At 48.0% G+C, this 922746-nt stretch carries 808 protein-coding genes, 26 tRNA genes, 5 rRNA genes, 7 pseudogenes, 4 riboswitches and 4 other annotated features (2 of these 854 only partly in view); of the genes and pseudogenes, 672 read left to right on the forward strand and 174 right to left on the reverse strand.

Annotation, left to right across the window (positions count from 1 at the left end):
* From ABIC22_RS13510 to ABIC22_RS13545, 8 genes are all read left to right on the forward strand, one after another.
* On the forward strand, positions 1-1018 hold the 3' portion of the coding sequence (locus ABIC22_RS13510) for a response regulator transcription factor (protein ID WP_354481396.1). It extends 575 nt beyond the left edge of the window; 1018 of the gene's 1593 nt are visible here — the last part of the coding sequence; its start codon lies off the left edge, out of view; it ends in the stop codon at positions 1016-1018.
* Between the two features lie 142 nt (positions 1019-1160).
* Entirely contained in the window at positions 1161-2813 is a 1653-nt protein-coding gene (locus ABIC22_RS13515; RefSeq protein ID WP_154896666.1) for an extracellular solute-binding protein, read from the forward strand.
* Between the two features lie 529 nt (positions 2814-3342).
* Positions 3343-5040: a DUF6138 family protein gene (locus tag ABIC22_RS13520; RefSeq protein WP_354481399.1), complete on the forward strand. Its 1698-nt coding sequence runs from the start codon at positions 3343-3345 to the stop codon at positions 5038-5040.
* Positions 5041-5088: 48 nt separating this feature from the next.
* A complete protein-coding gene (locus tag ABIC22_RS13525; protein ID WP_354481401.1) occupies positions 5089-6132 on the forward strand; it encodes a hypothetical protein in 1044 nt (347 codons plus the stop codon).
* 252 nt (positions 6133-6384) lie between these two features.
* Positions 6385-7212 (forward strand): hypothetical protein, encoded by an 828-nt coding sequence (locus ABIC22_RS13530; RefSeq protein WP_354481404.1) that lies wholly within the window; start codon positions 6385-6387, stop codon positions 7210-7212.
* 38 nt (positions 7213-7250) lie between these two features.
* Positions 7251-8213 carry a hypothetical protein gene (locus ABIC22_RS13535; RefSeq protein ID WP_246058541.1) on the forward strand — a complete coding sequence of 321 codons (963 nt, stop codon included), beginning with the start codon at positions 7251-7253 and terminating at the stop codon, positions 8211-8213.
* On the forward strand, positions 8214-8951 hold the full coding sequence (locus ABIC22_RS13540) for a hypothetical protein (protein WP_354481407.1): 738 nt from the start codon (positions 8214-8216) through the stop codon (positions 8949-8951).
* Between the two features lie 17 nt (positions 8952-8968).
* Positions 8969-9235 (forward strand): DUF4176 domain-containing protein, encoded by a 267-nt coding sequence (locus ABIC22_RS13545; protein ID WP_354481410.1) that lies wholly within the window; start codon positions 8969-8971, stop codon positions 9233-9235.
* A gap of 88 nt (positions 9236-9323) precedes the next feature.
* Here the strand turns inward: ABIC22_RS13545 and ABIC22_RS13550 are convergent, their stop codons facing one another.
* Both ABIC22_RS13550 and ABIC22_RS13555 read right to left on the reverse strand, forming a co-directional pair.
* Entirely contained in the window at positions 9324-9599 is a 276-nt protein-coding gene (locus ABIC22_RS13550; RefSeq protein WP_095292300.1) for a WXG100 family type VII secretion target, read from the reverse strand.
* A 195-nt stretch (positions 9600-9794) separates the two neighbouring features.
* Positions 9795-10901, reverse strand: coding sequence for a stalk domain-containing protein (locus ABIC22_RS13555; protein ID WP_354481413.1), 1107 nt, complete (start codon positions 10899-10901; stop codon positions 9795-9797).
* 352 nt (positions 10902-11253) lie between these two features.
* On the opposite strand from ABIC22_RS13555, the gene ABIC22_RS13560 reads away from it, so the two are divergent.
* A complete protein-coding gene (locus tag ABIC22_RS13560) occupies positions 11254-12129 on the forward strand; it encodes a phosphotransferase (protein ID WP_354481416.1) in 876 nt (291 codons plus the stop codon).
* Positions 12130-12143: 14 nt separating this feature from the next.
* Here ABIC22_RS13560 and ABIC22_RS13565 read toward each other — a convergent pair whose 3' ends face one another.
* Complete coding sequence (locus tag ABIC22_RS13565) at positions 12144-12350, reverse strand: hypothetical protein (protein ID WP_095292370.1); 207 nt, start codon at positions 12348-12350, stop codon at positions 12144-12146.
* Between the two features lie 337 nt (positions 12351-12687).
* Here ABIC22_RS13565 and ABIC22_RS13570 point away from each other — a divergent pair, with 337 nt between their 5' ends.
* The 5 genes from ABIC22_RS13570 (at position 12688) to ABIC22_RS13590 (ending at position 17640) form a co-directional block, all read left to right on the forward strand.
* Positions 12688-14322: a copper amine oxidase N-terminal domain-containing protein gene (locus ABIC22_RS13570; RefSeq protein WP_483312588.1), complete on the forward strand. Its 1635-nt coding sequence runs from the start codon at positions 12688-12690 to the stop codon at positions 14320-14322.
* Positions 14323-14517: 195 nt separating this feature from the next.
* On the forward strand, positions 14518-14970 hold the full coding sequence (locus ABIC22_RS13575) for a disulfide oxidoreductase (RefSeq protein WP_127539758.1): 453 nt from the start codon (positions 14518-14520) through the stop codon (positions 14968-14970).
* Between the two features lie 17 nt (positions 14971-14987).
* The gene (locus ABIC22_RS13580) at positions 14988-15449 is read left to right on the forward strand and encodes a FixH family protein (protein WP_127539760.1); all 462 of its coding nucleotides are present in this window, start codon (positions 14988-14990) and stop codon (positions 15447-15449) included.
* 299 nt (positions 15450-15748) lie between these two features.
* On the forward strand, positions 15749-17194 hold the full coding sequence (locus ABIC22_RS13585; RefSeq protein ID WP_354481423.1) for an alpha/beta hydrolase family protein: 1446 nt from the start codon (positions 15749-15751) through the stop codon (positions 17192-17194).
* Positions 17195-17241: 47 nt separating this feature from the next.
* Positions 17242-17640, forward strand: coding sequence for a MerR family transcriptional regulator (locus ABIC22_RS13590; RefSeq protein WP_127539765.1), 399 nt, complete (start codon positions 17242-17244; stop codon positions 17638-17640).
* Positions 17641-17689: 49 nt separating this feature from the next.
* Here the strand turns inward: ABIC22_RS13590 and ABIC22_RS13595 are convergent, their stop codons facing one another.
* The 4 genes and pseudogenes from ABIC22_RS13595 to ABIC22_RS13610 all read right to left on the reverse strand — a co-directional run bounded on the left by ABIC22_RS13595 (position 17690) and on the right by ABIC22_RS13610 (position 21025).
* The gene (locus tag ABIC22_RS13595) at positions 17690-18367 is read right to left on the reverse strand and encodes a succinylglutamate desuccinylase/aspartoacylase family protein (protein ID WP_354481426.1); all 678 of its coding nucleotides are present in this window, start codon (positions 18365-18367) and stop codon (positions 17690-17692) included.
* A gap of 94 nt (positions 18368-18461) precedes the next feature.
* Positions 18462-19430 carry an ABC transporter ATP-binding protein gene (locus ABIC22_RS13600; RefSeq protein WP_354485959.1) on the reverse strand — a complete coding sequence of 323 codons (969 nt, stop codon included), beginning with the start codon at positions 19428-19430 and terminating at the stop codon, positions 18462-18464.
* 20 nt (positions 19431-19450) lie between these two features.
* Positions 19451-20252 (reverse strand): annotated as a pseudogene (locus tag ABIC22_RS13605) (ABC transporter permease).
* On the reverse strand, positions 20249-21025 hold the full coding sequence (locus ABIC22_RS13610) for an ABC transporter permease (RefSeq protein ID WP_127539771.1): 777 nt from the start codon (positions 21023-21025) through the stop codon (positions 20249-20251). The pseudogene ABIC22_RS13605 and the gene ABIC22_RS13610 overlap by 4 nt, the downstream one beginning before the upstream one ends.
* Positions 21026-21330: 305 nt before the next feature.
* Here ABIC22_RS13610 and ABIC22_RS13615 point away from each other — a divergent pair, with 305 nt between their 5' ends.
* The 10 genes from ABIC22_RS13615 to ABIC22_RS13660 all read left to right on the forward strand — a co-directional run bounded on the left by ABIC22_RS13615 (position 21331) and on the right by ABIC22_RS13660 (position 30387).
* Positions 21331-22173, forward strand: a complete 843-nt coding sequence (locus ABIC22_RS13615; protein WP_354481428.1) for a DegV family protein — start codon at positions 21331-21333, stop codon at positions 22171-22173.
* Between the two features lie 172 nt (positions 22174-22345).
* Positions 22346-23059, forward strand: a complete 714-nt coding sequence (locus ABIC22_RS13620) for a response regulator transcription factor (RefSeq protein WP_483312589.1) — start codon at positions 22346-22348, stop codon at positions 23057-23059.
* Positions 23059-23988, forward strand: a complete 930-nt coding sequence (locus ABIC22_RS13625) for a sensor histidine kinase (protein WP_354485961.1) — start codon at positions 23059-23061, stop codon at positions 23986-23988. Before ABIC22_RS13620 ends, ABIC22_RS13625 begins: the two co-directional genes overlap by 1 nt.
* Before the next feature lie 125 nt (positions 23989-24113).
* Positions 24114-25037 carry an ABC transporter ATP-binding protein gene (locus ABIC22_RS13630; RefSeq protein ID WP_354481434.1) on the forward strand — a complete coding sequence of 308 codons (924 nt, stop codon included), beginning with the start codon at positions 24114-24116 and terminating at the stop codon, positions 25035-25037.
* Positions 25030-25728 carry an ABC transporter permease gene (locus tag ABIC22_RS13635; RefSeq protein ID WP_354481437.1) on the forward strand — a complete coding sequence of 233 codons (699 nt, stop codon included), beginning with the start codon at positions 25030-25032 and terminating at the stop codon, positions 25726-25728. The genes ABIC22_RS13630 and ABIC22_RS13635 overlap by 8 nt, the downstream gene beginning before the upstream one ends.
* 105 nt (positions 25729-25833) lie before the next feature.
* Positions 25834-26646 carry a bifunctional hydroxymethylpyrimidine kinase/phosphomethylpyrimidine kinase gene (gene thiD / locus ABIC22_RS13640; RefSeq protein WP_095292321.1) on the forward strand — a complete coding sequence of 271 codons (813 nt, stop codon included), beginning with the start codon at positions 25834-25836 and terminating at the stop codon, positions 26644-26646.
* A gap of 239 nt (positions 26647-26885) precedes the next feature.
* The gene (locus ABIC22_RS13645; protein ID WP_095361726.1) at positions 26886-27566 is read left to right on the forward strand and encodes a response regulator transcription factor; all 681 of its coding nucleotides are present in this window, start codon (positions 26886-26888) and stop codon (positions 27564-27566) included.
* Positions 27563-29320, forward strand: a complete 1758-nt coding sequence (locus ABIC22_RS13650; protein WP_127539781.1) for a sensor histidine kinase — start codon at positions 27563-27565, stop codon at positions 29318-29320. Before ABIC22_RS13645 ends, ABIC22_RS13650 begins: the two co-directional genes overlap by 4 nt.
* Before the next feature lie 21 nt (positions 29321-29341).
* Entirely contained in the window at positions 29342-29887 is a 546-nt protein-coding gene (gene pssA / locus ABIC22_RS13655) for a CDP-diacylglycerol--serine O-phosphatidyltransferase (RefSeq protein ID WP_095361727.1), read from the forward strand.
* Positions 29888-29901: 14 nt separating this feature from the next.
* Positions 29902-30387 (forward strand): DedA family protein, encoded by a 486-nt coding sequence (locus ABIC22_RS13660; RefSeq protein ID WP_354481442.1) that lies wholly within the window; start codon positions 29902-29904, stop codon positions 30385-30387.
* Between the two features lie 288 nt (positions 30388-30675).
* Here ABIC22_RS13660 and ABIC22_RS13665 read toward each other — a convergent pair whose 3' ends face one another.
* On the reverse strand, positions 30676-31866 hold the full coding sequence (locus ABIC22_RS13665) for a cation:proton antiporter (protein WP_354481444.1): 1191 nt from the start codon (positions 31864-31866) through the stop codon (positions 30676-30678).
* 373 nt (positions 31867-32239) lie between these two features.
* Between ABIC22_RS13665 and ABIC22_RS13670 the strand changes: the two genes are divergently transcribed.
* From ABIC22_RS13670 to ABIC22_RS13690, 5 genes are all read left to right on the forward strand, one after another.
* Positions 32240-32824 carry a DUF420 domain-containing protein gene (locus tag ABIC22_RS13670; RefSeq protein ID WP_127539787.1) on the forward strand — a complete coding sequence of 195 codons (585 nt, stop codon included), beginning with the start codon at positions 32240-32242 and terminating at the stop codon, positions 32822-32824.
* A 69-nt stretch (positions 32825-32893) separates the two neighbouring features.
* Positions 32894-33637: a 2,3-diphosphoglycerate-dependent phosphoglycerate mutase gene (gene gpmA, locus ABIC22_RS13675; RefSeq protein ID WP_154896686.1), complete on the forward strand. Its 744-nt coding sequence runs from the start codon at positions 32894-32896 to the stop codon at positions 33635-33637.
* Positions 33638-33843: 206 nt separating this feature from the next.
* A complete protein-coding gene (locus tag ABIC22_RS13680) occupies positions 33844-34011 on the forward strand; it encodes a hypothetical protein (protein ID WP_153980001.1) in 168 nt (55 codons plus the stop codon).
* A 149-nt stretch (positions 34012-34160) separates the two neighbouring features.
* Positions 34161-35069, forward strand: a complete 909-nt coding sequence (locus ABIC22_RS13685; protein WP_127539791.1) for an aldo/keto reductase — start codon at positions 34161-34163, stop codon at positions 35067-35069.
* Between the two features lie 85 nt (positions 35070-35154).
* Entirely contained in the window at positions 35155-35481 is a 327-nt protein-coding gene (locus ABIC22_RS13690) for a thioredoxin family protein (protein ID WP_354481449.1), read from the forward strand.
* A 71-nt stretch (positions 35482-35552) separates the two neighbouring features.
* Here the strand turns inward: ABIC22_RS13690 and ABIC22_RS13695 are convergent, their stop codons facing one another.
* Positions 35553-36341, reverse strand: a complete 789-nt coding sequence (locus tag ABIC22_RS13695; protein WP_246058548.1) for an undecaprenyl-diphosphate phosphatase — start codon at positions 36339-36341, stop codon at positions 35553-35555.
* Between the two features lie 241 nt (positions 36342-36582).
* Between ABIC22_RS13695 and ABIC22_RS13700 the strand changes: the two genes are divergently transcribed.
* From ABIC22_RS13700 to ABIC22_RS13825, 26 genes and pseudogenes are all read left to right on the forward strand, one after another.
* Positions 36583-37215, forward strand: coding sequence for a TetR/AcrR family transcriptional regulator (locus ABIC22_RS13700; protein WP_127539797.1), 633 nt, complete (start codon positions 36583-36585; stop codon positions 37213-37215).
* A 95-nt stretch (positions 37216-37310) separates the two neighbouring features.
* Positions 37311-38174: a substrate-binding periplasmic protein gene (locus ABIC22_RS13705; RefSeq protein WP_483312545.1), complete on the forward strand. Its 864-nt coding sequence runs from the start codon at positions 37311-37313 to the stop codon at positions 38172-38174.
* A 30-nt stretch (positions 38175-38204) separates the two neighbouring features.
* A complete protein-coding gene (locus ABIC22_RS13710; protein WP_154896689.1) occupies positions 38205-38849 on the forward strand; it encodes an amino acid ABC transporter permease in 645 nt (214 codons plus the stop codon).
* Positions 38850-38865: 16 nt separating this feature from the next.
* The gene (locus tag ABIC22_RS13715) at positions 38866-39612 is read left to right on the forward strand and encodes an amino acid ABC transporter ATP-binding protein (RefSeq protein WP_354481453.1); all 747 of its coding nucleotides are present in this window, start codon (positions 38866-38868) and stop codon (positions 39610-39612) included.
* Between the two features lie 64 nt (positions 39613-39676).
* Positions 39677-40100 (forward strand): annotated as a pseudogene (locus ABIC22_RS13720) (OsmC family protein).
* A gap of 305 nt (positions 40101-40405) precedes the next feature.
* The gene (locus ABIC22_RS13725) at positions 40406-42196 is read left to right on the forward strand and encodes a sensor histidine kinase (protein ID WP_354481455.1); all 1791 of its coding nucleotides are present in this window, start codon (positions 40406-40408) and stop codon (positions 42194-42196) included.
* Complete coding sequence (locus tag ABIC22_RS13730) at positions 42189-43778, forward strand: response regulator (protein WP_354481458.1); 1590 nt, start codon at positions 42189-42191, stop codon at positions 43776-43778. The genes ABIC22_RS13725 and ABIC22_RS13730 overlap by 8 nt, the downstream gene beginning before the upstream one ends.
* A 189-nt stretch (positions 43779-43967) precedes the next feature.
* The gene (locus ABIC22_RS13735) at positions 43968-46850 is read left to right on the forward strand and encodes a glycoside hydrolase family 2 protein (protein ID WP_354481461.1); all 2883 of its coding nucleotides are present in this window, start codon (positions 43968-43970) and stop codon (positions 46848-46850) included.
* 279 nt (positions 46851-47129) lie between these two features.
* Positions 47130-48113, forward strand: a complete 984-nt coding sequence (locus tag ABIC22_RS13740) for an ABC transporter permease (protein WP_095292353.1) — start codon at positions 47130-47132, stop codon at positions 48111-48113.
* A gap of 15 nt (positions 48114-48128) precedes the next feature.
* A complete protein-coding gene (locus ABIC22_RS13745; protein ID WP_336783943.1) occupies positions 48129-49031 on the forward strand; it encodes a carbohydrate ABC transporter permease in 903 nt (300 codons plus the stop codon).
* A gap of 185 nt (positions 49032-49216) precedes the next feature.
* Complete coding sequence (locus ABIC22_RS13750) at positions 49217-50905, forward strand: ABC transporter substrate-binding protein (protein ID WP_154896694.1); 1689 nt, start codon at positions 49217-49219, stop codon at positions 50903-50905.
* Between the two features lie 381 nt (positions 50906-51286).
* Positions 51287-52981: an ABC transporter substrate-binding protein gene (locus tag ABIC22_RS13755; protein ID WP_110821703.1), complete on the forward strand. Its 1695-nt coding sequence runs from the start codon at positions 51287-51289 to the stop codon at positions 52979-52981.
* 335 nt (positions 52982-53316) lie between these two features.
* Entirely contained in the window at positions 53317-55017 is a 1701-nt protein-coding gene (locus ABIC22_RS13760) for an ABC transporter substrate-binding protein (RefSeq protein WP_371859984.1), read from the forward strand.
* A gap of 273 nt (positions 55018-55290) precedes the next feature.
* Positions 55291-57669, forward strand: coding sequence for a glycoside hydrolase family 95 protein (locus tag ABIC22_RS13765; protein WP_354481466.1), 2379 nt, complete (start codon positions 55291-55293; stop codon positions 57667-57669).
* 19 nt (positions 57670-57688) lie between these two features.
* Entirely contained in the window at positions 57689-59035 is a 1347-nt protein-coding gene (locus tag ABIC22_RS13770) for a GH1 family beta-glucosidase (RefSeq protein ID WP_127539814.1), read from the forward strand.
* 324 nt (positions 59036-59359) lie between these two features.
* The gene (locus ABIC22_RS13775) at positions 59360-59623 is read left to right on the forward strand and encodes a hypothetical protein (protein WP_095292381.1); all 264 of its coding nucleotides are present in this window, start codon (positions 59360-59362) and stop codon (positions 59621-59623) included.
* Positions 59624-59941: 318 nt separating this feature from the next.
* Entirely contained in the window at positions 59942-60901 is a 960-nt protein-coding gene (gene cyoA, locus ABIC22_RS13780) for a ubiquinol oxidase subunit II (RefSeq protein WP_127539817.1), read from the forward strand.
* A 21-nt stretch (positions 60902-60922) separates the two neighbouring features.
* Entirely contained in the window at positions 60923-62893 is a 1971-nt protein-coding gene (locus ABIC22_RS13785; protein WP_095361754.1) for a cbb3-type cytochrome c oxidase subunit I, read from the forward strand.
* Positions 62893-63507 (forward strand): cytochrome o ubiquinol oxidase subunit III, encoded by a 615-nt coding sequence (gene cyoC, locus ABIC22_RS13790; RefSeq protein ID WP_095292385.1) that lies wholly within the window; start codon positions 62893-62895, stop codon positions 63505-63507. The genes ABIC22_RS13785 and cyoC overlap by 1 nt, the downstream gene beginning before the upstream one ends.
* On the forward strand, positions 63508-63837 hold the full coding sequence (gene cyoD, locus ABIC22_RS13795; protein WP_095292387.1) for a cytochrome o ubiquinol oxidase subunit IV: 330 nt from the start codon (positions 63508-63510) through the stop codon (positions 63835-63837).
* 222 nt (positions 63838-64059) lie between these two features.
* A complete protein-coding gene (gene kduI, locus ABIC22_RS13800; protein WP_095361811.1) occupies positions 64060-64899 on the forward strand; it encodes a 5-dehydro-4-deoxy-D-glucuronate isomerase in 840 nt (279 codons plus the stop codon).
* Between the two features lie 35 nt (positions 64900-64934).
* A complete protein-coding gene (locus ABIC22_RS13805) occupies positions 64935-65693 on the forward strand; it encodes a DeoR/GlpR family DNA-binding transcription regulator (RefSeq protein WP_354481472.1) in 759 nt (252 codons plus the stop codon).
* A 100-nt stretch (positions 65694-65793) separates the two neighbouring features.
* Positions 65794-66546: a 2-dehydro-3-deoxy-D-gluconate 5-dehydrogenase KduD gene (gene kduD, locus ABIC22_RS13810; RefSeq protein ID WP_354481474.1), complete on the forward strand. Its 753-nt coding sequence runs from the start codon at positions 65794-65796 to the stop codon at positions 66544-66546.
* Positions 66547-66582: 36 nt separating this feature from the next.
* Positions 66583-67428, forward strand: a complete 846-nt coding sequence (locus tag ABIC22_RS13815) for a sugar phosphate isomerase/epimerase family protein (protein ID WP_354481477.1) — start codon at positions 66583-66585, stop codon at positions 67426-67428.
* A gap of 235 nt (positions 67429-67663) precedes the next feature.
* On the forward strand, positions 67664-68971 hold the full coding sequence (locus tag ABIC22_RS13820; protein ID WP_251643477.1) for a homocysteine synthase: 1308 nt from the start codon (positions 67664-67666) through the stop codon (positions 68969-68971).
* A gap of 300 nt (positions 68972-69271) precedes the next feature.
* Positions 69272-71221, forward strand: coding sequence for a heavy metal translocating P-type ATPase (locus ABIC22_RS13825; RefSeq protein WP_354481480.1), 1950 nt, complete (start codon positions 69272-69274; stop codon positions 71219-71221).
* 185 nt (positions 71222-71406) lie between these two features.
* Here ABIC22_RS13825 and ABIC22_RS13830 read toward each other — a convergent pair whose 3' ends face one another.
* Positions 71407-72138, reverse strand: coding sequence for a ZIP family metal transporter (locus ABIC22_RS13830; protein WP_127539829.1), 732 nt, complete (start codon positions 72136-72138; stop codon positions 71407-71409).
* Between the two features lie 256 nt (positions 72139-72394).
* Between ABIC22_RS13830 and trxB the strand changes: the two genes are divergently transcribed.
* The 3 genes from trxB (at position 72395) to ABIC22_RS13845 (ending at position 75828) form a co-directional block, all read left to right on the forward strand.
* Complete coding sequence (trxB, locus tag ABIC22_RS13835; RefSeq protein WP_354481484.1) at positions 72395-73336, forward strand: thioredoxin-disulfide reductase; 942 nt, start codon at positions 72395-72397, stop codon at positions 73334-73336.
* 66 nt (positions 73337-73402) lie between these two features.
* A complete protein-coding gene (locus ABIC22_RS13840; protein ID WP_095292396.1) occupies positions 73403-73633 on the forward strand; it encodes a glutaredoxin family protein in 231 nt (76 codons plus the stop codon).
* A 215-nt stretch (positions 73634-73848) separates the two neighbouring features.
* Positions 73849-75828, forward strand: coding sequence for an AraC family transcriptional regulator (locus tag ABIC22_RS13845; RefSeq protein WP_354481488.1), 1980 nt, complete (start codon positions 73849-73851; stop codon positions 75826-75828).
* 123 nt (positions 75829-75951) lie between these two features.
* Here the strand turns inward: ABIC22_RS13845 and ABIC22_RS13850 are convergent, their stop codons facing one another.
* A complete protein-coding gene (locus ABIC22_RS13850) occupies positions 75952-76149 on the reverse strand; it encodes a hypothetical protein (RefSeq protein WP_053779005.1) in 198 nt (65 codons plus the stop codon).
* Between the two features lie 145 nt (positions 76150-76294).
* The gene (locus ABIC22_RS13855; RefSeq protein ID WP_354481490.1) at positions 76295-77461 is read right to left on the reverse strand and encodes an ROK family transcriptional regulator; all 1167 of its coding nucleotides are present in this window, start codon (positions 77459-77461) and stop codon (positions 76295-76297) included.
* Between the two features lie 199 nt (positions 77462-77660).
* On the opposite strand from ABIC22_RS13855, the gene xylA reads away from it, so the two are divergent.
* The 9 genes and pseudogenes from xylA to ABIC22_RS13900 all read left to right on the forward strand — a co-directional run bounded on the left by xylA (position 77661) and on the right by ABIC22_RS13900 (position 89832).
* Positions 77661-78977 (forward strand): xylose isomerase, encoded by a 1317-nt coding sequence (gene xylA, locus ABIC22_RS13860; protein WP_095292400.1) that lies wholly within the window; start codon positions 77661-77663, stop codon positions 78975-78977.
* A gap of 501 nt (positions 78978-79478) precedes the next feature.
* Entirely contained in the window at positions 79479-80972 is a 1494-nt protein-coding gene (xylB, locus tag ABIC22_RS13865) for a xylulokinase (RefSeq protein WP_354481494.1), read from the forward strand.
* Between the two features lie 370 nt (positions 80973-81342).
* On the forward strand, positions 81343-82059 hold the full coding sequence (locus ABIC22_RS13870) for a glycosyltransferase family 2 protein (protein ID WP_354481497.1): 717 nt from the start codon (positions 81343-81345) through the stop codon (positions 82057-82059).
* 47 nt (positions 82060-82106) lie between these two features.
* Positions 82107-82586, forward strand: a pseudogene (locus tag ABIC22_RS13875) (glycosyltransferase); the annotation flags it as partial.
* Positions 82587-82952: 366 nt separating this feature from the next.
* Positions 82953-84023, forward strand: a complete 1071-nt coding sequence (locus ABIC22_RS13880; protein ID WP_354485966.1) for a glycosyltransferase — start codon at positions 82953-82955, stop codon at positions 84021-84023.
* A gap of 195 nt (positions 84024-84218) precedes the next feature.
* Positions 84219-84851: a bifunctional 4-hydroxy-2-oxoglutarate aldolase/2-dehydro-3-deoxy-phosphogluconate aldolase gene (locus ABIC22_RS13885; protein WP_354481500.1), complete on the forward strand. Its 633-nt coding sequence runs from the start codon at positions 84219-84221 to the stop codon at positions 84849-84851.
* Positions 84852-84971: 120 nt separating this feature from the next.
* The gene (locus ABIC22_RS13890) at positions 84972-85904 is read left to right on the forward strand and encodes an alpha/beta hydrolase (RefSeq protein ID WP_354481503.1); all 933 of its coding nucleotides are present in this window, start codon (positions 84972-84974) and stop codon (positions 85902-85904) included.
* A gap of 222 nt (positions 85905-86126) precedes the next feature.
* Positions 86127-88508 (forward strand): YcdB/YcdC domain-containing protein, encoded by a 2382-nt coding sequence (locus tag ABIC22_RS13895; protein ID WP_354481506.1) that lies wholly within the window; start codon positions 86127-86129, stop codon positions 88506-88508.
* A gap of 196 nt (positions 88509-88704) precedes the next feature.
* Positions 88705-89832 (forward strand): transglutaminase domain-containing protein, encoded by a 1128-nt coding sequence (locus ABIC22_RS13900; protein WP_154896705.1) that lies wholly within the window; start codon positions 88705-88707, stop codon positions 89830-89832.
* A 98-nt stretch (positions 89833-89930) separates the two neighbouring features.
* Here the strand turns inward: ABIC22_RS13900 and ABIC22_RS13905 are convergent, their stop codons facing one another.
* Positions 89931-91409: an amino acid permease gene (locus ABIC22_RS13905; RefSeq protein ID WP_095292413.1), complete on the reverse strand. Its 1479-nt coding sequence runs from the start codon at positions 91407-91409 to the stop codon at positions 89931-89933.
* Between the two features lie 117 nt (positions 91410-91526).
* A riboswitch (Lysine riboswitch) is annotated at positions 91527-91748 on the reverse strand.
* A 145-nt stretch (positions 91749-91893) separates the two neighbouring features.
* Positions 91894-93036, reverse strand: coding sequence for a virulence factor (locus ABIC22_RS13910; protein ID WP_127539846.1), 1143 nt, complete (start codon positions 93034-93036; stop codon positions 91894-91896).
* Between the two features lie 225 nt (positions 93037-93261).
* On the opposite strand from ABIC22_RS13910, the gene ABIC22_RS13915 reads away from it, so the two are divergent.
* A complete protein-coding gene (locus ABIC22_RS13915; RefSeq protein ID WP_354481511.1) occupies positions 93262-93726 on the forward strand; it encodes a hypothetical protein in 465 nt (154 codons plus the stop codon).
* Between the two features lie 15 nt (positions 93727-93741).
* On the opposite strand, the gene ABIC22_RS13920 is transcribed toward ABIC22_RS13915, so the two are convergent.
* Complete coding sequence (locus ABIC22_RS13920; protein ID WP_127539850.1) at positions 93742-94440, reverse strand: response regulator transcription factor; 699 nt, start codon at positions 94438-94440, stop codon at positions 93742-93744.
* Positions 94441-94781: 341 nt separating this feature from the next.
* Between ABIC22_RS13920 and ABIC22_RS13925 the strand changes: the two genes are divergently transcribed.
* From ABIC22_RS13925 to ABIC22_RS13950, 6 genes are all read left to right on the forward strand, one after another.
* The gene (locus tag ABIC22_RS13925) at positions 94782-97628 is read left to right on the forward strand and encodes an ATP-binding protein (RefSeq protein ID WP_354481514.1); all 2847 of its coding nucleotides are present in this window, start codon (positions 94782-94784) and stop codon (positions 97626-97628) included.
* Positions 97629-97985: 357 nt separating this feature from the next.
* Positions 97986-99332 carry a cytochrome ubiquinol oxidase subunit I gene (locus ABIC22_RS13930; RefSeq protein WP_127539853.1) on the forward strand — a complete coding sequence of 449 codons (1347 nt, stop codon included), beginning with the start codon at positions 97986-97988 and terminating at the stop codon, positions 99330-99332.
* Positions 99329-100363, forward strand: a complete 1035-nt coding sequence (locus ABIC22_RS13935) for a cytochrome d ubiquinol oxidase subunit II (RefSeq protein ID WP_127539855.1) — start codon at positions 99329-99331, stop codon at positions 100361-100363. Before ABIC22_RS13930 ends, ABIC22_RS13935 begins: the two co-directional genes overlap by 4 nt.
* 5 nt (positions 100364-100368) lie before the next feature.
* Positions 100369-100521: a cytochrome bd oxidase small subunit CydS family protein gene (gene cydS, locus ABIC22_RS13940; RefSeq protein WP_164764332.1), complete on the forward strand. Its 153-nt coding sequence runs from the start codon at positions 100369-100371 to the stop codon at positions 100519-100521.
* A gap of 67 nt (positions 100522-100588) precedes the next feature.
* On the forward strand, positions 100589-101629 hold the full coding sequence (locus tag ABIC22_RS13945) for an MBL fold metallo-hydrolase (RefSeq protein WP_354481519.1): 1041 nt from the start codon (positions 100589-100591) through the stop codon (positions 101627-101629).
* Between the two features lie 205 nt (positions 101630-101834).
* Entirely contained in the window at positions 101835-103460 is a 1626-nt protein-coding gene (locus tag ABIC22_RS13950; RefSeq protein ID WP_127539860.1) for an ABC-F family ATP-binding cassette domain-containing protein, read from the forward strand.
* Positions 103461-103571: 111 nt separating this feature from the next.
* On the opposite strand, the gene ABIC22_RS13955 is transcribed toward ABIC22_RS13950, so the two are convergent.
* On the reverse strand, positions 103572-103760 hold the full coding sequence (locus ABIC22_RS13955; RefSeq protein ID WP_095292429.1) for a hypothetical protein: 189 nt from the start codon (positions 103758-103760) through the stop codon (positions 103572-103574).
* A 291-nt stretch (positions 103761-104051) separates the two neighbouring features.
* Between ABIC22_RS13955 and ABIC22_RS13960 the strand changes: the two genes are divergently transcribed.
* The gene (locus ABIC22_RS13960) at positions 104052-104939 is read left to right on the forward strand and encodes a cation diffusion facilitator family transporter (RefSeq protein WP_127539862.1); all 888 of its coding nucleotides are present in this window, start codon (positions 104052-104054) and stop codon (positions 104937-104939) included.
* A gap of 90 nt (positions 104940-105029) precedes the next feature.
* Here ABIC22_RS13960 and ABIC22_RS13965 read toward each other — a convergent pair whose 3' ends face one another.
* Together ABIC22_RS13965 and ABIC22_RS13970 are read right to left on the reverse strand one after the other, a co-directional pair.
* Positions 105030-105494, reverse strand: coding sequence for a hypothetical protein (locus ABIC22_RS13965; RefSeq protein WP_095361778.1), 465 nt, complete (start codon positions 105492-105494; stop codon positions 105030-105032).
* A 409-nt stretch (positions 105495-105903) separates the two neighbouring features.
* Positions 105904-106068: a DUF1328 domain-containing protein gene (locus ABIC22_RS13970; protein WP_082704249.1), complete on the reverse strand. Its 165-nt coding sequence runs from the start codon at positions 106066-106068 to the stop codon at positions 105904-105906.
* Between the two features lie 217 nt (positions 106069-106285).
* Between ABIC22_RS13970 and ABIC22_RS13975 the strand changes: the two genes are divergently transcribed.
* The 12 genes from ABIC22_RS13975 (at position 106286) to ABIC22_RS14025 (ending at position 118528) form a co-directional block, all read left to right on the forward strand.
* A complete protein-coding gene (locus ABIC22_RS13975) occupies positions 106286-106798 on the forward strand; it encodes a DUF948 domain-containing protein (RefSeq protein ID WP_110821722.1) in 513 nt (170 codons plus the stop codon).
* Positions 106799-106869: 71 nt separating this feature from the next.
* Positions 106870-107403: a hypothetical protein gene (locus ABIC22_RS13980; RefSeq protein WP_127539866.1), complete on the forward strand. Its 534-nt coding sequence runs from the start codon at positions 106870-106872 to the stop codon at positions 107401-107403.
* 102 nt (positions 107404-107505) lie between these two features.
* Complete coding sequence (locus ABIC22_RS13985; RefSeq protein WP_095292442.1) at positions 107506-107850, forward strand: YflT domain-containing protein; 345 nt, start codon at positions 107506-107508, stop codon at positions 107848-107850.
* 334 nt (positions 107851-108184) lie between these two features.
* Entirely contained in the window at positions 108185-109336 is a 1152-nt protein-coding gene (locus ABIC22_RS13990) for a PP2C family protein-serine/threonine phosphatase (RefSeq protein WP_354481525.1), read from the forward strand.
* Positions 109337-109351: 15 nt separating this feature from the next.
* The gene (locus ABIC22_RS30145; RefSeq protein WP_483312546.1) at positions 109352-109858 is read left to right on the forward strand and encodes an MCP four helix bundle domain-containing protein; all 507 of its coding nucleotides are present in this window, start codon (positions 109352-109354) and stop codon (positions 109856-109858) included.
* 385 nt (positions 109859-110243) lie between these two features.
* The gene (locus tag ABIC22_RS13995) at positions 110244-113072 is read left to right on the forward strand and encodes a response regulator (protein ID WP_483312590.1); all 2829 of its coding nucleotides are present in this window, start codon (positions 110244-110246) and stop codon (positions 113070-113072) included.
* A 71-nt stretch (positions 113073-113143) separates the two neighbouring features.
* Positions 113144-114016 carry a CheR family methyltransferase gene (locus ABIC22_RS14000; RefSeq protein WP_127539871.1) on the forward strand — a complete coding sequence of 291 codons (873 nt, stop codon included), beginning with the start codon at positions 113144-113146 and terminating at the stop codon, positions 114014-114016.
* 16 nt (positions 114017-114032) lie between these two features.
* Entirely contained in the window at positions 114033-115706 is a 1674-nt protein-coding gene (locus ABIC22_RS14005; RefSeq protein ID WP_354481529.1) for a response regulator, read from the forward strand.
* A gap of 86 nt (positions 115707-115792) precedes the next feature.
* Complete coding sequence (locus tag ABIC22_RS14010; protein ID WP_095361785.1) at positions 115793-116131, forward strand: STAS domain-containing protein; 339 nt, start codon at positions 115793-115795, stop codon at positions 116129-116131.
* An 18-nt stretch (positions 116132-116149) separates the two neighbouring features.
* Positions 116150-116602 (forward strand): anti-sigma B factor RsbW, encoded by a 453-nt coding sequence (gene rsbW, locus ABIC22_RS14015; protein ID WP_095361786.1) that lies wholly within the window; start codon positions 116150-116152, stop codon positions 116600-116602.
* Entirely contained in the window at positions 116599-117372 is a 774-nt protein-coding gene (locus ABIC22_RS14020) for a sigma-70 family RNA polymerase sigma factor (protein WP_095292462.1), read from the forward strand. The genes rsbW and ABIC22_RS14020 overlap by 4 nt, the downstream gene beginning before the upstream one ends.
* Positions 117373-117478: 106 nt before the next feature.
* Entirely contained in the window at positions 117479-118528 is a 1050-nt protein-coding gene (locus tag ABIC22_RS14025; protein WP_127539876.1) for a magnesium transporter CorA family protein, read from the forward strand.
* Positions 118529-118539: 11 nt separating this feature from the next.
* Here the strand turns inward: ABIC22_RS14025 and ABIC22_RS14030 are convergent, their stop codons facing one another.
* The 4 genes from ABIC22_RS14030 to ABIC22_RS14045 all read right to left on the reverse strand — a co-directional run bounded on the left by ABIC22_RS14030 (position 118540) and on the right by ABIC22_RS14045 (position 120536).
* Positions 118540-118905 carry a DUF5665 domain-containing protein gene (locus ABIC22_RS14030; protein WP_095361788.1) on the reverse strand — a complete coding sequence of 122 codons (366 nt, stop codon included), beginning with the start codon at positions 118903-118905 and terminating at the stop codon, positions 118540-118542.
* Positions 118906-118983: 78 nt separating this feature from the next.
* The gene (locus tag ABIC22_RS14035) at positions 118984-119391 is read right to left on the reverse strand and encodes a YtxH domain-containing protein (protein ID WP_095361789.1); all 408 of its coding nucleotides are present in this window, start codon (positions 119389-119391) and stop codon (positions 118984-118986) included.
* A 63-nt stretch (positions 119392-119454) separates the two neighbouring features.
* On the reverse strand, positions 119455-119712 hold the full coding sequence (locus tag ABIC22_RS14040) for a GlsB/YeaQ/YmgE family stress response membrane protein (RefSeq protein WP_127539878.1): 258 nt from the start codon (positions 119710-119712) through the stop codon (positions 119455-119457).
* A 128-nt stretch (positions 119713-119840) separates the two neighbouring features.
* Positions 119841-120536 (reverse strand): phosphatase PAP2 family protein, encoded by a 696-nt coding sequence (locus ABIC22_RS14045; protein WP_354481535.1) that lies wholly within the window; start codon positions 120534-120536, stop codon positions 119841-119843.
* Positions 120537-120715: 179 nt separating this feature from the next.
* Here ABIC22_RS14045 and ABIC22_RS14050 point away from each other — a divergent pair, with 179 nt between their 5' ends.
* The gene (locus ABIC22_RS14050) at positions 120716-121735 is read left to right on the forward strand and encodes an asparaginase (RefSeq protein ID WP_354481538.1); all 1020 of its coding nucleotides are present in this window, start codon (positions 120716-120718) and stop codon (positions 121733-121735) included.
* A gap of 142 nt (positions 121736-121877) precedes the next feature.
* A complete protein-coding gene (locus tag ABIC22_RS14055) occupies positions 121878-122603 on the forward strand; it encodes a pirin family protein (RefSeq protein WP_354481541.1) in 726 nt (241 codons plus the stop codon).
* A gap of 125 nt (positions 122604-122728) precedes the next feature.
* Here the strand turns inward: ABIC22_RS14055 and ABIC22_RS14060 are convergent, their stop codons facing one another.
* A complete protein-coding gene (locus tag ABIC22_RS14060) occupies positions 122729-122953 on the reverse strand; it encodes a DUF1128 domain-containing protein (RefSeq protein ID WP_095292560.1) in 225 nt (74 codons plus the stop codon).
* Between the two features lie 158 nt (positions 122954-123111).
* Here ABIC22_RS14060 and yyaC point away from each other — a divergent pair, with 158 nt between their 5' ends.
* The 5 genes from yyaC (at position 123112) to ABIC22_RS14085 (ending at position 129509) form a co-directional block, all read left to right on the forward strand.
* Positions 123112-123654, forward strand: coding sequence for a spore protease YyaC (gene yyaC, locus ABIC22_RS14065; protein ID WP_354481545.1), 543 nt, complete (start codon positions 123112-123114; stop codon positions 123652-123654).
* 109 nt (positions 123655-123763) lie between these two features.
* Positions 123764-124558 carry an alpha/beta fold hydrolase gene (locus ABIC22_RS14070; RefSeq protein ID WP_127539886.1) on the forward strand — a complete coding sequence of 265 codons (795 nt, stop codon included), beginning with the start codon at positions 123764-123766 and terminating at the stop codon, positions 124556-124558.
* Between the two features lie 209 nt (positions 124559-124767).
* Positions 124768-125457, forward strand: a complete 690-nt coding sequence (locus tag ABIC22_RS14075) for a DUF6483 family protein (protein ID WP_354481548.1) — start codon at positions 124768-124770, stop codon at positions 125455-125457.
* Positions 125458-125568: 111 nt separating this feature from the next.
* Positions 125569-126843 carry a class I SAM-dependent methyltransferase gene (locus ABIC22_RS14080; RefSeq protein ID WP_246058547.1) on the forward strand — a complete coding sequence of 425 codons (1275 nt, stop codon included), beginning with the start codon at positions 125569-125571 and terminating at the stop codon, positions 126841-126843.
* 1256 nt (positions 126844-128099) lie between these two features.
* The gene (locus ABIC22_RS14085) at positions 128100-129509 is read left to right on the forward strand and encodes an O-antigen ligase family protein (protein WP_354481551.1); all 1410 of its coding nucleotides are present in this window, start codon (positions 128100-128102) and stop codon (positions 129507-129509) included.
* A 110-nt stretch (positions 129510-129619) separates the two neighbouring features.
* Here the strand turns inward: ABIC22_RS14085 and ABIC22_RS14090 are convergent, their stop codons facing one another.
* Positions 129620-129967 carry a dehydrogenase gene (locus ABIC22_RS14090; RefSeq protein WP_354481554.1) on the reverse strand — a complete coding sequence of 116 codons (348 nt, stop codon included), beginning with the start codon at positions 129965-129967 and terminating at the stop codon, positions 129620-129622.
* A 161-nt stretch (positions 129968-130128) separates the two neighbouring features.
* On the opposite strand from ABIC22_RS14090, the gene uptA reads away from it, so the two are divergent.
* From uptA to ABIC22_RS14175, 17 genes are all read left to right on the forward strand, one after another.
* Positions 130129-130743 carry an undecaprenyl phosphate transporter UptA gene (uptA, locus tag ABIC22_RS14095; RefSeq protein ID WP_127539892.1) on the forward strand — a complete coding sequence of 205 codons (615 nt, stop codon included), beginning with the start codon at positions 130129-130131 and terminating at the stop codon, positions 130741-130743.
* 2 nt (positions 130744-130745) lie between these two features.
* On the forward strand, positions 130746-131315 hold the full coding sequence (locus ABIC22_RS14100) for a thioredoxin family protein (RefSeq protein WP_095292497.1): 570 nt from the start codon (positions 130746-130748) through the stop codon (positions 131313-131315).
* A 6-nt stretch (positions 131316-131321) separates the two neighbouring features.
* The gene (locus tag ABIC22_RS14105) at positions 131322-131954 is read left to right on the forward strand and encodes an MBL fold metallo-hydrolase (RefSeq protein ID WP_127539894.1); all 633 of its coding nucleotides are present in this window, start codon (positions 131322-131324) and stop codon (positions 131952-131954) included.
* Positions 131955-132287: 333 nt separating this feature from the next.
* Positions 132288-132542: a hypothetical protein gene (locus ABIC22_RS14110; RefSeq protein WP_354481559.1), complete on the forward strand. Its 255-nt coding sequence runs from the start codon at positions 132288-132290 to the stop codon at positions 132540-132542.
* 97 nt (positions 132543-132639) lie between these two features.
* Positions 132640-133179 (forward strand): RNA polymerase sigma factor SigY, encoded by a 540-nt coding sequence (gene sigY, locus ABIC22_RS14115; RefSeq protein ID WP_354481562.1) that lies wholly within the window; start codon positions 132640-132642, stop codon positions 133177-133179.
* A gap of 2 nt (positions 133180-133181) precedes the next feature.
* Positions 133182-133520, forward strand: coding sequence for a DUF5345 family protein (locus ABIC22_RS14120; RefSeq protein WP_354481565.1), 339 nt, complete (start codon positions 133182-133184; stop codon positions 133518-133520).
* Entirely contained in the window at positions 133513-133728 is a 216-nt protein-coding gene (locus ABIC22_RS14125) for a hypothetical protein (protein WP_227779943.1), read from the forward strand. The genes ABIC22_RS14120 and ABIC22_RS14125 overlap by 8 nt, the downstream gene beginning before the upstream one ends.
* 147 nt (positions 133729-133875) lie before the next feature.
* A complete protein-coding gene (locus tag ABIC22_RS14130; RefSeq protein ID WP_095292512.1) occupies positions 133876-134259 on the forward strand; it encodes an ATPase in 384 nt (127 codons plus the stop codon).
* A 220-nt stretch (positions 134260-134479) separates the two neighbouring features.
* Positions 134480-134767 (forward strand): Asp-tRNA(Asn)/Glu-tRNA(Gln) amidotransferase subunit GatC, encoded by a 288-nt coding sequence (gatC, locus tag ABIC22_RS14135; RefSeq protein ID WP_095292515.1) that lies wholly within the window; start codon positions 134480-134482, stop codon positions 134765-134767.
* Between the two features lie 28 nt (positions 134768-134795).
* Positions 134796-136253: an Asp-tRNA(Asn)/Glu-tRNA(Gln) amidotransferase subunit GatA gene (gatA, locus tag ABIC22_RS14140; RefSeq protein WP_095292518.1), complete on the forward strand. Its 1458-nt coding sequence runs from the start codon at positions 134796-134798 to the stop codon at positions 136251-136253.
* Between the two features lie 26 nt (positions 136254-136279).
* Positions 136280-137719, forward strand: coding sequence for an Asp-tRNA(Asn)/Glu-tRNA(Gln) amidotransferase subunit GatB (gene gatB / locus ABIC22_RS14145; RefSeq protein ID WP_095292521.1), 1440 nt, complete (start codon positions 136280-136282; stop codon positions 137717-137719).
* 141 nt (positions 137720-137860) lie between these two features.
* The gene (locus tag ABIC22_RS14150; protein WP_354481571.1) at positions 137861-138325 is read left to right on the forward strand and encodes a GNAT family N-acetyltransferase; all 465 of its coding nucleotides are present in this window, start codon (positions 137861-137863) and stop codon (positions 138323-138325) included.
* A gap of 33 nt (positions 138326-138358) precedes the next feature.
* The gene (locus ABIC22_RS14155) at positions 138359-139069 is read left to right on the forward strand and encodes an MgtC/SapB family protein (RefSeq protein WP_127539905.1); all 711 of its coding nucleotides are present in this window, start codon (positions 138359-138361) and stop codon (positions 139067-139069) included.
* Between the two features lie 146 nt (positions 139070-139215).
* Positions 139216-139809 carry a hypothetical protein gene (locus tag ABIC22_RS14160; protein ID WP_354481573.1) on the forward strand — a complete coding sequence of 198 codons (594 nt, stop codon included), beginning with the start codon at positions 139216-139218 and terminating at the stop codon, positions 139807-139809.
* Between the two features lie 26 nt (positions 139810-139835).
* Positions 139836-141239 (forward strand): DUF4097 family beta strand repeat-containing protein, encoded by a 1404-nt coding sequence (locus tag ABIC22_RS14165; RefSeq protein ID WP_154896732.1) that lies wholly within the window; start codon positions 139836-139838, stop codon positions 141237-141239.
* A 171-nt stretch (positions 141240-141410) separates the two neighbouring features.
* Entirely contained in the window at positions 141411-141833 is a 423-nt protein-coding gene (perR, locus tag ABIC22_RS14170; protein ID WP_024631328.1) for a peroxide-responsive transcriptional repressor PerR, read from the forward strand.
* Between the two features lie 120 nt (positions 141834-141953).
* The gene (locus ABIC22_RS14175) at positions 141954-143702 is read left to right on the forward strand and encodes a glycosyl hydrolase family 18 protein (RefSeq protein WP_354481577.1); all 1749 of its coding nucleotides are present in this window, start codon (positions 141954-141956) and stop codon (positions 143700-143702) included.
* A 148-nt stretch (positions 143703-143850) separates the two neighbouring features.
* Here the strand turns inward: ABIC22_RS14175 and ABIC22_RS14180 are convergent, their stop codons facing one another.
* Positions 143851-144249, reverse strand: coding sequence for a DUF2614 family zinc ribbon-containing protein (locus ABIC22_RS14180; RefSeq protein ID WP_095292538.1), 399 nt, complete (start codon positions 144247-144249; stop codon positions 143851-143853).
* A 131-nt stretch (positions 144250-144380) separates the two neighbouring features.
* Between ABIC22_RS14180 and ABIC22_RS14185 the strand changes: the two genes are divergently transcribed.
* From ABIC22_RS14185 to ABIC22_RS14275, 19 genes are all read left to right on the forward strand, one after another.
* Complete coding sequence (locus tag ABIC22_RS14185; protein WP_246058551.1) at positions 144381-145253, forward strand: nucleotidyltransferase-like protein; 873 nt, start codon at positions 144381-144383, stop codon at positions 145251-145253.
* Positions 145254-145704: 451 nt separating this feature from the next.
* A 16S ribosomal RNA gene (locus ABIC22_RS14190) occupies positions 145705-147256 on the forward strand.
* A gap of 333 nt (positions 147257-147589) precedes the next feature.
* Positions 147590-150518 (forward strand): 23S ribosomal RNA (locus ABIC22_RS14195).
* The 16S and 23S rRNA genes sit together here with 15 tRNA genes alongside, the layout of an rRNA operon.
* Positions 150519-150584: 66 nt before the next feature.
* Positions 150585-150660: transfer RNA gene (locus ABIC22_RS14200), tRNA-Asn, on the forward strand.
* Between the two features lie 3 nt (positions 150661-150663).
* Positions 150664-150755, forward strand: a tRNA-Ser gene (locus ABIC22_RS14205).
* Between the two features lie 6 nt (positions 150756-150761).
* Positions 150762-150833, forward strand: a tRNA-Glu gene (locus ABIC22_RS14210).
* Positions 150834-151018: 185 nt separating this feature from the next.
* Positions 151019-151094: transfer RNA gene (locus ABIC22_RS14215), tRNA-Val, on the forward strand.
* 17 nt (positions 151095-151111) lie between these two features.
* Positions 151112-151185: transfer RNA gene (locus ABIC22_RS14220), tRNA-Met, on the forward strand.
* A 30-nt stretch (positions 151186-151215) separates the two neighbouring features.
* A tRNA-Asp gene (locus ABIC22_RS14225) sits at positions 151216-151293 on the forward strand.
* A 93-nt stretch (positions 151294-151386) separates the two neighbouring features.
* Positions 151387-151462 (forward strand) — tRNA-Phe (locus ABIC22_RS14230).
* Positions 151463-151482: 20 nt separating this feature from the next.
* Positions 151483-151558, forward strand: a tRNA-Thr gene (locus ABIC22_RS14235).
* A 4-nt stretch (positions 151559-151562) separates the two neighbouring features.
* Positions 151563-151648: transfer RNA gene (locus tag ABIC22_RS14240), tRNA-Tyr, on the forward strand.
* Positions 151649-151654: 6 nt separating this feature from the next.
* Positions 151655-151728: transfer RNA gene (locus ABIC22_RS14245), tRNA-Trp, on the forward strand.
* 30 nt (positions 151729-151758) lie between these two features.
* Positions 151759-151831 (forward strand) — tRNA-His (locus ABIC22_RS14250).
* 13 nt (positions 151832-151844) lie between these two features.
* Positions 151845-151919: transfer RNA gene (locus ABIC22_RS14255), tRNA-Gln, on the forward strand.
* 4 nt (positions 151920-151923) lie between these two features.
* Positions 151924-151998: transfer RNA gene (locus tag ABIC22_RS14260), tRNA-Gly, on the forward strand.
* Between the two features lie 7 nt (positions 151999-152005).
* Positions 152006-152079: transfer RNA gene (locus ABIC22_RS14265), tRNA-Cys, on the forward strand.
* A 34-nt stretch (positions 152080-152113) separates the two neighbouring features.
* Positions 152114-152192: transfer RNA gene (locus tag ABIC22_RS14270), tRNA-Leu, on the forward strand.
* 255 nt (positions 152193-152447) lie between these two features.
* Positions 152448-153395: a class I SAM-dependent methyltransferase gene (locus ABIC22_RS14275; protein WP_354481581.1), complete on the forward strand. Its 948-nt coding sequence runs from the start codon at positions 152448-152450 to the stop codon at positions 153393-153395.
* Positions 153396-153471: 76 nt separating this feature from the next.
* Here the strand turns inward: ABIC22_RS14275 and ABIC22_RS14280 are convergent, their stop codons facing one another.
* Positions 153472-155841 (reverse strand): helix-turn-helix domain-containing protein, encoded by a 2370-nt coding sequence (locus tag ABIC22_RS14280; RefSeq protein ID WP_354481584.1) that lies wholly within the window; start codon positions 155839-155841, stop codon positions 153472-153474.
* A gap of 491 nt (positions 155842-156332) precedes the next feature.
* On the opposite strand from ABIC22_RS14280, the gene ABIC22_RS14285 reads away from it, so the two are divergent.
* The 12 genes from ABIC22_RS14285 (at position 156333) to ABIC22_RS14340 (ending at position 166786) form a co-directional block, all read left to right on the forward strand.
* A complete protein-coding gene (locus ABIC22_RS14285; RefSeq protein WP_095292221.1) occupies positions 156333-156641 on the forward strand; it encodes a LiaF transmembrane domain-containing protein in 309 nt (102 codons plus the stop codon).
* Positions 156642-156675: 34 nt separating this feature from the next.
* Positions 156676-157347, forward strand: coding sequence for a PspA/IM30 family protein (locus ABIC22_RS14290; protein WP_110756943.1), 672 nt, complete (start codon positions 156676-156678; stop codon positions 157345-157347).
* Positions 157348-157351: 4 nt separating this feature from the next.
* The gene (locus ABIC22_RS14295; RefSeq protein WP_095292218.1) at positions 157352-157582 is read left to right on the forward strand and encodes a PspC domain-containing protein; all 231 of its coding nucleotides are present in this window, start codon (positions 157352-157354) and stop codon (positions 157580-157582) included.
* Between the two features lie 17 nt (positions 157583-157599).
* Complete coding sequence (locus ABIC22_RS14300; protein ID WP_354481589.1) at positions 157600-158091, forward strand: PspC domain-containing protein; 492 nt, start codon at positions 157600-157602, stop codon at positions 158089-158091.
* A 1-nt stretch (position 158092) separates the two neighbouring features.
* Positions 158093-158800: a PspA/IM30 family protein gene (locus tag ABIC22_RS14305; RefSeq protein WP_127538879.1), complete on the forward strand. Its 708-nt coding sequence runs from the start codon at positions 158093-158095 to the stop codon at positions 158798-158800.
* A gap of 149 nt (positions 158801-158949) precedes the next feature.
* A complete protein-coding gene (gene liaF / locus ABIC22_RS14310) occupies positions 158950-159597 on the forward strand; it encodes a cell wall-active antibiotics response protein LiaF (RefSeq protein WP_154896437.1) in 648 nt (215 codons plus the stop codon).
* Between the two features lie 34 nt (positions 159598-159631).
* Positions 159632-160747 (forward strand): sensor histidine kinase, encoded by a 1116-nt coding sequence (locus ABIC22_RS14315; protein ID WP_127538881.1) that lies wholly within the window; start codon positions 159632-159634, stop codon positions 160745-160747.
* Positions 160689-161357 carry a response regulator transcription factor gene (locus tag ABIC22_RS14320; protein ID WP_095292211.1) on the forward strand — a complete coding sequence of 223 codons (669 nt, stop codon included), beginning with the start codon at positions 160689-160691 and terminating at the stop codon, positions 161355-161357. Before ABIC22_RS14315 ends, ABIC22_RS14320 begins: the two co-directional genes overlap by 59 nt.
* A 221-nt stretch (positions 161358-161578) precedes the next feature.
* Positions 161579-162316: a YwmB family TATA-box binding protein gene (locus ABIC22_RS14325; protein WP_354481594.1), complete on the forward strand. Its 738-nt coding sequence runs from the start codon at positions 161579-161581 to the stop codon at positions 162314-162316.
* A 247-nt stretch (positions 162317-162563) separates the two neighbouring features.
* A complete protein-coding gene (gene zwf, locus ABIC22_RS14330; RefSeq protein ID WP_354481597.1) occupies positions 162564-164114 on the forward strand; it encodes a glucose-6-phosphate dehydrogenase in 1551 nt (516 codons plus the stop codon).
* Positions 164115-164462: 348 nt separating this feature from the next.
* Complete coding sequence (locus ABIC22_RS14335) at positions 164463-164861, forward strand: DoxX family protein (RefSeq protein ID WP_024634146.1); 399 nt, start codon at positions 164463-164465, stop codon at positions 164859-164861.
* 344 nt (positions 164862-165205) lie between these two features.
* Positions 165206-166786: a peptide chain release factor 3 gene (locus ABIC22_RS14340; protein ID WP_354481600.1), complete on the forward strand. Its 1581-nt coding sequence runs from the start codon at positions 165206-165208 to the stop codon at positions 166784-166786.
* Positions 166787-166983: 197 nt separating this feature from the next.
* Here ABIC22_RS14340 and sspI read toward each other — a convergent pair whose 3' ends face one another.
* Entirely contained in the window at positions 166984-167217 is a 234-nt protein-coding gene (gene sspI / locus ABIC22_RS14345) for a small acid-soluble spore protein SspI (RefSeq protein WP_095292206.1), read from the reverse strand.
* Between the two features lie 163 nt (positions 167218-167380).
* On the opposite strand from sspI, the pseudogene ABIC22_RS14350 reads away from it, so the two are divergent.
* Together ABIC22_RS14350 and ABIC22_RS14355 are read left to right on the forward strand one after the other, a co-directional pair.
* Positions 167381-168046 (forward strand): annotated as a pseudogene (locus ABIC22_RS14350) (potassium channel family protein); the annotation flags it as partial.
* A gap of 52 nt (positions 168047-168098) precedes the next feature.
* Entirely contained in the window at positions 168099-168887 is a 789-nt protein-coding gene (locus ABIC22_RS14355) for a TrmH family RNA methyltransferase (RefSeq protein WP_354481605.1), read from the forward strand.
* A 342-nt stretch (positions 168888-169229) separates the two neighbouring features.
* Here the strand turns inward: ABIC22_RS14355 and ABIC22_RS14360 are convergent, their stop codons facing one another.
* Entirely contained in the window at positions 169230-170099 is an 870-nt protein-coding gene (locus ABIC22_RS14360; protein WP_354485968.1) for a helix-turn-helix domain-containing protein, read from the reverse strand.
* 118 nt (positions 170100-170217) lie between these two features.
* Between ABIC22_RS14360 and ABIC22_RS14365 the strand changes: the two genes are divergently transcribed.
* A complete protein-coding gene (locus tag ABIC22_RS14365; protein WP_354481608.1) occupies positions 170218-171378 on the forward strand; it encodes a Gfo/Idh/MocA family protein in 1161 nt (386 codons plus the stop codon).
* A gap of 352 nt (positions 171379-171730) precedes the next feature.
* On the opposite strand, the gene ABIC22_RS14370 is transcribed toward ABIC22_RS14365, so the two are convergent.
* Positions 171731-172051 (reverse strand): winged helix-turn-helix transcriptional regulator, encoded by a 321-nt coding sequence (locus ABIC22_RS14370; RefSeq protein ID WP_095292196.1) that lies wholly within the window; start codon positions 172049-172051, stop codon positions 171731-171733.
* Positions 172052-172467: 416 nt separating this feature from the next.
* Between ABIC22_RS14370 and zwf (ABIC22_RS14375) the strand changes: the two genes are divergently transcribed.
* The 4 genes from zwf (ABIC22_RS14375) to yunB all read left to right on the forward strand — a co-directional run bounded on the left by zwf (ABIC22_RS14375) (position 172468) and on the right by yunB (position 177049).
* A complete protein-coding gene (gene zwf, locus ABIC22_RS14375; protein ID WP_154896432.1) occupies positions 172468-173922 on the forward strand; it encodes a glucose-6-phosphate dehydrogenase in 1455 nt (484 codons plus the stop codon).
* A gap of 367 nt (positions 173923-174289) precedes the next feature.
* A complete protein-coding gene (gene gnd, locus ABIC22_RS14380; RefSeq protein ID WP_127538889.1) occupies positions 174290-175183 on the forward strand; it encodes a phosphogluconate dehydrogenase (NAD(+)-dependent, decarboxylating) in 894 nt (297 codons plus the stop codon).
* 86 nt (positions 175184-175269) lie between these two features.
* A complete protein-coding gene (gene fsa / locus ABIC22_RS14385; RefSeq protein WP_095361223.1) occupies positions 175270-175914 on the forward strand; it encodes a fructose-6-phosphate aldolase in 645 nt (214 codons plus the stop codon).
* 259 nt (positions 175915-176173) lie between these two features.
* Entirely contained in the window at positions 176174-177049 is an 876-nt protein-coding gene (yunB, locus tag ABIC22_RS14390) for a sporulation protein YunB (protein ID WP_174818713.1), read from the forward strand.
* A gap of 77 nt (positions 177050-177126) precedes the next feature.
* Here the strand turns inward: yunB and ABIC22_RS14395 are convergent, their stop codons facing one another.
* Positions 177127-178185, reverse strand: a complete 1059-nt coding sequence (locus tag ABIC22_RS14395) for a M23 family metallopeptidase (RefSeq protein WP_483312591.1) — start codon at positions 178183-178185, stop codon at positions 177127-177129.
* Between the two features lie 222 nt (positions 178186-178407).
* Between ABIC22_RS14395 and lipA the strand changes: the two genes are divergently transcribed.
* Positions 178408-179307, forward strand: coding sequence for a lipoyl synthase (gene lipA / locus ABIC22_RS14400; RefSeq protein ID WP_354481617.1), 900 nt, complete (start codon positions 178408-178410; stop codon positions 179305-179307).
* Between the two features lie 14 nt (positions 179308-179321).
* Positions 179322-179717 carry a YutD family protein gene (locus ABIC22_RS14405; RefSeq protein WP_354481620.1) on the forward strand — a complete coding sequence of 132 codons (396 nt, stop codon included), beginning with the start codon at positions 179322-179324 and terminating at the stop codon, positions 179715-179717.
* Positions 179718-179798: 81 nt separating this feature from the next.
* On the opposite strand, the gene ABIC22_RS14410 is transcribed toward ABIC22_RS14405, so the two are convergent.
* The gene (locus ABIC22_RS14410; RefSeq protein WP_354481623.1) at positions 179799-180602 is read right to left on the reverse strand and encodes an NAD kinase; all 804 of its coding nucleotides are present in this window, start codon (positions 180600-180602) and stop codon (positions 179799-179801) included.
* A 107-nt stretch (positions 180603-180709) separates the two neighbouring features.
* Positions 180710-181966 (reverse strand): sporulation integral membrane protein YlbJ, encoded by a 1257-nt coding sequence (gene ylbJ / locus ABIC22_RS14415; RefSeq protein ID WP_354481626.1) that lies wholly within the window; start codon positions 181964-181966, stop codon positions 180710-180712.
* A gap of 563 nt (positions 181967-182529) precedes the next feature.
* Between ylbJ and ABIC22_RS14420 the strand changes: the two genes are divergently transcribed.
* Together ABIC22_RS14420 and ABIC22_RS14425 are read left to right on the forward strand one after the other, a co-directional pair.
* The gene (locus ABIC22_RS14420; protein ID WP_095361226.1) at positions 182530-182907 is read left to right on the forward strand and encodes a globin domain-containing protein; all 378 of its coding nucleotides are present in this window, start codon (positions 182530-182532) and stop codon (positions 182905-182907) included.
* Positions 182908-182945: 38 nt separating this feature from the next.
* Complete coding sequence (locus ABIC22_RS14425) at positions 182946-183677, forward strand: DUF2225 domain-containing protein (RefSeq protein ID WP_127538891.1); 732 nt, start codon at positions 182946-182948, stop codon at positions 183675-183677.
* 11 nt (positions 183678-183688) lie between these two features.
* Here the strand turns inward: ABIC22_RS14425 and ABIC22_RS14430 are convergent, their stop codons facing one another.
* Both ABIC22_RS14430 and ABIC22_RS14435 read right to left on the reverse strand, forming a co-directional pair.
* On the reverse strand, positions 183689-183922 hold the full coding sequence (locus ABIC22_RS14430) for a hypothetical protein (RefSeq protein WP_095292183.1): 234 nt from the start codon (positions 183920-183922) through the stop codon (positions 183689-183691).
* Entirely contained in the window at positions 183919-184089 is a 171-nt protein-coding gene (locus ABIC22_RS14435) for a YycC family protein (protein ID WP_095361228.1), read from the reverse strand. Before ABIC22_RS14435 ends, ABIC22_RS14430 begins: the two co-directional genes overlap by 4 nt.
* Positions 184090-184218: 129 nt before the next feature.
* Here ABIC22_RS14435 and ABIC22_RS14440 point away from each other — a divergent pair, with 129 nt between their 5' ends.
* Positions 184219-186018, forward strand: coding sequence for a M3 family oligoendopeptidase (locus tag ABIC22_RS14440; RefSeq protein ID WP_354481632.1), 1800 nt, complete (start codon positions 184219-184221; stop codon positions 186016-186018).
* 318 nt (positions 186019-186336) lie between these two features.
* Complete coding sequence (locus ABIC22_RS14445; protein WP_095361230.1) at positions 186337-186750, forward strand: O-methyltransferase; 414 nt, start codon at positions 186337-186339, stop codon at positions 186748-186750.
* Positions 186751-186829: 79 nt separating this feature from the next.
* Here the strand turns inward: ABIC22_RS14445 and ABIC22_RS14450 are convergent, their stop codons facing one another.
* Together ABIC22_RS14450 and ABIC22_RS14455 are read right to left on the reverse strand one after the other, a co-directional pair.
* Positions 186830-187063, reverse strand: coding sequence for an alpha/beta-type small acid-soluble spore protein (locus ABIC22_RS14450; RefSeq protein ID WP_127538893.1), 234 nt, complete (start codon positions 187061-187063; stop codon positions 186830-186832).
* A gap of 197 nt (positions 187064-187260) precedes the next feature.
* A complete protein-coding gene (locus tag ABIC22_RS14455; RefSeq protein ID WP_127538894.1) occupies positions 187261-188238 on the reverse strand; it encodes an aldose 1-epimerase in 978 nt (325 codons plus the stop codon).
* A gap of 240 nt (positions 188239-188478) precedes the next feature.
* Positions 188479-188725: a binding site (T-box leader), on the forward strand.
* 72 nt (positions 188726-188797) lie between these two features.
* On the opposite strand from ABIC22_RS14455, the gene trpS reads away from it, so the two are divergent.
* Positions 188798-189790 (forward strand): tryptophan--tRNA ligase, encoded by a 993-nt coding sequence (trpS, locus tag ABIC22_RS14460; protein WP_354481637.1) that lies wholly within the window; start codon positions 188798-188800, stop codon positions 189788-189790.
* 34 nt (positions 189791-189824) lie between these two features.
* Here trpS and ABIC22_RS14465 read toward each other — a convergent pair whose 3' ends face one another.
* Complete coding sequence (locus ABIC22_RS14465) at positions 189825-190043, reverse strand: GntT/GntP/DsdX family permease (protein WP_354481640.1); 219 nt, start codon at positions 190041-190043, stop codon at positions 189825-189827.
* Positions 189991-190188, reverse strand: a complete 198-nt coding sequence (locus ABIC22_RS14470; protein WP_095292171.1) for a hypothetical protein — start codon at positions 190186-190188, stop codon at positions 189991-189993. Before ABIC22_RS14470 ends, ABIC22_RS14465 begins: the two co-directional genes overlap by 53 nt.
* 118 nt (positions 190189-190306) lie before the next feature.
* Here ABIC22_RS14470 and ABIC22_RS14475 point away from each other — a divergent pair, with 118 nt between their 5' ends.
* Positions 190307-190525, forward strand: a complete 219-nt coding sequence (locus ABIC22_RS14475) for an alpha/beta-type small acid-soluble spore protein (RefSeq protein WP_095292170.1) — start codon at positions 190307-190309, stop codon at positions 190523-190525.
* A gap of 107 nt (positions 190526-190632) precedes the next feature.
* Here the strand turns inward: ABIC22_RS14475 and ABIC22_RS14480 are convergent, their stop codons facing one another.
* The gene (locus ABIC22_RS14480) at positions 190633-191613 is read right to left on the reverse strand and encodes a metal-dependent hydrolase (RefSeq protein WP_354481643.1); all 981 of its coding nucleotides are present in this window, start codon (positions 191611-191613) and stop codon (positions 190633-190635) included.
* Between the two features lie 257 nt (positions 191614-191870).
* Here ABIC22_RS14480 and cyoE point away from each other — a divergent pair, with 257 nt between their 5' ends.
* Together cyoE and ABIC22_RS14490 are read left to right on the forward strand one after the other, a co-directional pair.
* Positions 191871-192800 carry a heme o synthase gene (gene cyoE, locus ABIC22_RS14485; protein WP_354481646.1) on the forward strand — a complete coding sequence of 310 codons (930 nt, stop codon included), beginning with the start codon at positions 191871-191873 and terminating at the stop codon, positions 192798-192800.
* Between the two features lie 238 nt (positions 192801-193038).
* Positions 193039-193650, forward strand: coding sequence for an SCO family protein (locus tag ABIC22_RS14490; protein ID WP_095361390.1), 612 nt, complete (start codon positions 193039-193041; stop codon positions 193648-193650).
* 100 nt (positions 193651-193750) lie between these two features.
* On the opposite strand, the gene ABIC22_RS14495 is transcribed toward ABIC22_RS14490, so the two are convergent.
* Complete coding sequence (locus tag ABIC22_RS14495; RefSeq protein WP_095292165.1) at positions 193751-194098, reverse strand: toprim domain-containing protein; 348 nt, start codon at positions 194096-194098, stop codon at positions 193751-193753.
* A 152-nt stretch (positions 194099-194250) separates the two neighbouring features.
* Entirely contained in the window at positions 194251-195444 is a 1194-nt protein-coding gene (locus ABIC22_RS14500) for an MFS transporter (RefSeq protein WP_354481650.1), read from the reverse strand.
* Between the two features lie 216 nt (positions 195445-195660).
* On the opposite strand from ABIC22_RS14500, the gene ABIC22_RS14505 reads away from it, so the two are divergent.
* From ABIC22_RS14505 to ABIC22_RS14560, 12 genes are all read left to right on the forward strand, one after another.
* Positions 195661-196116 (forward strand): ATPase, encoded by a 456-nt coding sequence (locus ABIC22_RS14505; protein ID WP_095292162.1) that lies wholly within the window; start codon positions 195661-195663, stop codon positions 196114-196116.
* Between the two features lie 18 nt (positions 196117-196134).
* A complete protein-coding gene (locus tag ABIC22_RS14510; RefSeq protein WP_354481653.1) occupies positions 196135-197283 on the forward strand; it encodes a transglutaminase domain-containing protein in 1149 nt (382 codons plus the stop codon).
* Between the two features lie 106 nt (positions 197284-197389).
* On the forward strand, positions 197390-199414 hold the full coding sequence (locus ABIC22_RS14515; RefSeq protein WP_354481656.1) for a peptidoglycan D,D-transpeptidase FtsI family protein: 2025 nt from the start codon (positions 197390-197392) through the stop codon (positions 199412-199414).
* Positions 199415-200293: 879 nt separating this feature from the next.
* Entirely contained in the window at positions 200294-200695 is a 402-nt protein-coding gene (locus ABIC22_RS14520) for a hypothetical protein (protein ID WP_354481659.1), read from the forward strand.
* 301 nt (positions 200696-200996) lie between these two features.
* The gene (locus ABIC22_RS14525) at positions 200997-202973 is read left to right on the forward strand and encodes a peptidoglycan D,D-transpeptidase FtsI family protein (RefSeq protein WP_354481662.1); all 1977 of its coding nucleotides are present in this window, start codon (positions 200997-200999) and stop codon (positions 202971-202973) included.
* Positions 202974-203280: 307 nt separating this feature from the next.
* Complete coding sequence (locus ABIC22_RS14530; protein WP_354481665.1) at positions 203281-204195, forward strand: metal ABC transporter solute-binding protein, Zn/Mn family; 915 nt, start codon at positions 203281-203283, stop codon at positions 204193-204195.
* Between the two features lie 93 nt (positions 204196-204288).
* Complete coding sequence (locus tag ABIC22_RS14535; protein WP_354485971.1) at positions 204289-205047, forward strand: metal ABC transporter ATP-binding protein; 759 nt, start codon at positions 204289-204291, stop codon at positions 205045-205047.
* Positions 205048-205049: 2 nt separating this feature from the next.
* On the forward strand, positions 205050-206009 hold the full coding sequence (locus ABIC22_RS14540; protein ID WP_154896420.1) for an iron chelate uptake ABC transporter family permease subunit: 960 nt from the start codon (positions 205050-205052) through the stop codon (positions 206007-206009).
* Positions 206009-206881 (forward strand): metal ABC transporter permease, encoded by an 873-nt coding sequence (locus ABIC22_RS14545; RefSeq protein ID WP_153979903.1) that lies wholly within the window; start codon positions 206009-206011, stop codon positions 206879-206881. Before ABIC22_RS14540 ends, ABIC22_RS14545 begins: the two co-directional genes overlap by 1 nt.
* Before the next feature lie 306 nt (positions 206882-207187).
* Positions 207188-207937: a Cof-type HAD-IIB family hydrolase gene (locus ABIC22_RS14550; protein WP_095361248.1), complete on the forward strand. Its 750-nt coding sequence runs from the start codon at positions 207188-207190 to the stop codon at positions 207935-207937.
* 54 nt (positions 207938-207991) lie between these two features.
* Positions 207992-208432 (forward strand): DUF456 domain-containing protein, encoded by a 441-nt coding sequence (locus ABIC22_RS14555; RefSeq protein ID WP_095292156.1) that lies wholly within the window; start codon positions 207992-207994, stop codon positions 208430-208432.
* 60 nt (positions 208433-208492) lie between these two features.
* Entirely contained in the window at positions 208493-210121 is a 1629-nt protein-coding gene (locus tag ABIC22_RS14560) for a putative polysaccharide biosynthesis protein (RefSeq protein WP_127538907.1), read from the forward strand.
* Between the two features lie 129 nt (positions 210122-210250).
* Here the strand turns inward: ABIC22_RS14560 and ABIC22_RS14565 are convergent, their stop codons facing one another.
* Positions 210251-211522, reverse strand: a complete 1272-nt coding sequence (locus tag ABIC22_RS14565) for a DUF2515 family protein (protein WP_354481670.1) — start codon at positions 211520-211522, stop codon at positions 210251-210253.
* 118 nt (positions 211523-211640) lie between these two features.
* On the opposite strand from ABIC22_RS14565, the gene ABIC22_RS14570 reads away from it, so the two are divergent.
* The 6 genes from ABIC22_RS14570 (at position 211641) to ABIC22_RS14595 (ending at position 217159) form a co-directional block, all read left to right on the forward strand.
* A complete protein-coding gene (locus tag ABIC22_RS14570) occupies positions 211641-211985 on the forward strand; it encodes a thioredoxin family protein (RefSeq protein WP_354481673.1) in 345 nt (114 codons plus the stop codon).
* A gap of 290 nt (positions 211986-212275) precedes the next feature.
* Complete coding sequence (locus ABIC22_RS14575; RefSeq protein WP_127538910.1) at positions 212276-213214, forward strand: COX15/CtaA family protein; 939 nt, start codon at positions 212276-212278, stop codon at positions 213212-213214.
* Between the two features lie 209 nt (positions 213215-213423).
* Positions 213424-214152, forward strand: a complete 729-nt coding sequence (locus tag ABIC22_RS14580; RefSeq protein ID WP_127538911.1) for a Cthe_2314 family HEPN domain-containing protein — start codon at positions 213424-213426, stop codon at positions 214150-214152.
* A 123-nt stretch (positions 214153-214275) separates the two neighbouring features.
* A riboswitch (SAM riboswitch) is annotated at positions 214276-214416 on the forward strand.
* A 125-nt stretch (positions 214417-214541) separates the two neighbouring features.
* A complete protein-coding gene (locus ABIC22_RS14585) occupies positions 214542-215576 on the forward strand; it encodes a methionine ABC transporter ATP-binding protein (protein ID WP_354481677.1) in 1035 nt (344 codons plus the stop codon).
* Position 215577: 1 nt separating this feature from the next.
* The gene (locus ABIC22_RS14590; RefSeq protein WP_170948264.1) at positions 215578-216237 is read left to right on the forward strand and encodes a methionine ABC transporter permease; all 660 of its coding nucleotides are present in this window, start codon (positions 215578-215580) and stop codon (positions 216235-216237) included.
* An 85-nt stretch (positions 216238-216322) separates the two neighbouring features.
* Complete coding sequence (locus tag ABIC22_RS14595) at positions 216323-217159, forward strand: MetQ/NlpA family ABC transporter substrate-binding protein (RefSeq protein WP_127538913.1); 837 nt, start codon at positions 216323-216325, stop codon at positions 217157-217159.
* Between the two features lie 121 nt (positions 217160-217280).
* Here ABIC22_RS14595 and ABIC22_RS14600 read toward each other — a convergent pair whose 3' ends face one another.
* The gene (locus ABIC22_RS14600) at positions 217281-218282 is read right to left on the reverse strand and encodes a DUF2167 domain-containing protein (RefSeq protein WP_354481682.1); all 1002 of its coding nucleotides are present in this window, start codon (positions 218280-218282) and stop codon (positions 217281-217283) included.
* A gap of 207 nt (positions 218283-218489) precedes the next feature.
* On the opposite strand from ABIC22_RS14600, the gene ABIC22_RS14605 reads away from it, so the two are divergent.
* Positions 218490-219272, forward strand: a complete 783-nt coding sequence (locus ABIC22_RS14605; protein WP_354481685.1) for an SDR family oxidoreductase — start codon at positions 218490-218492, stop codon at positions 219270-219272.
* A 75-nt stretch (positions 219273-219347) separates the two neighbouring features.
* Here the strand turns inward: ABIC22_RS14605 and ABIC22_RS14610 are convergent, their stop codons facing one another.
* Positions 219348-219593 (reverse strand): NifU family protein, encoded by a 246-nt coding sequence (locus tag ABIC22_RS14610; protein ID WP_062324083.1) that lies wholly within the window; start codon positions 219591-219593, stop codon positions 219348-219350.
* A gap of 80 nt (positions 219594-219673) precedes the next feature.
* Between ABIC22_RS14610 and ABIC22_RS14615 the strand changes: the two genes are divergently transcribed.
* Positions 219674-219928 carry a YuzB family protein gene (locus ABIC22_RS14615; RefSeq protein ID WP_095361258.1) on the forward strand — a complete coding sequence of 85 codons (255 nt, stop codon included), beginning with the start codon at positions 219674-219676 and terminating at the stop codon, positions 219926-219928.
* On the opposite strand, the gene ABIC22_RS14620 is transcribed toward ABIC22_RS14615, so the two are convergent.
* Both ABIC22_RS14620 and mqnE read right to left on the reverse strand, forming a co-directional pair.
* Complete coding sequence (locus ABIC22_RS14620) at positions 219925-220986, reverse strand: NAD(P)/FAD-dependent oxidoreductase (RefSeq protein ID WP_127538917.1); 1062 nt, start codon at positions 220984-220986, stop codon at positions 219925-219927. The genes ABIC22_RS14615 and ABIC22_RS14620 overlap by 4 nt on opposite strands.
* A 220-nt stretch (positions 220987-221206) precedes the next feature.
* Complete coding sequence (mqnE, locus tag ABIC22_RS14625; RefSeq protein WP_127538918.1) at positions 221207-222313, reverse strand: aminofutalosine synthase MqnE; 1107 nt, start codon at positions 222311-222313, stop codon at positions 221207-221209.
* Positions 222314-222787: 474 nt separating this feature from the next.
* Between mqnE and ABIC22_RS14630 the strand changes: the two genes are divergently transcribed.
* The 3 genes from ABIC22_RS14630 (at position 222788) to ABIC22_RS14640 (ending at position 225391) form a co-directional block, all read left to right on the forward strand.
* Complete coding sequence (locus ABIC22_RS14630) at positions 222788-223144, forward strand: HesB/IscA family protein (RefSeq protein ID WP_127538919.1); 357 nt, start codon at positions 222788-222790, stop codon at positions 223142-223144.
* A gap of 229 nt (positions 223145-223373) precedes the next feature.
* Positions 223374-224486 (forward strand): acyltransferase family protein, encoded by a 1113-nt coding sequence (locus ABIC22_RS14635; protein WP_354481691.1) that lies wholly within the window; start codon positions 223374-223376, stop codon positions 224484-224486.
* A gap of 263 nt (positions 224487-224749) precedes the next feature.
* A complete protein-coding gene (locus ABIC22_RS14640; protein WP_153980842.1) occupies positions 224750-225391 on the forward strand; it encodes an NAD(P)-dependent oxidoreductase in 642 nt (213 codons plus the stop codon).
* Between the two features lie 135 nt (positions 225392-225526).
* On the opposite strand, the gene ABIC22_RS14645 is transcribed toward ABIC22_RS14640, so the two are convergent.
* The 4 genes from ABIC22_RS14645 to ABIC22_RS14660 all read right to left on the reverse strand — a co-directional run bounded on the left by ABIC22_RS14645 (position 225527) and on the right by ABIC22_RS14660 (position 229189).
* A complete protein-coding gene (locus tag ABIC22_RS14645; RefSeq protein ID WP_354481695.1) occupies positions 225527-226012 on the reverse strand; it encodes a hypothetical protein in 486 nt (161 codons plus the stop codon).
* Positions 226013-226159: 147 nt separating this feature from the next.
* Positions 226160-227140, reverse strand: coding sequence for a glycoside hydrolase family 53 protein (locus ABIC22_RS14650; protein WP_337034629.1), 981 nt, complete (start codon positions 227138-227140; stop codon positions 226160-226162).
* 293 nt (positions 227141-227433) lie between these two features.
* The gene (locus ABIC22_RS14655) at positions 227434-228471 is read right to left on the reverse strand and encodes an acyltransferase family protein (protein WP_354481698.1); all 1038 of its coding nucleotides are present in this window, start codon (positions 228469-228471) and stop codon (positions 227434-227436) included.
* A gap of 490 nt (positions 228472-228961) precedes the next feature.
* On the reverse strand, positions 228962-229189 hold the full coding sequence (locus tag ABIC22_RS14660) for a hypothetical protein (protein WP_095292093.1): 228 nt from the start codon (positions 229187-229189) through the stop codon (positions 228962-228964).
* Between the two features lie 249 nt (positions 229190-229438).
* On the opposite strand from ABIC22_RS14660, the gene ppk1 reads away from it, so the two are divergent.
* A complete protein-coding gene (gene ppk1, locus ABIC22_RS14665) occupies positions 229439-231520 on the forward strand; it encodes a polyphosphate kinase 1 (protein WP_354481701.1) in 2082 nt (693 codons plus the stop codon).
* Here ppk1 and ABIC22_RS14670 read toward each other — a convergent pair.
* Positions 231480-233006, reverse strand: a complete 1527-nt coding sequence (locus ABIC22_RS14670; RefSeq protein WP_354481704.1) for a Ppx/GppA phosphatase family protein — start codon at positions 233004-233006, stop codon at positions 231480-231482. The genes ppk1 and ABIC22_RS14670 overlap by 41 nt on opposite strands.
* A 25-nt stretch (positions 233007-233031) precedes the next feature.
* The gene (locus ABIC22_RS14675) at positions 233032-233286 is read right to left on the reverse strand and encodes a hypothetical protein (protein WP_127538927.1); all 255 of its coding nucleotides are present in this window, start codon (positions 233284-233286) and stop codon (positions 233032-233034) included.
* A gap of 236 nt (positions 233287-233522) precedes the next feature.
* Between ABIC22_RS14675 and ABIC22_RS14680 the strand changes: the two genes are divergently transcribed.
* Together ABIC22_RS14680 and sda are read left to right on the forward strand one after the other, a co-directional pair.
* Entirely contained in the window at positions 233523-234182 is a 660-nt protein-coding gene (locus ABIC22_RS14680) for a YheC/YheD family protein (RefSeq protein WP_354481707.1), read from the forward strand.
* A 353-nt stretch (positions 234183-234535) separates the two neighbouring features.
* Positions 234536-234679 (forward strand): sporulation histidine kinase inhibitor Sda, encoded by a 144-nt coding sequence (sda, locus tag ABIC22_RS14685; RefSeq protein ID WP_017692430.1) that lies wholly within the window; start codon positions 234536-234538, stop codon positions 234677-234679.
* Positions 234680-234700: 21 nt separating this feature from the next.
* Here the strand turns inward: sda and ABIC22_RS14690 are convergent, their stop codons facing one another.
* Together ABIC22_RS14690 and ABIC22_RS14695 are read right to left on the reverse strand one after the other, a co-directional pair.
* Positions 234701-234952, reverse strand: a complete 252-nt coding sequence (locus tag ABIC22_RS14690) for a hypothetical protein (protein WP_154896405.1) — start codon at positions 234950-234952, stop codon at positions 234701-234703.
* A 74-nt stretch (positions 234953-235026) separates the two neighbouring features.
* On the reverse strand, positions 235027-236001 hold the full coding sequence (locus ABIC22_RS14695; protein ID WP_217990005.1) for an NAD(P)/FAD-dependent oxidoreductase: 975 nt from the start codon (positions 235999-236001) through the stop codon (positions 235027-235029).
* A 557-nt stretch (positions 236002-236558) separates the two neighbouring features.
* Here ABIC22_RS14695 and ABIC22_RS14700 point away from each other — a divergent pair.
* Together ABIC22_RS14700 and ABIC22_RS14705 are read left to right on the forward strand one after the other, a co-directional pair.
* Positions 236559-237752 (forward strand): NAD(P)/FAD-dependent oxidoreductase, encoded by a 1194-nt coding sequence (locus tag ABIC22_RS14700; RefSeq protein WP_354481710.1) that lies wholly within the window; start codon positions 236559-236561, stop codon positions 237750-237752.
* Entirely contained in the window at positions 237749-238006 is a 258-nt protein-coding gene (locus ABIC22_RS14705; RefSeq protein WP_095361278.1) for a hypothetical protein, read from the forward strand. Before ABIC22_RS14700 ends, ABIC22_RS14705 begins: the two co-directional genes overlap by 4 nt.
* Before the next feature lie 95 nt (positions 238007-238101).
* On the opposite strand, the gene hemQ is transcribed toward ABIC22_RS14705, so the two are convergent.
* Complete coding sequence (gene hemQ / locus ABIC22_RS14710) at positions 238102-238848, reverse strand: hydrogen peroxide-dependent heme synthase (protein WP_354481713.1); 747 nt, start codon at positions 238846-238848, stop codon at positions 238102-238104.
* Positions 238849-239101: 253 nt separating this feature from the next.
* Here hemQ and ABIC22_RS14715 point away from each other — a divergent pair, with 253 nt between their 5' ends.
* The 3 genes from ABIC22_RS14715 to ABIC22_RS14725 all read left to right on the forward strand — a co-directional run bounded on the left by ABIC22_RS14715 (position 239102) and on the right by ABIC22_RS14725 (position 242178).
* Positions 239102-239395 carry a YuiB family protein gene (locus tag ABIC22_RS14715; protein WP_095292079.1) on the forward strand — a complete coding sequence of 98 codons (294 nt, stop codon included), beginning with the start codon at positions 239102-239104 and terminating at the stop codon, positions 239393-239395.
* Positions 239396-239755: 360 nt separating this feature from the next.
* Positions 239756-241291, forward strand: coding sequence for a replication initiation and membrane attachment family protein (locus tag ABIC22_RS14720; protein WP_095361280.1), 1536 nt, complete (start codon positions 239756-239758; stop codon positions 241289-241291).
* A 212-nt stretch (positions 241292-241503) separates the two neighbouring features.
* Positions 241504-242178: a hypothetical protein gene (locus ABIC22_RS14725; RefSeq protein ID WP_127538932.1), complete on the forward strand. Its 675-nt coding sequence runs from the start codon at positions 241504-241506 to the stop codon at positions 242176-242178.
* 122 nt (positions 242179-242300) lie between these two features.
* Here ABIC22_RS14725 and ABIC22_RS14730 read toward each other — a convergent pair whose 3' ends face one another.
* Entirely contained in the window at positions 242301-245057 is a 2757-nt protein-coding gene (locus tag ABIC22_RS14730; protein ID WP_354481716.1) for an endo-beta-N-acetylglucosaminidase, read from the reverse strand.
* 212 nt (positions 245058-245269) lie between these two features.
* Between ABIC22_RS14730 and ABIC22_RS14735 the strand changes: the two genes are divergently transcribed.
* The 11 genes from ABIC22_RS14735 (at position 245270) to dnaI (ending at position 266505) form a co-directional block, all read left to right on the forward strand.
* Complete coding sequence (locus tag ABIC22_RS14735; RefSeq protein ID WP_483312547.1) at positions 245270-247099, forward strand: sensor histidine kinase; 1830 nt, start codon at positions 245270-245272, stop codon at positions 247097-247099.
* Position 247100: 1 nt separating this feature from the next.
* Positions 247101-248615: a response regulator gene (locus ABIC22_RS14740; protein WP_336783009.1), complete on the forward strand. Its 1515-nt coding sequence runs from the start codon at positions 247101-247103 to the stop codon at positions 248613-248615.
* Positions 248616-248898: 283 nt separating this feature from the next.
* Positions 248899-250371, forward strand: coding sequence for an ABC transporter substrate-binding protein (locus ABIC22_RS14745; protein WP_127538935.1), 1473 nt, complete (start codon positions 248899-248901; stop codon positions 250369-250371).
* Between the two features lie 78 nt (positions 250372-250449).
* On the forward strand, positions 250450-251379 hold the full coding sequence (locus ABIC22_RS14750; RefSeq protein WP_095292071.1) for an ABC transporter permease: 930 nt from the start codon (positions 250450-250452) through the stop codon (positions 251377-251379).
* A gap of 84 nt (positions 251380-251463) precedes the next feature.
* Positions 251464-252318: a carbohydrate ABC transporter permease gene (locus ABIC22_RS14755; RefSeq protein ID WP_217506623.1), complete on the forward strand. Its 855-nt coding sequence runs from the start codon at positions 251464-251466 to the stop codon at positions 252316-252318.
* A gap of 33 nt (positions 252319-252351) precedes the next feature.
* On the forward strand, positions 252352-254661 hold the full coding sequence (locus ABIC22_RS14760; RefSeq protein WP_354481718.1) for a glycoside hydrolase family 3 N-terminal domain-containing protein: 2310 nt from the start codon (positions 252352-252354) through the stop codon (positions 254659-254661).
* Positions 254662-254664: 3 nt separating this feature from the next.
* Positions 254665-257805: an alpha-mannosidase gene (locus ABIC22_RS14765; RefSeq protein ID WP_354481721.1), complete on the forward strand. Its 3141-nt coding sequence runs from the start codon at positions 254665-254667 to the stop codon at positions 257803-257805.
* A gap of 249 nt (positions 257806-258054) precedes the next feature.
* Positions 258055-259374, forward strand: coding sequence for a glycoside hydrolase family 125 protein (locus ABIC22_RS14770; protein WP_354481724.1), 1320 nt, complete (start codon positions 258055-258057; stop codon positions 259372-259374).
* Positions 259371-262538 (forward strand): beta-galactosidase, encoded by a 3168-nt coding sequence (locus ABIC22_RS14775; RefSeq protein WP_354481727.1) that lies wholly within the window; start codon positions 259371-259373, stop codon positions 262536-262538. The genes ABIC22_RS14770 and ABIC22_RS14775 overlap by 4 nt, the downstream gene beginning before the upstream one ends.
* Before the next feature lie 3 nt (positions 262539-262541).
* Positions 262542-265325: an alpha-mannosidase gene (locus ABIC22_RS14780; RefSeq protein WP_354481729.1), complete on the forward strand. Its 2784-nt coding sequence runs from the start codon at positions 262542-262544 to the stop codon at positions 265323-265325.
* A 229-nt stretch (positions 265326-265554) separates the two neighbouring features.
* On the forward strand, positions 265555-266505 hold the full coding sequence (gene dnaI, locus ABIC22_RS14785) for a primosomal protein DnaI (protein WP_354481732.1): 951 nt from the start codon (positions 265555-265557) through the stop codon (positions 266503-266505).
* A 97-nt stretch (positions 266506-266602) separates the two neighbouring features.
* On the opposite strand, the gene ABIC22_RS14790 is transcribed toward dnaI, so the two are convergent.
* Positions 266603-266758 (reverse strand): YqzM family protein, encoded by a 156-nt coding sequence (locus ABIC22_RS14790; RefSeq protein WP_095292061.1) that lies wholly within the window; start codon positions 266756-266758, stop codon positions 266603-266605.
* Positions 266759-267022: 264 nt separating this feature from the next.
* On the opposite strand from ABIC22_RS14790, the gene trxA reads away from it, so the two are divergent.
* Positions 267023-267340 (forward strand): thioredoxin, encoded by a 318-nt coding sequence (gene trxA, locus ABIC22_RS14795; protein WP_095292059.1) that lies wholly within the window; start codon positions 267023-267025, stop codon positions 267338-267340.
* Positions 267341-267624: 284 nt separating this feature from the next.
* Complete coding sequence (gene uvrC / locus ABIC22_RS14800) at positions 267625-269712, forward strand: excinuclease ABC subunit UvrC (protein WP_354481735.1); 2088 nt, start codon at positions 267625-267627, stop codon at positions 269710-269712.
* Here uvrC and ABIC22_RS14805 read toward each other — a convergent pair.
* On the reverse strand, positions 269681-271378 hold the full coding sequence (locus ABIC22_RS14805; RefSeq protein WP_354481738.1) for a CPBP family intramembrane glutamic endopeptidase: 1698 nt from the start codon (positions 271376-271378) through the stop codon (positions 269681-269683). The genes uvrC and ABIC22_RS14805 overlap by 32 nt on opposite strands.
* Before the next feature lie 461 nt (positions 271379-271839).
* Here ABIC22_RS14805 and ABIC22_RS14810 point away from each other — a divergent pair, with 461 nt between their 5' ends.
* The gene (locus ABIC22_RS14810) at positions 271840-273180 is read left to right on the forward strand and encodes a TrkH family potassium uptake protein (protein WP_354481741.1); all 1341 of its coding nucleotides are present in this window, start codon (positions 271840-271842) and stop codon (positions 273178-273180) included.
* Positions 273181-273196: 16 nt separating this feature from the next.
* Positions 273197-273868 carry a potassium channel family protein gene (locus ABIC22_RS14815; protein ID WP_127538945.1) on the forward strand — a complete coding sequence of 224 codons (672 nt, stop codon included), beginning with the start codon at positions 273197-273199 and terminating at the stop codon, positions 273866-273868.
* A gap of 54 nt (positions 273869-273922) precedes the next feature.
* Here the strand turns inward: ABIC22_RS14815 and ABIC22_RS14820 are convergent, their stop codons facing one another.
* Entirely contained in the window at positions 273923-274846 is a 924-nt protein-coding gene (locus ABIC22_RS14820) for a LysR family transcriptional regulator (RefSeq protein ID WP_095361296.1), read from the reverse strand.
* Positions 274847-275140: 294 nt separating this feature from the next.
* Here ABIC22_RS14820 and ABIC22_RS14825 point away from each other — a divergent pair, with 294 nt between their 5' ends.
* The 6 genes from ABIC22_RS14825 to ABIC22_RS14850 all read left to right on the forward strand — a co-directional run bounded on the left by ABIC22_RS14825 (position 275141) and on the right by ABIC22_RS14850 (position 281419).
* A complete protein-coding gene (locus ABIC22_RS14825) occupies positions 275141-275809 on the forward strand; it encodes a succinate dehydrogenase cytochrome b558 subunit (RefSeq protein ID WP_127538947.1) in 669 nt (222 codons plus the stop codon).
* Between the two features lie 41 nt (positions 275810-275850).
* Positions 275851-277593: a succinate dehydrogenase flavoprotein subunit gene (gene sdhA, locus ABIC22_RS14830; protein ID WP_127538948.1), complete on the forward strand. Its 1743-nt coding sequence runs from the start codon at positions 275851-275853 to the stop codon at positions 277591-277593.
* Between the two features lie 364 nt (positions 277594-277957).
* Positions 277958-278722, forward strand: coding sequence for a succinate dehydrogenase iron-sulfur subunit (sdhB, locus tag ABIC22_RS14835; RefSeq protein ID WP_127538949.1), 765 nt, complete (start codon positions 277958-277960; stop codon positions 278720-278722).
* A gap of 177 nt (positions 278723-278899) precedes the next feature.
* Positions 278900-279877 carry a metallophosphoesterase gene (locus tag ABIC22_RS14840; protein ID WP_354481744.1) on the forward strand — a complete coding sequence of 326 codons (978 nt, stop codon included), beginning with the start codon at positions 278900-278902 and terminating at the stop codon, positions 279875-279877.
* A gap of 43 nt (positions 279878-279920) precedes the next feature.
* Entirely contained in the window at positions 279921-280670 is a 750-nt protein-coding gene (locus ABIC22_RS14845) for a metallophosphoesterase family protein (RefSeq protein ID WP_354481747.1), read from the forward strand.
* A gap of 137 nt (positions 280671-280807) precedes the next feature.
* Positions 280808-281419: a GNAT family N-acetyltransferase gene (locus ABIC22_RS14850; protein WP_354481749.1), complete on the forward strand. Its 612-nt coding sequence runs from the start codon at positions 280808-280810 to the stop codon at positions 281417-281419.
* A 273-nt stretch (positions 281420-281692) separates the two neighbouring features.
* Here the strand turns inward: ABIC22_RS14850 and ABIC22_RS14855 are convergent, their stop codons facing one another.
* Together ABIC22_RS14855 and ABIC22_RS14860 are read right to left on the reverse strand one after the other, a co-directional pair.
* Positions 281693-282502, reverse strand: coding sequence for a histidinol-phosphatase (locus ABIC22_RS14855; protein ID WP_354481752.1), 810 nt, complete (start codon positions 282500-282502; stop codon positions 281693-281695).
* Between the two features lie 31 nt (positions 282503-282533).
* On the reverse strand, positions 282534-283436 hold the full coding sequence (locus ABIC22_RS14860) for a LysR family transcriptional regulator (RefSeq protein ID WP_127538953.1): 903 nt from the start codon (positions 283434-283436) through the stop codon (positions 282534-282536).
* A 459-nt stretch (positions 283437-283895) separates the two neighbouring features.
* On the opposite strand from ABIC22_RS14860, the gene ABIC22_RS14865 reads away from it, so the two are divergent.
* From ABIC22_RS14865 to ABIC22_RS14885, 5 genes are all read left to right on the forward strand, one after another.
* Positions 283896-284354: a chemotaxis protein CheX gene (locus ABIC22_RS14865; RefSeq protein WP_095292039.1), complete on the forward strand. Its 459-nt coding sequence runs from the start codon at positions 283896-283898 to the stop codon at positions 284352-284354.
* Between the two features lie 54 nt (positions 284355-284408).
* Complete coding sequence (locus tag ABIC22_RS14870) at positions 284409-285182, forward strand: SDR family NAD(P)-dependent oxidoreductase (RefSeq protein WP_095361304.1); 774 nt, start codon at positions 284409-284411, stop codon at positions 285180-285182.
* A 212-nt stretch (positions 285183-285394) separates the two neighbouring features.
* A complete protein-coding gene (locus tag ABIC22_RS14875; protein ID WP_354481756.1) occupies positions 285395-286768 on the forward strand; it encodes a DEAD/DEAH box helicase in 1374 nt (457 codons plus the stop codon).
* A gap of 27 nt (positions 286769-286795) precedes the next feature.
* Complete coding sequence (locus ABIC22_RS14880) at positions 286796-287548, forward strand: ABC transporter ATP-binding protein (RefSeq protein ID WP_095292035.1); 753 nt, start codon at positions 286796-286798, stop codon at positions 287546-287548.
* A gap of 2 nt (positions 287549-287550) precedes the next feature.
* The gene (locus ABIC22_RS14885) at positions 287551-288768 is read left to right on the forward strand and encodes an ABC transporter permease (protein ID WP_354481759.1); all 1218 of its coding nucleotides are present in this window, start codon (positions 287551-287553) and stop codon (positions 288766-288768) included.
* A gap of 180 nt (positions 288769-288948) precedes the next feature.
* Here the strand turns inward: ABIC22_RS14885 and ABIC22_RS14890 are convergent, their stop codons facing one another.
* From ABIC22_RS14890 to ABIC22_RS14900, 3 genes are all read right to left on the reverse strand, one after another.
* Positions 288949-289086 carry a hypothetical protein gene (locus ABIC22_RS14890; protein ID WP_164764282.1) on the reverse strand — a complete coding sequence of 46 codons (138 nt, stop codon included), beginning with the start codon at positions 289084-289086 and terminating at the stop codon, positions 288949-288951.
* A 287-nt stretch (positions 289087-289373) separates the two neighbouring features.
* Positions 289374-290672: an aminotransferase class I/II-fold pyridoxal phosphate-dependent enzyme gene (locus ABIC22_RS14895; protein ID WP_127538956.1), complete on the reverse strand. Its 1299-nt coding sequence runs from the start codon at positions 290670-290672 to the stop codon at positions 289374-289376.
* Positions 290673-290849: 177 nt separating this feature from the next.
* Complete coding sequence (locus tag ABIC22_RS14900) at positions 290850-291467, reverse strand: pyridoxamine 5'-phosphate oxidase family protein (RefSeq protein ID WP_127538957.1); 618 nt, start codon at positions 291465-291467, stop codon at positions 290850-290852.
* A 213-nt stretch (positions 291468-291680) separates the two neighbouring features.
* Here ABIC22_RS14900 and pdxR point away from each other — a divergent pair, with 213 nt between their 5' ends.
* Positions 291681-293132 carry a MocR-like pyridoxine biosynthesis transcription factor PdxR gene (gene pdxR / locus ABIC22_RS14905; RefSeq protein WP_354481763.1) on the forward strand — a complete coding sequence of 484 codons (1452 nt, stop codon included), beginning with the start codon at positions 291681-291683 and terminating at the stop codon, positions 293130-293132.
* A 226-nt stretch (positions 293133-293358) separates the two neighbouring features.
* On the forward strand, positions 293359-294144 hold the full coding sequence (locus tag ABIC22_RS14910) for a helix-turn-helix domain-containing protein (protein WP_354481766.1): 786 nt from the start codon (positions 293359-293361) through the stop codon (positions 294142-294144).
* A gap of 373 nt (positions 294145-294517) precedes the next feature.
* Here the strand turns inward: ABIC22_RS14910 and asd are convergent, their stop codons facing one another.
* Together asd and ABIC22_RS14920 are read right to left on the reverse strand one after the other, a co-directional pair.
* The gene (gene asd, locus ABIC22_RS14915; RefSeq protein ID WP_127538959.1) at positions 294518-295309 is read right to left on the reverse strand and encodes an archaetidylserine decarboxylase; all 792 of its coding nucleotides are present in this window, start codon (positions 295307-295309) and stop codon (positions 294518-294520) included.
* A gap of 85 nt (positions 295310-295394) precedes the next feature.
* Complete coding sequence (locus tag ABIC22_RS14920; RefSeq protein WP_354481769.1) at positions 295395-296525, reverse strand: YheC/YheD family endospore coat-associated protein; 1131 nt, start codon at positions 296523-296525, stop codon at positions 295395-295397.
* Between the two features lie 444 nt (positions 296526-296969).
* Between ABIC22_RS14920 and ABIC22_RS14925 the strand changes: the two genes are divergently transcribed.
* From ABIC22_RS14925 to ABIC22_RS15095, 35 genes are all read left to right on the forward strand, one after another.
* Positions 296970-302225, forward strand: coding sequence for a WIAG-tail domain (locus ABIC22_RS14925; protein ID WP_354481771.1), 5256 nt, complete (start codon positions 296970-296972; stop codon positions 302223-302225).
* Positions 302226-302597: 372 nt separating this feature from the next.
* Positions 302598-303398 carry a glycosyltransferase family 2 protein gene (locus ABIC22_RS14930; protein ID WP_354485975.1) on the forward strand — a complete coding sequence of 267 codons (801 nt, stop codon included), beginning with the start codon at positions 302598-302600 and terminating at the stop codon, positions 303396-303398.
* Between the two features lie 4 nt (positions 303399-303402).
* On the forward strand, positions 303403-304491 hold the full coding sequence (locus tag ABIC22_RS14935) for a glycosyltransferase family A protein (protein ID WP_354481774.1): 1089 nt from the start codon (positions 303403-303405) through the stop codon (positions 304489-304491).
* Positions 304488-305261: a glycosyltransferase family 2 protein gene (locus ABIC22_RS14940; RefSeq protein WP_354481777.1), complete on the forward strand. Its 774-nt coding sequence runs from the start codon at positions 304488-304490 to the stop codon at positions 305259-305261. Before ABIC22_RS14935 ends, ABIC22_RS14940 begins: the two co-directional genes overlap by 4 nt.
* Positions 305258-305989, forward strand: a complete 732-nt coding sequence (locus ABIC22_RS14945; RefSeq protein WP_095292014.1) for a sugar phosphate nucleotidyltransferase — start codon at positions 305258-305260, stop codon at positions 305987-305989. The genes ABIC22_RS14940 and ABIC22_RS14945 overlap by 4 nt, the downstream gene beginning before the upstream one ends.
* A gap of 222 nt (positions 305990-306211) precedes the next feature.
* On the forward strand, positions 306212-307438 hold the full coding sequence (locus ABIC22_RS14950; RefSeq protein ID WP_354485977.1) for a GT-D fold domain-containing protein: 1227 nt from the start codon (positions 306212-306214) through the stop codon (positions 307436-307438).
* A 64-nt stretch (positions 307439-307502) separates the two neighbouring features.
* A complete protein-coding gene (locus ABIC22_RS14955) occupies positions 307503-309053 on the forward strand; it encodes a glycosyltransferase family 2 protein (protein WP_354481779.1) in 1551 nt (516 codons plus the stop codon).
* Positions 309054-309263: 210 nt separating this feature from the next.
* Complete coding sequence (locus tag ABIC22_RS14960; RefSeq protein ID WP_354481782.1) at positions 309264-310220, forward strand: aminoglycoside phosphotransferase family protein; 957 nt, start codon at positions 309264-309266, stop codon at positions 310218-310220.
* Positions 310221-310406: 186 nt separating this feature from the next.
* Positions 310407-310685 carry a glutaredoxin family protein gene (locus tag ABIC22_RS14965; protein WP_127538966.1) on the forward strand — a complete coding sequence of 93 codons (279 nt, stop codon included), beginning with the start codon at positions 310407-310409 and terminating at the stop codon, positions 310683-310685.
* Between the two features lie 298 nt (positions 310686-310983).
* On the forward strand, positions 310984-312321 hold the full coding sequence (locus tag ABIC22_RS14970; protein ID WP_354481784.1) for an LLM class flavin-dependent oxidoreductase: 1338 nt from the start codon (positions 310984-310986) through the stop codon (positions 312319-312321).
* Between the two features lie 136 nt (positions 312322-312457).
* Positions 312458-314098 (forward strand): ABC transporter substrate-binding protein, encoded by a 1641-nt coding sequence (locus tag ABIC22_RS14975; RefSeq protein ID WP_354481787.1) that lies wholly within the window; start codon positions 312458-312460, stop codon positions 314096-314098.
* Between the two features lie 42 nt (positions 314099-314140).
* Complete coding sequence (locus tag ABIC22_RS14980) at positions 314141-315073, forward strand: ABC transporter permease (protein WP_127538969.1); 933 nt, start codon at positions 314141-314143, stop codon at positions 315071-315073.
* A gap of 47 nt (positions 315074-315120) precedes the next feature.
* Complete coding sequence (locus ABIC22_RS14985) at positions 315121-316038, forward strand: ABC transporter permease (RefSeq protein WP_127538970.1); 918 nt, start codon at positions 315121-315123, stop codon at positions 316036-316038.
* 26 nt (positions 316039-316064) lie between these two features.
* Positions 316065-316613, forward strand: coding sequence for an NADPH-dependent FMN reductase (gene ssuE / locus ABIC22_RS14990; RefSeq protein ID WP_354485979.1), 549 nt, complete (start codon positions 316065-316067; stop codon positions 316611-316613).
* 69 nt (positions 316614-316682) lie between these two features.
* Complete coding sequence (locus ABIC22_RS14995; RefSeq protein ID WP_095292004.1) at positions 316683-317555, forward strand: LysR family transcriptional regulator; 873 nt, start codon at positions 316683-316685, stop codon at positions 317553-317555.
* Positions 317556-317612: 57 nt separating this feature from the next.
* Positions 317613-318674 (forward strand): LLM class flavin-dependent oxidoreductase, encoded by a 1062-nt coding sequence (locus ABIC22_RS15000; protein ID WP_354481791.1) that lies wholly within the window; start codon positions 317613-317615, stop codon positions 318672-318674.
* Positions 318675-318734: 60 nt separating this feature from the next.
* Positions 318735-319958, forward strand: coding sequence for an amidohydrolase (locus ABIC22_RS15005; RefSeq protein WP_354481794.1), 1224 nt, complete (start codon positions 318735-318737; stop codon positions 319956-319958).
* A 278-nt stretch (positions 319959-320236) separates the two neighbouring features.
* Entirely contained in the window at positions 320237-321136 is a 900-nt protein-coding gene (locus tag ABIC22_RS15010) for a histidine racemase CntK family protein (RefSeq protein WP_246058486.1), read from the forward strand.
* Positions 321099-321905 (forward strand): nicotianamine synthase family protein, encoded by an 807-nt coding sequence (locus ABIC22_RS15015; protein WP_127538975.1) that lies wholly within the window; start codon positions 321099-321101, stop codon positions 321903-321905. Before ABIC22_RS15010 ends, ABIC22_RS15015 begins: the two co-directional genes overlap by 38 nt.
* Entirely contained in the window at positions 321902-323230 is a 1329-nt protein-coding gene (locus ABIC22_RS15020) for an opine metallophore biosynthesis dehydrogenase (RefSeq protein ID WP_483312548.1), read from the forward strand. Before ABIC22_RS15015 ends, ABIC22_RS15020 begins: the two co-directional genes overlap by 4 nt.
* A 17-nt stretch (positions 323231-323247) precedes the next feature.
* The gene (gene cntA, locus ABIC22_RS15025) at positions 323248-324846 is read left to right on the forward strand and encodes a staphylopine-dependent metal ABC transporter substrate-binding lipoprotein (RefSeq protein WP_354485983.1); all 1599 of its coding nucleotides are present in this window, start codon (positions 323248-323250) and stop codon (positions 324844-324846) included.
* A gap of 35 nt (positions 324847-324881) precedes the next feature.
* The gene (gene opp1B / locus ABIC22_RS15030) at positions 324882-325817 is read left to right on the forward strand and encodes a nickel/cobalt ABC transporter permease (RefSeq protein ID WP_354481798.1); all 936 of its coding nucleotides are present in this window, start codon (positions 324882-324884) and stop codon (positions 325815-325817) included.
* Entirely contained in the window at positions 325814-326710 is an 897-nt protein-coding gene (cntC, locus tag ABIC22_RS15035; protein ID WP_354481801.1) for a staphylopine uptake ABC transporter permease subunit CntC, read from the forward strand. The genes opp1B and cntC overlap by 4 nt, the downstream gene beginning before the upstream one ends.
* Entirely contained in the window at positions 326691-327515 is an 825-nt protein-coding gene (cntD, locus tag ABIC22_RS15040) for a staphylopine uptake ABC transporter ATP-binding protein CntD (protein WP_354481803.1), read from the forward strand. Before cntC ends, cntD begins: the two co-directional genes overlap by 20 nt.
* Positions 327502-328254, forward strand: a complete 753-nt coding sequence (locus ABIC22_RS15045) for an ABC transporter ATP-binding protein (protein ID WP_354481806.1) — start codon at positions 327502-327504, stop codon at positions 328252-328254. Before cntD ends, ABIC22_RS15045 begins: the two co-directional genes overlap by 14 nt.
* Positions 328255-328267: 13 nt before the next feature.
* Positions 328268-329464, forward strand: a complete 1197-nt coding sequence (gene cntE / locus ABIC22_RS15050) for a staphylopine family metallophore export MFS transporter CntE (protein ID WP_354481809.1) — start codon at positions 328268-328270, stop codon at positions 329462-329464.
* A 179-nt stretch (positions 329465-329643) separates the two neighbouring features.
* On the forward strand, positions 329644-330870 hold the full coding sequence (cntE, locus tag ABIC22_RS15055; RefSeq protein WP_354481812.1) for a staphylopine family metallophore export MFS transporter CntE: 1227 nt from the start codon (positions 329644-329646) through the stop codon (positions 330868-330870).
* A 283-nt stretch (positions 330871-331153) separates the two neighbouring features.
* On the forward strand, positions 331154-332350 hold the full coding sequence (locus tag ABIC22_RS15060; RefSeq protein WP_354481815.1) for a GTP-binding protein: 1197 nt from the start codon (positions 331154-331156) through the stop codon (positions 332348-332350).
* A gap of 72 nt (positions 332351-332422) precedes the next feature.
* Positions 332423-332692: a 30S ribosomal protein S14 gene (rpsN, locus tag ABIC22_RS15065; RefSeq protein ID WP_063566651.1), complete on the forward strand. Its 270-nt coding sequence runs from the start codon at positions 332423-332425 to the stop codon at positions 332690-332692.
* A gap of 43 nt (positions 332693-332735) precedes the next feature.
* Complete coding sequence (locus ABIC22_RS15070; protein ID WP_354481817.1) at positions 332736-333068, forward strand: DUF3024 domain-containing protein; 333 nt, start codon at positions 332736-332738, stop codon at positions 333066-333068.
* A gap of 340 nt (positions 333069-333408) precedes the next feature.
* Positions 333409-334212 (forward strand): undecaprenyl-diphosphate phosphatase, encoded by an 804-nt coding sequence (locus ABIC22_RS15075; protein WP_354481820.1) that lies wholly within the window; start codon positions 333409-333411, stop codon positions 334210-334212.
* A 208-nt stretch (positions 334213-334420) separates the two neighbouring features.
* A complete protein-coding gene (locus tag ABIC22_RS15080) occupies positions 334421-334837 on the forward strand; it encodes a stalk domain-containing protein (protein ID WP_354481823.1) in 417 nt (138 codons plus the stop codon).
* A 16-nt stretch (positions 334838-334853) separates the two neighbouring features.
* Positions 334854-335309, forward strand: coding sequence for a hypothetical protein (locus ABIC22_RS15085; RefSeq protein WP_354481826.1), 456 nt, complete (start codon positions 334854-334856; stop codon positions 335307-335309).
* Positions 335310-335563: 254 nt separating this feature from the next.
* Positions 335564-335857 (forward strand): hypothetical protein, encoded by a 294-nt coding sequence (locus ABIC22_RS15090; RefSeq protein ID WP_354481829.1) that lies wholly within the window; start codon positions 335564-335566, stop codon positions 335855-335857.
* Between the two features lie 182 nt (positions 335858-336039).
* Positions 336040-336954 (forward strand): phosphotransferase, encoded by a 915-nt coding sequence (locus ABIC22_RS15095; RefSeq protein WP_354481831.1) that lies wholly within the window; start codon positions 336040-336042, stop codon positions 336952-336954.
* 280 nt (positions 336955-337234) lie between these two features.
* On the opposite strand, the gene ABIC22_RS15100 is transcribed toward ABIC22_RS15095, so the two are convergent.
* Complete coding sequence (locus ABIC22_RS15100) at positions 337235-338296, reverse strand: substrate-binding domain-containing protein (RefSeq protein ID WP_354481834.1); 1062 nt, start codon at positions 338294-338296, stop codon at positions 337235-337237.
* A 259-nt stretch (positions 338297-338555) separates the two neighbouring features.
* Between ABIC22_RS15100 and modA the strand changes: the two genes are divergently transcribed.
* The 20 genes from modA to ABIC22_RS15200 all read left to right on the forward strand — a co-directional run bounded on the left by modA (position 338556) and on the right by ABIC22_RS15200 (position 355010).
* Positions 338556-339395, forward strand: coding sequence for a molybdate ABC transporter substrate-binding protein (gene modA, locus ABIC22_RS15105; protein ID WP_354485985.1), 840 nt, complete (start codon positions 338556-338558; stop codon positions 339393-339395).
* Positions 339392-340075 carry a molybdate ABC transporter permease subunit gene (gene modB / locus ABIC22_RS15110; protein ID WP_127538991.1) on the forward strand — a complete coding sequence of 228 codons (684 nt, stop codon included), beginning with the start codon at positions 339392-339394 and terminating at the stop codon, positions 340073-340075. Before modA ends, modB begins: the two co-directional genes overlap by 4 nt.
* 247 nt (positions 340076-340322) lie before the next feature.
* Complete coding sequence (locus tag ABIC22_RS15115) at positions 340323-340655, forward strand: hypothetical protein (RefSeq protein ID WP_095291961.1); 333 nt, start codon at positions 340323-340325, stop codon at positions 340653-340655.
* A gap of 277 nt (positions 340656-340932) precedes the next feature.
* A complete protein-coding gene (locus ABIC22_RS15120; RefSeq protein WP_127538992.1) occupies positions 340933-341772 on the forward strand; it encodes a transporter substrate-binding domain-containing protein in 840 nt (279 codons plus the stop codon).
* A gap of 24 nt (positions 341773-341796) precedes the next feature.
* The gene (locus ABIC22_RS15125) at positions 341797-342540 is read left to right on the forward strand and encodes an amino acid ABC transporter permease (protein ID WP_095361342.1); all 744 of its coding nucleotides are present in this window, start codon (positions 341797-341799) and stop codon (positions 342538-342540) included.
* Positions 342541-342544: 4 nt separating this feature from the next.
* On the forward strand, positions 342545-343255 hold the full coding sequence (locus ABIC22_RS15130) for an amino acid ABC transporter permease (protein ID WP_154896342.1): 711 nt from the start codon (positions 342545-342547) through the stop codon (positions 343253-343255).
* Complete coding sequence (locus ABIC22_RS15135) at positions 343252-344004, forward strand: amino acid ABC transporter ATP-binding protein (protein ID WP_095361344.1); 753 nt, start codon at positions 343252-343254, stop codon at positions 344002-344004. Before ABIC22_RS15130 ends, ABIC22_RS15135 begins: the two co-directional genes overlap by 4 nt.
* A 121-nt stretch (positions 344005-344125) precedes the next feature.
* Positions 344126-344413, forward strand: a complete 288-nt coding sequence (locus ABIC22_RS15140) for a nucleoside-diphosphate sugar epimerase (protein ID WP_095291953.1) — start codon at positions 344126-344128, stop codon at positions 344411-344413.
* A 23-nt stretch (positions 344414-344436) separates the two neighbouring features.
* Positions 344437-344775, forward strand: coding sequence for an alpha-helical endospore appendage domain-containing protein (locus ABIC22_RS15145; RefSeq protein ID WP_095291951.1), 339 nt, complete (start codon positions 344437-344439; stop codon positions 344773-344775).
* Positions 344772-345071 carry a hypothetical protein gene (locus tag ABIC22_RS15150; RefSeq protein WP_095291950.1) on the forward strand — a complete coding sequence of 100 codons (300 nt, stop codon included), beginning with the start codon at positions 344772-344774 and terminating at the stop codon, positions 345069-345071. Before ABIC22_RS15145 ends, ABIC22_RS15150 begins: the two co-directional genes overlap by 4 nt.
* A gap of 1 nt (position 345072) precedes the next feature.
* Positions 345073-345414 (forward strand): FliH/SctL family protein, encoded by a 342-nt coding sequence (locus ABIC22_RS15155; RefSeq protein WP_095291948.1) that lies wholly within the window; start codon positions 345073-345075, stop codon positions 345412-345414.
* A gap of 257 nt (positions 345415-345671) precedes the next feature.
* The gene (locus tag ABIC22_RS15160) at positions 345672-346766 is read left to right on the forward strand and encodes a CgeB family protein (protein WP_354481842.1); all 1095 of its coding nucleotides are present in this window, start codon (positions 345672-345674) and stop codon (positions 346764-346766) included.
* A 53-nt stretch (positions 346767-346819) separates the two neighbouring features.
* Entirely contained in the window at positions 346820-347959 is a 1140-nt protein-coding gene (locus ABIC22_RS15165) for a CgeB family protein (RefSeq protein WP_354481844.1), read from the forward strand.
* A gap of 33 nt (positions 347960-347992) precedes the next feature.
* On the forward strand, positions 347993-349573 hold the full coding sequence (locus ABIC22_RS15170) for a glycosyltransferase (RefSeq protein ID WP_246058490.1): 1581 nt from the start codon (positions 347993-347995) through the stop codon (positions 349571-349573).
* Between the two features lie 13 nt (positions 349574-349586).
* Positions 349587-350678, forward strand: coding sequence for a non-hydrolyzing UDP-N-acetylglucosamine 2-epimerase (gene wecB / locus ABIC22_RS15175; RefSeq protein ID WP_095291945.1), 1092 nt, complete (start codon positions 349587-349589; stop codon positions 350676-350678).
* A complete protein-coding gene (locus tag ABIC22_RS15180; protein ID WP_095361348.1) occupies positions 350671-351657 on the forward strand; it encodes a polysaccharide biosynthesis protein in 987 nt (328 codons plus the stop codon). Before wecB ends, ABIC22_RS15180 begins: the two co-directional genes overlap by 8 nt.
* Positions 351654-352481, forward strand: a complete 828-nt coding sequence (locus tag ABIC22_RS15185; RefSeq protein WP_127538995.1) for a dTDP-4-dehydrorhamnose reductase family protein — start codon at positions 351654-351656, stop codon at positions 352479-352481. The genes ABIC22_RS15180 and ABIC22_RS15185 overlap by 4 nt, the downstream gene beginning before the upstream one ends.
* A complete protein-coding gene (locus ABIC22_RS15190; RefSeq protein WP_354481848.1) occupies positions 352463-353401 on the forward strand; it encodes an NAD-dependent epimerase/dehydratase family protein in 939 nt (312 codons plus the stop codon). Before ABIC22_RS15185 ends, ABIC22_RS15190 begins: the two co-directional genes overlap by 19 nt.
* A complete protein-coding gene (locus ABIC22_RS15195; RefSeq protein WP_127538997.1) occupies positions 353398-354114 on the forward strand; it encodes a glycosyltransferase in 717 nt (238 codons plus the stop codon). The genes ABIC22_RS15190 and ABIC22_RS15195 overlap by 4 nt, the downstream gene beginning before the upstream one ends.
* Positions 354115-354293: 179 nt before the next feature.
* Positions 354294-355010 (forward strand): glycosyltransferase, encoded by a 717-nt coding sequence (locus tag ABIC22_RS15200; protein WP_354481852.1) that lies wholly within the window; start codon positions 354294-354296, stop codon positions 355008-355010.
* A 177-nt stretch (positions 355011-355187) separates the two neighbouring features.
* Here ABIC22_RS15200 and ABIC22_RS15205 read toward each other — a convergent pair whose 3' ends face one another.
* Both ABIC22_RS15205 and ABIC22_RS15210 read right to left on the reverse strand, forming a co-directional pair.
* On the reverse strand, positions 355188-355358 hold the full coding sequence (locus ABIC22_RS15205; RefSeq protein ID WP_164764285.1) for a hypothetical protein: 171 nt from the start codon (positions 355356-355358) through the stop codon (positions 355188-355190).
* The gene (locus tag ABIC22_RS15210) at positions 355355-356593 is read right to left on the reverse strand and encodes a glycosyltransferase family 4 protein (protein WP_354481856.1); all 1239 of its coding nucleotides are present in this window, start codon (positions 356591-356593) and stop codon (positions 355355-355357) included. The genes ABIC22_RS15205 and ABIC22_RS15210 overlap by 4 nt, the downstream gene beginning before the upstream one ends.
* Before the next feature lie 180 nt (positions 356594-356773).
* Here ABIC22_RS15210 and ABIC22_RS15215 point away from each other — a divergent pair, with 180 nt between their 5' ends.
* Positions 356774-357133 carry a hypothetical protein gene (locus ABIC22_RS15215; protein WP_354481859.1) on the forward strand — a complete coding sequence of 120 codons (360 nt, stop codon included), beginning with the start codon at positions 356774-356776 and terminating at the stop codon, positions 357131-357133.
* A gap of 252 nt (positions 357134-357385) precedes the next feature.
* Positions 357386-358870: a DHA2 family efflux MFS transporter permease subunit gene (locus ABIC22_RS15220; RefSeq protein ID WP_354481862.1), complete on the forward strand. Its 1485-nt coding sequence runs from the start codon at positions 357386-357388 to the stop codon at positions 358868-358870.
* Between the two features lie 85 nt (positions 358871-358955).
* Here the strand turns inward: ABIC22_RS15220 and ABIC22_RS15225 are convergent, their stop codons facing one another.
* Complete coding sequence (locus tag ABIC22_RS15225; protein ID WP_354481865.1) at positions 358956-360029, reverse strand: glycosyltransferase family 4 protein; 1074 nt, start codon at positions 360027-360029, stop codon at positions 358956-358958.
* A 370-nt stretch (positions 360030-360399) separates the two neighbouring features.
* Here ABIC22_RS15225 and ABIC22_RS15230 point away from each other — a divergent pair, with 370 nt between their 5' ends.
* The 7 genes from ABIC22_RS15230 (at position 360400) to ABIC22_RS15260 (ending at position 366994) form a co-directional block, all read left to right on the forward strand.
* Positions 360400-361437 (forward strand): ABC transporter ATP-binding protein, encoded by a 1038-nt coding sequence (locus ABIC22_RS15230; RefSeq protein ID WP_354481867.1) that lies wholly within the window; start codon positions 360400-360402, stop codon positions 361435-361437.
* Complete coding sequence (locus ABIC22_RS15235) at positions 361434-362150, forward strand: ABC transporter permease subunit (protein WP_354481870.1); 717 nt, start codon at positions 361434-361436, stop codon at positions 362148-362150. Before ABIC22_RS15230 ends, ABIC22_RS15235 begins: the two co-directional genes overlap by 4 nt.
* 4 nt (positions 362151-362154) lie before the next feature.
* Positions 362155-363549, forward strand: a complete 1395-nt coding sequence (locus tag ABIC22_RS15240) for a GldG family protein (protein ID WP_354481873.1) — start codon at positions 362155-362157, stop codon at positions 363547-363549.
* Positions 363546-364559, forward strand: coding sequence for a DUF4340 domain-containing protein (locus ABIC22_RS15245; RefSeq protein ID WP_354481876.1), 1014 nt, complete (start codon positions 363546-363548; stop codon positions 364557-364559). Before ABIC22_RS15240 ends, ABIC22_RS15245 begins: the two co-directional genes overlap by 4 nt.
* A gap of 196 nt (positions 364560-364755) precedes the next feature.
* Positions 364756-365769 (forward strand): YhcN/YlaJ family sporulation lipoprotein, encoded by a 1014-nt coding sequence (locus tag ABIC22_RS15250; protein ID WP_354481879.1) that lies wholly within the window; start codon positions 364756-364758, stop codon positions 365767-365769.
* A 247-nt stretch (positions 365770-366016) separates the two neighbouring features.
* Positions 366017-366241: a helix-turn-helix domain-containing protein gene (locus tag ABIC22_RS15255; protein ID WP_017692532.1), complete on the forward strand. Its 225-nt coding sequence runs from the start codon at positions 366017-366019 to the stop codon at positions 366239-366241.
* A gap of 213 nt (positions 366242-366454) precedes the next feature.
* On the forward strand, positions 366455-366994 hold the full coding sequence (locus ABIC22_RS15260; protein WP_354481882.1) for a DUF4303 domain-containing protein: 540 nt from the start codon (positions 366455-366457) through the stop codon (positions 366992-366994).
* Between the two features lie 149 nt (positions 366995-367143).
* Here the strand turns inward: ABIC22_RS15260 and ABIC22_RS15265 are convergent, their stop codons facing one another.
* Complete coding sequence (locus ABIC22_RS15265; protein ID WP_354481885.1) at positions 367144-367491, reverse strand: hypothetical protein; 348 nt, start codon at positions 367489-367491, stop codon at positions 367144-367146.
* A 213-nt stretch (positions 367492-367704) separates the two neighbouring features.
* Between ABIC22_RS15265 and ABIC22_RS15270 the strand changes: the two genes are divergently transcribed.
* From ABIC22_RS15270 to ABIC22_RS15285, 4 genes are all read left to right on the forward strand, one after another.
* On the forward strand, positions 367705-368568 hold the full coding sequence (locus ABIC22_RS15270) for a MurR/RpiR family transcriptional regulator (protein WP_127539010.1): 864 nt from the start codon (positions 367705-367707) through the stop codon (positions 368566-368568).
* A gap of 1 nt (position 368569) precedes the next feature.
* Complete coding sequence (gene nagB / locus ABIC22_RS15275; protein WP_127539011.1) at positions 368570-369298, forward strand: glucosamine-6-phosphate deaminase; 729 nt, start codon at positions 368570-368572, stop codon at positions 369296-369298.
* Positions 369295-370509: an N-acetylglucosamine-6-phosphate deacetylase gene (gene nagA / locus ABIC22_RS15280; RefSeq protein ID WP_354481889.1), complete on the forward strand. Its 1215-nt coding sequence runs from the start codon at positions 369295-369297 to the stop codon at positions 370507-370509. The genes nagB and nagA overlap by 4 nt, the downstream gene beginning before the upstream one ends.
* Before the next feature lie 145 nt (positions 370510-370654).
* Positions 370655-371026 (forward strand): hypothetical protein, encoded by a 372-nt coding sequence (locus ABIC22_RS15285; RefSeq protein ID WP_127539013.1) that lies wholly within the window; start codon positions 370655-370657, stop codon positions 371024-371026.
* 606 nt (positions 371027-371632) lie between these two features.
* Here the strand turns inward: ABIC22_RS15285 and ABIC22_RS15290 are convergent.
* Positions 371633-372990, reverse strand: a pseudogene (locus ABIC22_RS15290) (dipeptidase).
* Between the two features lie 212 nt (positions 372991-373202).
* Here ABIC22_RS15290 and ABIC22_RS15295 point away from each other — a divergent pair.
* The 8 genes from ABIC22_RS15295 (at position 373203) to ABIC22_RS15330 (ending at position 387598) form a co-directional block, all read left to right on the forward strand.
* Positions 373203-375611 carry a helix-turn-helix domain-containing protein gene (locus tag ABIC22_RS15295; protein ID WP_354481892.1) on the forward strand — a complete coding sequence of 803 codons (2409 nt, stop codon included), beginning with the start codon at positions 373203-373205 and terminating at the stop codon, positions 375609-375611.
* A 332-nt stretch (positions 375612-375943) separates the two neighbouring features.
* Positions 375944-376873, forward strand: a complete 930-nt coding sequence (locus ABIC22_RS15300) for an ABC transporter permease (protein ID WP_354485987.1) — start codon at positions 375944-375946, stop codon at positions 376871-376873.
* A gap of 37 nt (positions 376874-376910) precedes the next feature.
* Positions 376911-377798, forward strand: a complete 888-nt coding sequence (locus ABIC22_RS15305) for a carbohydrate ABC transporter permease (protein WP_095293262.1) — start codon at positions 376911-376913, stop codon at positions 377796-377798.
* An 18-nt stretch (positions 377799-377816) separates the two neighbouring features.
* On the forward strand, positions 377817-379328 hold the full coding sequence (locus ABIC22_RS15310; RefSeq protein WP_354481895.1) for an extracellular solute-binding protein: 1512 nt from the start codon (positions 377817-377819) through the stop codon (positions 379326-379328).
* Between the two features lie 205 nt (positions 379329-379533).
* Positions 379534-382872 carry a glycosyl hydrolase gene (locus tag ABIC22_RS15315; RefSeq protein WP_354481898.1) on the forward strand — a complete coding sequence of 1113 codons (3339 nt, stop codon included), beginning with the start codon at positions 379534-379536 and terminating at the stop codon, positions 382870-382872.
* Positions 382873-382897: 25 nt separating this feature from the next.
* Entirely contained in the window at positions 382898-384511 is a 1614-nt protein-coding gene (locus ABIC22_RS15320) for a glycoside hydrolase family 43 protein (protein WP_354481900.1), read from the forward strand.
* A gap of 28 nt (positions 384512-384539) precedes the next feature.
* Positions 384540-385361, forward strand: coding sequence for a polysaccharide deacetylase family protein (locus ABIC22_RS15325; protein ID WP_354481903.1), 822 nt, complete (start codon positions 384540-384542; stop codon positions 385359-385361).
* Positions 385362-385372: 11 nt separating this feature from the next.
* A complete protein-coding gene (locus tag ABIC22_RS15330; RefSeq protein WP_354481906.1) occupies positions 385373-387598 on the forward strand; it encodes a glycoside hydrolase family 88/105 protein in 2226 nt (741 codons plus the stop codon).
* Between the two features lie 147 nt (positions 387599-387745).
* Here the strand turns inward: ABIC22_RS15330 and ABIC22_RS15335 are convergent, their stop codons facing one another.
* Together ABIC22_RS15335 and ABIC22_RS15340 are read right to left on the reverse strand one after the other, a co-directional pair.
* A complete protein-coding gene (locus tag ABIC22_RS15335; protein WP_354481909.1) occupies positions 387746-388231 on the reverse strand; it encodes a hypothetical protein in 486 nt (161 codons plus the stop codon).
* Positions 388232-388360: 129 nt separating this feature from the next.
* Complete coding sequence (locus ABIC22_RS15340) at positions 388361-389236, reverse strand: DUF72 domain-containing protein (protein ID WP_354481912.1); 876 nt, start codon at positions 389234-389236, stop codon at positions 388361-388363.
* Positions 389237-389478: 242 nt separating this feature from the next.
* Between ABIC22_RS15340 and ABIC22_RS15345 the strand changes: the two genes are divergently transcribed.
* From ABIC22_RS15345 to ABIC22_RS15365, 5 genes are all read left to right on the forward strand, one after another.
* Positions 389479-390222 (forward strand): class I SAM-dependent methyltransferase, encoded by a 744-nt coding sequence (locus ABIC22_RS15345; protein ID WP_354481915.1) that lies wholly within the window; start codon positions 389479-389481, stop codon positions 390220-390222.
* A 22-nt stretch (positions 390223-390244) separates the two neighbouring features.
* The gene (locus ABIC22_RS15350) at positions 390245-391231 is read left to right on the forward strand and encodes an MBL fold metallo-hydrolase (RefSeq protein WP_354481918.1); all 987 of its coding nucleotides are present in this window, start codon (positions 390245-390247) and stop codon (positions 391229-391231) included.
* Between the two features lie 220 nt (positions 391232-391451).
* Positions 391452-391787 carry a hypothetical protein gene (locus ABIC22_RS15355; RefSeq protein WP_354481921.1) on the forward strand — a complete coding sequence of 112 codons (336 nt, stop codon included), beginning with the start codon at positions 391452-391454 and terminating at the stop codon, positions 391785-391787.
* On the forward strand, positions 391784-392824 hold the full coding sequence (locus ABIC22_RS15360; protein WP_354481924.1) for an FAD:protein FMN transferase: 1041 nt from the start codon (positions 391784-391786) through the stop codon (positions 392822-392824). The genes ABIC22_RS15355 and ABIC22_RS15360 overlap by 4 nt, the downstream gene beginning before the upstream one ends.
* 77 nt (positions 392825-392901) lie before the next feature.
* On the forward strand, positions 392902-393555 hold the full coding sequence (locus ABIC22_RS15365; RefSeq protein ID WP_354481927.1) for a ferric reductase-like transmembrane domain-containing protein: 654 nt from the start codon (positions 392902-392904) through the stop codon (positions 393553-393555).
* Between the two features lie 108 nt (positions 393556-393663).
* Here ABIC22_RS15365 and ABIC22_RS15370 read toward each other — a convergent pair whose 3' ends face one another.
* Entirely contained in the window at positions 393664-394230 is a 567-nt protein-coding gene (locus tag ABIC22_RS15370) for a phosphatidylglycerophosphatase A family protein (RefSeq protein WP_127539029.1), read from the reverse strand.
* Positions 394231-394425: 195 nt separating this feature from the next.
* Here ABIC22_RS15370 and ABIC22_RS15375 point away from each other — a divergent pair, with 195 nt between their 5' ends.
* The 8 genes from ABIC22_RS15375 (at position 394426) to ABIC22_RS15410 (ending at position 402627) form a co-directional block, all read left to right on the forward strand.
* Positions 394426-395481, forward strand: a complete 1056-nt coding sequence (locus ABIC22_RS15375) for a GerMN domain-containing protein (protein ID WP_127539030.1) — start codon at positions 394426-394428, stop codon at positions 395479-395481.
* A gap of 141 nt (positions 395482-395622) precedes the next feature.
* A complete protein-coding gene (gene rph, locus ABIC22_RS15380; RefSeq protein WP_095293274.1) occupies positions 395623-396381 on the forward strand; it encodes a ribonuclease PH in 759 nt (252 codons plus the stop codon).
* 1 nt (position 396382) lies between these two features.
* Positions 396383-397006 carry an XTP/dITP diphosphatase gene (locus ABIC22_RS15385; RefSeq protein WP_095293275.1) on the forward strand — a complete coding sequence of 208 codons (624 nt, stop codon included), beginning with the start codon at positions 396383-396385 and terminating at the stop codon, positions 397004-397006.
* A gap of 396 nt (positions 397007-397402) precedes the next feature.
* Positions 397403-398245: an STM4015 family protein gene (locus tag ABIC22_RS15390; RefSeq protein WP_127539031.1), complete on the forward strand. Its 843-nt coding sequence runs from the start codon at positions 397403-397405 to the stop codon at positions 398243-398245.
* An 84-nt stretch (positions 398246-398329) separates the two neighbouring features.
* Positions 398330-399532, forward strand: a complete 1203-nt coding sequence (locus tag ABIC22_RS15395; RefSeq protein WP_354481933.1) for an STM4014 family protein — start codon at positions 398330-398332, stop codon at positions 399530-399532.
* Positions 399525-400310: an STM4013/SEN3800 family hydrolase gene (locus tag ABIC22_RS15400; protein ID WP_095361383.1), complete on the forward strand. Its 786-nt coding sequence runs from the start codon at positions 399525-399527 to the stop codon at positions 400308-400310. Before ABIC22_RS15395 ends, ABIC22_RS15400 begins: the two co-directional genes overlap by 8 nt.
* 56 nt (positions 400311-400366) lie before the next feature.
* Positions 400367-401761, forward strand: coding sequence for an STM4012 family radical SAM protein (locus tag ABIC22_RS15405; RefSeq protein WP_354481936.1), 1395 nt, complete (start codon positions 400367-400369; stop codon positions 401759-401761).
* Entirely contained in the window at positions 401758-402627 is an 870-nt protein-coding gene (locus ABIC22_RS15410) for an STM4011 family radical SAM protein (RefSeq protein ID WP_354481939.1), read from the forward strand. The genes ABIC22_RS15405 and ABIC22_RS15410 overlap by 4 nt, the downstream gene beginning before the upstream one ends.
* Positions 402628-402771: 144 nt before the next feature.
* Here the strand turns inward: ABIC22_RS15410 and asnB are convergent, their stop codons facing one another.
* Complete coding sequence (asnB, locus tag ABIC22_RS15415; RefSeq protein WP_127539034.1) at positions 402772-404616, reverse strand: asparagine synthase (glutamine-hydrolyzing); 1845 nt, start codon at positions 404614-404616, stop codon at positions 402772-402774.
* A gap of 192 nt (positions 404617-404808) precedes the next feature.
* Between asnB and ABIC22_RS15420 the strand changes: the two genes are divergently transcribed.
* From ABIC22_RS15420 to ABIC22_RS15430, 3 genes are all read left to right on the forward strand, one after another.
* Positions 404809-405108: a hypothetical protein gene (locus ABIC22_RS15420; RefSeq protein WP_110756359.1), complete on the forward strand. Its 300-nt coding sequence runs from the start codon at positions 404809-404811 to the stop codon at positions 405106-405108.
* A 20-nt stretch (positions 405109-405128) separates the two neighbouring features.
* Entirely contained in the window at positions 405129-405485 is a 357-nt protein-coding gene (locus tag ABIC22_RS15425) for a hypothetical protein (protein WP_095361407.1), read from the forward strand.
* Between the two features lie 70 nt (positions 405486-405555).
* Positions 405556-405684 (forward strand): hypothetical protein, encoded by a 129-nt coding sequence (locus ABIC22_RS15430; protein ID WP_255248063.1) that lies wholly within the window; start codon positions 405556-405558, stop codon positions 405682-405684.
* Positions 405685-405761: 77 nt separating this feature from the next.
* Here the strand turns inward: ABIC22_RS15430 and ABIC22_RS15435 are convergent, their stop codons facing one another.
* Positions 405762-406055: a magnetosome magnetite crystal formation protein family gene (locus ABIC22_RS15435; protein WP_095293284.1), complete on the reverse strand. Its 294-nt coding sequence runs from the start codon at positions 406053-406055 to the stop codon at positions 405762-405764.
* Positions 406056-406342: 287 nt separating this feature from the next.
* Between ABIC22_RS15435 and ABIC22_RS15440 the strand changes: the two genes are divergently transcribed.
* The 3 genes from ABIC22_RS15440 (at position 406343) to ABIC22_RS15450 (ending at position 412431) form a co-directional block, all read left to right on the forward strand.
* Positions 406343-406416: transfer RNA gene (locus ABIC22_RS15440), tRNA-Arg, on the forward strand.
* Between the two features lie 372 nt (positions 406417-406788).
* Positions 406789-407562 (forward strand): class I SAM-dependent methyltransferase, encoded by a 774-nt coding sequence (locus ABIC22_RS15445; RefSeq protein ID WP_354481945.1) that lies wholly within the window; start codon positions 406789-406791, stop codon positions 407560-407562.
* A 381-nt stretch (positions 407563-407943) separates the two neighbouring features.
* On the forward strand, positions 407944-412431 hold the full coding sequence (locus tag ABIC22_RS15450) for a S8 family serine peptidase (protein ID WP_354481948.1): 4488 nt from the start codon (positions 407944-407946) through the stop codon (positions 412429-412431).
* Positions 412432-412519: 88 nt separating this feature from the next.
* Here ABIC22_RS15450 and ABIC22_RS15455 read toward each other — a convergent pair whose 3' ends face one another.
* Both ABIC22_RS15455 and ABIC22_RS15460 read right to left on the reverse strand, forming a co-directional pair.
* Positions 412520-413755, reverse strand: coding sequence for a CynX/NimT family MFS transporter (locus ABIC22_RS15455; RefSeq protein ID WP_354481951.1), 1236 nt, complete (start codon positions 413753-413755; stop codon positions 412520-412522).
* A 424-nt stretch (positions 413756-414179) separates the two neighbouring features.
* Positions 414180-414253: transfer RNA gene (locus ABIC22_RS15460), tRNA-Arg, on the reverse strand.
* A 326-nt stretch (positions 414254-414579) separates the two neighbouring features.
* Between ABIC22_RS15460 and ABIC22_RS15465 the strand changes: the two genes are divergently transcribed.
* From ABIC22_RS15465 to yajC, 66 genes are all read left to right on the forward strand, one after another.
* Positions 414580-415422: a hypothetical protein gene (locus ABIC22_RS15465; protein WP_127541051.1), complete on the forward strand. Its 843-nt coding sequence runs from the start codon at positions 414580-414582 to the stop codon at positions 415420-415422.
* A gap of 135 nt (positions 415423-415557) precedes the next feature.
* Positions 415558-416898 (forward strand): trigger factor, encoded by a 1341-nt coding sequence (gene tig, locus ABIC22_RS15470; RefSeq protein ID WP_127541053.1) that lies wholly within the window; start codon positions 415558-415560, stop codon positions 416896-416898.
* A 376-nt stretch (positions 416899-417274) separates the two neighbouring features.
* Positions 417275-417865, forward strand: coding sequence for an ATP-dependent Clp endopeptidase proteolytic subunit ClpP (gene clpP / locus ABIC22_RS15475; protein WP_091001992.1), 591 nt, complete (start codon positions 417275-417277; stop codon positions 417863-417865).
* 12 nt (positions 417866-417877) lie between these two features.
* Positions 417878-419131 carry an ATP-dependent protease ATP-binding subunit ClpX gene (clpX, locus tag ABIC22_RS15480; protein ID WP_095293292.1) on the forward strand — a complete coding sequence of 418 codons (1254 nt, stop codon included), beginning with the start codon at positions 417878-417880 and terminating at the stop codon, positions 419129-419131.
* 122 nt (positions 419132-419253) lie between these two features.
* The gene (gene ispG / locus ABIC22_RS15485; protein WP_095293293.1) at positions 419254-420351 is read left to right on the forward strand and encodes a flavodoxin-dependent (E)-4-hydroxy-3-methylbut-2-enyl-diphosphate synthase; all 1098 of its coding nucleotides are present in this window, start codon (positions 419254-419256) and stop codon (positions 420349-420351) included.
* Between the two features lie 168 nt (positions 420352-420519).
* On the forward strand, positions 420520-422277 hold the full coding sequence (lonB, locus tag ABIC22_RS15490) for an ATP-dependent protease LonB (RefSeq protein WP_354481956.1): 1758 nt from the start codon (positions 420520-420522) through the stop codon (positions 422275-422277).
* An 87-nt stretch (positions 422278-422364) separates the two neighbouring features.
* Complete coding sequence (gene lon / locus ABIC22_RS15495; protein ID WP_127541057.1) at positions 422365-424704, forward strand: endopeptidase La; 2340 nt, start codon at positions 422365-422367, stop codon at positions 424702-424704.
* 161 nt (positions 424705-424865) lie between these two features.
* Positions 424866-425525, forward strand: a complete 660-nt coding sequence (gene yihA / locus ABIC22_RS15500; protein ID WP_354485989.1) for a ribosome biogenesis GTP-binding protein YihA/YsxC — start codon at positions 424866-424868, stop codon at positions 425523-425525.
* A gap of 268 nt (positions 425526-425793) precedes the next feature.
* Positions 425794-426381 (forward strand): non-ribosomal peptide synthetase module, encoded by a 588-nt coding sequence (locus ABIC22_RS15505; protein WP_127541059.1) that lies wholly within the window; start codon positions 425794-425796, stop codon positions 426379-426381.
* 336 nt (positions 426382-426717) lie between these two features.
* Positions 426718-427116, forward strand: coding sequence for an adenosylmethionine decarboxylase (gene speD / locus ABIC22_RS15510; protein WP_095293297.1), 399 nt, complete (start codon positions 426718-426720; stop codon positions 427114-427116).
* A 322-nt stretch (positions 427117-427438) separates the two neighbouring features.
* Positions 427439-428827, forward strand: coding sequence for a glutamyl-tRNA reductase (gene hemA / locus ABIC22_RS15515; protein ID WP_127541061.1), 1389 nt, complete (start codon positions 427439-427441; stop codon positions 428825-428827).
* A gap of 15 nt (positions 428828-428842) precedes the next feature.
* Positions 428843-429670 (forward strand): cytochrome c biogenesis protein CcsA, encoded by an 828-nt coding sequence (ccsA, locus tag ABIC22_RS15520; protein ID WP_371860025.1) that lies wholly within the window; start codon positions 428843-428845, stop codon positions 429668-429670.
* Between the two features lie 5 nt (positions 429671-429675).
* The gene (locus tag ABIC22_RS15525) at positions 429676-430326 is read left to right on the forward strand and encodes a precorrin-2 dehydrogenase/sirohydrochlorin ferrochelatase family protein (protein WP_354481960.1); all 651 of its coding nucleotides are present in this window, start codon (positions 429676-429678) and stop codon (positions 430324-430326) included.
* A gap of 2 nt (positions 430327-430328) precedes the next feature.
* A complete protein-coding gene (gene hemC, locus ABIC22_RS15530) occupies positions 430329-431285 on the forward strand; it encodes a hydroxymethylbilane synthase (RefSeq protein ID WP_095293300.1) in 957 nt (318 codons plus the stop codon).
* Positions 431286-431289: 4 nt separating this feature from the next.
* Positions 431290-432852, forward strand: a complete 1563-nt coding sequence (gene cobA, locus ABIC22_RS15535) for a uroporphyrinogen-III C-methyltransferase (RefSeq protein WP_354481964.1) — start codon at positions 431290-431292, stop codon at positions 432850-432852.
* Between the two features lie 136 nt (positions 432853-432988).
* The gene (gene hemB / locus ABIC22_RS15540) at positions 432989-433990 is read left to right on the forward strand and encodes a porphobilinogen synthase (protein ID WP_154896288.1); all 1002 of its coding nucleotides are present in this window, start codon (positions 432989-432991) and stop codon (positions 433988-433990) included.
* Positions 433991-434139: 149 nt separating this feature from the next.
* A complete protein-coding gene (gene hemL, locus ABIC22_RS15545; RefSeq protein ID WP_354481967.1) occupies positions 434140-435444 on the forward strand; it encodes a glutamate-1-semialdehyde 2,1-aminomutase in 1305 nt (434 codons plus the stop codon).
* Positions 435441-436346 carry an RluA family pseudouridine synthase gene (locus tag ABIC22_RS15550; RefSeq protein ID WP_354481970.1) on the forward strand — a complete coding sequence of 302 codons (906 nt, stop codon included), beginning with the start codon at positions 435441-435443 and terminating at the stop codon, positions 436344-436346. Before hemL ends, ABIC22_RS15550 begins: the two co-directional genes overlap by 4 nt.
* 138 nt (positions 436347-436484) lie before the next feature.
* On the forward strand, positions 436485-438023 hold the full coding sequence (locus tag ABIC22_RS15555) for a LysM peptidoglycan-binding domain-containing protein (RefSeq protein ID WP_354481972.1): 1539 nt from the start codon (positions 436485-436487) through the stop codon (positions 438021-438023).
* 160 nt (positions 438024-438183) lie between these two features.
* Positions 438184-438472, forward strand: a binding site (T-box leader).
* Between the two features lie 58 nt (positions 438473-438530).
* Positions 438531-441197, forward strand: a complete 2667-nt coding sequence (locus tag ABIC22_RS15560; RefSeq protein WP_127541077.1) for a valine--tRNA ligase — start codon at positions 438531-438533, stop codon at positions 441195-441197.
* Between the two features lie 77 nt (positions 441198-441274).
* Complete coding sequence (locus ABIC22_RS15565; RefSeq protein ID WP_354481975.1) at positions 441275-442651, forward strand: bifunctional folylpolyglutamate synthase/dihydrofolate synthase; 1377 nt, start codon at positions 441275-441277, stop codon at positions 442649-442651.
* Positions 442652-442707: 56 nt separating this feature from the next.
* Positions 442708-444027, forward strand: coding sequence for a UDP-N-acetylmuramate--L-alanine ligase (murC, locus tag ABIC22_RS15570; protein ID WP_246058581.1), 1320 nt, complete (start codon positions 442708-442710; stop codon positions 444025-444027).
* A gap of 118 nt (positions 444028-444145) precedes the next feature.
* Positions 444146-445333: an SPOR domain-containing protein gene (locus tag ABIC22_RS15575; RefSeq protein ID WP_354481978.1), complete on the forward strand. Its 1188-nt coding sequence runs from the start codon at positions 444146-444148 to the stop codon at positions 445331-445333.
* Positions 445334-445477: 144 nt separating this feature from the next.
* Positions 445478-445720 (forward strand): DUF4321 domain-containing protein, encoded by a 243-nt coding sequence (locus tag ABIC22_RS15580; protein ID WP_095293309.1) that lies wholly within the window; start codon positions 445478-445480, stop codon positions 445718-445720.
* Positions 445721-445811: 91 nt separating this feature from the next.
* Positions 445812-446423: a Maf family protein gene (locus tag ABIC22_RS15585; protein ID WP_483312549.1), complete on the forward strand. Its 612-nt coding sequence runs from the start codon at positions 445812-445814 to the stop codon at positions 446421-446423.
* A gap of 35 nt (positions 446424-446458) precedes the next feature.
* Positions 446459-447148: a RadC family protein gene (gene radC, locus ABIC22_RS15590; RefSeq protein WP_095361429.1), complete on the forward strand. Its 690-nt coding sequence runs from the start codon at positions 446459-446461 to the stop codon at positions 447146-447148.
* A 185-nt stretch (positions 447149-447333) separates the two neighbouring features.
* A complete protein-coding gene (locus ABIC22_RS15595; RefSeq protein ID WP_095293312.1) occupies positions 447334-448368 on the forward strand; it encodes a rod shape-determining protein in 1035 nt (344 codons plus the stop codon).
* Between the two features lie 185 nt (positions 448369-448553).
* Entirely contained in the window at positions 448554-449429 is an 876-nt protein-coding gene (gene mreC, locus ABIC22_RS15600; protein WP_127541087.1) for a rod shape-determining protein MreC, read from the forward strand.
* On the forward strand, positions 449429-449962 hold the full coding sequence (gene mreD / locus ABIC22_RS15605; protein ID WP_095361431.1) for a rod shape-determining protein MreD: 534 nt from the start codon (positions 449429-449431) through the stop codon (positions 449960-449962). The genes mreC and mreD overlap by 1 nt, the downstream gene beginning before the upstream one ends.
* 74 nt (positions 449963-450036) lie before the next feature.
* The gene (gene minC / locus ABIC22_RS15610; protein ID WP_095293315.1) at positions 450037-450699 is read left to right on the forward strand and encodes a septum site-determining protein MinC; all 663 of its coding nucleotides are present in this window, start codon (positions 450037-450039) and stop codon (positions 450697-450699) included.
* Positions 450700-450702: 3 nt separating this feature from the next.
* Positions 450703-451497, forward strand: a complete 795-nt coding sequence (gene minD / locus ABIC22_RS15615; protein WP_024633965.1) for a septum site-determining protein MinD — start codon at positions 450703-450705, stop codon at positions 451495-451497.
* A 236-nt stretch (positions 451498-451733) separates the two neighbouring features.
* Positions 451734-452612, forward strand: a complete 879-nt coding sequence (locus ABIC22_RS15620; RefSeq protein WP_354481985.1) for a peptidoglycan DD-metalloendopeptidase family protein — start codon at positions 451734-451736, stop codon at positions 452610-452612.
* Positions 452605-453465, forward strand: a complete 861-nt coding sequence (locus ABIC22_RS15625) for a M50 family metallopeptidase (protein ID WP_127541091.1) — start codon at positions 452605-452607, stop codon at positions 453463-453465. Before ABIC22_RS15620 ends, ABIC22_RS15625 begins: the two co-directional genes overlap by 8 nt.
* A gap of 106 nt (positions 453466-453571) precedes the next feature.
* Entirely contained in the window at positions 453572-454822 is a 1251-nt protein-coding gene (locus ABIC22_RS15630; protein ID WP_127541093.1) for an Rne/Rng family ribonuclease, read from the forward strand.
* A 56-nt stretch (positions 454823-454878) separates the two neighbouring features.
* Positions 454879-454963: a sequence feature (ribosomal protein L21 leader region), on the forward strand.
* A 14-nt stretch (positions 454964-454977) separates the two neighbouring features.
* The gene (rplU, locus tag ABIC22_RS15635; protein ID WP_095293319.1) at positions 454978-455289 is read left to right on the forward strand and encodes a 50S ribosomal protein L21; all 312 of its coding nucleotides are present in this window, start codon (positions 454978-454980) and stop codon (positions 455287-455289) included.
* 13 nt (positions 455290-455302) lie between these two features.
* The gene (locus tag ABIC22_RS15640; RefSeq protein WP_095293320.1) at positions 455303-455632 is read left to right on the forward strand and encodes a ribosomal-processing cysteine protease Prp; all 330 of its coding nucleotides are present in this window, start codon (positions 455303-455305) and stop codon (positions 455630-455632) included.
* A 23-nt stretch (positions 455633-455655) separates the two neighbouring features.
* Positions 455656-455967: a 50S ribosomal protein L27 gene (gene rpmA / locus ABIC22_RS15645; RefSeq protein WP_095293321.1), complete on the forward strand. Its 312-nt coding sequence runs from the start codon at positions 455656-455658 to the stop codon at positions 455965-455967.
* Positions 455968-456127: 160 nt separating this feature from the next.
* Positions 456128-456865, forward strand: coding sequence for a Spo0B domain-containing protein (locus ABIC22_RS15650; protein WP_354481990.1), 738 nt, complete (start codon positions 456128-456130; stop codon positions 456863-456865).
* A gap of 15 nt (positions 456866-456880) precedes the next feature.
* Positions 456881-458191 (forward strand): GTPase ObgE, encoded by a 1311-nt coding sequence (gene obgE / locus ABIC22_RS15655; RefSeq protein WP_354481993.1) that lies wholly within the window; start codon positions 456881-456883, stop codon positions 458189-458191.
* A gap of 244 nt (positions 458192-458435) precedes the next feature.
* On the forward strand, positions 458436-458873 hold the full coding sequence (locus tag ABIC22_RS15660) for an ACT domain-containing protein (RefSeq protein ID WP_024633956.1): 438 nt from the start codon (positions 458436-458438) through the stop codon (positions 458871-458873).
* A 106-nt stretch (positions 458874-458979) separates the two neighbouring features.
* Positions 458980-460266: a homoserine dehydrogenase gene (locus tag ABIC22_RS15665; protein ID WP_095293333.1), complete on the forward strand. Its 1287-nt coding sequence runs from the start codon at positions 458980-458982 to the stop codon at positions 460264-460266.
* A 119-nt stretch (positions 460267-460385) separates the two neighbouring features.
* Positions 460386-461456: a threonine synthase gene (gene thrC / locus ABIC22_RS15670; RefSeq protein ID WP_354481997.1), complete on the forward strand. Its 1071-nt coding sequence runs from the start codon at positions 460386-460388 to the stop codon at positions 461454-461456.
* Complete coding sequence (gene thrB, locus ABIC22_RS15675) at positions 461453-462421, forward strand: homoserine kinase (RefSeq protein WP_354482000.1); 969 nt, start codon at positions 461453-461455, stop codon at positions 462419-462421. The genes thrC and thrB overlap by 4 nt, the downstream gene beginning before the upstream one ends.
* On the forward strand, positions 462418-463299 hold the full coding sequence (gene pheA, locus ABIC22_RS15680; RefSeq protein ID WP_127541103.1) for a prephenate dehydratase: 882 nt from the start codon (positions 462418-462420) through the stop codon (positions 463297-463299). Before thrB ends, pheA begins: the two co-directional genes overlap by 4 nt.
* Before the next feature lie 142 nt (positions 463300-463441).
* Positions 463442-464326, forward strand: a complete 885-nt coding sequence (gene ilvE, locus ABIC22_RS15685) for a branched-chain-amino-acid transaminase (RefSeq protein ID WP_095293327.1) — start codon at positions 463442-463444, stop codon at positions 464324-464326.
* A gap of 193 nt (positions 464327-464519) precedes the next feature.
* Positions 464520-466136: a LysM peptidoglycan-binding domain-containing protein gene (locus tag ABIC22_RS15690; protein WP_354482004.1), complete on the forward strand. Its 1617-nt coding sequence runs from the start codon at positions 464520-464522 to the stop codon at positions 466134-466136.
* Positions 466137-466604: 468 nt separating this feature from the next.
* Positions 466605-468156 (forward strand): 16S ribosomal RNA (locus tag ABIC22_RS15695).
* Between the two features lie 270 nt (positions 468157-468426).
* A 23S ribosomal RNA gene (locus ABIC22_RS15700) occupies positions 468427-471354 on the forward strand.
* A gap of 73 nt (positions 471355-471427) precedes the next feature.
* Positions 471428-471544 (forward strand): 5S ribosomal RNA (rrf, locus tag ABIC22_RS15705).
* Positions 471545-471626: 82 nt separating this feature from the next.
* Positions 471627-471702 (forward strand) — tRNA-Asn (locus tag ABIC22_RS15710).
* A gap of 4 nt (positions 471703-471706) precedes the next feature.
* Positions 471707-471778 (forward strand) — tRNA-Glu (locus ABIC22_RS15715).
* A gap of 5 nt (positions 471779-471783) precedes the next feature.
* Positions 471784-471859, forward strand: a tRNA-Val gene (locus tag ABIC22_RS15720).
* 17 nt (positions 471860-471876) lie between these two features.
* Positions 471877-471950 (forward strand) — tRNA-Met (locus ABIC22_RS15725).
* A 27-nt stretch (positions 471951-471977) separates the two neighbouring features.
* A tRNA-Asp gene (locus ABIC22_RS15730) sits at positions 471978-472055 on the forward strand.
* Positions 472056-472189: 134 nt separating this feature from the next.
* Positions 472190-472264 (forward strand) — tRNA-Gly (locus ABIC22_RS15735).
* Positions 472265-472272: 8 nt separating this feature from the next.
* Positions 472273-472349 (forward strand) — tRNA-Arg (locus ABIC22_RS15740).
* A 15-nt stretch (positions 472350-472364) separates the two neighbouring features.
* Positions 472365-472443 (forward strand) — tRNA-Leu (locus ABIC22_RS15745).
* A gap of 8 nt (positions 472444-472451) precedes the next feature.
* Positions 472452-472525, forward strand: a tRNA-Pro gene (locus ABIC22_RS15750).
* Between the two features lie 155 nt (positions 472526-472680).
* Positions 472681-473373, forward strand: coding sequence for a BofC C-terminal domain-containing protein (locus ABIC22_RS15755; RefSeq protein ID WP_354482007.1), 693 nt, complete (start codon positions 472681-472683; stop codon positions 473371-473373).
* A gap of 240 nt (positions 473374-473613) precedes the next feature.
* The gene (ruvC, locus tag ABIC22_RS15760; protein WP_127538612.1) at positions 473614-474117 is read left to right on the forward strand and encodes a crossover junction endodeoxyribonuclease RuvC; all 504 of its coding nucleotides are present in this window, start codon (positions 473614-473616) and stop codon (positions 474115-474117) included.
* Positions 474114-474728: a Holliday junction branch migration protein RuvA gene (ruvA, locus tag ABIC22_RS15765; RefSeq protein ID WP_183522189.1), complete on the forward strand. Its 615-nt coding sequence runs from the start codon at positions 474114-474116 to the stop codon at positions 474726-474728. The genes ruvC and ruvA overlap by 4 nt, the downstream gene beginning before the upstream one ends.
* Positions 474729-474782: 54 nt before the next feature.
* Positions 474783-475793, forward strand: coding sequence for a Holliday junction branch migration DNA helicase RuvB (gene ruvB, locus ABIC22_RS15770; protein ID WP_354482012.1), 1011 nt, complete (start codon positions 474783-474785; stop codon positions 475791-475793).
* Positions 475794-475868: 75 nt separating this feature from the next.
* Positions 475869-477971, forward strand: coding sequence for a SpoIID/LytB domain-containing protein (locus ABIC22_RS15775; protein ID WP_483312550.1), 2103 nt, complete (start codon positions 475869-475871; stop codon positions 477969-477971).
* 7 nt (positions 477972-477978) lie between these two features.
* Positions 477979-479007: a tRNA preQ1(34) S-adenosylmethionine ribosyltransferase-isomerase QueA gene (queA, locus tag ABIC22_RS15780; protein ID WP_354482018.1), complete on the forward strand. Its 1029-nt coding sequence runs from the start codon at positions 477979-477981 to the stop codon at positions 479005-479007.
* Positions 479008-479060: 53 nt separating this feature from the next.
* Positions 479061-480197, forward strand: a complete 1137-nt coding sequence (gene tgt, locus ABIC22_RS15785) for a tRNA guanosine(34) transglycosylase Tgt (protein WP_095289474.1) — start codon at positions 479061-479063, stop codon at positions 480195-480197.
* A 66-nt stretch (positions 480198-480263) separates the two neighbouring features.
* Complete coding sequence (gene yajC, locus ABIC22_RS15790) at positions 480264-480578, forward strand: preprotein translocase subunit YajC (RefSeq protein WP_153979752.1); 315 nt, start codon at positions 480264-480266, stop codon at positions 480576-480578.
* A 90-nt stretch (positions 480579-480668) separates the two neighbouring features.
* Here yajC and ABIC22_RS15795 read toward each other — a convergent pair whose 3' ends face one another.
* Complete coding sequence (locus ABIC22_RS15795) at positions 480669-481061, reverse strand: TIGR04086 family membrane protein (RefSeq protein WP_095359806.1); 393 nt, start codon at positions 481059-481061, stop codon at positions 480669-480671.
* A 183-nt stretch (positions 481062-481244) separates the two neighbouring features.
* On the opposite strand from ABIC22_RS15795, the gene ABIC22_RS15800 reads away from it, so the two are divergent.
* Entirely contained in the window at positions 481245-481985 is a 741-nt protein-coding gene (locus ABIC22_RS15800) for a YetF domain-containing protein (RefSeq protein WP_127538617.1), read from the forward strand.
* 11 nt (positions 481986-481996) lie between these two features.
* Here the strand turns inward: ABIC22_RS15800 and spoVB are convergent, their stop codons facing one another.
* Positions 481997-483607 (reverse strand): stage V sporulation protein B, encoded by a 1611-nt coding sequence (gene spoVB / locus ABIC22_RS15805; RefSeq protein ID WP_354482023.1) that lies wholly within the window; start codon positions 483605-483607, stop codon positions 481997-481999.
* Positions 483608-483834: 227 nt separating this feature from the next.
* Here spoVB and ABIC22_RS15810 point away from each other — a divergent pair, with 227 nt between their 5' ends.
* The 6 genes from ABIC22_RS15810 to ABIC22_RS15835 all read left to right on the forward strand — a co-directional run bounded on the left by ABIC22_RS15810 (position 483835) and on the right by ABIC22_RS15835 (position 490351).
* Complete coding sequence (locus ABIC22_RS15810; protein ID WP_095289489.1) at positions 483835-484074, forward strand: post-transcriptional regulator; 240 nt, start codon at positions 483835-483837, stop codon at positions 484072-484074.
* A 91-nt stretch (positions 484075-484165) separates the two neighbouring features.
* Positions 484166-485416 (forward strand): protein translocase subunit SecD, encoded by a 1251-nt coding sequence (secD, locus tag ABIC22_RS15815; protein WP_354482026.1) that lies wholly within the window; start codon positions 484166-484168, stop codon positions 485414-485416.
* Positions 485406-486314 carry a protein translocase subunit SecF gene (gene secF, locus ABIC22_RS15820; protein WP_354482029.1) on the forward strand — a complete coding sequence of 303 codons (909 nt, stop codon included), beginning with the start codon at positions 485406-485408 and terminating at the stop codon, positions 486312-486314. Before secD ends, secF begins: the two co-directional genes overlap by 11 nt.
* A gap of 73 nt (positions 486315-486387) precedes the next feature.
* A complete protein-coding gene (locus ABIC22_RS15825) occupies positions 486388-487353 on the forward strand; it encodes a cation diffusion facilitator family transporter (RefSeq protein WP_095289481.1) in 966 nt (321 codons plus the stop codon).
* Positions 487354-487393: 40 nt separating this feature from the next.
* On the forward strand, positions 487394-489802 hold the full coding sequence (gene recJ / locus ABIC22_RS15830; protein WP_354482033.1) for a single-stranded-DNA-specific exonuclease RecJ: 2409 nt from the start codon (positions 487394-487396) through the stop codon (positions 489800-489802).
* Positions 489803-489838: 36 nt separating this feature from the next.
* Entirely contained in the window at positions 489839-490351 is a 513-nt protein-coding gene (locus ABIC22_RS15835) for an adenine phosphoribosyltransferase (RefSeq protein WP_095289483.1), read from the forward strand.
* A 185-nt stretch (positions 490352-490536) separates the two neighbouring features.
* Here the strand turns inward: ABIC22_RS15835 and uraA are convergent, their stop codons facing one another.
* Positions 490537-491853 (reverse strand): uracil permease, encoded by a 1317-nt coding sequence (gene uraA / locus ABIC22_RS15840; protein ID WP_354482037.1) that lies wholly within the window; start codon positions 491851-491853, stop codon positions 490537-490539.
* 373 nt (positions 491854-492226) lie between these two features.
* Here uraA and ABIC22_RS15845 point away from each other — a divergent pair, with 373 nt between their 5' ends.
* The 11 genes from ABIC22_RS15845 (at position 492227) to ABIC22_RS15895 (ending at position 506941) form a co-directional block, all read left to right on the forward strand.
* Entirely contained in the window at positions 492227-494404 is a 2178-nt protein-coding gene (locus tag ABIC22_RS15845; RefSeq protein WP_127538623.1) for a RelA/SpoT family protein, read from the forward strand.
* Between the two features lie 12 nt (positions 494405-494416).
* On the forward strand, positions 494417-494878 hold the full coding sequence (dtd, locus tag ABIC22_RS15850) for a D-aminoacyl-tRNA deacylase (RefSeq protein WP_095289486.1): 462 nt from the start codon (positions 494417-494419) through the stop codon (positions 494876-494878).
* A gap of 74 nt (positions 494879-494952) precedes the next feature.
* Positions 494953-495120 (forward strand): hypothetical protein, encoded by a 168-nt coding sequence (locus ABIC22_RS15855; RefSeq protein ID WP_153979744.1) that lies wholly within the window; start codon positions 494953-494955, stop codon positions 495118-495120.
* A 312-nt stretch (positions 495121-495432) separates the two neighbouring features.
* Positions 495433-495939, forward strand: coding sequence for a type 1 glutamine amidotransferase domain-containing protein (locus ABIC22_RS15860; protein WP_153979743.1), 507 nt, complete (start codon positions 495433-495435; stop codon positions 495937-495939).
* A gap of 88 nt (positions 495940-496027) precedes the next feature.
* Entirely contained in the window at positions 496028-496474 is a 447-nt protein-coding gene (locus ABIC22_RS15865; RefSeq protein WP_127538625.1) for a hypothetical protein, read from the forward strand.
* A 724-nt stretch (positions 496475-497198) separates the two neighbouring features.
* A complete protein-coding gene (gene hisS, locus ABIC22_RS15870; RefSeq protein WP_354482042.1) occupies positions 497199-498452 on the forward strand; it encodes a histidine--tRNA ligase in 1254 nt (417 codons plus the stop codon).
* Positions 498453-498669: 217 nt separating this feature from the next.
* A complete protein-coding gene (aspS, locus tag ABIC22_RS15875) occupies positions 498670-500448 on the forward strand; it encodes an aspartate--tRNA ligase (RefSeq protein WP_095289507.1) in 1779 nt (592 codons plus the stop codon).
* 18 nt (positions 500449-500466) lie between these two features.
* A complete protein-coding gene (locus tag ABIC22_RS15880) occupies positions 500467-501225 on the forward strand; it encodes a tRNA threonylcarbamoyladenosine dehydratase (RefSeq protein WP_095289508.1) in 759 nt (252 codons plus the stop codon).
* Between the two features lie 167 nt (positions 501226-501392).
* Positions 501393-502691: an NCS2 family permease gene (locus tag ABIC22_RS15885; protein WP_354482046.1), complete on the forward strand. Its 1299-nt coding sequence runs from the start codon at positions 501393-501395 to the stop codon at positions 502689-502691.
* 91 nt (positions 502692-502782) lie between these two features.
* Positions 502783-504579 carry an ABC transporter ATP-binding protein gene (locus tag ABIC22_RS15890; protein WP_354482049.1) on the forward strand — a complete coding sequence of 599 codons (1797 nt, stop codon included), beginning with the start codon at positions 502783-502785 and terminating at the stop codon, positions 504577-504579.
* A 175-nt stretch (positions 504580-504754) separates the two neighbouring features.
* Positions 504755-506941 carry a HelD family protein gene (locus tag ABIC22_RS15895; RefSeq protein ID WP_354482052.1) on the forward strand — a complete coding sequence of 729 codons (2187 nt, stop codon included), beginning with the start codon at positions 504755-504757 and terminating at the stop codon, positions 506939-506941.
* A 98-nt stretch (positions 506942-507039) separates the two neighbouring features.
* On the opposite strand, the gene ABIC22_RS15900 is transcribed toward ABIC22_RS15895, so the two are convergent.
* A complete protein-coding gene (locus ABIC22_RS15900) occupies positions 507040-507978 on the reverse strand; it encodes a DMT family transporter (RefSeq protein ID WP_354482055.1) in 939 nt (312 codons plus the stop codon).
* Positions 507975-508718 (reverse strand): SDR family NAD(P)-dependent oxidoreductase, encoded by a 744-nt coding sequence (locus tag ABIC22_RS15905; protein WP_354482057.1) that lies wholly within the window; start codon positions 508716-508718, stop codon positions 507975-507977. Before ABIC22_RS15905 ends, ABIC22_RS15900 begins: the two co-directional genes overlap by 4 nt.
* Positions 508719-508856: 138 nt before the next feature.
* Between ABIC22_RS15905 and ABIC22_RS15910 the strand changes: the two genes are divergently transcribed.
* Genes ABIC22_RS15910 through crcB (ABIC22_RS15925) form a run of 4 tightly spaced genes read left to right on the forward strand, consistent with a single transcriptional unit; the run spans position 508857 to position 511877 of the window.
* On the forward strand, positions 508857-509735 hold the full coding sequence (locus ABIC22_RS15910) for a LysR family transcriptional regulator (RefSeq protein ID WP_354482059.1): 879 nt from the start codon (positions 508857-508859) through the stop codon (positions 509733-509735).
* A gap of 51 nt (positions 509736-509786) precedes the next feature.
* Complete coding sequence (locus ABIC22_RS15915; RefSeq protein WP_154896068.1) at positions 509787-511094, forward strand: replication-associated recombination protein A; 1308 nt, start codon at positions 509787-509789, stop codon at positions 511092-511094.
* Between the two features lie 28 nt (positions 511095-511122).
* The gene (gene crcB, locus ABIC22_RS15920) at positions 511123-511521 is read left to right on the forward strand and encodes a fluoride efflux transporter CrcB (protein ID WP_354482062.1); all 399 of its coding nucleotides are present in this window, start codon (positions 511123-511125) and stop codon (positions 511519-511521) included.
* Complete coding sequence (gene crcB, locus ABIC22_RS15925) at positions 511518-511877, forward strand: fluoride efflux transporter CrcB (protein ID WP_127538635.1); 360 nt, start codon at positions 511518-511520, stop codon at positions 511875-511877. The genes crcB (ABIC22_RS15920) and crcB (ABIC22_RS15925) overlap by 4 nt, the downstream gene beginning before the upstream one ends.
* A 132-nt stretch (positions 511878-512009) precedes the next feature.
* On the opposite strand, the gene mnmA is transcribed toward crcB (ABIC22_RS15925), so the two are convergent.
* Positions 512010-513134 carry a tRNA 2-thiouridine(34) synthase MnmA gene (gene mnmA, locus ABIC22_RS15930; RefSeq protein WP_141236692.1) on the reverse strand — a complete coding sequence of 375 codons (1125 nt, stop codon included), beginning with the start codon at positions 513132-513134 and terminating at the stop codon, positions 512010-512012.
* Between the two features lie 316 nt (positions 513135-513450).
* Here mnmA and cymR point away from each other — a divergent pair, with 316 nt between their 5' ends.
* From cymR to ABIC22_RS16005, 15 genes are all read left to right on the forward strand, one after another.
* Positions 513451-513870 carry a cysteine metabolism transcriptional regulator CymR gene (gene cymR / locus ABIC22_RS15935; RefSeq protein ID WP_127538637.1) on the forward strand — a complete coding sequence of 140 codons (420 nt, stop codon included), beginning with the start codon at positions 513451-513453 and terminating at the stop codon, positions 513868-513870.
* Positions 513871-513994: 124 nt separating this feature from the next.
* The gene (locus tag ABIC22_RS15940; RefSeq protein WP_095359786.1) at positions 513995-515146 is read left to right on the forward strand and encodes a cysteine desulfurase family protein; all 1152 of its coding nucleotides are present in this window, start codon (positions 513995-513997) and stop codon (positions 515144-515146) included.
* Positions 515147-515311: 165 nt separating this feature from the next.
* The gene (locus ABIC22_RS15945; protein WP_095289518.1) at positions 515312-515833 is read left to right on the forward strand and encodes a PRC-barrel domain-containing protein; all 522 of its coding nucleotides are present in this window, start codon (positions 515312-515314) and stop codon (positions 515831-515833) included.
* A gap of 10 nt (positions 515834-515843) precedes the next feature.
* Complete coding sequence (locus tag ABIC22_RS15950; RefSeq protein WP_095289519.1) at positions 515844-516053, forward strand: hypothetical protein; 210 nt, start codon at positions 515844-515846, stop codon at positions 516051-516053.
* A 275-nt stretch (positions 516054-516328) separates the two neighbouring features.
* Positions 516329-517396 (forward strand): AI-2E family transporter, encoded by a 1068-nt coding sequence (locus tag ABIC22_RS15955; protein ID WP_095289520.1) that lies wholly within the window; start codon positions 516329-516331, stop codon positions 517394-517396.
* 431 nt (positions 517397-517827) lie between these two features.
* A complete protein-coding gene (gene alaS, locus ABIC22_RS15960) occupies positions 517828-520449 on the forward strand; it encodes an alanine--tRNA ligase (RefSeq protein ID WP_127538640.1) in 2622 nt (873 codons plus the stop codon).
* A gap of 129 nt (positions 520450-520578) precedes the next feature.
* On the forward strand, positions 520579-520839 hold the full coding sequence (locus ABIC22_RS15965; protein ID WP_024633073.1) for an IreB family regulatory phosphoprotein: 261 nt from the start codon (positions 520579-520581) through the stop codon (positions 520837-520839).
* A gap of 125 nt (positions 520840-520964) precedes the next feature.
* Positions 520965-521381: a Holliday junction resolvase RuvX gene (gene ruvX, locus ABIC22_RS15970; protein ID WP_095289522.1), complete on the forward strand. Its 417-nt coding sequence runs from the start codon at positions 520965-520967 to the stop codon at positions 521379-521381.
* A 12-nt stretch (positions 521382-521393) separates the two neighbouring features.
* Positions 521394-521693: a DUF1292 domain-containing protein gene (locus ABIC22_RS15975; protein ID WP_127538641.1), complete on the forward strand. Its 300-nt coding sequence runs from the start codon at positions 521394-521396 to the stop codon at positions 521691-521693.
* On the forward strand, positions 521694-522008 hold the full coding sequence (locus ABIC22_RS15980) for a DUF1292 domain-containing protein (protein WP_127538642.1): 315 nt from the start codon (positions 521694-521696) through the stop codon (positions 522006-522008). It begins immediately after the preceding gene.
* 75 nt (positions 522009-522083) lie between these two features.
* The gene (gene mltG, locus ABIC22_RS15985) at positions 522084-523124 is read left to right on the forward strand and encodes an endolytic transglycosylase MltG (protein WP_246058407.1); all 1041 of its coding nucleotides are present in this window, start codon (positions 522084-522086) and stop codon (positions 523122-523124) included.
* Between the two features lie 15 nt (positions 523125-523139).
* On the forward strand, positions 523140-524069 hold the full coding sequence (locus ABIC22_RS15990) for a peptidase U32 family protein (RefSeq protein WP_354482071.1): 930 nt from the start codon (positions 523140-523142) through the stop codon (positions 524067-524069).
* A gap of 17 nt (positions 524070-524086) precedes the next feature.
* Entirely contained in the window at positions 524087-525415 is a 1329-nt protein-coding gene (locus ABIC22_RS15995) for a peptidase U32 family protein (protein WP_354482074.1), read from the forward strand.
* Between the two features lie 229 nt (positions 525416-525644).
* Positions 525645-527885, forward strand: a complete 2241-nt coding sequence (locus tag ABIC22_RS16000; protein WP_354482077.1) for a methyl-accepting chemotaxis protein — start codon at positions 525645-525647, stop codon at positions 527883-527885.
* A 131-nt stretch (positions 527886-528016) separates the two neighbouring features.
* Positions 528017-529825, forward strand: a complete 1809-nt coding sequence (locus ABIC22_RS16005) for a peptidoglycan D,D-transpeptidase FtsI family protein (RefSeq protein ID WP_354482080.1) — start codon at positions 528017-528019, stop codon at positions 529823-529825.
* Here the strand turns inward: ABIC22_RS16005 and ABIC22_RS16010 are convergent.
* Positions 529804-531000 carry an AI-2E family transporter gene (locus tag ABIC22_RS16010; protein ID WP_354482083.1) on the reverse strand — a complete coding sequence of 399 codons (1197 nt, stop codon included), beginning with the start codon at positions 530998-531000 and terminating at the stop codon, positions 529804-529806. The two genes, ABIC22_RS16005 and ABIC22_RS16010, sit on opposite strands and share 22 nt — an antisense overlap.
* Before the next feature lie 171 nt (positions 531001-531171).
* Here ABIC22_RS16010 and ABIC22_RS16015 point away from each other — a divergent pair, with 171 nt between their 5' ends.
* Positions 531172-532596: a polysaccharide deacetylase family protein gene (locus ABIC22_RS16015; protein ID WP_127538647.1), complete on the forward strand. Its 1425-nt coding sequence runs from the start codon at positions 531172-531174 to the stop codon at positions 532594-532596.
* Positions 532597-532741: 145 nt separating this feature from the next.
* On the opposite strand, the gene ilvD is transcribed toward ABIC22_RS16015, so the two are convergent.
* The 3 genes and pseudogenes from ilvD to ABIC22_RS16030 form a co-directional block, all read right to left on the reverse strand.
* Positions 532742-534427, reverse strand: a complete 1686-nt coding sequence (gene ilvD / locus ABIC22_RS16020; protein WP_095289529.1) for a dihydroxy-acid dehydratase — start codon at positions 534425-534427, stop codon at positions 532742-532744.
* Between the two features lie 320 nt (positions 534428-534747).
* Positions 534748-534990, reverse strand: a pseudogene (locus ABIC22_RS16025) (KGG domain-containing protein); the annotation flags it as partial.
* A 121-nt stretch (positions 534991-535111) separates the two neighbouring features.
* Positions 535112-536152 (reverse strand): acyltransferase family protein, encoded by a 1041-nt coding sequence (locus ABIC22_RS16030; protein WP_354482088.1) that lies wholly within the window; start codon positions 536150-536152, stop codon positions 535112-535114.
* Positions 536153-536374: 222 nt separating this feature from the next.
* Between ABIC22_RS16030 and ABIC22_RS16035 the strand changes: the two genes are divergently transcribed.
* The 6 genes from ABIC22_RS16035 to mgrA all read left to right on the forward strand — a co-directional run bounded on the left by ABIC22_RS16035 (position 536375) and on the right by mgrA (position 541613).
* Positions 536375-537340: a sugar kinase gene (locus ABIC22_RS16035; RefSeq protein ID WP_127538650.1), complete on the forward strand. Its 966-nt coding sequence runs from the start codon at positions 536375-536377 to the stop codon at positions 537338-537340.
* An 87-nt stretch (positions 537341-537427) separates the two neighbouring features.
* Positions 537428-538093 carry a bifunctional 2-keto-4-hydroxyglutarate aldolase/2-keto-3-deoxy-6-phosphogluconate aldolase gene (locus tag ABIC22_RS16040; RefSeq protein ID WP_095359776.1) on the forward strand — a complete coding sequence of 222 codons (666 nt, stop codon included), beginning with the start codon at positions 537428-537430 and terminating at the stop codon, positions 538091-538093.
* 90 nt (positions 538094-538183) lie between these two features.
* Complete coding sequence (locus ABIC22_RS16045; RefSeq protein WP_354482092.1) at positions 538184-538948, forward strand: alpha/beta fold hydrolase; 765 nt, start codon at positions 538184-538186, stop codon at positions 538946-538948.
* Between the two features lie 28 nt (positions 538949-538976).
* Complete coding sequence (locus ABIC22_RS16050) at positions 538977-539753, forward strand: HAD family hydrolase (RefSeq protein ID WP_354482095.1); 777 nt, start codon at positions 538977-538979, stop codon at positions 539751-539753.
* 30 nt (positions 539754-539783) lie between these two features.
* A complete protein-coding gene (locus ABIC22_RS16055; RefSeq protein ID WP_354482098.1) occupies positions 539784-540524 on the forward strand; it encodes an NAD-dependent protein deacylase in 741 nt (246 codons plus the stop codon).
* Positions 540525-540605: 81 nt separating this feature from the next.
* Positions 540606-541613, forward strand: a complete 1008-nt coding sequence (gene mgrA / locus ABIC22_RS16060) for an L-glyceraldehyde 3-phosphate reductase (RefSeq protein ID WP_095289537.1) — start codon at positions 540606-540608, stop codon at positions 541611-541613.
* Positions 541614-541768: 155 nt separating this feature from the next.
* Here mgrA and ABIC22_RS16065 read toward each other — a convergent pair whose 3' ends face one another.
* On the reverse strand, positions 541769-542731 hold the full coding sequence (locus tag ABIC22_RS16065; RefSeq protein WP_354482101.1) for an AraC family transcriptional regulator: 963 nt from the start codon (positions 542729-542731) through the stop codon (positions 541769-541771).
* A gap of 153 nt (positions 542732-542884) precedes the next feature.
* Between ABIC22_RS16065 and ABIC22_RS16070 the strand changes: the two genes are divergently transcribed.
* The 11 genes from ABIC22_RS16070 to ptsP all read left to right on the forward strand — a co-directional run bounded on the left by ABIC22_RS16070 (position 542885) and on the right by ptsP (position 556572).
* The gene (locus tag ABIC22_RS16070; RefSeq protein ID WP_354482103.1) at positions 542885-544066 is read left to right on the forward strand and encodes a galactokinase; all 1182 of its coding nucleotides are present in this window, start codon (positions 542885-542887) and stop codon (positions 544064-544066) included.
* 1 nt (position 544067) lies between these two features.
* Complete coding sequence (gene galE, locus ABIC22_RS16075) at positions 544068-545057, forward strand: UDP-glucose 4-epimerase GalE (RefSeq protein ID WP_354482106.1); 990 nt, start codon at positions 544068-544070, stop codon at positions 545055-545057.
* Between the two features lie 15 nt (positions 545058-545072).
* On the forward strand, positions 545073-546671 hold the full coding sequence (locus ABIC22_RS16080; protein ID WP_354482109.1) for a UDP-glucose--hexose-1-phosphate uridylyltransferase: 1599 nt from the start codon (positions 545073-545075) through the stop codon (positions 546669-546671).
* A gap of 280 nt (positions 546672-546951) precedes the next feature.
* The gene (locus ABIC22_RS16085) at positions 546952-547539 is read left to right on the forward strand and encodes an MSMEG_1061 family FMN-dependent PPOX-type flavoprotein (protein ID WP_354482112.1); all 588 of its coding nucleotides are present in this window, start codon (positions 546952-546954) and stop codon (positions 547537-547539) included.
* Between the two features lie 90 nt (positions 547540-547629).
* Positions 547630-548793 (forward strand): iron-containing alcohol dehydrogenase, encoded by a 1164-nt coding sequence (locus ABIC22_RS16090; protein WP_354482114.1) that lies wholly within the window; start codon positions 547630-547632, stop codon positions 548791-548793.
* A gap of 214 nt (positions 548794-549007) precedes the next feature.
* The gene (locus ABIC22_RS16095; RefSeq protein ID WP_354482117.1) at positions 549008-549544 is read left to right on the forward strand and encodes an NfeD family membrane protein; all 537 of its coding nucleotides are present in this window, start codon (positions 549008-549010) and stop codon (positions 549542-549544) included.
* A gap of 55 nt (positions 549545-549599) precedes the next feature.
* Positions 549600-551147: a flotillin lipid rafts scaffold protein FloT gene (locus ABIC22_RS16100; protein WP_354482120.1), complete on the forward strand. Its 1548-nt coding sequence runs from the start codon at positions 549600-549602 to the stop codon at positions 551145-551147.
* A gap of 166 nt (positions 551148-551313) precedes the next feature.
* The gene (glcT, locus tag ABIC22_RS16105) at positions 551314-552168 is read left to right on the forward strand and encodes a glucose PTS transporter transcription antiterminator GlcT (protein ID WP_127538661.1); all 855 of its coding nucleotides are present in this window, start codon (positions 551314-551316) and stop codon (positions 552166-552168) included.
* Between the two features lie 290 nt (positions 552169-552458).
* Entirely contained in the window at positions 552459-554513 is a 2055-nt protein-coding gene (gene ptsG / locus ABIC22_RS16110) for a glucose-specific PTS transporter subunit IIBC (protein ID WP_354482122.1), read from the forward strand.
* A gap of 78 nt (positions 554514-554591) precedes the next feature.
* On the forward strand, positions 554592-554867 hold the full coding sequence (locus ABIC22_RS16115) for an HPr family phosphocarrier protein (RefSeq protein WP_036617010.1): 276 nt from the start codon (positions 554592-554594) through the stop codon (positions 554865-554867).
* A complete protein-coding gene (gene ptsP / locus ABIC22_RS16120; RefSeq protein ID WP_095289546.1) occupies positions 554860-556572 on the forward strand; it encodes a phosphoenolpyruvate--protein phosphotransferase in 1713 nt (570 codons plus the stop codon). Before ABIC22_RS16115 ends, ptsP begins: the two co-directional genes overlap by 8 nt.
* 247 nt (positions 556573-556819) lie before the next feature.
* Here ptsP and gcvPB read toward each other — a convergent pair whose 3' ends face one another.
* From gcvPB to gcvT, 3 genes are all read right to left on the reverse strand, one after another.
* Positions 556820-558295, reverse strand: coding sequence for an aminomethyl-transferring glycine dehydrogenase subunit GcvPB (gene gcvPB, locus ABIC22_RS16125; protein ID WP_127538855.1), 1476 nt, complete (start codon positions 558293-558295; stop codon positions 556820-556822).
* Positions 558296-558369: 74 nt separating this feature from the next.
* Positions 558370-559725 carry an aminomethyl-transferring glycine dehydrogenase subunit GcvPA gene (gene gcvPA / locus ABIC22_RS16130; protein WP_354482126.1) on the reverse strand — a complete coding sequence of 452 codons (1356 nt, stop codon included), beginning with the start codon at positions 559723-559725 and terminating at the stop codon, positions 558370-558372.
* On the reverse strand, positions 559722-560858 hold the full coding sequence (gcvT, locus tag ABIC22_RS16135; RefSeq protein ID WP_354482129.1) for a glycine cleavage system aminomethyltransferase GcvT: 1137 nt from the start codon (positions 560856-560858) through the stop codon (positions 559722-559724). The genes gcvPA and gcvT overlap by 4 nt, the downstream gene beginning before the upstream one ends.
* A 182-nt stretch (positions 560859-561040) precedes the next feature.
* Positions 561041-561142: riboswitch (glycine riboswitch) on the reverse strand.
* Positions 561143-561145: 3 nt separating this feature from the next.
* Positions 561146-561269: riboswitch (glycine riboswitch) on the reverse strand.
* 341 nt (positions 561270-561610) lie between these two features.
* On the opposite strand from gcvT, the gene gcvH reads away from it, so the two are divergent.
* The 5 genes from gcvH (at position 561611) to ABIC22_RS16160 (ending at position 567617) form a co-directional block, all read left to right on the forward strand.
* The gene (gene gcvH / locus ABIC22_RS16140) at positions 561611-562003 is read left to right on the forward strand and encodes a glycine cleavage system protein GcvH (RefSeq protein WP_095289549.1); all 393 of its coding nucleotides are present in this window, start codon (positions 561611-561613) and stop codon (positions 562001-562003) included.
* 429 nt (positions 562004-562432) lie between these two features.
* Positions 562433-563893 (forward strand): PTS mannitol transporter subunit IIBC, encoded by a 1461-nt coding sequence (locus tag ABIC22_RS16145; protein WP_336780301.1) that lies wholly within the window; start codon positions 562433-562435, stop codon positions 563891-563893.
* A 39-nt stretch (positions 563894-563932) separates the two neighbouring features.
* Entirely contained in the window at positions 563933-566035 is a 2103-nt protein-coding gene (locus tag ABIC22_RS16150; RefSeq protein ID WP_354482133.1) for a BglG family transcription antiterminator, read from the forward strand.
* Between the two features lie 5 nt (positions 566036-566040).
* Entirely contained in the window at positions 566041-566475 is a 435-nt protein-coding gene (locus ABIC22_RS16155; RefSeq protein WP_095359756.1) for a PTS mannitol transporter subunit IIA, read from the forward strand.
* Positions 566472-567617 (forward strand): mannitol-1-phosphate 5-dehydrogenase, encoded by a 1146-nt coding sequence (locus ABIC22_RS16160; RefSeq protein WP_354482136.1) that lies wholly within the window; start codon positions 566472-566474, stop codon positions 567615-567617. The genes ABIC22_RS16155 and ABIC22_RS16160 overlap by 4 nt, the downstream gene beginning before the upstream one ends.
* A gap of 77 nt (positions 567618-567694) precedes the next feature.
* Here ABIC22_RS16160 and ABIC22_RS16165 read toward each other — a convergent pair whose 3' ends face one another.
* The gene (locus ABIC22_RS16165) at positions 567695-567964 is read right to left on the reverse strand and encodes a cysteine-rich CWC family protein (protein WP_354482139.1); all 270 of its coding nucleotides are present in this window, start codon (positions 567962-567964) and stop codon (positions 567695-567697) included.
* Positions 567965-568017: 53 nt separating this feature from the next.
* Positions 568018-570027: an endonuclease MutS2 gene (locus tag ABIC22_RS16170; protein ID WP_354482142.1), complete on the reverse strand. Its 2010-nt coding sequence runs from the start codon at positions 570025-570027 to the stop codon at positions 568018-568020.
* A 558-nt stretch (positions 570028-570585) separates the two neighbouring features.
* On the opposite strand from ABIC22_RS16170, the gene ABIC22_RS16175 reads away from it, so the two are divergent.
* The 12 genes from ABIC22_RS16175 (at position 570586) to ABIC22_RS16230 (ending at position 588076) form a co-directional block, all read left to right on the forward strand.
* The gene (locus ABIC22_RS16175) at positions 570586-572922 is read left to right on the forward strand and encodes a helix-turn-helix domain-containing protein (protein WP_336780305.1); all 2337 of its coding nucleotides are present in this window, start codon (positions 570586-570588) and stop codon (positions 572920-572922) included.
* A 285-nt stretch (positions 572923-573207) separates the two neighbouring features.
* A complete protein-coding gene (locus ABIC22_RS16180; RefSeq protein WP_095289557.1) occupies positions 573208-574161 on the forward strand; it encodes an ABC transporter permease in 954 nt (317 codons plus the stop codon).
* A 44-nt stretch (positions 574162-574205) separates the two neighbouring features.
* Positions 574206-575078 carry a carbohydrate ABC transporter permease gene (locus tag ABIC22_RS16185; RefSeq protein ID WP_095289558.1) on the forward strand — a complete coding sequence of 291 codons (873 nt, stop codon included), beginning with the start codon at positions 574206-574208 and terminating at the stop codon, positions 575076-575078.
* An 81-nt stretch (positions 575079-575159) separates the two neighbouring features.
* Positions 575160-576659 (forward strand): extracellular solute-binding protein, encoded by a 1500-nt coding sequence (locus ABIC22_RS16190; protein WP_354482145.1) that lies wholly within the window; start codon positions 575160-575162, stop codon positions 576657-576659.
* 23 nt (positions 576660-576682) lie between these two features.
* Positions 576683-577786, forward strand: coding sequence for a glycoside hydrolase family 88/105 protein (locus tag ABIC22_RS16195; protein WP_354482149.1), 1104 nt, complete (start codon positions 576683-576685; stop codon positions 577784-577786).
* Between the two features lie 96 nt (positions 577787-577882).
* Positions 577883-579394 (forward strand): extracellular solute-binding protein, encoded by a 1512-nt coding sequence (locus ABIC22_RS16200; protein ID WP_154896099.1) that lies wholly within the window; start codon positions 577883-577885, stop codon positions 579392-579394.
* 171 nt (positions 579395-579565) lie between these two features.
* Positions 579566-581635, forward strand: coding sequence for a type I pullulanase (gene pulA / locus ABIC22_RS16205; RefSeq protein ID WP_354482152.1), 2070 nt, complete (start codon positions 579566-579568; stop codon positions 581633-581635).
* Positions 581636-581927: 292 nt separating this feature from the next.
* On the forward strand, positions 581928-584804 hold the full coding sequence (pulA, locus tag ABIC22_RS16210; RefSeq protein WP_354482154.1) for a type I pullulanase: 2877 nt from the start codon (positions 581928-581930) through the stop codon (positions 584802-584804).
* A gap of 285 nt (positions 584805-585089) precedes the next feature.
* Positions 585090-585725, forward strand: a complete 636-nt coding sequence (locus ABIC22_RS16215; protein ID WP_095289564.1) for a 50S ribosomal protein L25 — start codon at positions 585090-585092, stop codon at positions 585723-585725.
* Between the two features lie 175 nt (positions 585726-585900).
* A complete protein-coding gene (locus tag ABIC22_RS16220; protein ID WP_127538678.1) occupies positions 585901-586419 on the forward strand; it encodes a hypothetical protein in 519 nt (172 codons plus the stop codon).
* Between the two features lie 271 nt (positions 586420-586690).
* The gene (locus ABIC22_RS16225; RefSeq protein ID WP_127538679.1) at positions 586691-587656 is read left to right on the forward strand and encodes a helix-turn-helix transcriptional regulator; all 966 of its coding nucleotides are present in this window, start codon (positions 586691-586693) and stop codon (positions 587654-587656) included.
* A gap of 57 nt (positions 587657-587713) precedes the next feature.
* Complete coding sequence (locus ABIC22_RS16230; RefSeq protein ID WP_127538680.1) at positions 587714-588076, forward strand: DNA-binding protein; 363 nt, start codon at positions 587714-587716, stop codon at positions 588074-588076.
* A gap of 54 nt (positions 588077-588130) precedes the next feature.
* Here the strand turns inward: ABIC22_RS16230 and ABIC22_RS16235 are convergent, their stop codons facing one another.
* Positions 588131-589225 (reverse strand): glycosyltransferase family 4 protein, encoded by a 1095-nt coding sequence (locus ABIC22_RS16235; RefSeq protein WP_354482160.1) that lies wholly within the window; start codon positions 589223-589225, stop codon positions 588131-588133.
* Positions 589226-589386: 161 nt separating this feature from the next.
* Here ABIC22_RS16235 and ABIC22_RS16240 point away from each other — a divergent pair, with 161 nt between their 5' ends.
* The 6 genes from ABIC22_RS16240 to msrA all read left to right on the forward strand — a co-directional run bounded on the left by ABIC22_RS16240 (position 589387) and on the right by msrA (position 595395).
* The gene (locus tag ABIC22_RS16240) at positions 589387-589701 is read left to right on the forward strand and encodes a DUF3817 domain-containing protein (RefSeq protein WP_164764269.1); all 315 of its coding nucleotides are present in this window, start codon (positions 589387-589389) and stop codon (positions 589699-589701) included.
* A gap of 294 nt (positions 589702-589995) precedes the next feature.
* Positions 589996-590814 carry a TerC family protein gene (locus ABIC22_RS16245; protein ID WP_127538683.1) on the forward strand — a complete coding sequence of 273 codons (819 nt, stop codon included), beginning with the start codon at positions 589996-589998 and terminating at the stop codon, positions 590812-590814.
* Positions 590815-591365: 551 nt separating this feature from the next.
* Positions 591366-592829, forward strand: coding sequence for an RtcB family protein (locus ABIC22_RS16250; RefSeq protein ID WP_354482165.1), 1464 nt, complete (start codon positions 591366-591368; stop codon positions 592827-592829).
* Positions 592829-594133 (forward strand): AAA family ATPase, encoded by a 1305-nt coding sequence (locus tag ABIC22_RS16255; protein WP_354482168.1) that lies wholly within the window; start codon positions 592829-592831, stop codon positions 594131-594133. The genes ABIC22_RS16250 and ABIC22_RS16255 overlap by 1 nt, the downstream gene beginning before the upstream one ends.
* Positions 594134-594417: 284 nt before the next feature.
* The gene (locus tag ABIC22_RS16260) at positions 594418-594675 is read left to right on the forward strand and encodes a GlsB/YeaQ/YmgE family stress response membrane protein (protein WP_127538685.1); all 258 of its coding nucleotides are present in this window, start codon (positions 594418-594420) and stop codon (positions 594673-594675) included.
* 204 nt (positions 594676-594879) lie between these two features.
* Complete coding sequence (gene msrA, locus ABIC22_RS16265; protein ID WP_127538686.1) at positions 594880-595395, forward strand: peptide-methionine (S)-S-oxide reductase MsrA; 516 nt, start codon at positions 594880-594882, stop codon at positions 595393-595395.
* Between the two features lie 80 nt (positions 595396-595475).
* Here msrA and ABIC22_RS16270 read toward each other — a convergent pair whose 3' ends face one another.
* On the reverse strand, positions 595476-596747 hold the full coding sequence (locus tag ABIC22_RS16270; protein ID WP_354482172.1) for a hypothetical protein: 1272 nt from the start codon (positions 596745-596747) through the stop codon (positions 595476-595478).
* 258 nt (positions 596748-597005) lie between these two features.
* Between ABIC22_RS16270 and ABIC22_RS16275 the strand changes: the two genes are divergently transcribed.
* From ABIC22_RS16275 to ABIC22_RS16285, 3 genes are all read left to right on the forward strand, one after another.
* Positions 597006-597602 carry a restriction endonuclease gene (locus ABIC22_RS16275; RefSeq protein WP_354482175.1) on the forward strand — a complete coding sequence of 199 codons (597 nt, stop codon included), beginning with the start codon at positions 597006-597008 and terminating at the stop codon, positions 597600-597602.
* 135 nt (positions 597603-597737) lie between these two features.
* Positions 597738-597968, forward strand: coding sequence for a hypothetical protein (locus ABIC22_RS16280; protein ID WP_127538689.1), 231 nt, complete (start codon positions 597738-597740; stop codon positions 597966-597968).
* Positions 597969-598094: 126 nt separating this feature from the next.
* Positions 598095-599342 (forward strand): winged helix-turn-helix domain-containing protein, encoded by a 1248-nt coding sequence (locus ABIC22_RS16285; RefSeq protein WP_354482178.1) that lies wholly within the window; start codon positions 598095-598097, stop codon positions 599340-599342.
* A gap of 158 nt (positions 599343-599500) precedes the next feature.
* Here ABIC22_RS16285 and fabV read toward each other — a convergent pair whose 3' ends face one another.
* Positions 599501-600691 carry an enoyl-ACP reductase FabV gene (gene fabV / locus ABIC22_RS16290; protein WP_354482181.1) on the reverse strand — a complete coding sequence of 397 codons (1191 nt, stop codon included), beginning with the start codon at positions 600689-600691 and terminating at the stop codon, positions 599501-599503.
* A gap of 200 nt (positions 600692-600891) precedes the next feature.
* Here fabV and ABIC22_RS16295 point away from each other — a divergent pair, with 200 nt between their 5' ends.
* From ABIC22_RS16295 to ABIC22_RS16305, 3 genes are all read left to right on the forward strand, one after another.
* Positions 600892-602172, forward strand: coding sequence for an XRE family transcriptional regulator (locus ABIC22_RS16295; RefSeq protein WP_354485995.1), 1281 nt, complete (start codon positions 600892-600894; stop codon positions 602170-602172).
* 277 nt (positions 602173-602449) lie between these two features.
* Entirely contained in the window at positions 602450-602866 is a 417-nt protein-coding gene (locus ABIC22_RS16300) for a hypothetical protein (protein WP_154896112.1), read from the forward strand.
* 92 nt (positions 602867-602958) lie between these two features.
* Entirely contained in the window at positions 602959-603753 is a 795-nt protein-coding gene (locus ABIC22_RS16305) for a hypothetical protein (protein ID WP_154896113.1), read from the forward strand.
* Here ABIC22_RS16305 and ABIC22_RS16310 read toward each other — a convergent pair.
* The 3 genes from ABIC22_RS16310 to ABIC22_RS16320 all read right to left on the reverse strand — a co-directional run bounded on the left by ABIC22_RS16310 (position 603745) and on the right by ABIC22_RS16320 (position 606342).
* Positions 603745-604458, reverse strand: coding sequence for an SMI1/KNR4 family protein (locus ABIC22_RS16310; protein WP_354482186.1), 714 nt, complete (start codon positions 604456-604458; stop codon positions 603745-603747). The two genes, ABIC22_RS16305 and ABIC22_RS16310, sit on opposite strands and share 9 nt — an antisense overlap.
* Positions 604459-604508: 50 nt before the next feature.
* Complete coding sequence (locus ABIC22_RS16315; RefSeq protein ID WP_354482189.1) at positions 604509-605324, reverse strand: class I SAM-dependent methyltransferase; 816 nt, start codon at positions 605322-605324, stop codon at positions 604509-604511.
* 73 nt (positions 605325-605397) lie between these two features.
* Positions 605398-606342, reverse strand: a complete 945-nt coding sequence (locus ABIC22_RS16320; protein ID WP_354482192.1) for a helix-turn-helix transcriptional regulator — start codon at positions 606340-606342, stop codon at positions 605398-605400.
* Positions 606343-606432: 90 nt separating this feature from the next.
* Between ABIC22_RS16320 and ABIC22_RS16325 the strand changes: the two genes are divergently transcribed.
* The 4 genes from ABIC22_RS16325 (at position 606433) to ABIC22_RS16340 (ending at position 611819) form a co-directional block, all read left to right on the forward strand.
* Positions 606433-607866, forward strand: a complete 1434-nt coding sequence (locus tag ABIC22_RS16325; protein WP_336780327.1) for a glycoside hydrolase family 1 protein — start codon at positions 606433-606435, stop codon at positions 607864-607866.
* Positions 607867-608057: 191 nt separating this feature from the next.
* Positions 608058-609200 (forward strand): GerAB/ArcD/ProY family transporter, encoded by a 1143-nt coding sequence (locus ABIC22_RS16330; RefSeq protein ID WP_354482195.1) that lies wholly within the window; start codon positions 608058-608060, stop codon positions 609198-609200.
* Positions 609197-610696, forward strand: a complete 1500-nt coding sequence (locus ABIC22_RS16335) for a spore germination protein (protein ID WP_354482198.1) — start codon at positions 609197-609199, stop codon at positions 610694-610696. The genes ABIC22_RS16330 and ABIC22_RS16335 overlap by 4 nt, the downstream gene beginning before the upstream one ends.
* Before the next feature lie 4 nt (positions 610697-610700).
* Positions 610701-611819, forward strand: coding sequence for a Ger(x)C family spore germination protein (locus tag ABIC22_RS16340; protein WP_354482201.1), 1119 nt, complete (start codon positions 610701-610703; stop codon positions 611817-611819).
* Positions 611820-611889: 70 nt separating this feature from the next.
* On the opposite strand, the gene ABIC22_RS16345 is transcribed toward ABIC22_RS16340, so the two are convergent.
* The 3 genes from ABIC22_RS16345 to ABIC22_RS16355 form a co-directional block, all read right to left on the reverse strand.
* Entirely contained in the window at positions 611890-612558 is a 669-nt protein-coding gene (locus ABIC22_RS16345; protein ID WP_483312551.1) for a phosphatase PAP2 family protein, read from the reverse strand.
* A 114-nt stretch (positions 612559-612672) separates the two neighbouring features.
* Entirely contained in the window at positions 612673-613449 is a 777-nt protein-coding gene (locus ABIC22_RS16350) for an AraC family ligand binding domain-containing protein (RefSeq protein ID WP_354482203.1), read from the reverse strand.
* An 18-nt stretch (positions 613450-613467) separates the two neighbouring features.
* The gene (locus tag ABIC22_RS16355) at positions 613468-614049 is read right to left on the reverse strand and encodes a LysE family translocator (protein WP_154896120.1); all 582 of its coding nucleotides are present in this window, start codon (positions 614047-614049) and stop codon (positions 613468-613470) included.
* A 206-nt stretch (positions 614050-614255) separates the two neighbouring features.
* Between ABIC22_RS16355 and ABIC22_RS16360 the strand changes: the two genes are divergently transcribed.
* The 6 genes from ABIC22_RS16360 (at position 614256) to mmsB (ending at position 622630) form a co-directional block, all read left to right on the forward strand.
* Positions 614256-615263: a substrate-binding domain-containing protein gene (locus ABIC22_RS16360; RefSeq protein ID WP_354482206.1), complete on the forward strand. Its 1008-nt coding sequence runs from the start codon at positions 614256-614258 to the stop codon at positions 615261-615263.
* 88 nt (positions 615264-615351) lie between these two features.
* Positions 615352-617208 carry a cache domain-containing sensor histidine kinase gene (locus tag ABIC22_RS16365; protein WP_483312592.1) on the forward strand — a complete coding sequence of 619 codons (1857 nt, stop codon included), beginning with the start codon at positions 615352-615354 and terminating at the stop codon, positions 617206-617208.
* A complete protein-coding gene (locus tag ABIC22_RS16370; RefSeq protein WP_354482209.1) occupies positions 617205-618524 on the forward strand; it encodes a response regulator in 1320 nt (439 codons plus the stop codon). The genes ABIC22_RS16365 and ABIC22_RS16370 overlap by 4 nt, the downstream gene beginning before the upstream one ends.
* 301 nt (positions 618525-618825) lie before the next feature.
* Positions 618826-619911: a multiple monosaccharide ABC transporter substrate-binding protein gene (gene chvE, locus ABIC22_RS16375; RefSeq protein ID WP_354482212.1), complete on the forward strand. Its 1086-nt coding sequence runs from the start codon at positions 618826-618828 to the stop codon at positions 619909-619911.
* A 21-nt stretch (positions 619912-619932) separates the two neighbouring features.
* Positions 619933-621483, forward strand: a complete 1551-nt coding sequence (gene mmsA, locus ABIC22_RS16380) for a multiple monosaccharide ABC transporter ATP-binding protein (protein ID WP_095359719.1) — start codon at positions 619933-619935, stop codon at positions 621481-621483.
* Positions 621467-622630 (forward strand): multiple monosaccharide ABC transporter permease, encoded by a 1164-nt coding sequence (mmsB, locus tag ABIC22_RS16385; protein WP_239299446.1) that lies wholly within the window; start codon positions 621467-621469, stop codon positions 622628-622630. The genes mmsA and mmsB overlap by 17 nt, the downstream gene beginning before the upstream one ends.
* A 152-nt stretch (positions 622631-622782) precedes the next feature.
* Here the strand turns inward: mmsB and mgtE are convergent, their stop codons facing one another.
* Entirely contained in the window at positions 622783-624159 is a 1377-nt protein-coding gene (mgtE, locus tag ABIC22_RS16390) for a magnesium transporter (RefSeq protein WP_354482216.1), read from the reverse strand.
* Between the two features lie 191 nt (positions 624160-624350).
* Here mgtE and ABIC22_RS16395 point away from each other — a divergent pair, with 191 nt between their 5' ends.
* Positions 624351-625055 (forward strand): DNA alkylation repair protein, encoded by a 705-nt coding sequence (locus ABIC22_RS16395; protein ID WP_354482219.1) that lies wholly within the window; start codon positions 624351-624353, stop codon positions 625053-625055.
* A gap of 65 nt (positions 625056-625120) precedes the next feature.
* A complete protein-coding gene (locus tag ABIC22_RS16400) occupies positions 625121-625675 on the forward strand; it encodes a methylated-DNA--[protein]-cysteine S-methyltransferase (protein WP_354482222.1) in 555 nt (184 codons plus the stop codon).
* 38 nt (positions 625676-625713) lie between these two features.
* Here ABIC22_RS16400 and ABIC22_RS16405 read toward each other — a convergent pair whose 3' ends face one another.
* A complete protein-coding gene (locus tag ABIC22_RS16405; RefSeq protein WP_127538707.1) occupies positions 625714-625905 on the reverse strand; it encodes a hypothetical protein in 192 nt (63 codons plus the stop codon).
* 152 nt (positions 625906-626057) lie between these two features.
* On the opposite strand from ABIC22_RS16405, the gene ABIC22_RS16410 reads away from it, so the two are divergent.
* The 23 genes from ABIC22_RS16410 (at position 626058) to ABIC22_RS16520 (ending at position 639627) form a co-directional block, all read left to right on the forward strand.
* The gene (locus tag ABIC22_RS16410) at positions 626058-627281 is read left to right on the forward strand and encodes an amidohydrolase family protein (protein WP_354482226.1); all 1224 of its coding nucleotides are present in this window, start codon (positions 626058-626060) and stop codon (positions 627279-627281) included.
* Between the two features lie 232 nt (positions 627282-627513).
* The gene (locus ABIC22_RS16415) at positions 627514-627969 is read left to right on the forward strand and encodes a GNAT family N-acetyltransferase (RefSeq protein WP_354482228.1); all 456 of its coding nucleotides are present in this window, start codon (positions 627514-627516) and stop codon (positions 627967-627969) included.
* A 31-nt stretch (positions 627970-628000) separates the two neighbouring features.
* Positions 628001-628429 (forward strand): GNAT family N-acetyltransferase, encoded by a 429-nt coding sequence (locus tag ABIC22_RS16420; protein ID WP_354482230.1) that lies wholly within the window; start codon positions 628001-628003, stop codon positions 628427-628429.
* A gap of 56 nt (positions 628430-628485) precedes the next feature.
* On the forward strand, positions 628486-628929 hold the full coding sequence (locus tag ABIC22_RS16425) for a GNAT family N-acetyltransferase (RefSeq protein WP_354482232.1): 444 nt from the start codon (positions 628486-628488) through the stop codon (positions 628927-628929).
* Positions 628930-629072: 143 nt separating this feature from the next.
* On the forward strand, positions 629073-629522 hold the full coding sequence (locus ABIC22_RS16430) for a hypothetical protein (RefSeq protein ID WP_354482235.1): 450 nt from the start codon (positions 629073-629075) through the stop codon (positions 629520-629522).
* Positions 629523-629552: 30 nt separating this feature from the next.
* Complete coding sequence (locus ABIC22_RS16435) at positions 629553-630038, forward strand: DinB family protein (protein ID WP_354482238.1); 486 nt, start codon at positions 629553-629555, stop codon at positions 630036-630038.
* 21 nt (positions 630039-630059) lie between these two features.
* Entirely contained in the window at positions 630060-630542 is a 483-nt protein-coding gene (locus ABIC22_RS16440; protein ID WP_354482240.1) for a GNAT family N-acetyltransferase, read from the forward strand.
* Between the two features lie 49 nt (positions 630543-630591).
* Entirely contained in the window at positions 630592-630837 is a 246-nt protein-coding gene (locus ABIC22_RS16445; protein WP_354482242.1) for a P-loop NTPase family protein, read from the forward strand.
* A gap of 274 nt (positions 630838-631111) precedes the next feature.
* Positions 631112-632047 carry a GNAT family N-acetyltransferase gene (locus ABIC22_RS16450; protein ID WP_354482244.1) on the forward strand — a complete coding sequence of 312 codons (936 nt, stop codon included), beginning with the start codon at positions 631112-631114 and terminating at the stop codon, positions 632045-632047.
* Between the two features lie 36 nt (positions 632048-632083).
* Positions 632084-632323, forward strand: coding sequence for a DUF3977 family protein (locus tag ABIC22_RS16455; RefSeq protein ID WP_154896132.1), 240 nt, complete (start codon positions 632084-632086; stop codon positions 632321-632323).
* Positions 632324-632397: 74 nt separating this feature from the next.
* Positions 632398-632940, forward strand: coding sequence for an HAD-IIIA family hydrolase (locus tag ABIC22_RS16460; RefSeq protein WP_354482248.1), 543 nt, complete (start codon positions 632398-632400; stop codon positions 632938-632940).
* A gap of 27 nt (positions 632941-632967) precedes the next feature.
* Positions 632968-633450 (forward strand): hypothetical protein, encoded by a 483-nt coding sequence (locus tag ABIC22_RS16465; RefSeq protein ID WP_127538718.1) that lies wholly within the window; start codon positions 632968-632970, stop codon positions 633448-633450.
* A 57-nt stretch (positions 633451-633507) separates the two neighbouring features.
* Positions 633508-633675: a hypothetical protein gene (locus ABIC22_RS16470; RefSeq protein ID WP_186812102.1), complete on the forward strand. Its 168-nt coding sequence runs from the start codon at positions 633508-633510 to the stop codon at positions 633673-633675.
* 6 nt (positions 633676-633681) lie between these two features.
* The gene (locus tag ABIC22_RS16475; protein WP_354486001.1) at positions 633682-634104 is read left to right on the forward strand and encodes a DUF1801 domain-containing protein; all 423 of its coding nucleotides are present in this window, start codon (positions 633682-633684) and stop codon (positions 634102-634104) included.
* Between the two features lie 53 nt (positions 634105-634157).
* Entirely contained in the window at positions 634158-634682 is a 525-nt protein-coding gene (locus tag ABIC22_RS16480) for a DinB family protein (protein WP_354482250.1), read from the forward strand.
* Between the two features lie 105 nt (positions 634683-634787).
* A complete protein-coding gene (locus ABIC22_RS16485) occupies positions 634788-635333 on the forward strand; it encodes a GrpB family protein (protein ID WP_354482252.1) in 546 nt (181 codons plus the stop codon).
* Positions 635334-635375: 42 nt separating this feature from the next.
* Entirely contained in the window at positions 635376-635798 is a 423-nt protein-coding gene (locus tag ABIC22_RS16490; RefSeq protein ID WP_354482254.1) for a hypothetical protein, read from the forward strand.
* A 47-nt stretch (positions 635799-635845) separates the two neighbouring features.
* A complete protein-coding gene (locus ABIC22_RS16495; protein ID WP_354482257.1) occupies positions 635846-636316 on the forward strand; it encodes a GNAT family N-acetyltransferase in 471 nt (156 codons plus the stop codon).
* 860 nt (positions 636317-637176) lie between these two features.
* Complete coding sequence (locus ABIC22_RS16500; RefSeq protein ID WP_354482259.1) at positions 637177-637338, forward strand: hypothetical protein; 162 nt, start codon at positions 637177-637179, stop codon at positions 637336-637338.
* A 28-nt stretch (positions 637339-637366) separates the two neighbouring features.
* Entirely contained in the window at positions 637367-637714 is a 348-nt protein-coding gene (locus tag ABIC22_RS16505; protein ID WP_354482262.1) for a GNAT family N-acetyltransferase, read from the forward strand.
* Positions 637715-637742: 28 nt separating this feature from the next.
* Entirely contained in the window at positions 637743-638222 is a 480-nt protein-coding gene (locus ABIC22_RS16510) for a DinB family protein (protein ID WP_354482264.1), read from the forward strand.
* 91 nt (positions 638223-638313) lie between these two features.
* On the forward strand, positions 638314-639186 hold the full coding sequence (locus ABIC22_RS16515) for an aminoglycoside phosphotransferase family protein (protein WP_354482267.1): 873 nt from the start codon (positions 638314-638316) through the stop codon (positions 639184-639186).
* A 93-nt stretch (positions 639187-639279) separates the two neighbouring features.
* The gene (locus tag ABIC22_RS16520; RefSeq protein WP_154896144.1) at positions 639280-639627 is read left to right on the forward strand and encodes a hypothetical protein; all 348 of its coding nucleotides are present in this window, start codon (positions 639280-639282) and stop codon (positions 639625-639627) included.
* A 141-nt stretch (positions 639628-639768) separates the two neighbouring features.
* On the opposite strand, the gene sdaAA is transcribed toward ABIC22_RS16520, so the two are convergent.
* The 4 genes from sdaAA to ABIC22_RS16540 all read right to left on the reverse strand — a co-directional run bounded on the left by sdaAA (position 639769) and on the right by ABIC22_RS16540 (position 644147).
* Positions 639769-640644: an L-serine ammonia-lyase, iron-sulfur-dependent, subunit alpha gene (sdaAA, locus tag ABIC22_RS16525; protein WP_095359693.1), complete on the reverse strand. Its 876-nt coding sequence runs from the start codon at positions 640642-640644 to the stop codon at positions 639769-639771.
* A 50-nt stretch (positions 640645-640694) separates the two neighbouring features.
* A complete protein-coding gene (sdaAB, locus tag ABIC22_RS16530; RefSeq protein WP_127538725.1) occupies positions 640695-641363 on the reverse strand; it encodes an L-serine ammonia-lyase, iron-sulfur-dependent subunit beta in 669 nt (222 codons plus the stop codon).
* 4 nt (positions 641364-641367) lie between these two features.
* On the reverse strand, positions 641368-642798 hold the full coding sequence (locus ABIC22_RS16535; RefSeq protein ID WP_483312593.1) for a M20 family metallopeptidase: 1431 nt from the start codon (positions 642796-642798) through the stop codon (positions 641368-641370).
* A 110-nt stretch (positions 642799-642908) separates the two neighbouring features.
* The gene (locus tag ABIC22_RS16540) at positions 642909-644147 is read right to left on the reverse strand and encodes an MFS transporter (protein WP_354482274.1); all 1239 of its coding nucleotides are present in this window, start codon (positions 644145-644147) and stop codon (positions 642909-642911) included.
* A gap of 147 nt (positions 644148-644294) precedes the next feature.
* Here ABIC22_RS16540 and ABIC22_RS16545 point away from each other — a divergent pair, with 147 nt between their 5' ends.
* From ABIC22_RS16545 to ABIC22_RS16580, 8 genes are all read left to right on the forward strand, one after another.
* Positions 644295-646364: a helix-turn-helix domain-containing protein gene (locus tag ABIC22_RS16545; protein WP_354482276.1), complete on the forward strand. Its 2070-nt coding sequence runs from the start codon at positions 644295-644297 to the stop codon at positions 646362-646364.
* Positions 646365-646455: 91 nt separating this feature from the next.
* The gene (locus ABIC22_RS16550) at positions 646456-646626 is read left to right on the forward strand and encodes a hypothetical protein (protein WP_164764272.1); all 171 of its coding nucleotides are present in this window, start codon (positions 646456-646458) and stop codon (positions 646624-646626) included.
* A 60-nt stretch (positions 646627-646686) separates the two neighbouring features.
* Positions 646687-647076 carry an immunity protein TriTu family protein gene (locus tag ABIC22_RS16555; RefSeq protein ID WP_127538727.1) on the forward strand — a complete coding sequence of 130 codons (390 nt, stop codon included), beginning with the start codon at positions 646687-646689 and terminating at the stop codon, positions 647074-647076.
* Between the two features lie 126 nt (positions 647077-647202).
* A complete protein-coding gene (locus ABIC22_RS16560; protein WP_354482280.1) occupies positions 647203-648021 on the forward strand; it encodes a purine-nucleoside phosphorylase in 819 nt (272 codons plus the stop codon).
* Positions 648022-648216: 195 nt separating this feature from the next.
* Positions 648217-648546 carry a GRAM domain-containing protein gene (locus tag ABIC22_RS16565; RefSeq protein ID WP_127538729.1) on the forward strand — a complete coding sequence of 110 codons (330 nt, stop codon included), beginning with the start codon at positions 648217-648219 and terminating at the stop codon, positions 648544-648546.
* 69 nt (positions 648547-648615) lie between these two features.
* Positions 648616-649062 (forward strand): GNAT family N-acetyltransferase, encoded by a 447-nt coding sequence (locus ABIC22_RS16570; protein ID WP_354482284.1) that lies wholly within the window; start codon positions 648616-648618, stop codon positions 649060-649062.
* 132 nt (positions 649063-649194) lie between these two features.
* Entirely contained in the window at positions 649195-650427 is a 1233-nt protein-coding gene (locus tag ABIC22_RS16575) for an MFS transporter (RefSeq protein ID WP_354482287.1), read from the forward strand.
* A 2-nt stretch (positions 650428-650429) separates the two neighbouring features.
* Positions 650430-651752: an LLM class flavin-dependent oxidoreductase gene (locus tag ABIC22_RS16580; RefSeq protein ID WP_354482290.1), complete on the forward strand. Its 1323-nt coding sequence runs from the start codon at positions 650430-650432 to the stop codon at positions 651750-651752.
* A gap of 127 nt (positions 651753-651879) precedes the next feature.
* Here ABIC22_RS16580 and ABIC22_RS16585 read toward each other — a convergent pair whose 3' ends face one another.
* On the reverse strand, positions 651880-652584 hold the full coding sequence (locus ABIC22_RS16585; protein ID WP_354482293.1) for a DUF6199 family natural product biosynthesis protein: 705 nt from the start codon (positions 652582-652584) through the stop codon (positions 651880-651882).
* Positions 652585-652780: 196 nt separating this feature from the next.
* Between ABIC22_RS16585 and ABIC22_RS16590 the strand changes: the two genes are divergently transcribed.
* Positions 652781-653608 (forward strand): sugar phosphate isomerase/epimerase family protein, encoded by an 828-nt coding sequence (locus ABIC22_RS16590; protein ID WP_354482296.1) that lies wholly within the window; start codon positions 652781-652783, stop codon positions 653606-653608.
* Between the two features lie 166 nt (positions 653609-653774).
* Complete coding sequence (locus ABIC22_RS16595; protein ID WP_354482299.1) at positions 653775-654305, forward strand: hypothetical protein; 531 nt, start codon at positions 653775-653777, stop codon at positions 654303-654305.
* An 88-nt stretch (positions 654306-654393) separates the two neighbouring features.
* Here ABIC22_RS16595 and ABIC22_RS16600 read toward each other — a convergent pair whose 3' ends face one another.
* The gene (locus ABIC22_RS16600; protein ID WP_354482302.1) at positions 654394-655272 is read right to left on the reverse strand and encodes an SDR family NAD(P)-dependent oxidoreductase; all 879 of its coding nucleotides are present in this window, start codon (positions 655270-655272) and stop codon (positions 654394-654396) included.
* A 135-nt stretch (positions 655273-655407) separates the two neighbouring features.
* On the opposite strand from ABIC22_RS16600, the gene ABIC22_RS16605 reads away from it, so the two are divergent.
* Positions 655408-655866 carry a MarR family winged helix-turn-helix transcriptional regulator gene (locus ABIC22_RS16605; protein WP_127538737.1) on the forward strand — a complete coding sequence of 153 codons (459 nt, stop codon included), beginning with the start codon at positions 655408-655410 and terminating at the stop codon, positions 655864-655866.
* Positions 655867-656632: 766 nt separating this feature from the next.
* Entirely contained in the window at positions 656633-660160 is a 3528-nt protein-coding gene (locus ABIC22_RS16610; protein WP_354482306.1) for an S-layer homology domain-containing protein, read from the forward strand.
* A gap of 310 nt (positions 660161-660470) precedes the next feature.
* Here the strand turns inward: ABIC22_RS16610 and ABIC22_RS16615 are convergent, their stop codons facing one another.
* The 4 genes from ABIC22_RS16615 to ABIC22_RS16630 all read right to left on the reverse strand — a co-directional run bounded on the left by ABIC22_RS16615 (position 660471) and on the right by ABIC22_RS16630 (position 663709).
* Complete coding sequence (locus tag ABIC22_RS16615) at positions 660471-661130, reverse strand: DUF554 family protein (protein WP_354482309.1); 660 nt, start codon at positions 661128-661130, stop codon at positions 660471-660473.
* 16 nt (positions 661131-661146) lie between these two features.
* Positions 661147-662472, reverse strand: a complete 1326-nt coding sequence (locus ABIC22_RS16620) for a metal-dependent hydrolase family protein (RefSeq protein WP_354482312.1) — start codon at positions 662470-662472, stop codon at positions 661147-661149.
* A 160-nt stretch (positions 662473-662632) separates the two neighbouring features.
* Positions 662633-663247, reverse strand: coding sequence for a TetR/AcrR family transcriptional regulator (locus ABIC22_RS16625; protein ID WP_354482314.1), 615 nt, complete (start codon positions 663245-663247; stop codon positions 662633-662635).
* 120 nt (positions 663248-663367) lie between these two features.
* Positions 663368-663709: a hypothetical protein gene (locus tag ABIC22_RS16630; RefSeq protein ID WP_354482317.1), complete on the reverse strand. Its 342-nt coding sequence runs from the start codon at positions 663707-663709 to the stop codon at positions 663368-663370.
* A 182-nt stretch (positions 663710-663891) separates the two neighbouring features.
* On the opposite strand from ABIC22_RS16630, the gene ABIC22_RS16635 reads away from it, so the two are divergent.
* From ABIC22_RS16635 to ABIC22_RS16650, 4 genes are all read left to right on the forward strand, one after another.
* Positions 663892-664926 (forward strand): ROK family protein, encoded by a 1035-nt coding sequence (locus ABIC22_RS16635; RefSeq protein ID WP_354482320.1) that lies wholly within the window; start codon positions 663892-663894, stop codon positions 664924-664926.
* 86 nt (positions 664927-665012) lie between these two features.
* On the forward strand, positions 665013-666221 hold the full coding sequence (locus tag ABIC22_RS16640) for an MFS transporter (protein WP_354486003.1): 1209 nt from the start codon (positions 665013-665015) through the stop codon (positions 666219-666221).
* 248 nt (positions 666222-666469) lie between these two features.
* Positions 666470-669640 (forward strand): GNAT family N-acetyltransferase, encoded by a 3171-nt coding sequence (locus ABIC22_RS16645; protein ID WP_354482322.1) that lies wholly within the window; start codon positions 666470-666472, stop codon positions 669638-669640.
* On the forward strand, positions 669627-670505 hold the full coding sequence (locus ABIC22_RS16650) for an amidohydrolase family protein (RefSeq protein ID WP_127538750.1): 879 nt from the start codon (positions 669627-669629) through the stop codon (positions 670503-670505). Before ABIC22_RS16645 ends, ABIC22_RS16650 begins: the two co-directional genes overlap by 14 nt.
* A 214-nt stretch (positions 670506-670719) precedes the next feature.
* Here ABIC22_RS16650 and ABIC22_RS16655 read toward each other — a convergent pair whose 3' ends face one another.
* Together ABIC22_RS16655 and ABIC22_RS16660 are read right to left on the reverse strand one after the other, a co-directional pair.
* Positions 670720-671160, reverse strand: a complete 441-nt coding sequence (locus ABIC22_RS16655; RefSeq protein ID WP_354482326.1) for a hypothetical protein — start codon at positions 671158-671160, stop codon at positions 670720-670722.
* A gap of 22 nt (positions 671161-671182) precedes the next feature.
* A complete protein-coding gene (locus ABIC22_RS16660; RefSeq protein ID WP_154896170.1) occupies positions 671183-671599 on the reverse strand; it encodes a hypothetical protein in 417 nt (138 codons plus the stop codon).
* A gap of 149 nt (positions 671600-671748) precedes the next feature.
* Here ABIC22_RS16660 and ABIC22_RS16665 point away from each other — a divergent pair, with 149 nt between their 5' ends.
* Positions 671749-671994 carry a hypothetical protein gene (locus tag ABIC22_RS16665; RefSeq protein WP_354482328.1) on the forward strand — a complete coding sequence of 82 codons (246 nt, stop codon included), beginning with the start codon at positions 671749-671751 and terminating at the stop codon, positions 671992-671994.
* A 171-nt stretch (positions 671995-672165) separates the two neighbouring features.
* Here the strand turns inward: ABIC22_RS16665 and solA are convergent, their stop codons facing one another.
* A complete protein-coding gene (gene solA / locus ABIC22_RS16670) occupies positions 672166-673323 on the reverse strand; it encodes an N-methyl-L-tryptophan oxidase (protein WP_354486004.1) in 1158 nt (385 codons plus the stop codon).
* Positions 673324-673558: 235 nt separating this feature from the next.
* On the opposite strand from solA, the gene argH reads away from it, so the two are divergent.
* The 5 genes from argH to ABIC22_RS16695 are packed head-to-tail and all read left to right on the forward strand — an operon-like array spanning position 673559 to position 679283.
* Positions 673559-675067, forward strand: a complete 1509-nt coding sequence (gene argH / locus ABIC22_RS16675) for an argininosuccinate lyase (RefSeq protein ID WP_354482331.1) — start codon at positions 673559-673561, stop codon at positions 675065-675067.
* Positions 675068-675084: 17 nt separating this feature from the next.
* Positions 675085-676044 carry an amidohydrolase family protein gene (locus ABIC22_RS16680; RefSeq protein WP_354482334.1) on the forward strand — a complete coding sequence of 320 codons (960 nt, stop codon included), beginning with the start codon at positions 675085-675087 and terminating at the stop codon, positions 676042-676044.
* A complete protein-coding gene (locus ABIC22_RS16685; RefSeq protein ID WP_354482337.1) occupies positions 676037-677425 on the forward strand; it encodes a sugar ABC transporter substrate-binding protein in 1389 nt (462 codons plus the stop codon). The genes ABIC22_RS16680 and ABIC22_RS16685 overlap by 8 nt, the downstream gene beginning before the upstream one ends.
* A gap of 28 nt (positions 677426-677453) precedes the next feature.
* Positions 677454-678398 carry a carbohydrate ABC transporter permease gene (locus ABIC22_RS16690; RefSeq protein WP_354482339.1) on the forward strand — a complete coding sequence of 315 codons (945 nt, stop codon included), beginning with the start codon at positions 677454-677456 and terminating at the stop codon, positions 678396-678398.
* A 24-nt stretch (positions 678399-678422) separates the two neighbouring features.
* Positions 678423-679283 (forward strand): carbohydrate ABC transporter permease, encoded by an 861-nt coding sequence (locus tag ABIC22_RS16695; RefSeq protein WP_354482342.1) that lies wholly within the window; start codon positions 678423-678425, stop codon positions 679281-679283.
* A gap of 106 nt (positions 679284-679389) precedes the next feature.
* On the opposite strand, the gene ABIC22_RS16700 is transcribed toward ABIC22_RS16695, so the two are convergent.
* Positions 679390-679752: an iron-sulfur cluster biosynthesis family protein gene (locus tag ABIC22_RS16700; protein WP_127538759.1), complete on the reverse strand. Its 363-nt coding sequence runs from the start codon at positions 679750-679752 to the stop codon at positions 679390-679392.
* 226 nt (positions 679753-679978) lie between these two features.
* On the opposite strand from ABIC22_RS16700, the gene ABIC22_RS16705 reads away from it, so the two are divergent.
* From ABIC22_RS16705 to ABIC22_RS16790, 18 genes are all read left to right on the forward strand, one after another.
* Positions 679979-680866: a metallophosphoesterase family protein gene (locus ABIC22_RS16705; RefSeq protein WP_354482345.1), complete on the forward strand. Its 888-nt coding sequence runs from the start codon at positions 679979-679981 to the stop codon at positions 680864-680866.
* Positions 680867-680950: 84 nt separating this feature from the next.
* Positions 680951-681979, forward strand: coding sequence for a LacI family DNA-binding transcriptional regulator (locus ABIC22_RS16710; protein ID WP_354482348.1), 1029 nt, complete (start codon positions 680951-680953; stop codon positions 681977-681979).
* A 181-nt stretch (positions 681980-682160) separates the two neighbouring features.
* Positions 682161-683432: an ABC transporter substrate-binding protein gene (locus ABIC22_RS16715; RefSeq protein ID WP_354482351.1), complete on the forward strand. Its 1272-nt coding sequence runs from the start codon at positions 682161-682163 to the stop codon at positions 683430-683432.
* An 83-nt stretch (positions 683433-683515) separates the two neighbouring features.
* Positions 683516-684403: a carbohydrate ABC transporter permease gene (locus ABIC22_RS16720; protein ID WP_354482354.1), complete on the forward strand. Its 888-nt coding sequence runs from the start codon at positions 683516-683518 to the stop codon at positions 684401-684403.
* On the forward strand, positions 684396-685241 hold the full coding sequence (locus ABIC22_RS16725) for a carbohydrate ABC transporter permease (RefSeq protein ID WP_095289651.1): 846 nt from the start codon (positions 684396-684398) through the stop codon (positions 685239-685241). Before ABIC22_RS16720 ends, ABIC22_RS16725 begins: the two co-directional genes overlap by 8 nt.
* Before the next feature lie 82 nt (positions 685242-685323).
* Positions 685324-686823 (forward strand): glycoside hydrolase family 30 protein, encoded by a 1500-nt coding sequence (locus ABIC22_RS16730; protein ID WP_354482358.1) that lies wholly within the window; start codon positions 685324-685326, stop codon positions 686821-686823.
* 85 nt (positions 686824-686908) lie between these two features.
* Complete coding sequence (locus ABIC22_RS16735) at positions 686909-689896, forward strand: beta-galactosidase (protein WP_354482361.1); 2988 nt, start codon at positions 686909-686911, stop codon at positions 689894-689896.
* Positions 689897-690085: 189 nt separating this feature from the next.
* Positions 690086-690643 (forward strand): GNAT family N-acetyltransferase, encoded by a 558-nt coding sequence (locus ABIC22_RS16740; protein ID WP_354482364.1) that lies wholly within the window; start codon positions 690086-690088, stop codon positions 690641-690643.
* A 224-nt stretch (positions 690644-690867) separates the two neighbouring features.
* Entirely contained in the window at positions 690868-691692 is an 825-nt protein-coding gene (locus tag ABIC22_RS16745; protein WP_483312594.1) for an alpha/beta hydrolase, read from the forward strand.
* A gap of 186 nt (positions 691693-691878) precedes the next feature.
* Positions 691879-693456 (forward strand): AraC family transcriptional regulator, encoded by a 1578-nt coding sequence (locus ABIC22_RS16750; RefSeq protein WP_354482370.1) that lies wholly within the window; start codon positions 691879-691881, stop codon positions 693454-693456.
* 117 nt (positions 693457-693573) lie between these two features.
* Positions 693574-694575 (forward strand): ABC transporter substrate-binding protein, encoded by a 1002-nt coding sequence (locus ABIC22_RS16755; RefSeq protein ID WP_354482373.1) that lies wholly within the window; start codon positions 693574-693576, stop codon positions 694573-694575.
* A gap of 23 nt (positions 694576-694598) precedes the next feature.
* A complete protein-coding gene (locus ABIC22_RS16760) occupies positions 694599-695606 on the forward strand; it encodes a FecCD family ABC transporter permease (RefSeq protein ID WP_354482376.1) in 1008 nt (335 codons plus the stop codon).
* Entirely contained in the window at positions 695599-696621 is a 1023-nt protein-coding gene (locus tag ABIC22_RS16765; RefSeq protein WP_354482379.1) for a FecCD family ABC transporter permease, read from the forward strand. Before ABIC22_RS16760 ends, ABIC22_RS16765 begins: the two co-directional genes overlap by 8 nt.
* Positions 696622-696657: 36 nt before the next feature.
* Positions 696658-697389, forward strand: a complete 732-nt coding sequence (locus ABIC22_RS16770; protein ID WP_354482382.1) for an alpha/beta hydrolase — start codon at positions 696658-696660, stop codon at positions 697387-697389.
* A gap of 102 nt (positions 697390-697491) precedes the next feature.
* On the forward strand, positions 697492-698247 hold the full coding sequence (locus ABIC22_RS16775) for an exodeoxyribonuclease III (RefSeq protein ID WP_110821873.1): 756 nt from the start codon (positions 697492-697494) through the stop codon (positions 698245-698247).
* 296 nt (positions 698248-698543) lie between these two features.
* Complete coding sequence (locus ABIC22_RS16780; RefSeq protein ID WP_354482386.1) at positions 698544-699527, forward strand: alpha/beta fold hydrolase; 984 nt, start codon at positions 698544-698546, stop codon at positions 699525-699527.
* A gap of 44 nt (positions 699528-699571) precedes the next feature.
* Complete coding sequence (locus ABIC22_RS16785; protein WP_095359653.1) at positions 699572-699751, forward strand: hypothetical protein; 180 nt, start codon at positions 699572-699574, stop codon at positions 699749-699751.
* A gap of 168 nt (positions 699752-699919) precedes the next feature.
* Entirely contained in the window at positions 699920-700897 is a 978-nt protein-coding gene (locus tag ABIC22_RS16790) for a diaminopimelate dehydrogenase (protein WP_354482389.1), read from the forward strand.
* Between the two features lie 107 nt (positions 700898-701004).
* On the opposite strand, the gene ABIC22_RS16795 is transcribed toward ABIC22_RS16790, so the two are convergent.
* Positions 701005-701829: a pentapeptide repeat-containing protein gene (locus ABIC22_RS16795; RefSeq protein WP_354486006.1), complete on the reverse strand. Its 825-nt coding sequence runs from the start codon at positions 701827-701829 to the stop codon at positions 701005-701007.
* A 350-nt stretch (positions 701830-702179) separates the two neighbouring features.
* Between ABIC22_RS16795 and ABIC22_RS16800 the strand changes: the two genes are divergently transcribed.
* The gene (locus ABIC22_RS16800; RefSeq protein WP_153979595.1) at positions 702180-702719 is read left to right on the forward strand and encodes an NADPH-dependent FMN reductase; all 540 of its coding nucleotides are present in this window, start codon (positions 702180-702182) and stop codon (positions 702717-702719) included.
* Positions 702720-702938: 219 nt separating this feature from the next.
* On the opposite strand, the gene gdhA is transcribed toward ABIC22_RS16800, so the two are convergent.
* On the reverse strand, positions 702939-704315 hold the full coding sequence (gdhA, locus tag ABIC22_RS16805) for an NADP-specific glutamate dehydrogenase (RefSeq protein WP_354482393.1): 1377 nt from the start codon (positions 704313-704315) through the stop codon (positions 702939-702941).
* Between the two features lie 388 nt (positions 704316-704703).
* Between gdhA and ABIC22_RS16810 the strand changes: the two genes are divergently transcribed.
* From ABIC22_RS16810 to ABIC22_RS16820, 3 genes are read left to right on the forward strand one after another with little or no spacing between them, the layout of a single operon-like run.
* A complete protein-coding gene (locus ABIC22_RS16810) occupies positions 704704-705177 on the forward strand; it encodes a GreA/GreB family elongation factor (RefSeq protein WP_127538777.1) in 474 nt (157 codons plus the stop codon).
* Positions 705167-705673: a cation:proton antiporter regulatory subunit gene (locus tag ABIC22_RS16815; protein WP_354482397.1), complete on the forward strand. Its 507-nt coding sequence runs from the start codon at positions 705167-705169 to the stop codon at positions 705671-705673. The genes ABIC22_RS16810 and ABIC22_RS16815 overlap by 11 nt, the downstream gene beginning before the upstream one ends.
* Positions 705674-705676: 3 nt before the next feature.
* Positions 705677-706882, forward strand: coding sequence for a cation:proton antiporter (locus ABIC22_RS16820; RefSeq protein WP_095359650.1), 1206 nt, complete (start codon positions 705677-705679; stop codon positions 706880-706882).
* Positions 706883-707007: 125 nt separating this feature from the next.
* Here ABIC22_RS16820 and ABIC22_RS16825 read toward each other — a convergent pair whose 3' ends face one another.
* Positions 707008-707886: a PhzF family phenazine biosynthesis protein gene (locus tag ABIC22_RS16825; protein ID WP_354482400.1), complete on the reverse strand. Its 879-nt coding sequence runs from the start codon at positions 707884-707886 to the stop codon at positions 707008-707010.
* A 189-nt stretch (positions 707887-708075) separates the two neighbouring features.
* Between ABIC22_RS16825 and ABIC22_RS16830 the strand changes: the two genes are divergently transcribed.
* Both ABIC22_RS16830 and ABIC22_RS16835 read left to right on the forward strand, forming a co-directional pair.
* Positions 708076-709002, forward strand: coding sequence for an NADP-dependent oxidoreductase (locus tag ABIC22_RS16830; RefSeq protein ID WP_354482403.1), 927 nt, complete (start codon positions 708076-708078; stop codon positions 709000-709002).
* A 181-nt stretch (positions 709003-709183) separates the two neighbouring features.
* Positions 709184-709921, forward strand: coding sequence for a cyclase family protein (locus ABIC22_RS16835; protein WP_354482406.1), 738 nt, complete (start codon positions 709184-709186; stop codon positions 709919-709921).
* A gap of 127 nt (positions 709922-710048) precedes the next feature.
* On the opposite strand, the gene ABIC22_RS16840 is transcribed toward ABIC22_RS16835, so the two are convergent.
* Positions 710049-710249, reverse strand: coding sequence for a hypothetical protein (locus ABIC22_RS16840; RefSeq protein WP_095290136.1), 201 nt, complete (start codon positions 710247-710249; stop codon positions 710049-710051).
* Positions 710250-710434: 185 nt separating this feature from the next.
* Between ABIC22_RS16840 and ABIC22_RS16845 the strand changes: the two genes are divergently transcribed.
* Positions 710435-710917 carry a hypothetical protein gene (locus tag ABIC22_RS16845; RefSeq protein WP_354482409.1) on the forward strand — a complete coding sequence of 161 codons (483 nt, stop codon included), beginning with the start codon at positions 710435-710437 and terminating at the stop codon, positions 710915-710917.
* Positions 710918-711008: 91 nt separating this feature from the next.
* Here ABIC22_RS16845 and ABIC22_RS16850 read toward each other — a convergent pair whose 3' ends face one another.
* From ABIC22_RS16850 to ABIC22_RS16860, 3 genes are all read right to left on the reverse strand, one after another.
* Positions 711009-712835 carry an ABC transporter substrate-binding protein gene (locus ABIC22_RS16850; RefSeq protein ID WP_354482412.1) on the reverse strand — a complete coding sequence of 609 codons (1827 nt, stop codon included), beginning with the start codon at positions 712833-712835 and terminating at the stop codon, positions 711009-711011.
* 63 nt (positions 712836-712898) lie between these two features.
* Positions 712899-714413, reverse strand: a complete 1515-nt coding sequence (locus ABIC22_RS16855; RefSeq protein WP_354482415.1) for an ABC transporter permease — start codon at positions 714411-714413, stop codon at positions 712899-712901.
* A gap of 12 nt (positions 714414-714425) precedes the next feature.
* On the reverse strand, positions 714426-715844 hold the full coding sequence (locus ABIC22_RS16860; RefSeq protein WP_354486008.1) for an ABC transporter permease: 1419 nt from the start codon (positions 715842-715844) through the stop codon (positions 714426-714428).
* Positions 715845-716014: 170 nt separating this feature from the next.
* On the opposite strand from ABIC22_RS16860, the gene ABIC22_RS16865 reads away from it, so the two are divergent.
* On the forward strand, positions 716015-717760 hold the full coding sequence (locus ABIC22_RS16865; RefSeq protein ID WP_354482418.1) for an ABC transporter ATP-binding protein: 1746 nt from the start codon (positions 716015-716017) through the stop codon (positions 717758-717760).
* Positions 717761-717872: 112 nt separating this feature from the next.
* Here ABIC22_RS16865 and ABIC22_RS16870 read toward each other — a convergent pair whose 3' ends face one another.
* The 3 genes from ABIC22_RS16870 to ABIC22_RS16880 form a co-directional block, all read right to left on the reverse strand.
* Positions 717873-718652 carry a hypothetical protein gene (locus tag ABIC22_RS16870; protein WP_354482421.1) on the reverse strand — a complete coding sequence of 260 codons (780 nt, stop codon included), beginning with the start codon at positions 718650-718652 and terminating at the stop codon, positions 717873-717875.
* Positions 718653-718762: 110 nt separating this feature from the next.
* Positions 718763-719524 (reverse strand): LuxR C-terminal-related transcriptional regulator, encoded by a 762-nt coding sequence (locus tag ABIC22_RS16875; RefSeq protein WP_354482424.1) that lies wholly within the window; start codon positions 719522-719524, stop codon positions 718763-718765.
* 18 nt (positions 719525-719542) lie between these two features.
* Complete coding sequence (locus ABIC22_RS16880) at positions 719543-720607, reverse strand: suppressor of fused domain protein (protein WP_354482427.1); 1065 nt, start codon at positions 720605-720607, stop codon at positions 719543-719545.
* A 147-nt stretch (positions 720608-720754) separates the two neighbouring features.
* On the opposite strand from ABIC22_RS16880, the gene ABIC22_RS16885 reads away from it, so the two are divergent.
* From ABIC22_RS16885 to ABIC22_RS16905, 5 genes are all read left to right on the forward strand, one after another.
* A complete protein-coding gene (locus ABIC22_RS16885; RefSeq protein WP_354482430.1) occupies positions 720755-721048 on the forward strand; it encodes a hypothetical protein in 294 nt (97 codons plus the stop codon).
* Positions 721049-721396: 348 nt separating this feature from the next.
* A complete protein-coding gene (locus tag ABIC22_RS16890; protein ID WP_354482433.1) occupies positions 721397-722854 on the forward strand; it encodes a glycoside hydrolase family 1 protein in 1458 nt (485 codons plus the stop codon).
* A 70-nt stretch (positions 722855-722924) separates the two neighbouring features.
* Positions 722925-724349, forward strand: a complete 1425-nt coding sequence (locus ABIC22_RS16895) for a glycoside hydrolase family 1 protein (RefSeq protein WP_127538790.1) — start codon at positions 722925-722927, stop codon at positions 724347-724349.
* Between the two features lie 232 nt (positions 724350-724581).
* On the forward strand, positions 724582-725433 hold the full coding sequence (gene licT / locus ABIC22_RS16900; protein ID WP_127538791.1) for a BglG family transcription antiterminator LicT: 852 nt from the start codon (positions 724582-724584) through the stop codon (positions 725431-725433).
* Positions 725434-725562: 129 nt separating this feature from the next.
* Positions 725563-727479: a beta-glucoside-specific PTS transporter subunit IIABC gene (locus ABIC22_RS16905; protein WP_127538792.1), complete on the forward strand. Its 1917-nt coding sequence runs from the start codon at positions 725563-725565 to the stop codon at positions 727477-727479.
* A gap of 156 nt (positions 727480-727635) precedes the next feature.
* On the opposite strand, the gene ABIC22_RS16910 is transcribed toward ABIC22_RS16905, so the two are convergent.
* Positions 727636-728517, reverse strand: a complete 882-nt coding sequence (locus ABIC22_RS16910) for a LysR family transcriptional regulator (RefSeq protein ID WP_354482437.1) — start codon at positions 728515-728517, stop codon at positions 727636-727638.
* A gap of 170 nt (positions 728518-728687) precedes the next feature.
* Here ABIC22_RS16910 and ABIC22_RS16915 point away from each other — a divergent pair, with 170 nt between their 5' ends.
* Both ABIC22_RS16915 and ABIC22_RS16920 read left to right on the forward strand, forming a co-directional pair.
* A complete protein-coding gene (locus ABIC22_RS16915; RefSeq protein ID WP_318284089.1) occupies positions 728688-729281 on the forward strand; it encodes an ankyrin repeat domain-containing protein in 594 nt (197 codons plus the stop codon).
* Positions 729282-729331: 50 nt separating this feature from the next.
* A complete protein-coding gene (locus ABIC22_RS16920; RefSeq protein ID WP_354482440.1) occupies positions 729332-730687 on the forward strand; it encodes a uracil/xanthine transporter in 1356 nt (451 codons plus the stop codon).
* Here ABIC22_RS16920 and ABIC22_RS16925 read toward each other — a convergent pair.
* On the reverse strand, positions 730674-731051 hold the full coding sequence (locus tag ABIC22_RS16925) for a PilZ domain-containing protein (RefSeq protein WP_354482443.1): 378 nt from the start codon (positions 731049-731051) through the stop codon (positions 730674-730676). The genes ABIC22_RS16920 and ABIC22_RS16925 overlap by 14 nt on opposite strands.
* Positions 731052-731160: 109 nt before the next feature.
* Positions 731161-731625 (reverse strand): hypothetical protein, encoded by a 465-nt coding sequence (locus ABIC22_RS16930; RefSeq protein WP_354482446.1) that lies wholly within the window; start codon positions 731623-731625, stop codon positions 731161-731163.
* Between the two features lie 150 nt (positions 731626-731775).
* Here ABIC22_RS16930 and ABIC22_RS16935 point away from each other — a divergent pair, with 150 nt between their 5' ends.
* The 9 genes from ABIC22_RS16935 to ABIC22_RS16975 all read left to right on the forward strand — a co-directional run bounded on the left by ABIC22_RS16935 (position 731776) and on the right by ABIC22_RS16975 (position 740550).
* Positions 731776-733359, forward strand: coding sequence for a HEAT repeat domain-containing protein (locus tag ABIC22_RS16935; RefSeq protein WP_354482449.1), 1584 nt, complete (start codon positions 731776-731778; stop codon positions 733357-733359).
* A gap of 28 nt (positions 733360-733387) precedes the next feature.
* Entirely contained in the window at positions 733388-733852 is a 465-nt protein-coding gene (locus ABIC22_RS16940; protein ID WP_354482452.1) for a DUF6386 family protein, read from the forward strand.
* A 71-nt stretch (positions 733853-733923) separates the two neighbouring features.
* Complete coding sequence (locus ABIC22_RS16945) at positions 733924-734607, forward strand: hypothetical protein (protein WP_354482455.1); 684 nt, start codon at positions 733924-733926, stop codon at positions 734605-734607.
* A 20-nt stretch (positions 734608-734627) separates the two neighbouring features.
* Entirely contained in the window at positions 734628-735248 is a 621-nt protein-coding gene (locus ABIC22_RS16950; RefSeq protein WP_354482458.1) for an SMI1/KNR4 family protein, read from the forward strand.
* Positions 735249-735258: 10 nt separating this feature from the next.
* Complete coding sequence (locus tag ABIC22_RS16955; protein ID WP_354482461.1) at positions 735259-735792, forward strand: DUF5412 family protein; 534 nt, start codon at positions 735259-735261, stop codon at positions 735790-735792.
* 370 nt (positions 735793-736162) lie between these two features.
* Entirely contained in the window at positions 736163-736711 is a 549-nt protein-coding gene (locus ABIC22_RS16960) for an RNA polymerase sigma factor (RefSeq protein ID WP_354482464.1), read from the forward strand.
* The gene (locus ABIC22_RS16965) at positions 736701-737840 is read left to right on the forward strand and encodes a DUF4179 domain-containing protein (protein WP_354482467.1); all 1140 of its coding nucleotides are present in this window, start codon (positions 736701-736703) and stop codon (positions 737838-737840) included. The genes ABIC22_RS16960 and ABIC22_RS16965 overlap by 11 nt, the downstream gene beginning before the upstream one ends.
* Positions 737841-738155: 315 nt before the next feature.
* Positions 738156-739688: a methyl-accepting chemotaxis protein gene (locus ABIC22_RS16970; protein WP_354482470.1), complete on the forward strand. Its 1533-nt coding sequence runs from the start codon at positions 738156-738158 to the stop codon at positions 739686-739688.
* A gap of 154 nt (positions 739689-739842) precedes the next feature.
* A complete protein-coding gene (locus tag ABIC22_RS16975) occupies positions 739843-740550 on the forward strand; it encodes a DUF4274 domain-containing protein (RefSeq protein WP_354482473.1) in 708 nt (235 codons plus the stop codon).
* A 91-nt stretch (positions 740551-740641) separates the two neighbouring features.
* Here ABIC22_RS16975 and ABIC22_RS16980 read toward each other — a convergent pair whose 3' ends face one another.
* The 3 genes from ABIC22_RS16980 to ABIC22_RS16990 form a co-directional block, all read right to left on the reverse strand.
* Positions 740642-741481, reverse strand: a complete 840-nt coding sequence (locus ABIC22_RS16980; protein WP_354482476.1) for a DUF4850 domain-containing protein — start codon at positions 741479-741481, stop codon at positions 740642-740644.
* Positions 741482-741600: 119 nt separating this feature from the next.
* Entirely contained in the window at positions 741601-741966 is a 366-nt protein-coding gene (locus ABIC22_RS16985; RefSeq protein WP_154896214.1) for a VOC family protein, read from the reverse strand.
* A 211-nt stretch (positions 741967-742177) separates the two neighbouring features.
* Entirely contained in the window at positions 742178-743830 is a 1653-nt protein-coding gene (locus ABIC22_RS16990) for an alkaline phosphatase (RefSeq protein WP_354482479.1), read from the reverse strand.
* A 237-nt stretch (positions 743831-744067) separates the two neighbouring features.
* Here ABIC22_RS16990 and ABIC22_RS16995 point away from each other — a divergent pair, with 237 nt between their 5' ends.
* From ABIC22_RS16995 to ABIC22_RS17005, 3 genes are all read left to right on the forward strand, one after another.
* Positions 744068-745372, forward strand: coding sequence for a hypothetical protein (locus ABIC22_RS16995; RefSeq protein ID WP_354482482.1), 1305 nt, complete (start codon positions 744068-744070; stop codon positions 745370-745372).
* Between the two features lie 225 nt (positions 745373-745597).
* Positions 745598-747112: an AbgT family transporter gene (locus ABIC22_RS17000; protein ID WP_354482485.1), complete on the forward strand. Its 1515-nt coding sequence runs from the start codon at positions 745598-745600 to the stop codon at positions 747110-747112.
* A gap of 47 nt (positions 747113-747159) precedes the next feature.
* Positions 747160-748416, forward strand: a complete 1257-nt coding sequence (locus ABIC22_RS17005) for an amidohydrolase (protein ID WP_354482488.1) — start codon at positions 747160-747162, stop codon at positions 748414-748416.
* 132 nt (positions 748417-748548) lie between these two features.
* Here the strand turns inward: ABIC22_RS17005 and ABIC22_RS17010 are convergent, their stop codons facing one another.
* From ABIC22_RS17010 to ABIC22_RS17020, 3 genes are all read right to left on the reverse strand, one after another.
* Positions 748549-750132: a choice-of-anchor I domain-containing protein gene (locus ABIC22_RS17010; protein ID WP_354482491.1), complete on the reverse strand. Its 1584-nt coding sequence runs from the start codon at positions 750130-750132 to the stop codon at positions 748549-748551.
* Between the two features lie 210 nt (positions 750133-750342).
* Positions 750343-750861 carry an SDR family NAD(P)-dependent oxidoreductase gene (locus ABIC22_RS17015; RefSeq protein ID WP_354482493.1) on the reverse strand — a complete coding sequence of 173 codons (519 nt, stop codon included), beginning with the start codon at positions 750859-750861 and terminating at the stop codon, positions 750343-750345.
* Positions 750749-751129 (reverse strand): SDR family NAD(P)-dependent oxidoreductase, encoded by a 381-nt coding sequence (locus tag ABIC22_RS17020; RefSeq protein WP_354482496.1) that lies wholly within the window; start codon positions 751127-751129, stop codon positions 750749-750751. The genes ABIC22_RS17015 and ABIC22_RS17020 overlap by 113 nt, the downstream gene beginning before the upstream one ends.
* A gap of 149 nt (positions 751130-751278) precedes the next feature.
* On the opposite strand from ABIC22_RS17020, the gene ABIC22_RS17025 reads away from it, so the two are divergent.
* Both ABIC22_RS17025 and ABIC22_RS17030 read left to right on the forward strand, forming a co-directional pair.
* A complete protein-coding gene (locus tag ABIC22_RS17025) occupies positions 751279-752172 on the forward strand; it encodes a LysR family transcriptional regulator (protein WP_354482499.1) in 894 nt (297 codons plus the stop codon).
* 212 nt (positions 752173-752384) lie between these two features.
* Positions 752385-752828 carry an Hsp20/alpha crystallin family protein gene (locus tag ABIC22_RS17030; RefSeq protein WP_354482502.1) on the forward strand — a complete coding sequence of 148 codons (444 nt, stop codon included), beginning with the start codon at positions 752385-752387 and terminating at the stop codon, positions 752826-752828.
* 129 nt (positions 752829-752957) lie between these two features.
* Here the strand turns inward: ABIC22_RS17030 and ABIC22_RS17035 are convergent, their stop codons facing one another.
* Positions 752958-753512, reverse strand: coding sequence for a DUF1697 domain-containing protein (locus ABIC22_RS17035; RefSeq protein ID WP_354482505.1), 555 nt, complete (start codon positions 753510-753512; stop codon positions 752958-752960).
* Positions 753513-753620: 108 nt separating this feature from the next.
* The gene (locus ABIC22_RS17040) at positions 753621-754271 is read right to left on the reverse strand and encodes a hypothetical protein (RefSeq protein ID WP_354482507.1); all 651 of its coding nucleotides are present in this window, start codon (positions 754269-754271) and stop codon (positions 753621-753623) included.
* A 475-nt stretch (positions 754272-754746) separates the two neighbouring features.
* Here ABIC22_RS17040 and ABIC22_RS17045 point away from each other — a divergent pair, with 475 nt between their 5' ends.
* Positions 754747-756387: a DUF1593 domain-containing protein gene (locus ABIC22_RS17045; RefSeq protein WP_354482509.1), complete on the forward strand. Its 1641-nt coding sequence runs from the start codon at positions 754747-754749 to the stop codon at positions 756385-756387.
* Between the two features lie 103 nt (positions 756388-756490).
* On the opposite strand, the gene ABIC22_RS17050 is transcribed toward ABIC22_RS17045, so the two are convergent.
* Positions 756491-756757, reverse strand: a complete 267-nt coding sequence (locus ABIC22_RS17050; protein WP_354482512.1) for a hypothetical protein — start codon at positions 756755-756757, stop codon at positions 756491-756493.
* A 301-nt stretch (positions 756758-757058) separates the two neighbouring features.
* Between ABIC22_RS17050 and ABIC22_RS17055 the strand changes: the two genes are divergently transcribed.
* Positions 757059-757865: an alpha/beta fold hydrolase gene (locus ABIC22_RS17055; protein ID WP_127538819.1), complete on the forward strand. Its 807-nt coding sequence runs from the start codon at positions 757059-757061 to the stop codon at positions 757863-757865.
* Positions 757866-757889: 24 nt separating this feature from the next.
* Positions 757890-758873 carry a sensor domain-containing diguanylate cyclase gene (locus ABIC22_RS17060; protein WP_354482515.1) on the forward strand — a complete coding sequence of 328 codons (984 nt, stop codon included), beginning with the start codon at positions 757890-757892 and terminating at the stop codon, positions 758871-758873.
* Positions 758874-758983: 110 nt separating this feature from the next.
* Here ABIC22_RS17060 and ABIC22_RS17065 read toward each other — a convergent pair whose 3' ends face one another.
* Positions 758984-760471, reverse strand: coding sequence for a right-handed parallel beta-helix repeat-containing protein (locus tag ABIC22_RS17065; protein ID WP_354482518.1), 1488 nt, complete (start codon positions 760469-760471; stop codon positions 758984-758986).
* A gap of 396 nt (positions 760472-760867) precedes the next feature.
* Between ABIC22_RS17065 and ABIC22_RS17070 the strand changes: the two genes are divergently transcribed.
* Positions 760868-761524, forward strand: a complete 657-nt coding sequence (locus tag ABIC22_RS17070; RefSeq protein WP_354482521.1) for a DUF2625 family protein — start codon at positions 760868-760870, stop codon at positions 761522-761524.
* 136 nt (positions 761525-761660) lie between these two features.
* On the opposite strand, the gene ABIC22_RS17075 is transcribed toward ABIC22_RS17070, so the two are convergent.
* Together ABIC22_RS17075 and ABIC22_RS17080 are read right to left on the reverse strand one after the other, a co-directional pair.
* Positions 761661-763007: an MFS transporter gene (locus ABIC22_RS17075; protein WP_354482524.1), complete on the reverse strand. Its 1347-nt coding sequence runs from the start codon at positions 763005-763007 to the stop codon at positions 761661-761663.
* Positions 763008-763250: 243 nt separating this feature from the next.
* Positions 763251-765902 (reverse strand): cation-translocating P-type ATPase, encoded by a 2652-nt coding sequence (locus ABIC22_RS17080; protein ID WP_354482527.1) that lies wholly within the window; start codon positions 765900-765902, stop codon positions 763251-763253.
* A gap of 445 nt (positions 765903-766347) precedes the next feature.
* Here ABIC22_RS17080 and hcp point away from each other — a divergent pair, with 445 nt between their 5' ends.
* The 4 genes from hcp (at position 766348) to ABIC22_RS17100 (ending at position 770719) form a co-directional block, all read left to right on the forward strand.
* Entirely contained in the window at positions 766348-767640 is a 1293-nt protein-coding gene (gene hcp / locus ABIC22_RS17085; RefSeq protein ID WP_354482530.1) for a hydroxylamine reductase, read from the forward strand.
* A 225-nt stretch (positions 767641-767865) separates the two neighbouring features.
* On the forward strand, positions 767866-769257 hold the full coding sequence (locus ABIC22_RS17090) for a PTS transporter subunit EIIC (RefSeq protein WP_354482533.1): 1392 nt from the start codon (positions 767866-767868) through the stop codon (positions 769255-769257).
* Positions 769258-769521: 264 nt separating this feature from the next.
* Positions 769522-770310 carry a collagen-like protein gene (locus tag ABIC22_RS17095; protein WP_354482536.1) on the forward strand — a complete coding sequence of 263 codons (789 nt, stop codon included), beginning with the start codon at positions 769522-769524 and terminating at the stop codon, positions 770308-770310.
* A 271-nt stretch (positions 770311-770581) separates the two neighbouring features.
* Positions 770582-770719: a hypothetical protein gene (locus ABIC22_RS17100; RefSeq protein ID WP_186812111.1), complete on the forward strand. Its 138-nt coding sequence runs from the start codon at positions 770582-770584 to the stop codon at positions 770717-770719.
* Positions 770720-770780: 61 nt separating this feature from the next.
* Here the strand turns inward: ABIC22_RS17100 and ABIC22_RS17105 are convergent, their stop codons facing one another.
* Positions 770781-771527 (reverse strand): undecaprenyl pyrophosphate synthase, encoded by a 747-nt coding sequence (locus tag ABIC22_RS17105; protein ID WP_354482539.1) that lies wholly within the window; start codon positions 771525-771527, stop codon positions 770781-770783.
* Positions 771528-771682: 155 nt separating this feature from the next.
* Here ABIC22_RS17105 and ABIC22_RS17110 point away from each other — a divergent pair, with 155 nt between their 5' ends.
* On the forward strand, positions 771683-772324 hold the full coding sequence (locus ABIC22_RS17110) for a hypothetical protein (RefSeq protein ID WP_354482542.1): 642 nt from the start codon (positions 771683-771685) through the stop codon (positions 772322-772324).
* 207 nt (positions 772325-772531) lie between these two features.
* Positions 772532-773302 (forward strand): SDR family NAD(P)-dependent oxidoreductase, encoded by a 771-nt coding sequence (locus ABIC22_RS17115; protein WP_354482545.1) that lies wholly within the window; start codon positions 772532-772534, stop codon positions 773300-773302.
* Between the two features lie 68 nt (positions 773303-773370).
* On the opposite strand, the gene ABIC22_RS17120 is transcribed toward ABIC22_RS17115, so the two are convergent.
* A complete protein-coding gene (locus ABIC22_RS17120) occupies positions 773371-774015 on the reverse strand; it encodes a TetR/AcrR family transcriptional regulator (RefSeq protein WP_354482548.1) in 645 nt (214 codons plus the stop codon).
* Positions 774016-774179: 164 nt separating this feature from the next.
* Here ABIC22_RS17120 and ABIC22_RS17125 point away from each other — a divergent pair, with 164 nt between their 5' ends.
* The 3 genes from ABIC22_RS17125 (at position 774180) to ABIC22_RS17135 (ending at position 778075) form a co-directional block, all read left to right on the forward strand.
* Complete coding sequence (locus tag ABIC22_RS17125; RefSeq protein ID WP_354482551.1) at positions 774180-774722, forward strand: CueP family metal-binding protein; 543 nt, start codon at positions 774180-774182, stop codon at positions 774720-774722.
* Positions 774723-775010: 288 nt separating this feature from the next.
* Positions 775011-776027 carry an ABC transporter substrate-binding protein gene (locus ABIC22_RS17130; protein WP_095359600.1) on the forward strand — a complete coding sequence of 339 codons (1017 nt, stop codon included), beginning with the start codon at positions 775011-775013 and terminating at the stop codon, positions 776025-776027.
* The gene (locus ABIC22_RS17135) at positions 776024-778075 is read left to right on the forward strand and encodes an iron ABC transporter permease (protein ID WP_354482554.1); all 2052 of its coding nucleotides are present in this window, start codon (positions 776024-776026) and stop codon (positions 778073-778075) included. Before ABIC22_RS17130 ends, ABIC22_RS17135 begins: the two co-directional genes overlap by 4 nt.
* A 101-nt stretch (positions 778076-778176) precedes the next feature.
* Here ABIC22_RS17135 and ABIC22_RS17140 read toward each other — a convergent pair whose 3' ends face one another.
* Together ABIC22_RS17140 and ABIC22_RS17145 are read right to left on the reverse strand one after the other, a co-directional pair.
* Positions 778177-780249, reverse strand: coding sequence for a methyl-accepting chemotaxis protein (locus tag ABIC22_RS17140; protein WP_354482557.1), 2073 nt, complete (start codon positions 780247-780249; stop codon positions 778177-778179).
* A gap of 169 nt (positions 780250-780418) precedes the next feature.
* Entirely contained in the window at positions 780419-781591 is a 1173-nt protein-coding gene (locus ABIC22_RS17145; protein WP_354482560.1) for an aminotransferase class I/II-fold pyridoxal phosphate-dependent enzyme, read from the reverse strand.
* 166 nt (positions 781592-781757) lie between these two features.
* On the opposite strand from ABIC22_RS17145, the gene ABIC22_RS17150 reads away from it, so the two are divergent.
* Positions 781758-782783, forward strand: coding sequence for a leucine-rich repeat domain-containing protein (locus ABIC22_RS17150; RefSeq protein WP_354482563.1), 1026 nt, complete (start codon positions 781758-781760; stop codon positions 782781-782783).
* Between the two features lie 76 nt (positions 782784-782859).
* Here the strand turns inward: ABIC22_RS17150 and ABIC22_RS17155 are convergent, their stop codons facing one another.
* Positions 782860-785145, reverse strand: a complete 2286-nt coding sequence (locus tag ABIC22_RS17155; protein WP_354482566.1) for a helix-turn-helix transcriptional regulator — start codon at positions 785143-785145, stop codon at positions 782860-782862.
* 348 nt (positions 785146-785493) lie between these two features.
* Between ABIC22_RS17155 and ABIC22_RS17160 the strand changes: the two genes are divergently transcribed.
* From ABIC22_RS17160 to nagZ, 8 genes are all read left to right on the forward strand, one after another.
* Entirely contained in the window at positions 785494-786159 is a 666-nt protein-coding gene (locus ABIC22_RS17160; protein ID WP_354482569.1) for a hypothetical protein, read from the forward strand.
* 625 nt (positions 786160-786784) lie between these two features.
* Positions 786785-787681, forward strand: a complete 897-nt coding sequence (locus ABIC22_RS17165; RefSeq protein ID WP_354486011.1) for an ABC transporter permease — start codon at positions 786785-786787, stop codon at positions 787679-787681.
* Between the two features lie 15 nt (positions 787682-787696).
* Positions 787697-788566: a carbohydrate ABC transporter permease gene (locus tag ABIC22_RS17170; RefSeq protein WP_354482572.1), complete on the forward strand. Its 870-nt coding sequence runs from the start codon at positions 787697-787699 to the stop codon at positions 788564-788566.
* A gap of 45 nt (positions 788567-788611) precedes the next feature.
* Complete coding sequence (locus tag ABIC22_RS17175) at positions 788612-790168, forward strand: extracellular solute-binding protein (protein ID WP_354482575.1); 1557 nt, start codon at positions 788612-788614, stop codon at positions 790166-790168.
* Between the two features lie 62 nt (positions 790169-790230).
* Positions 790231-792540 (forward strand): Ig-like domain-containing protein, encoded by a 2310-nt coding sequence (locus ABIC22_RS17180; protein ID WP_354482577.1) that lies wholly within the window; start codon positions 790231-790233, stop codon positions 792538-792540.
* Positions 792541-792545: 5 nt separating this feature from the next.
* Positions 792546-793328 carry a glucosamine-6-phosphate deaminase gene (locus ABIC22_RS17185; protein WP_354482580.1) on the forward strand — a complete coding sequence of 261 codons (783 nt, stop codon included), beginning with the start codon at positions 792546-792548 and terminating at the stop codon, positions 793326-793328.
* Complete coding sequence (locus ABIC22_RS17190) at positions 793325-794488, forward strand: N-acetylglucosamine-6-phosphate deacetylase (protein ID WP_354482582.1); 1164 nt, start codon at positions 793325-793327, stop codon at positions 794486-794488. Before ABIC22_RS17185 ends, ABIC22_RS17190 begins: the two co-directional genes overlap by 4 nt.
* A gap of 10 nt (positions 794489-794498) precedes the next feature.
* Positions 794499-797945: a beta-N-acetylhexosaminidase gene (gene nagZ, locus ABIC22_RS17195; protein WP_354482585.1), complete on the forward strand. Its 3447-nt coding sequence runs from the start codon at positions 794499-794501 to the stop codon at positions 797943-797945.
* Positions 797946-798093: 148 nt separating this feature from the next.
* Here the strand turns inward: nagZ and ABIC22_RS17200 are convergent, their stop codons facing one another.
* Both ABIC22_RS17200 and ABIC22_RS17205 read right to left on the reverse strand, forming a co-directional pair.
* Positions 798094-798813 (reverse strand): SDR family NAD(P)-dependent oxidoreductase, encoded by a 720-nt coding sequence (locus ABIC22_RS17200; RefSeq protein WP_354482588.1) that lies wholly within the window; start codon positions 798811-798813, stop codon positions 798094-798096.
* On the reverse strand, positions 798810-799220 hold the full coding sequence (locus tag ABIC22_RS17205) for a winged helix-turn-helix transcriptional regulator (protein WP_127538845.1): 411 nt from the start codon (positions 799218-799220) through the stop codon (positions 798810-798812). Before ABIC22_RS17205 ends, ABIC22_RS17200 begins: the two co-directional genes overlap by 4 nt.
* Before the next feature lie 199 nt (positions 799221-799419).
* Here ABIC22_RS17205 and ABIC22_RS17210 point away from each other — a divergent pair, with 199 nt between their 5' ends.
* Positions 799420-799974, forward strand: a complete 555-nt coding sequence (locus ABIC22_RS17210; protein ID WP_354482591.1) for an NAD(P)H-dependent oxidoreductase — start codon at positions 799420-799422, stop codon at positions 799972-799974.
* Positions 799975-800270: 296 nt separating this feature from the next.
* Here ABIC22_RS17210 and ABIC22_RS17215 read toward each other — a convergent pair whose 3' ends face one another.
* Complete coding sequence (locus ABIC22_RS17215) at positions 800271-800624, reverse strand: DoxX family protein (protein WP_354482594.1); 354 nt, start codon at positions 800622-800624, stop codon at positions 800271-800273.
* A gap of 140 nt (positions 800625-800764) precedes the next feature.
* Here ABIC22_RS17215 and ABIC22_RS17220 point away from each other — a divergent pair, with 140 nt between their 5' ends.
* Positions 800765-801145, forward strand: a complete 381-nt coding sequence (locus ABIC22_RS17220) for a winged helix-turn-helix transcriptional regulator (protein WP_354482597.1) — start codon at positions 800765-800767, stop codon at positions 801143-801145.
* Between the two features lie 295 nt (positions 801146-801440).
* On the opposite strand, the gene ABIC22_RS17225 is transcribed toward ABIC22_RS17220, so the two are convergent.
* Complete coding sequence (locus tag ABIC22_RS17225) at positions 801441-802019, reverse strand: TetR/AcrR family transcriptional regulator (protein WP_354482600.1); 579 nt, start codon at positions 802017-802019, stop codon at positions 801441-801443.
* Between the two features lie 139 nt (positions 802020-802158).
* Between ABIC22_RS17225 and ABIC22_RS17230 the strand changes: the two genes are divergently transcribed.
* Complete coding sequence (locus ABIC22_RS17230) at positions 802159-803079, forward strand: CPBP family intramembrane glutamic endopeptidase (RefSeq protein WP_354482603.1); 921 nt, start codon at positions 802159-802161, stop codon at positions 803077-803079.
* Positions 803080-803305: 226 nt separating this feature from the next.
* Here the strand turns inward: ABIC22_RS17230 and ABIC22_RS17235 are convergent.
* A pseudogene (locus tag ABIC22_RS17235) lies at positions 803306-803419 on the reverse strand (sulfurtransferase); the annotation flags it as partial.
* A 322-nt stretch (positions 803420-803741) separates the two neighbouring features.
* Between ABIC22_RS17235 and ABIC22_RS17240 the strand changes: the two are divergent.
* A complete protein-coding gene (locus tag ABIC22_RS17240) occupies positions 803742-805298 on the forward strand; it encodes an acetamidase/formamidase family protein (protein ID WP_354482606.1) in 1557 nt (518 codons plus the stop codon).
* Between the two features lie 203 nt (positions 805299-805501).
* Here the strand turns inward: ABIC22_RS17240 and ABIC22_RS17245 are convergent, their stop codons facing one another.
* Together ABIC22_RS17245 and ABIC22_RS17250 are read right to left on the reverse strand one after the other, a co-directional pair.
* Positions 805502-806356, reverse strand: a complete 855-nt coding sequence (locus tag ABIC22_RS17245) for a sulfurtransferase (protein ID WP_354482609.1) — start codon at positions 806354-806356, stop codon at positions 805502-805504.
* Positions 806357-806457: 101 nt separating this feature from the next.
* Positions 806458-807402: a DMT family transporter gene (locus tag ABIC22_RS17250; RefSeq protein ID WP_354482612.1), complete on the reverse strand. Its 945-nt coding sequence runs from the start codon at positions 807400-807402 to the stop codon at positions 806458-806460.
* Positions 807403-807624: 222 nt separating this feature from the next.
* Here ABIC22_RS17250 and ABIC22_RS17255 point away from each other — a divergent pair, with 222 nt between their 5' ends.
* The 3 genes from ABIC22_RS17255 (at position 807625) to ABIC22_RS17265 (ending at position 810257) form a co-directional block, all read left to right on the forward strand.
* Positions 807625-808527 carry a polysaccharide deacetylase family protein gene (locus tag ABIC22_RS17255; protein WP_354482615.1) on the forward strand — a complete coding sequence of 301 codons (903 nt, stop codon included), beginning with the start codon at positions 807625-807627 and terminating at the stop codon, positions 808525-808527.
* A gap of 39 nt (positions 808528-808566) precedes the next feature.
* A complete protein-coding gene (locus ABIC22_RS17260) occupies positions 808567-809220 on the forward strand; it encodes a YkyA family protein (RefSeq protein ID WP_164764223.1) in 654 nt (217 codons plus the stop codon).
* A gap of 131 nt (positions 809221-809351) precedes the next feature.
* Positions 809352-810257, forward strand: a complete 906-nt coding sequence (locus tag ABIC22_RS17265; RefSeq protein WP_354482618.1) for a hypothetical protein — start codon at positions 809352-809354, stop codon at positions 810255-810257.
* A 101-nt stretch (positions 810258-810358) separates the two neighbouring features.
* On the opposite strand, the gene ABIC22_RS17270 is transcribed toward ABIC22_RS17265, so the two are convergent.
* Both ABIC22_RS17270 and ABIC22_RS17275 read right to left on the reverse strand, forming a co-directional pair.
* A complete protein-coding gene (locus ABIC22_RS17270; protein ID WP_354482621.1) occupies positions 810359-811531 on the reverse strand; it encodes a mannitol-1-phosphate 5-dehydrogenase in 1173 nt (390 codons plus the stop codon).
* Between the two features lie 46 nt (positions 811532-811577).
* Positions 811578-812246, reverse strand: a complete 669-nt coding sequence (locus ABIC22_RS17275; RefSeq protein ID WP_354482624.1) for an HAD family hydrolase — start codon at positions 812244-812246, stop codon at positions 811578-811580.
* Positions 812247-812770: 524 nt separating this feature from the next.
* Between ABIC22_RS17275 and ABIC22_RS17280 the strand changes: the two genes are divergently transcribed.
* From ABIC22_RS17280 to ABIC22_RS17320, 9 genes are all read left to right on the forward strand, one after another.
* Positions 812771-813700: an ADP-ribosylglycohydrolase family protein gene (locus ABIC22_RS17280; protein ID WP_354482627.1), complete on the forward strand. Its 930-nt coding sequence runs from the start codon at positions 812771-812773 to the stop codon at positions 813698-813700.
* Between the two features lie 61 nt (positions 813701-813761).
* Positions 813762-814997 carry an MFS transporter gene (locus ABIC22_RS17285; RefSeq protein WP_354482630.1) on the forward strand — a complete coding sequence of 412 codons (1236 nt, stop codon included), beginning with the start codon at positions 813762-813764 and terminating at the stop codon, positions 814995-814997.
* Positions 814998-815434: 437 nt separating this feature from the next.
* Positions 815435-816355 (forward strand): RCC1 domain-containing protein, encoded by a 921-nt coding sequence (locus ABIC22_RS17290; RefSeq protein WP_354482636.1) that lies wholly within the window; start codon positions 815435-815437, stop codon positions 816353-816355.
* A gap of 320 nt (positions 816356-816675) precedes the next feature.
* A complete protein-coding gene (locus ABIC22_RS17295; RefSeq protein ID WP_354482639.1) occupies positions 816676-819975 on the forward strand; it encodes an RHS repeat domain-containing protein in 3300 nt (1099 codons plus the stop codon).
* 31 nt (positions 819976-820006) lie between these two features.
* On the forward strand, positions 820007-824833 hold the full coding sequence (locus ABIC22_RS17300; protein WP_354482641.1) for an RHS repeat-associated core domain-containing protein: 4827 nt from the start codon (positions 820007-820009) through the stop codon (positions 824831-824833).
* A gap of 2 nt (positions 824834-824835) precedes the next feature.
* Positions 824836-825084, forward strand: a complete 249-nt coding sequence (locus ABIC22_RS17305) for a CPCC family cysteine-rich protein (protein WP_354482644.1) — start codon at positions 824836-824838, stop codon at positions 825082-825084.
* 232 nt (positions 825085-825316) lie between these two features.
* Complete coding sequence (locus tag ABIC22_RS17310) at positions 825317-825964, forward strand: hypothetical protein (protein ID WP_354482647.1); 648 nt, start codon at positions 825317-825319, stop codon at positions 825962-825964.
* Between the two features lie 23 nt (positions 825965-825987).
* Complete coding sequence (locus ABIC22_RS17315) at positions 825988-827121, forward strand: RHS repeat-associated core domain-containing protein (RefSeq protein ID WP_354482650.1); 1134 nt, start codon at positions 825988-825990, stop codon at positions 827119-827121.
* Positions 827122-827140: 19 nt separating this feature from the next.
* Positions 827141-827482 (forward strand): hypothetical protein, encoded by a 342-nt coding sequence (locus ABIC22_RS17320; protein ID WP_354482652.1) that lies wholly within the window; start codon positions 827141-827143, stop codon positions 827480-827482.
* A gap of 135 nt (positions 827483-827617) precedes the next feature.
* On the opposite strand, the gene ABIC22_RS17325 is transcribed toward ABIC22_RS17320, so the two are convergent.
* Positions 827618-829996 (reverse strand): Ig-like domain repeat protein, encoded by a 2379-nt coding sequence (locus ABIC22_RS17325; RefSeq protein WP_354482655.1) that lies wholly within the window; start codon positions 829994-829996, stop codon positions 827618-827620.
* 274 nt (positions 829997-830270) lie between these two features.
* Between ABIC22_RS17325 and ABIC22_RS17330 the strand changes: the two genes are divergently transcribed.
* The 4 genes from ABIC22_RS17330 to ABIC22_RS17345 all read left to right on the forward strand — a co-directional run bounded on the left by ABIC22_RS17330 (position 830271) and on the right by ABIC22_RS17345 (position 833742).
* A complete protein-coding gene (locus tag ABIC22_RS17330) occupies positions 830271-830450 on the forward strand; it encodes a hypothetical protein (RefSeq protein WP_354482658.1) in 180 nt (59 codons plus the stop codon).
* A gap of 202 nt (positions 830451-830652) precedes the next feature.
* Positions 830653-831351 carry an RNA polymerase sporulation sigma factor SigK gene (gene sigK, locus ABIC22_RS17335; protein WP_095289757.1) on the forward strand — a complete coding sequence of 233 codons (699 nt, stop codon included), beginning with the start codon at positions 830653-830655 and terminating at the stop codon, positions 831349-831351.
* 164 nt (positions 831352-831515) lie between these two features.
* Positions 831516-832877, forward strand: coding sequence for an amino acid permease (locus ABIC22_RS17340; RefSeq protein WP_354482661.1), 1362 nt, complete (start codon positions 831516-831518; stop codon positions 832875-832877).
* Between the two features lie 271 nt (positions 832878-833148).
* Positions 833149-833742, forward strand: coding sequence for a GNAT family N-acetyltransferase (locus ABIC22_RS17345; protein ID WP_354482663.1), 594 nt, complete (start codon positions 833149-833151; stop codon positions 833740-833742).
* 32 nt (positions 833743-833774) lie between these two features.
* Here the strand turns inward: ABIC22_RS17345 and ABIC22_RS17350 are convergent, their stop codons facing one another.
* Complete coding sequence (locus ABIC22_RS17350) at positions 833775-834617, reverse strand: alpha/beta hydrolase (RefSeq protein WP_354482665.1); 843 nt, start codon at positions 834615-834617, stop codon at positions 833775-833777.
* Positions 834618-834670: 53 nt separating this feature from the next.
* Complete coding sequence (locus ABIC22_RS17355; protein WP_127537676.1) at positions 834671-835093, reverse strand: MarR family winged helix-turn-helix transcriptional regulator; 423 nt, start codon at positions 835091-835093, stop codon at positions 834671-834673.
* A 155-nt stretch (positions 835094-835248) separates the two neighbouring features.
* Between ABIC22_RS17355 and ABIC22_RS17360 the strand changes: the two genes are divergently transcribed.
* From ABIC22_RS17360 to ABIC22_RS17385, 6 genes are all read left to right on the forward strand, one after another.
* A complete protein-coding gene (locus ABIC22_RS17360) occupies positions 835249-836358 on the forward strand; it encodes a FecCD family ABC transporter permease (RefSeq protein WP_154896944.1) in 1110 nt (369 codons plus the stop codon).
* Positions 836359-836361: 3 nt separating this feature from the next.
* Positions 836362-837129, forward strand: a complete 768-nt coding sequence (locus ABIC22_RS17365; protein WP_095359561.1) for an ABC transporter ATP-binding protein — start codon at positions 836362-836364, stop codon at positions 837127-837129.
* 273 nt (positions 837130-837402) lie between these two features.
* Positions 837403-837768: a hypothetical protein gene (locus tag ABIC22_RS17370; protein WP_154896943.1), complete on the forward strand. Its 366-nt coding sequence runs from the start codon at positions 837403-837405 to the stop codon at positions 837766-837768.
* A gap of 103 nt (positions 837769-837871) precedes the next feature.
* On the forward strand, positions 837872-838534 hold the full coding sequence (gene rnhA / locus ABIC22_RS17375) for a ribonuclease H (protein ID WP_095289769.1): 663 nt from the start codon (positions 837872-837874) through the stop codon (positions 838532-838534).
* A gap of 201 nt (positions 838535-838735) precedes the next feature.
* On the forward strand, positions 838736-839605 hold the full coding sequence (locus tag ABIC22_RS17380) for an alpha/beta fold hydrolase (protein WP_127537680.1): 870 nt from the start codon (positions 838736-838738) through the stop codon (positions 839603-839605).
* A 299-nt stretch (positions 839606-839904) separates the two neighbouring features.
* Complete coding sequence (locus ABIC22_RS17385; protein WP_354482672.1) at positions 839905-840894, forward strand: serine/threonine protein kinase; 990 nt, start codon at positions 839905-839907, stop codon at positions 840892-840894.
* Between the two features lie 148 nt (positions 840895-841042).
* Here ABIC22_RS17385 and ABIC22_RS17390 read toward each other — a convergent pair whose 3' ends face one another.
* Entirely contained in the window at positions 841043-843109 is a 2067-nt protein-coding gene (locus tag ABIC22_RS17390) for a vWA domain-containing protein (protein WP_354482675.1), read from the reverse strand.
* Positions 843110-843688: 579 nt separating this feature from the next.
* Here ABIC22_RS17390 and ABIC22_RS17395 point away from each other — a divergent pair.
* The 24 genes from ABIC22_RS17395 (at position 843689) to ABIC22_RS17510 (ending at position 875096) form a co-directional block, all read left to right on the forward strand.
* Complete coding sequence (locus tag ABIC22_RS17395) at positions 843689-845857, forward strand: transcriptional regulator (RefSeq protein ID WP_127537682.1); 2169 nt, start codon at positions 843689-843691, stop codon at positions 845855-845857.
* A gap of 185 nt (positions 845858-846042) precedes the next feature.
* On the forward strand, positions 846043-846468 hold the full coding sequence (locus tag ABIC22_RS17400; RefSeq protein WP_127537683.1) for a membrane-associated protease 1: 426 nt from the start codon (positions 846043-846045) through the stop codon (positions 846466-846468).
* A 126-nt stretch (positions 846469-846594) separates the two neighbouring features.
* A complete protein-coding gene (locus ABIC22_RS17405) occupies positions 846595-847056 on the forward strand; it encodes a J domain-containing protein (RefSeq protein ID WP_127537684.1) in 462 nt (153 codons plus the stop codon).
* Between the two features lie 42 nt (positions 847057-847098).
* Entirely contained in the window at positions 847099-847650 is a 552-nt protein-coding gene (locus tag ABIC22_RS17410; RefSeq protein WP_127537685.1) for an FHA domain-containing protein, read from the forward strand.
* Positions 847651-847693: 43 nt separating this feature from the next.
* Positions 847694-848227: an FHA domain-containing protein gene (locus ABIC22_RS17415; protein WP_127537686.1), complete on the forward strand. Its 534-nt coding sequence runs from the start codon at positions 847694-847696 to the stop codon at positions 848225-848227.
* Complete coding sequence (locus ABIC22_RS17420; protein WP_246058197.1) at positions 848212-849096, forward strand: PP2C family protein-serine/threonine phosphatase; 885 nt, start codon at positions 848212-848214, stop codon at positions 849094-849096. The genes ABIC22_RS17415 and ABIC22_RS17420 overlap by 16 nt, the downstream gene beginning before the upstream one ends.
* Positions 849062-850975: a PP2C family protein-serine/threonine phosphatase gene (locus ABIC22_RS17425; protein ID WP_354482681.1), complete on the forward strand. Its 1914-nt coding sequence runs from the start codon at positions 849062-849064 to the stop codon at positions 850973-850975. Before ABIC22_RS17420 ends, ABIC22_RS17425 begins: the two co-directional genes overlap by 35 nt.
* Positions 850975-852267: a normocyte-binding protein gene (locus tag ABIC22_RS17430; RefSeq protein ID WP_354486012.1), complete on the forward strand. Its 1293-nt coding sequence runs from the start codon at positions 850975-850977 to the stop codon at positions 852265-852267. Before ABIC22_RS17425 ends, ABIC22_RS17430 begins: the two co-directional genes overlap by 1 nt.
* 7 nt (positions 852268-852274) lie before the next feature.
* Positions 852275-852964 carry an iron-dependent peroxidase gene (locus ABIC22_RS17435; protein ID WP_127537687.1) on the forward strand — a complete coding sequence of 230 codons (690 nt, stop codon included), beginning with the start codon at positions 852275-852277 and terminating at the stop codon, positions 852962-852964.
* Positions 852965-852996: 32 nt separating this feature from the next.
* Entirely contained in the window at positions 852997-855648 is a 2652-nt protein-coding gene (locus tag ABIC22_RS17440; protein ID WP_354482684.1) for a molecular chaperone, read from the forward strand.
* A 31-nt stretch (positions 855649-855679) separates the two neighbouring features.
* Positions 855680-856453, forward strand: a complete 774-nt coding sequence (locus tag ABIC22_RS17445) for a DNA and RNA helicase (RefSeq protein WP_127537689.1) — start codon at positions 855680-855682, stop codon at positions 856451-856453.
* A gap of 36 nt (positions 856454-856489) precedes the next feature.
* On the forward strand, positions 856490-857125 hold the full coding sequence (locus ABIC22_RS17450; protein ID WP_354482687.1) for a hypothetical protein: 636 nt from the start codon (positions 856490-856492) through the stop codon (positions 857123-857125).
* Between the two features lie 22 nt (positions 857126-857147).
* Positions 857148-858563, forward strand: a complete 1416-nt coding sequence (locus ABIC22_RS17455) for a phage baseplate assembly protein V (RefSeq protein WP_154896938.1) — start codon at positions 857148-857150, stop codon at positions 858561-858563.
* Positions 858564-858599: 36 nt separating this feature from the next.
* Positions 858600-859706 carry a pentapeptide repeat-containing protein gene (locus tag ABIC22_RS17460; protein ID WP_127537692.1) on the forward strand — a complete coding sequence of 369 codons (1107 nt, stop codon included), beginning with the start codon at positions 858600-858602 and terminating at the stop codon, positions 859704-859706.
* On the forward strand, positions 859706-860221 hold the full coding sequence (locus ABIC22_RS17465; RefSeq protein ID WP_354482691.1) for a hypothetical protein: 516 nt from the start codon (positions 859706-859708) through the stop codon (positions 860219-860221). Before ABIC22_RS17460 ends, ABIC22_RS17465 begins: the two co-directional genes overlap by 1 nt.
* A 15-nt stretch (positions 860222-860236) precedes the next feature.
* Positions 860237-860671, forward strand: a complete 435-nt coding sequence (locus ABIC22_RS17470) for a DUF4280 domain-containing protein (RefSeq protein ID WP_127537694.1) — start codon at positions 860237-860239, stop codon at positions 860669-860671.
* Positions 860672-860673: 2 nt separating this feature from the next.
* On the forward strand, positions 860674-864060 hold the full coding sequence (locus ABIC22_RS17475; RefSeq protein ID WP_354482693.1) for a DNA/RNA non-specific endonuclease: 3387 nt from the start codon (positions 860674-860676) through the stop codon (positions 864058-864060).
* A gap of 11 nt (positions 864061-864071) precedes the next feature.
* Positions 864072-864560: an immunity protein YezG family protein gene (locus tag ABIC22_RS17480; RefSeq protein WP_354486014.1), complete on the forward strand. Its 489-nt coding sequence runs from the start codon at positions 864072-864074 to the stop codon at positions 864558-864560.
* A gap of 881 nt (positions 864561-865441) precedes the next feature.
* Complete coding sequence (locus tag ABIC22_RS17485; RefSeq protein WP_354482696.1) at positions 865442-865837, forward strand: hypothetical protein; 396 nt, start codon at positions 865442-865444, stop codon at positions 865835-865837.
* Positions 865838-865881: 44 nt separating this feature from the next.
* Entirely contained in the window at positions 865882-866478 is a 597-nt protein-coding gene (locus ABIC22_RS17490) for a hypothetical protein (protein WP_354482699.1), read from the forward strand.
* 381 nt (positions 866479-866859) lie between these two features.
* Positions 866860-872535 carry a S8 family serine peptidase gene (locus ABIC22_RS17495; protein ID WP_127537698.1) on the forward strand — a complete coding sequence of 1892 codons (5676 nt, stop codon included), beginning with the start codon at positions 866860-866862 and terminating at the stop codon, positions 872533-872535.
* A gap of 180 nt (positions 872536-872715) precedes the next feature.
* On the forward strand, positions 872716-873957 hold the full coding sequence (locus tag ABIC22_RS17500) for a transcriptional regulator (RefSeq protein ID WP_127537699.1): 1242 nt from the start codon (positions 872716-872718) through the stop codon (positions 873955-873957).
* Between the two features lie 129 nt (positions 873958-874086).
* Positions 874087-874527 carry an Imm48 family immunity protein gene (gene imm48 / locus ABIC22_RS17505; RefSeq protein WP_127537700.1) on the forward strand — a complete coding sequence of 147 codons (441 nt, stop codon included), beginning with the start codon at positions 874087-874089 and terminating at the stop codon, positions 874525-874527.
* Positions 874528-874559: 32 nt separating this feature from the next.
* Positions 874560-875096, forward strand: coding sequence for an RNA 2'-phosphotransferase (locus ABIC22_RS17510; protein ID WP_354482704.1), 537 nt, complete (start codon positions 874560-874562; stop codon positions 875094-875096).
* 191 nt (positions 875097-875287) lie between these two features.
* On the opposite strand, the gene ABIC22_RS17515 is transcribed toward ABIC22_RS17510, so the two are convergent.
* The gene (locus ABIC22_RS17515; RefSeq protein ID WP_354482707.1) at positions 875288-876145 is read right to left on the reverse strand and encodes an SDR family oxidoreductase; all 858 of its coding nucleotides are present in this window, start codon (positions 876143-876145) and stop codon (positions 875288-875290) included.
* Positions 876146-876259: 114 nt separating this feature from the next.
* Complete coding sequence (locus ABIC22_RS17520; RefSeq protein WP_354482709.1) at positions 876260-876685, reverse strand: Rrf2 family transcriptional regulator; 426 nt, start codon at positions 876683-876685, stop codon at positions 876260-876262.
* Positions 876686-877098: 413 nt separating this feature from the next.
* Here ABIC22_RS17520 and ABIC22_RS17525 point away from each other — a divergent pair, with 413 nt between their 5' ends.
* The 4 genes from ABIC22_RS17525 to ABIC22_RS17540 are packed head-to-tail and all read left to right on the forward strand — an operon-like array spanning position 877099 to position 882259.
* Positions 877099-879432: an ABC transporter permease gene (locus tag ABIC22_RS17525; RefSeq protein WP_354482712.1), complete on the forward strand. Its 2334-nt coding sequence runs from the start codon at positions 877099-877101 to the stop codon at positions 879430-879432.
* Between the two features lie 13 nt (positions 879433-879445).
* On the forward strand, positions 879446-880213 hold the full coding sequence (locus ABIC22_RS17530) for an ABC transporter ATP-binding protein (protein WP_354482715.1): 768 nt from the start codon (positions 879446-879448) through the stop codon (positions 880211-880213).
* 60 nt (positions 880214-880273) lie between these two features.
* On the forward strand, positions 880274-880909 hold the full coding sequence (locus ABIC22_RS17535; RefSeq protein WP_154895070.1) for a TetR/AcrR family transcriptional regulator: 636 nt from the start codon (positions 880274-880276) through the stop codon (positions 880907-880909).
* A 21-nt stretch (positions 880910-880930) separates the two neighbouring features.
* Entirely contained in the window at positions 880931-882259 is a 1329-nt protein-coding gene (locus ABIC22_RS17540) for an MFS transporter (protein WP_354482719.1), read from the forward strand.
* Between the two features lie 140 nt (positions 882260-882399).
* Here ABIC22_RS17540 and ABIC22_RS17545 read toward each other — a convergent pair whose 3' ends face one another.
* From ABIC22_RS17545 to nirB, 4 genes are all read right to left on the reverse strand, one after another.
* The gene (locus ABIC22_RS17545; protein ID WP_154895073.1) at positions 882400-883029 is read right to left on the reverse strand and encodes a YfbR-like 5'-deoxynucleotidase; all 630 of its coding nucleotides are present in this window, start codon (positions 883027-883029) and stop codon (positions 882400-882402) included.
* A gap of 261 nt (positions 883030-883290) precedes the next feature.
* The gene (locus ABIC22_RS17550) at positions 883291-884073 is read right to left on the reverse strand and encodes a formate/nitrite transporter family protein (protein WP_193723920.1); all 783 of its coding nucleotides are present in this window, start codon (positions 884071-884073) and stop codon (positions 883291-883293) included.
* Positions 884074-884125: 52 nt separating this feature from the next.
* Positions 884126-884452, reverse strand: coding sequence for a nitrite reductase small subunit NirD (gene nirD / locus ABIC22_RS17555; protein ID WP_127537711.1), 327 nt, complete (start codon positions 884450-884452; stop codon positions 884126-884128).
* Positions 884453-884542: 90 nt separating this feature from the next.
* Complete coding sequence (nirB, locus tag ABIC22_RS17560; protein WP_354482724.1) at positions 884543-886972, reverse strand: nitrite reductase large subunit NirB; 2430 nt, start codon at positions 886970-886972, stop codon at positions 884543-884545.
* Positions 886973-887284: 312 nt separating this feature from the next.
* Here nirB and ABIC22_RS17565 point away from each other — a divergent pair, with 312 nt between their 5' ends.
* Entirely contained in the window at positions 887285-887992 is a 708-nt protein-coding gene (locus tag ABIC22_RS17565) for a metal-dependent hydrolase (RefSeq protein ID WP_095359546.1), read from the forward strand.
* A 329-nt stretch (positions 887993-888321) separates the two neighbouring features.
* Here ABIC22_RS17565 and ABIC22_RS17570 read toward each other — a convergent pair whose 3' ends face one another.
* Together ABIC22_RS17570 and ABIC22_RS17575 are read right to left on the reverse strand one after the other, a co-directional pair.
* Positions 888322-888639: a hypothetical protein gene (locus tag ABIC22_RS17570; protein ID WP_239299751.1), complete on the reverse strand. Its 318-nt coding sequence runs from the start codon at positions 888637-888639 to the stop codon at positions 888322-888324.
* 186 nt (positions 888640-888825) lie between these two features.
* Positions 888826-889899, reverse strand: coding sequence for a M42 family metallopeptidase (locus tag ABIC22_RS17575; RefSeq protein WP_127537716.1), 1074 nt, complete (start codon positions 889897-889899; stop codon positions 888826-888828).
* Between the two features lie 623 nt (positions 889900-890522).
* On the opposite strand from ABIC22_RS17575, the gene spoVAC reads away from it, so the two are divergent.
* The 17 genes from spoVAC to leuS all read left to right on the forward strand — a co-directional run bounded on the left by spoVAC (position 890523) and on the right by leuS (position 907371).
* Positions 890523-891029, forward strand: a complete 507-nt coding sequence (gene spoVAC / locus ABIC22_RS17580) for a stage V sporulation protein AC (RefSeq protein ID WP_127537717.1) — start codon at positions 890523-890525, stop codon at positions 891027-891029.
* Entirely contained in the window at positions 891026-892042 is a 1017-nt protein-coding gene (spoVAD, locus tag ABIC22_RS17585) for a stage V sporulation protein AD (protein WP_183521892.1), read from the forward strand. Before spoVAC ends, spoVAD begins: the two co-directional genes overlap by 4 nt.
* 3 nt (positions 892043-892045) lie before the next feature.
* Positions 892046-892396, forward strand: a complete 351-nt coding sequence (gene spoVAE / locus ABIC22_RS17590; protein ID WP_239299757.1) for a stage V sporulation protein AE — start codon at positions 892046-892048, stop codon at positions 892394-892396.
* 208 nt (positions 892397-892604) lie between these two features.
* Complete coding sequence (locus ABIC22_RS17595; RefSeq protein WP_354482729.1) at positions 892605-893561, forward strand: AAA family ATPase; 957 nt, start codon at positions 892605-892607, stop codon at positions 893559-893561.
* Positions 893562-893564: 3 nt separating this feature from the next.
* Entirely contained in the window at positions 893565-894812 is a 1248-nt protein-coding gene (locus tag ABIC22_RS17600; RefSeq protein ID WP_354482732.1) for a DUF58 domain-containing protein, read from the forward strand.
* The gene (locus ABIC22_RS17605; protein WP_354482734.1) at positions 894809-897022 is read left to right on the forward strand and encodes a transglutaminase TgpA family protein; all 2214 of its coding nucleotides are present in this window, start codon (positions 894809-894811) and stop codon (positions 897020-897022) included. Before ABIC22_RS17600 ends, ABIC22_RS17605 begins: the two co-directional genes overlap by 4 nt.
* 109 nt (positions 897023-897131) lie before the next feature.
* A complete protein-coding gene (locus ABIC22_RS17610; RefSeq protein ID WP_354482736.1) occupies positions 897132-897659 on the forward strand; it encodes a YqeG family HAD IIIA-type phosphatase in 528 nt (175 codons plus the stop codon).
* The gene (yqeH, locus tag ABIC22_RS17615) at positions 897656-898783 is read left to right on the forward strand and encodes a ribosome biogenesis GTPase YqeH (protein ID WP_095289803.1); all 1128 of its coding nucleotides are present in this window, start codon (positions 897656-897658) and stop codon (positions 898781-898783) included. Before ABIC22_RS17610 ends, yqeH begins: the two co-directional genes overlap by 4 nt.
* Positions 898784-898824: 41 nt before the next feature.
* Positions 898825-899694, forward strand: a complete 870-nt coding sequence (gene aroE, locus ABIC22_RS17620) for a shikimate dehydrogenase (protein WP_354482739.1) — start codon at positions 898825-898827, stop codon at positions 899692-899694.
* An 84-nt stretch (positions 899695-899778) separates the two neighbouring features.
* A complete protein-coding gene (gene yhbY / locus ABIC22_RS17625) occupies positions 899779-900069 on the forward strand; it encodes a ribosome assembly RNA-binding protein YhbY (RefSeq protein ID WP_095289806.1) in 291 nt (96 codons plus the stop codon).
* Positions 900070-900082: 13 nt separating this feature from the next.
* Complete coding sequence (locus ABIC22_RS17630) at positions 900083-900673, forward strand: nicotinate-nucleotide adenylyltransferase (protein WP_354482742.1); 591 nt, start codon at positions 900083-900085, stop codon at positions 900671-900673.
* The gene (yqeK, locus tag ABIC22_RS17635; RefSeq protein WP_127537722.1) at positions 900657-901223 is read left to right on the forward strand and encodes a bis(5'-nucleosyl)-tetraphosphatase (symmetrical) YqeK; all 567 of its coding nucleotides are present in this window, start codon (positions 900657-900659) and stop codon (positions 901221-901223) included. Before ABIC22_RS17630 ends, yqeK begins: the two co-directional genes overlap by 17 nt.
* Positions 901224-901240: 17 nt before the next feature.
* On the forward strand, positions 901241-901588 hold the full coding sequence (rsfS, locus tag ABIC22_RS17640) for a ribosome silencing factor (protein ID WP_095289811.1): 348 nt from the start codon (positions 901241-901243) through the stop codon (positions 901586-901588).
* Positions 901585-902490 (forward strand): CvfB family protein, encoded by a 906-nt coding sequence (locus ABIC22_RS17645; RefSeq protein WP_336780523.1) that lies wholly within the window; start codon positions 901585-901587, stop codon positions 902488-902490. Before rsfS ends, ABIC22_RS17645 begins: the two co-directional genes overlap by 4 nt.
* 112 nt (positions 902491-902602) lie before the next feature.
* Positions 902603-903373: a class I SAM-dependent DNA methyltransferase gene (locus tag ABIC22_RS17650; protein WP_336780524.1), complete on the forward strand. Its 771-nt coding sequence runs from the start codon at positions 902603-902605 to the stop codon at positions 903371-903373.
* A 164-nt stretch (positions 903374-903537) separates the two neighbouring features.
* The gene (locus ABIC22_RS17655; protein ID WP_354482748.1) at positions 903538-904494 is read left to right on the forward strand and encodes a phosphotransferase family protein; all 957 of its coding nucleotides are present in this window, start codon (positions 903538-903540) and stop codon (positions 904492-904494) included.
* A gap of 95 nt (positions 904495-904589) precedes the next feature.
* Positions 904590-904855: a binding site (T-box leader), on the forward strand.
* A 71-nt stretch (positions 904856-904926) separates the two neighbouring features.
* A complete protein-coding gene (gene leuS / locus ABIC22_RS17660) occupies positions 904927-907371 on the forward strand; it encodes a leucine--tRNA ligase (RefSeq protein WP_127537727.1) in 2445 nt (814 codons plus the stop codon).
* On the opposite strand, the gene comER is transcribed toward leuS, so the two are convergent.
* Positions 907352-908197 (reverse strand): late competence protein ComER, encoded by an 846-nt coding sequence (gene comER / locus ABIC22_RS17665; protein ID WP_095359528.1) that lies wholly within the window; start codon positions 908195-908197, stop codon positions 907352-907354. The genes leuS and comER overlap by 20 nt on opposite strands.
* 187 nt (positions 908198-908384) lie before the next feature.
* Between comER and ABIC22_RS17670 the strand changes: the two genes are divergently transcribed.
* The 4 genes from ABIC22_RS17670 to ABIC22_RS17685 all read left to right on the forward strand — a co-directional run bounded on the left by ABIC22_RS17670 (position 908385) and on the right by ABIC22_RS17685 (position 914721).
* Entirely contained in the window at positions 908385-908969 is a 585-nt protein-coding gene (locus tag ABIC22_RS17670; RefSeq protein WP_354482753.1) for a ComEA family DNA-binding protein, read from the forward strand.
* A 110-nt stretch (positions 908970-909079) separates the two neighbouring features.
* The gene (locus ABIC22_RS17675) at positions 909080-909601 is read left to right on the forward strand and encodes a deoxycytidylate deaminase (protein WP_095289821.1); all 522 of its coding nucleotides are present in this window, start codon (positions 909080-909082) and stop codon (positions 909599-909601) included.
* 163 nt (positions 909602-909764) lie between these two features.
* Positions 909765-912581, forward strand: a complete 2817-nt coding sequence (locus tag ABIC22_RS17680; protein WP_354482756.1) for a ComEC/Rec2 family competence protein — start codon at positions 909765-909767, stop codon at positions 912579-912581.
* A gap of 109 nt (positions 912582-912690) precedes the next feature.
* Positions 912691-914721 carry a copper amine oxidase N-terminal domain-containing protein gene (locus ABIC22_RS17685; RefSeq protein WP_354482759.1) on the forward strand — a complete coding sequence of 677 codons (2031 nt, stop codon included), beginning with the start codon at positions 912691-912693 and terminating at the stop codon, positions 914719-914721.
* Positions 914722-914794: 73 nt separating this feature from the next.
* Here ABIC22_RS17685 and ABIC22_RS17690 read toward each other — a convergent pair whose 3' ends face one another.
* Positions 914795-915097, reverse strand: coding sequence for a hypothetical protein (locus tag ABIC22_RS17690; protein ID WP_127537731.1), 303 nt, complete (start codon positions 915095-915097; stop codon positions 914795-914797).
* A 438-nt stretch (positions 915098-915535) separates the two neighbouring features.
* Here ABIC22_RS17690 and ABIC22_RS17695 point away from each other — a divergent pair, with 438 nt between their 5' ends.
* The 3 genes from ABIC22_RS17695 to holA all read left to right on the forward strand — a co-directional run bounded on the left by ABIC22_RS17695 (position 915536) and on the right by holA (position 918628).
* Positions 915536-916084 carry an RNA polymerase sigma factor gene (locus tag ABIC22_RS17695; RefSeq protein WP_095289827.1) on the forward strand — a complete coding sequence of 183 codons (549 nt, stop codon included), beginning with the start codon at positions 915536-915538 and terminating at the stop codon, positions 916082-916084.
* Positions 916081-917352, forward strand: a complete 1272-nt coding sequence (locus ABIC22_RS17700; protein ID WP_354482763.1) for a zf-HC2 domain-containing protein — start codon at positions 916081-916083, stop codon at positions 917350-917352. The genes ABIC22_RS17695 and ABIC22_RS17700 overlap by 4 nt, the downstream gene beginning before the upstream one ends.
* 259 nt (positions 917353-917611) lie before the next feature.
* The gene (holA, locus tag ABIC22_RS17705) at positions 917612-918628 is read left to right on the forward strand and encodes a DNA polymerase III subunit delta (protein ID WP_354482766.1); all 1017 of its coding nucleotides are present in this window, start codon (positions 917612-917614) and stop codon (positions 918626-918628) included.
* A gap of 173 nt (positions 918629-918801) precedes the next feature.
* Here holA and rpsT read toward each other — a convergent pair whose 3' ends face one another.
* Entirely contained in the window at positions 918802-919074 is a 273-nt protein-coding gene (rpsT, locus tag ABIC22_RS17710) for a 30S ribosomal protein S20 (RefSeq protein ID WP_024628504.1), read from the reverse strand.
* A gap of 174 nt (positions 919075-919248) precedes the next feature.
* Here rpsT and gpr point away from each other — a divergent pair, with 174 nt between their 5' ends.
* The 4 genes from gpr to lepA form a co-directional block, all read left to right on the forward strand.
* The gene (gene gpr / locus ABIC22_RS17715) at positions 919249-920250 is read left to right on the forward strand and encodes a GPR endopeptidase (protein WP_095289832.1); all 1002 of its coding nucleotides are present in this window, start codon (positions 919249-919251) and stop codon (positions 920248-920250) included.
* 142 nt (positions 920251-920392) lie between these two features.
* Entirely contained in the window at positions 920393-921682 is a 1290-nt protein-coding gene (locus ABIC22_RS17720) for a stage II sporulation protein P (RefSeq protein WP_154895099.1), read from the forward strand.
* A 37-nt stretch (positions 921683-921719) separates the two neighbouring features.
* A complete protein-coding gene (locus tag ABIC22_RS17725; protein WP_154895100.1) occupies positions 921720-922073 on the forward strand; it encodes a DUF3679 domain-containing protein in 354 nt (117 codons plus the stop codon).
* A gap of 147 nt (positions 922074-922220) precedes the next feature.
* Positions 922221-922746, forward strand: partial view of a translation elongation factor 4 gene (lepA, locus tag ABIC22_RS17730; protein WP_354482771.1) — the 5' end (the start) only. 1289 nt of this gene lie beyond the right edge of the window; 526 of the gene's 1815 nt are visible here — the first part of the coding sequence; the start codon lies at positions 922221-922223; its stop codon lies beyond the right edge, outside the window.

Raw genomic sequence — 922746 nt, forward strand, 5'->3', positions numbered from 1 at the left:
CCCACAGCCAACGCACAAGGCATTTCGATTAATGAAATACGCCATATCCAATGTGGTGGAGGAAATCTTCAGCAGCAGCTACCATCTCTGCCATACCGATGATGCGTATGATGATCTGGTGTTCATGGCCAGTCCGAAACAGGCACAGTCTGAACCGGAACTGCTGATGGGACGGCTGGGCGATCGATTGATACACAGTGTGAAGCAGTATTTGAATGCAACAATCTCGCTATCGGTCAGCAAAACAGGCCGTTTCCCGCATCAGGTACCGCAGCTGTATCACCAGGCTGTAAGTGCCTTGCGGAAGCAGAGTGAAGCAGGGAAAGGATTGCATCTGAATGCCGCAACCAGCTCGCACGGAGCCTCCTTGAAATCACTTACTGCGCTCTATGAACCACCTGGTCTGACAACGCTGCTGGAAGCCGGGAGAATGGAGGATGCACACCGCAAGATCGATCAGATCTTTGCCGAGCTATCAGGCAGTGTATTTCCGGAGCATGTCTACGTTGCCTTTCATTATCTGGCGGCCGCTTTCTCTTATATGGCTCACCGGGAAGGCAAACAGTTATCCGATGTGCTTGGAGAACAATATCAGCAGCTGCTGAAGGATGGCTATGGTGTATCGCTGCGGAGCCTGGAGGCATGGACCCGGAACGTCATGCAGCAATGGACAGAGCGTACCCAAGACTCGGGTCAAGAGAGCGGGTCCACCTTGATTCGGCAGGTACAGCACTGGATTGACCATCATCTGGGAGAAGATCTGTCCCTGCAGGTCATTGCGGGTGAGGTGCATCTGCATCCGGTGTATTTGTCCAAAATGTACAAACAGTCCACTGGCGAAGGCATCAGTGATTACATTATTCGCTCCAGAATGGAACGTGCCGTGCACCTGCTGAAACATACCGGGATGAAGATCTATGAAGTCGGCCAGGAAGTGGGCTATAACAATACCCCTTACTTCATTCAAGTGTTTCGCAAGCATTATGGCCTGACACCACAGGATTTTCGGAACGGTTAACAAATCAATATGAACATTGAAATTGTGATATATGTTTGCCTCCCCGGCTGCACTATCCTTTTCATGTAAGGTGCATGAAGCATGGATGGATGATGCGAGATGCACAAAGGGTATCCAAAGTTACCTGAGGAGGGGTTAGTTCATGTATAAAAAGATGATGACGGCAGTGCTTGCATTAACCATGGTTGCTGTAACAGCATGCAGTTCGGGGGCCAAAGAGGAACCTGCGAAGGAAGCGGCTGCGCCGCTTGCGATGCAGAACGGGAAGTACGAACCAGCGGTGCAGATGAGCTACTTGAGGGCTTGGAACGATGACACGAAGTTTAAGAACGGGGAAACGGCACAGAGCAATGTGCATACCAAATGGGCCAAGGAGCGTCTCGGCATAGAGCTGACCACACCATGGGCTGTGTCCGTGACTAATGACGCCTTTTATACGAAGCTCCGCCTGTCTCTGTCTGCCAACGAGGAGCTGCCGGATATCGTCTCCATCCGTGGGGACTACAACCTGGTGCGTGAGTTGATTGAGTCCGGCAAGTTCGCTGATGCGGGTGCACTGTTTGATAAATATGCATCTGACACGTGGAAACAGGCATCCGAATCGGCACCGGAGGAATGGTATCCTTACATGTATGAAGGTCAACGTTACGGCATTCCGATCTTCGATTATGCCTACAACGGCGATCCGGTGATGTTTATCCGGGAAGACTGGCTGAAGAAGCTGGGACTGGAAGAACCGAAAACGATCGATGAGCTGGTTGCGGTCATGGATGCATTTACGAATCAGGACCCGGATGGTAATGGCAAGAAGGATACGTATGGTTTGACTGTCGGCATGAAGAATGCGCTGAATACATGGATGACGGAATCCGGCTGGATCTTCGGCATGTATAACACGATGCCAGGACAATGGAACGAGGCTGAAGACGGAACACTGCAATACGGCTCGGTGCAGCCCGGAGTGAAGGAAGGTCTTGCTACAATGAAAGACTGGCTCTCCAAAGGTTATCTGCCCAAGGAAGCTGGCGTATATGATGAGATCAAGGCAGCTGAACTGTTTACGGCAGGCAAGGCCGGGATCATCGTGGGTCCGCACTGGATGCCTAACTGGCCAATTGATGACGTGAAGAAAAATGTGGACGGTGCCACCTATAAAGCCATCGCTCTGCCAACCGGCCCGACGGGTGAGAGTCATCATCATGGTTCCGGGGCCAGCAACGGGGTTGTGTTGATCAACAAGGATATGGCTAACCCGGAAGTGTTCTTCACCTATCAGAATTATCTGTTCGATAACTTTGCCAATCCGGAGGTGGGCAGCGAGTTCGAGCATGGGTTTGCCCAAGGATATGATTATGACATCGTGGACGGCAAAGTCGTGGGCGAAGCTGAAGTGAAAGATGGCGTATCGCCGCTGAAATACACGATTACCTATGACGGTGCACGGATTCCAAACCTGATGATGGATACGCTCGCAGAACTCGCGACAGGCAAGGAACCTGAGACGCCTTTTGAGAAAAATACGAGCATTGCCAACAAACCGGAAGTATTTGCTGCAGCTCAAGTTGTCGTTGCACATAAGGATGATGCGATCAAGAACAAGTTCACGGGTGCGCCAACCGATACAATGAAGATGAAGAAGGATGCGCTCGACAAGCTGGAGAAGGATACGTTCAGCAAAATCATCTATGGGCAGGTTGGCATTGAGGAATTCGATGCGTTTGTAACGAAGTGGAAGTCGATGGGTGGCGACGATATTACCGCTGAAGTAAATGAATGGTTTAAGACCGTGAATTAATACGGTAAACGGTTTATGGTATGAATTGAAATGTAAAATTGACATGAGAACGGAGAGGACAGAAAAGACCTGGAGAAGCGAAGCGGTTGCCTTTATCACCGGATTTCTTCCTATATTCATCGGATCAAAGGAATCTGGGGATAACAGCAATCGGAAGGTTTTCTGTACTCGCAGTGGCTGGTATGTACAATCTATTTCTACTATAAGGTCGGAATCATACTAAAGTATTAAAAGAAGAGTGAGGGTTTCGTGAATACACCGGATTTAGGCGGAAAGTCGCCTGACTCCGGTGTTTTTTTGGTATGAGGACAGCATGCACAGATAGGTGCAGAGGAAGAGATCATCTATTTTCTTAGCCAACAACCGTGCATAAGTCTTATTGTTCATGGTGTGCTTGAGAGAGTAAAATAATAGGTGTTATGCGAACGTCAATACGTATTTTTCCTTGCAAGAGTGATGGAGCGATCCTGATGAAATAGAATATGAGCTGTTATTCGATAGAGTTTAATTACGAAAGGCAGGAAATTAGATGAGTACACTATATGATCAGGCCATGGAAGAGATGATAGGCGCCATTCATGAATGGTTTGATGAACAGGAGAAGCGAAGCGACTTGGACAAGGTAGTGAAGCGAACCACGCTGCAGATGGGGATCCTGGGTGATGTTTTACTGGATTACAGACCTGGACGCACAACGGTTGACAGCCTGGATCTCGGGTTGGATGATGGCTTGAAATCCAGGAACGCAGGTTCATTTACGGAAGAGCAGGTGCGAAGCGAAATTCAGCCTCAGCTTGCAGAAGTGATCCAGAGAAGATTGGATGAGCTGGGAGATACACCACTGATCGACTATCGTTTCACCTTTCGCGGGAAATTTCCAACGACCGAAGGGAAGCTGCAATTGACGCTATTTGAATATATCAACGAAGAGAAGAAAGAGCAGCTGCTGGAACGCATTCATACCTATGTGAAACAAAAGCTGGAGAACGGTACATATCCAACGAAACCGCTGGAGTCCTTTTTTTTGACGCGTCATTTGCTTGATCGAGAGCTGTTTCCGAGTCCCAATATTGCATGGATTATAGCTCAATATGACCGCATTCAGGAATTGAATAAAGGGCGTCAGGATGCCCTGGCGGAGCATCGCGGCAATATCATTCGTGCATTGAAGGATTGGGCAGAGAATCAATTTTTGCCACAGTATTATGATATTCAGTTATCGGAGTATAGGTCGAACGAATATGCACTCAAGCCAGGTGCCGTTCTGGAACAGAATGATTCTCATGGAGAAGTTGAGAACCATGGGCAGCAAGAGGCCCAGCCTATCGATCTGCTGCTGTACGCAGCGGTCATGATTCTGCGTTTTGAGCCCAGCTACAGTAAACCGACAGGCCTTACCTTCCTGGAACTGGCGAAACAGCTGGGGAGCGACCGTGCAGTTCGAATGATGACGGAAGGCAGCGGGGCTTATGCGAAGGAAGATATTCATGTGAAAAGTGAACTGGTGGAATGCACAGCCAATGATGTGTTCTCTACCATTACAATCGTTATCCGCAAGGAGGAAGCATCTGCCTACGAACAGGCGCTGGCATTCATTATTCGCTTATTGAAGCAAGGCTTCCCTAAGAGCTATAAGATCAAGCTCAAATCCAAGGCAAAACAATATTTGCTGGTGAAGGGGCTCGCCAAGTCGGATACTCATCGGTTCTTCGCGAGTGCACTGGCGTATTCGAACTTGCATCCACTTCTTGAAGAGTACGCTCGGGAAGCCATTGAAGAATTTGAATGGTACGGTGACACGGAGGGGGAGAAGAACTGTATGCCAGGCAGCTATGCCACGTTTGGACTGGGGCTTGCAGACGAGACGTATTTCCCTTTGGTTGAATTTTATATGGGAGAAGTGGACGACGAACACCAATTGGTGCAGGATAAATTCACTGCTGCCTTTGCCGAAAAGCATGGTATAACCGCTAGCTCTGCACCTGCATTGGTTGCCTGCTTACGACGTTCGACGGATAGCTTGAAGCTGAAGATCCAGCCCGAACTGGAGAATGACGAGAAGCTTGCACTTATGGTGAAGCAGATCAACGGACTGGAAACCTATGAAGTGGAGCGTGTGATATATCCAATCTGGGGCAAAGTGGAGAAGCTTGCAGGTCTGGCCCGTAAGGCAGAAGGGAAACGGAAAGAGCTGCTGCTCGACCTCCTGCAGGCTGCAGGTAAATAGGGGCTTAGCCATCAAGGAATGGAAGAGCATCCGGAAAGGTGGAGAGCCATGGAAGCATTGACTCGTGGTATGTGGACTGGGTTATCTGTTCAAGAAAAAGAAAAGCTGCTGCACGGGATGATTGCCTTATGTCCGGCGGGGATGGAATATATCGGTGTAAGAACGTTTGAACGGTTCGGTCAGCGAACTGAAACGGGGTTATTTTTGCACGCAGGGCGAGAGTTTGTGTTTGTACCTGGAGACCGTGTGACCTTTGGGTGGAATCAGTGGCAGGATGGCATGAATGAAGAGACTTCGGCAGATCTATCTGAGACGGTAAGTGAGTATGGCGTAGAGGATGTGGATTCTTTTCTGACGAGCCAGATGTCACCTGTGAGAGAAGCAGCTATCGCTCCAATGCTGGTGGAATGCCAGATACAATCACTTGGTTGGATTGAAGTTACCGAAGAAGAAGCACTCGCAGTACATGGATCTGAGTTTGCGGCAGAGCTGGAGAAATTCAAGCATTCTGATCTTAAGGGATTGGAGCAGTATCAGGCGTTTCGCCTGGAGCGTCAGGGTGAGAAAGTCCGGATACAACTATACAATGAGGAGCTTACGCTTGAAGCCTTGCTGGAGGAACAAGCTAACGCGGGTTTTAGTTTGCTCACCGAAGATGAATGGGAGTATTTGTACGGGGGTGGCTGTCGTACGTTATTTCCCTGGGGCGACAGTTTCGATTATACGATGAAGTTGAAGCATTTTGGACGCTTGGAAGGGCTGACTGAGATCGTAGGTGAATCGATCGAGACGGACCTGTCGCTCGTTGAAGAGGATGAAATACCGTATGATTTGGAGCTGCCGAATTTTTTTGGCCTCCAGTTTGCCGGAGATCCGTACAAAGTTGAATTGACGATGAATCCGTCTGGAGAAGTGCTGCCCAAAGGCGGCGATGGCGGCGGGATGATCTGTGGCGGCATGGGTCCTTTGGTTGGTTATCTCCCTGCCGCTGCTGTATATTATCGTGACAGCAATGCCAATGAACTGGAGTGGGAGGATTGGATGGATTCCATGTATTATAGAAGAGTTATTCGTTTAACCGATCTGACCTGAAGACGATAAGAAGCAGCTGGGAATATTCGGTCCTTGCTGCTTTTTATTTTTTGCTTCTCATTTAAATTTCAAGATTCAGAAGTGATTTTAACCCTGTGCCGTTACACGGCTTAGTGGGTAAATATAATCAGGTTGAACGTCCCAAGAACAGGAGTGGGGGCGCATTGAGCCTGAATGCCTATCCTTTTACAATAAAAAGATAGGCTCTTCCATTGGAGTTTGATGCATAAATCATGGAAAAGAGGAATGACTGTGCCTACATATACTTCGTTTACCTGTTCTGGCCGGGAGGCGCTGTTTCTGTTTCAGATCATGAATATCCCGGAAGCTGAAGTGCTCTTCGCCCATCTGAACGATGCTGCATTACAGGGTGAGCGCGCCAGACGTACATTTGAAAAAATAAAAACCGATCTGATCAAGGATGGCGTTATTGAATCTGAAGATAACGACATTACCATACATCCGCAAGTCCATCAGCTGCTCCAGAGCTGCAAGCTCGGCAGCGCAGTGATGAAACTTCATCTGAAGACATCAAGCTCAGAACAGCGTGAATCATCTCTGACCTATGGCTTCATTTCCGGAACAACCATCGTTGAATGGCTCTGGAATCCTGAACGGGATCAGGTGACCCTGACTTCATTCGAAAGCTTGCAGGACATGCTTCGTATTATGGGCAATCGGATTGAATTGCCTGACTCTGCCGAGGAATCCATCCATACCCCTATTCAGAAGCACACACTGCAGCAGTTGCTGACACTGGATAACGAATCCGGGATTGAAAGGGTAACCTACGCCTTGCGCCAGGACCTGCATATATATTCGGCGGCAATTCACGAATTGACCCAAGCGTTTGTTAACGTTGAGAAACAAGGGCAGTTTGAGGTATCCACCCGCGGGATGCAGAACAAGCCTCAGACGATTTATTTTATCGGTAGTTGTGCAGGCAATTGGCTGTTCATCGAAGACAAGGAAAATGAAAGAAAAGAACTATTTACAGCATTCAAGATAACAGAAGAAGAGCTGATCCAGAGTCTTTTTCTGCTAACGACGCGTTCGTTATCCATTTTGCCTGCAGTTTAATCCCATAGAACGTAGGTAAGCTAAAGGGGGAGATCCAGTTGACCAAGATTATTATGAAATCCGAGTACCTGAACTCGCTGGCACAGCAGATTGAACAGGTCACAGCACAGCTGCAGCAGGTAGATGGTGTTCTCCAGCGCTCCATCCAGGGAGCGGCTTGGCAGTCGGGGAATCGGCAGACCATAATCGGTCTGTACCAGTCGCACCAGCAGCGTTTTCAGACTGCTGGACAGAGCATGCAGCAGCTGGCTGCATATGTGAAAACGACTCGTGAGCGAATGGAACAGGAAGATCAATCCGGGGGTACATTTGGGCTAACGGGCATTAATTTACTCGCACCATTCGATGGTCCTGGCAGCACGGTGGGTACACTGACGGCGGCAGCGGCTGTTGCCAAACTGGGGTATCGGGTTAGAAATGGCTATATGGTGAAGCAGCAGCTTGATCGGAATACCCCGCGAATTCTGGTTCGTGAAAGCTATGATTCCGTCAAAAATAATCCAGTAGTCAATGGCAGACCCCGAGACTATAAAATTCATTATGTTCGTGACATTGAAGCCAAAATAGCCAACGGAACAGCTACGCCTCAGATTAAGGAAATCGCCTCAATGATCAAACCGGGTTATGCGGTCAGGTCAGCATTAACGGATAAACTGGGCTGGGCCAGTGTCGGCATTGATGTGTTTACAGACACACAGGAGAACATCAGCCAGAACGCATCCACTGACAAAATTGCCGGGGATATCATCGGAAACGTTGTTGTTGGTGGGGCAACGACAGTAGGTGCAACCCTGCTGACCGCTGCGATTCTGCCTGCTGCAGCACCCGTCCTGGCCGTTGGTGCGGTTGGTTTGGGCGTATCCGTAGGTCTGACGTATCTCGCAGAAGGGGTAACCATGAACATGGATCTGGATGGCGACGGACAGGATGATTCCGTGAAAGACGTGGTGAAACACGGAGCGAAGAAGGCCTGGTCTACCGTATCAGGATGGTTCAAATAGATGGCACGTCAGAAACGTTCCACATCATCGACGAACCATTTTGCTGTTAAAAGCGTAGAAGGAACCTCATACCACCCGGACGCGTTTGAGAATTATCTTGCGGTATATGCAGCGGATGGGATTCGTTTCAGTGCAGGTACGCTGGTGCTCTTTTTTCTGAATGTATTCCTGCTGATCCCGGTTTTTAGTATTCCGTTCCAGTCCTTATATGCTTATATTCTGCTGCCTCCTCTGGCAGTCATGAATGTGTGGGCAGTAGCCCTGATTGTGGCACCGCGCAGACTGCAGCTGAATTATGTTTTGTTCCGCGGCGTATTTGGAATCGTCTGTTCCCTGGGATTCATGATCATCGTGCAAAAGTTTGCTTATGGCATGCTTGGGCTGACAACCCCTTGGTATGCGATCGGGTCGTTTGCAGTGTACGGTTTCGCCTTATATCAGTATGCCAGGTTCCACTTGCGTAAACTGCAGCAGTCTCCACATCGCCCAAAAGCGGGTGCAGGCTCACGTATGCCTGTCGCGACGCTGACCATGCTGACTGGAGCCGGTTATCTGGTGGCCAATCTATCATTGGCCTTTGTCACGCAGCAGACAGTTGCGGTGGTCCTGATGTGTGTCTATATTATGCTGGCTTTTGTTGTATTTCACTTTATCATGGATGTGCATCGGTATTACTGGCTGCGCCGGGTACTGCATGCCCCGAAAGAAACCACCGCCCATAAAGCGCAGAATAGTTGAAGGAGGTTACATACCATATGGAAAAAGATACATTGACTTTACTGCCCAACGGCTCCGTAATCCGGCTGAAGGAAGGCACCAAAAAGCTCGTCATTTATGGACGCAAGCAGATGTTAATGACAGAACCGCCTCGTCAGTTCGATTACATTGGATGTTTGTACCCGGAAGGATATATTAATCCGGATTATACGTATGTATTCAATCATGAAGATATCGAAGAGATCATTTTTAGAGGGTATGTGGATGAGGAAGAAGAAGCATTTGCTGGGAATTTGAATGTATAAATGATGGGTTTGATTTAAAAAAAATAAATATGAACTTTGCAGAAATGTGCAAAGTTAAAATACAACCTTAACGAATAACGGATCAGTCCTAGCGTGACTGATCCGTTTCACGGAAGCGGGTTGCTGTCTGCTGCAGGCTGGTGCTGGTCTCCTGCAAACCAAGCAGATAATTGCTGATTGATGTCATACTGTCGTTGATCCGCTGCATGAATTCACGCTGCCGTTCACCTTCCCACTGGCCTTCGGCTTGATCCACCATCGTTCTCAGCTGTGCCAAAATATCATTACCATTCTGGGAAGCCTTGCTGAATTCACCTGCCAGCTGCTGCAGCTCCTCGGGCGAAAGATCTATTCGCTGGTTCATGTTTTTCCCCCCTTGTCTGTTCGGGCCTCTGTTAATTGTGCGTATATCATTCATTATAACCTCATCTTGAGCGAATTGAAGCTGGACGAAAGCCATATTTTCATAACAGTCATATGTTTGGAATAGGACAAAACACACATCCAATCTGCCCCATTAGAAGGGGACAGCATGATGTGTGTTTTGGTATGATTCGTTTTATTTCAGTTTTTGCACAGACACAGCCATTTGTTCCAGCTGCATGTGTGTCAGTGCGTTATTTGGTGAGCTAAGCGTAACATAGCGATCATCCAGTTGGAATGTCAGCATATCCGTTTTGTCCGGTGTATACCACTTGGCATTTACACCGTTAGACAGTTTGACTTCCTTGCCATCATAGCTGAACGAGTAGTCTTTTGGGGATACTGTCACATTCATATTTTTGAATACAAAGTTTACGCCATCACCACCGGCACCCACACTTTTGAATGCATCTCCGGCAATCATATGCTGAGGCGCGTAAGCCGTCTCAAAGCCATCGAATGCCGCAAATGCTTTACGAATGGTAGCTGCTTGTTCCTTGGTGTAATTTACATTGGCAAACCCGGTAATGCCTTGATCGTTGTTATTTACCTTTTGAACAGAAACGGCTACCTGAGCCAGCTGTGCCTGAGTCAACTTATGGTCAGGGGAGCTGAGCGTAACATAGCGATCATCCAATGGGAATGTCAGCATGCCCGTTTGATCCGGAGTGTACCATTTGGCATTAACGCCATTGGACAATTTCACATCTTTGCTGTCATAGCCATCGGAGTAATCACGTGGAGATACGCTTACTTTCATATGAGTGAAGATAAAGCTTGCACCATCGCCCCCGGCGCCAACGCTTTTAAATGTATCACCTTGGATACTTTGCTGAGGTGCATAAGCTGTTTCAAAACCATCGAACTGTGCAAATGCTTTTTGAATCGCTTCTTTTTGCGCCGCACTATAGGTTACATTGGACAGGGCAGAAGGATTGCTCGTTGCTTCGCCGATGGTAACCTGACCTTTTTTGCCGTCGTATGATACAGGAACATGCAGCGCATCCGCAATGGCACGTACAGGCAGGTAGGTTGAATTGTTGTAAGTAATCGGTGCAAGTTTATTCCCATTGCCATCCGTTGGTGTATAAGCTGCTCCATCTACATTGAAGCTGATGCCGTGATTAAGATAAGCGGAGATTTTCTCCAGTTGAGTACCGGCGAAAACACCAGCAGCTCCTGTTAATGTCATGCCAAGAACCATCATCGCTGCAGCAGATTTCTTCAGGTTTTTTTTCATCATGTATAACTCTCCTTTAGGTTCAGTGTATAAGTTGATCTGATAGAATTTACACTTTACCACTTCGATTGCAGTACCATCTTCCGATCCCTCTTATCCCCAGATTTGTTGACTTATTTTAAAAGGGTAAATCCGGTGATAAAGGTGACTGCTTCGCTTCTTCAGATTGGTTCTGCACTCTACGTTACCGTGTAAAATGTCAGGATCAACTTATGATTGTCATTTGTAGGGCTCGCCGTCCCTTATGGCTTTATATTAAACCCGGAAGTTATCCATAATAATTCTGAATTATCTCCAACTTGTAAACATTGCAACTGTATTTATGTGAATAGAGATAGGAAAGGAGAGAGGAGTTATGACTGACATCGATTTTGTGATGGAACTTTATGATATTGGCCAAGTGCTAACCAGCACTGCCTTGCAACAAGGTAACAGTTCTAAGGCGATACTGATTCATGCAGCATCTGGAAAATATGTTCTGCGTAAACTCAAAAATGAACATCAGGCTCAGGCTGAACATAAGCTTTATCAAGTGCTGGCATCTGTAAACATTTCTCCAAAGATGCTCAAAGCCAGAGATGGTCTATCCTATATCATCTACAATCATGAGATTTATAATTTGCAAAACTACATAGACAATACAACTCCGTATCATCAAGTGAGCATTGATTTTGTGCAGTTGGGTAACGTGATTTCCCTTTTTCATCAACTGATCTCTCACCTGGATATTCCAGAGCAGAAGGATCGCTATCAGCTACACCAATTATGGAGTGCTGTGTCTAATGAAGTGAAGAATTCATCATTTGAAGGAATCCGGTCTTTAGCAGAACATACCGAGCAGTGCATGGAATATATACCGGAGAATAACACCATGATTCATGGTGATCTTGGTGTATGGAACATGTTATTTACGAAGGAGTGCATCCACGTTATTGATATGGGTGAAGTGAGGCGGGGGAATCATCATTTTGATCTGGCAGCCGCGCTGACTTCCACCATACCTTCATCGGTAAATGAAAGAGAACTAGATATGATCGTGGCAGATTTCGAGTGCGGATACAGGAACGGGAATGCAGTTTTGAACAGGAAGAGTCTGTATCAACAGATCCATATATGGATGCTGCGGGGGTGTTTGGCGGTGATCAGGGAAAGGGGAATGGATTCCCCAACCATCTTATATGTAGAACGAACGATTGAGATGTTGAACAGATTTAAAGTCATACTTCATTGAACTCGGTAGGTCGTTTAGTTTACAAGGTAAAGGATCAGTCCGCCCATGCCAAGCACGATTGCACCAACGTATACATAGGTTAACCGGCTCAAATTCTGTTTGGTTCGGCGGTCGTATTCGGGGTTGCTGGTCTGATTGGCTTTGGAATTTCCGATGATCAGGGTTGCAATGCCGCCAAACAAGGCAATACCAATAATTAAAATATAAGGCAGCCAACTCATGAGTGAACCTCCTTCAAAAGGCGTATAATTCATCTCCTTTATTGTACCCCAGGATAACCTGGGATGTAAGGTTTTATTTGTGAGATTAAGGAAAATAAAGCAGATGACTTACAGTGGATATAACTCAATTTCAACAATAGATCACAATAAATTTAAATCATTTTGAGCATGAAAAAACCAATAGTGATGCGGATTCGCGGCACTTCCAAACGGAGGCCGTGAATTTTTTTGCCTATGGGGTGATCCAGATTGGGGATCCCTGCGTTACACCCTTTGAAAACGACGACGAGGAAACAAAGCATACAAAATGATATTGAGGAGTGAATACGTAATGAAAATGAAAATGAAGAAGTTTATCGCACCCATGCTAAGCTTGACGCTCTTGATGCCGGGAATCGCAGGGGCTGCTTCCGCGCCACAGACGCCAATGACTACGATGAAGGCATCGGTGAACACACCTGCTGCTGACCTTAGAGCAAACTTGGATCACCTATTGTCAGAACATTTTGCACTGGCGGTAACAGCTATGGCTAAAGCATATGACGGAGCAAAAGATGCAGACGCAGCTTACAAAGCACTCGACCAAAATGCCCTGGATATGCAGCCGGCCATCGCCTCCCTGTACGGTGATGCAGGTGCGAAGGAATTCGAACGCATCTTCCGTGCCCACAACAAGTACACCGACGATCTGGTGAAAGCAACCAAAATGGGCAACCAGGCTGGCATCAAACAAGCACAGGATAACATCAATGGATTTGTCGATGAGTTCTCCACATTCCTGAACAACGCAACGGAAGGCAAATTGCCAAAAGCGGCAGCCAAAGAAGCACTGAAGGTACATGAAGATCTCGTGCAAAAGGTATTCGATGAATATGTAGCCGGAGATTACAGCGATGCATACAAGGCTTACCGCGAAGGTTTCAAGGAGATGTTCGACGTAAGTAAGGCGCTCTCCACGGCAATCACGACACAAATGCCTGAAAAATTTGAGAACACCAAAGCCGATACAAAAGCAGCTGATCTAAGATCTGCTCTGAATCACCTGGCCTCCGAGCACTTTGCGCTGTCTGCCCTGCAAATGCAAGAGGAATACGATGGACGGGCAGCAGCCTCGAATGCTCTCGTTACAGCTGAAGCCGGGAACACAGCTGATTTCAAAGCAGCCATTGCTTCGATCTACGGTAATGACGGAGCCAACGCTTTCGAGAAAATTTGGGTAACCAATCATGTTAATGCACAGAGTGACTATGTAAAGGCCGTTAAAAACAATGACGCAGCAGCTCGTGCAGCGGTAGAGAAGCGTATTGATGGTTTCATCACAGAATTCGCTGCATTCCTGGATTCGGCAACAGCAGGCAATCTGCCTAAGGCAGCCGGACAAGAAGCACTGACTACACACGAAGAGCAAGTACAGAAAGTTCTCGACCAATATGCAGCCGGAAATTATGATGCTTCGTATACCACGAATCGTGAAGGTTTCAAAGTGATGTTTGGTGTAGGTCAAGCCCTGGGTAATGCGATCGTGACTCAGAACAATGACAAGTTTCAGGAGCCGATGACACCTGCCCCAACACCAACGCCAGCTCCGGATATGACCACTGTTTGGATGAAGCTGAACAGCAAAATGCTGAAAATTAACGATAAAACGACCAACATGGATACTACACCGGTGCTCTGGAAAAACACGACGTACATTCCACTTCGCTTCCTGAGTGAAGGAATTGGTGCAACGGTGAAATGGGACAAAAAAGCCCAGGAAGTTACGGTTATGGCTGGTGAGGATACCCTCGTATTCTGGGTGAACAACAAAGTCATGGAAGTGAACGGTATGAAGAAGAACGTAGGCTCCACAGTGTTTGTTAACAAAGACGGACGTACCCAAGTACCACTGCGTTTCATTGCTGAGCTGTTGAACTGGGACGTAAAATGGGCTCAAAAGGACGGTTCCATCACATTGACCAAATCCATGTAATCGTAGGAAATCGACTAACGAATAACCAGAAAGAAGCAGGAGGGCTGCCCGCAAGGCAGCTCTTTTGTGTTTCACCAATTTATTCAAATATTTGGTATAATGATCATCATGTAACACCCTACATAACGGCTTGAATAGCCCTTGCGTCATGAATGAGGTATTATGATATTTCAAAATGCAGAGGAGGCCAGATGAATGAGTGCATCATCAAAACCCGAGCGTTCGGCGAGACACGTGGATACCCGGCTGTTTATTGCTTGGGCCGTATCCGTCATCGCGACGGGAGGAAGTTTATATTTCAGCGAGATTAAGGGATATATCCCTTGTGATCTATGCTGGTTCCAGCGAATTTTTATGTATCCACTGACCATAGTGCTTGGGATCGCCTATTTCAAGGATGATGTAGGGATCACCAAATATGTGCTTCCGCTTAGTTTCATTGGCGGTGGAATCTCGTTATACCACGTTACGATTCAACGAATCTATTCGGCTACTGGCAATTCCGTCGCTTGTGGGCAAATTCCTTGCTATACCGACTATTTGAACTGGTTTGGTTTCATCACGATTCCATTGCTTGCCCTGATTGCGTTTATCATCATTATTGTAATGTTGTGGGGAATTGGCAAAACACCAAAATCTTCTTCATAAGAAAGGACAGATGATGGATGAGTGGACAAGTCCGTTGGTTCATGCCGTTAATGATCATTCTGCTCCTTACGACTGTGGGCTGCTCCAACGATGAGCAATCCCAGAGTACGGATACGCTGGAGATGATTAAGGTGCAGCTCATGGTACCGGATAAGGTGTCCATCCAGGATGATGTTGCCCTGCAGATTAAACTAACGCAGGGAGGTCAGCCCGTGGATGATGCAGACCATGTGCAATTTCAGGTATGGAATGAAAAGAATGAGCCAGCAGCACCTGCTGTAGATCAAGGAATGATGAATCCGGAGGATCTTGAAGCTCAGGGAGCGATTACTGCCCAATCCGCAGGGGATGGAATTTACGAGGCCAACTATGCGTTCGAGGAAACGGGCGTATATGTCGTACAGGTCCATGTAACCGCTGGGGCCATGCATGCGATGCCAAGAACCAAGGTGACTGTAGAGAGCGCTTCGGGAAATTAAAAAAAGAATGCTTAGTTGAACGTTAAAACCCGTCAGACGGAGGTACGAGCCAATCAGGGCCGCTGTACCACGTATGACGGGTTTTCTAATGGATGACTGTTATTAGCTACTTCATGACTACTGATATGTTCTGCTTAAATATTCTAAATACCGCTTGCGTTTAAGACCTTCAGGACGTTCCCGAGCTGGAAGAGATCATATGAGCCCCTTTATGATATAATTCGAAAGTTTAACCTTGACCTTGAAGTGTGCTTCAAGGTTTATCCTTGTTGTATTACAGAGATGTTGGAGGTTGAACGATGAGAATATTGGAATGGATTTTAGTACTTGTAACCGTTGTGGTCGCCATATTGATGCTGGTTCGTCCGAGGCGGGGGATGAGGATGGTTATGATATCTGCTTTGGTTTTGTTTACTGCGCTGCACGGTGTAATAGAGCAATTTCGAGTGCAAATGCTGCCTACATATCTTCTGGTCCTGGTTCTTTTGGTTATGATCGTTGTTCGACAAAAGAATCACAGATCATGGATCAAAGCCACGGTGGCTTCTATCATGGTATTGGTACTTAGTGCAAGTTCAGTGGCACTAACCTGGTTACTTCCGGCTTTTACAATGCCTGAGCCGACGGGTCCTTATGCCATAGGAACATTTCAACAGCATCTCGTGGATGAATCCCGCAAAGAGACGAAATCGCCTGAGCCAGGAGACAAGCGAGAACTTATGATCAATGTCTGGTATCCAGTGGATCACGAAGCTGCCAAGGGACTTCCGCTGGAGCATTATCCCGCAGAGCTGGGTGAAGCCATCAGCCTCGTGTTCGGCATTCCACCACAGGTGTTTAGCTATCTGGACACGATTCCCACACATGTGGTCACTGGTGCAAAGGTATCGGCTGCAGAGAGCAATTATCCTGTGCTGCTGTTCTCGCCAGGGGTTCGTTCTGCCCGTTTCCAAAGTATGACCGCTATTGAAGAACTGGTTAGCCATGGATACATTGTTGTGGGGATAGACCATCCGTACACATCAGCACTAGTTACGTTTCCGGACGGGCATGTCGTGGCTTATGAAGCAGGTCCTGAATTCGGGACGTCAGAGGAACTGTACCAGTATAATGTCAAAGACGTAGGCATTCGTGCTGCAGACGCAAGCTTTGTACTGGATACACTTACATTATGGAATAGTCATGATCCGAACGGGCTGCTCGAAGGCAAGCTGAATCTGGATCGTGTAGGCATTTTTGGACACTCTTACGGCGGGGCAACCACAGTGGAAACTCTGGCTCAGGATGATCGTTTTAGCGCAGGGCTTAGTCTGGAAGGCGGCTTCTGGGGTGAAGTGTCCAAGGTATCTCTGAAACAGCCGTTTATGTATATCATGTCAGGTGAGACAGCCAAAAGTTTAGAACCGGACGCTACCGAAAAAGATAACGTGTTTTATCCTGAATTTGAACCGGATTTGAATCATGTCATGACACAGAGCTTGAACGATACGTATTACCTGACAGTAGATGGCTTTTTCCACCAGAGCTTCACGGATATTTCGTTGATCTCGCCCGAAATGTTTGCCAGAGGGATGACGCCCGAGCATAATGTGGATATCACGAGATCATACACGCTGGCATTCTTCGACCGCTATCTTAAAGGAGAGCAGCAGGTGTTGTTGAAAGGACCATCAGACCGTTTCCCGGAGGCAGCATACGATACCAAGTATACAAACATAGACAATGACCAGGGTATACAAACATAGACAATGACCAGGGAAAACAACGTTAAGAAAAAGGTGGGACAGGCTTTATGGATACCATGACGAGAGGTGAATTGGCAAAACGGACAGGAATAAGCATGGCAGCCATCCGTTACTATGAGAACATGGGCATACTGCCTGCTCCTCGCCGGGCATCTAACGGATATCGAATTTATACAGAGGATTATTTGGTTAAAATCAAATTCATTCAAGACACACAAGCGCTTGGATATTCGCTGAAAGAGATTAAGGAAAACTTGCAGCTGCTTAGCCAGGAGGATATGGAAAGTGAGCAGCTGAAGATGCTTGTACGTACACGAATCACAGATATCGAGAGTCACATCGAGAATCTGCAGCGTATGCAGACGTTCCTTGAAGCCCTGCTCATGACACCGGAAAAGGATATCCATAACTATATTCAATCCTTCCGTAACAATAAGGAAGAATAAGTGAGTGACCTCCCTTCCACATCACGATGGAATTGGGAGGTTGCTCATTTCATATGAAGCCTGCTTCCCGTAAAAAGTGGTGTACAATTCTCGTCTGGTACTTGATCCGTACGGATCGCTTCAGGCTCCAGCAGGTTTCAACGGTGACGGAACGGGCCTGCAGCAGTCTGGCGGCAGCTGTCCGGGCAGATCCGGGAAGCTCATGCTGCTTCAAATTGAAATGCCGATCACGAATGGCGATGGAACGATTCATGTGCTCAATAATTCTTCTGCATGCCGGAACGGCACGGCTTCTGGGATTGGTGATCAGGGTTTGCCCCAATACACGGGAGCTAAGCTGGGACAATCCGTTGGCTTCGTGCAGGTCAATCCACCAGTCTGGCCCATATTCACGAGCCAGACGAAAGACGGCAGAAGCAAGTGGATGCTTGGATTTAGCAGATAAGCGGCGGGGAAATGTTCTGTTCAGATCAGGATTGCCCCTGATTTTTTTGTCATAAGCCTTCTGGTTCACTCTTGGAATAATAATGAGAAGACCGCGCTGAATGGATAGTCGTCCTGCTGCGCAATCGTCGGCGAGTTTTTGCGCAGCAGCCATGCTTGCGGTTTCATTTCCATGAATGCCGGAAGTGACAATCATCACGGGGCCAGACGCTGCACCACGCACCATGTAGTAGGGAGTAGAATATGTGCTGAACGCTGCTAGTACATGTTTAGTGACAAGCATGAACCTCACCTCCGTTACTACAGTACGTCATGTCCTTCTTGCATGTAACGGCATCCGAACAGGCCCTCATCCAGATCTGTCCAAATTGGGCCAATCAGTATACCTGGTGGATAATATCTTCGAAATCCGGTTCCTGCATCTCCACATCGATAATTTCGCCCCATTGCTCCAGCAGCTTCAAAATATCCATAGTACTCCATTCTTTCCGGTTCACTTGTACCGTAACGACCAGTCCGTCCACACCTGTAATCTGTAAGGCAGGAGGTATGGCGTCTGGGATATGAAACTCCCCTCTGTATGTTACCCGGATAATTGTGGGCAGACCAATCGTGTCCCGCAGAGAGGAGATCGTACCGTCATATGTGAGCCGGCCGTGATTGATAACCATCACCCGGCTGCATAACTGCTCGATATCATCCATATCATGGGTCGTCAGCAAAATCGTTTTGCCAAACTCTTCATTTAAAGTCCTCAGAAACTGACGTATATTCCGTTTGGCGTTCACATCCAGCCCAATGGTGGGTTCATCGAGAAAAAGCAGCTCCGGATCATGCAGCATGGAAGCTGCCAGATCTGCACGCATCCGTTGTCCAAGTGAGAGTTTACGGACTGGCGTGGCCCAGAAGGATTCAAGGTCCAGCAGTTCAGCGAACTGGGACAACCGTTTCCTTTTGAGTTCAGCAGGTACACCGTACATTTCAGCCAGAATATCATACGAATCCTTCACGGGCAGATCCCACCAGAGCTGGCTGCGTTGGCCAAACACTACCCCCAGTCTCCTTACCGTTTGCAGCCTTTCCTGATGCGGGTTCATGCCGGCTAACCGTACCTCTCCGGAAGTCGGGTGAAGGATGCCGGTCAACATTTTAATGGTGGTCGACTTGCCGGCACCATTCGGCCCGATGTATCCGACGAACTCCCCTTGTGGAATGTCAAAACTGATGTCACGTACGGCCTCTTTGGACACGTATTCGCGTGAAAATAGCGTCCGAAGTCCGGAGAACCGGCCTTCCCGAACGACAGGCGTTTTGAATTCCTTCTGCAGTTGTCTCGCTGTAATCATGTTCATGGCAAGAAACCTCCTTAGCTTCCCGTGCTTTGATATTTGGTGATACCGTATTTCCAGAAGCGCAGACTGGCAGCCAGACACAAAGCAGCTACAGCCGCAATCGCTGCAAGCACCCAAGCTCCGCCTTGATCCCGCAGTAGATACAGGGAGGGGATGTAGTTGACGAATCCAACCGGAATGACCGTCAGCAGAATGCCGGACATCCACTTGGGATATAACGTTAGCGGATATTGGGCAGCCGTACGGGCTGCATCTTCGGTGATTGTCTGCAGCTCCTCAATGCGTGTGGTCCAGAATCCCAGCGTCGCTGTAGCCAGTCCAATGGAGAAGAGGATGATGGCTCCAGTCACAATAATCAGCAGAGAGAGGGGAATGACCGTCCAGCCGATCTGCCCCACTGTGCATCATGCCTGCCAGAGACCAGCATAGAATGAATCCTCCCTGAAGCACTTCGCCGACCATGATGCGGAAATTTTGCGGCAGCAGTGCAAGTAATACGGGCATGGGCCTCGTTAACAGTTGATCCAGTTCGCCGCCGACTAAATACTTCTCCAGATGATGAACCTCATTGCCGAAGGTACGGTAAAGTGTTTTGGATAACGTCATGATCGCGAACAGATAACCGATCTCATGGAGAGACCAGCCCTTAATTGCACCAAACTGATGCAGCACCAGCGCAACCATGAGAAATTCAGAGATCTGAATCAGTGCGGCCAGAACGGATGCCAATATAAAATTGAACTTGTACTGCATCCGGCTGCGGATGCTCGTTCGAATCAGTATTTTATATAGATGGTACCAGGAAGTTCGCTTCATCCGCCCTGCACCTCCACTTTGCGGCGCATCACACGGGTGATGACCAGACAGATCAGGGTCATGAGCACACACCAAAGCAAGGTTCCCCAGAGCAAGGAGCCATCTTCAAAACCGAGATAGATTCGGGTAGGAACATAGAGCAGAAAGGGATAGGGTGATAACCAGGCCAGACGTTCGAGCCAGTCAGGAAGCCATTCGAGCGGAATGAAGAAACCAGCCAGCAGATTCATCAGGGCATGATTGCCCCAGTGGAGCCAGGATGATTCGGTCGTCCAGATGGCAGTAACCCCAATGATGTAATTCATGCAGATGGATAAGTAGGATGCGCCGGCAAGACCAAGCGCTGCAAATAACAGGGTTGAGACCTTCGTAGGCCATTGCAGGGAAAAAACGATAGAGAATAGCAGGTAGATTGGAATGCTCTTGTACACGAACTGGTAGGCAATCTGTCCCCATTCGCGTGCCATAAGGTGAGTAAACAGATGCACCGGCCTCATCAGATCCAGCGCGATCTGCCCTGTCCTGACCGTAAGGGGAATTCCGAGTCCATTGGTGAGAAAACCCGAGATCCAGAGAGAGGATTGCGTAAACGCAATGTAACTGACCATCCCCTGTGTCCCGTATTCCCCGAGTGCGTGATCGGCCCCGATGCCGATCCAGAGACAGGCATACATGTAACCGAACATGGCGCTTGCCAGGTTATGTACCATGTGTGCCCCGCGATATTGCAGATTCCGGGCGTAAGCTTTGGAAGCCAGAGTGAGATAAAGCATTTGACACCTCCGATAAGTGGATTGAACGGCGGTCCCGTTCACTTCAGTCAAGGCGAAAAAGAGAGAAGGACAACAGCATACCAATTTATTCCTTCACAGGCAAGACATTTTTTTGGGATATCCCGGAAGAAACAGGGCTGTTCAATAATGCGCCACAAGACATCGGTTTGCCAGGTCCTTTATAATTAAGGAGTAATGACGTAAACGTTTACAATCTGTGTTATTTAAATTTAAAATAATCCGCCGGGCATGTGCCTGACGATGGAGGATACAGCTTCAACAATCCGGCAAGAGAGAAGGTTGGAATGAAAAAAATTGCATGGGTTACCGACAGTACCAGCACACTCGATCCGCTGTTTGCAGAGCAAAATCACGTATACATTGTACCGCTGCGCGTTGTATTTGGAGAGGAATGCTATAGGGAGACCGAGGACATCTCATCCGAACAGTTCTATGAGAAGCTTGCAGAGGCTGCAAGGGCAAGCAGCTCTCAGCCGCCTATAGGTGAGTTTATCGAACTATATGAATCGCTAAAAGGTCAGTATGATGAGATTATTACCATTCACTGCTCAACTGCACTTAGCGGAACGCTGCATACTTCAATGCAGGCGGCAGAGATTGCTGGAGTATCGATAACGGCAATTGATTCCAGAGCGGGAGCCTACCCGCTGCGGGAGATGATTTTGCAAGGCGTGGAAATGCAGAAACAGGGATGTTCCGTATCTGAAATCAAGCTTCACATTGAACAGATGATGGATAATATGTCCTTTTACCTCATTCCGGCCAGTCTTCAGCATCTTCACCGCAGTGGGCGCGTGTCAGGCACACAGCTAGTACTCAGCCAATTGTTGAAAATTCACCTGCTCTTGCGATTTGAAGAGGGCAAAGTCGTCGTTAACGAGAAGATTCGTACCTTCAAACGAGCCAAACAGCGCATGTTAGAGGTGCTGAAGGTAGACATGGAGAAAGTAAAACATGTGTGTATCATGCATGCCGATAATCAGGAAGAAGCCATCACGATCAAGCAGCAAATTGCCGATCTGCTGCCCCGATTGAAGACGGAAATCATGCCTTTTATCCCTGTAGTAGGTATTCATGCAGGCGCAGGTACGATTGGTCTGTGTTGGATACGCAGCGAGACGACATAGATGGATTAATGATCGATATGGCAGGGGAGCCGCCTTGAATACAGGTGGCTTCCCTGCCTTTTTTGTTTTTTTTGAGATGAGATTAAAAAGAGTGTTATTCCACGCATTGCCAATTCAGGTGAACTGTGAGGTAATAAAAGAAAACAAAGAAGTTGGGGGAAATCACGTGTCGATTCACCGTTTGCTGCTTGTGGAAGACGATCGTTCAATTAGCGAGATGGTTGGACCATATCTGGAGAAAGAGGGATACAGCGTCACGTACGCATATGACGGATTAGAGGCAGAGCACAAGTTTCAACAAGCGGAGCCTGCGTTTGATCTGGTCATTCTGGATCTCATGCTGCCGGAGCGAAGTGGCATGGACGTACTGCAGACCATCAGAGCTGCCAGTCTTGTCCCCGTATTAATATTATCTGCGAAGGATGGGGAAGTGGACAAGGCACTGGGGCTTGGTTTCGGTGCTGATGACTATCTGAGCAAGCCGTTCTCCCTCATCGAATTAACTGCGCGAATCAAGGCGGCAATTCGCCGCGCCAACTATACGGTCCCGGCGGTTACTTCGACACCAGCCAAGGATCAACGGATTGAAATTGGTGGGCTTGTGGTGGATATGGAAACCTATGAAGTGGAGCGGGAAGGCGTCCCTGTAAGACTGACATCCAAGGAATTTGGCATTCTTAAGCTGTTTGTTACGCATCCTGGCAGAGTGTTTACGAAGGCACAGATTTACGGCTCTGTCTGGAACGATCCGTATTATGGAGACGAAAATATCATTAACGTACATATGCGGAGGCTGCGCGAAAAGATCGAGACAGATCCATCGAATCCGCATTATATCAAAACGTTGTGGGGGATCGGTTATAAGCTGGAGGTGGAGCCCAAGTGATCATCCTATTGGCCATCTTAACCGTTGCTCTCCTCATGGTTGTCATTTTACTCGCTGTGAAGCTGAATAAGCGCAGCCGGCAATTGGCATATATTCATCAGAAGCTCGGAGGCATTCTGGAAGAGGGGACATATGAGCGTTTGCTGGTCTTTAGCAGCGATGCACAGATTCGACTTCTGCTGGGGGATATCAACGAATTGCTGGATTACGCACACCGAACCGGTGCCCGTTATGCCAATCAGGAGAAGGAGATCCGCAATATGCTCTCCAACATCTCCCACGACTTGAAGACCCCTCTCACGGTAGTGATGGGTTATAGTGAAACGCTGCTCCATAGTTCTTCATTAACCGATCAGGAACGGGAAGGGATGATCAGCAAGATTCAGGATAAAGCGCAGGAGGTGCTGCGTCTGATCCATTCCTTCTTTGATCTGGCGAAACTGGAGTCAGGGGATACCGAGCTTGCATTGACTCGAATAAATCTTAGTGAATTATGCAGGGTGAAGATGCTTTCCTTTTATGAAATGTTAACGAATCAGGGTCTGCAGGTGGAGCTGTCCATTCCTGAGAGTGATCTCTTCGTGACCGGCCATGAGGATGCACTCGACCGGGTACTGGATAATCTGATTACTAATGCAATGCGATATGGGGCGGATGGTAAGGTATTGGGTCTGCTGCTTGAACCAACGAATCATGGAGAGGTCATGCTGCAGATTTGGGACAAGGGTAAAGGCATTCCGGAAAAAGAACAAGACCGTGTTTTTGAACGCATGTGCACCCTGGAGGATTCCCGTAACCGTCTCTACCATGGAAGCGGGCTTGGTCTCACCATCACGAAGCGACTTGTCGAACGGATGGGAGGACGCATTGAGCTGCGCAGTGTACCCTATGAGCGGACTTCATTTAAAATCTCTCTTAAATCTCGTTAGTTGCCTTTTTGTGTGGATGGAGGAACTTAAGTTTTTTGTAAGATTTGATTAATAAAAAAGCAGACTTTTCTCTTTACAATACAGATATAAGAACCCGTCAGGGATCGTAAAGGAGAACATAAGAGATGACATATATTGCACGCACCATCGGTGTGACCAAAACGTATGCAGGCACGGAGGTCGTATCCAACGTCAATATGAATATTAAGCAAGGTGAAATATACGGATTTTTAGGGCCGAACGGAGCAGGGAAAACGACAATCATGAAAATGTTGACCAATCTGGTTAAGCCAACCGTAGGGGAGATTGAGATGTTTGGGGAGAAACTTACCCCTGACTCGTATGAAGTGCTTAAGCGAATAGGCAGCATCATTGAATATCCTTTTTTCTACGATAAACTGTCCGCCAGGGATAACTTGGAGCTTCACTGCGAATATATGGGGTTTCATAACAAGAAGGTTATCGGCGATATGATGGAAAGTGTAGGTCTGAAGGATACCGGCAAGAAACCGGTGCGGGACTTCTCTCTGGGGATGAAGCAACGGCTGGGTATTGCGCGTGCACTGATTACAACACCGGAGCTCCTCATTCTGGATGAACCCATCAACGGGCTCGATCCGGTTGGCATTAAAGAAATGCGTGATCTGTTCAAACGCCTCAGTACGGAATACAGAATTACTCTCTTGATCTCCAGTCATATCCTGGGCGAGATTGAGCAAATTGCCGATACGGTAGGGGTGATTCGTGGCGGTCGTCTGGTTGAGGAAGTGTCCATGGAGAGTATTCGAGGGACTCAGAGCGAGTATATCGAGCTGCAGGTGATGGATGGACGCAAGGCGACTTATGTTATTGAGCATCAGCTTGAGTTGAAAAATTATAAATTGGTTGATGATCGTACAGTTCGCATTTATGACCCTGGTGTATCTCCATCCCAATTAACAGGCAGTCTGGTTCAGCATGGTGTTGAGATTGAGTCGATTATCAAGCGGTCCCATTCGCTGGAGGAACACTTTCTAAACCTGGTGAAGGGGGATGAGGACGTTGCTTAAACTTATTTTTCTGGAAATGCGAAAACACCGGTTTGCTCGTAATTTCGGATACGCAGCTATCGCCAATGTGGGGATTCTGTTGTTTCTGATCATGATTGGTGTGGTGGACTGGGGAGCAGAAGATTATGCTTTTACCACGTATCCTCTCTCCTTTATGCTGATTGATACATTTGCCCGGGCAACCTTTATTATTTTTGGAGGGGCATTGATATCGAAGCTGATTATTAGCGAATATAGCAACAAAACGATGAATGTGATGTTTACCTATCCAATTAAACGTCACAAAATTATTGCAGCCAAGCTGATTATTGTATTTGCGTTTACCTTTTTCATGATTATGTTTACCAACTTGCTAATGGGAGCGATCCTGCTGACAACAGATCACTTTTATCCCTTTATTACTGATGAGCTGACGGGTAAACAAGCACTTCAATTGCTGGTCAAATATACGATTAGTTCGCTGTCTGCTGCTGCAATGGCATTGATCCCCTTGTTGTTCGGCATGCGAAAGCACTCGGTCACGGCAACCATGGTGTCATCCATTTTCCTGGTTCTCGTAGTGTGTTCCGGCGTAAATGGACCGAGCGTTTCCATCAATTCCATTATCGTGATTCCTTTAACCCTAGGCGCCATCGGACTTTGGATTGCTTCACTTTCCATGGTTCGGCTGGAGACAAAAGACGTGAATTGAAATGCTCGAAAAACCATGCTTCGTATGGCTTCAGATGCCATTGACATCCGCTCGTACAAGGGATAGGATAATGTCAACTGAAACATGAAGGAGAATGCGACTACCATGACGATTCCAAAAACATTGACAATAGCCGGCTCAGATACAAGCGGCGGCGCAGGAATTCAAGCTGATTTGAAAACATTCCAGGAGCTTGGTGTGTACGGTATGACCGTTCTGACGACGGTTGTGGCGATGGAGCCTGAAACATGGGACCACCAGGTTTTCCCCGTGGCTCTGGATGTAGTGGAAGCACAGCTCCGTACCGTTCTGGACGGAATTGGTTTTGATGCGATGAAGACGGGAATGCTGGGTTCCGTAGATATTATTGAACTGGTAGCGAAGCATGTTCGCCGCAGCGGTCTGCCACAGATCGTAATCGATCCGGTAATGGTCTGCAAAGGTACAGATGAGGTGCTGCAGCCTGAGAATACGGAAGCAATGATTGAATTTTTGCTGCCGGGTGCTGACCTGGTTACTCCAAACCTGTTTGAAGCTTCCCAACTGGCCAAGAGCGGACCGATCCGTTCCAAGGAACAGATGGAAGCAGCAGCAGCTGTAATTCACAACCATGGGGCGAAGCATGTCCTGATCAAGGACAGAGGCGTCATCACCCCAGGCAAAGCGATGGATCTTCTCTATGATGGCAAAAACTACGAATGGTATGAAGCCGATGTTGTTGGTTCCGGTTATACGCATGGGGCGGGTTGTACAACCTCTGCAGCGATTACCGCTGGTTTGGCGCGCGGTTTGTCCGTAAAAGAGGCTGTACGTGAAGGCAAAGCCTTCATTACTCAAGCGATTGCTGGCGGATTCCCGCTCAATCGTTTTGTTGGCCCGACGTTGCACGCGGCACACCGCTTGGAGCAACAACGCTAATAGCGGATGCGGTAAGCAATACCGGGAAAGAGAACTTGGATTCAGCTGAAGGGTGGTTGTCAATGGGCGAAGGTGGCTCGTTGGCAACCGCCTTTTTGTGTGGGTTGCTCCGAATTCGGTAACTTATATGGGGTATTAATCGTATATAACATGGAGTTCATTCCAGAACATGGATGGACACACGAACGACACATGGAATCAGTATGTTATACAGAAGAAAAATAAAAGGAGAGTCGGCCATGGTGAGAACAGTGCTTCTCGTGGAAGACGAAAGCCGTATTCGTGAAATTGTGGCCGATTATTTTATAAAGGAACAATGGAATGTAATCGAGGCGGAGCATGGAATTGAAGCACTCCAACTGCTGGATCTGCATGAAGTGGATCTGGTCATTCTGGATGTGCTGATGCCTGAAATGGATGGATGGACGCTCTGTGAGCATATTCGGTCTCAATCCACCGTACCTATTATAATGCTGACCGCAAGGTCTGAAGATGATGATAAGATCCACGGATTTAACCTTGGTGTCGATGACTATGTAACGAAGCCGTTCAGCCCTCGTGTGCTGGTTGCGCGTGCAGAGACATTAATGAAGCGAGTCGAAGGTGCAATCAGCAGGGAACAGGGTGTGATCCGGTTTGGTCACGCATTGCTTGATCCTTGGGCGAGACGACTGGAGATGAATGGGCTGGAGGTAGAGCTTGCTCCCAAAGAGTATGAGTTGCTGCTCTACCTGGCACGCAATCAGGGAATCGTTCTATCCCGGGATGCGATCCTTAATCGGGTCTGGGGATATGATTTTGATGGTGATTCCCGCGTTGTGGATACGCACATCAAGAAGCTGCGCAGCAAACTAGGGGATGAAGCTAAGTGTATCCGGACAGTTATTGGCACGGGATATCGATTCGAGGCTGAGGCATGAGACGTAATGGCGTAACGATGAAGCTATTTCTGGTTATGGCTGGTTTTCTGCTCCTCTTATATGGAACATCAGTGACCGCACAGTTGGTCTGGTTCCCGGACTTTTACCAGCATCAGAAGATCAGCAGCATGAAGAAAAAACTGGCGAAATTTGAACAGCAGTATTCCAGAGGACATTGGGATAGTATACAACTGGCTAAGGAAACCGGGAAGTTCATGCGTCAAAATCAGTCGCATCTGGTGATTTTGACAAGTACGGGCAAACTGGTCAACGATCCGTTTCACATTACCCTGCTCCGCGAGGATGGTAGTCAGGTGAAGGTCTCCCTATCCTTGTTCATCAATAGTGAGAACGCGGGCTGGATTGCCACTCATCTGAAATATGGCCAGGAATTGACCGTCACAGGTCCGGCCAGCGGGTTGAACGAACCGATGGTCTATCCGTTAAAAATCCAGGACAACAATTCTGCCGCGCGAGGGACGGAGGACTTTCAGGAGCTCTCTGAACCGGTTCAGGAATGGTCTGGCGTATTGACCGAAGTGGTGCTTCCGAATTTGGGAACATGGAGTCAGCGACAGGGATTGCTTGTGCAGGCACTGAACAGCCGCTTTCCGCTCTCGACGGAGGATCAACTCAGTTTGGCGAATGGCAAGATGCTTAATGAAGAATGGACGGATAGCTGGAGTGGTGTTCGGAATGTGATTACCATTGCTCCGGTTCACAAAAACGGGCCACAGCAGCAGCTTATTTTTTCCCTGACTTCTCTGCAGGAGATGAGGGAAGCGAACGAAGCAACTCGTTTGTTCTATGCATATTTTGGTATGGGTGCATTTGTGCTGATTCTGTTTCTTTCCCTGTTATTGTCCAGAATTGTCACAAAACCCTTACTGGCCTTGAACCATGTGGCAAAAAAAATGTCGACGCTTGATTTCTCCGTGAAATCACCAATCAAACGCAATGATGAAATTGGCAGTTTGTCCGATAGCCTGAACGCTCTGTCCACCACATTGGGGCAGACGCTGGAGGAACTCAGACAGGCGAATCGTCAAATGCGGACTGATATGGAGATGAAGCAGCGGATTGAACAGCGGCAGCGTGAATTTTTTGCCGATGCATCGCATGAACTCAAAACGCCTATCAGTATCATCAAGGGATATTCCGAAGGGCTGAAGGATGGAGTCAGCGAGAACAAGCGGGAGCGTTACATTGAGATCATTGCGGATGAAGCGGTCAAAATGGAGACGATGGTTGAAGAAATGCTGGATCTCGTTAGGTTGGAATCTCAGGCGATCAAGCTGAATATTGGTGCAGTTGTCCTTGGAGACATGATCGAGGAAATTGCCGGGCGTCTCGGCCCGCAGCTGAAGGAAAAAGGGCTCGAAATCGTGCTTGTCTCCACTACAGAGCAGACCGTAGAAGGAGATCGAAGCAAGCTGGAGCAAGTGATCTATAACATGATGATGAATGCTATACGTCATGCGCTGCCGCAGACCGATATAATGATAGAGATCAGCAGGCTGGAAGGGCAGGTAAGAATCTCCATCGAGAATAAAGGCGAGGGGATCTCGGAAGCTGAACGCCAGTATATCTGGGAGAGATTTTATCGGGTAGAACGATCACGTAATCGCAAAATGGGAGGAACAGGCCTGGGCCTGGCCATCGCGAAGCAGATTCTTGATCTGCACGGATGCAGTTATGGAGTGGAGAACACGCCGGACGGAGTCCGCTTTTATATTATTTTTCCTAATGCTTAGTACGAAAGGGAGTCAAGTCTTATGAAATCTTTACCGTCCATTTTAACATTGGGCAATTTAACTTCTGGCATGCTCGCCGTCATCATGGCCATTCATGGCGAGTTTGCACTGGCTGTGACAATGATTTGGGTTGCCATGTTCTTTGATCTGTTTGACGGCTTTGCCGCCCGTAAATTGCATTGTGAAGGGGAGTTCGGCAAGGCCCTGGATTCCCTGGCTGATGTCGTTTCCTTCGGAACAGCCCCGGTGCTGATTCTGTATCTGAACTCCATGAACGAAGTAAGTGTGCTTGGCATGGCATTAACGGCATTGTTCCCGGTATGCGGCGCCTTGCGCCTCGCTCGTTACAACTGTCAGAAGACAGCAAGTGTAGGTTTCGTTGGAATGCCAATTACGTTTGCAGGCGGACTGATGTCCTTTTTCGCGCTCTGGAGTCCTTATTTCACCCACGGTGTAGCCTATCTTGTTATCGTTGTATTATCCGGTCTAATGGTCAGCCAAATTCGATTCCCATCTCTGAAACAGGTGTTGGCGCCTCATGAGAAGGACATCGTGGAACCGAAATAAGGAGCGAGTCAGTCATGGAAATTGCTAAAGAATTCATTAGTCAATACGGGTATTTTGCAATCTACGGATTGCTCGCTCTGGGCGTTTTCGGTATGCCCATTCCGGATGAGGTGATGATGACCTTTGTCGGTTATCTCGCCTCCATCTCGGTCCTGAACTATTCCGTTTCGATTGTTGTCAGCTTTGGCGGTGCTTTTACAGGCGGGCTGCTCAGCTACGCAATTGGCAAGAAGGCGGGCAGACCCCTCGTCGTGAAGTATGGCAAGTGGATAGGGGTTAACCCCAAACGGCTGGGGAGGGTGGAGGGCTGGTTCCTGAAGTACGGGTACTGGTCCATTATCCTCGGCTACTTTATTCCTGGCATTCGCCATCTGATGTGCTGCTTCTCCGGCATCAGCCGCATGGCCATCGGAAAATATGTAGTGATCTCCGGGATCGGGGCATTCATATGGTGCGTTGTGTTTATATCGATCGGTTTCTACGTTGGTGTGTTAACTTAAATGGGACAACCTGTGCAGGTTTCGGGTTGAGGATGAAGACCTCTTGTATATGGAGCGGTCTTTTTTTGTTTTTCTAGAAGTTAGAAAGAAATGCAAAAAGCCGCTCTGAACATTTTCAACCTTTTTGAATCAAAGGTGAAAATGTGTCAAAGCGGCGTGTGCTTCACGGCCTAATTTTCTTAATTAAGGACAAGTATAACGTTAGAAACCGGACTTTTTCAATATTCAATATTGTAAAAGATAGTCATTCCAAAGTTCTACTGTGCTCCGATTCATTCGTTAAAGGGACTACCCATTTAAATGAGCGTCCTCAATCCCTTGTTCAACACGAGTCTCACCCTTTTTGCGAGCAAAAGTTAATTTGAGCAAAGGTGGGGTAACAAGTGTAGTTATGATAACCATGATGACCACGCTGGTGAAATACTCGGGGTCGAGCAAGCCAGAAGTGAGTCCGGTTGAAGCAATAATCAGTGCGACCTCGCCTCTGGATATCATCCCTGCACCGATGGCCATGGATGATGAGCGATCAAAGCCTGTAAGCCGTGCCCCGACTCCCCCACCAATCCATTTGGTTATAATCGCAATCAGACTAATGACTACGATGAGCAGGATCTGTGAACCAACCCCGTCAAAGGTAACATTTAGTCCGATGCTCACGAAGAACACAGGCACGAAAATACTGTATGCGATGGGCTCAAGTTTCGTCTCGACTTCATGTTTGAAGTTGGTCTGAGAAATCGCAATCCCTGCGGCGAAGGCCCCGATGATTCCTGCCACGCCCATCCATTCGGCGAAATAGGAAAAGCCAAAGCAGATGATCAGTCCGGCAGTAATGACGGTTTCTGTTACCCGTAAAGGTGCCATCCATTTCATAATCCGTGGAACAAGCCACCAGCCGGCAAAGGCGATGATAACGAAGAAGAGTGCCTTCTTACCGATAAGCAGGCCAATCGAGACATCGCCTGCGCCAGCTCCAAGCAAGCTCATCATTACTGCCAGCAGAACAACGACCAGCACGTCGTCCACAACAGCTGCGCCCAAGATGGTGGTACCCTCACGTGAACTGAGTTGGTTCATATCTTTTAACGTTTGTACGGAGATACTGACAGATGTTGCACAGAACAGAAGTCCGAAGAACAACGCATGTGCCTGAGTCATGCCAAAGGCAATAGCCGATCCATATCCGCCGATAAAAGGCAAGATCACGCCCCCAACCGCTACGGCGAAGGCCGACTTCCAATTTTTCTTCAATTGCTCCAAATCTGTTTCCAAGCCTGCAATAAACATCAGTAACAGTACACCAATTTCAGACATGTGATGAATGAAATCCGTAGGCTGAACCCAACCTAACAGCGCAGGTCCGAGAATTACGCCTACGATCAGTTTACCCAGTACAGAAGGCTGCCCTAATCTAACGGATAGATCTCCGGCTATTTTGGTGAAGATCAGAATGATGGCAAGAACCAAAACAAATTCCATAGTGAGCTCCTCTCTTATTCGCGTTTATAAGTTTTACCTGTCCAGAGGCGTTTCATTCCAAGCCCAGCATACAAAAAGGCATGCAGATAAGGCTTGGAAAACTGCCTCTGCATGCCTGAAAAAGACAAAGAGGGGCCCTTGGTGACAGGCTCCTCCGGTTTGAACGCGTATGTGATTAATTGCATTAATTATACCATAAACTCTGTTTTGGGTAAACCGGTGACTGCCGATATTCGGATGAAAACAAACTGTTAAGGGCATTTTATGTGGGTATGGTACGCTTTTTGTTCAGAGTGTTGTCACTTAACAGGGGGCAGGCCGCGAGATATAATGACATAGAACATAGAAGTTAGCATATGAGGAGGATTTTGCTTTGGGCAAACATAACAAAGGGGATTCGAATATTCAATCCAATCCGGCCACCCCGACAAGTAATAAAAATTTTGCAGGTATCATTATTACCATTTCCATTCTTGCCAATGTCATTATTTTATTGTTGTTCTTCGCACCTTCGATCGGATACAAGGGGGATGTGGCCTTTGATATCACGGTGCTGCCGCGGTTCAACGCCGTATTTAACAGTTTCACTTTCATTTTCCTGCTTGCCGCGCTGATTGCTATCATCAAAAAGAACGTGAAGCTCCATAAACGATTTATTCTTGCTGCGTTCACAACAACATTGCTGTTTCTTGTCACGTATTTGTCGTTCCACTATCTCTCTCCGGAAACGTCCAAATACGGCGGGGAAGGCATTGTTCGCTCCATCTATTTCTTTATTCTGATTACTCACAGTGTTCTTGCAGCCATTATTGTGCCGCTGGCTTTGTTCACTCTCGTCTGGGGCTGGACAAACCAATTGAAGAAACACCGCAAAATTGCACGCTGGACGATGCCGATCTGGCTGTATGTTAGTTCCACAGGGGTAGTCGTTTACCTGATGATGGCTCCATACTATTAATGTAGTTCATTTTCTGAGGCATATCTCGCTGCACATGCGGGTAATGATTTCGAGGAAGGAGGTACGGCAATGTACAGAGTGGTATTAATTCGTCATGGACAGAGTATGTGGAATGTAGAGAACCGATTTACAGGCTGGACTGATGTAGACCTGACCAAGGACGGATATGGTGAAGCCCGCAAAGCTGGCAAAATCTTAAAGGAACAGGGTTTTGATTTTGACTATGCTTATGCTTCGGTACTTAAACGTTCCATTCGAACGCTGGACATTGCGCTTGATGAGATGGACCGGATGTGGATTCCGATCACGAAGACATGGAAGCTTAATGAACGTCATTACGGTGCTCTGCAGGGTTTGAATAAACAGCAGACTGCAGTCAAATACGGAGAAGACCAGGTTATGGAGTGGAGACGTTCTGTTAACGTATCTCCGCCGCCGCTGGATGAGACGGATGATCGTTATGTGCAGGATGTGGACAAGTACAAGCGTCTGGGTTGTACCATCCCCCGTACCGAGAACTTGATGGATACGTCCAAGCGGGTGCTGGAGTACTGGAACAGCGAGATCAAACCCATGGTGTCAGCCGGAAAAAGGGTACTGATCTCTGCGCACGGGAATACTCTTCGTTCACTGGTGATGCATTTGGATGAGATGTCGGAAGCTGATGTCATGGCTCTCAACATTCCTACCGGCATCCCCCTTGTTTACGAGCTGGATGAGAATTTGCATCCCATCGGACACTTCTACCTGACTGCAGATGGTTCGACGTACAAACATGAAGAGATGACCCATGTAGCACCGCCGTCGGATTGATCTCAAGTCAAAGAGCTAATCAAGGTGACTCCTATTGTTTAGGGGTCATTTTTTTTTATGATGTCAATTTGGCTGCTGACTCAGGAGCTTTTCTGTATCGTCTCCAGGAGATATGACTGGCGTGACATAGCCGTTTCGTTTTCCTCACATAGGGTAAATTTCAAGCAAGACACGATGTACATCAATCCCTTAAGGAGGAGAAACACATGTCTAAAAAAAGCGGAATTATAATGACGGCTATTGGTGCAGGCGTAACCTATCTGATGAGGAACAAGCAGGCCAGAGATAAACTGTTCTCAACGGTTTCCGGCATGATGAAAGGCTCCAATTCTTCAAATGGAAGCAAAAAAGTACAGCGAGTAGACATCAATTAGACTCACCGATGTGAATACACTAGCGAGGCCCGGAGCCCTTCAGGTTCCGGGCTTTTCTTTGTTTAATCCCATCGCACCTTCGGATGCGATTTTTGCTAGGAAGAATGATACAATGGATACTTGCAGAACGTATGAAAGGGGATGTACGCATGAAGAAAAATCGACTTGGCTCATCTGAACTGTACGTCGGTGAAATTGGACTGGGCTGCATGTCACTCGGAACCGAAGTGGAGCCCGCTGTAAATCTGATTCATGAGGCACTGGACCGCGGCGTCAATCTGCTCGATACAGCTGACCTGTATGATGCAGGACGTAATGAGGAAATTGTGGGAAAAGCAATTCAGGGACGCCGTGAGCAGGTAATCTTGGCAACGAAGGTGGGCAACCGCCGATTGCCAGGGAAAGAGGGCTGGTCATGGGATCCGTCCAAGGCGTATATCAAGCAAGCTGTCCATGACAGCCTCAGACGACTCCAAACAGATTACATTGACCTGTATCAGCTGCATGGCGGTACATTGGATGATCCGATTGAAGAAACGATTGAAGCCTTCGAGGAGCTGAAGCAGGAAGGGCTGATTCGGTATTATGGCATATCGTCCATACGCCCTAATGTCATTCGGGAGTATGTAAGAAGATCATCCATTGCCAGTGTTATGAATCAATATAGCGTCGTGGATCGCCGTGCAGAAGAGGAAGTACTGCCTTTGCTTGAACAAAAAGGGATTAGCGTCATTGCCCGCGGACCTGTTGCCAGCGGAGTACTCGCGGATTCCGGTGCTTCCAAGGTAGAGAAGGGTTATCTGGATTATACGCCGGATCAGCTGCTTGCCATTCGTGAAGGCTTGAGCCGCCTCGTTACTGACGAACGGAGCATGGCGCAAACTGCCATTCGATACGCCTTGTCCCATCCGGCGGTAGCTGCCGTCGTCCCGGGAGCAAGCTCCCGAACACAGCTGCTCCACAATATTGAGGCTTCGGCATCTGCACCCCTTACGGATGCGGAAATTCAAGAAATAAGGGAGCATTATCCGGCCAATCAGTACAAGCAGCACCGTTGAATATCCAGTCAGCCTATTGCAATTGTAACTATTAGAGGTACAATAGAGGTCAACCATTAAGAATTGTACAAGGGAGAGAAGACATATGGAAAGAATTCAAAGTGAACAACAATACCGTGATACCATTAATTCAGACGGGCTGACCGTCATCAAATTCGATACAAACTGGTGCCCGGACTGCAAAAACCTCGACCGTTTTATTGGTGCAGTCATCGATCAGCACTCGGACAAAACCTTCTATGCAATGGATGCGGAGGAATTCCAACCGCTCGCTGAAGAAAATGCGGTACGCGGCATTCCAAGTTTGCTCGTGTTCAAGAACGGCAAGAAGATTGCCCACCTGCACAGTAAATGGGCAAAAACGCCTACACAAATCTCCGAATACCTGGAGACGCTGGAATCCAAAGTTTAAGGATATGAAAAAGGCGACACCGGTTCCGGTAGGAACGCGTGTCGCCTTTTTAAAATTATTTTTTACTGTAACTACATCATCAAAATGAAAAAGAATACGGCTGCCAGCACAAAGCGATAGATCGCAAAGACAGTCAGGCTGAGCTTTTTCAAAATGGACAAGAATGTCTTAATAGCAAGCATGGCTACGATAAATGCAGCGATGAATCCAATCGCAAAGATAGGGAAGTCGCTACCGTTCAGGTGATCGATGCTTTTGTAGAGGTCGTATCCTGTGGCTCCAATCATGATAGGAACGGACACCAGGAAGGTAAATTCAGCAGCAGCAACGCGGCTTACCCCTGCGAACAATCCACCAGAGATCGTTGAACCGGAACGCGAGAAACCTGGCCACAATGCCAAAATCTGAAAAAGTCCCACGACAAATGCCTGTGTATACGTAATATCGTCCACATCATGTGTTGTGATACGCTGACTGCGGTGGCTCCAGCGCTCAGCTACAATCATCAAGATCCCACCGATGACCAAACTGTACAATACGGTCTCTGGCCCAAATAGATGTGCCTTGATCCAGTCGCGGAAAACAAGTCCAATGACTACAGCCGGTACCATCGCGAGAAAGATATGTACAAGGTTCAGACGTTGGGAGTAGCTCCTTTTGCCTCCGGTGAAGCGGAACATATCAATGAATTTGTTCCAGTAGAGTACAACGACAGCAAGTACAGCACCGAGCTGAACAACCACTTCAAACGTTTTGACTGACTCGTTGTCCTCCGATAATCCCAGCAAGTGGGCGGTCAGAATCATGTGTCCGGTTGAGGACACGGGCAAAAACTCAGTCAAACCTTCGATGATGCCCATAATAATGGATGATAAAATGTCCAATGCTCTTCCTCCTTGAAATGCAGATGCAGAAGGTGGTCTGCTCTGCTTGACTGACAATGCTTGTTCAGCAGAACAAGGCTATCATCTATTATGATCAGAAACGTGTCCAACTTCAACTTATGCATTGAATTGATTGTTTAAAACCATATTGACAAAAACCTAGTTATCCCATAGGATATAGTTAACTGACTGACTGATCAATCGGGAGGGTATTGAAATGTCCAAAGTAAATGATAAGGAACCCGGAGAAGAACGCCGGGATCAGATTATACGTATTGCGATGCAGCGATTTGCGACTCATGGGTATCACCAGACCAAGATATCGGATATTGTTCGTGAAGCTGGTGTAGCTCAAGGGACGTTTTATTGGCATTTCAAGAGTAAGGAAGCCATCGCTGAAGAGATTGTGTTAACAGGCAGAGAGAAACTGCTTGAAGCTATCGGTCAGGGTTATCGCAAGGATGCAGGATCGGTTGAGGATATGGTTAAAGCGTCAGAGCGATTGTTTATCAGCTTGTTCTCTTTTGCCGCAGATAACCGTTACTTTATGGAGCTGCTGCTGAAAGGTATCGTGACCGAAGAATCGGTACGTCGTCTGGTTGAGGAGACACGCGGTGCTGTGGAGTCAGCATTCCGCCATAACATGGAACGTGCCATTGAACTTGGCATGCTTCCACCTTCGATGGATGTGCCTGTACGGGCTGCTCTACTGGTGAGCATGATCGAAGGCATGATCTCCCGCTGGCTGTTTGGCTCTGCGGAGCTGCATGAGGGCATATCGGCTAAGACAGCTGAATCGCTCGCTGCGGAAGCATCCAGCTTTGAATTTTACGGTTTGCTGGGCACGTGATGATGTGCCTGTACCGAGGGCGTTTTTACATGATTGAGACAGAAGCAGGGAATAATGGATACAACTATTAACCACATGAATGAGAGGAAGTTAACATGATGAATAACGGAACACCAAGTAACGGCAAAAAGATGCGCAAAGGTTGGATGCTGACGGCAATTCTGCTTATGGTCGTACTGGTTGTCAGTGCATGCGGAAGCAAAACAACCGACAATGGCAGCAGTAATGGAGCACAATCAAGTAATGAACTGGAACAGATCAAGTCAGCGGGCACCATGAAAGTAGGTATGATGGGTACATACCGTCCATACAACTTCCTGAATGATAACAAGGAGATGGATGGTTTTGATGCTGATATCGCACGTGAGGTTGCTAAGCGCCTCGGGGTTGAAGTTGAATTTGTCTCCCAGGAATTCTCTGGCCTGACACCAAGCCTGCAATCGAAAAAGATTGATGCCATTATCAGCCAGATGACGATCACCGACGAACGGAAACAGGCGCTCGATTTCAGTGAAGGCTATATCACAAACCAAGTCAAAATCATTGTGAAAGACGATAATAACGATATTACCAAACTCGAAGATTTCAAAGGGAAAACGATTGGTGTAGGTCTGGGTACAAATGATGAAACTTATTTGCGTAATGAAGTGCTGCCGAAAGTGGGAGACTTCACCATTAAGACGTATGACGATGTCATCACATCGCTTAAAGATCTGGATGCAGGACGCATTGATGCAACAATCAACAACCTCTACGCGCTTAAACCCATTATTGATTCCAACGGATTCAAGATTAAGGCTGTAGGTGAACCGATCAAGAGTGACCAAGCCGGTATTGCTGTTCGGAAAAATAATCCGGAACTTGTTGCTGCGCTGAACGAAGCTCTTCAAGGCATGAAGGATGATGGCACGTACAATACCATTTTCAAAAAATGGTTTGGTGAAGAGCCTGCGCAATAATGACCGGCAAGGCGAAGGGAAGTTTGATCCATGGAACTGGTATTTGAGAATATCCCCTTCTTTTTGAAGGGGGCTTATTACACGCTTTATGTGACCATAATTTCAATGTTTTTTGCATTTTTGATCGGTGTGCTTGTAGCTGTTGTCCGACTGAAAGGCCCACTATGGCTTCGGATGATCGCACGATTCTACGTATCCATCATGCGGGGAACCCCGCTGTTGGTGCAATTATTTGTTATCTATTATGGATTGGTCGATTATGGTGTAACCCTGGGATCGCTCACAGCAGCATGTTTGGGACTTAGTTTGAATGCAGGTGCGTTCCTGTCTGAGACATTCCGAGGCGCCATACAAGCTGTGCCCAAGGGGCAGACAGAAGCGGCTTATGCAACGGGAATGACCCCCTTTCAGACGATGAAACGGATCATATTCCCGCAGGCAGTTCGCATTGCCATTCCACCGATGGGGAATACCTTTATTGGTATGCTGAAGGAAACATCACTTGTGGCAACCATCGGTGTAACAGAGCTTCTGCGCTCAGCACAGCTGCTGGTATCGCAATATGCTTTGAATATGCCGTTTTATCTTGCGATTGGTGTTATGTACTGGATTATGAGTATCGGCTTCTCGGCCATTCTGGAACAAGTGGAGCGCCGGTTGGCCCGGGCTTACTGATGGAGGGAGAGAACCGATGATTACAACTACTGGACTGAAGAAACATTTTGGAAAACATGAAGTACTTACGAATATTGATCTGCACGTGAATGAAAAAGATATCGTAGTCCTGCTAGGACCAAGTGGTTCCGGTAAAAGCACGCTGCTTCGCTGTCTAAATGGACTAGAAGAACTGTCCGGCGGAAAGATCGAAGTGAACGGCATTATCGTGGACAGCAATGATCCGCTGCGAGTTCAGCGCTCACGGGTGCTTGAGATCCGCCGTCAGACTGGCATGGTGTTTCAGCAATTCAACCTTTATCCGCACAAAACGGTACTGGGAAATGTGATGGAAGGCCTCGTGACAGTGAAGAAAATCAAGCGTGACGAAGCGGCCGAACGCGGCCGCATTCTGCTGGATCGTGTAGGACTGTCGGACAAGCAGGATGCTTATCCATCCCGCCTGTCAGGTGGACAACAGCAGCGGGTTGCGATTGCTCGTGCGCTTGCCATGGAACCGAAAGTGATGCTGTTCGATGAGCCGACTTCAGCCCTTGACCCCGAACTTGTAGGCGAGGTTCTGTCGGTCATGAAGGAGCTGGCACAGGAAGGCATGACGATGCTGGTGGTCACACATGAATTGAAGTTTGCCCGGAATGTGGCCAATAAGATCGTATTTATGGCAGACGGTTCGATCGTGGAAGAAGCCAGTCCACAGGCATTTTTTGAACATCCGGAACAGGAACGAACACGAAGATTTTTACAGCAAATTACTGAATTCTGAGAATGCCGTACCTGGAACGGATATCTGCAGAACGTAAACTATTCTAAGAAAGAAGGATAACATCATGAATGTAACAACCGTATGGAAAGGCAAACGCGCGTTTACTTCCGAAGGACCCTCTGGCTATGCTATAGGCATGGATGCCACGGCTGCTTATGGTGGTGACAGCAAGGGTGCTACACCGATGGAACTGTTGCTTGCAGGTCTTGGAGGATGCATTGGGAATCGATATTACGATGATTTTGGATGCCTTCCTGGACAAAATCACCGGAATTGAGATTGAAGCTCAGGGTACACGCAGTGAAGGAATGCCCAAAGGTTTTACATCCATTGATCTGATCTTCAAAGTCGACGGAGTTATCCCGGATTATCGTATCTGGAAAGCCATCCAGATGGCTGAAGAAAAATACTGCGCTGTATCGGCTTCATTAAGCGCGGATATTCATCCTAAACTGATTCTGAATGGGGTAGAGACACCCCGTCCTTAATTGATCAATAGCTTCAGCAAAAGGGTCTTGCGTTTATATCGCCATCTGTTTGCGATGCAGCATATCTGCAAGCCCGGCCGCCATACCCATGGCGGCCTTTTTATTGTTTTTGTATGGCGAATACATCATTTGGTCACTGCAATTGAGCAGGAATGTATGCTAATCTAAGGAATAATTGCCGAGATCACAAACCTGGAAATTTAAGAGCTTATACAGCTTGTATGGTATGATAAGTGGAAATGCAGGAACCAATGGATCTTGCCATTTATATGTAAGCGCTTATATGGACAATGGAAGGTGCAGATATGTTAAGAAGGTTTATACGTGTATCGAACAATCTCAAATTGAAGCATAAACTGCTGATTTCCTATGTACTTGTCGTGATGATTCCGGTTCTGATCATTGGTCTTGCCGTGACCGGATATTTCCGGCAGCAGGCACTGGATAATGCGATCGGGCAGACAATCAACAACGTGGACAAGATCAAGAGCCAGACAGCCACATTGCTGCGTGTGCCGACGGATATTTCCGATATTCTGATGTTCAACAACGAACTGAAGGAGATTGTGAACAAACGCTATACCAGCGTGATGGAATTGACCTCTGCTTATTTGGCCTATAAGGATTTTCAGGAATACAAGCGACAATACCGTGAGGTGGCAGGCATTCGTTTTTATTCCGATAACCCCACCCTGATCAATAATCTGGAGTTCATCCCGTTGAACGAGCAGACGAAGGAAAGCTACTGGTATCAAAAAGCGCTGTTATCGACGAACACGGGATGGTTCTACATTCCGGACAAGGAAGATAATCCGGTTCACAAACTCAGCCTGGTGCGCAAAGTGCCTTTTCCTGAATATCGCACCGAGGGAGTACTGCTGATTGAAATCAATCAGGATGAGCTCAACGAGTTGCTTCGACAAGAACCCTTTGAAACGCTGATTGCGGATGAGCAGGGTTATGTTGTGGCTGCCAAAAATACAGATCTGGTCGGCAAAACGCTGGACGAGCTGGATTTTGGCGTCGATTTACAGAATCAGGCCAAGGGAACACTGGAAGCTGATTTTCAGGGAGAGCCGTCCAATATCGTTATCGATGAACTGCGTCCTGTGTCGAGTATGAACAGCTTGAAGGTGATCTCCGTCTTCGAGACCAAAGATATCGTCAAGGATGCCAATACGATCAGTCTGATCGGTATGCTCTTTATCTCCCTTGTCTTAATCATTGCACTCTTACTTGTATATATTATTTCATTCCTTACTTCGAACAGGCTGCTTCGTCTTAGCAAGCATCTAAACAAGCTGGCCCTTGGGGATCTGAATGTGACGTCGAGAATCGACGGGGACGATGAAATTGGGCAATTATCGAGACAATTCAATTACATGGTCAAAAGCATAAACGAACTAATGACTCAGGTCGTTGAAACGACCGAGCAGAACAACCAATTGGAAATCGCACAGAAAGAGATTAAACTGAAAATGATGGCGAGTCAGATTAATCCTCACTTTTTGTTTAACGCCCTGGAGTCCATTCGCATGAAAGCTCATATCAAAGGGGAGGCCGAGATTGCAAATATCGTCAGACTGCTCGGCAAACTGATGCGCAAGAGCCTTGAAATCGGGAGTGGCAAAACGACCTTCCAGGCTGAGCTCGAGATGGTAAGCTCCTACCTGGAGATACAGAAATTCCGCTACGGGGATCGGCTTGCCTTTCAGATTCATATCGATCCCGGAGCAGAGAAAATATACATTCCGCCTTTGATTGTTCAACCTCTGGTGGAGAACGCCATTGTGCATGGATTGGAGAATAAAGAGGGAACGGTCCATGTCAATGTAGATATTCGTCTGGTCAATGATGTGGTACAGGTTCGCGTCAATGATGATGGGGCCGGTATTACACCGGAGCGTCTTGCAGAGGTGATGCAATTTATCCGTGGACCGGAGGAGCAAGAGAAGAGCCGGATTGGGCTGCGCAACGTGCATCAACGACTAACGCTGACATACGGTGAACCGTACGGATTACAGATTACGAGTGTGTACGGAGAAGGAACAGAGATTGCTTTTGACTTACCTTCAGGAGGGGAACAGCATGTATAAAGTATTTTTGGTGGATGATGAACCGAGCATACGCGAGGGACTGACAACGATCATAGATTGGGCCGAGTATGGATTTGAGGTGATTGCTACCGCAGCCAGTGGACGGGAGGCGATTACTCGATTTGATGAGCTTAAGCCGGATCTGACCATTATCGATATCCGTATGCCGGGCATGACTGGACTGGACGTAATCGAAGAGGTGCGGAAACAGCATCCTGGATCACATTTTCTCATTCTGAGTGGGTATGCCGATTTTGATTATGCCAAGAAAGCAATCAGCTTCGGCGTGGATGGGTACTTGCTCAAGCCTGTGGATGAAGAGGAGATCATTGGTGAGCTTCAGCGTATTGCTGCAGTGCTTACACGTGAGCAGGAGGCACTGGCACGTCATGCAGGTGAAGATACGGCATATCGGGAGCATCAGATCGAGGCGCTTCTATTTGACAATCTGGAAGGCGTTGGTCCCATCGAAGAGGATGCCCTTGGATTGAAGTGGCCCCAATATCAGGTTGTCCTGTTAGAGATGCATACCGCACCTGATGTGCAGCGTGGAGGTGTAGTTAAACGCAAACTGGCAGAGGCCTTTGATCAAAAGGATCGGGGAATCGTCTTCTCTTATCATTCGGGTCTTGCCTTGCTGTGCAAGGATCCAATCACATCGGCTTCATCTGCCGAGCATCTATATGATGAGCTGAAGCGGCTGCTCGGAGAATGGAACATTACGATGTACGGAGCAGCAGGCGAACCGGCCAATACCACTTCCGAGATTGTCAGATCCTATAAACAGGCTAACGGACTGCTGGCAGAACGTTTTCTATTCACCGAACAACGGATTATGTTGTGGAATGAAGAGCTTGCTGCTGAAGGAACGGCTGCTTCCACGATCGGCGAAGATGAAAGCGCTGAGCCTGAAGAATCGGAACTGGCAGACAAGCTGTATTATGCGCTCGACATACGCAGCATGGAATCTGTAATTCGGGTGCTGGGTGAGATCGAGGAGCGAATTGTTCCTTACCACCGGACAGAGCAGGCCATCAAAACAGCGTTCTCTCAGGTATTCTCCATGGCTATCAACAAACTGGCTGCCTCGAACCAGCATATGCAGTCAATCATGCAGGAACATTCTGTCCTGATCAACGAAGTATATCATCAATTAACGGTATCTGATCTGAAGGCGATGGCAGAAGGCCATCTAAGCCGTCTTATTCAACGTATGGGCGGTGGCAGTAAAGATACGGCACTAAAACAAATGATCGATTTTATTCGGCGTAATCCTGGAGAGAATCTCAAGCTGGAGGTTCTTGCCGAGGTGTTCAACTATAACAGCAGTTATCTGGGCAAGCTGTTCAAGAACCACACGGGAGAGTATTTCAACGCATTCCTGGACAAGGTTCGTATGGAAAAAGCGAAAGAACTGCTTGATGAAGGGTTAAAGGTACATCAGGTTGCCGCAAGAGTCGGGTATGCCAATGTGGATTATTTTCACGGTAAATTCAAGAAGTATGTGGGAGAGTCTCCTTCGGCGTACAAACATGCCAGATCCCAATCTAAAGATCAGCCTGAAGAGCCTGAAGGCGTATAGTCGCAGGTAAAATAGCTTTGCTTTTTATATATTAATTTTTCTTTCGTAAAATATAAAACGTTTTCGACCATATTCCTGTCTTCATTTGCATCATGATTTAGTCCATCGTCTTCCTTATATAAGCAATGGAGTCTTCCATATGTACGTCTTAAACTGGATGTATCTAATTCCAGACAAGGAGACCATCAGATGAAACCATCGGATATACAAGCTGTTCGCCATACGTTTGACCTGAAGGGGACCTGGAAGTTCTGTCTCGAAACAGACCCTGCCAATGGCGGGAGACCGCCAATTTCTGATGAATCCATATGGGGAACGATTCAGGTTCCAGGTTCCTGGGAAGAGCAGGGGTATGGAAATGAGCCGGATTATCTCAGGATGGATACATGGACCAAAATACGTGAATACGAGGGTGCTGCCTGGTACTCGACGATAGTCGATCTTCCAGTGTCAGAGCCAGACTGCGAATATGTATTGAGACTTGAGGGAGTCAGATGGACAACAGATCTCTGGGTAAATGGACATCATGCCGGGCAGCGTGACAGTCTGCTTGTGGCGCAGGAATGGGACATTACATCCCTACTCCATTCGGGAGAGCAAAACCAGCTGAAATTGCGTGTGGATAATACGATGAAGCTGCCTTTGGCCGGAAGTCATATTCATTCCATCCACACGGCTACAGCGTGGGGCGGAATTACAGGCGGGGCCTATCTGGATCGGCTACCGTCTTCCCGGATCAAGCAATTGTATGTCGAGCCTGGCGCCAAGAACGGGATCGTAACGATCCGGTATGATGTAAGCGCTAGCGAGTCTACCAAATCCAGCACATGTCAACTTCATGTGGATATTAGGCACCCTGATGGAAGCTGGCTTTCGAGGCAGAGCCGCACCATCGCTTCGATGTCTCTTCCGAATGAGGACCAACAATTTGAAGGAAGCTATGGCACGGAGCAGTGGGATCTGGACCTGGGCCAGGAGAAGGACATTGCTCTGTGGTCGGATAGATCTCCGAGGTTATATCAGGTCGTTGTCTCCTTGCAGGATGAGGGACGAGAGCTGGATCGGGTGGAACGGACATTTGGCATGCGTTCCTTCAGAACGAATGGAAAGAAGCTTGAGTTAAACAGTGTGTCTGTATTTTTGCGCGGATACGTGGATTGTTGCATTTTTCCGTTAACGGGTTATCCGGTCTGGGACAAGCAGCATTATGTACAGCAGTTCCGTACGGCAAAGTCTTACGGATTCAATCATGTACGTCTGCATGGCTGGAGTGCACCCCGGCCGTTCTGGGAGGCTGCAGATGAAGAAGGCATGCTTGTCCAGGCGGAACTTCCGCATTGGTCACGGTGGTTTGAGAATCGTGACGTGAAGGCACCGGCAGAGATCATGCTATTTTTAACCCGGGAATTAAAAGGATTATTACATTCCTTGCACACACATCCTTCCTTTGTCATGTTTTCGTTGGGTAATGAACTGATTGGTCCTAACGGACATCCTGAATTGAATGATTTGGTAGAACTCGCTCGTTCGCTTGACCCCACACGGTTATGTACGGATAATACGGGCTTTGGTCAGCTGCCGGCTCAAGGCCGAAATGCAGACTTTTATATTCAGTCATTGAACTGGCATCCTCCACTGGAATCCGAGCTGTCTGCTGTACCGGATACCACGCTGGATTACCATGATGTCACCCGGCTTACGAATAATCCGGTCGTTGGGCATGAACATGCACAGTTCACCATGTATGTACGCCCTCAGGAGCGGGAAAAGTACACAGGCGTCCTGCGCCCAAGCTGGTTGGAGTCCATTGAAGAGTCCATTGCACGCAGAGGCCTGGCGGATGATGTGGAAGATTTTCAGCAAGCAAGTGGCATACATCTGCTGCGGTCGTTAAAGGAAGCAATGGAGCGAGTTCGCCGCACACCAGATGCAGCGGGCATACAACTGCTTGATATCCGTGACTTTCCTGGACAGGGGCATGCGACCACGGGAGTTCTGGACGTGTTCTGGGAGAGCAAGGGGATAGTGGAACCAGCAGTATTCAAGCAGTTTAACGAAAGCATTGTGCTCTTGCTGGGTAGTAGACAGCGGACCTACTATGCTGGGGAACTTGTCCATATTGAAGCCAGCATATCTCATTATGGAGAGAAGCCGATTGCCGATGCCTCCATCCATTGGAAGCTAATCCGTAATAATATCATTGAGGATGAGGGTGAGTGGGCACATGGAGATATTAGCTGCGGCTCTGTTGTTTCGCTTGGGCGTTTAACCATACAGGCACCTAAGCATGGGGCTGCTGCCTTTGTCATTGAAGCTGAGATCAGATCAGGCCATTCGGAAATTGTTGCGGCCAATGTCTGGTACGGTTGGTCGTTTCCTCACTATCATCCTCACAACCGATCTCATCGGATCTGGAATTGCGTGGGTGAGCTGCAACCATATTTACCGGATTCCTATCATCGCCAGGCGGACCCTCTGGACGGGAAAGACTTGATTAGCCAAGGTCAAATGGACTTGGTGATCATCTCTTCACTTACGCCTAATGTACTTGATTATCTGATGAATGGTGGCAATGTCTGGCTTCAGGTTAAACCGAATGAACTATATGATGCTGTAGAGACCAAGTATCTGCCTGTATTCTGGAATTATCTCATGTTTGCAACACAGTCTGGAGCAACAATGGGAATGAATTTGCAGGAAAAGGTACCTTTGCTGGGCCGTTTCCCGCATGATCAGGCTTCGGATTGGCATTGGTACCACCTGGTGAATGGTACTCCTGCGATATGCCTTGATTCGTTACATGGAGTACGTCCATCTCTTGAAGTAATTGATCATTTTCACAGAGCGAAACGATTGGCATATGCTTTTGAGGCCAGAGTGGGGCGGGGGAAACTGCTAGTATCGTCTTTGCCTTTTACCAATGTTTCCATGATGAAGCGTCCTGAAGCTGCCTTCCTGTTTCAGGAGATGGTCGCGTACTTGTTGGGAGATCAATTCGATCCTGTTGCCACGATATCGGCGGCTGAATTGCTGGGCATCGTCAAGCTGCAGACCATTCAGTTCACATTATGATTACGAGGACCTGAACCAGGTCCTTTTTCTAATCTCTAAAAGTGAAGGTAAACGATTTCTATAAAACGTTTTCGAAAATTAGCATTTTAGATTATCTCTACCTTTTTATGGCGTAAATTGTAGATGAAAGGCTTTAAAATACCTGATTTTGAGCAGATAATGTCGAATTCTGTGGGGGGATATCTAATTTTTATATGATTTTCTCTAAAATCCAGATGGTGTTTTGAAAACGCTCTATCAGTTATGATGGATCTATAAAACAGAGGAGGGGGAACGGAGATGGAAACGCTAACAAAAAAATCCGCTTCCGCGAAAAGAAGCAGTAACCCCAAGCCGCCAACGAACAAACGGCGGAACGGAATTTGGGATAGCATCAAGCAGCAGAAGTATCTCTATCTCATGTCACTGCCATTCGTAGTTTGGGTTTTTGTATTTAACTATCTGCCGCTATGGGGATGGACGATGGCTTTCCAAAATTTCAAACCAGCCAGATCGTTCAGCGACCAAGAATGGGTTGGTTTTAAACACTTTGTAGAGCTGTTTAGCGATGAGCGGTTCTATCTGGTACTTCGAAATACACTTGCAATGAGCTTGATGGGGCTGATTGTCGGTTTTGTCGTGCCGATTTTCTTTGCAATTCTCTTGAATGAGCTCAAAGGCATGTTCTTCAAACGTGCAGTGCAAACGGTATCATATCTGCCTCACTTTGTATCTTGGGTCGTGGTTGCAGGGATTATTACCAAGATGCTCTCCACCGATGGCGGGATTATCAATGACATTTTGGTAGGTCTGAATATTATCGATCAGCCAATCCAGTTCATGGCGAAGGGGAACCTGTTCTGGTACATTGTAACCGCTTCAGATATGTGGAAAGAAACGGGCTGGAATGCCATCATCTATCTGGCGGCCATTACCGGTATTGATCAGGAACTTTACGAAGCTTCCCGAGTGGACGGTGCGAACCGCTGGAGACAGATGTGGCACATCACACTGCCAGGTATTCGGACTACAATCTCCGTACTGTTCATCATGTCTATCGGACACTTGATCAGTATCGGTTTTGAGAAGCAGTTCTTGCTTGGAAACAGTTTGGTGACCGACTACTCAGAAGTACTTGATCTATACGCGCTCAATTATGGTTTGAACATGGGACGATTCTCATACGGTACAGCGATAGGTATATTCAACTCCGTTGTCAGTATCATCCTTCTGTTTACAGCGAACGGGTTGTTTAAGAAATTCACCAAAGAAAGCATCATGTAGGGAGGGGGGAACACTATGGCGAACAAATCATTCAATGCTACACGGGGCGATAAACTGTTCGATATATTCAATATCATTGCTATGGCGCTGGTACTGATCGTGACGCTGTATCCATTCCTGAACGTGCTTGCGATCTCATTGAATAACTCAACAGATACGGTACGTGGTGGAATTTACTTGTGGCCGCGGGAATTTACACTGGAAAACTACAAAACGATCTTCCAGTATGACGGGCTGCTGCAAGGTCTACAGGTTTCCATTCTGCGTACGATTGTAGGTACACTGCTCGGTCTGATCAGTTCCTCGATGATTGCCTTTACACTGGCTCGTCCGGACTTCAAATTGAGAAAATTCGTATCCACTGCACTTGCACTTACGATGTATTTCTCCGGGGGTCTGATTCCGGTCTACATCCTGATGCGTGACCTGAACCTGATCGGTACGTTCTGGGTGTATGTATTGCCAGGCATGATCAGTGCGTTCAACGTATTCGTTATTCGTTCCTTTATTGACGGACTGCCGTATGCGCTTCAAGAATCGGCGAAACTGGACGGTGCAAATGACTTTAAGATTTATTACAAAATCATCCTGCCACTCTGTAAACCGGTTCTTGCAACGATTGCATTGTTCCTGGCAGTAGGCCAATGGAACGCATGGTTTGATACGTATCTGTACAACGGTTCCAAGGCACATCTCACAACACTCCAGTATGAGTTGATGAAAGTACTGCAAAGTACACAACAAGGTTCTGGTGCTGGACGGAATGCCAATGACATGGCACAGCAGATGACGCAGATTTCACCAGAGTCCATCAAGATGGCCATTACGATCGTTGTTACCGTTCCAATCCTGGTTGTATATCCATTCCTGCAAAAGTACTTTGTAGGCGGTATGACACTGGGTGCAGTAAAAGCATAATAATCAACAATATAGAGCTGCCAAAAAGAGCAGCCGTAAACTAAAAAAAGCATCAGGTGCCCGAGGCGTAACCAATTGGTTTGCGCCTCACCGTATAGGGCTGCGGAGCGGCATTCATGAAGCTATAGACAGGGACAAAAAAGTCCCGGATAAGACAGACATATGAAACAGGGAGGATTACCATTATGGCAAGTTTTAAAATGAAAGGGGCACTGGCTCCTGTACTTGCGATGTCTTTGCTCGCAGGTTGTGGCGGTGGAGGAACTGGCGGCGATACGTCGTTTAAAGACACAAGTGGTGAAACGACTCCGCTCACATTCAGCTTTTTTAGCGTCGATCCCAGTCCAAACTGGAATGGCATGAAGGATGAGGTTGGCCAGGTTATTACGGAGAAAACAGGAGTAACACTTAACGGTGAATTTGCCGTCAGCGGTGGTCAGGACAAAATATCCTTAATGGCAGCGAGCGGCGATTATCCCGATATCGTGTCACCCAAAGGAGAGCTTAGCAAGCTGGTGGATGCAGGAGCAATGTTGGATCTGACCGATCTGATTGACCAGTATGCTCCCAATCTGAAGAAGCTGTATGGTAATTACATGGACCGGTTGAAATACAGTAATGAGGATCAGGCCATTTATGTGCTGCCAACGTATTACGCGGTAGACCAAAAGTACTTTGATGCAGGCGGCGGGTTCGGTATTCAGCACCGTGTATTGAAAGAGCTTGGCTACCCTGAGGTGCGCACACTCGAGGATTTCGAAAATGTGCTGAAGGCATATAAAGAGAAACATCCGACGATTGATGGACAACCAACGATCCCTCTAACACTTGACGCGGATGACTGGAGAATCATGATCACGGTAACGAATCCGGCTTTCCTCGCAACAGGTGCACCGGATGACGGTGAATATTACATCAATCCAGAAACGTACGAAGCAATGCTTCACTACAAGCGTCCGGAAGAAAAAGAGTACTTCCGTTGGTTGAACAAAATGTACAACGAAGGATTGCTTGATCAGGACAGCTTCGTACAAAAAACGGATCAGTATAAATCCAAAATCGCAAGTGGACGTGTGCTTGGTGTAATTGACCAGGATTGGGGCTACTCTGATGCTGAAAACGCATTGAAAGCAGCAGGCAAACCTGAAGCAACATATTCACACTTCCCGGTAACCCTGTCTGAGGACATCAAGGATCATTCCTATCAGGACACGGGATTCGTATCCGGCTGGGGTGTAGGTATTACAACTACGAATCCGGATCCGGTTCGTACGATTAAATTCTTCGATTACCTGGCTTCTGAAGAAGGTCAAGTGCTGATGAACTGGGGAATTGAAGGCCAGCACTACGAAGTGAAGGATGGCAAGCGTGTCATTCCTGCCGATGTTCTGGACCAAAAGACAAACAATGCTGCCGTATTCCAAAAAGAGACGGGGATTGGTCTCTACACGAATATGTCGGGTCACTATGGAGATGGGGTTAAAGATTCGACGGATAACTATTACACCACGAATTTCCCTGAACAGATCGTAGCAGCGTATTCAGAGCCAGAGAAAGAAACACTGCAAGCATATGGTGTTACAACCTGGAAGGACTTGTACCCAAGTGAAGATGAGTTCCCGGTTAAGCCATGGGGAGCGGCATACAATTTGCCAACGCCAGGTGACTCCAATTACAATGTCATCTTCCAGAAAACACAGGATATTATCCGTAAACGAATTCCGGAGGCTATTCTCAGTTCCCCGGATCAGTTTGACGCCATCTATGATGGAATGATTGCTGAAGTGAACAAAGCCGGAGCAGAGGAAATGGAACAACAATACACCGAGCTTGTCCAAAATCGCGTTAAATTGTGGAATGGTGAAGCTCAATAATTGTTCTATAGTGTATCATTCATTTTTTGAAGAGAGGAACCCAGAAACCTGGGTTCCTCTTTTTGTACTAAAACGTTTTCCGAAAAACGTTTTCAAATTTACAAATTCACTATTGACAAGGACTTTCGGAGCGATTATTATTCAAGTATGAAAGCACTTACATCACTGGTATGACAGACCTTAACGGCTTTCCCTTCAAGTCTGAAATAAAGGAATATATCAGGTTTATTAATTTAAAAAGGTAATTATCAACTCAATTAGTAAGCGCTTTTAAAGTAATAAAAGCTAAAGATTAACATTAAGATTATTCACTTTCCGGTATGAGCAGGCCAGCCTGTTATACAATAGATAGCTTCATTTTATCCATAAGGGGGATTACACATGAAGGGCAAAACACCAAAAACATTCGCTATGCTTCTACTTGCTAGTGCACTTGCCATTACGGCAGGCTGTGGAGGAGGTACTACTGCTTCAGAAACACCAGAGGATACAGGGGATACAACCAGTCCAATCACGTTTACATTCTTTGGTGCAGATGCAAGTCCAAACTGGAACAATATGAAGGATGCAGTCGGCCAAGAGATTACCAAACGAACAGGTGTTACGATTGAGGCAGAGTACGATGTGAATAATGGCGGGGATCAGAAAATACCTTTGATGGCTGCCAGCGGTGATTACCCTGATATTATCTTTCCTAAAGGGAACTTATCGAAGCTTGTTGACGCAGGTGCTATGCTTGACCTTACCGATTTGATCGAAGAACATGCACCAAACCTGAAAAAAATCTATGGGGATCAGATGAATCGTTTGAAATACAGTCTCGAAGATCAGGCCATTTATGCGATTCCGACGAACATGGGTGTAGATAACGTTTCATTTGATGCTGGTGGCGGATTTGAGATTCAACAAAAGGTTTTGAAAGAGCTTGGATATCCAGAAGTAAAAACGCTTGAGGATTACGAAAACGTATTAAGAACCTACTATGAGAAACATCCAACGATTGACGGTCAACCAACCATTCCACTCACATTGAACGCGGATGACTGGAAGATCATGATTACCGTAACGAACCCGGCATTCCAGGCAACAGGTGCTCCGGATGACGGTGAATATTATATCAACCCGGAAACGTATGAAGCGATGCTGCACTACAAACGTCCGGAAGAAAAAGAATATTTCCGTTGGTTGAACAAAATGTATAATGAAGGACTGCTCGACAAAGATACATTTGTTCAAAAAGATGACCAATACAAATCCAAAATTGCCAGCGGCCGCGTACTCGGTCTGATTGACCAGGATTGGAACTATGGTGAAGCCGAAAATGCCCTCAAAGCAGCGGGCAAAGATGACAGCACGTATGCTCACTTCTCTGTATCCCTGAACGAGGATATCGTGGATCACACATTCCAGCCAACTGGATTCGACGGGTACGGAATCGGGATTTCAACAACGGCCAAAGATCCGGTACGAATCATCAAATTCATGGATTGGCTTGCTTCAGATGAAGGTCAAGTGCTGAGAAACTGGGGAATTGAAGGTCAACACTATAATGTTGAAAACGGAAAACGTGTCATTCCTGACGAAGTTCAGGATCGCAAAGTCAACGATAACTCGGCATTTACCAAAGAAACAGGTATTGGTCTGTACAACATCTTCAGCGCAAGATATGGCGACGGGGTAAAAGATTCTACGGACAATTACTACACAACCAATTTCCCTGAACAGATCCAAGCGGGTTACACTCCAGCTGAGAAGGAAACGCTGAAAGCATATGGTATTACAACATGGAAGGATTTCTTCCCTTCTGAAGATGAGCTGAAGTTGAAAGACTGGGGCGCTGCATACAACATGCCGGTTCCATCGGATACAGACTACAACGTAACATTCCAGAAAACACAGGATATCATCCGCAAACGGATTCCTGAAGCTATTCTGGCGAAGCCTGAAAACTTCGATCAAGTTTACGACGGCCTCCTGGCTGAACTCGACAAAGCAGGGGCAGTAGAGATGGAGAAACAGTACACCGTATGGGTGAAGGAACGTGTAGCCCTGTGGACGGGTAAAGATGTGAAATAACTGAAAATTTCAGAAAACGAACTATAATTTAAAGCTTTTGTTCTGCAGAAAGAGGCCTTGTAAAAAGGCCTTTTTTTGTTGTTGACGGGACGGGTAGGATAGCATATAATCATTGATGTAAGCACTTTCAGTAAGCGTTTTAAAGAAGGTTTCGAAAACGTTTTATCATTGTTAGAAGCATTAAAGTGATGTGTCCATACAATATATTTTAGGCTTACAAAAAGTATGGATTGGTCTTATGGTAAGCGCATACAGAAATGCGCTCCAAAAGTGGTATTCGCAGGCTTAGCCTGTTATACAGATAAAACCTTCATAATAATAGGGGGAACTAGACAATGAGAGGCAAAATGAAAGGCAATACACCTAAGACTTTTGCAATGTTGATGCTCGCAAGTGCGCTGTTGGTTACTGCTGGTTGCGGAAATTCGGGAAGCAAAAGCGCTTCTGAAGATTCAAACGGTACCGATCCGGTTACATTTACGTTTTTTGGTGCTGATGCAAGTCCAACTTGGAACAAGATGCAAGATGCAGTTGGTAAGGAAATTACCAAGCAAACTGGCGTTACAATTGAAGCAGAATACGATGTAAACAATGGTGGCGATCAAAAAATTGGTCTCATGGCTGCCAGCGGTGATTATCCTGATATCATTTTCCCAAAAGGTAACTTGTCTAAGCTTGTAGATGCCGGTGCGATGATTGACCTCACGGATCTGATTGAGGAGCATGCACCAAACCTGAAGAAGATTTATGGCGATCAGATGAATCGTTTGAAATACAGCACGGAAGACCCAGCCATCTACACGATCCCAACCAATATGGGTGTAGATAATATGACGTTTGACGCAACAGGCGGTTTTGAAATTCAACAAAAGGTGTTGAAGGAGCTCGGCTACCCTGAAGTGAAAACACTTGAGGATTACGAGAATGTGCTCAAAGCCTACTATGAGAAACATCCAACCATTGATGGACAGCCAACGATTCCGTTGACATTGAATGCGGATGACTGGAAGATCATGATTACGGTAACCAACCCGGCATTCCAAGCAACAGGTGCTCCGGATGACGGTGAATATTACATCAACCCGGAAACGTATGAAGCGATGCTGCACTACAAACGTCCGGAAGAAAAAGAATATTTCCGTTGGTTGAACAAAATGTATAATGAAGGACTGCTCGACAAAGATACATTTGTTCAAAAAGACGACCAATACAAATCCAAAATTGCCAGCGGCCGTGTACTCGGCTTGATTGACCAGGAATGGAACTATCAAGAAGCTGAAAATGCACTGAAAGGTGCAGGCAAGGATGACAGCACGTACGCCCACTTCTCTGTATCCCTGAACGAGGATATCGTGGACCACACATTCCAGCCAACTGGATTCGACGGCTACGGAATTGGAATCACCACTGCAGCGGAAGACCCAGTGCGTATCATTAAATTCATGGACTGGCTCGCTTCGGACGAAGGTCAAGTGCTGAGAAACTGGGGAATTGAAGGTCAACACTATAATGTAGAGAATGGTAAACGTGTTATCCCTGACGAAGTTCAGGATCGTAAAACCAATGACAACTCTGCATTCAGTAAAGAAACCGGTATTGGTCTGTACAATATTTTCAGCGCAAGATATGGTGATGGTGTGAAGGATTCTACAGATAACTATTACACAACCAACTTCCCTGAACAGATTGTAGCTGGTTATACAGCGGCTGAGAAAGAAACGCTCAAAGCCTATGGCATTACAACCTGGAAAGAGTTCTATCCGTCTGAAGAGGATCTTCCTCTCAAAGAATGGGGAGCGGCATATAACATGCCTGTACCTTCAGGTACAGACTATGACGTAACGTTCAGAAAAACTCAGGATATCGTACGTAAACGGATTCCAGAAGCAGTTCTGACGACGCCTGCGAATTTCGATAAAGTGTATGATGACATGCTCGCTGAGCTGGATAAAGCAGGAGCAGTGGAAATGGAGAAACAATATACGGTTTGGGTTAAAGACCGTGTATCTCTCTGGACTGGCAAAGATGTAAAATAATCAAGCGTGGGTGGAGATTCATCCATAGTATAGAAGAGGCCCTGAACAAGGGTCTCTTCTTGTTTGTCTTGTGATGTTTTACGTTGACGAAGAATGTTAAATCCAATATACTTTTCTTACTGAAAGCACTTTCACCTTAATATTGCTAAAGCACTAAATTGAGGTGCACGGAGATCCAGTGAATACATAACAATTGCACCTGTTTTGTTGTATTCGAAAACGTTTTAGTGATTCCGTTAAAATAATAGATGATCAATGAAGAGGAGTTATTATATGTCCCTATTCAATGAGGAAGCAAAGTTCAATCGTCTATGGTACCGCCAGCCCGCTACTCGATGGGAAGAGGCGCTGCCTATTGGGAACGGTCGTCTCGGCGGTATGGTGTATGGTGGTGCAGCGGAAGAGCGTATTCAGTTAAACGAAGACACCCTGTGGTCAGGTTATCCACGCGACACCATTCAGTACAGCAGCCAGAGGTACTTGAAGCGCACCCGTGAACTAATCATGGCGGGACAATATAGTGAAGCTGAAGAACTGCTCAATCGTGAAATGTTGGGCCGTGATGTGGAAGCTTACCAGCCGATGGGGCACTTCATCCTGCGGCAGGAAGGACTTCTTGGGCTGAATTATGAAGAGTTTGAACGTGAACTTGATCTGGAATCTGGTATAGCGAAAACAAGCTATGTCTACGAAGGTGTTCGTTATGTTCGTGAAGTGTACACCAGTACACCGGATGATCTGATGATATGTACGCTCACGGCTGACAGGGACGGGGCAGTTAACATCACTGCTTATTTGGATAGCCCGCATCCGTATACAACCCAGCTTTCCGAAGATGGGGTGACCATGTTCAGCCGTTGTCCGAGTCATGTGGAGTCGAACTACTTCCGGGACCATCCCGAATCGGTCATCTATGAAGAAGACCGGGGGACCTCGTATGCAGTTCGTTTAGCGGTGACGGTGACCGGAAATGAGGCGAAGATATCGACGGTGGATGGCAAGCTTCATATTCAGGGAGCCAAACAGGTTGTATTTTACTTGGCTGTAGCTACTGCTTTTGAGAGCTATGAGATTGTTCCCGTAAAGGATGGACCATTGCTTGAGCAAGAGTGCAGAGATGTCATCGCCAAAGCCATGACATTAGGGCATGAAAGCCTGCGTATCCGACATGAGGCTGATCACGTTTCTTTATTTTCTCGAGTCCGTCTTGATCTCGGATCTACTTCTAAAGCAGAGCTGCCTACCGATGAGCGGCTTCAATCCTACCAGAGTGGAGCTCAAGATCCCGGGCTCGAAGCTCTTTATTTTCAATATGGCAGATATCTATTAATGGCCAGCTCGCGCCCAGGTACACAGCCAGCCAATCTGCAGGGCATATGGAATCATCAGGTTGAGCCACCGTGGCACAGTGATTATACGATCAATATCAATACGGAAATGAATTATTGGCCAGCTGAGGTGTGTAATCTGAGCGAATGCCATGAACCACTATTCGATTTGTTGGAGGACCTCAGTCAGACCGGGCGCAGAACAGCTCGCATATTGTATGGTGCTCGCGGGTGGACAGCCCATCACAACGTGGATATTTGGAGAACGACAACACCTACGGGCGGTGATGCCAGTTGGGCATTTTGGCCGATGGGTGGTGTCTGGCTGACTTCGCATCTGTGGGAACATTACCTCTTTACCGGAGATCAGCGCTTCCTCCAAGAGCGTGCATATCCGGTCATGAAGGAGGCAGCACTTTTCTGTCTGGATTGGCTGATTGAAGGACCGGATGGCTATCTGGTTACTGCTCCTTCAACCTCACCGGAGAACAAGTTCCTGACAGGTGACGGAGAAGCCCGGAGCATTTCGATGGCGTCCACGATGGATATGACGCTGATTCGTGAATTGTTCACCAGATGTATTAAGGCAGCGGGGACTCTTGAGGTCGATCAGGCACTGGTTGCGGAATGGGAAGACAGCCTGAGCAGATTATATCCGTTCCGGATTGGCAGTGAAGGTCAATTGCAGGAATGGTTCAAGGATTTCGCCGAATCGGAGCCAGGACATCGCCATGTTTCCCATCTGTATGGCCTGTATCCGGGGGAACAGATCAATCGAATGGATACACCGGACCTGGTGGAAGCTTCACGTGTAACGCTTGAACGGCGCATATCGCAAGGGGGTGGGCATACCGGTTGGAGCTGTGCATGGTTAATCAATCTGTATGCTCGTCTGCTTGACGGTAGCCAGGCGCATCAGTTTGTACGTACACTGCTTGCCCGGTCAACTCACCCTAATCTATTCGATGATCATCCTCCATTCCAGATTGATGGCAACTTCGGGGGCACGGCCGGCATTGCAGAGATGCTGCTGCAGAGCCATCTGAATGAACTACATTTGCTGCCGGCTCTGCCAGATGAATGGACACAAGGCAGCGTAACTGGTTTGCGTGCACGGGGAGGCTACACCCTATCCATGGAGTGGAAGGACAGCCAATTGGTATCTGTCGTAATCAAGGCTGAGCGGGATGGTTCGGTAACCATTCGAAGTGCACACGCGCTGCAGGGTGAAAATGGGGAGCGGCATCAGGCTGAGCTGACACCACAAGGGGATTATGTAATTACTTTATCCATGACCGCAGGACAGACTGTCCGCGTATCATGAGGAGACGGGGGAGAAACCAATGACCATTTTTCAATTTCCGCAGGATTTTCGCTGGGGTACAGCAACAGCTTCCTATCAAATAGAAGGAGCAGCACAGGAAGGTGGACGCGGTGTATCCATTTGGGATACATTTGCCCGGACACCAGGCAAAGTTTTCAATGGGGATAATGGAGATGTAGCTTGCGATAGCTACCACCGTTATGAGGAAGATATTGAGCTGATGAAGAAGCTGGGTATCAACACATACCGATTCTCTATTGCCTGGCCACGCATTATCCCGGACGGGGATGGCGAGATCAATCGTGAAGGCCTGGACTTTTACCACCGATTCGTGGACAAGCTGCTTGAGGCAGGTATTGAACCTTTTTGCACGCTCTATCACTGGGATCTGCCTCAAGTGTTGGAGGATGACGGAGGTTGGGGAAACCGGAGAACCGTTGATGCCTTTGTTAAATATGCAGAGGTCATCTTCAAGGAATTCACGGGTAAAATCAAGTTCTGGCTGACGTTTAACGAACCATGGTGTATTGCGTTCCTGTCCAACCTGCTGGGAATCCATGCACCGGGGAACAAAGACCTTCAGACCTCCCTTAATGTGGCTCATGGACTGCTTGTTGCTCATGGCAAAGCGGTACAGTCCTTCCGGCGCCTTGGCACAACGGGACAGATCGGTATTGCACCTAACGTATGCTGGGCTGAGCCATACAGCAAGTCACCGGAAGATCAGGCAGCATGTGACCGATCTATCGCACTCAACACAGACTGGTTCCTGGACCCGATCTACAAAGGCTCCTACCCGCAATTCATGGTGGATTGGTTTGCCCAAGCGGGTGCCACAGTGCCAATCCAGGAAGGTGATATGGAGATCATCTCGCAACCGATTGACCTGCTGGGAATCAACTATTACACGATGGGCATTAATCGTTTCAATCCGGAGGCAGGGGTACTGCAGTCTGAAGAAGTGGATATGGGCCTGACGAAGACCGATATTGGCTGGCCGATTGAATCTCGCGGGCTGTATGAGTTCATGCATTACCTGCAGAAGTATGGCAACGTCGATGTCTACATCACCGAGAATGGTGCTTGTATCAATGATGATCTGGAGAATGGGAAAATTAATGATGATCGCCGGATTTCGTATTACGAACAGCATTTAGCCCAAATTCACCGGATCATCAACGATGGCATTAACCTGAAGGGATACATGGCATGGTCTCTGATGGATAACTTTGAATGGGCAGAAGGGTACCGGATGCGTTTCGGTCTTGTTCATGTGGACTATCGTTCACTGGTAAGAACGCCGAAGGAAAGCTTTTATTGGTACCAGAATGTCATTAAAAACAACTGGCTGGAGACACGTAATTAGTTGGAGCTATCCATGCACAATATAGATTCGAAACAAGACGGTGGGTTCGGTTTATCCGAACCGCCGTTTTTTTGTGAGGATTTTCAGGGAAAGGAGACATGTTCATAAAGCGTTCAAAAGGTTAAATCCTATTGCTGTTATGAAGAGGTCGTTTTTGGGTTATACATAACAAGAGGATAAATTAAGTGTTTGTCAACAGTTTAAATCAAAATAAAGTGTCCAAATTTCGAAATAAATTTGAACATTTGTTGACTAAAAATCATACTGATGTGGTATATTGGTAAAAGGAAAGCACTTACAAAAAGGGAAAAGGAAGTGTTTACTATGGCATCGAAGACAGCAATGGTAAGCCAATTGGAGCGTAAAGATAAGAATATGCGGCGCGCAGTGTTGACGATGACAGTTTTGGCCTGGATCGCCCTTATTACTGGAGTGGTCATGTGTTTGATTAACCTGAATGAATTTAATGACCGTAATCTTGGCTTGATGGTCGGCATCGGTTTTCTGGTAGGTAGTGTATTTATTTATGTAATCGCCAAATCAATTGGTCTTGTTCATACACGCCGGGAAGATGAAGGAGCGGATTAATTATAATCTGGCGATCCTTCGTTCATAATAAGACTGGATAAGTACCCGGAATCCAGTCAATAAAGCCCTTTGCGGATTCGTTGAGACTGTTCAACGGGACTGCAAAGGGTTTTATTTTGTGACTCGAAGTGTAATGATTACAATGGAAAAATATCAAGTGTGCAAGTGATTTGTGAGAAAAAATTCACACATTTAAGGTGTAAAATCGACAAATTTGTTAACAAGACCAAAAAAGTTGCTCATTTCTGATATCTTTAGAAGGAAGAGAGTAGTATACTGATTTTTCAGTATGAGCGAATTTAAGGAGAGGGGATCAAGATGAACAAGAAACCTAGGTCGCTTACCCGGATTATCATTCCGGTTGTCCTGACGTTGGTTACAATTGCATTGATTGTCTGGCCAATGCTGGCAGGCGGGCAGTACGTTGTTCTGGATCCGAAGGGACCTATTGGCGCTTCGCAGAGAGATTTGATTGTCATTTCGACAATTCTTTGTGCGGTCGTTATCGTGCCTGTGTTGATTTTGTCTGCTGTAATCGTTTGGCGTTACCGCGACAAGCCGGACAATAAAGCTGCTTATGAGCCGAACTGGGCTCATAGTACCAAAGCTGAGGCTATCTGGTGGACGGTTCCAATTGTTATCATTGGATTGCTTGCGATCGTCACTGTTCGCTACACCTATGATTTGGAGCCTTCGAAGCCACTGGCTTCTGAGAAAGAACCCATTACCATTCAAGTATCTTCACTGGACTGGAAATGGTTGTTTATGTATCCTGAGCAAGGCATTGCAACGGTCAATACGTTGAATATTCCGGCAGACCGGCCCGTGAAATTTGAGCTTACCGCGGATTCACCGATGAACTCGTTCTGGATTCCGCAGCTTGGTGGACAAATTTATACGATGTCGGGTATGGCGATGACCTTGTATTTGCAAGCAGATCACGAAGGAACCTACTTCGGTTCTGGTGCCAACTTTACTGGCGAACATTTTGCCCAAATGCGATTCGACGTCAACGCAACATCAGATGAAGAATTCGATCAATGGGTAAGAGAAGTGAAAGGTCAATCCCAACCGCTGACGCAAGAGACGTATAACACTCTGGCGGAACCGGGAACAAGCAATGTTGCTTATTATTCTTCCTTCCCTGAAGGATTGTTCCAAGATATCGTGACGAAGTATGTCATTGAAGGTACAGGCGCTCATAACCATGGAACTTCGGAAGAAGCTTCAGGCGCCCAAGAAAATACGTCCACGAAAGTGGACAAGAGTTCTAACTAAAGATTCGAAAGGAGGCCCCCAATGTTAGAGAGACTTAAGGAGTTTGCATCGGAGTTTTTCGTTACCGGTGACCCGCTGATTTATGGTGCGGACGTGGCCATCGGGATTACGATGATTACCATCGTAGCGGTGCTGACTTATTTCAAAAAATGGGGCTGGCTCTGGCGTAACTGGTTAACAACCGTCGATCATAAAAAGATCGGTATTATGTATATCATTGCTTCCATCATCATGTTGTTCCGTGGTGGTGTCGATGCGCTGATGATGCGTCTTCAGCTAGCTATGCCTAACATGGATTTCTTGCATCCAGAACATTATAACCAAGTCTTTACGACTCACGGTACCATCATGATCTTGTTCATGGCGATGCCATTTATGTTCGGTTTGTTTAACGTAATTGTGCCTCTACAAATAGGGGCAAGGGACGTCGCATTTCCGTTCCTGAATGCTTTGAGCTTCTGGTTATTCTTCCTGGGAGCAATGCTGTTCAACCTATCCTTCGTTATCGGTGGATCACCTGATGCAGGATGGCTAAGTTATCCGCCTCTATCGGAGCTGTCACACAGTCCGGGGGTAGGACAGAACTTCTATATATGGGGTATACAGATCTCGGGTATCGGTTCCCTGGCTACCGGTATCAACTTCCTGGTTACCATCATTAAAATGCGTGCGCCAGGCATGAAATGGATGAAAATGCCGATGTTCACATGGTCGGTATTCTCCACTTGTATCATCATCTTGTTTGCATTCCCAATCCTGACTGTGACACTTGCATTACTCTTCCTGGATCGATTCGGCGGGGCGCATTTCTTCACGCTTGATATGGGCGGTAACCCAATGATGTATATCAACTTGATCTGGATGTGGGGTCACCCTGAGGTATACATTGTCGTCTTGCCGGCATTCGGTGTGTTCTCCGAGATTGTAAGTACGTTCTCGAAGAAAAAACTGTTTGGTTACAAATCCATGGTATTTGCGATGTTGATCATTAGCTTCCTGTCCTTCTTCACATGGGCGCATCACTTCTTCACGATGGGTTCGGGAGCAGACGTTAATGCATTCTTCGCTGTTACAACGATGTTGATTGCCATTCCGACAGGGGTTAAAATCTTCAACTGGCTGTTCACGATGTATCGCGGACGGATCCGCATGGCCACCCCGATGTTATGGACAATCGCATTTATTCCATGCTTTATCGTCGGTGGTATGACGGGGGTTCTGCTTTCCGTAGCACCAGCTGACTTCCAGTTCCACAACAGTTACTTCCTGATTGCCCACTTCCACCAAGTATTGATCGGTGGTGTAGTATTCGGATACTTCGCAGGTCTGTACTACTGGTGGCCAAAAATGTTCGGTTTCCAACTTGAAGAGAAACTGGGCAAATGGGCGTTCTGGACTTGGAATATTGGTTTCTATGTCTGCTTCATGCCGCAGTACGCTGTAGGTTTGATGGGTATGACACGTCGTCTGAGTACCTACGGCTGGGATACCGGCTGGTGGGAACTGAACTTCGTATCCACAATCGGGGCATTCCTGATGGGTGTAGGTTTCTTGTTCCAAGTTGCACAAATTGCAGACGGTATTCGCAAATACAAAACACTCAAAGCATCCGGCGATCCATGGGATGGTCGTACACTCGAGTGGTCGATTCCTTCACCAGCTCCTGAGTACAACTTTGCCATTACACCGCGCGGTGATGATATTGATGAGTGGTGGGAAGAGAAAGAACGTCGTGCCAAAGGCATCTACCCACCAGAGCAGCCGCTCGAACCGATTCATATGCCTAAGAACTCCGCAATTCCGTTTATCATGTCTGTCTTCTGGTTCATCGCCGGCTTCGGCTTTGTATTCGGATGGCTGTGGATGGCGATTCTCGGACTCGCTGGCGTAGGGATCTGCATGATCGCTCGTTCATTCTCATACGATACGGATTATTACATTCCGGTCGACGAAATTAAGCGTACCGAAGCGTCGTTAAGGGGGTCGGTATAATGGCTCAAGCAGCCGCTAAGCATGGTCACGATCACGGTCACGACCATGGTCACCATGATCCACAAGAATTGAAATTGCTCGGTTTCTGGTTCTTCCTGATATCCGACGTTATCCTGTTCTCCGTATTGTTCGCAACCTTTATTGTGTTGCGTGACAATACGGCGGGCGGACCAATATTGTCTGAGCTGATCAAAATGCCGGGCGTTATCGCCGAGACATTCATCTTGCTCACAAGTTCATTTACGAGCGGACTTGCCGTTCTTGCGATGAACCAAGGTAAAGTGAAGCAGCTGATTAGCTGGCTGGCAGTTACAGCCGTTCTCGGTGCAGCCTTTATCGCACTTGAAGTAACCGAGTTTGTTGAGATGATTCACGAAGGATTCAGCTACACGACGAGTGCTGCTTCCGGCGCATTCTTCACCCTCGTGGGAACTCACGGACTTCACGTATCGTTAGGTTTGATCTGGATGATCGGATTGATGTTCCAATTGAAAAAACGTGGTATTACCGATGTTACTCGCGGTAAAATCAACGTAATCAGCTTGTACTGGCACTTCTTGGACGTCGTCTGGATCTTCCTCCTGTCGATCGTTTATCTGATGGGGGTGATGTAGATGGCAGAGCATAACTCACATGATTCCCATGCTCATGAACAGCATGGCTCCATGAAGTCCTATGTCATCGGCTTCATTCTGTCCATCGTCCTTACAATCATCCCATTGGTGGTTGTACTGAATGATATGATGGGCAGAACAGGAACAATGGTTGTTATTCTCGTAACGGCCGCACTTCAGTTTGTGGTTCAACTCTTCTTCTTCATGCATATTCGTGAAACAGGAAAACCACGCTGGAATGTCATGGCTTTGATTTTCGGCCTGCTGATCATGTTGACCATCGTTCTTGGTTCAATCTGGATCATGCTGAACAATGCCGTTGCACATTAAGATTTGAATAAGAGAGGATCTTCCGGTCTGCACTGTAGACGTTGGAGATCCTCTTTTTTTGTTTTCACAAAAGTGGAAAGTCATAATATAGCTTAATTAAAATCAGTTTATTTTCAAAAAAAGGTACACAAATGATACATAATGAACTAAAATGAACTTATATGAACCTTGTAATCAAATCATCTCAAACATCACTCAATTGACGAAGGGAATGGATTAATGATGGAAAATCGTTATGCTGCACACCCCAATGAAGTGAAAAATTATGATACGTCTCGCCTGCGTGAGGAATTTTTGATGGAGCAATTGTTCGCAACAGACGAGCTGGTTACTGTATATTCTCATGTGGACCGTTATATTGTAGGAACTGCGGTACCTCAGAGCAAGGACATTGCGCTTGAAGTGAACCTGAAGGACATTGGAACGGACTTTTTCCTGGAGCGTCGTGAAATCGGTATCATTAATGTTGGAGGACATGGAACGGTCACTGCAGATGGACAGGGTTACGAAATTGGTGCCAAAGAATGCCTTTATATCGGAAAAGGTGTAAAAGAAGTCGTATTTAAAAGTAATGGCAATGAGCAGCCGGCTCAGTTCTACTTTGTATCCACACCGGCACATCACGCTTATCCTACGCAAAAGGCAACCCAGGAACAAGCTCAGCCGAATCATCTGGGCAGTATTGAAAGTTCGAATGAACGGACCATCTATCGTTACATTCACCAGGGTGAGGGCGGAATTCAGAGCTGTCAGCTGGTGATGGGCATCACGGAGCTCGACAAGGGCAACATGTGGAATACGATGCCTGCACATACCCATAACCGCCGCTCCGAAGTATATTTGTATTGGAATCTTCCCGAAGACGGAGTAGTGTTCCACATGATGGGCGAGCCGAACGAGACCCGGCATCTGGTTGTACGTGACCGTCAGGCGATCATCTCTCCAAGCTGGTCCATTCACAGCGGCGTTGGCACAAGCAGCTATACCTTCTGTTGGGCCATGGCTGGTGAGAACCAAACCTTTGAGGATATGGACGGCGTAGCGATGAAAGACCTGAAATAAACGCGTAAATTCCAAAGAAACAGGAAGTTGATTGTATGAATCCATTAAAAAGACATGAGAAAATTATGGAGGCTCTGCTGGAGCGCCAGGAAGTTACCGTTAATGATCTGAGCGAACTCCTGCAGGTGACAGGCAAGACGGTTCGGGAGGATCTCGACAAGCTGGAAGCGATGGGACTGCTTGTACGTGTCCACGGAGGGGCCATGCTGGCTCAGAATGACCAGTATGGTATCCTCACGAGCCGAGGAGCCACAGAGAAGCATCATTCGGAGAAGACGGAAATCGCCGAGCGTGCGCTCGCTTATATACGTCCCAATGAAATTATTGCGCTGGACGGAGGGAGCACAACACTCGAGATGGCGAAGCGGTTGGACAATCAGCCGCTCACTGTCGTAACCAATGATCTCTTCATTATTGCTGAGCTAACCAAGAAGGAGCAGGTCCGGCTGGTCGTGCCTGGTGGGGCGAGAGTCCGTAATATGCTGGTGGGAGACGACACGGCGGCTTTTATCTCCGGTCTTAATATCCACAAAGCATTTATCTCTACCACTGCACTACATCCGGAGTTCGGACTCTCCATCTATACAGGTGATCTGGTTCCTCTGAAAAAAGCGATGATCTCCGCCTCCCAGCAGGTCTTTGGCGTGGTGGACCACTATAAATTCGGGCAATTTGCGCTGCGGACCTTCGCGCATTGTTCGGAGCTGGACTGTATTATCAGTGACAGTCATCTGGGTGAAGAGACCGCTGCACTGTATAACCAAATCGGTGTCAAAGTCGATTATCAAAGCTAAACGCACAGAAGCACTTCATATCTGAATCGCTAAGCATATGCAAAAAGTTGATTGGCATGACTTATAGGTTTGCATCTCATAACATGCGGAGGAATCATTCATGAATCCATTTGATCTAAGCGGACAAGTTGCACTTGTAACCGGTACATCCGGTGGTTTGGGACAGGGAATGGCGATTGGTCTGGCGGAAGCCGGAGCAGATGTGGTACTCGTTTCCTATTCAAAACCATCCGAGACAGCAGGTGCAATCGAAGCGCTCGGGCGCAAAGCATATATCATTGAAGCCGATTTAAGCCGTGAAGATGAATTGCCGGCAGTATTTGAGAAAGCAGTAGCTTTTCAAGGTAAAATTGATATTCTCGTTAACAATGCGGGTATTATTCGCCGTACACCTGCGGCTGACCACGGACAGCAGGACTGGCACGATGTCATCGGGCTTAACCTGAACACGGTATTTTTCTTGAGCCAACTGGCGGGCAGACACATGATTGAACGCGGTAGCGGTAAAATCATCAATATCGCATCCATGTTGTCCTATCAGGGCGGTATTAACGTCCCGGGTTATACAGCAAGTAAGCATGGGGTTGCGGGCTTGACCAAAGCTCTCGCCAATGAGTGGGCAGGCAAAGGTATACAAATTAACGGTATTGCACCAGGTTACATGGAGACGGATAATACCACTCAAATTCGTGCGGATGAAAACCGGTATCGGGATATCACAGCACGTATTCCGGCAGGACGGTGGGGAACTCCGGAAGATCTGAAAGGGCCGGTCGTGTTTCTTGCATCGTCTGCTTCAGATTATTTGAATGGTCATGTACTGAATGTAGATGGCGGCTGGATGGCTCGTTAATCTGCTCTGCTATCAATGATTGAAGGAGGCAGTGACATGAAAATTGGTATTCTGGCACATACGTTTGGCCAGCAGCCTACAGCCCAGCTGGCACAGACGATCGCAGATCATGGATTCAACTCGGTTCAGCTGGCACTTGCAAAAGCCCTATCGGATGTTGACTCGTCTAACGGCAAACTCAGTCCGGGACTGGCGAATGAAATTGGGGACCAATTTGCAAGCCGCGGAGTCAAGATCGCTGTTCTGGGCTGCTATATTAATCCGATCGATCCGAATGCTGAACGCAGACGGGCAGACATCGAGCGTTTCAAGGAACATCTGCGGTATGCCCGTGATTTTGGCTGCAGCATGGTTGCAACAGAAACGGGAGGATTGGACACCTACCAAGCCACCCATCCAGATGGGTATGAAGAAAAAGCATGGAGCGTGCTGCGGGAAACGCTGGAGGAAATCACGGAGGAAGCGGAAAAGTGGGGCGTACATGCGGCCATTGAGCCTGTGTCTACCCACACGCTTCATACACGTGAACATATGACTCGTTTGTTTGAAGAGATTCCGTCCTCCAATCTGGGCATGTTGTTTGATCCATGCAACCTGATCAAACAGCCGCATGTTACAGACCAGGGTGCTTTCCTGCGTGATGTAATGGAGACGCTATACCAGCGAATCATTGTCATTCATGCGAAGGATGTGGCCTTCAATGCACAGGGCGAGAAGATTAATCCAGTCCCCGGTGCAGGCATATTGGATTATCCGCTGTTTTTCGAGCTGTTAAAAACGTATAAGCCACATATCGATATCTCACTGGAGGGTGTAACTGCCGAGGAGGCAGCTCCTGCAGCCAAGTATTTGCGTGAAGTATGGAATGGTGTGAGAGTGTAGAGATGGGCTGAAGATAAGCTCATTCTGCGATATTAAAATAGCCAGGAAACCTTTGCCCTCGCAAAGGTTTTTTGGTATAGCCTTATCGACAATACATATAAAATATTTCTTATCGGATAAATCGGAAATAACTCTTTTCAAACACGACATCTTGTGAGAGAATATGGAAAACATACGCCACCATGTGAGGACATCAGGATCTTGAAACGTATAAGCCAAGGGAGGATTCAGATTTATGTCAAACGAACGTGAGCTTTCATTTGAAACATTGGCAATTCATGCAGGCCAGGAGATTGATCCAACGACTCATGCACGTGCTGTGCCTTTGTATCAGACCACATCTTATGGTTTCAAGGACACGGAACATGCTGCCAATCTGTTTGGTTTGAAAGAGTTTGGCAACATCTATACTCGTCTAATGAACCCGACAACCGATGTGTTCGAGCAGCGGATTGCGGCATTGGAGGGAGGAGCCGGGGCACTGGCAACAGCTTCCGGGCAGGCTGCCATTACGTTTTCTCTCTTGAATATCGCAGGTGCAGGGGATGAAATTGTATCCTCGGCGAGCTTGTATGGTGGTACGTATAATTTGTTCTCAACTACATTGCCGAAGCTGGGTCTTGATGTGAAGTTCGTTGATTCCAGTGATCCCGAGAATTTCAGGGCGGCCATTACAGAGAAAACGAAAGCATTATATGCGGAAACGATCGGTAATCCTCAAGGAAACGTGCTGGACATTGAAGCGGTTGCGGCGATTGCCCATGAGCATGGTATTCCTTTGATCGTGGATAACACGTTCCCCAGCCCATACTTGCTTCGTCCGATTGAACATGGAGCGGATATTGTGGTTCACTCGGCGACGAAGTTTATTGGCGGTCATGGTACATCCATTGGTGGCGTGATTGTCGATAGCGGAAAATTTGACTGGAAAGCGAGCGGCAAATTCCCGGGTCTGACAGAGCCGGATGCCAGTTACCATGGTGTGGTATACACCGAAGCGGTTGGACCGATTGCCTACATTATCAAAGCAAGGGTGCAGCTGCTGCGCGACCTGGGCGCAACCATTTCGCCATTTAATTCATGGCTGCTTCTGCAAGGACTGGAAACATTGCATCTGCGTGTGGAGCGCCATAGCAGCAATGCACTGGCTGTTGCAGAATATCTGGAGAAGCACGAGGACGTGCTGTGGGTGAGCTACGCGGGTCTGCCAAGTCATGCCTCATATGAACTGGCACAGAAGTATCTGCCAAGAGGGCAGGGTGCCATCCTGACATTTGGTATAAAAGGCGGTGTAGATGCAGGACGTAAGCTCATCGAAAGTGTGAAGCTGTTCTCACACCTTGCGAACGTGGGTGATTCCAAGTCATTGATCATTCACCCCGCAAGCACAACCCATCAGCAGCTGACAGAAGATGAGCAGACCGCAGCAGGCGTTAACCCTGAACTTATCCGTCTCTCGATCGGTACGGAGAATATTCAGGATATCCTGTATGACCTGGAACAGGCCATTAAGGCGAGTCAGGGAGCAAGTGTTGGAGCGTAACCAAAGGGGATCATACGAAAGCCGCTGTCCTTTAGGACAGGCGGCTTTTTTGCGTTCCAGCAGCAGGTAATCAGGAAACTGCCCATTTACAAACGTCAAATCGAGGCCTATAATATACTCAAAGTTGTATTGGGTAAACATAATTGCATAAGTACAAAAATGATTATCATTCTCATTCGAAAACCATGCTGCTGCGGGATTCCCGCAGCAGCATGTGTCATTTTTAGGGCATTAACAATGGCTCTCATTCTCAATACGGCGCAACTTAAATCAACGAAACAAGAAAGGATTGTGATTCACATGCAAGCGATACATCAACCTATATCCACCCAGGCACAAGCAGAACAGAACTCCGCCCAGTCACCTAACCCGAACCGTGGACGTAAACCTAATCTTCGCGCCATGCTCCGGAATAAGGAGATGCAGGCGGCTCTCGGCAGCGGGTTATTAATGCTTGTTGCATGGGGAACTTCACCCTATTTCAATGCGATATCCATCATGCTGTACATCGTCTCTTATGCAATCGGAGGATGGACCAAGGCCAAGGAGGGCGTGGAGACACTGGTCAAGGACCGTGATCTGGATGTGAATCTGCTCATGATTGCTGCATCACTGGGTGCTGCAGCTATTGGATACTGGAATGAAGGCGCGATGCTGATCTTCATTTTTGCGTTAAGTGGTGCTCTGGAAAGTTATGCGACGGAACGGAGTCATAAGGATATTTCATCGCTGATGGCACTTAAGCCGGAGACAGCACTGCGCATCGAGAATGGACAGATGAACCTTGTCGCCATTGATGAGCTGAAGCCTGGTGACCTGCTGCTGGTCAAACCGGGGGAATTAATCCCGGCCGACGGTACCGTTTATCGCGGGAGTTCATTCATTAATCAGGCTTCCATTACGGGGGAATCCCTGCCGGTGGATAAAGCTGAGGGTGACGAGGTTTATGCAGGAACGGTCAATGGAGAAGGTGCTTTGTATGTAGAGGTAACGAAGTCAGCTGCAGGTTCGCTGTTTGGCAAAATCATTAAGCTGGTCGAAGAGGCACAAGCCGAAGTACCGGATTCACAGCGTTTCATTGAGCGATTCGAAGGCATTTACGCACGAGTGGTTGTGGGTGTAACTCTAATGGTTATCGCAGGAGCTCCACTCCTGCTGGGCTGGACTTGGAATGAGGCTTTTTATAAAGCGATGGTTTTTCTCGTTGTAGCTTCACCTTGTGCGCTGGTTTCCTCCATCATGCCAGTCATGCTGTCTGCGATGTCCAGCAGTGCACGTCGCGGTATTCTGTTCAAGGGAGGGGCCCATGTGGAGAATATGGCTCAGACCCGGGTCGTGGCTTTTGATAAAACAGGGACATTGACCATGGGTACTCCCCAAGTCACAGATATATTAACAGCCGAGGGTGTGAATCGCGCCGAACTGCTGTCTGCAGCTGCTGCAATTGAGAACTTGTCCATGCACCCGCTGGCTCGAGCCATTGTAGATCAGGCAGTGCGTGAAGGTATTGTGACGCAAGAAGCCGAACGGGTACAAACGCTGACAGGTTGGGGGATTGAAGGGTACGTACACGGTGTTCTCTGGAAGATTGGGAAAACGAATGAAATACACTTGGATACCCATCCACACTGGCACGACGAACGTGCCCGACTTGAGCGTGAAGGCAAAACGGTATCCATCGTGATGGCGGATAACCATTTTGCTGGCCTGATCGCCATGCGGGATACCGTTCGTCCACAAGCCGCAGCAGCAGTGAAGAAGCTGGAGGATATGGGCGTGAAGGTGGCCATGCTGACAGGTGACCGGGCCAAATCTGCAGCTGTGATTGCACGGGAAACAGGAGTAAGTCTCGTCTATGCCGATCTGCTTCCCGAAGATAAAGTGAAACAGGTACAGAAATTGCGTCAAGAGTACGGACAGGTGCTCATGGTTGGTGATGGTGTTAATGACGCTCCTGCACTTGCAGCGGCTACTGTGGGTATGGGCATGGGAATGTCGGGGAGCGGGACAGCGCTGGAGGTGGCTGATGTGGTGCTCATGAATGATAATATTGAGGAAATTGCCTGGGTGATTGAGCAGGCACGAAGAGCACAACGGACCGTGAAGCAGAATATGTTTTTTGCCATTACGGTTATTCTGGCACTGATTGCGGGGAATTTTCTGCAAGGTGTTGCATTGCCGCTGGGGGTTGTTGGGCATGAGGGCAGCACGATTCTGGTTATACTCAATGGTTTAAGACTGCTGCGCTGATGATTTGGAGAATAAACCCGTAGGAACCGTTCTACGCATCCTGATAGGACGTATTCAGTTAACCTTACAGAGGCTCCCAGTAAATTCATGTAATCTTCATTTGTGACCAAAAAAAGAACCTGCAGGGCAGAATGATCTGTCCTCAGGTTCTTTGGAATGTACGTTTATTTACGGAAAAGTCTTGCTTAGAATAGTTCAGTCAAACCAATCATCGTAATGAGTCCTAGCAAAAATGAAACGGTAGCCACACGTGCATTGCCGTCGCCGTGACTTTCGGGAATCAGCTCCTTGTATACGATGAACATCATCGCACCTGCGGCAAATGCAAGACCATATGGCACGAGTCCTGCCACGAGACTGCTGAGTGTGTAGCCAATCATGGCCGTGATGATTTCGACGGCTCCTGTCAGGGTAGCGATCCCAAGTGCCTTGAATCGGCCGATGTTCTGGTTCACGAGAAAGAGAGCGACCAGAAACCCTTCGGGAGCATTCTGTAATCCGATCGAAAAGGCAATGAGATTGCCCAGACTGGCATCGGTACTGGCATAACTGACACCTACAGATAAGCCTTCAGGCAGGTTATGCATGGTGATAGCTGCAATAATCATGAAGGCTTTGGCTTCAATTTTAAATGGCATCTTCTCCGGATTCTCAAGATCCACATGAGGGATCTTCATTTCGAGTACCAGCAAAACCATGCTGCCGAGCATAATACCGAGAGCAAGTACGAAAAGGTTCGACTGCCCCAGCGCTTCGGGAATGAGATTGTACACCGAGGCTGAGGTCATAATACCTGCTGCGTAAGCAAGCAAGATATCACGCAGACGGTGCGTTACTTTTCGCATAAATAGAATAGGTACGGCCCCAAGGCCGGTAGACATGGCTGAGATAAAGCTGCCAATGAGTGCATCGTTCATGCTTCCATTTTCCCTCCTGATGAAGACTTCTTCATAATCGCTGCCGAGCATTGACACCGTAGTTAAAAGAGATCATAATGAACAACAGATTAGAATGATTATAAATTAGAATTCCATTTCTGCATAGGGCAATTGTCATATTGGGCAGGTCTTGTGGACATGAATTAGGCTTATATCGATCTAGTGTATGCAGGGGCATTTGCTTTTGATGCTAGTGAGCCCAACCTTTTTGCAGAACTCGGGGGAGGAACTATACATGTATAAATCCATTATTATCGGAACAGGCCCAGCAGGGCTGACAGCAGCAATCTATCTGGCTCGTGCCAACCTTAACCCACTGGTTATCGAAGGACCACAACCTGGTGGCCAACTGACAACAACAACGGAAGTGGAGAACTTCCCAGGTTTCCCTGATGGCATTATGGGCCCTGAACTGATGGATAACATGCGTAAACAAGCAGAACGTTTTGGCGCTGAATTCCGCACAGGCTGGGTAAACAACGTCGATATGAGCGAACGTCCTTTCAAAATTCAGGTTGAGGGCATGGGTGAACTGGTATCGGAAACCTTAATCCTGTCTACTGGTGCATCTGCTAAATACCTTGGTATTCCTGGAGAAGAAACAAACGTGGGCCGCGGTGTCAGCACTTGCGCAACATGTGACGGATTCTTCTTCCGCAATAAAGAAATCATCGTTATCGGTGGAGGCGACTCTGCACTGGAAGAAGCAAGCTTCCTGTCCCGTTTCGGTTCCAAAGTAACTTTGGTACACCGTCGTGAGGAGCTGCGCGGATCCAAAATCATGCAAGACTGTGCACGCAGCAACGAAAAAGTGGAAATGGCTCTGAACCGTACGCCGATCGAAGTCATTGCTGGTGATCATGGGGTAACTGGACTGAAAGTGTTGAACAACGCAACGGGCGAAGAAGAAATTCTTCCGGCAAGCGGCGTATTTGTAGCGATCGGTCACACACCAAACACAGGGTTCCTTGGTGGACAGATTACAACGGATGAACATGGGTATATTATGACCACACCAGGCACTTCCGAAACGAACATTCCAGGCGTATTCGCTTGCGGAGACGTTCAAGATACACGCTACAAACAAGCAATCACAGCGGCAGGTAGCGGATGTATGGCTGCAATGGATGCAGAGAAATTCATTGAAAGCCTGGAGCATAGCGCAGTAGCACTGTAAGGTATCTCCTTTAAATGGGTAAATTAACGTTATAACTATTTATAAACTATATGAGGTGAATGAATAATGGAAAACGTAATTGTATACACATCGACCAACTGCCCGAACTGCAAAGCAGTGAAGACGTTCCTGGCTGACAAAGGAATTTCTTATGAAGAGCGCAATATCGAGACAAGTGACGAGTTTGCACAACAAGTATGGGATATGGGCGTACGTGCAGTACCTCTGACTGTTATTGGTGAACACCGCATCCTGGGTATGAACAAAACGCAATTCGCAAAAGCACTGGATGCTTAATTATCCCGGTACAGGGATTCAATCAAGCTGCATTAAGCTATTCCGGTTCGCGCGAGCCGTTTGAATATATAATATAAAGGGAGCCTTAGTCCTGAATAGGACTGGGGCTTCTTTTGCTTGAATTAAACCAGTTTCATCAATCATTCAGAATTGTCCAATGTACAAAAGTACGATATCCTTTTCTTAAGTCGCAGGCAGTGAGGTGAAAAGGCAGCATGATGATCGATCAACAGGAGCATTTTCGCTTCTGGGAACAGGCAAGTATACGAGATATCGAGGTTGAACGGACTCTTCTCGCAAAGGGTGAAAGAAAGCTATTCACGACCCAGTCCAGCAGTTTTTTCTGTGTGAGAAGAGGCAATGTGCTGGTACTGCTTAATCAGAAGACATATTCCATCAATCATTTTGAGATGATTCATGCTCCGTCCAAAAGTTTTATCGAGTGTAATGCTGGTTCAGAGGGAGCGGAGTTTATACGAATTTCGTACAAAGCAGCATGGGGATCAGCAAACAGCGAGGAGCCGCAGTGTATAGAGGAACGAATGAATCCAACTCACATTACATATCGTGTGACACCAACTCAGCCGATGATGTTATATGAAATGGCAGATCGAATGCTGGAAGTGCAGCAGCAGGAAGAGCATTCCGTACCACTTCAACTCAAAGCTTTGTTCTATCAATGGCTGTATCACATGGTGGAGCAATTTTATCTGCAGCCTCCAGTTGTAAAAATAGCCAGTCCTGTCGAGCTGGTTACACTGACTCTGGAGTACATGTTGAAAAACTATGCGAAGCCTCACACGTTGGAATCTTTGGCTGCAGTGATGGGGCGGAGTGCAGGGCATCTTTCGAATTGTTTCAAACAAGTGCTCAATCGTGGACCGATTGACTGTCTGATCCGTTTGCGCATGCAAAAAGGGTGCAATTTATTGGCCGAGACCAAGCTTCCCTTGCGAGTTATTGCGTCTTCCATTGGTTATCAGGATGCTTATTATTTCAGCAACGCTTTTAAAAAGTATATTGGAATTTCCCCACAAAAGTATCGCAAGCAAATGTTGGAGGAAGATGTTATATCCTCAGCAGGAAGAAATCATATTGTTGGCACTTCGGACCCATGTTATATTCCTTCATATGATAATGATAATTATTATCAATACTTGGATGGAGGGTCTGATGAAATGCTAAGAAATATAAAGAGAGTACCGATGGCCTTACTGATGGCTTTTGGGTTGTTGTTAAGTGCATGCAGTGGCGGTTCCTCAGGAAACACAGGAGCTGCAGCAGGAGATGGAAGTACCGCTCAATCGGAAGCACCAGCTAACCAGGCGAATGGTTCAGGCGAAAATAATACAAATGAAAATAGCCAAGGGACCACACGTAAAGTGAATACCTCCATGGGTGAGGTGGAAGTACCTGCGAATCCACAGCGTGTTGTAACCGACTTCTTCTTGGGGCATATTCTGGCTCTGGATGTGAAGCCTGTCGGAAGTAATGGCGTATTTATGCAGAACCCTTATCTGGAGGGCAGGGTTGAGGGTATCCAGGATATTTCGGACAACCTTGAGGCCATAACTGGACTGAGTCCCGACCTGATCGTTACAGGCGATGCTAAAAGTTATGAATCATATTCCAAAATTGCACCAACCGTTTTTCTGGATAACTCGGCTCCGGTCCGTGATCAGGTTCAGGAACTTGGCGTGATATTAGGGAAAGAGGCTGAAGCATCGGCATGGCTTACCGATTTTGAACAAAAGGTGACTGCAGCCAAAGAGCGTTTGAGCAGCATATTTAAGGAGGGAGAAACCGTCACGGTCTTTGACGGAGGATTAAGTAAAGATATCACGCTTTACGGTAACGCGCATACGGGCAGAACAATTCACGGCGAATTGGACTTGCCTATGAATGAGAATGTGGCAAGCACCATTGATCCGAAAGTGGGCTGGGCTACCATCTCAAGCGAGCTTGCCGAATCATATGCCGGTGATCGCGTGTTTATGGCCGTGAATGCCAAAGCAGAATCGTACGACTATGCGAGCGATCCGGTGTGGGGCACGTTAGACGCAGTCAAAAACAATGAGTTATACGAAATTGATGGTTACAAATTTTACTTCTCCGATCCTATCTCTGTCATGGGCCAGATCCAGGATATCGTGGACATGATGGTAGAACGTGCCCAAGAAAATTCCCAAAAGTGAGCATGACTCATTTAAAATAATTGATATGAAAAGTCCCCTTGCGTCAGTAATCAGGAGCACATGGTAACATGAACTCAAGATACACTGAGAAAGGGGATTTCGTCATTTAAACCAGGTATTCATCTAAAAAAAGATGCTCATAAACGTCTGAAAAACAACATACACCAATACGCCTGACAGCATATACATGAACCCAGCCTTCTTTTTGCTCTGAAACAATCGAAGTATGCCGAGGCTGAACAGCGGCGCAAGCACGATCAAGAACAGGAGTACGGTGACAAACATTTGCGCCGAGATATCTGAAGTATCCACGTAGGTCACGGGTTTTCACTCCGTTTCGTTATAGGAATTAACACAGCGGCAATCATCCCGCCATGACAAAAATCACATATCCTCATTATAACTCTGGATTTCTTTAACAAAAAGGGAGGAAATGGGGCGAAATGATGTCAATTTTCAGCGGTTATTAGACCGAAACTCTTATTTTACCTAGAAACTGGGAAATGGCAGAGTAAGCGGCACCAATACGGGTAGAACGGCTGCCCAGTGCTGCCCATTCGATTTGCAAACTGCGACGGTGATAGGGCAGTGTACGTTCTTCGACGACCTGTTTGAGAGCAGTTTCAATCCATGGACCTGCTTCGGAGAGTGGTCCGCCAATGATGATGCGTTCGGGATTGAAGCTGTTAACGATATTCGTGATGCCCACGCCCAGTTTGCGGCCGATGTTCTCGTATAAGTTCAATACTGCCTCATGACCTTGCTGTGCATATTCTACGAGCTCGCGGGTGGTGTGAGCCGGCAAATGAAGCTGATGGTCGGGGTGCTCATAGGCTTTTTCGGAAGCATATAGCTCCCAGCAGCCGTGATTGCCGCAGGAGCAGGGTCTGCCTTCGGCTTCGATTGACATGTGGCCGGTCTCCCCGGCGTAGCCCCAGGCACCTTTGTACAATTCACCGTCTACCATAATTCCCGATCCGATACCCATCCCTGCACTGATATAGATGAGATGACGTACACCAATGCCGCTGCCAAAATTCAATTCCCCATGAGCCCCTGCATTGGCCTCGTTGTCAATCGTTACAGGAAGCTCAAACATCTCCTCCAGCATGGAGCGAAGCTCGACCTTCTCCCAACCCAGGTTGGGTGCAAACAGCACTGTTCCAGCCTCATCTACCATCCCAGGTACCCCAATGCCAATACCAATTACACCATGTGGGGAGGGGGGAGCCGACTGCATCAGATGTTCCGCTGCACGTTTCAGCTGTTCCAATACGTAAGGCACATCATGCTGTTCCAGTTTGATGGCATACTCCGTTATGATATGGCCCTCCAGATCGGTAAGCACACCCTTCAGGTGAGTTACGCTCAGCTCCAGACCAACTGCATATCCAGCCGTACCTCGAAACAGCAGCATGAGCGGCTTGCGGCCACCGCTGGATTCACCCGGACCAATCTCCTGGACAAGCTCATCGCTGATGAGATCGGCAACAAGGTTGGACACGGTTGCTTTGTTAAGTCCCGTAAATTCGGATACTCTTGCGCGGGAAAGAGGGGCATGACGACGAATCGTATCGAGGACGATGGACTTGTTTATTTTTTTGACCAGCATCTGGTCTCCGGTAATTTTCATAACAATCAGGCACTCCTATTCTGTATATAAAAGGGTTCAATCATTCATCCCGTTCTCAAGCTATTCGACTATTATAGCGTAAACAAACCCGGAAAAAACAATTTTATTTTACTTTGTTTAACCAATAGACAAAGTATAACCGATGTGATAGGATAACGGTGTAAACGATTTCTTTAAAACTATTGAGGAGGCATTTTACATGGCCTATTTTGAATCCGTTAATAAAATCGCATTTGAAGGCAAAGACTCCACCAATCCTTTTTCATTCAAACATTATAATCCGGAAGAAGTTGTTGCCGGCAAAACGATGGAAGAGCACTTCCGTTTCGGCATGGCTTACTGGCATACATTAACTGCAGGCGGCAGTGACCCGTTCGGTGCAGAGACAGCTGTTCGTTCTTGGGATAAATACTCGGGTCTGGACCTCGCGAAAGTACGCGTGGAAGCGGCTTTTGAATTTTTGGAAAAAATGAATCTCCCGTTCTTCTGTTTCCACGACGTGGACATCGCACCAGAAGGCAACAGCCTGCGTGAGTTCTACAGCAACATCGACACGATCGTTGACCTGATTGAAGACCACATGAAATCCAGCGGCAAAAAACTGCTCTGGAACACGGCGAACATGTTCTCCAACCCGCGCTTCATGTTTGGTGCAGCTTCCACATGCAATGCTGACGTGTACGCACATGCAGCAGCGCAAATCAAGAAAGGTCTGGAAGTGGGTAAACGTCTGGGCGCTGAAAACTATGTATTCTGGGGCGGCCGTGAAGGTTACGACACATTGCTGAACACAGACATGCAGCTGGAGCAGGACAACATTGCCCGCATGTTCCACATGGCTGTAGACTACGCGAAGGAAATTGGCTTTGACGCACAATTCCTGATCGAGCCTAAACCGAAAGAGCCAACGAAACACCAATATGACTATGATGCAGCGACTTCCATTGCCTTCCTGCAAAAATACGGTTTGGACAAACACTTCAAACTGAACCTGGAAGCAAACCATGCAACTCTGGCTGGTCACACATTCGATCACGAAATCCGTGTTGCCCGTACTAACGGCATGCTCGGTTCCCTCGATGCCAACCAAGGCGATATGCTGATCGGTTGGGATACGGATGAGTTCCCAGTGGATATGTACGATGCAACATTGACAATGTACGAAGTATTGAAAAACGGCGGTATCGGCCGTGGTGGTGTAAACTTTGACGCCAAAGTACGCCGTGGATCCTTCGAAGCAGACGATCTGTTCCTGGCTCACATCGCAGGTATGGATACGTATGCTAAAGGTCTGAAAGTAGCTGCCAAATTGATCGAAGACCGCGTATTCGATGACTTCATCGAAAAACGTTACAGCAGCTTCAAAGAAGGTATCGGTGCTGAGGTTGTTGCAGGCAAAGCGACTCTGGCTTCCCTTGCAGAATACGCACTGAACAACGAAAGCCCACGTAAAAACCAATCCGGTCGTCAAGAATTGCTGAGAGCAAAACTCAACCAATACATCTTGGCTGACTAATAACTGGAATCAACTTGTATAAGCTTGGCTAGGGACACCGTCCATATATGCACGAGCTTGTACCATGGACGTTGAACAGGCATGACATTCGGACCGTCCCCGACTTTCCCCTGGGAAGGCGGGGGCGGTTTTTTGATACCAAACAAAGCGATTTTTAATGGTTTTCGGATCACGAAGTTGCTACATGTTCAATTGATGACGTTTGGTTTATAACCAATGACTAATCAAGGTCACTGGATCAATCTTTCCGCTATAAGAACGAGTACTTTTTTACTGTTTTGATATAAATGTTTTTCCATGATAATGCATGCAGAACGAAGTGAGCAGAAAGGACTCGAGGAAGCGGTAGCGTTCGCATTTATCCCCGGATTTCTCCCTTGAAAAGGGATTGAAGGAAATCCGGGGGTAACGGCGATCCGAGGGTTTTCTGATCACGGAGTGACCACATGAGCATCAGGGTTGCATTTATACAATCCTGCTACAAACGAAAGGAGTTAACCCATGAGTTACGTAATTGGTGTCGATCTGGGAACCAGCGCAGTCAAAACGGTGCTGGTTAACCGCGAAGGAAAAGTGGCATTTGAAGCATCCGAGGCTTACCCGCTGCACCAGCCCAAGGCTGGCTACAGTGAGCAGAATCCGGAAGATTGGGTAGAACAGACGATTGTCTCCCTGCGCAAATTGCTGGAAGTATCCGGCGTACAGCCTTCTGAAATTGAGGGGCTTAGCTTCTCCGGGCAAATGCATGGACTTGTTCTGGTAGATGCAGAGGGGAAACCACTGCGCAATGCCATTCTCTGGAACGATACACGTACTACGGCTCAGTGCCGCCGCATTGAGAAAGTATTGGACGATAAACTTTTAAGCATCGCCCGGAACCGTGCACTTGAAGGCTTCACGCTGCCGAAAATCCTGTGGGTACAGGAAAACGAGCCGGAGCTGCTGCAGCAAGCATCCTTGTTCCTGCTGCCGAAGGACTATGTTCGTTATCGCCTGACTGGCGATTATGCCATGGATTATTCGGATGCAGCAGGTACATTGCTGCTGGACGTTGCTGGCAAAGAGTGGAGCAAGGAGATTGCGGAAGCTTTTGAACTGCCGATCTCACTTTGTCCGCGTCTCGTGGAATCGTTTGAAGAAGTGGGCACATTGCTTCCAGAGATCGCAGATCAAACGGGCCTTGCGGCTGCGACCAAAGTATTTGCAGGTGGGGCCGACAATGCGTGCGGGGCAATCGGCGCAGGCATTCTGAGTGAAGGACAGACGATGTGCAGCATCGGTACGTCTGGGGTTGTGCTTTCTTATGAAGAACGCAAAGACCTCGATTTCGAAGGCAAAGTCCACTTCTTTAACCATGGGGAGAAGGATGCCTTCTATATTATGGGGGTAACGCTTGCAGCTGGATACAGCCTATCCTGGTTTAAGGATACGTTTGCAGCGGACAAATCGTTTGATGTGCTCTTGCAGGGCATTGATCAGGTTCCGGCTGGCAGCAACGGATTGCTGTTCACCCCTTATATCGTCGGAGAGCGGACGCCTCATCCAGATGCGAACATTCGCGGCAGCTTTATCGGTATGGATGCCGGACATAAGCTGGAGCACTTTGGGCGTGCAGTCATGGAAGGAATTACGTTCTCCCTGCGGGAATCGATCGATATTCTGCGTGGTGCAGGCAAAACGGTCAATGAGGTCATCTCCATCGGAGGTGGTGCCAAAAATGAAGCCTGGCTGCAAATGCAGGCGGATATCTTTGACGCCACAATTGTGAAGCTTGAAAGTGAGCAGGGCCCGGCAATGGGCGCAGCAATGCTTGCAGCATATGGCTGCGGCTGGTTCCCTTCCCTGCAGGATTGTGCGTCAGCGTTCATTCGCCCTGCCAAATCCTATGTACCGAACCCGGAAACGGTAGCCGTATATGATGGACTCTTTGCACTGTATCAGGAAGTATATGGTCAGACACGCAGCCTGAATGATCGTCTGGCAGAGTACCGTTAATTCATAACGTGAATCATTCAATATATGTAACAAAGGTTAACCGAAGCACTCGCGGAAGCGGGTGCTTTTTTTGTTGAATATAGACAGGAACTAAAAGCACTGGAGCACAGTAAGTGGTGAGTTCCGAGAGCGGAGTTCTCAGACATAACCCCATCCCGGATATGCATAGATTGAATATAGAGGATGGGCATAAGCCAACAAGCCAGACGTCAAAGTGAGGCCGATGATGGGTCAAGATGAAAGTTTATCTGATAAATACTTAAGCCTGTAAATATGCTCCAATCCAGTCCTATATACCTTTCTTAGCTGCAATCGGATAGCAAAACCTTGAGAGATAATAAAAGTCAGCTTCAGACGTGGAGGTGAGGCTTTGAATGACCGTGAGGAAGACGAACGACCACATATTACGCTGTCCATGATCGTACGCAATGAAGAACAGCGATATCTTAGACAGGCGCTGCAAACGCACCGGCCTTGGATTGATCGTGCGGTCATCATAGATGATGGGAGCACCGATAATACGGTTGCCCTATGTAAAGAGCTGCTTGAAGGGATTCCCCTGGTCATGGTGGAAAATCGGGCGTCCCGGTTCGCCGATGAAGTGAGTCTGCGCAAGCAGCAATGGGAGGCAACGATAGCTACTGGACCTGAATGGATTCTGAATCTGGATGCCGATGAGATTCTGACGGCTGACTTTGGCATGCAGCGCAATCAGCTCCTGGGAAGTAGCGAGGACGCGATCTACTTCAGATTGTTTGATATGTGGAACGATACGCACTACCGGGAGGATCAATATTGGCAGGCACATGCATATTACCGTCCGTTTCTTGTCCGTTATCGTCCTGGATTGACTTATGAGTGGAAGGAAACCCCGCAGCACTGCGGACGTTTCCCTCTTACGATTCAGCATTTTGCCTATGGATGTCATACGCCTCGTGTGAAGCATTACGGCTGGGCTCGAGAGGAGGATCGCATCCGCAAATTCGAGCGTTATCAGGCACTGGACCCGGATGCAAGGTACGGTTGGAGAGAACAGTATGAATCCATTCTGGATACAGATCCAAGGCTGCTGCCCTGGATGGAATAAGAAAGAAAGGGGGCCTGTACTTGAATAAGGTAAAACCGAAGGAGAAGGTGCTGATTGCCAGTCCGGTTCGTCAAACCGCAGCAGTGCTCCGTGAATTTTTGGAATCTCTGACCTTCTTGGAGCGAACGACGGTGGAGACGGACTATTTGTTTATAGACGATAATGAAGAGGAGGCGTCTTCTAATATCCTTCGTGAATTTGCATCACAGCAGGAAGGAACTGTATTTGAATCAGATAACGATGATGGAACTGCTCAGGGAAAAGGGACATACAGCAGGGATGAGGGAGGTCATTATTGGCGCGACGAACAGATTTGGCGGGTAGCCGGATTGAAAAACCGTATCCTGCAATACGCCCGCGAACAGCATTACGATGCTGTTTTCCTGATTGATTCCGATCTTGTGCTGCATCCCCGCACGCTGGAACAGCTTGTCTCCACCCAGAAGGATATTGTATCGAATATATTCTGGACGCGCTGGCAGCCGGGTACAAGGGAAATGCCGCAGGTATGGCTGCAGGATGAGTACGCTTTGTACCGAAAAGGCGGGAAATCCGAAGCGGGTAAGGAAATTTTGGATGAGAACACACAAACCGATGCCTTTCTAAACCAATTGCGAGTGCCAGGCTGTTACGAAGTTGGTGGGCTCGGTGCATGTACGCTCATTCGCAAGAATGCTCTGGTGGGTGGGGTTTCCTTCGACCAGATTCCGAATGTCTCGTTCTGGGGTGAGGATCGTCATTTTTGCATTCGAGCTCAAGCACTTGGTTTTCGTTTATACGTGGATACCCATCTTCCGGCCTATCATATCTACCGATTATCAGAACTTCCCGGTGCTGCTGCGTACAATCGCAGGGTCAGACGAGGAGAAGAGGCAATCAGTATAACGCTATGTATGATTGTGAAAAATGAAGAGGCTTCCCTGGCCAGATGCCTGGATTCGGTGAAGGGCATTGCCGACGAGATCGTCATCGTGGATACCGGATCAACGGATCGTACACGTCAAATTGCGGCCAAATATACAGAACGAATCGTTGATTTTGAATGGATCGATGATTTTGCAGCTGCACGCAATTTTGCTTTCGATCAGGCAACCACGGAATATATACTTTGGCTGGATGCTGATGATGTGTTCGAACCGAATGACCGCGAGAAGCTTATTGGTTTGAAACACTCTCTTGATCCTTCGGTAGACAGCGTTACTATGGACTATAATCTGTCATTTACTCCAGATGGGAAGGTTGCCTACAGTTTGAGAAGGAATCGACTGGTGCGACGGGATCGGAATTTCCGCTGGATTGGTGCAGTGCATGAATATCTGGAAGTTGGAGGAAATTTGCTGCATAGCGATATTGCGGTGACCCATAAGAAAGACAAGGAGTACACTGACCGCAACCTGAGGATTTACCGCAAGCGTGAGGAAGCAGGAGAACATTTTACTCCCCGGGATCTCTATTACTTCGGTAATGAACTGAAAGACCATGGACAGCATGAGGATGCGATTACATACTACGGGAAGTTTTTGAATACGGGTCTTGGTTGGGTGGAAGATCAGATTGCCGCCTGCCAGAAAATTGCAGATTGCGAAGCGGCATTGGGGCGCTCAGAACAGGAAGTTTCAGCGCTTCTGAGGTCGTTTGCCTATGATTTGCCGAGAGCAGAGATCTGCTGCCGCCTGGGTGGTTATTTCGCGGACCGAGGAGATTATCGCAAGGCGGTATTCTGGTATGAACAGGCGACCCAAGCTGTTCGTCCTGCCGATCCGATGGTCGTGCTGAACGAAGCAGCCTGGACATGGATGCCCCACTTGCAGCTATGCGTATGTTATGACCGGCTGGGCAATCGTGCCAAGGCGAAGAAGCACAATGATATTGCTCTGGCATATCATCCTACACATCCCAGCATGCTGTACAATGATCAATATTTCAAGGATCTGGAAAAGGAAAGTGTACTGGAAGAGGCTTGATTCCGGCAAAACCACTCTTATGGTCATGGGTTGAATGGGTGTTATCCACCGACATTCGTCCATGTTGATAAGAGAGGTTTTTTTGGTTGTGTATTTCATCAAGGATAAATTCGTTTTACAATATGAATTAACGGAAAAGCGGTGATAATAATACTGTCTTCGGCTGCCGAATCTATGAAGCAAGGGGAAGCTCGCATGAATTTGACCGAAGTACTACTGGAGTCGAGGCTGGTTGCCATTGTTCGCGGCATTAGCCGGGAAGCAGCAATAACAGCAGGAAAAGGCATGACAGACGGAGGAATCCGTCTGATGGAAGTAACGCTTAATACACCTGGGGCACACGAGATTATCGAAGACTGGCGGACCCGGCATGAAGGACAGGCTTATGTGGGAGCAGGAACGGTTCTTAATGTGCAGATGGCCAAGGAAGCCGTTGCTGCAGGTGCTCAATTTCTGGTATCGCCCAATGTCGATCTGTCCGTTATTGAATATGCTGTAGAACATGGGGTGGAAATTTGGCCGGGAGCCATGACACCTACCGAGATTGTAGCTGCCTATGAAGCAGGCGCACGTGTAGTGAAGTTATTTCCGATGGCGAGTCTGGGATTGCCGTATTTACGGGAGATCAAGGCGCCACTTAATCATATCCCGCTGCTTGCAACGGGCGGAGCTAATCTAAACAATATTACAGACTACTTTGCTGCTGGTGCAGCAGCTGTAGGACTTGGCAGTGCACTTTTGCCGAGAGAGGCACTGGATGCAGGGAATCATGAACAGATTGCAGCATGTACACATGCATTTGTGGAAGCAGCAAGAGTCAAAAAGTAAAAAACTAAATCTACAATATGTATATTTGGGTATATATAAAAGATGCAGCTGTTTAACAGGGCGTTAATGGTGTTGGCGTAGAATAGGTGTATGACAGAGGCCGGAGAGGAGAAATGCACAGTGAAAGCCAGAACGATGATTGGTGGAGTTATTGCTGTTGCTGCCGTAACGGCAGGTGGCTTATGGAAGGCAGCGGTGAAGAGTCAGACACCCAAAAAGATCCCCATCACGATTACTCCGCCCATGCCATTTGAAGATGTCACCTTCGAGAGTGGCGGAGGACGGGTTCATGGATGGTTTATTCCGGCTGGCGCCCATGTTCCCAAACCTTGGCCGTTAATCATTATCGCTCATGGCTGGGGTTCCAACCGATCACGCGTGCTCCGTTACGCACGTCCCATCTGGGAAGCCGGATATGCTCTCTTCATGTATGATGTTCGGAGTCATGGGGCCAGTGATCCGGTAAAAGCAGCGTCTGCCTATCTGTTCCGTGACGATCTGCTCTCGGCACTACGCTACACCACCGCTCGGCCGGAGATCGATCCGGGTGCCATCGGTGTGCTCGGCCATTCCCTTGGAGGTCTGGGAACGATCATGGCGGTAACGGAACATATTCCGGTGTCGGCAGTCATCACGGATTCGATGCCATCCCAGTTTGAAGTAATCGTCAGCTCGGAGCTGAAACGTCGGCGATTGCCGCTGTTCCCACTGGCGCAGTTGATTCCGCGAATCTGGTTCTGGAGGCTCGGTGAATCACTGAAAACGTACCGCCAGCGCGATCCGGTCCTGCTGCTGAATGAACGGCGTAAAGGCATGCAGCTGCCAATGCTTATGGTGCATTCCAAGGGAGATAATTTTATCCCGCCAAGTGAGCTGGAATACTTCATGTCCAAGGCTGATCCGCCTGTAGAGCATCTGTGGGTGAATAGCGGTGGACACAGCTGCTCAGAGGAAGACCCTGCCTTCTGGGAGACCGTCATTCCGTTCTTGAAAAAACATGTTCAGGTTCAGGCTCAACCGCACAATTCGGACATAACCTCTAATAAATCTTAATAACCGTCAGCCTGCATGACAATCGGGCTAACAGTGAAAACGCCAACCAGGTTGGCGTTTTTTGGTCTGTTCAAACCATTATGCAAAAATTCTCATTTGTAAAATTGTTGGGAAAATGACGATTAAAAAGGAAGCTTATGGTATCATAGAATAGACTGGCAATATTCATGCAGGGTTATTTCGCATGCATCCATGTATGAAATTGAAGGGAGAGGTCCAGATTTGAGTTTTCAGATTCGATTCAAAATGATGACAGCCAGAGCTGCTTCAGCAGCCATGGCGGCATTGCTTCTGGCATCGCAGACTCCAGGGTTTGCAGGCAGCGTGTCAGCAGCGCAAGCAGAGCAGGTAACAGAAGCTGCACCGGGGGAAAATGAACAACTAGACGTGACTAGCAATGACGTGCCTGAGGGGGCTAAAATCTCCTCCAAGCAAGCCAGTGAGAATATATTGAAACTGTTTCCGATGTTGAAAAAGGCGACCATCACCTCGTCGCAATTTGATCCGAACAACCAATTTCCTCCGCTGGAGTACAAAACATGGGATATCGGGTTTCAGATTACCGAGGGGAATCATTCCATGGGGTTCAGCGCATCTGTACATGCAGGGACAGGGGAAGTACTGAGTGTACATTTGCCATCTGATTTATTGGATAAGCAGTTATCTGGGTCAGAAGCCAAACTGACCAAGGATGAAGTGGAAGAGCAGGCTGTGGCGTTTCTGTACAAGGCCATCCCTGGTTTGAAGGAAGGCGCATACGCATCATTGGGAGACCTGTACCAAACGGCGGGACAGCAATCGTTGTTTGGCAGAACCGAATATCAATTTGCATACCAACTGAAGCATGACGGTTTGTTATCTGAGGCGGAGACGGTTTACATAAGTGTGGATCAAAGTGGCCTGGTAACAGGATATTCACGAATGACGACCGCGGCAGAATATCCTTCATCGAAACCAGCTATGTCTGCAGAGAAGGCAAGGCAGCAATTCGAAGACCAGTTCGATGTAGAACTCGCCTACATTTCGAAAAACCGCCTGTCTTCAAAGCAAGGTCAGGCGTATTATCTTGGATATACGCCGAAGGATTCCAGTATGGTTCCACTTGAGGCAAATACGCTGGAACGGTTCAACGCTATGACTGGAAAAGTCATTACCGAGGATACCGTACAGCAGGACAAACCGCTGAAAGGCAGTGTGGCTGCTTTTGTTCCAGCGAAAGGACAGAGACTGAATGCCCAGCAGGCGGAGAGCCTGGTGAAAAAGAGCTTTGACATTCCGGAAGGATACAAGCTGGATTACAGCCAGTTAAATAAAGGCAGCTACTGGAGTCCAAACAATCAGGTTTGGAGTCTGAGCTGGAGCAACCGAAACGCGAATATGTCCTATATGTTCATGCGGGACATTTCAGCACAAGTGGATGCCACCACCGGACAAATTTACAGCTATAGCCTGTATCAGCGAATGGGTCCGGATGCCGGTCAAGAGAAACCGGATGAGAAAAATGAAGGCAAGTCTGTAACCCGTACACAAGCCGAGAAACTTGCGATTAATTCGGTTATTGCACTTGTGCCGGATGCGACGGAACAGTTCAAGCTGTCCAGCGTGCTTGAGGTAGAGGACGCCCATACGTTCATTTTTCAGCGTTACTTGAATGGAATCGCGGTTAAGGATGATCAGGTACAGGTACAGGTCCTGAACGATGGGACGATTAGCGAATTTTACGCCAATCTTGCTGCAACGCCTGAGCAGCTGCCTGCAAGCAAGGAGCCGGCGATCAGCTACGAAGAGGCAAAAGCGGCCTACCTCGAAGAATTCAAGCTGGTTCTGGCATATTCCCGTTACGGTGGACATGGTACGAGCAGTGGCCAAGTCACTCCGTCGGGGATCAATCTTGCGTATATGCCTACACGGGATGATAAATCGATCTACGGCAGCTACGAAGTACTTGATGCCAATACAGGCGAATGGACGTCTATGTACAACACTTCCAGCACGGCAGCTCAAGCTGCACCTAGTGATATTGCTGGTCATGTGGCTGAAGAGGCCATCCTTAATATGACTCAGCATAGCGTCCTGATTCCTGATGAGCAGGGACGTGTTTTCCCAGATCGGGTGATTACCCGAGGAGATTGGTTTAACTATCTCGCGAGAGCAGTTAATCCGAATCTGGACATCTATTACACTGTGAACGGGGATGACAAGCTGTATGCGGACATTACCCCAGATAGCCCTTACTATCAGGCAGTGCGTACATTAATTGACCAGCGCTGGCTCGCTGGCGCTGATCCAGAGGTCAGTCTGAATCCACAGGATGAGATGACTCGGGAAGAACTGGCTGTATTACTTGTCCGTATACTTCGTTACGAGAAGCTGGCTGGGTTCTACACCATGCCATCGGATCTGCCGAACCTTGTAGATGCGAATTCGATTACCAATAAAGGTGCTGTATCTCTTAGCATGAAGCTGGGATTGCTTCCTTCCATTGAAGGGCGTTTCATGCCGGCACGCAAAGTGACTGTAGCGGAAGCGTCACAGGTACTGGAGCGATTGGCCAAGCTGCAGGGCAAGACAGATTCATTTATGACAGGTAGTCGTCTGTATTAAGAGGTATTCTTGCATAACCCGCTCTGGTAAGTCATAGGCTGGATCTAACGGGTATGTGTTATTTTGCTGAAGACAAGGGAGACCTTCTGCGGAAGGTCTCTTTTGATGCTTTTCGACAAAACTAGAAGCCTGACGTCAGATCCTTTTGTGATACAATGAGGCATGAGAATGTTGCAAAGAGAGGTGGTATCCTTTCATGGGCAAAAACGGAAAACGAGTGATCACCATATTGCTGGCAGGCTGTCTGATTGCGGTGGCTTTACCTCGTGCGGTTGACCTTGATCAACTGTATGCTGCATCGGACACATCCGATATTTCAACAACCAAGGATTTACGTCAGACGTTGCTTACAGCCATGTCACAGCGAACGGAGGAGCTTGTATTTACATACAAGGGCGATGTGAAAGGACTCAAAAAGCAGCTCCAGAGCTCCATTGATGAAGCAATGACCAGTGATCCCTATATCCAATATACCGTCAAAAGTTATGCTTTTAATTATAAAGGCTCCAACGTTTCGGCCGAGGTCCATGTGAATTTGTCCTACCGGGAGACCAAGGAACAGACCGATTATGTTAACCGCAAAGTGACCCATGTGTTAAAAGAGATCATCACACCTGGCATGACGAATCATGAAAAGGTGAAAGCGATCCATGACTGGATAGTTCTCCATCTTGCCTATGATACTTCTCTACAGAAATACACGGCCTATGATGGACTTGTCACGGGCAGCACCGTATGTCAGGGATATTCCCTGCTTGCTTACCGTATGCTGGAACAGGTAGGTATTGAGAACCGGATTGTGGAAGGTACGGCAGGTGATCAGCTGCATGCGTGGAATATCGTGAAGCTGGACGGCAAATGGTACCACATGGACACGACCTGGGATGATCCGACACCTGACCGCAAAGGAAAAGTTAGCCATAACTACTATTTGCTCAGCGACGACGAGATGGCACGCGACCATATCTGGACGGGCAAAGGCAAATATCCGACTGCACCAGCTCCCTATCGGGAGGCCCTGCAAACCTTGATACAAAGCGGCGGCAGCAAGGCACCTGCGTATCAGAAGCTGTACCATACGCTGGAATATTCGCTCTATGACGAGAAAGATGCGGTTAGTGGACATTCCGCACTGGAAACCAAGGTGAAGAATGTGCTGAAGGAAGGTGGAACCACACTGACTTTCAGATACAAAGGTACTGAGACCAGTCTGGTTGAAGATTTGCAGAATTTGTATCAGCTCGGGATGAAATCGATATCGTATTATGTGTCCAAAATGGAAGATACAACTGATCTGCGTGTGAAGATCAATTGGACGTTATGAATCAAGGCGGATGTAATAACGCCTTAATGGTATACAAACAAATCCCCCTGCTTCTAAACCGTTGAGAACGGTCAGAAGCAGGGGGATTTTTTATACGTTTACTGCGCAGAGGAATCCGTAGGGGAGAAGTCACATTCCTGCAGCGGCACCACTTTGGTTTTCTTGATCCACTTGTAACCAAGCCATAGAATCAGGAACAGCGGTACACTCAGGTAGGCAACAAGCGCTCCGCTCCAGTCGATCTGGTCGCCCGTAAAGGCCTGATAGTTCTGACCGATAATGACGATGATACAGAGTACAAAAGCGAATATCGGTCCGAACGGGAACCAGCGTGCCCGATAAGGCAAGTCTTTCAAGTCCCTGCCCTGGGCAACATAAGCCCGGCGGAAGCGATAATGGCTGATTGCGATGCCTAGCCAGGTGATAAATCCGCACATGCCGGAGGCATTCAGCAGCCAGGTATACACAATACCATCACCGAACAGGGAAGCGAGAAACGCCAGCATACCGACAGCTGTAGTTACAAGCAGGGCATTCATTGGAATGCCTTTTTTGTTCAGTCGTGCAAGGAAACGCGGCGCCTTGCCATCACGGGCAAGAGCATAGAGTACCCGGCTTGAAGCATACATGCCAGAGTTGCCGGCAGACAGCACAGAGGTCAGAATGACCGCATTCATTACCGAAGCTGCAATGGCAAGCCCGGCTTTTTCAAATACTAGCGTAAATGGACTGACACCGATGTTGTTCAGATCACCTTTGAGCAGGTTCGGATGCGTATACGGGATGATCAAACTGATTACCGTGATGGCCAAAATATAGAAGATCAAAATCCGCCAGAATACCTGCCGAATGGCACGAGGCACATTCTCACGCGGATTTTCACTTTCACCTGCAGCAACACCAATGAGCTCGGTTCCCTGGAAGGAGAACCCTGCAGCCATGAATACACCAAGTACGGCGAAGAATCCGCCATGGATGGGCGCATCACCCACTGTAAAGTTGCTGAAACCAACTGCTTCTCCGCCCATAATACCGAAGATCATCAGCACACCCACGGTCAAAAAGATAATGACGGTAGCCACTTTGATGATGGCAAACCAATATTCCGATTCGCCATAACCTTTAACAGACAGCACATTCAGAGCAAAGATTAAAACGAGAAATAGCAGGCTCCATAACATGGACGAGCTGTCAGGGAACCAATACTTGATGAGTACCGTAGCTGCAGCCAGTTCGGCTGCAATGGTGACGGCCCAGTTGTACCAGAAATTCCAGCCCATGGCGAAGCCAAGTGCGGGATCGACGAAACGAGCAGCATACGTATTAAATGAACCGGAGTCAGGCATAAATGTAGCCAGTTCTCCAAGGCTTGTCATCAGAAAGTAAACCATGATACCGACGGCGGCATATGCAATCAATGCACCACCCGGTCCGGCTGTGGAGATGGCGGTACCACTTGCGAGGAACAGCCCTGTACCGATGGAGCCACCGAGGGCAATCATCGTCATATGCCGTGCACGCAATCCTTTTTTCAGCGAACCGTTTCCTGCTGTTGTTTGCTTGTTGCGGTCTTGCAATGAAAACACTCCTTCACTCAGCGTACTGATGATATGGATCAATGGCACTATACACACAAAAGACCGCAGGCTTCAGCCTGCGGTCTTATTATCCATTGTCCGCACCTGTCCCAGATGTTATAAGATAGCTCAACACAGAAGAATTCATACCCACCCATGCGGGCTGGTGTGTATCTCTGTGACAGTTCTGTACCTTTCGGCAGCAGCCCCAACCATACTGGACAAATGTAAGGAACCGTCCAGCAGGCTTCGGCGGGTGCACCTTTCGGCTGATCTCATGAGCGGCTCCTTAGCGCCTCCTTCAGCTTACTGATCGCACCCGCGACCTCTACCTCATCATCGTGGATGAGGTGTATCTATTGTCTATGAAATTATTGAATAGCAGAACGTTACATGCCATGTTCTGTTGCTCAAATAGACATTCAGTATACCTTTCCTTGTTTCATCATGCAATAACAAAAGTTGGATGTTCTTTTAACAAGGACTATTCCGTCTTTTTGTTACGTCCGGCCATTTGCTGCCATACGGTACCTGCAGCCTGTTCACCGGATTCAATTCGCTCCAGTGCCATCTTGGCCTGCAGGCTAACCTCAAATTCGGGATCGTCCGCTGCCTTCCGCAGAGCTTGTTCTGCTTCTTCGGTTCCCACTTCATATAAGAAACGGGCTGCCCGCCAGCGCACCAGTTTGCTGCTGTCGGTGAGCGTAGCCGTCATCGCAGCGGTTGCAGCCGGGTCGCCGATATCGGACAAGGTGTCTCCAGCGGTACGACGTACGGCAGGGGAGCTGTCTTTGAGTGCTTCATACAGCAATTCCATGGCTTCCGGCGTTTTGATGTCCCCAAGATAGACTACTGCCAACCGGCGGATCTGCATTTTACTGTCATGCAGGGCGCGGGCAATAAGCGGCAATCTCTCTTCTGTAGGTTCCATACCGTCAAAAGCTGCATAGCGTACATTCCAATCCTCACTGCTCAGTGCTTCTTCCAGCTCGGCACCTTCGAGCTTGCGGCGGCGTTCCACAAACTCTTCTGTATTGGTTCCGTGCGCAATGGCCTGTTCAATGACCTGCTTCAGACGCTCCGGAGGATAGGCTGCCTCCAGCTCCTGCTCAACCTCACGGGCAATATCCGGCAATTCACCGTACCGTACGCCGTAATCACTTAATTTACGTTCTTTGATCAGCGTTGCACTGGCCACTTCGGTAACGGCCTTAACGAATCGATCGGAGAGAGAAATTCGTTCTTCTTTTGCACCGGCCTTAACCCGAATCTGCATCGGAACACCGCGGAAAAACTGTACAAATACTTGTGCTTCGCCAAAGTGCTCACCTGATGCATCCTCGGATTCAATCCAGTCGAGGTCAATGCCTTGCTGGCCCAGACGGTTCTGGACTTCCCCCAGAATGACGGACCAGTCGGCATTCCCCTTGCGATCCAGCGCAACGAAGTCCGTGGTATGAAATACACTTTTAACGCCAGGAATATGGAGCATTTGGCGGATAAACGCTGGAGCAGAACGTTCATTATCCAGCGTGTAGGTTCTGCGGATCCCGTCTTCGAGACGCTCATCGAGGTGAAGCATCATCGTATTGGGACTGGGTGTTGGTTCAATGGAAACAATATTCATCGGTTCATAACCTCCTGTACCGGATTCATCATTTAAGTTCCCGTGATAGCAACGGGTATATCCCTATTTTACATGAATGGAGGCAAACTGCGAAATGGATGACAAACCTTACATAGTTGTGTGAGAAGTACTAAGATAGTTAACACTTCTTTCATGTTCACTCACAAACATTTTTAAATGAAGATCGGCACAATAAGTAGAATGAAACAACTGGAGGTTACAACTATGGAACGTATAACAGTACTTTCGGACGGAAGCCGCGGTATTGCTTATGAGCATATTATCGAATTGTTTAACGAGTGGATGGAGGAAGAGCAGGAAGAATGCATCCGAGGCGAGGAACAAAACCAGAAGATGGTTTCAAGGTCTGCTTGGGGCCGTTCCCGTTATTGCATTGTCGATTACATGGATGCAAGCCAGGCCGTATCGGCATCCAATGCCATTCGTGCCTTTTTGCCAAAGCTGCCACTGCTGGTTATTACCGATTTCCAATCGTTGATTCGCAGACAGCATGTGCAGCAGATTACAGGTAATGGCCTCATTAAGATGATGCTGTGGAATCCGAGCGAGCCACATCAGCTTTATTTGGACATTCAGAAATGGTTGTACTCCACACTGCAGGATCAAGAAAAAGCCATGCCCTCTGCCATGTCGATACAGAAATACACACGGAGAGGGCATAGCCACTAGTTAAGGAATATTGAATTAAGTCACATACTTATAACCTGTTCCCCAAACGGTCTTGATATAGCGTGGATTTTTGGGGTCGGGTTCGATTTTCTTACGCAAGCTGGAGATATGTACATCAATGGTACGGTCCAGGTAGGCTCGTTCCGATCCTTTAATTCGGTCCATAAGCTCATTACGGGTAAATACTTTACCCGGATATTTGTACAATTCTTTCATGATCTCAAATTCAATATGAGTGACTTCGATTTCTACTCCGTTGACGAACAGTGTCCGTCTATATTCATTCACAGTTACATGTCCCGTATGTTCTGATGGTTTATCCTCTTTTGCTGGTTTATCAGGATACGAAATGGCGGATCTGCGCAGCAGTGCCTTGATCCTTGCGTCCAGCTCCTTCAGACTAAAAGGCTTACAAAGAAAATCATCAGCACCGTTATGTAATGCTCGGAGCCGGTCATTCAGCATTGTACTTGCTGAAATCATGAGAATCGGTACAGTGGAATGCTGGCGAAACGCATCTACCAGATCATTTCCATCCATTTCCGGCAGCATCAGATCAGTCACAACAATATCCGGCCCGAACTGCGGGAAAAGTTGAAGTGCCTCACGGGCATGATGAACCCGTTCTGTTATGTATCCTTCCTCCTCAAGAAAGAAAGCAATCATGTCAGCCAGATTTTTCTCATCTTCTATAAGAAGTACTTTGATAGACATAGAGGTCTCACTCCTGATGAAAAGAATTTGTTAAGAAATTACTAAAAAAAAGCTGAGTTTAGTGTAGAAATACCACAAATTTTTTAATGTTTATATTCCAATATATAGGATGTATATGTAGGGGAGTACAAACTTGAGAAGAGCTTCAGTATTTTACCATAGCTGTGGCTATTTTGCCGACAAATCAAATTTTTCCAATAGAAAAACCTTTTAATATATACAGTATAATGTATCAGGGGGATTTGAGGAAAGAAAAGTAGATAGAACCGCTCTCGTTTATAGGAGGTACCAACGTTGTTGTTGAATACGGATATAGAACTAGGCCAAGAGGATTGTAGTCCATGCTTCGAATAATGGCCGCCAAAATGCTGGTATGGATTGTAGAGAAATTGCGAATCGCTTGGATAGGTACTGTGATTCTCATCGTGCTTGGAGCCTTGGGAAGCATATACCCACTTACGTTGTTTTATGGCGTCCAGTTGATGTTCGGCAGTGCAGCAGTCCTTGTTGCCCTACGCTTGCATGGCGGAATGTATGGTTTTATCACCTTTGCTGCAATTAGTGGAATACATCTGCTTTATAATGGGCCAACTTCACATTGTCTCTACATGGTCTTTGGTCATTTTATTGAGTTGCTCTGGATGCTGGGCTGGCAGATGCGTTGGAAGAACGGAAGCATTATGAAGGCGAATGCCGTGTTTTGGGTTGTGATGTTATTACCTGTCTTGGGGTATGGGCATTATATCCTGAACATGAATCTGGATGAAGTAAAGTATGCATACATGCATATTGCCGTGGTCAGTATGGTTAACGCGCTAATTGCCGGAATCATAATAGACTTCTGGATCACCAACGGCGAGCATCCATCGAAAAGGACAGGCACCATCCCGCTTAGCCGAATTGCTTTTAAATATGTGGTCGTGTTTGTTGTTGTGGTCTCTCTATTTCTTTTATCAGCTGATAGCCGCAGACAGTTAAGTCAAATTCATGAAACGATTATATTAAATATGAAACACGCAGCCAATGCAGTGACGCAGGATCTGGATGAACGATTTTTGACGGTTCAAAATATGCAGCGGGGCATGGAGCGTTATCATCATCTATTGGATGTAAACGTCATTATTCTGGATAAGAATGATCGCGTGATTGCATCCGGGCTGGATACCGTAATCATTGGCGAATATTTAAATACAAGCAATTATCGTTATCTGAAAGAGGGGGAGTCCTCCATTATCTTCCGTTCAGGAGACGCTTATTACAGCGATGCGCTCACCTACTGGAAGCATGCTTCATTTATCTATAAAGCAGATGTGGAGTCAGATACTTCGTACCGTGTGTATGTGGAGACAAGTTCAGCCAATTATTATTCACGGATTGAAAGGATCTATCTGACTACCCTGCAGAGTCTGTTTCTCATTTTTGTAACCTCGATGGTTGTGGCTGCCCCATTAAGCCGAAAGGTGGTGAGTCCTCTGATCAGGCTTACTCGGATGACTGGCTTACTCCCAAGATTATTATTTCGTAAAGGCAAAATGGATTGGCCAACAAGCCATGTCATGGAAGTTCAAATTTTGATTGGCAATCTGCGCAAAATGGCAGATGTTCTGCTTGAACAATTCGAACAGATCCGCCAGGATAAATTAACACTGGAGGACAGGGTTCGTGCACGGACCAAGGAACTGAAAAATAGTGAGGAAATCAAACGCGCTATTATCGATTCATCCATTGATGCCATTATTGCTGTGGATTCCAACGGACTGATCATTGAGTTCAATCCCGAAGCCGAAAGAATGTTTGGGCTAAAACGGGAAGAGGTCGTTCTTGAGACCGATGCTCCGTCCCTTTTTCAGGGGGCGAGTTGCGTGGAAATCAAAGGAATGCTGGAGCGATACGAATATATCCGGGGCAAGCGGCATGCCAATGTCGAGGAGATATCAGGCATTCGCAGAGATGGTTCGGTTTTCCCGATAGAATACAAAATTGTGGAGATTCAGCTCGGCAACAATGAGAAGCTGTATAACTTGTTTATCAAAGATATTACGGATAAAACACGAGCAGAAGAAGAACGTGTGCGTCATGCACTCGCGCTCGAGAAACTGAATGCAGAATTGTTTAATGAGAAAATTGCAATTCAGGAACAGCGCGATATCAGTGAACACTTTATTGAATCCGTTCGGGAAGGGCTGGTCATGTCCGATCGCTCTGGCATGATTACCATCGTTAACCGAAGGGTCGAGGAAATGTTCGGCCTTGGTAACTTTCTGGGCAGATCCATTGAAGAATTTGCTCAAGCCATGGATAAGGTTGTCCTGACGGATGACTTCAATCTGGTGGAGCAAACGAAGGCTTTTTTGCACGGGGAACGTGCTTTTGTGGAGACCGAATTCAGTTTTAATAACAAGGAAAAAAGCGTATTTTCCCTCTATATTAAACAAGTGGATGTGCCTGGCAAAAACCATGGGTTCCTGCTTGTGTTCCGCGACCGTACGGAAGAAGAACGCCTGAATCGAATGAAAAACGAGTTGATAAGCGTGGTATCCCATGAGCTGAGGACCCCAGTCGCAACCATTATGGGTTATGTAGAATTAATGATGATGTATGATTTACCTGCTTCACAGCGACAGGAGTTTATGGAAACGATCTCGTCGGAGGGCAGCCGGCTTAGCAGCCTGCTTGAGGATGTACTGGACATCCAGCGTCTGGACAACGACAGCATGACTTATCATATGACCTATGTACCGCTGCTGGAATTAGTGGAGGGTGTTGCCGAGCAATGGAATATCAAATCCATCCAGCGTATCTATGTGCATGCCTTTAACGGCGATTTCTTTGCTTATGCAGACCAGAATCGGATGACCCAGGTGCTTCACAATCTGATTGGCAATGCAGTGAAATACTCGCCAGGAACCGAACGGATTGACATTACCATGTGGGAAGAAAATGAGTGGATATGCATTGATGTACGCGACTACGGAATCGGTATTCCGGAGAATGTGCAGGACCAGCTGTTTACGAAGTTTTATCGTGTGGATAACTCAGACCACCGGCAGATCGGTGGAACCGGACTCGGACTGTATATCTCACGCAAAATTGTCGAAGATCATCATGGAACGATTACGTTTATATCCGCAATTGGCAAAGGAAGTACCTTCAAAGTACGTTTGCCCAAGCAGGAGGATCTCCTCTAGGCAGGGGAGTTGTTCAGAGATGCCATGTTGCTGACGGGATACACATCACTAAGTCTTTATTTTTCAGTGAACTCTACACTGAAAGGTAAAGGCTTTTTTTGTTTTTCAAATTTTCAGGATAAAAAACCATGAACTTTTGCAAACTGTCTATAGCGCCATAATTTGCATCGGATTAAAAGGAGGATGGCAGGTATATGTTTCGCAAGCAGGAGAAAACACTCATTATTGTCTGCCTGGTCGCAGCAGTGGTCGTACTGTATGCCGTTGTGAAAAGTATCATGCGTATCATGAGTTATTGAGCTATTAGGACAAGCAGATACATGAAGCTGTACATCATGATGAAGAGGAGTGTCACCCATGTCATCGCTGGACCCTGTTCTGCTCAGCCGGATTCTGACCGGTCTGACCCTGGCTGTACATATTATATTTGCCTCCATCGGCGTAGGCGTTCCGCTAATGATTGCGCTGGCCGAATGGAGGGGGCTGAGAACTAACGATATCCATTACACCTTGCTGGCACGCAGATGGGCACGGGGATTTGTCATCACCGTAGCTGTAGGTGTCGTCACCGGAACCTCCATCGGTCTTCAGCTTAGCCTGCTGTGGCCGATGTTTATGCGGGTCGCGGGTCAGGCGATTGCGCTGCCACTATTTATGGAGACGTTCGCTTTTTTCGTGGAAGCAATCTTTCTGGGAATCTACCTGTACACATGGGATCGGTTCAAGAAGAAATACACACACATGCTTCTGCTTATTCCGGTAGCACTGGGATCTTCCGCTTCGGCCATATTCATTACAACCGTAAATTCCTTTATGAACCAGCCGCAAGGCTTTACCTTGATTAATGGCATCATGAAGGACATCCATCCGATTGCAGCCATGCTGAACCCGGCTACACCTACCAAGGTTTCTCACGTGCTGGGATCTTCATATACGCTCAGCGCCGGTATTCTTGCAGGTATTGCTGCTTTCAGTCTGCTTCGTGGCCGGGACCATGTCTATTACAAAAAGGCACTCAAGCTCACTACGGTATGTGCCCTCGTATTTGCGGTTAGTACAGTCATGATTGGCGACTCCTCCGGCAAGTTTTTGGCCAAATACCAGCCGGAGAAGCTGGCAGCGGCAGAATGGCACTTCAAGACCATGAAGGAGGCCCCGCTCGTCTATGGCGGAATACTTGACGAGAATAATGAGGTGAAATATGCGATTGAAATTCCGTATGCGCTCAGTATTCTCGCGGGAAATCGTCTGGACACCGAAGTGAAGGGACTGGAAGAGTACCCTGCTGATCTGCGGCCGCCGTTGTCCATTCACTACATGTTTGATTTGAAGGTAACGACAGGTGTGATCATCCTGCTGATTCCTGTTCTGTATGTGTTTCGCCGCTGGCTTCCTGGACGAAAACCATATCCGAAATGGCTCCTGCTCGGTATCGTTTTTCTCGGTCCGCTGGCGATGATCGCCATTGAGCTGGGTTGGATGTTTGCGGAGGTAGGCAGGCAGCCATGGATTTTGCGGGGATACATGAAAGTGTCCGAAGCAGCTACTACCTCTACCTCTGTAGGGTGGATGCTCGTTCTGTTCATCCTGTTATATCTGGTCCTGTGTTTTTCTGCTATTCGGGTACTCAGCAAGCTGTTCCGGAATAAGGAAGCTGAGAAAGAGCTGGAGTCGCTTGGACTTGAGGGAGGGATTGTCCATTGAGCTTCGAAATTGCTGGCATTGCGATATTATGGACATTTTTGTTTGGTTATTTGATTGTGGCTTCCATTGATTTTGGAGCAGGATTTTTCAGTTTTTATAGCTTGCTCACAGGGCATGAGAACAAAATCCATAACATTATTCAGCGCTACCTGTCACCGGTGTGGGAAGTGACGAATGTGTTTCTGATCTTTTTCGTGGTTGGATTGGTAGGGTTCTATCCGGATAGTGCCTTTTATTATGGAACAGCTCTTCTGGTCCCCGGCTCCCTGGCTATTGTGCTGCTAGCTATTCGGGGGGTCTACTACGCGTACAACACCTATGGCAATCATGGTAAAAACAGTCGCATCTACATGGCTTTATATGGTGCGACGGGATTATTGATCCCGGCTGTCTTTTCCACGATTTTGGCCATTTCAGAGGGTGGAATTATTGAGCAGGTTGGTGAGCAGGTGTTTTTTCGCTGGGGTGAATTCCTGACGAACCCATATACCTGGTCGGTTGTACTGCTTGCGCTCGTCAGTGTGCTTTATATTTCGGCGATGTTTCTGTCCTATTATGCCAAGAGAGCTGAAGATGAGATGGCATTTGAAGTGCTGAGGGAATACGCACTGCTGTGGAGCTTGCCCACGATTTTTGCCAGCTTCCTGGCGTTCCTGCAGATTAACAAACAGAATCCCGTGCACTTTGAGCAAATGGTCAATATTTCGTGGATGTTTATCGCATCATTTATTTGTTTTGTTATTGCGGTCTCTCTTGTATGGAAGCGAAAGTACCTCGGTTGGTGCTTCATCGCCGTAATGCTTCAATTCGCCTTCGCCTGGTATGGATACGGCAGGTCGCATCTGCCCTATATCCTGTATCCGTACATTAACATCTATGACAGCTTTACCAACCGGACGATGGGGATTGCGCTCATCACGGCATTCAGTCTTGGTCTGCTGGTGCTGATTCCGTCGCTAATCCTCATCATGAAGCTGTTCCTGTTTGATGCGAATTACGTCCGTGGCCAATCGGGTAAAAAGAAAGGATGAACCTCATGAATCTGGAAGGGGCAACAGGCATTCCGGGCATAACGGGTTTGAGCTTCTTTGAGGAATTCACGATCATGTATGCACCGCCGCTCATTATTGTTGCTGCGATTGCGTTTCTGTTCGTGTATCTGGCAGTAAGCAAAAACCCAAAAGATTAATCCGCCTCTCTTTTTTCAAAAAGGCTTAGGTTGGGTTAAGATATTAGGAAGGGAGGAGGGCCCTTTCATGCCGAAAATCCGTTATAACAACATTGATAATGTAAGTACGGACAAAACGTTAAAGGAATTCAAGCAGTGGAGGGAGCAGCGGCGGAGCAAGGTGAAGGATTATTCATATACCGTGCCCAAACACCCGCCTGAGCTGGATTACCTGCATGCCAACCGGGATGAGACAACCATCACCTGGATCGGTCACTCCACTTTTTTTATTCAATATTATGGACTGAACATCGTAACTGACCCCGTGTGGGCCGAAAAAATGGGATTTCAACGGAGACTGGGTCCCCCCGGTATTCCGATTCAAGATATTCCACCCTTGGATGTCATCCTGATATCCCATTCTCACTATGATCATTTGCATCTCGCTTCACTGCGGAAATTGGTTACCGCCAAAACCTTGCTGATTGTACCGGATGGGCTTAAACGAAAAATGGTGCGCAAGGGCTTCCACCGTTGCCATGAGATGAAGTGGTGGGAGCATACCGTGCTCGGAGGCGTCAAAATCACCTTTGTCCCGGCACAGCATTGGACCCGCCGGACGTTATTTGATACGAATACCTCCCACTGGGGCGGCTACGTACTGGAGCATCATCATGCGCTGACAACTTCGTCCGAGGAGAGTGCGGCTGCAAGTGAGCATAACGAGTCGTCCTTGGATTCAACAACGCAGACATTGCAGCAATCAGAGGGACCGCCTGTTTTGTATTTTGTTGGGGATACAGGATATTTTCAGGGTTTCAAAACGATTGGAGAACGCTTTGACATCGGTGTTACGTTAATGCCGATTGGTGCCTATGAGCCCGAATGGTTTATGACGTCCCAGCACGTCACGCCGGAAGAAGCGCTGCAGGGATTCGTGGAGTCCGGTTCACAGCTTATGGTTCCGATGCATTATGGTACGTTTAAACTCGCGGATGATACGCCTAGGGAAGCGCTGGATCGGCTGGAAGTTGAACGTGAACGACTCGGAATCCACAAAGAACGAATCCGGGTGCTCGGACACGGTGAGACCCTGCGTATTCGTCATGAGGATCATAGAAAGAGCTAACAAAAGCGGGCTATATATGCTAAGGTAAGGATAAATCCGCAGCAATTGCACAATTACCAAAACTTTAACGAGTAAAAAGCGGCTAATTTTCGAATTTGCCGTTTTTTTGTGTTATAATATGGTGCCAGAATAGGCTACGGGATATTGAATCCATGATTGCTATTTATGCAGTAGCAGATTATTAAAATAAAGGATGGTATGCTTAATGATTAGTACAAGCGGCATCACGCTCCGCTACGGAAAACGTGCACTTTTTGAAGATGTGAATATCAAATTCACGCCAGGCAACTGTTATGGCCTGATCGGCGCCAACGGAGCCGGCAAATCAACATTCCTGAAAATTTTGTCCGGTGAAATTGAAGCAAACTCGGGAGAGGTGCACATCACCCCGGGCGAACGTATGGCCGTTTTGAAGCAAAACCACTTTGAATATGATGAGTACCCGGTTCTCGAAACCGTAATTATGGGCCACAGCCGTCTTTACTCCATCATGAAAGAGAAGGATGCGCTGTATGCCAAAGCGGACTTTACAGAAGAAGATGGTCTGCGTGCCGGTGAGCTTGAAGGTGAATTCGCCGAGCTGAATGGCTGGGATGCTGAGCCGGATGCAGCGGCACTCCTGATCGGTCTGGGTATCGATCGTGACATGCATGAGAAGAAGATGACAGAGCTGAGTGGTAACGAGAAGGTTCGGGTCTTGCTGGCACAGGCGTTGTTTGGTACTCCAAACAATCTGCTGCTCGATGAGCCTACCAACCACTTGGATCTTGAATCCATTCAATGGCTCGAGAACTTCCTGATGGATTATGAAGGTACAGTTATTGTTGTATCCCATGACCGTCACTTCTTGAACAAGGTATGTACGCACATTGCGGATATCGATTTCGGTAAAATCCAGCTGTACGTAGGTAACTATGACTTCTGGTACGAATCCAGCCAACTGGCGCTCGCGTTGCAGCGTGATGCGAACAAGAAAAAAGAAGAGAAGATCAAAGAGCTGCAAGCCTTTATTCAACGCTTCTCGGCGAATGCGTCCAAGTCGAAGCAAGCAACTTCGCGTAAGAAACAGCTCGACAAAATCACGCTGGATGACCTTCGTCCATCAAACCGTAAATATCCGTTCATCAACTTCAAACCTGAGCGTGAAGCAGGCAAGCAATTGTTGACTGTCGATCGTATTAGCAAGTCAATTGATGGTGTGAACATGCTGAATGATATTAGCTTCGTGGTGAACAAAGGGGATAAAATCGCATTTGTTGGCCCGAATGGTAATGCCAAATCGCTGCTGTTTGACATCCTTATGGGTGAAGTGGAAGCGGATAGCGGTGAATATACTTGGGGTGTAACAACATCACAGGCGTATTTCCCGAAAGACAACTCCAAATATTTCGATGGTGTAGACATGACTCTGGTGGATTGGTTGCGTCAGTATTCCAAAGATCAGGATGAAACGTATCTTCGCGGATTCTTGGGTCGTATGCTCTTTTCAGGCGAGGAATCCTTGAAAAAGGCAAGCGTACTCTCCGGAGGAGAGAAAGTTCGCTGTATGCTGGCAAAAATGATGCAAACGGGTGCTAATGCACTGATTCTAGATGAGCCAACGAACCACTTGGATCTCGAATCTATTACTGCCCTGAACAATGGTATGATTGATTTTGACGGCACGATGCTGTTCACGTCCCATGACCATCAGTTCATCCAAACCATTGCTAACCGGATTATCGAAATTACGCCAAATGGCATTATTGATCGCCAAATGAGCTATGATGAATATCTGGAAAGTGAAGAAATTAAAGAACTGCGTAAAAAAATGTACCCGGTTGAAGCTTAATTCAAAATAAAATGTTGGGGTTCAGAACCCCAATGTAATAAAAAAGAACCGTAAGCCCTGTTGAAAGGAGCTTGCGGTTCTTTTTCTTGCATAAGCAAATCCGAGATTTCTCTAGGATCCACCTGTACGGCGGCGCTGATTGTTAGGCTTTTTATTGTTTTGGCTCTTCATCGCTTTTGGTCCGCCTTCAAAGTAGGCGCTGGATTGGTTACCAGAGTTCGCCTGTTGTTTCTTCTGCGCCAGTTTCTGGCGTATCGCATCCTGCAAACTGATTTTTTTCGGTTCAGTGTTTTCGCTCATCATTGTTTCCCTCCCGGTCTTACAGTAAGCCGTCCGAATTGGACGGGATGTACCTATTTTATACGTTTTGCAAAAGCCCCACAAGGGCAACCTGATAATAAGCGGGGATCCTTCACTTTTTGACTAGGCCAACACTTTTTCTCAAAGCCTACAGCCATGCGGTTTGGCAACTTTGTTTCGGCTTCCCTACAGCCATGCAACTTGGCAACACTGTTTCTATAGACCCACAAGGGTGGCATTTGGTACCATGTAAAAACCGTAATACGAAACGTAAAAGGAGTGTCGCCCGGTTTGAACGCTTATGAAGAAATACGTAAAGGGGAGCGGGGGGCTTGGGTCAGCATCGCAGCTTATCTGATCTTGTCCGCCTTCAAGCTAATCTGTGGATATTTATTCGCATCCAGCGCATTGCTGGCAGATGGTTTTAATAACCTCACAGATATTGTTGCTTCGGTTGCCGTATTGATTGGACTACGGATTTCTCAGAAACCGCCCGACTCAGATCATGCTTATGGGCATTTCAGAGCAGAGACCGTTGCTGCTTTAATTGCATCCTTTATCATGGCCATGGTTGGACTACAGGTTTTGGTTGAAGCCGTACGTTCATGGTATGAAGGGGACTTTGCAGCACCTAACTTATGGTCTGCTGCCGTCGCTGGAATCTGTGCGGTGGTTATGCTGGGCGTATACCGATATAATCATCGCTTGGCACTGCAGATTAACAATCAGGCGCTTATGGCCGCGGCCAAGGATAATCGGTCAGATGCCTGGGTGAGTATCGGAGCGGCAGTCGGCATTGTAGGGGCCCAATTTGGTTTACCGTGGTTGGACAAGGTAGCTGCAATTGCTGTAGGACTTCTGATTTGCAAAACCGCCTGGGAAATCTTCCGGGATTCCACGCATCGCTTAACGGATGGATTCGATCAAGATCAGTTAACGGATCTTAGGTCATCTGTAGCGCGAGTTCCTGGAGTAGAGATGATTAAGGACGTCAAGGCACGCGTACATGGGAGTCATGTGCTTGTGGATGTAGTCATTGAAGTGGATGGCGGGCTTAGTTTAATTGAAGGTCATCGGATCTGTGATGAAGTGGAGGAACGGCTGAAGCGTTCACACAATATAATGCATGTTCACGTGCATGTTGAGCCGAGAATGGAAGACTTAGCAGAACCTACATGAGTGATCTGAGCTAAATATTTTGTTAAAAAAAAGAGGACAGTCGCTATGAGCGCTGTCCTCTTTACTTATGTTCAGAACGATTATACGATACTATTTAATGGCAACGTGGATCCACGCTTTGCCTTTCCAAGTGTACACTTGAACCCATTCGCCACCATCGAAACCGTCTACAACTTCACCAGTTGTATCGATTACTTGGGCACTCAATGCACCGATTGGTTTACCGTTTGGTGCATCGTAGAACCAAGTGCGCTCCAGAAGATTAAGCAGCATGGTAGGTACAAGAACCTCATCACCTGGTTTTACAACAGGCTCGTCGAAGATTTTGTCATCATCCGTGCCATATGTTGCGCCAGTAACCGTTTCTGTTGTACCTTCAACGGTTTCAACAACCGGTTTGTTTACTTCAACAGCAGGTGTTGTTTCCACAGGTTTTGTTGCCTGGGTTCCTGTCTCCGGAGTTACTGTTCCAGTAACCGCTTCCTCAGCACCGGCAGCAGCAGCCATTGAACCCATCAAAGTCAAAGCAGCGGCAAAACTTACGATTTTTTTCATTGTTTTTTCCTCCTCGGATTAGGTATGTAATTTGTTGTTCTGTGTTAAAAGTAACCAAGCGACCTCACTTGTGAATCAACATTTTAACAATATTTTCTTTTATTCTCCAGAGTCAACTGGAGCAATTGTGGGTATATGGGAAGCTTGTAAATATCAGACCACAGTGGGAGAAAACCGGGCTGGCTATGTAAAAAAAGTCCTGTTTGTGGATAAAAATCCGGTTTAAAGAGAAGTGCGGATGGAATAGGGAAGAAAGGAGCGTAATACATAATAATTAGATGGGGGGACCTTATGCCCTGGGACAATCGATTCAAAAATGACAGACACATAACAAAAGCCTAGCGGCTTTTGCAAGCACGCTAGGCTTTTGTATGTAATCTGATGAAGAGATTATCCAAAGCAACCTGATTCATCGCATTCGGCTGCGTCCGGTAATCAGGGAGATTACGAACAATACAACAAAGATGAAGAAGAGGACTTTGGCAATGGAAGCAGCTGCCTCAACAATACCGAAAAAGCCGAAAATCCCTGCTACAAGAGCAATAACTAGAAATAGTACAGACCATTTCAACATGAGTATTCATCCTTTCGTTTGGGAATATGGGGTCAGCGATGTTCAATCCGCTGCCGTGTGTAGTTGTTCTTTAACCTGGGGGTTTTGTAATGAAACATCTATGGATTTTCCAAAAACAGGGAAGGTTGAAGTCCGTTCTAATTTTGTTTCGCGCCTGAAATGGTCGGGTAACTATAGCAATAACAAAACGATGTATATGAGAAAGCGAGGTTCTTCTATGATCTATCAAATTAGTGTGGCCTTGATTGCGGTGGCTTTTGCAGTATTGGTTTTCTTTTTGATTCGTACATTGAAATCGGCTCAGGGCTCACTGGACAACGTGTCCAAGACACTTCAGGAAGTTCAGAAAACGATTGATGAACTGAGTTATGAAGTGAAGCAGACGGTAAGGCATGCCAATGATATTACGGTTGATGTGCAGCACAAGATGAAACAAATTGATCCGGTAATGGAATCGGTTCAAAATTTGGGAGAGGTTTTGAATGAGGTGACCGAGGCGGCCAAACAGGTATCCACGACGATGATCGCCAAATTTCAAACCAAACGCAACAATCAAGAGCCGCAAAACAAACGTGCAGAGGTAGCTAAAGTACAGACAACGCCTGCAACACCTACGGATCGGACCCTTCAAAGTTATCAGGCTACATATAATGATACGGCAAAGGGCGGGAAAAATTGGGTGAAGTACATCGATCTGGCGGCTAATGTGTGGCAACGTATGCGTAAATAACATGACCGCTGTGTAATCCTGAATGTCTTTCAGAGCGGTGATGAACTGAACTTGATGAAAGGGTGAGAATCATGATGAAACTACTGCTTGTTATGTTTAGCGTAATTTCTCCCTTTTCCGTTCAACCGGCAGCGGTACCTGCTGCTCAAGATATGCAATGGACGGTAGTGGAAGAAGAAGTGCCAGAGGTTACTCTGGCTGCTGATCGATCCGGACCGGTTCGGCATTTTCAGACTCTGAATGGCATTTCCCTGGATGACAGCAAAGGTCATATTATATCTGAGAAGGGTCAGCCCCTTCACAAAAAGGCAGATCCATATCTGGGTTGTCCCGAATATGAGTTTGCTGATGTCAAGGTTGGACTCTGTGAGGATACCGGAGAGATCCAGTATATCCACATTGATGGAACCGAGGAGCGGTTGAAACTCAACCAGCAGTGGATAGACATGAATGTCGAATCCATTCGCCAGGTTTTGGGTGAGCCGTATGTGGTAGCTGAAGATGGAGAAGTGTATCTGCGGGGTAATCAAGCCATTAAGGTTTATATCAAGCCCGGCACCGAGCAGATTGACGGAGTCGATCTGTTTGAAGATCATCTCCAGTAGAGGAGAAATGGTTTCTTATTAAAGAAGCGTTTCAAACCAAGAGAGCAAGGTTATATATTAAAAGTAGCTCGAAAAGAAGATTATCAGAGGAGAGTGGAGACGATGAATTCAACCAATGCGCAAGCTTATGCAAAAGTGGTGGAAAACGGAGTTCAAGCGGTAGAAGCGGTGAAAGAGCTGCAGAATACTGGTTACCTTGCTGATCATATCTTCGTTCTAGCCCACGAGAAGGATCGTACGGACCGAATTGCCGATACAGCGGATGCCAAGGAAATAGGTATCAAGGAAGAAGGCGTATTTGACTCCATGGCGAATTTGTTCCGATCACGTGGTGATGAACTCCGGGCCAAAATAGTATCCATGGGCTTTACAGAAGCTGAGGCAGACTTTTACGAGAGTGAACTTGATAAAGGCAAAGTGCTTGTTATTGCCAAGAAGAAGGATTAATTGGTTCAAATGGTAACTGAAGCATCCTGAACTAGACGAGCTTCAGATTCAAAAACATAGATAAGGAATGGGGATATCCCCATTCCTTATCTATGTTTTTGCGAGTTTGGAAGCGGGATCAGAACGCGGCAAAAACAGGGCAGCGAGCAGGTGTTTTTTCCTGTGGTGGTGCCATTTACTGATAGAAGTTTTTTGCTTTTACGATTATAGTTATAGTAGGAAATGTTATGTCTACCGCTGTATTGATTGCGAAAAATGTATATTTTGGGTTGTTACACGACTTGATAAAAATCGACAAACCCGGAACGGAACGCCACAGATAAGGGAGATAGAAATGAAAATACTTATTGTTGACGACAATCCGACGAATGTCATTATTATTCGAGAGATTCTGAAAAAAGAGAACTATCGTGACATTATAACCGCGAGTTCGGCCATGGAAATGTTTGAAGTTTTGGGAATCGGGGAGGAAAACAACGAACTGCGTCCCAGACCGTCGGATATTGACCTGATTCTGCTAGATATGATGATGCCTGAAATGGATGGAATTGAAGCTTGCGGTGTCGTACAAAAATTCGAAAATCTTAAGGATATTCCTATTATTATGGTTACAGCAATCGGCGACTCCAAGAAACTTGCCGAAGCATTGGATGCAGGAGCGTCAGATTATGTAACCAAACCAATTAACAAGGTGGAGTTAATGGCCCGAATTCGGCTTGCTCTCCGTTTGAAGCAGGAGAAGGATTGGCATAAGGAACGCGATCAGCGCATTCAGGATGAGCTTAAGCTGGCTGCCATGGTGCAGAATGCGGTGTTAAGCCCGGCGATTGAGGATCCGTTGTTCCATGTGAATGCCATCTATAAACCTTCTTTTGAACTGGCAGGAGATCTGTACTCCTGGTACCCGCTTGGTGAAGGACGATATGGGGTATTGCTGCTGGATATGATGGGACATGGTATTTCATCTTCGTTGTTTACCATGTTTATCGCTTCGGTATTGAAGGATACGGTTACGACCTACGTAGACCCCGAGAAGGTAATTCAGGAGTTGAATCGTCGCTTTAATCAGCTGCATCTGGAAAAGCAGTTGGTACAGTACTACTTTACAGCTATATATCTGGTTGTAGATACCCGAATGAAGCGTATTGACTATGTCAACGCGGGGCATCCGCCGGCATTGTTTTTCCAGGAAGATGGTAGTGTAGCGACTTTTGATGCCGTATGCTGTCCGGTAGGTTTGTTCGATAAGATGGATATTGAACCACAGACCATCCACTACGAGGGTGACGGACATATTGCGCTTTATACCGATGGACTGCTGGAGGCCGTTCAAGGGGATCAGGAGGAGCAACTGGAATTCCTGAAAGAGCAGCTGAAGGGCTCACATCAATGGAATGAAGCTCACATGCAGGCTGTGTTCTTTGATGACGAGATTCCCCAAGAGCGAGATGATGATAAATGCCTGGTGTGGATTACGTTAACATAAAGGGGCGGAAAATGAATGAAGATCAGAAATAAGCTGCTGATTGGTTTTACCGCTCTCATGGCCATCTTGATTGTACTTACATTTGTAAGCTATGAACGGCTGAATAGCAGCAATCAACAGGTTGATCAGATGTATCAGGAGCGGTACTTAAAGGTTAGATATACTTCGTCTGTACGCGGAGAAGTTAATGATATAGCGAAAGTACTGGCTAACTTGCTGCTTAACCCAAATAACTCAACGAATGCTGCAGAAAATGACCTTAAGGAAATGCAGGAGCGAGGAGAAGGTTTCCTCAAGGAAGTTCGTGAACGGGCGGATAGTGCAGGCGAGCATCAGCTGGTCGACCGTGTAGATGCTGCGTGGGAATCATATAATTCATATGCGAATAGACAGATCAGCTTGATGTCCCAGGGACGTGTGGAAGATGGAAACAACTACCGCAATTCAACAGGCCTTGCTGTGCAGAAGGAAGCTGTAGATAGTCTAAACGCGCTCTCCCCGTTTTCAGGACCAAGAGATTGATACGGAAATCAGGCAAGCGAACGAGGAGTATAACCGTGCCGTTCAGATTACAGTAGGCATTATGGTTGGTGGCTTGCTGCTTGCACTTGGTGTGATTTTGTGGGTACTCCCAAGTATTACACGAGGGCTGAATACAGTCTCGATGATGATTACAAGTTTTGGAAAAGGTCGGTATCGTACCATCAGACGCATTCAGGTCAAGTCTACGGACGAAATTGGGCAGATTGCGAATGTATTCAAAGAGGTATCGGCAGACCTGGAAGAAAAACAGGAAGTCGAGAAGGCTTACATGCAGGCACAGCAGGATCAAAACTGGATGAGCTCCAACATAGCCAGAGTGCCCGAATTGCTGCGAGGTGTTGGTTCCATTCGTCAGATCTCGCAAATGTTTATCAGTGAGTTTACTCCGGTCCTTGGAGCACAGCTCGGCGTGGTTTATCTGATTGATGAAGAGAAGCATCCCGATGAGTTGAGACGATACGGGGCATACGCCTTCGAGGAGAACAAGGACATTGGCAAGGAAGTATATCGGGTTGGCGAAGGTTTAATTGGTCAAGCAGCCTTGGATATGAAACCGATTATTCTTGAAAATACGCCTGAAGATTACATTCAGATTGGTTCAGCATCGGGTTCTACCCGCGCGACCAGCATTATGATCTTCCCTGTCGTTTTTGAAGATGAACTCATTGGTGTTGTGGAATTGGCTTCTTTTGAAGGTTTTAATGATCTGCATAAACAGTTGTTCTCTCAGCTCATTATGAATCTGGGTGTCATTCTTAATAATGTGCGCCGCCGTCTGCGTGTGGAGGAGCTGCTGCGTGAATCACAGGCTCTTACAGAGGAACTTCAGGTACAGTCCGAGGAACTGCAGACACAGCAGGAAGAACTGCGTCGTTCCAATGAAAATCTGGAAGAACAGACAGATGCCCTCAAACGTTCTGAGGAACTGCTGCAGCGTCAGCAGGAAGAGCTCGAACATTTTAATACCGAATTGATTGCCAAGACGCGTGCACTTGAAGAGCAGGTTCGTGAAGTCGAAGAGAAAAATGACGAAATTGAGAAAACGAAAACGCAGTTGGAACAGCAAGCCATGCAGCTGTCGATGACAAGCAAATACAAGTCCGAGTTCCTGGCAAATATGTCGCATGAGCTTCGGACACCGCTGAACAGTCTGCTGATCCTGTCTCAATTACTGTCTGAAAACAAGGAAGGCAATCTGAGCAGCAAACAGCAGGAATATGCTCAAACGATTTATATGTCCGGTGCGGATCTGCTTAAAATGATTGATGAAATTTTGGACCTGTCCAAGGTAGACGCAGGAAAAATGGATATCAATTATGAGACAGTTCGAATGGATGAGTTGACCGCTTTTGTGAAACAAAACTTTGGCCCCATGGCCAATAAAAAAGAATTGGATCTCAATATTGAATTTGAAAGTAATCTACCGGAATGGGTGTACACTGACGGGCATCGTGTGAAGCAAATTTTACGCAACTTGTTGTCGAATGCCTTCAAATTTACCAACCGGGGATCTGTTAGCATTATTGGACGGAAGATGAAACCGGAAGAACTTCCGGGGTATCTGAACACCAATCAGGAATATATCGGATTTACCGTGAAGGATACAGGAATTGGAATACCTTCAGACAAAACAGATCTGATCTTTGAAGCCTTCCAGCAAGTCGATGGAACTACCAGTCGCAAATACGGAGGAACCGGACTAGGCCTATCCATCAGCCGTGAACTTGCTCGTCTGCTTGGCGGAGCCATTCAGGTCGAGTCCTCTGAAGGTGTGGGCAGTTCGTTTACGTTATACCTACCGGACAATCATGAAGAAGCAGCTCCGGAAGAGGAAGGTGCTTCCCTGGCGGCTGCATCTGCCGAGTATGATTCGTCTGCAAACCAATCCGGGACAATACGTTCAAGCAGGCAAACGGTCATTGCACCAGAATCTGACAGTATTTCCCTAATGAACATGCCAGCAAACGACACGGCTGTATCCGTCCAGATGGATGATGATCAGGACAATCTAGCGGATGGTGACAAAATTCTGCTCATTATTGAGGATGACGTGAATTTTGCTCACATTTTGATGGATATGGCGAGAGGAAGAGGATTTAAGGCAATTGTGGCCACTCAAGGAGACAAAGGACTCGAAATGGCCCGTCAATATTTGCCGGATGCGATTATTCTCGACATTCAGCTTCCGGTCATGGATGGTTGGGCGATTCTGGGCGAACTGAAGAGCAGCTCGGCAACACGCCATATACCGGTTCATGTTATTTCCGTGATTGATGATATGAAGCAAGGATTGATGATGGGGGCCATTGCCTACCTGAAAAAACCATCTAGTAAAGATTCGCTGGATAAAGCCTTCTCGCATATCGAATCCTATACAGAGAACCAGTTGAAACGTTTGCTAATTGTGGAAGATGACGAAGTACAGCGCAAAGCAATCATTGAACTTATCGGGCATGATGATGTTGCCATAACGGCTGTGTCTACTGGCAGCGAGGCTTTAACCGAACTCCATAGCCAGCGGTACGATTGTATGGTGCTGGATCTGATGTTGACGGACATGACCGGATTCGAGTTGCTTGACCAGATCAGGGATGATGAATATCTGAATGATCTGCCGATTATCATTTACACAGGCAAAGAGCTGGATAGCAAGGAAGAAATGAAGCTGCGCAAATATGCGGAGTCCATCATTATCAAAGACGTGAAATCACCTGAACGTCTGCTGGATGAGACAACCTTGTTCCTTCACCGGGTAGAAGCCAATCTGCCGGAAGACAAGCGCCGAATTCTGCAGAAGCTGCATAACAAGGAAACCTTGTTTGAAGGTAAGAAAATACTGCTCGTGGATGATGATATTCGAAATGTATTTGCCCTTTCGAGTGTGCTTGAAGGCTATCGAATGGATGTTACGTTTGCTGAGAACGGGCGCGAAGCTCTTGAGATTTTGGATAAGAACCCGGATATTGACCTGGTGTTAATGGATATGATGATGCCGGAAATGGATGGATACGAGGCGATGACACGTATTCGGCAGATTCCGAGATTCGAGAAATTACCAATTATTGCACTGACGGCCAAAGCCATGAAAGATGATCGGGGCAAGTGTATTGAAGCTGGTGCATCCGATTATGTGAAGAAACCGATTCAAACAGATCAACTGTTATCATTAATGCGCGTGTGGCTGTATTCGTAACCCAATAGTTTGGGTAATGAACAACAATACAGCTATTACGCAAGTAACAAATGAAGAAGTGGAGAGAATCTATGACACCGTGGGAACCTACCGAGGCTGATGAACAATCGGTCCGCATGCCGCAAGATGAAGAACGCGAATTGATTGAGATTGAGTTGTTATTGGAAGGTATGCACCGTCTATATGGATATGACTTTAGAAATTACGCATTGCCATCTTTGAGACGAAGAATCTGGCACTACGCACATTCGGAAGGTCTTAAAACGATATCCGGGCTTCAGGAAAAGGTTCTGCATGAACGTTCAGCATTCGAACGTTTTGTACAGAATCTGTCCATTCCGGTGACCGAAATGTTTCGTGATCCTGCGCTCTTCCGGACATTCCGTGAAAAGATCATACCTGTGTTAAGGACATATCCTTATATTCGGATTTGGCACGCAGGCTGCTCCACGGGTGAAGAGGTGTATTCCATGGCGATTATGCTGCATGAGGAAGGTTTGTATGACAAGGCACGGATCTATGCCACCGATATGAATGACCGCTCACTGCAGCAGGCCAAGGAAGGCGTATATGGTATTGAAAAGATGAAATTATACACAACAAACTATTTGGAGGCAGGGGGTACCAGAGCCTTCTCCGAATACTATACAGCGAAGTATAACTCCGTTATGTTTCATCCTTATCTGCGAAAAAACATTATTTTTGCAGAGCATAATTTGGCAACAGACCGGTCATTTAACGAATTTAACGTTATCTTTTGCCGTAACGTCATGATTTATTTCAATGATGAACTAAGGAACCATGTGCATGGGCTATTTCATGAGAGCTTGAGCCATTTTGGCATTCTTGTTCTGGGATCCAAGGAATCGATCCATTTCACAGAATTTAGTGATGCTTACGAGCCGTTAGACCGGACGGAAAAAATATACCGGAAGATCAAATAGGGGGTTAGGGTTAGCCATGGGGCTCAATGAACCAATCCACATATTATTGGTAGATGACCGCCCCGAGAATCTGCTTGCTCTAGAAGCAGTTTTGGAATCGGAACAGTATAAACTCGTCAAGGCAACTTCTGGAGAAGAGGCACTTCGATGCTTGCTTAAAGACGAATTTGCGGTCATTGTGCTTGATGTGCAGATGCCTGGAATGGACGGAATTGAGACAGCGAAGTTAATTAAAGCGCGTGATAAATCAAAGGATGTACCCATTATCTTTATCTCTGCCAACAGCAGGGAAGCAGAACATTTATTTGCCGGGTATTCGGCAGGTGCCATCGATTACATGGTGAAACCGTTTATCCCCCAGATTCTCAAATCCAAAATTGAGGGTTTTGTCGAGATGTTCATCACGAACAAACGACTGAAAACCCAAACCATGCTGCTTCATCAGAAAACGCAGGAACTCGAGAAAATGAATCAGCAGCTGATTCAGGCCAAAGAGGAAGCGGAAATCGCAGCCAAAGCCAAAACCGAATTTCTAGCAATGATGAGTCATGAGATCCGTACACCGATGAACGGTGTTATCGGGATGGTCGATTTGCTGATGGAGACGGAATTGAAGGATGAGCAGAAGGAATATATCGATATCGTGCGAAAGAGCGCAGATGCACTTGTAACGGTTATTAACGATATTCTTGATTTCACCAAGATGGAATCCGGGAAAATGGAGCTGGAGGAGCATCCGTTTGATCTCGTTACATGTATCAAAGAAGTATTGGGCCTGTTCGCAATGGAAGCAGGTAAAAAGAATCTGGAGCTGGACTATTTCCTCGAGGATTCCGTTCCTGCCTTGGTGTACGGCGATATGGCTAGACTGCGTCAGGTCCTGATGAATCTGATTGCCAATGCCATCAAGTTTACGGACCAGGGTGGAGTCTACCTGATCGTTTCTGTTAACGAAGAAAAAGACGGTAGAATGACCTTGGAATTTGCAGTAAAGGATACAGGTATAGGGATATCCTCAGATAAGGTGGATCGCCTGTTCCAGCCATTTTCTCAGTTGGATACATCGATGACACGCAAGTACGGTGGAACTGGCTTGGGACTTGCCATTTGCCGGACGTTAGTGGAAATGATGGGTGGCAGCATTCATCTGGATACGAGCGAGAAGCGTGGGGCTACCTTTGTCTTCACCATTCAGGTACAGCGCTATGTAGAGACGGAACTGACCATCGGGAATGGAGAAGAACAACTGGAGAATATGGAACGTTATGAAATGCAGCCTTCCGTATTAATTGTCGATGATCACCCCATTAACCAAAAGTTGATGTCGATTATGCTGAGCAAGCTGGGCTTCACATCAGATACCGCAGAAGATGGACAGAAGGCGCTGGATATGGTTCTAGAGAATCCAGGCTATGATTATATATTTATGGATTTGCAAATGCCGGTTATGGACGGATTGGAATGCACACGTAAAATTCGGGAAAGTCTTCCGAAGGAAAAGCAGCCTGTTGTACTGGCCATGACTGCTAATGTAATGGAGGGCATCCAGCAGCGCTGCCTTGCTGTCGGAATGGATGATTACATCAGTAAACCCGTCAAGATGGGCAGTGTGAAACAAAAATTGTCGCGATTTCAGGAAGACCGCAAGGGCTTTAAATCAGCCTCCTCACCCATGAATCGAGCAAATTGAAATAATTGCTAATTATGATTTTGTTTCACCTGGGCACAAGTTGGGTTATTAGGTAAGGAAACCATTGATCAGGAGAGAGATGTCTAATGAATACAAATAAAAATGAAAAATTCAATGCAAAGACCGAAACACAAAACGGCGTGTGCACGGTATATCTTACCGGCGAACTGGATTTGTCGGTAGCTCCTGAATTTCGTTTGGTCATGGAGCCACTTGTGGACAACAAGGAGCAGGATTTGATTATTAACATGAAGGACCTGAAGTATATCGATAGCACAGGGATTGGAATCCTGTTATCTGTTCTGAAGGCACGACATGGAATGGAAGCACGCTTTGAAGTACAAGAAGTTCCTGCGCAGATTCAGAAGCTTTTTGATATGACGGGTATTGCCAAATTCTTTGTCTCACAGAAGAATTCCCAATAGGAAAGGATCGAAAAAGGAATGAATGCAGAAGTTCAAAGAGTCACCCTTAACTTACCGGCGACAGCTGATTACGTGGATATTGTAAGACTGAATCTTTATGGTGTAGCGTCCAAAATGGGATTTTCTTATGAGGACATTGAGGACATGAAAGTTGCTGTATCCGAGGCTTGTAACAACTCTGTATTATATGCCTACTCACACGAAGGCGGTATGGTTGAGGTTGTTTTTGAAGTGGACAACGAAACATTGGCTATTACAGTCAAGGACGAAGGTGCAAGCTTCGAAAACGTCAACCCGGCAGTATCACGCGCAGGCCTTCATGACACTGAGCTGACAGATGCCCAAATTGGTGGACTTGGATTCTATCTGATGCAAGCCCTGATGGATGATGTCAGTGTGGAAAGTGAGACGGGCAAAGGTACGAAAGTTGTACTCGTAAAACGTCTTGCAAGAAGTGAGGAGAAAGTATGAACGAAAAAGTGACTCCCCCAGAGTCCATGTCTGAATCCGTGGGTTTGATTTGGGAATACCAGCAAACCAAGGATAATGAAATTGCAACAGTGCTTATCCGCAAATATGAACCGATGGTGAAGATGGCAGCAGGCAAGATTGCCCGGAATCGTCCGGATCTGTACGAAGATCTGTATCAGACTGGCCAAATGGCTCTGATTCGCCTTCTGCAGCAGTACGATATTAATCTAGGCATTCCGTTTGAACCTTACGCCATGAAAAGCATGATCGGTCATATGAAAAACTATCTCCGGGACAAATCCTGGTATATTCAGGTACCTCGACGAATCAAGGAAAAAGGTGCACTTGTTCAACATGCTATTGATGAATTGACGGTGAAGTTTGAACGCTCACCAAGTGTGGATGAGATTGCTGAATACCTTGACCTGACCCCAGAGGAAACCATCGAAGTGTTAGCTGGTCGGGAATGTTACCACTACGTCTCACTTGATTCTCCACTGTCTCAGGATGAAAGTGCAGCAACGCTTGGTGAACTCATCAGTGCAGACGTAAATGATTTTGATTCGGTGGAGAAGCGGATGGACTTGCAGCAGGCATTGGGACAGTTGAAGGAACAGGAGCAGAAGGTGCTGATTTTGGCCTTCCAGGATGGTCAGTCTCAACGGGCGATAGCTCAGAAATTGGGTGTATCCCAGATGAGTGTTTCCCGAATTCAGAAGAGAGCTACTGAAAAACTGAAACAGATCATGTCTAATGCTTCAATGTTATGAGATGTGAATCCCTGATGTTGTTAAGTACGGCATAAGAAGGACACGTGATTCCACTGGAATACATACGTGTCCTTTTTTGAAATTTGTTTTGGATGTGCTGTATATTATGAAATCCAGGAGTGATGTTGTGACGGTGGATCGGGTCAAGCTGGCAGCCAGGCGTGACAAATTATCATTTTCGGAGCAGTGGGATTGGTGGGACTGGGTCGCACCAGAAGATAAGGAGATGGCCGAAGTTATAGAGGGGCTTATTGAAGAGTTCCCAGAGATGCAATACTTCCTTCGTAAGATCCCAGAGGTGCATTCCAATTACCTGTCTGTACGGTATTTAAACGGGACAGATCCGGTTATATTTGGTTCACTTTTATATGCAGTCAAAAATGAGAAAGATAGTTCACGCAAAGATAATCAGATGTTTTTCTATGTCGACCAAAAAAGTTTGGTAACGATTAATTTGGATGATAACACCAGAGGAATTATGAATACGGGAGAACGCTCTGCCATGCTGCAGCAGTGTAACACAGCTCGTGATGGGATGTTTGTTCTGTTCCGGGCCATACTGCACTACTATCATGTGGGCATGGATCAGTTTGAAATGCATTTGCGTGAACTGGAACGGAAGATGGAATCGCGGAATGCTCGAACATTGATGGACCAAATTCTTGAAGCGCGGTTTGAGCTTTTGTATTGGAGCAATCTGTTTATTCCTTATTCTGAATTAATGGCTGCAGCGCGGGAGGCCTATCTGGATGATATTGAGGACAGTCGTTTCTTCAAGCAGCTGCAGCACCGGATCGAGCGTATGGAGCGTCTCTTTCAGCACTATGAAAAAGAAATCGACACACTCATTTCTATAGATAATGCGACTTCCGGTGTACGTGGTAACGAGATTATGAAGACACTAACCATCGTTACTTCGGTATGTACGCCCGCAACGGCTGCCGGTGCAATCTGGGGGATGAACTTCGAGAACTTGCCTTTGATAGACAAGACATGGGGAGTTGTATTGGTCATCGCACTCATCCTCGCCAGCATGGCTAGCATGTATGTATGGATGATGATGAAAGGCTGGACCGGAGATCTGTTGAAGTTGAAGCCCACGCAGCGACCGGCTGATGACCCCGGGAAACGGGGCAATTCCGTGCGGAAGGGATGATGGCTCTTAGCCTAGCTCTTGTAATCGTCAATATATCCAAGCAGATCTGCAATGTATTGTCCCACAATCGGCATGTTTACAAATTGACTGAGTATAAGACCTAAGAGACCAAGGACAACAAAGGTTCCGAGGGTAAGTCCAAGTCCTCTCGCCATACCTGCAGTAAAATTGGTGATGATCCGTTTTTTGGGACTGGTGTAATTCTCGATAATATCCTTGATCTGTGCCTTTTCCAAACTGTCCGCAAGCTGATCCAGGCGTGTGTTCAGTTTTTTGACTTCATGGCGCAATTCAAAAGGATGTTCTGCCGTATCATACTGCTGCGATGGTTTGCTTCCAGTAACGGGGGTATTTCCGTTTAATGTGACTTTGCTCATGTGAGTCCTCCTCCTATTACAATGGATGAAAAATAGCCAGCTGAAACTCAGCTGGCTATTGACCATTCGCTCAAGCCTTTACAGGCTGGTCGAATTCAGCTCTTTTCGTGCATCTTCCTTTGCTTCCTCGGAAGCGGAAGCAACTTCGCTGGTCGCTTTAGTTGCTTCATCCGCTACATCCGCGGACGCTTTCCTTACCGATTCCATGACGTCGTTACGGCCTTGGTTCACCGTTTTTGCGATATCGGAAGTTTTGGTAGAAACAGTTTTAGCGAGTTCGGTAGCCTTGTCACTGACAACGGCTGCAACTTCCTTGGTGCGGTCGGTAACCATACCAACCTTCTCGGAAAGGTCGCCGCGAAGTTCGCGTCCTGGTTTAGGGGCGAAGAGCAATGCTGCTGCTGCTCCCAGCAAGCCACCAATGAAAATGCCTTTTGCGAAAGTCGAACCGCTTTGTACAGGATATTGATCTTCTGCTTTATTCATGTCTAATCACTCCTTCTTTAAATTAAAAAACGTTTACGAAACAACGAACACCTTGTTGACCGATCAGGCAGCCTGTCTGAACAGCCTGGACACAAGCCCCAGCAAAAAGACAAAGAGTGCTGTACCAATAATGGCAGGGATCACGGCGAAATTACCGATAACGGGTCCCCAATTACCAAGCAACAGTGCACCCAGCCAGGCTCCTACAAAACCGGCAACCATGGCTCCAATGATGCCTCCAGGCATATTGTGACCGGCAAGTGCATCTCCGATGAGGCCGATGATAACTGCCAAGATGATGCTGAGAATAATGCCCCACATAACAACCGCCTCCTTTACACTTGATGCAGGATGTTGTCTGTTCGCGTTTGCTTACTTCGTATATAAACGTCGTGCATCAAGCTGAAACAACTGAAGCAGATATGGGCATCCTGGAATTTGAAGGAATTTCAGATCATTCGTTTGATTGCACCAATCATGCACACAAGCCAGGCTAGTCCGGCAACGAATCCGGCAAATACGTCTGTAGGATAGTGCACGCCGAGCATAATCCGGCTAATTCCGATGAGACCGATAAACCCTATACCGCACACAATAGGCAGCATAATGGAGGCAGATTGCGTCTGTCGTTCAATGGCCCAGATGACAAAAAACATGCCGTAAAACCCCATGGAAATCATGGCGTGACCGCTGGGGAAGCTATATCCATGAACCACCATTAAATGATCAAGTTCAGGCCGGCTTCGACGGAAAATTTCCTTCAATCCAACGTTAAGCAGCCACATGACTGCAAAGCTGCCCAGAACTACATAGCCATAGATGGAGTATCGTGAATTACGGTGTATAAAGAAGAGGGCCGCTGCACAGACTGCGGCTAATGCCGAGATCTTGAAAGAACCAATGGCAGTAATGAAGGTAATGACAGGCAGAAGGGCAAGGCGAGATTCAGAATGGAGATAAAACCAATGTTGAATTCGATCGTCTAATTGAATAATAAAATGAGTCCCCAGCCAGGCACCTAATATGGCCATAACAATGACTAGAGCAGAACTGAACAGAACGCCTATTCCACTCCAGACAAAAAGGGAGCGCCAAGGTAAACGCGGAGAATTTCTGAACAAAGAGGAATTGCTTTCACGCAGCATAAATGATATCTCCTTCAAGATAGGATTGGTTAAACATTCCAGATTGCTATAGGCTTACCCGAAAATCATGTCGAAAAAACTGAAAAAACATTGCATTTGTACTATAATTTAAAGATATCCCATGCGGCGTAATGACGCAAAGCAGAGATGAGACTGGGAGCATAAAGGAGAGAACTCGCATGGAGAGTGCGTTGTTAGTTAAAGAATACCGTGCAGGCGTGATGGAATGCGCCCACTTTGGACACATAAGCATCACGAATGAAAAAGGAGATGTCGTTTATTCGGCAGGCAATCCACATTTCAGAGCATTTACCCGCTCATCTGCCAAGCCTTTTCAGGCCATTCCAGGCATTCGAGCAGGAATTGCAGCCCACTATGGGTTAACCTCCCAAGAAATCGCGATCATGGCATCTTCCCATCGTTCGGAGCCAGAGCATATTAAAGTGCTGGAGAAATTATCGGCCAAACTTGGATTGGGAGAAGAATGCTTGATTTGCGCGGCAAGTTATCCATTGAATGATGATAGCCGAAATCAATGGCTGCGCAATCAAGGAGAGAAGCGAAGAATACTGCATAATTGTTCGGGGAAACACCTTGGCATCCTGGGTTACAGTCAGATGAAAAACTTCGATCTGGACAGTTACGCGGAGCGGGAGCATCCGGTGCAGCGTGAAATTCTGAAAACGATGGCTGATATGGCTGGAATTGAGCAGAAGGAAATTGAACTCGGGACGGATGGCTGCGGCTTTCCGGTATTTTCGTTGCCTTTATCGGCGTTGTCGAATGCGTATCTGAAGCTGGCTTGCCCGGATTTAATTGAAGATGAACCGACACGCTCGGCAGTGGAAACCATTACGTCTGCCATGAATGATCAGCCTCTTATGGTTGGCGGAACCGGACGGGTTGATTCGGTGCTTCTGGAAGACAGCAATATTGTTGCTAAAGGCGGCTTCAAGGGAGTATTCGGTTTTGCACTGAAAAAGGAAAGGCTCGGGATAACATTTAAAGTGCTCGACGGATCTGAAGATGAATGGGCATGGATTGCTAAATCAATCCTTGTACAGATTGGATATTCCAATCGGACAACTATTGAACGACTGGCTCAAGTGTTCCCTCCTGAAATCCGTAATGATGCCGGAAATATTGTGGGACATGCGGATTGTGAATTCGTGCTTCACTCACCTGAGGAAAGCGTATAACCATAAGCTAGGGGCGTGATTAGAATCCCCGGACCCCGGGTAAAGATGAGATACCAACAGGTATTCATCTAAGCATTCATATACACGCAAGACCTGCTGTCAGATGTAGATAGCAGCTCTAAACCCTTGGAGGTGGATGAACATGATTAAAGTAGTGACATCGGAAGAAAGGCACACGTCGGATCGAGGTTGGATACACAGTGAGTTCAGCTTTTCTTTTGCAGATTATGACGATCCAAGCAATGCGCATTTTGGTTGCCTGCTGGCTCATAATGACAACACGCTGATGCCGCAGGAAGGCTTTAAACGACATCCACATCATGACCTGGAAATTGTAAGTTACGTAATATCCGGTAGGCTCAAGCATACAGACAGTATGGGAACTGAACAGGTACTTGAGCCGGGAACGGTACAGGTGATGAGTGCAGGCACCGGTGTGGAACATTCCGAGACCAATCCGTCCGAGGATGAACCGGTACGTTTCCTGCAAATGTGGTTCCTGCCATCCCAGCGCATGCTGAAACCATCGTATACGAATCGGCAATTTGACCCGCAGGAACAGCTGAACCGACTGTGTCCCGTTGTATCCGGACAGGGAGGGGAAGGTGCCGAAGGCGCGCTTCCAATTGCACAGGATGTGACCTGTTATCTGACCAAATTGGAGTCCGGTAAAAAAATCATGTATCCACAGCATGAAGACAGACGCACTCATTTTTTTCTGATCAGTGGTCATGTGGATATCGCCTGTGCGGATGGGAATTTCAATCTGAAGCCAGGGGATGCTGCCCGTATTCGAAAAAGCTGTGATCTGCAGATTACGAGCACAGGAAGCGAAGTAGCGGAATTTGTACTGGTAGATTTGCCTTAACTTGCTTAAATGACAAGTCATACTAGCAAATGAGGATATCAAGTAAGCTAAAAGATAAAAAGGACCTGCCCTCCATTTGGTGGAGGCAGGCCCTTTTTATTTGTGTGAACGAAGATGGGCTGCTTTTAAGCTTTACGCAGGTTCCCCAGTTCGGAAGCAACAGCTTCCACTTCTGAAATACTGAGATGCTCCTTGCTCATCACCATCTCATACAGATCATGCAAATCCTCGTATTTATCGAGGGGGAATGCCGAAGCCTGCATAGCCGCACCACTGGCCATACGCAGCTTGGTTTTGATCGCTTCAATCATATATTCCATGTTGGCCGCGTTCGGTTGTGTCAAATCCATCGTTATGTCCATCCCTTCCGTATCGGAAACTGTTGTCATTGTATCATGATTGGACAGGCACAGGCCAATGTTTTGCGGGAATCCCCCTGTATCGGATAAAATGTAAAAAAACAATACTCATTCACATTGCTTCTGTGCGTGTAAAGGAGGGAAAAAGATTGGCAGCATACAAGCGTGAAATGGTGCGCCACCAGAGTCGAGAAACGCCAAAAGGTGTGCCTGGAGAAGACCTGGTTTTATTTTTCAAACACATTTATGAGCAGCATTCACCTGATGAAATAACATTTGTCTGCATTGGAACGGATCGTTCATCGGGAGATGCACTCGGGCCTTTGACAGGAAGTCTGCTGGAGGAGCACGGAGTGGGTCATGTTGTAGGAACGCTAGCAGCACCTTGCGATGCAGATACACTGGAGAAACGGATGTCTCAAATCCCGGCACATCATACCATTGTTGCTATTGATGCCTGTCTGGGTCCAAAACATGCCACAGGTACATATTATCTTTCCCATCATGCGTTGAATCCGGCACAATCCGTAGGGGGGAAGCTGCAGCCTGTTGGGCATTATAGTGTGGCAGCTGTAGTAAACGTCAATGGTCCCAGGCCCTATTCCATCCTGCAGATGACTTCGCTTCATCTCGTCATGAACATGTCCCGAACGATCGCTGACGCAGCGTTTGCGGCGAGGAAAATGAGATAAACGTTTCATTCATGTGATGAAAGCTTAATAATATACAACTTGAATGACAAGAAGTTGGTTATATACAATGAATATAATCAATTCAATTCGCGCAGAGAGAGGGATTCATATGGAAAAAGTGATATGTGATGGAACGACGATATGTTATGCCGAACAAGGCAAGGGAGAAGCACTTATTTTGCTGCACGGATACTGCGGCAGTTCATCATATTGGGATGAAGTTGTGCCGGAGCTTGCACGTCATTATCGCTGCATCGTACCCGATCTGCGTGGACACGGTAAGACGGACGCCCCTATGGGAACATACACAATAGATCAAATGGGCAATGATGTTCTGCAATTAATGGATGAGCTGAATGTGGACAAGGCTGTCCTGCTTGGACACTCCATGGGAGGATATATCGCCCTTTCCATCGCTCAGCGCCATCCGGAACGACTAAAAGCCTTTGGTTTGATCCATTCTACCGCATATCCGGATAGCGAAGAGGGCAAGGAAAAGCGTCTTCGTGCAGTATCGGCTATTCAGACGGATGGTATTGTAAGCTTTGTGGATGGATTGGTTCCGGGATTGTTTGCTCCTGAACATGTGGAGCGGTTATCGGCAAAAGTATCACGTGTCAAGGAAATCGGGTACCAGACCGCACCTCAGGGTGCAGTTGGAGCCGCACTGGCTATGCGGGAACGTCCGGATCGCCGTGATGTTTTATCGGCTACACCGTTACCGGTTTTGCTGGTTGCAGGTGAAAAAGACCCTGTGATCCCGCCGGAACGCACGTTTACGAGCGATAAACCGCATATTGTACAAGCGGTCATTGCCGGAGCGGGCCACATGAGCATGTATGAAGCACCGGAACAGTTGATTCAGGTCATTAGTCAATTTATGAACGGTTTACCGAAGGCGTAAATCTCTGAAGTCTTTATTCTCAGCAGAGTGGATCATTCAGCATATATCGTTATCCTAAGAAACCCCTGAGACGTCTCTATAAAGACACGGGGGTTTCTTTTTGCATCCTGGAATCCAAGAGGATGTCCTTTTTGGCTTTTTGATAGGGCATGAATTAAACTAGCAATAATGGATGATGATCCGAATGAGCGAATGAGGGGGCATATTTGATGTTCAGAAAAGACTATCTGCTCCGCATGATGGAGGAAATGACCGAGGCGATTGGCAAAGCATTTACACTCAGACAACAGCGGAAACATACGGAGGCACTTTCAGAATTGGACGAGCTGCTTCGCAGGCAGTTTGGCATGAATTTGTCTTTGCTGAATTCTCTCCCCGCAGAGGATGTCATTGAAATGTTTCGTTTTCGCGGAGTCATTGAAGTGGACAATCTGCAGCAAGCCGCGCGGCTGATCGAAGAGGAAGCTTATATTTATGGAGAGAAGGCCAGAGTGGAAGGCATCAATGATCAAGAGAAACAGGATTCAGAGGATGAAGGACTTATCCGGTTAATGAAATCATTGCACTTTTATCTGTATGCCCTGAATCATGGTGCCAACCCGAAGCTGCTGGATGCACCGGAACGCGTGCAATCGATACTGGAACAAACGAAAGAATACGAACTTCCTGCCCGTACGGAGAAACAGCTTGCGCTGTATCAAGAACAACATGGGCGATATGATCTGGCCGAGAACAGCTGGTACCGCGTTCTGCGGGTAGGCGAGGGGCAGCTCGTGAATTATCGCGAAGATGTGAAGGCCTTTTACGAACGATTGAGCAAGCTTGAAGATGGGCAACTGGAACAGGGCGGCCTGCCACGTCAAGAAGTGGAGGAAGGTCTAGCCGAACTAATCCGCTAAGCGGAGAACAAACCATGACACAAATGGAATAAAGCTTGTTAGGTGTCTTCACTTGGAGCGGCACCGGAATTGTGGTATGGTTACGGTTGACCAAACCAAATCGAAAGTGAGATGTACCCCGTGGATTCATTGCGAAAGCTTATACAAGACATCTTTGAGCAGAATTCGCTGATTACAGCGACCTGGAGCCAGCTGCGCAGACGGGACAATGTCTCGTATACCAAAGTGCAAGTCAAGCCGGTAACGCTGAAGAATCAGCTGCATTATCAATTCGCATTTCATTATAACAACAAAGTGCTGCACGAGAATTTGACTCCGGCTGAAGCGATAGAACGCATGACTTTGCTGTGCGAAGAGACGTTTCGTCAAGGGCTCCTCTGTACGACAGAGGCAGATTATCAAATTTTGATCAGCAAAAAATATAAAGTATCCATTCTGACCAAATCTCCATCCAAGACGTCAGTGGATCTCTCGCATAACCGCAAGAAGCAATACGTGCTGGAAGAGGGAGTCCCTGTCTCGTTCCTGGTTGAACTGGGCATTATGAATGAAGAGGGCCGGGTATTGGCCCGCAAGTACGATAAATTCAGACAGATCAATCGTTTTCTTGAAATGGTACAGGATGTCATTCCGTATCTGCCTGAGGGACGTCCGCTTACCATCGTTGATTTTGGCTGCGGCAAGTCCTATCTGACCTTTGCCTTGTATCACTACTTGTCGGTACAACAGCGCAGATCGCTGAAGATCATCGGTCTTGACCTGAAAGCGGATGTCATTGAACATTGCAACGCTCTTGCACAGCGGCTGCACTATGGTGATCTGAAGTTCCTGGTTGGTGATATTGCTGATTACGACGAGCTGAACGAAGTGGATATGGTCGTGACACTGCATGCCTGTGATACGGCGACCGATGCGGCACTGGAGAAAGCTGTCCGTTGGGGCGCTTCAGTCATATTGTCCGTACCATGCTGTCAGCATGAGCTGTTTGACCAGATTGAATCTCCGGTAATGAATCCGTTATTGTCCCATGGTATTCTGAAGGAACGCTTCTCCGCACTGGCAACAGATGCCATTCGCGCGAAGCTTCTGGATCTGATGGGTTACAAAACGCAACTGCTGGAATTCATTGATATGGAGCATACACCCAAAAATATTCTGATTCGTGCTGTGCGTGGACAGGCGGGTCAAACGGCTGATATGTGGAAGGAATACACAGAGTTCCGTGATTTCATACATGCGGATCCGTACTTGGAACGGGCTTGTGCAGACCTGCTGCCAGGTGGTGCCAATCCGATTGAAACAGCAGAAGGCGATGTAACGGAAAATAATACAGATCGTTCAAACGGGAAATCGACAACCAGCCCAGACTCTTGTGACCACTGCTAAATTTCGCAAAGCGCTAACCATAGTTGGCTGATGGTCTGCCATGTCCAGGAATGGACATACTGGTATGAGGGTCCCGTTATGGAAACGAATAAACGATTGTGCTTTATATGAATGAAAAGGATGACGGCGAGACATAAGACAGGAGACCCTTTGAGGGTCTTCTGTCTTTTTTTGTATGTCATGCTTGCTGAGTGCGAATGAAATCCAGCATGGGAGGTTTGCATTGTTTGTTCCATAAAAGAAGTTGGGAAGGAGGTAGGCAGTTGCAGAAGCAGAGATACAGCGATCACATGGTTGTGCATCAGAAGGGTAAGAATCGAGCGGAAATAAAGACGAATGTATGTAGCGCTGTGCCAATATCCGTTACGGATGCAGGAGACCTGAACTTGAGTTGCGAGTTTAAACAAGCGAAGACGAAGACATTTGGGTTGGATACATCGGCATTAACGATACTATTGGGCGTGATGGGTACGATCATGTTGCTGGCTGCATGTCTGGGTCGGGGGCTATATTTTCCTTTCGATGTGTACGGGGTCATTTTGTTCTCTTCGGCGAGCATTCTCACGGGAGCGATCATGCTCCTTCTGTTACGTATATTGCGGAGTAAGAAAAATAACGTACTGAAAAATCACTTAAGTTACGATATTCACAGTAATGAAGAAATGAAAATAAGATATTGGCATATGAATCTTAATGGCTGGATCATCTGGCCCATCATTATGATGGTTTGTTATGGCCTGCATGCCTGTTTGGGTTCTGTAAGCACACAGGGCAGCATGGATGAAATGCTGCGGTGGAGTTTGCTGGCTATCTTTGCCCTGCTCGCAGGGATGCTGGCCTCGTGTGCTCACGGTGTGCGATGGTTCGCCGTTGGATGGCAGGCTGCAGGGAGCCTGCTTGTGTTCAGCGGCCTGCTTGCGGTGTGCGGCGTGCTGCCGCTGCCTTTCGCGGTCATGCGAACCGCCGACCCCGAGATCAGCTCCGCCGGTGCGAGGCTCGGCGGACTGCTGCAGTACCCCAATGCGTACGGCGCCGTTGTCGGCATGTACGCATTGGAGCGGCTGGCTGCAGTCGCGCGTGCCATGGCCCGTCCCGTGACGGCCTGGCGCCTTATCGCTGCCGCGCTGCCGCTTATGCCCGCGCAAGCCGCGCTCCTGCTGAGCGAGTCGCGCGGCGCCTGGCTGGCGACAGGCATCGCCGCCGCCAGCGCCTTCGCTTGGCAGCGGCGCGGAGACCGCCTGCCGCTGCTGCTGGCCATGGCCGCGCCCCTGGCGAGCGCGGCCTGGCTGTACCGCCAGCTGGCTGCTGCCCAGCTGGCGCCTGCACCCGTGCCCGGCCTGCTGGCCATGGCCGGGGCATGGGCAGCTGCGCTGCTCGGCACGCTGCTGCTGTGCCGCCTGTGGCACAGCGGCGCCAGGGCACGCGCCGCTGCCTTGACGGCCATGGCGCTGGCGGTTACCACCGCCGCCATGCTGGCCGTGGCCTCCACCGCCGAACGACTCGCGGCAGGTGTCGGCACCGGGCTGTCCCGCCTCCGTATGTGGCGGGACGCCCTGGAGCTCTGGTCCGGGGCCGCATGGCTTGGCCACGGGGGAGATATATGGCGCAGCATGTTTCGCGCCATCCAATCCTCGCCGTATGTCGGAGGCGAGGTCCACAACGGCCTGATCGACCTTGCCCTTGATACGGGCCTGATCGGCCTACTAATGATCTGTGCCTGGTTTGCTTTTACCATTCGTAATACCGTGAAATACGCAGCACACTTAATGCCCTCCGTGCTTGTTTTTGTTTTGCATGGGACTGTGGATTTTGACTGGAGCTTCACATTGGTCTGGATGCTGTTTATCTGGCTGGGAGCTTGGTCATACGCATATAAAAATGAACAGCGTATAGCCACTGCGGACGAGCATGCCGTAATCCAGGCGAGAGAGGTACCAGCCGTTTTTACGAACGAACGCTCAGTACAACCATCGCTTCTGTCCAAAGGGCTTTCATATCAGGTTATGCCAACAATGCGGACAATACCATGGTTGCCTGCCCTGGCCATCCTGATTTGGCTTGGGGGGACCGTCTGGCTGGCGGGGCGTAATGCCGTGGCGGAAGTAGAGTATCGTTTGGCTGAATCTGCGCCGCAAGAATTAATTCAGCATAGGGCAGAATTGACGGCTGCATTTCACGCAAATCCATACCGACCGGAGATTGCCATCTCTCTTTCACGTACTCTTACAGCCAATGATGCAGAGAAACTGCTGATGAGCAGCTTGTCCCACTCCCCGGCAGAGCCGCGGCTCTACCAGGGGCTGGGGAAACTAGCAGCCCAAGCAGGGCAGGGAGTGCAGGCTGGCAAGTACTTTGAACAAGCAGTTGCATTGAATCGGTATGATACCCATTTTCAGTCCGCAGCTTTGTACTGGATGATTCATGCATCACGTCAGGAATGGGCTGCCGGTTACACGAACCGAGCCAGGCAGACTGCCGCTGCAGGGGTGCGAATGTATGAGCATTACGAACAGTTGAGTGCCACAGTGGCTGCAGGAAAGGCACGTAATGATCGCCAGTTTACCTTAGATGACGATGCTGCCATTTACATCATTCATTTACGTATTCTTGCATCAACTGCCGTTCCTCAGGAATGGACCATACAGACCAACAAACCACCTGGGTAACGCCTGCTTCTTGCTTCTCTTAAACATGAATTATGGCGGGTCTGCTCAAGGAACATTTCCTTGTTCTGAGCATGCTTCTTCCTGTAGGAAATGCTCTGAATCCTCTGTATCTACAGACGATATCCGCCAAATGCCTGCTGAAATGCAGCCTGAAGGGGTTCAATGTCCACATTCCATAGAGAGGCTATATCTGCACTGACGTCATTGTTCCACCACTCGCATAATTTCTTTCGATTGTCTCGGTTTTCACCGATCCAGAGCAGATTGGCAATTACTTTTCCATAATAGAGTTCTTCCGCCTGTTTCATCTGATCGGGAGAAATGTAGACTTTCAGCCGTTTTGCTGTCCGGTACAGCTCCTTACTGCAAGCTCTGCGAATCCCTCTCGCGGAAGGTAACTTCTGGCTAGGGTTGCTATGTTTGACCGGGGGAGTATCGGGTGTTGATTTGGGTGACATCTTCTCACGCTCCTCTCCCGATACCATATGCGAAGGATGACTTGCAGGACACTAACCCGGGTCGATCAAGTAGCAACAAACTGCAGCCCTGTGCTAAAATAGGGACGAACATCCATGGTGCTGCGGAGCACCGCCAATCAGGATGAAGAAAGAGGGTCGAGATGGACGTTATTCATAACATTGTCGGTCAATTGTTCGACTGGATTCAGAGCCTTGGATACTTTGGAATTATGCTGGGATTAATGCTCGAGGTCATCCCCAGTGAAATTGTACTGGCATATGGAGGATTTCTCGTTTCACAGGGCAATATCAATTTCTTTGGTGCTATGATATTCGGTACCGTGGGCGGTGTAGCAGCCCAGCTCTTTATTTACTGGATTGGCCGTTATGGCGGCAGACCTGTGCTGGAACGTTACGGAAAATACATACTGATCCAGAAAAAACACATCGACCATTCCGAGGAGTGGTTTCGGAAGTATGGAACAGGTGTCATTTTCACGGCGCGTTTTGTTCCGGTTGTGCGTCATGCCATCTCGATTCCTGCAGGCATATCTAAAATGCATACAGGAAGATTCATTCTGCTGACAACACTTGCTGTTATACCTTGGACTGCATTGTTTATATATTTAGGGATGGTACTTGGAGACCAATGGGAACATATTAACGAAAAAGCAGCACCTTACATTATGCCGATTCTGCTCGTTGCACTCGCACTTATGATTATTTATGTACTTATTAAATGGATGAATGTTCGAAAAAAGAGAGGAAGTGTCTAGTGATGGGTAAACCAAACTTGTCTCACAAATTCGGTAAGGGTCTGCCGCCGAAGGAATTCATTGAGAGCATGACCAAAAACCAAAGCGAATTTCAAAAGAACTATGACAGCTTCACATGGCCAAGCGAAGAGGATCGCGAGTTTTTCGAGAGCTTGAACCACCGCGATGATCTGCGTGTTTTGATTTTGGCTGCTGACTGGTGTGGGGATGTTGTTCGCAACATACCTGTGGTATTCCAGGCGCTGGAGATCTCGGGCATTCCAACCGAAGTTTTGATTATGGAAAATCATCCTGAAGTGATGGATGAATTCCTTACGATGGGCGGCCGTTCCGTACCTATCGTTATTTTTGCCGATACAGGCGGGCATGTGCTGGGCCAATGGGGACCACGCCCTCAGCATGTACAGGAAGTCATGGTTGAATTTAAACGCGAGAACCCAGATCGTGATGCAGCTGATTATCAGGAGAAGATGGCTGTAGTACGTCAGGAAATCGGTAAACGCTATGGGGAAGGAACGGAGTCGCATGCAGTCATTATTCGTGAGCTGCGTGAACTGATTTCGGGTTACTAATCCAAGATGCTTAACATTCGTACATTTACACTCGGTCCGCTCCAGACGAATGCATATCTGCTGCAAGGGGAAGATCCGGGGAAAGCCGTTATCATTGATCCGGGCATGAACCCGGGTCCGCTGCTCAAAGCCATTCAAGACCTGGAAATTGAAGCGATTTTACTGACACATGCTCATTTTGATCATATGGGCGGTGTGGACGAAATTCGCAAATTGAAGGGCTGTCCAGTCTATTTGCATGATCTGGAGAGTGACTGGCTCACCTCTCCCAAACTGAATGGATCGTTGAACTGGCCGCAGGCTTCACCGCCTCTTTCGACAGATCCTGCAGAATATGCGATGGATGAAGGACAGACCCTCCAGTTTGTTGGGCATACTTTTAAGGTATATCATACACCTGGACATTCCCCAGGCAGCGTAAGCCTGCTGTGTGGTAATGATTTGTTTGCAGGAGACGTTCTGTTCCGTATGGGCGTAGGGAGAACGGATCTGACGGGTGGACGGGAACGAGACTTGATCGATTCGATTCAAAACAAGCTGTATACCTTTGCTGATGAAGTGAAGGTATACCCAGGTCACGGTCCTAAGACAACCATCGGTTATGAGAAGCAGAATAATCCTTACGTTTCTGCAAGATGATCGACATTTAAGTGAAGAAAGTCTGGACAAGTGACAATTTTTTCATTAGAATAGCAATTAGTTGTTACAAGCGTTAAGGCATCATCTAACTAAAGCTTTAAATAGCAGTACCCTAACTTGCGAAGCACGCAGACTGTGGTCTATACCCGGTTTGCGTTCTTTTTTTATTTTCAGCAATATTGGCAAGGGAAGAGTCATCCAGATACAACTTACATAAGAAAAGTCATTGTAATGCAGACAGGTTTGGATCTGAATAGCAAGTACATGGAACGGAACCTTAGAACGTAGTATTTAATTGGTGAAGCATGAGGAACAAGAGAGCGGGGAGAAGAAGTGGAGAAAAAGCGCGTTATACCTTTTGAACGCCGTGCCAAGTATTCAGCAATCGAAGAGACTCGCCGGGTGATGATGGATACGGGCAAGCTTGAATTAGCAACGAATCGTCCTCAACTACATAGCTACAGAAGCAAGGCAATGAATGAACCTTTGGAACAGCAGCAAAATATATGGAGAAGTCGAGTTTTGAGCAGCGGAGCCCACAACCAGCCGTGGTTCGACAAGCTGCAGGAATACCGGAATGAAGTCTGATTGCCCGGGAAATTGTCGGCTTCAGATTTTTTTGTAATTCATTTGAACGTTTATGCAGAGACTGTCGTATTAACACAAGAATGAATGGGAAGCAGAGGTGAAGAACCAGATGGAAGCAGCCGAACTGGAAGAGGTCCGCAGGGCAGCAGCAGGAGATGATGCTGCGCTGGCGGCGCTGCTTCAACGTCATTATGCTTTCGTGTACAAATACTTGGTCAAGGTTACGATGGATCCAAACGCTGCTGAAGAAACCGTTCAGGATACGATGATTCGATGTATGGAAAACATTCATCGTTATGACGGTTCGTCTGCCTTTTCATCCTGGATGATTACCATTGCTACACGCATCTATATTGACAAGACAAGGCGTAAGAAAAGAGAAAATGGCTGGTTGGATATGATCCGTAGTGAAGCCATCAGACGATTCCGATGGCAGTTTGAGAGCCGGAATGAAGAATGGACGGATGTTATGGATGCCATGACCAGATTAACGCCGGAACACCGTGTTGCTGTACTGTTGAAGCACTATTATGGCTATGGTTATGATGAGATTGGAGAAATGCTCGGTATTCCAGCCGGAACGGCGAAATCACGAACGGCCTATGGCCTTCGTCAATTGAGAAAGGAGTTGGGATAAGCATGAGCAGGACGGATGAACAAGATGAGCAAGAGCTCCTCGAACGACTGCAGCAGCAGATGAAAGTGCTGGATGACGCATATGAGCCAGTGAGTGTACCTTCATTGGCCTCGCTGGAAGTGCAGGTCAGAGAACGAAGACGAATCAAACGCCGTAAGAGTCTGATCGAGATGATTTTGTTCTGGGTGATTGGGCTGATGGTCATTGCTTCTGGGGCGCTGCTGTTCCTGTCTGCTCCAGCTCTTTATGTGGGTATCCAGGCTGTTGGTGTAGCGGCAGCAGTGACAGCAGCAATCATATGGGCGAGCAAACATCGGAAGGAGGAGGCTTCTCATGAATAATATGCATTATTCGTTGAATGAGATTTCTCCCATCTGGATGATATTGATCGCAATCCTTTTGTTCGTGCAAGGGACATGGATTTTTCAGGATGCACGTAAACGTGGGCGTTTCCCCTGGTTATGGGGATTATGGGGGATCACCGGATTCCCGACACCACTCATTGTATATTGGTTCGTAGTTATTCGATCAGGTCGCAGACGGTCCTAGCCTATATAATGGACGAATGATAATCTGGTGATAAAAAAAGATTTTGCACAAATATGTTGCTTAATTCTAGTAATCGTAGACATCGTTATTCTTTTCTAGTAGACTATACAAATAAATATGAAAGATAGACTACCAGGAGGTTAGACGATGCTGCGATTAGGAGAAAAGGTTGTCATCGTCGCGGATGCGTTTGAGCAGAATCTTCCTGTGGGGGAATATGGTTACATCATCGCTTATGACCGGAATCCGGACAATGCGTTCGATTACGTGCTTCGAGTGCCGCAGGTGAACCGGAACTTTTTTGTTCCATCCGGCGACGTCGATCTGGAAGAGGTTCTGCTGAAGCAGGAAGCTGAGCGGGTCGAGCGAGAAGCGTTGATAGATTACGCCCTTGCGACACACAACGAGAAACTGTTTCATCATCTGATGAACGGAGATATTCAAGCTGTGGAAGAGGAAGAGGAAACCGCGAACGATGTTATGTCACAGGCGGATTTTATAAAGCAGGTTAATCTGCGTGCATGGATTTAAGATCTAGAGAGTCGGCTGATGCCGGCTCTTTTTTGATATTTGCATGAGCTCCGTGGATTGGGGTTATTTTGCTTATTAGACAAGTCAGGTCATTTGCATTGAATTGTCGAACCATCTCCCCTATAATGAAAAAAGTTATCTTGGGACTTTAGCCCGTTAAACGAGCGATTCGTTTCAGGCAGTTTCGGGAAGTTGAACGAAATGAAGGAGGCATCCGGAAATGAGTATTTCGAATAATGACGTTCAGCATGTGGCCAAGCTGGCCCGGCTCAATTTGACTTCTGAAGAAGAACAGACACTTACAGGACAGCTGAACGCAATTTTAAAATATGCAGAGAAGCTGAATGAGCTGGATACAGAGAACATTGAGCCAACGACTCACGTTCTGCATGTCAGCAATGTGATGCGTGAGGATGAAACGAAGGAAAGCCTGCCAATCGAGCAGGTAATGCGCAATGCACCGGAAGAAGAAGACGGGCAGTTTAAAGTGCCTGCTGTAATGGAATAACGGATAACCGGAAGGAGGACGAAATACCGTGAGTTTATTTGAACAATCGTTGCCTGAGTTACATAACAAGCTGCACGCCAAGGAATTGTCGGTCAGCGACCTGGTGGACCAAGCATATCAGAACATTAGTGCACGTGAAGACAAAGTTAAGGCATATCTTGCGCTGGATGAGGAACAGGCTCGTTCCCGTGCGCGTCAGCTGGATGACCGGCTCGTCAGTGGCGAGGAGAAAGGTTTGCTCTTTGGATTGCCGGTAGGTATTAAGGATAACATCGTTACGAACGGACTGCGCACGACATGCGGCAGCCAGTTTTTGCGCAACTTCGACCCGGTGTATGATGCAACGGTTGTCGAAAAGCTGAGAGCTGCAGATACGGTGACGATCGGTAAACTGAACATGGATGAATTCGCCATGGGCGGTTCGAATGAAAATTCAAGTTTCTATCCTGTGCGCAACCCATGGGCGCTGGATCGTGTTCCAGGTGGCTCCAGTGGTGGTTCTGCGGCCGCAGTAGCTGCAGGCGAAGCGTACTTCACGCTCGGATCAGACACGGGCGGTTCCATTAGACAGCCTGCTTCGTATTGCGGCGTTGTCGGCATGAAGCCGACTTATGGACTCGTTTCGCGTTTTGGATTGGTTGCATTTGCATCCTCTTTGGATCAGATTGGACCTCTGACGAAAAATGTTGAAGATTCTGCTTATGTGCTGCAAGCAATCGCCGGTTATGATGCCAAAGATTCGACATCTGCAAAAGTGGAGATCCCGGACTACTTGAGCGGACTGACAGGTGATGTCAAAGGTCTGCGCATTGCCGTACCGAAGGAGTACATTGGAGAAGGTGTTGATCCGCAAGTTAAAGAGACCATTCTCTCTGCCTTGAAAGTGCTGGAGGGACTCGGTGCCACTTGGGAAGAGGTATCCCTTCCGCATACCGAATATGCGGTGGCTACGTATTATTTGCTCGCTTCTTCTGAGGCTTCTTCCAATCTGGCCCGGTTTGACGGCGTGCGTTATGGCGTACGTGCAGATAACCCGGACAACCTGCTTGATCTGTATCACCAATCCCGCAGCCAAGGCTTTGGTCCGGAAGTGAAGCGTCGTATCATGCTTGGGACGTATGCGCTGAGCTCGGGTTACTATGATGCCTACTACCTGAAAGCTCAAAAAGTACGTACATTGATCAAACAGGATTTCGATGACGTATTTGCCAAATATGATGTCATTATTGGACCAACTGCGCCTACAACCGCATTTAAACTGGGTTCCCAGGTGGATGATCCACTCACCATGTATCTCAATGACATCCTGACCATTCCGGTCAGTCTGGCAGGCGTACCTGCAGTGAGCATCCCATGCGGCTTCTCGGATGGATTGCCTGTTGGCATGCAGATTATTGGTAAAGCCTTTGATGAAACGACTGTACTGCGCGTTGCGCATGCGTTTGAACAAAATACAGAATTCCACAAGCAGCGTCCGCAGCTGTAGACTGCCCGGAACGGAGGAATATTGAAATGTCTGCATCTAAATATGAAACGGTCATTGGACTTGAGGTCCATGTGGAGTTGCATACCAACTCCAAAATCTTTTGCGGCTGTTCTACGGCCTTTGGAGCACCACCAAACACCCATACTTGTCCGGTCTGTCTCGGACATCCGGGCGTATTGCCTGTACTGAACCGTCAGGCTGTGGATTATGCCATGAAAGCAGCGATGGCCCTCAACTGTACCATTGCTGATGTCAGCAAATTCGATCGTAAAAACTATTTTTATCCGGATTCACCAAAAGCCTACCAGATCTCACAATTCGATCAACCGATTGGTGAGAACGGGTGGATTGATATTGAAGTAAACGGAGAAACGAAACGAATCGGGATTACCCGTCTTCATCTGGAAGAAGATGCAGGTAAGCTTACTCATGTTGATGGCGGCTATGCTTCATTGGTTGACTTCAACCGTGTGGGTACACCTCTCGTGGAGATTGTATCCGAACCGGAAATTTCTTCGCCGGAGGAAGCCCGTGCTTATCTGGAAAAATTGCGTGCGATCATGCAGTACTGCGATGTGTCGGATGTGAAAATGGAAGAAGGTTCCCTGCGTTGTGACGCCAATATCAGTTTGCGTCCGCATGGGCAGGAGAAGCTGGGAACAAGAGCAGAATTGAAAAACATGAACTCTTTCCGTGGCGTTCAGCGCGGTTTGGAATATGAGCAATTCCGTCAGGCTGAAATTTTGGATGACGGCGGCGAAGTAGTTCAGGAGACGCGTCGCTGGGATGAAGCGCAAGGAAAAACGCTGACCATGCGTGGCAAAGAGCAAGCGCACGACTATCGCTACTTCCCGGATCCGGATCTGGTGAAGCTGCATATCGATGCAGCCTGGAAGGAGCGAATCAAAGCTTCGATTCCGGAGCTCCCTGACGAGCGCAAAGCACGTTATACTGCTGATTACGGATTGCCTAATTATGATGCAGAGGTGATTACCTCATCCAAAGCGGTTGCTGATCTTTTTGAAGACAGCCTGAAATATACGCAGGATGCCAAAGCCGTATCCAACTGGATTATGGGCGACCTGCTTGGTTATCTGAACAACAGCAACCTGGAATTGTCTCAGGTGCCTCTGACGGGTCAGGGACTGGGTGAGATGATCGGATTGCTGGAGAAAGGCACGATTAGCAGCAAAATCGCCAAAACTGTCTTTAAGGAAATGCTGGAGAGCGGCAAGCTTCCACAGCAGATCGTTGAGGAAAAAGGTCTTGTGCAAATCAGTGATGAAGGTGCCATTCTTGCCATTGTAGAGCAGGTTGTCGCGAACAACCCTCAATCCGTGGAAGATTACAAGGCAGGCAAACAGAAAGCGATCGGCTTCCTGGTAGGACAGGTTATGAAAGAAAGTAAAGGCAAGGCTAATCCGGGTCTGGTTAATCAACTGCTTGCAGATGTACTGAACCGCTAATCCATCCGGTGAGGCCGGACAGAAAGAGGCTCGTCCCTGTGACAGCCTCTTTTCTTATTTTTATAAGGCAAACAAATGTGGTAAATAATCATGTACAGGTGTAATCGAATTCAGTTGCGTACGAAGGAGATGAGGGCGAGAATGAAGATTCAATTACTGTCACTGAATGATCTGGAGACCACAGGACAGCTATGGCGGCTTCAGCATGTAGCCTATCGACTGGAAGCGGAGATGATTGGTTTTCAGGAAATTCCGCCTTTGATGGATACGATCGAATCTCTGCAAAGCTGCGGGGAGACCTTTTACGGCTGCCTGGATGATGAAGGAGAACTCCTGGGTGCTGTTGCAGTGGCGGAGGAAGAGAAGGACACATTGACGATCACACGTATGATGGTGCACCCTGAGCATTTTCGCAAAGGAATTGCAGCCGCATTAATGAGGCATGTATTCGAGCAGTACCCAGATCTTCCGCGGTATATCGTATCAACAGGTACATTGAACCAACCGGCTGTCAATTTATATACCAAATTCGGTTTTATACCGGTAGAGGTTACGCCGATTGCACCAGGTGTGGAATTAACGACATTTCATAAGAATAAACATTAATTATGTGAATTTTTTGAAGGAGGAATACCAGTTTTGGGCAATCCTTGGTTTATCGATGAGTGGCACATTTTATTGCGATTATTACTAGCCATGCTGCTTGGAGGACTTGTAGGTCTGGAGCGTGAACGTTCCAATCATGCTGCTGGTCTGCGTACCCACATTCTGGTCTGTCTCGGGTCTGCACTGATCATGATGTTGTCTGTTTATGGTTTTAAGGATTTTGCCAATGAATTAAATGTGCGGATTGATCCGGCCCGTCTGGCTACAGCGGTTATTACGGGTGTCGGCTTCCTGGGAGCGGGTACGATCCTGTTTACCGGGAAGTCCATTACAGGACTTACCACCGCGGCTTCGATCTGGGTTGTAGCCGCCATTGGACTGGCAGCAGGCGCGGGATTCTTTTTTGCCTCCATCGTATCTACGGTTCTGGTGCTGCTCAATCTGTGGGTGTTCAACAAGCTGGAGCTAAGGTATATACGAGGAAACAAGCTGCATGTCGTCACCCTGCATACGTTGTCTGAACCCGGCTTCCTGGAGCAGGTGTCTTCATTCATGGAGCAGGAGAAGATTAAAATACGCAAAATTACAGTCAATGAGCAGGATCTGGCTTTTGCCGAGGTCATTTCGGTTGAACGAAAGATTGAGATTGTACTCCACGTACATGTACCACATGAACTCAATACAGTACAGCTGGTAACTAAGCTAAGGCAGTGGGAGCATGTGACCAAAGTATCCATAGAATAAATCGTGAAACCCTCCTTAGGCCTGTTGTGCCGGAGGGTTTTTAACCATATCCATATTTCTTCCAGTTACTCTCCGGGCTCTTTAGGGTACTATCTAACCAAATGCATGAAGAGCGGGAATGCTATTTCATAAGAAAGGAGCATGTCATGAAAAGTAAACATCCGTCTGGAAAAAGGAGACAAACGGCCAAAACCAAGCCGCTCCGAAATCGGACACATAAATTTATTGCCGGATTGCTCAGTGCGATCATTCCTGGCCTGGGTCATATCTATTTGCGGCTGTATATGAGAGGTCTGACGTTCATGCTGCTTGTATTACTCGACCTGTCAGCGCTTTTGTATTTTTCATCTATAGGTATACAGATTAATGTGCCCCTTTTAATTTTGCTCGCTTTGTTCATTCCGGTGATCTACTTTTACAATGTATTCGATGTACTGCAATCTGCGGATTGGGTCATGATGCGGAGGCGCAGAGCTGCAACTCATGGAAATACGGACAAGCCTCTAATGAACGAGCGTGCTGTTGGTGAGGCCTTTATGGCATGGGAGCGAGGCATTTCGTTTGGGCTGCTGCTTATTGTTGGTGGCGGGCTGATGGTGCTGTTCTTCCGCAAACCTCGCTGGTTTCAGGAAATGCTCGCTCTGTATGGTGGATATGTTTTTGCCGGTGTACTCATTATTATAGGGCTGATCCTGTTCGGCCGTGAGATTTGGGTCATGCTGCGCAAGAAAAAAGGTTAGATTAGGAGAATTGAGGAGGGAACATAATGAACCGTAAAGTCCGGGTCGGTCGCTATACGGCTGCCGCCTTAATCGTAGCGGTCGGTGTGCTGTTGATTTTGGATAAACGGTGGGGAACTGACTACGTATATGAAATGGTCGACTGGTGGCCACTGCTGCTTATCGCATTGGGTGTGGAATACATATTGTTGTTCCTGTGGACGCGCAGCAAGAAAAGGACATCAGCTGATGAGCTGCAGGATGAGAAAGTAAAGATGCGCTTCAGACCGGATGCCAAGGGGATCTTGGCTTCCCTTGTGCTAACGGCTGCGGTATTTATTGTGACAGAACAGGACCACTATATGCACTTGTGGAACAGGGTAAGCCTTAATCTGGGAGCAGCCTCCATGGACTATAGCCAGGCAGCAGGGTACATGCAGGACAAGGGTACGATTCGTGTGCCTGTTGGTATGGATACTTCCGATCTTGTCGTGCAGGGGGTTAATGGAGATATCTCGGTACAGCGCGGAGATACGGAAGAGATAGAGGTGCGCACTGTAGTATGGGTGGATAAGACATCCGAGGTAGAGGCAAAAGCTGTTGCAGATGCATCGTTTGTTGAAACGGACGGTACCAAGGTTATTCATATTACCGCAACGGGCAAAACTTATGGAGATAACGATAAAACACAGCCTCGCATGAATATGACGATTACGATCCCGGATGACCGGCGTTTCAATCTGGACATTCGCACATCCAATGGAGCCATATTGTTAAATCGGCCGGAGGCAATTAGTACTATTGTGGCTGAAACGGGGAACGGACGTATCCGGATTACGAATGCGGTAGGTGACATTACGGGCAAAACGCTAAATGGCGATGTGATTGTGGCCAATGCGATGGGTAATGTTGATCTGGATAGCAACCGGGGAGATATGAAGGCCCGCGGAGTTTCGGGGGATGTAGATCTGACCACACAGGTGGGGAGCATAAGCATTACGGATTCAATTGGTGAATTTACCGCTGAAACACGGAACGGAAATATTACGCTGGATGGCGCAAATCTCGGTATCAGGGCTCAGTCTCTAAATGGAAGCATTAGCATCGTTTCCTCCAAAATAGGCGGGGATTGGGATGTATACAGTGCTGTTGGTGCAATCAGCATTTTATTGCCTCATCAGGGAGATTACAGTTTGAGCGGCTCCAGCAGTTACGGTGATCTGAAGACTGACCTGCCATTTAAAGTGCAAAATAAAACCATTGAAGGCCAGCTTGGTGAAGGGGAATACACGGTTAAAATTGAGGGGAACAGCGACCTTACCATTAATCGCAACCCGAATGTGCCTTCGGCTGATACGAACAGTTCAAATCTGGAAGACTTGGATGATGATTTGGAGCAGAGCGAAGATAACGGGGAGAATACCCAGGATAGTACCTCTGAAGTTCCGTAACTGCCGCGTTGACAATAAACTTACAATCGCCGTACAATAAAATAATAAAAGGCAAGGTAACATGGAAGGAAAGATTAAACGTCCTGTTCTTTGTCAAGAATCAACTCCGATGGATAAGATGATAATGGATCTTGTTTTTTCAGGAGAATGAAAGGTAAGGCGGTGGGTTTTATGGCAACACGTGTCCAACATGCGTTGGAGCATCTGAAGACGACCGGTGTCCGTATTACACCCCAGCGCCATGCCATATTGAATTATCTGATGGAATCCATGGGGCATCCGACTGCCGATGAAATTTACCGTGCGCTTGAACCCCAATTTCCCAGTATGAGCGTGGCGACTGTATATAACAATCTGAAGATGTTTCTGGAGGCCGGCATGGTTCGGGAATTGACATACGGAGATAACTCCAGCCGCTTCGATGCCAATGTGACGGATCATTACCATGTCATTTGTGATAAATGCGGTAAAATTGAAGACTTCAGTTATCCTTCGCTCAAAAGCGTTGAGCTCCAGGCGGAATCAAGTACCGGATTTGAAGTCCACGGACACCGATTGGAAGTTTATGGTGTTTGTAAAAGTTGCAGGGATTAAGAGAGATGAATTACAATATTAACGTGCAGAATTCAGTTTGGATTCTACACGTTTTTTGTTTTTTTAATCAAAGATTACATGCATGATTTTCACGCGGCAATGATATCTTCATGATTCAGCATGATTAACGGAGGTAGGCGTTTGAGTAGAAAAAGCAGATATACAAGGCAGAAGAAGAGGCGTTCGTTCTGGCCTGGTTTTTTGGGAGCTTGTCTTATTGCAGGCGGTGCTTACTGGTTTATAACGAATGTCTGGCTGAACCAGGTTCACGAGGACCCCGATTGGATCGGAATGAATCAGCCTGTTTTTGTGGATGGTCAATTGATGGATGGTGAAGCTTCTGGAACTGGGGAGGAGCTCAAACTGCCGGTGAACGTGCTACAGGAGGCGATTGATCCTGGCATACGTTACGAAGCCGACACAGGCGATATCATTATTGCGACTCCGCAGCGTGTGCTTCATATGAAGGAAGGCAGCACCAAGGCCGAGCTCAATCATAAGGACTACCCAATGTCAGTTGAGCCTGAGGTCATCGGAGGAGAGGCATACATCCCTCTTAAACCCTTGAAGGAAGTTTACGGGATTACCGTACAGGAAGATACATCTACGGGTGCAGTTATATTGATGCGTGGAGGAGACACCATCCAATATGCGGAGATTGATACCTTGTCATCCAAAGCGGATAAGACCATTCCTTTGTACAAACGTGGAGGAGAGTCTTCCCCGATTATTGCGGATATGGAACAGAACGCCCGGGTACGGGTATGGCAGACAGGTGATGAGCAGAGTTTTGTTCAGCTGGATAACGGCTATGTCGGTTATGTGGATAATAAGTACGTTTCCCTAACAGAGAAAAAGGAGCTGGACAAGCCTAAATTCACTCTGACGGCTGCCGAGAAGAAGTGGCAGAATAAAACGGTAAATCTAGTGTGGGAGGCGGTATACAACCGTCAGCCTGACGTCAGTTCTATAGGTAAGATGCCGGGTGTGAATGTGGTCAGTCCAACGTGGTTCCATATTACGGACGGCCAGGGCAATGTGAAGAGCAAAGCCGATAAAGCGTATGTTAACTGGGCTCACCGTTCCGGTATGGAAGTATGGGGACTGATGGATAACAGTTTCGACCCGGATATTACAAAAGAGGCCGTAGCCTCATACGAGACCCGTACGCATATCATCGAACAGATGCTGGAATACGCGCAGACCTACCAATTGGATGGCATCAATATTGATTTCGAGAACGTATATACCGATGATGGACCCAATATTACTCAATTTGTTCGTGAGATTAAAGCGATGGCACGCATCCACGGACTCATGCTCTCCATTGATGTAACTCCAAAATCCAATAGTGAAATGTGGTCTGCTTTTCTGGATCGACGTTCACTCGGTTCCTTTGTCGATTACATGATGGTTATGGCGTACGATGAGCACTGGGCTGCCAGTCCAAAGGCCGGTTCCGTTGCTTCGCTGCCATGGACAGAGGCCTCTATGAGAAAAATTCTTGAAGAAGATGAAGTCCCTTCTAACAAATTGATAATGTCTGTTCCGCTGTATACGCGAATCTGGACAGAGGAAGCAGACGAACAGGGAGAGATTAAAGTATCTTCCAAAGCGGTCGGAATGGATACTGTTGCTGATTTGATCAAAGAGAAGAAACTCAAACCAGTGTTGGACTCTCAAAGTGGACAGAATTATGTGGAATTTACTGAGGGTGGGGCGACCAAGAAAATCTGGATAGAAGATACCGTTTCTTTACAGGCCCGTGTAGAACTCATTGAATCACTCAAACTGGGTGGTGTAGCTGCCTGGAATCGCAGTTTTGCTAACGCATCAGCATGGAAGACGTTGCAACAGGTAAGTCGTTAGAGATAAACGGTTACTGAACTTATCTTTTTTTATATGATTCGAATCCATTCATTGTTTGAAAAAAACGCAAAAAAGGCTCGGTCTAGATACCGGGCCTTTTTTTTGTTTGTTTACTCGTTGATCTTAGATGTGAAGTGAATGAGTGATACTAGCCTTTTGGACTAATACGGTGATCCGTATCAGAAATAGATGGAGAAGGCGCTTTCAGATGAGGACGGTTTGTGTTCGCTTGATTAGGATCCAGAGTGAGGATGGTATGGCAGAACATACAACGATCCGTTTTGCCGAGCATTTTGGTCATTTTACCGCATTCAGGGCAATCCACTTGAACAGCGCTTGTAGACAACATTCCAGCCCAGAAGTAGATGGCCAGACTAGCCATCATGGCAACGAGTCCGATGACAAGTCCCACGGCTGCAAACACTTTGCCTGCATGTCCCCAAAACACAATTCCGGCAGTTCCCAGTACCATTAGCCCCATGCCTAGCATGGTGAGTAACAATCCCCAAGTGCGAAAAGCATTAATTTTAGCTGATTTAAAAATCATGAAAAATGCTCCTATCGTATGAGTAGTATTGGACCTGGAAAAGAAGGAAACTTTAGTCTGCATGTAGAATTACATTATAACTGACTTGGCGTTTAACTGCCATGAAATGTATGGAGGGAATCGTGGAATTAATGAACCTAGCTTTTTTATCCGGACAGTCGGAAGAGTCGGGGGCAGTTGGGGCTATCGCTTATTCCCATCCGGGTGAGCGATTCCACGGCTCCCTGATTCAGGATTTCGAATTGCTTGTTCTCATTGTCTGTGATACGGATCAAAGTATGTCGGACGTTGGTCATTACCGTTATGGGGACTTGCGCTATCAAATCATCTATGCGGGGCGTAATCAACTGCAGAGCAGTGTAATTACGGGTGATAATAACAATCTCATGCAATGCTTGATTGAGGGCGAGATCATATGGGAATCCGAAGGCGCCTTGAGTGCCCTGAGGGAAGAGCTATCCGCCTTTGGATTGGAGATGCGGGAACAAAAGCTGCTGCATGAATTCGCAAGCTTTCTGAGAATGTATGTGGAGGCCAAGCGGCACATTCAGGAAGGACACGTAGTTGATGCTTATTACAGTGTACTGGAGGCTTTGGGTAACTGGGCCAGGATTGTATTGATAGAACATGGAGTATACCCTGACCATGCTGTTTGGACACATGTGCAGAGTATGGATCGGGCACTTTGGAAGCTCTATCAGGAGCTTACGGTAAGCTCGGAGACGTTGGAACAGCGGGTGGAACTTGTTCTTCTTGCCTGTGAATTTTCGGTCATGTCCAAAATGGGTGATTGCTCGGAATTGCTTCTGCGGGTAATTAGAAGCCGAAAAGAAGCATGGAGCGTGGACGAACTGGTCCATCATCCTCAATTAAGATTTGTAGGAGAAGATCTCCCTTTAATTCTACGGAAACTAGTTCTTCGTTCTATTGTAAAGGAATCGGCCGGCTGGCCATCCTTAATAGGAGGCGAAGGGCGGGAGATTCGGTATTGGATTGAAGCCTGAACAAGGCCGTATAGTTCAATGATTTGGTTTGGCAAAAGGAGGGGAAACCTTCCTTTTTTGTTTGTAATAAAAATTAATAAAAACAGGTTGACTCGTACTTATGGAATGTGATACATTATATTTCGTTCCCCAAACGGGCTTTTTGAAAAAAGACTTGTGAGGGACAAGTTGAGAACTTAATGATTTAAAAAAAAACAAAAAAAGTTCTTGACGAAAAGATGCTGAATGTGATACATTATTTAAGTCGCCGCCGAAAACGCGGTTGGCAAAAAGAAGAATCACAAACAACGTTTGATCTTTGAAAACTGAACAACGAGTGAGTAATCATCCTGCTTGCAGGATGAGCGTGAAGGTTTTTGGTGCATGTCATCTGACTGTATGAAAACTGGAACAACAATGAGATTTTTAATCTCGTCAGAATCAAAATGAGCTAATCGCTCTTTTCAATACTTTATTGGAGAGTTTGATCCTGGCTCAGGACGAACGCTGGCGGCATGCCTAATACATGCAAGTCGAGCGGACTTGATGAGAAGCTTGCTTCTCTGATGGTTAGCGGCGGACGGGTGAGTAACACGTAGGCAACCTGCCCTCAAGCTTGGGACAACTACCGGAAACGGTAGCTAATACCGAATACTTGCTTCTTTCGCCTGAAGGAAGCTGGAAAGACGGAGCAATCTGTCACTTGAGGATGGGCCTGCGGCGCATTAGCTAGTTGGTGAGGTAACGGCTCACCAAGGCGACGATGCGTAGCCGACCTGAGAGGGTGATCGGCCACACTGGGACTGAGACACGGCCCAGACTCCTACGGGAGGCAGCAGTAGGGAATCTTCCGCAATGGGCGAAAGCCTGACGGAGCAATGCCGCGTGAGTGATGAAGGTTTTCGGATCGTAAAGCTCTGTTGCCAGGGAAGAACGTCCTTGAGAGTAACTGCTCAAGGAGTGACGGTACCTGAGAAGAAAGCCCCGGCTAACTACGTGCCAGCAGCCGCGGTAATACGTAGGGGGCAAGCGTTGTCCGGAATTATTGGGCGTAAAGCGCGCGCAGGCGGTCATTTAAGTCTGGTGTTTAATCCCGGGGCTCAACCCCGGATCGCACTGGAAACTGGATGACTTGAGTGCAGAAGAGGAGAGTGGAATTCCACGTGTAGCGGTGAAATGCGTAGAGATGTGGAGGAACACCAGTGGCGAAGGCGACTCTCTGGGCTGTAACTGACGCTGAGGCGCGAAAGCGTGGGGAGCAAACAGGATTAGATACCCTGGTAGTCCACGCCGTAAACGATGAATGCTAGGTGTTAGGGGTTTCGATACCCTTGGTGCCGAAGTTAACACATTAAGCATTCCGCCTGGGGAGTACGGTCGCAAGACTGAAACTCAAAGGAATTGACGGGGACCCGCACAAGCAGTGGAGTATGTGGTTTAATTCGAAGCAACGCGAAGAACCTTACCAGGTCTTGACATCCCTCTGATCGTCCTAGAGATAGGGCTTTCCTTCGGGACAGAGGAGACAGGTGGTGCATGGTTGTCGTCAGCTCGTGTCGTGAGATGTTGGGTTAAGTCCCGCAACGAGCGCAACCCTTGATCTTAGTTGCCAGCACTTCGGATGGGCACTCTAAGGTGACTGCCGGTGACAAACCGGAGGAAGGTGGGGATGACGTCAAATCATCATGCCCCTTATGACCTGGGCTACACACGTACTACAATGGCCGGTACAACGGGCTGTGAAGCCGTGAGGTGGAACGAATCCTAAAAAGCCGGTCTCAGTTCGGATTGCAGGCTGCAACTCGCCTGCATGAAGTCGGAATTGCTAGTAATCGCGGATCAGCATGCCGCGGTGAATACGTTCCCGGGTCTTGTACACACCGCCCGTCACACCACGAGAGTTTATAACACCCGAAGTCGGTGGGGTAACCGCAAGGAGCCAGCCGCCGAAGGTGGGATAGATGATTGGGGTGAAGTCGTAACAAGGTAGCCGTATCGGAAGGTGCGGCTGGATCACCTCCTTTCTATGGAGAATCGTTTCCCGTAGCGGAAACATTCAAAAAGTCTTCAGGAAGTATGCTTCCGAAGCGAGCTTTACTTCGTAAAGCTTTTAACTCACTCGTTGCTCAGTTTTGAGAGCTCAAACTCTCAAAACAGCTTGCTTTTGCATGGAGCTTGTTCTTTGAAAACTAGATATCGAAACGAAAATTGCGAATTAGAACATTCCTTTTAGCTGAACTTGTGTTAAAACAAGTTTCAAATATTAGTGATACTGTATGAGCGAGTGATCGAATGGAACGACTTTTGGATTTGCGCAAGCAAACCAAGGGAAGAGACAGCTCGAACACGAGCGAATTGGTTAAGCTACTAAGAGCACACGGAGGATGCCTAGGCGCTAGGAGCCGATGAAGGACGTGGCGAACAACGATACTGCCTCGGGGAGCTGTAAGCAAGCTTTGATCCGGGGATGTCCGAATGGGGAAACCCAGCTGGGGTAATATCCAGTTACTCATAACTGAATACATAGGTTATGCAGAGGCATACCAGGGGAACTGAAACATCTAAGTACCTTGAGGAAGAGAAAACAATAGTGATTCCGTCAGTAGCGGCGAGCGAACGCGGAACAGCCCAAACCAGAGAGCTTGCTCTCTGGGGTTGTGGGACGTCTCACATGGAGTTACAAAGGAACCGGTTAAATGAAGAGGTCTGGAAAGGCCCGCCAAAGAAGGTAAAAGCCCTGTAATTGAAAGTTGGTTCCCTCCGAGACGGATCCCGAGTAGTGCGGGGCACGTGAAACCCCGTATGAATCCGGCAGGACCATCTGCCAAGGCTAAATACTTCCTAGCGACCGATAGTGAAGCAGTACCGTGAGGGAAAGGTGAAAAGCACCCCGGAAGGGGAGTGAAATAGAACCTGAAACCGTGTGCTTACAAGAAGTCAGAGCCCATTTTAGGGGTGATGGCGTGCCTTTTGTAGAATGAACCGGCGAGTTACGTTCCCGTGCAAGGTTAAGGTGAAGAGCCGGAGCCGCAGCGAAAGCGAGTCTGAATAGGGCGACATAGTACGTGGACGTAGACCCGAAACCGGGTGATCTACCCCTGTCCAGGGTGAAGGTGCGGTAACACGCACTGGAGGCCCGAACCCACGCACGTTGAAAAGTGCGGGGATGAGGTGGGGGTAGCGGAGAAATTCCAATCGAACTCGGAGATAGCTGGTTCTCCCCGAAATAGCTTTAGGGCTAGCCTCGGAAAACAGAGTCGTGGAGGTAGAGCACTGATTGGGTGCGGGGCCCGCAAGGGTTACCAAGCTCAGTCAAACTCCGAATGCCATAGACTTACTTCCGGGAGTCAGACAGTGAGTGCTAAGATCCATTGTCAAAAGGGAAACAGCCCAGACCATCAGCTAAGGTCCCCAAGTGTGTGTTAAGTGGGAAAGGATGTGGAGTTGCACAGACAACCAGGATGTTGGCTTAGAAGCAGCCACCATTGAAAGAGTGCGTAATAGCTCACTGGTCGAGTGACTCTGCGCCGAAAATGTAACGGGGCTAAACACACCACCGAAGCTATGGCTTGATGCTTTGCATCAGGGGTAGGGGAGCGTTGTATAAGGGTTGAAGGTGTACCGTAAGGAGCGCTGGACATTATACAAGTGAGAATGCCGGTATGAGTAACGAAAAGATCAGTGAGAATCTGATCCGCCGAAAGCCTAAGGGTTCCTGAGGAAGGCTCGTCCGCTCAGGGTAAGTCGGGACCTAAGGCGAGGCCGAAAGGCGTAGTCGAAGGACAACAGGTCGAAATTCCTGTACCACCGTAAATCGTTACGAGCGATGGGGGGACGCAGTAGGGTAGTGACGCAGGCTGATGGATGCCTGTCCAAGCAGTGAGGCTGATGTGTAGGCAAATCCGCACATCATTAAGGCTGAGCTGTGATGGGGAGTGAAAATTACAGTAGCGAAGGTCATGATCTCACACTGCCAAGAAAAGCCTCTAGCCAGATGAAGGTGCCCGTACCGCAAACCGACACAGGTAGGCGAGAAGAGAATTCTAAGGCGCGCGGAAGAACTCTCGTTAAGGAACTCGGCAAAATGACCCCGTAACTTCGGGAGAAGGGGTGCCCCGGTAGTGTGAATAGCACGAGGGGGCCGCAGTGAAAAGGCCCAAGCGACTGTTTAGCAAAAACACAGGTCTGTGCGAAGCCGTAAGGCGAAGTATACGGGCTGACGCCTGCCCGGTGCTGGAAGGTTAAGGGGAGCGGTTAGGGAGTAATCCCGAAGCTGTGAACCGAAGCCCCAGTAAACGGCGGCCGTAACTATAACGGTCCTAAGGTAGCGAAATTCCTTGTCAGGTAAATTCTGACCCGCACGAATGGCGTAACGACTTGGGCGCTGTCTCAACGAGAGATCCGGTGAAATTTTAATACCTGTGAAGATGCAGGTTACCCGCGACAAGACGGAAAGACCCCATGGAGCTTTACTGCAGCTTGATATTGAATTTGGGTACGATCTGTACAGGATAGGTGGGAGCCTTTGAAGCATGAGCGCCAGCTTGTGTGGAGGCACCGTTGGGATACCACCCTGATCGTATCTAGGTTCTAACCTGGTGCCCTCAGCGGGTACGGGGACAGTGTCAGGTGGGCAGTTTGACTGGGGCGGTCGCCTCCTAAAGAGTAACGGAGGCGCCCAAAGGTTCCCTCAGAATGGTTGGAAATCATTCGAAGAGTGCAAAGGCATAAGGGAGCTTGACTGCGAGACCTACAAGTCGAGCAGGGACGAAAGTCGGGCTTAGTGATCCGGTGGTACCGCATGGAAGGGCCATCGCTCAACGGATAAAAGCTACCCTGGGGATAACAGGCTTATCTCCCCCAAGAGTCCACATCGACGGGGAGGTTTGGCACCTCGATGTCGGCTCATCGCATCCTGGGGCTGAAGTAGGTCCCAAGGGTTGGGCTGTTCGCCCATTAAAGCGGTACGCGAGCTGGGTTCAGAACGTCGTGAGACAGTTCGGTCCCTATCTGTCGTGGGCGTAGGAAATTTGAGAGGAGCTGTCCTTAGTACGAGAGGACCGGGATGGACGTACCGCTGGTGTACCAGTTGTTCCGCCAGGAGCACCGCTGGGTAGCTATGTACGGACGGGATAAGCGCTGAAAGCATCTAAGCGTGAAGCCCCCCTCAAGATGAGATTTCCCAGTATGTAAGACCCCTTGAAGACGACGAGGTAGATAGGCTGGGGGTGGAAGTGCAGCAATGCATGGAGCTGACCAGTACTAATCGGTCGAGGGCTTATCCAAATTGCAGGTTTTGATCGCAAGTTTCGTTTCGGATCTAGTTTTCAGAGAATGATCTCTGAATAATATTCCCTGATAGCTCAGTTGGTAGAGCACTCGACTGTTAATCGAGTTGTCACAGGTTCGAGTCCTGTTCGGGGAGCCATATGGAGAGGTGTCCGAGTTGGCCGAAGGAGCACGATTGGAAATCGTGTAGGCGCCACAAGCGTCTCGAGGGTTCGAATCCCTCTCTCTCCGCCATAGTAAGGCCCGTTGGTCAAGGGGTTAAGACACCTCCCTTTCACGGAGGTAACAGGGGTTCGAATCCCCTACGGGTCATAGCTTTACTTCTAAAGCATCAAGGGGATGAGAATCCCAAAGGTTCGTCGGAGGATAATCATCGTTAGCAACTGCTACGCAGTCTCGAACGAAGTGAGAGTATCCCCTACGGGTCACTAATTTCACCTCAAAAAAGAGGTTGATTTTAACAACAGTTTTATGTTAAGATCATAAATGTGTTGTTCGGAGGCTTAGCTCAGCTGGGAGAGCATCTGCCTTACAAGCAGAGGGTCGGGGGTTCGAGCCCCTCAGCCTCCACCATATAACTTTTATAACGACGCGGGGTGGAGCAGCCCGGTAGCTCGTCGGGCTCATAACCCGAAGGCCGCAGGTTCAAATCCTGCCCCCGCAATATTTATACTTTCTTTACAGAAAGTGATCTGGAACCGTGGTGTAGTTGGCCTAACATGCCTGCCTGTCACGCAGGAGATCGCGGGTTCGAATCCCGTCGGTTCCGCCATTTTTACCCTACATGAGGAATCTGTTCACTAAGTCTGATATATGGCACCGACGCCCTGGATAAAGTGCAACGTTCATGAGTAGACTTTATTATGGCTCGGTAGCTCAGTCGGTAGAGCAGAGGACTGAAAATCCTCGTGTCGGCGGTTCGATTCCGTCCCGAGCCACCATTATCACTACAACTTAATACGCCGGTGTAGCTCAACTGGTAGAGCAACTGACTTGTAATCAGTAGGTTGGGGGTTCAAGTCCTCTCGCCGGCACCACTATGGAGGATTAGCGAAGTGGCCAAACGCATCAGACTGTAAATCTGCTCCCTTACGGGTTCGGTGGTTCGAATCCATCATCCTCCACCAGTTTTTAGGGGCATAGTTTAAAGGTAGAACAACGGTCTCCAAAACCGTTGGTGTGGGTTCAATTCCTGCTGCCCCTGCCAATTAACTTTTTTTAAGTAATAACGCATATGGCGATCGTGGCGAAGTGGTTAACGCACCGGTTTGTGGATCCGGCATTCGGGGGTTCAATTCCCCTCGATCGCCCCTTTGTTTTTATTGGGGATTAGCCAAGCGGTAAGGCAACGGACTTTGACTCCGTCATGCATAGGTTCAAATCCTATATCCCCAGCCATTTTGCGGACGTGGCTCAGCGGTAGAGCATCGCCTTGCCAAGGCGAGGGTCGCGGGTTCGATTCCCGTCGTCCGCTCCAAAAATATGGCGCCATAGCCAAGTGGTAAGGCACAGCTCTGCAAAAGCTTTATCCCCAGTTCGAATCTGGGTGGCGCCTCCAGTATATTTACTAAAAATATACTACAACATGATATGCCGGCGTGGCGGAATGGCAGACGCGCTCGACTCAAAATCGAGTGGGAAACCGTGGAGGTTCGAGTCCTCTCGCCGGTATAACGTATAACCCTGTGGATTGCTTAGACAATTCACAGGGTTATTTTTATTACTTTATTTCTCGCAATTGATGAATAGTCCAAACTATGAGGTTGACGTATAAATAAATTAAATATATTGTAGATAAATAAAGTCTTTGATATGGAGCCATTGTGATATTGGCTAAACAGTGTTGAGATACTTTTATTGGTTTAAAAAGAGAAGATCCTTTCTGGTGAACTTTCAATTTTATTACATAGAACGGAGTGAAACGAAATGCTTGAGCAAAAAGTGTCTGAGGAGAACAATTCAGTTAATTATTCAGAACTATTATTTGATCTATCGATCTGGGAAGAGGCGTGGAAGCAGCGGCCGAGGAATCCAAGATATAAGAAAAAGAGTGCGCCATTCGAAACGGAAGAAGCATTTGAACGCTGGGCACGAGACTATCATCATCAATCCTTCACAGAAGAAGGTAAGAAGCGTTCCGAGCGCATCATGAGCTGGATTGAGAATCAAGGCGTAGACTTCAGTGAGTTATCCATTTTGGACATTGGAGCGGCTTCAGGCATTTTTACAATTCCTTTTGCAGAAAAGGGGGCAACTGTCACTGCAGTCGAACCTTCTGAACTGCTTATTTCTTTGATGAAAGAGACAATCCCGAATACATTAGCATCTAAAATTGAGATCGTTCCTGAACGGTTTGAAGAAATATCGATTCAGGAGAAAGGCTGGGAACAGAAATATGATTTTGCCTTTGCTTCCATGTGCCCCGCAATGTCTGATTGGGAAACCGTTGAACAGGCAATTCAAAGTGCTCGCAAATACGTTTATATCAGTGCTATGGCCGGCCCGAGAGTGCATACGTTAATAGACGAGTTTAAAGAGGTACTTCATGTTAATCCGCCTTACCGTTCGGGAGATATGGGATACATACAACAGCTGCTATTCTTGAAGGGTTACGCGTATACGTCGTTAATTACTAATGAAGTCAACACCATTGAGATGCCTGTTCAGCAAGTTGTAGATCATCTACAGGAATGGCTAAACACCTATGGATTGCCTACGGACACAGACTCACTATACAAGGCAGAGCACTATATCCGAAGTGCCTATCCAGATGGCGTGGTTAACTTCCTACGTGGCGGCAGGTTCGGAAAAATACTAATTCAGCTGGACCAACAGAATATGAAGATTGTTCGTAAGAAAGAAGCTAAGCAATAAAATAAGAAATAAACCATGCGCGAATCATTAAAAGGAGCAGACCATCTGCTCCTTTTTCATTCGTTATTACAAACAATTATTCCATGGAAGAGCGAAGAGGCTTCTGTCTACGTTCCCGGTACTGACCTGGAGTGATTCCCTCCCATTTTCGAAATGAACGGATAAAGTTCTGCGGGTTGTTGTAACGTAGCCGAGCAGCAATATCCTTAATGGTTAGCTCGGTTTCATCCAACCATTTTCGGGCCATCTTGAACCGATACTGTGACAAATATTCACTGAATGCGTAGCCTGTTTCTTTGCTGAACACAGTACTCAAATAGCTCGCATTATAATGGAGCCTACAAGCACACTCTTCGAGTGTCAGATCGGTATCGTATTCCTGATGGATGATGGCAATCATTCTTTCCGAGATCTGCTGATGCTGTGCATAATGCCTTTCTCTGAAAATGCCAATAACCGGTCTAATGATACGGTAAATAAACCATTGTTCGATATCGGCAGCCGTTTGCAGAGCGAGCAGTTCGTTAATCATTGGGCTGTGCCCTGAAGAGATCTGCCCAAGTCGTATACCTGATTCCTGCATCATTTGTAATATGTGCATCAATAATCGAGTTAAAGCAACCTGGTATTCTTCCTCTGTCCATTCCATATGATACACACGCTGGAGCAACTGTTGTAATAGTACGGAAGCTTCTGCCTCATCTGCAGATTGAATCGATTGCATAAGACGATATTCGAGGGACTCAGGGTAAGGTAGCGTCCACAAGGAAGAGTAAATTGAGGCTTCCTCATTTTGTTTGACGCTAGCTCCTGATATGGTCTGCTGCTGTAACAGCTTCATGGCTTCAATATACGCCAGGTGTATTTCTGAAAAGGAAGAGTATGGTTGGCTGAAACGGATATTCAGCTGAAGATTCAAAACTTCGCTCACTCGATGGTACAGCAGCTCAGTTATTTCGTAAAGTTCATTTGAAAATACAGAGTTGTCCATTTGGATAGAACCTATTACGGTTACTACAGTCTGTTCCACAATGATCGGAAGGAGCTGTCGATCCTTATCGATGGATTCGTCCACTATATTCTGAACGGCAAATAACAGGAGATCGAGATCGTGATGATCATACTTCGTTTGACTTGCTAAATCGATCTGTAGGGTCAATACGGCTATTTGTTGCCACTCAATAAGATGATCTCTGTAGCCTAGTTCGCTCAAGTTTTGGTGCAGCATGCCAGGTGAGCACTTACCTAGAAGCATATTTATCATATACTGAGTGCGTGTCTGCAAAACGTATTGATTTAATTTATACTCCATCTGGGATCGAGAAGCTGAAAGCTGGGTAATATGGGTCTTGATCTGCTCGAATTCATCTTGAGATCGTAAATGATTCGATAAAACTCTGTCAGTAATTCCTAGCTGCGATAGCAGGTTCCGTATGGGGATATGCAAACGCCTTGAACCTAACCATACGATTAATATGGAGAGTAGAAGGAGTATTACGCCGACAGACAAGGTATACAGTCCAATCTCAACATACTCTTGGGATAGGACATTCATGGGTGTAATTAAAATATAAGTCCATCCCTTTAACGGTGTCTTAGCGAAGGTTAAGGAATATTCTGTATCGGCAATTCGAACCTCGTGGTATTCCTTTGAAGCAGCAGACATATTCGGAGAGAGCAATTCGCTCATGTCCATTTTAGATTCAATATCTTCGATGTTCATTGCCGATAAGGGTTGTCCAATATACATAGGATCGGGGTGAACAAGAATACGCTGTTCCCTGTTCACAATAATCAATTCTGAAGCAGACATATCCATGTCAACGGATTCAGATACAATAGAATGATGCAATGAGCATGCAGGAATTCCGCCAATTAAAGCTGAGTCAGCGGGTGCATTCATAAACGAGATGGATCTGCCGAGCACGATATGATAGTTACATCCGGACGGGAAATCCTGTTCATTATGTTTAAATACAGATGATGGAATCAGCTGCCAGCCAGAGGTCAGGGTTTTGGACAACAAATCTCGCATGGGAAGAGCCAAAGGGAAGTCCGTGTTAAGATATAACCCCGCATGATCGACCAGCCAATCCTGAGCCTCGTTAACTAGCGTAATATCCATTAAGGGCTCCCAGGATCGCATATGTTGAAATTCGGATTGAAGCTGGTTAGCTGTCGTTAATGTTCCTGGAAGTGTGGCTGAAAGGGACTGAAGTGTAATAGGAGAGCGAGTCGCCTGATCCAGCATATAACTGACGGTGTTAAGCTTATGCTCGACGCTCGTCTGCATGTATAAAAGAAGTTGTTTATTCGCTTGCATGCGATGCAGCTCCGTTTGATTCATGGAATACAGAATTGCCGCTATTCCGGCCAGCAGAATAGGCAAGGTACTGAGCAGAATGCCAAACAAGATCATTTTATGAAGATAACTGATGGACCGCACAGCCCCCACTCCTAACTTCAGAATTAGGATCAATACTGCTTCTATTTTAGTAAACGCTTACATTAATAACAACATAAATTTGTTTATATGGATAAAAAAGTATTTGCGTTTCGAGTTAAGAAGAGCTTTTCATTCAACCGTACATCATTCGGGGGAAACGAATTCCTTTTGTAAACGTACATAAGGCTTAAGGGCAGATCATATCAATGGCGCTTGCAAGCTCAGATGAGGTTAAGTCTCTCTACTCTGATAAGGGGATATGAAGCATCCCAATTTCAACTTCATTGTATGTCGACAGAGGTCTGATGCAAGGACAGACGGAGGTCCAACCCCATCCCCGACCTGAGTCTAGGATGAAAAACCGTCCACGGTCTGTTTTGAAAAGTCCCCGTTTCCCCTAGAATAAAGACATAAGGTTGAACAAGAAACAACAAACACAAACGAGCAAATAAACAAATCAAAATACAAACCGAAAGGGTGGTGAAAAAATTATGAGATGGAATAAGGGAAATGGTTGGGCGATTGTCCTGATTGCGCTGGGAGCTCTCATCCTTTTCGGAAAGTTAACTCCGCTTCTTGGACACCTGATGGGGTATCTGATTCCGATTCTGATGATTGCACTTGGTTACTACGGGGTTAAACGAGGAAATGTAATGCTGGGCTGGATCGTCTTGATCATCGGTATCTTGTCACTGATGGGTAAACTGGCTTGGTTGATCGGACCAATCATCGCCATCGGATTAATCATCTTCGGTGTCTCGATGCTCAGCAACAATCGCAGTCGTCGTGGCCGCTACTAAATTATCACGATCTTGAAAAGGAGGACAGAACATAATGAGTGTATTTCGTCGAATGCGGGATATTACCGTAGCTACATTAAATGAACATCTGGAGCAAAGTCAGGATCCAGTCAAACTGATTGATCAGTTTCTGGTCTCGACCCGCCAAGACATTGGCGAAGCCGAGAAGCTTCGTCATCAATATGCAAGCCATACTAGACAGATGAAGCAGCAAGCCGACCAGGCAGCAAGCATGGTGCACAAACGGGAAGAGCAGGCTTCAATGGCTCTGAAAGCAGGAGAAGAGCATCTTGCGAAACTGGCCCTGCAGGAGAAAATTCTCCATGAGGAAAAAATGGAACAATACAACGAACTGTATGCCCAGAGCAATGCAGCATTACAGGAACTTGATGAACAGATTGACCAGCTGAAAGTGGAGTATCAGAATGTGTACAGCAAACGTCAATACTACTACGCTCGTATGCAAACCATTCAATTGCAGCAACGAATGAATCAAAGAGGTCACTACAATAATCAGAATGTACCTCGAATGTTCAATCGCCTGGACGACCAAGTCTCTGATCTTGAATATGAGGCACAGAGTCTGAGAGACATTCGCCGCATGAGCCAGGATGGTTCAGGAACAGCAGGCAGCATGTCCTCCTCTACCTTGGATAAAGAGCTGGAGCGCCTGAAACAGAAGCTGAACAATGAAAGGAAGGAGTAGTCACATGAATAGATTATACCGCTCGACGCGTAACCGAAGGCTGACAGGTTTGATCGGCGGCATCTCTGAGAATCTTGGTTTTAGTTCGATGCTGCTGCGTCTCATCTTCTTCATCAGTATTTTCGCTACGGGGGGTACATCATTGCTGATCTACTTCATCGCTGCATTAGTGGTACCGAAGGAACCCTATCCTGCAGATCCATACGGATATGATTCCGTAACAGGATATAAGTAAACGAAAGGAGTAAGCACATGAGCAAATTATACCGCTCAACGCGTGACCGGATGCTAACAGGTTTGATCGGCGGGATATCCGAATCCATCGGAATGGACTCCACGCTGCTGCGGATCATCTTCGTCATCAGTATCTTTGTAACAGGCGGCACAGCGTTGTTAATCTACTTTATCGCAGCCCTGGTGGTACCGAAAGAACCGTTTCCACCTTATGACCCGTACGGTTACGGTCCCGGTCCTGGCAGAGGATACAACAGCTATGATCACGACCCGAACAGAGGACCTTTCCGGGGCAGCAATCAAGGTCACGGTGGCTTCGGTCCCGGCCCAGGTTACAATAACAGACCCAATTCGGGCCCACGTTCTTACGATAATAACAGCTATGGAGCAGGTGCACCTCAAGAGAGTGAACTGGATTCCATGATGAAAGATATTGAGAAAAAAGCATTGAAAAAAGAAGTTGAAGAGCTTCGCCAAAAATTATCTCGTTACGAGAAGGGAGAAAAGTAAAATGGGAGTATTTAAACGGATTAAGGATATGACTAAAGCGTCGGTAAACGATATGTTGGATAAAGTGGAAGACCCGATTGTAATGTTGAACCAGTATTTGCGTGACATGGAGGCCGAAATTCATGAGGCTGAAGTAACAGTAGCCAAGCAAATGGCAAATGAGCGTCGCATGAAGCAGCGCCTGGACGAAGCGGAGCGTACATCGGTACAACGCGAGTCCCAAGCTGAAGCTGCTCTGGCTAATGGTCAGGAAGAAGTAGCTCGCAAATTACTGGAAGAAAAAATCTACTTTGATCAAAAAATTACGGAGTACAGTGAACTGCACGCACAATCTGAAGCACAAGCCAAAGATTTGCTGCAACAGCTTCATGACATGAAAGACGAGTTCTACAAAATGCGTAACAAACGCAATGAGCTCGTATCCCGTGCCCAAATGGCCAAAGCCAAAAAGCAAATGTCTTCCATCAACAGCCTGCATTCAATCGAAAGTGGTAGTGCATCGCTTGGATTCCATCGAATGGAAGAGAAAATCATGCAGCTGGAAGCTGAAGCAGACGTATCCCGTGCTCCTTACCGGAACACACAATCTACGTATACCAATCCTGTAGATGTTGAAAAACAATTCAAAGTAGATCAACAACTGCAAGCCCTGAAAAACAAACTGGGCAACGGATCTAAAAATGAAACAGGCAGCACTTCTAAAGAATAACTGTTCGCTCAGCAGACAATATGATATTCTATAAATCGTGAATAAAGAACGGTTTGTAGAACAAAGGTTAAGCCATACAGGTCATTATTGCCTGGTATGGCTTTTCCAACGAATAGGGAAAATCAACTTGCAGAGGAGGTGCGGCAGAGATGAACAAAAAAGAACAATGGCTTGCATTTGCGATCATTATTATCGGTATAATCATGCTATTGAATCAGCATATTAATCTGCTGACAGCTGCCGCACTGATCCTGTTAACGATTGGAATGGTCCAGGTTCGTAAAGGAGATACGCACAAAGGTCACCGCTACTTGGCGATTGGTGGATGTCTTCTGCTGCTTGGGAACCTGATGATTGTATTTTTAATTGTACTGGCTTCACTAGCTTATTTTTATTCCAAAAACAAAAAGATGCATCTGCATGGCGATGTCATGCGCAAACAGAATTTTTTGGCCCGCTATTACTGGGACCAGGTGCCTTGGACGTTACGAAGCATGAGCCTATGGCACGCTATTGGTGAAGTCAATGCAGATCTGTCTCTCTCCCTTCCGGAAGAAAAACAGACCATTGTATTGTTACAAGGGGTTATGGGAAATGTTCGTTTGACACTTCCTGAGGATTACGGAGTAGAGATTGAGGCTTCGGTCATGTTTGGACGAATTAGTCTGAATGGGGAAAAAGACAGTGGCATGATGAACAAGTTGATATGGAGAACGCCTGGTTATGAAACCAGTGAACATAAAGCAAAATTTGTTATTTCTTATATTGTTGGCGACCTAAGCATTCGTAATCCGTAATAAATCAATAAGTGAAAAAAAGGAGGAGACCCGGTTGAAGACAAAACGACATACCGACATGGTAACCCGAAGTATGGGTGAAGGGATCCTCCTTGTTTTCATAGTGCTCGCTGTTATCTTATATGTGCTGTATACATATGGTTATCTTGCTCCGTTTGCTGGATGGAGGCATCTGATTCAGTCTGGCTTAGCGCTGGTTTTATTGCTGATAGGCATCGGAGCGGCTTTTGGCTTCTATCAGAGTTACCGGGTCAAACGCAGGCTTGAATTGCTGCGGGAAACCCTTCTACAATGGGAAAAGGGATCTCTATCGCGCACCGTACCCGATCTGGGGATCGACGATGTAGGCCGTTTAAGCGAACAGCTCGGGCGGATCGGCAAGAAGTGGGAAGATCAGGTTACCTCACTGCAACGATTATCGACCAACAATGCACAGCTCGCAGAGCAAGCCAGAATAACGGCAATTGTGGAAGAGCGGCAGCGATTGGCACGAGAGCTGCATGATGCCGTTTCCCAGCAGTTGTTTGCCATTTCGATGACTGCCACAGCGGTTGGACGAAAGATGGAAAAGGACTTTGCACGTGCCCAGCGGCAGGTGGCGTTGATTGAGGAGATGGCTTCGGTAGCCCAATCCGAGATGCGGGCATTGCTTCTGCATTTGCGACCGGTTTATCTGGAAGGCAAACATTTAGAACAGGGCCTGAAAGATCTTGTCATGGAATTAAAAACCAAAGTACCCATGGACATTGTGCTTGAGATGGATGAAGATATCCATTTGGTCAAAGGCATTGAGAATCATCTGTTCCGAATTATTCAGGAAGCGATGTCCAATACACTGCGCCATGCCAAGGCAGAAAAAATGGAGATTCGGCTGCAGCGCCGGACCGATGCGATTCGTGTGCTTATTCGTGATGACGGTCAGGGCTTCGATCTGGATGACCAGAAGCAGGCTTCCTATGGTCTGGCCAACATGAGGGAACGTGTTACGGAGATCGGGGGAGCCATTCAATTTGTAACGGCACCAGGTAAGGGAACACGAATTGAGATAACGATACCTTTGATGAGCGATGAAAGTGAGGAAGAACATGTCAATGGAACCGGAAGTAGAAACGGAGACGGAAACGTCGATCAAAGTGTTGCTCGTGGATGACCATGAAATGGTACGGATCGGCCTCGCGGCCGTGCTCGATACGGAGGACGGGATCGAGGTTGTGGGTGAAGCGGGAAGTGGCGAGGAAGGCATTCGACTGGCACAGGAATATAAGCCGGACGTTGTTCTGATGGATCTAGTCATGGAAGGCATGGACGGGATCGAGGCTACCAGGCAGCTGCTCAAAATGTATCCGGAATGCAAAGTCATTGTGCTAACCAGTTACCTGGATGATGAAAAAATGTATCCTGTTATTGAGGCAGGCGCCTTCAGCTATCTGTTAAAGACATCAAGAGCCAATGAAGTGGCAGATGCCATTCGTGCTGCGGCACGTGGACAATCGGTTCTGGAATCGCAGGTGGCCTCCAAAATGATGAATCGATTCCGGCAGCCTCAGGCAGCAGCCCCGGCTCATGAAGAGCTTACTGACCGGGAGATGGATGTGCTTCGTTTACTCGCGAAGGGCAAGTCCAATCAGGATATAGCCGATGATCTGATCATCGGTATTAAAACAGTCAAATTCCATGTAACGAATATCCTGGCCAAACTTGGTGTGGACGACCGGACACAGGCAGCCATCTATGCCTATAAAAATGGTCTAGCAGAGTAAGCAGACTGTAATGTGAACGACTTTAATTAGCAAATTCATTGAACAAGTAAACGTACTTAACGAATTTGAATAGCATATTTAGGCAAGTGGAAAGGTCTGCTCTACCATGCACATGGTGGAACGGGCCTTTTTTTTGTGATGTCCAAGGAAGTTTAGCAAATGGGGAAAGGGGGCATGCTGTTGATAGATTCATAGAACGAAAGAGAGAGCGGAGGATAACCATGTTAAATCGTTGGATGTCTGCAGGTATAGTGGCTTTGGCACTTATTATTGTTATAGGTATGACGACGGCGTATGCAGAGAGAAACGAGTCAGAAGGTGAGAAATTGGAACAGTTGATACATACTTCGAACGCAGCAATGGATCAGATGGAACGCATGATTATCAAATGGCAGGGACAAGGGACAGGGAGTGCAGAGGAAGAAGCAGCACGCTTGTCGGAGCAATTGGGACTGCCGCGACCGGTTTTGGGAAGCCAGACAGGTCATGATGTATATCGCAGCGAGATTCAGGCTGAAGGAAGTCGTGCAGGCATATTGGTAAATGCCGTCGTGACTGGAGAGAACGGATACTATGTTATTGTACAGTTGGCGGGTAATCGTTCCACTGAATTAAGCGAACTCGTTTCTTTGCATGAACAGGTAGATCAGCTGCTTGCAAATTCTAAGGTGGAAGCAACATGGAACCTTGCAGTTCAGGGCAGAGGAACAACCGATGCATCGGTTAGCAATCAACTAGAAGAGACAGAGGCTAAGCTGTCTAGCCAGCTGGGTATGCATGCAGCTGAGCGTTATACGGATGACAACACTGCAAGCGTGTCCTACAGTGTCCCTGAGCTCCCGACTGCGATCCAGAGTGGCTCGGATATTCTGAACATGCAGATTGCTGTACATCAGGACCACGATAAGGGAAGCAATCGTATTACGTTAGGTTTTCCGGTAATCACTATAGAATATTGAAATGATATTAGGTGAATTTATAGGCTCGATCATGAATATTTATAGATGAATTTTCAGAGAAAGTTTGGAGGAATAAGGGGCTCCTTTATCAGGAAAATTAGTGCAACCCTTCAGGCAATATGCTAAAATGGCATCACATCCAAGAGGAAGCTACTGGTAATTGTCGGTTGTATGTTGTGCATATATAACACCATTACATAGCTCGGGAAGAGCAGAGAAAGAGTCTTCCCGGAAGGAAGAGGAGCCCATGGTCGAAAAACAAATGCGAGATGAAGTGCAGACGCCAGGCGCAGTATTTTTCATTTTTGGAGCAACGGGTGATTTGGCCCGCCGGAAGCTGTTTCCGGCAATCTATAGTCTTTACCGCGAAGGCAAGCTAGCCGAAGACTTTGCGGTTATTGGTGTAGCCAGACGTCCGAGGACACCAGAACAATTCCGGGAAGACATTCATGAATCCATTAAGGAGTTCTGCCGCTATCCGGCAGGTGACCCTGATGAGTGGAATGCGTTTGTCGAACATTTTGAGTATAAATCTCTTGATATTAATAACGTGGATGGCTTCAGAGAGTTACGGGATCAAACAGAAGGCCTGGAAGCGAAGTTTAACACGCCAGGCAACCGGCTGTTTTATCTGGCACTGGCTCCAGAGCTGTTTGGCAGTGTCTCCTATAGTTTACGTGATGGCGGAATGCTGGAGAGCCGAGGCTGGAACCGGCTTGTCATTGAGAAGCCGTTCGGGTATGATCTGCAGTCTGCAGAGCAGTTGAATGAGCAGATCCGTGAGGTGTTCCGTGAAGAGGAAATCTATCGGATTGACCATTATCTGGGCAAGGAAATGGTGCAGAATATTGAAGTGATTCGCTTTGGTAATGCATTTTTTGAGCCACTCTGGAATAACAAACATATTGCGAATGTTCAAATCACGCTTGGTGAGACCGTTGGTGTGGAGGAACGTGGGGGTTACTACGATCATTCCGGTGCCCTGCGGGATATGGGGCAGAATCATATGCTTCAGATGCTGACGATGATTGCCATGGAGCCGCCAAGCCGTCTATTTCCCGAGGATATCCGGGATGAGAAGGTTAAGGTGCTGCGTTCCTTGCGACCATTTACATCCGATGAAGAAGTGAGCAAGAACGTTGTCCGTGGACAGTATACGGAAGGGGAGTACCGTGGAAAACAGCTTCCGGGATATCGTCAGGAGGACAAGGTTAATCCGGAGTCAAATACCGAGACTTATTTTGCTGCACGTGTATTCGTGGATAACTTCCGCTGGGCGGGCGTACCCTTTTACATTCGGACAGGCAAACGTCTGCCGGTGAAAACAACCGAGATTGTGGTTGAATTCAAATCCATGCCGAACAATGTATATCTGGGCAAAAAATATAAACTGGAACCGAATCTGCTCGTCATTCGGGTGAATCCGATGGAAGGCATCTACATTAAAATTAATGCCAAGAAACCGGGCTCGGACTCCGAAATTCAGCCGCTCGCAATGGACTTCTGTCAGAGCTGCATGATCGGAATCAACTCGCCGGAAGCATACGAGCGTCTGCTGCATGATGCAGCAGAAGGGGATTCCACGTACTTCACCCGCTGGGATGAAGTGGCGACGGCATGGTCTTTTGTCGACCGTATTGCTTCCGCATGGGCTGGAAATCATGGAGAACTGCATACGTATCCTGCAGGAACATGGGGACCGGAAGCGACAGGGAAGCTGCTGGAGCAGGATGGTTTCCACTGGTGGCCGGTGAATGGGCAGGACGAAGACAGTGTTATTTGGCAAGTGAACAACTAATCCAGTAAATCAGGTGTAAAGAAGCCTTGGATAGGACGTGAGTGCGCGTTCTTCCGGGCTTTTTTTGCGTAGGAGAGAGAAAAGAATAATAAGGAAATAAATAAATAAAAATAAGTTGTTGACAAAAAGTAAGTGAATAACTTATACTCAACTCAAGAGTTAAAGAAATTACGCAAAAAGAAAAACGGACGAAGGAGTTCTAAGGAGCTCTTCGAACCTATAGATTATTCATGAGATGAAATTTGAACCAGGTGAAGGGGTTACGATCACATTCATGAAGTAAAATTTTCGCATAATATCTTTAATCTAAGAATACCAATTTGTAACTATTTGAATGGAGGAAAAAACATGTTGGATGTAGGACTTTTGTTGATTCGTTTGGTAATCGGTTTGTCGTTTATGGCTCATGGTGCACAGAAATTGTTTGGTTGGTTCGGGGGTTATGGGATCAAGGGTACAGGTGGATGGTTTGAGTCCATGGGGATGAAGCCTGGTGCACTCGTAGCACTGCTGGCAGGTTTGGCGGAATTCGGTGGCGGCTTGCTGTTGGCTCTGGGTCTGCTGACTCCAGTTGGTGGCATTCTGATTGCACTGACCATGGTGATTGCAATTGTGAAAGTTCATGGTGCGAATGGATACTGGTCTACACAAAACGGATTTGAGTATAATCTCGCGATCCTGGTGATCGGTGTGGCGTTGGCTCTGACCGGTGGAGGACAATACGCACTTGATGCATTGATTTTCTAAGTAAGCTAGGAACGTGAATTAGGAGTACCTGGATGCCAATCTATTGGCTGAAAGGTGCTCTTTTTTTGCGATTGGAAAAGTGAAGAATCCTTTGCAGGTAATCGGTTATTTTCGGTAAAGATTATGGTACAATAGGAGAGTTGGGTAAGAAGCAGGTTAACGGTTTGTTATAGCAGCACAGGAATAGGGAGGATGAACTCCGTTGTAAATGTGTAAAATTAAACCTAATGTGCAAGAATCGAAGAAAACAATCAACCGGTATCGCCGGATTGCATAAAAGATTGAGATTAGACCGGCCAGGCCGGTAATTAACGTTGAATGAACGGATGAAAGGGATAGAACCTATGAGCAAAGCAGATAACATTCTTCAACAGGAAGTGGACAAACGCCGGACGTTTGCCATTATCTCTCACCCGGATGCGGGTAAAACCACATTGACCGAGAAGCTGTTGCTGTTCGGGGGCGCGATTCGCCTCGCCGGTACGGTCAAAGCGCGGAAAGCAAGCAAGCACGCTACAAGTGACTGGATGGAAATTGAGAAACAGCGGGGGATCTCGGTTACGTCTTCCGTCATGCAGTTCGATTACCTGGGTCATCGTGTAAACATTCTGGATACTCCGGGTCACCAGGACTTCAGTGAAGATACCTATCGTACACTGACGGCTGCCGACAGCGCGGTGATGTTGATCGACGTGGCCAAAGGCGTCGAGGCACAAACCATTAAGCTGTTCCAGGTTTGTGCGAAGCGCGGCATTCCAATCTTTACGTTCATCAACAAATTGGACCGTGAAGGACAAAGCCCGTTTGATCTGATGGAAGAGCTCGAAAACGTACTGGGTATTCGCTCCGTACCGATGAACTGGCCGATCGGTACAGGCCGCGATCTGTGCGGTGTATATGACCGGATGAAAAATCAGGTGGAATTGTTCCAAGGGGACGATCACTCCACGATTAAAGTGCAAAAAGTAGACGGCTACGAAGATCCAATTATCCGCGAGATGGCGGGAGAATATCTTCATGACCAGCTGTGTCAGGATCTGGAACTTCTGGATGTAGCGGGAGATCAGTTCGACATGGAGAAGGTACAACGTGGAGAGCTGACACCAGTATTCTTCGGCAGTGCCATCAACAACTTTGGTGTGCAGACATTCCTGGAGAACTTCTTGCAGCTGGCTCCTAAGCCTGAGCCCCGTCACAGTACCGCGGGTGAGATCGAGCCGACGAATGAGAAATTCAGCGGATATGTATTTAAAATCCAGGCAAACATGAACCCGGCACACCGTGACCGTATCGCGTTTCTGCGGATCGTGTCTGGTAAATTCCAACGGGGGATGAGTGTTAAGCATAACCGTGTGGGGAAAGAGATTAAGCTGTCCCAGCCACAGCAATTCCTGGCTCAGGACCGGGATATCGTAGAAGAGGCATATGCTGGCGATATCATCGGATTATTTGACCCGGGTATTTTCCGGATTGGCGATTCGCTTAGTCAGGGAAGTGAGGTTGTATTTGATGAAATGCCAACCTTCTCGCCAGAGATTTTTGCCAAAGTAACCGTCAAAAATGCACTGAAACATAAACAGTACCAAAAGGGTATCGACCAGTTAACGGAAGAAGGAACAATCCAGGTGTTTAACACCGTGAGTTTCGATGAAACACTGCTTGGTGTTGTAGGTCAGCTCCAGTTCGAGGTATTCGAATACCGGATGAAAGGCGAGTATGGGGTAGATGTACAGTTGCAGCGTATGCCTTATCAGTTTGCTCGCTGGATCGTGGACGAGAATCTAGATCCGAGCAAATTCCGGATTAACTCTACCCTGGTGAAGGATAAAAAAGGGAATTACGTTGTCCTGTTTGAGAATGAGTATGCGATGAGAACAGCAATAGACAAAAACCCGACTGCTCAATTCCTTGAGACAGCTCCATAAGTTTAGCTTAAAATGAAGCCATTATTATAATGGCAGAAATACAGATATAATAAAGATCCCTCCGCCTTCTGGCGGGGGGATCTGTTGCTTTGCACCTTACTTCGATGGCAGGTATGATCCAGCCGGATAAGGGAAAGCTTTCTTTTGCAGGCAGAACAAACGTGATGACGGTTACCGATCCCTTTCAAATACCTCGATTAGCGAAGCGGTTGAACGGGGATGGTGTGCAGATGCTCCTGCGCGACTTGAATCAACTCATCCTGCTTCGCAGAATCAGTGTTCTTCCAGATCATTTCAAAAATGGCGCCAAGTCCGGGCAATGCGGCTTCCGGTCCATCGACAGAACCTTCAATCATCTCCCGGAGCTGATCATCACTCTTGTCATGAACTTTATGAACAATCGCTTCACGCAGGCTTAATGTAATTGGCATCGCAATTCCCTCCTCGTATATTCGGCTGCTCCTATACTGTTCCCTGGGAAGCGTGAGCGCATTCAAGTTTATCCGGCTTTGTGGTATACTACGAAGGATATTTAAGTAAGCATTGACATCTGAAAGGATGCGCAAGAGCTGAAGTGCAGCGGGAGGTAAGACCCTAATGGCTAAGAAACAGTATGCCGTAATTGGCATGGGGCGGTTCGGATCAAGTGTGGCCAATGCGCTGAGTGGTATGGGATTCGACGTACTGGCAATTGATGCGGACGAGCAGCGGACCCAGGAAATGTCCAATGTGGTGACTCATGCTGTATCGGCAGATTCAACAGATGAAGAAGCGCTGCGAGCGCTGGGCATACGAAATTTCGACGTTGTCGTTGTGGCAATCGGTGAAGATATTCAGGCGAGCATTTTGACGACCCTGATTTTGAAAGATATGGGTGTACCGGTTCTGATCGTCAAGGCACAGAATGAGCTGCATGGTAAAGTGCTGCAAAAGATTGGAGCGGACAAGGTCATTTACCCTGAGCGGGATATGGGGCTGCGTGTAGCCCATCATTTGACCTCTCCGAACATACTGGATTACATTGAGCTGTCTGAAGATTACAGCATATTGGAGATGAGAGCCTCCGAGCAGATGATCGGCAAAAACCTGTTGGAGCTCAACATTCGTGCACGCTTCGGTTGTAACGTAATGGCGATTCGCAGTGGGAATTCCATGAATATCTCTCCGTATGCCGAGGATCGGATTGAAGCTGGGGATGTATTGATCATAGTGGGCCACAAAGACCATTTGACGAAAATGGAGCTCGCCTATCCGAAGTGATCTCTCGGAGTCACCCGGAGTAAATTGAACGGCAGACGGGAAGGATGGAAAGATGGATATAGTATCACCGCAAAATACACGTGTGAAGGAATGGGCACAGCTGCTGGAGAAGAAGCACCGTACCCGTCAGCATAAATATATCATTGAAGGCATTCACCTGGTACAGGAGGCGCTGCGTGCGCAAGCTGATCTGGAATGCATCGTTTACGATGGTGAGCAAGGAGTACCTACAGAACTGGCTGGCCTCGAAGGACCCCTTCAACGTATAGAATGGATCAGCGTATCGCCGGCTGTGATTGCCAAATGCACGGATACGATGACACCTCAGCCTGTTTTTGCCATTGTTCGTAAAGGTCGTGAGCCGCTGGAAAGCCTGCTCTCTGGGGAGCGTCGGCTTGTTGTGGTGCTGGATGGGGTGCAGGACCCAGGTAATGTGGGGACGATCATCCGCAGTGCTGATGCAGCCGGAGCAGCCGGTGTGGTGCTGGGTGCAGGCTCTGCCGATGTGTATAATCCAAAAACGATTCGTTCAACGATGGGATCCTTGTTTCATTTGCCCATTGTGGAAGGGCAGCTGGAGTCTATGCTTCCAGAAGCGAAAGCAGCGGGCGTGAAGCTCGTAAGTACTTCTTTGCAGGCAGAGTATTCATGTTATAGCTATGATTTTACTCAATCCGTTTGGCTTGTGATCGGCAATGAAGGCAAGGGGATATCCGAGTCTACGGCAAGGCTTGTGGATGACGCGATTACGATACCGATGCAGGGACAAGCTGAATCGTTAAATGCCGCAATGGCAGCGACGATTTTGATGTTCGAAGCGATGAGACAGCGGATGGTTTAGTTTATAGATAGGTAAATAGGAAGTACGATATAGAACAAGGATTCAAGAAAAACAAATTAAGCTTATTCCTACTTTTGTGAGAGATAGGGATGAGCTTTTTTCTTTTGGAATAGAAAGGTTATCGACCAATCAGAAAAATGACTGGATCAGAGAGAAACTCTACAGCTATCTGGAGAAGCTATGACTTGAAATCAGGGAATCCAGAATAGTGGGAAGAATCTGAACACTGCTTGTAACTTCAATCTGACATTCAAATATGATTTGGATACAATCGTTCCGAAAATGAATGAGTGAAGGCGGAGGGCATGTTCCTTCGCTTTTTTGGGTGTACGGATTATGAATTCATGCCCTCCCTTGTACGTTCAGCCGATATTGATGCGGAGTTGTACCGGTAACAGAACGGAATACTTTACAGAAGTAGGAAGGCGTGGACATGCCTACACGATGACCTATTTCAGGGACGCTGTATGAATTGCGGGCAAGCAATACACAAGCATGACGAATACGGGTAGCTTGAGTATAGGCGACAATGGTCGTTCCTGTGGCCTTTTTGAATACATGAGACAGATGATAAAGAGACATGTGCAGTTCTGCAGCGAGATCTTTGAGTTGAAAGGGTTCATGGTAATGTTCCTCAATCCACTTCATGATGGCTTCAGCGTGAGGATGAAGGAGACTGTTGAAGGTTGGACGCACGGATTGGGAGAGGGCATGCTTGTCTTCTTCCCATATGTATTGAATCTGTACGAGCAGGTTCAGTAAAAAGAGCCGGGTAGCCTCCTCTTCTCCTTCTCCATGAAGTCCGTTGAGATGAATCTGCGCGAACTGTTCCATAAACTGCACCAGAATGGATGAAGAAGGAAGAATGAAAGGTGCAATAGGTGAAGGTTGTCCCAGAAACTCCTGTACAAATTGATGAGTAGCCGTAAAATACCGCCAGGTTTCCTTCAGCAAATCCAGATCAAACATAAGTACACTACGGACAAAAGGATGATCATCCGTAACCTGAATCTGAACCTGATGCAGCTGAAAAGGACGGAAAATGATCAGTGTACCCGGTTTAAGAGGAAAAGCTTGGCCTTCCGTAATTAACTGACCATATCCATCATGAATGTAGGTCACTTCCATTTGGGAATGGGCATGAAATATTTCACGAAAAGTCGTGGTGGATGTACGTCGGCAAGCCAGATCGAATTGCTCCTTGTCTAACATGGACAATGCCTATTCCTCCCTTACATGAGCACAAGATCCTTTTATTTTAACACAAGATACACGCATAAAAGCGCTTAATAATTGTGTATTGTGAAAGGAACAAAGGAGGTATGTTCAGATGTTAAAAGTAGCGATTATTGGAGCTGGTGCAATTAGTGGAGCACATATCTCAGCCTATTTGGCCTTTCCCGATCGATGTCAGATTGTTGCTGTGGTTGATATGTACCCTGAAAAAGCACAGAAACGAATTAACGAACATGGACTGAAAAATGCACAGGCAGTAACGGATTATAAAGAATTGCTAAGCCAAAATATTGATGTGGTCTCTATCTGTACTCCGCCGTATACACATGCTCCCATTGCGTGTGACTTTTTGTATGCGGGTACCCATGTGCTGGTGGAAAAACCGATGGCTTCTTCCCTGGAAGAAGCGGACCAGATGCTGAAAGCAGCCGAACAGAGCGGCAAACTTCTGTCGGTCGTGGCACAGAATCGGTTCACTACACCGATGATGAAGCTTAAGGGTGTACTGGACAGTAAGCTCATGGGTCCGATTGTACATGTTCAGGTGGATTCATTCTGGTGGCGGGGTCATAACTATTATGATCTATGGTGGCGTGGGACGTGGGAAAAAGAAGGCGGAGGCTGTACGCTTAATCATGCTGTACATCATATTGATGCCATGCTCTGGATGATGGGACCACCCGTGGAACTGCAGGCCATGATGGCCAACACCTCGCATGATAATGCGGAAGTGGAAGATGTGTCGATGGCAATGCTTCGATTCCGTGAAGGAGCACTTGGCATGATCACGAGTTCCGTCGTACATCACGGAGAGGAGCAGCAGTTAATTTTTCAGGGAAAAGAGGCCCGGGTATCTGCACCGTGGAAAGTGGTTGCCTCAACGGCACGTAGTAATGGATTTCCGGAGCCAAATCCGGAGCTGGAACAGCAGATACAGCAGAAGGCTGACGCATTGCAAGATGTCATTCACGTCGGTCACGCAGGTCAGGTCGAGAATGTGCTAAACGCCATCGAGATCGGATCACCGCTTCTGGTGGATGGACAGAGTGGGCGGAATACACTTGAACTGATTGTAGGTATATATAAGTCCGCGAGTACGGGGGAGAAAGTTACCTTTCCTCTGGAATCAGGCGATGCGTTCTACACACGTGAGGGTATAATGCAGCATGCGGTGCACTTTTACGAAAAGAAGACGGCAGTAGAGAACTTCGAGGATCTGAGCATTACGCTGGGAACCCATTTGGAGTCAAAATGAATATAGGAATGTATAGCAAAAAGATGCCAATGTCTCATGATAAAAAAATGAGGCGGCATCTTTTTTTTGCTAAACCAGAATCTCACGCATATATGTTATTAAACCTATCATAATGAAAATGGACGATAATTTGAACACCTAGATTCCCTGGAACTATCCGATCCTCAATTTGGGGGATAAACTAAATAACATGTCATATCATGTAATTTTATTACAACATCTGCTGCAATTTTGTAGAGAATTAATCCAAAACACTCCGATTACCTGCCACTTTTCACTTAAACAAGAGAAATGCTATTTGCGGACTCAAAAGGGAACGTTATCGAGTGGTTGAAACAAATTGGTAATAGCTTTACAGCCACTTATCCGCCCATCGCTCCACGGCACTTAATGCCCTTCCCAGCTCCGTCCCTTTGCGGGACAACATATATTCTGTCCGAACTGGTCGCTCTGTAACCACATGGCGCACGACCAGACCTTCTTCCTCCAGTTCTTTCATTCGTTCATTCAGTACGCGTTTGCTCAAGTCAGGGATATAAGCGTGAATTTCACTGAATCGTTTGGGCTCTTCCATCAACGCATGAATAATGAGGGCAACCCACTTCCGGCCAATGATCTGATAAGACTGTTCCACCTTTTCGCATATTTGCTTGGCATTCTCATCATCGCTCATAATTGTACTCCTTTGAATTAGTTATGCTTATTATAGCACTAGTATACTTATTGTAACCTGGTTGTCTACAAGCATTATGTATAAAATATCACATACCAATTGTTTATAATCTTACCACATAAAGCGTTAACAATAAATAAAAACCCTGTAAACACTGGTGTTCACACGTTAGACATGATTGTTGACGAATTGTGACGACAGGTGTAATATGGGTAACGTTAATTCAAATGGTTACAATTTATAACCTTGGTTTAAGGTTGTGGAGAGAAGGAATGTTCCATGGTTAAATTCGGGTATGGTATATAAACGGAGGCAAGGCGGGTCACGCACCCACTTATTCCGTCTTTTGTCATGCTTGGATTTGAACATTTTGCACCATCATATACTATACTGCACAGATCACAGGAGGCACTCCAATGGACGCAATGACATTTGTCCTGTTCGGGGCAACAGGCGATTTAGCCAAACGCAAGATTTACCCTGCATTATATAACTTGTACATTGATCAAAAAATGCCAAAATCCTTCTCCGTTATCGGTCTTGGACGGCGTGAATTGTCGGATGCTGACTTCCAGGCGAATGTCGAAAAGTCACTGCATGAATTCTCACGGCAAACGCCTGAAGAAGAATCCCAGGTGCGTGATTTCATTGGAGCTTTCCGTTATTGTTCCCTGAACAATACGAAGCTTGAGGATTACACGAAATTGCTGAAAATCGTCGAGCAGCGTGAACAGGAACTGAGCATTCCGCAAAATCGCATGTTCTACATGTCGGTTGCACCAGAATTCTTTGAGCCAATCGCACTGAATATTCAGGAAAGCGGCCTGGGTAACACCAAAGGCTGGAAGAAGCTGATTATTGAAAAACCATTCGGACACGATCTGCAATCTGCACGTGAACTGAATGAGAAACTCAGCAATACCTTTGCAGAGGAAGAAATTTATCGCATTGACCATTTCCTGGGCAAACCGATGGTTCAAAATATTGAAACCCTGACGTATGCGAACCCGGTCATTCAGGCATTGTGGTCCAACCGTTACATTGCCAATGTACAAATCACGGCTAGTGAAACAGTTGGTGTTGAAGAACGTGCTGCGTATTACGACCAAAGTGGTGCCGTTCGCGACATGTTCCAGAACCATATGCTTCAATTGCTGATGATGATTGCCCTGCATTTGCCAAAACGCTGCACACCGCAAGAAATTCAGTTTAAAAAGCAAAAGATTGCTGAAGCACTTCGACCACTGACCAAAGAAAACATCGCTTCTGAAGTGATTCGTGCTCAATACGGCGCAGGCGAGCTGCAAGGGAAATCCGTTGTCGGTTATCTGGACGAGCCTGGTATCCCGGCTGGTTCCCAGAACGATACGTATGTTGCGGCGAGATTGTGGATCGATGATCCATTCTGGAGCGAGGTTCCTTTCTACATTCGTACAGGTAAACGCCTGGCTGAGAAATCCACACGCATCGTAGTTGAGTTTAAGGCGCCGCTTAAAACAGGTCATGAATCCGAAAATACGACCGAGCCTAACCTGCTGACGATCGAAATTGGTCCAGGGGAAAGCATCTCGCTTCAATTGAATGCGAAGAACCCATTGAACCATGGCGAAGTGGAGCCAATCAACATGACATTTGCTTCAGGCAAACGCAATATTCCGGAAGCTTACGAAAACCTGATCTTTGACGCTATGCGCGGAGATTCCACTTTCTTCGCTCACTGGAACGAAGTGGAGCTGGCATGGCAGTGGGTACAGCCGATTCTGGAAGCCTTCCAAGATGGCAGTGTACCGCTGGATACGTACAGCGCAGGATCGCAAGGACCTGAGTCCGCAGATCGTTTGATTGCAGAAAATGGCTACCGTTGGTGGTAAGCACACTTCAGAGTAACTGATTTTACCGTTCCAATTTTGCATAAGTCCTTCCGGCAAATGGCCGGAAGGCCGTAAAAATTTTTGATATAGATGTTGCTGAACATGGTTAGTTTTAAGCGGTGTAGTGCAGGGGACGGAATCGATTCTGGAGAAGCGAAGCTAAAAGCTTTCTGAAAGAAAGCTACTCCGGAAGCAAATACTTCGCCTTTGTATCCAAATTTCAACTATATATAATGAATCGAGAAATTTGGATACAACAGCGATCGGAAGAACGATCCGTAACCGGAACGGTTACCGCTAAACTTAAGCATGTTGGATGCACCATGCAGAAATGCATTAATAATTGTTCATAACAGGAGGATTTATCATGAAACTTGGACTTATTGGATTGGGCAAAATGGGATTGAACCTGGGCAGAAACCTGATTGACCACAAACATGAAGTGGTTGCTTTTGACTTGAACGCTGAAGCTGTTAATGAAATGAAAGAATACGGCGCACAAGGCGTTTCTTCTTATAAAGAAATGGTTGAGTCACTGGAATCTCCACGTGTACTGTGGATCATGGTTCCTCACAATGTGGTTGATGCTGTACTGGCTGAAGTAAGCCCGCTGCTCTCCAAAGGCGACATCATTATCGAAGCAGGTAACTCCCACTACAAAGAGTCGATCCGTCGTTACGAGGAATTGAAACCATCCGGTATCCACTACATGGATGCAGGTACTTCCGGTGGTATGGAAGGCGCACGTAACGGTGCTTGTTACATGATCGGTGGAGACCCTGAAGCTTGGGCAATCGTTGAGCCGGCATTCAAAGACACTGCAGTAGAGAACGGTTATCTGTATGCAGGTAAAGCAGGTAGCGGTCACTTCCTCAAAATGGTGCACAACGGTATTGAGTACGGTATGATGGCATCCATCGGTGAAGGTTTTGACGTACTTGAGAAAAGCGACTTCGACTTCGACTTCGAAAAAGTGGCTCGCGTATGGAACAACGGTTCCGTTATTCGTTCTTGGCTGATGGAGCTGACTGAGCGTGCATTCTCCAAAGATGCGAATCTCGATGAAATCAAAGGTGTAATGCACTCTTCCGGTGAAGGACGCTGGACTGTGGAAACAGCATTTGACCTGCAAACCGCTACACCAGTTATCGCATTGTCCTTGCTGATGCGTTATCGTTCCCTGGAGACAGATACATTCACAGGTAAAGTGGTAGCAGCACTGCGTAACGAATTTGGCGGCCACGCTGTAGAAAAAAATTAAGTTAATATATAACTGTTAACATATAAGGTTATTCGGGTAATGAATATCATCGTGTTTATAAATTCATCAAGTGGAGGGAACATATCATGAAATTTTTCTTGGATACAGGGAATGTTGAGGAAATCAAACGGATTGAACGTCTTGGTCTGGTGGATGGAGTCACGACCAACCCGTCTTTGATTGCCAAAGAAGGCCGAGTATTTAAAGAAGTGATTCAGGAGATCTGTGGCGTTGTCAAAGGCCCAGTCAGTGCTGAAGTCATCGGTCTCAAAGCCGAAGATATGTTGAAGGAAGCTTATGAAATTGCTGAATGGGCACCGAATGTAGTCATTAAACTACCGATGACCGAAGATGGGCTGTATGCTTGTCATGAGCTTACGCAAAAAGGAATTAAAACCAATGTAACGCTGATCTTCTCGGCAGCACAAGGCCTGATGGCGGCAAAAGCAGGAGCGACTTACATCAGCCCGTTCGTTGGCCGTCTGGATGATATTGCGGTGGATGGCATGAAGCTGATTCGTGACCTGCGTCTTATCCTGGATACGTACGATATGCCGTCCGAGATCATTGCAGCAAGCATCCGCAATATCAAACATGTTGAAGATGCCGCCCTTTCCGGTGCGCACATTGCGACGATTCCTGGATCGCTCCTGCCGACATTGTGGAAACATCCGCTGACAGACAGTGGCATCGAGCGCTTCCTGAAGGACTGGGAGACTGTTCCTAAATAATGTTGCGAAAGACTGATACTTTGTTATAAAGCATATGGTATATATGAATCGAAGCCTTCACCTTGCAGAGCAATCTGCAGGTGAGGGCTTTTTTTATTATGTAGAAAAAGAATAGCTACCCCACTCTGAGCGAACCGCCAATTTAATAAACGGATGTTGTCGCCGTCACATGGGTGCTGTCCTTCTTTTTCGGGACAACGGTGCATAAGGATAACATTATAACCCTAGAGCTCATCCCGCAGGGAGAGGGGGACACCCGATGATGAGAAAAAGATGGCGGAGCCGAAGACGACGGAAGCCGCCAAGCGGCAAACGCAAGATGTGGCTGATTATTTTACTGGTAGCGGTATTTTGCCTGATGCAGGGCTTTGCGTATGTGGATAAAAAAATGAAGCCTCCAATTATGCATTTGGCCAAAATACGGGTGAAGCAGATTGCTACGGAAGCGATCAACAAGGCCATAACGGCCCAGGTGGCGGAAGGCAAATCGACCGAAGGGCTGATTGACTGGAAAACCGATACTGCCGGTAAAGTGTCCGGTTTCATGCTGAACTATGATGAGCATATGCGCATTACCGCAAGTACGATGAATATTGTGCAGTCTACGTTACAAAATGTGCATATGTTAAAAGAAAAAATCCCCCTTGGTCAGGCTCTGGGGAGCCCGGTTCTGGCATCCTTTGGCCCGAATATTCCCGTTCGTATCGAGCCACAGGGGGCTGTGAAGGTTGATCTGAACACCAGGCAGCAGAATGCCGGAATCAACATGATCCTGGTAGAGGTGTACATTCATATCATTGCCGAAGTGGCCGTGGTGGTTCCCTTTGATATGGAGCCAGAGACGGTAGATACCGAAATACCGATATCCTACCTTCTCGTGGTCGGGGATGTGCCCATGTATTACTACGATAATCAGGGCAAGCCGGTAGGCAGTAACGGCAGCAGTGCACCATCTATCGCACTACCATCAGGCCAGCCTGGCGTTTCCGGCGGTACTGGGGTGACACCGAACCCTTCCGGTCAGAATCAGCAGCAGACACCAGGCGGTCATATGCAGGGAGATGAGCTGGAGCTTGAGCCTGATCTTACAGAAGAAAATGGTGGACTGCCGCTTGATACAGACGTGAATCATTGAATTGATTTGAATTGAATTAAACTAAAGAGGTTCAACCAACAAAAAAACGGGATCCTCTCCTAAGAGGTCCCGTTTCTTTATTTGCTTTTCGCCTTGGCCTTCTTCTGCTCACGTTCTTCCCGTTCCCAATGCTTCAAAAGCGGATAAGGGTCAAACGACCATTCCGTCAGTCCGGTATCCCGGTAGATGCCGTAATGCAAATGGGGAGGGAATTTCCCCTGGGTACCTGGTTTGCCATAGCCGGAGCTGCCTACCCAGCCCACGACTTGACCGGGGGTAACGACCTCGCCAATATGGGCATTCTTATCAAAACCGGATAGATGGGCGTAATAGTGATAGTGGTTGTTCAAATCACGGATCCCAATCCGCCAGCCACCAAAGGGATTCCAGCCCTTAATCTCCACGACACCGTAACAGGTGCTGCGCACGGGAAGTCCGTGGGGAGCGAAAATGTCTGTTCCCTCATGGATACGATAACCACCCCAGCTGCGTTTGGTCCCCCATGTGCTGCGATAGGAATAATTTGTGCCGAGCGGAACAGGAAACGCATGGGTAAACAAATCGATGCTGTCAAAATGCTCATATAATTTCGCAAACTGCTGAATGCGCTGAACAGCCCGGGTATTATGATAATACTCCCACAGGGCAATGCTGAAGTCCTCCTGACGGGCCCCGAATCCCTGGATAACGTTCGCCATACTGTACAGCACATCCAAGTCGTTGTTAGCATCCGCTAGTCCATCTCCCGATCCATCACGGCCGTATCCATTAAAAAAAACGATGGAGCCCGGCTGTTGATCCGTCTCATCCGGGTTAAGCCAGCCTCTCCAGGCGGGAGATGTCATGAAAATCCCAGTCAGTCGCTCCGGGTGCTTGCGGTCTTTGGGATGAGCACGTGTCAGAGTTCGTTCATATTGGTCGATGGCTGCGAGTCTGAACCAGGGGATGCCGGTTATTTGTTCAATGCTCTCATATAAACTTCGGCGTGCTTTTAAAATCTCCGCTGGTTTCATTTCGGAAAGTTCGGTTTTGGATGGCGCAGCAGAGGATTCACCATAAACATCAACAGGCAAGAATGGGAGAAGCAATGTGCCTGCGAGTAGGGTTTTAATCCAAAAAGAGTGAGTGAGGTGCATTTTGTTGCGATTTTGCACAGGGAAGCAGCCCCCTTTCCATTGAGATGATGCACAGGCGTGCCCGGTGAACCAAGCTATAACCTAGCGTTCTTCAAAAGTCCTTATTTTATCCGTGTAAGGGTGGATTGCACAAGATGTGACAAATGGGGGTTTTTCCAACGCTTTCATGGTATAATATGTTCCGAGCAACAGCCTAACTTCATTAGAAAGAGGGTTTACGCATTGGCTAAACGTGTTAAGGAACCGAAACCGGACTGGATTCGGATTAAATTGACAACCGGCGATAACTATCAGGAAATGAAAACGATGATGCGTTCGAAAACGCTGCATACAGTATGTGAGGAAGCACGATGCCCGAATATTTATGAATGCTGGGCCAATCGAACAGCTACTTTTATGATTTTGGGCGACATTTGCACACGGGCATGCCGCTTTTGCGCGGTAAATACCGGCTTGCCGACGGAACTTGATATGCAGGAGCCAGAACGCGTCGCAGAAGCTGCGGAGCAAATGAACCTGCAGCACTGTGTTATTACAAGCGTCGCTCGTGATGATTTGAAGGATGGCGGAGCGACCATTTTTGCCGAGACGGTAAAGGCAGTTCGACGCCGCTTGCCTTTATGTAGTGTAGAAGTGTTGATTCCGGACTTCCTGGGTGATCGGGATTCCCTGAAAATTGTCATGGATGCCAAACCTGACATTCTCAATCACAACATTGAGACGGTAGAGCGGTTATCGGACAAAGTCAGAGCCAAGGCCAAATACAAGCGTTCACTTGAATTGCTTGCTCGTGCCAAAGAAATGCAGCCTAACATTCCGACCAAATCCAGCATTATGCTGGGTGTAGGTGAGGAATACCAGGAAATTTTGCAAACCATGGATGATCTGCGTGCTGTGGATTGTGATATCATGACGATTGGTCAGTACCTGCAGCCATCCGAGAAGCATCTGTTTGTTGAGAAATATTATCCGCCAGAAGAGTTCGCAGCATTGAAGCAGGAAGGACTGAAACGTGGATTCAGCCACGTGGAATCCGGACCGATGGTACGCAGTTCCTACCATGCACATGAACAGGTTAAATCTGCTGCAAAACATGCGGAACAGGCGGCAACACACGCATAATGGAGGACACTGGATTGGAAGAAGAAAAAAGCACTGAGCAGGTTCAGGACACGTTCCAGGATCAGCCTCAGGATAAACCAGAAGAAAAAGTACAGGAAAAAATCATCGTTCAGGTGAACGGTAAAAATTATGAGATTGTGCAGAACCATAAAGAAGGCTGGAACCCGGAAGTTTTCCGCGACCGGTACAGTGAAGTGCTGGAGCGTTACGATTACATTATCGGAGACTGGGGCTATAGTCAGCTGCGGCTCAAGGGCTTTTATCGTGATAATCATCCCAAAGCCACGAAAGATTCCACCATCTCCAGCATGGTGGATTATATCAATGAATACTGTAACTTTGGCTGTGCTTACTTTGTTCTTCAGAAGAGCAAAGAACAGCCTCAAGCCAAAGCAAAAAGCGGCTCCTGAGAAGGGCCGCTTTTTTTGTGCATGTTATTATATCCGGGAGTATTCTTTGGTGAACAACAATCAGGTTGTTTCCGAACCAGGCTAGTCCAAAAAGGCAGTGCGAACCCGGTTCCAAAACGGATAGGGGCGATATCGGGCAAAGCTTACCTTGTGGCTTGCCACCTGACAACGTACGGAGATCAGATCCTCCACCATTACATTTACATGATCGATTGTCAGCAGCAGCCTTTGGTCCTTACGCGAGAAAATGTCACAGTGATGGTGCTTGGGCAAAATAACAGGTGAACCCAGCGTCCGATAGACACGGTTATTGATTGAAGCAATTTCAGCGATCTGAATTGCCTCAATGGTCGGATGTACCATGGCACCACCCAGGGCCTTATTATAGGCGGTACTGCCTGAAGGCGTGGATACGCAGATCCCGTCACCCCGGAACATCTCAAACGTCACGTCATTAATGTCGACTTGGGCTACGACCGTACCGTCCACACCTTTTAACGTAAATTCATTTAAGGCAATATAGGAGGTGTTACCCGATTTTTTACGAATTTCAAGCTCCAGCAGTGGGTATTCTACAATTCGGGGTTTGAGTCGATCGGGATCCCCTTTTCCGCTCATCAATCGTACCAATTCCTGTAATTCGTCCTTCTTCCAGTCGGCATAAAAACCGAGATGGCCTGTATGAACCCCAACAAAAGCAATGTCCGGGATCCGGTCGATGAAATTGTGAAATGCCTGCAGCATTGTACCATCGCCTCCGATGGAGATAACAATCTCCGGCGATTCTGCATCCAGCTTGAACCCTTCTTCTTTTGCCAGCGCATGAAACTGCTGACTCAGATCAATCGATAACTGGTCTCCGCGGTCTTGAACATAGTATCTCAAGATGAAAGCTCCTTTGTGGTCATTATATTACCGATGATAATCAATTCCAGAGCAGAACACAACGCTTGGACTGATATTCATTCGAAATATAGGTGCGCAAGCAGGGCTTATTTTTGGAACCGTCTTGGGAAGAGCAGGATACGAAGCAGAGAAAAGAACAGCAGCAAAAGCAGCACGCCACCAAGGATCACGAATCCGAACCATATAATTTGTCCCGCATCTGGTGAGTATATTGCTGCTGTAGCTACAGGTGAAGAGCTGGTCTCACTTATGGCGGGCCATGCGGCTTGACCCATTAAAGGTATCCAAAGTAATAAAACAAGGACAGGTGCGATTAGAGCATGTATGGCTCTCGCAAACAGAAACGGCCCATATCGCATCGGTGTGTTGCTGAGTATGCTCATGATCTGGGCATGTACCGACAATCCTCCCCAGGACAACACAAATGCAGCAGCGGCTGCCTTATAAACAAGAGGGACGGCTGTACCTGCTCCTCCCGCTTCCTTGGCTCCAAGAGTCACTTCAAACAAACCACCAACAAGACTCTGCGATAAGGCAGGCGGCAAGTTCATAAAGGTGAGCAGCTGCTCTGTCATTTGATACAGCACGCCAAGTGATCCGGTCTGTACAAGTAACTCCATCATGACAGAGAAGAATACAACAAGCCCACCTACGATAATAATAAGGCGAAGGGATGAGGAGACAGCCTGGCGCAGTAGTTCTCCAAATGCACGCCCATCTGCCATTCGTGCCTCATGCATGGCATGGATAGCCTGTATGAGTCTGCTGCCCTTTTGCTTCACGGTTGAGGTTGAAGAAGTAGGGGATGGAGAAGATGAGCTAGCTGCCCGTCCATGGAATCGCATGAGCAGACCAACGATAAAGGCAGCGGCATAGTGAGAAGCGACCAGAACCGGAGCAACGGCTACATTGTGAAAAAAACCGACGGATACCGCACCGATCATGAAGATGGGATCGGATGAAGTAGTGAAGGCCACGAGCCGCTCACCCTCTTCCCGCGTGACCAGCTTTTGATCCCATAATTGAGCGGTTAATTTCGCTCCTGTCGGATAGCCGGAAGCGCAGCTGACCGCGAATACAAAACCTCCGCTCCCTGGAACACGAAACAGGGGGCGCATGAGTGGATTTAACAGGGTCCCGAGAAAATGGACAATGCCGAAACCGAGCAGCAGCTCAGAAAGAACCAGAAAGGGAAAAAGGGATGGGAATAACACATCCCACCAGATGGAGAGCCCTCTTACACTTGCATGCCAGGTCTCTGCAGGGAACAGGACCATAAGAAAACAGAGAACGAGGAGAGCGAGTGTAATCAGAACATGGGTAAGTTTGTATGAAGCTGCCATGCATACCTCTCCTTTATATGATAATGGTCGTTAAGCCTGTTGAAGTGAGTGTCGCTTGTGCCATCAATATATGAACCAAGGCGGACAAACAGTACAAATTAATATCCGGAAAGCGCTTGCAAAAATGGCTGTATTTTTAAACGATGTATGCTAAAATGATAAAAAACGCCTGAACGTCACCTATTTGTCCAATAGGGTGAAATTCAAATCGGATGGAGTGATGATTATGAGTCTTGTCACCGGAATCCTGGTCTGTGCTTTTGTCTATGTGATACGTGCCTCGCTTGTACGCTCTGAAGAAGAGGACTGGCGAAGTTATTAATGGAATATATGGTGCGCCAATCTTGCGATTGGTGCTTTTTTTGTGTCTTCCGAAGTGAAGAGGTTCTAGAGGAAAAGGTACGAAGACATCTTGACTTGCTGATGTTAGATAGGACTTTTGGGATTTTTTTGATAGAATGAAGATAAAGGTGATGGCAACCTGATCTCGATTTTGTTTTCACATTTAAGCATTGATGTGTAAGATATGCCAAAATTCGACACGACTAGTGAGGGTTAGATGAATGAATCCCAATCTGAGTATTTATGAAAATCTGGGCGGAGAGCAGGGTGTTCGGGCATTAGTTGAAGCCTTTTACCCTATAGTCCAGCAAAACGAACAACTGGCTCCTCTATTTCCGGAAGATATACAGCCGGTTATGGACAAGCAATACATGTTTTTGTCTCAGTTTTTCGGTGGACCTGCGTTGTTCTCTGAAGCGTATGGTCATCCGATGATGCGTGCCCGCCATATGCATTTTGAGGTGACCGTTGAACGGGCACACGCTTGGCTGGCATGCATGGATCAAGCGTTGACACAGATCGGTGTGGAAGAGCCGCTGCATTCTTTTGTCCTGCAGCGTTTGTCGGGGCCGGCACATCATTTTGTGAATACGCCGTAACTCCGAATACAGGTAAAACGGGAGAGGGATGGAAACAAGTGGAATTAGAACCTCTATATAAGGTGAAGGTCACATGTCATTATTGTGAAACCGAGTTTGAAACCTCCAGAGTCAGACCGAGCTTGAAGCGGCCCTATCGGACAGATTCCGATTTTTGTGCCTACTATAAGCTGGAGAATCCGGATTTCTATGTTGTGCGGATCTGCCCTGAATGCGGGTTTGCATCGACAGAGAACTCGACAGATAAACTGACTGACAAGCAGCGACTTGCGTTCAAGGAACAGATCGGTAATCGTTGGGAGAAGCGGGATTACAGCGGAGCACGGACACTAGATCAGGCACTGGCCACATACAAGCTCGGTCTATTCTGTGCTCAGGTGATCCAGGAGAAGGATCGCATTGTAGCAGGACTGTTGCACCATATCGCCTGGTTGTATCGTTACCGGGAAGATCATGAGCAGGAACGGCGCTTTCTGGAGTTTAGTCTGGAAGCTTATGTTAGAGTGTTCGAGCGGGAAGGCGCGGGCAGTAATGAAGCAAGACTGCTGTACCTGCTTGGTGAGCTGAATCGTAGAGCAGGCCACTTCCACGAGGCCGTCAAATGGTTCGGGCGTGTCATTCACGATAAACGGATCACGGATGCGGCCATGATTCGGGCATCCAGAGAGCAGTGGGCCCTGCTGAGGGAACAAATGATATCCGGCAAGATGGAACTGCCTGAAGAAATGATTGAAGCAGATAAAGAGGCTGCTAAGCGCAGCCCCATCTAATTGAACTTTGATTATTTGCGGACAGGTTTACTGGAGAGCAGATAATCACTGTCGTTATCAATAACGGTCATGCTGCCATTACAACAAGGAAAGACCAGCAATTTCTTTTTGCCTTCACGAATGCGTACAAGCTCTCTCGGTTTGAGGGGCAGCAGCACATTGCTTGCTTGGCAAAACGGGCATTGCTGTACATAGATGTCCCCCATGACAATATCATAAGGCCAGCTGTTTTCAAAAGGGATCATTCCTGCTCGCCTTCTGAAGGGGCTGGTTTGGATGCTTCTTCTTTGGCCAATTCGGCAATCTTCTGCAACAGGATGTGCTGGGGCATGTGCATCAGGTGCTCAAGCGGTACGCCAAGGGATTCTGCTAATTTGACGGCTGTGTCAGCCGATATTTGTAAGGGTTTCATCACTTACCTCCTGAAAAAGTGGCTTAAACTATTTCTCTAGTATAGAGATAGAGCACTCATAAAACCAGTTTTTAATTGAAGTATTTTAGCTCAAATCCTTGAATTCCAAAAAGAGAGGTGCCTTATTAAATGAAAACACCATTAAAACCTGTATGGGATCTGGAGTCCATTTTTAGTGGAGGTTCTTCCTCCGAATCGTTCGCTGCGTACTTGACCCTGCTAGAACAGGATGTACGCAAACTTCAAACCCTGTTGATTGAAACCGCTGCACCAAAGACACTTGAAGAAACTTATGCATTCGACGCCATTCTGGAATTACTGCAGAGCTGTTACATTCGTATTTCGGAAGGTTCTGCATTTGTGTCTTGCCTTTCATCGCAAAATCAGCAGGATAAGAAGGCTACGCAGCTGCAAGGCTCCGTTAGTACTCTCGGGGCCATGCTGAACAGCAGCAAGTCCCGTTTTGATAACCTTCTTAGTCAGACAGCAGATGACATATGGGAGAAATGGGTTGCTCGCGAAGATATCAAGCCTTTGGCTTTTGTAATGAATGAGAGCCGGACACAGGCTCGTGAGAAGATGTCTCCTGAACTTGAAGGCCTTGCGCTGGATCTGGGCGTGGATGGCTATCATGGTTGGGGCAAGTTCTATAATACGATCGTAAGTAAAGTAAACATTCCGTTTGAACAAAACGGTGAAACGATCATGCTATCCGCCGGACAGGCTGCCAACAAGCTGAGTGACAGTGATCGCAACGTGCGTGAAACGGTATTTGCGAGCTGGGAGAAGGCTTGGACGGATGTAGAAGACTTCTGTGCCGATACATTAAACCATCTAGCCGGATTCCGTCTCAAGTTGTATGAGAACCGCGGCTGGGACGATATTCTCAAAGAACCACTAGCTATCAACCGGATGTCTCGCCAAACGCTCGATACGATGTGGGACGTTATCAACGGAGCCAAACCGGCACTCGTGAAGTATCTGGAACGTAAGGCGGAGCTGCTGGGTGTGGATAAACTCAGCTGGAGTGATATTGATGCACCTGTAGGCAAGTCCGGTGGCAAAGTGACTTATGATGAGGCGGCAATCAATATCGTTGAACAATTTGCCAAATTCAGCCCTAAGCTCTCGAAATTTGCAGAGATGGCGTTTGAGAAACGCTGGATTGAAGCGGAAGATCGCCCAGGCAAACGTCCAGGCGGATTCTGCACTTCTTTGCCGCTAAGCAAAGCTACCCGCATATTCATGACGTTCTCCGGAACGCCATCCAACGTGTCTACACTTGCGCATGAACTGGGTCATGGTTACCATCAGCATATTATGGAAGAGCTGCCTGCAATGAATCAACGTTATGCCATGAACGTGGCGGAGACGGCCTCCACATTTGCCGAGCTGATTGTTGCCGACGCATTGGTGCAGTCAGCGACAGATGAACAGGAGAAGCTAGCTCTGCTGGAAGATAAGATTCAGCGCAGCGTTGCCTTCTTCATGAATATTCATGCCCGTTTCCTGTTTGAGAATCGCTTCTATGAACAGCGCAAAAAAGGCTTGGTTAATGCAGATGAGTTATCCAAGTTGATGGTGGAGGCTCAGCAGGAAGCCTTCTGTGGTGTTCTTGCATCGGATCATCCTCACTTCTGGGCATCCAAGCTGCATTTCTATCTGACAGGTGTACCGTTCTACAACTTCCCTTACACCTTTGGCTACATGTTCAGTGCGGGCATCTACGCCAGAGCACAGCAGGAAGGTACAGCCTTTGCAGACAAATATGATGATTTGCTGCGGGATACCGGGCGAATGACGGTGGAAGAGCTTGCACAGAAACATCTGGGTACAGATCTGACACAGCCTGACTTCTGGCAAAATGCTGCGAATCTGGTGATTGCCGATATTGAGCAATTTCTTGAAATGACAGCAACCGCGAAGTGACAAATACGGGGAGTGGTACCCAAGCATTTTGAATGTAATGCTTCGTATACTCGTATGTGAAAAAGAGAGCTGCACCACATGTTAACCAGCATGTAGTGCAGCTCTCTTTGGTTATTCTAGTCGTGGGATTGATTTGTATAATTTGTCGGATTATCAAGAATTAACTCGTTTTAAAGCATTGGATTGGCAATTAATTGTGCAACTTATAGTTATAAATACCCAAGTTTGTTTCATTTTGTTGAATGAGTATATTTGTTGTCATATAATGGTTCGTAAGTCCTTGTTTTGAGGGATGAAGTGCATAAAGGAGGAGCAATAATGGTAAATATTGACCAGCTTTCATTAGCAAGACAGTTGGATTTGGTGTTTAAAGAACTTGATAAGGAACTGTCAGGGTTAGACTCAGGTGTAGTTTTTGTGCAAATACGCAATAATGTAATTGGAAAGTTCGGTATTCGACATAATCCGATTTCTGGACGGAATGGACAAATGGAAACAGAGGATCAGGGGTTAACTGGAAGTCAGCGCTCCTCATTCCGCGCTATGGCACTTGAGACTTTAAAGTTTAAGCAGAACTGGACACATGGAGAAATTTCGTATGACTTTACCGTAAGACAAGGCGTGATTTTGGTGGACGCTACGATGGAATCCAATTACAACATGGCTAACCTTATGATTCGCTACCCTAGAACAAATACATACAAGGATTCAGGAATGGAGTCGACATCTTAATTGTGCATACATGCACAAAAGCGGCGCTTCCGGAGAAGGCCGCTTTTTGGCTTTAAATCATCCAAGCATTAGTCCGAACTTAAGAACGACCAGACAATTGTTGCTCAGCGATTTGTACCAGACGTTTAGTAATGTATCCACCCAGAGAACCTGTCTCACGGGAAGTGTAGTTACCGTAGTAACCGTCTTGTGGAATTGTTACACCCAGCTCTTGCGCAGCTTCTACTTTCAATTGTTGCAGCGCTGCGTTTGCTTGAGGAACAACCAGATTGTTGGAACGGCTTCCGCTACCTCTGTTTTGACCTCCGTACATGTGTGTCACCTCCTTATGGCTTGGTGATGTTAGTATGGTTAGAGAATGAGGAAATATACGTGATATGGCGTAAGGGAATAATTGGGATTTAATTGTAAATAAACACATGAAAAAAGCCGATCCAGACAGGATCGGCCTCTTTGTTAATAAGGTAAATATTATAGGTGTGTTGTACTACCGTACAAGATTGAAAGGGACTATTCCTTGGTAGGAGCAATAACCTCAATCCGTGTGAGAAGTTCAACGGGTTGTTCAGGTTCCAGACGAATTAACCCGGTTTGTTCATCCGTCAGAGGGAGGTTCGGGGCATCGGAGAGCCAGGTGTAGGGCTCAATGCACAGAAACTGATCGGATTCACCCTTGGTAAAGAGCACCCAGTGTTTAAAATACTGTTCATCTGCTGAGTAGTTCAGCATATATCCATCCTGACGACGGAGCTGGGCAGTCGCTGCCTGACCTTCCGTAGCTTTGAGAATCGTATCCCAGTTGCGTCCCTGCATATTAACACCTTGATTTAAGGCGTCCCAATCTCCAAGAGGCTCAAGCTCACCCGTGGGCAGCTGTTCCTCGTTCTGAGCATATACGCCAGAGACAGGTAGTTGAAGTGTCCAATCGGCAGGCTTGCCGTCTAGCAGGAACCATGTATGATATCCCATTCCAAACGGAGCGGGAGTCGAACCCAGGTTGGTAACACGAAGACGCTGGCTCAGCACGGAGTTTTGCAGCCTGAACGTCATTTCGAGCTTCAGAGGCACCGGAAATTGTTCCATCCAATGCTCTTCATTTGCAGTCAGCAATTCGGTTGTAATGGCACAGCCTTCTTCATCTTCTTCAATGTCGCTGACACACCAGGATTGGGTGCGATGGAGACCGTGAATATGGTTGTCATTTGCCGTATTCTGATCGAACTGGTATTGAACCCCTTCGTATTCGAAGCGTCCACGATGTATGCGTCCTGGCGGAACCAGAAGCGGAACACCGAAGTGATAAGGTTTCTGCAAATAAAATGCTAAATCATCTTCTTCTGGACTGCGGACGACATCACGATCCTGCACCAGATCACGAATCGAGATGATATTGTTTCCTAGACGCGGCAGCAGGGTGATCTCCAATTCACGGCTATGTAGGATATACGTGTCGTAACCATTCCATTGGCCTTTGGTCACTTGTTTCATATCGATGCTCCTTTTCCCACTTGAAATCTGTCTGCAAGCGGCTTAACATGCTCCGCTGCAGGCGTGTCATTGAGTACATGCCAGCAATCCCATACAGCCCTCCGTGGGAGGGCTAAACAGGATAAGCAATTCCATCATAACAGATTTCGGCTTGGCGGGTAAAAAAAGCTGATTCCATTTTTGACAATCTGCGTGAAGCGGATTAAGATGGAATGCAGAAGGAAATAACATATGAATTGAATTAAAGCGATGACAGGGATAAGTAAGTCAGGAGAAAACTCTTCAGAAAGCCGGTGGGTGATGCGAACCGGTGTGAACTCTTTACCGAATGGACCCTGGAGTGCCGATTGGAACAGGTGCCTTGCAGAAATGCAAACCGTACCTCAGTAGAATTGGACGTCTATTCCACGTTACGGGAAAATGAAGGTGTTTTTCGCATGATTGAAAAACACGAATAAGGGTGGCACCACGGTCTCACGTCCCTTGCGGATGTGAGGCTTTTTTGCGTCCGCGGAGAAGAAACAGACTTGAACAAAACATGAGGAGGCGCAAGTGACTTATGAAAACTGTATTATCTGGAATCCAGCCAAGCGGTAAACTTACGCTGGGCAACTATATTGGTGCAATCAAGAACTTTGTGAGACTGCAGCATGATTACCAATGCCATTTTATGGTGGTAGATCTCCACGCAGTAACCGTGGCTCAGGAGCCAGCTGCACTGCGTGAACAGTCTGAAGCCGTCGCTGCACTGTTTCTAGCAGCGGGGATCGATCCAACAAAGTCAAATGTGTTCCTGCAATCCCATGTTCCTCAGCATGCTGAGCTTGGATGGTTGATGACGACACTGACATCGATGGGTGAACTGGAGCGGATGACCCAGTTCAAGGATAAATCTTCAGGCAAGGACTCGGTGGGGGCAGGCTTGTTCGTATATCCTTCATTGATGGCAGCCGACATTTTGCTGTACAATGCGGACCTCGTTCCTGTAGGAGAGGATCAAAAACAGCATTTGGAACTCACCCGCGATCTGGCGGGCCGTTTCAATCATCGTTATGGAGAATACTTTACCATTCCGGATCCATATATTCCGCAGGTGGGCGCACGCGTGATGTCCCTGGACGATGCTTCCTCGAAAATGAGTAAAAGTAATCCAAATGCGGGCAGCTACATTGCCCTGTTGGACCCGCCGGATGTGATCCGCAAGAAAATCAGCCGTGCCACGACGGACTCCGGACGTGAAGTGGTTTACGATCCGGCCAACAAGCCAGAGGTCAGCAATCTGATGAGCATCTATGCAGAGTGTGCAGGCATTACGCTGAATGAAGTAGCAGAGCGTTACGAGGGTAAAATGTATGGTCCGTTCAAAAAAGAGTTGGCCGAAGTGGTTGTCTCTGTTATTGAACCGTTACAGGAACGATATCGCGAAATTCGTGAATCTGGCGAACTGGCCGAGATTTTGGAGACTTCAGCACGTCGTGCTGAAACAGTCGCTGCCAAAACGCTTCATGATGTGAAAGAACGCATGGGGTTTGTTCCTAGACGTACAGTATAGGCTATCACGGACATTGTTCAACAATGTTAAAATTTCACGATATAAAGTGAACAAAAAAGAGAGGAGCCAACAGCTCCTCTCTCTTTTTGTTCATATAGGAACCTGCACAGCCAGATTCAGCCATCATTTTGCCCAGCATCGTGCCAAGCCCGATGACATTGGCTATGGTTCCAAGCGTACTACCGAGTCCACCTTCCAGATCAGGATGTCGATTCGGATGTAGAACGTAATTCCTGGCGTTCCTTCTTGGCACGAATGACGAAACCCCAGCCGATATTGGCAATGGACAGGATGAACAGCAGCGAGGCTAACCAGCCGTTATAAGAGATCGATATGGCTGAAACCGTTAACAAAACAATCGAAGAGAATGCGAACCATAAGGACAAACCTTTACTCATTGGGAAAAACCTCCATCACAAATTTAATGAATCTCCGTATAACTTGAGGCGTGCGAGCCATAATAATCTTGCAAGCTTGCAATACATTACAGACACAGATTGAAAGGAGATTTTAAATATGGCTCAAGGATCTCGTTCTAACAACTTGGTGGTACCTCAAGCAACTGCAGCACTGCAACAATTGAAAATGGAAGCTGCACAGGAACTGGGTGTAACAATCCCGCAAGACGGTTACTACGGTAACTACACTTCCCGTGAGACAGGATCTCTTGGTGGTTACATCACCAAACGTCTGGTACAAATCGCTGAGCAACAATTGTCTGGGTCTGGCAAATAATTTATCATAAAAGCAAGCAACAAAACAAAGGCCCGGAGCGGAAACGCTCCGGGCTTTTCATCGCGCAACCGTTCCTTACTTGATTGTGCCTTTCCCGGTCCTTCTCGTCAAGACCGGGCAGATAAAAGTTTTTTATCCATTTTTTCATCGCTTAACCAGCCCACATACGTATCAATCGTTTCAAAATTGCGGTCCATCACGACAACGGCGACAAACGGATACTGCTTGCGGTGTCGATACCGTACATCCGCCCAGCGGACTTTGTATCCTGCAGGCAGCTCCTCTACCTCCGCAACCGCATAGGAGGTGAAGTAGAGAAAGGCAGTGACCTCTGGTGATTTGCGTGAGGCAGCTACAGCCGCATGAGTGGAAGAAGAGGCATGCAGATGCCATGTCAGCTCTGCTCCATCCATTTTTCCGATTTCGTAACTGTTATCCGCAAAATGCTTCACCACATGCCAGCGGTTCCAGGATATCGTTGGAATGACGATATAGCGAAGCGCCGGTTTGTTGTTGTCCAGCCTTTTTACTTTGGCTACAGCCTGGGCATGGGCAATGATTCGCCATACATAATAGAGGGCTATAACGATATACAGTGTGACAAACAACGGAGCAGGGGCGATCAGATCAAAGGCCCACAGCAGGATTGCCACCACGTGCGAAGCGAACAGAAACGGATCGAAAATATGAATGATATTCCAGGCAATCCATCGTTCAGAGAATGGCCTTGCTGCCTGGGTTCCATAGGTGTTGAACAGATCGGTAAACACGTGAACGCCCACAGCGATAGCTGTCCAGGTAGCAACGTGTCCAATGGGAACATCCGGGAAAATCAGTGCAATGACGCCCGTGATGAGCAGAACCCATAATAGAAGAAAGGGCGGCGAGTGGGACATACCCCGATGATTTCGAATGTACAATGAATTGCTTTTGAGACGCAGTGCCGTATCAATGTCAGGGGCCTGCGAGCCAGCAATGGTACCCACCATCACCGCAGCCGCGAGCATGGGACTGGAAGCCACGACAGGATCGACATAAGCCAGACCTGCCAAACCAATACCCATGACAAAATGTGTAGAAGTATCCATAAACGTCTCCTTTGTGGTGTAGCTCGATTTCATCATATTAATGATTCTCTATCTAGGTGATACCCATATATAGTGTATATTATCCGCCTGTCTTGAAGCAAAACAGCCAAAACCCGAAAAAGATGTCATAAGAAGTTCATTTCACCCAACATTTGTACGAGCATTGTCATACTCTTGGCCATTTACCTATGATAAACTTTATATCGGAGACAAAGAGAGAAACCTCCAAACCGAGAATTAAGGGGGATTAACCAAGCGTGGACAATCAGTTGGGATACCAGGCTTCTTCCGATTCTGCAACATTGACCTCGCCTCCGACCAAGTCGGGATCGTGGAAAGACTTTATTCATATCACCAAACCGGGAATACTTCGGACCAATCTTATTGCTGTTTTTGGAGGGTTTTGGCTGGCATCCCAGTGGGATATCAACTTGGTAAAGATGCTGCTGACCCTACTTGGGACTGCGCTTGTTATGGCTTCTTCCTGCGTATTTAACAATTATTTTGATCGTGAACTTGATTTGAAAATGGAACGTACCCGCAACCGCTCCTTACCGACAGGAAGGCTAACACCGAAGGTGGTATTGTCGTATGCCATCATTTTAGGCGTGCTAGGCTTAACTGTTCTTTTTGCTTTTTCGGGTATACTTGCCGGATTATGCGGCATTTTTGGCATGTTTGTCTATGTTGTTATTTATACGCTTTGGTTAAAACGTTCTTCAACATGGAGCACATCCATCGGTGGTCTGTCAGGTGCCATGCCGCCAGTTATCGGCTATGTCGCTGTAACGGGACGTTTGGACCTGGGTGCATGGCTGCTTCTTGCCATGTTGTTCCTGTGGCAGCCTCCGCATTTCTGGGCGCTCGCCATCCGCAGGGTAGAGGATTATCGGGCCGGTGGATTTCCGCTGCTGCCTGTAATGAAGGGCATTGAACGGACCAAGATTCAAATGATTCCTTATCTGGTGCTGCAGATTTTTGTTCCCATTCTAATGTATGCATACGGGTATGCCGGTATTTTTTATCTGACGGTATCACTGGTGCTGTCTGTACTGTGGCTATATTATGCACTCAAAGGATTTCGTGCGCAGGATACGGACGCCTGGGCCAAAAAGGTATTTCTTTATTCCATTAATTATCTGTCTCTGAGCTTCATACTGATGATTCTGGATACGGTTCATAAATAATGGGATGGATTACGGTGAAGGTGCAAAATAAATGCTTGGGCATCTGCATCAAGAACGGTTACAATAAGGAAGGGTCCCATCCAGAGTGGGGTTATTCGTATACATATGCAATTTCAAGCAAAAGAAGTTACTTATTTCTTCATAACGTGACATCCCGGGCAAGAAACGATAGCCATGTAATTCAAAGCAAGATATGTATGCGCATTCATATCGAAAGCACAGAGAAAGGACGAGGATGATGCTGAAAAAGTACAAATGGACCTGGATGCTGCTAGGTCTCGCACTGATTATGGCTGTATACCTCATGTGGGGCACCGTCTTTGCCAGCAAGGAGAAATTACCCGAGATTCGGGAGATCCAATCCTTCTCCATGGAAAATGTGGATGGGACAACGGTTTCGCTCGATGATACCAAAGGCAAGGTGCGGCTGTTCTATTTTTATTTCACCAGTTGTCCTGATGTATGCCCAATTACGACGTTTACGTTGTCCCAGGTGCAGGATTTGTTGAAGGAAGATGGCACATTCGGCAAGGATGCGTCCTTTGTTTCGATTTCATTTGATCCGGAAGTCGATACCAAGGAGAAAATTAAGGAATTCGCGGACCGTTTCCACGCGGATTATGACGGGTGGTATTTCCTGCGAGGGGATATGGATAAAACAAAGCAGCTCGCCAAGGATTCATTTCAGATCCTGATTGAAGGCGAGAGCAAGGATGACTTTGCACATATGAACATGATTGGTCTCGTAGACCAGAACAATCAGCTGCGCAAGGTGTATAATGCATTTAATACAGAAGATGTCGAGCCTGCAGTAATCGCAGAGGATATCCGCAATCTGATCAATGAATAATCTGTTCAAATTATATTAGAATCCTGTTAGTATCCATAAAAAAGGCTGATTGTCGGGTTGGTAAATAACCGGTAATCAGCCTTTTGCAATTGTTTTACGTTTAGAATGACGGGTACTCGGGGTATTGAATATACTCTTCCAAACCGGCCTTCTCCAACTGGGCAATGATGTATTCATCAGGGGTTCCTTCCACACCCGCATAACCACGTCTGGTATACATCTGCACTGCATCAGGGAAGGCGTCTCGCAGCACACCTCTGATTTTTTTACCCGAACTGTCATTATCCATAAACAGATATACTTCATCATAACCAACCTGTTTGCGCAGGGACTCCAGCTTGAGCGAATTGAGAGTGCCGAATGTACATAAAATGTTGATTTCCGGCCCAACGAGACGTTTCAGCTTGCTGCGATCATTCTTACCTTCCACAATGACATGAATAGGCATGATATTCACCTCTTGTTCGAGAGCTAGTGTCGACATTCCCCGGGAAATGTTGCAGCGAAAATCGACTGGATTATATATAGTTTAGCTGTAAATGGGGGAATGATGCAAAGCAAAGGTGAATACAAGCCATTTTAATAAAAAAAGGACTTACATCATGGATTACGTTTATCCCAGTACCTATTCGGATCGGTTGAAGACAGGGATGCCTCACGTCTGCTGGTGAAGTAAGGAAGGAGCAGAATGCCGACCATTAATAGAATAAACGCGATGAAATACGGCGAGACACCTACACGCAGCTGACCTGCGGCGATTGGACCAATGAAGGATCCAATGGAGGTAGCGATGGACTGTAGTGAGAAAATACGTCCCAGCTTGCTTCCGCCACTTAAACGGATAAACAGGGTAGCCATAGCTGGAAAAGTAATCCCTTTAGACATGCCAAGTACAAACAGTACAGCTGCCAGAGGAATGTCCGGGAAGGCTGCCAGCGTGAAGAAGCAGAGGGACATCAGCAGCACACCCGCAGTTAAACGCAGCTTGGGCGAATAACGATTAAGAAACAGCATGCTGAGGGTGAGGAGTGCTCCGACACTAATGACCGAAAACAATAACCCTGTAGACATCATGGACGAGTGTCCACCGCCCCGAAGAGGCAATTCAAAAAACAGAATCCCTTGTGCACAAGCAATGACCAGAGGCAATGCAAAATAACGCCAGGAGACAGGAATGAAGGTATTCGTACTTCCTCCGAGGTTAGCAGGTTTGGGAGGCACGGTTTCTTTCTCACGCTGAACATCGACAAGCCCCTTCGGCATGGACAACCAGGCGATCATACCCGACAGAATGAGCAGGTATCCAAGACTTGCAAATGTAGCAGAGAATCCCAAAGCACCAACAATCAGTGCTCCAGCAGCTGGAGATACAACAGACGCCAGCGTATGCACGACACCATGTCCGGACATATACTTGCCCTGAGTGACCGGGTTGGTCGACAGCTGAGCAAGCAGTGCTAGACAGGCCGGAGACAGAAAAGCGAGCACAAAGCCGCTGATGGAACGAAGCGCAAGCAGCTGCCATGGCGTGTGAATGTGGGCTTGCAGCAGCAGAATAATACCGGCTCCAAGCAGACTAAACACGATATAACGCCGACTGCCGTGTTTATCGATTTGTGTGCCGGCAATTAAATTGCCGGGAAGATGAGTCAAGGAGTAGATTCCCATCATCCACCCGATGAAGGTGGGTGCAGCTCCAAGCGAGATGGCAAAGGGGGTCAGGATGGGATATTGGGCGTGCAGGTCAAAAACAGCAAGAAACAAAAATAGATAGAGCCAGATGGCCGTTTTCACAAAAGCCCCTCCTTGTTAAACGATACATGTTCATGCCAGGTCGTCAGATGTGTTCCCGATTCTTCATGCAAAACCTCATGGTACTACTTGTACGTTCAACTGGACGAACTTAGACCTTTATTTTTACGAGAGAGTGCTTAGCTGACAGCGGGTTCGGAAATCATGTATAATATTCGGGAAGTGTGATTTCTTAACTCTAATACGGAAGGTGTAATCATGAACATAGAAGTGATCAAAGAGTTTGTGATGCAGAACTGGCTGGTGATCGTCGTTGCACTGATCATTTTGTTCTTTGTTCTGAATGTGGTCAAAACCGTATTGAAATGGGCGATTGCCATCATCATTATTGCGGCTCTATTGATATACAGCGGCATCTCCATCGATCAGATTAAACAGACGGTTTCAGATGTGCAGTCCAGTACAATGGACACATTGAAAAAGGAAGCGACCAATATGATGGTGAAGGAAGCCTCCAAGGCCACCTACGCCAAAGGGCAGGATGGACAATTTACCATTACGAGTCCCAATGTGGAAATTAAGGGGACAGCCGGGTCGAACAAGGTCAATGTGACCTTGCGCGGAATTTCACTGGGCGAATGGAATCTCGACAATGAAACGATACGTACGTTTGTCGAACAGGCCAGAGGAAATGGAACTGTACCAGCTTCTTAGCAAAGGGGGAATAAATACGTGTTGCAAAGTTGGCTGGACAGCCTGAAGGAATTCAATGGCATCACGATTATGCTGTTATTGATTGTGGCAGCTTCATTGCTCCAGGGATGGTCCAGAGGGGCTTCGCGTTCTGCAGGAAGACTATTTGGATTCCTGATGGATGGCATTATGGCGGTCATTGGTATTCTGCTGTCCATTGGTTTGACCCTTTGGCTGGCGCCGTATGTGCAGCAGTGGTTGTCTGCACATGCTTCAGCCATGCCGAATCGGGATCTGAACCGATGGGAGCAGATGTATTATACGTTGGTTACGGCGATTGCTGATTTTCCATTGATGCGGTTTGCCGTGTTGTTTGTGCTTAGCTATGGATTTATTCGTATGGTTCTTGGCTTGTTCTCGTCCCTTTTCTTCAGAAGGAGATATCATTCGGCAGAACAAGAGAGCAGTCCCAAGGGGATTATTAGCCGCTTCATGGGTGCAATCATAGGAGCAGTCATTGGATCTGCCCGCGGGATGATTGTCATTGCCGTTCTTTTCATGATTGTCAGCCTGTATCCCGGAAGCATGTTCAGCCGATATGTAGAGGCTTCGCCGATCTACATGCAGGGAGCAAAGTCCGTTATTGAACCGTTATCCGGTAACCTGATCAAGGACAAGCTGCCGGTATTTACCCAAGCGGTTCAGAAGGAACTGGGCGGAATTTTGCAGCGCAAATATGATGTCATTGATCACAATATTCCTGCAGATATTGAATCTGCAGCCAGTGAAATTGTGAAAGGTCACACGACGGAAGAAGCGAAAGCACGGGCCTTGTATGATTGGGTTGGTTCCCGTATTCAATATGATTACGGGAAAGTGGATGATTATGAGCAAAAAGGTATATGGCATGAACAGACGCCGCAGAACACGTTTGATACGCGAAAAGGGGTATGCATTGATTACGCTCGTCTGTATGCTGTCATGGCTCGTTCACAAGGACTGGATGTTAAGGTCGTTACAGGACTTGGATACAATGGCCAGGGCGGATATGGCCCACATGCATGGAATGAAATATATTTGAGTGATTCCCAGAGCTGGATTCCGCTTGATCCGACATGGGCGGTGAGCGGTGACTGGTTCAATCCTCCGAATTTTGCCGATACCCATCTGAAAGATCAGACAGCATAACATTACACCGGACAGGGTTCCGGATTATGACGACGTTGCCAGGTTATCATGCCGCGGCTGGACTTCTAAGAGCGGTATGCATCAAGTCATGAAAGAGGTAGGATGAATGAACAATCATTCAAAAGAGAAGGATGAACTTACCGACAAACGGCGCTTCAGTTACCGGATGAACGTATTTTTCTTCGCTTCCTTTGTTATTTTTAGCGTTATTATCGTACGGCTGGCGTTTCTGCAATTCGTGGAAGGGCCTGAGCTCAGTCAGGAAGAGGCCAGCAACATTACCAAGGATGTGCCGCTCGCTCCGGTGAGAGGAACTATCTATGATTCAACCGGTGAGGTGAAGCTGGCGTATTCCAAGCCAATTCAGTCTCTATACCTGACGCTCTATAAAAACTATGGTGATGTAAACGGACAACCAAGTCCAAACTTCCCGGAAGCTCAGGATATTGCAACAAGGCTGCATGATGTGTTCGAACAGTACAAAACCAAGGAGTCGGAGTCCCTTACCGTTGATCAGATCATTGAAGCGATGGATCTGAACTCCCGCAAGGCGAATGGCTTCATGCCACGACTTATCAAGAGCGATCTGTCGGAGGAAGAAGTGGCTTATTTCCTTCAGCACAAGGATGAATTTACGGGAATTCAGATTGTTGAAGAAAGTGTGCGATACTATGATCCGGACACGGTTGCTGTTCAGACCATCGGATATTTAAAAAAATTCAAAAGTTCCAAAACGTTGAACAAATACAAAGAGGTTGATGAGGCCAACAAAACGCAAACGGATCCTGGGCTGGTATATACGGAAAATGAGTTTGTTGGATTTGATGGACTTGAATTGCAATATCAGGATGTGCTGCGCGGTAAAAGTGGATATAACTCTGTCGACGTGGATTTGCGGAATTTGCCTGAAGGTGTGGCAGGCTCCACTCCACCTGAGAAGGGTTATGACCTGATTACGAGCATCAACAAAAACGTGCAGGTGAAGACTGAGCAGGCGATCACAGATCAACTGAGCTGGCTGCATACGCACCCGGTTTCCGGCAAGCTGCATCCCAATGCCAAGACAGGTTTTGCGGTAGCGATGGAAGTGGATACAGGCAAAATTGTTGCTTCTGCCAGTATGCCTGATTATGACACGAACGTATGGAAAACCGGTGGTATCAGCACTGAGGATTACGATAAAATCAAATATATTTACCAGAATGGTACGATTCGTGGCTTCCCGCCAGATGACTCCGGTAAACGGGCAGAATCGGTTGTATTGCTTGGTTCCACGATCAAACCTCTGAGTGTATTGATCGGTCTAAAGGAAGGTTTCTTCACTACGAATACCGTATATCCAGACAGAGGTTCTACAACGTTCGGTGGGGATAACCGCAGAGTACAGAACTCTTCCGGTCACGTATACGGTCTGTTGACTCCACATGATGCGATTCGACATTCCTCAAACGTGTTTATGATTGATGAAATCGGTAAGAAGTTATACACGACGTATGGTTCAAAGGGCGTTGATGTATGGGATGAATACATGGAGCAATTCGGCCTTGGTGTACTTACAGAGGTAGATTTGCCTAATGAGCGGCCTGGTCTCAAAGAATACAGGGAAAGCTCCGAGAGTTCCTTGACCAAGTTGGTATATGCCTCCTTTGGTCAGCAAGGGAAATATACAACCATGCAGTTAGCACAGTACACCACAATGCTGGCAAACAAGGGTAAACGGATGCAGCCGCAATTGGTAAATGAGATACGAGATTCCGAGGGTAATGTTGTTGAGAAAGTGAAACCAAAAGTGCTAAGTACGGTCGATTTCAATGACGCTTATTGGAAAGAGGTACAACGAGGCATGGCTACGGAGGTTACGGCATTTAGCGGATTCCCTTATGACTTTGCCAGAAAAACAGGAACATCGACGCAGCTAGTCGGCGGGAAATTGGTCGACAACGGGGTATTTATCGCTTATGCGCCGCGGGAAAATCCAAAACTGGCTGTAGCCGTGGTTATCCCGGAAGGGGGCTTCGGTTCCAACAGTGCGGCTCCTGTTGCACGTGCGATCTTCGATGCGTATGACGAGGAGTTCGGCTTGGACGGTGTTCCGAAGAAAGATAAAACGGAAGAAACAGATACACAATAAAACCAGTCGCTCCAAAAACAAGATAGGGAAAATGCTTGTATGATCTTGTAAAGTGGCATTGAGAGTAAATCTATTCGGCGTCCATTCCAGGAAGTTAATTCCGGGAGAGGACGTCTATTTTTTTTGAAATAGTTTACGATATAAAATAAAAATATGCGACGGGAGGATAAAAATGGTAGAATAGTCCTTGCTTAGCATAGATTTATCGAGAAAATACGGCTAATAACGGCTGAGATGCCGGTCCAGCGTTTGATACAATTGCAGGATAGTCTTGCCTCTGAAATCAATAGCTTATGGTATCTGATCCGGATTTATATACATACAGAGTTCTGGGGGCGAATAATGAGAACGTTTTTTGGAGTGCTTTTTATAATTATAGCGGTACCAATATTACTTCTATTTTTAGCTTTGTTGACCCGAGTACAGAAAGGATATGATCTGTTTATCGTGATAACGGTCTTCCTCTTACCGGGGATTATATTGATGTGGGCTGGCATTAAAAACCTCAATAGTAGGCCCAAGATATCGTATTCCGTTCCTCCTTATCGTCCAGACAATCATGTGGGAAACGATGGAGGGAGCGACCATCTACATCAGTCGGATTCGGTTATTAAACCTAACGTTTTCCGACAGAACATCAACGTAATTAATGGTCATCGAGACCAGCAGGTTGGAATTAATTTAGACCCTGATTTTAATACATACAACAATAGTTCACCTGAGAATGAACACAGGCAGGAACCACAACGTCCCAAGGGTCCTGTGTCAGTTGAATGTTCCGGGTGCGGAGCAAAGGTCAAGGTTCAAGGAACGATGTCTGCTGACTGCGAATATTGTGGCACGACTGTTCAAATTTCGTAACTCAGAAGGGGAATTTCAATGAGAAAAATGTTGGCTAGCATCCTTTTTCTATTATCTTGTCTGCCCGTTTATTCTCTCTCTGTTCATACAGCCCTGGAGGGAGGTTGGGAAATCCCAGTTGCTATTTTCTTTCATTTTATACCAGCAACTGCTTTGTTGTATGTTGTATTCAGATTGTTCAAGGGATATCCGTTATTTGATCGAGGACACCGTTCCGGTTCTACAAACCACAAGTCTAGTGAAGAGCATGCCTCAATGGTAGACGAGAGAGAGTGGCGTCAGGAAAAAGAACAAGGGGAACCTGAGCAAAAGGAAGAGAAGAAGCTGCAGATTTCTTGTTCTGGTTGTGGTGCAAAGATACACGTTTCCATTCATTCCACATCTCCATGTGAATATTGTGGAACTATGGTACATGCTTAATAATTGGGGCAAGGAACAAAGTAGACAACCATAGAATTTATAATCGGCAATTTCTTCCTTGAGGAAGGGTTGCCGATATTTTTTTGTGATTTTGTTGATAAATGCAGTCTTGATCCTGAAACCAATTTGCTAAATTGTCACTTGCATATGTTTAAGATGACTCATGTTTACGAAAATGTAACCAAATTTTGGGGGACATGGAAGTCAACCTTTGATAGACTTATATAGGGAAAATATCTGAGCTGTACGTTAATGATTTAGACTGTTAACCATTATTGATATAGAACGGAGAGGCTTATACATGTTTAACCGATGGAGGAGCAAGAAAGCATCCGATGAAGACAAAACTGTCAACAAGCCGTCCGCAGCAAGAATAAACCTGTTCTTTTTCGCTGCATTTGTCATCTTCAGTATCCTTATTTTTCGATTAGCCTTTGTGCAGTTTGTCGAGGGACCTGAATTGACGTATATGGAAACGACACGTAATACAAAAGACATTCCGCTGGCACCTGTGCGTGGACCGATCTATGATGCCACGGGAAAAGTGGCGTTAGCATATTCCGAGCCTGTACAGTCTCTGTATGTATTATTGTATGAGGACTATAGTAACGGTTCCCGGCAGGAAGAAGCTCAAAAACTCGCAGATGATCTGGCTGCAGTGTTCAAAAAGTTTAATCCTGGTGATAAGAAACAGCCGGATGCTGAGGAGATCATGAAACGCCTCGATCTGGATTACCAGAAGACACACGGTTATACACCAAGGTTGGTTAAATCCGATCTAAATACGAAAGAAATCGCTTATTTCATGGAAAAAAAGGCTGAATATCCAGGGGCTATGGTACTGGAGGAAAATGTGAGAAAGTATGACCCTGATCGGGTTGCTGTTCAGGTCATTGGCTATACTAGAGAGTTCAAGGGTCAACAAAATAACTTAGATAAGTATAAAGAAATTAGTAAGTCGCTGGCAACGGAAAGGGACCCGGGTCTTCGCTACACTCAGCAAGAAATGGTTGGAGTAGGTGGGCTGGAGTTTCAATATCAGGAGGAACTACGTGGAAGAAGTGGCTATCAATCTATCGATATTAATGCACGTAATCTTCCTGAAGGAACAATCATGCAGACTCCGCCGGAGAAAGGCTACAGCCTAGTCTCCACAATCAACAAGGAAATTCAGTTGGCAGCTCAGGAAGCGATTACAGATGAACTGCGCAAGCTGCCTAAAGCCATTACGGGGTATGCAGTGGCGATGGAAGTAGATACCGGAAATGTTGTGGCCATGGCGAGCATGCCGGACTATGATCCGAATGATTGGGATTATGAGAAGATCAAATACGTCTACCGTAATGGGACGATCGCTTCCTTCCCGCCGAATGATTCAAAGCCTAGGCATGCCGAATCCGTGGTATTGCTAGGTTCCGTCATTAAGCCTCTTAGTGTGCTTATCGGTCTGAAAGAAGGCTTGTTTACAGCAGGACAGACCTATCACGATCAGGGATATGCCATTCTGGGGAAAGACGGGCGGCAGGTGAGAAACTCCCACTCTGCTTATAATGGTCATATCACGGCAAGACGCGCCATAGAGAAGTCTTCCAATGCGTTTATGATTGATATGGTAGGCAAACGTTTGCTGAATAAATATGGCTCAGACAAAGGGATAGATAAATGGGACGAATATATGAAAGATTTCGGCTTGGGGGTCTCTACAGGCGTGGATCTGCCAGGTGAGTACCTGGGCACACTTGAATATAAAGATAAAGACGAATCAGCATTGACACGTCTGGCGTTTGCCTCATTTGGTCAACAAGCAAAATACACGACGCTTCAGCTCGCACAATATACTACGATGCTTGCCAATAAGGGCAAACGGATGGAGCCTCATTTGGTGAAAGAAATTCGTGACGCAGAAGGCAGTGTCGTTAAAAAAATTAAACCTAAAGTTTTAAACGAAGTGGATTTTGCGGATGCATACTGGAATGAAGTACACCGCGGCATGGTCACCAAAGTAAGCTCGTTTGACGGATTCCCTTATGACTATGCCCGTAAAACAGGTACGTCCGAGCAGGGAACCGGACCGAATAAGAAGGAGAACGGTGTGTTTATCGCATTTGCACCGCGTGAGAATCCAAAACTGGCCATCGCAGTTGTTGTACCGGAAGGCGGATTCGGGTCTGTCAGTGCGTCGCCAATTGCACGCAAAATCTTCGATGCATACGATGAGGTGTACGGTCTGGACGGGACGCCAAAAGGGAAAAAGGGTCAGGAGAAGGACAAAGAGTAAAACAAGATTTTTGAGAAGAGGTACCAAAGTAACGGAGATTAACCCATGTGCAGTGGGGTATTCCATATCACGATCCTGCAAAACAGCCAGTGAAAAGGCTGATATACGCAACCGGACAGGCAAGGGAAATTAGCCCTTGCCTTTTTATTTTGCATCGGCTAAAATTTGCACAAGGGAAACATTATTAGTCGTGTATAAATTTTAATACCTTGTACAACAAAATTAGATGTGGACAATTATGTTAGGAGAGGGAAAGGAGAGGTTCGAGTTGTTAATGGTGAAAATGAGGAGTATTCAAAGAGGGTTCATGACGCTGTCAGCCCTGGTGTTGATTGTGGTTTTGACCGCTTGTTCCAGCTCAGCCGAATCGGGAAGCACAGAAGGGAAGATGCAGGTTACAGCAACCACAGGCATGATTGCAGATGTAGCACGTGAGATCGGAGGGGCATACGTTGACGTTACCGGGCTAATGGGTCCAGGCGTAGACCCCCATCTGTACAAGGCTTCTCAAGGGGATATCCGCAAGCTGGAGCAAGCTGAAGTCATTTTTTATAACGGGCTGCACTTGGAAGGTAAAATGACTGATATTTTGGAGAAGATGTCCAAAAGCAAAACAGTAACTGCCGTAACAGACGGCATCCCGGTAGATGAATTGCATTCGGGTCAGGAAACCGGAGGTACGGAATATGATCCACATGTCTGGTTTGATGTGAGCCATTGGATGCATGCGGCAGAAGCCGTGCGCGATACACTTGTGGAGGCAGATCCGGATCATGCTGAGGCGTATCAGGCTCAAGCTGAAACGTATTTGGCAAAGCTCGAGGAACTGGATAACGAAGTGCGCACAAAAATTCAGGAGATCCCTGAAGCAAGCCGGGTACTCGTTACCGCACACGACGCTTTTGGCTACTTTGGTGAGGCCTACGGCATGAAAGTGATGGGACTTCAGGGAATCAGTACAGCAGCCGAATATGGTGCGAAGGATGTCAGTGAACTGCGGGATTACCTCGTGGATAATAATATTAAGGCGGTATTTGTGGAATCGAGTGTGCCGGCAAAAGCGATGGAAGCCATTATTGCAGGAGCCGCCGAAAAAGGGCATACGGTTAGCATTGGCGGCGAACTGTTCTCGGATGCCATGGGTGCTGAAGGAACAGAAGAAGGTACTTACATTGGCATGATCCGTCACAATACCGAGACGATTGTAGAAGCATTGAAATAATGATTTTATCCAGAGAGGAGTGGAAGCAGCATGAGCAAGACAACGTTATCTGATAACATGCTTACATCCCAGTATCCGAATGAATTGCAGGGAATGAAGCCTACAATGGCCCCTCTTAGTGTACGGGATCTGGCTGTAGCCTATCATAAAAAGCCAGTTCTCAGCGGGGTTTCCTTTGATATACCCGAAGGCCAGCTGATTGGGATTCTCGGTCCGAACGGGGCCGGGAAGTCCACCCTGATCAAGGCTGTACTCGGACTGGTACCGAAAATGCACGGTGAGGTGCGGATTTTTGGTCAGTCCTACCATGAGCAGCGGCGCCGGATCGGCTACGTTCCCCAGCGGGAATCGGTCGATTGGGATTTCCCAACCCATGCACTGGATGTGGTGATGATGGGCAGGTATGGTCATCTGGGCTGGTTCCGCCGTCCAGGCAAGAAGGAACGGGATCTGGCTGCACACTGCCTTGAGCAAGTGGGTATGGGAGACTATATGCATCGCCAGATTAGCCAGCTGTCAGGCGGACAGCAGCAGCGAGTCTTTTTGGCTCGTGCGCTGGTTCAGGATGCTGACCTGTATTTCATGGATGAACCGTTTGCAGGTGTAGATGCGACAACGGAAAAGGCCATCATTTCCCTTTTGGAACAGTTGAAAAAGCAAGGGAAGACGGTACTCGTTGTTCATCACGATCTTGCGACGGTGGAGGAATATTTTGATCATGTGCTGCTGCTCAATGGGCGACTGGTTGCTGGTGGGCCGACAAGCGAAGTGTTTGTACCGGATACGCTGCAGGAAACTTACGGAGGCCGGATTGCAATGATCGGAAGCCGGACGGAGAAGGGCCAGGTGTAGTAATGGGGAACTGGATCCTTTCCATTCTGTCTGACCCCAACACACGCTGGATTTTGCTTGGCTGTTTGTTGCTCGGGTTCAGCAGTGGCATTATTGGTTCATTTACATTTTTGCGCCGCCAAAGTTTGATGGGCGATACACTGGCACATGCGGCATTGCCAGGGATTTGTATTGCTTTTATGTTGACGGAAACCAAGTCCGTAGGTCTCTTTCTGTTTGGTGCACTCGCTGCAGGAATCATTGCGACCTTCGGGATATCCTGGATTACCCGATATTCACGGATTAAGCAGGATGCAGCGATGGGGATTGTGCTGACGGTATTCTTCGGCATCGGTGTAGTCATGCTGACACGCATCCAGCATGGGGCCAGCGGAAGTCAAAGCGGGCTCGATAAATATTTGTTTGGTCAGGCGGCCTCCATGGTGATGACCGATGTATACGTCATGGGCGGTGTCTGTCTCGTTTTACTCATTGCCTGTCTGGTCTGGTTCAAGGAATTCAAGCTTGTGAGCTTTGATCCCGGATTCGCCCGGGGCATGGGGCTGCCTGTAGCAATGCTGGAACAGCTGATATTGCTGCTGACAGTCATCGCGGTTGTAGCGGGAATTCAGGCGGTCGGAGTTGTTCTTGTTGCTGCCTTACTTGTGACTCCTGCGGCAGCAGCGCGCTGCTGGACGGATTCACTTGCACTTATGGTGCTGCTCGCAGGCATATTTGGTGCTCTGAGTGGTGCCACGGGCACCATCTTCAGCACGCTCGTTCCTAATCTACCGACAGGACCTGTGACGGTCCTTGCGGCTACGGTATTGTTTGCCGGCTCGGCGCTGCTTGCTCCGCGTCGGGGTTTACTGGCTCGCCGTTTGCGAAGCATGCAGGCCAAATCGGCTTATCTTCGAGAAGAGCGTGCTACGCTTCAGACGCTTTCCGCCCAAGGAACACAGCAGGAACGGGGGGAGCTATAATGGCTACATTTTGGATCATATTAACGGCTGTACTTGTTTCGTCCGCATGCGCCATTCTCGGATGTTTCCTTATCTTGCGGCGAATGGCATTGGTTGGGGATGCCATCAGCCATGCTGTGCTTCCCGGGATTGCCATTGCTTTTCTATGGAGCGGTTCCAGGGATTCCTTATGGATGCTGCTTGGAGCCACTATTTTCGGTCTATTAACGGTATTCTTCATTCAAAGCCTGCAGGCCGGAGGACTGTCTTCCGATGCGTCCATTGGCATTGTATTCACTGCACTCTTTGCTGTCGGTGTCATTCTGATCAGTCTGAATGCCCAGCATATTGATCTGGACCTGGACTGTGTGCTCTTTGGTGAGATTGCCTACGTTCAGTGGGATACGTTAACACTTGGGGGTACGGATGTCGGGCCAAGGGCCGTTTGGATGCTGGGTATTACGCTCCTGGTCATCCTGATTGTTATCGGACTGTTCTATAAACAGTTCAAACTGTGTGCCTTCGATCCGGCGCTGGCAGCTGCCTGCGGTATTCCGGTCGTATTGTTCCATTACCTGCTCATGGGGCTTGTATCCATGACGTCCGTGGCTTCCTTTGAAAGTGTGGGGTCCATCCTCGTGGTGGGCATGTTGATTGTTCCCGCGGCGACAGCTTATCTGCTCACGGATCGATTGGGAAAAATGATTTTGTACAGCGTACTGGTGGGGGCTGCTTCCTCTGTTGGGGGATATATGATGGCATATGCATTGGATGCTTCCATTGCAGGCTGCATGGTGGCGGTAGCTGGAATTCTGTTTGTTTTGGCACTCTTGCTCTCTCCGAAACATGGCATTATCCTCCGCTACGCTCGTCGTAAATTCGCGACACGTTAGAACTAGATAACAACCGTCTGCATACGCAGGCGGTTTTTGCTGTTTGGGATGTGTGATATCGGGTATGACATCCATATAGATGAGGATTTCCCTCGATCTGCTCCAGCACATAAGTGCATATGATCTTGTCTGCCTTCATATCGTTATTTGGATTGACCGTTATTTTGTTGCATCTGGATGATCTGTGGTAAAATGTCGTTAGCTGTGACGTCCGGAGCGTCCGCCTCCTGCGGATACCGGGCGGTCTTTTTGTGAGAGAATAGTTGGATAGAGAGAAGTAGAGAGACAACCGAGGAGGAATACTGCATGAGTGAACTTAAATACAAATTGCTGGCGCTGGATATGGACGGGACATTGCTCAACGATAATCATGAAATTACCCAGGAAACCGCCAAGTGGATACAGATTGCCATCCGGCGGGGGGTGCATGTGTGCCTGTCCACAGGAAGAGCTGTATTCCATGCGATGCCGTACGCGGTACAGCTTGGACTGGAAACGCCGATGGTCACGGTGAATGGCAGTGAAGTCTGGAAAGCTCCACATGACCTGCACATTCGTCATCTGATGGACCCGGCCCTGATCCGTACCATGCAGGAGATTGGCGAGAAATATAACAGCTGGTACTGGGCATATTCCGTAGAGGAGCTGTTCAACCGTGAGCGTTGGACAGAAAATATTGAAGATCTGGAATGGCTGAAGTTTGGTTTCAATACGGAAGATGATGAAGTTCGTCATCAGATCATGATGGAACTGCAGCAGCTGGGAGGCCTTCAAATGACGAATTCCTCACCTGTTAATATCGAGATTAACCCGGCAGGCATTTCAAAAGCGAGTGGCGTGGCTGAGGTCTGCAAACTGCTGGGCATAGAAATGTCCGAAGTCGTGGCAGTGGGAGACAGCCTGAACGATCTGGCCGTAATCGAGGCGGTAGGTCTGGGTGTTGCCATGGGGAACGCACAGGAACAAGTGAAGGAAGCCGCTGATCTGATTGTAGCGAGCAACAATGAAGATGGTATTGTGGAAGTCATTCGAGAACACATTTTGAAGGGGGAATAACCTTTGCTTGCAACCGTTGGCTGGATTTTAATTGTGCTTTTGTTTGCAGTGGGAATGGCCGGAACGGTATACCCGATACTGCCTGGAGCTATAGCGATCTTTTTCGCGTTTCTGGTCTATGGCTGGTTCTTCAGTTTCGATCCGTTTGGTGTATGGTTCTGGATTTTCCAGATTCTAATTGTGGTGGTCCTGTTCGTAGCGGATTATGTGGTTAGTGCATGGGGGGTCAAGAAGTTCGGAGGCTCCAAGCTATCTACAACCCTAAGTACGATTGGTGTCATTATTGGTCCATTTGTCATCCCCGCATTCGGGTTGGTGCTGGGGCCATTTATTGGTGCATTTATCGGGGAATTAATCGGCGGATCATCACCTTCCAAGGCTACAAAGGTCGGGTTCGGTTCCGTCGTTGGTCTGTTCACCAGTACGGTAATGAAAATTATTTTGCAAATCGTCATGATTGTTCTGTTTATTATCTGGGTAGCAAGATTCGCATAGACGTTCGGGATGGGCTTCAACCAGATGCACGTCCGTGTGGGGGAAAGAAGGGGAATTAGTTTGTCTAAGAAGGAAACATTCATTAAGGGTACGCTCATCCTGGCGGCCGCTGCACTCATTGCCAGAGTACTTGGTCTTGTGCAGCGGGTACCGCTGGAGCATATCCTTGGCGATATCGGTAACGCATCGTTTACCATCTCCAATACGGTATACTTAATGCTGTTAACCGTCGCAACGGCGGGAATTCCCAGCACGCTCAGCAAGATGGTGTCTGAACGCTACGCGCTGGGGCGCGCAGGAGAAGCACAGCAAATTTATAAGGCTGCCTTGATTTTTGCTGCGGTAGCCGGGGTTGTCATGTCAGCCTTACTGTGGTTTGCAGCGCCTTATTATGCAACGTATGTATCCAAGGTACCGGAGGCTGTTAGTGCGATTCGGGCCCTGGCTCCGGCACTGCTGCTCTTCCCGGCCATTGCCATGATGCGTGGTTACTTCCAGGGACGCGGCAATATGACGGCAGGCGGTATATCTCAGATCGTAGAGCAGTTTGCCCGGGTTGGTACAGCCATTATCGTGGCATATGTTATGCTGCAATGGAATTATGATGACAGAACGATTGCTGCAGGAGCTTCATTCGGTGGGGTGCTAGGAAGTATCGGCGCCTTTGCCGTCATGCTCTACTTCACCTTGAAGCTGCGCCGTAGTGATCGTGCAGCCCAGCTGGAGGTTGTTCGTGCAGAGCAGCTGCCAATGCGAGGGATATACAGTGATATCTTCAAACTGTCGATTCCCATAGTGTTATCGTCCCTTGCGGTTCCGGCGATTAACTTTATCGATTCATCACTTGTGGTTCCGCTGCTCAGCGGTCGTATTGGTTTGGAAGAGGCAACAGGGGTGCTGGCGATCCTCGGTGCGAAGGCGCAAAGTATTGCGGGAATCCCGCCGATTCTGGCCATTGCGCTTAGCCAATCGCTCGTGCCTGTCATTTCGGCAGCCTTTGCACGCAAAGATGAAGCCCATCTCCAGAATCAAATTACGCTGGCCATGCGCATTTCGATTTTGACAGGGATGCCGATCGTCATTGCCCTTTGTGCGGCAGCCTATTCGGTGAATGGATTACTGTTCAGTACGCCAGATGGGACTCCCATCATTACCTTGCTGACCTTCGGTACCATTTTCCAAATTACGATGATGACAACCAACTCCATTCTGCTTGGAGTTGGTAAACCGCGGATTACAATGATCAGTGTAGCTGCAGGGATTATCGTTAAATTTGTAGCAAGTTTGATTCTGGCTCCGATATTCGGCATCTATGGGATCATTATTGCAACAGCATTATGTTTCCTGGTGATTACGTATCTGAACCTGCGAGTACTGAGAAAAATCGTAACCTTCTCGATCATGGGTGAACGCTGGGTTGGCTTCGTGGTAACTGTCCTGCTTGCTGCAGGTATTGGTTTCGGTGCAAACTGGGCTGGCAATTGGCTCTTTGGTTTATTCCTGCCAGCACGTGTATCCTTCCTCATGACCTGCCTGGTTGTCGGTGCGCTCGTTGTGGTCGTATACCTGGTCATGCTTGTCATTCTTCGCGTATTGCGCAGAGATGAACTTGGCAGCTATCCGCGTATTTTGCAAAAGGTACTGCGGCCGCTCATGCGTCTTCAGCGTGGTACGGGTCAGCGGGCATAGGTTGATGCTAAACATTTAAAAAATAAGTACAAGCTCTGTCTGCTGCTTAAGTGGGCAGGGCTTTTTATTTTGAAATCGTACAAGATGAACTGCTGACAGCCGATTCGAGAAAACCGTACTCTAGGTCACTTAATGCAGCAATGTCTTGGCATCATGGGCAACGGCCGTTTTGAGCATCCCATATCGGTGTTCATGGCTCATTTCAAATAACCAGGGACGACGCGGTGCACTGAGGTGTCCAAGACTATCCCGATTTTGCAGCCAGTCCTGTCTGGTGATCGGTTCATAAGGCGTGTCTTTCCATACGGCGAGCAGCTCTGGACTGTATAATCGCCCACCTTCTGGCATCCATTCGTGTTCCAGCAGTTCCTGAGTATAGAATTTCGAGTCTGCTGCCCCCTCCAAGCTCGTTGTGAATAGACCCGGCCAATATTCGGCACGTGAGCCTCTGTGGGGAACCGAACGGGCAAACTCTAACACTTGTGTGTACACTTGCTCAATGCCAAACAGCATGGCGTACAGGCTTTTGCCAAACATGATTCGCTCATCCAGCTTGCCAAAATGTTCGATTACCCTCCCGGCGAGTCCTTTTCCGCGCCCAAGGGGAAACACAATATGATTAAGCCCGGCGAGGTTGTGCAGGTGAAATGCAGGCTTGGAGAGTACTTCTTTTTGAAAATAAGGATGCTGTACGACCCGGCTCTCAATATAGTTCTGCTCATTAATAATTAACGCCACACTAAGCAGGGAGCTGCATCGTTCCAACCAGAACCGCTCCCAGATGGGTGTCATGAACGCCGATACGTGAAAATGGGATAGCAGGTGAAAGCAGCTTCGCCCGATTCGCCTGCTGTTCATGTAGAGCAGAAGCTGAGGATAGGCATCCTGGAAAATGAGTGCATTACAACGTTCAAGCAACCGATACATATGTTCCCGATCCGTCTGGTTTTGCAGATTATGCATAAGGTTGCTCTGCAGATCGGTCATATGATAACCACCATTGCGGGAAACCATGTGGGCAAGCAAGGCCCAATGCAGTTCGGGATATTGGTCATAACATGCCAAATAGGCTGCTGTACGCGTGATATTGCTTCGATTATTTTCTACCGTTAGCGTTTTAATTTCTTCCAGAATGATGCAATCCTCTTCACATAATGGGGCGCTTTTGGCATGTCGGGTAGAAGCCGTCTCCGTAACGGGTAACAGCCGTTCAATCTCCCCCTTCAGCGTCTCAGCCATTTCAGCTTCCCAAGCCAAATCTCGTGAAGGATGACGAAGCTGCGCCGAAGCCTTCCAAGCGGCCTGTTTACCACGCCATACTTCTCTGGCGGCTCCAGGAATGGAACGAACAATACGAAAGAGCGAATCAGGGGATACAGCATCGTTTCGGGTGGAAGTCATCGCCTGTCATCCTTTCATCAGGGTTGGTTTTAAAATAAGTATGTGCTGAATATTTGACTTCCACTCGGCAATTTGCTTCACTAAGGATAAGACAAGGTACAGAAAGGAAGATGTTGTCATGGAACAGATTACATCCAAACCTGCGTTTGATGTGGCCATTCAATCTCCTCGGCTTACCATAGCGGTATTTAAGGCAGATTGGTGCGGAGACTGCAAGTACATTGATCCGTTTATGCCTGAGGTCGAGGAAAAATTTGCTCGCGATTTGACACTGGTTGAGGTCGATGTAGATCAGGTGGGCACCGTTAGTGAGGAACAAAATATTTTGGGTATTCCAAGCTTTGTTGCATACACCGATGGTCGCGAACTTGTTCGCTACGTGAACAAACTTCGCAAGTCGAGAGAAGAGATTGAACAATTTTTGCAGCGTGCGGTTGAAGTGTACAATACGATTCATAAATAAAGGAAGGCACGGGCGAATTCGTCTGTGAATTCTAATTGGCGCCGTTCCTCTTGAAAAGAGGAAATGGCGTTTTTATTTTTTGCTTTTTCAGGGGACAATAAAAAGGTACATATAAGGGGATGACTTGTTGGTCATTCTGTCGACAGACGTTAACATTTTGTCACAAAGCGAGGCGTCAATGACACTTTTATCCGGTATAATGAATTTAGTTGTGAAATAAGTGTCAAAGTATCGAAACAAGCGGAGAGATCGTTCTTCGCCATCTTAAACCAACAGCGGGTGAGAAAAAATTGAAGCACTTAACCTTGTTTAAATGGTTAACCGTATTAACTTGTCTTGTTATGTTCCTGGCTACGTTCGGCGGTGGGGTCGTTACCAAGACGGAATCCGGACTGGGGTGCGGCACGGAGTGGCCTTTATGTAACGGTAAACTCGTTCCTGCACATACTGTAGCCTCACTGATTGAATATTCGCATCGCGCGGTAAGCGCATTGGCTGGATTGCTTTCCGTTGCCTCTTTTGTTGCATTTCTACGATATGGCAAATCACGTCGTGATCTGCAGTTGTTTTCATTCTTAACGTTGATCTTTGTCATTATCCAGGGGATTATGGGAGCTTTTGCCGTCGTCTTCTCCCAATCATCGGCGGTCATGGCGCTGCACTTCGGTTTTGCCCTGATTGCCTTTGCCAGTTCCCTGATGATGGCTCTCGGTATTAGGCAGGAGGCTCGTCATGGTGGTCTTGAAAGGTTGAACAAATACCCGCGGGTCAGCAAAAACTTCCGCAACCTGGTATGGTTCTCAACCATCTACACGTATCTTGTGGTATACACAGGGGCCTTTGTAAGCCATACCGACTCAGCTGGGGGCTGCTCAGGCTTCCCGCTCTGTAACGGCCAGATTATACCTGAACTTTCTGGTGGCGTGGCCGTAGCGTTTGCTCACCGTGTAGCCGCTGCTTCCCTTGTTATTGTGATTGCGATCCTGGGGCATTATGCATATCGTAAACATCCGGATAACACGGAACTTCGGGCATTGGGCGTCGTATCTGTGGTGCTCATTCTGCTCCAAGTCCTGATCGGTTTTGGCATGATGCTTACCATCAGCCGTCCGGAAGTGTACATGTTCGTGGCTCTGGCTCATATGCTTGATATCGCCATATTGTTCGGGATATTAACCTATATGAGTTTCCTGGTGTACAAGCTTCATCGGCCGGCTGATCGGTTCTAGAATTTCACTCGAAAGTCAGTCGTTCTGGTCTCCAAATTGCCAAGTCCATCATCCAATGATGCACATCATTGGACAGGTGGACTTTGTTTGATGTCAGGCGGGTCAGGGCACCCTAAGTTTGCAGCGACCACACGTTTACTCTGATTCCGATTAGGTTTAATATTATAAATCATCTTATTGATCAGCAGAGTGGAAAGAGGAGGCTGTATATGCTGCGAACGTTGCTGGGTGAATTGCCGCGTCAGAATGAGGGCGTATTGGAAGAAGCGATCGAGTCCATGGTGGAGACACTCGGACTTTTACAACGACAGCTGGATTTGAATCAGGACCCGACTCACGATTATCGCAAACTGTACGTATGGACGCAGGGATTAATTTCTTCACTGGACGAGCTGGAGCAGGCCTGCTTCGCTGCTTCCCACTTCCGCCAGAAGGTCAGGGCTGGCTCCACCGATGATATGACCATTGAGGAGAAGGCTGAGTACGCCCGATACGTGTACTTCTACAAGGATGGGTTCATTCGTTGTTTTGCGATTCTCGATAAGACAGGCACGGTTTTAAATGAAATATTTAATCTGAACACATCCAAGGTGAAATCCCATTTTTCGTATTTCACCGTGATGAGACAGTTTGGCTATTCGAAAATGCATAATGATCTTGCTGTTGAGTTAATTAAGATTAAGGATGCATACCGGGAACCGATGAGCAAACTGCGCAAACGTCGGAATATGGAGATTCACTACATGAATTCCGAGATGCAGGATGATCTGTGGCAGCTTCATCAAACGTTGCAGGGGAAAGTGAAGCTTGAAGATCTGGATCAGCACCTGGAGGAATTGCGTCAGGGCGTGGATATGGTTTGTGAAACGCTAAAAGCGGCTTATGGTTACATCAATAAAATGTGGCACAAGCAGGGCATGTCAGAACTGGCAAAATAAATGTGTAATATTTACCTTTGACAAAGCGGAATACTTGGATTATACTGAGTTTCTAATTAAGCGTTACATGAAATTAACATGCATACCATTTACATTTTACCACTGAACTTATAAATTTAATATTTCTTATCGAGAGCGGCGGAGGGACAGGCCCGATGAAGCCCGGCAACCGATTTATAACGACATGACAACCAGTCATACATTATAGATGTTAGGTGCTAATTCCTACAAAATGGTGCACAGCACGATTTTGGCAGATGAGAAGGTATATTCTTTCGCGTGAAGAGCCCTTTTTGTTTCTGCAAAAGGGCTCTTTTTTATATGTCAGAGGGGAATTTTCCTTTCATTCGGGTAAAGATACATGTAGGCGGTGGGAAGGAGAAGTCATATTGATCGAATTAAAAGGATTAACCAAGACGTATGGCAGAGGTTCAAAACAAACGACAGCCCTAGCCGATTTGGATCTAAAGATCGGTAAAGGTGAAATATTCGGAGTGATTGGACACTCCGGTGCAGGGAAAAGTACATTGATCCGTTGTATCAACCTGCTCGAAAGACCAACATCCGGTGAGGTATGGGTAGATGGAGTCAACCTAACTGGTCTCCATAAGACAGAGCTGCAGAAGCAGCGACGCAAGATTGGCATGATATTTCAGCACTTTAATCTGTTATCCTCGGCTACAGTATATGACAATGTAGCTTTTCCACTAAAGCTCGTGAATACACCTAAAGCTGATATTGACCGCAAGGTGAAGGAGATGCTGACTCTCGTTGGATTGGAGCATCATAGCAGCAAATATCCAGCTCAGCTGTCAGGTGGACAGAAACAAAGAGTTGGTATCGCCCGGGCACTTGCCAGCGATCCTTCCGTTCTGCTGTGTGACGAAGCAACATCTGCCCTTGATCCGCAGACGACAGCTTCGATTCTGAAGTTGCTGCTGGACATCAATCAGAAATACAATCTCACGATTGTTTTGATCACGCATGAGATGCATGTTATTCAGAGCATTTGTGATCAAGTTGCTGTCATTCATCAGGGGGGAATTGTGGAACAAGGCCCTGTAACGGATGTCTTCCTTAAACCACAGCATGCCATCACGCGTGACTTCATGCAGCGTGATCACGAGTCTGAGCTTCTCTTGGAAGAAGCAGCATTGGCGAATGCGGGTGGAACAGTAGAGCAGGATGGCCGATCACAATTGGTCAAAATTTCGTTTTTGGGTGAGAAGACGTATGAAGCCATTCTATCGAGAACCGTTCGTCAGACCGGAGTGGACTTTGCCATTCTGCAAGGAACGATCTCAAGGATCAAACAGATTCCATATGGTCAGTTGACCGTGCGGTTTGAAGGCGATACGGATGCGATCAGCCGGACTGTGCAGGAATTGAAAGAGCAAGGGCTTGATGTGGAGGTGCTTCGTTAATATGGATTTTTCAACTGTACGTTGGGAAGAGATCGGTAAGGCCTCCATTGAAACACTGCAAATTCTGGGAGCTTCCGGTTTGTTCACCATCATTATCGGATTGCCGCTGGGTGTGCTGTTATTCATGACAGCAAGATCGGCTTCCATCCAGTCACGTACAATCTACACCGTGTTATCCATTATTGTGAATATTCTGAGATCAGTACCATTTATCATTCTGATTGTTGCCCTCATTCCGTTTACACGTTCACTCGTCGGTACAGCCACTGGGGTGCTTGGCGTCATACCGCCGCTTGTAATCGCAGCTGCTCCTTACTTCGCAAGGTTGGTTGAGACAACGCTGCGTGAAGTAGACCGTGGCGTCATCGAGGCCGCTCAGGCGATGGGAGCATCCACCGGACAGATTGTAAGACGTGTACTGCTGCCTGAGGCGCTTCCTGGCCTTCTCGCGGGAATTACGATCACTATTGTTACTCTGGTATCTTATACTGCCATGGCTGGCATGGTCGGCGGCGGCGGGCTCGGAACGCTTGCGATTAACTATGGATACTTCCGTTACCAATATGAAATCATGATTATTTCCGTTGCATTTATGGTGATTCTCGTACAAGTTCTGCAAATGTTTGGCGATCAACTGGTTAAACTGTTCACCCGGAAATAACACATATATAGCATACTGCATCCATTCAATACTGAATGAATGTAAAGATGCAACAAAAAAATTTATTGGAGAAGGGGTTTTACACATGAAAAAATGGTCTTTTGCACTGCTAAGCTTGATGCTGATTGCGGTACTGGCTGCATGCGGAAACAACAAGGATTCCGACAGTGGCGCAGATAATGAAGCGGGCGCACCGCGTACCGTGGAACTGAAAGTCGGCGCTTCACCTACGCCGCATGCTGAAATTCTGGAGAGCATCAAACCTGAGCTGGAAGCTCAAGGCATTCGTTTGCAGGTTGTAACGTTCAACGATTATGTTCAACCAAACCAACAACTGGCGGACAAACAGTTGGATGCAAACTTTTTCCAACACCAACCTTACCTGGATACTGAGAACAAAGAACGTGGTTTTAACCTTGTAACTGTAACTCCTGTCCACGTTGAACCTTTTGCTGGGTACTCCAAAAAAATTAAATCCTTGGATGAGCTGCAGGACGGCGCCAAAGTAGCCATTCCAAATGACCCGTCCAACGGTGGTCGTGCACTACTGCTGCTTGCAAAAGAAGGAGTCATTACGCTGAAAGACAATACGGACATTGCATCCACCATTCAAGATATTACAGCTAATCCGAAAAACCTAAATATTATTGAGCTTGATGCAGCCATGATGCCTCGTCAACTGGATGAAGCGGATCTGGTATTCATCAATGCCAACTATGCACTTGAAGCTAACCTGAACCCAGAGAAGGATTCTTTGCTCATCGAGGATTTGCAAGGCAACCCTTACGCTAATATTCTCGTTGCCCGTGAAGACAACAAGGATGCAGATGCCATCAAGAAGCTGGCTGCAGCCCTGAATTCCGAAGCAGTTAAAACCTTCATCAAGGAACGTTATCAAGGTGCAGTTGAGCCTGCATTCTAAATTGCCCATTCAATGCTACTCGAAATTGAGTTGAATAATGTACGAAAAACCGAGCCTCTCTGCCTGAGAGTTACTCGGTTTTTTTATTGTTCTTGGATTGATTGGTGTACGCAGATGATCCTTATTGTTTATTTTCAGGAGATATGTGCTCCGATTTCCGATTATAGTAGGTCAATTCATTCTGATCGGCATACTGCTGTTCATCTGCTTCTTGCAGATAGGCCTTTTCATTAGGGGACAATGTATCATCATTTGTCCCTTGCTTCCTCCGTCTGAATTTTAGCCAACAGATTAGGATAATTAAGATAGGAAGAATAACGTACCACCCTTTTTTGAATAAAAGCAAAATACTGAATTTTTGCCCGGCAGTGTAGCCGATCCCGCCTACCAATATGCTTTTGAGTCCCACGGTAGATGTTTTGTCCGTTGATTCATCATAATCTTCGTAGGTGTTCCCTGGGTTAACGCTAAGCTGGTTCAGAACCACATCTTCAAATGCCAGGCGATTTTGTTCAAAACTAGGTTGATCTGTAACAAGAATGGCCGTAATGTACCCTTCACGTGTCAGAAACTTTACATTGTAATTGACCATAGCTTGCTCATTAGCATCCTTGAAACCAATGGAGTAAACCAATTGACGCTTGGTAGGGTCATATGTTGGTTCAATTTCCCACCCCGTAATGGATATTTTATCTTCAGGAGCGAGTTCCCTATTTTCTTCTTCTGTGCCTTGGATGTAACTGCTTAACAATTCTTCAGCATTTAAGTTTTGATCGTGATCATGGATATGCCCTGTTTTGACGTACTCAAACACCACATACCATGATCCATTCTCACTGGTGCTGTACAGACTTCCAATTTCGTTGCCATTAGGTTTGGAACCACTGTTTAGCATAGAACGCTGAGTGTTGGATTTGTCCAAAAAAGAATGATCCTTGAATATTTGAAGAGTTGCCTTATTATCCAAGGTGACGGAAGCAGGTCCACCAATCCAGTCATATTCATAAGGAGATGGAGAAGTTTCGCTTGCAGCAAAGAGGGGTGAAGCAAAGAGATGTGTTAAAGGAATGATTAGCAATAACGCCAGTAGGAAGGTGATAAAACCGTGGTTGCTGTTCTTCATTTCGGGACCCTTTCAAACGTTATGTATTTTAATCAAGCCTTCAATGTTGATTCTGTAGCCTAATCGACATTAACATATAAAGCAGTTTTTCATCAAGGTATTTTTGGATTAAAAGGGATTTATTAGATAAAGGGAGAAGCAAGTTGTGAGGGGATGATAAATCTTTTATACTGAATGAGTGACTGCTCTTTGAAGAGGGGGATGGACGTGAAGGGGAAGATTGCCCTCATAACGGGAAGTGCCAAAGGTCTTGGGAAAATGACGGCCCTCCGTCTGGCAGATCAGGGATGCCATATTGCCTTGAATTACGTGCACAGCCGTATCGAAGCTGAGGCACTTCAGGCCCAGATCACAGCAAAAGGTGTACAGTGCATTGCCATTCAAGCAGACATCTCCAAAACGGAAGACATCGCCAAGTTGGTAGAACAGGTTGAAGTCGAGCTGGGCAGTATTGATATCCTGGTGAATAATGCAGGACCTTTCGTTCGCGAACGCCGATTGTTTGCAGACTATAATGAGGCTGAGATTCAGATGTTGGTACAAGGGAACTTGCTTGGCCCCATGCTTCTGGACCAACGCGTGCTTCCGGAGATGCGACGCAAAAAGTGGGGCCGAATTATTCACTTTGGTTTCAGTCATGCGGGAGAGGCGCGATCTTGGCCTCATCGTGCAGTTTACGCTGCTGCGAAGGTAGGTTTGGTATCCTTTACGAAGACGCTTGCTGTGGAGGAAGCTCCTTACGGCATTACGGTGAATATGGTGTGTCCGGGCGATATCCGGGGGGCCAATAAGGAAAAAACCATTGATGAATTAGCTGGCATAACCGATCAGGAGACGCCGAGAGGACGTCCTGGGAGCGGTGAAGATATTGCACGGGTGATTACGTATTTGTGCCTGGATCACTCCGATTTTATTACAGGCAACATTATGGATGTTTCGGGCGGGCTCGATCCTATACGTCCAACCATCCAGCGTGAAGAGGGACATTAGAGAAACGCACAAAAAAAGAGCCCTCCGCTTCAATTGAAGCGAAAGGCTCTTGAGGTTTATTTCGTGAAGGATTGATTAGAATACTTGTACGACTTCTTCGACACCGTCAACTTCTTCAAGAAGGGCGCGTTCAATCCCGGCTTTTAAGGTAATGGTGGAGCTTGGGCAGCTGCCGCAGGCACCGACCAGTTTCAGCTTAACGATGCCGTCCTCCACGTCGACCAGTTCCACGTCACCGCCATCGCGCTGCAGGAACGGACGAAGTTTGTCAAGCACGTCAGATACCTCATCATACATGGTGCTTTGTGCGTTTTCGCTCATATTTTTCAACTCCTTTCCTCTATATATTATATTACAATTGGCCGTAAATTAAAATGGTCAAACAAAGCAGGTGAACCTACATGAGACCGATTATTGAATTTTGTGCCAACAATATGCATTTTGGCACAGATGAAGTCATGGAGCAACTCGAAGAGAATCCAGACTATGATGTGATAGAATACGGCTGCCTCAGCAACTGTGGCCAATGTTATATGACTCCTTTTGCACTAGTTAATGGTGAGGTTGTCATCACGGACAAAGTGGAAGATCTATATAACGCCATTCTGGCCAAAATTGCCGAAGCCGATGCCTGGGATGAGCTGGATCTCGACTAACCGAGATGACGCTTGGACATCCAGAGCACGCCGCTTTTCAAGATACGAGGTACACGTCCCATCATGGACGTTTTGCCCATCAGCCCAAACCCAGCCTTCTTGCCGAGTGCACCTAGCGTGCCACGGAGCTTGAGCGGCTGCGGGTTGGGCTTTTCGCCTTTCCAGAGGGCATGCTGAATATGAGCGATCTGTTCACCCTGTACTTCTGCAGCCTGACCGCTTGGTGCATAAGGTACACTGGCACAGTCACCGACAACATAAACATCTGTGTATTCGGGAATTTGATAATATTCATTCAGTACAACCCGGCCCTGAGGGTCCTTTGTAACGTCGAGATCCTGCACGACTTTAACGGGTTGAATGCCGGCTGTCCATACTACAGCATCCGTCAGAATTTCTTCATCCCGGTTATAGATAGCGTTCCCTTCAACACGAGAGATGGCGACATGTCCGCGTGTCTCTACCTGATGTTCGTTAAACCATTCATGCACGTAAGCGGACAATCGCTGCGGGAATGCCGATAATACGCGCTCACCGCGGTCCAGAATACTAATGTTGAGATCGGGTCTGCTCTCTCTTAGTTCGGCAGCCATCTCGACACCGCTCAAGCCACCGCCAACAATATGCACGTGTCCGTAAGCTTTAACTTCGTTCAGACGGAGGTAGGTTTCCCGCGTTTTGCTAAAACTTTGAATGGTACAGCTGTATTCTTCCGCTCCCGGAGTATTGTGGAAACGGTCTGTACAGCCAAGTCCGATGACAAGCTTGTCATACTCCAAAGGATCCTGGCCTTCAAATTCAATCTGACGCTGTTCCAGATCAATCGAAGTGACTTCTCCATAACGGTAAGTAACTTTCTCATGGACTGGAAATTGGATGCGCAGGTCATAGTCGGATACGGTACCTGCTGCGAGTGCGTAATATTCAGTCTTCAATCCTTGAAAGGGGCTTCGGTCCACCAACACGATTTGTGTATCTGACGGTATTTTGCCTTCCAGAAGTTCCTTGATGATTGTGAGGCCGCCATAGCCGCCCCCGAGAATGACGAAATTTTTCATGACTCGGCTTCCTTTCTGCATCAGTCCCGTATGATCGGGGCTGTAACCTGTGGAGCAGCTATGCTTTCACATAGCTGCTCCTTTTGTTTTATTTTAATTAATTATTATATCGAAAATTTTGGAGTTTAAAATTAGAGGTATTATACCCACTTGATGCATCGATTCGAATGGTCGTTCTCCTTGTATGGATGAAAGAGGCTATCGAGACGATGCAGCTGGTTTATTCGTATACTTGAATTTCGTTGTAGAAGGTGTCGCGTTCAACAGGAATGCGTCCAGCGCCCTTAATGAGCCAGATGAGCTCTTTGCGGGTGAGGCCTTCAGGTGTTAACGCACCTGCAGCATGACTGATCCGTTCGCGAACGATAGTACCATGGGCATCCGAAGCGCCGAATCCAAGTGCAACTTGGGTCAGCTGTGGGCCGATATTGATGAAGTATGCTTTAATGTGGTCGATGTTATCCAGCATGAGGCGGCTAATCGCAATGGTTTTAAGATCCTCGTATGCCGAGTTGCGGCGCATAATGCTGGCATTTTTGCTCTTAGGCTGCATGGAGAGTGGAATAAATACCATGAAACCGTTGGTTTCATCCTGCAGTTCGCGAATTTGTGCCATGTGGTTAACGCGATCCTCGTAAGATTCAATCGATCCATACAGCATTGTAGTATGCGTACGCATGCCCAAATTATGAGCGGTACGGTGTACCTCAAGATAGCGATCCACGTTTGCTTTGTCGACACGCATTTTTTTGCGGTATTCATCGGACAGAATTTCTGCTCCGCCGCCCGTCAGTGATTTCAGGCCTGCTTTTTGCAGTTCCTGCAGTACTTCCTTAATGCTGAGTCCGCTGATCCGGGTGAAGAAATCGATCTCAGCTGCCGTGTAGGCCTTCAGCGTAACATCCGGATATTTCTCGTTTAAAGCACGTAGGGAATCGACATAATATTGAAAAGGAACATGGTTGTTATGTCCGCCTACAATATGGAACTCACGTACACCAGGATGAATATGCTGTTCCACGTAGTCGATCATTTCCTGTCCGGATAGTGTGTAGGAGCCTTCTTCGCCCTGGTCTTTGCGGAAATTACAAAAAGCACAGTGTGCTTCACAAACGTTCGTAAAGTATAGGCTCATGTTTTCAATAAAATACACTTTCTTGCCGTTCTTCCGCAGGTTGGCCTCATTGGCCAGTTGGCCGAGAGTCAGCAGATCATCCGTTTGATACAGATAGACGCCGTCTTCTACGCTCAGCCTTACGCCGTTCTGCACTTTCTCAACGATTTCCGCCATTCTTTTGTCTGTGAATGGTGTTACCAATGTAGACATTTTGTTTCCTCCTGTTCTTAACCGGATTTGAGTTAAATGTAGGTCTTGTTTACAGAACTACATAAAAAAGATGCGGTCATCTGCCGCCTCCTTAGAGGACTAACCCTCCATTACCCGGTGCAGCATATGCTGCATGTGTAAAGCTGAATTTTTCTTTAAATTTCTGGCCTCATGGATGTAAAATCTAAAAGTGAGTCTGATGACTCTATATGCATTGGGGACTGCGTGGCAGTCTCGAAATGTGAAAAAAATTACAACTCCATATATGATCATCATTTGAATAAGTCATGACAAAATATCGACATTTCAGAGCGATCACCTATCCATTATAAACCTCGTGTCCCGGGGGTTCAATACACTGGCAAGAAAAAGGAGCCGAGGACAGACTCGGGAATAAGGATAAACATGGCTTGAGCCTCTTGACGGGGTGGAGTATAATTTAAAGAGAGTTAACGAAAAGGAGAGTGACCTGGCATGATTAGCATCAGCGAAACAGCTGCCGATCGATTGAAAGAGATGCTTTCACAGCAAGAGACACCTGGCATGTTCCTGCGTCTGGGCGTAGCTCCGGGAGGTTGTACCGGATTTTCGTACGCCATGGGCTTTGATGATAAAGAATCCGAAGAGGATATTTATATGGATATTCACGATATGAAGGTTGTAGTCGAGAAGGAAAACCTGAAATATCTGAATGGTCTTGAAATTGATTTTGAAGAGTCCGGTATGTCCGGCGGCTTCACCATCCATAACCCCAATGCGGTTGCGACATGCGGCTGCGGATCTTCTTTCCGGACGAGAGAAGAAGCTGGGGTACCGGATAAGGATTGTTAGGACTTCAACAGTTCGACGTTATTTTCTAAACATAAAATGAACTATTGAAATCAGGCCTCTATAGCGTGTTAGTCTCGGACTAATTACGTTGTAGAGGTCTTTTTGTAATGTTCTTGAATGTAAGCAAAAGCAATGGATTTGAAAAATGACAATAAAATTCAATATTTACTAAATCAATTCATCAATGATACAATCTGTATCAAATTGAAGGGGAAAGGGGAGTTTGGTATTGAAAAAAGAATTGGTCTCAGAAGTTATCTGGCTTAGGTGTCTTGCCTGTCTCACTGTTGTCGCCATTCATTGTATTAATATGACCTTTACAAACTATGAGGGGGTACTTTCTAACTTATCCGTAACGTTCCTAGAGGTAGTAAAACTTGCTCTCTTGTTTGGGACGCCAACATTTGTCTTTATTTCCGAGTTTCTTTTAGCAAAGGCCTATCCCACCCAAATTCCCGATAAATTCCTGTGGAAGCGTGTTAGATATATCCTGATTCCCTACATAACGATGGCAGTAGTCTATGCTTTTTATAGCTTAACCAGATCAGGGGAACTAACAGCAACTGCCTTAATTGTTAAAAGCCTTAGAAACATTGTTGTAGCTGATTATATAGCCTACTTTATTATTGTTATCTTCCAATTCTATGTATTGCACATCATTTTTACTAAATATTTTCAAAAGGCTTCACCTAAGCTCATGATTACTCTGTGCTTAGTGGTTAATCTAATCTACCTTGGTTTCTTCAACTTTGTCCCCCCGCTTAATTTTGTTCCGAGTGCGGAATATATTTGGACTCGTCTATACTGGGTGCCTTTTCCTGGCTGGTTATTTTATTTCTCAGTAGCTTACTATTGTGGTAGAAATCATGCTGCATTTAAAGAGTTTTTGAATCGAAATATGAAGTGGCTCATTTACTCACCTATAGTCACTTTCCTTGTCATCTTGTTCTTACGATTTGGAGAACTACTACCCGAGGCAAATTCAAAAAGGGTAGACATCTTGTTCTATACGATAAGTATGATCTTCGTTATTTTCTATCTTACTTCTAAAATTAAACACATACCTTGGATTATTGATCTGGTAAGCAGGTATTCTTTTGGTATCTATCTATTACACTTAATGTTCGTGCAGAATTTTAGCGGAATTTTCGATGCACTAAATCCATTGATCAATATACCGTTAACTTTTGTTCTAAGTATTGGCATATCAATTCTACTCACTTTTGTGCTCCATAAATTGAGGATTGGAAGCTATTTCGTGGGTAAAATTGGGGCCAAGTTTAGTACGAAAACAAAAAATATACAGAATGAAAATTGGGTTGAGAAGGAAGTAAAGGTTTGAGGTAATCCTGACATCCTGACACTTGTTAATCACCGCGGTTCCATAAATTTTGAGTAACGTAATAAAGGAAGATTAAAGACCCATGCCAAGACTAATCATAGAAATGTAAAGAAATAATGCGCAGTTTTCAGTTGGGAGGTACCTCTGAAGCTGCGTATTATTATGTTTTAATCACCAGAGGGGAATAGTTGACAAAGTTAGTTGTAACTAATATAGTTACAATATAAGTTATCCCACAAAACAAACTTAAAGGAGAGATGATGATGAAAATCGGAATTATTGGTGCAACAGGCAAAGCAGGTAATCTGATCCTGAAAGAAGCAGCGAGCAGAGGCCATGAAGTAACTGCAATTGTACGTAACGCATCCAAGGTGGAAGACAAAAGCCTGAACGTATTGGAGAAGGATGTATTCGATCTTACTTCGCAGGATGCTCAAGCATTTGATGTTATTGTTAATGCATTCGGTGCACCTGCTGGAAAAGAACATCTGCATGTGGAAGTGGGACAGGCTCTGATCAACATCCTGAAAGATGCTCCTCAAACTCGCCTGATCGTAATAGGCGGGGCTGGCAGTCTGTTCACCGATGAGACGCACTCCCTGCGTGTCGTTGATGCGCCAGGGTTCCCTGATGCATACAAACCAACAGCGACAAACCAAGGGAAAAACCTGCAGGACCTGCAAGCATCCTCCGGAATTCAATGGACATTCCTTAGCCCGGCAAGCTTCTTCAATCCAGAAGGTGCACGCACTGGAAAATATCAAACGGGTAAAGATCACATCATTCTGAACAGTGAAGGCAAAAGTTATATCAGCTATGCAGACTATGCCATTGCCTTAGTGGATGAAATTGAAAATGCAAAACACAAAAACGAACGCTTTACTGTCGTAGGCGAAGCGAAGTAACCCTGTTTAGCCATAAAACTAAAACGGACGCCGATCATTTCAATAGATCAGCGTCCGTTTCATTTATAATAGAGTTATGGATGTAGCTAATGCTGCAAAAGAATTAAGTGTTAGTTTTACCGAATTTTCGGCGGATTAGGTGATATCTGTAGGCTCCGCAATGCTCGCTGTATCCATACCATCAGCACCATCAACGGCATCGATGACACCTACAGCAAGAGTAGTCACTGCGGCCGCTGCCAGAAGATGCTTGGCACCAAGCTTCACTCGGTCCATATCTTCTTCTTTCATGCCTACGACAACATCTTTGCCACCGTTATATACATATTTGGCTGAAACGGCAACGCCCTTTGCCGTGTTGGTCACGGCATCTCCCAAATCGGCAAGTCCTGCCTCAACCGCTGCATCATCTTTTCGAATTGCGCCGCTGGCCAGATCATATGTACCACTTGCTAATTGTCCTACCGTTTTCCCCGTGTTCATCGTAGCTTTCTCTACGCCGTTGCCAACCTCCTTAATGAAGGGGCTGCCTGCGATCTCACCGACAACCCTTACGCTGCCGCCAAGTACTTTGCCGGTAACTTCCCCTGCGAACTGCCCTAATCCTTTTAAAAAGCTCATCCCTAAACCTCCTCTAGAAACGATAAGTTCTCTTATAGCTTATTATACTCGTATGCATGCCAAAAAACCAACGGTGACAGCCCAGGCATCGTAAAAAAAAGACACTGCCCCACCGGGGTCAGCGCCTTTTCGCATACTCGATAATTCCTAGTCGATAAATCCTTCCATGACCACTGTCGGCATCATATTCGACTGCCAAGCGCCTTTGCCGTAACCACCGTTATACCCTGGAGTAGCTTGCGGCTCCCAGTAAAATACGCCTTTTCCTTTGCCGTTTGGCAGATTGCGGATTTGATTTTTCATAGCGGCCACGAAGCTTTTGCCTGCAGCAGCCTGGTTATTGTCCATGCCGATCTCGGAGATGATGATTTCTTTGCCGTAGCGATTGATCAGGTCTTTCGCATTGTTCACCGTGTTCGTCACCGCTGTGTTCCAGCCGGAAGCCGAAGGATAGAGGGACATGGCAATCATATCAAAGTTAGCCCCATTATTGATTAATCCACCAATATTCCATACATACAGTGCGTTATCGTCTCCGCCTGCCAGATGCACGATTGTTTTGGTTCCAGTGCTCATGGACTTGACGGCATTATGGCCCGTGTTCACCAGCCAAGCGTAATTTTTCATGTTCGTGGATGCTTTGCCATCCTCCCATAACATGCCGTTGCTGGTTTCGTTACCGATCTGCACCCAGTCAGGCGTTACCCCTTTGCTCTGCATGGCCGTCATCACGTCACGTGTATGATTCCATACCGCATCCATCAGCTGTTGGAAGGTGTAATTTTTCCAGGCAGCCGGTTTGGTTTGTTGACCAGGGTCAGCCCAAGAATCACTATAGTGTAAAGTCAACATGACGCTCATGCCCGCATTCTTGGCCCGCTGTGCCAAAGCTGCGGCGCGATCCTTATTCATATATCCGTTGCCATAATCATTGGATGGATTAACGAACACCCGAATACGAACCGAATTGATCTGATAATCATTTTTCAAAATATCAATAATGTCACGCTGTACACCATTTTTGTCTTTCCACTTGTAACCTTGCGCCTCCATGCCCGGTACCCAACTGATATCTGCCCCTTTGGCGAAGCTGGGAGCTGCGCCGGCATGCTGACCTGCAGGCAGCATAATCGAAGTGAACAACAAAATGAGAACAAGGACAATTGAAGTTTTGTAACCCCTTACAAATCTGACCATTAAAATATTCCTCCCTGAATATTAGAATGAGTTGCAATCTAATTATAGGCGGGAGAACTGTGCCGCTACAGGGTTTATTTCCAATATTTTGGTTGTTTTTTAAACCACTCTTCTGATGGATTTATCGGTAATATGCAAGGAAGCTGCCCCGCACTGGGACAGCCTCTTGATATGTTCTGTACGAACTGAGTGAGCACGGTTGTTCATAAGCAGCAGCTTCTGCTTCAGCTAACCGGTGTTGTTTGTGGTGCTGGAGTGGGTACATGAGGTGTAATAGGACGTTTTTTGCGTTTGAGATAACGATTGGTGAAGCGATTTTCGATGACTTCATAAGAAATATGAGAGATTAAGGTTGCGATAATCAGACCGGCCACAAATGTGATGGTTACCGATACATAATCAGGCAGATTGAAGCGCGCCATTACACGCTGGAAGGGAAATAGGGCAAAGGGATGCAGGAGATAAAAGCTGTAACTTATCGTTCCGAAGTACTGGAAAAAGCGAGTACTCAACACATTCGATAAAACCCCATGTTCCTTGATGATCAGATAGAAGAAATACACGCCGAAGATGATGGAAAAATAAATATCCCCGAAGTATGTAGCCAGATAAATGATGATTAAGGCTAAGAGCGAGTGCAACTTGGAGGGGAGAAAATTAAACTTTTCACTAGCGTAATAGGCCAGAACTCCTGTGAGAAAGAACAGTGCCCGCGGCATGCGAATGACGACAGCCAAGGTGATGGCAAGACCCAGTATGATTAAAAACCACTTCATGTATTTATTGTTTAAGGGTCTGAGTGATACGAAGAAAATGACGCTGACCAGGTAAAACGCAAATTCATAACTGAGTGTTCTTGCATTACGAACAGCTTCTTCAAGTGGAAAAACACCTGGAAGCATGAACAATCCATAAATGAAATTGAGAATGTATTCCGAAGCCGTCAAATTAGCCAACCAATCAAATTGAATTACAGGTCCTGCCACAAACATAATAACAAGCAAGGGGAGGTACACAGGATAGATTCGTATGATGCGATTATAGACAAACTGTCCAATCTTCCCGTGTTTCACTAAACTTTGCACAATAAGATAACCACTAATCATGAAGAAAACATCAACACCGATTTCTGCCAAGACCAAGGTAGCGTGCTCGTTCATGGTAAGGTAACCGCCGTTAATCGACATGGATATAACATGTCCGACAAAAACCATTAGTGCACATAATCCACGCAGCCCGTGAATTGTATGGTTCTTACTCACGTCTACACCATCTCCAATTTATAAAATGATTATTTGTCTATTGAGGCAAGCGTATCGTGTATGTATTCACAACCCACCTTTCGTTACAGCCTTTGAAATTAAAACCAAGGGTTAACAGCCAGTGTGTTCCGATTTATGATACAAAATGTATCATTGTGTTATTTGAATCATAACACTTGATAAATTAATTGACAATAAGTTGAGAAAAATTTGAAAATTTCATTTTCTTTTCATTTCATTCTATTCGCTCCTACCCAAAAAAGGACAAATAAAAAAAGCCGTCCGAAGACGGCTTTTCTACCCGTGGCGCTTATTAAAACCTTGATCCGTATCCCGCGCCTCCACCAGTCTCATTTAATTTGAGCTAGTGGATCGGGTAAGGGACACGTTCAACATGTGATTAGAAATGTTGACGCACCTCCTTTCCTTGTGGCAAGAGTATACAACACCTGGTTTCGGAAAGCTAGTCTTTTTTTCGTATTAACGCAAATTATTTTTCGGTCTGGAACATCGTCATATCTCGTGCATAGTGGCTCTTCGTTCCGTTCTCGTTACGAATACGCACGCTGTCTTCACTGATCCGCTCCACAATCCCGCGACCCACTTCGCAATATACACCAGCCGGGTCTTCTTGCCATGCCGTTACGACACATTGGGACAGGGCAGCGGTGAAAAACTCTATATTTTTTTGTAACGTTCTAGGTTTATTTGATTTCATTATATACTCCTTTAATAACGACGTATTTGGAAGAAGAACAGCAACCGGACCAAATCGCACTGTACCTCACTTTACTCTGTCTACTGCACTTTGTAAAGGGATGGAAAAAGTTATCGTCATGAGGTATCATTTACATAAATTTTACACTGCTTTTACACTGCGATGACGCTTGTATCCAATCACGGATAGTACAATTATAGTAGAACCAACTAAACAAGGATTGATATGCAACACATTCGGAGGCCATACATGCATAGAGATATTAAAACAGGCAACTATGTTAACCGTGACTTAAGCTGGGTTGAATTTAATCGTCGTGTGCTTCAGGAGGCGCAGGATTCTACCACACCTCTATTGGAACGGTTGAGATTTCTCGGAATTGTAGCCAGTAATCTGGACGAGTTCATGAGTGTAAGGGTAGCAGAGACAAAAGAGAAAATTAAAGCAGGATTTACCCAAAAGGATTTTACAGGATACACCCCGTCCGGTTTATATCGGAGATTGATCAAACGAACAGGTGCCATGGTGGCTGAGCAATATAAAACCTATCGGGAATTGATTCGCCTGCTCGCCAAAAAGGGAGTTGTTCTACAAGAGTATAACGAGCTTAATGGAACACAGCAACGGGCAATGGATCAATATTTCCATGATATTATTTTCCCTGTATTGACACCCATGGCCGTGGATCAGAGCCGTCCATTTCCACTGGTGCATAATAAATCGGTCTATCTCGCCGTGATGCTTCAGAAGGAAGAGGAGCAGGAGGATGAACCGTTTTTTGCGATTGTTCAGGTCCCCTCGAATCTGCCGCGTGTCGTTCCCGTACCTCTGCGTGCAAACAGCAAAAAGAAAACATTCATATTAATAGAAGATTTGATTAAACATCATACACATACCCTGTTTAGCGGATATATTCCGCTGGCTGTCCAGGAATTCAGGCTAACCCGTAACGCGGACCTTTTCATTAATGAAGAGGAAGCGGAAGATTTGCTGGAAGCGATTGAGAAGGAACTGCGGCGCCGACGCCGGGGAGCTCCAGTGCGGCTTGAAGTATGCAAGGACTTTCGTTCGGATGCTCTGCTCGAGCTGCAGGGAGAATTCGAGATCCAGGATCCAGTATATGAGATCGATGGTCCGCTCGATCTGAGTTTCCTGGCTGGATTTGTAGAGAGTATCGAAGGCTTTTCTCATTTGAAATATAGCCCGGTCCAGCCGGTGTATCCACCGGAATTTTTACCGCGGGAGAGCCATTTTGAACTGCTGCGCAAACGGGACGTACTTGTTCATCATCCTTATGAATCATTCGAACCAGTCACTGATTTTGTCCTTGAGGCATCGGAAGATCCACGAGTCATGGCGATCAAGATGACATTGTACCGGGTAAACGGGGATTCACGTCTCATTCCGGCTCTGGCTCATGCAGCAGAGAGTGGCAAACAAGTGACCGTTGTAGTGGAGTTGAAGGCACGCTTTGATGAAGAACGCAACATCGCGTGGGCGCGCAAGCTGGAAAAGGCAGGCTGCCACGTTGTATATGGTTTGGTCGGTTTGAAGACCCATGCAAAAATTATTCTTGTTGTGCGCAGGGAACAGAATGGCTTAAGACGTTATGTGCACGTAGGAACAGGCAACTATAACGAGAGTACGGCGAAGGTCTACACTGACGTAGGACTGTTCACCTCCAATCCGATCATTGGTGAAGATGCATCGGAGCTCTTTAATGAAATAACCGGTTATTCGGGACCGAAGGCCATGCAGGCTTTCCGCGTTGCTCCGGATGGCATGAAGGATGAACTGTTTTCACTCATACGGAGGGAGACAGAGCATGCGCTTAAGGGGAAACGGGCCCGCATTATTGCCAAAATCAACTCGTTATCTCACCAGGATATGATTGATGAATTATATGTTGCATCCCAGGCAGGTGTACAGATCGATTTAATTGTCCGCGGGGTGTGCTGCCTTCGCCCAGGTGTTGAGGGACTCAGCGAAAATATTCGGGTGATCAGTATCGTGGATCGATTTTTGGAGCACTCTCGCCTGTTTTACTTTGAGAATAGCGGGAACCCGGATGTATATATCTCCAGTGCAGACTGGATGACCCGGAATCTGAAACGGAGAATTGAGCTGATGTGCCCGGTATTTGATCCGTCACTCAAGAAGATGCTTGTCGACATCCTGAATCTGTCCCTGAATGACAATGTGAAGGCAAGGGAATTGATGCCTAGCGGCAATTATGTCTTTGTGGAAAACGAAAAGCCCCCGCTGAGAAGTCAGACGGAGGCAATGGGCATTATTCCTTGGAAGCCTGCAGAGTGGAGTATGTCAACTTAACGTCCCAAGCTTCTTCCAGATCCTTGGCGGCCTCTTCCAGGCCATGCATTTCCAGTAACGGCTCGGCTGAGCAGATGAGTTTGATCTGCAGCGAGCCGTTTTCTTTGGTTACACGTATCGCAGAGATTCGCTCCGAACGATGAATGGCCTCGGCTATGCGCAAGATGGAGCCCAATCGGTGAGCGTGCCGTTCATCCGAATCCTTCAGAATGTCCCGGTGCTTATTCAGCAGCTGGGGCGTTCTTTTTTTGGGATGATAATCGGCTGCGATAGCTGTCAGCACGGTCTCCCGGTGGGAAAGTCCATATATGCCCGCATTCATAATCCAATACGCCGAGTGCTGGGGATAACGGAAATAATTGATCTGTTTTCCTGCCCCATGAAGCATGCAGGCGGTATACAGGATTCGTGCATCTGCTGGTTTGGGTGCGTCCCCATCCAATGCCTCATAGAGCACGGTTGCATCCTGTTGGATTTGTTTCAGCTTCTTCTCGGGAACTGGCGGGCCAAAATGAATGAAGTTGCGGATGCTGTCCTCCAGTGCAGTAGGAGAGGCTGGCCGGTGCGGGGCCATCAGATCACGCAAAATCCCGTCACGCAATCCCGCTCCGCTTACGACATAACGATCTCCCTGAAGAATGTCGAAGACCGTTCTGAGAATCAGAACACCGGGCACAATGATGTCAGCACGATCCTTCGCAAGACCAGGCACCTTTTTGCGCTGACCTGATGTCAGATAAGGCAGTGATTTGGCCAGGTTCTCCATCGCTGAAGCACTGATCTCGTAGTGGTGGGTTACAGGTAATGAGTATTGTGTTCTTTTTTGCTCAATTTTGGCCAGAGTACGCATGGTACCTCCAAGACCGATGAGCGGAAGACCTGGATGCTGACGGACCCAATCCTGATCTTTCAATGCCTGAATGACATCATTGCACAGCGCAGCAACATTTGCTTCAGACCAGGAATCCTCCCCGCCATACCTGGCATGCGAGTTTACGGCACCAATGGGCAGTGAGATACTGTGGAGTCTTTTGCGATCCCGGAATACGGTTACTTCCGTACTGCCGCCACCGATATCCACGACATAGCCATCCTGCAGATCAATGGACTGAATAACCCCAAGAAAGCCGTAATACGCTTCCTGATCTCCGGATGCACATTCAATCTCAAGTCCGGTCTCCTCTTCAAGCCAGCCAATGATCTGAGCAGCGTTGCGTGCATTGCGAATGGCAGCTGTAGCCGCAGCACGAATGACTTTCGTTTGGAATGCGTCACAAGTAGCCTTGAATTGTTGCAAGACGGTGATGGCCTGTTCCAGCGAATGGCGCAGGATCTGGCCATCCTCTTCGACCACGTTGCTGAGGCGCGCAGCATATTTATCTTCATGAATGATCCGGTAGGCTCCTTCATGATCCAGTTCGTAAATGACGAGACGAATGGAGTTGGAGCCAATATCGATAATGCCGAGAGTTCCTTTTGAGTTCATATGCATCTCCTTCTAGACAGGTATTCTACCCAAGTTGCAGCAGGGCAGCCATGGCTTCCGGTGAACCTGGAGGGGTGGAGGAGAAGGGCGTGGTCAGCATTACCACAATAATGAAGACAATGAAACAGGCAAACAGTATACAGCTTACGGCAAAACCGCGATTGCGTTTCTTCATAAACAGCCGAATACCTGTAACGAAAAGAAGTACTGTGACGGCGACCAGCACGATAGACATTGCGACATAGGCTACGCCATACAGTGATTTGAAAAATGCTTCCATATTTTCTGAACGCTCCTTAGATCCTCTTATTTAAGCCTTTCCATTACATTCCTTAGTAGCATACGACAGATTGATGCGTTTGAAAAGTAAACCAGGCGTGTGTGCCTTTCTATAAACAAGCCTATAGACACTTCTTACGGAAAAGGGGCAACTGCCTTGGACAGACATCCAAGAGGGGACGGCTTCTGTTGAGTATGTATATGGAAGGACCATTGTTCAGGAAAGGAGATCAACCCATGTCAAGACAGCTTGCAAGCAAATGGCTGAAGACTGCAGCACTGATGAAATATCCGGTAGCAGCTGTCCATATCCCGCAGACGATGGCATTTAATTCGAGAAATCTGCTGCACATGCTCAGCCGTTATGGAATGGTGTATATCAAACCTATAGTCGGTGGCGGAGGTTATGGTGTTATCAGGGTATCCACAAGCGGAGGGAACTACCGCTATACGCATATGAAAGTTACACGTACATTTACCAACTACGGCCAGATGTATCGCTCGCTGGTACGGATTAAAGTCAGACGGAGATATCTGATCCAGCAGGGAATTCATTTGGCAATGATACAGGGCAGACCTGTGGATTACAGGGTAAAAGTCGTCAAAACCGAGCGAGGCTGGGTTTTCCGTTCCATGGTAGGGCGCTTGGCTCGTCCCGGATTGTGTGTAACCAATCTGAGCAAAGGCGGGACGATGCTGCAAGGCAGAAGGGCACTTGGTTTATCCCTCCCTCATATATCCACCAGACACAAACGCCGGGAGATGCGTTCATTGACGTTGACATGCACTCAGATTATGGAAAGGCATTTTCCAGGTGTAGGTCAACTCGGTTTCGATTATGGGCTCGATCACTCCGGGAAGATATGGATTTTGGAAGTGAACACCAGACCCCAATAAAAATAGTGGAAAAATATAAAAAAAACTAAAATTACACCGATAAACATATAGAGAAAATATTCTGGAAAACGTTTGAAATGAAATGTAATTGGGTAATTTACTCGCAATACGTCTTAAAACTATGAGTTGAAGCTAAAAAAAATTCTCTCACATTCGTTCTAATAGAAACGTTACGATCCTGTGCATAAGTAATGTCCACATTATCCACGTTGCTTAATCAACATTTTTACCATTTATCAACAACCTATGCACAGGATTTCCACAAAACCTTGTGGATAACAGAACGCTTGTTCTCTTTATAAATCTCTGATATGATAGTTTTGAGGAAAAAAAAGGAAAGGTTGTGGCGGGAAATGGCTATGTTATCCGATGAGATGTTATTGGATTCCTACCATAAGGCGATTGAGCTTAATCTCGAGAGAGATTTCATCGCGCTGCTATTGGCAGAAATCCATAAGCGCAAACTGGGTACCGACGTATCTGCCATTCTTCACTAGAGATCCTCATTGCAGGCAATGTTACAGGTTTCCGGACATGTCCCATTGTGCTACAGACCAGAGGGTGCTGGTATGACAATGGTGACAGTACAACATATGCATGCAACCGTTTTCGTTTCCGTCTTCCTCTATCATGGAATTCTGTAACGAATAGGGGCTGTACGGTCCGGTGTAATCTTCCAATTTGCCGCATTCTGACAGTCCCTGAAGGCAGTGGGGACAAGCCTGCTCCGGTACAACCAGACCGTTACACAGCGGGCATATATAAGACAAGGGTATCCCTCCTGATATTGAATGTTCAGGAGTAAGATACCCTTTTTTGTACCTTTTATGTGATTCGCGTAAAACTATCGTTTCATGTTGCTGCTGTGTCCTGGGGACAACTTTGCATCCGGATCGAAGTAAACCTTCGCGTTGTTAACAGCGGTTGGTGCTTCACCAAACCCAACAGCGATCAGCTTCAGCTTGCCTGGGTATGTTGTAATATCCCCGGCGGCAAAAATGCCTGGAATGGATGTTTCCATACGGGAGTCAACAACGATGGAGTTGCTATCAATTTCAATACCCCACTCGGCAATAGGCCCGAGCGATGATACGAATCCGAAGTTGACGATCACGGCATCAACGTCAATTTCTTGTGTTTCTTTGGTTTTGACATGTGACAGCGTGACTTTGGTAATGGCGTCATCCCCGTGCAGCTCCGTAATCTCCGTAGGTGTAACCACGTTGACTTTGGAGTTCATCAGGTTCTCCACACTGTGCTCATGTGCACGGAATTTGTCACGACGGTGGATCAGGGTTACTTGTTCTGCGATTGGTTCCAGCATAAGTGCCCAGTCTACGGCAGAGTCACCGCCACCACTGATCAGTACTTTTTTGCCGGCAAAGGCGTTCAGATCACTGATGAAGTAATGCAGGTTCGATTTTTCGAACTTGGCAGCACCTTCAAGTTCCAGGCGACGTGGTTCGAAAGCACCAACACCGGCAGTGATGATTACAGCTTTGGCATGATATTCGTTCACATCGGTTTTGACGATGAAATGACGCTCGTCCAGTTTTTCAACGGATACTACTTTTTCCTCAAGACGAATATTCGGGTTAAAGTGACTCATCTGCTCAATCAGATTGTTTACCAGTTCCTGAGCTGTCACTTTGGGGAACCCTGCAACGTCATAAATGTATTTTTCGGGATACAGCGCAGCCAATTGTCCACCAAGTTGTGGCATGCTTTCGACCAGAGTAACGGATGCCTGACGCATCCCTCCGTAAAATGCGGCGAACAGACCTGCAGGGCCGCCACCAATAATAAGTAAATCGGTCATGTCATGACCGGCAGTTTGTGCAGTCAAGAATCAACAACACCTTTCTTATTTTAATAGGTAGTTAACAGAAATAATGTAGCCGGATACCTCATGTAGCCAGCGTTTGTTGCTGAACTGTCTTTCTCATTATAAACGGTGTAAACTGGGTTGCAAAGTTGGTAACGGGACCAACATGGGAACAATTGATGAAGATCAGGTGAGAATAGGATGAAATTGGAAATGAAAGGTTATGAAAGATAACAAAAAAAACCTTGATATTTACCAGAAATACAGATATTCTTGACCTGTACTATGTGTTTTTTTGTCTAAATAAAAGCCAATTTGTAAAACGAAGACAAGACCTGTAATTTGTTGATTCTTGTGTATAATTTCACAACTTTAATTGGACATGTACATACAAAATATTCAAATAAATTCGTGAAGTTAACATTTGTCGTCATATGGATAAGACCTCATCCATATTTTGTAGTAAGTACAGCTGAAGGTATGCTACCCGAATGAAGATACAAAATGTTGTAAAAGTAGATGATGTGAGTGAAACCGGAAGGGGTTAAGACATGAGCAGCATTCCCAAAATCGTCATTCTCGGCGCGGGCTATGGCGGGATTTTAACAGCCCAGCGGCTGCAGAAGGAATTAAATTATAATGAAGCCGACGTCACATTGGTGAATCGGCATGATTATCACTATATTACAACACACCTACATATGCCAGCAGCCGGTACGGATTCGATTGAGCATGCAAGGGTGCCGATTTCCAAGCTGATTGATGAATTCAAGATTGATTTGGTCAAGTCGTCGGTGAAGGAGATACGACTGCAGGATCGCAAGGTCATTTTGGAAGATGGAACGTTATCTTATGACTATCTGATTATTGGACTCGGTGGTGAACCGGAGACCTTCGGGATTCCGGGCATGCTGGATCATGCCATGACCATTCGCAGCATCAACTCGGTACGACTCATTCGTGAGCATATCGAATATCAGTTTGCCATGTACAAAAACGATAACAAACGTAACCGCATTCGTTTTATAGTGGGCGGAGCAGGTTTCAGCGGAGTTGAGTTTGTGGCGGAGCTTGCTGACCGCATTCCGCAGTTGTGCAAGGAATTCGACGTTAATCCCAAAAATGTGCATATTTACAACGTAGAGGCAGCGCCTTCAGCCCTGCCTGGCTTCGATCCGGAGCTGGTAGAGCATGCAATGAATGTGCTCAAGAAGAAAGGCGTAACCTTCAAAATCGGTGTTCCGATCAAGCAATGCTTGCCGGATGGTGTCATTGTGGGTGAAGGTGAAAAAATTGATGCTGCCACGGTGGTATGGACCGGTGGAATCCGCGGTAACGCGCTCCTTGAACAGGCTGGACTCGAAGTGATGCGCGGCCGGGTAAAAGTGGACGAATATTTGCGAGCTCCGGGACATGAGCATGTCTATGTTATTGGTGACAATTCACTCGTATTTAACGGGGAAGGACGTCCATATCCACCAACAGCCCAGATTGCCATGCAGCAAGGTGTGAACTGCGCCAAAAACGTTGTCGCTGCCATTCGCAAAAAACAGCCACAGCCCTTTGTGTTTACCAGCAAGGGAACGGTTGCTTCGCTCGGTAAAGGGGAGGCCATTGCTGTGGTTGGGGGTAAAAAATACAAGGGCTGGAAAGCTGCCCAGCTGAAGAAACTGGTGGATCTCCGGTATTTGTTCATCATCGGTGGAATCCCGCTTGTGCTGAAGAAGGGGCGGTTTTTTGGATGAGACATTGCAGTGTTCAAGTTCGCGGCCTGCTTACGCGTGATGAGCTGGATCGTTATAACGCCCTGATGCAGGTAGGTGGTTATCTGGAGGAGCAGAACCAGTATGACCTGGCTTATATTGTGCAAAAGGAAGTGGACATTCTCATCCTGCCTGCAATTGAGCGGTTGAAGGAAAAGGGACGGGATCGTGACCGGGCCACGGCCGAGTTTCTGGAATCGCTTAAGGCAATGGAAGAAGAAGAGGACCGGGACTAATTCGGAGTTTGAACATTTCTGAATAAAATGAATACCATAAAAAAAGCACCGGTGACTCTCCCCTTGGGGAGTGTCATCGGTGCTTTGTGTTTTACTTACAGTTTCAACATGTCTTCCAACGAACCTTCGCCCAGCAGGCTTCCCACATAGAACGAACCGAATTCGCCATAACGTGCGCTAACTTCATCAAACCGCATTTCGTAAACCAGTTTTTTGAACTGGAGTGCATCGTCTGCAAACAGGGTAACGCCCCATTCCCAATCGTCGAAACCAACGGATCCGGTAATGATCTGTTTAACTTTACCCGCATAGCTGCGACCAATCATGCCATGGCTGCGCATCAAGCTGCGGCGTTCGTCCATGGACAGCATATACCAGTTGTCGGCCAAGTCGCGTTTTTTGTTCATTGGGTAGAAGCAGATGTACTGACGCTGTGGCAAAACTGGCTTGAGACGTGCAACGATTTCCGGGTTTTGCATCGGATCTTCGCCTTCTTTGCCAAGATAGTTGCTCAGTTCCACGACGCTGACGTAGGAATACGATTTGGTTGTGTATTGTGCAAACATCGTTTTGTTGAACGCGTTCTCGACGGCCTTGAGGTCCTCAAGTGTTTCACGCAGGTGCATCATGACAAGGTCAGCTTTTTGGCCGACTACAGTATAGACCACAGTGCTTCCTTTTGAGGAATCTTCGACATCCTTCCATTCTTTCCAAAACTCTTGAAGCTCGTCCAGTGCTACGGCACGTTCCTCGTCATCGGCTGCTTTCCAAGCGGCCCAGTTAATTGAGCGGAAGTCATGCAGGGCATACCAGCCCTCCAGTGTTGATGCAGCTTCGTTCATTGGTTCTGTTCCTCCTGCAGTTTATATTTCCAAATCCCATGAGGGACGGTTAAGAAAAACTATATCGTTTACATTGTATCCCAACACCGAGCACAAGGGCAAATGAAGAGAACATGAATATAGGAGGATTTATCCAGAAAGTTCGTTGCTTCGCCACATTTTTTGCGGTACACTATCTACTAGCCAGAGAAGAAAATACAGTAAGTTATGCAAAATAAGCCCTTAGTTCATAAGAAGAGGTGAACGTCACCCGATGCAGTTTATACCTGTGCTGGTATTAATGGTGTTATTTTTCGTGATGATGTTTGGGATCGGTTTCATTCTGAATATGTTGATGAAGACTACCTGGTTTCCTTCTTACCTGTTCATCATTGTGATCCTGCCTGTCGTGGTGTATTCCTTGTGGGATCACACGGCTTCACTGATGACCCATCTGGGCTCGTTCCAGATCGTCGATTATCTGACCGGTGTGGCTGGGCTCGCAGGCGCAATCATCAGTGGTTGGACCATTCGCAAACTTCGACTGGGTGGGTATAAAATGTTTTAACCGGATGAGCTTCATATCTTGCCCTGACTGCCATGGCTAATGGAAACAAAGAGTCCTGCCTTTCTCGTAACCGCTTACGCGAGCAAAGGGAGGGCTTTTTGTCATATGTTATGAAAATAGACATAAACGAACCGCTGAGCTGCATACACATGTGGATAACCATTTCTAAATAGTTTCACTTGTTTTATATGGCTGGAGCTTTTATAGTATTCTAGCAACTCTGCGAAAACGTGAATGCTGTCGACCTAGGACGAAACGGAGCGAGAACAGGCCATCTTTTTACCTGTTTTTGAACATTTGAAGATCAGGCATTTATGATAGAATAGATAAACACACTTTTGGGGAGAAGGAGATCAAGCCATGCGCATGAAGAATTTGCTGCATTACACTGAACATCATCGCTACTGCGTATACAGGGAGTTTGGACTTAGTGCTCTGGACGACCGTATGCTTACCGGGGCATATCAGCCCATGGTAGGTGCTTTCGCAATTGGCTTGTATCGGCTGTTGTTTCAGCATCTTCCCGGTGAACAGGTCGGTTACTCACCCCTTGAACAGCAACGAAAATTGTTCATGACACTTGGACTCGAGCCCAGTGAGAAGGGCCGCAAGTATTTGGTGGAGCAGGCTTCCAAGCTGGAAGCGGTCGGATTGCTTCAGACGTCACGCCTTTACATTCCGGAGAATGATGATTACATCTATGAATATGAGCTGCAGCCACCGCTGTCACCGGCAGAATTCTTCCGTACACAGCATTTGACACTGCTGCTTCGTGACAAGATTGGCAAGTTTGCTGTTCTCTCCCTGCGTTCGGGATTTTCGGCAGTAGAGAACGGGGACGCACCTTATCCTGCAGCGAGTAAAGAAAATATCTCGGTTCCTTTTTACGATATATTCGAACTGAATACGCATGTAATAGATTACGAGCTGGAGCAGGCGCTCTCGGAAGTATCCACATCCGCACAGCGGAGTGGGACAAGTGTCGCGGCGGAAGAGCTTACGTTAAATTACGCCGACATTATTTTGCGTTTTCCGCGCGAGTCGGTGAACCGTCGTCATGTGGAAAAACTCCGGTTTGATCATGAGCAGCTGGGCATTGTGAATTACGTGGTGAACAAGTTCAATCTGAGTGTGCAGGACGTGTGCCGTTTACTGGATGAGGATGATATCTTCAGTCCGCAAGGACAGCTGATGTTGGATGATCTTCAGCATAAGGCAAGCTTGCAGTTCCGTCAGACGAAGAAACGTCAGGAACAGCAAACCGTACAGGCAGCCAAAGTGGTCGCCCTGAGGCAGCATCTGGACGAGCCTGAGCAGCAGAGCGATTCCGGGGAACCGCCAGTGGAACATGTGGTGCAGATGGAATACTATGTGGAGGTTCCACCGCAGTTTGCAACCAAATGCGATATTCATCAATACAATATGATGCTTCGTAACGAACCATATACACGGCTTTTACAGACGTTTTTCCCAGGAGCCGTACCGGATAATCTGGTCGATATCTTTGAGAAAATTGATCTGAGCTATAAGCTGCCTGGTGAAGTCATTAATGTTCTTATCCATTATTTGATGCAGCTCCTTGTGTCAGGTGGAGAACAGCGGATTAACCGTAATTTCGTTGAAGCGATTGCTTCCAATATGCTGCTGAAGCAGGTCAATTCATATGAGAAGGCAGTCCAATATATTCGTGACCAGGCCAAGGTAAAAGGCAAGCAGGCTGCTGGTGCAGCCGGAACCCGTTCCCGTACATACGGCAAAGGAGCCAAAGCCAAACCCGAAATCCCGATTGTTCAGGATGTTGCCGCTGAAAGCGATGGAGTATCCGAGGAAGAGTTCGAAGAGATGATGCGATTTGCCCAGCAGATGCAGGCGAGCAAGCAAAAAGGAACTTCATAAAATTTTATGCTTATAAAAGAGACCCAAGGCGAGTCCCCTAATAAAAGGAGGCTCGCCTTTTTGCTAATTTGCCTTATCTACGAATACACTGGAAGAATTTATTGGAATATTCTACTATTATATTTTGAGTAAAAGCTTTTGCACCTAATCTTGTCTTCTATTGATGCTTCGTCGTCATCTGAATTAAGAAGATTGAAACACTGGGGGGAGTCATGAGGATACAGGACAAGTTAGATGGGATAAGAATTGCGAGTAGACCAACAACAAAACAAACCGTCATTTCCGTCACAACTGCAGCAATTATTGGAGTTGTTTTAGGATTAGCAGCCAAGCTTGTAGATACTCCGGGGATTAATCCCCTATTTGACGATATTGGCGGACGTCTCGGAATCTGGGTATTCGCTGCAACTTTATTATCGGTTTTCAGTTATTCTCCCAAGCTAGCTGCCGTCAAAGCTTTTGTCTTCTTTGCATCCATGCTTACCGTGTACTATGTATATACCGTGTTGTTTCTGCACTTCTTCCCAGCAAGAGCTATTTTATTTTGGGGGCTATGTGCAGTGATATCTCCCATATGTGCATATCTGATTTGGTACGCGCGAGGAGTTGGAGGATTTTCATATTTAATTGCGTCTCTTCCAATTACCGTATTGCTCGTAGAAGGTTTTGAATTACGAAATGCCTATTTACCCATCCACACGCATTATTATTTAATCCCATTACTGATGGGAGTCTATTTCATAATGATCACTCTTCTCCTGATTTTCATTCCAAGAATTAAAATGCGAATCTTAGTCATTCTCCCCATCGCTCTTATCTTGTCTTTTATGATGATTTATTTTAATGTCTTGAGCCTGATATTTGGTGGTATGAATAGTTTCTTATAGCGCCATGTACATATCTCATCCTATGAATTAAGCCCTCTCCGCCTTCTGTTGAAAGCGGAAAGGGCTGCTGCTAATTAGGGTTTAATTTTCTTACAGCATTAATCTTTCATTTGCTGAAATGGCTATCTCAAAATGGTGGTTGCTTTATTGCCGGCATAATCTTCAATAACGACCTTCAGTGAGCTGCTGCTGGAAGCTGGTGTGAAGGTCATCTCACTCAGCTTGGTTCTTCCCCGGATAATATACGGAGATTTTTGCGTAACGTAAGTCACCCCGAATTCGCGAGGCACTTCATTTTCGTAAACATAGATCTTGTACCAGTCCTCCAGATCAGGCAGGGCGAGGGTGTATTTTCCATCATTTACCGTAACCTTTTCCTTCGCGTATGGTGTAATCTGATGATCAGCCAGTTGTCCAGTCACTGTGACCGGTTGTTGCTTGCCTATGGCAATGTTGAGCACGTATTGTTCACCATTCGTTGGCAATCCCGTCAGGACAGCTGAAGGTTTTCCTTTCTTGACCTGAATGGTCTTTGTGAAAGGTTCATTCGTATATTCGGTTTGCAGGGTGAGCTCGATCGCTTCCTTGCCTTTGGTTTTCTTAGGGTATTTCCAGCTGACAGTGGCGTCGCCCTGTTTGTTAAATTTCACTTGGATATCCTGAACGGCTGCATCCAAATTATAGGACAGAGTTGCAGGCTCACTCTCACGGCCATCTGCGCCTACGGCACGAATAGATAGCTTACCGGAACGATTCTTCAAAGATTTGATGTAATAGGTGGAATCATATATTCCGCCAACATAGGATCCATTTTCATATAAATTGTATTGCTTAACCTTCGAATAGTCTTCCATATCCCATGCCACAACAAGTTCATCTGTATTGGTCAGAGACTTGGCGATGTGGAAACCTGTAGGAGCATCTGGTTTGGCCGCAGATCCATCGAAGATACGGATTTCACCGATGTTCATCTGATAATCTTCAATTGTGTTTCCATTTGGGTCAAATACCAGTCCGAAAGCCGCAATGTTTTGGCCCGCATAGGCACTCAAATCCAGGGAAGCTGTTGTCCAGCCTTTCGTTTGTTTGCCTGAATTCGGAACATTGACTTTGACCACATGGGATGGATCATCTTCGAGAATTAAACCGACTTGCAGGGTGGACTTATCGCTCTTCGATGGTTTGTTATAAGTGAGTTCCAATGTAGACTTCACATTAACCGACAGATCCGTTTTATACAGACGCAGGAAGTTCTCCGCGTTCAGATCACCGTTAACGACAAGAGAGCTGCCGCCATTGAAGGCCCCAATGGAATTGTACTGGTAACGGGCACCTTTTTCATAGGTTGGGCCATAGTCAAAATCAACACTCAGCTTGTCCCCTTCACTATCCATCCACCACTGCCAGGTGACAGGGATGTCCTGGATGTTGATGTTGGACCATTCGGTATCATTGGATACTTTCCCGTTTTCATAATACTGCAGACCATGTCCGGTATTGAAGTTCGTAGCAAAGTTTGAACCATGAACGACGGAACGTTCCGTAAGGTAGGCGGCTATGCCGTCCCAATTGGCGCCAGAAGCGTAGACATCCGACAGATCAACCGATGCATTGCGGCGGGCTTCGGTAGGATCCTGATTCGGTCCAGACCACCAGGCACGATCGCGTACAAAGGTCATCCACTGATACTCGTCTTCAGCCCTGTGATTGGTGCTTCCATCGCCCATCTCTTCGTCAAGGGCATTATGGGTAAAATCTGCACCGAGCGTTGCTATGCTGTTCATCGGCTGACCGTTCTCATCCAAATTGTTGCGCAGGTCATAGAGCTGTTTCCACCGTCCAAACCGGTCATGGCCGCCTTCAACGCCGGCAAAGACGGTTTCCAGCGGATCCAGTCCAAGGCTGACGGCATGATCACGTGAATCCTGCAGCATCTCATGGTTCCAGACATAATTCAGAAAAATGGAATCCGAAACCCTGCCGAGAGCCGTATCCTGTACGAAGGGGCTGTTGAGTTCGTTAAACTCATTCTGATATTGTATCTGTCCTGTCGTATTAATGGTTGAGTCATACCACTGAACATAGAGACCCTGATCTCTTAAATATTGCATGAATTTTTTGTAGGATGGAATGTCTTCAGGCGCAACGCCCCTCGCTACCTCTTCCTGATTGAAGAAGTATCCATCATAATTATAGTACTTGGCCATCTCGGCCAATTTGACAGCGACCGGGAAATTGCCGTCTTCATCCTGTACCAGCATCTGCTTGTATGTTTGAGGACCACGGTCATTGTCAGAGAAGAAAATGTTGGCAATGGAACGAACGCCGTTTTTATGCGCGGCATTGGTGTAAGCCGGGTTCGGAATGTTCAGAATACCGAACTCGAAATATCGCTCTGTCCACTCCTTGTTCGGGTCATAGAGCTCTTCTGGCACTCCGGCAGAAGCCATGCCATGCCAGTAGCTGTAATAGTCTGTATATTGCCAATAATTAAACAGATACTGGCTGAATTCGTTCGTATAAGGGGTACTGTCGAAGAACGCATTGCCGTAGTCACCACTCATCGTAAAGAGCTGGGTATCCGGACTAAGTTCGGGGTAGGCCTGTGTGGCGGCAAAAGCATCATTTCGCGGCTGTAAAGGTACATGTGCACGGAGCAGTTCTCCATAGATGTCACTCTCGGGTGTCCAATTCAGAATCTGTGCAGAGGTGTAGCCATGCTGATAGGGCTGATTGGCGCCTTTGGCACTGTCACCTGTGTAGGGAAGTGTATCCCCTGCATATACAGATGAGGCGACCAATTGGCCGACCAGGGCTGATGTGATGGCCAGTGCAGTTACCTTGGGAATGATGCCTTTCGGTTTGAGTTTGCGTGTCATGCTGTTCCTCCTTCAAGTGGACTGAATGTAAGGTATTCGTTTACACAAATATAAACTTATGGTTAACGATAGAGCATGAAAGCATTTTCAAATAGGGCGAAATTAAAGAAAGGCGGGTATAAACTAAAGAAAAGTTCAAGGTGAGAAGTTAATGTCAGAAGGCAAATGATATAATTCAGACAGGACAAGCCACATCGGGGGGAACTTGCGATTTGAAAATTGTTAGCGTTTACAATAATTTCTTCAAAAATAATATGTTTATGAAAATGCTGCTTATTTTCTCAATGATTTCGATTGTGACGATTATTACGCTGTCGTATATCATTTTTCTATCGGTGTCCGACTCTACGATCCGCCGTGAACTGGCTATCCAAAAGGCTGCGATGGAAAGTGTGGACCGATATATTCATCAGCAGTATGAGTCCGTACAAAATATGGTTAGAGACATGCATCAGAACGAGGCGCTGTCAGCCAATATCTCCTATCTGATGAGCCACACCTATGCGGATTATGTCCAGCATCTCACCAATGGATATTACGCCAATCAGGATGACTATTCCGCAGATGTACTAAAACACTTCCAGAATATCATGGACCGAAATGCGGATATCCATCAGTTGATGTTATATAGTGCAGAGCGCCAGGACATGTCCATGTTCAGCCCCAATAAGCAATTCAAGAAGCTGGACACGAGTGCTGCCCATTCCTATATTCCTGACGTGATGGCCATGGAGACGCCTAATATCAGTGCACCCAACTACTGGATTCGCAAAGAAATCAATGAATGGAGCCCGGATCTGTACGCGATTCGTGTTCCCATCAACAATACACAGACGCTGCGGAATCTGGGGCAATTCCTCGTTTTTTTTGACTCTGCAGGTATTGGAAATGCACTTGATAGTTATGAGAGCAACTTTAAGGGGGAAATTGTGGTATTGTCGGCCAAAGGCAACGTGTTATTTGACTCCAGCAGCAACTATTACGGGAAGAAGTATCCTTATGTTGAAGTTGCAGATTCGCTATTCGATCAGACCGATATGGACTCGATGAAAAAGGAAAAAAACATGTATGTAAACAAGTTTGTCTCGGCAGACCAGGGCTATGTGATAGTGGCCACAGTTCCTGTGGAAGAGATGGCTGAGGCCTACGCAGGTATTCGGAATACCATTATTTCAATTAGCATCATAAGTACCCTGTTTGCTGTGCTCGTTCCGGCGTTTTTTATCATTAACTTTGCGAAGCGGACCCGGAGAATTATCCGATTTACGCAGAAGGTGAAGTATGGCAATCTGAGCGCACGAATTGACGATAACCGTGACGATGAGCTTGGGCAGATCTCGCACAGCTTTAACGATATGCTGGATGAACTTAATTTGTATATTGAGCGGGTGTACAAGGCAGAGATCAAACAAAAGGAGACGGAGCTGGTTGCTCTGCAGGCCAGAATTAATCCTCATTTTCTCTATAACACGCTTGAAGTGATTCGTATGAGAGCCATTTCCCAGGGGGCAAGGGATGTTGGTGAGATGATCTACAGCTTATCGGTGCTCTTCAAGAGCCTTGTTCAACAGAAGAAAAACTATACATTGAAGGATGAGATGGAGGCTTGCCGTCTATATCTGGAACTCTTTCGAATCCGTTATAAGGATATCTTCACCTATACGATTCAATTGGATCCTGTGCATAATCAACATCCTGTGGTCAAGCTGTCCCTGCAGCCGATCATTGAAAACTATGTCGTGCACGGAATCCAGACGGAACGCTCGGATAACAAATTGTCCATTGTGGTGGAGGAGATTGGAGATGTGCTGCAGGTGGAAGTCAGAGATAATGGCAAAGGCATTGATCCTGCCCGATTGGCAGAAATTCGTGAAGAGCTCGATCGTCCAGAGGAATCAGGACAAATGTTTGGGCTGCGCAGTGTGCACAGTCGTCTGCGCTACCTGTATGGACCGGAGTTTGGAATGACGATAGAGAGTACGCTTGGAGAAGGAACCCTGATAAGGGTGCGTTATCCTCATACGGAAGGGACAGGTGTTTAGCATGTACAACGTGTTTATTGTGGACGATGAGCCGTTCATCATTGAAGGATTATACGAGATTGTGGATTGGTCTTCATTTGGAATGGAAATTGTGAACCATGCCGGCAATGGCCAGGCGGCGCTCCAAGCGCTGTCTGCCCAGCCTGTCGACATTCTGATCACGGATATTTCCATGCCCATTATGAATGGACTGGATCTGATTCGGGAAGCAAGGCGTGTCCAGCCTGACCTTAAAGTGATTATTCTCAGCGGGTTCAATGAGTTCGAATACTTGAAGGAAGCGATGCAACTGGGGATCGAAAATTATCTGCTCAAGCCGATCAATGTGGAGGAGCTGGAATCAACGCTGCGAAACACGGCCTCCAAGCTGGATCAAGCACCAGCAAAAACAAGTTATGATGCCTACGGCATTCAAATTTTGAAGGACAACATTCTTCATCGATGGTTGACGGGGCAGATCGCAACGGCGGAATTCGAAGAGCGTTCTCTGTTCATGAATCTTACACTTGATGGTCCATGCTATGGCATTGCCATTCTCCGTACGAAGGGAGAAGAGCCGGGCATATTTGATCAAGTGCAGCGTCTACTTGCAGACAAGCCTTATGTGAGTACTTTTCATGATTTGGATGGCGATATCGTCATGATCGCGAGTGTGGACGAGCAGCAGGTCGATAGACAGATGTTTATGGATTGCGTCACCGGTTTATCCAGGCAGATCTCTGAAGCACACCCGTCGGTTTATATGGGTATGGGGAGCATGGCGAAGGGCATTCATCAGGCACCCGCGAGTTACAAAGAAGCCAAGCGCGCTCTGCAGTATGTGATGATCTACCCGGATCTTAAAGTGATCGATCATGCGATTCTTGAAACGGGAAGCAGTGCTGGCAGTCGTTTCTCCTTCGACTGGAAGGAATATGCCAAGCTGATGTTATCCCGAAATACCGAACAGCTTTCAGAACGAATTCAAACGGATTTTGAACAGTATCGCGACGGGATGACTCCTGTGGAACTGCAGCATACGGCGCTCGAATTGGTTATTCGTTTCAAAATGGAGCTGGAGAGCATTAAGCATACGGATGAGTCTGTCATTTACCAAAAGGGGTTAAGACGGGTACTGGATAGTAGTACCTTTGCCGAACTGGTGCAAGCCCTTCAGCAAGTGGGGAGCGAGACGATCGAATCTCTGCTGCAGGATCTGAAAAACCCGATTGTGAGCCAAGTGCTTCAGCATATCGAGAAGCATTACGCAGAAGAGCTTTCCCTTAAGCTGCTAGGGGCTCATTATCATCTGCATCCCGTGTATCTTGGACAGCTGTTTCACAAGGAGACAGGAGAGACCTTTGCCGAGTACATCAATAAATACCGGATCGAGCGTGCCAAGGAACAGCTGCGCAGTTCCAATCTGAAGGTGCATGAGATCGCAAGAAACGTTGGATATTGGGAGACAGGATATTTTTATAAGCAATTCCGCAAATATGTAGGCATTTCACCGACCGATTTCAAGGTTTTTAATTAATTCGGTGACGGGAAGATTCGATCTGCGGAGTTAACGTACAAGAGACATTTCGGGAACAGCAGTGGCATGGGAAGAGTTTAATGCCAGATGTTACCCGGCATGTCTCTTTCATGTAAGCGATTTATTAAATCAGGGACAAAAACAAGAGTCAGGGAGAATATCTCTTTAATTTGTACCCCGAAAACTTAAGTTTATCTTCTTTTTGAAAATGCTTTCATTCGATAAGGTTATAGCAGTTAGTTCGTTAGTGCTTAAGGGAAAACGAAAAGGGAGGATCTAAACAATGCTTAAAAAAAGAAAAAGTTTTTCTCTCGTCCTGGCATTATTAATGGCCGTTACACTTGTACTTAGTGCCTGCGGTGGAAGCGAGAGTGCTTCGGAATCCGGCGGGGCTGGAGATGATTCAGTCGAACTGATCTGGTACACCATCGGTACCCCGCAAAAAGATGTGAACAAGGTCATGGAAGAAGTCAGCAAGTATACCAAGGAAAAAATCAATGCTACCGTAACCATGAAAATGGTCGATTGGGGTGACTATCCTCAAAAGATGCAGGTGAATGTGGCTTCCGGTGAGCCTATGGACATTCTGTTCACCTCTTCGGGCGGATTCGACTATGTTCAAAATGCGAGAAAAGGCGCGTTCTTGGAATTGGATGAGCTGCTCCCCAAATATGGCAAGGATCTGATGGACACGATTGACCCGGCATTCCTCAGCGGTTCCAAAGTGGATGGTCATAACTACGGTATTCCAGCCAACAAAGAACTGCCGCAGCAAGAGGTATGGCGTTTCAACAAAACACTGCTCGATAAGTACAACCTGGACATCTCTAATATCCGCACCTTGGACAGTCTCGAACCTTTGCTCAAAACAATCAAGGAAAATGAGCCAAGTGTGACGCCGTTTGCGATGGATAAAAACTATGTCCCTTACGTTCCTTATGACTATGTCATTCAAAATTTGCCTATGGCAATCAAACTTGACACGACGGATTACAAGCTCGTGAACATCCTGGAGACTCCTGAAATGAAGGAAGCGCTCACAACGATGAACAAATATTACAAAGCTGGCTATGTATCTGCAGAGGCAGCAACAACAGGATCAACCAACGACCTGACGACATCGGGCAACTGGTTCCTAGATCGCGCACAGACTCAACCGCTGGCCGACAATCAATGGTCTGCAAGTTATGGATATCCTGTCGTTTCCACACCGGCAAGTGATGCAATCATCACAAACACTTCTGTACAAGGATCCATCATGGCGATCTCCGCCAACTCCGAGTACCCGGAAAAAGCAATGGAATTCCTGAACCTGCTCAATACCGATCCAGTGCTGCGCAACATGGTGGACTCCGGTATCGAGGGCACTCACTACAAAAAAGTGGACGATACACACATGGAAAACCTGGCTGAATCGAAGAACTATGACATGCCTTCGTATTCTCTTGGTAACAACATGCTGCTCTATCTGAACAACAACGATCCGGATAACAAATGGGATGAGTTCAAGAAATTTAATGCTGAAGGCGTGAACTCCCCAATTCTCAGCTTCAACTTTGATGCAAGCAACGTTTCTACTGAATTGACAGCTGTACAAAACGTGAAAGAACAATACTGGGCCGCACTGATGACTGGTACGCTGGACCCGGCGACCAACTTGGATCAGGTCATTGAGAAGTTCAATCAAGCCGGTCTTGAGAAGGTAATGGCTGAAGCCCAAAGCCAGCTTGATGCCTGGAGAGCGGAAAATAAGTAAGGTTACATTCGTAGGATCGGGCGGCTGCATGTAGCGTCCGATCCTTTTTTTCATTCAAGCTTGAAGGAGGATATCCCAATGACTGCATTTTTGAAAAACCTGATAAAAAACCGAGTCATGCTGTTCATGGTGCTGCCTGGCGCCATCTGGTTCTTCTTCTTCTCTTATCTGCCCCTGGTGGGTACTGTAGCGGCATTCAAGGAATATCGCTTTAGTCGTGAGGGATTCTGGGCCAGCCTTGCGAAGAGCGAATGGGTGGGCTGGGACAACTTCAAATTCCTGTTCAGCAACAATGACGCGCTGCTGATTACCCGAAATACACTTTTGTATAACATCGCCATCATATTCTTGGGGTTAGTGTTCGCCGTAGGTTTGGCCATTCTACTCTCGGAACTTATTAATAAACGGCTCGCCAAAATATATCAAACAGGGATGTTCCTCCCGTATTTCCTCTCCTGGGTCATTGTAGGTTACTTTGTGTTCAGTTTCCTGAGCATGGACCGGGGAATGTTGAATCAGATCATCGGCTGGTTCGGGATGGAACCGATCCAGTGGTATTCGGAAGCCAAGTATTGGCCGTACATTCTGATTTTCGTCGCACTTTGGAAAACGATCGGCTACAACAGTATCGTCTATCTGGCATCTATACTGGGCATTGACCGTTCGCTCTATGAAGCCGCAATGATTGACGGTGCGAGCAAATGGCAGCAAATTCGCAACATTACGATCCCGCTGCTATCCCCAATCATCACGATTATGACACTTCTGGCTGTGGGCCGGATCTTCTACGCTGACTTTGGTCTCTTCTATCAAGTGCCGAGGGATTCGGGTACGCTCTATTCCGTTACGAACGTCATTGACACGTATGTATATCGCGGTTTGAAAACGAGCGGTGAGATTGGCATGAGTACCGCTGCCGGATTGTATCAATCGGTTGTGGGCTTTGTACTGGTTATCATCTCCAACTATGTGGTACGCAAGATCGATAAAGATAGCAGCTTATTCTAGGACAAGGGAAAGGAGTGAACCACTGTGGCTCAACTCGTAAAAAAACGCGATTTCCATCATGTATCCAGCGGCTGGAACATCATCATGAATATCATGGCCGGACTTTTCGCTCTGATCTGTGTGTTTCCTTTTATATTTGTCGTCATCATCTCGTTTACGGACGAAAAGGCATTGGCCCGTGATGGGTACCGCCTGATTCCGGCGGAATGGAGTCTCGCGGCATATCAATTTGTCTGGCAGAGCGGTGATACACTGCTGCGTGCGTATGGGGTTACCATTCTGGTCACGGTACTCGGGACAATCATCAGTTTGATCCTCATGTCCCTGTATGCCTATGCCATTTCCCGCAAGAGCTTCAGATATCGGAGATTTTTCTCCGTGTTTGCCATTTTGACCATGTTGTTCAACGGCGGGATGATCCCGACCTATATGGTCGTATCCCAACTGCTTGGATTGAAAGATACCGTGTGGGCACTGATTCTGCCGCTGGCGATGAATGCCTTCTATATTATGATTCTGCGTACGTTCTACTCCACCAGTGTGCCGGATGCGGTTATTGAATCCGCAAGAATTGATGGTGCCGGAGAGTTTTATACCTTTATGAAAATCGTAATTCCATTGTCCCTGCCGGGGCTGGCAACGATCGGGTTGTTCAGTACACTGGGTTACTGGAATGACTGGTTCAACGCACTCTTATACATTGATAATCCCAACCTGGTACCGCTGCAATCCATGCTGATGCGGATCGAGTCCAGCATTCAGTTTATTCAGCAGAACTCCGCCAACAGCTCCATGAGTCTGGCAGCCATGCAGTCCATTCCGCAGGATACTTCCCGGATGGCGATGGTCGTGCTTGCAACGCTGCCGATTATATTTGCCTATCCGTTCTTCCAGCGCTATTTCGTACAAGGTCTGACGGTTGGAGCGGTGAAGGAATAACCGGATCACTCTATAGGATTGGAGAGTTTCAGGATGATGACATATAAGGACAAAAGCAAGCCCGTCGAAGAACGGGTGCAGCACCTGCTTGGCCTGATGACTACGGAAGAGAAGGTAGGCCAGCTTATTCAGCCTTTTGGCTGGCAGACCTATACGAATGACAAGGGAAATATCACGCTGAATGGTTCCTTCAAAGAGCAGGTGGAAAACGGTGGCGTCGGCTCTCTCTATGGTGCCCTTCGGGCCGATCCCTGGACTGGCGTTACACTTGAAAATGGCCTATCCGCGAGAGAAGGCGCAGAAGCCGTCAACCTGATTCAGCGTCATGCTGTGGAGCATTCCCGACTGGGAATTCCGATCCTGATTGGGGAGGAGTGCTCTCACGGCCATATGGCCATTGATGGAACGGTATATCCCGTACCGCTTCTGCTCGGCAGCACTTGGAATGTGGACCTGTACCGAGAGATGTGCCAGGCCGTAGCCAGGGAAACGCGTGCCCAGGGTGGAGCGGTTACGTATTCTCCGGTACTCGATGTCGTGCGTGATCCTCGCTGGGGACGTACCGAGGAATGCTTTGGCGAAGATCCGTATCTCATTGGGGAACTGGCGGTAGCTTCTGTCGAAGGACTTCAGGGGGAAAGTCTTGACCGGGATGATGCAGTTGCTGCAACGCTGAAGCATTTTGTCGGTTACGGCAGCTCGGAAGGCGGACGCAATGCAGGACCTGTACACATGGGCTGGCGTGAATTGATGGAAGTGGATCTGTATCCATTCCGAAAAGCGGTGGAAGCTGGGGCAGCATCCATTATGCCTGCTTATAACGAAATTGATGGCACGCCTTGTACAGTAAATACGGAATTGCTGGATCGTGTTTTACGTGAAGACTGGGGCTTTGAGGGTTTGGTCATTACGGACTGCGGCGCAATCAACATGCTGGCAGGCGGGCATGATGTTGCAGCGGATGGGCTCGATGCATCTGTTCAGGCCATTCAGGCAGGCATCGATATGGAAATGTCCGGTGAGATGTTTGGACAGTATCTGGTGCAGGCTGTTTCGGAGGGCAAGCTTGATGTGCAGATTTTGGACCGGGCTGTCAGCCGCGTACTGGCATTGAAATTTAAACTGGGCTTGTTTGAGCAGCCTTATGTGGACACTGACCGGGCCGCAGAAGTAATTGGCAGTGAGCAGCATATCCGGCTTGCACGTCAATTGGCAGCAGAAGGAGTGGTTCTGCTCAAAAATGAGCAATCCGCTCTCCCGCTATCCATAACAGGAGCTGGGCAGATTGCTGTCATTGGTCCGAATGCGGATCATGCCTACAATCAGCTGGGTGATTACACGTCACCGCAGCCCAAATCCAAAGTGGCAACCGTACTGGATGGTATCCGCTCCAAGCTCGCGGGGAATGAAGCTGTACGTGAGGTACTTTATGCGCCAGGTTGCCGAATCAAAGGCGATTCCAGAGAAGGCTTCGAGCATGCCATTGAGATCGCCGGCAAGGCAGATACCGTCATCATGGTGGTTGGCGGGTCAAGTGCCCGCGATTTCGGCGAAGGAACGATCGACCTGAAGACAGGGGCATCCAATGTGTCCGATCATTCCTGGAATGACATGGAGTGCGGTGAGGGTATCGACCGTATGACGTTAGGACTTGCGGGAGTACAGCTGGAACTCATTCAGGAAATTCACAAGCTCGGCAAAAAGCTGATTGTTGTTTACATCAATGGCCGCCCCATCACTGAACCTTGGGTGGATGAACATGCAGATGCCATTCTGGAGGCATGGTATCCGGGTCAAGAAGGCGGGCATGCCATTGCAGACATTCTATTTGGCGATGTGAATCCATCGGGCAAATTGACGATTTCCATTCCGAAGCATGTCGGTCAGTTACCTATCTATTACAACGGCAAACGTTCCCGTGGCAAGCGTTATCTCGAAGAGGATCTGGAGCCTCGTTATTCATTTGGATATGGACTTAGCTATACCACTTTTGAATACAGCGAGCCGAAAGTCAGCAGGGCATCCATGACAGCTGGCGAATCAGTTATGGTATCGGTGGATGTGACCAATACAGGCCGGCGTAGTGGCGCAGAAGTGGTACAGATGTACATCACCGACGTGGTCAGCCAGATGACTCGCCCGGCCAAAGAGCTGAAAGGATTCACAAAAGTGAATCTGGCACCTGGTGAGACGCAAACGATTGAATTCCGTGTTGGTGCGGAGCAGCTGCAATATATCGGACGGCATTTGAAACCCGTGGTTGAACCGGGACTATTCCGTATTCATATCGGCAGCAGCGTAAACGACACACAAATGGCCGAGCTTACGGTAAGGGAGGCGTAAAACATGGAACGTATTAGACGATTTATTCGTGAACTGTCTGAACATCAGTGGCTGGAGCAGGTGGATCTACGCAGCTGGAACATCACCCGTGCTTATTATGACGTGCCGGGAAAATATGAGAATCAAGGGCCTTATCCGGAGGGAGAAGGCCTGGATCGTTTTCCAAGCACACAGGGGACCACCTACTTTTTTCGAACCCGTTTAGAAGTCCCTGCTTCCTGGCAGCATGCCCCATTCGGACTGTTGTTTCAATCGGGAGGAGAAGGCTTGCTGCGGGTGAATGGTCGTTCTTATCAGGGTCTGGATCGCAATCATACGTACGTTACGCTGGACCCGTCCAAGATTGGAGTTCATCCGGAGCTTGAAATCGAACTGTTCGATCCTGTACCTGAACCTGTTGATCCGTTGAACCAGCAGGCCGTTATTCAGCCGCCGATCACATCAATCACCAGTCTGCTGGTGAGACCGAACGAGGCGGTTCGCAGCCTGATGTATACGGTCATTATTGTACGCGATTCGGCCATACTGCTGCCCGAAAGCGACTTCAGGCGTGTACGTCTGCTGGAAGCCATCTATCGTGCGATGGATCAATTCGTCGGCATGACAGATGAAGAGATCAAGCAGGGGGAAGGCATTCGCCAGATTGAAGAGAGTTTAGCGAATCATGTGCGAGAGATTGGTGGTAACGCCGAAGGTCTTGAACATATGGTGGGACAGTCCCATATCGACATTGCCTGGCTGTGGCCTGTACGGGAGACCGTACGCAAGACAAGTCGTACATTCTCAACCGTGGATGCACTAATGAATGAGTATCCCAATTATGTGTACTCCCAGAGCCAACCTTTGTTGTACGCCTTTCTGAAGGAACATGATCCCGAATTGTATGCACGGGTGAAGCAGCGCATTGCAGAAGGACGCTGGGAACTGGTTGGCGGCATGTGGGTTGAGCCGGATCTGAACATTCCGAGCGGGGAGTCGCTGATTCGCCAAATGTTATATGGCCAGCGTTTTTACATGGAGGAGTTCGGCAAGACGTCACAGATTGAATGGCTGCCGGATACATTCGGGTACTGTGCCTCCCTGCCTCAGATATTGAAGCATGGCAATGTGGACTATTTCATGACGACGAAGCTGGGATGGAACGATACCAATGTATTCCCGTACGATCTCTTTCACTGGGTTGGCATTGACGGTACGCCGATCCTGTCTTATCTCAACCATGGTGTCAATGAACACACTTTACCGAAGGATATTCATGATCACTGGCAGTCCTACCGTGAGAAAGCAGCACATCCCGAGCACATGCTTCTATACGGACATGGTGATGGTGGCGGCGGAGTAACCCGCGAAATGCTGGAGTACGTGGATCGTGCAGACTTGATGGTAGGGCAGCCTGGCAGTCGCTACAGTACAGCGGGAGCCTTTTTTGCAGGTATTGAAGCAGGGCAGCCTACACTTCCGGAATGGCACGGTGATCTGTACCTGGAACTGCATCGAGGCACGTACACGACACATGCACGCAACAAGCGGAACAATCGCAAAGCAGAGGTCCTGTACCGTGAAGCCGAGCTGTGGAACACACTTGCTCTGCCGAACATGGAGGCGCAGACAGAAGCTGAAGTCCGTTCGGCACTGCACGAGGGCTGGAAGCTGATTTTGCTGAATCAATTCCACGATATTATTCCAGGCTCAGCGATTACAGAGTCATACGTGACTTCGGATGAGGAATATGTACGAGTTTTTGAGTTAGGTAGAGCAGGGCTGAATCAAGGTGCTGCGGCATTAACGGCAGGTATTAACACAAAGGGTCCAGAAGGTTCAGCTGCCTATGTGGTGTTCAACAGCCTTGGCTGGAAGCGTAATGCAGTCATTCAGCTCCCCGTGCACGATGGCTTGGATCGTTATGCGGTAGATGTAGAAGGTCAGCACCTGCGAATGGATCGGGAAGATAACGCGATTTCGATTCTTGTGGATGACATTCCGGCGTTTGGGTATAAGACGATTTGGCTGGTGCCTGAAAATACTAGGGAAACGAATGCACAAGAAGTGACCAGCATTGCCGGTCAACCTGTCTTTGACGATACATGGGATACGGCGTTTTATCATGTGGAGTTTAACAACCGAGGCGAGATTACTCGTCTGTGGGATAAGGCAGCAGAGCGGGAAATGCTGAAGCCGGGTGAACGGGGCAATCAATTCCACTTTTTCCACGACCGTCCGACGCTCTGGGATGCGTGGGATATTGACAGCCGTTATGAAGAACAGGTTGCCGGGGAAGTCGAGCTGTTGGAGAAAAAGCTGGTGCTGGCTGGTACAACGAAGGACGTCCTGCGTTTCCGCTGGAAACTCCATCAATCGGAGATTACACAAGATATCGTTTTCTACCATGATTCACGGCGGATTGACTTCCAGACGCAGGTGAGCTGGAACGAAAGTCACAAGCTCCTGAAAGTCGGTTTTCCAATCGATGTCGTAACCTCAAAGGCAACATACGAAATTCCTTTCGGTGCATTGGAGCGGCCAACGCACCGTAACACCAGCTGGGAACAAGCCCAATATGAAGTTTGTGGCCACCGGTTTGCGGATGTATCCGAATATGGATACGGCGTGAGTTTGCTTAATGACTGCAAATACGGATACGACGTACAGGGAAGCAACATTCGTTTATCCCTGCTTCGTGCACCGAAATGGCCGGACCGGACGGCAGATCTTGGAGAACATGAATTCACGTATGCCCTGTATCCGCACGAAGGGGATTGGCGTACTGCGCATACGGTACGTCATGCTGCAGAGCTGAATCACGAGGTGACGGTACAGCAGGTACAGCAGAGCACAGGGACTGAGGTTGATTCAACTGCAACTGCCTTGCCTACACGCCAGGCAACCGGAGCATGGATTGATTTGGATAGCGAGCATGTCATTTTGGATACGGTTAAAATGGCAGAGGATGGACACGGCGCGATACTTCGTTTCTATGAATCTTCAGGCAAACGTGAACGTGTAACCTTGCAATGGCCACATGCCTTTGAGCAGGCCTATCTCTCCAACGCGTTGGAAGAACCGGGTGAGCCTTTGGATATGACGAATGGTCAGATTACATTGACCTTCGCCCCTTACGAAATTAAATCCGTGCTGCTGCGGTAAACCTTTTTGAAATATCTTTGCTATATAGGAGTGAACACATTTACACGATAACGGAGAGGGCAGAAAGTATCCGAAGAAGCGAAGCGGTCGCCTTTATCCCCGGATTTACCCTTTGAAGAAGGGAATCAAAAAAATCTGGGGATAACAGCGATCGGAGGATATTTCTGACCGCGCAGTGTTCCAGTGTAAAATTAATGTTTTTCCTAAATAGCTACACCATTCAATACGTTTAAGGAGTTGCACTCATCCATGGAACAATTCAGATTACCCAAAATACCAATGCCTCCCGTTGCTGTGCCGCAATCCATTCAGGCAGTGCTCGAAGAGGCGGAGCAGAAGCTGGCTCATCGACCAAAGCTGCTTCAATTATTCAAAAATTGTTTCCCCAATACAATCGAAACGACAACGAAACTGATGGACGATGGCACGACTTTTGTCATCACCGGAGACATCCCAGCCTCGTGGCTGCGTGATTCCGTGGAGCAGGTGGTGCACTACATTCCGTTTGCGAAGGAAGATGAGGACCTGCAGCGGATCATTGGCGGCCTGATCAAGCGCCACATCCAGTATGTTCATATTGATCCGTATGCCAATGCCTTCAATGAGACGGCCAATGACTGGCACTGGAACACGACGGACGAGACCGACATGTCGCCATGGGTATGGGAACGCAAATTCGAGATTGATTCGCTGTGCTTTGTTGTGCGGCTGGCCTATCTATATTGGAAGGAAACGGAGCTGACCGACATTTTCGATTCCAGCTTCAAGGCAGCCATGCGCAAAATCGTGGACCTGTTCAAGGTGGAACAGCATCACATGGAGCAATCTCCATATCGCTTTACGCGCAATAACGGCATTGCTACAGATTCTCTGCGGAATCATGGGAAGGGCATGCCGGTCAATTATACAGGCATGATCTGGTCTGGCTTCCGTTCCAGCGACGATGCGTGCGATTTTCACTACAATATCCCAGGCAACATGTTTGCAGTCGTAGCTTTGCGCCAGATGCAGGAGTTTGCCGAGTGGGTGTTCCGGGATATGGCGCTGCTGCAGGAACTTAAGGATCTGGAACAGGACGTGGATCACGGCATTCAGCTGTACGGCATTTATCGTCATCCGGAATTTGGTCCCATCTACGCGTACGAGACGGATGGCTACGGCAATTACTGTCTCATGGATGATGCCGGTACACCGGGACTGATGTCCATTCCGTATCTCGGTTACGTCACAGCGGATGATCCGATCTATCAAAATACCCGCCGATTCGCCCTGAGCAAAGAGAACCCGTTCTATTATGAGGGCAAGGTTGCCAAAGGGATCGGCAGCCCGCACACACCACCGGATTACATCTGGCATATGGGTCTATCCATGCAGGGACTGACGGCACAATCTGCCGAGGAGAAGCTGGAGATCATTCGTATGCTGGAAGCGACAGATGCGGATACAGGTTATATGCATGAAGGTTTCCATGCGGATGATCCAACAATATTTACGAGAAAATGGTTTGCATGGTCCAACAGCCTGTTCTCCCAGTTGGTCTATAAATCGATGAAGGATGGCCTGTTATGAGTACACATGTGAAGGACAACAAGCTGATTATCTTCGCTGATCCTGATTTTCCGGCAGAAGGCCAGCGGCCATCCCGCGAAGCTCTGGATACTTGGCAAGGGTCTCATGAAGTCATCGTTGTTAGCGCGTGCGAACTGGCTGAGGTGTTGAAAGCAGCAGCAGGCGAGGGCTGTCTGGTAAACCTGCATGCACCCTATTTTCCCAAATCGGCCTGGACGGCAATTGCAGCCTATCTGCATCAGGGAGGAAGCCTGATCAGTGTGGGTGGAGCACCGTTTAAGCGCCCTGTCCGGGATCAGGATGGAGCTTGGGTTGTGGAGTCAGAGCAGACGGCGTATCACCAGGAGCTTTATATTCACGAGGCGCTGAAAGTATCTTCAGCGAATATCCAAACGTACGCTTCCTCTGAACCCATTTCATTGCTTGCTGGAAAAGAGGGCTTGTTTGAGATTGCAGACACGTGGAATCTGGTCCCGCATACCACCAAGTCTAGTGATCTGCCTCACCAGATGGGTTCGGCAGGACCGATGAGCACGCAGATCTATCCGTTACTTTGCGGAGTGAGTAAGGATGAACGCAGCATTGCCGCTCCGGTTGTCCTGTGGGAGAACTCCCGCAGTACATTTGCTGGTTCACGCTGGATGTTTGTGAATCTGCCGCTGGCCGCTTCATTCTGGGAGCAGGACGGTGCTAACGAGGTTGTGAAGTGGGCACAATTCTGTGCCAAAGGGGTTACTGAATTGTCGCTCAAGCCTAACTATGCCACGTACGAACCAGGTGAACGGGCTGTATTTACCCTTCAAGGACAGATTTTACAGCGCGCGGGTGACAGACGTACAGCTTCCGAGTTGTGGACGTTTGATCTGACTGTTGAACGGGAGGATCGGGCAGGCACAGCTGAGAAGGTATGGAGCCATAAGCTGCAGATGGAGCTTACCGGAGAACAGCAGTTTGTACGCCTCCCTCTTCCGGTTTCAGTAGAAAGCGGGCTGTACCGAGTCGAATGTTGTGCGCAAGCACCTGACGGTGAAGTTCGGGTCTTGCGCCAAGGCTTCTGGGGCCAGGATGATGCATTGCTTGCAGAAGGTGAAGTCATCACTCGCAGCAGAGACTACTTTGTAAAAGAAGGACGACCTCTCCCTGTTGTGGGCATGACGTACATGACCTCCGACGTAGCCCGGAAATTTCTGTTTCTGCCGAATGCCGACGTATGGGATCGGGACATGGCACAGATGGCGAAAGCGGGCATTAACTGGATTCGGACCGGAATCTGGACGGCATATCGCAATATGATGCAGGTGGACGGACACATGGCAGAGGATGTGCTTCGCGCGATTGATGCCTTCCTGTTAACAGCGAAGCGCCACGGCCTGCAGGTCACGTTCACATTCTTTTCCTTTACGCCTGAAACGTGGGAAGGAACGAATCCGTATCTGGATCCGCAAAGTGTCGAGGCACAGAAGCGTTTCATCCGCAGCATCGTCAGCCGGCATACGCATACCACCCATGTGGATTGGGATCTGATTAACGAGCCATCGATGTTTGATCCGGTACGCATCTTCTCCGCTGGCCCGCGCTCAGCCAGGGATTCGCACGAACAGCAGGCTTTTATCGGTTGGCTTGAGCAGCGCCATGAAACCATTGAAGCGCTGCAGGAAGCATGGAACATGTCACCGAAGCAGCTTCCGAACTTTGCAGCAGCAGTCATTCCGGAACCGGAAGAGATTAACTTTGATGTACAGGACATGCACAAGGCGAAAAAAGGAACCCGCTGGCTCGATTATTGTCTCTTCTCCATGGAGATGCACAATGTTTGGGCAAGAGAGCTCGTAGGTACGATCAAGGATCTCGTGCCGAATCATCTCGTTACCGTAGGGCAGGACGAAGCTCTGGGTGCACAGCGTCCTTCACCGTTTTTCTATGAACGTGAAGTGGACTATACCACCGTGCATTCCTGGTGGTTGAACGATGATCTGATCTGGGACGGCATTTTCACCAAAACTCCGCATAAACCGAATCTAATTCAAGAGACGGGCATCATGTATGTGGAGACCCCTGAAGGACGTGCCAAGCGCACGGAAGAAGAGCTTCGCAGCATTCTTGAACGGAAGTATGCCTATGCATTCTCCACAGGTGGTGCCGGAGCAGTGCAATGGATCTGGAATACCAACTTCTATATGGATAATGCCAATGAGTCTCATATTGGAGCCCTTCGTGCAGATGGTACAGAGAAGCCTGAAGCGGATGTATCCTATGACTTTGGCCGCTTCATGCAGAAGGTGCGTGATCTCTTCGAGGATCGTGAGCTGGAGGAGATTGCGGTCGTGTTCCCGTATTCCAATGACTTCTCCAACCGTTCCCTTGCTTATGATGCAACCACCAAGCTTACGCGTGTGATGTCCTATGATCTGAAACTGCCGTTCCGTGCCGTATCCGAGTATCATTTGGAAGCACTGGAGCAGCAGCCACCCAAGCTGATTATCGTGCCGAGTCCACACAATATGGATAATGATGCATTGCTTCAGCTGCTTGCATTCACGGAGAAGGAAGGCGCATGTCTGCTGATCACTGGACCACTGGGACTGAACGCGTACTGGAAGGCCAGTGACCGGGCCGATCACATTGTGGGTGAACGCAGTTTGGGTAACGTGCAGCGGGAAGAACTGCTGAATATCAATGGGGTGAATCACCGGGTAACATATGGCAGGCGTCGTATTGCTGAGGTGGCTAAAGAGACGCTGCTTCATCAAGATCATGACACTCCAGATGAAGTGACTGTTCTGCCATGGGGGAAAGGAAAAATCATGTGGACCCCGCTGCCGCTCGAGCTTAACGGACGGGATGAGCCGCTGGCGGACCTGTATCGTTATGCGGCCGAAACGGCTGGCATCCATCAGGAGTTGGAATGGGTATCTGGCGGAGAAACCGCAGGAATCTATGGCCGGAAGCTCAGTTTTCCAAAAGGAAATCTATATGTATTTGTGTCAGAGTCTTCACTCAATCACAAGGTTCAAGTCAGAGACACTCGCACTGGCGTATCCTATGAATTCCAATTGGAGAAAAATCGGTCCGTGCTGTTTGCCACAGATGCTGCAGGAAAGCTGCATACAGTGTATCGCCCGGAAGAAGTTGAGATTGTACAACAAAATGGAGAGGTGGGCTAACGTATGACGGAACAAAAGGATAAACCAAAAACCAAAAGAGCCCATATCATTTCGCACACTCACTGGGATCGGGAATGGTACCTGCCCTATGAGAAGCACCATATGCGGCTCGTTCAACTGGTGGATTCACTGCTGGATGAGCTCGATGAGGGAGCAGACTACAAAAGCTTTTATCTGGATGGACAAACGATCATTATCGACGATTATCTTCAGGTCCGTCCGGAGCAGAAGGAGCGACTGGAGAAGCATATCCGTAATGGCCGGATCGTGATTGGGCCATGGTATATTTTGCAGGATGCGTTCCTTACCAGTGGTGAAGCCAATGTACGCAATATGCAGGTTGGGCATCGGGATGCGAAGCGTTACGGCACGCCCTCCAAGATCGGTTATTTTCCCGATACGTTCGGGCTGGTTGGACAGACGCCGCAGCTTATGCTGCAATCTGGCATCGATAACGTCTTTTTTGGAAGAGGCGTGAAGCCTACAGGCTTCAATAATACCGTATCGGATGCAGGATACGAATCCAGCTTCTCGGAGCTCATGTGGGAAGGGCCGGATGGATCGAAAGTGCTGGGGGTACTGTTTGCCAACTGGTACTCCAATGGTAATGAAATTCCGGTAGATGAGGCTTCAGCTCGCAAGTTCTGGGAAACCAAACTGGCAGATGCCGAGAAATATTCCTCGACCAATGAGCTGCTGTATATGAACGGTTGTGATCACCAGCCTATTCAGCGGGATCTGCCTGAGGCGATCCGAATGGCCGAGCAATTACATCCCGACATTGAATTCGTTCACTCCAACTTTCCGGATTATCTGACGGCCCTGAAAGAATCATCGGAACATGAGCTGTCCACGGTAAAAGGAGAGCTGCGCAGCCAGCGTACCGATGGCTGGGGTACATTGGTGAACACGGCTTCGGCACGGGTTTATCTGAAACAGATGAACCAGCTTGGTCAAGCCATGCTGGAAAAGGTGGCTGAGCCACTGGCATCCTACGCCCATCTTCTTGGGCATGCTTATCCGCATGATCAGCTGACATATGCCTGGAAAACGCTGATGCAGAACCATCCGCATGACAGCATCTGCGGCTGCAGTGTGGATGAGGTTCACCGCGAGATGGTCACTCGATTCGAGAAGAGCCGTCACGTCGCTGAAGCCATGATTGAAGAGAGCACAAGTCAGATTGCTGCTTCGGTGGATACCTCAATCTTTGCCAGTTACGGTGAGGATGCGCGGCCGCTGATCACGTTTAATACGACAGGCTGGGAGCGCAGCGGCATTGTTCAGATCGAACTGGATGCGGCTCGTATCTACTTCCGTGATGGAATTTCATTAGAGGGTATGGCTGCCCAAATGAACAACGTAGACCTGTCCGGTCGTGTCCTCGTTGACGAAAAAGGAGCGCACATTCCGTGTACAGTAGAAGATCTGGGCCTGCAGTTCGGTTATGATCTGCCGGATGACCGATTCCGTCAGCCGTACAGCTGCCGCCGGGTCAGAATTACATTTGAAGCTGAGAACGTGCCAGCGCTTGGATTGAAGGCATATGCTTGGGTTCGCAGTGAAGCTCAGGATGATTCTGTCTCGAATGGCACTGCACTGCGCAGTGGTGAACGTAGCCTGGAGAATCAATATGTTGCCGTTACAATCGCAGACAATGGCTCCTTTACACTGAAGGATAAACGCACAGGACGTACGTACCAAGACCTTGGCGTGTACGAAAATGTTGGGGATATCGGTAACGAGTATATGTTCAAGCAGCCGGAGAATGAAGTTGCCTTGACGACGAAAGAATTAACTGCCGGCATACAGATCATAGAAGATACGCCGTACCGTGTCTCCTACGAAATCATACATGATTGGGAGATTCCGGCTTCGGCGGATGAGGTGCTGGATCGTGAACAACGTGAGCTCATCTATTACCCGTATCGCAAGGCTCAGCGTTCCAAACAAACGGTCACACTGCGTATTCGTACAGTATTGTCGTTAAGTCGCAGCGGAAAAGGAGTTCATGTGCAAACCACGTTCAACAATCAGGCGAAGGATCACCGTGTACGTGCCCTGTTCCCAACTGATCTGGCGACTGCGGTTCACCATGTGGATTCCATGTTTGAGATTGCTACTCGTGATAATGTACCCGCACCGGAGTGGCAAAATCCAAGCAATACACAGCATCAGCAAAGCTTTGTGGATGTGAGTGAAGAACAGGCTGGACTGGTCGTAGCCAATCTGGGACTGAATGAATATGAAGTTCTTCAGGATGGGCGCAATACGATCGCCGTAACGCTGCTCCGTGCCGTAGGGGAGCTCGGGGACTGGGGATTGTTCCCGACACCGGAAGCACAATGTCTGGGGGAGCATTCGTTCCAGATGGAGATCATTCCGCATGATGGAAGCGGTGCATCATCAGATGCATACATCGAGGCTTACCAGTTCCAGGTTCCATGGACGCTGGTTCAAACGGATGTTCACTCAGGTACGCTGTCATCAACGCATACGCCATTTGCATGGCAAGGAGAAGGTTTGGCATTCTCCTCACTGAAAGTAAATGAGGAATCAGGTGATCTGATGATGCGCTGGTATAATATGAAGCCGGACACATCTTTGCTGAGTTTGGCTGCGACCGAATGGAATACGAATGAATTAGCATACAAGAGCAATATTTTGGAGGAGAAGGGCGAGAAACTCGTATCCTCTTCAAATGTTTCTACTAATCTATTTAGCGGCAAACAATGGTCCATCCCGGCAGGACCTTGCGAGATTGTTACGGTAGGGCTCCCTCGTTAAAGGAACCACCCTGAGAGCAGGCAGGTACTGTCATCCACACCATTCGCGATACGAGGTGTCACGAAGGAGATCGTTTTTTCCAGACGGAACATGTTGAGTTATGCCCCGAGTTTCTATAGAATGAACAATAGAATTGCAATCGATCGAAGGAACCTTTGCCGTCATCATGGTTATTGGTAAAATTCAGGTGGTTCATTCTATATTGAATACATTAAGGGGGCTTGAAGCCATGGAATCCTTGGGAGGACTGCTTCAGCAGCTTAATCCTTCCTTTCGTGAGCAGTCGCGGCGAATTGCGGCGGAGTTGATGGATGATCCGTACGTACGCGAATTCCGAGCAGGTCACCCGGAACTGAAAGATGCGCAGCTCATGACCGATCTGAGCAAGCTGTATCAGTATGCCCGAGATTCGAAAAACTGTGCGAATTGTCCGGGGCTGGATAACTGTCCTAACGATTTCCAGGGTCACTTTTGCAAACTGGAAGTAGAGCATTTTAACGGTAAACCCGAAATTATAGATAAAAAAGCTCCGTGTTCCAAACATATTGCCAGGCAAAATGAGCATGTGATCAAGAAGAGAATCCGCAGCTTCTATGTGGACGAGCGTGCGCTTAGTGCAGGATATAACGATGTGGAAATTATGGGCAAGGATCGGATGCGGGCTCCGGCGGTAAACCAGGTTCTGCGTTATATTAGTGACACGAAGGAGAACGGATTATCTCCGCAAGGAATGTTTCTTGAGGGATCATTTGGAACAGGCAAGACGTTTCTGATGTGCTATTTGTTACACGAATTAGCCGTTGCGGGATACACAGGGGTCATTATCTACATGCCTGATTTTGTGGAGGATCTGAAATCCATGATCACGGATGGGCAGAAGCTGAAGGAAACGACAGATATACTCAAAAGCTGTGATCTGCTCATCTTCGATGATATTGGCGCAGAGAATTTGAATCCTTGGGTTCGAGATCATGTGATGGGTTCCATATTAAACTACCGCATGAATCGGAAACCGACGTTCTACACGTCCAACTACAATCTGGATGGGCTGGAGAAGCATCTCAGCTTTACGAGCAAGGATGGAGAGGAAATGAACAAGGGGCAGCGTCTGATGGATCGCATTCGTCCGTTTGTTGACGTTGTTTCTGTTCGTGGAGAGAATCAGCGAGGCAAGCGATAATTTTTATATTCATACGGTAAGTAGTCCACAAAAAAGCCTGGTTTTTCGCGGTAGTCGCGGAAACCGGGCTTTTTTGGTCCTGCGCGGGCCTGACATCCTATTCGGTCAGGAATTTGAAGATGACCATGCCGAAGAAGATGACTGTCATCAGGCCACCCATGCCGGCAACACCCGCAATCAGATCGAATAGATCGTTACGGGGCTCCTCATTCACATGTTCACGCGGGTCGCTGATCCGCACATTTGCGTCCATGGTATTGCCTCCTTATGTGGATCAACAGCTTGCCCTTCCAGGGAGCTGAAGCCCGGAGTAATTTTAGTATACTTGGAAAAGAAAGCGTTTGTAAAGATTTAGCAGCAATCGTGTCAAGATGACCAATTGTGAAGATTTGATGGTGGAGAGATGAACATTGCACGTTCATTTCACAAGTTTAGATGACCTGTGTTATACTGGAAGTGTCGTTCACGACGTTACAGGTTAAAATAAACCGTAAGTATATATAAGGAGGACAATTTCATGGCTATTGTTAACGTATCCGATCAATCCTTTAACGCTGAAGTCGAAGGAGAAGGAACGGTTCTTGTTGATTTCTGGGCGCCTTGGTGCGGTCCTTGCAAAATGCTCGCTCCAATCCTGGAAGAGCTGTCCACCGAAGTTGGCGATGCAGTGAAAATTGCCAAAGTCAACGTTGACGAAAATCCGGAATCCGCTTCCCGCTTCGGCGTAATGAGCATTCCGACATTGATCTTCTTCAAAGACGGCCAACCGGTTGATAAAGTGGTTGGATTGAACTCGAAAGAAGCACTCAAAGGAATCATCGAGAAACACCAATAATTCACTAGGCTAACAGATACGCCTCCGGTTTATGCGCCGGGGGCGTTTTGCGTCGAATATCTTTTTATAGGACAATATAAAAGTAATCATTATTTTACACTTATAATGTAGATTACAGAACCGATTCGGAGAAGCGAAGCGCTCGCATTTATCACCGGATTTCCCCATGTAAGTGGGATCAAAGAAATCTGGGGATAACGGCGATCAGAGAACGGTACTGTAATCGGAATGGTCTAGTGTAACCGTTGATTATACTTTTTTCGGAAGGGAGGACCCACCGAATTATGGATGAATTCATCAATGTTCTGCAAGAACAGGAGCAGGCCCTGGAGCAGATACGGCACAAGCTGGCGCTGCTGCCTGATATGCCTGGCTGTTATTTGATGAAAAACAGTGAAGGTACCATTATCTATGTAGGTAAGGCCAAAGTGCTGAAAAACCGTGTACGCTCTTATTTTATTGGCAGTCATAACGGAAAGACGCAGCGTCTGGTATCCGAAATCCGCGATTTCGAATACATTGTAACCGGCAGCAATATGGAAGCACTCATCCTGGAGTGTAACCTCATCAAAAAACACATGCCGCGTTATAACGTTTTGCTCAAGGATGACAAAACCTTTCCTTATCTTAAAATTACGAATGAAAAGCATCCCCGGCTCGAAGTGACCCGGCGTGTGCTGAAAGATAAAGCCAAGTACTTTGGACCCTATCCGAACTCGTACGCGGCACACCAAACGAAAAAGCTGCTCGACCGCATGTATCCGCTGCGCAAATGCGGCGTAATGCCGAAGGAAGTCTGCCTGTATTACCACATGGGACAATGTCTAGCTCCCTGTGTGAAGGAAGTAGGCAAGGAGCAATATGACCAGATTTCCCAAGAAATCGGTTCATTCCTGAGCGGAGGTCACGAAGAAATCAAGAAGGATCTGCAGCGCAAAATGCAGGAAGCCGCAGAGGATCTGTATTTCGAACGTGCCAAGGAACTTCGGGACCAGGTCATAGCGATTGATGCCATGATGGAAAAACAGAAAATTACGATGGCGGATGCCAGAGACCGCGATGTGTTTGGGTTCGCCATTGATAAGGGCTGGATGTGCGTCCAGATTCTATATATGCGTCAGGGTAAAATGATTGAGCGCCATGTATCGACGTTTCCGTTTTATGGCGAAGCGTACAGTGACTTTATGTCCTACGTGACACAGTATTATAGCGATAATCCGGCACTGCCGCAGGAGATCTTGCTGCCTGAAGTTCCGAAAGAACTGGTCGCTGGAGAACAGGCGGACAACGCTGAAGTTATGGCTGCGGATGTGCCGGCGGCTGTGGCGTCGGAATCGGATCCATTGTCGTTAGTATTAGATGATGTTTCTGCTGAACCACAAGTTGCGGAATCCCGTGCAGCTTATGGGGAAAACCATGCTTCTGAAGAGTCTGAAGCAGAAACGGCAATGGCTCAGGAAGTGTCCGATCAACAGGAGGATACGGCTGCGGATGCTAACCGCCCTGGATTGGAAGACCCGTTCCAGGCTGCGGCGGCTCTGCAGGAATGGCTGGAGATCAAGGTGCACATCCCGCAGCGCGGGTTGAAACGCCAAATGATCACCATGGCTGTGGATAACGCACGTGTGGCCTTGGAAGAGAAATTCCGTCTGATTGAGCGTAACGAAGAACGTACGTCCAAAGCATCCGAGGGTCTTGGGCGCTGGATCGGTCTGGATCAACTGCGCCGGATTGAGGCGTTTGATAACTCCAACATTCAGGGAACCAATCCGGTGTCGGCGATGATTGTATTTACCGATGGCAAACCGGACAAGAAAGAATACCGTAAATACAAGGTTCGTTCAGTAGAAGGACCCGATGATTACGAAACGATGCGTGAGGTCATCCGCAGACGCTATGAGCGGGTATTGAAGGAAAACCTGCCCCAGCCTGACCTGATCGTTGTGGATGGCGGAAAAGGGCAGATTTCGGCTGCTGTGGATATATTGGAGAATGAACTGGGTTTGTTTATTCCCGTGTGTGGTCTGGTGAAAGACGCCAAGCACAAAACTTCTCAGCTCATGATTGGAAATCCGCCGGAAGTTATTTCACTGCCGCGGGACAGCCAGGAGTTTTATCTGCTTCAACGTATTCAGGAAGAGGTTCACCGCTTTGCCATCTCGTTCCACCGGGAGCAGCGCGGCAAGTCCATGGTCACTTCTCGTCTGGATTCGATTCCTGGCATCGGTGAGAAGCGTCGTAAACTGCTGCTCAAGCATTTTGGTTCTTTGCGCAAAATAAAAGAGGCCAGCGTCGAAGACTTCCGGCCTCTATCTATCGGTGATAAACTAGCTAATCAAATTATTGCAGCACTTCGGGATGAGGAGTCGTAACATACGGCTTCTCTTTTTTTTGTGGATTCCATTTGTAAATCACATATCCAACGATGGCTGGAAGCACAATCCAGAAGATTCCTGCAGAGATATTCAGGGCGTCACCCATAAAGATCAGGCTGAGTCCCATCAGCAGGCTGTCGAAGATGACATGGCTGAACACAACAGCGATAAAGCCGTGGCGAAGCATGACCAGGCTGAACAGCAAACCGATGACCATAAGCTCAATGGGGCGTGTGATAACCGGGTAGATTGGATAAAGTGTATGTCCAAGTGCCCAGATCAACGTTGGAATCAGACAGGCGATGAAGGTATTGCGCACGATTTTCTGCATCATGCGAATCCCGAACAGCCGGTACACCGTTTCCTCTCCAATGCCGGCCATCCAGGCCATGATGGGAAAGATCCATGCATATGACATGTTGTAAGTCGATTGGTCTGCCGAGGTGGTAGACCAGCTTCCTATGCTTCGTTCCAGAATGAAGAACAGGATGGATTGAACGCCAAGCAAGATAAACGCCCACAGGTACCCTGCATACATGCTGTGAAGGACATATTTGCCGTATCCGGGCTCTTTTGCACGCGGCCAAGGATTTAGTCCGATTTTGCGCCACATGCCGTCTCCAGCAACGAGTGAGAGGTAGATCGTGGCACTCATGACCAGAGTGATCCCCGTCTGCATGAGCATCAGGAAGGCGAGCATGAAGCTGGACAGGCCTTGTGCCTGAAACAGTGGAATCATGTTTAGTGTACCAATAACAGATGCGGCGAAGTACACAAGGGAAAGAATAATCCCGCGTTTAAATGACGTATGCGCCCGGGTGAGAATGCTGTAGATAATTGCCAGCACACCAAGCACGAAGGTTAGGAATGCATAGCCTCCATAAGTCATCCAGTTGGCCTGACGAGTTTGATCCTGTACATAATTGATATGCTCGTCTGGAACCGAGAAGACCGATTCGAAGGAGCGGACCGCTCCGTTTTCAAAGGTAAAATTCAGTTCCAGCTTGGAATCACCGATCTGCTTATCCACATCCGTGTAGGTTAATCCACCTTCACCTTCTCGGGTATCCAGCTGAAGTTTTGGGGCGTCATAGCCGAATTCGGCAAGAATTCCGGAAGCTAGCTGCTCCTTTTCGTCCAATGGGATATTGCCCTCGGCGAGCTGAATCGTGGCATTGCGTTTGTTCTTGTCCTGCTCAACCTCAGCGGATGCATACAGGGAAGAAGGTAGTTCTCGTTTGAAACCAACAACTTTGCCAGTTCTCATATGTACGTCCACATTCAAATAACCGCCGTTGTCCTCATCAGGCAAACGAACGCGAAACACATCGTAGGGATAGGTTGCTTCCCATTTTTGATTATACGAATCAAGCTGTTTGGTTTTGGCCATGTATCCATAGATATCGGAATGGGTCTGATAGGTGACCAGTGTCTTGCCGTTATCCGAAGGAAGGGTGTAATTGGCTATGGAGGCTGCAAATGATCGTGCGGATTGGGTTGCCTGTTCCTTGCTTATAAAAGATGTAGACGGAATATCCGTGGTTTGTGATGAAGTAGCAGGGAAGATCTGAAAGACAAAAAACAAAATCAGGCCAATCGCCGCCAGCAACCCTAAACGCTTGAAGTTAGCTTTGAGTACCAAAGGCTGCCCTAAGGGGTTCATGTAATGGTGTTCCTCCTTTATTAATTTGGATATTAAAGTAAAGATAGCACAGGCCGAACCCTGAATGCCAATGATGAAACGAAAAGACGTGCAAATCCCTGAAAATGAATGAAAATGATCGAATGAATCTGATCCATTCATTGATATATCTGAGTTTTTCCCTTTTTGCCGGAATTCGATCCTATTTACACAAAAATCGTTTTGTCTGCAACAGCCGCAGCGCTTATAATTTTGAAACAAATGTGCAATATTTGCATGTCTTTAGCCTTGCAAGGGAACGAATAAGAGGATTCCAACCTTAATGCATATGTGGTTATGACTACAATCATACATGTTTATATGCTCCGATCGGAGCTTATCCAAGATTTAGTGTGTTGGCCCTGTGCCAAGGATAAGTGATTCGGAGAAAGGCTCCACAATGTGGGGTCATTTTCTTTTTGGCAGAGGTGGATGATACACAAGTGAAACTGAATAATCAATGGGTGCGGCTATCGCCCCCACGTATTCTTGTCTTGGGATTTGCGGGAATTATCCTGCTCGGAACATTGCTTCTCATGCTTCCGGTTTCCAGCCGCAGCGGGGATAGTCTTCCCTTTATTGATGCATTATTCACGGCTACATCGGCGGTCTGTGTTACCGGTTTGGTTGTTGTGGACACGGGTACTCACTTTACTGTACTGGGTCAGGTGATTATTGCTGTTCTGATTCAAATCGGTGGTCTTGGCTTCATGACCATGTCCACGCTGGTGGCCATTGCGTTTAAGCGGCGGATTTCACTGCGGGAGCGATTGATCTTGCAGGAAGCGATGAACCAGAGCACGATGGAAGGCATTGTGCGGCTTATCCGCAAGGTCGTGGTCTACTCGCTCATTTTGGAAGCCGTATGCGGCACGCTATTTGCAATCCGCTGGTCATTCGACATGCCTGTCGGAAAGGCGATTTATTACGGATACTGGCATGCCATCTCGATGTTCAATAATGCAGGGTTTGATATGTTTGGCGACTTCCGCAGTCTGACCGGGTATGTTTATGATCCACTTGTGAATTTTACGGCGATGTTTTTGATTGTGGCTGGAGGCATTGGCTTTGTCGTTTTATCCGATCTGGTGGATTATCGTAAAACGCGCAAACTTTCGCTTCATTCCAAGGTGGTGCTGCTAACCACAGGTTTGCTGATTGGATTCGGTGCGCTGGTCATTTTTGTGTTTGAATACAGCAATCCACAGACATTGGGCAGCTTGAACTGGGGAGGCAAAATTCTCGGTTCGTTCTTTCAGTCGGTAACCCCGCGAACGGCAGGAGCTAATACGCTGGATATTGCCGGTCTCAGACAGGCAACGCAGTTTTTCATTATTATTTTAATGTTTATCGGGGCTTCTCCAGGTTCTACCGGAGGCGGGATCAAAACGACAACTTTTATGATCATGATTGGTGCTGTCATCGCGATGATGCGCGGCAGAGAGGATATTGTTTTTTTCAGATATCGGCTGCAACAGGAACGTATTTTCAAGGCACTGACAGTTACGCTTCTTGGGTTATTGCTCATCATTGCCGTTACCATGCTGCTCACCATGACGGAAGATAGCGGTTTTCTCATGATTTTATTTGAAACGACATCGGCCTTTTCTACCGTCGGATTATCAATGGGATTGACGCTGAAGCTGACCACATTCGGAAAGCTCATGATCTGTTTTATGATGTTCGCGGGCAGGCTTGGACCGATTACGCTGGCGTATGCACTTGGACAGAAAAAGGGTAAGGAACTGTATAAGTATCCTGAAGGAAAAATGATTATTGGATAGGGGTTCGTGAAGAACAATGAAAAGACAGCAGTTTGCGGTAATTGGGCTGGGGCGCTTCGGCTCGAGTCTGGCACAGGAATTAATGGAACTTGGCTACGAGGTGCTTGGCATCGATAAAAATGAAGAGGTCGTTGAAGACATGAGCGAACTGGTCACTCACGCGGTTGTGGCGGATGCTACGGATGAGGAAGTGCTGCGCTCACTGGGAATCCGTAATTTCGACTGCGGCATTGTAGCCATCGGTGACGATATTCAGACCAGCATTCTTACCGCAATCCTGTTGAAGGAACTGGGCGTGAAAACGGTCGTTGCCAAGGCAATATCCGTCTTGCATGGGCGAGCTCTGGATAAGCTGGGCATTGATCGCGTCGTTTATCCGGAACGGGACATGGGCATTCGGGTAGCCCATCAGCTCGTCACCCCGAATCTGCTGGACTACATTGAACTTTCCAATGATTACAGTATTGTGGAAATGAAAGTTCCGGCATGTCTGCACAATACCACACTGTCCAGCCTGAATGCGCGTGTACGCTACGGCTGCAGTATTGTGGCCCTGCAGAAGGAGACAGGAGTCATTATCGCACCGACTGCACTGGACTCTCTCCAGATGGGAGACATCATGGTCATTATCGGAATGAACGATGATATCGACCGGTTCGAACAAGAGATAATCAGCCAGGAGGGCTGAGCCGATCCTGGCGTTCAGGCAAGAGCAGGTGCAGATAAAGTTCATATCGATCTATTAAGGCGTCGTAGTCCTCCTGGAGGGCAGCGGCGCCTTTGCTGTAAAGAGCGCTGCGGTTTCTTTGACCCACTGTCTGGATGTCTCGCTGAGGTCTTCCTTTTCCCCGTAGATCATGCAGGTGGTCCGTCGAGTCTGCTGCAGCTGGGGTAGATACACGGAGACAAGATCATTGTCAGCAAGCAGCTGGGGACGGAGATAGGACTTGGGCAGCAGCGCAGCAGCCTTGCAGGTGGGCAAGAGGCGGACGATGGCTTCAAACGAATCAATCTCCATGCGAATATCCGGCATGACGGCACAGCGCTGAAACAGATCATCTGTCAGCTTGCGATACCAAGTGCCTTTGGAAAAGGTGATCATGGGCAGATCCTGCAAGTGCTCCATCCCGGCCTCTTTGCCGGACAAAGGGTGCGTAAGCGGTACAACCAGCTCCAGGTGATCATCGAAGAGAGGTACACAGTTCAGCCCGGCTTCATTAATGGAAGAGGCAACAATGCCAACGTCTGCTTTTTTGTCCCGGACGAAGGAAACGATCTCATGTGTTTTCCCAGTCACGAGCTTGATCTCCGCATTGGGATGCTTCTCCATGAAAGCATTGACCAAAGGGGGGAGTGTGGTCTGAAGTGTAGTCAGGGACGCTCCAAGCGTAATGGCGCTCTGCTCCTCGTCCTTATACTGGGCAAGCATGGTCAGAAACTTCTGCTGCTGCTGCTTTTGTTCCACAGCGAAGGTGTAGGCAAGTTGGCCGACACTGGTCAATTCAAGGCGTTTGCCTCGGCGGTGAAAAAGCGATACCCCCAGTTCATCCTCCAGTTTCGCAATTTTGCGCGAGAGGGCAGGCTGAGACAGATTCAGCAATTTGGATGCACGATTCAGACTCGATTGCTCCACGACTGCCGCAAATGCATTTAAATCCTCGAACATAAACACTAACCTCTTTTCCATGGGGTGTGATTGTTGTCCTTGATAAATCGTTTTCAATGCGATATGCCTGCCTGTCCGATGTTTCAGCTCTTATACCTATAGGTTATAACATTTAATAATTATATTGCAATTCCATTATAAGAAAAAAAGGAGTAACATGAATTGTGACACAAGTTGTTCACACCTGATGAAAACGGAACAATTTGTCGAACCTTTCCATGGGAAAGGTTTGTGTCATGATAAGCGAAATATTTTATGAAAACGTTGTATTTAGCGAAAGGGGAACGACATTTTATGAAAGGGTTTTACTCCAGAAAGCTGCACTCCTTGCTTGGCGTCATCCCGCTCAGTTTGTTTTTTCTTGAGCACCTGGTGACGAACTTCTCGGCAGTTGAAGGCGGCAAAGAAGGCTTTGACGGTGCTGTTGCCTTCCTGAACAGTCTGCCTCTCGTTATTGTTTTGGAAACGGTTCTCATCTGGTTGCCGTTGTTCTATCACGGTGTATACGGTCTGTACATTGCTTACCAGGCCAAGCCTAATGTCGGACGTTACGGCAATGAACGCAACTGGCGCTACACATTGCAGCGGATCAGTGGTGTCATTACGTTTGTTTTCGTAATCTGGCACGTTTGGGAGACTCGTGTACAGGTTGCATTGGGTAATGTAACGCATGAACAACTTGGCGGTGTCATTCATGACGTCGTGATGAACCCGGTAACGTTTATTTTATATCTGATCAGTGTGGTTGCAGCCTCCTACCACTTTGCTAACGGCTTATGGTCGTTCCTGGTTAGCTGGGGGATTACCGTTGGACCGCGTGCGCAGCGTGTATCTTCTTATGTGTGCATGAGTCTGTTCGGTATTGTGGCTATTATGTTTATCGCTTCGTTGTTTGCTTTCCGGAGCATTGATTTCCAAACGGCAACAACGATGCTTGATACGATTAAGACAGTTCTGATTTAAGCATTTGTGATAAATGCTGACTTATAAGGGAGTGAACAGCAATGGCATCATCTAATGTAATTATTGTGGGCGGAGGTCTCGCGGGGTTGATGGCGGCGATCAAATCGGCTGAGGCCGGAGTCCATGTTCATTTATTTTCATTGGTTCCCGTAAAAAGATCCCACTCCGTATGCGCACAGGGTGGCATTAACGGGGCAGTAAACACCAAGGGTGAGGGCGACTCCCCATGGGTTCACTTTGACGATACCGTGTATGGCGGCGACTTCCTTGCGAACCAGCCACCCGTTAAAGCGATGTGTGAAGCAGCACCTGGTATTATCCACCTGATGGACCGGATGGGCGTTATGTTCAACCGGACACCGGAAGGTTTGCTTGATTTCCGCCGTTTCGGGGGTACGAAGCATCACCGTACGGCATTTGCCGGAGCCACGACAGGACAACAATTGCTCTATGCATTGGATGAGCAGGTTCGTCGCTGGGAAGCCGCAGGTCTCGTTACCAAATATGAGAACTGGGAGTTCCTGCAGGCAGTTATTGATGACGAGGGGATCTGTCGCGGAATTGTGGCACAGGACCTGAAAACGATGAAAGTGCAGACGTTCCCTGCAGAAGCGGTTATTCTCGCAAGCGGCGGCCCTGGTATTATTTTCGGTAAAACAACGAACTCCGTTATCAATACAGGTACAGCAGCAAGTGCGGTGTACCAGCAAGGCGTGAACTACGCCAACGGGGAATTCATTCAGATTCACCCAACAGCCATTCCAGGAGATGACAAGCTTCGTCTGATGTCCGAATCGGCGCGTGGTGAAGGTGGCCGGATCTGGACGTACAAAGACGGTAAGCCATGGTACTTCCTTGAAGAGAAGTATCCTTCCTACGGTAACCTCGTTCCTCGCGATATTGCAACGCGTGAAATCTTCAGCGTTTGTGTGGATATGGGACTTGGAGTTAACGGTGAGAACATGGTCTACCTTGACCTGTCTCACAAGGATCCGAAGGAGCTGGATGTTAAACTCGGCGGTATCATTGAAATTTACGAGAAGTTCATGGGTGATGACCCACGTAAAATCCCGATGAAAATCTTCCCGGCAGTTCACTATTCCATGGGCGGCATGTGGGTGGACTACAATCAAATGACGAACATTCCGGGGCTGTTCGCCGCTGGTGAATGTGAATATCAATACCATGGCGCAAACCGTCTGGGTGCAAACTCGCTGGTATCGGCCATTTATGGTGGTATGGTAGCTGGCCCGAAAGCAGTTGAATATATCAAGGGACTCAAAAAATCGTCCGCTGATGTAAATTCTTCTGTATTTGACGGCTACACCAAACGTCAAACGGATAAATATGAAGGCATCCTAAAAATGCAGGGTAACGAAAATGCCTATGTCATTCATAAGGAGCTTGGCGAGTGGATGACGGCGAATATGACCGTTGTACGCTACAACGATAAACTGGAAGCCACTATCGGCAAAATCAAGGAATTGAAAGAGCGTTACGGCAAAATCAACATGTACGATACATCCGGTTGGAACAACCCGGGTGCAGCATTCACACGTCAGCTGTGGAACATGCTTGAACTTGCTGAAGCGATGACACTCGGCGCACTGCTGCGTAACGAAAGCCGCGGGGCACACTACAAACCGGAATTTACGGAGCGTAACGATGAGGAGTTCCTGAAAACGACCATCGCCAGCTGGTCGAAGGAAGGCCCGCAAATCTCGTACGAGCCTGTAGATGTATCCCTGATTCCACCACGGATCCGGGACTATTCGAAGGATTAAGTAAAGCCGGATAGATTTCAATTTATAAGTTTAAAGTTAAACGTCTATAAGGATAGCCCGAAAGATACTGAAGAAGCGAAGCATTCGCGAAGCTTCTGAGGTTAACAAGGCAATCCAGAATGAATTATTGCTACTTTCAGTAAAGAGACTCAGCAGCACGACGCAGCGGAGGAAGCGGAAATGACCTGAAGAAGCGAAGCGTCCGCCTTTGATACTCCATTTTATCCGATAAATTAGTCATTCAGTAAAATGGAGGAGCAACAGCGGTCGGAAGGACATTCCGCTGACGGAGCGTCTACCGTGCATACAACGTCTCTTTACGCATCAGCAATCAATCATCGTCACCAAAGGAGGGGACAACGATATGGCGGAACAAGCTACAGCGAACAAAACCGTCAAGTTTATCATCACCCGTCAGGACAGCCCGGAGTCGTCTTCGTACAACGAAGAATTTGAACTGCCGTACCGTCCCGGCATGAACGTTATTAGTGCCCTGATGGAGATTCAGCGGAACCCAGTTAACAAAGACGGCAAGTCCATTGCCCCTGTCTGCTGGGAATCGAACTGTCTCGAAGAAGTCTGTGGAGCATGCTCCATGGTAATCAACGGTAAGCCACGTCAAGCGTGTGCTGCCCTGATCGATAAGTTGGAACAGCCGGTTCGTATCGAACCGATGAAAACCTTCCCGGTTGTTCGTGACCTGGTCATTGACCGCACCCGGATGTTTAATGCCCTGAAACGGGTTAAAGCCTGGATTCCAATTGATGGTACCTACGACCTCGGTCCAGGTCCGCGGATGCCGGAGAAGAAGCGCCAATGGGCTTACGAGCTCTCCAAGTGCATGACATGTGGTGTCTGTCTGGAAGCTTGTCCTAACGTGAATGAAAAAACAGACTTTATCGGCCCGGCAGCACTTTCCCAAGTCCGCCTGTTCAATGCTCACCCAACAGGAGAGATGAACGCCGAGGATCGTTTGGAAGCCCTGATGGAAGATGGGGGAATTGAGGGCTGCGGTAACTCGCAGAACTGTGTGCGCTCTTGTCCAAAAGGCATCCCGCTGACAACGTCCATTGCGGAAATGAACAAACAAACAACCAAGCATATGTTCAAACGCTGGTTGGGCGTATAGTATCGTGAAAATCCCTTGCAGATGTGGAATCTGCAACATTAGGAGAAGTCGTGACCTTCGGCAGCTTGCTGCTGAAGGTCACGACTTCTTTTTCTACAATTGCGAAGGAACCGGGCTCGTCATGCAGAATATGGTATACTGTAGAGATGCATGTAGAGCGGAGAAGGAGGGGAAGACATGGCAGAGACACCGCGTAAGGGCAGCTCATGGCCACCGCCCCGGCGCTCAGACGCTGGATCCGAGCAAGGGTCCATTTTTCCCGGTGAGGAGAAGGATCACGATCCCTCCCGGCGCAGTTTCCTGTTACGGATGATTGTGATGACGGCAGGTGCAGCCTTGTTCACAGGGGGATATGCATGGCTCTGGGAGCCGCGCCGTCTGGAAGTGAAGCAAGTACCCTTGGAACTGCCAGGATTCCCTCAGTCATTCGAGGGGCTGCGTGTTGTACAGTTTAGCGATGCACATCTCGGCTTTCATACCGGTTTGAAGGAAATGGAGAAGCTGGCTGAGACCATACAGGAGCAAACGCCGGATCTGATCTGTTTTACCGGAGATATGGTGGAACGGGAAGCTGAACCGATGCGGGAGTGTATACCCGTGCTGGCATCCATGCAGGCCAAGTATGGCAAATTCGCCGTATTGGGGAATCATGATTATCGGGGCAGACAGCAGAAACAAGTGGAAGCGATGTTCAAGGAAGCCGGCTTCACGTTACTTCGCAACAGTCATGCTGTCATTAAACAAGGGAACGAGCAAATCGCGGTGACAGGTCTGGATGATGCTCTTACAAGCCAGCCGAATCCTTTGGAAGCAATCGAAGGTTTGGACAACGATACGTGGAAACTATTGCTGATGCACGAGCCGGATTATGCCGATATGGCGGAGCCGTTCGGATTTGGACTTCAGTTATCTGGTCATAGCCATGGCGGGCAGGTTCGTTTCCCTTGGATTGGAGCCGTTACCACGCCTCGAGGTTCACGCAAGTATATTCAGGGGTTATATTATGCAGGCAAGGCACGTATGCCTGTATATGTGAATCGCGGTTTTGGCATGACCCAGCTGCCGATTCGTTTTTTGTGCAGACCGGAATTGACTGTTTTTGAATTAAGGGGGAAAACGAACATAGCGTTTATACAAAATGAATTTAATTTTTGAGTTTTTCTAAGTCTTCAAAGTATTCGACGAGGAGGTTGGCCAGATGGAACGAATTGCGATTGTATCCGATATTCATGGCAACATGACAGCTTGGGAAGCTGTACTCAGAGATATCCGGAGTCGCGGGATTGAGCGTATCTTTTGTCTGGGCGACCTCGTGGGCAAAGGTCCGGATCCGGTGCAGGTAGTTGATTCAGTGAGAGAGACGTGTGAATACGTGATCCGGGGCAATTGGGATGAGCTGGTTGCGGTGAATCAGGATAATGAGAATTTTACTTGGCAGGCTGCACGATTGGGAGCAGAACGGCTTGCATACTTGAAGAGCCTTCCCTTCAGCCACCAATTTGAACTCAGTGGGCGCACCATTCGTTTGGTGCACGCCTCGCCTCAGAGTGTGTATCACCGGGTGCAGCCATGGGACGAAATGGAGAAAAGGATAGCCATGTTTGATGCTCCGGCAGATCATCCGGATCTTGGTGAAGCAGATATTGTGGGATATGGAGATGTGCATAACGCTTACTTGCAGCATTTTAATGGGAAAATGTTGTTTAATGCCGGAAGCGTAGGTAATCCTCTCGATATGACCCAAGCCTCTTACTGCATCCTTGAAGGAGAGAATGGCCGTGATCGAAACAAGGCCTTCAACCTTCAATTTGTCCGGGTTCCTTATGATATTGAGCGTGAAGTACTGGCTGCACAACAAGCCAATGTACCTTCATTGGACTTTTACATCCGGGAGATTCGTACGGGGATCTATCGGGGACTGCAGGAACAGAACTCGGCAGAGGAATAAATAATGGCAATGAATCGACATACTAACGTTTGAAAACCAATACGGAGTGTTATCCATCATTTTTACATGAGCCGGATCATCCCAGAGCTTGCTTGTCTTACCGGACCAGAACCCGATAGACAAAAGGAGCGATTGCCATGCTTACCCGAAAAATGCTGGGTCAAGGACTTCCTGTGTTATGGACAGACCGACTGCTGCTTCGATCTTTGCGTCAGAGTGATTTCAACACATTATCGGAACTGTTTTCCGATCCGCAAGTCATTCAATATGTGAATAGGGGAGGCCAACCAACGCCAATTCGTGCCCGGCGACTACTGAATCAGATCCGCAGCAGCAGTTCGAAGCTGGATTCGCTGCATTACGGCATCTGCTGGAAAGGCAGGGAGCAGATCATAGGCATCACGTCTTTTCAGCACTGGAATGAGCATAGCGGCACAGCCCAGATTGGCTATATTTTAAACAGATCCTGCTGGGGCATGGGCGTAGCAACCGAAGCGGTACAGCGACTGCTGCACTTTGGTTTTACGGAGCTGAACCTTCAAAAAGTGGAAGCGCGCTGCTACGAAGCCAATGTATCATCCGAACGGGTGCTTCGCAAAAGCGGGATGTCGTACGAACGCACTCTTCCTTCATTTGGATGGAGTCAAGAGGATGGTCAGACACAAGACACTCTGCTCGACGTCAAAGTCTATGCTTTATATCGGGAAGAGCATGTGCGATTACAAAAGGATAAAAGCCTGCAAACCTAGGTATCCAACAAACAAAAATAACATAGAATAAAATAGCAAAATCAGTTGAATCGAACTTCAATCATTTGTTACACAATTGAAATATAGCTGCAATTGAACTCTAACAGACAGCGGGTAAACTTATCTCATGACCCCCTTTTTGATAAATAGATATGCTGTTGGGACCCGCCGCGAGCGGGTTCATTTTTTTTGACCAAAAGAAAAACCCTACGATAGGGATCGTCCCTTAGACCGTAGGGTTTCAAGCTTGTTATTCTGTTGTCGTTACAGTCGTTACAAAGGAACAATCTGCATCTGTTTCTGTTTAAAATAAACCCATTCCGTAAAGCCGATCTCTTTCAGGCGAGTCTGAACATCTTCCAACTCGTCTGCTACGCGAGAAGGCTTGTGCGCATCGGATCCGAAGGTGACTTTTACGCCGTAATGATTCGCTCTCTCCAAAATGGCATCAGAGGGATACCAGCCGCCGCTTAGCTTCGTTTTGCCGGAGGTGTTGATCTCAATCGCCACACCCGCCTCCGCAATAACCTGCAAGGTTTCATCAATGGCATGATCAGCCACAATCTCGGAGAATGCAGGGTAATTGCCTTTCATGGCATCAATATGTCCAAGGATCTGGAACATGCCACTCCGGGCAGACTGTGAAATCAATGAATAGTAGCGTTCCTTCACTTCGATTTTCCGTGCTTCACTGAGTCCCTTCCACCGGGTTTTATTGAAAATGCTGACATCCTCCGTGTGGTGAACCGAACCAATAATATAGTCAAAAGGATGCTGTCCCAGCGTACTGCGATACAACTCGGCATGGAGAGGGAAATAATCGGATTCGATGCCAAGCAGCACGTCAATTTTCCCTGCATATTCCTCTTTCAGTGCAAGCACCTCTTCCACATAATGGCGCAATTCGGACTTGGCCATCGCAATGCGGGGGAATGCTTGCTCTTCCTTACTGGCGAAATAGGGCGTGTGATCGGAGATTCCAATGGCTTGAAGACCAGCCTGAATGCCAGCTTCGATGTATTCCCGAATGTTGCCATCCGCATGCCCACAGCGGAAATGATGCGTATGAAGATCGAATTTCATGAATGATCCTTCCTTTCTCCTGCCTTGTTTGTCATTCCGAACTGATAAATTGGGTTTCCGGCATGCCTTTCAGGTCACTCAGGAATTGATGCATGGCCGAATTCAGATAACGACTGGATTTGTAAATGACGCCTACAGGATGACTAACCTCAAGCTCACTTAGCGGAATCATCCGAAGTGTACCCTGACGCAGTTCATGTGCGACGGATTGCTTGGATATCACGGCCGCTCCAAGGTTGATCTCGACCATCCGTTTGACTTCCTCACTGCTCGACAATTCCATCACAATATTGGGCTCAATACCATGTTTTTTGAAAATGCCCTCCGTAAACCGTCTGCCGACCGTATCTGGCGACAGCATAATCAGAGGGGTGCTGCGCAGCACATCCACCGCGGCATGCTTCTGCTTCGCAAGGGGATGAGCAGGAGACACAACAAGTTCGAACGTGTCGTAATACAGAACAGAGGTGTTCAGATTGGGATTGCGCTCGGTGAGATAACCGATACCAACGTCAATCAACCCATTTTCGACCTGCGTATAGATCTGTGAGGAAGGCAGGGACTGAATACTGGTTTTGATCAATGGGAACTGATCCTGGAAGTAGGATAGCACCCGGGGGAGAATCTGAATCGCAATGGAGGTTGTTGTGCCCAGTACGATATGGCCTTGAGGCGTTTCATCGAGATCGGACAGCTTCTGCTTCAGTTCGTCTACAATATCTAGCATGCGCTCGGCATGCTCCAAAAACACTTGTCCGCGATCGGTTAAAGTAACAGGTTGGTTGCGATCTACAAGAACGGTGTTGAATTCATCCTCCAGACTTTTAATCTGGGCCGAGACGGCAGGCTGGGTTAGGTTCAGAAGTTCTCCCGCTTTGCGGAAACTCATCGTTTTTGAGATCGTAATCAGCGTCTCCAGTTGGCTGATATTCATGTATGGCCTCCTTGCGGGTAAGATGTCGTGTCATGGAGTGTTCCTGTGAGGAATGGAATCCCGTAACTTTTTTTGGGTTTGTTATCTTAAATTATAGGTGATTCGAGACGGCAGGGCAATGAAGGAGACACGTGGAGTTTAAGAAGAATACATGAGCGTCAATTAAACTTAATATCAAGAATTTTAAAAAAATTACATTTGTTAAAACACAGTAAAAAAGTCCTAAATCTTAATGCGCATCGAATTGAATCAAAAGTCTTCCTACAAAAGGGGTGCAGAGTTCTGTTATTTCGTCAAAAACAGCTATAAACTATTGCCCCGCGCATGACGATAAATTATAGTACACATGACTTACCGAATTCATAGTGAATTCTTGTACGTGATAAAGTATAATAAAATTATTGAATATGGGACTTTTGGTATGTGACCAATAACCCAGTGTAAGGGGGACATTAGACAGTGAAAGCGGAAGTAATTAATCCTTTCCTGGAATCCGCACGCAACGTATTCGAACAACTCATCCAGGTTTCGCCTTCCACCGGGAGTCTTGGCGTGAAGAACGTAGAGTACATAGCAGACCATGTTTGGATCGTGATCGGAATGACCGGCCAGCTGAGCGGAAACATTGTTTTCGGAATTCAGGAACAAGTTGCACTGCGAATTGTCTCCGCCATGATGGGCGGTTTTGTAATTACCGAAATGGATGAAATGAGTAAAAGCGCCATCTCGGAACTGGGCAACATGATTAGCGGCAATGCGAGCACGATTCTGTCCAATCAGGGTGTCGTAGTGGACATCACGCCTCCGCAAGTGTTGAAGTCCGAACATTTGACTGAATTTAATGCAACGAAGGCATTGAGCATTCCACTGCTGATGGACGGCATTGGCGAGATGGATATTCAGGTCATGATCTCGTAGAATAGAACCATAGCCTGAACAGGCAAATGTGTTCAATACGGGAGGACTTCGGGTATGCTGAAAGATCAGGTAGTATTCATCACAGGTGCGTCGAGCGGAATTGGTGCGCTCTGTGCACAGATGTTGATTGAAGAAGGAGCTATTCCCATTCTTGCTGCCCGATCTCGGGACAAGCTTGAACAGATTGGTGCTTCATTAAAAGGGCCGCATGAGCTGCTTACGCTGGATGTAACCAATGATGAGCAAGTACAGACAGCGTTTAACATGATGCTAGAGAAGTATGGACGAATCGATATTTTGCTGAACAATGCAGGTTACGGAAAGTTTGCCGCAATGACGGAAATGACGGTGCAGGAATTCGAAGATATGATGGACGTCAATTACATGGGAATTGTTCGATGTACGAAGGCAGTGCTGCCGCACATGCTGGAGCGTGGCAAGGGACAGATCGTGAATGTGGCCTCCATGGCTGGCAAAATTGGAACTGCAAAATCGGCATCCTATACAGCAACCAAACATGCCGTACTTGGATTCAGCAATGCTTTGCGTCAGGAGCTGCGTAAGACCGGAGTGACAGTTACGACCATTAATCCGGGTCCCATTGATACGCCGTTTTTTCATCGTGCAGATCCATCCGGTAATTACGTTAACAACGTGCGCTGGATGATGCTCAAACCGGAAGAGGTTGCAGGGCATATGATCCGGGCGATGAAGAAACGCAAGGAAGAAGTGAATCTGCCAAGACTCGCTTCGGCTGGCATATGGCTGTATCAGCTGTTTCCTCGACTCGCTGACCGGCTGTCGCATGGGGTCATGAACCAGAAGTAGAAATGCAGCAACCTGAGCATCATATAGGGAATAAGAGAAAAGCTCCGCCGAGGGGCTTTTCTTTTTTTGCGCCCAAGCGGAGTGTTACCGAATAAGATTTGGTCCACAGCCTTTTTTCGCATATAATGAAAGATAATGTGATGACAGGCTTATGCTCCAGAAGTACAAGCAGGAAGTAGCATCGTAAGAATAAAATTAAAGGATGGACATACATGACGAATGAAACATTTGCTTCAATAGGCGTGGCACAGGATCTGGAGGCGATACTCGCGTCGCACGGGATTAACGAACCTTCTCCGGTACAGGCCCAGACCATACCCGTTATTTTGGAAGGCCGCGATGTGGTTGCGAAATCCCAGACGGGTACAGGCAAAACGCTTGCTTATCTTCTGCCATTGCTGCAATCCATCAAAAGTGATGTCAAAGGTACACAAAAGCTTATTATAGCGCCTACCCAAGAACTGGCAATGCAGATCGTGCGCGAAGCACAGCGATATGGAGAGGGACGCAGCATCGGCGTACTTGGCCTCATTGGGGGCGCTGCTGTCAAACGCCAGATCGAGAAATTGCGTGAGCATCCCGAACTGGTTGTCGGCACGCCGGGACGACTGAAAGAACTGATCACGCTGAAAAAGCTGAAAATGCACAACGTTTCCACGATTGTCATTGATGAGGCTGACCAGGTATTCCAGCTCGGTGGCGTGAGTGATGTGGAGTTTGTGCTTCGAAGTGCACTGCGGGACCGTCAGCTGATTTTCCTGTCTGCGACCATTGATGAGCACACTGCTGGACTTGCCAAGCGTGAGATGAAGGAACCTGTCCAGATCGGAATTGAACCGGACCGGGCAACTGCTGCGGGACTGGAGCATTATTATTTTGTGGAAGAGACCCGTAATAAAATCGATATGCTGCGTCGTCTGGTTAGGCAGTATAACCCTGATCGTGCCATTGTGTTTGTGAACGCTACAGAAGACATCGGCGAGGTAGAGGCCAAAATGAATCATCTGGGACTTTCCGCAGCCGCATTGTATGGTGATGCGGACAAGGTCACCCGGAGCAACGTCCTTTCTGCGTTTCGCAATGGGAAAATCAAACTGCTGATTGCCAGCGAAGTCGCGGCCAGAGGGTTGGATATTGAAGGTTTGCCAATGGTCATCAACTATGACCCTGCTTTTGACTCGGAGCACTATGTTCACCGTGCGGGACGCACAGGACGAATGGGACGTAGCGGAATTGTGCTGTCCATCGTGGATGAAACGCAAATCTTCATCATGCGCAAATTCGCGCGTGAACTTGGCATTGAATTGCCGGAACGCGTTTTGTTCGGCGGCAAAGTACTTGAAGCTGATTCGCGTCCAGACACCCGGCCTGAAGGGCATTCTTTCTCGAGAAAACCGGGACCGTCCCGAGACCGCAAGCCAGGCCAAGCAGGCCGTAACGGCGGAGCAAGAGCTGCTGTGTCGAATCAGCGTACAGCAGACAGCAAGCCTGCTCGCAATGCTGGAAGAACAGAGCGGGATCAGGATCGTAAAAATAAGGGTGCACCCAAATGGAGCAAGGGAAACACACCGCGTTCCGAAGAATAAAACCTGACGAAAGAGGTGCAGGGATTGATGGATAACGGACAAACGCCCGTACTTAAAATCAGCGGGTTAAGCGGAGGATACAGTGCCAAACGGCCGGTTCTCCACGGTATCGATCTCGAAGTTGGACGCGGAGAGATGGTCGGACTGATCGGATTAAACGGTGCCGGAAAAAGTACCACAATGAAACATATTTTAGGCTTGATGACTCCCCAGCAAGGGGAGGTTCGGGTCATGGGCAAGAAGAGGGACGAGGACGCGCAGATCTATCAATCGGCGATGGCATTTGTACCGGAGTCCCCCGAATTGTATGACGAGATGACCGTAATGGAGCATCTGGAGTTCACAGCCAGAGCATATGGCGTATCCGAAGCGGATTTCAAACACCGTACGGAGAAATTGCTGGACCTGTTCCGCATGAGGGAGAAAAGCACAAGCCTGTCGACCCATCTGTCCAAAGGAATGCGGCAGAAGGTGATGATCATGTGTGCTTTTGTTGCAGGGCCCCCGCTCTACATTATTGATGAACCGTTCCTTGGGCTCGACCCGCTCGGAATTCGTTCTTTGCTGGATTTCATGTTGGAAATGAAGGCATCCGGATCATCCATTTTGTTGAGTTCGCACATTCTGTCCACGATTGAAAACTACTGCGATCGCTTTGTTGTATTGCATCGGGGTCAGGTTATCGCTCATGGAACATTGAATGAGCTGCGCACCCAGTTCGGAGATTCGGATGCGGCGCTGGAGCACATGTTCTATTCTCTTGTGCAGGGCAGGGATTAGGCATGGACCTCAAGCTGTTATGGAAGCAAAGACGCACGGGATTCTGGAACGGAATTCTTCCTTATCTGGGCTATGTCATACAGAGTGGCGTGGCCATGGTCTTTCTCTTTCTCGTCATTGCATTCTCTGCCTGGTATACCTCGTTTGTACAAAACATTCCTGCTGGATTTCCAATTCGCTGGATTGCATTGCTGCTGCTGGCACCGCTAGTCCTGTTCAGCAGTTATCGTACATATCTGCATCCTGCCGATATCGTATTTCTGAGACCTCAGGAGTACCGGATGCAGGAGTACCTGAAGAACAGTTTTGCCCGGGGAATCATCTACAAAAGTCTGGGCATGCTGCTCGTATTTGTTACGCTGTGGCCTCTCTATGTTAGGGCGGACCAGGATGCAAGGCCATTTGGCTGGTTTATCGTGCTTTTGCTCCTCTGGAAGGGACTGGCTAGTTACGGCGCCTGGCAGGAGCTGCGGATGGTTCAGACCGGGGCGGCCAGAGGCTATCGTTTGCTGCGCTGGGCACTGTCTATACTTGCCATTGCCGCATGGTTGTGGCAGCCTCCACTGCGTAGTGTCTGGTTCCTGTTGCTGCTGGCGGCCCTCTATGTGGTCGCACTGCGAATTCCGGTGAAGCACCGGATAGCATGGGAACGTCTGATTCAGGTGGAGCAGGGCCAGGCCGGTCGGGTCATGCAGACACTGGGCTGGTTCGTGGATGTACCATCATCCGGCCAGAAAGTAAGTGCTCGCCGCTGGCTCAGTAAGTGGGGAAGCAGACTACCCTGGAATGCAGGGAAAGCCTATCGCTATCTCATTACCAAAACATTCATTCGAACCGAAGTGTTCACCATTGTGTTGCGATTGATCGTACTGGGCATGCTGCTCAGCTGGTGGACAGCGGGAAGTTACTTTGGCGTAGGGGTATATCTGTTCTTCCTTCTGCTGGTTGGTGTTCAGCTTGGTGCATTACGCCGCAGTCATGGTGAATCCTTCTGGATCATGATCTATCCCATCTCTGCAGAGAGCCGCCGTTCCCAGGTGCTCGGATTCATCTTCAATCTGCATGCTATTGCTGCTCTATTGATGTGGCTTCCGATGTGGGCTGCCGGAATAAGTGGATTTAGTGTTACGGGAATAGCGCTGGTTCTCGGCGCGCTGGTGATCTACCTCATGAGGCGTTCGCAGGGCAACAAATGGTTGAAGGAAGAAGAAGACGAATGAAACTTGACCTTGTTGATGCAGACCTGGACTGGTGAAGGTAAACTACAGCAACGAGGGTACTGTGATATAAACAAACAATATCGAAAAAAGACGGTTATATTGAGGCTGAGTCCCCAAATAACCGTCTTTTTTTGTTGCGGTCAGATCACGTGGCGCTGCCGCTTGACCAGAGCGATTGAACTAGCAGAGGAACGATTTTGTGATGATAACGAGCAAGATGAACAGAACAAGAATCGCACCTGTATTTGTAAATCCTCCGAAACCGCCGCATCCATAACCGTATCCATAACCGCCTCTTGTTTCTTCAACTCCAGACATGGGTCATTCCCCTTTCGAGTGGTGTTTGGCACGCCCTTGCGTACAACGTATACTATGTGCCTTGGGTTTTTGCTGATTGGGCCACTGCCCGGAATCATTTAGAAATAAATATATTTCAGGTGAAGCACAGCTTCTGCTGATGAAAATAAAACATGCCAAACAGCCCTCTCTGGAGACGTAGTGTGCACATCACCGTATAGAGGGCTGTTTATATTGCAGGACATGCCCAGAAGCCTGGGAACGTCCTGAGTTATTCATTTTTACAAGAGCGAAGCCGCTGCTTGGAATCAGTTGTTCTTCAGATCCGTAATTCCACGGTAGATGGTATCAAACAGATCTTCCAATCCGGACTCTTCAATACAGGAGAAGGCAATGCGCAGATCAGCTTCACCCAGTGCAATGGTACCTACACCGTACTTGTGCAGCAAGTGGGAACGAAGTGTTTCGGCATCAACGTCTTTTAGCTTCAGACACATGAAGTAACCGGAGTTGAATGGATAATAATCCCAGACCTCGCCGTATTTGCCGCTGTCGAGAATGGCTTTCACCTTGTTCGCACGGCCTTTCATGATCTCAAACTTCTCCTGTTTCTGTGCTTCAAACTCCGGCGCTTTTAGTGCATCCAGGACAAAGGTCTGTGAAGGATGCGGACCACTGGAGATGGTTGCCCGGATAATGCCAAGCGTTTTTTGCTCCAGCGCATGCAGAACCGCAGCATTTTCATGTCCATAAGTGATGAAGCCAACGCGGAAGCCCCATACGAACTCTTCCTTCGTTGCACCATCCACTTTGACAGTGAGCACGCGTGGATGAATGTTAGCCAATTTGCCAAACAACGATTCGTGAATGGAATCCTCGAAGAACAGACCAAAGTAGGCATCGTCTGTCACGGCAATCACATCTACGCCTGCTTCCGCAGCCTGACGGATGGTGTCCACAATCGCATCGGCTTCTTGGCCTCCAGGTGTGTAGCCTGTTGGATTGTTCGGGAAGTTGAGCAGCACGATGGCTTTGCCTTTGCCCTTCTGTGCAAGCAGTGCTTCAAGCAGTCCCTGACTGTTAAAGTTCAATTGGTCATCGAACAGGGGATAATGAACCAGCTGGCCATGACGACGAATTCCGAAAGTCAGCTCGTAATTTTCCCAGTTTTTATCCGGATATATAACAGCGTCTCCTTCTTCAACGAAGAGATCGGCTACAATACTAAGTCCGTGAGTCAATGCATTGGTAACAATAGGGTTGCCAAATGTTTTGCCTTCAAGTGAAGGGGTCTCCTTCAGCATTTTGTCTCTCCATACCGTCCGCAGTTCAGGCTTACCCGCAGGCGGAGCGTAAGGATAGAGGTCCTTCGGTTGGAATGCAGACAGCTTCTCCTGAATAACCGGAAGATGCATCGGCACACCGCCCTCCAGAGCAATACCAATCGTAGCATTATAGGTCTTGGCCAGGCTTGCTGCTTCAGCAGACTGACTCAGGATACCTTCTTTTGGGAAATAGATCTCTTTGCCGAGCTGCGACAGCATGGAGTAGACGTGACTGCTGCCTGCCTGAATACTTTCGTTCAACTGTTCAGCCAGTGGATTCATTCTTTTCATCCTTCCAAGTCTTTGGGATTCAACTGCCTAACATTATATCACCTTGACATCCCCCCGTCACGGAAATTACGCAATATGACAGTTATATCACTTCACCGCGTTGTTGCAGGAGGTCGGAAGGCGGAATTTAGGCACGTTGTTCCCTATGGTGTAGCAAGAAAATACCGTTTATTGCTGGTGAAAAGGACAATATTTCCGCATCATTTCGGCTGTTTCTGTATCTCTTCCCTCATTGCGCAGTTCCAGCTGCCCGCTGATATGCTCGAATCGCTCGGTGGAGAGATTCTGACCAAATTTGAACTTGGCAGTGATGTGCTCCGGTACAATCCGAACCACAGCAACAGCTTTGAGATTACCCTTATACCGGGAATCGGCAGCATCAATGGGAACATATCCACCCTGCGGCTGAAGCTTCTCCATGAAGCGCTGCAGCACCTTGCCCTTGATTTCCAGATCCTGAACAGGCTCTGCCTGACCGGATGCCATGACACTTTTGAAAAAGGAGGTTGCGGGACAAGCCAGTTCGGGATCGCTGAAATAGGAGGGGATCAGTGAAAACTCTTCAGCCACCGTAAAGCTGACCGAGGAATCATGCTTGATTTGTTTCATTTTCTCCCCGGCAAGACTGCCATGGAAGTAGAAGCATCCGTCCATATAGACGAAATTGAGTGGTGTAACCCGTGGTTGTCCATCCGGACTGACAGTTCCCAGAAATCCGAAGGAGCACTGATCCAGAAATGCTGTAATTTCTTTCTCTTCATTCACTGTAAATTCTTTGCGTCTCATATGGTTTTCCCCCTTGGTTGTGATTCATCTGAACTTGAATGGCAATTGAAATGTTGCTCTAACGATAAAACATGCATTGACATAAAAATAGATCCAATTTACATTCATTTTTATAGGCCAATTACTGAGGTGAAAGTTGGAGACTACAATGAACTTGGAGTAAGAAGCACCGCCATATGGTTTGAAAATATGAAAGAAAGGGGAGCGAGAGTCATGGAACTGTGGCTGCCCTTGGATTCCTATGAGCATCAGCATCGTTATAAATACACGGCACTGTATCATGCCTTGCGCGACGCCATTCATGCGGGAACACTCGTGGAAGGGGCACGTCTTCCTTCCACGCGAGAACTCGCGAGCCAGTTTGACATGTCACGCGGTTCTGTGGCACAGGTATACGACATGCTGCTCGCGGATGGTTACGTAGAAGCACATCGGGGCAGAGGTACGTTCGTTAAAGGCACATTTAGGACAGAGGCACAAGGGGAACAGGAAGCAGTCATTCAGCTCTCCCCATGGGGAGAACGCGTAAGCAGACTGGATACCCAAAAAGGAACGGAATCTGTCTCTGGTCAGGATCGGCATATCATCGATTTTCATGTCCATCGCATGCCGGCAGGCCACTTCCCCACATCGGAATGGAAAAGCGCACTCGCCGCCGTACACCGAAGCGATTGGCGGGAGCAAAGCGGTGCAGCAGGAGACCCTGAACTGCGTGAGGCCATCGCTTCACATCTGAGATGGACACGGGGGATTCAGGCGGATGCATCCCAGATTGTACTGTTCAGTGGTTCGATGCAAGGTATTACATTGCTGGCACAGCTGCTGATCCCGGAAGGGGCGCAGGTCATATTGGAAAATCCGGGGTACCAGGGAATCGCACATGCGGTGAACGCGTGTGGGGGCAGAGCTGTACCCGCAGCTGTTGATTCGCAGGGCATCATCCCTGAAGATTGGAACGCCCAGACGCTGTTCGTTACCCCAACCCGGCAGTTCCCGACCGGGGCGGTGTTAGGACTGGATAGACGAAAAACGCTGCTAGCCTGGGCCTCCAAGCGCAACGCCGTCATCATTGAAGATGACTACGACAGTGAATTTCGCTGGGGAGGCAGACCGATTGAACCGCTTAAAGTATTGGATCGCGAGCAGCGGGTGATCTATGTCGGATCATTCTCACAGACAATGATTGCTTCCTTCCGGCTGGGCTATGCGGTCCTGCCTTCAAGTCTGGTGCAGCCACTCCTTGCAGCGAAAGCCCTATATGAGCCAGTACCCCCTGCGTTATTGGAACAGCGAGCCTTGGCCAAATTCATGAGCAGGGGCGGATATCTGCGGCATTTGAGACGGTTAACCCGGCTATACGGGGAACGGCATGCTTTTTTTGTCCAGGAGATGGTACATCAGTTACCAGAGGCTTTCACCATGCAGCCAGGAGATGCAGGACTTCACATCTACGCGACCTGGAATGGCAGTCCGGACAGCTTTCTGAAATTCAAAACGATAGCGAAGGAAGAAGGCGTGATATTTCGGGATGCCGAGCGTTATCAGCTGATCCCCGGTCCTCCTGCTGTTTGTTTTGGCTTTGCGCATCTGGAGAAAGAGGAGATCACGGAAGGTATCAGAAGACTGCGGCTGGCATGGGAGAAGAGTACATTTTCGTTTCACTGAAATTCGCTGTATAATGGATGAAGACATTTCGCTCCGGGAGGAGCAGAAATCACATACAAGCACTTTGCATCAGATTCCAGGAAGCGTACTGAGTTTAGGGACAGGCTGAACCGAAAGGATTGTGTTCTAATTCTAAGGCCTGTTAACCGTAAGCGATCTATAAGCGATTGGAACTCAATGATGATGCAATATGCGGAGAGATTAACTTTCAAGGGGGAGTGGCGACATGCTGCAGGCATCGCCGTCATCTTTTGTTATTTTGCCCGCCGTCGCCAAAATTGTCTGCGAACCGGGATGGAAGTGGCAGAAGCGGGAAAAACCGATGCAGAACTATGACTTATTTTATGTATGGAGTGGGGAAGGGACCGTTGTGCTAAATGACCGGTCGTATGAGGTCGGCAAAGGCAGCTGTTTCCTATTTAGACCAGGCGATCATCCTACTGCAACACATAATAAGCAAAAACCGTTGGTACTTACGTATATTCATTTTGATGTAGATATACCTGTGAATGATGTGCCTCAGTCTTATCGTGAGGTACAGGAAACCGTGGAATTCGAACATTTGCTGGCCCGGTATGTAAGACTGTTCTTATCCGATGTATATGGGCGGGACGAGGAGAGTCAGCTTATTTTGAAACAGCTGATGATTCATTTGCTGCGTGCGGATACGGAATCACCTGTGGAGAAAAGGGTCAGCAATCAATTGTCGGATGTCATTCAGGAAGTGGCGAATTATGTACGCCAGCATCCGGGGATTACCCACCGGGTGGAGGATCTGGCTGCACGTGCGGGCTTGTCGCCCCGATACTTCTCTATCAAATTCAAGGAATTAATCGGCTCTTCTGTTCAGTCGTATATCATTCGCATGCGCATTGAGCGCGCAGAACATTTGCTGGTGCATACGGGCATGAATGTAACCGAGGTCGCCGATGCCCTCGGGTATCGGGATATCTTTTTCTTCAGTCGTCAGTTCAAGCAATACACCGGCAAAAGTCCTTCCGAGATTCGTTAGGTACGACGCCTGAGATCAGGGTAACGTTTCAAGTCTGGAGGCTAGGGGTAAGTAAGTAGCATTCCAGACGAAACGAAAGGGGGAACTTGTGATGAACGGAAAACGGCGGATCCGCAACCGGGGATGCTCTATGAAGGGATGCAATATTTTCCGGAACCGTCTGCGTCGCTTCAAACCGGCGGAGGAACTGCAGGACGTGTGGTTTTGAAGAAAAGTCAGAGGGCCTATACATACGGAGCGATGTTTCGTATTGAATGTATATAAGGAATCTCCAGTGACTACCGTGGAGCGATCATGTTTCAATCCTAAAGAGGATGGCGCAAGCACCTGCAATCAGGTCTTGCGCCATCCTCTTTATTTGGTCCTGGAGTATTCAGCGATTTGGCTTCAGGCGGCCAAGCAGTGTACCCATTTTGACGGAATCACCCGGCTGGAGACTGGGCTCAGGTTCAAATGTGCCGCTCTGCGTCAGCAGTACCACAGTGGAACCGAATTCAAAATAAGCCAGGTCATCCCCTTGTGCCCAACTACTTGCAGCCGTATCCGCGTACTGAATGCTGCTTACGTTCATGGCGCCGACTTTGACGACAGCGACTTCTCCATAAGCGTGACCGATATACGTAATCAGACGTTCGTTTCGACTTAGCACCGACTTCATATGAGTCAGACCAAAATCATTTACAGGGTAAACCTTCCCCTTGATATGCTCACTTTCGATTCTGTGCCCGCTAACGGGTGAATGAATCCGGTGGTAGTCACGAGGGCTGAGGTACAGGACGAATGCATAACCGTGCTTGTACTTCTCCAGATGTGGAGAGTGGTTTAATAATTCAGCAAGTGTATAATTTTGTCCCTTAACATTCAGGAGTGTGCCTGCAGATACCGGCCCTGCTGCCGTGATTTTGGCATCGACGGGGCTGATGAGTGCATGTTCCGAAAGATCGAGCGGGCGCATGCCCGGCTTTAATTTGCGGGTGAAGAAATCATTCAGTGAACGATATTCCTTCCAGTCTTTCTCGGCTTCCTGAACAGGGATGTTGTAGGTCCGGACAAAATAAGGGATAAATGCCTTGCTTCCCCTGCTCTTGGAGAAGGCTCCCACGGTCCGGGAGATCCACTTGCGAGAAGAAAGCTCGGTCATTAACCGCAACAGCGTTTTTGCCATGAATATCCCCCTTAGGGTTAGTGCGAACTTCAAGGCCGGCAGGACCGGCCGTTCTGCATAATATTGACACAGAATGCCAGTGAAATCAATATGGGTACTTACGGTAGGTTTGCGGTTGACGTGGAATCTGCGAATTTTGCTCCATCAGCAGACGTCCATATGCCATGGGCTCACGGTAGCTGGCCTTCCAGTGTTCGGGCATTCCCGCCTTGCGAAAACCGTAACGCTGGTCCCGTCCATTACATTCGATGAAGTAAATCTGTCCGTTTCTGGCAATCCCCAGATCAAGGCCCAGGTCGGCCAGATACGGCAGGCTGGAAGCCAGTGTGCGTGCAATTCGGAGTCCAACTGAACTGATCCGGGCTTCGAGCTCTGGAATGCTGATTCCCAGTTCTTCTTCATCCAATGCTTCTGCCAAGGTCATCACCTTGCCCCCTTGAGCAATATTGGTGACAAAGGTGTGGGTTGGTGCTGCCTTGGCGAACATGCCCGTGATGCCCCATAGACCGTCGATCCCCCGCTGTACAGATACACGCAGATCTACGGGTCTTCCTTCGTAACGAACCAGTGGAATCCGTTCCTCAATGAGATATGCATGGCGAAAAATTCGTCTTAAGGTGGCGGAGGGCAGTTGTCCCCTGCTGAGTCGGAAGGTTGCCCATCCTTTGCGGGAAGCCCTGGTCTGGCACGTCAATTTCCAGTCCCCGTCTCGTTTATACAAACGCATGATACCGTGTCCGATACTGCCGCTGCACGGTTTGATGATCAGATCATTATAATGTTCCATCATATAAGCCAGAGACTCCGGCGTAGCTTTGGCGGCATAAGGGAGATGTTTCTTCAGTGCAGGGTCCTGGTGCAGCATGTCATGAATATGATCCTTGCGATACCGATTCCGAACGTTAAATACCTGTATGCCCTGCAGCAGCAGCTTGGTCACCTCATGCTGATCTGCCCGGCGAAGCTGGAGAGCCCGATTATGGATAACGGTAGGCAGAGGCATTTTTTGACGAACGTAAACGCCATCCTTTTTGACATATGCCAGACAGGTCTTCGTCTCCGAATCCACATCTTCAAGCCGCAAAAAGCAAGGCGTTAATCCATAACAGGCCGCTGCCTGCTCATAATTCGCGAGCGATTCCTGACCGGTCCTTCCGGCCGGTATCCCCCGATACATGCGTGAATCGAACATGATGCCGATCGTTTCTGGGGGCATGACCGTTCCTCCTTCAATATTATCGCGACATGGATCGTCCATATATGGGATGCCGGTCTGTCAACGCATGATGGACATCACAATCACGCAGACCGGAATGATGATGCACCTTCATGCACCGGCGTGTTATTAATAGCTCCACACATCCAATTGAGAACCCAGGTAAGGGTGAAATGAATAAAGCGCATTGCATTGTAAGCCGTTTTACGGATGTATACGGAAGGCTTATGAAGTATCGTATGACATTTTTCCAGCAGGGGCGTGGACAGCCGCCTTACATCTATAGCCAGGCACAGCCTATTTCACTATGGACAGGTTCATTTTTTGCAGTTTGAGCTGCTCATCCATCCAATCTTGCCTTCAAAAGTCGTGATATGAAGTGGCAGATGCCCATACCAGAGCATATGATGCCGGAGATGAACGTTAGAGGAAGGAGCAAGCTGCATGAGTAAAAAAGGCAATAAGAAGGTTCCTACACCGAAACTGCGGCATGTGAGCCCCAAATTTAAGGAACTGGAACTGACCGAACGCCGTGCAGGCACCATGAATTCAGGTCTAACCCAGAATAGGGAAGAGCGCTTGAATACAAATAAACCGGATTCGAGAGCGAATCAGGCACCCGAAGAATTCTTGTACGAATCAACGGAACTCCCTGCCTCTATGAACGAGCTGGAGGACCTGGTTATCGCAGGCGAAACGAATGATCCGGAACCTGCCGCATCGGATAGCGAGGATGCCCAGACACAAGATAACCCAGAAAAGCAGATTCAGGTGAGCAGTGTGGCTTCGCTTGCTCTGGAAGAGCAAAACATCATCCAGCAGGAGACCGCAGGTAGAGACCGGTTGGAGATTCTGAACCAGAACCAGATGCCGGGCCATACTGGACACTATATCTACACGGATGATCTGAGTGATTTTGCAGTTACGGAGAGCAAGTTGGCTCCATTCTCTGTGGATGACTCCAAGCTGAAACCGGGTGCAGTCGGCAGTGAAGCATTGCAGGATTATGCGGTGACCAGCATTCACATTGCAGATGGAGCGATTGTCTCTGCCAAACTTGCAGAGGCTTCGGTATCCGAGGAACACCTGATTGATGGCTCTGTGTCCGGTCACAAAATACGCAATGCGTCAATTCCCGGCGAGAAAATCAAAGACGGCAGCATTACGTCACAGAAGCTCGGCAATCAGGTCATCGATTCGGCCAAAATTGCCGATGGCTCCATCGGCACAAGACATCTCAGCCGCATGCTGGTTACGGAAGATTTAATCAAGAATCATGCGGTAACCGGAGATAAGATCGCCATTAGCGGCGTGGATACTAGGCATCTCACGGGAGGCGCCGTGCATACGTCCAAATTGGCTGATGATGCGGTGACTACGTCCAAAATTCGTGAAGGTGCTGTCACGGGCAGCAAAATCCATGAACAATCCATTGAGTCCCATCATATTCAGGCAGGTGCAGTTCAACAGGAGCATCTGGCAGAGGGGGCTGTCGGTCGTTCACAACTGTCTTTGGGCAGTATTGGCAGTGATCAGATTGAGGACGGATCCATACAAACCAGACATTTAGCTGAGGGTTCACTCAGTGGAAAACACTTGCTGGATGGATCTATTGGTTCGAAACAGATTCGCGCTCAGGCCGTGGGGAAAGAGCAGCTTGGCAAAGGCGAAGTGGGCAATGAGCATTTGGCGGAGGGAGCCGTAACCAGCAGTAAACTCGCAGACCAGTCGGTTGGAACGGCAAAATTGTTGGAACAGTCGATTACGGCTTCCAAGATCTCGGACCAAAGTGTCATTGCTTCCAAAATTGCAGATGAAGCGATACAGGGCAAACATCTTGCCAAAGGCTCCATTCGAGCGGAACATATCGTCAATCGGGGAATTACACCGGTACATGTGGATAATGCTGCGATTCACTCGATCCACATTGCAAATGGAAGCATTGAGGCACCTCATCTGTCTACCGGAAGTGTGTCCGGAGAAGCGCTTGCAGATGGCGTAGTATCCGAGCGGCATCTGGCTGAGGCTGCGGTGGGTACGTATGAATTACAGGATGCTGCAGTGACAGACGTGAAGCTTGCGGATGGAAGTGTGACATCCGAAAAACTGGGAACAGCATCGGTTAGCAGCAGAGCGCTCGCTCCGGGAAGTGTCGCATCCTCGCATCTTGCAAGCGGTGGTGTTACGGGTACACATCTGGCTCCAGGAAGCGTGGGATCCGAGGCCCTGAGACCATATGCCGTGAAATCGGAGCATCTGACGGAACACGCCGTAGGTGTCCCTCACCTTCAGCCGGGTAGTGTTGAAACGGATGCCATTGCACGTGCGGCAGTTACAACGGACAAATTGGCTCCTGGCAGCATAACTTCGGCTCAGCTGGCGGGAGGGTCCATTTTTCCGCCGCATCTGACAGATCATTCGGTTACCTCCCCCAAGCTCTCACCAGAAAGTGTTGCTACGGATAAACTGGCGGATTTTGCTGTCACATCAGCCAAACTGGCCGACGGCAGCGTGACTTCTTCCAAGATCATGGCAGAAAGCATTAACGCCAAGCATATCCCTGCCGGAACCATACGTGGTTATCATCTGAAGCAGCATGCTGTCTCTCTGGAACATTTATCGGAGGAAATACGTTCACCGGAATTATTCGCCGATGGCAGCATCACAGGCAACAAACTGCGCCATGGGTCCGTAACTGCAGACCACTTAACAGCAGACTCGGTATCGGGGACAGAATTACAAGAGGGTGCCATAAGCAGTAAACATCTGCAGGCTTCCGTTGTGCAAACGGAACATCTGGCAGACGGTAGTGTGAAGTCGGACCATCTGGATCATCATGTCGTAAACTCACAGCATCTGAAGCCAGACATTATTCATGCTGAGCATATTGCTGAACAGGTCATCACCTCCCATCACCTGGCTCCGGGGTCTGTTGAAACAGATCATCTGGCACCTTTATCCATCACAGCGGCTCACCTTCAGCCCGGCTTGATCAGTGGGCTGCACCTTCAGGCAGAGTCGACAAGTGCGGTTCACCTGCAGCAGGGCGCAGTACATTCCCGCCATATTCAAGATGGTGAAATACTTCCGCATCATATCCATGAACGCAGCATCGGAACGGCTCACCTGGAGGAAGAAGCAGTCAGTACAATTATACTGCAGGATGGAGCAGTAACAGGCTCCAAGCTGGCAAGTGGCAGTGTGGATGGCAGCAAATTGGCCGCAGGAACGATTGAGGCCGCCCATATTGGAGACGAAAGTGTGCAGTCCCGTCATATCCAGGAGGGAGCCATCCTCGCGAATCATATTCAAGAGGGCAGTATTGGCGAAGCTCATCTGGAAGAGGAGTCGGTAAGTTCGGTTCATTTGCAAGATGGGTCGGTAACGAGTGCGAAGCTGGCGGAAGGCAGCATCAGCGGCAGCAAATTGCTCGAAGGAACGATATCCGCAGCTCATATCGCAGCGGAAAGTGTGCAATCAGAGCATATACAGGCAGATGCGATCCATGCCGATCATATTCAGGAGCGGAGCATCGGTACAGTTCATCTGGAAGAAGATGCGGTAAGTGCAATTCACCTGCAAAATGGATCTGTCACGAGTACCAAACTGGCCGACGGCAGTGTGAGTGGAAGTAAGCTGCTCGAAGGTGCGGTATCCAGTATTCATATCACCTCCGAAAGTGTGCAATCCCGTCATATTCAGGAAGGAGCAATCCTTGCTGACCATATTCAGGAGCGCAGCATTGGCACGCCTCATCTGGAAGAGGAAGCGGTAAGTGCGATTCATTTGCAAAATGGATCTGTAATCAGCGCCAAACTGGCCGACGGCAGTGTAAACGGAAGCAAGCTGCTTGAGGGAGCCGTATCCGAAATTCACATTGCAGATGATAGTGTGCAATCCCGGCATATCCAAGAAGGGGCGATCCTTGCTGGCCATATTCAAGAGTGCAGCATCGGCACAACTCATCTGGAAGAGGAGTCGGTGAGTGCAATCCATTTGCAAAATGGATCTGTAACGAGTGCCAAACTGGCCGACAGCAGCGTGAGCGGCAGCAAGCTGCTGGATGGAACGATATCCGGAATTCATATCGCAGCGGAAAGTGTGCAATCCGGGCATATTGAGGCAGGTGCCATCCATGCCAATCACATCCAGGAGCGCAGCATCGGCACAGTTCATCTGGAAGAGGAAGCGGTAAGTGCGGTTCACCTGCAAAATGGGTCCGTCACGAGTGCCAAACTGGCCGACGGCAGTGTGAGCAGCAGCAAAATACTTGAAGATACGGTAACGGGAGTTCATCTTGCATCGGAAAGCGTGCAATCCCGCCACATTCAGGAAGGAGCCATCCTGGCTGACCATATCCAGGAGAACAGCATCGGCACGGTTCACTTGGAAGAGGAAGCCGTAAGTGCGGACCATCTGCAAGATGGGTCGGTAACGAGTGCCAAACTGGCTGATGGCAGCGTAAGCAGCAGCAAATTGCTTGAAGATGCCGTATCCGATGTCCATATTGCGAATGGAAGTGTGCAATCCCGGCATATTCAGGAGAAAGCTATTCATGCCGACCATATTCAGGAACGCAGCATAGGAATCTCCCATCTGAAGGCGGAATCGGTGAGTGCGATTCATCTGCATAATGGTTCCATCACAAGTGCGAAACTTGCCGATGGCAGTGTAAATAGCAATAAATTGCTTGAAGGTGCAGTATCCGCTATCCACCTGACAGACAAAAGTGTGCAATCCCGGCATATTCAGGATGGAGCCATCCTGGGTGACCACATTCAAGAACGCAGTATTCGCACAGCTCATTTGGAAGAAGAATTGGTCAGTGGGATTCACCTGCAAAATGGATCCGTCACGAGTGCCAAATTGGCTGACGGCAGCGTAAACGCCAGCAAACTGGCTGAACAAAGTATCACTTCCAATCACTTGAACGCGGGCATTGTAGGCCCGGCGCACTTGAGTGAAGAGATCTGGAATGCGATTCGACAGTTCAGTGGAGAAACGCTGGAGAAGCTGGCTGCGATTAAACGTCAGGAAGCGCTGCTTCAGGGAGAAGATGAGGCTGTACAGCCATCACAGCCTGCCATCCTCACGGAACTGCCGAGTGCTGATCTGGGGGAAACCCCAACGTTCCAGACTCCGGTTCAAGAGCTGGACCAACAAGTACAGGACCAACAAGTACAGGAACAGCCATCACTAACCAATGATGTTGGAGAAACATTGGCGGATTCCTTGACGACAGCTGATGTAGTTCAGCCACAGGTACTGCAGCCAGAACCTGAACTTCCGCAGGAGATCGATAAAATTACGGAGTTTGAGCTGAGTGAGCAGGCGGTTAAACAGGAGCATCTGAGTGAAGGTGCTGTTGGAAGCAGCCAGCTGCAGCATGGAGCAGTTAGTCCTGAACACCTGTCATTCCAGCCGGTTCGCAGTGTCAGTCGTCAGCCGGTCGTTCAGCAGTTCGGCATGGAAGCTTTTATCCTGCCTGAAGATGAAGCATGTGTTGAGGTAACGGTAGCATTCGAGCAATCATTCGCATCAGAACATTATGTGATTGTAGGAATGAGTAATGATCGCGGATTCCAGGTATCATTGCTGTCCCAGAGTGAGGATGAAGCGGTATTGGAAGTGTTCCGTACACCTGGATGCAAGCACACCTATGGTTTGTTGTCCTGGATTGCAGCGGGTCCTGCAAATTAAAAAGATACGTCAATTCACGAAGTTCATGCACAAAAGCGGTTCCTGGAATTGTCCGGGACACCGCTTTTGTTTCTATATCAGAAGGTCCTCTAAAAAAGTGAAGGAGGAGGTGTACGATTTTTATTTTGACGAATATGCACTGAAGGGTGAGGCTGAATAACTCTTTTCCTGCCAGAAGCTTATGGAAATCAAGGACAAACGCCGTTTCCACTATTCCCTAATTACATAGAATAACGTGTACTCCCTTGGCATGTTGAGTATTTTTGAGGGTGGGAGGTGACAGTATTGCAGCAGCGTCGTCGTACTGTTCATTCAGCCGCCAAAGTAGTGAGCCGAAAGAGGAAGCAGTTGCACAGAAGACGTGTAAAACCCGTGAGCAAGAAGGGTGCAGGAACCCCCAGATACGTCATCCCCCCAATACGGGAGGGAAACCATCCAAACATCCCCATGCTTTCGGTGATTATACCGGCAATGAATGAAGAAAAGACGATTGGCAGAGTTGTTAGGCAGGCGCTTCGCATCTGCAGGGATTCCGAAGTAATTGCCGTTGTCAACGGCTCAACGGACGGCACGGCAGCAGCGGCACAGGCAGCAGGTGCAAGAGTGCTTTTGTATACAGAGGCTCTGGGTCACGATGCAGGAAGACGAATGGGGGCAGCGGCTGCCCGCGGAAGAATCCTCCTTTTTACCGATGCAGATATCCCCATACCTGCAGAGCAGCTCGCTCCCTATGTGCAGGCCATATTGGATGGGACAGATGTAGCGCTTAACGATTATGACGGTCCGGTTAAACGGAATCCTGTACATCCAGTGGTGGAGGCCAAGCATGTCCTGAACAGCATCCTGGCCAGGCCGGACCTGCAGGGAGCTTCAATGACAGCCATTCCGCATGCGTTAAGCCGCAGGGCACTTGATGTCATAGGCGTTCCTTCGCTGGAGGTTCCTCCGCTTGCATTAGCCAAAGCCGTATCGAGTGGATTAGAGGTACGCGCCGTTCATCATGTACCTGTAGGTAAAATGAATGCGGTTCGGGTGAAACGGCGAAGCGGGCCAGATCCGCTGAGCCAAGTGGTGCTGAATGATCATCTGGCAGCGATCAGGTGGATCACCGACGAACTCGGTCCACGCGGAGGGTATTCCGACCTGCAGCGTGTTCGCTGTCTGACGAGGTGAGAAGATGAAAGAACGTTCGAGAGTTGTCCGCCATCGTCGGACGATGAAAAGACAACTGGCGTCCAGACGGAACATTCCCGGGAGAAGGCGGCCGAAGGGTAGAGCAGCCAAAGCTCCAGAACCCAGTTTGAATGCAGTATGGAAGTCGGGTCATCAGGCAGGACACAGTGCACCTGAAGATAGAGCGTTGGCTGCCCAACATGTACGTCTTGCCTGGCGTGAGCACTGGCAGTCCATCTCGGGAAATTTCGGAAGCTATGAAGCTGCCATGCAGGCAGGGAAAGCATATATGCAAGGATACGTGCAGGGTGCAGGATATCCAGTGGATATCGTTCCGCTCCCCCTCCATCATTCTGCTGCCGCTGTTGTCTGTGCGTGCAATGAAGAACGGACACTCGGAAAAGTAATGGCACAGTTAAAGCGGCTGCCGCTGAAGGACATCATTGTTGTGTTGAATGGAACAACGGACGACAGTCTGGATCTGGTGCTGGCCGAGTCCGGTATAACTCTTGTGTATGAACCGGATCGGGCAGGACATGATGTAGGCCGCGCACTTGGAGCGAAAATGACCGAAGCGGAAGTGATTCTTTTTGTGGATGGGGACATGGTGCTTCTGGCAGAACAGCTGGCTCCTTTTCTGTATGCAGTAGACCGGGGAAGCGATGTGGCCCTGAATGATCTGAATTCATTGTTGCCACCGTTTGCCCGGCAGGATGATGTGAGCCGGATCAAGGCGTATCTCAACCGTACTCTCGGAAGACCTGATCTGGGGTCCAATTCCTTGACTGCAGTCCCGCATGCTCTTTCCCGCAAAATGGTTATGACTGTTAAGCCTGAGTCCCTGGCAGTCCCGCCGAAGGCGCAAGCCATGGCGATTCGGCATGGTCTAAGCGTCACGGCGCCTTGCCAGGTGGACGTGATTCGCTCCAATCGTCTGCGTACCACGAATACAGGCAGTGGTAACGAAGTCGCGGGATTGATCATCGGGGACCACCTGGAGGCGATTGCAGCCTGGATGGCGTCAGCAGAGCATGGGCCGGATTCGCGGATGTTATCCCGAGCTGAAGTGGCTTACAGGAGGAACGCCCGATGACACTGACGAGTATCGTGATCCCAACGTATAACGGACTGGACCTGCTGAAGCCGTGTATTGATGCCATTCGGGAGTATACCGGAGCAGGCACGCCTTACGAGATTGTGGTTGTAGATAACGGTTCCGTCGATGGTACGGCAGCCTATTGTGCCCGTGAGCGAGTCCGATTTGTTCGATTACCGGAGAACCGGGGTTTCCCAGCAGCCTGTAATGCCGGGCTGCGTGCGGCTTGCGGTGATGAGCTGCTGCTGCTCAACAACGATGTCACGGTGACCCCGCGGTGGCTCGAAAATCTTCGGTTCGGACTCTACAGTGAAGCAAACATTGGAATCACCGGTCCGGTAACCAATTATGCTAGCGGGATTCAGCAGGTTGACCTGGACTTTGGGAGCATGGAACAGTTCCAGCGATTAGCGGCAGCCAACAATGTCTCCGACCCAACCAGGTGGAAGGAAGTCAGCCGCATCGTAGGACTGTGCATGTTGTTTCGGCGAGAGGTCATGGCGTCCATCGGCTTGCTTGACGAAGCCTATTCGCCTGGACATTATGAGGATGATGATTATTGTTACCGTGCTCGCATGCAAGGGTATCGACTGCTTGTATGCAGAGATGTACTTGTGCATCATCGCGGCAGCGCGAGTTTTCAGAAGACGGACCCGGCTGCATGGAAGCAATTGCTGGAACGTAATCGCTCGATATTTATCCATAAATGGCATGTCGATCCACTTGAATATATTGAGACATCCGATGAGGGAGGGAATGTGGAATGAAAGGTGTAATTCTTGCTGGAGGAACGGGAACACGGCTGTATCCTCTGACGCGGCTGATTAACAAACATCTGCTTCCGGTCGGTAAACATCCGATGATTGTGTATGGCATCGACAGACTCCGTCAGGCGGGTATTGAGGATATTTTGATTGTGATGGGCAAACATTCGGCGGGACTGTATACGGAGTATCTGGGCGGCGGAGCCGAGCTTGGAGTTCGGTTGACCTACCGGATTCAGGAGCAGGCGGGAGGCATTGCTGAAGCACTTGATCTGGCAAAGTCCTTTATTCTTCCTGGTGAAAAGTTTGTCGTACTGCTGGGTGACAATCTGTTCAGTGATGATCTGAAACCTTATGTTGATCGTTATGTGCAGCAACCTGCGGGAACAGCACGTGTGCTGCTGAAAGAGGTGGATGATGCCAGACGTTACGGTGTACCTGTCTTTGACGCGAACCATCCGGAGCGCATATCGTACATTGAGGAGAAACCAAGCCAGCCGAAAACCTCTTACTGCGTAACGGGGATTTACATGTACGATGATCATGTATTCCATCTGATTGACGGCATTACGCCTTCTGCACGCGGGGAGCTTGAAATTACGGATGTCAATAACCACTATGCCTCTGCTGGAGGTCTGGAGTATGACATCCTGCAAAAATACTGGAGCGATGCAGGTACCTTCGAATCGCTGCAGGAAGCTGCAGTCCGCATGAAGGGACAACTGCCATAACATCATGCGCCTGATGCTGCCGCTGTGCGGTGCCCCATGGGACCCGAGTATCCTGCGCCGGAGCTGGAAGGAGGCTCCGGCGCTTTGTGCAGCGGCGCTCCCGTGCATGTCAAGGGAGGGAATGCCATGAGAGTAGCGAAACGGACCGGGCACACGGAAGCCAAGGCGACAGGTAAGCCGCGAGGTACTCGCCCGGCAGCATTTCAAGGGCAAGGCGTTCTGATGGTGACAGGAACCCCAGAGGCTGGAACCCGGCGGGCTGCCGTCAAGCCCGGGCATCGCACTGCGCGGGCCCCGGCTGGCGCACGTACTGCTGTGGCGCGTAAGCCTGCCGGCAGGAAGGCCGCTGCACGCCGACGCTCCGCTGGCAGGCGCGGGCATGCCGCGGCTCACGGCCGCCGCCGCGCAGCACCCCGGCGGGCGCCGCGCCCGGCTGCACGCCGTGCGCCGGTGCCCGCACCGCAAGCCAGCACGCCGAAGGCAGTGCCAGCCCGCGGTGCGGGCACGGCCCCGCTCCGGGCGACACACCACCCGCACGGTGGTGTCGCTCCCGCGGGGCAAGCTGGCGCTGCTGCTGCACATGCGGGCAGCGCCAAGGCCCTGCCGCCTGCAGAGCCGGCAGGCGCACCCGGCGGCTACGCCGAGGGCTACCGCGACGGCGTATTCGCGGGCGGAGAGGCGCTGGTGGCGCAGCACATCCCGCCGGACCACATTCTGCCTGCAGTAGCGGCGGCAGATCTGATCGCGGCGGGTTTCCGCCAATATGCGCCCAGCCTCACCCGTCTGGCCAGCCCCCACGAGGTGGCTGACCAGATCCGGGGGGCGCTGGATGCACAGCGCCCCCTGTCGGTCGTTCGCCTCGGAGATGGCGAACTGCTGACGCTGGCAGCCGATACGGTGCTGCCCGGCGAGCAGGTGCAGGAGCTGGCACCGTTCCTGCCTTACGCAGGGGTGCCGCGCTCCGTTCCCGAGATTCGGGCTGCGCTGGCCGAAGCGATACAGGGGGCGGATTGGGTAGGCGTTCCGATCTCGCGGGCGCCCACGTTTCAAGGCTTGTTATTCCCGGTGATGCGCCACTTCGGGATTGACTGGTCCCGGTTGAAGCTGACCAGTTCCACAATCAACTATAGCCTGCATCAGACGGGGCTGCTGCTGCCTATCCTGCAAGGCCGCCGCGTGCTGGTGATCGGCAGTCAGGCAAGCGGGCTCGGTGCACTGCTTCTCAGTCACGGAATCCATGTGACGGGCATGATTGGTTCCGTTGCCGGGGTTATGGATGTGCCCAGGGTGGTGCAGGAAACGGCAGCGCATTCCTTCGATATTGCTCTGGTTGCTGCAGGGGTTCCGGCCGTAATCCTGTGTCGGCGCATTGCAGGCGAACTCGGCAGGGTTGCTCTGGATTTTGGGCATTTGGCTGATAAATTGGTTACAGGAGAGCTTCATCTCTAATGGAGTCTGGCGGATGGTTGACGCGACGCGACGCATCCGGACGAGGGGAAATGGAGGAAGCAACATGAGCAAACCAGGTATCATCTCCAAGCATCGGGGCTCCGGACCCGACAAAGTTGTTCTGCATTCCGCTGGAAAGAGCACAGTGCGGAAATCGGGGCAGAGAGGGAAAGGCAAGCGGGGGGCCCGAGCTGTTAAACTGTACAAACAAGGGTACAGTAGGGGATACGATGAAGGGGTAAGACAGGGTCAGAGTTCATTTGGATTGTTATTTGAAGGGGTCAGCATCATTATGCCGACCTATAATCAGCGGGAGTATGCCCTTAAATGTGTATCCAGTATCGAGAAGCATACGCCTGCTCCCTACGAAATCATTGTAGTGGATAATGGTTCGAAGGACGGGACGGCAGAAGCGATGCTGCGTAAAGGCGGCATGGTGAGAGTGGCTGCACTGGATGTCAATCGCGGATTTGCCGGAGGTGTCAATCAGGGTCTAATGATGGCGAGAGGCCGTCATATCGTGGTGCTGAATAACGATACGCTGGTCACGCCAGGCTGGCTTGATAACATGATGGCCTGCCTGGACAGTGATCCGGAGATTGGCCTGGTCGGCCCAGTCACCAACTATATAGGAGGCGATCAGCAGATCGATGTTCCGTATTCCGAGGTGCAGGATATGTGGTCCTTTGCCGCCAGACACAACCGGCCTGACCCTGGTAAACACCGGGTAACCGAACGGCTTGTCGGCTTTTGCTGGCTGTTCTCACGAGAGCTGCTGGAGCGGGTAGGATATCTGGATGAAGGATATGCGGTGGGCAACTTCGAAGATGATGACTGGATGATTCGGGTGAAGCTGGCAGGATATAAGCTTGCGGTCGCAGGAGATGCCTTCATTCATCATTTTGGCAGCGTCAGCATGAAGGCGCTGGGCGAACCAGATTTTGCAGCTGTGAACAAGGGGAACGAACAATTTCATTCCACAAAGTGGGGGGATCCTCACGCTCTGGTCGCGAAAACATTGCAGCTGGCACATCATATGGCACAGGAAAATTCATCGGCAGCGCCGGATTCCGCCCATTTGGGCAAAGCCAACCCGCGCCAGCAATTGTCCACGAAGGGCAGTCAGGACGGGGTACCGAAGACTAGACGCAGCAGCGACTTTTATCCGGAAGGCTGCTTCGTGTCTGATACGAAAGGCGATGTATACCGTCTGGCGGGAGGACTGCGCCGCAAGCTGAATATTCCGGTACCGCGCGGCATATCCCCTGTTCAGGTAGCCAAGCCGGATCTGCTGGGGGTCCCTGCTGGAGATCCTGTAATGTCTGCAAGTGAAATTCGGGGCTGGCCGCTTGAAGTGAGGCATGTGCATGTTTCATCGATTCATGACTCGGACACGGGTTGGACGGAAGGCTGTATCCTTGCGGCAGCTGATGCGCCGGAGGTTCGCTATCAGATCAGCGAGGGTAGACGGAGAAAGTTCGCAACGGTGTATGCAGCAGAACGATGGGGCGTACATTCGGGTCATGTATTGAGCGTGTCTCCGGAACAGCTGCATGCAATTCAGGAAGGCTTGCCCATCATCGCACCGCCGCAGCTCTTAAACGAAGATCTGTAAAGATGAGGCTCGCTGTGAACCGGTTCGGCATGATGCGAGATGTAATGTGCAGCATAAGGCTCCATTTCATTTCGCATCCAGGCTTTCCATAGGTTACATACAAGGCAATCTTATGTTTATAGATGATTGAAAAGTAAGCGATTTCATTTTACACTATGACCAATTGAAATCATCGCAGAGCTAACTTAAGCTGCGGTATGGGGATGGTGCATGATGAAGAATGACAGCATTGTACTGGCCGAACGAATAGCCAGTCATTTTTTGCAGGAAAAAGTAAAGGCAGCACATCAGATTGTTGGGAAGGGTTTCGTCAATCAGGTTTGCGTAGTTGAGACGGAAGGTCATCAAGTGGTTGTGCGCATGAACGACAAAGACGAGTATCCCATCTTCTTGAAAGAAAAATGGTGCATTGAGCAAGCCGCCGCCGCTGGGATTCCTGGTCCAGAGACGTTATCCGTTGGAATCATGGATGAAACAGCATATATGATTCAAACGGTAGTCCAAGGGGATAACGGACTCGAAGCAACAATAGACTCCATTGCTATCTGGAGAAAACTCGGCGAGTACGCAAAACGAATTCATTCCATTCCGGCGGCAGGTTACGGAGAACGGATGGACCCTGTCTCGGGTACATTTTATTCCCCGCCGCATGCGGGATCAGATGGCAGCTGGCAGGGATACGTCCAGTACAATATCAATAGCTTGACGGAGCATGATCCCTTAATTGAGCTGGGTGTACTAACTAAAGCAGAATCGAAAAGGGTAAGACAGTGGTTTGAGCGTTTGAAAATGGAAACGTTCCGTTTTGGCCTGTGTCATGGTGATCTCTCATTGAAGAACACGATGGTTGATTTGGCAGGTCAAATTACACTATTGGATTGGGGAAATGCAGAAGTCACTGTGGTGCCGTATGGCGATATCATACATATGATACGATGCCAGATCCATGGAGAAGGGCCAAACAGTGCTGAATTGGAAGCCTTTATAGAGAGTTACGGGCTGAATGAGTATGAGCTGGATCAGATGAGACTTGTGATGGTCTTGAAGACCTTTGATACGCTTCGATGGGCTATCGATCAAAGTCCGGATGAGGTTGATTTTTACGCCGGGGTGGCCCGGAAAGTCCTTACTTTGGTCAAAGCAGCAAGCAGAGACGGATGGATGTAATCGCTTTTTCAAAAAAATTAAATTTAATCTTTCTATGCTGCTATAGGTTTATTCTATTAGGAGCTCCATTGACGCTTGATGGTACGAAGAGTACATTTATAGCCATAATTCTTATTTAACAGGTAGGAATTAAAGGTCTGAGGCGTGCCTCGATCTTATCCTTGAATACAATCAGGAGGGTTATCGATGTCTACATCACCCAAAAAAGTAGTGCTATGGAGCAAAACAGGCTGTCATTTCTGTGGAGAGGTAAAAGCGTTTTTGACGTCCCGGAATCAGCCTTTTGAGAACATTGAAGTGGAAGGCAATGATGTGCTGAGAGATGTGCTAGAAGTGAAATACGGCATACGGCATGTTCCTGTGATTGAAGTTGGAGGAGAAGGCAAGTTTGAGGCTTTGCTGGAACCGGATCTGGAGAAGCTTGCCGCGCTTTTGGCCCATCCGGATGAGGCAGCAGCGGTCTGATCGTCCTTTGCACTATCGGATTGAATTCGTCGTTTCCGGCTATGGAAAGCTGCTGGGACAATGGAACGTAGCCGGGAGCGTACGAATGACCTGTCTTATACAGATCTCTGATTTATATATAGAAAAGTTCTATTAGTCACCCCGTTGACCCTTTCACAGGGCAGTGATAAGATTTGTGAAATTATAAAACTGACCAAACTCATAGGAATAGTTACTTTTGAGTTTCGAAAATGTAAATGTCGTGTCTTGGATCCTGATGCATCATCCTAAATCCAATATGAGGGAAGGCGGAATGTATATGACGGCAAAACGCAGTTTGAAATTTGGAGCCATTGTTCACGGTGTCGGAGGCAGCATGACCACATGGAGACACCCGGAGGTTCAACCGGATGCGAGTGTGAATTTTGAGTTCTATAAGCGCCAGACGCTGAAAGCGGAAGAAGGTAAGTTTGATCTCGTTTTTATTGCTGATGGTCTGTACATCACCGAAAAATCCATTCCCCACTTCCTGAATCGGTTTGAACCGATCAGTCTGTTATCTGCCTTGGCCGCCGTCACTTCGCGGATTGGTCTGGTGGGAACTCTCTCCACGTCCTACAGCGATCCGTTTACGGTTGCCAGACAGTTTGGTTCGCTTGATCTGATCAGTGACGGCCGCGCAGGCTGGAACGTAGTTACCTCCCCGCTTGAAGGATCAGCCAAAAACTATAGTAAAAGCAATCACCCTACCCATCCAGAACGATACCGAATTGCAACAGAATATTTGCAGGTAACCAAAGGCCTGTGGGATTCATGGGAAGATGATGCGTTTGTCCGAGACAAGGAGAGCGGTGTTTTCTTCGATCCATCCAAACTGCATACACTCAATCACGAAGGGGAGTTCTTCTCCGTACAGGGACCACTGAACATTGCCCGTTCACGCCAAGGTCAGCCGGTGATCTTCCAGGCAGGCTCCTCTGATGATGGCAAGACCCTTGCAGCGAAAGAAGCGGATGCGGTGTTTACCGGACATGATACGATCGAGGATGCACAGGCTTTTTACAAGGATGTCAAAACGCGTGCTGCTTCCTATGGACGTTCCTCTCAGGATATCGTCATTCTGCCAGGCATCAGCCCGATTGTAGGACGGACGGAAGAAGAAGCCGAAAGTAAATACGAGGAGGTTGCCAGCCTCGTTACGATCGACAAAGCGCTGGACTATCTGGGACGTTTCTTCGAGCACCATGACTTCTCCCAATATCCGCTGGATGAACCGTTCCCTGAACTGAACGGCATTGGCAGCAACAGCTTCCGCAGCGGCACGGATAAAATCAAGAAGGATGCCAAAGAGCAGGGATTGACGCTGCGCGAAGTGGCATTGCGTGCGGCTACGCCGAAGAGCAAATTCCTGGGTACACCGGAACAGGTAGCTGACAAAATACAGGAGTGGTTTGAAGCAGAGGCCGCTGACGGGTTCATTATCCATTCGGAATTGCCAAGTGGTCTGTCTGATTTTGTGGAACTGGTCGTTCCGATTCTGCAGGAGCGCGGCATTTATCGTACGGAGTACGAGCACGATACACTCCGTGGCAATCTCGGTGTGCAGATTCCGGTTAATCGTTATACGGTTGCCCGGGAGCAAGTGCAGCAGGCATAAGATGAACTGCCCGTGAGATGAGCACTAGAGCCATATGAATCCTTAATTGCAATATTTCCGTGTTTTAAAACCGACTTATCTCATAGGTTATATATAAAATAAAAATGACACCTGTATACACAGAGGGGGAAACGATATGAACAGGTCTATCGCATGGATGAAATTTATGGCACTGGCAGCAGTATTGGTAATGGTATTGTCCGGCTGCGGAGCGGGCAGCAGCTCCAGCGGTGCGGCTCAGGCATCTGGTGGTGAACAGGCGAGTCAAGCGGAGGGAGGGAATCTGACTTTCGCTCTCGCAACTTCACCGGATACGCTGGACCCTCACCGGAGCGGGCTTGCCGTTACGGTACGTGCCATCCGGACCATATACGACAATCTGGTGGTGCAGCTGCCTGACGGTTCCATCAAACCATGGCTTGCCACGGAATGGAGCGTATCTGAGGATGGCAAGAGTTACACGTTCAAGCTGCGTGAAGACGTGAAGTTCCACGATGGCACGCCGTTTAACGCAGAAGCCGTGAAGTACAACCTGGATCGCATCATCGATCCTGCCACCAAAGCTGCCAATTCCCTTGCGCTGATCAGACCCTATCAATCTTCCGAGGTCATTGATGAATACACCATCAAGGTGAATCTGGAAACACCTTCACAGGCCTTCCTGGGCAACTTAAGCCAGGCCCTGCTGGGTATCGTGTCACCTACAGCTGCCAAGAAATATGGCGATCAACTGGGCAAAAACCCAGTGGGCACCGGACCGTATACCTTCGTGAAATGGGATGAAAATGCGGATATCGTCGTTGCCAAAAACAAGGATTACAACTGGGGCCCAGAGACGGTTGAAAACAAAGCCGCACCTCATCTGGATACGATCACGTTCAAAATTGTACCAGAGGAAGCGACACGGATCGGAAGCGTACAGAGCGGTCAGGTACTCGCTGCAGAGACCGTTCCACCGCAAAATGTTGCGGCTCTGAAGAATGACCCGAACCAGCAATTGCTGCAGGCCAATACGGTGGGACTGCCGTATACTCTCTTCTTCAATCTGCGCAAAGCCCCTTGGGATGATGTGAAGGTCAGACAGGCGGTACAATCCGCCGTAGATGTGGAATCTATCGTCAAAACGTTGTATCTGGGCAACTACGAACGAGCCTGGTCTGCATTGTCGCCTGGCATTTTGGGTTACGATGCCTCGCTGGAAGGAAGCATCAGCCCGGACATCAACAAAGCCAATCAGCTGCTGGATGAGCAGGGCTGGGTGAAGGGTGCGGATGGCATACGTGAAAAGGATGGTCAGAAACTGACGCTGCGTTATGTGGATGGTTCCCCAAACCGGGAGAAGCGCAATGATATCGCCGCCATCATTCAGCAGCAGCTGAAACAGGTTGGCATCGCCGTTGAAGTTGAGATTACAAAAGACATTGCCACTGTCATTTATCAGAACTGGGACTATGATCTGTATGGCAACAGCCAGGTCAATTCCGATCCGAATGCCCTATACGCCTTCTATCATACGAGCGCAGAAGGGGAGCGTCCGACGCTGTCCGGGTTGTCTGATCCGAAGATCGACGAGCTGCTGGAACAGGGAGCGGTGGAAACGGATCCCGAAAAACGTGTGAAGATCTATAACGAGATTCAGCAATTTCTGATTGATCAGGCGGTCATTCTACCGATCTATGTATTCCCTTATACGGTAGCAGCATCCAAATCCGTTCAGGGAGTGAAGTTTGATTCGCTTGGGTACCCATTGTTCAACGACGTGCGAATTCAGCCATAACATGAGCAGCCCATCACGCATTCAGGAAGGAGACGACCCGGTATGGTTCAAACGATACTGACTCGGCTTGCAACATCACTATTTGTAATATTCGGAGCTTCGGTGCTGGTGTACTGCATCATGTATCTTCTGCCGGGTGATCCGGTCCTGCTCATGCTGGATCCATCCTCGGCTACACCGGAGATGATCGAGAATTTGCGGGCGCAGCTTGGCCTGGATCAGCCATTTTACATTCAATTTGCGAACTATTTCGGAGACATGCTGCGGGGCGATTTTGGTAAGTCCATGATTAACTCGGATCCAGTGCTTCCCAAAATTCTGGAACATTTCCCGGCCACCCTGGCACTGACGGCACTGAGCTCCATCATTGCGATTACCATCGGCATCACGCTTGGCGTGCTGTCCGCCATCCACCGAAATGGCGTGATTGATTTTATTGCCCGTCTTGTTGGACTGTTTGGTATCTCCATGCCAACGTTCTGGACCGGCATTCTGTTGATCCTGCTGTTCTCGGTTCAGCTCGGCTGGTTCCCGGCCATGGGTTCGGAGGGGTTTGGCTCATTGGTTCTTCCTGCAGCCACACTGGGTCTGGTTGGTGCAGGTTTCATCGTACGGATGGTACGTAACAGTATGCTTGAAATCATTAATGAACCGTTTATCGTCGCCTTGCGTGCCAAAGGGCTTACGGAGCGAACGATCATGTACGTTCACGCTCTGCGCAATGCACTGATTCCGGCCGTAACGGTCATTGGCATGTTGATTGGGGATCTGCTCGCGGGAACCGTCGTGGTCGAAACGGTATTCTCCAGACAAGGAATCGGACGGATTATTGCCGATGCCTTGATGGCGAAAGACCTCCCTGTTGTACAGGGCGTTGTCTTTTTTACGGCAATCATCTACGTGGTGCTGAATCTGCTGGTGGATATCTCGTATGCCTATATCGATCCAAGGGTCAGACGTGCAGTACGTACTTGATCGGCGAGGACCATCTGTACTTTGAGGGATGAGGAAGGAGGACTCTTATGAGCATGAAACCATTGGTGGGTGACAAAAAGGCATGGACCGGCAGCAAAGGGCGTGTACGCCTATGGAATCGCCGTTTGGGACGTCACCGCTTCTCGTTCGCGGTTTCCCGGTTATTCTTTTATGCAGCGCTGCTGGTCGTGTTATTCACCGTTACCTGTGCCATTGTTCCGGGCTGGATTGCTCCTTATGATCCAACTCAGATGATGACGGATGCGATCCTGCAGGCACCTTCTGCTGCGCATTGGTTTGGAACTGATTATTTCGGAAGGGATATCTTCAGCGTCGTCGTGCATGGCAGCAGGGATTCACTGCTAATCGGATTCGCATCGGTGCTTGTCGGAGGCCTGGTGGGAAGTGCCCTGGGGATTATCTCCGGGTATGCAGGTGGAATGGTGGATACGGCGATTATGCGTACTGTCGATATTCTGATGGCTGTCCCGGGAGTACTGCTGGCCTTGTCCGTAGCTGCGGCACTGGGTCCTGGACTGCTTAACATTGCACTGGCCGTTGCGGTAGCCTCCATTCCGGGATATGCAAGGGTCATGCGCGGACAGGTGATGTCTGTCAAAAGCCTGCCGTTTATCACAGCGACACGATCGCTTGGCGGCTCGAACGGACGTATTTTCTGGCGGCATGTCCTGCCGCATTCCCTGTCTCCTCTGCTTGTGATGGCAACATTGGGAGTGGGTACTTCCATCCTGACGGGTTCCGGTCTCAGTTTTCTTGGACTTGGGGTATTGAAGGAAATTCCGGATTGGGGAGCACTGCTCTCGCAGGGACGCGGTTACCTGACCGTAGCCTGGTGGATCTGTACCTTCCCTGGACTTGCCATTACCATGTTTGTACTCGCAGTGAATCTGATTGGAGACGATATCCGTGACCGGCTTGATCCAAGAGTAAAAGGAGCGGCTTGACCGCTATTCCAAGGAGGAGATTCATGATGTCTCATGTCGTTATTATTGCCGGAGCACCTTCCAAACGTTCACGTTTGACCGGCCTAACCGATTATAGCAGCAATAAATTAACCGAAGCAGGTATTACTGTTGAGGTGATACATGTAGCGGATCTGCCGGCTGAAGACCTTGTGCAGGCCCGGTTCGACAGTTCGCATGTGCGAGACGCGTTAGCCGTAGTTGAAGCAGCAGATGCGGTCATTGTGGCTACACCTGTGTATAAAGCATCTTACTCCGGTGTACTGAAGCTGTTCCTAGATCTGATCCCACAGGAGGGGCTTCGCGGTAAAGTGTCACTTCCGCTTGTTATTGGCGGCTCCATTGCGCATCTGCTGGCTATCGATTATGCATTGAAGCCTGTACTGGCCGCACTTGGGGGAAGACATATTTTAGGTGGGGTTTACGCGGTTGATCAAGGCGTAGAGCGTCTGGATGACGGAAAATATGCACTTTCGGCCGACATTACAACCCGTTTGGACCGTTCGCTGGATGAATTGATATTGACACTGGAAAAGGATGGTATTACGATTACTTAAAACCAAGTAAGTTGATTGGTTAAATTGATATAAGGTCAAACGTCTGTGGACCTGGATGCGGAGGCGCTTATGAATATTGAGAACATTGAAGCATTTGTATATATCAATCATTACGGAAGCTTCAATAAGGCTGCCGAAGTACTCTTTTTGTCCCAACCATCTGTAACGGCTCGTATTCAATCCCTGGAACGTGAGCTTGGCTGCAAGCTGTTTGATCGGCTTGGTAAACAAATCGTGCTCACGGATGAAGGCAGAAAATTCCTGCCGTACGCGCAGCAGGTGCTTCAAGTTATCCAAAAGGGCAGGCAGAAGATTCAGCAGCGCCGGACCACACCAGACGCGCTGCGTCTCGGCAGTACCGTATCGGTATCCAACTATGTCATTCCAGACTTCCTGCCCAAAATCAAGGAAGCCTATCCTGAGGTCAACATCAAGCTCACAACGGCTACAACCGATCAATTGATCGCAAAGCTGCTGAATCAGGAGATTGATCTGGCATTTGTACGCAAGGTCATGCACCCAGCCATACGTACCATTGCTTTTTATGAGGACCCGATCCAGCTGTATGTTTACAAGGGACATCCATTTATTGAACGCGGACACGTCAGCATGGAGGCGATTCGCAATGAGCGGCTGGTGTTCTTCGAATGCGGTTCCCTGGACTGGCTACGTATTCACCGTGCGTTCGACTCCCTGGACCATCCGCCGGATATTACATATCATGTGGACCATTCGGAAACGGCGAAGAAACTGGTTCTTCAGGGAGCGGGTATTGCCTTCCTGCCGGGACTGACGGTGCAGAAGGAAGTGCAGGACCAGGAGCTGTTTCCCATTCAGGTTCATGAAGTTGCTGGTGTATCGCTGCAAATTAGTGTCGTGACGTTAAAAGAAGAACATTCACCGTTTGCAGAGCCCTTTGGGGAGCTGCTGCGGCAGTTATAGAAGCAAGAACGGGCTTGGCAGCCGAATACGGCAGCACAATTGGAGGAGGAGAAACGTATGGGGATTCGCCTTGGCATATTGGATCAGACCCCAATCTATGAAGGGGAGACACCGGTGGATGCATTCCGGCATACCATTGAGCTGGTACAGCGTGCAGAGCAGCTTGGATTTCACCGGTTCTGGGTATCGGAGCATCACGATTCAGGACATGTGGCAGGTTCTTCGCCAGAAGTGCTGATTTCGCATTTGCTGGCACATACAGAGCGAATTCGTTTGGGTTCCGGCGGGGTGATGCTCCAGCATTACAGTCCTTACAAGGTTGCCGAGAATTTTAATGTGCTCGCAGCGCTTGGACCGGGAAGGATCGATCTGGGCATAGGACGTGCGCCAGGAGGACTGCCCCGTTCTACGCAGGCTCTGCAGCAGGGCATTCAGGAGGCAGCTTCACTGAAGGAGAAAATACGTCAAGTGAAGCAGTATATTCATAATGAACCGCATGCAGATGAATCCCATCCACTTGCCGGTTTAAGTGCTGCACCTGTGTCCGAAATACCTGCCGAGCTGTATGTGCTTGGAGCAAGTGTCGATAGCGCTGGCATGGCGGCGGAACTAGGACTCCCTTATGTGTTCTCCTTGTTTATTAATAGCAATATTGAAGTGGCACAAGAAGCCCTTCGTGTCTACCGCGAGCAATTCAACCGTTCAGAAGGCCGGGAGCCTTACGCCGTTCTTGCGATCTCCTTAATTGTGGCAGAGAGTAAGGAAGAGGCTGAAGAGCTGGCAAGTGAGCATATGCTGGTCAAGATCCACCTGGAGAATGGCAAAGTACTGACGGTTGGTTCGGTGGAGCAGGCAGAAGAATTCGGACGGCAATCAAACGAGAAATATCGCATTGAGGTTCTGGAGCCGAGTGTAACCCGCGGCACGAAGGAAACGGTGGGTCAGGCTCTGCAAAAGTTTCAGGATGAGTTTGCCGTGGATGAGTTGATTGTCACAACAGCCACACGTGATTTCGCGAAACGCATTCGCTCTTTTGAATTGCTGCGCGAGGCATTGGATGAACAGGGACTGGGTGAATTCTGGATTGAATCCGAACCTGCGCAAGCGGCTATTAGTTAGATCAGAATTCAGAACCCGCTTTTTTTGCAGCACATAGATGACGATGAAGGAGGCAGCGTTATGAAGAGTGAGCTGGAACAGCCCAAGCAGCAGGCAGGGCAAGAAGAAAGAGGCACGCAGCGCATCCCTGCTGAAACCGATGAAGCATTTGCGGAGCGGCTAATCGCGATTCGGCGGCATCTGCATCGCTATCCGGAATTGTCGGGCGAGGAAAGGGAAACAACGGCCGCCATCCGCGGCTGGCTGGAGGAGGAAGGGGTACGTATCGCAGATGAATATTCACTGCGTACGGGTCTTATTGCCGAAATCGGACAAGGGGACGGCCCTGTCGTTGCCCTCAGAGCAGACATTGATGCTCTGCCGATTCAGGAAGAGACGAAGCTTGAGTTTGCTTCCCAGGCCGCTGGCAAAATGCATGCTTGCGGGCATGATGCACATACGGCCATATTGGTTGGTGCAGCACGATTGTTGAAACAGCGGGAGTCGGGGCTGCCAGGCAAAGTAAGGCTCCTGTTCCAGCCTTCTGAGGAAAAAGCAACGGGCGCACGGCAGGTTATTCAGAGCGGAGCGCTGTCTGACGTCCGTGCCGTGTTTGGTCTGCATAACAAGCCTGATCTTCAGGTCGGCACAGTCGGTATCCGGGAAGGAGCACTTCTAGCAGCGGCGGATGGTTTTGTAGTAAACGTCGAAGGGGTGGGCACACATGCAGCGGTACCTGAAGCGGGAATCGATCCGATTGTTGTCGCCTCGCATATTGTAACGGCTTTGCAAGCGATCGTGAGCCGCAATGTGGGTGCACAGGAGAGCGCCGTGATTAGCGTGACCAAGATTCATAGCGGAACAGCCTGGAATGTCATTCCGGATCAGGCCATATTGGATGGCACGGTGCGTACCTTTGACGAGAAAGTCCGTGCACGTATTCGTGAACGATTCAACCAGGTCGTGTCTGGTGTGGCGGCTGCATACGGTACACGGGCGACGGTTCGCTGGATTCAGGGACCACCTGCTGTGGTTAACGATGCTTCGCTGGCTTCCGCGGCGGAACAGGTGGCGGTTCAAGTGGGATTAAACAGCGTTACACCGTTGCCCTCTCCGGCTGGTGAAGATTTCTCCTTTTATCAGAAGGAGGTTCCGGGCTTGTTCCTTTTCCTGGGTACATCCGGACCGCATGAGTGGCACCACCCTGCATTCGATCTGGATGAACGGGCGCTACCTCTGGGAGCGCATCTGCTCGCTGCTTTGGCAGAGCAAGCACTGCAAAACGTGCAGCTCCAGGGTGAGTGATGAGATAAACGCAAGAACCAAACTGTGTGCTTTGAAAGGACGGTTACCCTCATGGGGGGACCGTTTTTTTGTCTAATAGGCAGAAAAATGAATGCAAAACAAAGAGATGGATTCAAAACAAAGAAGCTTCTTGAAATGGAAAAATATTGTTGACGGCCTCAATTTTGTATGCTATATTTTTCTCGATTATTAATCGTAAAAATTACTATTAAGGCAACGGAGTAGCGCACAGGTGAAACTCATCCGAATCTGAATGAACAGGAATAGAGGTAGCTGGGATGAAACAGGAGATCGAATTTATCAAGTTTAATCCAACACAGAATATGACGGTTTTGGTGAAAACAAGTCATCCAGCAGAGGAGTACCAACATATCGCTTCAAGCATCATGTCCTACGATCATGTATATGCGGAGCAGGTCGGATTTATTGTGCCAACCCTTCAGCGCGGAGCTGCAGCACGGTTGCATATGGCCGGAGGGGAGTTTTGTGGTAATGCCTGTATGGCTCTAGCTGCCTACCTTGCATCTGAACAGGAGATGGGTTCTCAAGATTATACTGAATTGCTGCTTGAGGTCTCTGGTACAGAGCAGTTGATCACCTGCCAAGTGAGGAAGCAGCTGAATGAATACTTTTGTCAGGTGACCATGCCGATTCCCAGACAGATTGAACGGCAGACCATACCGTACGAAGGCATCGATCTGGATATGATTATTGTCCGGTATGAGGAGTTCATTCATATCGTGGTGGAGGTGGACGGGTTCGATGATGGGATCCGAAAAAGAGCACAAAACCTCGCGCGTCTGCTTGGACTAACCCTGGGAGACAAACTGATTGGCATTTTGTTGTTCAATCCACGTTCCGAAGAGTTGGCTCCACTGATTTATGTTCCCGGACTGGATAGCCTGATATGGGAGAGAGGATGCGGTTCAGGTACAGCTTCGCTTGGCGCTTACCTTGCATGGAAGACAGGAAGGGAGATTACCGCCCGAATTAAACAGCCCGGAGGTTCGATCAACGTCGTGGCCCGGTTTGCTGAACATGGGCTGGGGAGTATTCACATTGAAGGTTCTGTCGGCATTGTGGCACAGGGGAAAGCTTTTATTGATGTACAACAGATGGACATGAATAAGGGGGAAACACATGAATACGGTCGTGGATTTTACCAGACAGTTGAATGATTTTCTGAATACCTTTGAACAACTTGCCCGGAAATACGATCATTCCATTCATCATGCGGAACAGATGGAGCTGGCCATCAATGCCTATTCCCAGTGGATCACCGATAAGCGCCATGAGTCGTTCTGGGCAGAGAAGGAGCATGAGGAGGGCACCGGGTTCACACAGCTTGTACTGAATCTAAGGCATCAATCTTCCCGCTGCGTAGCGATCATGGAGAAATATCGGGCATTGAAGCTGCAGCACGGAGAAGTGGAGATTGCGGATTATTTCAAAAATATTGAGGAATGCATTGAGAAGGAATTCGGCAGTTTCCATGTGACTTCAGACTCCAAGGTGCTTCTGATCGGATCGGGAGCATTTCCAATGACTCCCCTGCTTATCGCCAGAAGGACGGGGGCACAGGTGATAGGCATTGATATTGATGAAGAGGCGATCGGGTTAGGCCAGACGGTTGTGAATACATTGGGGGCCGGTCTCCGCATCCATTTGCAGAAGGCATCTGTTCAGGAACTCGATGTTACGAAAGAAGCCACGCATATCATTTTCAGTTCCACAGTCGCCATGAAGTATGACATCCTAGATCAGCTTCATTCGCTCACCAATGAACACGTTGTTGTTGCGATGAGATATGGCAATGGATTGAAGTCCTTGTTCAATTATCCCCAGCAGGAGACGGATCCGCTGAAATGGCGAATGGTGGATAACATTTTGCGTCCACACGATGTGTTTGATATTGCACTGTACCAGAAAGCATCGCAGGTCGGATGAAGGAGGCGGATAGGGTGGATTTTGAACGAGTCTTAATCATGGGAACCGGACCTGCATCCGTTCAATTAGCTGTACTGTTCAAGAAACAACGAGGGTCCACCATTGGCATAGCCGGAAGGCAATCGGTCAGATCGGATGAGTTCTTCAGCTCATTAAAACAAAATGACCAGCAGATTCGCGTAAGTGTTCAGAACGAGAAGCACCGGATCGTGGAAGGCGAGTGTAGAGTGGATCGGATTTTTACTGGGTACAGCCGGATTGAAGGCAGCTGGGATACGCTGATTCTTGCTGTCACGACAGATGCTTATGTTCAGGTATTAAGTCAGATGAATCCGGACGTCCTGAAGCAAGTCCGATGCATCGTGCTGGTATCTCCCACATTTGGATCGAACCGCCTGGTTCATCAGTATGTAAGTGAGCTAGGCTACACGTCTGAAGTGATGAGTTTTTCCACCTATTGCGGGGATACGCGATGGGCGGATCGTCAGCCCTCCAATCATGTCGTGACAACCGGAGTGAAGAAAAAACTGTATATCGGTTCCACACGAACCCCTTCAGAAGCAGTGAACGAATTATGCAAAATGGTTGAACAGCTCGGAGTGGTGATGGAAGTGATGGCCTCCCCGTTTGAGGCGGAGACGCGAAACATCTCGCTGTATGTGCATCCGGCGTTATTCATGAATGACTTTTCTTTAAACGCGATCTTTGGAAACGCTGACGTCCAGACGTATGTCTACAAGCTCTACCCGGAAGGGCCTATCAACCAATATCTCATTCGGGATATGCTCGCAGGATGGAAAGAAATCATGAGGATTACAGACCGGCTGCACATACGGCCGCTCAACCTGCTTCAATTCATGACGGACGATAACTACCCGGTTCATTTGCAGAGTTTATCGCGCTCTGATATCGAAGAATTTGTCGGTTTGCAGGACATACATCAGGAGTATTTGCTGTACATACGGTATACCTCTTTACTGATTGACCCTTTCTCGCAGCCGAACGAACAAGGGAAATATTTTGACTTTTCGGCCGTGCCATTCCGGAAGATGTTCATCAATCACGAAGGACAGCTTGAGATCCCAAGGATGCCCCAGGAAGATTATTACCGCATCAAAATCATTCAGGGCATTGCAAGGCATCTCCGGGTGGACTGCCCTACCATAGACAAATTCATCGCAACCTATGAGAACAAACTGGTGCAAGTGGCACAGGAACATAGAGAGCTGCCGTTATCCAGCGCATTTCAGATCCGGACGTTTGCTGATGATCTGAACATGATCTGTGAAGGACTTGAAATCGATCATCAGGAGGAAACATTGTGAAAAAGGGAAGATCCAGTATGGGCTTAAGTATTATATTTGCGCTGATGTTGGTCGTATTGGCCGGTTGCGGCGAGAAGGGAACTGCACAGACGGGGGCAGCCGAGGGAGAGAAGAAGACGGATCTGATCTATGCTTCCGCCAAGGATATTAATGATATGAATCCCCATTTGTACACAGGCTCCATGCCTGCTCAAGGTATGGTATATGAGTCATTGGTAGAGAACACGGCAGATGGCATTCAGCCCTTGCTTGCGGAATCATGGGATATTTCCAAGGACGGTAAGGTCTATACCTTTCATTTGCGAAAAGATGTGAAATTCCAGGACGGAGAACCGTTCAACGCCGAGGCGGTCAAAGCTAACTTTGATGCAGTCCAGGCTAATAGTGAGAAACATGCGTGGATTAAGCTGTCCACCAAAATTGTGAGTACAAATGTCATTGATGAACACACCGTTGAATTGGTGCTGTCCAGTACCTATTATCCGACATTGGTGGAATTGTCCATGACCCGGCCCTATGTGTTCATTTCCCCAAAAGACATGATCCATGGCGGGACCAAGGATGGTGTGAATGGTTACCATGGAACAGGGCCATACATGCTTACGGAGCATAAGGTAGACGAGAATGCAACGTTTGAGGCGAACGAAAGTTATTGGGGAGGCAAACCTGAAATTCAAAAAATCGTAGCCAAAGTTCTCCCGGCAGGAGAGACAACGTTTCTGGCCTTGCAAAAAGGCGAAATTGACTTCGTGTTCACCGATGACCGGGGTGCCGACAGTATTGATGTTCATGCCATGAATCAACTGGCGGAATCAGGGGAGTATCAGGTCATACGAAGTGAACCGATGAACACAAGCATCATTGCGGCCAACAGCAGCAAAAAGGATAACCCGGTCAGTGAAACAGCCGTTCGAGAAGCCGTTTGGCATGCCATTGATCGGGATACCATCAGCAACGACATCTTTGAGGGAACACAGACACCTGCCCAAACCCTATTCTCTTCCAATGTGAACTACGCCGACGTGGAATTGAAGACACGTCCTTATGATGTAAGCACTGCAGAGAAGCTGCTGGACGAAGCAGGCTGGACTTTAGGCAGTGGTGCTGCTGTACGAACTAAAGAGGGGCAAGAGCTGAAGATGGATTTATATTATGACAGCAACTCCTCTACGCAGAAAACACAGGCTGAATACATTCAGAATGAATTGAAAAACATCGGTATCCAGCTATCGATCATCGGCGAAGAATCCTCATCCATCGCTAACCGAAGATCAACGGGCGAGTATGATCTGCTGTTCAATCAAACATGGGGACTGGCTTATGATCCACAGAGCACCATTTCTGCCTTTGCCTCAAGCTCAGCCTATCTGCATACAACAAGCGGAATGCCTGATGCCGAGGAACTGTACGCCCAGATTGAAGACGTGATGGTATCGACCGATGAGAATACAAGGAAATCGCTGTACGCTGACATCATGAAGAGGGTTCACGAGGAAGCTGTGTTCATCCCTCTTACCAACGGAAGCATGACGATCGTTGCACCCAAAAATTTGGATGGCATTGCGTTTAAGCAGACCCAATTTGAGCTGCCATTTGAGCGCATGAAATTTCAATAGGGTCCATTGGATTTTATGTGAAAAAGGAGATGGATATGGGGAGTTTTATCGTCAAACGGATTCTGCTTGCAATACCCCTGCTGCTGATTATTTCGTTTCTAACCTTTGTTCTGATCAATCTGTCCCCGCTGGATCCTGCCGTTGTTGTGCTGCAGGCGCAGGAAGTTCCGCAGATTACGGATGAGTTGATTGCCCAAACCAAGGCAGAGCTCGGCATGGATCGGCCGTTTATGATTCAATATGGAAACTGGCTGCTGGCCTGTCTTCAGCTGGACTTTGGCGAGTCCTATGTGACCGGAAATTCCGTCTGGTCCATGATTGGCCCGGCATTTGTGAACACGCTCAAATTAACGCTGATTTCCTCTGTCTTCATTATCTTTTTCTCAATCCTGTTAGGTGTAATCTGTGCGATGAAGGAAGGGAAAATGATGGATAAGTCCGTACGAGGTTTCTCCTTCCTGCTCACGGCGATACCTTCCTACTGGCTTGCAGCTATGCTGATCTGGTACTTCTCCGTCAAGCTTGATCTGCTGCCCACCAGCGGAATGGATTCGGCGCAGAGCTATATTCTTCCGGTCATCGTCATTACGGTAAGTTATGTAGGGATCTACTTCAGGAGCGTTAGAAGCTCCATGCTTAACAATTTAAATGAAGACTATGTTCTATACGCCCGAGCCAGCGGAATCCCCGAGAGAAAGGTAACAATGCATATCTTGCGGAATTCGCTGCAGGTGTCCGTTTCCATCTTTTGTATGGCCATCCCTATTGTACTTGGAAGCACGGTTGTGATTGAAAATGTGTTCGCCTGGCCAGGTCTGGGCCGTTTAAGCATCAGATCCATCCTGAGCCGGGATTTTCCGATTATCCAGGCGTACGTGCTTATTCTGGCTGTCACGTTTGTACTATTTAATACACTTTCCGATATCGTGAACGCGGCACTGAATCCCAAACTCAGAAAGGAATTCGAATGAGAAACCTTCGCAATTTAAGCCAGGATAAGCTCGCCATGGCGTCTCTTGCTTTTATCGTGGTGCTGATCGTTGCTGGCGTTCTTGCTCCCTTGTTTGCACCGCATGATCCCGAAGAAGTGAACATGAAGCTCAGGTACGCATCAGCATCGTGGTCGTATCTCCTTGGCAATGATCATCTGGGCAGATGTGTGTTGTCGCGGCTGATCTATGGCATTCGGCCAAGTGTACTGTGGGTATTGGTTGCTCTGCTGGCTTCTGTTCTTCTGGGGGCCCTCGTGGGGTTCATCTCAGGTTACTTCAAAGGAAAAACCGACGCCATCCTCATGAGGATCTGTGATATTATGCTTTCTTTTCCGGGATACGTGATGACGCTTGCGGTAGTTGGCATTTTGGGCGCTGGTCTTGAAAATATTTTGATCGCCTTTGTGGTCATGAAATGGGCATGGTTTGCCCGGGTTATTCGTACATCGGTCATGCAATATTCCGAGATGGATTATGTGAGATTCGCCAGGGGTTCGGGAATCAGCCACCTGCGCATCATTCACAAGCACATTTTGCCCGTTACCTTTTCCGACATTGCTGTCATTTCGAGCAGCTCCATTTGCTCCATGATCCTGCAAATTTCCGGGCTGTCATTTCTCGGATTGGGCGTTCAGGCACCGCAAGCCGAGTGGGGCATGATGCTGAATGAGGCCAGAGAAGTCATGTTCTCCAGGCCGGAGCTGATGCTTGCGCCTGGTCTGGCGATTGTTTTGGTCGTATCGGCATTCAATTTTCTGTCCGATGCGCTGCAGGTGGCGCTTGACCCCAAATTGATGACGTCCAAACCGGGCGGCAAGCTTCGCGGAAGGAAGAGAGGTGAACAGGTCTCTTATGAATATATTGGAAGTTGAGCAGCTGCGAATATGGGATGCCCTTACGGAAGAAGTCATCGTGCCCAATAGTTCATTCCAGTTGAAGCAAGGTCAGTGCCTCGCCATTGTTGGGGAAAGTGGGAGCGGCAAGTCGATGACATGCAGGTCCATCATGCGCCTGAATAAACCAGCCATCCGGCAGTCCGGCCGGATTCTGTTCCAAGGGGTAGATTTGAACCAGCTCACGGAGCAGGAAATGCGCAAAAAAAGGGGCCGAAATCTGTGCATGATCCTCCAGAACGGAATGGGTGCATTTGACCCTTCCTGTGTGATCGGTGTTCATCTGAGAGAGACCCTTCAGGCGCATTACGGATGGAATGCCAAGGAAGTGGAGCAGAACATGAAATTGGCCATGGAGCGCGTCATGCTGAGAAATCCGGTGCACATCATGAATCAATATCCTCACCAGTTGTCAGGAGGCATGCTGCAGCGCATCATGATTGCGCTGGCACTCGTGCTGGAACCGGATGTGATCATAGCGGATGAACCTACAACGGCTCTGGATACGATTTCCCAATACGAAGTGATCGAGCAGCTGATCCGATTGCGGGAACGGATGGGATGCTCCATGATCTTTATTTCGCATGATCTGGGAGTCGTACGGAAGATCGCGGATGAGGTTCTGATCATGAAGGATGGACATATTGTGGAGTCGGGCAGCATTCACTCCGTCTTTTCGAAACCGCAGCACCCGTATACACAGTTTTTGGTATCCACCCGCCGGGAGCTAAGCCATCATTTCAGGCAGTTGATGCAGGAGGAACAGCATATTGCTAAACGTTGACCATGTTCATAAATCGTATCCACTAGGCGGCTTGTTTTCCGGAGGCCGGAAATCCGTTCTGCATGATGTCAGTTTTGAATGCTCGCGCGGAGAATGCCTGGGTATCATCGGGGAGAGCGGGAGCGGAAAATCCACCTTGGGCAGACTGATTTTGGGGATGGAACGCCCGGAGCAAGGAAAGATTTTGCTCGAAGGCAGATCTGTGCTGGACAGAAAGGCGAGAAGGGGCCGGATCAGTGCTGTTTTTCAGGATTACAAGTCGTCGATCAATCCGTTTTTTACGGTCGAGGAAGCCATTATGGAACCATTACGCCTACAAAAAAAGAACCCGGAAGACCATGCCCATTCGCTCAAAATCGATGTGCTGCTTAGCCAGGTGGGGCTGGACAACTTATACCGATCCAGGTACCCACATGAATTGTCAGGAGGAGAAGTTCAGCGGGTTTGTATCGCCAGGGCCATCTCAACAGAGCCTCAGTGCATTGTGCTGGACGAAGCAATCAGTTCATTGGACGTATCGGTTCAGACTCAGGTGCTCCATGTGCTGAAAGAGCTGAAGGAGATCTATCAGTTGACATATATTTTCATCACCCATGATATACAGGCAGCTGCTTATATTTGTGACAGAGTGGTCATTTTCAGGGAGGGTCGCATCGAAGAAATGGTGCCTATCGAGCAGCTGAGAACCGTGAAATCCGAGTATGCGAGAAAGCTGCTGGATCATTTAATTACTTTCTAAAGGAGAACACACCGTGAGTGGAGCATTGTCATGGCCTTTTCTGCGTTTATATCTATTGACGCTCTTATACTTTAGCGCTAACGCCATCCTCAATGTCATCATCCCTTTAAGAGGTGAATCATTAGGAGCAAGCAGCACTGTCATTGGTCTCGTCATGGGAGCGTACATGTTCACAACGATGTTTTTCAGGCCATGGGCAGGTCAGATTATCCAAAAGCATGGCCCGATCAGGATTCTTCGAATCATTCTGATTCTGAATGGGCTGGCGCTGATCCTGTATACCTTTACCGGATTGGGGGGCTATTTTGTAGCCCGTGCCCTGCAAGGTGTGTCTACCGCCTTTTTCTCCATGGCGCTTCAGATCGGCATCATCGATGCATTGCCCGAGAAGGATCGTTCACAGGGGATCTCATACTATTCCCTCTTTTCCTATATTCCGGGCATTGCCGGGCCGGTGCTTGCTCTGGGACTGTGGAATGCGGGCGGAATGGATTATTTCACCATCTTCATGATTGTGATCGCCATGATAACGGGACTGTTTGGTTACAGTATCAGGATGGAGAAGACGAAGGAACCAGGGATTGACACAATACAGGACAAGACTGGACAAAAGTTCGGTATGCTGGCTTCCTTCGGGGAGCTAATCCGAAATCCGTTTTTGTTCAAATGCAGTGTCATTATGCTCATCTCGTCGATTGTGTTCGGTGCCATAACTGCGTTTATTCCGCTTTACGCTCCACAATTGAATCACGGAAATGCCGGAGTGTTTCTGATGATTCAGGCTGCGGTGGTCGTGGTTGCCCGTATTGCGCTTAGAAAAAAAATCCCGTCGGACGGAACATGGCACTCTTCCTTTATGATGGGAACGATGCTGCTGCTGACACTCGCTGCTGCGTGCGTAGGACTGTCCATTCAGGCAGGTGCAATCCTATTTTATCTGGGCGCGGGACTCATGGGCATTGCACAGGCCATCGTGTATCCAACGCTGACGACCTATCTGTCTTTTGTCCTGCCACAGACGAACCGCAACGTGCTCATTGGTTTATTCATTGCAACAGCGGATTTGGGCGTTTCGCTTGGGGGTGTCGTTATGGGACCAGTTGCTGATCTGTTTTCTTTTTCCTGGATGTATTTGATATGTGCAGTACTTGGAGCACTGATGATTGTTTTTGCGTATGACCGTAGGGGACTATTGTCAGCGATGAGATAGCAGGAAGGCTGATGCGGAATGCGTCGGCTTTTTTCTGTTGTTTGATTGTTAGCATGGAAAGTACGCATACCAAGCATTGACAAGACAAGCAGTATACGATAAATTGTCCTTTTCATCATAATGATTACGATTATTTGACTTGTCTGTTCTGGCAATAGTGAGAAAGTGGGGACAAACTTTTGGATGCTTCTGCAAACAATCATGGCAAATTAAACCCGGTCTCTTTTTCCTTTATCCGGTTTTATATGCTGGCTTTTTTATTTTTTGCCGCAAATTCGGCCTTAACGATTATTCTTCCACTGAGAAGTGAGGCAGCAGGATTGAGTCAGGCCGAGATTGGCCTCATGATGGGAGCTTACATGTTCACGTGTATGCTGCTGAGGCCGCTGGCTGCACAGCTTCTGGGGAAACATGGTCCTCTCCGGGTCATGCAATGGCTGCTTCTTTTGCATGCCGCAACACTGGTGCTCTTCATGATCGGTGATGTGGAAGCATACCTCTGGCTGCGGGCATTGCAAGGTGTGGCGACTGCGTTTTTCTCCATGACCATGCAGGCAGGCATTGTGGAAAAGCTCGAAGATAAGGACCGAGCACAGGGGCTATCCATGTATACACTCTTTACGATGGTTCCTTCTCTTATCGTTCCGATTCTGGCGATACAAATCTGGGAGAGTGCTCGCGAGATATGGTTTACAGTCCTCATGATTGGTTTGGCGGCACTGCCACTGCTAATCGGATATCGTGTAGATCTGCCCAGACGTACGGTGCAAAATCAGTCATATACGCTAAGGGACATGATCCGCTCCTTTCGTGGCATTTGGCGCAGTACACCGCTGTTGATCAGCAGTGCAGTCATGCTGTTTGCTTCCTGCGTATTTGGAGCAACGGCGACGTTTCTTCCGCTGTATATGGTATCGACGGGACTTGCGAGTGCTGGGATGTTTTTAACGATCCAGGGACTGGTTGTTATTCTATGCCGATTTATGCTGCGCAAAAAAATACCTTCCGACGGGAGCTGGAATACCTGGCTAATCGCAGGATTACTGCTGTGTGCAGCTCTGGGAACCCAGATGCTCGCGCTGCTGGAGCTCATTGGTCCTTTGGTGTACTTGTCCGCGGTGTTTAGTGGTTTTGCCCTGGCACTCATGTATCCCACATTAACGACGTATCTGTCCTTCGTACTCCCTGCTGATTCCAGGTATGTGCTAATGGGCATGTTCATGTCCTCCTACGATCTGGGTTTCTCCTTGGGCGGACTCGCCATGGGTCTGATTGTTCAGAACAGCTCCTATTCCACGATGTTTACGATCTGTACGTTACTTTCCGTGGCGGCCCTGATGCTGGTCGTTATATTTAGAAAACGGATGGAATCAGGGAATAGAGAAAGGTTCTCTACTGCAAACTGAGGAAGCTCACTATACAGGCAATACGTTGTGGTGTGCTGGTTTTAACGAGTCGTGCTGCCTGACCATAGACTGCTATTTGGATGCAAAAGTTAAAAGGCTTACGGACTGGATTTTTCGGGACGCATCATGATGATGTGAACTGCCGGAACCAGATCGTAGGTCTTTTTTTTACAGAAATGATTTGACAAGAGAAGCCAACAGGATTATAGTCATTGTTGTTAATCGTAATAATTACTAATAAGGCCAATAACAGATTGGCTGTCACTATAAGGAGCAGATATAAATGACACAAAAGCAAGTTCCGGTAACGGTCCTCAGCGGTTACCTTGGTTCAGGTAAAACGACGGTCCTTAATCATGTACTGCACAATCGGCAGGGGCTTAAGGTAGCCGTCATTGTGAATGACATGAGTGAGGTGAACATTGACGCAGCGCTGGTCAAGGGAGAAGCCACGTTGTCAAGAACGGAAGAGAAGCTGGTTGAGCTGTCCAATGGCTGCATCTGCTGCACGCTGCGGGATGATCTGATGCAGGAGATCGAGAAACTGGTGAACGAAGGCCGGTTCGATTATATCCTGATTGAATCCACGGGCATCAGTGAGCCTGTTCCGGTAGCACAGACCTTTACATACGCCGATGAAGAATCGGGTATTGATCTGACCCGTCTGGCGAAGCTGGACTGCCTGGTAACAGTGGTGGATGCCAACCGGTTCTGGCATGATTTTGCCTCAGGACAGAGTCTTCTGGATCGGAGTCAGGCAGCAGGAGAGGAAGATACCCGTGACGTGGTGGATTTGCTGATTGACCAGATTGAGACGTGTGATGTCCTGCTGCTGAACAAATGTGATCTGGTCGATGAAGTGGAGCTGAATAAGCTTGAAAGCATCATCCGTAAACTTCAGCCCCATGCCAAGATTATTCGGACCGTGAAGGGGCAGGTGAATCCTGCTGAGATTTTAAATACCGGTCTCTTTGATTTTGAAAAAGCGAGCATGTCGGCTGGATGGATTCAGGAGCTTGAAAAAGAATCACACACCCCCGAGACGGAAGAGTACGGAATTGGCTCCTTCGTGTACCGTCGCAGAAAGCCATTCCATCCCGCACGTCTGGCTGAGTTCATGAGCTACTGGCCGGAAGAGGTCGTTCGTGCCAAAGGCCTGGTTTGGCTGGCGGCTGAAGGAGATGTAGCAGCAAGCCTGAGCCAGGCGGGGCCATCCATTCAGTTTGGACCTGCCGGACATTGGGTCGCGGCCTTGCCGGAAGCGGACAAGGAATTGATTTTTCGCACCGAGCCGGATGTCCTGGACAAATGGGATGCTCAGTGGGGGGACCGCCAGACCGAGCTGGTGATGATCGGGATCGAGATGGAGCGTCACATGATTGAGGATGAGCTGGACCAGTGCCTGCTCAGTGATGAGGAGATGCAAGCCGACTGGGGAGGGTTTGATAATCCGCTGCCGTGGCCCATTGAACCCGTCTGATCGAAAGAAGGTTCTGTAATTGGAATTGTAAGGTGTAACATGTTCAAAAAAATCGTAGAGGAGCTGTAAATGATGGCCAAAAAATCAAAAGTCGTACGTGAAAAACAGCGTCAGGCAACGGTAGCCAAGTACGCAGAGCTGCGCCGGGAGCTGAAGGAAAAAGGAGATTATGAAGCGTTGCAGAAGCTGCCGCGTAACGCCTCTCCAACGAGACTGAAAAATCGCTGCGAACTGACAGGACGTCCAAGAGGATATTTGCGCAAATTCAAGGTTTCACGAATTGTCTTCCGCGAACTGGCCCATCAGGGACAGATTCCGGGTGTGACCAAGTCCAGCTGGTAACGCAGAGGACATTCATTTTGGCAATGAAAGGCTGTGAACTGATATGCTGGACTCGCTTACCATTCGAAGAATTCAGTCACTCATGAATGGGTACATCCACGAGAAGGTGCCTGCACCACTCCGCACGATGGTGAAGCTGACCTATGTGATGAATGACGACGAGCTCATTCTTACGGAGGAAAGGCCAGCGGGTGAAAGGTATCAATGGGATATGCTGCCGATAGCCCGGTTTCATTGGGAAGGTAAACAATGGAAGGTATACGCCCAGGATGAATATAGCAGCTGGAATGCTGTAGACGTTATTGAGCCTTGTCCCGACTTTGAGGATTTGCTCGAACAAGTTGAACGGGATGAGATGGGCATATTCTGGCGCTGAGTCCAACCAATGCAGAGCTGAAATAATCTGTCTCTGGTTCTACGAAGTGACTCTGGATTGATGATGGAGAAGCAGGCTCTATTATAGATGTAGTAATAGAAAAGGCGCCGTGCAGATGCAGCGGCGTCTTTTGCTTGGGTATTGCATGAATAAAGTGATATGTGACTTGGCAGGATAGTTGAACAAGATTCATCAATATGATCTGTATATCCATTAAATGATGTGACGATAATGTCACACTGAAATGAATATTGTTATGCTAATCGATGGGAATATATAGTCATTCACCCTTATACTTGAACTTGCTAAGCGAGTTTATTTCGTAAAGGGGATATCTTCTATGACTGATCCAATAAAAGCAATCATACTTGGGATAATAGAAGGGTTAACTGAATTCTTACCAGTTTCGTCTACTGGACATCTTATTTTAGCAGGCAATCTACTTGATTTTGAGGGAGACGCGGCAATAACCTTTAAAATTGTTATACAGTTGGGTGCGGTGATGGCAGTTCTAATTCTTTATTGGAAAAGGTATATGGAGATTGGGTCAAACTTAATTAAATTGGACTTTTCAGCAAGTAAAGGATTAAACGTAATACATATGATTTTGGCTATGATACCAGCATTAATCGTATATCTTCTACTAAAGGACACTATAAAAAGTCAATTATTCGGCCCTACACCTGTCTTATTTGGTTTAATTGCTGGTGGTTTGTTAATGATCATCGCAGCACGGAGTAAGAGAACTACCAAGGTTGACACAATGGATAGGATTAGTTACAAACAAGCTATTGGGATTGGCTTATTCCAATGTCTGGCCTTGTGGCCGGGTTTTTCGAGATCAGGTTCGACGATTTCAGGTGGCCTTTTGCTCGGTACTAGCCAAAAAGCTGCCGCAGATTTTACATTCATTATTTCTGTACCTGTTATGTTTGGTGCTACCTTGTTGGACTTATACGATAGCATCGATCTACTTCGTTTAGACGATTTGTATCTGATGTTAATTGGATTTATGACATCCTTCCTTGTGGCTATGATTGCGGTAGTAACGTTTATTAGATTGATCAAGCGACTTCGATTGGAGTGGTTTGCTCTATATCGTTTTGTATTAGCAGTTCTTTTCTATTTAATCGTCATACTGTAACTTTAAACTTCAATCTAACGGGAAACGTTAGTCCAAAAAGGAAAGGAGCAGTTGCCGGTTGGTAGCTGCTTCATTTTTCGTTAAGCTAACGGGCAGGTTATTTTAGTAAGAGTAAAGAAATCCTCAAGAATCTACTCTATTTGTAGGTAACCTTACGATTTTTTTTGAGTCTAATTATATAAGGAATGTAAAATTTAGGAGGATTCTAATGATGAAATTAGTATTATTTTCTTTTGCTGTTCTATGTTCTACGCTTTTGAACCTTCCAACCAATGAGGTAGCTGCAGAAGCACAAAGTCCAAAAGGAACACAAGTTGTAGTGAATAATAACTACTTAGATTCAAATGACATTCTCAACAAGAACAACCAGGTATTTTTCAGCCTGACTTCACTCAAAAGTTTAGGTGGCTTAACGTTTGCCTGGAATAATACTACTAAGCAAGTGACAGTGAAGGGGAGTGACACAAACTTGAAGTTGACAATGAATAAAAAAGTAGCTCATAAAAATAGAACTTTAGTTTCATTAAGTACTGGTCCATTTATTCATAACGGTAAGTTCAGTAACTTGGAATCAAAAGACCCAAACTGCATTTGTTTCGAAACCCAGCACGAAACTGCTTACTGATGTTAAGAGCAGTGAATTGAGCACGGCTAGAAATGCTGCGATTAATCTTCCTAGAGTTTCAAAGCTCACGGAGTACTTTGAACCATCTATGGAAGCAGCCAGTCTTCAATATTATTTTCCGAAAAATACAAAAGACCGATTCATTGAGGTCAATAATAATGTAATCCGCTATTATCAAATTACGAAGAACACAGCTTACCTTAAGTGGCAAGCTTTCATTAGCGAAAAGGCAGCTACGCAGGATAATCTTTATTTCATAAACCGCTCCTTTACAAAAGAGAACGGTTCCTTACCAAATTTCAAAGATACGACATTCGCCAACTTTCGTTGGATGCCTCATATTACTTCTACTGGATATGGTTTAATCAATAAGGAGAATTGGAATGATGTTGTTTTTAAAGAAACTGAAGTGCCTCACACTGATCTGAAGGAAAACTATATTATTGTTGACACTCCAGAAGATAATAATTAGTAAGTCGGTTAAAGAAGGTGTGAAGTTCAATTCAGGGAAAAACTGGCTAACTATGGGGCATTAGAGAATGAATATAGTTTATTTATAACACTACTCAACACCGGAAGGCCCGGAGCAAAACCTTTTTATTCAAAAAAGAGTTCAGTCAAGAAAAATCTGATCATTCAAATTTCAAAGAAGGTGTTTCCATTGACTTATCAGAGTATGTGAAAGACTTCTTCACGCAGGACATAGCCGACAAAGTTCAACTGAATATGAATGCTATTGTTCAGCATGATGAAACAAAGTTCAAAGAAAATATGCTTAATGAGGATTCCATTAAATTTAATATGCCTTGGTTTAATGACAACTATAAAGAAGGTATGAAATATGAATTTAACGAGCTAAATGAAATAACTTATGATGAAGACGCCAAACGTATTCAAGTGATTGTTACCTTCTATAGAAATATAAAAGATGAACAAATTGAGCAAGGAGTTATGACCTATTCGTTATTGGAGGATAAGAAAAGCGGAACATGGCTCTTTGCTACTATGGACGGTAATTAAAGAATCAAGGCGGCTCCTCTTGTAGGAAGCTGTATCTTTGTTACTTGATAGCTTTTTTTAAAACCTAATTCCATGAAGGCCAAATTGATCGGCTGTTATTGTTCAACTAACGGGCAGTTATGCGTAACTTCCAGGGATTATAAACATCTAACTAATGTAAGGAACGAGGAGGCAGACAATTCATGGGAGGAACGAATGTATGGGATGCGGAGTGGGAGGTTAACGAAGAGCAGGCGCGGACGCTGATCGGCAGACAATTCCCTCAGCTGTCATCGAAGCAAGTGAAGCGATTGGACTGGGGCTGGGACAATACAGTTTTTCTCATCGGTGACGAGTACGTGTTCCGGTTTCCAAGAAGAAGGATTGCAGTTGGCTCGATTTGTATGGAAGGTAAGCTGCTGCCGATGCTGGAGGCATATATGACTATCCCCTGTCCGAAACCGTTGTTTTATGGCGAAGCAAGTGATGAATACCCGGCACCCTTTCTTGGCTATGCCTACGTTCCAGGAGATTTCCCAATCGGTTTGACGGAAGAACGCCGGGCTTTATCGGCAGAGACGTTGGCGAAATTTTTGCGGAGATTGCATGAGTTTCCGGTACAGGCGGCGCTGAAGTGCGGAGTTCAGCAAGATCATCGAAACTTGACGGACATAGCATCGCGCAAAGTGAAATTAGAGGGCTTTCTATCGAAGGTGGTTGAACACTTGTCGCCGGAGGAGTCCGGTGTGATCGAAGCGTATATTAGCAGGCTGCAAAAGGACCGTGTCGAGGCGATGAATACACTGCTACATGGCGATCTTCATTTCAAAAATATGCTTGTGAATGAGAACGGGATCGTTTCCGGCATCATTGATTGGGGCGATCTGAGCGTAGGCCATCCGGCTTGCGATTTGAGCGTTGCTTATAGCTTTTTACCACCTTACGCTCGCGGCGTGTTTTTCGAAACGTACGGAGGAGCGGACGAGGAAACGAAGCTGCTGGCGCGGCTGATCGCGGTATATATCCCCATACTGATCTTAATGCAAGCGGTCGATGACGGGAATGAAGCGATTGCGGCAGAGGCGAAAGCCAACATCATGCGGGCACTGTCGGATTAGGCTCATTATTTCGTTCCGGCTATGGGGCTATGGCTATCGGCCCCATTTTGTCGTTTAAAGGCCGCGATAAGGTACGATCCGCCTTCTCTGATGCCGCTTTATGCTGAGGAACACGAAATTCAACAGAGTAAGTCATTGCGCTAACGGGAAACGATAGCTCAATAAATCTAAGAAAGCAGCTGATCATGTGATCAGCTGCTTTCTTTAACTAACAGGCTGTACAGTGTTGACGTATGGGAGCATAAGTGTGTGTTTTGGCAAACTTATACATGAAGTCACATTATACTTCGTACAAAATCTCACCTGTACGGGAAACATCATAGCCTTCGAAGGATTGCAGTTCCTGTCTGAACTCCGAAGATTGAAGAATGCGCAGGACCGAATCGGTCCACATCTCATTGCCCGGTTTCTTTAACATAACCAGATCATAGCGCTCTTGAGTCAGTGGAATGAAATCAACCTGACCGACAAGACGTGCAGCCTTTTCAATGCCAATGCCCACATCCGCTTCACCGGAACTGACTTTGGCGGCAACACCCATATGACTGGTTTCTTCCAGGTTATAACCAATCAGGCGGGAGGAAGGAATCCCGTGCAAACGCAGCTGCTCATCGAGCAGGACACGCGCCCCGGAACCTTTCTCCCGGTTGGCGAGTCGCAGATCAGGCTGATCCAGGTCTACCCAGCCTTGTAAGCCGCGCGGGTTACCGCGCTGTACATACAATCCTGCTGGTCTTGAGAGCAGGTTTACAACGACGTAGGACCAGCCAATCAAAATTTTTCGAATGTAGGGCAAATTATATTCGCCCGTATCCCCGTCGAGCAGATGAGTGCTGACCAGGTCAGACTCACCGCGGTACATGGAGATAAGTCCGTCGAGGCTGCCCATGAAAGAACGCAGTGGCCGAATGTCCCGCGTTTGTTTCTCCATATGGCGCATGAGAATATCCAAGCTTACATCCTGCCCGGTAATGACAACATGCCGCGATGCATGGGGGGCAGGAGACTCCCCGCGTACGATGCGGGATGCTTCGGATACTGGTCTGGCTGGGGCATTGGAATAGTCTTGAACAGGTGCAGCCAAAGATTTACTTGAATCAGCACGATCAATTAATGGCGCAATTCCCGAGGGTTGACTCGAAGCGGATAGCGGCCCGGCTGAGGACTGCAGCTGCTTGGCACGCCGCTTATATGCTTCCAGGTCGGTGGCATCAATCCTCATTTGTTTGCCGACGCGATAAGCGACAAGGTCTCCTTTTTTAATCAGGTCATACACGGTTAGTTTGGATATTTTGAGCAGTTTGGATATTTCTTCGGTCGTATAGGATTGCTCCTCTGTCATGTGTGAAGATCCTCCTTCAGGATGTCAAAAGCATATATGGTTAAGTTCATCAACATCATGTGTAGTTTGCTGAAAGGTTTGAAACAGTCTCTTGTACTATACCATTAACTGCTGGAGTGCAGAAACAAGACCTTTCCATTTGACCGATCTTATGTATAATGAAATATAATTAATTATAACTAGTTATAACTAAACATAACGTGTAGAAGGATCAGGGGGAGAAGAATTGAGAAAAAGAATAGGATACATACTGGGGAGCATGTCTCTCGGAATGGCACTTGTATTGGCGGGTTGTGGTGCTGGTGCGGACAGTGCGGTTTCATCGACAGCAGCTGAGCCGGTGTCCTCGGCACCTGCGACATCAGGAGATGTCAATTCAGCAGAGAATACAGAGCCGCAGGAAACCGTAGAATTAACCATCTCCGCAGCAGCCAGTCTGACCGATGCGATGAAAGAAATCGAAACAGGCTATGAGCTTGCCCATCCTTCGGTTGAACTCAACTTTAACTTCGGGGCATCGGGGGCACTGCAGCAGCAGATTGAACAGGGTGCACCTGCTGATATCTTTGTATCGGCGGCAACGAAGAACATGAACGCTCTGGTGGACGAGAACCTGATTGCACCCTCTGATCAGAAAAATTTGCTGCAAAATTCCCTTGTTGCCATCGTTCCAGCAGGTAGTGAAAATGCAGTATCGAGCGAGCAGGATCTGACAGCTGATACCGTTAAAACCGTAGCTATCGGAATTCCGGAAAGTGTCCCCGCAGGAACGTATGCGAAGGAAGCACTGACGAATGCCAATCTGTGGGATCAGCTCGAAAGCAAGCTTGTGCAGGGCAAGGATGTCAGACAGGTTCTGCAGTATGTAGAGACTGGGAACGCAGACGCGGGATTTGTGTACAAAACGGATGCACTGACCTCGGATCAGGTGAAAATTGCATTTGAGGTGGACAAGAACAGATATACACCGGCCAATTATCCGGTAGGCATTATTGAGGGTACGAAACACCGGACAGAAGCAGAACAATTTTACGCGTATTTGCAAACCCCTGAAGTGCTGGATGTTTTTGCGAAATACGGATTCTCTGTTCCGGAATGATTGGTACGGAGATCGACTGGTCAGCGTTCTGGTCACCTGTGCGCCTATCTCTTCAGGTTGCTCTGTTGTCCAGCATCATTGCAGGCGTGCTTGGCATTGCGGTAGCCTGGCAGATGTCACACCGCTCTTTTCGCGGCAAAATTGTGCTGGAAACCGTGTTCATGCTGCCGCTGGTGCTTCCACCGACCGTCGTTGGCTTTCTGCTGCTCGTTTTGCTGGGCCGCAAAAGTCTGCTGGGACAATGGATTGAAGCCATCTTCTCGGCGCCGGTCATCTTCTCCTGGTGGGCGGCGGTGATTGCCTCGGTGGTTGTAGCCTTCCCGCTCATTTATCAGACCATGAAGTCCGGTTTCAGCGGTATTGATAAGGATCTGGAGGATGCGGGCAGGTCGATCGGGGCGAATGAGTGGCAGGTGTTTCGCTACATTTCGCTGCCGCTTGCAGGACGTGCATTGATGACTGCTTTTATATTAGGATTCGCTCGTGCACTGGGGGAATTCGGGGCCACACTGATGATCGCTGGAAATATTCCTGGCAAAACCCAAACCGTACCTACAGCCATCTATGTTGCAGTGGATTCCGGTAATCAGACCATGGCATGGGCATGGACCGTTTCCATCATTATCATCTCATTTGTCATGCTGCTTCTAACGAGGCAGCCAAACCAGGAAAAGGCTTGAACGACGCAAGGCAGTTACAGGAGGGATTAAATGATGTAGACCCGCACAAGGAATGCTCCTTGGAGCGGGTTTTATGCTGTATGCTCCAATCCAAACGATCTATATGTAGATAGAAAACTTCTATGCACAAAAAAACCGAAAAAATTTCCAAATTTCGTACTTTCAACCCTCGCCTAAAGCAGCCCTTTTCCTGTAAAATAGAAGTAACTGATTCCAGCCAAGCACTGAAATAAGGAGAGAGACGACAATGAATACTAAACCTGATTGCGGCGTATCGTTGCAAATCGACGATTATCTGGATCTTTTGCATTTTGCCATCCAAATTCAGGATCAGGAATGGCAGCAGTCCCTTATCCACCAGCTCAAAATATTTCAGCCGGCAGCGGAGCAGCAGCGGACACCAGAAGAGGAATTATGGACACGGCTGGATTATATCAACAGTAAGCTGACGGGGCTGTGCAACCAGTTGCATGCAGCACACACCCAGGATGAACGCGACAAATGCAAAGAACGAATTGGCCTCCTGCAATCCCAGCGGCTGGAAGTCGCACGTAAAATTAAATGGGCCAGTCGCAGATAGATAACATCATGAATCGAAGAAGCCTTTTCTCCGCCAGAGCGATCGGGGAGGGGCTTTTTTTGGTATATGGATTTCATAGGCAATGTCCGGATAGAGAAGTTCTATAACATTATCAGGATGTCCTATTAGGCTTCGTATTGCCCCAGGATAACCCAGGGTGATATTCTTTGATCAACCTAATTCCGACTATACAAGTAAGAATGGTTAGTTAAGAATCGGAGAAATGGGAGTTTACATTATATTGGCTGTGTAACACAGTCTGTGGAGGAGATCGGGAATGGCTAAAAAATGGGGGATTCATCAATTTCGGACAGCGCTGCTGTTCGTAACTATGCTCGCGGTGCTGGCAGGATGCAGCACAGGCAATGCTTCAAATGAAGCGGAGACCACATCTGCGTCCGGTCAAGATACAGTGAAGAAGATTATCGTAGGTACAGGTACGCAATTTCCGAATGTATGCTTCATTGATGAGAATGGCAAATTGACTGGATACGATGTGGAATTGATTCGTGAGATTGATAAACGGCTGCCCGAGTATGAGTTTGAGTTCAGCACCATGGAGTTCAAAAACCTGCTGCTCAGCCTGGAGACGAAAAAGATTGATCTGATCGCTCACCAGATGGAAGTGAATGAAGAGAGACAGGCGAAGTTCCTGTTTAATGATGAAGCTTATAATATTTTCCCCAACAAAGTGGTCGTGAGTCAGAAAAACCAGGATGTGAATTCCATTGACGATCTGAAAGGGAAAAAACTGATTGTGGGTGCAACGAGCAATGCGGCTGTGCTGGCTGAGAAGTGGAATGCGGACAATGGCAACAGCATTGATATCGTATACTCGGGAGCCGGTGAAGACACGATTACCCAGATCAAATCAGGTCGGGTGGATGCAACAATTAGTACGCAATTCGCCATTGACTATCAGAATAAGGCTGTGGATGCCCAATTAAAAACGGTGGGAGAAGCTTTATCGAATTCCAAAGTATATTTCATCCTCAACAAGGACGAGCAGGAACTCAAAGCCAAAGTGGATGAAGCTCTCAAATCAATCAAGGAAGACGGAACACTAAGCAAGCTGAGCACAGAGTGGCTTGGCGCGGATTATACGGTTGAAGAGTAGCGTGAGAAAGGTGTGCAAGCCGTAATGGGAAAAGCATTCGATATATCCTTGGTTCTGGATTTCATCCCGGAACTGCTAAGGTATCTGCATATAACTCTGATCGTGCTGGGCGGGTCCATTGTGCTTGGTCTGGTAGGCGGTGTGCTGCTGGCAGTTCCTAGACTCTACCGAATTCCGGTACTGAGTCAGCTCGCCACCCTGTATGTATCTTTCATGCGCGGCACACCGATTCTCATCAAGCTGTTTCTGGTCTATTACGGCCTGCCCGAATTGCTTAAGCCAATTGGCATTGACCTGTCCAGAACCGATCCGCTAGTATTTGTCATCGTGACCTATGCACTTAGCGATGCTGCATCCTTTGCGGAGATCTTCCGCGGAGCCGTTCGCAGTGTTGACAAGGGCCAGACCGAAGCGGCTTATGCAGCAGGGATGACTACGTTTCAGTCCTTTCGGCGGATTGTTGTTCCCCAAGCGCTTATTGTGGCTTTCCCCAATATGGCGAATACGCTGATCGGTTCGCTTAAGGACACGTCCCTTGCTTTTTCCATCGGTGTCATGGATATGGTGGGCAGAGGGCAGACGCTGATCTCGGCAACGTCACATGCGCTTGAAGTGTATATCAGCTTGTCGGTTGTTTATTATGTCATTGTTATTGTCCTTGAAAAAGGGTTTGCTCTTGCTGAACGCAGACTGCAGCGTCATGAACGCAAAAGCACCATGCCTAAGCCAGCGGTCAGAGCTGAACGACTGAAACGAATAGCGGGGTGAGCATATGTCCATTGATCTCCAGTTTATTTATACTTCTTTTTTCAAAATTCTGACGGCATTGCCACTGACACTCGTGATCACGATTGTGCCGCTGATAGCAGGTTTCGGGATTGGTCTTGCCACTGCGCTGATTCGAATCTATCAGGTGCCATGGATTCACCGGGTAGCCGCCTTCTACGTTTCGTTTCTGCGCGGTACGCCGATGCTAATGCATTTATTTCTGATCTATTACGGTATACCGATGATAATTGATAAACTCTCTGAACGGTACGGATGGGCTTTTCAATCGGCTTCCATACCTATTCTGGTGTTTGTGTTGATTGCCTTCTCCCTGACTGCCGGAGCATATATGTCCGAGATTATCCGTTCGGGTATTCTGGCTGTGGACCGTGGACAGATGGAGGCTGCGCATGCCGTAGGTATGAGTACCTCACAGGCCTTGCGGCGCATCATTCTCCCTCAGGCCATCGGTGCTGTATTGCCCAATCTGTGCAGCATGTTTGTCGGATTTCTCCATGGATCGACCCTGGCCTTCACGGTTTCACAGATGGATATTCTCGGAAAGGCAGATGTCGTTGCATCCGTCAGTTTGAAATTTCTGGAGGCTTTCATTGCAGCGGCAGTGATCTATTGGGGCCTGACAATCATCGCCGAACGGATTACGGCTCTGTTGGAACGCCGGGTTGCCTTGTATAGCAAAGGAGGGGTTTCATGATTACACTAAGCAATATCCACAAGTCTTTTGGCAAGCAGGAAGTGCTGAAAGGCATTGATCTGACGGTAGAACAGGGGGACGTGGTCGCCATTCTTGGACCCAGCGGTTCAGGCAAAACAACATTGCTGCGCTGTGTGAACTTCCTGGAACGTGCGGATGAAGGAAAGGTCCAGATCAGCGGATTGGGCGTGGACTGCAAACATGCGCGCAAACACGATATCGTGCAGATCAGACGGAAAACGGCCATGGTTTTTCAGCATTACAATTTGTTCAAACACAAAACGGTGCTGGATAACGTCACGGAAGGGCTAATTGTGGCACAGAAGATGTCAAAGGCGGATGCCCGTGCACGTGCCCTACGTGTTCTTGAACAAGTAGGGCTTTCTGCCAAAATCAATGAGTATCCAAGCATGCTGTCTGGCGGACAGCAGCAGCGGGTCGGCATTGCCCGTGCTCTGGCACTGAATCCGGAGGTCATCCTGTTCGATGAACCGACTTCTGCCCTGGATCCAGAGCTGGTCGGAGAGGTATTATCGGTCATTCGTTCGATTGCCCAGGAGGGCATCACCATGATCGTTGTTACCCATGAAATGGGTTTTGCCCGTGAAGTGGCGAATCGGGTTATCTTCATGGATGGGGGGCATGTCGTGGAGCAAGGAACACCTGAGGAAATCTTTTTACGGCCCAAGCAGGAACGAACCCGCCAATTCCTGAGCCGATACTCCTCTGATTGGAGTTATGTCATTTGACGATATAGGCGCAAGCTGGAGTAACTGACGATCCCGGCCCGGCATATGCTGTAGCAGGCAAATGCTGATAGGCCGGGTTTTTCTATGGGTGAAGCAGGCCGTGACGGTAAGGAGGAGGACCATGCAGAGCAAAGTTGATGAAATACTCACACATATTGCACACTCACACCAGCAGCTTGCACGAGTATTGGATGCCAAACGTCAAGTCGCTGTGCGGATGTCTGAAATTATTAATCATTTGCCGGATATCGAACCGGAGCTGGATGGCGTCGAGGGTCTGCTGGATAGCTCTGGACAAATCAACAAAAGCATCATCTCCTATTTGGGGGGCCTTGCGGATCTGGAAGAAGCTGTTGCCGAAACGCTGACCCAGGTCATGCGGGAGATGGCAGGTCAAGAGGAAGAATAAGCCCGGAAGGCGGGTGAGAGAACATGAGCAGAGAACAAAGTCTCATTCTGATGCTGGATGCTGCAGCCAAGATGCAATGGAACATTGCACTGATCTTGGAAGCCAAGGCGATTGAAGCTGAGAAAGTTCGGAATTGGGCGCTGAATCACCTGAACGGTGAAGCATTTCTAACCCACGGTGATCAGGTGGCAGAACCGCTGAAAATGCATGATCAACTGGTTGAAATGCTGGAAGGATTAACCCGGATGGAAACAGGGCTCTGCAACAACTTGAAAGCTGTCATGGTCGATAACAGTGCTGAAGAAGGCGGGATGGACGGAGGCATGTTTGGCGGCATGGATCTTGGAGACATGGGAAAATGAGTCTGCTGCAGCGTGAGCAGGAAGTTAAACTGGCTCTTATTGAATCCATTGCACACAGCCAGCAGGCCCTGGCTCGCATTCTGGACAGTGTAGCCAGCGTAACCGCTCATTCGGAAGTATCTGCCCGCAATCTTGCCGAGAACATTCGTCTGCTGAGCAGGTATCAGGAAGAAATGTCCCGTATGGTTACGGGGATCAGGCTGGCACGAATTCAGCAAGGGGAGCCCGGCTTGCCGTGGCTCAAAGAACCTGAATATGCGGTACGTATCGTTCGGGACATACAGGAGGAATGTTGATATGTTGAGAAAGAAAAAGTTGAAGCTTAGAACGAAAAGAGCTTTGCTTGCACGTGGTGCCCGTCTGCGCAAAATCCGTAAGCTGCGTGCCATCAAAGGCAAACGTGTACTGCACAAACGCACGCTTAAAGGACGTAGTGCGTGGCTCAAAAAAAAGAAACGTTCGGTACGGCGGCACCGGAGTCCGAAGCCCGTACAACCAGTCGTCCCGGCTACCCCTACCGATCCGAACCCGGACAACGCGTACAGTCAGGGCTACAACGAGGCGTACAACGAGGGATTCAACGCGGGTTTCGCCAAGGGTTTCGAGGACGGACATCAACTGGCGTACAAGGCACAATAACCGAATAGGCCTGATCAGCGGCAGACGGATTGCTGCAGGTCCAGCACATATGATCACCCGGGGGGATAGTTCCCTCCGGGTGATTTGCATGGCCGCAGAAGCGGACATGCCCGTACAGGCCAATGTGGAGGGCAGACGCCAATTTTGCGCCTTGCAGGACACCCGTCCATGATGCATCTGACCCCGGGGCATATCCTTTAGAGGGAAGACCAATCTCGGGGAGAAACGGATACGGAATCTCCTGAAAGGAAGACAGGGTGAAGGATGTGGCAAAAAAACGACACCGATCGCTCCCGGAAGCGAAGATAGCTTACCACAGCGGATATGCTGAAGGCCGCAGATTCGGCGGCTGTCAGGCCATGATGGGGCGAGTTCAGATGTTTGAGCCGACTATGCGGGATATGAAAGTACTGTACATTCCGCAAGGATTTGATGCCATCGATGAAGGTGTCATCTTAGCTCTGCAGCAGTCTGTGCGTGAATGTGTTGTCGGGTCGCCGGCAACCATGCTGCAGGATGCAAGTCAGCACAGGCCGGATGTCGTGTTGGTCATGAACGGATTGCACGTATTTCCTGCGGATCACCTGGAGCAGGTAGACGGGATACGGGCCCTCGGTATTCGGACAGCAGTGTGGTTTGTGGATGATCCCTATTTTACCGAAGATACGGCGACCATCTGCAGGCACTACGATGTGGTGTTCACGCATGAAGAAGCTGCGGTTCCATTTTACGGAGGGAACGGAGCGAGTAGAGTCATCTATATGCCACTCGCGGTTAATCCCGGCATGTTCCAGCCTCGTCGCATCGAGCCTCAGCACCAATACGATATTTGTTTTATCGGCACTGGCTTCTGGAACCGGATCGCTCTGTTCGATGAACTGGCCCCTTTTCTGGCAAACAAAAAGGTATTCATTGCCGGCGGCCAGTGGCACCGGCTGACACGGTCGGATGTACTCGGCCCTTTTATCCATGAGGGATGGATCGATCCAAGCTCAACTGTTAATTATTACAACGGCGCCAAGATTGTCATTAATGTTCACCGGACCTGCGAGAATGGCGAGGACAATCGCAATACGCATCATCTGGAAGGCCGATCCATTAATCCAAGAACGTATGAGATCAGTGCCTGCGGCACAATGCAGATTACGGATGCACGAGGTGACTTGCCCCGCTTTTACCAGCCGGGTTACGACATTGAGACGTTTACGACAGCAGCCGAACTGGAGAGCAAAATCAAATATTACCTGAAGCATGAGCAAGAACGACAGGCCATGGCTTGGCGGGGGCTGTTGACCACGTTGAACCAGCATACGTTTGCCCGCCGAATCGCCCAGCTGCTGGAACATGTGTAGAACAGCAAGCCAGCAATACAGCGAATGTTATTTCAAACAGAAGGAGTGGCGGTATGTCTATCAAACACCGTAAGAAGAGGAATTATCATACGCCAGTGCTCAGCCTGGCTGAGCAGGCCCGCAAAAACGGGCAGCATGCCGGATACGATGCAGGCAAGGAAGAAGGATACTTGCGCGGGCGGGCCAACTATATTGTCAATTGCGCACAGGAACCGCTGCCTTTCCGGCAGATCCACGTCCTGTACGTCTCTTCGGGTAAAGGCTTCCCCTATTCACCGCTGGATGAGGCGATTATGGCCACCCTGCAAGGCATGGTTGCTCAGGTGACGCTGACTGATCCGCGGCAGCCGGTTTCTGAAATTGCGCTGCAAAATCGCCCCGATTTGGTTCTTGTCCTGGATGGCATGGACATTCCGCTCGAGCATATTGATGCGATTCGCCAGGCAGGTATTCCGACCGCAATCTGGCTGACGGATGATCCGTACTACACGGATATGACGATGGAACGTGTCCATCACTTCGATCATATCTTCACACTGGAATTGAACTGCGTAGAACTATACCGTCAGAGCGGCTGTGCATCTGTACACTACTTGCCGTTTGCGGCATTCACCAATCATTACTTCCCGATCACGACGCCATCTCCTTTGCACCGGGACGTCAGTTTTATCGGATCTGCCTACTGGAACCGGGTCTACTTCTTCAATCCAATCATGGCACAGATCATGTCACACAATACCGTGTTTAATGGCATCTGGTGGGACCGTCTGCCGGACTATGAAGCCTATGGCGAGAAGATTGAGCACGGACGCTGGATGAGTCCACAGGAAACCAATGATGTATATAACGGCACCAAAATCGTCATTAACCTGCACCGTTCCCATGAAGACGATTCCGTCAATAACAACCATCTCAAAATACCGCCAGCTTCACCGAATCCAAGAACATTTGAAATCTCGGCTTCAGCAACACTGCAGCTGACCGATGCGCGTGACGACCTGGCACGGTTCTATAAACCGGGCGTGGAGATCGAAACGTATTCTTCTCCCCAAGAACTGCTCGACAAGGTTGAATACTACCTCACTCACGAGAAGGAGCGTCGTGAAATCGCCCTTCGCGGATTGGAGCGGACCCTCAAGGATCACACGTATGGCAGAAGGATTAACGAATTGCTGACGATCATATTCCCTTAATTTCCGGTCGGGAGGAGGTGTGCACAGACCTGCATGACATTTCATGCAGTGGTCCGTGCAGCCATGGCGACTAAACCGAAACTCATGTTGTTTTCCCATGTATGCAATACCCGGAGTATTACAGGGGCGGAGAAGCTGCTGCTCCATTTTATGCGGGAAATGGGCTCCATCTTCGACTGTGTGCTTGTTGCCCCGCAGGAAGGCAAGCTCGCCGGACTTGCGCGGAGATTCGGCATCCAGGTCAAAATATGCTCTCTGCCGCTGCTTCACGGTGTGTACACACCCTACCAGGGCATTGCCAATGATGCAGAACAGCTTCGCTACACACCAGCTTATCAGGACGTGGTTTCCCTCATCAGGGAAACTTCTCCTGCGCTGGTATTGACGAATACCTGTGTGAATGTGCTGCCTGCCGTTGCAGCCAAATCGCTGCAGATTCCGGTTATTTGGAAGATCACGGAGATTATTCAGATCAATGCTCATACAGACGAGGCCGTGCAGATGATAGACCGGTATTCGGACTGGATTATCGGCATATCTGAGACGGCTGCGGCCCCGTTTAAACATGCGGGCATGAGCGGGAAGCTGTCGGTTCTTCCACCAACCTGGGACCCAGCACTGCCTGCCCCGGACCGCTGGCTTCATTTGCGTGAACGCAAGCGCAAGGAGCTCGGTTTCAGGAACTCGCATGTCTGTATCGGCTATATCTCTTCTTTTATATATGATGCCAAAGGGCTGAGACCTTTTATTGACATGGCTCTGCAGCTCTGCGAAACCCACTCGAAAGCCAGGTACTGGATCATTGGTGCGCCAGCAGACAAAAAGTACTATGACGAATGCGTAGCACGGGTGAAAAAGTCAGGATATGCCCGCAGATTTACCTTTACGACATTTGAGGAAAATGTCTCTCTTGCCTATACGGCAATGGATATGGTGGTTATTCCGAGCATGGTCAAGGAAGGCTTTGGCATGACTGCGCTGGAGGGTGTGTATTTTGCTAAACCGGTTATTGCTTTTGCCCAGGGCGGCCTGTCGGAGCTGCTGGAAGGGGTGGGCAGCGGCCAATTTCTAGCTCCTCCGGGAGACAGCAATGCACTTGCCGTTTTGGCGACGACCCTGCTGAACGACACGGAGATGGCGTCCGATATTGCCTGGCGAGGCCGGGCAGAAGCGGAACGATTGTACGGAATTGAAACCTACAGAGCTGGCATGCATACGATGGTGACACAGTGGTTGCTGCGGTACCCTGGTTGGTTCCCTTACATTCAGGCACCGAATGGCCCGGTGTATACCTGGGGAGAAGGCGGATTGCGTACCGTACTCGCTCTGGACCCCGGGGCAGTCAGAGCACTTCTGTTCCCGCTGTCGGTTATCCAGGCATTGCCAATCTCTCCACTTCCGCCGATTGCTATAGGCAATCCTGTCCCCGCTGATGTGGTTCAAAAGCTTACTGCCAGCCGAATTGGCAAACGGAAAACAAGAGCAAAAAAGCGAATCCGGAAGGTAACCCATAAAAAGAGAAAGCATCTGTACAGGGCGAAACCAACGGCACGCAAGCGTACGCCTGCCAAGTCAAGGCGCCGGGCGCGCCGGAAAGGTTCCAATACACGATGAAGGCGGGATTACGATGAAGATCATGACGGTGCTGGGCACGAGACCAGAGATTATCCGGCTCAGCCTGATCATTTCCAAGCTGGACCAGTACGCGTCCAAGCATATTCTTGTGCACACGGGACAGAACTTCACGGAAAGTCTCAGCGGTCAGTTTTTCAAGGAAATGGGCCTGCGGGCGCCAGACTACGTGCTTCAGGACGAAGCTGCCTCGCTGGGCCGTCAGCTATCCTCCATGTTTACTCAAATGGAAGATCTGCTGCTTCAGGAAAAGCCGGACAAAGTGCTGCTGCTGGGTGATACCAACAGTGCACTCTGTGCCGTGCTGGCTGAACGCATGGGGATTCCGGTCGTCCATATGGAGGCAGGCAATCGATGCTTCGATTTGGATGTACCTGAAGAGAAAAATCGAAAAGTCATTGATGCCATATCGACCATTAATATGCCTTATACCGAACAAAGCAAGAAGCACCTGGTTAATGAAGGTGTGCCCAGTCGGCGAATTGTGCTCACTGGCAATCCGATATACGAAGTCATGCGTCATTATGACGCCCAAGTGAACGCCAGCAAAATATTGAAAAAGCTCAAGCTGAAGTCCGGGCAGTACTTTTTGGTAACCGCCCACCGGGCAGAAAATGTAGATCATCCGCCTCATCTGCTGGAGATCATGAAAGGACTGAACCAGGTTGCGGAAGAACATGGCCTGCGGGTGATCTGCAGCATCCATCCCCGAACGGCCATCCGTATCGCAGAACATTTGCAGCTGGAGATGAATCCGCTTGTGGAATTCCACGAACCGTTCGGATTTTTTGACTTCGTCATGCTGGAACGTCATGCACGCTGTGCACTGACGGACAGCGGTACCGTTCAGGAGGAATGCTGCATCATGGGGGTACCCACAGTAACCATGCGACGGACAACCGAACGTCCGGAGACGGTGGACTGCGGCAGCAACGTAGTCTCCGGTCTGGATGCAGCCCGCATTGCGGGATGTGTGAAGGTCATGACGGAGATGGCAAGTGACTGGGAATGCCCGCAAGGTTACAAGGCAACAGATGTATCCGGTAAAGTGGTCAAATTTCTGCTTGGAGGGAAAATACATGTTTGAAAATAAACGTATACTCGTGACAGGCGGTACTGGATCATGGGGGTATGAACTCGTGGCCCAACTGCTGCCCCAAAATCCAAAGGAAATTATCGTTTACTCCCGTAATGAATCAAGCCAGGTGGCCATGAGCCGCGAGTTCGAGGATCCTCGTCTTCACTTCCGAATTGGGGATATTCGTGACAAGGAAGCATTAACGGCGGCTTGCCAGCAAGTGGACTATGTATTCCATCTGGCGGCGCTCAAACATGTGCCGGTATGTGAAGATCAGCCTTATGAAGCACTTAAAACCAACGTGATTGGTACCCAGAACGTGATTGAGGCTGCCATCGAAAACCATGTTGAAAAGGTCATTTATATCTCGACTGACAAGGCGGCCAACCCATCCAATTTCTATGGCATGACCAAGGCGATCGGCGAGAAATTAATCGTATATGCGAATTTGCTGCACAGCAATACCCGATTTGTGACTGTACGGGGCGGCAATGTACTTGGCACCAACGGCAGCGTGGTGCATCTCTTCAAGAACCAGATTCGTCAGAAAGGTCAAGTATCCATCACGGATATGAATATGACTCGTTTCTTCCTCACACTGAAGGATGCCATCACATTGCTGTTCAAGGCTTCCGTGGAGAGTGTAGGCGGTGAGATTTTTGTCATGACGATGCCTACGTGCAAAATTGTGGACCTTGCAGAAGTGTTGATAGAGGATTCCGGCGTAGAGAACGTGGCCATTGTGGAACGTGGTACCCGGCCTGGTGAGAAAATTCATGAAATTCTGATGAGTGAATTCGAGAGCATGACAACGGTTGTTTACGACGAACAATATCTGGTCATCCTCCCTACACTCGGCATACCGGGATTGCGTGAGCATTACACGAACTGCCCTCCGGTTTCCTTTAGCAGCTTCAGTTCAGAACATCAGCTGATGACGAAAGAGGAGATTCGCGACATTCTGAAACGCGGAGGATTCCTGTCATGAAGCTCCTGATACTTGGGGGAAACGGAATGGCCGGCCATGTTATGGTCGACTATTTCCGCCGTCAAGGTCTGCACAGTGTCTTCTACACCACGCGGGATGTGTCTGACCCGAACGGTCTGCTGCTGGATGTAAATGACAGCTATATGGTGGATCGTCTGGTGGAGGCTGTGCACCCGGACGTTATCGTTAATGCTGTTGGTGTGCTGAACAGCTTCGCAGATGAAGATAAAATTACCGCTTATCACATTAACGGCTTCCTTCCGCATCGTTTGCGGAGGGTGGCCGACACCATTGGTGCCCGACTGATTCATATCAGCACGGACTGTGTCTTCAGCGGGGACCGTGGTTCCTATACGGAGAATGATGTTACGGATGGGACATCATCCTACGCGATTACCAAGGCACTGGGTGAGGTTCACGATCCAGGGCACCTCACGATCCGCACCTCCATAATTGGGCCGGAAATCCGGAAGGGCGGCATCGGCCTGATGCAATGGTTTATGTCCCGTACAGGTGAAGTGGGTGGATATACGCGTGTGTTCTGGAACGGTGTAACTACACTGGAGCTGGCAAAATGGGTGGATCATTATCTGGCGTCACCTGTCAGTGGCCTGATTCATCTGGCGCATCCTGAACCTGTTAGCAAGCACGATCTGCTGCTTCTTTTCCAGCAGACCTGGAATAAGCAAGATGTGAATATTGTGCCTGATGACAGTCTTGTGCAGGATCGTACCCTCGTTTCCACACGCGAGGATGTGAAGACAGACCTTCCGGATTATTCTACGATGCTGAAGGAGCTGGCATTATGGATGGAGCAGAGCTAACGGGCAAGAAGGTGTTGATTACAGGTGCCTCCGGTTTTACCGGACGGCATGCTGTAGCATATTTTAAAAGCGTCGGTGCTAAGGTTGCCGCCGTGGTGCGGCGAGCAGGCGTGCATTCGTTTGGCGAAGGCGTGACTGTACATGTGTGTGATCTTAATGATAAACAGCAGGTGCGTCATCTGATTGATGAGGTGCAGCCGGATTACGCGCTGCATCTCGCAGGGAAAAACTCAGTCCCTGACTCCTGGTCGGACCCGCTGCTTGTACTGGAAACGAATGTGATGGCTGTCCTGTATTTACTGGATGCTCTTCGAAGCTGTCCATCAGCACGGACGGTCATCGTGGGATCCCGGTTGAAATACACCGTCGAACCAGGCCGAAAACCAGAGCCTCCTCATCCTTACAGTCTCAGCAAAGCGCTGGAAGAAATGGTGTCATTGTCATGGATGTCCCTGTTTGGGCAGCAGATCATGCTGGCTGAGCCGGGGAATTTGATCGGTGCCGGTCCTTCTACAGGTATCTGTTCGCTGCTCGCACGGCATGTGGTTGCCTGTGAGCAAGAGGGCAAACGTGAAGCTTTCCGTCTATCCGGGCGGGATAATACACGGGATTTCCTGGATGTACGGGATGCGGTCAGAGCCTATGCCACACTTCTTGTGCATGGAACTACGGGAACTGTCTATCCTGTGGTTTCCGGGACGGAGCGCAGTCTGGGCGAAATCGCGGATACCTTGCTCTCCATGTCAGAAGCAGAAGTGCCTGTCCGGTGGGACGGAGCCTCTTCAGGACCGGATGGGGCTGGCAAGGAGGAGGAGTTGTCGCTGCTGCGTAAACTGGGATGGCAGCCTCAGATTCCATTTGCCCAATCCCTTCAGGATATTCTGAGCGATGTTCGGAAGCAAGGGGGAGGGGCCAGATGAATCCAAAAGTATCCGTTGTCATTCCATTCTACAATTGCCCTTATGTGCAGCAGGCGATTCAAAGTGCGATAAACCAGACGTATACCAACGTGGAGATCATTGTGGTGGACGACGGCTCTACAAGGCATGCGGAGCTTCTCCAGCCCTATCTGTCTCATATCTATGTGCTTGGCAAAAGCAACGGCGGCACAGCCTCAGCTCTTAATCACGGCATTCGTCATGCTTCGGGTGATTATGTGGTCTGGCTAAGCTCGGATGATCTTCTCTATCCGGATAAAATACGTTATCAGGTCGAGTTCATGCAGCGGGAAAATGTGCTTGCCTCACATACCAACTTTCATTACATCAATGAATATTCGGCGGTTACCAAGCTGCATGGCGGAGCAGAACCGATGGCCGACGTTGACTGGCTGCGCCGTTTCGTGGGTGGCAATCCTGTCAATGGTTGTACCGTCATGATTCGCAAGGATCTGTTCGGAGCTGTAGGCCTCTTCGATGAGCTGCTTCCATATACGCATGATCTGGATCTCTGGCTGCGTATCCTGCTGAATGGATATCGTTTTCCATACCTGAATGAACCCCTTACGGCATATCGCTGGCACGGCGGGATGGGGTCGGTGCGTCATGCGGAGACGATTGGCAAGGAAGCCTCCATGGTCTGGTCCAGATATCGTGAACCTTTGCTGCAGCGAATTGCAGCTATGGGTGGTTGAACCGTATGAAGGGATTGAGGGGTTATGGGAGCGAGATACCATAATACCCTCTTTTCTATGTATCCGCTCATGCGTAATTCTTGATCTTTCCCTCACAGATGCCCTCGAACCGGAGACAGTTCCATCATATGATAAGAGTAGATGTTTTATAGAGACAGGCGAGGAAAGGGGAGGCCCGAATGGAACCCAAAGTTTCAATTGTCATCCCGTTTTACAACTGTGCTTATATTGAGCAGGCTGTTCACAGTGCTCTGAACCAGACATATCCTCATATCGAGGTTATCGTGGTGGATGACGGCTCTACGAAGCACGTGGAGAAGCTGAAACCATTTATGGATCGTATCACCTATGTTCGAAAGGAGAATGGGGGGACGGCTACAGCGTTGAATGAAGGGATCAAGCGTGCGTCGGGGGACTATTTCGTCTGGCTCAGCTCGGATGACGTAATGCTGCTGGATCGTGTGGAGAAACAACTGGAATTCATGCTTGAGGTAAAAGCCTCCTTCTGCCATGGAGCCTATCATTATGTCAATGAAAACAGTGAATGGATGGATACGGTGCGGCCAGAAGTAGGCAGCCGTCTCGAAATGCTGCAGGTGCTGCTCGAAGGCTGTCCCATTAACGGCTGTACCGTGATGCTGGAGATGGATGCATTTCGGAAGTTCGGCATGTTTGACACCGAGTTCCGCTATACCCATGACTATGAGATGTGGCTGAGATTATTTCCGGTCTATGAGCTTTTTTATTTCAATGAGCCTTTGATGTGTTACCGGGTTCATGACTCAATGGGAACCAAAAAACACTTTGAAGCCTTAAAAGCCGAGATGGAAATGGTTCAGGCCAAACATCGGCCAATTTTGCTGAATCTGCTTCAGATCGGCGGTTATTGGCAGTAATCATGGGTACAATCCGACATAAGAAAGATAAAAAGCACGTAAAGAGAGGGCAATTCTTCTGGTTCTCCTGAGTAGTGGACCAGTGGGGATGCTCTCTTTTTGCTTTTTGCATGATTTAGATCGTCTTTCAATGGAAATAACCCTCTTGCAGCAAGAGGGTCAGCATCCCCAATATGATTAATCATTAGAGCACATAATAGCCATTGCTTCCGGATCAGGCAGGGTATACTCCTTGGGGAGTGTTTCTACCAAGGCATTCATAATCTCGTAACTCACTTCAATGTGGGGGGTAGAGACAGGGACGGAAAACCAGCCATTATATAAATCACTCGGTACGAGCAGGGTCATATCGGGTGCCCTCCTTTTTGAATTGCTTCCTGATACACCTGTAGTGTGCGCATACCCATTTCCTCCAGGGAGCGGTGCTTCTCTGCCCAAGCTTTAGCCTGTGCACCAACCCGCAGACGAGTGGCGTCATCCTGCAAAAGGGCGTTCAATAGTGCGCTCAGGGAGTCCACATCCTGCGGAGGAACGACCCAACCGGTATGAGCAGGCTCCACCATCTCCGGCATACCTGCCGTACCGCTTACGATGACGGGGAGTCCCGCTAGCTGGGCTTCCGTAACCGAGAAGGGCTGCGTATCCTGCAGGCTGGGCTGAACATAAATATCGGCACGGCGCAGGAACGAAGGGATGTTGTCCAATTTGCCCCAGAATACGATGTCTTCTCCGACGCCAAGATCTTTGGCTTGGGAACGCAGGTCTTCCATCAGATTGCCTTCTCCCGCAATCCAGCAGACCCAATCGGAACGTACTTGTTTCAGGCTGGCCAAAGCCTTGATCAGAACATGAACGCCTTTGATAAATTCCAGTCTGCCTGTGAAGGCAATGACTTTTTTACCTGACGGTGGGCGCTGACGGAACTTGACCGCGGCCTGAGCGCGGTAGGCAGGAAGGTCGACTGCATAAGGAATAAGGCGGAACTTCTCTTCAGGAACCTGCAGTGATGTCAGTGTACTCTTGATCCAGCGGCTGGAGACCAGAATCAGCTCGGACTGTGCGGCGCTCCGCTGCTCCAATGAGAGGAAATAACGTCCGCGTCTGGACTGCAAATACGCTGGAAGAGTGAGCTGCGGATTGGAATTCTGCTCATCATAAAAGGCTTCGCGTGCAAGTGCCCCGTGATAACTGGTTACCATGGGGGTGTTGTTCTTCAGAATACGTTTCATCGCCACGGCGGCCACAGGATCCTGTGCATGAATCATGTCATAGTGTTCTACACCCAGACAGGCAGCAGCCATTTCAAATGCATACCGGTTCAGTTCGTAATACGCGAGGAGAGGGTCGGCTGTAAATTGCGGAAGATCGGTCGGATTGAGCTTGGATTGCAGCATAGGCCATACGTTTTCTTTGGAAAAGGTCCGATTCAGGTTACGTATATAAACTTCATTTTTCGCGCCGTTCGTTCCCATGATATCGACTTCAACGCCAAGTGCCATCAACCTGTCGGCAAGCTGTTTTACATAGGTCCAGATGCCTCCCATTTGTGTAAGCTCCCAGTAGGTAACGAGCAGAACTTTCATAAGTACCTCCTTCTCACGGCCTGCACAGGCGGTTCTGCTATCCTTCTATTCTATGAGAGAAGCTGTGCCAAAGGCCGGGCAGGAAGGTACATCTGTCAAAAATGGGTGAATACAACTGGCATAGGATGTAGGGCAGCATAAACTATTACCAGGTCGTACACAGCAGAAGGAGGCACAAGTGTGGGGGCATATATAATGGAAATCCATGAGGGCATGCTTCAAACGGCTGTTCCGGTAAAGTATATCGACGTGGAGGTTGCATTCGCAGGGGACGACGGAGCGGATGTATATGTCGGAGGAATCAGTCCCACCGATGGAGAGTTGTATCGGCATATCTTTCATATTGGAGCAGAGTCGACCGGTAGCAGCCGTAACCACATCATTCATGACCTGAACGTTTCACCTCATATGTGGCAACTCCGAATCATCAGCAACAAGAGCAGACCCTATCATCTTGCGGTTCGGCTGTATTGCAGAAGCGCATGTGGACAGACGCTGGGTGTGCTCTCTGAACACCAGATGATTAAGCTGGCAGATTAGTTAGGCAAAACGTATGATGGGGAAACTAACCAAATCGGTGGAGCAGGGGAGAGCCTGTTCCCTTTTTTTGTGTTTGCTTATACTGAATTTTACATAAGAAAATAGCTTGACAGCAAAGGTATTTTCATTAAAATAAAACCATGGTTAAAACAAAAGTTTAAAACGACGGTTTAAAACAAATGTTTGAATCAGTCATGATTATAAGGCTGTACGCGAGGGGAAATTCCTCCAAGCCGGAAAAGAGAGTGGTCAATGAAACAACAAACAGCAGTTAACCAGAATCCGGAGGAGTTCTCGATCAAAACGATTATTCTTCCGCTCTTAGCCATCATCGTTGGTATGATCATGGTCATTCTGGACAGTACGGTCGTGAACGTCGCCATTCCGAATCTGGTACAGTACTTTGAGACGGATCTGAAGACAATCCAATGGACCGTAACGGGCTATACCTTGGCTTTATCGGCAGTTATCCCATTAGCCGGATGGCTCACGGATCGTTTCGGTGCCAAAAGAGTCTTTCTGTTCACAATAGCCATGTTTACCCTCGGATCGGTATTATGCTCGATTGCACAGTCTCCTGAGCAATTGATTGTATATCGGATTATTCAGGGTCTTGGCGGAGGAATGGTGGCTCCTATTGGGATGGCTATGGTTTTTCGTCTGGCTCCACCCGAAAGAAGGGGCTCCATCATGGGTATGCTCGGGATTCCAATGCTGCTGGCTCCTGCGCTGGGACCGGTATTGTCTGGCTGGTTCATTCAGTCCCTCAGCTGGCACTGGATCTTTCTGATCAATCTGCCAATAGGTATTGCTGCTTTTATTCTATGTATCAAATTTCTGCCTGATACGGACCGTGGAAGAACACCCGCGCTGGACCTGCTTGGCATGATTCTCGCGCCGATCGCATTCTCTATGCTCGCCTATGGTGTAAGTGAGGGAGGCACAAGTTGGACCTCCACTTCAACACTGACAGGTGTAATCGTTGGAGGAGTAGCGTTGATCCTGTTCATCATTGTGGAGCTGCGTCACCAAAATCCATTGCTGGAACTGCGGGTCTTCAAATCCTCCGATTTTACACGTGGTATTATCCTTGCATGGGTTTCACAAATCGCTTTGTTTGGGGCCATGATTTTGATTCCGCTCTACCTGCAGCAGATCAAAGGCTACACAGCTTTAGAAACAGGGTTAATCCTACTACCACAAGCCTTGGCATCCGGTGTAGGCATGCCGCTTGGTGGCCGTTTGTTTGATAAAATCGGGGCGAGACCCCTTGCATTCGTGGGTCTGGGTATCATCTCGGGGGCACTCTTTATCCTGTCTTCCATTACATCCGAGACGGGTCTGGGTTTAATTATTCTTAGTCTCGTGATGATGGGACTCGGTATGGGTCTATCCATGATGCCACTGAATACGCATGTACTAAACGCTGCTCCGCGCAAATTGGTTGGTCGGGTCACACCGCTTACCGCTGCTGCGCAACAAGTCGTTGTATCTTTTGCGGTTGCTGGTTTGACCGGGTTCCTGACTTCCCGAATTGCGACCAATACAAGTGGTACGGACGTTGCATCTGTCATTAAGGGTCTCGTGTCTGGTTTCAATGACACGTTTTTCCTGGCCGCGTGTATTGCATTGTTCGGTTGTTTACTGAGTCTTATCCTCCGTAAACCAAAACGAATGCAGGAAGAAACGCTCCAGACCGGGGATGAACCGGATCCGGCCATGATGATGGGGCACTGATGGATCATCCTATTTTATGAATAGGTGCTTAATCTCTTTAATCCGAGGCAGTTCAGATATGTTCTGAACTGCCTTTTTGCTTTGCTCATGAGAAGATGCTCAGGGCGGTCATCATTTCCCGGAAGGAAATAGCGTACCGATCCGGTGAGAAAGAGGCTGTCATATGCTCTCTGCCCTGTTCACGGATATATTTACGCAACTTTTTGTTACGCATGAGTTCGACCGCTTCATCTACTGCTGCATTTACATTGCCCAGAGGATAGAATTTGCCTGTCTTGTTATGATTAATGAACGAACGTACACCATCCGAATCGGTGCTGAGTACCGGGCAGCCGCAGCTGATGGCTTCGGCAACCGCATAACCAAAGCCTTCAAGAAGGGACGTAGAGAGCATGATTCCTCCAGAAGCTGCAATCATGGAATAGAACGTGGGCATCTGGGAGTGAGGAACATTGACAAAGATGCCGATGCGATCCTCCAAACCATATTCAGCCAGCATATGACGGAACATCACTTCGTCTTCAGGATTGGCCAAGCTGGGATCATGAAACAGCCATAGTCTGGCTTTGGGAATTTTTTTGATGATTTTGCTGGATATGCTCAAGTATTCTCTCCAGTTTTTGTTGTGTTCCAGCCGCCCGACCCAAGCCAGAACGGGGTAAGGTGGAGTGTCTACGGGAACTGGAGCAAACGTATCGGTGTCCAGCATATTGGGGATAACAAACCGGTGCAGCCAAGGGCAGATATGAATAAACATATCCAGCAAGTGATCGGTAGGAGGCAGAACAGCAGCGTCACAATGTGCCTGGAGGTAAGGAATTGCCATCTGGATCGTTTCCAGTGCCTGATCTCTCGTTCCGAGACCCTGGGCTTCAAATATAATTCGTCCTGTATAGCCGAGTCCTCTCAATCTACCAGGCATGGAAATATCCGAAGTCACAATAATGGCGTCATAACGCTGGCTGTGAATCAAAAAACGTATTTCTTCATCATTGGACGCGGTGAAGACCGGAGTGCCGGTGTTGTTCTGCAAACCCGATCCTGTATAAAGGTACAATAGATGCGCTTCAATGCCATGACGTTGCAGAACGGCTGTCCGCAATCGGTTCAAGGTATCCACGCCACCGCTTGGTACAAAAAACGTGAATAATACTTTCACACGGTTCACCCTCTGACTTTTGTGCAGGAACTCATACTCTTGAGCATTTTGCATAAATCCAGTAAGCGACTTCCAATCCTCAATATATAGATCGAAATGGTCCTATTCGTCTATAATATTGTCCCTTGGAGCGAGTGGAATCGAATTATGCAAAATGCTGACTCCTGTACTGTATGGTACGTTTCCCCAATGCACAGGGTGTGGGTGAAACCCAAGTTGTTCACATTTTGGACATATATTTTTAATCTTTCTTTTAAGTGTCATTAAGCTGGATTTAGGATAGACCCCGTAAGATACAAGGAACTTCCCGTGTAGACCATCTGGATTGCTTGATGGCACACGGGTATTTTAACGGGAAAGGATGAATGATGTGCTCGAAGTGAAACAGGTCAGCAAAGTGTATGATGGACGGCGCGGCGTGCATCAACTGGATTTCACAATGGAGCGCGGTGAGATTGTTGGTTTTCTGGGGCCCAATGGTGCTGGCAAAACGACAACGATGCGCATGATCACCGGTTACCTGCAACCCACCACAGGTTCGATTGTGGTTGATGGACAATCTGTGCATGATCAGGGCAGAGCTGTTCGTTCCAAAATCGGTTATCTTCCGGAAACACCGCCGCTATATCCGGACATGACGGTTCAGTCCTATTTGAAATTCGTCGCGAACCTGAGGGATGTTCCGGCACGCGAGATTAAACTGCGGGTCAGTGAGATGGTCAGCAGGCTGGGGCTACAGGAACGGGAAAAACAACTGGTGCGTGGACTATCCAAAGGTTATAAACAGCGTCTGGGACTGGCGGGAGCCATTATCCACAAGCCTGATCTGCTCGTCCTTGATGAGCCTACATCGGGGCTGGACCCGAATCAGATTATGGAGATTCGTGATCTGATCCGGGAACTCGGCGAAAATCATACGGTGCTGCTCAGTACGCATATTTTGCCTGAAGTGAGCACGCTATGTAACCGGATGTTGATTATTAACCAGGGACAGCTCGTACTCGACGGTTCACCACAGCACTTTGGTTCTTCGATGGGTGATCAGTTTAAGGTGTCCATTGAAGTTAAGGCAACCGAGCAGCAGCTACATAATTTGCTCACACCTTGGGAGAAGGTGCGGAGTGAAGTCATACAACCAACGGACGGAAATCGCGGTACGGAGCAGCAGGACACGGTTAAAATGCTGCTTACCGGAGAATCATCCGAAGATTTCCGGGAAGAGCTGTTTTATCTTTTATCCGGAGCGGGACTGCCCATCCTGGAAATGAAGAAGGAAAATCTCAGTCTGGAGCAGATATTCCTGAAGCTGACTACAACGGAACTAGACAATGAGTCATCTGATAAAGGTACACCTGACCTGGCTCGTGAAGACTCTGCGGATTCGCCAACAGAGGAGGAATCCAAATGAGACGAATGATGGCTATTTGCAATAAGGAACTTCAGGCGTATTTTTTGTCACCCACATCCTATTTCGCCTTCGCGGTCTATGTGCTGATGACAAGTTTATTGTTTTACTCCAGTTTCGTGTATTACCAGCCCAGTATTGTGGATTATCGTCTTGTGCTCGGTGATACCTTATCCATGCTGCTGTTTGTGGTGCCTTTATTAACCATGAGACTGGTTGCTGAGGAATTCAGGCAGGGTACAGATGAACTGCTGCTGACCTCCCCGGCTCGGGTAACGGAAGTTATATTTGGTAAGTATCTGGCCTCTCTGGCCATTCTGATCGTGCTTATTCTGTGCAGTCTGGTTTATCCGTTCATCATGTCGTTCTTTGGAACGTTGGATGTGACTTCGGTTTGGCTGTCGGCGCTGGGACTCTTCTTCCTGGGCGGCAGTATGATGGCGATCGGATTGTTTGCTTCTACATTATCTCAGCATCAGATGGTGTCTGCGGTGGCCGGTTTTATTATTTTGCTCGTATTGTGGATGCTTGATTCATTCGCAGGCAATACCGGTTCTGCGCTGCAGAAATGGCTTGATCCATTTGCGCTGACGAACCGTTTTGACAGCTTCACGAAGGGGGTGCTCAGTGGACCGGATATCTTGTATTATGTGACGTTATCGGGCGTATTTCTGCTACTGAGCATTCAAATCGTGGAACGGAAGCGGTGGAGGTGAGAAGATGAAAAAATGGTTAAGTCATACGAATAGTACGGTGCTGTCTGTAGCAGTCGTCGGCATTTTTATTTTGCTTACGCTGTTTCTGAATTCACTTGGCGGATTCCAGCTGGATCTGACGGCAAACAAACAATACACCCTATCGGACCAGTCACTGACCGCGATCAAAAATGTAAAGGATGACGTGAGCATTAAGGTATTTACGGTGGAGAACGCCAACAATACCGTCTTGAATCGCGAAGTGACGGACATGGTCCAGGAGTATACCAAACGAAACAGCAAGCTGAAGATGGAACAGTATAATCTGACACAGGAACCGACGCTGGCCTCAAAATACGGCATCACAGGCAGTTCCATCGTCCTGGAGCAGGGGGATCAATATAAAGTGATTGATATCGCCAGTCTCTTTACAGCAGTAGGGGATGGCAGTGATGGGTCATACCAGTTTACGGGGGAGGAAAAATTAACGCAGGCTCTGATGAATCTGTCTTCCACCGAAATGAAGAAAATGGTATTCCTGACAGGGCATGAGGAGCTTGGTCTGGATCAGTTGACCACGCTTCGTTCGTCCCTGGAGCAAAACAACATTACAACAGAAGAACTGCAGCTCAATCAGGCCGGAGTGGTTCCCGAAGATGCGGACGTACTCGCGATCATTGGCCCGCAGCGTGATCTCAGCGACACTGAATTAAAAGCCATTCGAACCTATCTGAGCAGTGGTGGCAAGCTGATGTTGTCCCTCGGTTTTGTGGAGGATATGAAATCCAGCTGGAAAAATATCGACAAGCTCATGGCCGATTATGGAGTGGTTGATGAGCATGCCGTGATGGTGGACAACCAGCAGGCCAGTACAATGGGGCCACTATGGGTCGTCCCGGAATACGGTACACATGCAATAACGGACAAACTCGCTGACAGCCAACTGTATCCGATGCTGTCCCTGTCCATTGCCCTGACAAGCAAGGAACAGGAGAAATATACACTATCGCCACTCATTCAATCTTCGGATGATAGTTATGGAGAGACAAATATTGAAGGCTTGCTGCAAAACGAAACAGCGAACGATTCGGATCAGGATATCCAGGGACCTGTCGAGCTAGGATATGCAGCAGATACAACCGAAGGCAAACCGAAAGCCGTGATCCTTGGATCTTCCATCTTCATGCAGGATTCGGAAATCGGGAATGGCGGCAATCGTGACTTCATTTTGAATACCATCAATTATTTAAGTGAAAAAGAGGACGGGTTAACCATTCGCCCGCGGGTGCAGGCTGGTTATGAAGTGGCTTACCTGAATGGTAAGCAGGCCAGAACGATTTTCTTCGTTGCTATTGTTGGTTTCCCGCTTATCTTTGTTATCATAGGTGTATTCTTATGGTGGAGGCGCAGACGCGTATGAAGAAATGGATTCCGACGATTCTGGTCGTGTTGGTACTGATTGTGGGCTGGATTTATGCGGCCAATCAGAATTATTTTCGCGAAGAAGAAGCGGTGAAGGTCCAGCTGCTTGGCATTCAGTCTGATGATATCCAGTCAATCACCATTCATGACCCGAGTACAGATAAGACGGAAGGCGAGGCTTCTTCCTCTGCATCTGCCCAATTGGAGCTGAAAGACGGCGTATGGAGCATGGTGGAACCCAAAGGGTATCCGCTTAACGGTTACACGATCAGCAGCTGGCTTGACGCGCTAAGTGGAGCAGAACAGGATTTGGTTGTGGAAGAGACGCCGACGGATCTGGAGAAGTATGGATTGGGTTCGACTGCTTCCCGTCTGGATATCAAAACCAAGGACAGCCGTGACATCACATTAAAGATCGGCGGACAGCTTCCGGCAGATGACGCCCGTTATGTTCAGGTGAATTCCGGGCCCGTTGTTGCTGTGCAATCTGAGTCGATCGGCAATATGGAACTGACAAGGCATGATCTGCTCGATACGACACCGTTTAATCTCGATGATACGAATGTGGCTTCTCTGGACTGGGAAGGAGAAGCAGCGACCTGGGTATTGAAGTCGGCATCGGAAGACGGTGCGGCCGAGCGGACATGGACGCTAAATGGTGAGACGGTTGAATCCACGGAAGCCGTATCCCTCATCGGCAAAATTAAAAATCTCTCCACTGCGGACGACGTTCGCAAAGCTTCCGAGCTCAAGGATGCTGTGCCACGATTCACACTTTCTGTTGAGCAGAAGGTAAATGGAGAGAATGTAACCGACGTCTACCGGGGGCTAACCGTTGCATCGGAACCCGGTATCATCTACGTGATTACACCCGATGGTCAGTGGGCATATTCCCTTCAGGCAGATGCCTTGCAGGATGCGGAGAAATTTCCTGATACGGTGAAAGCAGCTGACGTATCGACAGATGCAGGAAGTGGAAGTGAAGATTCAACCTCATCCGCTGAGTAGTCTTGGAAATGTGAATATAACCGGTTTAGGTAAACCAAACCCATATGCTATTTTTGGAAAGAAGCGGTGTCGCACATAACGTGCTGGCGCCGCTCTTTTGTTGTGCAGGACAGTTCCATATCCTTTCAGCATATCGGGTCCACCAGAAGCGCATCCTATCCTTGTGACCTAAACCATACACATTGGAGGATGAGACATGCCAGCAGCCAAAAAGGCGAAAGCAATCAGCTTATCATTGTCTACTGCAATTTTTGTAATGGCCGGACTGACAGGGTGTGGTGATGGCCGGGATAACAACAATATGCAAACCAATAATGCGGGTCAGGAAGTTCGAGGGCTGAACCGTTATGGTGTGGAGACCAATGGAATGGATGGCATTCGTGCCAAGAGTTATCGCATGCACAATGTCACTGACCTGAAATCCAGTGACGAACTGGCAAAACGCATTACCGAAATGAAAGAGATCAAGTCGGCCAATGTACTGTTAACTGATCGTAACGCTTATGTTGCTGTCCGTTTAACAGACGGTCATGCTGGCAAGATGGACAGTCAATCGAATCGTAACGGTAACCATAACAGCACGATGAACGGTACTTTGAGGAACCGTGCGAGTGGAACCATGCGAACTGAGAGCATGAATCAGGATCTGGGTGGTATGCGCGTGCATGCGGGCGACGGAACGATGTCACCGTACACGACCAGTGGTATTGCTCCAGGATTGAACACTGGTTCGGCTACAGACCGCAGCCATATGGGGAATGACCGCAGCATTTACGGAACGATGGGTACCGGATCTTTCGGCATGATGCGCGGGCTCACGAACACGGGCAGAGAACGTACGATGAGTGATGGTCATTACGGAATGCAAAGCGAAGGACAAGGCGTAGGACAACGTCAGGACAGCTCGGATGACAACACGTCTGAAGAGATCAAAGGCAAAGTTGCAGCAAAAATCAAGCAATTTGCACCGAATGTGGAGAATGTCTATGTATCGGCCAATCCGGATTTTGTTGAGCATGTGGAGTCCTATGCCAAGGACATTCGTAACGGCAAGCCCGTTAGCGGCATGATTGATACGTTCCAGTCGATGGTTGAACGCATCTTCCCGACCAATGCCATGAATCAACGCCGTGATGGTATTCTCGATGATGGCGTGTTAAACCGCAATAATAACAATAATGATGGCATTATGCATCCTAATCATCGGTAGAAACAGCTAAACAAATATGCCTTTGCGCGGATGGGTACATCAGTGGCAAAGGCATATTTTTTATCACAACATCTAAGAATAAGCAGAACTACATAACGGTGTGTATCTTCCATTACGAAGGATCAACAAATGACAGCCCATTTTTTTCATAAAATTGAACCATCGCCCTTGACCTGACATAAGATGAGTTGACTGTATCCCCTTAACCTTGTTACACCAACACAACCCGAGCAAGGAGGGGTGAACATTGAAGGGTATCGATCATAAAAGCAAATTTTTGTTGACCCACCGTGAACGCGAAGTATTCGAATTGCTGGTTCAGGACAAAACGACGCGTGACATCGCAGGGCAGTTATTCATCAGCGAGAAAACGGTGCGTAACCATATTTCGAATGTGATGCAGAAACTCAATGTTAAGGGTCGTTCGCAAGCAGTTGTAGAGCTGATTAAGCTCGGAGAACTGAAGATCTGACGCGAATAACAGTTAGGAAGTTGAAGCAGCATGAAAGCCTTTCTCTATTCTTTAAATGATGAAGAATGGGGCAAGGCTTTTTTGCTTTTTAGCCGAGGGAAGCAAGCATAAGTGACAAACAAGGTCACGAAAATAGCGGCTTGTTCCAATTGTTAAAATCAACCATAATAAGCTTATAGATCATGATTACATAAGAAATGAGAGGAAAGAAAAATGGATCACTTTTTAAAGGAATTTGAGGATAAGTTTAGAGCCGGCTTTCTTCCCGATCTGGAGCAAACGCTGCAAGAGATGCAGCATGAAAAAGTATATGCTTGCGCGTTTGGAACAGACAGTGACTGGATTACCCTGTTTATGGCGGCAAATACGGAGGAATCGCTAGAGAGGCATATTGCCAGGATGAAAGAAGAAGGACTGTGTGACAGTGAGCAGGACGAAATCTACTATCGATGGGGCTGCTCCGAATATCAGTATGGCAAAGATACACATTTTAATCATATTAGCCGATTGTTGTATGCAACGGAAGATGTTCAGCATTATAAGGATGAGATGATTAATATTATTGCCAAGGTCGTGAGTGAAACACCGAATGAAGTTTTTGCCCGGTACGGACAATCCAAAGCAGACATTACGTTCTTCATATCCATGACCGATGATGATGAGGCTGAAGAACTGGAAAATCAATCCGTCGTATTGATGACAGAAAGCGGCCTGACCAGTGAATTTTTGAAACGGTATGATGGTCTGGAGTAGTTTATTGATTGGACAAGATAGCCACAATGTATAAGACGAGTTAACGGAATGGAATAAAGTATATTTGAGTTCATTTCAAAGTCTTTCCCCGTTCTTAATCGGATTAGGGAGAGGCTTTTTTTGTTATATCCTGAAAAGAAATGAACTCCCTACATAAGGCTGTTTTCTCGAATAAACAATCTCCATGTTTTCTTCGAAAAAGGCTGATAAAAGAGCTGCTCCAACGCCTCGTACCGGGCCTCATCCAGATGTAGATAGAGCGCCTTTTTGGCGATTTTGGCAGCTGGTTGCGAAGCAGACTTCCGACTTCCCGCTTTTCGCCTGACCGGAATATGAAACTGCAACAAATCCTCCAGACGGTCCCAGCCTTCCCAGCTCATTCTTCCGCCACGTTTCCAGTCGATTGCATACAGGGCATAATAGGCCCGACCACCGCTTTGCTTGACAGCAATAACCCAGGAGGAAGGGATGAGCTTTTGTTGTTGTCGTTGATTCACTTGGGTGCTCCTTCGTTGATTCATAGATTGCATTCATCTTTACTATAAGCCTTATGTCTTGTCTGCTTCAAGAAGCGTTGATGTAAACTTTCATTTTGAACATGAAGTAAATTCCCTTGATTTGCAGATGGAGCTTGATTAAAATGAAGTTATAAAAATTATTTTCTTTATTTCTTTTAAAAATATAAAAATTATTTTCAGAGGAGAAGACTTATGGCAGCCATCATACATGCGTTACAGCAAGAGCTGGATGGACTTCCATCGCAGGAACGGCGGATTGCAGAGGTTATTTTGCAATCTCCGTCGGATATCCCCGGCTGGACGATTAATTATCTTGCTGAACAAAGCGGAACCAGTCCGGCAACGGTCACCCGCTTCTGTAAGTCCTTTCACTTCAAGGGTTTCCCGGATTTCAAAATGAAGCTGGCCGCAGAGCTGTCTCATTCGACGGACAAAACGGCTTATCAGGATATCGTGGCAGGCAATCCGTTGTCCAAAATTGTGGAGGCCATCGAAGCCAACCACCTTGCCTCCATTGCGGATACCACCCGGCTGCTGGATTTGGGCAGATTGGAGCATGCAGTTCAGCTATTATGCCATGCCCGTCGCATTGACCTGTACGGTGTTGCGACCTCATCCATCGTGACACAGGATTTCTATCAGAAACTCGTGCGAATTGGCAAAAGCTGTACGGCCTTTTCGGATTCACATATGCAGATTACTTCAGCTTCCTCGCTAAGTGAAGGAGATGTGGCCATGGCCGTGTCCTACTCGGGGGAAACGCCAGAGACCATCGATGCCCTGCATTGCGCCAAACAGGCGGGAGCTGCAACGATCTCACTTACTTCCTACGGTAACAACAAGCTGGCCGGCGTATCCGATATTCCGCTATTTACGTCTTCACTGGAAGAGGGCATGAGACGGGGAGATATGGCTTCCCGGATTGCGCTGCTGCATGTCATTGATATTTTGTTCACAGGCATGATGAGTGCCGATTTTGACCGCTTTATCCCCAAACTGGAACAATCGTATCACAATGTACAGTCCTATCGAGTTCAAAAACATGGAGGTGCGTGAGATGAACATTCGTATTTTTGAAAATGAAGAAGATCTGAATGCAACAGGTGCTGGCCTGATTGCCAGCTTGCTGCAAACGAAACCACGGGCTGTGCTCGGACTCGCAACGGGAAGTTCTCCGGTGGGCATTTATAAACAGCTCATTAGCTTGTATCAGAAGGGTCTGGTGAGCTTCGCGCAGGCATCTTCCTTCAATCTGGATGAGTACGTCGGGCTTCCGGTGGAGCATCAGGAGAGCTATCGCAGCTTCATGAATGAGCAGCTCTTTCATCATATTGATATCGATCTGGCAAAAACGCATGTACCGAACGGGCAGGCAACCGACCTGGACCAGGAATGTGCCATGTATGAACAGCGGCTGGATGACCTGGGACCTGTAGACCTGCAGCTGCTGGGTATCGGACATAATGGACACATTGGTTTCAACGAACCGGGGAATGAACTGACCGGACGCACGCATGTGGTGGATCTGAAAGAAGAGACCCGCAAGGCCAATGCCCGTTTTTTTGCTAGTATTGATGAAGTCCCGGCTCAGGCCATAACGATGGGTGTAGGTACGATTCTGAAAGCCAAACAAATTTTGCTGATCGCTCGCGGTGAGGAAAAGGCCGAAATCATTCGCGAAGCCTTCATGGGGCCGATCACAACCCAGTGTCCTGCGTCCTTGCTGCAATGCCATCCGAATGTGGTTGTACTGCTGGATCGTGCTGCCGGGAGGTTGGTCAAATGAACGATAAAGGCATAGCCCATTTGGAAAAAGAGAGCGGCAGCCCCATTTATCTTCTTCGCGGTAAAATGGTACTGCCTGAAGGTCTGGCGCAGGATGGCCTGCTCGCCTGGACCGAAGGGAAAATCATATACGCCGGGTCACCGGAAGGTCTGCCGGCATCTATTCGTAATCAGGCGGTCTCCGTGCCTGTACCTGATGGGGGCGTTATCGTCCCCGGGTTTATTGATATCCATGTCCACGGTGGCTATGGAGAGGATTTCATGGATGCGAGCCAAGAAGTGTTGGACAAGATTACTTCATTTCACAGTACGCAGGGTACGACTGCCATGCTTGCAACATCCATGACTGCTCCGAAGGACAGACTGGATCGGGTGCTCGCTGAAGTGGACCGTTATCGTTCCAAGCCCATGTCATACGCCCAGCTTGAGGGGGTGCATCTGGAAGGACCGTTCTTCAGTCCAAAATGGCCTGGTGCGCAGAATCCGGAGCATATTGTACTGCCCAATGTATCCTGGCTCGCAGAATGGGAAAAAGAGTATCCCGGCCTGATTCGCCAGGTCACGCTGGCGCCGGAACGGGAAGGGGCACTTGAAGTCATTGCATGGCTGCGTCAGCAGCGGATTACAGCAGCGCTCGGTCACACGGATGCTACCTACGAAGAGGTGGGGCGAGCGGTTGAAGCCGGGCTGCATCACGCCGTACATACCTACAATGCAATGACTCCGCTGCATCATCGTAATCCCGGAGCTGCGGGAGCCGTACTGAGTGATTCAAGAATCAGCGCTGAAGTGATTGCTGATGGCATTCATGTGCACCCTGCGGCGATCTCCATCCTTGCCCAGCTGAAGCAGTCTGCCGATCAGCTCGTGCTGATCACAGATGCCATGTCCGCTGCCGGGCTGGAAGACGGGGAATACAAAATCGGCGACCTGCCCGTGATCGTGAGGGAGGGCGTAGCCAGATTGAAGGACGGCGGTGCCCTCGCTGGAAGTACACTGACGATGATTCGTGGCTTCCGCTATTTGGTACAGGACGTGGGCATGAACCTGAGCGCTGCATCTCGCGCAGCCAGTCTCACCCCGGCACGCCTGCTCGGAATCGACCATCGCACTGGTTCCCTGGCTGCAGGGAAACAGGCAGATATCGTTTTGCTTAACCAGGAATTGGGTATTGAGGGTGTATGGGTTAAAGGCAGAACGATTGGCGGTTAGGGTGTATGGTAAGGAACAGAACTTTCAGGAGTAAGATCGGAAGCATGACGGTTTTCCGCTGGAGAGGCAATCGGGTGAGTAATGTGTTAAAATAGTCTCAAAAAAAGACGGGATCTGCGGATCACGCATAACGGAGGCGTGAAACATGGAACGTAACGCTATGCTCGAGTTCGATCCATTCCTCACAGAGCTGGCGGAAAAACTGCACGTGCACGGATATTATGCCTTTTATGGTGAGCATTACAATGAAGCCGATATGGAGCAGTACCGCAGACACCTGTTTAACTCATTCCGCAATATCGTATGGGTAGAGCTGGATGCACGCAAAAAATATATGATTGTCGATCATCGTGGACGAAACACCGTCATGAAATTGATCGATGGCATGCTGAATACCCGTAGAACACTGCGGGCCAATCAGGCGATGGCGGGCACGGATACGTCCAACGTTCAGCAGGAGATTACCCATCTGACGCAGATGGTGCACATGCTAAGATTTACGACATTTAGAACATAAGTGATGTAAACCAAGAGAGACTTCGCTAACGGGGAGTCTCTTTTCCTGTATTCCACCACTTCTAACGAATCCATACCACCTTAACGCAAGGTTTCGTACAGAATGCCAAAGATAACGAACTCCAGTCACGTTAATGCAACGTTTACCTATTCCAGATATGTCCACAGCATGGAATAACACGTCTCTGATTCGTTAAACCAACCATTTCATAGTAATCAGCCTAATAACGCTCGCTCAGTTCGTTAAATGGTCTAGGTGTCAGATTAAACATTCTTCTATCTAGCGCTACTAATTCTAACGACAAAAAAGAGTGTCCCGTCATAAAACAAACGGGACACTCTTCTTTTTAAATTGCACTTAACCTCTATCCACATGTAAAGGTAGCCTCAATCGTAAAATAAGTTTGGGCAATTGCTGCAAAAGTAGTGAAGGGAACGAAATCGATTCTGTAGAAGCGGAGCGTTCGCGTTTATCACCTGGATTTCTCCCTTTGATAAAGGGAATCAAAGAAATCAGGGGATAACAGCGATCGAAAGAACGATTCGGAACCGAAACGGCCACGTCAGCACACTGCCCCGCACTTATTTTTCACATGAGCTTTCAACTTTACAAGCTCTTCAAGAACTGTACGATCGTCAACAACCCTTTATCAAAGTTCTCCAGGTTGAAGTGTTCATTTGGTGCGTGTAGATTCTCATCCGGCAAACCAAAGCCCATCATCACGGCAGGTACACCGAGGACACGGGAGAGCTTCTCAACGATCGGGATGGAACCTCCATCTTTGGTAAACAGGGCACGAACGCCATACACCTGCTCATAAGCGTCAGCCGCTTTTTGCAGGATCGGATCGGTCGGATCGGTATTGAACGCAAAGGCTTTCTCGATTTGTTTCACATGCAGCGTGGCACCTGGCTGTACGTGTGCACGCAGGTGTGCTTCAATGCGGTCCAGCACCTGTTGTGGGTCTTGGTCGGCAACAAGTCGGCATGTAATTTTGGCATGAGCCTCTTTTGGGATGACGGTTTTGGTACCTTCACCTTGGAAGCCGCCCCATACACCGTTCAGCTCCAGTGTTGGACGTGCGCCAACACGTTCCACGAACGAGTAGCCTTCCTCACCGTACAGTTGCTCCAGTCCAAGATCCTGACGAAGCTGCTCTTCATTGAAGCCTTGCTTCACGAACTCTTCTCTCATTTCCGGAGAGAGGGGGAGGACGCCATCATAGAAACCATCCACGCTCACGCGGCCTTGCTCATCATGCAGCGAAGCGAGCAGGGATACAAGCGCATGCAGTGCGTTTGGTACACACCACCGCCGAAGGAGCCGGAGTGCAGGTCAGTGTTAGCTGTGTTCAGATCCACTTCAAGCGAGCAAAGGCCGCGCAGACCTGTGGAGATCGCCGGTTTTCCTTTTTCGAGCAGGGAAGTATCGGAGATCAATACCATGTCTGCACGAAGCTTGTCCGTATTGTCATTCAGGTAGATCGGCAGGTTCGGGCTGGAGATTTCCTCTTCGCCTTCGATGCAGAACTTCACGTTAATCGGGAGTTCCTTGTTTTCAGCCAGCAGGGCTTCTACTGCTTTGATATGTAAGAAGATCTGTCCTTTGTCATCTGTCGCCCCACGTGCGAACAGTTTTCCGTCCCGAACAGTAGGTTCGAAGGGAGGCGTTTCCCACAGGTTAAGCGGATCGACAGGTTGTACGTCATAGTGTCCATAGATCAGTGCTGTTGGTTTCCCGGGAGCATGCAGGTGGTCTGCATAAACAATCGGATGTCCAGCGGTTTGAATAACCTCAACATTTTCCATGCCTGCACGTGTCAGTGCATCTGCCGCCCATTGTGCAGCACGGTTAATATCATCTTTATGAGCCGAAATGGCCGAAATACTGGGAATGGACAGCCATTCATTCAGTTCTGCCAGATGTTTTTCTCTATTCTCCTGAAAATAAGTCTGTTCTTTCATTAAAAAAGCCTCCTTCATGTTTTGCTTTATCCTATTGTAATCCATTTTGGCATCTTAATAAAACATTGGTTAAAAAATGATCGGCTGTGTACCGTTCCATTCCGCCGGAAATTGTGAGTATAATACAGGAAACGGATTTCATCCATATTTTCTCAGCAGGGGAGTTGGGGAAGTTCCCATGATAGTCAGACCACATGCAAGCAGGCAGGTGAATGATGATGGAAACGACTAAAAGAGAGAGACTGCCAGGTCGATTGGCGCGTTTCCAAGGGTTCACGCCTGGACGCCACAAAGGACGTTTTTACCGGAATAGCCTGATGATTATTTTGCTCATTGCCAGCATCCCCGGTTTGATTACAGGTATCGTGATGTACCAGCTGGTTGTTGGCAGAATGGAAAATGAATTCAATCGCATGCATCAAAACCAGATCGAGAATCGGGCACGCAATGTGGACGACCAGCTGGCCTACCTGGAGATGACCCTTTCGCATTGGGCCTTTGAACCAAGGTTTGGCAATGCACTGCGAACCCTGGACTTTGTCTATTATTTTAATGAAACGCAGGAGATCGTCACCACTTTATATGTACTGGAAGGGTCGCATCCTCTGATTAAGTCTGCACAGCTGTATTTGCAGGAACCGAAGCCGATCCTGTTTAACCGGGAGTATAACGAATTATTAGATGATGCGAAAATAAAAGCCTATGACCGCTACCTAGCCATGGGCAATCATGTGTACTGGACAGACTGGGTATCAAACGCAAGCATTGAACCAGCAGCTGCCATGAATAGCAGCCTGCTGCATACCGATGCAGGCAACGCGCTGGTTCTGGTACATAAAATCCCGGGCGAACATAATAACCCGTTCGGTGCACTCATCATTACTCTGGACAACGAGAAAGTCGCCAGTTTGTTGAAAACGCTTACTCCATATGACGAAGGCCTAACCTTTCTTATGGATCAGGAAGGAAATACGCTGGTCACCGGTAATCCGGGAGGGGGTCAGCAGAATTCGACCTTTGAACAGCAGCTTAAGGAAGAGGTTGCACAGCATGCAGATAGCACGTCTTTTTTGTTCAAATATGAAGATCAAACCTACTCCGTATCATACGGTTCCTTAAGCCGAATTGATTCCGACTGGACTTATGTTTCCGCTGCACCGCTGACATCTGTGACATCACCAGTGAAGCTGGTATCCAAAATAATTGTCATTGCGAGCGCAGGCAGCCTGCTGCTGGGGCTCATGTTATCCTGGCTTGCTTCCCGGCGGATTTACTCCCCTGTGGCGAGAATGCTTCATCTTCTGACACCAGGCAAACATGAGGCTCATGCCAATCCGAGGCTGGACGAATTCCAGCTGCTGGAACAGCAGTGGAATGAGCTGACTTCCCGGAGCCTTACCGCACATCGTCAATTGCAGGAGCAGCTGCCGCATTTGCGTGACAGCTTTGTACTGCAGCTGGTTCAAGGACACTTATATGCCTACAACGAGGAAGACCTCCAGAAGCGCATGAAGAATCTCGGATTCGAAGTGGAAGGTCAGCAATTTTTGCTGCTGCAAATGTATTTTACGGGTTATGCCCGGCTGCAGGGACGATTTGGAAGCCAGGATACCGGCCTGGTGACTTTTGCAGCTGTAAACATCATTGAAGAGGTGGCCAAAAGCTATTTTAACCAAGTCAGTATGATGAACTTTCATGACCTCTCTTCAGCCATGCTTGTCATTGCACCGAAGAATGAACAGCTCAAGCCGCAGGCATTGCTCTGGGGTCAGGAACTGGTAGAGGTTATCGGGAAGACGCTAAAAATGAATGTCACGGTCATGATTAGTCACTCCGCTGATTCCTTGCATGAGCTGCCCGGCATCTTTGTTGAGATGGAACAGGCGGTTGCTTATCGCAGCATAGAGGAAGGGAGTCAGATACTCGATCTGGAAGATGAGCAGTGTTTCCGCAGAGCGGAAGAAGCAGCTTATCCGCTGGGCTTGGAACGTGAGATGATTCAGGCAATCAGGCTCGGTAAGCAGGAGGAAGCGGATCGGGTGCTGGAACAGTTTATGGGCGAAATCGCCCGGACGGGCAGTACCGAGTTTCAGGTGCAGCAGATGATGCTGCAGCTGCTAGGAAGTGTTCAGCATATGATGCTGCAGACAGGGGTAACACCGTATAAGCTGTTCGGAGGATGCAATATGTACGAACGATTGTCAGCAATCCGCGAACCTGCACAGATGCAGCAGTGGATGATGAGCAAGGTACTGGTGCCATATATACAGGAAATCGAGATGAGATCGCAGGAGCCGCTGAAACAGGTGGTGGAACGGACGATGCTGTATATGGATGAGCATTATCGTAACGAAATCTCACTGGAAGGCTGCGCAGCTGCAGAACAGATGACTCCCTATGCGCTTAGCAAAGCCTTTAAGCAAGTATCGGGCATGAACTTTATTGATTATTTGACAAAGGTTCGAATGGAGGCAGCCAAACAGCTGCTGCGTGAGACAACGATGAAAATTAATGACATCGCGGCTGCTGTTGGTTATCAGCACAGTTATTTTAATCGCATCTTCAAAAAACAGGAGGGTGTAACGCCAAGCCAGTATCGGGATCAGTGGTTTGGCAAATGATCTGTGTAGCACCTTGCTGTCTCACCGGGATCCGAACCATCGGATTCCGGTTTTTCTTGTTGAGAAGGATGCAAACAAAGAAGGATAAGGCTGCAAAAATGTGCAATGGAGTACAATGCAAAATGTCCAAATAGAAGCGAAAGTGGCGTCATAGCGGGCTTTGTGGCCTCGCCTAGTATGTAAGCAAAAAATGAAGGTTGCCGGAAAAGGGGGCTCTGTATAGTCTGAATTACAAGCTCGATTGATAACGCTTACATAAGTGAGGGAGGGGAGAGATTATGAACGGGAAGACCAAATGGAATGGAAATACCACAGCGGCAGCCCAGGCGGAAATGGCCACCATGCCGATGAAGCGGGAGTCCAACTGGAAGAGGCAGATCAAGCGCAACAAATGGCTGTACGTGCTTGTGCTTCCCGGATTTCTGTACTTTGTTATCTTTAAATATTTGCCCATGTGGGGAATCGTCATTGCCTTTCAGGACTATCAGCCTTTTCTCGGTATCAAGAACAGTGAATGGGTGGGCATGGAGAACTTTACGACCTTTTTCTCCAATCCGGACTTTTTCCGGTTACTGCGTAACACGCTGGTCCTTGCCATATATGATCTCATATTCTTTTTCCCGGCACCGATCATTATTGCCCTTTTATTAAATGAAATTAGGATCGCGTTCTTCAAAAGAACGATTCAAACGCTGGTGTATGTACCCCATTTCGTGTCCATGGTGATTATCGCCAGTATTACTTACGTATTCCTGACCCCTCAAGGCGGGGTGCTGTACGACCTGATTGCCTGGATAACTGGAAAGCCAATAGATGTATTGTCCAGTCCGGGTTCGTTTCGTCCACTCATTATCATTCAGATGATGTGGAAGGAGATGGGCTGGGGAACGATAATCTTCCTGGCCGCACTCGCAGGCGTGGATACCGAGCAGTATGAGGCTTCCATTGTGGATGGTGCGGGACGGTTGAGACGCATGTGGCACATTACGCTGCCGGCGATCCGCACAACCATTGTGATTCTGCTCATTCTAAGACTGGGGAACTTTTTGGATACGGGATTCGAACAGATTTATCTGATGACCAATTCGCTTAACCGCGACGTGGCCGATGTATTTGATACCTATGTCTATACGGTAGGGATTACGCAAGGGGCATTCAGCTACAGTACTGCGGTAGGATTATTCAAATCGGTCGTGGGAATCATCCTGGTGCTCGGCAGCAATAAACTTGCCAAAAAATTTGGCCATCCGGGGATTTATTAAGCAGGCATTCTGCATGAATTCATAAGGAGGAAAGCCCATGAACAGCCGTCTCTACAACAGCCCTGCCGGCAAAGTATTTGATATTTTCAATTACGTCATGCTGGGTATTCTGGGCATACTGACTGTCCTTCCTTTCCTGTATATTATAGGGAATTCGTTCGCGACCGAAGCCGAGATTACGGAACGCAGTTTCTTTCTCATTCCGAAAGTCTTCTCCTTCAGCGCGTATGAGTATATTTTTTCTTCGTCTACCATCTTCCGCAGCATTGGCGTCTCCGTATTTGTGACGGTAGCAGGCACGCTGGTCAATTTGTTCTTCACGCTGACGATGGCTTATCCGCTATCCAGAAGCGACTTCTGGGGACGCAACGTCATGATGAACATGGTGATCTTCTCCATGCTGTTCGGCGGAGGAATGATCCCGACGTATCTTGTCATCCGTGGACTGGGATTGCTTGATTCTTACTGGGCCCTTATGCTTCCTGGCGCAATCAGCGCTTTTAATTTAATCGTTGTCAAAAACTTTTTTCAGCAAATGCCGCCCGGGCTGGAGGAAGCGGCCCGTATCGACGGCTGCTCGGATCTCGGGGTACTCTGGCGAATTGTCCTGCCATTATCCAAACCGGTGATTGCCACGTTTGCGTTATTTTATGCCGTAGGGCATTGGAATAACTTCTTCTCGGCACTCCTGTACATTTCCGACAGTGACAAATGGCCGCTGCAGGTGATGCTGAGGCAGATTGTTCTGCTCTCGCAGGCAAGCGTTGGGGATATGGCCAATATGGATCCCAATTTCGTACAGCCACCGGAACAGTCCATTAAAATGGCTGTCATCGTGGTAGGTACCATTCCGATTTTGCTCGTGTATCCGTTTTTGCAAAAGCATTTTGCCAAAGGTGTCATGTTAGGCTCAATCAAAGGCTAAAGCCAAGGGGGAGAACGAATGGGACAAAAAGCGGGAATCAAAAAAACAGCACTTGTACTTTCGGCAGCATTGTTACTGAGCACGGTTCTGGGAGCTTGCTCCACGGACAAAACCAACGATACGGGCGAAGCGGCTGCAGGTGGAACCGATCAGATCACGATCATGCTTCCGAACTTTGAAGCTGAAAATCCGCCTGAAAACAGCCCGGTCATCCAGAAGCTTGAGGAATTAACCAAAGTGGATGTGAATCTTCAATGGGTACCGAGCAGCTCTTATGAGGATAAATTCAACATTACTCTGGCTTCGGGCAAGCTGCCCGACGTGATGGTCGTGCTCGGCAAATCCCCAAGCTTCATTAACGCTGCACGTACCGGGGCTTTCTGGGAGCTGGGGCCTTATCTGAAAGACTACCCGAACTTGAGCCAGATGAACGAAATTATTACGAACAATGCCTCCATTGACGGCAAAACCTACGGCATCTACCGGGGAAGGCCGCTGGGACGTAACGGAATAACGATCCGGAAGGATTGGCTGGAAAATCTGGGTCTGGAAGCACCCAAAAATCTGGACGATCTTTATAATGTCCTAAAAGCATTCACTACAGATGATCCGGATGGCAACGGCAAGGATGATACGTATGGTTTGGTAGCGAGCAAATTTAACGGGCCATGGGACAATATGCAGATCTGGTTTGGTGCGTCCAACAAATGGGGCGATGATGGCAGCGGTAATTTGATTCCGGCACACGAAACACCCGAGTATATGGAAGCACTGAAGTTTTTCCGTCAGATCTACAGTGAAGGTTTGGTGAACAAGGACTTTGCCGTGATGGATGCGACCAAGCTGCCTGATCCGTTTGTCAACGGGCAGGCGGGTGTCATGATTGATGTGGCGGATAACGCACAGCGGATGGAGCAGAAAATTCTGGAGAAGGACCCATCGGCCACAGGGCGGGTGGATGTGCTTCAGGCGGTGGAAGGACCCAAAGGGCTGCGTGACATGCCAACCTCAGGCTACTCCGGTATGATCGCCGTCTCCAAAAGTGGTGTGAAAACGGAAGAAGACCTGAAAAAGGTGCTCGCATTTCTGGATCAATTGAACGAGCCGGAGCTCCAGGCTTTGCTGTCTAATGGTCTGGAAGGCAAGCAATATGAGAAAAAAGGGGAATATGTTGTTCCGACCACCGACAAGCTTGCACTGCGAGATCTGCAGGGTCTGAACCAAATTTTGATGTTCCTTCCGGAAGACCGCGCCTTCCGGGTTGAACCGACGCCGGTGCGTGAGAAGGTGGCAGAGGTACAAAAGGCCAACGAGGAGATCGTTGTTCCCAATCCGGGTGAGCCGTTGATCTCTGATGTTTATGCACAGAAAGGGCCCCAGCTGGATAACATCATCAACGATGCCCGTATCAAATTCATTGTGGGACAGATTGATGAGAAGGGATTCCAGGATGCAATCGCACTGTGGAAGAGCAGCGGCGGTGATGAGTACGTGAAGGAAGTCAACGAATTGTACGCTGCATTGAAGTAGTCAAAATCCAGAGCCCGGCAGCCGTACGTAAGTACAACAGAAGCTGTCGGGTATTTCCATCTATATCAATTTTTTAAAACATTTTGTATTTACAGGCTCCCTAACCGCATTTTTTAAGGTATAATCATAGCCAAACAAACGTACATGAACATAAATAAACCATAATGGAAGAAAAAAGACTCTTTTAAACAGGGAGGAAAGCGACATGTGGAACGGGGAGGCATTTGCGAATCCCGCCGCGCAGTACCGGATTCATCCCTTCTGGTTTTGGAATGGGGATATGGAGGAAGAGCAGATCAAACGGCAAGTGAATGAAATGTCAGCACAGGGTGTGGGCGGTTTTTTTATTTGTCCGCGTCAGGGGCTGCAGATTCCCTATCTGTCGGATGCTTGGTTTGATAAGGTTCGGATTGCGGTGGAAGCAGCCGAGACCTGCGGCATGGAAGTCTGGCTGTATGACGAATACCCTTATCCTAGCGGCATGGCAGGCGGTGAGGTCACCCTGGATTTCCCTGAAGCCAAGCAGCGCCAGCTCGTGCATCAGCGGTTACATGTGCAGGGCGGAGAAGCTGTGAACCATGAGTTACCGTGGGGGCGAATTTTGGTCGCCAAAGCCATATCAAAAGACGCAGAGGGTAACCGATTATGGGATAAGTCTATCGATCTGCGGCACCACATCGGTAATATCCAGACCGATCAGGTATATCAGGAGACGGGTCTCACGTCGTATAATCGCAAGCGATTTTTTACATATCGGACGGCTTTCCGCCTGGTTTGGGACCCCCCGGCAGGGAATTGGGATGTAATCCTGTTTCAGGAAGTGGAGATGGATGATTTCAAATATTACGGCAATTTTGTTGACCCGTGCCATAGGGAAGCGATGAGCCGTTTTATTGAACTTACCCATGACCGATATGCGGCGGCTGTTGGAACACATTTTGACAGCGTTATCAAAGGCATGTTCTCTGACGAAATTGCACCGCTCGGACGTATTCCCTGGTCTCCTCAGCTGCCTGCATATTTCCGGGAACGCTGTGGATACAGTCTGATTGATTCGCTTCCTGCCCTGTTATACGGTGATGTTCCGGACTCGGCCCGTATTCGGTATGACTATTATCAATCGCTGCATCTGCTTCTCAGGGAGTCATACCATCAGCAGGTGCATGACTGGTGCGAGGATGCGGGAATCCAGTACGCCGCAGAGGTTCCTGGCGTACGGATGACGACTCAGTTGTTCAGCCATATGCCCGGCGGAGACTCAGCACATGAGAAGATTGGGCGCCCCTTATCCTGGATTCTGGAACGGTACGGCAAAAGAATGCGTGACAATCCGAAGATGGTCAGCTCCCTGGCGAGACAGCTGGGACGCAGCCGCAATTTGATCGAGTGCTTTCATAGTGTGGGCTGGTCGATGACGCTGCAGGATGCGAAATGGATGATTGACCGGATGGCTGCCATGGGCACGAATTTCTATAATTTCCACGCCTTTTTCTATACGATTGGCGGGTTAACGAAGCACGATGCACCGCCATCCCAGTTTCTGCAGAATCCATACTGGAAGCATTTCCGTCAGCTTGGAGATTACACGGGACGAATAAGTTATCTCATGAGCACGGGGACAGCCGATATTCGGATTGCCGTTCTTGATCCGACGACCACATTCTGGAGCCTGATGGGCAATCCGCTGCATGGGTTTGAATACAGCGGTGAGGATGAATCCGAACGGGCGAGACTGGAGCGGCTTACGAATGATTGGATGCGAATTGGTGTACATCTGCTAGAGAACAGACGTGACTATGACCATCTGGACCCTGAGCTGCTGGCTGAAGCCGAACTTGCGGGTGGAACGATTCAGATTGGTGCTGCCAGATACGAAGTACTTATCCTTCCGCCGATGCTGAACCTGGAGGCGAATGCCTGGAAGCAGGTGAGACGATTTGCTGAGCAAGGAGGAACCGTCATATCCGTCGGACTACCTCCGTACATTGCAATTCAGGAAGGAAGCCCAGCAGGCAATGAAGCAGCGAACTTCTTCGGTGCAGGGGATCAACCCGAGGAAGAGTATTGGGGTCATGCCGGGGAAACCAGGCAAGGCAGCAGTGAATTAATGTGGCAGCAAGGGGAGGGAGAAGCCTACTTCCTTCCGGTTGGTGCAGGTCAGGGGGATGATTCAACTCTTGAATTAATCTCGCTGCTGCTGGACCAGGTGCTGCCAGAGCCTATCTGTTGGATTATGGAGGAAGAGAGTGCTTCCTTGTTGATGCAGAATCGTCAGTTATCCGATGGTGAATATATGGTGTTCCTGTCTAACCAAGAGGGTCGGCAATTAAAGGGACAATTGAAGGTTGTTGCCAAGCAGTTATGGAGCAGTACGGATGTCTCATCGGATAAACGTGTGCTGGCAGAGCGGCTTAATCTGGAGACAGGAGAACGGGAAGTCTTGCCGCTGACCAGCAGCGGGGGAGAATGGTGTATTTCACTCGGGTTTGCCGGGTATGAAGCACACGCTGTGCGGCTGACTCTGCAAGCTAAATCTTCTGAGGATATACCGGGTAACCTCGGTCAGACCGAAGTGGCTGCACCCTTCAAGCCTGATGCTGCACATATGCCATCTGCCCCCCTTATTTTACCTGTAGAAGGGCCATGGCGACTGGAGACCATTCAGCCCAATATTCTTCGGATTGGACAGTTCCGTCTTACGGCAACGAATGACAATGGCGTGATCTTGGATAACAAGCATGCAGGCGTTAAGCCTTTTATCGATCAAGCGGCTGAATTGTCGGGACATCATCACTTGCCTGTTCAGTTTAATCAGGTATTTGGCACGCCGAAGAAAGCGGAAATTGCCTATCCGATACAATGCCGGTACACTACAGCTTTTGAACTGGGAACGGCTTTGCCGGAGTGCAGCCTATTTATGGATCGGGCAGCCATTGCAGGCGCTTGGATCATGGAGATCAACGGCCATACGATTGGGCCTGATCAATTCGAGTCTGTTGAGATCACAGATTATACCAACATTGCATGTGATATCAATGAGTGGCTGCACACGGGCTTGAATGAAATAACGATTACGGTACAGGTCACGAAGGATGAGGAAGGAATCCTTGATCCGCTTTATTTGCAGGGACGGTTTGGCGTGGAGTTTCATCACGAAGGGATGGTCTCCTTGGTCCGTGAGCCGGATACGGCCATTCGGATCACACCTGAGCCACAGCCCCTGTACCCGTATTATGCAGGAGAGATGAGCTATAAACGCAGCTTCTGGCTGGATCAGCCTGACGCCGATGCCGAGTCCTTTGAACTTGAATTCAGTGAATGGCTTGTGCAGGATGTGGCGGAGGTTTTGGTCAACGGTCATAGTCTTGGCGTGCGTTGCTGGTCTCCGTATCGCTGGAGTGGAGAAACGTCCTTGCTCCGTTCAGGAGACAACGAGATTGAAGTACGCATCACCAATACGTTGATTGGTCTGCTCGAAGGCACCTATTTTGATTCGGATAGCCATATTTTGCAAGAGGCTGGTATTGGATTAGTTGAAGAATAAATTTGGAAATGTGGAGGAGACGCATATGAGTACAACCCATTCAGAACAGGAAAAAATGGCTGCCGTCTGGGTCGCGGATCAGGGAGACGGGACGTATCGCAACCCCATATTGCATGCCGATTATTCTGACCCTGACGTCATTCGTGTCGGCGATGATTTTTATATGACTGCTTCAAGTTTCTCGCACATACCCGGGCTGCCCATTTTGCATTCGAAGGATCTGGTGAACTGGAAGCTGGTGCAGTACGCCATTCAGCGGCTGGATCTGGAAGGGTATGATGTACCGCTTCATGGCAAGGGCGTATGGGCACCAAGCATCCGGTATCATGACGGGAAGTACTGGATTTTCTTCAGCACGCCGGATGAAGGCATCTTCATGACAACAGCCGATCACCCCGAGGGCGAATGGTCGCCTCTTCACCTGGTCCATGAGGTGAAGGGCTGGATTGATCCTTGCCCGTTATGGGATGAAGATGGTCAAGCCTATTTGGTTCACGCCTTTGCTAAGAGCCGCGCTGGCATAAAAAGCAAGATTAAGGTGTGCCGCATGGCTCCGGATGGAAGCAGGCTCCTGGATGAAGGGCAGATTGTTTTTGACGGTAAAGCCCATCACCCTACGATTGAGGGGCCGAAGTTTTATAAGCGGGACGGGTACTACTACATTTTTGCCCCCGCCGGGGGTGTGAAGCCTGGATGGCAAACCGTTTTGCGTTCCAAGCAGGTGTTTGGCCCTTATGAGGACCGGATTGTTATGCATCAGGGAGCTTCCAATGTTAATGGTCCTCATCAGGGGGGATACGTGGAACTGGAATCAGGAGAGTCATGGTTCATTCATTTTCAGGATCGGGATGCATATGGCCGAATCGTTCATCTTCAGCCCATGAAGTGGAACGAAGACGGATGGCCTGTCATTGGCGTAGATCGTGAAGGAAATGGAACAGGTGAGCCTGTGGATGTGTACACCAAACCCGATGTGGGTGCTGCCTACCCGATTGTTGTGCCTGATGTTTCAGATGATTTCCAAAATGAACGCATAGGAGTTCAGTGGCAGTGGCAGGCCAACTCCCGTCCCGAATGGGCAGAGGTTGTTCCGGACAAGGGACTTGTATTACATATGCATCCTTACCCGGAAGGCATACAATCCTTATTCGGCGTTCCGCAGCTGCTTATGCAGAAGCTTCCTGCCTCCGCCTTCGAAGCGACAACCAAGCTGACCTTTTTGCCGAAGCAGGAGGGTGACCGAGCGGGGCTCATTGTTTTTGGTGATGATTATGCTTGCCTGAGTCTGTCTCAGACGGACAATGGAGCGGTCAGGTTGTCCATGCTCCGCGGAGCCAAACAGCCAGACAACCTTTTGCATGCGGATGAATCGGAAGAAGCCGGACTGGATTGGAGTGAGCATGGTTCACCGGAAACCGGTTGGACCATTCATCTCCGCTTTTCGCTGGAGGAACCTGCTCGCTGCCAGTTTAGCTGGAGTAAGAACGGAGAAGACTTCCAGCCCATTGGTGCACCGTTTACGGCGACAACCGCACTCTGGGTTGGTGCGAAGATGGGGGTATTTGCTCTAAATACGCTGTCCGCGAATCGTGGAGGCCAAGGCGTTTTTCGATATTTTAAGGTGAACGAAACGGTGTAAAAACAGTGTGAGGAGGATGAGATACAAAATGGGAAATCGCATTCAGTTTGATCGATATCCTGGCGGTGTGATGAAGGCACTGACGCTTAGTTATGATGATGGTGTGGTCCACGACCGGAGGCTGGTGAATATTTTGAATCGCTATGGACTGCGTGGCACTTTCAATCTGAACTCCGGTACGCTCGGGAAACCGGGGCGAATTGAGCGCGAGGAGGTCGCTGAACTGTATGCCGGGCATGAAGTGGCTGTGCATTCGGTTACTCATCCTACATTGCCTTATGTACCGGATGAGCTGTTGAACGAAGAAATTATGGAGGATCGCCGAGCACTGGAGCAGCTTGTTGGTTATCCGGTGAGGGGAATGGCCTATCCCAATGGAGGGTTTGATCGTGCACTGAGTACCAAACTGGAGTGGTTAGGCTTGGACTATGCCCGGACGGTTGAATCCCACGGCAGATATACGCTGCCTGAACGCCCGCTAGAATGGCACCCGACCTGTCATCATAAAAATGACCTGGCAGCGCATGCCGAGCGTTTTATCCAGCATTCCAAAACGGGTACACCGCTCCTGCTCTATGTTTGGGGACACAGTTACGAATTCAATGATAACGACAATTGGGAGATCATTGAGCAGTTTGGCGAGCAGATCGGCGGAAGGGACGATATTTGGTACGCGACGAATTTCGAGATCATTGCCTATTGGAAAGCGGTCAAACGACTGGAATGTTCAGCAGACCGATCCATTATCCATAATCCATCGGCCATATCCGTCTGGTTCACGGCAGATCAGCAGGTCATTGAAGCGCGTGCAGGGGAGACATTGCGTTTAACCGAACGAATTAAGGTATAGGGAAGGGGCTGATGATCATTCGTTATTTTCATGCAAACGAGTCGATTGCAGGTAAGGTGCATCATTCAATTCCGGATATTCTGACGACGGTGGCCCAGCGTTATATCGGCGATCATCCCAAACATTCTTTTCTGTTCCGAGCCTACCACCGTGGAGGTTTCCGCAGACTGGGGGATTACCGTTACGATCTGAACCTGGACGACAAGTGGCCGGAAGCGTGTGCAGGGCAGTACGTATACGTATGGGGAAAATTATGGAGCCAGCAGGAGACTACGCTGAACACTGGCCTGAACTGCTACAGTCCGGTAACGATCTATGTCAACGGGGAAGAGGCTTTCAAATCCGAGCTGCTGCAGGAGTTATTCCCCGAGCGAAGAACCCAGATTCCAATTCACGTAAAGGTTGGCTGGAATGACGTCTTGCTTTGTTTTGTCAAAACCGAGGTTGGATTCGGCGGTATTTATGGTACCGCTTCCTTCAAGAATTTCCCGCTTCATTTCCTCACTCCGGGAGTGAATCGGCAAGGTCAGGAGGGCTGGTTGTATTCCGAGCCTCTTGATGAACCCGTAACTTCGATTCCCCATAACGGAATGACGGAAGAAGAAACAGGGCTTTCCTGGTACCCACGAAGAGAATGGACAGAAGTAGAACGGGAGGCCGGCTCTTTCGCGAGGATCTTTGGTACAGAACAACCGGGCGTTGCCTACGCGTGGACCAAGCTGGATGTAACATTGCCGGAATCATCTCCTGTAGTATTGCAAGGTCAGCATGAAGGTGCCCTTCATTTGTACCTGGACGGTAAGGAAGTATATACCTCAGACAAAAGTGGACCTTATCGCGTGGAACTGCCGCGCCGCTATGGATTATCCGATCTGGTGGCACGAGGGGAAACCAAGGCCGGGGAGGGTCATTGGGGGTTCACGCTGGAATCGCCCGGGGTCTCGGGTTCAGCTGGCTGGAGATTAAGCTCTCCGCATCCGGTTGCCGGCAGTTCTGACGTATGGCTGTATACCGGGAAATTTACTCCGGGTTCTGCACCTTCACCCACAGATATTGTCGTGACCGATACTGTGTTTGATGATGGATCGAAAGGAGTCTATTGGCATGTGGATCAGCCGAATACGAGTGTTCGCCCATATCTCGAAAATACACATTACGGAAAATGGAACTATCCATTAGGGGTTACGCTGCTTGGACTTCTGCGTATCGGACAGGAGCTGAATCGTGACGATTACATCCAGTATGTTCGTGATCATATCGGCCTGAGTACTTCGTTCGACCGTTATGGTCTATGGGATCGGGAAACCTACGGTGCAGCGGGAATTAACAACCAGTTGTCTGCGATCGACAGTCTGGACGATTGTGGTTCGTTCGGATCAACGCTGCTGGCTGCGATGGAACTGGGTGACATTCGCGGGGGCCGAGATACGGCAGATCGGATTGCCCGCTACATTACGGATGAGCAGGAACGGCTGGAGGATGGAGCCTTTTATCGTGTTCGCGGAAGCGGAGAGATGCGTCACGAAACGATGTGGTGTGATGATCTGTACATGAGCACACCATTCCTGATGCGTTATGGACAACTGACGGGCGATACGGCGTATTGGGATGATGCCATTAACCAGTTCCTGTTGTTCCGTCAATATCTCTATATTCCTGAGCAGCAGATCATGTCGCATGTGTATGATTTTGTACGTGGACGGGCAACAGGCATCCCGTGGGGGCGTGGAAACGGGTGGGTTCTCTTCTCCCTGACCGAGCTATTAAGCATTCTGCCTCAGGATCATGCAAGGCGTTCGGAATTGCTGAGTTTCTACCGTGATCTGTGTCAGGGATATTTGGCGCTGCAAGGGGAAAATGGCCTGTGGCATCAGGTGCTGAACCGTCCGGACTCCTATGAGGAAACCTCATGCACGTCGATGTTCATCTACGCTTATGCCCGTGGAATTCGCGAGGGATGGCTTGAGACACCTGCGCCATATCTGGAAGCTGTCCGCAAAGGATGGGAAGGCATGGCAAGGCTGTCCATTGACTACAAAGGCAATATATATGGTGTATGCCGTGGGTCGGGTTATTCCTTTACCGCGCTCTATTATCGGGACGATCTGGGCTGGATTCTGAACGATACTCACGGGATCGGCATTGTACTCCTGGCAGGGATTGAAGTGCATAAAATGAACCTGCAGCTCAGCGAGATGGACGTTACTGAAGAAGAGGGTACGATGCAGAAGGCTTGAGGAAATCTTAAACTAACAAATGATAAGAGGACTATTTTAGGGGGATTTGACCTGAAGTAGTCCTCTTTTGGCAATGTTATTTATATGATTTTTGTATTTTTTTGAAAGAAGGGAAACTTTGACTCTCACCGCATATGTATTCTGACTTCATTTAGTATCAGTAAGAAGTTTATCAACAGAGGCACGAAATGTATCATAATCAAATGAACTGGTTACTTCGTATCTTTGATAACCTTTAGAACTGCCAATTGAAATTTGTTTGCTATTATCAACTCCAAAGTTGACGATTTCTCTATGATCACTCTTATCATAGACGTAAATGTTATAGATATAAAGCGAGCTTTTATCTTTAATTGGTGTGCTTATTTTCTTAAGTTCTAGACTTGATAATTGATCTAATGTGTCTTGAAAGCCATCCAAGTCCATTTGAAGTGTTTGAATTTCTTCGTTAGTCTCAGGTGACATGGGCACTCGAACGATACTTAGATAAGCATTATTTGCACTTGGGAGTTCTTCAATAACAGCCTTTTGAAAGGTTGTATTTAAGTTAACAAAATAATAAATAGCAAACGCTGCGACGGTAACTACGACTCCTATAATTCCACCAATTAGAGCGCGATTCTGTTCTCTCATAAGTCACTTCCTTGTTCAAGGTTTCAAATACATCAGTTTAATCAATAAATGTCTGAAACGATGAATTCAAGCTTAAAGAACTCACCTCCAATCGATATGTCATTGTATATAATGGTCGTGCCCAGATTTTTAAAATAGCTCCAGCTGCTCAGGCCCATCCTCTTCCTCGTCAGGTGTGCGATCAGGGAATGGTCGGATAGGCATATCCAGCAGCTCCATCATCATTTGCGCATTGGCTGCTGCATCGCCACCCGAATTGTTATTGAAAATCACATAGACATCCTTACTCTGCTCGTGCAGCTGTTCCAGATATCCTTTCCATTCCATCAACTCTTCCTTGTTGTACCGGTACAAGTAACGGGTCTCCCGCCAATTGGGTGCACCGTTCTGGTGCCAACCAGACACATTGCGTCCGTGCATGCGCACGAGCGTCATTTCCGGATCCGTCGCCTGCGGCACAATCGGAATGGAACCTGAGCCCGCCTGGGGCTCGTCACAGACACTGTGAATCCAGCCCTGTTCCCGCAAAAAGGCGAGTGTTCGTTCGCGCATGCCATCCTCGTACCAGCTTCGATGGCGAAACTCGAGTGCACACGGAATGCCTTCCATTCGTAATCTCACCTCACGCAGCTCGTTAACATTATCACGATTGCAGTCAAACCACGGCGGATATTGGAACAGGGCCGCCTGCATTTTGCCGGCTTCCATTACCGGCTCCAACGACTCCCGAAAAGCCTTGTACATGTCTGAGGTACTGGTGAAATAAGGTTTGCCCCTTAGATGCCCGGTCATCCCCTGATATGCTTTGACGATAAACGAAAAGTCATCCGGTGTCTCAGCTGCCCAGCGTGCCATCCGGTCCCGAGGCTGTACAGCATAGAAGGAACTGTCGACCTCTACGGTTGAAAAGTACTGTCCATATAAACGAAGCTTGTCCTTGGCTTTGGAACGATCGGGATACAGATCATCATGATCTCCCCATCCTGTGAGTCCAATATGAATCATAAATAACACCTCCTGCTGTTCTGTCTCTAAAGCTTATATATAGTTAACCGGTTTGCGGGCACGTGACTATGTTTAACATTATATAGGGCGAATTCAGGTCGTTCAATGAACGGAAGCCGCTGGAAATCTTTGAGTTTGAAGAATAAAGAAGATACAATTACTACAAGCTTAGGTATGATCAGCCCTATATCAAGTACGTTACAGAGAGAACAGGGCCATTGACCATGTGGAGGGCGATACGAATGACGGAATGGTATGAAGATAGCTTTGGAGAAGACTACCTTCTCGTATACAAGCACAGGGATGTGCAGGGAGCATATGAAGAAGTACATAAAATGATTAATTGGTTAAAACTGGAGCCGCAGGCACGGGTCCTGGATCTATGCTGCGGTATGGGACGGCATTCCTTGGCTCTGGCAGACGCAGGCTTCCGGGTCACCGGAATTGACCTGTCGGATGTGCTTCTGCGTGAAGCGCGCCAGATGGACACCGAGAATCGGGTGGAATGGATTCATGCCGACATGCGTAATCTGCCGCTCCAGGGTGGATTTGATGCGGTAGTCAACCTGTTTACATCGTTCGGTTATTTTCGTGAGGATGGTGAGCAGCTCAAAGTGCTTCAGGGCATCCGTCATATGCTGAAGCCTGGCGGCAGCTACATTATTGATTTTATGAACACGGCTTACGTAACCCGTCATTTGGTTCCGCACTCCAAACGAGAGACGGAAGGGCATCGTATTGAGGAGTTTCGCCAGATCAAGGACGGATTTGTGCAGAAGGAAATTCACATTACCGATTCCGGGTCCAGTCAGAAACCCCGGATTCATGAGGAACGTGTCAAGCTATACACCCGTGAACAATTGAGTGATATGCTGCAGGAGGCGGGGCTTGTGGTAGATCAAGTTCATGGAGGTTATGACGAAGAGCAATATGATGAGCAGGATTCCCCGCGCATGATTTTTGTTGGTCATCGGTCTGTGGAGTAAGAGCAGCAGGGAGGAGAAGAAAATGAAACGAACGGAAGCAATCAGCATGCCAGAGGGCATGCATCGGCTCCAGATCACGATGTCTTTCCCGCTGCGATGGGTAAACAGTTATGTGCTCTATGATGCTGATGGAAGGATAACCGTGGTTGATCCCGGCCCACGTAACCAGGGAACAGAACAGGAATGGCAGGAAGCTCTAACCAATCTGGGATTGTCTTTTCAGGACATTAGCCAAATAGTATTGACCCACCATCATCCAGATCATCTTGGCTTGTCAGGCTGGATGCAGCAGAAGTCGGGCGCGCCTGTACGCATGTCTGCCAGGGCACGTCAGGAGGCAGATTACATGTGGGGCCCGAGTGCGACCATTGATGTGGTACTGCCTGAATATTATCGCCAACATGGAATGCCGGATGAGAAGACCATACAGATCCGTGAACATATGAAGGGATTTATCTCTCAGATCACCCCCTTGCCGGAAGTGACGTCCATTGAAGATGGGGACTGGCTGGATATGGGCGGCAAAAGGTGGATAGCCATCGAGACAGGTGGACATGCCCCAGGGCATCTATCCTTTTATGCACCAGAATCCAGAGAGATATTGTGTGGTGATGCCATACTGCCACAGATTTCGCCCAATATCAGCTTGCAGCCGGGAAGTGATGACCAGCCATTGTTATCTTATCTTCAGGGGCTGCAGCGTCTAGGAAGTTTGGATGTCGAGAAGGCATATCCGGGGCATCGAAATCCATTCAGCCATTTTACAGACCGAACCTCTCAACTGCTGGCTCATCATGAGGAGCGGCTTCAGAAGATGGAAGAACATATTGCTCAGCACCCGTCGAACGGGTATGACGTTTGTGTTTCCTTGTTTGGTGATCGATTGGGCACACATCAGCTGCGCTTTGCCATGAGCGAAACGCTCGCTCATCTTCAGGAGTTGATCCGGCGGGGGCAAATTACGCAGGAACAGAGAGCGGATGGATCATTTTTTTTCAAAAAAGCATAACGGAGTTCGTTCGAAAATAGGAAAAGCAAAAGCAAAAGCAATCATTCATAAGGCTAAGGCTCTGTACGGGGAGAATATCTCCGGTTCAGGGCCTATTTGTGTTTGCAGAATCAGAGGAAATGGAAAGCTTTAGCCTTTCTTAACGGTTCATTCATCTGCTTTTAATCCAGGGCCCATAAGATAGGTGCATGAACTTCGCTAGAGAAAGTAGGGAAGAGCGATGAACAGAAAGAAACGAAATCAATGGAGAAAATGGCAAGCCACAGCGATGGCCACATTAGCGGTGGCTGCACTCTTTCAATATGTAAGATCCTCTGATGCCTTTGATGTTGCATATACAGCAGCCAATGGAACAGATACCGATAGCTTACCTGCAAGTCAGTCGAATACCCGAGACGATGTGATGGATGAATGGACAGGCAGCTTTGTTCCGAATCAGGAAGAGGAACATGGAGACCGGAGCAGATCCTATGGTCGGAACTTCGGTCAGTCTGATGGTGAATCTGACTTCGGAACTGGCAGTGGCAGTTACCAGTCACGCACAGGTGCATCATGAGTCGTGCTTCCGAGACCACGTGTCCGTTTAAGTTCAGATTTCGTGCCATGAATACGGATGTGGAGGTTCAGCTGGTAACTGCCGGACATGAGGAAGCTGAGCATGCAGCAGCGCTTGTAAAAAACTGGTTTGAAACACAAGAGCAGCGCTTCAGTCGGTTTATATCCAATAGTGAATTGAATCGTCTGAATCGTTCTGTGGGATGGATGCCTGTTTCTGCTGCCATGGATGAGGTATTGAGTTTGGCATACGGATATATAGGTCAGACGGAAGGGATTTTTCAACCGGGCATTTCAAAAGCTCTTCGGCAACAGGGATATGATGTCAGCTTCGATCAGATCGGGCAGCAAGAGCGAGGCATAACGCAGTCGCTGCAGCATACCTTAACAACGGTTGCCGCACTAATTCCGGAGGAGGAGTACGATTATACCTTCCCAGGATGGATGCACAGAGAGGGCAGCCGGATGGTGCATCTGGATCCTGGGATTGAACTGGACCTGGGCGGCATTGTGAAAGGCTGGGCAACGGAACGTATTGCCGATTGGCTGCAGCGCACGCTTCACATTCCTGCAGGCATGATTAATGCGGGAGGAGATATTCAGATGTGGGGTACATCTGCGTCTTCTGGATGGACTGTTTATATCAAGGATCCTATGCTGGATAAACGCAATCTGACAGGAAGCATTCAGTTACACTCCGGTGCGGTTGCGACTTCAGGAATTGCACGAAGACAGTGGCAGCAGGCGGATGGAAGTCTGTCCCATCATTTGATTGACCCGCGGACAATGAAGCCGGCTGATACGGATGTGGTGCAATGCACCGTTGTAGGCCAGCATGTCTCGCAATGCGAGATTATCGCGAAGACCGTCTGTATCCTGGGAAGTGCTGAAGCGATGGGCTGGCTGAACAGGCATTATGACCGGCATGATGTTTTATGGATGACCCGGGAAGGCAAGTTCTGGTTCAGAGGGGATATGGATGCACTCGAAGAGCAGTGGCCAGGCCTTGAACCGGACCACTGCTTCAGCCTTATTTAAAGATAAGTATTTTGCATGCAGTTATATTGACGCATAGTGATGAAACGATAAGTCTATCAGATATGGGGGAGCCAGCTATGGCACAATGGATTGTTGATTATGTACCGACGTGGAATATCATTCGTATTAGCGGGATAGCTGCTTATCTGCTGCTCTTTGCAGGTGTCTTTCTGGGAATTGCCCAAGGGATGCCTGCCGCCAAAGGCAAACCCAAAGCCACCATGTACCAGTGGCATACCCGGACGACTTGGCTTGCCTTTGGACTTGGTATTCTGCATGCACTAACCCTGTATATCGACCATTACAGTCCGTTTACCTGGAGTGAACTGCTTATTCCATTTAGTGCCTCAGTACATCCGGTTGGCAGTGGGCTTGGGACATTATCCTTTTACGCCTTGCTGATCGTGCTGCTCTCCAGTGATCTGCGTAATAAACTGGGCCGCAAATGGTGGTTTACGTTCCACATGCTGTCTTATCCTGCTTTTATCGGTTTGCTGGTGCATGGCATGATTACAGGTTCTGATTCGGGGAATGTACTTATGCGTTTAATGTACGTCTTTACCGGCTTGTCCATCCTTGGCATTACGGTGCTGCGGGGGCTTCTGCGTGAACGCAAGGGACCGCAAATCACGATTGGACCCAATCGTTCACAGTCACAGCCAGCCATGGAACGCACATGGGGTGAAGCATACGGACTCGTTGGTGCGGGGAGACAGGAACGGTTAAAATAGGCGTGATAACACCTGATGTATATACGAAAAAGAAGCGGCCCAAGGGCCGCTTTTTTCCATGAGCTCGTCCTTTATGGACATGTCTCATTTCCATATGACAAATGGGGGTTAAACGACATCATCACTGACCGGTTTCTGACCTAACGCTTCTTCCAGCTCCGACTGTTTGCGGTGAGCGATTCGGCTGCTTGCTGCCGAGGCTATGGCCCCGACAATATCATCCAGAAACGTATGTACAGGTCCCAGGCTTTTATCGTTCAGCCGTTCAAGTACACCAGGCTTAAGCTTGTCTACATAACCGTAATTCGTGAACCCGATGCTGCCATATACATTGACGATGGAAAAGGCAAGAATCTCATCCACGCCGTACAGCCCTTCATCATTCTCAATCATCTCCTGCAGAGGCGAAATGAGTTGACCCTTCTCTGCGAGCAGATCCAGCTGAATGCCTGTCAGAACGGCGTTCTGCACTTCGCGCTTGCGAAGAACCTTCTCCACGTTATCGATGCATTCTTCCATCGTAAGATCCGGATAGTACTTTTTCTGCAATAGCATGACCAGTTCTGCGATCTCTGGGATCGTGACGCCCCGCTTGTGCAGCCATTCCCTTGTAGCGTCCGCGACTTTGCGGCTGTTCAGGCTGTAAGGGATTTTTTCTTGTTCTGGATGTTCCATGGGCGATTCCTCCTCTGAAGTTAGCAATGTCCCTACACTTGATTCCTAATACGTATTAACCCGTTTTGTGTTTCTTTCTTTCAATATTGTTTTTGCTTGGTGCATCAGGGCTTGTTTAAAAAGTAGTTATTTTTTGGACGAAGGCTCGTATACATGATAGTACAAACTGTAAAAATGATGAGGGGGAACGTGATCATGAGTAAGATCCGATATATGCGTACGGCATCAGCAGCAGCACTGCTGAGCATTCCGATGGTGTTGTCCGGCTGCGGCATGTTTAATGCACAGTCATCCGAGGCTATCGATCCACCGCCGCCCATCCAGGAGGCAGCCATGATTCAGGCAGCCGAGGGCAATGGGACACTCGCAACCCTTCCGCTCACAACAGTCTATTTGCAGGATCAGCAAGGATTGCTCGCTCCGGTATCCCTGACGCTTCCGGCAGGTTCGGACGTTAGTAGTCCGAAGACTGCCCTGGATACACTAGTAACAGGTGGTGCTTATGCAGGTATGCTGCCTGAAGGATTCCAAGGTGTTCTTCCACAGGGCACGGTAGTGCAGAATGTAACGGTTCATCCGGACGACAAGCTTGCAGTCGTGGAGTTCTCAGGTAACTTTGCCAAATACGACGCCAAGGATGAGCGCAAAATGCTGGAAGCCGTCACGTGGACGCTAACAGGTACACCGGATGTGGAGAACGTGCAGATCTGGGTGGATGGCAAAAAGCTGACGCAAATGCCGGTAAACAGTACTCCGCTTCCTGAACCGTTGAATCGGGCGGTAGGTATCAATCTTGATTTGGGAGACACGTTCACCACCAACAGCAGTCCAGTCACTGTGTATTTCTCAGCTGCTTCGCCTGCGGGCATTCAATATTATGTTCCGGTTACGCGCCTGGTCACACCAGGTACGGACCGGGTGCAAGCCGCACTCAATGAGCTGATTAAGGGGCCAGCCAAGGGTGGGGAGCTGGAAGAGGTCATGACAGGCGGCACGGAATTGCAATCCGTCAAAACGGCAGAGGATGGAACCGTTACGGTCGCACTCAAAGACGATATGTTCGTCGAAGGAGACGCCGTGCCAAGCGAGCTGCTGCAATCGGTCGTATTGACAACGACAGAAAATACAGCGAGCAAGGATGCCAAGGTTCAAATCGAGTGGAACGGCCAAAAAACAGTCATGGGTGACGATAACCGGGATTATAGTTCGCCGGTCTCCAAGCCCGAGTATATCAATGAAATTCCGATCTAGGATTGGGACAAAATCTGGGACGGGTAACAGAGTCTTTGGCGGATAGATGCTTTTAACAGAACTCTTTGGTAAAATAAAAAGGATTAGTAAAGTGTGACTCAGTTCAACAATTACAGGATGCTTAAGTCGTAGGAGGCAGAAATGATGAGATCTAACGGACGAACCAGCGAACAGCTGCGGCCGATGAATTTAACAATTAACACAAATAAATACGCCGAAGGTTCTGTACTGATTGAAGTCGGGGATACCAAGGTTATCTGTACCGCAACGGTGGAGGAACGCGTTCCTCCTTTCATGAAAGGACAAGGCAAGGGATGGGTTACCGCAGAATATTCCATGCTTCCTCGTGCAACACATACTCGGAACCAGCGTGAAGCGAACCGCGGGAAGCTGACTGGACGTACGATGGAAATCCAGCGTCTGATCGGCCGTGCACTTCGCTCTGTGGTGAACCTGCAGGCGCTTGGCGAGCGGACCATTACCCTGGACTGTGACGTCATTCAAGCGGACGGAGGGACTCGTACAACGTCCATTACCGGCTCGTTTGTTGCGCTAGCACTGGCTGTGAACAAAATTGCCCAGCAGCACCGCCTGCAAACATTCCCCATCACGGATTTCATTGCAGCTGTGAGTGTAGGTGTAGTCGGAGAACAGCCCGTTCTGGATCTGAATTATGATGAGGATTCCAAGGCAAAAGTAGACATGAACCTCGTCATGACAGGTGGCGGAAAATATGTAGAGCTGCAAGGAACAGGTGAAGAAGCCCCATTTGACCGCCGTGAGCTGAATGCCATGCTGGAACTGGGTGAGCAGGGAATTCTGGAGATGATTGAGCGACAAAAAGAAGTGCTTGGACCGATTGCGCTCAAGATCGGTGCTAGTGGATTAGGAGAAGCCTAAGATGCATCTGGACAGCCCAATCATCATTGTTGCAACCCGGAATCAGGGTAAAGTAAGAGAGTTTGCCCATGCATTTGCACCCCTTGGCAAAGAGGTCAAAAGCATGTTCGATTACCCCGAACTTCCGGATGTCGTGGAGGACGGGGTAACCTTTGCCGAGAATGCATGGAAGAAAGCAAAAGCGGTAGGAGATGCACTTGGTCTTCCTGTGCTGGCCGATGATTCAGGACTTTGTGTGGACCTGCTGGATGGGGAGCCGGGTGTGTATTCGGCAAGATATGCTGGCGAAGGGGCAACGGATGCCCTGAATAATGCCAAGCTGCTTGCAGCGCTGGAATCCATCAAATCCGGTGAGGATACGCAGCAGCCGCTGCTCAGTCCGGCACGCTTTGTATGTGCCCTGGTTCTGTATGACCCGGCAACAGGGGACAAGTTTGAAGCGGAGGGTACAGCAGAAGGCTGGATTACGAGCGAGGCTGCCGGTGGCGGTGGCTTCGGTTACGATCCTCTGTTCTATGTACCTGAATACGAGATGACGATGGCCGAGCTTACGCTGGAACAAAAGCAGGCTATCAGTCATCGTGGTCATGCGCTGCGAGCACTTGTATCCCGGCTTGAAGGCTGAATCCTGGTTAACAGGAGCCTTATGAATCAGATATAACAACCTGAACAAATATGAAGGCGTTAATAGAAGGAGTATCATTCCTGAGGATTGTGGAATGGACTCCGGCTATTAACGCTTTTTTTCGTATCACAAGAATTGCACAGATTCGAAGTGTATAGAGCCAAGGTATACATTGATAATTTTTATTTATATCCTTCCATATACCTAGCAGGAATCTCCTTTTCGATACCATTCGGAAAAGAACGTGTGTTCTCTTTCCTAGTTGGTGAAGTACAGCAATTACACGTTTGAGAATCCTGGTGGGACCGGAGTTGGAAGAAGTTGCAAGCCCCGTACAAGATGGGGTAACATTCAAATTAACAAATCAAGAATGAACTCAATCGGAGGGATTAACCAATGCAGGAAGTGAAGCTTACGGTATCTTTTGATGACTATGAGAACGGTATCCGTATGGAGAATTTGATCAGGGAATTGGCTGCCAAACCCGAAGCGGGTTCACTGGAAAGTCTGGTTATTGGAGACTGGGGACAAGCTTACGAGAGTTCTCCGGACGAATTCATGAATGTTCTTATTGAATTGGCGCCAAGTTTTCCGTCATTAAAAAAGCTGTTCATTGGAGATATGGGCTTTGAAGAGTGTGAGGTTTCCTGGATTATTCAGACCAATCTGACCCCGCTTTTGAAGGCTTTTCCAGAACTGAAGTCCTTTACGGTGAAAGGCAGTAGCGGATTAAGCCTTGAACCCTTGCAGCATGCCAAGCTTGAAGAGCTGGTCATTATCTGTGGTGGACTGCCTCAGGAGGTGCTCGCTTCCATTACCAATGCTCAATTGCCTGAACTGCGCAAGCTCGAATTATACCTGGGTGTAGATGATTATGGCTTCGACGGTTCACTTGAAGATGTGCTTCCGCTGCTGGAACAGGGACGATTCCCCAATCTAGTGTACCTTGGCCTAAAAGACAGTGATATTCAAGATGACATCGCCAAAGCCGTGGCACAGGCTCCCATTGTAGATCAACTGGAAGTACTGGACCTTTCCCAAGGCACATTGTCGGATGAAGGGGCTGAGGCTCTGCTTGCCAGCGACAAGATTAAGAAGTTGAAGCATCTCGATCTCAGCTACCACTACATGACAGACGAAATGCTCATTCGCTGGAAACGTTCAGGCTTATCCGTTGATGTCAGCGATCAGCAGCAGAGTGATGAAGATGACTGGCGTTATCCGTCATTAACGGAATAAGGGATGTCAGGCGTTACGACGAACCAAACAATTCAGAGACTACAATCCCAAAGTAATGAGATGCACATAGAACGGCCGTTTTGGTTGATCGGAAATCCGGATAATCGCAGAACCAAAGGCCTGCAGCAGGCAAGGCTGCAATGTGGCATGAGCCCTGCTGAAGTGATCCCCTATGCCGACTTGCTCAAGACCTGGAGACAGGGTGGATCCTTGGCTGACGTGGTCAATCCAGGTTTACAACGCAAACTTACACCGGAAGTGGCACCCCTGATTCGAATTGATGCACCAGGAGAGCAATGGGATGTGGAGCGTGAATTGTTATCTCTTGGGGCGAAGGATGGCGAACCCAACGCTGAACCATTCAGCAGGGAGTCGTTTACGGCAGAGGAGGCGCTAGGTTTACAGCAGGATTGGGGCCGCATCTATGCACCTGCCCAGTGGTTTAATGGCTGGAAAGGCTGTCTGAAGCGAATTGGAAGGGAAGCGGGTGAATTGTGGCCTTCTGCCAGATTCCTGAACGATCCAGAAGATATTGCTACCATGTTTGACAAAAGGAAGTGCCAACAGCATTTATCGGCTCACAGAGTTGATGTTCCTCCCGTTCTCCAGTCTCCGGGGCGAATCCTGAGTTATTCGGATCTGCGCGCAGCCATGCAGGCCTCAGGCATGTACCGGGTATTCGTTAAGCTTGCCTGTGGCTCGGCGGCATCAGGTGTTGTTGCCTATCAGATCAACCCGCGAACGGGTGCAGAGATAGCTGTTACCACTGTGGGGATGGCAGTGGTTAAGGGTAGGCCGGTTTTCTACAACGAAGGCCGCATGCAGAGGTACACCCGCAGGGAGGAAATTAAGACTCTGCTGGACTGGTTATGTGCAGAAGGGGCTCAAATTGAACGGTGGATGGCCAAGGCTTCATATGGCTCGCGTGTATTTGATATTCGTCAGCTTGTAGCTGGCGGTCATGTAGGTCATGCGATCGTGAGGCTGAGCCAGACGCCTATAACAAATTTGCATTTACGCAACGAGCGGATGCTGCCAGAGGAAGCAGGGGTGGACGACTACAGGCTGGGTCTGGTCCAAACCGCTGCTCAAACAGCGATGGCAGCATTTCCGAAATCATGGTCTGCCGGCATTGATGTCATGCTCAGTGGAGGGGGCAATCCTCGTGCCTATGTTCTGGATGTGAATCCGTTCGGTGATCTGCTGTACCACGTACAGCACAACGGACGTGGAACATATGAATGGGAGATGGATATTCTGCGAAAGGAGCCTTACGAACATGCCTGATATGAACACCATTGTTGGCTCCCATGATCTGTTAATGATTACCCTGGATACGTTAAGATATGACGTAGCGAAGCAGGAGGAAGTGAATTGTCCCAATCTATGCGGATCGGGTTCCTGGGAGAAACGGCATACCCCAGGAAGTTTTACATATGCAGCACATCATGCCTTTTTTGGTGGTTTCATGCCTACGCCCGCCAATACGGACAAGGCCTCGCATGTCCGGCTGTTTCATTCCCGTAATACCGGATTGAAGACTCATCCGCATACCTGGCTGTTTGATACACCGGATATCGTATCCGGTTTGGCGGAGGAAGGATATCGCACAATCTGTATAGGTGGAGTCATATTTTTTACGAAAAAAAATCCGCTGGCCAAAGTACTGCCTGGTTACTTTCAGCAGAGTTATTGGCGAATGACCTTTGGGGTTACCAATCCTCGCTCGACAGAGCATCAGGTCCAGCACGCATTGAAGCTGCTTGAACAGATACCACAGGATGAGAAAGTATTTCTATTTTTGAATGTGTCGGCCATTCATGGTCCCAATCGCTATTTTGTGGAAGGGGCAAGGGAGGACTCTGTTGAGACTCAACGGGCTGCCCTTCGGTATGTGGATCAGGCGCTGGGGCCGTTGTTTGATGCCATGCGAGAGCGTTCGCGGCCAACGTTCTGTCTTGCATTTTCGGATCATGGAACAGCTTATGGCGAAGATGGGTATCAGGGACACAGATTGGCGCATGAGGTTGTCTGGAATGTACCTTATCGTGAATTTGTTTTATAGCGTGTATTGCAACCATTTTATTGTTTGTGAAAACAACCGGAGACAGGAGGCAACCGATGGATAATCCGTCTGAGTTTACAACAACAGGTCATTCCGCAGCGTCCGGATCCAATACGACCACAGGTCTTAGGGAAGTACTGACTTTACCTTATCGCTCATATCTATACTCTTATCCGCATAAGACGGCATACCGGGAATTGGACCCCCCGCTGCCCTTGGGGCCGCTCTGGGAGCGTGAGAATACAGACACGTATTTTTTATATATGCATATTCCGTTCTGCGCTGCCCGCTGCGGATTCTGCAATCTGTTCACTTTGCCTGACCGGCGTGACGATACACATGAACGTTATGTGGATGCACTGGAACGCCAGGCGAAGCAATGGGCTCCCCTGACCTCACGCAGACCGTATTCGAGGTTTGCCATTGGTGGCGGAACGCCAACCTTATTGAATGAGGTTCAGTTAAACCGTTTGTTTGACATTGCGGAAAATGTGATGGGACTTGATCCCGCCCATGCTTCCATCTCAATAGAAACCTCGCCTGACACCGTGACTGAAGGGAAGCTTGCGTTACTGAAGGAACGCAGCGTGGACCGTGTCAGTATGGGGATTCAGAGCTTTATTGAAGCGGAGGCTGCAGCAATTTATCGCCCGCAGAAACCACAGGAAGTAGAGCGCGCACTGGAGAAGCTTACGCGGTACGACTTTCCTTTGCTGAACCTGGATTTGATCTATGGTCTTCCCGGCCAAACGGTGGAGTCATGGCTGTATTCGCTTGAACGTGTCCTGTCTTATGAGCCGGGAGAGGTTTTCATTTATCCGCTGTATACCCGCGAGAATACAATCGTGAAGCCAGAGGATATTCAACGTCAAGGGCCGGATATTCGCATGGAGCTGTACACTGCGGCAAGAGAAACATTAAAAAGCAGGGGATATGTTCAGTATTCCATGCGCAGGTTTGCAAAAGAGTCATCCTCTCTTGCAAGCAAAGAGCTGCTGCCGTACAGCTGCCAGGAGGAAGGCATGGTTGGCCTTGGATGCGGTGCTCGTTCCTATACCAGCGAAGTACATTATGCATCAAAATATGGAGTGAGCTATAAGGCTACCCAGAGCATCATCGCCGATTATGTAGCTACCGAGCGATATGATGTAGCGGATTATGGCATTGTGCTGAGCAGGGAAGAGCAGAAACGCAGATTTATTTTAAAAGCACTGCTGCATCGGGAAGGTCTGACTTTGGATGATTATCTCCAGCGGTTCGGAAGTAAAGTTATGACGGATTACGCCTGGCTCTCCGAACTGCTGACAGAGGGAATGGCTGTGATTGAGCAGGAGAATGGACAACAGGTCCTGCGTTTAACCGAAGAAGGTCTGGGATATTCCGATGCTATTGGAGATTGGTTAATATCTGCCGAGATTCGCGAGCAAATGGAAGGGTTTGTGTTCTCATGAGAGCAACCTTGTATTATCGGGGGAGGCTGTCCTCCTGTAATTATGATTGTCCCTATTGTCCGTTTAGCAAAACTGTGGATTCCAAGGAGACGCTGGAAACAGACAAACAACAAATACGTCAGTTCGTGGATTGGGTGAAGGCTCAGGAAGAGGCCGGACACCAGTTTTCCATTTTCTTCAATCCCTATGGTGAGGCTCTGGTGCGGCGCTGGTACAGGGATGCGATGGTTGAACTGTCGCATATGCGGCATGTCCATAAGATTGCAGTGCAGACCAACCTTTCCGCGAAGCTGGATTGGGCTCGTGAACTGAATTCCGGAACAGCTGCGTTCTGGGCAACCTATCATCCTCGTGAGACCAAGGAATCTTCTTTTATTAAACAATGCCTTACTTTGCGTGAAATGGGTCTCGAATTCAGCGTGGGCACGGTGGGACTCCGCAGTGCATTTCCTGCCATTCAGTCCATGAGAGAGGCGCTGCCGGACGATATCTACATGTGGATCAATGCCTTTAAGGATAAGCCTAATTATTACGAACCGGAAGAGGTTGCCTATTTGCGGTCGATCGATCCGCTGTTTGAGGGGAACTTACGGGATTATGATAGTTATGGCAAAGGCTGTGCGGCCGGCTCGGAGGTATTTTATGTGCAGGGTTCGGGACATGTAAAAAGGTGTTATAAGGATCGCCGGATTATTGGCCATTTGTACCGTGACGGGTTGGAAAAGCTGTCTGCGGATCGGCCTTGCAGGATGAAAAAGTGCGGCTGTTATATTGGATACGTTCATATGACGGACTCTCCATTCAGGGAGATTTATGGCCGTGGCTTGCTTGAACGAAACCCGGAATCCGTTGTGATGACTCGATGATTTCCTTAAAGTAAGATGGAGATTATGAATGCTTCTGATTAATGCTTATGGCTAAACTAAGACGCGACAATAAATATAGAGGGGTGCCCAGGTGAATGCATAAATGCTGTTCACCTGGCACCCCTCTTTTTAAACTATATTCTGTTAACGAATGGCAACCTTATATGTGCGCAACCAGGAATTAATCTGTGTCAAGTAAGCAAACAGCTGTGGACCGGACATGAGCTGCCCAAACCAGGGCAGATTAGACGAAGCATCAGGTGAAGATGCCAGCTTGCGAATCTGGGCCTTGTCAATCAAAGGCAGAATTGGCGAAGATGCATCATCAAGGATATCCAGCACCTGCTGCTTGACGGCCGCCAAATATTCCGGATTATGTGTTTTGGGATAAGGACTCTTTTTACGATATAAAACATCATCAGGCAGTACACCCTCTAACGCTTTTCTGAGGATTCCCTTCTCACGGCCGCCCGTTATTTTCATTTCCCAGGGAATGTTAAATACATATTGAATCAGGCGATGATCACAGTAAGGAACTCGAACTTCGAGCCCTGCCCCCATACTCATCCGGTCCTTCCGATCAAGTAGGGTAGGCATGAAGCGGGTGATGTTCAAATAGGACATGACACGCATTTGTGCTGCCTTTCCGGTCTCCCCATCCAGCAAAGGAACCTCAGCCACAGCATCCGAATATCGGTCTGCAAGATAGTCCAGTGGTCTGATCCACTCCCGAATGTCTGCAGATAACAAACCTGCACGCATGTCAGGTGCTACCGACCAAGGGAACGTTCCCGAATTCAGCATCTCGTCCCGATGGAACCAGGGGTACCCTCCAAACACCTCATCGGCTGCCTCTCCCGAGATGGCGACGGTTGCCCCTTTCTTGATTTCCTTACAGAACAAATAGAGAGAAGAATCCACATCGGCCATCCCGGGCAAATCCCGAACTAACATGGCCTGATTCAAGGCATGAACCAACTCTCCGTTCTCAATCTCAATCCAGTGATGATCTGTCTTCAGTTCATCCACCATACGCTGGATCCAGGGGCCATCTGCACCAGGCTGGAAGGAGTGCGCCTGAAAGTGCTTGGCATTATCCACGTAGTCGACAGAATACGTACTGACTTGACCTTGACCCGTGCGGTTGTAATAGTCTACGGCCAGGGCAGACAGGGCACTCGAGTCAAGGCCCCCTGACAGAAGGGAGCAGACTGGAACATCGGAAGCGAGCTGACGCTCAAGCGTATCCTGCAGCAGACGCCGTACCTCGGCGGCAGTCTCATCCAGATCATGCTCGTGAGGCTGGCTTTCCAGCTTCCAATATGCGTAGGTTCGGATTCCATTCCGGTTGAAGATGAGCGCATGTGCTGGTTTGAGTTCATTCAACGAGGAATAGACACCGTGTCCAGGCGTCCTGGCCGGACCTACGATAAATACTTCTGCCAGGCCCTCGGGGCCAACAGCAGCTTCAACATCCGGGTGAAGCAAAAGGGATTTGGGTTCGGAGCCGAATACGAGAGCGTCTTTTGCATTGCTGTAAAACAATGGTTTGACGCCAAGGCGGTCACGTGCCATGAAGACCTGTTCGCGTCCTCCATCCCAGATGGCAAAAGCAAAAATGCCATTAAAACGGTCTACACATGCCGGTCCCCATTCGATATAAGAGGCGAGCAAAACTTCCGTATCACATTGCGTACGGAAATGGTGCCCCCGTTGAAGCAGCTCTTTTTTCAATTCGGGTGCATTGTATAGTTCTCCGTTATACACGACGGTATAGGAGGTGTCTCCCTGTAACGCATGCATGGGCTGAGCCCCGTTCTCCGGGTCCATTACGCTGAGCCGGCGATGTCCAAATGCACAAGGATTGGAGATCCATGTACCTGAAGCGTCGGGCCCCCGGTTCGACAAACTGTCCGTCATTCGGAGCAGCAGTTCCGATTCCTGGGTCAAATCCCGATTCCACTGTATGAAGCCGGTTATACCGCACATGGTTGTTCATCCTTTCTTAGTCGATTCGTTGGTCCTGTAGAGTGTTGCATGGCATGTAGCCAGCGAATGTTGTCTTTTTCGTCAGAAGTCGTAACAAATATATGCCGAAAGCAGGCATAAAATGTCTGTCCTCTTCGGAAACTATATCTAGGAACAACGGCCTCAGCATGCCTGTGAAGGAGAGAATGGACTGTGGACAAAACAACCTATTATGTTTCTGTGGGTGGACGTTCCGTTTTGCAGGATCAGCACGCAGCTGCTTATGAATGGGTTATTCAGGCGACACCTCAGGAAGTAGACCATTTAATGGGACTCCTCAACCTGATGCAGGAAAAAGAGGAAGAGGCCTTTCCAGGAATGGTATTCCCGTGGCCGGATACACCTGAAGAATCGGTGAATCGGGCATATGAAGCTGCTATACAGCAGGTTTATCAAGAGATTTATCGTTTGGGAACACCGGAGACAAGACGAGAGATCGAACAAAGTACATGAAATGATAAGGAGCGATAACAATGTATGCAATTCAGGATGCCAAGATCCGTAGATTAACCGAGGTGGATGGATTGTCTTGTGCGGAAGTGGAGGTACAACCAGCGAACGCGGGAGATCCTTCTTTATTAGTATATGTAGCAGCAACTCAGCCTGGAAGCACATTGGAAGTGGTAAGGATTGTACGCAACCATTCGGATGCTGTTCTGGATTGGTACAACAACAATATGCACACTGCCTTTGAGGATGCAACGGAGACAGCGTTTCAGAACAGCGAAGGTATAACCGCTGGAGAAGATAAAGCCCGGTTCCAAAGTGAATTGTTTGCGTTTGGGCTGCTCGGTCCAACCCTTCAACGTTACCTAGTTGGTCAGGCGTAATCATCTTCCAGCATGGATAATGGAGCTAACCCGGAGCATACTACAACCAAGTTCCGGGGAGGTGATAGCAATGGCTTCCAAGTTCAAGAAAAACAAAGGAAACCTTTACGCGCATCATACCGAGTTTGCCGGGGAAGTGCTCGCCGTTAACAGCAAGCGTCCTACGCTTAGAAATCCATGGCGTAAGGGAAACAAGTAACCGGAATGAAGAACCCGCCTTTCCTTTTGGAAACGGCGGGTTTCTGCATGTAATCTGATGGTGAAGATGGTGGGAGGTCAGGCATACTCACGAAGGACTTGAATCCCTTTGACGATATTGTAAATAAAGCTTAATCCATAAATCACAAAGAACAGAATGACATACCCGATGGCACCACCGATGCTCTGGGAGGTAACGAAGAAATAAAAGAGGGGGATGGCAGCGAGAAACGGGAAAACGTGTGAAAACAAGGCCCGTTTGGCATGTCCCTCAATATAATTATCCCGCGCAACAATCCAAATGATAATCGGGAACAGAAAAGGAGCGAAGAAAATACTGAAATAGGATAAGGCGGACAAAAGCTGTCTCATAACAATTCTCTCCTTCTTTGAATGAATTCAGGTGTAAAGGTATGTATGCAAAAGATTACCCAGCCACGCTGACAATGAATAGTCTATGTTCCATATGGGGATATACCCTGCCATCAACAATATTGCCTGCGAATCCAGAACGTATTCGATCGGTTGAGCAACGTATGAAATTATACGTAAATGAATGTAACTGGATGCAACTTATTAATTTTTTTATAAAAGTATTGAAAAATATAGAAAACCGAGTATAATAGAAATCGCGCCAAAAATTTTATTTATACATACTTGTCTCAGTAGCTCAGCAGGATAGAGCAACGGCCTTCTAAGCCGTCGGTCGGGGGTTCGAATCCCTCCTGGGACGTTAAAAAGAAGCTTCCTTCGGGAAGCTTTTTTTACGTTCAGGTGATGAGAACCCCAGTGGTTCGTCGGAGCATAAGCATCGAGAGGATTACTTCGCAGTCTCGACTAGAAGGAGAGTATCCCTCCTGGGACGTTCAAGAAAGCTTCCTTTGGGAAGCTTTTTTTACGTTCAGGTGATGAGAACCCCAGTGGTTCGTCGGAGCATAAGCATCGAGAGGATTACTTCGCAGTCTCGACTAGAAGGAGAGTATCCCTCCTGGACAGATATATATATATAGGTTTTACCTATTAATGAAATAGAAATTATATATTTAAATAATAAGTCTGGGTATGCCACAATAAACTTATCATTACGAAAGCGACGGTGGTATCAATGAAATCAATTAATCAATGGCAGGCAGAGGAGTATGATCACAAATTGGCCTTTGTATCGGGATACGGAAAAAGTTTAATTTCATGGCTTAAACCTCAAAAAGGAGAACGGATTCTGGATTTAGGCTGTGGGACGGGTGATTTGACACACGAAATCGCCATGTCACAAGCAGAGGTGGTTGGCATGGATGCCTCTCCGGAGATGATTCAACGGGCGAGAGAGAAGTTCCCAGAAATCACATTCGTGGAAGGGGACGGACACCGATTCGAGGCGAGCAAACCCTATGATGCAATCTTCTCCAATGCGGCATTACACTGGATGAAGTCCCCTGAACTTGTTGTAGAAAGCATATGGAATGCACTAAATCCTGGCGGACGCCTGGTCGTGGAGTTTGGTGGAAAGGGTAACGTTCAGACCATAGTAACTGCACTGGAGACAGTGATCGAACAAAAAACAGGAATTCATGCTGCAGATCGCAATCCCTGGTACTTTCCAACAATCGGTGAGTACAGCTCCCTCCTGGAAGAGAAGGGATTCCTGGTTCGGCAGGCCTATCATTACGATCGTCCTACCCAGCTTCAAGATGGGGAGAAGGGTATTGAGGGGTGGTTAGCTCATTTTGGAGGGGACTATTTTGCTGGTCTAAGCAAGGAACAAATTGAGGGAATTTGCCTTGAAACGAGTAAAATAGTAGTACCCAAGCTCTGGAAAGAAGATGCCGTCTATGCGGATTATAAGCGTTTTCGAGTGGAGGCTGTAAAACCTGATAAGTAAAATAAATGTATTATTTTCTATGTTAAATGAAATTTAAAGGGTCATCACTCTTTAAAGTCTGTATCTTGCAGGGATCATGATTCTCATGCTTCAATGAGGATTGTGGTCTTTTTTCCTATGAACTCGTTCAAAGTTTCAATATCTTCATCGACAAATAAATACAAACTTCTTATTTTCCTCTTACTCAAGAACCATATAAGTAATTTTTATATCATATCTGTAATTTTTTAGAAGGGAAATGTGATGATTTTGTAGAATAATTTACCATGGGTCAAACTTCTTGCGGAAGGGATGGTGACATTATACAAGTATTGCAGTACTTGTTCGGACAAGACCCCAGTGATTGGTGAGGTATTCATATTAAGAAGGAGGGGCATCGCCTTGAATAAACGATTGATATCCATATTATTAAGTGTCCTTATGATTTTTTCCATCATCATGCCTGCGGCTGGAGCCGCTCCAGCAGAAGTACAGCTTGACAGGAATTTGCCTACCAAGGCTGAAGCCGAGCAGTGGAGAGAGATTCTCGACCAGCGGGAAGAGAAACTTGCTGCAGAGCCTTTTTTGGATCAGAGGCTGGAAGGTCTAGGTGGAGAGAAGACAAGAGTGATCGTTGAACTCTCAAACAAACCCGTAGCTGTAGCGCAAGGCGAATCAACCCTCTCAGGAAAGTCATTTACCTCCTCTATGGAAACAAATGCTGTGACGAAGGTCGAACAACAACAACAGTCATTTGTACATAGCCTCACTCAGAACAAAATCAATCACAAAGTATTGGAAAAGTACGCATACGCCTTGAATGGTGTAGCCATTGAAGTGAATGGTAGCCAAATGGGGCAGTTGCTTCGCATACCAGGTGTGGTCAGTGTGTATCCTGACCTTGAAATCGCGTTAACGCCAGAGAACGATGAAGTTAATCCTTATATGAAGGATACAGCTCCGTTTATCGGTGCCCCGGAAGTATGGGATTTGGGATACAAAGGAAATGGTATCAAGGTCGGCGTTATTGATACAGGGATCGATTACGAGCACCCTAATCTGACAGAAGGTTATAAGGGTGGATGGGATTTTGTGGATAACGATGAAGATCCTTATGAAGCAACAAGAGAAGAGTGGAAGGTGTCTGAACAGCCCGAGTTTAACGAAAGAGGCAGTTCCTACTATACATCCCACGGTACTCACGTAGCAGGAACGATTGCCGCTCGTGAAGCTGGAGATTATGGAGTTATTGGTATTGCTCCTGAAGCTGAAATCTATGCTTACCGCGTATTAGGGCCTTATGGCAGCGGACAAACAGCTTGGGTATTAGGTGGAATTGATCGCTCGGTGAAAGATGGGATGGATGTCATCAACCTCTCACTGGGGAATACAGCAAATGATCCGAGCTACATTACTTCAGTTGCCCTCAATAATGCCATGCTGTCAGGTGTAACTGCAGTGGTAGCAAGTGGTAATGAAGGTCCGAACCGTTATACATTAGGTTCTCCAGGGGCATCGGCTCTGGCGATTACGGTCGGTAACTCTACGGGACCTAGCCAGACGATTACAGCCAATACGCATTTTTGGATTGGTGAGGAAGGCGAAGGTACATTGCCTGAAGAATTGCCTGTACCTGAGGTTGAGCAATCACCTGAACTGGGAGTAGCACTAGGAGCTGAAGCTCCAGAAATTCCAGAGCAAGACATTCCTGCTAGCACACCAGATGAAGAAGAGCCAACCGTTGAAAAGCCTGAATCGGCAGGCGAGGATACGCTGCCACAAGTAGAGCAAACAGAGACTACATTGGAAACAGAACAAAATACAACTACTCCTATTACGGAAGAAGCGGCACCTGCGGAAGAGGAGGAAGTCGCAGCACCAACTGAAACGGACACCACTCCACTAACCGTTACAGAATCAGTCTATCGCCTGGATGTGATGGGCTGGAATCTAGCGGAGGATCCGGAAACGGTATTGAATGGACAATACGATTTGGTGTACGCCGGCTTGGGCAAACCAACCGATTTTGAAGGAAAAGATATGAACGGCAAGGTTGCTTTCATCCAGCGCGGGGAGCTGGCTTTCGTTGATAAGATTGCCAATGCCAAAGCGGCTGGGGCGATTGCGGTTATTGTTTACAATAACATTCCTGGGCCAATTGGCGTTAGTCTGGGGGATGATTTTGAATTTATCCCTACCCTGAGCATGAGCAAGGAAGATGGAGAAGCGATCAAAGCTCAGCTCGATGCTGGTCAAGGCGTTGAAGTCAGCTTCAGTGATTTCGTCAAAGACATGACAGAGGGAGATGAGATGAACTCCTCAAGTTCCCGAGGACCAGCCAAGGTAACACTGGACATTAAACCTGACATTGTTGCACCAGGAACCAGCATCCTGTCAACCATTCCTGCGTATGGCAAGGATGAGCCTGGAGCGGATTACGATCAAGCGTATGGACGTAAATCAGGAACAAGCATGGCAACTCCGCATGTAGCCGGGCTGATTGCATTGCTGATCGAAAAACATCCGGATTGGACACCTTTCGATATCAAAGTTGCACTTATGAACAATGCCAAGGTACTGAATACAGAGAACTATGATGTGTTTGATCAAGGTGCTGGACGTATACAGGCCACAGAGACGATTGATCCTGAGACTTTCGTTAAAGTCATGGATGTCACGAAATATACTGAAAACGGCGAGGCAGTAGAAAAAGAAAATATTACAGGTAGTGTTAATTTCGGCAACTTCCTGAGTACAGACGAAAAAACGGTCAGCAAAACGCTCAAGGTTCAGTCACTAAAAGGGACAGGCGGGGAATATTCTGTATCCGTTAATCCTACTCGCACCATTAATGGTGTCTTGGTTTCCGTTGATAAGACGTCCTTTGAATTGAACGGAGAAGAAGAGGTAACGGTGACGATTACGGTTCCAAAAGGCGTGACGACTGTTGGTGAAGCTCAGGGGTATCTTCAGTTCAATCATGGAGCGAAAACGTACAGCTTACCGTACGTGGCTCACTTCAATGTTACAGAGGCCGGTGTGAAATACATTGAAACGAAGTATGGTAATGAAACGAATCCATTCCATTATCCATTGAAGGAAGATGGCACACTGGATACGTTGAATGTAGCGATGGAGTTCCATAATCCAATGAACTTCGCACTAATAGAGATTTTTGATGGTCTCAACCCAGACGGTGGTTTTTATCAGGATGGATACATTGGATATATTGCTGGGGGTTACAATGACTTCGATGCCAACACTAGATATAAACTTCCTTGGGATGGGACGTATTTAGACTACACAACCGAGGAAGATACAGTTATTCCAGATGGCTTGTACACGGTTGATATTACAACTATAGGTACAGACGGCAAAACGTATGTAGAAGATACCCCTCCATTCTTGGTGAAAACAGAAGCACCGGTGGTAAAAGTGCCTGAAAAACTAGAAATACAGCAAACAGGTAAGAACTCTCTTTCAGGTACGGTTGAAGACCTGTACTTCACTGTTGCTCCTGCTCTTAAAAGTGGATGGAATTATGATCTTGACGTAACAAAATCCTTGAAGTCCGGCTATATCGTCAAAGACTCTACTGATAAGAAGATCAAAGAGGGGAACTTTGAAGTAGAATCAGACGCTTCATTTACTGTTAGTCTTGAGGGATTGCTTCCAGGAGAATATAGTGTGGAAATCACTATTGAAGATCTTCAAGGATTGGTGGGAACGTCTTTTACCGCTTTAACTGTAAAAAAAGATCCTGATCCGCAAGTGCCTAATCCTGGCACACCATCTCCAGGCTCTGGTTCTTCAGGTGGATCAAGCTCAGCACCTTCGCCAACACCAACGCCATCGCCAACTGTAAAGGGTGATGCATCCGTAACCGAGAAGAAAAATACGGACGGAACAATCCAAGCTACAGCTGCACTTTCCGAAACGGCTATCAATACACAATTATCAGGTGATGGAAAAGAAGTGAAGCTGGATATATCCGCTATAGAATTTGAGAAGTATAGTCAAGTGGAACTAACATTAAATAAATCTATAGCTGATAAGATTCAAGCAGCTGGCAAAAGCTTGGTTATTGAAGGCCTAGCGTTTAATGTGTCTATTCCTGCAATTTCACTAACGGACTACATCTCTTCAAGCGGCTTCAGTTTGAAACTGCATGTATTAAAAGAGCAAGCGGACAATCAGAATGAGAAGCATGTTTCTTCAATCGTGTCCATAGATCAGGAAGAAGACACATTTAAGCACAACATTACGCTTACTTTGAAATATGATGCGAAGTCTGTGAAAGATCCGCGCAAAGTCATTGCTTACCACCAAACAACAGAAAAAGTATGGCAGCCTGCATCTTTGTCGGATGTGTCTCAACAAGGGCAATTGAAGTTCAATGTTACAGAGCCAGGAGCATATGCTGCGGTGGAAAATGACGTAACCTTCGGGGATATTATTAATCACTGGGCTAAAGATGAAATCGAAGTAATTGCATCTCAACAAATCACTAAAGGTATTAATGCAAATACATTTTCACCTAATAGAACCATTACTCATGCAGAATTTGCAACGCTGCTCGACCGAATCTTTGGAACGGGTATCGAATGGGAAGTACGCAGCAAAGAGGCTGGTGCACGGGAACAATTGACTCGTGAAGAAATGGTTCTAATGATCGCAGATGCTCTGGAACTGGAACAAGGACCGGCATCTGTTGATTTCAAAGACGGAGATCAGATCTCGGATGAAGCGAAATCCGCTGTAGCTTTTGCGGTAGAGAATGGTCTGGTTAAAGGGATGAACGGTAATCAATTTGCTCCCAAAGCCACATCAACCCGCGCACAGGTATCGGTTATTCTGTACCGCTTACTTGAACATCTGGGAAAAATCTAAATGAGCATAGGGCATATCGCATAGTTAAAGATAAAAAGGGACCTTCCGTCACGGAAGGTCCCTTTTTATCGTTTGGAATTTATCTATCTCATGAATCACCAATTAATCGATTTTTACTGGCCATGATACCTGTAATCAGCAATACGATGGCGAGTGCAACCTGCAAAAGCAATGGAATGGTCCAGCCACGCGTCCAATCATGAATTAGTCCGAACAACAAGGGGCCTCCCGCTGCCAGCATATACCCGAACGATTGAGCCATTCCCGATAATCCTGCCGCTTGTCTTGCGTCCGCAGTCCGAAGTACAAAGAACATCGTGACCAGACCGAATGAAGCCCCGCCACCAATACCAGCGAGAACCACTCCGATAGTAACCAGTGAGGAGATCCCGCTTAAGAGGAACGCATACCCCAAGATGAGGCAAGTACAGGTGATGGCTGTCAGAACGCGTTGATCCTTCATTCGCCCAGCCAGGATGGGGATAACGAACGTCACTGGAACGCTGACCATCTGCATCATGGACAACATCAATCCTGCAGAAGATGGGTTAAAACCCTGCGTAGACAAAATTTCGGGTAGCCAGGTAATGGTCGAGTAAAAAATCAACGACTGTAATCCCATAAAAAGCGTGATATACCAAGCGAGTGAAGATGAGATGAGTCGTACCGGTTTCTCGGTATTCCGAGATGCTACATAGACTTCTCCGCGGCGTCCGTTACGAACGTGAGGCAGCCACAAGATAAGAGCCAGGATGGAGAGCACAGCCCACATTCCAAGTGAAGCATGCCAACCCATAGAGGTGAATCCTGCTGCCGGAACGCTAATTCCCGAGGCGATGGCACCCCATATGTTCATGGATACGGAATATAGGCCAGTAACCAGTCCCACTCGTAATGGAAAATCCCGTTTAATTAAACTGGGGAGTAACACGTTACTCAGTGCGATTCCACATCCCAGGATGGCTGTGCCTGCAAAAAGTGCAGGGACAGACGGCAAAAAACGCAGTGCAATACCAAACGTTACAATAATGATTGCGGTCAGCAGTGCGGCCTCCAAACCGAATCTTTTTGCCAGCTGCGGAGCAAAGGGGGAAATTGTCGCAAAAGCAAGCAGTGGCAGTGAAGTGAGCAATCCCGCCATGGTATGACTTATCCCTGTATCGGCACGAATTAAATCAACGATAGGCCCTGCTGCTGTAATAGGCGATCGCATCGTGGCTGCAATCAGGATGATGCCTGTAAGGAGAAGTCCGAGTTTCACGGACGCTGTAGAGTTATCCGCAACTGCATGATCAGGCGAATGTTGATGTAAAGAGGATGGCATAGGTAAAGCTCCTATTATTTATTTTTTTTCTAATATGTATACTTTGATACATACGTATACCAACAAGCATAACATTCGGTGTCAACAATGGGCAACGAAGTGGGATGAACATATCCCCAGAACGCAAAAAAAGCTTCCCAAAGGAAGCTTTTCTTAATACGTCCCAGAAGGGATACTCTCCTTGCAGTCGAGACTGCGAAGTGATGCTATCGAAGAGGATGCTTCGACGAACCATGGGGGTTCTCATCCCCAGAACGCAAAAAAAGCTTCCCAAAGGAAGCTTTTCTTAATACGTCCCAGAAGGGATACTCTCCTTGCAGTCGAGACTGCGAAGTGATGCTATCGAAGAGGATGCTTCGACGAACCATGGGGGTTCTCATCCCCAGAACGCAAAAAAGCTTCCCAAAGGAAGCTTTTCTTAATACGTCCCAGAAGGGATTCGAACCCCCGACCGACGGCTTAGAAGGCCGTTGCTCTATCCAGCTGAGCTACTGAGACATGAATTTTTTCAAGCAAAAATGATTTTATCATAAATAATGATGAATATCAAACATTTTATTTAAATAACTTATTCGTATATGATGTTTGGCGGCAGGGAACGTTTTTTTCATTATATTTAAGGTTATGTTAGAATATCAGGAGAACTCAGAAAATAGATCGACATTCGTTTAATATACATCTATTTATGGTTGATTCCGACTGGAGATTGAGGATATAGAGGAGGTGCTCCTATCAAGGAATCCACGACCCCGGAAAACGAGCACAGTAACAATATTGTTCTGTTTCCTAAGACGCTGGACTATTACCAGATTCAATTAACTGTCATGCTTGAAAATGAGCGATATGGGGAAGCCATGAATCTGCTTCGCTTCTTGCTGCAATGTCAGGGACAGGAAGAACGTCATTATGATGAATGGCGGGCTCTGCTGGAGTGGCTTGAAGCTGCCTTCCCTCATTATGCGGAAGATTCCTCTATTGCCCCGGATGTACAAGAAGAAGAGGAAATCAGTGAGGAAGATATGGCACGTCAGCACGCCAGGTCCAAGCTGGAGCAGGATCAAGGATATGCGGATAAGCTGCTTCGAACAGTAATGGAAGAACCGCTATCCGAACAAACGATGCTTGCCTTGGAGCAGCTTGCCTATCTTGAACTTCCAGAGATCGATGAGGCACTCAGTAGCTGGTTAACCGATAAATCTCTTCATCCACTGTTGCAGTTCCGGGTATTGCAAACCTTGCGACGTCGCGGTACGCAGGGCTTCATCACGTTCACAAGAGGGGAAGAGCAGGTTGAAGTAGAGATTGATACGGTCCCTCTGCGTCCGGAGGATTTTCCGCTTCAGATCGTGCGCATTCTCGAGCGAGTGGCCGATCAGACGGAAGTTCACGAACCGACACTCTTTTATTTTGCACAGGAACTTTGGATCCAGTTTGTCATGGCGGTGTATGGAACACGAGATTACGATTCCATGCTGGAAGATAATGATTCCATGACAGATATATGGGCAGCAGCACTACATATGACCGTTGCAGACAGCCTGGGAGGCTCCCACGATGAAGAAGATACCCGTTCAATGTATGCTGTAACTGGTGCGATGCGCTTCCGTCTGGAGCAGGCATATCGTTCGATGAAGCAGTTTGTTTCTGCAGGTTTGGGGGGCCAATAAGGGCCGGAAACGTTTACCTCAAACCGCATCAAGGGATTCCCCTTGAAAAAGAATGTAATCTTGTTTATACTAAAATGGTTATTTTGTACGTGATCGCCTACGTGAACATGTGAATTTTGGAGGGGAAAGTATACAATGAAAGCAACTTGGGAAAAGATAGAGAAGAACCTTGGGGTTCTTGAAGTTGAAGTTGGTGCAGATCGTGTAACTGCAGCACTCGACAAAGCTTTTAATAAAGTAGTAAAACAAGCGAACGTGCCTGGATTCCGTAAAGGTAAAGTGCCACGTCCAATTTTCGAAGCTCGTTTCGGTGTAGAAAGCTTGTACCAAGAAGCAATCGACATTTTGCTTCCTGAAGCTTACACAGAAGCTATCGACCAAACGGATATTTTCCCGGTAGATCGTCCGGATGTAGATATCGAACAATTCGCTAAAGGACAAGCATTCAAGTTCAAAGCGAAAGTAACAGTGAAACCTGAAGTTACCCTGGGTGACTACAAAGGAATCGAAGTCGCTGTAGCTAAAGGCGAAGTAACAGATGCAGAAGTAACTGAAGAGCTTGAGCGTCTTCAACAACGTCACGCTGAACTCGTTGTAATCGACGAAGGTTCTGCACAAAACGGTGACGTTGCAGTTATCGACTTCGATGGTTCCGTTGATGGCGTACCATTCGAAGGTGGACAAGCTGAGCGTTATTCCTTGGAACTGGGTTCTAACACATTCATCCCAGGATTTGAAGAGCAAGTTGTGGGTCTGTCCACAGGCGACTTCAAAGACGTTGAAGTAACTTTCCCAGAGAGCTACCACGCAGCAGAACTTGCTGGCAAACAAGCGGTATTCAAAGTGAAAGTACACGAAATCAAACGCAAACAACTTCCAGAACTGGATGATGAGTTTGCAAAAGATGTCAGCGAATTCGATACTCTGGAAGAGTACAAAGCTGATCTGAAAACACAACTCGAATCCCGCAAAGCAGATGAGTTCAAAGCAGCTCAAGAAAATGCGGTAGTAGAAAAAGTAGCAGAAAATGCTGAAGTGGACATCCCTTCTGCAATGGTTGACAGCGAAGTGCAAAACATGATGCGTGATTTTGACAACCGCCTGCGTAACCAAGGCATGAACCTGGAAATGTTCCTGAGCTTCTCCGGTCAAACACAAGCTGACCTGAGAGGACAAATGCAAGACGATGCTTCCAAACGTGTTCGCAACAACCTGGTTCTTGAAGCTGTAGGTAAAGCGGAAAACATTGAAGTATCTGATGAAGAAGTGAACCAAGAACTCGAAAAAATGGCTGAATCCTACAAGCGTCCTGCTGAAGAGATTCGTGGCATTCTGGAGAGCAATGGTTCCCTCGACAGCCTTCGCGATGAAGTTAAACTGCGCAAAACGATCGATGTTCTCGTTGAGAACAGCAAAGTTGTAGAGCCAGTTGAAGCTCCTGCTGAAGAAGCTGCTGCAGAATCTGACGAAAAATAAGACAAGCTGTAAGGCAACAAGCAGCTGAATAAAGGATAAGGCACGTGAATCATTGCGTGCCTTATTTTTAAATTATGGCATCCATTTTATAGATGATTCAGTAATAATATGGATGGTTATAATGTTGGGAAGGGTTATACTGTTTCAAGCTCCTATGTACTTTATGCAAATAAAATAAGGTTAAACGGCATAGGATTCCTTCGATTTGCACATACATAGAAAACATGGTTAAATATGATCAGGCTAAAAAGTAAACTAACTTATGCTTGACACTACTTGTGAAAAATGACATTGTCACAGGAACGTGTTAGAATGAATTTGGGTTTGCTTTACAGGTAGCCTATGTCTAATTACATGTAGAAAAGAGGTTGGTCTCATGAGTCTGGTGCCAATGGTTGTGGAACAAACCAATCGAGGCGAACGGTCTTACGATATATATTCGCGTTTGCTGAAGGATCGCATCATTTTTCTAACCAGTGCGATTGATGACGATGTAGCCAATCTTGTCATAGCACAGCTTTTATTTTTGGCAGCCGACGATCCTGAGAAGGATATCAGCTTGTACATTAATTCACCTGGTGGTTCTGTCACCGCAGGGATGGGTATATACGATACGATGCAATATATCAAGCCGGATGTATCTACCATTTGCGTTGGGATGGCAGCAAGCATGGGTTCGTTGTTGTTAACGGCCGGTGCGCCTGGTAAACGATATGCGCTGACTAACAGCGAAGTGATGATTCACCAACCGCTTGGCGGCGTTCAAGGACAGGCTGCGGATATTAAAATCCACGCCGAATGGATTATCAAAACACGTCAGAAACTGAATCAAATATACGTCGATCGTACAGGTCAGCCCCTTGAGAAAATTGAGCGGGATACGGACCGTGACTTTTTCATGAGTGCGGAAGAAGCCAAAGCGTACGGCATTATTGACCAGGTGCTCAGCAGACCGATCAATTCCTAAAGGGGTGGTTTCATGTTTAAATTTAACGATGAGAAAGGGCAACTGAAATGCTCTTTTTGCGGTAAATCTCAAGAACAGGTGCGCAAGCTGGTCGCTGGACCGGGCGTTTACATTTGTGATGAATGTATCGAACTTTGCACCGAAATCGTTGAGGAAGAGCTCGGTCATGACGAAGAACTGGACCTCAAAGATATACCGAAACCAAAAGAAATCCGCGATATTCTGGATCAATACGTTATTGGGCAGGATCAAGCGAAGAAGTCTTTGTCTGTAGCGGTTTACAATCACTACAAACGGATTAATACACAAAGCAAGATTGAGGACGTTGAACTGCAAAAGAGTAACATTTTGCTTCTTGGACCTACAGGTTCCGGTAAAACGTTGCTTGCACAAACGATGGCCAAAATCCTCAATGTTCCTTTTGCTATTGCTGATGCTACTTCATTGACTGAAGCCGGTTATGTCGGTGAAGATGTAGAGAACATTCTGCTCAAGCTGATTCAGGCTGCTGACTATGATGTGGAAAAAGCAGAGCGCGGTATCATTTATATCGATGAAATTGACAAAGTAGCCCGGAAATCCGAGAACCCGTCCATTACACGTGACGTATCGGGTGAAGGGGTACAACAAGCATTGCTGAAAATCCTGGAAGGAACGGTTGCTTCTGTACCACCACAAGGTGGCCGTAAGCATCCACATCAGGAATTTATCCAAATTGATACAACAAATATCCTGTTCATTTGTGGTGGTGCCTTTGATGGTCTGGAGCAAATGATCAAACGCCGGATCGGTAAAAAAGTCATTGGCTTCAATACCGTTGCGGAGCAAAAAGATCTCAAACCGGGTGAGTACCTGGGTATGGTCCTGCCGGAAGACTTGCTGAAATTCGGTCTGATTCCGGAATTTGTAGGCCGTCTCCCAGTCATCTCCACGTTGGAGCCACTGGATGAAGATACACTGGTACGGATTCTTTCCGAACCAAAAAACGCCCTGACCAAGCAGTATCAAAAATTGCTTGAGCTGGACAATGTGAATCTGGTGTTTGAACCAGGTGCATTGCTCGCGATTGCAAAAGAAGCAATCAAACGTAACACAGGTGCGCGGGGATTGCGCGCCATCATTGAGGGCATCATGCTTGAAATCATGTATGAAGTACCTTCACGTGAAGATGTTACGAACTGTGTGATTACCGAAGAAGTCGTTGAGAAAAGAGTTGTGCCTGAACTTGGCCAATCGAAGGACGATAAGCAGGAAGAAAGTGCCTAACTGAAGGCAGCATTCCTTGCTCAGCTCTGAAATATAGACTTGTCAGTTCTCCACTTTGGCAGAAGGCGAATTCATGTCTCTGTCAGGGTGGAGCTTTGACGTTGTGGGGAGAGAAATCACTCATGTATTTAAGACAAGATACACGTCCCGTAAAAGTAGGGAATATAACGATTGGTGGCAGTAATGAAGTCATTATCCAAAGTATGTGTACTACTAAAACGGCAGACGTTGAGGCTACCGTTGCTGAAATTCTGCGATTGGAAGAAGCAGGATGCCAAATAGTACGTGTAACCGTAAATAATGAGGAAGCTGCTGCGGCCATTAAAGAAATCAAGAAACGCATCCACATTCCGCTTGTAGCAGATATTCACTTTAACTATAAACTGGCTCTTCTTGCGATAGAGAACGGCATCGATAAAGTCCGGATTAATCCAGGCAACATCGGTAAACGTGCTAAAGTAGAAGAAGTCGTGAAAGCATGTAAGGAACGTGGTATTCCCATTCGGATCGGGGTTAACGCGGGTTCACTGGAAAACCATTTGCTTGAGAAGTACGGATATCCAACAGCTGATGCTATGGTAGAAAGTGCATTGTATCACATTGGTATTCTGGAAGAACTTGATTTCCATGATATTATCGTTTCACTGAAAGCATCGGACGTACCGATGGCGATTGAAGCGTACTCCAAGGCAGCTCAGATCATTAAATATCCGTTGCACTTGGGAATCACCGAAGCGGGTACGCTGTTCTCGGGTACAATTAAGAGCTCGGCAGGTATGGGTGCACTGCTCTCCATGGGTATTGGTTCAACCATGCGGATCTCGCTCAGCGCAGACCCGGTAGAAGAAATCAAGGTTGCACGCGATCTGCTCAAAACCTTTGGGCTCATTTCCAATGCCGCCACGTTGATTTCTTGCCCGACCTGCGGTCGTCTGGACATTGATCTCTTCTCTATTGCCAACGAGGTGGAAGAGTATATCTCCAAACTAAAGGTGCCGATTAAAGTGTCTGTACTGGGATGTGCGGTGAATGGTCCAGGTGAGGCGAAAGAAGCGGATATCGGGATTGCCGGTGCCCGCGGAGAAGGTCTCTTGTTCCGTCACGGCAAGATGATCCGTAAAGTGCCTGAGGAAATCATGGTAGAGGAATTGAAAAAGGAAATCGATAAAATCGTCGAAACCTATGAAACAACAGGAGTAATTCCAGGACGTTCGCACTGATCGTTTCATATATGCTTAACCAAGAGCCCGTCAGCAATGGCGGGCTCTTGTTGTCTTAACATCCATAAATTCTGCCAGGACCGTTTACCTGTTGGTGAAACGGCTATACTACCATGTATTAGTATGATTCCGTAGGGAACAGTCAGAAGAACAGGAGGATGTTGAGATATGGGTGATTTAGGCATGGTCTTCATGTTGATACAGTTATTTTTTGGTGTGGTGATTGGTTTGTATTTCTGGAATCTGCTTCGGGGCCAGAAAACCAATCGCAGTGCCGTCGAGCGTGAGTCTCGCAAAGAGCTGGAGAAACTGCGTAAGCTGCGTTCCATTTCACTTACGAAACCACTCGCAGAGAAGACGCGTCCAGCTAGTATCAATGATATCGTGGGGCAAAAAGACGGCTTGCGTGCTCTCAAGGCTGCCTTGTGCAGTGCGAATCCGCAGCATGTAATCATTTATGGGCCTCCCGGAGTTGGGAAGACAGCAGCGGCCAGGGTGGTCTTGGAGGAAGCCAAAAAAAATCCATCATCACCGTTTAAGCCAGATGCCAAGTTTACAGAGCTGGATGCGACAACCGCTCGTTTTGACGAACGCGGGATTGCCGATCCCTTAATCGGTTCAGTACATGATCCGATATATCAGGGAGCAGGTGCCATGGGGGTTGCGGGCATTCCTCAACCGAAACCGGGAGCCGTGACCAAAGCCCATGGGGGCATGTTGTTTATCGATGAGATCGGTGAATTGCATTCCATTCAAATGAATAAATTACTCAAAGTGCTGGAAGACCGCAAGGTCTTTTTGGAAAGTGCGTACTATAACTCGGAAGACACGCATACTCCTGCTTATATCCACGATATTTTTCAAAATGGCCTGCCGGCTGATTTCCGTCTTGTCGGAGCGACGACACGTTCGCCTCATGAACTGCCTCCAGCGCTTCGTTCGCGCTGCATGGAAGTATACTTCAGACCATTATTGCCGGAAGAAATCGGGAAAATTGCTGAGGACGCGGTGCAAAAAATCGGCTTCAGTCCTTGCCCGGATGCCGTTGAAGTGGTCAAGCGATATGCCACGAACGGACGCGAGGCAGTGAATATTATTCAGCTCGCTGCCGGACTGGCACTCACTGAAAAAAGGGAGACCCTTCAGGCCTCGGATGTCGAGTGGGTGGCTGGCAGCAGTCAAATCCAGCCGCGTCCGGATCGCAAGGTGCCTCAGCAGCCACAGGTTGGTTTTGTTAATGGCTTAGCCGTATATGGTCCAAATATGGGCACCATACTTGAGATCGAAGTGTCTGCCGTGCCTGTGCTCAAAGATCAGGGCCGAATCAATATTACGGGCGTGGTGGATGAGGAAGAGATTGGAGGCGGTTCGCGTACACTCCGGAGAAAAAGCATGGCCAAAGGTTCGGTTGAGAATGTGATAACCGTGTTAAAAGCCATGGGACTTCGTCCGAATGACTATGACTTGCATATCAACTTCCCGGGAGGAACACCAATTGACGGTCCATCAGCCGGAATTGCGATGGCCACGGCAATTGTCTCTGCTATTCAGGGACGTCCTGTTGATCATGAGACAGCGATGACTGGGGAGATCAGCATTCATGGCCGGGTGAAGCCGATTGGCGGCGTGCTCGCCAAAGTAGAGGCTGCTTTTCAGGCGGGAGCCAAGACCGTTATTATTCCCGCCGAAAACTGGCAGTCCATTTTTGAGAATCTGGATGGATTACGCGTCATTCCGGTAGATACGGTTCAGGATGTTTTTCGTGAGGTATTTGCCTGGGTGCCTGATTCTCAGCAGGCGGAGCAATCGAAGCACGCAGATGAGCCAGCAGCACCCTCTGCAGAGATTTTCCCTCCAGCATCTGCTTCATTTTTACGTGCTGACCTGACCCGTCCGGGACAGGTTACTGATTCGGGAAGCTGCTAAGCGCTTCCCTTCAATTGGTTTTTTATGTGAACATTTGATAGAATAATGAATGACTACAACCTGAGAGCCATTGGAGGTGCGAAAGCGATGGGACCGAGCAAAGCGAAAGGTCGTCGTTTTCCTTTACTGCCTTTAAGAGGACTTCTCGTCTACCCGAGTATGGTACTGCATCTCGATGTGGGCCGGGAGAAATCGGTCAAGGCTTTAGAAAAAGCGATGGTAGAAGAACATTTGATTCTCCTATGTTCCCAAGCCGAGGTAAACATTGAAGAACCAACACAAGAAGATATTTTCAGAATCGGAACCGTAGCCAAGGTAAGACAAATGCTGAAGCTTCCAAACGGAACGATTCGTGTTCTGGTGGAGGGCTTGGAACGGGCTGAAATCATTGAATATACGGACAACGAGGAATATTACGAAGTGCTGGCACAGGAACTGCCTGAAGAAGAGAACAGCCATCCAGAGACGGATGCCCTGATGCGTACGGTTCTGAACCAGTTCGAAAATTATATTAATCTGTCCAAAAAGGTAACACCCGAGACACTTGCCGCTGTGTCCGATATTGAAGAACCGGGCCGACTGGCTGATGTGATCACGAGTCACCTCTCCCTGAAAATCAAGGATAAACAGGAGATTCTGGAGACCATTGATGTTCGCGAACGTCTGGAGAAGCTTCTCGACATTCTCAATAATGAGCGGGAAGTGCTGGAGCTTGAACGCAAAATCAGCCAGCGCGTGAAGAAGCAGATGGAGAAAACCCAGAAGGAATATTATTTGCGCGAGCAAATGAAGGCGATTCAAAAAGAACTGGGTGAAAAAGAAGGCCGTGCGGGTGAGGTCGAGGAACTCCGTAACCAGATGGAGACGCTGGGCCTGCCGGACAATGTCAAGGAGAAGGTCGAGAAAGAGATTGACCGACTGGAGAAAATGCCTGCCAGCTCCGCTGAGGGCGGGGTCATTCGCAACTATGTGGATTGGCTGCTGGCTCTACCTTGGAGCGAGATGACAGAGGATGATCTGGATATTCAAAAAGCTGAAGATGTGCTGAATGCCGATCATTACGGTCTGGAAAAACCAAAAGAGCGTGTGCTTGAATATTTGGCAGTTCAGAAGCTTGTCAAAAAGCTTAAAGGGCCAATTCTCTGTCTGGTTGGTCCGCCGGGGGTAGGGAAAACGTCGCTTGCCCGTTCGATCGCAAGATCGCTGGGCCGGGAGTTTGTAAGAATCTCACTCGGTGGCGTGCGGGACGAAGCGGAGATTCGTGGACATCGTCGTACGTATGTAGGTGCCATGCCTGGGCGTATCATTCAGGGAATGAAAACAGCAGGCTCACTTAATCCCGTTTTCCTGCTGGACGAGATCGACAAAATGGCATCAGACTTCCGCGGGGATCCATCTGCAGCGCTGCTTGAGGTACTTGATCCTGAACAGAATAGTACGTTTAGCGATCACTTTGTGGAACTGCCTTTTGACTTATCCAACGTCATGTTCGTTACGACCGCCAATACGGTGCACAACATTCCACGTCCGCTGCTTGATCGGATGGAGATGCTCAATATTCCTGGGTATACGGAGATCGAGAAACTGCAGATTGCCAAAAACTATCTGCTGCCGAAGCAGAAGCGTGATCATGGTCTGGAAGAGGAACAGCTGGAGATTGGCGATGACAGCCTGCTCCGTGTCATTCGTGAATATACCCGCGAGTCTGGCGTACGGAATCTGGAACAGCAGATGGCTTCACTATGCCGGAAAGCGGCTAAAAATATCGTATCTGGTGCGGAAGGTCAGATCAATATCACACCGGATGAAATCAAGGACTATCTTGGACCTGGCAAGTTCCGTTACGGCATGGCCGAACTGGAAGACCAGATTGGTACCGTAACCGGGCTTGCATGGACCGAAGTAGGTGGAGATACGCTTGTTATTGAAGTCACGGTTGTGCCTGGAACAGGAAAACTGACATTGACTGGTAAACTGGGTGATGTCATGAAGGAATCTGCTCAGGCAGCATTCAGTTATACCCGGTCCAAAGCGGCCCAGTTAGGCATTCCGGCTGACTTCCATGAGAAGAATGATATCCACATCCATGTACCTGAGGGAGCCATTCCTAAGGATGGACCTTCTGCAGGAATTACGATGGCTACGGCTTTGATTTCTGCATTGACGAACAAACATGTGTCGAAAGACATTGCGATGACGGGTGAGATTACGCTGCGTGGTCGCGTGCTGCCTATCGGCGGTTTGAAGGAAAAATCACTGGCAGCACATCGCGCCGGTTACAAAAAAATATTATTGCCCAAGGATAACGAACGGGACCTGCGAGACATTCCGGACAGCATCAAGGAAGATGTGGAATTTGTCCCAGTAGCCCATATGGATCAGGTGCTGCAGCATGCACTCGTGGAGCAGACAGGAATTCACCTGTAGATCTGGTTAACCAAGGGAGCGTATGAAGAATGAACCGTTCTGCGGAAGCTTCGGCGTCCGCTGGAACGGTTTTTTTGGTATGATAGAACAATGATCCAAGGCATAATACGTTTATTAGCTTCTAATGCAAGAACAAGAGATCCAGAGAGGACAGATATATGATGAAAGTAAACCAATCCGAATTTATTATCAGTGCCGTTAGGCCTGAACAATATCCCGATGATGGCCTGCCGGAGATTGCTTTGGCGGGACGTTCAAACGTGGGCAAATCATCTCTGATTAATCGTTTGATTAACCGCAAAAATTTGGCACGAACAAGTTCGACACCGGGTAAAACGCAGCAGCTGAACTATTATAAAATCAACCAGGATCTATACTTTGTCGATTTTCCGGGTTATGGTTACGCCAAAGTTTCCAAGGAGCAGCGCTTTGCCTGGGGTAAAATGATGGAGAAGTACCTGCTCGGCCGCAAGGAATTGAAGCTTGTCATGCAAATGGTGGACATGAGACATGAACCGTCCAAGGATGACAAGATGATGAATGAATGGCTTCGCCATCACGGATTGCCTTTGGTAGTCGTAGCAACCAAAATGGACAAGATTCCAAAGACACGCAGAGCCAAACATATTAAAGTCATCAAGCAGGCGCTCGATCTACGTCCAGGAGACTTGTTTGTCCCGTTTTCGTCAGAAGAAGGATTGGGTAAAGAAGAGTTGTGGGACATCATCACCCGCCATGCCCGCATAGATAAATATGCACCAGATGTAATGGATGCAGAAGGTAATCTAGAAGAGGAAGAAAACACCGAAATTAACGGATGATATAGAGATTGTGCCATGTTAATGCGGAAAAGTGAGTAAGCTGGCTGAATAAAGAATGAATGATCGATTATATCCATATTTTCATGGGATTTTATGAGAATTCACTGTTTTGTTCTGGAGCATATTGGTTTGGCGGTGGTGTATAATGAATGTAGGTGCGTTCATGCCACAGGAACAAAAATACCGGCTTTGCCGGCCTGAAGAATTTTGAGATGACTGCCCATAAGCAGGAAGGCAAAACAATCGGGGAAGAATTGAGGAGATTTGTATGGCTCAGCGGTTAGCCACAGAGTATGTTAATGCCACTTTTAAATTGTCAGAACCCCAGATGCATCAGTTTTTGCGCATATCGGACGATGGCCGGATTCATCACCGGGTTAAGGTGCTTGATAATGGTTGTCAGGAAATTGTGCTTGCAGATGTCAGTGGAGAGGAAGTTCATTTTCCTTTTGACCGTCAGAAAGGGTTTTACATCTGTGAGTTGTCTTGCCGTCTGGTAAACCATCATCTGACCAACGTTGTCCGAAAACTCTTTATGACCTTCAAGGGTGACGGCGTTGTTCATCGGATTTATGAAGAATTCACCATGACGTATGTTTATGCTCAAGGCTCTGTTCGTAAAATTGTAGAACAAAATGGGGAAAATACCCGACTGATTTATGAATACAAAAACACATTGCTTGAATTACAACGTCAGTTCCAGGCTCGGGATGTTGAGCGTGAAATTAACCGATTATATGCAGAGGTGGACACACTTCTGGATACTAGGATTCATACATCCGTTCCTGAAGAACTTCATCAGATTGATGCTAGACTTGCTCGACACCAAAAACGGCTCTTTGAACTTGAGGCTTAACGAACCTTAAGACGCCCGTTATACGACTTTAAATGCTTGATCCATCCCCTTATTGATTCTGATCACAGGCACTTGCCGGTTCAGGTTCCGAAGGGGATTTTTTGTGAAGAATGCGTTCATTTAGGCTGGCAATAATTTATTTGTTTAACTGTAAAAAAAGGGTTGCATTCCTTTAAAATAGATGTTATTTTTATTCTCGTTGAAAAGAATATAGGAACCAGGATTCACTCAGGACATTATATGTTGCGAGAGGTTTTTCCCTCGGGAAGTGAATGACGTAGGTCCTAGCGGATGAAATTTTCAAACATTTTATTCCTAGGAAGGGGGAACCGAAGGATGGAATATTCAACTTTCGGAAGACACGTTGCTGTTGATGTTTGGGGTGTAGACTTTGATCTACTGAACAGTGCAGAGTATCTGCAAGCCCAACTGGTTGAAGCTGCAGAGGCATGTGGTGCGACAGTAATGTCCGTGCAATCCAAGCAGTTTGAGCCACAAGGAGCGACAGTGCTTGTGCTATTGTCAGAGAGCCATCTCTCCATTCATACGTATCCTGAGAGAGGGTTTGCGGCAATTGACTGCTACACTTGTGGTGAAACGGTAGACCCACAGCTGGCCATTGACTACCTGGTATCCGTTTTGAAACCGGAGAAAACGTACGCTAAGAAATTGGTGCGTGGATTGGGTGAACTGCAGGTCGTAACACCGACAATGCAACCCATCGAACTGGTCTAATTGATGTAGATAAACATGAGTAATGTTCACATATTGGGAAGGAAGTAATGATCCCGAATTATAGATAGTCATGGAATTATTCCATGACTATTTGTTTTAATATTCGAAGAAATGGATTTAAACGAATAACGGAGAAGATTGGTGAGACACTACAATAAATGACAATGCATAGGATAATCTACATGGGGATTTCATAAACATTTCATAAAAATGGCCCAGTCGCGGTCATGATGTGTGATATAATTAACCATGTCAAGCATAAATGGATGGAGATATGTAGAAAACACTTTGATTGGAAATTTATTAGGCAGGTGAACTTGCAATGCACATCGTTGTAGTTGGTTTGAATTATCGCACGGCGCCTGTAGAGGTTAGGGAACGATTCACATTTGCAGAAAAAGACTTGTCTGAAGCGCTGCAGCAGCTCAAGCTGACCAAGAGTGTATTGGAAGGTGTAATCGTAGCCACATGTAACCGTACCGAGTTGTATGTTGTGGTAGACCGTCTTCACATGTGTGGTTATTTTATTCGTACGTTTATGGAACAATGGTTTAATGTTCCGCGGGAAGAATTTACGCAACACTTATATATATATGAAGATGATCAAGCCATTCGCCATTTGTTCCGTGTCATTTGCGGGCTGGATTCCATGGTGATTGGTGAAACTCAGATTCTTGGACAGGTGAAGCAGGCCTTTTTCACTGCTCAGGAAGAGAAATCGACAGGCACCTGGTTTAATATGTTGTTCAAACAGGCGGTAACTCTGGGCAAGAGAGCACATTCGGAGACTTCCATTGGAGAAAGTGCAGTCTCGGTCAGTTACGCAGCTGTTGAACTGGGGAAACGTATTTTTGGCATGTTTACGGACAAGAAGGTCCTTATTCTTGGAGCGGGCAAAATGAGTGAGTTGACAGTCAAGCATCTGTACGCCAATGGAGCCTCAGAGGTCATTGTAGCGAACAGAACTCTTGCAAGGGCTCAGGAGCTGGCTGCCAAGTTCAGGGGAACCCCTTGTACGATGGAGCACGCTTTGGAGAGACTGAATGAGGTTGATATTGTCATCAGTTCGACAGGTGCAGAGCGATATGTTCTGGATGCTTCCGTTGTTCGTGAGAGCATGAAGCGCCGTCAATCACGTCCATTATTCCTGATCGATATTGCGGTTCCTCGGGATATTGATCCGGCCATCGGAGAGTTATCCAACGTATTCCTTTATGATATTGATGATCTGGAAGGGATCGTGGAGAGCAATCTGGAGATGCGCAAGGTGGAAGCGGCCAAAATCGAAAAAATGATTGAACTGGAGATGGAAGACTACTATCACTGGCTCAAAACATTAGGCGTTCGCCCGGTGATTCGGGCATTGCAGGAGAAAGGAGCTTCCATTCATGAAGATACGATGGAGAGTCTCTTTAATAAACTGCCTGAGCTGGACGAACATCAGCGTAAGGTGATCCGTCGTTTAACCAAAAGCATCGTGAATCAAATGACGACAGATCCGATCAACCGGATTAAGGAAATGGCTGGCGGCAAGCATGGAGATGAAGCACTACGCATGTTCACCCAAATTTTTGCCTTGGAGGATGCAGTGGAGACGGCCGCAGAAAAAGTAAACCAAAGCGATGCCTCGGCCTTGGGTAAACCGGCCGCCGTTCATCTTAAAGACAACCGGCAAGACGCAATGCCGGCTTATGCTCCGGCAAGTGTATAAGGGCGGGTGAACAGCTTGACCCTTTCTGAACAAATCTATGAAGCTCTGATCTATATGTATGCCCTGAGCCTTCTGTTCTATTTCTCGGACTGCATTCGACGGAATGCGGGGGCGAAGCGAACGGGCACAGGGTTTCTTGTTGTTGTCTGGCTGCTTCAGGTCGTTCATGTGATTTTGCGAATGTGGACAGAGGGCCATTTTCCGATCTATACAACGTTCGATTTTCTGTTTATCTTTTCGTTTAGTATCGTATTGATGTCCCTGGGGATGATACGTGTCCAGCGTTCGGAATTTGTCATCCTGCTATTGAATATCGTGGGCTTCTCAGTTACCGTACTGAATCGATTGTGGTTTACAGCTGGGGAGATCTCGCTGCATAACTGGCAGACCGTTCACGGGCTGCTGATCATGCACATTACGCTAGCAAATCTGGGCTTTGCAGCCCTCACGGTAGCTGCGGTCTTCGCCATGTTGTATCTGTTCCTGCACCGTAAATTGAAAAACAAAAAATGGAATGATACGATGCGGCGGATGCCGAGTCTTGAAGTCATTGGCAAATACATGGATGGCGCAACATTGATCGGAACACCGTTACTTGGCGTCTCCGTGGTGCTGGCCGTATTATCCATTGTCGCTGAGACCAGGTGGTATCTGCTTTTGGATCTGAAAGTCATTGCAACAGGTCTCGCTATCGCGATCTATATCGGTTATTTTGTTTCTAAGCAGAGAAAGCAGTTTTCCAACATCATCATGGCAAGATGGACATTGATTGGATACGGTTTTGTCATTATGAGCTTTTTATCCAATGCGTATTCAGCGTTTCATCGTTGGACAGGAGAGTGAAGACTATGGATCGCTATACGCCGTTATATGTAAATACTTCAGGCAAAACCTGCTGCGTTGTGGGGGGCGGACGTGTTGCCGAACGTAAGATCAAAGGTTTGCTTCACGCCGAAGCGCATATTAAGGTGTTTAGTCCGGAAATCACATCGGAGCTGAAACAACTGCATCAGGATTCCCGAATTGAGTGGATAGCCCGGTCCTACCGCAAAGGTGATTTGCGGGGGGCCTTTCTCGTATATGCAGCAACGGATCACGTTGAAGTCAACGCACAGGTAGTACAGGAAGCTAACGATGCGGGCATACTGGTGAATGATGCGATGTCTTCCGAGAACAGTGCGTTCATCACCCCCAGTGTGGTCAGGCGTGGAAGATTGAGCATTGCCATCTCAACGGCTGGAGCAGGACCGGCAGCTGCTGCAGAGATTCGGTCTACACTGGAGCAGCAATTTGGAGAAGAATACGAGACGTATATTGAATTTCTGCATCAGATGAGGATTCAAGTGAAGTCACGTGTGTCGTCTCCGCGTGTGCGAAGCGTTTTACTGCGGCGATTGACTGAAATGAATGTGCTGGAGGATATCCGTGCAGGGCAATTTCGGTGGTGGACAGAAGAAGAAATCGGGAACTGGATATCCCGTAATCAGGAGGAGCTGTAGACATGCGTACAATTAAAGTGGGAAGCAGACAAAGCGCACTGGCTTTGACACAGACAGGCCATGTAATTCAGGATTTACGCAGCATTTGTGAGCGGGAAGGTTTAGCATTTGACTTTGAAGTACATAAGATCGTTACGAAGGGAGACTTGATTCTCGATGTAACGCTGTCCAAAGTCGGTGGCAAAGGGCTGTTTGTCAAAGAGATCGAACAGGCCATGTTGGATCGAACCATTGATATGGCTGTGCACAGCATGAAGGATATGCCGTCCGAACTGCCGGAAGGATTAATCAACGGCGCTGTTCCGCGCCGTGCTGACCCGCGTGATGCATTGATTTCCAATGGGGGTTTATCTCTGGATCAATTGCCGGAAGGGGCGAGAGTGGGGACAAGCAGTCTCCGTCGTTCCAGTCAGTTAAAGGCATACCGCCCGGATCTGCAGCTCGAATCCCTGCGTGGTAACATTGACTCACGTCTTCGCAAGCTGGAGACGGAGGGTCTCGATGCTATTATTTTAGCTGCTGCAGGATTGTATCGAATGGGCTGGCAGGATCGGATTACCGAGTATCTGTCCGAAGAGGCTTGCCTTCCTGCCGTTGGCCAGGGTGCACTGGGAATTGAATGCCGTGAGGATGACGCGGAGCTGCTTCATCTGTTGAAGCTGTATAACGATCCGGAGACCGCTTCTCCTGTTATGGCAGAACGTAAATTCCTCAGTGTATTGAATGGGGGATGTCAGGTGCCTATCGGTGCTCATGCCGTCTGGAATCGTCAGCAAGATACAGATTCCCCGAATGGGCAAAACACGTTACAATTAACGGGTATGGTTGGTACGCCGGATGGCGGACTGATTCTTAAAGAAGCTCTGACCGGAACAGATCCGGTACGTCTTGGAGAAGAAGTAGCGTGGAGATTGATTGAACGGGGAGCAGAGCAGATACTGGCAGAAGTTAGGGGATGAGGACATGGTGGGAAAGGTCTTTTTGGTAGGAGCAGGTCCAGGGGATGCTAAGCTGATAACGGTAAAAGGATGGGAGTCTATCGGCAAAGCAGATGCTGTAGTCTATGATCGTTTGGCCAGTCCGAGATTGTTAAAACAGATGAAGCCTGGCGCAGTGAAGATTTACGTAGGCAAGCGGCCTGACCGTCACACGATGAAACAGGAAGAGATTAATCAGCTGCTCGTCGATCTGGCCCTTGAAGGGAAAGTGGTTGTTCGGCTGAAAGGCGGAGATCCAACGATATTTGGACGCGTCGGCGAAGAGGCAGACCTGCTGCGCAAAAACGGCATTCCTTTTGAAATCGTGCCTGGGGTTACCGCAGCCATAAGTGTACCTGCTTATGCCGGAATACCGGTGACCCACCGCGATTATGCATCATCCATTTCCATTATTACAGGGCATGAAAGCCCGGACAAGCTGGATCGCAGCATTCATTGGGATAAAGTAACGAACGCAACGGGAACACTGGTATTTATGATGGGTGTAGGCAAGATCGGCTATATCAGTGAACAGCTCATCCGTCATGGCCGACCGGCACAGACACCAGTCGCACTGGTTCGTTGGGGAACAAGAGCTGAGCAGGATACCCTTGTGGGTACGCTTGAAAATATAGAAGCCAAGGTCATTGCAGCCAACTTCCAACCGCCTGCAGTCATTGTTGTGGGGGAAGTGGTGAACCAACGTGAGCAATTGAAATGGGCTGAGGTACTACCGTTGTTCGGCAAACGAATTCTGGTGACGCGCGCTCGCAGTCAGGCGAGTGAACTGGTGAACCGCATCGAGGAACTTGGTGGTGAACCGTATGAGTTTCCAGTTATCGAAACCGTTATGCCTTCAAGTGAAACAGCAAAACAAAGTGTCAAGGATGCCTTCGGTGCGTTAAATACATTTGATTGGGTATTTTTCACGAGCGTAAACGGTGTGGAATTTTTCTTCCGTCATCTGGAAGAGCAAGGCAAGGATATCCGGGCCATGCATCAAGCAAGAGTTGCTGCGGTTGGACCTTCAACTGCCGAGGCCTTGCGCAAGCACGGCATTGTTGCTGAAGTGGTCAAAGGGCCTTTTCAGCAGGAAGGTATGCTGGAAGCTTTTGAGAGTGAACTGAAAAAAGGTCAGAAAGTGCTGCTTCCCCACGGTGATCTGGCAAGATCCTGGTTACCTGACCAGTTGAAGGAACGTGGACTTGAGGTCACGGAAGCGATCATCTATGACACCGTACTCGCGGGTGAGGATGATGATGAACTTCTGAAGCTGCTGGAAGAAGGCGGTATTCACGCGGTGACGTTCACGAGCTCTTCAACGGTTACGAACTTCATGGAGATGCTTAAACGGATGGGACTCCAAGATCCATTACCGTTGTTAAAGAATGTCGAGGTTGCTTGCATCGGGCCAGTGACTGCCAAAACGGCAGAAGCAGCTGGCTTGAAGGTAACGCTGATGGCCGCAGAAGCAACGATCGAAAGTATGATCTCTGCGCTGATTGAATGGAAAAGGACGCCTTCTCCAGAAGGGGCAGTGCCTCGTTGATTTAGGAATTGTATCGCTATTGTAATAGATCGTATCCATATACCAAAATGCAGATTGATGAAGCGTGCTGAATTCGTTAGGATACCGGCGCGCTTCCCTTTTTGCTCTACTTTACTCTAAGAGAGGATGTATCTATATGAGTTTTCCAATTGTACGACACCGTCGCTTACGTCAATCTACAGGCATCCGCAATATGGTCAGAGAGACTCATCTGACCGTGGATGATTTTATCCAGCCCATCTATGTAACTTACGGTGAAAACGTAAAATCCGAGATCAAATCGATGCCAGGCGTATTCCGTTTTTCTCTTGACCGTCTGCAGGAAGAGGTAAAAGAGATTGCCGAGCTGGGAATTCCGGCCGTGTTGTTGTTCGGTATTCCTGAGACAAAGGATAGTATTGGTTCTTCTGGTTTCGCTGAAGATGGTATTGTGCAGGAAGCAACGAAATTGATTAAGTCCTGGTATCCCGACCTGCTGGTTGTGGCAGATACCTGCCTGTGTGAATTTACGGATCACGGGCACTGCGGCATGGTGCATACCGTGGAAGTTGACGGACATATCTGCGGAGATGTTCTGAATGATGAATCACTGGATCTGCTTGTAAAAACAGCTGTATCCCAAGCCAAAGCAGGTGCAGATATTATTGCCCCATCCAATATGATGGATGGATTTGTCCAGGCCATTCGGGCAGGACTGGATGAGAATGGATTCAGCCATATTCCAATCATGTCATACTCCGTTAAATATGCATCTGCTTTTTATGGTCCCTTCCGTGAAGCAGCGGATTCCACACCACAGTTTGGAGATCGCAAATCATATCAGATGGACCCGGCCAATGCCCGCGAGGCACTGCGCGAAGCCGAAACGGATGTGCTTGAAGGAGCAGACATGCTGATGGTGAAACCGTCACTCTCCTATCTGGACGTGATGCGTACAATCAAGGATCAATTTGACCTCCCGCTTGTGGCCTATAATGTAAGTGGTGAGTATGCCATGGTGAAGGCTGCAGCAATGCAGGGTTGGATTGATGAGAAAAAGGTCGCCATGGAAATTCTGCTTAGCATGAAACGCGCGGGTGCGGATATGATCATTACGTATTACGGAAAAGATGCCTCCCGCTGGTTGGCTGAGAAGTAATAGTTCTTTGTAATTACACGTTTGCTAAGAGAGTCGTTATAAAATGATCAACATATAGCAAGGCCCTGCACGACCCTGTTATGTCGCTTGTATAGATCAGTTTACTGTTCATATAAGGAGTGGGGCCTTCATCATTAAGGAGGATGTTCATGACTGCACAATCAGGAAAAAGACGAAACGATGAGCGCTCACGCAGCGCATTTGAGGAAGCCAAGCAGTACATACCTGGAGGCGTAAACAGTCCCGTTCGGGCATTCAAATCCGTAGGACTTACCCCGATCTATGCAGAACGCGGAGAAGGGTCCAAAATTTACGATATTGATGGCAATGTATTTATTGATTATGTGGGCTCATGGGGACCGCTTATCATGGGACATGCCCATCCTGATGTTGTTGAAGCACTGCGTGAAACAGCTCTAAAAGGAACGAGCTTTGGTGCTCCAACGCTGCTGGAGACCGAGATGGCTAAGCTTGTTTGCGAACGCGTACCATCCATTGATATTGTGCGGATGGTCAACTCGGGTACGGAAGCAACCATGAGTGCCATCAGATTGGCGCGCGGTGTAACGGGGCGCAGCAAAATTTTGAAGTTTGAAGGTTCATATCACGGACATGCGGACAGCTTGCTGATCAAAGCGGGCTCCGGTGTCGCTACCCTTGGATTGCCAGACAGTCCTGGAGTTCCTGAAGGGGTTGCTACCAATACGATCACGGTACCTTACAATGATCTGGAATCGGTTAGCCTTGCCTTTGAACGTTTTGGTGAGGAGCTGGCTGCTGTCATTGTCGAGCCTGTGGCTGGGAATATGGGCGTTGTACCTCCAGCAGAGGGCTTTCTTGAAGGCCTGCGCAGTCTGACGAGCCAGTACGGCAGCCTGCTCATCTTTGACGAAGTCATGACTGGTTTCCGTGTCGGCTTGAACTGTGCACAGGGGCGATATGGTGTTACGCCCGATCTGACATGTCTTGGTAAAGTTATCGGCGGCGGCCTTCCGGTCGGAGCATATGGTGGTCGTCGGGATCTGATGGAGCAGATCGCTCCAACCGGTCCGATCTATCAAGCGGGAACACTGAGTGGTAACCCACTGGCTATGGCAGCAGGATATACCACCCTCAAACTGTTGACACCGGAAGTCTATGATCGTTTGGAGACGTTGTCGGCTCGTTTGCAGGCTGGCTTCGAAAAGAATGCAGTAGAGACGGGTATTGCAGTAACCATTAACCGCGTTGGTTCCATGGTATGTCCGTTCTTCAGCAGTGTACCTGTTACCAATTACGATATAGCCAAAGGAAGCAATTTGGATCAGTTTGTTCGCTACTTCGCAGCAATGGTTGATCAGGGTGTAAGCGTGGCACCTTCCCAGTTTGAAGGCATGTTTGTGTCTGGTGTGCATACAGAGCAGGACATTGACGATACGATTGAAGCAAACCGCAAGGCTCTTCAATCTCTATGACGATTAAAAGTTGGAAACGTCGTGGAGAATGGCTGGAGCTGATGCCAGGCAAAGTGGTAACAGGCAGTCCAGACAGACAGCTTGCGGCAGAGCAATGGCTGCTCACTGAACTTTCGTTTCCAGAAAAGCTGCTTCGCCAGCTCAAGGCAAATCACGGAATTCAACTCGCAGGGGACCGGCTTCGGCTGGCCCTTTTTGCATCTCAGCCCATTGACGTTGAACCCCGTTGGGCAGAGATTGAGGTGCTGTACGAGGATGATTTTAGTCTGGTTGTACATAAACCAGCGGGTATGAAGCTCCATCCGGATGGAACTCGTGCCGATCATGCCATTACGCTGGATCACGCTGTCGCCTCTTATTATGAGATCAATGGTATCGACACCAGCGTGCGCCATGTGCATCGCCTCGATGAAGATACAACAGGCCCCGTTCTCTATGCCAAGAATGCATTTGCTCTGGCAAAATTGGATGAGGCCATGCGTCGTAAAGAAATTGGGCGTCAGTATGTAGCCATTGCTGAAGGGCGAGTATCTCCGGAATGCAGCAAAATTGACGCGCCCATCGGTAAGGACAGGCATCACAAGCAGCGCAGACGCGTTTCCGAGAGTGGGCAGGAAGCAGTAACACATGTAGAGATTGTGGAAGTGTGGGAGCGAGCTACACTTGTGCGTTTAATACTGGATACTGGACGTACGCATCAGATCAGAGTGCATCTGAGTTATGCCGGACACCCGCTTGTTGGCGATCAGCTGTATGGAGGAAGGTCAGATGCCATTGGACGCCAGGCACTTCATGGTGAAGTGTTAACGTTTAATCATCCGCTCACGGGAGCGCTGATTGAAGTTCGAGATCCGTGGCCTTCCGATTTTGAACAGCTAGTCCAGCGGGAACGATCAACCTAATAAAAAGGCAAGCTTTGAACAAAGGTGGCATGCTCATCTCATCGATGGCATATAGATGGGGTAACGAAGGATTTGGACCATGGATCAGTCCCATGAGAAGGATCATGGTGAACATATGCCGAAAGGAGGACGCCACCTTTGTTGAATCAACCTTATGGTTTGCGGTTCGATATTTATGAGCGCGTTCATTTGTCCGAGGGAGTCCCTGCCATTGAGGAACTGGAGGAAATTGAGTTATACCCGCGTATTCAAGTCATCGGTCAGGATGATCATGCAACGTTGCGAGGCCATCTTTTGCTTACAGGTGCGTATCGGGGAGAGAACGAGATCTCGGAGGAACTGAAACATTTTATTCCGGTTGAGATCACGGTTCCCCTGAATCGGGTAAGATCGCTTGAGGATATCTCGATTGAGATTGAAAACTTTGATGTGGATTTGTTATCCAGCCGAAGCTTGAATATTACAGGTGTGTTGTCACTGCGTGGCATTGAGGGCTTTCCTGTTGAAGAGCCGCAGGCCTGGTCAGCGGAAGAGTTTACCGTGGTACACTCCCCTGATCCGCAGCAGGTTAACCGGACTCCGGAGGCAGAGGACGCAGATGCTGGGCTGAACACCTTTGCCCAGGAATATCTGCTGCAGCGCAGTGAAGAGGAAGGTCTGCCTATAACGGCCGAGTCTCTATACACATCAGAATTGCCAGGAAATCCGCAGCAAGCCGCTGAAGAAAGTATCCGTTATGAAGAAGATGCGCAGCCGGAAGAGCAGTTAATTCCTGCACCGCAACAGATCTATGCTGATACGCTTGAGAATCAAGATGAAGAAGAATATCAGAAAAGACCGGCTGAAGATAACGTTCCTTCATTAATCACCCAAGAAGATGAAGCAACCGATAATGAAGTGCCCTCCTCACCTTCACCCGTCTCGTCTTTTATGGCGGAGACTGCAGACCGGCTGGCTTCTTATCCGGAGTCAGAGCCATTGCTACCTCTGGCTGAGGAATCACCATCTGTCTGGGCCGAGCCTTCCGTGGAGACCTTACATACAAACACGGGGCTGAGCCAACAACCATCGGAAGACTTGGCTGTTTCGAATGTTTGGAATTTCGAATCTTCCAGGTCGGGTTCACCGCAGGAAGATCAGACGGAGGCTGAGAAGCCAGCAGAAAATTGGCAGGAAGTGTTTGGAACGTCTGAACTGGAATCTGCCGAGGGGGAAAGACCTTCTGCACCGGAAGCAGTGGATGCAGATGAATCTTCAGAGCCTGTTTCGTTCATTCCTGAACCTGTGGCTGAGACAGAAGACAAGCCAGAGCTCAAAGTAGCGTTTGGCAGCAAGAGGGAGTCTTCACCAAGACAGGAAGAAGGGGTGGGTATCTCGTCCCTGTTGTCCTCGGGTAGGTCGGTGCGGGATACAGAAACGGATCGGGAGGACGATTCGGTCGCTGGCTCCGTACAGGAAGAAGCCTACCAGGCAGATGATGTTCAGTGGAAGAACCTGTTTTTGGGCACGATTGTGGATCAGACACCATTCCGCAAAGTTAAACTGTGCATCGTCCAGCGGGAAGAGACCTTGGATAGCATTGCTGACCGCTACCAATTGAGCACCCGGGAGCTCCAGTTATACAATCGGTTATCTGAACAGGTCGTTGAAGAGGGGCAGATTCTATACATCCCCTGACCTCTGACTTGTAAAATAACGTCCATACCAACCCGCAATCCAATAAGGATTGCGGGTTTTTGCTGCTTTTTGCCTTAACATGCAGGGCTGCCGCCCGTTTCCGCTGTTGTCAGGTTGACTATCGGGCACGGTCAGGGTATGATGTGTTTAGGTTTTTTAAAGAACAACGTCGAATGGGAGTAGTAGACAGCAAGGCCTTTCAGAGAGCGGGATTGCAGCGCTGAGAAATTCCGCAGGAACCTACTGATCGAAGTCGCCCAGGAGTTGCCTGTTTGAATATGAGGAACGATGAAACATGTCATTGTGATTTGTTTGTTCCTGAAGTAGGATGGGCCGGTAGCAGCCGTTATCTGCTTGAAGTGTCACGATAGCCTCAGAAAGGCATGCTGTTTCTTTCTGTCTGCGTGAAACAAAGGTGGTACCGCGAAAGCTAACCTTTCGTCCTTTGATGGATGAAAGGTTTTTTTGTTTTTTGGCGATGATGATTAAGTAACGGAGGAATGACACATGTCTGAAGAAAAAAAATCAGCGGCAACTGAAATGCCGACGACGTATGATCCGAAAGCTGCGGAGCAGAAATGGTATTCTACCTGGACAGAGCGTGGATATTTCAAGGCTGGTCAGCGCAAGGATGCTGAGCCATATACCATTGTAATCCCACCCCCGAACGTAACAGGCATGCTTCATATCGGGCATGCACTGGATTTCACACTCCAGGATATCCTGATTCGCACCAAACGGATGCAGGGATATGACGCCCTGTGGCTCCCAGGTTCCGACCATGCAGGTATTGCGACTCAAACCAAAGTAGAGCAAAAGCTGCGTGAAGAAGGCTTGACCCGCTATGATCTTGGACGCGAGAAGTTCCTGGATAAAGTCTGGGATTGGAAAGACCAATACGCGACAACGATCCGTCAGCAGTGGGGTAAAATGGGGCTCTCCCTGGATTATTCACGTGAACGCTTCACGCTCGATGAAGGGCTTTCCCAAGCGGTGCGCAAAGTGTTTGTTCAACTATATGAAAAAGGCCTGATTTACAGAGGCAAACGCATTATTAACTGGGATCCGGTGAACCGTACTGCATTGTCTGACATCGAGGTTGAATACAAAGAGGTTCAGGGACACCTGTATCATCTGAAATATCCACTTAAGGACGGTAGCGGTTATGTTACAGTGGCGACGACTCGTCCGGAGACGATGCTCGGTGATACTGCGGTTGCGGTTCATCCAAAAGATGAACGCTATGCAGACATGATTGGCAAAACGCTGATCCTGCCAATTATCGGCCGGGAGATTCCGGTTATTGCAGATGATTATGTTGATAAGGAATTCGGAAGCGGTGCTGTAAAAATTACGCCTGCACATGATCCGAATGACTTCGAAGTGGGTCTTCGCCACAACCTGCCTCAGATCACAGTAATGGATGAGACAGGTACCATGAATGCGGAAGCAGGCAAATATCAGGGTATGGATCGCAGTGACTGCCGCAAGCAGATCGTCGCAGATTTGCAGGAACTTGGTGTCTTGATCAACATTGAGGATCACACACACCAGGTTGGACACAGCGAACGGACGGGAGCTGTGGTTGAGCCTTATTTGTCCACACAATGGTTTGTTGAGATGAAGCCTCTCGCCGAAAGAGCCATTCAAAAACAGCAAAACGGGGAAGGCGTAAACTTCGTTCCGGATCGTTTTGAGAAAACATATCTGAACTGGATCGAAAATGTTCGTGACTGGTGTATCTCACGTCAGTTGTGGTGGGGACATCGTATTCCTGCCTGGTACGACGATGAGACTGGCGAAATTATTGTATCGGCTGAAGATCCAACAACACTGCCAGAGTACGCTGGTCGTAAGCTAAGACAGGATGAAGATGTTCTGGATACGTGGTTCAGTTCGGCATTATGGCCTTTCTCCACGCTCGGCTGGCCTGAAGATGCTGAAGATCTGAAACGTTACTATCCGACAAGTGTGCTTGTAACCGGATATGACATCATTTATTTCTGGGTTGCACGGATGATCTTCACAGCTCTGGAGTTCACGGACGAAATTCCATTCAAAGATGTTCTGATGCATGGTCTGGTTCGTGATGCGGATGGTCGTAAAATGTCCAAATCACTCGGTAACGGTGTGGATCCGCTGGATGTTATTGAGAAATATGGTGCAGACGCGATGCGTTATATGATCTCCACCAGCAGCACGCCTGGCCAGGATCTTCGTTTCCGCTGGGAGCGGGTAGAACAGGCACGTAACTTTGCTAACAAAATCTGGAATGCATCACGTTTCGCACTGATGAATCTGGAAGGCTTTACTTACGAAGATCGCGACATCAGCGGAGAGCTTGGAACAGCGGATTATTGGATTTTGCACCGTCTGAACGAAACTTCCCGCGATATTACGCGTCTAATCGAAGCATACGAATTTGGTGAAACAGGACGAGTGCTGTACAACTTTATCTGGGATGACCTCTGTGACTGGTATATTGAATTTTCCAAGTTGTCCTTCTACGGTGAAGATCCGGTTGCCAAGAAAAAAACACAATCGGTACTCGCTTATGTCCTGGACCACACCATGCGCCTGATTCACCCGTTTATGCCTTACATCTCGGAAGAGATCTGGCAGCATCTGCCTCATGAAGGCGAGACGATTACACTTGCTTCTTGGCCAGTGTATGATCCTGCCCTGGAAAATCCGGAAGCCGTTGCCGAAATGAACCTGCTCATGGATACCATTCGTGCCGTACGTAACATTCGTGCAGAAGTAAACGTGCCGATGAGCAAGAAGATTGAATTGATGGTAAAAGCGAACAGCGCCGAGACATTCAGCATTATCGAACGCAACAGCCACTACATTCAACGATTCTGCAATACATCCGAGTTCGACAGCGGACTTGATCTGAGTTCACCGGATAAGGCCATGAGTGCTGTAATTACGGGAGCTGAACTTTACTTGCCGCTGGCTGGACTGATTGATATTGAGCAGGAAGTGGCTCGCCTGGAGAAAGAGCTGCAGAACCTTGAAGGCGAAGTACTCCGTGTAGAGAAAAAGCTGGCGAATGAAGGCTTCGTAGCCAAGGCACCGGCCAAGGTTATTGAGGAAGAACGCGCCAAACAAGCGGATTATTCGGATAAACGGGATAAAGTCATCGCCCGGATCAAGGAACTGAAAGGTTAATGTTTCTGGTCGGATGGAGAGCAAGCATGCCATCCGGCCGCTTTTTTCAATCAAACTCGGGACCGAAGGTGAAACATATGACGGAACTTAATGGCACGGGCGTAGATGCCCCTCTGCATACCTATGACGAGGCTGTGGACTGGATCAATGGCCTTATTCCTTTTGGCATCAGACCCGGATTGGAACGAATCACGGAGCTCATGTCATTGCTCGGTAATCCTCATCAGCGTCTCAAATTTATTCATGTCGCGGGAACGAACGGAAAAGGTTCGACTTGCGCTTTTTTGACGTCGGTGCTGCTTCAGGCGGGGTACGATGTAGGAACGTTTACGTCTCCGTATATCACGAAATTCACGAATCGTTTTCAATACAACGGCGAGGATATTCCGGAAGAGACTCTGCTGAAGCTGGCGAATCGACTCCATCCGCTGGTCACAGATATGGCCACTACTGTTCTTGGATCACCTACCATGTTCGAAGTGTCTACAGCCCTGGCACTCTTGTACTACGCAGAAGAGTGTTATCCGGATGTAGTAGTATGGGAGACTGGACTGGGGGGAAGGATGGACGTAACGAATATCGTTACACCCGTGGTTTCGGTCATTACGAATATCGGTATGGATCATACGGATGTCCTGGGTGATACCATTGAAGCGATCGCGGGAGAAAAAGCAGGCATTATTAAACCAGGCGTACCTGTTGTCACCTGTGTTACGCAGCCAGAGGCTGTTAAGGTGATTCAGGAAAAGGCCCAGCAAGTCCGATCAACTGTGTATTTGTCCGGAGAACAATTTTCTTACCATAGACTCCATAGTGATGAGAATGGTCAATCCTTTCATTTTGCAGGACCATTCCGCGAGATGGATGCTCGCATTCGAATGCAGGGCATTTATCAGATAGATAATGCTGCGGGTGCTCTTATGGTGCTTGAATTGCTCAGACAGTACATGGCATTCATTCTGGATGACAGAGATATTGCCCTTGGATTGGAGAACGCCTTCTGGGCTGGCCGATTCGAGAAGGTCGTTCACGAACCCCGAATTGTACTGGATGGTGCGCATAATCCGGAAGGGGCAGAGTCACTGGCCAAGAGCATTGTCGACGTTTATCCTCACAACAAGTTAAATTTGATGATGGGCATGCTGGCGAATAAGCATCACGAAGCGTATTTGCAGCATATACTGCCACTAGTGGATACGCTGATCCTGACCGAGCCAGATTTCCGACGCAAAATGGATGCAGCCGAATTGCTGCAGATCGTCGAGCGGTTACGTCCCGCCATTGCGAAAGAGAATCTGGAAATCATCGTCGAGCCCGATTGGGCGAAGGCACTTGATCTATTGAAGTCACGGACGGAAGCGGAAGATCTGGGGGTGGTGTCCGGCACACTGTATCTCATTGCAGATGTGAGGGCAGCCCTTTTGCATCAAACCGATTCTGAAAAAGGTTGGTGAAAGTTTTGTTAAATACATCAGAACACGTTCATTTTATAGGGATTGGCGGATATGGCATGAGTGCCATCGCACGAGTTATGCTGGAGATGGGATACACCGTTACCGGATCGGACGTCGCTTCACAGGAGTTGACTGAGAAGCTGGCAGCCAAGGGAGCGAAAATATATATCGGACATACGGCTGAACACGTAAATGGAGCAGATCTTGTGGTCTATTCTACAGCAGCTCCGGCGGATAATGTGGAGCGAGTTGCAGCCGAGCAGCTTAATATTCCGATTCTTCACCGTGCACAGATGCTGGCGCGCCTGCTCAATGAGCGCAAAGGTGTTGCGGTTGCAGGTGCCCACGGCAAAACGACGACTTCCTCAATGATTGCACTTGTCATGGACAAATGCGATACAGACCCAACGTATATCATTGGTGGAGAAATCATGAATTTGGGAACCAATGCGAAGGCGGGGCAGGGCGATTGGGTCGTGGCTGAAGCAGATGAGAGTGATGGATCGTTCTTGCAGTATCATCCGTGGCTAGGTATTGTGACCAATATTGAAGCCGATCATCTGGAGAATTACAACAGCGACTTCGAGGAGCTCAAAAAAGCGTATGTACAGTTCTTGAGTCAAATTCGTCCGGAAGGAACAGCCATTGTCTGTGCGGATGATGAGAACGTTCAAAGCATTTTACCTGAGCTGAAATCCCGAGTCACGACATACGGCATTGATCAGAAGGCCGATTATATGGCATCGGATATCGTACTGGGTGACCGCAGAATCTCCTTCACCATGAGCCATCAGGGTAACGCACTAGGAACGGTAGAGCTCTCTGTTCCAGGCAAACATAATGTTTACAACGCCATGGCTACGGTCATTACCTGTCTGGAAGCAGGCATTCCGTTTGAAAAAATCACGGCTGCCATTATTCAGTTCCATGGTGCCAAACGCAGATTCCAGGTGCTGGGTGAAGCACGGGATATTCTGGTTATCGATGACTATGCTCATCATCCGACTGAAATTGAGGCAACCATCAGTGCAGCGAAAGCGACAGGGAAACGTATTATCGCGGTGTTCCAGCCGCAGAGATATACGCGTACCTTCTTCCTGCTGGATGCGTTTAGTCGTGCTTTCGCTGAGGCAGATGAGGTACTTATTACCGACATCTATTCTCCGGCGGGAGAAAAACAGATTGAAGGTGTTCACTCCGCTAAGCTGGTTGAACTAATTGTTCAGAACAGTAATGCTGCTGCTCGTTATTTGCCTACCAAGGAAGAAGTGGTAGCCGATTTGCAGAATCGTCTGCAGCCAGGAGATCTTGTCCTCACGATGGGAGCAGGGGACATCTGGAAGGTTGGCGACACACTGGCCAAAGGACTGAAATAGTCCATTTTATGACCCGCTTGTCTTCGTAAAGAAGCAGGCGGGTTTTTGAATTTCTAGGAATCTTTCATTGTCTCTGGGCATATAGCTGATATAAATGGGACAAAGGAGAGGGTACGGGGTGAGCAATGCTAGAATGACGTTTCGTTTCGGGGAGAACGAGTCGGACAAGCCGAATCATAAGGATGAGAAGGTGATTGGAACCTTTCCACCCTTATCTGATGAGATATCGCACAGTGCTCCGCGGATCGATGTCGCGCCTTCATGGACACCGGAGGATATCCCTGGAGATTGGGGAGAGACCACCCTGAGCGGGACAAGTATACTGGCGCCGGATCAGAGAAAGGACCGGAATCCGGATCCTGTGCAGTCGCAGTATGTTTATTCGGATTCTACAGTGTACCCTGACGAAAATGAGAAAGAGCTTCCTGAAGACAGCAATGATGTGGGTCATGACTGGATGGGGGATCGTGATCATTACTCCTACAAGCGAAATCGCCCTCCGAGGGGCTGGAAGATGATTGGTTCGGTTACGGGAGCACTGGTCACCGGTGCCCTTTTCGGTATGGTTATTCTCTCTTTGTTTAATCGGGAAGGAACAGGTCCGGACGTACTTCCCCAAACCAATCAACCAGTATCGAGTGTTACGGGAGTGCAGGGTGCTTCCGGGACGGACCAACAAGCACAGTCAGCACTTAGCGGAGGCAGTTACTATGCGCTTCAGTACGGCGTTTTTAGTTCGCCTGAACGTGCTGAACAGGCCAAGCTTGAACTCTCACAGGCTGGAATCGCTGCAGGAACGGATCCGGACGATGGGAATCGGGTGTATGCGGGCATCTCTTCCGACCGTGAGGAAGCCAAACTGCTGAGCTCCCGTCTTAAGGCGGAGGGTGTGGAATTGTATGTCAAAGAGATCGCATATCCTGCAGTGGACTCTGCAGCTCTCGGTATGAATGAGGAAGATGTTCAGCTCTTCTTCAGCAGCAGCAATGCATTGGTGGAGCAACTATCCACATTGTCCATCGGGCAGCTTGGTCAAGCAAATCCAGAGCCTGTAGCCTCGGAAACGATGACAGCATTACAGAATCAGCACCAGGCCTGGATAACAGGTGTGGGTAAACTCTCGGCAGGTCTCGGACAAGAAGCAGCGCCGATCGTTTCAGCCATGGAAAAATCGATGAACAGTGCAATTACGGCAGTTGCCGAGTATAACAAAAATCCCTCCGATGTACACATGTGGGCGGTACAAGCGGATCTGATGGATTATGTTCTGCAGCAGAAAAAATGGCTTGAAGGGATTATGCAATAAGTTTTCCTTCCCCTAACACAGCCCCGAAATCCCTGTCCGGCAAGGAACTGGAAATAGTTCCCCTTGCCGGATTTGTGTTTGTATTGACGTACAAAACCCCGTATAATAATGTGGGTGTCAAAAAATGGCGAGGGAAGATAACCGATGAAAAAAAACTTCGGCATGTTAATACTGTTTCTTCTGCTCGGCTGGATGGCCGGAGCGTGGATCGCCAAGGCACTGCAGCCAGTCAAGGCTGTAGCCATTCTAACCAAAGCCACGACCATACGTTGGTCACCGCAGGCTGATCTGGATATTATCAGTTATGACATTTCATTTCAATTTCAAATGAGCCTCCTCAGTTTGATCGGTATTATTGCGGCTGTATGGCTGTATCGCAGACTGTAGGAGAATGACGATTTTTGACGACGAAACTAAGCGAATGACATCTACTATGGTGATGCGACAGATGTCGCCGTAGCATAAGGAGCCGTTTATTTTGAATAAATTACAATCGCGCCCTATTATTCTGGCCTCCACTTCGCCGCGGCGCAAGGATCTGATCGCTTCACTTCAACTAGCTTTCAAAGTAATACCGAGTCACGCGGATGAAGACACGCCGCCGGAATGGACTCCTGAGCAGACGGTTCAGGAGCTTGCCATGCGCAAAGCAATGGCTGTCTATCGTGGGCTTGAAGGTCAGGAACAGGACGCTATTATTGTTGGCAGTGACACTGTCGTTGTGCTGGATGGAGACATTCTGGGCAAACCTGTGGATGAACAGGATGCTGAACGTATGCTCGCCAGACTTCAGGGACGTACACATCGTGTATTCACTGGTGTTGCATGTATTGATGCTGGAAATGGACAGTCCGTTGTGCACTATCGGCAGACAGAGGTAACGATGAAGGAACTGTCCGAGGCAACGATCGGGGCATATGTTCAGACAGGCGAGCCTATGGACAAAGCAGGGTCGTATGCAATTCAAGGAATTGGCGCTTCACTGGTAGACCGCATTGAAGGATGTTACTTTAATGTCGTGGGCTTGCCTCTTTCCCTGCTCAGCGACATGTTGGATGGATTCGGAGTTCATGTGCTGCCGCGCGCCTGATTGTGGGAAATGATTGATGTGAAAAGAGGGAATATATGGAGTCGCCTCAGTACATGATGCGCGACATCCCCCATGAAGAACGCCCGAGAGAACGCATGATGGAATATGGGGCGGGCGCCTTAAGCCATGCAGAACTGCTGGCTATTTTACTTCGGACAGGTACGAGGCAGGAATCGGCAGTGCACATGGCACAGCGCATTCTCACTGAAGCAGGTGGCATTCGTTCACTAATGGATATGAGTCTGAACGAGTTGACTGCCATGAAAGGAATTGGTATGGCCAAGGCTGTTCAGCTCAAGGCTGGTATTGAACTTGGTCACCGGATTGCGCAGAGCAGACGGGTACAGTCTCCTTCTATCCGTACACCTCGTGACGCAGCGGATATTTTACTCGAGCAGCTGCGGTACTTACAGAAGGAACACTTTGTGTGCCTTTTCCTGAATAGCAAAAATCATATTATTGCCCAGGAAACACTTTCCATGGGTAGCCTTAACGCTTCAATTGTACATCCACGTGAAGTGTTTCGCGCTGCCATCAAATGCAGCAGTGCCTCGATCGTATGTGCACACAATCATCCAAGCGGTGATCCTACGCCTAGTCCTGAGGATATTCAAATAACCAAGAGACTGATTGAAGCAGGTTCAATCGTGGGCATAGATGTGCTGGACCACATCATTATCGGCGATGGAACATACGTAAGTTTGAAGGAGAAGGGCTTAGTATAATATAATGGTTGGCGTTGATGTTTTCCTATGAATATTGACGGCGTTGTCCGTAGAAGATAGGTTCACTTTACAGGTGCAATACATTTCAATGAATGATGAACCCTGCTGGATTGCAGAGGAAATGAAAATGAAACGCTCTGAACGTTAATAGGGCGGCAATATGAGGCAGAAAAGGAGATTACGTCATGTTTGGTGGTTTTACGAAAGATTTGGGTATTGATTTGGGGACAGCGAATACGCTGGTTTATGTACGTGGAAAAGGTATTGTGGTGCGGGAGCCTTCGGTGGTTGCTCTGCGGACAGATACCAAGAGCATTGAGGCTGTTGGGGAATCTGCCAAAAAAATGATCGGACGTACTCCTGGTAACATTCGTGCGATTCGTCCAATGAAGGACGGCGTTATTGCTGACTTTGATACGACGGCAACGATGATCAAATACTTTATTCGCCAGGCGCAGAAACAGCGCTCGATGTTCCAGCGTCATCCGAACGTTATGGTATGCGTACCATCCGGAATTACAGCGGTAGAACAACGTGCGGTTGAAGATGCAACAAAACAGGCCGGCGCGCGTGAAGCATACACGATTGAAGAGCCATTTGCAGCAGCCATTGGTGCAGATCTTCCGGTATGGGAGCCAACAGGCAGCATGGTTGTGGATATCGGTGGCGGAACGACTGAAGTGGCGGTCATTTCCCTCGGCGGAATCGTAACAAGCCGTTCCGTTCGTGTAGCTGGTGATGAGATGGACGAATCGATCATCCAGTATATTAAACGTCAGTACAATTTGATGATTGGTGAACGTACATCCGAACAATTGAAAATGGAAATCGGTTCAGCTATGCCACTGGAACAAGTGGAAACGATGGAAATTCGCGGCCGCGATCTCGTAACAGGTCTGCCTAAGACCATCACGATTACATCGGATGAAATCAGCGAAGCTCTGGCAGATACGGTAAATGCTATTGTTGAAGCTGTGAAAGTAACTTTGGAAAAATGTCCTCCTGAGCTTGCGGCAGATATTATGGACCGCGGTATCGTGTTGACTGGCGGCGGCGCGTTGCTCCGCAATCTGGACAAGCTGCTGGCTGGTGAGACAGGTATGCCGGTTATCGTAGCGGAAAATCCACTCGATTGTGTAGCAATCGGAACAGGTAAAGCTCTGGAGAACATCCATTTGTTCAAAAGCAGAAGCAGTTCGGCAGTTCGTTCCAAACGTTAATCCGGCACGGATCGCTTAATGTCACGTTTGCGTTAAGCGTGAGTCGCCAACGAAGAGGACCCGACTTCAGTCGGGAGAGCTATTACCCGCATACCCGGGGAGATCAGCGAATATTCTCGAAGGGACTATCAGTCTGAACGTCTCCCCGCCGGGCATAGCTCGGAAGAGAATATGGATGTTAGAGGGTGTTCGAACTGTTTAAGCTGCTGGGCAACAAAAGACTTTTTGTTTTGCTGGTGGGCCTTGTTACATTTATCGCGTTAATGGGCTTTACGCTCGGTCCGCGAACCGCTCTATCCTGGCCGGAAAAATTCCTGAAGGATTCAGTCGGATTTGTACAATACGTATTTTACAAGCCCGCTTCTGCTGTAGCGGGCTTTTTCAAAGATGTAGCGAACATGCGTGCGGTATATCAGGAGAATGAAGAGTTGCGAATCGCGATGGGGCACTATACCCGGGATCGATTGAAGTATAACGAGATGGAGAAAACCAATGATCGTTATAAGGATTTGCTGAAATTTACGGCTGAACAGAGAAATCGGTATAACTACGAATATCGTATTGCTCAGGTTATCAGTGCCAATTCCGATCCTAATAGCAGAACGATTAATATTGATATTGGGGAGAACGCGGATATCAAGCCAGGCATGGCAGTTACTTCCCAGGAGGGTCTGGTTGGGGTGATCAGTCACGTTAGTGCCTATACCTCAACGGTGAATCTGCTAACCTCGATGGATGCCAATGATCCCAATTCCAATGCCATTGCAGCAACAGCGGTGGGCAAGGAAGATACCGTTTTCGGTATGATCGAGAGCTTTGATCCCAAGACGGGTATGTTCAAGATGACCAAAATTTCGGAAGAGTCTGATATCAAAAAAGGTGACGAAATTATCTCATCAGGTATTATCAATAATTTTCCGAAGTACATGCGAATCGGGAAAGTTAAGAAAATTGAAGTTGGCGAATACGGACTCACCCGCACAGCAACGATTGAACCATATGCGAGCTTCCTGGATTGGAAAGAGCTGATGGTGGTTATTCCTCCCGAGGTGAAGGAGTAATGGTGACACGCAAGCAAGTCTTGTTCCTGTTGCTGTTCGTTTTGTTCATCGCGGAAGGGACGATTTTGCCACTGCTTATTCCTTCCGGATGGCAACTGCGCATTTCGGCCAATTTGGTCTATATCGTCATTCTGTTTATCGCTGTATATCATCATCGCCACACTGCTCTGGTGCTCGGCATCTTTTTTGGACTGCTTCATGACGTTGTATTTTATGGAGAGATGATCGGACCTTATGGATTTGCAATGGGGTTATCTGCTTATATGATGGGACTTATATTCCAGGCACCGCGTGCACCACTTCCAGTTATGGTTACAGTCGTCATTTTGGGAAGTCTGCTTAACGACACCATGTTGTTCTTTTTATATAAGCTCTTCCGCCTCAATCATGTGACCTTTGACTGGGCTTTGCTTGAATATATGATTCCCAATCTGTTCATTCATTTCGTGTTTGCTCTGATCATTTATACTCCGCTGCGGAAGCAGCTGGAGCGTATCGGCAAAAGAAAGAGCAAGGTGCAGGAAGCATCCTGATACATTTTATAGAGTGAAAAGCAGGAACTTCGAGGCCCGGGCACGAAATGTAATGAGATGGGAGGGACAGGCTTATGACGGTAAAATCGAATCACGTAACGATTAAAGGCATCCGAGACGGCTTGGTTTTCCTGTTGGACGATCAATGTGAATTCGAGGAATTGCTCTATGAGCTCCGCTATAAGCTGGAACACAGCCATCAAAATATTTTGACCGGACCGATTGTTCATGTGGATATCAAACTGGGCAGCCGCGAAGTGACAGAGGACCAAAAAGAAGCGATATTGGACATATTGAAGCAAAAAGGGAATCTGCTCATTCGCTCCATCGATTCACCAGCCCTTAAACCAGAGGTTAAAGGGCCACCGCCAATTGTTACGATGTGTGGCATGGTGCGTTCAGGTCAAGTGCTTCATCACGAAGGGAATCTCCTGTTTCTTGGGGATATCAATCCGGGGGGCACGGTGACGTGTACCGGAGATATATATGTTTTGGGTTCACTCAGAGGCATGGCTCACGCTGGGATCGGCGGGGACGACGAGTCAATCATTGCCGCATCGGTATTTGCACCGACACAGCTTCGAATCGCTGATATCATCAGCCGTCCCCCTGACGAATGGGAGAGCCGGGATACCGGGATGGAATTTGCTTATTTACAGGACAATCAGATGCAGATCGACAAGATGAGCAATATCGTTCGGTTGCGCCGAGATTTTAATGTGTTTAAAGGAGTGTAGCTCATGGGAGAGGCGATCGTGATCACTTCGGGTAAAGGCGGCGTTGGTAAAACAACCACCTCAGCAAACATCGGAACAGCGCTGGCGCTGCTCGGAAAAAAAGTTTGTCTGGTAGATACCGATATCGGCCTTCGCAATCTGGATGTCGTGATGGGACTCGAGAACCGGATCATTTATGATCTGTGTGACGTGGCAGACGGGCGTTGCCGTCTGAATCAGGCGTTGGTGAAAGACAAACGCTTCGAAGAATTGTATATGCTGCCTGCAGCGCAAACAAGAGACAAAAACTCTGTATCACCGGAACAGGTTAAGGACATCATTTTGGAATTGAAAAAAGATTTTGAATATGTCATTATCGATTGTCCTGCCGGGATTGAACAGGGATTCAAAAATGCGGTCGCTGGAGCAGATCAGGCCATCGTGGTGACTACACCGGAGAACGCTGCTGTACGTGATGCGGATCGGGTCATCGGTCTACTCGAAAGCTCGCATATTCAATCACCGAAGCTGGTTGTAAACCGTATTCGGAACAACATGGTCAAATCGGGCGATATGCTTGATATTGATGGTATTTTGCAAGTCCTCAACATTGATCTGATTGGCATTGTGCCAGATGATGAACTTGTCATCAAAGCGGCTAACTCTGGAGAACCTACAGTCATGAATCCAGACTCGCTTGCAGCGATTGCCTATCGGAACATTGCTCGTCGCATTCTGGGAGATACGGTTCCACTGATGCAGTTAGAGCAGAAAAAGGGCGCATTCTCACGCTTTAAAAAGTTTTTTGGTATGGGTTAAATGGGTTAATACAATCGTCCTTATAGATATGAATACTTACCGCCGCGGCCTTTGCAGCCCGGCTTTTTTAATGCTTTCAGCACAGAAATCCCTATCATTTTTCTCCACATTAAACTCCACTTGGCAGGTTGATCTTACCTAGGTGGAGTTATTTTGCTTTGACCCGGAAGCTTGTTCATATTATGAAAGAGCTCTTCATAGGATGTATTAAACAAGCCTCGGCGGGAGGATATTCCATGAATACGAAACTTAGAATCAAGCAAAGAAGAGAAGAACGGATACGGCGGTTGCTGGATGGCGCTGCGATGGAGATTATGCAGGAAGCGAATTCTGGGCCTAGCAAGAAGATTGCCGAGAGCCCAAGACCTACTTCTTCTTTTGATATACAGGATCAGACAAGACATGTTGGATCACTACTGGCAGAACAGGAAAGGGATCCTGAATGGCTGTGGAAAAAAGAGAACGGACATTACGTTTCAGGTGGCCATACACGTTTTAACCTGGTGAAATCGTTGGTGCGTAGAACAGTAGTCAGTGCAATGGTTTTTGGTGCCGTATGGGGACTGTTTCAACTCAATGCGTCATGGGCATCTTCTCCCAAAACGGTAATTGCAGATGCGCTGCATCGGGATATGGACTTTGCATCGGCAGCGCTCTGGTATGAACGGCACTTTGGCGGGACGCCGTCTTTCCTGCCTGTGCTGGGCCACACCACAGATGTAGTTAATGGTTCGGGGGTTAGATCACTGCTGGGTAAACCGCTCTCTGGGACAATCGTTCAACCATTTGCACTGAGCATGAAGGGCATAGAGATCGTCCCTGAAGCAGAGGGGACTGGCTTTGTACAGGTGGTCAGTTCGGATGCAGGACGAGTTCTGCAAGTTCTTGGTGATACAGAGAATGGGATAACCGTAGTCATCCAGCATACAGGCAACTTGACTGCGATATATGGCCGACTGAACGAGAGTGAAGTCGAAGTGAATGACTGGGTGGAGGCCGGAAATGTCGTTGGCAACCTCAAGTCCACAGGCGGAGAACAACCTGCCACGCTATATTTCGCTGTAAAAGAGGGCGAAGAGTATGTAGATCCTGCGGAAGTGGTTGCCCTTGATTAGGTTGTGGGGTGTACGCATTTCGCTTCATCCGTTTTTTGTCATTATTATGCTGGCCTCCTTGGCTACAGGACATTTCATAGAACTCATCACACTGTTTGCAATCGTATTTATTCATGAATGTGGACATGCTGCGGCGGCAGCCCTTCTGGGCTGCCGTGTCCTGTCGATTCAGATGCTTCCTTTTGGCGGTGTGGCTGTTATTGAAGACGGGGGCCGGCTTACGGCTGGGCGGGAAATTATAATAGCGCTGGCCGGTCCTCTGCAAAACATATTGATGGTCGGGATCACCATGCTGCTGCAGTACGCCAACCTGGGAGATCCAGTATTCTTGGCGTACATTATCCAAGGGAATCTGCTGATTGCCCTGTTTAATCTGCTGCCCGTACTTCCGCTGGATGGTGGTAAAATAGTACAGGCACTCGTCAGTCTGATTGCTCCCTACTATACGACATTAATGTGGACCTATCGGATTAGCATCTTATGTAGTACAGGGGTTATTCTGTTTGCGATCAGCAAATGGATCACTGGAGACTACGGGCTCCCGCTGAATATCTTGCTCATTGGTCTCTTTCTGTTCTATTCCAACGTGACCGATTATCGAAACGTACCTTATCGCTTTATCCGCTTTTTGATGAATCGGGAAGGTGCATTTGCGCATCATGCGGCTACAGGCAGTTTGGCACAGCCGATAATCTCATTTCCGGCGAAACCTTTGGACACTATTCTGCGTCTATTAAAGAGAGAGAAATATCATATGGTATATGTGATGAACAGACAGGGACGAATTATGGCCGTTTTGCCTGAACAGCGAATTATCGGTTCCTATTTTAAGCAGAACACAGACAAACTGTAAAACGGTTGGTGAACTCGTCCAGATTTGGGGTAATACATATACATTGAGAATTGCAAAGACACAGAATGGATGTGGATGAATTGAATTGTCTTCTAGAGGTCAAGCCATGAAACAAATGATCGTACATAATGAACACAACCTCATGCAAATGGCGCTTCTGGAAGAAGGCAAAGCTGTGGAATTTACAGCAGAACGTACACGCGAACGCGGACTGCTTGGTTCGTTTTTCAAAGGACGGGTCGTCAACGTGCTACCGGGTATGCAGGCTGCTTTTGTGGATATAGGTCAGAAAAAAAATGCCTTTCTATATGTGGATGATGTCCTGCACCCTCATTTGGAGAAACAACCGAAGGTGAAACCTTCAATCTCCGAATTGCTTCGTCCAGGTCAGGATGTCATCGTTCAGGTTCTGAAAGAGCCGGTAGGAAGCAAAGGAGCCCGGGTGACGACACATTACTCACTACCGGGCCGATGGCTTGTCTACATGCCGATAGCGGACTACATAGCCGTCTCGAAGAAGATTGCCCGTGAAGGGGATCGCTCCCGTCTTAAGGCATTGGGAGATCAGCTCAGACGTGGGGAGGAAGGGCTGATTATTCGAACCGTATCCGCAGAAGAGCAGCGGGAAGCCATAGAGGCTGACTTGGAATCGTTGCGTGAGCAGTGGCGTTTGATATGTGAAAAAGCAGACAGTTTGCCTTCACCGAGCCTGTTGCATCGGGATCACAGCATGGTTCAGCGAATTATTCGGGATGTGTATACTCCAGGCAGCGATGAGGTTATTACTGACAGTGAAGGACAAGCCCGCGAGGTGAGGGCTTTACTGGAGGAGATCTGTCCGGGTCATCAGCCGAAGGTACAGGTTTACCGGGGCGCAGAGTCCATCTTTGCTGCGTATGGTGTTCAAGAGCAGCTCAATAAGGATTTTGCACGTAAAGTATGGCTCCCCGGCGGCGGTTACATCGTCATAGATCATACAGAGGCACTTACCGTGGTGGACGTTAATACAGGCAAATTCACCGGGGGCGGCGGGGATAGTCTGGAAGAAACCGTAACGGAAACCAACATGCAGGCAGCCGTCGAAATTGCACGTTTAATGCGTTTGCGGGACATTGGTGGCATGATCATTGTGGACTTTATCGATATGGAGGAAGCAGCCAATCGGCAGGAAGTTGCTGCAGCGCTGGAGGCTGAACTCAAAAAAGATCGAACCAAGGCTTTTGTCATGGGCTGGACCAAGCTGGGTCTGCTTGAACTTACACGTAAAAAAGTCCGGGAAGAAAGTACACTTCCTTATGTGGAGCCCTGTTCTTCTTGTCACGGGACAGGTAAAAGATATATTTCACCATTGCATTGATTTTTACTCGCGATGATGATATAATCATCAGGTATGTGTTTAGCCTATTGGTCTTGCACATGCTGTAACCGCACTGGCCGGGTACAAGAACAGCTCCGCAAGGAGGCTGTCACCTGAGACCGGGCGAGTCTGAGACATGAGGAGGTGCAAGGCAAATGTACGCAATTATTGAAACAGGCGGCAAACAGTACAAAGTCCAAGAGGGCGATGTTCTGTTCATCGAGAAATTGACTGCGAACGATGGCGAAAGCGTAACGTTCGACCGTGTCCTGGCTGTATCTAACGATCAAGGTTTGACAGCAGGTACACCATTGGTTTCCGGAGCTACTGTAACGGCTAAAGTGGAGAAACATGGCAAAGGTCAAAAGGTTGTTGTATACAAATACAAACCGAAAAAGAACTACCATGTGAAGCAAGGTCACCGTCAACCGTACACTAAAGTAACTATCGAGAAAATCCAAGCGTAAGAGGGTGCGATAAGTGATTATCGTTCAAATCTTTCGTAACGATGACGAGAGCATCGATCGCTTTTCCATCAAAGGGCATGCCAATTATGCCAAGCGGGGAGAAGATATCGTATGTGCCGGGGTATCCGCTGTTACAGTGGGTACAGTGAATTCGATCGAAGCATTGACTGGTGTCGAAATGGATGCCAAAATGAAGAATGGCTTTTTAAGCGCTTCTTTGCCAGTGCTGGAGAGAGACGGAACTTGGTCCCAGGTGCAATTGCTGCTCGAATCTATGGTTCTTATGCTCACTGATATTGCAGAGTCATACGGGAAGTATATTAAGATAGAGCAACTCAAATAAGTAAAGAAGGAGGACAACCAATCATGTTGAAATTAAATCTTCAGTTATTCGCATCGAAAAAAGGTGTAGGTTCCACGAAGAACGGTCGTGACAGTAGAGCGCAACGCCTTGGCGTTAAGCGTGCTGACGGTCAAACAGTAACTGGTGGTAGCATTCTTGTTCGCCAACGCGGAACAAAAATTCACCCAGGTACGAACGTGGGTATCGGTAAAGATGACACTTTGTTTGCGAAAGTGGACGGCGTTGTGAAATTCGAACGTTGGGGACGCGATCGCAAAAAAGTAAGCATTTACCCTGTGGACGTTGCTCCAGTAGCAGCTGCAGTAAAAGCATAATATCGGCATTCCGCCTAAGGAGCCTTCGGCAATTTTGCCGGAGGCTCTTTGTATTTAGGATGGATAGATGTTTTCGATAATGAACTGGCAGAAAAGACATGTTATACTTGGTTACGGTGGGGTTTAAAACCAACCGAGTTTTGTAGAACGGGGAGAAGCCATGAAATCTTGGAAAAGAGTGCCGTGGATTGCGGCATGTTCACTTCTGATTCCTTTGGTTTTCGTTGTGCTGTATCCGGCAGCCATTTCGAGTGCTGTATGCGCATTGTGGTCCGTGGCCGTAATCTTTGTTTCAATGAGTGCGATGAAGAGACAGGCGGAAGCGGAACGCAGAACCATCATACAATCTATGGAAAAGACAGCAATTGCATCACTAAATCATCATCGGCATGATTGGATGAACGATCTTCAGGTGTTATATGGATATCTTAGGCTGGGCAAACTTGATAAATCCGTGCAATGTGTGGAAAGAATAAAAGAACGGGTAACCGAGGAAAGTCGGATTTCCAAATTAGGCATTCCCTCACTCGTTTTTTATCTCCAGTCTTTTCGTGCCAGTGGCGCCGCTCTGGAATTGCATGTGGAAGTCGAGGAAGAATTGCAGCTTAGTGCTCTGATCTCTCCCGAGGATGGCGAGTCGCTTACGGGCGCAATTGCAGATGCAATCAGAGCCTATCAATACGGTGGCGGCCGGTCGTCTTGGGGAGAGGTTCGCAAACTGACCTTGAACTTCGGACAAGACCATGGGGATGTGGTTGTTCGGCTGGACGGGGATCAAACACCCGATCCGGAAACATTACGGCAGCTTAATGCCGTACTTAAAGGAAAAAAAGTCAGAACGGAGCAGCTTCCGTCTGAAGACACGTTTATACAATTTAGAATGCCGTGTGGAATATAGGAAGAAGGGGTAGCCATGTTTGTAGATAAAGCGAAGATTTATGTAAAAGCCGGAGACGGAGGGGACGGAATTATTTCGTTCCGTCGTGAGAAGTATGTACCAAACGGCGGACCTGCCGGGGGTGATGGAGGCAGAGGAGCTGACATCATTTTCCGCGTGGATGAAGGTTTGCGTACATTGATGGATTTCCGTTACCAGCGTCACTTCAAGGCCCCTCGTGGTGAGAAGGGACGCAATAAAAGTCAGCATGGTGCGAACGCTGAGAACATGATTGTCCGTATTCCACCTGGGACTGTGATTTTGGATGAAGACAGTGGAGAGGTATTGGCAGACCTGACGCGTCATGGTCAACAGGTTGTCGTTGCGCGTGGTGGCCGGGGCGGCCGGGGGAATATCCGGTTTGCCACACCAAATAATCCAGCTCCTGAACTTGCTGAAAATGGTGAAGAGGGCGAAGAGCGCTATATTGTGCTAGAGCTTAAAGTTATGGCGGATGTTGGTTTGGTTGGTTTTCCGAGTGTCGGGAAATCTACCCTGCTGTCCGTTGTATCAGCGGCGAAGCCGAAGATCGGAGCCTATCACTTTACGACCATTACACCTAACCTGGGTGTAGTCGGTGTAGGTGAAGGACGCAGCTTCGTTATGGCCGACTTGCCAGGACTGATTGAAGGTGCTCATGAAGGTATCGGACTTGGACATGAGTTTTTGCGCCATGTTGAACGTACCCGCATCATTATTCACGTTGTGGATATGTCTGGCTCGGAAGGACGCGATCCGTTTGAGGACTGGGTCAAAATCAACGAAGAGCTGAAGCTGTACAATCCGGTACTCGCTGAGAGACCTCAGATTGTGGCAGCGAACAAAATGGATATGCCGGAATCGGAAGAGAATCTGGAGCAATTTATGCAAAAGGTTCGTGAAGTTCAGCCGGATATTGAGATCATGCCAATCTCTTCCCTGACTCGCAAAGGAATACAGGAACTCCTATATCGTGCGGCGGATCTGCTTGATCAGATTCCGGACGAAGTCGTGGTGGAAGAAGTAGCGGACATATCTGAACGCAAAGTGTACAGTCTGGATAAGAAAGAGGAGGAAGGCTTCCGTATTGTGCGGGAGAATGAGATCTTTGTTGTTGAGAGTGCCAAGATTGATCGCATGATGAAACGGATGCAGCTGAACTCGCATGAGGCCATCCTTAAACTGGCGCGTACACTGCGTCATATGGGTGTGGATGAAGAGCTCCGTAAACGTGGTGCTGAAGAAGGCACGATTGTGCGCATCGGTGATTTTGAATTTGAGTTCGTTGAAGGCAGCAGCTACTATTAAATTTGGTATGTAAAATTTAATGTATGCCTGCTCAAATATATAGGACATGTAAACGCAGAGAAGTGGGAAATGACCCGCTGCTCTGCGTTTTTTTTGTTTTTTCCTAACATGAGGCAGGGAGAACCTTGTATACTTTGAGAAACGGTTTTGAAAAAAATAGACATGTAACGTATTGCCCTTTTAGTATAGATCCGATATAATGTCCACTATATGAAAACATGAGTCTTTGAGGAGAGGACGTTCTGTGAATGAACGCTATTACTTAGTACGGGAAGACATTTTACCGGAAGCAGTGGTGAAGACGATGCAGGTGAAAGAGCTGCTTGCTTCGGGGGATGTCAAAACAGTGCATGAAGCGGTAGAGCAGGTCGGATTAAGCCGAAGTGCTTTTTATAAGTATAAGGATGGAATTCACCTCATCAACCAATTGGAACGGGAAAGAATCGTCACCATATCGATTGATCTGGAGCATCAGTCTGGTATATTGTCTCGCGTGTTGGGACATGTGGCTGGATATGGAGCCAACGTACTCACGATTAATCAGAGTATCCCGCTTCAAGGAAGAGCCAATGTTGTTATCTCGGTTGAAACGTCACATCTTCACGGAGAAATCGGTGAAATGTTGGATCGGATGCAGGATATGCCGGGGGTTCGGCGCACACGGATTGTAGGTCAGGGCTAACTGGATTTTATCTCATAACGTCCGGATATATGAAAAAAACTGCTTCATTGTACACAGAGAGCGTACAGAGGTGGCAGATATAAAGACATTAGGGGGTAGATCGTTGGTGAAACCGGTAAAAGTAGGATTATTGGGACTCGGAACAGTAGGTACCGGGGTTGTTCGCATCGTGGAAGGGAACCAGGAGGATCTGAGCAGTCAGGTCGGCTCACCGATTGTTATCGAGAAGATTTCTGTAAAAAATACGGTTAAGGATCGCGTCATTGCTGTGGATCGAGCCAAACTGACAGAAGATCCGTGGGAAGTGATTCGCCACCCGGACATCGATGTGATCGTGGAGGTTATGGGTGGTATTGAACAGACGAAGGAGTACATTCTTGAAGCGCTGGAGCGGGGAAAACATATTGTCACGGCAAATAAGGATCTAATGGCTCTCCATGGCTCCGAGATTTTGGCGAAGGCACAGGAGAAGAAATGTGATGTCTTCTATGAAGCCAGCGTAGCTGGTGGGATTCCCATTATCCGCACCCTGATTGAAGGTTTCTCCTCTGACCGGATTACCCGTATTATGGGGATTGTGAACGGAACAACGAACTTTATTTTGACCAAAATGAGCCAGGAAGGTGCTTCTTATGAAGAGGTCCTCGCAGAGGCACAGGCTCTGGGTTATGCGGAAGCTGACCCAACATCGGATGTGGAGGGACTGGATGCCGCTCGCAAAATGGCAATATTGGGAACGCTGGGTTTCCGCACCAATGTGGAGCTCCAGGATGTGGCAGTTAGTGGTATTTCGTCCGTAACCCGCGAGGACATTACGTATGCCAGAAGACTCGGTTATGAGATGAAACTCCTTGGAATTGCGGATTGCCGTGATGACGAGATCAATATCAGTGTTCAGCCTACCATGGTGAGACAGAGTCACCCGATTGCCTCCGTTAATGGTGTGTTCAATGCAGTTTATGTACACGGGGAAGCAGTAGGCGAAACGATGTTCTATGGTGCGGGTGCAGGTGAACTTCCAACGGCCACTTCCGTCGTTGCAGATCTGGTGGCTGTGATCAAAAATCTGAAGCTTGGCGTAAACGGACTTAAAGCCATCGTTCCTTACAAGCAGAAGCGTCTGCAAAGCGATGAACAGATCATGTCAAAGAACTTCATTTTGCTGCACGTGGACGACAAAGCGGGCGTTTTGGCGCAAATCACGCAGATTTTTGCAGAGTATGAAGTCAGCCTGGCTTCAGTCGTTCAACAGCCGAACGAGCATAACCCGGATGCCGAGATCATCATCGTTACTCATAATGCAAGCAAGGCAAGCATGGATAAAGTGTTGAAACACTTTGAATCTCTTAGCGTTATACGCCGCATCAAGAGTGTATATCGGGTTGAGGGGTAAGGTTATTTTTCTAATTATGTACAGTTCGAATGGCTAGGTTAAATGGAATGTACAATTTTTAATACTATAATTTCAGGTCTTCATATTCGTATTACTTAATCATAAAGGAGCTTACTACAATGAGATATCAAGGATTGCTGCAAACGTACAAAGAGTACCTTCCGGTTAATGAAAATACACCTATGCTTACGCTTCAGGAAGGAAACACTCCACTGATTCACGCCGAAAATCTGTCCAAGGAACTTGGACTGAATCTATATTTTAAATACGAAGGCTTGAATCCAAGTGGTTCTTTCAAAGACCGCGGGATGGTAATGGCTGTTGCAAAAGCAATGGAAGAGGGCAGCCGTACCATCATGTGTGCCTCCACAGGTAATACTTCTGCAGCTGCTGCAGCATATGCAGCACGTGGTGGTCTGAACTGTATCGTATTGATTCCTAACAATAACATTGCACTGGGCAAGCTGGCACAGGCCATGATTTACGGAGCCAAAGTGATTGCGATTAACGGTAACTTCGACCGTGCACTGGAAATTGTACGTGAGATTACAGCGAAGCACCCCATCACACTGGTGAACTCTGTGAATCCTTATCGCATCGAAGGTCAAAAAACAGCTGCATTTGAAGTGGTTGATCAATTGGGTCAAGCACCTGACGTACTTGCAATCCCAGTCGGCAATGCAGGGAACATCTCTGCTTACTGGAAAGGCTTCAAAGAATACAAAGAGGCTGGAAAATCGGATTCCTTGCCGCGGATGGTTGGATTCGAAGCAGAAGGCGCGATGGCAATCGTTAAGGGAGAGCCGATTCTTGAGCCTGAGACTGTGGCCACTGCGATCCGCATTGGTAACCCGGCTAGCTGGAAGACCGCTGTGACCGCGGCTGAAGAGTCCGGTGGACAGATCAATTATGTAACGGACGAGGAAATCTTGATAGCTTATCGTACAATTGCAGCACGGGAAGGTATCTTCGCTGAACCGGCATCGGCTGCTTCGGTTGCGGGAGTATATAAATTGAAGCAGGAAGGATACTTTAAAGGCGGAGAGACGGTTGTATGTGTCTTGACGGGTCATGGTTTGAAAGATCCGAACATCGCGATCAAAACGGTAGCAACAGAGCCGCTTGTAGTAGATGATTCGGAAGAAGCGGTTATGGCAGCTATTGCTCAGCTGGAGCAGCAATCCGTATGAGTTTGCAGCAACGAGTTACAGTAAAAGTACCTGCAAGTACAGCCAATCTGGGTCCAGGGTTCGATACCCTGGGCATGGCATTGTCTTTGTATGCCTGGATTGAGATGAAGCCGTCCGAACAGACGGTGTTTCATCTGTATGGAGATCATCTGAATGGTTTGCCAACGGATAGATCCAATCTAATCTATGAAGTCGCACAGATGGTATTTAATGAAGCAGGCGTGTCTGTTCCTGAATTGGAGATTTCCATGTTTTCGGATATTCCTCTTACCCGTGGACTGGGAAGCAGCGCATCTGCCATAGTTGGTGCTCTGGCTGCTGCGAACGCCTTAATTGGTTCTCCGCTATCGGACGATAAGCTAATGGATATGGCTACTTCGCTCGAAAAGCACCCGGATAATGTGGGGGCTTCTCTATATGGGGGTATTATTGCGGCTGCTTGGGATGGCCGTCGTGTGGATCACATCCGTATTGAGCCGCATCAGGATTTACAGACGTTGGTCATTGTGCCAGACTTCGAACTATCGACTTCCAAAGCAAGAAATGTCATTCCACAGCAATTTGACAAGTCGGATGTCGTGCATAATATCAGCAGGTCTTCCCTGTTGGTTGCAGCGCTGGCAAGCGGGCGACTGGATGTGATACAAAGGGCGATGCTGGATCGTATTCACCAACCATACCGAGCATCTCTGGTACCCGGCATGACTGAAATTTTGGAACATGCTGTACAGCATGGTGCTTTGGGAGCTGCACTAAGTGGAGCCGGACCAACCGTTCTGACATTGGTGGATCGGCATGATCCCCGCAAAGCCGAGCTGGAACAGTATTTGATGGAGACCATGGGCAAGGAAGGCATTAATGCAACGCCACTATGGCTGGATCCGGACCTGGACGGTGTAACCGTGCTGCCTGATCAAGATGAACGTCCTTTTTTGGACAGAATTAAAGGGGAAGTTAAAGCATGAAACGAATTGCCGTATTACCTGAAGGCTCCGTTTCCCATGAAGCTGTAGAATTTCTGTTTAATGGGGAACCGCTGGAGCTGCTTCATTCCAAACTGATTTCTGATGTGTTTCGCGCCACGGATAGTGGCAAGTCACAATATAGCGTCATTCCCATTGAAAATACAATTGAAGGCTCCGTTAGTTTGCATATGGACTGGCTGGTTAACGAAGTGGATATTCCGATGCAAGCGGAGTGGGTGTATCCCTCCATACAAAATGTGATTGGACATGGTTCCGAGTTCGCTGACGGGAGCGGTGCATACGACTTCAGCAAAATTACCAAGATCATGTCTCATCCGGTAGCTATTCCGCAGTGCCAGAACTTTATCCGTCTTCATTCCCCAGATGCTGAGCTTGAGGGCGTCAATAGTACGGCAGAAGCGGTCGAGTTGGTAAAAAAGAATCCCGGAAAGGGCTGGGCCGCTATTGGCACCCGCCTTGCTGCACAAAAGCATGGATTGGATATCATGGCTGAACGGGTGACTGATCATGATAACAATTACACCCGTTTTGTACTTATTGGTCATGAACCAGTGCAGATTCAACGTGAGCCGGATCATGTAAAAACAAGTTTGCTGGTTACACTGCCTGAAGATGCACCTGGTGCTCTGCATCAAGTATTGTCCACATTCGCCTGGAGAAAGCTGAATTTGACTAGGCTGGAGTCTCGTCCTACCAAGAAAAGGCTGGGCAGTTACTATTTTTATATCGATGTTGAAGAAACCGTAGAATCCGTATTGCTTACAGCAGCCATGGCTGAGATTGAGGCATTGAATTGTCAGGTCCGTGTTCTGGGCAGTTATCCCTGCTATACATATCCTTCGTTGAAAACCACCTGATAAGCTGGTAGGATTTGCTGAGGATTGGCATTGAGATGGGTAAAACGTGAACGTAAAAGCTTGCCACATGTTGTACAATGTAATGGAACAATTCAAGATTCGGGAGATAATGATTGGAAATTAAACGGAGGTGCAGTCATCCATGTCAGAACAGTGGATTTATTTGGATGGTCAATATGTAACCAAGGAGAACGCAACCGTTTCCGTGTATGATCACGGCTTTTTGTACGGGGACGGAATTTTCGAAGGTATCCGGATTTATAACGGCAATATTTTCAGATGCAAAGCGCATTTGGACCGTTTGTACGATTCGGCAAAATCGATCAGTTTGAATATTCCTTTATCCTATGATGAAATGCTAGAAGTAATGGCAGAAACAGTGCGCCGCAATGATATGCGTAACGGCTATATCCGTTTAATCGTATCTCGTGGACCAGGTAATCTGGGTCTGGATCCGCTGCGCTGCCCGAAAGCGTCTGTTATTATTATTGTGGAGCAGCTGGCAATTTATCCTGAGGAAGCATATCTTACAGGGTTAAAGGCCGTATCTGTATCTCAACGCCGGAATATCCCGGATGCACTGAATCCCAAAATCAAATCATTAAATTATCTGAATAACATCCTTGTTAAAATCCAGTCCAACTATGCAGGTGTTGGCGAAGCAATCATGCTGAATTCCCAAGGATATGTTACCGAAGGATCAAGTGACAACATTTTCATTATCAAAAATGGGGTAGTCTACACACCGCCTTGTTACCTCGGAGCTCTGGAAGGTATTACGCGTCAGGCTATTATTGACCTGTGTGGGGAATTAGATCTGGAGTTAAAAGAAGTTCCATTTACCCTGCATGATGTGTACATCGCTGACGAAGTCTTTTTCACGGGAACAGCCGCAGAAGTCATCGCTGCATATGAGGTTGATGGAAGAACAATTGGATCGGGTGTAGCTGGTCCAGTCACGTTGAGACTGCTCGAAGCGTTCCGTCAAATTGTAGACAAAGACGGTTATAAGGTTTGGGAAGCTTAACCCTTCTAAACATATTGAAATGCAATATCCTTCTTGTCCAATAAGATCAGCATCCTACATAGGGTGCGGGTTTTGGAGGCGGGGAGGATTTTTTTTGTTTAGATGATGTCATTAGCCCAGTTTCTGCATAGGATGTAGTAACGGTATGGGCGAATGCACTGCCCAAGTAACACGTCTAGGAGGTTAGTTCCCCGTGAAAATACACATGGTGAAAAAAGGCGACACGCTATATTTACTGTCCCAAAAATATAATGTGGGCCTGGACAAAATTATTGCGGCTAATCCGCAAATTACTGATCCCGACAAGCTGGATATCGGTATGAAAGTTAAAATTCCTGCGGAGCCAGTAACACCAAAACCGGAAGGAATACTGCACAGTCACAAAGTCCAGCAGGGTGATTCTTTATGGAAGCTGTCTCAGGCTTGGGGAGTCTCATTGAAGGATATGATCAACGCAAACCCTCAGTTGAAAAACCCGAACGCCCTGCTTGTAGGAGAGACAGTCTATATCCCGTCCCAACCTGTTCAGGGAAATACGGTTACAGGAAGCAGTACGGGTAATGTTGCTGCTCATGAAAAGCTTTCACCTGAAGGCAAGGAATATACAGGTGTCAAAGAAGAGCCAGCACCAGCAGCACCACCAGCACCGGAAATACCTAAGGCAGTAGAAGAGGCGCCAGCCCCTACACCAGCCCCTTTACCAGCAAATTCTGTCATTCCAAATGTGATGCCTGAATTGGAAGTACTGCCGCAGTTACCTGAGCTCCCTGAGGTTAAACCGGAGAAGGCACCTGAGAAAAAAGAACAGGTGGCCCCAGCTGCCGAAGTACAGCCTTTGCCGGAAGTGCCAACATACACCATGCCTAATCTCTCTCCTGAAATTATGCCGCTACCAGTCATCCCTAATACGAAGTCGCCGTCTGTCGTTTCACCTGCGACCAAATCTCCTTGTGGCTGTGGTAAAAAACTGCATCATGCGCCGGCTGAGCATCCATATGCTCAAATCCCTGTCCCTGTTCAAGAGGTTTATGCTGTTCCTGAATCATCACATATTGCTGGATTTAATCACAATTCTGGGTTCCCAGGGTTACCTGAAGCTACTCCTTATTCGGTGAGCCCTTCTTACCAAGGTCAATGGACAGAGCAGAACCACAATAACTTTACGCCGAATTTGGCTCCTGAACATCAGCAGGACAATGTTTATCCAGCCTCACCCGCTGCACAAGTCAACAGCCCGTTCCCTCCATTTGTTGCAGATACACATATGAACCAGCAGCCGTTTATTTCCCCTTACTCAACACTTCCGTATCCACCTTGTGGATGTGGCGGACATACGCATAACCCGCATTACGGCCACACTGGATACAATTATCAGGATCCTGCGTGGGGGATGTATGGTTCATATGACCCGTACGGTGTACAGACGCATATGGGGCCAAACATTGTACCAAACCAGCCCGTAGAGTATGCATATCAGAATCCGTATCCTTCACAAAACATGGTGCCCCCATCTCCTCTGGGAGCTTTTGGGGAACTGTACCCAGCTCAAGGCAATGTTGGAACTAAAAAAGGCGGACGTGAAGAAGCGGATTTAAGCCAGTCCAATGTATCCGGAGAAGAAGTAACAGAAGCAGGGGGCAAAACCAAGCAAGCTTCTGCAAAAACCGGCACGGCAAAACGCAGAACAAGCAAATCAAGTGGTAAAAGAACATCCAAAGTATCTGTTTCTTCTGCAAATGGAAGACGTAACTCAGAGGCGGAGAAACGTAATACAACCAAAAAACGTCGTAATCCCTGGATACAGTCTTAGTTAATACAGACAGGATCGCAGATCCTGATTGTTAAAAAGAGGCCGGCCTATGTTGAAAGGCTGGCCTCTTGCTTTAAATAAGGAGAAGAATGAGGAAACGAAGGAATGTGAACTAGAAGTAAACGAAAAGTTGTAAAATAATTGTTAATTCGTTGTATGTGTGATAATATATCCATACGTTTTATTTTATCCCTATCTATATTATTTCAATTGATTTTGGTAGAGTTATTACTTATATAAAACCTATGAAATAAAAAAAAGAAAAAAGTGTTGCATTGATCTGATCGATATGTTATATTATTTAAGTCGCCGCTGAAACACAGCGCTGACGCGATAGAGAAACACATTAACCAAGTTTGATCTTTGAAAACTGAACAACGAGTGAGTAATCATCCTGCTTGCAGGATGAACAAATGAGATTTTTAATCTCGTCAGATTCAAAATGAGCTAATCGCTCTTTTCAATACTTTATTGGAGAGTTTGATCCTGGCTCAGGACGAACGCTGGCGGCATGCCTAATACATGCAAGTCGAGCGGACTTGATGAGAAGCTTGCTTCTCTGATGGTTAGCGGCGGACGGGTGAGTAACACGTAGGCAACCTGCCCTCAAGCTTGGGACAACTACCGGAAACGGTAGCTAATACCGAATACTTGCTTCCTTCGCCTGAAGGAAGCTGGAAAGACGGAGCGATCTGTCACTTGAGGATGGGCCTGCGGCGCATTAGCTAGTTGGTGAGGTAACGGCTCACCAAGGCGACGATGCGTAGCCGACCTGAGAGGGTGATCGGCCACACTGGGACTGAGACACGGCCCAGACTCCTACGGGAGGCAGCAGTAGGGAATCTTCCGCAATGGGCGAAAGCCTGACGGAGCAATGCCGCGTGAGTGATGAAGGTTTTCGGATCGTAAAGCTCTGTTGCCAGGGAAGAACGTCCTTGAGAGTAACTGCTCAAGGAGTGACGGTACCTGAGAAGAAAGCCCCGGCTAACTACGTGCCAGCAGCCGCGGTAATACGTAGGGGGCAAGCGTTGTCCGGAATTATTGGGCGTAAAGCGCGCGCAGGCGGTCATTTAAGTCTGGTGTTTAATCCCGGGGCTCAACCCCGGATCGCACTGGAAACTGGGTGACTTGAGTGCAGAAGAGGAGAGTGGAATTCCACGTGTAGCGGTGAAATGCGTAGAGATGTGGAGGAACACCAGTGGCGAAGGCGACTCTCTGGGCTGTAACTGACGCTGAGGCGCGAAAGCGTGGGGAGCAAACAGGATTAGATACCCTGGTAGTCCACGCCGTAAACGATGAATGCTAGGTGTTAGGGGTTTCGATACCCTTGGTGCCGAAGTTAACACATTAAGCATTCCGCCTGGGGAGTACGGTCGCAAGACTGAAACTCAAAGGAATTGACGGGGACCCGCACAAGCAGTGGAGTATGTGGTTTAATTCGAAGCAACGCGAAGAACCTTACCAGGTCTTGACATCCCTCTGACCGTCCTAGAGATAGGGCTTTCCTTCGGGACAGAGGAGACAGGTGGTGCATGGTTGTCGTCAGCTCGTGTCGTGAGATGTTGGGTTAAGTCCCGCAACGAGCGCAACCCTTGATCTTAGTTGCCAGCACTTCGGGTGGGCACTCTAAGGTGACTGCCGGTGACAAACCGGAGGAAGGTGGGGATGACGTCAAATCATCATGCCCCTTATGACCTGGGCTACACACGTACTACAATGGCCGGTACAACGGGCTGTGAAGCCGCGAGGTGGAACGAATCCTAAAAAGCCGGTCTCAGTTCGGATTGCAGGCTGCAACTCGCCTGCATGAAGTCGGAATTGCTAGTAATCGCGGATCAGCATGCCGCGGTGAATACGTTCCCGGGTCTTGTACACACCGCCCGTCACACCACGAGAGTTTATAACACCCGAAGTCGGTGGGGTAACCGCAAGGAGCCAGCCGCCGAAGGTGGGATAGATGATTGGGGTGAAGTCGTAACAAGGTAGCCGTATCGGAAGGTGCGGCTGGATCACCTCCTTTCTATGGAGAATCGTTTCCCGTAGCGGAAACATTCAAAAAGTCTTCAGGAAGCATGCTTCCGAAGCGAGCTTTACTTCGTAAAGCTTTTAACTCACTCGTTGCTCAGTTTTGAGAGCTCAAACTCTCAAACAGCTTGCTTTTGCATGGAGCTTGTTCTTTGAAAACTAGATATCGAAACGAAAATTGCGAATTAGAACATTCCTTTTAGCTGAACTTGTGTTAAAACAAGTTTCAATAAAACGGTAGATTGCTTTTGCTCATTGAGCATTTGGTTAAGCTACTAAGAGCACACGGAGGATGCCTAGGCGCTAGGAGCCGATGAAGGACGTGGCGAACAACGATACTGCCTCGGGGAGCTGTAAGCAAGCTTTGATCCGGGGATGTCCGAATGGGGAAACCCAGCTGGGGTAATATCCAGTTACTCATAACTGAATACATAGGTTATGTAGAGGCATACCAGGGGAACTGAAACATCTAAGTACCTTGAGGAAGAGAAAACAATAGTGATTCCGTCAGTAGCGGCGAGCGAACGCGGAACAGCCCAAACCAGAGAGCTTGCTCTCTGGGGTTGTGGGACGTCTCACATGGAGTTACAAAGGAACCGGTTAAATGAAGAGGTCTGGAAAGGCCCGCCAAAGAAGGTAAAAGCCCTGTAATTGAAAGTCTGTTCCCTCCGAGACGGATCCCGAGTAGTGCGGGGCACGTGAAACCCCGTATGAATCCGGCAGGACCATCTGCCAAGGCTAAATACTTCCTAGCGACCGATAGTGAAGCAGTACCGTGAGGGAAAGGTGAAAAGCACCCCGGAAGGGGAGTGAAATAGAACCTGAAACCGTGTGCTTACAAGAAGTCAGAGCCCATTTTAGGGGTGATGGCGTGCCTTTTGTAGAATGAACCGGCGAGTTACGTTCCCGTGCAAGGTTAAGGTGAAGAGCCGGAGCCGCAGCGAAAGCGAGTCTGAATAGGGCGACATAGTACGTGGACGTAGACCCGAAACCGGGTGATCTACCCCTGTCCAGGGTGAAGGTGCGGTAACACGCACTGGAGGCCCGAACCCACGCACGTTGAAAAGTGCGGGGATGAGGTGGGGGTAGCGGAGAAATTCCAATCGAACTCGGAGATAGCTGGTTCTCCCCGAAATAGCTTTAGGGCTAGCCTCGGAAAACAGAGTCGTGGAGGTAGAGCACTGATTGGGTGCGGGGCCCGCAAGGGTTACCAAGCTCAGTCAAACTCCGAATGCCATAGACTTACTTCCGGGAGTCAGACAGTGAGTGCTAAGATCCATTGTCAAAAGGGAAACAGCCCAGACCATCAGCTAAGGTCCCCAAGTGTGTGTTAAGTGGGAAAGGATGTGGAGTTGCACAGACAACCAGGATGTTGGCTTAGAAGCAGCCACCATTGAAAGAGTGCGTAATAGCTCACTGGTCGAGTGACTCTGCGCCGAAAATGTAACGGGGCTAAACACACCACCGAAGCTATGGCTTGATGCTTGCATCAGGGGTAGGGGAGCGTTGTATAAGGGTTGAAGGTGTACCGTAAGGAGCGCTGGACATTATACAAGTGAGAATGCCGGTATGAGTAACGAAAAGATCAGTGAGAATCTGATCCGCCGAAAGCCTAAGGGTTCCTGAGGAAGGCTCGTCCGCTCAGGGTAAGTCGGGACCTAAGGCGAGGCCGAAAGGCGTAGTCGAAGGACAACAGGTCGAAATTCCTGTACCACCGTAAATCGTTACGAGCGATGGGGGGACGCAGTAGGGTAGTGACGCAGACTGATGGATGTCTGTCCAAGCAGTAAGGCTGATGTGTAGGCAAATCCGCACATCATTAAGGCTGAGCTGTGATGGGGAGTGAAAATTACAGTAGCGAAGGTCATGATCTCACACTGCCAAGAAAAGCCTCTAGCCAGATGAAGGTGCCCGTACCGCAAACCGACACAGGTAGGCGAGAAGAGAATTCTAAGGCGCGCGGAAGAACTCTCGTTAAGGAACTCGGCAAAATGACCCCGTAACTTCGGGAGAAGGGGTGCCCCGGTAGTGTGAATAGCACGAGGGGGCCGCAGTGAAAAGGCCCAAGCGACTGTTTAGCAAAAACACAGGTCTGTGCGAAGCCGTAAGGCGAAGTATACGGGCTGACGCCTGCCCGGTGCTGGAAGGTTAAGGGGAGCGGTTAGGGAGTAATCCCGAAGCTGTGAACCGAAGCCCCAGTAAACGGCGGCCGTAACTATAACGGTCCTAAGGTAGCGAAATTCCTTGTCAGGTAAATTCTGACCCGCACGAATGGCGTAACGACTTGGGCGCTGTCTCAACGAGAGATCCGGTGAAATTTTAATACCTGTGAAGATGCAGGTTACCCGCGACAAGACGGAAAGACCCCATGGAGCTTTACTGCAGCTTGATATTGAATTTGGGTACGATCTGTACAGGATAGGTGGGAGCCTTTGAAGCATGAGCGCCAGCTTGTGTGGAGGCACCGTTGGGATACCACCCTGATCGTATCTAGGTTCTAACCTGGTGCCCTTAGCGGGTACGGGGACAGTGTCAGGTGGGCAGTTTGACTGGGGCGGTCGCCTCCTAAAGAGTAACGGAGGCGCCCAAAGGTTCCCTCAGAATGGTTGGAAATCATTCGAAGAGTGCAAAGGCATAAGGGAGCTTGACTGCGAGACCTACAAGTCGAGCAGGGACGAAAGTCGGGCTTAGTGATCCGGTGGTACCGCATGGAAGGGCCATCGCTCAACGGATAAAAGCTACCCTGGGGATAACAGGCTTATCTCCCCCAAGAGTCCACATCGACGGGGAGGTTTGGCACCTCGATGTCGGCTCATCGCATCCTGGGGCTGAAGTAGGTCCCAAGGGTTGGGCTGTTCGCCCATTAAAGCGGTACGCGAGCTGGGTTCAGAACGTCGTGAGACAGTTCGGTCCCTATCTGTCGTGGGCGTAGGAAATTTGAGAGGAGCTGTCCTTAGTACGAGAGGACCGGGATGGACGTACCGCTGGTGTACCAGTTGTTCCGCCAGGAGCACCGCTGGGTAGCTATGTACGGACGGGATAAGCGCTGAAAGCATCTAAGCGTGAAGCCCCCCTCAAGATGAGATTTCCCAGTATGTAAGACCCCTTGAAGACGACGAGGTAGATAGGCTGGGGGTGGAAGTGCAGTAATGCATGGAGCTGACCAGTACTAATCGGTCGAGGGCTTATCCAAATTGCAGGTTCTAGTCGCAGTTTTCGTTTCGGATCTAGTTTTCAGAGAATAATCTCTGAGTATAGCAGCATCGTTTGGTGGCGATGGCGGAGGGGTTCCACACGTACCCATCCCGAACACGACCGTTAAGCCCTCTAGCGCCGATGGTACTTGGACCGAAGGGTCCTGGGAGAGTAGGACGCTGCCAAGCGAACTCTTTCATCTTACATAGAAAACAGGCTTTGCATGTTAACGTTGTATGATGTTGCGTTTGCCCTGCAAATGCATATTATTCCCTGATAGCTCAGTTGGTAGAGCACTCGACTGTTAATCGAGTTGTCACAGGTTCGAGTCCTGTTCGGGGAGCCAGTAAGGCCCGTTGGTCAAGGGGTTAAGACACCTCCCTTTCACGGAGGTAACAGGGGTTCGAATCCCCTACGGGTCATATATGGAGGCTTAGCTCAGCTGGGAGAGCATCTGCCTTACAAGCAGAGGGTCGGGGGTTCGAGCCCCTCAGCCTCCACCATATAATTTTTATAACGACGCGGGGTGGAGCAGCCCGGTAGCTCGTCGGGCTCATAACCCGAAGGCCGCAGGTTCAAATCCTGCCCCCGCAATTATACTTTCCTAACAGAAAGTGATTTGGAACCGTGGTGTAGTTGGCCTAACATGCCTGCCTGTCACGCAGGAGATCGCGGGTTCGAATCCCGTCGGTTCCGCCATCTTGATTATGCTTCAGGGATGAGAATCCGCTTTTGGGTTCGTCGGAGCATACACTTCGAGAGCATCAGCTTCGCAGTCTCGAACGAAGTGAGAGTATCCCGTCGGTTCCGCCATTTATTATTTAATGCCGCATGCGGACGTGGCTCAGCGGTAGAGCATCGCCTTGCCAAGGCGAGGGTCGCGGGTTCGATTCCCGTCGTCCGCTCCAATTATTTTGCGCCCTTAGCTCAGCTGGATAGAGCGTTTGACTACGAATCAAAAGGCCGGGAGTTCGAATCTCTCAGGGCGCGCCATTATAAAACTTATTTGCCGGCGTGGCGGAATGGCAGACGCGCTCGACTCAAAATCGAGTGGGAAACCGTGGAGGTTCGAGTCCTCTCGCCGGTATAACATAACGGGATGTAGCTCAGCTTGGTAGAGCACCTGGTTTGGGACCAGGGGGTCGCATGTTCAAATCGTGTCATCCCGATCTTAAGTAGTGGACTATCTTACTATAGATAGTCCACTTTTATGTTTTCTAAAATAATGAGGAAAGTACTTTGGCTTTTCACATTGGGTTAATTTTGCATAAAGCATAATCCTTTCGGTCACACTAGGTTTAAAAAAGTGATAGAAGGGGTTCATGTGAACACGTTTAAATTCAGAAAACAGTTTAAAAGACGATGGCGGCGTTGGAAACGAACGGCATGGATGGCTGCCTCATTGGTGGCTATTACTATCCTGGCATACAGCGGGTTGTCGATTTCATCTCACATTGAGCGGTTGTTAACCACTAACTTCAGTGAGGCCGCTACAGCCATGGCTCCAGTCACGGAAGAACGTTCCGAAGAAGAGGTACAAAGTATATTGGGACGGCTTGGGTCCGAGACGGATCGTTTAACTTCTGTGGTTATGGAGACGCATTATATTTGCGGAATTGAAACGGAACAATTGGGGAAAATGGCCCTACCTCAATTAAAAGTGTTACTTCAACAGCATCCGGAGTGGGAGGCTGAGGTAGTGACTACTGATACATTGCAAATTAAGAAACAAGTAGATGATCTTTCACCGCTATGCAAGGAACAGGCATATATCAGCGTGGATGCGGTTGGTAATCTTAATCTTTACGAAGGTCGACCTGCAGAAGAAAAAGTAATTCGCACTTTTTTTCAAATGGACGTCGGATCGCTGGAGAGCTCTTTGCCTGAAGGGGTACTGGAGCAGCTACAGCAAGGTATCCGTGTACAAGACAAGGATGAATATAACAGCGTGATTTCGACTTTTAGTGATTATGCCATTGATGGACCACATAAAGAAGAGCTTCGAAATGGCGGATAAATGGATAACATCCAAAGTGGTCATACTGAGAGGTCAATCATGGGACATCGAGAGATGTCCTTTTTGTCGTAGTAAAAATAACCAGTCGACAAGGACAAGCATATCGTGCAGAAAAGCCAGTATGATGCCGAACCATGCACTCCTGAGAATAGACAAAGTTTTTCCTGTCGCAGGGTCTATCTTTTGTTATAATGAAATGAACGATACATATGTTCGCTTTATTGTAAGGGAGAGATGGTTTTGCGTTTTTTGGGAATAGACCCGGGGATTGCGATTGTCGGTTTTGGATTTGTGGATAAGATCGGTAGTAAAGTGGTACCCGTACAATATGGCTGCATTCAGACTGAAGCCCATACACCTGAAGAAGAGCGGCTGCTTCACGTGTATGAAGGCATGGTGCAGTTGATCGATAAATATAAACCGGATGCAGTCGCACTGGAGAAACTTTTCTTTAACCGGAATGTAACTACAGCGATGTCTGTCAGTCAGGCAAGAGGCGTCATGGTGCTTGCTGCTGCTCAGAAGGGATTGCCTATAGCGGAGTATACTCCAATGCAGATTAAACAGGCTATTGTAGGATACGGTAAGGCAGAAAAGCGGCAGGTACAGGAAATGGTCAAAATGTTTTTGCGTTTGCAGGTTATACCGAAGCCGGATGACGTAGCGGATGCTCTGGCTGTGGCTGTATGTCACGCGCACTCATATACATTAAATTCCAAGTTGAATGAGGTATTGCGAAAATGATTGATTTTCTAAGAGGACAGTTCGTACATGTAGAGAATGACTATATTGTGCTGGATGTTCATGGCGTGGGATACCGCGTATTCTGTCCCAATCCGTTTGCGTTTGCGAAGCAGGAAGGCGAGATCACGGTGTATACCCATCATCATGTGCGTGAAGACGCGATGCTGCTATTTGGGTTTGTTACACGGGAAGAACAGCGTTTGTTCCGCAAACTAATTGAAGTATCTGGTATCGGACCAAAGGTGGCACTGGGTATATTGGCCGGTGGTACGCCAGACCATGTCGTTACAGCGATCTACCAGGAGAACCTGACGTTCCTGACGAAGCTGCCGGGTATCGGCAAAAAGACAGCACAACGCATGATTTTGGATTTGAAAGACAAGCTGGACGGGTTTGGAGCAGCGGCTTATGCTACAGGCTTGTTTGCCCCACCTTCTGAAGAAGCGGGAAGCGGTTCGGCCTGGGATGAGGCTCGGGACGGTTTGAAGGCTCTCGGTTATACAGACAGTGAGCTAGATAAAGTGTGGCTGAAGTTGAAAAAGGATGTAACATCGGCTGATTCTGTTGATGTGTTGATGAAACGTGCGCTGCAAATGCTGTTTACCGGATAGTTGAATTTGCATATATAATGGCAGTAGCCCGCACAAAAAAAGGTAGGGATGAACATGGATGAACGAATTATTTCCGCTAACCTGATGATGGAGGATCAGAATGTTGAACTGAGTCTCCGTCCCCGGTATCTGAATGAATATATCGGGCAAAACAAGGTTAAGGAAAATTTGAAAATATATATTGAAGCTGCCAAATTACGCAATGAAGCATTGGATCATGTGCTGCTTTACGGTCCGCCAGGACTTGGTAAAACGACACTTGCCAATATCGTTGCCAACGAATTGGGCGTAAACTTGCGTACCACATCGGGACCGGCGATTGAACGACCGGGTGATCTCGCTGCACTGCTGACGAATCTGCAGGAAGGCGATGTTCTGTTTATTGACGAGATCCATCGTCTGCATCGTACCGTTGAAGAAGTAATGTACCCAGCCATGGAGGACTCTGCCCTTGATATTATGATCGGAAAAGGTCCAAGTGCGCGTTCCGTGCGATTGGACCTTCCACCATTCACCTTGATTGGGGCTACAACACGCGCTGGATTGCTGTCTGCACCACTTCGAGACCGGTTTGGTGTAATCAGTCGGTTGGAGTTTTATACCGTGGATGAGCTCGCTTATATCGTCTCACGATCTACGGAAATTTTGGGCGTCGAAATTGTTGGCGATGCTGCAGAAGAGATTGCTCTCCGATCACGCGGGACACCGCGAATTGCCAATCGTTTGCTAAAACGGGTACGTGACTTTGCCCAGGTAAGGGGCGATGGAATCATTACCCAGGCACTGGCTGAAGAAGCGTTGAAACGACTTCAGATTGACCCGCGCGGCTTGGACGAGATTGATCACAAGATGCTTACATCTATGATTAACAGTTTCCGCGGAGGACCCGTTGGACTGGATACGATAGCAGCTACGATTGGTGAAGAAAGTCAGACGATTGAGGATGTCTATGAGCCTTATCTTCTGCAAATCGGTATGATTCAGCGTACACCAAGAGGCAGGGTTGTTACGGATCTGGCTTATCATCATCTTGGTTTGCCTATACCACCGAGGGACGGAAAGTAAACCAGGTTCTGTAGTTCTTAAAAAACCAAATTGAAGTTTTTATGAAAACTTCCCGATATAACGTGTAGAAACAGCATGGAGAGGAGTTTGAACGTGGGGAAAGCATTACAAAAGAAGAAGTGGAGTCGGCGGTTAAAGGTATTGGCTGCTGCACTCTTAACAGTGGGATGTCTGCAAGTGCCCGCTTTTGCTGCAGAGAGTAACGGACAGATGATTCGGGTAGCCATGTTTGCGAATCTGGGGAGCACATATAAGTCAACGACACCTCTCATCACACTTGAATCCACTGGTAATTGGAGCATTGGATCAGAGAGTGGGGCAGGAGTTACACTTCCTGCTGGTCAAATTCGTTTCAGTGCAGATGGCTTCCGCGTGAAAGTGCTGGAAACCGGGGACTTCAAGACTGCTGCAGCAGCAGCAAAATTGTTGCAGGCGACCAGTGATAAACCATTGCTGTTCACAACGACGTTGAGCGGTAAGGCCACGTATCAATTATACACAGGAAATTATGCGACAGAAGCTTTGGCTACACAAGCCGTTGCACGAGTGCAAAAGGTGGCAGCAGCCGGGCTCAGCGGTCAAAAACCAGTGGTAACTGGAAACAAACACTTGTCTGCAGGGAGCTACAGTTCGCTTCAGGAAGCGGAGGCTGCACAGGGATCGCTCTTAGCCGCTGGAGTCAATGCTATTACCGTATTGCAGTTGAGTGGCGGGGCTCAAGGATATTCAGTATGGGTCGGGGAAGCGGTAACGGACGCCGAACTTGCAGCATTGAAAAAAACGGTGGAAGTCAAGGTGCCGGGCGTGAGCTTGACGCCAGTATCTGACAGCAATGTGCTCATGATCCGACAGGATGCGGGACTCAGCACAGATACGCTGAAAATTGCTCCACATTACACAATTGCAGGCAGTGAAGCAAAAGCTTATGTACAGGGTGATGGAAGTGGGATTAAAGTGTTGGAGCGTTCAGCGCGGACATACCGTGGGGACATGGAAGTTAGTATCGTAGGCGGAGATTTGGCTTTGGTCAACGTTGTCCCGCTGGAGCAGTATCTATACTCGGTTGTAGGCGCTGAAGTATATTCATCCTGGCCGGCAGAGGCTCTGAAAGTTCAGGCTGTCGCAGCTCGTTCCTACGCACTTCAACAGGGAGAGCGATTCAAAATCGCCAATGTTGTGGATACGACACTCAGCCAAGCGTATAACGGAATAGGCTCGGAGAACGATAAAGTAACAAGTGCAGTAGATGCAACAGCAGGTGAAGTCATCAAAAGCGGCGGTAAAATCGTTGAAGCTGTGTTCTCTTCCAATGCTGGGGGCCAAACGGCTCACCCATCGGAAGTATGGAATGGGGGCGCAGGCGTATTCAGTAATGTGGACAGCCCTGGAGATGCGTCAGCTCAGGCAGGTTTACACACATGGTACCATGTACTGCTAAGCTCAGGTGTTAGTGGATATATCCGTGAGGATAATGTAAAAGAATTAGCGACTAAAACAGAAGCAGGATTGTCCAAAGTCACAGTCACTGCCCAAAACACCAATGTACGTCCCATTCCGCTAATCCAATCCACGGTTGAACCTGTGGCGAAAATGAACCCGGGCACGGAGGCTGTTGTTTTGGCCAAAGTGGCTCAATCCAATGATTACGCGTGGGTAAGAGGACCATTTACCTCTGCTGCGTTGGTTAAAGCGTTACAAGGGAAAACAACGACCACCGTTCCGGCATCTATTTCAACTCTGGAGGTCACAAAGCGTGGACCTTCAGGAAGAGCTCTTGAAGTGAGTGCGAATGGACAACCTTTGACAGTCAAATATGCAGATACATATCGTTCTGCACTTGGAGGATTACCGAGTACTTTATTTGATATTGCAGGGACCGGAAGTTATACTGTATTAGGCGCTGACGGGCAAACCTCAAGCAAAACCGGATCAAAAGGTGCTGCTGTGTTGTCCGCTTCCGGAACGGGAACATCATCCGGCAATGCTCTTGTCGTTATGAGCGGTGATGGTCAAGCCAGAGCAGTAACTCAGGGGCAAACCTTCATGTTTATTGGCCAAGGTAATGGTCACGGATTGGGCTTGTCTCAATGGGGTGCCAAAGGTATGGCAGATGAAGGGTATGATTACCAGACAATATTGAAACACTATTATCAAAATGCGACTATTGTTAAGGAATGAATTGAAAATGAATGTGAACTTATATGATTTTGAATTACCAGAGCAGTTGATTGCACAGACGCCTTTGCTTGATCGTACGGCATCGCGACTGCTGACATTGAACAAGGAGAACGGTGAGGTTAACCATCGCTCGTTCCCGGATATCATCAATTTTCTAGAGCCTGGCGACACTTTGGTATTGAATGACACGCGGGTATTGCCAGCGAGACTGTTCGGTACAAAAGAAGATACCGGAGCCAAAGCTGAGGTACTCCTGCTGAAAAATGTGGAAGGTGACCGCTGGGAAGCTCTTGTCAAACCAGGGAAGAGGCTGAAAGCCGGTTCAGTTATTGTATTCGGTGATGAGCTTAAGGCTGTTATTGATGAAGAAGGCGAAATGGGTGCACGTACCCTCACATTCTCCTATAACGGAATCTTCCAGGAGATCCTGGATCGTTTGGGCGAGATGCCACTGCCTCCTTATATTAAAGAGACTCTGGATGATCGTGAAAGATACCAGACGGTGTATGCAAAGCACGAAGGATCAGCAGCGGCTCCAACAGCTGGGCTGCATTTTACGGATGAGCTGCTGGATCAGATCCGTGCCAAAGGCGTCAATGTTACTTTCATTACGCTTCATGTTGGTCTCGGAACATTCCGCCCAATGTCTGTTGATGTTGTGGAAGAGCATGAGATGCACGAAGAGTATTACTCCATGTCTCAGGAAACGGCGAACCTGATTAACGAAACGAAGAAACGTGGTAACCGTGTAATTGCAGTAGGAACGACGAGCTGTCGAACGCTTGAAACGGTAGGCAGCAAGTTTGAAGATGGAGTGCTTCAGGAGAGCAGCGGCTGGACCAAAATCTTTATCTACCCAGGTTACAATTTCAAAGTTATAGATGGCATGCTTACAAACTTTCATTTGCCGAAATCGACACTTGTTATGTTAGTTAGTGCACTTGCAGGCAGAGAACATATCATGCATGCATATGAGCAGGCGATTCAAGAGAAATACCGCTTTTTCAGTTTTGGCGATGCCATGTTAATCTATTGATTCACAAAGGCATACTGAAGCTAACGATTAATTTTAGAGGATGATTAAAACCAATGGCAGCAATAACGTATGAACATATCAAAACATGTAAACAATCCGGTGCACGTCTGGGACGTGTACATACACCGCATGGTATTATCGAGACACCAACCTTTATGCCTGTTGGTACACAGGCGACTGTAAAAACAATGAGTCCTGAAGAGTTGAAGGAGATGGATGCACAGATTATTCTGAGCAATACCTATCACCTGTTCCTCAGACCAGGACATGAGATTGTTCGCCAAGCTGGCGGTCTGCACAAGTTCATGAACTGGGATCGGCCGATTCTGACGGACAGCGGCGGGTTTCAGGTGTTTTCCCTCAGTGAGATGCGCAAAATTACAGAAGAAGGCGTTCACTTCCGTTCCCACCTGAATGGAGACAAGAAGTTCCTTTCACCTGAGGTGGCCATGGAAGTTCAGAACGCGCTCGGCTCCGATATTATGATGGCATTCGATGAATGTCCTCCGTATCCGGCTGAATATGAATATGTAAAAAAATCACTCGAAAGAACGAGCCGCTGGGCGGAACGCTGTCTCGAAAGTCATGCTCGTCCGCATGATCAAGGCCTGTTTGCCATCGTACAGGGAGGCATGCACGAGGATTTGCGTCGTCAGAGCGCCGCAGATTTGACTTCCATGGATTTCCCGGGGTATGCTATTGGTGGACTGAGTGTTGGAGAGCCGAAACATTTGATGTATGGCGTATTGGATTACACAGTACCGCTGTTACCTTCCAATAAACCACGTTACTTGATGGGAGTAGGTTCGCCCGATGCATTGATTGAGGGATCGATTCGTGGAGTGGACATGTTCGACTGTGTCCTGCCTACCCGGATTGCCCGTAACGGAACAACAATGACAAGTCAGGGACGACTCGTTGTTCGTAACGCCAAGTTTGCAACCGATTTTGGTCCACTGGATCCTGAATGCGATTGCTACACTTGTCGTAACTACTCCAGAGCTTACCTGCGTCATTTGATCAAAGCGGATGAAACATTTGGCTTGCGTTTGACGACCATTCATAATCTTCATTTCTTGCAGAATTTGATGCGCAATGTGCGCAAAGCCATAATGGAAGATCGTTTGCTTGATTTCCGTGATGAATTTTTCGATCAATATGGTCTTCATGACAATGACAAAGGTTTCTGATCAGGTTTTGCAGAACCGGAGAAACGCGTAGTATTTGTAAGTATAGTCGATAAGGGGGAGTTTTGAATGTTTCAGGGAATGCCTTTACAAGCGGCCAATGCGGGCGGTGGAATTGTATCTTTGATTGTACCTTTGGTACTCATGGTCGCGATTTTCTACTTCTTGATGATTCGTCCACAAAACAAAAAGCAAAAGCAGCGCAATGCGATGCTGAACCAGTTGAAAAAGGGCGATAAAATTGTAACGATCGGTGGCCTTCACGGTACAATCGCTGAAATTACGGACGATGTTGTTGTACTTCGTGTAAACGATGTAACTAAGCTTACATTCGACCGTAATGCGATCAGCAGTGCAGTGAGTCGTGAAACCGCTGTTGAATAGATTATTCTAGTTTGTTGCAGAGAACCGGATCTCTTAGGAGGTCCGGTTCTCTTTTTCTTTTTCTCTGTAAGGTCATAAGATTCAAACTTTCTACGATCTGTGTGTATTCACCCCGAAAATTCCTCCGAGTGCCGAAATCAGAAATGCGCTTGCAAGCTGCAGACTGTCTTTCCAATTGAATGAAGCATCCAAAGCGAGGAAACCAATAAGCAATACGATCAATCCATAAATGATACCGGTTAGCCCTCCATGGTACCAGCCTTTTTCGCCAGACCGTTTTCCCGCTACAAATCCTCCAACCAGCAAAGACAAGCCATGAACGACATACGTGTAAAGCGAAAGTTCTTGCTCCCGCATGCTGCTCATCCAGAGAAAGAGGGAGAGGATTAACGCTCCCAGTAACATCCATACAAAAGCATGGCAGAGGCCCGACAAAATCGGGTTGGACATTCGAAACGAAATCACTCGGCGAATCAGCTGCATGAAGCAACCCCCTTGTACAAGTTTGAAATTATTACATTGTATGGTCAAGCCTCAGTAGTTATGAACTGAATTTTCCATTAAATGAACAATCAAGATTCGCATGAGCATATCTGGTTCCGGTCAAAATAGGGATTACGCTTCAGGTATCTGTTTGTAAACCAGATGTGAAGGAGGGAGCATGTTATGAGTTTTTCGGATATAGGAGCACATATTTTTCGAACGATTCTCATGTATTTTATCGTCTATGGAGCCATTCGGGTTATGGGTAAAAGGGAAATAGGCAAGCTGTCCATGTTTGATCTGGTTGTGTCCATTATGCTTGCCGAGATAGCAGCATTTGTCATTGAGGATACGGATAAGCCGTTGTCTCACGGCATTGTGCCCATGGTGACCGTACTTGTTGTTCAGATTGGCATGGCTTTTCTAAGTCTCAAGAGCCGTCGTTTACGACTCATGATTGATGGCAAACCGACGGTACTCATCTCCAAAGGTACACTGCATCGCGATGAAATGCGCAAACAGCGGTATAATTTGGATGACCTGCTGCTGCAGTTGCGTGAACAGAATATCGATAGTATTGGTGAAGTCGAATTTGCCATTTTGGAAACGACCGGGAAATTAACCGTTATCCCCATGAATAACTCTTCTTCGGGCCAAGGATACAGTTCATCGCAAAATAATATGAAAAAGCCTAGGCAGGACAAGATTGATGGCTTTCAAAATATTAAATATGAGGGTCTCCCCCTGCCGTTAATTATGGATGGTAAAGTCCAAGACCAAAATTTGGAGCTGATCCAGAAAACACGTTTTTGGCTGAAGAATCAGATACAACAGAAGGGTGTGCTCGATTTTAAGGATGTGTTTATATGCTCCATCGACCATAATGGCAAAGTATTCGTAAGCCTGAAGGATGATAAAAAATAGCGATAGTCTTCTTATTTCCGAGAACGTCTTTGGAACCAGGAACCAATGATCGGCATCCGGGAGAGATCGTGAAAGTCTATCATGCGGGTCATGCCCATCACAATAAAATAAACAATGAGACCAGCAAGAGGGGCAAGGATCATTCTCAGCCAGAAGGGCAGCAAAATGGCCGTATGTTCATAAACCAAAAGGGTTGCTGCTCCCATAATAACCATGCCGGTTGCTGTTTTGACCCAATCCATCCATTTGAACCGGAACTGAAGCAAATTGCGCACACTTCTGGCATGTAAAAGAGTAACCACAGTTGAGTTCACACAGATCGCAATCACTGCACCAAAAATGCCGTATTCAGGTTTGGATGCTAGCAGCAAAATCAAAGTGATTTTAATGACCGCACCGATAAATGTATTGAGAAGAGCTTTTCCTGGACGATCCAGTGCCTGCAGAGCAGCTTGAAGAGGTGCCTGGATGTAGATAAACAGAGCAAAAGGAGCCATAAGTTTAAGCATGCTTCCAATCGATGCATCATTATACAGTACTAAGCACATCGGTTCGGCAAGCACATACATAAAAACAGAAAAAGGGGCACCTGTGACGAGGGCAAGCCGCAGTGCCTGGTGCATCCGTTTATGGATGAGCGCCCGATCCCCCTGTGCGGATGCTTCAGACAGGGAGGGAACAAGTGATGTGGCAAGTGATGAAGTGAGTGCACCCGGCAGAAGCAGCAGCGGAATGATCATGCCTTGTAACGCACCATATTGAGCGGTCGCCAGTCCACGGGATATGCCTGCAAGAGCCAGACTCTGAGCGGTGACAATGGTTTCAGCAAGGTAGGAAAGTGAGCCTACAAGTCTGCCTGCTGTTACGGGTACAGAGATGGCCAGGAGGCGTCTGATCAATCCTGATTGTGATGCATTTGAATCAACGGGTAGTGCGGGTGAAGGCACATTTGCATTTGGTGGGATCAGATGATTGGAGCGCTCAGGATCCTTTTTATGTCTGTTATAATTCCATAGCAGTACAAGCATGCCGACAAATTCACCAACGAGGGCCCCGAGCATGGCCCCTGCTGCTGCCTGGGCAATACCTTGCGGGAGAAGCAGCCAAGAGAACCAGATCACGCAAATAATGCGTACAATGGTTTCCGTAATGGAGGAAGCGGCAGTAGGAATCATATTCTGCTTGCCCTGAAAATACCCGCGATACACCGCGGACACAGCTATGATTGCAATCATCGGACTCATGCTCACAAACGTATGATACACCCTCTCATCCGTCAGAACATAACGTGTAACCCAAGGGGCAAAGACAATGCACAGAAACATGAAAACAACGCCAAGGGTCAAGGTGAAGCTTAGACTAATCTGTAATATGCGCTGGGGAGAATAGCGATTGGCCCCTGTATCTGCTTCCGCAACGAGTTTAGCAACGGCGAGCGGTATACCTCCGGTAATCAACGTCACAAGTACGATGAAGAAAGGATAGCTCAGCTGATACAAACCAACCCCTTCTGCTCCGATCACGCGAGGCAGCGCAATACGGGGGATAAAACCGAGAATGCGATTAATAATGCCTGCTGCAAGCAGGATCATGGCTCCCTGGATAAATGTCTGTTTCTTCAAAACTACCCCTCTTTCCCGGTTGAAAGTAACAGGTCTTGTAAACGGGACAAAGCCGTTGTTCTTCATCCTATGCCAGTCCACTGTCTTCTCATGACAACTTGGACTTCATTAACAAAAAGATCCAGATTGGGCAAGCAGGAATCTGAATATATGAAGTCGAATTATGTAATATTGATGCCGCATAAAGGCTTGTGCGTAAGAAGGGAGGCGCTCCCCGCTTGGAAGAAATGAACGATATGGAGCTGGAAGAATCCATTGAGATGTTATGTCGCAGCAAGGCGGAGGAATTAAGGCTCGTCGGGTACGAATATGTGACCAGCAAAGATGTCTGGAATTGCGTTAGTCATAAATATGAAAAACAGGGCATTCCACCGCTTCATCAATTGGTGAACGACATTTTGTCACTGAAAGCAACAAGCTTTATGAACTTTATGACCGTTTCTGCATACCGGGGGTCCTCTTTCTAACGAAAGGGATCTTTTTGTGTTGGAAATTGACTGCTTTTTACGGCATCGCTATAATAGGAATATTGAGAATGAAGGGGGATCTAGGAACGGCATGAAGAGAATTATCAGTTTCATTCTGGTCGTGCTTGTGACCACAGGAGTCATGTTGGGCACAAGTCCGGGCCTGCTCAAAAATATTCGCTTGGGCCTTGATTTAAAGGGAGGCTACGAGATCTTATATGAAGCAGAGCCGCTGGAACAAGGGCAGCAAGTTACCAAAGCTTCTTTGGTACAAACTGCAAGAAGTCTGGAAAGCCGTGCCAATGCGCTCGGAACAAGCGAGCCGGAAGTAACCACTGAAGGAACCAACCGGATTCGTTTGAAATTGGCTGGTGTTACGGACGAGGCTGAAGTAAGAGCCAAAATGAAAGAACCTGCCGTCCTGACCTTCCGTAGTAAAGCGGAGAATGACAAGGAAGGCGAGTACACAAAGATCGAGCTTCGAGGAAACGAATTTGTTGAGAACGGCGCAAAAGTGACTTTCAATCAGCTGAATGAACCGATGATTGACATTCAGGTTAAGGATAAGGCGAAATTTTCTGAAATTACAAAGCGCCTTATTGGACAACCTCTGGCCATCTATCTGGATGATCAGCTGCTCTCTGCCCCAACCGTACAGCAGCAATTGACGGACGGTTCAGCGCAAATCACAGGCAGTTATACACGTGAGGAAGCAAACCAGCTGCGTGATACCATTAACCTGGGTGCACTTCCTCTGAAACTTACAGAGAAATACTCGCAAAGCGTTGGAGCAACGCTGGGTAAATTATCACTCGACCAAACGATTAAAGCAGGCTTGATCGGTTCCGTTATTATTTTAGTGTTCATGATTGGTCTGTATCGCATTCCAGGGATCATCGCAAGCTTTGCCTTGATTACACATACGTGGCTGGTACTCGCGATCTTCTATATGGGCGAATTTGTGCTTACCCTTCCGGGTATTGCTGCATTTATTCTGGGTATAGGGATGGCAGTTGACGCCAACATCATTACGTACGAGCGGATTAAGGAAGAAATGCGGAGTGGTAAATCGATTCTGTCGTCAGTTAAGGCGGGAAGCAAACATTCCTTCCGTACCATTATCGATTCCAATATCACAACCATCATTGCTGCGGCCGTTATGTTTTTCCTGGGTACAGGTGCAGTCAAAGGTTTCGCGCTCGTGCTGATTTTTGACATCGTCACCAGCATTATCACGAATATTTTCTTCTCCCGCTTCCTGTTGACCCTGCTTGTGCGGGCTAACGTGTTGAAGAAGCCTAAGTACTTCGGAGTGAAGGAGAGTGAAATTCGTGCGCTTTAATTGGAACTTTGATTACATTAAGGGCAGTAAAATTGCCTATACGTTCTCCATTATTTTGACTTTGGCAGGGATTATCAGTTTGTTCTCCCTTGGATTGAATTATGCGGTTGATTTCCGATCAGGCTCGAATGTGGATATTACCGTATCCAAGGCAATTACTTCAGAACAAATTACTCCGATTATCAAAGACATTGGTGCGAATGAAGGCGATGTTAACATTACACCAGGTGCCGACCGAGTTAACGTTCGTTTCTCCAACGTATTGGATGAGACACAAGAGAGCAAGTTCAAAGAAGAGTTCACCAAGCTGGACCCAGAGGCTTCTTATGAAGTCAATACCGTAGACCCGGAAATGGCTAAAGAGCTTGAGCGTAACGCAATCTATGCGGTCCTCATTGCAAGTATCGGGATTATGATCTACGTAGCTATTCGGTTTGAGTGGCGCTTTGCTGTGGCAGCAGTTGTTTCCCTGTTCCACGATGCATTTGTAGTCATTAGTGTGTTCTCCATCTTCCGTTTGGAAGTGGATCTGACCTTTATTACCGCTGTATTGACGATTGTCGGTTTCTCCATTAACGATACCATTGTTATTTTTGACCGTATTCGGGAGAACCTGCGTTTCGCCAAGAAAACAACAAAAGCCGACTTGCGTGAAGTGGTAAACCGCAGTTTGGCTCAAACGATGACACGCTCATTGAACACGACATTTACAGTCTTTGCGGCATCCATCTGTTTGTTTATCTTCGGTGGAGAGTCCATTCGCATGTTCTCGCTTGCGATGGTAATCGGGACACTGTTCGGTGCATATTCATCCATCTTCATCGCAGCACCACTGTGGCTGGCTCTCAAAGGAAAACAAGTGGACAAGCCGAAAACGGCAGCCAAAGCATCCAACTAAACATCTTATTTGCAAGCCGCGTCTGTCAGGCGCGGTTTTGCAACTTTACGTACAGGATTAAGGGGGAATTTTCATGACCAGAGAACGTATTCCAGCTGCTCAAGCGGCAACGTGGAGTGGTATTGCCGGGAATATGACACTTGCAGTGATTAAGGCTGGCGTCGGTTATATGGCGAACAGCAAATCGCTGCTTGCCGATGGTCTGTATTCTGCCTCGGAAGCTGCTTCCTCACTGGCAGGTCTCTTCCCCTCGAAGTCTGTACAGGATAGGAATAAAGCTCGCAGGGAGAAGGCCAGAGAGCATTCGCGCATGGCGAGGCCCGGGATTACGGTGCTGCTGTCCGTCCTGATCCTTATGGGAGGGCTTCAGATTGCAATCTCTGCTCTGACCGGGTTGACCGGGGATGAGCCTGGCGAATCGGCAAAATACGATCATGCACTTATCGCAGCTTTTGCTGCACTTGCTGTGAAAGAAGCTATTTTCCAATTTCAATATCGATATTACCGCAGGCGCAATCAGTCGCAGGCACTGTCCTATGCTCAGGAACATCGCCGTGCGCTCTATTGTTCTCTCACCGTACTCGTAGGCATTGCAGGATCTATGGCTGGTGAAACGATGGGGATTCATGTGCTACTGTATATGGACCCAGCGGCTGCACTTATTGCTTCCTGCTTCGTGCTTCATAAGGGTTACCGTATGATTGTAGATACCGTCTATGGCTCGCTCGTTCAGGAACTGGAACAGGAAGAGGCCATGGATTTCAAGGAAACGGTACAACGGGTTTATGGTGTTATTACGATTGAACATCTGACTGCCCGGGAACAGGAACATGCTGTAACCGTTGAACTGGTCATTAGTGTGAATCCGAGAATTTCGGTGCTGGAAGCACAGGAAATTGCCAATCGTGCCAAGACCTTGCTATTAACCCGGTTTAGTCATGTAAAAGAAGTACAAATCCAGGCTATCCCTTATGATCCGGGATATCCTTACAAATCCAATCATGAACTGCCCGATCATGAAGCGACATTAATTCAGTAATGAAGCGCGGGTCCCGTAGATCAGGAAAGGAGCGTTATCATTGCTTTATTCGCAATACCGGTGGAACACACCGAATATCGATTTGGAGGCGGCTGCGGGACTCTCGCAGGCGCTTTCCGTTTCAGCACTTGTTGGACGTTTGCTGGTTAGCCGGGGAGTCCATAATGAAACTGAGGCAGAGCGGTTTCTTCATCCCGATCTGGGGCAGATGCATGATCCTTATCTGCTTCGGGGCATGAAGGAAGCTGTACCCCGTATCCGGCTTGCGCTCGAGCGTGGTGAACATATTTTAATTTATGGAGATTACGATGCAGATGGTGTGTCCAGTACTTCGCTGATGATCCATTTAATGCGGCATCTTGGGGCATCCTATGATATCTACATCCCTCATCGGTCCAATGAAGGTTATGGATTGCACAATCATGCGCTGGACTGGGCTCATCAGCAAGGGGTTACTCTAATTATTACGGTTGATACAGGAATCAGTGCGGTAGATCAAATTGCATATGCGGCAACACTTGGAATGGAAGTCATCGTAACAGACCATCATGAACCGCCTGAGACTCTTCCAGAAGCGTTTGCTTTGATTAATCCCAAACTTCCCGATTGTCCCTATCCTTTCAAAGGCTTGGCCGGTGCGGGAGTAGCCTTGAAACTGGCCCAAGCCCTGATCGGTGAGGTGCCCGGCGAATGGATGGAGATTGCTGCCATTGGCACCGTCGCCGATCTCATGCCGCTTGAAGGAGAGAATCGGGTTATTGTCAGTTATGGCGTTGAGTCCATGCGGGGATCACGTCTGCCAGGCATAAGTGCGCTACTTGAGATTAGCGGCGTGGATCAAAGCCAGGTTACATCGGTGAACATTGCCTTTGCGATGGCTCCCCGTATTAATGCCAGTGGTCGTTTAGATCATGCAGGCAGAGCTGTTTCGCTTCTTACAACCGAGAATCTGGATGAGGCTCATATGCTTGCAGGCCAACTCGATCTGTTGAATCGGGAACGGCAGCAGGTCGTCGAGGGCATTGTCCAGGAAGCCAGCGCGCAGTTGGAACAAAAAATTCAGCTGCGTTCCGGCAAAGTTCCCGATGTGATCGTTCTTGCGGGAGAAGGCTGGAATGTGGGGGTTGTGGGCATCGTGGCTTCCAAAATACTGGAACGCTATTATCGTCCGACACTCATCTTGGGAATAGACCCTCAGACGGGTGTATGCAAAGGCTCTGCCCGCTCCATTGATGGCCTGGATATCTATGAGGCACTTACCGCTTGTAAACATACAATGGACCACTACGGTGGACATCCGGCAGCGGCAGGCATGACTCTTCATCGGGATCAGCTGGAAGAACTGGAATCGGGGTTGAATGAGTTTGCAGCCGCCGTTCTGACGGAAGCGGATTTTATGCCTGAGCGACTGGCAGATGACGAGTGTAGAATTAGTGACGTGCCGCTGAAAGTCATTCAGGAAATTGACAGACTTCAACCTTTCGGCATGAGCAATCCTTCGCCTCGTTTTGTTTTGAGGAATGTCATGGTAAAAGAAACACGAACGATGGGCCGGGAGAAACGACATCTGAAACTGGTTCTCGAACAAGACGGGCAGCAGCTCGAAACGGTTGCCTTTGGCAAGGGAGCTTTAGCCGAATTTTTACCTGTGGGTACTCTTATTGATGTAATGGGCGAATTGTCCATCAACGAATGGAACGGGATGCGCAAACCGCAATTGATGCTTCAGGACATTCATGTTCCACATGCTCAAGTCTTCGATTTGCGTGGGAATGCCGATCCACTTAACACGATGAAGCAGTTCCTTGATTCACTTGAAGTACATCTAAGGTATACATCTGGCTCAATAGGTGCGATTGTCCGGAAGGATATCCATGTTTCTGAGGGAAATTCATTGTATGAACCGTGCCTTTGGGTATATGATAGAAAGGTCGGGTTGTTTCCGTATAATGCTGCAGCGCAGCATTATGGACAGGAACAGGTCCGGACGTTATTTGTGTTTGATACGCCGGAAACCCCGGAACAACTTGATGCCATGCTGGCCATGTTCAGCGGAGCCGAGAATATCATCCTTCTGCACGGATCAGGCAACCGCCGAGATCGCCTTCAGATGCCTTCCAGAGACCTCTTCAAGCGTATTTATATGCTGGTGTCGAAATGGAGAGCTGAACCGGTAGAGGAACAAGAGATTACTCCTGTGCTCAGTCGTCAGTGTGGATGTTCGCCGCGTATGATTACCATGATGCTGGATGTGTTTGAAGAGTTATCGTTCATCACCCGCAAGGATGGCAAAATATCGTTTGTGGATAACCCGCCCAAACGCGATCTGGCCTCGTCCCGTCATTATCAGGCATTGGAAAATATGGCCGAGACAGAACAGGTACTGCTGGATGCATCTACACCGCAGCTGACACAATGGATGATATCCCGGATGAAGGGCGTATCTTAGATGGAAGTTGTGTATTTATTTTAGGAGGAGATTATTTTGGATTTTAAAGAGTATATTCGTGTCATTCCTGACTTTCCACAACCGGGAATCAGCTTCAAGGACATTACGACATTGTTGAAGGATGGAGAAATGTACCGCAAGGCAATCAATGAGCTGAAAGTAATGGTTTCTGATCTCAAAATTGATGTCATTGCTGGACCTGAAGCACGTGGTTTCGTTGTGGGCGCCCCTCTGGCATACGCTCTTGGTGTCGGCTTTGCTCCGATTCGCAAAAGTGGAAAACTGCCTGGAGAGACGATTGAAGTAGGTTATGATCTCGAATATGGCAAGGATACACTTGCGATGCATACCGATGCAATTGAAAAAGGACAAAACGTCCTGATTGCTGACGATTTGCTGGCAACGGGTGGAACGATTGCAACTTCCGTTAACCTGATTGAACAATTGGGAGGAAAAGTTGTAGGTGCGGCATTCCTGATTGAGCTGTCTGACCTGAATGGACGTGCCAAATTGCCGGAGATCGATGTATTTACGCTGATGAACTACTAGATCCCTGCATGTGTGCTGTCTTATCACTTTAAAGTGCATCTCCCGTTTCCCGGGAAATAATATACAGCATTAATGATTATTAAAAAGCCTGCTTTCTCATTTCCTAAGAATTGAGAGAGCAGGCTTTTTGGTATCTATGTTTGTTGGTAACCCGAATGCGGATGATTATGATCCGACCAAGGACATTAGTCCGGGGTTTTCTCTGTCAGTGGCTGTTTTTCCGGCTGGTCATTAGACCATCCGAGTACTTCGAACAATTTGAACAACAGGCTCAGCAGGATTCCTACAATAGTAGCCAGTGCCATGCCTTTCAATTGTACTCCATAAATGGATACCTGAGTTCCACTGAGTCCGATCACAAGTACAAGCGTTGTCAGCAAGAGGTTCGTTGGTTTGGCAAAGTCTACTTTTTGCTCGACCAGGATACGCAGACCGGATGCGGCAATGACACCGAACAGAAGCAGGGATACACCACCCATGACCGGAACCGGAATGTTGGCAACAAGCGCCGAGAATGTTCCTGAAAACGAGAGCACGATCGCTATGATGGCTGCGCCACCAATAACGTAAGTGGAATAAACTCTTGTAAGTGCCATAACACCGATATTTTCACCATAGGTCGTATTCGGCGTGGATCCAACAAAACCGGACAGGATAGTGGAAACTCCGTTTCCGAGCAGGGAACGATGGAGACCAGGGTCTTTGGAGAGATCCTTGCCCACAATGCTGCTCGTTACGAGCAAATGTCCGATGTGCTCTACAATAACTACGAGAGCTACGGGCAAAATAGTGAAGATAACGGACCAGTCAAACGTTGGTGTGGTGACTGTTGGCATGGAAATCAAATCAGCACTTGCAATCTTTTCCGTTTCAACTGCATCCATAAAGTACCCAAGTACATATCCGGATACAATTCCGATCAGAATGTGAATGATTTTGGGGAATCCGCGGAAGGTTACGGCTCCGATTACAGTGATACCGAGAGTTACCATGGATAAAATAATGGGCTTGGCCTGAGGAACCCAGTTGGGGTTGTTTACAGGGTCAGAGTTGATCAGCCCAGCCATGCCTGCTGCAACAGGCACGAGTTCCAAACCGATCAGGGCTACGATGGCTCCCATGACTGCTGGAGGGAACACAACATTAATCCAGCCTGTCCCGGCATATTTGATGATAAGAGCGACAAGACAGAATACAATGCCTGTTATAATAAATGCTCCGAGGGCCATGGAGTAGCCGTTACCCGGATGCGATTCTATAACAAATGTAACGGGCGCGATAAAAGCAAAGCTGGAACCCAGGTATGCTGGTATTTTGCCTTTGCACATCAATATGTAAAGCAATGTTCCGATACCGTTCATCAACAGGATCATGCTTGGATCAACCCCGAACAGGTTGGGTACAAGCACCGTGCTGCCAAACATGGCAAACAAATGCTGCAGACTGAGCAGGGAGCCAGATCCTAGTGGCATCTTCTGATTAACCTGAATTTCGCGTTGCAATGAACATTCATCTCCTTTTCCGAAACACAAATCTTCAATAGATTACAGAGTTTCTCTTAATTAAGCAATAACATTTTTTGCGATTCGGATTCGAATGTACGTTTTTTAGCAAATATTGATTCTATTTCGAATATAAATGGCCATAATATTTAAGATAAAGGCACGGTTTAATCCCGTTAAGCGGATGATTGGTACATTGATGGGCCAGTCATAAATTCTTTTAAAAAAATTGGATATATGCTCTTATTCGTCAGCAGTTGACGGGAAACGGGCGAAGCGTCATAATTATAGGAAATTACTTTTACGGGGAACCTGTGTTGATGCATTTGTCACGGGTTCCATTTTGTATAGAAAGGACACGGAACAGATCAGAATGGGCATAGAGCAATTACTCGAGAAGGCCGGAGCTTATATCAAAGAACCCGATCTGGTGCGCATACGTGAAGCCTACGAATTTGCTGATCAGGCCCACCATGGACAGACGCGAAAATCGGGAGAACCGTATATTCTGCATCCGCTTGCGGTTGCCGACATTGTTGTGAACATGCAGATGGACACCATCTCCATAATAGCAGCGCTTCTTCATGATGTTGTAGAAGACACTACGGTATCGCTTGAGGAAATCCGCACTCATTTCGGCAATACGTGTGCCATGCTTGTTGACGGCTTGACGAAGCTGGAACGTATTCAGTTCCGCTCCAAGGAAGAGCAGCAGAACGAAAACTATCGTAAAATGTTCATCGCCATGGCGCAGGACATCCGTGTCATCGTTATCAAATTGGCTGACCGCCTGCACAATATGCGGACACTCAAATTTCAATCGGAAGAAAGCCAGCGCAGGATTTCTTATGAGACACTGGAGATTTTCTGTCCCATTGCCAACCGTTTGGGTATATCTGCGATCAAATGGGAAATGGAGGACATTGCTCTCCGTTATTTGAATCCGCAGCAATACTACCGTATTGCAAATCTGATGCACAAGAAGCGTGCAGAACGTGAGCAGTACATCGATACGGTGATGGATGGAATCACGACCAAGCTTGATGAGATGGGAATTCAGGCAGATCTGTCTGGTCGTCCGAAACATATTTACAGTGTGTTCAAAAAAATGACAACGAAGAACAAGCAGTTTAACGAAATCTACGATCTGCTTGCGATTCGTATTATTGTGGATAATATCAAAGATTGTTATGCTACCCTCGGCATTATACACACATTATGGAAACCGATGCCTGGGCGTTTCAAGGATTATATTGCAATGCCTAAGGCTAACATGTACCAATCGCTCCATACAACGGTGGTTGGCCCGAATGGGGAGCCGACTGAAGTTCAGATTCGGACATGGGATATGCACCGTACTGCCGAATTCGGGATTGCGGCCCACTGGGCCTATAAGGAAGGTGCAGCAACCGGAAATAATTTTGAAGATAAAATTACGTTCTTCCGGGAAATTCTTGAGCTTCAAAATGAAGCACAGGATGCATCTGAATTTGTCGAATCCCTTAAGATGGATTTCTTCTCTGATTTGGTATTTGTATTTACGCCAAAAGGTGAAGTCATTGAGCTGCCTACAGGTTCCGTGCCGCTGGATTTTGCGTACAGAATTCATACCGAAGTGGGTAACCGTACAATTGGAGCCAAAGTTAACGGTCGTATCGTTCCACTTGATTACCATCTGAAGACTGGAGATATCATTGAGATTTTGACGTCCAAACATTCATATGGTCCAAGTCAGGATTGGCTCAAAATTGCGAAATCATCTCATGCGAGAGCCAAGATCAAGCAGTGGTTCAAGAAGGAACGCCGCGAAGAAAACGTTGAAAAAGGCCGCGAAAGCTGTGAGCGCGAGCTGAAACGTATGGGGCTTGATCCTTCTGCGTGGATGACGGATGACAAATTGATGGAAGCATGCAAAAAATATGCATTTAACGATATTGATGACATGCTTGCAGCGGTTGGATTCGGTGGTATTACTGCTGCGCAGATCGTAACCAAAGCGACCGAGAAATTGCGCAAGGAACAGGAAGAGTCGAGCTTGCTCGAATTGAATTCCGAAATGCGGGAGCTGAAGCCTGCACCTGAGCGCAAGAATCGTCCTACCAACGGCATACGTGTCAAAGGCATCGATAACTTGCTCGTTCGCTTTGCACGCTGTTGTAATCCTGTCCCGGGTGATGACATTATTGGTTACGTTACGCGCGGACGTGGGGTATCCGTGCACCGCAGCGACTGTCCGAACATTCCTTCAAGCGGGGATGGAGAGGAAGCAGCACGCGTCATTGAGGTGGAATGGGAAGAAAATATCGAGGCCAACTACAGTGTCGATATTGAGATTACCGGACATGATCGCAATGGATTGCTCAATGAAGTGCTTCAGGCCGTTTCCGAAAGTAAAACCAATATATCTGCCGTCACCGGACGGACAGACAAAAATAAATTAGCATTGGTGCACGTTACAATCCTGATCCGCAATACAGAGCATCTGCATTCTGTCGTCGAACGGATCAAACGGGTGAAAGATGTCTATTCCGTGCATCGGATTATGCAGTAAGGAGCCTGTTAGATGAGGGTGCTTGTACAACGTTGCAAAGAGGCTCAGGTTACAGTTGGTGACGAAATAACGGGACGGATTGAATCCGGGGTCATGCTGCTCGTAGGTATTACTCATGAAGACACGGAGAAAGATGCGGTGTATCTTGCAGACAAGGTGGCAGGACTTCGCATTTTCGAGGATGATCAGGAAAAGATGAATCTTAGCCTGATGGATGTGGGTGGCGCAGTCCTTTCGGTCTCACAATTTACACTTTATGGCGACTGTCGTAAAGGGAAACGCCCGAGTTTTGCTGCTGCAGCCCGGCCAGAAGCGGCTGAGGTGTTATATGAGACCTTTAATCAACTATTGAGGGATAAAGGCATTCAGGTGGAAACAGGGAGATTCGGAGCCATGATGGATGTGTCCTTCACCAACTGGGGGCCCGTGACTTTAATGCTGGAGAGCCCTCTCCGTCAGGAAGCACGTGCATAATTCACCCGGGATCAGGCCATAATGAGGGATAGTTCTAGTACTAGCATAAGCTGATTAAAGGAGTATCTCTCACTATGCGTCAATCTGCCAAGATAACACGTTCCCGTATGGAACCACTGCTCATTCCCGGGAATCTGTATGAGTCGCTAAAGTTGGCTCGCGCAGCTTCTGAATGCGTGGCTACGATCTGGTCTACCCAGGATTCGGACAAGGGAGAACAGAGTCACCTGCCGCGTGCCTAGTTAAGATGAAAGCAAGCAGTCATTTTATATGTTGAAAGCTTACTCGTATAGCAGCAGAGCCGAAAGCCTTGATTCGATACTTGAATCAGGGCTTTTTTATGTGATGTTTTTGTTTCTATATTGGAAAGAAACTCAATGATCGATTGCTTAAGCTGTTATAAACAGCTGCAGTTAGGGTAATAACAACACGAGGCACAGGATCGTGCCGAGGTTCAGGGTTTGTACATGGATTTACTGAGGTTGTAAATTACTAAATTCTGCAAAACCCGAATATGAAAAGATTTTTCGAACACGGAAAGGAGAACGTACGTTATGAGTAAAGTTGCTTTTTTATTGGCGAACGATTTTGAAGATTCGGAAATGCAGGTCCCATATGATGAGGTGAAAAAAGCCGGACACGAAGTGGAAATCATCGGTTTGAAGGCAGGAGAAACGCTCAAAGGTAAAGGCGGCAAGGCTTCCTATACTTCAGACAAGGCGATTGCAGATGTATCTGCTTCAGATTATGACGCAGTAGTCATTCCAGGAGGATCATCTCCTGAAAATCTACGCACGGATGAAAACATCCTGAAGTTTGTAACGGAGATTAACAGTGCGAAGAAGCCAATCGCGGCAATCTGCCATGGACCGCAAATTCTGGCCAGCGCTGACCTGCTCAAAGGGCGAACCATTACGTCCTATCCGCCGCTTAAGGATGATATGGTCAATGCAGGTGCTGAATTTAAAGATCATGAGGCTGTAGTGGACGGCAATTACATTACATCGAGAACACCAGCCGATGAGCCTGCATTTGTTCGTGAACTGTTGAAAGTCATATAATCGGTCACAGGTAAACGATTTAACTTGTTTATCAAGTTAATCTGCACAAATACATGATGTAATTTATTCCGACAAAGGAGGGTTTGACATGGCAAAGCATATTCAGGCATATTTTCGAACCGAAGATGAGGCGGAGGGTGCTAGAACTTCACTTCAGACGTTTCGTACCGAGCATTTGGAGGTAGGACAGCTGGACAGTGCGATTGGCAGAGACAAACGCATCTTGCTACCGCTGGTGCCTTATAATACGGCGGGTGGCGCAGGTACAAATGGAGCCATGGGTGTGGGTACAGCGCCTGGAGTTCCGGCAAGTGAGAATGTTGTTCCAGTGGTTAGTAATGTGGATCGTAATGCTGACCGGGATGTGCGCGACAATGTGAATGCGGACGGTGACCTGCTCAGAGCGGCAGACGTCTCCTCGGACGATTATGATGATCTGCATTATGTTTTGTCTGCCAAAGTCCAGGATGAGGATTATGATGAAATTGTTCATAAGCTTCGCTCCAACAATGCCTATGTGGAAGAATTGAATTAACGTGTAGATCATGGAAGAGCCCCTGCGACGCCTGACTTCATTTATGTCAGCGCGATCACAAGGGCTCTTCTGTATAAGTTTACTTTTATAAATATAAAGCGCTATCATTTTTGTAATATTACTGTAATATTAGTTACATAAGGCTTTAACATAGGGCGTTTATAATAACAAGCATGACCCCCTTTTTTTATATATCCTTTGAGCCTGCACACCGTGTGCAGGCTTTTTTTTGCTGTCTTTTGATGTTAGCCCTTGACTTTAGTACTGCGGTTCATTACAATCAGAAAATAATATGTTGACTATAGTCAATATCAGTCGTTTTCTTGAATTATATTACTGATTTGATGACGGGACCAAGTACTCCGTGCCCACATGAACAGAGAGGAATCCCTTGGCTGTAAGGATTCTCTTGATGAGCGGACGAATGACTTCCCCGAGAACAGACGGCGAACACATCAGAGATGATTCTGATAGCCATTAGCCGGCCTGCGCAGGACGTGCGTTACACGTAGAGCGGAACGATGGTCTGATCGGATTGCGATAATGCAGTCTTTCATGATCAGATGATCACCTGAACGGCGAAAGTGTCAGGAGTTCCGGAATGTGGGTGGTACCACGGGTGAATGTATATACACAATCTCTCGTCCCTTTGTTTGCTGTATGCAGCGACAGGGCGAGGGATTTTTTTGTTATATAGAGAAAATAGAGGCTGGAGGGATGCAAGATGGCTTTTCAGAAACCAACGGGAACACAGGATTTACTGCCGGGCGTAGTGGAGAAGTGGCAGTTTGTCGAAGAGAAAATTAAGGATCTGTGTCGCCGTTTTAATTACCGGGAGATCCGTACACCCATTTTTGAACAGACTTCACTGTTTGAGCGAGGGGTAGGCGAAACAACTGACATCGTTGAAAAAGAAATGTACACGTTCAAGGATAAGGGCGATCGCAGCATGACACTTCGTCCGGAAGGAACTGCTGGTGTTGTACGTGCTTTTGTAGAGAACAAGCTCTATGGGGAGCCAGACGTAACGAAACTTTATTATGTAGGTCCCATGTTCCGCTATGAGCGTCCGCAAGCAGGACGCCAGCGTCAGTTCCACCAGTTCGGGGTAGAGGCATTCGGAGCAGTAGATCCGGCAATTGATGCAGAGGTTATCGCACTTGGTTATCAGTTCTGTGTTGAGCTGGGGTTGAAGGATGTCAAAGTTGAAGTGAACTCGGTGGGTAATGCGGCAAGCCGTGCTGCCTATCGTGAAGAGCTGCTGGGCTTCCTGAGACCGATGAAGGACACCTTGTGCAAGGATTGCCAAAATCGCATGGAACGCAATCCGCTTCGCGTCCTCGATTGTAAGGTAGATCAGGACAAATTTGTCGGTGCGCCTTCCATTCTGGATAGCCTGGACGAGGAAGCAACAAACCACTTTGCCAAAGTTCAAGGTTTCCTGGATGATTTCGGCGTAGACTATGCAGTGAATACGCGTCTTGTGCGCGGACTGGATTATTACACCATGACAGCATTTGAATTGAAGGCACAGGGGATTGGTGCCATTGATACCGTAGGTGGCGGCGGCAGATATAACGGCCTCGTTGGAGATATCGGCGGACCGGATCAACCGGGCATTGGTTTTGGTATCGGTCTGGAACGCATTCAACTGATTCTGGAACACCAAAACATTAATGTAAGTGCCCTCACTCCGCTTGATGTGTACTTTGTTGCTCTTGGAGAAGCAGCAGATCGGGAAGTAAACCGTTTGTTGTTCAAACTTCGTCAGTCCGGTCTTTCAGGTGAACGTGATTATCTGGGGCGCAAGATGAAGGCTCAAATGAAATCAGCGGATCGTTACAAAGCCCGTTATACGGCGATTCTTGGTGATGATGAGCTGGAACGCGGGGAGATCGCACTCAAGGCTATGGATACAGGTGAACAGCAAACCGTGAAACTGGAAGAGCTGATTGCAACCATTCAGGGAGCCCAGTAAGATCGCACAAGCCAGAGTAAGTTAAATTCATTTTTTTATATGATTCGGCAGCCTTACGGGGCCTGGAAGCCATTCAATGTGGATTTTGTCCAAGAATGTTACAGCTCCCGTAAGTACAACGCCTTTCAATACATCGTCTTCACGCAACCGCGCTGTTAAAGTAATGGTCTTGGCCAACTTGCACAGAACGGAAATTCACATAATGAGGAGTTTGGTTATGAAAAGAAGTCATCATTGCGGCGCATTAACGACCGCACACATCGGCGAAACCGTAACATTGAACGGCTGGGTACAGACCCGCCGTGACCTGGGGGGCGTACTGTTTATCGATCTGCGTGACCGCAGCGGTATTGTACAAGTGGTATTTAACCCGGCCTACTCCGGCGAAGCTCTGCAAATTGCTGACCGGGTACGTAGTGAGTATGTTATCGCCGTATCGGGTAAAGTGGTTAAACGTGATGAAGAGACCGTGAACAAAAACCTGCCTACAGGTGAAATTGAAGTTCAGATTACGGAAATCGAAGTGCTGAACGCGGCAAAAACGCCGCCATTCTTCATTGAAGATGGTGTGGAAGTCGATGAGTCCCTTCGCTTGAAATATCGTTATCTGGATCTGCGTCGTCCGGAAATGTACGAAACACTGAAATTGCGTTCCAAAGCGTCTAAAGTATTCCGTGACTACCTGGATGGAGAAGAGTTCGTTGAAGTGGAAACACCGATTCTTACGAAGAGCTCCCCGGAAGGTGCGCGTGACTATCTCGTACCAAGCCGTGTGCATGAAGGTGAATTCTTCGCTTTGCCGCAATCTCCGCAAATCTACAAACAATTGCTGATGGTCGGCGGACTTGAGCGTTATTATCAAATCGCCCGCTGCTTCCGGGATGAAGATCTGCGTGCAGACCGTCAACCTGAGTTCACACAAGTCGACATCGAGACTTCCTTCCTGGAACAGGATGACCTGCTGCCGATGATGGAAGAGCTGATGGCCAAATTGCTGCGTGAAACGAAAGGCATTGAGCTTGAGCTGCCATTCCAACGGATTACGTATGCAGATGCGATGGGTAAATACGGTTCAGACAAACCGGATCTGCGCTTTGGCATGGAGCTGGTGGAAATGAACGATATCGTAGCGAACAGTGGTGTAAAAGTATTTGCTTCTGTCATCGAAAAAGGTGGAGAAGTGAAAGTACTGAATGCCAAAGGCTGTGGCACGTGGAGCCGCAAAGAGATCGACGATCTCGGACCATTCGCAGCACGTTACGGTGCCAAAGGTCTGGCGTGGATTCAAGTGAAAGACGGCGAATTCAAAGGCCCAATCGTGAAATTCTTTACACCGGAAGAGATTGAAGCGGTAAAAGAACGCACTGGCGCTGAAGAAGGCGACTTGCTGCTCTTCTCTGCGGACAACAAAAAAGTGGTTGCAGACGTTCTGGGTGCACTGCGTCTGAAAATCGGCCGTCAACTTGGTCTGATTGATGACAGCAAATTCAAATTTGCCTGGGTTGTGGACTTCCCACTCCTTGGATATGATGAAGATGCGAAACGTTACGTGGCAGAACATCATCCGTTCACTCGTCCAAAAGACGAAGATGTGGCTCTGTTCGATACAGACCCGGGTGCGATTCGTGCTCAAGCTTATGACCTTGTTCTGAATGGTTATGAAGTAGGTGGCGGTTCAATGCGTATCTACAAACGTGACGTGCAAGAGAAAATGTTCGCTGCCCTTGGGCTTTCTCCAGAAGTATCCAATGAGAAATTCGGTTATCTGCTTGAAGCATTCGAATACGGAACTCCACCACATGGCGGTATCGCCTTTGGTCTTGACCGTCTCGTTATGCTGCTGGCAGGCCGTACAAACCTGCGTGAAACCATTGCCTTCCCGAAAACGGCAAGTGCAACCGATCTGCTCATGAACGCACCTTCTGAAGTGGACGGAGCCCAGTTGGAACAACTTCATATCCGTGTAGCCCGTAAACCGGTGGCGGAAAAGAAATAAAGGAGGCATCGATTCTCAATGCTCCATCAATTTTCAAGAACAGAGCTGGCAATCGGACCTGAAGGTCTGGATGCTTTGAAAAATAGTACAGTTGCCGTGCTTGGTATTGGCGGCGTGGGCGGTATAGCCGTTGAAGCCCTTGCTCGCAGCGGGGTTGGACGCATCATCCTGATCGATAAGGATGTGGTGGACATCACCAACGTTAACCGCCAGATTCACGCGTTGACCACGACCGTTGGTCAGAAAAAAGCCGATCTGATGGTGGACCGGGTCAAGCTCATTAACCCTGAGATTGATGCCATCGCCTTGAACATGTTTTACACGGAAGAAACGTATGAGGAACTGTTTAAATATGAACTGGATTATGTCTTGGATGCATCCGACACGATCATCTACAAAATCCATCTCATTAAGGAATGCCTCAAACGTAAGATTCCCGTGATTTCCAGCATGGGTGCGGCGAACAAAATGGACCCTACGAAATTCCAGGTCGCGGATATTTCCAAAACGTCCATGGACCCGATTGCCCGTGTAGTTCGTACAAAACTGCGCAAAGAAGGCATCAAAAAAGGGGTCAAAGTGGTCTTCTCTACGGAGGAGCCATTAAAGCCGCGTGAAGATGTTACTCAAAAGATCGTTCCTGAGAACGCACCGGAAATTCGCAAGGCAAAACAGCCACCAGCGAGCAACGCGTTTGTTCCTCCGGTAGCCGGACTGATCATGGTCAGTGTGGCAGTCAAGGAATTGATTGAAAATGCAGCGAAAAAACAACAATAACCTGTTGAGCGAAAAGCGTAGGTGCCTACAAGGCGCCTGCGCTTTTTTTATAGTCATCGCGTGATGTACTTCAATCCTAAAACCGTGTATGATATGTGGTGCTGCGCGAAATGATGATAAATATATAGAGAAATGGCAGTGTACATAGAGAGAGGGGAACAGAACGGATGAAACAAGGTTGGATGACCAGACGTCTCGGTGTGGAGCCGGGGGACCAGTGGAAAAAAGAGATTGTGGCGGGAGCCATCTCCTATTTTGCTGTCGTTTATATCGTGATGGTCAATGCTACAATTCTGGCAGATGCTGGCATGCCTTTACAGGCAGCGATGGTAGGCACACTGCTGACGTCTATTGCGGGTTGCTTGCTGATGGCATTCGGCGGAAAGTCACCTATTGTGGTTGTACCCGGAATGGGGATTAATGCATTTTTTACGTACACACTCGTACATTCCATGAAGCTGAGCTGGCAGGAAGCACTGGCCGTGGTGGCCGTTACAGGTATACTTTTTGCAATCGTTGCATTTACATCCCTATATAAATTGATCAGCGAAGCCATACCGAAAAACCTGCAGCATGGGATTACGGTGGGAATTGGCCTATTTTTGACCTTTATTGGTTTGCAGAAAAGCGGAATAGTTATTGCTCACCAGACCACGTTCGTAGCAATTGGGCATTTCAATGATCCTAATGTCATTACGGCCTGCGTAACACTGGTACTTGCTGTGATTCTATTCATACGTAATATTCAGGGCGGACTTCTCATCAGTATTCTGATCGGGACTGGACTTGCCTATGTGCTAGGTGCAGTGAATCCGGGTGAACCAGTGTCCGCGATGGAGGCGCTGCGTCAATACGGCGGGTTGTTTGGCGAATTGTCCCTGATGAAGCTGGCTGATGTTGCGTTCTGGATTGCTGTCTTTTTGCTGCTGCTGATTGTTGTATTCGAAAATATCGGATTGATTACGGCTCAGACGCAAATGATTGATCGCCCGCAGCGTTTCAAAGGCAGCCTGCGCGCTCTGTCGATCAGTACGGTATTGGCAGGTATATTCGGGAGCAGCCCTCCTGTAGCTGCGGCAGAGACTACGGCCGGGATTGCAGCAGGCGGACGCACGGGCTTGACACCGCTCGTTACAGCCGTGCTGTTCGGGGCGACTTTTTTCTTCATTCCGCTGCTCGGGTATATTCCGGACAGTGCAATAGCCCCCATTTTGATCATCATTGGCGGTTTGATGGTGCAAGGTGTGAAGGATATGGATTTTGGTGACTTTACAGAGGCATTCCCGGCATTTCTGATTATGGTCATGATTCCCTTTACGTATAGCATTGTGGACGGCATGGCGTTTGGTTTCATTGCCTATCCACTGGCGAAGCTGGCCGCAGGTCAGGGAAAACAGGTGCCTGTGGTCATGTACGGCATTTCGATACTCTTCTTGGCTAACTTCGTACTGCATGGTATTTTGTAAAAAGATTGAATCAATCGCTAACCAAAGAAAAACCCATATAAGTACGTACGTATGATCTTGGATAAACAGATGGAGAACGGGAGGAACAGGAATGGAAGAACAGCAGCAGCTGCAAGAGCTGAATGAGCCAAAGGTAGGGAAAAAGGGCTTCAAGGATTTCGTCAAGCTGATCACATCCACGAACCCTCCGAAGCTGATCCTGATTCTGGCCCTCATCTTAACCTTGATTCAAACAACGGCTGGATTGATTGTGCCCTTAATGACCAAAGGCTTGATTGATGGGCTGACAACTTCGGCGCTGGACAAATCGGTGATTTTTCTGCTGCTTGGAGCATTTGTCATTCAGGCCATCGCCTCGGGGATCAGTATCTATATGCTGAATTATGCCGGACAACGTGTGGTTGCCACACTTCGAACGAAACTGTGGAACAAGGTGCTATCCCTGCGTATGCCGTATTTCGACCGTAATCGTACAGGGGATACAATGAGTCGGATCACCAATGATACAAACCAGATCATGACACTGATCGCCGATTATCTCGTTTCGTTTGTATCCAACATTATTGCGGTTGTGGGTGGTGTAGCACTTCTCTTTTATCTGGATTGGGTAATGTCCCTCATTATACTCAGTCTGGTGCCACTAACTCTGTTGATTCTACTGCCGGTAGGCAGGAAAATGTACAAGATCTCCAAAAAACAGCAGGATGAGATGGCAGGGCTTACGTCTGTGCTTAGTCAGGTCATTGGCGAAATTCGCTTGGTGAAAGCCTACGGAACGGAGAAGCAGGAATCGGAAGCAGGAGACTCCCGAATTCGCAAAATGTTTGCATTCGGCCTGCAGGAAGCTCGCATCCTTGCACTGATCGGGCCGCTGTTCACCTTTGTCATGACCGCTGTACTCGTTGTCATTCTAGGTGTGGGTGGTATGCGTGTAGCGTCGGGGCTGTTGTCGCCAGGTGAGCTCGTTGCGTTCATTCTGCTGCTGTTCCAGGTCATTATGCCAATGGGTCAGTTCACAACCCTGTATTCACGTTTGCAAAAAGTGGTCGGTGCAACTGAACGCATTCAGGCTATTCTTGCACATGAAGAAGAACCACAACACAGTGTGAAATTAGCTCCAAAAGGCAACGAGACCATTGCATTCAACAACCTGCATTTCGCCTATGTCACAGGAGAAGAAGTCCTGCACGGTATCCATTTAACCGTTCCAGCGCGTAAAGTTACGGCGATCGTCGGTCCGAGTGGCAGCGGCAAATCAACTCTATTCTCACTGCTTGAGCAGTTTTACCTTCCCGGTTCGGGTAACATAACTTACGGTGGACAAGACATAAGGGATTATTCGCTCGCATCCTGGCGCAGCAAGATCGGATATGTTTCACAGGAGAGTCCGTTAATGGCAGGTACCATCAAGGACAACATTACCTATGGGCTTGGACGAGAAGCAAGTATGGACGAGATCCGGCATGCCGCAGACATGGCATATTCGTCCGCATTTATTGATAACTTGCCCCAAGGTTACGAGACCGAGGTGGGGGAACGTGGAATCAAGCTTTCGGGCGGCCAGCGTCAGCGTATTGCCATAGCCAGGGCACTGCTGCGCAGTCCGGATATCCTCATGCTTGATGAGGCAACGTCCAGTCTGGACAGTACTTCGGAACATGAAGTGCAGCAAGCCCTTTCGAATTTGATGGAGGGACGGACAACCGTTGTAATTGCGCATCGTTTGTCTACAGTCGTGGATTCGGATCAGATTGTTGTACTGGAGCAGGGCCATGTCACCGGGACGGGTACACATGCAGAGCTAATCAGCACGCATCCGGTATATCGTGAGCTGGCTCAGAAACAGTTTGTGGCACAAGATGGGAAGCCAGAGCCCGAGGAGTATTAATTGATAACGATGTAAACCGTTGTTCTCTCGTCTTAAAGGGACGGGAACAGCGGTTCATTTGTCTTTTCGTCCTGTTAACTGTAGCTTTTTGCCATTCAATATGATATAGTGGGTATCCTTTTGTGTCGTCAGATTGGCTATGCAAAAAAACATATTCTTAGGAGGTAACTGAAACATGTCAGACAGCTTTCAAAGTGCCTATCAAGAAGAAGAGTACAGGTTAGAGCGAACGATGGAGGAAGTGGATCGTCAGCTGGAACGGCTGAAGAATATACCGGTTTATACTGGCCACGATTTCACCGAACAAGTGCTGGAAGCCGGACGCGAAGAGCGCCGCACCGCCTTGTCCAAGAGCGCGCAGCAACCCTATTTCGGACGCTTGGATTTCGAAGAACAGGGCAGCGGTGCACGGAAGCCGCTGTATATTGGCAAAGTCGGCGTAGACCGCGAAGAGGTGGGAGAGCATCCGCTCGTCATCGACTGGCGCGCTCCTGTCGCGAGCCTGTTTTACTCATTTACCGGAGGGGAAGCCTCCGCAACCTACGAAGCACCGGAAGGCCTGATTGAAGGCCTGGTTTATCTGAAACGAAACGTTGTCATCCGGCAGCGGATATTGGAGCGTGTTGCAGACACATATAACCGGGATAGCGATCAGCCGGCCGTATCGGATGAGTTTCTCGTTTATCGGCTGGGAGAGAACAAGGATAACAAGCTTCGTGACATCGTATCTACCATTCAGGCAGAACAGGATCAGATCATTCGTGCGGCGAGAAACACCGCATTGATTATTCAGGGTGTGGCGGGTTCGGGGAAAACAACCGTTGCCCTGCACCGGCTGGCCTTTTTGCTGTATCAGTACAAAGAGCAGGTATCTGCAGAGAAGATGGTTATCTTCGCACCCAACCACATGTTCCTCGATTACATCTCGGATGTACTTCCGGAACTCGGCGTTGGAGATATTCAGCAGCGCACGTTCCCAGATTGGGCGATGAATCTGCTGGGATTGGAAATGCCTCTGGCAGATACGTCGGAGACACTGAATACCTGGTTTGAAACGCCGGATGCACGTCCCGAATTGAATGATGACGTACCTGGGCGTTATAAGGGCTCGATACGCTTCATGAAACTCATTCAGGAATGGCTGTCAGGCATGGAGGAGGAATCGGTACCCGATCTGGACTTCAGTCCCTGGGACGGTGCGGTACTTAGCAAGGCAGAGATCGAAAGCTGGTTTAGCGAAGAATATAAGCACTACCCACTGGCTAAACGTAAGGAGCGCGTAATGGCGCGGATCCACCGCTGGATCGAAATGGAGCTCAAGAAGCCTTGTCCCGAGAGCGTGCGTAAAGAACGCAAAAAGAAAGCAGCGACACGTGAAAAAGCATACGCCAAAAAGTGGCCCCAATATGAACCGCTTACGCTATATAAACAGCTGTTCAAGGCTGCTAAGGGTGGCTCAGTTCCTGCTTCACTAAGCAGTCTTATTCCCAAAGGTGTGATGAAGCAGACGACAGCAGATCTGAAGCAGGATGTTATTCGTGAAGAGGATCTGCCTGCGCTCGTGTATATTCACACACTTATTCATGATATTGAAGGAGCGGAACGATTCGATCATGTCGTGATTGATGAAGCGCAGGATTTCTCGCCATTTCACGTCGCTCTGCTGGATCTGTTTGTCAAAGGACATTCCTTCACCATCCTGGGTGACTTGTCCCAAGGTATTCATGAGTATCGCGGGGTTCATGCATGGGAAGAGGTGAGCACCCTGTTTCCCGACGAGCAGAATGCATATTTTGCCTTGACCCGGAGCTATCGTTCCACCATGGAAATTATTGATTATGCCAATACGATACTGGAACGTGGGGTCAAAAGCGGAATTACGGCGATTCCTGTCTTCCGGAGCGGAGATCCGGTTCGAACATTAGCCTATGAGGGTGAAGGAAGAACGAAGAGTCTTAAACGGGCTTTGAAGCTGTTAACGGTGAAAGACTACCGCACAGTATCCATTCTGACGCGTACCCTGCATGAAGCGGTTGAGCTTCATCGTGAACTTCTGGATGCGGGCTGGGACCTGAACCTGATCGATGGCGGCAAGAAGAAATATACAGGCGGACATTCCGTTTTACCTGTCTATCTGTCCAAGGGACTAGAGTTTGATGCGGTTATTGTGGCAGATGCGGATGAGCAGCATTATCTGTCTAATGCGGGCGATGCCAAGCTGCTGTATGTGGGCTGTACAAGGGCATTGCACGAGTTGTGGCTGTTCCATGATGGTGACCTACCGTCTTATGCGGCCGCAACACACCATTCTGAAGGCGAATCGGTAACCATTCAGGGCTGGCCGGATAGTGACACCGAATAAACATGGGTAGAGCAATGTAATATCAAGAATATAAAAGGCATGTCGTTCATGGGTAAATCCCATAAGCGCATGCCTTTTTCTGCTGGTGTATGACAATCTCAACTCATTGGAGGAGAATGCTTGCGGAGTTCAGATGAGCGTTCTTTCCTTTTCTGTGCAGATGAACGACGATTAACCATAAAAATACCAACACCTATGAGTATGCCGCCAGCACCAACGAACCACTGGACCTGTTCCTGCAGTAAAATCCAGCTCGACAATACTCCAAAGAATGGTGTCAGAAACAGATAGGAACTGGTTTGGGCGGGGTCACTATGCTGCAGCAAATAGAACCAGAGTGAGAACTGGATTATGGAGCATACAAGCGTCAACCAGAGCAGCACTGCAACCGAGGTGGGGTTCACCATAAAATAAGGCTGTTCAGTCCATGTGCTAAGCAGAAGCAGTACTGCGCCTCCAGCGAGCATCTGGTACGCGGTAAGCACAAAGGTATCGTAACGATCACCCCAGCGTTTAATAAGTAATGTGGAGACTGCGAAGGAAACCGCACCACCAATTCCAATCCAGGTTCCGGGGCTAAAACTCATTTGCGAGCCAAAGGTTAATAGGACGCCGGCGAGGCCGAGGATTACACCCATCCACTGGCTGAAGCGATACGTTAACCGATACAATAAAGCACTGATGATAATGACCAGCAACGGATTGGTAAAGGTAAGAATGGCAGATTCACCGGATGTAATCCAGTTCATGCTGTAATATGCGCATCCCATCACTCCAGCAGATTGGAACAGGCCAATTAAAATGATTCTTAGCCAGGCTTGCCATCCTGCAGGTAGAGGGCGTTTCCGCAGAAACCAGGCCATCAGGCCCCCTGCCAGTACGTAACGCATGCCCATGAGCAGGAACGGTGGAGCATACAACATGCCGATTTTGCCAACCGGAAAAGAAGTGCCCATAATGAATGTGGTTAACAAGATCCATATTGTATATTTCATTGGTTTCATCGCGCGGCTGTCAGCTTGAGTACCGGGGCTCATACCGTCTGACCGCCATCTACGGTAATGAGCTGTCCGGTCATGGATGGCTGTTCAAGCGCAGCACATATCATGTACGCAATATCCTCAGGCGAAGAAATTCTCTGTAATAACAACGAGCCACCGAGACGATTCATTCGTTCCTCGTTTCCGGCCCACCAACGGGTTGCAACGGCGCCAGGGACGATGGCATTCACCCGAATGAGCGGTGAGAGTGCGTGGGCAAGAGATAAGGTCAGGCCGTGAACTGCCGCTTTGGAAACCGCATAAGGGAGAGAGGAGCCGGAACCTGTGCTGCCCGCAATACTTCCCAGGTTCACAATGGAGCCGCTGCCCGCTTTCTGCATTCCTTCCGCCACTGCACGAGCGCAATGAAACATGCCCTTCACGTTCACATCATACAGTTCATTCCAAACATCCTCCGTAACGGATTCCAGATCCTGCAGAGGAATGTGACGGGTGATTCCGGCATTGTTAACAAGGGCAGTTATGGGGCCATACGTTTCGGTAACTGTCGCGACCATCTGCCGGACGTCCATGTCACCAGCAACGTTGGCTTGAACAGCGAATGCCCGACCTCCTTCATCCACGATCTGTTGAACCGTTTCTTCTGCCGCATTCCGCGACCGGGAGTAGTTGACAGCGACCCGTGCTCCCTTTTGAGCCAGCAGCAGACTCACCGCACGTCCAATGCCTGTTCCGCCGCCTGTAATTAAGGCTACTCGGTTGTTCCAGTATGTCATGTTGAACACTCCTTATCATCATCCAGCTGGTGAACTGGTTTGGAATCTACATGAATTGTAGTCCTGTTTGCGCATGGAGTATAATGATTGTTAGTGAACTGGCCATCATTTTGAATGATGTCAGAAGTGGGGGATAAGATGGAGAGCGGAGATCTTCGAATATTTCAATGTGTGGCACAGGAAGGAAACTTGACGAAAGCTGCTTCGAAGCTGGGATATGTACAATCCAACGTCACGGCCCGGATCAGACATCTGGAAGCAGAGGTGGGCACCAAGCTGTTCATTCGTCACAACCGGGGAATGACGTTATCTCCAGCGGGAGAGATGCTAATGAGTTATGCAGATAAAATTATTGGTCTGCTGAACGATGCCTCTAAAGCGCTTCAGGCGACAAGTGCGCCATCGGGTCCATTGCGAATAGGCTCTACGCAGACTGCAGCAGCGGTGCGATTGCCCGAACTTTTTGCAGCATATTATAGGCGATACCCTGACGTGTCCTTGTCACTGACCACTGGGAATTCGCAAGCGCTTATAGACCAAGTTATCGGGTATGAATTGGAAGGTGCATTTATTGGTTGTGCCTGCGATCATCCCGAGATCGCGTCTCTGGATGTATTTGATGAAGAACTGTTTGTGGTTTCATCTGGTGTAATGCCAGAAGATGAGCTTACTCGTAAACCGATCCTTGTTTACAGCATGGGATGTTCTTACCGTCAGACGTTAGAGGAGTGGTTGCTATCCTGCGGGGTAAATCGCCCTATAATCATGGAATTTGGCACATTGGAAGCCATTATCAGTGGCGTAGCATCGGGGATGGGCATCTCATTGTTACCAGAGATTGTTATTCGTCAGCAGATGAATAGTGGCATACTTCGCAAGCATTCGCTTCCCGCGGGCATGAGCCGGATGATGACTCGTTTTATTACACGCAAGGATGCGTTTGTCAGCAGTGCGCTTGGTGCATTTATGGCTATGCTGCCGCGGGATTATGATATGATAGAGAGTAGAGAATATTGAGGTGTTTAGATCCAATCTAGGATAGGCAATCCGTTAAGGAAGTGATGAGCAGTGGATTTATTTTCGTTTCAACAGGACTCCAAACCCCAGGCAAGACTGCTTGCTGATCGCATGCGACCAGAGCATCTTGATGAATATATTGGACAAGAACATATTATTGGATCAGGTAAGCTGCTGCGGCGCGCGATTGAAGCAGACCAGATCTCGTCCATCTTGTTATACGGCCCTCCCGGCTGCGGGAAGACGACGCTTGCCCACATCATCTCCAAGCATACACAGGGAGAGTTTGTTCGTCTGAACGCAGTGGACGCCTCGGTGAAGGACGTTCGTGAAGTTATCGAGCAGGCACAGACAAACAAGCAGCTGTACGGAACCAAAACCATATTGTTCCTGGATGAGGTACACCGCTTTAACAGTTCCCGTCAGGATGCATTGCTGCCAGCAGTGGAGAAGGGCACCATCATATTTATCGGTGCTACGACAGAGAATCCATTTCACTATGTGAATGGAGCCTTGATGAGCCGTTCAACCCTTTTTCAGCTCGAGTCGCTGAACAAGGCACATTCGCTTGTTGCAATGCGCCGTGCGCTGGCGGATTCCGATAAAGGGCTTGGATTCATGGAACTGCAGGCAGATGACGAAGCTCTGGATCATATTGCCACCATGGCCAATGGAGACATTCGGCGTGCTCTAAATGCGCTGGAATTGGCTGCGCTGACCACGCCGCCTGAGAAGGATGGGTCCATTCATATTACGCTTGCCGTGGCAGAGGAGTCGATTCGTCGTCCGATTGTGAAGGCGGATGAGTCCACCCAATATGATGTGCTGTCTGCTTTTCACAAGAGCATTCGCGGTTCAAGTGATGCTGCATTGTTCTGGTTTTTGTACGCAGTAGAGAAGCTTGGCATGGACCCGATGACATTTATCAGGCGTCTGATTGCCGCGAGCAGCGAAGATATCGGTCTGGCGAATCCACAAGCGATGACCCAAGCTATAGGTGCACTGGATGCCTACCGTAACAACGGATGGCCCGAAGCGAAGCTGAATATTGCACAGGCCATTTTATTCGCAGTGGAGAGTCCGAAGTCGAATGCGGTATACACGGCCATTTCGAAGGCGATGAGCGCCATCGATGAGGTGAAGTCGGCTGAGGTACCGCTCCATTTAAGGGATACCCATTACTCGGGAGCAGTGAAGCTGGGACATGAAGGTTATCAATACCCTCATAATTATCCGGGGCACTATGTGAAGCAGGAATATCTGCCCAAACAGCTCTCGCGAAGAGTATTCTATGAAGCAACAGAGCAAGGCAATGAGTCGAAAATCAGGCTGAACCAACAGCGGAGAAAAGAACTGTAAGATTGATGACCCGGGGGATGCATACAACATGAAAGAGCTTCTGTATATAGGCGCTGGCGGATTTTTGGGTACACTGACCCGATATGCCATTCAATTGGGGATTCCATCAGCCAATGTAGGCTTTCCTTGGGCAGTCCTGCTGATTAACGCGCTTGGCAGCCTGTTTTTGGGCTGGTTCTTTACCATTGCCGTCCCAGACAAAATAATAGCTCAACTTCGTCTTGCGATAGGCACCGGATTTACAGGTGCATTTACTACATTTTCTACATTTACGCTGGATATTGTCCGCCTATCCGAGAACGGCATGTGGACGAAGGCCGTAATTTATATAGTGGCGAGTTTGCTCGCGGGTTTGCTGCTCTGCGCGTTGGGAATCCAGCTTGGACAGCTCATGCGGGGTGAATCGTCACAGGATGGTGCAGCATGATGATCTGGATTGGACTGGCAGGTACTTTGGGGGCCATACTTCGTTACAGTCTGGGGCGATGGATCTCAGGAAAATTGGGCACAGCTATTCCATGGGGGACTTGGATCATTAATATCAGTGGTTCTCTGCTGCTGGGCTTGTTATATGGATGGCATCAATCAGAGATGATCTCGGATGGACTTTGGGTTGTGTGGGGCACCGGATTTTGCGGAGCCTATACAACGTTCTCGACCTTCGGGTATGAAACGATTCAATTGCTCACCATGAAACGGTATCCATCAGCTATTCTATATGTAGTAAGTTCCGTTTTACTGGGTGTAGCTGCCTCCTTTGCTGGCGTTTGGTTCACGGCATAACTAAAAATTTTAAATGTTTTTTCAGGAAAAAGCAGGAAAAAAGCCATCCTTCATGGTATACATGAAAGATGGCTTTTATGATGGGAATACAGGGTATTCCACATAATCTATACATATTGAAGGCTTTCCTGATTATTGCATTGCTGGTACAGGTACTTTTTGAACCTGATCAATCGTGCCACCGCCGAGACAAACATCACCATCATAGAATACAACGGCTTGTCCCGGGGTAATCGCTTTTTGTTGTTGATCGAACTGTACATCCACGCTTCCGTCTTCCTGCCAAGTCAGAGTGACACCTTGATCCGGCTGACGGTAACGGAATTTGGCGGTGCAGCGGAAAGGTACGTTAGGCACTTGGTCAGCACCAGCAATCCAGTTAACGCCAGTAGCCGTCAAACCTGTTGAGTACAGGCTCGCGTGCGCATCGCCTTGAACCACAAGCAGCTGATTTTTCTCCAGATCCTTATCGGCCACGAACCAAGGTTCACCATTGCCGGAACCGCCAATACCCAAACCTTGGCGCTGTCCGAGGGTGTAATACATCAGTCCGTCATGACGGCCTTTTACTTCACCCGTTACAATATCAACCATGTCTCCGCCTTTGGCAGGAAGGTAGTTGCTCAGGAATTCCTTGAAGTTACGCTCGCCGATAAAGCATACACCTGTGCTGTCTTTTTTCTTAGCCGTGTACAGGCCTGCTGCTTCAGCAATTTTCCGTACTTCCGGTTTAGGAAGATGGCCGATCGGGAACATCGCTTTGGACAGCTGGTTCTGGCTTAGTGCATTAAGGAAGTAGGTCTGGTCCTTGTTGCTATCTACGCCACGCAGCAGTTTGAACGTGCCGTCTTCTTCGATAAGGCGAGCATAGTGCCCTGTGGCAACGTAGTCAGCGCCCAAATCAAGCGCCTTGTTCAGGAATTCGCCAAATTTGATCTCGCGATTGCACATGACATCTGGATTTGGCGTCCGACCTGACTTATATTCATCAAGGAAATAGGTAAATACTTTATCAAAGTACTCTTTCTCGAAGTTGACAGTGTAATAAGGAATGCCGATCTGTTCACAAACCCGGCGAACGTCCTCTGAATCTTCTTCAGCGGTACAGTGGCCGAACTCGTCCGTGTCATCCCAGTTTTTCATGAAAATGCCGATGACATCGTATCCCTGCTCCTTCAGCAGCAAGGCGGTAACGGAAGAATCGACACCTCCGGACATGCCAACGACGACCCGAGTGTTCTCAATTGTTTTGGACATCGTTATCACCATTTCTATATATAAATGTGTTTCGCTTCTATTCTAGCATAACCGGACTCAAGTTACGATACACCCGGCCAATTTTGGATAGTGTCCACTCCAGGCGCACAATTTGGAATATCGTCAATCTTTCTTTTCCATAAAGCTTGCAGATATGTTAACATTAGCTGAGGGTTATGATCGGAATACGGAGGATTACGTGCATGAGATCTGTATTATTCATATCCCCCTGTGGCGGATCATGAAAAACACGGTCTTGCATCACGCCAAGTATATATTGTAATAGTTTTTCTGAAAATTGAAAGAGGTGACTCCTTTGAAAATATCGACAAAAGGCCGTTATGGGCTAACTATCATGATGGAGCTGGCAGCCAGAACTGGCGAAGGCCCTACATCCCTTAAAAGCATTGCGGAGCGCAATCAGCTCTCGGAACATTATCTGGAGCAGCTGATCGCACCGCTGCGTAATGCCGGACTCGTCAAGAGTATCCGTGGAGCATACGGCGGATATATCTTGGCAGGAGATCCTGCAACAGTGACTGCAGGTGACGTGATTCGTGTTCTGGAGGGGCCGATCTCCCCAGTGGACTTCACCGAGGAAGATGACCCGGCCAAACGGGATCTGTGGCTGCGCATTCGTGACAGCATTGCAGAGGTGCTGGATTCCACAACGCTCAAAGACCTGATTTCATTCCAGGATCAGGAACAAAAAGACAGCTACATGTTCTACATCTAATCAAGGTGGTTATGGAACATTCAGCCATACACTAAAGCCCCCATTATGGGGGCTTTAGCCATGCAAAGCAACATTTTATACCCATAAATCAAATGAAATTTCAACATATAACGGGGTGAATTCAATGAACAGAATTTATTTGGACCACGCTGCATCCACGCCCATGCATCCGCAGGTGGCGGAAGCGATGATGAAAGTCATGACAGGCCAATATGGCAATGCTTCGAGCATACACTCTTTTGGACGGGATGCGAAGCGGACGGTTAGCGGAGCAAGGGACAGTATTGCGGCTTCCTTGGACTGTTTCCCGGATGAACTCGTATTCACGAGTGGTGGCACGGAAAGTGATAATCTGGCGATCTTTGGTGCGGTTTCTGCGCGAAAAGAGCAGGGGAAACACGTGATTACAACGGTGATTGAACACCATGCGGTTCTTCACAGCTGCCAGGAGCTTGAACGTCAAGGTTATGAAGTTACCTATCTGCCTGTCGACGAGCATGGAAGAATAAGTTTGGATGAGCTTCAGGAGGCGATTCGGCCGGATACGGTACTGATTACGATGATGTTTGCCAATAACGAGGTAGGAACGATTCAACCCATCCGCGAAATAGGGGAGCTGGCACGGAAGCATCAGATTTTATTTCATACCGATGCAGTACAGGCTCTGGGCACCCAAAACATCTCTTGTAAAGATCTACCGGTTGACTTGATCAGTTTCTCTGCGCATAAAATTAATGGGCCCCAAGGTGTAGGGGCACTTTATGTGCGTCGTGGCATTGTACTGGAAGCCAAATCCCATGGAGGACTGCAAGAGCGTCAGCGCCGAGCAGGTACGGAGAATATAGCAGGAATTGCCGGATTTGCAGAGGCACTCAACATTGCGACAGCGCAAGCAGAGACGCATCGTCAGCATGACCTGGAATTACGGAAGCTTTTGTTAAAACAGCTGGAAATCCATGTGGGCAAAGCCCATTTTCACGTGAACGGTCATCCCGAATATACGCTGCCCAACATTCTGAATATCAGTTTTCCTGAGGTATCTACAGAAACCATGTTAATGAACCTGGATATGGAAGGCATCGCGGTTGCGAGCGGTTCTGCATGTACATCAGGCTCTCTCGAAGTATCTCATGTACTCAAAGCAATGATGCTGCCGGAGGCATTTTTGCATTCAGCGATTCGTTTTAGCTGGGGATTGGGTAATACTACGGAAGAAATCATGAAAACCGCCGAAAAAATTGGAACCATTCTTGAACGATTGCGTAATAGACCCTAAGGGGCTCTTTTGCACATGGAACAAAAGGAGGGAAGAAGTTCCATTTCATCGGTTAGATAGAAGCGGTTTTGATGATCGGCGTCTGATTGCCACTCATCAACTTTGGGCATACCTAGCAATAGCGCCGCGCCTATTTAATGATAAGAAGATGAGGAGGACCCTGCGATGAAGCTTCAGGAAATGATCGGACTAGCCGTTTTTGATGTCGAGGACGGGAAACAGGTCGGTAAGATCCAGGATTTCATTGTTAGTGACGATTGGAAAATTGAAGGCATTGAACTTGAGAACAAAGGCCTGTTTACCAATCATGTCAAAATCGTGCAGTGGCAAGACATTGTTGCCTACGGCGAAGATGCCGTCATGATCCGTAATCAACAGGCTGTCCGCAAGACGGGAGCCGACGACATAAAACACACGTATCTTCTTGGCCAATCTAAATTGAAAGAGATGTCTGTGCTGACCGAGGAAGGTTTGCTGCTTGGACGAGTCTCCGATGTTTATTTTGACCAAGAGTTGGGAAATACAATAATAGGGATTGAAATTACGGACGGTTTTGTGTCCGATCTGATCGAGGGCCGTAAATGGCTGCCATGTACAAGCGATATGTCTATCGGGGAAAGTGCCATTATGGTGCCTCCACTGAGTGAACAGCGCTTGGAAAATGCCATTCATTCTGTTAATGGATAGGTGAATGTATATGAAATGTCCAAATTGTAGTTCCAAAGATATTGGGAAAATTGGTTCCCACCAGTTCTATTGCTGGGGTTGCTTTATTGAACTGAACGTAAACGGTGAGAAAATGTCTGTATATCAAGTTGAAGAAGATGGAACGCTCAGCTCGCTTGACGATCTATTCTTCGGGGAAGAGCTGCCACAGGACTTCCCGCATCTGCACGCATCTTCTTAAAATGCGAGTGAAACTTCCTCTATATGCGGTTTTGTGACAACGAACGTCACGGACCATGTCGCAAAGCGACGACAGATGTGTATAGATGACAGTTACATAGCAGTCTGTCCAGCATACATTAATGTATGCCGGGGCAGGCCTCAACATGCGTCTCCTTCCTTAGTGAAGGGGGCGCTTTTTTGTTTTCTTCTTTTCCACATCTGTGCGGGGTTAATAAATATTCCCTTTCCTACATATACTGACTCTCAGAGCCAGTCCAAAGGGGAGAGATGCAAGTGGAGCAATTAACAAAAAACAAGCTGTTCCGTTATGCCATCTGGCTGCTGCTCGGCTTGATCATTCTGTATTTTATATGGCTGTTAAGGCCCTTGCTGCTTCATATATACGGATTCCTGAAAACCGTTCTTGCACCGTTTATCGTGGCTCTTATTATTTCCTATGTGCTTAATCCCATTGTAAGTATGTTGGGCGGACGGAAGGTGCCACGCTCCATCGCTGTTTTGCTGATCTATGCTTTTTTTCTCACCTGTATCGGCGTTATACTCATGAATGTCATCCCGGTGCTGATTGAACAGCTTGAAGAACTGAACGAGCATATGCCTGAATTGTCGATGCGCGCGCAGAGCTTAATGAACAGCATGGATCATAAATTGATGCCACCAAGTGTACGCACAGGCATGAACAGCTGGTTCTTCCAGATGGAAGACCGTCTCACCCAAGGCATAACGATGTTGATGGACAACATCGGAGCCACGATCAATGTGCTGTTTAACGTATTTATTGTTCCGTTTCTCATTTTCTATATGTTAAAAGACTTTGAGGTGTTCGAACGCACGGTCGTTGCGTATCTGCCGCGTTCTCGCCGCAAAGCCATCGTATCGGTCATGAAGGAGATTGATACGGCACTCGGCAATTATATTCGGGGACAGTTCATCGTCTGTGTCATTGTTGGCATCTTCGCCTATATCGGTTACGTGATTATTGATATGCCTTACGCGCTGCTGCTGGCCAGCATTGTAGCCGTATTTAATATTGTGCCATACCTGGGGCCTTTCCTGGGTGCGGCGCCAGCTGTAGTTATGGCTTCAACCGTATCTGTTAAAATGGTCCTGCTGGTGGTCATCGTAAACACGCTATGTCAGGTGCTGGAGAGCAATGTCATCTCCCCGCAGGTTGTAGGGCGGACGCTGCATCTGCATCCATTGTCGATTATTTTTGCGCTGCTTGTAGGTGGAGAGCTGGCAGGGATTGTAGGTCTTATTCTGGCGGTGCCTGTTTTTGCCGTTTTGAAAGTCATCGTGCAGCACTTTTTTGCCTATTACATCAAGCGAAGAACGGATTGACAGCCCGGGGGTGAAGCATCTTGGGGTACATTGACACTCGCATGGCGTACCGATATAATGAAGTCACATGTTTCAAAAATGAAATCGATGATGAAATGAAGTACGCCGGGGGTTCCTTTCCTCAGAGAATAGACTTCTTCGGATCAGATTCAGATCTGACCGATGGCTGGAAGAGTCTTGAAAGTTGAAGCGGCGGAAAGCTGATTTCGGAGTGCAGGACAACCCTGCCGGGCGCGACCGTTATTCGCATTAACGAGGAGATTGCTGATTTGGTCCGAAATGAGGGACAGGCAGCAATAACCAGGGTGGTACCGCGATAACATCGTCCCTGATATTTCAGGGGCGTTTTTTGTGTTTGTTTTTACAAAAGCAATGTTTACCAACCGGGGCAAATAGCACCGGACTATTATAATTAATTGGGGGCAGTCCGTATGAAAGCCAGTGAAATCCGTTCCAAATGGATAGAGTTTTTTGCAAGTAAAGGTCACAAAATTGAGCCAAGCGCATCGCTCGTACCTCACAACGATCCTTCCCTTTTGTGGATCAATGCGGGAATGGCGCCGCTTAAGCCGTATTTTGACGGACGTGAGAAACCGGAGAATCCGCGTCTCGCGAACTCCCAGAAATGTATTCGTACCAACGATATCGAGAATGTCGGCAAAACACGCCGTCACCATACGTTCTTCGAAATGCTGGGTAACTTCTCCATCGGAGATTATTTCAAAGAAGAAACCATTACTTGGGCATGGGAATTCCTGACGAGCAAGGAATGGATCGGATTCGATCCAGAGCGTCTGTCGGTAACGGTTTATCCGGAAGACGAAGAAGCTTTCAAACTGTGGAACGAAAAAGTGGGATTGCCGGCAGAACGTATCATCAAACTGGATGAGAACTTCTGGGATATCGGTGAAGGCCCATGCGGTCCATGTACCGAAATATTCTATGACCGCGGTGAAGCCTACGGCAATGACATGAACGATCCGGAAATGTACCCGGGCGGGGAAAACGAGCGTTACCTTGAAGTATGGAACCTGGTATTCTCCCAGTTTAATCACAACAAGGATGGCAGCTATACGCCGCTTCCTAACAAAAACATTGATACAGGTGCAGGTTTGGAGCGTTTTGCTTCCATTCTGCAGAACGTGGATTCCAACTTTGACACAGACCTGTTCCAACCGATGATTCAAAGAACAGCGGCACTTGCCGGTGTGAAATACAACGACAGTGTTGAGATTGATGTAGCGCTGAAAGTTATTGCTGACCATATCCGTACCGTTGCTTTTGCAGTAGGCGATGGCGTTCTGCCAAGTAATGAAGGACGTGGATACGTTATCCGCCGCCTGCTGCGCCGTGCTGTACGCTACGGAAAGGTTCTCGGATTGGACCGTCCATTCCTCTATGAACTGACAACAACAGTCGGTGAAGTCATGGGCGTATACTACCCAGAGGTGGTGGACAAGCAAGAATTTATCGCGAAGGTCATTAAAACCGAAGAAGAACGGTTCCACGAAACACTTAGTGACGGATTGGCGATTCTGGCAGACATCAGTGCTGCAGCCAAATCCGAAGGTCGTACGGTAATCAGTGGTCCGGAAGCATTCAAATTGTATGACACATATGGCTTCCCGTTTGACCTTACTGAAGATTATGCGGCAGAGCATGGCTTGACTGTTGATCGTGAAGGTTTCGATGCATCCATGCAGGAACAACGTGATCGTGCACGTGCAGGCCGTCAGGAAAGCGAAAGCATGAAGGTCCAAGGCGGACCACTTGCTGATCTGGAGGTTAAAAGCGAGTTTGTTGGTTATACTGACCTGTTGACGGAAGCAAAAGTGGTTGCCATTGTTGCAGGCGATGCCCTTGTCGATTCAGTAAGCGAGGGACAAACCTGTCAGGTGATCCTCGATAAAACTCCGTTCTATGCAGAGAGCGGCGGACAAGTCAGCGATCAGGGCTTGCTGCGCGGAGCAGGCGTTACTGCCAAAGTACAAGGGCTGTTCAAAGCTCCGCAAGGACAGCACGTACACATGGTAAGCGTAGAGTCGGGTGAATTGCGTGTAGGTGATGTGATTCAAGCGGAAGTGGATGCGTCCAAGCGCGGAGATATTATCAAAAACCATACCGCTACCCATTTGCTGCACAAAGCACTTAAGGATGTGCTGGGTACGCATGTCAATCAGGCAGGTTCCCTTGTGGAGCCGCAGCGCCTGCGGTTTGACTTCTCTCACTTCGGTAGCATTACACCGGAAGAATTGACAGAGATTGAACGTCAGGTGAATGAGCAGATCTGGAATCGCCTGAATGTGAACATTGAATTGAAGGCCATTGATGAAGCCAAAGAAATGGGCGCTATGGCATTGTTCGGTGAAAAATATGGAGATATTGTACGTGTCGTACAAATCGGTGACTACAGTTTGGAACTTTGTGGCGGCTGTCACGTAAACAATACATCGGAGATTGGCATGTTCAAGCTTGTCAGCGAGAGCGGCATTGGTTCCGGTGTACGCCGGATCGAGGCTGTAACCGGTCGTGGTGCGTACCTCTTCGTTGAAAGTCAGCTGGAGCTGCTCAAGCAATCGGCAGCCCTGCTCAAAGCCAATGTTGCAGATGTGCCTAAACGGATCGAAGGTCTCAACCAACAGCTGAAAGAAGCTGCGAGAGAAACGGAATCGCTGCAAAGCAAGCTGAGTGCCATGGAAGCAGGCTCGTTGACGGATCAAGTGGTACAGGCAGGAGATACACAAGTGCTCGCAGCCCGCGTGGACGCACCGAACATGGATGCACTGCGTACCGTTGCCGACGAATTGAAAGTGAAGCTGCCTGATGCTGTGCTCGTTCTGGGTGCTCCTGCAGATGGCAAAGTAAACTTTGTGGTTGCTGTTCCTGCTGAGAAAGTGAAGCAAGGTCTTCATGCCGGTAAAATCGTCAAGGAAGTTGCAGCAGTATGCGGCGGTGGCGGCGGTGGACGTCCAGACATGGCACAAGCCGGAGGCAAGGATGCGTCCAAGCTGGATGAAGCACTGAAACTGGCCGTTTCACTCATCGCACAATAACGGACAAGCAAAAAACACAATTGCATTCTCCTTTATTTACTCGTGGCAGTCAGAATATGTTATTATATAAGCAGAAATCAATTCGGCAGGACATGGTCCCCATGTTCATGCAGGAGCGAGGTGTCATCAATGGACTCCATGGATAAGACGGTTAAATTTAATGTGAAAGCTGACGAGCAGGAAGCATCCTCCAAAGAGATTCTTCTCACGGTGTATGATGCACTGGTGGATAAGGAGTATAATCCAATCAACCAGATTGTCGGGTATCTGATTTCGGGAGACCCTGCATACATTCCTCGTCATAACAACGCACGCAGTCTGGTCCGGAAGAAGGAGCGCGACGAGCTGATTGAAGAGCTTGTACGTTCTTATCTGGCCAATCACCGGTAATGTATACCGCTTCCGCTGTGAGCAGCCATGCATGCAGCGGGAAATGAACCGACAGAAGACAGCCTGAAGCTTGAGAAGGGAAGAATCTTATCTTCCCGCACGGGCTTGAGGATGGGAGAGCATGGATGAAAATATTAGGTTTGGACTATGGGGACCGAAGAATCGGAGTTGCCGTTAGTGACGCCTTCGGTTGGACTGCCCAGGGATTAGAAGTGCTTGAACGCCGCCGGGATGAAGGTGAGTTCGGTCGCATTGCTGAACTAGTGCGTGAGCACGAAATCAGCGAGATCGTTGTCGGGCTCCCCAAAAACATGAACGGCACCGTAGGGCCGCGTGGTGAAATTTGCATTGCTTTTGCCGAACGCCTGCGGGGCGAACTGAATTTACCTGTTCACCTTTGGGATGAACGGCTGACAACCATGGCAGCAGAACGAACGCTGATTGAAGCGGATGTCAGTCGAAAAAAACGCAAGCAGGTTGTGGACAAAATGGCCGCAAGCTTGATTTTGCAAAATTATTTGGATGCGAACAGTAAAAGGTGAGGGGGATCAACAATGGCTGAAGATCAACTGGGTATGGAAGAAGAATCGGAGATTATTTACATCGCGGATGACGAGGGCAATGAAGAAGAATTCGAAGTCATCATGAAGTTTGAAGTAGATGGGTCGGAGGCCAAGTATATGATGGTTGCTCCGGTTGAACCTGAAGATGGCGAAACGGATGTATATGCATTCCGTTACGAAGAAGATGGCGACGATATTAAACTTTTCGTCATCCAAGATGATGCCGAATGGGATATTGTCGAGGAGACGTTTAATACATTTTTAGCTGAAGATGAAGAGGAAGCGAACTAAATGACGGAATATAGCCGCAAAGACCTGAAATGGACAGATTCACTGCGTCTGGCATTCGGTGCTCATGTTGAGCTCGAGGAAGAGAACGGTAAATCGCAACCGTATGACTTGTTGGCTGAGTTTGAAGTCCATGGTCAACAGTACGCGGTACTCCGCAGTTCATTGCGTCCTTATGACGAGGTTGAACTTCTGCGGGTATTGCCGGGAAGCGAAGACCAGATCATGCCTGAGTTAGTTACGATTGATGATGACGAAGAATGGGAGAACATCTCGGAACTGTACGATGAGTGTACCCTCCCGATTGACGAAGATTAACCAGCTTCAAATTGAAGAAACCGGAAGGGCGGAGAAGTCCGCTCTTTTTGGTTGTGTAAAGGAGTTGTGTCTTTTTTGAAAGGGAAAGTCATATTAGTCATTCTGCTTATCCTTGTAATTGTGGCCGGAGGGGCAGGTGCTGCAGTCTGGAACATGATGCGACCTGTTTCGGATTCGGCAGAACCGGTTGTATTCGAGATCAAAAGCGGATCTGGAACATCGCAAATTGCGGATCAGCTTGAGCAAGAGGGACTGATTCGAAGTGGTCTAGCTTTTAAAGGGTATTTGAAGTGGAAGAACCAAGGATCGAGTTTTATGGCAGGTACATATTCCATGAAGCCTGGCGTGTCATACGATGAGATTATTACCAAGCTGAACAGCGGTGAAGTTGTACCGGAAGAAATGGTGAAGTTTACGATTCCTGAAGGATATACTGTACTGCAAATGGCAGATAAATTGTCTGCAGAAGGTGTCGTAGAGCGTGAAGAATTCATCAAGCTGGCGAATGATCCGTCTTCCTTCGATGTCGATATCATTAAGGATATTCCTGTGGATGAAGAACTTCGTTACGCTTTGGAGGGATACTTGTTCCCTGAAACCTATGAGCTCAAAAAGGGCAGCTCCACCCATGACGTCATGCAGCGAATGCTTGAAGAATTTCAGACCAAAATCAATACCATACCGGATCTGGATTCCAAACTGAAAGCCCGTAATCTCTCTTTGCATGAGCTGCTTACGATCGCTTCCCTTGTGGAGCGAGAAGTTGTGGTGGATGAGGAACGTGCTCTGGTTGCAGGCGTTATTGATAACCGGATCAAGCAGGACATGAAGCTGGAGATTGATGCAACCGTTCAATATTTACTGGACAAGCCGAAGGCACGATTATTGTTCAAAGACTTGAAGGTGCAGAGTCCATATAATTCGTATCTCAACAAGGGACTGCCGCCAGGGCCAATTGCAAGCCCGAGTTTGGAGTCTATTGAGGCTGCTCTGGCACCGGAAGCTTCAGACTACCTGTTCTATGTTACGAAGAAGGATGGTTCATCCGGGCACCTGTTTGCCAAAACGTATAAGGAACATCAGCAAAATATAGCCAAAAGTAAGGCTGCGCAATAAGCGGAGGGGATGTATATGAGTAAGAAACATGAACTGCTGGTTACGGCAGCAAATGTAAACGAAGCAGAAGTACTGCTCCAGGCCGGAGCAGATGCCTTGTTAATTGGGGATGATCGCTTCGGCATGCGTTTACCCGGCAGTTTCACTGTGGAAGAGACAGCCGAAGTGGTTGCCCTTGCTGCCAAACATCAGGCTCGTGTCTATGTATCCATGAATAACTTGATGTCCAACGAGCTGTTGAAGGAGCTCCCTGAGTATGTTCAGGCTCTGGGCAGCATTGGGGTTCATGCCGTGGAATTTAACGATCCATCCGTGCTGGCTGCGATTAGGGAGTATGCTCCCCATATTCAGCTGCACTGGAATGCGGAGATGACTTCAACGAACTACGCAACGGCCAACTATTGGGGCAACAAAGGTGCCAGTCGTGTTGTACTCGCCAGAGAGCTGAACATGGATGAGCTGACAGAGATGGTTCCTTTTCTAAAAGTTGAAGCTCAGGTCCAGGTGCATGGCATGACGAATATTTATCATTCCAAACGCAGTCTGGTCCAAAGTTATATGGCTCATCAGGGGCGTCCGGTAGAGGGGCACCTTGGTAAAGAGCGCGGGCTATTTCTGATTGAGGCAGAACGCCGGGATGAGAAATTCCCTATTTATGAAGATGTCAACGGTACGCACATTATGAGCTCTGAAGATATTTGCATTTTGGAGGATCTACATCTGTTGATGGAGGCAGGTGTTCATAGCTTCAAGATTGAAGGTATTCTCAAACCGCTGGTTTATAATGAGGCTGTTGTCCGGGCATACCGGAGGGCTATTGATTGTTATGCAGCAGATGCGGATGCATATGCTTTTTTGGATGAGTGGCTGGATGAGGTCCGCCAATTGCAGGATCCTGAACGGGAGCTGTCATTTGGCTTTTTCTACAAAGAACAGGTGTATTAATAGACGAGGTGAACGAAATGGAAACAGTGGCGGTACAGCGGAAGTTCTCGGGTAAACGTAACCGTCTGGACAAACCGGAGCTTCTTGCTCCGGCGGGCAATCTGGAAAAACTCAAATTTGCGATTCATTATGGCGCAGACGCTGTGTATATTGGCGGACAGGCCTATGGACTTCGTTCCAATGCAGACAACTTCAGCTTTGAGGAAATGCGTGAAGGTGTGGAATTTGCGAGTAAATACGGCGCCAAGGTATTTGTGGCTACCAATATCTATGCACACAATGAAGACATTGAAGGCATTGAGGCATATTTGCAAAACCTGTACAATGCGGGTATCGCAGCCGTGATCGTGGCGGACCCGGCGATTATTGAAGTCGCTCAGCGTGCTGTACCCGGCCTTGAGGTGCACCTAAGTACGCAGCAATCTACACTGAACTGGCAAGCCGTGAAGTTCTGGAAAGACGAGGGGCTCCCGCGTGTGGTTCTGGGGCGTGAAACCAGCTTCGAGGAGATCGAAGAGATCAAGGCGAATGTCGATATCGAGATTGAAGCGTTCATTCATGGGGCAATGTGTTCCTCCTATTCGGGACGCTGTGTACTCTCCAATCACTTTACAGATCGGGATTCCAACCGGGGGGGCTGCTGCCAATCCTGCCGCTGGAAGTATGATTTGTTTGAGGATGCCAGAGAAGACGCCGTGTGGGTAAGCGAAGAAGAAATGCAGATGCAGGCCCCGGCACCTTTCAAGCTGGGTGAGAACCAGCTGCCCCTGTTCCAGGAACAGGATAATTCGTTCTCCATGGGATCGAAAGATCTGTGCATGATCGGTCATATCCCCGAGTTGATTGATGTGGGTGTGGACAGCTTTAAAATTGAGGGCCGTATGAAGTCCATTCACTATGTGGCTACTGTCGTGAACGTATATCGTCAAGCGATCGATGCTTACATGGCTGATCCGGAAAACTATGTGTTGAAGCCGGAATGGGTCGAAGAGATGAATAAGGCTGCCAACCGTCCGTTAAACACCGGATTCTTCTACGATACACCGGACCATGAGGATCACATCTACGAGCCGGAAGAAAAAGCAGTTCCTTATGATTTCGCCGGATTGGTTATGGACTATGATGCATCTACAGGAATGGCCACCATTCAGCAGCGGAATCATTTCAAGCCTGGACAAGAGATCGAATTTTTCGGTCCAAACGGCACCTTTTTCAAACAGGTTGTAGGTGAAATTCAGGATGAAGAAGGCAATGTACTGGACGCAGCAAGACACCCATTGCAGTTGATCAAAATGAAAGTAGACCAGCCTGTATCTTATTTTGATATGATGAGAAAAAAGAAATAGGTTAAATGGCCTATCAACAACAAAATTGTGTTATGAATTAACAATATGTTGTTATGAATCTAATGATTTAGCCCTCCGTATATCGGTATATGGGGGGCTTTTTTTTATAGAAAAATAGGAAAAAAGTTGCAAAATATTTTTTGAAAACAAAAGGGGAAAGGGGAAAACTGTCGAATATTACATATTTATAGGGGAGAGAAAGAAAAACAACTAGCAAAATGGCAGGTGAATGGGATTGGTTCAAAAGAAGCAGAAGGACAGTGGGGAAAAGGTGAAGAAACCAGTGAAGGAAAAAAAACCGAGAGAGCAAAAGTTTAAGAAATTGAGCTTCTTCAAAAGCAAGACAGAAAAACCATCGAACAAGAAGCCATTTAAGCTGGATTGGAAGAAGATCCAGTGGAGTAAGATGGGAGGGACAACGTTAACTCAGATCAGGAAGGCAAATCCGGTTAAATCGGTAGGAGTCAAACTATTCTTAATCTTTTTTGCGGGGATTATGATTTTTGTTATTAGTTTGGGTCTTTTATCCTACTCGAAAGCCAAAAACACGATTGAGGAAAATGCCTCCCGGGCAAACCAGGAAACGATTGATCAAACCAAAGAAAAAATGGATATCATTCTGGAGCGTTTTGTGGATACGTCAACCCAGATCTTCTTTGATCCGGAAATGCAATCCTTGTTGCAAAACATGTCTAATAAGGATCTTACAGCGTATGATATGTTTATCAATTCAAGCTCCATCAATAAACAGCTATCAAACGTTGCTTTTACAAATAAATCTATGGAAGCGATTTATTTGGTGCCGACAGATGATTCCAAGTCTACTATGGGAACGGGGAGCAGCAGTGCTTCCATGGGTGATATTCGCAGCGAAGCTTGGTATAACGAGATAGTACAGTCCGGCGGATATCGCTGGCTTCCAACAGAAATTAAAGAAGACGGAAGTGCGCCAACGTTCCGAATTGCCCGTTCCATGAAAAACCTGCAGGGGACAAACCAATCATATGTCTTGGTGATTGAGTTGAAACTGGAAGTTTTGGAGGAACAGTTGAAATCGCTTAATCTGGGAGAGGGAGCTGTAATTCAGCTCATTGCTCCGGATAAAAAAGTTGTTGCCTCAACGATTGCTGACGGCACAGGTAAGGAAACGGAACTCGCTTTTTATGGTGAATTGACTGAACAGACAGGCAGTACCAATGCAGCGTATGCAGTTGATGGAAAATCTACCGATATGCTTGTAGTTTACAGTACGATGGAAACATCGGATTGGAAGTTGATTGGAATGGTACCTACTTCGATGCTGGTTAAGGATGCCAAAGGCATTTTGACACTGACATTGTGGATGGCATTGGTTGACGCAGCAATTGCAGTATTGATTGGGGTATGGATGGTACGCATGATTGCCCGTCCGCTTGGAAGATTGAAAGACCTCATGCAGGAAGGGGCCAAAGGAAATCTAAAGGTACGTACACCATTTACTTCCAAAGATGAAATTGGTCAATTGTCAGCCGCCTTCAATCTGATGATGGAACAGATCACGAAGCTGGTTGAGCAAACAAATCGTTCCGCACAGGAAGTGCTGGATACCGCTTCCGAGCTAAGCAATGCATCCAAGAAGACGGCCATTTCTGCATCGGAGATTGCAGTAGCAACGGAAGAGATTGCTGGTGGTGCAAGCAGCCTGGCTACGGAAGCCGAGCGTGGTAATGAGTTGACTGATAATATCTCACGTCAGATGCAGAGCGTTGTAGCCGCGAACGAGGAGATGGGCCAATCCGCCCGTCATGTCGAGCAGTCCAGTGAGACAGGCACACAGCACTTGAATCAGTTAATGACGAAGACGCAGAAGACCGAAGAGATGATCGGTGCTCTGGTGAACAAGGTGGACTCCCTGAAAGAGAGTACATCGTCCGTTCTGAAGGTTCTGGATGTGCTCCAGAATATTACGAAGCAGACGAATATTCTGTCACTGAATGCCACCATTGAAGCAGCACGTGCCGGTGCAGCCGGACGCGGATTCATGGTTGTTGCTGGTGAGGTTCGTCAACTCGCCGAGCAATCCAGACAGTCCATTGACATGGTGGGCGAGATTACCGATAAAATCATGCATGAGATGAACGAAACGGTGGCCGCATTGTCCAATGTCAATCCTTTATTCCGGGAGCAAATGGATGCCGTTAAAGATACCAATGTGATCTTTGCTTCGGTTCAAGAGCAGATGGGGGCGTTTGTAGAGAAGCTGGGCATGGTAACGGACTCCATTGGGGATCTGAGCAAGTCTCAAGGTACATTGTCTGAGGCGATGAGTAATGTAAGCGCAGTCGCCGAGGAATCCTCTGCAACCTCTGAAGAAGTGGCTTCCTTGAGCAGCGAGCAGCAGAATATCAGCAACCAGTTGGTGAACTTGTCCGATAAGCTGGAGAATGTATCCACTGAACTGAAAAATACACTGTCACGCTTTACGGTATAATCAAATACAAAAATCGTGAAATCTTCAACAAACCTGTTCCTTTTCTGGAGCAGGTTTGTTGCTGTTTTCCGGATAATTCCAGCTAGGAAGAAGCATACTATGCAGAAAAATGAAGAAGGGGATAAGGAAGCATGCGTGTACAACTAAAAAGAAGAATATATATTGGTTGTGTCTTCCTGACCGTCATTTTTGCAATCCTTATCCTTCGTCTCGGGTGGATTCAGATGGTTCAGGTGAATCGAGTCATGCCGGGATTCCAGCGAACGGTTCGTGAGATGTCTGTTTTGCAGCGTGAACGGGGCGTTATGCTTGATTCAGGCCGAGGACAAATCACAGATCGTAAGGGAAAATCACTGACAGGAAGCCTGCAGTGGGGAGTTGTGCTTTTTCCGCACTCTGGACATAGGCATGTCCAATCCCTGATGAATACAACAAACGTCAGATTGAAGCGGCTGGCAGCCATACTACATACGGATACAACACACCTAATTAAAGAGTGGGAGCAGGGAGACGCCCCTCATTTCTGGACAGCAGGCACGCACCAACCCATGGTATTGGACAAGGCCCAACTAGCAAAACTTCAGGAATTCGAAGGAGATGGAGCCAGCGTATACCCCGTGATGTCACGTTATGACAAGAGCCGTACAGGAAGGCAATGGTTAGGTTACCTGGCTGAACAACCTGAAGTTCTGAGCGAGAGAGATCAACATACAGTTGAAGTGAAACAACCTTTTGCGCTGAAGTCGGGTGCAGCTGGACTGGAAAGGACGCTTGATCCCCTATTGATGGGCATGGGTCCAACCTTGCTGACTCGAATGGTTACCGGATCAGGAGAGATTATTCCCGAATACGCACCAAGGGTAATTGCCCCGAGAAATAGTCACTATCCTTTAAAGGTAGAGACCACAGTCGATACAGACATACAGCAAGGAGTAGAACGGATTGCAGAGGACGCGGGTATGGAAGAGGGGGCGATTGTTGTACTGGATACGGCAAATGCAGATGTACGTGGAATGGTCTCAGTTCCATTTTACGATCCGCTGCATGTGGATCCTTCCAACTCCTCCTGGGCAAATCGGGCTGTGCAGAGTGCTGTACCTGGATCGATATTCAAAATAGTTACGGCGGCAGCAGCTCTGGAATCACAAGCAGTTTCAACCAAAGAAACCTTTCATTGTGGCGGAGAATGGGGAAAGTATGGGTTATCCTGCTGGAAAGAACATGGACATGGTGATCTGAAGCTGGAACAGGGATTCGCTGAGTCCTGTAATATTGTTTTTGCCGAAACAGCCCGCCGCCTTAGTATGGAGCAATTGGAGCGAACTGCCGATGCTTTGGGCTTGGCACGGACCATCGGCTGGGAGAAGCAGGATGTGGCCGGAATGCCGGTACTGCGTCATTTTGATCACGAAGATGCAGGGCGTGTACGTACAACAACAGTCTCCTCAGAGGATGAAGGAGCCCGGGTACAGACAGCCATTGGTCAGCGAGATACCCGCGTATCCCCGTTACAGGCGGCGAATCTGATTGTGACCCTGCTTCATGATGGCCGTGTTCACGCACCGCGGCTTGTTCAGCGTATCCGATATGCGGATGGTGATGTGATGCTTGAAATGCCCCCGCAGTACTCGCCTTCGGAAGCCGGTCAGATCTCTTCCGCAACTTCTCACCAACTTCTGAGATGGATGCGTAAGGTGGTAACGGATGGAACCGGAAAAACCCTGCAGCATGCGCGGTGGCACGTTGCAGGGAAGTCAGGTACCGCCCAGGTGGAGCAGAAAGGACGGAAACGCAATCATCAATGGTTTATCGGGTATGGCCCGGTAGAGCAGCCTCGATATGCAGTTGCTGTTTTGGTCCAGAATGTAGCACCAGGCGGACACCACCAGGCTACAGATATCTTTCGCCGTGTGATGGATTACTTGGCCGAATCTTCCTGATCTGCAGTCCGTGTTGAAGCTTCGGCAGATGCTTCCGTGTTCACGCCCGTGGGTTCACCCACAGGCGTATCCATGACTAATGGAGAAGAATCGAATTCATCCTTGGGCAGATGAATCCACCGCTGTAAATAGCCCTGCTGCAGCAGTTCCTTTAGCAAAATCAGCAGTACTGGAGATAGTACAACTCCGGCAAGGCCGAATATGGAGAGTGAGATCAGCATAAATGAAAGCATCAGGTATGCGGAAGACACTCCGATCGAGTTGCCGGATATTTTCGGTTCAAGCAGCTGGCGTGTCAGCATTGTAATCACGAGAACGACGACTAGACCAATGGCCAAGCTGCTGTTCCCTATGATAAACAGATAGACAATCCATGGGATAAATATAACTGGAACCCCCAGAAGAGGCACGAGATCAAATACCGCACAGACTGCAGCGATCGTAAAGGCATTATTGGTTCCAAGAATGAGCAGTCCGACATAGATCAATACAAAGGTAATCAGCATCATGATCATCTGTGCCTTCAAGTACGAACGAATGGTTTTGAAGACATGGTTGCGCATAAATGCCATAGCGAGCTTCAATGTTTTTGGTGTCTTGGCACGGGCAAACTTGCGCCAGGATTCAATCTCGATACTGAGAAAGAAGGCAAGAATGATTGCAATCCCAAAGTTTGTGATAAATGATGAAAATGAACTGAGAAATCCAATAATGAATTGTGCACCACTGGTCACCCAGCTGGAGAGGAAACCGGTAAGTGTTGCAAAATAATCGTTTATCTTCTCGATAATACCAGGAGGAAGTGCGTTCCACTTGTCCTGAAGAAAGTAGGCGAGATTGGTGAACTCGCTCTGCAGCAGCTCCACGTATCGAGGGAAATTATCCTGCAGATTGGATATTTGAGAGATAATAATCAGACCCACGCCAAAAAAGGCAGCAACAATCAGTGCGAGAAAAAGTAAAACAGATATCGCGGCTCCCAGTGTTTTGGGCAGTCCTCGGCGATGCAAAAAACGGGCCAGTGGTTCAATCATCCAGTATACGATAAATGAAAGAAACACAGGTGCAGCTATTTGATACAATCGGCTAAAGCCATACATGACCAAATATACAGTTAACACAAGTAAAGCGATGTCAAAAACAGTACGTCCATATTTTCTATAAAGGGGTAACATGGGCAGGGCTCCTTCATCCGTCATTCATTCCATTTATTGTACACGATTGACTTGTTTTTTGGAAAACAGGATTCAAGAAAAGTTTAAATTATGATAAAATTAAAGGCGATTTATTTTCCATAGTACTTGGATGGGAGCAGTCATTCAGCAAGAGAAGTGGGGAATCAGAGCATGACAAATTTACTTCAGAGCCTATTTTTATGGGCATTGTACATTTCATCTTTTTACGCCTTTATTCCAAGTTTGATCAGCAGACTCTTTGGGTTGCGCGTGTTCAGGCGTGGGAAAAGCGATACACAGTTTGCGTTAACTTTCGATGATGGTCCCGATCCGGTATATACGCCAAGGTTGCTCCGATTGCTGAAGCAATACGATGCCAAGGCGACTTTTTTTGTGGTTGGGGAGCATGCGGCCAGTCACCCGGAACTTATCCAGCACATTCATGAGCAAGGACATCTGATCGGAATCCATAACTACATCCACAAAACAAACTGGCTAATGCGGCCGCGTACGGTTAAAAATCAGATACAGCGAACAGGCCAGATTATAGAGGAGGTCACGGGGGTAAGAACCTGTTTTTACCGTCCGCCTTGGGGGATCATGAACCTGTTTGATTTTTTCAGCAGAAAGGATCGCCAGATTGTCCTGTGGTCTTCCATGTTCGAGGATTGGAGAAGTCGTGTCGGAGCAAAGAAACTGACAGAACGCATGTTGAAAGAGCTCAGAGGCGGAGAAGTCATGCTGCTGCATGACCGGGGTACCACGCTTGGGGCTGATGCACATGCACCTGAACAGATGCTCCAGGCCTTGGAAGTGGTACTGCAAGAGGCTGAGCGGCAGGGATTGCAAAGTGTACGCATCGATACCTTGATGGGAGGAGGCATTACCGTGAGTGAATCTCAGAAAACGAGTCCAGCTCAAACCGTATTATCCCCATGGAAACGAATTGTGGTTGCTTTATGGCTTGGCTGGGAGAAGTTGTTCCACTGGGTATACCATCTGCGGACAGCTTCGCCGGAAGACCCGATGCTTCATTATCGATCCCGTGTATATCACGGTGCGTTGGTTGAAATGAGCGAGGGGCAAGTCATCCGAAACGGCGACCCGGTTATTGAACTTCATTTTGATAATAAAAAATTATTCGAGCTCGGGATGACCTCGCGCTCCAGTATGCATCTGGCCATCCGTATGATTCGGGCCATGGAACAGCAGCTTCCCGATCTGGCTCGGCAGATTGCATCGGAACCTGAACTCCGTTCTGCCAAAGCAGTGTACGGTGTAAGTATGATTAATCGGGGACCTGAGAAATTCGGATTTACCGTTAAGGATCTGCCGCCTGGACCTTTCAGTTCGGCTTCCAAGGTGTATCTCAAACTATTGCTGAGTGTAATTCATCCTTCAGGAACCAAGCGTTTGAAACAGCGATCCGAGCAATTGGTTCCGAAAATGATTGCCATGCCGCTTGGTGTATTAATGGAGCGTTACGGACAACATGCCTTTGTAGCTGCAACAACGGAACAGATGCAAACAGATCTGGTGGAGAGTGAAGCGGATGTACTGGCCGGTGCTGAGCTGAACAACACACCAACGGTTTAATAAACTGGGTATTATTCATATCTAATTCGATTGCATGTAAATCAATGCAAAAAGGGTTGCTCCCTTGCCAACACTGGCAGAGGAGCAACCCTTTTTATTTTGTAATTTGCTTCAGATAGCAAAACAATTGAAAAATTGCAGGAGATTAAATTTTCAAAACCCCACCGTTACTTGCGTTGGTAACGAGTTTGGAATAGCGAGCCAGCAAGCCTGTTTTTACTTTCGGCTCGAAGCCTTTCCAACCTGCACGGCGACGTTCGAACTCTTCATCGCTGATGTGCAGCTCGATAATGCGGTTGTTCAGATCCAGCTCAATGATATCTCCTTCTTCAACAAAAGCGATTGGACCGCCTTCTGCTGCTTCCGGAGAGATGTGGCCGATACTGATACCGCGGGATGCACCAGAGAAACGTCCGTCTGTGATCAGACCGACTTTGGCACCAAGTCCCATACCTACGATCTGGGAAGTTGGAGCAAGCATCTCAGGCATACCTGGTCCGCCTTTTGGTCCTTCGTAACGGATAACGACAACGTGTCCTTCTTTTACTTTGCCGTTCGCGATGCCTTCGAGTGCTTCTTCCTGTGAATCGAAGCAGATCGCAGGTCCTTTGTGGTAACCGCCAACCGAAGCATCAACCGCACCGACTTTGATAATCGCGCCTTCCGGTGCAAGGTTACCAAACAATACGGCAAGGCCACCTCTTTCGGAATGCGGGTTATCCAGCTTGTGGATAACATTCGTATCCTGAATCTCTTGTCCCTCTACGTTCTCACGGATCGTTTTACCGGTTACGGTAATACAATCCGCGTGGATCGCGCCTGGTTTCTTCAGCAATTCGTTTAGAACTGCACTTACGCCGCCGGCATTGTGTACGTCTTCGATGTGCAGGTCGGATGCAGGTGCAAGCTTCGCCAGGTGAGGTACACGGTTAGCCACTTCATTGATGCGCTCGATTGGATAATCGATGCCTGCTTCATGAGCGAGAGCCAAAGTGTGTAGTACAGTGTTGGTTGAACCACCCATAGCCATATCCAGTGCGAAGGCGTTGTCGATCGCTTCAACCGTAACGATATCGCGTGGTTTCAGATCCAGTTTGATGAGTTCCATCAATTGTTTCGCGGATTGTTTAACAAATTCACGACGCTCAGGAGCTACAGCCAAAATGGTACCGTTACCTGGCATAGCCAGTCCCATCGCTTCAGCCAGACAGTTCATTGAGTTTGCTGTGAACATACCGGAGCAAGAACCGCAAGTTGGGCAACCGAACTGTTCAAGCTCGAGCAAGCTCTTATCGTCGATTTTACCAGCCTGGAAGGCACCTACGCCTTCAAATACGGAAGTCAGGGACAGGGCCTTACCATTGCTGTCACGACCTGCTTTCATTGGGCCACCACTTACAAATACAGTAGGGATATTGCAGCGGAGTGCACCCATCATCATGCCTGGTGTGATTTTGTCGCAGTTCGGGATACAGACCATGCCGTCGAACCAGTGTGCTGATACAACCGTTTCCACGGAATCCGCGATAATATCACGGCTTGGCAGCGAGTAACGCATACCAATGTGTCCCATGGCAATTCCGTCATCTACTCCGATGGTGTTGAATTCGAATGGAACGCCGCCCGCTTCACGAATAGCATCCTTTACGATTTTACCAAATTCCTGCAGGTGAACGTGGCCCGGCACGATATCAATGTAAGAGTTACAAACAGCGATAAACGGCTTGCCAAAGTCCTCTTCTTTAACGCCCGCTGCGCGGAGCAGACTCCGGTGTGGTGCACGGTCAAAACCCTTTTTGATCATATCGGAACGCATCTTATTGGCTGACATGGTGTATTTCCCCCCAAATATATAATATTGAGCAACATGAATGGAAATATAAATGGCAGTGCATCTGTCGTTTAATTTCATCCGTACTCTAAAAAATAACCGACTCGGTCGGCTTCGAGCTTCCCGTAGTTTATGAAGTTCTTTGCTGCTTTAAACCCGTGAACAACCCGGTTTTTTATAGAGTCTATCACAACCGTCGTCATATTTCTACAATCAATAGAAAGAAGCCGTCTCTCATTTTCATGGAGTTCGGCTTTCTTAACAGCAATATAACGTTTTGTTATTATTCGGATAAGATTCGGTGAAAAAGGCTAGTTGCTTCCGCCTTTGCGTCCGATCTCACGATAGAATTCTTTGGTATGCGTTTCGGAGGTTGCTTCGCCACCTTTGCGACCAATCTCCTTGTAAAAATCGGAATCATGAGCATCAGAGGTCGCTTCTCCACCTTTTTTGCCTATCATTTGGTAAAAGCTGCGGTCATGATTTTTGGAGGTGGCTCTGCCACCCAATCGGCCTGCTTCCTCGCGACTCATCTTTTGTCCAGCTGCCTGTGAACGTGCCATTACAAATCACTCCTTAAGGGATAAGTTGTTTTTTGTAGCGCGTATCCCTACTTACCACGTTGCTTCCAGCCTGAAACAAGCCGTTACGATAGAGAGTAATGAACAAGGGACAGATAAGCATTCATGCAGAACGCTTGAATATTTCACGGCGATGCAGGGAAAACCGGGAGATATCCGGTTCGATTACGGGCCGAAAGGCATGACGTACTGCGGGCTGGGCCAATAGTACAGCAAACATTACGGCTATAGCAACGATCACAGGAATGTATAATCCGCTTTCGATATAATTATAAACGCCTGACCAGATCATAAGGCGAACGAGAAATCCGTGCAGGAGAAATACATAAAGTGTACGCCGTCCCATATCGGTCAGTCTGGATGTAAGAGAAGGCACCCAGGCCAGAAATAGAGCTCCCGAGATCATTTCGAGGGCATAAATTGCAAGACGATAGATTCCGGCATACCACTCATGGTGACCGAGTTCAGCATAAGTCATGCTGCCCATTAACCAACCTGTGGAGATCTGAAGTCCTCCCAAACCTATCCATATCAAAAGACCAGCAGATAATATTGCGGCGGCATGACGCCCCCAGCCAGTTCGCACATAAGAACGAATGGACGCTCCATAGTCATAACCGATCATGAAGAAAGGGAGAAACACAAACGTTCGGCTGAAGCTGAGCCAAAATCCATCCAGAGGCAAGTAACCCGCCACTACTCCCAGCAGGATGGAGGCAATGAGCCGATAGATCGGCTTCCACGATAAGGTAGCTCTGAGCAGGAGCCTCCAGCAGAAGTGACTGGCCAGAAACCACAGCAACAGATAAGGAGCAAAAAAGGACAGTTTCATGTGCGGGGTGTGAAACAACGTTACATCCATTAGAGCGTATAACGATTGAAACAGAACGTATTGAAGCGCAATTTGTTTAAGCACTTTGCGTCCGGATGCACCCTGAGGTGCATGTCTGGCGAAATATCCGGTAACCCATACGAATAACGGCATATGAAATGTATATATCCACAGGAACAGAGCCTCTGCTCCCGCAAAGCGTGTAATGAGTGGTTCAAGAGCATTTCCAACGAGTACACAGACAATAAGCATAAAGCGCAAGTTATAAAAAAATGATTCCTGATCACCACGGATTCCAGTCCGGTTGTTCATGTTGTAACCCTCCTGTTGACCTCACGGTCGAGGCCATCTGTATCTTTCATAAGGGTAATACGGATATGAAGGAATCATTGTGATATAATTCACAATAGAAAGCGCTATCCTTTCCCGGAGCTGTGACAACAAAATGAACGAGCGGGATTGACAACGGTTGCATAGAGGATGACAATGGGAAAAGAAGATGAGGAATTGTAAATTTAAGGAGGCTAAGAAACGATGTCAACGAATACCCGCCAAAGTCCTGAAATTGTTACATTCGGTGAAAGTATGGGTTTGCTGACAGCCAAGGATACAAGAGGTCTTGAATACGCGGCTTCATTGGACAAGTCGTTTGGCGGCGCAGAGAGCAATCTGGCCATCGGTGTGTCCCGACTGGGCCATACAAGTGGTTGGTTTGGGCGCTTGGGTCAGGATCCCATCGGCACCATGATCTTAAAAGCAATTCGTGGTGAAGGTGTAGATGTATCCAGAGCACGCTTGAGTGACGCGGAACCGACAGGTCTGATGATTCGTGAGAACGCTTCCGGGAAATCCTCTGTACATTATTATAGGAAACTATCCGCTGCAAGTGCGATGACTCCGGATGATCTGGATCCGGACTATATTGCCGGGGCTGAGATTTTGCACGTTACAGGTATTACTGCCGCTATAAGCCCTTCGGGTTTGTCTACGGTAGAAGCTGCCATACATATAGCCAAACAGGCTGGTGTAAAAGTAAGTTTTGATCCGAATCTGCGTCTTAAACTCTGGTCAGCAGAGCAGGCTCGTCCGGTTTTGCTTCGTCTGGCAGAGCAGGCTGACTACTTTTTGCCTGGCCTGGACGAGATGAAGCTGCTGTATAACGAACAGGATGAGCAGAAGATATTCGAACGTTTGTCAGCTCTGAATGCTGTCTCCATCGTAAAAGGCGGACCGGATTTGACCTATGTATTGGTGAATGGTACCCTAACGGAAGTTCCGTACTTCAAGGCGGATCATGTGCTGGATACGGTTGGCGCGGGAGATGGATTTTGTGCAGGTTTCCTATCAGGCCTGCTCAAGGGATACTCTCCGCAGGAGGCTACCCGGCTCGGGAACTTAACTGGCTCCATGGTCATACAGGCCGTTGGTGATTGGGAGGCGCTTCCGACGTGGGAGCAAGTCGAGGCCAAGCTGAACAACGTAACCCATGTTGAGCGCTAGTCGCTGCTGATATCATGTAAGTCTCATCTTCGTTCTTCAATTATAAGGCTTGTAATAAACAACCACATTGATAAGGGAGAGAATGAAATGAAGAAGCTTCAGCTGCTGCAAAAAATAACGGATAACGGGGTAGTCGCCGTACTTCGGGCCGACTCTGCCGATCAGGTCATCGCCATGGCCGAGCAAGCCATCGCCGGTGGAATCAAAGTGATTGAGATTACGATGACGGTTCCCAGTGCACTCAAAGCCATCGAGAAACTGAGCCGTGTCTACCATTGGAACACACAGGATCCCGAAAAGTTTGCCATAATAGGAGCAGGAACAGTGCTTGAGCCCCAGACAGCAAGAGCTGCAATCATGTCAGGTGCTGAGTTTGTTGTCGGACCATCGCTGAATCCGGATACCGTACAGATCTGCAATCTCTATCGAATTCCGATCCTGCCTGGCGTGATGACCATTGCCGATGTTCAACGTGCGCTTGAGCTTGGTGTGGACATCGTGAAGCTATTCCCAGGCAATCTGTATGATCCATCCATTATCAAGACGATGAAGGGGCCTATGCCTCAAGCGAATTTTATGCCGACCGGCGGGGTATCCTTGTCCAATCTGGGCGATTGGATCAAGGGAGGAGCCGTAGCTGTGGGGATCGGGTCCGACCTGACTTCCGAAGCGATGAAAACAGGGGATTTAAGTCATGTTCGCCGCAAGGCGGAACAATATATGGATGCTTACCGTAAGGCGAAAGCGGAATAGAGGCAAGGCGGGGAATGTGAGCAGGTTCAGTCTTGCTCCTATTCCCCAAGAGCCGCAGTACCTGCGGTAAGTGAAGAAAGGTGATTGAAGTTGAGGAACCGGTATAATACAGGGCGCAAGAAGAGGGGCATCGGAAAATTTCTGCTCGTACTTCTGGCGCTCATTGTCATTGGCTGCGGGTTTGTTGCCTGGAAGCTATTTACCCCGTACGGACCGCAGGAAATGGCCCAGAAGGCTATGGAAACAGCGGATCAGGTTACGGTGAGTGAACAGGAAAATTGGATTGATTTTATGCCAGACAAACCTGAAGGGATTAGTGTTATTTTCTATCCGGGTGGTTTGGTGAAACCGGAAAGTTATGCTCTTCTGGCTCACGAGTTGGCAGAAGCCGGACACCATACCATCATTGCCAAAATGCCGGTCAATCTGGCAGTACTGAAACAAAACCTGGCAGATGATATTCGTAATGCTTATCCGGACGAATCATTCGTCATGGGTGGACACTCATTGGGTGGATCCATGGCTGCACGTTATGCAGCATCCCATCCGGGCGCGCTTCAAGGCATCTTTTTCCTGGCGTCCTATCCGGATCAAAAAGGCAGCGTAAAGTCATTGGGGATTCAGGCGCTATCCATATTGGGTACCAATGACGAAGTCGTCAATGCGACCAAATACCAAAACGGCCGCGTCTATCTGCCGGAAGACACGGTGTACTACACCATTGAAGGAGGGAACCACTCGCAGTTCGGTGACTACGGGCACCAGAGTGGTGACGGAGAACCTGAAATTACGGGCGAAGAGCAGTTGTCTCAAACGGTAAAGGCGGTTACCGAATGGCTCGAAGGTATCCAATAATACATCTGCCAGGAGGGGCGGCAAGGTTATGGCCATACTTCAAATAAACGGTCTGCAGCTTCCCTGTCAGGGCATTTTGTTCGATAAGGATGGGACACTGCTTGAATTTTTGCAATTATGGGGGCCGTGGGCCGATTCCTTGCTAAATCAATTGGAAGCCGTGTTATCAGGCATGGGGTCTGGTTTCACGGTAGAAAGAGGCAGGGTGCTTGGTACAGTCCACGATCACGAAGGACACATTATTGATTATGACAGGCAGGGTCCGCTGGCCATCGCTACTGTAGATGAGAGCACCGGGCTCCTGGCCGGACAGTTGTATGCAGCAGGCATGCCCTGGAATGATGCGATCACAACAGTCCGTGAGCTCTCCAATTCAGCCATGCAGGAAGTTCGTTCCAAACGGCAGGCTCAGCCTATGCCTGGACTGGTCTCTTTTTTGGAGAGCTGCCGAGCAGCTTCGATCAAGGTGGCGGTGGTAACCTCGGACAGCACGTCCGCAGCAGAAGAGCATCTGGAATGGATGGGGATACGGTCTTTCTTTACGTCCATCGTAGGCTGTGACCGCGTTACATTAGGCAAGCCGAATGGCGAAACTGCTCAGCTGGCATGTCGTGAATTACATATTCATCCTAACCAGGCCATCGTTATAGGTGATAGCAACGGGGATATGCAGATGGGACTGAACGCAGGAGTTTCACATGTTGTTGGTTTTTGTCCCCCTGGGAAGGAAGCAGTACATTTACAGGATGCGGATGTCGTTATTGGGGATTATCATGAAATCCGGGTGAGTCCGGATGGTGCCTGAACGGGATTATTCCGCTAAGGAGGAGAGAGGATGAACGAGGTAGAACAGCTGGCTTCCTGGATTCAGGAAAGTTCGAATATTGTTTTTTTCGGAGGGGCAGGAACGTCGACCGAAAGCGGGATTCCCGACTTCCGCTCTGCCGCGGGCCTATATCAGACAGAGCAGCATTCCCCTTATCCACCGGAGGAACTGCTGAGTCGTCACTTTTTCGATCAGCATGCCGATATTTTCTATGATTTCTATCGGGGAAAAATGCTTCATCCCGATGCCCAACCCAACGGTTGTCATAAGCTCCTTGCACGTTTGGAGCAGGAAGGTCGGCTGAAGGCGGTCATTACCCAGAATATCGACGGGTTGCATCAAAAAGCAGGCAGCACCAACGTACTCGAATTGCATGGTTCCGTTCATCGGAATGCCTGTATGGATTGCGGGTGTTTCTACCCGCTGGATGACATCATTCGGTCGAAGGATGCGGTTCCCCGCTGTGCGGCTTGTAATGGGGTCATTAAGCCTGACGTTGTGCTCTATGAAGAGGAACTGGACCAGAACACGCTATACCACTCTGTGGACGCAATCTCTTCTGCTGATCTGCTGCTGGTCGGCGGTACCTCACTGACCGTCCACCCTGCTGCACAGCTAATTACGTATTTTCGGGGAAAACACACCGTCTTACTGAATGCCACGCCAACGGCGTATGACCGGCAGGCAGATTTGCTGATTACCGAGCCGATCGGCGAGGTAATGATTAAGGTGGACCAGCTTCTTGGTTAAACGGTTTGTCTGAAATAACCGCCTTCTCCCGCGCTCGAACAGAGTGCAGGAAGCGGAACCTGGGGAAAGAAGGGATTCATGATGGTCTACTTAGCCAGCGATACACGCTATGAAACGATGAAATATAACCGGGTTGGACGTTCTGGACTGAAACTTCCGGCCATTTCACTTGGACTCTGGCATAATTTTGGCGGCATCAATAATGCAGAGAACGGTCGAAACATGATTACTCGATCCTTTGATCTGGGCATTACGCATTTCGATCTTGCCAACAATTACGGTCCGCCCGCAGGTTCTGCAGAGCAGCTATTTGGTCAGGTGCTGGCCCAGGATCTGAAGCCCTATCGGGATGAACTGGTGATATCCACCAAAGCGGGATATTATATGTGGCCCGGACCTTATGGCGAATGGGGTTCCCGCAAGAATCTGGTATCCAGCCTGAATCAAAGTCTCAAGCGCATGGGGCTGGATTATGTCGATATTTTCTATTCCCATCGTTATGATCCGGAAACACCGCTGGAAGAAACGATGATGGCTCTGGACCATATTGTTCGTTCGGGTAAAGCACTCTATGTGGGCATCTCCAATTACCCGGCAGAGCAGACGAGAGAGGCTGCCGAAATTCTGAAAGGTTTGGGCACACCTCTATTGATCCACCAGCCGAAGTATTCCATGCTGGACCGCTGGATTGAAGATGGGCTGCAGGACGTGCTGGATGAGTATGGTGCAGGCAGCATTGCATTTTGTCCTTTGGCACAGGGGGTACTGACGAACAAATATTTGAACGGTATTCCGGAGGATTCTCGTGCAAAAGGGCCGTCCGTTTTCTTGAACGAGAACAATATCTCACCTGAGACGCTGCGCAAAGTTCGTGCTCTCAATCAGATTGCTGCAGCTCGTGGTCAGAGTCTGGCGCAGTTCGCGCTTGCCTGGGTTTTGCGAAGCGGTAGGGTAACGTCGGCATTGATCGGTGCAAGCCGTACATCGCAGATCGAGGAGAATGTGGCCGCACTCAATCAGCTGGACTTCTCATCGGAAGAGCTGGAGCGAATTGAATCCATTCTCAGTCCCGAACATCATGACAAATAAGCATGTGACTGAGAACCTATAATTAAATGAAAAAAGAAGGTGCATGTTAGCCGTAATGGCAGAAGCATCTTCTTTTCTTTTTCACTAATTTGCACTCATGCATGGTGCCCAAGTAAACAGATGTTGTTCGCAACACTTACACTTTTCCTGAAGGGTTATTTCTTGTTTGGTTGTGCCATGCCGGGCCTCGGAGCTGGAGGTCTGGAGAGAATATTTTCACGATAGAGAGTCGGGGCTTCTCCGTGGAAACGTTTGAACTGTTTGGAGAAATAAAGGGCATCTGGCAGTCCTACGGATGCGGATACCTGCTCAATGGACAGATCCGGACGTTCACGCAGCAGCTGCCGTGACTTGTCAATGCGGAGCTTGAGCAGATACGTGACCGGGGACAGACCGGTTTCCTGCTTGAATATCCGGGATAAATAAGCGCGGTTGTAGCCGAGGCTGGCCGACATCTGTTCAATGGAGACGGGGTGAGCATATTGGGTAGACATGTATTGGATCATTTGTTTTACCGTCCGCCTAATCGAAGATTCACCAGGAATCAGGGTTTGTCCCTGAGAAAGGTGATTTTGGGCTTCGGCTAGAATCATATATAACGTACCGATGGATGTAAAATGAGAGCTTTCCTTGCGCTCCGCAAATGCATTTTGCATGACGGATAGCCAGTCAGCAATTCCGCAGGATGGACCGGCATGAAAAACGGATTTTTCCGGACGAAAGCCCGCTTCCTCCGTGTGTTTCCCAGCCTGGCTGCCTGTATAGGCCATCCATCGATATTCCCAGGGGCGGCGAGCATCGGACTGGTAGCTGACCAGTTGCCCGGGATGAATGAGGAAACAATCTCCTGCGGATAATTCGTAGGTATGGAGTTCCGTACGGAATGTACCAGCGCCCTTTTCTACATAATGAAGCAGATAGTAATCGTATAGTTTTGGACCAAGGGCATGACCCGGAAGGGTCTGGCTTGCGCCTGCAAAAAGGACATGTAATGGCCCCTTCTCATAATAGACCGGATTGGAGGCAACGGAGTACGTTTTTGCTCCACTTTTCCCCGAGGATTCCTGTGTGTTTTTTATCGGCTCTACTGCTGAATGTTCCTTGTGTTGATCAATCATGTGCCGTTCCTTCTTTCTGTGGTGTTCTTTCCATTATATGACGGAAGGTCACATTTATCCATATGAAACACACATGGTTGCATTTCAAGAGGTACCGCTTTCTTGTATAATAACCTTAAGAAAACAACAACATTGAGATGAGGTGCAGCAGCAATGAACATACATGAATTGAAACAAAAGTTTATTGAGAAGTACGGAGAGAGTGAAGCGGATCTCCGTGTATTCCATGCTCCTGGACGTGTAAATCTGATCGGGGAACATATCGACTACAATGGCGGGTACGTGCTTCCGGCAGCACTTGAATTCGGTACAACACTTGTTATCCGGGAACGGAAGGACGACAAATTGCAGCTGGCTTCCACCAATATGTCCTATGAGGGCGTGCTGGACACATCCTCGATCGGCAAGGAGAAAACAGGGGAGTGGACAGATTATCCAGTTGGTGTCATGGTTGAACTGCAAGCTAAAGGCGTGGAGGTAACGAAAGGATATGACTTCCTATACCACGGTGAAATCCCGAACGGTGCCGGACTCTCCTCTTCGGCTTCGCTGGAGGTGCTTACGGGATATGCGATTCAATCCATGGAGGGTGTATCTGAGATCGATACAGTACAGTTGTCGCTTCTGTCCCAAAAAGCAGAAAACGAGTTCGTTGGCGTCAACTGCGGCATTATGGATCAGTTTGCCGTGGCTAACGGAGCAGAAGATCATGCCATTCTGCTGATGTGTGATACGCTTGAATATGAGAAAGTACCTTTCCGTACGGGCTCTTATAAGCTGGTCATTGGCAATACGAACAAACGTCGCGGTTTGGTAGACTCGGCCTATAACGAGCGGCGCTCCCAATGCGAGCAGGCACTTGCCATTTTGAAGGAACAGCTGCCTGCACTTGATTATCTGGCGCAACTGACGCCGGAGCAATTTGTAACACTGCAGGATCACATCAAGGATGAGAAGGTAAGACAGCGTGCAGAGCACGTCGTGGAAGAGAATGCACGTGTGCTTGCATCAGTGGAAGCACTGCGTAATAACGATCTGGAAACGTTCGGCAAGCTGATGAATGCTTCCCATGAATCGCTCCGATATCTGTATGAAGTAAGCTGTGAGGAATTGGACGTGATGGTGGAGGAAGCGCAGCGCATTCCAGGCACACTTGGCGCACGCATGACGGGAGCCGGATTCGGTGGATGTACGGTGTCACTGGTACATGAGGATGATGTAGAACGTTTTGTCCGCGAAGTGGGGGCAGCGTATGAAGCACGTACAAGTCTTAAGGGAGACTTCTATGTGTGCGGAGTAGGCGACGGTGTCAAAGAATTGAAGGAGGCGAAGTAAAATGGCAATTTTAGTGACAGGTGGAGCAGGATATATTGGTTCGCATACGGTAGCGGCTTTGTTGGAACGCGGCGAGGAAGTCGTGGTTCTGGATAATTTGCAGACAGGGCATCGGGAAGCATTGCTGGGCGGCAAACTGTATGAAGGAGATCTGCGTGACAAGGCGTTTCTGGCAAAACTGTTTGCTGAAAACTCCATTGATGCAGTCATTCACTTTGCAGCCAACTCGCTTGTCGGCGAGAGCATGAAGGATCCGGTTAAGTATTATGACAACAACGTGTTCGGTACGTTGTGCCTGCTGGAAGCGATGAATGCAGCCGATGTACGCCGGATCGTATTCTCTTCAACAGCCGCCACATATGGCGAGCCTGAGAAAGTGCCAATCGAAGAGAGTGACCGAACTGAGCCTACGAACGTGTATGGCGAAACGAAATTGATGATGGAACGCATGATGTCCTGGTTCGATAAAGTACAGGATATTAAATACGTGTCCTTGCGTTACTTCAATGCAGCTGGAGCACATGATAGCGGCAAAATTGGCGAAGACCATCAACCGGAGAGCCACTTGATTCCGCTCGTACTGCAAACCGCATTGAAACAACGTCCGCACATTGCTGTGTTTGGCGATGACTACGCGACAGAAGATGGAACCTGTGTCCGCGATTATATTCACGTGAGTGACTTGGCAGATGCGCATCTGTGCGCGGTAGATTATCTCCGCAAAGGGGAGAACAGCAACGTGTTTAACCTGGGTAATGGTCAAGGCTTCTCGGTTAAACAGGTTATTGAAACTGCGAAAAAAGTGACTGGACTTGATATCCCAGTTGTACAGGAGCCGCGCCGTGCAGGTGATCCGGCTGTACTGGTAGCCTCTTCTGCCAAAGCAAGATCCGTACTAGGCTGGAATCCGACATGGACCAATCTGGAAGATGTCATTCAGAGTGCTTGGAGCTGGCACCAATCTCATCCTAACGGCTACGGAAAAAACTAGGAGGCGAACATCCATATGTCACAGACCCATAATGCTGCAGGCACCATAGACCGGACACCGGAGCAGCAGGAAGCACTGCATGCCATTGAACGTCTGGTTGCATTTGCCTTGCAGAACAAGCTGATTGAAGAAGCGGATCGGGATTACAGCCGCAACCTTCTGCTGGAACAGTTCGGATTTTCCGAGCCATACGATGGAGCATTGAACGAGATGGTACCGGATGGACCGCAATCCTTGCTGGATACGTTGATTGACTATGGTTATGCAATTGGACTCATTCCGGAGAATACCGATACGTACCGTGATTTGCTGGATGCGAAAATTATGGGTCAACTGATGGCCCGTCCATCCGAGGTGGTTCGCGCGTTCCGCCACACAGAGCAAACAGAAGGTATTGAAGCAGCCACATCGAAGTTTTACGAGCTGTCGATTCACTCCAACTACATTCGTATGGACCGAATCTCCAAGAATGTGTATTGGACACAGGAAACGCCATATGGCGATATGGAAATTACGATTAACCTGTCCAAGCCGGAGAAAAGTCCGAAGGAAATCGCCATGGCCAAACTGCTTCCGCCGCCGGTGTATCCGAAGTGTCAATTATGCCGGGAAAATGTAGGCTATGCTGGGCGGGTAAACCACCCGGCCCGGCAAAACCTGCGCGTTATTCCGCTGGAATTAAACGGTGAACCCTGGTTCTTCCAGTACTCGCCATATGTGTACTATAACGAGCATTGCATCATTTTCCATCATGATCATGTGCCTATGAAGCTGACAAAAGATACGTTGCGCAGGCTGCTTGCCTTCGTAGGCGAGTATCCGCATTATTTTATTGGTTCCAATGCAGATCTGCCTATCGTGGGAGGTTCGATCCTGACTCACGACCACTTCCAAGGCGGACGCCATACATTTGCCATCCAAAATGCGAAACCTGAAGCGGTATTCCGTCATGCGCATGCACCTGGGCTTACCCTGAGTCTGGTAAAATGGCCAATGTCCGTTCTTCGGCTCGCTTCACATGATCCAGCGGAGCTGCTCGAAGCGGGTAACGCCGTATATGAAGCGTGGAAACTGTACAGTGATCCTTCCGTTCAGATCCAGGCGTTCAGCGAGGTGGATGGAGAGCAGGTACCTCACAACACCGTAACACCAATTGTTCGTCGCAGTGCGGACGGTGGTTACGAGATGGATCTGGTTCTTCGCAACAATCGTACGAATGAAGAGCATCCTGAGGGGATTTTCCACCCGCACCGTGAAATGCATCATTTGAAAAAAGAGAACATCGGACTTATCGAAGTCATGGGGCTTGCCATCCTTCCAGGGCGATTAAAAGAAGAATTGGACGGGATTGCCGATATTCTCGCAGGGGACACTCAGCTTGCGGAAGCTGCCCAGGCTTCTGACCATGTTTTGAACCAGCATCTTCGCTGGGCGGAGGAACTGAAAGAACGTTTCGGTTCCAACCTGGACAAGGAACAGGCTGTTGCTCTGATTCAGCAGGAAGTAGGCCTGAAGTTTTCCGAGATTTTGGAGCATGCCGGAGTTTACAAATATGATGAAGCAGGACGTCAGGCATTCCGTCGATTTGTAGAAAGCATGGGATATACCGAATAAGTACAAATGGGCAGTAATATTATGTAGTGAATAAACAATTACAAAGGATAGGTGAGCAGCAATGCTCATCTATCTTTTTTCAATACAATGAATCCATCATCTTGCAATTTTACTTGTGTATGTGGCTCGATGGTTATTAGCGATCATGTATCTAAAGTATTCTTCCATCATGAGCAATAAACACAGGGCCATGGCAGAGGCGGGTGGTTCATTGTATAATATGAGAATGATTATCATAGCTTGATCAAATATTTGAAGTTTAGGAAACGGGGACGAATAAATGGAAAAGAAGCCACTGAACATACCGCTAATCACCGACGCAGAAGAATTGCAAACCATGGTGGGTGAGCCTCATGAGCACGTGAGAAACAAAGCGATATCGTTTGTGGACTCCCATGTTGAACATTTTTTATCCATGTCACCCCTATTTTTTCTGTCCAGTTCGGATGGGGATGGTAGAAGTGATGCATCCCCCAGGGGAGACGAAGCAGGCTTCGTGAAGGTTCTTGATGCGCATCGTCTGGTATATCCTGAACGTCCAGGCAATCGCCGTATTGACTCGCTGTTAAACATCCTAACCCATCCTGGGGTGGGTATGCTCTTCCTCATTCCTGGCATGAACGAAGTATTACGCATCAATGGAACAGCTTCTATTACGAAGGATGAGGAGTTTATCAATAGTATGGGCTGGACGGGAAAAACGATCGGGGCAGCGGTTATTGTAGACGTGAATGAATGCTTTATCCATTGCCCAAGAGCATTCAAGCAGTCGGGGTTGTGGTCTTCCGAGACTTGGGTGGATAAGGAAAATTTGCCCTCGACCATGGATATGTTCCGTGCCCATCTGCAAATCAACGGCTTGTTATAAGTGAGTGACTATGGATTTGTTTTTATAAAATCAGGGTACTATAATTGGAGTTGCACAAACATTCTAACTCCAATGGAGGCGACATAGATTATGAGATCTTTTCAATTTTATAACCCTACCCGTCTGATCTTCGGTAAAGGACAACTGGAAGCGTTGAAAACCGAAGTACCGAAGTACGGCAAGCGGGTATTGCTTGTATATGGCGGCGGCAGCATTAAACGTAGTGGTCTGTATGATCAAGTGATCGGATTGCTTAAGGAAATTGGAGCAGAAGTTACAGAACTGGCAGGCGTGGAACCGAACCCGCGTCTTTCGACTGTCCATAAGGGAGTAGAAATCTGCAAGACTCAGGACATCGAGCTGATTCTCGCCGTAGGTGGCGGTAGTGTGCTCGACTGTGCCAAAGCGATTGCCGTAGGTGCGAAATATGATGGCGACATGTGGGACTTTGCTCAGCGTAAAGCGGTTGCTCAGGATGCACTTCCACTTGGTACTGTACTAACGATGGCAGCAACAGGCTCCGAAATGAACTCCGGTTCCGTTATTACGAATCAGGATACACAGGAAAAATTGGGCTGGGGCAGTGCGTATTCATTCCCTGCGTTCTCCATCCTTGACCCGGTTAATACATATACCGTGCCTTTGGATCAGACGGTATACGGCATGGTCGACATGATGTCTCACGTATTGGAGCATTATTTCCATCTGGATGCCAATACGCCAGTACAACTTGGCTTCTGTGAGACGATTCTGCGTACCGTTATGGATGCAGCACCTCGTTTGGTAGAGGATCTGGAAAACTATGAGCTGCGTGAAACCATTCTGTACTGCGGTACGATGGCTTTGAACGGCGTACTGAATATGGGCCTTGCCGGTGACTGGGCAACCCACAATATCGAACATGCAGTATCTGCTGTATATGACATCCCGCACGGCGGGGGCCTTGCTATTCTGTTCCCGAACTGGATGAAACACAACCTGGACGTAAACGTGGATCGTTTCAAACGATTGGCGATAAATGTCTTTGAAGTCAATCCGGAAGGCAAATCGGACCAACAGGTAGCCGAGGAAGGCATCGAAGCTTTGCGTAAATTCTGGACGTCTATTGGCGCACCTAGTCGTCTTGCTGACTATGACATTGACGACAGCCAGATTGATGTCATGGCTGACAAGGCGATGCTGTTTGGCCCATTTGGTAACTTCAAGAAGCTGCAGCGTGAGGATGTTGTATCCATTTACAAGGCATCACTGTAATAAAGGGCATTCAATTATTAATAAAGACCGCAAATCTCCACAATATGGAGAATTGCGGTCTTTTTGCGTGAAATACCATGCAGAATAACCATTATCGGGTCTTGAATACAAATGAGGAAAGATTTTGAAACTTTAAGCCAATTACTACGTATTTATTTACATGAGGAATGCCCAGTGGGTTAGGAGTTTCGGCAGAAGAGAGGAGGAACGGGGAATGGAGTCCATCTATTGGGGGTGTCTAATCGGAGGAGCCATTTTTGCGGTCGTCAGCCTGGTGCTGGGTGACTTGATTGACGGATTGCTGGATGGAGTCTTTGAACTGCCAGGCATTGATTTTCTCAAACCAGTTGTACTTGCTGGTTCTATCACAGCGTTTGGCGGAGCTGGAATCATGTTGACGCGTTATAGCTCCGTAAGTGCCATTGCGGGTCTTATCTTATCCCTGCTTATAGGTATTGCTGCTGCCATGCTGGTATTCTTTGCTTATATCAAGCCGATGCGGAATAGTGAGGTTTCCATTGCATTTTCCATGAAGGAGCTATCCGGGAAAATCGGAGAGATTACGATTCCAGTACCTGAAAAGGGTTTCGGTGAGGTCATGATCCGTGTTGCTTCCGGTAACACGATTCATACCGCGTCCAGCTTCGAACATCGCCCTATTGCGGCAGGAGCGCGTGTTGTTGTGGTGGACGTTACGGAAGGTGTGCTTCGTGTAGCAGAATGGGATGAAGATTTACTTAAAGACGTCTAAGTAGGACGCGAGAAATTGTTTCGTCATCAATGAAATATAAGGGGAGAGATGTGGAATGGAATTAAATATGGATGTGTTGTTGATTCCTGCAATTGTTGTAGGTGTCATTCTGGTTCTTGGGTTGGCCTTCTGGGCGAGATATAAGACGGTTGGACCCGATGAAGCGATGATCGTTACGGGTTCCTTCCTGGGGAATAAAAATATTTCCGAAGATGAGTCCGGACGTAAAATTAAAATTGTACGTGGCGGTGGTGCCTTCATCTGGCCTGTGTTCCAGCAGTCCGAATTTATCTCATTGCTGTCTCATAAGCTGGACGTATCCACGCCAGAAGTGTATACGGAACAAGGGGTTCCGGTTATTGCAGATGGTGTCGCGATTATCAAAGTTGGTAGTGCTGTGGAAGATGTAGCAACAGCAGCCGAACAATTCATCGGTAAACCTGTTGAAGCCTTAAGAGGCGAAGCACAGGAAGTTCTGGAAGGGCATTTGCGGGCCATTCTCGGAACCATGACTGTGGAGGAAGTTTATCGGAATCGGGATCGGTTCGCACAAGAGGTTCAAGGTGTGGCTGCACGGGATCTGAAGAAGATGGGTCTGCAGATCGTATCTTTTACCATCAAGGATGTTCGTGACAAACAAGGATACCTGGACGCCCTTGGTAAGCCGAGAATCGCTGCCGTGAAACGGGATGCCGAGATTGCGGAAGCAGAAGCAATGAGAGATGCTCGTATTCAAAAAGCGAATGCAGAAGAGCAAGGACAAAAGGCGGAATTGCTCCGGGATACCAATATCGCTGAAGCAGCCAAAGAGAAGGAATTGAAAGTGGCAGCGTTTAAGCGCGATCAGGATACGGCTAAGGCCGAAGCAGACCAAGCGTATCATATCCAAGAAGCGCGTGCGAAACAGACGGTTGTTGAAGAACAAATGAAAGTTGAACTCGTGCGTAAAGAACGTGAGATTGACCTGAAAGAAAAAGAGATCACCGTACGTGAGAAGCAGTATGACGCCGAAGTGAAGAAAAAAGCGGAAGCCGATCGTTATGCTGTCGAGCAGGCGGCCGAAGCGGACAAAGCAAAAAGAATGCGTGAGGCCGATGCGGTGCAATACTCTATCGAGACCCAAGCCAAGGCAACAGCAGAACAAAAACGGCTTGAAGGTCAGGCGATGGCAGATGCAGAACGGGCCAAGGGTACTGCGGATGCAGAGGTCATTCGTCTGCGCGGTCTGGCGGAAGCCGAAGCGAAGGAAAAATTGGCGGAAGCGTTCCAGAAATTTGGCGAGGCTGCAGTACTCGATATCATCGTCAAAATGCTGCCTGAGCTTGCTGGTAAAATTGCAGAGCCGATCTCATCCATTGATAAATTAACTGTGGTAGATACAGGTAAGGGGGAGGGTGCAGCACGTGTAAGTAACTATGTGACCGAACTGATGTCTACAGCTCCTGAGATGCTGAAAAGCGTATCGGGCATTGATGTAGAGCAGTTGATCAAAGGTTTGACCAAGTCCAAAACGCCTGCACCTGTTGCTGTTCAGCAAAGCGAAACTGTAAACACTCCATCTGTGATCGACAAGATTGTGGAGAGAGCTGGAGCAGAGGATTAGGATTACGTGTGAACGATACGTGAAGCTCTATTGACCTTAACGTGATTTTTTGTTACTTTTTAAGCGAGACGTTCGGCGCGGTTTGCCCGCACCGGACGTCTTTTCGTTCATTACGAGGATTGTGAAGAATCACATTCCAGATGGTATGAAAAAAGAGGTGCAAACAGTGAGCAGCCTGCATGTAAACAAAGCGCTAAATAATAATGTAATTATTGCACAGCATCCTGAACATGGAGAAGTCGTCGTCATCGGTAAAGGCATAGGCTTTAACCGGAAAACGGGTGACATCATTCCCTTGATGGCTGTGGAGAAGATGTTTATTTTGAAAAACCAGCAGGAGCAAGAGCAGTACAAACAGCTTCTTCCGCAAGTGGATGAGGCATTGATCGAGATTATTAACGAAGTCATTACGTATATTGCTGAGCGTACGGATGTTCCGCTTAACGAACATATTCATATTGCATTGACCGATCATATTTCCTTTGCACTTAAACGCAAAGAACAGGGCATTGTGATCCAAAATCCGTTTCTATATGAAACACGTGAGATCTACCCCGAAGAATATCGAATGGGAGATTACGCCGTTCGCCTTATTAAGGAAAAGCTCGGTGTCGATCTGGGTATGGATGAAATTGGTTTTATTGCACTCCATATCTACAGTGCCATGACCAATCAGAACATATCCCAAGTACGCGAGCATTCCCAGCTGATTACCGATTTGGTGGGAATCGTAACGGACCAATTGGATTATTCGTTTGAGACGGAGTCACTGGACTATTCGCGTTTGCTTACGCATCTTCGCTTTGCATTGGAACGTGTGCGACGGGGGGATAAGGTGGAAGAGCTTCATAAGCTGGATTCCCTGCTCAAGTTGGAGTACCCTGAAATGTACTCGCTTGCATGGAAGCTGACCAAAGTGATGGAGCGAAGATTGAATCTGCCGGTTTATCCAGCAGAGGTTGGTTATCTGACCATCCATCTCCAACGGCTCAATCAAAGGAAAGAAGAAGAGGGAAAGTGAAATATTCCCACGGCTGGAATTGCGTCCGAACAATTTTAGTGTAAAGGCTTGCACTGTTTTTGAAGTGATGCTACAATGGTGTCCGTAATCAAGCAACTGAATAAAAAACATAAGCGACGTGTTACTGACTCGATCAGGCATGAGTTTCTAGAGTGTGATTGTTCTTACCTTATACAGGGTATGCTATACCCGAAGGTTGGTACAGTTAACTTTATTAGCTTATGCCTTTTTTGTTTTCCCTTGCTTGCATCACGACATACAGACATACACGAAAGGGTGAATACGACGCGATGTTTAAAAAGCTTTTTGGCGTCTTGCAAAGAGTAGGTAAAGCTCTTATGCTGCCTGTGGCCATTCTACCAGCGGCGGGCTTATTGCTCGGAATCGGTAATATGCTGGTGAATCCGGACTTTTTGCAATACGTAACGGCACTGGACACCCCTTGGGTGAACTCGATCGCGACGATCATGATGAACGCAGGTCAGATCGTATTTGACAATCTGGCATTGCTATTTGCTGTGGGGGTAGCCGTAGGGTTAGCCGGAGGCGAAGGCGTGGCAGGTCTTGCGGCCATCATTGGTTATCTGGTAATGAACGTCACTTTGGGTACTGCTGTCGGTGTAACGCCAGCAATGATCGGTGAAGTACCGGGTTATGCCAGCATTTTGGGGATTCCAACACTGAGTACCGGTGTGTTCGGAGGTATCATTATTGGTATTGCCGCAGCACTATGTTACAACCGGTTCTTCAAAATCGAACTGCCGTCTTACCTTGGATTCTTTGCAGGTAAACGTTTTGTTCCGATTATTACTTCGGTTGTTTCCCTTTTGCTCGGATTACTGCTGGTGGTCATCTGGCCACCGATTCAAAATGGACTGAATGCTGTATCTCATTTCATGGTAGATACGAGTCCGACGCTCTCGGCATTCATTTTCGGAGTCGTGGAACGGTCCCTTATTCCGTTTGGACTCCACCACATTTTCTACTCTCCATTCTGGTTTGAATTCGGTGAGTATGTGAACAAGGCTGGAGACGTTATTCGTGGGGACCAGCAGATCTTCTTCAACCAATTGCGTGATGGTGTAAACCTCACGGCGGGAACCTTCCAAGTGGGTAAATTCCCGTTCATGATGTTCGGTTTGCCAGCTGCGGCGCTTGCGATGTACCATGAAGCAAGACCGGAGCACAAAAAGTATGTTGCAGGGATCATGGGTTCAGCTGCGCTGACCTCGTTCCTTACCGGGATTACAGAGCCACTTGAATTTTCATTCCTGTTTGTGGCACCAGTCCTGTTTGCAGTACACTGTATCTTCGCAGGTTTGTCTTTCATGACAATGCAAATTCTGGGTGTCAAAATCGGGATGACGTTCTCCGGTGGATTCATTGACTTCCTGATTTTCGGGATTATCCCGAACCGCACACCATGGTGGGACGTTATTATCGTCGGTTTGATTCTTGCCGTGATCTACTACTTCGGATTCCGAATGATCATTCGCAAGTTCAATCTCAAAACACCAGGTCGCGAAGAAGCAACACCTGAAACAAGCTCGGGTGGAGGATCAGGTTCAACTGACGATCTGCCACACAATATTCTGGAAGCCTTTGGTGGACAGCAGAATATCAAACACCTGGATGCATGTATCACTCGTTTGCGGATTGAAGTAAATGAGAAATCCAATGTAAATAAAGATCGTTTGAAACAATTAGGTGCATCTGGCGTGCTTGAAGTGGGTAATAATGTACAGGCCATTTTCGGTACACGTTCAGATACAATCAAGTCCCAAATGCAGGACATCATTGCAGGACGCACCCCGGCACCAGCACCAGCTGCTGATGTTAAACCTGCTCCTGAAGAGGAGAAGGCAGCGGGAGCAGAAGGCGAACGCATTATTGCTGAAGATATCGTCATGCCGGTCAACGGTGAATTGATGGATATCACTAACGTACCTGATCCGGTCTTTGCTGAGAAAATGACAGGTGACGGTTTCGCTGTGCTGCCGCATAATGGCAAAATTACTTCGCCAGTGTATGGTAAAGTGTTTAACGTATTTCCTAGCAAGCATGCTGTCGGCATTATGTCTGACGGAGGCAAGGAAGTACTGGTTCATATAGGTGTCAACACGGTGAAATTGAAAGGTCAAGGTTTCAACGTGCTTGTGCAGGAAGGTGACCTGGTATCGGCAGGTCAACCGATTATGGAAGTGGATCTGGAGTATGTGAAAGCTAACGCTCCATCCATTATCTCGCCAGTGATTTTCACTAACCTGCCAGAGGGCTCCACGGTGACCCTGAAGAAGAGTGGAGTACTGAAAATTGGCGATCAGCCAATCATTGAGATAAAATAAGAAGTGTTCCGATAATGGCAAGCAAGTGTAAATATATGCAATGCCTAAATTAAACTACTTGAAAGTGAGATGATTGTAATGCAACAAACATTCAGAATTACAGACGAAGATGGTATCCACGCACGTCCGGCGACAGCCCTGGTTAATACAGCTAACAAATTCAAAGGTGCAGAATCCTTTGCAGAAGCTAACGGTAAAAAAGTAACACTGAAATCCATCCTGGGCGTTCTGTCCCTTGGTCTGGAACAAGGCGACACCATCAGCATCATCGTTGAAGGCGAAGGCGAAGCTGAAGCTCTTCAAGCTCTGACTGACGTTATGGTTAACGAAGGGCTGGGCGAAATTAATGCTTAATGTTTCCGGGATCGCGGCTTCGGCGGGTATTGCTATCGCCAAGGCGTTTATCTTGGAGCATCCTGATTACTCTGTAGAAAAACGCCAAATCAACGACGTTGACGCAGAGATCGCGAAACTCGACTCAGCACTGGGCAAGTCCCAGTCTGAGCTTGAGGCGATCAAAGAGCGTACTTTACAAGAGCTTGGCGAGAAGAAAGCTGAAATCTTTGCTTCCCATTTGCTCATTCTGAATGACCCGGAACTGATTGATCCGGTAAAAGCAAAAATTGCTGATGAAAAAGTGAATGCAGAATTTGCACTCAACGAAACAGCATCGCAATTTATCTCCATGTTCGAAAACATGAAGAGTGCTTACCTGCAGGAACGTGCTGCAGATATGCGTGACGTAACCAAACGTGTGCTGAATCACTTGCTTGGTATCGACTTCATGAGTCCGGCTGAGATTAGCGAAGAAGTGATTGTGCTGGCGGAGGATCTGACGCCTTCCGATACAGCTCAATTGAACCGTCAATATGTTAAAGGCTTTGCAACCAACATTGGCGGACGTACTTCCCACTCTGCAATCATGGCTCGTTCTCTTGAAATCCCGGCTGTTGTGGGAACCAAAGACATTCTGGCTCAAGCTAAACAAGGCGATATGATTATCGTTGATGGCCTGGACGGTCATGTTCTGGTTAACCCAACAGATGAGGTCATTGCTGAGTATCGTTCCAAACAGGAACAATATGATGCACAACGTGCCGAGTGGAGAAAATTGCGTGACGAACCAACTGTAACGGTGGATAACGTTCATGTGGAACTGGCAGCCAACATTGGTACGCCGAATGACGTTACCGGTGTTCTGGAGAACGGTGGAGAGGCTGTAGGCCTGTACCGTACCGAGTTCTTGTACATGGGCAGAGACAAACTTCCTTCCGAGGATATTCAGTACAATGCTTACAAAGCCGTACTTGAAAAAATGGAAGGCAAACCAGTCGTTGTTCGTACACTCGATATCGGTGGAGACAAGGAGCTTCCATATCTGGATCTGCCAAAAGAAATGAATCCATTCCTTGGTTTCCGTGCAGTTCGTCTGTGTCTGGACCGTCTGGATATTTTCCGTACACAATTGCGTGCATTGCTGCGTGCAAGCGTACATGGCAACCTGCGTGTCATGTTCCCAATGATCGCAACACTGGGTGAATTCCGTGAAGCGAAAGCGGTCCTGCTCGAAGAGAAGGAAAAGCTGGTAGCTGAAGGGATTGCTGTTTCTGACAGCATTCAACTGGGTATCATGGTCGAAATTCCTTCGACTGCGGTTCTAGCGGATCAATTTGCCAAAGAGGTTGATTTCTTCAGTATCGGAACGAACGATCTGATTCAATACACCATGGCAGCTGACCGTATGAACGAGCGTGTATCCTATCTGTACCAACCATACAACCCTGCTATTCTGCGTCTGGTGAAAATGGTCATCGATGCAGCACATCGCGAAGGTAAATGGGTTGGTATGTGTGGAGAGATGGCGGGAGACGAAACAGCAATTCCGTTGCTGCTTGGTCTCGGACTGGATGAGTTCAGCATGAGCGCAACATCCATCCTGCCAGCTCGTAGCCAGATCACCAAGCTGTCCCGTGCGGACATGCAGGAACTGGCTGCTAAAGCTCTGGACATGCAAACTGCTGAGCAAGTGGTTGAATTGGTTCAAAGCATCAAAGCGTAATTTTGCGAGGGTTTTCCTCCGGATTTTAAGGTCTTTTCTTTTTCCGATGAATGGGCTGCAGGAATGCAGCGATATTGCCGGTATCTGCGAACAGCGGATGCCGGCTTTTTTTGCGGGCTAATGTGGGATCATAAGGAATAAAGAAAGAGAGCGTTCGCGCGTAGGAGGCAGCGACATCAGCAAATAAAAAAACGGCTTCAGCTGACGTTAAAACATCAGCTGGAGCCGTTAGTTGAATGGCTGGGTATTAACTGCACGCGCAGTTCAATACAGGTTTACGTGCTGCTGTGGTCTCATCCAGACGGGTAACCGGCGTCCCATAAGGTGCATTGAGTACCAGTTCAGGTGTCTCTTCTGCTTCCTTGGCAATACGAATCATCGTATCGATAAAGCCATCCAGCGTTTCTTTGCTCTCTGTTTCCGTTGGTTCAATCATGATACATTCCTCTACGTTGAGCGGGAAGTAGACGGTTGGTGGATGATACCCGAAATCAAGCAGTCGTTTGGCTACATCCAATGTTCTTACACCATATTGCTTCAGGCCCCGGCCAGACATGACAAATTCATGCTTACATACGCCTGGGTACGGAATTTCGTAATAAGGTGCAAGACGTGCCATCATATAGTTTGCATTGAGTACGGCACATTCGGATACCCGGCGCAAGCCTTCAGGTCCATACGTACGAATGTAGGCATAGGCGCGTACCAAGATACCGAAGTTGCCGTAATACGCTTTGACCCGACCAATCGATTGATCTCCTTCCCGATCCAGGGCGTATTGTCCCTGATCGTTCTTGATCACCATCGGTTTCGGCAGGAACGGAATCAGACGATTTTTTACGCCGACGGGTCCCGCACCAGGACCACCTCCGCCATGCGGAGTACTCATCGTTTTGTGCAAGTTCAGATGTACGACATCGAAGCCCATGTCCCCAGGACGGGTGATACCCATAATGGCATTGGAGTTGGCTCCGTCATAATAGAGAAGGCCACCGGCTTGATGCACGATGGAGGCAATCTCCTGAATGTCCTTTTCAAACAATCCCAGGGTATTTGGGTTGGTCAGCATCAAGGCTGCAGTATCGGAACCTACCGCTGCACGCAGTGCATCCAGATCGACCAGACCGTCCGCACGGGATGGAATGGTTATTGTCTCGAAGCCAGCCACGGTTGCACTTGCCGGGTTGGTGCCGTGTGAAGAATCCGGGACAATGACTTTGGTCCGCTGTTCACCACGACCTTCGTGATAGGCACGAATCATCATGAGTCCGGTCCATTCACCATGTGCACCAGCAGCTGGTTGCAGGGTCACCGCGTCCATGCCAGTCAGACCTGCAAGGTCGTTTTGCAACGTGTAGAGCAACTCAAGTGCACCTTGAATACTGGATTCAGGCTGATACGGATGGATTTTGGCAAAACCATTGTAGCGAGCAACATCCTCGTTAATCTTCGGATTATACTTCATCGTACAAGATCCGAGTGGATAGAATCCGTTATCTACCCCGAAGTTCCGGCGGGAAAGGGCAGTATAGTGACGAATGACATCTACTTCAAATACCTCAGGCAGTGCAGCTGCTTCCGAACGCAGCATTTCCCGGGGAATCAAGCTCGCGGGATCTTGACGCGGAACATCGCATTCAGGCAGGGAGTAAGCGACACGACCCGGGCTGCTCAGTTCAAAGATCAGTGATTGCTCTGGAGCAGGCGATGCTGCTTGTGTCATTTGTTGCGTGCTGGTTTCGGCTTGGGAAGGAGCTGCCGTTTCCGGCTGTCCTTGGATGGTTGTCATTTCCTGAGTCACAGCGATCCCTCCAATACACGTGCGAATTCGTCAATCTCTTCCTTGCTGCGCCGTTCCGTAACAGCGACCAGCATATGTCCGGCAAGCTCCGGATAATCCCGTCCAAGTTCATATCCTCCGATGAAACCGGCATCCAGCAGCTTCAACTGAAGGGCATCGACGTCTGTCCCTTCTGGTAGCTGAATGACAAACTCATTGAATGTGGGTGCTTTAAAGGTCAGGCTGACTCCAGGAATTGCTGTCAGTGCTTGAAGAGCATAATGACTCTTTTGCAAATTCAGGTCAGCCACATCAATCATGCCCTGTCTTCCCATAGTAGACATATACACCGAAGCGCTTAGGGCAAGCAATGCCTGGTTGGAGCAAATATTGGATGTCGCCTTTTCGCGGCGGATATGCTGTTCACGTGCTTGGAGCGTCAGTACAAAACCACGTTTTCCGTTGCGATCCGTTGTCTGGCCAACGATTCGGCCCGGAATCCGGCGCATATGAGCCTGGGATACAGCGAAATATCCACATGTCGGACCACCGAGCGAAGCGGAGATGCCAAGGGGCTGTGCATCACCGACAACGATGTCAGCACCCAGCTTGCCTGGAGCTTCGAGCATACCAAGCGCCAGCGGGTTTGCGCTGACCACGAGCAGACCCTTGTGCGCATGCGCGAGGTCTGCAGCCTGTTTTACATTTTCCACGGCACCGAAGAAGTTCGGACTCTGGATCATGACAGCTGCGGTATCATCCGATACGGCGGCTTGAAGGGCATCCCAATCGGTCACCCCGTTCTGATAACCAATCTCGACAATCTCCAAATTCAGACCATGGGCGTAAGCCTTCAACACTTGACGGGCTTCAGGATGAACGGTGCGGGAGACGATTAGCTGTTTGCGGCGAGTTGCCGCTGCGGCCAGATTCCCTGCTTCTGCAAATGCGGTCGCGCCATCATACATGCTCGCATTGGCTACAGCCATGCCAGTCAGTTCACAGATATACGATTGAAATTCGAAGATCGCCTGGAGCTCGCCCTGACTGATTTCGGGCTGATATGGCGTATAGGCGGTATAGAACTCGGAACGGGAAATGACGTGATTAATCACGGAAGGGATATGATGATCGTATATGCCTGCGCCCAGGAAACTGGCGTGTGTCTCAAAATTGGCATTGGCGCCAGCCTGCTTCGACATGTGGCGTGTCAGCGCGTATTCATCCAGTTTGGAGGAGACCGGCAGCTCGCCTTGATAACGAATCTCCTGCGGGATGTCATGGAACAGATCTTCAATCGTTTCCACACCGATGGTCGCGAGCATGGCGCTCTGATCCTGTTCAGTCATGGGAATGTAGCGGTGCTTGTTCATGCTTGATCAGCTCCTTGGGTAGGTGTCTTTGACGTACGTGTCCGTTTATGAAAAGGGGTCTTCACAACTTCGGCTTTCAGCTTTTTGCCACGAATCTCAATCTCGAGCGGGGTGCCGAGTGCAGCATATTGGCTGTTAATTAGGGCGAGCCCCAGATTGCGCTTCAGCGTAGGGGACTGTGTACCGGTTGTTACTTCCCCGATCTGCACGCCTTCCACGTAGATGGGATAGTGGGGACGTGGAATCCCGCGCTCCAGTACTTCAATGCCGACCAGTTTACGGGAAGGTCCACCATTCTTTTGCTGCAATAGTGCTTCGTGTCCGATAAAAGGTCCGGCATTCAGCTTCACAAACATGCCAACGCCTGCTTCCAGCGGTGAAATGGTCGGCGATAGTTCCTGTCCGTAGAGGGGCAGCTTCGCTTCGAATCGAAGTGTATCCCGTGCACCAAGTCCAGCCGGAACCAGACCGTGATCAGCGCCAGCCTCCATTAATCCGTTCCAGACCGCAGCGGCCTGATCTGCCTGTACGTATAGTTCGAAGCCGTCTTCTCCGGTATAACCGGTGCGGGACAGCAGCAGTTTTACACCACAGACCTCAGCATTCTGTACAAAACGAAAAGGCTCGATTATGGATACGTCAGTATCTGTAACTTTTCCGATGATGTCTGTAGCAAGCGGGCCCTGTAGAGCCAGGAGGGCTGTTTCCGCGGAGTCATTCGTCATGCTCACCCCAGGAACCATGTGTTCTTGCAGCCAGGCCCAGTCCTGATCAATATTAGAGGCATTCACGACGAGCATATAATGCTGATCTTCCAGCTTGTATACGAGCAGATCGTCCACTACGCCACCGTCCGGGTAACACATTAACGTGTATTGTGCCTGGCCAGGAACCAGTGAAGTCACGTCGTTGGTCGTCAGTTTCTGCAAAAATGCTTCGGCCTGTTCACCCTGTACCGTGAATTCACCCATGTGGGATACATCGAACAGTCCGGCCCGTTCTCGCACCGCTTCATGTTCCTTCTGAATCCCACTGAATTGAACCGGAAGCTCCCAGCCTCCAAAATCGATGCACCGTACACCTTCATATTGCTGATAAAGTGGATAGAGTGGAGTTCTAAGCAAATCGGACATCAAATCACCTCGTTATGGCCGCTACTGGGCCGAGTGTATAACATGAATGATTCTTTTCTTGAATAAGTATGGTTAAGGCAGCTGACGACAGCGCCGGCTCGATCCTGACTTTCGTTTTTTTGGGAAAAAGGAAAAGGACAGGCCAAAGAACCGGCATGCCAGAAGCACGCTGTATTCTTAGGCTCTGTCCTTGGTACCTGAGAGTTACCCCGCCAATAGGTTGCAGCAGGTTTCCCCTTGGGTGATCATAACGCCCATACCGGGCGAATAGATGCTCTCCAGAGTTGCGTCCCGTAAAAGTCCTTTTGCCTGAGAGATTCACCTCCCGCTTGTCGGGTGGTTTACTCCTTCGGCGTTACCGCGTGCATCCAAGAGTTGGGCGTCACGGGTAATCTCTCCCTTTACATTCATCCGCGGGTGATGCACACAACGATTAACATTTACTCTCTCATTAAAACGTGAATCCACTATCGATGTCAAGAACGATATCACAGAAATTAATAAAAAACCGAATAATATTTAGTGATCTCAATTTATTGTTCGTGTATATAAAAAGAGTGCGCTTACTATTCTAATATTACCCATTATATGTAGAGTGAGGGTGTTTGCGTTACAGGCTGTAATCATCAAAAATCAAATAATTTGTGAGGTATCTTGACATTTCAATCAAAAATATCTTACGCTATGTTCTGGGAAAAAGGGTTGGCCGAAGGGACGCATGCACTCATTAATGAAAAGCGAGGCGGATATCGATGAGCGAATTGAAAAGTGATTTCCTGTACAGTGAAGAGCACGAGTGGGTGCAAACCGTAGGGGAGGATACTGTACGGATCGGCATTACCGAGTTCGCGCAGCATCAGCTGGGTGACATTGTGTTTGTGGAATTGCCTGACCTTGAATCGGATGTAAAAGCGGAAGACAGCATTGGTACGATTGAATCCGTGAAGACGGTTTCGGATTTGTTTTCTCCGGTAAGCGGTTCGATTATTGCTGTGAATGAAGCACTGCAGGATGCACCTGAACTCGTCAACAGTTCGCCTTACGAAGAAGGCTGGATGATTGAGATTCGTGTTGAAGGTGATTTGACAGCAGCGTTGTCTAAACTGATGAATGCTGATGCATATCGTAAGCACACCGAGGAGTAGAATGTATTTGCACTAAATAACCTTTATTAATCTAAGATTTTTTCATACGTTGGACGGTCGTGCACGTCTTCAGAGCCTGTGTGAGCCTTGGTGCTCATGCAGGCTTTTTCGTGTTCCCAAGGACAGGCTTGTTGCCATATGAGACACTTGAACAGGATGGAATAAGGCTGAATCGCACATGCTATATTATTGAATTTAGTACCGTAAATGATATAAGACACATACGAAAAAAGCCAAGTATATCAATGGTTAGAACCCTCTCATCATCATAAAAACGATTACATAAACACAATGTTGTCATCAATGATCATGACGAAAGTACGCTTTCATTTCGTTGAACCGGAGACCAATCTGGCTTAGGATAACAGCAGGGGAGAAATGATACCCCTTTCATAAATGATAACTACTTGATCCGAGGAGGATAATACAATGAGTAACTTGGACCAAACGTCCAATTCCAAAGGCGGTCTCCGGGTAGGCGTTCAGCGTTTTGGCCGATTCCTAAGCGGCATGGTTATGCCGAATATGGGTGCATTTATTGCCTGGGGGCTAATTACGGCCATGTTTATCAAAACAGGCTGGTTCCCTAACGAAACGATTGCAACGTTAGTAGATCCGATGATCAAATATTTGCTGCCACTGCTTATCGGTTACACTGGAGGTACGATGGTGCATGGCCAGCGTGGTGGTGTCATTGGTGCCATCATGACTATAGGGGTTATCGTCGGCAGTGACATTCCGATGTTCCTGGGTGCCATGATAGCCGGACCACTGGCTGCATGGATCATCAAAAAGTTCGATAAAGCCGTTGAAGGCAAGATCAAAGCAGGGTTCGAGATGTTGGTTAATAACTTCTCAGCCGGTATTATCGGTGGTATCCTGGCGATCATTGCACTGCTGGGTATCGGACCTGCTGTAGAAGGAATTAGCACCGTATTATCGGCTGGTGTACAGGGGCTGATGAATCTGGGATTGCTCCCACTCGTCAACCTGATCATTGAACCAGGGAAGGTATTGTTCCTGAACAATGCAATCAACCACGGCATTCTAACACCGATTGCAACAGATCAAGCGAGAGAATTGGGTCAATCCGTATTATACATGCTTGAATCGAACCCGGGTCCCGGACTTGGTATCCTGCTGGCTTACTGCTTCTTCGGTCGTGGAACAGCAAGATCTTCCGCACCGGGTGCGGTTATCATCCACTTCTTCGGGGGAATTCATGAAATTTATTTCCCTTACATTCTGATGAAACCGATTCTGATTCTTGCGGCAATCGCAGGCGGCGTGGCAGGTACAGCAACCTTCATGCTTACCGGAGCCGGACTGGTCTCAGCACCTTCACCGGGTAGTATCATTGCATATTCCCTGTTAACGCCAAAAGGTGGATATCTGCCGATGCTCGCCGGGGTGGCTGTGGCTGCTATCGTATCCTTCCTGGTTGCAGCACTGCTGCTGAAAACAGGTAAGCAAAAAGAAGAAGATCTGGAGTCTGCAGCGAATCGCATGAAAGACATGAAGAGCCAAGGCAATACAGCGAATGCTGCTATTACAGCAGATAATCGTGAAGCAGACAGAGCCGCGGATTTGGCTTCTTCAACTGTGAAAGCAAAAACCGATGTGAAGAAAATCGTCTTCTCCTGTGATGCAGGTATGGGTTCAAGTGCCATGGGGGCTTCCATTCTTCGCAAGAAGATGAAAGCTGAAGGGATTGACGTTGCGGTAACCAACACGGCAATCAGTGATATCCCGCAGGACGCAGACGTTGTTATTACGCAGAAGACATTGACGGACCGTGCCCGCAGCGTGGCACCGAACGCAGAACATATATCCATCGACAACTTCCTAAAAAGCCCGGAATACGATGCGCTCGTTGAACGCCTGAAATAACAGGTTGCGATCGTTTTCCCTGAGCCGGAGGCTTGAGATATGAGTATTACGAAAAGACAGCGTGAAATTGTGGAGTTCCTGTTGGAACATCCGCAGGAAGTAACCGCCGGCGACATTGCAATTGCGGTCAAAGTCAGTACACGAACCGTCCATCGGGAGCTTCAGATGATTGAGAAGTGGCTTGAACCCTTTGGCATGAAATTGGAAAAAAAATCAGGAACCGGGGTCCGCATAGACCCTGGTTCCGATGATTTGGCTTCACTGCGTGAGCAGCTGGAGCTGAACGAATATGTGGAGTTTACGCCCGAAGAGCGTAAACTCTTCATGCTTTGTATTTTGCTGGATGAGGCGGAGCCTGTAAAACTGCTGGCGCTTGCATCGGATCTGAGAGTAACGGTCTCGACCGTGAGCAATGATCTGGATGAACTGGAACCCCGGATTCGTCAAGCAGGCCTGAAGCTGGTTCGCAGGCGAGGATACGGAGTGAAGATCAATGGCAGTGAAACGGCCTATCGCGCAGCAATCGCAGGACTTGCGCTTGAATATCTGGATGAATCTGATCTGTTCGGAAGGCAACCTGACCAGGGAATTTCCAAGGTGAACCAGAAGCTGCTGGGCATGATTGGCCATCGTGATGTACTGACGGTCGAGAATGCGTTATGGCAGCCGGATGTTGACTGGCTCGAAAATATTCCGGAGCGACAGTATACCAAATTGCTTATTCAACTGTCCGTTGCGCTGGTGCGCATTCGCAAGGGGTTTACCGTCGGACGCATTCCTTCTTCGGATAAAAAAGCGGTTTACCCTTCTACGGGAGATCAAAGCGTGCCTGAATACATGGCTGCGAGACTATGCAGCGTGCTCTCTGATCAGCTTGGCATTTCGTTTGCCAAGGAAGAACAGAGCTATTTACACAAATTATTAATTGAAACCGAGCAGCTTATTCACTCCACACGCTTACTGCCTGTTGACGATCTGGTACTGCTGGACATGGTTCGTTCCCTGATGGATCAGATGCAGGGGAGAACGGGCTATGCATTCCAGGAGGATCGTCTTCTGCGGGAAGGGCTGATTGCCCATATGCAGCCGGTGATGGAGCGGATTGGAGGCAGGCAAAGCATACGTAACCCACTGCTTCAGCAGATTCGCAAGGATTACGATTCGTTGTTCGGGGATGTGAAGAACGCGGTGCATGACGCATGGCCGGATACGGACGTGCCGGATGAGGAAATTGGATTCCTGGTCATGCATTTTGGCGCTTCGATCGAGCGATTACGTGTGCTGAAGCGCGAGATTCGGGCCATTATCGTGTGCACAAGCGGAATTGGCTCATCCCGTATGCTTTCCAGCCGGTTGTCCAAGGAGATTCCGGAGATCCGGATTGTGGACAGTGCATCATGGTATGAGGCTGCACGGATCCCCGAAGAGGACTATGACCTCATTTTATCCACAGTCGATCTGCCGATGGAACCGCATCAGTATTACAAGGTGAGTCCCTTGTTAACAGCGGAAGAAAGTGAACGTTTGCGTCTGTACATTCAAAATACGACGCTGCAGCGGGTACAAGTTAAGTATGGAGAGAGTAAAGCAAGTGCAAAGGCAAAGGCACCTGACCGCCATGCTGATCCGTCGGGGCTTGATGCCACACTCATTGAAATCGTTAGAATCACGGGCAAGTTTCAGGTGTTTCCACTGGATAACCGCAAGATGGGCTTTTATGAAACGGCTTTTGCCATGTGCAAGGTACTGCAGGAATCCGGGGTGCTGAAGGACCCGGAAGAAATCGCCAGGCTGCTTGAAGCTCGGGAAAAGGTGGGCAGCCAGAAAATTCCGGATACATCACTCGCGCTGTTTCATACCCGCAGTGATGGTATTTATAGGCCGTCCATCAGCCTGTTTCAATTATCAGAGCCGCTGCTTGTAACGACGGAGGACCCGGTTGGCGTCAGCCATATCCTTCTGATGGTTGGACCGAGGGAGTTATCCCGGGAGAGCCTGGAGGTGCTAAGCGAGATCAGTGCATTGTTACTGCAGGATGAGATGATTACACTGCTGGAAAAGGGAATCCGGGATGATCTTATTCATTATCTGTCCCGGGAATTGGTTGGATTTTATCGAAGTAAAACCGAAATTGGAGGTTAATAAACATGAGCATACTTACAACAGACAAAGTGGTTATGAACGCAACGGCACAAGACAAATATGAGGCTATTCGCATGGCAGGACAGATTCTGAAAGACGCAGGACACATTACTGCCGATTATATCGACAAGATGCTTGAGCGTGAGGAGATCGTATCGACTTACGTGGGCAATGGACTTGCCATTCCACACGGAACGAAAGAATCCAAATCGTTCATTCTGTCCACAGGCATTTCGGTGATTCAGTTTCCGCAAGGTGTAGATTTTGGGGATGAAAAAGCCTACATGGTGATCGGTATCGCCGCTCAGGGCGGTGAGCACATGGAGATTCTGACCAGCATTGCGGTCATTTGTGCGGAAGATGAGAACATGGAAGCACTTCGTTATGCCAAAACGGCCGAAGAAATCATTACCATTCTCGAAAGTGAAATGGAACTATGAGAGCCCTTCATTTCGGAGCAGGTAATATCGGACGCGGGTTCATCGGATTAATCCTGTCACGGGCAGGTTATAATGTCATCTTCTCGGATGTGAACCAGGAGTTGGTCAAGGCATTACAGGAGCGTGGACAGTATACGGTCGAATTGGCAAACGAAACAAAAGATATGGAAACGGTCAAAGGGGTAGGTGCCATTGATGGAACGCAGCTGGAGACGGTTGCCCGGAACGTTGCAGAGGCAGATCTCGTTACGACCGCAGTCGGAGTGGGCATACTGAAACATATTGCACCAGGCATTGCCAAGGGGCTTGAGGCAAGATTAAATTCAGGTTCGGTGCAGAAACCACTTCACATCATTGCATGTGAGAATGCCATTGGAGCCAGCACACAGCTGAAAGAGCATGTGTATGCTCTGTTGGAAGAACCCGTTAAGGCTATTGCTGATCAATATGTGTATTTCCCTGACTCCGCAGTAGACCGGATTGTTCCAATCCAGCATCACGAAGACTCGCTGCATGTTCAGGTTGAACCTTTTTATGAGTGGGTTGTGGACCGTTCACAGATGGCGCCTGCATTCCTTCCGATTGAAGGTGTACTCTATGTGGATGACCTTGAGCCTTATATCGAGCGGAAGCTGTTTACCGTCAATACGGGACATTGCTGCGCTGCATATCTCGGTTACGTGAACGGGTATGATACGATTCAGAAGGTGATTGCAGACGACAAAGTGAAATCTCTTGTCTATGGTGCATTGCAGGAAACAGGTGAGGTTCTTGTGAAACGGTTTGGTTTCGACCCCGAAGATCATCAGAAGTATATAAATAAAATTTTGGAGCGGTTTGTAAACCCGCATCTCACCGATGAAGTCACCCGGGTAGGTCGTTCGCCGCTGCGGAAGCTTTCTCCCAACGACCGTCTGGTTCGTCCGGCGCTACAGGCACATGACTATGGAATGGGCACGACGAACCTGGCAAGAGGCATGGCGGCAGCCTGCAAATTCGATGTGCAGGATGATCCGGAGGCAGCAGAGCTTCAGGATATGATCAAACAAAAGGGCATTGCTGCAGCACTTAGTCACTACACAGCCATGGATGAGCAGCACCCTGTGCTCAAGCAGGCTGTAGAACATTATCATCAAATGTAACCGATAAAGAGATACCTTATATAGCGATGGACGTGGCGCATGATCAAACCCATTGCAAAACAAGAGCCTCACAGGAGTTAACTGTGAGGCTCTTGTTGGTGTTCGGTCTGATTTTTATAGGTCTCCAGACATCGCTGACAGATGCACGATTTACGCCGCTGCTCTGCCGGAATGCGGTCAAACACACCTTCGGGAAACTCGGCATGGTTACACCAGCATTCCGAATGGGGACGGCCAGCCGCATAGGAGCAGCCATTGGCCTCCCCGCACAGAGGGCATAAGAGCACATTGGTCGGGAAGTCATTGGTCCCTGTCTTCTTGGTGTGTGAATTGGAACTTCCGCTCATGGCACGCCTACTTTCTCCATATCGTCATACTTCATAGTATAACAGGGCTGGCCCTATTCTTCAGGTGGCAATTCAATCGTTAGCCCTTCGACATGTTTACGTCCCATTAATTTGCGCTTCTTCCGATTCTCCTTCGTCTCCAGTACAATATCCAAATCATAGTCATCGCCTGGATACAGCTCATCTGCAGATATATGAAGTGTGAGGCGTTTCTTGTGAATTTTGACTTTCCGCCCGCGCAGCATTACCCCGATATTTCCGCGGCTGTCTTCCACGTCACAGACGATTCCTGACTGGTTGAGATAGGCTGCGTATACACGATCCCCTTTTCGAAATTTTTTCGCTGGGGGAACTGACTTTGTATCTTCAACCTGCAGGGATGGATTTCCAGCTTCAGTCGTTTCCGGGGAATGTACTTTCTTCTCCGTCCTCTGTGCAGCTGCGGATTTCGGTAATGGCTCAAGGACAGAACTCTCTGTTGATATTGGTTTCACTATCGGAATGATGGAGCTCATGCTGTTGATAGGACTCTTCGATATGCCCTGGTCCGATATGGACTGGGAACGATCAATAATGCGCTGTGGCATCCCCAGCTTCAAGGCGATGGAATAGGCGTAGCTCTCCCCTGCTTCACCGATACGCAAACGGTAAAGGGGCTGCAGCGTAGCCGTATCGAATTCCATCCGTGCATTTTCAAATCCTGGAGCGGCTGCAGCAAAATGCTTGATTTCCCCAAAGTGAGTGGTAGCCACTACGGTCGCTCCGCGGCTGTGCAGTTCCTCCAGCATGGCGATGGAAAGACCGACCCCTTCTCCCGGGTCTGTTCCGGATGCCATCTCATCAATCAGCACAAGGGTGGATGCATCAGCCTGCTCCAGAATGCCGATCATGTTGCGGATATGAGCTGAAAAGGTGCTGAGTGCCTGTTCCAAACTTTGTCCGTCTCCGATATCGACAGCCACTTCATGATATACGGCCATCTCGCCGCCTTCACCCACAGGAACGAGCAGACCGGACTGCATCATCAGGGTGAGCAACCCCAATGTTTTGAGCGCTACCGTTTTACCGCCTGTATTTGGCCCTGTAATGATAAGTGAGGAATAATCCCTTCCGATGGCAAAATCAAGCGGAATCATGGAGGCGCCCATCAGAGGATGGCGCGCCTGCTGAAGCGTAATTCGGCCCGATGTATTTACCTGGACCGTACGTCCATCCATGGTTGCCGCGTATTTCGCTTTGGCAAACAGGAAATCAAGGACACCTACCGTCTCGGTATTCAGCGCAATCTCGCGGTTATAGGATTCTGCGAGCGACGTTAAATCACCCAGGATTTTCATTTCTTCTCTGGATTCCTCGGCTTGCAGTGAAGCGAGTTCCATCTGCAGTCCCACCAGTTCCGCGGGTTCAATATAAACGGTTTGCCCGCTCCCTGATTCATCCAGGACGCTGCCTTTCACCTGCTTGCGGAATTCTTTCTTAATGGGTAATACCGTTCTTCCGCCGCGCTGGCTGATTACGTTCTCCTGCATAATGGACCGGTGCTTGCTCACGAGAGAATCCAGCTTGCGCTTCATTCGTTCCTCGTTCACGGTCATCTTTTTCCGGATACGTGTCAGTTCCTTGCTCGCCTGATCCTGAATTCTGCCGCTGTAAATGCAGCGTTCGATCTCGCTTAACAGGGATTCCATCCGCATCATGGATGCAGCATACCGGCTTACCGTAGGAGCTGCTTCGGATTTGCCCTCCATGTATTTCATTAATTGTGCACAGCTTCGCAGAAACTGGGCAAGTTGAGTGAAGTCTCGTTCACTAAACAGATAACCGGTACCGAGCAGATCCATAATGGTCTCCATACCGTCAAGCGAAGGGATGGGAACACTGGCCCCGTAACGGATGAGAGCAGAGGCCTCTTCTGTTTCAGCGAGGCGCATCTGGATCAGCCCGGGGTCCACCATGGGTTTCATTTCTTTCGCGTAACGTTTGCCCAGATAAGAAAGGGCGCAGGAAGCGACGTTGTTTTGAATTTGATGATAGCCCAGTGTATTCATTGTGTTTTCATTCATGCTAGATCTCTCCTCGGATTTTGAATTTGTAACTTCGGTTGTAACTCAGAATCTATTCCTGAAAACGCAAAAAGGGCGGAGAATGAACAAACGTCATTCTCCGCCCTGCATGTAGGGGAAAGCAGAGTCCATGATAGGTCTATACAAAAAAATCCACGCTGAACACAGCGCGGAAATAGACCCCGACAAGTACAATCCCGGAGGCGATTTATGATATCCGCTGTTCTTAACTAAGTACAGGGTTATGGCGCATCAAGAAATACACGTATGCCATAAGGCACAAGCGCACATGAAAGGCCAAACTCCTGAATATGAAACTTGATTAGTTAAGAACGCTCACCGACATCAAAATCTCTCCTTCGAATTGAGGAATATGCCTCCACTATAAACTGGAAATGGCCCCAAAGTCAATCTTAAGAATAAATAGTGGACTTGAATAAGATTGGGTTTTAAAATAACAATAGTAAATTAATCCAATGAAAGCGATATTATACAGATGGATATGCATTCCATCAGGCATTCAAATAGGCAGATTCTATACAAAGGAGGATGCTCACATTGCCTAAATATTTGCTGCGTTTGCTCTGTTTTACCATGATTCTCGGAGCCCTTCCAGTCATCGTCATTGGTTCCGTTTCCTATTCGATCGCTTCACGTGACATTGAACAAAAAGTACGTGAGAGCAATCTGCAGATTTTGCATCAAACCCAAATGCGGGTAGAACAGGTTTTACGCAGCCTGCAATTGTCATCCATCCAGTATGTGAATTCTCCCTTGGTGCTGCAAGCCATGAAGAAGCCGCTGGACAGCTCCGAGTTTCAGGAAATACGTGATCTCACGTCTGGATTCAACAACCTGCAAGCGGTTACAAATATAGATCAGGCCTATCTGGTTAACCTGGATCAAGACTGGGTGGTCTCCATGAGGTCCTTTGGAAAGTTGGATGATTTCAGTATCCGGGACCGTATCGGCTCCTATCTCACCTATGCGAACAGTCTGTTCTGGGTGACCCAGAATAAAAATTCATCCACAGAAAGCGTACCGGCTTCAGCAGGGGTATCCGAGGGTTCACAGGAACAGATGCCCACACTCATTTCATCGGATGATGTTGTCAGCATGGTATTTAAAATTCCTATGGTACCGACGAATGTTAGTCCAAAGGGATTTCTCGTGATTGATATCGCTGATGCGGAGATTAGCACGTTTCTGAGCCAAAATCCGAACACCGGGGATATGTATGTACTGGACCGGGATCAGAACTTTTTTCTGAACGAGAATGGGCAAGAGGAGAAATATGCTGCCTTGAATGAGGAAATTCAGGCTAAGGTGGAAACGAGCAATCAGGCAGAGGGCTTCTTTAACGCTGAGGTGGAAGGAAACCCGGTGGCTGTAAGCTACAGGAAATCACCACTCAATGGGTGGCTGTATGTATCAGTGGTATCTCTTGGACAGATCACTGCCCAATCGCAGAAAATTGCAGTTGTTACCGGAGTGGCTACACTGGTCATGCTATGTGTAACCGGGTTGTTCGCGATATACGGAAGCCGGCGGATGTATTCTCCCATTTCCAGGCTGCTGCAGTTTACGAAAGGGCTGGATTCTCCGGCCTTGCAGACAGGCCGTCGTCAGGATGAATTTATTTATATTGAGGAGCGTTTATCCACACTGTTCAGCTCGGAAAAAACGCTGCGGGAGCAGATGAAGGGACAGCATGTTCATCTGGAGGAATTTTTCATGACCAAACTGCTGACCGGAAAAATCTCGGAAGAGGATTTCAGATATCAGGGAGAACGTTATGATTTCCCGTCAGACTGGTCGAGTCTTGGTGTGCTTACACTTCAGATTGATACACTCGAAGGAACAAGGTACGAAGAACAGGACAGGGATCTGCTGCTGTTTGCCGTTAACAATATGGTTGGGGAGCTTCTGCCTGCGGAATTGCGCTTCACCCCGGTTATGATTGATGATGCACAAGTGACGGTTCTGGCTTCAAAGCTGAATGATGAGCTGCAGCTCAAGGAATGGATGCACACCCAGGCGGAATGGATCAGGGAACGCGTAGTCACCTATCTCAATTTGCCCGTAAGTATCGGCATAAGCCGTTCCTATTTTGCCATCGGAGATACACCTAGGGCGTATCAGGAGAGCCGGGAGGCGCTGCAGGGCAGGGTGAGCCTGGGAAGCCGTATCATTTTGCATTATGAAGATATCCAGCCGCGAGGCCAGACCGAGGCAGCCTTATATACACAGCTCAGAATGATTGAGGATCAGCTGGCCTCTGCCTTGAAACAAGGCGATGAAGAGAAAACCGATATGTATTTTTCACAGTATCTGGGGCTGCTCGCTGACAAGAAACTGCATTTTAGTGAATATCCCGTCATTATGGTTCAGCTTCTGTCTCGTGTGTACCAGCTTGTGCAGGAACAGGGAGGGGATGTGGCCGAAGTGCTTGGTGAGAAGGCATCCATGGCTCAGCTGCTGAAGCTCTCCACCCTTGATGAAATGACGAACTGGTTCCGTAAACGGTTATTTGTACCCGTCATTCGTTTCTGGCGGGAGCAGGAAGAATCACAGTATATGAACATTGCCCGGCGGATGATCCGATTAATCGAGGAACGCTATGACCGTGAACTGTCATTGGAAGCCTGTGCGGAAGAGCTGAATTTCCATCCTGTTTATTTAAGCCGGGTATTCAAGAAGGAAGCCGGCGTGAATTTCACAGAATATCTGGCAGAGTATCGAATGGAAAAAGCCAAGACCTGGCTTCAGACAACCAACCTCAAAATATCGGAAATTGCCGAGAAACTAAATTACACCAACCCCACTGCCTTTATCCGAACGTTTCGTAAAATTACGGGAACAACTCCCGGCAAGTACCGGGAACAGCAGCGGTAAAACAAAGCCTGCTCTGCCTGCCATGGCGGGCAGGCTTTTTTTATGTTTGTACACCCTGCTGGCCACGCTCCATCGTCCCGGGTTAAGACAGGATTATAGAGGTTAAAACGAGTGCATCCGCGCCTGAGATTCCAACGGGGGTAGTGTCGTAAACCCTTGCCTGGAAAGGAAAAACAAGAAGCTAAAACCGGACGATAGCCAGTGATCCGTTTATCCTCCACAATGAAGGCATGAGTTCAGGAATTGAACTTTTGTAATCGTTTCCAATGTGGGGAGGAAAACACTATGAAAGCCGAAACGACGGCTCGGACACGGCCCGCTGCCCGCAGTGACAAAAACCTGCTGTGGAGGGACGTTATTAAAAACCGGTGGCTCTACATCATGTTGATACCGGGAGTGCTTTACTTTGTTATTTTCAAATATATACCCATGTATGGCATTACGATGGCTTTTCAGGATTACACACCGTACAAAGGCATTTTGGGGAGTGACTGGGTAGGACTCAAGCATTTTCAGCGTTTCTTCGGGGAGCCGCAGTTCTGGACCCTGTTCCGGAATACGTTTTTGCTGGCGATCTATAATCTGGTCTTCTTCTTCCCCCTGCCCATCGTGCTGGCACTGATGCTGAATGAAGTGCGCCGTGAGCGCTTCAAGCGTTTTGTACAGACGCTGGTCTATGTTCCGCACTTTGTATCATGGGTTGTGGTCGTCGGGGTGTTCTATATGCTGTTTACTACGGAGGGCGGCGCCATCAACGAATTGCTGTACAGTTTGACGGGGCAAAAGATTGCGTTCCTGCTGGAGCCAGGCTGGTTCCGTTCCATGATTGTCGGACAATCCATCTGGAAAGAGGTGGGCTGGGGCACGATTATTTTCCTCGCGGCACTTTCCGGTGTAGACACGCAGCTCTATGAAGCTGCGCGGATTGATGGAGCCAACCGCTGGCGCCAGACTTGGCATATTACGCTGCCTGCCATCCGCAGTACGATCGTGATTTTGCTCATTCTTCGTCTGGGCAACTTCCTGGATACAGGATTTGAACAGATCTTCCTGATGCTGACGCCAACCAACCGGGATGTGGGTGAGGTATTTGATACCTATGTATACACCAAAGGTCTGACGCAGGCACAGTACAGCTACAGTGCTGCTGTCGGCTTGTTCAAGTCGGTTGTTGGGCTGGCGCTTGTACTGGGTGCCAACAAGCTGGCCAAAAAATTCGGGGAGGAAGGCGTCTACTGACATGAGCAAGCAGACGTCTTCACCAGACAGGAGTGAACATTAAGATGCAACAGGATAAAACGTGGGGCAACCGAATCTTCGATATCGTCAATCATGGTTTGCTGCTGTTGATCGGAATCGTGACCGTCATTCCGTTTATCTACATTCTGGCTGTTTCGTTTACCAGCCCGCATGAGGTGGCGAAGGGAGGATTCATCCTTTTCCCCAAAGAATTCTCCCTGGCGGCCTATCGCTACATTTTCTCGACAGATACACTGATTCGAAGTCTCGGAGTCTCGATCTACATTACTGTGGTCGGTACATTGATTAACTTGTTATTCACGTCACTGATGGCGTATCCGCTATCCAGAAGATATCTGCGAGGACGGCAGCCGATTCTGCTCGGCGTACTGTTCACCATGCTGTTCAGCGGAGGCATGATTCCCACCTATTTCGTGGTTAAATCGCTGCATCTGACCGATACGTTATGGTCCCTGATGCTGCCTACCGCCATCAGTGCATTCAACCTGATCGTACTCAAGAACTTTTTCCAGGCCATTCCGGATGAGCTGGAGGATGCTGCCAAAATAGACGGCTGTAATGATGTCGGCGTTCTGTTCCGTATTGTACTGCCTTTGTCGATGCCGGCAATGGCCACGTTCTCCCTGTTCTATGCAGTCGCTCACTGGAACAGCTTCTTCAACGCCGTCATCTACATCAATGACAGCGAGAAGTGGCCGGTTCAAGTATGGCTTCGTGAGATTGTCATTCTGGCTCAGAGCCGGATTGGTGACACGAGTATTGAGGAGACGGAGATTCAGCCGCTGACCATTCGCATGGCTGTCATTGTATTCTCAACCATTCCGATCATGCTTGTGTATCCATTCCTGCAAAAGCATTTTGCCAAAGGAGTGATGCTGGGGTCTGTGAAAGGTTGAGATTGGTGATTGAATGGATGGTTGCAATGCAATATGCAGCATGCGGAATCAGCAATGTATAAAAGGGGAGGTTTTCATTTGATGAGAGGAACAAAAAAGAAAGCTCTGGCTGTCCTGAGCACACTTGCACTGGTAACGGGATTGCTGGCTGGATGCGGATCGGATGAGGGTCAGGCTGCCGAAGGCGGCGTACAGAACATCTCCATTGCGATTGCACAGGTAGGTGATGTGCCGGGTAAAGGAAATGAGGTCCAGCAAAAAATCGAAGCCTTTACCAATACCAAGCTCGATATTCAGTGGATTCCCGCTTCGGCGTACAATGACAAAATTAATGTCATGATCGCTTCCAGCGATATGCCGAAGATCGTCAAAGTGCAGTACAACCCGACAGTAACAAGTGCCATGCGTAACGATGTGTTTTGGGAGATCGGGCCCCTGCTCAAGGATTATAAAAATCTGTCCGCCCAGAACGAGCGCTTCTTCAACAACATCAAGGTAGACGGAAAAGTCTATGGCGTGCCGGTGTTCTCTGATATTGCACGGGCGACGGTCATTTACCGCAAAGACTGGTTCGATAAGCTGAATCTCAAGGTACCGACCACGCCGGATGAATGGTATGAAACAATCAAAACCCTGGCGACTTCCGATCCGGATGGAGATGGGCAGGATAACACGTTCGGTCTGATGCTGTTCAAAAAATATAATGAAGATCAATATTCCTTCACAACGCGTCTTGGCGTAAGCTTCGGTGCACCGAACAAGTGGAAGGTTGAGGATGATGGCAGCTTCACACCGGAGTTCATGACGCCGGAATACATGCAGGTGCTGGATCTGCTGAAACGGTTGTATGATGAGAAGCTGCTGAATCAGGACTTTGCCGTTTTTGATTCCACGGAAGCGGAGAAAAAGTATGACTCCGGCGTTGTCGGCATGCGTGTCGGCGTGGCGCAGAACGGTAAGAGTCAGCAGGAGCGTCTCTCCAAGAATGACCCGGATGGGGTGGTTGACATTGCAGGTTTGCTTGGAGCGAACGGCGACCGTGTTGCGGGCCAGACAGGCAACTCCGGCATATTGGCCTTTCCTAAAGCAACCGTGAAATCCGAAGAGGAGCTGAAAAGCCTGCTGAGCTTTTTGGATAAGTTGATGGAACCGGAGATGGCAACACTGCTCATGCGTGGAATAGAAGACAAACATTACACCAAAGTGGGCGAGGATGAAGTGGAAATGAGCGATTTCGATGCGTTCCAGCGTGAGGTGAAGCCATATCGTGACAATCTGCCATACGTTGAAGGTTACAATGTGCCGAAATTGAAGGATACCGAGCTGGGTGTAAAAGGAACCGAGCTTGCCAAAGAGCTGGCCGAACATGCCGTTCCAAACCCTGCGCTTACGTTATACTCGCCGACCTATGGTGATCGCGGGGCTGATCTGGATCAGATGATTGCCGATGCGCAAACCAAATACATCATGGGCAAGATTGATGAAAATGGCTGGAAACAGGAGATTGAGAACTGGGCTAATGCGGGCGGAACGAAGATTCGCGAGGAATACGCAGAAGATTACAAAAAACAGGCTCAATAAGCGAGCGGATGCGGAGGGTATCGATGAAGGAAACCTTGCAGTTCACACCGGTACGAATGGCCGATCAATTCATGGAAAGTTACCGCAATCATCAGCTGTACCCCACCTGGCATTATGAGAACGGCTGCCTGCTGAAGGCGCTGGAAGAACTGTATCATCGTACGGGGGAAGCCAAGTATTACGAATACATCCGGGAGCTGATGGATCACTTTATTCAGGAGGACGGCACGATACGCTCGTATAACGTTGAGGAGTACAATCTGGACCAGATTAATCAGGGGAAATCCTTATTCTTCCTAATGGACCAAACAGGTGAAGCGAAATATCGCAAGGCAGCAGACCTGCTCATGGTTCAGCTCAAAGGGCAGCCGCGAACGAGTGAAGGTGGTTTCTGGCACAAGAAGATCTATCCTTTTCAGATGTGGCTGGATGGGTTGTATATGGCGACTCCGTTTCTCACGCAGTATGGGGCAGTAATGGGCGAAGAAAAGTGGTTTGACCGGGCAGCTCTGCAGCTGCTGCTGGTGGAGAAGCATACCCGTGATCCGCGCAGCGGTTTGCTGTATCATGCCTGGGATGAAAGCAGGGAGCAGCGCTGGAGTTCGGGAGAAACCGGCTGTTCTCCCCATGTCTGGAGCCGGGCCATGGGTTGGTACGTAATGGCCGTGGTGGATACACTGGATCATCTGCCAGTAGATCATGAACAGCGCGGCCAGATTGTCGGCATATTCGAACGCGTGGCGAATGCACTTGTGCATGTACAGAATCAACAGACAGGGCTCTGGCCTCATCTGCTCGATCAGCCGGGACGTGAGCGCAATTATCTCGAAGCGTCGGGTACATCCATGTTTGTATACGCGCTGGCCAAAGGTGTACGCAAAGGTTACCTGAGCGGTAAATTCAAGGAGATCGCAGATAAAGGATACCAGGGGCTGCTGCAGCACTTGCTGCAAACGGACCGTGAAGGTGTACTGTCGCTGACCCAGTGCAATGGTGGTGCAGGTCTTGGGGGAAGTCCGTATCGTGATGGGTCGTACGAATATTATGTAACCGAGTCGATCCGAATCAATGATCCGAAATCGGTTGCCCCGTTTATTCTGGCAGGTGTGGAGATGGAGCTGGCTTAACGCTGGTTCTTTTCTTCAGACAGAATTATGATAGCGCCTTCATTCAGGCGAGCCTATTGCTGGTAATAACGATAATACAAAAGGGAGAGATGGTTCATGAGTGCAAAAGGTCGGGTGTCCCGTATAGGCGGATTTGTTGTCATTGGTGCAATGTCCGCCGGACTGCTTGCAGGTTGTGGAGGAGAAAAAGCTCCAGCCGCCGGGGAAGGCAAGTTTCCCATTTCCATCTCGTTGATGCAGGTAGGCGATGTGCCCGCGAAGGAAAATGGGGTGGAGCAAAAGATTGAGCAGTATACGAATACGGATGTCAATGTTCAGTGGATTCCGCAGTCGGCTTTTGATGACAAGGTGAACGTCATGGTTGCTTCCGGAGAGATGCCGACCATTATGCGCGTAAATTACGTGCCGACCACGTTCAATGCAGCCAAAACGGGACTGTTCTGGGAGCTGGGGCCCTACCTGAAGGATTATAAAAATCTGTCTGCCCAATCCGAGGCCTATTTTAACAATATCAAGATCGAAGGTAAAATTTACGGCATTCCCAACTTCCGCGATATCGGACGAACGGCCATTGTATACCGCAAGGATTGGTTTGACAAGTTGAAGCTGGATGTGCCGAAGACGCTGGATGACTGGTATGAAGTGATGCGTTCCATGCGCAAGGATGATCCTGACGGGAATGGCAAGGAAGATACGTATGGTGCGCTGCTCTTCAAGAAGTATAACGAAGGCGTGTCTTCTCCGCTGACCCGGATTGCCGTGAGTATTGGGGGTGTGAACAAGTGGGGGGTAGATGATGCGGGTAAACTGACTCCGGAATTCCTGACCACTGAATATGTGGACACCATGAAGCTGTTCAAGCGACTGTTCAGTGAAGGGTTGATCAACAGTGATTTCCCTGCTCTTGATCCTTCCGATGCGGATAAAAAAATGGACTCTGGCCTGGTCGGGATGAAGCTGAACGGCGTGGCCCAGAACGGCAAGTCATCCCAGCAGCGGCTGACGCCTAACGCTCCGGATGGGGTGATCGATGTAGCTCCGTTCCAGGGAACAGATGGTATACGCATCGCTGGGGAACCGGGGAACTATGGCATGCTGGTGATCCCGAAGGCTGCCGTCCCGGATGAGGAGCAACTGAAAAAAGTGCTCACCTTCCTCGATCAGCTGATGGATGAGGAGCTGAGTACGCTGCAGCTTCGCGGACTGCTCGATGTGCACTACACCAAGACAGCGGACGGTAAAACCGAACTCAAGGACTTTGATGCTTATCAACGCGAAGTGAAGCCGTACCGTGACAATTTGTTAAGTGTTGAAGGATACAACGTGGCTGAATTGGTTGATGTCCCGATAGGCATGAAAGGCACCAAGATGGCTCGCGAGAATGAGCAGTATGCCATTCCGAATCCTGCGCTGACACTGTCGTCGGCCATTTACACCGAGCGGGGTCAGGAACTGGATCAGATGATCTGGGATGCACAGACCAAATACATTATGGGCAAAATGGACGATGCAGGCTGGGAGCAGGAAGTAGCTAACTGGCGAAAAGCCGGGGGAGACCAGCTGATCTCTGAACTGGAGGCATCCTATGCCGAACTGAACGGGAAATAAAGCAAAGCGCAGAGTATACGTGTGCCCGAAGGAAGCTGTGTTTTACGTGAACGAACGTGAAGCATGGCTTCTTTTTCTTTCACAGGATTATGGTTGGGCAGCAGAAAGGGTATAAAAGAAAGGAGCATTCTTTTCACATCCATTTATACTCACCGAGAGGGGAAAGACATCATGATTGAAGAACATGATAAGCAAGAAATAATTGCAAATGATACATACGAAGGAAAAGATCTGGGAGTAAAGATCGACGATCAATCCTGCCAATTCAAAGTTTGGTCACCAGATGCCGTTCAGATGGACGTGCTGCTCTACCCGGCATCCACTACCGAGCTTCCAGGAGGACAGGGAGGAACCGGGGAACAACGTGCCGAGCCAAAGGAATTCCTAATGGAAAGACAGCAGCAGGGCATCTGGTTGTTGAAGCTGGATGGAGAATGGAATGGTTATCGATATATGTACCGGGCCACCTTCGAGGGAAGACGACAGGAGATAGCGGTGGATCCCTATGCAAGGGCAGTTACCATGAATGGTGAAATGGGAGTTATTATCAGGCTGGAAGAGACAGATCCTCAAGGATGGAGCCAGGATGTTCGTCCAGAGCTGAAGAGTCCTGTGGATGCCGTATTGTACGAGCTGCATGTGCGGGATTTTTCAATTCACCCTTCATCAGGCATGGTGAACAAAGGCAAGTATCTGGCTTTTACGGAAACTGGACTGTGCGATTCCGAAGGCAATACACTGGGGATTGACCATTTGGCTGAGCTTGGGATTACTCATGTGCACCTGCTGCCCGTGTTTGATTTTGCCACCGTGGATGAATCCAAGGCTGGAGACAATGCTTACGGTGATTCCGAGGATTCCAGCTATAATTGGGGGTATGATCCGCTGCATTACAACGTTCCCGAAGGCTCTTATGCTACACGAGCAGATGAGCCCGGTACACGCATCCGCGAGCTCAAGGCTTTGGTGTTAGCACTTCATCAGAGAGGGATTGGAGTGATTATGGATGTGGTGTATAACCACACGTTTAATACGAAAGGCAGTTCGTTTGAGAAGCTGGTACCGGGGTATTACTATCGTCAGAATGAGGATGGCACATACAGCAACGGATCCGGGACGGGGAATGAGGTAGCCACAGAACGTCCCATGGTACGCAAGTTTATCCTGGAATCGGTGCGTTACTGGGCAGAGGAATACCATATTGACGGGTTTCGGTTTGACCTGATGGGGTTGATTGATACGGCAACCATGAGGGAACTTGCTGCGGAACTGCATGAACATGTATCTCCATCCATCCTATTGTACGGTGAGCCATGGGCGGCAATGGACTCCCCACTAGGGGAGCGAATGACCCTCAAGGGAGATCAGAAAAGAGACGGACTAGCCGTATTCAATGATAATTATCGTGGAGCGATCAAAGGGGACAGCGATGGAGCAGAGAAAGGATTCGCGACAGGTGCGGAGGGAAAGGAAGAGGATATCTGGACGGGTGTAAGGGGAGCGATTACCGATTTTACGGCCAGTCCATCCGAGACGGTGAATTACGTAACAGTTCACGATAATCTGAATCTGTGGGACAAGGTTGTGCATACACAAGGACTGGAAGAACAGCTTGGGTTTATCTCCTATGATGATGAGGGACACATTCGTGGATATGACAGTGTGGAGCAGGCAGTACAGCATGCGAATCCGTATATGCAGATTGATCCGAATCATGTGCTGGAGAATGAAACGGTTCGGCGCTGCTTGCTTGCGAATGGCATTGTGCTCACATCCCAAGGCATTCCCCTGCTTGCGGCGGGAGATGAGTTTTTGCGCAGTAAATATGGCGATGCCAACAGTCACGAGAGTGGTGATGCCGTCAATGCGATTCGTTGGGAACAAAAACAACGGTTCAAGCCGGTATTCGATTACTACCGCGGACTGATTCGTCTTCGCCTTGAACATGCAGCCTTCCGGTTGAGAACCCGGGACGACATTGATCAACATGTAACCCTGTTAAAAAAGGATAAAAGCCTGCTTGCCTATGAGCTATCAGGCACGGCAGCCGGCGATTCTTGGGATCGGATTATCGTGATCTACAACGCGGCAAAGGAAAGCCGAATCCTCCCTATTCCTTCCGGAATGTGGAATATTGTTGTAGAGCAGGGACAAGCAGGTCTTGAACCACTGCGTACCATCAACGATGGGCAGGTCAGTGTACCGGCGATATCCCTGATGGTCATGTATGCCAATAATTAAATTTTTTGCGTACTGTAGTAAAGTACCCTTTTCCGCTACGGAGAGAAGGGTGCTTTATTTTGTTTTTTTGATCAGACAGGTACAAATGCTGTCAATCTGCGGCGCTTGTTTACATATGCTGTATTTTGAAAGCGATTGCTGCAAGGGTTAGACCAATATCCAGCGAGTGACTTCATGAAAGCCTCTGTTCAACCGATATGTTGAGTACAGACAACCCCGGGTTGACAAATGACGTCCCGCTCCGTACCATCGGGACAACACGAAATCAATGGATATAAAGGCGGTGGGAACGATGCCGGAATGGACATCTTTTCGTTACGAAGGCAACGATCTTGGCTTAACATATACTCGTGCTTCCAGTACATTCAAGCTGTGGGCTCCAACGGCCCAGCAGGTTTCTATATTGGTTTTTGAAAATGAGGGCAGCTACAATGCAAGTGGATGGGTAACGGAACATGATGGCGGGCAGGCAAGTGACATGACTCGTGATGAAGATGGCATATGGAGCGTGAAGCTGGCAGGCGATTGGGCAGGATTTTATTACATGTATCGCATTACACACGATGATCAACGCACAGAAGTAGTGGTAGATCCTTATGCCCGCGCTGTGTCGCCCAATGGGCAGCGGACGGCCATTATTGATCTCGATACAACGCATCCACCGGATTGGGAGCTGGACGTGAAGCCTGTTTTTCAGCGGCCGGTGGACGCCGTCATTTATGAATTGCATGTGCGTGATTTCTCCTCCGATCCCCATGCCGACATTCCGTATAAAGGGAAATTTCTAGCCTTCACGGCTTCCGGACTGACCGACAGGGCAGGTCATCGTATCGGTGTGGATCATCTTGCCGAACTCGGGATTACCCATGTGCATCTTCTGCCTGTGGCGGATTATCAGACGGTGAATGAACTGGAATCCGCTGAAGAAGGCATAACGTTCAGAGCACCCTATAATTGGGGTTATGATCCACAGCACTATAACGTCCCGGAGGGCTCCTATGCTACGGATCCTCGGGATCCTGCCGTGCGAATTCGTGAGTTCAAAGCCTTGGTGCAGTCTCTGCACCGCCAGGGTATACGTGTTGTGCTTGATGTGGTCTACAATCATACGTATGGTGTGGACGAAGGTCCATTTGAACGGATTGTACCCGGTTATTTTTACCGCTATCGGGCAGACGGTACACTGAGTAATGGATCGGGTGTAGGCAATGAACTGGCTACAGAGCGCCCAATGGTGCGAAAATATATTATAGACTCTCTCCTGTACTGGGCTGAGGAATATCATGTGGATGGTTTCCGTTTCGATCTCATGGGCCTGATTGACACCGATACAATGAACGAATTGACCCGTGAGCTGCGTGAGCAGATTGATCCAGCCATGCTAATTTACGGGGAGCCGTGGACAGGTGGAGATTCACCACTGGATCGCAAAACCCTGAAAGGTACCCAGCGGGGTCAGGGATTTGCCGTATTCAATGATCATTTTCGCAGTGCGATCAAAGGGGACAGTGATGGCAGCGGGAAAGGGTATGTAACCGGAGCAGATGGCCTCGAGCATGAGCTACTTAAGGGGATTTCCGGAGCTATCGATGACTTTACATCGTCACCTGTGGAGACCGTCAATTATGTCACGGCCCATGACAACCTGAACCTGTGGGACAAAATCGCAACCACGATGAATCTCAGACATGAATTGGGTTTTCCAGCGTGGAGAGACGGGCAACCGGTGGAGGGAGGGAGTGCAGAATCGGCGGTAAAGGCAGCAGATCCCTATCGGTATGTGGATGCTGATGATGTGCTTAACCATGAGATGGTTCGCCGCTCGCTGCTAGCCTCTGGAATATTGCTAACCTCTCAGGGGATACCTTTTCTGCATGCAGGGGATGAGATCCTGAGATCAAAAGCGGGAGATCACAACAGTTACCGCAGCGGCGATGCGGTTAACGCCATTCCGTGGGCGAACAAATCCCGTTTCAGACCTGTCTTTGACTATTACCGGGGTTTAATACATCTGCGCCGTACTCATCCTGCCTTTCGCATGATCAGCGCAGACCAGATCCGGAATCACCTTCGCATTCTACGTGCTGACGGTAATGTTGTCATATTCATGCTGCAGGATGGGGCCAATCAGGACACCTGGAATCGAATCATCGTGGCCTATAATGCAACAGCGTACCAGCAGCAGATACATTTGCCGGAAGGTGACTGGCATGTGGTCGCTAACGATCATCAGGCAGGTACAGACTCGATTGGGACGGTTAGCGGCATTGCTCCTATAGAGCGCTGGTCGTTAATGGTACTGTATGATATCGAACATGTTGGTGGAACGGAACCGGCTACAATTGAGATTAATGCTCCACGTCAGGTGTATAGCCCAGGTGAGACGGCGGGGCTGCGGGCGATTGTGCGTGACCGACTCGGTAATGTAGTAGAGAATTGCGAAGTCCTGTGGCGTTCTTCGGAGCCGCAGCTGATTCAGATCGATCCGGATGGTACGATTCATGCGAAAGAGACAGGTGAAGCAGCGATAACGGTTCAATGTGGTCATATCTTTGCTACAAGCCTCTTGCAGGTGGATCATCGCCATGCCGAACGAATTGAGCTTGTCGGTGAAACTGTTCTGTATACGACACGAATCAGTCGCTTCCGTGCATTGGTGCTGGATCAATTTGGGCAGCCGCTTCAAGGGACCGGCATACGCTGGCATTCGTCGAATTCGGATATTGCAACGGTCAGTACGGCTGGAATCGTTCGTGCCTTATCCCCAGGGACAGCGCAAATTACAGCCATGGCTGGCAGCATACAGTCTACGGCGACAATCAAAGTCCACAAGCACGTCTCTCGTCTCGTTACGCTTCGTTATGAACGGGAGGATCAACAGTACGAGGGATGGGATGTTTGGGTATGGGGCACAGGAATGGCAGATGGAGCGGTACCCCTTGAACGGGTGGGAAATGCCGCAGAGGCCCGTATTCGTGTAGCTCCAGGCCTGCATCATCTGGGGCTGATTATTCGGCTGAATGAGTGGCAGGCCAAGGATACCTGTGGAGACCGATATGTAGATATTGTGCCAGAAGACGGGAATGTGCAGATTGTTGTGCAGAGCGGTACAGACCAAATGCAGGTTATACGCGAGAATGATGAAGAGGATAACCGTACCAGTGCTTGAATCCTCTTGTTAGATCCGTATAGTAGCTGTAGATAAACCTAGAAGCAGCAGGCAGTCGGAGGGTATTTCCGGCTGTCTTTTTTTGGTACACAGAGATTGGATTTTGATGTGAAAAGGGGATGAATTGTACAAGCCAATGTTTGAGAAGCCCGTTCATTGGGGTATATATAGATATGGCCCGAGATTTGGCCACAGAAAAAGAAGACCCATTTGGTCTATGAGAGAAGCCGAATGCTTCCCAACACCAATACAAAGTAGGGATCCCTTGAAGGAGGATGTTCAATCATGAAATCCAACGGAAAAATGGCTCAACTTACTGCAACTCCACGAACTGAAAAGAAAGGTGCGGCATTGCGCCTGTTAAGACAAGGCGGACGTGTTCCGGCTGTCGTTTATGGTCCTGAGTTTGAAGGGGCCTCCATACATGTGGATGAAAAAGAAATGCTCAAGGTCGCTCGTACAGGTCGTTCCGAGATGTTCAACCTCAATCTGGAGGGTGGCAAAACCGTTCCTGTGCTGATTAAGGATCAGCAGGAGCGCAATGGACGTCTGCTGCACGTGGACTTCTTGCAAATATCCAAAAATAAACCGATCAGCGTAAGTGTGCCGATCGATTTCCAAGGTACGGCTGCTGGCTCCAAAGCCGGTGGTGTGTTCCAGACTCAGGAAACCGAATTGGAAGTGGAAGGACTTCCAGCCGACCTGCCGACTTCCATTGAGGTGGATGTCAGCGGGCTGGACATTGGTGATCGCCTGACAGCTGAAGATATTAAACTGGATAAGGGCTTGACACTTATTACGTCACCCGATTCCATTATCGCATCCGTTATGCCACCACAAGCGGCTGAGGAAGAGCCAACAGCTTCTGCTGATGAGGCAGAACCTGTGGCTGCAGAGGAAGAGAAGGCAGCAGACGAATAATAGGGGCGTGGGAGTTCTGCTCCCCTACCCCAGAAGAAGCCCGGTCATCATGACTGGGCTTTTTTTGCGATCGTAGAGATGGTTATAATAGATACAAGGATACACCGATCCGAAGCGGATCAAGGTCATATTTGCAAACAGGTCAGTATAAGTTCTTAGGAAAGTAGGCAATTTCATGTTTGATCCAACTGTGTACGACAATCTCAAGGTCGGTTTCGAGAACTATCTGTATGATCTCGACAATCTCGATGAGATCATTCACATATCCAACCGGAAAGACATCCTGGAGATGGCGAGTATGTCCAGAGAGTTCGTGCTGCAGTTCGTTCTAAGGGAGCATTCTGAGGTCAAAGCGGAGATTATACTCCGAAGCTCTCTGGAAGCGCTAGCGGCCGAAATATTGGAGTCACCCGGCAGCCAGCCGGGATGTCGGCTTGAGCTTCGATTTAGCCAGGAGATTCCTGAGCCAGACAGGCTATGTCCCGCAATTCGCTCCATCATACAAGTGAGCTGGCCAGATCAGCGCTTGGTACAGGACATTCATTTTGTGTACGGAGAGGAACCCATCAGGTATAACGTTTCAAGTCATGTGTATTTTGATCGAAATGTGAATGAAGACCAAATGGGAGATATTCCGGAATTGTGTGAACATTTGGTGAACGTGTTAAAAAAATTAGTACAGCTGCATAATTAATCATCCGTAAAGCCCTGTCTCTTCCCACGAGACGGGCTTTTTTGTCGTTTTATTAGAAATGCTAAATAGGCTTTGAGACTTAGGTATAAGGGCTTGTATCTAATATTTTGCGCAAGATAGTCAGAAAATGTATATTAATAAAGGAGAAAAAGTGCAATAGAACTATACATAATTAGTGAATTTGCGAAATAATGAGTGGGACTAAAGATTTATAGATGTACTAAAGGAACTAGTTTTCCTTGCCGATAAAATATCGAAGGGGAGAAACTACATGACAGAGAAATTAATTCGTCTGCTGCGTATACTTCAGGCTATACAAGCGTATCCCGGAATCTCAGCCAAGGAATTGGCTGCGAAATGTGATACAACTGTGCGCACGATCTATCGCGATCTCCGGATTTTGGACAGGGTTGCCCCTATCATGAACGAAGGCTACGGCAAGGGTTATCGGTTTATTGGGAATTTCGCCTTGTATCCACTCGATTTCACGGAGCAGGAGGCTATGGTCTTCTCCATGCTTCCGTCTGTCCTGGATACTTCCCAATTGCCGGCTGAATTCGATGCGGCTTTTGACAAAGTGATGTCAGTCCATACCAAGCTAAAATCAAGAAACAGTGATATCGTGGAGAACATTGCAGGTATCATACGCATGGGAACGCCTGCATACCGGGAGGAAGGAAAAGACCCCAATCTGCTTATCCCGATTATTGAAGCTATTCTTAATCAGGAAACCATACGTACCCGGTATCGTACACTGACCAATAATGATATTACGGTCCGTGACATTGATCCATACTATCTTATTCCACGTGATCAGCGCTTTTATCTCGTCGGGTATTGCCATCTGGTGCAGAAGGTGCGATTGTTTCGCATGAGCCGTTTTCTGGACGTGAATCAGACAGGTACCCACTTTGACAAAGCGGATTTCAACATAGCGCAGTATATGAAAAATACGTGGTCTGTTGATCGAGGGGACGAACATATTCATTTCAAGGTGAGATTTACTGAAAAAATGGCACCTTACATAAAAGAAGAAGAAATGTTTGTTCGTCCGCGCATGACGGATCTGCCAGATGGTGGATTGTTATTCGAAGTCACACTAAACAGCAGTCGTGAGTTCCTGATGTGGTTATATCAATTTGGCCCTCAAGCGGAGGTTCTTGAGCCCCGAGAATTTCGAACAGAGATTCGCAAACAACTGACTCATTGGTTGAAGCACTATGAGGGAGATGAATAATTTGATTGGTTATTTTAACTTGAAACTTGGAATGAAGGAAAAGGAGAAGAACATGTTATGAGCAGCAACTTATTTGCAGCCATGGATCGAATGGAGCATTATCATGGTATCCAGGCATTAAATGTAGATGATACCGTATTTTTGGTTAAGGATCCCAATAATCGTACAGATCATCAAGCGATCAAGGTGGTTATTCCACCAATAGGTACCGTGGGATATATCGTGAACGACCCAGTCTTCGTTCCTCACGGTTGCTGGGCAGGCTCTGGATTTTATGATGTCTTTCACCAGCAGACCTGTGCGAAGGTCCGGTTTACCATGAAAGATATGATTATTGTTGAGCTCATTGAAATGGTACATGTCCCCATCCCCCAAATGGAGTCATGGATCACAAGCTGGCAGTCACGGGAAAAAGCTTAACCCGTCCCTCGCAGCAATGGGGGCAGCTTTGTTATGACTTCTGTTCAATTTAGCTCATTGGCGGATAAGTCTTGTATAAGCTGCTTCGAGATGCATGGCCGTTCGGGACCAGCCAAACTGGTTCACGGCAATTGCTCGCCCAGCCTTGCCAAGAGATTCGGCTAGCTTTGGATCCCGGGCAAGCTTCTGAAGGCAAGCAGCAAATGGCTGAGGTTTGTCATATGGAGAAACCAGATAACCGCTGCTTCCGGACTCAATAATTTCTCGAATGCCACCATTGTCTGAAGCGATCACAGGCAGACCGGAAGCCATGGCTTCAACGTTAACTAACCCGAAGGCTTCGTGCATTTGAGACGGGCAGACCAGGCAATCAGCGGCCCGGTACAAGTGGTGTATCTGTTCATGGGCAATCTGTCCGAGAAAAGATGAACGAATCCCGAGTTTTCGGGCTAGCAGGCGCAGCTTGCGCACATAGACCTGCGGCCCCTTGCCTGCAATAATCAGCTGTACATCAACCTTCTGCTGCACAAGTGCTACTGCGCGAATCAGAATGTCCAGACCTTTGCCTGGAATCAGTCTGCCGACATACAGCACAGAAAAGGGTTGTGAACGCTCTGACGGTGTGGAGTTTGTTCCGCCGCTTAGCGCTGGAACGAAGCGGGTCAGATCGGCACCCAGAGGGATAACATTCATCAGATGTTTCACCGAAGGGAACCTGCGTCCTAATCTGTCTCTGAGGGACAAACTGTTGACGGCGATGCAGTCGGCTTGTCGTAACAACGCTAATCTTGACGGTCCAGGCTGAGCGAAGGTCAGGGAGTGAAGGAACAGGATTGCAGGGGTGTCAGGCAGGCTTCGTTTGATTCGGGCCAAGCAGCGTGGCCTGTTATCCACCTGGATCAGATCAAACGAATTCTCCTTTAAGAGCCGAATGACCGCCTGAATATATCGATCAGGATTGCTGGAAGGAACACGGCGGATCGTAATGCCTTCAAGCTGCTCTTTGGCTGGAAGACCAGGCATTTCGCGGCTAATGATTGTCACTTCATGACGCAGTGCAAGTTCGCGAGCGATACCCAGAATGCTTATTTCAACTGAACCGTTTCCAGGCACAGGTAGTTTCTCCGGTGCGACCATTGCTATTTTCATTGGGCGGCTCCTCCTTGTCCCATACGCGTATCGAATCTTCGTCACATCTTATGCTTTTACGAAGCGTTTGGCGCCTCGGCAGTACCGAAGAAATAGGTACTTGTGATATAATGAACAGGTTGCAGATTACTCTTTAGGTGGATAGAAACAGGAGGAACATGATGTTACATTCAACACTGGGCCGCTTCCGATTACTGCTGTGGCTGCAGGGACTTTCATATGTATTATTGCTGTTTGTTGCATTCCCCTTGAAAAATGCAGGGATTTTGCCTCAATCGGTCACTTGGTTTGGTAATTTGTACGGTTTTCTGTTTTTGATGTATATGTTGTTTATGGTTAGTCTGTATACGACGCAAAAGTGGCGTTTACGCCGTCCGATCGCTTTATTTTTCATATCGTTTATCCCTCTGGGCAATTTCATTTATGACTTTTTTGTTTTTCGCAAAATGGATCAGGGTCAGGGTACGGTTAAATAAAGCTTGACTTTGTGCAGCGTTGTGAATATGATGAGAACAGGTTATTTGAACTGTAAGAAATGCACCAACTAAAACTGCATATTCCTGATGTTAAAGGGGAGTAGCTTTCACAGTAAAGTCGTCAATTCGGGATCACATCCCCGGCTTTATTGGCAGCAATTTGTTGTTAGCGAGACCTTTACCAAGTTTTCATGCTGGGTAAAGGTCTCTTTTTATGGATAAAAAAGGATCTTTACCAGCGATGGTAAAGGTCCTTTTTTTGTACATCATAAGGATACTAAGGAGGAGTCAAATTTGGATTTGTCATTATTATTGGAGTATGGATGGGTACTAATCGTCCTAGTAGTCCTGGAAGGATTGCTGGCAGCAGATAATGCTTTGGTGCTTGCGATTATGGTTAAGCATTTACCGGATGAGAAGCGCAAAAAGGCGCTATTCTACGGTTTGCTCGGAGCCTTCATCTTCAGGTTAGGTTCCTTGTTCCTGATCTCGTTCCTCGTCGATGTGTGGCAGGTTCAGGCGATCGGAGCGCTGTATCTTCTCTACATCTCGATTAACCACATTGCCAAGAAAGTTATGGGCAGCCGAAACAAGACAGATGAAGCAGCCGATGATGCACCGAAGAAAGCCAAGAAACAATCCGGTTTCTGGATGACGGTTTTCAAGGTTGAGGTAGCGGATATCGCTTTTGCGGTGGACTCCATTCTTGCTGCCGTAGCACTGGCTGTGGCGTTGCCACCAAGTGGATTGCCTCCAATTGGCGGGTTGGACGGTGGACAATTTATCGTCATCTTCCTGGGAGGATTTATTGGCCTCGTCATAATGCGTTTTGCAGCTTCCTTCTTTGTTAAATTGCTTCATTCCCGTCCGGGACTTGAAGTGGCAGCCTTCGTTATCGTTGGTTGGGTAGGGGTTAAGCTGGCAGTCATTACGCTGGCCCATCCTTCGCTCGGTGTTCTGGATGAACATTTCCCGGAAAATAAAATTTGGAAATTTGGATTCTATATCGTATTGATTACCATTGCGGTATGCGGGTGGTTCCTGTCTTCCAAAGTACCAGCCAAAGAGGATGAAAATCCGGTTGAAGAGTTGGAAAAACAAGCAGGAAACTAAGCGTGTAAGCTTAACACAAACAACATATGTTGTCGTAAAAATCAGGGGCTGTATGGATACAGACCCCTGATTTTTTTAGTATATGCATATCCATGCCAAACGGTTTATTTTCCAAGAAAAGGGTTGACATATCGAAACGAGTCCTATTAATATAAGACTTATCATTTACGAAGGGAGGCCGAAAGACATGATGGTTGGTTATGATGTTCGATTAACACAGACACCAAGTCACATAGATACAACTGCATATTCAGCTCATCGTCTCTTTGGCCTCTTACGGGCGACATAGGAGAATCGGCATATCTTTTCACTGTTCATTATGCAGGCATAGATATGTCAATCTCGGCTTATATAGCGATGGAGAACAGAGGTATTGCATTTTTCATGCCGTCCTGTTCTCTGTTATTGTCATGAAGAAGTCATGGGCGATGCGTCCATGGCTTCTTTTTTTTGTTGTATCGACTGAAGCGGACATGAACCATGCGATACAAACATTCCTTATTTTGAAAAACAACTAAAAGATGAAAAACAGGAAGGAAAAATCACCATTTATGAATACAGAACCTAATTTATTTACAAGTCAAAACGAATTTCCTGGCGGATATCGGCATGAAGTGAAATTGCCAGCAGGAGACTTGACGGTATATGCCGCACAGCAATTGTTTTCCTCTTTGGACTATAAAGTGTTTGAAATGGCTAACAACAATCTGCAAATTCCTGGCATTTCCTATATGAGTTATACCCCGGATGTTCATGTAGGTGTGGGAACCTGCATCGGCACTACGGCCGTATGGGACGCAAAGACGGGTTACGTTTCTCCATCCATCGTTGGTAGTGATATCGGCTGCGGGATGCGGGTGCATATGACCAATCTGCACAAGGATGATCTGAAAGATGTAAAATTGCGCCGCAAGCTGGTCAAGGCCATTGAAAAGGTATTGCCTATGGAGGCTAGTCAGCGTGGGCATTTCTCGGATATAAGGCTCGAACACATTGTTCGCAAAGGCTTGCACGGCTTGCCGAAAAAATATATTCCGGACAGTTACACGCCGAAGAAGTCGACATCCATTACCCATGTGGAAAGCAGCAAATTTGCCTACGATGAGGAAGTGCTCAATCTTGTTCCGGATATGACATGGCACCGTGCACACCGTCAGCTGGGCACCTTGGGCGGGGGCAATCATTTCGCCGAAATCCAGTCTATTGAAATCGCAGAGGAAAATCGTGAGATCGCGGAAGCCTGGGGATTGGTTGATGGTCAAATTGTCGTCATGATTCATTCAGGTTCCCGTGCCTGGGGCGGACATGTGAGCCAGACCAGCTCGTCTGCCATTGCCAAAGTGATGCAGCGAAACGGGCTTGGTACATCGGATCCGAGACTGGTTTTTGCTCCGTTGGAACACGCCGAAGGCCGTCATTACGTCAACATGATGTATTCCGCTTTGAATTATGCTGTGGTTAACCGTCATCTGATCGCTTTCGCTATTCGGGAGGCATTCCGGGAAGTATTCGGACCCAAATGTGAATTCCGTACATTGTATGATCTGATGCACAACTATGCCTGGGAGGAATCTCATGCGAAAGAAGGCAGCGTATTCGTTCATCGCAAAGGGGCAACGCGTGCGCTGCCTGCCGGGCACCCGGATAATCCGAAACCTTATATGGCTACAGGCCATCCTGCGCTTATTCCAGGATCGATGGGGACAGCTTCGTATATCATGGTAGGTCAGCCGCAGGGCGAAGATAACTATTATTCGATCTGTCACGGTGCAGGGCGCATTCGTTCACGTACCGCAACCAAGCGTCTGGTTACGGTAGAAGATTTTGCAGCATCACTTGGCGTGGGTACAGAAGATGAAATTGTGGTGAATCAGCGATCACTCGAATCGATTATAGATGAATCGCCACAGGCATATAAAAATGTCGATGAAATTATTGATAGTGTTACCGGTGCAGGCCTGGCTCAGGTTGTAGCCAAATGCAAACCGCTTGCAGCTGTGAAAGGAGCCAAGTAATGATACTACCAAATGAAAAAGTAAATCACACCCAAGCGATCTATGCTTATGACCAAACACAGGACGACCAGATCCGAATCCAGGGCTATGCGACATATGCACGTCTGATCCGGGGCATTATTGAAGCACTAAGCAGCAAGTACGGGGTTCGTTATGAGCTGTTTGCCAGTGATGATCCGAATAACGAATACTGGGAGCTGCTGAAGGAGGATTTGTTGAGCGATAGTAACGAAGTGGAGCTGGTTGCCCGTATATTCGAGGATCTGGAGCTCCGTACCCTGCATTATGAAGATGATGGTGATGTGCCTACATATGGTGTGCATTATTCCATTCGGAACAACGTGTTTGCATATCCCAAATGGGGGGTTGCACTCGTCCGTATTCCCTTTTTCCGGGATAATGGCATTTACAATGAGGACTTTGTATTCGCGGTAGGTGAGGAAGAACTCAAGCAGTTTCTGGGCAGTGTGCGTGAACGGGAGCGTCAGCAAAATATGAAAAAGGTTACGGTGTATACCGATGCCCGCAATGGCAGTGAACGCCATGTCGAATCCATCACCCGCTCGGTGGGAAGAGACGATGTGGTTCTTTCGCCCCAAATTAAGCAGGATATTTTCCGCTCACTGGATCAGTTCTTCGAAGCGGATCGCTCCTTTTACCGGGAATATGATATTCCCTATAAACGGGGGATTCTACTGTATGGTCATCCGGGCAACGGGAAAACAACCTTGGTCAAATCCATTGCGGGAAGCATTCCGGGTCCAGCTGCATACTGGCAAATTACCGAGTATACCAACAGTGAGTCCGTTCGGGAAGTATTCGAGGCAGCCAAACGCCTGGCTCCTATGGTGCTGATCATTGAAGATATTGATTCGATGCCGGACGAAGTGCGCTCCTTCTTCCTCAATACACTGGATGGAGCAACATCCAAAGAAGGTATTTTTCTGATCGGTACAACGAATTATCCGGAGAAAATTGATCCTGGTCTCATGAACCGTGCCGGTCGGTTCGACCGGGCGTATGAAATTCCGCTGCCGGATGAAGCATTGCGGCTGCAATACTTGCAGCAGCGGGGATTTCCGGTCTTTGCCGGCGAAGAAGGAACGCAGGAAGCGGCTCGGCTCACCGATACATTCTCCCTTGCACAGCTCGGTGAGTTATATGTCAGTGCTGCACTTGAATGGCATCAGAATGGCCAGACGGACATTGTACAAGTTATTCAGTCCATGCGGGGAGAGCTGGACAAGAGTCATAAGCATAACTGGCTGACTCAGCCTGGAAAAGGACGAGCCGGTTTTTATTAATACCATACACCACCAAATATTATACATCTCAATTGGATATACTACGGTTGTCTGCTCCCACATACAATGACCTTCGGGAGGTACAATTAAGCCGTTGAAGCTATTGAAGGTTGAACGGAAAGCGAAAATGAGTTGTTTCCTTGCTGAGATGGGCTTGTCGTGCGGATATGAAGCATATGAATAAAAGGTAATATACAACAATTTTTAATTCAGTTGTTTAAATGCTTCTGTAGCGGTTAATAGTAGACAGACAACAACAAAAACTTTTAATTGAGGTGAGTAGTATGGGTTGGTTATGGTCATTAATTATCGGTGGTATTATTGGATGGTTGGCAGGTCTGATCGTTGGTCGTGACATCCCAGGTGGTGTTATCGGTAACGTTATCGCTGGTTTCATCGGTGGTTGGTTAGGCGGCGTGATCTTCGGAGAGATGGGTCCTGAAATGGGCGGATTCTACATCGTACCGGCATTAATTGGTGCCATCGTACTTGTAGCAATCGTAAGCTTGATCTTCCGTTCAATGGGTCGTAGTCGAGGGTAACGACGTTATTGCACTACGAGTCCATGGGAAATAAATGATGTTTCCCGTTTATAATGAAGAGGTTGATGAGAAGCCATATGGATGGCTTTCCATCAACCTCTTTTTGTTTTAAGATATATAGGCAGCGGTTCATAACGAAACCTTGGTTTGGGTGACTAGCAAGGTTTCCTAATAATAGATGAGTGCACGAAGGAGAGAGAGACAATGGAGAAGGCGACATTTGCCGGAGGATGTTTCTGGTGTATGGTTACACCATTTGAAGAACAGCCAGGCATTCACGGGATTGTATCCGGGTATACAGGCGGTCACGTTGAACATCCCACATATGAGCAGGTCAAAACAGGGGAAACCGGACACGTTGAGGTGGTTGAAATCACATTCGATCCGGAACTGTTTCCCTATGAACGGCTGCTGGAGCTTTACTGGCCGCAGATTGACCCAACCGATGATGGGGGTCAGTTCCAGGATCGCGGAACCCAGTATCGTACAGCGATTTTTGTACACAATGAGCGACAGCGCGAACTGGCGGAGCAGTCCAAGCAGGAACTGGCCGCAAGTGGACGATTTAACCAGCCCATTGTGACAGAAATCCGGGATGCGGTTGTGTTCTACCCGGCTGAGGACTACCATCAGGATTACCACAAGAAAAATGAAAAGCATTACAAGGAAGACCGTGCACAATCTGGACGGGATGAATTTATTGAAGCAAATTGGAAGTAAGACAATGGAAGATCGTATAACAAAAGCCGGGCAGGCTCCTTTTGGAGTCTACCCGGCTTTTTTTAATCATGGCTGATGAATTATTTTGTGGACATGGACTTAAGCACATGTTTGGATAGTGTATCATCCTGAATGGTGTAGAGGACACCATTGACATACGTTGAAGGACTTATAATAGAAGGAACCGAAGCACTGGCTGTGTACACATGCACGTCTTCCAGGGTTTTGGGGTCCACAATATAACCTGTTTTGGCAAAATCAAGTTGATACTGTCCACCCTGTGTCCGCTTCACTTGCATCAGCACAGGCTGTTGATCTTTGAACGTGCGCTCGGTTACTTTGCCTTTCATGTTGTACAGCTCCAGCTTGGAACCTGTAAACAGGGTATATCCGTCGCCTGCTGTCTGAATGAAGGCATTACCTGGAATGCTGCGTCCCCAAGCGAGCTTGCCATCTTCTCCGAAGCCCATGAGTTTGTTGCCCGTGTTCTCAAAGTTGGCACGCATGATGACGGAGCCATCGTTCAGTATGGCAAGTGACTCACCACCGCCGTCTCCCTGCGTGTTTGCATTGCTCGGGAATTGATAGAAGGACAGGCGAGTGAGCGAACGATCATAGATCTCCACTTTGGGATTCGCTGCAGGCTGCCAGTAACTGCCGACTTTGATTCGTTTGCTCGCATCTACCACAATGCGGTCACTGCCTGCCTGGAGCACAGCACCAGTAATCGTTTTTTCGGTAATCAGCTTGCCCTTCTTGTCATAAAGCGAGATAGCGGTTCGAACCGAACCGTTGGACTGTGCACCTTGACTGGAAGCGACTAGCAAGGTTTCGTCATCAAGAAGATACAGATGGGAAGGAGCATTTACCGTTCTGACCCAATTCGTTTTACCGGATGTGTTAAATGAGTATACTTTCTTGGTTCCATCCGAATATTCCATATATACATAGGCTGTGCCGTAACTGGTGTATAATGAATCGGAGTAGGTCGTATACGGCCCGCTTTTCTCATGAAAAATATAATTCCATTTCACTTTGCCGGTTGTCGCATCCAGGGCCTGAAGTGTATCCAACTGCCAGGCCAGCGTTGTGGCACTACTTGTTTTGGTCACAGGCTGGGAGGAATGTACGTATACCAGGTTTTTGGCAGGGACAGCGTTGATCTCCTTAACCAGAACGTCTTTCTCCGTGTTGACTTGGGATTGCATCAGTGAAGGCGAAGTCCAAGCAGGTTTGGGAAGCGGCTCACTCTGTACTGCAGCATAACCCGTTGTATTCATACTGAAGAGGAGCACGCCGCTGAGTAGCAGAGCTGCCCATGTTTTGGTATTGCGTTTGTTTAATGTAAGCAAGTTATAAACCACCTTTCTTCGGTTCAAAATAGAACCGATTGTTGAATTCTACCATTTAAGCCAGTTGGAATTCAACCTGAGAGACTGTAACCTTTTATTCGTGATGTATCCTATTATCTATGTTTGATGAAGTGTAACGGTTACAGGGAATTCATCTTCTTCCGAACCGGGTAGAAGTTTGTTATATTAAGTGCGGTAATCATGGTTAATTCTAACATAGGCACGATTCAGACAGAGGAATGTACAAGGAGAACAGACATGAATTGGAATGACAACTTAACCCCTTGGGTAATTGGATTGATCGCTGTACTGTTGCTGCTGGCCTGGGTAATTCGGCGATTCATCCGGCGGGGACAGCGTATACGCAGTGAAGCCAACCCTCGCAAGATTTCAATCAAGGACATTGATAAAATGGAAGATGGTTCGGAGTTTGAGTTGTACCTCTTTCATTTGTTTCAACAGCTCGGATACGAAGAAGTTCACAAGACGACCAGCAGCCGTGACTTCGGAGCGGATCTTGTGTTTACGGACCGGCTGGGCAGACGGAATGTGATTCAGGCCAAACGATATGGAGCGAATCATCCGGTTGGTTTGAGTGCCGTGCAGGAGATTTACACCTCGATGCGATATTATGAAGCAGATCGCTCAATCGTCCTGACTTCAGCGAGGTACACGGAAGCCTGCCGGACCCTGGCTGCGGTCAACGGTGTAAAGCTGCTGGACCGGGAAGATCTGATGGATCTAATTGTCCTGTTCAAGACGAGAAGAGTGGAAGAAGCCATGGAGCTCATTGAAGAAGATGATCAGGAACCGGTAGAAACGTGGCAATCGAGACGAAAACGAACTACACGCTAGAGTTCTAAATTAGAAAAGCATTTATCAGGCCCCGATGGGGCCTTTTTCAAGGAAATTAGGCAGGGTTCACCTTCACTTGCATGCCTGCACATGATATATTGAGTGTATTCAACCAAAGGAGAGTGTATATCCATTATGGCACGTACCCAAACACAAAAAGCATTACGCAGAGCAGAGCGCTCAGGACAATATTGTCCCGAACAGAGCCGAAGAGTAAACGAAAATTATGGTGCATTATCCCAACATGTTCGACTCATGCCAACCAAACAAGAAAAACTGCAAAAGGTCAAACACAAGAAGCGGATCATCCAGGATGGTGGTGCTTCTTTTTATTTTGTCCACGGGACGTGCGGCAAGGGCGCTTAATGAATGTTTTACTTAACGCTTTGGTTGGATTGCTTCATTGAAGACTGATAAAATGGAAAAATAGGACAAACTGTAAAATCGTAAATGCGAACCATGAATCCTGTGAGAAAGGACGAATGAACCATCATGACTACAACCCTGCGCACGACAAAGGCAGCTGTTCGGCGCTTTTTGCTGCATACACAATTGCTGCTGGAACGCTGGCCAGCAGAATCGGGATCGTCCGGACCGGATCAGGTTATGCGTCTGATTCGTACGTTAGGCTGCGTGCAGATCGATCCGGTTGCAGCAGTGACCGGCAATCAGCATTTGGTTCTGGGTGCCCGCGATCCGGGGTACCATCCTGCATATTTACATACATTGCTCCGTGAGCACAAGGTATTCGAGTATTTTGCCAATGCCGCATGTGTCATCCCGATGGAGGACTACGCGTACTTCGAACCTGTGCGTGCAAGATTAAGGGAACGGCTTAATCCATCCCTGCAGCGTCTGGAAATAACCGTACAGCATGTTCTGCAGCGTCTTGCAGAGGAAGGACCGCTACCCTCCAAAGCATTTCGTGCGGTTGAGCGAGTCAGTGGTTATTGGGATCGTCCGGATGCACCGAAGACCAAGGATACAAGTCTTGCACTGAACCTGCTGCTGGATACTGCCGCCATCCGGGTCGTTGCAAGGCAGGGCAATGAACGATACTTCCAGATCACTGAACCGCATCTGGTTCAACAGAGGCCTGGCCTCCGTGTAGAACAGGAGACGCATATACAACAGCAGGCACTTCTGGATAAATACATCCATGCCTATCGGGTAGTGGATACCCGTGATGCCAGACTCGGATGGCTGAAATGGTCCGCAGCAGAGCGGCGTGCCCAGATGGCTGCACGTGTGGCGGATGGACGAATGATTCCTCTGGAGATTGAGGGGGTTATGACACCCTACTACATCCGAACAGAGGATGAAGAGCTGCTGCTGAGAATGCAGCAGGACGAGACACATTATGAGGCATCCGGTCCGGTCCGTTTCTTACCCCCATTGGATAACCTGCTCTGGAGAAGGGAACGGATTGTGGATTTGTTTGATTTTCATTATAAGTGGGAGATTTATACGCCTGAAGCGAAACGGACGTACGGCTATTACGCCATGCCCATTCTTCACGGTGATCGGCTGATCGGGCGGATGGATCCCAGACTGGATCGTAAAACGGGAACACTCACGGTCCGTTTATTATCTATGGAGGAGAGCGCTCCCCCCGTGGAAGAATGGATGTCCGATTTTCGGGATGGACTCATCTTCTTCGCAACCATGCATGGGGCGCAGTCCATCAAGGTGGAAAAGACAGTACCTGCAGCACTAAAAAAGGGATTGAAGTCCCTCTGATCCTCTGATGCATGAAGGGTACATGAGATTGAAGAAGATAAATCATTCACTCACTCTATAAATCTGAACATAACAAAAGGAGAGCCCAAGGCTCTCCTTTACGTTTATATCATTTCGTTTGATGTACGTACCCGCGTTGCGTTATCTCTGATTAGCGATTAGCGCAGATGTGGTACTTCCACATTGGGATCCACGTCAGCTTCGTAGTCCACGCCATCGGTCTCAAAACCAAACAGCTGGAAGAACTCGCGACGGTACCCTTCGAGATCGGACAGATCGTAGATGTTTTCTGTGGTCAGCTCATTCCAGAGCTTCGCGACTTCATCCTGCACATCCTCTCTCATCTCCCAATCGTCAATACGAATGCGTCCTTGTTCGTCTGTTGGAACGTCCCCTCCGGCATACAGGCGGTCAGCGAACAGACGCTGCAATTGCTCGATACAGCCTTCATGCAGTCCTTTTTCCTTCATGACTTTGTATAAGGCAGAGATGTACAGCGGTACAACAGGAATCGCGGAACTGGACTGGGTGACAAGAGCTTTCGCTACAGTCACATATGCACGTCCACCCGTCACATTCATGCGATCATTCAGCTTGTGTGCCGTCGCCTCCAGATGATCCTTCGCCTGACCAATGGAGCCTTCACGATAGATGGCCTGTGTCAGTTCAGGACCGATATAGGAAAATGCAATCGTCGTTGCGTCGTCAGCGAGCACGCCGCCTTGCTGCAGTGCATCCATCCACAGTTCCCAGTCTTCGCCGCCCATTACCGTTACCGTTTGGCGAATCTCTTCTTCAGTTGCAGGCTCCAGGGTAACGGAAGTAATTTCGCCCGTATGGAAATTGACCGTTTTGTTCGTGTACGATTGTCCAATCGGTTTCAGCACGGAGTTGGAAACTTCTCCGGTGTTCGGATCGGTGCGCCGTGCGGATGCCACACTGTAGACCACGAGGTCAACTTGGCCGAATTCGCTGCGGATCAGCTCAACTGCTCTTTCTCTCGTTTCATTAGCAAATGCATCCCCGGTGATGCTGTAGGATTTCAGGCCTGCTTCTTCCGCGGCCTTCTCAAATGCAGCAGAATTGTACCATCCTGCCGAAGCGGTGCGCTTGTCCGTCGAGCTGCTTGGTCGGTAAATACCGATGGTATTCGCTCCTGCGCCAAACGCGGAGACAATACGTGAAGCGAGTCCGTATCCGGTAGAAGCACCGATAACGAGCACATTACGTGGCCCCTTCAGCGCCGGCTGGGATTTCACGTATTCAATCTGTTCTTGCACCTGTGCGGCACAACCTACAGGATGGGAAGTCGTACAAATAAAACCACGCGTTCTTGGTTTAATAATCATTCATTGGCATCCTTTCATTATCAACTCATGTGTCAATAGTTAGTCCATATTCTCCATTGCATACCTCCTTATTGTAAAACAATTGTCACCGAAACGGAAACCGTTTCATTTGAATTCGTCAAAAGGGTAGCATTGATTCCCTGATTTTGCGATGATAGTTCATAGCATTTACAGCAATGAATCGAAAGGAACACACGCCCATGCTGAAGGAACGGATTGAATTTCTGAGCAAAAGAAAGCAAATTTCCCGCAAGGATCTTGTTGAGGGTCTGGTGACACAGGCTCATTTTGCGAATATACTGGCGGATCGTTATCCGCTTCCTGAGGACTTGGCTGAAGCCATTGCTTCACGCCTGGCAGTCAAGCCGTCTTACCTGCTGCACGCAGCGGATCAGAGTGAGGAGGCGCTGGAACGGGCAGAGGCTATTTTTGCACAGCTGTCCATGCCGGCTTCGGCCATACCGGAAGACACCGTGCATGCGCTGGAAGACCGGGATGATGCGCTGACGGTTGAACTGACGACCGCTCTTATGAAAGCAGTGTATTACCAGCAGCTGAACGACGCAGCCGCTCATGAATACATCCATACTTCCTATTTGAATTATTATTTGGAGAAATACGGTCGTCCGGATGATGTGGATCTGCCCCGTCCGCTGGCGAAAGCCCTCTTGTATTACAAGGTGCAGTATTATCGTTCCAAGCTTGCATACGTCGACGTGTTAACTCATGCTACAAGGCTCAGTGAGCTGGCTCTCCCTGGAAGTGAATTTTGGCTTTCGGTACAAAATATCAAAATGGAAGCCTATATTCAGGTCAAACATTACGAAGAGGCCAAACAGGTCTTTGAACTGACGATGCGGCATGTGTATGATCAGCGACTATTCCACCGCTTGTCGGGTTTGTATGTTGCATATAGCGGTTATTGCTTCGCCATGGGGCTTGTGCAGGAAGCCCTCTCGGCTCTTACGATGGCGGAAGCCAACCTGGTGTATGCCGGGAATCAGGGAGATCTCGTTACTGCAATTGCAAACAATCGGATTGTCATGCTGACCATGACGGGTGAGTTAGACAAGGCTCAGACCGAGATTGAGCGATTTGAGACGCTGCTAATGCAGGAACCGGAAGAAACACAGCAGGCGATGAAGCCGCTCATCTGTGTGTATCGCTGTGAGGTGGCACTTGGCCGCAAACATTGGGGCATGCTTGCGCAAAGTGTGGATCAACTGCTGACATGTGCAATAACAGAGGATCAACAGATGAGTGGGACGTTTTATCAGAGTCATCTCGCCCTGGCTCATGGGAATCGTGAAGCGTTTATGGAACGGGCCCTCGCATGCCTCCCCTATTTCGAATCGACACAGCATGCAATGAGACTGGAGCCGTTATATGAGGGACTCGCGGTGGTATCCGAGGATCAGCGCAGGTATAAAGAGGCAGCGATGTATTATAAGAAGCTGGTTTATCTGCTGCGCAAAAAATAAGGGAGTGCATCGGCTTGAAATGCATGCTTGGATCACGTTTTTTGTTCAGGGGTGGTCCATTTTCTACAAAATAAAAGATTCCGAGACCAATTAAAGGGCCGATACTCGGCTCTTCTTTTGCTAATTAAATGAACTAAACATAAAAATGAGCCATCATATCGCGATTGAATTTACGGATTTGGCGTTTATTTTGTATGCAGTCAGAAGCATATTCAAGGCGAAGCCCTCCTGTTTATAATTAATATATAATCAAAAACAAACAAATGAGGTGTTTCGGATGGGATGGTTTAGCAAGAAGAACAAACAGGAAGACGCCATTGCAAAAGCAGATCGAATGATGAACAAAGGACTTACCGGCCTGATGATGAAAGGCTTTGTACCCAAGCAGCACCGGGAAGCAATCAATCAGAGTCTGGATTCGGCGAAACAGGCACAACTGGCGGCGACGGGTTCACTTCCCTTAACGGCCACGGCTACGGTCCTCACAATTACCGATACAGGCAAGCTGATCAACTTCGATCCCATTGTGGTACTCGTTTTGGATGTAACTGAGACGAGTGGAAGACAGTATCAGCGAACGCTGGAAACGCTAGTGTCCAAGATGCAGATTCCCCGGGTGGGAGACCGGGTTGGATTAGGTCAGAATCCTGCGAATCCGTCGGAACTGATTTATATGGGATTGTTGACAGGTTAAGTGTTCACCCCAAGGATTAAGCACAATACGGATAGAGAGTAGTTTAGTTTATTCATATAACAACGAATTATAGAGATGAAGGAGTGGAGGATATGACAGGTATATTGAGAATGATTGGTGTGTTGACCGTATTCGGGGTGGGATTTTCGCCATTTCTGGCACAGCAGCTCTGGAATGATCCCTTTATTATCATGCAGGCCTGGTGGTATAAACCGGCGATCTTTGCAGGCTTTGGCCTAATCTTCATTCCGACCATTCTAAGTAACATCTTCGGCGTGGGTCGGGTGAAGTCGGGACTTCCTGCTGTGGGCGTCATTCGAAGCGTTCAGCAGACAGGCACGTATATTAATGAACAGCCAGAAGTGCGGCTCAGCCTGACTGTATCGCGCAAAGGGCGGGAGAAATATGACGCTGAATTGAAAACGGTCGTCCCACTTACAGCGCTGGCACAGTTTCAGCCAGGAAGTTTTGTTCCGCTGGTCGTTTCCGAGAAGGATGAGCGTAAGGTGGGAATTGATCTGAAAGGACAGCTATCGCAAGCGGACCTGCAGGAACTGCTTAACGAGAAGATGATCCAGGAGGGCGTATCTCCAGATATGATGGATATTGCCCGTACGGGGGAGAAAGCGATGGCCAAGATTCTCGACGTCACCCCGCTGGGAAATTCGGGAACAGGCAAGATTAAGCTTCAGCTCACGCTCAGCGTGACCCCACCGAATGGGGAGACGTTTCAAGTGACAACGCAAAAGGATATTCTGCCTTCCGCCCTGTCTCAGGTTCAGCAGGGTCACATCATTAACGTCATCTATTCCAAGCAGGATCCATCCAAGCTGGTACTTGCATTGAATGTACAGGAAGAGCAGTTAAGCCATTTGTTCTCATCGTGATCCATATGTTGAAGACGGTTCTCTCCACAGAGGAGGAACCGTTTTTTTTGAATAGCTGTATGTTATGAATCGTGGCCTGGACACAAGTGGGGTGAGCATATCCCGGAATGATGGGAATAGAGGTACAGCCCAGCCTTCAAGCTGTTCGCGACTGGGCCATTCATTATGCACCAGCAGCTCATGATCAAACCAAACGACAGCATAATCATGGGCACCATAGGGTTTGCGAATGTCCCAACATACCGGTCCGGCGTCATCTTCGTATGTAGCGAGTGGAATGTACCCTTCGGCAATTAGTGGTTTCCAGGCTACCCATAAATCTTGTAAGTCCCGTAATGGACGATCGGAGGGCAAATCCGGTAGACCAATGACAAAATCGTCGAAGCGCAGATAGACATTCATGACATATCTTGTGCTCAGATATGCACGATACAACGGCGGGACGGGAACGGGAAATCCACAGGACTGTTCCAGCCCGCGAATCTCATCCTCGGTCACCATAGAAGCCAGCATTCTCCAGCGAACCCAGCCTTCTTCATCTATTGCACCATCCTGCATGTCCTTAGGAACGCCGTAATCCTCGTCCTCTGTTTTGGCTGGATGGGACATCAGGATGTCTCTATGAGGGGAATTGAAATAGTTATCCAAGCATTGTTCAATAAAAGCCCGATTTTTCATCAAGGTGTTCGAATCATTCAAAGCCATTCACTGCCTTTCTTCCGGGTTGGATCTATATGATTGGAATAATGGGAAGATCAGATGATGCCAAGGCGCATGCGGTAAGAAAACAAGACCGTTCTCGTTTGTCCGTCAAATATCCGGGCTGCGAGCGCTCTGAATTCATCCGCGGCCGTTAATAGTTCGTTCGCTCCAAGCTTCAGCGCTGTCTGCAAGCCGCCCTGGCTGAGGGCCAGATTGACGTACCGATCCGCATCAAACGTCTCATGGTGATGGAATACGATCTCACGAACATAGCGGAACAGGCCTGATTGGCTTATTTGCTGCAAATGTCCGTCCTTGCTCCATTTATGAGCCTGGTTTTCCTGTGCTTCCAGACTGGAGGCTTGATGATCGGCTTCCGCGATCAACTGCTGATATGCCTGCTCCAGCTGCCAATCGAGGATAGGCGGCCAGTCACAATCATAGGCGGCAAATATGCCTCCCGGTCGCAGTACACGTGCGAATTCACGAAGTGTGGACTCAGGCTCCATCCAGTGGAACGATTGGGAGCAGGTCACAATATCCACACTGCCGTCTGGCAATCCCAGTTCATGAGATAAGCCTGATACAAATCGCAGATGATCCGGTTTGCCCGCAGCCTCCCATTTGGCCTCCGCCACGGCTCGCATGTCATCGCTGGGTTCTACACCAATAATGCGTTCAGCTTCATTCAGCCAGATCCATGAGGATAACCCGGTGCCGCAGCCCACATCTGCAACCAATCTTGGTTTGGTGCCGAGATAGGTGTTCAGAATTTCCACGACTTCTGTGGGTGCAGCCGGGCGATTCTGGTCATATAACGTACCGAAGCCTTTGAAACGTTCCACATTGTTGCGTCTGATGTCTTGCATGGATAAACCTCCTCTACAAAATGGGTGACTAGCAATGAATTGATGAATTCAAGTTCTTGGCGATTCCATTATATCATTCATTGGGCTTGCAGCTGTCAGGATTGAAGGCTTGCACGTGTTTGACAGCCTGTTGATATCGACGGAGCAGTTCATGTCTGACATGTGGAGGTTCGAGAACGGTCAGTTCAGCACCAAATGACATCAGAAACGAATACAGCCGCTCTCCTTCATGAATTTCCAACGTCACACGAAGGCGACCATCCGGCTGTTTGTTAATCCGGGAAGGTTCGAAGAAATCAAGCGCCCGATAAGCAATAGAACTTGAAAATAAGAGATTCAGGGATAAGGGAGCGTTCACAGGTGTCTTTTCCACATCGGCAGTAGAAGAAGCTGATCCATGCTCTTGCAGCCTTGGCAGTAAACGGAGTTCGGAGATCCGTTTCATCTTGAATGTCTTTTTCTCGGTAGAATACGGCAGGCTTTCGTCCTGTCCTTCGATATACCATGTACTATTTTTGAAAATGAGTTTGACGGGTGCAATGGTTTCCACACTTGGTTCTCCGTCAGAGTCGATATAGTTGAATGTCATCCCTTGCTTGGTCAGTATGGCCTGCTTCACTAAGTTGAACATTTCTCTTTCCTGCACAGGGATATTGCCCCACGGGGAGAAATCGAATTCAATCCAATCCAGTTTGTGATCAAACAAGGCAGTCAGCCGTTTGAGCATATGAACACTGTTCAGGTGTGGAATGGCACTGATACTGTATAGGCCAAGCAAAATTTCGTTCTGATCTTCTTCAGACAGCAGGGACTTGTCCATAACATAATTGTCCATCAGATGGATGCCACCGTGCTTGCCAGTGGTGGTGTAGACGGGAATTCCCGCTGCGCTCAGCCGATCGATGTCACGGTAGACCGTGCGTACCGAGATTTCAAACAAGCGGGCGAGTTCAGGCGCGGTGGCTTTCTTCTTCTCAAGTAACAGCAGCAGCATTCGAAATAATCGGTTATTTTCCATGCTATGATTATACCATGACAATAGGTGTCAGGGTATGGATGCTACACTGGTATTACAGTGTTAAGCAGCTCATTCATAGGAGGACTTGTCATGAAAATGAAAGATGGATTTTACTGGGGCGGTGCAACAGCTGCCAATCAATTCGAAGGCGGATGGAATCAGGGCGGCAAAGGCCCGAGCACATCCGATATGATGACAGGCGGAACCCATACGACTCCGCGGCGGATTACGCCAGTACTTGAAGAAGGCACGTATTACCCGAGCCATGAGGCTGTAGACTTTTACGGACATTACAAAGAAGATATTGCCTTGATGGCAGAGATGGGTTTCAAAATGTTCCGCATGTCCATCAACTGGTCCCGGATCTATCCGAACGGTTATGATCTGGAGCCAAACGAAGAGGGATTGCAGTTCTATGATCAAGTTTTTGCCGAACTGAAAAAATATAACATCGAACCGTTGGTAACCATCTCTCACTATGAGACACCATTTGGTTTGACGCAAAAATACAACGGATGGGCTTCGCGTGAAGTGATTGATTGTTACCTCCGTTATTGTACAACCCTGTTCACTCGCTATAAGGACCAGGTGAAATATTGGTTGACATTCAACGAAATCAACTGTCTGACCATGCCGATGGGCGCATATATGGCGGCGGGTATTCTGTTTGAAGGAAAAGAAACGTTGACAGACGGCATCGACGATCCGCAGACTCGCTTCCAGGCATTGCATCATCAGTTCGTGGCGAGTGCAAAGGCCGTCAAGCTTGGACATGAGATTAACCCCGATTTCCAAATCGGCTGTATGGTTGCGTTCATGACAACCTATCCGAACACGTGTAATCCGGATGACATTTTGCTTGCACAGAAGAAGGATCAGCTTTCAAACATGATCTGTGGGGACGTGCAAGTGAGAGGAGCGTACCCTGGTTTCGCCAAACGCTTCTTCGCAGAGCAGGGCATTCAGATCGAAATGCAGCCGGAAGATGAGCAAACCCTGCGTGAGGGCTGCGTGGACTTCTACTCCTTCAGCTATTATATGTCCTTGGTTGAAAGTGCGGACGAGTCCTTGGAGAGAGCCGAAGGCAACCTGCTGGGCGGGATCAAAAATCCGTACCTGGAAGCTTCTGACTGGGGCTGGCAGATTGATCCGAAAGGATTGCGTTACACGCTGAATCATCTCTATGATCGCTATCAGGTGCCATTAATGGTCGTTGAGAACGGTCTGGGTGCAGTCGATGTGGTAGAAGAAGATGGCACCATTCAGGATGACTATCGCATTGATTATTTGAGAGGTCATATTGAGCAAATGAAAGAAGCAGTAGCGGATGGGGTGGAGCTCATTGCCTACACGATGTGGGGATGTATTGACCTCGTCAGCGCATCGACCGGAGAGATGAAGAAGCGTTACGGCTTCATTCATGTCAACAAGGATAATGATGGAAATGGTGATCTGAGCAGAACGCCGAAGAAGAGCTTCCACTGGTACAAAAAAGTCATTGAATCCAATGGCGAAGAACTATAATGGATTGCTGATAAAAAGAGCTGTCGTACCCGCTTGTTCCCTCTATGGGAATAGGCGGGTATTTGCTTTTGAATAAAATCTCGAATAATTTACATACTTAACTCAGAGACTGAGCATAAGTGAAGGTAAAACGCTAGATGTGATTTTTTCAGCAGATTCATATGATCGTTCAGAAAAGGGGAGATCTCTCTGTGAACACTTCCGGGAATCGCTACAGCATGTCACCCATTCATCTGTATTTTGTGCTCTATGTAAGTTTGGTTGGCGTGGGTTTAATGAATTTTCAATATAAAATGCTGCGCGGCGCGGAGAAAGATGGATGGATCAGCATTTTGGCCGCCGCTGTCATGATCACCATCATCCTTAAAATGATGTTTGTCCTGCTGTCACGCCAATCCCCCGGTCTTTCCTCTCTCGTTCACATCAATAGGCGGTATTGGGGCCGAATCGTGGGTTCAGTCCTGAATTGGATCTTTATTTTATATTTTCTGCTGGGTGCTTTTGTAGCCTATCGCTCCTATATTCATATCATCCAGCTGTGGATTCTTCCCACACAAAATAACTGGCTGCTGGGCATCGTGGTACTGCTGCTTGTCTATTACTGTGTGTCTGGCGGCATTCAGTCGGTCACCGGGATGTGCCTCTGGGGCACCCTCTTCATCCTAGTATTTGTCTTCCCGCAGACATTCCTGGTCTCTTCCTATCTTCATCCACGAAACCTTCTTCCCGTGCTGGATCACGATGTCACATCCATATGGTTGTCCACAAGGGATATGCTTCATGAATTTATCGGCTGCGGCATTCTGCTGGTCGTATATCCGTACATCAAGACGCCAGATCGCTCGCTCAAATGGGCTTATCTCGCTTTGGTTACTGCAACCATAGTGTATCTGGTTTTCTTTATCTATTCCTTTATGTACTTCAATCATGGACAGATGAAGGAACATTTGTGGCCTACCCTGAGCCTGATCAGCATTATTGAAATGCCTTTGATCCAGCGGATGGAGTATCTGGTGTTATCCTTTTGGCTGCTAAAAATTCTATCCATCATCACGTTGGGACTTTGGGCAGGATGTCATTGTTTGAAACTGGAGAGATCAATCAAGCCCAGTCTCGGACTGAAACTTGCCATCGTCCTTTTTGCTATTCTTTTGTTTGTGGTTAAAGACACCGTGGATATTGATATGGTCACCGAGATATACACCAGAACCGGCGAAATATTGATTTTGTTATATGTCCCGCTTCTGTTTATCATCTCCCTGATCCGCAAGAATCTGGGGGGCTCTACCGGACATCAGGATATGCCGGACCAGCCCAAAGGAGAGGAAGCATGAATTCACCTGCCAGTGACAACCATAAAATCTCCAGTACATCTCATGACCCGCTCGATCCATGCCGTCGCTCTGATGATTTTATCAAAAGTACGATGACCGTCTCCGGACTGGTCCTTGAAGTCTGCTACTATAAAACGCTCGTGGACAGCCATCTCCTTGAAGTAGCCATCCACTCCTTGCAGGAACGCATCCCTTCAAGCGAAGAAGTGAATTTGCATGATGTGCTCTCGCATATTCCCATAGAGGAAACAAGTCTTACCGATCAAGACGAGGAAATGGTCAAATCCCTTCTTCAAGGCAGCCTGCTTATCCGGCAGTGCGGACAGACCCATGAGGGTATTCTGGTTCCCATGCCTGGCAAGGAAGGGATACGAAGTGATAACGACACGGAAAATGAATTTAGCGTGATCGGACCCAAGGTCGGATTCGTCGAGGCATTGCCGGTTAACCTGCATCTGATCCGTACTCAGCTGCGAACACCTAATCTGATCATCAAGGAAATGACACTGGGTTCCTTGTCCCAATCCCAAGTAGCCATTCTGTATATGGATGGTATTGCTCAACCCGAGAACGTCAGCCGGATGGAGGACAGACTGAAGGGGATCGATTTTGATGCTGTCTTGGACACGTCACAGTTGGATCAACTGATCGCAGATAACTCATTTACTCCGTTCCCCTTGTTTACGACGACAGAACGGAGGGACAGAGTCATCTATGCCCTGATCACCGGGCAGGTTGCCGTCATCAGCGAAGGCTCGCCAAGTTTTATTACAGGGCCATCCACGTTGTTTGATTTTTTTGTATCGCCGGAAGATTATTATCTGCCGTGGGCACTTGGATCTTTTTTTCGCCTGATTCGCATTTTTGGAGTCATTTTCTCGCTGTTTGCCTCAGCCCTCTATGTGGCATTAATGACCTTTCACTATGAGGTCATACCCAAGGAGCTGCTTGGCAAATTGATCTCATCCAGACAAAATGTACCGTTTCCCCCTTTTGTGGAAGCCATATTTCTGGAGACGACGATTGAATTCCTGCGTGAAGCAGGAGCCAGACTGCCGAACCGGATCGGACAAACACTGGGTATTGTTGGCGGGATCATTCTTGGGCAGGCCGCCGTAGAGGCCGCACTTACGAGCAACGTACTGATCATCATCGTATCCTTGTCTGCACTGGCTTCGTTTGTGACACCGATCTATAAAATGTCCAATGCCATTCGTTTTCTGCGATTTCCGATCATTATACTGGCTGCCATCTGGGGCGCATTCGGGATCGCGATCGGACTGTGCTTCCTCCTTGTCCATCTGTCGCGATTAAAGTCGCTGGGGTCGCCTTACATGGCTCCTTTTTATCCGATGCGGTTCAGGGATTTGAAAGACAGCCTGATTCGTGCTTCCTATCAACAGACGGATAAGAGGCCGAGCTATTTAAGGCCGCTCTCCTTCATCCGCTACAAGCCGGGAAGGGTTCATCAAACGAATCAACTGGATGAGGAGTGAGCGTATGAAACGTCTGTCCAAATGGATCCTCGCCGTAATGTGCGTAATGGGGATGCTGCTGCTCAGCTCCTGCCAGGATACGAGCATTGTGAATGAGATCAGCCTTGTCCTAACTTCCGCATACGATCTGCAAGATAAACAAATTCACAACAGCGTGCTCATCGGTGAGTATACCGAGAAGGACAAGAGTGACGTCGAACTGCTGGAGATCGATTCAACCAACAGCTTCGATGTCATGCCAAGAATGAATATGCAGGCGAAAGAACCTATTGAGTATGGCCAATTAAGAATGATGGTGCTGGGTGAGGACTATGCGAAACACGGGATAGGCGATATTCTGCGCGTGTTATCCCATAATACCCGGGTATCCAGACGTATGCAGTTTGCCGTAGCGGAAGGAAAGGCGCTGGATATCATTAAGGCGTCCATTCCCGCTCATGATCCTCTGTATCTGATGAAATTAATCGAGCAAAACGGCAATTTTGCCAATCTGCCTCACTTCAGTCTGCATCAGACGTTATTCCAATATTTCAGCAAAGGACAGGATATCTATCTCCCTCGGCTTCGTTTGAACGATCAGGATAAAATTATGCTGGGTGGGCTCGTGGTTTTCAAAGGGGAAAAAGCTGTACTTCAGCTGAGCGATGAAGAGGGGCTTTGTTTGAAGCTGCTTACTGAGGATGCCAAGAATGGCAAGTTTCTTGCACAGATCAATGAGGTTGAGGGGGCACAGAAGCAAGCGGCTAATACAACAGACAATGATGCCCTAATCAAAATTTTATCTTCCTCTGTGAAGCATCGGATGCGTTCAGACACCCCAGCAGCGCTGGATTCAAAGATTCACATCAGTGCATCTGTGGTTAAGGCTTCACGGAATGATTTTCTGTTATCCGGCAAGGAGATGAAGGAACTGGAAGCCGAGATGAAAAGGCATATGGAAGCTAAAATGAATCAACTGATCCGAAAGTGTCAGAGAGAAAATGTGGATCCGATCGGGTTTGGAGAGTATGTGAGAAGTCGTACCCACCATTGGGACAATGAAACGTTCTATAAAAATTATGGCTCGATGGATATTCGGGCTCACGTGGAGCTGACTCTCGTCCAGGACGGTATCCAGGAATAAAAACAGGAAAACCCGCTCTAACCTCAGCTCTGAGGGTGGCGGGTCTTTCATATGTTCTAAATTTGATGTTTTATGTCAGAGGTTTGGAATGATGCAGGGAGAGCCGCTCCACATAACGCTGATAAAACCAAATGCAAATGGCCAGCCAGCTGCCGCTCAAAAAGTAACCTCCGGCAATATCACTTGGATAGTGTACACCCAGATAAACCCGACTCATGCCAATGGTCAAAATAAAGGCTGCACTCACGATGATCATGATAACCCTGCCTGTTGCTGTCGGGATATGCTTCCAGATCAGAAAGGCAAGTCCGCCATAAAGGCTGAATGCTGCCATCGAGTGTCCGCTTGGGAAGCTGTAACCGCTCGCTTCTATAATGCGGTGAATGGTGGGTCTGGCACGCTGAAACGCCAGTTTCAACAGGGTGTTTAGCAACGTGGAACCTGCAATGACTGCTGCCAAAAACAGAAGTTCCCGTCGGTGTCCCAGGAAAAGATATAATACCATCATAGAGATGATCGTTATGATGATCACAGGCCATCCGCTGCCAATCCAGGTGAACACCTGCATCCACTTGGTCATTCCGGGAGCTTCCATCCCTTGTATCCATCCAATCAGGTTATCATCAAACCGGTGGATCTGGTTATCACTGATAGACAGGGCAATCAGTGCAAATACGGTAAGGCTCAATGCTGCAAGGAGCAGCGGGATAGAGAAGGCCTTTTTCCCTTGCTGTCTCAAATGTCATGTTCCTCCAGGATGCCTGAATTTCATATGTTGGGCCGCCAGCCATACGATATGGATATTATGCTATCATTTCACCTTAAATATAGCTTGAACAAAAAGATTAGCGCCTCAGTTCAGTTGAAGCATATATTCATACGCGGTAACACCGAAGACACGCTTAAAATGTCTGTTCAAATGCGTAAGATCGACGAATCCGCATTCGGCTACCGCGGAGTAGACATCCTTATGCTTCTCTATGGCCTGCCGGGCGTGTTCAACCTTGCAGTTCAGGAAGAACTGGTAGGGTGATATGCCGGCATGTGACTTGAATTCCCGGATAAACTGAAACTTGGACATATTGAATTCGGTACAGAGATCATCTAGTTTCAGCACATCATCGAACCTGCTGAACATCATTTCTTTGGCCTTTCGGACAAGCCCGTCACCAGGTCCGGGAATGTGAGTATCAATCTCCGACCGGGACAGCAGATGTACGAGGCTGAAGAGCAGTTCACTGCATTTGGCTTCATCTTGCCCGCTCTGAACGGCATGGTTCAGCATGAGAATACTTCGTGCCAGCTGCGGATTATAGACAATGGGAGTGGAGAAACGCAATTCCTTTTTCCCCAGAATGTCTTCTACCACCTCCGGCTTCAGATACAACATGACGTAGTCGATACCAGCTTTGTCGTAAGAACTGCCATCATGGGACTGCTCCCGATTAAACAGCATGACACCGTTCTGGTGGGAAGCCTGATAATGACCATCCAGATGGTACTGCTGGATACCGCGCAGCGTCACACCAACCGCATATTCCTCGTGACAGTGCTTCTTATACGTAAAATCCGTAAAACTGGCCGAAAGGGCCAGGACATCAGACGACTTCTTATAATTGAACAGCTCCACTCCATGCATACCTCCAATCTAGATGAGTCCCGATACCATAATGGCTGAGTATACCAAAAAGAGAGCCATCACGATACTAAAAGCTTTTTGATGATCATGCAAAAATTGCCTGAACACAGAGCCGAAAACAACCCAGCTGGTAAAGGCCAAAAATCCAATCAAAGTGATAAGACAGACAAACAGCACCGTTGACAGCGAGGTGTCATAATAGGGCAGCACATAGCTGGGGATGACGGTGAACGTGAACAGAATTACCTTCGGATTCACAAACTGCATAATTAAACCGCTCACAAATCCGGTTGCTTGCTTCGGTGCCTCTTCGGAAGATCCCATCTTGTAGATCTGATAGGCGAGGTACAGCATATACAGGCTGCCAACGATCTGCATCACATGCAGAAGACTGGGCAAGATGCCGGCCAGAAGATGATTGAGGAAAGCCGATGCGGCAAGCAGCAACCCAAATGCCACGGTGGCTCCCCACACATAATGCATCGTTTTGCGTGCACCCGCGTGCTGGACGGAAGATAAAATGACAATATTGCTGGGTCCTGGCGTAAAGGTAACCACAATGCAATAAATCAAAAAAGATGTAAGGTTCATCGTTTCATAGTGCCTCCCCGGGTTGTAGTTTCATGATCATACTGCGGGAATGGGGGAACCGATAGTACATTATTGCAGCAGCACAACCTGAGATCGAATGTATGAAGATACTTTGGTTGGAGAGAAAGCGGTTTCTTTTTTACGTATTTGCGTTTACAATTTAAGCGAAACGCAAGTGGACAGATCTCAAGGATGTGAAAACGAAGTTGAAAAAGACATTGCTAGTCTACATTTTGCTTATCTCGGCTTTTGCACTGTATGTGCTCAGGTATGAATACTCAAGCGAAGCGAATGGCTCTTGGGAAGCCAAGGGACTGCGTGGAGATATCGGTGAAACATACATCATGATCACATTTCAGTCCGGCTTGGAATATTGGAAAAGTGTGCTCAAAGGCTTCGAGGATGCGGGGGATGCGCTCGGAGTAACCGTGGAGTATCGGGGAGCTACCCGATATGACCCGAAGGAACAGACCACGATCATTGAGCAAGCGATTGCACGGAAACCGGCAGGCATCGCTATCTCCGCCATTGACCCGCAATCGCTTATTCCTGTGATTAACAAAGCATTGGATGCAGGTATTCCGGTGGTTTTGTTTGATGCGGATGCCCCGGACAGCAGGGCCTATTCTTTTCTCGGCACGGACAATTATCAAGCAGGGGTGACTGCTGCGGACAAAATGGCCGAGCTTCTGGGCCGGGAGGGAGAAGTCGCCGTTCTGACCATGCCGGGACAGCAAAATCATGAGGAGCGAACGGAAGGCTTCCGCGATACCATCCGTGATCGGTACCCTTCCATGAAGGTTGTTGAAGTCACGGACGGGCACGGAGATGCAATGAAATCGAGAGATGAAGCTCTTCGAATGATGAAGACATATCCGGAGCTCGGCGGTATTTTTGTAACCGAAGCGACAGGAGCAGCGGGCGTTGGTGAAGCGGTTCAGAATGGGGATGCAGGTTATCCGCTACAGATCATATCCTTTGATACCAATAAAGCTACACTGGACATGATCAAGAGCGGCACAATCTCTGCAACGATCGCACAGGGAACCTGGAACATGGGTTACTGGTCCCTTCAATATCTGTTTCATTTGCACCACCAACTCACCGTACCTGCACCGTCTTCTTCGGATGAAAATGCACCGCTGCCGGTTAGGGTGGATACCGGAATCTCTGTCGTGACACGATCGAATGTAGATGATTACTATGCCAAATAAAACAGAACATCGTTCTCGAATGCCCCTCGGTTGGAAGAAAATTCGTTTCCGGATGAAGAGCGGATTGCAGAGACTGCGTTTGCGTAATATGCCGCTGCGCTATCAGCTGATGCTGCTCTTTTTGCTCTTTGCGATCGTTCCTTCAGTGGGACTCGGACTGCTGGTGAACTGGACAGTGGAACGGATTGTTGAAAGGCAGGTCGAGGGACACACGATGCAGCTAATCGGCAAAGTCAATGAAGCACTTGACAGCAAGATGGAGAATTTGCAAAACATGACCTATCTGATTGCGTTTGACCCGGATATCCGTGCGTTCATGGAAGGGAAAACGGAGTTTGACGGTCATACAGGAGCAGCCGTATCCGGTGGCAATTCGAATCAGTCCAAAGATCAGGATCAACTGTATGGGATCAAGCAGTTTTTGCAGGGATTCACGACATTGTATCCGGAGATTGCAGGAATTGTCCTTGTGAATGGAAATGGAGATTACATTAGCAACGAGATGTACCCGAAAACCAATCAGAGCCTGGTCCAGGAGCAGTGGTACCAAGGTGCATCCCGGAATGCCGGCATTTTTACTGTGCTGGGTCAACCGAGACAGCGCAACATCACGACACATGTTCGGTATAAGGATAGTGAAATTGTGTCTGTTGCACGTTCCATTACGGATGAAACATCAGGACGTGTGCTCGGTGTCATTATGATTGACCTGAAACTGCGTACCGTATCTCAGGCCGCCAGAGATGTGACGCTGGGGAAATCCGGATATGTGATGGTGACCGATGCAGAAGGGCGAAGTGTCTATATGCCGGACAACCCACTTGTTGAGGAGATTCCATCAGCGTGGTTCCCATCCGGGGATAGCGGAATATTCAACGCTGAAGCGGATGGGAAGGAATTGTTATTCATGTACCAGTCTTCCTCGTTTACAGGATGGAGAACTGTAGGCGTATTTCCGGCAAGGGAATCGATAGCTGAAGTCCGCCAGATTCAGTTTTACGTTGTCAGTTTTGTGTTCGTGGTCTGTCTCTTTGGTCTGAGCGCTTCCCTTCGGTTCTCCAGTTCCATCGCTCAGCCTATTTTCCGGTTAATGTCTTATATGCGCAGGGCGGAAACGGGAAATCTCAGATCCGGCCGCTGGAGCGATCGGGCTGATGAAATCGGCATGCTGGGTAGAAGTTTTAACCGAATGCTGGCACAGATCCGGCAGCTCATGTCTCTTAACGAATTAAGGGAGCGGCAAAAGCGGGATGCTGAAATGCGAAGCCTGCAGGAGCATATCAAACCTCACTTTTTATATAACACCCTGGATACGATCCATTGGATGGCACAGAGGAAAGGTGTGCACGATGTATCCGAGATGGTGGGTGCCCTGTCCAGACTATTTCGTATCGGGCTCAGCAAAGGCAATGACTTCATTCCCTTGCAATCCGAGGTTGAACATATATCCAGTTATCTGCAAATTCAGCAGACCCGGTACCGGAATCGACTTCAATGTGAGCTGGTGATTCCGGAGGAGCTGAAGGAGCTGTTCGTGCTTAAGCTGGTGCTGCAGCCTATTGTGGAAAATGCCATCTATCACGGGATTAAGGGCAGACGAGGTCCGGGTAAGATTCGAATTGAAGCCAAAGTACAAGATCATAAGCTGGTTCTGACGGTACAGGATGATGGCGCCGGAATGTCCAGCGAGCGGCTGCACGAGATGGCACAACTGCTCGGTACGCCCCTGGTAAGCATGGAAACACAGGAAGCCGGTCAGGGCGGCAAAAGCTATGGCATGCTGAATGTACAGGCACGCCTTCGGCTTTCTTTTGGAGAAGAATATGGGATCAGTTTGAATAGTCGGGAAGGTGAAGGGACTTGTGTGACCATCACTCAGCCGTTGATGAAAGAACTTCCACAAGCGTTGCAATTCGATACTGAAGGAAGGCGGGATAGTCAATGAAGGAAGCAATGATCCAAGCAGCTTGGACAGAACCAGAGACGGAGAGTAAGGCAGCATCGGTGGCTGCAGCCCAGACATTGCCGTCGGCCCGGCGTTACCGAGTGCTGATCGCAGATGATGAACCGATTATTCGCGAAGGCATTCGGGATGCCATTGACTGGGAAGCGCTTGGCATGGAGGTTGCCTGCGAAGCGGAGGACGGAGAGGAAGCGCTGGAGATGGCTGTCCAGTTCGGTATTGATATCATTCTAGTGGATATGAACATGCCATTTCTGAACGGCATTGATCTGATCCGTCGTCTTCAGGATGAGTGTCCGGATTGCCGCTGCCTCATCATCTCCGGGCATGATGAGTTCGCTTATGCCCAAGAGGCTGTACGGCTTGGCGTGGAGGATTACATTCTTAAGCCGGTAGATGCAGAGCGGCTGCACGCTGCGCTTGTGCGCCTGAAACAGCGCATGGATGAAGAACGTAGACGTACAGCCTACGTCAAGCAGGCTGCCGACCAGATCGAACGCAACATTCCGCTGCTGCGTCAGCGTTTTTGTCTGGAATGGCTGGAAGGACGGGCGGAAGGAAAAGATCTGACAGACCAGCTTGCGTTCCTGCGCCTGCCATCGGATCCGCCTGTGCAGATCGGGGTCGTCCGCTGGCCTGCGGCCGAAGCACGGCAGTCCCTTATGCGGGAGAATGATCGTCAATTGTTTCTTTTTGCCGTAGAAAATATTATCGGTGAACTGCTGGGAGATCTTCCCCATGTCCTGTTCCGGGACCCGAATGGATTAATTGGCTTCTGTCTCTGGAGGGCAGCTCCGGAAGAACTGGATTGCACGATTGAACAGCAAATTAGTACCTGTCTGAATATTGCTGTTCATGCTCATGTGGAGCAGAATACAGGTGCATTGGAGGAAGTCCCGATTGCTTACCGGTTATGCCGTGAGCTTATCTATGGGGAAGCCCGCTTATCTCCGCTGGTGCGTAGAGCTCGGCAGATCATTCATGAAGGATACGCGGATCGGGAACTGACACTGGAATCGCTCGCTTCGCGTCTGCAAGTCTCCTCGGTATATCTCAGCCGGGTGCTCAAGAAAGAGTTAAACGATACATTCGTAACCCTGGTCACACATGCCCGCATCCGCAAAGCAGTCCAGCTGCTGGATTCAACGGCACTGCCTATCCACAGCATTGCAGAACGGGTCGGTTACGATACCCAGCACTATTTCAGCACGGCGTTCAAGAAAGTGATGGGCATTTCACCCGCACAGTATCGGAAGGATGGGGGCACAGGGCAGAGTGCCTCCGCAGACCGCGTGTAGCATATAAGATATGGCGAAGACAAAAGAGTTGCTCTGCTTCTGAGAAGCGGATCAGCTCTTTTTTTGTGTCCAGGGATGGAACTGGAACTGTATTCAAAGAAAGGGATGCGGTACTCCTTCTGAGGATACAAAAGTTAAAATTTTATAAAAAAGGTTCAAAAGCTGCAAAGACTGTTCAAACCTGACAATGCTACGATGGGATCAGGCAGAAACAGAAGGCAATAGAAGTTCATTTCTAGATTGTAAGCGTTATCTTGTTTAACAATCAGATCCGCATGATTCGAGGAAAGGGGAACTTGATATGAAAAAAGGAGCAGTGATGATCTGGCTTCTGGTGATGACCTTGATGTTATCGGCCTGCAATCTGGCTGAGAGCGGAACAGGCAGCAAGGAAAAAGGATATGTCGGCATCTCCATGCCAACGAAATCGTCCGAGCGCTGGGTCGGCGACGGAGAGAACATGGTCCGACTATTTCAGGAACAAGGATATAAGACAGATCTGCAGTACGCTGAGGACGTGGTCGAAAATCAGATTTCACAGATTGAGAACATGATCACCAAGGGAGTGGATGTGATGGTCATTGCATCCGTGGACGGCAATACACTGACGGATGTAATCAAGAAGGCTCATGATGAGGGCATTCAAGTCATATCATACGACCGCCTGATCCGGAACACGCCTTATCTCACGTATTATGCGACGTTCGACAACTTCAAAGTCGGGGTGCTGCAGGCTTCCTACATTGAGCAGAAGCTTGGCCTCAAGGAAGGCAAAGGACCATTCAACATTGAGCTGTTTGGCGGCTCACCCGATGACAACAATGCGTACTTCTTCTTCGACGGTGCAATGTCTGTACTGAAACCGTATATCGACTCCGGCAAGCTTGTAGTACGTAGCAACCAAACCACAATGGCACAGATTGCGACCTTGCGTTGGGATGGAGCACTCGCCCAGTCGAGGATGGATAACCTGCTCAGTGCCTATTACTCTAGAGATAACCTGGATGCAGTGTTGTCCCCATACGACGGAATCAGCATTGGCATCATCTCGTCACTGAAAGGCGTCGGATACGGATCAGAAAGTAAACCTCTGCCTGTTATTACTGGGCAGGACGCGGAGCTGGCCTCCATCAAATCCATTGTTGCCGGAGAGCAGACACAGACGGTATTCAAGGATACACGCAAGCTCGCGGAGCAGACGGTAGAGATGGCCAATAGTATTTTACAAGGAAAACAAGCAGAAGTGAATGACAAAAAGTCATATAACAACGGTATTAAAATAATTCCGGCCTATTTGCTGGACCCGATCTCCGTGGACCGGACCAATGTGGAGAAGGACATTGTCGGCACCAATTATTACACGAAAGAGGAAATTGGACTGAAATAATAATGGAAAGGAGCAAGTCCCATGACCGGAATCATATTGGAAATGAAGGGCATCACCAAAACCTTTCCTGGCGTCAAAGCACTGGAAAACGTCAATCTCAAGATCCGGGAAGGTGAAATTCATTCCCTGTGCGGTGAGAACGGTGCAGGTAAATCCACGCTGATGAAAGTGCTTAGCGGTGTATATCCACATGGAACGTACGAAGGAGATATTTTATTTCAGGGGAAAACCTGTGAGTTCAAAAGCATCAAGCAGAGCGAGGATCTAGGAATCGTCATTATCCATCAGGAGCTCGCACTAATCCCTTACTTGTCCATTGCCGAGAACATCTACTTGGGCAACGAGCGTGCCAGCAAAGGCATCATTGACTGGAAAGAAACATTGGTCGGCACACGTGAATTGCTCTCCAAAGTGGGCTTGAGCGAAAATCCGAACACCCTTGTATCCAACATCGGTGTAGGGAAGCAGCAGCTGGTTGAAATTGCCAAAGCACTTTCCAAAAAGGTTCGTCTGCTCATTCTGGATGAACCGACGGCAGCGCTGAATGAGGACGATAGTGAAAACCTGCTCCAATTAATGCTGGAGTTCAAGAAGCAGGGAATTGCGTGTATCCTGATTTCCCATAAGCTGAACGAGGTATCCAAGGTATCGGATTCCGTCACGATATTGAGGGATGGCAAGACCATCGAGACGCTGGACATGAGGAAGGATAACGTCACCGAGGACCGGATTATCAGCGGAATGGTGGGCCGTGATCTGACAAGCCGCTATCCCGAGCGTCATGCGGATATTGGTAACGTCATTTTGGAAGTGAAGGACTGGACGGTTTATCACGAGCATCATGCTGATCGCAAAGTGCTGGACCGGGTCAACATGAATATTCGGCGTGGTGAAATTGTCGGCATAGCCGGTCTGATGGGTGCGGGACGTACAGAACTGGCCATGAGCATATTTGGCAAATCCTATGGACGCAACATATCGGGCCAGCTCATTAAGGATGGTCAACCGATTCAGAACAACAGTGTAACGGAGGCAATTCAGAATGGTTTTGCCTACGTGACAGAGGATCGGAAGGAATACGGACTTATTCTTATGGATGATATCAAACGCAATATTTCACTGACCGGCCTGGGCAAGCTGACCAAAAACGCCGTTGTGAATGAACGTGAAGAAGTGCTGGTTGCCGAAGAGATGAAGAAAAGCATGAATATCAAGGCCCCAAGCATCCTTCAGAAAACCGGCAATCTTAGCGGGGGTAACCAGCAGAAAGTGGTGCTGAGCAAATGGATATTTGCCGGACCGGATATTCTCATTCTGGATGAACCGACCCGCGGAATCGATGTGGGCGCGAAATTCGAGATCTATACGATTATTCACCGGCTTGCTGCTGAGGGCAAGGGCGTGCTGGTCATCTCATCCGAGCTCCCGGAGGTTCTGGGCCTGTGTGACCGGATTTATGTCATGAATGCCGGGCGCATCACGGGTGAAGTCAGCCGCGAGGAAGCGACGCAGGAAACGTTGATGAGATATATGACGAAGTCTGGAGGCGAGAAGCATGGAAATGCTAACTAAACTGTTCAAAAACAATATACGCCAATACGGCATGATTATCGCACTGGTTGTCATTATGATATTGTTCGAGGTGCTGACTGGCGGACTCTTGCTGAAGCCGATCAATATTACGAATCTGATTCTGCAGAACAGTTATATCCTGGTGCTCGCCATCGGGATGGTACTGGTCATCATTACCGGACATATTGATCTGTCGGTCGGATCTGTTGCAGCCTTTGTCGGTGCAGTGGCGGCAATTATGATGGTTGACTGGCAGCTTCCAGCCTGGCTGGCGGTGATTGCTTCTTTGCTAGTGGGGGCGTTAATCGGGGCGTGGCAGGGCTTCTGGATCGCGTATGTGCGGATTCCGGCCTTTATCGTAACCCTTGCGGGCATGCTGCTCTTCCGCGGCTTGACGATGATTGTGCTGGAGGGCCAGTCCATCTCTCCTTTTCCGGGGGGATTCCAAAAGATTAGCTCCGGATTCCTGCCTGATATCCAATTTTCAGGTTTCGGTCTCATCTCGATCCTTGTAGGGATTGCGCTTACAATCTGGTATATCGTAAATGAACTGCGGGAACGCCGCTCCCAGCGGAAATACGGATTCGCGGTGGTGTCGCAGGGACTTTTCCTGCTCAAACTGATTGTGGTGGCTGCGGTAACGAACCTGTTCACCTTCGTACTCGCAAGTTACGCCGGGATTCCAAATATCCTGATCCTGCTGTTTGTGCTGATCGTCGTGTATTCCTTCGTCATGAACCGAACTGTAATGGGACGTCATGTGTATGCACTTGGTGGAAATGAAAAGGCCGCAGGACTATCCGGAGTCAAAACCAAAAAAGTGACGTTCTGGGTATTTGTAAACATGGGTGTGCTCGCTGCTATATCCGGTCTGATCTTCGCTGCTCGTCTGAATGCGGCTACCCCAAGAGCGGGTACCAACTTTGAACTTGATGCGATTGCTGCCTGCTTTATCGGTGGAGCTTCAGCTTCCGGAGGGATTGGAACCGTGTTTGGAGCGATCATCGGCGGCTTGGTTATGGGGGTACTGAATAACGGGATGTCCCTCATTGGACTGGGCATTGACTGGCAGCAGGGAATTAAAGGTCTGGTGCTTCTGCTTGCCGTAGCCTTCGATATTTACAATAAAAATAAGAGATCAGCATAGATTGATAGAAAAAATAGATCATTTCATTGATATTTTAAAGCTCGGACTTCACTTAGGGTTAGATGTAGATTGTTCACTCATTTGGAAAGACACAAACAGACCCGCTATCCTTCATAGTGGGTCTGTTTTCCTTATCTCAGGCACAGCCGGTTTTACATGAGTGCATCCAGAAACCGGGTTGCGATCCCGAAGTAAATAAACAGCGACAATATATCGTTCAGCGTAGTGATCAAGGGTCCGGAGGCAACGGCGGGATCAACCTTGAAGCGACTTAACAACAGGGGGATACATGTACCTGTCAGTGTACCGATCACGAGTGTGAAGAAGAGGGACACGCCAATAATGGTGCCGAGCAGCCAGTCCCCCTGCCAGAAGTAGGCGATAACTGTAATCATGACTCCGCATACAAGTCCAATCAGGGTACCTACCTTGATTTCCCGGCCAATCAACGCCAGTACGGTGGATTTGTCGAGCTTGCGACCAATGAGACCGCGAACAACGACAGCCAGAGACTGTGTTCCCGTATTCCCGGTCATACCGGCGATCATGGGCATGAAAAATGCGAGTGCAACCACCTGATTCAGCGTATCCTCGAAGAAGTCCACAATGCTGCCTGAGATGAGTCCGATGAATAGTAACAGGATGAGCCAGGGGAGCCTGCGTTTGACCGCCACGAGCGGTTTGGTATCAAAATCAATATCCTTGCCGCCACCACCCATCTTGGCAAGGTCTTCACTGGCTTCATGCATGATGATATCAATGACATCATCCATCTGAATGACGCCACAGAGTCTGTGATTCTCATCAACGACGGGTAAGGCGATAAATTCATAACGCTGCAGCAGCTGCGCAGCTTCTTCCTGGTCCATGTCCACGGTCGCATAAATGACGCGCTTGGTCATCAGCTCCTCTACCCGGGTCTTGTCACCCGCCTGAAGCAGGGACCGGTGACTGACCACTCCAACGAGTTTGCCTTCATCATCCGTAACGTACAGATAGCTCGTAGCCGGTATAGGCGGAGTGCCATGGAATTCCCTTATCGCTTCCTTCGCCGTCTCATGCGCCAGAAGCGTACGATAACGGTCGGTCATAATCCGGCCGGCCGTCTCCGGCGGATAGTTCAGCACGGAGCGGATAATGGCAGAATGGTCGAGATGCATGTTCGACAACAGCTGTTCCCTGCGTTTGGCAGGCAAATCATGCAGGAACCGGATCAGATTACCCTTTTCCATCTGCTGCATGACCTCAAGCGTACGTTCCGGCCCTAGCTGTTCGAACAGCTTAATCTGTTCATGAAGCTTGAGCGATTCGGCCATATCGGCGAGAACATCTGGCTTGAACAGCAGCAGCAACCGCTTCGTTTCCTGTTCGGGAAACTTTTTGTAGATGAGAGTAAGATCGTAAGGATGAAGCTCTTTTATCGCTTTATAAAATGCGGGGAGGTCTTGGGTTTGTACATATTGAACCAACAGCTCGGTGATTTCTTCGATTGAATTGTTATTAGGCAATTGAGGTCCGTTCTTGTTCATATCAAGACTCCTTTCTAGAGGCGGGGCTCCGTATTTTTAAACGCTATGTAAGCGAGGTAAACAGCAAATTGGAGGATTGAAGCATGGACTGCGCTATTGAAATCTTGCTCAACCATTCGGAACGGGCTTACAAATAGGCGCTGCGGAGATATACTGGTTGTACAAGTAACTGATGAGGAGGACTTGCACGAGTGGAAAAAGAGATCAGAACACAGCTGCTCAGTCTGGCCGAACCGGAGTACCAAAAATTCTCGGCTGCATTGATTCCCAATATTACAAATCTGATGGGTGTTCGATTGCCTGCGATACGAAAGATGGCGAAAAAGCTCGCTGCAGGGGACTGGCGTGCGTACCTGGAGACGGCTGACGATGACTATTTCGAAGAAGTGATGCTGCAGGCCATGGTTATTGGTCATGTCCAGGCGGATCTGGATGAATGGCTGGAGCATGTCGCAGCTTTTGTTCCCAAGATTGATAACTGGTCGATATGTGACAGCTTCTGCGCCGGATTGAAATATACGAGGGTACATGCAGAATCCGTGTGGAATTTCTTACAGCCTTATCTGAAGTCGGATCAGGAGTACGAGATACGTTTTGGCGTGGTCATGCTGTTGAACTTTTATCTCGATGAGACATACATTGATCGGGTTCTGGTCTCACTGGATCAGATTAAACATGAAGCGTACTACGTCAAAATGGCGGTAGCGTGGGCAATATCGATGGCCTATGTGAAGCAGCCAGAAGTGACGATGCCATATTTGAAGAACAATACGCTCGAAGATTTTACCTACAATAAAGCTCTGCAGAAAATAACGGAGTCTTATCGCGTGGATCCGGAGACCAAGCAGATAATTCGCAGCATGAAGCGGAAGACCAAGAGATCTGTTCGTGTTTAGCAGCGGAGCCTTCTTTATATAGAAAGAAACGAAATGAAATACTCAATAGGGAGGAGCGTGGACACATGCGAAAAAAGATCATATGGTCTGCCTTGGAGCTGGACGGAAGTCCGTGGGTGCTGATCGCTACGGAACTTGGGATCTGCCGTATTGTCATGCCGAATGAAACGTTGGAGGACTGGAGCAGCTGGATAACCCGGATTGCCCCGGGAGCAGAGCTGGTACAAGATGAACAAGCCATAAAGGGGACAGGCATGGTGGACTGGCTGCAAGCTTACTTTGCAGGGGAGCAGATTCATTATACGGACGAGATTCCACTTGATCTGATTGGCACAAGATTCCAGCAGCAGGTGTGGAAAGAGCTGGGGCGTGTCCCTTATGGTGAAGTTCGCACATACGGCGAGATTGCGGCTGCAATCGGCAGACCTACGGCGGTTCGTGCAGTTGGGGCGGCGAACGGGGCGAATCCCATTCCCCTTCTGTTACCATGTCACCGCATTATCGGTGCCAACCGTAAACTGACCGGATTCCGCGGAGGCTTGGAGTTGAAGCGCAGACTGCTAGACTTAGAGCGGATTGAAGGCGTGACTAATGGCGGGCATGAGCGTTTTCATTTTTGAAGAGCGGTGGTTTAGGAGGGTGGATAGGGTGCAGGCACTTAGTTGTGCCTGTTTTTGCGTTCTCTGATTATCGTTCCGAGCGTCTGTGGAATAACTAGAACAAGTAGGAGGATCACCGTGTACGAACCCCAATGCACTTCTGAAAGGGACGTCCCGGTTACTGTATAGTACAGCAGCATGAAAAGCGTAATTGCGATTGCGCTTACAAGGATATGAAGCCATTTGTTCATGTTAAGGGCACACCTTTCCGCTAGTCAGATCCAAACGATCATCGTATGGAACACCAACGTTTTACATATTTTTGCCTCGTTCACCCCTATGGTACCATAGAGCACAGATGATCGATACCATGCACGGCACACTTCGTGGAAAGAGGGATGACATGTTAAATCAGGCATATTGGTTGACTAACGTAACGTTGGAGCAAGGTTATGTTATGGAAGAGGGCCAGGTAACGGGAACACAGACGAAGAAGGCCCATCTCCGGGTGGAGAACGGAACCATTATTGAGATTAAGGATGAGGGAACGGAACTTCAGATGGATCTGCCTCAATATGATGGGAAAGGGCAGCTGCTGCTGCCGTCGTTCGAAGAAGCACATATTCACCTGGATAAAACGTACTACGATGGACCTTGGAAAGCTGTAAGGCGCATATCCAGCATTTTCGAACGGATTGAAGAAGAGAAGGCGCTGCTGCCCAAGCTGCTGCCTGATGCGAAACGTCAAGCGGAGAGTATCCTGCACCTGATTCAGAGCTATGGGTCCACTCATGTACGCAGCCATTGCAACATTGAGCCCGTCAGCGGGTTGAAACGGCTTGAGGCCACCAGACAAGCACTGGAAACTTTCTCAGGCAAACTCTCCTCGGAGATTGTGGCATTTCCGCAGCATGGGCTGCTTCGCTCCAATTCGGTGAAGTTAATGGGCCAAGCCATGCAAGAAGGCGCTACGATCGTAGGTGGACTTGATCCGCATACGGTGGACGAGCATATCGAGAAATCGCTGCATGCCATGGTAGAGCTGGCTGTGCAGCATCAGGCGGGGATCGATATCCATCTGCATGATCGCAACGAGCCGGGCAAGCAAACGCTGCAGCGACTCGCTGATCTGACGGAAGAGGCAGGACTTCAAGGGAGGGTTACGGTGAGTCATGCATTTTGGTTCGCTCAAGCGGAGCCGCAGGAGGCAGAGGATATGGCGAAGCGCATGGCCTCTCTCGGCATGAGCGTGACTTCAACTGTGCCCATCGGCAAAATGGTTATGCCTCTTCCGATGCTGCATCGCGTGGGGGTCAACGTGAAGCTGGCCACAGACAGCCTGACCGATCATTGGTCACCTTTTGGCAGCGGGGATCAACTGGAGAAAGCAGGGCGCTTCGCCGAATTATATGGATACAATGATGAACGTTCGTTGTCCCAATCTCTTGGATTCATCACGGGTGGAGTTACACCGCTGGATTCGGAAGGGAAACAAGTCTGGCCTAAAGTAGGCGATGAGGCGAGCTTTGTACTGGTTCAGGCGAGCTGCTCGGCGGAAGCCGTTGCCCGTAAATCTGCCCGGCAGGCGGTTTGGTACAAGGGGCAAATGGTGAGTGGAACTGTATAAGGGAAATGCAGAAATCATGTGAAGCCACGGGAAACCGTGGTTTTTTTGTGATGTTAAAAGAAGATACACCTCTAACGAGAGAGGAATAATTTATTCGCATATACCATGATTTGGGTTATGATGGATTTAGTTTTCCAGATGTATATGTGTTGGATAAATTGTAGGACAGGTCCGTGCAAGTATTTATATGGATTATGGTAAAACGATGATAAATGATTAAGGGGAGGCCCTCATGTCAGTAGAGAACGTCACGCTAAGGTTGATAACGAAAGAAAATGAAGTGGAATGCATTACCCTTAAACCCCGGGAAGAGCAAATGAACCTGGTCGCTACGAATTCGGACTCGCTCATTCATGCAATCAAGGAGACCACTTCCAAGCCATACGGAATCTATGCAGAGGATCAGATGGTGGGTTTCATTCTATTTGACAATGAAATCTATAGTGACGGGTATTACTGGATTTTGCGATTTATGATTGATGAGAGATACCAAGGAAGAGGCTATGCCAAACAAGCGATAAGAGAAGTGATCAACAAACTAAAAAGCAGAGCTGATTGCCAACAGATCAGGGTGTCTCATGTACCGCATAACGTTGTGGCTAACACGCTATATAAAGCTTCTGGATTCCTGGACACAGGCGAAGTTGAAGACAATGGAGACACTATATTGAGTTATCAGCTGAATTAATTATTTTTAGAACATAAGGAGCGTGGGCGTGATGATCAGGGAAGCAGAACCAGGAGATGCGCAGGCTATTGAACGTTTGTACAAAGAATTGTTGCCAAACAACTTGAATACAAAAGTGTTGGGAGAACGGATTGAGGAGATCCAGAATAATCCCAACAGTTTCTTGCTCGTGTGTGAAATGGATCAAAAGGTTATTGGTACAGCACACTTACATATTTGTCTGGATGCCCTGGTGGAGAATAGACCGTTTGGAGTAGTCGAACGAGTCATTGTTACGGAGCATGTCCAGAGCAAGGGATACGGTTCAGCACTAATGAAGTATATCGAAAATATATGTATACAGAGAAATTGTGTGAAAATGTTTCTAACCAGTGGAGCATCCCGAAGCGAGGCACATCATTTTTATGAAAAACTAGGGTACGATGGAGAGTCCAGCAAAGCATTCAAGAAATACCTGTAGACGAACGTACCAAGTGAACAAACAAATCTAATCGAATGGAATGAGGTTATAGAGCGATGAATAGCCCGAAGCAAGATGTTGAATTACAAATCGTATATGAAGAGCATGAGGATGACTACAAAGCTATTTGTGATCGTTTATATAACTACAATGTAAGAGAAACGAAAGGCTTATTAAAGAAGCCAGGAGAAAGCATCAAGCTATTTCTGAGGGATATGGAAGGCCGGGCTGTAGGTGGAATCTTCTGTGCTACATACTGTGAGACGTTATATATTGATAACTTTTGGATCGACGAGGAATATAGAAATCATGGGAGTGGGAAGTCTCTCCTCTCGCAAGCGGAAAGCATAGCCTCAAGTATGGGGTGCAAACTTGCTCACACCAGTACGTTCTCCTACCAGGCTCCAGAGTTCTATCAGAAGATGGGCTATGAAGTGTTTGGAGTCATTGATGAATATCCAGAGGGCATCGTTCAGTATTTTCTGAAGAAAAGGCTGTAGACTTTTTGGAAATGTAATAACTATTCCGAATGGAAAAGCGTTATTAATAATATGAGAAATTTTGAAATGGTAGAAGAGTAGAAAAGGCACAACCTGTATGACTTTAGATCAAATGGTTAAAAGCAAGGAAGGAGTGAAGCAGCTTGAAAAATGCAACTATAATTTTGGCGTTATTGGGTATTTTGCTCAGTGGCGGTTACTCGAAGTCTTCTGTCTATACTGGATTAATGGCTAATGACATTTATGATATAGAGGTTTCCAAGCTGGAGTTTCTAAATGAATACAAGGGCTCAGCTGACAACTGGGCAGCAAACCTTATATCTCTCCAAAAGATAGGGGAAGACAATCATAAAAGACAATTGGTTTTCAAATATATTGGAGATGATACGAAGCCGGTTGGAGAAATAAAATACAGTTACGATACCACTGCTGGATCGGGAAGGGGAACGACACCTGCTAATAAGAATGCAGAGGACGTATATTTTGTTGGCTACATAATAAGTAATGGAGCAATCCCTCTAGCCGATTCAAGTGTGAGTTTTCGCATAGAATGGAACGGTCAAACTGAAGAGTTCGATCTTAAAGTAAGGTGAACAAAATCACTTATAGGGAGTGATATAATCATGGCTAAAACTACGGATGAAATGATTGAGGAATTCAAGTCGTTTACTTCATATGTGAAAGAGTTGGAGAGTCTATCTGAGCAGGATTGGAATACGCCAATAGCTGAAGGCAAATGGACTTTGAAGGACGTTATCGCGCATATGATGCTGTGGGATCAATATTTCTATGAAGGTGCTATCTATAAAATCAAACAGGGCGAACCATTGACCGTAAGGCATCTGAACTTTGATGAATTTAATGCAAATGCGATGGAATACTCAAAGACCAGATCGAAGAATACGATTGTTGAAGAATTTGTAGACAAGCGAATGAACATTATCCATGATATTACGGGATTGAACGAAGAGGAATATACACGAGAATATAAAGATGGAGACAAGAAGAAATTCAGTATTAAAAAGTATGTAAGGGCATTCATATCGCATGATAAACATCATAAAAAACAGATCGAAGCCTTTAAGAAGACACTACACATAGCTAAGTAAAGGTGAGGTGGTAAACACGATATGTATTATGAATTAATTCAAGCATCCAAGGAACATAAGGGTATCATACAAAACCTCATGCAATTCTATAGTTATGATTTCTCTGAATTTATTCATTGTGATGTTGAAGATGATGGTCTATTTAAGCCATATCCCTATTTGGAAGACTATTGGATCGAAGTGGATCATCGATTTCCATATGTCATCAAACAAGAGCATAACTATATAGGTTTTGTATTAGTGAGATGCATAGAATCAGAAGAGCGAAAGTACTGCTCCATTGCGGAGTTTTTCATTATGAAGAAATACAGGAAAGAAGGCATAGGCACGGCTGTAGCTAAACAACTATTTGATATGCATAAGGGGCGCTGGGAAGTACACCAGCTTGAAAGCAATGTGCCCGCACAGCGCTTTTGGAATAAGGTTATAAACGAGTACACACAAGGAAACTTCTCAGATCGAGTTGAGGACGGGAGAAGGATACAAGAATTTATAATGAGTTAAATAGTTGAATGATAAAGACTTTTAAAAGACAAGGACGAGAAAAATTAAGATGGTTTATAAGAGAATCCATATTATAGGTTCCACAGGTAGTGGGAAAACCTATTTGGCCAGAGAACTGTCCAGCCGACTAAATATTCCATATTATGAATTGGACAAAGTGATGTGGAGCAGCTCCGTTGAATTTGCCGGAAAGAATCCACCTGAACTCCGGGATAGACTGCTTGAAGATATTATAAGTGAGGATGCGTGGATTATTGAGGGGATATATTACAAATGGGTAATGAGGATGTTTTGAAGAGGCAGATATTATCATCTTTTTGACCCCGAAACCAATGGTAAGAGCCATAAGAATTGTGCTGAGATTCATTAAGCAAAGAATTGGATTAGAAAAAGCAAACTACAAACAAACATTTACAGGTTTGGTCGACATGCTGAAATGGAATTACAAATTCGATAGTGAAAATATGAATAAGATTTATGAACTACTTGAACACCATAAGCGAAAATTAATTATAGTGAATAGTAATAATAAAGTGCTCTCTATGAAGATATTCAAGGGGGAATGACGAGTGCAGGTAGCTGAATGGTCTGAAAACATGGAAACGTATAATTTATCCAGCGAATATTCTATTCGTAAGGCTGACCCGGAAGAGTGGGGAATATATTGCTCGGTTTATTACAATATGCGCTTTGTTGGTTTTTTTCGAGAAGAGCGGTTCAGTGCTAACCGAAATAATGCGTATTGGATCTACCAGGGAGAATCGAAAATGGGTGGGGTACGGATGGCACCTAATAATATATATCATTTATTTTTTATTCCACCGTTCAATCAATCATTTGAGGTACTGAAGCTTCTGAAAAAGATCCTTGTCAGCTGGTCTGATCGAACCCAAGCCATTAAAGCTTTTGAAATTCTTCCGGATCAGGTTCATTTATTTGCCAAAGCTGGATTTTGGCCAGTGGAGTTCAGATGCCGCTGGATGCAGCGTCCCACGGAACGATTTGACGTGACTTGGGACGACGATCTGATCATCAAGAGTCCTCAAATTACCGAAGATGCAACAGGCACCAAGCGATTTACAAATGAAAATGAAATAGCTCAATGCGACTTCGCAAGCTTTGTAGGAGGTTTTGAGGCGGTAAGAAGAAATAAGTCTTCGCTGGAACAGTTCATACCTGATGAAGATCCCGCTCTAACCAATGAGACCCTTACGGAAGCTTCTACACTTGTGTATGACAAAAATACGGGGAAGCTTGTCGCCAATTGCCGGCTTTGTTTACAGGACACGGAGGCAGCAGTCTATAGTATTGGTGTTATTCCATCGCATAGAGGGAGAGGTATTGCTACATATATGCTGCAGAGAGCTTTGACAATCCTGAAAGGAAAATATCCAATCCTTCGGTTGTATGTCATGGAAGGAAACGATGCAGAATCCGTATATTATAACCTCGGGTTTATTCCTGGAGTACAAGAAGTACAACAGATGATTATTCCTGCAGAATGAAATTAAAGTGAAAGGTCTTGAGAAAAGGAGCATGCTTTGAAAAAGTTCAGAGAGATCGGATATGGAAACCGTTGGTTCATCCGAACGGAATTCGAACACGAAGACGGTACGGAAAGCGAGGTCAAGGGATTTACTAAACCCTTCAGTCTTAGGTCAGTGTACGTTAGAGTATGGATCGGAAAAAAGGTAATGATCATCGATACAAAAGAGGGAATTAAATTTATGAATAAAAAGGTGAAGAAGGTAAAAATCATTCTTGGTTTCTTTGGATATTGATTCGGGGAGTCAAGATAAGACTCCTGGAACCATAGAAACTAGAAGTGAAAGAGAGCTAAATAAGGAGGTCAGCCATGTCAACCAATACATTTCATGCGATTTTTATTGATCGTGATGGAACGATAGGTGGTACAGATGAAGTTATTTATCCAGGTGAATTTGAGCTGTTCCCGTTTACGCTAGATTCTTTAGAGAAACTTAAAAGTCATGGGATTCCCATCTACGGATTTACGAACCAACCGGGTGTTTCAAGAGGAGAGGCAGCTGTGGAAGAATTTGAGAAGGAAATGACGGACTTTGGTTTTGACGTGGTGTATATCTGCCCGCATCAACATGATGATGAGTGCGCCTGCAGGAAGCCCAAACCGGAAATGTTGTTGAGAGCGGCAAGAGAGAATCGCTTGGACCTGAGCAAATGTGTAGTCATTGGAGATCGGTGGTCCGACATGTTAGCTGCACATTACACTGGCTGCAAGAAGATATTGGTGAGAACAGGGGCAGGTAATGAAGCTCTAGGTAAATATAGGGATAAGTGGGCTGTGACCGAGCCGGATTATATTGCTGATCATTTCGGGGATGCTGTGAACTTTATCATAAGCCAAGTAGTCTCTACCTAGACATTTTTTTAATAGAGAGGGGAATCAATGAAGACCAAAAATATCATTATTGTTGTCTCCATAGTATTTAACATCGCCTTGATCACGTATGTATTTTGGAGGGAAAGTCACCTGAGAGAAATCTATTCGGGTTTATCCTTTGGACTTCAAGGCGATTTAGTGCAATTGGAGAGTACAATTAATTATCAAATGAATAATAAGTGGAACGACGAAAATACGGTTCTTGAGAAAATTGAGGATGTTACAGAAGGTATTCACCAACTAATGGTTACAGGTAAAGATGCTGGAATGATTACGAAATCGCAAGAAAATGACTTGTGGACATTGTATAGGTATTTTGCTAACTTTCCCACATTCACAGGTTTTCCAAATACCAAGTTGGACAATGACGGGATTAACGAACTAATCCAATTAGGAGATGATCTAAGGTCAGCAGGTTGGGGGACAAATTTAGGATATAGTAGTGACTGGGAGAGTTTTTCAATGAAAATAAAAGACTTAACGAATTAATTATCTGCTGCACTCATTAACAGTTATATTAACGATAATTCACTGTGGAGGGATTCCATGCTTTATCTCATTATAGTCGTGGTTATTGGTTTTGCGGGCATAATTAGTAATCAATACGCAGGGTTGAGGAGAATGGAATCACTGCAAAAATCATTGGATGAACTGAATCAACAGCTGCGAGGAGCTGGACAGATCCAATCTGCTAATCAGGTTGAAAAGGAGTGAATCATGATGTACAAGCAAAAAACAAAAGAGACAGACAATAGTGTTATTGAGTTTATTGAGAGCGTGGATCATCCAAAGAAACGTGAGGATGCTTACACGTTGCTGGATATTTTTGCTGAGACAACGGGCTATGAAGCCAAAATGTGGGGACCGAGCATTATTGGATTTGGTTCGTATCACTATAAATATGATTCCGGGCACGAAGGTGATGCCCCACTGGTGGGTTTCTCACCCCGAAAAGCGAAAATCAGCTTATATTTTGCAACTGGAGATACAGAACGAGAATTACTGTTAGAGGACCTAGGAAAACATACGACAGGAAAAGCATGCGTGTATATTAATAAAGTCGCCGACATTCATGTGGATATTTTGAAAGCTCTGATAAACCAGTCGGTTAAGTTCTTACAAGAGACCTATCCGAATCCGTAGTTATATTTCATGTACCATATGTGCTATGAACAAGGCAAGGAGGAATAAATAATATGCTGCATGACCTGCAAGGCCAACCCAATATGACATCGGTGGTGGGAATGTTATATTCAGCGGTGAGAGAGAATAGCCAGCGACTTCAAACCATTACAGAAGGAATGTCCCAGGAGGAAGTAGACTACAAGGGACCCGATCATAACCTCAACAGTACGGCTCAGTTAATAAAACATATCCTATACGTTGATCTAAACTGGGTTTACAGAATCAAGGGAATACCGCTATCCGATCCATTGAGAGAACAATACGGCCCGATGATCGATGAAAACCACAACCTTCCGATGGTGAGTGGAGTGTCAAGGGACACGCTTATCTCTCAATATGAGGGAGTAATAACTGAGCTGAAAGAGACATGTGCGCAATTAACAGATGCTGATTTGGACCGTGTTGTTACTTTTGGACATGACCATGAAAAACAAGCCACACTGCGCTGGGGAATATGGCATATGGCCGACCATAATCGTTACCATCAAGCTCATATTAATCAACTAAGAAAGTGGTTTAAGGAGAAGGGGATTTAAATGCACGAATGAACAATAAACACACGATAATGAGTAACAAAAGCGTAATAGGACTTGTTATTTATGATATAGCCAATACATATCGAAACGAGGTTGAGGTTCTACATGGAAGATCAATGGAGAATTGCAACGTATGACCCAGCATGGAGGGCGATGTTTTTAGAGACGGGACTCCGATTAAGAGAGGCATTAGGAGAAAAGGCTCTTCGCATCGACCATGTCGGATCAACTTCTATCACCGATTTAGACGCCAAACCCATTATTGACATTCAAATTTCGGTGATGCATCTTGATAACTTACCGGACTTCCAGTTTGATATGGAAAGGGCCGGCTTTGTGTTTAGGGAGGATAATCCGGATCAGAGCAAAAGATATTTCCGCGAAGCACCTGGGAATAGACGAACTCATGTACACGTTAGGCAAGCAGGGAGTTTTTCGGAGCAGATGACATTGCTGTTTAGGGATTATTTACGAGAACATCCACTGGATTGCCTGAAGTATGCGGAGGAAAAGCACAGGCTCATGAGTTTATACAAGGAACAACGTTCGAAGTATGTGGAGGGCAAAGGGCCTGTAGTGTGGGAGATCTTGCAGAAAGCCCATCTGTGGTCTCAGGAAGTAGGCTGGAAACCGGCGGATTCGGACGTATAAGTACCTTGGATTAATTGTGGATACTCATATTGGAGTGGTGAAATGAACCTGGGTAGAAAGCTGTTAACTTCACTTTTAACCATAATCATGTTTAGTTTAGCTGCAAGCTTGGTATCCATGAGTGAAACTTATGATTTTGGTTTTTATATTGCTGTGTACCCTATATATGCAGCTCCGTTGATCTTTTTGATAGGGTTACCTTTGTCAATATTAGTAGACTTCTTGGTGAACAAGATCAGAATTACTAATCATGTACTCTACCTAATCATAAAATTAATGAGTTACGCGTGCGCTGGGTTCGTCGGCATGTACATATTTTGTCTGATCATGGGCGCTGGGATCGATGTTTTAATGTATAAGGAAACCATCATTCTAACCTTATTTGGTGTATTTGCAGCGATGATCTTTGTGCTGGTCGATCTTGGTTTGGAGGCTCTTTTCAAGGCTCGTAAAAAGCAGCTATAGTCAACATGTTATTAGGGGTTATTCCATTTTATAAAAGGGTGATGTATGTGATATCTTACCGACGGTTGGAACCACAGGATCCGGAATTGGTTAAGCAATTAATGGAGGAATATGCGCTGCAGTTTCCCGCTTTTATCATTAACCTCTATCCAGAACGTTGGGCGAGCTATTTAAATCATTCCAGTAATTCGGCATACTGGGTTGCGGTTGAGAAGAACAGGATTGTAGGACATGCCGGGTTTATGTATAACAACGATGAAAAATTGTACGAAATCGTAGGTGTCGTTGTATCGCCCAGGCATCTGAGAAAGGGAATCGGGAAAACTCTTTTGGACCATGTATGTGAAGCGATTCAAGAAAAAGGAGTAACTGAAGTTATGCTGCACACCCTCGGCCATCCGGGTAATGAAGATACACTAGTATTTTATAAATCGATTGGTTACTCGGTATCGAAATTGGAGAAGGATTATTTCCAAACCGGATATTCGCGTGTTACGTTTAGGAAGAGTTTGAATTAATGGGAATTATGTAATAGATCAGAAGGTTTGGGGAGAGTTCTTTGATAACAAGTTGGAAGGAACGTATATCGAAGAAAATTCAGTCCTAGATGAGATGGGGGAGATAGATTGAACATTAATTATAGAATACTAAACCTCTCCGCTTGGCTTGCCATGTTAGCTGTCATGCTTATGCCTGGAACAGCTTACACGGAAGGTCCACCGAGAACGGAGTACGGTTTCCCCTTTCGATTTTACACGGAATATCACCATCACAGTCCCCCTGACACAATTTGGTTTCTTTCAGGTGTCAACATCCAAGTCCTTTCCTATTTGTTTAATGTCTTACTTATTTATGCCGCAATTCATGTCTTCCACTATATAAAAAAGAGATTGATCCGTTCCGAAAAGTAACAAACCTCAATTATGCGGTTCTGGTTTTTCCATATCGTGGGTTATGATAGAAGATAGAAAGAGATATCGTCAAGAAAATTGCTTAACAGGAAGGGGGAGTGGAGAAGAGAAATGTTAGAAATAAATGCGATAGATTATGAAGATAAACATGTATTACATAACCTGATGCAACTATATCGATATGATTCAAGTGAGTTCGATGGACATGAGTTGAATATTCATGGTCTATATTTATACAAGTATATTGATCATCAATGGACGGACACATACAGACGACCCCTAATGATGAAAGTGAATGGGGAGATAGCAGGCTTCGCGGAAGGAATGTATAGGGAGATAATCCTGAATGAGGAACGATGGACTGGACCGATCCAGGTATTTGGAGGTGAGCCTAACAATACATTGAAGAGCAATTCTATATAACTTCTATAATCCAAGATGATGATAAAGTAATTGGAGTGATTAATATGCAGCAGCTTCCAGAAAAATGGAAGTCAGAACGACTCATTATCTCGGATGTGGAAGAATGCGAGATCCCCGAGATCCAGTCCATTTGTGAAACAAGCCGTTACTTACAACAATGGGACGGACGGGAGTATGAACCGGATTATGTGAAGAAAATGTGTTAAAGAAGGCAATCTTCCACCGGGAGGAAAGTTGGAGAATTACCGGATTCAATCGATCCGTACAGTCGAAGAGAATCGAAAAATCGGTCTGCTGAGTATGTACCATGGTTACCCATCTGAGGATTCCATTTATCTTGAATTTTTATATATCCAAAGTGATATTCAAAAGCAAGGATATGGACAGGAAATGATTCCAGCACTGAGCCTTCACCTTTCCTCACTCGGGTACAGGGAAATCAGAATCAACGTGGCGCTCAAAAACTGGCCTGCATTACGATTCTGGATCAAATCCGGATTCAACCAGATTAGCGGGATATACGGGGATCTTGAACATTCGGATATCACGTTTGCCAATACGGAATTAATCAAAACACTTTAGAAAGACAACCAGAAAAGGAGGAATGGAAATGGAAACTTTTTTTCGTTATAACTGGATGGTGCGTGAACAGTGGTATGCGTGGTGTGAGGATCTACCGCTTGAAGAATTGCTGCGGCCTCGTACAGGCGGGGTAGGGAGCATCTTGAAGACGTTTTTCCATATCATTGATGTAGAGTGGAGCTGGCTTCAGATTCTGCAAGGCAAGCCGGATGGAGCGGAAGATTTTGAACACTACAAGAGCCTTGAAGCTGTGCGACAATTCGATCGCAAGCTGCGTCCCGATGTAGAGGCATTTGTTTTGGCGTGGGACACGAGCATGGAAAAGAAAGCTCATATCGATCATCTACCGAATGGCAAAGTTGTCATTGATTCATGGGGAGAAGTGATGCGCCACGTCATCGCTCATGAAATACACCATATGGGACAATTGTCGGTATGGGCGAGAGAATTGGGCAAGGAACCGGTGTCCGCCAATGTAATCGGTAAAGGCCTTATTATACCTGACTGACCGGATGGGTGGAGCCCATGATTATTAGAAAAAATGGCGAGAGCAACTTATTCCGAGGGAGATAAGGCCATGTGCAGAAGAGGAGGAAGTGATGACCATCGAACTTAGCTGTATGAATTGGATCCACTTGGATGATCGTCTAAGACTTGTGGTGAAAGGGGGCTATGAGGTCATTCCTTTGTCACCTGGACTGGAAGCAGATGTGATGAAAATCGTACTTGATGATCAGTCATATGTTCTGAAGATATGGAACAAGGATTCGAAACCGAATGTCGGCAACCAATATAAGCTGTTATCCAAACTACTCCATATTGGTATCCGTGTCTCCACACCTTATGGCTGGGGCAGGGATGAGGAGCATAATCAGGTGCTGTTAACGAGCTATGATGGCGTGCCTATGACCGAATTAACATCTTCCAAGCTGGCACATTTGGCTCAAAATTTAATGGAGGTCCATCGTTATCCGCTGAATGAAACAGGTACAGAAGAAGATGGAGCGTACATATCCAGGTATGATTTTGTTGGTTATTTCTTTCCTTCCATAGAGCTCTATGAAGACATAAGCACTCATCTGTCGCACCTTCTTCAGCGCGTCCAGCTCAGGCAGGACTGCTTGATCCATGGCGATTATAATCTGGGTAACATTCTTGAAATGGAGGACGTCTATACCATTATCGACTGGACGAATGGACAGTTGGGCGACCCAAGGTACGATGTTGCATGGTCTGTTTTTCTTATTACGATCTACAATGGCGAGAGTTATGGAGAGACATATTGTGCTGAATTCAGACGTACATCAAGTTACTCGCTGGAGGATGAAGGTTTTTTTGAAGCAATGGCTTGTCTACGCTGGATTCTGTTAAGCCGCGTCGCCGATGTACCCATGGGACCAAACGTAATGCAGCGGGTGTGTGCAATTGTTCGTAATAATCCGTATTTGAAGGAGAGTCTATTGCAATCATGACGGAGTGCCCGAAGAAGTTGATAGAATGTGAGAATAGCCTGTCCTAAACAATCGTTTCCTGCATACCTATGGTATAGAGGAGCGTGATAGGTCATGGAACAGAAGGTGCAAACCTATTTTCAACTGAAGCAGCAGCAAAAAGAGATTGAGCAGCAATTATCTGTACTTCGAGATGAGATTGTCGCATATTGTGCCGAACAAGGTGTATATGAGACACAGGTTGGCGGTTATACGGTGAAAACGGTGCTTCAGCAGCGCAAGGAATATGATGATCAGAAGCTGTATGCCGCACTGCCTGATCCGGATATTTGGCGACTGTTGTCCAAGGTAGATAGTCATAAGCTGAAAAGCCTGATTAAGCTGAACGTGCTGTCGGAAGAGCAAATCAGTCCTGCGTGTACCGTAAAACAGGTTACACTGCTGCAGGTGGACAAGCTATAGCTGTAGCCCCCTTTAGTCCAACAGAATTTATCTGAAGAATGTACGAGCTGTTCAATATACATCAAACAAAAAAAGCAGGCATGCATTTACCTTGAGAGGCGTTCTGACCGTCTCTCTGAGTGTAAATGACATGCCTGATCTTTATTTATGCTGCAAATCCCGTGTGATCTTGCGCCCTGTCGGGGTCTGGGCGAGGCCGCCGCCTGCCGTTTCGCGTAATGATTCAGGCATGGCCGATCCAACCTCAAGCATGACCTGTACCACCTCATCTGAAGGAATAACACTGCGGACCCCAGCCAGCGCCATATCGGCGGCTCCGAGAGCAGTAATGGCACCAAAACCGTTCCGTACGATGCACGGAATCTCGACAAGCCCGGCTACCGGATCGCAGATCAGACCAAGGGTATTCTTCAGCGCAAGCCCAACGGCGTGAATGGCCTGGGAAGGAGACCCGCCCCGGATATCCACCAGCGCTCCAGCTGCCATCCCGATGGCTGACCCTACTTCGGCCTGACACCCGCCTTCCGCACCAGAGATGAACGAATTGTTGGCAATGACATAACCGATTGCCCCGGAGGCAAACAGGCCGTAGACCATCTGTTCATCGGTCCAGCCGAATCGCTCCTGGCTGCTGATAAATACCCCGGGAATAATGCCGCAGGAACCCGCCGTTGGTGTAGCAATAATTCGGCCCATCGAGGCATTGACCTCGGATACCGCAAGTGCGTAACTCATGGACAGACTGGCATGGTCCCCGAGCATGGATTGTCCATCTGCGCGAAAAGCCATCAATTTACGGGCGTCTCCTCCAGTTAATCCGCTTTTGGAAGTGGTATCGGTGTGAAGACCTTGATGCACCGCACTTTTCATAATCTCATAATACTCTTGCATCTGGCCGAACACGGTTCCCGTGTCCTCGCCTGACTCATGACATTGCTCTTCCAGCATGAGCTGGCCGAGGGAAAGATTGCGGGTCTCCGCCAGTTCGGCAAGTTGTTTTAGCGTTCGAAAGTTCATTGGCGTAGGCTCCTTTATCTATTAAGTGGAAATCAATTCCAATATGCAAATTAAAGATGGAGCAGCGTGACTTCCTGGACTTCCGGAATCACTTCAATCTGCCGCACCACGGCGGGGTCGATCCGGCCATCACATTCGAGCACCATCATGGCTTCACCCCGCCGGTTCTTGCGATCCACGGACATGTGTCCAATATTGATGTGATTATCCACAAGCAGGCGGGTGACGACAGCAATGACACCTGGTTCATCGCTATGACGAATGATGAGTGTAGGATAGAGAGCCGTCAGCTTCAAGTTGTAGCCGTTAATCCGGACAATTTCGATATTCCCTCCGCCTATTGACGTACCGATCATGTTTAATGTCCGAGTTCCCGCTGCGTTGGTCAGTACAATCTCTGTCGTGTTCGGATGCGGATACAGACCTGTTCCCGGACGGATGACAGTTTGCATGCCAGCCATGTCTGCATGGGCAAAAGCCTCGGGTAAACCGGGATCATCCGTGTCCATATCCAGCAGACCGCCAACGATGGCGGTGTCGGTACCATGTCCTTTGTACGTTGCGGCAAAAGAGCCAAACATGATGATTTCCGCATGGGAAGGGCATTCGCCGAACAGTTGTCGAGCCGTGCGTCCAATCCGTGCTGCTCCAGCAGTGTGGGAGCTTGACGGTCCAACCATGGCTGGACCGATAATGGAAAATACGTCTTTGAACCTCACAGTCTCATTCTCCCCGTTTGGGAGGCTGCACATCTGCGGGAACGAGGCAGTCGTACACTTCCCCGCCGAGTCTGTCCAGCAACTCCTGTTGTGCTTCCTTGACGATCTCTGGATGCAAAATGGATTCAATGGCCGTAGCTGCCATCGCTTTGGCAGCGAGCAGCATGCCCTTGTGAGCAAAACTGCTCTTGCCCTGGGCAACGGTTTGCCAAGCATGAAGCGGCGTGCCAAAGGCCATCGTGGTGGTAATACACTGCGCGGTTGGCACATTCCAGCTGACATCCGCTACATCGGTTGATCCACCCATGAAGGTCTCCTTCTCATCCGAATAAGGAGCAATAAAGTTCGGCAGCGGTCGCTCAGCCAGAAGAGGGGCGAGCTCAGGACCAACTAACGCGCCAGCTTCCTGCTGATTTTGGAGCGGCAGCGTCTCATAGATGGCTTTGGCATAATCGTATTCGTCCTCTGCATATTCGGGTGCACCGAAAGCCACTAGATGCTGATGCATCACTTTCTCAAGCGTGCTGTTCGGAATCAGGTTGGCGCATGCGCCTTCATATTTAAAATCCATCGTGGTTTCCGTCATCAGGGCAGCCCCTTCTGCGACCTTCACCAGACGTTCAAACAGACTCCGTACCTGAGCGCTCTTCGGTGCTCGAACGAGATAAGTGACCTCGGCTTCCGCCTGCACGACATTGGGTGCCAAACCGCCCGAGTTGGTAATGGCGTAGTGAATTCGGGCCTGATCAATCATGTGCTCCCGCATATAATTTGAACCGATGTTCATCAGCTCAACGGCATCGAGAGCACTTCGGCCCAGGTGGGGAGCGGCTGCAGCATGAGCACTGATGCCTTTAAAAGTAAACGTGCCGTGAATGACCGCATTAGAGCTTCCATGCATAACGGCATTCATGGAGTGAGGGTGCCAGGAGAGTGCAGCATCCACGTCTTTGAAGTAGCCCTCGCGAGCAAGATACGTTTTTCCATATCCGCTTTCCTCGGCCGGGCATCCATAGAAACGCACCGTTCCTTGGGTTTCCGGATGCTCCTGAAGATAGTCTTTGACTGCGACTGCCGCAGCCACAGCGCCTATGCCGAGCAGGTTATGTCCGCATCCATGACCGTTACCACGCGGCTGAACGGGCTGGTATGTGCTGATTCCGGCTTCCTGGCTGAGATCAGCCAGTGCGTCATATTCGCCCAGTAAGGCAATAACAGGCAGCCCCGTACCATAAGAGGCGATGAATCCGGTCTCCAGTCCGGCAACACCTCTCTCGATCGTGAAGCCTTCCGATTCCAGCAATTCTATCAGCAGCTCTGCAGATTGAAATTCATCGAACCTTGTCTCTGCAAATTCCCAGATTCGGTCACTAGCTTGGGTGAACAACTCGCGTTTTCCTTCAATGGCATCGGATATATATTGGGTTAGATCAATCGTTGTTGTCATGGGATACACCTCTTTACATGTATTTTATGGTGAGCACGAAATGGCTTGTTTGTTATGCGTGATTTTTTTATCGAGAAAAAGGGTACTAAGCTGCGTCTTTAAACGGCCGTCGCCTGCACTTCAGAACCACTGTCTTGTTTCGAACGACGCGAGAAGAATAACGAAAGGGAGCAGATGAGGGCGAAGGCGATCAACATGATGAAGGCCGTTGCATAAGATCCCCCTGAAGCCTCTACCAGAAATCCGATCAGCATCGGTGTCAGGAAACCGGCGAGCTGTGCACCTGTGTTAATGAATCCATTGGCCGTTGCGACAATAGATTCGGGCATGGTTTTTAGTGATTTTGAAATGATCAGCGTGGAAATAAATCCAGCCATGGCCGTTACGATTGTCATGTACGTAATAAATGTAGCAATGCTTCCCGAGGAGCCCATGAGGTACAGGAAGAAGGCAACAAGTACACCGAATACGGAAGCGATAATCCGATCTTTGCCAGCCGGGATACGGTCAAGCACATAGCCACTGAGGAGCATGGTGAAAATGCTGACGACAGCCGGGATGGCTGAGAGCAGTCCCATTTGCGTCATATCCAATCCCCGGACATTGACCATGTAGGTTGGCATCCAGGATTGAAGGCCCCAGTTCACGGCATAAATGCTGAAATAGCTAATAAACAAATTCCAGATCAGCGGTGTTTTCAAGACGTCTTTAAGCGATGTTTTGGGTTGTTGTCCCGAGGCAGAGGCAGCGAGTGAAGGTTTAGCCGGTTCTTTGAGTAAAAAGAACATGAGGGCAGTGATGAGGATACCCACCACACCTATGATATAGAACAGGTTACGCCAGCCAATGGTCACAAGGGCATGTCCAGTCAGAATAGGAGTGACAACCCCCATAATTGCAGCGGACGCCAGCATGATCGACATGGCACCACTTCGCTGATTGACCGGGAAGTTGGTGGCGATAGCTTTGGAACCGGAAGGGAAGAAGCTGCCTTCGCCAATACCAAACAGGAAACGAACGAAGATAAGAGAGAGTAAAGACCAGGCGGAACCGGTCAGAATGGTGAATATGGACCAGGAGAACAAGGAAACAAGAATGACCTTACGGTAGCCGAAACGGTCGGCGAGTGCTCCGCCTGGGATTTGCATAATGGCATACCCGAGGAAAAAGCTGCTGAGGATGATTCCTTGTGCGGAAGCGCCCAGACCCAGGTCCTGAGTTATTCCCACAATGGCATAGTTGATGACGAAGCGATCCAGGTTGCCTAGGCACCAGCCGAGAAACAAGAGAGCGAGAACAATGTACTTGAAGTGTTTGCTTTGCATGATTTTGGACATTGTGTTACCTTCTTTCTCATCGATTGTTAACTTGATTTCTGTGTTGATATAAAGTTACAGGATGAGGGGGTACCAACACAATGTATATATATGTATAATAAATTGTAGTTTTATGTGAAAACCTACATTGACTTGGGGGCGGCTCTGTTGAATGGAATCTTACATGAAATCCTGAGAGAACGGTTGGGGAAATGCGATTATGAGGTTTGGATCAGCAGTAATTGGGAAGATTGGGTGCTGAATGAAGCCATTGGCAAAAAGGAAAGTATACCACCTCGTTTTGATGAAAGTCTCCCTCTTCAACACCCCAAAGTAGAGCACGAATCAGATGATGTTGTGTTAGTTTTTCTACCATATAGTAACAATGTATGTGTGGCAATTCGTGTCTTTATGAACTGGCACTTTTCTGCGGAAGATTTAGTTACGTTATCCTCATTACTCTACCCGTATTATACGGAGGCTGTGGCCAGCAAGCATGAACGTGCCTTGAACGAAATCATGAACAGTATCCGTGATGTGACTCAGTTGTTAGATCTGAATGAGCTGTTGGGCCGGATTTTGGTGAGTGCGCTATCGGTCATTCCTTATGAATGTATCGGGGTGTTATGGAGATACGATCCTTCAATTGATGCACTGAAGGTTAAGGCGAGAGCTGGAGAAATGGGCGAGGACATGATGAAAATGAAGCTGAAGCCGGGTGAAGGCATTATTGGCAATACATTCAAGCGAGGCACACCCAAGCTTTACAACAGTTTCTCCACAGTGGAAGATGACTTTGGCAACATGACCCCTGACAACAAGGATCATTTGAATTCGGCATACGACTTTCAGAATATCGGGTCAATCATTTCGGTGCCGATCAAGGTGGGAGGCAAGCCGGATTGCGTGTTAATCGTTTATCAAAAAGGTAGGGTCCCCATATTCACGGAATCGGATGTAAGACTGCTGCAGAGCTTTGCCGACCAGGTTTCCATTGCCATCACGAATGCCCAGCTCTATGAGGATCTGAGCAAACGGAACGAGACGCTCATTAAACGAGATGAGATTCACTCATCCTTAATGCGGCTGTCCCTCCAAAATAAAGGTGCGGTATCCATCGTTAACGAATTGACACGTATCATTGGCGTGCCAATCGTATTTATCGATTTTATTGATAATGAATGGATTCCCAAACGGAGCAGCGTCCTGAATGATTGGGATATGGAGAAACTGCGGAATCTGTACGAATCCTTGCATCATCCTGATTATCTGACATGTATCAAGGGGGAAGAAAGCCAGGTATTTCAATATTTGTACCCGATTGCTTCGGCTAATCAATGTCTCGGTTATCTGATCATGCAGATGAATACTCCGCTGGAACCATTGCAGTTAATTGCGCTGGAGCAGGGGAGCTCCATTCTGGCTCTTGAATTAATGCGCAAGCAGTCTCTGGCTGAATTTTACTTCAAGAAAACACAGCAATTCTTCAATGAACTGAGACTTAGTCAGGACTCGGAGGATTACTGGCAGAAGTCGGGGGAGATCGGGGTCGGTCCTTCAACAACCATCGTAGTCGGCCATTTGGAGTTTGCAGATCGGGTGAACCCATCCACATATAGTCCATTATCCGTTCAGCTCATTGCTTATCTGAGAGAGAAAATGCCAAGCGGAACGCTGCCAGTTGCGTTTGGGGATGAGAGGCGAATGACCTTGCTGCTGATCGTGACTGATGCGTTTAAACCCGGTAAGCTGGAGCAGCAGTTCAGCTCCCTGGTGAAGGATTGGGAGAATCGAAATCAGGTGAAATTATTCGGAGGCTTAAGTTCAATCCGATCAGGCTTAGATGCGATTAATACGGGATTCCAGGAAGCCGATAAGGCACTGGCGTATCAGAAGACAAGGGGAGAAAGGGGCACCATTCGCTATACGGATATTGGTGTCAACCGTTTGTTCATCCGGCAATCTGCGGAGGATCTGAATGCGTTTATGGCAGAGATCTTTGAGCCGCTAAGACCTGCCAAAGGGCAGACCGGCGGACTGGAGGAAACGCTAATGACATATATGGCTTCCGGGGGATCTGCTGCCCAGACGGCAGCCACCCTTCATATTCATATCAATACTCTGTATCAGCGGATTCGCAAAATTGAAGAGATTTTGGGCATGTCCTTGAGTAACCAGGAGCACCTGCTTCATCTGCAGCTGGCCTGTTATTTGCGGCAGACATACCGCTCATCTTGATTGAATATCTGGATTTATTTGGTAAAATGTGATAGCGTTAAAAATAGAATTAGGCGTTTTTCAAATAAAGTCCCGAAATGAGGGTGAGAAGATGAATCACATCCGCAATTACCTGATTGCTTTTATGGGCAATGTCACATTCACCTATTTTATTTTTGCTGAGGGCACCCTTAACAAGCCGTTGATGTTCGCCACACTGATGCTGCTTCTGATGATGGGGATGGATATTATAAAAAGCAGAACCGCACATTCACTGAATTAAATACCATGGCAACCGACTCTCTGGCTGAGGGTCGTTTTTTGTGTGCACAGGTGAAGTATAATGACTAGAAAGGAAACCATTAGAATCTTGGCCATGCCAGTCGTTTGGGAGGTGCATATCACGTTGCTTCAAAAGAACTTCACACAATGGGCCGAACTGAAGGCAGGCCCGCTGCGAACGCTTCATATTACTACAGAACCGGTGAACCGTAGCCATGTGAAAGAACAGTATATTCCCGACCCCTCGACCGGGTTTGTTCATGAATCAGGGTGTGCCATGGGCCAAGTGACTGTCTGGGAGTCCGGACAAATGGAATACGAGGTAATAAACATCGAAACGGAAGAATTGATCTTGTGGAAGTATATAGAGCAGATTCAGGAAGAGACTCCTGATTTTGATAAGCTTTTGCAAGGTTATTTCCAAGTGTTACAGACGGGTGTTAATGCTTAACGTATACAGCGTGAGACTGTCCAGAAGTGTTGGTTGCCGACTTCCATTTACATCATGTCCATTGTTCATTACACTTGAGGATAGTCATACGAATCCCCATTACAGATGATCAGGAGGAAACCATTCATGCATCAATCCGAACATATTCAAGAAGCTAGAGATTACATATTAAACCGAATTAACACCAAGCCTGTTGTAGGCATGATCCTCGGTTCAGGGCTGGGAGCACTTGCGGACGAGATCGAGAATGCTACAGTTATTCCCTATACGGATATTCCATACTTTGCACAATCTGAAGCTGTTGGTCACGCTAACGAGCTGGTCGTTGGCGAACTAATGGGCAAAACCGTCGTCGCGATGAAAGGACGTCTTCATTATTATGAAGGGTTCACGCTGGATGAAGTGACGTTTCCGGTTCGTATCATGAAGGCGCTGGGTGTTGAGCAATTGATCATTACAAATGCCTGCGGAGCGATCAACACAAGCTTCCAGCCAGGTCAGCTGATGCTCATTACGGATCACATTAACCTGGTAGGCAACAATCCATTGATGGGACCCAATAACGCCGAACTCGGTGTCCGTTTCCCTGACGTGTCCCAGGTATATAGCCGTGAGTTGCGCAGTATTGCGCTTAAGGTTGCGGAAGAGCAGAAGGTCAGCCTGCAGCAAGGGGTGTATGCGTGGTGGAGTGGCCCTGCGTATGAGACACCAGCCGAGATCCGCATGATTCGGACGATGGGCGCGGATGCTGTAGGTATGTCTACGGTTCCTGAAGCGATCGTAGCCATCCATGGCGGCATGAAGGTGCTGGGCATTTCCTGTCTGACCAACATGGCCTGCGGCATTCTGGATCAGCCGCTCAGTCATGATGAAGTCATCGAAGTGGCTGCAAAAGTGAAGACGACCTTTATCGGGCTTGTCAAAGGCATCCTGCAAGAGATGTAGGGAAGAAAGCCCTAACCCTTTTCATAGTAACCATTGAAAAAGCATTGTTCATGACGGATGATATCCGGTGGACTATGCTTTTTTGATCATAATCATGTGCAAAAATATTCCTAAACGGGCAGAAACGACCTATAATAAGAGAGATTCAAACTGGTAGAATAATCAAGATCGGCTGATCAAAGGAGACTGACAGCAATGGAAGAGTTGGGTTCAACGGAATACGTCATTTTTGAACGGATTAATGCGAACTGGTTAAGGGGATTTGAAGGCGTTGGAGGGAAGCTGTTCCTTACCAATGAACGATTGGTCTTTATCCCACATGGCCTGAATATTCAGACCGAATGGCTTCAACTTGAGATCTGGGGCATGACCAAGATTGAGAAACGAAAGACATGGGGAATCATTCCTAATGGTATTTCCATTACGATGGAGGATGGACTTGTCTTCAAATTTGTCGTTTGGAACCGTTCGAAGATTATTCGCGAGATTATACGTGCCAAGAAAATGGATAATGAATTGATGTAGAAATGTGTAAGTGGTAATACATATACGAAGAAACAGGGATTTGGAGTAATGAATACGGAGGTTGTATTAATGAACCAACTAGAGATGCATCAAGCTGTGCAGGAAGATGTGGAGCGGCTTGCTGATTTGCGTGCCCTGGTTCTGTATGATGATCTGACCAGATTGGGAAGGTATGACGAGGTGAAGGTTCGGGAACGTTTCCGGAACACATTCGATCCGATCTATACATGGATTATTCAGCTGGAGGGTTCACCTGTAGGTTGTGTGTCACTGAAGCCTACGGCTGAGGGTGCTCTGCTGGAGCACTTTTATATTCATCCCGATGTGCAGGGCAGGAGGATTGGAACCGAAGTGTTGCAAAAGCTACTGGAAAAGGACGAAGCCAGAGGTAAACGTGTCATATTGAATGTGCTGCAGGGAAGCCGGGCGAAGCATTTATATGAACGTTTCGGGTTTGTTGTAGATCGTGAAGATGAGGTAGATGTGTTTATGTCCGTACAGCTAACAGAAAATTGATCGTTAAATGGCATTAAGAGAGGCCCATTCATTTAATTCTTGAATGGGTCTATTGAACATTTCTATTATACTTTCCTGCATCCTTATCCTAATATGGATAATAACCTACTTATTTTATAGGAATTATATACTATGGAGAATACCGATATGCCGGATTGGAAGCGTAATCTGTATATTCTGTGGTTGGGGCTTTTTTTCAATCATATGTCGTACACCTTGTCCGTGCCGTTCTTTCCTCTGTTTCTGCAAAATGATCTTGGAATTGAGAGCGGGCTGGAGGCCTGGTCCGGTGTCTCGATCTCGATCAGCTTTCTGATCAGCGGACTATGTGCGCCCTTCTGGGGATCACTGGCTGACAAATACGGCAGCAAGCTGATGCTGATCCGTTCAGGTGTTGGGCTAGCGATTGCCCATTCTGCCAACTATTTTGTTCAGGACCCTTACACCTTCATTGCTGTTCGGGTCTTTCAGGGACTCATGGCAGGATTCAATCCTGCCTCCATCACATTGGTTGGCACGAATACGCCGGAGAAACATGTGGGCTACGCGCTGGGTGTCATCTCCACATCCACTGCAGCAGGCGGAATTCTTGGGCCTCTTGCTGGAGGTGTGCTCAGTCAATGGATTGGGCTACGGGGATGCTTCATTGCATCCGGGATCATTACACTGTTCTCGGCTCTGCTGGTTCTTGGCGTAAAAGAGTCGCGCAGAACCCATAAAGTGGCTTCCACCAGTATTCTGGGTGATCTGAAGAGAGCGGCATCCACTCCCGGTTTAATGCGGATCTATGGACTCATTCTACTCGTCTCCACGTCCGTGCTCATTATCGAACCGGTGCTTACGCTGTATGTCGTTCAGATCGGCGGAGATGTCAGCCATGCGACACTCAGTGCAGGCATTGTATTCTCAGCCATTGGCGTAGCGACAGTCATTATGGGACCCAGATGGGGAAAGATTGGTGGCAGGGTCGGGTATGAGAAAACCTTGTTTATCGGGCTGCTCGGCGGCGGCATTGGCAGTCTTCTTCAGCTAACCGCGTATAATCTCGTGTATTTTGGAAGTTTGCGATTTATCTATGGTCTGTTCTTCGCTGCGGTCTACCCGGCTCTCAATGCATTAATAATCAAATATGCGGAGCACGAATTCCGGGGCAGGGCAGTTAGTCTCAGCCAGACGGCGAGCCAATTCGGTATTGTGCTTGGTCCTTTGATTGGCGGCTTTCTTGGTGGATGGACCGGCATTCCTTTCATTTTTCTGCTTACAGGGATCGTACTTCTAGGGGCAGCCTGGGTGGTAAAGGCAAGTGATATGAAGCCAATGAACAAGAGTGACCGGATTACCCACGAAAACATAGGGAGGACTTGAATATGACGAAACGACAACTGAAATTGGGGGCCAATCTGAACGGAGTCGGGAATAGTATTTCCTTCTGGCGACACCCTGACATTCCGATTAATGCCAGTGTTAACCTTGATTTTTACAAAAAACAGGCGCGTAAAGCGGAGGAAGGCAAGTTCGATCTCCTATTTATTGCTGACGGTCTCTTTATTAACGAAAAATCCAATCCTCATTTCCTGAATCGCTTCGAGCCATTGACCCTGTTGTCTGTGCTGGCAGGAGCCACTTCCAATATTGGGCTGGTTGCGACATTATCGACTTCCTACAGCGAACCGTTTACGGTAGCGAGGCAATTTGCTTCACTGGATCAAATTAGCGGAGGACGGTCGGGCTGGAACGTAGTCACTTCCCCACTGGAAGGATCGGCACTTAACTTCGGCAAAGGCGAACATCCAAACCATGCGCTGCGCTATGAAATTGCCGAAGAGCACCTGAATGTGGTCAAAGGACTGTGGGATTCCTGGGAGGATGATGCATTTGTCGGGGACAAGGAGAATGGTGTCTTCTTCGACCCTTCCAAGCTCCATACGCTGAATCACAAAGGGAACCATTTCTCGGTACAGGGGCCGCTCAATGTGGCACGTTCGAAACAGGGTTATCCGGTCATTTTTCAGGCAGGTTCATCCGAATCCGGCAAAGACCTGGCAGCGAAATCAGCAGATGCTGTATATACGGGACATGAGACGTTTGAGGAAGCAAGGGAGTTTTACCGGGACGTTAAGGCAAGAGCGGTAGTATATGGACGTCAGGCTGAAGACATTCTGATCTTTCCGGGTATCGGTCCAATTGTGGGCAGAACAGCGGAAGAGGCAGAGCAAAAGTATCAGGAAATTGCCGGCCTGGTCAGTATTGACCACGCGCTGAATTATTTGGGGCGTTATTTTGACCATTATGACTTTTCAGAATATCCGCTCGACGAGCCTTTCCCTGAGATTGGTGATGTGGGCAGCAACAGTTTCCGCAGTACAACGGACAAGATCAAGCAGCAGGCACGAGAAGAGGGGCTGACTCTCCGCCAAGTCGCGCTAAGAGCGTCAACGCCGCGAACCTCTTTCATTGGAACACCCGACCAGATTGCCGATCAGATTCAGGAGTGGTTTGAAGGCGAAGCCGCAGACGGATTCAATATCCGTACGGTTGTGCCGAATGGACTGGCGGATTTCGTGGATCTGGTTGTCCCCGTTCTGCAGGAACGAGGACTGTTCCGAACGGAATATGAGCATGAGACGCTTCGGGAGAACCTGGGACTTGAAATTCCGCGTAATCGGTACACGCTGGAACATGTGAACTAAATGAAGTAATATGACGATGATATTCAGGTTTGACAAACTTGACTCAAGTCCCATTAATAGGGGGATAAAAAAGAGCGGTATTGACGTATTTTCAACGTCATCACCGCTTTTTTGTATGTCGCTTGGTTCAGAATGCTTTGAAGGAAATCCAAACGGATCCCATCATGACAACAATGCCGCCAATACTGGTCATCAAGTAATAAAAGTCGCTAGGTTCGGGGTCGTTCACCCAAATCCAGCGAAGGGAGATGAGGAAGAGGATATCCTGAAACCTCCTGTAGTAGAAGCTGCACCATCCAAATATCAAACCGGCGAGTGCTAGAAAAAGGTAGACGGGCTCACCTTGCGTGTGATGGTATGCCGGGTACGCAGCAGTCACGATTGTATCCGGTGAAAATCGTTCCTCGTCCTCGCTAAGTATTCTCTGGTTGTTAACGTAAAAAGCGATGGAATTCATGATATTGCCTTCTTCATCAAAACTTCTTAATATACCGCCATGGTCCTGAACCTCATACGTGTCTCCTTTGGGGTATAACACGCTATATGCTGCATTAGGTGTGGAACTGAGTTCTGTAATGATATATTTCTGATCATCGATGAATACGGTGCGCTTCTGCTGCTCCACTTGCACCTGAATGGAATCAGCCGTTCTACTCCGGTATATCAACTGGTTTTCTTCTTGGCGATCCAATAAATACTTGTTATTGTCTGCATAGAATATGTGTTCCGTGAAATAAGGCTTGGATAGGAAACCAACGATCACAGAAAGCACCAAAAGGCATGAAAAGAAAATAATGGTGGGGGACTGAATTGTCTTGAGCCATTTCGTCATCGTATCACCTTCCTTTCCACTTTTTTCTATTACGCTGATTCCGGGAAAGGGTTGCGTAGGGTTTGTGCCATAAAAGAATGGAACTTACTGGTTTCTTTTTTTGAAGCTGCTGTTATTATGAATTTATACCCTGAATTTGAGCTTGAGAGGGTGCAGCAGTCGTTGCCTATTAGACAAGTCACAGGAGGAGATTGGGATGATTAGAGGATTAACGAAAGCAGGTTTGGGGAAGATCGAGTCTGATGAACAATATATTACGAATGCGGCCAAATATGGCTTCCAGTCCGTAGATTTGAATCCGCTCTCATTGGTTCAACAATACGGCAAGGAGCAAGCCGCACACCTATTGGAAAGCAACGATATCATCATCGGTTCAGCGGATTTCACCGTGGACTGGAGAAACTCAGAAGAGCAATTTCGTGAAGGACTCAAATCTCTGGTTGAAATGGCTGAAGCCTCTGCTTCGCTGAATTGTTTCACTTGCTGCACCTATGTTCTACCCTCGACCGATCAGCCTGCAGCATCTTTCATGGCAGCGGCTACCAGACGATTGAGACTCTGTGCAGATATTCTGGGGGCATACGGTATCCGGCTAGGGCTGGAGTTTGTCGGCTGCCATCATTTGCGTACCCAGTGGAAGAATCCGTTTATTTGGAGTGTGGAAGACACGCTGGACTGGATCGAGACCATTCATGCTCCCAATGTAGGCTTACTGGTGGATTCCTATCATTGGCATACGCTTGGTTTGAGTATGGAAGAGGTGCTGCAATTGAAAAAGGAACAGATTGTTCACGTTCATATCAATGATGCATATGATCTGCCAATTGAAGAATTGCTTGATAATGAGCGCCTGTATCCAGGCGAGGGAGTCATTGATCTGACGGGTTTTCTGAAAAACTTAGGGGCTATTGGTTACACGGGCGTTGTATCTCAGGAAGTTCTGGCACCTGCATCAACACTTGATTCAACCGAGCTGTTTGCCAAGTCGAAAGCAGGCTTTGACAAGGTGTTTGCAACGCTATAAATTGATGGAACAATGAAGAATAGGGATTATTGCAAGAAGCTGGCGGGTTCACAAGTATTGCATCGATGGATTCGCCAGTCCCTTTTTATTCTATTATTCAGTTCATGAAGAAATTAGAAATTTAAAGTGCTATATATGAATATCCACAATAGAAGGAGTACATAAAATGAAGTTTTTGTTTGAATTGATGTTATCTATGCTAATGCTCACCAATGGTTCGAGTGGCGAACCTCTTACCAGAGAGGATGTTCAAGGCTATCTCAAAACTCATCATCTGCAATACGCTGATACAAAAATAGTGAGTGACCACTCTGCACTGTTGATTGATGTAAAAGGAGAGCATGCCAAAGCATCTATCCTCACCAAAACAGCGGATAATAAGCTTGTAATGCAACCAAACGAGTATGTATGGGATGAAGACGAAGAGGGCATATCCGTAGAAAAGGTAGGTCGATATTTATGTATTGTGATCCACGATAAAGCGCTCAGTCATGATATGGATTTCGTTAACATTGTCTATGTAGATGATAATGGGGATGAGCGAAAGGATCGCTACTATTTTAAGGGGAAACAAGCCATTATTATTCCAATGCCACGGCAAGAGTACGTCGTGATTGCCATTTACGGAAACGATGGATTCATCCACGACATGATTAAACACTTCCCTGAGATCATGTTACAGCAAAATAAACTATAGTGAATTCCAAAAATCGGATAGTGAATTAACAAGGGAGCGAAAAGATAAGGGGCTGATCGAGCCCCTCTCGTACAGCACTGAACCAACATTAATCAAGCAAGCCGCGTTCCTTCATCAATTGATGCGTTACCGCCCACAATTTGTGTTGCATTCCGGCATCTCCGCCTGGATCCACGGGAGTAATTGCCGCCCCGCTTCCCACATTGAAATAACCTCCCGAAACCTTTCCAAACTCGGGTTCCACAGCCAGACGAGTCATGATATCCGCCCCCCGGCGCGGGTCGCCAATGTGCAGAAACGTTAAGATGCGCTCAAGCACACTCGCGAACCACAGCTCTCGTCCAAGACCAGTGACATTGAAACCTGGATTCAAGGCATTCACACAAACCCCGGTCCCTTCCCATTGTCTGGCTAGTTCGCCAGTAAATATAATATTCAGCAGTTTGGTTTTGCCATAGATCGGAGAGGAGCCACGTGCTGTAAAGGGAGTGGTATCCATCAAGTCATCCGGCAGCACCAGTTGGCCATGATTCCGAGAGGCTTCAGATGCAACGTTCACAACGCGGGCATGACCTGACTGAATCAAGGAATTACGCAACATATGCGTTAGCAGCCAAGGGGCCAAATAGTTCACGGCCATCATCTCGGCAAACCCTTCAGAAGTCACTCTCTGTTCAAACGCATGGAGTCCGGCATTATTCAAAAGTACATCGATACGTGGATACGCAGCTGCCATTTCAAGCCCAATACGTTTTACATCACTCAGCAAGGATAAGTCTCCGAAGAAAAAGTGCATATTGGCAGAGGGCATGATTGCCCTGATTTTGTTTCTGGTAGCCTCGGCGCGCTCTTCGCTTCGGGCTGTGAGTACAAGATGTGCACCACGTTTGGCAAGCTCGATGGCAGCAAGCTGCCCCAATCCGCTTGTTGCTCCGGTGATTACGATAATAGACTGTGTTGTTTTCATAGTGAAGTCTCCTTTTGACACGATCAGAGTTGAAAGATATAATTGACATAAATCAACTATATATTTTAATTGATATTTGTCAACTATATATTCCGAAGCCTGTTTGGATGTATCGAGGAGAGGGGAACAACAACAATGACTGAACATGCAGCCAAAACAAAAGACAGAGAAGCCCTGGAACTGGCGCTTGGTGAGCAGATCCATGCCCTGATTAGTGCTTCACATGCGCTTAATGTCCGATCTGCAGAGCGTTTTGATGCGACCCTGCAGCCTGCCGCTTTTCATCTGGTACGGTGGCTGTACTCTTATGGTCCTACAAGCGCCGCAGCTTTGGCAGAAGCGACTGCCATGGACCGAAGCTCAGTAAGCCGCCTGATTAAGCAACTTGAAACGTCAGGATATGTGAGCAAGGCGCAGGACCCTGATGATCGGCGCGGCATTCTATTGTCTCTGACGGAGCTTGGCGAGCAGTCGACAGTGAATGCGCTGAAGGAGAAGGAATCTGCCTTTTATGAGCGTATATCCAGATGGGATGATGAAGAGCTGGGACGTTTCACGACCATGCTTCGGCAGTTTAACGGCTTGGAGGAGTAGTGTAGGGTCGAAAGTAGTGTTGATATAAACATAGCCTAGGTAAAAAAAACAAAAGGTGATATCCATATTTCCACTGGACATCACCTTTTGATTTACCGAGGATAAAACAGAGTTGTATTTGTCGGCAAGGTATCCTAAACCATGTTTGAATAAAGGACTCGAACCCATAGGAAGCATGACTTCCCTGTAACGAGGAATGTTGGTGATATCCGTTGGACTAACGCGCGTTCCAGCATAATTAGCCTCTTCATATGTAGTAGATTTGCCATTGAAATAACATCCCATTCACAATCTTTTTACGTAATCCGAGATGTAAAATTCATGTCAAAAGAGAGCATTAACCGAGTAGCCGTGGGATGTAGAGCGCATAAATATCTCTGAAATAAGTGGTATGTATTACAGTGTTTAGAATCCTGTTCACAGTGCGATTTTTACATAATTCTTCATCTTAGCCGCCTCTATCATGGAATCCTCACAGACCTCTTCCTGTCATCCACAAGAGTGGTGAAAGTTTCCTGAATGGTGAACAAATTTTGAACGTTGCAAAGGCAGGATCGGCCTGATTTTATCAATTCCGACTCATAAAAATGAGAGATTTAGAGAGGATACAACATATGCATACAGCAAAAGAGAGCTTTAATAGAACGTAAACGAATGCAGCTCTATGTAAAATTTTTAATAGGCGCTTTCAACACGTTGACCCTGCCCTCAAAGTCTCATATATTTACTCCCGTCACAACAACACAGAACGGGTGGAGGGATCAGGTTGTTCAACAAAAAAGGAAAGAAAATGCTTGCGATGCTTACGCTGATACCCCTGGCTACAGGGATGGTCATGGGAGCGTTTCCTGCGGCAATTACCTATGCAGCTGCGGGAGATAATACACCAGTCAGCAGCACGGCTGCAGGCTCATGGCAAACGGGGGATTTGCACGTACATACATTTGAATCGGATGATGCGCAGAATTCGCTGGAGAACGTCCTGGACGCGGGTTTGACGCAATATGGGCTGGACTGGATCGCGCTGACGGATCATTTGCGGTTATCCAAGCGGGATCACAACGGAAATGAAATTCCTGGTGGGTCCATTCCGATGTCCGTGGGAATGAATGAATATCAGGTACCACAGATCAAGGCACTACAGGAGCAAGGCAAATATGCAGGCAAAACGATCTTCTCCGGCTTCGAATGGGACATGCCGACGCACGAACACGTTGGTGTGGGGATTCTCACCGATGAGCCGAATTCGACCGAAGCTCTGGAAGCTGCGAAACAATTCGAATATCGTTTTACCAATCGCGATGCGAGTCTGTTTGATCCGGCGGATGTAGCGGCCTGGGATCAGGAGGGCGGACGTGCCTATACGACACATCAGGATGCACTAACTGCCATTGAATGGCTGAAAACCAACTATCCAACAACGAGCTATGCGATGATCAACCATCCTTCGCGTGGCAAAAATAAATATACAATTGCGGACTTCCGCGATTTCAACGATCTGGCACCACAAGTGGTATTCGGTATCGAAGGTATGCTTGGTAATCAGATGGAACCGGATCGCGGCGGGTATAACACAACCTACAACGTGTCTAATCCGACGGCAGACGATGGGTACAAATACCGTACATATGGCGGTGTAGACTACATGGTGGCCAAAGTCGGCGGACTGTGGGACGCACTCCTGGGAGAAGGTCGCCACTTCTGGAATTATGGTAACTCGGATTATCATTTCAAGACCATTGGCACGAATTCCAGTGGTTATTTCCCTGGGGAATATGCCAAGACTTACGCGTGGATTGAGGGCAGCGGAATGCAGGCGGTGCTGGATGGCCTTCGTTCCGGAAAATCCTTTTCCGTATTCGGAGATCTGATTAACGCATTGGATTTCACCGCTTCCGGAGCAGGCGCTCAGGCTGAAATGGGTGAGGATCTTAATGTGACTCAGGGCGATGAGGTTGAACTGAAGATCCGGTTCAAGAGCCCAGCGAGCAACAACTATGAAACACCAATCAACAGCGGCGTATCCGCTGGAGTAGTACCTGAGGTGGATCATGTTGACCTGATCGCCGGGGATGTGACGGGCAAGGCCGAGAAGGGTACAGCCGCATATAACAAGGATACCAACGATTCCACCCGAGTGCTGGCTACCTTCACATCGGACGATTGGACGACAGATGCGGAAGGCTACAATGTCATCACATATAAGATCAAAGCCACGGATCAAGACCAGTATTTCCGCCTGCGCGGGACGAATCTGGATATGAACGTTCCAGGCGAGACGGTGAATGGCGAACCACAGCTGGATCCGAAGAATACGACTACTGATGCAGAAACGCGTTTCAACCAAATCAATGACAGCAACTATAGGGATCTTTGGTTCTACTCCAATCCAATCTTCGTGAGTGCGACACCTTACAGTGATGTACAAGCGGTAAATGACACACTGCAGGCAATTGATCTGGGAGACCTGAACGCGGTCACTTCCGATCTTATGCTTCCTGTTGAAGGCAAACATGGAGCGACGATCACTTGGTCCAGTTCGAATCCGGAATTGATCGATAATCAAGGCAAGCTGCTGACACAGCCGGATAACAATGAACGATTGGAACTGACGGCAACTGTACAACGCGGCAGCGAAATACAAACGAAAGTTTTCACTGTCATCGTAGAGGGCACCAATAATCAGGTTCTGATTTTGAAAAGCAATATGACCACCATGGACGGCCAGCCGTATCATACGGATACATGGACGAATCAGTCTGTAAACGTTAGTGTAACCAGCGCAGTATATGCACCGGCCACTTCGGCGACCATTGAGTTGTCCCGTGATGGAGGACAGACGTATGAACCCTATTTAGAGAATACCCTTCTCGAGATAACAGAGTCTGGAGAACATACCCTGTTATTCCGAGCTACAGACGATCTGAACGGTGAATATACGTTACCGGTGGTTGTCAAAATAGACCGTGAAATTCCGGTTATTACGCTGCAAGGCAGCAGCCAGATGACACTGAACGTGGGAGATACCTATAGCGAGCCTGGAGCATTGGCATCCGACAATGTAGGCATTAGCGGTTCTGTGGAGATCGATGGCACCGTGAACACGCAAACAGCCGGGATTTATACGATTCGTTATAACGTAAAAGATATCGCTGGCAATGCAGCAGCAGAAGTCACACGTACCATTACGGTACAAGCCAGTTCGAGCAATGGCGGTGGATCAGGCGGCGGTAATGGAGGCAGTTCCGGTGGCAATTCCGGAGGAAGCACGCCAAGTGTACCAACAACGCCTACCGTTCCTGCAACACCATCCACTCCGGAAACAGGATTGGATTCATCCACTGTAGTGAAGGTTGAAGTGGAAGCGAATCAGCCTGTACAGACAGGGATTAAAAACGTGGTGGAATTCAACGCTCCGGCTGGAGCTATTGGGGAAAAAGATACTTTACAGCTGTCCGTGATCGCAAAGGACAAACTGCAGAATACAGCTTCGCTAAATGTGCTGGGTCAAGCGGTACAGATTAGCCGCACAGGTGGACGGACGTTAAACCATTCGGCTGAGTTGAGCCTGAATTATGATCCGGCAGGTTTGATAAGCGGAACGAAGCCGGCAATCTATTATTATAACGAAGCTCGTCAGAGCTGGGTATTTGTCGGCGGGGTAACGAATGCAACTGGAACTATTACGGCGAATGTGAATCACCTGGGTACCTTTGTTGTGTCCAGTTACACACCGGTGAACCTGTCAGATCTAAATGGACACTGGGCATCTGATTATGCGGATCGACTGATGGGCATGAACGTCATCCAAGGGTATACAGATGGAACATTCCAACCGTCCAAGGAGATCACAAGAGCTGAGTTTGTCACATTGCTCAGCAAAGCATTGGCTCTCCAAACGGTAGCGTCCACGACTTCATTTGCCGATGAGGAAGCTGTACCTGCATGGGCGAAGTCCGAGATTGCAGCTGCCGTACAGGCTGGTATAGTTACCGGTTACGGAGACCATACATTCAAGCCGGATCGCACCATTACCCGTGCCGAGATGGCCGTGATGATGGCGAAGGCGTTGAAGTTGAGTGATGTGCATGCAGGAACGAAGGGTGAGATTGCCAAACCAAGCTTCACCGATGCAGCACAAACACCTGCTTGGGCACAGGAAGCCATGGATGCAGCTGTACAAGCCAATATTATTAATGGGTATACGGACAATACGGTTCGTGCGGGGAATATGACGACCCGTGCGGAAGCGACAGCTATGATTTACAAATTGCTGCTTGCGATGCATCTGTAAAGAATAAAAGTACTTATAAAGAACACTTATAAAAATGAGGAATACCACTATTGTGGTAATCCTCATTTTTTCTGTATCTTTAAGAGCAAAATCACAATATAAACAAGCAAAGTAAGTACAAGAGCTGGACCCAAATAAAGGCCAACTGTACCAATGGCAATGATGACGTAAGTCACAATTAAACAAGCCACATACAACGATAAGATCTTTAGCAGTTTTATTATGAACTCCTCCTAGATAGCAGTAAAAGACTTACCCAATAGGATAAGCCTCTTAAGTTTCGCTGTCTACCAAATAATTACATACCAATCTATAACACAAAAATAGGAATAAATAAGGCCGGAAGCAGATTCAAAACTTTGATCTCCGTAAACTTCAGGACGTTCAATCCGGTACAGAGCGCCAGAATACCGCCAATCAGCGTGATTTCGTTAATGATGTTGGTCGTCATGTATACGGATATGAAATCAGCCGAGAAGAAGACCAGCGCTTCGATGACAAATAAAATAATCGCTGAAAGCATGATGCCAAAGCCGAAAGAAGAAGCCAGAATTAATGCCGTAATGCCTGAGAAAATGGTGTTGATCTGCAAAAAGGTGTTATCCCCCTGCAGTGCACTTTGCAGCGGTCCGAGAATCGGTATCGACCCTAAGCATAATAAAGAGATCGCAACCGTTAATCCTTCATTCAGTCCATTGGATGAGAAGCGGGTCATGATTTTGGACAAGATCTGGTCGAAATTAATCAGTTGACCGATAATGCCGCCTACCGTAAGAAAGATAACAAACATGACCTGATACTGGCTGGTGGAGATACTTTCCATCGTTGTACTGATTCCGATGATAATTGCGCTGATCCCAATGACTTGATACAGGATGGCTTTATATCCGTCATTGACAAACGTTTTGGTGATCGCTCCAAGAGTACTTCCGAATACAATGGAAAAGCAATTGACTAATATTCCTAACATGATTTCACTCCTGAATTCACCAAACCGAGTTTAGAACATCGTCTACTTGCTGTATTCTCGTCACAGATGGTGTTTGAATTAGATTTCCTTTGACCATGACCATGCGTACACCGGATAATGCTTCAATGTTTTCCAGTGGACTCTGGTCCAGCACGATCAGATCTGCCTGTTTTCCGATATCGACCGTTCCTGTAACGTCCTCAATGCCCAGAATCTTCGCGTTGGTTCGGGTCACCATATCAATCAGCTGTTTGTTGCTAAGGGTAGTCTGTTTGATGTAATAATCCATTTCTCTCCACATGTCATAGTGAGTCACGTACGACATGGCGGCATCGGTGCCAACACCGATGGTAATGCCATTTTCGATGGCCTGCTGGGCACCTTTTAACATGGATGTATACACGAGTCTGGCGTTTTCTTTCACGGTTGCACTCACCTTCGTTACTCTCGAATCGAGCAGAGCAGAGGGATAAGCCGCCAGAAAGGTAGGAATGAGCGCAGTATAGCCATTCAGGGCATTTGGATTGTTTTTGAACAAACGGATAATCTCGTCATCCATCTCGGAGCCGTGCTCAATCGTATCCACGCCGCCTTTTAATGCAACTCTGACACCTTCCGTGCTTTCCACGTGAGCTGCCACCCGCAGCCCGATTTTGTGGGCTTCATCGCAGATCGCGGCAACTTCCTCGACCGTCATCTGCAAACGGCCAGCTTCGCCGACCATTTTGGCATCCGTCACGCCGCCCGTCACGCAGATTTTGATGAGATCCACGCCGTTCTTCACATTGATGCGTACATTCTTTCGAGCTTCCCAAGGGGAGTCCCCAACGAGAGCAAGGAAAGGAGCACCATGTCCTCCTGTTACACTTAGGAAAAATCCAGAAACAAGCAGATTGGGACCAACGAAGTCACCGTTATTAATTTCATCCCGCAATTTTACATCGGTATAGAAGAATTCGCCGACACTGCGCATCGTGGTTACGCCCGCGTGGAGTGCGGTCAGGGCATTGCGTTTCATTCGTTTTTTCAGAACGTTTTTGCCGAATTTCGTGTTCAGGATTCGATCATAGGCGAAGTGCAGCATGCCTTCGCTGACCGACAGGCTGAAGGGCTTACCATCCGCAAAGAGATGGACGTGAGCGTTGATCAAGCCAGGCATCACATATTTTCCCGATAGGTCGATGACCTCATAGTGGCTCGGAATGGCCAGTTCACTTGATTTTCCAATCCCCTGAATCAGCCCTTGCTCATTGACCAGGACGGTCATATTTTTCTCCAGATCGCGATTAAGGTCTCCATGAATCAGATGGCAGTTCTTTAATGCATAAGCTGTGTTCGTCATTGGGTGTTCCTCCTTGAAATGAGCATCGAATTTAAAATTGAATTATTAATTCATTTTTGAATCAAAAAAATAAGGGGGGGTGGATTAGGCATTTTTTTGGCGTGCGGACCAAGTACGTTTGTTGACCTGATCTGCACGCAGTGCCAGCTAGGCGTATAGCTTATTCGCTCAAACTCTTCATGCCGTATAACCGGTATACATATAATGCTTCAAAAATCTGCTTGCGGCTGTCCTCGCTCATGTCCCGTTTCAACAAATCCAGGTTCATGTCGATCACATTGTGTGCGAGGATATCGAGCAAGATCAGGTGTTCTTCCATTCCAATCTCATAATGCTTGTACTGCTTTTTGAGATAGGCTTTCTTGGTTTCGATCATAGTCTCGACGAGCTCGTTCTTGGCGTTGGTGTAGATCGTTCCTTTGTTCTTTTCGAAAATGATGATGATCTGGTTCCGGTATTTGCGCAATACGGCGACCTGTTCCTGCAGCAGTGCCGATTTCCTTTCGCTGTCCGTATCCGCCTCGAACAGGTTCTGGTTATCGAAGTGAATGGTATCGACCAGCACTTTTTTCAGGTAATCCACCAGATCCGGTGGCACGACCGCGTAGAACAGATCCTTTTTGTTTTTGAAATACGTATAGATATTGCCTACCGAAATATTGATTTCATTCGCAATGTCGCTCATCTTGGCATCCACAAAGCCTTTCTCGTAGAACACCTTCAGGGCTGCGTATTCAATTTCTTTCCTGACTTCGTCTTTCTTGGCTTGCACCATTGAGAACGACTCCTTAATAGTGAATGATCGATTCTGTATTAGGATAGACTTTTTTGAGGGGGGGTGTCAATGGGGACGAGAAGATCTTGAAGTATACGATTCGGTGACCAGGTTTGAAAGTCACATGCGCCAAGGAATCTGTGGAACTTTATATCGAAAAAAGTGGTTTTCATCTTTTTTAACATAAATCCATGGTGGTGGTATTGGAGTACCTTTTGCTTTGTACAGGGCTTTGCCCTCGTCACTGGATGCATATTGTTCAAAACTAAGAGTATCTTCAAAACTTACTGTTCCTTGGTAAGATAATCTCTTGCCTTGTATTGCTATATCAGGTGCATCTGAAATCATCCTACTTACTGTATTAATCAATCCGATTCTACCCGAAGACCAAATGAATAATTCACTTAGCAATAATAGGCCCACCAAAATAATCGAAAGCATAAAGCGTCCCTTTTTCCTCATCGTCTGTGTCTCCTTTGACAATATACTGTGGTGTATCAACCCTCTTTCTTATTACATTAACATTTCCCGCTTTCAATTAAGCATTGACTTTCCCCGTGTGTCCCCCTAAACTTCAATTATTAAAATACTTTTAAAAACATTCCTTCAAATGATATTCTCATGAAAGGAGGGTTCAATTCTACATGCAACCTACATCACACAACACACAACAGGTGAAGCGAATTAATGTGGAGCTGGTGAAGAACACACTTAGATCAACGGGCGTGGGTACGAAGTCTTCCATTGCGAACCTGACAAAACTCAGTGTGGCGACCTGCGGCACAATTCTGAACGAGCTGCTGCAGACGGGAGAGATTATCGATCTGGGCCCGGATGAATCAAGCGGGGGGAGACCTGCGAGCAGATATCAATTCAATGCGGACTATGCCAGCGTGCTATGCGTGTTTATTCGAACAGAGGGCGGTGTTCACTCGATCACGCATCTTCAGGCTAATCTGAATGGCGAGATAAAGGATGAGCAGACGCTTATTTTGGATGAGATTACCGTGGCTACAGTGGAGGATCTGATTGCAGCCTTGATTGAAAAGTACAACAATGTGCAGGCAGTCGGGATTGGTATACCGGGGGTGGCGCACAACGGAATTATTGGCATTTGTGATGTGCCAGGTCTGGCAGGTCAGCCGCTGGGGCCGAAGCTCAAGGAGCGATTCGAAGACGTTGAAGTCACTATTGATAACGACATGAATCTGACGGTGTACGGACTGTACAACGAGCAGCATTTTGAGGAAGAGAAGAACTTTGCGGTGGTCACTTTTCCGAAAAATCATTATCCCGGGGCAGGTTTCATCATTGACGGTCACCCGTTGAAAGGGAACACGCATTTTAGCGGCGAGGTATCCTACCTGCCTTTTGGGGTGTCATCCGAAGAACAGCTTCGGCTGCTGCAAACTCCGGAGGGATTATATCAGCTTGTGGTCAAAACGCTGGTATCCATCATTGTCATTATTAACCCGGCAGTGATCGTCATCACAGGAGATACGATGGACTCTGGCATGCGACACGATCTGATCCAGGGTTGCCTGCAAACCATACCACAGGAGCACATGCCACAAGTCATGATTCAAAACGACACACGGCGTGAATATGTTACCGGCTTGGTTGCTGTCACGTTGGAGAGCCTAACCTACCGCATCCAGTTAATCGAGAAAAAATGGTAGATCATATGTGACGAATCGTTATTTGTCTTATACAACAGGAGGTACTCATTTTGGAGCAGCAAGCGAGTAAAAAGAAGTTTAATAAGATGTATGCCATGCAGCTGGCGACGATATTTATTGGTTTTATTGTGTTTGGCATATCGGAAAATATTAAAGGACCAGCGATTCCGCGCATTCAATTCGACTTTAATCTGGACGAGAAGCAGCTCGGAACGTTGTTATCCCTGAACGCATTGGGGTATCTGATCGCTTGTTCGTTTACGGCCATCCTTGTCCGGAAATGGGGCATCAAGGCGGTTAGCATTATCTCCTTTGCCTCCATGATTCTCTCGGGTGTGTTCATTTATTTATCCCATACATATCCGCTCTTTGCATCATCGTATTTCTTCATGTACATCGGTAACGGCATGTTGGAGATTGCGCTGGCGATTCTGGGTGCTCGGATCTTTGTGAAAAATACAGGCATGATGATGAACCTGTCCCATTTCTTCTATGGTCTGAGTTCAACCGTAGCTCCGCTGCTAGCAACGGGCGTCATGTCACTGACGGTGTTTGGGCATGAACTGGACTGGCGCGGCATGTATCTGGCCATGTTGTCCCTCTGCCTACTGCCTATTATTGCGGCGATGCTTAGTACGTTTCCGGGTGATGATCTTCCGCATGAAGATCGGGTTTCCCTAAAAATGCTGACACGTGATCCGGCCATCTGGATGATGGTGCTGATTCTTTCTTTTGGCGTGGTATCCGAACTGGCCGTGGGCGGCTGGCTTGTAAACTTCCTGGAAAAGGCGTATACCTGGGACACCGTGAAGGCTTCGGGGATGCTGTCTGCATTTTTCCTCAGCTTCTCGCTCGGGCGTCTGCTGCTTGGTCCGCTTACGGACCGGATTGGTTTTGTACTTTCATTGATTGTTTTCTCAGCTTTCTCAGCTGTATGTACATTCGCGGCCATCGCGGGCGGTGAGGGGTTGGCGTTCCTGTTTGCCGTGTCTGGTGCAGGTATTGCGATGATCTATCCAACTGTGATGGCATTTATTGCGAAAAGGTATCCAAACGGAAGCGACACCGCCATTACGTTTGCGGTTACGCTGATGGGGGTCGGCAGCGTCATTGGTAACTATGCGATTGGCTGGGTTATTGAAGGCGTGAAGAACGCGTATGGTGCAGCTACTCCATTGGGGCTGCTTCGCGGTCTGCAGGCGGGTTATGGGTTCATCGGTTTATGCGCTGTGATCTGTGCGGCGTCGGGCGTGGTGTTGTTTGTGTATCTGAAACGGAAGCAGGAACTAATTTAGTAATTATTCAATTTAAATTTTATGTTGTGAGATGGCACACGAATCCTCGTTGGAGTTAAACGGGGGTTCTTTTATTTATGTTGATAGATTTTTAATCCTCTGAAAATGTTTCCCATTTATAGTATGATCATACTATCGATAGCTTCTGCAAACACGTACTCTATCATCTCTGTGGCTATCGGAAATATTCGGGTCATCACGAACGAGTACGAAGACCACCCTATACATAAAGCAAAGGGGATAGAGACATGGCAGTCACCTCAAATCTAGAACAGATCCGCATTATCGAATATGATCACTCCTACGCTGCCGCACTCGCAGACATGTGGAACCGCAGCAATGAAAGCTGGGGAGGAGGGACGAACCAGAGAACAGAGGATACCGTGCGCCGAGAGTTGGAGAGTTCGTCCAATCTGCATGTGTTTCTCGCGGTTCAAGAGCATGAAGTGGTTGGCTTTTGCAGCTTTGCCCACTACCGTTTCGATGAAGGTGCGCTGTATGTACCGTTATTGAACGTGCGCCCCGATTATCATGGCCATAAGGTCGGCCGCAATCTGATCCTGAACGCCGTTCGCAAAACCGTGGAAGCGGGGTGGCCCCGCCTTGATCTGTTCACGTGGGCAGGCAACACCAAGGCTGTGCCGATGTACAAGAAGTGCGGTTTCTTCTGGGAGAAAAAAGAGGACAATGTGCACCTGATGAACTTCATCCCGGCCGTCCTGCAGACCGATGCGCTCGCTCCATACTTCGAGGTGTTGGATTGGTATAGCGACAGTACGCGTGAACTCGTCATTGAGCCAGATGGTCGGTGTGAGCGTGGCTTTGATTTCTTCGATTACACTTGGAAAAAGGGAGACATCTCCTTGCGAGCCGAGTTCGAGAAGTCCGGTCGCGGCTTGACCGCACTCGAAACGCCAGATTACGAAATCTCCACAGAGATGGATGACCATGATCTGGTATTTGGTTCCACATACAAGGTGCGCTACCGAATCAAGAACTGCTCAGCATCTGAGCAGACGTTTGAAATCAAGGGGCAGGACAACAAAAATATTCGCTTTTCTCTGGACACCGCAAGAGAAGTGGCTCCGGGGGAGGCAATCGTTGTGGAAGGCGAGTTCCATCTGGGCCCGGTCACAGAGGAACAGAACCTGATGAAGACCCACCCTGTTGTTGCCAGCACATGGCTGATTGGCGGCAGGAAAGCAGAGTTCCGTATAGGCGTTGCACCGAAGTTTCCAGCCAAGCTGAACATGGTGCTGCCCGTGAAGGAACTGTACACGGGTGTCCCGGCAGAACTGGTTCTGAACGTGGAGAACAATTATGATGCCGAGGCCGATTTTGCTTTTGACCTGCCTGAGGATGAATTCCTGGAATGGACAGAACCTTCGGTAAGCTTCACCGTGCCTGCAAAGGGCAAAGCTTCGATACCTGTATCCTTTACCCTACGCTCGTATGGACTTTATTCGAGGAAGGTGGAAGTGACAGCTGTTCCGGCAGGTCACCAGCCAGTCGTTTTCACAAGTAAACTCTCCGTCCTCATGAGGGGAACCCAAGGGCGTTATGGCGGAGAGCATGGGGATCAATGGGTAGCTGTGAATGGCGCATTCTCCCTTCATATGAGCAGACAGGATAATACGATGTGGATCGAATATCCGGGCTCTCGCCACACATTCTGGTGGACTTATCCGAAGCTGGGTAAGCCATTTGCCGAGGAGTTTTCCAAGAAACAAGCCAAAGAAGTCAACATCTATCCCGAAGGGGACAGTCAGGTTTTTGAAGCTCTTTATGAATCGGAGGACTTTCCTGGGTTGCAGATCAAGTCTGTTGTCCATTTGTTTGCCAGCGGCATTGCGGAATTCAACCACGTAATAATCAATACGCGCAGTACAGAGTTGGAAGATAATATGAGTTTGATGACCAACTTCGGATTCTTCGGGAATCGGCTAATTCTGCCTTATCAAGGTCGGTATGTGGACATGGGTGATACTTACTCCAGTGATCCGGGCCATTGGGATAGTGCCCAAATTACGGAGAACTGGCTTTTCTGCAAGGAAGCGTACGGAGCATGTGGTATCTATTGGGACCCTTCGTTGAAGCTGCTTCGTCCTGAATATACACTGGGGCTGGAGCATGAGCTTGGCCGTATGCCTGCAGGGGCCGTTGTACAGACCAAGAAGACTGTATTTGCGTTGAACACTTTCGTGAAGTGGCAGGATTTCCGTTCTTTTGCATGTAAAGAGCGCGATTGGATTGTACCTGTGCTGGATGACCATCTCGAACTGGCTCTGGGCGGTGGTAATCCATTTGAGGGAGGGAAGCTGCAGGCCGAATGGATGGAGCGAAAAATGATACCACTAGCCGGAAATCTGGAGCTGTATGCGCAGAACGGCAGTGCATCGGAGTATAAAGTTGCAGATATGGAATTAAACCGGGAGCAGGACCTTCGCTCTGTACAGTTGGAGTTCTCCCCTGAGGAAACTGTGGCAAAGGAAAACGGTGAAAATGGCTGGAAGATTCGGGCCGTATATCGTGGAGAGGATCGGATTCAGGAACGGACCGCTCTCTGGTTTCCGAAGACGAAATCCGCCGTTGACTGTGTGATTGAAGAAGGGCAGGCAGGTCCGGTGTACACGGTGAGCAATGGTGTTCTCTCAATAGCAGCAGCACCCGGGTTCGGAAGTGTTGTGCATTCCTTAACGTATCAGGGTGAGGAATGGCTGGACAGTTCGTATCCCGTAGCTACTCCGCGTTCCTGGTGGAATCCATGGTACGGCGGGCTTGGTGTGGGAATCCCTGGCATGAATGGTTTCAGCCGTCAGCAGGAGCACCGAAGTGCAGAGTGGACAGAGCAGAAGGATGATCACGGAAACGTCTGGACAGGAATCTGCATGACGACCCGGATCGAGAAGCAGGAAGCGAATCGGGGAATCACAGTACAACAGCGTTACCTCATGCTGCCTGGCGTGCCAGTTCTCTGCTCGCTGCATTCGGTGACGAACGAAACCGGATTGATGCTGGCGGACTACTCGCTTACGGAAGATCATTTCTTCAGGCCTTCACCCATCTTTGCCGAAGGTTGGGTGGAACATCCCGAACAAGGGCGGTTCTCCTTGGGGAAGGTGGATGCGGGTCTTCAATTGAAGGGACTCTTGCGAGTAGGTGCAGTTTCACGTAAAAACATGCTGCATGCCGTGGATGCCTATCCCAACCATAATCCGTCGGTATATGTGAATAACCAGGTACTCAGCCACAATGTGCATCAACATCTGCCGGTATCCAATGGGGAAACTGCCTGGATGAAACCAACTTATCTGGTCTTAGGGCAGATTCCTCTGAATGCGGAAGATGTCCGCAGCCTGTTGAAGCTATCCTTTAGGAACACAACTGTTGAAAAGGAGAGCACTCATGCCGATCATTGATATTCACATTCATCTGTCTGATATTGACAGCTTCCATCGAACCGCGATCGATCTGTCCCAAGTCGATTACTCTGCCGCCGGTCTTAAGGCGGAGTTTGATAAGAACGATGTCATTCTCGGTATTGGCATGGGAGTAACCGAGCAGACCAAAGGAGCCTTTCCGGACTCCAGTTCACCGAACCCGATGGGACTTGATCTGGAAGAAACGGTTCCGCCCTTTCTGATGGAATGCGTAGGCGTCAATCCGAACCGGCTTGGTGGTGAACACGCGCAGGAAGAACTGGACCGCATTGAAGCAAGGCTGCAGGCTCCCGAGGTAGCGGGAATCAAGCTGTACGCGGGGTACTATCATTACTATGTCCATGACAAGATTTATACTCCGATCTATGAGCTGGCAGCCAAGTACAATATTCCCGTCGTGATTCATACGGGGGACACCTACTCCATGAATGGATTGCTGAAGTATGCCCATCCGCTGACTGTGGATGAGCTAGCATATCAACAGCGCGGGGTGAACTTTATGATCTGCCATTTGGGTGATCCCTGGGTGATGGATGCCGCCGAAGTGGTGGCGAAGAATCCTAACGTATATGCCGATTTGTCCGGCCTTGTGGTGGGTGATCGTCCCCATTTTGAACGATTTATGAATGAACCGCTGTTCATGGACCATTTCCGCCGGGCACTGGTATATTCCGATCACTACGAGAAAATGCTCTTCGGAACCGACTGGCCGCTTGCGCCGATCGATCTGTATGCCGAATTCATCCGCAGGCTAGTGCCGGAGCAGCATCATGACAAGGTGTTCTACGAGAATGCATTCCGTTTATTTCCGCGCATAGAGCAGCGAATTGCACAGCTGGGTTAAGAAGAAAGGTTCAAGGAATTTATTTATAAGATGATAAATATTCGGAATATGACGTTTGCGTTCACTGTTAGCCAACGATCACAGAAAAGCTCTTGCCACATATATGGCAGGAGCTTTTTTAATGCAATCAAGCGTTTTTGAGCTTACGGATGAAGTTCCCCACCCTCTTTCTATTAAAACAATCTACTGCCACACACAAAAAAGAGCCAGACGATTAGGTCAGGCTCTTCTTGGCAACATACTTAGTGGCTGTAACATCTGAATCCTGTCGTTTTAAAAAAGTTTTACTCGGTCGATGTAATAACACGACCAACAAGGCAAAAAGTTGAACGAGTGCGGTTAGTAGTCCCTCATTTAATACGCCAAGAAAAGCAGCGATGCCCAGGAACGTAACAGTGGATCTAAACTTTCGTTTTGTAATGGAAATGACAGCAAGCAAGCTAGGACCGATAAAAAATATGATTCTACCAGTAATCTCATTGTTGAGACTAATTAAATCATTTGCGTTAACTTGATGACCCGCAACAATCTCTGGATTTTGACTGAAAATATAGAGGAATACACTGAAAGCAACGAAAAGATATACAACTTTGATACTCAACAAGATGCGCACTACATTCAGCATCACGGGGAACTTAGGTTTCATTTTATTCACAGACTCCATTCCACATATCAATCTATACTTGCAAATCCCGCTTGGAATATTGCCGCACATGAGCCTCCTGCTTGAGATACATCTTGCTCGGCTTGTGGAGCAGGAGTACAAGCAGCATGAACAAATGCAGAACGACTAGAAAATTCTGAAGCAATCCGGCAGTGAACAAAAAGGTAAGACTCATGAAGGTCATGGTCAGTTTATATCTTCTTTTTGCAATGAATATCATGGTCAGAATCGGTGGACCCAGGATTAGCAGGATGCGGATTCCTGCATTGGTGAAATAGGCAACCTGGTCGGATAGCGGAAATGCGGCGTAATCTGCACTATGCAGCAGGATGTCGTACATTAAAAAGCCCATGGAAATCCCGATGTAGATCGTCTGCACCCCAAGCAGCGCGCGTATGACGTTTAATAATGTGGGCATCTTCGTATTCAATTTCATTTCTCTCCCTAATGAATATGTAGTTCTTTAATTATACGTAAGTGATGTCATATTTTGTATTAAACCAAAGTCTATATTTGTTAATCGGTTGCCGTCTCCTTTGTCCTAGAAAGATTCTGGGGAAAGGGCGTCAGAGGTACTGCATGAATATGAAAACATCATTGCAAATGTTCTATATCACTGAACAATGTACAGATATGCAGACGATTGAACATGTCGGGCAGAACAACCGCAGCGCACAAGAGGAAGTATCAGCTTCAGTTGAGGAAGTGACCGCAACGATGCAGGAGCAAGCGGGGATGACAGAGCATTTGGCAGAGATGGTACAGACCATTGATACATTGACCAAACGGCTTGCAGCGGAAGCGGCGAAGTTTAAAACGAAATGACCCAATGAATTAACAATGAAGTAACCAAAATAAACTAAATAAAATGAAATAACCTATCTGCTTTAAGCAAGATCACAAGAATCATTTTTTGATATTAAAAGTGTTCATGAAGAAGACGTGCAGGGACGCCAATCGATAATGATTGATGATGCCCCTGCACGTCTTTTGAATTTATAGGGATGATGAGATGCCGGTCTTGGCGAATCGAGACAGGGCAAACCTTGCAATATCCTGATCCGTATGTCCTGTCTGGACCAAATCGGACAGGATCTGGCCTATTGCGCTCGCGAATTTGAATCCGTGACCCGAGAATCCGCCTGCCAGCCAAACATGCTCATGCTGCGGGTGACGATCAATAATAAAGTCCTCGTCAGGCGTCATTTCGTATTTGCATACACTGCCACGCTTCAATTGGCCTGCCGCCTGTGGCATGCGAAGCTCAAGCAGTCTCCGCAGTTCACCCTCGTCGGTTTCATCCGTTCCGAACGGTGTCTGTGCTTCTCCTGGCGTCCATGTAGGTCCTGTATCATGACGGCCAATCTTCACTCCGGCTCCGCCGATGCTGGGGAATCCGTAATAGATCCCTTCCCGTTCGGATATCGTGAAACCAGGGAAATGTTCTTCGCCGAACAATGCTTCCGGTGCATCGAACCATCCTACCGTTTTGCGAACGGCCCGGATCGGGAGATTCACAAACGGTTTCAATGTCTGAAACCAGGCACCTGTGCTGAGTATGAGCTTACTTGCGTGATACGTATCTCCTCCAGCGGTTTTTACGGATACGGACTGAGGCCCGCACTCGACATGTTCCACAGGAGTATGCGTCAGCAGAGTAGCACCCGCTTGTTCTGCGGCTTGCCGATACGTCTGAATGCATCGTTCACTGAACAGATAACCAGCATCCGGTTCGTACATGCCTTCATAATGTTCAGGTATGGTAATCCCTGACCAGCGCTTCATCACTTCATTTGCACGCAGCATCTCATACCGGACTCCGACATCATCTGCATGAGTCAACCGGTCGCGAAACGTATGAAATTCTGGATCAACCAGGTTGATGACTCCTGAACGAACAAATAGATTATTACCCGTTATATCCTCCAGCTCCTGCCATAAATTCTGGGCAAGAAGCGCCATCGCGATGTAATCAGGTCCCCCGCTGTAAACATGGCGAATCAATCGAGACTCTCCATGATGGCTCCCTTCGGTATGTGGGGGATCAAAAGCATCAATCATCAGGGTTTTTAGCCCGCTTCGTGCCAGATAATAACCTGCACTCATCCCCATGGAGCCTGCTCCAACGATAATGACGTCATAGAATGGTGTGATAAGAGCTCCTCCTCTCGCGGATTGATTAGGCTTAATTAGCTTACATGATAATGTAGACTTCAAACCCAATTTGGTCAAGAGGGAGCTTATAGAGAATGGAAATAGAACAATAGAAAAGTTCGATTAGAAATGGTGTTGTATGCAGTCCAAGATAGTGATAGAGTTTTGAACCATACATTCCGACCGGATTAATTGGCTTTAGTGACTGGATTAACCCGGATTCTCATGAAGGAGAGTGAAGTCAACGTCAATCGATCGCGAGCAAGCATCTTCATTTCCCAGTCCAACCTATGCCGAAATTGTCCTTGAACCTGCCTATAACCAGGCCAGACAGCATCTTCTGAACCCCATGATGGCCGTAAACAAAGCACATCTGATTATGCTTCGGGAACAACGCATTATATCTGAGCCTGAGGCCCTTCGCATCGCTTCAGCCGTTCTAAATCTTCAAGTGAATGAACTTCGGACCAGTACATATTCATCCCGGGTGGAAGACCTGTTTTTTCAGGTTGAATATGAGCTGGAGAAGCTTGGCGGAGAATGCACCGGGAATTTGCATGTAGCCCGGAGCCGCAACGATATGGGGATAGCCATGTATCGTATGGTGCTGAGAGAGAAGCTGAGCACAGCCATTGCTTCAGGATTGTCACTGCACCGAAGTCTCAGAGATTTTGCATCACGTCACATTCATACCCTCATGATTGCACATACCCACACACAACAAGCCCAGCCCACAACACTTGCTCATTACATCTGTGCCGTTAGTGATTCACTGGAACGCGACCTCTTGCGATTGCAAACAGCCTATGCAGGCTGTAACCGGAGCAGCCTGGGTGCTGCGGCACTCACCACTTCCGGTTTCCCGATCTCTCGGGAACGGACCGCTGAGTTACTTGCATTCGATGACGTTATTGAAAATGCCTACGACGCTGTTAGCGGTGCAGATTATGCAGGAGAAGCCGCTTCTGCCGTACAGCTTGCGGCAGTCCATCTGGGACGTCATGTTCAAGATCTGCTGCTGTGGTGTACGCAGGAATATGGCGGAATAATGGTTGCCGCACCTTACGTCCAGATTAGTTCCATCATGCCGCAAAAACGAAATCCGGTTTCCCTTGAGCATGCCCGTTCACTCCTCTCCAGTGCGAAAGGGGATGCAGCCACCGTTCTCGGCATGATGCATAACACCCCATTTGGTGACATTGTGGATACGGAAGATGATATGCAGCCTTATCTGTGGAGAAGTCTCAGGACGCTGGAGTCCGTATACCGTTTGCTATCCGAAGTCATTCGTTCACTCAGGGTGAATGAGGAACTGCTTCGTGAGCGGGCCGAGAACAGTTTCGCCACAGTAACCGAACTTGCGGATACGCTCGTCCGCACGGAAGGGTTGTCATTTCGACAATCACACTCCATTGTGAGCCGTTTGGTTAACCAGTTGATCGAATCCGGTAAGCCAATCTCAGGCTTAACCTGGGAAATCGTCGAAGCAGCGGTGCATAACATGGCGGGCAAACCACTCGTTCTGACGCGCGAAACTTTGCAAAAGACAGTATCCCCGCAGCATTTTGTTCACATTCGGAACATCAAGGGAGGACCCAGTCCGGATGAAGTTCATAGAGCATTGTCGGGTCAAGAAACAAGGCTGGATGGGCTTGAAGCATGGAGCCGCAATACCATCAGCAAGCTCAGTTCGGTAGATGAGAATCTGAATCGAATTCTGAACGGGTGGCTTAACGAAACTTAAACGAAAGGAGCAAAACGATGTTCTCCAATCCTGATTTCCAAGTGTTTGATATCCATGCACATCTTCCATACAAACTGCTGCTCTCCCAGCATAAAACACATGAGTTGATATCGCGTTATGGGCGAGAGCGGAGTGAGCGCATGCGACTTTCATGGGATTTTCCTGAAGGGGAGTTGGTGCCAGAGATTGCGGCAAGACCCCTGATTGACCGGTGGGTGGATGAATTGGATAAATACCATATTGACGGGCTTAACTTCCTGACAGCTCTGGATAATGACAAGCTCGCCGAGCAGATATCCCGGTATCCGGACCGATTTACCGGCTTCGCCTGTCATCCGATTGAGGATGAAGGTGCGGCTGCTGAACTGAGACGTGCGGTTGATGAGTTGGGGCTGCGGGGATACAAGCTTTTTGGACCACTAACCCAGATTCCTTTTGACTCACCTTCCCTTGACCCGGTGTGGGAGTTTCTTGCCGAACGCCGACTTCCTGTATTGATTCACTTTGGCCTGTTAGGCCATGCGGGAGGCATCGTGCATCATCCTAATATCAATCCGCTTGCGATTTTTAACACGGCTCGGACATATCCGGATATTCCGTTTATTATCCCGCATTTTGGGGCGGGTTACTTTCAGGAATTGCTCCATTTATGCTGGAGTTGCCCTAACATTTACATCGATACCTCGGGTTCCAACCAGTGGGTGCGCTGGATGCCATATGAGCTGAACCTGGAGACGTTGTTCCGCAAAACCTACGAACTGCTCGGCCCGGAACGAATCATTTTTGGGACGGATGCAAGTGGATTCCCTCGGGGTTATCCGTATCGCTATCTGCAGGATCAGGTTCGGGTCTGCCGGGAACTGCGTTTCCATGAAGCGGATATCGAGCTTATCTTCGGAAATAATGCAAGGCGGCTGCTCAATCTGCATGCTCTGAATCAAGTCGGAACCAATGCGGGAAACCATCGGAGTGAATAACATTGATCTGAAGGAGAAGGGGAGTGGTTTTGTTTTGACGATATCACGTATGAATCCATGGAAACAGCGCAGAGGCCTGCGATTTTTGGTTGTAGGCGTTCTGTTATTAAGTATTACGGCTTGTTCAGCGAAGACATCCGGCGAGACGCTGGAGACGGGTACAGCTTCGAATGGCGAGTCCGAGCCGGTGACCATCGAATATTGGCAGTATGAGTTCCCGGCCAAGGTGGAGCTAATGGATACGTTGATCCAGGAATTTGAAAGTGAACATCCCGATATTAAAGTCAAACAAACCAATTTTCCATATGATCAGTACAATCAAAAGGTGGCCACGCTTGTACCTGCTGGCAAAGGGCCGGACGTCATTAATCTGTATTACGGCTGGCTGCCCAAATACGTGCAATCCGGTTATTTGCAGCCCTTGTCGGAAACCGAATTTCCGGATATAGCCGATCGATTTTTTCCTTTTGTCGAGACAGCCAGGCTGAACGGAAACTACTACGCTCTGCCTACGGGGGTAAGAACACTGGGATTGTTCTATAACAAAGACCTATTTGCCAAGGCAGGATTGGATCCTGAGAAACCGCCCGCCACTTGGGAAGAGCTTGTCGCTGATGCCAAGGCCTTGACGGAAACGGATAAAAATGGACAGTTTGTCATCGAAGGCTTTGCCTGGGAACCGGGTTCCCAGCTACACCACTGGTTCCGGGACGGATTGCTGTATCAGGCGGGAGGCAAGGACACCAGCGAGGATCGCCGTCAGATCCTGTGGAACGAATCACCTGCCGGACTGGAAGCATTCACGTATCTGGTTGATTTTGCGACCAAGCACAAGGTAGGCATTAACGGCTTTTATACCGATGACGCGAATGCATTCAAAACGGGGTATGCCGCCATTAACGTGGACGGTTCGTACCGACTGGGCTCCATCAAGAAGGACGCACCGGATTTGAATTTTGCTGTCGCCCCCTTGCCCGCATATAAAGGAAAATCAACACAGGCTTCATTCTGGGCCAATGCCATCCCTGCCAATGTGACCGGGGAGAAGCTGGAGGCCGCAACGACATTCCTTCAGTTTCTGATCAGTAAAGGAGTTCAGGAGCAATGGGTGGAGAAAGTGGGTGAACTGCCTGCCCAAAAAGAGGTGGCCCTTCAGGATAAGTATGTTAACGATCCGCTGCTGGGCCCTTTCATCTCTCAACTCAACGATGCCAACGCTCACTTCTTCATTGATGAGACACAGGAGCGTACACTGTTTGTGAATGCGGTGGATGAAGTGCTGCTGAATGGTGTTTCCGAGGAACAGGCCTTTCATGATCTGGTGACCAAAACGCAAAAGCTGTATGACGATTATTGGGCAAAGCAGGATAAGCAAAAATAAGGCCTGATCAAGGAGGCTGGCAAAATACATGAGAACCACTGGCGTAATCCCTTCGCGGCCGAAGCGGCGGTTGTTTTCCGAACGGGGATTAAGAAAGCTGAATTACAGGCAGAAGAGGCTGCTGTTCATTTATAGCGGATTGCTGCTTCCGCTGCTCTACTTTGTCGTGGTCCGCATCCTGCCTATCCTGTATTCCTTCAATGTGAGCTTTCGCGAATGGGGCATGCTGTCACCAGACAAACCTTTTGTAGGTTTGAACAATTACGCGACGCTGCTAAGCGACTCACTATTCCTCAAGGCATTGATGAACACGGGAATCTATGTCGTAGTAGGTGTACCTGCGCAGTTAATTGCGGGACTAATTGTCGCGCTGCTTCTGCAGCAGGTGGTAAAAATGAAGGGCTTGTTCAGAACGGCCTATTTCATTCCGTATGTAACCAGCGTGGTAGCGGTAAGCTGGGTATTTCGGTGGCTGCTGATGAAAAATGGGATTGTGAATTCCCTGTTTATCGAGGCAGGTCTTGGCCCTCAGTCTTTTCTGTACTCACCCTCCCAAGCCATCTTCTGGATCATCACGGTGATGGTCTGGCAGAATATCGGGTTTCAAATGCTGATTTTTCTCGCGGGGTTGGAGAATATTCCGAAGATGTACTATGAGGCAGCTTCCATTGACGGGGCAACAGCCTGGCAAAGGTTTGTACATATTACCCTGCCTCTGCTGAATCCGGTGATGCTGTTGTCTGTCGTTATGGCAAGCATCGGGTTTCTTCAATCCTTCACCCAAGTGCTGAATATGACAGGTGGTGGCCCGCTGGATTCAACCATATCGGTTGTATTACACATTTACAATTTGGCCTTCAAAAGTTTTGACATGGGCATGGCTTCTGCAGCAACCGTCATTCTGTTTGCTATCATTCTTGTGCTGACTCTGATTCAGCTAAAAGTATTGGGAAGTCGTTATCAACAGGATTGATATGAAAGGAGGCATGCTGTCAGGATGAGCAGAGCTTCTGCATGGCCCGCATCCAAGGCGACTGTACACTGGAAACGCTCCGGGTCCCTTATCAGTTACATTTTGCTTACACTCGGTCTTGGTGTAATGGTGTTCCCGTTCCTGTGGATGATCTCCACATCGTTCAAGACACTGGATGAGATTTATTCATTGAGCTTGATCCCTTCCCGGTTCACCTGGGAGAATTATGCGACCATGTTTCGGGAAACACCATTTCCGACATGGATGCTGAATAGCCTGTATATTGCTGTCATTGCTACCGCAAGTGTGTGTGTATTTGATTCCATTACCGGATACATTTTGGCCAAATTTTCGTTTTGGGGCAAGCAAGTCATTTTTGTTCTGATTCTCAGCACACTAATGGTTCCGACTGAAATGCTGATCATTCCATGGTACCTGGTATCCAGCAGTTTTAACGGTATGGACACGTATTGGGGCATTCTCTTTCCGGGTCTGATCTCAGGGTTTGGCATTTTCCTGATGAAGCAATTCATGGAATCCCTGCCCTCGGAGTTACTCGATGCGGCGCGGATTGACGGCATGGGCGAATGGGGCATTTTCCTTCGGATTGCCGTTCCGCTGGTGAAGCCGGCGCTGGCGACCCTGTGCATTTTGACGTTCCTGGGCAGCTGGAATTCATTCATTTGGCCGCTGATCATTACGCAGAGCGAGGAGATGTTTACGATACCGGTTGGAATGGCCTTCTTTTCAAGCGAAGCCAAAGACAGCAGCAACTGGGTACAAATTATGACAGGTGCAACACTTTCAGTCCTTCCGCTTATTATCCTTTTTCTGTGTTTCCAGAAACAGATTATTCGCGGCATTGCGACAACGGGTCTCAAATAGGTCTAGATCCGGTACAAATATAGTTTTCCATGCCTTCATAACAAAAGCCGGTCGCTCCAACGGGAGTGCCGGCTTTTGCATATGTGTTTAAGCGTAGTAAAATAAATCAGCGGACGAACCAACTGAGCGGCTCGGGTGAAGAGTTGGCCGTATCCCGAAGATCATGGACCTTGACATGGCTGCTATAGATCATGGAATCACTGGTCAGCCGGTACGAAGGGAAGCTGTTCTCCGATTGCAGACGCAAGTTGGACTCGAAGTATATCTGCTGCTGTTTGTTGATGAGAAAAGGGAGCGCACCGGATTCAATCGGAATGTCATCACTATCCGGTTCGTTAACGATCAGGAGGACCGCAGTGCCATCGCATCCGCATCCATCGGTGTCATAAAACAGCTTTAAATAGCCTGGCCGATCTCCCAGCATCGCGTTAAGTCTTGATTCTGCCAGCGGGCTGACCTGAATGATCATAACGTAAGTTCACACTCCTCTAATCACCATATGAATTCGCTTACAATCTAATATATGGGCAAATGATGTAAAATAGAAGGAGTATCCATGCCAAAATCAAGGAAAAAATTAAGACGAATTTGCTCCATGTACAAGCTTGGAAGTCATACATAAATCTTAATCGCAGTTTAGAGTACTTCTATACAAAAACACGGACATTTTTCGTCAGCGAAGGAGGCGAATTTGCATGAAAATCTTGAACCTGAACGACCAGCCGATAGAACCGTATGATTACCTGAATGCCATCCCCGGGGGAGAGGTCGCAGAGGCACAGCTGCCCATATATCATGGTACGGTTTCCGGGCTGCCGGAGGGTATAGATGCACTTATTGTGGCTTCGGATCTGCAGGGCATTGTGCCTGTGCCACGGATGGAGCCGCACACGATAACCGCCGATGCAGCGGCTGTATCCGACATGGATGCATTGCTCGGTGTTATGCTGCCCGCTCATGTCCGGCTGCTGCTGGAAGTGGAATGGCCGGAGATTGATCCAGGACATGTGGGAGTGTTATTGTGCGGAGACCTGTATGCCCGGCGCGGCAAAAGGGGAGCAAGCGGTAATCCGGTTCCCGTCTGGCTTGCCTTCCGGGAAGCCTTCGGCTGGGTTGCCGGCGTGGACGGCAATCATGATCTCACCGATGAAGCAGGCGCTCATCGGCTGCACAGCGGCGAGGGCATCCACTACATGGATGTCCCAGCCGTCATTGGCGCAGGCCCGCCACCAGGTGGCCCTGCGTCGCATGCTGCCGCCCAGTCACAGCTGCTGCGCATCGCTGGCCTGGGCGGCATTATCGGCAGGCCGGACAAGCCGAACCGGCTGCCGGAGAAGCACTACCTGCAATCCGTGAACAAGCTGCTGAAGCAGCAGCCGGATTGCTTGCTGCTGCACCAGAGCCCGGGCATTCCCGAGCTTGGGCTCATGGGCGAACCGCTGATCCGGCAGGCCCTGGAGGCCGGGCCGGAGACGGTCGTCTTTTGCGGACATACCCACTGGGATACGTCTCTTGTGCAGCTGGAAAACGGCACGCAGATCGTGAATGCCGACAGCAAGCTGTTTATTTTGACACGAGGTTGATGCATCAGAGTGAAACCCATTACATCACCCATCCTTATCTGGTATGATAAGCAGGAAAATTAGAGACAAAGGAAGGTTCCACTTATGACACCGATCACCATTTATGACATCGCGAAAGAAGCGAACGTATCTGTTGCGACCGTCTCCCGGGTGCTCAACGATACGGCACCCGTACGGGCAAGCACGAGAGAGAAGATCATGTCGATTATCGAGAAGCACCAGTTCCAGCCCAATGCGCAGGCACGAAGCCTGATCAAGAAAGAGACGGGCACGATTGCCATCATCCTTCCCGACATTACCAATCCGTTCTTCCCGGAAGTATTCTGGGGTGCCGAGAATGAGGCACGCGGCTTGGGATACACGTTCTTTCTGTGCAATACGGCGGGGGATTACAACCGGGAGTCCGAGTATCTGTCCATTTTGCGGGAAAAGCGGGTGGACGGCATTATTTTCCTCGGGGGAAGAATCAACATGCAGCATTGTCCGGACGACATGGCTCAGGAATTGATCGACATGGGGAAACGCATGCCGATTGTTTTGGTCAATGGCAATATTCCCAAAGGAGGTTTCCACCGGGTTTTCACGGATGAAGCGGCAGGAGCTGTACTCGCTGCGGAACATTTGCTGGAACTGGGACATCGGGATATCGCTTTTGTAGGCGGATTGAGAGAATTGTCCACAACGATGGTCAAGGTCAAGGCCGTGCAGAAAAAACTGCGGGAGCATGGACTCGAAATTCCGAAAGAACGCCAGCTGCTCGGCAGTTTCTCCATCGATGACGGCAAACGGGAGATGTCCAAGCTGCTGGAGCAGGACAATCCACCGACAGGGGTCATCTGTGTAAATGATTACACCGCCATTGGTGCGATCAAGGCAACGATTGAACATGGCCTGTCGATTCCACAGGATATTTCCATCGTGGGATTCGATGATACGCCGCTGGCCAGTGCGGTTATTCCGGAACTGACGACCGTGTCACAGAATACGTATCAGCTTGGCAAGCTGGCGGTGGATAAGCTGCACGAGCTGATTAATCAGGGACAAGCGAAGAAGCAAACCGTGCTGCAGCCGGAGCTGATTATCCGTCAGAGCACGGGTCCTGCCAAGCGATAAAGGGACGGACATCTGGAAAAGAAAGCGTTGACATTCCCTCGAAAGGTGAAATATAATGAGTCCGTAAATGAAACCCCTTTCATGAAGTGGAACGGGTTTTGATTTTAAGCTTTATGAAACCCATTTCATGAAATGGGTTTCAGTGTGGTCATCCATTCATTATTTCGAGGGGGCGTACCGTATGAGAAGAAGTTTAAAGGTCATTTCGTTATTGATGTTGGTTATGGTTGTGGTTCTGACAGCTTGCAGCAGCGGAAACGGCGGCGATTCAGCTGGCGGGGCCGGAGGCAAGGTTGATCTGAGCATGACGATCTGGGGCTCGGAGGATGAGAAGAAGATTTACCAGGAGAGACTCGACATTGTGAAACAGACCTATCCCGATATTAACGTGAAGCTTAACGTGGTTGCAGGGGATTATGACCAAAAGGTACAGACCATGATCGCCGGGGGAACTGCGCCCGACATCATGATGATTGCCGAGAATTATCAGGCGTACGCCTCCAAAAATCAGATCATTCCGCTGGATGAGATGATCCAAGCGAACAATGTCAACATGTCCGAGCGCTATTCCGATGACATCGCGAACCTCATGAAATACGACGGCAAGCAGTTCGGCATGCCGGACCGCGCAGGCGCGATGGTACTCTTTTATAACAAGGATCTATTCGACAAGGCAGGGGTGGAATACCCAACCAAGGACTGGACCCAGGAAGACCTGCTCGAAGCAGCCAAGAAGCTGACGGTACAGGAGAACGGCAAGACGGTTCAATGGGGGTACTACCCGGGAAGCTGGTGGCCGCAGTGGATGCAGCTGATCTACCAGAACGGCGGATCGCTGTTCGACGAGAGCGGTAAGCCAACCTTCAACACGGAACCGGTGCGAAATGCACTGCAATTCATGAATGACCTGATCTTCACGCACGGTGCTGGACCGACGCCGACGGAGATTGCCGATATGGGTAATATCGGTGCAGACCCGCTGTTCGCTCAGGGCAAAATCGCGATGGAAACAACCGGCTTCTGGAACATCGGTTCACTCGCCAAGGTGGAAGGCATCAACTGGGATATCTCCCCGGTATGGGGTGAGACGAACGCGTTCTTCAACGGCTTCACCATCACGAATGCGTCCAAGCACAAGGAGGAAGCATTCAAGATTATTGAAGCACTGACGACGCCTGAGGCACAGATGCCGATGATCAAGGCAGGGCAGGATGCACCGGCTACGAAGGCGGGACTGTCCAGCGATGAATTCCTTAATGCCGAATATGGCGGCAAGAAGATCAACATGGCTGCGTTCAGCGAATCGACCATTTATGCAGAACCATTCAACCCGCAATGGAACGAAATGATGAAACTGATCAATGACAAGCTTGGCGTCTACTTCAACAACAAGGCTTCACTGGATGATACAGTAACCGAAATTCAGAGTGGACTGGAACGACTCTACAAATAGCATGGACAGGGGGACAGATGGAGCGCAGCACATGAACTTGTGCGTATCTCCATCTGCTCTCTACGTCATGGGGAGGGCTTAACGTGAGAAAAAAAGACGGGAAATGGTTTTATCTCTTCATCTCGCCTTGGCTGATCGGCTTCCTGGGGCTTACTCTGGGTCCGATCCTGTTTTCCATCTATATGAGCTTCACCAACTGGGATCTGTTCCAGACCCCGGTATTTATCGGGTTCGACAACTACAAAACGCTGCTCACCGATGATCCACTGTTCTGGAAGTCCGTGGGCAATACGTTCTTCTATGCCTTGATATCCATTCCACTGGGCATGTCGATTTCCCTCTGGATCGCCTATTATCTGAACAAAAAAATCAAGGGTATTACCTTTTTTCGTATCTTGTTCTATCTGCCGTCGGTCGTACCGGTCGTAGCTAGCTCGCTGCTCTTCATTCATTTGCTGGCACCGACCGAAGGGTTGATTAACAAGGCTCTGTCCATCTTCGGCATTCCGGGTCCTGCCTGGTTGCTCGACCCGAACTGGGTCAAACCTGCCTTGATTCTCATGTCCCTCTGGGGCGTAGGGGGTGGCGTGGTACTGCTGCTGGCGGGTATGAAAGGCATTCCCCAGGAGCTGTACGAGGCTGCTGCCATTGACGGGGCGAAGAGCACACAGTCCTTCTTTCATATTACCTTTCCGATGCTCACGCCCGTCATATTCTTCAATCTGGTTACGGGGATGATTGGGGCACTACAGACGTTCGCACAGGTGTTCATTGTTACAGCGGGCGGCCCTGACAATGCGAGCCAGATGGTCGTTCCCTACCTGTTCCAGAATGCATTCCAGTTCTACAAAATGGGCTACGCCTCAGCCATAGCCTGGGTGCTGTTCATTATCATCATGGCACTTACCCTGGTTGTGTTCCGTTCATCGGCACTATGGGTGCACTACGAGGAGGGAAAAGCGAATGAGTAATCCATCCACTGCGGAGAAAACGATATCCTACATTTTTCTAATCCTGGTCGGGGTGCTGCTTGCTTCGCCCTTCCTGTACATGATCTCGATTGCGCTGGCAAGTGACGCAACCACGGTGAAGTCAGCCTTTACATTTGTGCCGCTGGAGTTCCAATGGTCGAACTTCTACACGATTTTCACCAACAACAACCTGGGCACCTATTTGAAAAATTCAATCATCATTACCGTATTCACCATCGTGGGCTCGGTTCTGTCGGCTTCCATCGTTTCTTACGGCTTCGCTCGCATCAAGGCCAAAGGCAGTCGGTTTCTGTTTATCGTCCTGCTAAGCACAATGATGATTCCGGGTGAGGTCACCATGGTGCCGCAGTTCATCATCTTCCGTCATCTGGACTGGATCAATACATTTTATCCGCTCATCGTACCGAGCTTCTTCGCAGGAGCGTTCAACGTATTCCTGATCCGTCAGTTCGTGATGAGTATTCCGAAGTCGCTGGATGAAGCCGCGATGATCGATGGTATGGGACATCCAGGCATCTACTGGAAGATTATCATGCCGCTGACGTATCCCATCCTGGCGGCCATCGCCATTTTCTCGTTTTCCTATAACTGGGGGAACTTCATGGGGCCGCTCATCTATATCAATGATCCGGAGAAAATGCCACTCGCACTCGGCGTTCAGCTTCTGACTACCGTTGGCGGCGGGCAGATGCCTCCATGGAACCTGGTCATGATTGCTTCGTTGTTCCTGACCATTCCGATGGTGCTGGTCTATCTGTTCGGACAGCGTTATGTCTATGAAGCCAACATTAGCGGGGGCAGCAGCGGAATCAAGTAACGGGAGGTATGTACAATGATTGAACCTGTCGTGAAAATCAGTGGATGTCATGTTCGTGCATGGAGAAGGGATTGGGTGAACCGTGGCGGATAACAAACAACGCAGCAGCCGCAAAAGGAGCTATACCCTGATCGGTATGGCCCTGATTGTGCTTCTGACGGGAGGAGGAATCATCGTGAATCAATTTGCCAATGAAAAATCCAAGATACTCGCATTTGAGGGTGAGCCGGTACGTCTTCAGCTGGAACAGTCCTATGACCATTTTGAAGGATGGGGCACGTCGCTTGCATGGTGGGCCAACGATCTGGGGGGATGGAAGGATCAGGCGAAGGTCGATGGAGTCATGGATCTGGTCTTTGATGCGGACAAAGGGCTGGGACTGAACATCGTCCGTTACAATATCGGCGGAGAAGAAAACCCGGAAATGAAGACGCTTCGCCCCGGCGGTGATGTTCCCGGCTTCCAGCCTGAACCCGGCGTGTGGGACTGGGAGGCGGATGCAGGTCAGCGGTCGGTACTGCAAGGCTCCCTGGAACGCGGAGTAAACATCGCTGAAGCGTTCTCCAACTCACCACCGTATTGGATGACAATCAGCGGATCGGTAACGGGTGCCGTAGACGGCGGCAATAATCTGCGTGAGGATCAGTATGATGCCTTTGCCGATTATTTAACCGAAGTGGTGAAGCATTACCGGGATAAGTGGGGCATTACGTTCCGGACGCTGGATCCGCTCAATGAACCTTCCTCGGACTGGTGGAAAAAAGGCAATATGCAGGAAGGCAGTCACTTCAGCAACGACAAGCAGGCCGAGATCATCCAAAAGGTGGCTGCATCGCTGAAGAGCAAGGGATTGGATGGCACGGTCATCAGTGCTGCGGACGACAACAGTATTGATGAAACTGTGCACAACTTCAGCATGTATGATCAGGATACGCTGGATGTGATCGCCCAGATCAATACTCATTCTTATAATGGAAGCAAAATGGAGGAACTGCGCAACCTGGCCGAGCGGCACGGCAAGAAATTGTGGATGTCCGAGTATGGCACGGGAGGCAGTGAACCTCATCATCACGAAGATATGACCTCGGTACAGGAACTGGCGGAGCGAATCATGTTTGATCTGAAAATCATGCAGCCTTCTGCTTGGGTCTACTGGCAGGCGGTTGAAGATGAAGGTGCGAATAATAACTGGGGATTCATCCATGCCAACTTTAACGGGGATGAGCAGTATGAGATGACCAAGCAGTATTACGGCATGGCCCAGTTCACCAAGTACATTCGTCCGGGTACGCAGATTATACCGACCGATGATGGACGCACGCTGGCTGCCTATGACGCAGAGCGCCAGAGACTGGTGCTGGTTATCCGCAATGAACTGTCTGCCGGGAAAAAGGCTTTTGATTTGCAGTCTTTTGATATTGGGAATTCATCCACGGCACAGGTGTATCAGACCTCACCGGACCGGAATATGGATCAGCTTGAGGACATTCCGGTGTATGCCAATGGAGTGGAAGTGCCTGTGGCGGACAATTCCGTGACCACCGTCGTTTTGGAAGGTGTAACGTTGAAGGCGGGCGAGTAGATCGAACTGATGCAGATCCATTCGCTTGATTAGGATAGACGAATGACATATGAACTCAAACACATTTAAGAAGGAGGGGAACGCTTTGACAGAGAAACGATCCCTTTTGCTTCATGAGCAGGAGAAGATTACAGAACCTGGGGCTGACAACCGTGTTACTTCGGAATGGAGTTATGACCGGCATAGCTTCATGTGGAATGGACAACGCGTATTTCTGAACAGTGCAACGATACATTACTTCCGGATGCCTAGGGAAGAGTGGCGAGAGGTATTGGTTAAGGCCAAACTGGCCGGCATGAACTGCATCGATACGTACTTTGCCTGGAACGTTCATGAGCCCGAGGAAGGACAATGGAATTTCGAAGGAGATCGTGACTGTGGGGCTTTCCTGGATCTGTGTGCCGAACTGGGCATGTGGGTTATCGCACGTCCAGGTCCGTTCATCTGTGCGGAATGGGATTTTGGCGGATTCCCTTACTGGCTGGAAACGAAACCGAACGTGAAATTCCGTGAAAACAACGAAACCTATCTGCACCATGTGGATCTGTATTTCGACCGGATCGTACCGATCATTCGCGATCGCCAGGTTTCCGCAGGGGGCAGCGTCATTCTGGTCCAGGTCGAGAACGAATACGGGTATCTGATGGATGACGCCGCAGCAAGCGACCATATGCATTATCTTAGGGATGGGTTGCTCCGTCGCGGAATCGATGTTCCGCTTATCACCTGTGTGGGTGGGGCAGAGGGCACGATCGAGGGGGCCAATTTCTGGTCAGGTGCTGACGGGCATTATGCGAAGCTGCGTGATAAACAGCCGGATACGCCGAAGATAGTTACCGAATTCTGGACCGGATGGTTCGAGAATTGGGGCGGACCCTCTGCCATTCAGAAAACGGCGCCATTACTGGAAAAGCGGCTGATGGAGGTTCTCCGTGCCGGGTACACTGGGATCAGCCATTACATGTTCTATGGCGGGACCAACTTTGGCGGATATGGTGGTAGAACCGTGGGCAGCAGCGACATATTTATGGTCACTTCGTATGACTACGATGCCCCGCTGAATGAATACGGGCGTGTGACGCCGAAGTACGCGGTGACCAAGAAGTGGTCCTATTTCGTGAATGCTTTCGGAGCGTTTCTCATGGAATCCGAAGAGATTCCGGAAGCAGAGATTGGCGTACGCCACCCTTCAGGAATCTCCGTGCGGGGCCGGCGTTTCGGCGACCAGAATATCTGGTTCCTGGAGAGTCACCTGGATGAACGTCAGACGGTGCCAATTACGCTGGAAGAAGGACGGACACTTCCTGTTGCCTTGGGCCCAGGGCAGATCGTTCCGGTTTTTGACCGGATTCGGATTGCGGATGATGTTTTCCTGACTGGTGGGGCATGGATTGCAGGCAACGAAATCGTGAGTGGAGAACGAACATTGTTCATTGTGGGAGATACGGGGCAGCGTTCGGTTGTGGAACTGGACGCCCCATTACTGCGAGTGATAAGCAGCAGCATGCAGCTGCTTCTGGATCATGATCCGGAAAGCGATGTCCGGCGCCTGGATCTGTTCCATTTCCGTGAACCCGGGACGGTTCGTCTGGAGGCTGGAGGTGTCCCGCTCCGCATCATTGTGCTGGACAGTGAAGCCATGGACCGAACCTGGAGAATTGAAGGCGCGGATCAGGAACAACTGCGTTATGTGATCGGGGTGGATGATGTTGACATTCTGCCATCCGGGCAGGTCAAGGGCATGATCTCCGATCCGGACCGGTCCATGATGCTGCTCGGTGGCTGGCCCTGTGGTGAACAGATGCTGACTGGACGCGAGTTCATCCACCCGGATGCTGCAGTGGAGTCCGGTCGTGCGGAGGATACGAAGGATTACCATGCGACGAAGGGCAATCACCATCAGGAGCTGCCCGTGCTGCCGATGCCTCCAAGATTGTCTGAATCCCCGGACGTATCGCTTATAAAGGTGGAAGCAGCGGCGCAATCACCAAGCGGTCAACCGGAACACTTTGCGGAGTACGGGCAGGATTACGGATATCTGCTCTATGAATGCGACTTCCACAGTGAGGATGGCGGTGCGAGCAATCTTATTCTGCCGGATCTTCAGGATACGGCCAGAGTATATGTCGGTGGCGTGGAACAGGCGCTGGTAAGACAGGTTGGTGCGGCGGCGATCCCGGTGAGGACTGTGAAAGGAACGAACAGGCTCCAGATCCTGATCCAGCACATGGGACGACTGAATTTCTCACCACATCTGGGAGAAAGCAAAGGATTGGCAGGGCCTGTGTATCTTGGCGGTTCGGTACAGGATATCCGACGGGACTGGCAAGCAGCAAGTGGGATTGTTCATCTGGATGAAGTGAATCATCTGGAGGGACATCCGCTTCTCAGCCGGAGTATCACGCTAGGTGGCATGGACCGTGCCATTCTCGTTGGAGCTGTAAGCAAAGGGCTGCGAATCAATGGCATTGATGTACCGCTCGAAGGATATCAGGACTGGTTTTCATTTCACACAGTGGATCTGTCACTCTATTTGAAACCGGGTGAGGTCAACACACTGGAGATGCCTTACAGCAGAACTCCGCTGAATCGACTGGAACTGATCATGTACCGAAGTGAAGATGAGCTGACGGATTGGCGGATGGCAGGCAACGAAGCACTGCTTCCCAAGGAGTGGGCAACGCTGGGTACATTCGCTGAATCGGCCGATCCTATGGAAACCAAGGATGTCGTTCAGTATAGTGGCAATCGTATGGCCAGCCCGCTGATTGATCGTTCATATGGCCAGCCGGTGTGGTACCGCTGGAAGTTCTCCCGACCTGATGTGCCGGAACATTACCAAGTGAACCTGATGGTTCGGCTTACCGGAATGAGCAAGGGAACACTCCATCTGAATGGACATCATCTGGGCCGATATTGGCAGATTGGTCCGCAGGAAGATTACAAAGTTCCTGTTTCCTGGCTTCAGGATGAGAATGAACTGCTCGTATTTGACGAGGAAGGTTGTGCACCTGATCGAATACGACTTCTGTTTGATGAGCCGTCCCAATACCCGTGGGTTGTAATCGAATAACCATCAAGTATGAATAGGCACGGTTAACTGTGTGCAGAAAGACTCCTTTTTGAATAGTACAGTGAGTGTTTCTATCATCTGCTGTGCAATAAAGGGGTCTTTTTTTCATGATTTTGGTACAATGGATAGGAAACATATGGATATAGATGAATAGAATTTGATTACAGTTTTGCTTAAAGGAGACGATCCATGAATACCCCGTTTGTGTTTGACGAGTTCCCTGTGCTTAAGACCGACCGCTTCAACCTGCGAGCCGCAGATGAACAGGATGTCTTGGATGTTTTGGCGTTGTATTCCAATGAGACGGTTGTTGAATTCATGCCATTTACTCCTTTTGAGAGTGTGAACGATGCAATGGATGAGATCGGTTGGTATGCGAAGATTTTCAGGGAGCAGTCCGGTCTGCGCTGGATGATTGAAGATGTGGAATCGGGTAAGGTGGTGGGTACCTGCGGGTTCCTCAATAGAGAAGAAGTACATAACCGTGCAGAGATCGGATACGATTTGCATCCCGAGTATTGGGGGAAGGGCGTGATGACTGAGGTAGCACGTGCCGTGCTGCATTTTGGCTTCATGAACATGCAGCTGAACAAGATTGAAGCGAGAGTGGAACCGAAGAATGAGGCCTCGATCAGACTGCTGCATAAGCTTGGTTTTCAACAGGAAGGTCTGCTGCGGCAGCATGAGTTTGAAAAGGGACGGTACATCGATCTTGCGGTGTTCTCCAAGTTAAAAAGCGAAGTTTAAGGCAAAATAAGCTGGAGGAATCACATAGGCTAAAAGCCGCGCATCTCGGCGGCCGAACGAAGACCGGACCATGTTCCGGTCTTTTTCGTTTTTTGGGAACTCTGCATGAACGGTGTATTATCCATATGAGGCGGGGAGATCGTCCATGGAAGGATGTATGGGCCTTGGATATAATCGGAAATTGAAGGACTAACAACAAGGAGGAATCATCATTGAAACAGGTCATGAATCAAGATGACATGGGTCCTGGAGTGATCTTGCCGGGAACATCTGTATATAAGGTGCGCGCTGAACGAAGTGGACGCGAGTATGTAATTAACGTTTTTGTTCCGGATATCGCTACGCCGCCCAGTGGGTATCCCGTAATCTATCTGCTTGATGCCAATGCTGTGTTCGGTACCATGGTGGAGGCGATGCGTGTTCAATCCGTGCGTTCAGATAAAACGGGAGTGGTCCCCGCAGTGATTGTCGGGATTGGTTACGAGGCTGAGCATCCTTTTCCGCCGGAAAGACATTACGATTTCATGATGTCGGCACCGGAAGCGGACCTGCCCCGAAGACCGGATGGGACAAGCTGGCCAGAACATGGCGGTGCAGAAGCGTTTATGCATTTTATCGAAGAACAGTTGAAGCCGGAGGTGGAGGAGAAGTATTCGATCGATCGCAGCAGGCAATCCATCGTAGGTCACTCCCTCGGCGGGTTATTCGTATTGCAGATGCTGCTGGGCAATCCCGGAACATTTCGCCATTACATCGCAGGCAGTCCGTCCATCCACTGGAATTCAGCTTGGATTGAACAGCAGAGAGCATCATGGGTCTCGCGCGCGGAGAATTGCGGGACGGAGATGCACGTATTAATTGCAGCAGGGGAGCAGGAAGGAAGCCACCCGAGCGGCGTAGTGGGTCGTTCCAGGGAGCTCGCACATTGGCTGGGCCAGACGGGACTTGAGGGCTTCAGTGCCGAGTTTACATGTTTTGAAGATGAAGGTCATATTTCGGTACTGCCGATATTGATGAGCAGGGCAATCCGATTTGCCTCTAGGGGATAGTGGATCATTTCTTTTCTAATGTGTCGATCCTGAGAAGGTCGTGCGAAATCCTGCGTAAATTTGATATACTAGAACAAGTAAATGAGAATGGTTATCAAATGGAGGTAGGAAAATAGATGATTTCCCAAAACTTTCCACCACAAGGAGCGCCTACTGGGTTCCGAACATCCGCTTGATCGTCTGACGTTGAAATTGCGAGATATCGAGAAAATCAAATCCACTACAGGATGGGTGCTGCCCCAGCAGCATACATCCTCTTATATATTGGTCATGGTTACAGGTGGTGAAGCTTTGTTAACCCTGGATCACCGTTCCGTAAACATAAGGGCACAAGGCGTATATTCATGTGTGCCTGAATCAACGTTTGGCTTGGCATCTTTTGGAGAAGAGGGCGCTGAAGTAACACTGGTCCGTTTCGATCTGTATGAGGAAGTCCCAGATGACACAAGTTCGCTGCGTCTCATTAAGGAGACACCTTTGTTTCGATCCGGTAGGGAGTTGGCAGTGGCCTCCACACTGCAGCTGGCTTTCCATTGTGAAGAAATGAATAACCTGTGGCACAGCGGCAAAGCCATGGATCATTTCCATGCTCATCTGGAATTCCAGCAGGTCCTGGCTCACGTTACAGAGGCTCAAACTCCACTCAAGGAAGACTCTCAAATGTTGATTCAGCGTACCAAAGAATACATTGATGAACATTCCAATGAGAATCTGACGGTGGAACTTCTCGCAGGCATGGCCGGACTCAGCCCGAAATATTACGTGGACTTGTTCAAACGAAGATATGGAATGAGCACCACGGACTACATATCAGGACTCCGGATCAACCGGGCGAAGCAATTCATGGCCAGCACGGATCTGCGTCTGCGGGACATCGCCCACCAGGTCGGGTATCAGGATGAGTTTTACTTTAGCCGCAAATTCAAAAAAATCGTAGGCGTATCCCCTTCGGTATACATGAACAGCCGTCGCCGCAAAATTGCCGCCTATCATATTGGGGTGACGGGACATTTGCTGGCGCTGAACATGACTCCGTATGCTGCCCCGCTGCACCCCAAATGGACGGCCTATTACTATCGCATGTACGGTAAGGACATCCCGGTGCACCTCAGTGCCTATCGTCTGGACGTGGAATGGGAATCCAAAATCCAGGCTCTGCAGGAGCATCAACCTGAATTGATTATCAGTTATGACCATTTGCGGCCTGAAGAGAGGAAACGGCTAGAAGAAATTGCGCCTGTGCAGTATATTGCAGCTTCGGAGCATTCATGGCGCGTACAGCTGCAGACGCTGGCTGCGCAGGTGGGAGGAAAGCAGGATGCCGAAGCCTGGCTGGCAAGCTATGACCTCAAGGTCCAGCAGGCTAAGGTGCTGGTGCAGCAGGAACTCGGTAATGACACAGCTGTAGTTGTACGTCTGCTGAAACAGCAGTTCACCCGGTACAGCTCGCCTTCCATGGCGGAGGTTTTCTATGGTGATTTGGGTGTAAGACCCGCCTATACCAGTCCACAGGGAACGGTATACAACGAACCCATCAGCCTAGAACAGTTAAGTGCAATGAACGCCGATTGCATTTTCCTGATGGTGTGTCAGGAGAGTGAAACATTATCCGTATGGGAGGATGTGCAGAAAACATCCTTATGGCAAAACATCAAGGCGGTACAGAATAATCGTCTGTATATCATTACGGCTGACCCTTGGCTTGAAAATTCCCCTGTATCCAATGAACGAATGGTGGATGACATGATGAATCTGCTTCGGTAAATAATCCATAGGGATTCAGGACAGAGTCCATGGTCCAGTTTGTCATTCTTGTTTATCATTCAATAATGATTATTATTCTCAATTAGAGAATGAACTATTGAAGGGGGATCACTAGAGATGAAGAAAAAACTGGGGTTGTGGCTGGCATTGATCTGTATGCTGACTGTTCTGGCAGCATGCGGTAAACAGGAAGATACAGCAGGAGGAACGGAAAATTCAGCGCAGGCCGAAAGTACAGCAGCGAGTAGTGAAACGGAAACAACCGAAGCAGCAGAAGGAACAAGAACCATTCAATATCTGGATCAGGAATATACGGTGCCAACGGATGTTCAACGAATCGTAATCACCGGTTCGATGGAAGCGATGGAAGATGCATTGGTATTGGACGTACACCCTGTAGGTGCAATTACCTTTGGCGGGGAGTTCCCGGAGATGTATACCTCGATTACCGATCAAGCAGAGTCCATTGGACAGAAGATTGAGCCAAACTTTGAAACCATCTTGTCATTGAAACCGGATATTATTCTGGGCACCACCAAATTCAAGCCTGAAGTGGCTGAGCAGCTCGGCAAAATTGCCCCGTTCATTCAGGTATCTCACATTTCCACGAACTGGGAGGCGAATCTGAATCTGCTCGCTGAGTTGACAGGCAAGCAGGAGCTGGCCAAACAGGAGATTGAACAATACAAAGCAGCCCTGACAACAGCTCAGGCAGAGCTTGGTGATACATTGCAGAACAAAAAGGTTGTGGCGGTCCGTATTCGTAATGGGCAGATGTATGTATATCCCGAGTCGGTCTTCGTGAATCCGATTCTGTACAATGACCTCGGATTCCAGGTCCCTGCCGAGATTCAGGCAGCGAAAGCACAGGAAGCGATCTCCGTGGAGAAATTTGCCGAGATGAATCCGGATGTGGTGTTTATTCAATTCGAAGCAACAGAGAATGCAGACACGCCGAATGCGCTTGAAGATCTGAAGAATAACCCGATCCTGCAGAAAACGACAGCCCTGCAAAATAATCAGGCGTTTGTTAACGTGATTGATCCGCTTGCCGAAGGAGGCCCGGCATGGAGCCGGATTCATTTCCTGGAGGCCGCTGTGGAGCAGCTAACCAAATAATTAGAGCAAGGCGTGTATAATCCATGCAAAAAAGAAGATTGAATCCGGCGGTGCTGTTTGCAGCAGCGCCTCTGATTATTGCAGCCACCATCCTGGCCTCCATTCTGTATGGAGCCAAAAATATTGATGTTTCCACGGTCATTGCAAGTATCTTTGAATTTGACACGAACAGCATTGATCATCAGATCATTGTGTCTTCACGGCTTCCACGCGTGATTGGTGCTCTGCTGATCGGCGCTTTTTTGGCCGTATCCGGGGCTCTCATGCAGGGGATGACAAGAAATTATCTTGCATCCCCTTCCATTATGGGGGTATCCGACGGGTCGGTCGTTGTAATCACGCTATGCATGGTATTTATGCCGAATACGTCTTCCCTTGGGCTTATTTTTTATTCCCTGGCGGGATCTGCTCTGGGAGCAGGGCTCGTATTTTTCATTGCCTGGCTGCTGCCCGGCGGAATGTCCCCTGTGCGGCTTGCCATCTTGGGCACGATTATTGGGACGTTTCTAGGTGGTGTGTCGCAGGCTGTAGCGACCTACTATCAGGTCTCCCAGACCATCAGCTTCTGGTACAACGCCAGACTGCATCAGATGGATCCGACCATGATCAAGCTGATTATTCCCTTTGCTATGGTGGGATTGGCGTTAGCGCTGATCCTTTCGAAGTCCGTTACCATTCTGTCCATGGGAGATGACGTTGCGACAAGCCTGGGACAACGGACCGCATGGGTCAAGGGGTTATCCATTTTGAGCGTTGTTATTTTAACGGGTATATCCGTGGCACTGGCGGGGAAGATCGCATTTGTCGGTTTGTTGATACCGCACATCACTCGTTTTTTCTTCGGTGTGGATTATCGCTGGGTCGTTCCTTGTTCCGCCATTCTGGGCGGCATATTCCTTGCGTGGTGCGACATTCTGAGTCGGTTCATTAATTCACCATTTGAAACACCAATTGGGGTTGTCACCGCATTGTTTGGTGTGCCATTTTTCCTTTATCTGATTAAGACCAAAGGAGGGGGAAAACATGCCTGAACGGAAGCGGGGAAGATTATGGACCGTAATATTCGTATGTGCGGCTATTATCGCAACGGCAGTGTATATCAGTCTGACGAACGGTACGTTCGATATCTCGGTCATGGAGGTAGTCAAAACCTTATTGCGGCTGGACCCCGTGCATGAACATGACCTGGTTATTTTCGACTTCAGGCTGCCGCGGATCGTCATTGCTCTGCTGCTTGGGCTGGGACTCGGCATTGCAGGGGCGGTTATTCAGGGGATTGCCCGCAATCCGCTGGCTGATCCGGGTATGCTCGGAATCAACGCAGGAGCAGGGACGGCCATGGTGCTGTTTATGCTTCTGTTCCAGGGTTCCATAACGGGGACCGGCTGGTTGTCCATTATGGCCATGCCGCTGTTTGGGTTGATCGGAGGCTTAGTAGCGGTAGCTCTTATTCTGTGGTTTGCCCAGGAGCAGGGGCAGCTGGATTCGCAGCGGTTGATACTGGTCGGGATTGCGATCGGTTCGGGCTTCAGTGCGATCACGCTCTATCTTTCCCTGAAGATGAACCCTGGGGACTTTGAGATGGCCACCGTCTGGTTGACGGGCAGCATCTATAATGCCAACTGGCGCTTCATTGCGGCTATGATACCCTGGCTGGTGCTGCTTATTCCACTACTTTGGCTGAAATCCCGTGTACTTGATGTGATGCAGCTGCAGGAAGCCAGCAGTCAGGGGCTCGGCGTGGATGTGCACCGGGAGAGAAAACTGCTGCTGCTCGGCAGTGTTGGACTGGTCAGCGCCTGTGTTGCCGTCTCCGGCAGTATCGGATTTGTTGGTCTCATCGCTCCTCACATCGCCAGAAGACTGGTAGGTCTTCATTATAATCGGGTCATTCCGGTATCCGGGCTGGTAGGTATGGCCATGGTCGTCGTGGGTGATCTGATTGGCAAAACCGTATTTGCCCCGGCAGAGCTGCCTGTAGGCATTGTGATCTCCATTATCGGAGTACCGTATTTTATATTTTTGCTGCTCAAAAACCGGATGTGATTGGCCGGATTCGCATTGGAGGAGAGGAATCCTAGCATGAGTAAATGGATACATGAGACAGTAGGCGGCTGGACGCTTCATCTTCTTCTTCCACCCTCCTACGCCGATGGAGGTCGTTATCCTGTCGTATATATTCAGGATGGGGGAGCAGTAGCCAAGGCCTGCAGTAATCTTCTGGATCACTATTATCGAACGAGAAGGCTGCCGGAAGTGATTTTGGTTGGCATTGAGTCCCATAATCGGAACGATGATTATACGCCTTGGCCAATGCCGGCCCTTACGGCTTCGTTTTCGTCTTTTGGCGGGCATGGCAGAGCTTATCTGGATACGATCATCAAGCAGTTGAAACCGCACGTGGATTCGAACTACCGCACATGGGCAGATCGAGCAAATACGGGGATCATGGGTTGTTCACTTGGGGGCTTAATTTCCCTGTATGCAGCCACCGAATTCCCGCACGTATTCGGCAAGGTAGGGGCGCTGTCTGCTTCGATGTGGTACGAAGGATTTTTGGATTACATGACCGGGCAAGCCTGGTCTGATCGAAGTGAGCTGAAGCTGTATATGTATGTGGGCAGCCTGGAGGGAATCTACAAACAAAATATTCAGGCCCATATGCTGGACTATACGCGTGCAGCGGTCAGGGCGATTCTGGCAAAGGGATATCCCGCTGATCGGTTGAACTATGTTGAGGAAGAGGGAGGAACACATGACATGCTGTTCTTTGCCAAACACTTTCCCGAAGCGCTGGAGTGGCTGTTTACCTAGCGGGAACTGCCTCTGAGCACCCCTCGTCCCATTTCCAGGCGGATAGCCTTGTCCTTATGAATTCGCCCATGCTATATTGGGGAGATGTGAGGAGATGAGGATATGAAGCTGGTGTCCTGGAATGTGAATGGGTTAAGGGCATGCGTTACGAAAGGATTCATGGATTATTATAAGGAAAGCCAGGCCGATATTTTCTGTGTGCAGGAGACCAAACTTCAGGCAGGGCAGATTGAGATGGACCTCGGGGAAGATGTGTACCAATACTGGAACTATGCCATCAAAAAAGGATATTCCGGCACAGCCGTATTTACCCGGATCAAGCCGTTATCCGTCCGTTATGGGATGGAGGAAGACAGCGAACCGGAAGGCCGGATGATTACGCTGGAATTTGACCGCTTTTACCTGGTGAATGTATATACGCCCAATGCGAAGCGTGATCTGACCCGTCTTCCTTATCGACTGGAGTGGGAGGATCGTTTCCTGAAATATATCCTGCAGCTTGAGCAGACCAAGCCGGTCATTGTCTGTGGTGACCTGAATGTGGCTCATCAGGAGATTGACCTGAAGAATCCGAAGCCCAATATGGGCAACTCCGGATTTACGCTGGAAGAACGGGGGAAAATGACAGAACTGCTGGCGGCGGGATATGTGGACAGCTTCCGGCATTTATATCCAGATCGCACGGACGTGTATAGCTGGTGGTCTTATATGCCAAAGGTACGGGAGCGGAATGTGGGCTGGCGTATCGATTATTTCCTCGTGTCCAATCAACTGGCACCACGGGTTGAAGATGCAAACATCGACTGTCATGTGATGGGTAGTGACCACTGTCCAGTCGGACTAACGCTGCAACTGTAGCAGTCGCAGAATAGGCTGAATAATAGAGTAAGGTGAGAACCGCAGGTTTCCGATAATTCATCGGGAATTTGCGGTTTTTTGGTGTGAACTGGGTTGTCTATCCCCTCTAATATAATGCTGGACAGTCCCTTCTCAGCCCGCAGGGTAAGTTATGAACTGGACTTTGGTTGGGGGAAGAACTGGACCCCGGATTGTTCCGGTTACAACGGTTCTTGGGTAGGATTAAAGAATACATATAGGAACGTTATGCAAGGCATAGACGAAGATGAGATTAGCGTGTAAGGGGTAGAGAAGCGATGAACAAGGGTTTACGGAGAGTGGTGAAAGTATTAGGTAGCCTGATGCTGACGACAGGTCTGCTGCTGCTTACAGGTACGGCTTACGAAGCTTATCAGTCTGCACAGGATATGAAGTCATATACGCCGCCTGGCAGGCTGTATGAGGTAAGTGGACGTAATATGCACCTCTACTCGGCGGGAAAGGGATCCGTGACCGTTGTACTTGCATCAGGCTGGGGAACACCGAATCCCTACGTGGATTTCAGTCCGCTGTATGACAAGCTGAAATCCCACGTGAAAATTGCCGTGTATGACCGATTCGGGTATGGATACAGCGACTATACAGAGCAGCCGCGTGACATCGATACCGTTGTAGATGAAGTTCATCAATTGCTTCGCAAATCCGGTCAGCGACCACCGTACATCATGGTGGGTCACTCCCTGGGATCTCTGGAGACCATTCGATATGCACAAATGTATCCGGATGAAGTGGCAGGTATCGTTATGATCGATGGGGGTAGTCCTGAATATTACAACACGGCGGAGATGGATGCACCAGACTGGTATTTCGATTCAGCAAGATTTCTGGTGAAAACAGGCATTGCACGAACATTGCTGCATTCGGATCGGATGATGGCAACGCTGGTTATTGACCCGGACCTGGTTGTGGAACCAATGAAAAAGGCCGCTATCAGTTCGACGCTGAAGCATGCGTACAACGACAACGTGATGGATGAGCTTCATCGTTCCAAGGTTAACGCAGACCGTGTGCTGGAGAACAAACAGCCATTTTCCTTTCCTCTAACCATTCTTACGGCCGGATCAGATCAACCAAGTGAGGGAAGCCGGGCATGGCAGGCAGATCAAGCCGAGTTTGCCTCATGGTCCGTACAGGGGAGACAGCAGATTGTTCCTCACGCCAAACATTACATTCATAACAGTCAACCGGATGCCGTTGCGGGTGCCATTTTGGACATGGCTGAATCCACAGGTCACAAATGAAACATATAATCTCCGAAACAAACAGCGAACAGGAGGCAGATTGGATGAGAAAATTAAGGGTCGTCACCAAGTTCGCATCCTTGCTCCTGGCAAGCAGTGTACTCTCTCTCTTGATTCTAACCCTATCTTTCTTGTGCTTCACAGCCAGAGTAGATGCGGCATCTGTAGCACATTTTACGGAACAGTCGGATTACATCATTCATGTGTTTCGATTATTTTTCTAGGTCCATAATAAGAATGAATGGCGGATACTTTGCATGAAAGCAGCCTGATGCTGCATGTAGTGCAAGGTATTTTTGATTTCGACTGGAAACCTAACAGGTTACATGGTATGTTATATCTTTATACTAGAGTAGTAAGCAACTATAGAAGAAGACAGGAGAGGATCGAACATGGTTAAAGTTGGTATCGTAGGTTACGGAAATCTGGGTAAAGGCGTGGAGAAAGCCATTGTGCAAAACCCGGATATGGAGCTTGTTGCTGTATTTACACGACGTAATCCGGAGCAGATGGTTGCAGAAGGTACAGAAGCTCGTTTTGAGCACATCTCTGCTGCCGAGCAATACATAGGTAAAATTGATGTCATGATTCTGTGCGGCGGTTCGGCAACGGATCTTCCGGAGCAGACACCTGCCATTGCCAAGTTGTTCAATACGGTGGACAGCTTCGATACACATGCGAAAATTCCTGAATTCTACGCGGAAGTGAATGCTGCAGCAGAGCAAGGCGGTCACGTTAGTGTGATCTCCACAGGCTGGGACCCAGGCTTGTTCTCCATGAACCGTCTGCTCGCCCAATCCATTCTGCCAGAGGGTAAAGAGTACACATTCTGGGGCAAAGGGGTCAGTCAAGGTCACTCCGATGCAATCCGCCGTGTTCCAGGGGTTAAGGCAGGTGTTCAGTACACTGTACCTGTTGAAGAAGTGATCAACCGGATCCGTTCAGGAGAGACACCTGAATTGTCGACACGCGAGAAACACCTGCGTCAATGCTATGTCGTGGCTGAAGAAGGTGCTAATCAGGATGAAATTCGTGAAACCATTGTATCCATGCCGAACTATTTTGCAGATTACGATACAACAGTAACATTCATTACTGAAGAGCAGCTTAAATCGGAACATGAAGGTATGCCGCACGGTGGATTTGTTATTCGTAGTGGTGTTACCGGTACAGGCCAAAAGCAAATTGTGGAATTTGGTCTGAAACTCGATAGCAACCCTGAATTCACCGCTAGTGTACTGGTCGCTTATGCACGGGCTGCACAGCGTTTGAGCTTGGAAGGACATAAAGGTGCCAAAACCGTATTTGATATTCCACTTGGTCACCTGTCCCCGAAATCTGCTGAGGAACTTCGCCGAGATCTTCTGTAATGTTCGATGTAAAACGATTCAATCATTGCAATAAATAGAAACAGCCCGTCCTTCATTATGAGGGACGGGCTGTTTGTGTTATAGCTCTTATATAGCAGAGGAGATGTTTACAACCAGTGCTCAGGCAAGTTGAGATGAGCTGGCAATCTGGTACGGGAATCGCCTTTGGCTGCATTCAGCTGGGATTGTGTCAGAAAAATGCTCCCGGTCAGATCTGCTCCGCCCAGATCCGCATCACGCAAGTCGGCACCGATTAGATCAGCGTGTCTCAAGTCGGCATTGCGCAGGTCACAAGCAATCATTAAGGCACCCCGAAAGCTTGCTCCCCGGAGGTCAGCTCCTCTTAAATTGGCACCCAGGAAGTCTCTTCCTTTCAGTTTCTTGCGTTTGGATTTCCCTTGTTCATGGCTGCTGGATGGCGCATGCGCGCGTACCAGCTCACTCCCCTGCACCAGAAGATCGTTTACGATCGCCCGCTGAGAGGGAATATCCAGGCGCAGAATCGCGGAAGGCTCCAGATCGGTTAGGCGTTCCGTCTCCTGGTATACGCTGCGGATGACATCGTGAAGAGAGGAGGTTTCCGGCCTCAAGAGCATTTCGTTCATATAACTGAGCAGTTCATGCAGTTGTCTCATGACAGGCAGGCAGTCGAACATTTCGGCAGCCGATTCCGGATGATCCCGCCAATCCTTGCCCGCATAGGTTACTTGGGACAGCTTCTGGCCTGCACCAAAGCAGTCATAGACGGTACAGCCCTTGAAGCCCTTTTGCCGGAGCTGCGTATGAATGCCGCAGCGATGGTCTGAGCGCAGGTTGGAGCAAGGGGTGCCGCTGGCTTTGTCAAAAGCAAAGTCGGATGACTTGCCATAAGGCAAGGCAACGCAGCACAGCCCGAAACATTGCTCACAGTCCGTGTATAAATGAGGGCTCATCGTACTGCCGTGGGATAGATTAGACAATGTGTACACTTCCTTTAATAAATGAAAAAACTGGATATTCAGTGTTAATATCACTTTACCATTACACTGAAATATGATCAATTCCTATAGGTTTCATATGGGAGGGCAAAATTGCAGAATAAATAGGAATCAACATTGATATGATAAGTAGAGGTAAAAAAACATTTGCAAACTTTATGTAAGTTACTTGACTAATTTAATCATATAACTTATTATCAATAACAAGCCAAACAATTAAACGGATGCAGGATGGTGCAGATATGGGATTTATGGATAAGTTATTCGGTAAAACTAACAACAACACACAAGAGGAGGAAACAAAAATGTCGAAATTAAATATTGGGATTATTCTTGGGAGTACACGTGAAGGTCGGTTGAGTCCGCAAGTAGGGGAATGGGTGAAAAAGATCGCTGATTCACGCGGTGATGCCAACTATGAAATCGTGGATATTGCCGATTATAAGCTGCCGCTATTGGGCGAAGCTGATGCAACAGAACAGGCTACTGCCTGGAACACCAAGCTGGCGAGCCTCGATGGATTCGTATTTATCGTACAGGAATATAATCACAGCATCTCTGCATCACTGAAAAATGCACTGGATTATGCTCGTGAAGCCTGGAACGATAAAGCTGCAGGAATTGTTAGTTATGGCTCGGTAGGCGGTGCACGTGCGGCAGAACATCTGCGCGGTATTCTCGGAGAACTGTCGGTTGCGGATGTTCGTGTTCACCCGGCGCTTTCTTTATTCACCGATTTTGATAACGGAACCTTCAAACCGGCTGATCTGCACTTGACCAATCTCAACGGAATGTTGGATCAAGTGTTGTCCTGGAGCGGGGCGCTCAAAACCGTTCGTTCATAATCATATGAAATGTAATAGCCGCCATTTTGGCGGCTTTTTTGCGTCAGGGAGAACACAATCATATTGACCGTCTCACCCTGTGAAGGCCTGGCGTGCTCCGATCATTTCAAAAGATGAAAAAGGACAGCTCTCCTCAGGGAGAACTGTCCTTCATGAATAAAGTTAAGATGAATGATGATATGCACACGCTTCAAGTGGAACGGTCAAATTGATTAAAACTTAGACTACGCCTTGAGCGAGCATGGCATCGGCTACCTTCAGGAAGCCTGCAATGTTGGCTCCTGCCACAAGGTTTCCAGTACAGCCATATTGATCCGCTGCCTCTACACAGCTGTTGTAGATGTTCCGCATGATCTCATGCAGCTTCGCGTCCACTTCTTCAAATGACCAGGACAACCGCATGCTGTTCTGAGACATTTCAAGGGCGGACACTGCAACTCCACCTGCGTTGGCTGCTTTCGCCGGACCGAACAGAACGCCCTCTTTCAGGAAAAGATCGATTGCAGCAAGCGTGGAAGGCATATTGGCTCCTTCACCGATGGCTTTGACGCCGCCTTGCACGAGAAGTTCAGCAGAATGCTCATCAATTTCATTTTGCGTTGCGCAAGGAAGCGCGATATCGCATGGGATGGACCAGATACCTGCACAGCCCTCGGTGTACACCGCATGAGGATGCTCTTTGACGTATTCGCTGATCCGCAGACGATCCACTTCTTTCAATCGTTTTACAGTATCCAGGTTAATTCCTTCCGCATCATATATGTATCCTCCCGAGTCACTGCAAGCCACGACCTTGGCACCGAGCTCCTGAGCCTTTTGGATGGCGTAGATGGATACATTGCCTGAACCGGAAACAACCACTGTGCTGTCCTGGAAGCACAGCCCTTTCGATTTCAGCATCTCGTTCACGAAATACACACAACCGAATCCAGTGGCTTCCTTGCGTGCAAGGCTTCCGCCATACAGCAGACCTTTCCCCGTTAATACAGCTGCATCATGCCCGCTGCTAATGCGTTTGTACTGTCCGAACATGTAACCGATTTCCCTCGCGCCTACACCAATATCGCCTGCAGGTACGTCCGTATCGGAACCGATATATTTATACAGCTCTGTCATGAAGCTTTGCGTGAAACGCATCACTTCCAGATCGGATTTTCCTTTGGGATCGAAGTCGGAACCGCCTTTACCGCCGCCGATCGGCAGTCCAGTCAGTGCGTTTTTGAAAATCTGTTCGAAGCCCAGGAACTTCACGATTCCGGAATACACGGAAGGGTGGAAGCGCAGCCCGCCTTTGTAAGGACCGATGGCACTGTTGAACTGCACGCGGAATCCGCGGTTCACTTGGACCTTGCCTTGGTCATCGACCCAAGGTACGCGGAACGTAATGACACGTTCAGGTTCAACCAGCTGTTCGAGCAAGCTGTTGTTCATGTATTTCGGGTGTGCTTCAATCACAGGAATGAGTGAGTCCAAAATCTCTTTTACAGCCTGATGGAATTCATGTTCTTGCGGATTTCTGGCGATAACCGATTCATAAACGGAATGAACATATTCTGCAGCAGTGACTTGAGTTGATTCTTGAGTAATAGTGGACACTTTTTCGATGCACTCCTTTATTGTGTTAAAGTCTGTGGTTGGCTATTTGCATAAATTGCATAAAAGTTTGTAGTTAAATATACAGGAAAGAAAATAAAAATACGAGATGAAAACCCATAAAATGTTTTTTATGACGTTATTAAAATGTTCTATGGATCTATCATGTGGTGTAAAGATTGAATTCCAACAATTGGATAATATAGCCGATTACCCATTTTGAACGGGAAGTTAGCTGAATAGACTGGATTAAAAAATTAGTTTTGGTAAGATGGTAAGAAGGCCCCGGTTTCCGGGACTTTTATCTAACAGAAGGAGGAAAACAGGATGATGAACAGCAACATGCGAATTCATGTGGAGAACAAAGCTTGTATAGGAGGTGAGATCTATTATGAACCATAGGTCTAACCTTCAACCTTGCAGAGAAATACTGGTGAAACAGCTAATTACATTGGGTGAAGAGAAAAGGACTTTTCTCGACGCCTATTTTGACGTGCGTGAACCCGAGCGGATACAGATGGAGAAATTATTGACTGCTTACACCGGATATGTCCAGAAGCTGCTGCTCGGCCCGGATGAGCTTCTCCATTCCGTCGTGCTTATTGGGAGCGAGATCCGATTTGATTACATTGATTTCCACACGTCGGATGCATTCAAGATCGTCATGCCTGAAGAGGCAGATCCGGATGCAGGGCGCATTTCCTTTCTCTCGCCTGTAGGACGTCAATTGCTGCTTAGCAGCAAAGGGGAAACGAGATCTGTTACAATCCCTGCTGGTTCCATGAGGGTGCGTATTACGGAAATCACTTGGAGTAGTACAACCTTGAATCCGGTGTCTTCAGGAGGTGTGGATCATGCACTTTAAAGAGACGGATTTACCGGGAATTGGACGCAAGTATTGGCTGCATACCCGTAGTGGAGAGCATTTGATTATCGTGATTCATAATGATGAGCGGCGCGATCTGTTTCACATGGAATCCGGAGACACGCCTGAAGAGGTGGGGGATATGATATCCCTGGTAACCTTGGATGACGAAGAGGCCCGGGCAGTCGCTGCCGTAGTGGGAGGCATGACTTATAAGCCCAAGTTCCAGGATGAACGGGAAGTTATGCTCGAGGGCCTGCTGATCGAATGGTTGCGAATCGAACCTCATTCACGAAGCATTGGAAGAACGATTGGGGAACTGGATATCCGCCAAGCGACGGGGGCTGTCATTCTGGCGGTGGTGGAGAAGAACAGGGAGAAACAGTTTAATCCGGGGCCAGACTATGCATTTGCCTCAGGGGCTACCATTGTCGTAGCAGGAGAGCGGGATCAGATCAGGCAATTAAAACGGTTATTATCCGATGGACGGTTGTAGCCCATGGATATGCTCATATTCGAAGTGGGAATTGCTGTTGCGCTGATTACACTTACGGGGCTAATATCTGCACGATTACGATTTTCGGTCATTCCTTTCTATATTCTGATCGGAATGGCAGTTGGACCGCATGCACCACAGATCGGTATCGTGGATTTGCGTTTCATCGAAAGCTCGGCATTTATTGAATTTATGGGCAGGCTTGGCATTTTGTTTCTTCTATTTTATCTTGGACTTGAATTCTCGGTCTCTCGTTTGATGAAATCGGGCAAAGCCATATTGACCGGAGGCATGTTCTATGTAGGGCTTAATTTTGCTTCCGGTCTGCTGCTGGGCTGGTTCATGGAGCTGCCGTTAAAAGAAACGCTGGTGGTGTGCGGCATCATGACCAGCTCTTCAACAGCGATTGTGGCCAAAGTACTCGTTGATCTGAAGCGCACGGCGAATCCTGAAACGGAGATTATTATGGGCATGATCATGTTTGACGATCTGTTCATTGCCATTCATATCTCGATCCTGACTGGACTCGTTCTCAGCGGGGCAACCTCGTTCCTCAGTGTACTGCTGGTATCCTTGTCTGCGATGCTGTTCATTGTGCTGTTTCTGATCATTGGCCGGAAGAGCATCAAGTATATTGACAAGGCGCTGAATATCAAGTCATCCGAACTGTTTCTGCTTACCGTGATGACGTTGCTCTTTCTAGTCGCTGGTTTCTCGGAAACACTGCATGTTGCCGAGGCGATCGGTGCATTAATGATGGGGCTGGTACTCGGTGAATCGAGACATGCGAACCGGATTGAGCATCAGGTCATGCCGTTCAAGGATTTTTTTGGTGCGATCTTCTTTTTTAGCTTTGGGCTGACCATTGAACCCTCCTCCCTTGGGGGAGCTGTCGGGATGACGATCATTGCGGTCATTTTAACGATTGCGAGCAATTATGGCGCAGGAATGATTGCAGGCAGAATGTCCGGAATGACGCCAAAGGCTTCACTCAAAGTGGGATTCACGCTGGTTTCCCGAGGAGAGTTCTCGATCATTATGGCGAACATTGGCAAGGCCGGAGGACTGATGGTTTCAATCCAGTCCTTTGCTGTGCTGTACGTGCTGATTCTGGCGGTACTGGGGCCAATCCTGACGAAGGAAGCGCCGTGGATCTATGGGCAATATGAACGTCTGAGAAATCGATTACGAAGGAAAGAAACAGGTTAGATTGGATTTTGGTAGCAGCGTCACACCATGGAGAGACTTCATCTCTCGGGTGTGACGCTTTTTTTGGATTCCTATGCTACCAAGTACGGTAAGTGAGAAGGCGAGCAATACGGGATATTTTTTGCTTAAGGGAGATGAATTTGAATATTCTCGATATGCGCGGCAACACCGCCGATCTGAACTTGAGTGATCTCGTTGGAAGGGCCGAGCGTTATTCTGCCTAGAATCCTGGAAGGACGGTTCATCGTGTACCCTTGTTTGATCATATATGTCTGATTATGGGGAGCTCGGAGTTGTTGATACTTATGCAGGTAACACAGCAATGCGCCATTGGATGTACCTGTGGCGCTCTCTTCCGGTATGTTGTACAGCGGGGCAAAGTTCCGACATTCTGCGAGGGCTGCATTATCCTGCGTTTCGAGTGCGAACACATGATAACCCACCACTTGATGAGCTTTGCTGATGTCGGAGATTTGCTGAAGATTAGGATTGATGTTTGTCAAAACATCAGGATGCCTAACCGGAATTAAGATGTCGCGCAGCCCGGTAGACACGATCTGTACAGGCAATTCTGAGTGTAGGTCCTGCAGCGGAATCTGCAGAGAGTCTGCGATGTCCTGCCGGTTAACCAGCTCTCCAAACTGTGGAAGTGTCTGGGACAGATAGACATCACCGCCTTCCTCGACGGTTACTTCGAGAATTCCCGCAAGTGTATCAAGTGTATACTTGCCCACGTCAACCATCTGCTCTGCCTTCATGAGATAGAATAATGCCACCGTTGCATGTCCACATAGGTCAACTTCATGATTTGGAGTAAAGTAACGTATGTTGTAATCAGCTAAATTCGAAGGCATGACAAATGCCGTTTCGGAAAATCCGACTTGTCTGGCAATCTCCTGCATCTGCGACGCGGACAAATGCTCTGCCTGCAGAACGACTCCAGCGGGGTTACCTCCCTCAGCGATATCCGAAAATGCATGTAATGTGACGACCTCAATATCCATTTTGTTTTCCCTCGCTTGTCCGTTAGTTCATGAAAAATGAGAATGTTCCTATTATAGCATGCTTAGTGGCTGGTTTTTTGATGGAACGAGGACGGCGAGCGATTGATGATTCAAGGTCAAGTGAATGGCTGCACAGGGTAATGAAGAAGGAGAGCACGCAATAATCCAATGGGAAGGCAGGGATTTGCAATGAAAGCTATTGTTATTGATAAGTTTGGTGGAGCGGAACAATTGAAGGAACAGGAAGTACCCAAGCCGACATGTGGAATCAATCAGGTTATCATCCAGATTCATGCAACCTCGGTGAATCCGGTCGACTTCAAGGTCCGACAAGGACATATGGAAGAAGCGGCTGATTCATTCCCTTTGATTTTGGGCGGGGATGCTGCGGGTATTGTGGCAGAGGTAGGATCCAATGTTACACAGTTCAGGGAGGGTGATCGTGTATTTGCCCGTCCGCGAAGCTTCGGAACCTATGCAGAATATGTGGCGGTAGATGCAGATATCGTATCCCGTATTCCGGACAATCTGAGTTTTGAGGATGCTGCGGCCATACCGCTTGCGGGCATGACAGCCTGGCAGGCACTTGTTGATCATGCGCACCTCGCCAAGGGGCAAAAGGTATTGATTCACGCGGGAGCAGGCGGTGTGGGAACTTATGCGATACAGATTGCTAAATACATTGGTGCTGAAGTGGCGGCAACGGCGAGTGAGTCCAATGAGGAGCTGCTTCGCTCCTTGGGCGTGGATCATTTTATCAATTATAAAAAAGAAGATTTCTCAGTGATCCTCTCCGGGTATGATGTCGTGCTCGATACAATGGGTGGTGATATTCAGCGGGACAGCTTCAAGGTGCTAAAGTCCGGCGGACATCTGGTTTCGCTGGTGGAGCAACCGGACGAGAACCTTGCCAAGGAGGCAGGCGTAACTGCGAATGTATTCATGATGGAACCGAAAGGGGATCAGCTCGACCAACTGGCGAAGCTTGCCTCAGAAGGGAAACTTAAACCTGTGATTGACGAGACATATGATTTAAGCGAGCAGGGACTTCGGGAGGCGCATAAGAAGAGCGAAACACATCATACACGTGGGAAGCTTGTCATCCGCGCGCAATAGGGTCAACTCGCGTACGAAGGTTATATTACATTGAAATTAGGAGTCTGAATCATGGCCATCTTCCGTTTGGGAAGGTGGCTGTTTCATGGATGGAGGGAGGAGCAGAAGCAGCATTCCCATATGTGGAGGTTTAAGATATAATAGTAGAAATTTATTCCATTCTGCGTATGAGGTGATCCAATTGTCCAACGAACTCATCCAAGCCATTCAACTGTTAAAAGAAAAGAAGTGGGTTGATCTGACCCATACTTTTGGCCCGGAATCGCCGCACTTTTCTGCTTTTGATGCAGCCCAGTTTGATACGTTGTTTAATCACGATCAAGGTTTTTTCGCTCAGAGCTTCAAATTCCCCGGCCAGTACGGCACCCATCTGGATGCACCGATTCATTTTGTGCGTGACACGCGTTATCTGGATCAGCTAGGGCTGAAGGAACTTGTGCTGCCGCTTGTGGTCATTGACCAGTCTGCTGCCGTGGCGAGCAATCCGGACTTTACGCTGGATGTCGAGCATATTCTTGAATTCGAAAAGGAATATGGGGTCATTGAAGAAGGTAGCTTCGTGGCACTTCGTACAGATTGGAGCAAACGCTGGCCCGATCATGAAAAGTTCGACAACAAGGATGCAGAAGGCAACAGCCATGCACCCGGTTGGTCGGTTAGTGCATTGATGTTTTTGTTCGAAGAACGCAAAATCAAGGCCATTGGTCATGAAACCTTCGATACCGATTCAGCTGTGGACTATCAGAAGAATGGCGCACTTCTCGCGGAATATTATGTACTTGCTCAGGATACATATCAGGTAGAGTTGTTAACCAATCTGGATCAGGTGCCAGCAAAAGGTGCAGTGATCTTCAACATTGTACCCAAGGCCGAAAAGGCTTCCGGATTCCCGGTTAGATCCTTTGCCATTTTGCCTTAATACAGCAGCTCTCAAATGAAATTAAGTTCTATAGAAGGTAAGGGTCCAATTATATACAATTCCTAACTACTAGATCAATGCTCATATGTAAACGTAAGGGAGGCACGTGTTGCCTCCTTTTTATGTCTTACTTTTGATCCGAGTGGGGATTCGGATTGAATCTTTGTGAGATTTTCTTCTCTGCTTTCTTGCGCCGGATCCAGCGCTTAAGTATGTTCTGCTGCTTTCTTTCTTCTAGTGTTTCTTTCATGCCTTGAATCATGAATTCGGATCTTCGTCTATCATCCCGACTAATCTCGCGTAATTCTTTAATAAATTTGTCGTCCATATCTGCCTCTCGCTCATTCAGGATAACACCATTATACCGAACGTACGTTCTTTTATCAAGTTTTACCATTAGCCATTGTAGCCGCAACCGAATTTGTGAAAAAGAGCACAGGAACAGTCTCCTCTATATGTGAAAATGGAATTGAGAATTCAGTGCCATCTGTACACTTGTCTGGAGGGTGAGGTATGAACGCAGGTGAGAAGCGACTCGGACCCGGCCAGGGTTCGGACAGATTATCGTGGGTACTCATTATATTGCATGGATTTTTGGGCATTGGTGCGATCGCTGGAGGGGGAGGCCTCATTATCGATTCATCAGGAAGTCTCCTCCATATGCCAAATTCGTTGTTGGAGCATTCCCCGTTTCGCAATTTTTTGATTCCGGGAATCATACTATTGTTGGTTCTTGGTATCATGCCGATCGTGATTGCCATTTCGCTTATAACATACTCTCATTGGGAAATAGGAGAAAAACTTAATCTCTACCTGGATCGGTATTGGGGATGGACATTCTCCTTGTATACAGGGTTCGCACTACATATCTGGATTATGGTTCAGGTATTCTGGATACAGCATGTCTCAATCATTCATCTGATTTATTTTGCATGGGGCGTCGCAATTCAGGTTGTTACTCTTCTGCCTGGAGTGCAGCGAAGATATTCCAGGTAGATCATTCAACCTAGATGCAATCTGCATTATATGAAAACGGCTGCCGACAGAACCCTGGAGCGATTCTGTCAGCAGCCGTTTATGCTTTTAATTACTTGGATGCGTTGTAATTGCTCAAGAACTCTTTTACTTTGGCAGGATCAGACTTCAATTCATTCCCTGTCTGAACGAGCGGACTTACCGTAGAGTAGGCTTTGAGCTTGTTGTTCTTATAGAACTGGAGAATCTCATCCTGATTAATGGAGTACAGCACTGCCTTTCTCAAGTCACTGCTCTTCGCCACATCTCTATTCTTGGTGTTAAACAGCAGATAGGAAACCGCGTTGCTCGGAATGCTCTGCAGCTTCAGCTTGCTGTCACTTTCAATGATGTCATACTTCGTTTCTGGTACCCCGTAATACAAATGAATTTCACTGCTGCGAAGGGCAGACAATGCACTGTCAGCATCCGCGATGAAGCGTACGTTTACCTGTGAAATTTTCGGAGCATATTCAGAGCCTTTGCGGTATCCGGGGTTTTGATAGAATACGCCCTCGTAATCGTTTTTGTAAGCCAGAATGTAAGGTCCACTTGCATACAGTGTGTTGTTGTACGAAGCCCCCTCTGTTACCGTGTTCTGGTCACCATAAGGAATATCCTTGTTTACGTCAAAAGAAGCTACGTCATAGGTGTTGATGCTCTCCACCTGTTTCTTGGACACGATCCCCGCGGATTGGTGGGCCAAGTAATTCAGGACTTGAGGGAAAGGCTCTGTTGTGGTCAGTTTAACGACCTGATATTTACCTGCATTATTATCCGCTTTTGTTTTGTCAGAGACCAGTTCGGTGATTTTGGAATCGAGTCCTTGCTCGAGAGCGTCTTTGATGGTTCCGTTACCGCCGGATTGCTGGATGGATTCCAGGGTGCTCAGGTCGGTTACCAGCTCAGCTTCTTTGATATGCTCGTGCAAGCTGTATGTCCGGTGATCCGGAACAGAGTCTTTATTTTTGGCGCGGTCCAGAGAGAAGATGACGTCATCGGCACCAACGCGCTCCCCGGTATCCACTGCCTTTTTGTTTTCAATCTTCGCAAAGTTAATATCGTCTCTCAGAATGAAATAATACTCCGAATTCCCCTCAGCGATGCTGAAATTGTGGGAAAGTGATCCTTCAGCTGTCAGTTGATCATCATCCGTCAGGTTTACAAGACGAACATACATGTTGGTGTTCAATTGGTTGATGGAGCCGTCGTTGCCTTTGATCGGGTCAAGGGAAGTCAGCACGGAAGCACTTTGAGTCAGGATCAGTGGATCCTTAGTATTCTTGGAACTGTCTTTGAATTCGATCGGTTCCCAAGCCATGGCACGGGATTTGGACAAGCGCACCGTATCCGGATTCAGGATGTCCTGATTCACGGCCTGACTTTTCAGGGAAATGTACAACGGAGCGATGTAGGCTTGATCCGTTACCAGGCGGTCCTCCAATTGTTTGTACGTTTCCTTGTATTCTTCGGGTGTTTGGGTAGCTGCGGCGTCAATGAGTTTATTGATCTCTTCATCCGCCAGAATGCTGTAGTCACCACCGGTTTTGAAAAGAGAACGAACGGCATAGTCCGGGTTACCGGTTACTGTCGTCCAGCTGGAGAGAGCAATATCATAGTTGCCTGCGTCCTGTTGGGATTTGTAGCTGCCGTAATCCGGCTGCAGATTCAGCTTCACATTGAAGCCGTTTTTGGTCAGCTGATCACGGATGATATTAACGTCATTTTCGGAAGAACTTTGGGCGAGCAACTCAATGTCGACTGGAGCCTGATTCTGAGCGTTCTCTGCTGGCGAAGTCGGGGCCGTCTCCGATTGGGTTTCGGACTTGGTCTTCACGCTGCAGCCCGAAATCACGATGACGAGAATAAGCAGCAATGAGATCAACGAACGTTTTTTCATGGGATTACCTCCTAGATAATTTTGAATTGAATGAATTGTTAGAATTGCTTTGAATTGCTTGAATTAAGCCTTTACCAACTTCGGATCAAGTGCGTCGCGCAGACCATCACCGAGAAAGTTGAATGACAGAACCAGCAGAATGATAGCCAGCCCCGGATAAATGGCGAGATATGAGTGCGTTTCCAGATATGTACTGCCCAGCTTGAGAATGTTGCCCCATTCCGGGATATGTGGTTCGACACCCAGTCCCAAATAGCTCAGGCTGCTGGTAGCAATGACCGCTCCGCCAATCGTAAGCGTGGACTTGATGATCATTGGTGCAAGCGAGTTGGGAATGATGTGCTTGAAAATGATGGAACGATTGTTATAGCCGAGTGCACGCGCAGCCTCTACGAATTCGAAGGTGGAAACATACAGGACGCTGGCTCTCATGGTACGTGCATAAGTCGGGATGGAGCCCAGACTGAGTGCCAGAATCAGATTGACCGTATTGGCGCCAAATGCCGCAATGATGGCAATGGCCAGCAGGATGCCCGGAATGGCATAGAGGACATCGAGCAGCCGCATGATGATATTGTCTGTGTGTCTTCCATAGAATCCGGAGAAGGCTCCAAGGACTCCACCAATGATCACAGGAATAATGGTCGACAGGGAGCCTACGATCAACGAGATGCGGGCACCGAAAACGATTCGCGAGAACAGGCATCGCCCGAAATCATCCGTCCCGAGTGGATAAGCCAGGGATGGCGGCTGCAGCAGGGCGGAATAGTTGTTTTCGACCGCCATGCTGTAATCAAAGGTGAAGAAACTGCAGATCGAGATGGAAAATAGAAAGATGATAAAAAACATGCCGGACATCGCTGTTACATTGGGAGCCAGTCGGTCCCACAGGTCATTCCAGAAGTTTGATTTCTGTTTCCCTTGTCTCCGGTAGCGCCCGATGATGGAAATGCCGAGCAGCAGTGCAAATACGTTCCCTGTGACTGAGGTCAGGATCAGCAGGATGCTGACAGCAATCATCCAGCGTGGAATGACCGAAGCAGCAGTATACTGGGCTACAATCATCAAAACGACCAGGTCAATGACCAGAATGAATAGCAAGACGGCCATGGCTGGCAAAAACGTATCGGATACATAGGGTTTGAACATATTGAGCGCCGATACGCCAATAACGAACAGCTGCGTCAGCAGCATATAGACCGCAAAGGTGTATTCCACTTGCTTTGCTTTTTTGATCAGATGAAATGCTGCTGTGACGATGAAAATATTGCCAGAGCAGATGGCCAGCAGCTGAACCCAAGCCAGCCTGCGGGTTAATGCTGAGATATGTCCGTGTCTGGTCAAGTCTTTTCGGATGAGCAGCATCAGGATACTCTGAATGATCGTAAAGAAAAGATAGATACAAAGTGCAGTCAGCAGAAAGGGTCTGAATTCTTGCCTGCCCAGGTCATAACTGTTAAACAGCAGTAACACCGTCAATAGGAGAGAAGTAACCCACGCAAAGCTGGCCTGACTGTATTCTGGTGAAGACTTAAGCCGGAAACGCACTTCTTGTGTTAAGGAACCCGAATTTGTCATATTGCACCTGCTTTAATATTGTTTCATCTTGGAACGTACTCTTGGATCGATAAATGCGTACAACAGATCTACGATTACATTAATGATGGAAATGGTAATCGCTGTATACACTACTCCGCCCATGATACTCGGAATATCGGGAATAAACTGTTTATCCACAATGTAACTGCCGAGTCCGCTAATATTAAATACTTTCTCCGTTACGGCCGCTCCGCCGAGCATACCTCCGAATTGCAATCCAACGACCGTTACGATTGGAATCAACGCATTGCGTACCGCATGTTTCAGCAGAACACTCCGTTCGCTGAGTCCTTTGGCGCGAGCTGTCATCACGTAATCTTCGTGAATAACTTCCAACGTGGAAGAACGGGTCATCCGGGCCACTGCAGCCGTTAATCCTGTTCCCAGAACAATGGTTGGCATAATGATAGACAGCCAGTTCTGAGGATTGAAGGTCGCAGGCAGCCACTGCATTTTAATTGAAAAGTTCAGGATGAAGATCAGTCCCTGCCAGAAGTTCGGAATCGACAATCCGATCAGAGCAATAAACATAAATGTGTAATCAAACAGCGAATTGGGCTTGATCGCCGAGATGATCCCGATGGGAAGTGCGATGACAAGGGCAAGCAGTAGAGAAATGACTGCGAGTGTCAGTGTAATCGGAAACTTTCTGGCTATGGTCGCTGTCACATCCTCATTTCCCGAGAAGGAGTTGCCCAGATCAAACAGCGCGATTCCCTTGATATTGTTCCATAGCTGAACGAGATAAGGCTGATCCAGACCGTATACGTGATTAAAGGCTGCAATCTGCTCCTGTGTCGCTGTCTCTCCGAGAATGTTGGCTGCCGGGTTGAACGGAGACAGATACAGGATGGTAAATACGAGGGTAGCTACACCCAAAATGACGAATAGGGTCATCAGTATTCTTTCGAATATGTACTTTAGATAAGGATTGCCATAGATCCATAGTATGACGTACATCAGACAGCCTGGAATGATAGATAGAGCCACAAACCAGGGTTTATCCAGCAATGCACGGAACGTGTCGGCCATGGTCAGGCGCTGTTCTCCGTGTTCCTGCAGCCTGCGTGACGTTCGTTCATACAACTCTTTCTGATATGTTTCCTCCAGCCACTGCTCCGTCTGACGCTTGAATTCTGTTTCACTGACCTGCTGCTGGAAGAAGCGATGTTTGCGCCTCAGCTGTTCTTCTACTATGGTTCGAAGCTTATCCCGGTAAGAAGAAGAGTGCATCTCCTGTTCTACAGTTCGCTGAGTAGTTTGCCATCCATCCTTTTGTCGTCTGGATTGCCACAACAGAAGCACAATCAGATTGATTGGCAGCCCGAGAATAAACAGCACATATCGGTAGGAGGGATGAAGCAGCATTTTGCCATAAATGAAACTCAGATGCTGTGCAAGCCGTGACATTTTGCCGCCTACTGCAAGATTCAAACCGTGCAAACCTCCCTACATTCAGTTTTAAATTGCATTATTCCGATTGATATAGTATATATTATTTAGGGTCTATTCAATTGTCAAGGTATGGAATTGTGTACATATTATGAAATGCGTAAATATGAAGGAAAGCAGGTGTTTACATGCAGCCTTTACTGAAAGTTAGTGATTTGTCCGTCTCTTTTCATTCTGGAGAGAATGAGTTTCAGGCGGTACGGGAGGTCAGCTTCGAGGTTCGGAAAGGGGAAACGCTTGGGATTGTTGGAGAATCGGGAAGCGGCAAAAGCGTAACAGCCCGTTCCATTATGAGGCTGCTTGCTTCTCCTCCATCTCAGATGAAGCAGGGAGAGATTTTGTTTCGCGGAGTTAACCTGGCAACCAAAACGCAAAAGGAGATGGAAAGCATCCGCGGCCGCGACATCGGCATGATTTTTCAGGATCCCATGAGTTCGCTTAATCCGACCATCAAAGTTGGAAAACAAATCTCCGAAAGTCTGATCAAGCACCAGAAGCTGTCACGCAGGGAAGCGAAAAAGCAAGCCATCGCCATGCTCGAACTGGTTGGCATATCACGAAGTGAAGTGCGCTACAATCAGTATCCGCACGAGTTCTCGGGAGGCATGCGTCAGCGGGTCATGATCGCCATTGCACTTGCTTGCCGCCCGGAGCTGCTGATTGCCGATGAACCAACAACTGCACTCGACGTGACCATCCAGGCACAAATTCTGAATCTGATGAAAGACATGCAGGAACGGCTGGGGACGTCCATTATACTGATTACACATGATCTGGGGGTTGTGGCCGGAATGTGTGACCGCGTCGTGGTCATGAAAGAGGGACAGATCGTGGAATCCGGGACGACGGCGGAGATCTTCGCCAATCCGAAACACGAATATACGTCCAGACTTCTGAATGCCTTGCCGCGGTTGGATGAGAAGAAGAAACCCAAACCGGTTTCACTGTTCCCTAAGGACCTAAAAGATGATCAGCCTCTGCTTGAGGTGAAATCCCTGCGTCAGCATTTTAATCTTGGCAAAGGCAATACACTGAAGGCAGTGAATGATATCAGCTTTTATATCCGCCAGGGCGAGACACTGGGGGTCGTAGGAGAGTCTGGCAGCGGAAAATCCACGACGGGGCGTGCCATCTTGAGACTGCATGAACCGACTGGCGGGGATGTCTTGTTCAAAGGGGTTCCACTAAACCGGCTGTCCACTTCGGAAATGAAAACGATGAGACGGCATATGCAGATCATCTTCCAGGACCCCTACGCCTCATTGAACCCGAAATTGAGAATTATGGACATTATCGGGGAGGCTCTTGATATTCATCAGCTGACCAAGACAACAGCCGAGAGAGAGAAGCGGGTGGAAGAACTGCTGGAAATGGTGGGGCTTGATCCATCCCATGCGCTGCGGTACCCTCACGAATTCTCTGGCGGTCAGAGACAGAGAATCGGGATTGCGCGGGCACTTGCTGTGGAACCGGAATTTATTGTGTGTGATGAGCCGTTGTCTGCGCTCGATGTGTCCATTCAGGCACAGATCGTGCAGCTGCTTGAGGAATTGCAGCAGCGGCTTGGTTTGACGTATCTTTTTATTGCACACGACTTGTCCATGGTCAAACATATCAGTGATCGTGTGGCTGTGATGTATAACGGTAAAATCGTTGAGCTTGCTGAGAGTGAAGAGCTCTATTCCAATCCACAGCATGCGTATACGAAGTCGCTTCTCTCTGCAATCCCGGTCCCTGATCCGGCTGTGGAAGCGAAGAAAAAACGCACGGTGTTTGAAGAAAACAGCAGGGAGCAGCTAGCCGATCGTTACAATCTGGAGCAGTCCAAGTGGGTCGAAGTAACGGAAGGGCACTGGGTGGCCGTTTCTGGTTAGAACGGATCAGTGTGATCACACGAGCAGGCACAAAAAAATAACCCCGTCAGTGATCTGTGCAAGATCAACTGTGCGGGGTCCTTTATACGTTTCTTTTAGGTTGTGGACGGTATTATTTGAATTGCACCGATTTCTTGATATTGTCAATTTCGGTTTTGCTTGCATCATCCAAATACGTGAAGATGAAGTTGAAGGCATAACCTTCAATGATGGTGCTGTAGTAATCCTGTGTAATGGTTGTGCCGTCACCAGCATCCATTGTGATTTGCATAACATCCATCTCTTTACCACCGATCGTTTCGGTTGTGATTTCCTTATATTCATAAGGGAACTGGCTGTCGACCATGAATTTCTTGGTTGCTTCCAGGTAGTCTTTACCTGTGCGAATCCCTTGCAGAAGGCTGACTTTCTCGGCAATAGCCATAGCGGAAGGACCTACTTCCTGACCACCCAGTGGCAATTCCGAAGCCATCAACAGGTTCAGTGTTTTTGTTTGGGACAGTTCAAGCTGTTTTTTCTTCGTATCATCGTCACCGGCAATGGCTTCTGAAGAAGCACTTGTCAGCTCGTTCATTCCTTCTGCATCCTGGAACTCCCATTCCTCAGGGAATTTCAAGGATACACCGAAGTAGTCATTCGTGTAAGAACCTTTTTCGGTTGTGCCCAGTTCCACGTTAGCTGAATTGTCTTCCTCAGCTGCTGCGTCAGTCGACGTTTCCGTACTTTCAGTATCCTCTGTCTTGGCGGTATCCGTGTCTGTAGCGGCTGCAGTTTCTGTTTTAGTCGTGTCTTCCGTTTGAACGTTGTTATCTGCCTTGTCACCGCAAGCGGCTGCAACAAGCATCATCATGATGAGCATAGTGAATAAAGACGTTTTTTTTGTGATAGACATAAAACCCTCCTGAAATAAATGTGTGTGTTCTCTCTCTGTAATGTTGCGTACTCCAAAATTGTAGCACAAGTGTTCTTCTTTACCACCTATAGGAAACTATAGGGGTCCCTCTATAAATAAGACAATCGGCTTGCAATTGAAACAGCTTCCGTGCTGGATTGCACACCTAATTTGTTGAAGATCACTTTTTTGTGGTGATTCACGGTGCATTCCTTGATTTTTAATTTCAAAGCTATGGCCTTAACGGTTAACCCTTTTGAGATCATTTCAAGGATGGTTAACTGACGCTCAGTGAAATCCACAGAAGGCTTCTCGGTAGGAACGGATGACATCAGGCTCTGGTAGCTGTTCTGCATATGGGCAGGAATGAGCTTGGCAATGGCGATCAATTCACTTTGCATATCTGCGTTAATGGTGGACACATCCAGATAACCGGAATGGTTGAGTCCTACAGATAGAGGCGTCGCGTAACAGTGCCATTGTTGAAAAAGAGGGCTCTCATGCTGCTCTGGTGGCAGCAATACCGGTTCGTTCTTTTCCATGGTGGCCGAGATGGCGTTGACTCCACAGCTCTGTGCAGTGAAAACCATGCCTGGACGAATGGGTGACTGCTTCACTTCATCTTCCAGATCAGGGCTGTAATCCATGGCGAGCAGCACGCCATCCGCATCCGTAAGCAGAAACAGATAGGTGCTTGATAGGTTCTCTCGGATATCCGAGAGACTACGCTGAAAGGCACCGATCAGAAAATGATTGATTTTGCGCAATCTTTCCAGACTGGTCCTGGAAATATATTTAATATCAGCCATGCTCGATCTAGGTGCACTGATGTCAGACCAAGGTTCCAGCAAGGCCGATGTAGTGAAAGACATGATACTACCTCCTTACATTTAACCGATGGTTTCTACGACGCGACCTTCCTGGTCGGTAATTTCAGTTCGGACGATTCGGATAACCAAGCCGGGAAGGGAAGGGATCTCGAATGTCATTTCCGAAGGTTTAAGATGAGCTGTTAGTTCGTTTACTGTCTGTTCATTCACGGTTACGGTGATTTTGGATTCTTCTTCATGAAAAGAAGCGTTTTCTCCGGCCTCGAAGGTGATAGTTACACCTGAACCGACAAGTGATAACGGAGCACCCTTTGCAATACGGCTGCGCAGTATTTTTCCAATCAGAACCGCTTGTTTGGCTCCCAGCTGGAGTTCGGCGGGCGTATTTTTTTGCAGCAATCTTTTGCGGGAAGGCGTCCAAGCCAGTTGTTGTATGAATAAAAATGCCGTGCTGGAGCCTTCAAGCTCAATTCCACGCTGAACAGCCTGCCCTACCGATGGAATATCCACATAGGAGTTGCGCATGAGATCCGTAACATACTTGGGCATGAATGCTTCGCATGCCTTGAGGAAGCCACGTGTGTTCCACGTCTGCATCGTTTCCATTTCTCGTCCGGTAATCCCGACCATTTGAATGAACTCCACTGTACCATTAGGGGTGGACAGCTGATTCAGATCCGGGTCTTCAATAAAGGAAAGGGCGGTCAGCAAGGTATCAGAGCCCAGACAGATCGGTCCATTGGCATCCAGGTAGTCGCCTGGGCGAAATACGTTACCACTATTGAAGACATACCGCCCCATATTCTGTAACAAGTTCAGAGCCCAAGCGGGAGGTTCAGTCTCATCCTCTGTTCGGGTAAGCCGAAAGGTCAGTTCGAATCCATATCCACTGTGCTCTGGATCATTGGTTTCTTTGTCATATAGTTCGGAGAATCCGTACGTTACAAAATGCCAATGAGGCGTGGGATGTTCCACTTTATAGGCACTGATTCCATCCAGAGGGTCAGGTCCTCCGAGCGCATAAGGGATGGCTGTGCCATAATGTTTGGGTTCCTGCTCCCCATAAAGTTCGTTAAATGCTGTATCAATGGCATCCCAGCCGGCTGTGCTTGCTTCATCAGTCATGATGGGTTCCTCCTTCAGTGTTCAATCTCCCAAAAAACATGTAAAATTAAGTTTACCTTTCTCAATTATCGTTTCAAGCGGCTTAAGGCTGAATTATGTCAGATAGGACTTCGGGGTACCAAATCGCATTTCAGGGAGGCATTTTACATGAGTATGAAAGATATCTTTCTTGCTGAATTCAATCAGGAGAATTGGGACTCATTTGTTATGTGCTTTGCTGATCGCTTTTTGCAGGTCGATCCAAAACTGGTGGAAAGCGCGAAACAAAAGGGGATTCCGGCAGATATATGTCAGGTACTTTTATGCGAAATGGGGGAGTATGCACTGGAATGGATGAGCAAAAAGGTGCCTGCTCTAGGCGACCAAAGTCCTGCAAGCTATCTGGGTCATACAGACGGCACAAATGCATTAAGAGCAGCCATTATGCGCATGCCGCGTTGAAGTTCTTCTATATAAAATGGGTGTCACGTGGGAAGTTGATTTTCAAATATAGATATGTTACGCTTACATCACGAGAGAAAAACAACCAAATAATCAATACATCGTTTGATGGATTGTTACTGCGAAGACAGGCAAAACCTAAACTGATGGTGAAATGAAAGCTCCTTTTTTGGGCGCTATTTTACCTTGAGTTTAGGTTTTTCTTGTTTTCTGGCCTCTTTTGGGTCCATGGATCAGGAGCAACCTCAATTGGATCTACTGATTACCGTGTTGGTTTGCTCGAAATAGGACATTCTATCTTTCTGACTTGTCATTACAAAATAAATTGTTGAAAAGAGGTTGTTGTTCATGACTACGGCAAAAAAAGGATTCCCTGAAAACTTCCTATGGGGCGGCGCTACAGCTGCCAATCAATTGGAGGGTGCATTCGATAAGGACGGCAAAGGTCTCTCCACAGCAGATATGATCGCCCATGTTCCCAAAGAGAAACGTACGGGCGGACATGCGATGGAAATCTCCTCTTCGCGCATCGAAGAAATTCTGTCAGGCAAAATTGAAGAGCGGTTCCCGAAACGCTTTGGTATCGACTTCTATCATCGTTTCAAGGAAGACATCGCTTTGTTTGCCGAAATGGGCTTCAAAGTATTCCGCTTGTCCATTCACTGGGCGCGAATTTTCCCGAACGGTTATGATCAGGAACCGAACGAAGCAGGTCTGAAATTCTATGACGAAGTCTTCGATGAACTGTTGAAATACGGCATTGAGCCGCTGGTGACCTTGTCTCACTACGAGACTCCGCTCGGTCTGACGCAGAAATACAATGGCTGGGCTAGCCGTGAAGTTATTGGGCACTACGTAAGATATGCAGAAACAGTATTCAACCGTTATAAAAACAAAGTGAAATACTGGCTGACTTTCAATGAAATCAACGTCATGCTGTTCAGCCCGTACACTGGCGGCGGCATTCTGATCGATAAAGTAGACAACAAATTGCAAACGACGTATCAAGCGCTGCATCACCAATTCGTAGCAAGTGCAATGGTAACAAAACTTGCGCATGAGATTATTCCTGGTTCCCAAGTGGGCTGTATGCTCGCTCGCATGGAGACATATCCGGCGACTTGTAACCCGGTAGATGTGCGTCTGGCTCAACACGAGAATCAGATCAACCTCTTCTTCACCGATATGCATGCTCGTGGTAAATACCCGAATTACATGGCCCGTTATTTTGAAGAGAACAACATCGTGATTCAAAAAGAAGCTGGCGATGATGAAATTTTGCTGAACAACACGGTCGATTTCATCTCCTTCAGTTACTACATGTCCGTAACCAAATCAGCTTCTGCTGACCTGGAGGAAACTGCAGGCAACTTGGCTGGCGGTGTAAAAAACCCTTATTTGGAAGCTTCCGACTGGGGTTGGGAGATCGATCCAATTGGCCTGCGCATAACGCTGAACAACTTCTGGGATCGTTACCAAAAACCATTGTTCATCGTTGAGAATGGTCTTGGAGCTTATGACAAAGTAGAAGAAGATGGTTCGATTCATGACTCCTATCGTGTGGATTACCTGAAAAAACACATCGAACAAATGAAGGAAGCCATCAAGGATGGTGTGGATCTAATCGGATTTACGGCTTGGGGTCCAATTGACCTGGTGAGTATGTCCACTTCCGAAATGTCCAAACGGTACGGCTTCATCTACGTGGATCTGGACGACGAAGGTAACGGAACCCTCGAACGTTCCAAAAAGGATTCCTTTGACTGGTACAAAAACGTGATTGCAAGCAATGGTGAACAGCTGTAATTACAGGTTCGGATAGCTTGAACGCTTCTGACAAACAATGAATAGACACGATAAGAGAGGAATGATTGAGATGACAACACCATTTCCTAAGGACTTTCTATGGGGCGGCGCGGTAGCCGCCAACCAGCTTGAAGGAGCTTATAATACGGATGGTAAGGGATTGTCTGTTCAAGATGTGATGCCTCACGGGATCACCACGCCAAGAACGGAAGGACCTACGGAAGATAACCTGAAATTGATCGGTATCGATTTCTACAACCGGTACAAAGAGGACGTAAAACTGTTTGCCGAAATGGGCTTCAAAGTGTTCCGTACATCCATTGCCTGGTCCCGAATCTTCCCTAAAGGGGACGAGCTTGAGCCAAACGAAAAAGGTCTGCAATTTTACGATGACCTGTTCGATGAGTGCCATAAATACGGGATTGAACCCCTAGTAACGATCTCTCACTATGAGACGCCGCTGCATCTGTCCAAAACGTATGACGGCTGGGTTAACCGTAAAATGATCGAGTTTTACGAACGTTATGTAACCGTTCTGTTCAACCGGTTCAAAGGCAAAGTAAAATACTGGCTGACGTTTAATGAAATCAACTCCATTTTGGAGGAGCCATTCATGAGCGGCGGGATCTATACGCCAAAAGATCAATTGAGCAAGCAGGATCTGTATCAGGCGATTCACCATGAGCTGGTGGCAAGTGCACTGGCTGTTAAACTGGGTCATGAAATTATGCCGGAAGCCAAAATTGGCTGTATGGTTCTAAGTATGCCAACGTATCCGCTGACTCCGAATCCGGATGATGTGGTTGCAGCGATGCATGCAGAACAACGTAATGACATTTTTGCCGATATCCACGCACGTGGATACTATCCAAAATACATTAACCGTTATTTCAAGGCGAATAATATCAATATCAAGTTCGAAGACGGAGATGCGGAAATTCTGAAGCATACGGTCGACTTTATCTCGTTCAGCTACTATGTAAGTATCTGTGAGACAGGTGATCCGGAGAAACGCATTGAAGGAAAAGGAAATCTGTTTGCAGGGGTTCAAAACCCTTACCTTAAAGCAAGTGAATGGGGTTGGCAGATCGATCCGCAAGGTCTGCGTGTTACGCTGAATAAATACTGGGATCGATACCAAAAACCATTGTTTATCGTTGAGAACGGGCTGGGTGCCGTGGATGAATTGATCACGGACGAGCACGGCAATAAAACGGTAAATGATGATTATCGCATTCAATATCTGAATGACCACTTGGTGCAGGTTGGTGAAGCGCTTGAAGATGGTGTCGAAGTTATGGGATACACTTCATGGGGCTGTATCGACCTGGTTAGTGCATCGACTGCAGAGATGAAGAAGCGTTACGGATTTATCTATGTAGACCGCAACAACGACGGAACAGGTTCACTGGAACGGTATAAGAAAAAATCGTTCCATTGGTACAAAGAAGTTATTAGTACTAATGGTGCAAGCTTGAAAGGCATTAACGAATAATAGTGGTTCAAAAGGCATGGTTGACAAGCATCTTCTCATGTCATAATTAGTCACATTAACCGCTTTCACAAAAACATTGTCATATAGATATTTATATGGTAAGATGGGCCTAAGGCTAATGAATAACTGGATTGTTACTGTTCAATCAGGCAAAACCAGAAGCAGGGCATCTTTCGTGACCTGCTTTGGTTTTGCCTTTTACTACTTTGACGGTGCAAGGTGATGTGAAGAAATGAAAATTGAGAAGGTGCTCAACAACAACGTAGTTACCGTGATTGATTCGGGCGGAAACGAACTGGTCGTCATGGGGCGGGGAATTGCCTTCAAAAAACATGCTGGTGAATCGATCGACGAAAGTCTTGTCGAAAAAATATTCTCATTGGAAAGCAAGGAAGTATCGCAGAAACTGAAAACGCTTCTGTCCGATATTCCAGTTGAATATGTTGAATGCTCGGATGAAATTATTCGTTATGCGGAGACGGTGTTAGGTGAGAAGTTACATGAGAGCATCTATATTTCACTAACGGATCATATTCATTTTGCCATTGATCGACATCGTCAAGGATTGCAGATCCGTAACGCACTGTTCTGGGAGATCAAGCGCATGTACCGCAAGGAATATGCCATTGGACTAAAGGCACTTCAGATTATTGAAGAAACGCTGGGTGTACTGCTTCCCGAAGACGAATGCGCATTCATCGCCATGCATCTGGTCAATGCCCAGATGAACGGCGAGATGAGAGAAACCATCAGTATTACGAATATTGTCAAGGACATACTCAACATTGTAAGGCGCAGTTTTGTCATTGAACTGGATGAGGATTCGCTGAGCTATTATCGCTTCTTAACCCATCTGAAGTTTTTTGCTCAACGTGTGCTGCAAGGTACAGCCATTGAAGACAAGGAAGAAGATAATCCGCTTCATGATCTGGTGAGTAAGCAATACCCTGAAGCATATGCTTGTGCAGTCAAGATTAATGATTATACGCGGAAGATCTATAATCGGGTCTTGTCCAAGGAAGAAATACTGTATCTGACGATTCACATTGAGCGTGTTGTAAGAAATGAACAACCAATTGAATAATTTTAGGATTGTTACTGCTAAAAAGGCAAAACCTAAACGTTGAATAATGATAAGCTGAAACTGCTTTGTCATTATTCAGTGTTTAGGTTTTTTTTTAACCTTCATTACACATTAAAGGAGCAAAATACAATGGATAAACAACAATTGTCCAAAGATATTCTGAAGTTGGTCGGTGGAGAAGAAAACATTGATCAAGTCACGCACTGTATGACAAGACTCAGATTTAATCTCAATGACAATGGCAAAGCTGACAAAGCGACGCTTAAAAATACACCTGGCGTTATGGGTGTTATGGAGAATGGTGGTCAATTTCAGGTCATTATCGGAAACGACGTGCCTGTGGTGTACAACGCGCTGGTAGGAAACATGTCCAAATCTCCTGATGCGAAACCAGCTGCTGCTGCAACAGGCGGCAAAAAGAAAAATTCGCTGAGTGCCGTATTTGACTTTATTTCAGGTGTGTTCACTCCAATCCTTCCAGCCATCACTGGCGCGGGTATGATCAAAGGGATCGTGGCCTTGCTGCTTACCTTTGGATGGATTGATGCAACAAGTTCAACATACATCATCTTGTCCGCAATTGGTGATGGTGCGTTCTACTTCCTGCCAATCATTCTCGGAATTAGTACAGCACGTAAACTCGGGAGCAATATGTACATTGGTGCAGCCATTGGTGCATCGGTTATGCATCCAACCATTACCGCTTTGTTAGCACCGGGTGAGAATGTATCTTTCATCGGTTTGCCGGTTGTAGCTGCAACCTATGCATCTTCGGTTATTCCGATTTTGATTGCAGTCTGGCTGGCATCTTATGTAGAAAAAGCTATCGACAAGGTTACACATGCTTCTCTTAAATTGATTGTTGTACCTACAGTTACACTGCTTATCATTGTTCCTGTTATGATGATCGCCGTAGGACCACTAGGGGTTATCATTGGTAACGGCTTGACAGACGGTATTAACTGGTTGTTTAATAATGCTGGTTTGTTTGCAGGATTGCTTGTTGGTGGAGCGTTCTCACTCTTGATTATTACAGGAATGCACTATGCGCTCGTTCCAATCATGATCGGTTCCATTGCAACATTGGGATACGATTACTTGATTCCGCTCATGATGGTTGCTAACTTTGCACAAGCAGGTAGTGCTCTAGGTGTTTCTCTGAAATCCAAAAACAAACAAATCAAGTCCTTGTCTGCATCGACTGGTGTTACCGCACTTATGGGTATTACAGAACCAGCTATGTACGGGGTCAATATGCGATTCAAAAAACCGTTTGTGGCAGCACTGATTGGTGCGGCAATTAGCGGAGCGTTCATTAGCTTCTTCCAAACTAAAGCCTATGTTATGGGTGGTCTGGCAGGTCTTTCAGGAATTCCAATGATCATCGGTCCGACATTTGTATATGCTCTGATCGGAATAGTCATTGCGGTTGTAGCTTCAGCAATTCTGACCTACATCCTCGGATTCGAAGATGTTCCAGAAGCGGTTCCAGCAGCAACGACTACAGCTTCAGCTGAGCCTGTTACACCAGTTGCAGCTGATGTAAACAGTTCCGCTTCCGCAGTATCTGCGGTAGAAGAAGAAAAAGCCCAGGATCAAGAAGTATTCAGCCCGATGACAGGGGAAGTAAAACCGCTGAGCGAAGTACCGGACCCTGCATTCTCTGAAGAAATTATGGGTAAAGGATTTGCAATTCAGCCGACCGAAGGTCGTGTGGTTTCCCCGATTAACGGAACGGTGTTCTCTTTGTCGAAGAGTGGACATGCCATTGGTCTGGTCAGCGACAACGGTGCAGAGATGCTGATCCACATCGGAATTGATACAGTGAAGCTGAAAGGCCAATTCTTCTCGCCTAAGGTTCAGGCGGGTGCAAAAGTTGCTGTGGGTGATGTATTGATGGAATTTGACCGTGAAGAAATCGAAAAAGCGGGTTATACAACCATTACACCAGTCATCATCACAAACATGCATCAATATGAGTCGATTGTATCTGCAGGTCGTACTGCAATTAAAGAGCAAGAGCTGCTCTATACAGCCAAAGCCTAATCCATAAGAAACAGCAGAGTTTCCAAACGTACTGGAGACCCTGCTGTTTTTTTGTTTTATAGCTACGCTTTTTGTTTTATAGCTACGCTAATCGTTATATGTCACTGCAACAGCATATCCGTTGCTTTCAGAAGCAACACCTCATCCGTTATGTACCTATGGGAGCATCTCCCGAACCAACTGCACGAATTGCTGGGCCGGCTTGGACAGATAACGATGGTGCAGCCAGACGAGCGCTGAACCCACGGTGGAGTTTGGATCAAGGATCCGATATACATGGAATGATTGTTCGTGATGAAGCTGCAGCACAGTGCCAGGCACGATGGAGTTCGCGAATCCGAGCCGGACCAGCTCTAGCAGCATGGCCACATCTGAGCATTCACCCATAATTGAAGGCTTCACCTGATGTTCACGAAACTTCTCGAGAATCAGTTCAAACATGCCGAGTCCCTCTGTACTGGGAAGCAGGAGTGGAACTTCTGCCAACTGATCAAAGTAAGTGCCATGTTCTCCCTTGGTCTCCAGGGGCTCTGGGGATATGTAGTAGAGCGGCTCCTGCGGCAGATGCAGCACTTCATAGTGTTTTGTTTTTACCGGCATACGTACGCAGGCCAGCTCAATCAGTCCATCATCCAGCATGCTGCATAGTTGAGCGGATTCATTCTGCTGAATTTTATAGGTTACTTGAGGATGGCTTGTGCGAAACTGCTGGAGCGCCTTCGGGATCAGACTATCGGAAATGGTGTTCATGCCCAGGGATAGCTTGCCCCGGATGCCGTAACGGAAGCTCTGCATTTCCATAACGGCTTCCTCCATGTATTTGGTCATCGTGACGGCATAATCATAGAAGCTGCGGCCTGCTTGCGTTAATTCCATCAAGCGTCCCTTGCGTTCAAATAAGGCTACGCCAAGCTCTTCTTCCATCAGTTTTAATTGCTGGCTGAGTGGAGGCTGAGCCATGTGCAGTCTTCGAGCAGCTGCTGTAATTTGTTTCTCTTCGGCAATGGCAATAAAGTAGCGACATTGTTTGATATCCACTTGTTTTCACCCTCGTTGCAAGTATATGTATTTCGTATAGTTAGCCAACAAAACATGTATTTTTAATATACTATCCTCCTATGGTACCATACATTAGATTTACGCACCTAAATAGCAAGATTCGATCTCCATAGGAACGCTGATCCACAAGGTTAACAACGAATTGGAGGATGAACGCATTGGTTAAAACGATACATGCCGCTGCTGAAGCTGGACATACAGATGAGGTAATCCGGTTTATTACACAAGGTGACGGACTGAATGAACGGGATGCGCTTGGGAGAACTCCGCTAATGGCTGCAGTGCATGGCAACAAGGTACAGACAGTTAGCATGTTGATTGATGCCGGAGCGGATATTAACATTCAGGATAATCGATTGGATAATCCATTGTTATATGCCAGTGCTGAGGGCCTCAAGGAAATTGTTGAAATGGCCGTCGCGGCTGGGGCAGATACAAGATTAACGAATCGCTTTGGCGGAACCGCACTTATCCCTGCAGCAGACAGAGGCCATGTGAACATTGTGGAATTCCTGCTGACTTGTTCGGATGTGGATGTGAACCATGTCAACAATCTGGGCTGGACAGCTCTGCTGGAGGCCGTCATTCTGGGAGACGGTGGACCCCGGCATCAGCAGATCGTGGCATTGCTTCTGCAATATGGTGCCGATAGAGAGATCGCCGATCGGGATGGCGTTACCCCGCTAGCTCATGCCAGACGCAACCGTTATACCGAAATGGAACGGATGCTATCGAATAGCTGAATGAAGGTGCCTATTTCCATATTGAGGTACGAAAGGACACGAATGAAATCATGAACAGACAACAAGAGCATTTCATTACAAAATATATGAGTCAGACATCCTCGCTGGTTTTGGCAGGAATTCAATGGTTCTTCTTCCTGTTTACCAACACGGTTGTGGTGCCATTATCCATTGGTCATAATTTTCAGATGTCACCGGATGCCATCGCCGCATCCATGCAGCACGCTTTCCTGCTCACCGGAGCTGTGTGCATTCTGCAGGCCGTGTTTGGGCATCGCTACGCGGTCATGGACGGACCGTCCGGTCTGTGGTGGGGATTGACCCTCAGCCTGACCGTCTCCGCATCTTCTGCCGGCATGAGTCTGGAGCGAATCGGGGGCGGACTTGCTGCCGGCTTCCTGCTCGCAGGACTAACCATGGCTGTTCTTGGCCGATTGGGTGCAGCCCATCTGCTGCAGAAACTGTTTACACCCATGGTCAAGAGCGCCATGTTATTTCTCATGACGATTCAGCTGACCATGAATTTCTTCAAAGGCATGATCGGGTATACGGAATTCGGCACATTTAACCTGCCGGTTGCAGCTTTATCTGTAGCTATTGCCTTTCTAGTCGCCCTGATCCAACTGAAGGGAAGAGGCAAACTGGGCAACTACTCCATCCTCATTGGCATTGTGACAGGGTGGATTGCCTACAGTTTTGTGTTTCCAGGCCAGCAGGCAGGATTATCGGGCAATTCTGGGGGGAGTTTGTTTACGCTATTTCCATGGGGAGTACCGACGTGGGAGCCGGGCATTGTTGTAACGGCGTTCTTCGTCGGATTGGTCAATATGACGAATTCAATTACGACATTAAGCACGGTCGAGAAAATATATGAAACACAGACGACAGACCAGCAATATAGACGCTCCTATGTGCTAACCGGATTGTTCAGCATGCTATCCGCATGTGTGGGTGTGCTGCCATTTGGTTTATTTGCTTCGTCTATCGGTTTTCTGGAAAGCACTCGGATTTTGCGGCGTGCTGCTTTTATTATCGGAGCTGCCATGTTATGTATTTTGGGGCTCACCCCTTCGGTGACTGCCTTTTTTGCGCAAATACCACCGAGTGTGGGCAGTGCTGTGCTGTTTGTAGCCTATCTGCAAATGTTTGGAACAGCTCTCCGCACCATTGAAGGTACTGCGTTTAATTCCAAGACGATCTACCGCGTGGCTCTGCCTGTGCTAACCGGCGTGGCAGTGATGAACATCCCTGCAGAGGCATTTCAGGCATTACCGATTTACCTTATTCCGATTATTAGCAATGGTCTCGTGATCGGAGTTATGGTCTCGCTGATTCTGGAGAAAAGTGTGAACTGGTCCAAAATGGAGAATGCTTCTACCGCGAGCAAAACCGTTACTTCACCATGATTCTTCCCTGTCCGGCAAGCATGCGCAGTTCTCTGGACAGGCGATCATGGTTCCCGTCTTGTATCTCAAGCCGTACACCGTAGTGCCAGGTTTCGTTCTCCTCATTGCCCCAGCGCAGTGTTCCTTCCAGATCTAACGGATCTTCAAAAAGAAGCAGATTCATTCCGATCCGGATTTCATTGGACTCCACATGCAGGCTTAGCGGAAATGAAAGCTGGCACCCCGATCGGCTGATATCGATCAATTCGGCCTGAATGGGTTTGTGCGGAGCAGAGACTCCATTAATGCTGATAATGTAAATTTCAAACGTGATGGGTTCCTTCAATGTATAACGAAAAGGCTCTCTTCTAAGGTTGATTGACATAGTTTCCTCCACAAAGTTCAAAAAGTTCATGTTATGGATATATCGTCAATTTGTAGCTGAAAATGAAGAGATATGGCCTTGTTTGCATTGAAGGGGATCCAACACCATATCAGGTAAAAGTGAGCCCTATGCTCGCACTCGCAGACCGTGGATCATAGCTGGAATATATTGATCCCCATGGGAAGCTGTATTCCATATAGGGATACGGTTTGGAGCGGTTAATATGCGGCGCAGCGGAAATTTGATTTTTGAGCCACTCATCATGGGCCAGCTTGCGCTTCATCTCACCTGCTTCGGTCCAGTCATCCCATGAAGAGGGGAATTCTTCGCCGTCCAGTGCCAAACTGGCCTGAACCAGCCGGGACTGATGGAAACACAAGGCGAGGTAAAATGCTTTAACATCTGCAGAGGCATCTGATTTGAATTTATACCACGTGTATCCCGTAGTAAGTTTCTGAACCTCCGTACGATTCTCCCGATAAAACCAACTTCCCTTCAATTCCTCCTCCGTAAGACCGGAATACAATTTCAGACTATCGTGAACCCGAATCACGCCGCTTTCCCATCCGTCCATATTACAGCCCCTCCCTCATTGCATTTTTTCACAAGTATAGCATACACAGATATAGCCCCTGAGTTCCTTTAACCCCGGTGCCTGGCTTGATATAATGGTTGGATATGGTTCTGATTCCTCACCTGAATCAGATGGGAAGGAGCGGATGAAATGCGGCAATTAACTTCGGAACTCCAGCATAAACTGGATCGGCTCGAGACGGGAACGGTTCAGGAAACCGCCGAGAAGCTCCGTCATCTTGGTCAATCCGGAGAGTATATCTTGATCCCGAGTCTGCTGCGGCTGATGGATGATGAGAGTCTTGTTATCCGTCAGGCTGCAGAGCAGGCGGTAGCTCGTTTAATAGAAGCGTGTCCAGTATCCGAACTGGTGTGGCTGAACGAACATGTAAGGGAATGGCGTCCTTCCCCAGTCATTTGGAAGCGGGTCGTGGAACGTGAGGTACATAAGATAGATCAGGCCAGTACAATTCGTTTGTCCATGTTGACGATGCACTGGAGCGGCTACATCAGAGAGGCTGCGGTTAGAAGAATGATTCGGGAGGATGAGTCCTATAGCTTTTCTTATTTGCTGCTTCGGTTGAATGACTGGGTGCCCGAAATTCGTCAGTTGGCGAGAGCGGCACTGGAACTTAAACTGAAGCCCGAGCATGCCAAGCTGTGGATGGAAAATATCATGCTTGTGGAGCGGCTTCGGATCTGTGGACGGGATTCATTCGAGTCTTTTATCGAATCCGTACATCACCTGCTGCGTCAGAAGGAATGCAGGTTTGTCCTTCATAACGCACGGGTATCCCCTGAACCCAGCATCCGTCAGTTCGCTTTTCGGATTTCACTCGAAGCAGAGGGCACGGATGCTGGCATGATTATGGAGCAGGCATTACGGGATGAGAACCCTGCCATCCGGCGATGGGCAGCGCAGCGAGTAGATCGTATGTTGTCCGGTCAGAAGCTGAGAGAGGCCCTTCTTGGCATGCAGCTGGACAGTGTGCCTTCAATCCGCCGAGAAGGTCTGGCTGTACTTGCCACCATGTATCCCGATGATGCAAAGGCCGTTATAATGGATCGGCTTCTGGATTCAAACCTGCCAGTGCGGGATACAGCACGGAGGTATGCCAAAAGGTGGATGAACGTGAGCTATGCGGAGTGGTATCTGGATGTCATCTGGGGTGATGATCAACATCATCTCGCTGCAGCAATTTCAGGACTGGGAGAGACGGGGGACAAGGCAGACGCAGAAGTGCTGTATGAATATGCGAAGCATCCATCGATTGCCGTACGAAAAGCAGTTATCCGCGGATTAATGCGGCTGGACGCTTCTTCATACGGAACGCATTTTGTAGATTCGCTAAAAAGCCCGCAACCTGGCATTTCCCGGGAGGCCTGCCGTGCACTTATGCATCATCCCTATCTCATTCAGCCTGATGTAATGGCTGATCTGTTGTCGGACCCTGATGCCCTGCCTCATGTAGTCCGCAATGTGCTGCGCATTATTTCCTCCATGAGCAAGTGGAATCAGGTCGGACTGCTGCTGCAGCAGCTTCCAGCGGCAAGGCACGAATGGGTGAAACAAGCCATTCATCGCCAGTTGTATAACTGGGCCAGGTACCCGAACCGCAGCTACGGCGGAAGATTGTCCGCGGCAGAACGGGGACGTCTTCATAAGCTGCTGTCGTTATGCGGGCAGGAACTGGACGGTGATCTGTTGCTACGCTTGGAGTGGATAATGCAATAAATCATGACGATCAGAGAGGAAGATAAGAATGCGTGGGACATTTCAACTCGTGACGGGAACGGCAACCATGTGCCTGTTCGATCTGGCTTCGTTAAAACACCGTGTAGAAGAACCGCCCGACTGGTGGTCCATTCCGGAAGATGAACTGGCTGAGGTGAATGCGGGTCATTGTCTCTTTTTCAATCTGGGAGCAGATGGATTGTATGAGGTGACATGGAGTGTGGACATCTCGGATACAGCTAGCAAAGTGCAAGAAACGGAAGGTTTGCAGGTATTCTATCTGCAAGTTCCGTCCGGCAACGTATTTCTGGGTGCAGCTGAAGATGTCAGTGGGGGAGAACTGGAGCCAGATGAGTCATGCGATGGAATAACACTATCGCTGCAGCCGGGAAATGTAGCTTGCATCGTCTCAAGAGAAGGCAATCAGATCTCACTGACGATTCAACCGGGTGCTCAAGGACACAATGATCTGGATAGTCTGATCCGGATTTGAAGTGTTTTTATAAGGATAGACAGGTCTTATAGAACTCAAGAAGTGAAGAAAACTGAAGCGGAGGAATTCACATGCCGAATTGGAATTTCACATCGATCACAGATTCAGATAAACTGCATCAACATATGCGGATACTCGCTGCACTGGATATCATCCTGTCGGAGGAGGAATGGCTTCGTGTACACCGATATGAAGCAGAGCTGCAGCCTGGTGTCGCTTTGGGGAGTATCGCCAACGGGGCAGGAGATCACCTGCATGTGTTGTTTACCCCATCGGGTACCTTAATCAAAGGATTTGATCATGAATCTCCCCTAAGCCCCCATGCTCGTGACGATGGTGAAGTCTATCCGGGCATGTATGATGAAGTGCCAAAGGCATTGAGAGCAATCTTGGAGGACCAGGAAGAGAGAATGGAACCCGAGGATGTTACCTTTTGTATTTGGCAGGAGGGAAAAGACCCTGAGTGGAAGACAGGAAGCTGGATTCAGCAAGCGTTAATCGAAGAAAGCGAAGACGACGCCACAGGCGGTGCCGATTTTTTGCTGGGCTATATTGAGGAAACGCCAGAGGCGTTCGTTGATTGGGCAGAGGGTTATTACGAGTCACATGAACTGCCGCTGTCTGCGATTGCTGAAGTATATGAAGGAAAACCAGTGACGCCAGGTTTAATCAGGAAGCTATGTCCTGAACGTGATGTAGAAGCAGCACTGGATGAGCTGCAGCAACGTGGTTATGTCATAGAACGAATGGAATAGAGGGTGGGGGGACAGCAGTCGTGTATAAGCAGCAACTAGAACGCATAAGCGAGAAGTTGAAGAATCTTCAACGTTTGGATGCGGATATGAGCTTGTTTGGGGCAGAGAACCACGAGTATGAGATGGAGCGGGTATGGACATCGGAAGAGATCACAGGGTTCGAACAGAAATGGAAGATTACTTTGCCAGAGGAGTATCGGGCCTTTCTGCTGCATATCGGGTCGGGAGGAGCAGGTCCGTATTACGGACTGGAGAAGCCGGAAGATGGGGTGTATGCCGTCATTGGATATGACGATGAGCTGAATGCTATCTCGGATCCATTTCCCTATGTAGAAGCTTGGAACTGGGAAGTTGACTGGTATGATGACAGCAAGGAAGAAGAAGAGTGGGATGTACTGGACCATGATTATCTGGATCCTAAACGGTCGGCAGGCCTGCTGCGCATCAGTGATTTTGGCTGCGGCATTTCCATGAATCTGGTTTTGAATGGACCATGCAGCGGGGAGATCTGGACCGATGATCGGGCGAATCGCAGCGGCATCTATCCGGATCATTATTTCGGCAATACGGAACGTCTGCGCTTTCTGGATTGGTATGAGTTATGGCTGGATCGTTCCATCCATGAATTGAATGAAGAGTAGGGGATTCTTGATGGTAAAAAAAATGAACAGGATTGCATTATTGCTCGTGCTCATTTTATATTTCATTTCGTTTTACTCATTATATGCCAATATGAATAATCAATGGTTGATCGCTCCGCCTGCCTATGTGCTGCTCGTTTTTTCTATATTCGTTCTTGCGCTAGCTATACTTGGTTTTCAAGATCGATCGAACAACTTTGCGAAGCTAAGAAGCTGGATCTCGGTGATCTTCTCTTCAGTCCTCATTTTCCTGCTACTTGTTGTTGCATCATTTACTGCGATGTTCTCCGGATCAAAAGTATTACTCACGACGACACATTCGCCAGATCAGCATTATACATTGAAATTCTATAAAACGGATGCGGGTGCAATGGGGACATTCGGCGTTGTGGGGGAATTAGTGGGACCGCTTTGGTTTCGAAAAGTGGTCTATTCAGAGCGAAAAGCAGATCAAGTCCATTTGCAATGGAGCAATAATCACACCGTTGTCATTAATGAGCACCAATTGAATTTATCGTTAGGGGAAATCTGGATTCCACAATAGTACTCATTGAGAATAACTAAGCTTTCTAGGGACCCCGTTGTAACTCATGTAAATCAGTGATAACCATTTAACGTGAGTGAAAATAACTGATTCGACTTTACATAAATAAATAGGGTTTATAAAAAACGTACGATGATCTATAAAGCACATTTTAATAAAGAACAGTACGGATTAATGAATGATCTCTGTCTTAAACAGGGGTCATTCTTTTTATCGTTTAACTCAAAATATCTCCAGACAGCCTTGAGCCTTATTGGGCGTGTTTACTCTGTTTTGCAAGTGGGTTCATTGGTATGTGGGAAAATAATAAAACCGTTTGGTGCAGTTACCCGTCTTATACCACAGAAAGAGAGAGAAGGAGGGAACCGGGGTGGAGACCAAAGCCGAAATGAAGAAGATGATATTCGTGCAAACCGAAGATGAGACGGTGTTTGTTCAGTCCATCATGGAGCATCAAGATACGCTGATTTCCATTGCCTACAGCTATCTCCGCAATCGTCATGATGCTCTGGAAGCTGTGCAGGAGATGACATGCCGGGCCTGGACGAAGCGTCGGAGTTTAAAAAATGAAAAAGCGTTCAAATCCTGGATCATTCGTATTCTGATCTATGTCTGTATTGATGAACAGAGACGCCGCAAGCGAACCACACCGCTGGCTAATGACGGTTTGGAGGATGTGTTTGCAGAGGTCGCAGTTGCAGGCCAGGATGATAACCGGATTGTCATGTGGGGATTTTTGCAGAAGATAAAACCGAAATACCGCCATGTATTACTGCTGAAATATTATAACGACATGACACTGAGTGACATTGCCTTGATCCTCGGGAAACCCGAAGGCACCATCAAAACCTGGCAGCACAAGGGGCTGGAGCAATTACGCAAGCTGATGAAGAACAGGGGGGATTGGCATGAAAATTAGCCAGGAGGAAAAAGCACTGCTCGCAGACGCCTATCAGGTTGAAATGGAGAAACAGCATTTGAACCCGGCAGATACGGCGTTTGCCATCCAGCGAGGGCTTGCAAAAGCAAGAGCGAGGCGAACGACAAGCGGTCTCCCGATAAAATGGGTCACTGCTGTGCTCATAACGGCAATTGCTGCCGCGTGTTTCCTACTTGGGCCATACCGAGGGATTATTATCCCCCAGACAACAGCTGTTGAACCCATTCAGGACTGGGGAGTGCTGGAGCCTTTTCGAAAACTGGCTGAGACGGACGTTAGCGGGAGTACGATCGAATCTGCAATGAATAATGGCTATGTTCAACTTGTCGACCGTACGGTGAAATCGGGAATATATCAATTTACCGTTAATGCAGTAATGGCAGATGAGAACAAGTTAATTGTGTTATATACAGCCAAGACAGACGATACTCAAGAAGTCTATTCGGTTGTGAATACCAAGATGACAAACGCGGTAACGAATAATGTATTGGGCGACGGAAATATTAGAGGGGTGCATCATTCAGAAGATGAGCACACCATTTATGGTCAAAGCGCCATAGAGTTTCAAAAAAATCAGCCCTTGCCTGAACAAGTCATGATGAATGTACAGATTTCATCAGTTGTTCCGAACCAAGGGACTGATTCAGATGCAGTCAAAAAGGAACGGAAATATCAATTTTCAAAAAAAATGAACGTCACTTTCAATCTGGACCCTAAATTCTCGATTCCACAGACAGAAGTCTTAGAACTGAATAAGCTATTCACAGTTGGTGGATATGAGGTTATGTTATCTGAAGTAGAATTATCCCCTCTTGTGACTCGTGTCAGATTCATTTATGAACCTGGCAAAAAGATTGATTACGAAACCAAACTTTCCATCTACGATGTAGTTAACCCTATTAAAATTGTTTCTACAACCAAGGATGGTAAGCAGTTAGAGTTATCCTCGGTAGGAGGAATTGGCACCGAAGACGGCATGATCCACTCGTTCAGCAGCAACCTGCTTGATAATCCACAATCGTTGGTGTTAAAGCTGCTTGCACCGGGCAAAGTGTATGATGATCTTCAGGAAGCAGAACGCGATATGATCGAGTTGAAAATCAAATAGACTGGTTTGTTGCATCAGGATTCAGCGGAATCAACCTAATTGGCCTGCCTGTACGTAACAGCGTACGAGGCAGGCTTTTTGGTTTATCTCTCGATTGATATGGAAGCCTATTATTTTGCTGTAGTATATAAATTTTAAATTTAGAATACCGATATACATAATGTAGCGCTTATTTCATGTTTATGAAGTTAATTTGTACTATGCTACAGCGCGGGGGATTTGCGGATTGCGTATAAGCAGGACCATAGACCAATGGAATGTAGTACAGAGTTGCCCTACAACACCACATTTACCTAGATAAAGGACGGGGAACGGATGAATCGGTATGATGAAATTATTTGGAAAAGGAACAAGCTGATCAGTATCATTTTGTGGATTATTCTTGCGATTGGTGTGAGTCTGAGCTTCATGCTCCCCAAGCTGCTTGTTTCCAATGGGATTGCCATTTTGTTTGCAGCCTGGGTTACATACGCTAATGTGAAAAGAAAACATATTCATTTAATTCCTTGGCTGTTTACCATTTTGATTACCTTATGTGGGGTCTATGTCGGTTGGGGTACGGTTAACCTTACGATGAGTCTGGTAATAACCGCTGTTTTGCTGCTCATTCCGAACAAGAAGTTTTTTATGATTGGTTTTTTTGTCTTACTAGCCCACAGTGTGCTCCAGCTATTTGTTATAAACACAGCTCATGCTGATGAACTTATAGAGAATATCGTTAACGTTGGACTGTTCGCTCTTACTGGAGCAATCCTGATGTTAGTCTCCCATTTGAATCAAAGACTTTTCCTGGACAGCGAAGTCCGCTGGCAGGAAGTAGAGCAATCCAAACACAGAGTAGAGACGATGATGGAACGTGTCAAAGCTTCGGTGGAAGGTCTGTCTCTTTATACGGATCAACTGAAACAGAAGGTGGACGCGACCGGGTCCATCACGCATGAAGTGACGCTCGGATTCAGTGAAGTGGCCAAAGGCGTTGAGTTCCAGGCGACCAGCGTAGCAGAAATTTCGGAATCTCTCTCCTTGTCGGATCATCATATCCGTGATGTTGCTTCCTATTCGTCTCAAATGAAAGAACTGTCCGCCAGTATGGCATCCAGTACGGAAACGGGAAGTGCACAGATGGACCATCTGAATGTGCAGATGCAGGAACTCTATGAGACGATTGATACCACGGCTTCCGATATGAGAAAGTTCAATGAGGAAAGTGAAGCAATGTCCCTGATGTTGAACAGTATCTCGGATATTGCGAACCAGACCAACTTGCTTGCACTCAATGCTGCGATCGAAGCCGCTCGTGCAGGCGAACATGGACGCGGATTTGCCGTGGTCTCGGAGGAAGTTCGCAAGCTGGCAGAGCACTCTGGTCAGTCAGCAAGTGAGATTGGCACCATTTTGACCCGGTTAAAAGGGCAAACACAGGCACTGACGGATCGCTTCGAACGCATTCGCCTTGCTCTTCAGGAAGGAAGAGATAGCGTGCAGACTGCAGAAGTTGTGTTCCGTACGATTAATAGCAATTCCCAGGAAGTGCTGAATCAGGCTATGGATATTGAGAGCAGTTCCGCCACGATGAAGGAATCCTCCACCAAAGTCGTGAATGAGGTTTCCGAGATTTCAAGTGTGACTCAGCAATCCAGTGCCGCTACGGAAGAGATTCTTGCCAGTATGGAGGAGCAGCGCAACCTGACTCAGAAGATGGTGGACAGCTTCGGTGAGCTGGAGCAACTGATTCTGAACCTAAATGAGCTGGTGTCGGATCATCAGATGTCCTCTTCTGTCACTGAAGAGAAGGCTGCTGATCGTCCTTCACCAAGTGTGGCACCGATCGATACGCTGTCAGCTTAGAGGTAGGATACCTTTTAGTAGAAAATGTAGAGCCCGCCCGTACGTACGTTCATCGTCGGGTGGGCTTTTTTGCTGCCAAGTGGTGACTTGAACCCCATGAATATCTCCTTTACAGTGTAATGTAGAGTGTGAAGTGCAAGGAGGAGTATAGTAAATGAATTGGATTGAAATCAGTAAGTCCAAAGATGTGGAACAAGTTTGCGCAGCTATACATAGCCTGGATATCAATGAGCGAGATGAACGAGGACGTACACCGCTTATGCTTTTCTTGACGCATCGCATGCCAGCTGAGGCCATTAAATGTCTGTTGGAACAGCAAGCAGACTTGGAAGCGGAGGACAAACTCGGCGATACCGCTCTAAAAAAAGCTGTGAAGTTCAAGCAGATCGAAGCTATCCAGCTGTTGCTTGAATATGGGGTGAAGCTGGATTCTGCATATGGAATTCAGGCAACGGCCTGGAACGCTGCTAGGAGGGACCCGGACATTGCAGATATGCTGCTCGGTACCGCGGGCTCGGTAAGACTTCGGCTGACTCAGGCGGAACAAGCCATCGTGGATGAAATTTTGTACGAGGAAGCTTCAGAGAGGGCAGCCGCGAAGATCCGTGAGCTGGACTCAGCTGTACTTCTGCATGCTGTCGTGAACGGGTATAACTGGGATGACAGTCCCGAGCCTATGCTGGCTGTTTGTGAACATCCTGCCTGTGCCGAGATCACGATGCTGGACATGGCAGAGCTGCTGGATGCCGATTATTGGCTGGAGATGGACGAAGATGAAGTGAACCAAAGCGAGGATGGACCAGGTTATCGCCAGCTTGCCGAGCTGCTAAGCGTGAAGTGTCCAACAGCGTTCCACAAATGAATTGTGAATACAAAACAAGAGCATGTTCTGGGCTCAACTAGAGATGCTCTTTTTTTGTATATTAGTAAATAATGTGATTCTAGGCGAGCGCCTAATCTGTCTCCATATTCAGCGGTCCATGATGGGACTGGAAAAAATGCAAAGAGGACTGAATTACCTCGTCTCGGGTAGAGGGAACTTGAGCTAGGTTGAATTCCAGCAGCCGGAATACATAATCATTGCTGTCTTCGTCGTAATAAACGACACCTTCCTGGTAAAAACCGCCTTTCAATGTCGTCACATATGATGCTGTTCGGTGATTCTCTCCCTCCGTTCCGACATTATTCCATTCGTCAAAAGACATAGGTTCATAAACAGTGAAGCCCTGTTCATCTGCCCAGTCGGCCTGATCGGGAAAATATGTTCCAATGTTGTTTATGGCACAGCCTTGACAGGCCCAGGCGTTATCCGAATAATGCAGATTCTCTTCTGTATTATCCGGATTCATCAGTGTGAGTCCATATGAACCGTTCGCCCCTACGCTTCCCGAAGCTTCCCAGCCTGCTGGAGCTAATAATAGGTAGCCGCCTGGCATGTCTGATCTATACACCAGTACAGCTTGCAGCTTGTCTTTAAGATCCGGTGAGAGTTCGTAACTCATCTCCGGAACTCGGGGAGGTGCAGATCTGATATAACTTCGATCACTGTCCACGCTGAGATCTGCTTCCGTCAACTGCAGAGGCAATACAATCTGACTTCCATCTGTTCCTGGAAAAACGATTGTTTCCCTCGTCGATTGAGCAGGTGCCGATGCATAGCCATTTCCCCAGGTGCCAGTGGTAAACCCGGCATACATTCCACATACAAGCAGAGGAACGGCAGCGATTGCTGCGAACCATCCTATTTTGCGACGGGGTTTGACCGATGGGTGCTGTTCCACGTTTTTCCCCATTCCTTGCTCAACTCCTTATCCAATAGTCACTAGCTTAGTGTTCGGTTCGTTACGGTCTTGATTGGGCGTAGATAAAAAGGTACCAAGTTATAGGCGCTGATGCACCGTGTCACACCAGATCATGCATGTTCGGCGAGCTGTACCTCGAAGCCGTCCGGGTCGGCAATGTAGAGGAAGCGTAGATGTGGATTCGGCTGAACAGGCCCGCGAACAATGGGAATATTCAGTGCTGCCAGTCGTTCCATGGCTTCTTCCAGTGAACTCACCTCGTAGCCGATGGACACGCCAGATTCTTTTTTGAGGATGGATTCACTTCCCTCAATCAGCTCCAGCATGGTTTCATTTTCTGTGCCCAGCATGGCAATTTGCCGCCCACGACTTTCGAATTGACGCTGGATTGGAAGCCCGAGCATGCCGTGGTAGAACCCAAGCGAGGCTTCCAGATTGCGCACCCGAAGCGTGATCCAGTTTAATTTGATCAACATGGGTGAATCTCTCCTTTTTGTCTCCTATATATCAATGTTACGTCCATTATACGACAAGCAAGGAGGGTGTACCCATCCTTGTCTGTGAACAACAAAAATAGCTGCCGAAATATTCGGCAGCCCAATGATATAATTCCGGTTGAAACTTTATAAACCGCTACGCTTTCCCATTATGTGTGTTTGGTTTATAAGCGCAGACCATCTTTCAAACTTACTGAATCAGATCCACTGCACCCTGTGGTACAAAAGCATCTACCCCGTTATACACGATTACGCCTTCCAGCGCAGTCTTTTTGCCGTTAACCAGCGCAATATTTTTGTAGATTTGCAGTTCTACTTTAGTGCTGCCTTTGGTAACCAGAATCTTAGGATTTTTGGCATCTGTCAGATCCAGCTTGTACGTAGCGCCTTTGGCTGTGAATGCTTGTTTGGCAGGAACAAACAGCTGTTTGCTCACGCTATCCAGCTCTAGATTCAATACGCGCGCCATATATTTAGCCACATCCGTATTGTCGATTACGCCGAATGGACGGTCATTGTTCGGAGCATACGTGTAGAGCACAACGTCTCCGCCTGTGTGACCACCAGTTGTCCAGCCAATGCCTGCGCGTTTGCTGATCATTGGTCCGATGGCGTAGTTCAGGCTGCCTGGCTCGGCTGCCTTAATGGTAGCGATCTCCTCGGATGTCAGGTCGGAAATGCCATAGTATTGTTTCATGACAGCTTTGATATTGGTGCGTTTGGCATTCAGCTTCGCTTCCACGCCTTCACCTGTCAGCTTGGCCTTTTTCAAAGGTCCGATAAATGTGGACAATGGTTCTTTGTCATAGGTGCCCGTTGTTGCATTGTTACCGATCGTGAGACCGCCGTTACCGTGGTCCGTTACTGCCACAACAGCTGTCTCTCCATCTGCTTTGGCAAAATCCATGGCTACTTTTACGGCATCATCAAATGCCAGCACGTCACTGATAATTCCGATCGGATCGTTGGCATGCGCAGCCCAGTCCACTTTGCTGCCTTCAACCATGAGGAAGAAACCGTCTTCGTCTTTGGACAGAACATCAATGGCTTTGGAAGTCATTTCAGCAAGGCTTGGTTGCTTGGCAGGGTCACGGTCCATATCATAAGCCATGCCTGCAGGTGCGAACATTCCCCACAGTTTACCGGAGTTTGAGGCATTCATGGCAGCCGGTGTGGTCACGTAATCGTAACCGAGTGCTTTAATAGAAGAGACCAGATTTTCACCGTCTTTGCGACCCGCCGGCTCAAGGTAGCGACTTCCGCCGCCCAAAACAACATCGAGGCCGTTATATACTTGCTGTTTGCTGAGTGCGTCGTAATTTTTGCGATCCGGATAGTGGGCAGAGAAGTCTGCCGGTGTAGCGTGCATAATCTCGGAGGTGGCTACAATGCCGGTTGCCTTGCCTGCCAATTTGGATGCCTCCAACACGGATGCAACGGGTTTCTTGGCATCTCCAGGCGCGATAGCCTTCTGTCCAGGCATGGTTGCCTTGTCTGGCAGTACGCCAACATATCCTGTATGTGATTTATAACCTGTAGCAAAAGCCGTTCCCGCAGGAGCCGAGTCCGCAATCGGAGCATCCGCGGAGTGTGTGCGAACCATACCGCTTGCCATGGAATCCAGAGTCAGGGAGGACCCTTTGTACCAGCGGGCCAGTGCAGTGGCATCGTTAGCCATACCGTCCGGAATCAGGATAATGACATTTTTGATCGGTGATGATGATGCGGGTGCAGCAGTGACGTCAGCAGCCCATGCTGCGCTGCTTCCTCCCAGCGTAGCTGTAACAACTGTTGTAACCGCGAGCATCATTTTGGCCGCACGGGCATTGAACCGGTTTAACATGAATACATCCTCCTAAAATAGATATGTATAGTTTGGTATCCAAAAACCAGTGTATACAACAATTGCTAAACGAACGTAAGGAATGGGTTAACTAAATGTAAAATTTACGATTATGATGCATAATCAGGAATGAGAGGGTGTAAGCCATGGCTGAGATGAAGAGGTTTACAGCGGAACCTCAGTTCGGTATGATTTTTGTATTAAACGATGTTGCGTTGGACAAGGGGATGTGAGTGCATGTACCGAATCGGAATTGTAGGACCGAAGCCGTCCATTGAGCGGACCATGCGTGCTGTGGAGGGGCAGGAGCTGGAGGCTCATTTTGAGTTGTATCCCTATGAACATGCACGCGAGACGGGCGAGATTATTACGAGGAACCGCGAGAAAGTACACGGGTGGGTGTTTACGGGTCCCATTCCTTATCTGACAGCCCAGGACGTCTTGCGTGAAAAAGAACATGCCATCTACTGCCCGCCTACCGGGGCCAGCTTGTACAAAGCCATGCTGCAAGCCATTTATACACTGGACAATCCGGTGAAGGAAATCTCCATTGATATGACGGGGAATGAAAGCTGGGGGCTGATGGACAGTCTTGAGGAATTGAATTTCTCGGATGAGCAGCTGCGAAAATACGTTTTTTCCACCGATTACGATGTCGAAGACATGATCCAATTCCACGTTCGTCACTGGGAGGAAGGGCAGACCAAGGCAGCCATTACCTGTCTGTACGCTGTATATGAAGGATTACTTCAGAGAGGGGTCCCTGTCTTCAAGATTGATTCCACCAAGCTGGAGACGGTGCAAGCGGTACGAATGCTGATTGAGCAGATTCGCAGTTCTGCATTCAAAGACAGCCAGATTGGCGTGTTAATGGTTGAGATTGAAGGGTGGCATGCAGCCGGTGAACAATCGACGGAACGGTATCAGCTGCAGCATATGGAGCTCAAGATCAAAGGCATCCTCCTGCGTCATTGTGAACAAATCGATGGTTCCCTTCACCAGGATGGTACAGGACGATATCTGATGTATGGTTCCAGGGGTGGAATGGCCCGTAACATGGATTCGTTGCATACGGCGATGCACCAGCTTGAGCTGGATACGGATCTGCTTTCCTTTGCCGGGATCGGGTTTGGTGAAACTGCATTTGATGCAGAGCGTCATGCCCGGAAGGCGATCCAATATGCCAAGGACGATGAAGCTGGACGTGTGATTGTCTATGAGACGGATGGGACGATTGTGGAGGCAGCGGGTGAGGATCAGGAATTATCCTATGAGATGTATTCAAGTGATACCGAATTGCTCGAACAGTTGAACAAGGCAGGGGTTAGCATTCGTACATTTCAGAAACTGAAGGCATACATACGCCGGATGGGCAGAGAAGAATTTACGGCCAGTGAACTGGCATCAGGATTATCAATGACCATCAGGCACGTACAGCGAATTCTCGGCAGTCTTACGGCATACTCCCTGGCTGAAATCACGGGAAATGAGCTGAATACCCGCAGAGGACGGCCAAGTAACCGATATCGGCTGCTGCGTTAGATTTACGAACATAGAGACGGAATAAGGATACCGATGTTGCAACCTTAGCTCTCATGTCCACTCCTGGTGGACAATGTGAACGGGATGCAGATCGGTATTTTTTATGTTTAGTGTCAAAATACATAACATAAGTATTGAGTTTTGTACGGAGTTAATTATATAATGTCCTAAAATTACGACATTTTCGTTAAATGTACGTTAATATCACAGTCAGGGGGTATTTGCATGGTGAAAGCGGAAAGGCAGGAGAGTACAGGACTTTTTGGTTGGGTAGAGAAAGTGGGGAATAAGCTTCCCAATCCGTTTTTATTGTTTATCTATCTCATTGTCGCCCTGATGTTTGCTACCCTTGTACTGTCGTTCTTTAACGCGACAGCACATAACCCGATTGACGGAGAGAAGGTTCAGGTCAAAAACCTGCTGAGCCGAGAGGGAATACAGTGGCTGCTGCCGAATGTGGTAAAGAACTTTGCTGATTTTAAACCACTTGCTTCGATTCTGGCACTGGTACTCGGAATTGGTCTCGCTGAGAAAGTAGGTCTTCTGGAAGCGGTCATGCGCAAAATGGCTGTTCGGGTACCCGCCCGCTATGCCAGCTATCTTGTCATTTTCATTGCATTCTTCAGTCATGTGTCTTCAGATGCAGCGCTTGTCATCATGCCTCCGCTCGGAGCATTAATTTTTCTCGCTGTAGGCAGACATCCGATTGCCGGATTGATCGCAGCCATTGCCGGCGTTGGTGCTGGTTTCACCGCAAATATGCTGATTGTGACGACGGATGTATTGCTGTCAGGCATCAGTACCGAAATTGCCGCCTCGGTAGATCCAAGTGTGGGTGTTACGGTCTTGGATAACTGGTACTTCATGTCCGCTTCTGTCATTGTGCTGACACTGGTCGCAGGTTTTATGACCGACAAATTCCTGGAACCGCGCCTGGGCAAATATGAAGGGGAACGTGTTTACAAGCTGGAAGCTCCAACACCTGAAGAAAACCGGGCACTGCGTGCAGCCGGTATTGCCGCCCTTATTTTTATCGCTGTCATCGCGTTTATGGTGGTACCTTCGAATGGCATTCTTCGCAATCCGGAAACAGGCAGTGTGATGGGTTCGCCTTTTCTTGCAGGGATTGTGCCTGTCATTTTACTGTTCTTCTTCACCGTAGCACTAACTTACGGCATTAAACTGAAAGTGATTCGGAACCAGAATGATCTGCCGAAATTGCTGATTGAACCGATCAAAACGATGGCAGGTTTCATTGTGATGGTCTTCCCGCTATCCCAATTCGTGGCGATGTTCAACTGGAGCAACATGGGTAAGTTTCTGGCACTGACTATCACGGATCTGCTTGAAAAAACGGGTATTAATGGCATCCCGGTGGTGATTGGACTGATCTTCCTGTCTGCGTTGCTAACGATGTTTATTGCAAGTGGATCTGCGATCTGGTCCATTCTGGCTCCTGTATTTATCCCGATGATGATGCTGCTTGGATTCCATCCGGCGTTCACTCAAGTCATTTTCCGGGTATCCGACTCGGTTATCATTCCACTTGCTCCGGTATCGCCTTTTGTACCCTTGTTCGTCGGATTTTTACAGGAGTACCGTAAGGATGCCAAGCTCGGAACGTATTATTCCTTGATTTTGCCATATTCCATTGCATTCTTCTCCGTCTGGGTCGTCATGGTCATTCTCTGGTACGTCTTCAACCTGCCACTTGGCCCGGGAGTTCACGCCAGATTATAGGAGATCGACTGATTCGGAAATAAGAGAGTTGAGAGAGGGGAACCGATATGATCGACATTATTGCGCTTCGAAGAGAGCTGCATCAATATCCCGAATTGGGATTCACGGAATTTCGTACTGCGACCAAAGTTGTACAGATGTTAACGGCATTAGGCTATCGTGTGACGTATGGAAAAGATGCCATTGATGACGTGTCCCGGCGGGGGCTGCCCAAACCGGAAGTACTGGAAGGTGCCTATCAGCGTGCTCTTCAGGAAGGAGCGGAGCCCGCTATCGTGGAACAGATGCGCGGCGGATTTACCGCTGTTGTCGCCGAGCTGGATGGAATTCAGGAAGGGCCGACAACGGCATTTCGCTTCGACATGGATGCACTGCCGATTCGTGAAAGCGGGCAGGACAAGCACGTGCCACAGTCGGGGCAGTTCCGCTCGAAACATGAAGGCATCATGCACGCATGCGCACATGACGGGCATACCAGCATTGGTCTAGCACTGGCAGAACGGTTAAGCGACCGACAATTCGCCGGGACGGTTCGTCTGCTGTTCCAGCCTGCCGAAGAGGGAGTACGCGGTGCATATGCCATGGTGGAAAAAGGCATGCTGGATCAGGTGGATCGCCTGTTCTGCATGCATCTCGGCACTGACGTATCATCCGGTCATGTCAAAGGGGCCTCCGCTGGTTTCCTGGCAACGACGAAGCTGGAAGCACACTTTACCGGGGTATCCTCTCATGCGGGAGCTTCACCTGAAGAAGGGCGGAATGCGCTGCTTGGTGCGGCAACTGCCATGCTTAATATTCATGCCCTGCCAAGATTCAGTACCGCTGATACACGCATCAATGTGGGCATTTTGGAAGGAGGAACTGGCGCGAACATCATTGCCGAGCACGCTCGCATGGTGATTGAGACGCGTTCCACGAAGGAAGAAACGAATCTTGAACTGGAGCGGCGTGTGCGTCAGATTCTGGAGCATAGTGCAGCCATGCATGAGTTAAGGGTTACCGTTGAGATTGTAGGCGGAGCTATTCCGATCAGGTGTGATATGGAACTTGCGGAGCTTGCCGTGAAGAAGGCAGAAGGGATATCCGGAATAAGACATGCTGAAGCGATCTCGGATGGCGCTGCCCTGGGAAGCGAAGATGCAAGTTATATGATCAAACGTGTACAGGAGCAGGGTGGACTTGCCACGTATATGATTGTGGGCAGTGACCTGCCCGCACCCCACCACCATCCTGAATTCGATATCGATGAAGCGGTTCTCGCGCCGGCGGTGGAATGGCTGGAACGATTGGCTCGCAGCGTTTAAAGCAGCAGAGATGGCACATTAGCAGGCAACAAAAAAGGACATGAGAGCGTGATGCTCTCATGCCCTTTTGAGATTTCGTGGACTCGGTATGCAGCAGGCAGCTGCTGGAACAGCCGCCTGCTGCATACTGGACTATTTTTTCTCGAAGAAGCTAAGTGTCCCCGTACTCTCATCCGCACTTACAAATATGCTGCGGCCGTTAACCCGGTGGATTCCTTCCGGTGACTCACCAGCTGTCGGAATCAGGCCGAGGTAGGCCGGGGTTACCGGGTCGGCCAGATCGAAGAACAGAATGGCATCGGCCCGTTCAGAGGCTACGGCAGCATAGGTTGTGCCGTCTACAGTGGATACCGTCAGATTCTCGACCTCACTGCCTTTGTTGGGACTGCGATCATCCGGGTATAAACCAACCCCCGCGGTTGCTTCATCGATCAGGTTTTGGCTGTCATATACCCGCTTGCCCTGCAAATCCCAGACGGCGATATTGCGTCCGCCTGCTTTAACACCATCGTCAAACTCGTCTTTGCCCAAGTCGCCTTCATTGGCAGTCAGCACGTATTTGCCATCTGCAGAGAACGCAATACCGTCTGGCTCATAGCGGGCTGTCAGGCTCTCGGTGAACTGAACGACACCGTCATCGTTCAGATCGGCTTGATGTGAGGTGGTACCGAGCGAGAAGATCGAGCTGATCTGTTTCGTTTGCAGGTCGATGATGGCAATGACATTGTTCTCCTGCAATGTGACAGCTGCGGTTTTGCTGTCCGGGCTGATGGCAACATACTCTGGCTGCGGGTCATGCGGATAGCTTGCACCGCTCACATCTTCCAGAGACACAGGCAGGTTGGTTACCTCTCCTTCAAGGACGTTTCCGCCGTCAAACGATACAATCATGATGCTGCCTGGGCGTTTGGCATTAGGGTAATCGATCTCGTCCGCAGCTTTGTTCAGTTCCTCATCTTCAATCGCAATCACGGCGTGCAATCCATCCGGGGACAATGCGATGGAGTCTGGCCCGACCCCAAGCTCATATGTCTTCAGGGTTTTGTAGGTTGCAAGATCAACAACCGCCAGTAGCCCCTTGTTCGCCTCGGTATCTGTATCGCCGGTACGAATAACGGCGAGGCCATATTTGCCGTCCTTGGATACGGTTACGCTAGTTACCTCTGCTTTGGCAGAGAGATCATGGAAGCTGACGGTTTTCAGAACGTTCACGTTGTTCAGATCAGCAATATCCAGCACGGAAATGCTGCCATTGTCTGCTTCAGTTACGAGGAGGCGCTTGCCGTCCGGAGTGGAGGCAGCAATTTCGGCTTTGCCGCTTGGCATCTGGAAGGCCGCTGTCTGTTCAAATCCGGTTTTATTTTGGCGCAGGATCACCTGATCCGTAATCCGTTTCAACGTTTGTGGGGAAACGTATGTCGTTCCTTTCGTAACATAACTTTTGCTGTCCAGCTGCGTTTGTACCCCGTTAATGGTAGCTGTAGCTGTTCCGACCGGAAGCTGCACTCGGACTTCACCCAACTGGATGTCGGCACTGCGACTGCTGCTGTCCCAAGTGACGGTTCCCTGCATATTTTGAATGGCTGTTCGTAGTACGACATGATTAGTAGATTCGGATGCGCTTGCCGCATGAACCATCGATGTGTAGCTGGCTGCTCCTGCGCCGAGTATAGCTGTCATGGACAAAACGGCGAGCCATTGATTTCTCTTTTTCACAGTTCCAGATCCCCTTTACCGATTCATGGTTGATAGTATGTACAATTGTTTTAGTATAGGGGCGAATTGTTAAGCCGAGGTTAGCGAACTAAAGCAGTTTTGTAAAAATATCGAGTAATGACATCCAAGTGAAAAAAGCCTACTGGCAGAGCAGAGCTCAGTCCAATAGGCTTTACTTGGTATATGGAAACCATGTGGAAATGTACAGACTTAGAACCAGCGGCTCAGGTCTGGATATCCGGTCGTTGCCCAAGCTCCATCCACGATGAGGCTGGAACCGGACACATATCCCGCATCTTCGCTCGCAAGGAACAGGGCAGGTCCCGTCATTTCTTCCGGCTGAGCAGCACGTTTCATCGGAATCCGCTCCATGTAGGCTTCTTTGATATCTGCGTTGGAGAGCAGTTCCGCAGTTAATGGTGTATCGATGAGACCCGGTAGAATGGCATTAACACGAATGCCGTTACGCGCCATTTCGAGCGCTCCATTCTTGGTAAGCATTTCGACACCAGCTTTGGCAGAGGCATAGGCCGATCCGGCATACATAGGCACGTGGGAGTTGAGGGAAGCCACGTTTACGATGGCTCCGCCACCATGTTTAGCCATCTCAAGGGCTTCATGCTTCATGCTCAGGAAGACACCTTTCATGCACAGATCCACGGTGAAGTCCCAATCTTTCTCCGATAGTTCCGTAATGACGCTCGCCTGCACGGGAGGCACCTGCCACATTAAAGGCCAGATCGAGTTTGCCGAATTGTTTGACAGCGGCACTCACCATTTCTTCAATATCGTTTTCAACGGTTACATTGGCTTTAACGCCGAAGAACCGTTCCCCGAGTTCACCCTGGATAGCGTCCAGACGTTCTGTATTCAGATCGGCAGCAAGGACGGAAGCTCCTTCTTGGACAAGGCGTTTTGCAATGGCATATCCGATACCGGATGCCGCACCTGTAACAACCGCAACTTTACCTGCAAATCGATTCTCAAATGGATTCATATGTAGCACTCCTCTGTCGGTTAAAATAAAAAAATGATTTCGCTTACATTCATCTTCAATCCAAGTATACTTAATTATATGATTCATGTATATTTAACAAAAATGCACTTAACATAAAATAAATTAATTTAAGGATTGGGAGTTAAACGATGAATCTGGAACAAATGGTGTATGTACTTGAAGTTGAAAAGACCAAATCCATTACCGTTGCTGCTGCAACATTATCGGTCACGCAGTCCACGATCAGTCAGGCGATCACACGTCTGGAGCATGAGCTGGGCATGCCATTGTTCAGCCGGTCCCGTAACGGTGCGTATGTATTGGAACAGGCCAAGCCTATTTTGGACAAAATGAAATCGGTTGTCGATACGGTCCAAAACATCAAGGAGGATGCCCAGTATATAGGGGAATCGATCCATGGAGAACTCCGATTGTCAGCCATACCTGGAGGAATTCCGGGCATCATACCTACCATTGCGAGTATGAAGAAACGATATCCGGATCTGAAATTCGAGCTGTCCGAAAGTGCTGCTCGCAACATTATCAGAGATGTGCGGAACAAGCAGGTCGATCTCGGTCTAATCGCTTTATATACAGATGATATGGAGCAGCATCTGGAAGGATTACGCTTTGTTCCCATTGATGAAGGGGTGATGCGTGCCTGTGTGAATCATACCAATCGCTTGGCTGGCAAGAAGTCGATCACCATGCATGAATTGAAAAACGAGACACTGGTGTTATTTAATGACGAATTGGTGGATTTGTTTGTAGGGGAGCTTTCACAGACGGTAGGAGAGGTGAATGTATTGTTCCGAACGAACAATTCCGAAGTGGTCAATGCCGCCCTTGCCCAGCTGGATGCGGTGACGATCGGTCATGAATATTCATTCACACATGACAGAAGTGTCCTGCATCATGACTTCTCCATCCTGGAAATTGAAGGTGTACAGCGTGCGATTTCCATTGGATGGGTTATGCGTGAGAGCAAATCATCCAATCTCATCGTCAAGCGGTTTCTGGATCGTTTTCAGTATGAAGGATAGCGTTTTATTCATTCTCTGAATGAGCCCGAAAAAGCAGGAAGGTCAAAAAAGGTCAAATAAAAAGAAACAAGGATCTATTTTCGAGCAGTGAATCATATTGAAGAAAAATCATTTTTTTTCGGCTCTTACGTATTTTGAGCATCATCCACAAGAGGATTATAATAATCCATGTAAGCAACAACAAACCAATCACATATAAGGAGATGATGTTCATGTTTGATCTGATCCCGTTTCGTAAACGAAATGAAGACCTGTTCGGACACATGCTGAAATCCTTCAATGATATGGTTGACAGCCCGTGGCTTTCTCCCTTTGGAACCGGCAGCCAGCCATTCCGGACGGATATCCTTGAGGAAGATGGGAAATATTTGATTGAAGCTGATCTGCCTGGTATCGCCAAGCAGGATATCGATATTCAGGTACAGGGCAATGAACTGGTGATCCGTGCGAAACGTAATGAGTTTCATGAACAGAAGGATGATTCGAATCGAATTATTCGGCAGGAGCGCAGGTCCGGTGAATTCCTCCGGCGTTTCTATGTGGAACATATCGATGAGGAGAACATTAAGGCCCGATTGGAAGATGGCGTGCTGAAGCTTGAAATTCCGAAACGTTCAGGAGACGATCATACGCACAGACGTATTCAAATCGATTAATGATTTTACATGCAGCTACTTGTATTCATCAAAGGTATCCCTCAAGGCAAACAGCATGGAGAGACATCCGTCAAAATATTCCTCCATGCCATCCCTTGGGGGATTTTTTTCATGCCGAAGTTCTTATGATCACTCTGCCGCAGCCAGCATGAGCTTATAAATTTGGCGGGTCGTGTTGACGTTTCTGACCGTCATATATTTATAGACAGATGAGCCGACAAGCTTGTTCATCCCGCTGCGTCCGGCATCTTCTCTGCTTACTGAGTACAAGATGGCTCCGGTAACGTATATCAATGTGCCCACTTCCGGTTTGAGGGGCAGCTTGTCCAACACCGAGACGTCATTGACTTCATCCCACAGAAACATCACGTCACTCTTGGCCTGCTCGTCATTGGTCCATTCCTCCGGCAGCGCCTGAAGCACAGTCTGCATTTCTTCCATATTGCGCACCACGACACGGATCTCTAATCCGAACTCAGCAGTAATGGCTTGCTCCAATATCTTGGATATCTCGGCGTTAGCGTGAATACGTTCCTGATCATCGGCGAAGATAATGTTGCCCGTATTAATGTAAGTTACGACATTTTGCATGCCTGCTTGTTCAAAAGTTTCTTTCAGCTGCTTCATATTGATCTTATTGTTCCCGCCTACATTAATCCCCCGCAGCAAAGCAACATAAATCATGATCTTCCCCCTTGTTCACCAGAGATAAATTCTGTATGCAAATTCCAGCACACATTATCAATTCGTTAGCGAAGCCACTTCAATCTTGCTTGTTCTCATTCCGATGGTTTAACGAAGCGATAAATATTCAACTAAATGTGCGGTGTGCTCTGCGCCGAGCAGATCAACCAATAAAGGTTCTATATGCTCCAAATATTCAGGTTTGGTTTCATAGGTCTCTTCATCCTTCACTTCTCCGCCGTAAGCGCGTGCCGCTTCAATCAGGATGGCGAGTGCAGTGAACAGGTCGGACAATGAACCCGCAATACGCCGGGGCTCTTCGCCTTCAAAGGCAGCATACACAGGTGAGTTGGCTTCGCTTGTATCCACAATCAATGGATCATCATTGAAGTTGGCAATAACGACATGATTTGCTTTCCAGGAGGGCGACTCCACATATGGCTCATTCATGCCGATCCAGCGATAACCCTGCTGCTGGCGGTGCAGGTGCTCAGGGGCAACGAAGGATAACAGGGCCGCATCGCCGATTTCCACGGCCGCATTTTTCATTTTGAGTGTCCCTTCAGCTTTTGCATCTCTCATCTCATAATGGGTGTACAGATACACAAGCTCAGGTGAGAGAGGTATACGCTTGTCCACTTCGGGCAGGTTAGGTTGTTCACGAGGGCGCAGATCATGTTGCTTGAAAAGTCCGTAAGCTTCATTGTATAAATCCTGCTGTTCAATAAACTGTTGTAAGGCAGCATCCAATTTTTGCATGGTTTTATTTCCTCCTGATGTTGTGATTGTCATGTTAATCTATGTATAGGATCCAGTTACCATAGAAATTATACTATATCAAAATGGGAAAAGCTTACAACCTGTTATGGTGGGAGTCGAGTTGGAAATCTCGTGACTAGGACTGGACCAGAGGCTAAGCATTTCAATGGGGAAGACAGCTTGGGTGCAACGGAGCAGAAGGATATTAAAGCGGCCTGCTTAAGGCCTAATTTGGTATGAATTCAAGAAAAAGATGATTGAATACGTTTACATCAATTAATCAACATGCTATACTTTTTTTCAAATAAGGATTGTTACTGTTTCGGCAGGCAAAACCTGAACATCAATATGCGTGGATTCTGTCCATGGCGTATTCATGTTTGGGTTTTTTTGCATTCTACGGTCCATATTAAGGAATAGGAAAGCGCGCGCTGGTCATTCCCACACATCATGCTGAACAAGAAAGGGGAACATCATGAACAAGAGAAAATGGCTGAATGTATTCGCTGCAGGGTTTATCAGTAGTATTCTGGTGATTAGTGGATGCGCATCCAAAACACCTCAAGCAGCAACTGATACGCCGAACCAGGCAGAAGAGCAGGAAAACAGCAATAATCAGGATACGGACACGACAGACAATGAAACGGCAAAAGGAAGGACCGTTATTACGACAGATGGTGAAGTCGATGATATGAACTCGGTCATCCGCTTTTTGCTATATTCCAATGAAATGGATTTGGCCGGCATTGTGCTGACCAGTTCGGTGTATCATTATGCAGGCGATAAGGACTCGGGAATTGAACCATTCCGCTGGACAGGCACACAGTGGGTATACGACATGATCGATGCTTATGGCGAGATTTATCCGAACTTGTCCAAACACGCGGACGGTTATCCGGAACCCGAGCAGCTTCGTGCCATGACGAAAATCGGGAATATCTCCGACAAAGGCGAGATGGAGAAGGAAACGGAAGGCTCCGAATTTCTTCAGACCCTTTTCCTTGACGATGACCCCCGTGATCTGATTGTTCAAACCTGGGGTGGCACCAATACAACGGCAAGAGCGCTCAAATCCATTGAAGAACAGTACAAAGACACGGCAGACTGGGAAACCATCCGCAAAAAGGTCAGTGATAAACTGGTACTGTACATCATTCTCGACCAGGACGACAGTTATAACGAATATATTGCGAAGAACTGGCCGGATATCCGCATTCTGAATGACCAGTCGAACTTCTGGCATTTCGCCTATGCGTGGAAGATGCATGCCGAAGAAGTAAACAGCAAGCTGCATGGTGATTGGATGATCAAAAACATTCTGGATGGACATGGCAAGCTGTTGGATATGTATGCTTCCATGGGCGATGGTAAAATGATTGAAGGCGAGCTGGACGAAGAACAGCGCGGAAGTGACGCGTATCTTCAAAATAATCCACAATATGATAAATACGACTTTATCTCCGAGGGGGACTCCCCTTCGTTCTTCTATCTGATCGATAACGGACTTCGCAGTTTGGAAGACCCTTCCTACGGCGGTTGGGGTGGACGGTTCGGTGTTGTGAATGACAAGCTGTTTAGAAACAATGTGCTTGATTATGATCCGTATACCAAACGATATGAGGCCGAGTATTCCCTGATGAGATGGTTTGACGATATTCAGGACGATTTTGCGGCCCGTGCAGATTGGGCTGTTGCAGATACCTTTGAAGGGGCCAATCATAACCCGACGCTGACCATTAAGGAAGGGCTCGATCTGTCCGTCAGTCCAGGTGAACGTGTGAGTCTGAATGCTGAAGCGAAAGACCCGGATGGCGATCAACTAACGTATAAATGGTGGAGATATTTTGAAGCAGACACGTATGAGGATGCCAAAGTAAAGCAGAACCAAGTGGAGAAGGAAGTCGCAGGAGACCTGCTGCTGGGGCTGCATCGTGAGCTTGCGAAGGATGAACAGGTAGATACGATCAAACTGGAAGGCAGTGACACGAGCACGGTAACATTCACTGTACCGGAGGATGCCAAATCCGGGGACACGATTCATATCGTGGCCGAGGTACAGGATGATGGCGAGCATCAGCTGAAGCATTATCAACGTGTAATTCTGACTGTAAAATAACGAAGACGCAACTCGCGTCAAAAGAACATCACAAAGAGGAGCGGTCTCCACGGGATAAACATGGAGATGTGCTCCTCTTTGCTTGCAGGATAAACCAAATTCTCTAGCGGCGTATGCCTGTCCAGAACACATTCCAGGCAATGGCGAGTGCGTGTTCATAAGATTGTCTGGTCTCATATACGAGCTGTACATCCAGACCATCCAATAGGGTGACATAAGCCACCGTAGCTTCCTCAGGGTTCAAACGGATGTCCTCATGTTTGGCAAACACGGCGGCGAGCTCGGCTTTGAGCGTGCCAAGATATGTTCGATATTGTGCGAGGACAAAATCATGCACCTCAAGCGGAGTGATAAAGGACAGAATGTACATAAAAGCCACATTCGGATGTGTCAGGAATCTGTTTTTATGGTCAAGCAAAAAGTTGTACAATTGCTGCTCTAAGGGCAGTTTATTCGCCTCCAGGAAGAACTCTATGACGAATTGTTGTTCCTCCTGAACAACTTCCGACCTGACGAAAGTCAGGTTGTAAAGAGTTTTATCTTTTGCGGAAATGTGAATCTATTTCATGTTTCCATTGAGAAAATTAATATTTTTAATTCATATTCCAACTTTTTCCGATATAATAACCACATATGAAGTGAATGGAAAATACCTCAGAGAGGTGATTGTAATGACGGTTGACGTCCTTGTACGCAACAATGTAAAAGTACTTGGTTCAGGCAGCAGAACGATTGTCTTTGCTCATGGGTTTGGATGTGATCAGGACATGTGGCGCTATATCGTTCCGGGTTTTAGTGAGAATTATCAAATTGTTTTGTTCGATTATGTAGGCTCAGGGCAATCTCAGATCAATTATTACGATGCGCATAAATACAGTGATTTGCGAGGATATGCTACGGATGTTTTGGAGATTATGGAAGCGCTCAAATTGAGAGATACGATATTCGTTGGTCATTCTGTCAGCAGCATGATTGGCATGCTGGCATCAATTCAAGCTCCCCAATATTTTAATAGCATCGTGATGCTGGGGCCTTCTCCGCGATATGTGAATGACCTGCCGAATTATTATGGGGGCTTCGATCGCCGTGACATTGATGAACTGCTCGAGATGATGCAGTTGAATTTCATAGGCTGGGCAAGTTATTTGGCACCGATCGTGATGCAGAATGCGGAACGGAAGGAGCTCACGGAAGAGCTGGAGAAGAGCTTTTGCTCCAGAGATCCGCATATTGCAAGGCAATTTGCCGAGGTGACGTTTTTGTCCGACTGCCGTGAGGAATTGGAACAGGCATCTGTACCTACGTTGATTCTTCAATGCTCCGATGATAGCATTGCCCCGGTTGAAGTAGGCGATTATCTGCATGCTCATCTGAAGAACAGCATGCTGCAGCAGATGACCGCCAAAGGACATTACCCTCACTTAAGTCAACCGGAAGAAACCATTCGATTGATTAAGAATTATCTGACGAGCGCATAAAACCCAGAAGAAAGGCTGTTATTGATGGATGCACAATTAGATCTTGCTCCCTGCGGGTACTTCTCGATTTCTGACTCGGGGGTCATACAATCAGTCAATCAAACCCTGCTGACGATGCTGGGTTATGAACGCAGCGAGCTAATGGGAAGACATATTGAGTCCACCATGTCGGTCACCAACAAGCTTTTTTTCCACACCTATTTCTATCCGTACATTCAGCTGTATGGCCGCGTGGACGAGATGTATTTTACGTTTCGCACCAGTGATCAGCAGGATGTTCCGGTTCTGCTTAATGGGATTCGCCAGACTCGTGACGGGGAAAGCGTCGTGGACTGTGTGGTTGTGGTCATGCGTAAACGGATTGAACATGAGAAGGATATTTTGAACACGAAGACAAAGCTGCAGGAGCTCTATCAAGCTACGCATGAAGCAAACAAGGAGCTTGAACGGCTGCACGAGGAATATGAAGTGAAGCAGCAGGCATTAATTAAAGTGAATGACCAGTTGGAGACGATGGCTTCTACCGATCTGCTCACCGGACTTAAAAACCGCAGATTCTTCCAGCTGAAAATGCTTGAAAGTTTGGAACGCTACCATGCCACCCAGCGCGAGTTCTCGCTGCTGGTCGTAGATATTGATCATTTCAAAAGCATTAACGATACTTACGGACATCCGGTGGGGGATCTCGTACTTGGCAATCTGGCAGGTCTGCTGCAGTCGGTATCCAGAAGTTCGGACGTTGTGGCTCGTTATGGCGGGGAAGAATTTGTGATTATTCTCACGGATTGTACGGCCGAGCAAGCAGTGATTACAGCCGAACGGTACCGTACTCAGGTGGCTTCTGCGGATTGGGGAGTCTATAATATCACCATCAGTATCGGTGTAGCGACGGTTGCTGAGGAAGATACGGATCAGTCCTTGTTCCAAAAAGCGGATATGGCGCTGTATGCCTCCAAAACCGGAGGGCGCAATCGGGTGACCCATGCAGCTGGTTTAATCCAAAGCTAACTCCTTATAACTAATGATGTAGTAAAAGCAGAAAAAAACCGGACAGGATAGGGACACCCCTTTATCCGATCCGGTATTTGATTTTTCTATTCTTCTCTTAGTCTCTGCTGTTACCTGGGTGCAAGGTAACCATAACCTTCTGCCGGTGATCCGGGCTGGAGATTGAAGTCTTCGCTGGTTTCGTTCATGAATGCCGGGTTTACATAGCGTGAGTGTGCGTCATTGCCGGAGTCCTTCGTGTAGGCTGGAAAACCGGAATACCCTTCATTTTTCCAAACCCACAGGGCATCTTCCTCTGCAATCGGGGTGTAGTAGACATTTTCATCAAGCAAGTTTCCTGAATTGCTGCTGTATTCATTGTAGATGAGCACTCCGGAGCTGCCTGACACGACAATGTTGCGTTTAAACGTGTTGTTCTTCGTCATGGCTTGCACGAACAGCTGCCCATTGCCTGCGCCCAAGGTGTCATTTTGAAACAGGGTATTGTACATCACCGTGCTGTTTTCGGTAGACCCGCGTTCCTCGTCATATCCTCCCATGGCAATGCCCGTCAGCCTGTTGTGATAAACCAGGTTATCCTGCACGGTAATATGGCTTGTGGAACGCCCGGCATGTTCGGATGCGATTTCGATGCCGATATCGTTGCGATACAACCGGTTCTGTTCAATGCTATGATCTGTACCCCCATCGACATAGATGCCCCCGGCCGAATGGCTGTCATTGGGAAGGTTGGTGCCATAGGAAGGATTGAAATTAGACGTAATATCGTATACCTCGTTACCTCTTACAACTCCATTTCGGGCTCGATCATACTTGTCATCTGCAGAAATCCCTTCATACCCAATCAGATCGATGCCGATGTTATCCGTATCATGGATGGTGTTGTCCAGTATGGAAAAAGTGTCTACATTTCCGTTAACAGCGAGTGACTCGCTTGAACCCAAGACCAGATCATATAATTCATTATCCTGGATAAGAATATTCCGCAGTGCTGCGGGGTGTTCCGTGCCATAGACAGCAATCCCGTGAGCATCTCTTCCCGTTAAATCGGGTCCTTTCGGCTGAACAACGTTGGCAATCGCGTGTACGGTGTTGCCTCGAATTTGGATGTATTCACCTGCTCCGTGTACATAAATCCCGGTAGGTACCTGGTCAGCATGTGTTGTGGTGAAGTTACGAATCTCAAAATTCTGTATCGTGATGAAGCTGGCATTCTCCACTTCAATTAAGCCTTCAATTCCATTAACAGACAGACCTTTTCCGTCAATAATGGCTTTCTCATTGGGATAGCTGGAAAAGATAGTAGGCTCAGTGGAGGAATGGCCGCTCCGGGTGATTTTGACTTTCTGCTGGTACACGCCCTCTCGCAAATAGACAGTACTCCCTGGCGTGACATGTTCAGAAGCATGCTGCATTGTTTTCCAAGGGGATTGAATAGTACCGCTGTTTGCATCGTCACCTGAAGGTGATATGTAATAGAATTCCTGATGGTCGGATCTGTCAGTCGGAGCAGGTGCTGGATTGGATGTGACCTGATCCTGGCAACCCACTGCCAGCAGCGTCAGAGCCAGAAAACAAATGTTGACTGCACGAAGCAAAGGTTTTCCTCCTTATGAGTTAGCTGTGAAGTTTTGATTATAGCAGATTTGAATGGTGAAATATGCCATGATATGCTGATAGAAAGGTAAAATGTGAGTGTGTAATGGAGGGTTAAGCATGTGGAACGATGTTTTTGAAAAGGAATGGGAGAAGCGGCCTGGAGTCCTTTTTGCTCATTCTGGAAATCTGGGGTACGAGGTTTGCATACATGTGGCCAATTCATTGCCTGAATTGTGCAGGGGAACCAATGAGATTGGATGATGAGTCCGACTTTACGCGGTAGGGTAGAACTGGACAACGAGAATGGTGAAGTGTTAGAGGGCTTTGGTCACGGAAAATGAATAAAAGAATGCTAGGTATGAATGATGAATTGATACCTTGGAAGGAGTAAAGATATGCAAACATTATCTGCAGATGAACTATTGGATCGGGACAATCACGCGTGGGAGGAACTCAAGGAACTACTGGATAACGGGCAAAATACATATGAGTATGTTTCCGCACGACCGGAGGATGGAGCAGATACGCTCTATCGTCTTCAGGTGAGCACCAAATCCTATTTGGGAGCTGTTGCTTACGAGACGGAAGGAATTGTGATTGATCACGGGTGGATCACGCTGCTGGGTGCAGGCGGCGAGAGCGTATTTGGAAGTCTGACCAGCTGGAATGGTGTGAGCGACAAGCCCTGCGTACAGGCACTGGAGGGCATGATGGTGGTTGCCTATGATGTGGCAGGCGGATTTTTTGCGCTGGATACCGGCAAATTCGGTCGCACTGGAGAGATATACTATTTTGCGCCGGATACACTGGAATGGGAATCGACGGAGCTTGCTTATTCAGGTTTTTTGAACTGGCTGGCAGATGGCGATTTGCAGCAGTTCTACCAGACCTTCCGTTGGGAAGGATGGCAAAATGATCTTGGTCAGCTTCAGAGGGGACAAGTATTTGCCTATTACCCGCCTCTGTGGACGCAAGAAGGAAGCGGAGAGGGCAGCAGCAAAGCCCCTGTATCAGTGGAGGAAGCCTGGAAGGCAGCGCAGGATGGAAATTAATACGGAACTTGAACCCAGAGTTTGAATGTATGGCGAATAAATTCGTACTGAAAGCGTACTGAAGCACACAAATAACCCGCATGCTGTGCGGGCTGTTTGTGTGTTCTTTTTGTATTTATCATTCTAAAGCATTCCATTAGTTGGCCGTACTACTCTGACTCTGTACAACTCCAGATTGAGAGGCTCTGTGATGCCACACAACGATAACAAGCGAGGCAAGACAGACGAAGAGCAGACATCCATAAACAACGTGATAGGCTTTCTCTACCGAAACGCCCGGGATGCTGTGTAACATCAGTCCGCAGACCGCCACAGACATCGAACCACCGAAGAATTGAATCAGCTGAAGCATGCCCATACCTGCTCCGATCTGGGCTTTGGGCAGAATGCGGGACGTTTCGTTATTCAGTGAAGCCATGGAGGCGGAGAGTGCAGGTGAGAAAAAGAGATAGCCTGCGGTAATGATCAGGGCGGACTGATTCAGTCCGAGCATAAACAAGGCAAGTACAGCTGCAAGCAGTACATGTCCAATCATCAGAAAGCGCATGTTGCCGTAACGGTCGATCCATCGTCCTACGAAACGGGTGCAAAAGGCCGCGACAATGGCTCCCGGAGCAATGAGCAAACCAATCGTGAGCGATGAACGTCCGAACAGGTCGGCAAGGACAAGCGGCATCAGAAACAGATTACCCAGATTAACCACTAAGATGCAGAAGCCAATGAGAATTAAACGTGTATATCCTGGCGTTCGAAATACATCTGGATTGACAAACGGAAGGCGTGCTTTGCGGATGTACCAAATATGAGCCACAAGAGACAGGACACCGATGGCAAACCAGATCCAGGACTGCTGGGTAATCGCGACCAGAAGCGTGATGGCGTTAATAACCGTTAACACTGCCCCGATCATATCGAAAGGGTTCTCTGGTCTTGGTGTTTCACGCGGCAGGAAATAGAGCAATACAGGTAGTGCAAGCAGGACCAGCACGGTTATTGCAAAAAGACCATTCCATCCCCAGTATTCGCTAATGAGTCCGCCTACAATGGGACCAAGTCCAAAAGCCATGGCACTGCCTGAAGAGATGAGGGCAATGGCGGCTCCGCGACGTTCCAGCGGGATGTAGCGGCTGGCAATGACAAGGCCGAGCCCAGCCATAACCCCTGCACCTGCGGATTGCAAAATGCGCGTCAGCAGCAGGACGGCGAAGCTATGTGCGAATAATCCAAGTAACGAAGACAAGCCCAGAATCAGCAGTCCAATGGTTAGCAGTTTGCGCACCGGTACCCGATCGGATAGCCGGCTGAAAATGACGGTCGATAATGCGTAACCGATAGAGTAGCTTGAGATGACCCATGAGCCCAGGTCAGATGTAATCTGTAAATCGTTAATAATGACGGGTAAGGATACATTAAACATGGTGGTGTTCATCACGACAATGAACAGACAGCATGTCCAGAGAGGCATTACAATTTTATCTTTCACGTTACCATTCCTGTCTATGGATTGAGTCAAGCTATATTGAAAATCAATAAATCATTTTACGCCCAAACTGCATATATGGCAATAATGTCATAAAAATTGAAGGGGTTCGCATCGGTGAAAAATGGGATGAAACAGATCGAAACAAACAAAAAAACGATAGGCAAAGCCATGTGTTGTAGAAGTTGATTCCCAGCAGCAAAAAAGACGCCCGTCTGAGGGCGCCTTGAAGGGTTGGAGTATTTTTTATGCTGGACTAACTGCTCTGCCGCGGTTGCGAATCCATTTGATGACATCCATCAGAATGACAGCGAGGAGGGCAAGGCCGCCTGCAACGAGGAACTCGTTCCAACCAAATGCATCCGGGATGGCGAAGATGCCGCGTACACCCGGAATCAAGGTGATTCCGTAGAGACAGAGACATACCAGAATGGAGCCAAGGACAAATTTATTCGTCGTGAAGCCCACCTGGAAGATGGTCTGTGTGTTGGAACGGGCTGCAAATGTTTGCAGACTCCGTGCCAGAATCAGGGTCGTAAAGGCCATCGCCACGCTCATTTCTTCAGAGATGCCAAGCCCGATATACTGGGACACAATAACAGCTGCACCGATCAATACACCACGTGTAATCACGGCTTGAAGCGTACCGCCGGCAAAGATGCCTTCATTAATATCTCGCGGTTTGCGCCGCATCACATCCGGTTCTGCCTTTTCCGTCCCGAGTGCAATGGCAGGCAGGGAGTCGTTGACCAGGTTGATGAAGAGAAGCTGCAGGGCCGTAAACGGGTTCACCCATCCAACGATAAGTGCGAACAATATGGCGATAATGGCGCCAAGGTTACCCGCAAACAGGTAAGCAATGGCTTTTTTGATATTATCAAATACCATACGCCCTACACTCACTGCGTTCACGATGGATACAAAGTTATCATCCGTCAGAATCATGGCAGCCGCATCCTTGGCAACATCTGTACCGCTGCCCATGGCTACACCAATGTCGGCTTGTTTCAGAGCTGGTGCATCATTGACACCGTCTCCGGTCATGGCTGCAATTTTGCCTTTGCGCTGCCATGCGCGCACAATGCGGATTTTGTTTTCAGGGGATACCCGTGCATAGACCGAAATGTGTTCAAGCTGGCGATCCAGCTCTTCATCCGACATTTTGTCCAGCTCAGCGCCAGTGATGGCGAGATCATCCGGGCCTGCAAGACCAATATCCCGTCCGATTGCCTGGGCTGTCGTTTTGTGGTCGCCTGTGATCATGATTGTGCGGATACCAGCCTTCATGGACTCTTCGATGGAGCCATACACGGCTTCACGTGGTGGATCAATCATGGCTGTCAGACCAACAAGCGTCAGATCATATTCGTCTTCAGGTGTAACCTGCTTTTTGTCATCGAATTTCTTGTAAGCATAAGCCAGTACACGGAAGGCACGTTTGGAGAAAGCTTCGTTTTTCTCCTCGAATTGTGTGCGAATCTCAGCTGTAAGCGGCTGAACCTCTCCGTTCATGAACACATGAGTACACCTGCTGAATAGCACATCCGGACCACCTTTGGTTAATAAGGCCGTCTGTCCTTCGAAGGTATGCACTGTGCTCATCAGTTTCCGATCCGAGTCAAAAGGAAGCTCTGCTTCCCGCGGGAACTGGTCCCGAATTTCGTTATAGTCCTTGTTCACACGGTTACTGAAGGCGATGAGGGCTACCTCTGTGGGATCACCCAGCTCCTTGCCCTCCTGGTTAATATTCGAATCATTGCAGAGTACTGCAATATGTAACAAGCGTCGTTCCTCTTCAGACCACTGATCGGGATCGTCCGGGAATTCCTCTTTGGTGCCATGGGGGATGTAATAATCCACAACCGTCATCTTGTTTTGGGTAAGCGTGCCTGTCTTATCTGTACAGATAATGCTGGCTGAACCGAGCGCTTCCACGGCAGGCAGCCGGCGAATGATCGCATGCTGCTTGGCCATTTTATTCGTTCCCAGCGACAATACAATCGTCACGATGGAAGAGAGAGCTTCAGGAATGGCGGCGACGGCGACAGCAACGGCAAACATCAGTGCATTGATAATTGAAGGACCCAGATTGTCCGTGCCTTCGGTTAACCAGACACGTCCTGCCTCGATGGCGAAAATAAGAATGGACAGTCCCAGAATGAAAAAGCCCAGTTTTTTGCTGAAGGCTTCCAGTTTGCGCTGCAGCGGAGTTTCTTTGGCTTCAGCATTTTCAATCAATTCGGCAATCTTGCCGATCTCTGTTTTTAACGCGGTTCCGGTAATCACCAGAGTGCCCCGGCCGTATACGACCAGCGAACCGCTGAAGGCCATGTTGCGCCGATCACCGATGGGAGCCTCCTCCGGAATGGCATCTGCATGTTTCTCCGCTGCTTCTGATTCTCCAGTCAGCATGCCTTCATTGATTCTCAGACTACCGGATTCCAAAATGCGACCGTCTGCCGGCACATAATCACCCGCATCCAATAAAACGATATCGCCGGGAACGAGTTCCCTGGCTGGAATAGTCTTTTTCTCACCATCACGAATAACTTTGGCTTCAGGAGCAGACATTTGCCTTAAGGCATCGAGGGAACTTTCCGCTTTTTTGGTTTGTACAACACTAATTACTGCATTTAGCAGGATAACCAAGAAGATAATCAGTGATTCAATAAGATGTCCGAGCACAACCTGTACACCTGCCGCAATGAGCAGCACGATGACCATGGGATCTTTGAAATTTTCAAGAAACAGTTTCCAGACAGGTGTTGCATTTTTGCCTTTTAACTCGTTATATCCTTCTGTCTCAAGTCTTTTTGCAGCTTCGGAGGCAGTCAGCCCCTTAGGGGAACTATCCAAGTCTTGAAGTGTCTCCTCAGCACTGTGTCTATAATATTGCAATTGACCAGCTCCTTGATTAAATGGATTTCTTCTGTGTATTACCCTTACGGGCAAAATATAGAATCGTTTCATTTCCAACTTTTTTATGTTCACAGTATTTTTCATAAGTAGCCAAGATATGCCTCTTGTTCAATTTATTTATTTGCAGTGATGTACGGTTACGTGCACCACTGCATTAATATCACATGCAACAGCGAAAAGGACAGGTCAAATTAAGCGGTAGCCGGGGAGGTAACTCTCCGGTTTTTCTGATCTCGCGAATCTGTGCCTGAGTTAAGCACTGATTGGATGATAGTCTTGGAGGGGAAACAATAGGTTCGTAATTTGCTAATTTTGACTATAAGTTGTTGAATGATAAACTGTGTCCGCCATCACACTTGGTCCCCTGAGGATTTGTTACGCTGTTACCAGTGAATGAAATCGAATCACGTTGGAGGGAACAGATATGTTTTGTTATCAGTGTGAGCAGACACCGAGTGGTGGATGCACGGTAGTTGGGGTCTGTGGCAAAAATGAAACGATAGCCAGTCTGCAGGATACCATGATTTTTGCGTTGAAAGGCATAGCGGCTTATGCAACACATGCTCGGCAGCTGGGATATCATGATCCGGAAGTGGATCGAATTACACATGAGGCCCTGTATATGACGTTGACCAATTCCAATTTTAATGTGCAGGAACATCTCGATATGGCCATGCAAGTAGGGAACGCGGCAATCCGAATTATGGACGTGCTGGATCGTGCGCACACCGAGAGATTCGGCATACCGCAGCCCATCACCGTTTCGCAGAACCAGATTGAGGGACAATGCATTGTAGTGACCGGACATAACTTGTATGCGCTGGAAGAGCTTCTTCGCCAGACCGAAGGGAAAGGCATCAACATATATACACATTCCGAGATGCTGCCTGCTCACGGGTACCCGGAACTTAAGAAATATGCCCATCTGAAAGGCAATATCGGCAAAGCCTGGTACGATCAGCGCAGATTATTTGAACAGTTTCCGGGTGCCATCCTTGCGACCACAAACTGTGTCATGCCTATCAAAGGTACATATGCCGACCGATTCTTCTCGTATGAAGTCGCGGGTCTTGAGGGTGCAGCCAAGATTATGAATGATGATTTCACTCCTCTAATTGAACGCGCGCTTTCCCTGCCAGCAGCAGACGTTAAGTCTGAGCAGGTACTAACGACGGGGTACCATCATGAGACGGTAATCGGACTCGCTCCAGAGATTATTCAGGCAGTCAAAGGTGGTCATATCCGTCGTTTCTTCGTTATTGCTGGCTGTGATGCACCTGGAAAAGGCGGAAACTATTATCGCGAGCTAGCGACTTCGCTGCCTAACGATACCGTGATTTTAACCACATCATGCGGTAAATTCCGCTTCAATGATGTGGATTACGGTACAGTCGGGGATACAGGAATTCCCCATTATATCGATCTGGGGCAGTGCAACAACTCCGGTTCAACCGTGAAAATTGCAATGGCTCTTGCGGACGCTTTTGGCTGTTCGGTAAATGAGCTACCTATCAGCATTGTCCTGTCCTGGTTTGAGCAAAAAGCGGTGGCAATCCTGCTGGGGCTGTTCAGTCTTGGTATTCAGGACATTCGAATTGGACCCAAACCGCCAGAATTTATCTCGGCTGGAGTATTAGATGTGCTTGTTGACATGTTTGGCTTGAAGCTGATCACAACAGCAGAGGAAGATATGAACGCCATGCTGTCGTTGTCATAGGGTGCCAGAAATTGAATCAATCATAGAAGATTTTGGAAGGGCCTGCTGAAGCAGGCTTTTTGCTGTCTTAAGGTGAGTTTAGGTCCATGTACCCTGCTTATATAGTAATGAAATGAAAGGAAAATTAGTTTGAATATCCTATTGAAGTTCGATCATGGAAATGGGTATATAGATAAGGGCACATCATAAAACTCGGGTTTACCGCAGCATAAGGAGAAGGTACATATGAATGACAGGCAATTCGAAGAGATCTTGAAACTTGCAGGTGGAAAGGAAAACATAAGACAAGTCACGCGGGAAGAGCAGGCAACGGTACTTATTCTAGAAGATAACAGTAAAGTGGATATGTCAGCGCCTGCTACTACCGATCTTGAAGTAACAATTCGGATAACAGGTGCAGAATGTCGCTTGGCGATTCGAGATGAATTCTCCTATTATCACCTTCTGTTAAGGGACATGGGGGCGGGAGAGAGCATGCACGATCAGTATAAACGGGAAGAGAAGCATTTAAATCGAAAGTCATTTTCAATATTACCGTTTATATCCGATGTGTTTAGACCCATAATGCCTGCCATTTTGGGAGCGGCGGTCTTCAAGATTGTGCTTGCAGTCATAACACTGATTAGTACGTACGGTTTTTCGGAACCCTCATCCTTCCTACAGAGTCAGACATTTATGATATTGAAATCCATTGGGGATAGCGCCTTTTATTTGCTGCCTGTATTGGCAGCTATCAGTACTGCCCGGCAGTTAAAGAGTAATATCTACGTTGCAGCAGCTATCGGCGGATTGATGTTTTACCCGCAAATGAGTTATTTACTGTCAGGTCAAGAGGAAGTTCATTTTATGGGTGTGCCCATGGTTTCGGAGGCGGCCTTTTTCTCGGCGACGCTCTGGATGATTCTGACGATCTCTGCTGCATCTTATGTAGAAAAAGCCGTTGAACGATTCAGTCCTAAGGTGCTGCAAGGCATTCTGGCCCCGGCATTAACATTCGGAATTCTGGTCCCGCTGGTCCTGCTGGTGCTGGGCCCACTAGGTTCGTGGATTGACAAGCGAATGCCCGCTGCCGTCGATTCCTTGCTCACCGATGCACCGGTCGTGGCTGCGATGCTGCTTGGAGCGGCATTTGCATTAATGCTGTTTGCTGGATTGCATTATTGGCTCGTTCCCCTGATGCTGAATGAGCTGATGACCAACGGATTTTCCGTGATCATTCCTGCGATGTTTGTTGCATTTACTGCTCAGGCGGGGGCAGCACTAGCTGCGGGACTGCGCAGCAGACAGACTGAGTTCAGAAAACTCGCATTCTGGGCAACCGGAACGGCTCTTTTGGGTGTTCCGGAGCCTGCAATCTATGCCGTCAATATGAGAAGAATGGCTTCCTTTGGTACAGCACTAATTGGTGGTGCTATCGGCGGACTCTACTTCGGTATTGTATCGGTAAAATCCTTTGCTTTAAGCGAATCAGCAGGCCTGCTTCAAATTCCGGCATTCATGGAAGATGGTACGCTGAATATGATTCATACGTGTGCCGGGCTGGTTTTAGCCTTTTTTGTCTCAGGTGCACTCACATACTGGCTGACAGATAGGTCAATGAAGAACAAACATGTATAAGCGTAATGCTTCTCATAATTGGTTTAAATAGTATTCTTTGCAGTTAAGGTTTCCGTGTATTTAAATGTTCTTCCATACTTTCAATATGTAATAGAAGGATTTCTACAAATTGAATCCACCTTCTATAAAGCCTGAATATTGGATCACAATATAGACAACTTTCCTCATAATGGGCCCTGTAATTTTCTGAATTATAGTTAGTTGTCTACGCCCCCAGTGATTACTGCACATAGTATGTGGAGAAATATCACGGAGGTGAGTTCATTGATCAATCGTCATGGGAAACGGATTTGTAGACGTAAATTCAAAAAACATGTACATTGCGGTGTGAAGGTTAAGGTATTGAAGGTTAAACCTAAGGTTATAGTTAATGCACCGCAAGGCGTGCCAGGGATTCCTGGTCCACTAGGACCGATAGGTCCCAAAGGGGCCACTGGTGCTCAAGGGATACCGGGGCCAGTCGGATTGCAAGGAATTCCTGGTATACAAGGACCTGTGGGTCCGGCTGGTGCGGTCGGAGCAGTGGGCCCAGCTGGCCCGGTTGGCCCTGCAGGTCCTTCTGGCCTCGTGGGTCCAGCTGGTCCTGTCGGTCCTGTCGGCCCTGCAGGGGCAACTGGAGCAACAGGTCCTGCCGGTCCAACAGGGGCTGGAATCTCCGATTTCCTGAGTGTTTTCCGAGCTGATCCCGGTACAGGTACGGACACCGTTCCAGGAAACTCGCCAATAACTTTGACTGGGGTATTGGCTAACGTGGGTGGTGCCTTTACCTTCGTGCCGCCATCTTCAACGATAACCATCAATGAAACAGGAAGTTACTTTATCTCTTTCTCCATTCATAATCAGGGCAATGCCGATTTCAACCTTACAGTGAATGGGACGCCCATAACACCTGTGCCTTTCACAGGTAATGGCGGAGGCCCAATCTCTGCTGAAGTTATTATTACGGTCACAACAGTTCCGACAACGATCCAACTGGTAAATGCGAATGCAACTCCTGTACAGTTGCATAACAATCTGAATACCACGGTGACTATTCTGAAATTGACTCCTTAATGTCGATTCACAATATAGTCTATGTCAGCATAAAAATTAAAGTTTATGCCTTTTATCCAGTCCATAAGTCTATTTATTGAGATGGTATGGACGGCTTGGAATTCGGGAGCGGCGGGATGTTTTAGCTAAAAGACATCACCGCTGCTCTTTTTAGTTCCGAAGCCGAGACCTTAGAATTAGGGGAAGTAGAGCCTGAATTGGGCGAATAGTTTATCGAAGTAATCTCGTATGAGCCTCTGATCCTGTAATCGGGTAAGGGGGGACAAGCTTAATGGGTTTGAAGCAGTTATGTCTGGAAGAGATCAACTGGGACAAATTCGGAAATCATGGATGGAGTACTTCAAGACTGGCTTCTGCAAGTGAGAGAGTTACCACAGTATATGGTGCAAAGTTTGGAGTGTTACGGTGAACATTGCTAAAAATGTGCAAAAGAACAAGCAGCTCCCTGAAGATTTGAATGGGGCCTCGAATTATTCCAACGCTCGCATCTTGCGCTGTTGATAATCAAGCATGGCTTCATATAGCAATTGCTCGTTAAAGTCCGGCCACATGACATCCGTAAACCACAGCTCGGCGTAGGCAACCTGCCATAATAAGAAGTTGCTCAGCCGTTTCTCCCCGCTAGTCCGAATCAATAGATCCGGTGCTGGATTTTGTCCGGTATACAGAAACTTCTCAAGGTCCTGTTCAGAGATGTCCCGCACGTTTTTGTTTTCTTCAATACATAATTTAATAGCTTGGACGATATCGCTTTTCCCGCCATAGTTCATGGCGAAGTAAACGGTCATTCCACGATTGGCCCGGGTTAGTTCAACCACCTTGCGCATCGCCTCTTGTGTTTCAAGAGGAAATTTGGATATATCACCGATGAAATCCACCTTAATACCATGTTGATTGAGTTCCTGAACGGTCGTATCCTGTACAAATTCGATGACCAGGCTAATGATATAATCTACTTCCTCTTTAGGCCTTTTCCAATTTTCCGTAGAGAATGCATAAAGGGTGAGAGAGGAGATCCCGTTTTGGTGGCACATGCTTATCGTTTCGCGCATCGTCTGCATGCCAGCATAATGTCCAGCACTTCGGGGAAGTCCTCTGCGCGTGGCCCAGCGCCCATTTCCATCCATCATAATGGCGATATGCTTAGGAAGGTCACCGTTCCAGTCTATCTTATTCCTGATATCATGATCTTCCTTATGTACACGGAGCCATTTCAATGTATATTCCTCCTACATGGTCTGCTTGGAGAACAATTCTGTCTGGTCTAATGAGTAATAAATCTGTTGTCCACCACGGTTTCCAGAATTTATAATTATTATATAGGAATGGATTGGAAGTTCAAACGAAAATCGTAAGAAAGGAACGTGCCCGTATGTCCGCATGGACTGATCTTTTTGAGAATAGAACACATTCGCTCGTTATGTATCCACATCCTACAGATTATTCATCGCTGAGTTGGATCGGGGGGAATGCACCTGCTTACTTTGATCATAACGCCGCATTCGCATTTCTGCGTGAGCAGAATTATCTGTTTTATCTCAGTGTGACTCTTCCTGATACAGACTCTATGGAACCTGTCCCAGGCCAGGAGATGATCTCTGTATTTGTACCAGCAGAATATGAGAGATACCTTGAGAACAATAGATATCCAACCTGTGATATCCAGGTGTTTCAGCATCCTGTTTCCCCTGAAAGTGCACTGGAGACCTACACCAATCCTGCATTGGTTAAGCACAGCCTAACAGAGTGGACAGGGGTTGAAGATGGGGCTGCAGCAGATGAGCCATGTTTGGTCAGAATTGGAGGCACACCGAGATTCATTCAGCAAGAGGACAGTTACTTAACAGCTCTGCATCAGGATGGATACGACTTTTTCATCCAGATTGACGAAGATGGTTATGCGGATGGAATGGTTGAGGAGTACGTCTTTGGTTATGGGGCCCTATATTTGTTCGCCAAATTCGATGACGGGAAAATGACCGATCCCCTTGCAGGATGTTGGCAATATTCGTAGATTTGAAGTCAAAACAACATATCTCGTCTATATTGTGGATTATCATCTATGAAGTAAACAGATCCCTATCTATCTATTGGTTATCCCACAAAAGCCTGTCCATTTGCTGATTGAAAGAGCTTTCATTTCATCCGTATACTAAAGAAGTCAACGAGTTGGATGCCTTCAATAGGCGTTCATCTTCTAAGAAGGAAAGGATGATATGAAATGGGCAGATTAACTGGAAAAGTTGCAATTATAACAGGTGCAGCGAGCGGCATGGGATTGGCAGGGGCTCAATTGTTTGCCAGAGAAGGGGCTAAGGTTGTCGCTACTGATGTGGCTATTGAAGCTCTGGAAGAGCAGGTGCAGCACATCGTGGCAAGTGGCGGAGAAGCCACCGCGCTTAAGCTGGATGTGTCGAGTCCTGAGTCGTGGAACGCTGTTGTGAAAGAAACAGTAGCAAAATACGGAAAAATAGATATTTTGGTTAATAATGCCGGAATTCACATAGCCAAGGGGATTTTGGAGGCCGAGCTGGAAGATTGGGAGAAGGTCATGTCCATAAATGGCACAGGGGTATGGCTGGGGATGAAAGCCGTTATTCCTTACATGCAACAGAATGGACAAGGCTCCATTGTTAATACATCGTCCATCGCTGCAATTATTGGCGGAATTGCAGACGCTCAGGGCGCAGCCTATAGTGCTTCCAAAGGCTCCGTACGTTCACTGACCAAACATGGTGCACAGTGGTTTGCGAAAGACAACATACGGGTTAACTCTGTACATCCAGGTGCTGTATTTACCGGCATGGTGGAAAAAGCAGGCATCAAGTCTCAAGTGGAGATGGGGGAGAATTACAAAAATCTCGCGCCTTTGCCTCCGCATGCCGGAGAATCCATGGATATCGCCTATGCCTATCTGTTCCTGGCTTCAGATGAATCGAAATTTATTACAGGCGTTGAGCTTCCTGTCGATGGCGGCTGGATTAGTAACTAGACAATATGATAATAGGGCAGCTATTCGGAGGTACCACTCTCATGTTGAATGAGAGCTGGTACCTCTTTTTATATGGACAAGCCTGGTTTATGACGTTGGACCGGGGCCAGATTCGAGCGATAAACTTCATTCGAGCGATTCATACGAGTAAATTCCAATAGCTGCTCTGCCATGTAAGTGGAACTGTATTTGAAGTTGCTCTGTACCCAGCCTGTAATCAGACCCAGAACGGCATTAGCCTGATAGCAGGCAAGGAGTTCCTTGTCGATCCTGGGATCCGGAGACATATCCGTTACGTCCTGCAGGTAGAGGGTAATGAGCGTTTCATAGAGAGTATCCCGAAATCCCATAGGCATATGGGATTGAACAAGCAAGGTATAAAAGCTGGCATTGACAAGAACATGGTCGAAGATTTTGATGGCCGATGCGTTCAAATCCTTGATCTCAAAATCATGGTAATGCTCATAAGGAGCTCGGTAGGCGGCTATCAGGTCATTGATCACATCGGTCAAAATCTCGCGCAGCAAGTCTTCTTTGTAAACGTAATGTTTGTAAAACGTACTGCGATTCAAATCAGCCGATTTGACAATATCGGTGATGGTAATGCTCTCCAGCGGTTTGCGTGACATCCATTCCAGCAAGGAAGCCTTTAGCGCCTGTTTGGATTTGTAAATTCTTCGATCTGTGTCTGATTCCGAAGCAGATTTATGCATATACACACCTTCCTATGCTTATCAATAATACTTCTAATATGCTGCTGATTTTTTTATGCTACAAGACAAATATGTGAAAATCTGGTGACTTTATGGTGTACATAGCCCATGGCGTGGCATTCTCCATTATAATAAACCAAAACGGACGAGGAGATGAACTCCAGTTGAGAAAAGGAATACTTATTACAGCCTTATTCATTACAGTCGTTGGCTTAGGAATATACCTTATCGCTGATAATATGCTAAAAAAAGAAGCAGGCCCTCCTGAATCAACCAATGTTAAGGAATTGGTATACGATATCAGTACGGGTAAAGTCGAAACAAAATCGGCCTCCATTAATGCTACCCAGTTGGTCGTTACCGGCAAGGATGATCAAACGAAAACTTATAATCTGCCTGAAGAGGAGTTTTTCCTTTCGATTGCGCCTTACGTCGAGCAGACTCACCCATGTGCCATTCATAGCCTGACGGGTTGTCAGGGGGAAATGAAGAACAAAGAGTTCCTGGTCACGATTCATGACTCTGAAGGTAATACGTTTATGAAAGAAGAGCCGATGAAAACCGGAAAGAACGGGTTCATGGACCTATGGGTACCGAGGAACAGAACATACTTGATCCGTATTGTACACGACGGGAAGGTCGCGGAATCCCAGCTTTCCACATATGAGCAGGACAATACCTGCATTACTACAATGGAACTGAACTAACATTTGCATTCCGTTAGAATTGGGGCACGATTATACACGATGGAAGGCGCGCACGGTAGATGAATAATACTGCAAATCTGGCATGTCATGATGCTGGTTGAGAAGAGTCCATGGATAACCAGGGCTCTTTTTCTTTTTATCCCCATAAATAGGCACAATAGCAGAATCTGTGGTCAGCGCGTTATCGCTTTTTTATTGACAAAATGTGATTTCTGTCGCATAATCCAATATGTGATAATGATAATTATTATCAGAGTTAATACATATAAACAGGGGAGATTACAGTACATGAAAAAAAGCTTGAACGGACTACTATTATTGTTGGTTTTTGCTCTTACATTAGCAGGATGCGGTTCTGCAAGCACTAGCTCGAATGGATCAGCTGCGGATGCAGGTGAAGGTAATGCTTCTGACAACACGCAGACGGAAGCGGCTTCTGGCCCGGTTACCGTTAAACATAAACGCGGAGAACTTACGCTGGACAAGCCAGCAGAGCGCGTAGTTACTCTGGAATGGACATATACGGAAGATGTAGTTGCACTGGGCGTTCAGCCAGTAGGTAATGCCGACAACGCCAACTACAAAGTCTATGTCACTTCCGAAGCAGCCCTGGATGACAGCGTGACAGATATTGGAACACGTAGTGAGCCGAATCTGGAAGCTATTGCTGCATTGAAACCAGACCTCATCATTGCAAATGCAGATAACAATAACGCGGTCTACGATCAGCTTAATGCGATTGCACCAACGATGGAATTCGACCCTTACGATGGCGATGGCTATAACTACGACAAGATGACAGATATCTTTAATAACATTGCTATTGCTCTTGGCAAAGAGGACAAAGCGAAGCAAGTACTGGATGAACTTGATCAACATTATGTAGAAGCCAAAGAAAAACTGGCTGCTGCAGGCAAAGAAGATTTCCACTTTGCTCTGACACAGGCATTCACGTATCAAAATGCAGCTAGTCTGCGTATGTTCACGGACAACTCGGTCGTTATTGGTACATTGGACAAAATCGGTTTGGTAAACGACTGGCAGCCTGAAAAGCTCGAAGGCTATGGTTTCTCCACAGTGGGAATTGAATCCTTATCTGATGTACAGGACAGTAACTTCATTTATATTACACAGCCGGACGATGACGTTTTTGGCACAGCCATGAAAGATAACTCGGTTTGGAACGGACTGAATTTTGTGAAGGAAAACCGCCTATATCAATTGGATAGCACAACGTGGACATTTGGTGGACCCATTTCCTCCAAGGTTTTGGTTGACGGAGTTGTTGAGGCGATTACCAAATGAGTTCAGTTCAGGGAACTAGGCCAGCTATGAACTGGCGCACAATAAGCATATATGGGGGCGGTCTAACCGCTCTCATCGTGCTTTTTTTTGTAAGTCTTTGTTATGGAGAGGCTTCCATTCCATTGAGTACGGTCTGGGATGCTCTTACAGGCAAACAGAACACGCTGGAGCACAATATGATCTGGGATTTGCGTATGCCGCGTACGGTTATCGGCATTATCGCAGGTGGTGCGCTGGCTGTGGCCGGAGCACTGCTGCAGACGATCACCCGTAATCCGCTGGCAGCGTCAGACACGCTGGGCATTAATGCAGGTGCCTACTTTATCGTCGTGCTGGGAGCTATTCTCTTTCCGGGTGTGCTCAGTCAGTCGCCTTTTCTGTTCGCAGCTCTTGGTGGTTTGCTTGCGGCATTTGCAGCTTATTTCATGGGCGGGGGACGAAGATCAAGTCCGGTTCGACTTGCGTTATCCGGTATGATCGTGTCCATGGTGCTCGGTTCCTTTACAAGCGCACTGCATATTTTCTTCTCCATGGAAACACAGGGATTATTCCTATGGGGATCCGGAACACTCGTCCAGAATGACTGGAGCGGTGTCGCTTATGCTTGGCCTTGGGTCGTTGGCATCACCATCCTCGCGCTCATTTTGTCCAGACAGTGGGATATGCTGGAGCTGGATGAATCAACGGCGTCCTCTTTGGGTCAAAGGGTTGGTTTGGCTCGTGCGGGTGGCTTGATTATCGCGGTGCTGCTGGCTGCGGTAATTGTCAGTGTCATCGGGCCGATTGGTTTCGTGGGACTGGTAGCACCCCATCTGGTTAGGTTAAGTGGAGTGCGCTCCAACCGGTTACTGCTGCCCGGTGTGTTTATCTGGGGAGCGGCTCTCCTAGTTGGCGCAGACGTACTGGCCAAGATGGTACATAACTCCAGCATGGAGCTGCCGACAGGGGCTGTCATGGCGATTATAGGTGCGCCGTGGCTGATCTGGCTGGTACTTACACGCATGAAAGCAGCGAATAGTTCGGGGATGTCCTCTTCCATGAGCACAGGTGCACCTTCACGCCGCTTTGCGTTTGGCCCGATGGCAGTATTGTTCTCGGTCGTAACTATAGCGCTTATATTGCTTAGTACCATGTTTGGCGGCCTGCGAATTCCGCTGGCTGATCTGCTGCCGAGTTTATTCCGATCGGATGGACTGTTCTCGGCGGTGATTCAGCTTCGAATTCCGCGTACCCTTGTGGCTGCAGGTGCAGGAGCCGCACTGGCGATCAGTGGTGTGCTCATTCAGATGGCCGTGCGTAACCCACTGGCGGATGCTTCCATCGTCGGTGTGTCCTCCGGGGCAGGGCTCGGAGCGATGATGGTCATTATTTTATGGCCGGGTCTTCCAATATATCTGCTGCCCATCGCAGCCATCATCGGTGCAGCTATTGCGGCAGTGGTTGTATTCTCCCTCTCCTGGAAGAAAGGGCTTAACCCGTCTGCGGTTGTGCTGCTGGGGATCGCCATGTCGGCCATTGCTGGAGCAGGAATTCAGATCCTGATTGTTCGTGGCGCCGTATACGGCAGCAGCGGATATATCTGGCTGACAGGTAGTACCTATGCCCGTACATGGGATCAGGTGAAGGTTATCGGTATATTTTTGGTTATTCTGGTTCCTCTGGCCTGGTGGCTCGCCCGTCGATTCGAACTGTTGGTATTCGACGACAACAGTGCATCAGGACTTGGACTGGGTGTGCGCCGAACAAGATTGCTCGCCATGACGACAGGGGTACTGCTGGCAGCAGGTGCTGTTGCTTGTGTAGGAACCGTAGGGTTTATCGGTTTGATTGCCCCGCATATGGTGCGGCTGCTGACAGGTCATAAGTTAAGACGGTCCATGTTTTTATCCGCACTCGCGGGTGCAGTGATGCTGGTGCTCGCTGATACGATTGGCAGAACCGTCATGGCGCCGACAGAGATTCCATCCGGAATCCTGATTGCCCTGATTGGAACACCGTACTTCCTTTACCTGATGTACCGTTCCAACTGGCACAGACCAATGAAATAAAGCACATATTCTAACGCAAAATAGGATTTGGAACGTTAGAAAGCCCGCTCACGCAGCGGGCTTTTGTTGTTTGTTTATTGTTCATTGTGATCATGTGCGCACTATGATTTCTGATCAACCTGGAACTGGCTTAATTCTTCCTCAAGCTTGTTCGACAACTGACTCAATTGCTGGGATAATTCCGCAACCTGTTCGATACTGTCCAGTTGTTCCTGTGTGCTCGCACTAACCTCTTCGGTAGAGGCTGAATTTTCTTCGGTGGTGGAAGAGATAATTTCGAGTGCCTGGACAATCTCATCCTTGTGTTTATGAACACTGGAGGTGTTATTGCTGATCTGCAGCATGCGTAATCTCAATTCCTCCAGATCTTTATTGATGCTGTAGAACACCTGCTTGGTGCCTTCCACGGACTTGGCATTTTCCTCTGCAATCAGGAGGCCGTGAGCCGTGTGTTCTACGGATGTCTTCGTTTTATCTTCGATTTGACGAACCTTTTTGCTAATTTCCTCTGTTGCCATCGCAGTCTGCTCAGCCAGTTTGCGAACTTCTCCTGAGACTACGGCAAAACCTCGTCCCTGTTCTCCTGCACGTGCAGCTTCGATGGAAGCGTTGAGTGCTAGCAGGTTGGTTTGGGTTGCGATCTGATGGACAGTGTCCACGATACCGGAGATTTCATGACGGCTTAGATCAATATCATGGATAATGGCTGACATGGCCTGGGTTGAATGGTGGTTCTCCTCTGCCCATTTGGATAACTGATTCAACACTTCCAGTCCTCGTTCGCTTTGTTCTGCGGAAGCTTGAACTTTGGTCTCCATCGTTTTGACATCACTTGATATGTCGTCGATTTGACCTGATAATGATCCGGTTTTTTGCAAAATGTTCTCGGATTCAATGGACTGATAATTGGTTGCATTGGCAATTTCGTTAATTGCTGTTGCCGTATCATTCATCGTTACGGCCGTCCTTGAGGATATGGATTGCAGATCCTTGGAGGATTGGCCTAAAACTTGTGCAGTTGCCCCTACCATCTGAATCATGCTCTGAATTTTTTGCACCATGTTGAGCATACCTTGTGAGATTTGACCAATCTCATTGCGGGATGTTGTATCAAACTGGACGGTTAGATCTCCCTGTTCCACAAGTTTGATTTTTTGCAGCAGTTTCGGGATGGATCTCAGCAGATATCGCAGGGTGATATAACTGATGAACACAAGCACGATGGCGGCTACAGCAAAACCTATAATGGTGATCCACGTAAAGGCTTTTAATTCTTCGAGCACTTCATGCTCCGAAATGGTCAACCCTACAGACCATCCGGTATCTGCGCTGGTGGCATACCCGACATAACGGCCTTCACCGTTGTCATCAATCAGTTGGATTCCGGATTCACCGGCCATCATTTTCTTGCCGATCTCACCCAAATCTCCCGGACTTTCGTTAATCTTTTCCTTGAGCACCTTGGCTTGGTCAGGATGATATAAAATATCACCGGTCTTGGAGGCCAGAATGGAATAGCCTGTGCTTCCAAGTGAGTAGCTCTCCATAAGGGATGGAATATCCTTGAATGCAATATCTGCCGCCGCGAAACCGATCAACTGGTTGTTGTTATCCTTAATCGGATAGAATATGCCCATTAGGATATTACCTGAAGCAATATCGGCATAGGGTTCGGAGAAATATAAGCCATCGGCTTCAACAGCTGGTTTATAATATGGGCGATCCTGAATCACAAATTCAGAGTCGGACGCTGCACCATCGTGTTGGAGCCAGAAGCCTTTTCCATCAATGCCCGCAATCCAAGCATCCACAAAAGAAGGTTCTTCCTTCACTATGGCTGCAAGTGTAGCCTGGGTTTCGGCAGCATAGGGTGATGTTGTAGCGGTAGAAGCAGATTCGGTGCTTTGAATATACTGCCTGAATAAATTATTGGTGGACATTTGCTTAACAAGAGATCCTTTTTCCTTAAACAAGGCATCGAACTGGGCTACAATGGCCTGCGTTTTCGTTTGCAGCATCAATTCCTGCTGTTTAACAAGGATGCTTCGAGTGCTGGTAAACATAAATGTTCCCAGGATGGAAAAGACGACAACAATGATGGCCAACAACATGATAGACAGTGTATTGGCGATGCTTGATGTCCGGGTCCCTCTTTTTCTAAATAACTGTGCCATGCTGCCATCTCCCCAAGATCGGATATTGAGCTGTGCTGCTCTTACCTTTTATTTCGGTATTTCGATTTCGTTTCGATAGAGGGAGGGGGAAAGGGTACAGTACATCTCCGCATGACAGCATTAAAAAGCACCAGTTCCCTAATAAGGAATTGGTGCTCTTTGCTGCAGATTAATTCGAGATCAACAGGCCGCTGTGCTCCACAGCTTGCAGTGCCTGCTCCAGTTGTTCCCGATCCTGGACCAGCGCGAGCCGGACATATCCTTCACCGGAAGGGCCAAATGCACTTCCAGGTGTCACGATGACGCCTGCCCGGCTGACCAGATCCATGGCGAATTGCTCCGAACTGTCATAATGAGCCGGGATCCGCGTCCAGATAAACATGGTGGCATCGGGCTTCGTTATTTCCCATCCGAGTCTGCTGAAGCCTTGGCACAGAATATCTCGACGTTCCTCATAGATGGCCCGGACCCGGTCTATGTCACTCTGATCCCCGGTAATGGCGGCAATGGCTGCCTTCTGGATCGGGAGGAACATACCGTAATCCATGTTGGATTTCAGCTTTTTCAACATGGATACTACAGCTGCATTGCCTATGCAAAATCCGATTCGAGCCCCGGCGAGTCCGTACGTTTTGGATAGGGAATTGAATTCAACGCCGACATCCATGGCACCAGGGAAGGCCAGAAAGCTCCCGCATGATTTCCCATCGAACACGAGCTCACTGTATGCATTGTCATGGAGGACGATGATATCATGTTTTTTGGCAAACGCGATCAGGTCCAGATAAAACTGCTCCGGTGCCATGGCTGTTGTTGGATTGTTAGGGTAGGATACCAGCATGAATTTGGCTCTCTGTGCTATGGCCTCAGGGATATCCTCAAGCTGGATGACATAATTGTGTTCTTCTTTTTGAGACATGTAATATAGTTCTGCTCCGGCCAATAAGGGTCCATCGGCGAAGACGGGATAACAAGGGTCTGGCACAAGCACCAGATCTCCTTCATCTACAATGGAAAGCGAAATATGGGCGAGTCCTTCCTGTGAACCGAGCAAGGAGCATATTTCAGTCTTGGGGTCCAGATCAACCTGATACCTGCGCTTGTACCACTCACTGACAGCCTTCAGCAGCTCACTCTGGTCATTGATGGCATAGGTGTAATTTTGCACGTCTGCGGCTGCCTCACATAAAGCCTGAATAATATGTTGCGCTGGCGGGGTGTTGGGTGCGCCGACGCTCAGATCGATGACGCCCAATCCCTGTTCCAGACGTTGTCGCTTGATTTCAGATAATCGAGTAAAGATGCCTTCATTAAAGTGGTTCATTCGTTTGGCAAATTGCATGCTGTGGTTCCTCCAGTCTGTTCAAACACTTATATCTATAATAGATGGGCAAGAAGCAAATGAGAAGAGACGCTGACGAACTCTACTTGTGCAGACCGATATCGTACTTCTCAAATCGGTTTTATTCATTTACAATTGCATGAAAACCGGATGGAGGGGATCTGAAATGAGTGAACCTTGGACTGCGTCGATGAGCGGCGTTCCCTGGAATGCAACGAAAATGGATCATGCGGTGAAGCAGCTGCGAAATCGAGCTACCATTTCTTTTGTAGTCGGAGCAGATATGCTGGAAGATGTAGCAGAATTGGACGAGCGGGTATTTTCCAAACGGCCTGATCTGATCCTGAAGATTACGAATGTGGAGGAGAAGGGACGTTACACGGAAGAGTTTTTGAAGATACTTGCGGGATTGAAATATGTTAAGGCTCTGGAATTGGATCTGAAACAGAAACAGGATTTGAGTGTACTTGGTGCGCTGCAAGGAATGGAATTTCTGAATATACGAGCAGCCAAAACGCAAAATCTGGAGTTCATCCGAAATTACAAACAGCTGCAGTACCTTTCTCTTAGCGGGAAATTTGATGATCTGGCTCCGATTGAGGATTGTATTCGGCTGACTACATTGGTGTTAAACTGCAGCATCGAGACGCTGAACTTTGTTGTGGACCTGCCGTTTATTGAATATTTGGCCATCGATCAAGGTGTCTTGAATGGACCCCTGGATGTGCTCGCTGACTCAAACATTCGTATGCTGAGAATGTCGTCTGTACGGAATCTGGCCCATATTGATGAACTGAGTGCATTACATCATCTGGAGTTCTTGCACTTGTCACTGCCCAAAGTCGAGCGGTTGTGCGACTTTTCGGGCATGAAGAACCTGAGACAGCTGGAATTGGATTTTATGAAATCACTACGGGAAATAGACAACCTGTGGACTGCGGACCGATTAGAGGTGCTGGAACTGAAAGAAATACATAAGGGAATAAAGGCGGAAGCTTTTGAGCGTTTGAGCGAAATGCCAAGTCTGGGGCAGGTGGATTTTCGCTTCATCGATCACGGCAAAGGCCGTATTGCAGCCATGCGCAAACATATGATTGATGCGGGAAAAGAACATCTTCTCTATGAGAATATTCCAGAAGATCAACGCATCCCCTCAATGGCTCTAATACACCTGTCCAACATTCTCATGTGATAATAAGCAAACGCCCGCTCTCCGAGCGGGTGTTTGCTTATATGGAACTTAAGATGGCTCTGCCAGTCATACCTGTCTAACCATGATTCGAGGAGATGAATGGCTCATCGCCTGCATGACGCTTGCGATACTCTCCGGGGGTCATCCCGTATCGACGCTTGAACATGCGGATGAACGAGTTTACGTTCTGATAACCGACCTGCACGGCGATATCCTGAATTCGCAGATCCACATTCACTAACAGTTCCTTGGCCCGCTCAACCCGGAGATTATTGAGATACTCGCTGAAGTTGATGTTGGTCTTTTCCTTGAAAACACTGGAGAGATACCCCGGCGTGAGATTCAGCTTGTCGGCAACAAGATTCAGATTAATATCCTCCCCATAATGATGGTTCAGATAATCGAGCACAAAGCTGATAACGGGATCTTTCGTTTCCAATTGGCTGCTGATCGCCGAGAGGATCGGTTGAATCTGCGACTGAAGCCATGTCCTGTACTGCTGTATGGAATAAAATCCGGTGAAAGGATCACCAGATGGAGAGGAGACAAGCCCGCCTTCAATGTGCGTCAGGTTCAGTTTCATCACCGTCTTACCGATCTGCTCCATCGCACCGAGAGCAAATGTGCGAAAATCCTCTGCGGCTGCGTCCTTGTGCCTCAGCTGCTCCAACTGGCGATCCAGCCAGGCAAAAACAGCTTCCTCGTTGCCTGATTGCAGCAGGTCATGCAGTTCTTCCCCATAGGTCACCTTGACATGAAACGAAGTGGATGAGGAAGCTCGAGGCTCTACAATAACCTGGGTTTCTCCGTTTAGTCTGCGCTCTTTGAGCAGAGTGGACAGATTCCGGTACGCATCGGTAAACGGAATATCCCCAGAATATACCGGGCTTAGCGCGATGGTCAGGTACATGCATTCTTCAGCAGCAAGCAGCTCCTTCAGCGTATCGAGCGCCTGCAAGATACCGCTCTGCGGGCCAGGATCGAACAGAAGCAGGAGTAATTGATCCTGTTCAGGCTGAAGTGCAACGCTGTTATTTTGATTGCTGGTGAACAGGCTCTGAATTAATTTCCATAATAATAGGGTATGCTGTTCCAATTCATCTGGCGTGTCCTTGAAGCCAACCTTGAATAAAATGGCGACGTAGGGATGCTCAGGCTGCCGAACCTCCTCAAGATCTGCCAGATGGGAGCTGAGAGGGATATTCTTGACTTTATGTGTATAAGCGAACTGCCGCACCAGAGAGTTCTTCTGCGCGAGATCGCTTTGAATGAATCGGTTGTTCTCCAGTATGGAACTGAGACGGTCACCAATCATGGCGAATTCCTTCACTCTGCTCAACTTGTCTGCCCCGCTTCCGGAATTTCGGTCAAGAGCGGCAATAAGGTGCTGCAGCGGCTGGTTTAACCTCAGGCTAAACAGGAGGGAGGAGAGTACGCTGATCACAATGGCAGTGCCGAGCAGTACCGTAAGCAGCAGCTGCATGCCGCGCATTTCCGCGGCAATCACAGAGGCCTGGGTGACCCTGACATAGGTGAACCCGGTCTGCTTGCCTTTTTCATAGAAGTAATATTGATCCCCAATGCGTTCATGTCTGCTTTTCTCTGCAGGAAGCGGAGGAATATGCATTTCCTCATCTGAGGTAGAGAACAGCAGACGCCCCTCATTATCCAAGATGTAGAACGGATTATGGCTGCCATCTCCATACGTATCCTGCATGCGCTGCGGATTCAGCATCACAATGCCGTATACATCCTCATAAGGAATGGCTTTCATCATGACAGGCATCAACTGTCCAAGGGAGCGGGAAGAATGAACGGTATTTTCCGTAAAAGCTGCTGCGGGCATCACTTTCAGGAACTGGTTGTTCATCGTTTGGCTTTTCCAGTAGTCCGGCGAGTACGCTTCGCTGAAATAATATTTCCCGAACATGTCGGCTGCGCTGCTAAGTCCTTCCTTCTCCAGTACATAGTCCTCCTGCTTGAAATAAAGAATGAAATTGTCGATATGCAAAAAAGGATTGGCGTACAGGCTAGAGAGGTCCGACTTTACTTCAGCGGGAATATCGTAACGGCGATTCTCCTTAAGGTGGCTCAAAATGCCCAAATTGGCTGTCCAGGTATCCGATTGAGTGAGGGCCAGAATCATGTTCTGGGTCAGCCGAAAGTGATTCTCATAACCTTCGACGGTCTGCGCAAGGCCCAATTCATTCTGTCTCACCATCTCCTGATAAACTTTGTTGCTCAGGTACAGATGGGAGAACAGATTAAATGAAGCCAAAATCAGGATGACACTGAGGAAGCTCAGCATTAGCTTAACAAACAGGCCGTTCAGCGCAAATCGGTTTGTAAGCAGTTCCTTCATTATGACATTCCCCCTTGGATACAGCCGCAGATCATTGGTCTAATCCTATCATAGCGGCATAAAGCTGACACAAACAATATGCAATTTTACTGATTTATACGCGGATATTTGGAAAATAGCAGTATAGGGAAATGTTATATAACATGTAGATAGCGCTTACCATTAAAGGTTTGTTATAATAAAGGGATAATTCCAGGATTTAAAGAGAAGTTATCTGACATAATAAAATCCTTTAACTATACTTTTGTATGATCGTAATGAAGGATGCCTCGCTGACATCGTGCACAATAGCCTCATTTCCCCGCATCAAGATGTGGACTAGAAGAATATTCTCACTGGAGGAAATTAATGAAACGTTCTTACCTGTTATTGGTGATTTTATTAACGCTAAGTGCATGTGAACAAGCTAATACGAGTGACAACGACAATAATGATGCTCCTGTTTCCAGAGAAATCAATGTTAAGAATACTAAAGATGCAGAAGTTTCTCCCAACACCAAAGAAAATTCATTGAAAGACTCCTCCCATTTTTTAGCTGAAGACGAAAGTGGTCTATCCGCTTTGGATTTTGATACGGCCTATAAAATGTGTACAGAAGCGCTAACTGAATATTACAAAGCGATTTGGAACGGTTCAGACATTGATCTGGATACTTATATCGATAATGAAAACCTTAAGCAGTATACGCAAAAAAAGATTACATCTCAATTTAATTTGTTTCTCAAAAACAAGCTCACTCATAATCGAGTGACAGGCGTTGATATTGGTGCCGGAAAAGTTGAACATGTTAGAGAAGGTGAGAGTTTTTTCTATTTTAAATTAGAAGCACACGTTAGGAAGGATGTAGGCAGCTTTGCTGAAGATACTGAATTTCTGGTGCAAAATGTGAATGGGAAGTTAGTTATTGTTGACTGGTATACGAATACAAAGGATAGTTATGATTCTGTTGTACGTGGAGAAAATCAGACTATTGATAATCCGGATATCTGGAATGGTAGTGAATGGGCCAATTAACTGAATGAATTTTATATGCTTAACAAAAACAATAATCGATGTATTAGAAGAAAAGAAAAAGCACGAGCTGCAGGGGGATTTCATCTCTGTATCTCGTGCTTTTTTGTCATTATGTTTACCCGTTTTGAACAGGAGGGTGATTGCCTGAATTCGAGTTCACTTTGGGCTAGATTCGCAGCAGGAACATCGGCTCCAGCGATTGCTTTTCACTCTTCGGCTGGATCGTTCCAGGAAAAGAATGGTACATCCTTCTTCATACTCCAAGTAACCTTGTGTCGGTTGTTTCTATTGAGGATGGCGCGGTTCAACGTAATCATGTGGTCTAATCCTATCATAGCGGCATAAAGCTGACACAAATAATATGCACTTTTACTGATTTATACGCGGATATTTGGAAAATAGCAGTATAGGCGAAATGTTATATAACATGTAGATAGCGCTTACCATTGAAATCCAGCTATAATTCGGTTACAAACCCCGGTTGTACAGGGGAAGTTAGCTCACATCTCATATCTAGTTGAGCTGCAATCATGTAGTAAGAGGGGGCATGCCGATGGCTGATGCTGGCTTAATGCAAGACAAACTGCGGAGAAAATTAATTCATTCGTCACGGCGGAAGGCGCGGATGACCCGGATCTGGAACAAAAACAAGGCGCTATGGCTGCTCTTCCTGCCATGCCTCCTGTATTATCTGATCTTCCGCTATGCACCGATGTTCGGACTGGTCATCACCTTCAAGGATTACAATCTGTTTAAGGGAATTTGGGCCAGTGAGTGGGTAGGGCTCAAATACTACCGGATGTTTCTGGAGAATCCTGATTTTTGGCCGCTCATGAAAAATACGTTCCTGCTGGGGATGTATAAGTTGTTTTTTGGCTTCCCGGCCCCGATCCTGCTTGCCATTTTGCTCAATGAAGTGCGTAAGGCGGCGTTCAAGCGTTTTGTGCAGACAGTCAGTTATCTGCCGCATTTTATCTCGAATGTGATTGTGGCAAGTATGGTCATTATGTTCCTCTCCCCCACCGGAGGACTGATAAATAATCTGCTCGGATGGATTGGCGTGGGACCTATCAATTTCATGAACGAACCAGGACTATTTCGTGGGATCTATGTCCTGTCGGAGATCTGGCAGCATATCGGCTGGGAGACCATTATTTATCTCGCCGCGCTGACAACCATTGACCCGCAGCTGTATGAGGCGGCTGATATGGACGGAGCAAGCCGACTGCGCAAAATCTGGCATGTCACGCTGCCCGGCATATCTCCTGCGATCGTCATCACGCTGATTTTGAATATCGGCAAGGTGCTTGAGATTGGTTTCGAGAAGGTTTTCCTGATGCAGAACCCGGCGATCTACGATACAGCGGATATTATCAGCACCTATGTCTACAGGGTGGGGATGGTCCAGGGAAATTTCAGTTATGGCGCCTCCATTGACCTGTTCATGGGAGTCATCAGCCTGATCTTCATCTATACGGCCAACTTGCTCAGCCGCCGATTAAGTGAAACCAGTCTATGGTAGAAAAGAGGTGTGAATGTGAAATCCCTCCGGTTCTCCTGGTTTAATCTCGTGGCATCGTTAGTCCTGCTGTTTGTTGTGGTGATCACACTCTATCCGTTCCTTCATATGCTGGCTGTTTCCCTCAGCAGCAACGTAAACGTCATCCAGAACAATATTTCCTTCTGGCCCAAGGGCTTCAACCTGAGCATGTATAAGCTGGTGCTGGGAGATCCGCAAATCTGGATGGCTTACCGAAATACGATTATCTATACTGTGCTCGGTACGCTGATCTCGCTGGTGGTCACTTCAACCGGAGCGTATGCATTGTCCAGGAAAGACATGGCGCTGCGCAACAGCTTCACCGTGCTGATTGTCATTACGATGTTTTTCAGCGGGGGAATGATTCCCACCTTCCTGGTGGTCCGCTCCCTGAATCTGGTGGATACCGTCTGGGGCATGGTTCTTCCAGGGGCAGTCAGTACATGGAATCTGATCCTGATGCGAACATTCTTCTCGGGCATTCCTAAAGAGCTGGAGGAATCGGGCCGCATGGACGGCCTGAACGATATCGGCATCTTCATTCGTATTGTCGTGCCGCTGTCCAAGGCGTCCTTCGCCACCATTGCCCTGTTCTATGCCGTGGGCATGTGGAATAACTTTATCTTCCCGCTGCTCTATCTAAGATCTCCCGATTTGTTTCCGCTTCAGGTGCTGCTGCGTAATCTGGTGCTGGCCGGCAGTGCAAGCTCAGGCGACGTCACTTCCATTGGTGGAGATAATATGGTGGTGGAGGAATCACTCAAGTATGCGACCATCATGGTGTCCACCCTGCCAATTCTGATCATTTATCCGTTTGTACAGAAGTATTTTGTAAAGGGAGCCATGGTTGGAGCGGTCAAAGGTTAATTGGCAAGAAAACCACCGCAAATTCAGATTAAGGGAGAGAAGCGTATGGGCAAATGGAAATCGGCAATACTTCCGCTGTTGATTGCTGTAACGATGGTAGCAGGGTGCAGTGGAGGCGGCAATGGTTCCGGCACGCCGACGGATGCTCAGGGGGAGAACGGCCTTACGGACTCCGAGGGAACGGGAAAAACCTTTACGGCGCTGCTGGATAACAATGCCACATTCCCTTATTCCAAGAGCTGGCCCGTTTGGGGCTGGTTGAAGGAGAAGACCGGCGTCACGCTTGAAGTGCAGACACCTTCCGGCAAGCTGGATGAGAGCCTGAACCTGGCAATTGCCTCCAAATCGCTGCCTGATCTGATGTATATGCCGAATCGCAAGGAATCGAACAAGTTTGGACAGCAGGGTGCGCTGGTTGACTTGATGGAGCATATGGACAACATGCCGAACCTGCAGGCATGGATGAAACAATACCCCGAGGAAGCGAAGGCTGCCCTCTCCGCCGACGGCAAGATGTATATGTTCCCCAATCAGGGCTTCGGTGAGACGAACCGCATGATTTGGATGTATCGAAAGGACGTTTTCGATAAGGAAGGCATTCAGGTTCCGACGACCTACGAAGAACTGCATGCGGCCCTAAAGAAGCTGAAGGAGAAATATCCGGACAGTTACCCGCTCTCCATCCGATACGGGCAGATCCCGGATGAGATGAATGCAAATATGACGGTGAATTATGGAACCGGAGAAGGCGCCTACTATGATTTTGATCAGAAAGAATGGCGTTATGGACCGACCGAAGACAATTATAAATCCATGGTAGGGATGTGGAAAAGCTTCTACGATGAAGGTCTGGTTCCGCCTGATTTCCTATCACTGCAAACCAAGCAGTGGCAGGATATGGTCTCTACAGGCAAATCATTCGTGACCATCGATTATATCAGCCGGATTGATTTCTTTAACAATGCCATGCAGCCGGAGAATCCCGAGTTCAACATGCAGTTCATGGCACCACCGGCCGGCATTGCCGGGGGCAAGCAGCTTAATCCGTACTTTCATTATATGGAGGGTGGTTTGACGGTCGCTTCCACCTCCAAGAACATCGATGATGTCATGAAGTACATGGACTTTTTCTATTCCGAGGAAGGGCGTACGTTCAGCAGTTGGGGAGTAGAGGGCGAGACCTATGTTAAGGAAGGGGATACGATCAAGTTCAAGCCGGAGTATAACGATGTCATTGAAATGCGCAAGCAGACGGGGCTTCAGACGAGCGGAACCTATACCTGGATTGATTTTAATGCCCATTTGTCGCTGTTCTCGGATGATCTGAAGCATGCCTATGAAGAAGCAGTGAAATATGATCCTTCCTCCATGCAGCCGAGACCTGCTTTTACCGAGGGGGAAAATGAAATTATATCCATTACCGGGCAGGCAATCAAAAAGCACCGCGATGAGAGCTTCGCCAAATTCGTGACCGGCTCCCGAAGTCTGGCGGATTGGGAGAAGTATGTGGAGGAAATGAACAATCTTGGCGTAGATCAGCTGCTGAGCACTTATAAGGAAGCGTATGACCGGGTTCTCAATATTCAGTTGAGCGCGAAATGAGCGAATGTACGGCACAGGGATCCTAGACCATTAGTACAGAATGGCAAAAGGAGGCTTCGCTTATGAAAAAGCAGCACCTGCGTGTGTACTCCGGATTCAGGCTGGCCATGGTTTTGTTGATAGGTATGGTATTCGTTGGAATGCTCTTCCCTGGTAAAGCGGGAGCAGCCGGTTCCATCTCGCTGGACGCACCCGGAGGTGGATATGTGTCTGACGGAGGGATGGTAGAGATCGGAGGCAGTTATACCGACCTGTATGACATTCGGCTGTTTGTGAATGGTACGTCTCAATACGAAGTGCTGTTGAATGATCCCGATGGAGATGACAGCGGCACGTGGTCTTACATGCTGGATACCTCGGGCTATAACGGGTCAGTGGAACTGGTCGTCCGCGGGCTGGATACATCTACCCGCTACGGGGTATGGAGCGTTCCCGCCATTCTTACCGTTGATAATCCGGCAGGGGCTGTTCCTGTGGTCACGATTACTGGACCGTCCGAAGGTGTACCTTTAAGCGGCCCGGTAGAGGTCACGATTGAAGCTGTCTCACCGATTCCGGTCTCGCTGGTAGAGGTGAGGGTGAATCGGGGGGCATGGCAGCAGGCCGTGCAGCAAGGCTCGGTGTATGTATTCGTGTGGGACACAGCGGGAATGGGCGATCGTACCGTCAGTCTGGAAGCACGAGCGAGCAGTGCACCCCAGCGGTACGGCTACAGCCCAACCGTGTATGCGCAGATTGGAAACGGGACGCATGAACCAGCCTTGCCTTTGCCTGATCAGGACCGCGCCATGTGGATCTGGGAACCGGAAAGCTACAAACTGCTCCTGAATCCCGGTTCGCGCCAGGTGCTGGAATCGTTCATTACGGATACACAGACATTCGGGCAAGACCCAGTCCAGACGCTGTATCTCGCAGTGGGCAAATATGCGGGGTACAACGCACTGGAAGAGCAGGAGGCCGAGCTGCGCTCATTCCTGAGCTGGGCTCATAGCAAAAATGTACAGGTGCATGCATTAATTGCCGGAGGCACCTCTCCGGCCTACATGGGCGCTTACGAGAAGTATCATTCTCATGCAGTGAGGGAAATGGAACAGGTTATCAATTACAATCTAGCAGCGGCAGATCCGGAGAAATTTGACGGCATCAATGTGGATATAGAGCCGTACATTTCCCCTGACTTTAGAGATCCAAGCCGATTCCTGCAGAAGGAATACCTGGACGTTTTGCAAAAAATGATTGATCGCCGGAATATGGCGGGTATCCGGCTGCCGTTCGGCCCTGCTGTGCCCAAGTGGTATGACACGTCGGATCAGGGTGCGAATATTGTCTGGAATGGCTCCAGCAAGTGGCTCTCCGAGCATGTGCAGGATATCTCCGACTACATCTCCATCATGGATTACCGGGATACCGCGGATGGCTCTGCAGGGATTATTGCCGGGGCTGCTGGAGAACTCGCTTATGCAGACCAGATCGGCAAGCCGAATTCCGTGGTCATTGGTGTGGAGACGCTGGATATCGCGAACAGCGGCGATCCGGAGACGATCACGTTCTGGGAGGAAGGCCGCAGCCATATGGAGGCCGAACTGGATAAGGTCTATACAGCTTACGGGCAGAGCAGCGCCTTCGGCGGTATTGCCATCCATCACTATGATTCCTACCGTGCATTGCCTTCTTATTGGGGAACGGACGGCATATTTTGGACCGCGCCGGATGATCAGGAGGCCCCTTCAGCCCTTACAGGGATGCCGTCTGTTGAGACGACTGATTATCAGACCATACAACTGAAATATGGAATAGCTTCGGATAACATGGAAGTGGAGCGTTATGTAATTTATCGGAGCACCGTTCAAGGATTCGCGCCTGCTGCTTCGGATATCGCCGGACTCGCCCGGGGACTGAGCTACCAGGATAAGGGACTGCTGCCGGATACGACGTACTACTACCGGATTGCGGCCCGCGACTTGCAGGGCAACATCGGCCCGCTCACCGATGAAGTGTCAGTCACAACGGGAAGTACCTCACTAAAGCCTCTGGTTGTCTCGGATATGAATCTGATTTATAACGGAACGGCAGTATCCGTCACCCTGAAGGTCAGAGATTACGATACTGGCGAGGTGCTGACGGGTGTGAAAGTGGAGGGGAGATTCACTTATTCGGCAGGACGGTATACCAGCGGGATCACTGGAGCAGATGGAAGTATAACGCTTGGCTCGGAAGCGGTGGTCCCGGGGAGGCAGGTTGGTTTTGAACCGCGCAGAATCGTTTATGGCGGTTATTACTATGCAGCAGGGCATGATCTGCCGCATGCGGCACTGCTGATGCAGAATGCGGGACATGAAGCATCGGGCGAGGAGCCTTCTGAAGGAGGATGAGGAGCATGAATGTAAATGGCTTGATACAGCCGCTGGAGACTCAAGTTGTAGAGCAGATGTCTGTACAGATCTATGCCGATCGGAATCAGATGGGGAGAGCCGCAGCAGCCGCGGTTGGAGATCGATTAAGACAGCTGCTGCAGGACCCAGAGCGTCAGGTCCGCATGATCTTCGCTGCGGCACCTTCGCAGAACGAATTGTATGAGGGACTGGTGCAGGAGAAGGACATTGACTGGTCACGGGTCTGTGCCTTTCATATGGATGAATACATTGGCTTGCCGGATGAGGCTCCTCAGCGCTTCGGCCAGTATTTGACGGAACGGCTGTTCAGCCGGATTCAGCCGGGGCGGGTGGAACTGCTGAACGGACTGGGCGATGCGAAGCAGGAGTGCCAGAGATATGGAGAGCTGCTCCGTGCTGCGCCCATCGATATCATCTGTCTTGGGATCGGAGAGAATGGGCATATTGCCTTCAATGACCCGCCCGTTGCTGATTTCAATGACCCACTGCTTGTGAAAAAGGTGAAGCTTGATGAAGCCTGCCGACATCAGCAGGTAAACGATGGCTGTTTTGCCCGGCTGGATGATGTACCTGAACAGGCTTTGACTCTGACGGTGCCGGCGCTAATGGCAGGGAAGAGACTGTTCGCCATTGTTCCAGGGGCGTTGAAACGTCAGGCGCTCAAGGCAGCTTTACATGATCCGATAAGCACGGCATGTCCGGCTACCATCCTGCGTACACATCCCGGTATTACGATGTTTACGGACCGGGAAGCCTTCGGCCTGTGAGCGTGACTATGGTTGGGAGACACTACCGGACGGGGCTGCCCATTGAGGTCAGAGTCAGAGAGGGACGCATTGCTGCTGTTACCGAGCTTGCCGTGACGTCTTCCGCGGAACATCTTCCCTGGCTTGCCCCTGGTCTGGTTGATTTGCAGGTGAACGGCGGCTGGGGTCTGGATCTGAATGCGGCTCCGCTGTGCCCCGATACGGTGCTGAAGCTGACCATGCTGCTGTCGAGCCAGGGAGTCACAAGCTACTGCCCGACACTCATCACGAACAGTTTGGATCAGCTTGCTGAATCAGCATCTGCTATTGCAGAAGCTGTTCGGCTGAAGCACGAAGTGACCGCGAGCGTTGCTGGCATTCATCTGGAAGGCCCGTTTCTGTCACCGGAGGACGGCCCGCGCGGCGCACATCCACGGCAGCATATCGTTCCTCCGGATTGGGATGCCTTGTGCCGCTGGCAGGAGGCCGCCGAAGGGTTGATCCGTATTGTGACCCTTTCACCGGAGTGGCCGAATGCCGCTTCATTTATTGCCCGATGCTGCGAATCGGGTATTCTTGTCTCGATTGGGCATACGGCAGCTGCACCTGAGCAGATCCGGGAAGCCGTCCAGGCGGGGGCCATCATGTCCACCCATCTCGGCAACGGTGCGCATCTGACGCTTCCGCGCCATCCCAATTATCTGTGGGAGCAGCTCGCGGCAGATGAGCTGTATGGCTGCATGATCGCAGATGGCCATCACCTTCCGTCGTCCGTGCTGAGAGTGATTCTCCGAATGAAGGGAAAACGCGCCATTCTGGTCAGCGATGCCGTTTCACTGAGCGGCATGCCACCCGGTTCTTACCACCCGCATATCGGGGGTGAAGTGGTATTGACGGCTGAGGGTCGGCTGCACCTCGCCAACCAACCTCAGCTCCTCGCGGGCTCGGCGATGATGCTGCCGGAACAGGTGGGCTATCTTGTGAGAACGGGGCTAACCGGGCTCGCTGCCGCCTGGGATTGTGCTTCTGCGCATCCTGCGGAGCTCCTGGGGCTGCAACAGGCCGCAGGACTTGAGACAGGAGCACCGGCCGATCTGGTTAGCTTCAACATGAACGGTGGGAAGTTGAGCATGCTGCAATGCTGGAAGAACGGGCGGCTGCAGCCACAGGGTAACGAATAGGAGGAGAGCGATGCTGAGCTTGATACCGCAACCGAAGCAAATGACAGAAATTCAGGAAGACCCTTTAAGGCTGGATGGCAAGGCAAGGATAAGCCTGTATCTGGAGCAGGAGGATCCTCGGCTCCAGATCCATTGCCGCCGGGCATTTCCGGGTCTTAAACATACAACCTCAAGGATTGATAAGGGCTATTGGCTTATTGCAGAACGTTTATCGGACCAAGAGCCACAGCAGAGAGATCATGGGCCTGAGATGAATGATCAGACTGTTGATAAAGTCCTGGAAGAACAGGAGAAGAGCCAGCAGCCTCCTGATGCCGCCGCTTCAGTCATTCCAAAAAGGGAAGAAAAATGGGCTTGTCTTGACGGGAGGTCGCAAGGGTACACGTTAGAGGTATCGGCCGGAAGAGCTGAGGTCTGTGCGCTGGATGCAGCGGGTTTGTTTTACGGATTGCAGACATTGGCCCAACTTCGTGGACCGGATGGAGACATCCCGGCCGTGTCCATATCAGACTGGCCGGATACGGCTGTGCGGGCAATGAACCTGGATTTGCGCCAGACGTTCTCGAAGCCGGAACGGTTGATCGAATACTTGGGTGAATTTGCCAAATATAAGACCAACGCAGTTCTGATTGAATATGAGGATAAATTTCCATTCCGTACGCATCCAGAGTTTGCACACTCGAAGCATGCATTAAGCCTTTCGCAGCTTGAAGAACTGAAGCGTACGGCGCATGAACATTTTATCGAGATTATTCCGCTTCAACAGTGCTTCGGACATCTGGAGTATGTATTGCGCCACGAAGCCTGGCGGCACCTTCGCGAAACAGAGCAGTCCACCGGGGAAATCTGCCCGTCGCACCCGGAGTCCTTCGGGCTGATTGCCACGCTGCTTGCGGAGATGATCGACGCCCACCCGGAATCGCGATATATCCATCTTGGCTGTGACGAGGTCTACAGCTTATGCGAATGCGATCGCTGCCAGGTCGAATTTGGCGGCGTGCGGGAACGGGCCTTTATCGCTTTTTTGAACCGGCTGATCGCCTTTACAGCAGAGCGGGGGAAACAGCCGATATTCTGGCATGACATGCTGGACAAATGTCCGCCAGAGGAACTGGCCAAACTGGATCAGCGAAGTGCAGCCATGATCTGGATTTATAACGGACGCAATATTGAAGCAGAGGTTACTTCGCATACGGACAAATTCAGATCGCTAGGCATTGAAGTCATGGGGGCTCCGGCTGTTCGCAGCTTTGACTGGGCGGAGCATCAGAATTATCCGGTATTATCAAACCGGACGGACAATTTGCTTCAGTGGGCCAAGACAGCCGGCAAGCTGGAACTTGACTGTATCGTTGCCACGAACTGGACGGGGCCGTTCAGCCTCGGTGTTCCGTATGGTATTTTTGAAACCACCTGGTACCCGATGCTGCTGCATGCGGACTTAACCTGGAATCGTAAGGCGGATGCCTCCACCTTCATCGACCGATTCCTGGAATTGTTTCATGGCATTGATCCGGTAACCGGACATACTCGCATCGGCAATTATCAGTTGGAGGATTATTATGAGGTGATCTGGAAGCTGCTGAACGAGGTTCGGAATCATAAGGAAGAAGCGGAACTGATTGCCATTATGCATGATTATGAGGTGGCTACAGACCGTTCCAGAGCGATCCACAAGTATGCCTACCGCTGGGAGCTGTATCCTGGAGATGATGCGGAGTGGCGCTCGCTGCAGAATAACTACACGAGAAACCGCCGTGGACGCGAGAAGGTTCTTCCCCGCATGAGGGCTGCACTCGATCGTTACCAGCCGTCCGATATGGCAGAGCATTTTGTGAAGTCGAGGTTCTATCTGCATGATTATCTGGAGCGCACACTCTATCATGAGTTGGGGCTGGATGCGACCTATGCGGAATCTGAACCGAAGGCGATGAGTCTGGAAGATAAAATCACCATGATGTGTGTGGTTGGTACGCCATCTACCTGTGCCGAACCGGAATTTCGGGAGAGAATGTCGCAGCAGCGGTTTGGCGGAATCGGCATCTTTCCCCATAATGTGGAGAGTGAGCAGCAGACGCTGGCACTACTCGAAGAAGTGCAGAAGATAGCCGGAGAGTTTGGCAGCTCGTTGCCTTATTATATTTCGGTAGATGAAGAAGGAGGCACCCTGTCCAAGTTCAAAACCTTTTTCCCCTATATCCCGGGTAACCGGGCAGTCGGATTAAGCGAAGACCCGGAAACCGCCTATCTGCTCGGTAAATTCATCGGCAGTCAGTTGAATGCGCTGGGGATTCCGATGAACTGGGCACCTGTACTGGATGTAAACACTAATATTGATAATCCGGTTGTGGGTGTTCGCTCCTTCGGAGAGGACCCGCGGCTGGTAGCCCAATTCGGTCGTGCCTATATTGAGGGAATGCATGAAGCAGGTGTGGCCGTGACGGCAAAGCACTTTCCAGGTCACGGGCAAGTAAGCGGGGATTCGCATGTGGTTCTGCCCGCGTGCGAGCTGACGCTTGAGCAATTGATGGAAGGACCGCTGCTTCCCTTCATGGAGGCGATCGATGCCGGAGCGGATTCGGTCATGATGGGCCATCTGGTGTTTCCGAACATTCCGGAATCCGGCGGTCTTCCGGCTTCGCTCAGTTCTTTTTTTGCCTCAGAGCTGCTGCGTACCAAGCTGGGTTTTGAAGGTGTAATCTGCACCGATGATATCGAGATGGGAGCCATACGCAATCATTTCAGTCCGGATGAAGTAGGCGTACTGGCCGTCCAGGCAGGTAACGATATGATTCTCATGTGTCATACGCCAGAGTACCAGAGCCGGGTTATTGCGGGCATTCTGGCCGCCGTGCAGGATGGGCGGATCGACGAAGCGCGAATTGACGAGTCCGTTCATCGTATCCGGCAGCTATATGGTAAATTCCAAGACTACGAAGCGTCTGCACAGCCCATTCCAAGGGAGAAGTGGGATGAGGAGGCACTCAATCTGGCTCGAAAAACACTGAAGGTTACCCGGGACCCCCAGGGCCTGCTTCCGCTCAAGACTTCGCTGAACTATTTGCTGATACTGCCGCAGCAGGAGCAGCTGACCCAGGCGGATAACAGTGGTGCAGCCGAGATCAGGCTGGCATCACTTTTGAAGGATGCAGGATTGACCGTGGTGACACGCTACTGTGCTATGAAGCCTGATGCGGAGGAGATTACATCACTCGTGCAGCAGGCTGCGGCTGCGGATGTCGTTATCCAGGGTACCCTTAATGCTCATCTGTTCACAGGTCAATTGGCGCTTGCCGAGGCACTGGCTTCGGTTAAGCCCTTGCTGAATTTGGTGCTGCGCAATCCATATGATGACGCCACTCTACCGCAGCAGGCCGGGAGCATACAGCTGTGTTCAACCTCCAATTATTCGCTGCGGGCACTGGTGGAGCTGCTGACGAGGACCACTTCGAAGTGACTTGTCAGCGTAAAATTGAATTTCGTAATGGAAAGGTAAAAAGCCCGTTGCTAAACGGGCTTTTTACTGTATTGAATCAATCTGTTATTCATTTACCCTATATAAGGGTTCTTCATAAATTCGAGCCGGACTCGCATGAAAACTCTCATTATGCGTTTGTATCTGTTATCGCAGGAATATTGATTTCTTTTACGCAGGCTGCCTTGGACAGGTTCACGATGCATTTGACGATGGAGACCATATCCTGGAGGGGGATACGTGTGCCATTATATTCAGCAAGTGCACGTTCACTTCCCTCTTCATAAGGGATTGCAGCTGCAAGCTCTCCGGGGTTGATGCACGTAACGGCAATGCCATCGTGTCTCGTGTGTTCCCGCAAGGCTTCCGTAATTCCTCGAATGGCAAATTTGGAAGCTACAAATGAAACCTGAGTATTATTTGAATTATTCAGACCGGCAGTGGAGCCAATCAGAATGATTTTGCCGGCTGTCGATTGCCGGAGATGGGGCAGTAATGCCTGAATGCTTACAATCGCCGATGTGATATTTACATGTATCAGATTAGAGATATCCGCTGGAGCGTCTTGATCAAACGAGTAGTGTTCCTCAAATCCTTCCTTTTCCCAAATGCCCACATTGTAAATGAGAACATCCAATGTTTCGTTCTGGAGTGCGCCTGTGACCACTTGGGCTGCATGGAGATCGGACAGATCTGCCTGTATCCATACGCGTTCTACGCCGTCATTCAGGTTTAAACTGTCAGGCCTGCTGCGAGAGATGACCCAGACCTTGTCTCCCTGCTCGGGAACACCTCTGACGAAGGCATCTCCAAGTCCTTTGCTTGCACCAAATACGAGATAGTTTTTCAATTCAAGTTCTCCTTCTTTTCAATTATCGAATCAAGGGGTAGCGAGTCAAGAACAGACTCTTTATTTTCCAAAAGCATAATTTCTTCTCCCTGCTGCTGTCTTAATGCTATATTTTCCCGTCCCCATGCACACATCACATCCACAATCTTGTTGGCGGTGACCCCATACTCCGTAAGGCTGTATTCCACTTTTGGCGGCATCTGCTGATACACATGTCTTCTGACAAGACCGTCCTTCTCAAGCTCGCGTAATTGCTGAATCAGGACCTTTTGCGAAATGCCGTCAATACTGCGCTGCAGCTCGCTTGTCCTCTTCACACCTGACATTAATAAGCATACAATTAGCGCTTTCCACTTGCCGCCGATAATCTCGAGGGTTGCTTCGATTCCCAGATTATATTGTTTCAAGACAGTTCACCTCGTTCAGGTTACATCTTGTTGATGCGGTATAACTGTTCATTTTCTCACAACTTTGCTGATGAAGTCCATACACACCTCGAAGTAACCATCTTACTTTATTGTGTGTATTTTCTTTTTGTCAGGCCTATATGATAATGGCGTTATTCAAACAAAAGGGTTAGCCTGAACCAAGAAAGGAAGTACAACAATGAAAACACTCGTGATCCTGGCACATCCGAATATCGACGTTTCAAGAGTAAATCGGCGATGGAAAGAAGAGCTTGAGCAGCATGCGGCTGAAATTACGATCCATGAGATCTACAAAGCATATCCGGATTGGAACATCGACGTTACCAGAGAACAGAAGCTGCTCGAAGCATATGATCATATCATCCTGCAGTTTCCACTATATTGGTACAGCTATCCGCCTTTGCTCAAAAAGTGGTTTGATGATGTTTTTACCTACGGATGGGCGTATGGATCATCGGGCAATAAACTGCACGGGAAAAAGCTGAGCCTCGCCATGTCGATTGGGGATAAAAAAGAAAATTACTCGCCGGAAGGTTCCGTCTCTTTTACTATAGACGAAGTGACTGCGCCTTTCAAAGCCAGTATCAATCATGTGGGCGCGATAGCATTGCCGTATTTTGCAGTTTTCGGTGCATCTTTTCAAGCGACTGATGAAGAGATAAACCAAAGTGCTCGAGATTATTATCGTTATATCAGTAAGGTTCAGAATGAAGTTGAGAATCTGTCTGTTTAAAAAATATATAAGAAGATAAGTCTCATATATTCTGAACTATACATTTTCATATGTGTACATTACAGGTTTAGAATCGTTATCATCAAGAATCTTCTCTAGAAAATTAGACATGGGTATATGTACGAAAAAAAGCCCGCAATTCTCGTGGGCTTTTTTTCGCTTATTTATCTCAGTAGCAAGGGGTTCTCCGCTTGACGAATCTATTTACTCCAGCTACCCGGATATAGCCTTACTTTGGAGTATCCACTTTGTACGTGCCGGCGATCCACTGCATTTCAGTTCATAATGGATAACTTTTACAGTCTTCCCATTGCAACGATCAACGCCAGTACTACAAAAAAGATATTTACACCGATCTCCCGGTACTCTTTTCGTTGAATATGAAACAGCATCCCGAGCAGTGCGACTGCAGCCAAAGCAATTGCACTAATCGGCGTAAGCACCGGAGCGATGTTCAGTGCCCACGGCAATACAAGGCCCAGCGCTCCGAGGAGCTCCGCAATTCCGATCAGAACAACTAGAGTTTTCGGCACATTATTCACCCAGGCCCATGTCTTTTTGGACGACTCGATACGAACGGTTTTCATCCATCCCGAATATATGAAGCCTGCCGCCAAAATGATTTGTACGATCCATAACGTCACATTCATCTTTTCTTGTCCCCTCACTTGTTCGATTTCAACATCTGCCTCTATACTAAAGTGAGTAAGGCCAATCAGGAAGTAGGCACTTTATCCTAACCAGGTAACCAAAAGTAAACCTCGACATGGCCAGAAAGTGAGGAATAAGAATGACGGTGTATTGCAAATTCGGAACCGCGCTGGACATCCTCACAGGCAAATGGAAATCATTGATTCTTCTGCGCCTGTTGAACAACGGTACAATGCGGTTCAGTGAATTACAAAAAGCCATTCCGGATATTTCGAAAAAGATGCTGACTCAGCAGTTAAAAGAACTGGAATATCACGACATTGTGCATCGTGAAGTGTATGCGCAAATTCCGCCAAAGGTCGAATACTCAATTACGGAGTACGGACAACTCATGAAGCCCGTGCTCCAAACCATGAGCGACTGGGGAGTCGGACATGTGCAGCATATGCAGAAGCTTTACGGCGAAGAAGAAGCAGAGTTAATTCCAACCGACCTTCGGAAAAGCGATACCGTGCGCTAAACGTTTCGTTATTGGTGCACGCTAAAAAAGCCCGCAAAAATCGCGGGCTTTTCCTTTTTCAAATATACAAAATGAACACTTAATATTTTCCCCCAGTCGCTACCGGGTTCTCCTCATAACTAATCCAGTCGCTCCAGCTGTAGATTGGGTTCTGCAATTGGTTACACAGCAGGCAGCTGTGGACCCCAAGAGTATCAATCCATGCACGCCCGAATAGGACACAGGCACGGAAAGTGTATTCTGCTTGGCTCTGACCAGCTGACTTAACTCCCCGATTTATGCGTCAAGCTTTCCTTTAACGTATAATCCAATGGATATAGTCTTGTATCATTTCTTTGCTTCGTGTTCGATTTATCTTATCCGGCTCTAGGTACAAATTGAGAGCCATTCCATTGATAAAGGCATACAGTTTTTCTTGTTCCTTCTCTTCATCGGTTGTGCTCAGAAGACCTTCATTTTTCAAGTATATAATGCAATTCTTGATTGCGTTTTGGAGGTCCTCATAATTGGTATCGAACCCTTTTTGCGTTTTTCCATAGGTTACAAAGGCAAACCAAACCTCCATTTCCAATAATGTTTGTTCATCAGTCGGGACTAGCTCAAGCAAGTATTCAACAATTCTTTCTTGAGGCGCCAGTTCTCTTGCATTCAGATTTCTTAGCCGAATAAGTACCTTTTCCTTAACTAACTCCATCGCAAACGCTAATAGGCTCTCTTGTTTTGAAAAGTAATGTCTTAAAGCTCCTTGTGATAGTCCGGCCTCCTTCGCAATCGTTCTTGACGTTGCATGATGAATGCCTTTCTCGCTAATGATTTTCCAAGTTGCTTCAGCGATAATATTCTTCATTTTCTCATGGTCCACGATTTTTGGCATACACACAGAATATCATATTTTTTAACTCAACTGAATTAAATAGACGATTAAGATGGAATGTGCTAGAGTTTATTTAACTCAACTGAATTAAAAAAGAATGGGGCAAATGCCGCATGCAACTCAAAGGAGTGCAAAGGGAATGAACCAGCAATTCAAAGTAATGCTTCCGGCATGGGGAAAGGCAATTGGCTTATTGTGCATGATAATTATGTTTGTTGCTGTACTGTGGTTAGTGTGGACCGGAAACTTGAGTATAAGGTACACGGCCGACCATGAGGGAGTGATTCCAATATGGCATAGTTGGTTGCCAGCATTCCTTGGTATTTTGCTAATCCGTCTGATTCCTTATAAAAGTCAAAATCATACGTCTTTCCAACAAATGGAGAGACCTCACTTGGTTGTTCAATCGATTGTGTTACTGATGTCAGGTGTTTTATTTACAGCTGCTCTTGTAATGATAGGTCCACAAGGATTACATTTCGAGCTATATTATTTGGCGTTCAAGTTGACGACACTGTTGTGCATTCCGTTGATTTTCTTGCTGATTTATCGCAAAATGACTGGCAGGCAACAAGAAATTATATTGGCAAAGCCTGGCTCTCGCAGACACGTCATTGGACCATTAATCATTATTGTGGTCTGGGGTTATCTACAGTTCTATTCCCCAATTGCACAACCAGAAGGAGCAATCGAAGCAACCGATTTGACAGAATTACTTCTCTTGGTGTTCATTGGTTTTATTATCAATAGCGTATTGGAGGAAGTTTTTTATCGGGTATGGCTGCAAACCCGGTTGGAGGCATTGCTTGGAAGATGGCCTGCCATTCTACTAGTTTCAATGTTATGGTCCATTTGGCATGTCGCCATTCAAGGATCTGGTCAATGGGATATTGATGTGGCAACAGTGATTGCAAATCATGGGGTTACGGGTCTGTTTCTTGGTTATTTATGGGCCCGCTATCGTAAAGTATGGGTGATTATCTTGATTCATGGACTCATGAATGCTTCCCCTCATTTTCTTTTGCAGATCTTGTTTCATTGGGCGGGAAGAGCTGGATAAGTCTGCCCGTGCAAAGATGCCTTTATCTCTCCGTATTCCCGAATGTTAACAAAGACATTCGAATTGTCTGCTTTCAGCCTAGTGATATTTATTAAAGTGAATGTGGCTTCACCTTCTACATGTTGATTTCCTGTTGACGCTCATGCACTGTAAATACACCGCCCCGGGCATCAGCCTGTATGGCGGTGTTTTCTTCTTTGAGATACTGTGGACCCGTGCTCCGTACCTATTCTTCCCCTGTAGCCACTGTATTCTCCTCATAACTAATCCAGTCGCTCCAGCTTCCGGAATAAAGCTTCACATTTGAATAACCCGCTTCTTCGAGCGCAATCACGTTTGGGTAGGTGATTATGAAACAGAGTACAATAGTATTCCTGCTGCGGGATCAGATACATGAAAGGCACACATCATTCTCATGTAACTAAATTTCGTTTGTTCAATTCTCTGAAGGAGCATTCTCAATTTTGCTAGATGTATTTAAATTTCATATGTCTTATATATAGGAAGTATAGTGACATTCGATTTATTTATATAAGATGCTATTGATATATAGTTATATCATGTTATTTTTGTTGACATAAAAATATTGTTGTAAATATATTTATATGTTAATGTGGAATTAAATGTTAGATAATATTACATAGTGTAGAGGAGAGGATGTAATGTTTATTAACCGGACTATTAGGAAATTAGGGGTTTCAGTCGGGATTGTAGGTATGTTTACATTTGCTCTACCTTCAGTGGGCTTTAGTATGCCACTGCAACCAACAACCATCGATAAGGTAGAAGGCGATTATTATGTAACGTCTGCGATTGAGAACATTCGGTGGGGATCTCTGCCTAATCGAGATAGCTCTCCTATTCTTACTGTACCATCAGGAAGTGCTGTAACATTCGATACGGTATCGCATGAGGGACTGATCGAGGATCAAGGGAGAAATCCAGTGGAGTACTTCGGCAAATATGGTATCTCACCCGATGGCGTGTTGGATGATGCGAAGGCAATTGCGGCTTCTGAGATTCAGCATGATTATGTAAAAGACGGACCTCATATTATCACTGGGCCAGTAGCGGTTGAGGGAGCGATGCCAGGAGATGTTCTTAAAGTAGAAGTCCTTTCGTTGCAAACTCGAGTTCCATATGGTGTCATTTCTAACCGCCATGGTAAAGGTGCCCTTCCTGATGAATTTCCGGAAAATACAGGCCCACAAGAGGAAGCTAGCGCAACAAAACCGGAATTATATAATAATGTATCTATATTTACGCCTATTGAAGAAATCAACGGCAATTGGTATGGTTTATTACCGACAAAAGCTGGCAAGAATGTACGTTTCCCAATTAACCCGTTTCTAGGTGTTATGGGGGTTGCACCAAATACCAGTGAAGTTGTGAGTTCTATCCCACCTATTGAAACAGGAGGGAATATGGATATTAATGAGTTAGGTGTCGGTTCAACTATTTATTATCCGATTCAAGTTAAAGGCGGGTTATTCTATACTGGAGATCCACACTTTGCTCAAGGAGATGGAGAAGTCGCATTAACTGCATTGGAAGCATCCTTAAGAGGGACAGTTCGGTTAACGGTTTTAAAGAAAGGTGATCCTTCGATACCGCATAGTGGAGAATTCACGCAACCCTTTGCTGAAACAGAGGACTATTGGATTCCCATTGGACTGGATCCTGATTTGGATGAAGCAATGAAAGAATCAGTACGTGAATCGATTCAATTCTTATCCGATAAGCTTGATATGGATAGAAGTGTGGCTTATGCGTATCTATCGGCCGCAACGGATTATGAAGTATCTCAGGTTGTAGACCGAACTAAAGGGGTTCATGGACTCATTCGAAAGACCGATTTCCTTGAATATGTTGACGTTATAATGAATGTAGGTGGTACATCAATCAAGCCTGTTGTTCATAACAATGAGTTTTACGTACCGATTCGAACCATTTCGGAGCTATTGGGTGGCACAGTAGAATGGGATAATAAGACGCGTACAACGAAAATCGAATTAGGCACGAAAAATATAAGTGCTCAAATTGGTTCAGATGTGTATTCAATTAACGAGAAACTAGTGTTCAATAGTAAGGTACCTAAGCTTTTAAATGGCGAAACCGTAGTTCCGGTTTCTGTTATTAATGAAATACTAGGTGCTTATGTAAACTGGACGACGATCGACAAGACTTTAACAGCAAATGTATCGTTAAGTAAAAAGTAATAATAAATTTCATTATTCAACCGTGGTGGACAGATGTCCATCACGGTATTTTCTATTATCATGAATCAGAAAAAGCTGCCACTTGATGTCTACTTCTGTGTACTTTAAATACTTACAGGGTGGTGTTGTTGACTCCGAACATAGAAAAATACATCGCCGGGGCAGATAAGCCACATGGCGATGTATTCAACATCGATACACTGCTATACGTTTTTGTTAGCTTCCGCATTACCGGTTGCCACCGGGTTCTCCTCGTAACTGATCCAATCGCTCCAGCTTCCGGAATACAGCTTCACATTGGTATATCCGGCTTCCTCCAGTGCAATCGCGTTCGGGCAGGCCGAGACACCGGAGCCGCAGTACACGATGATGGGCTCGTCCTTCGCCAGCTTCCCGAAACGTTCCTCCAATGTACTCACGTCAGACCAGCGTCCATCTGCACCAAGCACGTCTTTCCAAAAATAATTCACCGCCCCCGGAATATGTCCAGCCTTGGCATCAATCGGTTCTTCCAGCCCCGCATAGCGGCGGGCATCGCGAGAATCGATCAGTACCGCTGAGCTGTTCGCCGAAGCGTTCTGTGCGTCCTGTACGCTGGCAAGCATGTGCGGCTGCACGTTTGCTTCAAACGTGGACGGAATCCGCACGGGCACATCCGTGGTTACTGGGAACTTGGCGTTTTGCCAAGCAGAGAAGCCTTCGTCCATCACATACACCTGTTCATGGCCCAGATAACGAAGCAGCCACCATAATCTTGAGGCATTCATACCGCCCTGATCATCGTAGGCAACAATACGAGCATTTGAACCGATTCCCGCTTTCGAAAGACGTTTTGCCAGTTCTGCCGGGTCAGGGAGCGGATGACGTCCGCCATGGGCTGACACAGGAGAGGAAAGGTCCTGTTCGAGATCGAGATAAACGGCACCTGGGATATGGCCAACCTCATAAGCTTGTCGTCCTGCATCCGGTTGACCGAGCAGGAATCTGCAGTCGGCAATGACTACATCGGGTTCGTACATTCTGGCAAGCAGCCAGCGCATGGATACAATGTTTTTCATGAAAATACACCGCCTTATGAAGAATATTGGATTCCGATTGAAGTCGTCTGTAATATCAGACTCCAATCGTTCTTTTTGCCATGTCATATGCTTCGGATAGATTACACTGCCGTAGGTTCAGCAGGTCCTTGACCTCCTACAGGCGCGTCAGCTGGAATAGACACCGGTTTGGTTTTGCCATACCGAATGAAAATCCATACCCCAAAGATAATGACAACGCCGGCAATCATCTGCATGGCACTGAGAGATTCACCAAGCAGCATCCAGGCCAGCAGTGAGGAGAACACAGGTTCACCGAGGACGCCCATGGATACCGTTGTGGCATTCATATACTGAAGCAGCCAGTTGAACAGATAGTGTCCAAAGATCGTCGGCACGACAGCGAGCAGCAGGAAAATCCCCCACTCCGAAGCGGCATAACCCCCGAACGGATGCCCCATGGCCAAATTATATACCGCCAGCGTACAGGCGGCGACGAAAAATACCCAGAAGTTATAAGAGAAGGCACTTAGTCCGGAACGCAGAAATTGACCAAGCAGCATATGGATGGCTACCGCAATCGTTCCCAGCAAAGATAATAGATCGCCTTGCAGTGCCGTTCCGGCCAATTGGAAGTCTCCAGCCCCGATGGCGATGGACCCAAGCAGGGCGATGCCCATGCCGATAATCATCATGCGGTTAATCTTGGCTTTGAACAGCCAGACGGAACCCGCGAGAATTAATATGGGCTCAAGTGCGAGAATGACCGTGGAGCTGGCCACACTCGTAAGTCTGAGCGATCCCATCCACAGCAGGAAATGAAGTGCCAGCATCACACCCGATGCGAGCAGCAGCCCCCACTGCCTGAAGTTCAGGCGCATCATCTCATGTCGATATTTCCAGACAAAAGGAAGCATCAGCAGATTGGTGAGAAACAGCCGATACATGGCGATAACAGCCACATCTGCACTGGACCAGCGCACGAAAATGGAAGAAAACGAGATGGCAATAATGCCGACAACGAACAGAAGTTCAATGGATCTGCCGGCACGAAACAAGCTTGTCATGGATGTAGCTCCTTCTTGAAGTCAAATGGCGTAAATCAATTCATTATACAGGAGAACGCAGCTGTTCGAAAAGCGATGAAAGAAAAATAGATAAGCAGATTGTAACCGGGCTTGTAACTATTCTGTCATTCACCCATGCCGCTTTTCTATTAATCTTCTATATAGAGACATGAAACGATATAATATACCAATAATCGGGAAATTAAGGAAGTGGCATGGAAAGTGAGAGTTCAACAACAGACAGCAGGAGAAAACAGCGGCATTGCGAGCAGAACCAGCCGAACGAAGACACACAAACGAAGACGAATCCGGTATGGAAGATTGAGTGCAGCCCTGATGCTGCTTGCACTGATCATTACCGGTTTAACATATGCATTAATTGGAATGACCCACTGGATTAAGGGCTATGTAGCCCCGCCCCCGGTAGCTGCCATCGAACAGCCAACCAAGCTGGGCATGATTGAAATGACTCCGGATGTGAAGGAAGAGCCTGCACGATTTCAGGGACAGGTTCGCAAACTGGCATACATAACGTTTGATGATGGACCAAGTGAATATACGGAACTACTGCTGGATATTTTGAAAGAGCATGAGGCTAAGGCAACCTTTTTCATGATTGGCCGTCAGTTGAATCAGCATAAGTCCGCGGTAGAGCGACTGGTTCAAGAGGGCAGCTATCCGGGGCTCCACAGTATGACACATAACTATAACACCCTGTACAAAAGCGGAAGCTCCGCGAATTTTGTGAAGGAATTCAAGAAGGAGCAGAAGATGGTTCAGGATCTGATTGGCTTTACTCCGCATCTGATTCGCGCTCCTTACGGCAGCAGTCCGCAGATCGGTGAATCCTTCAGGGGCGACATTGCCGCGGCTGGTTTCAAAATGTGGGATTGGACAACAGACTCTCTGGATTGGAACCTTCCGGGTCAGCCGGACAAAATTGTGGCGCGTGTCAGAAAAAGTGTGCACCGGGACAAGGAAGTGATCCTGATGCATGAGCGGGAGCAGACGGTGCAGGCTTTGCCGCGAATTCTGAAATTGCTTGAAGATCGGGGTTATGAGTTCGAGGTTTATGACCCGAATGCACATTGGACTGCCAATTTTAGCGGAGATACCCGCTTGTAATTAGAGACGATAATACAAATGCAGAGAGGAGACGAACGAGTGCGTACGTGGAAAAAATCAGCACTGGCTGCCGTTGGCCTGACGCTGGCGGTGCTCACCAGTGCCTGCGGCCAGCCGCAGGAGCCGGCTGCGAACCAGGTGAACGAATTGATCCGGAATGATCAGGAGATGGCTCAGAATCTGAAGGAGCTTGCCCGTCATGAACGGGAGGAAATGCAATTGTACACGTCGATTTTGAATAAGGGGAAAAACAAAAACAGTGACCTAGAGTCACTGCTGGATCAGGCAGAAGAGCATATAGCTGAGCGGAGAAAACTGCTGGAGCAGGCGGAAACCTTGATGAATCAGACGCGGGAGCAAACTCCAGCTGTACGGGATTCCCTGGGACGCTTGTCTTTTGAAAAAGAAGAGACGCTGACCCAGGCACAAACCGTTCTGGACCAGTATGAAGTAAGAGCCCAGACATTTGAGGAATTTGTAACCTCGTATCAGCAAAGTCTGGATGCCGATGAAGTGCTCTATTCATTAATGAGGGGCAGCGCAGAACCGAATCTGGTCAAAATCAAACGCGCAATCCGGGAACGCAACATCCAATATGCGCAGCTTGCCGAGATCAGAAAGCAATTCAACAAGCAGACAAAAGTGTTTAACGGTGCCAACGCCAAGCTTGTTCAAATGGAACGAGCGAGTTAGAGATGTGCCCGACTTCCGCTTATTCTATTTATCTATCTGATTGAGCTAGCGACCAGCCGTGTAAGTACTAGTATGCAGAATGAAGCAACATGGACAAGCATCATTGCGTATAAGCTAACGGAGGTGTTCATATGCGAAATACAATGAATCTTAGTGCATCACTACTCGTTTTACTCATGGGATTCTCACTTGTGGCCTGTGGTAACAGCAGTCCTGCAGTTCAGCCACCCACCAATAATACAGGGGAACAGACGCCAGCACCGGAGCAGCAGCCGAATGACAGTGCGGTGATCGAAGCAGAGGGTATATTGACGGGCTGGGCAGATCCTCACACGGTAGAGATCCGTGTCAAGGAGGTTCCAATGGCTTTCCAGGTGGAAGAGAATGTGCAGAAATCCTTCGATGACATTGATGATGAAGATTCAGTACAATTTAAATATGTAGAGAGAACGATTGAGAGCGGCGACAATACAACCAAGCAGCTGGTGCTCACAGAAATCGCGAAGATCGAAGGGGATGAACCGAACAGTTCCAATGCAGGCAATAACGTGACATCCGATCGTCCCAAAACAACAGAGCTGGAAGTAACGGTGGAAGGCATGACGGAGAAACGTCCAGCTGAACTTGCTCAAGGTGAGGGGTACTCGCTTTATGTGTTTGAACCCATGGCCTTTGATGCAGAGGACGACGAATTGACGATGAAGATTGATCCTGACTACAAAGTGGAGATCGAGAAGCTTCCTACAGACTTCAGTCTGGATGCGCTGAAGATGGATGCCAAGGAAGAGCTGAGCGAAACCGGAGAGGTCAAGGAACTGAGCAAGGAAGAGCTCAGCAATGGCCCAATGAAGGATGCAAGACTATATATGATGTCTCAAAACGATAAAAAGTCGGAGTATTTCATTGTAAAAGAACTGGACGGCAATGGCTTCATTTTCCACATTGATGCACCTGTGGGTGAACCATCTGAGGGATTCCTGCCGATGGCGTATGTATCCCTGAATTCCATTATGAATGAAGCAAACATTACAAAATAACATGAAAGAGCCGGAAGGAACAATGCTTGGGCATGGGTTCCTCCCGGCTTTTTTTGCCGTCTCTATTCAGTTGTGCAAAACCAACCGTCTTACCTGAGGTGTCAGGTTAAAATGGTCGATCCCTTGTGCCCTTTGAGTTCCTCGTATCGGGCGACAACATGGTGATGAATGAGGTGTTCGTCGGGAATTCCCATGCGTTCACGAATGAAGGCGGAGACGCCATCTTCACGAATCATGTGTTGGAGCTTCATGGCTTCCTCGTCCTGTTCGTGATCGAAGAGCATTGCGGCAGCCATAGCGGAAGTAAGATGGGGAATTTCAATTCCGAATTCGCTGGCCTGCATCGCTGGGCGAACAAGCCGATCATAAGGCGATAGCTTGCGAAGGGGTGAACGTCCGACCCGGGTAACCTGATCTGTCAGGTTGGGGTTGGCAAAGCGTTCGAGAATGGTATGGATATATTGGCTGTGTTTTTGAGGATTAAACCCGTGTTTTCTCACAAGCATGGCTCCCGTTTCCTCCATGACCTGTTTAACCTTGGCATGCAGTGTTGCGTTACTCATGACTTGCTTAATCGTCTTGAATCCTTCGAGATATCCGAAGTATGCAGCCACACAGTGACCCGTATTCACGGTAAACATTTTGCGCTCAATGTAAGGCTCAAGGGAGTCGACGTAGTGTACGCCTTTAATCTCCTTGAATCCATCCAGCAGCGCCGGACGGTGAACGACCCATTCATAAAAAGGTTCAACGGTGACCTGCAGCGGATCCTTATGGTCTTGCACCGGAACAATCCGGTCAACTGCTGCATTGGGGAACGAGATATAGCGGTTGGCTTTGGTACGGGTCTGTTCATCCAGAAACGGATATACCCGTTTCTTCAGGCGGGTGCTGCCTCCGATGGCATTCTCGCAAGCGATGATATGGAGAGGGGCCTGATTATTGTTTTTCATGCGGAGATATATGCCTTTGGCGATGGGTTCGGCGATATCCTCAAGTGCAGATACACCGACCGCTGTCGTAATGAGATCAGCCGATGCAATCTGCTCAGCCAGGCGATCCTGTTCGCCCACATGAATGGCCGTGACGTTGCTGACCATGGTTGTGTCCTGATCTGCATTAGCCAGTGTAATGGGATACTCTTTCCTTTTTTGCAGCATGGAGATCTTCTTCGGGTTACGTGCGACAAAGCAGACTTCATAATCGGAAGCGGACAACATATGACCGATAAAACCGCGGCCTATATTGCCCGCTCCAAAATGTACAGCTTTCATGTGTGAACTCCCCCTTTAAAATTTGAAATGCGAAATTCGTGCAGACCTAGACGGTAGTGACGAGTGGTTTCGAGATCAAATCATTAAATTCGAGGTCGGTCAGGCATGACAGCCGTTGGTGAGGCATATCGAAATCCAGAGTTCCTGTTATGGTATTCGAGATTACGACACAGTGAATACCAGCTGCAGCAGCTGCACGTGCGCCGTTAGGTGAATCCTCAATCGCTACGGCTTCGTCTGCAGTTACTCCAAGCGCTTCAAGGGCTTGGTTATATAATTCCGGGTCAGGCTTCACATGGGACACATCGTCGGCTGTTCGAATCACTTCGAAGTAATCCTTCAGTTTCAGTTGTTCCAGGTGCTGTTCGACCCACTCCCGTTTGGAGCTTGAGGCAACGGCCAGTTTTAATCCAGCCTCCCGTGCTGCTTCGAGGTAATTCTGGATGCCTGGTCTTACCTGCTCCTTGTTCATTAATGCTGCATGCTGCAGCTGAACCGATTCCCTGAACGCTTCCCGATCGATCGGAAGATTCAAATCTGTGATGAGGTACTCATAGGGATTGAATGTTTTCAGACTGGTACCGATGCATTGCGAATACATCTCCAGGGTCAAGTTCACGCCGTGTTCCTTGTAGGCATCACGAAAAGCGATATACCATGCTGTCTCTGTATCAATAATCGTTCCATCGAAATCAAAAACCAGTGCCTTAATCATAAATTTGTTCCTCCTGTTTCAGAATTTGTTTTGGGATAAAACCAAATGAAAAGATCGCAAACTTCTTTTTTGTTACATTTACTTTTGCGGCAGATTATCTGACGCGAATGCATGTTGGAAAATATAAATATGGAAAAAATGATGCGTTGAAGCTAATAAAACCGTAACATGGGACAAAGTGAGGGGTCAAGCACGTCATGATTGTTTACATTGAAAATTTGCACATAAATGACGTGTTTTCAGAAAATGGTGAACGAGGCAAAGTGTTATGACCTATGCATGTAAGCGGTGTACTGAAAAAACGGTTTTCTTCGTTGTAAAAAAATAAACTTTTTTTTGCGATACGGAGAGATAACAATCGTTCCCCCTTTTTCGACACATTTATAATAGAAGAGAGCCCGTGGACATTTGTACGATTCGAAGAAGCCATGCTGCATCTTTTTAAAATTCTTTACGACAGAACAGCCCCTGTGGGAGAATGGAAGAGATATGTTGGAAATAAGAATGCGGAGGAGGGACCGGCGATGCTGGATAAGGATCGGTTCAATGGATGCTTACTTGGACTAGCGGCAGGAGATGCATTGGGAACGACAGTGGAGTTTAGCAGCCCAGGCACATTCGAGCCTGTAACCGATATTGTGGGGGGCGGTGTGTTTGGTTTGGCTCCCGGACAGTGGACGGATGACACGTCAATGGCGCTATGTCTGGCCGAAAGTCTAGTGAGAAAAGAACATTTTGATCCGGCGGATCAGATGCGCAGATACACGAATTGGTATGAGGTCGGCTACATGAGCAGTACCGGAACATGCTTTGATATCGGCGGGGCTACGCGAAATGCGCTGGAAAGGTTCAGGAAGACCGGAGAGCCTTACAGCGGATCTACCGATCCGATGACGGCTGGTAACGGATCAATTATGCGGCTTGCGCCAGTCGCTATGGTGTATGCGGGCCATCCGCAGGATGCTGTGCATTATGCGAAGCTGAGCTCCCGCACGACACACGCAGCAGCGGAAAGCCTGGAAGCTTGCGAGGTGCTTGCGGCTATTCTGGTTGCAGGGCTGCGCGGAGCAGACAAGCACACCATGCTGCTGCCCGAGACATGCCTACGGTGGAGGAGTGAGTCTTCTTTTACCCCAGCCATTGAAGAGATTGTGCGTGGATCTTACTGCGATAAGGAGCCACCTGAAATTCAGGGGAGCGGCTATGTCGTCCGTTCGTTGGAGGCCGCATTGTGGGCGTTCCATAAATCTTCCACATTTGAAGAAGGTGCGCTCTTAGCCGTTAATCTCGGTGATGATGCAGATACAACCGGTGCGGTGTACGGACAGATCGCTGGTGCTTATTATGGTCAGAGCGGCATCCCGGCACATTGGCGGAATAAGCTTGCGATGCTGGAAACGTTCGAGGCCTTGAACGAGGCAATGTGGCTAAAAGCAGCCCAAATGTCGTCCTGAAATCGTAACAAGGAATAACCAAAAAAAGAGACAGAAGATGGACAGGAGAAGAGAACATCATATGAACAAGACAGAACGACGTGTTTCAAAATCGGGAAAAGGAGGGGCATTTCCGTTATCCCTTCTATGCCTGACGGTAGGAGCATTCGCCATTGGAATGACCGAATTTATCATTATGGGATTGCTGCCAAATGTGGCTGCTGATCTGCATGTGAGCATTCCTCAAGCAGGGCAGTTGATTACGGGCTATGCCCTGGGTGTCGCGATTGGCGCACCCATTCTGACCGTGTTTACCCATAAGATACCGCAGAAAAAACTGCTGGTCCTGTTGATGTGCATTTTTATCATCGGTAACGCACTATCCGTCATTGCACCAACGTATGGCTTGCTGATTTCGGCACGCATTTTGACGGCATTTGCACACGGCACGTTTCTTGGTGTAGGGTCGCTCATGGCTACTCGTCTGGTTGCACCTGAGAGAAGGGCGGGTGCAGTGTCCGTTGTGCTTGCAGGACTTACAATTGCGAATATCATTGGGGTACCCTTCGGTACATTTATCGGCCAACAGCTTGGATGGAGATCCTCGTTTGGAGCCATCACCATTTTGGGCATCATCTCATTGATCGGCATCATTCGATTCATTCCGGTTATTTCGCAAGGGGAGCCGGCGAACCTGGGACAGCAGTTCCGTAATCTTGTTCGTCCTCAGGTACTATTAATATTGCTCATTGGTGCCATGGGCTGTGGAAGCCTCTTCGCGGTATTTACGTATATTACACCCATGTTAGTGGATATCAGCGGTTTTGCGGAGCAGAGTGTAACGTGGATACTGGTACTGTTCGGGGTTGGTGTGACGCTCGGGAACATGCTGGGTGGACGCCTGGCCGACTGGAAACTGATGCCGTCCCTGATGGTCAACTTCGGCGTGCTGGCTGTACTTTTGGCTGCACTCACTTTGACGCTGGAGAATCCATATTTGGCGGTCATTACAATCTTCTGCTGGGGTGTTGCGGCGTTCGGGATTATGCCGGGTCTGCAGATTCGTATCATGAATATGACTCGCGAAGCACCGCTGCTTGCGACCACATCGAGCCACTCCGCGTTTAACCTGGGGAATGCAGGTGGAGCCTATATTGGCGGGTTTGCGATTACGCATACGGGACTTATTTCCGTACCATTGTACGCAGCAGTCATTGCGGCTCTGGGTTTGCTTGGGCTTGTGATCAGTCTGGGGATGGAACGCAAACAGCGTTTGCCGGAAATCCCGGACGTTGTGGAGCCTGCGCCGCTCAGCTGAGTCTAGGCAGGAAGAATGGAAGGATACGGCCTCTGCTCCGCGTAATGTGGAGTGGAGGCTTCTTTGCAGTTTTAACTAGAAAAAGACAAACCATCCTGATTGAAGTATTATTGGTATAACATAACGGACACCATACAGGCCCTGAAAGGATCATTACAGTGAGGAAAATTATTAATTTTATTCTAGTTTTGCTGATCATCTGGGTAGCACTTCTGTATCCTTTTCGTTTGGCTTGGTTTGAAGGTGTACTTCAGATTCCTGAAGATCTTCATGATGTTTTCTTGGTTTTTTTGTTCTTTGGATATTTGATTTGTTCCTCGGGCACAGGACTTCTTATTGGTAAGATGTGTTTCAGACAAAAAGAGGAGTAGTTCAGGAAAGTTCATTTGAGAAATGGACTATCGATAGAAACTTCGCTTCAAGGGAGGTTCTTCAGCATGGAACAAGGTTCGCTGAATAAAGCGAGGTTACAGGTAAAAAAGTGGCCCCAAGATCCGATAGCAGCGGGACGTCGTCATACCGTTGGGCTTACATCGGACGGCCTGGTTATGGCTGTTGGTGATAATAAAACAGGTCAATGTGAAGTCAGCGGCTGGCGAGATATCATTGCGATCGCTGCAGGTAATGTACATATGGCGACAAATACAGGTAATGTCCACACCATCGCACTGAAATCGGATCAAACCGTGACGGCTGTAGGATGGAATAAGGATGGTCAGTGCGAGGTAACCGACTGGTACGATATTGTAGCCATTGCGGCAGGTTGGCGCCACACCATCGGTCTTCAGTCGGATTGTACGGTGGTTGCCGTGGGTCGGCATCAAGAAGGTCAATGCCAGGTAAGTAGTTGGAATGATATCGTGGCAGTAACTGCAGGAGATTGGCATACCCTCGGTCTGAAAGCAGACGGAACAGTGCTAGCTGTAGGGAATAACCGATATCGCCAATGTGAAGTCAGTGGCTGGCGTAATGTTGTAATGGTCGCTGCGGGTTATCTCCATTCCGCTGGTCTGCAATCAGACGGTACAGTAATGGCCGTGGGTAGCAATAAACATGGTCAATGCGATGTAGGCAGCTGGCACGGGATGGTGGCGATAGAGGCGGGAAGTAATCATACCATTGGCCTGAAAGCAGACGGTACGGTTTCGGCTGCAGGCTGGAATACGTATGGTCAGTGTAATGTAAGTGACTGGCGCGATATTGTTGCCGTAGCGGCAGGTTGTGCCCATACCGTAGGACTTAAATCAGACGGTACGTTGGTTGCTGTCGGTGATAATACATATGGACAATGTGATGTAAGTGGCTGGCGCGGGATTCGAATGCCGGGGAATATTCTTAAGAAAGGATTCTTCATGTAGCGTTAATCTGTCGTAGAAAGATGAATTTGAGTGCAGAGCAATATAGTTTCGTTGAAGTCGCCAATATGGCGACTTTTTTTGTTAAGGGAATTAATAGGATACTTTTCTTGCGTTAATTTGTCTGAATTGTCCACTGTTGACAATTGGGATCATTAGATTCTTGTTATCTGAAATTTAAAAGGAAAATAGTCCCTAAAAGTAAGGACTATCCTACTATATCCTAAAATAAGGAAAATACCGATAATCATTTATTAGACTCCATTTATATCACTCTTAAGGTATCAAATGGGTAAAACACTTAAAGGAGGAAGACAACTTTCATGAGTTTAAGAAAAAGTTTTATCGTTTTTCTGGTCGTTTGGTTCGTGATGGGAACTATGCTTCCGACGAGCGGATATGCGCTATCGGATCAAACAGATGCCATAATAACGACCGAAAGCAGCGCGGAGAATGTTGATGTATCTATGGAGGATTTAGCTTTAACAGACGCTGAAAATCTGGATGTTTTTGATCCGGACATCCACGAAGAACCAGAGGGTGTAGATGAAGATGTAGAGGATATAGGGGATGCACCAACCGTAACTGACGATACGTATGGTGAGGGTTTCTTTGCGACTCAAGCCATGGCATTAGCAGAAGAGCAAGTTATTGTAATGTATCCTGGTGATTCTTATAGCTTCACGAATACTGGAACTCGCTCAAAATCCTTGAGCACAGATGCGGCCACATCGAGAAGCAGTTCTTATGATTATGCAGTTTATAAAGCAGATGGAAGCATTTCAACCGATAACATGAATTCAACGAGCAGCCTATCCGTAGGAGCAGGATACACCGCTGTCGTAACCTCAAGTGGGATCAATGCGTTTACAGTAACCATCCCTGTTGAATTCACCTATAGTGTATCTGAGAATCCGGCCTTACATAGAGCGACCTTGTCCAAAGGTGAGAGCTATCGATTCGTCAATGAAGGAACACAAACGAGGGCGGTTAGTGCGGATACGTCTACAGCTCAAGACCGGAAGTATGACTATGCCAACTACAATGAAGATGGGAGCCTCTCCAGTTCAAATTTTGAATCAACCGGAAAGCCTTACTTAGGGGGAGGAAACGAAATTATCTTTACGGGAGCCGGTTCACAGCCTGTGACCATTGGACTCCCGTACGAAGTTTATACCGGTGAATGGAGCGATGAACCTGCGTATACCCGGGTGACACTGAATCAAGGGGAAAGCTACCAATTTACCAATATCAGCACTAAATCCGATGCGCTCCAAAGTGATGGGTCCACCAAAGACAAGCATGACTATGTCGTTTATCTTCCGGACGGGACGGAAAGTTCCACCGGGACGAATACATCGACTAAGCCTACGGTAGCTGCGGGGAGAACCGCTGTAGTGACCTTGGTGACAGCAACACCCGTAACGTATGGTGTACCGTATCGGACATTTGATGTTCAAAAGGCTGGTGGCGATGCCATTACTCGAGTTACCGTATATCCCGGAGAATCCGTGATTTTTCGAAATAATGGTTCCTTAGCTAATCCGATTAAGAACAATGCGAGCAGTTCAAACGGAGCCCTTTTTGATTATGTTCTGTACACAGCAGATGACGTCGTTCATTCGGACGGCTTCAACAAAAATACAAATCCGATCATTCGTTCTCAGGGTTATGCAGTTGTGACCGTAGTCGGACAGGTACCCATTGAGTTTAGCTACACGGATGATTTCTCGGTCGAAGACAGCATGGAACCTGCGTACCATCGGGTAACACTGAACCAGGGAGAAAGCGTGACTTTCTGGAATAACACTACCGACCGGGAATATCTTGACAGCAATGCGTCTACCAGCCAAGGACGGATATTCGATTACGTAACCTATTACCCTGATGGCACAGAACGGAGTACAAGAAAAGCGACGGCGGTTGAACCTGTTGTATTTTATGGGAACAAAGCTGTAGTTACGAATGTATCCGCTCAACCGGTAACCATAGGTGGGATTTACACGATCTTTGATGTAGAGGGTCGACCGAATGAAGCGCTAAGCAAGATTACCGTGTCTCCAGGCCAATCTGTCAAATTCCATAATGGCGGTTCACTTAGCAACCCGATCCGGAGTAATGCCAAGTCGGTAGGTTCTCTATATGATGTCGCGGTGTATAAAGCGGATGGTAGAGCACACAGTGACAAATTCAATAACAATGGTAGTCTCGCCACAATTCCATCCGGTGGTGAAGCCATCGTTACAGTAGTGGGAAGTACACCCGTATTATTCGAATACACGGATGATTTCTCCGTAGTAGATAGCCAGGAACCGGCTTATCTGCGTGTGACTTTGAGTCAAGGGGAGAGTTACGCCTTCACCAATACGAGCCCAGATTCGGAAAGACTCCGAAATGATGCATCCAGCAGCGCGGGACGAGTGTATGACTACACGATTTACAACGTAGATGGAACCCAGTCCAGTAGCAGAACAGCAACTGCGATTGAACCGACAATTTTGGGTGGCAAGAAAGTTGTCGTTACGAATGTCTCTAATCAATCCATAACGTTTGGTGGAATTTACCGCGTTTTCCGCGGACAAGACGATGAAGTGCCTTCACCAGAATTGGAAATCACCATCAACCAAGGGCAGAGCGCAGTGTTTACGAATCCGGGTTCGGAACCTGCTGAGCTTCAACGGATCGCAGGAGAAACTTCCGTTGTGGATTATGTGGTCTACGATAAAACTGATAAAGCATTGTACTTTGTGGAAGGTAGAAGTCATGCAACATTGGAGATTCCAGCGGGTGCAACGCTTGTCGTCACCGTAGTATCTTCGGAGCCAGTAACAATTCAATATGCCGCTCCTGTGACGGCCAGTTCCAGTCAGGAGCCTGCACTAATCAAACGGGATTTGGCGCCAAACAACACGGTGTTGTTCTCCAATACATCATCCTATGAAGCAATGCTTGCGGGACCTCCTATAGAAGGAGGAGGCTATGATTTCGTTATTCGAGACCAGAACCAAGTCATTGTTAGAGAAGGAAAGAATGCGACAGGAGCACAATTCGTGCCTGGGCATTCTGACATCCAGGTGCAAAATGTGTCAACTCAAACGCTGCATCTTGTAGGTGCTTATCGCCAATTTGTGGTCAAGGAAGTGAATGTGGAGTTTCTGACCTTGTATGAGAGTGTAGAGACGGCGTTGCCTACTGTTCAGCAAGGCAATGTGTACTATCGTTTTACCCCATATGGTACAGGTAAGTATCGGATCGCGATTAAAGAGTCAGGAGATTTTTCGATCGAACCTAGGCTTGAGTTATATACAGATAAGGAACTGAGCAATTCAATAGCAGCTTCAGTGGAACAGGAGCAGGTGTACGGCGAGCAGTATATCGTGCTGGAGTGGGAACTGCAGGGTGGACAAACCTATTATCTGAAGCTGAGTGAAAAGGATGGAAAACCGGTTCAAGGTGTCATCAAGGCTGCTCAAATGTACATTCGTAATGATAGCTCTTATGAATATGGCTATGGCAATCAATTGCTTAAAGTTGTGCTATTTACGGGAGATCAGATTGTATTTGAGTACGATCGCAACGGAAACCTGACGAAACGTACGAAAAAGATTTTCCCATTTAATTAACGATTGTCTAAATCTAGGTTGAGGTGATGGAGTGTTTAAGAAAATAACGATTATTTGGTTATGCGCGTTATTGGTGTTTAGCGGACTTGGTTCTTTTGGTTACAGTGGGCAAGCGGCGGCGGCAGAAGGAAAGGATTCCATTCCTTCTGTCACCTACATTACAATTCATAGTTTAAAAGAGCAATTTGGTATTAAAGAAGACTGGATTGAACAGAAGCTAGATCAGGGGTACTCACTGTATCAACTGTATAAGGCTTTACAAACAGACCGCACAGGCGGCGAGGCAGCAGAGAAATGGCTAGAAACGCAAGAGACTAGTGAACCGATTCAAATGGACGGGTTAAGCCCTTCCGGATCGCCACAGGAAAATACGTTTTCAATTAATGCTATTGAAGAAGATGTTCCAGGTACCGGAACGACCGTGGATGAAACTGGACTAAACCATGTCGATATCCGGGACGATGCATCACTGTACATGACGTCTTATGGAGAGGAATCGATTGCCACTTCTACAGGGGAGATGATGGTTAGTAGCACAGACCTCTCTCTACCAGGCCTGATTCCGTTTGATCTGACACGTATCTATGACAGTGCTAGAGCAAGTGGACAGCTCGGCGTTCAATACGACGAAACGACACAAACATACTCCAATGTAGTCACGCCACGTAAGGAAGAACTCCATACGGGGTTGGGACAAGGCTGGCGCTGGGATATTCCCTACATGGAAACTCGCGGGGATGAACGGTTTATCCTTATTCCAGGTGTAGGTTATTATCGCCTAAACGCTAATCTTGAACTGGAAGGTTACGTATGGAATGATTTAACCGTGAAGCAAGATACGACTGTGACTGTGGATGGTCAGTCCAGCAGTTACCGTTTGTCGATCCGGAATGGCTACGATTATTTGTTTAACGGAACCGGAGAGTTACTGCAAATTACAGATGGTTACCGGAATACGGTGGATTTTTACTATACAACATTGGATGGAAACCAAGTCATCTCCCGGATTCAAAATAGCGAAGGTCAGGCTCTGACTTTTGCTTATGACAACCTGAAGGTTACCGTACAGCTTGCCGGAACGGACCGGAAAGTAACGTATACACAGCGTGAAGATGAGGGCATTCGCATTTTGCGAGAATTTACCGATGCACTGGATCGGACAACGACGTATACGTATTACTATCCGGAATCCAAATTCAATTTCCTGCCTGAGCTGCAAAGCAATCAGAATGCGCATGGTGTAATGCATACAGCTTTATTGTCGCGTATTACAAGTCCATCTTCTGCCATTACGGATTACGCATATATTCCGGCGATTAAGGAAATGGGTGAAGCTTCTTCCTATTTCGTCTTTAAAGTCAGAGAGCGCAAGAGCCATTTCAGTACAACTGAAGGCGAAGGCACTTTGGACCAAATCAACTTTGAGTATTCTGGAGAAGATCTGGACTCTTATGGACAATCAGCCACGTGGACAACGAAAATTAAGGCTGAACATACCGTGGATACGTGGACGTTCTCCAAAACGTTTAGTGCCGCCACTGAACCTGATCTCGTTTATGCAGATCAGCATACGTTAACTGGAGATGACGTGACTTATTCCACAGAGCTTCAGTACGATAGGCAAACCAAACGGAATCTCCCGACCCAAACGACAGAATGGGTAAGTGAGGGTGGTCGAACTAGTGAAAAGTTGACTACGACTATCGCATACGATACAAACAGCATGGTGACGTCCGAGAAACAAAGCACCGGACAAGAATCAACTTATTCTTACGAAGTGGGCAAAGCGCCTTACAATTGGATCAAACCGGTGCGGATCACCACTAAGGTGAATAGCACTTTGGAGCAGTACACGGAACTATCATATAACAATCAAGGGGACATGTTACGGACCACCACCAAAAACGGATATGGTGGACAATTGCTCTCTGATTCAGAAGTGAAGCTGGATGACAAAGGGCGCGTCATTAGTACAACGGACAAAGGCGGAACATTGGCCAAAGATCGCACGGCGACATTCGGCTATCAATTGAACGCAGGGCATTTGTTGGAATCGACATCGATGGTTGTACATGATGCTGCTGGCAAGGCAGAATCTCTTGTGGAGACGTACAGCTACACGTCTGCCAGTGAACTGGAGACAACGACGAATGCTGCCGGAGAACAGAAAACGAATCAATACGACAAGTCAGGGCGTCTGGTTCGAATAACGTATGCCGATGGTACACAATCGACGACCGCATACGATGATACGAATAACAACATTACAAGCACATCGCCAGACGGCATTGTGACTTCCGAGCGTTACAATCCACTAGGTTTACTCGTGGAAGAGCAAACGGCGGACGCAACATATAAATATGCCTATGATGGCGAAGGAAACGTGACAGCTTCGGAAGATGCTGAGGGAAACGTGACGAGGTATGTGGTCGATGCGTTTGGGAAAATGACAGAGACCCAATATCCGGATGGAACCAGAAACACAACAACAATTGATCCTGTTGGACAAACCGTAACGGTTCAGGATGCTTCCGGGTACCAGACTCGTGAGAAAATGGATTTGCTGGGACGCACGACAGCAGTAGAAGAATATCGGGACGGTACATTTGCTCCGTTGCAACAAAGAGAATATGACTTGAGTGGCAACGTGACTGCATCCATTGATGGTAATGGGGAGCGAACGACATATACGTACGATGCGCTCGGACAAATTGCAACAGCAACCACGCCCAAGCAAGAAACCAGCCGATATTTTTACAGCTACCAGGGCCAGGTGACCCAAGTTGTTTCTGCCAACGGCCAAACGGTGACCAAACAATATGATGAATTGGGTCGGATCATCAAGCAGACCCCACCGAAGCTGGATGGTTCTGCGACTACCTTCTACTATGATAAAAAGAGTAATTTGATCAAAAAGCAGGATCGGCTCGGAAAGATCACCGAGTATACGTATAACAGCGACAACATCCTTACAGGGTTCAAAGGACCGGATACCTCCGTATCGTATACGTATGACGAGATGGGTCGTAGAACGTCGATGACGGATGATCACGGCAAAACGACCTATTCATACCGTGAAACGGATGGTATGCTCAGTGGGCTGGCCTTCCCGGATGGAACCCAGCTGGAATATGAAAACAATACCCAGCAGCGGTTGGGATATACCTTGTCCGATGCCAAAGGGCAATCCTTGCGGGTACACGGTGAGCTGGACACGATGAACCGGGTCACTTCCATGGATATCACCTCCGGAACAGGGGGCGCTTCAGCACTCGCAGCATCGGCCCAGACGCCTGTGGATCGAATCACCTTTAGTTATGCGTCGAACAGTTTGCTGGAAAACGTATTGTTTGGGAAAGGCCTTAGCACAAGCTATCAGTTCGATGGTTATGATCTATTAGGAGTCACCGTTTCCCAAGGAACGAGTGCCATTCATCAGTTCGACTATGAATATGATGGAGATAAAAACATCACGTCCCGTACTCAAAATGGGACAAGTGATCAGTTTACGTATGATGAACTTAATCGCATCCAAACGGAATCGGGTTCGCAACAGGAAACATATACGTATGATTCGAATGGCAACCGGTACAGTACCGGGAGTGGTAAGATATACGGACTGAAAGATGCAGAATATACGTATGACAGCCAGAATCGCTTGGTTAAAGCGACCGGGGAAGGCAAAACAGTAACCTATAGCTACAACGGGGATGGTTTGCTGTATGAGCGCACCGAAGGTGACCAAACGACTCGTTATTACTACGATGAAGAAGCCAAACTGATGGCAGAAGCCCAAGTGATGTCCGGTAAAGCTGAACTTACCTATGCTTATATTTATGACCTGTATGGTCAACTGTGGGCACGTCAGGAGAAGCAAACTGGAAAATTGGAATACTATCAGCTCAATGGGCATGGTGATGTAGTCGGACTTGTGGATGATGCTGGACAAGTGTTGAACGAGTACACGTATGACATCTGGGGTGGACCACGCACAACGGAGGAAACAGTACCGAATGTACTTCGCTATGCGGGGGAATATTGGGATGATACTGTAGGGCTGCAATATCTGCGAGCACGCTGGTATGATCCGGGTATGGCAAGGTTTATTGGCGAGGATACGTACGAAGGTGAGCTAAATGATCCATTGAGTTTAAATTTGTATGCGTATGTGAGCAATAACCCGTTAAAGTATGTAGATCCAAGTGGCCATATGGCAGAGCCTTACTATGCTCAAGAACTCAGACATATGCTGAAGGATGCTAAAGCGAAAGGTTATAAAATAAATACTTCAAATTATAATCTGTATAAAAATACAATTCGAGATCGTTACAGCTTTAACTCTTTTCTAGATAAGAATCGGTTTAATTACTTGTATGATATGGCAATGGGTAGAAGTGCGTATACTAAGTCTGCAGGTAATATTGGCTGGGCGAGAGAACAGTTAGTAAAAGCGTTGATTAAAGGAAAAGAAGCAGAATATGTTGCAGCACTTGCAATGGGATTTCTTCCGGGTAAAGGTTCTAAAACCAATTCTGTTAAATGGTCGGCAGGTAATTTCGCTTCGGGAAAACTCGATAAACATTTCCAAAAACATGTTGTTAAGAAACAAGAATGGGCTGACTTAGGATATTCACTTACAAAAGAAGGATACTTAAATAAAGCAAAAAATTTATTAAATAGCAATGTTGGAGGCGATATACTCGGATTCACATCCAAAAATGGCTATGTTTTCCGATATAATTCAAAAACGAACGAGTTTGCTACAGCAAAACCTGACGGAACTATCGAAACTTTATTTAGACCAGACGATAGGATGAATTACTGGAAAGACCAAGTTAAAGCGTACGGAGGAAACTAAGTATGACAGTAAAATATGCGTGTCCTTGTTGTGAATACCTAACATTGTCAGAAGACCCACCAGGAACTTTTGAAATATGTCCTGTTTGTTATTGGGAAGATGATAATTTACAGTATTCCGATCCAGAACGATTAGGTGGGGCTAATTCTATATCACTGAAAGAAGCAAGAAAGAACTATAAGAAACACGGAGCGATATCATTAGAATTTTTAGATGCGGTACGATTACCATTGAAAGAAGAACAACCATAATAGCTAGATGACAACCATCGAGACCTTGGGGTAATCCACAAGGTCTTTATTTTATCACACCCAGTGCCGAATGAATCAAGTGTCTATATCCAAATGATAAAAAGAGTAATTTGATCAAAAAGCAGGATCGGCTCGGAAAGATCACCGAGTATACGTATAACAGCGACAACTGTTCAAAGGACCGGATACCTCCGTATCGTATACGTACGACGAGATGGGTCGCAGAACGTCGATGACGGATGATCACGGCAAAACGACCTATTCATACCGTGATACGGATGGTATTCTCAGTGGGCTCGCCTTCCCGGATGGAACCGAGCTGGAATATGAAAACAATACCCAGCAGCGGTTAGGATATACCCTTACTGATGCAAACGGGCAATCCTTGCGGGTACACGGTGAATTGGACATGATGAATCGGGTCACTTCCATGGACATCACCTCGGGAACAGGGAGCGCTTCAGCACTCGCAACATCGGCCCAGACGCCTGTGGATCGAATGACCTTTAGTTACGCGACAAACAGTTTGCTGGAAAACGTATCGTTTGGGAAAGGCCTTAGCACAAGCTATCAGTTCGATGGTTATGATCTATTAGGAGTCACCGTTTCCCAAGGAACGACCGCAATGCACCAATTCGACTATCAATACGATGGAAACAAAAACATCACGTCCCGTACTCAAAATGGGACAAGTGATCAGTTTACGTATGATGAACTTAATCGCATCCAAACGGAATCGGGTTCGCAACAGGAAACATATACGTATGATTCGAATGGCAACCGTTACAGTACCGGGAGTGGTAAGGTATACGGACTGAAAGATGCAGAATATACGTATGACAGCCAGAATCGCTTGGTTAAAGCGACCGGGGAAGAGTAACCTATAGCTACAACGGGGATGGTTTGCTGTATGAGCGCACCGAAGGTGACCAAACGACTCGTTATTACTACGATGAAGAAGCCAAACTGATGGCGGAAGCCGAAGTGAAGTCCGGTAAAGCTGAACTGACCTATGTCTATATCTATGACCTGTATGGGAAACTGTGGGCACGTCAGGACAAGAAAACTGGAAAATTGGAATACTACCAATTCAACGGTCATGGCGATGTAGTCGGACTTGTGGATGATGCTGGTCAAGTATTGAACGAGTATACGTATGACATCTGGGGTGGACCACGCACAACGGAGGAAACAGTACCGAATGTACTTCGCTATGCGGGGGAATATTGGGATGATACTGTAGGGCTGCAATATCTGCGAGCACGCTGGTATGATCCGGGTATGGCAAGGTTTATTGGCGAGGATACGTACGAAGGGGAACTTAATGATCCGTTGAGTTTAAATTTGTATTCGTATGTGAGCAATAATCCGTTGAAGTACGTTGATCCGAGTGGAAACCGCAAAACTTCAACATATTATGAAATTGAGAAAATGCTTAATGCAGCAATGAAAGGGGATAATTCCTTTAAATCCAGCCTGAACAAGGTTTTTACTAAAGTATATGGCGATAAAGGTGTTAAATTTGCCAATTTATATGCACAATTAACACAAACTAGCGGTGCATTTATAAACTCTCAAACCAATGCTGGTTTAGCTAAAACACAATTATTAAATGCATATGAAAATGGACAAGATCGCTATGATGTACAAGTAGCTTGGACAACAATAGCGGGGGGTGTCTTGTCGGGATCTATATATGCTTCTTTAAGTGATAGTGTATCCAATCTAGGGAAAAAAGCTTTGAAAAGTAGTATTACTAACATCTGGGTAAAAAATAAGCATCTTTCTGGTGGAACCGGAAGTTGGGCGAGATTTAATGTGGCTACGGAAGCAGAAGCAAAAAATTTAATTACCAGTGCAATCAAAAAAGGTAAAATAAAAAGTGTTACAAATAATAATGGAAGCATAGGATCGGCAGGTCAAAAATCTTATGAAATAATAATTGATGCTGGTAGAACTATAGGTACTAGGAATGAAAAGATGATTAAAATAGTTGTTGATGAGCTGGGAAATTTGTGGAGTGTTTATCCTAAATAATATTAGGAGGGCAAAGAATTTGAACTCGTTCGATATAGAGAAATTTTATGATAAAAATAATACGAAAGCGGCAAACATGTTATTATCTTTCATGGATATTGAGGTTAGAGAGCACATGGTTAATGACATTGTTGACTTCCTTAATCATTCTTCTATAGGAGAAGAGTTGGAATTAACTGATCATTTCGTCATTAAAGAAAGTGATTTTGGGGTCATTATTTTAAACGAAACTAATGAAATTTTTGCACAAAATCCAGAAGATATCAGGGCGTATATAGAAATTGTTTCTTTATTGTTCTTAATAAATCTAAAAATGTCATATGGGTTGAAGCAAGTTAAGTCAATTTTAAAACTTGAATAGATGCCTTAAAGAAATGTCATGAAGACAGAACTTCCAACAAAGTAAAAACCGCTAACGTTATCTTTCGTTAGCGGTTTTTGAAATGTTATAAAGTAGTTAAAAATGAATATTGGAAAGATGTCTTAAATGGAGTCCTTATTTCAAACTTTCCAATGACTCTTTGATAGCTGGACTTAAACGGTAAGTCTTCAAAATCGTTTCAATTGCTTCTGCGCGCGTTGCTCCGCCATTCGGGTCAAACGAACGCTCATTCTTACCTTCGAAGATTCCCAAAGCAGCTGCTTTTCGGATGGCATCTGCACCAAATGCTCCATTCAAATCAGCAAATTGTACTTTGGATGTATCAATATTCAGGATAAGTGAATTCAACACACGTGTGATGATCAGAGCCATTTCCTGACGAGAAATGGTTTTTTCCGGACGGATAGTACCGTCTTCGTATCCATTCAATACGCCAACGGCTACCAGTCTCTTGAGGTCATTGGTAGACCAGCGATTGTTAATATCACGGTATGCTGCGAAATCCTCTTCATTCAGGTTGACTTCACGTGACGCCATATCCACAAACGCACGGTTGATCATGGCTGCAAATTCTGCACGGGTAATCTGTTCATCAGGCTCGAACCCGCCAGTAGGGTAACCTTTGATTACGCCCAGCTTGGTCAATTTTTCGATAGACGGTATCGCCCAATGCTGTTGAACATCACCAAACTGTAAGGTTACGAAGTCATCCCCTTTGCTGAGGATCTCAGCGATTCTGGATTGAACACCGGCAATTACGTTGCTATCTGCGTTCACGACCCGGCTTCTAAAAATATCGTTGGGATCCTGGTAATCCCCGGATTTTTCCGGCGTGCTTGGCTGCTCCGTTGTTGCTCCAGGTACAGCTGGTTCTTGCGGTTTAGAACTAACAGGAGCGGTTGGGGTCGAACCTGAACCTGAACTCGAACCTGTCGTTGGACTGGATGGAGTTGTGTCACCACCTGGTACCGTAGGTGGATTGGACGGTGTTGTACTACCACCGCTTCCTTGGACAACTTGCACCATCACCTCAGAGGTGCTGTCAGCTACACCGTGTCTGGCATCGCCGTAATATTTAGCCGTGATCGGGTGATCTCCGACACTTAAATCACTTGTTGTGAAATAGGCTTTGGCCACACCATTCGCAACACCGTCCGGCCACATGGCAAGTGTAGCTAGTTCCTTGTCGCCATCCATGAGGATTACAGATCCTGCGATATCACGGGATATTTGTGGTTTTGTTTCTGTTCTTACGTAAAAGGTTACCGCGTCTCCATACTTGGATGGGTTCAGATAACTGGTAACCTTCGTCACCGTCGGGTGTTCTGTTGCAGAAGCTGCCTCAGTTGTTATCGTTTGGGTTAGCGGGGCTGAGGTGCTGCCCTTGAAGGTGCTGTTTCCATTGTACTCCGCGGTAATTTGATGATCTCCAGCACTTAAGCTTCTTACGGAATAAAATGCGAGATCCGGTTTGGTTACATCCGTTCCGACCTCAGCAGTACCGAGTACGATATCTCCATCTTTAAAGGTGACCGTACCTGTCGGCATGTCGTACGTATCATTATAGTTTCTGCTCACTCTCGCCATAAACGCAACGGGCTCTCCTTCTGAAGCCGGGTTGCGTGTGCTTTCAATCGTAACGCTTGTATTAAACAGGTTTTCACTGCCCTCCGGAGGAGTTGTGCCTCCTCCATTTGGGGGTGTAGGGGTTGGCGTATTGGTACCACTTCCTTCTGCCACTTGGAGCACTATATCTGAGACACTATCAGCAATACCGTATCTGGTATCACCATAATATTTAGCTGTAATGTGGTGTTCTCCAACACTTAGGTTGCTTATCGTATATGACGTTCTGGCATGACCATTGAAAACCCCTTTAGGAAACATCGGAAGCGCAGCTAATTCCTTGTCACCGTCCATAAGGATGACTGTTCCAGCGATATCTCGGGAGAATTGCGGGTCTGTTTTTGTACTTATATCAAGCGTAAACGGTTCCCCTGACCGAGGGGAATTGAGGTAAGTAACCTCCGTGACCGTCGGATGTTCCGAAGGAGGTGTCACCGTAGTGGATACCGTTTGTATAATTGGACTGGAAGTACTGCCGCTGAATGTGCTGTTGCCACTATACTCGGCTGTGATCTCATGTTCTCCAGCATCAAGACTTCTTACCGAAATCAGTGCTCTGCTAGGTATGGAATCATTTACTACACTTGCAGTGCCAATTACGGTGTCCCCGTCCTTAATTGTTACCGTACCTGTTGGGTCCGCCTGAACAGTAGAAGAGCGATCCCTAAAGACCGAGGCTACGAACGTTACTGGGTCGGTTTCTGAGGATGGATTGCGTGTGCTTTGAATCGTAATCGAGGTGCTTACGAGTGATACACTGTCCCCTGGAGAATTTGTTCCTGCTTCTGCGTAAACAGCAGAGGCAGAAGTAACCGTCAGTACGGTTACAAGCAGAGTACTTACCTTTTTTTTGAGCGTTGAGAACATTTTACATGACTTCCCCTTCGAAGTAATTTATCGTTTCTGCATGTATGAAATAAAAACATGATCAAGTAAGAAACATAGATATTATCGTCATAATTTGTCGAAAGTTTAGTGTTACTGTCGAAAAAATCAACTTTCTCCCTTTATTAAACATTTTGCATCCTACGAGATGTCTCTTTAAGAGGGAGATTTTGGGTCATTTACGGAGAGCCGATTAGACTTATAACCAGAAGCTTAATAATCATTAATATCATTTTTTCCAAGAGAAGGTGACCGTTTGTACTACTATAAAGGCGTATTCAGAGGCGCAGATAACTTTATCTACTTCAAAAGCGATGTAACATTAGCCGAGAATGATGTTGTGGTTTTGGGAGAGAAAACGTATTTCATTGAGAGTGTTCAAAAAGAATTTCTGCTCCTGCAGAAGGTTGGCTCCATTGTTGAAGTGAGTACGTAATACTCATGCCATAGGATGGACTGACACAGGCAAGCATTAAGCAGCAGCGTTCACCATCATAAAGTTCCATTCAATCAACAAGGAAACGTTCCCTTTTTCAAGTGTACGTGCACTTCTGGGCCCCCGCCTACATACAATAGATCGACCCTGTTCCTTCACGTGCTCAGGCCAGATCGTTGTAAAACTGCAGGAGGTGTCATCTGTGCCCGGATTGTTTACCGCAATTGCCCTGTTCATCAAGGAGTTAACGCTGCTCGTCTCGTATGTCAAAAATAATGCGTTTCCCCAGCCCCTGGCTGAGGACGAAGAAGCCAAACACCTGCGCCTCATGGCTGAAGGCAATGCCCACTCCCGCAACTTGCTCATTGAACACAATCTGCGCCTTGTTGCGCATATCGTCAAGAAGTTCGACAATACGGGTGAAGATCTGGAAGATCTGATCTCGATCGGAACGATCGGCTTGATCAAGGCTATCGAAAGCTTTCAGCAAGGCAAAGGAACCAAACTCGCCACATTTGCGGCCCGCTGTATAGAGAATGAAATCCTGATGCACCTGCGGTCCCTGAAGAAAACACGCAAAGACGTCTCCCTTCATGATCCCATTGGAACGGACAAAGAGGGCAACGAAATTACATTAATCGATATTCTTGGAACCGAAGCGGATGATGTCGTAGACAAGGTGCAGCTTAAGATTGAAAAAAGTAAAATTTATCGCAACCTCGACATTCTCGATGACCGGGAGAAGGAAGTCGTCATTGGCCGATTCGGCCTGGAGGCTGGCGGGGAAGAACGGACTCAGCGCGAAATTGCCAAGGAACTCGGCATCTCCCGTTCGTATGTCTCACGGATCGAGAAGCGGGCGCTAATGAAGCTGTATCATGAGTTCTATAAGCAAAAATAACGATGACCCAAACTAGAGGGCGCCTTGTTAGGAGAGGTGGCCTCTTTGGCATGAAAAAAATCATAAATGAAGGATATGTATTCTGGTCAGATTATTATATGATGTGTTGTATACAAGTTTCAGCAACCTAGAGAGCATGTGCAGAAAGAGAGTGGTGGTTTACCATGCAGCAAGAAACATTAACACGGGGATTAAAAAACAGGCATGTCCAGCTTATGGCGATTGGAGGTGCGATTGGGACAGGCCTCTTTCTGGGAGCGGGCAAGACGATTCAACTGACAGGACCGTCGATCCTGCTGGCGTATATCATCACAGGTATGGTTTTGTTTTTGATCATGCGTGCATTGGGGGAACTGTTGTTAAGCAACCTGCAGTATCACTCCTTTGTGGATTTTGTGCGTGATTACCTGGGAAATATGGCGGCGTTTATTACAGGCTGGACCTACTGGTTCTGCTGGATCTCCATCGCTATGGCGGACATTACGGCTGTCGGCATGTATACGCAGTTCTGGTTTCCGGATGTACCGCAATGGATGCCTGGTTTAATTGCACTGGTCATTTTATTAATCATGAATCTGGCAACAGTGAAGCTGTTCGGCGAGATGGAATTTTGGTTTGCTTTAATCAAAGTAATTGCCATTCTGGCCCTTATTGTTGTAGGTCTATATATGATATTTAAAGGTTTTACCACAGATCAGGGGACAGCAAGCTTTACCAATCTGTGGAGTCATGGGGGATGGTTCCCGAATGGCATGCATGGCTTCATCATTTCGTTCCAGATGGTGGTGTTTGCTTTTGTAGGTATGGAACTGGTCGGACTGACAGCGGGGGAAACGGAGAACCCGGAGAAAGTTATTCCCAGAGCCATTAACCAGATTCCCATCCGTGTGCTGCTCTTTTATGTTGGTGCACTGCTGATTATCATGAGCATCTACCCATGGAACGCGATTGTGCCGAGTGAAAGTCCCTTTGTGCAGGTGTTTGCAGCCGTAGGTATTGCGACAGCCGCCGGTATAGTGAATTTCGTGGTGCTGACATCCGCAGCTTCAGCGTGCAATAGTGCCATTTTCAGTACAAGCCGTATGGTCTTCTCCATGGCTAAGGATCGTAATGCACCGGAGTCGCTTGCCCGCCTGAATGGCCGAAAGGTGCCTTCCAATGCACTCTTTTTCTCAACGCTGGTTATTCTGGTTGCCATTATTCTGAATTATGTCATGCCAGAGGGCGTGTTTACACTGATCACAAGTGTTTCGACCGTTTGTTTTATCTTTGTCTGGGGCATTATGGTGATCTGTCACCTGAAATACCGCCGTACCCAGCCGGAGATCGCTAGCCGGAGTCACTTCAAGCTGCCGCTTTATCCATTTTCCAATTACTTGATTTTGGCTTTCCTGGTGTTTGTGCTGGTTGTTCTGGCATTGGCAGAGGATACGCGGGTGGCGCTGTTTGTTACTCCGGTGTGGTTTATTCTCATGGCAGGGATCTATCTGTTCCAAAAAAGAAGTGCAACCACAACGCAAGGTTAAAGCGCTAACGGTTTCAATGCGGATGAGATACCGTGTACTCTGGAAGAAGTAAAAACGAAAACCGTCCATCCTTGATGGGCGGTTTTTTATGTTTTTAAAGTGACCATTTCTCATCTGAATGAAGTTATTAGCCATATTTTGAAATTGAAGCGGATGCAGAAGCACCTTCGGCTGCCCAGTAAAAAACGTTTTGCACCAAAAGGAGTCTGTACCGATAGCACATTAATCTGTAATATGTTTTATATAAACTAGATGGAGGTGGACAGTGATCATGCAAGAAAAAGATGTTGTTCTTGAAGGGAAAAGGGTAACTCTTGTACCTATGGAAAACAGCCACAAGGTGGAATTAATTCGTGTCTTATTCACTCCAGAAGTGTGGGAATTCACTTGGCGAACAATCCATACACCTGAAGAACTTGATCAAGTACTGACGCTTGCACTGGACAATAAAGAGAAGGGATCACAGCTTCCCTTCACTATTGTGGATCAAGCGACAGGAGACATCATCGGAACTACCCGAATAGGCGATCTTGACATTGGGAACCGAAATGCTGAGATAGGATGGACCTGGCTTGCACCTGACTATTGGCGGACGGGAGTAAATACAGAGTGTAAATATCTTTTGCTGCAATATTGCTTTGAAGAACTGAATTTAATGCGGGTGCAGTTCTCCGTAAGCGGACAAAATGTCCGATCGCAAGGAGCCATTGAACGATTCGGAGCCAAGAAAGAAGGCATATTCCGTAAGCACAGAATAAAGGCGGACGGTTCGGTTCATGATAATATTTTTTACAGCATCATAGACAGTGAATGGGCAGATGTAAAAGAGAAACTTTTGTATTTATTATCCAAAACATATACATAATCACTAATGCGGCGAACGATATTTCGCCAATGTTAACTGGAGAAATCACTCTTTCTCCGCTGAAGCCAATCCAGGATAATCTCGACTGCTTCAATATACCTCTGACCTACGAGCAAACCGGTATGTGTCGTGTGCCATAGTCCGGCATATTCCGCACGAAGCTGCTCTGCGGTTAATCTGCCTCGCTGCTCCTCTTCCTCACTGGATACGGCTTTGATAACAAGACTAGGACATGTAATGGACTCACCATTAATGGATACCACGTCCTCACCACCAAAGAACGCGGAGAATGTGCTGAAGGCCTGCGATGATTCCATGGCCAAATATTTGTGCTGAAAAGCAATGTCCTCTGCCGATTCATCTATGCTGGTCAGCTCATGATGAACGGGTGCAGGAACGACGAGACCAGGCGTTATGCGATCCACTTCAGCATATGGCACGGAGCGAAGAACCTCCTGGCTCAGACTGGAATCGATCACGACCAACCCGCGCAGGGGAGAGCTTTCTGCAAGCTTTTGACTAAGAATGCCACCCATGCTGAATCCGATGAGGATAGGCGGCTCCCCGCACTCGGTAATGATTTCCTGAATATCCACCAGGTAATCCTCAAAGGTCACCCGGGTCATGTCCTGCACCCTGCTCTTGTAGTGACTTCTTAGATTCATCACATAACAGGTCCAGCCCTGTTGAACGAAATGAGGGATGTATTTACTCCACATCCAGCTGCCTGTATAGGCACCGTGAACGAATAGGAGAGGGGGTCTGTGATTACTTCTCCCTTGAATTTCATCTCCCTCAAAGATCTCCAGATACAAATCCTGTTCCCCAATGTATTGTACGGTATGGTCAGGCAGGGACTTGGTGTAGTCCTTCATGTATAATTCCTCCTTCAATTTAGTTTTATATCAAACTATTAATCCAAAAAAAATTAGAAGTTGCTGTGAATTTTCATCAAAATCCGAAGCAGTTCCTCTTTCTCTGTTTCTGTGATATCCGCGTAAAAGACATTCAGCAGGTTCTGAGAGATCTCTTCAAAGACGGGCTTGAGATCCTGGCCTTTAGATGTCAGTGCTACATGAACAACGCGCGTATCTTCGTCACTTCTCTCCTTGATGACGTATCCCATGCGAACCAGCTTGTCGACAAGTGCTGTGACGGTAGATTTGTCCTTGCCAATTTTTTTGGCGATCTCCGCCATGGTCATTTGAGGCCGGTGATACAGAGCATAGATAATGTCGCCATGCGAAGTCGCAATATCCTGAACCCCATGCTTGGTCATCTCGGATACGATAAAACGATTGGAACTCTCTTTAATTTTGGATATAAGTGATATGGCATCTCTTGTTTTCATAATCCCAATATAGTTTTATATCAAACCATTGTCAAGAGGGTAGTTATGTTTTAAAATTGACAAAGATAATCATTCTCAATTATAATCCGATCAAAAGCGTTGTACATAGCTAAATTTTTTGATCTTACATTTTCGTGGAAGTGATGGGGGAAGAAATGGCACAAACAGTTCAGATGCAGACGCAGCACGTGGGTAAACCCAAGTCTTTGATTCACAGCAAAACCGGTTTCGCATTACTTCTTGCAGCACTTGTGGTATTCATGCTTGTATCGGTGGGGATAGCGGTATCCATAGGTCAGGTGCATATTCCGCTGGCCGAGTCCTATCGGATTCTTCTCTACAAAATAACGGGCTTTCAGCTTGGAGCTGCGCCGATTGAATCGGGTTCCTTTACCGATATCATCTGGCAAATTCGTTTTCCGCGCGTATTAATGGCCATGTTTATCGGGGCAGGTCTGGCGCTCTGTGGTGCCGTCATGCAGGCTGCTGTGCAGAATCCACTCGCTGATCCTTACATACTAGGTATATCCTCAGGAGCTTCACTCGGAGCAACGTTTGCGATTTTGATCGGATTCGGTTCCATTAGCTGGTTAGGTCAAACGGGTGTGGCCTTTTGGGCCTTTGCTGGTGCCATGGGTGCATCCTTGCTGGTACTTACGCTTGCAGGGATCCGGGGCAAAATGACATCCGTCAAGCTGGTACTTGCCGGGATGGTCATTAACGCACTATGCAGTGCGTTCTCGAACTTTATTATTTACTTTGCAAACAATGCAGAAGGCATTCGAACCGTCACATTCTGGACGATGGGCAGCCTGGCAGCTTCGGGCTGGAACAAGCTCCCGCTGATCAGTATTGTCGTTCTGGTAGCGATTCTGTTCTTCCTGCTGCAATCCCGTGTGCTTAATACGATGCTGCTCGGGGATGAAGCGGCTGTGACGCTGGGCATTAATCTTAGTGTATATCGCAGATTGTACATGCTCTTAACGGCACTTGTAACGGGGGTTATGGTATCGAGCTGCGGAATGATCGGTTTTGTGGGACTCATTATTCCACATATCGTAAGAGGTATGGTTGGCTCAGACCATCGCAAAGTCATGCCCGTGTCGGTATTATTCGGGGCCATTTTCCTCATTTGGACGGATGTTATCGCAAGATCTCTGATATCCAGCGTTGAACTGCCGATTGGGATTATTACGGCTATGATTGGTGCACCGATGTTTATGTATATGCTGGTCAAAAAAGGCTACGGTTTTGGAGGAAAATAAACCATGAAACTGAACGTAGAAAATGTATCCATATCAGTGCTGAATACGGACATCATCCGAAACATTTCGTTACAGGTAAACGACAAGCAATTTGTTGGAATCATTGGACCGAACGGTTGCGGCAAGTCAACGCTGCTCAAGAGCATCTACAAAGTGATCAAGCCACAGCAGGGAAGCGTATTACTCGGCGATAAGGACATTCTGAAATCCAGTCCGAAGATCGTATCCCGGCATATGGGTGTTGTGGGGCAGTTCAACGAACTGAGCTTTGATTTTACGGTGCGTGAGATGGTCATGATGGGCCGGACACCACACAAAAAGCTGCTGGAAACCGATAATCAGCAGGATGCCCGGATTGTGGAGCAGGCGCTTGAAAAGGTACATCTGTCCGGACATGCGGATCGCAATTATGTGTCTTTGTCCGGTGGAGAGAAGCAGCGTGTCATCCTGGCCCGTGTACTGGCGCAGCAGCCTGAATTTCTCATTTTGGACGAGCCGACCAATCATCTGGACATCAAATACCAGCTCCAAATTCTCAATATTGTCCGTGGGTTGGACATTGGCATACTGGCAGCACTCCATGATCTCGAACTGGCAGCAGAATATTGTGATTACCTGTATGTGGTCAAGCGGGGACAGATCGTGGTTCACGGTAAGCCTGCAGATATTTTGACACGTGAGATGATTGGGGAAGTGTTTGAGGTAGATTGCGAAATTTACGAAAACCCGGTTACGGGTGGATTGGGTATAGCCTATCTAAGTACACGTTAATGCAAAAAAAATAAAACTAGAGTAGATCCACAGATGAGTCGAGAATAACAGACCGTATTCTGCAAGAGCAATGTTGTGTTGCTGGCAGGAACGGTCTTTTTTGTGGAGCAGCGAGAATGGATGAATTATACAGTTAATTGGTGATTCGCTGACGGTGGGGAAAATAGTCCCAAAAACAAAAGGACCATTATACTACGTTCCAAATGTGGAAAACGACCGATGTTATTAAGGAGGTTCCTTTCTGCTAACAAACGAGGAGTGATACAACGTACGATGCATACGAAGATAATACAGGAACTTCTTTCCCAAGAAGATTCCGAAGAGGCGATACCAGATGATAGAGCCGTCGAGCCTTTGATTCAAGCTATCATGGACCCCAGAACATCAGGAAGCAGGGGAACATTCTTATACGCTCTTGAACGTTTGGATTACATATTACATATAGAGCACATCATTCCGTTTATTGGTGATACCAGTCTGGAAGTGTGTGCACAATCATTTATGCTGTTGGAGCAGCTAAAGGATAAGCTATCCGACGAGCAAATACTTACATGTGAGCAAGTCATTGAGCAACAAATCAGACATAATGAAAGAAAGCTTCTGGTCGTAGCCCTGGACATGGTGCGGAGCTGGAAATAAGGGTGACGGTGAACTGAACGATTGTCTATCGAGTGCTTTCATTCACCCCTTCCTTTCGTTTACAATAGGGTATTGATTGCAGCAAACGAAGGAGCGGGTAACGATGGCAAAACAGAAATACTATGTCGTCTGGGAAGGCAAGAAACCAGGTGTGTATAACACGTGGGCGGAATGCAAAGCACAGACGGATCATTTTACCGGAGCAAAATATAAATCATACGAATCCAGATCAGCAGCCGAAGAAGCATATCGTGCCGGGTGGAAAGGGAACTGGGGGACGGGCTCGAGTGGAGCAGGTGGTTCTTCCAAAAGCAAATCGGTCAGCAGCGGCAGAAGCGCTGGGATGGAGACATCGGAGGAAGTGGACTATGACAGTATTTCGGTTGACGTGGGCACACGCGGAAATCCGGGACCTGTAGAATATAAAGGTGTGGATACGCGCACGGGAGAGATTATTTTCTCCGTAGGACCGATTTCCAAGGGAACGAACAACTTGGGTGAGTTTTTGGCTATCGTCCATGCCTTGGCGCATCTCAAAAAAGAAGGAAGCAACAAGACCGTGTATACCGACTCGGTGAATGCCATGAAGTGGCTGAAGCAAAAGAAAGTATCCACCACGCTAGCTCGGGATAACTCAACGGAGGAGATCTGGCTCATGATAGACCGTGCGGAGCAATGGCTGCGTACGAATACGTACAGCAATAAAGTGTTGAAATGGCAGACGAAACAGTGGGGCGAAATCAAGGCAGATTACGGGCGAAAATAAGCAAAGATCCTGTACGTATGTTCCATTATATGTAGTCTATTAGAAACGATATTTACAATTTCCAGTTTCCATTCTATAATCATCTGAATATGATAAGTTACACATATGGAGGAGCCTGTCATCTGCAGGCCCTCTTTATCTTTTTGGTCCATCCCTTTTTCGTCAAATTATAGGGTAGAGTACACATTGCAGGAGGCAGACATGAGTTCCATTTATAGAAGTGAAGAAGGCAAGAACAGTATTCTGGAGGATTATGAAGCCTATCTGGAAAATCTGGGCGAGGGCGTTGAGCGGGAATATGTGGAGACACGTTTTGGACAAACCCATGTATTGCTGACGGGGCCGGAGAACGGGAAACCACTGTTCATTCTCCAAGGCGGAAACTGTGTGAATCCGATGACGTTGTCGTGGTTCTCTTCTTTGTTCAAGGATTACCGAATTATTGCTCCCGATACGATCGGTCACCCCGGTTACAGTGAAGAGACACGAATCTCGGCGAGGTTTGACAGTTTGGCCTTGTGGGTTTCCGACTTGCTGGACCACTACAAGATTGAAAAAAGTGCGTTTATCGGGCCTTCTTTTGGCGGTGGAATTATCCTTAGACTGGCTACCTATATTCCGGAGCGTATTGCATGTTCCGTTTTGGTATCGCCTGCGGGACTGGCTGTGGGTTCGAAATTTAAAACAGCTCAGGACATTGTTCTTCCACTTGTGAAATACCGGATGACTTCTTCGCCATCTTCTTTGCAAAAAATTACAGGCACCATGTCATGCAACTGCATGAAGGAAATGGATAAAAATATCATGGGCAAAATTTTCAAATACGTCAGCATGGAGCAGGATAACCCTAAGCTTACGGAACGGGAAGAGCTGGTGAACTATACGTCGCCAACGCTGCTGCTGGTCGGAGAGAAGGATGTCTTTTTCCCTGGGGACAAAGTTATTGAACGAGCTCAGAAAATTATCCCGAATGTCCAAGCCGTCAAGTACGACACAGGTCATTTTCCTTCACAGGATGTGCTCATTCAGATGAACGAGGAGATTCGCCAGTTTTTACAACAAAACTATTAATATAGCACAGGCACGGGCGGATCAAAGGTTTCAAGTCCATTAAACGAATCCGCCCTATCTGTCGATAACATGATGAGATAAGTAGTTTAAGATTTAACTAAGATTTTGTAATTCTATCAGGTATAGACTAGTATGGAGTAGGGTATCGTAATTTATTTTATTATTTCCACATAAGTGTGTTTCAAATTGCTATGATTGGTTTATATAGATGGTTGGCGATGAAACGTCTGCTGATTGGGACAGAGTAATGCAACATGCGGCAAGTCTTCCGATCGACAAGGTTGAAAAGAGGGTCTGTTATGAGAAAAGACAATTACAAAATGGCACTGCAGCGCAATGTCATTCTAAATGATACATATCAGGTAAGACAGGTACTCGCCAGCAGCGAGCTGGCTATTGTATATGCTGGAAGAGACAAAAATACAGGGGCGAAGATCGCCATTAAGGAATTTTTCCCGCAGAGGCTGGCTTCGCGGCATTCGGACAAGCGGGGAGTGTACTGTTCTTCGCGTGGATTCGGCGGGCAGTATCAGGAGCTGCTTGCTTCTTTCATGGTAGAAGGAGAATTGTTGTCGGGTCTGAGTCATCCTCATATTATTCCATACATAGATCATTTCGAGGAAAATGGCACAGGGTATCTGATTACGGAATACTGCAGCGGGATTACGCTGAACGAGTTTTTGCATGAGAACGATCATGCACTGGACCCTGCATTTATTCAAGGGACCCTGCTTCCCCTGGTAGACACATTGGACTACATTCATAAGCAAGGCATTCTTCATAGGGATGTGAAACCTTCCAACATTATGATTATGGAGGACGGGACGCCGATGCTGCTGGATTTCGGTTCGGCTGCCCGCTGGCCGATGCAATCTGGGGACAAACAGGCGATTTTTACATCTTCGGGATATTCGCCGCTTGAATTTTATTCGGAGAAATCCATCCAGGGGCCGATGTCAGATATCTATAGTCTGTCAGCTCTACTGCATTACTGGACATGCGGGCAGCCTCCATTGGACGTGAAGCAGCGGTTGTTTCAGGATGAATTACCATCTGTCCGCAGCCACAACACCTATGTGAATCCTTGGCTGGCACGTGTCATTCACTGGGGCCTGACGGTCCGCTCCGAGAAACGCTGTGCCTCGCTCGCCTGGGTCAGAAGATCTTTGCGGGTTCAGGCTCTGATGTGGAAATTACGCAAACCAGGCACGTTGGAATGGACACTGGTAGAGAATGAACATACTCAGGTCTATGATCTGGATCCGGGCAAAAAGCATGAGACGGCGTGATTAAGCGTTGGGCTGCATCCAGGTTCTGATGCTGGAGCTAAAAAGCTAGAACGGAAATAAGCCAGGCCTCCCGAGTAAGGGAGGCCTGGCTTATTCCTTTGATTTTGTTAAACTTCATAATTGCAGAAGAAAATTCAGACCCGACGGTTTAGCCAGTTGGCTGTTGTGAATCTTGTCGTTGTCCTACATAGATATTCGTACTCGGTTTAATGGCTTTGTAACGAATTTCAATTTCCGTGACTCCATCTTCAAACGTAATATACAACTTCTCATTGTACTCCAAAGCTTCCGTGTGTTTACGCTTTACTGGTGTTCTGCCGCGGACAACCGTGCAGTTCGTGTCATGCCGCACCAATAACGTTTCTTTCTTCCCGGCCTCCAGCCAGATTCGTCCTGACTCCGGAACTTTTACCCCGATGTCCATCCGATCGAACAGTTCACTTAGACTCACTTTTCGGCGATCCAAGGAAGTAAGTGGCCAATGTGTCACCGGGATGTCTTCCCCGTTCGCTGTAGCCAGAAAGTAACCTTCCAGTCTGCCACGGAATACTGGTTTTGGTTTAAGCACGAACCAATACAGTGCGAATATGCCTCCAGCTGCAAGCAGGCCCAGCCCCGTATACATGAGTACCTTTTCACGTAAAGAATGAATTCGCAACGAAATATCTGTAGTGGTGCTTGCGCCTTCAGAATCCGTTGCTGTCACTTTAATGCTTGAACTCCCGGTGTGAAGCGAAGACCATCGCAACAGGTTGCCTTCAATGATGGCGTCTCCGAGTTTGCGTATCTCCCCATCTTCTTCCAGAACATAAGTTAGTGGATCGTTGTTAGCATCCTTAAAATAGTTGCTCAGGTCAACATCGGTAGTGCTATCGTCTTTGGATAACACGATGGACTCTCCTGTCGCTACAGGAGCTTGGTTCGTAATGTCTACTTCAACAGGAGTAATCTCCCGATAAAAGTCCGGACCGTCGATCCGGAGTCCCCACGTGTATAGATCCGACTTGGGAAAAGTGTATTTCCCCGTAAAACCGCTGCCCGTATTGGTCAAAGGGATGCGTTCCGATTGTCCGTCAGACGGGGTTACAATGAGCTCCGCTTCCAGTCCATTATACACATTCAAGTCCTGAATCGGTTTGGGTTCCACGGCCTGATCATAGAGAGCAGCTTCAAATGTGATGCTCTTTCCCTTGACTGGCTGCTCAGTTGCCATGTTAGCAACCGCAGATACGTTGTAATTGCCAAGCAGGTTGATTTTGACCAGATCACCGCTACGTCCCTTGAATTTCAATTTGAACTGCCCTTTGACCGGACGAATGATTTTCATCAGAGCATATTTATCTGACCGGATGAAGCTGACATTGCTGGATTGATAATAGAGTTGTGCCTCCGAAACGGCATGATCAGAGAGCATGACAATATTGGCATCCGCCATACTTGAGTTAGGGATATCCACGGTTACCTCTTGCATTGCCCCGGTTGCAGTCACTGCTGCAACAGATACAAGAACGGATTGAATCTGATCTGCAAAAATACGGTTGAAAATCTCAGGTAAATCATCCGCACTTCCCGTGATAAATGAAGCACCACCCGTTTCCTGTGCAATCCGTTCCAACTCCGCAGGGTTAACAGTACCATCCCGATTTAATCCAACAGTATAGATCGGATAACCTGCTTGTTGTGCCATTTCAATGACTTTATCCACATCTTTGGAAGAGTCAGCAGGTGTTCTGCTCGTCGATCCCCGCAAATCCGTTTCACCGTCCGAGAGCAAAATCATAAACGGCTTGCGTGTGTCGGACTGGGATTGGGCAAGCAGACTGGCACCCCGCCGGAGACCAAGTCCAAGATCGGTGTATCCGGAGCGTTTCAGACCATCAACCCGGTTACGCAGATTATTGCGAGCCCCGGAGGATGAAATATCCGTCAGTGGTACGGAAGAAGTGATCTTGTCGTTATAAGCTACGAATCCCAACCGTGTCTTGGGTCCACTACTCATGTCCATAAACATATGTATAACTTCTTCGGCAATGCGATCTTTGTCGGTCTCATTCATGGAATAGCTAACATCCAGGACAAACATGGCATCGAGCCCTTCATACGCGTGGGTCTTGACAGATGATTCAGCGTACACATTTGCAATGTCCCATGCTGGAAGTGAAACACTAATCAACAATAGGATAAGCAGCATTTTTTTTAATTTAATTAATATCATGTGAGGCTACAAAACTCCTTTCTGGTTTAAACATGGCAAGCTTTTATGTGTGGTCAAACTAAAAACTATTTCTGAATCTTCATTTACTACACGATACAACGCCGTTATGCGTAGTTTTACTGAACGAATAATAATGCAACACCGCATGCGTTATGTCTTTTTACTCTTGAATAGGGGGAAAGATCCACTGATTTTAAATCATTGCACATCATCCAAATTATAGGATATTCTATATCATCGGCATGGATCGTAAGTAAATGAAGCGAATTCCAAAAATTAGTTCGATAGGTTTATAGGAGGTTATAAAATGAGCTTTTAGACCTATAGTGGGGAATATTGACAAAACATATAAATGCTGATTAAGATAAATTCCATAAATCTCCAAACAAAACGGCATATTCTGGTACATAAGATCCAGCTCTGTGTTAACAGCTCGTTCTATCGATCGTGTTATTTCTGATGGTGCTGATTCTATCAGATTAAGACCAAAGGCGGATAGAGACGTGCGGAGTGTTAAAAATTGATGGAGGGGGGAAAGCATTCGCCCAATTAAGCATTATCCTGGCGGATGTTGCCTGAATGGACATTATTAATCAAACGAATCGAACGATGCTTTTTGAAGAGATCAATCCCGAGAAGATGGATTTGATCACAATTGTTGGTGACGTAAAAGGCATCGACAGTTTGAGTGATGACAAGATCAAGGAGATTAACGAACACCTGCTTGTTCGCAGTTTTGACGAGTTCCTGGATAAGTTCTCACCGAGCGTGTATTCCTTTTTCAATGCGGTCAATCAGAAAGTCATGTATACGCTTAAGAAGCCTGAAGGTATTCCGGACGAAGCGATCTCGGAGATCAAAATCGATCATAGCAATGACTTTCTTAGAATGCTGTTCACCCTGATCGATACCAAACGCAGTCAGGGCATTACCAACGTGGATTTCAAGTTTGAAAATCTCCTGGACATGATCTCTCCGAAAAAGGTTATGGATGATATACGGCAGGTACGTAAGGAAATTCATTACATGTATGGCCAGCATGAAAAGCTGGATGACGGTGACCCGAAGAAGCTGGATATCGGGGATAAACTGAATGTCATGTTTGAAGATGCAAGCCGGAATTACAACAATGTCATGGCGATGCTGCCACTTGCCATTGAAGATATCAAAACCCGTCTGTTACTTGGCCGTGCACAGGAGGAAACTTCCTCGGAAGCCATTCAGGTTGGACAGCTCACCATTGGTGAGAGCGGAGAATTGAAAATCATTGAAGCTCCTAAGAGTGATAACAACGAGTTAATGCTACTCGATGAAGCGACAAGTACCGATCTGACTCAGGTGTTTGCTGAAGATTATGACTCACTTTCCGAGGCGCCCTCGCCGTATGTACAGGATCTGGTTGTACGAACCTTCTGCCCGCTTCCAGCGGTTCAGACGGAGGTAGATACTGCGGTTGAAGTACAGAATTACAATACATACCTGGAGTTTTACAAAAACGCCAAGGATGATTTTGTGAAAACCGTAAAACCGTTGGTTGAGAAAATTCTGGGTGTCAAAATGTTCTTTGACCAGTATGCGACCAAAAACAAAGGCATGCTACCTTCCATGCTGATTGCCAATGCCAAGCTGGATATGCTTGTCAAGAGCAGTAACATTCCGCGGCTGGAGACATACCTCAATACAGTCAATGCGAAGAATGATTTTACCGACACGATCTGGTTCGGTATTGTTCCTTCCGTAGAACTGGAAAACACGGGTCAAGTGCAGGTCAGCCGTGCCCGCTTCCGCGGTAATGAGAAAGTGGTTAAACAAGACGGGAACAGCATGGAATCTCTGACTATGCTCTTGCAAGTCGTTAAGGATTATAAAGTGCAGGTATTCTTCAGCTTTGAGTCCGGGGAAGAGACCACATTCAGCAGCATGGCCACTGCAGGCATTGATAAATATATCGATAAATGTTCGGTATTGACCCGCAAGGAATACAGCGAATTCGCGATTCCGAGTGCTCCGAATTTCACAATTATTCCGAAGGAGAAATCCGGTGTCATCATCGACAGCCGTATGCTCCAGACAGAGAATGGTGTGGAACTTTCCAAGGAGAAGGAAGATATCCTGAAATTGTGGATTGAAGGCGTGTATGTGGGCGCGTCATATGTATCTGCGGGTATTGTCGCTGCGTATCAGTGTCCGGAATACCTGAGAGGGGCTTTCAAAAGCGTGAACCGTGATTATCCGGGAGTACGTTTTGACATTGAGGCAGGAGACAACAGCCTGCGTGTGGTTACGACGATGACCAAAGAAATTTCCGGATTTACGAACACAATCAAGGATTCGATCAACCGGAAAAACTTTGGATTTATTTTCTCGTCGGAAAATGCCCAAATCCAGGATAGTGACATCAAGCGGATTACCGTGTACAAAGCGAGAAGCATGGCCATGTCCGAAGATGGTTTCGATTCCCTGTACAAAACACTAGTCAGTACTTACATCGAGCGCTTGCTCCGTTTCCAAACCGGTGATTTCAAGCATGAAAATATCGTCAAATTCTTCAGCAACAATCCGAGCAGTCAGAAGAGCCGGTGGCTGGGAACCCGAGGGTCGATCAATTCGATCATTCAAGAAGGCGATGATATGAGCTTTATCATCGATGAGAAGAGCAATATGTGCCACATTGACCTGATATTTAACGGAAACGTGAAAAACCTGGAGGTTATGATTACCAAAGGCACCAGTCCCGTGAAAGTGTAAGCACCTATAGCAATTACAAGTTTAAATGTTTAAATATAATTCATTAAACAACGTATTACGAACAATTTACTTTGGTGTTGGAGGCAGCCCCAGCGGCTGACCTTTATACATATATTCCGGTACCTCTCCCAAGACGGAGAGCATGCCGGACACATTTTTTCCTAATCTTAAGGAGGTTTTTATTAATGGGTTTTGTACTGAAAGTAGAAGGCGCAGAAACAATCGAATTGGGAATGGATAATATCCGCACTGTTGTATATGACACAGATACTCCAGATGATTCCAATGCAAGATCCACTGACGTGGGTGCAACACTCCGCATCAGCGGCAAAATTATTACCGCAACTGACGGCGACAATGCAGACGATACCATGAAACTTGCTTTGTGGTCTCTTGTTCCTGCTGAAAAAGCAGACTGCTATCGTAAAGTAACACTGGAAGTTATTGCAGCTGATCAAGTGGTACGTAAAGTTTACATGCCTAACGCATTTGTTGTGGATTACACTGAGCGTTTCGGCGATACCGAAGGTGTAGGTGAATTCAGCCTGTTCATCAAACAGAAAAAGGACAAAACCGAATTCACTAAAATCGAAGGCGGCTTCCCGGTATAAACGGAAGCAATGGATGTTAAGGGCCAGATATGATTGGCCTCTAGCAACTCTGTCATGTTAAGGGGCCTTGGTGCCCCTTAATCTTTATTTATGCCCGAAAACGGCAGGGAGGCAGGAACCAATACGATGAAAGATTATTATGCCGTGCTTGGGGTGAGCCGGGATGCTTCTCCGGAGCAGATCAAGAAGGCTTATCGTCAATTGGCGAAGAAATTCCACCCAGATGTCAATGGGGGAGATGCACAGGCAGAAGCTCGGTTTAAGCAAGTCCATGAGGCATACAGTACACTCGGGAATCCCGAACTTAGGGCAGCATACGATCAGCAACCCCATTCTGCAGGAAATGCAGGTCAGACGAAGGGAGCGGCATCCGGTACTGCGCGGGAAAAGAGCAGTCAGGCGAAATCGGGTGGTATGAATGCCGAAAAGATATGGTCGGATTCATCACAAATGCAGGAACAGTTTGAACAATTTTTTGGCTATCGCCCCAAAGGCAAGGAAAGTCCAAATGGTGGTAAAGCCGATCCCAATAAAGGAATGGATATGTCCGCCATGTTTGATCGATATTTCGGAGTTCGAAAAAAGTAGGCCGGTAGCCCGTAGTGGATCGTGCCGGTTCAGGCGGAGGTTATGGAAGTGAGACGAGGAAGGTCGGTATTGACGATGGGGCTTGACGCATGCGTCGCCATGATTTCGTTAGCCGTGCTGTATTACATATTTATCATTAACCGGGATATGAGTGCCCAGTGGGTTACCGGAATTATCGTGGTCCTCTCTGGAGGAGCCTATCTATATTTCAAATACATGCCAGCAACCAAGGCTGAAAAGAAGAAGTTGTCTTCACGCGTTGTGAAGCTCGTCTTGCTGGACGACGACGGTACAAGTGTGAAGGAATGGTATATTCAGGGCGAAACTAGCGTCCTGATCGGAAAAAGTTCGAAAAACAGCGAGGCGGACATTGATCTGTCCGATACCCCGTATGCTTCTCTTATCAGCTCGCAGCATGCGGTACTGAACAACGCTTCAGGCCAATGGTTTATCGAAGATATTGACTCGGCCAGTGGTGTAGGCGTACGCAAGGGGAATCAGAGCCGAGCATCCAAATTGGAAATCGAGGAACCCAGCCTGATCGAGGCAGGGGACTTAATCTATATTGCCAATACCCGAATTTTGGTGAAATAAAGTTGGAGTACCATCATACAAGCTTACGGGGGAATGAAACGAAATGAGTCTGACAAGATGCGGAAACGGACATATGTTCAGTACAAGGCGGCACGGAAATACGTGTCCATATTGCAATCTGGCCGTTGAATCGCCGGCTTCCGGCAATAGTGAACCAACGGGTGCAATCCCACGCGCACCTCGTACAGCAGAGGATGACAAAACGATGCCATATCTGGGAGAAACGACAGGAATTGAACCGGTAACCGGTTGGATGGTGTGCATCGAAGGTCCGCAAATGGGCCAGGATTATCGGATTATGGCTGAAAAAAACTTTATTGGACGCTCGGAAGAGATGCATGTTCGCATTCTAGGAGATAACACGATTTCCCGGCGTAATCACGCGGTCATTGTATACGATCCCAAAAAACGAAATTTCTATTTGCTGCCTGGCGATGCTTCCGGCCTCGCGTATCACAACAATGAAGCAGTCTACTCACCGGTGGAACTGGCTGCCTACGACGTGATTCAATTGGGCCGCAGCAAATTTATCTTCATTCCATTGTGCGGTGTGCACTTTGAATGGGAGCAGCAGTGAGTACCTTCATGATCTTGTGGAACGACAAAGAGCTGACCCCTTATTGGGTTATTATGGCAGGCTGTTTGTCGATCGGATTGCTGTTATTTGTCCGGAGCCGGATTCCGGTAAGGCAGCGTAACGATAGGGCAACTACTGGGATTCAGATCGGGAATGGACAGACGATCGGTGCCCGCAGCGAACAGGACGATTATTTTGCCTGTGCCGTGGAGCCATATGGTGTACTTGCCGTACTGGCCGATGGTATCAGTGGTTTATCCGGTGGGAAAGTTTCCAGCACGACTGCAGTGGAAACGTTTATTCGGGAGTTTGAAGAGTTGGAGCGGTTTCCTGACCCGGAAGAGTTCTGGGATGCGTCCGCCCATGCAGCGAATCAGGCCATTCTCCGCAATTTGCTTGGTGTGCCCGGAGGAACAACGTTGGTATCTGCCATGATCAAGGGCAGGGATCTGTACTGGGGTGCGGTAGGGGACAGCATTTTGGCCGTGTTTCGTAAGGGAGAACTGCTTCCGATTAATCATAAACATACGCTGGAGAGCCAGCTCGAGGAACAGTATATGTCCGGAGAGATATCAGAACAGGAAGCGCTGGACAATCCGCAGCGCAAAAGGCTGGTCAACTATTTGGGGTATGACCATTTCAAACAAATGGAAATCGCGGACGAGCCGTTTGCACTGCAGCCGGCGGACAAGATTGTGTTATGCAGTGACGGGGTATACAACTCACTCACTGAGATGGAACTGGAGACGATTCTCGCGAAAGATATATCACCATTTGATGCAGCCCAGGCCATTATTGATTTGATTGAAGAAAAACAGCTCGTGCATCAGGATAATGCCACGATTATCATTTTGGAGCAAGGATGGTAACGGATCAGGCAGCGCACAGGGACGGGAAATGGGGAGACGGATGAGGAAGGAGAATAGTGATTTTAAGACGGCTTTTGTCTCAGAAGCAGGGTCTTTCCTGAAAAATCGGGATTTCTATGGCTGCGTCGAGCTCGAAGACTGGGCTTGTTATGTCATGGCAGATGGTTTGGATACGGATACGGAAGTGAATAGCGCACAGATCACTGTGCAGACCATTCTGGAATCCTTTTTGGAAAAACCAACCATGTCCAAACGTAGACTAACAGAGTATATCAAGATTGCACATGAGTGGCTTCAGTATGAAAGCCGCCGAGTCAGACTCAAAGCGGGATTCGTCATTGTTGTGACAGATTATACACGGATGGTGTGGGCATCTGCCGGACACAGCCGGTTGTATCATTTTCGTGGAAATCGGCTTGCATTAAAAAGCAAGGACCACAGCGTTGCTGCCCAGCTGGCAGCCGATGGCCAGATTGCAGAGGATCGGGTGGATCAGCATGATGAACGCGGCAATCTGAATGAATACGCGGGCAAACCTGGCATGATCAGACCGTATGTATCGGATAAGATCAAGCTGACCGATGGTGATGTGCTTGTTCTTTGCACCCCTGGATTATGGGAAGGGGTTCAGGATGCCGAGATGATCGATGCGGTTGAAGGTGCCAATGACCCGCAGACGCTGGCGGATACGCTTGAAGAAGTGATGCTTAGCAAGCAGCGTGCCCGTATCGAGAATTATAGTGCTGCAGCCATATACGTGAACAAGATTTTTCATGAAGAGCCCAAGAACCGTAAGAAGTGGATTAAGCGGATTGCCATCATGCTGGCTATGCTCCTGATTTTTGGTGGAGCTGGCATATTCTACGCGGTGAAAAGTGCAGCCAAAAAAGCCGAATTGGCCGTAGATATGCTGCAATATGAACAGACCGCAGACCAGTACGTCAAGGAACAAGAGTATGCCAAGGCGGTCTCGGACTACAGCTTGGCGCGCAATAATTCCATCAAAATCAAGGACCCTATACATAAAAAGCTGCTGACCGCGAAGATGGCTGCTGCCCAGACGCTGGTTGATGGAGAAGCTCATCTGAAAGAAGGAGACATCACCAAGGCAACAGCGAGTTACACCAAGGCGCTTGAATTATCGGAGCCCTACAGCATGTTCGACCGGGAAGTGATTCAGGAACGTTTGGAGCAGATGACCACCTTCCAGCAAGTGCAAGACTGGATTACGGAGGGGGATCTGAAACTCCAGAACGGGGACTACAGTGGAGCAATTATTTTGTATAAAAGGGCCAGAACAGCTGCCACGGAGACGGCATACAAGGACGCGCTGAAGGAAATTGCTACCAAGCTGGAGGCGGCCGAGACTAAACGGGCGGACATCAAGCGGCAATCCCGTCAGCTTCAGGCGGATACGCTGGAACAGAAGGGCGACCGCTTCAATGAAGCCGGAGACTACAGTGGAGCGATGGATGCCTACGCTTCAGCGCAGGAAATTTACCAGGAGATCGATATGCTGGAACGCGTGCTGGCCATGGAGCGGAAGATTAACAAACTGGATGAGAAACTGAATCCCCCTGTACCTGCAGCGGATCTTACTCAGGATGCAGCAGGGTTGGGATCAGTTGATTCATCAGGTTTGACCTCAGACTTGACTGGTAATGTGGGAGGACTGAATGGAGGCAATTCGGCGGATAACAGTTCTTCCGCTGGAAATGTCACCTCGGCCGGAAGTGGAGCTGTGGATGACTCCGGCACTTCTTCCTCAGGAAAAACAAACAATACGAGCAACAACTCGACATCGAAGGCTAACGGAAGCACCGAAACCACCGAGGCTGAAGCGAATGAGCAGGAATCAGCGGAAGGAGGAGATTCATGATGAAAGACATGATTCGTGACCGTCTTAACAAGATGGAGGATCTGGAACAACGCCGCATGCTCAAAGATCTCATGACAGGCGTTTTTCTTAATCTTGTGGAGTATCAGGAGACGCTGAACAAACAGATTGAGCAACGAGTTTTCGATGAGGTATTGCCGCAGGAGGAACGTCATGATGTATATGTCACATTATGCGCGCGGGAAGATCTGGACCCCATTCATGAATTTCTGTACCCGATCATTCCTGAGGATGCTGAACCACAGATCGTATATTTAAGTGAGGCTTCAGAGGCGCTGGCGCGTCAGGAAGAGATGAAATTGTTCACATTCTACATAGAATGTGGGCAACAGGAACTCCAATCTCTACTGAAAAGTAATCGGACATTTCGCGGGGAGATCGTAACGAGTGAAGGTAGACATGCCATAACGGTTCGGTTGAAACCGAGTACGGCGTATATCTCCAAAATTGAAGAACTGTACCAGGTATTTCGCAAAAACAGCCTTGCCTGGAAATCGGTTAATGCGCCGTATGTATTCAAGTTCGTTGACTGTATTCTGGTCGGAGCGGGTGACGGAGATGAATGGGACAAACAGCATGTGGTCAAAGAACTTTCAATCCATTTGGAGGAGTTTGAGTCATATAAAAGAACGAATATGATCCCCCTTTGGAATATTCAGAAGCTTGATATGAAAACAGGTGGATTCCCTGTCCCGGCTTCGGACCGCATCAATTATGAACATGTGTTGCCGCTCCGTAAAACAGGGACTGAGCACGGATATTTGGTTGATGGAGACGAATCGCATATTCGGTATATCAAAAGATCGGAAGAAGATATCACCATCGTATCTCCGCTGGAAAAATCCGATTCATGGACGGTACTGAAAATAGCCGGCCCCGTTGCAACCCGAATCGGTAGAATGGAATTTCCGCTGTTTTCCAACAACAAACGGGAAGGGTTTGCCGGTAAATATGCGCGTCAGGAAGGACGCTCTGTGCGATCCAAAGGGGAGATTGCCCGCATGGTTCATGCTTTCCAGGCAGCAGAGGGATTGGAACTGGAAGAGGTGCAGGTGGTAGCGCCTGGGCCCGCCTTGGGCATCACGTACCCGCTTAATGGATTTGTTAGCGATCATGTCCGTGTTGAGGCAGATAAACACCGAATGATCTTAAGGTTCAGCAAACACGGAATTCAGCCAGAACAGGCTATTTTTCTGGATGATTTGCTTAGTTTTCTGGTAGCAGAAATCCAGTTAGCATTCCCTGAATACCGCTGCGAAGGGGAATGGATGTGAGCGCAGCATGAATTATATATGGGATCTGATTATTCGGGCCAAACGGAATGGAACCGATTTGCGCGACGTAACCTTTGTGCCTGCACGTGTATATTCGCCCTATATGGAACTCAGTCATGCGAACCTAAACGCTTCAGGAGTGGAACGCACGATTGAAGTCAATCCGTATTATCGTTTTTTTGATATTTTTCGGGATCTGTTCGATATCAATAACGAAGAGCACGTGGAGTTGCGGGAGGCTCTCTTTGATCTGGTCATTCATTTTCTGGCGGATATGGATTTGATGCAGGGGATGAACAAGAGGGAGTATTATATTCGCTTCATTTTGAAAGACATGCATTCAGGTGTATACGGGGAACGGATTCGGCGCCGACTGGAACTGTTCGGACGGGAGGAACAGGAGGTGATCGCCTGCAATATGCTTCGTCTTTATGATACGGGGGAAGCTGTTCATCTGCTAAGGGATACCCTTGTCCGAATGTTCCCGCGTTCAACCCTTTATGCCAATTGCGAGGAGAAGGATGAGCTGCTCTTGTATATTGGTCAGGCTGAACAGACGGAAGCGAAGGAGAAGCTGGAACTGATTCTTGAACTCTTTCTGCCGGTTCGTTTCGACACGGAGATCTACTGGGGGCATCATTTTGGCATTCTGGATGTGGACTATACGATGGTACAGGACGGTATTGCCTTATATTAAGCAGCACCAGCAGTTGTAAGGAGGAAGCATAGATGAACGGCTATTCATATCGATTGTATCCTGACGCCACGGGTAGGGAACGGGCCAGAGGGACCATGCGTTATACGCGTGAAGAGTTGATGGACATGACTACATTTCAATTACGGAACATTTGTTACAAGGAGCGCTTGGTTGAGGGATTGGGGTCTCGGACGGAGCGGGAAGAACTAATTCGGATTATTTTAAAATTTTTGGGAGCGGACGATGTATTGTGGATTGATCAGTCTGTTGAAGGCGGATTCGAGCGTATACAGAAGGCCATTTCTCGTCATATGACGGCTCCCATGAGCAGTGATGGAGGCATTAGTGTGCCTGCGCGACTGATTCTATACGAAGGATTGAACGTGGACAAGCTGGATCGTTATGTGGTCACCGCACCTGGTGGATTAACCGAATCCAACGTACTCTTAGTCAATGAGAGCATGGAGCTGTGTGGTATCTTCAACCTAGTTAAGGACGAATCCGTAACGGGAACCTTTTATTTGACAGCAGGAAGTGGGTCAACCTGGAAGAGATCGGGAAACAGACAGTACAGTCTTCTCTTTTTCCGTAAACGCGACTCGGAATATTTATATCAGACCTATTATGCCAGCGGACCGCTTCCACCGGTTCATATTCAATATACTCAAATTCCACTGGCCGATCTGGACATCCGGGAACTTGAACCGACAGAAGCAGTGCTTGCGATTGATTTTGGCACCTCCAATACGACGGCAGGCGCCTATTTGCATAACGGTTATATTCAGGCTCCGAGCAGCCAGGATTTGCTGAATGGACGAGTGCGTATGGATGCCATCAACTACGTTTCTTTTCCCGATCCTTCATACAAAGATACGGACTGGATTGAAGTCCTGCCTACGGCCATCGGTGTGGCTGAGTGCTCGGATCCAGCGAACATTCGTTACGAGTTCGGCTATGAAGCGCTGCGAAGCATGCGTCGGGGAGGGTACAGCAGCCGAGCGAGTGTCTTCCGCAGCATGAAGCGCTGGGTGAACAATTACAACAAAATGGAAGAAATCGTCGATGTTCATGGCAATGCAGCCATGGTTTCTCGTATGGATCTGCTGCGTGCGTACATGAATTACATCATCCGAACGGCAGAGCATCAGTTCAAGTGCAAGTTTCGCCATGTGCATTTTACGAGTCCCGTGAAGATGAAAACACAGTTTTTGCAGATGTTCGGAGAGATGCTTCCGGATTATCGGATTGAGCAGACGTATGCGCTGGATGAGGGAATGGCTGTGCTCTATAACACCCTTGCTGACGGCATGGAACGTGGTGCTTTCATGGAAGGGCAGACGTACCATGCACTCGTGATTGATTGTGGCGGTGGAACGACCGATTTGTCTTCCTGTGCCTTTACGATCGAGGATGGACATATGGCGTACAAGCTCGATATCCATACGACCTACGAAAATGGGGATACGAACTTCGGAGGTCACAACATTACCTATCGTATTATGCAATTCATGAAAATTGTATTCGCCGACTACTATAGCGGACGCCGTCAGGTGACGGATATTGATAGTCTAATCGAGGCACCTGGTGCGGATGTGTTCCGTCAGGTGGACGAAGAGGGTGTGAAGTCCGTTTATCAGAAGCTGGAGCAACGCTATGAGGAGGCAGAACACATCATTCCGACTGCGTTTGCGTGTCGAGAGAATCGTTCACGGGATGAGTATTTGCGGGTAAGAGGCAACTTCTACTTTCTATGGGAAATCGCAGAAGAGATGAAGCAGCAATTTTTCCGCAAAACCGGCATCATGCGTAACCGATTCCACTCGGAGATGGAGGGCGATGGTGACAGTGATCTGCAGATCACCACCATGGAGCGTTGGTTCCTCTCGGTAGAACGGAATGGGGAGTTGAAGGATGAATATGAGTTCCCCGATGTGGTTTTCAATATCAAGGAAATTACCCAGCTGATTAAGGCCGATATCTATGAAGTGGTTCGCAAGTTTTTGGATGATTTCTATCGGCAAGGGCGGATGAACCAGTACTCGATTATCAAGTTGACAGGTCAGTCCTGCCGGATTGATGTATTTCGGGAAGCATTGAAAGAGTTTGTTCCAGGCAGAAGCATTGAGTTTCGGCAAAAACCTGCGGAAGGGCGTGTGCCTGATCTTAAACTTGCCTGCCTTCGAGGGGCGATTCGTTATCTGAGTGCGCGCAAAACGGGAAGCGTTCAAGCCGACATCACGCATGATGCCGCTGTAATTCCGTATACCGTAAGTGCCTACACGCATAATGGACGTGAAAAAATGCTGATCAGCAGTCTGGATCGGAGTGATGGCATTCCGGGCAGCATTTCCCGTCCATTCGAGACGGCAGAAGTGGAGTTGTATCTTAGCGGAAGCGATGGCCAGCTGAGACGAAAATTCGTATATGCGAACCGCCCGGATTTCTATAAAGAGGTGCTCTACGAAGACATTCGAGATCGATATGGAGATAAAATTCCGCAAGATGATACGGATTCCATCGTGAATGGAGAGACGAAGTTTTTTGTCTTTCCGGATGATCGTCATTGGGGTTTCCATGTGTTGCCTGTAGCTCGCAGAAATGAACGGCTGTATCTGGGATCGCAGAAGTTGCTTCCGTTTGAAACAGACTTGTCGGAACTGGACTTCTTTGACGGAATGAAGTGAGGATCACGAGCAGAAAGGGGGAACAACGCTCATGTTCACATATTCGTATCCGCATTTTAACAAGGGAAGAATTCTGAAAACATCCATGTTGGAGGGACTACGCGATTTCCCCAGAGACTACATCGAACTGTACTATCGCGGTTATGCAGATGGCATTCTTGTAGGTGCAGAGGTAGACGTGTTCCCGGACAAGCTGGTTGTTGCTCCTGGGATGGTGCTGCATAAAGGAAGGCTTTATATGCTGACAGAGCCTACGGAACTGGCATACCAAGCTACGGGAAGGGTCAATGTGCTGAAGCTTCGGTTTACCGCGGAGGAGACCGTGAGTGACATGACCATAGGCCATTCGGAACTGCTTTTGGATGAAGAGACAACATGCGCACCGGGCGAATTGGAACTGGCCCGGTTCAAGCTGAAGGAAGGGGCAAGGCTGCGGCGGGATTACCAGACTTTTGCCGATTTGGCAACCGAGTTCAATACCTTGCATGTCATTCATGTCCCTTATGCGGCAGAAGGGGCCAGCACGCTATCTCCGATTATCTTAAAAGATTATGCAGAAAGGCTGCTTCGAACGGGAACCTCGGACCCTCAGGATCTGATCTTTGCCATGATGTGTCTCAATGAAGGAACGGTTGCGCGCAGCGTCATCCTGCATCACATTGCGAGCCGACTGGGGCTGGAGTACCGGGAATATGATAATGCGCAGATTCATCGATATCTGGATCGCATTTTGGCTAATGCAAGCCGGGGAGCGGGGCGTTCGGGTCACCCGGTGGGTGGGCCACATCGAATGATTGTGGATTGATGACTTCAGCACAAGGAAAGGAAGTGTGTTCTTCATATGGAATATCTCGATCGCAAAGTGATTCCCATATTATATAGCCATCGTGGGAATAAAGAGGAGGATCAGAATGGTGCAGTAGAAGAGGAGGTTACAGTTGCATATAAATCCCAGGCAGTTGATTCGGCAGAGATGCCAACGATGCTCCGCATTGGAAAAGAAAGCGTGTTTCTGAAACGAACAGAGCTGTACGACGGCAGAGTAGCAGTCTCTCTTCCGCGTTTGTTGCGTTTGATCTCGGAAAAGGAAGCGAGCATGAAGTATCCCTCGTCTCATCGGCCGGAATGGATTTATACCAACGACTCGGGCACGGTCAATTTTACGTTCAACAGGCTGGAGCATCGAATTTCGGAAGAGGAGCTGACTTCCTTTACCGAAACGATGGCCAATGTCGTTCGCGGAACGCAGCCTGTTAGACAATGGGACAAGCACGGTGTTCGCATTACAGAAACGGGACAAGTCACGGGCTACTGCCAGTTTTCCGTTCAGGGGTTGAATAATCAGATTTACAACCATATCGGTTTTGCGATTTTGGACCAGTCCGTTCTTGTATACGGATTTAATTGCACGGATGAAGAAAAAAAGGATTGGCTGGAGCCTGGCGAGACGATTCTGAACTCGCTTGCGATCCTTTGAGGCTGAAAGGAGAGTGGGGAACATGAGTCTGACTTATGAGAATCTGATTATTGAACCGTATGAACTGCTGCATTTGCAAGAGCTGACGATCCGCAAAAAGATGAATGAGCACACCCGGCTCGTGTTCAAGGGCATAGTGTCCGAGGAATGGAAGGATCGTTATGTCGATGTTACGGATCGGGATACACCGATTGAAGTGTGGCAAAAAGATGAGGATGGCAATAAGAGCCCGTTGTTCAAAGGCATTCCGCTATCTGTTGAAGTGCAGGTTGTCAGAGGCGTGTATACGCTCCAAGTGGAGGCCATCTCGCATACGTACCGGATGGACATTACAAAACGAACGCGTACATTTCAAAATGTCAAAATGACGTTGCCCGAATTGTTAAAGGAACTGGATGAGGATTATCCGGGACTTGATGTTATTGATGAGGGAACGGGCGGGGCCAAGATTGGCAAGGTTGCCGTGCAATACCAAGAAACGGATTGGGCATTTCTCAGGAGGCTTGCTTCACGCTTTCACACCAGCTTGATGCCTGCCGCCCAGTTTGACAGCCCCAAATTTTATTTTGGCGTCCTCGAGCACGGGAATTCAATCGACCTGGACAATACACGTTATACGGTCCGTAAAAACATGACGCCATTCATGTACTTTACGGAAAACGATTCGTTGAAGGTCAACGAGTCGGACTTCATTGTATACGAAATCGAGACCGACCAGGTCATGGAGCTTGGACACCACATTAACTTCCGGGGCAGAAGCCTATACGTGACTGAGGCATATACCGAGCTTGTGGGCGGAATCGTGAAACACCAATATGTACTTAGCCTTCACAGAGGACTACGACAAAAGACATATAACAATCCGTTGATTGCCGGAAGCTCATTGCTTGGTCGCATCCTTTCCGTGCATGGCGGTCATGTCAGAGTGCATCTGGACTGTGATGAACAACAGGAGGCAGAGGAAGCGTTGTGGCTGCTGTATCAGTCGCCGTACATTGCAGAGGGGAAGACAGGTTGGTATGTCATGCCGGAAGTGGGTGATCCGGTGGCTGTCTACTTTCCAACGCAAAATGAAGAAGAGGCCTATGCGACAGGAGCCCCTCGTCTGGATAACCAGGTAACAGGAACGAATCAATTGAACAGGCCGGATCATAAAATTTTCCGTACGCCTTATGGCAAAGAAATCAGACTGACTCCAGATTCCATCTCCATTAGCAGCAAAGAGGGCGAGGTATTCATTCGGCTCAGCGGGGACGAAGGCATCCAGATCACGGGAAGCCAGCAGGTTCGGATGTCTGCCGGGGGCAGCATCTCGCTCAAAGCCGGGAAGAAAATAACGTTGTCTGCCGATTCGCAATTGCTGCTCGAAGGTGGAGGAGGAACGTTCAAATTGGATGGACAGGCAAAAATGAGCGGATCGGAAGTGAAAGCCAACTAGAGTGGCATGACATGAAGGGAAGGAGGCGGAGTTCAGGTGGATCGCAAGGAATCTCTGTTGCATTTTTATACCCATCAGGTGGAACCTGCACGGGCCAGGCTTATGGATGATTTGCAGCATATGCTGCATACAAGGTATGCGGAATTGGCAGCCGAGTTCATGGATCATTTCAGACTTTTGCTTCAGGAAGTCGGCGATGCCCAAAAGCGGGGAGCAAAAGGGAAGATCGCTTATATTCAATATTCCGTGCTGCGAACAGAACTGCTTGGAGGGGCCATGAATGTTCTGGTCGAAGCTTGCGATGCTTCGTGGTTACTGGACCGTACACCCATTCGGGCGTTCTATTCGGCCAACTGGGCCTATGGGTGTCTTGAACGGATGCTGGATGGATTAAGAGAAGAACTCCCCAACTATCAAGGAACCGTGACAACGGTGGAACTGGATCGAATCATGCTAAGGGAAGCGGCGTTGGTGAATCGTTATCTCGTGTATTTCATGCGCCGTAGCTGTCGCGCGCTGGAGGACTTCGAATGGGATTCGCTTATGAATCTGGAACAGGTATTCGAAGTGCGCATGGGAGAATATCTGGATGCCAGCGAGTGCGTGTTCCGCCTCGACAGGCGGAACAGGAGCATTGAGGAGATTGGCGAGGCATTGGAAGAAAGCGACGGTCTGGAGGTCATGTACGCGCACTTTCAGGGACTGGATATGAGCGGAATGGAATGCAGCGATCTGGATTTTCGTTACAGCCGATTCGATCGTATTGATATGCATTCAACCGATTTTCAGCGCTGTGTCCTGGTGGGGACGCGTTGGCACAACTGTGGTCTGGAGCACGCCGATTTCACCGGAAGCATTCTATATGGGGCAGATTTCAGCGGCTGTTCGTTGGAAAGAGCCGTTTTCAGGGGTGTAATGGGGGAGGTGGGGCATCCGGAAGGACTTGCTCAGGGGCCAAGTTATGATGCGCTTAACTTCGAGAATGCAAACCTTTCGGGGGCCGACTTCCGAGGGGCACGCCTTCGGGGAGCCATATTCCGTGGAGCCAATCTGACCGATACGTTATGGGAGGGTGCTGATGTGGAGGGTGCGATTTTTGACGATGCCGAGAGGAGGCGAGGGTTATCCGATACTTTCGTCTAATGGCCGACCCCAGATGGATACACCGCGTAGAGACAGAGCCTGTCGGAGAACTGCAACGCAGGGCCTGGAATCAGGCTTTTCATGATTCGGGCAGTGAACATACCGCCATTAACCTTTATGTGCGAAGCGGATTCCATGTGGATTATACGGATTATTTGGAACAGCCGGTTCCATTGGTTTCGGATCGATTGCTTGAAATACTCATGCTGTATCAGCCACGGCTCAAGCGAAGAGCTGCCGTATTAACGGACAAGGAACGAATGACCCAGGAGACGTACTGGGTCATTCATCCGCCTGCGCTGGCAAACGTGTTATCTCCCCATACCCGTTGGCGCATGGATGGAAGTCTGGAGCGGATCGTGCTGAAGCGAGACTTCCCGGAGGTGCCCCTGTTCCAATTGATGGAGCTGCGCGAAACCGTGATCATCGTCAATCTTGTGTTGGCCGAAAGCATTCTGCGGCGGGATGTTACAGGTGTGCAATTGATTCCGTTGGACTTGGAGCAAACAAATTAGAAAGGGGAGGTTACGATGGCGCAAAGTCAAGATCAGGAGGCCCAGATTCGTACGGCTGGAGAAGCCTCGAAAGGCTATGTCGTTGCAGGTGCGATCCTTAAATGCAACTGCGGGACGCAACGTACAAGATTGAAGATTCCATTCAGTCATGGTGTATATATCAAAGGCAAGGCACAAATGACGGTTGAGGATTATGTTCCGGGAATTCATATCGGATCGTTCGGCAACTGTTCCAATCCATTGAATCCGGCAGTGGCGGCCAGTACGATGGTAGACATTTATGGGGTCAAGAAAGCCCCATGCGTTCCCGTACTGACCATGCCCTGGCTTCACGGGAAGGGAGATACCAAAGTGGAAGGGAAGGCTGCACTGCTTAGTCACTGTACCCACAAGTGTCTGTATGGCGGAGATATCGTCATCGAGGATGACGGTCAGCAGTTGGACTTTTGACGATGAGTGAATTCAAGGAGAAGAAATCGGATCGTATCGGATATGAGCAACTTCGCCTATATTGGCCTTATCGTGCACAGTGGCTGGAAAACGTGCAAATTACCCGCCAGGTGAACGAGCATGCGAAGCTCTATGTTAGCGGCATTCTTCCGGAAGAGAATGGGCCAGGCATTCTTCAGGTTCAGGCTGAAGGGGAACCGATCGTGCTCAGGCAAGTCGATGAAACCGGCAGATCGGTGAGGAGGCTCTTCCATGGCGTCATGACCTCCCTCACGGTTCATTTGTCAGGAGGGATCTATCGATTTGAGCTTGAAGCCTTGTCCAACTCGTATCAAATGGATATCCGGATCGAGGAACGAGCCTTTCAAAACAGGGGCTGGACGTTCAAGGAACTGATTGAGTTCATCATGAAATCCTACCGATACTCGGATGTCATAGATCAGGTTACCGGGAATACCGCATTGAGCGGACTTGTTCTACAATATAAAGAGACCGATTGGATGTTCCTGCGGCGGCTTGCCTCGCGATTCGGCACGGTGTTGGTCCCTGAGATCACGGCGGCGTCACCCAAGCTGTTTATCGGTTTGCCCACGGGCAAGCTGTGGAAGTGGCCGCAAGACCAGCCCTATCAGGTGCGTAAAGAGCTGGGCGGAATCGACTGGCGTGGCTCCGGAACGGAAGATCGATATCTCAACCATGGACCGAAGGGCACACAAGGCGTATTACAGTATACGATGGAAAGTGCAGACACCTATGCGCTCGGAGACAAGGTCGAATTGCCGGATGGCAGGGAACTGACCGTGGTGTATGCCCATTCGCGCCTGAAATCCGGGCTGCTCATGACGACCTATCGCATGGTACCCGAGGAACAGATTCGCGTGCCAAGATGCGACCTGTCAGACCTGATTGGGTTATCGCTGTATGGCGAGGTGGTCCGCGTCATTCATGACCACGTTCAGATCGAATTGCCAATGGACAAGGGCCCGATGACGCAAGGAGCTGCCTGTCCATACCCGGTCGCGCCAGCCTATGCTGCGGAAGGGCATAGCGGACTATACATGATGCCGGAGATCGGGGATACGGTTGAGCTCTATTTTCCGGGTAGCCGGGAATCCGGAGCGTACATTCGCCATTCCGTTCCTGAAGGCAAGCGTTCCGCTAACGGAGGAACGGATCATAAGGTGTGGGGTCATCCTGCCGGAGCCTTGATCGGCATGTCGCCCGAAGAGGTCACGCTGCAAGCCGGATCAGGGATGACGATTACCTTGAACGATCAGGGCGTGGTATTGGAAAGTCCGGGAAATCTGTCCATTCAGGGTAGTAACATCGTGCTCGCGGCCGGACAGATCGAAGCCACGGCATCGGAAGCGATCTGGCTGCTTGGCGGGGGCGGCAGCTTCATTCTGGATGGGGAGGCCAACGTACGATCTGGCCTGCTGCAACAGGAGGGCAGCAACAAAGCGCCCGTCCATGTGGCGGACCTGCCGCCAGAGCCGGAGCCGCCACTGATGCCGATTGAGGAATATGAAGCGGCTCAGGCTGCCGCTGCCGAGGCGGCAGCAAAGACCCGGGCATCGACGACAAACCCGAAGGATGGGTCCATGGTTGGAGCAGCCTTGGCGATCACCGCCATGATTCCGGTCATGGGGGCGCTAGGAGGTATCGCTGCTCAGACAGCTATCGGCGTTGGTATCGCTGCCGTGGCCACAGGTCTAATCGCGAGTGTGCCGAAGCTGGGCTCCTTCAAGCCATCGGCATTGAATTTGCTGGACCGACTTACTAAAGGTTTCGCTGAGCTACAACAGCAGGAGAACGAAGCAAAGTGGAAACTGCTTGGTAAAGTGTTGACCGCCGCCAAAGAACTGTCTACTGCGACTTCGCCCCTCGATTTGGTCAAGAAGTTGCATCAGCAGCATCAGGAAATCAGCACGATGTATTATGAAATTCCAGCATATACTCGGGAGAAGTGGGCGAAACAACACGCGGATCAGGAACTGAAAGATTCGCTGGATTATTTCAACAAAGTGATGGAAAACCCTGAGGAATACGATATTCTTTTCGTAGGGCCCCATTTTGCCAATATTACCTTCGACATCGGCAGGCCGCATATTACGGTCGAGGAACTGGGGAGTTATGATTATTGGAAGGCACAAGGGCTAAGCCTTGATGAAATGAAGTATCTGTCATGGAGACTAAAGGCCCCCATGAGCGATGAAGCCTTTGCTGAACTATGGGATGGATATTACCAACATGACGCGATGCAAAAAGGCCTGGATACGGAATTTAATTTTAAGGGCAAGGGAGGTTCAGCAGGCGGCTCTGTAGGCCTGAGACGGTCCATCCCGCAGGCAAGTGGACCAACGACGCCCAAAGTGAGCACGAGCCCGTCTTCGTCCATAGTGCCCAAAGTGAAGACATTTGTCCGAAAGTATTGGGAAGACAGTCAGAAGATGGGGATCGTGTCTGGTGGAGGAAGTCATTGGAGCAATAACAAGAAGAACAAAACGGGCGAGGCTGCTTCTGGAGGTGGTAAGACAGCAAACAGTGGGACGGGATCGACCTCTAAACCTGTAGAGAACCCGTCGAAACCGAAACCAAATTCGGATAGTACACCTTCTTCGAAAACGAATGAACCTGATGCAACGACAACGCCGAAAAATAGCACGACATCGAAGACGAAATCAGAAAAAAATGAAACGCCGAATGAAGTGAATTCCTGGAAGCCGTCTACATCGAAGAAAAAGGACGAAGGTAAACCGCAAGCCGATACGAAACCGCCTAAATCATCCGAACCGGAGAAGTCGCAGGAGAATCCGAATACAAACAAACCGAAGGATGATCCGGAAGGCACTGAGGGGACGGGAGAAGGTGCTAAACCGCCACCAATAGTCCATGAAACAGTTAAGTATGGTGATCATTTTACAAGAAAGAATAGAAAAAAAGTTTTAAAACCAAATATAGAATACACATCACCAGATGGTTATACTTATCGTACGGACAGTCAAGGGCGTATTATTGAATGTGAAGGAGCACTTGTGCTTGGTAAAGGAGACCGTAGTGAATATGCCCAGAGGACGGTAGGGAAAGGGCAAGGTCGGTTACCTGATGATGATGGTGGGCACTTAGTAGGGGCACAGTTTAAAGGACCAAAGGATATTGACAACCTAGTTCCACAAAATAGCCAAATTAACCGTTCTGGCGGGGAATGGTACAATATGGAGTCTAAATGGGCGGATGCGTTGAGAGAGATACCTCCGAAAAAAGTTACTGTAAAAATTGAACCAGTTTATTCAGGTACTTCAATGAGACCAGATTCCTTTGAAGTAACTTATCAAATTGAAGGAAATAGGCCAGTACAAAAAACTATTAAAAATCAAGCTGGAGGTTGATTTCGTTGAGCATGGAAAAAGAGATGAATCAAATATATAATCAAATAGCTGAAACAGTTAATGAAATGATCCCGGAAGAATGGAAAAAATTTCATTACTATGCACAAATTTCTGAAACAGGGGGCGGGACATACTTTTTTTATAACACACCTGAGGATGTGGAAAATTTTAAATATAGTTTAGAAATCCCTCTTTATTATCATGATTATAAAGATCAATATAAAATCAAAAGCAGAGTTCTATTTGAACTGAGTGAAAAACTAAGAAAGAATTTTATAGATAATGAACAAGAACTTTGGTATTCCTTCACATTATCTATTGATAGGAATGGGAAATTCAAGATTCATTATGATTATACAAATTGGTTTGATACGAATTATAGCTTTGATGACCAGCTACTTATTTGGGAATATAAATATTTGGGTAACATACCAGAGGATGAAAAAAGCAGACAACTAATAGATAGGTATCTAGAAGAGTATCCCGATAATCCAATATAAAACCCATTATAATGAGTGGGAGTATGAGCTTTAAAGTTACTGTCAAATGAGTCAGATGATTGAGTCCATATGATCTAACTCATGTAATAAACGTCTGAAGATTTCTCCATTCCAGTAAATGCTCTAATTTTATATTCTGAAAGCTACTTTTTAGTTACATTAAACAGGTTGATTATGGTCAGATACCACCGTAATTGACCTGTTTTTTTGTTTCTTAGTTTTCTTGCGTTTCAAATTTACTCACAACTATAAATGAGCTTAATAAAGTTCTTTCCAACCGAACCATGAGTGCAGTGCACCCCCTAGATATAGAAATTGGAAAAACCCCTGGGTTTAACCGATAAAATTCTAGGGAGGACACGGTGATATACGAATTAAATTTGAAGATTCAAGACTTACTAAAATACTATGTATTCATTTTAAGACTTTCAAGGCTCATTCCAACTTAATCAACATGGGGGATGAGTCTTCTTTTCATAGAATATGCGTTACTCAGCATAGAGAGAATATGATTCTTAACAGCCCACAGACTAAGAACAGCGGGGACAAACCAAAATAAATTTTTACAACTCTCGAATGGGAATCCGAGGCATTCATCTATACGATGGAGAGTTCTAAAACTTCTGCTTTGGATGGCAAAGTGAAGCAGCCTGACCGGAAGGAATAAACGGTAACCCAAGCGGTGTCCCGCCCTGAATCCGGGTTGCTCATGACTACATATCTAATGATGCTGGAAAATGAGATCCAGGGGTTCCCCGGTCTGCGGATCAAACCGCAATCTTCTTGCCCCTATCCCTTTAGCGACATTCTACGTCGCCGAAGATCATAGCGGCTGTATATGATGCCTGAAATCGGGGAAGCGGCAGCCATCGGCGCTGAGTTTGCTGGACCGACTTACTAAAGGTTTCACTGAGCTCCAACAGCAGGAGAACGAAGCAAAGTGGAAACTGCTTGGTAAAGTGTTGACTGCTGCCAAAGAACTGTCTACCGCGACAACGCCTCTCGATTTGGTCAAGAAGTTGCATCAGCAGCATCAGGAAATCAGCACGACGTATTATGAAATTCCAGCATATACTTGGGAGAAGTGGGCGAAACACCACGCGGATCAGGAACTGAAAGAATCGCTGGATTATTTCAACAAAGTGATGGAAAACCCTGAAGAATACGATATTCTTTTCGTAGGGCCCCATTTTGTAAATATACCTTCGACATCGGCAGGCCGCATATTACGGTCGAGGAACTGGGGAGTTATGACTATTGGAAGGCACAAGGGCTAAGCCTTGATGAAATGAAGTATCTGTCATGGAGACTAAAGGCCCCCATGAGCGATGAAGCCTTTGCTGAACTATGGGATGGATATTACCAACATGACGCGATGCAAAAAGGCCTGGATACGGAATTTAATTTTAAGGGTAAGGGAGGTTCAGCAGGCGGCTCTGTAGGCCTGAGACGGTCCATCCCGCAGGCAAGTGGACCAACGTCGCCCGAAGTGAATACTAGCCCGTCTTCGTCCATCGTGCCCAAAGTGAAGACATTTGTCCAAAAGTATTGGGAAGACAGTCAGAAGATGGGAATCGTGTCTGGTGGAGGAAGTCATTGGAGCAATAACAAGAAGAACAAAACGGGCGAGGCTGCTTCTGGAGGCGGTAAGGCAGCAAACAGTGAAACAGGATCGACCTCTAAACCTGGGGAGAACCCGTCGAAACCGAAACAAAATTCGGAAAGTACACCTTCTTCGAAAACGAATGAACTAATGCAACGACAACGCCGAAAAATAGCACGACACCAAAGACGAATCCTTGAAAAGTATAACCTAATTAATTCTAAATCGTTACATAAAAGAGGTCGATTATGGTCAGATGGTCTGGCTTATTTGTTTTACATATTAAAAAAAACAATTGGAAGAATTGGAGTATGAGAAGTCAAATAAGCTCACATATTTCGTTCTGCTTGGAATATTGATGTGAGATTTTGTACGTTTTTATTCAGAAATTTTGAAGTGAATCCCATAAAAAATAGCATAAAAAGTAAATTTGTATTCAAAATACTCTTCATTTTCGCAAGTGTTTTTAGGTCTAGAGATACTTGTTTGTTAAAAGAAGTTGCAAATATAAAGGTGTCAGCCTGGTTTTGTAAAGCAAAGTCTCTAAATTAGATAATTCGGTCTATTTATATGTAAATTTTTTAGAAGAATATCAGATCGATTCAATCTATTAACATACTCAATTACCCCAATTTACATTCCATACGCTGCGGAATACGATAATCCTAATCTATTGCAAACCGCAGGAGGTATAAAATGAAACGAAAATCAGCCCGATGGTTATCCGGTGTTTTAGCAGCAGGAGTCATGTTGTCTTCCATGTTCTCCATGCCAGCTTACGCAGCGCCGGCCTATGGCCCTCTACAGCATAGTGAGAGCGCTAAGTCCATTTTGCAATCACTGACGCCAGAAGAAAGACAAGCTTTGAACCAGCTTCAAGTGATGGACGGTGAAGTGATCGATCCCAAGGTGAATACCAAAAGTAGCGATTTGGTAAACGTGATTGTGCAGTTCAAAAGTGAACCCGCTGCGGTTGCCTTGAAACGGGCTGCAGTAAACAATGAGAAGATGTCTGAGCTTACGGCTACGAGCAAGGTGAAACAAAATCACCAGCAATTCAAGCAGCACATTAAGTCTTTGCAGCAGAAGAGAGGGCTATCATATGATGCTGCCTCGATCCGGATTACCCAGGAGTACGAGACAGCGCTAAATGGCGTTGCGTTAACAGTCCCTGGTGTAGCCGTAGAAGATTTGATGAAATCAGGGGTAGTGAAAAAAGTATGGGCTGACCAGGAAGTGACACTTGATCTGCCAGAGACAGACACATCGAGTGAATTTGCATCTGCACCCGGAATGCAGCCTCGAATGGCTGATAGTGTGCCATATCTCGGCATCGACAAACTTCATGAAGAGGGTATCACTGGTAAGGGAATCAAAGTGGGTGTACTGGACACCGGAATTGATTATAATCATCCGGATTTAACAGGGGCGTATAAAGGGTATCGCGCTCATGAGGGAGAAGATCCAAAACAAGTGGATCCGGCTACGGTTAAGGGCTGGGACTTTGTCGATAACGATGCGGACCCGATGGAGACGACATATGAAGATTGGGAAAATTCGGGCTACAAGGAACAGGGTGTTTTAGCAGAAGAATATTATACTTCCCATGGTACACACGTATCGGGAACCATTGCAGGGCAGGCCAAAAATGACGTGGGGTATGCTGTAAAAGGTGTTGCTCCAGATGTAGACTTATATGTGTACCGTGTACTTGGCCCTGGTGGAAGTGGTGAGATGAGTGGCATTATTGCCGGGATTGACAAGGCCATTGAAGATGAACTGGATGTGATTAATCTCTCTCTCGGTGCTGCAACGAATGATCCATTGGATCCGGCCTCCATTGCACTGAATAATGCGATGCTGCAAGGTGTGGTGAGTATGGTTGCGGCTGGTAATGATGGACCCAGTGAAGGTACGTTAGGTACACCGGGAGCGAGCGCGCTGGCCATTACGATTGGTGCTTCCGATGTTCCGTTAACTCTTCCTACCGCTACCGTGACTATGGATGTGTATGGTGATCCAGGTGCAGGAGAGTCGGGCGAAAATACAGCTGAACCAGAAGCGCCTACTGCAGAAGAAGCGCCACCAGCAGCAGATGAACCATCTGCTGCAGATGTACAAGCATCCGCAACAGAAGAAGAGATACCAGTAGAAACTCCACCTGTAGTAGAAGAAACACCTGCAGTAGATGAAGAAACATCGGCAGAAGAAAATGCACCTGAAGTGGATGTAGAAACTCCACCAGCAGCAGAAGGAACACCTGTAGTAGAAGAAGTTCCAGCAGTAGGAGAAGAAGCGCCTGCTTCAACTTATACTGAGGAGTTACCTCTGTTTGGTAAAGATTTTACTGACGATCTGACTACGCTTGAAGGCAAAACCTACGAACTTGTTTATGCGGGGCTTGGTAATGCTTTTGATTTTGAAGGTATTGATGTACAAGGCAAAGTGGCCCTAATTGCGCGGGGTGATATTGCACTCGATGCCAAGATCGTCAATGCAAGAAAGGCAGGGGCGGCAGCAGCAATCATTTATAATAATGTTGAAGGAACAATCCCCAATTATTTGGGTGAAATGAACGGGTATATTCCTACGTTCCAAATGATGAGAGAGCTTGGAGAAAAGCTAAAAGAGTTGAATGGCGTGACGGTCACCTTTGGCGCAGCGGGCCAAACCGTTACGGAAGGAAATAAACTGGCGGATTTCAGTTCCCGAGGTCCAGCGTCCGTGAATGATGACATTAAACCCGATATCGTAGCCCCGGGCGTAGCTGTTTTTTCAACCTATCCTGTATTTGTGAATGATCATACGGGTGAGAATTATAATATTGCCTATGCACGAATTTCGGGTACTTCCATGGCAACGCCGCATATGGCGGGTATTGCTGCACTAATGCTTCAGGCACATGAAGAATACACACCTTTTGATGTGAAGACTGCTCTAATGAATACAGCTGTCGATCTGAACGGGAATTATTCCGTGTATGAAGTAGGTGCAGGCCGAGTAGATCCTTACCGGGCAGTCCACACTTCCGTATTTGCCAAAGTTCAGGATAAAACGATTCACTTCTCGAATGACGAATCCATCCTTATTGATGAAATTACAGGTTCGATCGTATTTGATAGTGCATACTTGGAAGAAGACGGCCAGGGAATCGTATCTGACAGCCGGACAGTTAAAATAGAGAATAAAGGGGACCTTGCCAAAACGTATAACACTTCCATCAAGCTGTTAAACGATATGAATTTAAATGTAGATCTTCCAGAATCGATTACTGTAAGTGGCGGAAGTACAGAAGAGATGACTGTTTCAGTGGATATACCACAGGACACGCCGAGCGGCCGTTATGAAGGATATGTATATCTGGATACGGAAAATGCTGCGGATCATATTCAGATCCCATTCTCCATTCGTATTAGCGAAAAGGGGATTACTTCGGTGGAGATGATTCCACCATCCGTTACAAACGATACCCCATTCCATCAGTTCCTGAACCGGATGACACTGAGTGCCATTCTTTTGGGCAGTCCCATTGATTCTGTGGATGTATTGCTGAAGGATCGCGAAACCGGCGAAGAAATCGGGTTTGTAGGTACCTTGAATTCGCAGTCCCTGCTTCCGGGAGTGGAATATCTGATCCTGAATGTGTTTAGAGGTTATGCATTTCCGATTGAAAACGGGGAGATTTCCAACGTTGCACGATTTGTGCCTGAGGGCAGCTACACACTTGAATTCATCGGGAACGATTCGGACTCCAAGCAGTATTCATACGAAAGATTGGTAGTTGTCGATAATACAGCCCCAGAGATTGATTTGGGTATAGAGCCTGGCGTATACGAGCTCAATGATAGTATGTTGACGGAAAGGGAGGGTGGACAGGGCGTCTGGTATGATGGCACAGCTATCGATTCAACAGTCCAAACCTTTGTTGATAATGGGATCACGGAATATGATCAATCTTCCAACCGTGTCATTTTCTACGAGAATGGCAGTCCCTTCTATTCCGGTGACTTGCCTGTTTCCAAAGAAGGAAATATATCATTTGGTATTACCAAAGAAGAATATGATAATGGTTACGAACTTCGACTCTTTGGAATGGATGTGGGTACAGCGGCCAATCCCGTCAAGGACCACCGCTATGGCTTTATTTCCGAAGGCAAACCTTATGTGACTAGTAAATATGACAAAGAACAAGTGCGTAAAGGAGATACGATTACCCAGACTATTCAATTGAACAATGTGGAGAAGTTAAACGGTATTTCGTTTACCCTGGAGTCGATGTATGACTATAAACAATTTAACCGGATTGAGCCAACGCCTGAGCTGCAGGCATTACTGGATGCCACAGGTGCTGAAGTGAAATTCAGTGATCCTGTAGTGAGCCCAAGAGAAATTAGCTTTGAGGCATCCATCTCAGGTGGATCCTTTGAAGGAATCACAGGGAATCTTGATTTGTTCCATGTTGTCTTTGATGTTCCGAAGGATGAATTCTATTTTAAGAAAAGCGACGTACCCTTTCTTGAAGTGAAATACACGACGGTTGGCATGAAAGAGAACGAAGAGAAATTGACATTAGCCGCGTTTAACACAGACAGCTATGAAGTGATTTCCAAATCTTCAAGAACATATGGTTATCTACGTCCCGAAGCTTTTATGGTCGATGGAGAGTATCTGGATTTTGCAAATGACTATTCGGCAATGGGCATTGAAGTTTATGCGGAGACGGCTTCCGGTGAGAAATATGAGGGGACTTTGCAAAAATATGGTGAGTTCCTGATCGATGGGATTCCGGCAACAGGAGAAGTGACGACCATCTACACACGAGTTCCGGGCCATTTACCTTCCAGGCTGGCAGTGGTTCTGAGCAAGACGATTGATGGCGAATACTACGGTATCAATCAACTGAATTCGTCTGATTATACGTATGCAGGAGATATTAATGGAGATGGAGCCATCGATATCTATGATATGGAGCTTGTAACGAAATATTATCGTACTTCGGATGAAACTGCTGATATTGACCAGGATGGTTATGTAGGAGACACCGAAGTGAGTTATATTACGAATAACTTTGGAATGACGGCTAACTATTCTACCAAGCAGCCTGTCTTGCAAATTGGGGACAAAGACTTAGGGTACTTCCTCAATAAAATTCAGGAAATGAACAATGGTGGTTCTGGTAATAATGGGGGCGGTTCGGGAAATAGCGGTGGCGGCGGATCTTCTACGACGCCTGCACCTGTCCCAACACCTGCACCATCTACAGAATCAGAATCAAGCCAAAATCAGGTCATTACGGAAAAAGATTTGCAATCTGCGGCAAACGGTACCGCGAATGTGGAGATGACGGTCGGTAAGAAGATTGAGCTGCCTGTCAATGCCGGGGATTTGTTGGGTGCGAATTCACTCACAATATCTCAGCAAGGTGTGCTATCGCTCACCATTCCTTCTGGCGTATTGAAAGAACTGCAAACCAAAGGTGGCCCTGGTGCAGCTGATGGCAAAATCATCTTGGATATAAACAAAAAAGATGTGAAATTACCAGCGGCGAAACAAGGTCTGACGTGGACAACCGCAGGTGCTGCTTACGAAATTGAACTGTATCTCCAGGTTTCCAGTGAGAAGCTATCTTTGTCCTCACTTTCTGAAGATGTTACGCTGACACTCCATTACGACAGAAAGCTAAACAGCGATCTGATTGGCATGTACACTGAACATTCAACTGCGAATCAATGGGATTACGCAGGTGGGATCGTAGACGAAGAGAAGGGTAGCGTTACTTCCCAATTGTCCGATTTGGGCACGTATGCACCGTTCGTCTACGATAAATCCTTCGAAGACGTGGCACCAACGCATTGGGCAAGCGAAGCAATCAAGTCTCTTGCAGCGAAACATGTGCTGACAGGTAAAACAGAGACTGCGTTTGATCCGCAAGGTCAAACAACTCGTGCCGAATTCGCTGCCTTAATCGTAAGAACCCTTGGCTTAGAGGCAAAAGGTAATGAATTGCCATTTGGTGATGTAAGCAAGGATGCCTGGTATGTGGATAGCGTTGCTGCTGCTTATCAAGCAGGTTTGGTTCAGGGAGTATCTAGTGATACATTTGCTCCGACTCAAACCATTTCACGTCAAGAAATGGCCGTGCTTATGATGAGAGCATACGAATACCAATCCCAAACAAATGATACCCAGTCAGCTGATGCCGGTTATACGGATGAAGCAAACATTGCATCTTGGGCAAAAGAAGCTGTGGCTAAAGCGGCTGAGCTTGGTGTAATGAAAGGTTCTACTGGTGGGAAATTCAAACCTCAAGATAGTGCTACACGTGCCGAAACGGCCCAAACGGTTCACAATTTACTTTCGTTGCTGAAATAAGAAGTACAAATATAAGAGGTTCCTCCAGCATTAGGGGGGCCTCTTATTTTGTCATGACTGCACCTTGCGATTCTCCCAAAATTCTCCTCCCAGGTACACCAGACTCCAATATATAACTGGTACAGTCCACATTCGATCCCTATAATTAGGAATAAACGATGGACAAAACGAGGTGTAGTGATGGTTGAAGGGAAGATTATTAAATTTTACCGGGAGAAACATAGACGAACTCAAGGCGAACTGGTGAAAGGGATCTGTTCAGTCACACATCTGAGCAAAATTGAACGGGGAATGACAGAGTACTCACAGGAGATTATGGACATGCTCTGTGAGCGACTCCATATTGATATGGTAAGGGAAGTAACCAGATATCATCAAATGAAGGATCTGCTGGATTCATGGCAAGAGGCCATTATTATGCAGAGAACGGCCGAAGCTATTCGTCTAAAAGACAAGCTGGAAGAAGAACCGCTAGCAGGTATACCAGACTTGCGTCTATCCTGTGATTTGCTGCGGATCCGATTTTATTTATTTTTAAATAATATAGATGAGGCAGAAAGACTTATAGACAAAGTCGAGATTCCGGATGAATTGGAGCATTCGTACGAGCATTATTTTTATCACCACCTGATGGGGATTTACTATTTCCTAACAGGGCATTATACCAAATCCATCCAGACGTTAACCTCTATTGACCAATCGAAATATACGAATCATGAATACTTTTATCATTTGTCCCTGGCCTATCACTCGATCTATTCGAATATTACGTCTTACTATTACGCCGAGAAGGCTATCCAGCATTTTCGGAAAACGCTCAATATGGTTCGGATCATTGATACCGAAACCATTATGCTGGTTCAGCTCAATTCCCGAGAGTATCATGATTTTCCTGAGACTAAAAGAAGATATGAGAATCTCATTCGGATATGTGATGATTGCGGTCTTCCTGACCGAAAAGCCAAGCTGCTGAACAATCTGGGTTACGAATATAACCGGCGAAAGCAGTATGAGGAGGCTGCCTATTGGTACAATCAGGCGCTGGATATCATTCCGGAGAAACAACCGCTCTACCTGATGGTGCTTAATAATTACGTAGAAGCGAATAGACTGGGTAATCTCATTCCTGCAAACAAGCTATTAAATATATCTCTGGAAGCCCTGCATCGATCTGATCTTACGGGAGACGCAAGTTATATGGAATTGGAACTCCAATGTGTTATTTTGCAAGGCCAGGAGGAAGCGTATTATGAAATGATAGAAGATAGAGTTCTTCCTTACTATCGTGAGCTTGGTTCCCAATATCTCGCCGAACGTTATGAGGAGATATTGTTTAAATATTATATGAATCATGGTGAAAAGGATAAGGCACTGGAGCTCGCAAAAAATCGTTTCGAAACGCAATCGACTTCGCTTATATAAGGGTAATGCAAGAATGAGAGAAGCTTCGATAGACAGGGGATTTGAAACGAATACCGTAACTCCGATACAATGGGGTCAGGGAGTCTAAGAGAATGGATTAAATATGGCTGAGAAATGGAGAACTACAATATGACTGATTTTATTAACGCAGAAGATATTAATGACGTCATTCTGGCAGCGGCTGCCTCGGAGCTTGAGCAGATGGTGGGCAGGATTTGTGAATTGATTGGTACGCCTTTGGAACAGACAACTGAGCTGGAGCGGCAGGTGATCGCTGCATTCGGCTTTGGGGCCGTATACGGCATTACTCATCGGGATCAACTAGCAGAGCCCCAGGCTCACGCACTGAGTATTCGGATGTTGATCAAGCCATTTAACTACAGTGAACAGCAAGCAGTGGACTTTGCCGACGATCTAATTCGGGTGGCCTCGGACCGGGAGGCGCATCCAGTAATGAACACGATTATTCATCGTGGGATTGACGGCCACCGTCAATTTAACCAGGAAGATGATGAAGGACTGGCACGCAATATTCAGGAGATTTTGACTGCGGTACAACCGGAGAGGTAGAAGAGAGTTACTAGATTCGGGAGATGATCGTGATGGATTTGATGAAACTAAGCAAAGAGCTCTCTTATGCTCTGCGGCATGCCCCCTGGGAATATGAGCTGGAGCTGGATGAAGAGGGCTGGGTGGAGATCTCGCAATTACTTGTGGCATTACATGAAAGTCCACAGTGGAAAGAAGTAACGGAAGCGGACCTGGAGCAGATGATTCAGGCCTCGGAGAAAAAGAGACATGAAATCCGTTCCGGCCGCATCCGGGCGCTATATGGTCATTCCACCCCGCAGAAGATATCCAAAATCCCTGCGGAGCCGCCGGTAACGCTTTATCATGGTACACCGGCTCGCGCGGTGGCTTCGATTATGGAGCAGGGATTGCAGCCACGGCAGCGGCAGTATGTGCACTTGTCCTCAGATATGAATACGGCCGAACAGGTAGGACGCAGACGTGATGATCAGCCCGTAATCCTGAAAATTAATGCCGCGCAGGCAGCCAAAGATGGTATCCTCTTTTACCATGGTAACGAAAATATCTGGCTCGCTGACCATATACCTGCACGCTATATCGGTCGCTGACAAGAAAAGTGCCCGCGAGTCCAATAGAGTATATTTTGTTATTCTGTTATGTATCCAATGATCCGGATGATCCATACAATATAAGCACATGTTACAGAAAAAGGGGCACATCAACATTTGTTGGTGTGTCCCTTTTGGTTATCCAGCTAATAGAATTTCGTTCTAATAGCTGATATGGATTTGAAGACGTTTTATTTGCCCAGAATCGCCTTAACGCCTTCGCTCAATGGTTGAGCCGGACGGCCAAGCAGTTTCTCCAAGGTGTCGCTCTCTACTGCCAGTGCGCCTTCACGGATGGCACCTTGCATATCAACCAGCATGGAGACCACAAAGTCAGGCAGACCTGCACCTTTCATGATGTCGGCATAAGCAGCATCGTCCACGTTTTGCACATTGATGTCCTGTCCGAGCACTTCGCCAACGATGGCTGCAAGTTCAGCTTGCGTGCGGAGTTTACCAGACAACTCATATACTGAATTCTCATGTCCCTCACCTGTAAGGACTGCTGCAGCGGCATGTGCATAATCGCTGCGCGTAGCCCAGCCTACTTGACTGTCGTTGGTTGCATGAACCCATGGGGCACCTTGGGTAGCAGCTTGTACGCTGCCTGCTTCATTTTCCAGATACCAGTTGTTACGCAGGAAGGAGTAGGGAATGCCGGATTCGCGGATCGCCTGTTCTGTGGCACGGTGCACTTCAGCCAGGGAAAGGGTGTTATTCTCGGCGTTTACCACGCTAGTATAAGCGATAAATCCAACACCTGCACTCTTGGCAGCATTAACCGCAGCTTGATGTTGGCGGATACGTGTCTCATTGTCGCCATCTGTGGAGATGAGCAGCAGGCGATCCACACCAGCGAAAGCTTTGGCAAGTGTACCCGGTTGATCGAAATCACCATGACGAACGTCGACGCCTTGAGCACGCAGTGCTTCCGCTTTCTCCGGGTTTCGTACACTTACAGCCAGATCCCCGGCGGATACCGTTTTTAACAAAGCTTCTACGACCAGTGAACCCAAATGACCTGTTGCGCCAGTAACCAAAATTTTCATGAGATATTCCTCCAATGGTTTAAGTATTTTGAAAAAAGTTTGGATGTAATCAAGTCCGTTATAACAGATGTGATTACAACCAAAGGGTTAAAAAAAGCTCATGATGAGCTTCTTTTATTCAGAGATATGAACCTGATCCATCATCTGCTGTATCGTTACGCGGTTCAAGCGCTGTTCCATCGCTGTCTGGGCCTCAATGAGCTCGGCACGTAAGGTACGTTCGATCATGCTGCCCACGGGACAATCCGGATTCGGATGTTTATGAAAGTTGAATAGCTCCCCATCCTGGACTACTTCAAGTGCCCGGTATACATCCAGTAGGGTGATGTCTGCCGGGTCCTTTAATAAGGAAGCGCCGCCGACGCCAGGTCTGACCTCAATCAAACGGGCCTGTTTCAGCTTAGACATGATCCGCCGGATAATCACGGGATTTGTATTTACGCTGAAAGCAATAAAATCCCCGGTACACTCATTAGGTGCAACAGCAATTAAGGACAGTGTGTGAACAGCAATGGAAAAGCGGCTGCTGATTTGTTTCATGGATGATCACCACCATTGTAACTATAATAGTTACAAATAAGGGCGTTGTCAATTCTATTTTTATTCCTTTTCAAAAATAAAATACAGAAGGTTATAAATACTGCTTACATAGGATCGTCAATGATTACGACAAAAGAGAAATAGAAAAATATGTTTTAATTGACAAATAAAAAGAGGATTGTATAATCTGGCTAGATCAATCGTTGTGAACCGCAGTGCATTGTTTGGGATAACCTTTAGAAGGGAGGTGGATATGCTGTACTTCAGATGAAATACATATGTTAATTCCAAGTGGATGACATCCATTTCGTCTAACATCTTAAATTCAATGTTTTTAGATCAGTTTCAATACTTCCAGCATCTGACTCCAGATCAATATAAATGAATCGTGAATGAGAGGAGCCACGTTATTCATGCTGTTACGAATGTTGAGAAATGATATCAAGAGAAAGAAAGGGATCACGGCTTCATTGTTTATTTTTGTACTGCTAGCTGCCTTACTGGTGTCATCGGGGTCCAGGATGATTATGGAATTAACAAGTTCCATTCAATATCTGTTCTCCGAATCCAAGACTCCTCACTTTGTACAGATGCATGCTGGAGAATTGGATCAAGCCAAAGTGATCTCTTGGGCTGAGGCTGATCCTAATGTCGAGCAGCATCAGATTGTAGAGATGGTCAATATTGACGGTGCGAATCTGTTTCTTGGAGCAGAATCTGAGAAAAATAGCGTAATGGACATTGATTTTGTTACTCAGAATCAGGATTTTGATTATTTACTTAATCTGAATAGTGAAATGATACAGGTAAACGATGGCGAGATTGCAGTTCCTGTGTATTACATGCAGCAGAACAAATTAAGGATAGGAGAACAGGTACGAATTGATAACGGTTCATTCAAACGTTCCTATACCATTGTTGATTTTGTCCGGGATGCCCAGATGAATCCCTCCGTCATTCATTCCAAACGTTTTATTGTGAGTCCAGCAGCCCTAGAGGAATTGAAGCAGGGTGTTGGGGAGATGGAATATTTGATCGAGTTTCGATTGAAGGAACCCGGACGGATAGGAGAATTCACTCAAGCTTATCAGAATGCAGGACTTCCTAACGCTGGTCCAGTCGTGACGTATGGCCTTTTCCAGTTACTGAATGCCATGACTGATGGTGTTATAGCCGCCGTTATCATTCTGGTCAGCCTAGTGCTGATTCTGATTGCGATGCTCTGTATCCGGTTCACAATGCTGGCTACCATAGAAGAAGATTATCGTGAGATTAGTGTCATGAAAGCCATTGGAATCGCGGAGAAGGACATTAAGAAACTGTATCTCATGAAGTATGTGTTTATGGCCGGGTTAGCTTCCCTGCTTGGATATGTTACATCACTGGGTGTGAACAGACTTTTTGTGTCTAATATCTTGTTGTACTTGGGAAAGGCGCCTGCAACTTTGTTGCATTTTGCGGTACCTTTACTCGCTAGCGGGTTGATTTTTGCCATGGTGGTTCTGTTCTGCCGGACGGTGCTGCGGCGGTTTCGTTCCATCTCTGCGGTGGAGGCACTCCGAACGGGAAGCCTGGGAGACAATCAAATTATTCGCAATCGTCTCAATCTGTCCCGTAATCGTTGGTCTTCTGTACCCGTCTTTCTGGGACTGAAGGATGTAGTTCAACGCGTCAGGATGTTCCGTTTGTTACTGTTCGTCTTTGTTGTCAGCTCGTTCATTATGATTGTGCCAATCAATTTCCTCAATACCTTGAAGGCACCGAGTTTTATTTCCTACATGGGTGTAGGTCAAAGCGATATTCGAATTGATTTAAGGCACACGGATGATGTAGAGCAGCGCTATAACAACTTGATAAACCAGATCAAAACAGATGAGGACATTAAAACATATTCTCCACTGGTAACGAGTCAGTTCAAGGTTCGAAATGCGGAAGGTAGTTATGACAATCTGAGCGTGGAAGCTGGGGATTTCAGCATTTTTCCATTGTCTTATGTCAACGGTAATGCCCCGGCAACCACCAATGAAATTGCACTATCCGATGCGAACAGCAGCGAGCTCGGGCTGAAGACGGGAGAACAGCTTACTTTGCTGGTGAATGGAAGGAATCAGGTAATGACGGTCAGTGGCATTTATCAGGACGTAACAAATGGCGGAAAAACGGCGAAAGCGTTGTTGCCTTACAACAAGGATAGTGTTCTGTGGTATGTAGTCAGCCTGGATTTGAAAGATCGTAGTCAGATGGCTGCCAAAATTGCTGAATATGAGACATCTTACTCTCCAGCCAAAGTAACAGATCTGCAGGGATACCTGGATCAGACGCTCGGAGGAACCATTCAACAATTGAAATTGGTCACAGTGCTGGCTTTAGCCATCGGGGTATTCATTTCGATACTCATTACCTTACTTTTCCTTCAAATGCTCGTAGCCAAAGACAGTAACGATATCGCTGTTTTGAGAAGTCTCGGTTTTGCTTTGTCCAAGATCAAGCTGAAATATGTCGTAATGTCACTTGTCATATTGATAGTAGGAGTTGCTGCAGGAACGATACTGTCCAATACGCTTGGACCTTTGCTCGTTAGCGCCATTATGTCAACGTTTGGTGCTTCAAATATTTCGTTCGTAATTAACCCGGTACAGGCGTATATTCTGTGTCCGTTGTTGCTTGCAGGAACCATTGTACTGACGGCATGGATCAGCATCCAGTCGATCAAGGAAACTAGCATATCCAAAATGATCACAGAATAGGGGCGGATTAACCATGACAACCATACTTGAAGCTAAAGATGTGAATAAATCTGTAGCCATCGGTGAGAATGAAGAACACAGCATTCTAAAAGATATCAATCTCCAACTCAAAAAAGGAGAGTTCGTATCTATTATGGGACCGTCCGGCTCAGGCAAGTCTACGTTGCTATACAACGTTAGCGGCATGGACCAGATCAGTGCTGGTAGTGTCTACTTCAATGGCAAAAAAATATCGGCATTTCAAGAAAGCGATCTGGCGAGTCTTCGATTAAACAAGATGGGCTTCATTTTTCAGAACATTCATCTGCTCAAGAATCTGAATCTGCTCGACAACATTGTACTTTCGGCGTATCTCGCCAAGAACAGCAGCAGAGATGCGATTAATACACGAGCAATGTCACTCATGAAAAAGATGGGAATTGACGGGCTGGCCCAGCATAATATCACTCAAGCCTCGGGAGGGCAGCTGCAGCGGATCGCCATTTGCCGCGCGTTGATCAATAATCCGGATATTCTGTTCGGAGATGAGCCAACAGGAGCGCTAAATTCCAAATCCACACACGAGATTATGGATATTTTGGGGGATATTAATGCCACAGGTACCACCATCCTGCTCGTAACCCATGATGTCAAAGTGGCTGTTAGATCGGAACGGGTGTTGTTTATGATGGATGGTAAATTGGTGGCCGATAAAAATATCGGCAAGTATGCAAGAGAACGTCAGGATCTGAAGAACCGCGAAAGCCATCTTTCACAGTGGTTAACTGAAATGGGGTTCTAATTCTGAAACTTCACGACTAGAATAGACCGACAGTCGGTCGAGTGTATCGGAGGACAGCATATGAGATTAATCAAAAATCCGGAAGAACGTCGAAATGAAATATTGGATGCAGCAGAGGTTCTGTTTGTGACAAAAGGTTATACCAAAGCAACGGTTATGGATATCCTCCAGGCATGTAACATTGCCAAGGGTACATTTTATTATTATTTCCAGTCCAAGGAAGAGGTAATGAACGCCATCGTCATGCGTTTTATTCTGAAAGGGGAGGAAGCAGCGAGACGTGTGGTATCTGATCCAAAATTGGATGCCCATGACAAGATTTTTCACATTATTATGGCGCAGAATGAGCCTGATGACAAAAAGCTGGGGCTGATTGAGCAATTGCACCATGTGCAAAATGTGGAAATGCACCAAAAGAGTCTGGTGGAGACGGTCATTCGTTTAAGTCCCATTTTGGCCGAAGTGGTGGAGCAAGGCATTCAGGAAGGCGTGTTTCATACACCTAACCCGAAGGAATCAATTGAGTTTTTACTGGTATCCTCACAGTTTTTACTGGATCAGGGCATTTTTCAATGGAAGGAAGAAGAGCTTCAAAAAAAAGTTGAGGCATTCTCTCAGATCGTGGAACGTGTCCTGGGGGCGAAAGAAGGAAGCTTCGCCTACGTTACCCGTCTGTATTTTCCGCATCAAGCCTAAGAGGAGAGAGGGGCGGCATCAATGGAACACACGGTTCAAACATCATTCAGAAAGTTTCTGGTTGTATGGGCCGGTCAGCTTGTCTCCATGATCGGGATTGGTCTTACGGCTTTCTCACTGGGTGTGTATGCCTTCGAGAAGACCAATACGGCAACAAGTGTTGCCCTGATTACCCTGTTTACGTTTCTGCCTAACATCCTGCTCAGGCCCATTGGAGGTGTACTGGCTGATCGATTCGATCGCCGGACGATGATGATTATCGGTGATTTGGGTTCTGCAGCCGGTCCGATTTTTATCCTGGCGATCATGCTCACGGGTGATATTCAGTTATGGCATATTTACGTGGGGGTATCGTTCAGTTCTGTTTTTTCGGCGCTGCAAAGTCCGGCATACAAGGCTTCTGCCACGGACTTGCTCGATAAGGAACAATTCTCCAAAGGGAGCGGACTCGTGCAGCTGGCTGAATCCTCCAAATTTTTGTTTTCACCGATTATTGCGGGAATCCTGCTCAGCATCACAACGATCGAAGTGATCCTGACCATTAATATCGCTACTTTCTTGATTGCCATTCTGGCCGTGCTGGTCATTCGGAAGAGCATGAAGGTAGAGCGGGAGAATAAAGAAGACACAAACTGGATGACCGATATTCAGGAGGGGTGGAAGGAAGTTGTAACGAATAAGGGAGTACTGCTGCTGGTCATTATTATTTCCTTGGTGACCTTCTATCTGGGATTCCTGGAGACGCTGATTGGTCCAATGCTCTTGTCCTTCACGGATGCGAAAACACTGGGGACTTTTCAGTCCGTTAGCGCCATTGGCATGCTGATCAGCAGCTTGTGCATCGGGGTATTCACGATGACGAAGAAGTATGCAAGTGTACTTGTTATGGGGTTAATCATGTGCGGGCTGTCCTTCTCGCTTCTCGGGATATCGATCAACATCTATTTTATTATCTTCGCGGGCTTTCTGTTCCTGTCCTCGCTGCCGTTTGTTAACATGAGCGCAGATGTGTTGGTGCGTAACAACATTGCCAACGAGAAGCAGGGAAGAGTATGGGGGATCATTGGTATCCTGTCACAGCTCGGGTTCATCATTGCGTATAGTTTGGCCGGATTTCTGGCTGACCACGTGTTTAATCCGCTGATGATGGAAGGCGGAGTACTGGCATCTTCAGTTGGTCAAATTATTGGAATTGGACCGGGGAGAGGAATTGCCTTGCTGTTCATCATCGCCGGCCTGTTTGTTATTCTGCTCGCCATAGTTACGTCCCGTTTAAAACTGATTAAGTCACTTGAGGAAAGTTCAGATCGTGCAACTCGCTCAGAAGTTGGCGGGGTGACACATGATTAATTGAAAGATGAACAAGGATAGCCTTATCCGCATAATGTGCTGTTTCTGTGGGAAGTACGATGTGCAGCATTTATCGGTAACAACAACAACGAAAAGAAGCCATGTCCCTGGATCAGATGGACCAAGATGGCCAGCGCTGATTATTGGGACAAAGCTTCTTCGGTGATTTTGCGGATATCGAACGGGGAGCGAATGCCTTCTTCAATCATATCAGGCAGAATGTTGTCTAAGAAATAACGTACACAGTGAAGGTCGATATTTTTGATTTTGATCAGTGCATAGCGGTACATGACGATGAATTCTTTCTCCGTATTGCCACGCTGCAGTTCCGCAAAGGCTTCATATACCTGGTCCATTTTATCCGCCACTTCAAGAATCAGACCTTCTACGGAATCATCTTTGCCTTCTCGCAGCTGCCTGCGGAAAATGTCCTTAAATTCCTCAGGGATATTTTCATTAATAAAATGCTCTACCATCGCTTCTTCCACATGGAGCAGCATGGAACGCAGTTCCAACGAGTAATGTTTGACGGGTGTCTTGATATCACCGATGAAGATTTCACCATAGTCATGGCTGCTGGTGATTTCGTATAACTTTTTCCAATCGATGCTTACTCCGTGAAGTTCTTCAATATCGGCCAGTGTCTTGGCATACTGTACTACTTTCCAGGAATGGGCAGAAACACAGTGTTCTTCGAACTTGAACTTGCCAGGCGTTCGAATGATGCGTTCAAGATCGTTCAGTGACCTAAAGTACGTATGAATTCCCATCTAAGCTATCATCCTTTGTTGGTTGAGTATGATCCGACTATACTTTAATTATGTTAACCACGGATTAACGATGTATGCGAGAAAGGTAAAAATAAACCATGAAAGTGAAAGACATAAGCATGGGGATAAAGAGAGAAAAGGGATATCCACGGACAAAACCAAAAAACCACCATGTCGACTGAACTTTTATTCAGCTGATTCATGGTGGCTTTTTTAGACTTTTAATGATTCACGATGAAGGAAAATGTGTACGAGGTCCGATCAGGCTTTCTTTCGAACCGGGGAAATAAACCAATACGCCATACCGACAAACAACGCACCACCAATGATATTACCCAGCGTGACGGGAATCATATTGTGCAGCCAACCTGCAAGCGTGATCGTATCGGGATGGTTGGGCAGCAGCCAGGACAGGGATAAGAGCGTCATGTTGGCGACACTGTGCTCATACCCGCTGGCGATAAACGCGTACAGACACCACCAGATTAGTACCAGTTTGGCAATATCCTCTTTGGAACGGGCCGCCATCCAGATGGCCAGACAGACGAGCCAGTTACAGAGAATACCGCGGAAGAACAATTCGGTAACGGGTGCAGCCATCTTTTTGGCCGATACGGCAAACAGTAAGTGCTCCGGTCCAGCGGTTTTAAACAAACCACTGCCTACAATAAGCAGACTGAGCAGAATGGCCCCGATCAGATTGCCGAGAAAAACAAGTCCCCAGTTTTTCAAGGTTTCCCGAACTGTGGTCCGGCCTGCCAGCGTACTCATGGTAAAAAACATGTTGTTGCCTGTGAACAATTCCGAGCCTGCAAAAATGACGAGCGTGAGGGCGAGCCCGAAGGACATGCCCATCAGCATCATTTGCAAGGGTGACTTGGCTGCAAGCAGCGGTGCACCGATACTAAAGATCAGAATAATTCCAAGCCCAACGTAAGCCCCTGCCATTAAGGCAGCCACCATGTAACGCGGCAAGCTGGCATTCATCTGATCCCGTTTTTTAACGGCAGCTTCAATAATTCCTTCAACACCTGGTGTATACATCCTGGTCTCCTCCATTATTGTGCATCTATCTCGTTCCTGCTCATGGAGCTAGCTATACAGCAATCCAGACCTGTCCGTACTCGAGTTTCACCGGAAACATCTGAACCTGTCCCTGATCTGGTGCCTGCACTTCACCCGTACTTAAGTCAATTTTCCAATCGTACAGCGGATCATAGAGATAATGTCCAGATACGATGCCTTCGGCGAGCGGCCCACCCTTGGGGTGGGGGTTATGGTTATCGGCAGCGAATACGGTACCGTCGGAGGCGCGGAAGACAGCCAGCTGTCGGCCTTCAATTTCTACCACTCTCCCGATGCGAGGGAGAAACTCTTCAATCTCTCCCGCCGGAAAGTAGGTGCCTGATTGTTTGGTTGTCATTTGGACTGCTCCTTTTCTATGGCAGGTTCACCTGCAAATTGAATATCATATTAATCCAGTATAGAACGTTATTATTTTAAGGATTAAAACTTAAGGGCGAGCCGAAACTTCAATTCTCTGGAACAGTTTGGTCTGGCCTTCTTCGTTGCGCAATACTTTTTCCCATGGATCTTCCACATGGTTCAGAGCAAATTCAATGCGTTCCATCAGTGCTTTGCGTTCCTCCGTATTATCCACCACAACCGAACGAATCTGATCAAGCCCCATCCGTTCTACCCATTCCGAGGTGCGCTCCAGATAGTTGCCTGTTTCCCGATAGTATTGAATAATTGCACCGCAGAGTTCGATGAGTTCTGCATCTGTTTTTACTTTGCATAAGGAGTCTGCCAGTCTGGCCTTGATACCGCCATTACCGCCAATAAACAACTCCCAGCCTCCATCGTTACCTACGATACCGATATCTTTCGTACATGATTCCGCACAGTTCCGAGGGCAACCGTTAACCGCCATCTTGAATTTGGCAGGCAGATCAAGACGCTCGAATTTGCGCTCAAGCAGGGCACCCATCGCCATGGAATCCTGGGTACCGAAGCGACAGAACTGGGAACCGACGCATGTTTTGACCGTACGCAGCGATTTGGCGTAAGCATAACCGGAAGGCATATCCAGCTCCGCCCATACCTGCGGCAGATCCTCTTTTTTGACCCCGATCAGATCAAGACGTTGTCCCCCGGTAACCTTGACGGCTTTTACATCGTATTTGACCGAAATGTCCGCAATGCGTTTCAGTTCTTCCGGCGTGGTTACGCCGCCGTACATGCGCGGTACTACCGTATACGTACCGTCTTTCTGAATATTGGCGTTCATACGTTCATTGACAAACCGGGATTCCTTCTCGTCTTCATGCGTATCCGGTGCAATCATGCCGAGGTAGTAGTTAATTGCTGGACGGCATTTGGAACAGCCTTCAGGCTGGCTCCAGCCCAGGACATTCATCACTTCTTTGGTCGTCTGCAATCCTTTTTGCTTGATCTCGGCTACAATTTCATCCCGGCTGAGCGAGGTGCATCCACAGATGCCCTGTTTGGCGCCGCTTGTGAAGCCATCTCCCAGTACATATTGTAAAATTTGTTCTACTACCGGTTTGCATCCGCCGCATGAACGGGTTGCGCCTGTGCAGGCTTTGATCTCATCAACGCTGCTCAGACCTTGATTCGTAATGGCATCGACAATCGTTCCTTTGGTTACACCATTACATCCACATACGATTTCGTCCTCAGCCATCGTTTCAACAGAAGCAGCTTTTTTGTGACCCCCACAGCCCGTACCCATCAGCGAGGCATACAGCTCATCCGTCATCTCGGTTTTCTGTTTGATTAACTTCTGCAATTCAGCAGAATCCGTCACATCTCCAAAGAGCACGGCACCGACCATGATGTTGTCCCGCAGCAGAATTTTTTTGTAGGTCCGTTTCCAGTCATCTTTATGGCTGATCACCGTATGGTCGGGACTATCGAGAAATTCGCCTGTGGAGAAGACGTCCACACCTGAGATTTTTAATTTGGTAGATACGACAGAGCCTTCATACGGAGCAGTTTCCACGCCGCAGATATGCTTGGCGAGAATCATGCCTTGTTCGAATAATGGGGCAACGAGGCCGTAGCATACTCCCCGGTGTTCGGTACATTCCCCGACAGAATATACACCTTCGAGTGAGGTTTGCATGTAGTCATCCACGATGATCCCGCGGTTAACTTCCATGCCGCTTTCGCGGGCTACAATCGTATTCGGTTTAATGCCTACAGCCATAACGACAAAGTCTGCATCCAGTACGGTATCATCGGCAAATCGGAGGCCTTCCACACGTTCCCCGCCGATCAATTCAGCTGTCTGTGCGCCCATCCTGAAACGAATGCCCTGACGCTCCAGTTCCGCTTTTAGCATGGCTGAAGCTTGAGGATCGAGCTGGCGTTCCATCAAGTCTTGCATGAGATGAACTACGGTGACGTCCATGCCGAGCTGGACCAGACCTTTGGCTGCTTCCAGTCCGAGAAGACCTCCCCCAATAACAGCCGCTTTTTTATATTGCTTTGCTGCTTCCAGCATCATATTGCAATCGGCAATGTCCCGAAATCCAACAACGCCTTCTTTATCATGACCCGGAACGGGCAGGATAAAGGAGCTGGAACCTGTAGCGATAATGACTTTGTCGTAGGGCACCCGTGTGCCTTCATTTGTAACGACTTCCCGGGTATCTGCATCGATACGGGACACGGTTGTACCGGTATGAAGCGTAATGCCATTGTCTTCATACCAGTGCAGATCATTCAGCACGATATCATCAATGGTTTTGCTGCCCTCCAGAACATAGGACAACATGATTCGGTTATAGTTGGGATAGGGCTCCGTGCCGAAGACCGTAATATCATAACGTGAAGTTAATTTCAAAATCTGTTCAACTGTACTAATGCCGGCCATACCGTTACCGATCACGACAAGTTTTTCTCTGTTTCCGTTCATGTGTGTAAGCCTCCTTGGTTTAACACTGGACATTATCAACATTTTTAGTGGTTTATATTTGAATCATAGCGTGGATTGCTAACACTTAATGTGATTTATTTCACTAAGAAAGAGATAAGTAGCACAAATTAAAAAGTGTGAGCCCGGTCACGGAAACTGTTTTTTTGTTGGAGCTTGAAGAATGGAAGGTATTGAGTTCCAGACGCTACTTTAAAATAAGAAATACGAACTATTGTTCTCTTTTTGTTTTCGTTGTAACATCGAGAATGGGATATGATGTTCCCTATTTCTTCGAAAGGAAGTTTTCGCATCATGATGGGAAGATCCCACCTGATTATTGGAACAGGCGTTTCACTTTCAGTACTGCAGCTGATGGGTGTGCAAGTCACGGCACCTGCTGTTACGGTTGCGCTCATTGGCTCGCTGCTGCCGGACATTGATGAGCCGAATTCCTTATTGGTATCCAAGGCGCTGCCCAATAGTCTGATCAGGCTGCTGCAAACCATTTTGCTGCCTACAGCCGTATTTGTGTATTTTTACGTGCAGGCGAAGCCTTGGAATCTGCTGCTAGCCATTTTGGTCGGGCTGGTATCTTTCCTGCCATCGCGTTCGCTCCGCAAAGTGTTGATGTTCGCCATCGGACTGGGCCTTGTATTCTACGGTCACGCCCTCGCACCATGGAACCTGATTGCAGGGAGTCTGCTCATGTTATGTACTACGCTGACCCACAGAGGTTTAACCCATACGGTCTATGGAACTGCAGTTTGGGGAGGACTGCTGTACAGCACAACGCATGAGCAGGGACCGGAGATTTGGGTTGCCGGAGGAGTAGCCTATGCCATGCATCTGCTTGCAGATTCGTTGACGAATCGCGGGATTCGTCCGCTTCCGCCACTCAAGTGGAGGATCAGGGCGAATCTGATGAGCACAGGGACCAAACATGGAGCCGTGGTCGAGAATGTATGTATTGTGCTAACGCTTATTTTGGCATGGATCGCATTTTCGCCGTTATTTCTATAACTCTGAGTAATAGGCATCGAGGTTACTTTATCGGATTATGTCGCATGACGACATCAGCATGAATTCAAAAACGCCAGTCCAGAATAGAGGACTGGCGTTTTTTATTGGCTCTCCGAATCCTGTACTAAACCTTACTATGTGTATAGAGTTCAAGGGGCTAAACCACAATTGGGAGCAAGGTTCAGGGAGAGGATGGGGAATCGGTAAGCTCATCAATATCCGAAGAGCCAAATACAAATAACACAACAAGGATAACTACAATTAATAGCTCTGCAAATCCAGTTCCGTCAAAGTCAGACATCATCCCAGCCTCATTTCATTCCATTCATTTAGGAATTCATTCTTTTTTGGAAAGCTCGCATCACATCATCCAGAGTCACATCGCCCATCTCGTCAAGAAATTGGACCAGTTTATCGGCATTCGAAGGGTTAATGTTTGTTAGTGTTTTATACTGTCCAACCAGCTCTACGACCAGAGTGGCCTCACGAAACAAGGTGACAGCATCAACTCTTAATTTACCGCTAACAAGCAATGCTGCAACGATGAGTTCCAGGTTTCTACCTTTAAGATTGCCATTGAGAAGGGAGTTAGCGGCATTTGTTTTTTTGGATCCTTTATTCGATTTTCCATTCCTTCCCACTGCCATAACAGGACCCCCACTGCTTGGTGTTTTGTTCTCTTTCGTTGTTGTATCTTATGTGTTATTTCCTGTAATGTTCGAACTATTAATCTATTTTTACGCAAAAAAAAGAGACACTCCAACCAAAGTCGGAACGCCTCTTTATCTGGAGAGAGATCAACCAGAGTTTTTCAATTCTATCACTAGTGAGCATTACGCGTTTTCAATAATAGTGTTCATGGTCGTACGATCCAAACCCTTCACCAATTTGACAAGCAGTGCCTTGGCAGCATCATAGTCATCGGTGTGAATGATGGAAGATGAGGTATGGATGTAACGGGCACAGATCCCAATGACGGTTGAAGGTACGCCAATTCCGCTCAGATGAACTTGTCCTGCATCCGTGCCGCCAGGTGAGATAAAGTATTGCATCTTGATCTGGTTCGAAGAAGCTGTATCTTGCACATATTCCACCATGCCGCGGTGAGTGAACATGCCTGGATCGAAAATACGAAGCAGAGCACCTTGCCCAATGTGTCCAAAGGACTGTTTGTCACCTGTCATGTCATTGGCTGCACTGCAGTCCAGGGCGAAGAAGATGTCTGGTTCAATCAGATTGGCAGCTGTACGCGCACCGCGAAGCCCCAATTCCTCCTGAACGGTTGCACCGCAATACAGCGTGTTTGGAAGCTTCTCTTGGTGGAGTGCTTCAACGAGCTCAAGGGCAAGTCCGACTCCGTAGCGGTTATCCCAGGCTTTTGCCATAATTTTTTTCGGGTTCGCCAGGGGTGTAAATTCACAGATCGGCACGATTTGCATTCCTGGGTGAATCCCCCAAGATTCGGCTTCCGCACGGTTATCCGCACCAATATCCAGGTACATGTGATTCAGATCAACCGGTTTGCTCCGTTGGGACTCATCCAGCAAGTGAGTAGGCGTAGAACCTACAACGCCCGTAATACGGCGATCCGGAGTGATAATCTGTAGGCGCTGAGACAGGACAGCCTGACTCCACCATCCACCAAGCGGTCGGAATTTAACCATGCCCGTTTCCGTAATGCCTGTTGTCATGAAGCCCACTTCATCAAAGTGTCCGGCTACCATAACTTTCGGGCCTGATTCTTCACCGCGAAGTACACCGAAAAGGCTTCCCAGACGATCCTGCACAAATTCCTCTGTATATTGGGAGAGCTGCTCCTTCATCCATCCACGAAGCTCGCGCTCGAATCCGGAAGCGGAAGGGAATTCCGTTAACGTACGAAACATCTCCATTGTTTTTTCATTCATGTGTCGACAACTCCTCTGCTTGTATGTATGACAGTCTTGACAGAACGGCTGCAGACTGTTGCCCTCCATTAATAAAGGACATTATTAACCACTGGTCACATTATAGTATGAACCTTGCGCACCTAATTGTCCATGTCTGTGTCACGTATCGGATTCATCGTTAGTACAATGAATGTGAAGTCTTCTTTTGGATTGGGCTTTTCCCTCACGCTTTTCACAGCATGATTGAATATGCATGAGTTGAGACACTCCTGCGATCCCATAATCGGGGATTTTTATTCGTTTGCTTGACGACAGGAAGGAGTTGGGACACCAGATGAAGCCACCTCATGAAGGCAATGAAGATATCCTTTTTATCGTCCTTTTTATTTTGCTCGTCATCGTACTTCTTTATTTATAGGGAAATACTTCACACCTGACTGTTGTGCGATTAGCTCAACTTCTCTCTAATCCGGCGTATTGAATTTAAGCTGCTAAACCGTTCTCTCCCCAACTGGAAACAATTGATGCAATTCGCCGGATACATAACCTTCCCACGATTAACAAACAATGAACATAGGATTCCACACGAGATGCAGCGACAAGCTGTGCGACCTATTCGATTTCTAAGGAGGTTCTGAATCTTGCCAGCTCAAACCAAAGGATCCGATAACGGAAAAAAATCATCATCCCTGTCCATCAGCGAACAGGATTACAAGAAAGTAGCCAAAAAGCATGAGCCCGCTCGTCCGATCCTTGCGAATTGCATTAAGGCTTTCTTTGTCGGGGGATTCATTTGCATCATTGGACAGGCTATCCAGGAAGCATTCAAGGCAGGTTTCGATATGACTTCCAAGGAAGCGGCCAGTCCTACGGTTGCGGTCATGATCCTGATCTCGGTTATCCTCACATGCCTTGGGGTCTACGATAAAATCGCCCAGTGGGCCGGAGCAGGAACAGCGGTCCCGGTTACCGGCTTTGCCAACTCGATGTGCTCAGCAGCATTGGAGCACCGTGCGGAGGGACTTGTCCTTGGCGTTGGAGCCAACATGTTTAAGCTAGCCGGATCGGTTATCGTATTCGGCGTCGTGGCTGCCTTTATTATAGGTATCATTTATGCCTTCCTTGGATTAGGAGGTGGGCATCTATGAAGCTTGTCGGACGCCAAACCTGGGAGTTTGAGAATCGCCCTCGAATTATCGGCAGGGCTGCGGTTGTTGGGCCAGAGGAGGGAGCTGGACCACTGTCCGCCGATTTCGATTACGTCTATGACAATCTGGAGATTGGTGAGAAAACATGGGAAAAAGGGGAGCGCAAGCTGCTTGAACAAGCTACACAGCTGGCACTCATCAATGCAAACATCACAAAGGAAGAACTACAGTTTTTCATTGGTGGCGATCTCCTCAACCAGATCATCAGCAGTTCTTTTTCGGCTCGGAAACTGGGAGCTCCTTACCTAGGTGTATTTGGGGCTTGTTCGACCTCTATGGAGAGCCTTGCATTAGCCTCCCTAATTGTTGATTCAGGTGGAGGTGATTATGTCCTCGCCGGTACGGTCAGCCATAACTGCACAGTGGAGAAGCAGTTCCGCTACCCGACCGAGTATGGATCCCAGAAACCACCTTATGCACAGTACACCGTGACCGGATCTGGTTGTGGAGTAGTCTCCCGCTCAGGGGAAGGCCCAGTTGTCACACGGGCAACGATTGGACGGGTCATGGATCTTGGCATCAAGGATCCGTTTAACATGGGGGCAGCCATGGCCCCAGCAGCGGCAGATACTATCGTGTCTCATTTCCGAGATACAGGGCTTGAACCAGGGTATTACGATCTTATTGTCACTGGCGATCTGGCTTCGGTGGGACACCCCATCACGAAAGAACTGTTGCAAAAGGAAGGCATCCCCATGGAACAAACGACGTTTAATGATTGTGGACTCATGATTTATGATCGGGAGAAGCAGCCATTCGTTGTAGCAGGCGGCAGCGGCTGCGGCTGCTCAGCGACTGTAACGTATGGACATATATTGAACCGGATGCAAAAAGGCGATCTCAAACGGGTACTGGTTGTGGCCACGGGTGCACTGCTGTCACCGATTTCCTACCAGCAGGGCGAGAGCATCCCGTGTATTGCACACGCCGTAGCCATTGAAAAGGAGGGGTAAACGATGCAATTTTTATGGGCATTTATTGTTGGCGGACTGATCTGTGTAGTGGGTCAGCTGCTGATGGATGGCGTCAAGCTGACGCCGGCTCACACCATGAGTACGCTAGTTGTGGCAGGAGCGGTTGCGGATGCGCTCGGATGGTATGATCCGCTGGTTGAATTTGCAGGAGCTGGAGCATCCATCCCCATTACAAGTTTTGGCAATTCACTCGTGCACGGGGCTTTGACCGAGCTTGAAAAGGTAGGGTGGATTGGGGTTATTACCGGGATATTCGACTTGACGGCAGCAGGGATATCAGCGGCGATTATCTTCTCCTTTCTCGCCGCGCTGGTGGTGCGGCCGAAAGGCTGACAAGGTGCAGTCAAATTGTTTTAGCCATATATGTACACACGGAGAGGCTCCGGATGTTTAACATCCGGGGCTTTTTGTCGCAATCATGCGAGAATGGCGGCCAATCTGACGGCTGGAAACAAATTGTGATTCTCTTCGAGTGTACTCGCGCCCGTTGTTCATGTACAATAAAAGGAAATCTGTATGCTTTTTTAGGAGGTTAGACCACATGCCTGTGCGCAAAGAGTCGATCCAAATCATTTCAGCAGTTCGTTCTAATCTAGAATCTTGCATAATGGGGAAATCCTTTGAAATTCAACTTTTGCTCACAGCTTTGCTTGCAGGCGGACACGTTCTGATCGAAGACGTACCCGGAACAGGCAAGACACAGTTGATCAAAGCATTATCGAAATCCATGCGCGGAGAATACCGCCGCATTCAATGTAATCCAGATATTTTGCCAAGTGATATTACAGGTGTATCCGTATTCCACCCGCGTGACGAGCGCTTTTATTTCCGTCCGGGTCCGGTCATGACCAACATACTTCTGGCCGATGAGATCAACAGGGCAACAACGAAGACCCAGTCAGCTCTGTTGGAAGTCATGGAAGAACGCAGTGTAACGGTAGATGGCGATACCTATGATCTGCCGCACCCGTTCATGCTCTGTGCTACACAGAATCCAATCGATTTTGAGGGAACGTATACATTGCCGGAAGCACAGCTCGACCGGTTTATGCTGAAAATAAGTCTGGGTTATCCCGACAAGGATATTGAGAGAACATTGCTGAAGCAGCATCAGTCAGGTCAGCCCGTGGACCGGCTGGAGTCCGTAACTCACATGGATCAGATATCGTCGATTCAGCAGGAGATCAAAGAAGTCTTTATCGGTGATCCGGTCATGGACTATCTGCTTGATGTCGTTCGCAATACACGTTCGCATCCGTCCGTGCTGCTGGGGGCCAGCCCACGTGCAGCCATTTCATTCATGATGGCGGTGAAGGCGTTTGCCTTCCTACAGGAACGTGATTATGTGCTCCCGGATGACGTAAAAACGATGGCCCCGTATGTCCTTTCCCATCGGATTGTACTGCGTCCTGAAGCGAGATTGGACAGCATGAGCTCTGAAGCCGTACTGAATTCTGTACTTCAGCAGGTTCGTGTGCCCGTCTCCATGGGGCAATAATTCATGAAGCCGCTTTTGAGTAATGTCAGAAGAGGAATGCGCCACCCCCGCGTATGGAGTATCGCGGCGGTGTGGATTTGTTGCTTGGCCTATGTATTGTTCCAGGGCGGGAAGACATCCATTATGCTGCTTTCGATGGTGACCCTCCTTTGTCTGTATCTTGCCATTGCCGGATTCAGTGGAGTAAGACGTGCACGAGGTGTACGAATGCTATCATCGGGTCAGGACCATGAAGAGCTGCTGCATGCTGGTGATCAGGTTCAGGTGAAGCTCAGGCTGACCATTCCCGGATTTTTGCCACTGCCTTACGTGGTTGTACGTGAAATGCTGCATCGTCATAATGGGGAATCCTGGTCCTTCAGGGAGAGCCTGATTCCGAACATGCGGGGAAATGGAGAGCTGTCTTTCCAGACTCCGCCGCTGGAGCGCGGCAAATATGCGTTCTCCGAAACGGAATGTGCAAGCGAGGATATCTTTGGCCTGATTGAGCACCGTGGTACATTCAAGGCCAAAGGCGAGTTTAGGGTGCTGCCTCGTACCGTATTCATACCGTACTGGCAGCTGTACGATCGTAAATCACGACTGTCTGGTCCACAAACCGCACAGACGCGTTCCCGCAGGGAAACAACTCAAATCAACGGTGTTCGTGATTACGTGTATGGCGACAGGCTGTCCCGCATTCACTGGAATGCTACAGCCAAGACAGGAACATGGAAATCCAAGGAGTTCGAACATGAGTCGGTACCCAAAACCATTTTGGTACTTGACGCTCTGGCGGGCAGTTACGAGCAGGGGGAAACATTTGAGCTGGCAGTTTCCACTGCGGCATCGCTATTGGAGTATGGTACGAGAGAACGGATGGGTATGGGGCTGATGACGCTATCTGATCAAACGACGCTGCTTCCTCCAAGCGAAAGCCTGATGGACCGGCAGAAGATGATGCATCATCTGGTGGATGTTCAGAATAATGGTCAGGATAAAAGACTGCTGCCCGGTATTGAGAAGCTTGCTCGTCAGCTGCCGCAGGGCGCTTATTTTGTAGTCATATCTCCCCAGAAGGATGAAAAAGTACTGGAACTGCTGCGGTGGGCTGATACTCGTGGGATGACTCCGTGCCATATTATCCTTGACACCAAGGAGTCACGTCAGAGTGCCGAATGGGCCGCCATGCTTCGAGGAAGAGGCACGAGATCCTTTGTTGTTTCCCATCTGCAGGAACTTCCAACGGTTATGGGGGGAGGTTCTGTATGAGTACAAATAGTAGAGAACAGTCGATGGGGAAAAGATCCTGGTACCATGCAGCGTCGCTGCTCTGGATTTTCCTGATTGGGATGCAGTGGATTTCGTTTACACAGGAATCCTGGTACACCGAGACGACATCATTGGTATTATGGACGCTGGCCGCGGTCAGTGTACTTGAGATTATTTTACCTTTCAAAACGATATACCGTAACATCATCAAGGCAATGGTTCTTATTTATATTTTGCATAAAACGCTCATTGATTACTCTGTCTACATTCCTTACGGTACACTGAGCGACCGTACGGAGCAATTTCTGCTGCATTTGACCCCGTACATCTGGTTCTCCCTATGCGCATGGGTCATGCTCGAAGCTGCTCTTCGTCTGGTGACGACAACTCGCCGTATTCTTGTTTTTCTGGGCGTGAACATCGTTTCGATGGGTATCCTGGATTCCTTCACCCAGATTCCGCTCTGGATCGAAGTGGCCTGGGTCATGTTTGCCGGGATGGGGTGGCTCGTTTGCCAGCACTTCCGCAACTTCCAATTGAACTATCCACAGGGCTGGAAACGATTGCTCCGTTATCCGTACAAAATACTCGCCAACATCGCAATTATTTTTTCTCTGATTATTGTAGCGAGTGTTAACATGCCCGAAGTACCGCCTACGCTGACAGATCCTTATACGGCATGGCGTAACTATACCGGAAGCTCTACCAGCCAGACCGGCAACGGGACGCTGGATATTCCAAGTTCCACAGAGTCCGGATACAGCCGAGAAGATAACCAGCTGGGCGGTGGATTCAACTTTGACTACACACCAGTCATGTCGGTAACGACCAATGAACGGAGTTACTGGCGGGGTGAAACCCGGGAAGAGTACACCGGTACAGGGTGGGATGACCGCAGACGGGTGTCCACGGAAGATGTGGAAATTGGACAAGCGCTGGAGAATGAGGATGCGGGTAACGTAAACACCAAGCAAGTTACGCAAAAGGTAACCATGCTGAACGATAGTGTGTATCCAATCCTCTTTGGTGCATATTCCATAACTGAAGTAAGTTCGGTCAATGGCGAGAACGAATCAGGCCGGATGCTGTGGAATGCGAATCAGGCAGAGCTGCACATTGTCACAGATCGGCAGCAGCCGCAATTCCCTAAAACGTATACGGTTGTATCCGAAGCACCAGTCATCGTGGAAGATGAGCTCCGTACCAAGACGTTTGATGATCTATATGGAAGCAATCCTGCAGATGACATGTACCTGCAAATGCCTTCCCGTTTCCCGGACCGGGTGACAGAGCTTGCGGCCGAAATAACGGCTGCGGCAAATACGCCGTATGAAAAAGTAGCATTACTGCAAGACTACTTACAACAAAACTTTAATTACACTAACAATCCCGATTTATCCCGAAAAGTAAGCAATGACTTTGTTGAAGGATTTTTGTTTGACATCCGTGAGGGGTACTGTGATTATTTCTCTACAGCACTCGTCATGATGGCACGTTCGGAAGGTATTCCCGCCCGCTGGGTAAAAGGATATGCCCCTGGCCAAATGTCTCTTAATTCCGACATGCAGGCTCCACGCCAGCCAGGTTCTGAGATTGAGACGACGTATACCGTGACCAATGCAGATGCCCATTCCTGGGCTGAGGTGTACTTTGGTGAATACGGATGGATTCCGGTTGAAGCGACACCAGGCTTCGATATGCCTCTGTTGACGGAACAGCCTGATGTACAGCCGGTAGACGAGCCTGAAGAACAACCAGAAGAAGAACAGGTTGTAGAAGAAGAGCAAGTACCTGCACCTGAACAAGCAGCATCCGGCATTCCCGCGTTTGTGATCTGGGCGGCGGTGGCTGTACTTGCTCTATGGGTTGCTTATATGTTCTGGCGGAATCGCTTCTCACTCCGTTTCTGGCTGCTGCGTCTGCGCACTGGCGGACCACTTACCCCCGAGCAGAAAGTTGTTGCAGAGACGGAACGCTGGATTCGCTATGTGAAACGAAAAGGATTGACCCGAAGCGGAGACGAGACCCTGCGCGAGTCTGTCAACCGATGGAGTCAGGCCAAACCGGCTGCGGCAGCAACGCTGCAAGAACTGCTGGCGTTGTTTGAACACACGCGTTATAGCCCGGCTTCTGTTACTTCGGACGATTGGAAGGCAGTCTATGAGACAGCCTCGAAGCTGCGCAAGGAACTCAAAGCGGAACGGGCATAGAGGATGCCCGTCCCGTTTTTCCTTTTTCGCATACCATCAGGCACTGTATGCATTTTCAGGAAAGACGGATTTGTGATATAGTGTGTCGTATGAAACTGAGGTGACTTCTTTGTTTAAAATGTTAATGCCCAAGCTGCGAGTAGACACGGTTTTTGACATAAATCTGGAAGAGCTGTACGCTCAAGGCTACCGTGGAATTATAACTGATCTGGATAATACGCTTGTCGGTGCCAAAGCTCCTGATGCCACGCCGGAACTGATTGAATGGTTTGCGCGTGTGAAAGAGGCGGGCTTCAAGCTGATGATCGTGTCCAATAACAATTTGAACCGTGTATCTTTGTTTGCGACTCCGCTGGATATCCAGTTTGTGCATAGTGCACGCAAACCATCGAATGCACCGTTTCGTAGAGCAATGAAGATGATGGAGCTTACTCCAGAAAAAACGATTGTTGTAGGCGATCAGATGCTTACGGATGTATATGGAGGCAACCGACTGGGACTTTATACGGTCTTGGTACTGCCCATTTCCATCGGTGATGAAGGTTTCATGACCCGCTTCAATCGTCGCGTGGAACGGATTGCTGTAACCAGTTTGCGCAAGAAAGGCTTATGGCTTGAGGAGGAAAAGAAGAAATGACAGAAACGCATAACGGCAATCCTGCCGTAAGATGCAGTGGATGCGGAGTGCATCTGCAAACGGAAAATCCGGACAAACCGGGGTTCATCCCGGAGAAAGCGCTGGATCGTGAACCGGTCATATGTCAGCGTTGTTTCCGGATCAAAAACTACAATGAGTCATCATCCGTCACGGTGGATCAGGACGAATTCCTGGCTCTTCTCAGCAAAATCGGGGATAAGGATGCACTTGTCATCCATATCGTTGATCTGTTTGACTTTGACGGCAGCATCATTTCCGGTCTGCAGCGTTTTGTAGGGAACAATCCGGTTCTGCTGGCTGTTAACAAAACGGACCTGCTTCCTAAGGTAACCAACTGGAACAAGGTTCGTAACTGGGTACAGAAGCAGGCTAAGGAGCAAGGTTTGCGTACGGTGGATATCGTGCTCTGCAGTGCCAAGCAAAATCAGGGATTTGATCGATTGCTGGAGCTTGTTGGTACCTATCGCGAGGATCGTGACGTATACGTGGTCGGTGGTACCAATGTGGGTAAATCGACATTGATTAACCGTCTGATCCGCGACTACAGCGATTTGGAGCAGGAACTGACAACCTCCCGTTATCCGGGAACGACGCTGGATATGGTTAACATTCCATTGGATGATGGCAAATTTATTATTGATACGCCGGGAATCGTGTATCCATGGCGTTTCAGTGAGATCGTATCACGCAAGGATCTGGCAGCCATCATGCCGGACAAGCCGCTTAAACCGGCCGTGTATCAATTAAATGCCGGACAGACGTTGTTCTTTGGTGCCATGGCTCGTTTTGATTTCATTGAAGGTGATCGTCAGTCCTTCACTTGTTATACAAGCAATGCAATCGATATTCACCGGACGAAGCTGGAGCGTGCAGATGATCTGTATCGTGACCACGCCGGAGAACTGCTGTCCCCGCCTAGCCGGGAGGATGCAGCGGACATGCCTGAATGGACACGGCATGAGTTCCGTATCAAACGCGGCAGCCAGTCCGATGTGTTCATATCGGGTCTGGGCTGGATCAAGGTCAATGGTGAGAATGGGGCGCTTGTCGCTGTACATGCACCAAAAGGTATTCGAGTGCTGGTTCGTCCATCTTTGATCTAGTTATACGGCAAATTGATTCTCTATAGATCGGGGGCAGACGCATGCCAGAACAAAAGAATACCTATACTTCACTTCCTGTTTTGCTCGGAGTTTTTGGGGATCCGATTGGGCATTCCAAGTCACCTGCCATGCATAATGAGGCTCTTGCGACAGCGGGTGTGAACGGATTGTATATGCCGCTTCATGTTCGTCCAGAGCAGCTGGAAGCAGCCGTTAAAGGCATTGTTGCCTTGGGGTACCGGGGTGTTAATGTAACAATACCTCACAAAGAAGAAGTGATGAAATACCTCGATGTCATTGATGAAAGTGCGCGGCTGATTGGTGCTGTAAACACGATCGTCAACGATAATGGTAAACTGACAGGGTACAATACCGATGGTATTGGTTATGTTCGTTCGTTGAAGGAAGAAGCAGTGCCGGAACTCGCAGGCAAGAAGATTGCAGTTCTTGGGGCAGGAGGCGCTGCAAGAGGCGTCATCTATGCTCTGGCACTGGAGAAGCCGGAACGGATTAGCATCCTGAATCGTACAGCAGAGAGAGCAGAGGCTCTTGCCTCCGATTTGAGAAGGCACGGATTGGGTAACATTACTGGCAGCGGCATGGAAGAGGCTGCAGCTGTGTTAGCCTCGGCTGATATCGTGATCAACACTACGGCGGCAGGCATGCATCCGCATATCGATGATGTACCTGTGAATCCGGAGTTGATTCGGGAAGGTGCGGCCGTGAGTGATTTAATCTATAATCCGCTGGAGACACGCTTGCTGCGAGAAGCACGTTTGCGTGGATGCGTTGTGCACGGCGGCCTAGGTATGTTTGTGTATCAGGGCGCGGTCGCATTTGAACACTGGCTCGGCATTCCTGCGCCAGTTGAGACCATGAGACGCGCTGTATTGGATAGTTTTAATCAGTGAAAAATATCATTGAACGGTCAGGCAACAGACAGACGAAAAACGCTGTTACAGTGCCTGCCGGGCATAAGGAGTTATGGAGTAATTATGTTAAACGGTAAACAAAAGCGCTTTTTGCGCTCACAAGCACATCATCTGACCCCTGTATTTCAGATCGGCAAAGGGGGCACCAATGATCATCTGTTCCGTCACATCGAAGAGGCAATCGAGAAACGTGAACTGATGAAAGTGCAAGTGTTGAACAACTGTCTGGATGACAAAAACGAAATCGCTGAAGAAGTGGCTCGGGAAACCGGCAGCGAACTGGTGCAGATTATCGGAAGCACCATCATCCTGTACAAGGAATCACGCGACAACAAACAAATCGAACTTCCTTAGGACGGTGACACGGGTGAAGATTGGCATCATGGGCGGGACGTTTGATCCGATCCACATGGGACATCTGCTCGCTGCCGAAGCTGCAAGAGATTCTTATGCCCTGGATGAGATCTGGTTTATGCCTTCCCATGTTCCGCCCCATAAACGCGGAGCTGGAGCTTCGGGACAGCAGCGCCTGGATATGACTGAGGCTGCGGTACAAGGTGTAGAGCAGTATGAAGTGCTGGGCATCGAAATGGAACTCGGCGGGGTGTCCTATACGATCGATACGATGAAGGAACTGTGGCGCCGTTATCCGGAGCATGAATTTTATTTCATTATCGGAGCGGACATGGTGAACTATCTTCCGAAGTGGGAACAGATTGAAGAACTGGCTGCCAAATTAACCTTTATTGGTGTGGGGCGGCCAGGATTTCAGCTGCATCTGGATGACCTGCCGGAGGAACTGCAGGACAGCGTGCTGCTGGCCGAGATGCCCCTGGTGGACATTTCATCCACGGCTGTTCGCAGGAGACTTGCTGAGGGGCATTCGGTACGGTTTATGATCCCTGATGCAGTTCATCAATATATTGTAAGGAGCGGTTTATATGGGGCTAAGCCGTGAAGAATTAATTAAGGCCGTTTCCGGTCAGATGCCGGAGAAGCGCTGGAAGCATACGCTTGGCGTAATGGAAAAGGCCGTCCAGTTGGCAGAGAAGTATGGGGCGGATCCTGTCAAAGCAGACCTCGCAGCCATACTGCATGACGTAGCCAAGTACTGGCCTGTATCCGAGATGGAAGCGGTCATCCGTGAAAACGGATTGAACGAAGAACTTTTACAGCATGACAAGCAGCTCTGGCACTCTGAAGTAGGTGCTTTTGTGGCACAGCGCGATTATGGTGTTGATGATCCGGAAATCATTAACGCAATCCGCTGGCATACTTCCGGGCGTGTAGGTATGAGTCTGCTCGATAAGGTCGTATGTCTTGCTGACTATATTGAACCGGGAAGAGATTTCCCAGGCGTAGATCACATTCGTGAGCAGGCAGAGCGCAGCTTGGAAGAGGGACTGATTGCCGGTTTTGATTCCACGATCAGCTTGCTGATCTCGCAGCGCCGCGTCATTTATCCGCTGACGATGTTGTCGCGGAATGATCTGATTGCACACTTATAAAATATGGAGGTTGGTTCATGACAGTATCATCGAAAGAACTTATGAATATGGCGGTAACCGCCGCTGACGATAAAAAGGCATCGAACATTGTAGCACTGGACCTGAAAGGCATCTCTCTGGTTGCAGACTATTTCGTAATCTGTCACGGTAATTCCGATACACAGGTACAGTCCATTGCAACAGAAATTCGCAAACAGGCACATGCAGCTGGCGTTAACATTAAAGGAATCGAGGGCATGGATTCCGCACGTTGGGTGCTGATGGATATGGGCGACGTGGTTGTGCATATTTTCCATCGTGATGAGCGCGAATATTACAACATTGAACGGCTATGGTCTGATGCCAAAGTGGTGGAAACGGTATGAGTTTGATCGCAGGCACGGTCGTCTCCCTGCCCGTTGATCGGGAAGTATCGCCTTTTGGCTACTTTTTGACGACAGGATCGGAAGATGTACTGCTTCACTATACGGAACTCACACGGGATGTCAAAATCGGGGAGACGCTCGAAGTCTTTTTGTTCTTTGATACAGAGGACCGTTTGGCAGCAACCATGAAAAAACCATATCTCACTCTCGGCGAAATGGCCCGACTGGTTGTGGCAGATATACACCCACGCCTTGGCTGTTTCCTTGAGATGGGACTTGGACGGCAGCTGCTGCTCCCCATCCGTGAATTGCCCGAATTGGAAGAGCTACGTCCACACGTGGGCGATGAAGTTTTTGTTATAATGGAACATGACAAGCAGGGACGTCTTCGTGCCAAATTGGCCGGGGAACGTGAGCTTGCTCCCCTGTCGTTCCACGCCCCAACATCATGGTTGAACGAATGGGTGGAAGCTACGGTGTACAAGCCCTTACAGATGGGTACTTTTGTGCTTGTAGAAGGCGGAGTACTTGGCTTCGGCGCTATCGGCATGATCCATTCATCTGAGCGCAACAGAATGCTGCGGCTGGGTGAAAAGGTGAAGTGTCGGGTAACGCTGGTTCGTGAAGACGGTCGTGTTAACCTGGCCATGTCCCCTCGCAAAGAGGTAGGCCGTAACGAAGATGCGGACAAACTTCTGGCGTTTATGAAAGAGCGCCCTATGGGCGGTATGCCTTATTCGGATGCCACTCCACCGGATATCATCAAGCAGCGCTTTGGAATCAGCAAGTCTGCTTTTAAGCGTGCCTTGGGCAAGCTGATGAAAGACGGACTGGTGACGCAGAAGGAAAACTGGACGTACTTGACGGAGTCAGCTCCCAAAGATTCAAGTGAAAACAAGTAATCGTTAACGACATATTGGAACGAAGGAAGGCAGGGCAAGGCTGGGTGAACTCCGGACGCCCCTGCTTTTTCTTTTGGAATCGGAAAATGAAATTGAAAGTGCGGTGCCTGACATGTCTTACCGTAAATTTGCTTATGTGTACGATGAATTAATGGAAGATATGCCTTATCCGGACTGGATAAGGTTTGCAAGAACAGCTTGGGAGCAGCACGGCATGCCCAAGAGCGTAGCCGAGCTTGGATGTGGAACAGGGTCCATTACGATCCCACTAGTCAACTCGGGGTTTGAAGTGACCGGCATTGATCTGTCTGCGGATATGTTATCCGTGGCGCGAAGCAAAATGGAGGGAACCCCTCAAGGTCATCGATTGTATCGTGAAGGTAGTGTCCGCTGGGTTCAGCAGGATATGCGGGATTGGAGAGTACCCGAACCGGTAGATTCAGTAATCTCCTTCTGTGACTGCATTAATTATTTGCTGGAAAAGGAAGATGTCATTCGTACGTTCCAGCGTACCTACGAGATGCTGAAGCCGGAAGGGACATTCTTGTTTGATGTACACCATCCAGACACCTTGATCCGCTATGAAGAAGAGCAGCCTTTTGTCCTGGATGAACGCTCCGTATCCTATATCTGGACCTGCGACATGGATCGTGAACGTTGTGAGATTGAGCATCATCTCAGCATTTTCTCCCGGGTGGATGACGGCGGCAAGGACATGTACCAGCGGTTCGAAGAGGTTCACATTCAGCGTGCATACGATCCGGACTGGATGAAGCTGGAACTGACCAAAGCTGGATTCAGGAATGTCCGTGTATATGCTGATTTCACATGGAAAGAAGCTGGAGAAGGCGCGCAGCGGCTATTTTACGTCGCGGTGAAGTAGATTGCAGATAGGGACCGTCCTTGCAACAGTGAGGGCGGTTTTTTTCTGTTTTTATGATGAAATGCATTGTCAGCAAGGGTGAAGAGAGCCATAATGGACAAGAATGGAAAACGATTACAAGATCTTAATGATTAGAATTCGTATTGATAAAAAGGTGGTGCAGAATGGAAAGTACATACAAAACCAGGCTGACTTCAGAACAGCTGAATGCAATTGCCAAGCAATATTTTAATACAGGCATCCAGGAATACAGGGAAATGATTGACGGATGGGCCAACCATGCTTATTATATCTCGCTCGGCAACGGGCAAGAGGTGGTGCTCAAAATCGCTCCTTCAAAGGTTGGTAAACCATTGCGTTGTGAGCAGGATCTCCTGATGGCAGAAGTTCAGGCACTGCGTCTCGTGGGAGAGCTTCGAGATGTACCGGTCCCCCGTGTATTGGCGTGTGATACAACATGCAGTCTTGCTCCGGCGGAGTACTTTATGATGGAATTTATGCCTGGCACGCCTTATAACAAGGTCAAGGATCAGTATAGTGCAGCAGAGCAGGCAGAGATCGAAGAGCAGCTTGGTGCATTCAATCGCCGGATCAACGAGATCAAAGGTGAAAAGTTTGGCTATTTTTCAGAAAAGAAACCAAAGTATAGCACCTGGAAGGAAGCATTTTTGAGTCTGATGGATGATCTGCTCACCGACGGAAGAGAGGCTGGTGTAAAACTTCCTATGGATTATGATGAGCTTGCCCAATTGATAAGAGAAAAATCGGATGTGCTGAGTGATGTCAACGAGCCGGTACTCATTCACTGGGATCTGTGGGATGGCAATGTGTTTGTGGAACAGGGGCAGATTACAGCCATTATTGATTTTGAGCGTTGCCTTTGGGCGGATCCCCTGATGGAGCACTACTTCAGTCATTTTAATTATACACCAGGGTTTGTAAAGGGTTATGGTAGGGTCATCACAACGGAGAGTGAACGAAAACGGAGAAGCTTGTACGATCTGTATTTTGATCTGATCCTGTGGATTGAATGCGAATATCGACAATATGATAACAAGGAACACATTCAGTGGGCAATTAATAACTTGGAAGAAGGAATCGAGCGATTTCGTTTGTCCTAGGCCGAATGGGGAAGAGCAGCAATATCTATAGTCAAAAAACCAAGCAATATTGACTTTAGTCTTGCTTTTTTATATAATGGTCCCGATATTGTATACATATTTCGATGATAAGGAACAGTAGTGGGTCCTGTACATGACAGAGAGTCGGCGGTTGGTGCAAGCCGATTGACAGTATTTCACGAACTCGCCTTGGAGAAATGCGGTGATTACACCATCCTGTGCTTGAATGTTTGGCATTTCGTTCAGGAATGGAAATCCGCATCGGTTAACCGCCGTTACAGGTCCAAAGGGAGTGGATGACGAAGCACGTTCGTCCGCTAACTAGGGTGGTACCACGGGAATTCAACCTCTCGTCCCTAGCGCTGCAAACGCTATGGATGCTGAGGTTTTTTTGTTGCAATAAAAGTGAATAACCAAGAGGAGGAACAATAGATGAGTGAAAATCACCAGCCGAAGCACGGCTATCAGCCGCAGGTTATGGAGAAAAGTTGGCAGCAGTATTGGGATGAGAACAAAACGTTTAAAACAGGTGAAGACCCGGGTAAACCGAAGTTTTATGCACTCGATATGTTCCCCTATCCATCCGGTTCAGGTCTGCACGTAGGTCACCCGGAAGGGTATACGGCAACAGACATTGTTTCCCGTTTCAAACGTATGCGTGGTTATAATGTGCTGCATCCGATGGGCTGGGATGCTTTCGGCTTGCCTGCTGAGCAGCACGCTCTGGACACGGGCGAGCACCCGCGGGAAATTACATTCCGTAACATCGACAATTTCCGTCGTCAAATCAAGTCCCTTGGTTTCTCGTACGACTGGGATCGTGAGATCAGCACAACAGACCCTGAATACTATAAATGGACACAATGGATCTTCATCCAGCTGTATAAAAAAGGCCTGGCATATGTAGATGAAGTGCCGGTTAACTGGTGTGAAGCGCTGGGTACGGTACTGGCTAACGAAGAGGTTATCGATGGCAAAAGTGAGCGCGGTGGTCATCCGGTTGTGCGCAAACCGATGCGCCAATGGGTACTGAAAATTACGGAATATGCTGAGCGCTTGCTGGAAGATCTGGAAGAGCTGGATTGGTCTGAGAGCATCAAGGATATGCAGCGCAACTGGATTGGCAAATCCACAGGTGCAGAAGTTGTATTTGCCATTGAGGGCAGTGAAGAAGTTATTAAAGTGTTTACAACACGTGCGGATACCCTGTTCGGTGCAAGCTTCGCCGTTCTTGCACCTGAGCATGAATTGGTCGATGCAATTACGACAGCGGAACAGCGTGAAGCCATTAAGGCTTACCAGGAGCAGGCCGCTCGCAAGAGTGATCTGGAACGTACGGATTTGGCCAAAGAAAAAACAGGCGTATTCACTGGTGCCTACGCGATCAATCCGGTTAATGGTGCAAAACTGCCTATCTGGATTGCGGATTATGTGCTTGCAGGATACGGTACAGGAGCGGTTATGGCAGTTCCAGGTCATGATGGTCGGGACTGGGAATTTGCGAAGCAGTTCGGTCTGGACATCATTGAAGTTATCCAGGGTGGGGACGTAACACAAGAGGCGTATGCCGGCGACGGACCGCATGTGAACTCCGACTTCCTGAACGGGCTGAATAACGAAGAAGCGATTGCGAAAATGATCGCATGGTTGGAAGAAAATGGTAAGGGGCAAGGGAAAACAACTTATCGCCTGCGCGATTGGTTGTTCAGTCGTCAGCGTTACTGGGGTGAGCCGATTCCAATTCTGCACCTGGAAGATGGAACGATGAAGACGGTACCGGAAGATCAACTTCCTTTGCTGCTGCCGGATATCGACCAGATCAAACCTTCAGGTACTGGGGAATCTCCACTGGCGAACGTAACGGATTGGGTAAATACGGTGGACCCAGAAACGGGAATGAAAGCCCGCCGCGAGACCAATACGATGCCACAATGGGCGGGAAGCTGCTGGTACTATCTGCGCTTTATCGATCCACACAACGACAAAGAGCTGATCTCCCAGGAGAAACAGCAGCAGTGGTTGCCGGTTGACCTGTATATCGGGGGAGCCGAGCATGCCGTGCTTCACCTGCTGTATGCTCGTTTCTGGCACAAAGTGTTGTATGATCTGGGCGTGGTGAATACCAAGGAGCCATTCCACAAACTGGTGAACCAGGGTATGATTCTGGGAACCAATAACGAGAAAATGAGTAAATCCCGTGGTAATGTCATTAATCCGGATGAAATTGTGAATGAATTCGGAGCCGATACATTGCGTCTCTATGAGATGTTTATGGGACCACTGGAAGCTACCAAACCGTGGAATGCTAACGGGGTAGAGGGCATGTACCGCTTCCTGTCACGCGTATGGCGTCTCTTCATCAACGAGGATACTGGAGCAATCAATGACAAGATCACTGTGGATGGCGGAACGGAAGAATTCAAACGCACAGCTCACAAAACGATCAAAAAAGTTACGGATGATCTGGAACATCTGCGTTTCAACACAGCGATCAGCCAGTTGATGATCTTCATCAACGATGCTTACAAAGCTGATACATTGCCACGTGAAGCGATGGAAAACTTCGTACAGCTCTTGTCCCCACTGGCACCGCACATGGCGGAAGAATTGTGGAGCCGTCTTGGACACGAAGGAGGCATCTCCTACGTAGCTTGGCCGGAGTATGATGAATCCATGACAGTAGATGCTGAAGTGGAGATTGTTGTACAGGTCAACGGCAAAATCGTAACCCGTGCAACGATTGCCAAAGATCTCGATGCACAGGGCATGCAAGACTTTACAATGGAACTGGCGCCTGTCAAACAGGCTCTGGAAGGCAAGACCATTCGCAAGGTCATTGCCGTTCCAGGCAAACTTGTTAATATTGTTGCCGGTTAATTTCACCGGCTCTAAATACTTCATCCAGCTTTAACAAGTCTTCTTCATACTTGTCGTGGGTTGTATGGATAAGGCTGTCAAAAACACCGTCCAGACTGTTTTTCATTAAAGCAAGTGCCTGGGCGGTAATGCCACCGGGAACGGCAACGCGAGCCTGGAGCTCTTGGGGTGTATATCCTCCTTCCGTCAGCAGCTTGCCTGTTCCGAGGAGCATTTCACCTGCAAGAGCGCAGGCGTCTGCGCGTTTGATCCCTGTTAGTTTGACGGCACTCTCGATCCATTGTTCCAGAAAGAAGGATATGAATGCAGGTCCGCAGCTGGAAAAGTCGGATGTGATCCGCGTGCAGGCTTCATCGACTTGGTAAGGTCTGCTGAAGTGACTGAGAAGTCCCTCCAGAACGGATCGGTCTTCAGGGGTCATGCGTTCGCCATGAATGCACAGGGATGCTCCGCTGCCGACCTGGTGTGTAACGCTGGGGATGATCTTGGAGACTTTGCAAGGAAGTGAAGATTCCAGATGGCGCAGCTGCACGGGACTCGTAATCGAGACGATGATATGATTGGAATTTACAACAGGCAGAATGTCGTCAATAACATGCTTGAATTCGAGTGGTTTCACGCATAGAAATATGATGTTGCTTCGGATGACAGTTTCCCGATTGCTCTGTGATTCATGCAGACCGGGATAACGGAGGGATAACTGACGCACTTTGGAAGGGGTCCGATTGCTTGCGGCGATCTGCCGGGGCTCAAGTGCTCCGGATTGAATCAAGGCATAGATCAGCAGGCTTCCCATGCTGCCGGTTCCGATAAATCCAACCTTCATTGTTTCAGGCCTCCTTTCATGCTTTACGGTACTGGCGCAGTTCGTTCCTTCTAGTCTATGCACCAGGACTTGTATGACATGACATGAAAAAAGCAAAGCTTTGATTTCACCAGCAACATTCAACGGTTCGGAAGCACCGCCCGTGTTCAGAATATTTATTTTGAAGACAGGGAGAGGTGTGGGAATCATGAAATGGAAACAGGGAGTAGCCATTGCTGCTGCGGTGATAGGAAGTATATTCATATTATGGTCGGGCAAAAGTGAACAGCCGCCTTCTGGCTGGGAACCCATGCAGCTCGGCACCGAGACGCCGACGAAAGAGCAGGATCCTTCTGCTGTGCAGTCGGCTGTTTTGGGTCAAGGCGAAGCAAAGGTTACTGCGGATGAAAATGCGAAGAAAGCTGTTGATGGTGCTGATTCGAAGGAAACTGAGCAGGCAAAACCTGTCGTTGAAGATGCCGGTTCGAATGGCACGTCAAACGAACCAGAGGTTGCTTCGTCAACGGCAGCGGCACCTGCTGCGGAAGCTGGACAAGAAAATATCCAAACTGCTCAGCCGGTACAGGATATCGATAAAGGTAAAATTGATGTTAATACTGCACCTGCTTCCAAACTTACGGAGCTTCCGGGCATAGGGGAGAAAAAAGCCCAGGCCATCATCGACTATCGAAATGCCCATGGTCCATTTACCAAAGTGAGTGATCTGACAAAGGTCAAGGGAATTGGGATGAAAATGTTGGAGAAAATGGCCCCCTATGTTCAGATCCGATAATGGCTGTAATAAAATGATTACGAGCAGTAAACCAAAGTTTTCTTATGTTAAGTAACAAAATATGCAGTGCACAATTTGTAACTTACTAACGAACGGGAGAGGAAACGAACATGAGTACAGCAGACGTACGCAAAGATTGGGATACTTATTTCATGGACATCGCTTATATGGTCTCAACCCGTTCCCGCTGTTCGCGGCGCCATGTGGGGGCCGTGCTGGTTCAAGGTAAAAAATTGCTTGGAACAGCGTATAACGGTGCACCCATGGGCGTTCCCGACTGTTCCGAAGCCGGATGCATGATTTCTGAAGAGTATGAGCTGGTGGTAACGGATGGTCAGGAGGAAATGATTAAAAAGCAGCGGTGTATACGGACGATACATGCGGAGCAAAATCTGCTTCTGTTCACCGATCGAAATGACCGTGAAGGGTCTTCCGTGTACGTGACGGATGAACCCTGCTGGACGTGCTCCAATATGCTGGCGAACAGCGGCATAACGGAGATTGTTTTTCACCGCCCTTATCCCAAGGATACAGGCAAAGTGACACGCATGATGGCTCAGAAGGGTATAACGTTTCGCAGGTTGGAGAATTATCAACCGCCGCGTGAAACCATGATGACGATTAGTGATTGAAGATGATCTAATGCGACTGGATGTTTGAAAACACAGCAGGATCTCTTTTTAAAAAAAAGGATATTGCTCAGTGCATTGTTGGGGAAGAACCCCCGGTTTAGCTGGTTCAGCTGCCGGGGGTTCTTTGCGTTCATTTATTTATGACGGAGGGAGGAATAAGTTAGTGAAGGGTAGACCTTTGGTAGTGTTCACCGTCTGTTGGTTATGCGGCAGTGGGCTGGCATGTGCGTTGACAGGATGGACACTCTTTTGGGGGATGCTAGGTGCTATTGCCTGTTTGCCATTTCTGCTTGGATGGATTGGGTTGCGCGGGTGGTCCGCGTTGTTGTTGATTGCATCGCTAATGGGTGGTGCTGTGCACTGGGAGTGGAATGAGGCTCGGAATGTTAGCAGTTTGCCCGAGGTTACTCATATGGCAGTTGGGGAGTTGGACGGGTACGCTGCAACGCTTCATGCAACATTGGATTCAGACGTTCGGATTGACGGCGACCGGGCAGACTTTCAGATTCTGCTTGCTTCCATAGAACCGCTAGGAGATGGCCAATCCGGGACAGATTCAGAGATTCTTCAGCTGCCTGCCAAAAAAGAACGCCTGATGGTGCAGGTGCGATTGGCTGCAGAGGAAGAACAGCAGGTGGCGGCAGAATGGCGACGAGGGGATGCAATCACGTTGACGGGTTCCCTGGCGCTGCCTGGAGAAGCGAGGAATTTCGGCGGTTTTGATTATCGGAATTATCTAAAGACACAGTACATCCACTGGTTATTCAAAGTGAAGGGAGCCAGTTCGGTAACAACCACCTCTCCTGAAGGGGTTGGGCAGTTCAATATACTCCGCTGGAATGACCTGGTGAGAAACCAATTGGGTTCTGCTGTAGACAGACTGTTTCCCGAACCACATGCAGGGTACATGAAAGGGCTTATTATCGGTATGGCAAGTGACATCGATCCCGATACGTATGGTCAGTTTTCACAACTTGGACTTACGCATATACTGGCTATCTCGGGTACACATGTTGCGGTCTATGTGGCGTCGCTATTACTTCTGATGTCGTGGCTGAGGTTGACACGCGAAACATCACTTACCATCGCCTTGTTGTTAATCCCTGCCTATGTTCTGTTATCTGGAGGTTCACCTTCCGTAATTCGTGCAGGAATTATGTCCATGATTGGTTTGTATATGGCCAGGCGAGGGCTGGCCAGGGATGGACTGCAGATGATCAGTGCAGCTGCCTTGATGATGATGTGGTGGAATCCCTATTTCTTGCTCAGCGTGAGCTTTCAACTGTCTTTTCTCGTGACTGCAGGGCTGATGATCTATATGCCTCTTATAAATCGTTTATTTAACGGATGGCCCAAAGCTATTGCAGCGACAGCTTCAGTGACGGTAACTGCACAGCTTATTTCTTTTCCAGTTACTATTTTATATTTCAACCAGTTTTCGCTGCTTTCCTTCGTAGCCAATTTTCTGCTTGTATCTTTAATTAGCGCTGTTGTACTGCCGCTTGGGACGGTCGCACTTCTATTGTCATTCCTATGGATGCCTCTGGCCAAACCTCTTGCCTGGGTTGCAATTTTACTCAACAAACTGACATTTGTGAGCGTGGAATGGATGAACAGCCTGCCGGGTTTTGTACTCATCTGGGCTACACCTTCTCTATTATGGATTGCGGCATATTATGCGGTTTTATATGTACTTTTGTACCTTCTTCATCGGGGAAAAGGAGAGATGAAGCATACCTTGAACGTTGAAGGAGACACGGTACCATTGATTCATGCTTCTCGAGAACGTCGTATGGTTGAAGCGGTTCAGCTTGGTGTGATCGTTACCCCGACGAAAAACCAAGGTAGGGGTGATCAGGTACGGAGCGATAACTCTGGATCAATGGCTACACTCAGTGCAAGCATTGCATGGCCGGAATATACAAGTGCGTTTACGGCACGAGGCGCAGGCTACTATGGAAGTGAACGGATGAGTTTGCTTCATAAAGGGATGTGTGGTTTGCTAGTTCTGATTCTTGTTGCCGGGTTGGGCTGGGCTTACCGGACTCCACGGCCTCCCGGTACTGGGGTCGTTCAGTTTCTGGATATTGGCCAGGGGGACAGCACACTAATCACTACGCCAGGAGGTAAACATATTTTGGTGGATGGCGGTGGTACAGTTCATTTTGGCAATCAGGAATCCTGGAAAATTCGGCGAGATCCCTACGAAGTGGGGGCTAAAGTGGTTGTACCTTTATTGAAAAAACGTGGTATTCACCGACTGGATGCGGTCATTCTGACGCATGCCGATCAGGATCACGCTGGAGGCTTGCAGGCCGTGCTTGAGCAGATTCCGGTTGAGCGCTTCATGTTTAACGGCACAACAAGTGGCAAAGACAATTTCGAAAAGCTGCTGGATACAGCTGTAGAACGACATATCCCTTTATATGCCATTCAACAAGGAATGTCATATGCACCTGATGCAGAGACCATGCTTCATTTCATATCACCGGATCTGGATCATTCACTGAATGAAGGAGGCAGACTGCCTGTGTCTGAACACCAGAATCATGATTCGGTTGTATTTCTGTTGGATATGGCGGGGGCTTCCCTGTTATTCACAGGAGATATGGATGCGGCAGCAGAACAGAATCTATTATATATGATACAAGACGGATCTCTTGCAGCTTCATTCAAACAAGAGCGGGATTCGTTCTCTTTGTCTTCCGCCACTCGAGCGGCAGTCGATGTGTTGAAGGTGGCGCATCACGGCAGCAAGACTTCGTCGACCGAGGCATGGCTGAAGTATTGGAATGCCCAATCAGCAGTCATCTCCGCAGGAGCCAACAATACATATGGACATCCCAACCCGGGTGTGCTCGAACGACTGGAAGCTGTGGGTTCGCAGATTTACCGAACAGATCAGATGGGCGAAATTCAGATGAGAATAAAGGACGGCAAGATTGACGTACGTCAAAAATTGATTATGGATGAATTATGAATTTTTGCCCAGTGCAGGATAATGGTTATTTTTACCGAATAATGATTAGTCCCAGTTTTATTGGGCACCAGCGATACCGAGATACATAATAAGAAGGGGATAAGAAGCAATGGGATACGAAGCAATAGGCTACAAAGAAACAACACGAAAGAACGACGGAATAAACCAGCATATCAGAGCCAAGTGGCTCCGAATAACATTGATGTTGTGTATTGGAGTTATCTTTTCCAACTTGCTACCCGGTCAGTCTCCTGCGGCAGCAGCATCCACTACAAGCAGCTCGATCATTTCCGTGCTGGATCGTAACCATTATCTACTCGACAATGGTACAGTTTGGTCCAAGGGCTTGACCAGTGGAGTCTGGACGCAAAATCGAAACCTGGTTGGCATCTCCAAAGGTGATTCTCATTCCCTATATGGCTGGACTACGGATGGGCAAGTCTATCGTTGGGATGTGGACAACCCGCAGAAGCCTGAGGTAAATCAATACAATGGAGTAGAAAAGGTGTATGGAAATGGTTTGATACTTCTACGGGATGGAACACTCCACGACGATGGAAAGCAGATTAAAGGCTTGGAATCCATTATCGACGTCGGTCCTTATCCAGTGGATCGTAATTATTCATACGGGGCATTATCTTCGTCGGGAGACGTTTATTATGCGGATTATCGTAACATTGTTCGAAAAGTAGGGAATGTAGCGGATGGAAAAGCCGTTGCCACCAATAGTGCATATGCTGCTGTTTTGAAGAGCGACGGATCGGTAATTATTGTTAACATGATGTATGAAGAGGAGCAGGTACAGGTCGCGAGTGACGTTCAATCCCTAATCTGGCAAGGGAATACACATAAACTACTAACGGTAAAGAAAGATGGCGCGGTATGGAGCTACGATCGTACAGCTAAATATAAGTCTGAACAATTGCCGGGGCTAATGAATGTCGATCAGCTTATATATTCGTATGAGCTGGATGAATTATATGCACGATTACAGGATGGCTCTTGGGTTGTCTATAATGAAGGGCAAATGGTACCACTTCAAGTCCCTTCATTAACTAAAGTAACATTAACAGCATCGGCAAAAGAAGCTGTTATTGGAGATGAAGTTCAACTTTCGGTTCAGCAGACATATAGCAACGGTTTTAAAACCAAACGTCAGCCGCTGCCTGCGGAAATAACGTTGGAACATCCTCAAGTTGCTAAAATTCAGAGTGACGGCAAACTTAAGGTTACAGGGATTGGAACGACCAAAGTAACAGTCACAATAGAAGACCTGACTTCAAGTATTCAGTTGGATGTTGGAGTACAGCAAAAGCTGACAGGAGCTACGCTATTAAATGGCACCATATATTTGCCAGTTCAGTCAGTGTTTAAGACGTTAGGTGCCAAAGTCGATGTGAAAGGCTCGTCTTTTGTGATTCAATTTGGAGATGACAAGATCACTCTGCAAAAGGGAAGTGCAACTGCACAATTTAACAATAAAGATCTCAAGTTAAAAGGGAAAGTTCAAACCATTGGAGGACAGACGGTATTTCCAGCAAGCCTCTTGAGCCAGACTGCAGGGATTAAAGTTCGATGGGATGGGGAGCTAAAACAGGCAGAGATTCTGGTCGGTAAGTCATCCATTTTTATTGAATCGAAGGATACATCCGCTCTTATCAAGAAAAAAGAACTTGGAAGTCTTAGTCGATTGATTGGAAAATCGTATTGGATTAATAGTACCACCGAGCTGGGGCAACGTTTCAGCAAAGTAACAATAACGGATATCAAGATGGATAAGTATGATTCTGGAGATAAGAGCTACTCTGTAGTATTTCGTAACGCGAAAGGTAAAACGGTTGTTGCTTATGCCGGAGGCACTGCCAGCCAGGTCACGGAAATGCTGTCTGATGCGGATCAATTCTTCCCTTATGACCCTTACCAAAAATACAAATGGTCGCAGTCCACATGGAAGAAGATTATTGCGGGTGAAGTCGCTCTCGGTATGACGACGACACAAGCAGGTTTAGCTTGGGGAGATCCCACGAGCATCACCCAAGAAATGGGTTCAAAGGGGAAAATAGAAGTGTGGGTCTATGCTGGGCCGAATTTATTGCGTGCCTTGAGCTTTATCAATGGAAAACTGATTAGTATTTATTAATGCAAAAAAGCCCGTTTCGGCTAGCCTCCCAGTTGGAGTATAGCCGAAACGGGCCATTTATTAATGAAAAGAATTATTCAACGCCGTCCTTAAAATGTTTGTGCCAATGTTTGTCACCTTTGTGCAAAAGGTCTTCCACTGTTTTTTCCAGTGTGAGGAGAAGCTGCTCTCTGACATCAAGTACAGTTTCTCTGTACAGACGTTCTTCCGATCCGACGATTTTATCGCCGTATAACGCCTGTGCAGCGGTGTATTTCCGGTGTTCCTCAACCAGAGTATCAATGGATTGCAGTGCATGTTCCACAAAATGAGAAATGCTTTGATATTCCTTCGGCATTTGTTCCTTTAATAATTGAATTTTCGCAAGAGCTGTCATGCTCATCACCTCGTATTATGAATGTAAATTTACAATACACTATTTTCATGAAAATTGCATTAAAAAGAGCTTAAATTTGGACAAATTTCGACTTTTTTTATTTTTGAAAACTTTCACGCGCTTATCTATAATGTATGCCATTGCAATTGAATTGAGTCGTGTAAGTAATGGAATGGCTGGTTGAAGCGGCGTGGTGACTCAGTATGCAATTTCTGTTATTCTAAGATAAGTTTCAGCGGCCCTTCATACATAAGCCGTTATTTTGTTGTGGTAATATTCACATCTAGTACCGTATTCTAGAATTATGCTGAGCTTAGTAAGCGATAACAAGTGTGAATGTTCCATTGTTTTACCTTTTCTGTCTAAAAAAATACTTAACTTTGCAACAATTTTATTGATGAACACGTCTGTAAGGTTGCAGGGAGAGGGGGATCCTTTGTGGTAGAGCCGGAACTCATCAGAGCCGCTCAATCGGGCGATCGCGACGCTCTAATTACCCTATTGCGGGACATAGAACAGCATGTATACCGAACCGCATATTACATCTTAAATAATGAACAGGATGCTTTGGACGCTGCTCAGGAAGCATTGATCCGAATCTATACGAAAATTAATTCCTATGAAGAAAAAGCCCAATTCAAAACATGGGTGCAGCGCATCGTAACGAATATCTGTATTGATAAATTCAGAAGAACCAAGCCCTCGGTCTCCATTGACGAGCATGAGATGGTATTTCAGGATAATCAGGATGTGGAGTTTGAAGTCATGTCCACGTATGTTGCCAAAGATATTCAGGATGCGATCAACAAGCTTCCAGAGCATCATCGAACGGTAATCGTACTCAGATATTTGCAGGATTTATCGTATAACGAAATTGCGGATTGTCTTGATCTTCCGCTGAATACAGTCAAATCATATTTATTCAGAGCCAGACAGCAATTGCAAAATTTACTTCAGGAGTATCAGAAAGGTGGTGTGACAGGATGAAATGCGAAGAGGTGGTGGAATGGATGCACCGGTATCTGGATCATGATCTGGGCGACGCGGAAACTGCGCAGATGCTACAGCACGTGGCCCAATGCCCGGAGTGCGCCGAGAATTTTAGTTTGCTTAGAGCTCTTTCCAGAGAATTAGAAGATTTGCCGCAGGTGACCCCGAAATTCAGTTTGGTTGATGCCATTATGCCTCAATTGGATGCAATTGACGAAGCGCGGAGGGAACAAAGCAGTACAATACAGGAAATGACTCCTGTCCCTGCTGCATTCGAGAATTTACAACGTTCAAGTGAGCGCAAACCGAAGCAGAAGTGGCTTAATTCCATGGTAGGCCGGATGTCCATGGGTGCGGCTGCGGCGGCAGTCGTGCTGGGAGTTGCGATCTTTGGTTACGAACCTGAAAAGGTGGAGAATGCCGAGTCTATGATGATGAGTTCGGGTAGCACTCAGGAAGCAGGGGCGATCGATCAAAATGCGCTAAGTCGGGAGCTGGAGAATGACGAATCCTTACCGCCTGATAGCAATAACGGTCCATTCGTGGATGATACTGAGAAGAAGTCTTCCATGTCAGAAAAGATGGATCCAGAGATTGTTCCTGATGAAAATGAATCAGAGCAGTCTCCAGAGCCCGAGGTGAAGGATAACCAAACGTCAAACCAGTCAGGCACAACGTCCGAAACGGATAAAAGTAGCGAAGCTCGAAATACCACTCCTGATGCTTCGAATAGTCAGAAGAGTCCGGATCAAGGACAGGATACGCAGCCCAAAAATCAGGATTCAAGTACAGCTGCGGTACCTCCTGCAGATGAGAATGAAAAAGAATCAACAGAAACAAGTGACGGTAGAGATCCAGAATCATACAACACACAGGGAATCGCGCCTGAGGTAGAAATGAAGGAACCGACTGAAGATAATCAATCTTCCGGTACCGATTCAGGAGCTGCGGCGCCGAATGGCAGTAAAGAATTTGTGGCACCGGATCAGGGGATAACCTCTACCATGACGTCGAAGGAATGGAGTTCACCGGATGGATCTTATGTGGTCATGCTGATCGATAATCAATTAAGTGTGTATTCCAAATCAGCTACGGATTCAGACGTTCTGAATCTGGTGGAACAGCGCAATCTGGAAGGTACATTGAAGACAGCCGGCTGGTCCAGCGACAGTACCTCGTTTAACTATGAGACAGACAAGGATGGAACCACGGTAAAGAATTCATTTACTGTACCTTCAGCCTCGGCTGGAACTTCCACCAAATAATTCGGAGAATGTGAGCCTACTCTCTCGAATCAGCAGAACATTTCAAGCTTGGCAAGAATATACTGAACGTATCAATAACGTCCTATCTCAGTTGTAACAACTGACGTCGTATGACCGGGGCCCAGCCATTTCTAGAATCGCTGGTGTCCTCGTTTATATAGATGTAGGACCAGGGGGCCTTCATTCGTTATTAAGGATGAAGGCCCCTTTGTTGTCTGTCCAGTTTTCTGGTAGGATAGTAGGGATAGGGGGCACCGTGATGGATGTGAAAAGTGCAACAAAGGCGATACGCAATGGGGAGACGGCTCCGATATATGTGCTGTACGGAACGGAGAAATACCAGATACAGCAATTTACGGATATGTTAAAAGAACAGGTCATCGAGGAAGAGCATCGGGATTTTGCGATTATTCTGTATGATCTGTCCGAAACACCTGTAGAGGTGGTTATTGAGGAAGCGGAGACGGTTCCCTTTTTGGTTCCTCGGAAATTAATTATTGTAAGGGATGCAAGCTTGTTTACGGCGGGTAAAGAGTCCAAAATTGATCACCAGGTGGATCGTCTGCTTACCTATATGGATAATCCGGCTGATTACAGTACCATTGTTTTCCTCGCACAGGGAGACAAACTGGATGAGCGTAAGAAGTTGGTGAAGGCAGTTAAGAAACAGGCAGTTGTTCTGGCTTTCGCTCCACTGAGCGGAGAAGAACTACTGAATTGGATCGTGAAGCTTGCGAAGCAGCGGGATGTCTCCTTTGAAGCAGGGGCTGCCGATACACTTGTGAGTTATGCAGGGACAGGTTTGCAGACTCTGTCTGCTGAAGTAGACAAGCTGTGTCTGTACGCGGGTAACGGAGGAACCATCCGCCGTGCCGACATTGAGTCATTGGTAGCGCGCAGTACGGAGCAGAATGTATTTGCCTTGGTGGAGGAACTAGCCAATTTGCGTCTGGAGAAAGCGCTGGGACTGTTCTATGAACTGCTGAAACAGCGTGAAGAGCCCATTAAAATTGCAGCCCTGATCGCTCGTCAGTTCCGAATCATGATACAAGTGAAAGAGCTTGGGCAGCAAAGTTATTCGCAGCAGCAAATTGCCAGCCAGCTTGGTTTGCATCCATATGCCGTTAAAATTGCCGGAGAGCAGGCTCGCAAGTTTCAACCGGAACGGCTCAGAAACATTCTGAGTCATCTTAGCGAGCTGGATTACCAGATGAAGACAGGTGCAGTCGATAAGGTGCTTGGTTTGGAGTTGTTCTTGCTTAGACTTGGGGCATAATGACTGCACCGTAAGATAGAATTGATTCGCAATAAAAGAACCCGTATCCGATCGTCAGATAGATCACCGGATACGGGTTCTTTATTCGGATACTTATTAGACCAGATACTAAAAAATCCTGAAAGCACGGTGCTGTTCAGGATTTTTCCATTGGATCGTATAAGTAACGCTTCTTACGCTTGTGCGGAAAGAGCGTTCAGTTTTTTCGCCAAGCGAGACTTTTTGCGTGCTGCAGCATTTTTATGAACCAGACCTTTAGTTACAGCCTTGTCCAGCTTTTTGGAAGCAGCTTGAATCGCAGCTTTTGCAGTATCAACTTCGTTGCTTACCAGAGCAGCATCAGCAGCTTTAACAGCTGTACGGAGTGCGGATTTCTGGGAAGCGTTGAGTGCGCGGCGCTTGTCGCTCGTTTTTACGCGTTTAACAGCGGATTTGATGTTTGGCATTACATTCACCTCCTGTAAGGCATTCGCATGAATACAAACGTTTCACAACTTAAAATATTCTAGCACGCTAGCATGTAAAATGCAACAAATATTCCTATAGTGTTCTCGGCATTGCATAAAGAACCCCTTTTCCCCACACAATATGCTCAAATGCGGTAAGGGAGGCAGGAACAGATGACGCTTGATTTACAGAACTATACCGTTCGCACTGACTTGGCAATCGACTCAAAGGAGATGGCTCAGGGTTCAAAGAAACAAACGATTCCCGGGCTGCGGGAAGACGTAGAAGAAAAAGACGGCATTACCATCACACGGATTGATGTGCTGAACGATGCTGCCGCAAAGACCATCGGACGTGTCAAAGGTCATTACGTCACACTGGAAGTCCCGTCACTACGTAACGGGGACACTGAACTTCAGGAACGCGTGGCAGCGGAGTTCACGCGGGAGATGGAGGATTTTCTGACCAAGGCTGGGGTTAACAAAACATCCAAAGTGCTTATTGTAGGTCTCGGTAATTTGCACGTAACTCCTGATTCGCTTGGTCCACTGGTGGTCGAGAACTTGATGGTAACCCGTCAATACTTTGAATTGGTACCGGATCAGGTGGCTCCAGGATATCGTGAAGTTAGTGCCATCGCCCCTGGTGTGCTTGGTACTACAGGAATTGAGTCGAGCGATATTGTACAGGGGATTGTGGATCGGACCAAACCGGATGCCATTATTGCCATTGATGCACTGGCCTCTCGTTCACTTGAACGTGTCAACACCACCATTCAAGTGGCTGATATCGGGATTCATCCTGGTTCAGGTATCGGCAACAAACGGCGCGGACTTACCAAAGAGATTATGGGTGTTCCATGTATTGCCATTGGTGTACCAACCGTGTGCTATGCTTCTACTATAGTAAATAATGTCATTGAAATGATGAGTGCACACTTCCGTCAAGAGACGGATCAAACGAAGCAGATTATGGGCATGCTGGACGATATCGGTGAGCAGGATCGTTTAAGTTTGGTGAAAGAGGTGTTGGAGCCACTCGGACACGATTTGATTGTTACTCCAAAGGAAATCGATGAATTCATCGAGGGAATTGCCAACGTTATTGCGACAGGCCTGAATGCTGCCCTGCATGACGCGGTGAATCCGGATAACGTTGCGGCGTATACTCATTAATCAGTAAACCATCACAGGCAGAAAGTCCGAATCTATCGGACTTTCTTTTTTTTTGTCTTTCTTCTATTTTCTGTTCTATCAATTCTTGCAGGCTCATAGAGTTGAAGTATAAGAGTTGTCCAGCAGGGAAGGAGACAGAAGAATGAACAAAATATTGGCCTGGAATATCGGAAAGTGGAGAAAAAGATGTCTGCACGTGCTGGCCATGGGCCGTACGTTGCTGCTGCTTATGATTATATCCGCTCTGTTTTTTGTTGTACTCGGTCTGGGGGGCATGGCAGAGAAAAGGTTGAACAACTCGCCGGTTTCTTCCATGAAAGGTTTCGCAAGTAGCGTATCCAGCCGCTTTTTTGTGGATATGCTCGGCATGGAGATGCCCCACCTGACCCAGAAGGAGCAGACTTCCGCATTCTCCGGCGAAAACTTGACTACATTTGTATTTCAACTTCTTACGAATGTTAATCCACAGGACCCCAAAAGCTTGATTGCAAGAGAGATGCCAGGCATGGGCAGCAATCAACCGGTTTTGCTCCGGCCGGGTTCAGGAAACGAGAAGGCCGAAGCACCTGAAGACTATCAACCAGGACCAGGGCTGACGGATACGGCATCTGCTGGAGGAGGCAAAACAGGTGGCGAACTGCATATTCCACCAGGTCAGGATGACCCGAACAATTCCGAAACGGACGAGCCTGAGGGCGGAGAAGTAAAAGAAGATCCGCCGCCGAAGAACGGTGGGCAGGAAGGTGAAGCTACAACGGGTAAAAAAGCCGTGCTGATCTATCATTCCCATCCCCGTGAAGGATACAATCCGCTGCTTGGCACCAAGAGTGATAACCCTTCCTCCGGAAAAGCAACAGGTAACGTTTTTCAGGTAGGGACGTACCTTTCTGACAGTTTGCAAAAGCTTGGTGTTGGAGTGGAGCATGCAAAGGACGATTACCCGACCAAAGTGAAGGATTATAACTGGAACTATTCCTATAAATATTCACGTCAGACGGTAAAGGCAGCCCTTGCCGAGAATGATGATTTGACTTATCTCATTGATATTCACCGGGATTCCCAGCGTCACAACAAAACAACCACAACCATTGATGGGAAGGGATATGCCAAAGTATATTTCATCATCGGGCATGAGAATCCGAACTGGCAACAAAATGAAGCTTTCGCTGCAAAAATACACAAGAAACTTGAAGCAAAGTACCCTGGTGTCTCCAGAGGAGTCTGGGGCAAGGATGGCGGCGGAGCCAATAATGGCGAGTACAATCAAACCCTCTCGCCCAACAGCATTTTGATTGAAATCGGTGGGATCGACAATACAGGGGCTGAGCTCAAGCGAACTTCACAAGTCCTTGCAGACATGATTGCCGAAGTATATTGGGAAGATCAGAACGTGGATAAAGCAAGTACGGGGACCAAGTCACAAGGTAGTTGATTATTTCAGTAATGTAACCTGATTGGAGGGGAAGCATGTGTCCAAATTCGGCAAAAAAATGCTAACGGTCATTGTACTCATGTTATTAGGGGTTCTGCTGGGGATGCAGCTGGCAGGAAGTAACTTTCAGGTAGGTAACATTCCAGAGGTGCCAGCCGTAGTCAAAACAGAACCAGAACCCGCTGCCGAATCGGAAACTGCTGTTCCCGTGCAACAGGAAAAAATAGAGACACCGATTGTTCCTGTACAAACGCCGAGTCAGGTGCTTGGGGCGGAACAGAACAAGGCCCCCGTGGATGTGCTTGCAGATAAAACCGCCGGACTGCTCCAAAATCTGTCTCATAATGGTATTAAGTGGGTGGTTTCCTTGTTTAGCGGGGTTGCTGAATAAAAAGCTGCTCGGTATAGGTAAAATAAACCCCTGGAGATTCACAAAACGGGATGATTATTATAAAGTTGAGACAACGCGGGATTGATGCACCCTGCATCAACTGTTATAATGAAGTGATTGACACTAGGCTGTTTCTGGGGGTAAGGAATGACTGACATTCGGGCAAGACAACGTAAAATTCGTAACTTTTCAATTATTGCACATATAGATCACGGCAAATCAACGCTTGCGGACCGGATCTTGGAGTACACAGGTGCGCTCACCACTCGGGAAATGCAGGAGCAGGTGCTGGACCAAATGGAGCTTGAACGCGAACGTGGTATTACGATCAAGCTGCAGGCTGTTGCCCTGAACTACAAAGCCGACGATGGTGAAGAATATTTGCTCAATCTGATTGATACGCCTGGACACGTAGACTTCACTTATGAAGTATCTCGCAGCCTTGCTGCATGTGAAGGCGCTCTTCTCGTTGTGGATGCGGCTCAGGGAATTGAAGCGCAGACGCTGGCAAACGTGTATCTGGCATTGGACAATGATCTTGAGATCTTACCAGTCATCAACAAAATCGACCTTCCAAGTGCAGATCCGGATCGGGTGAAGCAGGAAGTGGAAGATGTCATTGGTTTGGACACGAGCAACGCAGTTTTAGCTTCGGCCAAAGCAGGCATCGGGA

This window comes from Paenibacillus sp. PvP094 (assembly GCF_040546835.1).
GTDB classification, from domain to species: domain Bacteria; phylum Bacillota; class Bacilli; order Paenibacillales; family Paenibacillaceae; genus Paenibacillus; species Paenibacillus illinoisensis.

Excerpts from the sequence above, each read along its gene's own strand:
- ABIC22_RS16310 (WP_354482186.1), bottom strand. The coding sequence starts at position 604,458 with ATGGCTTTGAATGATTCGAACACCTTGATGAAAAATCGGGCTTTTATT.
- ABIC22_RS13680 (WP_153980001.1), top strand. The coding sequence starts at position 33,844 with ATGTCTAAAAAAAGCGGAATTATAATGACGGCTATTGGTGCAGGCGTA.
- ABIC22_RS16080 (WP_354482109.1), top strand. The coding sequence starts at position 545,073 with ATGTCACAGACCCATAATGCTGCAGGCACCATAGACCGGACACCGGAG.
- lonB (WP_354481956.1), top strand. The coding sequence starts at position 420,520 with ATGGGTGATTTAGGCATGGTCTTCATGTTGATACAGTTATTTTTTGGT.
- gatB (WP_095292521.1), top strand. The coding sequence starts at position 136,280 with ATGTCTGCATCTAAATATGAAACGGTCATTGGACTTGAGGTCCATGTG.
- ABIC22_RS17140 (WP_354482557.1), bottom strand. The coding sequence starts at position 780,249 with ATGGCACAGTTATTTAGAAAAAGAGGGACCCGGACATCAAGCATCGCC.
- ABIC22_RS16240 (WP_164764269.1), top strand. The coding sequence starts at position 589,387 with ATGTTACATTCAACACTGGGCCGCTTCCGATTACTGCTGTGGCTGCAG.
- ABIC22_RS16990 (WP_354482479.1), bottom strand. The coding sequence starts at position 743,830 with ATGTTAAACCGGTTCAATGCCCGTGCGGCCAAAATGATGCTCGCGGTT.
- ABIC22_RS14730 (WP_354481716.1), bottom strand. The coding sequence starts at position 245,057 with ATGACACGCAAACTCAAACCGAAAGGCATCATTCCCAAGGTAACTGCA.
- ABIC22_RS15905 (WP_354482057.1), bottom strand. The coding sequence starts at position 508,718 with ATGACATACTGGAACAACCGAGTAGCCTTAATTACAGGCGGCGGAACA.
- ABIC22_RS15525 (WP_354481960.1), top strand. The coding sequence starts at position 429,676 with ATGGATCGCTATACGCCGTTATATGTAAATACTTCAGGCAAAACCTGC.
- ABIC22_RS16185 (WP_095289558.1), top strand. The coding sequence starts at position 574,206 with ATGCAACAGGATAAAACGTGGGGCAACCGAATCTTCGATATCGTCAAT.
- ABIC22_RS14165 (WP_154896732.1), top strand. The coding sequence starts at position 139,836 with ATGAACCGTAAAGTCCGGGTCGGTCGCTATACGGCTGCCGCCTTAATC.
- rplU (WP_095293319.1), top strand. The coding sequence starts at position 454,978 with ATGTACGCAATTATTGAAACAGGCGGCAAACAGTACAAAGTCCAAGAG.
- perR (WP_024631328.1), top strand. The coding sequence starts at position 141,411 with ATGGCAACACGTGTCCAACATGCGTTGGAGCATCTGAAGACGACCGGT.
- ABIC22_RS16825 (WP_354482400.1), bottom strand. The coding sequence starts at position 707,886 with ATGGATATTGAGGTCGTCACATTACATGCATTTTCGGATATCGCTGAG.
- ABIC22_RS14645 (WP_354481695.1), bottom strand. The coding sequence starts at position 226,012 with ATGAGCTTTTTAAAAGGATTAGGGCAGTTCGCAGGGGAAGTTACCGGC.
- ABIC22_RS16305 (WP_154896113.1), top strand. The coding sequence starts at position 602,959 with ATGACAGGTATATTGAGAATGATTGGTGTGTTGACCGTATTCGGGGTG.
- ABIC22_RS14105 (WP_127539894.1), top strand. The coding sequence starts at position 131,322 with ATGCTTAACATTCGTACATTTACACTCGGTCCGCTCCAGACGAATGCA.
- ABIC22_RS17005 (WP_354482488.1), top strand. The coding sequence starts at position 747,160 with ATGATCGACATTATTGCGCTTCGAAGAGAGCTGCATCAATATCCCGAA.
- ABIC22_RS14020 (WP_095292462.1), top strand. The coding sequence starts at position 116,599 with ATGAACGAAAAAGTGACTCCCCCAGAGTCCATGTCTGAATCCGTGGGT.
- ABIC22_RS14780 (WP_354481729.1), top strand. The coding sequence starts at position 262,542 with ATGACGGAACAAAAGGATAAACCAAAAACCAAAAGAGCCCATATCATT.
- gnd (WP_127538889.1), top strand. The coding sequence starts at position 174,290 with ATGAAACTTGGACTTATTGGATTGGGCAAAATGGGATTGAACCTGGGC.
- ABIC22_RS15260 (WP_354481882.1), top strand. The coding sequence starts at position 366,455 with ATGGATCACTTTTTAAAGGAATTTGAGGATAAGTTTAGAGCCGGCTTT.
- ABIC22_RS14995 (WP_095292004.1), top strand. The coding sequence starts at position 316,683 with ATGAATATTGAGAACATTGAAGCATTTGTATATATCAATCATTACGGA.
- gcvT (WP_354482129.1), bottom strand. The coding sequence starts at position 560,858 with ATGTCCGATTTGCTTAGAACTCCACTCTATCCACTTTATCAGCAATAT.
- ABIC22_RS14505 (WP_095292162.1), top strand. The coding sequence starts at position 195,661 with ATGAACATAGAAGTGATCAAAGAGTTTGTGATGCAGAACTGGCTGGTG.
- ABIC22_RS14615 (WP_095361258.1), top strand. The coding sequence starts at position 219,674 with ATGAGACCGATTATTGAATTTTGTGCCAACAATATGCATTTTGGCACA.
- ABIC22_RS16035 (WP_127538650.1), top strand. The coding sequence starts at position 536,375 with ATGTCAACGAATACCCGCCAAAGTCCTGAAATTGTTACATTCGGTGAA.
- ABIC22_RS13710 (WP_154896689.1), top strand. The coding sequence starts at position 38,205 with ATGGAACTGGTATTTGAGAATATCCCCTTCTTTTTGAAGGGGGCTTAT.
- ABIC22_RS13855 (WP_354481490.1), bottom strand. The coding sequence starts at position 77,461 with ATGAAAATTACCGGAGACCAGATGCTGGTCAAAAAAATAAACAAGTCC.
- ABIC22_RS16565 (WP_127538729.1), top strand. The coding sequence starts at position 648,217 with ATGGAAGAGTTGGGTTCAACGGAATACGTCATTTTTGAACGGATTAAT.
- ABIC22_RS14940 (WP_354481777.1), top strand. The coding sequence starts at position 304,488 with ATGACACTGACGAGTATCGTGATCCCAACGTATAACGGACTGGACCTG.
- fabV (WP_354482181.1), bottom strand. The coding sequence starts at position 600,691 with ATGATTATTAAACCAAGAACGCGTGGTTTTATTTGTACGACTTCCCAT.
- ABIC22_RS14595 (WP_127538913.1), top strand. The coding sequence starts at position 216,323 with ATGAAAAAATGGTCTTTTGCACTGCTAAGCTTGATGCTGATTGCGGTA.
- ABIC22_RS13555 (WP_354481413.1), bottom strand. The coding sequence starts at position 10,901 with ATGATGAAAAAAAACCTGAAGAAATCTGCTGCAGCGATGATGGTTCTT.
- ABIC22_RS13910 (WP_127539846.1), bottom strand. The coding sequence starts at position 93,036 with ATGAATATTGTTTCCATTGAACCAACACCCAGTCCCAATACGATGATG.
- yajC (WP_153979752.1), top strand. The coding sequence starts at position 480,264 with ATGTTTCAGGGAATGCCTTTACAAGCGGCCAATGCGGGCGGTGGAATT.
- ABIC22_RS13565 (WP_095292370.1), bottom strand. The coding sequence starts at position 12,350 with ATGAGTTGGCTGCCTTATATTTTAATTATTGGTATTGCCTTGTTTGGC.
- ABIC22_RS17340 (WP_354482661.1), top strand. The coding sequence starts at position 831,516 with ATGCAGCAAGAAACATTAACACGGGGATTAAAAAACAGGCATGTCCAG.
- ABIC22_RS17030 (WP_354482502.1), top strand. The coding sequence starts at position 752,385 with ATGTTTGATCTGATCCCGTTTCGTAAACGAAATGAAGACCTGTTCGGA.
- ABIC22_RS16785 (WP_095359653.1), top strand. The coding sequence starts at position 699,572 with ATGAGAAAATTAAGGGTCGTCACCAAGTTCGCATCCTTGCTCCTGGCA.
- licT (WP_127538791.1), top strand. The coding sequence starts at position 724,582 with ATGAAAATTGAGAAGGTGCTCAACAACAACGTAGTTACCGTGATTGAT.
- ABIC22_RS16965 (WP_354482467.1), top strand. The coding sequence starts at position 736,701 with ATGAAAATTAGCCAGGAGGAAAAAGCACTGCTCGCAGACGCCTATCAG.
- ABIC22_RS17110 (WP_354482542.1), top strand. The coding sequence starts at position 771,683 with ATGTCCGCATGGACTGATCTTTTTGAGAATAGAACACATTCGCTCGTT.
- ABIC22_RS14860 (WP_127538953.1), bottom strand. The coding sequence starts at position 283,436 with ATGAATATCAGCCAACTGGAGACGCTGATTACGATCTCAAAAACGATG.
- ABIC22_RS14030 (WP_095361788.1), bottom strand. The coding sequence starts at position 118,905 with ATGAGCAAAGTCACATTAAACGGAAATACCCCCGTTACTGGAAGCAAA.
- ABIC22_RS13745 (WP_336783943.1), top strand. The coding sequence starts at position 48,129 with ATGGCGAACAAATCATTCAATGCTACACGGGGCGATAAACTGTTCGAT.
- ABIC22_RS16145 (WP_336780301.1), top strand. The coding sequence starts at position 562,433 with ATGAGTAACTTGGACCAAACGTCCAATTCCAAAGGCGGTCTCCGGGTA.
- ABIC22_RS16645 (WP_354482322.1), top strand. The coding sequence starts at position 666,470 with ATGGCAGTCACCTCAAATCTAGAACAGATCCGCATTATCGAATATGAT.
- ABIC22_RS14545 (WP_153979903.1), top strand. The coding sequence starts at position 206,009 with ATGGCTACATTTTGGATCATATTAACGGCTGTACTTGTTTCGTCCGCA.
- ilvE (WP_095293327.1), top strand. The coding sequence starts at position 463,442 with ATGTCAGAACAGTGGATTTATTTGGATGGTCAATATGTAACCAAGGAG.
- ABIC22_RS17650 (WP_336780524.1), top strand. The coding sequence starts at position 902,603 with ATGTCTTACCGTAAATTTGCTTATGTGTACGATGAATTAATGGAAGAT.
- pssA (WP_095361727.1), top strand. The coding sequence starts at position 29,342 with ATGAAATCTTTACCGTCCATTTTAACATTGGGCAATTTAACTTCTGGC.
- tig (WP_127541053.1), top strand. The coding sequence starts at position 415,558 with ATGAAAGCAACTTGGGAAAAGATAGAGAAGAACCTTGGGGTTCTTGAA.
- ABIC22_RS14925 (WP_354481771.1), top strand. The coding sequence starts at position 296,970 with ATGAGTAAAAAAGGCAATAAGAAGGTTCCTACACCGAAACTGCGGCAT.
- ABIC22_RS17440 (WP_354482684.1), top strand. The coding sequence starts at position 852,997 with ATGAACGGCTATTCATATCGATTGTATCCTGACGCCACGGGTAGGGAA.
- ABIC22_RS16605 (WP_127538737.1), top strand. The coding sequence starts at position 655,408 with ATGACTGAACATGCAGCCAAAACAAAAGACAGAGAAGCCCTGGAACTG.
- ABIC22_RS17405 (WP_127537684.1), top strand. The coding sequence starts at position 846,595 with ATGAAAGATTATTATGCCGTGCTTGGGGTGAGCCGGGATGCTTCTCCG.
- ABIC22_RS17655 (WP_354482748.1), top strand. The coding sequence starts at position 903,538 with ATGGAAAGTACATACAAAACCAGGCTGACTTCAGAACAGCTGAATGCA.
- ABIC22_RS16740 (WP_354482364.1), top strand. The coding sequence starts at position 690,086 with ATGAATACCCCGTTTGTGTTTGACGAGTTCCCTGTGCTTAAGACCGAC.
- ABIC22_RS16975 (WP_354482473.1), top strand. The coding sequence starts at position 739,843 with ATGAATTGGATTGAAATCAGTAAGTCCAAAGATGTGGAACAAGTTTGC.
- ABIC22_RS13600 (WP_354485959.1), bottom strand. The coding sequence starts at position 19,430 with ATGATTACAGCGAGACAACTGCAGAAGGAATTCAAAACGCCTGTCGTT.
- ABIC22_RS16220 (WP_127538678.1), top strand. The coding sequence starts at position 585,901 with ATGTTTGATCCAACTGTGTACGACAATCTCAAGGTCGGTTTCGAGAAC.
- ABIC22_RS16840 (WP_095290136.1), bottom strand. The coding sequence starts at position 710,249 with ATGGACGACAAATTTATTAAAGAATTACGCGAGATTAGTCGGGATGAT.
- ABIC22_RS13575 (WP_127539758.1), top strand. The coding sequence starts at position 14,518 with ATGAGTGCATCATCAAAACCCGAGCGTTCGGCGAGACACGTGGATACC.
- ABIC22_RS13915 (WP_354481511.1), top strand. The coding sequence starts at position 93,262 with ATGGAACGTATAACAGTACTTTCGGACGGAAGCCGCGGTATTGCTTAT.
- sdhA (WP_127538948.1), top strand. The coding sequence starts at position 275,851 with ATGGCATCATCTAATGTAATTATTGTGGGCGGAGGTCTCGCGGGGTTG.
- ABIC22_RS14610 (WP_062324083.1), bottom strand. The coding sequence starts at position 219,593 with ATGAGCGAAAACGCACAAAGCACCATGTATGATGAGGTATCTGACGTG.
- ABIC22_RS17415 (WP_127537686.1), top strand. The coding sequence starts at position 847,694 with ATGAGTCTGACAAGATGCGGAAACGGACATATGTTCAGTACAAGGCGG.
- ABIC22_RS16230 (WP_127538680.1), top strand. The coding sequence starts at position 587,714 with ATGAGCAGCAACTTATTTGCAGCCATGGATCGAATGGAGCATTATCAT.
- ABIC22_RS15240 (WP_354481873.1), top strand. The coding sequence starts at position 362,155 with ATGAAAAAATGGTTAAGTCATACGAATAGTACGGTGCTGTCTGTAGCA.
- ABIC22_RS17345 (WP_354482663.1), top strand. The coding sequence starts at position 833,149 with ATGCAAGAAAAAGATGTTGTTCTTGAAGGGAAAAGGGTAACTCTTGTA.
- ABIC22_RS14815 (WP_127538945.1), top strand. The coding sequence starts at position 273,197 with ATGAAAAGACAGCAGTTTGCGGTAATTGGGCTGGGGCGCTTCGGCTCG.
- uvrC (WP_354481735.1), top strand. The coding sequence starts at position 267,625 with ATGGATGAATTCATCAATGTTCTGCAAGAACAGGAGCAGGCCCTGGAG.
- secD (WP_354482026.1), top strand. The coding sequence starts at position 484,166 with ATGAAGAGAATTATCAGTTTCATTCTGGTCGTGCTTGTGACCACAGGA.
- ABIC22_RS17385 (WP_354482672.1), top strand. The coding sequence starts at position 839,905 with ATGAGAAAAGACAATTACAAAATGGCACTGCAGCGCAATGTCATTCTA.
- ABIC22_RS16260 (WP_127538685.1), top strand. The coding sequence starts at position 594,418 with ATGGGTTGGTTATGGTCATTAATTATCGGTGGTATTATTGGATGGTTG.
- ABIC22_RS14705 (WP_095361278.1), top strand. The coding sequence starts at position 237,749 with ATGAGACATTGCAGTGTTCAAGTTCGCGGCCTGCTTACGCGTGATGAG.
- ABIC22_RS14435 (WP_095361228.1), bottom strand. The coding sequence starts at position 184,089 with ATGAAACCCTTACAAATATCGGCTGACACAGCCGTCAAATTAGCAGAA.
- ABIC22_RS16690 (WP_354482339.1), top strand. The coding sequence starts at position 677,454 with ATGAGAACCACTGGCGTAATCCCTTCGCGGCCGAAGCGGCGGTTGTTT.
- ABIC22_RS17395 (WP_127537682.1), top strand. The coding sequence starts at position 843,689 with ATGGACATTATTAATCAAACGAATCGAACGATGCTTTTTGAAGAGATC.
- ABIC22_RS15205 (WP_164764285.1), bottom strand. The coding sequence starts at position 355,358 with ATGACCCTGCTCGTACCGAGTGATTTATATAATGGCTGGTTTTCCGTC.
- ABIC22_RS13760 (WP_371859984.1), top strand. The coding sequence starts at position 53,317 with ATGAGAGGCAAAATGAAAGGCAATACACCTAAGACTTTTGCAATGTTG.
- ptsG (WP_354482122.1), top strand. The coding sequence starts at position 552,459 with ATGTTTAAAAAGCTTTTTGGCGTCTTGCAAAGAGTAGGTAAAGCTCTT.
- ABIC22_RS13525 (WP_354481401.1), top strand. The coding sequence starts at position 5,089 with ATGGAAGCATTGACTCGTGGTATGTGGACTGGGTTATCTGTTCAAGAA.
- ABIC22_RS17595 (WP_354482729.1), top strand. The coding sequence starts at position 892,605 with ATGCCTGTGCGCAAAGAGTCGATCCAAATCATTTCAGCAGTTCGTTCT.
- ABIC22_RS16700 (WP_127538759.1), bottom strand. The coding sequence starts at position 679,752 with ATGATCATTCAGGTCAGCCCGCTGGCAGAATCAAGACTTAACGCGATG.
- ABIC22_RS16930 (WP_354482446.1), bottom strand. The coding sequence starts at position 731,625 with ATGGACGGATGGGAAAGCGGCGTGATTCGGGTTCACGATAGTCTGAAA.
- cntC (WP_354481801.1), top strand. The coding sequence starts at position 325,814 with ATGAGAAACCTTCGCAATTTAAGCCAGGATAAGCTCGCCATGGCGTCT.
- hemA (WP_127541061.1), top strand. The coding sequence starts at position 427,439 with ATGCACATCGTTGTAGTTGGTTTGAATTATCGCACGGCGCCTGTAGAG.
- ABIC22_RS14075 (WP_354481548.1), top strand. The coding sequence starts at position 124,768 with ATGTTCAGAAAAGACTATCTGCTCCGCATGATGGAGGAAATGACCGAG.
- ABIC22_RS14325 (WP_354481594.1), top strand. The coding sequence starts at position 161,579 with ATGTTAAATCGTTGGATGTCTGCAGGTATAGTGGCTTTGGCACTTATT.
- ABIC22_RS13970 (WP_082704249.1), bottom strand. The coding sequence starts at position 106,068 with ATGTTGAAATGGTCTGTACTATTTCTAGTTATTGCTCTTGTAGCAGGG.
- ABIC22_RS17275 (WP_354482624.1), bottom strand. The coding sequence starts at position 812,246 with ATGATTAAGGCACTGGTTTTTGATTTCGATGGAACGATTATTGATACA.
- ABIC22_RS13885 (WP_354481500.1), top strand. The coding sequence starts at position 84,219 with ATGAATTTGACCGAAGTACTACTGGAGTCGAGGCTGGTTGCCATTGTT.
- ABIC22_RS17165 (WP_354486011.1), top strand. The coding sequence starts at position 786,785 with ATGACCCGGATCTGGAACAAAAACAAGGCGCTATGGCTGCTCTTCCTG.
- ABIC22_RS16680 (WP_354482334.1), top strand. The coding sequence starts at position 675,085 with ATGTTCTCCAATCCTGATTTCCAAGTGTTTGATATCCATGCACATCTT.
- opp1B (WP_354481798.1), top strand. The coding sequence starts at position 324,882 with ATGGGGAGTTTTATCGTCAAACGGATTCTGCTTGCAATACCCCTGCTG.
- sdaAA (WP_095359693.1), bottom strand. The coding sequence starts at position 640,644 with ATGAACTTTCGAACGCTAAAACAACTTGCCGAACTGGCGGAGACCCGC.
- ABIC22_RS15070 (WP_354481817.1), top strand. The coding sequence starts at position 332,736 with ATGCTGGACTCGCTTACCATTCGAAGAATTCAGTCACTCATGAATGGG.
- aroE (WP_354482739.1), top strand. The coding sequence starts at position 898,825 with ATGCCAGAACAAAAGAATACCTATACTTCACTTCCTGTTTTGCTCGGA.
- ABIC22_RS15795 (WP_095359806.1), bottom strand. The coding sequence starts at position 481,061 with ATGCAGCTGATTCGCCGAGTGATTTCGTTTCGAATGTCCAACCCGATT.
- ABIC22_RS16830 (WP_354482403.1), top strand. The coding sequence starts at position 708,076 with ATGAAAGCTATTGTTATTGATAAGTTTGGTGGAGCGGAACAATTGAAG.
- ABIC22_RS16650 (WP_127538750.1), top strand. The coding sequence starts at position 669,627 with ATGCCGATCATTGATATTCACATTCATCTGTCTGATATTGACAGCTTC.
- ABIC22_RS16630 (WP_354482317.1), bottom strand. The coding sequence starts at position 663,709 with ATGAGGAAAAAGGGACGCTTTATGCTTTCGATTATTTTGGTGGGCCTA.
- ABIC22_RS17430 (WP_354486012.1), top strand. The coding sequence starts at position 850,975 with ATGAAAGACATGATTCGTGACCGTCTTAACAAGATGGAGGATCTGGAA.
- ABIC22_RS17160 (WP_354482569.1), top strand. The coding sequence starts at position 785,494 with ATGAAACGTTCTTACCTGTTATTGGTGATTTTATTAACGCTAAGTGCA.
- ABIC22_RS13685 (WP_127539791.1), top strand. The coding sequence starts at position 34,161 with ATGAAGAAAAATCGACTTGGCTCATCTGAACTGTACGTCGGTGAAATT.
- ABIC22_RS16745 (WP_483312594.1), top strand. The coding sequence starts at position 690,868 with ATGAATCAAGATGACATGGGTCCTGGAGTGATCTTGCCGGGAACATCT.
- ruvB (WP_354482012.1), top strand. The coding sequence starts at position 474,783 with ATGGATGAACGAATTATTTCCGCTAACCTGATGATGGAGGATCAGAAT.
- ABIC22_RS15200 (WP_354481852.1), top strand. The coding sequence starts at position 354,294 with ATGGAACCCAAAGTTTCAATTGTCATCCCGTTTTACAACTGTGCTTAT.
- nagZ (WP_354482585.1), top strand. The coding sequence starts at position 794,499 with ATGCTGAGCTTGATACCGCAACCGAAGCAAATGACAGAAATTCAGGAA.
- ABIC22_RS15340 (WP_354481912.1), bottom strand. The coding sequence starts at position 389,236 with ATGATTCATATTGGACTCACAGGATGGGGAGATCATGATGATCTGTAT.
- ABIC22_RS16010 (WP_354482083.1), bottom strand. The coding sequence starts at position 531,000 with ATGTTACCCCTTTATAGAAAATATGGACGTACTGTTTTTGACATCGCT.
- ABIC22_RS16485 (WP_354482252.1), top strand. The coding sequence starts at position 634,788 with ATGGAAGATCAATGGAGAATTGCAACGTATGACCCAGCATGGAGGGCG.
- ABIC22_RS16865 (WP_354482418.1), top strand. The coding sequence starts at position 716,015 with ATGCAGCCTTTACTGAAAGTTAGTGATTTGTCCGTCTCTTTTCATTCT.
- ABIC22_RS16920 (WP_354482440.1), top strand. The coding sequence starts at position 729,332 with ATGAACAGACAACAAGAGCATTTCATTACAAAATATATGAGTCAGACA.
- ABIC22_RS14670 (WP_354481704.1), bottom strand. The coding sequence starts at position 233,006 with ATGAACTCAAAAGGAACTCTCGGCATTATCGATATTGGCTCCAACTCC.
- ABIC22_RS15075 (WP_354481820.1), top strand. The coding sequence starts at position 333,409 with ATGACTGATCCAATAAAAGCAATCATACTTGGGATAATAGAAGGGTTA.
- ABIC22_RS17570 (WP_239299751.1), bottom strand. The coding sequence starts at position 888,639 with ATGGCAGTGGGAAGGAATGGAAAATCGAATAAAGGATCCAAAAAAACA.
- mmsB (WP_239299446.1), top strand. The coding sequence starts at position 621,467 with ATGGAAATGCTAACTAAACTGTTCAAAAACAATATACGCCAATACGGC.
- ABIC22_RS14320 (WP_095292211.1), top strand. The coding sequence starts at position 160,689 with ATGGAACCGGAAGTAGAAACGGAGACGGAAACGTCGATCAAAGTGTTG.
- ABIC22_RS15325 (WP_354481903.1), top strand. The coding sequence starts at position 384,540 with ATGGGAAATCGCATTCAGTTTGATCGATATCCTGGCGGTGTGATGAAG.
- ABIC22_RS16000 (WP_354482077.1), top strand. The coding sequence starts at position 525,645 with ATGGGATTGGTTCAAAAGAAGCAGAAGGACAGTGGGGAAAAGGTGAAG.
- ABIC22_RS15120 (WP_127538992.1), top strand. The coding sequence starts at position 340,933 with ATGGCTAAAAAATGGGGGATTCATCAATTTCGGACAGCGCTGCTGTTC.
- ABIC22_RS15950 (WP_095289519.1), top strand. The coding sequence starts at position 515,844 with ATGAAATGTCCAAATTGTAGTTCCAAAGATATTGGGAAAATTGGTTCC.
- nagB (WP_127539011.1), top strand. The coding sequence starts at position 368,570 with ATGAACATTCGTATTTTTGAAAATGAAGAAGATCTGAATGCAACAGGT.
- ABIC22_RS15295 (WP_354481892.1), top strand. The coding sequence starts at position 373,203 with ATGATGATGGAAACGACTAAAAGAGAGAGACTGCCAGGTCGATTGGCG.
- ABIC22_RS16640 (WP_354486003.1), top strand. The coding sequence starts at position 665,013 with ATGTATGCCATGCAGCTGGCGACGATATTTATTGGTTTTATTGTGTTT.
- kduI (WP_095361811.1), top strand. The coding sequence starts at position 64,060 with ATGGAAAATCGTTATGCTGCACACCCCAATGAAGTGAAAAATTATGAT.
- ABIC22_RS16155 (WP_095359756.1), top strand. The coding sequence starts at position 566,041 with ATGAGCATACTTACAACAGACAAAGTGGTTATGAACGCAACGGCACAA.
- ABIC22_RS13925 (WP_354481514.1), top strand. The coding sequence starts at position 94,782 with ATGCTTCGAATAATGGCCGCCAAAATGCTGGTATGGATTGTAGAGAAA.
- leuS (WP_127537727.1), top strand. The coding sequence starts at position 904,927 with ATGAGTGAAAATCACCAGCCGAAGCACGGCTATCAGCCGCAGGTTATG.
- ABIC22_RS14025 (WP_127539876.1), top strand. The coding sequence starts at position 117,479 with ATGAAATCCAGGAGTGATGTTGTGACGGTGGATCGGGTCAAGCTGGCA.
- queA (WP_354482018.1), top strand. The coding sequence starts at position 477,979 with ATGAATGTGAACTTATATGATTTTGAATTACCAGAGCAGTTGATTGCA.
- ABIC22_RS15355 (WP_354481921.1), top strand. The coding sequence starts at position 391,452 with ATGAACAGAAAGAAACGAAATCAATGGAGAAAATGGCAAGCCACAGCG.
- ABIC22_RS16895 (WP_127538790.1), top strand. The coding sequence starts at position 722,925 with ATGACAACACCATTTCCTAAGGACTTTCTATGGGGCGGCGCGGTAGCC.
- ABIC22_RS16335 (WP_354482198.1), top strand. The coding sequence starts at position 609,197 with ATGAATTCACCTGCCAGTGACAACCATAAAATCTCCAGTACATCTCAT.
- ABIC22_RS15385 (WP_095293275.1), top strand. The coding sequence starts at position 396,383 with ATGCATCTGGACAGCCCAATCATCATTGTTGCAACCCGGAATCAGGGT.
- ABIC22_RS13995 (WP_483312590.1), top strand. The coding sequence starts at position 110,244 with ATGTTTATCAGTGAGTTTACTCCGGTCCTTGGAGCACAGCTCGGCGTG.
- ABIC22_RS14150 (WP_354481571.1), top strand. The coding sequence starts at position 137,861 with ATGAAGATTCAATTACTGTCACTGAATGATCTGGAGACCACAGGACAG.
- ABIC22_RS16440 (WP_354482240.1), top strand. The coding sequence starts at position 630,060 with ATGTATTATGAATTAATTCAAGCATCCAAGGAACATAAGGGTATCATA.
- ABIC22_RS16850 (WP_354482412.1), bottom strand. The coding sequence starts at position 712,835 with ATGAAAAAACGTTCGTTGATCTCATTGCTGCTTATTCTCGTCATCGTG.
- ABIC22_RS13830 (WP_127539829.1), bottom strand. The coding sequence starts at position 72,138 with ATGAACGATGCACTCATTGGCAGCTTTATCTCAGCCATGTCTACCGGC.
- ABIC22_RS14340 (WP_354481600.1), top strand. The coding sequence starts at position 165,206 with ATGAGCAAAGCAGATAACATTCTTCAACAGGAAGTGGACAAACGCCGG.
- obgE (WP_354481993.1), top strand. The coding sequence starts at position 456,881 with ATGTTTGTAGATAAAGCGAAGATTTATGTAAAAGCCGGAGACGGAGGG.
- ABIC22_RS15505 (WP_127541059.1), top strand. The coding sequence starts at position 425,794 with ATGGCTCAGCGGTTAGCCACAGAGTATGTTAATGCCACTTTTAAATTG.
- ABIC22_RS15405 (WP_354481936.1), top strand. The coding sequence starts at position 400,367 with ATGGATAATCCGTCTGAGTTTACAACAACAGGTCATTCCGCAGCGTCC.
- ABIC22_RS13965 (WP_095361778.1), bottom strand. The coding sequence starts at position 105,494 with ATGAAAAAAATCGTAAGTTTTGCCGCTGCTTTGACTTTGATGGGTTCA.
- ABIC22_RS13665 (WP_354481444.1), bottom strand. The coding sequence starts at position 31,866 with ATGGAATTTGTTTTGGTTCTTGCCATCATTCTGATCTTCACCAAAATA.
- gcvPB (WP_127538855.1), bottom strand. The coding sequence starts at position 558,295 with ATGACACAAGCAGCATCGCCTGCTCCAGAGCAATCACTGATCTTTGAA.
- ABIC22_RS15465 (WP_127541051.1), top strand. The coding sequence starts at position 414,580 with ATGCTTGAAAATGAGCGATATGGGGAAGCCATGAATCTGCTTCGCTTC.
- ABIC22_RS14160 (WP_354481573.1), top strand. The coding sequence starts at position 139,216 with ATGAAAAGTAAACATCCGTCTGGAAAAAGGAGACAAACGGCCAAAACC.
- ABIC22_RS15185 (WP_127538995.1), top strand. The coding sequence starts at position 351,654 with ATGAAGCTCCTGATACTTGGGGGAAACGGAATGGCCGGCCATGTTATG.
- dtd (WP_095289486.1), top strand. The coding sequence starts at position 494,417 with ATGAGGGTGCTTGTACAACGTTGCAAAGAGGCTCAGGTTACAGTTGGT.
- ABIC22_RS15210 (WP_354481856.1), bottom strand. The coding sequence starts at position 356,593 with ATGAAAGTTCTGCTCGTTACCTACTGGGAGCTTACACAAATGGGAGGC.
- ABIC22_RS13775 (WP_095292381.1), top strand. The coding sequence starts at position 59,360 with ATGGCATCGAAGACAGCAATGGTAAGCCAATTGGAGCGTAAAGATAAG.
- ABIC22_RS16030 (WP_354482088.1), bottom strand. The coding sequence starts at position 536,152 with ATGAACAACCGGACTGGAATCCGTGGTGATCAGGAATCATTTTTTTAT.
- ABIC22_RS15650 (WP_354481990.1), top strand. The coding sequence starts at position 456,128 with ATGAAATCTTGGAAAAGAGTGCCGTGGATTGCGGCATGTTCACTTCTG.
- rsbW (WP_095361786.1), top strand. The coding sequence starts at position 116,150 with ATGAATGCAGAAGTTCAAAGAGTCACCCTTAACTTACCGGCGACAGCT.
- spoVAE (WP_239299757.1), top strand. The coding sequence starts at position 892,046 with ATGCAATTTTTATGGGCATTTATTGTTGGCGGACTGATCTGTGTAGTG.
- ABIC22_RS14885 (WP_354481759.1), top strand. The coding sequence starts at position 287,551 with ATGGACCTCAAGCTGTTATGGAAGCAAAGACGCACGGGATTCTGGAAC.
- ABIC22_RS14445 (WP_095361230.1), top strand. The coding sequence starts at position 186,337 with ATGGTAAATATTGACCAGCTTTCATTAGCAAGACAGTTGGATTTGGTG.
- ABIC22_RS13880 (WP_354485966.1), top strand. The coding sequence starts at position 82,953 with ATGATTGTGAAAAATGAAGAGGCTTCCCTGGCCAGATGCCTGGATTCG.
- ABIC22_RS16780 (WP_354482386.1), top strand. The coding sequence starts at position 698,544 with ATGAACAAGGGTTTACGGAGAGTGGTGAAAGTATTAGGTAGCCTGATG.
- ABIC22_RS16040 (WP_095359776.1), top strand. The coding sequence starts at position 537,428 with ATGAAGAAGCTTCAGCTGCTGCAAAAAATAACGGATAACGGGGTAGTC.
- ABIC22_RS16180 (WP_095289557.1), top strand. The coding sequence starts at position 573,208 with ATGAAAGCCGAAACGACGGCTCGGACACGGCCCGCTGCCCGCAGTGAC.
- ABIC22_RS16710 (WP_354482348.1), top strand. The coding sequence starts at position 680,951 with ATGACACCGATCACCATTTATGACATCGCGAAAGAAGCGAACGTATCT.
- ABIC22_RS15595 (WP_095293312.1), top strand. The coding sequence starts at position 447,334 with ATGTTTGGTGGTTTTACGAAAGATTTGGGTATTGATTTGGGGACAGCG.
- ABIC22_RS15155 (WP_095291948.1), top strand. The coding sequence starts at position 345,073 with ATGTTGAGAAAGAAAAAGTTGAAGCTTAGAACGAAAAGAGCTTTGCTT.
- ABIC22_RS16170 (WP_354482142.1), bottom strand. The coding sequence starts at position 570,027 with ATGAATGAAAACACAATGAATACACTGGGCTATCATCAAATTCAAAAC.
- aspS (WP_095289507.1), top strand. The coding sequence starts at position 498,670 with ATGAAAAGAAGTCATCATTGCGGCGCATTAACGACCGCACACATCGGC.
- ABIC22_RS14295 (WP_095292218.1), top strand. The coding sequence starts at position 157,352 with ATGAATAGATTATACCGCTCGACGCGTAACCGAAGGCTGACAGGTTTG.
- ABIC22_RS16275 (WP_354482175.1), top strand. The coding sequence starts at position 597,006 with ATGAATTGGAATGACAACTTAACCCCTTGGGTAATTGGATTGATCGCT.
- ABIC22_RS17040 (WP_354482507.1), bottom strand. The coding sequence starts at position 754,271 with ATGCAAAAATTGGATGCTGCCTTACAACAGTTTATTGAACAGCAGGAT.
- ABIC22_RS15825 (WP_095289481.1), top strand. The coding sequence starts at position 486,388 with ATGACCAGAGAACGTATTCCAGCTGCTCAAGCGGCAACGTGGAGTGGT.
- ABIC22_RS15880 (WP_095289508.1), top strand. The coding sequence starts at position 500,467 with ATGCTCCATCAATTTTCAAGAACAGAGCTGGCAATCGGACCTGAAGGT.
- ABIC22_RS15100 (WP_354481834.1), bottom strand. The coding sequence starts at position 338,296 with ATGACAGAGGAGCAATCCTATACGACCGAAGAAATATCCAAACTGCTC.
- ssuE (WP_354485979.1), top strand. The coding sequence starts at position 316,065 with ATGTCTCATGTCGTTATTATTGCCGGAGCACCTTCCAAACGTTCACGT.
- ABIC22_RS13580 (WP_127539760.1), top strand. The coding sequence starts at position 14,988 with ATGAGTGGACAAGTCCGTTGGTTCATGCCGTTAATGATCATTCTGCTC.
- ABIC22_RS17015 (WP_354482493.1), bottom strand. The coding sequence starts at position 750,861 with ATGTGGCAGGTGCCTCCCGTGCAGGCGAGCGTCATTACGGAACTATCG.
- ABIC22_RS17290 (WP_354482636.1), top strand. The coding sequence starts at position 815,435 with ATGGAACAAGGTTCGCTGAATAAAGCGAGGTTACAGGTAAAAAAGTGG.
- thrB (WP_354482000.1), top strand. The coding sequence starts at position 461,453 with ATGAGTTTGCAGCAACGAGTTACAGTAAAAGTACCTGCAAGTACAGCC.
- ABIC22_RS13550 (WP_095292300.1), bottom strand. The coding sequence starts at position 9,599 with ATGAACCAGCGAATAGATCTTTCGCCCGAGGAGCTGCAGCAGCTGGCA.
- ABIC22_RS16625 (WP_354482314.1), bottom strand. The coding sequence starts at position 663,247 with ATGGTGCAAGCCAAGAAAGACGAAGTCAGGAAAGAAATTGAATACGCA.
- fsa (WP_095361223.1), top strand. The coding sequence starts at position 175,270 with ATGAAATTTTTCTTGGATACAGGGAATGTTGAGGAAATCAAACGGATT.
- ABIC22_RS16580 (WP_354482290.1), top strand. The coding sequence starts at position 650,430 with ATGACGAAACGACAACTGAAATTGGGGGCCAATCTGAACGGAGTCGGG.
- alaS (WP_127538640.1), top strand. The coding sequence starts at position 517,828 with ATGAAAGCCAGTGAAATCCGTTCCAAATGGATAGAGTTTTTTGCAAGT.
- ABIC22_RS14085 (WP_354481551.1), top strand. The coding sequence starts at position 128,100 with ATGGCCGCGCCCCTGGCGAGCGCGGCCTGGCTGTACCGCCAGCTGGCT.
- ABIC22_RS13735 (WP_354481461.1), top strand. The coding sequence starts at position 43,968 with ATGAAACCATCGGATATACAAGCTGTTCGCCATACGTTTGACCTGAAG.
- ABIC22_RS15845 (WP_127538623.1), top strand. The coding sequence starts at position 492,227 with ATGGGCATAGAGCAATTACTCGAGAAGGCCGGAGCTTATATCAAAGAA.
- ABIC22_RS17185 (WP_354482580.1), top strand. The coding sequence starts at position 792,546 with ATGAATGTAAATGGCTTGATACAGCCGCTGGAGACTCAAGTTGTAGAG.
- yqeH (WP_095289803.1), top strand. The coding sequence starts at position 897,656 with ATGACAGAAACGCATAACGGCAATCCTGCCGTAAGATGCAGTGGATGC.
- ABIC22_RS16325 (WP_336780327.1), top strand. The coding sequence starts at position 606,433 with ATGAAAATGAAAGATGGATTTTACTGGGGCGGTGCAACAGCTGCCAAT.
- ABIC22_RS14700 (WP_354481710.1), top strand. The coding sequence starts at position 236,559 with ATGAGCAGCATTCCCAAAATCGTCATTCTCGGCGCGGGCTATGGCGGG.
- ABIC22_RS17500 (WP_127537699.1), top strand. The coding sequence starts at position 872,716 with ATGGTTGAAGGGAAGATTATTAAATTTTACCGGGAGAAACATAGACGA.
- uptA (WP_127539892.1), top strand. The coding sequence starts at position 130,129 with ATGGACGTTATTCATAACATTGTCGGTCAATTGTTCGACTGGATTCAG.
- ABIC22_RS15375 (WP_127539030.1), top strand. The coding sequence starts at position 394,426 with ATGAGTAAGATCCGATATATGCGTACGGCATCAGCAGCAGCACTGCTG.
- ABIC22_RS13950 (WP_127539860.1), top strand. The coding sequence starts at position 101,835 with ATGATTAGTACAAGCGGCATCACGCTCCGCTACGGAAAACGTGCACTT.
- kduD (WP_354481474.1), top strand. The coding sequence starts at position 65,794 with ATGAATCCATTTGATCTAAGCGGACAAGTTGCACTTGTAACCGGTACA.
- ABIC22_RS13540 (WP_354481407.1), top strand. The coding sequence starts at position 8,214 with ATGGCACGTCAGAAACGTTCCACATCATCGACGAACCATTTTGCTGTT.
- ABIC22_RS14010 (WP_095361785.1), top strand. The coding sequence starts at position 115,793 with ATGAATACAAATAAAAATGAAAAATTCAATGCAAAGACCGAAACACAA.
- ABIC22_RS14890 (WP_164764282.1), bottom strand. The coding sequence starts at position 289,086 with ATGTCTGGAGTTGAAGAAACAAGAGGCGGTTATGGATACGGTTATGGA.
- ABIC22_RS15135 (WP_095361344.1), top strand. The coding sequence starts at position 343,252 with ATGATTACACTAAGCAATATCCACAAGTCTTTTGGCAAGCAGGAAGTG.
- ABIC22_RS16550 (WP_164764272.1), top strand. The coding sequence starts at position 646,456 with ATGAATCACATCCGCAATTACCTGATTGCTTTTATGGGCAATGTCACA.
- ABIC22_RS14555 (WP_095292156.1), top strand. The coding sequence starts at position 207,992 with ATGGCCGGAACGGTATACCCGATACTGCCTGGAGCTATAGCGATCTTT.
- ABIC22_RS16160 (WP_354482136.1), top strand. The coding sequence starts at position 566,472 with ATGAGAGCCCTTCATTTCGGAGCAGGTAATATCGGACGCGGGTTCATC.
- ABIC22_RS14725 (WP_127538932.1), top strand. The coding sequence starts at position 241,504 with ATGAGGATACAGGACAAGTTAGATGGGATAAGAATTGCGAGTAGACCA.
- sda (WP_017692430.1), top strand. The coding sequence starts at position 234,536 with ATGGCTATGTTATCCGATGAGATGTTATTGGATTCCTACCATAAGGCG.
- ABIC22_RS15560 (WP_127541077.1), top strand. The coding sequence starts at position 438,531 with ATGTCTGAAGAAAAAAAATCAGCGGCAACTGAAATGCCGACGACGTAT.
- ABIC22_RS13560 (WP_354481416.1), top strand. The coding sequence starts at position 11,254 with ATGACTGACATCGATTTTGTGATGGAACTTTATGATATTGGCCAAGTG.
- ABIC22_RS16725 (WP_095289651.1), top strand. The coding sequence starts at position 684,396 with ATGAGTAATCCATCCACTGCGGAGAAAACGATATCCTACATTTTTCTA.
- ABIC22_RS16595 (WP_354482299.1), top strand. The coding sequence starts at position 653,775 with ATGAAGTTTTTGTTTGAATTGATGTTATCTATGCTAATGCTCACCAAT.
- ABIC22_RS16940 (WP_354482452.1), top strand. The coding sequence starts at position 733,388 with ATGCGTGGGACATTTCAACTCGTGACGGGAACGGCAACCATGTGCCTG.
- ABIC22_RS16985 (WP_154896214.1), bottom strand. The coding sequence starts at position 741,966 with ATGTTGATCAAATTAAACTGGATCACGCTTCGGGTGCGCAATCTGGAA.
- ABIC22_RS16195 (WP_354482149.1), top strand. The coding sequence starts at position 576,683 with ATGAAGGAAACCTTGCAGTTCACACCGGTACGAATGGCCGATCAATTC.
- ABIC22_RS13990 (WP_354481525.1), top strand. The coding sequence starts at position 108,185 with ATGAAAATACTTATTGTTGACGACAATCCGACGAATGTCATTATTATT.
- ABIC22_RS16765 (WP_354482379.1), top strand. The coding sequence starts at position 695,599 with ATGCCTGAACGGAAGCGGGGAAGATTATGGACCGTAATATTCGTATGT.
- ABIC22_RS16560 (WP_354482280.1), top strand. The coding sequence starts at position 647,203 with ATGCATCAATCCGAACATATTCAAGAAGCTAGAGATTACATATTAAAC.
- ABIC22_RS14525 (WP_354481662.1), top strand. The coding sequence starts at position 200,997 with ATGTTTAACCGATGGAGGAGCAAGAAAGCATCCGATGAAGACAAAACT.
- ABIC22_RS16575 (WP_354482287.1), top strand. The coding sequence starts at position 649,195 with ATGGAGAATACCGATATGCCGGATTGGAAGCGTAATCTGTATATTCTG.
- ABIC22_RS15565 (WP_354481975.1), top strand. The coding sequence starts at position 441,275 with ATGACGGAACTTAATGGCACGGGCGTAGATGCCCCTCTGCATACCTAT.
- ABIC22_RS15965 (WP_024633073.1), top strand. The coding sequence starts at position 520,579 with ATGGACTCCATGGATAAGACGGTTAAATTTAATGTGAAAGCTGACGAG.
- liaF (WP_154896437.1), top strand. The coding sequence starts at position 158,950 with ATGAACAAAAAAGAACAATGGCTTGCATTTGCGATCATTATTATCGGT.
- clpX (WP_095293292.1), top strand. The coding sequence starts at position 417,878 with ATGTTTAAATTTAACGATGAGAAAGGGCAACTGAAATGCTCTTTTTGC.
- ABIC22_RS17445 (WP_127537689.1), top strand. The coding sequence starts at position 855,680 with ATGTTCACATATTCGTATCCGCATTTTAACAAGGGAAGAATTCTGAAA.
- ABIC22_RS13520 (WP_354481399.1), top strand. The coding sequence starts at position 3,343 with ATGAGTACACTATATGATCAGGCCATGGAAGAGATGATAGGCGCCATT.
- ABIC22_RS16295 (WP_354485995.1), top strand. The coding sequence starts at position 600,892 with ATGCTGAAGGAACGGATTGAATTTCTGAGCAAAAGAAAGCAAATTTCC.
- ABIC22_RS16665 (WP_354482328.1), top strand. The coding sequence starts at position 671,749 with ATGAATATGAAAACATCATTGCAAATGTTCTATATCACTGAACAATGT.
- ABIC22_RS16980 (WP_354482476.1), bottom strand. The coding sequence starts at position 741,481 with ATGGGGAAAAACGTGGAACAGCACCCATCGGTCAAACCCCGTCGCAAA.
- cntA (WP_354485983.1), top strand. The coding sequence starts at position 323,248 with ATGGGCTTAAGTATTATATTTGCGCTGATGTTGGTCGTATTGGCCGGT.
- ABIC22_RS16770 (WP_354482382.1), top strand. The coding sequence starts at position 696,658 with ATGAGTAAATGGATACATGAGACAGTAGGCGGCTGGACGCTTCATCTT.
- ABIC22_RS14840 (WP_354481744.1), top strand. The coding sequence starts at position 278,900 with ATGGCAGAGACACCGCGTAAGGGCAGCTCATGGCCACCGCCCCGGCGC.
- xylB (WP_354481494.1), top strand. The coding sequence starts at position 79,479 with ATGAGTTACGTAATTGGTGTCGATCTGGGAACCAGCGCAGTCAAAACG.
- ABIC22_RS16005 (WP_354482080.1), top strand. The coding sequence starts at position 528,017 with ATGCGTGTACAACTAAAAAGAAGAATATATATTGGTTGTGTCTTCCTG.
- ABIC22_RS17465 (WP_354482691.1), top strand. The coding sequence starts at position 859,706 with ATGGCCGACCCCAGATGGATACACCGCGTAGAGACAGAGCCTGTCGGA.
- ruvA (WP_183522189.1), top strand. The coding sequence starts at position 474,114 with ATGATTGATTTTCTAAGAGGACAGTTCGTACATGTAGAGAATGACTAT.
- ABIC22_RS14285 (WP_095292221.1), top strand. The coding sequence starts at position 156,333 with ATGAGATGGAATAAGGGAAATGGTTGGGCGATTGTCCTGATTGCGCTG.
- ABIC22_RS14395 (WP_483312591.1), bottom strand. The coding sequence starts at position 178,185 with ATGCACCTCACTCACTCTTTTTGGATTAAAACCCTACTCGCAGGCACA.
- ABIC22_RS14850 (WP_354481749.1), top strand. The coding sequence starts at position 280,808 with ATGCTTACCCGAAAAATGCTGGGTCAAGGACTTCCTGTGTTATGGACA.
- ABIC22_RS15885 (WP_354482046.1), top strand. The coding sequence starts at position 501,393 with ATGAAACAAGGTTGGATGACCAGACGTCTCGGTGTGGAGCCGGGGGAC.
- ABIC22_RS15330 (WP_354481906.1), top strand. The coding sequence starts at position 385,373 with ATGATCATTCGTTATTTTCATGCAAACGAGTCGATTGCAGGTAAGGTG.
- ABIC22_RS17435 (WP_127537687.1), top strand. The coding sequence starts at position 852,275 with ATGAATTATATATGGGATCTGATTATTCGGGCCAAACGGAATGGAACC.
- ABIC22_RS17325 (WP_354482655.1), bottom strand. The coding sequence starts at position 829,996 with ATGTTCTCAACGCTCAAAAAAAAGGTAAGTACTCTGCTTGTAACCGTA.
- ABIC22_RS17360 (WP_154896944.1), top strand. The coding sequence starts at position 835,249 with ATGGCACAAACAGTTCAGATGCAGACGCAGCACGTGGGTAAACCCAAG.
- mreD (WP_095361431.1), top strand. The coding sequence starts at position 449,429 with ATGGTGACACGCAAGCAAGTCTTGTTCCTGTTGCTGTTCGTTTTGTTC.
- ABIC22_RS15250 (WP_354481879.1), top strand. The coding sequence starts at position 364,756 with ATGCCAGCAGCCAAAAAGGCGAAAGCAATCAGCTTATCATTGTCTACT.
- ABIC22_RS17355 (WP_127537676.1), bottom strand. The coding sequence starts at position 835,093 with ATGAAAACAAGAGATGCCATATCACTTATATCCAAAATTAAAGAGAGT.
- ABIC22_RS15150 (WP_095291950.1), top strand. The coding sequence starts at position 344,772 with ATGAGTCTGCTGCAGCGTGAGCAGGAAGTTAAACTGGCTCTTATTGAA.
- ABIC22_RS13785 (WP_095361754.1), top strand. The coding sequence starts at position 60,923 with ATGTTAGAGAGACTTAAGGAGTTTGCATCGGAGTTTTTCGTTACCGGT.
- ABIC22_RS15125 (WP_095361342.1), top strand. The coding sequence starts at position 341,797 with ATGGGAAAAGCATTCGATATATCCTTGGTTCTGGATTTCATCCCGGAA.
- ABIC22_RS14965 (WP_127538966.1), top strand. The coding sequence starts at position 310,407 with ATGTCTACATCACCCAAAAAAGTAGTGCTATGGAGCAAAACAGGCTGT.
- ABIC22_RS13770 (WP_127539814.1), top strand. The coding sequence starts at position 57,689 with ATGACCATTTTTCAATTTCCGCAGGATTTTCGCTGGGGTACAGCAACA.
- ABIC22_RS14720 (WP_095361280.1), top strand. The coding sequence starts at position 239,756 with ATGCGCATGAAGAATTTGCTGCATTACACTGAACATCATCGCTACTGC.
- ABIC22_RS15080 (WP_354481823.1), top strand. The coding sequence starts at position 334,421 with ATGATGAAATTAGTATTATTTTCTTTTGCTGTTCTATGTTCTACGCTT.
- ABIC22_RS13840 (WP_095292396.1), top strand. The coding sequence starts at position 73,403 with ATGGAAAACGTAATTGTATACACATCGACCAACTGCCCGAACTGCAAA.
- murC (WP_246058581.1), top strand. The coding sequence starts at position 442,708 with ATGAGTGCCATCGCACGAGTTATGCTGGAGATGGGATACACCGTTACC.
- ABIC22_RS14045 (WP_354481535.1), bottom strand. The coding sequence starts at position 120,536 with ATGCTGCGTGAAAGCAATTCCTCTTTGTTCAGAAATTCTCCGCGTTTA.
- ABIC22_RS13695 (WP_246058548.1), bottom strand. The coding sequence starts at position 36,341 with ATGGGCATCATCGAAGGTTTGACTGAGTTTTTGCCCGTGTCCTCAACC.
- ABIC22_RS16095 (WP_354482117.1), top strand. The coding sequence starts at position 549,008 with ATGGAGTCCATCTATTGGGGGTGTCTAATCGGAGGAGCCATTTTTGCG.
- ABIC22_RS15190 (WP_354481848.1), top strand. The coding sequence starts at position 352,463 with ATGGATGGAGCAGAGCTAACGGGCAAGAAGGTGTTGATTACAGGTGCC.
- ABIC22_RS15890 (WP_354482049.1), top strand. The coding sequence starts at position 502,783 with ATGGAAGAACAGCAGCAGCTGCAAGAGCTGAATGAGCCAAAGGTAGGG.
- minD (WP_024633965.1), top strand. The coding sequence starts at position 450,703 with ATGGGAGAGGCGATCGTGATCACTTCGGGTAAAGGCGGCGTTGGTAAA.
- pheA (WP_127541103.1), top strand. The coding sequence starts at position 462,418 with ATGAAACGAATTGCCGTATTACCTGAAGGCTCCGTTTCCCATGAAGCT.
- ABIC22_RS16115 (WP_036617010.1), top strand. The coding sequence starts at position 554,592 with ATGCAACAAACATTCAGAATTACAGACGAAGATGGTATCCACGCACGT.
- ABIC22_RS16800 (WP_153979595.1), top strand. The coding sequence starts at position 702,180 with ATGTCGAAATTAAATATTGGGATTATTCTTGGGAGTACACGTGAAGGT.
- ABIC22_RS14480 (WP_354481643.1), bottom strand. The coding sequence starts at position 191,613 with ATGGATACTTCTACACATTTTGTCATGGGTATTGGTTTGGCAGGTCTG.
- ABIC22_RS15305 (WP_095293262.1), top strand. The coding sequence starts at position 376,911 with ATGAACAGCCGTCTCTACAACAGCCCTGCCGGCAAAGTATTTGATATT.
- hemC (WP_095293300.1), top strand. The coding sequence starts at position 430,329 with ATGCGTACAATTAAAGTGGGAAGCAGACAAAGCGCACTGGCTTTGACA.
- ABIC22_RS16775 (WP_110821873.1), top strand. The coding sequence starts at position 697,492 with ATGAAGCTGGTGTCCTGGAATGTGAATGGGTTAAGGGCATGCGTTACG.
- ABIC22_RS15315 (WP_354481898.1), top strand. The coding sequence starts at position 379,534 with ATGTGGAACGGGGAGGCATTTGCGAATCCCGCCGCGCAGTACCGGATT.
- ABIC22_RS16885 (WP_354482430.1), top strand. The coding sequence starts at position 720,755 with ATGAGTATGAAAGATATCTTTCTTGCTGAATTCAATCAGGAGAATTGG.
- thrC (WP_354481997.1), top strand. The coding sequence starts at position 460,386 with ATGAGATATCAAGGATTGCTGCAAACGTACAAAGAGTACCTTCCGGTT.
- ABIC22_RS14430 (WP_095292183.1), bottom strand. The coding sequence starts at position 183,922 with ATGATCCCTTTTGAAAACAGCTGGCCTTATGATATTGTCATGGGGGAC.
- modB (WP_127538991.1), top strand. The coding sequence starts at position 339,392 with ATGATTGGTACGGAGATCGACTGGTCAGCGTTCTGGTCACCTGTGCGC.
- ABIC22_RS16425 (WP_354482232.1), top strand. The coding sequence starts at position 628,486 with ATGAATAGCCCGAAGCAAGATGTTGAATTACAAATCGTATATGAAGAG.
- ABIC22_RS15245 (WP_354481876.1), top strand. The coding sequence starts at position 363,546 with ATGAAGAAATGGATTCCGACGATTCTGGTCGTGTTGGTACTGATTGTG.
- ABIC22_RS16445 (WP_354482242.1), top strand. The coding sequence starts at position 630,592 with ATGGTTTATAAGAGAATCCATATTATAGGTTCCACAGGTAGTGGGAAA.
- ABIC22_RS14960 (WP_354481782.1), top strand. The coding sequence starts at position 309,264 with ATGATGAAGAATGACAGCATTGTACTGGCCGAACGAATAGCCAGTCAT.
- ABIC22_RS13765 (WP_354481466.1), top strand. The coding sequence starts at position 55,291 with ATGTCCCTATTCAATGAGGAAGCAAAGTTCAATCGTCTATGGTACCGC.
- ABIC22_RS15095 (WP_354481831.1), top strand. The coding sequence starts at position 336,040 with ATGGGAGGAACGAATGTATGGGATGCGGAGTGGGAGGTTAACGAAGAG.
- ABIC22_RS14060 (WP_095292560.1), bottom strand. The coding sequence starts at position 122,953 with ATGGATTTGACACAACCGAACGCGGCCAACATGGAATATATGATTGAA.
- ABIC22_RS14870 (WP_095361304.1), top strand. The coding sequence starts at position 284,409 with ATGCTGAAAGATCAGGTAGTATTCATCACAGGTGCGTCGAGCGGAATT.
- ABIC22_RS14755 (WP_217506623.1), top strand. The coding sequence starts at position 251,464 with ATGAATATCATGGCCGGACTTTTCGCTCTGATCTGTGTGTTTCCTTTT.
- lon (WP_127541057.1), top strand. The coding sequence starts at position 422,365 with ATGGGACCGAGCAAAGCGAAAGGTCGTCGTTTTCCTTTACTGCCTTTA.
- rpsN (WP_063566651.1), top strand. The coding sequence starts at position 332,423 with ATGGCCAAAAAATCAAAAGTCGTACGTGAAAAACAGCGTCAGGCAACG.
- ABIC22_RS15130 (WP_154896342.1), top strand. The coding sequence starts at position 342,545 with ATGTCCATTGATCTCCAGTTTATTTATACTTCTTTTTTCAAAATTCTG.
- ABIC22_RS14365 (WP_354481608.1), top strand. The coding sequence starts at position 170,218 with ATGTTAAAAGTAGCGATTATTGGAGCTGGTGCAATTAGTGGAGCACAT.
- ABIC22_RS17495 (WP_127537698.1), top strand. The coding sequence starts at position 866,860 with ATGAAACGAAAATCAGCCCGATGGTTATCCGGTGTTTTAGCAGCAGGA.
- ABIC22_RS16795 (WP_354486006.1), bottom strand. The coding sequence starts at position 701,829 with ATGAGCCCTCATTTATACACGGACTGTGAGCAATGTTTCGGGCTGTGC.
- ABIC22_RS14955 (WP_354481779.1), top strand. The coding sequence starts at position 307,503 with ATGAGCAAACCAGGTATCATCTCCAAGCATCGGGGCTCCGGACCCGAC.
- ABIC22_RS16435 (WP_354482238.1), top strand. The coding sequence starts at position 629,553 with ATGGCTAAAACTACGGATGAAATGATTGAGGAATTCAAGTCGTTTACT.
- cydS (WP_164764332.1), top strand. The coding sequence starts at position 100,369 with ATGAATCTGGAAGGGGCAACAGGCATTCCGGGCATAACGGGTTTGAGC.
- spoVAD (WP_183521892.1), top strand. The coding sequence starts at position 891,026 with ATGAAGCTTGTCGGACGCCAAACCTGGGAGTTTGAGAATCGCCCTCGA.
- ABIC22_RS16870 (WP_354482421.1), bottom strand. The coding sequence starts at position 718,652 with ATGTCTATCACAAAAAAAACGTCTTTATTCACTATGCTCATCATGATG.
- ABIC22_RS14470 (WP_095292171.1), bottom strand. The coding sequence starts at position 190,188 with ATGAGTAAAGGTTTGTCCTTATGGTTCGCATTCTCTTCGATTGTTTTG.
- ABIC22_RS17135 (WP_354482554.1), top strand. The coding sequence starts at position 776,024 with ATGAGTTCAGTTCAGGGAACTAGGCCAGCTATGAACTGGCGCACAATA.
- ABIC22_RS16235 (WP_354482160.1), bottom strand. The coding sequence starts at position 589,225 with ATGAAAATAGCAATGGTCGCACCGGAGAAACTACCTGTGCCTGGAAAC.
- ABIC22_RS16420 (WP_354482230.1), top strand. The coding sequence starts at position 628,001 with ATGATCAGGGAAGCAGAACCAGGAGATGCGCAGGCTATTGAACGTTTG.
- yhbY (WP_095289806.1), top strand. The coding sequence starts at position 899,779 with ATGTTAAACGGTAAACAAAAGCGCTTTTTGCGCTCACAAGCACATCAT.
- ABIC22_RS16860 (WP_354486008.1), bottom strand. The coding sequence starts at position 715,844 with ATGTCACGGCTTGCACAGCATCTGAGTTTCATTTATGGCAAAATGCTG.
- ABIC22_RS14590 (WP_170948264.1), top strand. The coding sequence starts at position 215,578 with ATGGATTTTTCAACTGTACGTTGGGAAGAGATCGGTAAGGCCTCCATT.
- ABIC22_RS14920 (WP_354481769.1), bottom strand. The coding sequence starts at position 296,525 with ATGCCCCCAGAAACGATCGGCATCATGTTCGATTCACGCATGTATCGG.
- mnmA (WP_141236692.1), bottom strand. The coding sequence starts at position 513,134 with ATGTCCAAAACAATTGAGAACACTCGGGTCGTCGTTGGCATGTCCGGA.
- cntD (WP_354481803.1), top strand. The coding sequence starts at position 326,691 with ATGAATATATTGGAAGTTGAGCAGCTGCGAATATGGGATGCCCTTACG.
- rpsT (WP_024628504.1), bottom strand. The coding sequence starts at position 919,074 with ATGCCAAACATCAAATCCGCTGTTAAACGCGTAAAAACGAGCGACAAG.
- cyoD (WP_095292387.1), top strand. The coding sequence starts at position 63,508 with ATGGCAGAGCATAACTCACATGATTCCCATGCTCATGAACAGCATGGC.
- ABIC22_RS14185 (WP_246058551.1), top strand. The coding sequence starts at position 144,381 with ATGAACCTAGCTTTTTTATCCGGACAGTCGGAAGAGTCGGGGGCAGTT.
- ABIC22_RS16540 (WP_354482274.1), bottom strand. The coding sequence starts at position 644,147 with ATGTCCAAAATCATGCAAAGCAAACACTTCAAGTACATTGTTCTCGCT.
- ABIC22_RS17575 (WP_127537716.1), bottom strand. The coding sequence starts at position 889,899 with ATGAATGAAAAAACAATGGAGATGTTTCGTACGTTAACGGAATTCCCT.
- ABIC22_RS16590 (WP_354482296.1), top strand. The coding sequence starts at position 652,781 with ATGATTAGAGGATTAACGAAAGCAGGTTTGGGGAAGATCGAGTCTGAT.
- ABIC22_RS14355 (WP_354481605.1), top strand. The coding sequence starts at position 168,099 with ATGGATATAGTATCACCGCAAAATACACGTGTGAAGGAATGGGCACAG.
- ABIC22_RS14360 (WP_354485968.1), bottom strand. The coding sequence starts at position 170,099 with ATGTTAGACAAGGAGCAATTCGATCTGGCTTGCCGACGTACATCCACC.
- ABIC22_RS17215 (WP_354482594.1), bottom strand. The coding sequence starts at position 800,624 with ATGAATGTGACGTTATGGATCGTACAAATCATTTTGGCGGCAGGCTTC.
- ABIC22_RS15350 (WP_354481918.1), top strand. The coding sequence starts at position 390,245 with ATGAAACGAACGGAAGCAATCAGCATGCCAGAGGGCATGCATCGGCTC.
- ABIC22_RS15010 (WP_246058486.1), top strand. The coding sequence starts at position 320,237 with ATGAAACAGGAGATCGAATTTATCAAGTTTAATCCAACACAGAATATG.
- ABIC22_RS13585 (WP_354481423.1), top strand. The coding sequence starts at position 15,749 with ATGAGAATATTGGAATGGATTTTAGTACTTGTAACCGTTGTGGTCGCC.
- ABIC22_RS15630 (WP_127541093.1), top strand. The coding sequence starts at position 453,572 with ATGAAACAAATGATCGTACATAATGAACACAACCTCATGCAAATGGCG.
- ABIC22_RS13975 (WP_110821722.1), top strand. The coding sequence starts at position 106,286 with ATGATCTATCAAATTAGTGTGGCCTTGATTGCGGTGGCTTTTGCAGTA.
- ABIC22_RS16845 (WP_354482409.1), top strand. The coding sequence starts at position 710,435 with ATGAACGCAGGTGAGAAGCGACTCGGACCCGGCCAGGGTTCGGACAGA.
- ABIC22_RS16715 (WP_354482351.1), top strand. The coding sequence starts at position 682,161 with ATGAGAAGAAGTTTAAAGGTCATTTCGTTATTGATGTTGGTTATGGTT.
- ABIC22_RS16065 (WP_354482101.1), bottom strand. The coding sequence starts at position 542,731 with ATGATTGATCAACACAAGGAACATTCAGCAGTAGAGCCGATAAAAAAC.
- ABIC22_RS13740 (WP_095292353.1), top strand. The coding sequence starts at position 47,130 with ATGGAAACGCTAACAAAAAAATCCGCTTCCGCGAAAAGAAGCAGTAAC.
- ABIC22_RS13515 (WP_154896666.1), top strand. The coding sequence starts at position 1,161 with ATGTATAAAAAGATGATGACGGCAGTGCTTGCATTAACCATGGTTGCT.
- ABIC22_RS17050 (WP_354482512.1), bottom strand. The coding sequence starts at position 756,757 with ATGTACATTCTGTCCTTTATCACTCCGCTTGAGGTGCATGATTTTGTC.
- ABIC22_RS16945 (WP_354482455.1), top strand. The coding sequence starts at position 733,924 with ATGCCGAATTGGAATTTCACATCGATCACAGATTCAGATAAACTGCAT.
- ABIC22_RS13755 (WP_110821703.1), top strand. The coding sequence starts at position 51,287 with ATGAAGGGCAAAACACCAAAAACATTCGCTATGCTTCTACTTGCTAGT.
- ABIC22_RS13715 (WP_354481453.1), top strand. The coding sequence starts at position 38,866 with ATGATTACAACTACTGGACTGAAGAAACATTTTGGAAAACATGAAGTA.
- tgt (WP_095289474.1), top strand. The coding sequence starts at position 479,061 with ATGGCAGCAATAACGTATGAACATATCAAAACATGTAAACAATCCGGT.
- ABIC22_RS16465 (WP_127538718.1), top strand. The coding sequence starts at position 632,968 with ATGAAGACCAAAAATATCATTATTGTTGTCTCCATAGTATTTAACATC.
- ABIC22_RS14180 (WP_095292538.1), bottom strand. The coding sequence starts at position 144,249 with ATGATTTTTAAATCAGCTAAAATTAATGCTTTTCGCACTTGGGGATTG.
- speD (WP_095293297.1), top strand. The coding sequence starts at position 426,718 with ATGGAATATTCAACTTTCGGAAGACACGTTGCTGTTGATGTTTGGGGT.
- ABIC22_RS16880 (WP_354482427.1), bottom strand. The coding sequence starts at position 720,607 with ATGACTGATGAAGCAAGCACAGCCGGCTGGGATGCCATTGATACAGCA.
- pulA (WP_354482152.1), top strand. The coding sequence starts at position 579,566 with ATGATTGAAGAACATGATAAGCAAGAAATAATTGCAAATGATACATAC.
- zwf (WP_354481597.1), top strand. The coding sequence starts at position 162,564 with ATGGTCGAAAAACAAATGCGAGATGAAGTGCAGACGCCAGGCGCAGTA.
- ABIC22_RS13650 (WP_127539781.1), top strand. The coding sequence starts at position 27,563 with ATGAGACGTAATGGCGTAACGATGAAGCTATTTCTGGTTATGGCTGGT.
- ABIC22_RS13820 (WP_251643477.1), top strand. The coding sequence starts at position 67,664 with ATGTCAAACGAACGTGAGCTTTCATTTGAAACATTGGCAATTCATGCA.
- ABIC22_RS16585 (WP_354482293.1), bottom strand. The coding sequence starts at position 652,584 with ATGACGAAATGGCTCAAGACAATTCAGTCCCCCACCATTATTTTCTTT.
- ABIC22_RS15000 (WP_354481791.1), top strand. The coding sequence starts at position 317,613 with ATGGGGATTCGCCTTGGCATATTGGATCAGACCCCAATCTATGAAGGG.
- ABIC22_RS16370 (WP_354482209.1), top strand. The coding sequence starts at position 617,205 with ATGAAGGAAGCAATGATCCAAGCAGCTTGGACAGAACCAGAGACGGAG.
- ABIC22_RS17530 (WP_354482715.1), top strand. The coding sequence starts at position 879,446 with ATGACAACCATACTTGAAGCTAAAGATGTGAATAAATCTGTAGCCATC.
- ABIC22_RS15285 (WP_127539013.1), top strand. The coding sequence starts at position 370,655 with ATGGAACGTAACGCTATGCTCGAGTTCGATCCATTCCTCACAGAGCTG.
- thiD (WP_095292321.1), top strand. The coding sequence starts at position 25,834 with ATGACGATTCCAAAAACATTGACAATAGCCGGCTCAGATACAAGCGGC.
- ABIC22_RS16925 (WP_354482443.1), bottom strand. The coding sequence starts at position 731,051 with ATGTCAATCAACCTTAGAAGAGAGCCTTTTCGTTATACATTGAAGGAA.
- ABIC22_RS15320 (WP_354481900.1), top strand. The coding sequence starts at position 382,898 with ATGAGTACAACCCATTCAGAACAGGAAAAAATGGCTGCCGTCTGGGTC.
- ABIC22_RS15370 (WP_127539029.1), bottom strand. The coding sequence starts at position 394,230 with ATGGAACATCCAGAACAAGAAAAAATCCCTTACAGCCTGAACAGCCGC.
- ABIC22_RS17045 (WP_354482509.1), top strand. The coding sequence starts at position 754,747 with ATGAACAAGAGAAAATGGCTGAATGTATTCGCTGCAGGGTTTATCAGT.
- ABIC22_RS17180 (WP_354482577.1), top strand. The coding sequence starts at position 790,231 with ATGAAAAAGCAGCACCTGCGTGTGTACTCCGGATTCAGGCTGGCCATG.
- ABIC22_RS16255 (WP_354482168.1), top strand. The coding sequence starts at position 592,829 with ATGATACTACCAAATGAAAAAGTAAATCACACCCAAGCGATCTATGCT.
- asd (WP_127538959.1), bottom strand. The coding sequence starts at position 295,309 with ATGGCAAAAACGCTGTTGCGGTTAATGACCGAGCTTTCTTCTCGCAAG.
- clpP (WP_091001992.1), top strand. The coding sequence starts at position 417,275 with ATGAGTCTGGTGCCAATGGTTGTGGAACAAACCAATCGAGGCGAACGG.
- ABIC22_RS13825 (WP_354481480.1), top strand. The coding sequence starts at position 69,272 with ATGCAAGCGATACATCAACCTATATCCACCCAGGCACAAGCAGAACAG.
- ABIC22_RS16400 (WP_354482222.1), top strand. The coding sequence starts at position 625,121 with ATGCGAAAAAAGATCATATGGTCTGCCTTGGAGCTGGACGGAAGTCCG.
- ABIC22_RS17450 (WP_354482687.1), top strand. The coding sequence starts at position 856,490 with ATGGAATATCTCGATCGCAAAGTGATTCCCATATTATATAGCCATCGT.
- ABIC22_RS14455 (WP_127538894.1), bottom strand. The coding sequence starts at position 188,238 with ATGAAACAAGTGACCAAAGGCCAATGGAATGGTTACGACACGTATATC.
- asnB (WP_127539034.1), bottom strand. The coding sequence starts at position 404,616 with ATGTGCGGTATAACCGGCTTCATACAGTGGAATCGGGATTTGACCCAG.
- ABIC22_RS14125 (WP_227779943.1), top strand. The coding sequence starts at position 133,513 with ATGAATAATATGCATTATTCGTTGAATGAGATTTCTCCCATCTGGATG.
- modA (WP_354485985.1), top strand. The coding sequence starts at position 338,556 with ATGTCTCTCGGAATGGCACTTGTATTGGCGGGTTGTGGTGCTGGTGCG.
- ABIC22_RS16165 (WP_354482139.1), bottom strand. The coding sequence starts at position 567,964 with ATGAGCGGAAGTTCCAATTCACACACCAAGAAGACAGGGACCAATGAC.
- ABIC22_RS14035 (WP_095361789.1), bottom strand. The coding sequence starts at position 119,391 with ATGAATAAAGCAGAAGATCAATATCCTGTACAAAGCGGTTCGACTTTC.
- ABIC22_RS16320 (WP_354482192.1), bottom strand. The coding sequence starts at position 606,342 with ATGGAAAATAACCGATTATTTCGAATGCTGCTGCTGTTACTTGAGAAG.
- ABIC22_RS17425 (WP_354482681.1), top strand. The coding sequence starts at position 849,062 with ATGCCACGATTATCATTTTGGAGCAAGGATGGTAACGGATCAGGCAGC.
- mgrA (WP_095289537.1), top strand. The coding sequence starts at position 540,606 with ATGGTCTACTTAGCCAGCGATACACGCTATGAAACGATGAAATATAAC.
- ispG (WP_095293293.1), top strand. The coding sequence starts at position 419,254 with ATGTATTTAAGACAAGATACACGTCCCGTAAAAGTAGGGAATATAACG.
- ABIC22_RS17390 (WP_354482675.1), bottom strand. The coding sequence starts at position 843,109 with ATGATATTAATTAAATTAAAAAAAATGCTGCTTATCCTATTGTTGATT.
- ABIC22_RS15445 (WP_354481945.1), top strand. The coding sequence starts at position 406,789 with ATGAAATCAATTAATCAATGGCAGGCAGAGGAGTATGATCACAAATTG.
- ABIC22_RS17550 (WP_193723920.1), bottom strand. The coding sequence starts at position 884,073 with ATGTATACACCAGGTGTTGAAGGAATTATTGAAGCTGCCGTTAAAAAA.
- ABIC22_RS16470 (WP_186812102.1), top strand. The coding sequence starts at position 633,508 with ATGCTTTATCTCATTATAGTCGTGGTTATTGGTTTTGCGGGCATAATT.
- ABIC22_RS15410 (WP_354481939.1), top strand. The coding sequence starts at position 401,758 with ATGAGAGCAACCTTGTATTATCGGGGGAGGCTGTCCTCCTGTAATTAT.
- ABIC22_RS17690 (WP_127537731.1), bottom strand. The coding sequence starts at position 915,097 with ATGACAGCTCTTGCGAAAATTCAATTATTAAAGGAACAAATGCCGAAG.
- ABIC22_RS16415 (WP_354482228.1), top strand. The coding sequence starts at position 627,514 with ATGTCAGTAGAGAACGTCACGCTAAGGTTGATAACGAAAGAAAATGAA.
- ABIC22_RS17055 (WP_127538819.1), top strand. The coding sequence starts at position 757,059 with ATGACGGTTGACGTCCTTGTACGCAACAATGTAAAAGTACTTGGTTCA.
- ABIC22_RS15060 (WP_354481815.1), top strand. The coding sequence starts at position 331,154 with ATGACACAAAAGCAAGTTCCGGTAACGGTCCTCAGCGGTTACCTTGGT.
- ABIC22_RS17470 (WP_127537694.1), top strand. The coding sequence starts at position 860,237 with ATGGCGCAAAGTCAAGATCAGGAGGCCCAGATTCGTACGGCTGGAGAA.
- ilvD (WP_095289529.1), bottom strand. The coding sequence starts at position 534,427 with ATGTCAGCCAATAAGATGCGTTCCGATATGATCAAAAAGGGTTTTGAC.
- ABIC22_RS14660 (WP_095292093.1), bottom strand. The coding sequence starts at position 229,189 with ATGAAATCAAATAAACCTAGAACGTTACAAAAAAATATAGAGTTTTTC.
- ABIC22_RS15800 (WP_127538617.1), top strand. The coding sequence starts at position 481,245 with ATGAGTTTTTCGGATATAGGAGCACATATTTTTCGAACGATTCTCATG.
- rsfS (WP_095289811.1), top strand. The coding sequence starts at position 901,241 with ATGACAGTATCATCGAAAGAACTTATGAATATGGCGGTAACCGCCGCT.
- ABIC22_RS15430 (WP_255248063.1), top strand. The coding sequence starts at position 405,556 with ATGGCTTCCAAGTTCAAGAAAAACAAAGGAAACCTTTACGCGCATCAT.
- ABIC22_RS15145 (WP_095291951.1), top strand. The coding sequence starts at position 344,437 with ATGAGCAGAGAACAAAGTCTCATTCTGATGCTGGATGCTGCAGCCAAG.
- gpmA (WP_154896686.1), top strand. The coding sequence starts at position 32,894 with ATGTACAGAGTGGTATTAATTCGTCATGGACAGAGTATGTGGAATGTA.
- ABIC22_RS14530 (WP_354481665.1), top strand. The coding sequence starts at position 203,281 with ATGACGCTGTCAGCCCTGGTGTTGATTGTGGTTTTGACCGCTTGTTCC.
- trxA (WP_095292059.1), top strand. The coding sequence starts at position 267,023 with ATGGCTATTGTTAACGTATCCGATCAATCCTTTAACGCTGAAGTCGAA.
- ABIC22_RS17515 (WP_354482707.1), bottom strand. The coding sequence starts at position 876,145 with ATGAAAATTTTGGTTACTGGCGCAACAGGTCATTTGGGTTCACTGGTC.
- ABIC22_RS17645 (WP_336780523.1), top strand. The coding sequence starts at position 901,585 with ATGAGTTTGATCGCAGGCACGGTCGTCTCCCTGCCCGTTGATCGGGAA.
- ABIC22_RS16600 (WP_354482302.1), bottom strand. The coding sequence starts at position 655,272 with ATGAAAACAACACAGTCTATTATCGTAATCACCGGAGCAACAAGCGGA.
- ABIC22_RS17475 (WP_354482693.1), top strand. The coding sequence starts at position 860,674 with ATGAGTGAATTCAAGGAGAAGAAATCGGATCGTATCGGATATGAGCAA.
- ABIC22_RS17100 (WP_186812111.1), top strand. The coding sequence starts at position 770,582 with ATGGGTTTGAAGCAGTTATGTCTGGAAGAGATCAACTGGGACAAATTC.
- ABIC22_RS16615 (WP_354482309.1), bottom strand. The coding sequence starts at position 661,130 with ATGTTAGGAATATTAGTCAATTGCTTTTCCATTGTATTCGGAAGTACT.
- ABIC22_RS14845 (WP_354481747.1), top strand. The coding sequence starts at position 279,921 with ATGGAACGAATTGCGATTGTATCCGATATTCATGGCAACATGACAGCT.
- ABIC22_RS14050 (WP_354481538.1), top strand. The coding sequence starts at position 120,716 with ATGGAGAGTGCGTTGTTAGTTAAAGAATACCGTGCAGGCGTGATGGAA.
- ABIC22_RS16970 (WP_354482470.1), top strand. The coding sequence starts at position 738,156 with ATGAATCGGTATGATGAAATTATTTGGAAAAGGAACAAGCTGATCAGT.
- ABIC22_RS13945 (WP_354481519.1), top strand. The coding sequence starts at position 100,589 with ATGCCGAAAATCCGTTATAACAACATTGATAATGTAAGTACGGACAAA.
- ABIC22_RS16285 (WP_354482178.1), top strand. The coding sequence starts at position 598,095 with ATGACTACAACCCTGCGCACGACAAAGGCAGCTGTTCGGCGCTTTTTG.
- ABIC22_RS13590 (WP_127539765.1), top strand. The coding sequence starts at position 17,242 with ATGGATACCATGACGAGAGGTGAATTGGCAAAACGGACAGGAATAAGC.
- ABIC22_RS16815 (WP_354482397.1), top strand. The coding sequence starts at position 705,167 with ATGCACTTTAAAGAGACGGATTTACCGGGAATTGGACGCAAGTATTGG.
- ABIC22_RS14825 (WP_127538947.1), top strand. The coding sequence starts at position 275,141 with ATGAAAGGGTTTTACTCCAGAAAGCTGCACTCCTTGCTTGGCGTCATC.
- ABIC22_RS14970 (WP_354481784.1), top strand. The coding sequence starts at position 310,984 with ATGACGGCAAAACGCAGTTTGAAATTTGGAGCCATTGTTCACGGTGTC.
- ABIC22_RS16100 (WP_354482120.1), top strand. The coding sequence starts at position 549,600 with ATGGAATTAAATATGGATGTGTTGTTGATTCCTGCAATTGTTGTAGGT.
- pulA (WP_354482154.1), top strand. The coding sequence starts at position 581,928 with ATGCCGGAATGGACATCTTTTCGTTACGAAGGCAACGATCTTGGCTTA.
- gcvH (WP_095289549.1), top strand. The coding sequence starts at position 561,611 with ATGAGCGAATTGAAAAGTGATTTCCTGTACAGTGAAGAGCACGAGTGG.
- ABIC22_RS15360 (WP_354481924.1), top strand. The coding sequence starts at position 391,784 with ATGAGTCGTGCTTCCGAGACCACGTGTCCGTTTAAGTTCAGATTTCGT.
- ABIC22_RS17365 (WP_095359561.1), top strand. The coding sequence starts at position 836,362 with ATGAAACTGAACGTAGAAAATGTATCCATATCAGTGCTGAATACGGAC.
- ABIC22_RS15400 (WP_095361383.1), top strand. The coding sequence starts at position 399,525 with ATGCCTGATATGAACACCATTGTTGGCTCCCATGATCTGTTAATGATT.
- ABIC22_RS15855 (WP_153979744.1), top strand. The coding sequence starts at position 494,953 with ATGCGTCAATCTGCCAAGATAACACGTTCCCGTATGGAACCACTGCTC.
- ABIC22_RS14880 (WP_095292035.1), top strand. The coding sequence starts at position 286,796 with ATGGATAACGGACAAACGCCCGTACTTAAAATCAGCGGGTTAAGCGGA.
- ABIC22_RS16915 (WP_318284089.1), top strand. The coding sequence starts at position 728,688 with ATGAACGCATTGGTTAAAACGATACATGCCGCTGCTGAAGCTGGACAT.
- ABIC22_RS15015 (WP_127538975.1), top strand. The coding sequence starts at position 321,099 with ATGAATACGGTCGTGGATTTTACCAGACAGTTGAATGATTTTCTGAAT.
- ABIC22_RS17070 (WP_354482521.1), top strand. The coding sequence starts at position 760,868 with ATGCAAACATTATCTGCAGATGAACTATTGGATCGGGACAATCACGCG.
- ABIC22_RS14130 (WP_095292512.1), top strand. The coding sequence starts at position 133,876 with ATGCTGCGATTAGGAGAAAAGGTTGTCATCGTCGCGGATGCGTTTGAG.
- ABIC22_RS16365 (WP_483312592.1), top strand. The coding sequence starts at position 615,352 with ATGCCGCTGCGCTATCAGCTGATGCTGCTCTTTTTGCTCTTTGCGATC.
- ABIC22_RS14540 (WP_154896420.1), top strand. The coding sequence starts at position 205,050 with ATGGGGAACTGGATCCTTTCCATTCTGTCTGACCCCAACACACGCTGG.
- ABIC22_RS17090 (WP_354482533.1), top strand. The coding sequence starts at position 767,866 with ATGAATGACAGGCAATTCGAAGAGATCTTGAAACTTGCAGGTGGAAAG.
- ABIC22_RS13730 (WP_354481458.1), top strand. The coding sequence starts at position 42,189 with ATGTATAAAGTATTTTTGGTGGATGATGAACCGAGCATACGCGAGGGA.
- ABIC22_RS16555 (WP_127538727.1), top strand. The coding sequence starts at position 646,687 with ATGACTAGAAAGGAAACCATTAGAATCTTGGCCATGCCAGTCGTTTGG.
- ABIC22_RS16050 (WP_354482095.1), top strand. The coding sequence starts at position 538,977 with ATGGCCATACTTCAAATAAACGGTCTGCAGCTTCCCTGTCAGGGCATT.
- ABIC22_RS17685 (WP_354482759.1), top strand. The coding sequence starts at position 912,691 with ATGGGATACGAAGCAATAGGCTACAAAGAAACAACACGAAAGAACGAC.
- ppk1 (WP_354481701.1), top strand. The coding sequence starts at position 229,439 with ATGCATAGAGATATTAAAACAGGCAACTATGTTAACCGTGACTTAAGC.
- gcvPA (WP_354482126.1), bottom strand. The coding sequence starts at position 559,725 with ATGAACAAGCACCGCTACATTCCCATGACTGAACAGGATCAGAGCGCC.
- hemQ (WP_354481713.1), bottom strand. The coding sequence starts at position 238,848 with ATGAACGAAGCTGCATCAACACTGGAGGGCTGGTATGCCCTGCATGAC.
- ABIC22_RS14950 (WP_354485977.1), top strand. The coding sequence starts at position 306,212 with ATGGTGACAGGAACCCCAGAGGCTGGAACCCGGCGGGCTGCCGTCAAG.
- ABIC22_RS14475 (WP_095292170.1), top strand. The coding sequence starts at position 190,307 with ATGGCTCAAGGATCTCGTTCTAACAACTTGGTGGTACCTCAAGCAACT.
- ABIC22_RS13705 (WP_483312545.1), top strand. The coding sequence starts at position 37,311 with ATGATGAATAACGGAACACCAAGTAACGGCAAAAAGATGCGCAAAGGT.
- ABIC22_RS14790 (WP_095292061.1), bottom strand. The coding sequence starts at position 266,758 with ATGGACGCAAATGTGCGGATCAGCGACCCGCGTGAACATGTGAATGAG.
- ABIC22_RS16510 (WP_354482264.1), top strand. The coding sequence starts at position 637,743 with ATGGAAACTTTTTTTCGTTATAACTGGATGGTGCGTGAACAGTGGTAT.
- ABIC22_RS17060 (WP_354482515.1), top strand. The coding sequence starts at position 757,890 with ATGGATGCACAATTAGATCTTGCTCCCTGCGGGTACTTCTCGATTTCT.
- ABIC22_RS14080 (WP_246058547.1), top strand. The coding sequence starts at position 125,569 with ATGTACCCCGTGGATTCATTGCGAAAGCTTATACAAGACATCTTTGAG.
- ABIC22_RS16015 (WP_127538647.1), top strand. The coding sequence starts at position 531,172 with ATGACAAATTTACTTCAGAGCCTATTTTTATGGGCATTGTACATTTCA.
- ABIC22_RS16215 (WP_095289564.1), top strand. The coding sequence starts at position 585,090 with ATGAAATCCAACGGAAAAATGGCTCAACTTACTGCAACTCCACGAACT.
- ABIC22_RS14855 (WP_354481752.1), bottom strand. The coding sequence starts at position 282,502 with ATGAAATTCGATCTTCATACGCATCATTTCCGCTGTGGGCATGCGGAT.
- ABIC22_RS16475 (WP_354486001.1), top strand. The coding sequence starts at position 633,682 with ATGTACAAGCAAAAAACAAAAGAGACAGACAATAGTGTTATTGAGTTT.
- ABIC22_RS15115 (WP_095291961.1), top strand. The coding sequence starts at position 340,323 with ATGAATACTAAACCTGATTGCGGCGTATCGTTGCAAATCGACGATTAT.
- ABIC22_RS14805 (WP_354481738.1), bottom strand. The coding sequence starts at position 271,378 with ATGAACCCCTTAGGGCAGCCTTTGGTACTCAAAGCTAACTTCAAGCGT.
- ylbJ (WP_354481626.1), bottom strand. The coding sequence starts at position 181,966 with ATGGCAGCTTCATACAAACTTACCCATGTTCTGATTACACTCGCTCTC.
- ABIC22_RS17510 (WP_354482704.1), top strand. The coding sequence starts at position 874,560 with ATGGATTTGATGAAACTAAGCAAAGAGCTCTCTTATGCTCTGCGGCAT.
- ABIC22_RS16500 (WP_354482259.1), top strand. The coding sequence starts at position 637,177 with ATGCAGCAGCTTCCAGAAAAATGGAAGTCAGAACGACTCATTATCTCG.
- ABIC22_RS17145 (WP_354482560.1), bottom strand. The coding sequence starts at position 781,591 with ATGCAATTTGCCAAACGAATGAACCACTTTAATGAAGGCATCTTTACT.
- ABIC22_RS13660 (WP_354481442.1), top strand. The coding sequence starts at position 29,902 with ATGGAAATTGCTAAAGAATTCATTAGTCAATACGGGTATTTTGCAATC.
- ABIC22_RS17150 (WP_354482563.1), top strand. The coding sequence starts at position 781,758 with ATGAGTGAACCTTGGACTGCGTCGATGAGCGGCGTTCCCTGGAATGCA.
- ABIC22_RS14450 (WP_127538893.1), bottom strand. The coding sequence starts at position 187,063 with ATGTACGGAGGTCAAAACAGAGGTAGCGGAAGCCGTTCCAACAATCTG.
- ABIC22_RS15425 (WP_095361407.1), top strand. The coding sequence starts at position 405,129 with ATGTATGCAATTCAGGATGCCAAGATCCGTAGATTAACCGAGGTGGAT.
- ABIC22_RS14760 (WP_354481718.1), top strand. The coding sequence starts at position 252,352 with ATGATGACATATAAGGACAAAAGCAAGCCCGTCGAAGAACGGGTGCAG.
- ABIC22_RS16890 (WP_354482433.1), top strand. The coding sequence starts at position 721,397 with ATGACTACGGCAAAAAAAGGATTCCCTGAAAACTTCCTATGGGGCGGC.
- gpr (WP_095289832.1), top strand. The coding sequence starts at position 919,249 with ATGACGCTTGATTTACAGAACTATACCGTTCGCACTGACTTGGCAATC.
- ABIC22_RS14440 (WP_354481632.1), top strand. The coding sequence starts at position 184,219 with ATGAAAACACCATTAAAACCTGTATGGGATCTGGAGTCCATTTTTAGT.
- ABIC22_RS16315 (WP_354482189.1), bottom strand. The coding sequence starts at position 605,324 with ATGCAAGACATCAGACGCAACAATGTGGAACGTTTCAAAGGCTTCGGT.
- ABIC22_RS14090 (WP_354481554.1), bottom strand. The coding sequence starts at position 129,967 with ATGTCACCCAAATCAACACCCGATACTCCCCCGGTCAAACATAGCAAC.
- ABIC22_RS15550 (WP_354481970.1), top strand. The coding sequence starts at position 435,441 with ATGACGATTAAAAGTTGGAAACGTCGTGGAGAATGGCTGGAGCTGATG.
- ABIC22_RS17280 (WP_354482627.1), top strand. The coding sequence starts at position 812,771 with ATGCTGGATAAGGATCGGTTCAATGGATGCTTACTTGGACTAGCGGCA.
- ABIC22_RS15220 (WP_354481862.1), top strand. The coding sequence starts at position 357,386 with ATGAAACAACAAACAGCAGTTAACCAGAATCCGGAGGAGTTCTCGATC.
- ABIC22_RS14565 (WP_354481670.1), bottom strand. The coding sequence starts at position 211,522 with ATGACTTCCACCCGAAACGATGCTGTATCCCCTGATTCGCTCTTTCGT.
- mmsA (WP_095359719.1), top strand. The coding sequence starts at position 619,933 with ATGACCGGAATCATATTGGAAATGAAGGGCATCACCAAAACCTTTCCT.
- ABIC22_RS15335 (WP_354481909.1), bottom strand. The coding sequence starts at position 388,231 with ATGAGAGAACAGAATCGCGCTCTAATTGGTGGAATTATAGGAGTCGTA.
- ABIC22_RS15860 (WP_153979743.1), top strand. The coding sequence starts at position 495,433 with ATGAGTAAAGTTGCTTTTTTATTGGCGAACGATTTTGAAGATTCGGAA.
- ABIC22_RS15435 (WP_095293284.1), bottom strand. The coding sequence starts at position 406,055 with ATGAGACAGCTTTTGTCCGCCTTATCCTATTTCAGTATTTTCTTCGCT.
- ABIC22_RS15300 (WP_354485987.1), top strand. The coding sequence starts at position 375,944 with ATGGCCACCATGCCGATGAAGCGGGAGTCCAACTGGAAGAGGCAGATC.
- ABIC22_RS15310 (WP_354481895.1), top strand. The coding sequence starts at position 377,817 with ATGGGACAAAAAGCGGGAATCAAAAAAACAGCACTTGTACTTTCGGCA.
- ABIC22_RS16820 (WP_095359650.1), top strand. The coding sequence starts at position 705,677 with ATGGATATGCTCATATTCGAAGTGGGAATTGCTGTTGCGCTGATTACA.
- ABIC22_RS17210 (WP_354482591.1), top strand. The coding sequence starts at position 799,420 with ATGAAAACACTCGTGATCCTGGCACATCCGAATATCGACGTTTCAAGA.
- ABIC22_RS13805 (WP_354481472.1), top strand. The coding sequence starts at position 64,935 with ATGAATCCATTAAAAAGACATGAGAAAATTATGGAGGCTCTGCTGGAG.
- mgtE (WP_354482216.1), bottom strand. The coding sequence starts at position 624,159 with ATGAACAAGAACGGACCTCAATTGCCTAATAACAATTCAATCGAAGAA.
- ABIC22_RS17410 (WP_127537685.1), top strand. The coding sequence starts at position 847,099 with ATGGAAGTGAGACGAGGAAGGTCGGTATTGACGATGGGGCTTGACGCA.
- ABIC22_RS13690 (WP_354481449.1), top strand. The coding sequence starts at position 35,155 with ATGGAAAGAATTCAAAGTGAACAACAATACCGTGATACCATTAATTCA.
- ABIC22_RS14370 (WP_095292196.1), bottom strand. The coding sequence starts at position 172,051 with ATGAGCGATGATGAGAATGCCAAGCAAATATGCGAAAAGGTGGAACAG.
- ABIC22_RS17720 (WP_154895099.1), top strand. The coding sequence starts at position 920,393 with ATGAACAAAATATTGGCCTGGAATATCGGAAAGTGGAGAAAAAGATGT.
- ABIC22_RS17675 (WP_095289821.1), top strand. The coding sequence starts at position 909,080 with ATGAGTACAGCAGACGTACGCAAAGATTGGGATACTTATTTCATGGAC.
- ABIC22_RS16635 (WP_354482320.1), top strand. The coding sequence starts at position 663,892 with ATGCAACCTACATCACACAACACACAACAGGTGAAGCGAATTAATGTG.
- ABIC22_RS14910 (WP_354481766.1), top strand. The coding sequence starts at position 293,359 with ATGCTGCAGGCATCGCCGTCATCTTTTGTTATTTTGCCCGCCGTCGCC.
- ABIC22_RS14945 (WP_095292014.1), top strand. The coding sequence starts at position 305,258 with ATGAAAGGTGTAATTCTTGCTGGAGGAACGGGAACACGGCTGTATCCT.
- ABIC22_RS16340 (WP_354482201.1), top strand. The coding sequence starts at position 610,701 with ATGAAACGTCTGTCCAAATGGATCCTCGCCGTAATGTGCGTAATGGGG.
- ABIC22_RS17670 (WP_354482753.1), top strand. The coding sequence starts at position 908,385 with ATGAAATGGAAACAGGGAGTAGCCATTGCTGCTGCGGTGATAGGAAGT.
- ABIC22_RS16480 (WP_354482250.1), top strand. The coding sequence starts at position 634,158 with ATGCTGCATGACCTGCAAGGCCAACCCAATATGACATCGGTGGTGGGA.
- ABIC22_RS16150 (WP_354482133.1), top strand. The coding sequence starts at position 563,933 with ATGAGTATTACGAAAAGACAGCGTGAAATTGTGGAGTTCCTGTTGGAA.
- nirB (WP_354482724.1), bottom strand. The coding sequence starts at position 886,972 with ATGAACGGAAACAGAGAAAAACTTGTCGTGATCGGTAACGGTATGGCC.
- ABIC22_RS16515 (WP_354482267.1), top strand. The coding sequence starts at position 638,314 with ATGACCATCGAACTTAGCTGTATGAATTGGATCCACTTGGATGATCGT.
- ABIC22_RS17220 (WP_354482597.1), top strand. The coding sequence starts at position 800,765 with ATGACGGTGTATTGCAAATTCGGAACCGCGCTGGACATCCTCACAGGC.
- hcp (WP_354482530.1), top strand. The coding sequence starts at position 766,348 with ATGTTTTGTTATCAGTGTGAGCAGACACCGAGTGGTGGATGCACGGTA.
- ABIC22_RS16935 (WP_354482449.1), top strand. The coding sequence starts at position 731,776 with ATGCGGCAATTAACTTCGGAACTCCAGCATAAACTGGATCGGCTCGAG.
- ABIC22_RS15995 (WP_354482074.1), top strand. The coding sequence starts at position 524,087 with ATGGAAACAGTGGCGGTACAGCGGAAGTTCTCGGGTAAACGTAACCGT.
- ABIC22_RS16280 (WP_127538689.1), top strand. The coding sequence starts at position 597,738 with ATGGCACGTACCCAAACACAAAAAGCATTACGCAGAGCAGAGCGCTCA.
- nagA (WP_354481889.1), top strand. The coding sequence starts at position 369,295 with ATGAACGATAAAGGCATAGCCCATTTGGAAAAAGAGAGCGGCAGCCCC.
- ABIC22_RS16760 (WP_354482376.1), top strand. The coding sequence starts at position 694,599 with ATGCAAAAAAGAAGATTGAATCCGGCGGTGCTGTTTGCAGCAGCGCCT.
- ABIC22_RS14620 (WP_127538917.1), bottom strand. The coding sequence starts at position 220,986 with ATGAAAAATTTCGTCATTCTCGGGGGCGGCTATGGCGGCCTCACAATC.
- ABIC22_RS14770 (WP_354481724.1), top strand. The coding sequence starts at position 258,055 with ATGGAACAATTCAGATTACCCAAAATACCAATGCCTCCCGTTGCTGTG.
- ABIC22_RS17400 (WP_127537683.1), top strand. The coding sequence starts at position 846,043 with ATGGGTTTTGTACTGAAAGTAGAAGGCGCAGAAACAATCGAATTGGGA.
- rnhA (WP_095289769.1), top strand. The coding sequence starts at position 837,872 with ATGGCAAAACAGAAATACTATGTCGTCTGGGAAGGCAAGAAACCAGGT.
- radC (WP_095361429.1), top strand. The coding sequence starts at position 446,459 with ATGGAGTCGCCTCAGTACATGATGCGCGACATCCCCCATGAAGAACGC.
- ABIC22_RS15270 (WP_127539010.1), top strand. The coding sequence starts at position 367,705 with ATGGCAGCCATCATACATGCGTTACAGCAAGAGCTGGATGGACTTCCA.
- ABIC22_RS15170 (WP_246058490.1), top strand. The coding sequence starts at position 347,993 with ATGACATTTCATGCAGTGGTCCGTGCAGCCATGGCGACTAAACCGAAA.
- ABIC22_RS16405 (WP_127538707.1), bottom strand. The coding sequence starts at position 625,905 with ATGAACAAATGGCTTCATATCCTTGTAAGCGCAATCGCAATTACGCTT.
- ABIC22_RS17525 (WP_354482712.1), top strand. The coding sequence starts at position 877,099 with ATGCTGTTACGAATGTTGAGAAATGATATCAAGAGAAAGAAAGGGATC.
- ABIC22_RS16695 (WP_354482342.1), top strand. The coding sequence starts at position 678,423 with ATGAGCAGAGCTTCTGCATGGCCCGCATCCAAGGCGACTGTACACTGG.
- ABIC22_RS17310 (WP_354482647.1), top strand. The coding sequence starts at position 825,317 with ATGACGGATGATCACGGCAAAACGACCTATTCATACCGTGATACGGAT.
- ABIC22_RS17540 (WP_354482719.1), top strand. The coding sequence starts at position 880,931 with ATGGAACACACGGTTCAAACATCATTCAGAAAGTTTCTGGTTGTATGG.
- ABIC22_RS17175 (WP_354482575.1), top strand. The coding sequence starts at position 788,612 with ATGGGCAAATGGAAATCGGCAATACTTCCGCTGTTGATTGCTGTAACG.
- ABIC22_RS16070 (WP_354482103.1), top strand. The coding sequence starts at position 542,885 with ATGAACATACATGAATTGAAACAAAAGTTTATTGAGAAGTACGGAGAG.
- msrA (WP_127538686.1), top strand. The coding sequence starts at position 594,880 with ATGGAGAAGGCGACATTTGCCGGAGGATGTTTCTGGTGTATGGTTACA.
- ABIC22_RS15980 (WP_127538642.1), top strand. The coding sequence starts at position 521,694 with ATGACGGAATATAGCCGCAAAGACCTGAAATGGACAGATTCACTGCGT.
- ABIC22_RS15620 (WP_354481985.1), top strand. The coding sequence starts at position 451,734 with ATGAATACGAAACTTAGAATCAAGCAAAGAAGAGAAGAACGGATACGG.
- ABIC22_RS13545 (WP_354481410.1), top strand. The coding sequence starts at position 8,969 with ATGGAAAAAGATACATTGACTTTACTGCCCAACGGCTCCGTAATCCGG.
- ABIC22_RS14305 (WP_127538879.1), top strand. The coding sequence starts at position 158,093 with ATGGGAGTATTTAAACGGATTAAGGATATGACTAAAGCGTCGGTAAAC.
- ABIC22_RS17230 (WP_354482603.1), top strand. The coding sequence starts at position 802,159 with ATGAACCAGCAATTCAAAGTAATGCTTCCGGCATGGGGAAAGGCAATT.
- gatC (WP_095292515.1), top strand. The coding sequence starts at position 134,480 with ATGAGTATTTCGAATAATGACGTTCAGCATGTGGCCAAGCTGGCCCGG.
- ABIC22_RS14975 (WP_354481787.1), top strand. The coding sequence starts at position 312,458 with ATGAACAGGTCTATCGCATGGATGAAATTTATGGCACTGGCAGCAGTA.
- ABIC22_RS15345 (WP_354481915.1), top strand. The coding sequence starts at position 389,479 with ATGACGGAATGGTATGAAGATAGCTTTGGAGAAGACTACCTTCTCGTA.
- ABIC22_RS14490 (WP_095361390.1), top strand. The coding sequence starts at position 193,039 with ATGCTGAAAAAGTACAAATGGACCTGGATGCTGCTAGGTCTCGCACTG.
- ABIC22_RS17130 (WP_095359600.1), top strand. The coding sequence starts at position 775,011 with ATGAAAAAAAGCTTGAACGGACTACTATTATTGTTGGTTTTTGCTCTT.
- ABIC22_RS14175 (WP_354481577.1), top strand. The coding sequence starts at position 141,954 with ATGATTAACGGAGGTAGGCGTTTGAGTAGAAAAAGCAGATATACAAGG.
- ABIC22_RS13615 (WP_354481428.1), top strand. The coding sequence starts at position 21,331 with ATGAAAAAAATTGCATGGGTTACCGACAGTACCAGCACACTCGATCCG.
- ABIC22_RS14740 (WP_336783009.1), top strand. The coding sequence starts at position 247,101 with ATGTACAACGTGTTTATTGTGGACGATGAGCCGTTCATCATTGAAGGA.
- ABIC22_RS14420 (WP_095361226.1), top strand. The coding sequence starts at position 182,530 with ATGAATCCCAATCTGAGTATTTATGAAAATCTGGGCGGAGAGCAGGGT.
- ABIC22_RS16790 (WP_354482389.1), top strand. The coding sequence starts at position 699,920 with ATGGTTAAAGTTGGTATCGTAGGTTACGGAAATCTGGGTAAAGGCGTG.
- ABIC22_RS13595 (WP_354481426.1), bottom strand. The coding sequence starts at position 18,367 with ATGCTTGTCACTAAACATGTACTAGCAGCGTTCAGCACATATTCTACT.
- ABIC22_RS15975 (WP_127538641.1), top strand. The coding sequence starts at position 521,394 with ATGGCTGAAGATCAACTGGGTATGGAAGAAGAATCGGAGATTATTTAC.
- ABIC22_RS14630 (WP_127538919.1), top strand. The coding sequence starts at position 222,788 with ATGATTAGCATCAGCGAAACAGCTGCCGATCGATTGAAAGAGATGCTT.
- ABIC22_RS14745 (WP_127538935.1), top strand. The coding sequence starts at position 248,899 with ATGCTTAAAAAAAGAAAAAGTTTTTCTCTCGTCCTGGCATTATTAATG.
- ABIC22_RS17240 (WP_354482606.1), top strand. The coding sequence starts at position 803,742 with ATGTTTATTAACCGGACTATTAGGAAATTAGGGGTTTCAGTCGGGATT.
- ABIC22_RS17155 (WP_354482566.1), bottom strand. The coding sequence starts at position 785,145 with ATGAAGGAACTGCTTACAAACCGATTTGCGCTGAACGGCCTGTTTGTT.
- ABIC22_RS14300 (WP_354481589.1), top strand. The coding sequence starts at position 157,600 with ATGAGCAAATTATACCGCTCAACGCGTGACCGGATGCTAACAGGTTTG.
- ABIC22_RS13725 (WP_354481455.1), top strand. The coding sequence starts at position 40,406 with ATGTTAAGAAGGTTTATACGTGTATCGAACAATCTCAAATTGAAGCAT.
- hisS (WP_354482042.1), top strand. The coding sequence starts at position 497,199 with ATGGCTTTTCAGAAACCAACGGGAACACAGGATTTACTGCCGGGCGTA.
- ABIC22_RS15455 (WP_354481951.1), bottom strand. The coding sequence starts at position 413,755 with ATGCCATCCTCTTTACATCAACATTCGCCTGATCATGCAGTTGCGGAT.
- cyoC (WP_095292385.1), top strand. The coding sequence starts at position 62,893 with ATGGCTCAAGCAGCCGCTAAGCATGGTCACGATCACGGTCACGACCAT.
- ABIC22_RS17605 (WP_354482734.1), top strand. The coding sequence starts at position 894,809 with ATGAGTACAAATAGTAGAGAACAGTCGATGGGGAAAAGATCCTGGTAC.
- ABIC22_RS16490 (WP_354482254.1), top strand. The coding sequence starts at position 635,376 with ATGAACCTGGGTAGAAAGCTGTTAACTTCACTTTTAACCATAATCATG.
- ABIC22_RS15900 (WP_354482055.1), bottom strand. The coding sequence starts at position 507,978 with ATGAGCCCCGGTACTCAAGCTGACAGCCGCGCGATGAAACCAATGAAA.
- ABIC22_RS16875 (WP_354482424.1), bottom strand. The coding sequence starts at position 719,524 with ATGTCTTTCACTACATCGGCCTTGCTGGAACCTTGGTCTGACATCAGT.
- ABIC22_RS16855 (WP_354482415.1), bottom strand. The coding sequence starts at position 714,413 with ATGACAAATTCGGGTTCCTTAACACAAGAAGTGCGTTTCCGGCTTAAG.
- ABIC22_RS14580 (WP_127538911.1), top strand. The coding sequence starts at position 213,424 with ATGCTGCGAACGTTGCTGGGTGAATTGCCGCGTCAGAATGAGGGCGTA.
- ABIC22_RS17520 (WP_354482709.1), bottom strand. The coding sequence starts at position 876,685 with ATGAAACAAATCAGCAGCCGCTTTTCCATTGCTGTTCACACACTGTCC.
- ABIC22_RS13920 (WP_127539850.1), bottom strand. The coding sequence starts at position 94,440 with ATGTCTATCAAAGTACTTCTTATAGAAGATGAGAAAAATCTGGCTGAC.
- ABIC22_RS17305 (WP_354482644.1), top strand. The coding sequence starts at position 824,836 with ATGACAGTAAAATATGCGTGTCCTTGTTGTGAATACCTAACATTGTCA.
- ABIC22_RS14535 (WP_354485971.1), top strand. The coding sequence starts at position 204,289 with ATGAAGCCTACAATGGCCCCTCTTAGTGTACGGGATCTGGCTGTAGCC.
- ABIC22_RS14765 (WP_354481721.1), top strand. The coding sequence starts at position 254,665 with ATGGAACGTATTAGACGATTTATTCGTGAACTGTCTGAACATCAGTGG.
- cobA (WP_354481964.1), top strand. The coding sequence starts at position 431,290 with ATGGTGGGAAAGGTCTTTTTGGTAGGAGCAGGTCCAGGGGATGCTAAG.
- holA (WP_354482766.1), top strand. The coding sequence starts at position 917,612 with ATGGATGTGAAAAGTGCAACAAAGGCGATACGCAATGGGGAGACGGCT.
- ABIC22_RS16410 (WP_354482226.1), top strand. The coding sequence starts at position 626,058 with ATGTTAAATCAGGCATATTGGTTGACTAACGTAACGTTGGAGCAAGGT.
- ABIC22_RS17370 (WP_154896943.1), top strand. The coding sequence starts at position 837,403 with ATGCATACGAAGATAATACAGGAACTTCTTTCCCAAGAAGATTCCGAA.
- ABIC22_RS13610 (WP_127539771.1), bottom strand. The coding sequence starts at position 21,025 with ATGCTTTATCTCACTCTGGCTTCCAAAGCTTACGCCCGGAATCTGCAA.
- wecB (WP_095291945.1), top strand. The coding sequence starts at position 349,587 with ATGAAGATCATGACGGTGCTGGGCACGAGACCAGAGATTATCCGGCTC.
- ABIC22_RS13985 (WP_095292442.1), top strand. The coding sequence starts at position 107,506 with ATGAATTCAACCAATGCGCAAGCTTATGCAAAAGTGGTGGAAAACGGA.
- ABIC22_RS17700 (WP_354482763.1), top strand. The coding sequence starts at position 916,081 with ATGAAATGCGAAGAGGTGGTGGAATGGATGCACCGGTATCTGGATCAT.
- chvE (WP_354482212.1), top strand. The coding sequence starts at position 618,826 with ATGAAAAAAGGAGCAGTGATGATCTGGCTTCTGGTGATGACCTTGATG.
- xylA (WP_095292400.1), top strand. The coding sequence starts at position 77,661 with ATGGCCTATTTTGAATCCGTTAATAAAATCGCATTTGAAGGCAAAGAC.
- ABIC22_RS17120 (WP_354482548.1), bottom strand. The coding sequence starts at position 774,015 with ATGCATAAATCTGCTTCGGAATCAGACACAGATCGAAGAATTTACAAA.
- ABIC22_RS17455 (WP_154896938.1), top strand. The coding sequence starts at position 857,148 with ATGAGTCTGACTTATGAGAATCTGATTATTGAACCGTATGAACTGCTG.
- ABIC22_RS14935 (WP_354481774.1), top strand. The coding sequence starts at position 303,403 with ATGAAAGAACGTTCGAGAGTTGTCCGCCATCGTCGGACGATGAAAAGA.
- ABIC22_RS14695 (WP_217990005.1), bottom strand. The coding sequence starts at position 236,001 with ATGACCGATTTACTTATTATTGGTGGCGGCCCTGCAGGTCTGTTCGCC.
- ABIC22_RS14895 (WP_127538956.1), bottom strand. The coding sequence starts at position 290,672 with ATGAATCCACTGGCTGAACAGTTGAACGAAAGTATTCAGGCAGGCAGC.
- ABIC22_RS16460 (WP_354482248.1), top strand. The coding sequence starts at position 632,398 with ATGTCAACCAATACATTTCATGCGATTTTTATTGATCGTGATGGAACG.
- ABIC22_RS17380 (WP_127537680.1), top strand. The coding sequence starts at position 838,736 with ATGAGTTCCATTTATAGAAGTGAAGAAGGCAAGAACAGTATTCTGGAG.
- ABIC22_RS14600 (WP_354481682.1), bottom strand. The coding sequence starts at position 218,282 with ATGAAGAACAGCAACCACGGTTTTATCACCTTCCTACTGGCGTTATTG.
- ABIC22_RS14875 (WP_354481756.1), top strand. The coding sequence starts at position 285,395 with ATGACGAATGAAACATTTGCTTCAATAGGCGTGGCACAGGATCTGGAG.
- ABIC22_RS14570 (WP_354481673.1), top strand. The coding sequence starts at position 211,641 with ATGGAACAGATTACATCCAAACCTGCGTTTGATGTGGCCATTCAATCT.
- ABIC22_RS16995 (WP_354482482.1), top strand. The coding sequence starts at position 744,068 with ATGTACCGAATCGGAATTGTAGGACCGAAGCCGTCCATTGAGCGGACC.
- ABIC22_RS17020 (WP_354482496.1), bottom strand. The coding sequence starts at position 751,129 with ATGAATCCATTTGAGAATCGATTTGCAGGTAAAGTTGCGGTTGTTACA.
- ABIC22_RS14900 (WP_127538957.1), bottom strand. The coding sequence starts at position 291,467 with ATGAGACGCAAAGAATTTACAGTGAATGAAGAGAAAGAAATTACAGCA.
- ABIC22_RS15020 (WP_483312548.1), top strand. The coding sequence starts at position 321,902 with ATGAAGGAGGCGGATAGGGTGGATTTTGAACGAGTCTTAATCATGGGA.
- ABIC22_RS30145 (WP_483312546.1), top strand. The coding sequence starts at position 109,352 with ATGAAGATCAGAAATAAGCTGCTGATTGGTTTTACCGCTCTCATGGCC.
- ABIC22_RS13900 (WP_154896705.1), top strand. The coding sequence starts at position 88,705 with ATGGGCAAAAACGGAAAACGAGTGATCACCATATTGCTGGCAGGCTGT.
- ABIC22_RS16620 (WP_354482312.1), bottom strand. The coding sequence starts at position 662,472 with ATGACGAACACAGCTTATGCATTAAAGAACTGCCATCTGATTCATGGA.
- ABIC22_RS14520 (WP_354481659.1), top strand. The coding sequence starts at position 200,294 with ATGAGAAAAATGTTGGCTAGCATCCTTTTTCTATTATCTTGTCTGCCC.
- ABIC22_RS15165 (WP_354481844.1), top strand. The coding sequence starts at position 346,820 with ATGTCTATCAAACACCGTAAGAAGAGGAATTATCATACGCCAGTGCTC.
- ABIC22_RS16355 (WP_154896120.1), bottom strand. The coding sequence starts at position 614,049 with ATGAACCTTACATCTTTTTTGATTTATTGCATTGTGGTTACCTTTACG.
- ABIC22_RS17245 (WP_354482609.1), bottom strand. The coding sequence starts at position 806,356 with ATGAAAAACATTGTATCCATGCGCTGGCTGCTTGCCAGAATGTACGAA.
- ABIC22_RS14675 (WP_127538927.1), bottom strand. The coding sequence starts at position 233,286 with ATGGAAGCATTTTTCAAATCACTGTATGGCGTAGCCTATGTCGCAATG.
- ABIC22_RS14290 (WP_110756943.1), top strand. The coding sequence starts at position 156,676 with ATGAGTGTATTTCGTCGAATGCGGGATATTACCGTAGCTACATTAAAT.
- ptsP (WP_095289546.1), top strand. The coding sequence starts at position 554,860 with ATGCTTAATGTTTCCGGGATCGCGGCTTCGGCGGGTATTGCTATCGCC.
- ABIC22_RS16810 (WP_127538777.1), top strand. The coding sequence starts at position 704,704 with ATGAACCATAGGTCTAACCTTCAACCTTGCAGAGAAATACTGGTGAAA.
- ABIC22_RS17535 (WP_154895070.1), top strand. The coding sequence starts at position 880,274 with ATGAGATTAATCAAAAATCCGGAAGAACGTCGAAATGAAATATTGGAT.
- ABIC22_RS17025 (WP_354482499.1), top strand. The coding sequence starts at position 751,279 with ATGAATCTGGAACAAATGGTGTATGTACTTGAAGTTGAAAAGACCAAA.
- ABIC22_RS13980 (WP_127539866.1), top strand. The coding sequence starts at position 106,870 with ATGATGAAACTACTGCTTGTTATGTTTAGCGTAATTTCTCCCTTTTCC.
- ABIC22_RS13700 (WP_127539797.1), top strand. The coding sequence starts at position 36,583 with ATGTCCAAAGTAAATGATAAGGAACCCGGAGAAGAACGCCGGGATCAG.
- ABIC22_RS16955 (WP_354482461.1), top strand. The coding sequence starts at position 735,259 with ATGGTAAAAAAAATGAACAGGATTGCATTATTGCTCGTGCTCATTTTA.
- ABIC22_RS16085 (WP_354482112.1), top strand. The coding sequence starts at position 546,952 with ATGGAAAAGAAGCCACTGAACATACCGCTAATCACCGACGCAGAAGAA.
- ABIC22_RS14335 (WP_024634146.1), top strand. The coding sequence starts at position 164,463 with ATGTTGGATGTAGGACTTTTGTTGATTCGTTTGGTAATCGGTTTGTCG.
- ABIC22_RS16705 (WP_354482345.1), top strand. The coding sequence starts at position 679,979 with ATGAAAATCTTGAACCTGAACGACCAGCCGATAGAACCGTATGATTAC.
- ABIC22_RS14750 (WP_095292071.1), top strand. The coding sequence starts at position 250,450 with ATGACTGCATTTTTGAAAAACCTGATAAAAAACCGAGTCATGCTGTTC.
- ruvX (WP_095289522.1), top strand. The coding sequence starts at position 520,965 with ATGAAAATATTAGGTTTGGACTATGGGGACCGAAGAATCGGAGTTGCC.
- ABIC22_RS15390 (WP_127539031.1), top strand. The coding sequence starts at position 397,403 with ATGCAGGAAGTGAAGCTTACGGTATCTTTTGATGACTATGAGAACGGT.
- cyoA (WP_127539817.1), top strand. The coding sequence starts at position 59,942 with ATGAACAAGAAACCTAGGTCGCTTACCCGGATTATCATTCCGGTTGTC.
- ABIC22_RS17545 (WP_154895073.1), bottom strand. The coding sequence starts at position 883,029 with ATGGGAATTCATACGTACTTTAGGTCACTGAACGATCTTGAACGCATC.
- ABIC22_RS14980 (WP_127538969.1), top strand. The coding sequence starts at position 314,141 with ATGGTTCAAACGATACTGACTCGGCTTGCAACATCACTATTTGTAATA.
- ABIC22_RS14680 (WP_354481707.1), top strand. The coding sequence starts at position 233,523 with ATGTCAAGACAGCTTGCAAGCAAATGGCTGAAGACTGCAGCACTGATG.
- ABIC22_RS17600 (WP_354482732.1), top strand. The coding sequence starts at position 893,565 with ATGAAGCCGCTTTTGAGTAATGTCAGAAGAGGAATGCGCCACCCCCGC.
- ABIC22_RS17490 (WP_354482699.1), top strand. The coding sequence starts at position 865,882 with ATGAGCGATGAAGCCTTTGCTGAACTATGGGATGGATATTACCAACAT.
- ABIC22_RS17035 (WP_354482505.1), bottom strand. The coding sequence starts at position 753,512 with ATGATTTATGTTGCTTTGCTGCGGGGGATTAATGTAGGCGGGAACAAT.
- yihA (WP_354485989.1), top strand. The coding sequence starts at position 424,866 with ATGAAAGTAAACCAATCCGAATTTATTATCAGTGCCGTTAGGCCTGAA.
- ABIC22_RS15910 (WP_354482059.1), top strand. The coding sequence starts at position 508,857 with ATGGAGAGCGGAGATCTTCGAATATTTCAATGTGTGGCACAGGAAGGA.
- ABIC22_RS14650 (WP_337034629.1), bottom strand. The coding sequence starts at position 227,140 with ATGCTGCCTGCAGGTCAGCATGCCGGCGCAGCTCCCAGCTTCGCCAAA.
- ABIC22_RS14070 (WP_127539886.1), top strand. The coding sequence starts at position 123,764 with ATGGAAAAAGTGATATGTGATGGAACGACGATATGTTATGCCGAACAA.
- mqnE (WP_127538918.1), bottom strand. The coding sequence starts at position 222,313 with ATGTCTACATTGGTAACACCATTCACAGACAAAAGAATGGCGGAAATC.
- comER (WP_095359528.1), bottom strand. The coding sequence starts at position 908,197 with ATGAAGGTTGGATTTATCGGAACCGGCAGCATGGGAAGCCTGCTGATC.
- ABIC22_RS14985 (WP_127538970.1), top strand. The coding sequence starts at position 315,121 with ATGAGCATGAAACCATTGGTGGGTGACAAAAAGGCATGGACCGGCAGC.
- ABIC22_RS15895 (WP_354482052.1), top strand. The coding sequence starts at position 504,755 with ATGTCAGACAGCTTTCAAAGTGCCTATCAAGAAGAAGAGTACAGGTTA.
- rph (WP_095293274.1), top strand. The coding sequence starts at position 395,623 with ATGATGAGATCTAACGGACGAACCAGCGAACAGCTGCGGCCGATGAAT.
- ABIC22_RS14495 (WP_095292165.1), bottom strand. The coding sequence starts at position 194,098 with ATGCCTATTCATGTCATTGTGGAAGGTAAGAATGATCGCAGCAAGCTG.
- ABIC22_RS16520 (WP_154896144.1), top strand. The coding sequence starts at position 639,280 with ATGGAACAGAAGGTGCAAACCTATTTTCAACTGAAGCAGCAGCAAAAA.
- ABIC22_RS17265 (WP_354482618.1), top strand. The coding sequence starts at position 809,352 with ATGCGAAATACAATGAATCTTAGTGCATCACTACTCGTTTTACTCATG.
- ABIC22_RS17285 (WP_354482630.1), top strand. The coding sequence starts at position 813,762 with ATGAACAAGACAGAACGACGTGTTTCAAAATCGGGAAAAGGAGGGGCA.
- ABIC22_RS14820 (WP_095361296.1), bottom strand. The coding sequence starts at position 274,846 with ATGTTCGAGGATTTAAATGCATTTGCGGCAGTCGTGGAGCAATCGAGT.
- ABIC22_RS14715 (WP_095292079.1), top strand. The coding sequence starts at position 239,102 with ATGCAGTTTATACCTGTGCTGGTATTAATGGTGTTATTTTTCGTGATG.
- ABIC22_RS15140 (WP_095291953.1), top strand. The coding sequence starts at position 344,126 with ATGCAGAGCAAAGTTGATGAAATACTCACACATATTGCACACTCACAC.
- yqeK (WP_127537722.1), top strand. The coding sequence starts at position 900,657 with ATGGGGCTAAGCCGTGAAGAATTAATTAAGGCCGTTTCCGGTCAGATG.
- pdxR (WP_354481763.1), top strand. The coding sequence starts at position 291,681 with ATGGAACTGTGGCTGCCCTTGGATTCCTATGAGCATCAGCATCGTTAT.
- ABIC22_RS14100 (WP_095292497.1), top strand. The coding sequence starts at position 130,746 with ATGGGTAAACCAAACTTGTCTCACAAATTCGGTAAGGGTCTGCCGCCG.
- ABIC22_RS16250 (WP_354482165.1), top strand. The coding sequence starts at position 591,366 with ATGAATACAGAACCTAATTTATTTACAAGTCAAAACGAATTTCCTGGC.
- ABIC22_RS14040 (WP_127539878.1), bottom strand. The coding sequence starts at position 119,712 with ATGTGGGGCATTATTCTCAGCATCATCTTGGCAGTTATCATCGGCCTC.
- ABIC22_RS13930 (WP_127539853.1), top strand. The coding sequence starts at position 97,986 with ATGTCATCGCTGGACCCTGTTCTGCTCAGCCGGATTCTGACCGGTCTG.
- ABIC22_RS14055 (WP_354481541.1), top strand. The coding sequence starts at position 121,878 with ATGATTAAAGTAGTGACATCGGAAGAAAGGCACACGTCGGATCGAGGT.
- ABIC22_RS16755 (WP_354482373.1), top strand. The coding sequence starts at position 693,574 with ATGAAGAAAAAACTGGGGTTGTGGCTGGCATTGATCTGTATGCTGACT.
- ABIC22_RS17250 (WP_354482612.1), bottom strand. The coding sequence starts at position 807,402 with ATGACAAGCTTGTTTCGTGCCGGCAGATCCATTGAACTTCTGTTCGTT.
- ABIC22_RS15990 (WP_354482071.1), top strand. The coding sequence starts at position 523,140 with ATGAGTAAGAAACATGAACTGCTGGTTACGGCAGCAAATGTAAACGAA.
- crcB (WP_354482062.1), top strand. The coding sequence starts at position 511,123 with ATGAAAGAGCTTCTGTATATAGGCGCTGGCGGATTTTTGGGTACACTG.
- ABIC22_RS15865 (WP_127538625.1), top strand. The coding sequence starts at position 496,028 with ATGGCAAAGCATATTCAGGCATATTTTCGAACCGAAGATGAGGCGGAG.
- ABIC22_RS16090 (WP_354482114.1), top strand. The coding sequence starts at position 547,630 with ATGAGATCTTTTCAATTTTATAACCCTACCCGTCTGATCTTCGGTAAA.
- ABIC22_RS17000 (WP_354482485.1), top strand. The coding sequence starts at position 745,598 with ATGGTGAAAGCGGAAAGGCAGGAGAGTACAGGACTTTTTGGTTGGGTA.
- ABIC22_RS14775 (WP_354481727.1), top strand. The coding sequence starts at position 259,371 with ATGAGTACACATGTGAAGGACAACAAGCTGATTATCTTCGCTGATCCT.
- ABIC22_RS13955 (WP_095292429.1), bottom strand. The coding sequence starts at position 103,760 with ATGAGCGAAAACACTGAACCGAAAAAAATCAGTTTGCAGGATGCGATA.
- galE (WP_354482106.1), top strand. The coding sequence starts at position 544,068 with ATGGCAATTTTAGTGACAGGTGGAGCAGGATATATTGGTTCGCATACG.
- dnaI (WP_354481732.1), top strand. The coding sequence starts at position 265,555 with ATGGAATCCTTGGGAGGACTGCTTCAGCAGCTTAATCCTTCCTTTCGT.
- ABIC22_RS16055 (WP_354482098.1), top strand. The coding sequence starts at position 539,784 with ATGAACGAGGTAGAACAGCTGGCTTCCTGGATTCAGGAAAGTTCGAAT.
- ABIC22_RS13570 (WP_483312588.1), top strand. The coding sequence starts at position 12,688 with ATGAAAATGAAGAAGTTTATCGCACCCATGCTAAGCTTGACGCTCTTG.
- ABIC22_RS16190 (WP_354482145.1), top strand. The coding sequence starts at position 575,160 with ATGAGAGGAACAAAAAAGAAAGCTCTGGCTGTCCTGAGCACACTTGCA.
- ABIC22_RS16300 (WP_154896112.1), top strand. The coding sequence starts at position 602,450 with ATGGGATGGTTTAGCAAGAAGAACAAACAGGAAGACGCCATTGCAAAA.
- imm48 (WP_127537700.1), top strand. The coding sequence starts at position 874,087 with ATGACTGATTTTATTAACGCAGAAGATATTAATGACGTCATTCTGGCA.
- ABIC22_RS15005 (WP_354481794.1), top strand. The coding sequence starts at position 318,735 with ATGAAGAGTGAGCTGGAACAGCCCAAGCAGCAGGCAGGGCAAGAAGAA.
- ABIC22_RS17350 (WP_354482665.1), bottom strand. The coding sequence starts at position 834,617 with ATGAAGGACTACACCAAGTCCCTGCCTGACCATACCGTACAATACATT.
- ABIC22_RS17270 (WP_354482621.1), bottom strand. The coding sequence starts at position 811,531 with ATGAAAGCTGTACATTTTGGAGCGGGCAATATAGGCCGCGGTTTTATC.
- ABIC22_RS13630 (WP_354481434.1), top strand. The coding sequence starts at position 24,114 with ATGACATATATTGCACGCACCATCGGTGTGACCAAAACGTATGCAGGC.
- hemB (WP_154896288.1), top strand. The coding sequence starts at position 432,989 with ATGAGTTTTCCAATTGTACGACACCGTCGCTTACGTCAATCTACAGGC.
- ABIC22_RS14640 (WP_153980842.1), top strand. The coding sequence starts at position 224,750 with ATGAAAATCGGAATTATTGGTGCAACAGGCAAAGCAGGTAATCTGATC.
- ABIC22_RS15235 (WP_354481870.1), top strand. The coding sequence starts at position 361,434 with ATGAGACGAATGATGGCTATTTGCAATAAGGAACTTCAGGCGTATTTT.
- ABIC22_RS14120 (WP_354481565.1), top strand. The coding sequence starts at position 133,182 with ATGAGCAGGACGGATGAACAAGATGAGCAAGAGCTCCTCGAACGACTG.
- ABIC22_RS15580 (WP_095293309.1), top strand. The coding sequence starts at position 445,478 with ATGAAAAAAAACTTCGGCATGTTAATACTGTTTCTTCTGCTCGGCTGG.
- ABIC22_RS16200 (WP_154896099.1), top strand. The coding sequence starts at position 577,883 with ATGAGTGCAAAAGGTCGGGTGTCCCGTATAGGCGGATTTGTTGTCATT.
- crcB (WP_127538635.1), top strand. The coding sequence starts at position 511,518 with ATGATGATCTGGATTGGACTGGCAGGTACTTTGGGGGCCATACTTCGT.
- yunB (WP_174818713.1), top strand. The coding sequence starts at position 176,174 with ATGATGAGAAAAAGATGGCGGAGCCGAAGACGACGGAAGCCGCCAAGC.
- ABIC22_RS14005 (WP_354481529.1), top strand. The coding sequence starts at position 114,033 with ATGGGGCTCAATGAACCAATCCACATATTATTGGTAGATGACCGCCCC.
- ABIC22_RS13750 (WP_154896694.1), top strand. The coding sequence starts at position 49,217 with ATGGCAAGTTTTAAAATGAAAGGGGCACTGGCTCCTGTACTTGCGATG.
- ABIC22_RS16225 (WP_127538679.1), top strand. The coding sequence starts at position 586,691 with ATGACAGAGAAATTAATTCGTCTGCTGCGTATACTTCAGGCTATACAA.
- ABIC22_RS17480 (WP_354486014.1), top strand. The coding sequence starts at position 864,072 with ATGGAAAAAGAGATGAATCAAATATATAATCAAATAGCTGAAACAGTT.
- ABIC22_RS14550 (WP_095361248.1), top strand. The coding sequence starts at position 207,188 with ATGAGTGAACTTAAATACAAATTGCTGGCGCTGGATATGGACGGGACA.
- minC (WP_095293315.1), top strand. The coding sequence starts at position 450,037 with ATGACGGTAAAATCGAATCACGTAACGATTAAAGGCATCCGAGACGGC.
- nirD (WP_127537711.1), bottom strand. The coding sequence starts at position 884,452 with ATGACAACCAAACAATCAGGCACCTACTTTCCGGCGGGAGAGATTGAA.
- ABIC22_RS14515 (WP_354481656.1), top strand. The coding sequence starts at position 197,390 with ATGAACAATCATTCAAAAGAGAAGGATGAACTTACCGACAAACGGCGC.
- ABIC22_RS15775 (WP_483312550.1), top strand. The coding sequence starts at position 475,869 with ATGGAGAGGAGTTTGAACGTGGGGAAAGCATTACAAAAGAAGAAGTGG.
- sdhB (WP_127538949.1), top strand. The coding sequence starts at position 277,958 with ATGGCGGAACAAGCTACAGCGAACAAAACCGTCAAGTTTATCATCACC.
- ABIC22_RS17420 (WP_246058197.1), top strand. The coding sequence starts at position 848,212 with ATGGGAGCAGCAGTGAGTACCTTCATGATCTTGTGGAACGACAAAGAG.
- ABIC22_RS13645 (WP_095361726.1), top strand. The coding sequence starts at position 26,886 with ATGGTGAGAACAGTGCTTCTCGTGGAAGACGAAAGCCGTATTCGTGAA.
- sspI (WP_095292206.1), bottom strand. The coding sequence starts at position 167,217 with ATGCCAATTACATTAAGCCTGCGTGAAGCGATTGTTCATAAAGTTCAT.
- ABIC22_RS14000 (WP_127539871.1), top strand. The coding sequence starts at position 113,144 with ATGACACCGTGGGAACCTACCGAGGCTGATGAACAATCGGTCCGCATG.
- ABIC22_RS15180 (WP_095361348.1), top strand. The coding sequence starts at position 350,671 with ATGTTTGAAAATAAACGTATACTCGTGACAGGCGGTACTGGATCATGG.
- ABIC22_RS15195 (WP_127538997.1), top strand. The coding sequence starts at position 353,398 with ATGAATCCAAAAGTATCCGTTGTCATTCCATTCTACAATTGCCCTTAT.
- ABIC22_RS16570 (WP_354482284.1), top strand. The coding sequence starts at position 648,616 with ATGAACCAACTAGAGATGCATCAAGCTGTGCAGGAAGATGTGGAGCGG.
- hemL (WP_354481967.1), top strand. The coding sequence starts at position 434,140 with ATGACTGCACAATCAGGAAAAAGACGAAACGATGAGCGCTCACGCAGC.
- ABIC22_RS15945 (WP_095289518.1), top strand. The coding sequence starts at position 515,312 with ATGAAGCTTCAGGAAATGATCGGACTAGCCGTTTTTGATGTCGAGGAC.
- ABIC22_RS15810 (WP_095289489.1), top strand. The coding sequence starts at position 483,835 with ATGAACGATATGGAGCTGGAAGAATCCATTGAGATGTTATGTCGCAGC.
- trpS (WP_354481637.1), top strand. The coding sequence starts at position 188,798 with ATGAAAACTGTATTATCTGGAATCCAGCCAAGCGGTAAACTTACGCTG.
- ABIC22_RS13815 (WP_354481477.1), top strand. The coding sequence starts at position 66,583 with ATGAAAATTGGTATTCTGGCACATACGTTTGGCCAGCAGCCTACAGCC.
- ABIC22_RS17225 (WP_354482600.1), bottom strand. The coding sequence starts at position 802,019 with ATGCCAAAAATCGTGGACCATGAGAAAATGAAGAATATTATCGCTGAA.
- ABIC22_RS13845 (WP_354481488.1), top strand. The coding sequence starts at position 73,849 with ATGATGATCGATCAACAGGAGCATTTTCGCTTCTGGGAACAGGCAAGT.
- ABIC22_RS17295 (WP_354482639.1), top strand. The coding sequence starts at position 816,676 with ATGAGTTTAAGAAAAAGTTTTATCGTTTTTCTGGTCGTTTGGTTCGTG.
- ABIC22_RS17115 (WP_354482545.1), top strand. The coding sequence starts at position 772,532 with ATGGGCAGATTAACTGGAAAAGTTGCAATTATAACAGGTGCAGCGAGC.
- ABIC22_RS15940 (WP_095359786.1), top strand. The coding sequence starts at position 513,995 with ATGAACAGAATTTATTTGGACCACGCTGCATCCACGCCCATGCATCCG.
- ABIC22_RS16905 (WP_127538792.1), top strand. The coding sequence starts at position 725,563 with ATGGATAAACAACAATTGTCCAAAGATATTCTGAAGTTGGTCGGTGGA.
- ABIC22_RS15090 (WP_354481829.1), top strand. The coding sequence starts at position 335,564 with ATGAATGCTATTGTTCAGCATGATGAAACAAAGTTCAAAGAAAATATG.
- rpmA (WP_095293321.1), top strand. The coding sequence starts at position 455,656 with ATGTTGAAATTAAATCTTCAGTTATTCGCATCGAAAAAAGGTGTAGGT.
- trxB (WP_354481484.1), top strand. The coding sequence starts at position 72,395 with ATGTATAAATCCATTATTATCGGAACAGGCCCAGCAGGGCTGACAGCA.
- ABIC22_RS17565 (WP_095359546.1), top strand. The coding sequence starts at position 887,285 with ATGATGGGAAGATCCCACCTGATTATTGGAACAGGCGTTTCACTTTCA.
- ABIC22_RS14275 (WP_354481581.1), top strand. The coding sequence starts at position 152,448 with ATGCTTGAGCAAAAAGTGTCTGAGGAGAACAATTCAGTTAATTATTCA.
- zwf (WP_154896432.1), top strand. The coding sequence starts at position 172,468 with ATGGACGCAATGACATTTGTCCTGTTCGGGGCAACAGGCGATTTAGCC.
- ABIC22_RS15365 (WP_354481927.1), top strand. The coding sequence starts at position 392,902 with ATGGCACAATGGATTGTTGATTATGTACCGACGTGGAATATCATTCGT.